Source organism: Aquabacterium sp. TM01 (assembly GCF_057808345.1).
The window spans coordinates 1,984,863-2,907,608 of record NZ_AP046529.1; the positions used below are offsets into that span (position 1 = coordinate 1,984,863).

The 922,746-nt window shown below is 63.3% G+C and carries 808 protein-coding genes, 16 tRNA genes, 20 pseudogenes and 2 riboswitches (2 of these 846 running past the window's edge); of the genes and pseudogenes, 443 read left to right on the forward strand and 401 right to left on the reverse strand.

Annotation, left to right across the window (positions count from 1 at the left end; all coding sequences use genetic code 11):
* The 7 genes from cysS to AC3WW4_RS09120 form a co-directional block, all read left to right on the forward strand.
* Positions 1-943 carry the 3' portion of a cysteine--tRNA ligase gene (gene cysS / locus AC3WW4_RS09090; RefSeq protein WP_488828097.1) on the forward strand. The gene continues 449 nt to the left of window position 1, outside the view, so 943 of the gene's 1,392 nt are visible here — the last part of the coding sequence; the start codon falls outside the window, past its left edge; its stop codon occupies positions 941-943.
* Positions 943-1,644 carry a DNA-3-methyladenine glycosylase family protein gene (locus AC3WW4_RS09095; RefSeq protein ID WP_488828099.1) on the forward strand — a complete coding sequence of 234 codons (702 nt, stop codon included), beginning with the start codon at positions 943-945 and terminating at the stop codon, positions 1,642-1,644. The genes cysS and AC3WW4_RS09095 overlap by 1 nt, the downstream gene beginning before the upstream one ends.
* Positions 1,645-1,674: 30 nt before the next feature.
* Positions 1,675-2,646, forward strand: coding sequence for an acetyl-CoA carboxylase carboxyltransferase subunit alpha (locus tag AC3WW4_RS09100; RefSeq protein WP_488828100.1), 972 nt, complete (start codon positions 1,675-1,677; stop codon positions 2,644-2,646).
* Between the two features lie 18 nt (positions 2,647-2,664).
* A complete protein-coding gene (tilS, locus tag AC3WW4_RS09105) occupies positions 2,665-4,035 on the forward strand; it encodes a tRNA lysidine(34) synthetase TilS (RefSeq protein ID WP_488828102.1) in 1,371 nt (456 codons plus the stop codon).
* Positions 4,036-4,162: 127 nt separating this feature from the next.
* The gene (locus AC3WW4_RS09110) at positions 4,163-5,419 is read left to right on the forward strand and encodes an aspartate kinase (RefSeq protein WP_488828103.1); all 1,257 of its coding nucleotides are present in this window, start codon (positions 4,163-4,165) and stop codon (positions 5,417-5,419) included.
* Between the two features lie 63 nt (positions 5,420-5,482).
* Positions 5,483-5,575, forward strand: a tRNA-Ser gene (locus tag AC3WW4_RS09115).
* A gap of 68 nt (positions 5,576-5,643) precedes the next feature.
* A complete protein-coding gene (locus AC3WW4_RS09120; protein WP_488828104.1) occupies positions 5,644-6,627 on the forward strand; it encodes a recombination-associated protein RdgC in 984 nt (327 codons plus the stop codon).
* Here AC3WW4_RS09120 and AC3WW4_RS09125 read toward each other — a convergent pair.
* Complete coding sequence (locus tag AC3WW4_RS09125) at positions 6,533-7,294, reverse strand: alpha/beta fold hydrolase (RefSeq protein ID WP_488828105.1); 762 nt, start codon at positions 7,292-7,294, stop codon at positions 6,533-6,535. The two genes, AC3WW4_RS09120 and AC3WW4_RS09125, sit on opposite strands and share 95 nt — an antisense overlap.
* Positions 7,291-8,343 carry a M14 family zinc carboxypeptidase gene (locus AC3WW4_RS09130; protein ID WP_488828106.1) on the reverse strand — a complete coding sequence of 351 codons (1,053 nt, stop codon included), beginning with the start codon at positions 8,341-8,343 and terminating at the stop codon, positions 7,291-7,293. Before AC3WW4_RS09130 ends, AC3WW4_RS09125 begins: the two co-directional genes overlap by 4 nt.
* 364 nt (positions 8,344-8,707) lie before the next feature.
* Here AC3WW4_RS09130 and AC3WW4_RS09135 point away from each other — a divergent pair, with 364 nt between their 5' ends.
* Genes AC3WW4_RS09135 through AC3WW4_RS09155 form a run of 5 tightly spaced genes read left to right on the forward strand, consistent with a single transcriptional unit; the run spans position 8,708 to position 16,329 of the window.
* Positions 8,708-9,652, forward strand: coding sequence for an LD-carboxypeptidase (locus AC3WW4_RS09135; RefSeq protein WP_488828107.1), 945 nt, complete (start codon positions 8,708-8,710; stop codon positions 9,650-9,652).
* Between the two features lie 23 nt (positions 9,653-9,675).
* Positions 9,676-11,973: an ABC transporter substrate-binding protein gene (locus AC3WW4_RS09140; RefSeq protein WP_488828108.1), complete on the forward strand. Its 2,298-nt coding sequence runs from the start codon at positions 9,676-9,678 to the stop codon at positions 11,971-11,973.
* A complete protein-coding gene (locus AC3WW4_RS09145; RefSeq protein ID WP_488828109.1) occupies positions 11,973-12,956 on the forward strand; it encodes an ABC transporter permease in 984 nt (327 codons plus the stop codon). Before AC3WW4_RS09140 ends, AC3WW4_RS09145 begins: the two co-directional genes overlap by 1 nt.
* Before the next feature lie 12 nt (positions 12,957-12,968).
* Entirely contained in the window at positions 12,969-14,420 is a 1,452-nt protein-coding gene (locus tag AC3WW4_RS09150) for an ABC transporter permease (RefSeq protein ID WP_488828110.1), read from the forward strand.
* A 7-nt stretch (positions 14,421-14,427) separates the two neighbouring features.
* A complete protein-coding gene (locus AC3WW4_RS09155; protein WP_488828111.1) occupies positions 14,428-16,329 on the forward strand; it encodes an ABC transporter ATP-binding protein in 1,902 nt (633 codons plus the stop codon).
* 6 nt (positions 16,330-16,335) lie between these two features.
* Here the strand turns inward: AC3WW4_RS09155 and AC3WW4_RS09160 are convergent, their stop codons facing one another.
* Complete coding sequence (locus AC3WW4_RS09160; RefSeq protein ID WP_488828112.1) at positions 16,336-16,611, reverse strand: DUF4404 family protein; 276 nt, start codon at positions 16,609-16,611, stop codon at positions 16,336-16,338.
* Between the two features lie 105 nt (positions 16,612-16,716).
* On the reverse strand, positions 16,717-17,505 hold the full coding sequence (fabI, locus tag AC3WW4_RS09165) for an enoyl-ACP reductase FabI (protein WP_488828113.1): 789 nt from the start codon (positions 17,503-17,505) through the stop codon (positions 16,717-16,719).
* Positions 17,506-17,740: 235 nt separating this feature from the next.
* On the opposite strand from fabI, the gene AC3WW4_RS09170 reads away from it, so the two are divergent.
* The 7 genes from AC3WW4_RS09170 to AC3WW4_RS09200 all read left to right on the forward strand — a co-directional run bounded on the left by AC3WW4_RS09170 (position 17,741) and on the right by AC3WW4_RS09200 (position 27,556).
* The gene (locus tag AC3WW4_RS09170; protein ID WP_488828114.1) at positions 17,741-18,406 is read left to right on the forward strand and encodes an LSm family protein; all 666 of its coding nucleotides are present in this window, start codon (positions 17,741-17,743) and stop codon (positions 18,404-18,406) included.
* On the forward strand, positions 18,403-19,878 hold the full coding sequence (gene nusA, locus AC3WW4_RS09175; RefSeq protein WP_488828115.1) for a transcription termination factor NusA: 1,476 nt from the start codon (positions 18,403-18,405) through the stop codon (positions 19,876-19,878). The genes AC3WW4_RS09170 and nusA overlap by 4 nt, the downstream gene beginning before the upstream one ends.
* A 63-nt stretch (positions 19,879-19,941) precedes the next feature.
* Positions 19,942-23,022 (forward strand): translation initiation factor IF-2, encoded by a 3,081-nt coding sequence (infB, locus tag AC3WW4_RS09180; RefSeq protein ID WP_488828116.1) that lies wholly within the window; start codon positions 19,942-19,944, stop codon positions 23,020-23,022.
* A gap of 94 nt (positions 23,023-23,116) precedes the next feature.
* Positions 23,117-23,506: a 30S ribosome-binding factor RbfA gene (rbfA, locus tag AC3WW4_RS09185; RefSeq protein WP_306564914.1), complete on the forward strand. Its 390-nt coding sequence runs from the start codon at positions 23,117-23,119 to the stop codon at positions 23,504-23,506.
* 44 nt (positions 23,507-23,550) lie between these two features.
* Positions 23,551-24,504 (forward strand): tRNA pseudouridine(55) synthase TruB, encoded by a 954-nt coding sequence (gene truB / locus AC3WW4_RS09190; protein ID WP_488828117.1) that lies wholly within the window; start codon positions 23,551-23,553, stop codon positions 24,502-24,504.
* A gap of 20 nt (positions 24,505-24,524) precedes the next feature.
* A complete protein-coding gene (gene typA, locus AC3WW4_RS09195; protein ID WP_488828118.1) occupies positions 24,525-26,351 on the forward strand; it encodes a translational GTPase TypA in 1,827 nt (608 codons plus the stop codon).
* A 77-nt stretch (positions 26,352-26,428) separates the two neighbouring features.
* Positions 26,429-27,556, forward strand: a complete 1,128-nt coding sequence (locus tag AC3WW4_RS09200) for an enoyl-CoA hydratase/isomerase family protein (protein ID WP_488828119.1) — start codon at positions 26,429-26,431, stop codon at positions 27,554-27,556.
* Between the two features lie 44 nt (positions 27,557-27,600).
* Here the strand turns inward: AC3WW4_RS09200 and AC3WW4_RS09205 are convergent, their stop codons facing one another.
* Positions 27,601-27,912 carry a DUF4156 domain-containing protein gene (locus AC3WW4_RS09205; RefSeq protein WP_488828120.1) on the reverse strand — a complete coding sequence of 104 codons (312 nt, stop codon included), beginning with the start codon at positions 27,910-27,912 and terminating at the stop codon, positions 27,601-27,603.
* A gap of 128 nt (positions 27,913-28,040) precedes the next feature.
* On the opposite strand from AC3WW4_RS09205, the gene dusA reads away from it, so the two are divergent.
* Entirely contained in the window at positions 28,041-29,093 is a 1,053-nt protein-coding gene (gene dusA, locus AC3WW4_RS09210) for a tRNA dihydrouridine(20/20a) synthase DusA (RefSeq protein WP_488828121.1), read from the forward strand.
* Positions 29,094-29,180: 87 nt separating this feature from the next.
* On the opposite strand, the gene efp is transcribed toward dusA, so the two are convergent.
* Positions 29,181-29,735 carry an elongation factor P gene (gene efp, locus AC3WW4_RS09215; protein ID WP_488828123.1) on the reverse strand — a complete coding sequence of 185 codons (555 nt, stop codon included), beginning with the start codon at positions 29,733-29,735 and terminating at the stop codon, positions 29,181-29,183.
* Between the two features lie 107 nt (positions 29,736-29,842).
* Complete coding sequence (earP, locus tag AC3WW4_RS09220) at positions 29,843-31,024, reverse strand: elongation factor P maturation arginine rhamnosyltransferase EarP (RefSeq protein ID WP_488828124.1); 1,182 nt, start codon at positions 31,022-31,024, stop codon at positions 29,843-29,845.
* Between the two features lie 59 nt (positions 31,025-31,083).
* On the opposite strand from earP, the gene uvrC reads away from it, so the two are divergent.
* The 10 genes from uvrC (at position 31,084) to recD (ending at position 46,464) form a co-directional block, all read left to right on the forward strand.
* Positions 31,084-33,180 carry an excinuclease ABC subunit UvrC gene (uvrC, locus tag AC3WW4_RS09225; RefSeq protein ID WP_488828126.1) on the forward strand — a complete coding sequence of 699 codons (2,097 nt, stop codon included), beginning with the start codon at positions 31,084-31,086 and terminating at the stop codon, positions 33,178-33,180.
* Between the two features lie 106 nt (positions 33,181-33,286).
* A complete protein-coding gene (locus tag AC3WW4_RS09230; protein WP_488828127.1) occupies positions 33,287-33,697 on the forward strand; it encodes a hypothetical protein in 411 nt (136 codons plus the stop codon).
* Between the two features lie 38 nt (positions 33,698-33,735).
* Complete coding sequence (gene pgsA / locus AC3WW4_RS09235) at positions 33,736-34,302, forward strand: CDP-diacylglycerol--glycerol-3-phosphate 3-phosphatidyltransferase (RefSeq protein WP_488828128.1); 567 nt, start codon at positions 33,736-33,738, stop codon at positions 34,300-34,302.
* Between the two features lie 14 nt (positions 34,303-34,316).
* Entirely contained in the window at positions 34,317-34,607 is a 291-nt protein-coding gene (locus AC3WW4_RS09240) for an HU family DNA-binding protein (RefSeq protein WP_488829717.1), read from the forward strand.
* A 27-nt stretch (positions 34,608-34,634) separates the two neighbouring features.
* A tRNA-Val gene (locus tag AC3WW4_RS09245) sits at positions 34,635-34,710 on the forward strand.
* A 123-nt stretch (positions 34,711-34,833) separates the two neighbouring features.
* Positions 34,834-36,771 carry a SurA N-terminal domain-containing protein gene (locus tag AC3WW4_RS09250; protein ID WP_488828129.1) on the forward strand — a complete coding sequence of 646 codons (1,938 nt, stop codon included), beginning with the start codon at positions 34,834-34,836 and terminating at the stop codon, positions 36,769-36,771.
* A 40-nt stretch (positions 36,772-36,811) separates the two neighbouring features.
* Positions 36,812-36,887: transfer RNA gene (locus AC3WW4_RS09255), tRNA-His, on the forward strand.
* 231 nt (positions 36,888-37,118) lie between these two features.
* The gene (gene recC, locus AC3WW4_RS09260) at positions 37,119-40,709 is read left to right on the forward strand and encodes an exodeoxyribonuclease V subunit gamma (protein ID WP_488828130.1); all 3,591 of its coding nucleotides are present in this window, start codon (positions 37,119-37,121) and stop codon (positions 40,707-40,709) included.
* A complete protein-coding gene (gene recB / locus AC3WW4_RS09265; RefSeq protein ID WP_488828131.1) occupies positions 40,706-44,440 on the forward strand; it encodes an exodeoxyribonuclease V subunit beta in 3,735 nt (1,244 codons plus the stop codon). The genes recC and recB overlap by 4 nt, the downstream gene beginning before the upstream one ends.
* Complete coding sequence (gene recD, locus AC3WW4_RS09270) at positions 44,437-46,464, forward strand: exodeoxyribonuclease V subunit alpha (RefSeq protein WP_488828132.1); 2,028 nt, start codon at positions 44,437-44,439, stop codon at positions 46,462-46,464. Before recB ends, recD begins: the two co-directional genes overlap by 4 nt.
* Before the next feature lie 54 nt (positions 46,465-46,518).
* Here the strand turns inward: recD and AC3WW4_RS09275 are convergent, their stop codons facing one another.
* Positions 46,519-47,424, reverse strand: a complete 906-nt coding sequence (locus AC3WW4_RS09275; protein ID WP_488828133.1) for a bestrophin family protein — start codon at positions 47,422-47,424, stop codon at positions 46,519-46,521.
* 150 nt (positions 47,425-47,574) lie between these two features.
* Complete coding sequence (locus AC3WW4_RS09280) at positions 47,575-48,864, reverse strand: O-acetylhomoserine aminocarboxypropyltransferase/cysteine synthase family protein (RefSeq protein ID WP_488828135.1); 1,290 nt, start codon at positions 48,862-48,864, stop codon at positions 47,575-47,577.
* 284 nt (positions 48,865-49,148) lie between these two features.
* Between AC3WW4_RS09280 and AC3WW4_RS09285 the strand changes: the two genes are divergently transcribed.
* Together AC3WW4_RS09285 and AC3WW4_RS09290 are read left to right on the forward strand one after the other, a co-directional pair.
* The gene (locus tag AC3WW4_RS09285; RefSeq protein ID WP_488828136.1) at positions 49,149-52,742 is read left to right on the forward strand and encodes an indolepyruvate ferredoxin oxidoreductase family protein; all 3,594 of its coding nucleotides are present in this window, start codon (positions 49,149-49,151) and stop codon (positions 52,740-52,742) included.
* Positions 52,743-52,806: 64 nt separating this feature from the next.
* The gene (locus AC3WW4_RS09290; protein ID WP_488828137.1) at positions 52,807-53,853 is read left to right on the forward strand and encodes an RNA methyltransferase; all 1,047 of its coding nucleotides are present in this window, start codon (positions 52,807-52,809) and stop codon (positions 53,851-53,853) included.
* On the opposite strand, the gene AC3WW4_RS09295 is transcribed toward AC3WW4_RS09290, so the two are convergent.
* The 10 genes and pseudogenes from AC3WW4_RS09295 to istA (AC3WW4_RS09340) all read right to left on the reverse strand — a co-directional run.
* Positions 53,829-54,383 carry a DUF2314 domain-containing protein gene (locus AC3WW4_RS09295; protein ID WP_488828138.1) on the reverse strand — a complete coding sequence of 185 codons (555 nt, stop codon included), beginning with the start codon at positions 54,381-54,383 and terminating at the stop codon, positions 53,829-53,831. The two genes, AC3WW4_RS09290 and AC3WW4_RS09295, sit on opposite strands and share 25 nt — an antisense overlap.
* Before the next feature lie 151 nt (positions 54,384-54,534).
* The gene (locus AC3WW4_RS09300) at positions 54,535-56,937 is read right to left on the reverse strand and encodes a penicillin-binding protein 1A (RefSeq protein ID WP_488828139.1); all 2,403 of its coding nucleotides are present in this window, start codon (positions 56,935-56,937) and stop codon (positions 54,535-54,537) included.
* Positions 56,938-57,057: 120 nt separating this feature from the next.
* The gene (locus tag AC3WW4_RS09305) at positions 57,058-57,363 is read right to left on the reverse strand and encodes a hypothetical protein (RefSeq protein WP_488828140.1); all 306 of its coding nucleotides are present in this window, start codon (positions 57,361-57,363) and stop codon (positions 57,058-57,060) included.
* Positions 57,364-57,435: 72 nt separating this feature from the next.
* A complete protein-coding gene (locus tag AC3WW4_RS09310; RefSeq protein ID WP_488828141.1) occupies positions 57,436-57,690 on the reverse strand; it encodes a GlsB/YeaQ/YmgE family stress response membrane protein in 255 nt (84 codons plus the stop codon).
* 77 nt (positions 57,691-57,767) lie between these two features.
* Positions 57,768-58,379 (reverse strand): DUF937 domain-containing protein, encoded by a 612-nt coding sequence (locus AC3WW4_RS09315; RefSeq protein ID WP_488828142.1) that lies wholly within the window; start codon positions 58,377-58,379, stop codon positions 57,768-57,770.
* Between the two features lie 35 nt (positions 58,380-58,414).
* Positions 58,415-58,831, reverse strand: a complete 417-nt coding sequence (locus tag AC3WW4_RS09320) for a DUF3597 domain-containing protein (RefSeq protein ID WP_488828143.1) — start codon at positions 58,829-58,831, stop codon at positions 58,415-58,417.
* Positions 58,832-59,009: 178 nt separating this feature from the next.
* On the reverse strand, positions 59,010-59,156 hold the full coding sequence (locus tag AC3WW4_RS09325; protein ID WP_488828144.1) for a hypothetical protein: 147 nt from the start codon (positions 59,154-59,156) through the stop codon (positions 59,010-59,012).
* Between the two features lie 118 nt (positions 59,157-59,274).
* Complete coding sequence (locus tag AC3WW4_RS09330) at positions 59,275-59,667, reverse strand: VOC family protein (protein WP_488828145.1); 393 nt, start codon at positions 59,665-59,667, stop codon at positions 59,275-59,277.
* Positions 59,668-60,093: 426 nt separating this feature from the next.
* On the reverse strand, positions 60,094-60,891 hold the full coding sequence (istB, locus tag AC3WW4_RS09335; protein ID WP_488826812.1) for an IS21-like element helper ATPase IstB: 798 nt from the start codon (positions 60,889-60,891) through the stop codon (positions 60,094-60,096).
* Positions 60,884-61,999, reverse strand: a pseudogene (gene istA / locus AC3WW4_RS09340) (IS21-like element ISJsp3 family transposase); the annotation flags it as partial. The gene istB (AC3WW4_RS09335) and the pseudogene istA (AC3WW4_RS09340), both read right to left, overlap by 8 nt.
* Positions 62,000-62,044: 45 nt before the next feature.
* On the opposite strand from istA (AC3WW4_RS09340), the gene AC3WW4_RS09345 reads away from it, so the two are divergent.
* From AC3WW4_RS09345 to AC3WW4_RS09360, 4 genes are read left to right on the forward strand one after another with little or no spacing between them, the layout of a single operon-like run.
* Positions 62,045-62,452, forward strand: coding sequence for a transposase (locus tag AC3WW4_RS09345; protein WP_488826795.1), 408 nt, complete (start codon positions 62,045-62,047; stop codon positions 62,450-62,452).
* Entirely contained in the window at positions 62,449-62,796 is a 348-nt protein-coding gene (gene tnpB, locus AC3WW4_RS09350; protein ID WP_488826797.1) for an IS66 family insertion sequence element accessory protein TnpB, read from the forward strand. The genes AC3WW4_RS09345 and tnpB (AC3WW4_RS09350) overlap by 4 nt, the downstream gene beginning before the upstream one ends.
* Positions 62,797-62,855: 59 nt before the next feature.
* A complete protein-coding gene (tnpC, locus tag AC3WW4_RS09355; protein ID WP_488826798.1) occupies positions 62,856-64,418 on the forward strand; it encodes an IS66 family transposase in 1,563 nt (520 codons plus the stop codon).
* Positions 64,415-65,056, forward strand: a complete 642-nt coding sequence (locus tag AC3WW4_RS09360) for a plasmid pRiA4b ORF-3 family protein (protein ID WP_488826799.1) — start codon at positions 64,415-64,417, stop codon at positions 65,054-65,056. The genes tnpC (AC3WW4_RS09355) and AC3WW4_RS09360 overlap by 4 nt, the downstream gene beginning before the upstream one ends.
* Positions 65,057-65,103: 47 nt before the next feature.
* Here AC3WW4_RS09360 and AC3WW4_RS09365 read toward each other — a convergent pair.
* Positions 65,104-65,517, reverse strand: a pseudogene (locus AC3WW4_RS09365) (IS21 family transposase); the annotation flags it as partial.
* 283 nt (positions 65,518-65,800) lie between these two features.
* Here AC3WW4_RS09365 and AC3WW4_RS09370 point away from each other — a divergent pair.
* Together AC3WW4_RS09370 and AC3WW4_RS09375 are read left to right on the forward strand one after the other, a co-directional pair.
* Positions 65,801-66,052, forward strand: a complete 252-nt coding sequence (locus AC3WW4_RS09370) for a type II toxin-antitoxin system Phd/YefM family antitoxin (RefSeq protein ID WP_488828146.1) — start codon at positions 65,801-65,803, stop codon at positions 66,050-66,052.
* Positions 66,049-66,303: a Txe/YoeB family addiction module toxin gene (locus AC3WW4_RS09375; protein ID WP_320362330.1), complete on the forward strand. Its 255-nt coding sequence runs from the start codon at positions 66,049-66,051 to the stop codon at positions 66,301-66,303. The genes AC3WW4_RS09370 and AC3WW4_RS09375 overlap by 4 nt, the downstream gene beginning before the upstream one ends.
* A gap of 1,384 nt (positions 66,304-67,687) precedes the next feature.
* Here AC3WW4_RS09375 and AC3WW4_RS09380 read toward each other — a convergent pair.
* The 12 genes from AC3WW4_RS09380 to AC3WW4_RS09435 form a co-directional block, all read right to left on the reverse strand.
* Entirely contained in the window at positions 67,688-67,927 is a 240-nt protein-coding gene (locus AC3WW4_RS09380) for a hypothetical protein (RefSeq protein WP_488828147.1), read from the reverse strand.
* A gap of 252 nt (positions 67,928-68,179) precedes the next feature.
* Entirely contained in the window at positions 68,180-68,656 is a 477-nt protein-coding gene (locus AC3WW4_RS09385; RefSeq protein WP_488828148.1) for an excalibur calcium-binding domain-containing protein, read from the reverse strand.
* A gap of 260 nt (positions 68,657-68,916) precedes the next feature.
* Positions 68,917-69,345 carry a hypothetical protein gene (locus tag AC3WW4_RS09390; protein ID WP_488828149.1) on the reverse strand — a complete coding sequence of 143 codons (429 nt, stop codon included), beginning with the start codon at positions 69,343-69,345 and terminating at the stop codon, positions 68,917-68,919.
* Between the two features lie 185 nt (positions 69,346-69,530).
* The gene (locus AC3WW4_RS09395; RefSeq protein ID WP_488828150.1) at positions 69,531-70,580 is read right to left on the reverse strand and encodes an STAS-like domain-containing protein; all 1,050 of its coding nucleotides are present in this window, start codon (positions 70,578-70,580) and stop codon (positions 69,531-69,533) included.
* Between the two features lie 1,258 nt (positions 70,581-71,838).
* Positions 71,839-72,378 (reverse strand): hypothetical protein, encoded by a 540-nt coding sequence (locus AC3WW4_RS09400; RefSeq protein ID WP_488828151.1) that lies wholly within the window; start codon positions 72,376-72,378, stop codon positions 71,839-71,841.
* A gap of 121 nt (positions 72,379-72,499) precedes the next feature.
* Entirely contained in the window at positions 72,500-73,024 is a 525-nt protein-coding gene (locus AC3WW4_RS09405; protein ID WP_488828152.1) for a hypothetical protein, read from the reverse strand.
* A gap of 29 nt (positions 73,025-73,053) precedes the next feature.
* On the reverse strand, positions 73,054-73,413 hold the full coding sequence (locus tag AC3WW4_RS09410; protein ID WP_488828153.1) for a hypothetical protein: 360 nt from the start codon (positions 73,411-73,413) through the stop codon (positions 73,054-73,056).
* Between the two features lie 853 nt (positions 73,414-74,266).
* Positions 74,267-74,863 carry a hypothetical protein gene (locus AC3WW4_RS09415; RefSeq protein ID WP_488828154.1) on the reverse strand — a complete coding sequence of 199 codons (597 nt, stop codon included), beginning with the start codon at positions 74,861-74,863 and terminating at the stop codon, positions 74,267-74,269.
* Positions 74,864-75,003: 140 nt separating this feature from the next.
* Entirely contained in the window at positions 75,004-75,327 is a 324-nt protein-coding gene (locus tag AC3WW4_RS09420) for a hypothetical protein (RefSeq protein WP_488828155.1), read from the reverse strand.
* Between the two features lie 154 nt (positions 75,328-75,481).
* Complete coding sequence (locus tag AC3WW4_RS09425) at positions 75,482-75,937, reverse strand: hypothetical protein (RefSeq protein WP_488828156.1); 456 nt, start codon at positions 75,935-75,937, stop codon at positions 75,482-75,484.
* Positions 75,938-76,049: 112 nt separating this feature from the next.
* A complete protein-coding gene (locus AC3WW4_RS09430) occupies positions 76,050-76,406 on the reverse strand; it encodes a ribonuclease E inhibitor RraB (RefSeq protein WP_488828157.1) in 357 nt (118 codons plus the stop codon).
* A gap of 166 nt (positions 76,407-76,572) precedes the next feature.
* Positions 76,573-77,196, reverse strand: coding sequence for a DUF6928 family protein (locus tag AC3WW4_RS09435; protein ID WP_488828158.1), 624 nt, complete (start codon positions 77,194-77,196; stop codon positions 76,573-76,575).
* A gap of 250 nt (positions 77,197-77,446) precedes the next feature.
* On the opposite strand from AC3WW4_RS09435, the gene AC3WW4_RS09440 reads away from it, so the two are divergent.
* The gene (locus tag AC3WW4_RS09440; protein ID WP_488828159.1) at positions 77,447-78,415 is read left to right on the forward strand and encodes an integron integrase; all 969 of its coding nucleotides are present in this window, start codon (positions 77,447-77,449) and stop codon (positions 78,413-78,415) included.
* 16 nt (positions 78,416-78,431) lie between these two features.
* Here the strand turns inward: AC3WW4_RS09440 and ybiB are convergent, their stop codons facing one another.
* The 4 genes and pseudogenes from ybiB to AC3WW4_RS09460 form a co-directional block, all read right to left on the reverse strand.
* Complete coding sequence (gene ybiB, locus AC3WW4_RS09445) at positions 78,432-79,403, reverse strand: DNA-binding protein YbiB (RefSeq protein ID WP_488828160.1); 972 nt, start codon at positions 79,401-79,403, stop codon at positions 78,432-78,434.
* 56 nt (positions 79,404-79,459) lie between these two features.
* A complete protein-coding gene (locus AC3WW4_RS09450; RefSeq protein ID WP_488828161.1) occupies positions 79,460-82,312 on the reverse strand; it encodes a nitrate reductase in 2,853 nt (950 codons plus the stop codon).
* Between the two features lie 35 nt (positions 82,313-82,347).
* Positions 82,348-82,830: a hypothetical protein gene (locus AC3WW4_RS09455; protein ID WP_488829718.1), complete on the reverse strand. Its 483-nt coding sequence runs from the start codon at positions 82,828-82,830 to the stop codon at positions 82,348-82,350.
* Positions 82,813-84,021, reverse strand: a pseudogene (locus AC3WW4_RS09460) (NAD(P)/FAD-dependent oxidoreductase); the annotation flags it as partial. The gene AC3WW4_RS09455 and the pseudogene AC3WW4_RS09460, both read right to left, overlap by 18 nt.
* Before the next feature lie 171 nt (positions 84,022-84,192).
* On the opposite strand from AC3WW4_RS09460, the gene AC3WW4_RS09465 reads away from it, so the two are divergent.
* On the forward strand, positions 84,193-85,926 hold the full coding sequence (locus AC3WW4_RS09465) for a bifunctional protein-serine/threonine kinase/phosphatase (RefSeq protein ID WP_488828163.1): 1,734 nt from the start codon (positions 84,193-84,195) through the stop codon (positions 85,924-85,926).
* 24 nt (positions 85,927-85,950) lie between these two features.
* On the opposite strand, the gene AC3WW4_RS09470 is transcribed toward AC3WW4_RS09465, so the two are convergent.
* Positions 85,951-87,213, reverse strand: a complete 1,263-nt coding sequence (locus tag AC3WW4_RS09470; RefSeq protein ID WP_488828164.1) for a nitrate/nitrite transporter — start codon at positions 87,211-87,213, stop codon at positions 85,951-85,953.
* 167 nt (positions 87,214-87,380) lie between these two features.
* Between AC3WW4_RS09470 and dcd the strand changes: the two genes are divergently transcribed.
* The 4 genes from dcd (at position 87,381) to AC3WW4_RS09490 (ending at position 90,158) form a co-directional block, all read left to right on the forward strand.
* A complete protein-coding gene (gene dcd, locus AC3WW4_RS09475; protein WP_320367047.1) occupies positions 87,381-87,950 on the forward strand; it encodes a dCTP deaminase in 570 nt (189 codons plus the stop codon).
* A gap of 238 nt (positions 87,951-88,188) precedes the next feature.
* Entirely contained in the window at positions 88,189-88,584 is a 396-nt protein-coding gene (locus tag AC3WW4_RS09480; protein ID WP_488828165.1) for a DUF1801 domain-containing protein, read from the forward strand.
* Between the two features lie 25 nt (positions 88,585-88,609).
* Positions 88,610-89,467, forward strand: a complete 858-nt coding sequence (locus AC3WW4_RS09485; protein WP_488828166.1) for a 3',5'-nucleoside bisphosphate phosphatase — start codon at positions 88,610-88,612, stop codon at positions 89,465-89,467.
* A 61-nt stretch (positions 89,468-89,528) separates the two neighbouring features.
* Positions 89,529-90,158 carry an L-threonylcarbamoyladenylate synthase gene (locus tag AC3WW4_RS09490; RefSeq protein WP_488828167.1) on the forward strand — a complete coding sequence of 210 codons (630 nt, stop codon included), beginning with the start codon at positions 89,529-89,531 and terminating at the stop codon, positions 90,156-90,158.
* On the opposite strand, the gene AC3WW4_RS09495 is transcribed toward AC3WW4_RS09490, so the two are convergent.
* Positions 90,119-90,535, reverse strand: a complete 417-nt coding sequence (locus AC3WW4_RS09495; RefSeq protein WP_488828168.1) for a glutaredoxin family protein — start codon at positions 90,533-90,535, stop codon at positions 90,119-90,121. The two genes, AC3WW4_RS09490 and AC3WW4_RS09495, sit on opposite strands and share 40 nt — an antisense overlap.
* Positions 90,532-91,149, reverse strand: coding sequence for a glycerol-3-phosphate 1-O-acyltransferase PlsY (gene plsY / locus AC3WW4_RS09500; protein ID WP_488829719.1), 618 nt, complete (start codon positions 91,147-91,149; stop codon positions 90,532-90,534). The genes AC3WW4_RS09495 and plsY overlap by 4 nt, the downstream gene beginning before the upstream one ends.
* A gap of 157 nt (positions 91,150-91,306) precedes the next feature.
* Here plsY and AC3WW4_RS09505 point away from each other — a divergent pair, with 157 nt between their 5' ends.
* The 9 genes from AC3WW4_RS09505 to AC3WW4_RS09545 all read left to right on the forward strand — a co-directional run bounded on the left by AC3WW4_RS09505 (position 91,307) and on the right by AC3WW4_RS09545 (position 98,366).
* Positions 91,307-92,074, forward strand: coding sequence for a hypothetical protein (locus tag AC3WW4_RS09505; RefSeq protein ID WP_488828169.1), 768 nt, complete (start codon positions 91,307-91,309; stop codon positions 92,072-92,074).
* Between the two features lie 78 nt (positions 92,075-92,152).
* Entirely contained in the window at positions 92,153-93,232 is a 1,080-nt protein-coding gene (locus AC3WW4_RS09510) for an AI-2E family transporter (protein WP_488828170.1), read from the forward strand.
* 38 nt (positions 93,233-93,270) lie between these two features.
* The gene (locus AC3WW4_RS09515; RefSeq protein ID WP_488828171.1) at positions 93,271-94,059 is read left to right on the forward strand and encodes an HdaA/DnaA family protein; all 789 of its coding nucleotides are present in this window, start codon (positions 93,271-93,273) and stop codon (positions 94,057-94,059) included.
* Positions 94,056-94,724: an HAD family hydrolase gene (locus AC3WW4_RS09520; RefSeq protein ID WP_488828172.1), complete on the forward strand. Its 669-nt coding sequence runs from the start codon at positions 94,056-94,058 to the stop codon at positions 94,722-94,724. The genes AC3WW4_RS09515 and AC3WW4_RS09520 overlap by 4 nt, the downstream gene beginning before the upstream one ends.
* Positions 94,721-96,301, forward strand: a complete 1,581-nt coding sequence (gene pcnB, locus AC3WW4_RS09525; RefSeq protein ID WP_488828173.1) for a polynucleotide adenylyltransferase PcnB — start codon at positions 94,721-94,723, stop codon at positions 96,299-96,301. Before AC3WW4_RS09520 ends, pcnB begins: the two co-directional genes overlap by 4 nt.
* A gap of 2 nt (positions 96,302-96,303) precedes the next feature.
* The gene (folK, locus tag AC3WW4_RS09530; RefSeq protein ID WP_488829720.1) at positions 96,304-96,834 is read left to right on the forward strand and encodes a 2-amino-4-hydroxy-6-hydroxymethyldihydropteridine diphosphokinase; all 531 of its coding nucleotides are present in this window, start codon (positions 96,304-96,306) and stop codon (positions 96,832-96,834) included.
* 329 nt (positions 96,835-97,163) lie between these two features.
* Positions 97,164-97,376, forward strand: a complete 213-nt coding sequence (rpsU, locus tag AC3WW4_RS09535) for a 30S ribosomal protein S21 (protein ID WP_007833691.1) — start codon at positions 97,164-97,166, stop codon at positions 97,374-97,376.
* A gap of 135 nt (positions 97,377-97,511) precedes the next feature.
* Positions 97,512-97,958 carry a GatB/YqeY domain-containing protein gene (locus AC3WW4_RS09540; protein WP_488828174.1) on the forward strand — a complete coding sequence of 149 codons (447 nt, stop codon included), beginning with the start codon at positions 97,512-97,514 and terminating at the stop codon, positions 97,956-97,958.
* Positions 97,959-98,012: 54 nt separating this feature from the next.
* Positions 98,013-98,366, forward strand: coding sequence for a protein tyrosine phosphatase family protein (locus AC3WW4_RS09545; RefSeq protein WP_488828175.1), 354 nt, complete (start codon positions 98,013-98,015; stop codon positions 98,364-98,366).
* A gap of 39 nt (positions 98,367-98,405) precedes the next feature.
* On the opposite strand, the gene AC3WW4_RS09550 is transcribed toward AC3WW4_RS09545, so the two are convergent.
* Both AC3WW4_RS09550 and pmbA read right to left on the reverse strand, forming a co-directional pair.
* Positions 98,406-98,870 (reverse strand): YbaN family protein, encoded by a 465-nt coding sequence (locus AC3WW4_RS09550; RefSeq protein WP_488828176.1) that lies wholly within the window; start codon positions 98,868-98,870, stop codon positions 98,406-98,408.
* 147 nt (positions 98,871-99,017) lie between these two features.
* On the reverse strand, positions 99,018-100,406 hold the full coding sequence (gene pmbA / locus AC3WW4_RS09555) for a metalloprotease PmbA (RefSeq protein WP_488828177.1): 1,389 nt from the start codon (positions 100,404-100,406) through the stop codon (positions 99,018-99,020).
* 42 nt (positions 100,407-100,448) lie between these two features.
* On the opposite strand from pmbA, the gene yjgA reads away from it, so the two are divergent.
* From yjgA to AC3WW4_RS09575, 4 genes are all read left to right on the forward strand, one after another.
* Positions 100,449-101,036, forward strand: a complete 588-nt coding sequence (yjgA, locus tag AC3WW4_RS09560) for a ribosome biogenesis factor YjgA (RefSeq protein WP_488828178.1) — start codon at positions 100,449-100,451, stop codon at positions 101,034-101,036.
* Positions 101,033-101,656, forward strand: a complete 624-nt coding sequence (gene mog, locus AC3WW4_RS09565; protein ID WP_488828179.1) for a molybdopterin adenylyltransferase — start codon at positions 101,033-101,035, stop codon at positions 101,654-101,656. The genes yjgA and mog overlap by 4 nt, the downstream gene beginning before the upstream one ends.
* A gap of 78 nt (positions 101,657-101,734) precedes the next feature.
* Positions 101,735-102,820, forward strand: a complete 1,086-nt coding sequence (locus AC3WW4_RS09570; RefSeq protein WP_488828180.1) for a phosphotransferase family protein — start codon at positions 101,735-101,737, stop codon at positions 102,818-102,820.
* 42 nt (positions 102,821-102,862) lie between these two features.
* The gene (locus AC3WW4_RS09575) at positions 102,863-103,633 is read left to right on the forward strand and encodes an SDR family oxidoreductase (protein WP_488828181.1); all 771 of its coding nucleotides are present in this window, start codon (positions 102,863-102,865) and stop codon (positions 103,631-103,633) included.
* A gap of 102 nt (positions 103,634-103,735) precedes the next feature.
* On the opposite strand, the gene cysE is transcribed toward AC3WW4_RS09575, so the two are convergent.
* Together cysE and AC3WW4_RS09585 are read right to left on the reverse strand one after the other, a co-directional pair.
* Positions 103,736-104,530 (reverse strand): serine O-acetyltransferase, encoded by a 795-nt coding sequence (gene cysE / locus AC3WW4_RS09580; protein WP_488828182.1) that lies wholly within the window; start codon positions 104,528-104,530, stop codon positions 103,736-103,738.
* A 131-nt stretch (positions 104,531-104,661) separates the two neighbouring features.
* Complete coding sequence (locus AC3WW4_RS09585) at positions 104,662-105,423, reverse strand: RNA methyltransferase (RefSeq protein WP_488828183.1); 762 nt, start codon at positions 105,421-105,423, stop codon at positions 104,662-104,664.
* A gap of 179 nt (positions 105,424-105,602) precedes the next feature.
* Between AC3WW4_RS09585 and AC3WW4_RS09590 the strand changes: the two genes are divergently transcribed.
* The 3 genes from AC3WW4_RS09590 (at position 105,603) to AC3WW4_RS09600 (ending at position 110,301) form a co-directional block, all read left to right on the forward strand.
* Positions 105,603-106,622 (forward strand): inositol monophosphatase family protein, encoded by a 1,020-nt coding sequence (locus AC3WW4_RS09590; RefSeq protein WP_488828184.1) that lies wholly within the window; start codon positions 105,603-105,605, stop codon positions 106,620-106,622.
* A gap of 140 nt (positions 106,623-106,762) precedes the next feature.
* Positions 106,763-109,477 (forward strand): DNA mismatch repair protein MutS, encoded by a 2,715-nt coding sequence (gene mutS, locus AC3WW4_RS09595; protein WP_488828186.1) that lies wholly within the window; start codon positions 106,763-106,765, stop codon positions 109,475-109,477.
* Positions 109,474-110,301 carry a proteasome-type protease gene (locus tag AC3WW4_RS09600; protein ID WP_488828187.1) on the forward strand — a complete coding sequence of 276 codons (828 nt, stop codon included), beginning with the start codon at positions 109,474-109,476 and terminating at the stop codon, positions 110,299-110,301. The genes mutS and AC3WW4_RS09600 overlap by 4 nt, the downstream gene beginning before the upstream one ends.
* A 21-nt stretch (positions 110,302-110,322) precedes the next feature.
* Here AC3WW4_RS09600 and AC3WW4_RS09605 read toward each other — a convergent pair whose 3' ends face one another.
* A complete protein-coding gene (locus AC3WW4_RS09605; protein WP_488828188.1) occupies positions 110,323-111,054 on the reverse strand; it encodes a lysophospholipid acyltransferase family protein in 732 nt (243 codons plus the stop codon).
* Between the two features lie 176 nt (positions 111,055-111,230).
* Between AC3WW4_RS09605 and pyrG the strand changes: the two genes are divergently transcribed.
* From pyrG to AC3WW4_RS09640, 7 genes are all read left to right on the forward strand, one after another.
* The gene (gene pyrG, locus AC3WW4_RS09610; RefSeq protein WP_488828189.1) at positions 111,231-112,886 is read left to right on the forward strand and encodes a CTP synthase; all 1,656 of its coding nucleotides are present in this window, start codon (positions 111,231-111,233) and stop codon (positions 112,884-112,886) included.
* A 27-nt stretch (positions 112,887-112,913) separates the two neighbouring features.
* Entirely contained in the window at positions 112,914-113,768 is an 855-nt protein-coding gene (kdsA, locus tag AC3WW4_RS09615; protein WP_488828191.1) for a 3-deoxy-8-phosphooctulonate synthase, read from the forward strand.
* A 79-nt stretch (positions 113,769-113,847) separates the two neighbouring features.
* Positions 113,848-115,131: a phosphopyruvate hydratase gene (eno, locus tag AC3WW4_RS09620; RefSeq protein WP_488828192.1), complete on the forward strand. Its 1,284-nt coding sequence runs from the start codon at positions 113,848-113,850 to the stop codon at positions 115,129-115,131.
* A gap of 99 nt (positions 115,132-115,230) precedes the next feature.
* The gene (gene ftsB / locus AC3WW4_RS09625) at positions 115,231-115,542 is read left to right on the forward strand and encodes a cell division protein FtsB (protein ID WP_488828193.1); all 312 of its coding nucleotides are present in this window, start codon (positions 115,231-115,233) and stop codon (positions 115,540-115,542) included.
* Positions 115,542-116,201 (forward strand): nicotinamide riboside transporter PnuC, encoded by a 660-nt coding sequence (gene pnuC, locus AC3WW4_RS09630; protein WP_488828194.1) that lies wholly within the window; start codon positions 115,542-115,544, stop codon positions 116,199-116,201. The genes ftsB and pnuC overlap by 1 nt, the downstream gene beginning before the upstream one ends.
* Positions 116,198-116,839: an AAA family ATPase gene (locus AC3WW4_RS09635; protein WP_488828195.1), complete on the forward strand. Its 642-nt coding sequence runs from the start codon at positions 116,198-116,200 to the stop codon at positions 116,837-116,839. The genes pnuC and AC3WW4_RS09635 overlap by 4 nt, the downstream gene beginning before the upstream one ends.
* Positions 116,826-117,644 carry a pseudouridine synthase gene (locus AC3WW4_RS09640; protein WP_488829721.1) on the forward strand — a complete coding sequence of 273 codons (819 nt, stop codon included), beginning with the start codon at positions 116,826-116,828 and terminating at the stop codon, positions 117,642-117,644. The genes AC3WW4_RS09635 and AC3WW4_RS09640 overlap by 14 nt, the downstream gene beginning before the upstream one ends.
* On the opposite strand, the gene hslO is transcribed toward AC3WW4_RS09640, so the two are convergent.
* Both hslO and AC3WW4_RS09650 read right to left on the reverse strand, forming a co-directional pair.
* The gene (hslO, locus tag AC3WW4_RS09645) at positions 117,613-118,596 is read right to left on the reverse strand and encodes an Hsp33 family molecular chaperone HslO (RefSeq protein WP_488828197.1); all 984 of its coding nucleotides are present in this window, start codon (positions 118,594-118,596) and stop codon (positions 117,613-117,615) included. The genes AC3WW4_RS09640 and hslO overlap by 32 nt on opposite strands.
* A 6-nt stretch (positions 118,597-118,602) precedes the next feature.
* The gene (locus AC3WW4_RS09650; RefSeq protein ID WP_488828199.1) at positions 118,603-119,139 is read right to left on the reverse strand and encodes a gamma carbonic anhydrase family protein; all 537 of its coding nucleotides are present in this window, start codon (positions 119,137-119,139) and stop codon (positions 118,603-118,605) included.
* Positions 119,140-119,288: 149 nt separating this feature from the next.
* Here AC3WW4_RS09650 and AC3WW4_RS09655 point away from each other — a divergent pair, with 149 nt between their 5' ends.
* Both AC3WW4_RS09655 and yaaA read left to right on the forward strand, forming a co-directional pair.
* Entirely contained in the window at positions 119,289-119,837 is a 549-nt protein-coding gene (locus AC3WW4_RS09655; RefSeq protein WP_488828200.1) for a peroxiredoxin, read from the forward strand.
* A 15-nt stretch (positions 119,838-119,852) separates the two neighbouring features.
* Positions 119,853-120,629: a peroxide stress protein YaaA gene (yaaA, locus tag AC3WW4_RS09660; RefSeq protein ID WP_488828201.1), complete on the forward strand. Its 777-nt coding sequence runs from the start codon at positions 119,853-119,855 to the stop codon at positions 120,627-120,629.
* Between the two features lie 112 nt (positions 120,630-120,741).
* On the opposite strand, the gene AC3WW4_RS09665 is transcribed toward yaaA, so the two are convergent.
* Positions 120,742-122,127, reverse strand: coding sequence for a DEAD/DEAH box helicase (locus AC3WW4_RS09665; RefSeq protein ID WP_488828202.1), 1,386 nt, complete (start codon positions 122,125-122,127; stop codon positions 120,742-120,744).
* A gap of 288 nt (positions 122,128-122,415) precedes the next feature.
* Between AC3WW4_RS09665 and dnaX the strand changes: the two genes are divergently transcribed.
* From dnaX to AC3WW4_RS09685, 4 genes are read left to right on the forward strand one after another with little or no spacing between them, the layout of a single operon-like run.
* A complete protein-coding gene (gene dnaX / locus AC3WW4_RS09670) occupies positions 122,416-124,578 on the forward strand; it encodes a DNA polymerase III subunit gamma/tau (protein ID WP_488828203.1) in 2,163 nt (720 codons plus the stop codon).
* Positions 124,579-124,617: 39 nt separating this feature from the next.
* Positions 124,618-124,944 carry a YbaB/EbfC family nucleoid-associated protein gene (locus tag AC3WW4_RS09675; protein ID WP_300158602.1) on the forward strand — a complete coding sequence of 109 codons (327 nt, stop codon included), beginning with the start codon at positions 124,618-124,620 and terminating at the stop codon, positions 124,942-124,944.
* Between the two features lie 13 nt (positions 124,945-124,957).
* Positions 124,958-125,545: a recombination mediator RecR gene (gene recR, locus AC3WW4_RS09680; RefSeq protein WP_488828205.1), complete on the forward strand. Its 588-nt coding sequence runs from the start codon at positions 124,958-124,960 to the stop codon at positions 125,543-125,545.
* A gap of 46 nt (positions 125,546-125,591) precedes the next feature.
* Positions 125,592-125,987, forward strand: a complete 396-nt coding sequence (locus AC3WW4_RS09685) for an MAPEG family protein (protein WP_488828206.1) — start codon at positions 125,592-125,594, stop codon at positions 125,985-125,987.
* A gap of 56 nt (positions 125,988-126,043) precedes the next feature.
* Here AC3WW4_RS09685 and AC3WW4_RS09690 read toward each other — a convergent pair whose 3' ends face one another.
* On the reverse strand, positions 126,044-127,672 hold the full coding sequence (locus tag AC3WW4_RS09690) for a transglycosylase SLT domain-containing protein (RefSeq protein WP_488829722.1): 1,629 nt from the start codon (positions 127,670-127,672) through the stop codon (positions 126,044-126,046).
* A gap of 119 nt (positions 127,673-127,791) precedes the next feature.
* Positions 127,792-128,568 carry a hydroxyacylglutathione hydrolase gene (gloB, locus tag AC3WW4_RS09695; RefSeq protein ID WP_488828207.1) on the reverse strand — a complete coding sequence of 259 codons (777 nt, stop codon included), beginning with the start codon at positions 128,566-128,568 and terminating at the stop codon, positions 127,792-127,794.
* Between gloB and AC3WW4_RS09700 the strand changes: the two genes are divergently transcribed.
* Positions 128,567-129,415 carry a class I SAM-dependent methyltransferase gene (locus AC3WW4_RS09700; protein WP_488828209.1) on the forward strand — a complete coding sequence of 283 codons (849 nt, stop codon included), beginning with the start codon at positions 128,567-128,569 and terminating at the stop codon, positions 129,413-129,415. The two genes, gloB and AC3WW4_RS09700, sit on opposite strands and share 2 nt — an antisense overlap.
* An 11-nt stretch (positions 129,416-129,426) precedes the next feature.
* A complete protein-coding gene (rnhA, locus tag AC3WW4_RS09705; protein ID WP_488829723.1) occupies positions 129,427-129,861 on the forward strand; it encodes a ribonuclease HI in 435 nt (144 codons plus the stop codon).
* A 24-nt stretch (positions 129,862-129,885) separates the two neighbouring features.
* Here the strand turns inward: rnhA and AC3WW4_RS09710 are convergent, their stop codons facing one another.
* The 3 genes from AC3WW4_RS09710 to AC3WW4_RS09720 are packed head-to-tail and all read right to left on the reverse strand — an operon-like array spanning position 129,886 to position 131,721.
* On the reverse strand, positions 129,886-130,431 hold the full coding sequence (locus AC3WW4_RS09710) for a GNAT family N-acetyltransferase (protein ID WP_488828210.1): 546 nt from the start codon (positions 130,429-130,431) through the stop codon (positions 129,886-129,888).
* A complete protein-coding gene (mobA, locus tag AC3WW4_RS09715; RefSeq protein ID WP_488828212.1) occupies positions 130,418-131,056 on the reverse strand; it encodes a molybdenum cofactor guanylyltransferase MobA in 639 nt (212 codons plus the stop codon). Before mobA ends, AC3WW4_RS09710 begins: the two co-directional genes overlap by 14 nt.
* Positions 131,057-131,091: 35 nt before the next feature.
* Entirely contained in the window at positions 131,092-131,721 is a 630-nt protein-coding gene (locus AC3WW4_RS09720; RefSeq protein ID WP_488828213.1) for a C40 family peptidase, read from the reverse strand.
* 328 nt (positions 131,722-132,049) lie between these two features.
* On the opposite strand from AC3WW4_RS09720, the gene AC3WW4_RS09725 reads away from it, so the two are divergent.
* Positions 132,050-132,466 carry a TraR/DksA family transcriptional regulator gene (locus AC3WW4_RS09725; protein WP_488828214.1) on the forward strand — a complete coding sequence of 139 codons (417 nt, stop codon included), beginning with the start codon at positions 132,050-132,052 and terminating at the stop codon, positions 132,464-132,466.
* A gap of 44 nt (positions 132,467-132,510) precedes the next feature.
* Here the strand turns inward: AC3WW4_RS09725 and AC3WW4_RS09730 are convergent, their stop codons facing one another.
* The 10 genes from AC3WW4_RS09730 to queF all read right to left on the reverse strand — a co-directional run bounded on the left by AC3WW4_RS09730 (position 132,511) and on the right by queF (position 143,569).
* Positions 132,511-134,493: an ABC-F family ATP-binding cassette domain-containing protein gene (locus AC3WW4_RS09730; RefSeq protein WP_488828215.1), complete on the reverse strand. Its 1,983-nt coding sequence runs from the start codon at positions 134,491-134,493 to the stop codon at positions 132,511-132,513.
* A 3-nt stretch (positions 134,494-134,496) separates the two neighbouring features.
* Positions 134,497-135,387, reverse strand: coding sequence for a 50S ribosomal protein L3 N(5)-glutamine methyltransferase (gene prmB / locus AC3WW4_RS09735; RefSeq protein WP_488828216.1), 891 nt, complete (start codon positions 135,385-135,387; stop codon positions 134,497-134,499).
* Positions 135,384-136,538, reverse strand: coding sequence for a succinyl-diaminopimelate desuccinylase (gene dapE / locus AC3WW4_RS09740; protein ID WP_488828217.1), 1,155 nt, complete (start codon positions 136,536-136,538; stop codon positions 135,384-135,386). The genes prmB and dapE overlap by 4 nt, the downstream gene beginning before the upstream one ends.
* Positions 136,539-136,547: 9 nt before the next feature.
* Positions 136,548-137,735, reverse strand: a complete 1,188-nt coding sequence (locus AC3WW4_RS09745; protein ID WP_488828218.1) for a PilT/PilU family type 4a pilus ATPase — start codon at positions 137,733-137,735, stop codon at positions 136,548-136,550.
* A 52-nt stretch (positions 137,736-137,787) separates the two neighbouring features.
* Positions 137,788-138,612 (reverse strand): 2,3,4,5-tetrahydropyridine-2,6-dicarboxylate N-succinyltransferase, encoded by an 825-nt coding sequence (gene dapD / locus AC3WW4_RS09750; RefSeq protein WP_488828219.1) that lies wholly within the window; start codon positions 138,610-138,612, stop codon positions 137,788-137,790.
* A gap of 17 nt (positions 138,613-138,629) precedes the next feature.
* Positions 138,630-139,859 (reverse strand): succinyldiaminopimelate transaminase, encoded by a 1,230-nt coding sequence (dapC, locus tag AC3WW4_RS09755; protein WP_488828220.1) that lies wholly within the window; start codon positions 139,857-139,859, stop codon positions 138,630-138,632.
* A 55-nt stretch (positions 139,860-139,914) separates the two neighbouring features.
* Positions 139,915-141,084 carry a GGDEF domain-containing protein gene (locus AC3WW4_RS09760; protein ID WP_488828221.1) on the reverse strand — a complete coding sequence of 390 codons (1,170 nt, stop codon included), beginning with the start codon at positions 141,082-141,084 and terminating at the stop codon, positions 139,915-139,917.
* A gap of 9 nt (positions 141,085-141,093) precedes the next feature.
* Positions 141,094-142,200: a GGDEF domain-containing protein gene (locus AC3WW4_RS09765; protein WP_488828222.1), complete on the reverse strand. Its 1,107-nt coding sequence runs from the start codon at positions 142,198-142,200 to the stop codon at positions 141,094-141,096.
* A gap of 123 nt (positions 142,201-142,323) precedes the next feature.
* Positions 142,324-142,983 carry an energy-coupling factor ABC transporter permease gene (locus AC3WW4_RS09770; protein WP_488828224.1) on the reverse strand — a complete coding sequence of 220 codons (660 nt, stop codon included), beginning with the start codon at positions 142,981-142,983 and terminating at the stop codon, positions 142,324-142,326.
* 76 nt (positions 142,984-143,059) lie between these two features.
* A complete protein-coding gene (gene queF, locus AC3WW4_RS09775; RefSeq protein WP_488828225.1) occupies positions 143,060-143,569 on the reverse strand; it encodes a preQ(1) synthase in 510 nt (169 codons plus the stop codon).
* Between the two features lie 143 nt (positions 143,570-143,712).
* Here queF and smc point away from each other — a divergent pair, with 143 nt between their 5' ends.
* The 5 genes from smc (at position 143,713) to AC3WW4_RS09800 (ending at position 152,121) form a co-directional block, all read left to right on the forward strand.
* Positions 143,713-147,228 (forward strand): chromosome segregation protein SMC, encoded by a 3,516-nt coding sequence (smc, locus tag AC3WW4_RS09780; protein WP_488828227.1) that lies wholly within the window; start codon positions 143,713-143,715, stop codon positions 147,226-147,228.
* A gap of 11 nt (positions 147,229-147,239) precedes the next feature.
* Complete coding sequence (locus AC3WW4_RS09785) at positions 147,240-148,322, forward strand: cell division protein FtsZ (protein WP_488828229.1); 1,083 nt, start codon at positions 147,240-147,242, stop codon at positions 148,320-148,322.
* Positions 148,323-148,334: 12 nt separating this feature from the next.
* Positions 148,335-150,461 carry an NAD-dependent DNA ligase LigA gene (ligA, locus tag AC3WW4_RS09790; protein ID WP_488828230.1) on the forward strand — a complete coding sequence of 709 codons (2,127 nt, stop codon included), beginning with the start codon at positions 148,335-148,337 and terminating at the stop codon, positions 150,459-150,461.
* Between the two features lie 81 nt (positions 150,462-150,542).
* Positions 150,543-151,193 carry a GTP cyclohydrolase II gene (ribA, locus tag AC3WW4_RS09795; protein WP_488828232.1) on the forward strand — a complete coding sequence of 217 codons (651 nt, stop codon included), beginning with the start codon at positions 150,543-150,545 and terminating at the stop codon, positions 151,191-151,193.
* 7 nt (positions 151,194-151,200) lie between these two features.
* The gene (locus AC3WW4_RS09800; protein WP_488828234.1) at positions 151,201-152,121 is read left to right on the forward strand and encodes a cation diffusion facilitator family transporter; all 921 of its coding nucleotides are present in this window, start codon (positions 151,201-151,203) and stop codon (positions 152,119-152,121) included.
* A 14-nt stretch (positions 152,122-152,135) separates the two neighbouring features.
* On the opposite strand, the gene AC3WW4_RS09805 is transcribed toward AC3WW4_RS09800, so the two are convergent.
* The 5 genes from AC3WW4_RS09805 to AC3WW4_RS09825 all read right to left on the reverse strand — a co-directional run bounded on the left by AC3WW4_RS09805 (position 152,136) and on the right by AC3WW4_RS09825 (position 161,025).
* The gene (locus AC3WW4_RS09805; protein ID WP_488828236.1) at positions 152,136-153,407 is read right to left on the reverse strand and encodes a GGDEF domain-containing protein; all 1,272 of its coding nucleotides are present in this window, start codon (positions 153,405-153,407) and stop codon (positions 152,136-152,138) included.
* Positions 153,404-154,690, reverse strand: coding sequence for a diguanylate cyclase (locus AC3WW4_RS09810; protein ID WP_488828238.1), 1,287 nt, complete (start codon positions 154,688-154,690; stop codon positions 153,404-153,406). The genes AC3WW4_RS09805 and AC3WW4_RS09810 overlap by 4 nt, the downstream gene beginning before the upstream one ends.
* 124 nt (positions 154,691-154,814) lie before the next feature.
* Positions 154,815-155,912 carry an NAD(P)-dependent alcohol dehydrogenase gene (locus AC3WW4_RS09815; protein ID WP_488828240.1) on the reverse strand — a complete coding sequence of 366 codons (1,098 nt, stop codon included), beginning with the start codon at positions 155,910-155,912 and terminating at the stop codon, positions 154,815-154,817.
* A gap of 287 nt (positions 155,913-156,199) precedes the next feature.
* Positions 156,200-159,745, reverse strand: a complete 3,546-nt coding sequence (locus tag AC3WW4_RS09820) for an AAA family ATPase (protein WP_488828242.1) — start codon at positions 159,743-159,745, stop codon at positions 156,200-156,202.
* Entirely contained in the window at positions 159,742-161,025 is a 1,284-nt protein-coding gene (locus AC3WW4_RS09825) for a metallophosphoesterase family protein (RefSeq protein ID WP_488828244.1), read from the reverse strand. Before AC3WW4_RS09825 ends, AC3WW4_RS09820 begins: the two co-directional genes overlap by 4 nt.
* 162 nt (positions 161,026-161,187) lie before the next feature.
* Between AC3WW4_RS09825 and AC3WW4_RS09830 the strand changes: the two genes are divergently transcribed.
* From AC3WW4_RS09830 to AC3WW4_RS09845, 4 genes are read left to right on the forward strand one after another with little or no spacing between them, the layout of a single operon-like run.
* The gene (locus AC3WW4_RS09830; protein ID WP_488828245.1) at positions 161,188-162,225 is read left to right on the forward strand and encodes an amino acid ABC transporter substrate-binding protein; all 1,038 of its coding nucleotides are present in this window, start codon (positions 161,188-161,190) and stop codon (positions 162,223-162,225) included.
* Between the two features lie 15 nt (positions 162,226-162,240).
* A complete protein-coding gene (locus tag AC3WW4_RS09835) occupies positions 162,241-163,098 on the forward strand; it encodes an ABC transporter permease subunit (RefSeq protein WP_488828246.1) in 858 nt (285 codons plus the stop codon).
* Positions 163,095-163,973 (forward strand): amino acid ABC transporter permease, encoded by an 879-nt coding sequence (locus tag AC3WW4_RS09840; RefSeq protein WP_488828247.1) that lies wholly within the window; start codon positions 163,095-163,097, stop codon positions 163,971-163,973. Before AC3WW4_RS09835 ends, AC3WW4_RS09840 begins: the two co-directional genes overlap by 4 nt.
* Positions 163,974-164,025: 52 nt before the next feature.
* Complete coding sequence (locus AC3WW4_RS09845; RefSeq protein WP_488828249.1) at positions 164,026-165,753, forward strand: cation:proton antiporter domain-containing protein; 1,728 nt, start codon at positions 164,026-164,028, stop codon at positions 165,751-165,753.
* Between the two features lie 27 nt (positions 165,754-165,780).
* Here the strand turns inward: AC3WW4_RS09845 and AC3WW4_RS09850 are convergent, their stop codons facing one another.
* Both AC3WW4_RS09850 and AC3WW4_RS09855 read right to left on the reverse strand, forming a co-directional pair.
* Positions 165,781-166,656: a universal stress protein gene (locus AC3WW4_RS09850; protein WP_488828250.1), complete on the reverse strand. Its 876-nt coding sequence runs from the start codon at positions 166,654-166,656 to the stop codon at positions 165,781-165,783.
* A gap of 24 nt (positions 166,657-166,680) precedes the next feature.
* Positions 166,681-169,419, reverse strand: coding sequence for a cation-transporting P-type ATPase (locus AC3WW4_RS09855; protein WP_488828251.1), 2,739 nt, complete (start codon positions 169,417-169,419; stop codon positions 166,681-166,683).
* A gap of 94 nt (positions 169,420-169,513) precedes the next feature.
* Here AC3WW4_RS09855 and AC3WW4_RS09860 point away from each other — a divergent pair, with 94 nt between their 5' ends.
* On the forward strand, positions 169,514-170,398 hold the full coding sequence (locus tag AC3WW4_RS09860; RefSeq protein ID WP_488828252.1) for a universal stress protein: 885 nt from the start codon (positions 169,514-169,516) through the stop codon (positions 170,396-170,398).
* 87 nt (positions 170,399-170,485) lie between these two features.
* Here the strand turns inward: AC3WW4_RS09860 and AC3WW4_RS09865 are convergent, their stop codons facing one another.
* The 6 genes from AC3WW4_RS09865 to mltG form a co-directional block, all read right to left on the reverse strand.
* On the reverse strand, positions 170,486-170,698 hold the full coding sequence (locus AC3WW4_RS09865) for a hypothetical protein (protein ID WP_488828253.1): 213 nt from the start codon (positions 170,696-170,698) through the stop codon (positions 170,486-170,488).
* A gap of 102 nt (positions 170,699-170,800) precedes the next feature.
* Positions 170,801-171,586 (reverse strand): TatD family hydrolase, encoded by a 786-nt coding sequence (locus tag AC3WW4_RS09870; RefSeq protein ID WP_488828254.1) that lies wholly within the window; start codon positions 171,584-171,586, stop codon positions 170,801-170,803.
* 53 nt (positions 171,587-171,639) lie between these two features.
* Positions 171,640-172,053 carry a PilZ domain-containing protein gene (locus tag AC3WW4_RS09875; protein WP_488829724.1) on the reverse strand — a complete coding sequence of 138 codons (414 nt, stop codon included), beginning with the start codon at positions 172,051-172,053 and terminating at the stop codon, positions 171,640-171,642.
* 70 nt (positions 172,054-172,123) lie between these two features.
* Positions 172,124-173,194 (reverse strand): DNA polymerase III subunit delta', encoded by a 1,071-nt coding sequence (gene holB / locus AC3WW4_RS09880; protein ID WP_488828256.1) that lies wholly within the window; start codon positions 173,192-173,194, stop codon positions 172,124-172,126.
* Positions 173,191-173,808: a dTMP kinase gene (tmk, locus tag AC3WW4_RS09885; protein ID WP_488828257.1), complete on the reverse strand. Its 618-nt coding sequence runs from the start codon at positions 173,806-173,808 to the stop codon at positions 173,191-173,193. Before tmk ends, holB begins: the two co-directional genes overlap by 4 nt.
* Positions 173,805-174,860, reverse strand: coding sequence for an endolytic transglycosylase MltG (gene mltG, locus AC3WW4_RS09890; RefSeq protein WP_488828258.1), 1,056 nt, complete (start codon positions 174,858-174,860; stop codon positions 173,805-173,807). The genes tmk and mltG overlap by 4 nt, the downstream gene beginning before the upstream one ends.
* Positions 174,861-174,884: 24 nt before the next feature.
* On the opposite strand from mltG, the gene ygfZ reads away from it, so the two are divergent.
* The 3 genes from ygfZ (at position 174,885) to AC3WW4_RS09905 (ending at position 177,370) form a co-directional block, all read left to right on the forward strand.
* A complete protein-coding gene (ygfZ, locus tag AC3WW4_RS09895; protein WP_488828260.1) occupies positions 174,885-175,850 on the forward strand; it encodes a CAF17-like 4Fe-4S cluster assembly/insertion protein YgfZ in 966 nt (321 codons plus the stop codon).
* 170 nt (positions 175,851-176,020) lie between these two features.
* Complete coding sequence (locus AC3WW4_RS09900; RefSeq protein WP_488828262.1) at positions 176,021-176,368, forward strand: DUF4936 family protein; 348 nt, start codon at positions 176,021-176,023, stop codon at positions 176,366-176,368.
* 3 nt (positions 176,369-176,371) lie between these two features.
* A complete protein-coding gene (locus AC3WW4_RS09905) occupies positions 176,372-177,370 on the forward strand; it encodes an NRDE family protein (RefSeq protein WP_488828263.1) in 999 nt (332 codons plus the stop codon).
* Here AC3WW4_RS09905 and AC3WW4_RS09910 read toward each other — a convergent pair.
* The 7 genes from AC3WW4_RS09910 to AC3WW4_RS09940 form a co-directional block, all read right to left on the reverse strand.
* The gene (locus tag AC3WW4_RS09910; protein WP_488828264.1) at positions 177,357-178,220 is read right to left on the reverse strand and encodes a YbgC/FadM family acyl-CoA thioesterase; all 864 of its coding nucleotides are present in this window, start codon (positions 178,218-178,220) and stop codon (positions 177,357-177,359) included. The genes AC3WW4_RS09905 and AC3WW4_RS09910 overlap by 14 nt on opposite strands.
* A 31-nt stretch (positions 178,221-178,251) precedes the next feature.
* Positions 178,252-178,947: an alpha/beta family hydrolase gene (locus AC3WW4_RS09915; RefSeq protein ID WP_488828266.1), complete on the reverse strand. Its 696-nt coding sequence runs from the start codon at positions 178,945-178,947 to the stop codon at positions 178,252-178,254.
* Between the two features lie 151 nt (positions 178,948-179,098).
* Positions 179,099-180,844 carry an AMP-binding protein gene (locus AC3WW4_RS09920; RefSeq protein ID WP_488828267.1) on the reverse strand — a complete coding sequence of 582 codons (1,746 nt, stop codon included), beginning with the start codon at positions 180,842-180,844 and terminating at the stop codon, positions 179,099-179,101.
* A 45-nt stretch (positions 180,845-180,889) separates the two neighbouring features.
* A complete protein-coding gene (locus AC3WW4_RS09925; RefSeq protein ID WP_488828268.1) occupies positions 180,890-182,182 on the reverse strand; it encodes an acetyl-CoA C-acetyltransferase in 1,293 nt (430 codons plus the stop codon).
* A gap of 42 nt (positions 182,183-182,224) precedes the next feature.
* On the reverse strand, positions 182,225-183,085 hold the full coding sequence (locus tag AC3WW4_RS09930) for a MaoC/PaaZ C-terminal domain-containing protein (RefSeq protein WP_488828269.1): 861 nt from the start codon (positions 183,083-183,085) through the stop codon (positions 182,225-182,227).
* Between the two features lie 28 nt (positions 183,086-183,113).
* Positions 183,114-184,523 carry a 3-oxoacyl-ACP reductase gene (locus tag AC3WW4_RS09935; protein WP_488828270.1) on the reverse strand — a complete coding sequence of 470 codons (1,410 nt, stop codon included), beginning with the start codon at positions 184,521-184,523 and terminating at the stop codon, positions 183,114-183,116.
* A gap of 96 nt (positions 184,524-184,619) precedes the next feature.
* Positions 184,620-185,348 (reverse strand): TetR/AcrR family transcriptional regulator, encoded by a 729-nt coding sequence (locus AC3WW4_RS09940; protein WP_488828271.1) that lies wholly within the window; start codon positions 185,346-185,348, stop codon positions 184,620-184,622.
* 181 nt (positions 185,349-185,529) lie between these two features.
* On the opposite strand from AC3WW4_RS09940, the gene AC3WW4_RS09945 reads away from it, so the two are divergent.
* A complete protein-coding gene (locus AC3WW4_RS09945; RefSeq protein ID WP_488828273.1) occupies positions 185,530-186,666 on the forward strand; it encodes an iron-containing alcohol dehydrogenase in 1,137 nt (378 codons plus the stop codon).
* Between the two features lie 35 nt (positions 186,667-186,701).
* Here AC3WW4_RS09945 and paeA read toward each other — a convergent pair whose 3' ends face one another.
* From paeA to AC3WW4_RS09960, 3 genes are read right to left on the reverse strand one after another with little or no spacing between them, the layout of a single operon-like run.
* Complete coding sequence (gene paeA, locus AC3WW4_RS09950; RefSeq protein ID WP_488828275.1) at positions 186,702-188,018, reverse strand: polyamine export protein PaeA; 1,317 nt, start codon at positions 188,016-188,018, stop codon at positions 186,702-186,704.
* 41 nt (positions 188,019-188,059) lie between these two features.
* Positions 188,060-189,130, reverse strand: coding sequence for a patatin-like phospholipase family protein (locus AC3WW4_RS09955; RefSeq protein WP_488828276.1), 1,071 nt, complete (start codon positions 189,128-189,130; stop codon positions 188,060-188,062).
* 39 nt (positions 189,131-189,169) lie between these two features.
* Positions 189,170-190,066, reverse strand: coding sequence for a LysR family transcriptional regulator (locus AC3WW4_RS09960; protein WP_488828278.1), 897 nt, complete (start codon positions 190,064-190,066; stop codon positions 189,170-189,172).
* Positions 190,067-190,208: 142 nt separating this feature from the next.
* On the opposite strand from AC3WW4_RS09960, the gene scpC reads away from it, so the two are divergent.
* On the forward strand, positions 190,209-191,696 hold the full coding sequence (scpC, locus tag AC3WW4_RS09965; RefSeq protein WP_488828279.1) for a succinyl-CoA:acetate CoA-transferase ScpC: 1,488 nt from the start codon (positions 190,209-190,211) through the stop codon (positions 191,694-191,696).
* A 48-nt stretch (positions 191,697-191,744) separates the two neighbouring features.
* Positions 191,745-194,057, forward strand: coding sequence for a heavy metal translocating P-type ATPase (locus tag AC3WW4_RS09970; RefSeq protein ID WP_488828280.1), 2,313 nt, complete (start codon positions 191,745-191,747; stop codon positions 194,055-194,057).
* A gap of 130 nt (positions 194,058-194,187) precedes the next feature.
* Here the strand turns inward: AC3WW4_RS09970 and AC3WW4_RS09975 are convergent, their stop codons facing one another.
* Entirely contained in the window at positions 194,188-196,545 is a 2,358-nt protein-coding gene (locus tag AC3WW4_RS09975; RefSeq protein ID WP_488828281.1) for a Tex family protein, read from the reverse strand.
* Between the two features lie 215 nt (positions 196,546-196,760).
* Here AC3WW4_RS09975 and AC3WW4_RS09980 point away from each other — a divergent pair, with 215 nt between their 5' ends.
* Positions 196,761-197,798 (forward strand): quinone-dependent dihydroorotate dehydrogenase, encoded by a 1,038-nt coding sequence (locus tag AC3WW4_RS09980; RefSeq protein ID WP_488828282.1) that lies wholly within the window; start codon positions 196,761-196,763, stop codon positions 197,796-197,798.
* Here AC3WW4_RS09980 and AC3WW4_RS09985 read toward each other — a convergent pair.
* On the reverse strand, positions 197,785-199,545 hold the full coding sequence (locus AC3WW4_RS09985; protein WP_488828283.1) for an HDOD domain-containing protein: 1,761 nt from the start codon (positions 199,543-199,545) through the stop codon (positions 197,785-197,787). The two genes, AC3WW4_RS09980 and AC3WW4_RS09985, sit on opposite strands and share 14 nt — an antisense overlap.
* A 287-nt stretch (positions 199,546-199,832) precedes the next feature.
* Here AC3WW4_RS09985 and trxA point away from each other — a divergent pair, with 287 nt between their 5' ends.
* The 4 genes from trxA (at position 199,833) to AC3WW4_RS10005 (ending at position 203,842) form a co-directional block, all read left to right on the forward strand.
* Positions 199,833-200,162: a thioredoxin TrxA gene (trxA, locus tag AC3WW4_RS09990; RefSeq protein WP_488828284.1), complete on the forward strand. Its 330-nt coding sequence runs from the start codon at positions 199,833-199,835 to the stop codon at positions 200,160-200,162.
* A gap of 262 nt (positions 200,163-200,424) precedes the next feature.
* Entirely contained in the window at positions 200,425-201,690 is a 1,266-nt protein-coding gene (gene rho, locus AC3WW4_RS09995) for a transcription termination factor Rho (protein ID WP_488828286.1), read from the forward strand.
* A gap of 103 nt (positions 201,691-201,793) precedes the next feature.
* Positions 201,794-202,051: a type B 50S ribosomal protein L31 gene (locus AC3WW4_RS10000; RefSeq protein ID WP_320361629.1), complete on the forward strand. Its 258-nt coding sequence runs from the start codon at positions 201,794-201,796 to the stop codon at positions 202,049-202,051.
* Between the two features lie 102 nt (positions 202,052-202,153).
* Positions 202,154-203,842 (forward strand): ArnT family glycosyltransferase, encoded by a 1,689-nt coding sequence (locus AC3WW4_RS10005; RefSeq protein ID WP_488828287.1) that lies wholly within the window; start codon positions 202,154-202,156, stop codon positions 203,840-203,842.
* Between the two features lie 9 nt (positions 203,843-203,851).
* On the opposite strand, the gene phoR is transcribed toward AC3WW4_RS10005, so the two are convergent.
* From phoR to AC3WW4_RS10060, 11 genes are all read right to left on the reverse strand, one after another.
* The gene (gene phoR / locus AC3WW4_RS10010; RefSeq protein ID WP_488828288.1) at positions 203,852-205,183 is read right to left on the reverse strand and encodes a phosphate regulon sensor histidine kinase PhoR; all 1,332 of its coding nucleotides are present in this window, start codon (positions 205,181-205,183) and stop codon (positions 203,852-203,854) included.
* A 16-nt stretch (positions 205,184-205,199) separates the two neighbouring features.
* Positions 205,200-205,901: a phosphate regulon transcriptional regulator PhoB gene (phoB, locus tag AC3WW4_RS10015; RefSeq protein WP_488828289.1), complete on the reverse strand. Its 702-nt coding sequence runs from the start codon at positions 205,899-205,901 to the stop codon at positions 205,200-205,202.
* Positions 205,902-205,922: 21 nt separating this feature from the next.
* Positions 205,923-206,630 (reverse strand): phosphate signaling complex protein PhoU, encoded by a 708-nt coding sequence (gene phoU / locus AC3WW4_RS10020; protein ID WP_488828290.1) that lies wholly within the window; start codon positions 206,628-206,630, stop codon positions 205,923-205,925.
* 50 nt (positions 206,631-206,680) lie between these two features.
* Positions 206,681-207,466 carry a phosphate ABC transporter ATP-binding protein PstB gene (pstB, locus tag AC3WW4_RS10025; protein WP_488828292.1) on the reverse strand — a complete coding sequence of 262 codons (786 nt, stop codon included), beginning with the start codon at positions 207,464-207,466 and terminating at the stop codon, positions 206,681-206,683.
* Between the two features lie 36 nt (positions 207,467-207,502).
* Positions 207,503-208,363, reverse strand: a complete 861-nt coding sequence (gene pstA, locus AC3WW4_RS10030) for a phosphate ABC transporter permease PstA (protein ID WP_488828293.1) — start codon at positions 208,361-208,363, stop codon at positions 207,503-207,505.
* Positions 208,360-209,319: a phosphate ABC transporter permease PstC gene (pstC, locus tag AC3WW4_RS10035; protein ID WP_488828294.1), complete on the reverse strand. Its 960-nt coding sequence runs from the start codon at positions 209,317-209,319 to the stop codon at positions 208,360-208,362. The genes pstA and pstC overlap by 4 nt, the downstream gene beginning before the upstream one ends.
* Before the next feature lie 172 nt (positions 209,320-209,491).
* The gene (gene pstS, locus AC3WW4_RS10040; protein WP_488828295.1) at positions 209,492-210,526 is read right to left on the reverse strand and encodes a phosphate ABC transporter substrate-binding protein PstS; all 1,035 of its coding nucleotides are present in this window, start codon (positions 210,524-210,526) and stop codon (positions 209,492-209,494) included.
* 245 nt (positions 210,527-210,771) lie between these two features.
* On the reverse strand, positions 210,772-212,103 hold the full coding sequence (gene glmM, locus AC3WW4_RS10045; RefSeq protein WP_488828296.1) for a phosphoglucosamine mutase: 1,332 nt from the start codon (positions 212,101-212,103) through the stop codon (positions 210,772-210,774).
* A gap of 54 nt (positions 212,104-212,157) precedes the next feature.
* Complete coding sequence (gene folP, locus AC3WW4_RS10050) at positions 212,158-213,000, reverse strand: dihydropteroate synthase (protein ID WP_488828297.1); 843 nt, start codon at positions 212,998-213,000, stop codon at positions 212,158-212,160.
* Between the two features lie 72 nt (positions 213,001-213,072).
* The gene (gene ftsH / locus AC3WW4_RS10055) at positions 213,073-214,983 is read right to left on the reverse strand and encodes an ATP-dependent zinc metalloprotease FtsH (RefSeq protein ID WP_488828298.1); all 1,911 of its coding nucleotides are present in this window, start codon (positions 214,981-214,983) and stop codon (positions 213,073-213,075) included.
* A 223-nt stretch (positions 214,984-215,206) separates the two neighbouring features.
* The gene (locus AC3WW4_RS10060; protein WP_488828299.1) at positions 215,207-215,881 is read right to left on the reverse strand and encodes an RlmE family RNA methyltransferase; all 675 of its coding nucleotides are present in this window, start codon (positions 215,879-215,881) and stop codon (positions 215,207-215,209) included.
* A 17-nt stretch (positions 215,882-215,898) separates the two neighbouring features.
* Between AC3WW4_RS10060 and AC3WW4_RS10065 the strand changes: the two genes are divergently transcribed.
* Positions 215,899-216,366 (forward strand): YhbY family RNA-binding protein, encoded by a 468-nt coding sequence (locus tag AC3WW4_RS10065; RefSeq protein WP_488828300.1) that lies wholly within the window; start codon positions 215,899-215,901, stop codon positions 216,364-216,366.
* Between the two features lie 86 nt (positions 216,367-216,452).
* On the opposite strand, the gene AC3WW4_RS10070 is transcribed toward AC3WW4_RS10065, so the two are convergent.
* The 4 genes from AC3WW4_RS10070 to carA form a co-directional block, all read right to left on the reverse strand.
* The gene (locus AC3WW4_RS10070) at positions 216,453-216,899 is read right to left on the reverse strand and encodes a DUF4149 domain-containing protein (protein ID WP_488828301.1); all 447 of its coding nucleotides are present in this window, start codon (positions 216,897-216,899) and stop codon (positions 216,453-216,455) included.
* Between the two features lie 19 nt (positions 216,900-216,918).
* A complete protein-coding gene (greA, locus tag AC3WW4_RS10075) occupies positions 216,919-217,395 on the reverse strand; it encodes a transcription elongation factor GreA (protein ID WP_320361653.1) in 477 nt (158 codons plus the stop codon).
* Positions 217,396-217,521: 126 nt separating this feature from the next.
* A complete protein-coding gene (carB, locus tag AC3WW4_RS10080) occupies positions 217,522-220,797 on the reverse strand; it encodes a carbamoyl-phosphate synthase large subunit (protein ID WP_488828302.1) in 3,276 nt (1,091 codons plus the stop codon).
* Positions 220,790-221,968: a glutamine-hydrolyzing carbamoyl-phosphate synthase small subunit gene (carA, locus tag AC3WW4_RS10085; RefSeq protein WP_488828304.1), complete on the reverse strand. Its 1,179-nt coding sequence runs from the start codon at positions 221,966-221,968 to the stop codon at positions 220,790-220,792. Before carA ends, carB begins: the two co-directional genes overlap by 8 nt.
* 264 nt (positions 221,969-222,232) lie before the next feature.
* Here carA and bfr point away from each other — a divergent pair, with 264 nt between their 5' ends.
* From bfr to AC3WW4_RS10110, 5 genes are all read left to right on the forward strand, one after another.
* Positions 222,233-222,712, forward strand: coding sequence for a bacterioferritin (gene bfr, locus AC3WW4_RS10090; protein WP_428021323.1), 480 nt, complete (start codon positions 222,233-222,235; stop codon positions 222,710-222,712).
* A gap of 91 nt (positions 222,713-222,803) precedes the next feature.
* On the forward strand, positions 222,804-223,025 hold the full coding sequence (locus AC3WW4_RS10095; RefSeq protein ID WP_488829725.1) for a (2Fe-2S)-binding protein: 222 nt from the start codon (positions 222,804-222,806) through the stop codon (positions 223,023-223,025).
* Positions 223,026-223,172: 147 nt separating this feature from the next.
* On the forward strand, positions 223,173-223,646 hold the full coding sequence (locus AC3WW4_RS10100; protein ID WP_488828306.1) for a hypothetical protein: 474 nt from the start codon (positions 223,173-223,175) through the stop codon (positions 223,644-223,646).
* 75 nt (positions 223,647-223,721) lie between these two features.
* On the forward strand, positions 223,722-224,729 hold the full coding sequence (locus AC3WW4_RS10105; RefSeq protein WP_488828307.1) for a D-2-hydroxyacid dehydrogenase family protein: 1,008 nt from the start codon (positions 223,722-223,724) through the stop codon (positions 224,727-224,729).
* 15 nt (positions 224,730-224,744) lie between these two features.
* Positions 224,745-225,947, forward strand: coding sequence for an MFS transporter (locus AC3WW4_RS10110; RefSeq protein ID WP_488828308.1), 1,203 nt, complete (start codon positions 224,745-224,747; stop codon positions 225,945-225,947).
* Between the two features lie 9 nt (positions 225,948-225,956).
* Here the strand turns inward: AC3WW4_RS10110 and rlmB are convergent, their stop codons facing one another.
* Complete coding sequence (gene rlmB, locus AC3WW4_RS10115) at positions 225,957-226,691, reverse strand: 23S rRNA (guanosine(2251)-2'-O)-methyltransferase RlmB (protein ID WP_320361667.1); 735 nt, start codon at positions 226,689-226,691, stop codon at positions 225,957-225,959.
* A 9-nt stretch (positions 226,692-226,700) separates the two neighbouring features.
* Positions 226,701-227,402, reverse strand: coding sequence for an ABC transporter ATP-binding protein (locus AC3WW4_RS10120; protein ID WP_488828309.1), 702 nt, complete (start codon positions 227,400-227,402; stop codon positions 226,701-226,703).
* Positions 227,403-227,453: 51 nt separating this feature from the next.
* Here AC3WW4_RS10120 and AC3WW4_RS10125 point away from each other — a divergent pair, with 51 nt between their 5' ends.
* On the forward strand, positions 227,454-228,086 hold the full coding sequence (locus tag AC3WW4_RS10125) for an arylesterase (RefSeq protein WP_488829726.1): 633 nt from the start codon (positions 227,454-227,456) through the stop codon (positions 228,084-228,086).
* Here the strand turns inward: AC3WW4_RS10125 and phaR are convergent.
* The 5 genes from phaR to AC3WW4_RS10150 form a co-directional block, all read right to left on the reverse strand.
* On the reverse strand, positions 228,057-228,641 hold the full coding sequence (gene phaR / locus AC3WW4_RS10130; protein WP_488828310.1) for a polyhydroxyalkanoate synthesis repressor PhaR: 585 nt from the start codon (positions 228,639-228,641) through the stop codon (positions 228,057-228,059). The two genes, AC3WW4_RS10125 and phaR, sit on opposite strands and share 30 nt — an antisense overlap.
* Positions 228,642-228,804: 163 nt before the next feature.
* A tRNA-Val gene (locus tag AC3WW4_RS10135) sits at positions 228,805-228,881 on the reverse strand.
* Between the two features lie 38 nt (positions 228,882-228,919).
* Positions 228,920-228,996 (reverse strand) — tRNA-Val (locus AC3WW4_RS10140).
* Between the two features lie 26 nt (positions 228,997-229,022).
* Positions 229,023-231,293, reverse strand: a complete 2,271-nt coding sequence (locus AC3WW4_RS10145) for a RelA/SpoT family protein (RefSeq protein WP_488828311.1) — start codon at positions 231,291-231,293, stop codon at positions 229,023-229,025.
* Position 231,294: 1 nt separating this feature from the next.
* Complete coding sequence (locus tag AC3WW4_RS10150) at positions 231,295-232,236, reverse strand: alpha/beta fold hydrolase (RefSeq protein WP_488828313.1); 942 nt, start codon at positions 232,234-232,236, stop codon at positions 231,295-231,297.
* A 69-nt stretch (positions 232,237-232,305) separates the two neighbouring features.
* On the opposite strand from AC3WW4_RS10150, the gene AC3WW4_RS10155 reads away from it, so the two are divergent.
* From AC3WW4_RS10155 to AC3WW4_RS10185, 7 genes are all read left to right on the forward strand, one after another.
* Positions 232,306-233,088 carry a 3-hydroxybutyrate dehydrogenase gene (locus tag AC3WW4_RS10155; protein WP_488828315.1) on the forward strand — a complete coding sequence of 261 codons (783 nt, stop codon included), beginning with the start codon at positions 232,306-232,308 and terminating at the stop codon, positions 233,086-233,088.
* Positions 233,089-233,099: 11 nt separating this feature from the next.
* Positions 233,100-235,106 carry an FAD-dependent 5-carboxymethylaminomethyl-2-thiouridine(34) oxidoreductase MnmC1 gene (gene mnmC1 / locus AC3WW4_RS10160; RefSeq protein ID WP_488828316.1) on the forward strand — a complete coding sequence of 669 codons (2,007 nt, stop codon included), beginning with the start codon at positions 233,100-233,102 and terminating at the stop codon, positions 235,104-235,106.
* Between the two features lie 4 nt (positions 235,107-235,110).
* Positions 235,111-235,542 (forward strand): RNA-binding S4 domain-containing protein, encoded by a 432-nt coding sequence (locus tag AC3WW4_RS10165; RefSeq protein WP_488828317.1) that lies wholly within the window; start codon positions 235,111-235,113, stop codon positions 235,540-235,542.
* Between the two features lie 66 nt (positions 235,543-235,608).
* The gene (gene grpE, locus AC3WW4_RS10170) at positions 235,609-236,184 is read left to right on the forward strand and encodes a nucleotide exchange factor GrpE (protein ID WP_488828318.1); all 576 of its coding nucleotides are present in this window, start codon (positions 235,609-235,611) and stop codon (positions 236,182-236,184) included.
* Positions 236,185-236,320: 136 nt separating this feature from the next.
* Positions 236,321-238,255, forward strand: coding sequence for a molecular chaperone DnaK (gene dnaK, locus AC3WW4_RS10175; RefSeq protein WP_488828319.1), 1,935 nt, complete (start codon positions 236,321-236,323; stop codon positions 238,253-238,255).
* A 116-nt stretch (positions 238,256-238,371) separates the two neighbouring features.
* Complete coding sequence (gene dnaJ, locus AC3WW4_RS10180) at positions 238,372-239,514, forward strand: molecular chaperone DnaJ (protein ID WP_488828321.1); 1,143 nt, start codon at positions 238,372-238,374, stop codon at positions 239,512-239,514.
* 149 nt (positions 239,515-239,663) lie between these two features.
* Entirely contained in the window at positions 239,664-241,334 is a 1,671-nt protein-coding gene (locus AC3WW4_RS10185; protein ID WP_488828322.1) for a response regulator, read from the forward strand.
* Here the strand turns inward: AC3WW4_RS10185 and AC3WW4_RS10190 are convergent, their stop codons facing one another.
* Positions 241,335-243,599: an Orn/Lys/Arg family decarboxylase gene (locus AC3WW4_RS10190; RefSeq protein ID WP_488828323.1), complete on the reverse strand. Its 2,265-nt coding sequence runs from the start codon at positions 243,597-243,599 to the stop codon at positions 241,335-241,337.
* 113 nt (positions 243,600-243,712) lie between these two features.
* Here AC3WW4_RS10190 and AC3WW4_RS10195 point away from each other — a divergent pair, with 113 nt between their 5' ends.
* From AC3WW4_RS10195 to AC3WW4_RS10220, 6 genes are all read left to right on the forward strand, one after another.
* On the forward strand, positions 243,713-244,195 hold the full coding sequence (locus AC3WW4_RS10195; protein ID WP_488828324.1) for an NfeD family protein: 483 nt from the start codon (positions 243,713-243,715) through the stop codon (positions 244,193-244,195).
* 4 nt (positions 244,196-244,199) lie between these two features.
* Positions 244,200-245,111, forward strand: a complete 912-nt coding sequence (locus AC3WW4_RS10200) for an SPFH domain-containing protein (protein ID WP_488828325.1) — start codon at positions 244,200-244,202, stop codon at positions 245,109-245,111.
* A gap of 21 nt (positions 245,112-245,132) precedes the next feature.
* Positions 245,133-245,528, forward strand: coding sequence for a DUF2237 family protein (locus AC3WW4_RS10205; RefSeq protein ID WP_488828326.1), 396 nt, complete (start codon positions 245,133-245,135; stop codon positions 245,526-245,528).
* 80 nt (positions 245,529-245,608) lie between these two features.
* Entirely contained in the window at positions 245,609-246,391 is a 783-nt protein-coding gene (imuA, locus tag AC3WW4_RS10210) for a translesion DNA synthesis-associated protein ImuA (RefSeq protein ID WP_488828327.1), read from the forward strand.
* A 9-nt stretch (positions 246,392-246,400) separates the two neighbouring features.
* Positions 246,401-247,822, forward strand: coding sequence for a Y-family DNA polymerase (locus tag AC3WW4_RS10215; RefSeq protein WP_488828329.1), 1,422 nt, complete (start codon positions 246,401-246,403; stop codon positions 247,820-247,822).
* 18 nt (positions 247,823-247,840) lie between these two features.
* Positions 247,841-251,101 (forward strand): error-prone DNA polymerase, encoded by a 3,261-nt coding sequence (locus AC3WW4_RS10220; RefSeq protein WP_488828331.1) that lies wholly within the window; start codon positions 247,841-247,843, stop codon positions 251,099-251,101.
* A gap of 32 nt (positions 251,102-251,133) precedes the next feature.
* On the opposite strand, the gene lpdA (AC3WW4_RS10225) is transcribed toward AC3WW4_RS10220, so the two are convergent.
* From lpdA (AC3WW4_RS10225) to aceE, 3 genes are all read right to left on the reverse strand, one after another.
* On the reverse strand, positions 251,134-252,975 hold the full coding sequence (gene lpdA / locus AC3WW4_RS10225; protein WP_488828333.1) for a dihydrolipoyl dehydrogenase: 1,842 nt from the start codon (positions 252,973-252,975) through the stop codon (positions 251,134-251,136).
* A 13-nt stretch (positions 252,976-252,988) separates the two neighbouring features.
* Positions 252,989-254,665: a dihydrolipoyllysine-residue acetyltransferase gene (gene aceF / locus AC3WW4_RS10230; RefSeq protein WP_488828335.1), complete on the reverse strand. Its 1,677-nt coding sequence runs from the start codon at positions 254,663-254,665 to the stop codon at positions 252,989-252,991.
* Between the two features lie 102 nt (positions 254,666-254,767).
* Positions 254,768-257,467 carry a pyruvate dehydrogenase (acetyl-transferring), homodimeric type gene (gene aceE / locus AC3WW4_RS10235; protein WP_488828336.1) on the reverse strand — a complete coding sequence of 900 codons (2,700 nt, stop codon included), beginning with the start codon at positions 257,465-257,467 and terminating at the stop codon, positions 254,768-254,770.
* Positions 257,468-257,664: 197 nt separating this feature from the next.
* Between aceE and AC3WW4_RS10240 the strand changes: the two genes are divergently transcribed.
* The 6 genes from AC3WW4_RS10240 to AC3WW4_RS10265 all read left to right on the forward strand — a co-directional run bounded on the left by AC3WW4_RS10240 (position 257,665) and on the right by AC3WW4_RS10265 (position 265,975).
* A complete protein-coding gene (locus AC3WW4_RS10240) occupies positions 257,665-260,247 on the forward strand; it encodes a PAS domain-containing sensor histidine kinase (RefSeq protein WP_488828337.1) in 2,583 nt (860 codons plus the stop codon).
* Positions 260,244-260,885 (forward strand): response regulator transcription factor, encoded by a 642-nt coding sequence (locus AC3WW4_RS10245; protein ID WP_488828339.1) that lies wholly within the window; start codon positions 260,244-260,246, stop codon positions 260,883-260,885. Before AC3WW4_RS10240 ends, AC3WW4_RS10245 begins: the two co-directional genes overlap by 4 nt.
* A 110-nt stretch (positions 260,886-260,995) precedes the next feature.
* Positions 260,996-261,856, forward strand: coding sequence for a bifunctional methylenetetrahydrofolate dehydrogenase/methenyltetrahydrofolate cyclohydrolase FolD (gene folD / locus AC3WW4_RS10250; protein ID WP_488828340.1), 861 nt, complete (start codon positions 260,996-260,998; stop codon positions 261,854-261,856).
* A gap of 126 nt (positions 261,857-261,982) precedes the next feature.
* Positions 261,983-264,034 carry a M3 family metallopeptidase gene (locus AC3WW4_RS10255; protein ID WP_488828342.1) on the forward strand — a complete coding sequence of 684 codons (2,052 nt, stop codon included), beginning with the start codon at positions 261,983-261,985 and terminating at the stop codon, positions 264,032-264,034.
* 33 nt (positions 264,035-264,067) lie between these two features.
* A complete protein-coding gene (locus AC3WW4_RS10260; protein WP_488828344.1) occupies positions 264,068-264,685 on the forward strand; it encodes a glutaredoxin family protein in 618 nt (205 codons plus the stop codon).
* 3 nt (positions 264,686-264,688) lie between these two features.
* Positions 264,689-265,975 (forward strand): TIGR03862 family flavoprotein, encoded by a 1,287-nt coding sequence (locus AC3WW4_RS10265; RefSeq protein ID WP_488828345.1) that lies wholly within the window; start codon positions 264,689-264,691, stop codon positions 265,973-265,975.
* Here AC3WW4_RS10265 and AC3WW4_RS10270 read toward each other — a convergent pair.
* The 4 genes from AC3WW4_RS10270 to AC3WW4_RS10285 form a co-directional block, all read right to left on the reverse strand.
* Positions 265,972-266,580, reverse strand: coding sequence for a rhomboid family intramembrane serine protease (locus AC3WW4_RS10270; protein ID WP_488828346.1), 609 nt, complete (start codon positions 266,578-266,580; stop codon positions 265,972-265,974). The two genes, AC3WW4_RS10265 and AC3WW4_RS10270, sit on opposite strands and share 4 nt — an antisense overlap.
* Entirely contained in the window at positions 266,573-267,286 is a 714-nt protein-coding gene (locus AC3WW4_RS10275; protein WP_488828347.1) for a YebC/PmpR family DNA-binding transcriptional regulator, read from the reverse strand. Before AC3WW4_RS10275 ends, AC3WW4_RS10270 begins: the two co-directional genes overlap by 8 nt.
* A gap of 16 nt (positions 267,287-267,302) precedes the next feature.
* Complete coding sequence (rpiA, locus tag AC3WW4_RS10280; RefSeq protein WP_488829727.1) at positions 267,303-267,974, reverse strand: ribose-5-phosphate isomerase RpiA; 672 nt, start codon at positions 267,972-267,974, stop codon at positions 267,303-267,305.
* A gap of 68 nt (positions 267,975-268,042) precedes the next feature.
* Positions 268,043-268,801: an acetyltransferase domain-containing protein gene (locus tag AC3WW4_RS10285; RefSeq protein ID WP_488828348.1), complete on the reverse strand. Its 759-nt coding sequence runs from the start codon at positions 268,799-268,801 to the stop codon at positions 268,043-268,045.
* 116 nt (positions 268,802-268,917) lie between these two features.
* On the opposite strand from AC3WW4_RS10285, the gene AC3WW4_RS10290 reads away from it, so the two are divergent.
* Positions 268,918-270,894 (forward strand): peptidase U32 family protein, encoded by a 1,977-nt coding sequence (locus tag AC3WW4_RS10290; protein WP_488828349.1) that lies wholly within the window; start codon positions 268,918-268,920, stop codon positions 270,892-270,894.
* Positions 270,895-270,910: 16 nt separating this feature from the next.
* Here the strand turns inward: AC3WW4_RS10290 and AC3WW4_RS10295 are convergent, their stop codons facing one another.
* Positions 270,911-271,309, reverse strand: a complete 399-nt coding sequence (locus AC3WW4_RS10295) for a translational machinery protein (RefSeq protein ID WP_488828351.1) — start codon at positions 271,307-271,309, stop codon at positions 270,911-270,913.
* 144 nt (positions 271,310-271,453) lie between these two features.
* Here AC3WW4_RS10295 and AC3WW4_RS10300 point away from each other — a divergent pair, with 144 nt between their 5' ends.
* The 4 genes from AC3WW4_RS10300 to AC3WW4_RS10315 are packed head-to-tail and all read left to right on the forward strand — an operon-like array spanning position 271,454 to position 275,295.
* Positions 271,454-272,365: a UDP-2,3-diacylglucosamine diphosphatase gene (locus AC3WW4_RS10300; RefSeq protein ID WP_488829728.1), complete on the forward strand. Its 912-nt coding sequence runs from the start codon at positions 271,454-271,456 to the stop codon at positions 272,363-272,365.
* 48 nt (positions 272,366-272,413) lie between these two features.
* Positions 272,414-272,728, forward strand: a complete 315-nt coding sequence (locus AC3WW4_RS10305) for a DUF2322 family protein (RefSeq protein WP_488828353.1) — start codon at positions 272,414-272,416, stop codon at positions 272,726-272,728.
* A 51-nt stretch (positions 272,729-272,779) separates the two neighbouring features.
* A complete protein-coding gene (locus AC3WW4_RS10310) occupies positions 272,780-274,387 on the forward strand; it encodes a thymidine phosphorylase family protein (protein ID WP_488828354.1) in 1,608 nt (535 codons plus the stop codon).
* On the forward strand, positions 274,387-275,295 hold the full coding sequence (locus AC3WW4_RS10315) for a ribose-phosphate diphosphokinase (protein WP_488828355.1): 909 nt from the start codon (positions 274,387-274,389) through the stop codon (positions 275,293-275,295). The genes AC3WW4_RS10310 and AC3WW4_RS10315 overlap by 1 nt, the downstream gene beginning before the upstream one ends.
* Here AC3WW4_RS10315 and AC3WW4_RS10320 read toward each other — a convergent pair.
* On the reverse strand, positions 275,283-276,416 hold the full coding sequence (locus AC3WW4_RS10320; protein ID WP_488828356.1) for a DUF898 family protein: 1,134 nt from the start codon (positions 276,414-276,416) through the stop codon (positions 275,283-275,285). The genes AC3WW4_RS10315 and AC3WW4_RS10320 overlap by 13 nt on opposite strands.
* A gap of 155 nt (positions 276,417-276,571) precedes the next feature.
* Here AC3WW4_RS10320 and AC3WW4_RS10325 point away from each other — a divergent pair, with 155 nt between their 5' ends.
* On the forward strand, positions 276,572-278,095 hold the full coding sequence (locus AC3WW4_RS10325; RefSeq protein WP_488828357.1) for an alpha/beta hydrolase domain-containing protein: 1,524 nt from the start codon (positions 276,572-276,574) through the stop codon (positions 278,093-278,095).
* Positions 278,096-278,132: 37 nt separating this feature from the next.
* On the opposite strand, the gene purL is transcribed toward AC3WW4_RS10325, so the two are convergent.
* Positions 278,133-282,155, reverse strand: coding sequence for a phosphoribosylformylglycinamidine synthase (purL, locus tag AC3WW4_RS10330; protein WP_488829729.1), 4,023 nt, complete (start codon positions 282,153-282,155; stop codon positions 278,133-278,135).
* A 187-nt stretch (positions 282,156-282,342) separates the two neighbouring features.
* Between purL and map the strand changes: the two genes are divergently transcribed.
* Positions 282,343-283,185 (forward strand): type I methionyl aminopeptidase, encoded by an 843-nt coding sequence (gene map / locus AC3WW4_RS10335; protein ID WP_488828359.1) that lies wholly within the window; start codon positions 282,343-282,345, stop codon positions 283,183-283,185.
* Positions 283,186-283,271: 86 nt separating this feature from the next.
* A complete protein-coding gene (locus AC3WW4_RS10340; protein WP_488829730.1) occupies positions 283,272-285,863 on the forward strand; it encodes a [protein-PII] uridylyltransferase in 2,592 nt (863 codons plus the stop codon).
* Between the two features lie 3 nt (positions 285,864-285,866).
* Here AC3WW4_RS10340 and AC3WW4_RS10345 read toward each other — a convergent pair whose 3' ends face one another.
* Positions 285,867-286,070, reverse strand: coding sequence for a YdcH family protein (locus AC3WW4_RS10345; protein ID WP_488828360.1), 204 nt, complete (start codon positions 286,068-286,070; stop codon positions 285,867-285,869).
* Positions 286,071-286,166: 96 nt separating this feature from the next.
* On the opposite strand from AC3WW4_RS10345, the gene AC3WW4_RS10350 reads away from it, so the two are divergent.
* Entirely contained in the window at positions 286,167-286,928 is a 762-nt protein-coding gene (locus tag AC3WW4_RS10350) for a PP2C family protein-serine/threonine phosphatase (protein WP_488828361.1), read from the forward strand.
* A gap of 29 nt (positions 286,929-286,957) precedes the next feature.
* Here AC3WW4_RS10350 and zapE read toward each other — a convergent pair whose 3' ends face one another.
* From zapE to xseA, 7 genes are all read right to left on the reverse strand, one after another.
* A complete protein-coding gene (gene zapE, locus AC3WW4_RS10355) occupies positions 286,958-288,070 on the reverse strand; it encodes a cell division protein ZapE (protein ID WP_488828362.1) in 1,113 nt (370 codons plus the stop codon).
* A gap of 71 nt (positions 288,071-288,141) precedes the next feature.
* Positions 288,142-289,569 (reverse strand): dihydrolipoyl dehydrogenase, encoded by a 1,428-nt coding sequence (gene lpdA, locus AC3WW4_RS10360; RefSeq protein ID WP_488828364.1) that lies wholly within the window; start codon positions 289,567-289,569, stop codon positions 288,142-288,144.
* Between the two features lie 32 nt (positions 289,570-289,601).
* Positions 289,602-289,922 (reverse strand): PspC domain-containing protein, encoded by a 321-nt coding sequence (locus AC3WW4_RS10365; protein WP_488828365.1) that lies wholly within the window; start codon positions 289,920-289,922, stop codon positions 289,602-289,604.
* 76 nt (positions 289,923-289,998) lie between these two features.
* Complete coding sequence (gene odhB, locus AC3WW4_RS10370; RefSeq protein ID WP_488828366.1) at positions 289,999-291,273, reverse strand: 2-oxoglutarate dehydrogenase complex dihydrolipoyllysine-residue succinyltransferase; 1,275 nt, start codon at positions 291,271-291,273, stop codon at positions 289,999-290,001.
* A gap of 108 nt (positions 291,274-291,381) precedes the next feature.
* Positions 291,382-294,237 carry a 2-oxoglutarate dehydrogenase E1 component gene (locus tag AC3WW4_RS10375; RefSeq protein WP_488829731.1) on the reverse strand — a complete coding sequence of 952 codons (2,856 nt, stop codon included), beginning with the start codon at positions 294,235-294,237 and terminating at the stop codon, positions 291,382-291,384.
* Between the two features lie 295 nt (positions 294,238-294,532).
* On the reverse strand, positions 294,533-295,114 hold the full coding sequence (locus AC3WW4_RS10380) for a superoxide dismutase (protein ID WP_488828367.1): 582 nt from the start codon (positions 295,112-295,114) through the stop codon (positions 294,533-294,535).
* Positions 295,115-295,203: 89 nt separating this feature from the next.
* A complete protein-coding gene (gene xseA, locus AC3WW4_RS10385) occupies positions 295,204-296,544 on the reverse strand; it encodes an exodeoxyribonuclease VII large subunit (RefSeq protein ID WP_488828368.1) in 1,341 nt (446 codons plus the stop codon).
* Positions 296,545-296,906: 362 nt separating this feature from the next.
* Between xseA and AC3WW4_RS10390 the strand changes: the two genes are divergently transcribed.
* The 11 genes from AC3WW4_RS10390 to hemH all read left to right on the forward strand — a co-directional run bounded on the left by AC3WW4_RS10390 (position 296,907) and on the right by hemH (position 310,216).
* Positions 296,907-297,551 (forward strand): MotA/TolQ/ExbB proton channel family protein, encoded by a 645-nt coding sequence (locus AC3WW4_RS10390; RefSeq protein WP_488828369.1) that lies wholly within the window; start codon positions 296,907-296,909, stop codon positions 297,549-297,551.
* 18 nt (positions 297,552-297,569) lie between these two features.
* The gene (locus AC3WW4_RS10395) at positions 297,570-298,010 is read left to right on the forward strand and encodes an ExbD/TolR family protein (protein ID WP_488829732.1); all 441 of its coding nucleotides are present in this window, start codon (positions 297,570-297,572) and stop codon (positions 298,008-298,010) included.
* 33 nt (positions 298,011-298,043) lie between these two features.
* Positions 298,044-299,150, forward strand: coding sequence for a tetraacyldisaccharide 4'-kinase (gene lpxK, locus AC3WW4_RS10400; protein WP_488828371.1), 1,107 nt, complete (start codon positions 298,044-298,046; stop codon positions 299,148-299,150).
* Positions 299,151-299,161: 11 nt separating this feature from the next.
* Positions 299,162-299,368 (forward strand): Trm112 family protein, encoded by a 207-nt coding sequence (locus AC3WW4_RS10405; protein ID WP_488828373.1) that lies wholly within the window; start codon positions 299,162-299,164, stop codon positions 299,366-299,368.
* 2 nt (positions 299,369-299,370) lie between these two features.
* The gene (kdsB, locus tag AC3WW4_RS10410) at positions 299,371-300,126 is read left to right on the forward strand and encodes a 3-deoxy-manno-octulosonate cytidylyltransferase (protein ID WP_488828374.1); all 756 of its coding nucleotides are present in this window, start codon (positions 299,371-299,373) and stop codon (positions 300,124-300,126) included.
* Between the two features lie 130 nt (positions 300,127-300,256).
* The gene (gene adk / locus AC3WW4_RS10415) at positions 300,257-300,913 is read left to right on the forward strand and encodes an adenylate kinase (RefSeq protein ID WP_488828375.1); all 657 of its coding nucleotides are present in this window, start codon (positions 300,257-300,259) and stop codon (positions 300,911-300,913) included.
* A gap of 102 nt (positions 300,914-301,015) precedes the next feature.
* Positions 301,016-303,121: a DNA primase gene (dnaG, locus tag AC3WW4_RS10420; protein ID WP_488828376.1), complete on the forward strand. Its 2,106-nt coding sequence runs from the start codon at positions 301,016-301,018 to the stop codon at positions 303,119-303,121.
* Positions 303,122-303,238: 117 nt separating this feature from the next.
* A complete protein-coding gene (rpoD, locus tag AC3WW4_RS10425; RefSeq protein WP_488828377.1) occupies positions 303,239-305,494 on the forward strand; it encodes an RNA polymerase sigma factor RpoD in 2,256 nt (751 codons plus the stop codon).
* Between the two features lie 141 nt (positions 305,495-305,635).
* The gene (locus AC3WW4_RS10430; RefSeq protein WP_488828378.1) at positions 305,636-306,571 is read left to right on the forward strand and encodes an FHA domain-containing protein; all 936 of its coding nucleotides are present in this window, start codon (positions 305,636-305,638) and stop codon (positions 306,569-306,571) included.
* A gap of 58 nt (positions 306,572-306,629) precedes the next feature.
* Positions 306,630-309,113 (forward strand): ATP-binding protein, encoded by a 2,484-nt coding sequence (locus AC3WW4_RS10435; protein WP_488828379.1) that lies wholly within the window; start codon positions 306,630-306,632, stop codon positions 309,111-309,113.
* A complete protein-coding gene (hemH, locus tag AC3WW4_RS10440; protein WP_488828380.1) occupies positions 309,110-310,216 on the forward strand; it encodes a ferrochelatase in 1,107 nt (368 codons plus the stop codon). The genes AC3WW4_RS10435 and hemH overlap by 4 nt, the downstream gene beginning before the upstream one ends.
* Positions 310,217-310,242: 26 nt before the next feature.
* Here the strand turns inward: hemH and AC3WW4_RS10445 are convergent, their stop codons facing one another.
* The 5 genes from AC3WW4_RS10445 to AC3WW4_RS10465 all read right to left on the reverse strand — a co-directional run bounded on the left by AC3WW4_RS10445 (position 310,243) and on the right by AC3WW4_RS10465 (position 314,689).
* The gene (locus AC3WW4_RS10445) at positions 310,243-311,769 is read right to left on the reverse strand and encodes a DNA recombination protein RmuC (RefSeq protein WP_488828382.1); all 1,527 of its coding nucleotides are present in this window, start codon (positions 311,767-311,769) and stop codon (positions 310,243-310,245) included.
* 83 nt (positions 311,770-311,852) lie between these two features.
* Positions 311,853-312,497 carry a CoA transferase subunit B gene (locus AC3WW4_RS10450; RefSeq protein ID WP_488828383.1) on the reverse strand — a complete coding sequence of 215 codons (645 nt, stop codon included), beginning with the start codon at positions 312,495-312,497 and terminating at the stop codon, positions 311,853-311,855.
* Positions 312,498-312,499: 2 nt separating this feature from the next.
* Complete coding sequence (locus AC3WW4_RS10455; protein ID WP_488828384.1) at positions 312,500-313,207, reverse strand: CoA transferase subunit A; 708 nt, start codon at positions 313,205-313,207, stop codon at positions 312,500-312,502.
* A gap of 138 nt (positions 313,208-313,345) precedes the next feature.
* Complete coding sequence (locus AC3WW4_RS10460) at positions 313,346-313,816, reverse strand: acyl-CoA thioesterase (RefSeq protein WP_488828385.1); 471 nt, start codon at positions 313,814-313,816, stop codon at positions 313,346-313,348.
* An 87-nt stretch (positions 313,817-313,903) separates the two neighbouring features.
* Positions 313,904-314,689 (reverse strand): SDR family oxidoreductase, encoded by a 786-nt coding sequence (locus AC3WW4_RS10465; RefSeq protein ID WP_488828386.1) that lies wholly within the window; start codon positions 314,687-314,689, stop codon positions 313,904-313,906.
* Positions 314,690-314,917: 228 nt separating this feature from the next.
* Here AC3WW4_RS10465 and AC3WW4_RS10470 point away from each other — a divergent pair, with 228 nt between their 5' ends.
* Entirely contained in the window at positions 314,918-316,603 is a 1,686-nt protein-coding gene (locus AC3WW4_RS10470) for an electron transfer flavoprotein-ubiquinone oxidoreductase (protein ID WP_488828388.1), read from the forward strand.
* Positions 316,604-316,663: 60 nt separating this feature from the next.
* On the opposite strand, the gene tadA is transcribed toward AC3WW4_RS10470, so the two are convergent.
* Together tadA and AC3WW4_RS10480 are read right to left on the reverse strand one after the other, a co-directional pair.
* Positions 316,664-317,269, reverse strand: coding sequence for a tRNA adenosine(34) deaminase TadA (tadA, locus tag AC3WW4_RS10475; RefSeq protein ID WP_488828389.1), 606 nt, complete (start codon positions 317,267-317,269; stop codon positions 316,664-316,666).
* Between the two features lie 89 nt (positions 317,270-317,358).
* Positions 317,359-317,610 (reverse strand): hypothetical protein, encoded by a 252-nt coding sequence (locus AC3WW4_RS10480; protein WP_488828391.1) that lies wholly within the window; start codon positions 317,608-317,610, stop codon positions 317,359-317,361.
* 94 nt (positions 317,611-317,704) lie between these two features.
* On the opposite strand from AC3WW4_RS10480, the gene AC3WW4_RS10485 reads away from it, so the two are divergent.
* From AC3WW4_RS10485 to cutA, 5 genes are all read left to right on the forward strand, one after another.
* Entirely contained in the window at positions 317,705-318,178 is a 474-nt protein-coding gene (locus AC3WW4_RS10485) for a ribonuclease HI family protein (RefSeq protein WP_488828392.1), read from the forward strand.
* 58 nt (positions 318,179-318,236) lie between these two features.
* Positions 318,237-318,647 (forward strand): hypothetical protein, encoded by a 411-nt coding sequence (locus AC3WW4_RS10490; protein WP_488828394.1) that lies wholly within the window; start codon positions 318,237-318,239, stop codon positions 318,645-318,647.
* A 138-nt stretch (positions 318,648-318,785) separates the two neighbouring features.
* Positions 318,786-319,250: a hypothetical protein gene (locus AC3WW4_RS10495; RefSeq protein WP_488828395.1), complete on the forward strand. Its 465-nt coding sequence runs from the start codon at positions 318,786-318,788 to the stop codon at positions 319,248-319,250.
* A gap of 57 nt (positions 319,251-319,307) precedes the next feature.
* On the forward strand, positions 319,308-319,616 hold the full coding sequence (locus AC3WW4_RS10500) for a cupin domain-containing protein (protein WP_488828396.1): 309 nt from the start codon (positions 319,308-319,310) through the stop codon (positions 319,614-319,616).
* Positions 319,613-319,930 (forward strand): divalent-cation tolerance protein CutA, encoded by a 318-nt coding sequence (gene cutA, locus AC3WW4_RS10505; protein ID WP_488828398.1) that lies wholly within the window; start codon positions 319,613-319,615, stop codon positions 319,928-319,930. Before AC3WW4_RS10500 ends, cutA begins: the two co-directional genes overlap by 4 nt.
* Positions 319,931-320,107: 177 nt before the next feature.
* Here cutA and AC3WW4_RS10510 read toward each other — a convergent pair whose 3' ends face one another.
* Positions 320,108-320,929: a nidogen-like domain-containing protein gene (locus AC3WW4_RS10510; protein ID WP_488828399.1), complete on the reverse strand. Its 822-nt coding sequence runs from the start codon at positions 320,927-320,929 to the stop codon at positions 320,108-320,110.
* A gap of 446 nt (positions 320,930-321,375) precedes the next feature.
* Positions 321,376-322,236, reverse strand: coding sequence for a DMT family transporter (locus AC3WW4_RS10515; protein ID WP_488829733.1), 861 nt, complete (start codon positions 322,234-322,236; stop codon positions 321,376-321,378).
* Between AC3WW4_RS10515 and AC3WW4_RS10520 the strand changes: the two genes are divergently transcribed.
* The gene (locus AC3WW4_RS10520) at positions 322,118-322,441 is read left to right on the forward strand and encodes a hypothetical protein (protein ID WP_488829796.1); all 324 of its coding nucleotides are present in this window, start codon (positions 322,118-322,120) and stop codon (positions 322,439-322,441) included. The two genes, AC3WW4_RS10515 and AC3WW4_RS10520, sit on opposite strands and share 119 nt — an antisense overlap.
* A gap of 308 nt (positions 322,442-322,749) precedes the next feature.
* On the opposite strand, the gene AC3WW4_RS10525 is transcribed toward AC3WW4_RS10520, so the two are convergent.
* From AC3WW4_RS10525 to AC3WW4_RS10540, 4 genes are read right to left on the reverse strand one after another with little or no spacing between them, the layout of a single operon-like run.
* The gene (locus AC3WW4_RS10525; protein ID WP_058087136.1) at positions 322,750-323,379 is read right to left on the reverse strand and encodes a PIN domain-containing protein; all 630 of its coding nucleotides are present in this window, start codon (positions 323,377-323,379) and stop codon (positions 322,750-322,752) included.
* The gene (locus AC3WW4_RS10530; protein ID WP_058087137.1) at positions 323,354-324,523 is read right to left on the reverse strand and encodes an XRE family transcriptional regulator; all 1,170 of its coding nucleotides are present in this window, start codon (positions 324,521-324,523) and stop codon (positions 323,354-323,356) included. The genes AC3WW4_RS10525 and AC3WW4_RS10530 overlap by 26 nt, the downstream gene beginning before the upstream one ends.
* A complete protein-coding gene (locus AC3WW4_RS10535; protein ID WP_058087160.1) occupies positions 324,520-325,866 on the reverse strand; it encodes a 7-cyano-7-deazaguanine synthase in 1,347 nt (448 codons plus the stop codon). The genes AC3WW4_RS10530 and AC3WW4_RS10535 overlap by 4 nt, the downstream gene beginning before the upstream one ends.
* A gap of 20 nt (positions 325,867-325,886) precedes the next feature.
* Positions 325,887-326,453 (reverse strand): hypothetical protein, encoded by a 567-nt coding sequence (locus AC3WW4_RS10540; RefSeq protein ID WP_058087138.1) that lies wholly within the window; start codon positions 326,451-326,453, stop codon positions 325,887-325,889.
* Between the two features lie 300 nt (positions 326,454-326,753).
* Between AC3WW4_RS10540 and AC3WW4_RS10545 the strand changes: the two genes are divergently transcribed.
* Positions 326,754-328,136 carry a serine/threonine-protein kinase gene (locus AC3WW4_RS10545; protein WP_488828401.1) on the forward strand — a complete coding sequence of 461 codons (1,383 nt, stop codon included), beginning with the start codon at positions 326,754-326,756 and terminating at the stop codon, positions 328,134-328,136.
* A gap of 264 nt (positions 328,137-328,400) precedes the next feature.
* Here the strand turns inward: AC3WW4_RS10545 and AC3WW4_RS10550 are convergent, their stop codons facing one another.
* Both AC3WW4_RS10550 and AC3WW4_RS10555 read right to left on the reverse strand, forming a co-directional pair.
* Positions 328,401-328,679 (reverse strand): hypothetical protein, encoded by a 279-nt coding sequence (locus AC3WW4_RS10550; RefSeq protein ID WP_058087140.1) that lies wholly within the window; start codon positions 328,677-328,679, stop codon positions 328,401-328,403.
* On the reverse strand, positions 328,676-329,722 hold the full coding sequence (locus tag AC3WW4_RS10555; RefSeq protein ID WP_488829734.1) for a PRTRC system protein D: 1,047 nt from the start codon (positions 329,720-329,722) through the stop codon (positions 328,676-328,678). The genes AC3WW4_RS10550 and AC3WW4_RS10555 overlap by 4 nt, the downstream gene beginning before the upstream one ends.
* A gap of 282 nt (positions 329,723-330,004) precedes the next feature.
* Here AC3WW4_RS10555 and AC3WW4_RS10560 point away from each other — a divergent pair, with 282 nt between their 5' ends.
* On the forward strand, positions 330,005-331,201 hold the full coding sequence (locus AC3WW4_RS10560) for a phage integrase N-terminal domain-containing protein (RefSeq protein WP_109036504.1): 1,197 nt from the start codon (positions 330,005-330,007) through the stop codon (positions 331,199-331,201).
* A 61-nt stretch (positions 331,202-331,262) separates the two neighbouring features.
* Here the strand turns inward: AC3WW4_RS10560 and AC3WW4_RS10565 are convergent, their stop codons facing one another.
* Positions 331,263-333,314, reverse strand: coding sequence for a ParB/RepB/Spo0J family partition protein (locus AC3WW4_RS10565; protein ID WP_288486484.1), 2,052 nt, complete (start codon positions 333,312-333,314; stop codon positions 331,263-331,265).
* A gap of 279 nt (positions 333,315-333,593) precedes the next feature.
* On the opposite strand from AC3WW4_RS10565, the gene AC3WW4_RS10570 reads away from it, so the two are divergent.
* Positions 333,594-337,007 (forward strand): DEAD/DEAH box helicase, encoded by a 3,414-nt coding sequence (locus tag AC3WW4_RS10570; RefSeq protein WP_288486486.1) that lies wholly within the window; start codon positions 333,594-333,596, stop codon positions 337,005-337,007.
* On the opposite strand, the gene AC3WW4_RS10575 is transcribed toward AC3WW4_RS10570, so the two are convergent.
* The 6 genes from AC3WW4_RS10575 to AC3WW4_RS10600 form a co-directional block, all read right to left on the reverse strand.
* The gene (locus AC3WW4_RS10575; RefSeq protein ID WP_159098917.1) at positions 336,960-337,412 is read right to left on the reverse strand and encodes a hypothetical protein; all 453 of its coding nucleotides are present in this window, start codon (positions 337,410-337,412) and stop codon (positions 336,960-336,962) included. The genes AC3WW4_RS10570 and AC3WW4_RS10575 overlap by 48 nt on opposite strands.
* A gap of 30 nt (positions 337,413-337,442) precedes the next feature.
* Complete coding sequence (locus AC3WW4_RS10580; protein WP_488828403.1) at positions 337,443-338,162, reverse strand: hypothetical protein; 720 nt, start codon at positions 338,160-338,162, stop codon at positions 337,443-337,445.
* A 21-nt stretch (positions 338,163-338,183) separates the two neighbouring features.
* Entirely contained in the window at positions 338,184-338,417 is a 234-nt protein-coding gene (locus AC3WW4_RS10585; protein ID WP_159098916.1) for a hypothetical protein, read from the reverse strand.
* 184 nt (positions 338,418-338,601) lie between these two features.
* Positions 338,602-339,495: a hypothetical protein gene (locus AC3WW4_RS10590; protein WP_109036499.1), complete on the reverse strand. Its 894-nt coding sequence runs from the start codon at positions 339,493-339,495 to the stop codon at positions 338,602-338,604.
* A 79-nt stretch (positions 339,496-339,574) separates the two neighbouring features.
* Entirely contained in the window at positions 339,575-340,594 is a 1,020-nt protein-coding gene (locus tag AC3WW4_RS10595; RefSeq protein ID WP_109036498.1) for a glycosaminoglycan attachment site, read from the reverse strand.
* A gap of 13 nt (positions 340,595-340,607) precedes the next feature.
* Positions 340,608-341,573 carry a toll/interleukin-1 receptor domain-containing protein gene (locus AC3WW4_RS10600; protein WP_109036497.1) on the reverse strand — a complete coding sequence of 322 codons (966 nt, stop codon included), beginning with the start codon at positions 341,571-341,573 and terminating at the stop codon, positions 340,608-340,610.
* A gap of 188 nt (positions 341,574-341,761) precedes the next feature.
* Between AC3WW4_RS10600 and AC3WW4_RS10605 the strand changes: the two genes are divergently transcribed.
* The 5 genes from AC3WW4_RS10605 (at position 341,762) to AC3WW4_RS10625 (ending at position 346,460) form a co-directional block, all read left to right on the forward strand.
* Positions 341,762-342,859, forward strand: coding sequence for an SH3 domain-containing protein (locus tag AC3WW4_RS10605; protein WP_288486494.1), 1,098 nt, complete (start codon positions 341,762-341,764; stop codon positions 342,857-342,859).
* Positions 342,860-342,924: 65 nt separating this feature from the next.
* The gene (locus AC3WW4_RS10610; protein WP_218929773.1) at positions 342,925-343,884 is read left to right on the forward strand and encodes a sulfite exporter TauE/SafE family protein; all 960 of its coding nucleotides are present in this window, start codon (positions 342,925-342,927) and stop codon (positions 343,882-343,884) included.
* 909 nt (positions 343,885-344,793) lie between these two features.
* Positions 344,794-345,300: a hypothetical protein gene (locus tag AC3WW4_RS10615; protein WP_288482094.1), complete on the forward strand. Its 507-nt coding sequence runs from the start codon at positions 344,794-344,796 to the stop codon at positions 345,298-345,300.
* A gap of 172 nt (positions 345,301-345,472) precedes the next feature.
* A complete protein-coding gene (locus AC3WW4_RS10620; RefSeq protein WP_288482092.1) occupies positions 345,473-345,703 on the forward strand; it encodes a hypothetical protein in 231 nt (76 codons plus the stop codon).
* Between the two features lie 85 nt (positions 345,704-345,788).
* A complete protein-coding gene (locus tag AC3WW4_RS10625; RefSeq protein WP_488828406.1) occupies positions 345,789-346,460 on the forward strand; it encodes a hypothetical protein in 672 nt (223 codons plus the stop codon).
* A 26-nt stretch (positions 346,461-346,486) separates the two neighbouring features.
* Here the strand turns inward: AC3WW4_RS10625 and AC3WW4_RS10630 are convergent, their stop codons facing one another.
* Positions 346,487-346,702, reverse strand: a complete 216-nt coding sequence (locus AC3WW4_RS10630; RefSeq protein WP_109038292.1) for a hypothetical protein — start codon at positions 346,700-346,702, stop codon at positions 346,487-346,489.
* A 247-nt stretch (positions 346,703-346,949) separates the two neighbouring features.
* On the opposite strand from AC3WW4_RS10630, the gene AC3WW4_RS10635 reads away from it, so the two are divergent.
* Positions 346,950-347,675 (forward strand): JAB domain-containing protein, encoded by a 726-nt coding sequence (locus AC3WW4_RS10635; protein WP_488828408.1) that lies wholly within the window; start codon positions 346,950-346,952, stop codon positions 347,673-347,675.
* 186 nt (positions 347,676-347,861) lie between these two features.
* Positions 347,862-348,167: a DUF5983 family protein gene (locus tag AC3WW4_RS10640; protein ID WP_137839895.1), complete on the forward strand. Its 306-nt coding sequence runs from the start codon at positions 347,862-347,864 to the stop codon at positions 348,165-348,167.
* A gap of 21 nt (positions 348,168-348,188) precedes the next feature.
* Here the strand turns inward: AC3WW4_RS10640 and AC3WW4_RS10645 are convergent, their stop codons facing one another.
* Positions 348,189-350,675, reverse strand: a complete 2,487-nt coding sequence (locus AC3WW4_RS10645; RefSeq protein ID WP_488828409.1) for a DNA repair protein — start codon at positions 350,673-350,675, stop codon at positions 348,189-348,191.
* Here AC3WW4_RS10645 and AC3WW4_RS10650 point away from each other — a divergent pair.
* Complete coding sequence (locus AC3WW4_RS10650; protein WP_488828411.1) at positions 350,616-352,019, forward strand: HNH endonuclease; 1,404 nt, start codon at positions 350,616-350,618, stop codon at positions 352,017-352,019. The two genes, AC3WW4_RS10645 and AC3WW4_RS10650, sit on opposite strands and share 60 nt — an antisense overlap.
* Before the next feature lie 58 nt (positions 352,020-352,077).
* Positions 352,078-352,980 (forward strand): bacteriophage abortive infection AbiH family protein, encoded by a 903-nt coding sequence (locus AC3WW4_RS10655; protein WP_137839893.1) that lies wholly within the window; start codon positions 352,078-352,080, stop codon positions 352,978-352,980.
* 27 nt (positions 352,981-353,007) lie between these two features.
* Here AC3WW4_RS10655 and AC3WW4_RS10660 read toward each other — a convergent pair whose 3' ends face one another.
* Together AC3WW4_RS10660 and AC3WW4_RS10665 are read right to left on the reverse strand one after the other, a co-directional pair.
* Entirely contained in the window at positions 353,008-354,285 is a 1,278-nt protein-coding gene (locus AC3WW4_RS10660; protein WP_137839892.1) for a metallophosphoesterase family protein, read from the reverse strand.
* 12 nt (positions 354,286-354,297) lie between these two features.
* Positions 354,298-355,581 carry a recombination directionality factor gene (locus AC3WW4_RS10665; protein WP_109036446.1) on the reverse strand — a complete coding sequence of 428 codons (1,284 nt, stop codon included), beginning with the start codon at positions 355,579-355,581 and terminating at the stop codon, positions 354,298-354,300.
* A 91-nt stretch (positions 355,582-355,672) separates the two neighbouring features.
* On the opposite strand from AC3WW4_RS10665, the gene AC3WW4_RS10670 reads away from it, so the two are divergent.
* The 6 genes from AC3WW4_RS10670 (at position 355,673) to AC3WW4_RS10695 (ending at position 363,346) form a co-directional block, all read left to right on the forward strand.
* On the forward strand, positions 355,673-356,053 hold the full coding sequence (locus AC3WW4_RS10670; protein ID WP_488829735.1) for a YkvA family protein: 381 nt from the start codon (positions 355,673-355,675) through the stop codon (positions 356,051-356,053).
* Positions 356,054-356,157: 104 nt separating this feature from the next.
* Positions 356,158-356,589 (forward strand): MerR family transcriptional regulator, encoded by a 432-nt coding sequence (locus AC3WW4_RS10675; protein WP_304795207.1) that lies wholly within the window; start codon positions 356,158-356,160, stop codon positions 356,587-356,589.
* Positions 356,586-357,002, forward strand: coding sequence for a hypothetical protein (locus AC3WW4_RS10680; protein ID WP_230179408.1), 417 nt, complete (start codon positions 356,586-356,588; stop codon positions 357,000-357,002). Before AC3WW4_RS10675 ends, AC3WW4_RS10680 begins: the two co-directional genes overlap by 4 nt.
* Positions 357,003-357,139: 137 nt before the next feature.
* Entirely contained in the window at positions 357,140-358,504 is a 1,365-nt protein-coding gene (locus AC3WW4_RS10685) for a TolC family protein (RefSeq protein ID WP_488828415.1), read from the forward strand.
* Positions 358,505-358,517: 13 nt separating this feature from the next.
* On the forward strand, positions 358,518-360,188 hold the full coding sequence (locus AC3WW4_RS10690; RefSeq protein WP_137839888.1) for an efflux RND transporter periplasmic adaptor subunit: 1,671 nt from the start codon (positions 358,518-358,520) through the stop codon (positions 360,186-360,188).
* The gene (locus AC3WW4_RS10695; protein ID WP_488828417.1) at positions 360,185-363,346 is read left to right on the forward strand and encodes an efflux RND transporter permease subunit; all 3,162 of its coding nucleotides are present in this window, start codon (positions 360,185-360,187) and stop codon (positions 363,344-363,346) included. The genes AC3WW4_RS10690 and AC3WW4_RS10695 overlap by 4 nt, the downstream gene beginning before the upstream one ends.
* Before the next feature lie 14 nt (positions 363,347-363,360).
* Here the strand turns inward: AC3WW4_RS10695 and AC3WW4_RS10700 are convergent, their stop codons facing one another.
* Positions 363,361-363,615 (reverse strand): heavy-metal-associated domain-containing protein, encoded by a 255-nt coding sequence (locus AC3WW4_RS10700; protein ID WP_125244032.1) that lies wholly within the window; start codon positions 363,613-363,615, stop codon positions 363,361-363,363.
* A 177-nt stretch (positions 363,616-363,792) separates the two neighbouring features.
* On the opposite strand from AC3WW4_RS10700, the pseudogene AC3WW4_RS10705 reads away from it, so the two are divergent.
* A pseudogene (locus AC3WW4_RS10705) lies at positions 363,793-365,772 on the forward strand (heavy metal translocating P-type ATPase); the annotation flags it as partial.
* 21 nt (positions 365,773-365,793) lie between these two features.
* Here the strand turns inward: AC3WW4_RS10705 and AC3WW4_RS10710 are convergent.
* Positions 365,794-367,146, reverse strand: a complete 1,353-nt coding sequence (locus AC3WW4_RS10710; protein WP_488828420.1) for an IS5 family transposase — start codon at positions 367,144-367,146, stop codon at positions 365,794-365,796.
* Positions 367,147-367,251: 105 nt separating this feature from the next.
* On the opposite strand from AC3WW4_RS10710, the pseudogene AC3WW4_RS10715 reads away from it, so the two are divergent.
* A pseudogene (locus AC3WW4_RS10715) lies at positions 367,252-367,749 on the forward strand (HAD-IC family P-type ATPase); the annotation flags it as partial.
* 8 nt (positions 367,750-367,757) lie between these two features.
* Positions 367,758-368,204, forward strand: coding sequence for a Cu(I)-responsive transcriptional regulator (gene cueR, locus AC3WW4_RS10720; RefSeq protein ID WP_488829736.1), 447 nt, complete (start codon positions 367,758-367,760; stop codon positions 368,202-368,204).
* Between the two features lie 34 nt (positions 368,205-368,238).
* On the opposite strand, the gene AC3WW4_RS10725 is transcribed toward cueR, so the two are convergent.
* From AC3WW4_RS10725 to AC3WW4_RS10755, 7 genes are all read right to left on the reverse strand, one after another.
* The gene (locus tag AC3WW4_RS10725) at positions 368,239-368,529 is read right to left on the reverse strand and encodes a CopK family periplasmic copper-binding protein (RefSeq protein ID WP_137839884.1); all 291 of its coding nucleotides are present in this window, start codon (positions 368,527-368,529) and stop codon (positions 368,239-368,241) included.
* Between the two features lie 109 nt (positions 368,530-368,638).
* Positions 368,639-369,490 carry a hypothetical protein gene (locus AC3WW4_RS10730; protein ID WP_488828422.1) on the reverse strand — a complete coding sequence of 284 codons (852 nt, stop codon included), beginning with the start codon at positions 369,488-369,490 and terminating at the stop codon, positions 368,639-368,641.
* Positions 369,491-369,709: 219 nt separating this feature from the next.
* Positions 369,710-370,051, reverse strand: coding sequence for a copper-binding protein (locus tag AC3WW4_RS10735; RefSeq protein WP_137839882.1), 342 nt, complete (start codon positions 370,049-370,051; stop codon positions 369,710-369,712).
* Between the two features lie 8 nt (positions 370,052-370,059).
* Positions 370,060-370,548 (reverse strand): DUF411 domain-containing protein, encoded by a 489-nt coding sequence (locus tag AC3WW4_RS10740; protein ID WP_488828424.1) that lies wholly within the window; start codon positions 370,546-370,548, stop codon positions 370,060-370,062.
* 2 nt (positions 370,549-370,550) lie between these two features.
* The gene (locus AC3WW4_RS10745; protein WP_488828425.1) at positions 370,551-371,054 is read right to left on the reverse strand and encodes a cupredoxin domain-containing protein; all 504 of its coding nucleotides are present in this window, start codon (positions 371,052-371,054) and stop codon (positions 370,551-370,553) included.
* 27 nt (positions 371,055-371,081) lie between these two features.
* Positions 371,082-372,494, reverse strand: a complete 1,413-nt coding sequence (locus AC3WW4_RS10750; RefSeq protein WP_488828426.1) for a multicopper oxidase family protein — start codon at positions 372,492-372,494, stop codon at positions 371,082-371,084.
* Between the two features lie 14 nt (positions 372,495-372,508).
* Positions 372,509-373,939, reverse strand: a complete 1,431-nt coding sequence (locus tag AC3WW4_RS10755; protein ID WP_488828427.1) for a TolC family protein — start codon at positions 373,937-373,939, stop codon at positions 372,509-372,511.
* Between the two features lie 476 nt (positions 373,940-374,415).
* Here AC3WW4_RS10755 and AC3WW4_RS10760 point away from each other — a divergent pair.
* From AC3WW4_RS10760 to istB (AC3WW4_RS10770), 3 genes and pseudogenes are all read left to right on the forward strand, one after another.
* Positions 374,416-374,493, forward strand: a pseudogene (locus AC3WW4_RS10760) (DNA-binding response regulator); the annotation flags it as partial.
* A gap of 116 nt (positions 374,494-374,609) precedes the next feature.
* Positions 374,610-376,142, forward strand: coding sequence for an IS21-like element ISPa65 family transposase (gene istA, locus AC3WW4_RS10765; RefSeq protein ID WP_488828428.1), 1,533 nt, complete (start codon positions 374,610-374,612; stop codon positions 376,140-376,142).
* Positions 376,132-376,962, forward strand: a complete 831-nt coding sequence (gene istB, locus AC3WW4_RS10770) for an IS21-like element helper ATPase IstB (RefSeq protein ID WP_488827110.1) — start codon at positions 376,132-376,134, stop codon at positions 376,960-376,962. The genes istA (AC3WW4_RS10765) and istB (AC3WW4_RS10770) overlap by 11 nt, the downstream gene beginning before the upstream one ends.
* 52 nt (positions 376,963-377,014) lie before the next feature.
* Here the strand turns inward: istB (AC3WW4_RS10770) and AC3WW4_RS10775 are convergent.
* Positions 377,015-377,502: pseudogene (locus AC3WW4_RS10775) on the reverse strand (transposase); the annotation flags it as partial.
* 304 nt (positions 377,503-377,806) lie between these two features.
* Here AC3WW4_RS10775 and AC3WW4_RS10780 point away from each other — a divergent pair.
* From AC3WW4_RS10780 to lspA, 4 genes are all read left to right on the forward strand, one after another.
* On the forward strand, positions 377,807-378,427 hold the full coding sequence (locus AC3WW4_RS10780; RefSeq protein WP_230179388.1) for a cation efflux transmembrane domain-containing protein: 621 nt from the start codon (positions 377,807-377,809) through the stop codon (positions 378,425-378,427).
* A gap of 620 nt (positions 378,428-379,047) precedes the next feature.
* Positions 379,048-379,392 (forward strand): CzcE family metal-binding protein, encoded by a 345-nt coding sequence (locus tag AC3WW4_RS10785; RefSeq protein WP_230179387.1) that lies wholly within the window; start codon positions 379,048-379,050, stop codon positions 379,390-379,392.
* A gap of 117 nt (positions 379,393-379,509) precedes the next feature.
* Positions 379,510-382,254 (forward strand): heavy metal translocating P-type ATPase, encoded by a 2,745-nt coding sequence (locus tag AC3WW4_RS10790; protein ID WP_152987636.1) that lies wholly within the window; start codon positions 379,510-379,512, stop codon positions 382,252-382,254.
* A 14-nt stretch (positions 382,255-382,268) separates the two neighbouring features.
* Entirely contained in the window at positions 382,269-382,754 is a 486-nt protein-coding gene (lspA, locus tag AC3WW4_RS10795; RefSeq protein ID WP_058088281.1) for a signal peptidase II, read from the forward strand.
* A gap of 38 nt (positions 382,755-382,792) precedes the next feature.
* On the opposite strand, the gene AC3WW4_RS10800 is transcribed toward lspA, so the two are convergent.
* Positions 382,793-383,452 (reverse strand): class I SAM-dependent methyltransferase, encoded by a 660-nt coding sequence (locus tag AC3WW4_RS10800; RefSeq protein ID WP_058088276.1) that lies wholly within the window; start codon positions 383,450-383,452, stop codon positions 382,793-382,795.
* Positions 383,453-383,609: 157 nt separating this feature from the next.
* Between AC3WW4_RS10800 and AC3WW4_RS10805 the strand changes: the two are divergent.
* A pseudogene (locus tag AC3WW4_RS10805) lies at positions 383,610-383,791 on the forward strand (IS5/IS1182 family transposase); the annotation flags it as partial.
* A gap of 289 nt (positions 383,792-384,080) precedes the next feature.
* Here the strand turns inward: AC3WW4_RS10805 and AC3WW4_RS10810 are convergent.
* From AC3WW4_RS10810 to AC3WW4_RS10825, 4 genes are all read right to left on the reverse strand, one after another.
* A complete protein-coding gene (locus tag AC3WW4_RS10810) occupies positions 384,081-385,319 on the reverse strand; it encodes a DUF1173 family protein (protein ID WP_058088280.1) in 1,239 nt (412 codons plus the stop codon).
* Positions 385,320-385,324: 5 nt separating this feature from the next.
* Positions 385,325-386,266: a site-specific integrase gene (locus AC3WW4_RS10815; RefSeq protein WP_230179386.1), complete on the reverse strand. Its 942-nt coding sequence runs from the start codon at positions 386,264-386,266 to the stop codon at positions 385,325-385,327.
* A gap of 332 nt (positions 386,267-386,598) precedes the next feature.
* The gene (locus AC3WW4_RS10820) at positions 386,599-386,853 is read right to left on the reverse strand and encodes a helix-turn-helix transcriptional regulator (RefSeq protein ID WP_109036436.1); all 255 of its coding nucleotides are present in this window, start codon (positions 386,851-386,853) and stop codon (positions 386,599-386,601) included.
* A 375-nt stretch (positions 386,854-387,228) separates the two neighbouring features.
* Complete coding sequence (locus tag AC3WW4_RS10825) at positions 387,229-387,984, reverse strand: DUF1845 domain-containing protein (RefSeq protein ID WP_230179385.1); 756 nt, start codon at positions 387,982-387,984, stop codon at positions 387,229-387,231.
* A 492-nt stretch (positions 387,985-388,476) separates the two neighbouring features.
* Here AC3WW4_RS10825 and AC3WW4_RS10830 point away from each other — a divergent pair, with 492 nt between their 5' ends.
* The 6 genes from AC3WW4_RS10830 (at position 388,477) to AC3WW4_RS10855 (ending at position 392,976) form a co-directional block, all read left to right on the forward strand.
* Complete coding sequence (locus AC3WW4_RS10830) at positions 388,477-389,019, forward strand: hypothetical protein (protein ID WP_109038287.1); 543 nt, start codon at positions 388,477-388,479, stop codon at positions 389,017-389,019.
* A 78-nt stretch (positions 389,020-389,097) separates the two neighbouring features.
* Positions 389,098-389,415, forward strand: a complete 318-nt coding sequence (locus AC3WW4_RS10835; RefSeq protein WP_208110799.1) for a hypothetical protein — start codon at positions 389,098-389,100, stop codon at positions 389,413-389,415.
* Between the two features lie 47 nt (positions 389,416-389,462).
* Positions 389,463-390,473, forward strand: a complete 1,011-nt coding sequence (locus tag AC3WW4_RS10840) for a DUF7146 domain-containing protein (protein WP_109036431.1) — start codon at positions 389,463-389,465, stop codon at positions 390,471-390,473.
* Between the two features lie 235 nt (positions 390,474-390,708).
* Positions 390,709-391,770: a DUF932 domain-containing protein gene (locus tag AC3WW4_RS10845; RefSeq protein ID WP_109036429.1), complete on the forward strand. Its 1,062-nt coding sequence runs from the start codon at positions 390,709-390,711 to the stop codon at positions 391,768-391,770.
* Positions 391,771-392,061: 291 nt separating this feature from the next.
* Complete coding sequence (locus tag AC3WW4_RS10850; protein ID WP_109036427.1) at positions 392,062-392,382, forward strand: hypothetical protein; 321 nt, start codon at positions 392,062-392,064, stop codon at positions 392,380-392,382.
* A 12-nt stretch (positions 392,383-392,394) separates the two neighbouring features.
* The gene (locus tag AC3WW4_RS10855) at positions 392,395-392,976 is read left to right on the forward strand and encodes a FlhC family transcriptional regulator (RefSeq protein ID WP_109036425.1); all 582 of its coding nucleotides are present in this window, start codon (positions 392,395-392,397) and stop codon (positions 392,974-392,976) included.
* Positions 392,977-392,992: 16 nt separating this feature from the next.
* Here the strand turns inward: AC3WW4_RS10855 and AC3WW4_RS10860 are convergent, their stop codons facing one another.
* On the reverse strand, positions 392,993-393,328 hold the full coding sequence (locus AC3WW4_RS10860) for an H-NS histone family protein (RefSeq protein WP_109036423.1): 336 nt from the start codon (positions 393,326-393,328) through the stop codon (positions 392,993-392,995).
* Between the two features lie 229 nt (positions 393,329-393,557).
* Here AC3WW4_RS10860 and mobH point away from each other — a divergent pair, with 229 nt between their 5' ends.
* The 3 genes from mobH to AC3WW4_RS10875 are packed head-to-tail and all read left to right on the forward strand — an operon-like array spanning position 393,558 to position 397,832.
* Entirely contained in the window at positions 393,558-395,303 is a 1,746-nt protein-coding gene (mobH, locus tag AC3WW4_RS10865) for a MobH family relaxase (RefSeq protein WP_488828433.1), read from the forward strand.
* A gap of 1 nt (position 395,304) precedes the next feature.
* Positions 395,305-397,212, forward strand: a complete 1,908-nt coding sequence (traD, locus tag AC3WW4_RS10870; RefSeq protein WP_058087364.1) for a conjugative transfer system coupling protein TraD — start codon at positions 395,305-395,307, stop codon at positions 397,210-397,212.
* Complete coding sequence (locus tag AC3WW4_RS10875) at positions 397,209-397,832, forward strand: IncC plasmid conjugative DNA transfer DtrJ family protein (RefSeq protein WP_058087365.1); 624 nt, start codon at positions 397,209-397,211, stop codon at positions 397,830-397,832. The genes traD and AC3WW4_RS10875 overlap by 4 nt, the downstream gene beginning before the upstream one ends.
* 25 nt (positions 397,833-397,857) lie before the next feature.
* Here AC3WW4_RS10875 and AC3WW4_RS10880 read toward each other — a convergent pair whose 3' ends face one another.
* Positions 397,858-398,316: a MerR family transcriptional regulator gene (locus AC3WW4_RS10880; RefSeq protein WP_109036419.1), complete on the reverse strand. Its 459-nt coding sequence runs from the start codon at positions 398,314-398,316 to the stop codon at positions 397,858-397,860.
* A 538-nt stretch (positions 398,317-398,854) separates the two neighbouring features.
* On the opposite strand from AC3WW4_RS10880, the gene AC3WW4_RS10885 reads away from it, so the two are divergent.
* On the forward strand, positions 398,855-399,187 hold the full coding sequence (locus AC3WW4_RS10885) for a YnfA family protein (RefSeq protein WP_109036417.1): 333 nt from the start codon (positions 398,855-398,857) through the stop codon (positions 399,185-399,187).
* A gap of 49 nt (positions 399,188-399,236) precedes the next feature.
* Here AC3WW4_RS10885 and AC3WW4_RS10890 read toward each other — a convergent pair whose 3' ends face one another.
* Positions 399,237-399,512, reverse strand: a complete 276-nt coding sequence (locus tag AC3WW4_RS10890) for a hypothetical protein (protein ID WP_133611150.1) — start codon at positions 399,510-399,512, stop codon at positions 399,237-399,239.
* A 720-nt stretch (positions 399,513-400,232) separates the two neighbouring features.
* On the opposite strand from AC3WW4_RS10890, the gene AC3WW4_RS10895 reads away from it, so the two are divergent.
* The gene (locus AC3WW4_RS10895; RefSeq protein WP_159098910.1) at positions 400,233-400,577 is read left to right on the forward strand and encodes a CzcE family metal-binding protein; all 345 of its coding nucleotides are present in this window, start codon (positions 400,233-400,235) and stop codon (positions 400,575-400,577) included.
* Between the two features lie 20 nt (positions 400,578-400,597).
* On the opposite strand, the gene AC3WW4_RS10900 is transcribed toward AC3WW4_RS10895, so the two are convergent.
* Complete coding sequence (locus AC3WW4_RS10900) at positions 400,598-401,953, reverse strand: heavy metal sensor histidine kinase (protein WP_279536262.1); 1,356 nt, start codon at positions 401,951-401,953, stop codon at positions 400,598-400,600.
* Positions 401,950-402,636 carry a heavy metal response regulator transcription factor gene (locus tag AC3WW4_RS10905; protein WP_109036413.1) on the reverse strand — a complete coding sequence of 229 codons (687 nt, stop codon included), beginning with the start codon at positions 402,634-402,636 and terminating at the stop codon, positions 401,950-401,952. The genes AC3WW4_RS10900 and AC3WW4_RS10905 overlap by 4 nt, the downstream gene beginning before the upstream one ends.
* A gap of 119 nt (positions 402,637-402,755) precedes the next feature.
* On the opposite strand from AC3WW4_RS10905, the gene AC3WW4_RS10910 reads away from it, so the two are divergent.
* Positions 402,756-403,145, forward strand: coding sequence for a hypothetical protein (locus AC3WW4_RS10910; protein ID WP_058085851.1), 390 nt, complete (start codon positions 402,756-402,758; stop codon positions 403,143-403,145).
* A 74-nt stretch (positions 403,146-403,219) separates the two neighbouring features.
* Here AC3WW4_RS10910 and AC3WW4_RS10915 read toward each other — a convergent pair whose 3' ends face one another.
* From AC3WW4_RS10915 to czcI (AC3WW4_RS10945), 7 genes are all read right to left on the reverse strand, one after another.
* Positions 403,220-405,160 (reverse strand): LTA synthase family protein, encoded by a 1,941-nt coding sequence (locus AC3WW4_RS10915; protein WP_058085852.1) that lies wholly within the window; start codon positions 405,158-405,160, stop codon positions 403,220-403,222.
* Positions 405,161-405,377: 217 nt separating this feature from the next.
* A complete protein-coding gene (locus tag AC3WW4_RS10920) occupies positions 405,378-405,887 on the reverse strand; it encodes a DUF4124 domain-containing protein (protein ID WP_152987392.1) in 510 nt (169 codons plus the stop codon).
* 76 nt (positions 405,888-405,963) lie between these two features.
* On the reverse strand, positions 405,964-406,599 hold the full coding sequence (locus AC3WW4_RS10925) for a hypothetical protein (protein ID WP_058085854.1): 636 nt from the start codon (positions 406,597-406,599) through the stop codon (positions 405,964-405,966).
* The gene (locus AC3WW4_RS10930; RefSeq protein WP_058085855.1) at positions 406,596-409,781 is read right to left on the reverse strand and encodes a CusA/CzcA family heavy metal efflux RND transporter; all 3,186 of its coding nucleotides are present in this window, start codon (positions 409,779-409,781) and stop codon (positions 406,596-406,598) included. The genes AC3WW4_RS10925 and AC3WW4_RS10930 overlap by 4 nt, the downstream gene beginning before the upstream one ends.
* 18 nt (positions 409,782-409,799) lie before the next feature.
* Positions 409,800-411,197, reverse strand: a complete 1,398-nt coding sequence (locus AC3WW4_RS10935) for an efflux RND transporter periplasmic adaptor subunit (RefSeq protein WP_474378388.1) — start codon at positions 411,195-411,197, stop codon at positions 409,800-409,802.
* Between the two features lie 11 nt (positions 411,198-411,208).
* Positions 411,209-412,507, reverse strand: coding sequence for a TolC family protein (locus tag AC3WW4_RS10940; protein ID WP_474378389.1), 1,299 nt, complete (start codon positions 412,505-412,507; stop codon positions 411,209-411,211).
* Between the two features lie 110 nt (positions 412,508-412,617).
* Positions 412,618-412,995: a cation efflux protein, CzcI family gene (gene czcI, locus AC3WW4_RS10945; RefSeq protein ID WP_474378390.1), complete on the reverse strand. Its 378-nt coding sequence runs from the start codon at positions 412,993-412,995 to the stop codon at positions 412,618-412,620.
* Positions 412,996-413,233: 238 nt separating this feature from the next.
* Between czcI (AC3WW4_RS10945) and AC3WW4_RS10950 the strand changes: the two genes are divergently transcribed.
* From AC3WW4_RS10950 to traU, 27 genes are all read left to right on the forward strand, one after another.
* Positions 413,234-413,494, forward strand: coding sequence for a hypothetical protein (locus AC3WW4_RS10950; RefSeq protein ID WP_488828438.1), 261 nt, complete (start codon positions 413,234-413,236; stop codon positions 413,492-413,494).
* Positions 413,495-413,586: 92 nt separating this feature from the next.
* The gene (locus AC3WW4_RS10955; protein WP_281262567.1) at positions 413,587-414,327 is read left to right on the forward strand and encodes a winged helix-turn-helix domain-containing protein; all 741 of its coding nucleotides are present in this window, start codon (positions 413,587-413,589) and stop codon (positions 414,325-414,327) included.
* A gap of 24 nt (positions 414,328-414,351) precedes the next feature.
* On the forward strand, positions 414,352-414,939 hold the full coding sequence (locus tag AC3WW4_RS10960) for a class I SAM-dependent methyltransferase (RefSeq protein ID WP_488828440.1): 588 nt from the start codon (positions 414,352-414,354) through the stop codon (positions 414,937-414,939).
* A 122-nt stretch (positions 414,940-415,061) separates the two neighbouring features.
* On the forward strand, positions 415,062-415,313 hold the full coding sequence (locus AC3WW4_RS10965) for a TFIIB-type zinc ribbon-containing protein (RefSeq protein ID WP_407638722.1): 252 nt from the start codon (positions 415,062-415,064) through the stop codon (positions 415,311-415,313).
* A 110-nt stretch (positions 415,314-415,423) separates the two neighbouring features.
* Positions 415,424-415,780 carry a cation efflux protein, CzcI family gene (czcI, locus tag AC3WW4_RS10970; RefSeq protein ID WP_058085862.1) on the forward strand — a complete coding sequence of 119 codons (357 nt, stop codon included), beginning with the start codon at positions 415,424-415,426 and terminating at the stop codon, positions 415,778-415,780.
* Positions 415,781-416,028: 248 nt separating this feature from the next.
* Entirely contained in the window at positions 416,029-416,313 is a 285-nt protein-coding gene (locus tag AC3WW4_RS10975; protein ID WP_133611161.1) for a hypothetical protein, read from the forward strand.
* A 573-nt stretch (positions 416,314-416,886) separates the two neighbouring features.
* Positions 416,887-417,417 (forward strand): flagellar basal body rod protein FlgB, encoded by a 531-nt coding sequence (gene flgB / locus AC3WW4_RS10980; protein WP_488828441.1) that lies wholly within the window; start codon positions 416,887-416,889, stop codon positions 417,415-417,417.
* Between the two features lie 123 nt (positions 417,418-417,540).
* Positions 417,541-417,897, forward strand: coding sequence for a DUF2946 family protein (locus AC3WW4_RS10985; protein ID WP_488828442.1), 357 nt, complete (start codon positions 417,541-417,543; stop codon positions 417,895-417,897).
* A gap of 244 nt (positions 417,898-418,141) precedes the next feature.
* Positions 418,142-418,510, forward strand: a complete 369-nt coding sequence (locus AC3WW4_RS10990) for a hypothetical protein (protein ID WP_488828444.1) — start codon at positions 418,142-418,144, stop codon at positions 418,508-418,510.
* A gap of 136 nt (positions 418,511-418,646) precedes the next feature.
* The gene (locus AC3WW4_RS10995; RefSeq protein ID WP_488828445.1) at positions 418,647-421,274 is read left to right on the forward strand and encodes a heavy metal translocating P-type ATPase; all 2,628 of its coding nucleotides are present in this window, start codon (positions 418,647-418,649) and stop codon (positions 421,272-421,274) included.
* Positions 421,275-421,307: 33 nt separating this feature from the next.
* Positions 421,308-421,760: a Cd(II)/Pb(II)-responsive transcriptional regulator gene (gene cadR, locus AC3WW4_RS11000; RefSeq protein ID WP_488828447.1), complete on the forward strand. Its 453-nt coding sequence runs from the start codon at positions 421,308-421,310 to the stop codon at positions 421,758-421,760.
* 695 nt (positions 421,761-422,455) lie between these two features.
* Positions 422,456-422,953, forward strand: coding sequence for a hypothetical protein (locus AC3WW4_RS11005; protein WP_109036403.1), 498 nt, complete (start codon positions 422,456-422,458; stop codon positions 422,951-422,953).
* Between the two features lie 198 nt (positions 422,954-423,151).
* Entirely contained in the window at positions 423,152-423,694 is a 543-nt protein-coding gene (locus AC3WW4_RS11010; RefSeq protein WP_058085869.1) for a lytic transglycosylase domain-containing protein, read from the forward strand.
* Positions 423,628-424,359 (forward strand): OmpA family protein, encoded by a 732-nt coding sequence (locus tag AC3WW4_RS11015; protein WP_109036401.1) that lies wholly within the window; start codon positions 423,628-423,630, stop codon positions 424,357-424,359. The genes AC3WW4_RS11010 and AC3WW4_RS11015 overlap by 67 nt, the downstream gene beginning before the upstream one ends.
* 127 nt (positions 424,360-424,486) lie before the next feature.
* Complete coding sequence (locus AC3WW4_RS11020) at positions 424,487-424,900, forward strand: hypothetical protein (protein ID WP_230179380.1); 414 nt, start codon at positions 424,487-424,489, stop codon at positions 424,898-424,900.
* Between the two features lie 28 nt (positions 424,901-424,928).
* The gene (gene traL / locus AC3WW4_RS11025) at positions 424,929-425,228 is read left to right on the forward strand and encodes a type IV conjugative transfer system protein TraL (RefSeq protein WP_035033923.1); all 300 of its coding nucleotides are present in this window, start codon (positions 424,929-424,931) and stop codon (positions 425,226-425,228) included.
* Positions 425,229-425,242: 14 nt separating this feature from the next.
* The gene (traE, locus tag AC3WW4_RS11030) at positions 425,243-425,806 is read left to right on the forward strand and encodes a type IV conjugative transfer system protein TraE (RefSeq protein ID WP_109036397.1); all 564 of its coding nucleotides are present in this window, start codon (positions 425,243-425,245) and stop codon (positions 425,804-425,806) included.
* Positions 425,796-426,650, forward strand: coding sequence for a type-F conjugative transfer system secretin TraK (locus tag AC3WW4_RS11035; protein WP_230179379.1), 855 nt, complete (start codon positions 425,796-425,798; stop codon positions 426,648-426,650). The genes traE and AC3WW4_RS11035 overlap by 11 nt, the downstream gene beginning before the upstream one ends.
* Positions 426,647-428,188 carry a TraB/TrbI/VirB10 family type IV secretion system protein gene (locus AC3WW4_RS11040; protein WP_488828452.1) on the forward strand — a complete coding sequence of 514 codons (1,542 nt, stop codon included), beginning with the start codon at positions 426,647-426,649 and terminating at the stop codon, positions 428,186-428,188. The genes AC3WW4_RS11035 and AC3WW4_RS11040 overlap by 4 nt, the downstream gene beginning before the upstream one ends.
* Before the next feature lie 34 nt (positions 428,189-428,222).
* Positions 428,223-429,020 carry a DsbC family protein gene (locus AC3WW4_RS11045; RefSeq protein ID WP_488828454.1) on the forward strand — a complete coding sequence of 266 codons (798 nt, stop codon included), beginning with the start codon at positions 428,223-428,225 and terminating at the stop codon, positions 429,018-429,020.
* Positions 429,017-429,703 carry a type IV conjugative transfer system lipoprotein TraV gene (gene traV / locus AC3WW4_RS11050; RefSeq protein ID WP_125244067.1) on the forward strand — a complete coding sequence of 229 codons (687 nt, stop codon included), beginning with the start codon at positions 429,017-429,019 and terminating at the stop codon, positions 429,701-429,703. The genes AC3WW4_RS11045 and traV overlap by 4 nt, the downstream gene beginning before the upstream one ends.
* Before the next feature lie 78 nt (positions 429,704-429,781).
* Positions 429,782-432,340 (forward strand): type IV secretion system protein TraC, encoded by a 2,559-nt coding sequence (gene traC, locus AC3WW4_RS11055; RefSeq protein WP_488828456.1) that lies wholly within the window; start codon positions 429,782-429,784, stop codon positions 432,338-432,340.
* Positions 432,337-432,708, forward strand: a complete 372-nt coding sequence (locus AC3WW4_RS11060; RefSeq protein ID WP_035033915.1) for a hypothetical protein — start codon at positions 432,337-432,339, stop codon at positions 432,706-432,708. Before traC ends, AC3WW4_RS11060 begins: the two co-directional genes overlap by 4 nt.
* Complete coding sequence (traF, locus tag AC3WW4_RS11065) at positions 432,705-433,310, forward strand: conjugative transfer signal peptidase TraF (protein WP_109036386.1); 606 nt, start codon at positions 432,705-432,707, stop codon at positions 433,308-433,310. The genes AC3WW4_RS11060 and traF (AC3WW4_RS11065) overlap by 4 nt, the downstream gene beginning before the upstream one ends.
* A 10-nt stretch (positions 433,311-433,320) precedes the next feature.
* Positions 433,321-433,824, forward strand: coding sequence for a hypothetical protein (locus AC3WW4_RS11070; protein WP_218929772.1), 504 nt, complete (start codon positions 433,321-433,323; stop codon positions 433,822-433,824).
* Positions 433,821-434,471, forward strand: coding sequence for a type-F conjugative transfer system protein TraW (gene traW / locus AC3WW4_RS11075; protein WP_083505688.1), 651 nt, complete (start codon positions 433,821-433,823; stop codon positions 434,469-434,471). The genes AC3WW4_RS11070 and traW overlap by 4 nt, the downstream gene beginning before the upstream one ends.
* Complete coding sequence (gene traU, locus AC3WW4_RS11080) at positions 434,468-435,520, forward strand: conjugal transfer pilus assembly protein TraU (protein ID WP_058085878.1); 1,053 nt, start codon at positions 434,468-434,470, stop codon at positions 435,518-435,520. Before traW ends, traU begins: the two co-directional genes overlap by 4 nt.
* Before the next feature lie 13 nt (positions 435,521-435,533).
* On the opposite strand, the gene AC3WW4_RS11085 is transcribed toward traU, so the two are convergent.
* A complete protein-coding gene (locus AC3WW4_RS11085; protein WP_488828459.1) occupies positions 435,534-435,863 on the reverse strand; it encodes a hypothetical protein in 330 nt (109 codons plus the stop codon).
* On the opposite strand from AC3WW4_RS11085, the gene trbC reads away from it, so the two are divergent.
* The 10 genes from trbC to AC3WW4_RS11135 all read left to right on the forward strand — a co-directional run bounded on the left by trbC (position 435,862) and on the right by AC3WW4_RS11135 (position 447,093).
* Complete coding sequence (trbC, locus tag AC3WW4_RS11090; protein WP_488828460.1) at positions 435,862-436,290, forward strand: type-F conjugative transfer system pilin assembly protein TrbC; 429 nt, start codon at positions 435,862-435,864, stop codon at positions 436,288-436,290. The two genes, AC3WW4_RS11085 and trbC, sit on opposite strands and share 2 nt — an antisense overlap.
* Before the next feature lie 8 nt (positions 436,291-436,298).
* The gene (traN, locus tag AC3WW4_RS11095) at positions 436,299-438,623 is read left to right on the forward strand and encodes a type-F conjugative transfer system mating-pair stabilization protein TraN (protein ID WP_483938454.1); all 2,325 of its coding nucleotides are present in this window, start codon (positions 436,299-436,301) and stop codon (positions 438,621-438,623) included.
* Between the two features lie 128 nt (positions 438,624-438,751).
* A complete protein-coding gene (locus AC3WW4_RS11100; protein ID WP_290871235.1) occupies positions 438,752-439,054 on the forward strand; it encodes a hypothetical protein in 303 nt (100 codons plus the stop codon).
* A 10-nt stretch (positions 439,055-439,064) separates the two neighbouring features.
* Entirely contained in the window at positions 439,065-440,000 is a 936-nt protein-coding gene (traF, locus tag AC3WW4_RS11105; protein ID WP_488828463.1) for a conjugal transfer protein TraF, read from the forward strand.
* Positions 440,001-440,009: 9 nt separating this feature from the next.
* Positions 440,010-441,467: a conjugal transfer protein TraH gene (locus AC3WW4_RS11110; protein ID WP_290871237.1), complete on the forward strand. Its 1,458-nt coding sequence runs from the start codon at positions 440,010-440,012 to the stop codon at positions 441,465-441,467.
* Positions 441,468-441,491: 24 nt separating this feature from the next.
* Positions 441,492-444,041: a conjugal transfer protein TraG N-terminal domain-containing protein gene (locus AC3WW4_RS11115; RefSeq protein ID WP_488828465.1), complete on the forward strand. Its 2,550-nt coding sequence runs from the start codon at positions 441,492-441,494 to the stop codon at positions 444,039-444,041.
* Positions 444,042-444,081: 40 nt separating this feature from the next.
* Complete coding sequence (locus AC3WW4_RS11120; RefSeq protein ID WP_488826795.1) at positions 444,082-444,489, forward strand: transposase; 408 nt, start codon at positions 444,082-444,084, stop codon at positions 444,487-444,489.
* Positions 444,486-444,833: an IS66 family insertion sequence element accessory protein TnpB gene (gene tnpB / locus AC3WW4_RS11125; RefSeq protein ID WP_488826797.1), complete on the forward strand. Its 348-nt coding sequence runs from the start codon at positions 444,486-444,488 to the stop codon at positions 444,831-444,833. Before AC3WW4_RS11120 ends, tnpB (AC3WW4_RS11125) begins: the two co-directional genes overlap by 4 nt.
* 59 nt (positions 444,834-444,892) lie before the next feature.
* Positions 444,893-446,455, forward strand: a complete 1,563-nt coding sequence (gene tnpC, locus AC3WW4_RS11130; protein ID WP_488826798.1) for an IS66 family transposase — start codon at positions 444,893-444,895, stop codon at positions 446,453-446,455.
* Positions 446,452-447,093, forward strand: coding sequence for a plasmid pRiA4b ORF-3 family protein (locus AC3WW4_RS11135; RefSeq protein ID WP_488826799.1), 642 nt, complete (start codon positions 446,452-446,454; stop codon positions 447,091-447,093). Before tnpC (AC3WW4_RS11130) ends, AC3WW4_RS11135 begins: the two co-directional genes overlap by 4 nt.
* Positions 447,094-447,370: 277 nt before the next feature.
* On the opposite strand, the gene AC3WW4_RS11140 is transcribed toward AC3WW4_RS11135, so the two are convergent.
* The 9 genes from AC3WW4_RS11140 to guaB all read right to left on the reverse strand — a co-directional run bounded on the left by AC3WW4_RS11140 (position 447,371) and on the right by guaB (position 462,799).
* Positions 447,371-447,697 carry a hypothetical protein gene (locus AC3WW4_RS11140; RefSeq protein ID WP_444836398.1) on the reverse strand — a complete coding sequence of 109 codons (327 nt, stop codon included), beginning with the start codon at positions 447,695-447,697 and terminating at the stop codon, positions 447,371-447,373.
* 360 nt (positions 447,698-448,057) lie between these two features.
* Positions 448,058-449,653 (reverse strand): hypothetical protein, encoded by a 1,596-nt coding sequence (locus tag AC3WW4_RS11145; RefSeq protein WP_300505524.1) that lies wholly within the window; start codon positions 449,651-449,653, stop codon positions 448,058-448,060.
* The gene (locus tag AC3WW4_RS11150) at positions 449,650-454,536 is read right to left on the reverse strand and encodes an AAA domain-containing protein (RefSeq protein WP_488828467.1); all 4,887 of its coding nucleotides are present in this window, start codon (positions 454,534-454,536) and stop codon (positions 449,650-449,652) included. The genes AC3WW4_RS11145 and AC3WW4_RS11150 overlap by 4 nt, the downstream gene beginning before the upstream one ends.
* 516 nt (positions 454,537-455,052) lie before the next feature.
* Entirely contained in the window at positions 455,053-455,964 is a 912-nt protein-coding gene (locus tag AC3WW4_RS11155) for a nucleotidyl transferase AbiEii/AbiGii toxin family protein (RefSeq protein WP_338440518.1), read from the reverse strand.
* On the reverse strand, positions 455,957-456,715 hold the full coding sequence (locus tag AC3WW4_RS11160) for a type IV toxin-antitoxin system AbiEi family antitoxin domain-containing protein (protein ID WP_338440517.1): 759 nt from the start codon (positions 456,713-456,715) through the stop codon (positions 455,957-455,959). Before AC3WW4_RS11160 ends, AC3WW4_RS11155 begins: the two co-directional genes overlap by 8 nt.
* 144 nt (positions 456,716-456,859) lie before the next feature.
* Positions 456,860-458,137, reverse strand: a complete 1,278-nt coding sequence (locus AC3WW4_RS11165; RefSeq protein ID WP_444836401.1) for a tyrosine-type recombinase/integrase — start codon at positions 458,135-458,137, stop codon at positions 456,860-456,862.
* Between the two features lie 220 nt (positions 458,138-458,357).
* Entirely contained in the window at positions 458,358-459,959 is a 1,602-nt protein-coding gene (guaA, locus tag AC3WW4_RS11170; protein WP_488828470.1) for a glutamine-hydrolyzing GMP synthase, read from the reverse strand.
* A gap of 62 nt (positions 459,960-460,021) precedes the next feature.
* Positions 460,022-461,245: an MFS transporter gene (locus tag AC3WW4_RS11175; protein ID WP_488828472.1), complete on the reverse strand. Its 1,224-nt coding sequence runs from the start codon at positions 461,243-461,245 to the stop codon at positions 460,022-460,024.
* A gap of 81 nt (positions 461,246-461,326) precedes the next feature.
* Entirely contained in the window at positions 461,327-462,799 is a 1,473-nt protein-coding gene (gene guaB, locus AC3WW4_RS11180) for an IMP dehydrogenase (RefSeq protein ID WP_488828474.1), read from the reverse strand.
* 126 nt (positions 462,800-462,925) lie between these two features.
* Here guaB and AC3WW4_RS11185 point away from each other — a divergent pair, with 126 nt between their 5' ends.
* The gene (locus AC3WW4_RS11185) at positions 462,926-463,453 is read left to right on the forward strand and encodes a DUF4124 domain-containing protein (RefSeq protein WP_488828476.1); all 528 of its coding nucleotides are present in this window, start codon (positions 462,926-462,928) and stop codon (positions 463,451-463,453) included.
* 27 nt (positions 463,454-463,480) lie between these two features.
* On the opposite strand, the gene AC3WW4_RS11190 is transcribed toward AC3WW4_RS11185, so the two are convergent.
* Together AC3WW4_RS11190 and AC3WW4_RS11195 are read right to left on the reverse strand one after the other, a co-directional pair.
* Positions 463,481-463,900 (reverse strand): RnfH family protein, encoded by a 420-nt coding sequence (locus AC3WW4_RS11190; RefSeq protein WP_488828478.1) that lies wholly within the window; start codon positions 463,898-463,900, stop codon positions 463,481-463,483.
* Complete coding sequence (locus AC3WW4_RS11195) at positions 463,887-464,366, reverse strand: type II toxin-antitoxin system RatA family toxin (RefSeq protein WP_488828480.1); 480 nt, start codon at positions 464,364-464,366, stop codon at positions 463,887-463,889. The genes AC3WW4_RS11190 and AC3WW4_RS11195 overlap by 14 nt, the downstream gene beginning before the upstream one ends.
* A 47-nt stretch (positions 464,367-464,413) precedes the next feature.
* On the opposite strand from AC3WW4_RS11195, the gene smpB reads away from it, so the two are divergent.
* Positions 464,414-464,878 carry an SsrA-binding protein SmpB gene (smpB, locus tag AC3WW4_RS11200; RefSeq protein ID WP_300153471.1) on the forward strand — a complete coding sequence of 155 codons (465 nt, stop codon included), beginning with the start codon at positions 464,414-464,416 and terminating at the stop codon, positions 464,876-464,878.
* A gap of 13 nt (positions 464,879-464,891) precedes the next feature.
* Here smpB and pbpC read toward each other — a convergent pair whose 3' ends face one another.
* The 7 genes from pbpC to AC3WW4_RS11235 form a co-directional block, all read right to left on the reverse strand.
* On the reverse strand, positions 464,892-467,084 hold the full coding sequence (gene pbpC, locus AC3WW4_RS11205; RefSeq protein ID WP_488828483.1) for a penicillin-binding protein 1C: 2,193 nt from the start codon (positions 467,082-467,084) through the stop codon (positions 464,892-464,894).
* Positions 467,081-473,104: an alpha-2-macroglobulin family protein gene (locus AC3WW4_RS11210; RefSeq protein ID WP_488828484.1), complete on the reverse strand. Its 6,024-nt coding sequence runs from the start codon at positions 473,102-473,104 to the stop codon at positions 467,081-467,083. The genes pbpC and AC3WW4_RS11210 overlap by 4 nt, the downstream gene beginning before the upstream one ends.
* A gap of 143 nt (positions 473,105-473,247) precedes the next feature.
* Positions 473,248-474,507: a PLP-dependent transferase gene (locus AC3WW4_RS11215; RefSeq protein ID WP_488828486.1), complete on the reverse strand. Its 1,260-nt coding sequence runs from the start codon at positions 474,505-474,507 to the stop codon at positions 473,248-473,250.
* Between the two features lie 53 nt (positions 474,508-474,560).
* On the reverse strand, positions 474,561-475,970 hold the full coding sequence (gene rimO, locus AC3WW4_RS11220) for a 30S ribosomal protein S12 methylthiotransferase RimO (protein ID WP_488828488.1): 1,410 nt from the start codon (positions 475,968-475,970) through the stop codon (positions 474,561-474,563).
* Positions 475,971-476,036: 66 nt separating this feature from the next.
* Positions 476,037-476,693 (reverse strand): hypothetical protein, encoded by a 657-nt coding sequence (locus AC3WW4_RS11225; RefSeq protein WP_488828490.1) that lies wholly within the window; start codon positions 476,691-476,693, stop codon positions 476,037-476,039.
* Positions 476,690-478,375 carry a M48 family metalloprotease gene (locus tag AC3WW4_RS11230; protein WP_488829737.1) on the reverse strand — a complete coding sequence of 562 codons (1,686 nt, stop codon included), beginning with the start codon at positions 478,373-478,375 and terminating at the stop codon, positions 476,690-476,692. Before AC3WW4_RS11230 ends, AC3WW4_RS11225 begins: the two co-directional genes overlap by 4 nt.
* 2 nt (positions 478,376-478,377) lie before the next feature.
* The gene (locus AC3WW4_RS11235; RefSeq protein WP_488828491.1) at positions 478,378-479,127 is read right to left on the reverse strand and encodes a hypothetical protein; all 750 of its coding nucleotides are present in this window, start codon (positions 479,125-479,127) and stop codon (positions 478,378-478,380) included.
* 184 nt (positions 479,128-479,311) lie between these two features.
* A riboswitch (glycine riboswitch) is annotated at positions 479,312-479,422 on the forward strand.
* A 16-nt stretch (positions 479,423-479,438) separates the two neighbouring features.
* Positions 479,439-479,576, forward strand: a riboswitch (glycine riboswitch).
* A gap of 89 nt (positions 479,577-479,665) precedes the next feature.
* Here AC3WW4_RS11235 and gcvT point away from each other — a divergent pair.
* The 3 genes from gcvT (at position 479,666) to gcvP (ending at position 484,261) form a co-directional block, all read left to right on the forward strand.
* Entirely contained in the window at positions 479,666-480,781 is a 1,116-nt protein-coding gene (gcvT, locus tag AC3WW4_RS11240; protein WP_488828493.1) for a glycine cleavage system aminomethyltransferase GcvT, read from the forward strand.
* A gap of 109 nt (positions 480,782-480,890) precedes the next feature.
* Positions 480,891-481,265, forward strand: a complete 375-nt coding sequence (gene gcvH / locus AC3WW4_RS11245; protein WP_339582413.1) for a glycine cleavage system protein GcvH — start codon at positions 480,891-480,893, stop codon at positions 481,263-481,265.
* Positions 481,266-481,357: 92 nt separating this feature from the next.
* Positions 481,358-484,261, forward strand: coding sequence for an aminomethyl-transferring glycine dehydrogenase (gene gcvP, locus AC3WW4_RS11250; protein ID WP_488828494.1), 2,904 nt, complete (start codon positions 481,358-481,360; stop codon positions 484,259-484,261).
* 101 nt (positions 484,262-484,362) lie between these two features.
* On the opposite strand, the gene AC3WW4_RS11255 is transcribed toward gcvP, so the two are convergent.
* The 6 genes from AC3WW4_RS11255 to ppsR form a co-directional block, all read right to left on the reverse strand.
* Positions 484,363-485,244 carry a PEP-CTERM sorting domain-containing protein gene (locus AC3WW4_RS11255; protein ID WP_488828496.1) on the reverse strand — a complete coding sequence of 294 codons (882 nt, stop codon included), beginning with the start codon at positions 485,242-485,244 and terminating at the stop codon, positions 484,363-484,365.
* Between the two features lie 148 nt (positions 485,245-485,392).
* Complete coding sequence (locus AC3WW4_RS11260; protein ID WP_488828497.1) at positions 485,393-486,838, reverse strand: phenylacetate--CoA ligase family protein; 1,446 nt, start codon at positions 486,836-486,838, stop codon at positions 485,393-485,395.
* Positions 486,839-486,841: 3 nt separating this feature from the next.
* A complete protein-coding gene (locus AC3WW4_RS11265) occupies positions 486,842-487,552 on the reverse strand; it encodes a PEP-CTERM/exosortase system-associated acyltransferase (protein ID WP_488828499.1) in 711 nt (236 codons plus the stop codon).
* Between the two features lie 208 nt (positions 487,553-487,760).
* Positions 487,761-488,411, reverse strand: coding sequence for a GNAT family N-acyltransferase (locus AC3WW4_RS11270; RefSeq protein ID WP_488828500.1), 651 nt, complete (start codon positions 488,409-488,411; stop codon positions 487,761-487,763).
* Between the two features lie 253 nt (positions 488,412-488,664).
* Entirely contained in the window at positions 488,665-489,498 is an 834-nt protein-coding gene (locus AC3WW4_RS11275; RefSeq protein ID WP_488828501.1) for a fused MFS/spermidine synthase, read from the reverse strand.
* A gap of 80 nt (positions 489,499-489,578) precedes the next feature.
* A complete protein-coding gene (gene ppsR / locus AC3WW4_RS11280; protein WP_488828502.1) occupies positions 489,579-490,397 on the reverse strand; it encodes a posphoenolpyruvate synthetase regulatory kinase/phosphorylase PpsR in 819 nt (272 codons plus the stop codon).
* Positions 490,398-490,636: 239 nt separating this feature from the next.
* Between ppsR and ppsA the strand changes: the two genes are divergently transcribed.
* The 6 genes from ppsA to dnaB all read left to right on the forward strand — a co-directional run bounded on the left by ppsA (position 490,637) and on the right by dnaB (position 496,372).
* Positions 490,637-493,042, forward strand: a complete 2,406-nt coding sequence (ppsA, locus tag AC3WW4_RS11285) for a phosphoenolpyruvate synthase (protein WP_488828504.1) — start codon at positions 490,637-490,639, stop codon at positions 493,040-493,042.
* Between the two features lie 206 nt (positions 493,043-493,248).
* Positions 493,249-493,614 carry a 30S ribosomal protein S6 gene (rpsF, locus tag AC3WW4_RS11290; RefSeq protein ID WP_488828506.1) on the forward strand — a complete coding sequence of 122 codons (366 nt, stop codon included), beginning with the start codon at positions 493,249-493,251 and terminating at the stop codon, positions 493,612-493,614.
* A gap of 53 nt (positions 493,615-493,667) precedes the next feature.
* Entirely contained in the window at positions 493,668-493,958 is a 291-nt protein-coding gene (gene priB / locus AC3WW4_RS11295) for a primosomal replication protein N (protein WP_488828507.1), read from the forward strand.
* Positions 493,959-493,988: 30 nt separating this feature from the next.
* Entirely contained in the window at positions 493,989-494,282 is a 294-nt protein-coding gene (rpsR, locus tag AC3WW4_RS11300; protein WP_488828508.1) for a 30S ribosomal protein S18, read from the forward strand.
* 12 nt (positions 494,283-494,294) lie between these two features.
* Positions 494,295-494,747: a 50S ribosomal protein L9 gene (gene rplI, locus AC3WW4_RS11305; RefSeq protein ID WP_488828509.1), complete on the forward strand. Its 453-nt coding sequence runs from the start codon at positions 494,295-494,297 to the stop codon at positions 494,745-494,747.
* A 188-nt stretch (positions 494,748-494,935) separates the two neighbouring features.
* On the forward strand, positions 494,936-496,372 hold the full coding sequence (dnaB, locus tag AC3WW4_RS11310) for a replicative DNA helicase (protein WP_488828510.1): 1,437 nt from the start codon (positions 494,936-494,938) through the stop codon (positions 496,370-496,372).
* Positions 496,373-496,421: 49 nt separating this feature from the next.
* Here dnaB and trxC read toward each other — a convergent pair whose 3' ends face one another.
* From trxC to rnr, 19 genes are all read right to left on the reverse strand, one after another.
* On the reverse strand, positions 496,422-496,859 hold the full coding sequence (trxC, locus tag AC3WW4_RS11315; protein ID WP_488828512.1) for a thioredoxin TrxC: 438 nt from the start codon (positions 496,857-496,859) through the stop codon (positions 496,422-496,424).
* A gap of 108 nt (positions 496,860-496,967) precedes the next feature.
* Positions 496,968-497,651 (reverse strand): Bax inhibitor-1/YccA family protein, encoded by a 684-nt coding sequence (locus AC3WW4_RS11320; RefSeq protein WP_488828513.1) that lies wholly within the window; start codon positions 497,649-497,651, stop codon positions 496,968-496,970.
* Between the two features lie 181 nt (positions 497,652-497,832).
* Positions 497,833-498,687 carry a TrmH family RNA methyltransferase gene (locus AC3WW4_RS11325; RefSeq protein ID WP_488828514.1) on the reverse strand — a complete coding sequence of 285 codons (855 nt, stop codon included), beginning with the start codon at positions 498,685-498,687 and terminating at the stop codon, positions 497,833-497,835.
* A 39-nt stretch (positions 498,688-498,726) separates the two neighbouring features.
* On the reverse strand, positions 498,727-499,293 hold the full coding sequence (gene rnhB / locus AC3WW4_RS11330) for a ribonuclease HII (protein ID WP_488829738.1): 567 nt from the start codon (positions 499,291-499,293) through the stop codon (positions 498,727-498,729).
* A 67-nt stretch (positions 499,294-499,360) separates the two neighbouring features.
* Positions 499,361-500,542, reverse strand: coding sequence for a lipid-A-disaccharide synthase (gene lpxB / locus AC3WW4_RS11335; RefSeq protein ID WP_488828515.1), 1,182 nt, complete (start codon positions 500,540-500,542; stop codon positions 499,361-499,363).
* 4 nt (positions 500,543-500,546) lie between these two features.
* Positions 500,547-501,335 carry an acyl-ACP--UDP-N-acetylglucosamine O-acyltransferase gene (gene lpxA / locus AC3WW4_RS11340; protein ID WP_488828517.1) on the reverse strand — a complete coding sequence of 263 codons (789 nt, stop codon included), beginning with the start codon at positions 501,333-501,335 and terminating at the stop codon, positions 500,547-500,549.
* A 7-nt stretch (positions 501,336-501,342) separates the two neighbouring features.
* Entirely contained in the window at positions 501,343-501,783 is a 441-nt protein-coding gene (gene fabZ, locus AC3WW4_RS11345; RefSeq protein ID WP_339582733.1) for a 3-hydroxyacyl-ACP dehydratase FabZ, read from the reverse strand.
* The gene (lpxD, locus tag AC3WW4_RS11350; RefSeq protein WP_488829739.1) at positions 501,780-502,808 is read right to left on the reverse strand and encodes a UDP-3-O-(3-hydroxymyristoyl)glucosamine N-acyltransferase; all 1,029 of its coding nucleotides are present in this window, start codon (positions 502,806-502,808) and stop codon (positions 501,780-501,782) included. The genes fabZ and lpxD overlap by 4 nt, the downstream gene beginning before the upstream one ends.
* A gap of 11 nt (positions 502,809-502,819) precedes the next feature.
* Positions 502,820-503,332, reverse strand: a complete 513-nt coding sequence (locus AC3WW4_RS11355) for an OmpH/Skp family outer membrane protein (protein WP_488828519.1) — start codon at positions 503,330-503,332, stop codon at positions 502,820-502,822.
* A 2-nt stretch (positions 503,333-503,334) separates the two neighbouring features.
* Entirely contained in the window at positions 503,335-505,623 is a 2,289-nt protein-coding gene (gene bamA, locus AC3WW4_RS11360; RefSeq protein ID WP_488829740.1) for an outer membrane protein assembly factor BamA, read from the reverse strand.
* Positions 505,624-505,648: 25 nt separating this feature from the next.
* Positions 505,649-507,049 (reverse strand): RIP metalloprotease RseP, encoded by a 1,401-nt coding sequence (rseP, locus tag AC3WW4_RS11365; protein ID WP_488828520.1) that lies wholly within the window; start codon positions 507,047-507,049, stop codon positions 505,649-505,651.
* 49 nt (positions 507,050-507,098) lie between these two features.
* Positions 507,099-508,307, reverse strand: a complete 1,209-nt coding sequence (gene ispC, locus AC3WW4_RS11370; protein ID WP_488828522.1) for a 1-deoxy-D-xylulose-5-phosphate reductoisomerase — start codon at positions 508,305-508,307, stop codon at positions 507,099-507,101.
* Positions 508,300-509,226, reverse strand: coding sequence for a phosphatidate cytidylyltransferase (locus AC3WW4_RS11375; protein ID WP_488828524.1), 927 nt, complete (start codon positions 509,224-509,226; stop codon positions 508,300-508,302). Before AC3WW4_RS11375 ends, ispC begins: the two co-directional genes overlap by 8 nt.
* A 2-nt stretch (positions 509,227-509,228) precedes the next feature.
* Positions 509,229-510,005 (reverse strand): polyprenyl diphosphate synthase, encoded by a 777-nt coding sequence (gene uppS, locus AC3WW4_RS11380; RefSeq protein ID WP_488828526.1) that lies wholly within the window; start codon positions 510,003-510,005, stop codon positions 509,229-509,231.
* Between the two features lie 117 nt (positions 510,006-510,122).
* Positions 510,123-510,683: a ribosome recycling factor gene (gene frr / locus AC3WW4_RS11385; protein ID WP_488828528.1), complete on the reverse strand. Its 561-nt coding sequence runs from the start codon at positions 510,681-510,683 to the stop codon at positions 510,123-510,125.
* Between the two features lie 64 nt (positions 510,684-510,747).
* Positions 510,748-511,458: a UMP kinase gene (pyrH, locus tag AC3WW4_RS11390; RefSeq protein ID WP_488828530.1), complete on the reverse strand. Its 711-nt coding sequence runs from the start codon at positions 511,456-511,458 to the stop codon at positions 510,748-510,750.
* Positions 511,459-511,648: 190 nt separating this feature from the next.
* On the reverse strand, positions 511,649-512,545 hold the full coding sequence (tsf, locus tag AC3WW4_RS11395) for a translation elongation factor Ts (RefSeq protein WP_306566980.1): 897 nt from the start codon (positions 512,543-512,545) through the stop codon (positions 511,649-511,651).
* Positions 512,546-512,650: 105 nt separating this feature from the next.
* Complete coding sequence (gene rpsB, locus AC3WW4_RS11400) at positions 512,651-513,397, reverse strand: 30S ribosomal protein S2 (RefSeq protein ID WP_488828532.1); 747 nt, start codon at positions 513,395-513,397, stop codon at positions 512,651-512,653.
* A gap of 166 nt (positions 513,398-513,563) precedes the next feature.
* Positions 513,564-515,867 (reverse strand): ribonuclease R, encoded by a 2,304-nt coding sequence (gene rnr, locus AC3WW4_RS11405; RefSeq protein WP_488828534.1) that lies wholly within the window; start codon positions 515,865-515,867, stop codon positions 513,564-513,566.
* A 120-nt stretch (positions 515,868-515,987) separates the two neighbouring features.
* On the opposite strand from rnr, the gene AC3WW4_RS11410 reads away from it, so the two are divergent.
* Together AC3WW4_RS11410 and AC3WW4_RS11415 are read left to right on the forward strand one after the other, a co-directional pair.
* Positions 515,988-516,072: transfer RNA gene (locus AC3WW4_RS11410), tRNA-Leu, on the forward strand.
* Between the two features lie 411 nt (positions 516,073-516,483).
* Positions 516,484-516,568, forward strand: a tRNA-Leu gene (locus tag AC3WW4_RS11415).
* Between the two features lie 216 nt (positions 516,569-516,784).
* Here AC3WW4_RS11415 and AC3WW4_RS11420 read toward each other — a convergent pair.
* From AC3WW4_RS11420 to AC3WW4_RS11515, 20 genes are all read right to left on the reverse strand, one after another.
* Positions 516,785-517,306 (reverse strand): phosphoribosyltransferase, encoded by a 522-nt coding sequence (locus AC3WW4_RS11420; RefSeq protein WP_488828536.1) that lies wholly within the window; start codon positions 517,304-517,306, stop codon positions 516,785-516,787.
* Positions 517,307-517,353: 47 nt separating this feature from the next.
* Positions 517,354-518,709 (reverse strand): adenylosuccinate synthase, encoded by a 1,356-nt coding sequence (locus tag AC3WW4_RS11425; protein ID WP_488828537.1) that lies wholly within the window; start codon positions 518,707-518,709, stop codon positions 517,354-517,356.
* A 39-nt stretch (positions 518,710-518,748) separates the two neighbouring features.
* Complete coding sequence (locus AC3WW4_RS11430) at positions 518,749-519,942, reverse strand: ATP phosphoribosyltransferase regulatory subunit (protein ID WP_488828539.1); 1,194 nt, start codon at positions 519,940-519,942, stop codon at positions 518,749-518,751.
* Positions 519,943-520,031: 89 nt separating this feature from the next.
* The gene (locus AC3WW4_RS11435) at positions 520,032-520,226 is read right to left on the reverse strand and encodes a DUF2065 family protein (protein ID WP_488828541.1); all 195 of its coding nucleotides are present in this window, start codon (positions 520,224-520,226) and stop codon (positions 520,032-520,034) included.
* 14 nt (positions 520,227-520,240) lie between these two features.
* Positions 520,241-521,122: a protease modulator HflC gene (hflC, locus tag AC3WW4_RS11440; protein ID WP_488828543.1), complete on the reverse strand. Its 882-nt coding sequence runs from the start codon at positions 521,120-521,122 to the stop codon at positions 520,241-520,243.
* A 32-nt stretch (positions 521,123-521,154) separates the two neighbouring features.
* Positions 521,155-522,447, reverse strand: coding sequence for an FtsH protease activity modulator HflK (gene hflK, locus AC3WW4_RS11445; RefSeq protein ID WP_488828545.1), 1,293 nt, complete (start codon positions 522,445-522,447; stop codon positions 521,155-521,157).
* Positions 522,448-522,500: 53 nt separating this feature from the next.
* On the reverse strand, positions 522,501-523,751 hold the full coding sequence (gene hflX, locus AC3WW4_RS11450) for a GTPase HflX (RefSeq protein ID WP_488828547.1): 1,251 nt from the start codon (positions 523,749-523,751) through the stop codon (positions 522,501-522,503).
* A 56-nt stretch (positions 523,752-523,807) separates the two neighbouring features.
* Complete coding sequence (hfq, locus tag AC3WW4_RS11455) at positions 523,808-524,047, reverse strand: RNA chaperone Hfq (protein WP_488828549.1); 240 nt, start codon at positions 524,045-524,047, stop codon at positions 523,808-523,810.
* A 102-nt stretch (positions 524,048-524,149) separates the two neighbouring features.
* Positions 524,150-525,484 (reverse strand): ribosome biogenesis GTPase Der, encoded by a 1,335-nt coding sequence (der, locus tag AC3WW4_RS11460; RefSeq protein WP_488828551.1) that lies wholly within the window; start codon positions 525,482-525,484, stop codon positions 524,150-524,152.
* Positions 525,485-525,505: 21 nt separating this feature from the next.
* Positions 525,506-526,663, reverse strand: coding sequence for an outer membrane protein assembly factor BamB (bamB, locus tag AC3WW4_RS11465; RefSeq protein ID WP_488828552.1), 1,158 nt, complete (start codon positions 526,661-526,663; stop codon positions 525,506-525,508).
* Positions 526,664-526,685: 22 nt separating this feature from the next.
* Entirely contained in the window at positions 526,686-527,372 is a 687-nt protein-coding gene (locus AC3WW4_RS11470; protein WP_488828553.1) for a YfgM family protein, read from the reverse strand.
* A gap of 47 nt (positions 527,373-527,419) precedes the next feature.
* Positions 527,420-528,724 (reverse strand): histidine--tRNA ligase, encoded by a 1,305-nt coding sequence (hisS, locus tag AC3WW4_RS11475; RefSeq protein WP_488828554.1) that lies wholly within the window; start codon positions 528,722-528,724, stop codon positions 527,420-527,422.
* A 33-nt stretch (positions 528,725-528,757) separates the two neighbouring features.
* Complete coding sequence (gene ispG, locus AC3WW4_RS11480; RefSeq protein WP_488828555.1) at positions 528,758-530,029, reverse strand: flavodoxin-dependent (E)-4-hydroxy-3-methylbut-2-enyl-diphosphate synthase; 1,272 nt, start codon at positions 530,027-530,029, stop codon at positions 528,758-528,760.
* Positions 530,026-531,018: a helix-turn-helix domain-containing protein gene (locus tag AC3WW4_RS11485; protein WP_488828556.1), complete on the reverse strand. Its 993-nt coding sequence runs from the start codon at positions 531,016-531,018 to the stop codon at positions 530,026-530,028. Before AC3WW4_RS11485 ends, ispG begins: the two co-directional genes overlap by 4 nt.
* Positions 531,011-531,832, reverse strand: a complete 822-nt coding sequence (pilW, locus tag AC3WW4_RS11490) for a type IV pilus biogenesis/stability protein PilW (RefSeq protein ID WP_488828557.1) — start codon at positions 531,830-531,832, stop codon at positions 531,011-531,013. The genes AC3WW4_RS11485 and pilW overlap by 8 nt, the downstream gene beginning before the upstream one ends.
* Before the next feature lie 61 nt (positions 531,833-531,893).
* On the reverse strand, positions 531,894-533,036 hold the full coding sequence (gene rlmN, locus AC3WW4_RS11495; RefSeq protein WP_488828559.1) for a dual-specificity RNA methyltransferase RlmN: 1,143 nt from the start codon (positions 533,034-533,036) through the stop codon (positions 531,894-531,896).
* A 30-nt stretch (positions 533,037-533,066) separates the two neighbouring features.
* Complete coding sequence (gene ndk, locus AC3WW4_RS11500) at positions 533,067-533,492, reverse strand: nucleoside-diphosphate kinase (RefSeq protein ID WP_290731549.1); 426 nt, start codon at positions 533,490-533,492, stop codon at positions 533,067-533,069.
* Between the two features lie 117 nt (positions 533,493-533,609).
* The gene (gene rluB / locus AC3WW4_RS11505; protein WP_488828561.1) at positions 533,610-535,586 is read right to left on the reverse strand and encodes a 23S rRNA pseudouridine(2605) synthase RluB; all 1,977 of its coding nucleotides are present in this window, start codon (positions 535,584-535,586) and stop codon (positions 533,610-533,612) included.
* A 17-nt stretch (positions 535,587-535,603) separates the two neighbouring features.
* Positions 535,604-536,401, reverse strand: coding sequence for an SMC-Scp complex subunit ScpB (scpB, locus tag AC3WW4_RS11510; protein WP_488828562.1), 798 nt, complete (start codon positions 536,399-536,401; stop codon positions 535,604-535,606).
* Between the two features lie 228 nt (positions 536,402-536,629).
* Positions 536,630-537,781: an RluA family pseudouridine synthase gene (locus tag AC3WW4_RS11515; RefSeq protein ID WP_488828564.1), complete on the reverse strand. Its 1,152-nt coding sequence runs from the start codon at positions 537,779-537,781 to the stop codon at positions 536,630-536,632.
* 111 nt (positions 537,782-537,892) lie between these two features.
* Between AC3WW4_RS11515 and AC3WW4_RS11520 the strand changes: the two genes are divergently transcribed.
* Positions 537,893-538,723, forward strand: a complete 831-nt coding sequence (locus AC3WW4_RS11520; RefSeq protein WP_488829741.1) for an outer membrane protein assembly factor BamD — start codon at positions 537,893-537,895, stop codon at positions 538,721-538,723.
* 50 nt (positions 538,724-538,773) lie between these two features.
* Here the strand turns inward: AC3WW4_RS11520 and aceK are convergent, their stop codons facing one another.
* Positions 538,774-540,672 (reverse strand): bifunctional isocitrate dehydrogenase kinase/phosphatase, encoded by a 1,899-nt coding sequence (gene aceK / locus AC3WW4_RS11525; protein ID WP_488828566.1) that lies wholly within the window; start codon positions 540,670-540,672, stop codon positions 538,774-538,776.
* Between the two features lie 23 nt (positions 540,673-540,695).
* Positions 540,696-541,382 carry a carbonate dehydratase gene (gene can, locus AC3WW4_RS11530; protein ID WP_488828567.1) on the reverse strand — a complete coding sequence of 229 codons (687 nt, stop codon included), beginning with the start codon at positions 541,380-541,382 and terminating at the stop codon, positions 540,696-540,698.
* A 121-nt stretch (positions 541,383-541,503) separates the two neighbouring features.
* Between can and AC3WW4_RS11535 the strand changes: the two genes are divergently transcribed.
* Positions 541,504-542,580: an MBL fold metallo-hydrolase gene (locus AC3WW4_RS11535; RefSeq protein ID WP_488828569.1), complete on the forward strand. Its 1,077-nt coding sequence runs from the start codon at positions 541,504-541,506 to the stop codon at positions 542,578-542,580.
* 6 nt (positions 542,581-542,586) lie between these two features.
* Here AC3WW4_RS11535 and AC3WW4_RS11540 read toward each other — a convergent pair whose 3' ends face one another.
* From AC3WW4_RS11540 to AC3WW4_RS11565, 6 genes are all read right to left on the reverse strand, one after another.
* A complete protein-coding gene (locus AC3WW4_RS11540; RefSeq protein WP_488829742.1) occupies positions 542,587-543,447 on the reverse strand; it encodes a M48 family metallopeptidase in 861 nt (286 codons plus the stop codon).
* 5 nt (positions 543,448-543,452) lie between these two features.
* On the reverse strand, positions 543,453-544,061 hold the full coding sequence (gene gmhB, locus AC3WW4_RS11545; protein WP_488828571.1) for a D-glycero-beta-D-manno-heptose 1,7-bisphosphate 7-phosphatase: 609 nt from the start codon (positions 544,059-544,061) through the stop codon (positions 543,453-543,455).
* Between the two features lie 37 nt (positions 544,062-544,098).
* On the reverse strand, positions 544,099-546,270 hold the full coding sequence (gene glyS / locus AC3WW4_RS11550) for a glycine--tRNA ligase subunit beta (protein WP_488828572.1): 2,172 nt from the start codon (positions 546,268-546,270) through the stop codon (positions 544,099-544,101).
* A 2-nt stretch (positions 546,271-546,272) separates the two neighbouring features.
* Complete coding sequence (gene glyQ / locus AC3WW4_RS11555) at positions 546,273-547,190, reverse strand: glycine--tRNA ligase subunit alpha (RefSeq protein ID WP_488828574.1); 918 nt, start codon at positions 547,188-547,190, stop codon at positions 546,273-546,275.
* 117 nt (positions 547,191-547,307) lie between these two features.
* Positions 547,308-548,894, reverse strand: a complete 1,587-nt coding sequence (gene lnt, locus AC3WW4_RS11560; RefSeq protein ID WP_488828576.1) for an apolipoprotein N-acyltransferase — start codon at positions 548,892-548,894, stop codon at positions 547,308-547,310.
* Entirely contained in the window at positions 548,891-549,796 is a 906-nt protein-coding gene (locus tag AC3WW4_RS11565; protein WP_488828577.1) for a CorC family transporter, read from the reverse strand. Before AC3WW4_RS11565 ends, lnt begins: the two co-directional genes overlap by 4 nt.
* Positions 549,797-549,910: 114 nt before the next feature.
* Here AC3WW4_RS11565 and AC3WW4_RS11570 point away from each other — a divergent pair, with 114 nt between their 5' ends.
* From AC3WW4_RS11570 to hslU, 5 genes are all read left to right on the forward strand, one after another.
* Positions 549,911-550,987 (forward strand): CobW family GTP-binding protein, encoded by a 1,077-nt coding sequence (locus AC3WW4_RS11570; RefSeq protein ID WP_488828578.1) that lies wholly within the window; start codon positions 549,911-549,913, stop codon positions 550,985-550,987.
* Positions 550,988-551,292: 305 nt separating this feature from the next.
* The gene (gene dksA / locus AC3WW4_RS11575; protein WP_488828580.1) at positions 551,293-551,766 is read left to right on the forward strand and encodes an RNA polymerase-binding protein DksA; all 474 of its coding nucleotides are present in this window, start codon (positions 551,293-551,295) and stop codon (positions 551,764-551,766) included.
* 45 nt (positions 551,767-551,811) lie between these two features.
* Positions 551,812-553,581 (forward strand): STAS domain-containing protein, encoded by a 1,770-nt coding sequence (locus AC3WW4_RS11580; protein WP_488828582.1) that lies wholly within the window; start codon positions 551,812-551,814, stop codon positions 553,579-553,581.
* Positions 553,582-553,665: 84 nt separating this feature from the next.
* The gene (hslV, locus tag AC3WW4_RS11585; RefSeq protein WP_488828583.1) at positions 553,666-554,214 is read left to right on the forward strand and encodes an ATP-dependent protease subunit HslV; all 549 of its coding nucleotides are present in this window, start codon (positions 553,666-553,668) and stop codon (positions 554,212-554,214) included.
* A gap of 7 nt (positions 554,215-554,221) precedes the next feature.
* Positions 554,222-555,547: an ATP-dependent protease ATPase subunit HslU gene (gene hslU / locus AC3WW4_RS11590; protein WP_488828585.1), complete on the forward strand. Its 1,326-nt coding sequence runs from the start codon at positions 554,222-554,224 to the stop codon at positions 555,545-555,547.
* Here the strand turns inward: hslU and AC3WW4_RS11595 are convergent.
* Positions 555,537-556,313, reverse strand: coding sequence for a type III pantothenate kinase (locus tag AC3WW4_RS11595; protein ID WP_488828587.1), 777 nt, complete (start codon positions 556,311-556,313; stop codon positions 555,537-555,539). The two genes, hslU and AC3WW4_RS11595, sit on opposite strands and share 11 nt — an antisense overlap.
* Before the next feature lie 236 nt (positions 556,314-556,549).
* On the opposite strand from AC3WW4_RS11595, the gene AC3WW4_RS11600 reads away from it, so the two are divergent.
* On the forward strand, positions 556,550-557,125 hold the full coding sequence (locus AC3WW4_RS11600) for a chalcone isomerase family protein (RefSeq protein ID WP_488828589.1): 576 nt from the start codon (positions 556,550-556,552) through the stop codon (positions 557,123-557,125).
* Between the two features lie 114 nt (positions 557,126-557,239).
* Positions 557,240-558,082 (forward strand): HDOD domain-containing protein, encoded by an 843-nt coding sequence (locus AC3WW4_RS11605; protein WP_488828591.1) that lies wholly within the window; start codon positions 557,240-557,242, stop codon positions 558,080-558,082.
* A 19-nt stretch (positions 558,083-558,101) separates the two neighbouring features.
* Here the strand turns inward: AC3WW4_RS11605 and AC3WW4_RS11610 are convergent, their stop codons facing one another.
* Genes AC3WW4_RS11610 through AC3WW4_RS11625 form a run of 4 tightly spaced genes read right to left on the reverse strand, consistent with a single transcriptional unit; the run spans position 558,102 to position 561,162 of the window.
* The gene (locus AC3WW4_RS11610; RefSeq protein WP_488828593.1) at positions 558,102-559,061 is read right to left on the reverse strand and encodes a S49 family peptidase; all 960 of its coding nucleotides are present in this window, start codon (positions 559,059-559,061) and stop codon (positions 558,102-558,104) included.
* Between the two features lie 46 nt (positions 559,062-559,107).
* Complete coding sequence (locus tag AC3WW4_RS11615; protein WP_488828595.1) at positions 559,108-559,485, reverse strand: Rieske (2Fe-2S) protein; 378 nt, start codon at positions 559,483-559,485, stop codon at positions 559,108-559,110.
* Complete coding sequence (locus AC3WW4_RS11620; RefSeq protein WP_488828597.1) at positions 559,478-560,161, reverse strand: HAD-IA family hydrolase; 684 nt, start codon at positions 560,159-560,161, stop codon at positions 559,478-559,480. Before AC3WW4_RS11620 ends, AC3WW4_RS11615 begins: the two co-directional genes overlap by 8 nt.
* 2 nt (positions 560,162-560,163) lie before the next feature.
* On the reverse strand, positions 560,164-561,162 hold the full coding sequence (locus AC3WW4_RS11625; RefSeq protein ID WP_488829743.1) for an RluA family pseudouridine synthase: 999 nt from the start codon (positions 561,160-561,162) through the stop codon (positions 560,164-560,166).
* 477 nt (positions 561,163-561,639) lie between these two features.
* On the opposite strand from AC3WW4_RS11625, the gene AC3WW4_RS11630 reads away from it, so the two are divergent.
* From AC3WW4_RS11630 to AC3WW4_RS11640, 3 genes are all read left to right on the forward strand, one after another.
* Positions 561,640-561,873, forward strand: coding sequence for a hypothetical protein (locus tag AC3WW4_RS11630; RefSeq protein WP_488828599.1), 234 nt, complete (start codon positions 561,640-561,642; stop codon positions 561,871-561,873).
* A gap of 152 nt (positions 561,874-562,025) precedes the next feature.
* A complete protein-coding gene (locus AC3WW4_RS11635) occupies positions 562,026-564,929 on the forward strand; it encodes an Rne/Rng family ribonuclease (protein WP_488828601.1) in 2,904 nt (967 codons plus the stop codon).
* A 260-nt stretch (positions 564,930-565,189) separates the two neighbouring features.
* Entirely contained in the window at positions 565,190-566,989 is a 1,800-nt protein-coding gene (locus tag AC3WW4_RS11640) for an AMP-dependent synthetase/ligase (RefSeq protein WP_488828603.1), read from the forward strand.
* Positions 566,990-567,018: 29 nt separating this feature from the next.
* Here AC3WW4_RS11640 and nagZ read toward each other — a convergent pair whose 3' ends face one another.
* The 20 genes from nagZ to AC3WW4_RS11740 form a co-directional block, all read right to left on the reverse strand.
* Complete coding sequence (gene nagZ / locus AC3WW4_RS11645; protein WP_488828605.1) at positions 567,019-568,155, reverse strand: beta-N-acetylhexosaminidase; 1,137 nt, start codon at positions 568,153-568,155, stop codon at positions 567,019-567,021.
* Positions 568,152-568,556 (reverse strand): holo-ACP synthase, encoded by a 405-nt coding sequence (gene acpS, locus AC3WW4_RS11650; RefSeq protein ID WP_488828606.1) that lies wholly within the window; start codon positions 568,554-568,556, stop codon positions 568,152-568,154. The genes nagZ and acpS overlap by 4 nt, the downstream gene beginning before the upstream one ends.
* Before the next feature lie 21 nt (positions 568,557-568,577).
* Entirely contained in the window at positions 568,578-569,393 is an 816-nt protein-coding gene (locus AC3WW4_RS11655; protein ID WP_488828607.1) for a pyridoxine 5'-phosphate synthase, read from the reverse strand.
* Positions 569,390-570,223 carry a DNA repair protein RecO gene (gene recO / locus AC3WW4_RS11660; protein WP_488828609.1) on the reverse strand — a complete coding sequence of 278 codons (834 nt, stop codon included), beginning with the start codon at positions 570,221-570,223 and terminating at the stop codon, positions 569,390-569,392. The genes AC3WW4_RS11655 and recO overlap by 4 nt, the downstream gene beginning before the upstream one ends.
* A gap of 18 nt (positions 570,224-570,241) precedes the next feature.
* On the reverse strand, positions 570,242-571,294 hold the full coding sequence (era, locus tag AC3WW4_RS11665; RefSeq protein WP_488828610.1) for a GTPase Era: 1,053 nt from the start codon (positions 571,292-571,294) through the stop codon (positions 570,242-570,244).
* A gap of 29 nt (positions 571,295-571,323) precedes the next feature.
* On the reverse strand, positions 571,324-572,088 hold the full coding sequence (gene rnc / locus AC3WW4_RS11670; RefSeq protein ID WP_488828612.1) for a ribonuclease III: 765 nt from the start codon (positions 572,086-572,088) through the stop codon (positions 571,324-571,326).
* Between the two features lie 99 nt (positions 572,089-572,187).
* Entirely contained in the window at positions 572,188-572,556 is a 369-nt protein-coding gene (locus tag AC3WW4_RS11675) for a DUF4845 domain-containing protein (RefSeq protein WP_488828614.1), read from the reverse strand.
* A gap of 24 nt (positions 572,557-572,580) precedes the next feature.
* The gene (gene lepB / locus AC3WW4_RS11680) at positions 572,581-573,552 is read right to left on the reverse strand and encodes a signal peptidase I (RefSeq protein WP_488828616.1); all 972 of its coding nucleotides are present in this window, start codon (positions 573,550-573,552) and stop codon (positions 572,581-572,583) included.
* On the reverse strand, positions 573,552-575,360 hold the full coding sequence (lepA, locus tag AC3WW4_RS11685; protein WP_488828617.1) for a translation elongation factor 4: 1,809 nt from the start codon (positions 575,358-575,360) through the stop codon (positions 573,552-573,554). The genes lepB and lepA overlap by 1 nt, the downstream gene beginning before the upstream one ends.
* A gap of 401 nt (positions 575,361-575,761) precedes the next feature.
* Entirely contained in the window at positions 575,762-577,309 is a 1,548-nt protein-coding gene (locus AC3WW4_RS11690) for a DegQ family serine endoprotease (protein WP_488828619.1), read from the reverse strand.
* A 145-nt stretch (positions 577,310-577,454) separates the two neighbouring features.
* Positions 577,455-578,204, reverse strand: coding sequence for a sigma-E factor negative regulatory protein (locus AC3WW4_RS11695; protein WP_488828621.1), 750 nt, complete (start codon positions 578,202-578,204; stop codon positions 577,455-577,457).
* A 125-nt stretch (positions 578,205-578,329) separates the two neighbouring features.
* A complete protein-coding gene (gene rpoE / locus AC3WW4_RS11700; RefSeq protein ID WP_488828623.1) occupies positions 578,330-578,962 on the reverse strand; it encodes an RNA polymerase sigma factor RpoE in 633 nt (210 codons plus the stop codon).
* A 715-nt stretch (positions 578,963-579,677) separates the two neighbouring features.
* On the reverse strand, positions 579,678-580,922 hold the full coding sequence (fabF, locus tag AC3WW4_RS11705) for a beta-ketoacyl-ACP synthase II (RefSeq protein WP_488828625.1): 1,245 nt from the start codon (positions 580,920-580,922) through the stop codon (positions 579,678-579,680).
* A 72-nt stretch (positions 580,923-580,994) separates the two neighbouring features.
* Positions 580,995-581,234, reverse strand: coding sequence for an acyl carrier protein (acpP, locus tag AC3WW4_RS11710; RefSeq protein ID WP_300153313.1), 240 nt, complete (start codon positions 581,232-581,234; stop codon positions 580,995-580,997).
* Positions 581,235-581,344: 110 nt separating this feature from the next.
* On the reverse strand, positions 581,345-582,091 hold the full coding sequence (gene fabG / locus AC3WW4_RS11715) for a 3-oxoacyl-ACP reductase FabG (protein WP_488828627.1): 747 nt from the start codon (positions 582,089-582,091) through the stop codon (positions 581,345-581,347).
* A complete protein-coding gene (gene fabD / locus AC3WW4_RS11720) occupies positions 582,088-583,026 on the reverse strand; it encodes an ACP S-malonyltransferase (RefSeq protein WP_488828629.1) in 939 nt (312 codons plus the stop codon). The genes fabG and fabD overlap by 4 nt, the downstream gene beginning before the upstream one ends.
* Before the next feature lie 61 nt (positions 583,027-583,087).
* Complete coding sequence (locus tag AC3WW4_RS11725) at positions 583,088-584,119, reverse strand: beta-ketoacyl-ACP synthase III (protein WP_488828631.1); 1,032 nt, start codon at positions 584,117-584,119, stop codon at positions 583,088-583,090.
* A gap of 11 nt (positions 584,120-584,130) precedes the next feature.
* Positions 584,131-585,228, reverse strand: coding sequence for a phosphate acyltransferase PlsX (plsX, locus tag AC3WW4_RS11730; RefSeq protein ID WP_488828632.1), 1,098 nt, complete (start codon positions 585,226-585,228; stop codon positions 584,131-584,133).
* Positions 585,229-585,340: 112 nt separating this feature from the next.
* Positions 585,341-585,523: a 50S ribosomal protein L32 gene (gene rpmF / locus AC3WW4_RS11735; protein ID WP_290728134.1), complete on the reverse strand. Its 183-nt coding sequence runs from the start codon at positions 585,521-585,523 to the stop codon at positions 585,341-585,343.
* Positions 585,524-585,716: 193 nt separating this feature from the next.
* Positions 585,717-586,328 (reverse strand): YceD family protein, encoded by a 612-nt coding sequence (locus tag AC3WW4_RS11740; RefSeq protein ID WP_488828634.1) that lies wholly within the window; start codon positions 586,326-586,328, stop codon positions 585,717-585,719.
* A gap of 36 nt (positions 586,329-586,364) precedes the next feature.
* On the opposite strand from AC3WW4_RS11740, the gene AC3WW4_RS11745 reads away from it, so the two are divergent.
* The 4 genes from AC3WW4_RS11745 to AC3WW4_RS11760 all read left to right on the forward strand — a co-directional run bounded on the left by AC3WW4_RS11745 (position 586,365) and on the right by AC3WW4_RS11760 (position 590,382).
* Entirely contained in the window at positions 586,365-587,018 is a 654-nt protein-coding gene (locus tag AC3WW4_RS11745; protein WP_488828636.1) for a Maf family nucleotide pyrophosphatase, read from the forward strand.
* Positions 587,019-587,094: 76 nt separating this feature from the next.
* Positions 587,095-587,910, forward strand: coding sequence for an SAM-dependent methyltransferase (locus AC3WW4_RS11750; protein ID WP_488828638.1), 816 nt, complete (start codon positions 587,095-587,097; stop codon positions 587,908-587,910).
* 137 nt (positions 587,911-588,047) lie between these two features.
* On the forward strand, positions 588,048-588,542 hold the full coding sequence (locus tag AC3WW4_RS11755) for a DUF3429 domain-containing protein (RefSeq protein ID WP_488828640.1): 495 nt from the start codon (positions 588,048-588,050) through the stop codon (positions 588,540-588,542).
* 34 nt (positions 588,543-588,576) lie between these two features.
* Positions 588,577-590,382 (forward strand): M61 family metallopeptidase, encoded by a 1,806-nt coding sequence (locus tag AC3WW4_RS11760; protein ID WP_488828642.1) that lies wholly within the window; start codon positions 588,577-588,579, stop codon positions 590,380-590,382.
* An 18-nt stretch (positions 590,383-590,400) separates the two neighbouring features.
* Here AC3WW4_RS11760 and AC3WW4_RS11765 read toward each other — a convergent pair whose 3' ends face one another.
* The 3 genes from AC3WW4_RS11765 to AC3WW4_RS11775 form a co-directional block, all read right to left on the reverse strand.
* The gene (locus AC3WW4_RS11765; RefSeq protein WP_488828644.1) at positions 590,401-591,156 is read right to left on the reverse strand and encodes a DsbC family protein; all 756 of its coding nucleotides are present in this window, start codon (positions 591,154-591,156) and stop codon (positions 590,401-590,403) included.
* 43 nt (positions 591,157-591,199) lie between these two features.
* Entirely contained in the window at positions 591,200-592,360 is a 1,161-nt protein-coding gene (locus tag AC3WW4_RS11770) for an FAD-dependent monooxygenase (RefSeq protein WP_488828646.1), read from the reverse strand.
* Between the two features lie 121 nt (positions 592,361-592,481).
* Positions 592,482-592,616, reverse strand: a complete 135-nt coding sequence (locus AC3WW4_RS11775) for a hypothetical protein (protein WP_488828648.1) — start codon at positions 592,614-592,616, stop codon at positions 592,482-592,484.
* Between AC3WW4_RS11775 and ychF the strand changes: the two genes are divergently transcribed.
* A complete protein-coding gene (gene ychF / locus AC3WW4_RS11780; protein WP_488828650.1) occupies positions 592,615-593,709 on the forward strand; it encodes a redox-regulated ATPase YchF in 1,095 nt (364 codons plus the stop codon). The two genes, AC3WW4_RS11775 and ychF, sit on opposite strands and share 2 nt — an antisense overlap.
* A 218-nt stretch (positions 593,710-593,927) precedes the next feature.
* A complete protein-coding gene (locus tag AC3WW4_RS11785; RefSeq protein WP_488828652.1) occupies positions 593,928-595,115 on the forward strand; it encodes a tyrosine-type recombinase/integrase in 1,188 nt (395 codons plus the stop codon).
* Positions 595,116-595,180: 65 nt separating this feature from the next.
* Here AC3WW4_RS11785 and AC3WW4_RS11790 read toward each other — a convergent pair whose 3' ends face one another.
* The 5 genes and pseudogenes from AC3WW4_RS11790 to AC3WW4_RS11810 all read right to left on the reverse strand — a co-directional run bounded on the left by AC3WW4_RS11790 (position 595,181) and on the right by AC3WW4_RS11810 (position 599,403).
* A complete protein-coding gene (locus tag AC3WW4_RS11790; RefSeq protein ID WP_488828653.1) occupies positions 595,181-595,378 on the reverse strand; it encodes a hypothetical protein in 198 nt (65 codons plus the stop codon).
* Positions 595,378-597,021: a UvrD-helicase domain-containing protein gene (locus AC3WW4_RS11795; protein ID WP_488828654.1), complete on the reverse strand. Its 1,644-nt coding sequence runs from the start codon at positions 597,019-597,021 to the stop codon at positions 595,378-595,380. The genes AC3WW4_RS11790 and AC3WW4_RS11795 overlap by 1 nt, the downstream gene beginning before the upstream one ends.
* Positions 597,018-597,851, reverse strand: a complete 834-nt coding sequence (locus AC3WW4_RS11800; RefSeq protein ID WP_488829744.1) for an ATP-dependent endonuclease — start codon at positions 597,849-597,851, stop codon at positions 597,018-597,020. Before AC3WW4_RS11800 ends, AC3WW4_RS11795 begins: the two co-directional genes overlap by 4 nt.
* Positions 597,852-597,863: 12 nt before the next feature.
* Positions 597,864-598,715: pseudogene (locus AC3WW4_RS11805) on the reverse strand (ATP-dependent nuclease); the annotation flags it as partial.
* The gene (locus AC3WW4_RS11810; RefSeq protein WP_488828656.1) at positions 598,597-599,403 is read right to left on the reverse strand and encodes an N-6 DNA methylase; all 807 of its coding nucleotides are present in this window, start codon (positions 599,401-599,403) and stop codon (positions 598,597-598,599) included. The pseudogene AC3WW4_RS11805 and the gene AC3WW4_RS11810, both read right to left, overlap by 119 nt.
* Before the next feature lie 119 nt (positions 599,404-599,522).
* Between AC3WW4_RS11810 and AC3WW4_RS11815 the strand changes: the two genes are divergently transcribed.
* The 5 genes and pseudogenes from AC3WW4_RS11815 to AC3WW4_RS11835 form a co-directional block, all read left to right on the forward strand.
* Complete coding sequence (locus AC3WW4_RS11815; RefSeq protein ID WP_488828657.1) at positions 599,523-601,103, forward strand: AAA family ATPase; 1,581 nt, start codon at positions 599,523-599,525, stop codon at positions 601,101-601,103.
* A gap of 307 nt (positions 601,104-601,410) precedes the next feature.
* Positions 601,411-601,578 (forward strand): hypothetical protein, encoded by a 168-nt coding sequence (locus tag AC3WW4_RS11820; RefSeq protein ID WP_284465235.1) that lies wholly within the window; start codon positions 601,411-601,413, stop codon positions 601,576-601,578.
* A 48-nt stretch (positions 601,579-601,626) separates the two neighbouring features.
* Entirely contained in the window at positions 601,627-601,827 is a 201-nt protein-coding gene (locus tag AC3WW4_RS11825) for a hypothetical protein (protein WP_284465236.1), read from the forward strand.
* A 2-nt stretch (positions 601,828-601,829) separates the two neighbouring features.
* Entirely contained in the window at positions 601,830-603,341 is a 1,512-nt protein-coding gene (locus AC3WW4_RS11830; RefSeq protein WP_488828659.1) for a hypothetical protein, read from the forward strand.
* A 21-nt stretch (positions 603,342-603,362) separates the two neighbouring features.
* Positions 603,363-604,001: pseudogene (locus AC3WW4_RS11835) on the forward strand (type I restriction endonuclease); the annotation flags it as partial.
* Positions 604,002-604,362: 361 nt separating this feature from the next.
* Here AC3WW4_RS11835 and AC3WW4_RS11840 read toward each other — a convergent pair.
* Positions 604,363-604,800, reverse strand: a complete 438-nt coding sequence (locus tag AC3WW4_RS11840; RefSeq protein ID WP_488828661.1) for a DUF4158 domain-containing protein — start codon at positions 604,798-604,800, stop codon at positions 604,363-604,365.
* Between the two features lie 194 nt (positions 604,801-604,994).
* On the opposite strand from AC3WW4_RS11840, the gene AC3WW4_RS11845 reads away from it, so the two are divergent.
* From AC3WW4_RS11845 to AC3WW4_RS11855, 3 genes and pseudogenes are all read left to right on the forward strand, one after another.
* The gene (locus AC3WW4_RS11845) at positions 604,995-605,402 is read left to right on the forward strand and encodes an IS5 family transposase (RefSeq protein WP_488828663.1); all 408 of its coding nucleotides are present in this window, start codon (positions 604,995-604,997) and stop codon (positions 605,400-605,402) included.
* Positions 605,372-605,806, forward strand: coding sequence for a transposase (locus AC3WW4_RS11850; protein ID WP_488828665.1), 435 nt, complete (start codon positions 605,372-605,374; stop codon positions 605,804-605,806). The genes AC3WW4_RS11845 and AC3WW4_RS11850 overlap by 31 nt, the downstream gene beginning before the upstream one ends.
* Positions 605,763-607,181: pseudogene (locus AC3WW4_RS11855) on the forward strand (IS91-like element ISCR21 family transposase); the annotation flags it as partial. The gene AC3WW4_RS11850 and the pseudogene AC3WW4_RS11855, both read left to right, overlap by 44 nt.
* A gap of 106 nt (positions 607,182-607,287) precedes the next feature.
* Here the strand turns inward: AC3WW4_RS11855 and AC3WW4_RS11860 are convergent.
* The 3 genes from AC3WW4_RS11860 to AC3WW4_RS11870 all read right to left on the reverse strand — a co-directional run bounded on the left by AC3WW4_RS11860 (position 607,288) and on the right by AC3WW4_RS11870 (position 609,428).
* Positions 607,288-607,722, reverse strand: a complete 435-nt coding sequence (locus AC3WW4_RS11860; RefSeq protein ID WP_008645849.1) for a nuclear transport factor 2 family protein — start codon at positions 607,720-607,722, stop codon at positions 607,288-607,290.
* On the reverse strand, positions 607,722-608,426 hold the full coding sequence (locus AC3WW4_RS11865) for an SDR family NAD(P)-dependent oxidoreductase (RefSeq protein WP_008645848.1): 705 nt from the start codon (positions 608,424-608,426) through the stop codon (positions 607,722-607,724). Before AC3WW4_RS11865 ends, AC3WW4_RS11860 begins: the two co-directional genes overlap by 1 nt.
* 90 nt (positions 608,427-608,516) lie before the next feature.
* On the reverse strand, positions 608,517-609,428 hold the full coding sequence (locus AC3WW4_RS11870) for a sterol desaturase family protein (RefSeq protein WP_008645847.1): 912 nt from the start codon (positions 609,426-609,428) through the stop codon (positions 608,517-608,519).
* A gap of 86 nt (positions 609,429-609,514) precedes the next feature.
* Between AC3WW4_RS11870 and AC3WW4_RS11875 the strand changes: the two genes are divergently transcribed.
* On the forward strand, positions 609,515-610,549 hold the full coding sequence (locus AC3WW4_RS11875; RefSeq protein ID WP_008645845.1) for an AraC family transcriptional regulator: 1,035 nt from the start codon (positions 609,515-609,517) through the stop codon (positions 610,547-610,549).
* A gap of 3 nt (positions 610,550-610,552) precedes the next feature.
* Here the strand turns inward: AC3WW4_RS11875 and AC3WW4_RS11880 are convergent, their stop codons facing one another.
* Positions 610,553-611,005: a M48 family metalloprotease gene (locus AC3WW4_RS11880; RefSeq protein WP_068595586.1), complete on the reverse strand. Its 453-nt coding sequence runs from the start codon at positions 611,003-611,005 to the stop codon at positions 610,553-610,555.
* On the opposite strand from AC3WW4_RS11880, the pseudogene AC3WW4_RS11885 reads away from it, so the two are divergent.
* Positions 610,886-611,773, forward strand: a pseudogene (locus AC3WW4_RS11885) (transposase); the annotation flags it as partial. The gene AC3WW4_RS11880 and the pseudogene AC3WW4_RS11885 overlap by 120 nt on opposite strands.
* Before the next feature lie 144 nt (positions 611,774-611,917).
* Here AC3WW4_RS11885 and AC3WW4_RS11890 read toward each other — a convergent pair.
* Positions 611,918-612,676, reverse strand: a pseudogene (locus tag AC3WW4_RS11890) (Tn3 family transposase); the annotation flags it as partial.
* Here AC3WW4_RS11890 and AC3WW4_RS11895 point away from each other — a divergent pair.
* A pseudogene (locus AC3WW4_RS11895) lies at positions 612,677-612,937 on the forward strand (SAM-dependent methyltransferase); the annotation flags it as partial.
* 4 nt (positions 612,938-612,941) lie between these two features.
* On the opposite strand, the gene AC3WW4_RS11900 reads toward AC3WW4_RS11895, so the two are convergent.
* Complete coding sequence (locus AC3WW4_RS11900; RefSeq protein WP_008648775.1) at positions 612,942-613,532, reverse strand: hypothetical protein; 591 nt, start codon at positions 613,530-613,532, stop codon at positions 612,942-612,944.
* Positions 613,529-614,758, reverse strand: a complete 1,230-nt coding sequence (locus AC3WW4_RS11905) for a sterol desaturase family protein (protein ID WP_008648773.1) — start codon at positions 614,756-614,758, stop codon at positions 613,529-613,531. Before AC3WW4_RS11905 ends, AC3WW4_RS11900 begins: the two co-directional genes overlap by 4 nt.
* A 72-nt stretch (positions 614,759-614,830) precedes the next feature.
* Here AC3WW4_RS11905 and AC3WW4_RS11910 point away from each other — a divergent pair, with 72 nt between their 5' ends.
* Positions 614,831-616,075 (forward strand): BaiN/RdsA family NAD(P)/FAD-dependent oxidoreductase, encoded by a 1,245-nt coding sequence (locus AC3WW4_RS11910; RefSeq protein ID WP_287880537.1) that lies wholly within the window; start codon positions 614,831-614,833, stop codon positions 616,073-616,075.
* Positions 616,076-616,313: 238 nt separating this feature from the next.
* Positions 616,314-616,394, forward strand: a pseudogene (gene rpsU, locus AC3WW4_RS11915) (30S ribosomal protein S21); the annotation flags it as partial.
* Positions 616,395-616,582: 188 nt separating this feature from the next.
* Here the strand turns inward: rpsU (AC3WW4_RS11915) and AC3WW4_RS11920 are convergent.
* From AC3WW4_RS11920 to AC3WW4_RS11930, 3 genes and pseudogenes are all read right to left on the reverse strand, one after another.
* Positions 616,583-618,130: an IS91-like element ISCR8/ISPps1 family transposase gene (locus AC3WW4_RS11920; protein WP_011117152.1), complete on the reverse strand. Its 1,548-nt coding sequence runs from the start codon at positions 618,128-618,130 to the stop codon at positions 616,583-616,585.
* Between the two features lie 108 nt (positions 618,131-618,238).
* Positions 618,239-618,844: pseudogene (locus AC3WW4_RS11925) on the reverse strand (FAD-dependent oxidoreductase); the annotation flags it as partial.
* 131 nt (positions 618,845-618,975) lie between these two features.
* Entirely contained in the window at positions 618,976-621,891 is a 2,916-nt protein-coding gene (locus tag AC3WW4_RS11930) for a Tn3-like element IS1071 family transposase (protein ID WP_003049965.1), read from the reverse strand.
* Between the two features lie 90 nt (positions 621,892-621,981).
* Here AC3WW4_RS11930 and AC3WW4_RS11935 point away from each other — a divergent pair, with 90 nt between their 5' ends.
* On the forward strand, positions 621,982-622,311 hold the full coding sequence (locus AC3WW4_RS11935; protein WP_290906469.1) for a hypothetical protein: 330 nt from the start codon (positions 621,982-621,984) through the stop codon (positions 622,309-622,311).
* Here AC3WW4_RS11935 and AC3WW4_RS11940 read toward each other — a convergent pair.
* Entirely contained in the window at positions 622,296-623,246 is a 951-nt protein-coding gene (locus AC3WW4_RS11940; RefSeq protein WP_290906466.1) for a LysR family transcriptional regulator, read from the reverse strand. The genes AC3WW4_RS11935 and AC3WW4_RS11940 overlap by 16 nt on opposite strands.
* 102 nt (positions 623,247-623,348) lie before the next feature.
* Here AC3WW4_RS11940 and AC3WW4_RS11945 point away from each other — a divergent pair, with 102 nt between their 5' ends.
* A complete protein-coding gene (locus tag AC3WW4_RS11945; protein WP_290906465.1) occupies positions 623,349-625,376 on the forward strand; it encodes an alkyl/aryl-sulfatase in 2,028 nt (675 codons plus the stop codon).
* Here AC3WW4_RS11945 and AC3WW4_RS11950 read toward each other — a convergent pair.
* Positions 625,377-626,434, reverse strand: a pseudogene (locus tag AC3WW4_RS11950) (RNA methyltransferase).
* Positions 626,435-626,515: 81 nt separating this feature from the next.
* Between AC3WW4_RS11950 and AC3WW4_RS11955 the strand changes: the two are divergent.
* Complete coding sequence (locus AC3WW4_RS11955) at positions 626,516-627,766, forward strand: MFS transporter (protein WP_290906459.1); 1,251 nt, start codon at positions 626,516-626,518, stop codon at positions 627,764-627,766.
* Between the two features lie 367 nt (positions 627,767-628,133).
* Here the strand turns inward: AC3WW4_RS11955 and AC3WW4_RS11960 are convergent, their stop codons facing one another.
* Positions 628,134-628,478 (reverse strand): BLUF domain-containing protein, encoded by a 345-nt coding sequence (locus tag AC3WW4_RS11960; RefSeq protein ID WP_290906486.1) that lies wholly within the window; start codon positions 628,476-628,478, stop codon positions 628,134-628,136.
* 45 nt (positions 628,479-628,523) lie between these two features.
* Positions 628,524-629,450: pseudogene (locus AC3WW4_RS11965) on the reverse strand (IS1634 family transposase); the annotation flags it as partial.
* Between the two features lie 90 nt (positions 629,451-629,540).
* Here AC3WW4_RS11965 and AC3WW4_RS11970 point away from each other — a divergent pair.
* Complete coding sequence (locus AC3WW4_RS11970) at positions 629,541-630,197, forward strand: ankyrin repeat domain-containing protein (RefSeq protein ID WP_488828675.1); 657 nt, start codon at positions 629,541-629,543, stop codon at positions 630,195-630,197.
* Between the two features lie 102 nt (positions 630,198-630,299).
* On the opposite strand, the gene AC3WW4_RS11975 is transcribed toward AC3WW4_RS11970, so the two are convergent.
* Together AC3WW4_RS11975 and AC3WW4_RS11980 are read right to left on the reverse strand one after the other, a co-directional pair.
* A complete protein-coding gene (locus AC3WW4_RS11975) occupies positions 630,300-630,773 on the reverse strand; it encodes a hypothetical protein (protein WP_488828677.1) in 474 nt (157 codons plus the stop codon).
* Positions 630,774-630,775: 2 nt separating this feature from the next.
* Positions 630,776-631,888 (reverse strand): hypothetical protein, encoded by a 1,113-nt coding sequence (locus tag AC3WW4_RS11980; protein WP_488828678.1) that lies wholly within the window; start codon positions 631,886-631,888, stop codon positions 630,776-630,778.
* 107 nt (positions 631,889-631,995) lie between these two features.
* On the opposite strand from AC3WW4_RS11980, the gene AC3WW4_RS11985 reads away from it, so the two are divergent.
* From AC3WW4_RS11985 to AC3WW4_RS12005, 5 genes are all read left to right on the forward strand, one after another.
* Positions 631,996-632,226 (forward strand): helix-turn-helix domain-containing protein, encoded by a 231-nt coding sequence (locus tag AC3WW4_RS11985; protein ID WP_103524200.1) that lies wholly within the window; start codon positions 631,996-631,998, stop codon positions 632,224-632,226.
* A 201-nt stretch (positions 632,227-632,427) separates the two neighbouring features.
* Complete coding sequence (locus AC3WW4_RS11990) at positions 632,428-634,689, forward strand: diguanylate cyclase (RefSeq protein ID WP_488828681.1); 2,262 nt, start codon at positions 632,428-632,430, stop codon at positions 634,687-634,689.
* Between the two features lie 124 nt (positions 634,690-634,813).
* The gene (locus tag AC3WW4_RS11995) at positions 634,814-635,020 is read left to right on the forward strand and encodes a hypothetical protein (RefSeq protein ID WP_488828683.1); all 207 of its coding nucleotides are present in this window, start codon (positions 634,814-634,816) and stop codon (positions 635,018-635,020) included.
* A 163-nt stretch (positions 635,021-635,183) separates the two neighbouring features.
* The gene (locus AC3WW4_RS12000) at positions 635,184-638,696 is read left to right on the forward strand and encodes an EAL domain-containing protein (RefSeq protein WP_488828685.1); all 3,513 of its coding nucleotides are present in this window, start codon (positions 635,184-635,186) and stop codon (positions 638,694-638,696) included.
* 131 nt (positions 638,697-638,827) lie between these two features.
* On the forward strand, positions 638,828-639,388 hold the full coding sequence (locus AC3WW4_RS12005; RefSeq protein WP_488828687.1) for a chemotaxis protein CheW: 561 nt from the start codon (positions 638,828-638,830) through the stop codon (positions 639,386-639,388).
* A 116-nt stretch (positions 639,389-639,504) separates the two neighbouring features.
* Here AC3WW4_RS12005 and AC3WW4_RS12010 read toward each other — a convergent pair whose 3' ends face one another.
* Positions 639,505-642,120, reverse strand: a complete 2,616-nt coding sequence (locus tag AC3WW4_RS12010) for an ABC transporter permease (RefSeq protein ID WP_488828689.1) — start codon at positions 642,118-642,120, stop codon at positions 639,505-639,507.
* A gap of 69 nt (positions 642,121-642,189) precedes the next feature.
* On the opposite strand from AC3WW4_RS12010, the gene AC3WW4_RS12015 reads away from it, so the two are divergent.
* On the forward strand, positions 642,190-642,975 hold the full coding sequence (locus AC3WW4_RS12015) for a YoaK family protein (protein WP_488828691.1): 786 nt from the start codon (positions 642,190-642,192) through the stop codon (positions 642,973-642,975).
* Positions 642,976-643,020: 45 nt separating this feature from the next.
* Here the strand turns inward: AC3WW4_RS12015 and AC3WW4_RS12020 are convergent, their stop codons facing one another.
* From AC3WW4_RS12020 to guaD, 6 genes are all read right to left on the reverse strand, one after another.
* Positions 643,021-644,073: an adenosine deaminase gene (locus tag AC3WW4_RS12020; protein WP_488828693.1), complete on the reverse strand. Its 1,053-nt coding sequence runs from the start codon at positions 644,071-644,073 to the stop codon at positions 643,021-643,023.
* Between the two features lie 143 nt (positions 644,074-644,216).
* Complete coding sequence (locus tag AC3WW4_RS12025; protein WP_488828695.1) at positions 644,217-645,374, reverse strand: BMP family ABC transporter substrate-binding protein; 1,158 nt, start codon at positions 645,372-645,374, stop codon at positions 644,217-644,219.
* 92 nt (positions 645,375-645,466) lie between these two features.
* Positions 645,467-646,414 (reverse strand): ABC transporter permease, encoded by a 948-nt coding sequence (locus AC3WW4_RS12030; protein WP_488828697.1) that lies wholly within the window; start codon positions 646,412-646,414, stop codon positions 645,467-645,469.
* Positions 646,411-647,472 carry an ABC transporter permease gene (locus AC3WW4_RS12035; protein WP_488828699.1) on the reverse strand — a complete coding sequence of 354 codons (1,062 nt, stop codon included), beginning with the start codon at positions 647,470-647,472 and terminating at the stop codon, positions 646,411-646,413. The genes AC3WW4_RS12030 and AC3WW4_RS12035 overlap by 4 nt, the downstream gene beginning before the upstream one ends.
* A complete protein-coding gene (locus tag AC3WW4_RS12040) occupies positions 647,459-648,994 on the reverse strand; it encodes an ABC transporter ATP-binding protein (RefSeq protein WP_488828701.1) in 1,536 nt (511 codons plus the stop codon). Before AC3WW4_RS12040 ends, AC3WW4_RS12035 begins: the two co-directional genes overlap by 14 nt.
* The gene (guaD, locus tag AC3WW4_RS12045; RefSeq protein WP_488828703.1) at positions 648,991-650,409 is read right to left on the reverse strand and encodes a guanine deaminase; all 1,419 of its coding nucleotides are present in this window, start codon (positions 650,407-650,409) and stop codon (positions 648,991-648,993) included. The genes AC3WW4_RS12040 and guaD overlap by 4 nt, the downstream gene beginning before the upstream one ends.
* A 195-nt stretch (positions 650,410-650,604) precedes the next feature.
* On the opposite strand from guaD, the gene xdhA reads away from it, so the two are divergent.
* The 5 genes from xdhA to AC3WW4_RS12070 all read left to right on the forward strand — a co-directional run bounded on the left by xdhA (position 650,605) and on the right by AC3WW4_RS12070 (position 657,691).
* The gene (gene xdhA / locus AC3WW4_RS12050) at positions 650,605-652,143 is read left to right on the forward strand and encodes a xanthine dehydrogenase small subunit (RefSeq protein WP_488828705.1); all 1,539 of its coding nucleotides are present in this window, start codon (positions 650,605-650,607) and stop codon (positions 652,141-652,143) included.
* 15 nt (positions 652,144-652,158) lie between these two features.
* The gene (xdhB, locus tag AC3WW4_RS12055; protein ID WP_488828707.1) at positions 652,159-654,510 is read left to right on the forward strand and encodes a xanthine dehydrogenase molybdopterin binding subunit; all 2,352 of its coding nucleotides are present in this window, start codon (positions 652,159-652,161) and stop codon (positions 654,508-654,510) included.
* On the forward strand, positions 654,507-655,406 hold the full coding sequence (xdhC, locus tag AC3WW4_RS12060) for a xanthine dehydrogenase accessory protein XdhC (protein ID WP_488828709.1): 900 nt from the start codon (positions 654,507-654,509) through the stop codon (positions 655,404-655,406). Before xdhB ends, xdhC begins: the two co-directional genes overlap by 4 nt.
* 90 nt (positions 655,407-655,496) lie before the next feature.
* On the forward strand, positions 655,497-656,378 hold the full coding sequence (locus AC3WW4_RS12065) for an EamA family transporter (protein WP_488828711.1): 882 nt from the start codon (positions 655,497-655,499) through the stop codon (positions 656,376-656,378).
* A gap of 179 nt (positions 656,379-656,557) precedes the next feature.
* The gene (locus tag AC3WW4_RS12070; RefSeq protein WP_488828713.1) at positions 656,558-657,691 is read left to right on the forward strand and encodes an HD domain-containing phosphohydrolase; all 1,134 of its coding nucleotides are present in this window, start codon (positions 656,558-656,560) and stop codon (positions 657,689-657,691) included.
* A 45-nt stretch (positions 657,692-657,736) separates the two neighbouring features.
* Here the strand turns inward: AC3WW4_RS12070 and AC3WW4_RS12075 are convergent, their stop codons facing one another.
* Positions 657,737-658,063 carry a DMT family transporter gene (locus AC3WW4_RS12075; protein WP_488828715.1) on the reverse strand — a complete coding sequence of 109 codons (327 nt, stop codon included), beginning with the start codon at positions 658,061-658,063 and terminating at the stop codon, positions 657,737-657,739.
* Positions 658,064-658,265: 202 nt separating this feature from the next.
* Between AC3WW4_RS12075 and AC3WW4_RS12080 the strand changes: the two genes are divergently transcribed.
* From AC3WW4_RS12080 to AC3WW4_RS12090, 3 genes are all read left to right on the forward strand, one after another.
* Positions 658,266-659,477, forward strand: a complete 1,212-nt coding sequence (locus AC3WW4_RS12080; RefSeq protein WP_488828717.1) for a GGDEF domain-containing protein — start codon at positions 658,266-658,268, stop codon at positions 659,475-659,477.
* 30 nt (positions 659,478-659,507) lie between these two features.
* On the forward strand, positions 659,508-662,006 hold the full coding sequence (locus AC3WW4_RS12085; RefSeq protein WP_488828719.1) for a Lon protease family protein: 2,499 nt from the start codon (positions 659,508-659,510) through the stop codon (positions 662,004-662,006).
* A 305-nt stretch (positions 662,007-662,311) separates the two neighbouring features.
* Positions 662,312-662,548 (forward strand): DUF1289 domain-containing protein, encoded by a 237-nt coding sequence (locus AC3WW4_RS12090; protein WP_488828721.1) that lies wholly within the window; start codon positions 662,312-662,314, stop codon positions 662,546-662,548.
* Here the strand turns inward: AC3WW4_RS12090 and AC3WW4_RS12095 are convergent.
* Positions 662,532-663,740 (reverse strand): urate hydroxylase PuuD, encoded by a 1,209-nt coding sequence (locus tag AC3WW4_RS12095; protein WP_488829745.1) that lies wholly within the window; start codon positions 663,738-663,740, stop codon positions 662,532-662,534. The two genes, AC3WW4_RS12090 and AC3WW4_RS12095, sit on opposite strands and share 17 nt — an antisense overlap.
* A gap of 29 nt (positions 663,741-663,769) precedes the next feature.
* Complete coding sequence (gene uraH, locus AC3WW4_RS12100; protein ID WP_488828723.1) at positions 663,770-664,189, reverse strand: hydroxyisourate hydrolase; 420 nt, start codon at positions 664,187-664,189, stop codon at positions 663,770-663,772.
* A gap of 215 nt (positions 664,190-664,404) precedes the next feature.
* On the opposite strand from uraH, the gene AC3WW4_RS12105 reads away from it, so the two are divergent.
* From AC3WW4_RS12105 to AC3WW4_RS12150, 10 genes are all read left to right on the forward strand, one after another.
* Positions 664,405-665,082 (forward strand): GntR family transcriptional regulator, encoded by a 678-nt coding sequence (locus AC3WW4_RS12105; protein WP_488829746.1) that lies wholly within the window; start codon positions 664,405-664,407, stop codon positions 665,080-665,082.
* 4 nt (positions 665,083-665,086) lie between these two features.
* Positions 665,087-666,025: an allantoinase PuuE gene (gene puuE, locus AC3WW4_RS12110; protein WP_488828724.1), complete on the forward strand. Its 939-nt coding sequence runs from the start codon at positions 665,087-665,089 to the stop codon at positions 666,023-666,025.
* Positions 666,026-666,030: 5 nt separating this feature from the next.
* On the forward strand, positions 666,031-667,836 hold the full coding sequence (gene uraD, locus AC3WW4_RS12115; RefSeq protein ID WP_488828726.1) for a 2-oxo-4-hydroxy-4-carboxy-5-ureidoimidazoline decarboxylase: 1,806 nt from the start codon (positions 666,031-666,033) through the stop codon (positions 667,834-667,836).
* 2 nt (positions 667,837-667,838) lie between these two features.
* Positions 667,839-669,137: a M20 family metallopeptidase gene (locus AC3WW4_RS12120; RefSeq protein ID WP_488828728.1), complete on the forward strand. Its 1,299-nt coding sequence runs from the start codon at positions 667,839-667,841 to the stop codon at positions 669,135-669,137.
* Between the two features lie 73 nt (positions 669,138-669,210).
* On the forward strand, positions 669,211-670,359 hold the full coding sequence (locus AC3WW4_RS12125) for a GGDEF domain-containing protein (RefSeq protein WP_488828730.1): 1,149 nt from the start codon (positions 669,211-669,213) through the stop codon (positions 670,357-670,359).
* A 112-nt stretch (positions 670,360-670,471) separates the two neighbouring features.
* Entirely contained in the window at positions 670,472-671,695 is a 1,224-nt protein-coding gene (locus tag AC3WW4_RS12130; protein WP_488828732.1) for an MFS transporter, read from the forward strand.
* An 11-nt stretch (positions 671,696-671,706) separates the two neighbouring features.
* A complete protein-coding gene (gene trhO / locus AC3WW4_RS12135; protein ID WP_488828734.1) occupies positions 671,707-672,567 on the forward strand; it encodes an oxygen-dependent tRNA uridine(34) hydroxylase TrhO in 861 nt (286 codons plus the stop codon).
* Positions 672,568-672,664: 97 nt separating this feature from the next.
* Positions 672,665-674,056 (forward strand): type II toxin-antitoxin system HipA family toxin YjjJ, encoded by a 1,392-nt coding sequence (gene yjjJ, locus AC3WW4_RS12140; protein WP_488828736.1) that lies wholly within the window; start codon positions 672,665-672,667, stop codon positions 674,054-674,056.
* Positions 674,037-674,978 (forward strand): pseudouridine synthase, encoded by a 942-nt coding sequence (locus AC3WW4_RS12145; RefSeq protein ID WP_488828738.1) that lies wholly within the window; start codon positions 674,037-674,039, stop codon positions 674,976-674,978. The genes yjjJ and AC3WW4_RS12145 overlap by 20 nt, the downstream gene beginning before the upstream one ends.
* 129 nt (positions 674,979-675,107) lie before the next feature.
* On the forward strand, positions 675,108-675,422 hold the full coding sequence (locus tag AC3WW4_RS12150; protein WP_488828740.1) for a BON domain-containing protein: 315 nt from the start codon (positions 675,108-675,110) through the stop codon (positions 675,420-675,422).
* A gap of 15 nt (positions 675,423-675,437) precedes the next feature.
* Here AC3WW4_RS12150 and AC3WW4_RS12155 read toward each other — a convergent pair whose 3' ends face one another.
* On the reverse strand, positions 675,438-675,935 hold the full coding sequence (locus AC3WW4_RS12155; protein ID WP_488828742.1) for a flavodoxin family protein: 498 nt from the start codon (positions 675,933-675,935) through the stop codon (positions 675,438-675,440).
* A 90-nt stretch (positions 675,936-676,025) separates the two neighbouring features.
* Between AC3WW4_RS12155 and AC3WW4_RS12160 the strand changes: the two genes are divergently transcribed.
* Positions 676,026-676,817, forward strand: a complete 792-nt coding sequence (locus AC3WW4_RS12160; protein ID WP_300153229.1) for an alpha/beta fold hydrolase — start codon at positions 676,026-676,028, stop codon at positions 676,815-676,817.
* Between the two features lie 2 nt (positions 676,818-676,819).
* Here AC3WW4_RS12160 and asd read toward each other — a convergent pair whose 3' ends face one another.
* The gene (asd, locus tag AC3WW4_RS12165) at positions 676,820-677,665 is read right to left on the reverse strand and encodes an archaetidylserine decarboxylase (protein WP_488828744.1); all 846 of its coding nucleotides are present in this window, start codon (positions 677,663-677,665) and stop codon (positions 676,820-676,822) included.
* 225 nt (positions 677,666-677,890) lie between these two features.
* Here asd and AC3WW4_RS12170 point away from each other — a divergent pair, with 225 nt between their 5' ends.
* The 5 genes from AC3WW4_RS12170 to AC3WW4_RS12190 all read left to right on the forward strand — a co-directional run bounded on the left by AC3WW4_RS12170 (position 677,891) and on the right by AC3WW4_RS12190 (position 682,304).
* Positions 677,891-678,874, forward strand: coding sequence for an ABC transporter substrate-binding protein (locus AC3WW4_RS12170; protein WP_488829747.1), 984 nt, complete (start codon positions 677,891-677,893; stop codon positions 678,872-678,874).
* Between the two features lie 30 nt (positions 678,875-678,904).
* Positions 678,905-679,744, forward strand: coding sequence for an ABC transporter ATP-binding protein (locus AC3WW4_RS12175; protein WP_488828746.1), 840 nt, complete (start codon positions 678,905-678,907; stop codon positions 679,742-679,744).
* Complete coding sequence (locus AC3WW4_RS12180) at positions 679,741-680,514, forward strand: ABC transporter permease (RefSeq protein ID WP_488828748.1); 774 nt, start codon at positions 679,741-679,743, stop codon at positions 680,512-680,514. Before AC3WW4_RS12175 ends, AC3WW4_RS12180 begins: the two co-directional genes overlap by 4 nt.
* A 113-nt stretch (positions 680,515-680,627) precedes the next feature.
* Positions 680,628-681,569: an alpha/beta fold hydrolase gene (locus AC3WW4_RS12185; protein ID WP_488828750.1), complete on the forward strand. Its 942-nt coding sequence runs from the start codon at positions 680,628-680,630 to the stop codon at positions 681,567-681,569.
* 45 nt (positions 681,570-681,614) lie between these two features.
* A complete protein-coding gene (locus tag AC3WW4_RS12190; protein ID WP_488828752.1) occupies positions 681,615-682,304 on the forward strand; it encodes a YceH family protein in 690 nt (229 codons plus the stop codon).
* Between the two features lie 99 nt (positions 682,305-682,403).
* Here AC3WW4_RS12190 and AC3WW4_RS12195 read toward each other — a convergent pair whose 3' ends face one another.
* Both AC3WW4_RS12195 and AC3WW4_RS12200 read right to left on the reverse strand, forming a co-directional pair.
* Positions 682,404-683,321: a prenyltransferase gene (locus AC3WW4_RS12195; protein ID WP_488828754.1), complete on the reverse strand. Its 918-nt coding sequence runs from the start codon at positions 683,319-683,321 to the stop codon at positions 682,404-682,406.
* A 12-nt stretch (positions 683,322-683,333) separates the two neighbouring features.
* A complete protein-coding gene (locus tag AC3WW4_RS12200) occupies positions 683,334-683,879 on the reverse strand; it encodes a DUF1415 domain-containing protein (protein ID WP_488828756.1) in 546 nt (181 codons plus the stop codon).
* A gap of 111 nt (positions 683,880-683,990) precedes the next feature.
* Between AC3WW4_RS12200 and AC3WW4_RS12205 the strand changes: the two genes are divergently transcribed.
* The 3 genes from AC3WW4_RS12205 to AC3WW4_RS12215 all read left to right on the forward strand — a co-directional run bounded on the left by AC3WW4_RS12205 (position 683,991) and on the right by AC3WW4_RS12215 (position 687,586).
* The gene (locus AC3WW4_RS12205; RefSeq protein WP_488828758.1) at positions 683,991-684,836 is read left to right on the forward strand and encodes an urease accessory protein UreD; all 846 of its coding nucleotides are present in this window, start codon (positions 683,991-683,993) and stop codon (positions 684,834-684,836) included.
* A 192-nt stretch (positions 684,837-685,028) separates the two neighbouring features.
* Entirely contained in the window at positions 685,029-685,751 is a 723-nt protein-coding gene (locus AC3WW4_RS12210; RefSeq protein WP_488828760.1) for a response regulator, read from the forward strand.
* Between the two features lie 5 nt (positions 685,752-685,756).
* Positions 685,757-687,586, forward strand: coding sequence for a sensor histidine kinase (locus tag AC3WW4_RS12215; RefSeq protein ID WP_488828762.1), 1,830 nt, complete (start codon positions 685,757-685,759; stop codon positions 687,584-687,586).
* 56 nt (positions 687,587-687,642) lie between these two features.
* Here the strand turns inward: AC3WW4_RS12215 and AC3WW4_RS12220 are convergent, their stop codons facing one another.
* From AC3WW4_RS12220 to AC3WW4_RS12235, 4 genes are all read right to left on the reverse strand, one after another.
* Positions 687,643-688,608: an NAD(P)H-dependent flavin oxidoreductase gene (locus AC3WW4_RS12220; protein WP_488828764.1), complete on the reverse strand. Its 966-nt coding sequence runs from the start codon at positions 688,606-688,608 to the stop codon at positions 687,643-687,645.
* Between the two features lie 111 nt (positions 688,609-688,719).
* Complete coding sequence (locus AC3WW4_RS12225) at positions 688,720-690,525, reverse strand: acyl-CoA dehydrogenase (protein ID WP_488828766.1); 1,806 nt, start codon at positions 690,523-690,525, stop codon at positions 688,720-688,722.
* An 88-nt stretch (positions 690,526-690,613) separates the two neighbouring features.
* Positions 690,614-691,546 (reverse strand): electron transfer flavoprotein subunit alpha/FixB family protein, encoded by a 933-nt coding sequence (locus AC3WW4_RS12230; protein ID WP_488828768.1) that lies wholly within the window; start codon positions 691,544-691,546, stop codon positions 690,614-690,616.
* Between the two features lie 11 nt (positions 691,547-691,557).
* Positions 691,558-692,307, reverse strand: coding sequence for an electron transfer flavoprotein subunit beta/FixA family protein (locus AC3WW4_RS12235; protein WP_488828770.1), 750 nt, complete (start codon positions 692,305-692,307; stop codon positions 691,558-691,560).
* Between the two features lie 175 nt (positions 692,308-692,482).
* Between AC3WW4_RS12235 and murI the strand changes: the two genes are divergently transcribed.
* Positions 692,483-693,325 (forward strand): glutamate racemase, encoded by an 843-nt coding sequence (gene murI / locus AC3WW4_RS12240; protein WP_488828772.1) that lies wholly within the window; start codon positions 692,483-692,485, stop codon positions 693,323-693,325.
* 108 nt (positions 693,326-693,433) lie between these two features.
* Here murI and AC3WW4_RS12245 read toward each other — a convergent pair.
* Positions 693,434-693,509, reverse strand: a tRNA-Gly gene (locus AC3WW4_RS12245).
* Positions 693,510-693,678: 169 nt separating this feature from the next.
* Between AC3WW4_RS12245 and AC3WW4_RS12250 the strand changes: the two genes are divergently transcribed.
* Positions 693,679-693,767 (forward strand) — tRNA-Leu (locus AC3WW4_RS12250).
* A 202-nt stretch (positions 693,768-693,969) separates the two neighbouring features.
* Here AC3WW4_RS12250 and AC3WW4_RS12255 read toward each other — a convergent pair.
* The 10 genes from AC3WW4_RS12255 to AC3WW4_RS12300 form a co-directional block, all read right to left on the reverse strand.
* Positions 693,970-694,045, reverse strand: a tRNA-Gly gene (locus tag AC3WW4_RS12255).
* 46 nt (positions 694,046-694,091) lie between these two features.
* Positions 694,092-694,165, reverse strand: a tRNA-Cys gene (locus AC3WW4_RS12260).
* A 14-nt stretch (positions 694,166-694,179) separates the two neighbouring features.
* Positions 694,180-694,255: transfer RNA gene (locus tag AC3WW4_RS12265), tRNA-Gly, on the reverse strand.
* Positions 694,256-694,421: 166 nt separating this feature from the next.
* Entirely contained in the window at positions 694,422-696,851 is a 2,430-nt protein-coding gene (gene lon / locus AC3WW4_RS12270; protein ID WP_488828774.1) for an endopeptidase La, read from the reverse strand.
* A gap of 115 nt (positions 696,852-696,966) precedes the next feature.
* Positions 696,967-698,244 (reverse strand): ATP-dependent Clp protease ATP-binding subunit ClpX, encoded by a 1,278-nt coding sequence (gene clpX, locus AC3WW4_RS12275; RefSeq protein ID WP_300153202.1) that lies wholly within the window; start codon positions 698,242-698,244, stop codon positions 696,967-696,969.
* Between the two features lie 78 nt (positions 698,245-698,322).
* Positions 698,323-698,931: an ATP-dependent Clp endopeptidase proteolytic subunit ClpP gene (gene clpP, locus AC3WW4_RS12280; protein WP_488828776.1), complete on the reverse strand. Its 609-nt coding sequence runs from the start codon at positions 698,929-698,931 to the stop codon at positions 698,323-698,325.
* Positions 698,932-699,195: 264 nt separating this feature from the next.
* Positions 699,196-700,515, reverse strand: a complete 1,320-nt coding sequence (gene tig, locus AC3WW4_RS12285) for a trigger factor (protein ID WP_488828778.1) — start codon at positions 700,513-700,515, stop codon at positions 699,196-699,198.
* A gap of 38 nt (positions 700,516-700,553) precedes the next feature.
* Positions 700,554-700,640: transfer RNA gene (locus AC3WW4_RS12290), tRNA-Leu, on the reverse strand.
* Positions 700,641-700,740: 100 nt separating this feature from the next.
* Positions 700,741-703,881 carry an efflux RND transporter permease subunit gene (locus tag AC3WW4_RS12295; RefSeq protein ID WP_488828780.1) on the reverse strand — a complete coding sequence of 1,047 codons (3,141 nt, stop codon included), beginning with the start codon at positions 703,879-703,881 and terminating at the stop codon, positions 700,741-700,743.
* A gap of 18 nt (positions 703,882-703,899) precedes the next feature.
* On the reverse strand, positions 703,900-705,063 hold the full coding sequence (locus AC3WW4_RS12300) for an efflux RND transporter periplasmic adaptor subunit (RefSeq protein WP_488828782.1): 1,164 nt from the start codon (positions 705,061-705,063) through the stop codon (positions 703,900-703,902).
* A gap of 128 nt (positions 705,064-705,191) precedes the next feature.
* On the opposite strand from AC3WW4_RS12300, the gene AC3WW4_RS12305 reads away from it, so the two are divergent.
* A complete protein-coding gene (locus AC3WW4_RS12305) occupies positions 705,192-706,079 on the forward strand; it encodes a phytoene/squalene synthase family protein (RefSeq protein ID WP_488828784.1) in 888 nt (295 codons plus the stop codon).
* A 36-nt stretch (positions 706,080-706,115) separates the two neighbouring features.
* On the opposite strand, the gene AC3WW4_RS12310 is transcribed toward AC3WW4_RS12305, so the two are convergent.
* Positions 706,116-707,294, reverse strand: coding sequence for a TIGR03790 family protein (locus AC3WW4_RS12310; RefSeq protein WP_488828786.1), 1,179 nt, complete (start codon positions 707,292-707,294; stop codon positions 706,116-706,118).
* A gap of 143 nt (positions 707,295-707,437) precedes the next feature.
* Here AC3WW4_RS12310 and AC3WW4_RS12315 point away from each other — a divergent pair, with 143 nt between their 5' ends.
* Positions 707,438-708,184, forward strand: coding sequence for an IclR family transcriptional regulator (locus AC3WW4_RS12315; RefSeq protein ID WP_488828788.1), 747 nt, complete (start codon positions 707,438-707,440; stop codon positions 708,182-708,184).
* 59 nt (positions 708,185-708,243) lie between these two features.
* On the opposite strand, the gene pbpG is transcribed toward AC3WW4_RS12315, so the two are convergent.
* The 6 genes from pbpG to AC3WW4_RS12345 form a co-directional block, all read right to left on the reverse strand.
* On the reverse strand, positions 708,244-709,308 hold the full coding sequence (pbpG, locus tag AC3WW4_RS12320; RefSeq protein WP_488829748.1) for a D-alanyl-D-alanine endopeptidase: 1,065 nt from the start codon (positions 709,306-709,308) through the stop codon (positions 708,244-708,246).
* A 355-nt stretch (positions 709,309-709,663) separates the two neighbouring features.
* Positions 709,664-711,205 (reverse strand): 2-isopropylmalate synthase, encoded by a 1,542-nt coding sequence (locus AC3WW4_RS12325; RefSeq protein WP_488828790.1) that lies wholly within the window; start codon positions 711,203-711,205, stop codon positions 709,664-709,666.
* A gap of 22 nt (positions 711,206-711,227) precedes the next feature.
* Entirely contained in the window at positions 711,228-712,040 is an 813-nt protein-coding gene (gene pssA / locus AC3WW4_RS12330) for a CDP-diacylglycerol--serine O-phosphatidyltransferase (RefSeq protein WP_488828791.1), read from the reverse strand.
* Between the two features lie 35 nt (positions 712,041-712,075).
* Complete coding sequence (locus AC3WW4_RS12335) at positions 712,076-712,723, reverse strand: phosphatidylserine decarboxylase (protein WP_488828792.1); 648 nt, start codon at positions 712,721-712,723, stop codon at positions 712,076-712,078.
* Positions 712,720-714,042 carry a mechanosensitive ion channel family protein gene (locus AC3WW4_RS12340; RefSeq protein ID WP_488828793.1) on the reverse strand — a complete coding sequence of 441 codons (1,323 nt, stop codon included), beginning with the start codon at positions 714,040-714,042 and terminating at the stop codon, positions 712,720-712,722. The genes AC3WW4_RS12335 and AC3WW4_RS12340 overlap by 4 nt, the downstream gene beginning before the upstream one ends.
* Positions 714,043-714,070: 28 nt before the next feature.
* Positions 714,071-715,006 (reverse strand): histone deacetylase family protein, encoded by a 936-nt coding sequence (locus AC3WW4_RS12345; protein ID WP_488828794.1) that lies wholly within the window; start codon positions 715,004-715,006, stop codon positions 714,071-714,073.
* A gap of 49 nt (positions 715,007-715,055) precedes the next feature.
* On the opposite strand from AC3WW4_RS12345, the gene AC3WW4_RS12350 reads away from it, so the two are divergent.
* From AC3WW4_RS12350 to AC3WW4_RS12370, 5 genes are all read left to right on the forward strand, one after another.
* The gene (locus tag AC3WW4_RS12350) at positions 715,056-716,024 is read left to right on the forward strand and encodes an AAA family ATPase (protein WP_488828795.1); all 969 of its coding nucleotides are present in this window, start codon (positions 715,056-715,058) and stop codon (positions 716,022-716,024) included.
* Positions 716,021-717,043, forward strand: a complete 1,023-nt coding sequence (locus AC3WW4_RS12355) for a DUF58 domain-containing protein (protein ID WP_488828796.1) — start codon at positions 716,021-716,023, stop codon at positions 717,041-717,043. The genes AC3WW4_RS12350 and AC3WW4_RS12355 overlap by 4 nt, the downstream gene beginning before the upstream one ends.
* The gene (locus AC3WW4_RS12360) at positions 716,992-719,157 is read left to right on the forward strand and encodes a transglutaminase TgpA family protein (protein ID WP_488828797.1); all 2,166 of its coding nucleotides are present in this window, start codon (positions 716,992-716,994) and stop codon (positions 719,155-719,157) included. The genes AC3WW4_RS12355 and AC3WW4_RS12360 overlap by 52 nt, the downstream gene beginning before the upstream one ends.
* Before the next feature lie 37 nt (positions 719,158-719,194).
* Positions 719,195-720,397, forward strand: coding sequence for a lytic murein transglycosylase B (gene mltB / locus AC3WW4_RS12365; RefSeq protein WP_488828798.1), 1,203 nt, complete (start codon positions 719,195-719,197; stop codon positions 720,395-720,397).
* A gap of 232 nt (positions 720,398-720,629) precedes the next feature.
* Entirely contained in the window at positions 720,630-720,968 is a 339-nt protein-coding gene (locus AC3WW4_RS12370; protein ID WP_488828799.1) for an H-NS histone family protein, read from the forward strand.
* A 109-nt stretch (positions 720,969-721,077) separates the two neighbouring features.
* Here the strand turns inward: AC3WW4_RS12370 and AC3WW4_RS12375 are convergent, their stop codons facing one another.
* Positions 721,078-723,843 carry a M16 family metallopeptidase gene (locus AC3WW4_RS12375; RefSeq protein ID WP_488828800.1) on the reverse strand — a complete coding sequence of 922 codons (2,766 nt, stop codon included), beginning with the start codon at positions 723,841-723,843 and terminating at the stop codon, positions 721,078-721,080.
* Positions 723,844-724,066: 223 nt separating this feature from the next.
* On the opposite strand from AC3WW4_RS12375, the gene AC3WW4_RS12380 reads away from it, so the two are divergent.
* Genes AC3WW4_RS12380 through AC3WW4_RS12390 form a run of 3 tightly spaced genes read left to right on the forward strand, consistent with a single transcriptional unit; the run spans position 724,067 to position 729,011 of the window.
* Positions 724,067-725,128, forward strand: a complete 1,062-nt coding sequence (locus AC3WW4_RS12380) for an HlyD family secretion protein (protein ID WP_488829749.1) — start codon at positions 724,067-724,069, stop codon at positions 725,126-725,128.
* Positions 725,129-725,136: 8 nt separating this feature from the next.
* Positions 725,137-727,875 (forward strand): ribosome-associated ATPase/putative transporter RbbA, encoded by a 2,739-nt coding sequence (gene rbbA / locus AC3WW4_RS12385; RefSeq protein WP_488828801.1) that lies wholly within the window; start codon positions 725,137-725,139, stop codon positions 727,873-727,875.
* Positions 727,872-729,011, forward strand: a complete 1,140-nt coding sequence (locus AC3WW4_RS12390; RefSeq protein ID WP_488828802.1) for an ABC transporter permease — start codon at positions 727,872-727,874, stop codon at positions 729,009-729,011. The genes rbbA and AC3WW4_RS12390 overlap by 4 nt, the downstream gene beginning before the upstream one ends.
* Before the next feature lie 37 nt (positions 729,012-729,048).
* Here the strand turns inward: AC3WW4_RS12390 and AC3WW4_RS12395 are convergent, their stop codons facing one another.
* The 9 genes from AC3WW4_RS12395 to AC3WW4_RS12435 form a co-directional block, all read right to left on the reverse strand.
* The gene (locus AC3WW4_RS12395) at positions 729,049-729,540 is read right to left on the reverse strand and encodes a glycine zipper 2TM domain-containing protein (protein WP_488828803.1); all 492 of its coding nucleotides are present in this window, start codon (positions 729,538-729,540) and stop codon (positions 729,049-729,051) included.
* Between the two features lie 97 nt (positions 729,541-729,637).
* The gene (gene ntrC / locus AC3WW4_RS12400; RefSeq protein ID WP_488828804.1) at positions 729,638-731,221 is read right to left on the reverse strand and encodes a nitrogen regulation protein NR(I); all 1,584 of its coding nucleotides are present in this window, start codon (positions 731,219-731,221) and stop codon (positions 729,638-729,640) included.
* A gap of 51 nt (positions 731,222-731,272) precedes the next feature.
* Positions 731,273-732,394, reverse strand: coding sequence for a nitrogen regulation protein NR(II) (gene glnL, locus AC3WW4_RS12405; protein WP_488828805.1), 1,122 nt, complete (start codon positions 732,392-732,394; stop codon positions 731,273-731,275).
* Positions 732,395-732,415: 21 nt separating this feature from the next.
* On the reverse strand, positions 732,416-732,958 hold the full coding sequence (locus AC3WW4_RS12410; RefSeq protein ID WP_488828806.1) for a hypothetical protein: 543 nt from the start codon (positions 732,956-732,958) through the stop codon (positions 732,416-732,418).
* A gap of 145 nt (positions 732,959-733,103) precedes the next feature.
* A complete protein-coding gene (gene glnA / locus AC3WW4_RS12415; RefSeq protein WP_488828807.1) occupies positions 733,104-734,522 on the reverse strand; it encodes a type I glutamate--ammonia ligase in 1,419 nt (472 codons plus the stop codon).
* Positions 734,523-734,629: 107 nt separating this feature from the next.
* Complete coding sequence (locus tag AC3WW4_RS12420) at positions 734,630-734,788, reverse strand: hypothetical protein (RefSeq protein ID WP_488828808.1); 159 nt, start codon at positions 734,786-734,788, stop codon at positions 734,630-734,632.
* A 12-nt stretch (positions 734,789-734,800) separates the two neighbouring features.
* Positions 734,801-735,595 carry a competence/damage-inducible protein A gene (locus AC3WW4_RS12425; protein ID WP_488828809.1) on the reverse strand — a complete coding sequence of 265 codons (795 nt, stop codon included), beginning with the start codon at positions 735,593-735,595 and terminating at the stop codon, positions 734,801-734,803.
* Positions 735,592-736,458, reverse strand: coding sequence for an EI24 domain-containing protein (locus tag AC3WW4_RS12430; RefSeq protein ID WP_488828810.1), 867 nt, complete (start codon positions 736,456-736,458; stop codon positions 735,592-735,594). The genes AC3WW4_RS12425 and AC3WW4_RS12430 overlap by 4 nt, the downstream gene beginning before the upstream one ends.
* Positions 736,455-737,273 (reverse strand): TIGR00266 family protein, encoded by an 819-nt coding sequence (locus tag AC3WW4_RS12435; protein ID WP_488828811.1) that lies wholly within the window; start codon positions 737,271-737,273, stop codon positions 736,455-736,457. The genes AC3WW4_RS12430 and AC3WW4_RS12435 overlap by 4 nt, the downstream gene beginning before the upstream one ends.
* Positions 737,274-737,487: 214 nt before the next feature.
* Between AC3WW4_RS12435 and AC3WW4_RS12440 the strand changes: the two genes are divergently transcribed.
* The 3 genes from AC3WW4_RS12440 to ubiE are packed head-to-tail and all read left to right on the forward strand — an operon-like array spanning position 737,488 to position 740,761.
* Positions 737,488-738,672: a GGDEF domain-containing protein gene (locus AC3WW4_RS12440; protein WP_488828812.1), complete on the forward strand. Its 1,185-nt coding sequence runs from the start codon at positions 737,488-737,490 to the stop codon at positions 738,670-738,672.
* Between the two features lie 41 nt (positions 738,673-738,713).
* Positions 738,714-740,009: a BaiN/RdsA family NAD(P)/FAD-dependent oxidoreductase gene (locus tag AC3WW4_RS12445; protein ID WP_488828813.1), complete on the forward strand. Its 1,296-nt coding sequence runs from the start codon at positions 738,714-738,716 to the stop codon at positions 740,007-740,009.
* 20 nt (positions 740,010-740,029) lie between these two features.
* Positions 740,030-740,761 (forward strand): bifunctional demethylmenaquinone methyltransferase/2-methoxy-6-polyprenyl-1,4-benzoquinol methylase UbiE, encoded by a 732-nt coding sequence (ubiE, locus tag AC3WW4_RS12450; protein ID WP_488828814.1) that lies wholly within the window; start codon positions 740,030-740,032, stop codon positions 740,759-740,761.
* An 87-nt stretch (positions 740,762-740,848) separates the two neighbouring features.
* Here ubiE and AC3WW4_RS12455 read toward each other — a convergent pair whose 3' ends face one another.
* Both AC3WW4_RS12455 and AC3WW4_RS12460 read right to left on the reverse strand, forming a co-directional pair.
* Positions 740,849-741,442: a chalcone isomerase family protein gene (locus AC3WW4_RS12455; protein ID WP_488828815.1), complete on the reverse strand. Its 594-nt coding sequence runs from the start codon at positions 741,440-741,442 to the stop codon at positions 740,849-740,851.
* 2 nt (positions 741,443-741,444) lie between these two features.
* The gene (locus tag AC3WW4_RS12460; RefSeq protein WP_488828816.1) at positions 741,445-743,130 is read right to left on the reverse strand and encodes a long-chain-fatty-acid--CoA ligase; all 1,686 of its coding nucleotides are present in this window, start codon (positions 743,128-743,130) and stop codon (positions 741,445-741,447) included.
* A gap of 119 nt (positions 743,131-743,249) precedes the next feature.
* Here AC3WW4_RS12460 and AC3WW4_RS12465 point away from each other — a divergent pair, with 119 nt between their 5' ends.
* Together AC3WW4_RS12465 and AC3WW4_RS12470 are read left to right on the forward strand one after the other, a co-directional pair.
* Positions 743,250-744,056, forward strand: a complete 807-nt coding sequence (locus AC3WW4_RS12465) for a MerR family transcriptional regulator (RefSeq protein WP_488828817.1) — start codon at positions 743,250-743,252, stop codon at positions 744,054-744,056.
* A 19-nt stretch (positions 744,057-744,075) separates the two neighbouring features.
* Complete coding sequence (locus tag AC3WW4_RS12470; protein WP_488828818.1) at positions 744,076-744,738, forward strand: protein-L-isoaspartate(D-aspartate) O-methyltransferase; 663 nt, start codon at positions 744,076-744,078, stop codon at positions 744,736-744,738.
* 114 nt (positions 744,739-744,852) lie between these two features.
* Here AC3WW4_RS12470 and AC3WW4_RS12475 read toward each other — a convergent pair.
* The 10 genes from AC3WW4_RS12475 to thrS form a co-directional block, all read right to left on the reverse strand.
* Positions 744,853-744,929: transfer RNA gene (locus AC3WW4_RS12475), tRNA-Pro, on the reverse strand.
* A 61-nt stretch (positions 744,930-744,990) separates the two neighbouring features.
* Complete coding sequence (locus tag AC3WW4_RS12480; protein ID WP_488828819.1) at positions 744,991-745,533, reverse strand: MerR family transcriptional regulator; 543 nt, start codon at positions 745,531-745,533, stop codon at positions 744,991-744,993.
* Positions 745,534-745,594: 61 nt separating this feature from the next.
* A complete protein-coding gene (locus AC3WW4_RS12485; protein WP_339582594.1) occupies positions 745,595-745,954 on the reverse strand; it encodes an integration host factor subunit alpha in 360 nt (119 codons plus the stop codon).
* Between the two features lie 20 nt (positions 745,955-745,974).
* Positions 745,975-748,404, reverse strand: coding sequence for a phenylalanine--tRNA ligase subunit beta (gene pheT / locus AC3WW4_RS12490; RefSeq protein ID WP_488828820.1), 2,430 nt, complete (start codon positions 748,402-748,404; stop codon positions 745,975-745,977).
* A gap of 69 nt (positions 748,405-748,473) precedes the next feature.
* Positions 748,474-749,505, reverse strand: a complete 1,032-nt coding sequence (gene ahr, locus AC3WW4_RS12495; protein ID WP_488828821.1) for an NADPH-dependent aldehyde reductase Ahr — start codon at positions 749,503-749,505, stop codon at positions 748,474-748,476.
* Between the two features lie 10 nt (positions 749,506-749,515).
* Positions 749,516-750,553 (reverse strand): phenylalanine--tRNA ligase subunit alpha, encoded by a 1,038-nt coding sequence (locus AC3WW4_RS12500; RefSeq protein WP_488828822.1) that lies wholly within the window; start codon positions 750,551-750,553, stop codon positions 749,516-749,518.
* Between the two features lie 117 nt (positions 750,554-750,670).
* Complete coding sequence (gene rplT, locus AC3WW4_RS12505; RefSeq protein ID WP_035034889.1) at positions 750,671-751,030, reverse strand: 50S ribosomal protein L20; 360 nt, start codon at positions 751,028-751,030, stop codon at positions 750,671-750,673.
* Positions 751,031-751,067: 37 nt separating this feature from the next.
* Positions 751,068-751,271 (reverse strand): 50S ribosomal protein L35, encoded by a 204-nt coding sequence (gene rpmI, locus AC3WW4_RS12510; RefSeq protein WP_300153127.1) that lies wholly within the window; start codon positions 751,269-751,271, stop codon positions 751,068-751,070.
* A 139-nt stretch (positions 751,272-751,410) separates the two neighbouring features.
* Complete coding sequence (gene infC / locus AC3WW4_RS12515) at positions 751,411-751,959, reverse strand: translation initiation factor IF-3 (protein ID WP_306566694.1); 549 nt, start codon at positions 751,957-751,959, stop codon at positions 751,411-751,413.
* Between the two features lie 116 nt (positions 751,960-752,075).
* Positions 752,076-753,995, reverse strand: a complete 1,920-nt coding sequence (thrS, locus tag AC3WW4_RS12520; RefSeq protein WP_488828823.1) for a threonine--tRNA ligase — start codon at positions 753,993-753,995, stop codon at positions 752,076-752,078.
* Between the two features lie 363 nt (positions 753,996-754,358).
* Between thrS and AC3WW4_RS12525 the strand changes: the two genes are divergently transcribed.
* Positions 754,359-755,387, forward strand: coding sequence for a hypothetical protein (locus AC3WW4_RS12525; RefSeq protein WP_488828824.1), 1,029 nt, complete (start codon positions 754,359-754,361; stop codon positions 755,385-755,387).
* Between the two features lie 100 nt (positions 755,388-755,487).
* On the opposite strand, the gene aceA is transcribed toward AC3WW4_RS12525, so the two are convergent.
* Both aceA and ppa read right to left on the reverse strand, forming a co-directional pair.
* Positions 755,488-756,804 carry an isocitrate lyase gene (gene aceA / locus AC3WW4_RS12530; protein ID WP_306567418.1) on the reverse strand — a complete coding sequence of 439 codons (1,317 nt, stop codon included), beginning with the start codon at positions 756,802-756,804 and terminating at the stop codon, positions 755,488-755,490.
* A gap of 256 nt (positions 756,805-757,060) precedes the next feature.
* Positions 757,061-757,594, reverse strand: coding sequence for an inorganic diphosphatase (gene ppa / locus AC3WW4_RS12535; protein ID WP_488828825.1), 534 nt, complete (start codon positions 757,592-757,594; stop codon positions 757,061-757,063).
* A gap of 227 nt (positions 757,595-757,821) precedes the next feature.
* Here ppa and AC3WW4_RS12540 point away from each other — a divergent pair, with 227 nt between their 5' ends.
* The 3 genes from AC3WW4_RS12540 (at position 757,822) to AC3WW4_RS12550 (ending at position 760,090) form a co-directional block, all read left to right on the forward strand.
* A complete protein-coding gene (locus AC3WW4_RS12540; RefSeq protein ID WP_488828826.1) occupies positions 757,822-758,376 on the forward strand; it encodes a phasin family protein in 555 nt (184 codons plus the stop codon).
* 206 nt (positions 758,377-758,582) lie between these two features.
* The gene (gene aat, locus AC3WW4_RS12545) at positions 758,583-759,335 is read left to right on the forward strand and encodes a leucyl/phenylalanyl-tRNA--protein transferase (RefSeq protein ID WP_488828827.1); all 753 of its coding nucleotides are present in this window, start codon (positions 758,583-758,585) and stop codon (positions 759,333-759,335) included.
* A complete protein-coding gene (locus tag AC3WW4_RS12550; RefSeq protein WP_488828828.1) occupies positions 759,332-760,090 on the forward strand; it encodes an arginyltransferase in 759 nt (252 codons plus the stop codon). The genes aat and AC3WW4_RS12550 overlap by 4 nt, the downstream gene beginning before the upstream one ends.
* On the opposite strand, the gene AC3WW4_RS12555 is transcribed toward AC3WW4_RS12550, so the two are convergent.
* On the reverse strand, positions 760,075-760,800 hold the full coding sequence (locus AC3WW4_RS12555; RefSeq protein WP_488828829.1) for an SIMPL domain-containing protein: 726 nt from the start codon (positions 760,798-760,800) through the stop codon (positions 760,075-760,077). The two genes, AC3WW4_RS12550 and AC3WW4_RS12555, sit on opposite strands and share 16 nt — an antisense overlap.
* A 197-nt stretch (positions 760,801-760,997) precedes the next feature.
* Between AC3WW4_RS12555 and ompR the strand changes: the two genes are divergently transcribed.
* Both ompR and AC3WW4_RS12565 read left to right on the forward strand, forming a co-directional pair.
* Positions 760,998-761,735 (forward strand): osmolarity response regulator transcription factor OmpR, encoded by a 738-nt coding sequence (gene ompR / locus AC3WW4_RS12560; protein ID WP_320365018.1) that lies wholly within the window; start codon positions 760,998-761,000, stop codon positions 761,733-761,735.
* A 3-nt stretch (positions 761,736-761,738) separates the two neighbouring features.
* Positions 761,739-763,067, forward strand: coding sequence for a sensor histidine kinase (locus tag AC3WW4_RS12565; protein WP_488828830.1), 1,329 nt, complete (start codon positions 761,739-761,741; stop codon positions 763,065-763,067).
* 39 nt (positions 763,068-763,106) lie between these two features.
* Here the strand turns inward: AC3WW4_RS12565 and ispF are convergent, their stop codons facing one another.
* The gene (ispF, locus tag AC3WW4_RS12570; protein WP_488828831.1) at positions 763,107-763,595 is read right to left on the reverse strand and encodes a 2-C-methyl-D-erythritol 2,4-cyclodiphosphate synthase; all 489 of its coding nucleotides are present in this window, start codon (positions 763,593-763,595) and stop codon (positions 763,107-763,109) included.
* Between the two features lie 292 nt (positions 763,596-763,887).
* Between ispF and AC3WW4_RS12575 the strand changes: the two genes are divergently transcribed.
* A complete protein-coding gene (locus AC3WW4_RS12575; protein WP_488828832.1) occupies positions 763,888-765,090 on the forward strand; it encodes an ammonium transporter in 1,203 nt (400 codons plus the stop codon).
* On the opposite strand, the gene ispD is transcribed toward AC3WW4_RS12575, so the two are convergent.
* Entirely contained in the window at positions 765,091-765,843 is a 753-nt protein-coding gene (gene ispD, locus AC3WW4_RS12580) for a 2-C-methyl-D-erythritol 4-phosphate cytidylyltransferase (protein ID WP_488828833.1), read from the reverse strand.
* 90 nt (positions 765,844-765,933) lie between these two features.
* Between ispD and mfd the strand changes: the two genes are divergently transcribed.
* Together mfd and AC3WW4_RS12590 are read left to right on the forward strand one after the other, a co-directional pair.
* A complete protein-coding gene (gene mfd / locus AC3WW4_RS12585) occupies positions 765,934-769,419 on the forward strand; it encodes a transcription-repair coupling factor (protein ID WP_488828834.1) in 3,486 nt (1,161 codons plus the stop codon).
* 89 nt (positions 769,420-769,508) lie between these two features.
* The gene (locus tag AC3WW4_RS12590; RefSeq protein ID WP_488828835.1) at positions 769,509-770,666 is read left to right on the forward strand and encodes a class I SAM-dependent DNA methyltransferase; all 1,158 of its coding nucleotides are present in this window, start codon (positions 769,509-769,511) and stop codon (positions 770,664-770,666) included.
* 61 nt (positions 770,667-770,727) lie between these two features.
* On the opposite strand, the gene AC3WW4_RS12595 is transcribed toward AC3WW4_RS12590, so the two are convergent.
* Positions 770,728-772,395 carry an NAD(P)/FAD-dependent oxidoreductase gene (locus AC3WW4_RS12595; protein ID WP_488828836.1) on the reverse strand — a complete coding sequence of 556 codons (1,668 nt, stop codon included), beginning with the start codon at positions 772,393-772,395 and terminating at the stop codon, positions 770,728-770,730.
* Between the two features lie 73 nt (positions 772,396-772,468).
* Here AC3WW4_RS12595 and serB point away from each other — a divergent pair, with 73 nt between their 5' ends.
* On the forward strand, positions 772,469-773,167 hold the full coding sequence (serB, locus tag AC3WW4_RS12600; protein WP_488828837.1) for a phosphoserine phosphatase SerB: 699 nt from the start codon (positions 772,469-772,471) through the stop codon (positions 773,165-773,167).
* Positions 773,168-773,218: 51 nt separating this feature from the next.
* On the opposite strand, the gene AC3WW4_RS12605 is transcribed toward serB, so the two are convergent.
* Together AC3WW4_RS12605 and AC3WW4_RS12610 are read right to left on the reverse strand one after the other, a co-directional pair.
* Positions 773,219-774,529, reverse strand: coding sequence for an ATP-binding protein (locus AC3WW4_RS12605; RefSeq protein WP_488828838.1), 1,311 nt, complete (start codon positions 774,527-774,529; stop codon positions 773,219-773,221).
* A 3-nt stretch (positions 774,530-774,532) separates the two neighbouring features.
* Entirely contained in the window at positions 774,533-775,210 is a 678-nt protein-coding gene (locus AC3WW4_RS12610) for a response regulator transcription factor (RefSeq protein ID WP_488828839.1), read from the reverse strand.
* A 118-nt stretch (positions 775,211-775,328) separates the two neighbouring features.
* Here AC3WW4_RS12610 and AC3WW4_RS12615 point away from each other — a divergent pair, with 118 nt between their 5' ends.
* From AC3WW4_RS12615 to AC3WW4_RS12625, 3 genes are read left to right on the forward strand one after another with little or no spacing between them, the layout of a single operon-like run.
* The gene (locus tag AC3WW4_RS12615) at positions 775,329-776,432 is read left to right on the forward strand and encodes an efflux RND transporter periplasmic adaptor subunit (protein ID WP_488828840.1); all 1,104 of its coding nucleotides are present in this window, start codon (positions 775,329-775,331) and stop codon (positions 776,430-776,432) included.
* 9 nt (positions 776,433-776,441) lie between these two features.
* On the forward strand, positions 776,442-779,528 hold the full coding sequence (locus tag AC3WW4_RS12620) for an efflux RND transporter permease subunit (protein WP_488828841.1): 3,087 nt from the start codon (positions 776,442-776,444) through the stop codon (positions 779,526-779,528).
* Positions 779,529-779,539: 11 nt separating this feature from the next.
* Positions 779,540-780,946, forward strand: a complete 1,407-nt coding sequence (locus tag AC3WW4_RS12625; protein WP_488828842.1) for a TolC family protein — start codon at positions 779,540-779,542, stop codon at positions 780,944-780,946.
* 6 nt (positions 780,947-780,952) lie between these two features.
* Here the strand turns inward: AC3WW4_RS12625 and rraA are convergent, their stop codons facing one another.
* Positions 780,953-781,450: a ribonuclease E activity regulator RraA gene (gene rraA / locus AC3WW4_RS12630; protein ID WP_488828843.1), complete on the reverse strand. Its 498-nt coding sequence runs from the start codon at positions 781,448-781,450 to the stop codon at positions 780,953-780,955.
* A 195-nt stretch (positions 781,451-781,645) separates the two neighbouring features.
* Here rraA and AC3WW4_RS12635 point away from each other — a divergent pair, with 195 nt between their 5' ends.
* From AC3WW4_RS12635 to nadC, 6 genes are all read left to right on the forward strand, one after another.
* On the forward strand, positions 781,646-782,695 hold the full coding sequence (locus AC3WW4_RS12635) for a lysylphosphatidylglycerol synthase domain-containing protein (protein WP_488828844.1): 1,050 nt from the start codon (positions 781,646-781,648) through the stop codon (positions 782,693-782,695).
* A 33-nt stretch (positions 782,696-782,728) separates the two neighbouring features.
* A complete protein-coding gene (locus AC3WW4_RS12640) occupies positions 782,729-783,760 on the forward strand; it encodes a glycosyltransferase family 2 protein (RefSeq protein WP_488828845.1) in 1,032 nt (343 codons plus the stop codon).
* Positions 783,761-783,765: 5 nt separating this feature from the next.
* Positions 783,766-785,499 (forward strand): ArnT family glycosyltransferase, encoded by a 1,734-nt coding sequence (locus AC3WW4_RS12645; RefSeq protein ID WP_488828846.1) that lies wholly within the window; start codon positions 783,766-783,768, stop codon positions 785,497-785,499.
* The gene (locus AC3WW4_RS12650; protein WP_488828847.1) at positions 785,492-786,250 is read left to right on the forward strand and encodes a phosphatase PAP2 family protein; all 759 of its coding nucleotides are present in this window, start codon (positions 785,492-785,494) and stop codon (positions 786,248-786,250) included. Before AC3WW4_RS12645 ends, AC3WW4_RS12650 begins: the two co-directional genes overlap by 8 nt.
* 78 nt (positions 786,251-786,328) lie before the next feature.
* A complete protein-coding gene (nadA, locus tag AC3WW4_RS12655) occupies positions 786,329-787,450 on the forward strand; it encodes a quinolinate synthase NadA (RefSeq protein ID WP_488828848.1) in 1,122 nt (373 codons plus the stop codon).
* Between the two features lie 43 nt (positions 787,451-787,493).
* Complete coding sequence (gene nadC / locus AC3WW4_RS12660; protein ID WP_488828849.1) at positions 787,494-788,402, forward strand: carboxylating nicotinate-nucleotide diphosphorylase; 909 nt, start codon at positions 787,494-787,496, stop codon at positions 788,400-788,402.
* Between the two features lie 36 nt (positions 788,403-788,438).
* Here nadC and nadB read toward each other — a convergent pair whose 3' ends face one another.
* Positions 788,439-790,073: an L-aspartate oxidase gene (gene nadB / locus AC3WW4_RS12665; protein WP_488828850.1), complete on the reverse strand. Its 1,635-nt coding sequence runs from the start codon at positions 790,071-790,073 to the stop codon at positions 788,439-788,441.
* Positions 790,074-790,153: 80 nt separating this feature from the next.
* The gene (locus AC3WW4_RS12670) at positions 790,154-791,746 is read right to left on the reverse strand and encodes an ArnT family glycosyltransferase (protein WP_488828851.1); all 1,593 of its coding nucleotides are present in this window, start codon (positions 791,744-791,746) and stop codon (positions 790,154-790,156) included.
* A 132-nt stretch (positions 791,747-791,878) separates the two neighbouring features.
* On the opposite strand from AC3WW4_RS12670, the gene ypfJ reads away from it, so the two are divergent.
* Entirely contained in the window at positions 791,879-792,745 is an 867-nt protein-coding gene (gene ypfJ, locus AC3WW4_RS12675) for a KPN_02809 family neutral zinc metallopeptidase (protein WP_488828852.1), read from the forward strand.
* 54 nt (positions 792,746-792,799) lie between these two features.
* A complete protein-coding gene (locus tag AC3WW4_RS12680; protein ID WP_488828853.1) occupies positions 792,800-793,777 on the forward strand; it encodes an NADPH:quinone oxidoreductase family protein in 978 nt (325 codons plus the stop codon).
* Positions 793,778-793,795: 18 nt separating this feature from the next.
* Here the strand turns inward: AC3WW4_RS12680 and queG are convergent, their stop codons facing one another.
* Positions 793,796-794,908 (reverse strand): tRNA epoxyqueuosine(34) reductase QueG, encoded by a 1,113-nt coding sequence (gene queG / locus AC3WW4_RS12685; protein WP_488829750.1) that lies wholly within the window; start codon positions 794,906-794,908, stop codon positions 793,796-793,798.
* 60 nt (positions 794,909-794,968) lie between these two features.
* Between queG and tsaE the strand changes: the two genes are divergently transcribed.
* Complete coding sequence (tsaE, locus tag AC3WW4_RS12690) at positions 794,969-795,502, forward strand: tRNA (adenosine(37)-N6)-threonylcarbamoyltransferase complex ATPase subunit type 1 TsaE (protein ID WP_488828854.1); 534 nt, start codon at positions 794,969-794,971, stop codon at positions 795,500-795,502.
* Here tsaE and AC3WW4_RS12695 read toward each other — a convergent pair.
* Positions 795,480-795,542, reverse strand: a complete 63-nt coding sequence (locus AC3WW4_RS12695) for a hypothetical protein (protein ID WP_488829751.1) — start codon at positions 795,540-795,542, stop codon at positions 795,480-795,482. The genes tsaE and AC3WW4_RS12695 overlap by 23 nt on opposite strands.
* A 31-nt stretch (positions 795,543-795,573) precedes the next feature.
* Between AC3WW4_RS12695 and AC3WW4_RS12700 the strand changes: the two genes are divergently transcribed.
* Positions 795,574-797,031, forward strand: coding sequence for an N-acetylmuramoyl-L-alanine amidase (locus tag AC3WW4_RS12700; protein ID WP_488829752.1), 1,458 nt, complete (start codon positions 795,574-795,576; stop codon positions 797,029-797,031).
* A gap of 106 nt (positions 797,032-797,137) precedes the next feature.
* Here AC3WW4_RS12700 and AC3WW4_RS12705 read toward each other — a convergent pair whose 3' ends face one another.
* Entirely contained in the window at positions 797,138-797,788 is a 651-nt protein-coding gene (locus AC3WW4_RS12705; RefSeq protein ID WP_488828855.1) for a DedA family protein, read from the reverse strand.
* 70 nt (positions 797,789-797,858) lie between these two features.
* Between AC3WW4_RS12705 and mutL the strand changes: the two genes are divergently transcribed.
* The 5 genes from mutL to AC3WW4_RS12730 all read left to right on the forward strand — a co-directional run bounded on the left by mutL (position 797,859) and on the right by AC3WW4_RS12730 (position 804,521).
* Entirely contained in the window at positions 797,859-799,976 is a 2,118-nt protein-coding gene (mutL, locus tag AC3WW4_RS12710; RefSeq protein WP_488828856.1) for a DNA mismatch repair endonuclease MutL, read from the forward strand.
* Positions 799,977-799,996: 20 nt separating this feature from the next.
* Positions 799,997-801,412, forward strand: coding sequence for a pseudouridine synthase (locus tag AC3WW4_RS12715; RefSeq protein ID WP_488828857.1), 1,416 nt, complete (start codon positions 799,997-799,999; stop codon positions 801,410-801,412).
* Positions 801,399-802,664: a multidrug effflux MFS transporter gene (locus tag AC3WW4_RS12720; RefSeq protein WP_488828858.1), complete on the forward strand. Its 1,266-nt coding sequence runs from the start codon at positions 801,399-801,401 to the stop codon at positions 802,662-802,664. Before AC3WW4_RS12715 ends, AC3WW4_RS12720 begins: the two co-directional genes overlap by 14 nt.
* Entirely contained in the window at positions 802,661-803,623 is a 963-nt protein-coding gene (gene miaA / locus AC3WW4_RS12725; RefSeq protein ID WP_488828859.1) for a tRNA (adenosine(37)-N6)-dimethylallyltransferase MiaA, read from the forward strand. Before AC3WW4_RS12720 ends, miaA begins: the two co-directional genes overlap by 4 nt.
* A gap of 124 nt (positions 803,624-803,747) precedes the next feature.
* Positions 803,748-804,521 (forward strand): oxygen-binding di-iron domain-containing protein, encoded by a 774-nt coding sequence (locus tag AC3WW4_RS12730; protein WP_488828860.1) that lies wholly within the window; start codon positions 803,748-803,750, stop codon positions 804,519-804,521.
* Positions 804,522-804,613: 92 nt separating this feature from the next.
* Here AC3WW4_RS12730 and AC3WW4_RS12735 read toward each other — a convergent pair whose 3' ends face one another.
* From AC3WW4_RS12735 to AC3WW4_RS12745, 3 genes are read right to left on the reverse strand one after another with little or no spacing between them, the layout of a single operon-like run.
* Complete coding sequence (locus AC3WW4_RS12735; protein ID WP_488828861.1) at positions 804,614-806,188, reverse strand: DHA2 family efflux MFS transporter permease subunit; 1,575 nt, start codon at positions 806,186-806,188, stop codon at positions 804,614-804,616.
* A gap of 2 nt (positions 806,189-806,190) precedes the next feature.
* Positions 806,191-807,432, reverse strand: coding sequence for an EmrA/EmrK family multidrug efflux transporter periplasmic adaptor subunit (locus tag AC3WW4_RS12740; protein ID WP_488828862.1), 1,242 nt, complete (start codon positions 807,430-807,432; stop codon positions 806,191-806,193).
* Positions 807,429-808,010 carry a MarR family winged helix-turn-helix transcriptional regulator gene (locus AC3WW4_RS12745; protein ID WP_488828863.1) on the reverse strand — a complete coding sequence of 194 codons (582 nt, stop codon included), beginning with the start codon at positions 808,008-808,010 and terminating at the stop codon, positions 807,429-807,431. The genes AC3WW4_RS12740 and AC3WW4_RS12745 overlap by 4 nt, the downstream gene beginning before the upstream one ends.
* A gap of 90 nt (positions 808,011-808,100) precedes the next feature.
* Here AC3WW4_RS12745 and AC3WW4_RS12750 point away from each other — a divergent pair, with 90 nt between their 5' ends.
* From AC3WW4_RS12750 to AC3WW4_RS12835, 18 genes and pseudogenes are all read left to right on the forward strand, one after another.
* Entirely contained in the window at positions 808,101-809,891 is a 1,791-nt protein-coding gene (locus tag AC3WW4_RS12750) for an ABC transporter transmembrane domain-containing protein (RefSeq protein ID WP_488828864.1), read from the forward strand.
* Positions 809,892-809,982: 91 nt separating this feature from the next.
* A complete protein-coding gene (locus AC3WW4_RS12755) occupies positions 809,983-810,672 on the forward strand; it encodes a YiaD family glycine zipper/OmpA-like lipoprotein (protein WP_488828865.1) in 690 nt (229 codons plus the stop codon).
* A 107-nt stretch (positions 810,673-810,779) separates the two neighbouring features.
* Entirely contained in the window at positions 810,780-811,757 is a 978-nt protein-coding gene (locus tag AC3WW4_RS12760; RefSeq protein WP_488828866.1) for a thymidylate synthase, read from the forward strand.
* A 41-nt stretch (positions 811,758-811,798) separates the two neighbouring features.
* Entirely contained in the window at positions 811,799-812,263 is a 465-nt protein-coding gene (locus AC3WW4_RS12765) for a PaaI family thioesterase (RefSeq protein ID WP_488828867.1), read from the forward strand.
* Between the two features lie 26 nt (positions 812,264-812,289).
* Positions 812,290-812,715, forward strand: coding sequence for a hypothetical protein (locus AC3WW4_RS12770; protein WP_488828868.1), 426 nt, complete (start codon positions 812,290-812,292; stop codon positions 812,713-812,715).
* Positions 812,716-812,804: 89 nt separating this feature from the next.
* A complete protein-coding gene (locus AC3WW4_RS12775; RefSeq protein WP_488828869.1) occupies positions 812,805-813,227 on the forward strand; it encodes a hypothetical protein in 423 nt (140 codons plus the stop codon).
* Positions 813,224-814,627: a TolC family protein gene (locus AC3WW4_RS12780; protein ID WP_488828870.1), complete on the forward strand. Its 1,404-nt coding sequence runs from the start codon at positions 813,224-813,226 to the stop codon at positions 814,625-814,627. The genes AC3WW4_RS12775 and AC3WW4_RS12780 overlap by 4 nt, the downstream gene beginning before the upstream one ends.
* Before the next feature lie 13 nt (positions 814,628-814,640).
* Entirely contained in the window at positions 814,641-816,038 is a 1,398-nt protein-coding gene (locus tag AC3WW4_RS12785) for a multicopper oxidase domain-containing protein (RefSeq protein WP_488828871.1), read from the forward strand.
* 33 nt (positions 816,039-816,071) lie between these two features.
* On the forward strand, positions 816,072-816,554 hold the full coding sequence (locus tag AC3WW4_RS12790) for a DUF411 domain-containing protein (protein WP_488828872.1): 483 nt from the start codon (positions 816,072-816,074) through the stop codon (positions 816,552-816,554).
* 11 nt (positions 816,555-816,565) lie between these two features.
* Positions 816,566-816,928: a copper-binding protein gene (locus tag AC3WW4_RS12795; RefSeq protein ID WP_488828873.1), complete on the forward strand. Its 363-nt coding sequence runs from the start codon at positions 816,566-816,568 to the stop codon at positions 816,926-816,928.
* A gap of 240 nt (positions 816,929-817,168) precedes the next feature.
* Complete coding sequence (locus AC3WW4_RS12800; protein ID WP_058088221.1) at positions 817,169-817,636, forward strand: GNAT family N-acetyltransferase; 468 nt, start codon at positions 817,169-817,171, stop codon at positions 817,634-817,636.
* A gap of 148 nt (positions 817,637-817,784) precedes the next feature.
* Complete coding sequence (locus AC3WW4_RS12805; RefSeq protein WP_488828874.1) at positions 817,785-818,222, forward strand: GNAT family N-acetyltransferase; 438 nt, start codon at positions 817,785-817,787, stop codon at positions 818,220-818,222.
* A 268-nt stretch (positions 818,223-818,490) separates the two neighbouring features.
* Positions 818,491-819,063 carry a hypothetical protein gene (locus AC3WW4_RS12810; protein ID WP_488828875.1) on the forward strand — a complete coding sequence of 191 codons (573 nt, stop codon included), beginning with the start codon at positions 818,491-818,493 and terminating at the stop codon, positions 819,061-819,063.
* A gap of 122 nt (positions 819,064-819,185) precedes the next feature.
* Complete coding sequence (locus AC3WW4_RS12815; protein WP_488828876.1) at positions 819,186-819,386, forward strand: hypothetical protein; 201 nt, start codon at positions 819,186-819,188, stop codon at positions 819,384-819,386.
* A gap of 274 nt (positions 819,387-819,660) precedes the next feature.
* On the forward strand, positions 819,661-820,026 hold the full coding sequence (locus AC3WW4_RS12820) for a hypothetical protein (RefSeq protein ID WP_488828877.1): 366 nt from the start codon (positions 819,661-819,663) through the stop codon (positions 820,024-820,026).
* Between the two features lie 2,627 nt (positions 820,027-822,653).
* The gene (locus AC3WW4_RS12825; RefSeq protein WP_488828878.1) at positions 822,654-823,007 is read left to right on the forward strand and encodes a hypothetical protein; all 354 of its coding nucleotides are present in this window, start codon (positions 822,654-822,656) and stop codon (positions 823,005-823,007) included.
* Positions 823,008-824,150: 1,143 nt separating this feature from the next.
* Positions 824,151-824,702 (forward strand): GNAT family N-acetyltransferase, encoded by a 552-nt coding sequence (locus tag AC3WW4_RS12830; protein ID WP_488828879.1) that lies wholly within the window; start codon positions 824,151-824,153, stop codon positions 824,700-824,702.
* Between the two features lie 137 nt (positions 824,703-824,839).
* A pseudogene (locus tag AC3WW4_RS12835) lies at positions 824,840-824,980 on the forward strand (tRNA-binding protein); the annotation flags it as partial.
* A 96-nt stretch (positions 824,981-825,076) separates the two neighbouring features.
* On the opposite strand, the gene istB (AC3WW4_RS12840) reads toward AC3WW4_RS12835, so the two are convergent.
* Positions 825,077-825,853, reverse strand: coding sequence for an IS21-like element helper ATPase IstB (gene istB / locus AC3WW4_RS12840; RefSeq protein ID WP_488829690.1), 777 nt, complete (start codon positions 825,851-825,853; stop codon positions 825,077-825,079).
* Positions 825,854-825,879: 26 nt separating this feature from the next.
* Positions 825,880-827,424, reverse strand: coding sequence for an IS21 family transposase (gene istA / locus AC3WW4_RS12845; RefSeq protein ID WP_488827232.1), 1,545 nt, complete (start codon positions 827,422-827,424; stop codon positions 825,880-825,882).
* Between the two features lie 214 nt (positions 827,425-827,638).
* Here istA (AC3WW4_RS12845) and AC3WW4_RS12850 point away from each other — a divergent pair.
* The 38 genes and pseudogenes from AC3WW4_RS12850 to xth form a co-directional block, all read left to right on the forward strand.
* Positions 827,639-827,851: pseudogene (locus AC3WW4_RS12850) on the forward strand (tRNA-binding protein); the annotation flags it as partial.
* A 264-nt stretch (positions 827,852-828,115) separates the two neighbouring features.
* A complete protein-coding gene (locus tag AC3WW4_RS12855; RefSeq protein ID WP_488828880.1) occupies positions 828,116-828,511 on the forward strand; it encodes a hypothetical protein in 396 nt (131 codons plus the stop codon).
* 62 nt (positions 828,512-828,573) lie between these two features.
* Positions 828,574-829,206, forward strand: a complete 633-nt coding sequence (locus AC3WW4_RS12860) for a hypothetical protein (RefSeq protein ID WP_488828881.1) — start codon at positions 828,574-828,576, stop codon at positions 829,204-829,206.
* A gap of 249 nt (positions 829,207-829,455) precedes the next feature.
* Positions 829,456-829,758 (forward strand): hypothetical protein, encoded by a 303-nt coding sequence (locus AC3WW4_RS12865; RefSeq protein ID WP_488828882.1) that lies wholly within the window; start codon positions 829,456-829,458, stop codon positions 829,756-829,758.
* Positions 829,759-829,799: 41 nt separating this feature from the next.
* Positions 829,800-830,249, forward strand: coding sequence for a DUF4262 domain-containing protein (locus AC3WW4_RS12870; RefSeq protein ID WP_488828883.1), 450 nt, complete (start codon positions 829,800-829,802; stop codon positions 830,247-830,249).
* 211 nt (positions 830,250-830,460) lie between these two features.
* A complete protein-coding gene (locus tag AC3WW4_RS12875; RefSeq protein ID WP_488828884.1) occupies positions 830,461-830,856 on the forward strand; it encodes an antibiotic biosynthesis monooxygenase family protein in 396 nt (131 codons plus the stop codon).
* A gap of 63 nt (positions 830,857-830,919) precedes the next feature.
* Positions 830,920-831,324 carry a hypothetical protein gene (locus AC3WW4_RS12880; RefSeq protein ID WP_488828885.1) on the forward strand — a complete coding sequence of 135 codons (405 nt, stop codon included), beginning with the start codon at positions 830,920-830,922 and terminating at the stop codon, positions 831,322-831,324.
* 1,054 nt (positions 831,325-832,378) lie between these two features.
* The gene (locus AC3WW4_RS12885) at positions 832,379-832,810 is read left to right on the forward strand and encodes a hypothetical protein (protein ID WP_488828886.1); all 432 of its coding nucleotides are present in this window, start codon (positions 832,379-832,381) and stop codon (positions 832,808-832,810) included.
* Positions 832,811-833,010: 200 nt separating this feature from the next.
* A complete protein-coding gene (locus AC3WW4_RS12890; protein WP_488828887.1) occupies positions 833,011-833,598 on the forward strand; it encodes a GNAT family N-acetyltransferase in 588 nt (195 codons plus the stop codon).
* A 118-nt stretch (positions 833,599-833,716) separates the two neighbouring features.
* On the forward strand, positions 833,717-834,508 hold the full coding sequence (locus tag AC3WW4_RS12895; RefSeq protein WP_488828888.1) for a hypothetical protein: 792 nt from the start codon (positions 833,717-833,719) through the stop codon (positions 834,506-834,508).
* Positions 834,509-835,272: 764 nt separating this feature from the next.
* Positions 835,273-835,509 carry a hypothetical protein gene (locus AC3WW4_RS12900; RefSeq protein WP_488828889.1) on the forward strand — a complete coding sequence of 79 codons (237 nt, stop codon included), beginning with the start codon at positions 835,273-835,275 and terminating at the stop codon, positions 835,507-835,509.
* 734 nt (positions 835,510-836,243) lie between these two features.
* Positions 836,244-836,600, forward strand: coding sequence for a ribonuclease E inhibitor RraB (locus tag AC3WW4_RS12905; RefSeq protein WP_488828157.1), 357 nt, complete (start codon positions 836,244-836,246; stop codon positions 836,598-836,600).
* 773 nt (positions 836,601-837,373) lie between these two features.
* Positions 837,374-837,739: a hypothetical protein gene (locus AC3WW4_RS12910; protein WP_488828890.1), complete on the forward strand. Its 366-nt coding sequence runs from the start codon at positions 837,374-837,376 to the stop codon at positions 837,737-837,739.
* An 859-nt stretch (positions 837,740-838,598) separates the two neighbouring features.
* The gene (locus tag AC3WW4_RS12915) at positions 838,599-839,435 is read left to right on the forward strand and encodes a hypothetical protein (RefSeq protein WP_488828891.1); all 837 of its coding nucleotides are present in this window, start codon (positions 838,599-838,601) and stop codon (positions 839,433-839,435) included.
* Between the two features lie 227 nt (positions 839,436-839,662).
* Positions 839,663-840,658, forward strand: coding sequence for a hypothetical protein (locus AC3WW4_RS12920; RefSeq protein WP_488828892.1), 996 nt, complete (start codon positions 839,663-839,665; stop codon positions 840,656-840,658).
* 52 nt (positions 840,659-840,710) lie between these two features.
* A complete protein-coding gene (locus tag AC3WW4_RS12925; RefSeq protein WP_488828893.1) occupies positions 840,711-841,220 on the forward strand; it encodes a hypothetical protein in 510 nt (169 codons plus the stop codon).
* A 95-nt stretch (positions 841,221-841,315) separates the two neighbouring features.
* Positions 841,316-841,648 (forward strand): hypothetical protein, encoded by a 333-nt coding sequence (locus tag AC3WW4_RS12930; protein WP_488828894.1) that lies wholly within the window; start codon positions 841,316-841,318, stop codon positions 841,646-841,648.
* Between the two features lie 364 nt (positions 841,649-842,012).
* Positions 842,013-842,420, forward strand: a complete 408-nt coding sequence (locus AC3WW4_RS12935; RefSeq protein ID WP_488826795.1) for a transposase — start codon at positions 842,013-842,015, stop codon at positions 842,418-842,420.
* Positions 842,417-842,764 (forward strand): IS66 family insertion sequence element accessory protein TnpB, encoded by a 348-nt coding sequence (gene tnpB / locus AC3WW4_RS12940; RefSeq protein WP_488826797.1) that lies wholly within the window; start codon positions 842,417-842,419, stop codon positions 842,762-842,764. Before AC3WW4_RS12935 ends, tnpB (AC3WW4_RS12940) begins: the two co-directional genes overlap by 4 nt.
* Positions 842,765-842,823: 59 nt before the next feature.
* Complete coding sequence (gene tnpC, locus AC3WW4_RS12945) at positions 842,824-844,386, forward strand: IS66 family transposase (RefSeq protein ID WP_488826798.1); 1,563 nt, start codon at positions 842,824-842,826, stop codon at positions 844,384-844,386.
* Entirely contained in the window at positions 844,383-845,024 is a 642-nt protein-coding gene (locus AC3WW4_RS12950; RefSeq protein WP_488826799.1) for a plasmid pRiA4b ORF-3 family protein, read from the forward strand. The genes tnpC (AC3WW4_RS12945) and AC3WW4_RS12950 overlap by 4 nt, the downstream gene beginning before the upstream one ends.
* 348 nt (positions 845,025-845,372) lie before the next feature.
* Positions 845,373-845,687 carry an isochorismate lyase gene (locus AC3WW4_RS12955; protein WP_488828895.1) on the forward strand — a complete coding sequence of 105 codons (315 nt, stop codon included), beginning with the start codon at positions 845,373-845,375 and terminating at the stop codon, positions 845,685-845,687.
* A 700-nt stretch (positions 845,688-846,387) separates the two neighbouring features.
* Positions 846,388-847,092 carry a DUF2971 domain-containing protein gene (locus tag AC3WW4_RS12960; protein WP_488828896.1) on the forward strand — a complete coding sequence of 235 codons (705 nt, stop codon included), beginning with the start codon at positions 846,388-846,390 and terminating at the stop codon, positions 847,090-847,092.
* 127 nt (positions 847,093-847,219) lie between these two features.
* Positions 847,220-847,615, forward strand: coding sequence for a DUF2306 domain-containing protein (locus AC3WW4_RS12965; protein ID WP_488828897.1), 396 nt, complete (start codon positions 847,220-847,222; stop codon positions 847,613-847,615).
* 284 nt (positions 847,616-847,899) lie between these two features.
* The gene (locus AC3WW4_RS12970; protein ID WP_488828898.1) at positions 847,900-848,511 is read left to right on the forward strand and encodes a hypothetical protein; all 612 of its coding nucleotides are present in this window, start codon (positions 847,900-847,902) and stop codon (positions 848,509-848,511) included.
* 72 nt (positions 848,512-848,583) lie between these two features.
* On the forward strand, positions 848,584-849,096 hold the full coding sequence (gene sodC, locus AC3WW4_RS12975; protein WP_488828899.1) for a superoxide dismutase [Cu-Zn] SodC: 513 nt from the start codon (positions 848,584-848,586) through the stop codon (positions 849,094-849,096).
* Positions 849,097-849,127: 31 nt separating this feature from the next.
* Positions 849,128-849,520 (forward strand): VOC family protein, encoded by a 393-nt coding sequence (locus tag AC3WW4_RS12980; protein WP_488828900.1) that lies wholly within the window; start codon positions 849,128-849,130, stop codon positions 849,518-849,520.
* Positions 849,521-849,572: 52 nt separating this feature from the next.
* Positions 849,573-850,028 carry a hypothetical protein gene (locus AC3WW4_RS12985; RefSeq protein ID WP_488828901.1) on the forward strand — a complete coding sequence of 152 codons (456 nt, stop codon included), beginning with the start codon at positions 849,573-849,575 and terminating at the stop codon, positions 850,026-850,028.
* A gap of 169 nt (positions 850,029-850,197) precedes the next feature.
* Entirely contained in the window at positions 850,198-850,818 is a 621-nt protein-coding gene (yfcF, locus tag AC3WW4_RS12990) for a glutathione transferase (protein WP_488828902.1), read from the forward strand.
* Positions 850,819-850,943: 125 nt separating this feature from the next.
* Complete coding sequence (locus AC3WW4_RS12995; protein WP_488828903.1) at positions 850,944-851,741, forward strand: hypothetical protein; 798 nt, start codon at positions 850,944-850,946, stop codon at positions 851,739-851,741.
* Between the two features lie 52 nt (positions 851,742-851,793).
* Complete coding sequence (locus tag AC3WW4_RS13000) at positions 851,794-852,201, forward strand: VOC family protein (protein ID WP_488828904.1); 408 nt, start codon at positions 851,794-851,796, stop codon at positions 852,199-852,201.
* A gap of 218 nt (positions 852,202-852,419) precedes the next feature.
* The gene (locus AC3WW4_RS13005; RefSeq protein ID WP_488828905.1) at positions 852,420-852,698 is read left to right on the forward strand and encodes a hypothetical protein; all 279 of its coding nucleotides are present in this window, start codon (positions 852,420-852,422) and stop codon (positions 852,696-852,698) included.
* Positions 852,699-852,784: 86 nt separating this feature from the next.
* The gene (locus tag AC3WW4_RS13010) at positions 852,785-853,147 is read left to right on the forward strand and encodes a hypothetical protein (protein WP_488828906.1); all 363 of its coding nucleotides are present in this window, start codon (positions 852,785-852,787) and stop codon (positions 853,145-853,147) included.
* A 39-nt stretch (positions 853,148-853,186) separates the two neighbouring features.
* Positions 853,187-853,543 (forward strand): DUF1304 domain-containing protein, encoded by a 357-nt coding sequence (locus AC3WW4_RS13015; protein ID WP_488828907.1) that lies wholly within the window; start codon positions 853,187-853,189, stop codon positions 853,541-853,543.
* Between the two features lie 67 nt (positions 853,544-853,610).
* Entirely contained in the window at positions 853,611-854,651 is a 1,041-nt protein-coding gene (locus AC3WW4_RS13020; RefSeq protein ID WP_488828908.1) for an NAD(P)H-dependent flavin oxidoreductase, read from the forward strand.
* A gap of 81 nt (positions 854,652-854,732) precedes the next feature.
* A complete protein-coding gene (locus AC3WW4_RS13025; protein ID WP_488828909.1) occupies positions 854,733-855,224 on the forward strand; it encodes a dihydrofolate reductase in 492 nt (163 codons plus the stop codon).
* A gap of 135 nt (positions 855,225-855,359) precedes the next feature.
* Positions 855,360-856,118 carry a TerC family protein gene (locus tag AC3WW4_RS13030; RefSeq protein WP_488828910.1) on the forward strand — a complete coding sequence of 253 codons (759 nt, stop codon included), beginning with the start codon at positions 855,360-855,362 and terminating at the stop codon, positions 856,116-856,118.
* 182 nt (positions 856,119-856,300) lie between these two features.
* The gene (gene xth, locus AC3WW4_RS13035) at positions 856,301-857,080 is read left to right on the forward strand and encodes an exodeoxyribonuclease III (protein ID WP_488828911.1); all 780 of its coding nucleotides are present in this window, start codon (positions 856,301-856,303) and stop codon (positions 857,078-857,080) included.
* 43 nt (positions 857,081-857,123) lie between these two features.
* Here xth and mutY read toward each other — a convergent pair whose 3' ends face one another.
* From mutY to mutM, 3 genes are all read right to left on the reverse strand, one after another.
* Positions 857,124-858,218, reverse strand: coding sequence for an A/G-specific adenine glycosylase (mutY, locus tag AC3WW4_RS13040; RefSeq protein ID WP_488828912.1), 1,095 nt, complete (start codon positions 858,216-858,218; stop codon positions 857,124-857,126).
* A complete protein-coding gene (locus AC3WW4_RS13045) occupies positions 858,215-860,221 on the reverse strand; it encodes a dynamin family protein (protein WP_488828913.1) in 2,007 nt (668 codons plus the stop codon). The genes mutY and AC3WW4_RS13045 overlap by 4 nt, the downstream gene beginning before the upstream one ends.
* A gap of 98 nt (positions 860,222-860,319) precedes the next feature.
* Positions 860,320-861,150, reverse strand: a complete 831-nt coding sequence (gene mutM, locus AC3WW4_RS13050) for a bifunctional DNA-formamidopyrimidine glycosylase/DNA-(apurinic or apyrimidinic site) lyase (protein WP_488828914.1) — start codon at positions 861,148-861,150, stop codon at positions 860,320-860,322.
* Between the two features lie 70 nt (positions 861,151-861,220).
* On the opposite strand from mutM, the gene AC3WW4_RS13055 reads away from it, so the two are divergent.
* The 8 genes from AC3WW4_RS13055 to AC3WW4_RS13090 all read left to right on the forward strand — a co-directional run bounded on the left by AC3WW4_RS13055 (position 861,221) and on the right by AC3WW4_RS13090 (position 868,042).
* Positions 861,221-863,056, forward strand: coding sequence for a tetratricopeptide repeat protein (locus AC3WW4_RS13055; protein ID WP_488828915.1), 1,836 nt, complete (start codon positions 861,221-861,223; stop codon positions 863,054-863,056).
* A gap of 5 nt (positions 863,057-863,061) precedes the next feature.
* A complete protein-coding gene (locus AC3WW4_RS13060) occupies positions 863,062-863,670 on the forward strand; it encodes an outer membrane lipoprotein LolB (protein WP_488829753.1) in 609 nt (202 codons plus the stop codon).
* Between the two features lie 21 nt (positions 863,671-863,691).
* Positions 863,692-864,600, forward strand: a complete 909-nt coding sequence (ispE, locus tag AC3WW4_RS13065; RefSeq protein ID WP_488828916.1) for a 4-(cytidine 5'-diphospho)-2-C-methyl-D-erythritol kinase — start codon at positions 863,692-863,694, stop codon at positions 864,598-864,600.
* A gap of 145 nt (positions 864,601-864,745) precedes the next feature.
* A tRNA-Gln gene (locus AC3WW4_RS13070) sits at positions 864,746-864,822 on the forward strand.
* Positions 864,823-864,977: 155 nt separating this feature from the next.
* Positions 864,978-865,940 (forward strand): ribose-phosphate pyrophosphokinase, encoded by a 963-nt coding sequence (locus tag AC3WW4_RS13075; protein ID WP_488828917.1) that lies wholly within the window; start codon positions 864,978-864,980, stop codon positions 865,938-865,940.
* A gap of 83 nt (positions 865,941-866,023) precedes the next feature.
* Entirely contained in the window at positions 866,024-866,644 is a 621-nt protein-coding gene (locus tag AC3WW4_RS13080) for a 50S ribosomal protein L25/general stress protein Ctc (protein ID WP_488828918.1), read from the forward strand.
* Positions 866,645-866,746: 102 nt separating this feature from the next.
* The gene (gene pth / locus AC3WW4_RS13085) at positions 866,747-867,424 is read left to right on the forward strand and encodes an aminoacyl-tRNA hydrolase (RefSeq protein ID WP_488828919.1); all 678 of its coding nucleotides are present in this window, start codon (positions 866,747-866,749) and stop codon (positions 867,422-867,424) included.
* A gap of 42 nt (positions 867,425-867,466) precedes the next feature.
* On the forward strand, positions 867,467-868,042 hold the full coding sequence (locus AC3WW4_RS13090) for a hypothetical protein (protein ID WP_488828920.1): 576 nt from the start codon (positions 867,467-867,469) through the stop codon (positions 868,040-868,042).
* Here the strand turns inward: AC3WW4_RS13090 and AC3WW4_RS13095 are convergent, their stop codons facing one another.
* Genes AC3WW4_RS13095 through rsmD form a run of 3 tightly spaced genes read right to left on the reverse strand, consistent with a single transcriptional unit; the run spans position 868,043 to position 869,599 of the window.
* Positions 868,043-868,312 (reverse strand): YfhL family 4Fe-4S dicluster ferredoxin, encoded by a 270-nt coding sequence (locus tag AC3WW4_RS13095; protein WP_488828921.1) that lies wholly within the window; start codon positions 868,310-868,312, stop codon positions 868,043-868,045.
* A 48-nt stretch (positions 868,313-868,360) separates the two neighbouring features.
* Complete coding sequence (gene coaD / locus AC3WW4_RS13100) at positions 868,361-868,861, reverse strand: pantetheine-phosphate adenylyltransferase (protein WP_488828922.1); 501 nt, start codon at positions 868,859-868,861, stop codon at positions 868,361-868,363.
* A gap of 54 nt (positions 868,862-868,915) precedes the next feature.
* Positions 868,916-869,599 carry a 16S rRNA (guanine(966)-N(2))-methyltransferase RsmD gene (gene rsmD / locus AC3WW4_RS13105; RefSeq protein ID WP_488828923.1) on the reverse strand — a complete coding sequence of 228 codons (684 nt, stop codon included), beginning with the start codon at positions 869,597-869,599 and terminating at the stop codon, positions 868,916-868,918.
* 55 nt (positions 869,600-869,654) lie between these two features.
* On the opposite strand from rsmD, the gene ftsY reads away from it, so the two are divergent.
* Positions 869,655-870,794, forward strand: a complete 1,140-nt coding sequence (gene ftsY / locus AC3WW4_RS13110) for a signal recognition particle-docking protein FtsY (protein ID WP_488828924.1) — start codon at positions 869,655-869,657, stop codon at positions 870,792-870,794.
* A gap of 11 nt (positions 870,795-870,805) precedes the next feature.
* On the opposite strand, the gene AC3WW4_RS13115 is transcribed toward ftsY, so the two are convergent.
* A complete protein-coding gene (locus AC3WW4_RS13115) occupies positions 870,806-871,705 on the reverse strand; it encodes a DUF2726 domain-containing protein (RefSeq protein WP_488828925.1) in 900 nt (299 codons plus the stop codon).
* Positions 871,706-871,784: 79 nt separating this feature from the next.
* Positions 871,785-873,158 carry a signal recognition particle protein gene (gene ffh / locus AC3WW4_RS13120; protein ID WP_488828926.1) on the reverse strand — a complete coding sequence of 458 codons (1,374 nt, stop codon included), beginning with the start codon at positions 873,156-873,158 and terminating at the stop codon, positions 871,785-871,787.
* Positions 873,159-873,190: 32 nt separating this feature from the next.
* Here ffh and AC3WW4_RS13125 point away from each other — a divergent pair, with 32 nt between their 5' ends.
* The 15 genes from AC3WW4_RS13125 to AC3WW4_RS13195 all read left to right on the forward strand — a co-directional run bounded on the left by AC3WW4_RS13125 (position 873,191) and on the right by AC3WW4_RS13195 (position 895,588).
* Positions 873,191-874,057, forward strand: coding sequence for a cytochrome C assembly family protein (locus AC3WW4_RS13125; RefSeq protein WP_488828927.1), 867 nt, complete (start codon positions 873,191-873,193; stop codon positions 874,055-874,057).
* A 7-nt stretch (positions 874,058-874,064) separates the two neighbouring features.
* Entirely contained in the window at positions 874,065-874,328 is a 264-nt protein-coding gene (locus AC3WW4_RS13130) for a PP0621 family protein (protein WP_488828928.1), read from the forward strand.
* 13 nt (positions 874,329-874,341) lie between these two features.
* Complete coding sequence (locus tag AC3WW4_RS13135) at positions 874,342-876,168, forward strand: two-component system sensor histidine kinase NtrB (protein WP_488828929.1); 1,827 nt, start codon at positions 874,342-874,344, stop codon at positions 876,166-876,168.
* A complete protein-coding gene (locus AC3WW4_RS13140; protein WP_488828930.1) occupies positions 876,165-877,721 on the forward strand; it encodes a sigma-54-dependent transcriptional regulator in 1,557 nt (518 codons plus the stop codon). Before AC3WW4_RS13135 ends, AC3WW4_RS13140 begins: the two co-directional genes overlap by 4 nt.
* Positions 877,711-878,301 carry a 1,6-anhydro-N-acetylmuramyl-L-alanine amidase AmpD gene (gene ampD, locus AC3WW4_RS13145; RefSeq protein ID WP_488829754.1) on the forward strand — a complete coding sequence of 197 codons (591 nt, stop codon included), beginning with the start codon at positions 877,711-877,713 and terminating at the stop codon, positions 878,299-878,301. Before AC3WW4_RS13140 ends, ampD begins: the two co-directional genes overlap by 11 nt.
* A 226-nt stretch (positions 878,302-878,527) precedes the next feature.
* Positions 878,528-881,395 carry a ribonucleoside-diphosphate reductase subunit alpha gene (locus tag AC3WW4_RS13150; RefSeq protein WP_488828931.1) on the forward strand — a complete coding sequence of 956 codons (2,868 nt, stop codon included), beginning with the start codon at positions 878,528-878,530 and terminating at the stop codon, positions 881,393-881,395.
* A 205-nt stretch (positions 881,396-881,600) separates the two neighbouring features.
* Entirely contained in the window at positions 881,601-882,797 is a 1,197-nt protein-coding gene (locus tag AC3WW4_RS13155) for a ribonucleotide-diphosphate reductase subunit beta (protein ID WP_488828932.1), read from the forward strand.
* A 158-nt stretch (positions 882,798-882,955) separates the two neighbouring features.
* Positions 882,956-883,474: a histone gene (locus tag AC3WW4_RS13160; protein ID WP_488828933.1), complete on the forward strand. Its 519-nt coding sequence runs from the start codon at positions 882,956-882,958 to the stop codon at positions 883,472-883,474.
* An 85-nt stretch (positions 883,475-883,559) separates the two neighbouring features.
* Positions 883,560-883,895 (forward strand): DUF167 domain-containing protein, encoded by a 336-nt coding sequence (locus AC3WW4_RS13165; RefSeq protein ID WP_488828934.1) that lies wholly within the window; start codon positions 883,560-883,562, stop codon positions 883,893-883,895.
* A 175-nt stretch (positions 883,896-884,070) separates the two neighbouring features.
* Complete coding sequence (ettA, locus tag AC3WW4_RS13170; RefSeq protein ID WP_488828935.1) at positions 884,071-885,735, forward strand: energy-dependent translational throttle protein EttA; 1,665 nt, start codon at positions 884,071-884,073, stop codon at positions 885,733-885,735.
* Between the two features lie 171 nt (positions 885,736-885,906).
* Positions 885,907-886,932, forward strand: a complete 1,026-nt coding sequence (locus AC3WW4_RS13175) for a hypothetical protein (protein WP_488828936.1) — start codon at positions 885,907-885,909, stop codon at positions 886,930-886,932.
* A 200-nt stretch (positions 886,933-887,132) separates the two neighbouring features.
* Positions 887,133-888,173 carry a putative solute-binding protein gene (locus AC3WW4_RS13180; RefSeq protein ID WP_488828937.1) on the forward strand — a complete coding sequence of 347 codons (1,041 nt, stop codon included), beginning with the start codon at positions 887,133-887,135 and terminating at the stop codon, positions 888,171-888,173.
* Positions 888,174-888,247: 74 nt separating this feature from the next.
* Positions 888,248-890,398 (forward strand): TRAP transporter large permease subunit, encoded by a 2,151-nt coding sequence (locus AC3WW4_RS13185; RefSeq protein ID WP_488828938.1) that lies wholly within the window; start codon positions 888,248-888,250, stop codon positions 890,396-890,398.
* 120 nt (positions 890,399-890,518) lie between these two features.
* Positions 890,519-893,296 (forward strand): zinc-dependent metalloprotease, encoded by a 2,778-nt coding sequence (locus AC3WW4_RS13190; protein ID WP_488828939.1) that lies wholly within the window; start codon positions 890,519-890,521, stop codon positions 893,294-893,296.
* 87 nt (positions 893,297-893,383) lie between these two features.
* The gene (locus AC3WW4_RS13195) at positions 893,384-895,588 is read left to right on the forward strand and encodes an ATP-dependent DNA helicase (protein WP_488828940.1); all 2,205 of its coding nucleotides are present in this window, start codon (positions 893,384-893,386) and stop codon (positions 895,586-895,588) included.
* A gap of 13 nt (positions 895,589-895,601) precedes the next feature.
* Here AC3WW4_RS13195 and AC3WW4_RS13200 read toward each other — a convergent pair whose 3' ends face one another.
* From AC3WW4_RS13200 to AC3WW4_RS13225, 6 genes are all read right to left on the reverse strand, one after another.
* The gene (locus AC3WW4_RS13200; RefSeq protein ID WP_488828941.1) at positions 895,602-895,943 is read right to left on the reverse strand and encodes a hypothetical protein; all 342 of its coding nucleotides are present in this window, start codon (positions 895,941-895,943) and stop codon (positions 895,602-895,604) included.
* 50 nt (positions 895,944-895,993) lie between these two features.
* Positions 895,994-897,334, reverse strand: a complete 1,341-nt coding sequence (locus AC3WW4_RS13205; protein ID WP_488828942.1) for an ammonium transporter — start codon at positions 897,332-897,334, stop codon at positions 895,994-895,996.
* An 82-nt stretch (positions 897,335-897,416) separates the two neighbouring features.
* On the reverse strand, positions 897,417-898,292 hold the full coding sequence (gene panC, locus AC3WW4_RS13210) for a pantoate--beta-alanine ligase (RefSeq protein ID WP_488828943.1): 876 nt from the start codon (positions 898,290-898,292) through the stop codon (positions 897,417-897,419).
* 32 nt (positions 898,293-898,324) lie between these two features.
* On the reverse strand, positions 898,325-899,149 hold the full coding sequence (gene panB / locus AC3WW4_RS13215) for a 3-methyl-2-oxobutanoate hydroxymethyltransferase (RefSeq protein ID WP_488828944.1): 825 nt from the start codon (positions 899,147-899,149) through the stop codon (positions 898,325-898,327).
* Positions 899,150-899,199: 50 nt separating this feature from the next.
* Positions 899,200-900,027 (reverse strand): segregation and condensation protein A, encoded by an 828-nt coding sequence (locus AC3WW4_RS13220; protein ID WP_488829755.1) that lies wholly within the window; start codon positions 900,025-900,027, stop codon positions 899,200-899,202.
* 70 nt (positions 900,028-900,097) lie between these two features.
* Complete coding sequence (locus AC3WW4_RS13225; RefSeq protein ID WP_306564972.1) at positions 900,098-900,301, reverse strand: DUF3460 family protein; 204 nt, start codon at positions 900,299-900,301, stop codon at positions 900,098-900,100.
* 96 nt (positions 900,302-900,397) lie between these two features.
* Here AC3WW4_RS13225 and AC3WW4_RS13230 point away from each other — a divergent pair, with 96 nt between their 5' ends.
* Positions 900,398-901,987 (forward strand): CYTH and CHAD domain-containing protein, encoded by a 1,590-nt coding sequence (locus AC3WW4_RS13230; protein ID WP_488828945.1) that lies wholly within the window; start codon positions 900,398-900,400, stop codon positions 901,985-901,987.
* 6 nt (positions 901,988-901,993) lie between these two features.
* Here AC3WW4_RS13230 and metG read toward each other — a convergent pair whose 3' ends face one another.
* Positions 901,994-904,075 (reverse strand): methionine--tRNA ligase, encoded by a 2,082-nt coding sequence (metG, locus tag AC3WW4_RS13235; RefSeq protein WP_488828946.1) that lies wholly within the window; start codon positions 904,073-904,075, stop codon positions 901,994-901,996.
* A 127-nt stretch (positions 904,076-904,202) separates the two neighbouring features.
* Here metG and apbC point away from each other — a divergent pair, with 127 nt between their 5' ends.
* A complete protein-coding gene (gene apbC / locus AC3WW4_RS13240) occupies positions 904,203-905,315 on the forward strand; it encodes an iron-sulfur cluster carrier protein ApbC (protein WP_488828947.1) in 1,113 nt (370 codons plus the stop codon).
* 59 nt (positions 905,316-905,374) lie between these two features.
* Here the strand turns inward: apbC and AC3WW4_RS13245 are convergent, their stop codons facing one another.
* Positions 905,375-906,046: a sensor histidine kinase gene (locus AC3WW4_RS13245; protein ID WP_488828948.1), complete on the reverse strand. Its 672-nt coding sequence runs from the start codon at positions 906,044-906,046 to the stop codon at positions 905,375-905,377.
* A gap of 239 nt (positions 906,047-906,285) precedes the next feature.
* On the opposite strand from AC3WW4_RS13245, the gene AC3WW4_RS13250 reads away from it, so the two are divergent.
* The 3 genes from AC3WW4_RS13250 to AC3WW4_RS13260 are packed head-to-tail and all read left to right on the forward strand — an operon-like array spanning position 906,286 to position 913,562.
* Positions 906,286-909,609: a response regulator gene (locus tag AC3WW4_RS13250; protein WP_488828949.1), complete on the forward strand. Its 3,324-nt coding sequence runs from the start codon at positions 906,286-906,288 to the stop codon at positions 909,607-909,609.
* Entirely contained in the window at positions 909,606-911,825 is a 2,220-nt protein-coding gene (locus tag AC3WW4_RS13255) for a putative bifunctional diguanylate cyclase/phosphodiesterase (protein ID WP_488828950.1), read from the forward strand. The genes AC3WW4_RS13250 and AC3WW4_RS13255 overlap by 4 nt, the downstream gene beginning before the upstream one ends.
* 3 nt (positions 911,826-911,828) lie before the next feature.
* Positions 911,829-913,562, forward strand: a complete 1,734-nt coding sequence (locus tag AC3WW4_RS13260) for a GGDEF domain-containing protein (protein WP_488828951.1) — start codon at positions 911,829-911,831, stop codon at positions 913,560-913,562.
* A gap of 14 nt (positions 913,563-913,576) precedes the next feature.
* On the opposite strand, the gene AC3WW4_RS13265 is transcribed toward AC3WW4_RS13260, so the two are convergent.
* Positions 913,577-915,121, reverse strand: coding sequence for an NAD(P)H-hydrate dehydratase (locus tag AC3WW4_RS13265; RefSeq protein WP_488828952.1), 1,545 nt, complete (start codon positions 915,119-915,121; stop codon positions 913,577-913,579).
* Between the two features lie 233 nt (positions 915,122-915,354).
* Between AC3WW4_RS13265 and AC3WW4_RS13270 the strand changes: the two genes are divergently transcribed.
* Both AC3WW4_RS13270 and AC3WW4_RS13275 read left to right on the forward strand, forming a co-directional pair.
* The gene (locus AC3WW4_RS13270; protein ID WP_488828953.1) at positions 915,355-916,302 is read left to right on the forward strand and encodes a fasciclin domain-containing protein; all 948 of its coding nucleotides are present in this window, start codon (positions 915,355-915,357) and stop codon (positions 916,300-916,302) included.
* Between the two features lie 114 nt (positions 916,303-916,416).
* Complete coding sequence (locus AC3WW4_RS13275) at positions 916,417-916,614, forward strand: hypothetical protein (RefSeq protein WP_488828954.1); 198 nt, start codon at positions 916,417-916,419, stop codon at positions 916,612-916,614.
* A gap of 11 nt (positions 916,615-916,625) precedes the next feature.
* Here AC3WW4_RS13275 and AC3WW4_RS13280 read toward each other — a convergent pair whose 3' ends face one another.
* Positions 916,626-916,814 carry a hypothetical protein gene (locus AC3WW4_RS13280; protein ID WP_488828955.1) on the reverse strand — a complete coding sequence of 63 codons (189 nt, stop codon included), beginning with the start codon at positions 916,812-916,814 and terminating at the stop codon, positions 916,626-916,628.
* 146 nt (positions 916,815-916,960) lie between these two features.
* Here AC3WW4_RS13280 and AC3WW4_RS13285 point away from each other — a divergent pair, with 146 nt between their 5' ends.
* Complete coding sequence (locus AC3WW4_RS13285; protein ID WP_488828956.1) at positions 916,961-917,683, forward strand: hypothetical protein; 723 nt, start codon at positions 916,961-916,963, stop codon at positions 917,681-917,683.
* Between the two features lie 78 nt (positions 917,684-917,761).
* On the opposite strand, the gene AC3WW4_RS13290 is transcribed toward AC3WW4_RS13285, so the two are convergent.
* A tRNA-Ser gene (locus AC3WW4_RS13290) sits at positions 917,762-917,852 on the reverse strand.
* Between the two features lie 24 nt (positions 917,853-917,876).
* Positions 917,877-918,704, reverse strand: coding sequence for a symmetrical bis(5'-nucleosyl)-tetraphosphatase (locus AC3WW4_RS13295; protein WP_488828957.1), 828 nt, complete (start codon positions 918,702-918,704; stop codon positions 917,877-917,879).
* A gap of 62 nt (positions 918,705-918,766) precedes the next feature.
* Between AC3WW4_RS13295 and AC3WW4_RS13300 the strand changes: the two genes are divergently transcribed.
* Complete coding sequence (locus AC3WW4_RS13300) at positions 918,767-920,056, forward strand: hemolysin family protein (RefSeq protein WP_488828958.1); 1,290 nt, start codon at positions 918,767-918,769, stop codon at positions 920,054-920,056.
* 19 nt (positions 920,057-920,075) lie between these two features.
* On the opposite strand, the gene AC3WW4_RS13305 is transcribed toward AC3WW4_RS13300, so the two are convergent.
* Positions 920,076-922,746, reverse strand: the 3' portion of a protein-coding gene (locus AC3WW4_RS13305; protein ID WP_488828959.1) for a DNA internalization-related competence protein ComEC/Rec2. Its footprint extends 38 nt past the window's final position; the window shows 2,671 of its 2,709 coding nt (coding positions 39-2,709); the start codon falls outside the window, past its right edge; its stop codon occupies positions 920,076-920,078.

Genomic DNA, 922,746 nt, shown 5'->3' on the forward strand with positions numbered 1-922,746 from the left:
TGACGGCTACGGCAAGCTGTCGGGCAAGTCGCTTGACCAGTTGCGCGCCGGCGAGCGGGTGGCAGTGGACGATGGCAAGTTGGATCCACTGGATTTCGTCTTGTGGAAAGCCGCCAAGTCGGACGAGCCGGAGGACGCCAAGTACGCGTCGCCGTTTGGTGCAGGGCGTCCTGGCTGGCACATTGAGTGCTCGGCCATGAGCTGTGCGTTGCTGGGTGAGCATTTCGACATCCACGGCGGTGGCTTGGATCTGCAGTTCCCGCATCACGAAAATGAAATCGCACAAAGCGAAGGGGCGTCCGGCAAGCCGTTCGTCAACTACTGGTTGCACAACGGCTTCCTGAACGTCGACAACGAGAAGATGTCCAAGTCGCTGGGCAACTTCTTCACCATCCGTGACGTGCTGAAGGACTATGACGGCGAAACCGTCCGCTTCTTCATGCTGCGGGTGCACTACCGCAGCCCGTTCAACTTCAGCGATGCGGGCCTGGATGACGCGCGCACCGGCCTGCGTCGCTTGTATACCGCCCTGGATGCGGCCGGTTTGGACGCGGCGGATGTCGCGACTGTGGACTGGTCTCACCCCCAGGCCGCGCGGTTCAAGGCCGCCATGGACGAAGACTTCAACACCCCGATCGCTGTGTCGGTGTTGTTTGATCTGGCTACCGAGGTCAACCGCACGCGTTCTGCCGAGGCGGCGCGTCTGCTCAAGGGCCTCGCGGCCTGTCTGGGTTTGTTGCAGCAGCAACCCAAGGCCTATTTGCAAGGTGGTGCGGCGGTCGGTGGGCTGGATGCCGCGGCCATTGAGGCCCTGATCGTGGCGCGTGCCGAGGCCAAAAAGGCGCGCGATTTCGCACAAGCGGATCGCATCCGTGCGGATCTGGCTGCACAGGGCGTCGAGTTGAAGGACGGCCCGCAAGGCACGACCTGGGTGAAGGCCTGATGGTGAGCGCTGCATCCAAAGTGGCTGTGCCCGCAGCCAATACGGCCGCCGATGCGCTGATCACGCCATCGTATTGGGACGAGGCATGCAAGCATCTGGCCAAACGCGACCGTGTCATGCGCAAGCTGGTGGCTGAACACGGCCATGCGCGGCTGTTCAGTCGAGGCGATGCTTTCACCACGCTGGCGCGCTCGATTGTGGGGCAGCAGATTTCGGTGAAGGCCGCACAGTCGGTCTGGAATCGTCTGTTGGCCTTGCTGGGTCATGATGACGTGGGCTTCCGTGGCCCTATTCCGGTGGCCGACGTGCTGCGCCAAGACCCGGATGGTTTGCGTCAGGTGGGGCTCTCAGCGCGCAAGGTCGATTATTTGCGTGACCTGGCACTGCACTTTGACGAGAATCGCCTGCATGTGGACGACTGGCAGCAGATGGGCGACGAGGCCATCATTGATGAGCTGGTGGCCATTCGTGGGATCGGTCGCTGGACGGCCGAAATGTTTCTGATTTTCCATCTCATGCGGCCCAATGTGCTGCCCCTCGATGATGCGGGGCTGATCAAAGGGATCAGCATGAGCTATTTCAGTGGTGAGCCGGTGTCGCGTGCCGAAGCGCGCGATGTGGCCGAAGCCTGGGCACCTTACCGAACGGTGGGGACCTGGTATCTGTGGCGCAGCCTTGACCCGCTGCCCGTAGAGTATTGACGCCAAGCGGCGTGAAGAAGGAAATTTGCCATGAGCAAACGACACTTTCTGGAGTTCGAGCAACCCATCGCCGAACTGGAATCCAAAATCGAAGAGCTGCGGTATGTGCAAAGTGAGTCGGCTGTTGACATCTCGGAAGAGATCGACCGTCTGAGCAAAAAGAGCCTGCTGCTGACCAAGGACATTTACTCGACCCTGTCTCCCTGGCAGGTCACGCAGATCTCCCGTCATCCGCAGCGCCCGTACACCATGGACTACGTGAACGAGTTGTTCACGGACTTCCAGGAAATGCACGGCGACCGTCACTATGCCGACGATCTGTCCATCGTGGGCGGCCTGGCACGCTTCAACGGCCAGCCCTGCATGGTGCTGGGCCACCAGAAGGGCCGTGACACGAAGGAGCGCACCATGCGCAACTTCGGCATGTCGCGCCCGGAGGGCTATCGCAAAGCACTGCGTCTGATGCAGACGGCCGAGAAGTTCGGCCTGCCCGTGTTCACCTTTGTGGACACGCCGGGCGCGTATCCCGGTATTGGCGCTGAAGAGCGAAACCAGTCGGAAGCCATCGGCCGCAACATCTTCGAGATGGCGCGCTTGGAAGTGCCCATCATCACCACCATCATCGGTGAGGGTGGCTCGGGTGGCGCGCTGGCGATCAGCGTGGCCGACCAGGTGTTGATGATGCAGTACTCGGTGTACTCGGTCATCTCGCCCGAAGGTTGTGCCTCCATTCTGTGGAAGACCTCGGACAAGGCTTCTGATGCGGCCGAGGCCTTGGGCATCACCGCCCATCGTCTGAAGGCCCTGGGCCTGATCGACAAGATCGTCAGCGAACCCGTGGGGGGCGCGCACCGCGATTACAAGCAGGCTTGCGCCAACCTCAAGCGTGGACTGAACGACGCGATGCGTCATGTCGGCGACATGAAGATCAAGGATCTGCTGCAGACACGTTACGACCGTCTGCAAAGCTATGGTCGCTACAACGACACCAAGGAATCCTGATCCTCGGGTGAGGGCGGGATGAGGGCAGGTAGCGAGCCTGTCCGTGTTGCGGTTGCCTACAGTGGCGGCCGTGACTCCACCGCCTTGTTGCACGCCACCGCCATGGTGGCGCGCGACGTGGCGGGCGCGTGCGTGGTGGCCTTGCATGTGCATCATGGGCTGAGCGCCCAGGCTGATGACTGGCTGCGGCACGCCGAAGCGGTGTGCGAGGAATGGGCGGCGCAAGGCCTGCCGGTTCGTTTGCTGTCTCGGCGCGTCAGCTTGAACCTGGGTGCCGGGGAGAGTGTGGAGGCCGTGGCCCGTGCGGCACGCCATGCGGCGTTGCATGACATGACCCGTGAGGCGCGTGCAGACTTGCTGCTGTTGGCGCACCACCGCCAGGACCAGGCCGAGACGCTGTTGCTGCAAGCCTTGCGCGGCGGTGGCGTGGCCGGACTGGCCGGCATCCCGCGGGATGTGACCCGTGATGGTGTGCGGTGGGTGCGGCCCTGGCTGGATCACCCCAGGTCGGCCATTGAGGCTTACGTGGCAACACACGCGCTGCGGTATGTCGAGGACGACAGCAATGCGGACCCCATGTATGCGCGCAATCGGCTGAGGCTGTCGGTCTGGCCCGCGCTGGTGAGCGCTTTTCCCGATGCCGAGGTCAATCTGGCGGCGTCGGCGCGACGACTGTCAGACGCTTTGCCGGTGATGGCCGCGTGGCGTGCGCAGGCGCTGCCCCCGTTACTCACGTCGGCCGTTGAGGCATCTCAGGACGGTACGGTCGCGCGTTCGCCCGCGGCGTTGGACGCCAGGCTGTGGGCTGCGCAACCCGCCGCCTCGCGACGCGAAACCCTGCGTCATTGGTATCGCCAGGTCTCCGGGCAGGGCATGTCGGCCACATGGGTTGAGCGCCTGGCCGAAGAGGTTCCATCGATGGTGGCCGCGCAAGGCGGGGCGCGGTGGTCGGCTCTGAATTTGTCGCTCTATCGCGGAGTGTTGCGGTGGGGCCGCGTTTCGGCGTGCGAAGCCGATGCCCCTGAGCGCCCGGATGTTCGCCTGTCGGTGTGCGCCGTGGGCGATTGGCCTGTTGCGGTGTGGCAGGGGCACTTGCGCGTGCGTGAAGTGGTGTCGGGTGGGGTGCCGGTGCCCTTGCTGAGTGAGCTGCTATTGAGGCCGCGAACTGGCGGAGAGCAGTTTCAGCTGGGGGCAGGGCGCCCAGCTCGATCGTTGAAGAAGCAGTTCCAGGCCTTGGGTGTGCCATCCTGGCTACGAAACGGTCCGTTGGTGTTTGCAGGCGAGCAACTCCTTTATGTGCCTGGCCTGGGCACGGACGCCCGTGCCCAGGCGGTGGTGGGCGTGCCGCAGTGGTCCATCGAGTGGCTGCCGGACGGGATGCCAGATTGAATCTGGACTGTTTCTAGGGGCGTTGCCCCCATGAGCGTGGGGTCCGGGTAAAATCGAGAGTTTGATCGCGTGAGCTGGGTGATAGACATGTGTGTTTGACACGCGATCGTTTCCAACAACATCTGACATGGCACTGATTGTTCACAAATACGGCGGCACGTCGATGGGCTCCACGGAGCGCATTCGCAACGTGGCCAAGCGCGTGGCCAAGTGGGTTCGGGCCGGGCATCAAATCGTGGTGGTCCCATCGGCCATGAGCGGCGAGACCAATCGCCTGCTGGGCTTGGCCAAGGAGCTTTCCGACAGCCCGAGCTCGCGCGAGCTCGACATGATCGCCTCGACCGGCGAGCAGGTTTCTGTGGGCCTGTTGGCCATCGCATTGCAGGCTGAAGGTCTGCAGTCGGTGAGCTATGCAGGCTGGCAGGTGCCGGTCAAAACCGACTCGTCGTTCACCAAGGCCCGCATTGAGAGCATCGACGATGCCCGCGTGCGCGCTGATCTGAACGCCGGCAAGGTGGTCGTGATCACCGGCTTCCAGGGCGTGGATCCCAACGGCAACATCACCACGCTGGGGCGTGGCGGTTCCGACACGTCGGCCGTGGCCATTGCCGCTGCGATGAAGGCGGACGAATGCCTGATCTACACCGACGTGGACGGTGTTTACACCACCGACCCGCGCGTGGTGCCGGAAGCGCGTCGCCTCAACAGCATCAGCTTTGAAGAGATGCTGGAGATGGCCTCGCTGGGCTCCAAGGTGCTGCAGATCCGTTCGGTGGAGTTCGCCGGCAAATACCGTGTGCCCCTGCGTGTGCTGTCCAGCTTCACCCCCTGGGACATTGATCTGGCTGAAGAAGCCAAGTCGGGCACGCTCATCAGTTTTGAGGAAGACGAAAAAATGGAACAAGCCGTTGTTTCGGGCATCGCGTTCACCCGCGACGAAGCCAAGATCACCGTGGTCGGCGTGCCCGACACTCCCGGCATTGCCTACCAGATTCTGGGCAAGGTGGCCGAGGCCAACATCGAAGTCGACGTGATCATCCAGAACGTGTCGCACGATGGCAAGACAGACTTCTCCTTCACCGTGCCCCGTGGCGACTACGCTCGCACTGTCGAGTTGTTGAAGGCCAATGTGTTGCCTGCGCTGGGCGCGCGTGATGTGGTGGGGGACGCCAAGATTGCCAAGGTCAGCATCGTCGGCATCGGCATGCGCAGCCATGTTGGCATCGCCAGCACGATGTTCAAGACCCTGTCTGACGAAGGCATCAACATCCAGATGATCACCACCAGCGAGATCAAGACCTCGGTCGTGATCGACGAGAAGTACCTGGAGTTGGCGGTGCGTGCCCTGCACAAGGCTTTCGGCCTGGACGACACCAAGGCCTGATTGTTGTTTTGAGCACAACAGGCTGAACGCTCGAATTTCTGGGCTAGAATGCTTGCTGTTGCTGGAGACGTGACCGAGAGGCCGAAGGTGCTCCCCTGCTAAGGGAGTATGTGGGCAAAACCTGCATCAAGGGTTCGAATCCCTTCGTCTCCGCCAAGATTGAACCCCAAGTGATTCGTCACTTGGGGTTTTTTCTTTTGTGTGAACGAGCTGACAGGACCACCATGTTCAAGAATCTGACGGTGTATCGAATGGGCCCCGACTGGACTGCGACCGCAGCCGAAATCGCGGTAGAGTTGGACAAGGGCCGTTTCGTGGAGTGCGGAGCCTCGCAACAGAAGTCCATGGGGTGGGTCGAGCCTCGTGGCGAAGCGCATGCGCCCCTGGTCGAAGTGGTGGACGGTCAGATCCTTCTCAAGCTGATGACCGAGCAGCGGGTGGTGCCCGGCTCCGTGATCAAAAAGCGCACGGAAGAGATCGCCGCCCAGATCGAGGAGCAGACCGGTCGCAAGCCAGGCAAAAAGCAGGTCAAAGAGCTGAAGGAGCAGGCTCTGCACGAGTTGCTGCCCATGGCCTTCACCAAGCAATCGACCACCCGGGTGTGGATCGCCCCGCAGGAGCGTCTGTTGATGCTGGATACGGGCAGCCAGTCCAAGGCCGACGAGGTTGTGACCCTGCTCGCCCAGACCTTCAACGGTTTGTCGATGAGCCTGATTCAGACGGCCATGTCGCCCACAGCGGCGATGACGCATTGGCTTGGCACCGGCGAGCCGCCTTACAACTTCACGATTGACCGCGAGTGCGAGCTCAAGTCCACGGACGAGATGAAGTCGGTGGTGCGCTATGCACGCCACAACCTCGACACGGACGAGGTCAAGCAGCACATCGTCAGCGGCAAGGTGCCCACGCGTGTGGCCCTGACCTGGCGTGATCGCGTGTCGTTCATCCTGACCGAATCCATGGCGCTCAAGAAAGTGGCGTTTCTGGATGTGGTTTTCGAGGGCGCGGTGTCCGTGGACAAGGGTGAAACCTTCGATGCCGACGCAGCCATTGCCACAGGCGAGCTGATTCAGCTGATCCCGGATCTGGTGGAGGCGCTGGGCGGTGAGCAGGTCATCGGTGGCGATGCGCCAGCCATGCCTGCACCTGCGACACCACCCACGGCCCCGCATCCAGCGGCAGATCATGCCCCGCCGTGGGATGTGTGATCAATGGCAGCTGCCACGCCTGGGCCAAGGCCTGTGAGCAGTCGGGGTGAACCAACTGGTCGCCCTGGCCGTTGAGCAGCAACATCGGCACTTTGGGCGCGTAGCTGGGCGCTCGGTAGCGCACCGCTGCCAAGAGCTGGCGCCAGGCATTGCCCACACTGACCCGGTGTGAGCGGCGCGCATCCACCCAACTCGCAACGGTGGCTTGCGGATCTGCGGGGTGACGGGTGGTCATTTCCAGAATGGATTGTTCCCACTCTCGGTCGGTGGGCCGAAAGCTCAGCAGGCGCAGGATGCGGCTGTATTGAAGCGGGCGCAGGCGTTGCCAAAAGGGGCTGAACGGCCGCAAGCTGGTGTTGACGAGCACGGCTGATGCCAGTTCATCTGGGTACCGCGTCGCCCAGTCCACCGTCACCATGGCGCCCAGTGACATGGCCAGCAGGTCATACGGTGGTGCGTGACCGGCGTGCCGCAATGCCTGTCTGCAATGCTCGACCATGCCCTGTACAGAGCACGGGCTGCGCGATTGCCACAGCGTGCCGTTGCCGGGCAGGTCTGGTGTCAGGATCACTGTGTCTTGGGGTAGGGCTTCGCGCAGCAGCGCAGGGAAGGGCCCCCAGTGGGCCTGTTCGCGCGTCAGTCCGCGCAGCAGAATCCAGGTGTTCATCGTGGTGTTTTTCGGTGTCGGGGGCGTGGCTGCTCCGGATACCAGCGGGCCAGTGCTTGCCGATGGTGCAGATCTCGGTCATCTCCCAGGGGCATCCAGCGCAGGTAACTGGCGGTGGCGCGCGCCATGAAGTCCAGCATGCTCAGGTGGCGCCGCAGGACCCGCGCCTGCCGATGGGTGATCAGCGGGTTGAAGATGCCATGGCGGCTGAACAGCTGACGAGGGTTTTTTTTCACCCACATCCAGGAGCCCATTTCCAGCGTCAGGGGCAGAAAGATGCCATCTGGCTGCAGTGCTCGGGATCGCAGATACAGGTGGTCCCACAGATCGCCGTGGGTTAGATACTGAAGGCTCTGAGGTTCCAAAACATAGGGGTGATGAGCCTGCGTCTGGTCGAAAATCCGTCGCAGAGCATGGACTTCGGCGAGGTGCGCGATCGGCTCTTGTGTGTGAGCGAACGGAAACCAGATGCGATCCTCGGTGCCAAAGCCGGAATGACAGTCCACCACCAGGCTGAAGGGGCGGGGCAGCAGCTCCTTGGTGATCAACTCGCACAGTGCTGCGCCTTCTTGCTCCATCGGCGCACCCAGCGGGCCCCGGTACCAGGGCAAGGCCGAGCTGAGCCGTTGTCCGCCCACCAGAAAGGGCACATCCTCCCTGGCCTCGATGGGGGCGTTGCGCATCAGGTCTACGCCGTGTGGGTTGGCGCGGGTGCCAAGGCAAAGTCCGCCAGGGTTGACCAGCGGCACAAACACCATACGCAAATGGGTCAGTTCGTGGTGCAGCAGGCTGTCCCACTTCAGGCGCTGTACCAAGCTGGCCAGATAGGTCAGCACCACCTGTGTCCCGATGCGCTCTAGTCCATGCACGCCGCCGATGAAGGCCACAGCCGGAACGTCGGGCGCGTCTCGACCGAGCGTCACCGTCACCACATCAAAACTGCGTCCGCCTGCGTGAACGGTGCAAAGCGATTGCGGGGTTACGTGGCTGCCCCCCATCTCGATCAGGCGATGCAGTTCGTCCAGTTCGGGCAGGGAGTTGTGGGGCAAGCTGGCGGCGTGAGAGTGGAGAGAGTCGCCGCATGCTGAATCTGTTTCATGTCAGGCTGACGACAGTGAACAGCGCGGTGTGTCACGGAAAAGTCACAAGTGCTGGCTAGGCTGACGCGAGACACTATCCGCCACGCCATGCTCCTTTCCCGCACTTCCTTGTTCCGCTTCTTGTTGCTGTGCATTGCTGTGTTTGCAGGATGCAGGGAGTGCCTGGCGCTATGGCGTGTGCGCATGATGGGGCAGGCGCAGCCTCGCTGAGGGGCGGTCAACCATGCTGCGATGACGGAGGGGTGCTCTGTCATCGTCACGATCTGTCTTCGCGTGTTGTTTGCTGGGCGGATTCGTCGGTGAGAATGTCAGGATGACTGACATCTGCCCCTCCTTGATCATCTACAGTCCCGCCGGGATCGTTCCGGCTGCTGCGCCCGTGCGCAAGGCGCTCAAGCGTCTGACGGCGCTCGGGTTCTCTCCCACGATCGATGAATCGGCCTTGAGCAAGCACCAGCGCTTTGCGGGGGACGATGCCGCTCGTCTGGCTGCGATCCATCGTGTGGCGGAAGCGTCGCCTGCTGTAGCCTTGGCCACGCGAGGAGGCTATGGCCTGACCCGCCTGCTGGACCAGATCGAGTGGCCTTTGATCGCTCGCAGCGTGGAGCAGGGCACTGCTTGGGTCGGGTACAGCGACGTGACGGCCCTGCAACTCGCGGCGCTCGCTCACAAGGCCGCGGGCCCCGATTCGGTGGGAGAGGGTGTCACTGCCGGTTTCTGGGCTGGCCCGATGGCGAACGACGACTTTGGTCGCTCGGACAGTCCAGAGGGGGGCGATGACGTCACCCAGGAAGTCTTTGTGGAGGCGATGACCGGTGAACTAGAGGCCGTGGGCTTTCGCACGGAGGCCGGCTTCGATGGTCTGGAGACCCGTGGACGCCTGTGGGGTGGCAACCTGACGGTGGTGCAATCGCTGCTGGGGACGCCGCATTTCCCCAAGATCAAGAACGGCGTGCTGTTTCTCGAAGACATCAACGAGCACCCCTACCGCATTGAGCGCACCTTGTTGCAACTGCATCAGGCGGGCATCCTCGACCAACAGAAGGCGATCTTGCTCGGGACCTTCAACGGCTACAAAAAAACTCCCCTTGATCGGGGCTACACCCTCAAGACGGTGATTGCCTACCTGCGCACACTGACGTCGGCCCCCATCCTGACCGGGCTACCGTTCGGCCACGTTCCGACCAAGCTGTGCCTGCCTTTGGGCCGCAAGGTGAACCTGGTGGTGCAAGGACGCGACGTTCTGGTGATGTGGTGAAACCCTCAACGTGGCGCGCGTCCATGTCAAGACACAATCACCGCATGACACAGTGGGGGGCAGGGTTGCAAAAAGCGTCGTTGTGGTTGCAGCGGTGGGGGGCAGGGCGCCTGGGGGGCGCGCTGGCCTTGGTGCTGAGTGTGGCCGCTTGCAACAACAGTCCGTATCCCGCTGGTGCGGCGGACAGCAACACGCTCTACACCGCCTTCAATGAACGGTCACCACGCTACCTGGACCCGACCTCGTCGTACAGCAGCAACGAGACGCCCTACACCTATCAGATTTACGAGCCGCTCTACGGTTACCACTACCTGAAGCGGCCCTACACCCTGGTGCCCAAAACGGCGGCGGCCGTGGTGCAGCCCCGCTACCTGGGACGCGGTGGCAAAGTGCTGCCTGACACAGCATCTGCCGACCAGATCGTTGAAAGTGTCTACGACATTCCGATCAAGCGGGGCGTGCTGTTTGCGCCGCACCCGGCCTTCGCCAAGAACGCCCAGGGCGACTACCTCTACCACCACCTGACGGCTGAGCAGGTGGCTGACAAGCGCAGCCCCTGGGCGTTTGGTCAGAGCGGCACCCGCGAGCTCACCGCTGACGATTTTGTCTACGCCCTCAAACGCCACGCCACCACCCGCACCGCGGCGCCGGTGTTCGGCATTTTCTCGGAGTACGTGGTCGGCCTGGCCGACTATGGCAAGCTGATTCGGGCCGAAGACCAGAAATTGCGCGCCAGCGTGCCCCCCACCAGCAAGGACAAGCCATTTCTGGACTTTCGCCGCTGGCCGCTGGCCGGTGCTCAGGCACTGGACGCTCACACCCTGCGCATCCGCGTCCATGGCAAGTACCCGCAATGGAAGTACTGGATGGCGATGAGTTTTCTGGCACCCATTCCCTGGGAGGCCGATGCCTTCTACGCGCAACCCGGCATGGCCGGCAATGGCCTGTCACTCAACACCTGGCCTGTGGGCACAGGCCCTTACATGATGGCGGAGTTCGTGCAGGACCGGCGCCACGTGATGAAGCGTAACCCGAACTACCGTGGTGAGTTGTATCCGTGCGAGGGCACATCTCAGGACGAAGCAGAAGGGCGCCTGAAGGACTGCGGGCAGAAGACCCCCTTCATCGATACCCTGGTCTTCAACATCGAAAAAGAAGCGGTCCCACAGGATGCGAAGTTCCGCCAAGGCTATCTGGACGTGCCTGAGTTCGACCAAATGAGCTACGGCAACGCCTACAAGATCCAGATGGAGGACTCGCCCGCGTTCTACAAGGAGTTCACCGACAAAGGCATCGTGTTGTCGCGCACCGTGGACCTGTCCAGCCGATACATGGGTTTCAACTGGCTCGACCCCGTGGTGGGGCAGGGCGACACGCCGGCGCAGCAGGTGCGCAACCGCAAGCTGCGTCAGGCCCTGTCCATTGCCATTGACTGGGATGAGTTCAACCGCATCTTTCCCAAAGCGGCGGGTGAAGTGGCGCAGGGGCCGTTGCCGGGCGGGGTGTTTGGTTCGCGCCATGGCACACCGGAAGGCTTGAACGCGGTCACCCACCAATGGGTCAATGGTCAGGCGGTGCGCCGCCCCATTGAAGATGCAAAAAAGCTGCTCGCTGAGGCCGGCTATCCCGATGGACGCGATGCGCGGACGGGCAAGCCCCTGGTGCTCAACTATGACGTGGGGGCCGCAAGCACGCCCGACAGCAAGGCCAATCTGGACTGGACCGCCAAGCAGTTCGCCAAGCTCGGCATTCAGTTGGAGATTCGCGCGACCGACTACAACCAGTTTCAGGACAAGGTGCGCCGGGGCAAGCACCAGATTTTCACCTGGGGCTGGCTGGCCGACTATCCGGACGCTGAGAACTTCCTCTTCCTGCTGTACGGGCCGGGTGCCAAGTCGGTCCATGACGGGGAAAACGCCGCGAATTACCAGAATGCCGAGTACGACCGGCTCTACAGCACTTTGCGTTTCATGGACGATGGTCCCGCCAAGCAGGCCGTGATCGACAAGATGGTACGCATCCTGCAAGAAGACGCGCCCTGGTCCTGGGGCTACTTCCCTTATTCATCGGGAGCCTATCACCGCTGGGTGCGCAACGGCAAACCCAGCATCATGGTGCGTGACCAGGCACAGTATTACCGCCTCGATACCGCCGAGCGCAGCCGCAGCTTGCAGGCCTGGAACCACCCGGTCTACTGGCCCGTGCTGGCGGTCTTGGCCGTGTTGGTCGCCATGGCTTGGGGGGCGGTCCGGATCTTGCGCGCACGCGACCAGCAAACGGCCTTGCCACGTCCGGTTTCTTCGTCTCAGAGAGGTCGGTGATGCTGCAGTACATCCTTCGCCGCCTCGGCTATGGCTTGGTCATCCTGATCGGGGTGAACCTCATCACCTTCGTGTTGTTCTTCACCGTCAACACGCCCGACGACATGGCGCGCCTGAACATTGGCGGCAAGCGCGTCACTCCCGACCAGATCGAGAAGTGGAAGGTGGAGCGGGGCTATGACAAGCCCATGCTCTTCAACGAACAGGCGCAAGGCACCGACAAGCTGACCCAGACCGTGTTCTGGGAGCGCTCGGTCTCGCTGTTCGTGCTGGACTTTGGTCGTGCTGACAATGCCAGTGGCGGTGACATTGGCTACCAGATCGCGCAGCGAATGGGCGTGAGTCTGAGGCTGACGGTGCCCATCTTCATCCTGGGTTTGCTGGCCAGTGTCATCTTCTCGCTGTGGCTGGTGATGTTCCGGGGCACCCGCGTTGACTTCTGGGGCGTGGTGGCCTGCGTGGTCATGATGTCCATCTCCAGCTTGTTCTACATCATCGTCGGGCAGTACCTGTTCTCGCGTGTGGCCAGGTTGGCGCCCATCTCGGGTTACGCCAGTGGGCTGGATGCTGTGCGCTTCCTGGTCTTGCCCATTTGCCTGATACTGGTGGCTTCACTGGCCGGGCAGGCCCGTTTTTTCCGCACGCTCTTCCTGGAAGAGGCCGGCAAAGACTATGTGCGCACCGCACGCGCCAAGGGCCTGGCCGAAACGGTCGTGATGGGCCGCCACGTCTTGCGCAACGCCATGCTGCCCATCATCACCAGCTCGGGCAGTGCTTTGCCGGGGCTGTTCATGGGCGGCCTGCTGACCGAGAGCTTTTTCGGCATTCCGGGCCTCGGCTCGTACACGATCGACGCCATCGCCAGCCAGGATTTCGCCATCGTGCGAGCCATGGTGTTCCTGGGGTCTGTGCTCTACATTGCGTCCAACATCCTGATCGATGTGGCCTACACCCTGGTCGACCCGCGCGTGCGGATGCAGTAAGGATGCCCTGACATGGTTCTGCCCTTCAAATTCGTGATGCTATGGACCGATGTGGTCCTGTGGGTGATGTTGCTGGGTCTGGGCATCTATGTGCGCCAAGTGCGGCGCGATGCCGCGCTGCGCGCCACGTGGCGGCGCGTGTTCGTCGCCCCCTCGGCGATGGCTTCGGCGGTGTTGCTGGGTCTGATGCTGACGCTCACGCTGGTCGACAGTGTGCATTTCCGGCGTGCCTTGCCCGATGTGGCGGGGGGCGTGCGTGCCTACGACACCCGCACCGAGTCCGTGCTGGACATCGGGCTGGCCAAGCTGATGGCCAGCCGCGAGAACAGTTATTCCCAGCCCCTGGCCACCCATGGTTTCAGCAAGGAGTCGGTGCCACCCCAGACCGATGCCAAGCCCATTCTGGACGCGCACGGTGTGCCAGTGTTGCCGGCGCGTGCCTATCCCCGCCTTCGCCATGGTGGCGCTGGCCTGGACGATGTCGAGCGTGACTGGGCCGGCGACATCACCGTCCGTCTGACGCTGGGCACCCTGGGAGGGGCGGCTGTGAGTGTGCTGCTGTGGTTGCTCGTGCGACCTGGGCAGGCGAGATCGGGCGCCGCCCAGCCTCTGGCATGGCATGCCGCCTGGATCACCGCCACCGTGATGACCGTGCTCGTGGGGTGGGGCATCGCGCTCAGTTGGGGGCAGGGCTACCATGTGTTCGGCACCGATCGCACCGGCAACGATGTGCTCTACATGACGCTCAAGAGCGTCCGCACAGCCTTTGTCATCGGCAGCCTGGCCACCTTGGCCACCTTGCCACTGGCGCTGGCATTCGGTATTGCGGCAGGCTACTTCAAGGGCTGGGTGGATGACGTCATCCAGTACATCTACACCGTCCTCTCGTCCGTGCCCAACATCCTGCTGATCGCGGCCTGTGTGTTGATGGTGCAGGTCTTCCTCGACAAGCACCCCGAGCTGTTCGAGACCGGCCTGGAGCGTGCCGACCTCAAGATCTTCCTGCTTTGCCTGATCCTGGGTCTGACCGGCTGGGCCGGACTGTGCCGCCTGCTGCGGGCTGAAACCCTCAAGCTGCGCGAGCTGGAATACGTGCAGGCGGCCACCGCCTTCGGCGTCAGCCACTGGCGCATCATGCAGCGCCATGTCCTGCCCAATGTCATGCACCTGGTGCTCATCACCACCGTGCTCGAGTTTTCGGGCCTGATCCTTTACGAGGCCGTGCTGTCGTATGTGGGCGTGGGTGTAGACCCGTCCATGAACAGCTTTGGCGGCATGATCAACCAGGCGCGTGTCGAGATGTCCCGCGACCCCATCGTCTGGTGGTCCTTCCTGGCAGCGTTTGTGTTCATGGTCGCCATCGTGCTGTCCGCCAACCTGTTTGCGGACGCTGTGCGCGACGCCTTTGATCCGCGTGCGCGTGTTTTCCGACCCCGCGCCCGCGCGGCTGCTCATCCCGCCTGAGGTTCACATGCTGCAGACCCATGACCTTCATGTCACGCTGGATGCCGAAGCGGGCTTGGTGCGGGCCCTCGACGGCCTGAGCTTGACCTTGGAGCGCGGCGAAACCTTCGCCTTGGTGGGCGAGTCGGGCTGCGGCAAAAGCATGACCGCCCTGGCATTGATGCGCCTCTTGCCCGACAACGGCCGCATCGAGCGCGGCCAGGTGGACCTGGGCTCCGACGTGCCCGATGGCAAGCCCACCGAGTTGCTCTACCTGCCGGAATGCGAGATGCGCCGCATCCGGGGCGGGCACGTCGGCATCATCTTTCAGGAACCAGCCACCAGCCTCAACCCGGTGATGCGCGTGGGTCACCAGATCGTTGAAGCCATTGAAACGCACACCAGTCTGCGTGGCGCCGCCGCACGTCGCAAGGCCATCGACTGGCTGCGCCGCGTGGGCATCCCCGAGCCCGAGAGGCGCATTGACAGCTATCCGTTCGAGATGAGCGGGGGGCAGAAGCAGCGGGTGATGATCGCGATGACGCTGGCGGCCGAGCCCCGTTATCTGATTGCGGACGAGCCGACCACGGCGCTCGATGTGACCATTCAGAAGCAGGTGCTGGACCTGCTCAAAGCCCTGCAACAGGAACGTCAGCTGGGTCTGTTGTTGATCACCCACGATCTGGGTGTGGTGGCCGACATGGCTCACCGCGTGGCCTTGATGTACGCCGGGCAGATCATCGAAGAGGCAGCGGCGGCCCATTTCTTCGCGCATCCGCGCCACCCCTATGCACGCATGCTGCTGCAAGCGTTGCCGGATGCCGAGCGCCGAGGTGAGCCCCTGGTGACGATTGGCGGTTCCGTGCCCCCGTTGTGGCAAACCTTTGAAGGTTGCCGCTTTGCGCCCCGCTGTGATCGGGTGCAGGCCAAGTGCCGAGCACAGGCGCCAGGGCTGGGCGCCGTTCAGGGGGGCCTGGGTGCCGAGGTGCGCTGCTGGTACCCCTTGAGCCCGGACGAGGCGACGGTGCGTACGCCAACCATCGAGCTCGCGCCCGATGACGCCTCTCATATGGCCACTGGGGCTGCCGACGCGGACCCGAAGTCGCCGCTGCTGTTGGATGTGCAATCGCTCAGCGTGACCTTTCGCAGCGGGGGCGGGCTGTTTCGGCGGCCCCATGAAGTGGCCGCCGTGCAAGAGGTGTCGTTCAGCTTGCGCGCGGGGCAGACCCTGGCTCTGGTGGGCGAGTCCGGTTGTGGCAAGACCACGACGGGGCGCGCCATCGTCCAATTGTTGCGTGGCCAGCCGCAGGTGCGTGTCAGTGGCCAGGTCTGGCTGCAGCAGGGCCCCTCGCGTGCAGACCTGTTGACGATGCCCGCGCAGGCCTTGCAGTCGGCCCGTCAAGCCATCCAGATGGTCTTTCAGGATCCCTTCGCCTCACTCAATCCGCGCATGCGGGTGGCTGACATTCTGGAAGAGGGGATGCGTTCCTTGCGCCCCGATTGGTCTGCCGAGCGACGACTGCGCCAGGTGGCCGACTTGGTGGAGCGTGTGGGTTTGCGGGCCGATGCCCTACAGCGCTTCCCGCACGAGTTTTCAGGCGGGCAACGACAGCGGCTGGCGATTGCGCGAGCCTTGGCCGTCGAGCCTCAGTTGCTGGTGTGCGATGAGCCGACCTCCGCGCTGGATGTGTCGGTGCAGGCCCAGATTCTGAATCTGTTGCGCGAGTTACAGGCCCAGTTGGGGCTGAGCCTGCTCTTCATCACCCACAACATGGGCGTGGTCGCTTACCTCGCAGACCACGTGGCCGTGATGCAAAACGGGCGCATCGTCGAACAGGGCGACACCGCTCAGGTGCTGGGGCGGCCGCAGCACGACTACACCCGCACCTTGCTGTCTGCCGTGCCGGCCCATCCCTCGCGCCGACACTGAGTGGGGTCAGATCCCCATCTTGCCCAACAGGTCCATCACATCACGCAAGGTGTTGGCCAGGTAGGGGTGCTCGGCCGAAAAGCGGGCGTCAATATCTTGCGCACGTTGAGCGAGGCTTTCGTCGCTTTCGGTCTCAGACAGCGGGCTACCGGCGCCCAGCACCTGCAGGATGTCCTGATCCAGTTGGCGCAACGCGGCGCGCAGTTCATCGTCCACAGGCTGGCCGGATGCCAACTCCGACTGCAACTTCTTGAGCAGCGCTTCCAGTTCTGAGCGGTTCATGCGGTCTCCTTAGGGGTGTATGCCGGCATTTTGCCAAGCCCCATCATGTCTGAAAAGCAACAAAGGGGCCCTGAGGCCCCCTTGCGCACGATGTCTTGATGCAACTCAGGCCGCGTCAGCGCCGCCGCCCATCACCTTGCTGAAACCACCGTCTACATAGGTGATCTCTGCGGTCACGCCGGCAGCCAGATCCGACAGCAGGAAGGCCGCCACATTGCCCACGTCATCGATGGTGACGTTGCGGCGCAGCGGCGCGTTTTCTTCCACCACGCTCAGGATCTTGCCGAAGCCCTTGATGCCCGAGGCCGCCAGGGTTTTGATCGGACCGGCGGAAATGCCGTTGGCACGGATGCCCTTGGGGCCCAGGCTACCGGCGGTGTAACGCACGCTGGCTTCCAGTGAGGCCTTGGCCAGGCCCATCGTGTTGTAGGCCGGCACAATGCGCTCAGCCCCCAGATAAGACAGCGTCAGCACCGAAGCGCCCACGTTCAGATAGGGCAGGGCCGCCTTGGCCATGGCCGGGAAACTGTAGGCCGAAATGTCATGAGCCACGCGGAAACCTTCGCGCGACAGGCCTTCCAGAAAGTCGCCGGCGATGGCCTCGCGAGGGGCGAAGCCGATGGCGTGGACGAAACCGTCGATCTTCGGCCAGGTCTTGGACAGATCGGCGAACATCGCATCAATCTGTTCATCGCTGCCGACGTCGCAGTCAAAAATCAGCTCGGAGTCGAACTCCTTGGCGAACTCGGTGATCCGGTCCTTGAAGCGCTCACCCACATAGCTGAAAGCCAGTTCGGCGCCTTCGCGCTTGCAGGCCTTGGCGATGCCATAGGCAATCGAGCGGTTGGACAGCAGGCCGGTGATCAACAGGCGCTTGCCAGCGAGAAATCCCATGGGGTCTCCATACAGAATGCTTAACGAGGGGGCGATTTTGGCACGGGAGCGGCGCAAAACACGAAATTAACGCGCATGCCTTGCTGTGACGCTTTCCTCAGGCTAAAATGCGGGATTGGTTGCTTTGTCCGATGCAAGCTTGTATCGCATCGGGTGCAAAGTGGATCGTCTCGTGTTAGTCACGAATGGGCGGATCTTTCCAGCCCATTTTTTTTGCTCGACCGTTTTTCATTGGATGACCTGGCTCAAAGTTGTTGAAACCACCGTATCCGGCCTCGGCTACGAACTCGTGGACTGCGAACGCAGTTCCGGTGGGTTGCTGCGCGTGTACATCGATCGTTTTCCTGATCAGGCCTACGATCTGCCCGGTGACCTGGTGACCGTTGACGACTGCGAGAAGGTGACCCGTCAGTTGCAGTATGCACTGGAGACGGTTGACGCCGACTACAGTCGCCTGGAAGTGTCTTCGCCCGGCGTGGATCGTCCTCTCAAGACCCCTGCGCATTTCGCGCGCTTCGTGGGTGAAGACATCGCGATCACGCTGAAAGTGCCGTTCCAGGGCGCCAAGAAGTACAGCGGCACCTTGTGTGCAGCGCAGGATGCAGATCCAGCGCAGGTGGAAGCAGGGCAGGCCTGGGGTCTGGTTCTGCGTTCGCCTGACGCGGACAAGCCCTTGTCCAAGACGGCGGCCAAAAAACTGGCCAAGGAACAGGCCAAAGCGGGCCCGGACGCTGTCCAGGGTCCGGTCGATCAGGTTTTAAGTTTCACGCTCGATGAAATCCGCGAGGCACGCTTGGTGCCTGCTGTGAGTTTCAAAGGGCGTAGTCGTCGGGCGGCAACCCCGGCGGCCGGTGAAGTTGCCGTAGATGAGGCGCAAGAACTCGGAGGTCAGAAGAAATGAATCGTGAATTGTTGATGCTGGTGGATGCCATCTCTCGTGAGAAGAGCGTGGACCGTGACGTGGTGTTTGGCGCGGTGGAGTCCGCCCTGGCTTCCGCGACCAAGAAGCTCTATCAAGGCGAGGTGGACATCCGTGTGGCCATCGACCGCGAGACGGGCATCTACGAAACCTTCCGTCGTTGGCACGTGGTGCCCAACGAGGCTGGCCTGCAACTGCCCGATGCTGAAATCCTGTTGTTCGAAGCCCAGGAGCAAATTGCCGACATCGAAGTCGATGACTACATCGAGGAAGCCATCGAGTCCGTGCCCATCGGCCGCATTGGCGCCCAAGCTGCCAAGCAGGTGATCCTGCAAAAGATCCGTGACGCCGAGCGCGAGCAATTGCTCAACGACTTCCTCTCGCGTGACGAGAAGATCTTCGTTGGCACGGTCAAGCGTCTGGACAAGGGCGACATCATCGTCGAATCGGGTCGTGTCGAAGGTCGCCTCAAGCGCACCGAGATGATCCCGAAGGAAAACCTGCGCACCGGTGACCGCGTTCGTGCCTACATGCTGGGTGTGGACACGCTGGCCCGCGGCCCGCAAATCATGCTGTCTCGCAGCGCCCCCGAGTTCATGATCGAGCTGTTCCGCCAGGAAGTGCCCGAGATCGAACAAGGCCTGCTCGAAATCAAGAGCTGCGCCCGTGACGCCGGTTCGCGCGCCAAGATCGCCGTGCTGTCGCACGACAAGCGTGTCGATCCCATCGGCACCTGCGTCGGTGTGCGCGGTTCGCGTGTGACGGCTGTCACCAACGAGCTGGCCGGCGAGCGTGTCGACATCGTGCTGTGGTCCGAAGACCCGGCGCAGTTCGTGATTGGCGCCCTGGCTCCGGCCAATGTGCAATCCATTTTTGTCGATGAAGAGCCGCACGCCATGGACGTGGTGGTGGACGAGGAAAACCTCGCCATCGCCATCGGTCGTGGTGGTCAGAACGTCCGTCTGGCTTCCGAGCTGACGGGCTGGCGCATCAACATCATGTCGGCGGAGGAATCCGCCCAGAAGCAGGCCATCGAGTCCGACTCCATCCGCAAGCTCTTCGTCGACAAGCTCGACGTCGACGCGGAAGTGGCCGACATTCTGATCGCCGAAGGATTTACCAGCTTGGAAGAAGTGGCCTACGTGCCGCTGCAGGAAATGCTGGAAATCGAATCGTTTGACGAAGACACGGTCAATGAGCTGCGTACCCGCGCGAAAGATGCTTTGCTGACCATGGAAATCGCCAAGGAAGAAGAAGTCGAAACTTTGTCGGAGAATCTCAAGAGTCTGGAAGGTCTGACTCCTGAGTTGTTCGCAAAGCTGGCTGACGCTGGTATCCACACCCGTGACGACCTGGCCGATCTGGCCGTGGACGAACTCACTGAGATCACTGGTGTGGCGGATGAAGAGGCACGAGTCCTCATCCTCAAGGCTCGCGAGCACTGGTTCGCCTGATACTGCGCACAACGCCAAGCCACTCGACTCATTTAAGCAAGCTCATCGCAAGGATATAAACACATGGCCGTGACCACCGTCGCACAACTCGCCGCGGAGCTCAATCGCCCGGCTGCGACACTGTTGGATCAGCTGCAGTCTGCTGGCGTGCCAAAAGCAACGCCGGAAGACGTGCTCACGGAGGCCGATAAAGAGCGTCTGCTGGAACACCTGCGTACTGCCCACGGCTCTGCCGCTGGCGCAGATCGCAAGAAGATCACGCTGACCCGCAAGTCGACCACCGAAATCAAGCAGGCTGATGCCTCAGGCAAAGCCCGCACCATTCAGGTCGAAGTGAAGAAGAAGCGGACTTTCGTCAAGCGCGATGACGCTGTCGATGACAGCGCCCAGACTGCTCAGGAAGAAGCCGAACTCGCTCGCCGCGAAGAGGAAGCCCGCAGCCAGGCGGAAGCCCTGCGTGTGCAGGAAGAGCAACTGGCTGAGGCCCGTCGCCTGCGCGAAGAGCAGGAACGTCGCGAGCGTGATGAGGCCGAGGAGCGCGCGCGCGCCGCCGCTGAACGTGCCGCACGTGAACTGGCTGAGCAAGAGGCTGCTGCCTCGTCGTCCAAGGCAGGCTCGAAGGCGGCTGCGGCTGCCATCGCCGCCAAAACGGCCGAACAAGATGCTGCAGAAAAAGTGGCTCAATCTGCTCGCCGTGCCGCCGCACTGGAGGCCGGTCGCGCCGAAGCTGCCGCGCTGACGGCTGCCGCTCAACGTGGCAGCCGCAGTGGCCAGGCCAAGGCCGCCGAGGCAGCCAAGGTGGCTGAAGCGGCCAAGGTGGCAGACGCCGCCGAGGCGGCTGAAGCTGCCAAGGTCGAGCAGGCTGCTGAAGCAGCCAAGACGGCCGAGGCCAGCAAGCCTGTGGTGGCCGCCCCCGAGGTTGTCAAGCCCACCGCTGTGCGTGTGGTCAAGGCGGCTGACATCGAGGCCGAAGAGAAGAAGCGCGCTGACGATCTCGCCGCGCGTCGCAAGGCTGCTGAAGCCGAAGCTGCGGCCATCCGCGCCATGATGAATGCACCCAAGAAGGTGCTCGTGGCGAAGAAGGAAGAGCCCAAGCCGGTGGAAGCTGCCATCAAGGGCACCATTCACAAGCCCAAGGGCGCACCGGGTGCAGCTGCGCCGGGTACGACCGCGGGCGCAGCCAAGCCGGGCGACAAGAAATCGGTCAAGTCCGAGAAGCTGTCGTCGAGCTGGGCCGATGAGAAGAAGCGTGGCGCACCGGCCAACAAGGGCCGTAGCGACGCAGGTGCTTCGCGCAGTGGCTGGAAGGCCCCGGGTGGGCGTGGTGGTCGTCGCGGCAATGACCGTGGCGAGAGCCAGTCCAACTTCGTGGCACCGACCGAGCCGCAAATCATCGAGGTCCACGTCCCTGAAACCATCTCGGTGGCCGATCTGGCTCACAAGATGGCCATCAAGGCTTCCGAGGTCATCAAGCAATTGATGAAGCTCGGTCAGATGGTGACCATCAACCAGCAGCTGGACCAGGAAACGGCCATGATTCTGGTCGAAGAAATGGGTCACAAGGCCTTTGCGGCCAAGCTGGACGATCCCGATGCGTTCCTGATGGAAGAGCATGCCGATCAAGCTGCCGAGTCCTTCCCGCGCGCACCGGTCGTGACTGTCATGGGTCACGTCGACCACGGCAAGACCTCGCTGCTGGACTACATCCGGACCACACGTGTGGCGTCGGGTGAAGCCGGTGGCATCACGCAGCACATTGGCGCGTATCACGTTGACACGCCTCGCGGCATGATCACTTTCCTCGACACCCCGGGTCACGAGGCCTTCACGGCCATGCGTGCTCGCGGTGCCAAGGCAACCGACCTGGTGATTCTGGTGGTGGCCGCCGATGACGGCGTCATGCCTCAGACCAAGGAAGCCATTCACCACGCCAAGGCGGCGGGTGTGCCCATCGTGGTGGCGATCAACAAGATCGACAAGCCCGGTGCTGCGCCTGATCGCGTGAAGCAGGAACTGGTGGGCGAGCAAGTGGTGCCTGAAGAGTACGGCGGTGATTCTCCGTTCGTGCACGTGTCGGCCAAGACGGGTCAAGGCATTGACGAGTTGCTGGAGCAAGTTCTCCTGCAGGCCGAAGTGCTGGAACTGACGGCCCCGACCGAGTCGCAGGCCAAGGGTCTGGTGATCGAAGCTCGCCTGGACAAGGGCCGCGGTCCGGTCGCCACCGTGCTGGTGCAATCCGGTACGCTGCGTCGCGGTGACATCGTGCTGGCCGGCGCAAGCTACGGCCGCGTCCGTGCCATGCTGGACGAGAACGGCAAGCCTGCGACCGAAGCCGGTCCTTCGATCCCTGTTGAAATCCAGGGTCTCACCGAGGTGCCGTCTGCAGGTGACGAGTTCATGGTGTTGAGCGATGAGCGTCGTGCCCGTGAAATCGCCACCTTCCGTCAAGGCAAATACCGTGATGTGAAACTGGCGAAGCAACAGGCCGCCAAGCTCGAAAGCATTTTCGAGAACATGGGCCAAGGCGACGTTCAGACTCTGGGCCTCATCATCAAGGCCGACGTGCAAGGTTCGCAAGAAGCTCTGGCGACCTCGCTGCTCAAGCTGTCCACACCGGAAGTGCGTGTGCAGGTGGTTCACGCCGCCGTGGGTGGCATCAGCGAGTCGGACGTCAACCTGGCGATTGCTTCCAAGGCGGTCATCATTGGCTTCAACGTGCGTGCCGATGCGGGCGCTCGCAAGCTGGCTGACAACAACGGCGTTGACCTGCGCTACTACAACATCATCTACGATGCTGTGGATGAGGTGAAGGCAGCGATGGGCGGCATGCTGGCTCCGGAGCAGCGCGAAGAAGTCATCGGTTCTGCCGAGATCCGTCAGGTCTTCGTGGCCTCGAAGATCGGCACGATCGCGGGCTGTATGGTCACCAACGGCGTGGTGCGTCGCAACGCCAAGCTGCGCCTGCTGCGCGAGAACGTGGTCATCTACACCGGGGAGTTGGAAGGCCTCAAGCGCTTCAAGGACGATGCCAAGGAAGTTCGCGAGGGCTTCGAGTGTGGCCTGAACATCAAGGGCTACAACGACATCAAGGAAGGCGACGTCCTCGAGTTCTTCGAAATCAAGGAAGTGGCCCGTACGCTGTAAGCAGCGCGCAGGTTGCTCTGCCCCTCAACCCCGCCTGAGCCCAGGCGGGGTTTGTGTTTCCGAGCACCGACCGCCATGACAGCAGGAATTCACCATGCGCCATAAAAAAGCTACTCCCAATCGCAGCAATCGGGTCAATGACCAGATTCAGCGCGACGTGGCCGAGTTGATCCGCGATCTGAAGGATCCGCGGATCAGCAACATGGTCACCATCACCCACGTGGAGGTGACGCCCGACTACGCCCATGCCAAGGTGTTCTTCTCCTTGTTGGTGGGCGACGCCGCTGCTTGCGAAGAAGGTCTGAATGAGGCCGCGGGTTACATCCGCAATGGCCTGTTCAAACGTCTGCAGATCCACACGGTCCCGACGCTGCATTTCCACTTCGATCGCACCACCGAGCGTGCGGCCGAGTTGAATGCGCTGATCACCCGTGCCGTGGCTGACAAGGCCAAGGACGATGAAGGCGAGGGCACGCCTTCGTGAGCAAGCCACCGCGTCAGCCGCGGCGCCAATTGCATGGCGTCATCTTGCTTGACAAGCCTCTGGGCCTGTCGAGCAATGATGCATTGCAGAAGGTGCGCCGTCTGATGCGGGCGGAGAAGGCGGGCCACACCGGCACGCTCGACCCGCTGGCCACGGGCTTGCTGCCCTTGTGTTTCGGGGCCGCCACGAAGTTTTCACAGGTGTCCCTGGACGCCGACAAGCGCTACCTCGCCACCCTGAAGCTGGGGGTGACCACCACCACCGGTGACGCCGAGGGCGAGGTGCTTCAGACGCGCCCGGTGACACCAGAGCAGGTCAACGCTGACAGCATTGCGAAGGCCTGTGAACGTTTCACCGGCCCGATTGAACAGGTGCCGCCGATGCACTCTGCGCTCAAGCACCAGGGCAAGGCCCTGTACGAGTACGCGCGGGAGGGCATTGACATCGAGCGTCCGCCACGCCCGGTGACCATTCACCGCATTGACATCCTCAACTGGCACGGTGACGTGCTGGAATTGGATGTGCAATGCAGCAAAGGGACGTATATTCGCACCCTGGCGCAGGACATCGGTGAGGCCCTGGGTTGTGGGGCTCACTTGATCGGGCTGCGTCGCACAGGCAGTGGTGGTGTGAGCCTGCACGGTGCGGTGACGCTGGAGGCCTTGATGGCCGCAAGCGAAGCCGAGCGGGATACCCATTTGCTGCCTGCCGATATTTTGTTGAACGATTGGCCGGAGGTGCTCTTGAGTGAGCCTGAGGCCGCGCGTTTCCTCACCGGCTTGCGCCGGAGAACGAGTTTGGCCGATGCGCCCCAGGTGCGTGTGTATGGGCCCCATCCTGAGCCGGGCAGCCACCCGGATCGCCGTGTGTTGCTGGGCAGTGCCCACATCAAGGGCGGCGAACTGATCCCTACGCGCCTGCTGAGTCCGGCCGAGGTGGAAGGCATGCTGAGAGATTCAGCGCCTTGCACCGAGGTGGCGTCAGCCTCAGAAATTTGATTTAGGACCAAAGAGCTTTTATGAGCACTCAAATTCGCAACATCGCGATCATCGCCCACGTTGACCATGGCAAAACCACCATGGTTGACCAACTGCTGCGCCAGTCTGGCACTTTTGCCGAGCACGAAAAAGTGGTCGACACGGTGATGGACAACAACGCCATCGAACGTGAACGCGGCATCACCATCCTGGCCAAGAACTGTGCCGTGTCCTGGAAAGACACCCACATCAACATCCTCGACACACCCGGCCACGCGGACTTCGGTGGTGAAGTGGAACGTGCCCTGTCCATGGTCGACGGTGTGGTGTTGCTGATCGACGCGCAAGAAGGCCCGATGCCTCAAACGCGTTTCGTGACCAAGAAGGCCTTGGCCTTGGGTCTGAAGCCCATCGTGGTGGTCAACAAGGTGGACAAGCCTGGCGCGAACCCCGACAAGGTGGTGAACGCTGCGTTTGACCTGTTCGACAAGCTGGGTGCGACGGACGAACAGTTGGACTTCCCCGTGGTGTATGCCTCCGGCATCAATGGATGGTCTTCGAAGGTCGAGGGCGAGCCTGGCGCCAAGTGGGGCGAAGACATGTCTGCCCTGTTCGACACCATTCTGGAGCATGTGCCTGCGGTCAAGGGTGATGCAACCGCACCTCTGCAACTGCAAATCTCGGCGCTGGACTATTCCACCTTCGTGGGTCGTATCGGCGTCGGCCGCATCACCCAGGGTACCTTGAAGCCCGGTCAACAAGTGGCTGTGATGGCTGGCCCCGATGGCAAGGCCTACACAGGCAAGGTCAACCAGGTCCACACCTTCCAAGGTATTGACCGCGTGCAAGCCACCGAGGCCGGTCCTTCCGAAATCGTGTTGATCAGCGGCATTGAAAACATTGGCATCGGCGAAACCGTGACCGACCCGGCCAATCCTCAGCCTCTGCCGATGCTGAAGATTGACGAGCCCACGTTGACCATGAACTTCTGCGTGAACACCTCGCCTTTGGCAGGTCGTGAAGGCAAGTTTGTGACCAGCCGCCAAATCTGGGACCGCCTGCAAAAGGAACTGCGCTCCAACGTGGCCCTGCGCGTCAAGGAAACCGATGAAGACGGTATCTTTGAAGTGTGCGGCCGCGGTGAATTGCACTTGACCATCTTGCTGGAAGAAATGCGCCGCGAAGGTTACGAGCTGGCCGTTTCGAAGCCACGCGTGATGTTCAAGGACATCGATGGCGTGAAGTGCGAGCCCATGGAATTGGTGACCGCTGACGTGGAAGAAGAACACCAAGGCGGCGTGATGCAAGCACTGGGTTTGCGCAAGGGCGACATGATCAACATGGAGCTGGACGGCCATGGTCGTGTGCGCCTGGAATACCGCATTCCGGCTCGTGGCCTGATCGGTTTCAGCAACGAGTTCATGAACCTGACCCGTGGTTCCGGCCTGATCGCCTCGATCTTTGACGGCTACGAGCCGCACAAGGGTGACATCGGTGGCCGCAAGAACGGCGTGCTGATCTCCATGGACGACGGTGAAATCTTCACCTACGCCCTGGGTAAGCTGGATGACCGTGGCCGCATGTTCGTCAAGCCGAACGACCCCGTGTACGAAGGCATGATCGTCGGTATCCACAGCCGTGACAATGACCTGGTGGTCAATGCCACGCGCACCAAGCAACTGACGAACTTCCGCGTATCGGGCAAGGAAGACGCAGTCAAGATCACGCCGCCGATCGAGCTGACGCTGGAATACGGCGTGGACTTCATCGATGACGACGAGCTGGTTGAAATCACGCCGAAGTCGATCCGTGTGCGTAAGCGCCACCTGAAGGAACATGACCGCAAGCGCGCTTCGCGCGAATCCTGATCCGCACTGACGGATTGAGGTAAAAAGGCCGCGTGTGACAACGCGGCCTTTTTTTGTTCGATGCCTTGGGGGGTGAGATGGAGCGTGTGATTCAGACGGAGATCGTTGGGGGGCTGGGAGTCATCACCCTCAACCGGCCCAAGGCGCTCAATGCGCTGTCGCTGGAGATGGTTCGTGAGCTCACAGTGGTGCTGCGAGGTTGGTCCACGCATCCGGCCGTGCATGCGGTGCTGCTGCATGGTGCGCCGCGTCCTGCAGAGGCGGGCAAGCATCCGGTGACGCATTTCTGTGCTGGAGGCGACATCCGATTCATGCACGATGCCGCGCTGGCTGGGGATGCGGCGGTGGAGGACTTCTTCACCGAGGAATACAGCCTGGACCACCTGATTCACATGTATCCCAAGCCCACGATCGCCTGGATGGAGGGCGTGACGATGGGCGGCGGCATGGGCTTGGCGCAGGGGTGTGACCTGCGCGTGGCGACCGAGTCTCTGCGCATGGCCATGCCCGAGACCCGCATTGGCTTGTTTCCGGATGTGGGTGGAGGCTACTTCTTGTCGCGCTGCGTGGGGTCGGTGGGTGAGTACCTGGGCATCGTAGGGCCGCATCTGCATGTGACGGATGCCTTGACCCTGGGCCTGGCCGATGTGCATGCACGTTCAGTTGGCTTCGGGTCCTTGCTGGCCGACTTGCGGGCGCGGCCTGCACATGGCGATGAAGAGCTGATGGGGCGCTGCCGCGCGCACGTCGATCTGCATGGACTGACGCAGTTGCCGGAGGCGACCGTGACGGTGCATCTGGAGGCCATCAACCGACATTTCAGCCAGCACACGTTGCAGGACATCTGGGCATCTTTGCAGTCGGATGCCAGCGAATGGGCGACTCAGGTGCGCCAACAGATGGCGGGACATTCACCTCTGATGATGGGCGTCACGCTGGAACAGATCCGCCGTGGGCGCAGCATGCCTTTGGCCGATGTGTTCCGCATGGAGCGAACGATGGTGAGGCACTGCTTCCAGTTGCGCCCCGGTGTGGCCAGCGAGACGGTGGAGGGGGTGCGTGCGCTGGTGGTTGACAAGGATCACCGGCCTCGGTGGAACCCGTCGACGGTGGAGGCGGTCACGCCCGAGTTGGTAGAGGCGTTTTTCGAGGCGGTCTGGCCCCCTCATGCCCACCCCTTGCGGGATCTGCACGACCCGCTGTGACACTTGCGTGCGGGGAGTGCAGTCGGGCGCCATCCCCGTGGACTTTACTTGCAGCGGTAGGCGCGGGCGGTTTCGGTGGTGTTGAAATAACCCACGCTGGAAGTGCCCCACACCACATGGGTAGCCCCCATGGCCTCGGCGCGGCGCATCAGGTCATGGCGGATGTCATCGACCCCTTTGAGGCCGAACAGGCCTGTGAGGCCTGATGAGCCCGAGAGTTCGCCGAGGATTTGGCAGCGCTCGGTGGCCTGTGCGGTGCTGACGATGACGTCACCGCTGTAGTGACCGGGGGCGGTGGCACAGGCGCCGAGGGTGAGGGTCGACAGCACGCTCAAAGTGGTCAGGATGTGCTTCATGAGGGCCTCACTGAATGTCATCAGACAAAACCCAATGTAGCTGAGAAAATACTGGTTTGTACATGGGGGTCAGTCAGGGCGGTGTTTGTCCTTCTCAACACGGCCCCAGCCCCCGATAGAGCTCTTTTGTGACTGTGACCACTTTGCCTTCTCAAGACCTGAGTCCCTGGCGCGCCTGCGTGGCACCGATGCTCGACTGGACAGACCGCCACTGTCGTTACTTTCACCGCCTGCTGAGCCCGCACGCGCGGCTGTACACGGAGATGCTGACCACCGGCGCCCTGGTGCACGGCAACATGCTGCGCTTTCTGGAATACAACCAGGAGGAGCATGCAGTGGCCTTGCAGCTGGGGGGCAGCGAGCCGGCCGACCTGGCGCACTGCGCCAAGCTGGCCCAGCAGTTCGGCTACGACGAGGTGAACCTGAACTGCGGGTGCCCGAGCGAGCGGGTGCAACGCGGGGCTTTCGGGGCCTGCCTGATGAACGAGGCGACCTTGGTGGCCGATTGCGTCAAGGCCATGATCGATGCCGTGGGCGGCGACCCGAAGGTGCCCATCACGGTCAAGCATCGCATTGGCATCGACCAGATCGAGTCGTACGACTACGTGCGCGATTTTGTGGGCACCGTGGCCAACGAGGGCTGCGAGGTCTTCATCGTGCATGCGCGCAATGCCTGGCTCAAGGGCTTGAGCCCGAAAGAGAACCGCGAAATTCCGCCGCTGCGTTACGAGTTCGTGCACCAGCTCAAGCGCGATTTCCCGCACCTGACCATCGTGCTCAATGGCGGCTTGGCCGACAACGCCAGCTGCGTGGCGCAGTTGCAGCCGGGCGCGATGATTGACGGCGTGGCGCTGGACGGTGTGATGGTAGGGCGTGCGGCCTATCACAACCCCTGGTTGATGGCCGAATGGGATGAGCTGCTGTTTGGTTTGCCGCCGCGTGAACAAGCCCTGACACGTGAAGCCGTGGAGGCCGACATGGTGGCCTATACCGCACGTGAGATGGCGCGCACCGCCGGGTGGGCCCATGGCGAGGTGCGCTGGCCGCAGGTGATTCGCCATATCCTGGGCCTGTACCACGGCTTGCCGGGGGCGCGGCGCTGGCGTCAGGTCTGGTCAGACCACAAGCTCAAGGACTTGCCACCTGCCGAAGTGATGGCCATGGCGCACCAGCGTCCTTGAGGGTGGCCTTCACGGTGTGACACCCAGGCATGAAAAAAGGACACCGAGGTGTCCTTTTGATTGGGTGAGGCGCGGTGCCGAGGTGGCTCAGACGCGCTTCTTGTACTCATGGGTACGGGTGTCGATTTCGATCTTGTCGCCGGAGTCGACGAACAGGGGCACGGGGATTTCGAAACCAGTGCCGACGATGCGGGCGGGCTTCATGACCTTGCCGGAGGTGTCACCCTTGACGGCGGGTTCGGTTTCGATTTCACGCACGATCGTGGTGGGCAGTTCGACCGAGATGGCCTTGCCGTCGTAGAACACGACTTCGGCTTCCATGCCGTCTTGCAGGTAGTTGATCGCGTCGCCCATGTTTTCGGCTTCGATTTCGAACTGGTTGTACTCGGCGTCCATGAACGCGTACATCGGGTCGGCGAAGTAGGAGTAGGTGCAATCCTTCTTGTCGAGGATGATCTGGTCCATCTTGTCGTCGGCCTTGAAGACGGTTTCCTGACCGAAGCCGTTCAGCAGGCTCTTCATCTTGATGCGGACGGTGGCAGCGCCACGGCCGCCGCGGCTGTATTCGGTCTTCAGGACGACCATCGGGTCCTTGCCCTGCATGATCACGTTGCCAGCGCGGATTTCTTGTGCGAGTTTCATGTGGATTCCCGATTAGGGTCTGTGCAAAACTGAGACGCCTCTGGCCCCCCGATGGCTGCAAAGGTGAGTTTGCACAGGGAAACCTGCCAGAAGCAAAGCCAGCTATTTTACCCCGCCTGGGTGACGAAGTGCATCAATTGCGTGACGAGATCCTGCTGTTTGAGCAGGGTTTCTCGCGCATTCAGGGTGTGCCGAGGCCATGGGGCGCTGTCTGGGGCCCAGTCGGGCAATGAGGGGGGCACAGGCGCCAAACCGTTCCAGCCTCGCCAGGCGGCCATCACCTCGGTGCGCAGGTCGGCAGGCCAATCGCTCATCCAGCGGTTCATGAAGGCGTCCAGCTTGTCGGCATGCACGCCATCGTCCTGCTCGTAAATCTGCCAGACATGGGGCTTGCCGGCCCACAAGGCCCGCACGGCGGAATCTTCGCCGCGCACGAAGTTGAGGTCGCACGACCACAGGAGGTGATCGAACTCCGGCTGTGGCAGGGCGGGCAGGGGGTGCAGGTGAAGGGTGTTCGGCGGGGACGCGTCGAACAATCCGGCGGGGTGGTTTTGGGCGTTTTGCCAGGCCAGCCCCAATTGCGTGGCATGACCGTGGGCCAGCAGTACATGGGTGATGAGGGCAGCCGGATGCGGGCAGCTTGCCAGTTGCGTCAACAGGGCATCGACTGGGGCATTGGCATAGCAAAAAATGGACACCACACGTTCGCCAGGCGTCCAGGGAATGCCGAGGCGGTTTAGCCATGCCTGGCGTGCATGGGTATCCCAGGCGGCATGGCGCGAGAGCAGGTCGGGCTCCCGAAGCAGGCCACCCGTGGCAGGCGTGAAGCCAGGGTAGAAGAAGCGCTTGCGCAAGCCGGCGCCCGGGCCATGCCAGACGGGGGAAGGCAGGCCGTGACTGCGCTCCACATAGTCTTCGGCACTGAGGTATTCGAGGTTCACCCATTGGGGCGGAGCGGGGCGCTGCATGCGAGCGACGAAGGCATCGGGCAGGTGGCAGCCGAAGGCTTCGATGACGACGTTGCCGGCAACCAGCGGGTGCGCATCCGGCAGAGCCTCGGCGTCCGTCCAGTGGCACACGGTGACGCCAGCCTGACCCCGCCCGGTTTGCAGGCCCAGATCCGGGTCCGTGCTCCAACTCACCTGGGGCGCCATCCAAGACAGGGCGCTGGCGTCGTCCACCCACAGGCGGACCTGATGGCCGCGTTGGCCCAGATCGGAGGCCAGACGCCAGCACACCCCCATGTCACCGAAGTTGTCGATGACGCGACAGAAAAGATCCCACAGCATGGCGCGGATTATGGCAACCCGCGTGCATGGAGGGGCAGCGCTCGGGGACAATCACACCCATGAGTGAGCCGATTGATGTACAGGATTCATCCAGCGAGGGCGCGGCGCCGGGCCCAGACCTGGAGCGTGAGCGCATCTGGGCGCGTTTGCTGCAGGAGGTAAGCACCTTGCCGGCCTTGCCGGGGGTGTACCGCTATTTCGATGCCAAGGGAGATGTGCTGTACGTGGGCAAGGCGCGCGACCTCAAGCGCCGGGTGTCGAGCTACTTCCACAAGAACCACGGCGGTTCGCGCATCGGGCACATGGTCTCGAAGATCGTGCGGATGGAGACGACCGTGGTGCGCAGCGAAGCCGAGGCGCTGCTGCTGGAAAACAACCTCATCAAGACGCTCAACCCGCGCTTCAACATCCTGTTTCGGGATGACAAGAGCTATCCGTATTTGAAGATTGCGTCGCATGCGTTCCCGCGCATGAGCTACTACCGTGGGGCGGTGGACCGCAAGCACCGCTACTTCGGCCCCTTTCCGAATGCCTGGGCGGTGAAGGAAACCATCCAGTTGCTGCAGAAAGTGTTCCAGATCCGCACCTGCGAGGACTCGGTCTACAACCACCGCACGCGACCGTGTTTGCTCTACCAGATCAAGCGCTGCAGCGGCCCCTGCGTGGGGCTGGTGAGCGACGAGGACTACCGCAACAGCGTGGCCCAGGCCGAGCGCTTTTTGCTGGGCGAGCCTGAGGCGGTGATGGCCGATTTGCAGCACCGGATGATGGCGCATGCCGAGCGCATGGAATACGAGAAGGCGGCGGAGTTTCGCAACCAGATCTCTGCGCTGTCGACCGTGTTGCACCAGCAGTCGGTGGACACGGTGATGGACAAGGACGTGGACGTGCTGGCCGTGAAGGTGAGCGGCGGGCGCGCCTGCGTGAACCTGGCCATGGTGCGGGGTGGGCGCCACTTGGGCGATCGAGCGCATTTCCCGGTGCATGTGCAAGACCATGTGTTGGCGCCGGACGAGGCGGAGGAGTCGGCCAGCATTGAGGCGCAGAGCGAGCCGCCTACGCCTGCCAACGACGCTCCAGATGTGCGCGATGTGGAGGCCCTGGTCCACGCCACCGAAGTCCGGGTGCTGGAGGCGTTTCTGACGCAGCACTACCTGGGCGGCGCCGTGCCGCCCCTGTTGATCTTGAGTCACCCCGTGAACCCGGCGCTGATCGAAGCGCTGGGAGAGCAGGGCGGCCGCAAGATCACGGTGGTGCACCAGCCGCGTGAACAGCGTCGGGCCTGGCTGGAAATGGCCATCAAGGGGGCCGACTTGTCCCTGGCGCGCCTGCTCAGCGAGGAAGGCTCACAACAGGCACGCACGCGGGCGCTGGTGGAGGCACTCAGCCTCGATCTGGACCTGGATGCCCGAGAGGCCGGCCTGGACGAGACGGCCGAAACGCCGGAAGAGGGCGATGCGGCGGCACCATCGACCCCGGCGGCCGCGGCCCACGACCCACTGGCGGGCTTGCGCATCGAATGTTTCGACATCAGTCACACGGCGGGCGAGTCCACACAGGCCTCTTGCGTGGTGTACGAGGGGCACAAGATGCAGCCCTCGCAGTACCGGCGCTACAACATCACCGGCATCACCCCGGGTGATGACTATGCCGCGATGAAGCAGACTCTGGAGCGCCGTTACAGCGCCGCCGGCACCAAGGCCGCCCGGGTGCCCGACCTGGTGCTGATCGACGGTGGCAAGGGGCAGGTGGCGATGGCCCGCGACGTGTTTCAGACCCTCGGTTTGCCTTTGTCCATCATCGTGGGGGTGGAGAAGGGGGAGGGGCGCAAGGTGGGCCTGGAAGAGTTGGTGTTTGCCGACGGGCGCCCCAAGTTGGCCCTGTCACCCAGCTCGGCCGCCCTGATGCTGGTGGCCCAGATTCGGGACGAGGCCCACCGTTTTGCCATCACCGGCATGCGTGCGCGGCGCGCGAGCGTGCGCACGGGCGGCAGTCGCCTCGAAGACATTGCGGGCGTTGGGCCGAAACGCCGTGCGAAACTGCTGCAGCGGTTTGGCGGCGTCAAAGGCGTTGCCTCAGCGAGTGTGGAAGAACTGGCAAGCGTGGAGGGGATATCGCATGAGCTGGCAGAAGAGATTTACAAAGCCTTGCGCTGATGCATCTGGCGGGCGAGCTCGCCTGTGGGCTGCGCTGGCGGTGTCTGCCGTGATGGCCGGGTGCAGCCTGCTGCCCTCAGACAAAGGGGCAGCCCCCCCAGCGAAGATGCCAGAGGGCGCCCCCGCCAAGGCCGAACCCGGCACCTCGGGCTCGCCGCGTGTGGTGAAACTGGCCGCGCCGGCCACGCCGCGAAACTGGGCCCATGCGCGCGAGCAGGCGGCTCGCCGGATGGTGGCTGCCAGTCCCGATCAGAGCTACACCCATGCCTCGCCGCCGGTGCTGCTGGCCATTCCGGTGTTGACCATCGAGTTGAATGCCGACGGCTCCGTGCGCGACATCGATGTCATGCGTTACCCCAGTCAAGCTCGTGACACCGTGCAGCTGGCCATCCAGGCTGTGCGCCGTGCGGCGCCCTTCGGCAATGTCTCCAAGCTGCCCAAGCCGTGGAAGTTCAATGAGACCTTCCTGTTCAACGACCAACGTCAGTTCAAGCCGATGACGTTGGATCGCCGTTGAGCGCCGCTGACGGCCGTGGTTCACGGCACAATGCTTCCATGTTTCTTACCTTGCCCACCATGCTCACATGGGCGCGGATCGTTGCGATTCCGCTCATCGTGGCCGTCTTCTATCTGCCTTGGTCGCAGGCACAGATCAACTTGACCGCTGCGGCTTTGTTCGTCGTGGTGGCCGCTACCGACTGGCTGGATGGCTGGTTGGCGCGTCGTTTGAACCAGACTTCGGCTTTTGGCGCGTTTCTGGATCCGGTGGCCGACAAGTTCCTGGTGTGCGCGTCGATTTTGATCCTGTTGGATCTGGGCCGGGTGAGTGCCCTGGTGGCCTTCATCATCATTGGTCGCGAAATCGCCATTTCTGCTTTACGAGAGTGGATGGCCAAAATCGGCGCCTCGGGCAGCGTGGCCGTGCACATGTTGGGTAAGCTGAAAACAGCCACGCAAATGTCGGCCATCGTGCTGCTGTTGCTGAACGCTGACGTTTTCGGGCTGTTTCACAGCCACGTGGTGGGCACCTGGTTGATCTACATCGCCTGTGCGTTGACGATCTGGTCGATGATTTACTACCTGCAGAAGTCTTTGCCGGACATCCGAGCCAAGTCACGCTGAGTTTTTTTGTTGTACTGCGAAGGGAAGTTGTCGTGAACAAGTCCGAGTTGATTGAGCACATTGCCCAACAGGCAGACATCTCCAAGGCGGCCGCAGGTCGTGCGCTGGAGGCGGTGATCGGTGGCATCCAGACTTCCCTCAAAAAAGGTGACACCGTGTCGCTGCTGGGTTTCGGCACCTTCGCCGTGAGCACCCGCGCAGCCCGCACCGGGCGCAATCCGCGCACCGGCGCGGAGATCAAGATCAAAAAAGCAAAGGTGCCCAAGTTCCGCCCCGGCAAGGCCCTGAAGGACGCGCTCAATTAATGTAAGATAGCCGGCTTGAGTGCGATCGGGTGCTTAGCTCAGTTGGTAGAGCGGCGCCCTTACAAGGCGTAGGTCGGGGGTTCGAGCCCCTCAGCACCCACCATCCCGATGGGCACTTCTGCAAGGCGAACCACGGTTCGCCTTTGTGTTATCTGGGCCACGTTTTTAATCAGCGTGACACCGATTCCCAAGCTACAGCAGGCCAGCCTCCAACTGGCCAACAGCCATGTTTGATTTCGTTCGCAGAAACACCCGCATCCTCCAGCTGATTCTGGTTCTGTTGATCCTGCCTTCCTTTGTTCTGGTGGGCATGGAAGGGTATTCGCAGTTCACCGACAACGCCGGCACCGTGGCGAAGGTGGGCAAGCAGAAGGTCTCTCAACAAGAGTGGGACAACGCGCACCGCAATTTTGTGGAGCGTCAGCGTTCCCAGCGCCCCGATCTGGACATCAGCCTGTTTGACCGGCCTGAGGTGAAGCAGCAGTCGCTGGACGCGCTGATTCGCGAGTACGTGCTGCTGATGGCCGCCAATGACCAGCATCTGACGGTGCCGGCTGGGCGCATCATGCGCATCTTCGCGAACGATCCGCAGTTTGCTGCATTGCGCAACCCGGATGGCTCGGTCAACAAGGCTTTGCTCGAAGCCCGTGGCATGACGCCGCTGCAACTGGAAACCATGCTGCGTCAGGAGCTGACGGTGGCCCAGGTGCTGGGGGGCGTGCAGATGTCCAGCCACGGCGCACAACTGTCGACGCGCTCTGCGGTCGACGCTTTGTTCCAAGTGCGCGACGTGCAATGGCTGAAGTTTGAGCCCAAGGCCTATGTGGCCCAGCTGAACCCGACCGCTGAACAGCTGCAGGCCTTCTATAAGGACCCCGCCAACGCCGCATGGCTTACCACGCCTGAGCAGGCCGATGTGCAGTATGTGGTGCTGGATCTGGACACCCTGAAGGCGCGCGTGTCGGTGTCGGAAGACGATCTGCGTCGCGCCTACAAGGAAAACATCCAGCGCTACTCGACGCCGGAAGAGCGCCGTGCCAGCCACATCCTGATCAAGGCCGAGGCCAGTGCTTCGGCTGATCAAAAGAAAGCGGCACGTGCCAAGGCCGAGCAGCTGCTGGCCCAACTGCAAAAGAGCCCCGCTCAATTTGCCGAACTGGCCCGCAAGAACTCTGACGATCCGGGTTCAGGTGCCAACGGCGGCGACCTGGATTTCTTTGGCCGTGGCGACATGGTCAAGCCTTTTGAAGATGCAGCCTATGCCCTGAAGCCCGGACAGCTCAGCGGCGTGGTGGAGAGCGAGTTTGGCTTCCACATCATTCAGTTGACCGCTGTGCGCGGTGGCGAGACCAAGCCTTTTGAGGCCGTTCGTGCCGAGATCGAAGACGATGCGCGCAAGCAACTGGCGCAGCGTCAGTATGCCGAGGCCGCTGAGAAGTTCACCAACATGGTGTACGAACAGTCGGACAGCCTGCAGCCGGTGGCCGATGAGCTGAAGCTGCCCATCCAGACGGTGAATGGCGTGCTGCGTCAGTCGGGTACCAAGGAGCAAGGCGCTTTGTCGAATCGTCGCCTGCTGGAGACGCTGTTTGATCCGACCAACCGGGCCAAAGGCCACAACACCGAAGCGGTGGAGGTGGGTACGAACAAGCTGGTTTCGGCGCGCATGGTGAAATACCGCCCGGCCGCCCTGATGCCGTTCGAGCAAGCCCAGGCGCAGGTGCGTGAGCGTTGGATGACCGCGCAGGCCTTGAAGGCTGCACGGGCGGATGCCGAGCAGAAGATGGCGCTGTGGAAGCAGGCCCCCGAGAAGGCGGTGCTGCCGGCTGCGGTGCAGATGTCGCGTCGCACGGTGTTTGCCCAGCCTGCTGCGGTGCTGGATGCGGCCTTGCGCGTGCCTGAGAAGCAATTGCCGGCCTGGACGGTGGTGAGCCTGGGTGACGAGGGCGTGGCGCTGCTCAAGGTCAACAAGGTGGTACCTCTAGAGGTCAAGCCCGAAGAACTGAAGGAAATGCAGACGCAGTTCGGTGGCTACTGGGCGCGTGCCGAGGCCGATGCCTACTACCGTGCGCTCAAGCGTGAGTACAAGGTCGAGTACCTGAACGAAGGCAAGAAGGTGGTTGAGAAAGCCACAGCGGCGCAAAAATCTGCGTCGGCCTTGTAAGAAGGTGCGAAAACGCGCTATACTTTAATTCTGTTCTGCGGTGGCTATAGCTCAGTTGGTAGAGTCCCAGATTGTGATTCTGGTTGTCGTGGGTTCGAGTCCCATTAGCCACCCCACCGCATAAGTAAACGCCGACAAGTCTGGTACTTGTCGGCGTTTTGCTTTGTGGGTTAGGAAACGCTGTGGCCGCCAATGTGTGACCCAACTGGTGTCTGGCGGGCCATCGCGGCGGCACCTGTGTGGTGCATCAGAGACAATGACAAGCCCATCGCGCTTGTTCCATCCGGGCTCACGCCATGAGCCTGGAATCGGGGAAGATGAGCGTGAATTCATCCTGTACCCCACTCATGCGCACTCACATCCAAACGGGTCTGTTGGCCCTGCACGGTAACCGCTCCGAGGCTTTGGCCGAGGCCGTGTTGACGTGGCTGCGCCAACGCCCACTGGCGCCCCTCGAGGAAGAGGTCATCCTCGTGCAGAGCGCGGGCATGGCCGAGTGGCTGAAGATGACCCTGGCCCGCGATGGTGGGGTGTGCGCGGCCATGCGGGTGGAGTTGCCGGCGCGTTTCATGTGGCGCACCTACCGGCAGGTGCTGGGGCGCGACCAGGTGCCCAGCCAGTGCGCCACCGACAAGGCGCCCTTGACCTGGCGTTTGATGCATTTGCTGCCGCAGTGGATGTACACGCCCGGGTTTGAGGCCGTGGCCGGCTTCCTGCAAGGTGACGAGCCGGATCGCTTGTATCAACTGGCCAGCCGCCTGGCCGACCTGTTTGACCAGTACCAGGTCTACCGGGCTGATTGGCTGGAGGCCTGGGCCGAGGGGCAGGATGTGCTGCCGACGCCAGGTCGGCCCACGCAGCCGGTGCCGGCCGAGCAGGGCTGGCAGCCCAAGCTGTGGCGCGCCTTGCTGGCCACCCTGGCCCCGTCCGATCTGGAGAGCATTCGGCCGCGCGTGCACCAGCGGGTGCTGTCGGCGCTGGAGCAGGGTGCGGCCCCGGTCAGCCCCGTGGCGCGCCGGGTGGTGGTGTTTGGCATGACCAGTGTGCCCTTGCCGACGCTGCAGGTGCTGGCGGCCTTGAGTGCCCACAGCCAGGTGCTGATGGCCATTCCCAACCCCTGCCGTTTTCACTGGGCAGACATCATGGACGGGCGCGAGCTGTTGCGCGGCATTGCGCGGCGGCGCCATGCCTTCCGCGGAGATGTGGACCTGTCGGCTTTGTCGCTGGACCAGATGCATGCACATGCGCACCCCTTGCTGGCCGCGTGGGGGCGGCAAAGCCGCGACTTTGTGCGACAGCTCGACGAGTTCGATGACGTGCAGCAGGCGCAGGCGCGCTTTGCCATCCCGCGGGTGGACCTGTTTGACGAGGACGAATCCGATGAGGCGCCGCTGCTCACGCAGGTGCAGCAGCGCATTCGTGATCTGACACCGATGGCGGAGCACCCGAAGCGGGCGGTGCGTGCGGACGACCGCTCGATCGTCTTCCATGCCGCGCACAGCATGATGCGCGAGGTGGAGGTGCTGCACGACCAGTTGCTGCAACTGTTTGCGGGCACGGCGCCGTCGGTGTCGCCGGTGCAGCCGCGTGACGTGGTGGTGATGGTGCCGGACATCGACCAGGTGGCGCCCGCCATCCGGGCCGTGTTCGGGCAGTACGGGCGTCACGATGCCCGCTACATCCCGTTTGACATTGCCGACCTCAGCGCGCGATCCAGCAGCCCCTTGGTGGCGGCGTTGGAGTGGCTGTTGCGCCTGCCGCAGCAGCGCTGCCGCTTCAGTGAGCTGCGCGATCTGCTGGATGTGCCGGCGGTGGCTGCGCGTTTCGGTATCAGTGCCGATGCCTTGCCCAGGCTGACGCAGTGGATGGCCGGGGCGGGGATTCGCTGGGGGCTGGACGAGGTGCATCGCGGGCAGTTGGGCCTGTCCGCGTGCGGTGAGCAGAACACCGGATGGTTTGGCTTGCGGCGCATGCTGCTGGGCTACGCCGCTGGGGAGGGGGTGTTCGATGGCATCGAGGCTTACCCGGAAGTGGGGGGCCTGGAGGCCGAGCTGGCCGGGGCGCTGGCCAGTTTGCTGGCGCGCCTGTCGCACTGGCGCGAGGTGCTGAGCGAGCCGGCTACGCCGAGCACCTGGGCCGAGCGCGGTCGTGCCCTCTTGGCTGACATGGCAACAGCGCAAGATGACAACGACCGTCTGATTGTGTCGGCCCTGGACGACGCCCTGCGCGCCTGGCTGGATGCCTGCGCCCAGGCGGAATTCGACGCGCCGGTGGACCTGCACGTAGCGCGCGAGGCCTGGCTGTCGGCGCTCAATGAGCCGACCGTGAACAAGCGTTTCAAGGCCGGTGGCGTCACCTTCTGCACCTTGATGCCGATGCGGGCCATTCCGTTCGAGGTGGTGTGCTTGCTGGGCATGAACGATGGCGACTATCCGCGCCGGGCCACGCGCATCGACTTTGACCTGATGCTGCAGCCCGGCACCAACCGGGCTGGTGATCGCTCGCGCCGGGACGATGACCGGCAGTTGATGCTGGAAGCGGTGCTGTCGGCGCGGCGCCAGTTGTATGTGAGCTGGACGGGACGCAGCGTGCGCGACAACACCGAGCAGCCGCCGTCGGTGCTGGTGTCACAGTTGCGTGACTATCTGGCGGCAGGATGGGCGGGCGACGTGCTGGGGCCTCGCACGACGGAGCACCCTTTGCAGCCGTTCAGCCGCCGGTACTTCGAGCAGGGCGCAACCTTGTTCACCCATGCGCGGGAATGGCTTGCGGCACACAGCGATGTGGCGGGCGATCTGGATGGTGATGCGGCCGGCGATGGTGGCTCGGCTGACGCGTCGCCAGATCTACCTGCGTCCATCCCACCATTGCCGCCGTTCGAGCCAGATCCGAACGTGCCGGTGACGATGGCCCAGTTGGCGCAGTTCCTGCGCAATCCGGTGCAGGTGTTTTTTCGCCAGCGCCTGAATGTGGTGTTCCACGACATGGATGCCGAGCCGGAGGACGAAGAGTCTTTTGGGCTGGACGCGCTGGAAGAGCATCAGCTGGTGTCGACCTTGATGGACGAGGTGCTGGTCGACCTGGATGTGTGGCTGGCGTCACAGAAGGCGGTGGCGGATGAGCCGACGCAGCTGGCAGCCTTGCGCGACCAGGTGCGTGCGCGCCTGGAGCGCCTGCGGCGCTCGGGGCGCTTGCCGATGGGCGCGCTGGGTGAGTGGACCGAGCAGGAGCTGGAGAGCACCTTGCTGCCGATGCTGGCAGCGTGGCAGTGTGAGGTGGCCCGCCACCCGCACCCTGCGATGCGTCAGCCGGTGCGGATCGAACAAGCGGGCATGATGTTGCAGGACTGGCTGGACCACCTGCGCCTGACCGATGACGTGGATGCCGTGCCGACCTGGTTGGAGCTGTCGGCGGGCAAGCTGGCCAAGGGCAAGGCCAACAAGAAGGAGGCGCCGCAGCCGCGCCATGACAAGTTGCGGCTGGCCTGGGTGCGCAGCCTGGTGGCTGCCTGTGGCGGCGTGACGGTGCAAGGCGTGCTGGTGGGCAGCGATGCGACGCTGCTGTGCCAGGCCATGGACCCTGCCGCTGCGCAAGACGACCTGCGTGCCTTGTTGACCGTGTGGCGCGCCGGCCTGGATGCGCCGATTCCGTTGCCGATGCGCACTGCCTTGGCCAAAGTGACAGAGTCGGAGGACCCTGAGACGGTTTACGAGGGCGGCTACATGCGCAGTGCAGAGAACGAGGACCCGTGCTGGTCGCGCCTGTATCCGGATTTTGAGGTGCTGTCCGATGACGGGCGCTTCGAAGCCTTGGCGCAGGAGGTGTGGGGGCGGGTGCTTGCCTGGGCCACGACCCATGTCACGGTCAGCCTGCACGAAACGCCGATGGCCGACACGGGATCGGGCACGGCTGAGCCACGCCTTGGGGAGCACGCATGAGCCAGCCTTTGAATGCTTTGAGTTTTCCGCTGTGGGGCAGCCGGCTGATCGAGGCCAGCGCGGGCACCGGCAAGACCTGGACGATTGCGGCCTTGTACCTGCGCCTGGTCTTGGGACATGGGGGCGAGGAGGGCTTCCCGCGTCCGCTCCTGCCCGCCGACATTCTGGTGATGACCTTCACCCGCGCCGCCACCCGCGAGCTGTCCGACCGCATCCGCGCGCGCCTGGTCGAAGCAGCGCGTTGTTTCCGTGGCGAAGTGCCCGCGAACGAGGTCGACCCGATGTTGAGGGACTTGCTGGCGGCGTATCCCGATGAGACCGCGCGCAGTCAGGCTGCGTGGCGCTTGTCGATGGCGGCTGAGGGGATGGATGAGGCCTCGGTGCACACGATCGACGCCTGGTGCCAGCGGATGCTGCGCGAGCATGCTTTCGACAGCGGCTGTCTGTTTGACGAAACCCTGGAGCCCGACGCCGAGGCGCTGCTGACCGAGGCAGCGCAGGACTACTGGCGCCAGCATTGCTACAGCCTGAGCAGCGATGAGCTGGCCGTGGTGCTGGGCGTGTGGGCGGATGTGCAGGCCTTGAAGCGCGATGTGGAGCGTCTGCATGAGCAGGAATTGCCCGAAGGCGCGGGGCAGGGCAGCTTGGCGGAGTGTTTGCGCGACAGCCTGCAGCAGCGTCGCCAGCGACTGGAGGCGCTCAAGGCTGGATGGGCGCAACGCGCCCAGGCCATGCGGGACTGGTTGGATGGGCAGACTGCACCTGCAGTGTGTGACTGGAACCGCGCATCGCTCAAGCCGGCCAACTACCAGAAGTGGCTGGCCAATCTGGCGGCGTGGGCCGATGACCCGGAAGCCGACCTCCCGGAGCTGACCGATGCAGCACGCCATCGCCTGAGCCCAGAGGGCTTGTTGGAGGCGCGTAAGGCCTCGGCCCCTGGCATCGAACTGCCCGATGACTTTGAGGTCTTTGCGCAACTTCTGGCCGACCTGCGGCATGTGCCCGATGTGCGCACGCCCATCCGCCTGCACGGGGCCGTGCGGGTGGGGCAGCGCCTGGCGCATCTGAAGCGGCAGGCGGGTACGTTCGGCTTTGCCGACATGCTGCACCGGCTGGATGCGGCCTTGTCTGGTCCCCATGGCGAAACCTTGCGGCAGCGGGTGCTGGCCCAGTCTCCGGTGGCCATGCTCGACGAGTTTCAAGACACCTCGCCGCTGCAATACCGTATCTTCGATCAGATCTACCGCACAGCCGAGCACGACCGGCACAGCGCGCTGCTGCTGATCGGGGACCCGAAGCAGTCGATCTATGGCTTTCGGGGTGCTGACATTCACAGCTACATGGCCGCACGTCGTGCCACCGAGGGGCGGCACTATGTGCTGGACACCAATTACCGCTCGACCCAGGCGCTGGTGGGCGCGGTGAATGTGTGGTTCCAGCAGGCCGAAGAGCGCGACGGGCCGGGGGCCTTCCTTTTTGGTGAGCCGGGGCAAACCGAGAGCGTGCTGCCCTTTGTGCCCGTGCAGGCCAAGGGGCGCGACGAGGTGCTGGTGGATGGGCACGGCGTGCTGCCTGCCATCCAGGTGATCCACGCCTTGGATGGGGTGCGCCCGGCCAAGCAGGTGCTGCGACCCTATGCGGCCTGCTGCGCCGAGCAGATCGTGACCTGGCTGAATGACCCGGCCGTGGGCTTTGCGCAAGAGGGCAAACCGTTCCAGCGCCTGCGGCCCGCAGATGTGGCGGTGCTGGTGCGCGATGGCAAGGAGGCCGAGGCCATCCGTCGGGAACTGCGTCACCGCAAGGTGGCCTCGGTGTACCTGTCGGACAAGGACTCGGTGTTCCTCAGCGAAGAGTCGCGCGACCTGCTGCACTGGCTGCGTGCAGTGGCCTCGCCGCTGGATGTGCGTCTGGCGCGTGCGGCCTTGGCCACCCGCATGGTGGACCTGAGCCTGGACGAGCTGGCCTATCTGGCCAGCCACGATGAAGCCTTTGACGCGCGCAGCGAAACCCTGCGCGAGCTGCATGGGATCTGGCAGAGCCAGGGGGTGCTGACCATGTTGCGCCAGACCTTGCACCGGTTGGACTTGCCGGCGCGCTGGCTGGCGGAGGCCGGCGGCGAGCGGCGTCTGACCAACTACCTGCACCTGGCCGAGTTGCTGCAGAATGTCAGCACACAGCTGGACGGCGAGCAGGCGCTGGTGCGCTGGCTGGGTATACAGATCGACGAGGGCCGCAGTGGCAGCGAAGAGCAAATCGTGCGCCTGGAGAGCGATGCCGACCTGGTCAAGGTGGTGACGGTGCACAAGAGCAAGGGCCTGGAGTACCCGGTGGTGTGCCTGCCCTTTGCGGCGGCCCATCGCAAGGTGGACCCCTCGCGCACGGCCTTTGTGCACCTGCTTGATGAGACTGGGCAGCGCCGTCTGGTGTTGGACCTGTCCGACTCCGAGGTGAAGGAAGCCGCTGACCGGGATCGTCTGCGCGAGGACCTGCGCCTGCTGTATGTGGCCCTGACACGCGCTCGCCATGCCTTGTGGGTAGGCTTGCCCGCGGTGTGCGATGGACGCAGCCAGAAATGCACGAACCACCTCAGTGCCTCAGGCTATCTGCTGGCAGGGCCGAGCCCGACCGAGCCAGAAGGCTTGATGGCCCGCCTGGAGGCCTTGGCGGCGCGGGATGCCAACATCGCCCTGCACCCCTTGCCGACCCACATTGAGCGCACCCCTTTGAGCCGCGACGAAGCGGTGGTGCCTTTGCAGGCCCCGTCGGTCTACACCGCGCGGTTTGACCGCCGCTGGACCATCGGCAGCTTCTCGGCGCTGGTGCGTTCCTTGGGCAGTGTGGTGACGTCGGCGGCGCCCGTCGCTGCGTTGCGGCCTGCCGATGATGAATGGCCGATCGCTGAGGCGGAGGAGGGCGGGGACGTCAGCAACGCGTCGCCCCGTGGAGCGCTGACCGCTGCGGTGACCCCAGGGGCAGATGAAGCGACTCAGGAGGCCGCGACCGAGGTGCCGGCCTGGCATCGCTTCACCAAAGGCGCCGTGGCCGGCAACTTCTTGCACGACCAGCTGGAGTGGCTGGCCGCCGAGGGCTTTGCCGTGACCCGCCCCGAGGTGGCCGAGCGTCTGCGCCGTCAGTGCGAGCGTGCCGGGCGTCTGGAGCAGGCCGAAGACGTGGCGCAGTGGCTGCAAGCCGTGGTGAGCCTGCCTGTGCCGGGCGTGGGCGCCAGCCTGCAAGCGCTGCAGCACCGTCTGCCCGAAATGGAGTTCTGGTTGCCGGCGGGCCGCTTGCAGGCACGGACCATTGACGCCTTGTGCCGCATGCATCTGCTGGGTGGGCGGGAGCGACCGGCTTTGCCAGAGCGCGAACTGCACGGCATGTTGATGGGCTTTGCCGACCTGGTGTTCGAGCACGAGGGCCGCTATTGGGTGCTGGACTACAAGTCCAACTACCTGGGAGACCAGGGCGCAGCCTACACCCACGACCAGCTGGAAGGTGCGATGGCCGAGCATCGCTACGACGTGCAGTCCGTCATCTACCTGCTGGCCTTGCACCGACTGTTGCGGGTGCGCCTGGGGGATGCGTACGAGCCCACCGAGCACCTCGGGGGCGCGGTGTACCTCTTCTTGCGGGGCATTGATGGCCCCGAGCGCGGCGCTTATGTGATGCCGCCCGTGTGGCCCTTGCTGGACGCGCTGGACACACTGCTGGCCGATGAGGAGCACACCGCATGAGCGCGATTTGCCAAACTCTGGACCAATGGGCCGAAGCGGGATGGCTGCGTCGGCTGGACGCCGCGCTGTCCGCGTTTCTGGCAGAGCGTGACCCTGAAGCCCAGCCGGCGGTGCTCGTGGCCGCAGCCGTCTTGTCCCAAATGGAAGGGCGAGGGCACACCTGCCTGCCGCTGGCCCATGTGGTCGCTCCGCCTGTGGCTTTGCTGGCAGGCCCGCCCGAAGCCCAGGCGGCCTTGCACACGCTGTGGGCCACCTTGCCCGCAACCCTGAGCGGCTGGCTGGATGCTTTGCGTAGCAGCCGCGTGGTGCGTGATGCGCGCCGACCTGCCGATCAGGAGGCCCACCCGAATGCCGACGAGGGCCAGCCGCTCGTGCTGGGCGGCAGTGAGGCCGCTCCGGTGCTCTACCTGCGCCGCTACTGGGACTACGAGTGCCGCGTGGCGCGACAGCTGCGCCAGCGGGTGTCTGAGCGGGTGACCCTGGACGAGGAGGTGACGCGCACCTGGCTGGATCAGTTGTTTCCAGCGCAAGCACGTACAGACGCCAAAACCGTCACCCAGGGTGACGTCCCAGTCACCGATTGGCAAAAACTCGCCTGCGCTGTGGCCTTGCGGGCGCGCCTGTCGGTGATCACCGGTGGGCCCGGCACCGGCAAGACTTACACGGCCGCGCGCCTGCTGGCCTTGCTGTTCGCGGTCGATGCCGACGCCCAGCGTTTGCGCGTGGCCTTGGCCGCGCCCACGGGCAAGGCCGCTGCCCGCCTCAAACAATCGATTGACGCCTCGCTGGCCCAACTGCAAGACGCCCTGGGCGATCGGATCGACCTCAACGCACTCACCCAGCGGGTGGGTGCCGCTCGCACCTTGCACGCACTGCTGGGTGCCCGGCCCGACACGCGCCAGTTCCGCCACAACGCCAGCCACCCGCTGGATGTGGACGTGCTGATCGTGGACGAGGCTTCCATGATCCACCTGGAGATGATGGCCGCCTTGCTGGACGCCTTGCCGCCCACCGCGCGCGTGATCTTCCTGGGCGACAAGGACCAGCTCGCATCGGTGGAAGCGGGGGCGGTGCTGGGCGACCTGTGTCGCGACGCCGAGCAGGGTGGCTACGATCCCGAGACACTGCGTTACGCCCGCGACGTCGCGGGGCAGGATCTGGACCTGATCTACCAGGACCACAGCGGCGCTGCGCCCTTGCTTGCACAGCAAACCGTGATGTTGCGGGAGAGTCGTCGTTTCGGGGGCCCCATCGGCAAACTGGCGCTGACGGTCAACCAGGGCGATGTGCGGGGCAGCCACGCTATCCTGTCACAGGACAAGTCGGGCGCCGTGCGAAATTTGGCCGCCACGGGCCCCGAAGTGGCCGTGCAATTGGCGCTGCACGGGCGTCCACAGGCGGAAGGAGGCTATGCCGAGTACCTGCAGGTGATGGTCGTGCGGCCTGAGGCGGGCGACGAGGCGGCGCATGCGCAATGGGTGCGCAAGGTACTCACCGCGTTCGACCGCTTTCGCCTGCTGTGCGCGGTGCGCGAGGGCGAATGGGGTGTGGCAGGGCTGAGCCGCGCGGTGCAGCAAGCCTTGGCCAGTGCGGGCTGGCTCAAACCCGCGGGCGAATGGTTTGAGGGGCGACCTGTCATGGTCACCCGCAACGACCCGACCCTGGGCGTCTTCAATGGCGACATCGGCATTGCGCTGCGTCCGCTCACCCGGGGGGCACCGCTGCGCGCCTACTTCATGGATGGGCCCCAGATTCGCTCGGTGGGCGTCAGCCGGCTGGCCCATGTGGAAACGGCCTTTGCCATGACCGTGCACAAGAGCCAGGGCTCCGAGTTCCGGCACACCGCCTTGGTGCTGCCGCCGTATGGGCTGGGCATGCTGCAGCGTGAACTGGTCTACACCGGCATCACCCGCGCCCGAGAGGCCTTCACCCTGGTGGCGCCGGATGCAGGGGCGCTGGCCAGTGCCATCCAGCACCCCACGCAGCGGGCCAGCGGTTTGCTGGGGTTGTTGGCCGAGGGCTGACGACCGAGGGCTGAGCGCATCGTCCAGCGGCCGCCACGGCGCCGCTGGCCCCACTCAGGTCAGCAGGTAGTCCTGGGGCTCCATGGGGGCCGGCAGGTCACGGTCGCCCAGCATCTCCAGCACATGGGCTTCGATGTTCATCGACATGGCATCCAGCGCAAGGTCGTTGGGCATGGTGCCAAAGGGCTCTTCGATTTCGTCGCTCAGCGCCTCAATGGCAAAGAAGGTGTAGGCCACAAAGGCCACCATCAAAGGCGTCATGAACCCGATCGAGTCCAGCAGACCGAAGGGCAGCATCAGGCAGTACAGGTAGACGGTGCGGTGCAAGATCACCGAGTAGGTGAAGGGCAGAGGCGTGTAGGCAATGCGCTCGCAGCCGCCAAAGGCATCGTTGAGGCCGGACAGCGAATGGTCGATCTGGGCAACGAGGATGGGCGACAGTTGGCCGTCGGCATGCGCCTGCTTCACCTGTGCAGACAGCCACATCATCACCTGCAGGGCGGGCGTGCGGCGCCCTTCGAGCTGTTTCACCACCTCCGGCGGCAGCAGGCGGGTCATGTCGGCCGTGGGGTCGGTGCCGCGCATTTGATGACGTGCGGCATGCACAAAGGCGGCAATGCCCAGCACAAACGGGCGAGGCTCACCTGGCATGAAGCTGACGCATTGGCGGGCGGCATTGCGGCTGTCGGTCAGCAGCTTGCCCCAGAGCTTGCGGGCCTCCCAATACCGGTCGTAGCTGGCACTGTTGCGGAAACCCAGGAAAATGGCCAGTGCCACCCCGACCAGAGAGAAGGGCACGGCCGTGAGGGTGACCTTCCAGTCGAGCAGTTCACCGTGGAAGATGACCACCGAAATCGAGAGCGCGGTGGTGAAACCCAATTGAGGCAGGATCTTCTTCAGGATCGACCCGCGCCAGACGAACAGCATGCGCAGCCAATTGGGACGGGGGCGAACAATCACACGAGACCTCTGGCCATCGGGCCTATTTTCTCAAGGGCGATATTGTGTCACTCGGTGCGCGACCACGGGGTGTCTATTGCCCCAGTTTGCCTCATCGCCACGAAAAAAAACCTGGCCCGAAGGCCAGGTTGCGTGTGAGACGGCGTCGCGTCAGCCTGCCGCCGCCAGGGCTTGGGACAGATCGGCCAGCAGGTCGTCGATGTGCTCGATGCCCACGCACAGGCGCACGGTTTCCTCGGTCACGCCGGTCTTCGCCAGCTCTTCGGGCGACAGTTGACGGTGCGTGGTCGAAGCCGGGTGGGTGGCCAGAGAGCGCACGTCCCCGATGTTGACCAGGCGGGTGAAGAGCTGGAGCTTGTCGAGGAAGCGCGCGCCGCCTTCGCGGCCGCCGGGCACGCCGAAGGTCAGCAAACCCGAGGCCTGGCCCGAGAGGTACTTTTGCACCAGGGCATGGTCCGGGTGGTCCGGCAGACCGGCATAGTTCACCCACGTCACCGCAGGGTGTGCCTTCAGGAACTCGGCCACCTTCAGCGCGTTGCTGCTGATGCGGTCCATGCGCAGGCCCAGGGTCTCGATGCCCTGGATGATCAGGAAAGCGTTGAAAGGCGAGATGGCCGCGCCAGTGTTGCGCAAGGGTACAACGCGCGCACGGCCAATGTAGGCGGCAGCACCCAGAGCCTCGGTGTAGACCACGCCGTGGTACGACGGGTCCGGCTCGTTCAGGCGCTTGAAGCGAGCCTTGTGTTCGGCCCAGGGGAACTTGCCCGAGTCAATGATGGCGCCGCCCAGGCTGGTGCCGTGGCCGCCCAGGTACTTGGTCAGCGACTGCACCACGATGTCGGCCCCGTGCTCGATGGGGCGGCACAGGTAGGGCGAGGGCACCGTGTTGTCCACGATCAGGGGCACGCCATGACGGTGCGCCACCTCGGCGATGCGGGCGATGTCGGTGACGTTGCCGGCCGGGTTGCCCAGGGACTCGACAAAGATGGCCTTGGTGCGCTCGTCGATCAGGCTCTCGAAGCTGTCAGGGTTCTTGTGGTCGGCAAAACGGGTGGTGATGCCGAACTGAGGCAGGGTGTGGGCGAACAGGTTGTAGGTGCCGCCGTACAGCGCGGTGGACGACACGATGTTGTCGCCAGCTTCGGCAATCGTCTGGATGGCGTAGGTGATGGCCGACTGACCCGAGGCCACGGCCAAGGCGCCAATACCGCCTTCCAGGGCCGCGACGCGCGCTTCCAACACGCTTTGCGTCGGGTTCATGATGCGGGTGTAGATGTTGCCCGGCACCTTCAGGTCGAACAGGTCGGCGCCGTGCTGGGCGCTGTCAAAGGCGTAAGCCACCGTCTGGTAGATGGGCACGGCCACGGACTTGGTGGTCGGGTCGGGCGAGTAGCCGGCATGCACGGACAGGGTTTCAAACTTCCACTCGGGGTTGCTCATTCACATCTCCAGAATTGATCGTATGGCGGCCCTTCACGCCGAGGTGCGTTCAGGACGAGGTGACACGATAGACGCGGAATCGATGCGCGGCAAGGAATCAGCATGCCTTCCCTTCATCGGAAAACGCATAAAGGGCCGACCTCGCGGCGCATTGTCTCGGTAAAACCACTCGGGTCAGGCGATGCGGCCCGTCCTAAACTGACCCAAAAGGCAGTCACGTCACCCCGTCAGGTGGGCGCGCAGTGTGCGCCGCTTGACCCCATCGCTCTCCGCAGGAGGTCGTGATGAATGCGCCCTTGCCCCGTTCGTCGCTGCAGGTGCTCGCTGACCTGTCGCTGGACGACAAGTACACCCAGGAGCGGGGCCGTGTCTACATGAGCGGCATCCAGGCGCTCGTGCGTCTGCCCATGCTGCAACACACGCGCGACGCGCTCGACGGCCTGCGCACGGCGGGCTTCATCAGCGGCTACCGCGGCTCCCCCCTGGGCGCGTATGACCAGGCCCTGTGGGCGGCCCGGTCGCACCTGGAGCGCCATCACATCGTCTTTCAGCCCGGCGTCAACGAGGAGCTGGCCGCCACCGCCGTGTGGGGCAGCCAGCAACTCGACCTGACCCCGGGCCCGCGCCGCTACGACGGCGTGTTCGGCATCTGGTACGGCAAAGGGCCGGGGGTGGACCGCAGCGCCGACGCCTTCAAGCACGCCAACATGGCGGGCACGGCGCGCCACGGCGGGGTGCTGGCCGTGGCGGGGGACGACCATGTGGCGAAAAGCTCGTCCGTCGCCCACCAGAGCGACCACATCTTCAAGGCCTGCGGCTTGCCGGTGTTCTTTCCCAGCAATGTGCAGGAGATCCTGGACTTGGGGCTGCACGGGCTGGCCATGAGCCGCTTTTCGGGCGTGTGGGCCGGGCTCAAGACCATCCAGGAGGTGGTGGAGTCGTCCAGCACCGTGTCGATCGACCCCGATCGGGTGCAGATCCACCTGCCGGAAGACTTTGACATGCCGCCCGGTGGCCTGCACATCCGCTGGCCGGACTCGCCACTGGAGCAGGAAGCGCGGCTGATGGACCACAAGTGGTACGCCGCACTGGCCTACATACGGGCCAATCGCCTCAACCACACGGTGCTCGACAGCCACCATGCGCAGCTGGGCTTGATCGCCAGCGGCAAGGCCTACAACGACCTGCGCCAGGCCCTGCACGACCTGGGGCTGGACGACGAAGCCTGCCGCCGCATCGGCCTGCGCGTCCACAAGGTGGCCGTGGTCTGGCCGCTGGAGGCCAGCATCACCCGCGAATTTGCCACCGGCCTGCGCGAGATCCTCGTCATTGAGGAGAAGCGCCAGATGATCGAGTACCAGTTGAAGGAGGAACTCTACAACTGGCGTGAAGACGTGCGCCCCAATGTGCTGGGCAAGTTCAACGAGCCCGACGGAGACGTCAGCGGCGGCGAGTGGTCGCACCCGCATTCGGCCTCGCGCTGGCTGCTGCGGGCCAAGGCCGACCTCAACCCGGCGATCATTGCCAAGGCGGTGGCGCAGCGCATCGACAAATTGGGTCTGTTGCGCGATGCCGAGCCCACCTTGCGCACGCGTGTGGCCGAGCGCCTGCGCACCATCGAGGCCAAGGAGCAGGCGCTGGCCCGCACGCCCACCCAGGTCGATCGCCCCCCCTGGTTTTGCAGCGGCTGCCCGCACAACACCTCCACGCGCGTGCCCGAAGGCTCGCGGGCCCTGGCGGGCATCGGCTGTCACTACATGGCCATGTGGATGGACCGCGACACCCGCACCTTCACGCAGATGGGTGGCGAGGGCGTGAGCTGGGTGGGCCAGGCACCGTTCACCGACGAGCCCCATGTTTTTGCCAACCTGGGAGATGGCACCTACTTTCACTCCGGCCTGCTCGCGATTCGCCAGGCCATCGCGGCCGGGGTCAACATCACCTACAAAATCCTTTACAACGACGCGGTGGCCATGACGGGCGGCCAGCCGGTCGATGGCAAGCTCAGCGTGGCCGCCATGACGCGTGAGCTGGAAGCCGAAGGCGTGCGCCAGATTGCGGTCGTCAGCGATGACCCGGACCAGTACCAAGCCGATGCGGAACTGGCGCCCGGCGTGCAGGTGTACCACCGAGACAGGCTGGACACCGTGCAGAAAGCGCTGCGCGAGGTGCCTGGGTGCACGGTGCTGATCTATGAGCAAACTTGTGCCACCGAAAAACGCCGGCGCCGCAAGCGTGGCACCGAGCCAGCCTTGGCCCGCCGCGTGGTGATCCACGAAGAGGTCTGCGAAGGTTGCGGCGACTGCGCCGTGCAGTCGAATTGCCTGAGCGTGGAGCCGGTCGATACCGAGCTGGGTCGCAAGCGCCGCATCAACCAAAGCAGCTGCAACCAGGACTTCTCGTGTCTCAAGGGCTTCTGCCCCAGCCTCGTCACGGTCGAGGGCGGGCAGCTGCGGCGCAAGCAGGCCGCGCATGCGGTGCCCGACCTCGCCAGCCTGCCACCGCTGACCGAGCCTGCACTCCCCAGTTGCGCCCAGGCCTACGGCATCGTCGTGGCCGGCATCGGCGGCACGGGCGTCATCACCATTGGGCAGTTGCTGGGCGTGGCGGCGCACATCGAGGGCAAGGGCGTCGTCACCCAGGAAGCGGCCGGCTTGGCCCAGAAAGGCGGCGCCACCTGGAGCCATGTGCAGATTGCCGAACACCAGCGCGCCATCCACACCACCAAGGTGGGCATGGCCGAGGCCGACCTCGTCCTGGGCTGCGACCCGATCGTGACCGCACACGAGGCCACCCTGTCCGTCATGGAGCGCGGCCGGACCCGCTTGGCGCTCAACAGCCACGGCACCCCCACCGCTGCCGTGCTGCATGACCCGGCTTGGGCCTTCCCCTCAGCGCAGTGCGACCAGGTGCTGACCGACGCCGTGGGGGCCGAACACCTGCGGCGCATCGACGCCGTGGTGCTGGCCGAGCGGCTGCTGGGCGATGCCATCTATGCCAATCCCTTGCTGCTGGGCTTTGCGTGGCAGAGGGGCTGGGTGCCCTTGCAACGGGCATCCATCGAGCGGGCCATCACGCTCAACGCCACCCAGGTCGAGCGCAATCTGCAAGCCTTTGCCTGGGGGCGACACGCCGCACACGATCCAGCCGGGATGTCGCGTTGGTCCACGCCACAGCAAGCCGTGCAGTGGATGGGCAGGGCGCCCGGCGGGGCCACCACCACCCAGTCGGCCTCTACGCTGGACACGCTGATTCAAGACCGGCACGCCCGCTTGGTGGACTACCAGGACCAGGCCTATGCGCAGCGCTATCTGGACGTGTTGACCCAAGTGCGGGCTGCCGAGCAGCCACTGGGCTCCAACCGCTTCAGCCTGGCCGTGGCGCGCTACCTCTACAAGCTCATGGCCTTCAAGGATGAATATGAGGTGGCCCGCCTGCTCACATCCGAGTCCTTTCAAAAGCGCATTGCGGACCAGTTTGAAGGCGCCTGGATACTGGTGTACCACCTGGCCCCGCCCATGTTGAATCCGGACCTGGATGACGCAGGGCGCCCACGCAAGCGGGCTTTCGGCCCGGCCTGGCGAGGCGCGCTGCGCGGCCTGGCCTGGGCGCGCCGACTGAGAGGTACCTGGCTGGACCCCTTGCGCCACAGCGCCGAGCACCGTGAGGCCCGGCAGGTGCTGGACGAGTACCTGCAGGCCATTGAGCAGATCCTGCCGCGGCTGACACCGGCCAACCTGCCGCTGGCCTGCCAGATCGCCGAGCTGCCTGAGACCATCAAGGGCTACGGTCCCATCCGCCAGCCCCATGTGGCAGCGGCGCGCCAGCAATGGCAGCAGTGGCTGGCACAAGGATTCGGCGCCCCACCCAGGCCTTGAGGCGTACCGCCAGCGCGCGCAGGCCAAAAGTGCCTACACTGGCGCCTGATTTCCGTCTCCCGCCATGCGCATCCACACCCTCCGCCAGCGTCTGCGTGACCTGGGCGCCAAACCCATCCACGAGCAGCGCGTGCTGCGCCTGTGGTCTCAGGCTCTGCCGCAAGACAGCGGGCGCCGCCAGTTGCAAGACTTCCTGCCGCAAGAGGTGCGCGAGGCCTTGCCCGAACTCGTGGCCGAACTGGAAGGCTTGGCCCGTTTGCGCTCGCAACACCCCGGCGACGATGGCTCCGCCCGCCTGCTGGTGGAGCTGGCCGATGGCCAGATGGCCGAGAGCGTGCTCCTGCCGCGTGACGGCCTGTGCGTTTCGACCCAGATCGGCTGTGCCGTTGGCTGCGTGTTCTGCATGACAGGCAAGGAGGGCCTGTTGCGGCAGATCGGCAGCGCTGAAATCGTCGCCCAGGTGGCACTGGCCCGTACGCTGCGGCCGGTCAAGAAGGTGGTCTTCATGGGCATGGGCGAGCCTTCGCACAACCTCGACAACGTGCTGGAGGCCATCGACCTGCTGGGCACGGTCGGCAACATCGGGCACAAGAGTCTGGTGTTCTCCACCGTTGGTGATCCCCGGGCTTTCGAGCGCCTGCCACAAGGTCGCGTCAAACCGGCGCTGGCCTTGTCACTGCACTCCACCAAGGCCGATGTGCGCGCCGAACTGCTGCCCCGCGCCCCTCGCATCACACCAGAAGAGCTGGTGGAAGAGGGCGAGCGCTACGCCCGCGCCACGGGCTACCCCATTCAGTACCAGTGGACCTTGCTGGACGGCATCAACGACACGCAAGAGGAGCTCGACGGCATCGTGCGCCTGCTCAAGGGCAAGTACGCCCTGATGAACATGATTCCGTACAACGACGTGCCGGAGTTGCCTTTCCGTCGCCCTTCGTGGGAAAAGGCCGCGGCCATTGCCCGCAGCCTGCACCAGCGCGGCATCCTGACCAAGCTGCGCAACTCAGCGGGGCAGGATGTGGACGGCGGCTGTGGCCAGTTGCGAGCCCGTCACGCCGGGACGGCGGGCCGCAAAGTGGTGCCGATTCAGCGCGAGCAGTCCAGGCCGTAACGACGCTTCAGCACCGGGGCATCCTGGGGCGCGTGTTTCTTGACCTGCGCACAGGTGATGAACTGGCCGTGCATGGTCTTCTTGACCTTGTCGGTGTACATCCAGTCCACGATGTTTTCGGGCTTGAAGGGGTAGCTCATGCGGACCTGCATGCGCTGGAGGGTCACCGGGACCGTGGCCACATAGCCCACATAGCCCTTGTCGGTCTTCTCGATGGGCTGCAGCCAGATGAACTCTTGCAGCTTGCCCTCTTTGACCAGCACGCGCACGGCCACGTTTTCATAGCGTTTCTCGTCACCCGTGGCGGCCACCTTCAGCACCTCGTTCGCTGTGGCGCGCCCCTTTTTCATTGCCGTCTGAATGTGTGGCTCGTTCGGGTCGATCTCCAACTCCGAGCGAGATTCGGCGGGTGCGGCCGATGCAGGCGCGGCACTCGCGGCCGGGGCCACCGGCTTGCGGTCCTGGGCCCAGGACGCCGAAGCCGTACACAACAGGGCCGAAGCCAGCAAGGTCAGGGAAAGATGGCGCATGAACACAGACTCAGGCAGTGAAACAACCGGGCCAGTGTAGGAGGGTGCCGGCGCGGCCTTGCTAGGGATCATCACCCGGATCGCACCGCAGGGCCCCTTCATTTGAGGGGCGTGTCACAGGCCTCTGCCCGCGGGCACGCTCAGCCCAGGTTCAGGGCGCCGATGCAGCAGGTGTCGGTGTGGCCGGTGCCCCCATCGGCGGCGGGGTGGTCGTCACGCCCGGCTCGGTGGTGGGGCGCGTCCCAGGGGCTCCGCTGGGCACCGCTTCGCTGGCCGATACAGCCGTCGGCGCCACGCCACTGGCTGCGGGGGGCGCGGCGCTGGCGTTCACGTCAGCCGATGACACCGGCTCGTCGCCCACGATCACCTCTTCATCTGCGGCACTGGCCGCGCTGGCAGCCGGCGCTGTCTGCAAGACACCGCCCAGCCAGTCATTCATGCGTTTGAGCACATCGGGGTCATGCTCTCCCAACTTCAGGCGCGCATCGATCACACGGTTGCGCAGCGCGTGCTGGAACACCTCACCCACGATGGGCAGCGCACTTTGCGCACCGCGACCCCAGTAGTCGCTGCGCAGCGTGATGCGGTTGTCATTGAAGCCCACCCAGGCCCCTGCAACCAGTTGGCCGTGCATCATGATGAACCAGCCATCGGTGTTGTTCTGCGTCGTGCCCGTCTTGCCCGCCAGGTCGGCCCGCAAGCCATAGCGGCTGCGAATCGCCGAGCCCGTGCCTTTGTCAATCACGCCGCGCATCACATCCAGCAAAGTGGCGTCCACCTCAGGCGGCAGCACCACCTTCGGTTTGGGCATGGCAAATTCTGCCAACACCTTGCCATCGCGGTTTTCGATGCGGCTCACAAAGCGCGGGGCAATGTAGCGCCCGCCGTTGGCCATCGTGCCGTAGGACGTCACCATTTCATACAAGGTGACCGGGCTGGTGCCCAAAGACAAGGACAGCACCTTTTCCAACGGGCTATCGTTCACACCCATCTTGCGCGCCAGGTCAGCCACCTTGTCGGGCCCCACCTGCTGCATCAACTGCGCCGTGATGATGTTCTTGGAGTAGACCAAGCCGCTGCGCAGCGTGATGTCGCGGCCACTGGGAGGGCGGCTGTCCGTGGGTCGCCAGACATCCCCACCGTCGGTTTCGATCTCGATGGCCTTGTCCGGCAGGGTGTCGGTGGGCTTGGCGCCCTGCATGAACGCCGCCGCATACACAAAGGGCTTGAACGTGGAACCCGGTTGCCGACGCGCTTGCTGCACGTGGTCAAACTGGTCTTGCTGGAAGTCGCGACTGCCCACCCACGCCTTGATCTCGCCCGACTGCGGGTTCAGCGCCATGAAGCCGGCTTGCACCTGCGTTTTCTCTTCCTTCAGCGCCTTCATGAAGGCCGCATCGCCGGTCAGCCGAGCCATGGCCTCCGAGTCCGTCTGGCCGGCCTCGCGGGCCTTTTTGTACGTGCTGGACTCGCGCACAAAGGTCTGCACGCTGTCCAGGTCGGTGGACCACACCGATGAAGGCGCCCATGCGCTGTCTGCCACCGACTGCAACTGACGCCCCTGGCGTTGCACCGCCAGGGTGGCCCACTCCTGCAGACGCGAGTCAATGGTGGTGTGCACCACCAGGCCATCTGCATAGATGTCGTAATCGTTCTGGTCGGCCCACTCAATCAACCACTTGCGCAACTGTTGCATGAAGTGGGGGGCTTCGCCTGGCGCCTCTGTCTGACGCTCGAAGTCCAGGCGCAAGGGGCGCTTCTTCAGGCGGTTGAACTCGGCCTCGGTCAGCTCCCCGCGCTTGAGCATCCGCGACAGCACCGTGTTGCGTCGCTGCTCCGCGCGCTCGGGGTTGAGCACCGGGTTGTAGTAACTGGTGCCCTTGAGCATGCCGATCAGGGTGGCACTCTCCAGCACGTCCAGCTTGCGCGCGGGCTTGTCGAAGTAGGTGCGCGCGGCCATCTCGATGCCGAAGGCGTTGTACAAGAAAGGCACCGTGTTCAGATAGGTCTCCAGGATCTCGTCCTTGGAGTACAGGGCCTCGATCTTGAGCGCGGTGATGGCTTCTTTGAGCTTGCGGTTCAAGGTGGGCGCACGACCGATTTCTTCGGGGTAGAGGTTGCGTGCCAACTGCTGCGTGATCGTGGAGCCGCCTTGGCGGTCGCCGCCAAAGGTGCTCAACGCTGCCGACGCGGTGCGCCGCCAGTCCAGCCCGAAATGCTCATAAAAGCGGTGGTCTTCGGTGGCCACCAGTGCCTTGACCAGGTGAGGCGACATCTCGTCGAGCTTCACCCAGGCGCGGTTGGCCCGCTTGAACACGGCCATCTCATGGCCGTCGGCCGACAGGATGCGCGCCGGCTCGGTGATGCGGGCCTTGCGGATGTCGCTGATGCTGGGCGTGAAGGGAATCAGCAGCAGCACGTACAGCAGGCACAAGGCCGGGAGCGCGGCGATGCCCCAAAGAATGCCACGACGTGTGGGGTGCCGCAGTTGTTGCAGCAAACGGCGCAGCAGGGGAGCCGCCAGCGCCTGAATCCGGGCCAGGTCCAGTTTCATCGAAAGGGTGTGAGATCAGAAGGGGTGGGCCATGCGGCGAGGCCCATGGCCCTGCGCCGATCCCGGTAGGGACTGTAACGTGTTTGGGGTGCGGCCGCCGCAGCGCACCTCGCCAGCCGATCAGGCCAGAGGCGTGGGGGCACCGAACAAAGTCATCGCGCCAGCGGTGAGGATGGCGGCGCTCAACCAGGCGCCGATGCGCTTGAGCAAGCCGACATCGACCGCCCGACCCTGCTGCGTGGGGCTGCCGCCAAATCCGAAAACAAACGCGTGAGCGGGCAGGGCAACGAACAACAGCATGCCCAACACCATCCACAGGCTACTGGAGGCGCCCGGATCGGTGAACAGCGGCCACAGCAAGGGCCAGGACATCGCGGAGAGGCAACCGGCAAGGGCCGAAGTGAGAACAGTGGGCGTGATCTTCATGGACGACTCAAAGGAGGGCGCTTGCACGGTGCGCGCCCTCCGGAAAGTTAACACGAAGCGATGGCCCCGCCCTCACGACCTCCGAAAGATGCCCAGCTTGCCCAGAATGAAAATCAGCAGTGCCGCGCCTGCGATCGACACCACGAAGCGCAGGATGCCTCCGGTGGGCGCGATGCCCAGTACCCCGGCGATCCAGAAGCCCAACATGGAACCCACCACGCCCACCAGCACGTTGGCGATCCATCCCATCTGAGCATCGGTCTTCATGACCATGCTGGCCAGCCAGCCGACGATGCCGCCAATGATCAAAGAGATGATCCAACTCATGTCTGTACCCCCTTCAGTTGCTGAAAACTGCTCGGCGGTGCGCCCGGACGGGGCGAACGCGGCACTGCCCGAGCGCCTTAACGGATCACTTTTCCAACCATGCCCATGATGTCGTCCAGCGGATTGCCATCGCCGTTGAGGTCCAGCATCGAGGCGAGCCCGCCGGAACCGGCCGCGCTCTGACCGCCGCCACCGCTGAGCAGGCCACCCAGTAGCCCCCCGAGCCCGCCGCCCAGCAGGCCGCCCCCCTCGGTGGGGACTTGCTGCGCGGCCGCCGCTCCGGCACCACTTTGCTTGGCCATGTAACCGGTGACCAGCATGGCCAACATGGGCAGCATTTTCTTCAGCAAGGAGGGATCAAGTCCGGACTGTGCCGCCGCGTTCTGCGCCACGGCCCGGCTGACGTCCTTGGAACCAAAGATCTGCCCGAGGACGTCGTTGCCGCGACTCACCTCCGTCGGCTGAGGGCTCAAGACCTGGTCGAGCAGGCCACTGCCGCCCAGTTGACCAAGCAAGCCCCCCAGACCTTCGAGGCCACCGGGCTGCGACTGCGCCTGCTTCTTGAAGCCGCCCAGAATGGCGGGGGCCAGCGCCTCGGCGGCGCTCACAGCCTGGGTCTCGCTGACGCCCAGCTCCTTGGCAATAGACTGGAGGCCGCCCATCTGGGCCAGCATGTCGGTGATTTGCATGTGCCTGCTCCTGTGTGGGGTGTGTCGCTGCCGGCTCAGTCCAGCAGGTCTTGAGGCACGTTACCGCCATTGGCGGCGATGCGCGCCAGCACCGTCTTGTGCAACCAGACGTTCATCTTTGCGGAGTCTTCCATCAAATCCGCCGGGCAGGCCAACTCCTTGGCCAGCTCCTTGCGCGCAGCCAAGCTGCTGTCGATCTCAAGGAGTTTGAGCAGGTCGACAATGGAGGTTCGCCAGTTCAGCTTTTGCGAATTCGCGGCCGCTCGCTGTTCGAGTTGCGCGACCACATCAACGAGTTCGATCGGTTGAGGCGCAGCTGGCGGGGCACTGGCGGGCGTGGCGGTCGTCGCCGCTGGAGCTGCGGAGGTCGGCGCGGCGGTGGGTGCCGGAGCGGCTGCGGCGCTGTCCTTGCCGATGCCGAGCTTCTGAAGAATGTTGCTGAAAAATCCCATGCGTCTCTCCCGGAGTGGTTGATTCGAAGGTCAGCATCGTCCTGCCGGATGACATGAACATGTCACCTCTGGACGATGCATCGTACAGATTTACAGCAGTTTGTCGACCCGGCACGGGCCTTTCCTGGCGAAGGCAGCGAAGAGAGTGGGGCCGGCCGTGTCAGGGCCTGCCACGCGCTCACTTGTTTTTCAGCTTGCCCTTAGGCATCACAGACGTCGTCGGGGCAACGGGCCTGGTGGAGGGGCTTGACGATTCCTTCGGCGGAGCAGTGTCCTTCTTGGGCTTCTTCGTCATTTTGTTGCTGTGTTGTTCGCCTTTGGCCATGATGTGCTCCTGATTGAGCGCTCAATGTAACCGCGATCCTGCGCCAGTGTTGACATGGCGATGCCCTGGCACCGTGGGCTCAGGCAAGCCTTGTCGCGATCGCTATGCTTTGCGTGCGCTACGGCCTTGGGAGTGCCTGCAGCATGGCCACACGGTTGCCTTCCGTGTCAAGAAATGAAACGTAGGCCCCGATCCCCGGTATGGTCATGGGCTCGCCGAGAACCGTTCCTCCCGCTCTTTCAACCTTTGCGATGGAGGCTTGGATGTCTGCTACGGCGATGACCACCGATGGGTGCTGAGCTGGCCAATCTGGCTTCTTCTCAAAGAAGCCGCCATTGATTGCCCCTGCTTGAGTGGGCCGTCCGTTTGCAACCTCACAGGTGTCCGCAACGACATAATTGCTCATGTTGGGGCCGAGTGCCTGCGTCTGCCAGCCAAAGGCCGTGCCATAGAAATCAGCTACTCGGGCTGCGTCTTCATACGGCATTTCAAAGTGGACGACTGGATCCATCTTTCGCTCCTTCATTTCAGAGACATTGGTGATCGTGGCCGGGCGGCCTGTCCAATTTCAAAACTGGAGTCCGCCCAGCTCAGCTTTAGGCATTGCAGCACTACGGAATGTGCATGCGACAACGTGTTGGGGGAGGCTCCGGTACAACATTGCAAGCTTCAAACGCCTCCTGCTTGATGCCGCCACGAACAGTCCTGTATGGCCCGAAACAGTCGATGCTTTCCATGTACAGGCGCTGCCAAGTGTCCGCGCCGATCCAAATCTGAGCCACCGTGCCGATCCAATATTGAGCCAGGGCTGGTAGCCGACCAAAGGGTGGTCAGCTGTGGATAAGTGTAGAGCCTTGCCGGGTTTTGAGCCCTTCGGCTGGCTTGGTTGATCATCAAGGGGGAGGCCGCGCAGCGGCTTCCCCCTTTGCTTTGCGTGTCAGGCCTTGCCCTCTGCCGCCGCCTGCATCCGAGACTGCTCTCGTGCCTTGATGCGCCTCTTGGCCGTGCTGGAACTGTGCAGGAACCGATGTGACTCGTTACCCGTCTCCAGGATGTGGCAGTGGTGCGTGAGCCGGTCCAGCAGCGCCGTGGTCATCTTGGCATCTCCAAAGACGCGCGACCATTCCGCGAAGTCCAGGTTCGTCGTGATCATCACGCTGGTGTGCTCGTATAGCCGGCTGAGCAGGTGGAACAGCAGCGCACCGCCGGCCTGGCTGAACGGCAGGTAGCCCAGCTCATCGAGGATCACCAGGTCCAGGCGCAGCAAGCTCGTCGCGATGCGTCCGGCCTTGCCTTGTGCCTTCTCTTGCTCTAGCGCGTTGACCAGATCCACCGTGGAGTAAAAGCGCACGCGCCTGCCATGCTTGGTGATGCCGGACACACCGATGGCCGTGGCCAGGTGGGTCTTGCCGGTGCCAGGCCCGCCCACCAACACCACGTTGTGCGCCACTTCTGTGAAGCCTGTCTCTGCCAGCGTGTGAACCAGCTTGCTGTCAACGGGTGACACAGCGAAGTCGAACCCAGCCAGGTCTCGATGCACAGGGAACTTGGCTGCATGCATCTGATGGCTCACCGAGCGCATGGCTCGGTCTGTGGCCTCGGCCTGCAGCAGGTGTTCAATCAACCACCGTGCCTCCTCTGAGCCCGTACTGGCCCCTTGTTCGATCAGGTCCAGCCAGGCGCCCGCCATGCCGTGCAGGCGCAGTTGCTTAAGCTCTGCGGCGATATCACGCATGGTTGATCTCCTCCGTGCCGCCTTGCCCGCGCAAGCTGTCGTAGCGCGCCGTATTGGCCAGTGGTGCCACTGTCGCCTGCAGACAGGTCTGCGCATCCTCTGGCGTGGGCGCAGGATTGAGCCTGCTCAGGACATTGATCACATGCTCGACGCTGACCTTGCCAGACGGTGGCGCGCTCTCCAGCGCCAACTCCACTGCTACCAGCACCGCATCCAGGCCAGCTGTGCTCACAATGGCCAGTACCTGCGCCATGACACGGTCGCCACCAGCCTGGCGCAGCAACCCTCTGCGTAACTGCTGCAAGGCCGGAGGGAGGTCGGCGAAGGGGGCACCATTGCGCAGCGCACCGGGCTTTCTTTGCACCAGCGGGATGTAGTGCTGCCAGTCATAACGGGTCTGGCCTCGGTCAGTCAATCGCTCGTGCTGCGCCACCACCTCATCGTTGGCCACCACGACCACCCGCGTCGGGTACAGCCGGGTGCTGACCATCTGCCCGGCCAACTCGCAGGGCACAGAGTAGCGGTTGCGTGCCACTGAGACCAGGCAGGTGCTGGTCACCCTCGCCGGGCGTTCCACATAGCCGTCAAAGGGCTGAGGCATCGACATCAAGTGGGCACGTTCATGCTCCAGCATCTCGGCCACGCTGAACTGCTGGTGCTCTGGATGGCGAACTTCGGCCCACAGGCTGCGGCAGCGCTCGCCCAACCAGGCATTGAGCTCGGCAAAGGAGCCAAAGCGCTGCTTGGCTGCATCGATCCAGATGCGCCGCCTGCTGTCTTGCACGTTCTTCTCGACGACGCCCTTCTCCCAACCACTGGCCACGTTGCAGAAGTCGGCGTCGAACAGGTAGTGCGCACACATCACCGCAAAGCGGGCGTTGACCACTCGGCCCTTGCCCTTCTTGACCTGGTCCACGGCCGTCTTCATGTTGTCGTAGATGCCCCGACGGGCCACCCCGCCCAGCGCCGCAAAGCTGCGCGTGTGCGCATCGAACAGCATCTCGTGCCCCTGGCTGGGATACGCCACCAGCCAGAACGCACGGCTGGCACACAGCTTCATGTGCGAGACCTGCAGCCGGTAGTAAATGCCGCCCACCACCAGGCCTTCTGTAAGCGTCCGACGGCCACCCTCTAGCCAAGGCGTGATGGCAGCGTGAAGATCGCGTCCACTATGGAGAAGATGGTGGACGCGATCGCAAAACAAGACTCAGACGCCAAGACAGGCGTTGTGGGTGTACGCAAGCGGCGGACGTACAGCAAACAGTTCAAGGCCGAGGTGGCGGCGCAATGCCTGATGCCCGGCGCATCGGTGTCGGCGATTGCCCTGAGCCATGGCATCAACGCCAACGTGATTCGCAAGTGGCTGCCGCCAGGGCCTGCGCCCATGGCCCGTGCGCCAGTGCTGTTGCCGGTGATGATAGAGCCCGATGCACCACCTGCACAGCCAGCAGCCACGCAGCCCATCGAACTGAACATCCATGGCGCCACCCTGTGCCTGCCGCCTGGCTTTGCCGCGCAGGATCTGCGCAGCATTCTGCAAGTGCTGCGCTCACTGCCATGATCGGATTGCCTGCTGGCACCCGCGTCTGGCTGGCTGCAGGCCACACCGACATGCGCAAGGGCTTCGATGGTCTGGCTGCTGTGGCACAAGAGATCTTGCTGCAAGACCCGTTCGGCGGCCATGTCTTCGTCTTCCGTGGCCGGCGAGGTGACATCATCAAGTTGCTGTGGTGGGATGGACAAGGCCTTTGCCTGCTGAGCAAGCGCCTGGAGAAGGGCCGCTTCGTGTGGCCGCAGGCCGATGGCGGCAAGGTCAGCCTGAGCCCGGCGCAGTTGTCGATGCTGTTGGAGGGCATCGACTGGCGCATGCCAGAGCGCACCTGGCGACCAGAACGTGCAACCTGAATCTGGTTGACATCGCATCTCCTGTGGCGTGATCACTGTCGCTTGGGCACAGTATCGTCATGCCACACGATCCGCACCCGCATGACCACTGCGAGCTGTCTCGCCAGTTGCGCGACAGCCGCCAGGAACTGGCCCATGCCAAGCTGCTGATTGACAAGCTCAAGACCGAGATCGCCTACCTGCGCCGCATGCACTTTGGCCGCAGCAGCGAGCAACTCGATGTGGCCGCACAGATGGAACTGTTGGCACCCGCGACAACGGTGGAGCCACCAGCGGCCAACGACGAGCCTGAAGGTGGTGCCAACAACCGCAAGCGCTCACGCAAAAGCCGCCAAGGCCTGCGCGACTTGCCAGCCCATCTGCCACGCGAGATCGTGGTGCACACGCCCGATGCGGGCTGCGCTTGCGGCGCCTGCCTGGACGCGCTGCGCCCCATTGGCCAAGACGTCAGTGAAGTGCTCGACTACCTGCCCGGTCAGTTCAAGGTCATCCGCCATGTGCGGCCCCGCCTGGCCTGCCCGGCGTGCGACAGCATCGTACAAGCCAGTGCGCCCAGCCGTCCGCTCGATCGTGGCATGGCCGGCGCCGGCCTGCTGGCCCATGTGCTGGTGAGCAAGTATGCCGATCACACTCCGCTGTATCGCCTCTCGCAGATCTATGCCCGTCAGGGTGTGGATCTGGAGCGCTCGACCCTGGCTGACTGGGTGGGGGCAGCGGCTGCGTTGCTCAGCCCCTTGGCGCAAGCCATCGGCCGTCATGTGCTGGCCGCCGCCAAGATCCACACCGACGACACGCCGATCCGGGTTCTGGGTGGCCAGGGTCAACAGGCACGCACTGGGCGATTGTGGACCTATGTGCGCGACGACCGCGCCAGCGGTGACGCCAGGCCACAGGCTGTATGGTTCCAATACTCCCCCAATCGCAAAGGCGAGCATCCCAGGCGTCACTTGGCCGGCTTCAAGGGCATCGTGCAGGCAGACGCCTTCGCGGGCTACGACCGGCTGTTTGACAGCGGCGAGATCATCGAGGCCGGCTGCTGGGCCCATGCCCGGCGCAAGTTCTACGACGTACACATGCAGCAGCACCAGCAGCCTGGCACCTTGGCCCACCAGGCCCTGCTGCGCATCGCCCGAGTGTTCGCCATCGAAGCTGACATCCAGGGAGAACCACCTGATGAGCGACGAAGGCAGCGACAGCAACGCACCGCGCCCATCCTGGCAGACTTGCACACATGGCTCATCGAGACGCAGGCAAAGCTGTCTGCCAAGTCACCGATGGCACTGGCCATCGGCTACAGCCTGAGCCACTGGCGGGCACTCACGCGCTTCGTGGACGATGGTCTCATGGAGGCGCACAACAACATCGCCGAGCGATCACTGCGCGGCGTGGCCATCGGGCGCAAGAACTACCTGCATCTGGGCTCGGATGCGGGTGGCGAGCGAGCCGCCATCGTCTACACGCTGCTGGGCACGGCCAAGCTGCATGGGATCGATCCGTATGCCTACTTGCACCAGGTGCTGACACGCATTGCCGATCATCCGATCAATCGCGTTGATGAGCTGCTGCCGTGGCGGCTGTGCCCGCCGCAGCAAGCCACACCTGAACAACGCCAGGCGGCATGAGCGAGCGGACCATCGGCACAATGTGGGCCATGGTCACCTCATCGAACAGGCCCTCACTCAAGCTCGTGGGGTCACCCACCAGAAACATCAAAGTGCTGCAACTCAAGGTCGAGTTGCAAGGCGTGCGCCCCAAGGTCTGGCGGCGCGTGTTGGTGCCATCGAGCATCCGCCTGCCCAAGCTTCATGTGGTTTTGCTGCGTGCCATGGGGTGGGACGGCGGGCATCTGCATGAGTTTGAGTTCGCCGAAGGCAGATATGGCGTGCCGGATCCAGATTGGCCCGATGAGTCGCTGGACGACGAATCCAAGGTGACGTTAAACAAGGCACTCGGCTACAGCGCCACGTTCAACTGGACATATGACTTCGGCGACAACTGGACTCACAGGATCAAGGTCGAGCGGGTCGACACCATGCCCGCCGAGCTCAAGCTGCAGTTCCCCATGTGCCTGGCAGGCGCTGGAGCCTGCCCACCTGAGGACGTGGGTGGCGCCCCTGGCTATGCTGACTTCTTGCAGGCCATCGCCGACCCGACGCATCCGGAGCATGACAACATGACCGCTTGGATCGGGCGCCCCCTCGATCCCAATGCCTTCAACGTGCAGGACGTCCAGGATCGCTTGTATGAAATCAAGCTCTAGCTGACCAGTCGTGCGCTGCCCAGTTGGGCCTTGGTCGGACGCTTACGGCCTTCTTCGCTCCAGTCGAACTGGAATGCCTCGCCCAACTCGAACGACAAGGGCACGAAGGCTCGCGTCGCTGCCGCTTGGCCCTCGCCTTGGCGCCACAGGCGGATGAAGTCCGTCACGCGGCTGTAGCCGCCTTCGTAACCTGCCGATTTGAGCTCGCTGTACAGCGCCCGCGCCGTTCGGCGCTCGTGCTTGGGCCGATGGGCATCGGCCTTGAGCGCCTGCTTGAGAACCTCGTGGAAGGCCGTCAACTTGCCCGGTTGCTCAATTCGCCGGTACTTGGGCTCGCCATCCAATGGCGCCTTGAGCCACTTGGCTATCGTGTTGCGCGACAGCCCCGTCATCCGCGAGATCTCCCGCTCTGACTTCTTGCCTCGGCTGTGCAGCCGCCGGATTCTGCCGATCATGTCCATGGTGATCACTCCTCGAACCCCGCTGCATCAAAAAGCAGCAGGGTAGGTTGAACACCTGGCTCAGTTTTAGGTCGGCACACACCTCATAAGTGGCTCAGTTTTCGGTCGGCGCCAACACGCAGGGGCGTAGGGCACCAACGGCGGCCATAAAAATGCCGAAGGCATGGCCGCTGTTGGCGTCCACGTTGAACTTACAGTTAGACCGCGCAGCCTGACCGTAGCGCTGGACAGTTGCGGCACCATTGTTGTACAATGTTGCGTACAACAAAGGAGCCCTCCGATCATGGATGCCATCTCGTACTCTTCTGCTCGTGCCAACTTGGCCAGCACCATGGATCGCGTGTGCGAAGACCATGAAGCCCTCATCATCACTCGCAACGGCCAACAGTCCGTTGTGATGCTCTCCCTTGCTGACTTCACCGCCCTTGAGGAAACAGCGTATTTGCTTCGTAGCCCTGCCAACGCCAAGAGGCTGATGGGCGCTATTGAGCAGTTGAACGCTGGGGCTGGCGCAGAACGAGAGTTGACCGAATGAGGTTGATCTTCGCAGATGCCGCATGGGATGACTACCTTTACTGGCAACAACAGGACAGGCGCATGGTTGAGCGCATTAACAAGCTGATCAAAGAAGCACAGCGCGAACCTTTTGCAGGTATCGGCAAGCCTGAACCTTTGAAGCATGCGCTGGCTGGATATTGGTCTCGGAGAATCACTGACGAACACCGCATGGTTTACAAGATTGACGGCGATTCAATGCTGATTGCCCAATTGCGCTACCACTATTGACGCGGTCTAACGAACTAGTTAACTGGCGCCGGAGCCCCGCAGGGGCGCAGGGCACCAACAGCGGCCAATAAAATGCCGAAGGCATGGCCGCTGTTGGCGTCCACGTTGAACTTACAGTTAGGTTTTTGACCATTGGCACGCCCTGGAAACACACGACGGCTGAGGTTGAGGTGAGGGCGGGCCACGGTGGATGCTTGATGCTGCTGCCAAGATTCCAGAGAGTGTGACAGACACGCCAGCTTGGTTGAAGCACTCAAACCGGTGAAGTTCGATTGAGACTTGAGGCGGCGCCCGGTGGACGAGCTGGCTGCCAGTGAAACGCCAAACCTCAAGATGCGAGTAGACGCTTGAACGAGCACGGAAGCTGCGCTGGCGAACATCAGTGTTCCCGCGTGGGAGTGGCGCAGACAGATGCGCCAACTTTGCCAAGCAAAGAAAGCAACTTCGGAACGATAAATGATTCTCGCGTGCTGGATGTGTGAGCTTGCACCCCTTTTGACATTTGGCAGAGCCTTTGCACCGAGTTACCTGAGCGGGAATTTAAACGGGACCTAACGCCCTGGTTAACCGGCGCCGGAAGCCGAAGGCTGGAGGGCACCAACATAAGCCATGAAAATGCCGAAGGCATGGCTTATGTTGGCGTCCGCGTTGAACCCACAGTTAGGCTGGGGAGCGTAGTGGAAGGTGGCGGCAGGCATAACTCCTTGGATTGGTGCTTGAGGATAACTGCCTAGCGGCTAACGCGGCCAGAATGAAACTTGTTGAGGTGCCAAGCCAGAACTATTGCTGGCAACGACACGACTATTTCAAATAGAAGAATCGTTGTAAAGCGCATCAATGCGGCGAGTCCACTATCGGTGGCTAATGATTCAGGCAGTGTGGCAAGTGGAAGAGCCAGAAGTGAGGAGCAGCCAAGAAGAAAGGCCCGCTGCGAATAAGGTTCGCCGAGTTCTGTGTCGCGTATCCAGGCGAAAAGCATTCTGGTGAGTGCGGAAAAAGCAGCCAGCCATACCAACAAGATGACTCCAGCAGCTACGCCTTTAACCATAGCCAAGCCAAATAGAGCCGCGATAAGACCACCCCCAGAGAGAGCCAAAGCTCCAACAGAAATGAGAGTTCTACTAAGGTGGACTGGCATGTTTTGGAGAGCTAATTCGCCGAACTACTAGTAGCCTAACGAACTAGTTAACTGGCGCCGGAGCCCGAAGGGCGCAGGGCACCAACAGCGGCCAATAAAATGCCGAAGGCATGGCCGCTGTTGGCGTCCACGTTGAACGTACAGTTAGGTTTTTGACCCTTGGCACGCCCTGGAAACACACGACGGCTGAGGTTGAGGTGAGGGCGGGCCACGGTGATTGCTTGATCGGGTTTAATCGAGCACTTTTCATCTGTTGACGGACTTGCTTTTTTGCTCTTCGATGTAATCCAGCCATTCCTGCCTCGCTTCCTTTGTGAGGAGGATGTAGTAAACAGAGAACATGCTCTCCATAAAGGATATGTTCTGCCCCTTGAAGACGGAGAGAGATAAATTCGAAATCACCTTGCTCATAGTTAGCAAGAAGGTGGTAATAATGCCAAATGAGAAGCTGTATTTAGAAAATTCGATGACCTCAATGTCGTCCATCGGTTTCCATGTAAAGGTGGAAAAGCTCAGTACAGTCAGCAGGAGAGAGAGCTTTATAAGCGAGGATAGTGTTCTTTCACTCATACGGGGATGTGCTGGGTGGAGAATTTGCGGAGATGCGGTTGCGCTCTTTAACCTAACGCCAAGGTTAACCGGCAAAAATGCGAAGCTTTTTTGTCCGAGTTGAACCTACAGTTAGGCTGGTGGCAGATGCGCGGCTAGGTAATATCGAAGCACCCTTGGGCTTATTTTTTAGTGGCCGCACAATTGTTCCTCACATGGAATACCGTCTCCGTCGCCGTCCATTTTTACGCCAGGACAGTTGGACAAGAAGTATTTTGCCTCCGCGCATGTCGCCATTTGAGAGCAATATTTTCGGCTGTCGCACTTGAATGAGGATCGCGACGAGGAGGGAAGCTTAGCTGGTACGTGTTCTAACGGCTCAGAAGACGCAGAGGGGCGAGCTTGCGACTTCGGACTCGCGGGGTGTTCTTTCTCTTGAGCCAGTTGCTTTTGTCGTTCAGCATTGAGCTCTTCAACTGTTGGCGGCTTCCTGGCTTGGTTCGATTGGCATGGGCCCTGCTGGTAATGAACAGACCCGTTTACGTTGCACTTGAAAAACTGGGCTGCAACAGTGTCAGGAGATGCGATCAGGAGGCAGGCTAGAGCCAATGCCAAGAAAAATGATTTGATCATCGGTAGTGCGAACGATTTGCTGTAGCCAAGCATTTGCGAAAAGCCTAACGCCCAAGGTAAGCGGCGCCGGAGCACCAAAGGTGCGTAGGGCACCAACAAGGGCCAAGACAATGGCGAAGCCTTGGCCCTTGTTGGCGTCCGCTTGACCGCCCGGTTAGGCTGGTGCGCGCAGGAGAGGGTGCTGAGAACAAGAATGCCTCAAAACTGTACAAGATGTTTGGCGATTGCAAGCAAACTCCCTGTGTCGTTGCGTGTCAATAGCCGCGCGGATTCACGCTCGGAAGGGGACCTGATTAGCACTCCCACGGCCCTTCCGTGAAAACTGAAGGGGCAGATTTGTTGCTGCAGCCTCGTATGCATTGATAGATGGTGCCCGGAGACTTGTCGTTGAACGGTTCCATGTTGCAAGGCATATACGTTTTTGAAGCCTTGATCCGATAGGTCGTGCCAGCAAGAGGGAAGTTGCGCTTGGCGGGGCATGAAAAAGTGGCCCCGATCCCCTTTCCCATGGCTTTGGCAAAGCCGGGGCACTCTGTATTCATGTCATAAGGCTTAGACCAAACCCCATCGCCAGGACCTCTGATGATATAAAGTTCATAATATGAATCACTGGCAATCGAGATGCGCTCGCCAAGCCGGTTATTGCCATCGGCTCCACCATAGCCGGCCGCGAAGGCAGCTGCGGGAATGAAAAAAGCCAAAATCGCTATGAACAGGTTCAATTGAGCCTCCTTGCGTATTGCGGCCAAACGAATGGGAAGGGCACGCCATTTTGAAGCCTAACGAACTAGTTAACTGGCGCCGGAGCCCCGCAGGGGCGCAGGGCACCAACAGCGGCCAATAAAATGCCGAAGGCATGGCCGCTGTTGGCGTCCACGTTGAACTTACAGTTAGGCTCCGCGCATTCCTACGTCATGCGCGGAGATACGGCTCGGAGCCACATTCTTTCGACTTGCTCTGTCATATTTTTCGGGAGTAGCGAAACATGAGGGTGGCTGTTTCCGTAAACTCTAAATAGCTCGTCAGCAAATGCTTGACCTATCTCTTGAATTTCGCTGAAATCCAAGATTACAGTTCTAAAGCGGTCAAATCTTGTAATTAGGCGCTTTGCTTGAGATCGAGATACTAGTTGCTCATCACCGAAGCGCGCCAACCTCATAGGCACGATCGTCTTTGAGAAATCGTAATCTTCTGGCGCTTCTGTGAACTGTGCATAAACTTCGGTGGTCGTTCTGCTGCTATTTAAAGCGATTCGCATGTAGACAGTTGTGCCTTCGGAGAAAATGCTATCCGCTTCTTGAAGCCAGTCATGCGATGAATTTGCAACATGATTGAATTGAAGTCCATTAGCTGAAATTTCAAATGAATCAAACATTCTGGATGTAAAGAAAACACCTTCTCCGGTGTGTTTGCTGGGGTCTGTGGTTAATTTTCCTTTGGAAAGTTCGAAAAGCGCTTGACGCATGTCGGGCAGATTAAAGGTTGATGTGATTTTTGCGAAAATTCCAACCCCATCATCCGAAATGATGATGTTCAACGATTTTTCATCTTGAGTAGCGTACACAAATACTGAGTTCCCTGATGAGTGATCAATTGCGTTATTGACCATTTCAGTAAAACCATGGCTTGCGATGCTTTGAACATTCGACAGCATGTTCAAGTATGGTTTGAAGTCATTCTCCCAAGCTATATGCTCTTCAAGTCCAGTTAGTTGGTACAGGCGAGCAACTCGGCGTTTGTAGCCTGGACTAAAGACGGGATGAGTTGATGGACCGCTACGCGCGATCCAACCCTCTGTTTCTAGGCGTTGGATGTACTTGTTTGCCGCAACACGGGAGATCTTGAAGCGCTCCGCATAGTGCCGGGTTAGGTCTCGAGGATGTTCGACGACATCTCTCGTAATGGTTCGGAGAAGATCATCGAAGCGAGATGGTTTAGCCATGATCTGCCATGTCATTTGTTAACTTGATAGATTGTCATTGTAAACCATTCGACTCCATGTTGTAAACGTGAGATGCAGTAGGTAGCCCAATTCAGGCTGTTTTTGGGCCTCCGTGTCAGCCGCTAGAGCCTTGCGGTGGCTAACGCCCAAGTTCAGGGGCGCGCGCTTGGCGTGGCGGAAGCGTGCGCTGGTGGAGGCGTCCCCTGCGCCCAGTTAGGCCGGTGCAACTAGCTGTGCCGTTGCGCGGCCAGCGAGCCCGCACACGAGGCGCAAGCCTGGTGTGCGCGATGACCTGCAGCGGCACCCTCCGAGATGAACCGTGCCATCACGCCTTCCTTTGCGTATGGCGTCAGCCATGCGCTGACAAATGCCTCAATTTAACGCACCTTCAGTCTGCGGGGCAGAGATGCCAGTACACCAACTTGAGGGCATGAGCCAGTGTCTCGCTGCCGCCGAAGAGGCGGCTCGTGTGGCCTGAGCATGCGGCGTATTACGCGAGGGCCTAACGAACTAGTTAACTGGCGCCGGAGCCCGAAGGGCGCAGGGCACCAACAGCGGCCAATAAAATGCCGAAGGCATGGCCGCTGTTGGCGTCCACGTTGAACTTACAGTTAGGCGGTGGCGCGAAGTGGAAGGTGAGAGCAGGACGAAAACCTGACCGAATTTGCCGCTGACCGGCTGAGCTTGGCATGCTGCTGACTCCCTTTATTGCATCAATTTACTGGGACAGTTGCAGATGATAGTAAACGAGCCGCACTGCCATAAACAGAGCAGGTGCAAGAGTCACTATCGGTAGCACGGTGGGCACCCATGGCAAGACACTCACGATGCCAATTGCTGTTCCAATGATAGGTATGGAACGATGAACCCGCCGTTCAAGGGACCATGCGATACCCATAATCAAAAGTGCTACCCATGCGACTAGGCCGAAGGTCCACGAGAAAACTGCCAACATACTGCCAATACGGGAAGAGTATGGCCAACCAAGTCCAATCGCAGCAGGAGCGATGGTAAGTGCCGCTGTTAAGGCGAACGAAAAAGTGACGGTTAAGGCAACGCTCATTAGCCGGAGAACTACAAGCCGTCGTTTCATAAGTGCTTTCTTGTATAAGCCTAACGCCCAAGGTAAGCGGCGCCGGAGCACCGAAGGTGCGTAGGGTACCGACATGGGCCATGAAAATGGCGAAGCCATGGCCCATGTTGGCGTCCGCTTGACCGCCCAGTTAGGCTAGGAACCGCAGCAAAATTGTGCGGATTGCTGCTATTCCTCAAGCTAACCACCCTTATTTGAAAGGCGCCTGGCGCGCTCTGCGTTGTTCATTGCAGCCATATTGGCATGCTTGCGGAGCATCTCTTCTCGAATGACTCTTGCAGTAGTTAGATGCTCACTCATTCGGATGATCACTCGATCAACCTCTTCGGCAGGCGCCAGCTTCAAAGACTGTGCGCCATTGGTGAAAAGTTCTGCATCCTTTGACAATTGCTCTGTCTTGCTAGCTAAGTCGCTGAAGGACTTGATCAACGTTTGCAGGTTGGAGTTCTCTGCTGAACCAGAAAATACTTCTGCTGTTCTGAACTCTGAAATGAGCTCCGAGGCGATTGACTTGACAGCGATACATTCAGCGACGACCGAACTTGCCGCGCCAGACAGTTCCCGGCGTGATGCACGCTGCGCCGCCACATCTGCACTATGCGCAGCTTCTTGAGCTGATCGAGCAGATCTAAATGCAGCGACGGCAGCAAAGCCGCCACCTATGGCGCTGACGACAGCAGCTATACAGTTTGCGACTTCAACGGGACCGATTTCGCTCATTGCTTCAATCCGATGGCCTAACGCCCAAGTTCAGGGGCGCCCATAAGGCGTAGCCGAAGCGATGCGACGTATGAGCGTCCCCTGCAACGCCCAGTTAGGCCAGGTTTTGATTGCGCGGCTCTCATAGTGATGCGTAAGCCTGAAGAGCTGAGCCAATGACCAGGAAGATGAAGCCTTGCCTTTGCTGGTAGAACTGACCACCAACCTCGGACGCGAGTTGCGCCAATGTTTCATTGAACTTGTCGTAAGTGAGCTCGGCCTTGAAGTTGGCCAACTGACGCTTTGTCCTGTAGGACTGATGCAGCAGAAGTGCGGCTCCTATGACTTGAACAAAGATTCCGAGGATGGAAACAAAGCCCTTCGTCGTTGAGTCAGGCGCTTGTGATGCCGTTAATGGGCAGGAGTCCTTGCCCCACATGTTGTTCGGTGCGTACCAGTAAACCGTGTCGACGAATGAGCGCCCCGTAAAGTAACGGCAATGCAGACTCGCTTGCTTGTTATCTCCGAGGTCTCCGTGTTCCGGCACGACGTATGGTTCCCCGGGCTTAGCGATGTGCTCGAAGACCAGCACGCGTTGTCCGCTGATGAGCAAAGCGGCAAGCGTTAGCGCTACGGCGATGAAGAGAAATGAGATAGCTCTATGCATACGCTTTTTCGGTGGGCCTAACGAACGAGTTAACTGGCGCCGGAGCCCGAAGGGCGCAGGGCACCAACAGCGGCCAATAAAATGCCGAAGGCATGGCCGCTGTTGGCGTCCACGTTGAACTTACAGTTAGGTTTTTGACCATTGGCACGCCCTGGAAACACACGACGGCTGAGGTTGAGGTGAGGGCGGGCCACGGAGGATGCTTGATGCTGTTGCCAGAATTCCAGAGAGTGTGACAGGCGCACCAGCTTGGTGGAAGCACCCAAACCGGTGAAGTTCGATTGAGACTTGAGGCGGCGCCCGGTGGACGAGCTGGCTGCCAGTGAAACGCCAAACCTCAAGATGTGCGCCGCTGATTGAGTGACCACGGAAGCGGCGATGGCGAACATCAGTGTTCCCGCGCAGGAGTGGCGACGCATGGCGCGCAAACCTTGCCATGCAAAGAAAGCGACCTCGGCGCGACAAATGATTCTCGCGTGCCGGATGTATGAGCTTGCCCCGATGTTGACATTTGCCAGAGCTTTTGCAGCGAGTTACCCGAGCGCGGGTTTTAACAGGACCTAACGAACTAGTTAACTGGCGCCGGAGCCCCGCAGGGGCGCAGGGCACCAACAGCGGCCAATAAAATGCCGAAGGCATGGCCGCTGTTGGCGTCCACGTTGAACCTACAGTTAGGCTGGGGAGCGTAGCCACGGTGCTGCAAGCGCATATTGTTGACTGGTTTAGTTCGGAGTTCTCTCATGCTTCAATACGCGCCAAAAAAGCTTTGTGGACCAAGCGGTTGTGCTGATATGAAGAAGCCCGAGGACAAAATACATTCGATCAGCAAAGTCACGTGCACGCTCATAAGACTCCATTTGACTTTCACTGGCATCCTGTGCTGGCCAAAGCGGATCAAGCGAAGCAAATATGGCAACGAAGCCAATAGTGGTTATCAGTGCTGGTACTGCGGCAATTGCAAAACGTCGGGTAAGATGCCACGCCTGATAAGAGCCTTTATATATGCATGATCTGAGGACGATCACCGCTGAGGTGAATGCCCAGATGCCTAGTATGGCGTATGTGCCGAAGACGAGAATGATCAAGAGAGTCGCCACAGCGAGAAGAGCCTAACGCCCAAGGTAAGCGGCGCCGGAAGGAGCGCAGCGAGTGGAGGGCACCAACAAGGCCCATGAAAATGGCGAAGCCATGGGCCTTGTTGGCGTCCGCTTGACCGCCCAGTTAGGCCACGGTTTTGGGTTGCTACTTTGCATGTGGCGATGACCCCTTCGCGCGTTGATTTCGCCATGCCTCCAAAAGCTCAGTGCTGCCACTTGCCACTTGCAACAACATTTGAAGGGACAAGATTGAACCAGGGATGATTCCTGCTTCATCGATCTCTTGGTCATCGAAGTCGGGGTTGGTGGCAAGCTCGACATTGACAATCCACCATACCTCGATTTTCCGCAGTAGCTCTACAAGAGCGGTGAATTGCTCCTGGTGTGTGGAAGCAGCTTGGCCTGTGACGACGTCAAAGAGCCGGTGTGCAAGCACATTTCGGGTGCTCTTTAGTTGCTCGAAGATGGCTAGATCGGCTTCGGTGATTGCCGCCTGTTCTAAGAGCCAATTTAAGGATGCGTAAACCGCACTCTTGTTGCGGGAGAGGACATTGCTCGCGTACTCTGGAGAAACGGTGTTGCCGCCCTCAAACCAGCCAACTGAGTAGAAGTCTCGTATGCGGTCAACTATGGAATTCTTGAGAATTTCAAAGACCGTGATGAACATTGTCGCCATGAAGAGCGAGGGACGGACAACCTCTGGGTCGAGGAAGCGCTCCCAATGTTCGTTGTGATCGGTCATGAGTGGCCTAACGAACTAGTTAACTGGCGCCCATAAGGCGTATCCGAAGCGATGGGCCGTATCAGCGTCCACGTTGAACTTACAGTTAGGCTGGGACGCGAGGGCGCGGTACACAACTTCCGATGGCAATGAGAAAGAGTTCATTTTGAAATCCCTATGCCGAAAAAGAGCGCCAAGCCCCACGCCGTTGCGAAAACCAGAAGCAGGGCTAACACTCCGTAGACTATACGCAAAAATGATGAAGAACCCTTGCCTGTTCCTTCATCTATTCGCCTCAGGAGATGATTGCGCCATAAACCGTTGCCGATGAGTTCTCCGATGAGAGTGATGGGTAGAGCTAGGCCCAAAAACAGTGCCCAACCAAGCAGTGTTTTTGGGTAGTTAGGGAATGAATACACAAGCATTCCAACCGCAGCAATAGCGGTAAAAGTGCAATACCAACCAAGGAGCCGGGTGATGCGCATTGTGGATGTGCCTAACGAACTAGTTAACTGGCGCCCATAAGGCGTATCCGAAGCGATGGGCCGCATCAGCGTCCACGTTGAACTTACAGTTAGGCTGTGGCGCGGAGTGGAAGGCGATCATAGTATTTCGACCTGAATCCTTGGGTGTTGCATTTCACGTGTCAACCCGCGCTGGCTGCTTGTCCTGAAATGTTTGGCGCACAGATTTTTCATATTTTGCTGCGACGGCGAGAAGTAGCGGAAAGAGAAATATTGCGAAGGGAAGCAATAAAAACCCCATAAATGCGGTTGCTTGCTCGATGTATTCGGCAGGAGATGTAAATCCCTTATTGGAGCCTGGGGTGACAAAAAGAGAGATGGTTGATCCTTGCTTTCCGACTTCGCCTAAGACCTTTGCGTCCACAAAGTCCTTGTTAACCCGGTATTGAACAATAGTGAAGTAGCATAAACTTTTCCCTTGGCACCTCTGAGTTCTTAACACGGTTGCCTCAACCTTCTGAAGGTTGCGGGACTTTTTAAGCGCCTCAGCGTGCGATTTTTCATAGATGGCAAACGCAAGCGCACCATAAATTATGCAACCAACTACTGATATCCACGCAAGCGCTTTCATAGTGTGTTGTGGCCTAACGAACTAGTTAACTGGCGCCCATAAGGCGTATCCGAAGCGATGGGCCGCATCAGCGTCCATGTTGAACTTACAGTTAGGTTGCTGCGGCCTTGACTTACTCGACAATTTCAGCGCCCCAACCATCGTAAACTGCCTTGTGCTTGAGCGCGAGCTTCTCAAAGGTGCTTGAAAGCCCTGCAACTGATTGGTGGCTAAGGGCCATTTCTTTCTTCCCGACGACCTGAAAGTTTTGATTTGAATCGTCTGGCGGATAGATTTCTACATCGAAACCCAATTCCACAAGTGCGTCTGCGATTGCCTCAGCGCTGGATTCGTTTAAGGTTTCAAAGGCAAAGTCGGGAAGGTGCGGTTTTCTCAGATCAGCCCCCAACTCAGCCATTTTCAGTAAAACGGATGAATCAGCATCATTCACTGCGCGTAGGCTTTCAATGATTTCGATCGGTGTGGGCATGAGTAGAGCGACCTAACGCCTTGGTTAACCGGCGCCGGAGCACGAAGTGCGGAGGGTACCGACATAGGCCATAAAAATGGCGAAGCCATGGCCTATGTTGGCGTCCGCGTTGAACCCCCAGTTAGGCTGGTGACAGGTGCAGACTATTCTTAAGGTCATAGATTCTCTAATGACCGAACAGAGATGACAAAAATGATCGCCTCTTGTACGTACGGGCTTGCGCGGTAAAGAGGGCATCCCCCATATCGGGGCGATCACCCAACATTCTGGCGATGACTTCAAACACGATATCTTCACCGAGTTGATCAACAGTGAAAGACTCTCCATCAGTGGCCTGGTACAGATCATGGTCACCAGTGTCAGTACTCTTGACGAAGCGAGAGAGGAAACGATCCTCTTCAGGCAGTGATGAACCAGTATTGGCAAATACGCCATCGTCGCTAGAAACAGCGAAGCTGCGTTTGAGAACACCTTTTTCATACAAGCAAAAGCCCGCTAGATTTACGACGCTGTGCAGTGTGCAAATCAGCACCGTGTTGTCGGAAAACTGATTTAGCAGCCGTCTAGCCTCTTCTCCATCCGGATTGTCGAGAATCTTGGTTGGAAGCTTTGGCTCACCAATCAAAGTACATCCAGCGTACCGTCCGATCACAAGCGATTTTGGTGGAAACATCGCTTCGCAAGTGCATTCGGCTTGAGGAATTGCACCGCCATAGCCAAGCGCAGTAAGAAGTTTTCCTTCATCTGGTTCGCCAACGTTCACGATGATCAGGTTTGTCTTCCAACCCATCTATACGCTCCAAAGAATTGGCCTAACTGACATTAGATCTCACCACTCTACACCGAGGACGTGTGGGTAACCAATCGTCCTTAGGAGGGGCGACAGGTGGCGGCCCCAGAGGCAACATGCCGTTATGCGGATGTTTCGCTGATCCCAAGTCACTCATTAGGCCGCCTAAAAACTCATGTCAGAGCCATCTCGCCCGTTGCGGTCAGCATACCCCAGCCTCATCCCGGTGGCACCGGCGTTGCCAGAACAAATGCCCCCTCAGCGTCCCAAACTGCTTGACACGCTCCGTGCACAGTTGCGAGTGATGCATTACGCCATTCGCACCGAAGATGCCTACGTGGACTGGGCTCGCCGTTTTATTCTGTTTCACGACAAGCGCCACCCAAAAGACATGGGGTCAGAGGAAGTGGCCAAATTTCTGAGCCACCTTGCGGTTACGCGGCATGTGTCCGCCTCCACACAGAACCAGGCCAAGGCCGCCGTCTTGTTTTTGTACCGCCATGTGTTGGGTATCGAGTTACCCTGGCTGGATGACGTCGTCATCGCAAAGGTTCCCCAGCGATTGCCCGTGGTGCTAACCGCGCGTGAAGTTCGCAGTTTGCTTCAGGAGCTCAATGGCACCACGGGCCTGTTGGCGTCGCTGCTTTACGGCACAGGCATGCGCCTGATGGAAGGTTTGAGGCTGCGCGTCAAGGATATTGACTTCGAACGGCGTGAAATCATCATCCGCGAAGGCAAAGGCAATAAAGACCGCGTGACGGTCTTGCCTGAAAACCTGATCGAACCGATGCGTCAACGATTGCGTAAAATCCAGCAATTGCATCAGACCGATCTTGATGCAGGCTACGGCGAGGTCCATTTGCCGCAGGCACTTCAGGCCAAATATGCCCAAGCGGGCCGATCATGGGGATGGCAGTATGTCTTCCCCAGTCAGATGCGCTCGGTTGACCCGAGATCAGGGGTGATCAGGCGACACCATCTCGCGGAGCAATCGGTGCAACGTGCGGTTTCAGGGGCGGCCAAGCGTGCCGGCATCACCAAACCCTGTTCACCGCATGTGTTACGTCACAGCTTTGCGACCCACATGCTACAAGCCGGGTACGACATTCGGACTGTGCAAGAACTGTTGGGACATGCCAATGTAGCGACCACCCAAATCTACACGCACGTATTGAACAAAGGCGGACGTGGTGTGCTCAGCCCCTTTGACCAACTCTGACCATCTGCAGGGTTGATCAACTCGCGGCCAACGCGGTCAGGCTATCGACCAGGCGATCAACCTGCGCTGCAATGGATGGAGGTAATGGTTTGGCGCCAGTCATCACCGCTTGCATATAGGCAGCCGTGTCGCTGGCGGCGTGGCTGCTGGGAAAATCCGGCAGTTGGGTCAATGCGCCTTCTTCCGGGGCGCGGCTCAGTTGAGCTTGCACTTGCCCGTGCAAGAACACGTCAAACCGGGGTTGGCGGCGGGCATCGGCCACAGGCTCGCCCTCGGTGCCTCGCATCAACAAGGCATGAGCCCGGGTCAACTGAAGGTAGTCTTTCAATGAAAGTGCATATTCCGGGTGCGTGTGGTTGACCACCTGGATGCTCCTGACCCCTTGCGCAGCGTGCGCCTCAAAGGGATTCAAGAGTTTGGCGATGGTGTGGCCGGAGTTGCGCAGGCCAATCGTCCAGCGTACGGCCAGCAATGTTGCCAAGGAGCTGCACAGATGCGCCAAGTCCATGAAGGCCGGCTGGCCATCACTCCAGGCGCGCGCCAACTCGTGGTCACTGCTGACCACCGGCAAGCCCGCCTGTTCAAACACCTCAGCCGTGGTCACGCGGGCAGGGTCCCTGGCCAGTCCATGCACCAACACCTTCACGCCGCGCTGTGCCAAGGCCTGGGCGAGCAGGGCGGTCAGGTTGGGCAATTTGCGGGCGCCGTTGTAAGAGGGCAGGGGCACAATCCCCAAGGGCCCCTTGAGCGCGACCTGGCTGGCCTCTTCCAGCGGCAGGCACCGTACCTGTGTGGCCTGCACGAAGCCCTGCAGCTCCTCGGCTGTTTCGCCTTTGATGCGCATGGCCAGGCAAAACGCACCAATTTCCAGGTCGCTTACCTGGCGGTCCAGCACCTGAGAAAACAAATCGAGTGACTGCTCGGTGCTTAGCGGGCGTGCGCCGTCTTTGCCGCGGCCAATGACCTTGATGTAGGGGGCGATGCTCATGATGTGAGGGTGCGTTATCCCACCATTATCCAGGGCATCGGGTGCCGTGTCGCCACTCACGCCACCACCACGGCCGTGTGGCCGCTGTCTACCGGCGTGTCCTTGACCAGCTTGCGCAAGGTCGGTATGCACGAGCCACAGTTGGTCCCGCACTTCAGGCTGCCTTGGAGTTGCGCCAGCCGTGCGCCTGTGTCTCCCGAACAGGTCCGCAGCATCGTCACAATCTGCGGCTCGGTCACGTTGAAGCAGGTGCACACCTGTGCGCCCTTGGATTCGATGGCGACCGGTGGCACCTCTCCGGGGGCCAGCAAGGCACGGCCGTAGGTGTCTGCCAGCAATTCGTCTTGCAGCAGGGGGCGGATCCAGGCTTCTGCGCGAATGTCGCCAGTCATGACGAAGGCCGCCAGTCGCAGACCATCTGCGCAACGCTCCATCCGCATCAGGCGGCGTTGGCCTCGGGCCTTGTCCTGGTAGCGCATCAGGTCCACACCGGTCACGCCCATCCACTCGGTGATTTGTTTGACCAGGTCGTCGCTGACGGGCTCGCCATGAGCCGCCCGAAGGAGCACGCCGACTTTGCCTTCGGCATGGGGCTCGCGGCCAAACGGCACACAACTGCTGAAGGCGAACTGCCCCATCAACGGTTTGATGGCCTCGCGCACGGCCAATGCTTCGACCTCAGGCAGCCACGCCACGGCCAACAAGCGCCACGGCAGGTGCACGGGGGCGATGTGAACGGCGGCGTGCTTCAGCTCGGGCTGACGTGAGGTGGGGCAGAAAGCCGGGTTGGTCAAGGCATTCACGCCAGCGATGGCTTGTCCCTGGCTGTCTTGGCCGCTCAGAAACTCCTGGCCCCAGTGCATGGCAATGAACCCATGGGTGGGGCGCACCGCGTCGCCCGCCTTGACGGGGATGTGTACCTGTCCGCGGCGCGAGCTCACCCGCACCAGGTCACCATCTTGCAGCCCCAGGCGCTGCATGTCTTGTGGATGCAGGTCCATGACGGGCTCACTCACGTGGCCAAACAGGCGCCCCAGTGTGCCGGTGCGGCTCATGCCGTGCCACTGATCGCGCAGGCGGCCGGTGTTCAGGCTGAAGGGATAGTGGGCGTCAACGGGCTCTGCCACCGGTGCGGGCCGCATGGCCACAAACTGTGCCCGGCCACTGGCCGTGGGGAAGCGCCCGTCGGTGTAGAGGCGAGCGGTGCCATGAGCGGCGCCCTCGGGCATCGGCCATTGTTGCGGGCCGGTGTTCTCAAGGATGTCGTAGCTCAGGCCGGTGATGTCGAGGTCGCGCCCGCGGGTGCTGTCGCGGTGCTCGTTCCAGATGGCCTCGGCGCTGGTGTAAGGGAACAGGGTGGTGAGGCCATTGAGGTATGTGCTTGTGCGCTCGGGCAGGCGGCGCTCCAGGCGCTGCGCGAAGTCCGCGAAGATGGCCCAGTCTTGTCTTGCCTCACCCGGCGCGGCAATGGCCGGCCGCACGCGGCTGATGCGGCGCTCGCTGTTGGTCACGGTGCCGTCTTTCTCCCCCCAGGTGGTGGCCGGCAGCAGCAGGTCGGCGTAGGCACAGGTCGCGGTGGAGGCAAAGGCTTCTTGCACCACCACCAGCTCGCATCGGCTCAGCGCCTGGCGAACAGTGGCTTGGTCGGGCAGCGACTGTGCCGGGTTCGTACAGGCAATCCAGAGGGCCTTGATCTCGCCACGCGCCGCAGCCTCGAACATCTCCACCGCGGTGAGGCCGGGTTGTGCGGGTACGTCGGGGAGCCCCCACAGGGCAGCCACTTCGGCACGGTCTTGCGCTTTGCGCAGATCACGGTGAGCGCTCAGCAGGTTGGCCATCCCACCCACTTCACGCCCGCCCATGGCGTTCGGCTGCCCTGTCAAGGAGAAGGGGCCGGCGCCGGGTTTGCCGATCTGGCCGGTGGCCAGGTGCAGGTTGATCAGGGCCGCGTTCTTGTCTGTGCCATGGCTGCTTTGGTTCAAGCCTTGGCAATACAGCGACAAGGTCGGGGTGTGGCCACCAAACCAGCGGGCCGCCTGAATCAGGTCGGCCTCCGAGATCCCGCAGGTACGGGCCGCGACGGCAGGCGTGTATTCGCGCACCACGTCTTGCAGCGCCTCAAAACCCTCGGTATGGCGGGCCACGTAGTCCAGATCCAGCAGGCCCTCGTGCATCAGCACGTGCAGCATCCCATGAAACAGGGCCACGTCGGTGCCCGGCTGGATCGCGAGATGGAGGTCAGCCATCTCGGCCGTTTCCGTGCGACGGGGGTCCACCACCACCAGCTTCATGTGCGGATTGGCCTGGCGCGCGTCCTCGATGCGGCGAAACAGAATGGGGTGTGCGTAAGCGGTGTTGGCGCCAGCAATGAAGAGGGTTTGCGCAGACTGAAAGTCGTCGTAGCAGGCCGGGGGGGCGTCGCTGCCCAAGGTCGCTTTGTACCCGGTCACGGCGCTGCTCATGCACAAGCGAGAGTTGGTGTCGAGGTTGTTCGTGCCGATCAGCCCCTTCACCAGCTTGTTGAGTACGTAGTAGTCCTCGGTCAGCAACTGACCCGAGCCGTAGAACGCAACGGATTGAGGCCCGTGTTCGCGGATGATGGCGGCGAACTTGTCGGCGGCCTCCTCCAGTGCGGTTTCCCAGGCAATGGGGGCCGCGTCACCGCCTCGTTGCTCGCGTCGCATGGGCGTGAGCAGGCGCACCTGCTGCTGAACGGACTGGGCCGCAGTGAGGTGCAGGGTGCTGCCTTTCGTGCACAGGCGGCCAAAGTTGGCCGGGTGCTGCGGGTCACCCTGGACATTGACGATGCGGCCATCAGGGGTGGACTCGATCAGGACACCGCACCCCGTGCCGCAGTAACAGCAGGTGGCGCGTGTGGTGCGGTGGGTTCCGGGGCTGGCTTGGCTCATGGCGCTCTGTTTCTCTTTGTCGTTGTCGGGCGGGTTTAGCCGCACTCGGCCACGCATTCGGTGGCCGGCGCCACTTGACCGGTCAACGTGGTTTGCAGTCGCCCCCACAAAGCATGGCGGCCTGCCTGGTCCCGAACGATCTTGTTGTGCACATGGGCCAATCCCACGCGCCCGACGTAGCGGGCGGCGTGCTCTTGATACTGGCCTTCCTCGCGATACAGTTGCAAGAAGGCGCCGGCATACGCCAGCACCTCGTCAGGTGTCCGCACCTCGGCCAGCAAGGTGGCGTCTCCGCGCTGGGCACCCTCGGTGCCTGCCACATGCAGTGCCCACCCCTTGCTGGAGCGGGTCACCTTCACCTCCTTGGCGCAAGCGTCGGCGCACTGGCGCATCAATTCGGCCAAGTACAGCATTTCGTTGGGGCTGCTTGCTTCGGCAGGTGAGGGCGAAGGGGGGCTGACCTTGGCCTCTTCGGCAGACGCTGGCACAGACGCATCGGATGACGCTGCGCCAAACATCAGCAGGTCCCGGTGATCGCGGATGGACGTCCCTTCTCGGATCAACTGGAAGTAATAGCTGCCGTCGGCCGTGTCACCGTACATGCAGGCGCCCACGAGCTTGTCGCCCTTGATGACCAACTTCTTGTAGACCGATCCAAACGGGTCCGACAAGACGATCTCTTCGGTGCCTTCTCCCCCCACAAAATCACCGGCCGAGAACAGGTCCACGCCGGTCACCTTCAACTTTGTCGAGGTCTGCGAGCCGGTGTACCGGCCAATGCCAAACAGCGCCAGATGATTGGCGCACACCTTGCCCTGTTCAAACAACGGGGCCACCAGGCCATAAGCCACGCCGCGATGCGACGCGCACTCGCCCACGGCGTACACGCGCGGATCGGTGACCGACTGCATGGTGTCGGTCACCACGATGCCTCGGTTGCAGTGAATGCCGATGGCCTCGGCCAACTCGGTGTTCGGACGCACGCCAGCGGCCATCACCACCAAGTCGGCAGGCACCTCGCTGCCATCCTTGAACTTCACGGACTGAACCCGCCCGTGGGCATCGCCGATCAGCTCTTGTGTGTGGGCGCCCATGCGGAACTTCAGACCACGTTCCTCCAGGGCACGCTGCAACAGATGCCCGGCCACGTGGTCGAGCTGACGCTCCATCAGCACGCCAGAGATGTGCACCACCGTGACGGACATGCCTCGCATCATCAAGCCATTGGCCGCCTCCAGGCCCAACAGCCCGCCACCGATCACCACTGCATGCTTGTGCGTGCGCGCAGTCTCGATCATGTAGTTCGTGTCGGCAATGTCGCGGTAGGCAATCACCCCTTCCAGATCCTTGCCGGGCAGGGGGGGCACAAAGGGGTTCGAGCCCGTGGCCAACAACAGGCGGTCGTATTCGGCTTCGGTGCCATCGTCGGTGGTCACGATGCGGCGCTGCCGGTCCACATGGACCACCTTTTTGCCCGCATGCAGGGTGATGCCATGATCGCTGTACCAAGACAGCGGGTTCAGCACAATCTCGTCCAGCGTTTGCTCGCCCGCCAGCACAGGCGACAGCAAAATGCGGTTGTAGTTCGGATGTGGCTCGGCACCGAACACCGTGATTTCATACAAATCCGGTGCAAGCTTCAGCAGCTCTTCAAGCGTGCGGACGCCGGCCATGCCGTTGCCGACCATCACCAGCTTCATCTTCTTCATGCGAACACTCCGTCAGCGGGGAGGAAATCTTTTGTTTGCCCATGTCAAGCACGATTCAGGCCAACGCCCGTGGTGCATGCACCGTCCATGGGCGCAAAACTTGCACGCATGCGTCTGGTGTGCACAGCGCACCGGCCAGGTGCTGTGCCGCCTGCCGTTGGAAGGACATGAATGACGTTTGACGTGGAAGTCGGCCTGGCCTGTCGCATCGGGCCCCGCACCGAACTGGAGGACTGCGCACAGGTGGCGCACCCCCGTGGAGACGAGGTGCCCTGGGGCGTGGTGGCGGCGCTGGCCGATGGCGTGTCGGCCGGGGGCGGCGGGCGCGAAGCGGCGCGCAGCACCGTCCACGCGGTGCTCAATGACTACTACGCCACCCCTGCCACGTGGGACACCACGGTCGCACTCGACCGGATCATCGCCGCGCAAAACACCTGGCTGGTCGACCATAACCGCCGACGTCAAGGCGTGGGACAGCGAGACGGCGGACGCGCGGGCATGTGCACGCTCACCGCTTTGGTGCTACGCGGGCACGGATATGTGCTGGCCCATGTGGGGGACAGCCGCGCCTATCTGGTGCGTGGTGGTGAATGCACCCAATTGACGCAGGACCACACCCTGGGCACCTTGCCATTTCAAAACGGTTTGACGCGTGCGGTCGGACTGGACGATGCCTTGCGGGTCGAATACCTGACCGGGGAGCTTCAGATCGGTGACACCTTCGTCCTCACCAGCGACGGGGTGCATGGCGCCCTCAAACGCAAGACCTTGCAGGCCTTGGCAGAGGAGGGCGGGGCACAGCAAGCGGCCGATGCCCTGGTGGACAAGGCTCTGGCCACAGGGGGGCGTGACAACGCCACGGCCGTGGTGTTGCGCATCAAAGGCCTCACGGCCGCCCGACTGGAAGATGCGGAGCGACGTGGTCGGCAGTTGCCCACTCCGCCGCGATGGCAAACCGGGGAGGTGATTGACGGCATGCGGGTGGAAGACTGTGTCTTCGCCAATGGCGTGCACCGCCTCTATCGGGTGCAAGACCTGGGCACCGCACAGCGCTTTGCGCTCAAAACCCTCCACGAAGCGCGGGCCAATGACCCGCAAGAGCGCGCCATGCTGGCCCACGAGGCCTGGCTGGGCGCGCGTGTCACCGAACGCGACGCCCGAGGCCTGGTGCGTGTGCACGAGCGCCAGGACGCCAGCTGCTTTTATGCACTGTTTGACTGGCACCCCGGCATCACCTTGGGCGAGATGCTCGGCAAGGAGCAGCGCTTCACCGTCACCGATGTGGTGGACGGGGCCACGGTTCTGGTGCGTGCCCTGGGGCGCCTGCACCAGCATGGGGTCATCCACAGGGACATCAAGCCCGACAACATCCATCTGGGTGACGACGGGCAATGGCGCATTCTGGATCTGGGCGTGGCCCTGTCAGGCAAAGAGCCCGAAGCCTTGCGTGTGCTCCATGCGGGCACCCCCAGCTACATGAACCCCGAACAGTGGGGTGACGATGCCGAGGCGGCCCGCGCCAGCAGCCAAAGCGACCTCTTCGCCTTCGGTGTGACGCTCTACGAGTGGCTCACCGGCAAGCTGCCTTATGGCGACATCGAGCCCTACCAGATCGGGCGCTACAAACGTGATCCGGTGGCCCCCTCCCGCATGCGCCCCGATGTGCCCATCTGGCTGGATCACCTCATCCTCAAAGCGATTGCGCGCGATCCGCGCCAGCGCTTTGAAACGGCAGAAGAGATCCTGCTGGCTTTAGAGCGCGGCGCCTCTCGGCCCATCAATGCGCCCCTGTCCACCCCCTTGCTCACCCGAGATCCGGCCGCCATCTGGCAAATGGCGCTGGGCATCTCGGTGCTCGTCAACCTGCTGCTGATCTACTGGCTGGTGTTCCTGCCCAAGGGCTGAGCCTGGTGAGGGCTCAGCACCCGATCAGGCCGCGTTCTGCGTGCTGCCCTGGCTGCCATAGGCCGTGGCCAGGGCGCCCGTGGTGCGCGCGCGGCCACCCTTTTCAGCCCAGGTCCGCGTCCAGCGCAGCTGCATGACCCGCATCATCACCAGCACCGCCACCCCCAGCAAAGCAAACGCCAGGAAGCCATAGAAGTACGTGCCGAAGTGCTGCTTGGACAAGCCCATCGCATTGGGAATGAACCCGCCGCCCAAGGCGCCCAGCTCCCCGATCATCGAGCCGGCCACCGCCGTCGTCACCGGCCAGCGCAAGGGCACCAACTGGAAGAGGGCGCCGTTGCCGGCACCCAGCGCAGCAAAGCACAGCATGAACAGCAGCGTGGTCAGGGCCAGGCTCTGACCCATGGCGCCACACACCACCAAAGTGATGATCGCCAACACCAACACACCCGTCAGCGTGGTGATGCCACCCCAGCGATCAGAGATATAGCCACCCAGCACCCGCGTGGCCGAGCCCATCAGCGTGGCCAGCATGGTCAACTGGCCTGCCTCGATCTTGCTCACCTTGAACTGGTCATAGAAGTAGGTCGGCAGGAAGTTCGCCAGACCGATGAAGCCACCAAAGGTGATCACGTAGATCAGACTGAAGGCCCAACCGTCCTTCTCGTACAGACAGGCGGTGTGCTCACGGAAGGTCTGGTGTTCGCGATCAGGGGGTTCCTTGGCGGCGAGGGCCATCACGATCATGGGCAGCACCATCGTGGCCGCGGCCATGCCGTAAACCGCCTGCCAACCGAAGTGTGTGGCCAGGGGCGGGGCAAACAACACGGCCAGCACCGTGCCGCTATTGCCTGCGCCGGCGATGCCCATGGCCAGCCCCTTGTACTTGGGCGGGAACCAGCCCGAACCCAGCGACAAGGCGATGCCAAAGCTGCCGCCGGCAATCCCCAGCAACACGCCCATGGCCAGCACTTCGCTGTGGGTGTCCACAAAGAAGAAGCCGAACAACAGGGCGACCACAATGAGCCCCATCTCCACCATCGCCGCACTCTTGCGTCCGATGTACTGAGACAGCAACCCCAGCGGGAAGCGCATCAAGGCCCCCGCCAGAATCGGCACGGAAATCATGAAGCCCTTTTCGGCCGGGGTCAGGTTGAAGGCTTCACTGATGAACGGCGCCATGGCACCGTTCAGCACCCAGATCGCGAACGTGAAGTCGAAATAGAGGAAAGACGCGAACAAAGTCGGGGCGTGCCCCGACCTCAAAAAGGCTTTGAAATCTGACATGGGAACCTCAGCGTGTGGTGCATCACCCGTCCGGGTGTGCGCTTGTTTTGTGCGCCGACTGCATGCGATTTCCGTGCCATCTCAGGACGCATCGACATGGTGCGTCGCGCCTGCGTTTCAGGTGCCCGTGAATCAAGCACAATCACGCCAGTGAAACAGGAGATTGCATGAGCATCAAATCAGACCGCTGGATTCGCCGCATGGCGGAAGAACACGGCATGATCGAACCCTTCGAGCCGGGCCAGATTCGCGCCAATGCCCAAGGCGAGAAAATCGTCAGCTATGGCACCAGCAGCTACGGCTACGACATTCGCTGCGCGCCCGAGTTCAAGGTGTTCACCAACATCCACTCCACGGTGGTCGACCCCAAGAACTTCGACGAGAAGAGCTTTGTGGACATCAACAGCGATGTCTGCATCATCCCGCCCAACAGCTTTGCACTGGCCCGCACGGTCGAGTACTTCCGCATTCCGCGCAACGTGCTCACCATCTGCCTGGGCAAGAGCACCTACGCCCGCTGCGGCATCATCGTCAACGTGACGCCGTTCGAGCCCGAGTGGGAAGGCTACGTCACCCTCGAATTCAGCAACACCACCCCCTTGCCCGCCAAAATCTACGCGGGTGAAGGCTGCGCCCAGGTGTTGTTTTTCGAGAGCGACGAGGTCTGCGAGACCAGTTACCGTGACCGAGGTGGCAAATACCAAGGGCAAACGGGCGTCACCTTGCCCAAGACATGACATGATCGTCATCAGACTGGCAGCGCCTGACACACGTGTGGGGTTACCGCCGGTCTTTTAGAATCTGGCTCCTGGGAAACCCTTGGTTTCTCATCCCGGATCCGCTCGGGCTCATACAAAAAATTCCAGAAGGAAGTCGCACGGGCAGCGCACTCACGGCCGAGTCATCAGACTCATGGGAGGGGGTGAGCGCGCAGGGATATCGTTTGTTGTACCCATTTTCACTGAGCCACCCCCGATGCGCCGACCGCTCCAATCCCCTGCGTTGATCAACGCGTTCTACGACAGCCTGCGCCCCGAGCAGCGCGAAACCGCGCAAGCCATGCAGCGGGCCATCCTGTCCGTGGCGCCGCACCTGCGCCCTGAGGTCAAGTGGGGCAATCTGTGCTTCATGAACGAGCACGACAACGTGATGGCCATCGCGCTGTTCAAGATGAACGCCCACCTCCAGATCTTCAACGGCGTGGCCCTGGTGCCGGAGTTTCCCGAGCTGGAGGGGGCTGGCAAGGGCATGCGCCACATCAAGTCGCGTTATCGCCAGCCGGTCAATGAGCAGCTGGTGCGCGAGCTGACCCTGGCCAGCCTGCAGGCGGCCGCCGCTGCAGCCCACCGAGCCAGTCACCGGTGGGGTTAATCGGTCGCTTGCTAGCATTGCGTCCATGCAGACCTTGAACGCCGACCTCCACTGTCACTCCAACGTGTCGGACGGCACCTTGTCGCCCGAAGAGGTTGCAGCGCGCGCGCATCGCAATGGGGTCGAACTCTGGGCCTTGACCGATCACGACGAAATCGGCGGGCAAGACCGGGCCCGTGACGCTGCCCATCGCCTGGGCATGAGCTATCTGACGGGCAGCGAGATCTCCGTGACTTTCGCGGGGGAAACCGTGCACATCGTGGGCCTGGGATTTGACGCCGCCCACGCTGACCTCGTGCAAGGCCTGGCGGCAACCCGAGGCGGTCGTGAACAACGTGCCCGCGCCATGGCGGCCGATCTGGAGCGGGTGGGCGTGCAAGGCGCGTTCGACGGGGCTCTGAAATACGTTGGCAACCCCGATCTGATCTCGCGCACCCACTTTGCCCGCTACATGGTCGAAATCGGCCTGTGCAAGGAACTGCCCGACGTCTTCAAACGCTACCTCACCGAGGGCAAGCCCGGCTACGTCAAACACCAATGGGCGAAGCTGAGTGACGCCGTGCGCTGGATCACCCAAGCGGGCGGTGTGGCCGTCATTGCCCATCCGGGACGCTATGACCTCACGCCCAACGAAGAGTTCGCGCTGTTCACCGAGTTCAAGGCCCTGGGCGGACTCGGTGTGGAAGTGGTCACCGGCAGCCACACGGTGCCCGAGTACCAGAAGTACGCCGACCTGGCAGGCGAGTTCGGCCTGCTGGCTTCGCGCGGCTCCGACTTTCACGACCCCAATGAAAGTCACACCGACCTGGGCACCTTGCCCGCCTTGCCCAAGCGCGTGACCCCGGTGTGGGAGGCGCTGGCGCACCGCATTCAGCACCCCTGAGTGCCACAGCGCCGCCTTTGACACTCGCCATCGCGACCGGAAAGTTGTAGGCTCGCAGGCTATGGCTCAATACTTCGAAGTTCACCCGGTTCAGCCCCAGATCCGCCTGCTCAAGCAGGCCGCCGACATCTTGGCCAAGGGCGGCATCGCGGCCATCCCGACCGATTCCAGTTACGCCCTGGTGTGTCGCCTTGACGATAAAGCCGCCGTGGACGCTCTGCGCCGCGTGCGGGGTGTGGACGACCGTCACCTGCTGACGCTGCTGTGCCGCGACCTGTCCGAGCTGGCCAACTATGCCCGCGTCGACAACCAGCAGTACCGCCTCTTGAAGCTGGGCACCCCGGGGCCGTTCACCTTCATTCTCGAAGCCACCAAAGAGGTGCCCCGTCGGGTCTCGCACCCCTCACGCCGCACCATCGGCCTGCGTGTGCCTGAGCACCCCGTCTGCCAAGGGCTGCTGGAGCAGATTGGCGAGCCCCTGCTGGCCACTACCCTGATCCTGCCGGACCACGACACCGCGCTCAACGACGCTGAAGAGATCCGCGAGGCGCTCGACAAGCGCATCCAGGCCATCGTGGACGCCGGGGCCTGCGCCATGACGCCGACCACGGTGATCGACCTCAGCAAGGGCGGCGAGCCCGAAGTGGTGCGTCAGGGCCGCGGCGATCTGTCGGTGCTGGGGCTGGGCTGACGCGCCTCGGTCTGCAGGGCGCGCGCCAGCCACTGCGGATCGAACCCCAGTTGCCAGTGTCCCCGTACCTGCAGCAACGGCACCCCCGGTGCGCCTTGCGCCTCATACGTCGTGCGGCAGGTGGCGTCCAGGTCGATGTTGCACTCCCGCCAGGGAATGCCATGCCCGTTCAGCCACACCTTGGCCTTGGCACAGTAAGGGCAGGTGGTGGTCGTGTACATGGTGATCTGACCCGGCTGGACCAGCGCCTTCACGGCCTCGCCCTGGCGCTCGTGCCGCCACCATGACCAGGCCTGCATGCCTCCAACCACCAGCAGCAGAACGGCCACCAGCCCCATCCACGAGGGGCGAGTCGGCGTGACGCCAGGATGCGTCATTGCGGCTCGGTCGGGGCCGCAGGTTTGGCCTTCTGCCCCAGCTTGCTTTCCTGACCGGCCAGCAGCTTGCGGATGTTGGCGTCATGACGCCAGATCAGCAGCGCGCTCATCACGATCACACCGATGCTCAAAGGGCCAAAGCCCCAGCCCACGATCTGCACGATGGGTGCGGCCACCGCCGCCGACAGAGACGCCAGGGACGAGTAGCGGAACACTGCCGCCATCAGCACCCAGACCAGCAACACCAGCCCGCCCAAGGCACCCGAAAAGCCGAGCAACACACCTGCCGCCGTGGCCACACCCTTGCCCCCTTCGAACTTGAAGAACACCGGCCAGAGGTGTCCGACAAAGGCGCCCAGGCCCACCAGGGTCACCACGGTCTCGCTCAAGCCCATCCGCAAGGCCACCCAAACCGGCACATAGCCTTTCAGGGCATCGAACACCAGGGTCAAGATGGCCGCGCCTTTGTTGCCCGAACGCAGCACGTTCGTCGCTCCGGGGTTGCCCGACCCGTAACTGCGGGGGTCCGCCAGCCCGAACAAGCGGCTCACGATCACGGCAAACGACAGGGAGCCAATCAGGTAACCGACAACGGCCCCGAGGACGCTCAGCACAAGGGGGTCAACGCTAGGCAAATTCATGCTTGAAAGACAAAGATCGCAACAACTCGCCAGTGTAGTGGGTGCATCACCGGCACCGGCCTGCCCCTGGATGCGTGGCGGGTTTTTCCCATGCCGGGTGCGCAGGCGACTGGTGACAATCGCGGCCACCTTGACCGACCGACGATGTGCGCACGCCCAGGCCATGATTTCCTACGAGCAACCCAAACTTTGGCAACGCCCCTGGGTGATGGCCCTGACCCTTGGCACCTTGGTGCTCGTCGTGGCAGGGTGGTGGAGCGCCGAGCAAGAATCCGGCGTCGCGCAGCCAAAGCCCGCGCAGGCCCAATCGGTTGTGCGTGGCGACGTGGGCCTGCCAGCGCCTGAGGTGGTGCTCACCGCCCCAGTGCCGACGGACGGCACCCGCCCGCCCGACTTCAGCGCGAAAGAGTGGGCCACGCTCCAGTCGGCCACCGCCGATGAGGCGCAGCCCGAGCGCGAGCTGGCACGCCTGGTCGGCTATCTGCGTTTCCAAAAGGGCTTTGCACAATGGCAAGGCTTGCAGAACTCGCCCGACACAGCGGGGCGCCATCGGCTGGCCGAGCAGTTGCTCGCTCAACTGCCTGAGCGCGTGCGGCAGGGCGAGATGGGTGCCGGCGAGGTGACACTCTTGCAACAGGCGTTGCTTGCCGATCTCGTGCCCGATGAGGCACAGCGCCAACAGCGGCTGGCCCTCGTCCAGGCCGATTTGGCGCAGGCCATGCCCCCCGTGGACACCGCACAACAGTCCCGAGAGGCCGCGCAACGTGCCGAATACAAACGCCGCGAGGCGGCCATCGTGGCCGACTACCAGGCCCGTCCCGAGGCTCAGCGCAACCCCGCACAGCTCGAAGCGGCCCTGGAAGAGGCGCGACGCGCCGTCTACGAGCGGCCCCGCTGACAGCCCGCCCCGCTCATTTGTCATCCTGAACGCCGGGTGGGCGCGTTCGGCAGGGGAGGTCGATAGAATCCCCGGCAGATGAGTCCAATTCGAACTTCCTCTTCGCGCTGGCTGTGGGGCCTGCTGGCCGCCGTCGCGGCGGGCTTGATCTGGTGGCACGCCACCATCTTGCTCCCCTTCGTCATCAGCGTCATCCTGGCCTACGTCCTGCGTCCGGCCGTCGATGCGCTGGAGAAGCGACGCTGCCCGCGTGCGCTCGCCGCCATGACCTGCGTGCTCGCCGTGGTGCTGGCCGGCGTCGTGGTGTTCGTGCTCCTGGTGCCCATCGTGTCGAAGCTGGCCCCCATGCTCAAGGCCCAGTTGCCTGATCTGCTGGTGGGCTGGTGGCTGCAAATTGCACCTCATCTGGCCCAGCTCGGCCTGCCGGTGCCGCAGAGCATCGCCGAGGTCAAGACCCAACTGATGGACCTGCTCCAGAACCACGGTGCCGAGTGGGGGGCCACACTGTGGCAGTCCCTGGTCATCGGCGGCGGCAACCTGGTCAACCTCGTGGGCCTGGGGCTGCTGATTCCCATGCTGGCGTTTTACTGGCTGATCGACTGGGATCGCATGATGCCGCCGCTGCGCGACCTGATTCCGCACCGCTGGCGTCGGGGTGTCAACGCCCTGATGGACGAGGCCGACACCTTGATGGGCCAATATCTGCGCGGACAACTGTGGGTGATGGTCATCCTGGCGGGCTACTACAGCCTCGGCTTGCTCCTGTTCGGCTTTGACCTGGCCTTGCCCATTGGCGTGTTCACCGGGCTGGCCGTGTGCATCCCGTATCTGGGCTTTGGCCTGGGCCTGGTGCTGGCCCTGCTGGCTGGCGTGCTGCAGTTCAGCGCCGCAGGCGAGGGGCTCTGGCAGCCCCTCATTGGCGTGGCTGTGGTCTACGGTGCCGGCCAGGTCATCGAGAGCTTCTATCTCACGCCTCGCCTGGTGGGCGAGCGCATCGGCCTGCACCCCCTGGGGGTCATCCTGGCCTTGATGCTGTTCGGGCAATGGCTGGGCCTCTTGGGCCTGCTCATCGCCTTGCCCTGTGCGGCCCTGGCCACAGTCTTGGGTCGCCACATCCTGAACGCCTACCGCAACGGTGCTTTCTTTCTGACCGAATGATGTTGTTTTCGAGCGTGACCGGGCCCGACGAAAGTGGCATGGCTGCCAGCAGCGGCCCCATGCGTCAGATCCCGCTGGATCTGGGACCCACCAATGTGCTGGGGCTCGATGAGTTCGTGCAAGGGCCCAATGCCGAGGCACTCAGCTGGCTGCGCATCTGGCCCGAAGTGGATGGCCTGCGCTCGCCGGCCTACTTCTGGGGCGGCCCGGGATCGGGCAAAACCCACCTGCTGCGCGCCATGATCGAGCCCACCTTGGCGCGAGGGTGGGGGGTCATCTGGCTCAACGCCCATACCTGCCAGATGTGGGATGCGGCCGCGCCTGCTTTGCCCACCTTGGCCCTCATCGACGAATGCGAAGCCCTGGATGCCAACCACCAGCATCTGGCTTTCAACCTCTTCATCGAGTCGGCCGCCACTCAGGCGGCTCAGGCTGCCCGCGCTCAGGCGCCCCAGCAAGCCTCGCTCCTGCCCGAAGCCACCCCCGACGAAGACGCCACCGGACCGCTCTACATCATGGCCGCGGGTGCCGTGCCGGCCGTGGACCTGCCCGTGCGCGACGACCTGCGCACACGTCTGGGCTGGGGCCTGACCTTTGCACTGTCTCCGCTGGACGAAGACGGCCTGCGCGCCGCCTTGCAGCGCGAGGCGAACCGCAGGGGCATGGCCCTGGGCGACGACCTCGTCTCTTACCTGCTCACCCGCTACAGCCGCGACCTGGCTTTTCTCATGAACCTGTTGGACCGTCTGGACCGCTATGCCCTGGCCGAGCATCGTGTGTTGACGGTTCCCTTGCTGAAACAAATGCTGGCCGCGGAGACCCCATGAACCTGTGCCTGTTCGACCTTGACCACACCCTGCTGCCGCTCGATTCTGACCACGAGTTCGGCGAATTCCTGATCCGCCAGGGCCTGACCGATGGTGACGCCTACCGCCAGACCAACGACGGTTTCTATCAGCAGTACTGCGAAGGCACGCTGGTGCTGGCCGACTACATCCGCTTCACCACCAGCGTGTGGCGCCAGATGGGCGAAGCCGCCCAACAGGCCTTGCAACAGGCCTTCATGGAGCAGGTGATCTACCCCGCCATGCAGCCCCAGGCGCTGGAGCTGGTCGAGCAGCACCGCGCCCAGGGCGATCTGCTCGCCATCGTCACCGCCACCAACGAATTCGTCACCCGCCCGATCGCCGACGCCTTCAACGTCAGCGACCTGATCGCCGTGCGCCTGGTGCGTGACACCGAAGGCCGCGTCAACGGTGAAATCGATGGCGTGCCGTCCTTCCGTGAAGGCAAAATCACGCGTGTGGAACAATGGCTGTCCGGCCTCGGCCGGCAACTGAGCGATTTTGATCGCGTCAGCTTCTACAGTGACTCTCCCAACGACCTGCCCCTGCTGGAGCGTGCCAACGATCCGGTAGCCACCAATCCCAGCCCCGCGCTGGAAGACGTGGCCCGCGAACGCGGCTGGCGCATCCTTAGACTGTTTGCATGATCAAGAGCTTTATAGACAAGATCCTGGGCAAAGACCCGGCCAAAAAGCGCAGCCCCGCATCCGGCGGCCGCGCCGCCAAGGCACCGCGCATCCCCGTCGGCAAGCGCGTGGACGTCCCGCAAAGCGAACACGGCATTGACGCCACCCTGGTCGATGACCGCGCCCGCCGCGTGGTCGAGACCCTGCAGGACGCCGGCTACGAGGCCTACATCGTGGGCGGCGCTGTACGCGACCTGATCCTGGGTCATCGCCCCAAGGACTTCGACGTCGCCACCAACGCCACGCCCGAGCAGGTCAAGAGCCTGTTCCGCCGCGCCTTCATCATTGGCCGGCGCTTCCGCATCGTGCACGTGGTCTACGGCCGTGGACGTGAAAACGAGGTCATCGAGGTCTCCACCTTCCGCGCCTATCTGGACGCCACCGCAGCCGAGCAGGTCACCGGCAACGAGAAGACATCACGCAAGGACCTGGCCGACAAGACCCACGTGGTGGACGCCAGCGGCCGTGTGCTGCGCGACAACGTCTGGGGCCCGCAAGATCAGGACGCTGCACGCCGCGATTTCACCGTCAACGCCATGTACTACGACCCGCACACCGGCGTCGTGGTCGACTACCACGGTGGCATCAAGGACGCCAAGAAGCGCGTGCTGCGCATGATCGGCGACCCGGAAACGCGTTACCGCGAAGACCCGGTGCGCATCGTCCGCGTGGTGCGCTTTGCGGCCAAGCTGGGCTTTGACATCGAACCCAAGACCCGCGAACCCCTGCGTGACATGGCCGAGCTGCTCAGCAACGTGCCGCAGTCGCGCCTGTTCGACGAAATGCTCAAGCTGCTGCAGACCGGGCACGCATCGGCCTCGCTCGATCAGTTGCGCAAGCAAGGCCTGGACAAGGGCGTGTTCCCGATCCTGGACGCGGTGTTCGACGAAGTGCGTCGCCACCCGGGCCGCGACCAGTTCGTGAAGCTGGCCCTGGACGACACCGACCGCCGCGTGGCCGAAGGCAAGTCCGTCGCTCCCAGCTTCCTGCTCGCCTGCCTGCTGTGGCATGACGTGCTGGAGCTGTGGAAACGCAATCAGGCCCAAGGCGAGCCACCGTTCCCGGCCTTGCAGTCCGCCACCGACGAAGTCTTCAACGCCCGCATTGGCGACATCTCGGGCCGCGGCAAGCTTGCCGCCGACATGCGCGAGATCTGGACCATGCAGCCGCGTTTCGACCGTCGCATTGGCAACGCGCCTCTCACCTTGGTCGAGCAGCCGCGTTTCCGCGCTGGTTTTGACTTCCTGCGCCTGCGTGCCCAAGCGGGTGAGGCCGACGCGGAACTGTCCAGCTGGTGGGAGGCCTTCTCACTGGCCGACCACGACGAGCGCAAAGACCTGCTCGAAACCGCCCGCAAGCAAGAGGCTGGCAAGCGCCAATCCCGCGCTTCGGCCCCTGCTGCCAGCCACCGTGCACCCACCTCCGGCGGTGCCGAGGCGAGCTTCGACGATGCCGCCCCCGCCAAGAAACGCCGCCGTCGCCGCCGCAAGCCGGCCGGGGAGGGTGCAGGCGCGGCCAACGGTGGAGCCGCTGAGTGAGTGTGCCCGGCGCCCTCGCTGCCGTGCCGCGCTTTCGGGCCTGCATCGGCTTGGGGGGCAACCTGGGTGACGTGCGCGCCCATTTGCGTGCGGCACTGGCAGGGCTGAGCGCGCTGCCCGGCACCCGCCTGGAGGCGGTGTCGTCGCTCTACCAGACCCGCCCGGTCGAGGCCACCGGCCCCGACTACCTCAACGCGGTGGCGGTGGTGCAGACCGCACTGGGGCCGCGCGAGCTGCTCGGCGCATTGCATGCCCTCGAAGCCGGCCGCGACCGTGAGCGCCCCTACCAGAACGCCCCTCGCACCCTCGATCTGGACCTGCTGTGCCATGGCGATGCCGTGCGGCAGACACCTCATTTGACGGTGCCACACCCACGCATGAGCAGCCGCGCATTTGTGCTGGAGCCCTTGGTCGAGGTGCTGGACACGCTGGCCCCTGAGCCGTTTTCCCCCTTGCCACGCTTGCCAGATGCTTCTGCCCGGGCGACACTGGCGAGTGAGCAAGGCATTGTTCGCCTGAGTGAGTCGCTCTGAGCTTGTTTTTTTGGGGTTCTGGTCTGGCAATTTGCCAAATCGCTGGAATAACCCCCGATTACAGAGTAGAATCTCAGGCTTTGTTGGTGGGGCTTGTTGCATGTTTGCAAAGAAGTCCGCCAGTTGAGCGTGTTCAGCCACGTTGTGCACACCGAGACAGGTCAGCCCGTATCCATCCGCGAATTCCGGACGTGGAACACGGGGTCGGGCCCAGACCCTGGTGGCAGTCATTGCAGATCTTCACCGATCTTGTGTGGCGTACTGAATGAGCAAGGCTGGTGGCCATGTGCAGGCCCTTTGAATGCATTCATCCTGAAAGTGATTTTGTAATGACGACCATCCGTGTCAAAGAAAACGAGCCGTTTGACGTTGCCCTGCGTCGCTTCAAGCGCACCATTGAAAAGCTGGGTTTGCTGACCGACCTGCGCGCCCGCGAGTTCTACGAGAAGCCCACGGCTGAGCGCAAGCGCAAGAAGGCTGCCGCCGTCAAGCGCCACTACAAGCGCGTGCGCAGCATGCAGCTGCCCAAGAAGCTGTACTGATCGCTTCTTTGCTTGTCTGACTTTCGCCTCTTGCGTTCACGCAACAGGCATGCAGGTCAAGACCAAAGCCCGCGCGGGGACGCCCATGCGGGCTTTTGCTTTTTCTGACACGGATTTTTGACACAGGACCTCACCATGAGCCTCAAGCAACGCATCACCGACGACATGAAGGCCGCCATGCGCGCCAAGGAAGCCGAGCGCCTGAACACCATCCGCATGCTGCTGGCCGCCATGAAGCAAAAGGAAGTGGACGAGCGCATCGAGCTGGATGACACCCTGATCGTCGCCATCGTCGACAAGCTCATCAAGCAGCGCAAGGATGCCGCGCAGCAATTTGAGGGCGGTGGCCGCCAGGATCTGGCCGACAAGGAAAAAAGCGAGATCGTCGTGCTGGAAGCCTACCTGCCGCAACGCCTGAGCGCCGACGAGGTCCATGCGGCCGTCAAGGCCATCGTGGTCGAGCTGGGCGCTTCCGGCCCCGGCGACATGGGCAAGGTCATGGGTGCGGTCAAACAGCGCCTGGCAGGTCAAGCTGACATGGGTGTGGTGTCTGCCGCCGTGAAGGCTGCGCTCGCCGGCTGATCACGGCCATGAACACGGGCACAATGACAAGCCTCACCGTTTGAAAGCCTGACCATGAGTGACTCCGTGCCCCTGCAAGCCATTGCCGAAGATGTCTATACCGCCCCCCAACTGACCCCCGAAGCCATGGCGTCGGCGGCCGAAGCGGGTTTCAAAGCGGTGCTGAACAACCGGCCTGATTTTGAAGGGGGCCCGGATCAGCCCACCAGCGCCGCCATGGAAGCCGCGGCCCAGGCTGCCGGCTTGGTGTACGCCCACCTGCCGGTGCAAGGCGGCTATCAGTCGCCTGAAGAGATCGCGCAATGCGCGGCCCTGCTGAAGTCCTTGCCGCGCCCCTTGCTGATGTTCTGCCGCAGCGGCGCGCGCTCGACCAGGCTGTACCAGCAGGCGATCTCGCTCGAAGACTGAAGCCAGCGACGCGACGGCCCTACGCCAACCCGGGATGGGTCAGTGCGTTGGGCCTGGTTCGGCGCGTGTGGCCAAGTAGGCGCACAGCCCCAGCAGGCCGGCCCCAATGCCCCAGCTCAAAGGGCGGGACCCCAGAGTGGCTGCTGTGATGGCGCCACTCACCGAAATCCCCGCAATGGCGGCCACCTTGCCGCGTCGGGTGATCTGGCGTTTGTCGACCCACAGGCGCAAGTTGCGTCCGAAGCGAGGGTGGCTCAACAGGCGCTCACGCAAAGCCGGATCGCCTTTGCCGTATGCCCAAGCCCCGATCAGCAGGAACACCGTGGTCGGCAAGACCGGGACAAAGGCGTTGACCAACCCGATCAGCACACACAGCCCGCCCACCGAACGCCAAGTGCGTTGCAGGGCGCGCTCACCCCAGTCCGATTGCGCGAGCGGGCTCGACAGCGGGCGGATGCCGTGACCGATATCGGCCGGCATGCTGTGCAAGGTACGCTGAACCATGAACTGACCTCCCGCGTGGATGGCTGTGATCCTTTGTCATCTCATTGTCATCCTGTTGGGCAGGCTTGAAAAGCAAAAAAGGGCCTAGAGGGCCCTGTTCTGCGTGATTTGCACGCGCCTGGCGTGCCTGAGCCCCTTGATGAGCCCTCAGTGGCCGGCGATCTTCATCTTCTCGATCAAGACCGAGCCCACCGTCTTGCTGCCATAGGTGTAGGCGTCGGCCCCCACGGCCACAATCTGCTGGAACATCTCACCCAGGTGGCCTGCAATCGTGATCTCATGCACCGGGTAGGCGATCTTGCCGTTCTCCACCCAGTAGCCGGCGGCCCCACGGGAGTAGTCGCCGGTCACATAGTTCACGCCCTGGCCCATCAGCTCGGTCACGAACAGGCCGGTGCCCAGCTTCTTGAGCATGGCCTTGAGGTTGTCCTTCGGGTCGGTCAGCTTGCTGCTCATGACCAGGTTTTGCGAGCCGCCGGCGTGGCCGGTGGTGTGCATGCCCAGCTTGCGTGCCGAGTAGCTCGACAGGAAGTAGCCCTGCACAACGCCATTCTTGACGACCTTGCGCTTGCGGGTCAGCACGCCCTCGTCATCGAACGGCGCGCTGCCCTTGCCCTTGAGCTGGTGCGGGTCTTCGAGGATGTCGATGTGCTTGGGGAAAACGGGCTTGCCCAGGCTGTCGACCAGGAAGGTGGCCTTGCGGTACAGCGCACCGCCACTGACCGCTTGCACGAACCCACCCAGTAGGCCAGCGGCCAGGGTGTTTTCGAACAGCACCGGCACCTCGCAGGTGGCAATCTTGCGGGACTTCAGGCGCGACAGGGCGCGCTCGGCGGCATAGCGACCCACGGCTTCAGGTTTGGCCATGTCGCGGGCATCGCGCTCGGACGTGTACCAGAAGTCGCGCTGCATGTCGTTGCCACGCCCGGCAATGGGCGAGACCGACAGCGAGTGGCGCGAGCTGGCATAGCCGCCACGGAAACCGCGGCTGTTGCCGGCCCAGAAGTGCGACTGCTGCGCTGACACGCCCGCGCCTTCGGAATTGGTGATGCGGGGGTCCACCGACATGGCGGCCTCTTCGCAGCGGCGAGACAGCTCGGCGGCGCCTTCGGCATCGATCGCCCAGGGGTGGAACAGGTCCAGGTCACGTTTGGCCTGGCGCGGTGTGGCGAGGTCTTCGGCGTCGGGCAGGCCAGCCGCAGGGTCCTCGGCGGTGTAGCGGGCGATGTCGTAAGCGGCACGCACCGTTTGCTCCAGCGCCTGGGGCGAAAAGTCAGAGGTGGTGGCATTGCCGCGGCGCTGCCCCACGTACACCGTCACACCGATGGTCTTGTCGCGGTTGCGCTCGACGTTTTCCAGCTTGCCTTTGCGCACCGACACCGACAGGCCCATGCCCTCGGAGACCTCGGCGGCCGCATCGGAGGCGCCCAATTTGCGGGCCAGACCCAGGGTATCTTCAATCAGTTGCTGGAATTGCTCGCGGCTGTAGGCAAAGCCATTGGGCTTTTCGGAGGACTTGCTGGATTTGACGGCCATGTTGTGGTTTGTGAATGAGAGCACCCGTATCATAGCGAGGACATGAATTCGAAACATTCCCCTTCCCACGACGGGTTCGATCCCGAGGACGACCTGGACGACCGTCCGCCTAGCCGCAGCATGCTCAAGCGTGCCAGCCTGGCCTTGCAGGAGCTGGGCCAGCAACTGCTGGACATGCCTGCGAGCCGCCTGGCTGAAATCGACATGCCTGAGCGCCTGCGCGACGCTCTGGATGGTTATAAGACGACGCGCTCGTTCGAAGGCAAACGCCGCCAGATCCAGTTCATTGGCAAGGTGATGCGCACGATCGATGCCGAGCCTTTGCGTGAAGCCGTGGCGCAGTACCAACTGGGACATGCCCACAACGCCTTGGCGTTGCACCAGGCCGAACGCTGGCGCGCCGAGCTGATCGCCGATGACAAGGATGCCGTCACCCGCTGGGTGGCCGACTTCCCGGACACCGACGTGCAACAGCTGCGCACCCTGATTCGCAACGCCCGCAAGGATGCGGCGCTGGAGCCCGAAAAGCGCAGCGGCCGGGCCTTCCGCGAGCTGTTCCAGTTCATCAAGCGCACCATGGAAGCGCAGGGCGACGACGGCGCGGCCGCAGATCAAGGCGAGGGCGCATGAGCTCGGCGTCGTTGGCAGGGCTCGACACCGTCCGCATTGGCGTCGTGTCCATCAGTGACCGCGCCAGCAGCGGGGTTTACGAGGACAAGGGCCTGCCGGCCTTGCAGGACTGGCTGGGTCGTGCGGTGTGCAACCCCATTGAATGGGTGCCCCGCCTGATCGCCGACGAGCGCGACGTCATTGCTGACACCTTGCGCGATTTGGTGGACCAGGCAGCTTGTCATCTCGTGTTGACCACGGGCGGCACGGGCCCCTCACCACGCGATGTGACGCCGGAAGCCACCCTGGATGTGGCTGACAAGGAAATGCCCGGCTTTGGCGAGCAGATGCGCCAGATCAGCCTGCGCTTTGTGCCCACTGCCATCCTGTCGCGCCAGACGGCGGTGATCCGCAAGCAGGCCTTGATCCTGAATCTGCCAGGCCAGCCCAAGTCCATTGCCGAGACGCTGGAAGGCCTGAAAGATGGCGACGGCAAATCGCTGGTGGCTGGCATTTTTGCGGCCGTGCCGTATTGCCTGGATCTGATCGGTGGCCCGTACATCGAAAGTCGGCCCGAAGTGTGTACCGCGTTTCGCCCCAAGTCGGCGATCCGGCCCCCGGGTCATGCACCCTGCAAATGAGCGCAGATTCAGATAATTCATTTGATTCATTGAGGGCGGCTTTCTACACTCCTTGATCCAAAGAGGAGACACCCGCCCATGAGCGACGTCAAGAACGAGACACTGATTGACCATGCCGGCCAGGTGCGCGCCGGTGAAGAGGTGGACCTGGCGAAAGTCACCGCCTACCTGAAAGGGCAGGGCCTGGACCTGCAGGGCGAGCCCGAACTGCAACAGTTCCCCGGTGGCGCGTCCAACCTGACCTATCTGGTGCGGTACGCCAACACCGACCTGATCCTGCGTCGCCCACCGTTCGGCCACATCGCCAAGTCTGCCCACGATGTGGTGCGTGAGGCGGTGATCATGCGCCAGCTCAAACCGGTGTATGCCAAGGTGCCCGAGATCTTCGCCATCTGCGAAGACAACGAGGTCATCGGCGCACCGTTCTATGTGATGGAGCGTCTGGTGGGCGTCATTCCCCGTCAGAACCTGCAGCCCGAGCTAGGGCTGGACGAGGCCAAGACCCGCCAGCTGTGCCTCAACGTGCTCGACACCCTGATCGACCTGCACAAGCTCGATCCCCAGGCCGCCGGCCTGGACAGCTTGGGCAAGGGCGAGGGCTATGTCGCGCGGCAGGTCGAAGGTTGGACCAAGCGCTATCGCGCCGCCCGCACCGACGACGTGGGCGACTTCGAGGCGGTCATGCAATGGCTGCATGACAAGCAGCCCCAGCAGGAAGTGGCGATCAGCCTGATCCACAACGACTTCCGCTTTGACAACGTCGTGCTGAACGTGAACGACCCGCTCAAGGTGATCGGTGTGCTGGACTGGGAAATGGCCACGCTGGGCGACCCGTTGATGGACCTGGGCAGCTCGCTGGCTTACTGGGTGCAGGCCGATGACGACAAGTTCATGCAGAACTCGCGCCGCCAGCCCACCAATGCGCCCGGCATGCTGACCCGTGACGAGGTGGTGCGCTACTACGGCGAGAAGACCGGCTTCAGCGTCGCGAACTTCGACTTCTACACGGTCTATGGCCTGTTCCGCCTGGCTGGCATTGCCCAGCAGATCTACAAGCGCTTCAAAGAAGGCAACGCCCGCAACCCGGTGTTCGCCACCTTCGGCCCCTTCGTGAAGTACCTGGAACAGCGTTGCCTGGGCATCATCGCCAAGTCGGCGCTGTGACCCCTGAGCCTTGCCTTTTCATCGCATTCTGAGACAGCCAACATGAGCATTCCCAACACCTTCGATCTGACCGGCAAGATCGCCCTGGTCACAGGCTCCAGCCGTGGCATTGGCGAGGCCATCGCCCGCCTGCTGGCCGCCCATGGCGCCCACGTCATCATTTCCAGCCGCAAGGCCGAGCCCTGCGAAGCCGTGGCAGCCTCCATCCGTGAAGCGGGCGGCAAGGCTTCGGTGCTGGCCTGCCATGTGGGCGAGTTGGAGCAGATCGACGCGACCTTCAAAGCCATCGAACAGCAGTTCGGCCGCCTGGACATTCTGGTCAACAACGCGGCCACCAACCCCTACTTCGGTCACATCACCGACACCGACCTGGGCGCGTTCCAAAAGACTGTGGATGTGAATATCCGCGGTTACTTCTTCATGTGCTCGGGTGGTGCCAAGCTGATGCACAAGAACGGTGGCGGCTCGATCATCAACATCGCCTCAGTCAATGGCGTGATCCCGGGTATGGCCCAGGGCATCTACTCCATCACCAAGGCGGCCGTGATCTCGATGACGCACGCGTTTGCCAAAGAGTGTGCCCCGATGAAGGTGCGTGTGAACGCCATCCTGCCCGGCGCCACCGACACCAAGTTTGCGTCGGCCCTCACCAGCAATGAGATGATTCTGAAAATGGTGATGGCCCACACCCCGATGAACCGTGTGGCCGAGCCGTCGGAAATGGCCGGCGCGGCGTTGTACCTGGCGTCGGATGCGGCCAGCTACACCACCGGCACCTGCCTGAACGTGGACGGCGGCTACCTGCTGGCTTGATCTGTCTGGAGACGGGGGCGCACTGCAGGCGCCCGGCTCATGCAAAACGGGGTCCATCAGGACCCCGTTGTCGTTTGCAGCTTGCCTCAGGCGGGCTGTGCTTCACACCAGCTTGTTGAGCCCGTCCGCGTCAAAGCTTTCGGTCTTTTGCGCGTCGTCGGGCATGCAGTCACGCCCGGTCTGGGTCTGCGCGCAGTCGGCCAGCTTCTCGATGGCGCGCCACAACTGCGTGATCTGGTGCTCGTGGCCGGCGGCATGGTCGATCAGCCCCTTGAGGGCTTGCGACAAGGGGTCGTCGCCCCCGGTCACGCCGTAAGCCGAAAAGCCCATGCGGGCCGCCACGGCCTCGCGCTCGGCCTGCTTGGCGTCGACGGCGGCTTGCTTGACGATGATGCGCGCCGGGTTGCCCACGGCCGTGGCACCCGGAGGCACTTCTTTGGTCACCACGGCGTTGGAGCCCACGCGCGCGCCATCGCCCACGGTGAAACCGCCCAGTACCTGCGCATTGGCGCCCACGATCACGCCTTTGCCCAAGGTGGGATGGCGCTTGGTGCCTTTGCTCAAGGACGTGCCACCCAGGGTCACGCCCTGGTAGATGGTGCAGTCATCGCCCACGATGGCCGTTTCGCCCACGACCACGCCCATGCCGTGGTCGATGAACACGCGGTGTCCGATCTGCGCGCCAGGGTGAATCTCGATGCCTGTGAAAAACCGGGACCAGTGCGAAACCCAGCGCCCGAGCCATTTCAAACCATGCGTCCAGCACCAGTGCGCGCCACGGTGGAAGGTGAGGGCATGCAAGCCGGGGTAGCAGGTCAGGACCTCCCAGGCGGTGCGTGCCGCAGGGTCACGTTCCAGGATGCAGGCGACGTCTTCTCGCAGTCTGGCGAAGAGCATGGAGTGGCTTATTTGTTTTTCGTATCAGGGTCTGCCAGTGTAGCGGGGCGGCAAAAACCCGCCCCGCATCTGGGCGTCACATCCGGGTGCATCGCCAGTTGGCGTGACCGGGGCAGGGCGGTGCGCCACCCTCACTCACCACAGCGATCTAGGATGGCCTTGGCCATGCCCCGCAGCACATGGATCTCTTCCTGTCGCAGCTCGGCCCGGTTGAGCAACTGATTGAGGCGCGGCATGAGCTTCTTGGGCGCCTTGGGATCCAGAAAATCCAGCGCGACGAGGGCCTGCTCCCAGTGGCTCAGCGCGCCTTGCACTGCCTGACCATCGGCCAGATCAGGGGAGGGCGTGCGGGCTTGCACCGGAAAGCCGCCCAGCGCCTGGCGCCATTCATAGGACAGCAGCTGCACAGCCTGCGACAGGTTCAGCGAGCCATAGTGGGGGTTGGTGGGGATGCTGATGACGGCGTGGCAGCGGTACACGTCCTCATTGGCCATGCCGTAGCGTTCGCTGCCAAACACAAAACCCACGCGCTGCGCCGGCTCCTGCCTGGCCAGTGCCGCCAAACCCTCACGGGGGGTGAGGGTGGGGGGGCCAAAGTCGCGCGGGGTCATCGCAGTGCCAATGGCATACGTGACCCCTTCGAGGGCTTCTGCGAGGGTGTCAACGATGCGGGCGCGCACCAGGATGTCGGCGGCGCCGCTGGCCAGGGCCACTGTTTCCTCCTGACTCAGCACGTCGGCAAAGCGGGGGCGCACCAGCACCAGATCAGAAAAACCCATCACTTTCATGGCCCGCGCGGTCGCGCCCACATTGCCCGGATGGCTGGTGCCAATCAGGATGAAGCGGGTGGGATCGGGGCCGAGCCCGGCTGAGCCTGTGGTGGAAACGGTCATGACGCAGGGGAATCCGTGAAAAAGGGGATGCAAAAAAAGCGGGGTTTCTATAGAATTATCGTTTCCCCTCGCTCTTTGATCACCGCTGCGCCCTTTCCCTGTCCGCGAACAGCCTAGCTGTGCGCGGTGGTCATCCGCTTTTCCGGTCCGGTTCATTGGCCGGTATCCAAGGTTAAACCATGTCGCAAACCCTGCACCCCATGCTCAACATCGCCATCAAAGCTGCTCGCGCAGCCGGGGCGATCATCAACCGGGCATCGCTCGACATCGAGCGCCTCACAGTGGTGTCCAAGTCGCACAACGACTTTGTGACCGAGGTGGACAAGGCAGCAGAAGACGTGATCATCGCCACCGTGCTGGAGGCCTATCCCGGCCACGGCATCCTGGCCGAAGAATCGGGGCGCACTCACGGGGCCAAGGACAGCGATTTCGTCTGGATCATCGATCCCCTCGACGGCACCACCAACTTCATCCACGGCCTGCCCGTGTACGCGGTCTCCATCGCGCTGGCTTTCCGTGGCCAGGTGCAGCAAGCGGTCGTGTACGACCCCAGCCGCAACGACCTGTTCTACGCCTCGCGTGGCAAGGGTGCCTACCTGAACGACCGCCGCATCCGTGTGTCCAAGCGCACCCGCATGCTCGAAGCCCTGATTGGCACCGGCTTCCCCTTCCGCAAGGGCGACAACTTCCAGCGCTACATGAAGATGTTCGAGGACGTCATGGTGCAGTGCGCCGGTCTGCGTCGTCCGGGCGCCGCGTCGCTCGACCTGTGCTACGTCGCCGCCGGTTTCTATGACGGTTTCTTTGAAACTGGCCTGAGCCCCTGGGACATCGCCGCAGGCTCGCTGATCATCACCGAAGCTGGTGGCCTGGTCGGCAACTTCACCGGCGAGCCCGACTTCATGTACCAGCGCGAAATCGTGGCTGGCACGCCCCGTATCTACGGCCAGCTGGTGAAGACCTTGGCGCAGTACACCCGCGTCATCCCTGAAGAAGTCAGCCCGCTGGATGGCGCTGCGGACGAAGAAGGCGAGAGCGATCCGGAAGACGACGCTTTGATTGCCACGCTGCAAGAAGCCGAAGACGCCGCGCGAGCTGCCAAGCTCGCCGCCAGCGGTGAAGACCAGCCCAAGCGCACCCGCATCACGGCGGCGGCCAAGGCGGCTGAAGTCCGCGCCGACAAAGACGCGCCGTTCTGAGGGGCTTCCTCCTGCGTCACAACCCAGGGCCGTGAGGCCCTTTTTTGTTGGACAACGCTGACCGTTACCGCTGACGCCGCTGCAGGCGGGACTGACATACACTTTCGGCCCAGGCGCATCGGCGCGCCACTGATCGCCCCATGGACCAAGCACGCACCGTTTCCCCCGCGCAGGACTTTTCTGGCCACACGCCCATGATGGCGCAGTACCTGCGCATCAAGGCCGAGCACCCGGACACCCTGGTGTTCTACCGCATGGGTGACTTTTACGAGCTGTTCTACGACGATGCCCGCAAAGTCAACCGTCTGATCGACATCACGCTGACCGTGCGCGGTCAGTCGGCCGGCGAGCCGATCGTGATGGCGGGCGTGCCCTTCCATGCGCTCGACACCTACCTGTCCAAGCTGATCAAGCTGGGCGAGTCGGTGGCCATTGCCGAACAGGTGGGCGAGGTGGGGGCGACCAAGGGGCCGGTCGAGCGTAAGGTGGTGCGCGTGGTCACGCCGGGCACACTCACCGACACCGAGCTGCTCAACGAGCGTGCCGACGCGCTGTTGCTGGCCGTGGTGATGAGCAAGCGCGGGCGCCATGCCGAGCACGCCGTGCCCTGTGGCCTGGCGTGGCTGGGTCTGTCCAGCGGCAAGCTGGGCGCCACCGAATGCACCGAGCGTGAACTGGCCAGCTGGCTGGCGCGCCTGCAGCCCGCAGAAATCCTGTTCGACCGCGAGCGCGTGCCATCCCCGCTGCAACCGCTGTTGACCCAAAGCACGCGCAGCGTCGCCATGACCAGCCGTCCGACCTGGCAGTTTGACAGTGGCCTGGGCCTGCGCAAGCTGTGCGAGCAGTTGCAAGTCAGCAGCTTGCAGGGCTATGGCGCACAAGACCTGACCCTGGCTCATTCGGCCGCCGCCGCCTTGCTGAGTTACGCCGAGCACACCCAGGGCAGGGCGCTGTCGCACGTCAGCTCGCTGGAGGTGCCGCGCAGCTCCGAGCTGCTGGACTTGCCGCCTGCCACCTTGCGCAACCTGGAGCTCACCCAGACCTTGCGCGGAGAAGACTCGCCAACCTTGCTGTCCTTGCTGGACACCTGCCGCACCGGCATGGGCAGCCGCGCTTTGCGCCAATGGCTGATCCAGCCCCAGCGCGACCGGGCGACCGCCACCGCGCGCCACGACGCCATCGCTTGCCTGCTGGCGCCAGCGCAACACGACCAGGGTTACGACGCGTTGCGGGATGCGCTGCGCCAGATGAGCGACGTCGAGCGCATCACCGCCCGCATCGCCTTGCGCCAGGTGCGCCCGCGCGAACTCGCCGGCCTGCGCGACACCTTGCTCGGTTTGCCGGTGCTGCGTGAGCGCGTGCCCGATGGCGCAGCCCTGCTCAATCAGTTGCACACGGCGTTGCAGCCCGATCCGGCCATCGCCCAGCAACTGCAGGCCATGATCATGGAGACGCCTGCGGTGCTGGTGCGCGACGGTGGCGTCATCGCCAACGGCTTCGACCCCGATCTGGACGAGCTGCGCGCCATCTCCGAGAACTGTGACGCCTTCCTGCTGGAGCTCGAAACTCGTGAGCGCACCCGCACCGGCATCCCGAACCTGCGCGTGCAGTTCAACAAGGTGCATGGCTTCTACATCGAGGTCACGCAGGGCCAGGTCGACAAGGTGCCGCTCGACTACCAGCGCCGCCAGACCCTCAAAAATGCCGAGCGTTTCATCACACCAGAACTGAAGGCCTTTGAAGACAAGGCCTTGTCGGCGCAAGAGCGCGCCCTGTCGCGTGAGAAGTTCCTGTTCGAGCAACTGATCGATTTCCTGCAGGCGCACATTGCCACCTTGGGTGCTTTGGGCCGCGCCCTGTCGTCGCTCGATGCCTTGGCGGCGCTGGCCGAGCGCGCCGCCACCTTGGGCTGGACCCGTCCCGAGTTCAGCATCCACCCTGGCATCGAAATCGAGAAGGGGCGCCACCCGGTGGTCGAAGCCCGCTTGATGGAAACCGGCGGCGCGGCCTTCATCCCCAACGACTGCCGCTTTGACGTCAACCGCCGCATGATGATCGTCACCGGCCCGAACATGGGCGGTAAATCGACTTTCATGCGCCAGGTCGCCTTGATCGTGCTGCTGGCCGCTGTCGGCTCTTACGTGCCAGCCGCCTCGTGCCGACTTGGCCCCATCGACGCCATCCACACCCGCATCGGCGCCGCCGACGACCTGGCCAACGCCCAGTCCACCTTCATGGTGGAGATGACCGAAGCCGCTGCCATCGTGCATGCAGCTACCGAACAGTCGCTGGTGCTGATGGACGAAGTGGGGCGCGGCACCTCCACCTTCGATGGCCTGTCCCTGGCCGGCGCCATCGCCAGCCACCTGCACGACAAAAACAAGTCGTTCACGCTGTTTGCCACCCACTATTTCGAGCTGACCTCTTTGCCCGAAAAGCTTCCACGCGCACTGAACATGCACGTGGGCGTGGCCGAGTCCGGCGACGACATCATCTTCCTGCACGAGCTGCAGCATGGCCCAGCCAGCCGCAGCTATGGCGTGCAGGTGGCCCGTCTGGCCGGCATGCCGCATTCGGTGATCCGCCAGGCGCGCTCAACGCTCGAATCACTGGAGGCCCACCAACGCCAGTCCGACGACCAGATCGACCTTTTTGCCCAGGTTGAAGCCCCCGGGCTGGACCTGGATGCCCTGGCTGCTCAAGGTGGCGCGCTCCTTGCTGACAACGCGGGTGAAGCGATGACCCCGGCCGAGGCGCAAACCCTGTCCCTGCTGGCGGGCATCGACCCCGACGCCCTGACCCCTCGTGAAGCGCTGGATGCGCTCTACAAACTCAAATCGGTGATTTCGTCATGACCTACTGCGTGGCCATGCGGCTCAATGCCGGCCTTGTGTTCCTGTCCGATTCGCGCACCAATGCGGGGCTCGATCAGATCAGCACCTTCCGCAAAATGACCATTTACGAGCGCGCTGGCGATCGGGTGCTGGTCATGTTGTCGGCCGGCAACCTGGCCATCACCCAGGCCGTCAAACAGGTGCTGAGCAGCGAAACGATCGACGGGGGCGAGGGCCAGCCCATCACGATCTGGACGGCGAAGACCATGTTCGACGTGGCCCGCATCGTGGGCAGTGCCGTGCGCAAGGTCTACGCACGCGATGCCGATGCCCTCAAAAAACACGGCATCGACTTCAATTGCAGCCTGATCATTGGCGGCCAGATCCAGGGCGAGACCATGCGCCTGTTCAACGTCTACGCGGCGGGCAACTTCGTCGAAGCGGGCATCGATGGGGTCTGCTACTTCCAGATTGGCGAGTCCAAGTACGGCAAACCGGTGATCGACCGCGTTGTCACGCCTGATACGCCGCTGCAGGAGGCCGCCAAGTGCGCGCTGATTTCGATGGACTCCACCCTCAAGTCCAATCTGTCGGTGGGCCTGCCCCTCGACCTGCTGGTGTACGAGGCCGACTCGCTGCAGGCGAACCAGCTCATCAACATCGACGAGTCCAATGCCTACTTCCGCATGATCCGCTCCAGCTGGGGGCAGCGGCTGCGCGACGTCTTTGACTCGATTCCGGACCCCAGCTGGGACCAGGCAGCCAGCAGCATGCAGGTCCACACGGGTGCGCAGCAATCCCAGGCCATGAACCCGATCAACAAGATCGCCGGCCCCGACGCCTGAGCGGCGTCAGCGGGACGGGGCTCAGCGCGCCAAAGTGGTGCCAGCCTCGCGATCGAGTTCGTCGATGCAGGCAGCCATGCGCGCATGGCAGTCGGCCATCAGCGCGGGCAAGTCGGCCGCGGTCATCCCTGTGGTGGGAATGGGCGGCAGCGAGCGGATGATGACATCGCCACTGTGCCAGCGGTTCAGCCGCATGCCCCGCACATAGTTGTTGCCGCAGATCGGGATGATGGGCACACCCGCGTTGATGGCCATCAGGAAGGCCCCCTTTTTGAGAGGCTGCAGCCCCTTGCCGTGCCCGCGGGTGCCTTCGGCAAACACCCACAGCGAGATGTCCTTGTGCTGCAAAGTGTCGGTCGTGGTCAGCATGGCCTTCTTGGCCTTGACGGCATTGCCCCGGTCCACCAGCACATTGCCCGCCAGCCAGTACAGCTGGCCGAACAGGGGAATCCACTTGAGGCTTTTCTTGCCCAGGCTCACCGTGCGCTCGGGCACCGTCAGCCCGAACACAATCAGGTCGTAGTTGGAGATGTGGTTGGCCACGATCACCGCCGAGCGCTGGTGGTCGCGCACCGTGTCGTCTTCGAGCTTCACCCGCAGACCCAGAATGTGCATGGCGGGAACACCATAGACCCGGGCGCACCAGCGGCTGTTGTCCGGGTTGAACGGTCGGCACAGGCCGATCAACAAACCCACCACACTGGCGATCACAAAGTGGACGGCCAGCAACAACATGCGCAAGAAGAACAACACCCAAACTCCTGACTGGAGCCATGGGGGCCCCGCGATTCGCGGCGATTATGCGCCGTCCCGCACGACCGCTGCGGACAGATTCTGTGCATCAATCCACGTCAGAGCCCAGCCCAAACCACCTATAATGCCGCTTTACCACCGCAGCGTTCCTCGTCAAGACGAACGCTTATGCGCACATGACCAAGTATGTCTTCGTCACCGGCGGTGTGGTGTCCTCACTCGGTAAGGGCATCGCCGCTGCGTCACTGGCCGCCATCCTCGAATCACGGGGCCTCAAAGTCACCCTGATCAAGCTGGATCCGTACATCAACGTCGATCCGGGCACGATGTCGCCATTTCAACATGGCGAAGTTTTCGTGACCGAGGACGGTGCGGAAACCGACCTCGATCTGGGCCACTACGAGCGCTTCATCACCACGCGGATGAAGAAGCCCAACAACTTCACCACTGGCCAGATCTACATGAGCGTTCTTGAAAAAGAACGCCGTGGTGATTACCTGGGCAAGACCGTTCAGGTCATCCCGCACATCACCAACGAGATCCAGGAATACGTCCGCCGCGGGGCAGGCGAGGGCACGCCCGATGCCGTGGATGTCGCGATCGTCGAGATCGGCGGCACCGTGGGTGACATCGAGTCCCTGCCGTTCATGGAAGCGGCGCGTCAACTCAGCCTCAAGGCTGGCCCGACCAACGCCGCGTTCGTGCACCTGACCTACGTGCCTTTCATCGCGGCCGCCGGCGAGCTCAAGACCAAGCCGACCCAGCACACCGTGCAGAAGATGCGCGAAATCGGTATCCAGCCCGATGCGCTGCTGTGCCGTGCTGACCGTGCGATCCCTTCCGATGAGCGCGAGAAGATCTCGCTGTTCACCAACGTGGCCGAGACGGGCGTGATCTCGATGTGGGATGTGGACACCATCTACAAGGTGCCCCGCATGCTGCACGAGCAGCACCTGGACGACCTGATCTGCAACAAGCTGCAGCTCCAGACCAAGCCGGCCGACCTGTCGCGCTGGGACCATCTGGTCAACGAGGTCGAGCACCCCAAGGGTGCGGTCACCATCGCCATGTGCGGCAAGTACACCGACCTGTCGGATTCGTACAAGTCGCTCAACGAGGCCCTGCGCCACGCTGGCATCCACAACCACGTGCGGGTCAACATCGAGTATGTCGACTCCGAGACGCTCACGCCCGAGACCGTCAGCGCCCTGGCGCAGTACGACGCCATCCTGGTGCCCGGCGGCTTTGGCAAGCGCGGCGTGGAAGGCAAGATCTGTGCGGCCCAGTTTGCGCGTGAAAACGGCATCCCTTACCTGGGCATCTGCCTGGGCATGCAGGTGGCCACCATCGAGTACGCCCGCCACAAGGCCGGCCTGACCGATGCCAACTCCACCGAGTTCGAGCCCCAAACGCCGCACCCCGTCATCGCCTTGATCGACGAGTGGCTGGACGCCGACGGCACCGTGCAGAAGCGCGATGCCTCGTCGGACTTGGGTGGCACGATGCGCCTGGGGGCGCAAAGCTCTGACGTGGCGCCCGGCACCATCGCCCACGAGATCTACGGCCCGGTGGTGAGCGAGCGTCACCGCCACCGCTATGAAGCCAACGAGCGTTACCTCGACAAGCTGCGCGAAGCCGGTCTGGTCATCTCGGCCATCACCCAGCGTGAAAAGCTGACCGAGATGATCGAGCTGCCCAAGGCGGTGCACCCCTGGTATGTGGGCGTACAGTTCCACCCCGAGTTCAAGTCGACGCCGTGGGATGGTCACCCCTTGTTCACCGCCTACATCAAGGCCGCCCTGGACCACCAGGCCGCAGCCAAGAAGGCCTGATCGGCCGTCACACTCAAGAGGCACACCATGAAACTCTGCGGCTTTGACGTTGGCCTGAACCATCCCTTCTTCCTGATCGCCGGCCCCTGCGTGGTCGAGTCCGAGCAGTTGCAGATGGACACAGCCGGCACGCTCAAGGAAATCACCTCCGAGCTGGGCATTCCGTTCATCTTCAAGTCGAGCTACGACAAGGCCAACCGCTCCAGCGGCACATCCTTCCGTGGCCCGGGCATGGAGAAGGGGCTGGAAATCCTGGCCAAGGTCAAGCGCGAGCTCAACGTGCCCATCCTGACAGACGTCCACAGCGAGAGCGAAATCTCCGCCGTGGCCGCCGTGGTCGACGTGTTGCAGACGCCGGCCTTCCTGTGCCGCCAGACCGATTTCATCCACGCGGTCGCGCAGTGCGGCAAGCCGGTGAACATCAAGAAGGGCCAGTTCTTAGCCCCGGGCGACATGAAGAACGTCATCGACAAGGCCCGCGCCGCCGCCCGTGCAGCCGGCCTGAACGACGACAACTTCATGGCCTGCGAGCGCGGTGCCAGCTTTGGCTACAACAACCTCGTGTCCGACATGCGCTCGCTGGCGATCATGCGCGAGACCAACGCACCCGTCGTGTTCGACGTGACGCACTCGGTGCAACTGCCGGGCGGGCAGGGCACGTCTTCCGGCGGTCAGCGCGAGTTCGTGCCTGTGCTGGCGCGCGCCGGCGTGGCCGTGGGTGTGGCTGGGCTCTTCATGGAGACCCACCCGGATCCGGCCTGTGCCTTGTCTGACGGCCCCAACGCCGTGCCGCTCAAGCACATGAAGGCGCTGCTCTCGACCCTGGTCGAACTCGACCGCGTCACCAAGAAGAACGGCTTCCTGGAAGCCAACTTCAATTGACCCCATAAAATCGGCGGTTTGCCTTGACGGCAAGCCGCTTTTCGCTTTTCAAAACTTCTATTCTCTTGAGGAAACCCAGATGAGTGCCATCGTTGACATCATCGGCCGCGAGATCATCGACAGCCGCGGAAACCCCACCGTCGAATGCGACGTGCTGCTGGAAAGCGGCGTCATGGGCCGTGCGGCCGTACCGTCGGGCGCCTCCACCGGTTCGCGCGAAGCCATCGAGCTGCGTGATGGCGACAAGAGCCGTTACCTGGGCAAGGGCGTGCTGAAGGCCGTTGAGCACATCAACACCGAAATCGCCGAAGCCGTGCTGGGCCTGGACGCTTCCGAGCAAGCCTTCCTGGACAAGACCCTGATCGACCTCGACGGCACCGACAACAAGGGCCGCCTGGGTGCCAACGCCATGCTGGCCGTGTCGATGGCCGTGGCTCGTGCTGCCGCCGAAGAAGCCGGCCTGCCGCTGTACCGTTACTTCGGTGGCATGGGCGCCGTGCAGCTGCCCGTGCCGATGATGAACGTCATCAACGGTGGCGCACACGCCAACAACAACCTGGACATCCAGGAGTTCATGATCCTGCCGGTGGGCGCGCCGACCTTCCGTGAAGCCCTGCGTTACGGCGCCGAGGTCTTCCACGCCCTCAAGAAGATCCTGCACGACAAGCACATCAGCACCGCTGTGGGCGACGAAGGCGGTTTCGCCCCTTCCGTGGCCAGCCACGAAGAAGCCATCCAGCTGATCCTGCAAGCCATCGAAGCCGCCGGCTACACCGCTGGCGAACAGATCATGCTGGGCCTGGACTGCGCCGCTTCCGAGTTCTTCAAGGACGGCAAGTACCACCTGGAAGGCGAGGGCCTGAGCCTGACGGCCGAGCAGTGGACCGACATGCTGGCCACCTGGGTCGACAAGTACCCGATCATCTCGATCGAAGACGCCATGGGCGAAGGCGACTGGGACGGCTGGAAGCACTTGACCGAGCGTCTGGGCAAGAAGGTTCAGCTGGTGGGTGACGACCTGTTCGTGACCAACACCAAGATCCTGAAGGAAGGCATCGAGAAGAACATCGCCAACTCGATCCTCATCAAGATCAACCAGATCGGCACCCTGACCGAAACGTTTGCCGCCATCGAAATGGCCAAGCGCGCCGGTTACACCGCGGTGATCTCGCACCGTTCGGGCGAAACCGAAGACAACACCATCTCCGACATCGCCGTCGGCCTGAACGCTGGCCAGATCAAGACCGGTTCGATGAGCCGCTCCGACCGCATGAGCAAGTACAACCAGCTGCTGCGCATCGAAGAAGACCTGGGCGACGTGGCCGTGTACCCGGGCCGCAGCGCCTTCTACAACCTGCGCTGATCGCTGTCAGCGGCAGAGGATGCCCTCTCAATGGGGCATCGTCGACACACGGGGCCTTCGGGCCCCGTTTTTCATGGGCACTGCATGGATAATGACGGAATGCGTGTCGCGACCTTGATTTTGCTGGCCCTGTTGGCCGTGGTGCATGCCGAACTGTGGTTTGGCAAAGGCAGCGTGCCGCGCGTCATGACCTTGCGCACCGAGGTAGAGGCGCAGCAAAAGGCCAACGCGGTGGCGCAGGCGCGCAACCAGCAACTGGCCGCCGAGGTGCGCGATCTGCAGGAAGGCCTGGAAATGGTCGAAGAGAAGGCGCGCACCGAACTGGGCATGGTCAAACCGGACGAAATCTACGTTCAGATGACCAGCCAGTTGCCGCAGCTTTCGCCCGTGCCGGTCGCCTCCAAGCCCTGATGCTCACCTCCGAGATCTTGAGTGGGTGGCTGACCTGGGCGCAGCCTTTGCTGGCCCCTTGGTGGACGGCCTGGGGCGTGCCGGTCAGCTACCTCGAAGCCTTGGCCTTCGTGCTGTCGCTGTGGATGGTCACCTGCAACCTGCGCGTCAACCCCTTGGGCTGGCCCTTGGCCATTGCCAGCTCGCTGCTGTACGGCATCTTGTTTGCCCATTTCGGCCTCTATGGTGAAGCCAGTCTGCAGCTGGTGTTCGTGGCCATGTCCTTGTGGGGATGGTGGCAGTGGCTGCGTGGCGTCGATGCGCAGCAGCAGGCGCTCACCGTGCGCCCACTGAGCACCCAGGGCAGACTGGTCAGCGTTGGGGCCCTGTTGATCCTCTGGCCCGTGCTGGGTGGGCTGCTCGCTCACATCACCGACTCCACAGTGCCCTATTGGGACGCCTTGCCCACCGCCGGCAGCCTGATCGGCCAGTGGCTGCTCGGACGCAAGTGGGTGGACAACTGGCCGTGCTGGCTGGCCGTCAACGTCATCAGCATGGGGTTGTTTGCGTACAAGGAACTGTGGCTCACGGTCATCCTCTATGGCATCTTCGCGGTACTGTCAACCGTGGGCTGGCGCCAATGGCTGAGCCTGGCGGCACAGGGCAAGGCGCGCGCATGAGCAGCCATGTGATTGCCCTGGTGGGCGCAGAGAGCACCGGCAAGACCACGCTGGCGCGCGAGCTGGCCCGCGTGCTGGCCGGGCGCGGGGTCGATGCCGTGATGGTGCCTGAGGCCTTGCGGGACTTCTGCCTTCAGCACGACCGCACGCCCTTGCAGCACGAACAGGTCGCCATCGCCGCCGAGCAGTCCCGCCGCATCCACGAAGCGGCGCAGGGCCACAGCGTGGTGCTGGCCGACACGACGGCGCTGATGACCGCCATCTACAGCGAGTTCATCTTTGACGACCGCAGCCTGTATGAGACGGCGCTGCGCGACCATGCACTGACCGATCTGACTTTGCTGACCTCGCTGGATCTGGCCTGGACGGCGGACGGCCTGCAGCGCGACGGCCCGCATGTGCGCGAGCCGGTGGACCAGCTCATCCGCCAGGCCTTGCAGCACCACCAACTGCCTTACAACGTGGTGGCAGGGCGGGGTGTGGCCCGGGTACAGCATGCGCTGTCGGCCATCGAGCACCTGATGGATGCGCCTCAACGCCAGTTGCGCGCCGCCAGCAGTCCCCGTTGGCGCTGGTACTGCGATCACTGCGATGACGGGGAGTGTGAGCAGCACGGGCTGGGTGATGTTCGAGGCTGACGCCGCGGCCCGCGCACCCACTGGCCCCTTGCAGGTGCTGTGGCAGGACGATCGCTTGGTGGCCGTTCACAAACCTGCGGGCTGGCTGGTGCACCGCACCTGGCTGGATGCCCACGAAACGCGCTTTGTGATGCAGACCCTGCGGGACCAGTTGGGGCGTCATGTCTACCCGGTGCACCGACTGGACAAGGGGACCTCGGGGGTGTTGCTCATGGCGTTGGACCCGGAGGCGGCACGCGCCATGACGGCGTTGTTCGAAACCCGCCAGACGACCAAAGACTATGTGGCCCTGGTGCGCGGGTGGCCGGCGCCCGAGGTGAGGGTAGACTACGCCCTCAAACCCGACGATGCCCCGGACGATGCGCTGCCACAGGACGCAGTGACCCGCTTCCAGCGTTTGGCCACCTTGCAACTGGACGTGCCGGTGGACCGCTACCCGACCACCCGGGTGGCGTTGGTGCAGGCGTGGCCGGAAACCGGACGTCGTCATCAGATTCGCCGTCATCTCAAGCACCTGGCTCACCCGATCATTGGGGACGCCACCCACGGCAAGGGTGCCCACAACCGCTGGTGGGCCGAGCAACTGGGGCAGCAGCGCCTGTGGTTGCATGCCAAACTCCTGGCTTTCGTGCACCCGTTCTCTGGCGAGGATGTGAAGATCACGTCCGACTGGCGAGACCCGGCATTGAATGCCGACTGGTGCCAGCTTCAGCGAGACTGGCACTGGCAGTTCGAGCCGACGCTCGCCGAGGGCGATGCGACGGCTCCACGGGTCATTGCAGACGGGTCGAACCCGGCGGGGTGACAACGCCCTCGGTGAACAGCTCACCGGCGTCGATCGGGTCAAAGTGGTAGTGCTCGCCGCAGAAGTCACAGCCGATCTCGACCTGCCCCTGTTCGGCAATGATGGACTCGACCTCTTCCTGGCCCAGGCTGCGCAGCATGCCGGCCACGCGTTCGCGTGAGCAGGTGCAGGCAAACCGCGGACCGGTCGCGCCTTGTTGGGGCTCGAAACGGCGCACATCTTCTTCCCAGAACAGGCGGCGCAAAATCGTGTCGGCGTCCAGCGTCAGCAGCTCTTCCTGCTTGAGCGTGGCAGCCAGGTGAGCGATGCGGTTGAAGGCGTCATCCAGCTCCAGGTCCTCGGCGCCGCGCGAGCCCTGGGCCAGATTGGCTTCGCCTTCGACCGGCAGACGCTGAATCAGCAGGCCGGCAGCCACCTCGTCGTTGGCGGCCAGCACCAGCTTGGCATCCAGCTGCTCGGACTGGCGCATGTAGTGCTCCAGCACCTCGCTGAGGCTGTGCAGAGGGTGGTTGCGCTCGTCGTTGAGGGGCACTACGCCCTGGTAAGGGGTCTGGCCCGGCAGGCGGTCTTTCGGATCGAGCGTGATCGCGCAACGCCCATGGCCGTTCACATTGACCATCACCTCCAGGGGCAGGCGACCCGTGTCGGTGGCCGGCAACTCGCCCACCAGCTTGGCGGTGGTGCGGAAAGCCAGGTCAGGTTGGACTTCGGTGACGGCCAATTTGACGGGACCTTCGCCGAAGATCTGCATCACCACAGCACCATTGAACTTGATGTTGGATTGCAGCAGCACACCGGCCGCGCTCATCTCGCCCAGCAGGCGACGCAGCGGTGCTTCGAACGGCCCTGCGGTTTCGCGCCGACGCAGCAGCTCTTGCCACCCGTCGGTCAGGCGAACCAGCATGCCGCGCACCGGCAGGCCTTCGAACAGAAACTTGTGCAGTTCACTCATGAAAACTCATTCTTTCGGTGCGTCGATTCGCACCATGTCGGTCCGATATTGGGCCGATTTGCTCACATACAAGGCCGTCCCCATCTGCATCCGGGTGATGTCGGCTTCACTCAGCGGGCGCACCGCTTTGGCGGGCGAGCCCATGATCAGCATGCCGTCTTCAAACACCTTGCCCTCGGTCACCAGGGCCCCAGCGGCCACCAGGCAGTTCTTGCCAATGACGGCGCCGTTGAGCACCACGGCCTGGATGCCGATCAGCGAACCATCGCCGATGGTGCAGCCGTGCAGCATCGCCTGATGCCCCACGGTCACATTGGCGCCGATGGTCAGCGGGTAGCCAAAGTCGGTGTGCAACACGGACGATTCCTGCACATTGGAGTTGAGGCCAATGACGATGGGCTCGTTGTCACCGCGCAGCGTCACATGCGACCACACGCTCGTGCCCTCGGCAAGAAACACCTCACCGATCACGTCAGCCGAGTCGGCCACATAAGCGCTGGGATGAACCTGCGGAACCTTGTCCTTGATGCGGTAGATGGCCATGTTAGTTCAGGGCGACAGGGCCCGTGCGACGGCAGTGAAGAGGCCCTGATTTTAAGAGGCTTGGCGGCTTTTGCGTCCTCGACAGGGTCAACGTGAATTTATGATCAGCCTTGTTGAGATTCAAACCATTTTTCTGCGTGGGTGCAAGCATGAAAACCGTCGGCGACAAACTGGAACCCTTCAAGGTCGTGGGCGTCAAGCCTGGCTTCCTGCATGAAGAAGAGCACGGCCACTCGGCCTTCGTGGACCTCACCGAGGCCAGTTTTCCTGGCAAGTGGAAGGTCATCTATTTCTATCCCAAGGACTTCACCGCCGTTTGCGGCAGTGAGGTGGCCGGTTTCGACAAGCTGGCCAAAGCGTTTGCCGACGCCAACGCCGTGCTGATGGGCGGTTCGACCGACAATGAACACTCCAAGCTGGGCTGGCGCCGCGAGAGCCCCGAACTGGGCCCGTTGAACCACTTCAGCTTTGCCGATGAAACGGGCTCCTTGATCGACCAACTCGGGGTGCGCGACAAGGACAGCGGCATTGCCCTGCGCGCCACCTTCATCGTCGACCCGGACAACACCATCCGCCATGTGAGCGTCAACAGCCTGTTGGTGGGACGCCAGCCGGAAGAAGTGCTGCGCGTGCTGGATGCACTGTTGACCGATGCCCCCTGTTTGTGCAATCGCGAGGTTGGCGGCGCCACCCTCTGACCCGACTTTCCCAAGATGCTGTTCCTGCTGTCCCCGGCCAAGAGCCTCGATTACGACACCCCGGCCACCACGAAGCGCCACACCTTGCCGCAGTTCATTGACGAGTCTGCCGCTTTGATCGAGGTGCTGCAACCCTATACACCGGCGCAGATTGCCTCCTTGATGGACCTGAGCGATGCCTTGGCATCGCTGAACGTTGCCCGCTACGGGGCCTGGACGCCTGCCTTCACCCCAGACAACAGCAAGCAGGCGGTACTGGCCTTCAACGGCGACGTGTACGAAGGCCTGGATGCGGGCAGCCTCTCGCAGGCCGATCTGGATTGGGCCCAGACCCATGTGGGCATCCTCAGCGGTCTGTACGGCATCCTGAGGCCGCTGGACTGGATGCAGCCCTATCGCCTGGAGATGGGCACGAAGTTGCCCAACCCACGCGGCAAGGACCTGTACGCCTGGTGGGGTGACACCCTGGCCGAGCATCTGAATGCGCAATTGGCGCAGCAGGGCGACAACGTCATCGTCAACCTGGCCTCGCAGGAGTATTTCAAGTCGGTCAAGCGCAAGGCGCTGAAGGCACGTGTTGTGGAGTGCGTGTTCGAGGACTGGAAGGGCGGCAAGTGGAAGATCATCAGCTTCCATGCCAAGCGCGCCCGGGGCCTGATGGCCCGCTTTGCCATCATGCACCGCGCCAAGACGCCAACCGACCTGCTGAGCTTTGATCTGGAAGGCTATGCCTACGACGCCGCGATGTCAGAGCCCGATCGACTGGTGTTCCGCCGCCGATTGGAGGCGTAAACAGCTGGCGTGAGGCGAGGGCGGCGTACCGCCCAGCCCCCAAAAGCAAATCGGCCCCGCGGGGCCGATTTTTCATGACGATGAGCGCGATGTGCGCCCCCGCCCATGTGTGTCAGCGGCTGCGCGGACGCGAGGGGCCGCCAGAGCGGCCGCCGGCACCACCAGCGCCACCGCCACCACTGCGCTGGCCAGAACCCTGACCACCACCTTGGCCACCTCGGCCTGCTGAGCGCTGGCCACCGCCACCACCCGGGCGGCCCGAACCACCCGAGCGACCACCACCGCCACCCGAACGACCGCCTGGTGCACCGCCGATGGTGCGACGACCCAACAGGATCGGTTCGGCGCGCTCATTGGGGTCTGGCTCGAAGCCCGGCACCACTTCGCGCGGAATGCTCCGCTTGATCAGCTTTTCAATATCGGCCAGGAAGCTGTTTTCGTCCACGCACACCAGCGAAACGGCTTCACCTTCGGCGCCCGCACGGCCGGTGCGGCCAATGCGATGCACGTAGTCTTCGGGCACATTGGGCAGCTCATAGTTCACCACGTGGGGCAACTGGTCGATGTCAATGCCACGGGCTGCGATGTCGGTGGCCACCAGCACCTGCAGATCGCCACTTTTGAACTCCGCCAGGGCGCGTGTGCGGGCACTCTGGCTCTTGTTGCCGTGGATGGCCATGGCCGTGATGCCCTGCTTCTCCAGGAACTCGACCAGGCGGTTGGCGCCGTGCTTCATGCGCGTGAACACCAGCACCTGGTGCCAGTTGTTGCTCTTGATCAGGTGCGCCAGCAGGTCCTTCTTCTGCTCGCGGCCGACCGGGTGCACCTTCTGGGCGATGGTCTCGGCCGTGGTGTTGCGGCGGGCCACTTCGATCACCTGGGGCGAGTTCAGCAGACGGTCGGCCAGGGCCTTGATCTCGTCGGAGAACGTGGCCGAAAACAGCAGGCTTTGCTTCTTCGCCGGCAAAATGGCCAGCACCTTCTTGATGTCGTGCACAAAGCCCATGTCCAGCATGCGGTCGGCCTCGTCGAGCACGAAGAACTCGACCTTGCTCAGGTCGAGGTTGCCTTGCTGGTGGTGATCCAGCAGGCGGCCGGGTGTGGCCACCAGCACATCGATGCCATTGCGCAGGCCCGACAGCTGCGGGCCCATGCCCACGCCACCGAACATCACCATGGACTTGATGGGCAGGTACTTGCCATAGACGCGCACGCTCTCTTCAACCTGGGCGGCCAGTTCACGCGTAGGTGTGAGGATCAGGGCGCGGATGGGGCGCTTGCCCTGCGTGGCCGGTGCCGGCGAGGTGCTCAGCTTGTGCAACAGGGGCAGGGTGAAACCGGCGGTCTTGCCGGTGCCGGTCTGGGCGCCAGCCAGCAGGTCACCGCCTGCAATGACGGCCGGGATGGCTTGGGTCTGAATGGGGGTAGGGGTGGTGTAGCCGGTTTCGGCAACGGCTTTCAACAGAGGCTCGATGAGCCCCAAACTTTCAAACGACATGAGATCTTTGCCCTTAAGAGGGTGACAAGGCGACTGCACTCGCGTGGTCCGGGCCAGGACGCGGCGAGTCAACCAATTGGCAATGCTGTGGGGGATGAGTCAAACGCCGCGGTGCGGGGACAAAACCACCGCAAGCCGGCAGATGCAGGTTGGAGCCAGCGCGATGCATGGCAGAACACGAGCGGAACGGGTGGAGGGAGTGGCCCTGTTGTCCGTCGTTTCCAGACCTGGCGTTCATGATACCCCGTGGGGCCGAACTTTGGGGCCGGGAGCACCTAGAATCTCCGCATGAATTCAATGGTTCTCGCCCGCAAATACCGTCCCAGAGGCTTTGACAGCATGGTTGGCCAGGGGCACGTGGTCCAGGCCCTGGGCAACGCGCTCACCCAGCAGCGTCTGCACCACGCCTATCTGTTCACCGGGACCCGGGGCGTGGGCAAGACCACGGTGTCGCGCATTCTGGCCAAATCGCTCAACTGCGTCGGGCCGGACGGGCAGGGCACCATCACGGCCTCGCCTTGTGGGCAGTGCCAGCCATGCCGCGACATCGACGCGGGCCGCTTTGTCGATTACGTCGAGCTGGATGCTGCTTCCAACCGGGGCGTAGACGAGATCTCGCAGTTGCTGGAGCAGGCTGTCTACAAGCCGGTGCTGGGGCGCTTCAAGGTCTACATGATCGACGAAGTGCACATGCTCTCGACCACGGCCTTCAACGCCATGCTCAAGACGCTGGAGGAGCCGCCCGACTACCTGAAGTTCGTGCTGGCGACCACCGACCCGCAGAAGGTGCCCGTCACGGTGCTGTCGCGCTGTCTGCAGTTCAATCTGCGCCCGATGGCCGTGCAGACCATGCAGGAGCACCTGGCCCATGTGCTCGAGATCGAGCAGATCGGCTTTGATGCGGGTTCCTTGCGCCTGCTGGCGCGCGCCGCACGTGGCTCCATGCGCGATGCGATGTCGCTGACCGATCAGGCCATTGCCTTTGGCAGCGGCAAACTGGAAGAGGGCGCCGTGCGCCAGATGCTGGGTGCGGTCGATCGCCAGCACGTGCAGCGCATCATCGAAGCTGTGGCCGCCGGAGATGGCGCCGCGCTGGTGGCCGCCGTGGACACCTTGCGTGAGCTGGGCCTGTCGGCCGCCGGCACTCTGGAAGAGTTGGCGACCGCCTTGCAACGCATGGCGGTTTGCCAGGCGGTGCCGCAAGCCGTGGCCTCTGAGGGCCCGGACGAAGCCACCTGGCATCGCCTGGCGCCGTTGCTCGCCCCGGACGAAACCCAACTGTTCTACAGCCTGTGTCTGCAAGGCCGTGCCGAGCTGGCTCTGGCGCCTGACGAGTACAACGGCTTGTTGATGCTGCTGCTGCGTTTGCTGGCGTTCAAGCCCGGACACAGCTACGGTGCTGCAGGGAGCCCACAGCCCCCAAAAGCTGACGGCTCGGTTGCGCGCACGGCGCAGACCGAGCCAGCCACACCGTCCATCGCGCAGCCCGCTTCTCAGCCGACCTCGCAGCCCGTGTGGCGGGCTGCCTCTGTTGAGGCGACGGCTTCTGTATCGGCGCCTCCAGCTTCGTCGGCAAGTACGGTTGCTGATTCGCCCTCAACGGCGGCGCCAGTGCCTCAGCTTGTGACGGCGCCTGCGGCTCCGCAACAGCCTGCTCCGCGCGAGCAGGCATCGCCTTCAACGGTGCCCGCCGAACGCCCGGCAACCGGTGCCATGCCACGACTTGCGCTCACGCCGCAACCACCGGCGTACCCAGCGCCTGCCGCGGCTGCATCCGGTCAAAGAACAGCCGAACCCGCCCGCTCCAGCCAAGGCGTCGCGCCGTGGGATGAGCTCCCCCCGGAGGCCGACCCATCGCTGGCCGACGCGCAAGAGCCGTCCCTGGCCGAGCGTGAAGATGATTTCGCGCCGCCCTCCGAGTTCGATCGACCGGAGCCGCCCGACGCCTTTGACGCGCCATCTCGCCCTGCCGCGCCGTCGCGACCTACGGCCAGCACGGTGCCGTCTCTGGACCTGCCGCCTCCGGGCAGCGATCCGCTGTCGGACCGTTGGGCCGAGCTCGTCGGGCAGCTGCAAGCCCGTGGCTTGATCGCCGCCCTGGTGCGCGAGCTCGCCATCCAGGCGCAGTGCATCGCCCACGAAGCTGGCAGCACGCACAGCCTGTGGCGCCTGCGCGTCGAACGCGAAAGCCTGCGCAGCGACAACCTGCGCGACCGTCTGGCCCAGGCCCTGTCCGAGCTGCTCGGACAAGAGGCCCAGCTGGAATTGGAGCGCGGTGTGGCCTTCAACACCCCTGCCCAGCGTGATCAGGTGGCCCGCGAACTGCGGCAACAGCGGGCGGAACAGCTGATCAGTGACGACCCTCTGGTCCAGCAACTCATGAAACAGTACCCCGGCGCCCGACTGGTGCCGGGCTCCATTCACCCCCTGGCGGATGAGACCGGTGCCTGATCCGGTCACAATCACGCTTTGCACAAGAAAGGATGAGCCATGCTCAAAGGACAACTCGCAGGCTTGATGAAACAAGCCCAGCAAATGCAGGACAACCTCAAGAAGGCCCAGGACGAACTGGCCAATGTCGAGGTGGAAGGCCAATCGGGCGCCGGCCTGGTAAAGGTTGTCATGACCTGCAAGAACGACGTCAAGCGTGTGACCATCGACCCCAGCCTGCTGGCCGATGACAAGGACATGCTGGAAGACCTCGTGGCCGCCGCATTCAACGATGCCGTGCGCCGTGCCGAAGCCACCAGCGCCGAAAAGATGGGCAAGCTGACGGCTGGCATGCCCATGCCTCCTGGCATGAAGTTCCCCTTCTGATCGGCAGCGCGTCATGGCGGACCCCGCACTCGACGCGCTGATCGACGCGCTGCGCTGCCTGCCCGGTGTCGGTCAGAAATCGGCCCAGCGTATGGCTTTCCATTTGCTGCAGCACGACCGCCCCGGTGCCGTGAAGCTGGCGCGGGCGCTGGATGCGGCCGTGTCCGAGATCGGTCACTGCCAGCGTTGTCACACCTTCAGCCGCGCCGAGGTGTGTGACGTCTGCCTGGACACCACCCGTGACCCGCACCTGCTGTGCGTGGTCGAGACGCCGGCCGACCAGGCAGCGCTAGAGCGCACGGGCAGCTACAAGGGACAGTACTTTGTGCTGCTGGGCCGTCTGAGTCCGCTCGATGGCCTGGGTGCACGCGATATCGGGCTCTCAGCCCTGATCGAGCGCGCCACCGATGGACAGGTGCGCGAGGTGATCCTGGCCACCAACTTCAATGCCGAGGGCGAGGCCACGGCCCATGTGCTGGCCGAGCAACTCAAGGCCCGAGGATTGAAGGTCACGCGCCTGGCGCGCGGTGTGCCTGTGGGAAGCGAACTCGAATACGTCGATCTGGGCACCATTGCCCATGCCTTCATGGACCGACGCTGAACGTTTTTCAAACAAAGACAGGCCGACTCAGGCCACGGAGACAAGCATGAGCATTGCGAATTGGTGTGTGTTGGCAGCCTGCCTGCTGCCGGTGGTCACTGTGGGTGCCGCCAAGGCCAGCGCGGGCATGAAATCGCCCCGCAAAGGCGGCTATGACAACCACAACCCGCGTCAATGGGAAGCCAGCCTGACAGGCTGGCAACAGCGGGCCAACGCGGCCCAGGCCAATGGCTTCGAGGCGCTGCCGCTGTTCATCGCGGCGGTGCTGATGGCCCAGCAGGCGCAAGCCAATCAGGCTGTGATCGACCAGTGGGCACTGGCCTTCATCGGCATCCGCCTAGCCTATATCGCAAGCTACCTGATGGACAAGGCCGCACTGCGCAGCCTGATCTGGATGGCCGGCTTGGCCGTGTGTATTTACATCATGTCGCTGGCAGGCTGAGTGGCGGGCTGAGCAAAGGCTCAGCCCCAGTACCGGCTCCGGCCCGCTGGGCAGCGTCAGCGGGCGCTGGCCACGCGGACCCGGGCATTGCGGCCCGACGCCCCAGCGCGAGACTTCGCGCTACCCTTGGTCGCAGCGACCACGGTTTTGCCCTTGCGGGCCTTGACCTTGTCGTCCACTTTGGCCTCGCGCGTCACGCGCCCCTTCTTGGCAGAAGCCAGTGTGCGTGAAGCCTGTGCCTTGCCCTGGTTGGGCACGTAAACCACGATCTGCTCGCCACGCTTGAAGCGGGCCGATGCGCCCACCTTGTTCCACGACGCTACCTGGGCCACGCTCAGCCCATAGCGCTGAGCCACCGTGCGCACGGTGTCGCGCTTGCCCGCCTTCAGCGTCATGCGGCGCAGTGGCGGCACATCGGGGGCCAAGGCCATCATGGCGTTGTCGGCCAAGGCGACCGACACATCGCGCTCACGCTGTTCGGAGCGATGCACCAGCAGGGTCGAACCGGCCTTCACCAGCATCTTGGGGGGAATGCGGTTCACCTCGCGCAGTGTGGCCTCCGGCATGCCCAACTGCTTGGCCACATCGGCCGGCCGCATGGTCTTGGGCACCAGCCAGGCCGTCCAGGTGGCCAGCGCGCCCTTGTGCTTGCTCAGGTTGCGCACGAACAGGTGGGCATTGTCGTAGGGCAGTAACAACTGAGGCGTCCCGGCCGCCAGAATCACGGGCTTGTTCTGGGATGGGTTCAGCGCCTTGAACTCGTCCACCGGCAGGGCGGCCAAGCGGGCCGCCAAGGCCACATCCATGTCGCGCTGGATGGGCACGCTCACAAAGTAAGGGTGATTCTCAATGGGCGTGAGCGTGAGGTTGTGAGCCTCGGGCTGGGCGACGATGTTGCGAACCGCCTGCAACTTGGGCACATAGTTGCGCGTCTCCGCAGGCATGCTGATGCTGAGGTAATCGGTCGGCAGCCCCTGGCTCTGGTTGCGCTTGATCGCGCGCTGCACATTGCCTTCACCCCAGTTGTAGGCTGCCAGGGCCAGGTGCCAGTCACCAAACATGCGGTGCAGACGCTGCAGATAGTCGAGCGCCGCCCGGGTCGAGGCCAGCACATCACGACGCTCGTCCCGGAAGATGTTCTGCGTGAGGTCAAAGTCCTTGCCTGTGGCCGGCATGAACTGCCAGATGCCGGAGGCGCGGGCCGAGGAGGTGGCCTGTGGATTGAACGCGCTCTCGATGAACGGCAGCAGCGCCAACTCGGTTGGCATGTTTCGGCGCTCAATCTCTTCAACCACGTGGAAAAGATAGCGGTTGGCCCGTGCTGTCATGCGCTGGACGTACTCCGGGCGGCTGGCGTAGTAACGCTCATGCTGACCGACCAGTTCGTGCTCCAGCGGCGGCAACTGAAAACCATGTCGCACACGTGCCCAGAGGTCTTGAGTGGCGTCGCTGTCGTCGAGGTTCAGGGTGGCATCCGGCCGCAAGGGGTCGGTCGGGGTGCCGGCGGCCAACTTGGCTTCACGGTTGTTGGCGGCAGCCTGCGCTTCGTCGTCGGCCGCCAGAATGGCCGCAGGCCCCAGGTCGACGCGCAGACCGGAGTTAGGGTCTTCGCGAGTGGTGCGGCGGGCGATGGATTTGGTCACCGCCGAGGGACGCCCGCTCTGGCTTCTGAGCAACGTGTCCATGTCGGTGCCCGCTTGGGCCTGGGGTGGCGATACGGTGCCGCAAGCCGACAGCAGGAGGGTGAACAGTGCCGCTGCACCGAGGAGCAGGGGGCGGGGCAGACTGGGGCGGTTGATGGTGTTCAAAAGGTGTTCTTCCAAAGGCGAAGTGCCGCAAACACCGCCGCAGGGGTGGTGTCTTGGGCCTCGTGCACCAGGGCTGCAGACTGCACAGCGGCTTCGGTACAGCGCAAGAAAGGGTTGATGGCCAACTCGGTGGCCAACGTGGTGGGCAGGGTCGGCAAACCGGCCGCACGCAGGGATTCACAGTGCGCCACATGCTGTGCCAGCGCGGCATTGGCAGGTTCGACCGCCTGCGCAAAACGCAGGTTGCTCAAGGTGTACTCATGGGCCGGGCACAGGCGGGTGCTGGCAGGCCATTGGGCGATCCGATTGAGGCTGTGGTGCATCTGGGCCATCGTGCCCTCGAACACGCGCCCGCATCCGCCACTGAACAGGGTGTCGCCGACGAACGCCAGCGGAGTGGGGTCGCTGTTGCCCAATCCATCAGGCGCGAAATACGCGATGTGCCCGCGGGTGTGGCCTGACACATCGTGGACGCTGAAATGCAGCCCCTGCCAGACCACCACATCTCCGTCCGCCACGGCATGGGTCACGCCCGCAATGGATTCGTCTCGGGGGCCATAGACCGGCAGGTCACTTCTTTGTAGCGCCGGAAGGCCCCCAACGTGATCGCCATGGTGATGGGTCACTAGAATGGCGGTCAGCTTGAGCCCGTTTCGCTTGAGTGCGTCGTTCACCGGCGCAGCATCCCCCGGATCGACCACCAGGGCTTCGGCGCCGTTGTGGATCATCCAGATGTAGTTGTCAGCGAAGGCGGGTAGGGCGAGTAGATTCATGAGCAAAGTCAGTCCCATTATAGAGTTGCATCCCTGGCTGGCCTTGCCGTCCGGCCAGGCTTTACTTGACTGGGAACAAGCGCAAATGGATCGCTTGGTGGCCGACATGTTTGGCTTCCACGCCCTGCAGTTGGGCCTGCCAGAACTGGACGGCCTTCGCTGCAACCGCATGCCGCACAAATGGCTGGCGCTCGACAGCCGGTACGCCGCGTGGCAGCCGCCCGCAGACCGTGCACCCTTGATCCACGAACCCTTGGTGCTACCGGAAGGGTTGATGCACGGCGCGCCACTGGGCTTGCGCTGTGAGTTCGAGGCGCTGCCAGTGGCCAGCAACAGCCTGGACCTGGTGGTGCTGCCCCATGCACTGGAGATGGCGCGTGACCCGCACGCCACCTTGCGCGAGGTGGAACGCGTGCTGGTGCCGGAGGGACGGGTGCTCATTGCCGGGTTCAATCCTGCCAGTCTGTGGGGCGTGTCACAGCGGCTGGGGCTGTGGGGAATTGACTCAGCGCTGGTCTTGCCACAAGGCGAGTTCATCGCCTACTGGCGGCTGCGTGACTGGTTACGCCTGCTCGGCCTGGAGGTGGAGGCCGGCGGCTTCGGATGCTACCGTCCGATGACCCACCACGCCCGCACCTGGGAGCGCTTGCGCTGGATGGAACACGCCGGCGACCGCTGGTGGCCGGTGCTGGGTGCGGTCTACTTCGTGGTGGCGGTGAAACGGGCGCGCGGGATGCGCCTGGTGGGCAAGCTCAAAAAGGCCCGGGGCGCTGCTGCAGCGGCCCCGGCGGTTGTGGCACAACGTCACCAACGTGACAGCCACGTTCAACAGGATGTGAATGGATGAGTGATTCGGCAATGCCAACCGTGGTGATGTACACCGACGGTGCGTGCAAAGGCAACCCCGGCCGGGGCGGGTGGGGTGTGTGGATGGTCAGCGGCCCTCACGAGCGCGAAATGTGGGGCGGCGAAGCCCTGACCACGAACAACCGCATGGAGTTGACCGCGGTGATCGAGGCGCTGAAGGTGCTCAAGCGTCGCTGCAAGGTGGTGATCTACACCGACAGCGAGTACGTGCGCAAGGGCATCACAGAGTGGATTGGGGGATGGAAGCGGCGAGGCTGGAAGACTGCCGACAACAAGCCCGTCAAGAACGACGATCTGTGGCGTACGCTGGAGGCCATGGCCGCCCAGCACGATGTGGACTGGCGCTGGGTGCGTGGCCACGCCGGTGACCCGGGCAACGAGCGGGCCGATGGCCTGGCCAACCGTGGGGCCGCTGAAGCCCGCTGAGTGGGCCGCAGGCTGAGCTGGCCCTCAGAGGATGAGGACCATGGTCAGCTTGTCGAAGTAACGCACCTGACCGGGACCGTCCACGACCTTGATCGCGTGCGGCACCACGCCACAGCCCTGAAATCCGGCGCGCTCGTACAGACGGATGGCCGACTCGCTGGATGCGGACACCCTCAGGACGATCTGCTCAAGCCCGATGGCTTGGCGGGCCTGGGCAATGGCCGCCTCGACCAGGCGAATGCCGATGCCTTTCCCGGTGTGCCGGGGATGAACCATCATGCTGTTGAGCTCGGCGCTGTGACGCAGTTTTTGCTGAGCCTGACGCTCCAGCCCGATCATACCGACCAGTTCAGAACCCACCCAGGCGCCAATGAGGAAGCTGCCGCCGAGAGTTTCGCCCAGACCCAGACGCCCCAGATAGCTCTCCGGAGGGCGCGCTCGCTCGCTGTCCAGGTCAGCATCAAACGCGTCCGGGTAGAGGCGCAGTGCTTCGTCGCGCAGGTTTTTGTAGGCACTCAAGTCTGCCGCCGCGATCCGTGCAATGCGCACGGATGAGTCAGTCTCGACCATTCAGTGTCTCCAGGCTATTGATGTTGTCAAATCCAGTCGCATCCGCGAAGGATACGCTCGTCCAGTTCAGCGCCTGGATACAAACCCTCAGTTTACGTTCATCTTGCGCAAACAAGCCTTCGAGCTTCGCAGAAACACCCTTGCGCAACAGCACGCAGACCCAGTGGAGACGCTGCTCGCCTTCCGTGCTGACCGTGGCAGGTACGACGGCGTCTGCGCCACAGCGCACGCCTTCCGCCAGCAGACGGGTCACGAGGTCGGGGGGGAGGCGGGGGGTGTCGCAGGGGGTCACCATGAGCCACGGCGTGGGGGTGTGCCTCAGCGCGGTGATGATGCCGGCCAATGGCCCACTGGCAAGGGGCAAGTCTGGCGCGTCGGGCAAGACCACCGGCACGCCCTCAGTCGTGGTGGCTTGGGCCTGCTGCAGCAAGCGCGCATAGTCGGGCAGGTTGCGGTTGGCAATGGCGAACTGGGTGGCCGTTTGTGCGACCAGACGATCCAGTACCCAAGCAGCCAGAGGACGCCCTTGATAGGGCACCAGTCCCTTGTCACGTCCCCCCATGCGACGACCTTCGCCTCCGGCGAGCAGGCAGCCGGTGACCTGTTGCCCAGAGGAGACCGTCATGGGGCGCTCACCCGCGGAGCCCGCGTGAGTGGGTGTCAGCGCTCGCCCGTGACAGCCTGTACCTGTCCGGCGGTGATGGCGGGGGCACGACGAGCGCCGTCGAAACGCTGCTGCCAGTAGCCCACGCGCATGTCTTCAACACGGACCGAGGAGCCTGTGCGTGGCGAATGGATGAACTTGTTGTCACCGATGTAGATGCCCACGTGCGAGAAGGTGCGGCGCAAGGTGTTGAAGAACACCAAGTCACCGGGCTTCAACTCGCTTTGCTGGACCGGAACGAGGTCCGGCGAGTTGGCTTGCTCGGCAGAGCGGCGTGGCAAGACAAGACCCACGCTGTTTTCAAACACGTGGCGGGTGAACCCGCTGCAGTCGAAGCCGGTTTCTCGGCTGGTGCCACCCAACTTGTATGGCACCCCCAGGAAGTTCATGGCGGACATCACCAAGCCGGAAGCCATGTCCGACGCCTTCGAACGCACCTGCTGCGCCATTTCGACCACCGGTTTGGTCGAGGGCATCAGGCCTTTCTCGGTCAGGAAGCGGCTCACCGGGTCATCTGACTCGGCGGAAGTGGCGGCAACTGGGCTGGCCACGTTCTGCGCATGAGCGGGCATGCACAGGCCTACGCTCAGGGCGCCAATGGCCAGCAGGGTGCGCACGGTGCCCATAGCGGCAGTGACGTGGTTCCGGCAAGCTTGAGCGCTCAACTGCATTGGAGGCGACCAGGGAGGCGGTCTGAATAAAACATGGGGACGAATGTAAAGCGGGTTGACGGATGCGTCAAGTCGATGAAGTAAGGATAAACCTGTGATTTTCAGTGTATGACATGACTGGCGCGTGAACTTGTCCACAACGCAAGGCATGTTGCACGATGTGGAGCGCACTGAAACGTGTTGACACAAATTACCAGGCTTGATGTGCCGCAATTTTGAAAGCGGTGGCTTTGGCTTATGCTGAAGCGAGAGGCGCGATTGCCCACATCACAAGGAGACACACATGTCAGGATCTTCGAGCGAAAACACACTGACGGTTGCCCCGGACTCGGGTCTCAATGAGGCGCTGGTGCGTGGCTTTCAAGCCCGTCTGCAGGCAGCGCTCAAGAGCTTGTCGAGTGAGGATCAGGCGTTGCGGCACCAGCTCGCCAGCGACGAGGTCGCCACCGAGCACGCCGTGGTCGATGGGGCCGAGGGTGCTTTGAGCGTCGAGGCCAACCTGGAGGTGATCACGCAGATTCGGCACGAGCGGCAGGAAATGGACGCCATTCAGGCGGCGCTGGACCGGATCGCCACAGGCGACTACGGCTTGTGCACCGAATGCGGGGCGCCCATCGGACAGCCCCGATTGGAGATCGTGCCCGAGGCGAGCCACTGCATCGACTGCCAGGAGGCGGCTGAGCGCCACCGGGGTCACTGAGTTTGTGAGTGGCGCGGGTGCACTGAGGCTCAAGCCTCAGGCGCTCATGCTGTCAGTTGTTCGATCTCGTCGGTGAGTTCGAGCCAGCGTGATTCCAGCGCCTCGACCTCGTCGGCCAGGGACTTCAGCCGCTTGCCTTGCTCAGCGCGGTCCGAGGCGGACAAGCCAGGGTTGGCCAGAGACTCGGTCAAGCTGGCTTGCTCGGCATGGGCCTTGGCCAGGCGCTCATCGAGCTTCTTGAGCTCGGCCTTGAGCGGTTTGGCTTGCTCGGCCAGTTTCTGACGCGCCTGCGATTGGGCTTTGCGGTCGTCGCGGCTGGGAATGGGTGCGGCCTCTGCGGCAATCTGGACGGGGGCACTGCGGGCCGGCATGGCACGATCGGCGTCACGGGCGGCTTTGGCTGCGGCCGCCACTTCGCGGGCCTGTGCCTGGAGCCAGCGTTGATAGTCGTCCAGGTCGCCGTCAAAGGTGGTGACCTCGCCGTGGGCCACCAGCCAGAACTCGTCACACACCTCTCGCAACAGAGCACGGTCGTGGCTGACCAGCATCACGGAGCCTTCGAACTCGTTGAGCGCCATGGACAGGGCTTCGCGGGTGGTCAGATCCAAGTGGTTGGTAGGTTCGTCGAGCAGCAGCAGGTTAGGGCGCTGCCACACCACCAAGGCCAGCACCAGACGGGCTTTTTCGCCGCCGCTGAACTGCCCGATCGGCTGGTTGACCATGTCGCCGGTGAACTGGAAGCGGCCGAGAAAGTCGCGCAGTTCTTGCTCGCGCCCTTGTGGGCCGACCTCGCGCGCCAATCGGATCATGTGCTGCATGGGGCCTTCGTCAGGGCGCAGCACGTCCAGCTCCTGCTGAGCGAAGTAGCCAATGCTCAGGCCCTTGCCTTCGGTGATTTCGCCGCTGACGGCACGGTTCATGTGCGCCAGCGTCTTCACCACCGTGGACTTGCCCTGCCCGTTGGCGCCCAGGATGCCGATGCGCTGGCCCGGCAGGACCGAGCGGTTGATGTCGGAGACGATCGTCAGGGTCGAGCCGTCTTCAAGGTAGTAGCCACAGGCCAAGTCCTTGATCGCGAGCATGGGGTTGGGCAGGCTGGCTGGCTCGGGGAAGGTGAACTGGAAGTCGCTGGCCGTGAGGACCGGTGCCAGTTTTTCCATGCGCTCGAGCGCCTTGACCCGACTTTGCGCCTGCTTGGCCTTGCTGGCCTGGGCCTTGAAGCGGGCAATGAACTTGGACAGGTGCGCGATCTTGTCTTGCTGTTTGCTGAACGCGGCCTGCTGCTGGCTCATGCGCTCGGCGCGCATGGACTCGAAGGCGGTGTAGCCACCGGTGTAGCGGGTGAGCTTGGCGTCTTCGAGGTGCAGGGTGACCTTGGTGATCGCGTCCAGGAACTCGCGGTCGTGGCTGATGATCAGCAAGGTGCCTTCATAGCGCTGCAGCCAGGCTTCGAGCCAGACCAGGGCGTCGAGGTCCAAGTGGTTGGTGGGCTCGTCCAGCAGCAGCAGCTTGGCGGGGCACATCAGGGCGCGCGCCAGTTGCAGGCGCATGCGCCAGCCGCCTGAAAAGCTGTTGACGGGGGCTTGCGTTTGCTCCAGCTTGAAGCCCAGGCCCAGCAGCAGCGCTTGTGCGCGTGCCGGGGCGTCAAAGTGGCCGGCTTCGGCGAGTGCCATGTGGGCCTCGGCCATGGCGTTGCCGTCGTCAGCGGCTTCGGCGTCGATCAGGTCCTGGCGCGCCTTCATCAGGCGGCCATCGCCCTGCAGCACGAACTCGGTGGCCGGGTCGTCTGTCTCGGGCATGTTCTGCGCGACTTCGGCCATGCCGCCGGGCTGCAGCCAGCTGGGCGGGATCTCGACGTCGCCACCATCGGCGGGCAGGCGCCCGGCAAGCAAGGAGAAGAGGGACGATTTGCCGGCGCCATTGCGCCCAATCAGGCCGACTTTTTCGCCGGGGTGGATCGTGGCACTGGCTTTGTCCAGAACAGGCTTGACGCCTCGCAACAGGGAGACGTTTTTCAGAACAATCATGGGTCAGGCCGATTCGGAATCAAGCAGCAGGGCGTCACGGGTGATCAGCAGGAGCTGATCGGCGCCAGAGGTGGTGTCCAGCCAGGTCACGGCCAGATCAGGGAAAGCGCGTTCGAAGTTCGGTCGCTCATTGCCGATTTCCAGCACGAGCACCGCATCGGGCGTCATGTAGCGGTCGGGGTCGGCGCGCAGACTGGCGAACAGGGCGCGGGTGAAATCCATGCCGTCTTCGCCCGAGGCCAGGGCCAGTTCAGGCTCGGCCAGGTACTCGGCGGGCAGGGCCTTCATGGACTGTGCATTGACATAAGGCGGGTTACACAGGATCAGGTCGTAAGGCCCTTGCACGGACTGCAGGCCGTCACTATGGAGCAAGGTGATGCGGTCAGCCAGCCCGTGCTGGTCCACATTGATGCGGGCCACGGCGAGGGCGTCCTCGCTGATGTCGGCGCCATCGACGGTGACTTCGGGGTAGGCCATGGCGGCCAGAACGGCCAGGCTGCCGTTGCCGGTACACAGGTCGAGCACGCGCCGGGTCTGCTCACTCAGCCAGGCATCGATGCTGCCATCGGCGAGCACCTCGGCGATGAAAGAGCGGGGCACAATGACCCGTTCGTCCACATAGAAGGGCACGCCCTGCAGCCAGGCCTGATGTGTCAGGTAGGCGGCCGGGTTGCGGGTCTGGATGCGCTGGTCGATCAGGGCCTGAACCTGGCTCTGCTGTTCGTCGCTGACCGCCGTGCCTGCCACATCGTCCAGCACGTCCAGCGGATGCCCCAGGCGCCACAGCACCAGCCAAGCGGCTTCATCGAAGGCGTTGGTGGTGCCGTGCCCAAAGCCGACCTGGGCTGCGGTGAGCCGGGCGGCCGCTTGTTCAATCAGTTCAATGACGGTCACGTCAGCAGTCTTTCCAGCGTCTGCCGGTAGATGTTCTTCAACGGTTCAATGTCGGCCACGGCGACGTGTTCGTCGATCTTGTGGATGCTGGCGTTGACCGGCCCGAACTCGACCACCTGCGGGCAGATCTGGGCGATGAAACGGCCATCGGAGGTGCCGCCGGTGGTGGACAGCTCGGTCTCCAGACCGGTGACGTCCTGAATGGCGGCGGCCATGGCGTCGACCAGGGGGCCGCGACGGGTCAGGAAGGGGCGTCCACCCAGCGTCCAGTCGATGTGGAAGGTCAGGCCGTGCTGGCGCAGCACGTCTTCCAGGCGTGCTTGCAGGCCTTCCGGGGTCGACTCGGTGGAGAAGCGGAAATTGAAGTCGATGACCAGCTCGCCGGGGATGACGTTGTTCGCGCCGGTGCCCGCGTGGATGTTGGACATCTGCCAGCTGGTGGGCGGGAAATGGTCGTTGCCCTGGTCCCAGACGATGGCGGCGAGCTCGGCCAGGGCCGGTGCGGCCTGGTGGATGGGGTTGCGGGCCAGGTGCGGGTAGGCGATGTGGCCCTGGATGCCCTGCACGCGCAACTTGCCCGAAAGCGAGCCACGGCGGCCGTTCTTGATCATGTCGCCCACCCGCTTGACCGAGGTGGGCTCGCCGACGATGCAGGCGTCCAGGCGCTCACCTTGCGCGGTGAGCCATTCGCAGACCTTGACCGTGCCGTCAACGGACGGCCCTTCCTCGTCGCTGGTGATCAGGAAGGCGATGCTGCCGGCGTGATCAGGGTGCTGAGCCACGAACTCTTCGCTGGCAACCACCATGGCCGCCAGCGAGGTTTTCATGTCGGCGGCGCCACGGCCATAGAGGCAGCCGTCGCGGTAGCTGGGCACAAAGGGTGGGCTGGACCATTGGTCGAGCGGGCCGGTGGGCACGACATCGGTGTGGCCGGCGAACACCAGGGTGGGCGCACCGCTGCCATGGCCCTGGCCGCGCTTGATGGCCCACAGGTTGGTGACAGGGGCATCGGCCGGGCCAAAGACCAGCGTCTGGCATTCAAAACCGATGGCCAGCAGGCGCTCGGCCATCAAGGCCTGGCAACCCTCGTCAACGGGGGTCACGGAGGGACGGGCGATCAGCGCCTCGGCGAGGCGCACGGTGGCGGTCATGTCAGGATCTCAGCGGGAGGCAGGGAAGGGCGCCCGGACTTCTTCTTCCGGGTGCACATCCAGGGTGATTTCAGTGAAGGTGGGGCCGTCGTCGCTCTCTTCGGGCTTGGCCGCCTGCCGGGTCGGGATGGTTGTGTCGTTTTGCAGACGCCACATCAGGTCGGTCGGCGAGTCGGCGTAACGCAGGCCTTCTTCGCGGCTGACCAGGCCTTCGCGGATGAGGCGGGCAATATCCTGCTCGAAGGTTTGCGAGCCTTGCGACATGGACTTCTGCAGGGCTTCCTTGACCTCGTTGAAGTCACCGCGGGTGATCATCTCGGACACCAGCTGGGTATTGAGCAGCACCTCGACGGCGGGCACGCGCCCACCCGAGGTGTTCTGCAGCAGACGCTGAGACACGATGGCTTTTAGGCCGGAGGCCAGGTCGCTCAACAGGGCCGGGCGGGCTTCGGGCGTGTAGAAGGACAGGATCCGCCCCAGGGCGTGATAGCTGTTGTTGGCGTGAAGGGTGGACAGCACCAAGTGACCCGACAGGGCATACGAGAGCGCGGCCGTCATGGTTTCACGGTCGCGGATTTCCCCGATCAGGATGCAGTCAGGTGCCTGACGCAGGGCGTTCTTCAGGCCAATCTGCAAGGACTGGGTGTCGCGCCCCACCTCGCGCTGGTTCACCACGGACTTCTTGTTCGAGAACAGGAATTCCAGCGGGTCTTCAATGGTGAGGATGTGGCCCGTCATGCGCTGGTTGCGGTACTCGAGCATCGACGCCAAGGTCGTGCTCTTACCCGCGCCGGTGGCGCCCACCACCATGATCAGCCCGCGCTTTTCGAGCACCAGGTCGGACAGCGACATGGGCACGTTGAGCGACTCCAGCGCCGGAATGTCGCTGGGGATGTAGCGGAACACGGCCGCCACGGAGCCACGCTGCTTGAAAGCGCTCAAACGGTAGATGCCCACGTTAGGGATCGTGATCCCCAGGTTGAGCTCGCCGGTTTCGTCCAGCTCTTCGAGCTGCTGGGGCGTGATCAGCTCAGACAGCAGCTGACGCGGTTGAGACGGCGTCAGGATCTGATCGGTGAGCTGCAAGATCTGTCCATTGATCTTGATGAGGATGGGTGTCTTGGCAGACAGAAAGACGTCCGATGCCTTTTTCTCGGTCATCAGGCGCAGGATCTTTTCAAGATTGCCACCGCTCATCAAATGCTCTCCCGTGATGGGTTGTCAATGGACAGACAGGATGCCACGCTGATCAGGCGCCGCGCAGCAAGTCGTTGATGCTGGTCTTGGAGCGGGTCTGGGCGTCGACACGCTTGACGATGACCGCGCAGTACAGCGAGTACTTGCCGTCGGCCGAGGGCAGGTTGCCAGACACGACCACGGAACCCGCGGGAATGCGACCGTAGCTGACTTCGCCGGTGGCGCGGTCATAGATCTTGGTGGACTGACCGATGTACACGCCCATGGAAATCACCGAGTTCTCTTCGACGATCACGCCTTCGACGACTTCGGAGCGGGCGCCGATGAAGCAGTTGTCTTCGATGATGGTGGGGTTGGCCTGCAGGGGCTCGAGCACGCCGCCGATGCCGACGCCGCCGGACAGGTGGACGTTCTTGCCGATCTGGGCGCAGGAGCCGACGGTGGCCCAGGTGTCGACCATGGCGCCTTCATCGACGTAGGCGCCGATGTTGACGTAGGACGGCATCAGGATCACGTTCTTGGCCTGGAAGCTGCCACGGCGTGCCACGGCGGGCGGCACCACGCGCACGCCGGAGGCGGCCAGTTGCTCGGCGCTCCAGCCGGTGTACTTGGTGGGCACCTTGTCGTAGAACTGCAGGTCGCCTTGGCCCATGGGCACGTTGTCGTTCAGGCGGAAGCTCAGCAGCACGGCCTTCTTGATCCACTGGTGGGTTTCCCACTGGCCGTTGAGCTTCTCGGCCACGCGCAGCTTGCCACTGTCGAGTTGGTCGATGATGTGGTTGACGGCGTCACGCACTTCGGCCGGGGCGGCGGCAGCGGACAGGGAGGTGCGCTGTTCCCAGGCGTTGTCGATGACGGTTTGCAGAGCTTGAGACATGTGGATCTTTCAGGAAATCAGACAGATTGGGATTGGATGAAGGCCTGGATGCGCTCGGCGGCTTCGACACATTCGTCGACACCGGCCACCAGCGCCATGCGGACACGGCCGGCGCCCGGGTTGGTGCCGTTGGCCTCACGGGCCAGGTAGCTGCCGGGCAGAACGGCCACATTGTATTGAGCCAGCAACTCGCTGGTGAAGGCTTCATCGCTGCCGCCACACACATGGCGGGGTACTTCGGCCCAGAGGTAGAAGCCCGCGTCGGGCAAGGCCACGTTCATGACCGAGGCCAGGATGGGGGTGACGCGCTCGAACTTTTGGCGGTACAACGCGCGGTTTTCGATGACGTGGGCTTCGTCGTTCCAGGCCGCGATGCTGGCGCGCTGCACGGCGGGGCCCATGGCGCTGCCGTGGTAAGTGCGGTAGAGCAGGAAAGACGTGATGAGAGCGGCGTCACCGGCCACAAAGCCCGAGCGCAGGCCCGGCACATTGGAGCGCTTGGACAGGCTGGTGAGCATGATCAGATTCTTGAAGTCGCGGCGACCCAGCTTGGCGGCGGCTTGCAGGCCACCCAGCGGCGCGGCGTCAGCGCCTTCGCGGAAGTAGATCTCTGAATAGCACTCGTCGGAGGCGATCACGAAGCCGTAGCGGTCGCTCAGGGCGAACAGGCGCTCCCATTCATCGAGCGGCATCACGGCACCGGTGGGGTTGCCGGGTGAGCACACGAACAACAACTGTGTGGTGGCCCAGGTCTCTTCCGAGATGCTCGACCAGTCGGCCGCAAAGTTACGGGCGGGGTCGGAGTTGGCGAACACGATGCGGGCGCCAGCCAGCAGGGCGGCGCCTTCGTAGATCTGATAGAAAGGATTGGGGCTGACCACCGCCGGGCCACCGGCTTCACCGTGCTGTGTGGGGTCGATCACGGTTTGCGCCAAGGCAAACAGGGCTTCGCGCGAGCCGTTGACGGGCAGGAGTTGCGTGGCCGGGTCGATCTGCAGGGCATAGCGGCGCTGCATCCAGTCGGCGCAGGCGGCGCGCAGGGCGGGCTCACCGGCGGTGGCGGGGTAGCTGGCCAGGCCTTCCAGGCCGGCGACCAGCGCCTCTTTGATGAATGCAGGGGTGGCGTGCTTGGGCTCCCCAATGCCCAGACTGATGGGGCGATACGCTGCGTTCGGCGTCACGCCTGCGGTCAGGCGACGCAGGCGCTCGAAGGGATAGGGCTGGAGTTTGGTCAGCAGGGGATTCATGGGCAGGCATTATCCCAGCCCCAGGCGGCAGATCGGCGCTGCACGGACATTCCCATCAGTCCTCCTGCTCGGGCCCCGCGGCCACCACCGAGCGGTGACGCCCCGCGCTCTTGGCCTGGTACAGGGCCCGATCGGCCCGCTCCAGCGTGGCATCGGTGCCTTCCTGCCCCAGGCACAACGCCAAACCGGCAGAGAACCGCAGGCGCAGATGGGGGGCTGCCTCCGACACCGTGACGCTCGCCAGGGCGTCGCGCACACGGTCCAGCGCAATGGCTGCCTTTTGCGGACTGGTGTTGGGCATCAGGAACAAGAACTCCTCGCCCCCCCAGCGCGCAAGGGTATCGGTGTCACGCAGCACCATGGAGGCAGCCGATGCGAAGGCCATCAGGGCCTGATCACCAACCAGGTGGCCGTGCTCGTCGTTGATGCGTTTGAAGTGATCCAGGTCGATCAAGGCCACGGTGAAGCGCTCGCCATAGCGCTGGTAGCGCTGTGCGGCATAGACCATCTTCTCCTGCATGTGGCGGCGGTTGAAGAGCCCGGTCAAGGAGTCGCGGGTGGCCAGTTGCTGCACCTGATCCAGGGCCTGCTGTAGCTCACGACGCTGCGTGGACAGGCGTTTGCGCCAACTGGAAATCAGATAGGCAGTGAAGATCAGCACAGGCAGGCTGCCCAGCATCACCCCGAAGCGCAGCATTTCCAGTTGGGGCGGGTAATAGGCCGGGTCGAGGCTGGAGAGCACCCCCATGGCAGCGCCCAGCAAGACCATCGCCAGCACACCGTTCATCACCGACAGGCGCGGTGTGTGGGTGTACATGCCGAACACGATCACCAAGGCGATGAGCACCAGCACCATGCCCCGCTCGGACGGGTCGAGCGTGACGTAGGCAAAGGAGATCGCCAACTGGGCATACAGGTTCTGCAACATCATCAGCCCGGGGTCGCGCCAATGGCGGGTGACGCCGCTGCGCACCAGCAGGTAGAAAACCAGGTGAGCCGGGAAAGTCACTGCGATCAGGAGCTGGGGGCCGATGGGCAGCATCATGCCGACCGTGGCGGCATGGGCGGCCGCAGCACAGCAGATGGCGTACATGACGGTGCACAGCAAGATGATGCTGGTGTGGCCTCGCGTGTGCCGATCCGGGCCCAGCATCGCGAGCACAGCGCGCTGGAGTGATTCCATCAGGCGATCGGGCCCCGATTCGGCAACGGTCAACTCAGTCATCTGCGCTCCTCATGAAGGAAAGCCCGGGGGCGGCACGTTGTTGCCGAACATGCCAAGCGCCAGCACGGGGGCCCAGACCGAGCGATTGCGCCCAGAGGCCTTGGCCTGGTACATGGTCTTGTCGGCGCGCTCCACCAATTGATCGAGCGTGTCATCCGGCTCGGCCTGCACAAGCCCCGCAGAGAAACTCATCTGCAGTGTGGGGTGTTCGGCCAGCCGCCAGGCGTTCAGCGCTTTGCGCAGGCGCTCCAGCGAGGCATGGGCCTCGTCCAGGCGTGTTTGAGGGAACATGACCAGAAACTCTTCGCCCCCCCAGCGCCCAACCCGATCCACCGCCCGCAGGTGCTTGCGGGACAGTTCGGCAAAGCCTTTGAGCACCGCGTCGCCGGTGGGGTGGCCGTAGCGGTCGTTGACCTGCTTGAAGTGATCCAGGTCGATCAGGGCGACACACCATTGCGTGCTGTGGCGTTCGGCGAGTTGCCGCTCGGCCTCCAGTGTGTCGAGCATGACGCGGCGGTTCAGCAGGCCGGTCAACTGGTCGAGGGTGGCCATCTGCCTCACGGTCAGCACGGTTTTGCGCAATTCCTTGGCCTGCTCGCTGATCTCGGTGCGGATGTCACTCACCCACTTGCCCACCAAGGAGAGCAGAAGCAGACTGGCCCCACCCACCAGCAGGTGGGTGACGCCCTTGCTGAGCATGCCCACGCTGGTGTCACGCCAGTCAACCCAGGCAAACGCGGCGCCGAGCATCAGGGTGGCCGTCATGCCCAGCCCCAACACCTGCTTGGGGCGCAGCCGCAGCATGGCCACCACAATGACCTGGGCCATCAGGACCAGCACGTTGACGCGGTGTTCGCCCAGCAGGATGTAGGCCGCCACGCAGACACACAAAGAAGCCACGGCATGTGGAAAGGTCAACACCGGGTCCGTCATGCCTTGTGTCAGGCCGGTGCGGATGGGAAGCCAGAAAGCGAGAAAGGTGACGATGCTGACGAATGTCACGCCCCAGGCAGCGGTGCTGCTCAGTTCATGAAGGTAGACCAGGTGCCAGATCATGACCAAGCTGGTCAAGTAGGTCGGCAGGGGCGCCAGCGTCAGCAAGGTGTGATGGCGCACACGTGGCTCGTGTCCCAGAAGAGGGCCAGAGAGGGCGTGTAACCAGTTCAAGGCTTTCATGCGGCTGAGTGATCTCCGACGGGCCACATCAAAAGGAGACCTGTCAACGTGCTGAAAGGTACATCATTTGTCGTCGCTTGACGCGCCGGGTAAGTACCTGCCATCAGAGTAAGTGAGCAGCCATTCCGGCAAAAATGCCACAAATATGGCGGTCAACATGCCCGTACTGACTGCTTCTCCCCAACCGAGCAGCCAATAGGCGAGCATCCACTCGTCGGCGCGCAAGGTCTCCGGCTTGTGCCCGAAAGCCAGGGCCAGGGCCCCGCTGAGGGTGACCGACACGGCGGTGGTGAAGAAGCCCCGCCCCAGGATGTAGACGAAGAGGTGATGCGGCAGCCAACGTCGAATCAGCAGGCCCAGGCCCAGGCCCAGGGTGGCCGGTAGCATCCCCATCCACACCACATGGGTGGCCAGGGTGTCGAGATCCGGCCACGCAGGCCGCTCGATGTAGCTGGCGCCCAAGGCGATGGGCAGCAAGGTCCACATGGCCAGCGGCCAGCCGAACATCAGCACCAACAGGCAGGCACCGGTCACGTGCAGGGCCATCCCGTTGGGCAGCAGGTGCTCGGTCCACCAGACGAAGGGCAGGAGCGCCACGCAGCCCAGCCAAGGGCTTTGCAAGGGGCGGTGCGTGAGCGGCAACCAGGGCTTGAACAGCAAGGCCACGGCCAGCACGCCGAACATCACGGCGGTCTCGAACCCGGCGGGCAGCACCCAGTCCATGGCGGCGTGTCCTGCTTGTCAGTGAAGAACTACAGAAAAAAGACAGCCCGAAGGCTGTCTGGGATACCGTGGAGACTCAGCCCAGCAGACCGGTTTCGGCGTTGTGCTGGGGCAGGTCCACCTTGGGAGCTGGCTTCCAGCCCTTTTTGCGGTGCTCGACGACGACGTTGGTATAAATACCGCCACGCACGTACCACTTGGCCGTGATGCGCAGGTAGCGAGGCTCGATGGCCTTGACCATGTCGTCGAGGATGGCGTTGGTGACCTTTTCGTGGAATGCCCCGTCATTGCGGTAGCTCCACATGTACATCTTCAGGCTTTTCAGCTCGATGCACAGCTCGTCGGCGATGCAGTCGATGGTGAAGTGCGCGAAGTCGGGCTGACCGGTGAGCGGGCAGAAGCAGGTGAACTCGGGCACCTGGAACTGGATCACGTAGTCGCGCTGGGGCGCCGGGTTGGGGAAGACGTCCAGGTGGCGGGACGGCGCCGATGGCGCCGTGGCCGGCTTGGCGCGTTCACCCACCTCGAGGGCCTTGCCCTTGGCTGGGGTGGTCGGGGCGGTGGAGGCGGGGGCTTTCTTGGCCATGGTGAACAACTCTGCAGTAAATGGGATGCCAGCAAAACGCCGATGTTATCATCTTTGGTTAGTCTTCACCTGTCACAAAGCGGCTTTTACCAAGCAAATCAAGGACTTAGCCGTCTACCTTTTGCCCTGCGAACGCCCCGAGCATGCGCCTGAATTCGATCAAGCTGTCTGGCTTCAAGTCATTCGCTGAACCGACCCACTTCCAACTGCCCGGCCAACTCGTGGGCGTGGTGGGGCCGAACGGCTGCGGCAAGTCCAACATCATGGACGCCGTTCGCTGGGTGCTGGGCGAGTCCAAGGCGTCGGAATTGCGTGGCGAGTCCATGCAGGACGTGATCTTCAACGGTTCGGGCAACCGCAAGCCGGCCAGCCGCTCCAGCGTGGAGTTGGTGTTCAGCAATGAAGACGCCCGCGCGGGTGGCCAGTGGAACCAGTTTGCCGAGATCGCCGTCAAGCGGGTGCTGACGCGCGATGGCACCTCCAGCTACTTCATCAACAACCAGCCGGTGCGCCGCCGCGACGTGCAGGACGTGTTCCTGGGCACCGGCCTGGGGCCGCGCGCCTACGCCATCATCGGCCAGGGCACGATCAGCCGGATCATCGAATCCAAGCCCGAAGAGCTGCGCCTGTTCCTGGAAGAGGCTGCGGGAGTGTCCAAGTACAAGGAACGCCGCCGCGAGACGGAAAACCGCCTCAAGGACACCCGAGAGAACCTGACCCGCGTGGAAGACATCCTGCGCGAGCTGAACAACAACCTCGACAAGCTGGAGAAGCAGGCCGAGGTGGCGACCCGATACCATGCGCTGCAGGAGCAAGGCACGCTCAAGCTGCACCAGCTGTGGTTCTTGAAACACCGCGATGCGGCAACCGAAGAGACCCGCATTCGCTTGGCGGTGGCCGAGGCGACCAATGCGCTGGAGGCCCGCCTGGCCGAACTGCGTGGCGTGGAAGCGCAACTGGAGCAGGTGCGCCAAGATCACTATGCCGCCAGCGACGCTTTGCATTTGGCCCAAGGGGAGCTGGCCGAGGCCAACCTGGCGGTGAGCCGCTTGGAAGAGCGCATCCGCTATGTGGTGGAGGGCCGCCAGAAGGTCGAGCAACGCTTGGCCGAGCTGAAGGGGCAGAACGAACAGTGGCTGGAGCGCCGTGCGGCGGCCGAGTTCGAGCTGGAAGAGCTGGCCGAAAAGATGCTCGCTGCCGAAGAGCAGGCCGAGATCCTGGCGGCGCAGTCGGAAGAGCTGGCCGGCAACCTGCCCAGCTTTGAAGATGCCGTGCGCAGCGCCACGCAGCGCGCCAACACCCAGCGCGGCGTGGCCGGGCAGGTGCAGCAACAGATTCAGCTGCTGGCCGCCGAGTCGCGCAACATCGACGACCAGTCCCGCCAGTTCACGCTGCGCCGCGAGCGCCTGAGCAGTGAAAAACATGCCTTGGGATCGCCCGATGAGGCCCGCTTGACAGACCTGAAGCGTCAGCTTGAAGCGGTGCAAGAAGAGCTGGCCTTGTCGGAAGCCCAGCTGGGTGAGTTGACCGAAGAGGTGCCCGAGCTGGACGAGGCCCGCAAGGCGCAGCAGCAGGAAAGCCAGACTCAGGCGGCCAAGCAGGCGGAGCTGACGGCGCGCCTGGAGGCCTTGCGCGCCTTGCAGGAGAAGGTGCAGACCGAAGGCAAGCTCAAGCCCTGGCTGGCCAAGCATGGCCTGGACAGCTTGCAGGGCCTGTGGCGCAAGGTGCACATCGAACCCGGCTGGGAAAACGCGCTGGAATCGGCCTTGCGCGAGCGCTTGTCGGCGCTGGAAGTCGGCCGCGTGGAAACCGTGCGCGCGTTTGAGCAGGATGCGCCGCCAGCCAAGCTGGCGTTCTACAGCCTGCCGCAGGCGGGCATCCAGAACACGCACACCACGCTGCCGCGCCTGTCCGATCAGTTGCGCCTGCAGGATGCGAGCCTGAAGGCGCTGATGAACGACTGGCTGGAAGGCGTCTACACCGCCGCCAACCTGGAAGAGGCCCTGGCCAACCGGCAACGCCTGACGCACGGCGAGGTCATCATGACCCGTGCCGGCCACACCGTCAGCCAGTTCGCGGTGAGCTTCTACGCGCCGGATTCGGAGCAGGCCGGGATGTTGGCCCGCGCCCAGGAAATCGAAAGCCTGGACAAGCAGGTGAGGGCGCAGGCGCTGATGGCCGAAGACGCCCGTGCCAGCCTGATCCGCGCCGAGGCGCATTACACCGACGCCTCACAGCGCCTGGCCACCACACGTCGCCAGACCAGCGAGGTGCAGCAGCGCGCCCACCAGTTGCAGGTGGAGGTCTTGCGCTTGGCCCAACAGGCCGAGCAAGCCCAGGCACGCCACGGTCAGATCGCCGAAGAGCTGGCCGAGATCGATGCGCAACTGGACGAGCTGCAGGAACGCCGTGCCACGGGCGAAGCCCGCTTTGAAGAGCTGGACCTGAGCCTGGCCGATGCGCAGGAGCAGCATGCCCAGCTGGAAGAGGCCGTGATGGAAGCCGAGCGCAAGCTCAATCAGGCCCGCGAGCAGTCGCGCGCGCAAGAGCGTCAGGCCCAGGAAGCGCAGTTCAGTGCCCGAGCCATGGCCTCGCGCCGGGGCGAGTTGCAGCGCAGCATTGAAACCTCGGCCCAGCAGATCCAGCTCAACGAGGCCTCGGTGGCGCAACTGCACGAGGAGCAGGCACGCTTGAGCGATGCCTCGGCCCACACCGGTCTGGACGAGGCCTTGGCCGTGCGCGTGGAGAAAGAAGGCCTGCTGGCCCAGGCCCGCACGCACTACGACGACCTGTCGGCACAGCTGCGCCGCGCCGACGAGCAGCGCATGGGCTTCGAGCGCAGCCTGCAACCGCTGCGCGACGAGATCACCAAGCTGCAACTGGAGCAGCAGGCCGCCACGCTGGGCGGTGCCCAGTTCCTGGAGCAGCTCACCGCCGCCGAGGTGGACTTGGTGGCGTTGGCCGAAGTGATCGAGCGCGATGGCGTCAAGCTCTACGGCCTGCAAACCGAGATCGACCGCATCCAGCGCGAGATCAACGCCCTGGGCGCGGTGAACCTGGCCGCGCTGGAAGAATTGACCGCCGCCCGCGAACGCAAGGGCTTCCTCGACTCGCAGATGGCCGACCTCAGCGATGCCATCCAGACGCTGGAAGACGCGATCCATAAGATCGACCTGGAAACGCGCGAACTGCTGGGCGCCACGTTTGACACCGTCAACGAGCATTTCGGGCGCATGTTCCCCAGCCTGTTCGGTGGCGGCAGCGCGCGCCTGGTGATGACCGGCGACGAAATCCTGGATGCGGGCGTGCAGGTGATGGCGCACCCGCCAGGCAAGAAAAACAGCACCATCCACCTCCTGTCAGGGGGCGAGAAGGCGCTGACCGCCATCGCGCTGGTGTTTGCCATTTTCCAATTGAACCCTGCGCCGTTCTGCCTGCTCGACGAGGTGGACGCGCCCCTGGACGACGCTAACACCGAGCGCTACGCGCGCCTGGTCAAGAGCATGTCCAGCGGCACCCAGTTCCTGTTCATCTCGCACAACAAAATTGCGATGGAGATGGCCGAGCAACTGGTGGGCGTGACGATGCAAGAACAAGGTGTCTCCCGCATTGTGGCGGTGGACATGGAGGCGGCACTGGGCATGGCCCACGCAGCTTGAGGACTCAACACATGAACGATTCGCTGACTTCCTATCTGGTCATCCTGGGCGGCGTGGTGCTGATCGGGGTGCTGGCGCATGGCGCCTGGAACTCCCGCAAAGCGGCTGCCCGCCACCCCAAACGTGCCGTGGTCGAGCCGGTGGATGGCGACAGCCAACACGACCCTTTCAGCGCCACCTCCACCATGGAGCATGAGCCTACTCGCCCCATGATTGCCGACGCTGTGGCGCTGGCCGCCTCGGCCGTGGTGCCGCCACCGGTCAAACGCACAGGGCCGCGCCTGGACGCTTTGGTGGACGCCATTGCCACCTTGACGCCCGAAGGTTTGCTGAGCGGCGACAACATCCTGATGCACCTGCCGCCTACCCGCCGTGCGGGCAGCAAGCCAGTGCTGATCGAAGGCCTGCGCATGGACTGCGATGAGTGGGAAACCCCGCAAGCCGGCGTGCTCTACAAGGAGTTGCAAGCGGGCGTGTTGCTGGCCAACCGCACCGGTGGCCTCAACGAGATCGAATACTCCGAGTTCGTGCAGAAGATCCAGACCATGGCCGACACCTTGGGCGCCTCGGTCGAGTTTCCGGACATGCTGGACGTGGTGGCCCGAGCCAAGGAATTGGACGCCTTTGCTGGTGCGCACGATGCGCAACTGGCCATGCGCTTGCATGCCCGTGGCAGCGCCTGGTCGATTGGCTATGTGCAGCAGCAGGCGGCTCGCCACGGCTTTGTGCAAGGCGCTTTGCCCGGCCGCATGGTGTTGCCCGGCGTGGAAGAGGGCGCACCGCCCATGTTGACCCTGCAGTACGACGCCCAGGCTGCGTTTGCCGAAGACCCGGATCAGGCCACGCTGCGTGAGCTGATGCTGTCGTTCGACGTGCCGCAGACGTCTTCAGAGCATGCGCCCTTCAAGGCCTGGTGCGCCGCAGGTGAGGCCCTGGCCCTGAGCATGGACGGGCTGATGGCCGATGACCAGGGGCAGCCCTTCAACGCCGCAGCCTTTGCCTCGATCGAAGCCGAGCTGAGCCGCTTGTACGAATCCCTGGCAGCGCGTGATCTGGCTGCAGGCGCGCCGTCCACGCGGCGCCTGTTCAGCTGACGCGACACGGCCATGTCCCAATCTGATATGTTTGGCGGGGCCGAGGCGGCACCGGCCGGCGCCCGCACGCCAGAGGCGGAGCGCGCTGCCGCTTTGCGTGAGTTGCTGCATGCGCACGCCCACCGCTACTATGTGCTGGACGACCCGAGCATCCCGGATGCCGAGTACGACAAGCTGTTCGCCGAGTTGCAGGCCATCGAGGCCGCGCACCCCGGGCTGCTGACGCCCGACTCGCCGACGCAGCGCGTGCTGGGCAAGGTGCTGGATGGTTTCACGCCGGTGCGCCACGCCGTGCCCATGCTGTCGATCCGCACCGAGACCGACACGGAAGCCTCGGGGGCCGAAGCTTTCGATGCACGCATCCGCCGTGAGCTGGGCCTGACCGAGGCCGATGCGCCGGTGGCCTATGCCGCCGAACTGAAGTTTGACGGCCTGGCGATCAACCTGCGTTACGAGCACGGCGTGCTGGTGACGGCGGCCACGCGGGGTGATGGCGAGCAGGGCGAAGATGTGACCCAGAACATCCGTACCGTGGGCCAGATTCCCTTGAAGCTGCAAGGTGCCGCCCCGGAGGTGCTGGAGGTGCGCGGCGAGGTCTACATGCGCCGAGACGACTTCGAGGCCCTGAACGAACGCCAGCGCGAGAAGGGCGAAAAGACCTTCGTGAACCCGCGCAATGCCGCGGCCGGTGCGGTGCGCCAGCTGGACCCGGCGATTGCCGCACAGCGCCCCTTGAGCTTCTTCGCCTACGGCCTGGGCGAGGTCAAAGGCTGGGACGTACCCGCCACGCACAGCACCATGTTGGACGCCCTGCAGGCGATGGGCTTGCCCGTATGTGAGCACCGCACCGTGGCCTTGGGCGCGACCGGCCCCGATGGCCTGGTGGCCTTCCACCAGCGCATGGGCGCACTGCGCGACAGCTTGCCCTTCGACATCGACGGCATCGTCTACAAGGTGGACAGCCGCGCCTTGCAGGAGCGATTGGGCTTCGTCAGCCGCGAGCCGCGTTGGGCCGTGGCCCACAAGTACCCGGCGCAAGAGCAGCTCACCCAGGTGGACGGCATCGACATCCAGGTCGGCCGCACCGGCAAGCTCACCCCCGTGGCCCGCCTCAAGCCCGTGTTTGTGGGCGGCGTGACCGTGACCAACGCCACCTTGCACAACCTGTTCGAGCTGCGTCGCAAGCGCGTGCGGATCGGTGACACCGTCATCGTGCGCCGCGCGGGGGACGTGATCCCCGAAGTGGTGGGCGTGGTCGCCGCCGAGCGGCCAGCCTATGTGCCCAACTTTCGTATGCCCGCGCATTGCCCCGTGTGTGGCAGCACGGTGGTGCGCGAACCCGGCGAAGTCAATCACCGTTGCACCGGCGGCCTGTTTTGCGCCGCCCAACGCAAGCAGGCCTTGCTGCACTTTGCCCAGCGCCGCGCCGTGGAAATTGAAGGCCTGGGCGACAAACTGGTCGACCAGTTGGTGGACGGTGGCCTGGTGCGCACCTTGCCCGACCTGTACAAGCTGGGCGTGATGAAGCTGGCCGCCCTCGACCGCATGGCCGACAAGAGCGCCCAGAACATCGTGGCCGCGCTGGAAAAGAGCAAGCAGACGACCTTGCCGCGCTTCCTGTTCGGCCTGGGCATTCGCCATGTGGGCGAGGCCACCGCCAAAGACCTGGCGCGACATTTCGGCCAGATCGACCGGATCATGGATGCGCCCGAGGAGCAGTTGCTGGCCGTCCGCGACGTGGGCCCAGTGGTGGCGCGCAGCATCCGCACCTTTTTTGACCAGCCCCACAACCGCGAGGTGGTGGAGCAGTTGCGGGCCGCAGGCGTGACCTGGACCGAGCACGAACCTTCGGCTGCCGCCGATGCAGCCACCTTGCCACTGTTTGGCAAGACGCTGGTGCTGACCGGTACGCTGCCGACACTGTCGCGCGAAGAGGCCAAAGCCCTGATCGAAGAGGCCGGCGGCAAGGTGGCGGGCTCGGTGTCCAAGAAAACCCACTATGTGGTGGCTGGCGAAGAGGCGGGCTCCAAGCTGGAGAAGGCCCAGGCGCTGGGTGTGCCCGTGCTCGATGAAGCAGGCTTGCAGGCGCTGTTGGCCACGGCTGGCGCGACCCCACCCGAGGTGCCAAAGCAAGAGTGAGGTCTGATTCGGGTCTTTTTGCGACCCGCCCCCAGACCCGCACCGGCATTTGGCAAAATGGCAAGCCCCTGAGGAAAATGAATGTCCACCCCTGATTCCGACAAGAAGTCCCCGATTGACGCCCTGACGCCGGTGAGCGCCGCCCTGGTCGAGTTTCAGGCGGAAGCCCGCGTGCCCACCGAGCATGGCAGTTTCACGATGAAGCTGTTCCGCGAAGAGGGCACCGGCCGGGAGCACATCGCCATGGTGATGGGCGACGTGAAAGGCAGCGCCCTGGTGCGCGTGCACTCGGAATGCATGACCGGTGACGTGTTCGGCTCACTGCGCTGTGACTGCGGCCCCCAGCTGCAGTTCGCCATGAGCGAAATTGGCAAGAAGGGCAGCGGGGTGGTGGTGTACCTGCGCCAAGAGGGGCGTGGCATTGGCCTGGCCAACAAGTTGCGTGCCTACCAGTTGCAGGACCAGGGCATGGACACGGTCGAGGCCAACGAACACCTGGGCTTTGCCGCCGATCTGCGCAACTTCGACGTGGCAGCGCAGATTCTGGACTTCCTGGGCGTGTCATCGGTGAAACTGATGACGAACAATCCGCGCAAGGTCGACACCTTGAGCAAGCACGGTGTCAGGGTGGAAGAGCGGGTGCCAGTGCGCAGCGAAGTACAGCCCGAGAACGAGCGCTACCTGGGTACCAAGGCCCGCAAGCTGGGCCATCACATCGACTGGCTGGGTTGAGCCCCTCATGGACACGCCCGGATTGATCGACAGCGAGGAAGAGGACACCCCGGAGCGGCATCGCGTCGCTCAGCGCACCACCTGGGTGAGCGTGGGCGTCAATCTGGTCTTGACGGTGCTGCAGGTGGTGGTGGGGTTTTTCGCCCACTCTCAAGCGCTGGTTGCCGACGGCATCCACTCCCTGTCGGACCTGGTGGCCGACTTTGTGGTGCTGCTGGCCAGCCGGCACAGCCGCAAGGGGCCGGATGCCGATCACCATTACGGACACCAGCGGTTTGAAACTGCCGCCTCCATGGTGCTGGGCCTGCTGCTGTTGAGCGTGGGCGTGGGCATGCTGTGGAGTGCCGTGGGCAAGCTGAGCACGCCCGAGAACATTCCCGCCGTCAAGCCGATTGCCTTGTATGTCGCGGTGTTCACGCTGCTGTCCAAAGAGCTGTTGTTCCGCTACATGCTCAAGGCGGCCGAACGCGTGCGCTCCAGCATGCTGGTGGCCAATGCCTGGCACGCCCGCTCCGATGCGGCGTCGTCCCTGGTGGTGGCGCTGGGCATTGTGGGCAACCTGATGGGCTACCCCTTGCTCGACCCGGTGGCCGCGCTCATCGTGGGCTTCATGGTGGGCAAGATGGGCTGGGAGTTTGCCTGGAACGCCCTGAGTGACCTGATGGACCGCTCGGCCACGCAGGAGCAGATTGAGCAAATCCACACACTGTTGAGCGAAACACCCGGTGTGGCCGGCGTGCACGATGTGCGCACCCGCAAGATGGGCGACATGATCGTGGTGGACACCCATCTGGAAGTGGACGGCAGCCTGACGGTCAGCCAAGGGCATGACATTGCCTTGGCGGCCCGTGACCGGGTGATGGCCGCACTACCGGTGCTCAATGTGATGACGCACCTGGACCCCGTTCCGCACACCCCTCACCACTGACACCGGCGACGCGCTCAGGTCGATTGGCTGCAGACGCGGTTGCGGCCCTGGTGTTTGGCGTCGTACAAGGCCCCATCGGCCAGGGCCAGCAGGTGTTCCACCTTCATTTCCGGGCGAGCTTGACACCACGCCAGGCCCAGGCTGGCCGTGACCACGCCGGAGGTGCTGGAACGCTCATGCGGAATCTGGCAGCGTTCGACATTGGCGCGGACCCGCTCGGCCAAGGCCAAGGCGGAGGTTTCGTCCAGTTGGGGAATGGCGGCGATGAACTCCTCGCCACCGTAGCGTGCCACGATGGCTCCCTGGCCGCTCAAGGTCTGCTTCAACACCTGACAGACTTGTTTGAGACAGGCGTCTCCGGCCGGGTGGCCGTAGTGGTCATTGAACTTCTTGAAGTGGTCCACGTCGATCATCAGGATGGCCATGGGCGTGCGCCCAAAGCTGGCACGTTGCCACAGTTGCTGCATGGCCGATTCAAAATGGCGGCGGTTGTAAAGGCCCGTCAGCTCGTCCACGCGTGACAGCTCACGCAGACGAACCTGAGTCTGGGTAAGCGAGCGGATCAGGCCGCGCTCGCGCTCGGTGAGCAAGAAACGCCGACGCTCGTCGTTCTCAAGGGCGTAGTTGGCCGTGAGCGTGAAGGCAGCACTGGCCAGCACCATGGATACCAGGGGCAGCACCATGCGCTCGGGGAAGGAGGGCAGCGCATAGATGCCCACCACATGCAGGGTGATCAATGCCAGCGAGAACGCGACGGCGCACCAAAAGCGCAGCCGCTGCACGATGTTGCCGTAGGTGATGACCACCATGAAGCCGATGTGGTACAGGTAGGAGAGGGGACTGTGACTGTTCAACAGGATGAACGCCAGTACCGCCGCTGCAGCGAGGCCGCTGACCATGGCGATGGCCTCCAGTCCCTGCGGCGAGACACGGCTCACGGCCGGAATACGGCCTTTCTGAAACGTCCACAGAAACAGCAAGGCGATGGGGGTGAACACCAGCAGACGCAAAGTCAGCGCCAGGGCGAACACGTCGGGCAGCATCAGGTAATCAGCCACCAGAAAGACATTGAAAATCAACAGCGAGATGTAGCCGCTTTTGAGAATGTGGGCCCGCTTTGCGGCCAGGCCGGCGCGCTGAAACTCACCCTCCAGTTGGCCCGGAAACACCATACGTGGAAATCCACGCTGCAGCAGGCCATCAATCATGGCGGTGCGTGCAGCATCGCGCTGCGGGTCGAGGTCAGGCGTGGCGTCCAGGGGCAGGGGGGCTGTCAGCGTGCTCATTCGTCCATCCCCATGGCGGCCACCCGGTTACGCCCCCCCTGTTTGGCTTGATACAAGGCCTCGTCGGCCGCAGAAATCAGGCGGGTCATGGAGGCACCCGGTGCCGACGGGCTCATCGTGGCCACGCCAATGCTGACGGTCACGACGGCATGGGTGTTGGACGTGGCGTGCAGCATGTTGAGCCCCTCGATGCCGCGACGGATGCGCTCGGCGGCGCCGCGCACGGTCTGCAAGGAAGTGCCGGAGAGCACCGCAATGAACTCCTCACCGCCATACCGCGCGATCAGGTCGCCGGGCCCGCGCAGGCGTCGCTTCAAGGCGCCCGCCACCGCTTTCAGACAGGCATCCCCCACGGGGTGACCGTAACGGTCGTTGTAGGCCTTGAAATGATCGACGTCGATCATGATCAAGGCGACCTCGCCACCGACAAGCTGGTGTTGCGCCCACACTTCAGCCAGGTGCTCGTCAAAATGACGGCGATTGGCCACCTCGGTCAGCATGTCGCTGCGAGAGGCGTCATGCAGCTCCTGGTTTGCCGCTTCCAGGTCCTGAAGGAGCAGGCGCTCGCGCAGGTGCAGCAACCAGTTCAGCCGATCGTCGCGCTCCTGGCAATAGCAGCCATAGAGCGTGAAGACGATGGTGCATGCCAGCAACAGGCCACCAGGAATCAGGACCGCTGACTGCTCGGCCGGCATGCTGCTTGCCGCCACCACAAAGAGGATCATGATGATGGCGTCGAGCGCCGCGGCCGGTGCAAAACGCATCCTCACCACGCTGTTGGTGAACATGGCGATGGTGGCGAGGCTGACCAGGTACGGCACCGCATACGGGTCCGTGCTCGACATGCTCAGCCAGGCGTTGATGGCGCAAGCCCCGGCGCCTGGAATGACCAGCAGCCATTCGCGCATGGCCGGTGACGCCAACCGTGACAGCAGGAACACGCCGACGATGATGGCCGGCGTGAAGAGGAACAGGCGCAAACGCAGGGCCAGCTCGAACTGGTCCGGCACCAGCAGCCAGTCGGAGACCAGAAACCAGTTGAAGATGACGGCCACCAGCATGCCGCTGATGACCATGGTGCGCAGACGCTGGGGTCCGGCATCGGTGAGGAAGGTTTTCTCCAATGGCTCCGGCAAGCGCAGCGCCGGTTTGCCGTTGTTCAACAGGCGTTCGACCACCTCTGCCTCGATCGGCTCTTCGACCTCAGGGCCAGGCACGGTGACGCCAAACCCCGAGGGCGTGAATTCGGTCGTCTGAAAAGGGGAGGCGGAAAGGGCGGTCATCACAACTGACGCAGGACATCGGTCATTGCGTCGGATCGTAACGTGGCCCTGTCCGCCACAGCCCGTGAGGGCGTGGTGGCTTTCCCTTAGAGCAGGGCAGCCCCTTCACAGGGGCGTGTCAAATTCACGGCTTGATGGCCACCTTCAGGACACCGTCACGTTGGTGGGCAAACAGGTCATAGGCGGCAACGATGTCTTCCAGCTTGTATTGGTGGGTGACCATCACGCCCAGATCAATGCGGCCGGACGCCACCACGTTCATCAAGCGACGCATGCGCTCCTTGCCACCGGGGCACAGGGCGGTGACGATCTTGTGGTCGCCCAGACCGGCGGCAAAGGCCGACAGCGGGATGGTCAGATCGCTGGAGTACACGCCCAGGCTGGACAGGGTGCCGCCCGGCTTGAGCACGCGCAAGGCCGACTCGAAGGTTTGCTGGGTGCCCAGGGCCTCAATGGACGAATCGGCGCCGCGCCCGCCGGTGATCTTCATGATTTCATCGACCACGTCGCAGTTCTTGAAGTTCAGCGTGAGGTCGGCGCCCAGCTTCTTGGCGATGCCAAGGCGGTGGTCGTTGCCATCGACGGCGATGATGGTGGAAGCTCCCAGCAGGCGAGCGCCGGCGGTGGCGCACAGGCCGATGGGGCCTTGGGCGAACACAACCACGGTGTCACCGATGCGGATGTTGGCGTTTTCGGCGCCCTTGAAACCGGTGGACATGATGTCGGGACACATCAGGACCTGTTCGTCGGTGAGGCCATCAGGAATGGGCGCGAGGTTGGCCTGGGCGTCGGGCACCAGCACGTACTCGGCTTGGGTCCCATCGATCAGGTTGCCAAAGCGCCAGCCGGCCGTGGCCTTGTAGCCGTGGCAGCCGCACAGGCCTTGGGGGACGAGGTAGCTGCCGTCTTGCGAGGCCGCGCCGTCTTGGGCCGCGTAGGAGTTGAAGTTGGGGCAGATGGCGCCGGCGATGACGCGCTGGCCTTCGGTGTAGCCCTGGACGGCGCTGCCGAGCTTTTCGATCACGCCCACAGGTTCGTGGCCGACCGTCAGGCCCTTGGCCACCGGATACTCGCCCTTGAGGATGTGGACGTCGGTGCCGCAGATGGTCGTGGTGGTGATGCGGATCAGGGCGTCATTGGGGCCGACGTCGGGGATGCGCTTGTCGACCACCTCGATGCGACCGGGTTCGACAAACACTGCGGCTTTCATCATCGCTGCCATGGGGCGTCTCCTGAGGGTGAGGTGTAGGTAGTCGTGGTTTTTAGCACATCAGCGTGACGAGGCTGATGACATGGCGCAGGGTGCTGTGTCTTCGTCGCTTTGGTTTGCGCTACATTCGTTAGTTAACATAATACACATCGTGGACAGTAAGTTAATTCAGGGCAACGCACCTGAAAACCTGGTGACTGCCTGTTTTTGATGCACTCCAAGGGACTTCCCTGGGGGAACCTGTCTTACCCCGACCTTGCCAACAAGCTTATCCACAAGATGCGGGGATAAGTTGCCGCCTACGTCGTTGGGAGAACGTTGGATGGCAGGTGGTGGATCTGCAGCACGCCGTCACTCAGCACACGTCGTGCGATGTCGCTCAGGTGTTGATGGTGGCTGAACAACAGCACCTGACCCCCAACCGAAAACGCCTCCAGCGCCTGGAGCATGCATGCTGCACGTTGATCGTCAGCCGTCATCAGCACGTCGTCCAGCACCAGCGGCATGAGCCGGTCCGGTGTGCGTTGCACCTCCAGCGCCGCCAGTCGCAAGGCCAGGTACAGCTGGTCGGCGGTGCCTTCGCTCAGGCCGGCAATGCCCACAGGCTGTCCTTGTGCGGGCTGCGCCAGCAACACCGGTTTGTCGCCGTCGGCATCCACGAGCAGGCGGACAAAGCGGCCAGCCGTCATCGTGTGGAAATAGCGTCCGGCCAAGGCGACCACCGGCCCTTGGGCCTTTTCGCGGTGACGCTTGAGCACTTCGCTCAACAGCGCCTCGGCCAGCTTGAGCTGTGCCCAGGGACGCACGCCGGAACGGTAGCGCGCCAAGGCCGACTCCATTTCTTCGCGCGCACGGGCCGCTTCGTCAGAGGTGTCGATGGCCGCGAGGTTCGACGCCGCCAGGTGTTCGGCGCTGATGGCGGCTTGTTCCTGCGCCTCCAGACGCTGGATCTCATCGCTCAAGGTCTGACGTTCCAGGTCCAGTGCCAGGCTGTCCTGCCCCTCCAGGAGTTGGCGCAAGGTGTTCAGGTCTTTGTCGCTGGCCCCTGCCAGCTGCGCGCGTTGGTGCTGCAAGCGCTCGGCCATGGTGCGTCGGCGCTCGGAGCGGGCTTCGGCCTCGGTCAGTTCGGCCTCGGCGCTCACACCGGCCTGCTGAACCAAGGCGGCCAGTTCGGCGGTGCCCGCATCCAGATCGGCCTGGATTCGGGTACGGCGTCGGGCTTCGTCCTGCCCCTGGCGCGTAAGTTCGGCCTGCTGCCGATGGGCTTCACGGCTGGCTTGCAGGCGGCCTACCACCCCATCGACCCAGGCGTCCAGGTGCACGCCCAGCGGCTCACCCAGGAGTGCGGCCAGGGCCTGTGCCTCATCCACGACGGCATGCTCCGCAGCTTGGCCTTGTTTGAGTTGCAAGACCTGTTCGGCGTGACGGCGGTGCGCCTCCCCCCAATCTTGCCATTCGGCCAGACGGGCGTTGATCACCTCAGGCGTCGCATCCAGAGGCAGGTGCAGGCGTGCGCACGCGGCCTGCAGGCGCTCCCGCACGGGTTGGGCTGCGGACAGCAGTTCGCATTCGGCGTGTTCGGCGTCTGCGATGTCATGCTGCAGCGCCTGCATGGCCTGGGTGTGTTGCACGACTGCCGCCTGGCGCGTCACCAGCTCGCGCTCCAGCTGTTGCGCCAGGCTGATCCAGGCGATCAAACCCTGCCCTGCGTGATGAACCTGATGGGCCGACGGCAACAAGGACTGAACAGCCCCAGCCAGCTCGGCAGCCGCCTCACTTTCCTGAGCGCGGCACTGCGCCAGCTCATCGGCTAACTCGGCCACGCGGTCGCGCTGCGTAAGGGCGCTTTGTCGCAGCGTCAGCCATTCACGCGCCGCCGCCGTGCCCATGGCGGACAGGCCCTGCTCGCTCAGGCGCGCTTGCCAGCGGGCCTCCAGGTCCGCCAGCTGGTTCTGCAAGCCTTGCTCGGCAGTCCGCAGTACGGCCAGGGTGTGCTGCATGTCGGCGATGCGCTGGGTGCACTCGGCCATCTCAGCGGCGCGCTGGGCGCCTTCACGCAACAGGTCGGCCTGGCGGTCGGCTTCGGCACTGGCCTGCGCGTAGCGTTGGGGCAAGGTGGCCAGGTCGGGGTCGGCCAGTGCGCCCTCCTCCAGCACCGCTCGCACGCTGAGCCAGAGTGTGTCGCGCTGGGCTCGGGCTTGACGCAGCGTGTCGGCGCTCACCACTTCGCCTACGGCACCCAGCTTGTGGTGGCGTGCCGTTTGCAGGCGCAAGTCACCCTCGGTGCTCTCAATGCGGGCGACGAGGGCCGCGATGCCCTGGCGCAACTCAGCGTGGGCGCGCTCATGGTCATCAATGTCGACCAGGCTCAGCCCACGGACGGCAGCCAGTTGCGCCACCGTGCTCAGGCCCAGGGTTTCCAGGTCGCGCGCCAGTGGACGCTGCGCAGTGCGGTGCGCCTGCTCCAGCGTGGCGATGCGCTGGCTGACGTCGCCCAAGGCCTGCGCCCGTTGCAGACGCTCACTGAGCGTGGCATGCAAAGCCGCATCTGGCAACTCCAGCGACTGCGCACGTGCCTGCTCGCTCAACTGCGCGAGCTTGCGACGGGCGCTGTCCAGTTGTTGGCGTGCCCCGACGAGGTCCCGCGCCTGGTCCAGGCTCTCTGAGGCGGCCGCGCGCCATGCGGTCTGGTCGGCCTGTGAGGGCATGTGGGCAACACCGTCGTCGATGCTCAGCGTATGCAAGGACTCGGGCAGCAGACGCCGCATCTGCCCCAACAGGCCTTGTGACCCCTCCTCCACCGTGGCGCGAAATCTGGCGAGGCGGTCGCGGTCGCGGCGCACCTGGGCCAGATTTGCCTGCAAGCGCTCCACGGCAACGCCCTCGCGCAACAAGGTGGGCTCGACCACCAGCGCAGAGAGCGCCTGTTGACACTGGGCTTCACGCGCCAGCGAGTCCGCCAGGTCTCGGCGGGCCTGGGCTTGCTGTTGCTGTGCAGCCAGACGGCGTTCGCGGGCATCGGACGGCAGTTGCACGTCGGCCTCGACCGTTGCCCATTGCGCTTCCAGGCGGTCGAGCTCCCGGATCAACGGTGCCACAGCCCGCAGCTCGGTCACGTCGTTCTGACGTCGGCGGTGACGGGTCAGCTGTTCTCGCAGCGTCTGTACCTGCTGACCTGCCTCATCGTGGGCACGCTTGAGCGCCTTCCACTGGTCGGGCTTGGTGATGGCCTGTTTGTAGCGTTTGCGGGCCTCGTCCAGCTCATCGGCCGCCTGGTTGAGCAAGGCGTTACGCCCCCGGGGCAGGAAGTAGCGCTTCGCCTCGGCTTCCAGCGAAGTCTGCAAGGCCTTGATACCCGCCGAGCCAGTGCTAGCCTCGAACAAGGCCGCACCCAGCTCACCCTCCCCTCGGATCAGCTGCTGCCCTCCCTCGCGCAGATGGGCGGAGTTCAAACCGTACATCGTCTCGAACTGCTCACGCTGCACGCCACCGGTCAAGGCCAGCTGCACATCGGGCGGCACGGTGCTGTTCGCGATCGGCAGGCCCGTGGCGGGGGCAGCCAGCATCAGTGTGTTCTTCGTGCCCTTGCGGCGGGCCAGCGCATGCACCTGCCCGGCGGCGTCTTCAAAGGTGCCCGCCAACAGCATGTCCTTGAAGGCGTGGATGAAATCATCGGTGCTGCGAGCGTGGATGCCGTAGCGCAGGTCACCCAAGGCGCGCAGGGCCGACGATTTGCCGGCCTCGTTGGGCCCATAAATCAGGTGGATGCGGGCCGGGCCGGAGAAATCCAGGCTGGCATCGGTAAAGGGGCCGAAGGCCTTCAGGAACAGTTGACGGATCTTCATGCCTGCTCCTCGCCAACGTTCAGGTGGGCCAGCAGCGTGGCTTCGGCGTCTTTCAGCAGGGCCAACATGGCGCTGGCATCCTCCCACTGGGGCACATCGTCGGACGCATCGCGCGTCAGGGCCTGCCGCAGCTCGGCGGGTAACTTGTCCAGCACCTCGGCGAGCACGGGTTGGCCGAAGGATGCCAGGGCCTGTGGCTCGGCCGCCAGGTCGTCCACCCAACGCACAAGTTCGCCCAAGGCGTCGGTGCGCTGACCCAGCTGTGCCCGGTCCAGCGGCGAGCGCAAAGCCAGTTGCACCTTCTCGATCCACACGTCGGCGTCGCTCAGGTCTTGGGCCGCAGCCTGCACTGCGGCGGCCAAGGTGCCCGGCTGACGGGCCTCGTGGGTGTGCAAGGACGTTTCGCCCGTCAAACAGACACGCACGGCGTGCAGCCGCTCACCACCGGCCGATGCCACTGCCGCCTGCAGGGCCTCGCCCACCACCCGGGGCAAGGCGTCCAGGCTGTGCGAGGGGTTCAGCACCACATTGACCTGATGCCAGCGCACCACGTCCAGCGGCACAAAGGTGGCGTCCAGCTTGCCGCCGGCCACATTCACCAGCTCGCAGCCTTTGGGGCCAGTTTCGCGCGCGTGGCGGCCCTGCAGGTTGCCGGGGTACACCACCCGCGGTTCGTCACACACCACCTGGCGGGCGTGCACGTGGCCCAGCGCCCAGTAGTCGTAGCCCTTGCTGCGCAGCGTGTCCAGCGACGTGGGTGCGTAGGTGTCGTGCCCTTCCGCGCCAGTCAGACTGGTGTGCAGCAAGCCAATGTTGACGTAGCCCGGCACCGCCATCGGGTAGCCCGGCACCAGGTCTTCCGGCACCTCCCGGTCGGGAAAACTGTGGCCATGGATGGCCACGCGCAGGTCGTCGAGCCTGACCGTCTCGGCCGAGCGGCTGGAGAACACCTTCACATTGTCTGGCCAGGGCAACTGGCGCGAGATCACACCCTGCGCATCGTGGTTGCCCTGCACGATGAAGACCTTCACCCCCGCTCGCCCCAGGCGCACCATCTGTTCGCGCACGAACAGCCCGGTGTGAAAATCCTGCCAGTCGCGGTCGTACAGGTCGCCGGCAATCAGCACAAAATCCACGTTTTCATCGATGGCCAGGTCCACCAGGCGCGTCAGGGCCTGACGGGTGGCACTGCGCAGGCGCGCCACGGGGGCACCCTCAAAGCGGTTGAGCCCGCGCAAGGGGCTGTCAATGTGCAGATCTGCGGCGTGAAGGAAGCGCATGCCAGCTCTCGTATCGATGGGTTTTTGTCCGTACAGCTGAACGGCACTCTAACAAGGGATCGGCTCACCCGATGAGCCCGTCTCGGCCCGCCACACAGATTCTTGCCAACGCCGGCCCGCATCTTGCTGTGTGGGATTGGCCTCATCCTTTATGCTCAAGCCATGACGCATCCTCTCTCACGCCACCTGCTTGTGCCTGCCCTGCTCCTGTGTGCCACCCTGTGGCCCGGGCTCGCCAGCGCGGGCAAGACCCTGAACACCCTCCAGCAACGCGGCCAGATCCTGTGTGGGGTCAGCACCGGTGTGGCCGGTTTCTCCGCGCCAGATGCCAAGGGGCAATGGCACGGGCTGGATGTGGACATCTGCCGGGCCGTGGCCGCTGCCACCCTGGGCGACGCCAACAAGGTGCGCTACGTGCCGCTCAACGCACAGCAGCGGTTCGCCGCGCTGAAATCCAGCCAGGTCGACCTGCTGTCGCGCAACACCTCGTGGACGCTGAGCCGCGATGCCTCGCTCGGCTTTCACTTTACCGCCATCACCTTCTTCGATGGCCAGGGCTTTCTGGTCAACAAGAAGTACAAGGTGACCCAGGCCAATCAGCTCAAGAACGCCCAGGTGTGCGTGCAAGCCGGCACGACCAACGAGAAAAACCTGGCCGATTTCTCGCGCACCCACAAGCTCAACATCAAGCCGGTGGTGTTTGACAGCTTTGAAGCCGCTTTCAAGGCGCTGTTCAGCGGCCGCTGCCAGGCTTACACGGCCGACGCGTCCGGCCTGTCCAGTGTGCGTAACAAGGAAGCGCCCCGCCCTGACGACTACCTGATCCTGCCCGACCTGATCTCGAAAGAGCCCCTCGGCCCGCTGGTGCGCCGGAGTGACGACGAATGGTTTGCCATCGTGAAATGGACGGTGTTTGCCTTGCAGGAGGCCGAAGAGCTGGGCATCACCCGGGCCAACATCGAGCAACTGCGCAAGACTTCGACCGACCCAGCCATCCAGCGTCTGGTGGGCACCGGCGAAGACACGGGCGCCATGCTGGGCCTGAAAAAGGACTGGGCCTATCGCGCCATCCAAGCCGTGGGCAACTACGGTGAGGTGTTCGAGCGCAATGTGGGCGCCCAGTCGGTGCTCAAGCTGCCGCGCGGCCCCAACCGGCTGTGGAACCAGGGCGGCTTGATCTACCCGCCGCCGGTGCGCTGAGGCGGGCGCGAGCCGATGCTGTCCTTTTTCTCCCAACCGGCCGGTTTCGACATTGGCGAGACAGGGCTGCTGGCCTTTGATGCGAGCCAGCCACTGTGGTGGGCCATCGTGGTCGGGCTGGGCAACACGCTGCGGGTGAGCCTGCCGGCGTTGCTGCTGGCCACCGCCCTCGCCTTGACCATGGCGCTGCTGCGGCGCTCGCGTGCGCCGGGTTGGTCGCAACTGGCAACCGGCTATGTGGAGCTGATCCGCAACGTGCCCCTGCTGCTGCAGGTGCTGATCTGGTACTTTTTGCTGGTGGAATGGCTGCCGGACTCCACCGAGGCCCTGTCGCTGCTACCCGGCGTCTGGTTGAGCAAGGGCGGTTTGGCGTTTCCCTGGCTGATGCCAGACGAGCTGGGCGCTTGGCACTGGGAGGTGCCCGTTCAGGATGTGTTCAATGTGCATGGCGGCGCGGCGGTCACGCCGGAGTTTCTGACCCTGACCCTGGCGCTGAGCGTCTACACCAGCGCGTTCCTGTCCGAGGTCATCCGCAGTGGTCTGGAGGCCGTGCCGCACAGCCTGCTTGAAGCGGCCAGCACCCTGGGCGCCACCCGCTGGCAACAGGTCCGGCTGGTGCTGATTCCACAGGCGCTGCGCACCATCATCCCGGCCACCACCAACCAGTACCTCAACCTCATCAAGAACTCCTCGCTGGCGGTGGCCATTGGCTACCCCGACCTGGTGTCCGTGAGCAACACCGCCCTGAACCAGACCGGCCGCGCCATTGAATGCCTCACGGTGATGATGGCCGTGTACCTCAGCCTGTCCTTGCTGGTGTCGGTGCTGATGAACTGGTTCAACGCCCGCCAGGGGCTGAAGGGCGTGGCATGAAGACGCTGAGAGGCACGCCATCGCCGTCCCTGGGGCGCTGGCTGCGGCACGTTCCCACCCTCCTGGGGCTGCTGCTGGCCGCCACCGTGCTGTGGCACTTGTATGCCTGGGGCATCCGCGATGCCGTGTGGGCGCCAGATGCCGAGGCATGCCGCGCCCTGGCCCACGAGGGGGCCTGCTGGGGCGTGATTGCCGAGAAGGGCTGGCCCATGCTGATGGGACACCCCGCCGACACCGGCCTGAGCGGCCTGCCGCTGACGCTGGTACTGTTTGCTGGCAGCCTGCTTGCCTCCTGGCCCTTGGGCTTGGCGCTGGCTTTGGCGCGCCACAGCGGCCCGGTCTGGCTCAAGACGCCCGCCATCGCCTTCATTGAACTCATCCGGGGCGTGCCGCTGGTCACTTTGCTGTTTGTGGCCGCCTTCATCCTGCCCCTGGTGCTGCCCGAGGCCTGGCAAGTGAGCCTGAGCTGGCGCGCAGGCGTGGCCCTCACCCTGTTCTCGGCCGTCTACCTGGCCGAGGTGCTGCGCGGCGGCTTGCAGACCGTGCCCGCCGAGCAAAGCGAAGCCGCCGCCATCCTGGGCCTGTCCTGGCCGGGCATCCAGCGACGCATCGTGCTGCCGCAAGCCGTCCGCGCCGTCTTGCCCGCCCTCACCGGCCACGCCATCGGGCTGCTCAAAGACAGCTCTCTGGTCATGGTGATCGGCCTGCACGAACTCACGGGCGGCCTCTCACTCAGCCTGGGTGGCGATCCCGTCTGGCGTCCGTACTACTTTGAGGCTTACCTCTTTGTCGGACTGGTCTACGCCCTGATGTGCTGGGGGCTGTCGTCCTTGGGCCGGTGGCTGGAGACGCACTGGGCCCAGGGCTCCCAGTGATCGTCATTGATAATGAATCGTTCCCTCACTTCCCACGATTACCCCCGTCTGCATGGACCATAACGTCACGCTCATCTCCACCATTGCCGCCGGCTTTGGCATGGCCCTGGTCCTCGGTTTCATCGCCGAGCGACTCAAGTTGCCAGCCTTGGTGGGCTACCTGCTGGCCGGCATCGTGCTGGGGCCGGGCACGCCGGGCTTTGTGGCCGACATTGGCATTGCCTCGCAGCTGTCGGAGATCGGGGTGATGTTGCTGATGTTTGGCGTGGGGCTGCATTTTTCCCTGAAAGACCTGTTGGCCGTCAAGCGCATTGCCGTGCCAGGTGCCGTGGTGCAGATGTCGCTGGCAACCTTGCTGGGCATGGCGGCCGCCTGGTTCTGGGGCTGGAGTTGGGGAGCCGGACTGGTGTTTGGCCTGTCGCTGTCGTGTGCCAGCACGGTGGTCTTGCTCAAGGCACTGGAGTCGCGTGGCTTGCTCGACACCATGAATGGCCGCATCGCCGTGGGCTGGCTGGTGGTGGAAGACCTCGCCACCGTGCTGGTGCTGGTGCTCCTGCCTCCGCTGGCCGGGGTGCTAGGCGGCACGGTGGTGCACCAGGCCAGCACCAGCACCGCTTCGCTGTGGTGGACCATTGGCCAGACTTTGCTGCAGGTCGCCGCCTTCATCGTGGTGATGCTGGTGGCCGGTCGCAAGGTCTTGCCTTGGGTGCTTTGGCAAGTTGCCCGCACGGGCTCGCGTGAGCTGTTCACGCTGTCCGTGGTCGCCATGGCCATCAGCATTGCCTACGGCGCCTCCGTGCTGTTTCACGTGTCGTTTGCGCTGGGGGCCTTCTTTGCCGGCATGGTGATGCGCGAGTCCGAGTTCAGCCACCGCGCTGCCGAAGAATCCCTGCCCCTGCGCGATGCCTTTTCGGTGCTGTTCTTTGTCTCGGTCGGCATGTTGTTCCAACCGGCCATCCTGCTCGAGCAGCCGGGGCATCTGGCCGTGGCGGTGGCCATCATCATCCTGGGCAAGTCGTTGGCTGCGCTGGTGCTGGTGCTGGCCTTTCGCTACCCGCTCAACACCGCCATCACGGTGGCCGCCAGCCTGGCACAGATCGGCGAGTTCTCCTTCATCCTGGCCGGGCTCGGTGTCAGCCTGGGGCTGATGCCGGCCGAAGGCATGAGCCTGGTGCTGGCCGCCGCCTTGATCTCCATCGCCCTCAACCCGCTCACCTTTGCGATCTCTCAGCCCATCCAGCGCTGGGTGCTGGCCCGCTCCGAGTTTGCGCGTCAACTGGAAAGCCGCGATGATCCCTATGCCGAACTGCCCATGAGCACCGAGCGTCGCTACCTCGCGGGCCAGGTGGTGCTGGTGGGCTACGGTCGCGTCGGACGACGCATTGCCCAGGCACTCGATGCCAGCAGCATCCCTTATGTTGTGGCCGAACAGAACCGTGAGCTGGTGGAAGACCTGCGCAAGCAAGGCAAGGCGGCCGTCTACGGCAATGCGGCGGATCCGGCCGTGCTGATCCAGGCCCACATTGCGGATGCGGCCCTGCTCGTCGTGGCGACGCCCGACCCGCTCAATGTGCGGCAGATGGTGGACACCGCGCGCACGCTCAACCAGAGCATCGAGGTCGTTTTGCGCACCCACAGCGAAGAAGAGTCGCAGATGCTGCGCAAGGAAGCCCTGGGCAAGGTCTTCTTTGGGGAAGAAGAGCTGGCCAAAGGCATGACCCACTACGTGGTGGACCGTTTCGGTCCGCAAGCCAGCGACTCACGCCACGGCCCACTGTGATGGAGGCTCAGCCCCTACAGGCCCCCCTCAGGCCGAGCGCACCAGCAGGACATCACAAGGCAGCCACTGCAGCAACCGCAAGGCGGTGCTGCCCAGCAGCGTACTGACCAGGCCCTCATCGGCCTGGATGCCCAGCACCACCAGATCCACCTCCTGCCGACGGGCAAACGCGGGCAGCGTGGCCGTGACCGTTCCCCGCTCGCAATGGATGCTCACCGACGTGGCGGGCGGCAAAGGCGTCTGGCCCAGCAAGGCCTCACAGGCTTGTTGCGCGGTGACGTTCACCCCCTGCGCCGCCTCCATGCGGCCCGACAAGCCCGCCAGCGGCACCTCGTGCGCGTGATACAGCTGCAAGGGCTGCCCCGGGAACAGGTGCGCCGCCGTCTGCAGCCCTCCATGCGCTCCCGGCGACAGATCGGTCGCCACCACAATGCGCCGATAGGGTTGACGGGCCCGTTGCCGCACGACCAACAAAGGCTGGGTCACGGAGCGCGCCAATTGCTCCACCGTGGAGCCCAGCAGGAAGCGGCCCAGAACCTCATTGCGCGCCACGCTCGACACGATCACATCGGCGCCCACCTCATCGGCAACCTGGCGGATCACCTCGCCCGCATCGCCCCCACGTTCGACACGCAAGGAGATGGGTGCACGCACGTCTGCCGTGTTGCGGCGCAACTCCTGCAACGCGATCTGGAGCAGGTCCTGCTCGGTCGCCCCAGCCGCCCACGCCAGGATCTGGTCGGGCGCCCCCCCCACATCCAGCACATTGACCGCCACCAACTCCGCCTGCCAGGCGTCGGCCAGTTGCGCGGCACGGTCCAGGGCCCGATCGCAGCGGGCACTCAGATCGGTCGCCAGCAACAGGCGCTTGGGCAACTCGGTGCCCTTGTCAGCTTCGGTCATGGGTTCTCGCTCCTTTTGGCCTGATCAGGCCAGCACCACACGCGATGCCAGCGGCGTGCGCCGGATCACGAACTTCTCCAACTCTGCCACAGTGAAGACCAACAGACCGGCACCCAGCACCTTGAGCCACTCCAGCGGCGTCAAATGGGTGGAATCGAAAATGCTGTGCATGATCGAGGTGTGGGTGAACCCCACTTGCAGCAACACACACACCGCCACCGCCATCAACACATAGCGGTTGCCAAACAGCCCACGCAGATTCGTCACCGGCGCCAGGATGAAACGGCTGTTGAACAGATAGAACATCTCGGCCATCACCACCGCATTCACGGCCATGGTACGGGCGGTGTCCACACCCGTGCCCAGTTTCAACTCCCACAGAAACAGGCCGAGCGCCCCGGTCATCATCAACACCGACACCATCAACACGCGCCACACAAAAAAGCCTGACAACAAAGGCTCACTGGGTGGCCGCGGCCGGCGACGCATGATGCCCTTTTCTGCCGGCTCGAAAGCCAAGGCAAGCCCCAGGGTGCTGGACGTCACCAGGTTGATCCACAGCACCTGCGCAGCCGTCAAGGGCAAGGCCAACTCGAACAGGATGGCCGCGATCACCACCAGGGCCTCGCCGCCATTGGTGGGCAGCATGAAAAGGATGAACTTCTTGAGGTTGTCGTACACCACACGGCCTTCGCGCACGGCCGCAGCAATGGTCGCAAAGTTGTCGTTGGCCAGCACCACGTCCGACGCCTCCTTGGCCGCCTCGGTGCCCTTCAGGCCCATGGACACGCCCACATCCGCACGCTTGAGCGCCGGCGCATCGTTCACCCCGTCACCGGTCATGGCCACCACCTGCCCATCGTCCTGTAGGGCCTGCACCAGACGCAGCTTGTGCTCCGGGCTGGCCCGTGCAAACACATCCACCTCCATCACCACGCGGCGCAAATCGGCATCGCTGATCAACGACACCTCGGCGCCGGTCATGGCCGGCTTGCCCACGCCGATGGCCAGCTGCGCCCCGATGGCGCGTGCGGTCTCCACATGGTCGCCGGTGATCATCTTCACCCGGATGCCGGCGTGGTGGCACTCCCCCACCGCGGCAATGGCCTCCTCGCGAGGTGGATCGATGATGCCGACCAAGGCCAGCAGGGTGTAGCCCTCCGCCACGTCGCTGAAACGCAAACGCTCATCGGCCGGCGCCTCGCGCTTGCAGGCCAGGGCCAACAGACGCAGCCCCTGCGCCGCCGTGTCGGTGGCCATGCGGCGCCAGTAATCCACGTCCAGCGGATGCTCACCATCGTGGTTCAGCTGCCGAGCGCACATGTCCAGCACGACCTCGGGGGCCCCCTTCACAAAAATCCACGGGGCCCCGTCACCATCGCGGTGGTAGCTGGCCATGAAGCGGTGCTCCGACTCGAAGGGGATCGAGTCGATGCGTGGCCAAGCCAGCTCGCCAGCCTCCTGCGTGAAGCCGACCTTGCCCCCCAACACCAGCAGCGCTCCTTCGGTCGGATCGCCTTCCACACGCCACAAGTCCTCGTCCACGCACAGGCGAGCATCGTTGCACAGCACGCCAGTGCGAACGGCCAGGGCCAAAGCCGGGTAATGCTGGGCTTCAATGATCCGACCGTCGATGCTCACATCCCCCACCGGCGCATAGCCCACCCCGCCCACATTGAAGGCGTGCCCGGCGCACACCACGCGCTGCACCGTCATCTCGTTGCGCGTCAGGGTGCCGGTCTTGTCCGAGCACACCACGGTGACCGAACCCAGCGTTTCCACCGCCGGCAGTCGGCGCACGATGGCATGGCGACGGGCCATGCGCTGCACGCCCAAGGCCAGCGTCACCGTCATGATGGCCGGCAGCCCTTCCGGGATGGCCGATGCCGCCAGCGCCACCACCATCATGAACATCTCGGACGGCAGATGCCCACGCAGCCACACGCCCAGCACAAAGGTGGCCGCCGACAGCACCAGGATCACCAAGGCCAGAATGCGGCCAAAGCGGTCCACCTGCCGCAGCAAGGGCGTCTGCATGTGCTCGATGCCCGAGAGCATCTGATTGATCTTGCCCAGCTCGGTGCGGACGCCGGTTTCCACCACCACGCCGGTGGCCTGCCCATACACCACCACCGTGCCAGAGTAGGCCATGCCGTGCCGATCCCCCAGCGGGGCGTCGACGGACACGGCCTCGGCGTTCTTTTCCACTGGCAAGGACTCGCCGGTCAGCGCCGCCTCCTCCACCCTCAACTCCTTGACGTGGATGAGCCGCAGATCGGCCGGCACGCGATCGCCCGACACCAGTTGCACGACATCGCCCGGCACCAGGTCCGCCGCATCGATCTCCTGAGCCCGACCGTCACGCACCACGATCGCATGCGGCGACAGCATCCCGCGGATCGCATCCAGCGCCGATTCGGCCTTGCCCTCCTGAATGAAGCCAATGATGGCGTTGATGACCACAGCGGCCATCAAGACCCCCGTGTCCACCCAATGGCCCAGGACGGCGGTGATGACTGCCGAGCCCATCATCACGTAGAGCAAGATATTGTGGAACTGCAGCACCAGCCGCATCCAGGCCGAGCGCTTGCGGGCCCCCTCCAGGCGGTTGGGGCCATACTGGGTCAGACGCTGCGCGGCCTCGGCGACACTCAAGCCCTTGGCGTGGCTCGACAGAGCCTGCTCCATCTCCGTCTGCGTCATCGTGTGCCAGTCAAGCTGGCGCTTTGCAGGTGGATTTGCCGCCCGGGAAAGCTCTGTCATCTCGTCGCAACCTCGTCATTACATTTGTTCAAAGCAATCATAATGACTATTACGACTTCAGGATCCACCCATCCTCACGGCACCACACTGAACCATGAGCAAGCTCCACAGCATCCTCGCCGCCACCGATCTCTCCACCCCGGCTCGCCACGCGGCAGAGCGTGCGGCCCAGATCAGCCAGCAAAGCAGCGTGCCCCTGTGTTTGTTGCATGTGGCCAATCTGGCGCCCTTGCAGCGCCTGCGCCAAGTTCTCACCAGCAGCCACGAATCGGTTGAGCAAAGGGTGCTGTCCACCGCACGTGAACGCCTGCAAACCGAGGCCCAGGCCTTGCACACGCGCTACGGTGTCAATGTCGATGATCGCCTGGTCGTGGGCGCCTTGATCACCGAAATTCGCAGCGTGGCCGACGAGCTCGCCAGCGGTCTGCTGGTGTGTGGGGCACGGGGCGAAAGCTTGTTGCGACACATGCTGTTGGGCTCCACGGCCGAGCGCATGCTCAGCAACACCACACGCCCCCTGCTGGTGGTGAAACAGGCGCCCCACGAGGCCTACAAGACCGCGCTGGTCCCGGTTGACTTCTCGACCTCCTCCATCCGGGCCATACGCCAGGCGCGCATGGTGGCCCCGCAGGCGCAACTGGTGGTGCTGCACGTGTTCGAAGTGCCGTTTGAAGGGCATCTGCGCTATGCCAACGTCGACGAAGACACCATCAACCACTATCGCGTGGCGGCGATGCAAGAGGCCTCTCAGCGTTTGCAGACGCTGTGCCGTGACGCGGGCCTGAGCGCGGCCGACAGCCGTCAGGTCGTCATCCAGGGCGACCCGGCCACCCGCATCCTGGAGCAGGAGATGGAGCAGGACTGTGACCTCATCGTGCAGGGCAAGCATGGCGAGAATGCCATGCAGAGCCTGCTGCTGGGCAGCGTTACCAAGCAGGTGCTGGTCGAGTCACAGTCCGACGTGCTGGTCTCGGTCTGAGTCTGCGGCGCCAGCCGCCAGACCCAAAAAAAAGCCCGTCTCATGGACGGGCATCAAACGCTCTCACGGCAAGCAATACAAACCCATTCAACTGCTCAGCGCCTCCTCCAGCACGTCATCCTCGTCTCTCATGCGTGAGAACGGCGACGTGTCCTGACCGGGTGTCTCCAGCTTGTCCAACGGACGGCACACACGGCTTTGCAGATGATTCAGGCGCTCGGAGCGCTCCATGGCTGCCAGCACCGCCTCGGGATCCATCATCAAGGCGAAGGGATTGGCGTGAAGACTGATGTTCTGCATGGAACCTCCTGTGTGGTGAACAGTGGCGGAGGTCGATTCAAAAACCGTTCCGCCTGTAGGAAATTCTCTGCCAATCGCTGAAATACGGACGTGGGCTAACCCTCAGTGCGCACGCACGAGTGAGAACAAATCCTCAAAGTTGGCCGATGTGATACGGCCTACGTCGTTGACGTCCAAGCCCTTTAACTCAGCGAGTTGACGCGCCACAAAGGGCACGTAAGCCGGTGAGTTGGTTTTGCCGCGATGCGGTGCGGGCGCCAGATACGGGCTGTCGGTCTCGATCAGGCAACGCTCGATGGGCACGAAACGCGCCACATCGCGCAGGTCGGCCGCGTTCTTGAAGGTGAGGATGCCCGAGAAGGAAATCATGAAACCCAGGTCCAATGCCGCACGGGCCACCGCTTCACTTTCGGTGAAGCAATGGAACACCCCACGCACCTCGCCCTGCCCTTCTTCCTTGAGGATGGCAAGGGTGTCGTCGCTGGCCATGCGGGTGTGGATCACCAACGGCAAAACAGTCTGGCGCGCGGCGCGGATGTGCACGCGAAAGCGCTCGCGCTGCCAGGCCATCTCATCGACGCTGCGCTCGCCGAGGCGGTAATAGTCGAGCCCGGTCTCGCCAATGCCCACCACGCGCGGCAGCGCGGCGCGGCTCACCAAGTCTTCGAGCGTGGGCTCCTGCACACCCTCGTTGTCGGGGTGGACACCCACGGTGGCCCAGAAGTTGTCGTAGCGGGTGGCGAGGTCATGCACCTGCGGAAACTCTTCCAGCGTGGTGCTGATGCACAGGGCGCGGTCCACGCCCGCCTCGCTCATCTCGGCGCGGAGAGCGTCGAGCGTGTCGGCGTATTGCGGGAAATTCAGGTGGCAGTGCGAATCGACAAACATGGTGCACGGGGCAAAAACGGGTCAACAAACCCGTGATCTTGCCTCAAAGCGCTTCACAAGGTTTGCGTAGGCTTGCTGGAGGAGATGTTGGTGCCCAAAATCTCTTCGATCTTCAGGCGCAGCAGACGGGTTTTCTCGTCCGCCGGGAAGCGCACACCCACGCCCTGCGTGCGGCCCCCCGAGGCGTTGGCCGGGGTGATCCAAGCCACTTTGCCAGCCACAGGGTAGCGCTGATTGTCTTCAGGCAGACTGAGCAAGAGGTAGACGTCATCGCCCAGCACGTACTCGCGCGTGGTGGGCACAAACAGCCCGCCGTCGGTGAAGGCCGGAATGTAGGCGGCATACAGCGCGCCCTTTTCACGAAACACCAACTGGATGACGCTGGGGCGACCGGGCGCCGCAGCAGTGGCCGTGCCTGCGCCAGGGGTGAGCTTGCCCACCCCGCTCTGAGAGAACGCGGATGGCATGGAGGTGTTTTGGAACTCGCTCATCGTGCTGCCCAGTGTAACGCTGCTCCGTGTGAGGTCTACACGTATTTCACCGCAGCGCCGCCCGTACCGGACGTGGACGCATGATGGCCCGCGCCTGCAGGAGCAAGGTCTCGATCTTCAGGTTCTGGTTCCAGGGGTGCTCCGCATGGCGAGCCACCTTGCCCAGCTCCTGTGACCAGGTGGTGAGCAAGCTCAGGTCGGGCGCGGCAGGCAGGCTGCCCGCCGGGAAATACCGTGGCGCCGCGCCCTGGGCCGCACAAGCCAGGTCGTGGCAAAGCTTTTGCAGGGTCTCGACCACCAGCGGCAAGGGCCATTGGTTCAAGGCAGTGGCCGCACCCTGCATCAACGCCTGGGGCAGTTGCGGCCACGAGCGTGCATCCAGGCCCAGTTGCTGGCGATCGCGCGCGGTCAGCGGCTGCCCGCCGGCTGCAGCCAGCAGCACCTGGGCATCGTTCAGGCTCATGCCCTCGGCCTCGCTTTGCAGCCACTGCGCCGCCGCCATGGCATCGGGCATGGGCAAGCGCCAGGCCTGGCAACGGCTGCGGATCGTCGGCAAGAGCTGGTCGAGCGTGGCGCCGCTGAGCACGAAGCGCACCTGTCCTGGCGGCTCCTCCAGCGTCTTGAGCAGCGTGTTCGACGCGATCAGGTTCATGCGCTCGGCCGGGTGAATCAACACCACCTTGGCCCGCCCGCGCGAGGCCGTGTTTTGAGAAAACTGCACCACTGCCCGAATGGCATCGACCTTGATCTCCTGGCTGAGCTTCTTGCTCTTGCCTTCGGTTTTCTCGCCCCCCTTGTCGCTGCCCTCGTCAGAGCCACTGGATTGCCAGCCCAAGGAGGCTTGCAGGGCTTCGGGCAGGATGACCTGCAGATCGGGGTGAGAGCCTGCCTCGATCAGGCGGCAGCTGGGGCATTGGCCGCAAGCAACATGATGGGCCGAGCCAACCGGCTGCGCCTCACACAACCAGCTGCGCGCCAAAGCCAGCGCAAACTCGAACTGCCCGACGCCTTGCGGCCCGTGCAGCAGCACCGCATGGTGACCACTGAGTTGCTGCAAGGCCGCTTGCAAGGGTTCGTGCAGCCAAGGCCACAGTGGCGCGCGCGATCCCTCACTCATGCCACACCTCGGGCTGCCAGGGCGTGGCCAATGGCCCGTGCCACGATGTCCTGGGGCTGGTCAGCCTGAATCAGCACAAAGCGCTCGGGGCTCTGGGCCATGCGCGTGAGGTACATCTCACGCACACGCTCGAAGAAGGCGTGGTCCTGGGCCTCGAAGCGGTCAGGTTGACGAGCACCGGCCAGCCGGGCGGCCGCCACGGCGGGAGGCAGATCGAACAGGAAGGTCAGGTCGGGCTGGCGTGTGCCCTGCACCCAGGTCTCCAAGGTGGACAGCACCCCCAGGTCAAAACCACGGCCCCCGCCCTGGTAGGCAAAGGTGGCATCGGTGAAGCGGTCGCACAGCACCCAGGCGCCACGGGCCAGGGCGGGCTCGATGACCTGCGTCAGGTGATCGCGGCGTGCCGCGAACACCAACAAGGCCTCGGTGAGCGAGTCCATGGGCTCGTGCAGGAACAGGCCGCGCAGCTGCTCGGCCAGGGGCGTGCCACCTGGCTCGCGCGTGCGCACCACCTCGTGGCCGGCCTCGCGCCAAGCGCGCTCCAGGGCGTCGAGGTGGGTGGTCTTGCCCGCGCCGTCAATGCCCTCGAAGGTGATGAAACGACCTGTGCTCATGGGTTCTTCCTGGGCGTGCGTTGATATTGATTCACCGCGCGATTATGTTCGTCCAAGGTGGCGCTGAAGGCGCTGCTGCCATCACCGCGCGCCACGAAGTACAGCGCCTTCGTCTGCGCCGGGCGCACCGCCGCCATCAAGGCGGCCTTGCCCGGCATGGCAATGGGGGACGGCGGCAAGCCGCGACGTGTGTAGGTGTTGTACGGCGTGTCGGTGCGCAGATCGTTGCGGCGCAAGTTGCCATCAAAGCCCTCGCCCAGACCGTAGATCACGGTCGGGTCGGTCTGCAGGGGCATACCGATGCGCAGGCGGTTGGCGAACACCCCGGCAATCAAGGGGCGATCGGCATCCTGGCCGGTTTCCTTCTCGACGATGGAGGCCAGTATCAGCGCCTCATCGGCGTTTTTCAAAGGCGTCTGGCTGTCGCGTTGTGCCCACGCGGCCTCCAGATGCCTTTGCATGGCGTGCTGTGCACGCCGCATCACGGCCAGATCGGTGTTGCCCTTGGCGTAGGCATAGGTGTCGGGAAAGAAACGGCCTTCCGCCTGCACGCCGTTCAGGCCCAGCGCGTCCATGATCTGCTGCGAGGTCCAGTCACGCGTGGTGGGCTGCAAGCCCTCGGCCTTGGCCAGCTCTTCGCGCCAACGCTGAAAGGTCCAGCCCTCGATCAGTTTGACGCGCGCCAGGCTTTCGTCGCCTTGCACCATCATGCGCAGCAGGTCGCGCGCACTGGCGCCTTGCTTGATTTCGTAGCTGCCCGCGCGAATCTGACGCGATTGCCCCGACCAGCGGAACCACTGATACAGGAGCTCGGGCGAGGTTTGTACCCCGGCGTCGCTCCAACCGCGGGCCACCTCCCTGGGGGTGCTGCCCGCCTCCACCGAGAACTCTACCGTGGGGGCGTTCAAAGACAAGGGCTGGCTCAACCACCACCAGCCTGCGGCCACAGCCAGCGCGGCCAGCGTGATCAGCAAGCCCAGCATGCGGGTGAGGACACCGCCGTGTTGGCGCACAAAGCGTGGGGGATAGGGCAAGGCGGTGGAATGTTTCATGGCGACCGTGATGATAATGAGGCTATGAGCGAGATCCATCTTCCCGACCCAACTTCCTGGTCCGGCGCCTTGCAGGTGTCCGATCTGGGCGTCATCCAGGCCCAAGGCGACGAGGCAGCCGCCTTTTTGCACGGTCAACTCAGCCAGGACGTCAACAGCCAGACGGCCCATCAGGCCCGCTTGGCCGCCTATTGCTCGGCCAAGGGCCGGATGCTGGGCAGCTTACTGAACCTGCGTCCACAGCCTGATTTGCTGTGGTTGATCGCCGACCGCGACACGGTGCCCGCTTTGGTCAAGCGCCTGTCGATGTTCGTGTTGCGCGCCAAGGCCAAGGTGACGGATGCAACGGCCACCGTTTCGGTGCTGGGCGTCGTGGGCGCCTCGGCGGGCACGGCCCTGGGCGCCACCCTGGACGCCGCCCCGTGGTCGGTCCAGGCTGTTGCAGAGGGCCAGTTGGCGCGCCTGCCCGACGTGCTGGGTGTGCCACGCTGGCTGTGGGTGGGCGATGCCGCCGCCGCGCAGGACCGTCTGGCCATATTGCCCGCCCTGCCCACCGAGCAATGGCAGTGGCTGGATGTGATGAGCGGCATCCCGCGCGTGCAGCTGGCCACGGTCGACCAGTTTGTGCCGCAGATGGTCAACTACGAGTTGATTGGCGGGGTGAACTTCCAGAAGGGTTGCTACCCCGGCCAGGAAGTGGTCGCACGCAGCCAGTACCGCGGCACCACCAAGCGCCGCGCCTTCATCGTGCATGCCGACCACCCCCTCACGCCCGGGCAAGAATTGTTCAGCGAAGCTGATGCCGGACAGCCCGCTGGCGTGGTCATCAATGCCGCGACCATTCCGGGGGCCGCGCCGCGCTCCAGCGCGCTGGTGGAGCTCAAGCTGGCCGCGCGCGGCACAGGCTTGCGCGCAGGCAGCGCCGAGGGTGTCCCCGTACAACTGGGCACCCTGCCCTACGCCCTGCCCAGCGACGACGCCAGTGCGTGAAAGGGGTGCCGCGGCGCGAGGCGGACCACGCTGAGCGCTGCAACCATCTGAAGATGTGTCAATTAGTTAACGGGACCTGCGCACAAGCATGGTGCAAGCGCGCATCAGCGGTGCTGAAAAGAGGGTCCATGCGGTAGTCTGCAACGCATCGCTGACTCTCGATCGGACCCATGCCTTCGCCTGCCGGCTCGCGCGCCCTCTTCATTTACTACCGCGTGTCTCTCACGCGCCGTGCCGACGCCTTCCAGGCCATCACCGCCTTGCAGCAGACCGTGATGCGTCGTTTGCCCGGTGTGCAGGCCCGCCTGTGGTGCCGGTCCGAGGAGCACGCCAGTGATGCGATCGAGCAGACTTGGATGGAGGTCTACGAACACCCCGAGGGCGTCGATGCGCTGTGCGAGCAGGTGTTGCTGGAGCAGGTACGGGCCTTGCCCGATGGCCTGATCGGCCCCCGTCACGTCGAGGCCTTTGTGCCCATGGGCGGCACGGTGGCGTCCAACCTCACCTCGGAGGCCTGAGCCATGTGTCTGGTGGCCTTCGCGCTGGATCAAAGCAGTCGCTACCCCTTCGTGCTGGCGAGCAACCGGGACGAGTTCTACAACCGTCCTGCCGCCCGCCTGGCGTGGTGGGAGCCCACGGGCGGTGGCCCCGCCATCCTGGGCGGACGTGACCTGTCCGAAGGTGGCACTTGGCTCGGTCTGACGGCCTCAGGTCGCCTGGGCCTGGTAACCAATGTGCGCAACCCCGCGAAATTGGACCCCGTGGCCCCCTCTCGCGGCCATCTGGTCACGCAATGGCTGAAAGGTGACGCCAGCATGACTCACCTGTGGCCGCGCATGGCGATGACGGGCTACAACGGCTTCAACATGGTGGCACTGGACTTCGCTGAGGGCGAATGCTTCTGGTTGAACAACGAGCGCCTCTACCCCGAGCGCCTGCACAAAGGCGTGTTCGGCCTGTCGAATGCCGAGCTGAACACCCCCTGGCCCAAGGTGATGGCCCTCAAAGCCAGGCTCAAGTCAGCGATCCCGGAGGCGGCAGATGCCGACGATCTCGCCAACCACCTCTTTGGCGCCTTGTCCGATCCCACCCTGGCGCCTGACGAAGAACTGCCTCACACCGGCGTCCCGCCCGAGTGGGAAAAAATGCTGTCGTCGGCCTTCATCAAGGCACCGGAGATGCGATACGGCACGCGCGCCTCCACGGTGATCATCACCGAACGTGTGAACAAGCGGGTGGTGACCCATGTGCTGGAGCGCACCTTCAGTGGCCACTCATCGGTGGCGCTGTTGCGTCGCGTCACCCTCAAGAACTGGCCTCCGCGTCACACCATGGACAGCGCTGAGGTGGCGCGCCTGAGTGCCAGCTTGCCGCCTCTGTCGAACCGCAAAGAAGACAGTTTCGAGAGCAGCGAGGTACAGGAGCAGGACAACCATGTCCTCTCTGCTGACACGCCAATGCGCAAAACACGCGCCCGCACCTTGATCAAGAGCAGTCCATCAGCCCTCAAAGGCGAATGACCATGCGCTGGTGGGGAATGCCCACTTCGTCGAACAATGGCCCCTCGGGGATGAAACCCAGCTTCTCGTAAAAGCCTTGCGCATTGGCCTGCGCATGCAAGGCCAGGTGGTGCAGCTCCCGGCGACGGGCTTCCTCCATCAGGACGCGCAACACGCGCTCACCCAAACCTGTGCCCCGGCTGCAGCGCAGCACCGCCATCCGGCCAATTTTGGCGTGCCCAGCGGGCAATCCGGCATGAAGGAGCCGACCGGTGGCCAGCGGCAGGCCCGCGAGGTTGCTGACCACCGCATGAACGGCGTCGGCGTCGTCCGCGTCCCACTCCTCGGCTTCGGGAATGCCTTGCTCGTCGATGAACACGGCCTGGCGCACGGCTGCGGCGCCAGCCTGCAGTTGGGACCAATCGCCCAGGTCAATGCGGTAGACCGCATCGCCACGTGCGAAGGCGGCCAACTGATCACGCATGGCCTGTGGCACGGCGGTCGGCACGCGGGTGTGCAGGCCGACGTAGACGTTGACGACCTCACCGGTGACCAGCAGGCGCCCCTGCGTCCAGATGGCCCAGGCCACCGTGATGGAAGAATGGCCGATGTGCTCGCAACGCAGGCCGATGTCGAGCCAATCGTCCATGCGCGCGGGGGCGTGGTATTCGATCAGGTTGCGCCGCACGAACATGTCGCCCTGATGGAAAGCCAGGGCATTGGGGTACGGCAGCCCGGCATGGCGCCAGAACTCCGTGATGGCCACGTCCAGATACGTCAGGTAGTGGCCATTGAACACCACCTGCTGGCCATCCACCTCTGCCCATCGGACGCGCAGACGGTGAAAAAATCTGAATTCCGTTGCGCGCATCTAGAAGGCCTCTCTCAGGTCGCGCTTGTGGCTACGACCGCAGAAACGCCAGGGTGAGGTGCAATGCATCGTCGAAGTTCCCTTTCTCAAGCATCTCGTAATCATGGTCGGACTCAACGGCGCTCACCCATATCTGGGAAGACAAGTTATAGCGCGAGGCATCTTGCGCAGTGCCGTATTCATCTTCATTCCCTTGAATAATGAGGAAAGGTTTGCGGATGTCCGAGAGGTGCGCCGTCCTATAAGACTCGTCTGGTTTTTCTGGATGCTTGAACGGATACCCGAAACAAATCAGCTTCTTGACGGCCTTCTCAGACGCAGCCAATGATGCGGTAATGCCTCCCGCTGAGTGTGAGACGACAAAAACGTCCCTCGCAGAAAGCATGCGAACGAAAAGGCGAAAATCTTCGAGGGCATCCGAGGTGGAGATCAATTTCCCCAAAATATGGTGCCGCCTTTTGGGATATTTGATCTCAAAGTAAAGCTTGGAGGCCTTCACTGCCAACACACCCGCGAAGGGATGCCGTGTCGCAAACGAGTGCAACCATGCGCGACCGGCAGTGTCAAGAGCAGCCTCCCTGAGCCTGGCATTTCGAGCTCCCCGACGCTCGTACCAGCACACAGTCAGCCCTTCCTTGTGCACCTCGCTCAGCAATGCCTCGATCGACGCAGATCGCTTTTCAACATTGTTGCGCCCTATCACGACCACGATAGAGGGGGCGTTCATCGCCCCGAGGTGATGAACAAAGAAGTCCCCGATTGTTCGGGAACTGACCGCTGAAGAGCCACAAACCATGTTCGTATTTTGCACACACCCGAACCCGCGCGGCGGACCAGGCGGGTTGCTTGCGGAGCCGTGCACCCCGACCCCACGTAGATCAGCGAAGCTCTCGTCGCAAGATCTTACCCACAGGCGTCTTGGGCAGCTCGGTGTCGCGGAATTCGACCAGGCGCGGGATCTTGTAGCCGGTCAGGCTCTTGCGGCAATGCTCGATCACGGCCTCTTTGGTCAGCGTGGGCGTGCGCGGCACGATGATGACCTTGACGCGCTCGCCTGCGACCTCGTCGGGCACCCCGACGGCCGCCACTTCCTTGACATCCGGGTGCATGGCGATGACGTCTTCGATCTCGTTCGGATAGACGTTGAAGCCCGAGACCAGGATCATGTCCTTCTTGCGGTCCACGATCTTGAGGAAGCCCTTGTCGTCCATCACGGCGATGTCGCCCGTGGCCAGCCAGCCTTCGGCGTCGATGGTCTTGGCCGTGTCTTCGGGACGCTGCCAATAGCCCTTCATCACCTGCGGCCCGCGCACGCACAGCTCACCGGGCTCGTCGATGTCGGCCCAGCTGCCGTCGTCGCGGCGGCAACGCACCTCGGTCGAGGGCACCGGCACGCCGATGCTGCCCGTGAACGCGGGGCCGGGGTTGTGGATGTCCACCGGCGCCTGCGTGACGATGGGCGAGCACTCGGTCAGGCCATAGCCTTCGACGATGGAGTTGCCCGTGACCGCTTTCCAGCGCTCGGCAATGCCGCGCTGCAAGGCCATGCCACCGGCCACGGCCAGCTTCAGGTTCGAAAAATCGCGCTTGCGGAAATCCGGATCGTCGAGGAAGGATGCGTACAGCGTGTTCACGCAGGTGATGCCGCTGAAGTTCTCCTTCTTGAGGATCAACATCACGCGCTTGGTGTCGCGCGGGTTGGCAATGAGGATGTTGCGACCGCCCAGCGCCATGAAGATCAGGCAGTTCACCGTCAGCGAGAAGATGTGATACAGCGGCAGCGGCGTGACGACGGTTTCGGTCTCGCCGGTGAGTTGGCCTTCGGCAAAGGCCAGTGCCTGCTGACAGTTGGCCAGCACATTGCGGTGCGTAAGCATGGCCCCCTTGGCCACGCCGGTGGTGCCGCCGGTGTACTGCAAGAAAGCCAAGTCCTCGGCCTGCACGTCGGGGCGCTTGACCTGTACCTTGGCGCCGGCCTTGAGCGCATCGCGCATCCAGATGGCGCCTGGCAGGCTGTAGGCGGGCACCATTTTCTGCACCTTGCGGATCACGTAGTTCAGCGCCCGGCCCTTGGGGTTGAGCCAGCCGTCCGACAGCAGGTCACCGATCTGGGTCAGCACGATGCGCTTGATCTGTGTGCCCACCATGGCCTCTTGCAGGGTGCTGGCAAAGTTCTCCATCACGATGATGGTTTCGGCCCCACTGTCCTTGAGCTGGTGGTTGAGCTCGCGCGCCGTGTACAGCGGGTTCACGTTCACCACCACCGCACCGATGCGCAGCACCGCAAACAGGCACACCGGGTACTGGAAGGTGTTGGGCAGCATGATGGCCACGCGGTCCCCCTTCGTGATGCCCTGCGACTGCAGCCAACCGGCGAAGGCATTGACCAGGCGGTCCAGCCGGTCGTAGCTCATCTCGGTGCCGATGCTGACGAAGCCCGGACGGTGGCGGAACTTCTCGATGCACTCATCGAAGTAATGCCCCAGGGAGCGGTACTTGTGGGTGTCGATGTCGTGCGGCACGCCCTTCACATAGGACGACAACCAGATCCGGTCGGTCGAGCCATCGGGGTTGACGATGGACTGGCCTGCTGGGCGGACGGCGGCGGCAACGCTGGCGTTCATGCTGTTCTCCTCGGATGTCTGATGCGGCTGAACGGTGTGCGCGGCTCAGCGCTCGATGATGGCGACGACGCCCTGGCCCCCTGCGGCGCAGATCGAGATCAGGCCACGGCCCGAGCCCTTTTGTGCCAGCATCTTGGCCAGCGAGGCCACGATGCGCCCACCGGTGGCAGCGAAGGGGTGGCCGGCGGCCAGCGAACTGCCGTTGACGTTGAGCTTGCTGCGGTCGATGGCGCCCAGCGGCTTGTCCAGGCCCAGGCGCTCCTTGCAGTAGGTGGGGTCTTCCCAAGCCTTCAGGGTGCACAGCACCTGGGCAGCGAAGGCCTCGTGGATTTCGTAGAAGTCGAAGTCCTGCAGGGTCAGGCCAGCGCGTTGCAGCATGCGCGGCACGGCGTAGGCCGGCGCCATCAGCAGGCCTTCCTTCTTGTTGAAGAAGTCCACGGCCGCCACTTCGCTGTGGGTGATGTAGGCCTGTACGGGCAGGTTGCGGGCTTTAGCCCAGTCTTCACTGGCCAGCAGCACGGCCGAGGCGCCGTCGGTCAAGGGGGTGGAGTTGCCGGGGGTCAGCGTGCCCTGGCCCGGTGCCACCTTCTTGTCGAAGCAAGGCTTGAGCGAGCGCAGCTTTTCAATCGTCAGGCCTTCGCGCAGGTTGTTGTCCTTGCTCACCCCCTTGAACGGGGTGATGAGGTCGGCCAGGAAGCCTTCGTTGTAGGCACGAGCCAGATTGGCGTGACTGGTGCAGGCCAGTTGGTCCTGCTCTTCGCGCGGGATGTTCCACTCCTGGGCCATCAGTTCGGCGTGCTCGCCCATGGAATGGCCGGTGCGCGGCTCGCCATTGCGGGGAATGGACGGTTTGACCAGCATGCTGGGACGGATCTTGGCGAGCACCTTCAGCTGCGCCACGGTGCCCTTGGCCCGGTTGGCCTCCATCAGGATCTTGCGCATCTTCTCGTTGATGCCGATGGGCGCGTCCGAGGTGGTGTCCACGCCGCCAGCGATGCCGGATTCGATGTGGCCCAGCGCAATCTTGTTGGCCACCAGCATGGCGGCTTCCAGCCCGGTGCCGCAGGCTTGCTGCAGGTCGTAGGCCGGCGTTTCCGGGGCCAGCGTGGTGGACAGCACCGATTCGCGCACCAAGTTGAAGTCACGGCTGTGCTTCATCACGGCGCCGGCGGCCACGTCACCCAGGCGTTCGCCGTGCAGGTGGAAGCGGTCAACGAGGCCTTGCAGCGTGGCCGTCAGCATCTCCTGGTTGGACACGTTGGAGTAGACCGTGTTGGAGCGGGCAAAGGGGATGCGGTTGCCGCCCAGAATGGCGACGCGACGGATGGTGGTGCTCATGCGTGAAAGTCCTTGAAACAAATGGATGGATGTCGCCGTGCGTCAGTAAGAGACCCGGCCGCGCAGATGAGGCTTGTCGCCACGGGCGTTGCGCACCTCGAAGACCGCGCCGTGCTCGTCGCGCACGGCCCACAGGGAAGCGCGCGCCGGCAGAAACAGCGGCGTTTTGAACTCGACCTGCACCGAGGCATAGGCCACGTCTTCACGCGGCAGCAAGGTGCTCAGGGCTTTGGCCTTGGTCCACATGCCATGCGCCACCGCACGGCGAAAGCCCAGGAACTTCGCGGTGATGGCCGACAGGTGAATGGGGTTGATGTCGCCCGACACCAGGCCGTAGCGCCGGCCGATGCCGGAGTCGGCGTAGAAGTCCGCCTGGCGCGCCAGCGGTGGCAACTCGCCCAGCGCGCTGACGTAGGGGGCGCCGTGGGGCTGCCTCACGCCCATGCGCAGCAGGGTCCAGGTGCTGTCCCACACCAGTTGCCCATCGCGCAGAGCGCGGGCGTGCAAGGTGAACACCTGCCCCTTTTCGTGCTTGAACAGCTCACCGGTCTGCACCTCAATGCGCAGCACATCGCCCGCCTGCACACGCTGGTGCAAGGTGGCACTGTTGGCCAGGTGCACGATGCCCATGGCGGGCCACGGGAAGCGCTTGCTGCCAAACAGCATCATGGCCAGCGGGAAGGCCTCCATGTGCAGAAACAGCATGGGCACGCCATGCGCGCGCTGAAAGCCGCACACCTTGGCGTAGGCCGCGGCCTTCTGGCCGTCCACCAACACATGGGGACGCACATAGGTCACCTCCGGCAAGGCTTCGACCCTGCCGGGGCGCTTGGTGCTGGAGCGCAAGGCCCCGAAGTTCAGACTCAGGGGACTGGGCAGCTTGTCGACTTCGATGATCTTCATGGCCGTGCGCCTCCGGGTGCTGTGACGATCAGGCGCCAATCAGGCTCTGGCCGCACACGCGAACCACATTGCCGGTGATGCCGCTGGAAGCGGGGCTGGCAAACCAGCCAATCGCCTCGGCTACGTCAACGGGCAGCCCACCCTGGCTCATGGAGTTCATGCGACGCCCGGCTTCGCGGATGGCGAACGGGATGGCGGCCGTCATCTGCGTTTCGATGAAGCCGGGGGCCACCGCATTGATGGTGATGCCGTGCTGGGCAAACAAGGGTGCGCAGCTTTGCACCATGCCCACCACACCGGCCTTGGAGACGGCATAGTTGGTCTGCCCCATGTTGCCCGCAATGCCCGAGATGGACGACACGCAGACAATGCGGCCACCGGCCTTGAGCGCGCCGGACTCGACCAGGGCCTCGTTGATGCGCTCTTGCGTGGACAGGTTGACGTTGACCACCAGTTGCCAGATTTCAGGCTTCATGTTGGCAATCGTCTTGTCGCGGGTGATGCCGGCGTTGTGCACGATCACGTCCCAGCCACCTTGTGCCTTGGCGGCGTCCACCAGCTTTTGCGGTGCTTCGGGCGCGCCGATGTCCAGGGCCAGCGAGGTGCCGCCAATCTTCTTGGCCACCTCATCGAGGCCTGCCTGCGCCTGCGGCACGTCCAGACAGATCACCTGGGCGCCGTCCCGGGCCATCACCTCGGCAATGGCCGCGCCAATGCCGCGCGAGGCCCCGGTCACCAGCACCTTCTTGCCCGCCAGGGGCTGTTGCCAGTCGGCAGGCGCCTGCGAGGCACCCACGACCTGACCAATGCGGATCACCTGGGCCGACACATAGGCCGAGCGCGGCGACAGCAGGAAACGCAGCGTGGACTCGATCTGATCTTCCGCGCCCTCGGCCACGTACACCAGCTGGGCGTTGCTGCCCTTTTTGAGCTCCTTGCCCAGCGAACGGGTCAGGCCTTCGAGCGAGCGTTGCACCGTGGCCTGGCGCGGCGAGGCGCAGGCTTCGGGCGGACGGCCGAGCACGACCACGCGCCCGCAAGGCAGCAGCGAGCGCGCAGCGTCGTGGAAGAACCAGTAAAGCGCGTCAGACTGGGTGCTGTCGGTCAGGCCGGTGGCGTCGAACACCAGGGCCTTGACCATTTCACCGCCCTTGCCGGCACCGCCCCAACGGCCGGTCGTCAGGCCCGCTTGGTTGGCGATGCTCACCCACTGCGGCACGCGCTCGTGGGCCAAGGTTTGCGCGCCGATGGCCTTGAACACCTTGGCCAGGGCTGGCAGCAGCGGGGCTTGTTCGCCGCCACCCACCAGCACCGTGCCCTGAATCACCGGCTGACCGGGCTGATAGCGCTCCAGCGGCAAAGGCTTGGGCAGGCCCAGCATGTTGACCAGCTTGGCGCCCAGGCCCGAATTGGCGAAGTCAAGGTATCCGTCACTCATCAGAACACTCGCAGAGAAAGTGGTCCGCGCCCGCATTGCCAGGCACCAGACCGGTTGGAGAACGTGGCAGCCGGGTCGGCCGCCTTCACAGTTGAATCAAGCCTCTGGCACCAAATTGGCCACCGCCGGCATGCGGACGATGGCGTCCAGCACCGTGGTGTCGCCCGGCCCCGGCAAAGGCGCCTTGAGCGCCGCCACCATCAAGGAAATCAAGCGGGAGAGCAGCGTGACCTCCTGGTCGCCCTGCCCTTGGGTGAAATCGCGGATCAGCCGCTGGGTGTTGCCGCCGGCCAGGATGCCGGACAGCGCGCCCATGGCGAAATTGAGTCGGAACCCCAGGTCATCGCGGCTCAACTCAGGCAGCGTGCGCTGGAAGGCCAGGAAGAAGCGGCCCAGGGTTTCGAGGTAATGCGTGTCGATGAACTCGCGCACCACGGGGGACGGGTCGGTGTAGGCGCGCCCCAGAAAATGCAGGAAGCGCTCGGCGTTCGGCGCACCGCTGCGCGACAGGCGCACCGCCGGCAGGAACATGGCCACCAGCACGTGCTCACAGGTCATGCGCTCACCCAGATCAGTCTCCAGGGCGCTAAGCAAGGCCACACGCGCATCGTTGAGCGGATCGAGTTGGCGAGCCAGCACGGCCTGGATCAAAGCGTCCTTGCTGCCGAAGTGGTAGTTGACTGCCGCCAGGTTGACGCTGGCCGTGGTCGTGATCTGGCGCATCGACATGGCGTCAAAGCCACCGGCCACGAACAGCGCCTCGGCCGCATCGAGGATGCGGGTCTTGGTGTCGGCAGGAGTCAGGCGTGTGGTGGCCGCGGTCATGTGCGAAAGGTCTCCGAGATACAGACGTTTCAAACGCCCGTTTCATGCATGAAGCGTATCGTATGACACCGCTTTGACCATGGGGCAAACACGAAGGCACTTTTTGAGGGGTCCCCCCTGCTTTGAGGGGAGAATCATCCGTCGGCTTTTGATCCCGTCACCCTTTCACTTCTACAGCGCCATGGCCACCATCCTGTACCTCACCCAGATCCAGTTCGAGTTCGGCGCCATCCGCCAACTCGCTGCCGAATGCGAACGCATCGGCATCCGCCGCCCCCTGGTCGTCACCGATGCGGGGGTGCGCGCCGCGGGCGTGTTGCAGAAGGCGCTGGATGGGCTGGCCGACTTGCCGGTGACCGTGTTCGACCAGACCCCGCCCAACCCTACCGAAGCCGCCGTGCGGGCCGCGCACGCTGTCTGGCAAGCGGCAGGCTGTGACGGCCTGATCGCCGTGGGCGGCGGCTCCAGCATCGATCTGGCCAAGGGCCTGGCCATCATGGCCACCCACCCCGGTCCGCTGACCACCTACGCCACCATCGAAGGCGGTTCACCCAAGATCACCGCGGCCGCTGCGCCGTTGATCGCGGTGCCGACCACCGCCGGCACGGGCAGCGAGGTGGCTCGTGGCGCCATCGTCATCGTCGACGACGGCCGCAAGCTGGGCTTTCACTCCTGGAACCTGATGCCCAAGGCCGCCATCTGCGACCCGGAGCTGACCCTGGGCCTGCCGCCGGCGCTGACGGCCGCCACGGGCATGGACGCCATCGCCCACTGCATGGAAACCTTCATGGCGCCGGCCTTCAACCCACCGGCAGACGGCATTGCCCTGGACGGGCTGGAGCGCGCCTGGGCCCACATTGAGCGCGCCACCCGTGATGGCAGCGACCGTGAGGCCCGCCTGAACATGATGAGCGCCTCCATGCAAGGCGCCATGGCGTTTCAGAAGGGCCTGGGCGCCGTGCACAGCCTCAGCCACAGCCTGGGCGGCGTCAACCCCAAGCTGCACCACGGCACGCTCAACGCCATGTTCCTGCCCGCGGTCATTCAGTTCAACGCGGGGGCCGAGTCCATTCAGAAAGAGCGCCGACTGACCCGCATGGCGCACGCCATGGGCCTGGCCTCCGAGGCCGACATCCCGCAGGCGATTCGCGACATGAACGCGCGCCTGGGGCTGCCCAAGGGCCTGGCCGACATGGGCGTGCAGCGCGAATGGTTCGACCGCATCATCCGTGGCGCCATGGCCGACCACTGCCACAAGACCAATCCGCGCGTGGCCACGGCCGAGGAGTACCGCAACATCCTCGAAGCGTCGATGTGACGCTCAGGATGTGAGCCCCTGGCACGCCGGGGTGCTCACACGTCGCCGCGCACTTCCTCGGTAGTGATACGGCTGACCATCACCTGGTCAATGCGGTAGCTGTCCACGTCCAGCACCTCGAACTGATAGCCTTCACAGCTCACCTTGTCGGTGCGGCGCGGCACACGGCGCAGCATCACCATGATGAAGCCCGCCAGCGTTTCGTACTCTTCCTGGTTGGGCAAACTATCGAGGTCGAGCGCGCGCAGCACATCCTCGATCGGCGTCACGCCGTCGATCAGCCATGAGTTGGCGTCGCGCTGCACGATCTGCTCCTCATCCTGAGGCCCCACCAGCCCGCCCATCACCGTGCTCATCACGTCGTTGATGGTGATGATGCCCACGACCAGGCTGTACTCATTGATGATGACCGCGAAGTCCACATAGGCTTGGCGGAACTGCATCAGCACCTCGGACAGCGTCAGGCGGTCGGGCACCGTCAACACCTTCTTGACCAAGCCGTCGTTGCCCTGCAGGCTGATGGGCTGGCCCTTGAAGGCCAGGCTCAGCAGGTCCTTGGAGTCCACATAGCCGACCACATGGTCGATGTCGCCGTTGCAGACCAGATACGTGGAGTGCGGATACTGGTCGATGCGCGCACGGATCAGCGCCTCGCTGTCGTCCACCATCAGGTGCACGATGCTGTCGCGCGCGGTCATGGAGCTGGTCACCAAGCGGGTGTCGAGCTCGATCACGTTTTCAATGACGCGGTGTTCCTGCGCGGCCAGCACCCCGGCTTCCGCACCGGCGGCTGCCATCGCCAGGATGTCGTCCGAGGTCACGCCTTCGTCGCGCCGATCGGGCAGGCCCAGCAGGCGAAACAGCCCCTCCGACATGCCCTTGAACAGCCACACCACCGGGCGCACCAGGCGCTGGAACAGGTGCATGGGGCCGACCACGTGCAAGGCTACCTGCTCGGGCGCCGACATGCCCAGGCGTTTGGGGAACAGGTCGGCCAGCAAGATGAACAGGCTGGTGACGATGACAAACGACACCACCGCCGCAGCGGTGCCGACCTGGGCCTCGCTCAATGGCAAGGCGGCCAGCAGTGGCTGCAACAGCGGTGCAAACGCGCCCTCCCCCACGACCCCACCCAGGATGGCCACGGTGTTGACACCGATCTGGATGGCAGTGAAGAAGTCGCCCGGCTCGTCCTGCACGGCCATCACGCGTGCGGCCCGCTGATCACCTTGTTCAAGCATCTGGCGCAGGCGCAAGCGCCGGGACGCGGCCACCGACAGTTCGGCAATGGCGAAAAAAGCACTGGCGATGATCAACACCGCGATGAGGAACAGGCTGCTGACAGGATCCATGACATCAAGTGTAGCGAGCCTGCACGCCTCGCGTCATGGCATCACAGGGGCAACAGTTCGGTGGCCGGGCATCCGCGCTGCAGCCAGTCCTGCCACTCGTCGGCCAGTTGCGCAGCCTGCGCGACCGCCTGCGTCCAGGCCCGCACGCGCGCCTCGCGGCCCAGCCCGGTGAAGTCCTTGCGGTCGGGCAGCTTGCCGCCGGGCAGCGTGGCCACCCAGGACGGGTTGGGCGCCAGCAGCACCATGTTGTCCAGCCAGGGCGTGGCCCCATGGCGCCATTTCCAGGCCTTGTCCAGCCAGCCGGGCACCACCTGTTGCTGGAAATGCGGGTACAGCACCAGCCCCGGCTGCATGGCCGCGTAATGCCAGTGAAAGTGGTAGTCCACGATGCCGCCATCCCAGTGTGAGCCCGGCACCGCGCCAGGAATGTCGCGCACGGCGTCCAGCATGAAGGGGATCGAACACGAGCCCAGCATGGCCGGGATGAAGTTGCCCGCGTTCAGCTCGACCCGCCCCGTCGGAAGATCCCGCAGCGGCACCGGCAAGGCCTCACCGGCCGAGGAAAACACCGTGCGCTCCAGAAACAGACCCACGGCCTTGCGTGACACTGCATTGCCGAGGGCCAGGCCGGTGAAGCCCAGCAGAGTGCGCGACGGCGTGGCCTGCCGCAGCACCTGTCGCCCGCGCGAGGTCAGCACATGCAGGCGATAACGTGGGTGGCTCAGGATGCCCGGCACCTCTTCGCCGAAAAAGCCATTCAGGGTGTCAGTGAAGCCTTGCGTGATCCGTCGGGGTGAGGGCATCTTGCGTCCGGCCTCGGGCTCGATGTGCTGCGCGATGTAGCCGTACGCCAGATCGGCAAACGAGCGCAACGGCTCGGCCATGGCCGCCGTGGCCATGCGCCAGGCGCCAATGGAGGCGCCCACCAGGTGCACGGTGTGCCCGCCTTGCGGCAACCATTGCCCGAACAAATGACGGTCGAGGTGGTTGAGGATGAGCCCCTTGGGGCCACCGGCCGCAGCCGGCACCAGGCGGATGTCGTGCGGCTGCAGGCCCGATGCCTCAATGTGCCGACGGGCGCGCTCGCCCACATGGATGTGCAAGGCCTTCATGGGCGGCAAGGATAGCGCAGCATGGCCTCCCGACAGGCGTCAGAACAAGGGCAAGGCCGCTTCCTCGGCGCACACGGCCAGCCAGGCCCGCGCGGCGTGCGACATGTGTCGCTCAGGCACCCACACCTGCCCTACCCGCCAGCTCACGTCGGGCTCGCACAGCGGGCGAATCACCACATCATCGGGCAGGCGCAGGCGCTTGAGCAAAGGCTCGGGCATCAGGGCCGTGCCCAAGCCCGCCATCGCCAGCGATAACAGAAAGTCCCACTGGCCGCTCTGCCCCACCACCGTCGGGGACACCCCAGCGCGGGCAAAACCTTCACGCAGGCGTTTGGTGAGCGCGTAGTCCTCGCTGAACATCAACAGGGGCTCCCGGTCCAGTGAGGCCAGACTGGGCTGCGGCAGCCCATACCACGACGACGCCTTCGTGCCCACCAGACAGATCGGAAAGCGCCCCAGTTCCGTGCTCGCCAAGCCACTGTCGGGCGGCACCGGCAACACCGTCACCCCCACCTCCAGCTCGCCCGCCAGCACGCGCTGCTCAATCACCTGCCCCCCAGCCTCCTGCGCCATGAGCTTGATCTGCGGGTAGCGCTCCTTGAAGCGCTTGATCAAAGGCGGAAAGAACAGATTGACCATGGGCGGGATGCCCACCGTCACCTCGCCCCGCACCAGCTCGCCCAGGTCTGCCACATCCTGCGTCAGCCGCTTGACCACGGCCAAGGCCTCTTGACCGCCCTCATAGACGATGCGCCCGGCATCGGTCAGGCGCACGCCCCGCCCTTCGCGGATCAACAGGGGCTGCCCCACTTCGTCTTCCAACTGCCGCACCATTTTGCTGACAGTGGACTGGGTCACGCACAGGTGCTCCGCCGCCTGGGTGAAGCTGCTGTGGCGCACGGTTTCGACAAAGTAACGCAGGGCTCGGAGGTCCATGATGGGTGGCGGTCAACGCCATTCGTTTTGCGACTGAATTCCATGAATATAAGTCGCAACACGCATGACTGTCCGTTTTTATACTGATTTCCACATTGCGCGCCGGCAAGGTATCGGCGTGTACGCCCCCACTGGAGACTCCATGTACGAAGACCGCATCCGTCTGGCCCGCCTGCGCGACAAGATCATGTCCGCGCACGACGCTGCCACCCTGTTTGAAAACGGCATGACCGTGGGCATGAGCGGATTCACCCGCGCGGGCGACTGCAAGGCCGTGCCGCTGGCGCTGGCCGACCGCTCCCGTCAGGAACACCTCCAGATCACCCTGATGACGGGCGCCTCGCTGGGCAACGACACCGACAAGATCCTGGCCGAAGCCAACGCCATCTCGCGCCGCCTGCCCTTCCAGGTGGACGCTACGCTGCGCAAAAAGATCAACAACGGCGAGGTGATGTTCCTCGACCAGCACTTGTCCGAAACCGTCGAGCAACTGCGCTCCGGTCAACTGGCCCCCGTGGACATCGCCGTCATCGAGGCCTCGTCCATCACCGAAACCGGCGCCATCGTGCCGACGACCTCGGTGGGCAACTCGGCCAGCTTCGCCATCCTGGCCAAGAAGGTGATCATCGAAATCAACCTGAAGATGCCGGTCGAGCTCGAAGGCCTGCACGACATCTTCATCCCCACCTACCGCCCGTACCGCCAGCCGATCCCGCTGATCAATCCGGAACAGCGCATCGGCGTGCCCTTCATCCCCATTGACCCGGCCAAGATCGCGGCCATCGTCATCACGGAAAAGGACGACAGCCCCTCCAACATCCTGCCGGCCGATGACGAAACCAACGCCATTGCCGGCCACCTCGATCAGTTCCTGCGCCACGAGGTGAAGGTGGGCCGCCTGTCGGCCTCGCTGCAGCCCCTGCAATCGGGCATCGGCACCATCTCCAACGCCGTGCTGACCGGCCTGATCGACTCGCCGTTCCACGACCTCAAGATGTACTCCGAGGTCCTGCAAGACAGCGCCATCGAGTTGCTGGACAGCGGCCGCCTGAGCTTCGCCTCGGCCTCGTCCATCACCCTCACCAAGCCCACGTACGAGCGCGTGCTGGGCAACATCCAGAACTACAAGTCGCGTCTGGTGCTGCGTCCGCAAGAGGTCTCCAACCACCCTGAAGTCATCCGCCGCCTGGGCCTGATCGCCATCAACACGGCGCTCGAGTGCGACATCTACGGCAACATCAACTCCACGCACGTCAACGGCACACACATGATGAACGGCATCGGTGGATCGGGCGACTTTGCCCGCAACGCCCACCTGTCGGTCTTCGTGACCAAGTCGATGGCCAAGCACGGCGCCATCTCGTCCATCGTGCCCATGGTCACCCACGTGGACCACACCGAGCACGATGTGGACGTGATCGTCACCGAGCACGGCCTGGCCGACCTGCGCGGGCTGGCCCCGCGCGAGCGCGCCGCCGTCATCATCGCCAACTGCGTGGACCCGAGCTACCGCGGCATGCTGCAGGACTACGTCAAGGCCGCGAGCCAGCGCGGTGGCCACACGCCCCACCTGCTGGAAGAAGCCTTTGCCTGGCACACCCGATTCCAGAAAACCGGCAGCATGCGCTGACAGGCCCCGCCTGCCAGCAGGGGTGATGCCTGCGTGCCAGAATGAGGCATGAGCCAGCAGTCGACTCAGACGCCTCCAAAGCGCACCATCATCCCCATTCACATTGCGCCACAAGCGCCATGTGGTGTCCCGTCTCCGGATGCCGACCACGGCCACGAGCATGGGCACTCAGACAGTTGCTGCGGACCTGCCACCCAGGCCGCGCAGCTTGTCTCCCCTCCCCCCCTTGAAGCCCCGCCCGATGCAGCCCAAGTGCGCTACCGCATCGAGCAGATGGACTGCCCCACCGAAGAGCGCCTGATCCGCAACAAGCTGGAGCCCATGCCAGGCGTTGTGAGGCTGGACTTCAACCTCATCGGACGTGAGCTGACGGTCTACCACCGCCTGAACGACCCTCACCCCTTGGAAGAGGCGCTGACAGCCGTGGGCATGGCGCCCCGCCTGATCGAGGCCGGACAACGCCCCACCGCCTTGCCTCCGGCCCTGCCGATGCGGGCGCGCCTGTGGCTGGCCATATCAGGCATCGCCGCCGTGGGGGCCGAAGCTTCGGCCTGGATCACCGGCAACGAGCATCACCCGCTGGGTGCCGCACTGGCCGTGCTGGCCATCTTCACCTGCGGCCTGCCCACCCTGAAAAAGGGCTGGATCGCCCTGCGGCACTTCACGCTCAACATCTACTTTTTGATGACGCTGGCGGTGAGCGGCGCCCTGCTCATCGGGCGTTGGTCAGAAGCCGCGATGGTGGTCTTCCTGTTCGCACTGGCCGAGGCCATTGAAGCCCTGTCGCTGGAGCGCGCCCGCCACGCCATCCAGTCCCTGTCGGCTCTAGCGCCCGACACCGCCCAGGTCCGGCTGGGCAGCAACTGGGTCAGCCAGCCCGTTGAGCAGGTCAACACCGGTGCCCGCATCCGCGTGCGGGCCGGTGAACGGGTTCCGCTCGACGCCCGCGTCATCCAGGGGCAGGCTGCACTGGATGAAGCCCCCATCACAGGCGAGAGCCTGCCGGTGGACAAGCAAGCGGGCGACTCCCTCTACGCCGGCACCATCGTCACCAACGGTGTGCTTGAAGCCCTGGTCACCGCCGCAGCCAGTGACAGCACCCTGGCCCGCGTTGCCCGCGCCATCCAGGAAGCGCAGTCCCAGCGCGCACCCATGCAGCGCTTTGTGGATCAGTTCGCGCGCTACTACACCCCCATCGTCGTGATGCTGGCCCTGGCCACCGCCGTACTCGGCCCCCTGCTCACCACGCAAGGCTGGTTGCATTGGATCTATCAGGCCCTGGTGATGCTGGTCATCGCCTGCCCTTGTGCGCTGGTCGTGTCCACACCGGTCACCGTGGTCAGCGGCCTCGCTGCTGCCGCCCGGCGCGGCATTCTGGTCAAAGGCGGCGCACACCTTGAAGGTGGGCGCCTACTCAAAGCCATCGCCCTCGACAAAACCGGCACCCTCACCCACGGCAAGCCAGCCCTGACCCTGGTGCGCTCACTCGGCAGCTTGAGCGACACCGAGGCCCTGCGCCTGGCGGCCAGCCTCGATCACCACAGCGCCCACCCCGTGGCGCAAGCCGTGGTGCAGGCCTGGCAGGCACGCGCCGCAGGCCAGGCTCCGCTGTCCGAGGTCACCGCCTTCCACAGCCTGCACGGCCTGGGCGTGCGCGGCGACATCGACCAGCACACCTGGCACCTGGGCAACCACCGACTGCTCGAAGACTTGGGGCTGTGCTCCCCCGCGCTGGAGGCGCAACTGGCCGAGATCGAGCAAACGGGTCAGACCGCCCTCATTCTCATCAACCCCACCGGGCCCCAGGCCTTGTTGGCAGTCTCCGACACGCTGCGCCCCGAATCGGCCGACGCCGTGCGCCAGCTCCAGACCCTGGGCATCCACCCCGTCATGCTGAGCGGCGACAACGCCTTGGCGGCTCGCCACATGGCGCAGCAAGCCGGCATCAACGATGCGCGCGGCAACCTGCTGCCCAAGGACAAGCTCAAGGCCATCGAAGACCTGATCCACGAACACGGCCACGTCGGCATGGTGGGCGATGGCGTCAACGACGGCCCCGCCCTGGCCCGCGCTCACATCGGCCTGGCCATGGGTGCTGCCGGCACGGCCACGGCCCTCGAAGCCGCCGACGTCGCCATCATGGACGACGACCCGCGCAAGATCGCCACCTTCGTGCGCCTCAGTCACCGCACCTCGGCCGTGCTGAAGCAGAACATCGCGCTGGCGCTGGGCATCAAGCTGGTCTTCTTTGGCCTGGCGCTGAGTGGTCACGCCACCTTGTGGATGGCCGTCTTCGCCGACATGGGCGCCAGCCTGATCGTGGTCTTCAACGGCCTGCGTCTCTTGCGCTTCAAGGACTGACCCACACACACGAGCGCAAGGCCTCACTCAGAAGAGCGCGCATGGCAAAACGCCCGGTGAAAGCCGGGCGTTTTTCGTTTCAACATCGATCCATTGCAGCCTCATGGTGCCGCAATGGGTCAGTCGCTCATCAACGCTTGGTCTGCAACTTGGCAAATGCTGCCGCCATGGCCGACTGCCCTTGTGCGGCACCACCGCTGGCACCACCAGCCCCCCGGCCGCCACCCTGCACCCGCTCGTTGCGCGCCGCTGGCTTGAACCCACTGTCGCGCCCAGCCCCTGCCGCCTTCGGGCCTGTGGCCGCATCCAGCTTCATCGTCAACGAAATTCGCTGGCGCGACAGGTCCACTTCCAGCACCTTCACCTTCACGATGTCGCCAGTCTTGACCACCTCACGGGCATCGGTGACGAACTTGTTCGACAACTGGCTCACGTGCACCAGGCCGTCCTGATGCACCCCCAGGTCCACGAATGCGCCAAACTGCGCCACGTTGCTGACCGTACCCTCCAGCACCATGCCTTCCTTGAGGTCCTTGAGGTCTTCCACGCCATCGTTGAAGCGGGCCACCTTGAAGTCCGGGCGCGGGTCACGGCCTGGCTTTTCCAGCTCACCCAGAATATCCTTCACCGTGATGACGCCAAACTTGTCATCGGCAAACAGCTCGGGCTTGAGGGTGCGCAGCACATCGCTCTTGCCCATCACCTCGCCAATGGGCTTGCCGGTCGTCTTCAGCATTTTTTCGACCACCGGATAGGTTTCTGGGTGCACCCCGGTCACGTCCAAGGGGTTGTCGCCATCGCGAATCCGCAAAAAGCCAGCGGCCTGCTCAAAGGTCTTGGCCCCCAGGCCGGCCACGTCCATCAGCTGCTTGCGGTTGCGGAACGCGCCGTTCGCATCCCGCCAGCGCACGATGCTGTTGGCCACCGCCGAGCTCAAGCCCGACACGCGCGACAGCAGCGGCGCCGAAGCCGTGTTCAGATCCACACCCACCGAGTTCACGCAGTCTTCCACCACCGTGTCCAGCGTGCGCGCCAGCTCGCTCTGATTCACGTCGTGCTGGTATTGGCCCACGCCAATGCTCTTGGGGTCGATCTTCACCAGCTCGGCCAACGGGTCTTGCAGACGGCGGGCAATCGACACCGCGCCGCGCAGGCTCACGTCCAGCTCGGGCAGCTCTTTCGAGGCGAACTCCGAAGCCGAATACACCGACGCGCCCGCTTCCGACACCACCACCTTCTCGATCGGGGTGCCCGGCGCCAGTTGCTGAATGCGCTTGATCAGGTCGGCCGCCAGCTTGTCGGTCTCGCGGCTGGCCGTGCCATTGCCAATGGCGATCAGGTTCACGCCATGGGCCGCGCACAGCTTGGCCAGCGTGTGGATCGAACCTTCCCAGTCCTTGCGCGGCTCATGCGGGTACACCGTCGAAGTGTCCAGCACCTTGCCCGTGTCGCTCACCACCGCCACCTTCACCCCGGTACGGATGCCGGGGTCCAGCCCCATCACCACGCGCTTGCCAGCGGGTGCGGCCAGCAGCAGGTCACGCAGGTTCTCGGCAAAAACCTTGATGGCGGTCGCTTCGGCCGACTCTCGCAAGCGCGAGAACAGGTCACGCTCCAAGCTCAGCGAGAGCTTGACCTTCCAGGTCCAGGCAATGGACTTGCGGATCAGGTCGTCCGCCAGGCGCTTGCTGTGGCTCCAGCCCAGGTGCACGGCAATGCGGCCCTCGGCAAGGCTTGGCTTGCCCGGCATCACCTCTTCGTCCAGCACCAGTTTGGCGTCCAGAATTTCCAGGGTGCGGCCACGGAAAACGGCCAGCGCCCGGTGCGACGGCACCGTGCGAATCGGCTCGTCGTAATCGAAGTAGTCACGGAACTTGGCCACGTCCGGGTTGTGCTCGTCCTTGCCCGCCATCAGCTTGGACTTGAACAGGCCTTCCGACCACAGCCAGTCCCGCATCTTGCCGATCAGCGTGGCATCTTCGGCCCAACGCTCCGACAGGATGTCGCGCACGCCGTCCAACACTGCAAACGCATCGGCAAACCCAGCATCGGCGTTCACAAACGCCGCCGCTTCGGCCTGCGGGTCCAGCGTCGGGTCGGCAAACAGCTTGTCGGCCAGTGGCTCAATACCTGCCTCGCGGGCGATCATGCCCTTGGTGCGCCGCTTTTGCTTGTACGGCAGGTACAGGTCTTCCAGCTCCTGCTTGGTGGGCACCGCCTCGATGGCCGCACGCAGATCGGGCGTCAGCTTGCCCTGCTCCTCGATGCTCTTGAGCACCGCCGCGCGGCGGTCTTCCAGCTCACGCAGATAGCCCAAACGAGCCTCCAGATCGCGCAGCTGCGTGTCGTCGAGGCCATCGGTGGCCTCCTTGCGATAACGGGCAATGAAGGGCACCGTCGCACCGCCATCCAGCAGTTGCACGGCAGCATTGACTTGCGCGGGGCGGACATTGAGTTCCGCCGCCAGTTGCATCAGGATCTTGTCCAAGCTCGGCCTCGTTCAGAAACGCTCACGCGGGTGGGACTTTGCAAGTGACCACGGTCACGCCCAACCCAGCTACAGGGGGCGCAGTTTGCCATACCGACACTTCCGAATGCTCGCCTTGCCTCACCTCCCGCCACACGAAAAGCCACGGCCGGCCTCCCGCGCGAGATCGGGGACAATAGCGGCTTGTTTCACACGTGAGCCGTTCCTGCCACCTCATGGCCTTACTTCCCTACTCCCTGCCGAAATCCGTGTTGTTCAAGATGGACCCGGAGGCCGCGCACGAGCTGACCATGGCCGGTCTCGCCCGTTTCCAGAACACCCCGCTGGCCTGCCTGTGGGGCGCCGAACGGGTCAACGACCCCGTTGAGATCGCCGGCATCACTTTCCCCAACCGGGTGGGCATGGCCGCGGGCCTGGACAAGAACGGTCGCGTGATTGACGGCCTGGGTGCCATGGGATTCGGCTTTGTGGAAGTGGGCACCGTGACCCCGAAAGCGCAGCCGGGCAACCCCAAGCCCCGCATGTTCCGCCTGCCCGAGGCCAACGCGCTCATCAACCGCCTGGGCTTCAACAACGACGGCCTGGACGCCTTCCTGGCCAACGTCAAGCGCGCGCGCTTTCGCCAGAACGGCGGCATCCTGGGTCTGAACATCGGCAAAAACGCCGTCACCCCCATTGAGAATGCGGTCGACGACTACCTGATCTGCCTGGAAGGTGTGTACCCGCACGCCGACTACGTCACGGTCAACATCTCTTCTCCCAACACCAAGAACCTGCGCGCCCTGCAAAGCGACGAAGCCCTCGACGCTCTGCTCGCCCAGCTTCAAGAGCGTCGCCAAGACCTCATCAAACGCCATGGCCGCACCGTGCCCATGTTCGTGAAGATCGCGCCTGACCTGGACGAAACCCAGGTGGGCGTCATCGCCGCCACACTGCAGAAGAACGAGATCGACGGCGTCATCGCCACCAACACCACCATCTCGCGCGAAGCCGTCAAAGGCCTGCCGCATGCCGAAGAAACTGGTGGTCTGAGCGGCGCGCCCGTGCTGGAGGTCAGCAACCTGGTGATCCGCCAACTGCGTGCTGCCCTGGGTCCGCGCTACCCCATCATTGGTGTGGGGGGCGTGATGAGCGCCGCCGATGCACGCTCGAAACGCGACGCTGGCGCCGACCTCGTCCAGATCTACACCGGCCTGATCTACCAGGGACCCGAGCTGGTCAAGGCTTGCGCCCAAGCCCTCAAGCTGGGCTGACCGACTCCGGTCGCCGCCCGCCATCCACCAGGCGGGTGGCCAGCTCCAGGTCCTGGATGCACTCTTTCGGTGTCAGGTCAAGGGCGCGTGTGTAGCGCATGTAAACCTGATGCACGGCCGAAGGCTGCTTCTCCGTTTCCAGCATCACGGTCGCAGCCAGCTCATTGGCCAGACTGGCCACCGTGCGCAAGGTCTCCTCACGCGTCGCGGGCTTGCGCACCGGGTTGCTGCGGCTCAAGGGTCGCGCAGATGCCAGCAGGCGCTCATGCAGGCCCCAATGGCGCAGCACGGCCGCCGTCAACTCGTCCATCTCCACACCCATCACCGCACTCACGGCGGCCTCTGGCGGCATGCCGGGCGTCGGGCGGCCTTCGGATTCGGTGGCGGGCAGCTCCTGCATCAAGCGTGAGATCTGCGCCGTCTCATCCGGGAAGTGGTAAGCGATCAAGGCTGAGCCCAAAGATTGCGCCATCGCCGCCAGCGCGGCCTCTTCATCCTGAATGGAGAACGGCGCCATCAAGCGCGCAATGTGTCCGGCAATGCAATGCCGCCTGAGCTCAGCGCCCAGCACCGACACCGCCGCAGCCCCCTCATCCGCGCTCAGACTGGCCTGCGCGGCCAACGCACCGGGCCAGGCACGGATGCTGGACGCCACACGACGGATGCCCTCCTGCCCGAGCATCACCACCGCTCTCGACAAGGTGGTCGCGCCCTCGTCGTCGCCTTGGCTCTGGAACGAGGCCGTGTTGACAGCGCGCAACATCTCCCAGGCCATGGCCGGGTTCTTCAACACCACCTCGATCAGGTCATCCACCCGCAAGGTTTCCACCGACAAGGCCGACACCAGCGCACGCTCGGTGCCTGGTCGCCCAGGCAAGGCGCCGACCGTGTTCAGGCGGTCCAGCAACAAGGCCAGTGGCCCACCGGCATCTTCGGTGTGCGTCTTGATCCAGCGCTGCAAGGCACTCAACAAGGTGCGCGCATTCAAGTAGCGTTGTCGCTGCTGCCGGTCCGTCGCACGGTTGGCAATCGCACGCAAAGGGTCCGGCACGGTCTGCGGCGTGCTCCAGGGCAGCCGCACGATCTCAGCCCCGACACGGGTCACCGCATTGCCCAGATCCGGCTCGTCCAAGGCGGGCTGGTTGGCCAGCAACCGGTGCAGCAGCAGGCCGACCATCAACACGTCGCGCTCACACGCCTGACGCAATCCATACAGATCAAGATGGGTGCGGCGAGGCTCACCTGCCGCCCCGGCCCTCAAACCCACGCCCAATGCCGCCAAGCGTGCCCGCCCCGATCGGTCGAGCAGCACGCTGTGCAGACCGATGTCCTGATGCACCAACCCCGCCTCATGGGCATAGGCCAGGCCATCCAGCACATCGACCACGATGCCAGCGCTTTCCTGCGGTGTCAGGGGTGCACCATCGGCCAATCGCTCCGCCAGGGTGACCAGTTCACCTCGCTCCAGAATGACAAAAGGCCAGCCTTCATGAACGCCCACCTCCAGCACCTGCGCCAGATGCGGGTGCTTCAGGCGTGCACCCAACTGCACATCCTGCATCCACACCTCGCGTTCAGCCTCATTCAGAGGTTGAACACGTGGCACGCACAGCGCCGCCTCCTGTTTGAGGTGACTGTCCAGCACCATCCACATTTGTGATGCGCTCGAACGCGCCAATTGCTGACGCAACTCGAACCGCCCGAAATACCGAGGGCGTGCAGAAGGTGTGGGCGTGGCACGCGTCATGGAGTGCGTTATCGAAACAAGGGGCTGCCGGCCCAGAAAGAGCACAGCCCCTCCATTGCACGACATATTCAGACAAGCCGATACTTTAGCGTAGGGGGCATAAGCCACCCATTTCACTGGATGAATGCAACCGCCGCGCAACAGTTTGCGGCTATGGGCGCCATCAACAGGGTCTCTCAGGTCAGACCCTGATCTCGACATCTTCTGTGTCAAAATCGTCGCATATCTGGACAGGTGCGACGTTGAACTGATGAAGCGCCTGTTCCTGCATCCTCAAGGACAGTTTCATGAGCAGCGACCTGATCAAACACATTTCCGACGCATCTTTCGACGCAGACGTGCTGCAATCGACCCAGCCCGTGCTGGTGGACTACTGGGCCGAATGGTGCGGCCCCTGCAAGATGATTGCCCCGATCCTGGACGAAGTCGCCAAGGACTACGCTGGTCGCTTGAACGTTGCCAAAATGAACGTCGACCAGAACCGCGATGTGCCCGCCAAGTTCGGCATCCGCGGCATCCCCACGCTGATGATCTTCAAAGACGGTCAATTGGCCGCCACCAAGGTCGGCGCCCTGTCCAAGGCCCAGTTGACGGCCTTCATCGACGGCAACCTGTGATAGCTGGGGGCATTTCGTCCCTATAATGCATTCACCGATTGCCTGACCGCAGTCGGTGTTCGTTTGCCTGCCCGGTCGCCCGACCGGCAGTCTGGGTGCAGATCCCGCAATGTGAGTCACCCTCACCAGCCCGAATCCAGTCACCCGAGCGAACCGAGGCGTTCGCCTCAATCCATCCTTTCACCCACGCGTTTTTCACCTGCTCGGCCAAACGTTGCTGCAACGTTGTGGTGCCTGCGGGTTTCGTTCAGGGTACCCCTACATGCATCTGTCAGAACTGAAGGCGCTGCACATCTCCAAGCTGGTCGAGATGGCAGAGACTCTTGAAATTGAAAACGTCGCTCGCATGCGCAAGCAAGAGCTGATGTTTGCCATCATGAAGAAGCGCGCCAAGGCCGGAGAGCAGGTCTTCGGCGACGGCGTCCTCGAAGTGCTGCCCGACGGCTTCGGCTTCCTGCGCGCCCTCGACATGAGCTTCCTGGCCAGCACGGACGACATCTACCTGTCGCCCAGTCAGGTGCGCCGCTTCAACCTGCACACCGGCGACCTGATCGAAGGCGAAGTGCGCGTGCCCAAGGATGGCGAGCGCTACTTTGCCCTGGTCAAGGTGGACCGCGTCAACGGCATGTCGCCCGAGGTCAACAAGAACAAGTTGATGTTCGAGAACCTCACGCCGCTGTTCCCGACCGAGCAGTTCAAGCTTGAGAGCGACGGCCTGCGCAGCGACGACAACGTCAGCAGCCGCATCATTGACCTGATCGCCCCCATCGGCAAAGGCCAACGCGCCCTGATCGTCGCCCCGCCCAAGAGCGGCAAGACGGTGCTGATGAAGAACCTGGCTCACGCCTTGGTCGCCAACCACCCTGACGTGCACCTGATCGTGCTGCTGGTGGACGAGCGCCCGGAAGAAGTGACCGAAATGCAGCGCACCGTGCGCGGCGAGGTCATCAGCTCCACCTTTGACGAACCCGCTCAGCGCCACGTTCAGGTCGCCGAAATGGTGATCGAGCGCGCCAAGCGCCTGGTCGAACTGGGCAAGGACGTGGTCATCCTGCTGGACTCAATTACCCGTCTGGCCCGCGCCTACAACAACGTCCTGCCCTCGTCAGGCAAGGTGCTGTCGGGCGGCGTGGACTCCAACGCCCTGCAACGTCCCAAGCGCTTCTTCGGCGCCGCGCGCAACATCGAAGAAGGTGGCTCGCTGACCATCATCGGCACCGCGCTGGTCGACACCGGCAGCCGCATGGACGAAGTGATCTACGAAGAGTTCAAGGGCACTGGCAACTGCGAAATCCACCTGGACCGTCGCATGGCCGAAAAGCGCGTCTACCCTTCCATCCTGATCAACAAGTCGGGCACCCGCCGCGAAGAGCTGCTGCTCAAGGCCGAAATCCTGCAAAAGAGCTGGATTTTGCGCAAGCTGCTCTACCCGATGGACGAGATCGAGGCGATGGAGTTCGTGCTCGACAAGATGCGCTCCACCAAGAACAACCACGACTTCTTCGACATGATGAGGCGTGGTGGCTAATCCACCCCGAAACCCGTTATAATCTCGGGTTTTCCGGCTGTCGGAAAGTGCCAGGCATGGTGCCTGGTGGCTACCGATGATGCAAACAGCAAGAGGTTCCCCTATGCCTAAGCAAGGTATTCACCCCAACTACCGCGACGTCGTCTTCGTCGACCAGTCCAACGGCTTCCAATTCATCACCCGCTCGTGCGCTCCTACCAAGGAAAGCATCAAGCTGGACGACGGCCGTGAACTGCCCCTGTTCAAGCTGGAAACCTCTTCCGAATCGCACGCCTTCTACACAGGCCAGCAAAAGAGCGTGGACACCCTGGGTGGCCGCGTCGAAAAGTTCCGCAACAAGTTTGCGCAGTTCCGCAAGTAATTCGGCTCTCGGGCCTGCTCATGCAGCGCCCGTTTCCGCGATACTCAAAAGGGTGGCTCAGGCTGCCCTTTTTCATTTCTGCCTTGCTCCGCCCTGCACCGCATGAACGCTCGTCTTCAGGAATCCCGCGTCTCCCCAGCCCTGGTCACCCAGAAAGCGGTGCAGCGACTGCCGCGCTGGGCTTTGCTGCTGTTCTGTGCCGCCTATGTGCTGCCGGGCCTGTTTGGGCGCGACCCCTGGAAGAACGAAGACATCGCCTCGTTCGGGCACATGTGGAGTCTTGCCTTGGGGCAGGCCTCTTGGTTGCACCCGAATGTGGGTGGAGTGCTGCCCACCTCGGGCGGGGTACTGCCTTACTGGCTGGGCGGCGCCTTCATCAACGTGCTGAGCCCTTGGGTCGATCCGGCCCTGGCCGCGCGCCTACCGTTTGCCATGCTCTTGGCGCTCATCCTGGTGCTGACTTGGTACACCACCTATCACCTGGCGCGTACCAAGGCAGCCCAGCCTCTGCCTCTGGCCTTCGGGGGCGAAGCGGCACCGGCCGATTACGCCCGCGCCGTGGCCGACGGTGGCGTGTTGGCCTTGATTGCCTCGCTGGGCTTGTTGCAACTGGGGCATGAAACGACTCCGGAATTGCTGCAACTGGCAGGCAGCACGCTCTTCCTGTACGGCTTGGCCGTGGCCGAGACCCGGGCTGACAAGGCCCGTTGGGCGGCCTTGCTGAGCTTGCCCGTCATGGCCGCCAGTGGCAGCCCTGCCGTGGCCTTGTGGCTAGGCGCGGCTGGGGGCCTGGTCTGCCTGCTGTCCCGTCAGCCCGAACAGCGTCAGCATCTGCGCTGGGTGCTGGTGTCCATGCTGCTCGCCCTGGCCTTGGCCAGTGGCTTGTCGGCCATGGGGTTGTCAGGCTGGTCATGGCGACTGTCCTGGCCCGACACGCCGGGAGCGGTCCTGCGCCTGCTGGTGTGGTTCACCTGGCCCGTCCTGCCCTTGGCGACACTCACCATCTGGCACTGGCGGCGGCAGGTCACGCATCGCCACATTGCGGCGCCCCTGCTCACCGCGCTGGTGGGCCTGTTGGCCTCGCTGAGCATGGGGGCCAACGAACGCGCGCTTCTCACTGCCCTGCCCTCGCTGGCCGTGTTGGCCGCGTTTTCGCTGCCCATCTTGCAACGCAGCCTCGGCTCGGCCATCGACTGGTTTTCGGTGTTTTTCTTCACGGTGTGCGGCCTCCTGATCTGGCTGGGCTACGTCGCGCTGCACACCGGTGCCCCCGCTCGCACGGCCGAGCGCATTGCCAAGCTGGTGCCTGGCACCCAGGCTGACTTTTCCTGGCTGGCCTTGATTGCGGCTGTGATGGGCACCTTGCTGTGGCTGGGACTGGTGCGCTGGCGCACCGCCCGTGTGTCTCACGCCTTGTGGAAGAGCCTGGTGTTGCCTGCCGGAGGCGTGGCCTTGTGCTGGCTGCTCTTCATGACTTTGTGGCTGCCCATTTTGGACCAGGCCCGGAGCTACCGCGCCATGGTCGAGCGCATGCAGGCCGATGTGCGCCCCCACACGATGGTCTGCGCCCCGGGCGCCACAGTCGCGTTGTTGACCGGCCTGGAGTATTTTGGGCACTATCGGGTGGATGGCCTCGCGCCCCAGCTGGGCCATCAGGCCCGCCACTGTGAGGTGCTGGTTGTCCAACTCCCCGGTCGGGTGGCCATTCCCGAGGTGCCAGGCTGGCACCTCCAGGCACGGCACAACCAGCGCACCCGCAATTCCGAACAGATCGTGATCTACCGACGCTGAAGTTGGCGCTCACACGTTGCGAACGCGCACGGCCGGCAGCGTGAGGCTGAAGGTGGACCCTCGCCCCAGCTCGCTCTGCACCTTCAACTCGCCGCCATGGCGTTGCACCACGTGCTTGACGATCGACAAGCCCAAGCCCGTGCCACCCGTGTTGCGTGAACGACTGCTGTCTGCGCGATAGAAACGCTCAGACAGGCGCGAGATGTGTTCGGGCGCGATGCCCACACCCCCATCCTTCACGCTGAATTCGGCGCGACCATCGGGCAGCATTTGCCAGCGCACATCAATGGGTTGGCCATCAGGGGTATAGCGCACGGCGTTGGACACGAGGTTGCCCATCGCACTCAGCCATTCACTCTCCACAACCGCGATCTCGCCGCGCAGGTCCCGCGCATCGACGGTCACCGTCAAGGGATGACGGCCGCGCGACAGGCCGCGTACATCGTTGTCGATGCGCTGCATCAAGTCGTCCACCTTCAACCAGCGATCCGGCGCGGGACGCGGACTCCCCTCTATCTGAGCCAGGGTCAACAAGTCTGAGACCAGGCTCTGCATGCGCTCAGCTTGCTGCGACATGAGGCCGATGACCCGCTGGCGCTCCACCTCGGTCAAGGGCAACGTCCCCATGGTTTCAATGAATCCACTGAGCACGGTCAACGGCGTACGGATCTCATGCGAGACGTTCGCCACGAAGTCGCGGCGCATGTGATCGGCCCGCTCACGCTCGGTGATGTCTTGCGACAAGACCAGTTTGAGCCCATCGCCGTAGCCCTTGACCTGAATCTGCAGCCAGTTGTGTGCACCGGTGGCCATGGGGCATTTCACCCCCTCGCGAAAGTCGCCCGCGCTCAGGTACTGCACAAACGCTGGCTGGCGAATCAGATTCGTCACGCGCTGCTGCAGGTCACGCCGTGGATCGAGTCCAAAATGGTTGGCCGCACTCGCGCTGATCCATGTGATGTGCTCGGCAGCGTCCAGCAGCATGACGCCGTTGGGCGACACCTCGATCGCCGACAAAAACTCGGCCAGCCTGGCCCGCTCTTGGTCGATGGCCTGCTCGCGCCCGTGCAACAGACGCTGCACGCGATGCGCAATCTCTCCCCAGATACTGGAGATGGAGGGCGGCGACATTTCCGGCGTGCGCAGCCAGTCGAGCAACAACTGCCCCCGCCAGGTGTCCACGGCGGACTGAATGATCAGTGCCGCGGCACACCCCACCACGGCCAACGTTAAAGGGTAGGCTGTGTAGTACCCCACCAGCCAACCCGCCAGCGTACCGACGCAGGCATAGCCAATGCGGGATGACACCCGTACCAATAACCACGATTGGTTTGAATCCACCGCTCGTCCTGGTCAGTCAGGCCGCAGCCTCGGCCAATTGCTGCGTCAGGCGGTAGCCCGCCCCACGAACGGTTTCGATCAACTGTGAGCGCTGCACAGGCGACAGGGCCTCGCGCAAACGCTTCACGTGCACATCGACTGTGCGTTCCTCAATGAACACGTGGTCACCCCAGACCCGGTCGAGCAACTGCGCACGGCTGTGAACCCGCTCCGGGTGCGTCATGAAGAAATGCAGCAGCTTGAACTCGGTGGGACCAATCTTGACCTCCTGCTCGCCACGCGAGACGCGGCGGGTGGACGGATCCAGCCTCAAGCCGGCCACTTCAACCGCCGAATCAAGCGCCTGCGGGGCCTTGCGACGCAGCACCGCACGCACGCGCGCCATCAACTCCTGTGGCGAAAAGGGCTTGGTCAGATAGTCGTCTGCCCCGGCATCCAGCCCCGCCACTTTGTCCGCCTCTTCAGCACGCGCCGTCAGCATGATGATCGGGATGTCGCGGGTGCGAACGGCCCCACGCCAGCGCTTGGCCAGCGTCAGCCCCGACTGGCCTGGCAGCATCCAGTCCAACAACACCAGGTCGGGCATGACCTTGTCGATCTGGGTCTGCGCATCCTCACCGTTGTCGACCACCGTCACTTCAAAACCGGCATGACGCAGGTTCAGGGCGATCAACTCTGCGATCGCCATTTCGTCTTCAACCACTAGCACACGGCTCATGGGCTGCTCCTGAATCGCTTCTTACTTGATGATGGACTCGACAGCGTCAGGCGTGTTGTGGCGCACGTCGGTGCCCTTGACGATGTAGATCACCTGCTCGGCCACGTTCTTGGCATGATCACCCACGCGCTCGATGGCCTTGGCCACGAACACCAGGTCAATAGACGCCGAGATCGTGCGCGGGTCCTCCATCATGTACGTGATGAGCTTGCGCATGAGGCCGTCGAACTCGGCGTCAATCTCGTTGTCAGCACGGATCACATCGATGGCCGTCTGCGTGTCCAGGCGGGCAAAAGCATCCAGGGCACGACGCAACGATGCGGTGGCCAGCGTCGAGGCAAACTGCAGATCGCTCACGGGCAAACGCAAGCGGGTGGACACCCCCGTGTTGATCAGGCGTTGCACCGTGCGGGCCACGCGTGCGGCCTCGTCGCCCACGCGCTCCAGATTGCCGATGGTCTTGGAAATCGCGATCAGCAGACGCAGGTCACGCGCTGTGGGCTGGCGCCGGGCGATGATCGTCGACAGGTCGGCATCGATGTCCACTTCCATCTGGTTGACCAGGGTTTCCTGCGCCAACACCCGCGTGGCTTCTTCGCCATTGAACGTGGTCAAGGCCTCGATGGCCTGCGCCACCTGCGACTCCACCAGTCCGCCCATCTCCAGCACACGCGTGGAAATGCTGCCGAGCTCAGAGTCAAATTGGCTGGACATGTGTTTTTCTGACATGAGGCAACTCCTTCAATGTTTGTGATTCAACTTGCTCAGGGGCTGCGTCATCAGCCGAAACGGCCAGTGATGTAATCCTCGGTCTCATTGCGCTTGGGTTTCATGAAGATATCGGTGGTCGGGCCCACCTCGATCAGCTCCCCCAGGTACATGTAGGCCGTGTAGTCAGAGCAACGTGCAGCCTGCTGCATGTTGTGGGTCACGATCAGCACGGTGTAGTCGTTCTTGAGTTCGTGAATCAGTTCTTCGATCTTGCCGGTCGAGATCGGATCCAGCGCCGAGCACGGCTCGTCCAGCAACAGCACTTCGGGCTTGATGGCGATGCCGCGCGCAATGCACAAACGCTGCTGCTGACCACCTGACAGGCCCGAACCGCTTTGATTGAGCTTGTCCTTCACTTCGTTCCACAACGCGGCCTTCTTCAGCGCCCACTCCACACGCTCGTCCATCTCGGTGCGCGACAGGGTCTCGAACAGGCGCACGCCGTAGGCGATGTTCTCGTAGATCGACATCGGGAACGGTGTCGGCTTCTGGAACACCATGCCCACGCGGGCTCGGATCAAGGAGACATCCTCCTTGCTCTTGAGGATGTTCTCCCCGTCGAGCAGGATCTCGCCCTCGGCACGCTGCTCCGGGTACAACTCGAACATGCGGTTGAAGGTCCGCAGCAACGTCGACTTGCCGCAACCCGAGGGGCCAATGAAGGCCGTGACCTTGTTTTCAGGCAGGGTCAGGTTGATGTTCTTGAGGGCGTGGAACTTCCCGTAGTAGAAGTTCAGGTTGTGGACGGCCAGCTTGATGCGCTCCGTCTGTGCAGTATTTACCTTGGTATCCATGGTCTGGAACTCCATCAAATCAGGGGGCCAGGCGCATCAGCGCTGACGGAAGAGGACACGGGCAATGATGTTGAGAGCCAGCACGCCCACGGTGATCAGGAACACGCCTGCCCACGCCAGCTTCTGCCAGTTCTCATACGGACTCATTGCAAACTTGAAGATCGTCACCGGCAGGCTGGCCATCGGCTGGGACATGTCGGACGACCAGAACTGGTTGGACAAGGCCGTGAACAACAACGGCGCCGTCTCACCAGAAATACGCGCTACCGCCAGCAGCACCCCCGTCACCACACCGGCGCGCGCCGATTTGAGTGTGATCGTCAGGATGACGCGCCACTTCGGTGTGCCCAAGGCATAGGCCGCTTCACGCAGCGCCTGCGGCACCAACGTCAGCATGTTCTCGGTCGTACGGATCACCACCGGCACCACAATCAGCGCCAAGGCCAGCACACCGGCCCAGGCCGAAAAAGACTGCATGCGGGTGACCACCACCGAATAGATGAACAGGCCCACCACGATCGACGGCGCGGACAGCAGGATGTCGTTGATGAAGCGCGTGGTGCTGCCCAAGGCGCCGCGCTGACCATACTCAGCCAGATAGATCCCCGACATCACGCCCACGGGCGTGCCAATCAAGGTCGCCAGGCCCACCATGAACAGCGAGCCCATGATGGCGTTGGCGAGACCACCTTCGTCTCCCGGCGCCGGGGTCATCTGGGTCAGGGTGGCCCAGGTGAGACCATCTACACCCAGCCGAACGGTCTCAGCCAGAATCCAGATCAACCACACCAGGCCAAACGCCATCGCCACCAGCGACAGCAGCAAGGCCAACACATTCACCATCTTGCGCGATTTGTAGCGCTTCAGACGCAGGGCTTTCATGTCGGCGGCACTCATGCTGCAGCTCCTTCAGAACGCTTCAGACGGGACAGGAGAATCCGCGAGAACGCCAACACCACGAAGGTGATGAAGAACAGGACCAGGCCCAGGTAAATCAGCGAGGCCTGATGCAGCCCCTCGCCCGCTTCCGCAAACTCATTGGCCAGGGCCGAGGTGATGCTGTTGGCCGCCTCAAAGAGGGACAGCGAATTCAGTTGGTTCATGTTGCCGATGACGAAGGTCACGGCCATGGTCTCACCCAGGGCCCGCCCCAGCCCCAGCATGATGCCGCCCGTCACACCCGTCTTGGTGTAGGGCAGCACCACCTTCCAGACCACCTCCCAGGTGGTTGAACCGAGCCCATAGGCCGACTCCTTGAGCAGCGGCGGGGTCACTTCAAACACATCGCGCATCACCGAGGCAATGAACGGGATGATCATGATGGCCAGGATGATGCCGGCAGACAGGATGCCGATGCCCACGGGCGGGCCGGAGAAAAACGCCCCCAGATACGGGATGCCCTCGGTCCAGGACTGCAAGGGTTGTTGCACATAGGTGGACAAGATGGGCCCAAACACCAGGAGCCCCCACATGCCGTACACGATGGAGGGCACGGCAGCCAACAACTCCACGGCCACCCCCAACGGACGCTTGAGCCAGTTCGGCGACAGCTCCGTCAGGAACATGGCGATCCCGAAGCTGACCGGCACCGCGATCAACAGCGCGATGAACGAGGTCATCAAGGTGCCATAAATCATCACCAGCCCACCGTAAGAATCCTGAACCGGATCCCAATCGGTGCGCCACAGAAAGCTGAAACCATATTCCTTGATGGCCGGCCAGGCACCAATGAACAAGGACACCATGATGCCCAGCAACAGTGACAAGGTCACCAGCGCGGCCAGACGGGCCAAATTGGCAAACAAGGCATCTGCCCAGGGGGCGCTGACACGCCGTTGAGGAGGATTGGTCATGGGTTCACGCTTGGACCCTTTGGAGGTCGGGGCGCCAGAAAGTCTGTCAGCAGGAAGAATGGCGGTCATCGACAGCCTCCGTGGAGTGGGTCATTCAACATGGGTCAGCAAGGTACGACAAGAGGCCGATCACCCCATCCAGGTGACCGGCCAGATCTGCCAGTGCAGAAACTTACTTGTAAGAAACGGCCTTGCCAGAGGCATCTTTCACCTGCGCCCACGACTTGCGGACAATGTCCTTCACCGAAGCGGGCAGAGGCACATATTCCAGTTCCGTCGCGGTCTTGTCGCCGTTGTTGTAAGCCCAGTCAAAGAACTTCAAGGCAGCGGCCGATTGCTCAGGCTTCTGAGGGGCCTTGTGCAACAAGATGAAGGTGGCGCTGCTCATCGGCCAAGCGGTCTTGCCAGGCTGATTGGTCAGCACCTGGTAGAACGACTTGTTCCATTCGGCACCAGCCGCCGAAGCCTTGAAAGCACTGTCATCGGGCTGCACGAATTCGCCCGACACGTTCTTCATGGCCACGTGTGCCAGCTTGTTGGTCTTGGCATAGGCGTACTCGACATAACCGATCGAATTAGGCAGACGGCCGACGAAAGCCGACACGCCTTCGTTACCCTTGCCACCCGCACCGGCGGGCCACTTGACGGCAGCGCCTTCACCCACCGACTGCTTCCACTCGGCATTGACCTTCGACAGGTAGTTCGTGAACACGAAGGTGGTGCCCGAACCGTCAGCGCGACGCACCGGCGCAATGGCAGCATCGGGCAGCTTCACACCAGGATTGAGCGCCACAATGGCGGGGTCGTTCCACTTGGCGATCTTGCCCAGGTAGATGTTGCCCAGCACTTCGCCAGTCAGCCTCAGTTGACCTGGCTGCACGCCCTGGATGTTGACCACAGGCACCACGCCACCGATCACGGTGGGGAACTGCACCAGCCCGTCCTTGGCCAGCTCTTCGTCCGTCAGCGGCATGTCAGAAGCGCCGAAATCGACGGTCTTGGCCTTGATCTGACGGATGCCCGCGCCGGAACCCACCGACTGGTAGTTGATGCGCACGCCGCTGGCGGTGTTGTAAGCAGCAGCCCACTTGGCATAGACGGGGGCAGGGAAGCTGGCGCCCGCGCCGGTCACGTCATTGGCCAACGCGCCAAAAGATGCCACGGACAGCGCCACGGCTGCGGCAGTGCGAATCAGTTTGAAGCTCATGTGTACGCCTTTCCTGTCTTCTGACAGATGTGTATCGACAGCACCCACTTTAAGCAGCCAATGTGACGCGTCTGTGACACCAAAATCATCTTTGTCACACAAACTGCGTCACGCAACACCACGTGCGAGATACGAAATTGTCATATCCCCGACGTCAGATTGTCATGTAGCCGACCCGCGCCGTCCAGCCACAAAAAAGCCGGCCACCTCGCGGTGTACCGGCCAGACACTCAGGCATCGGACGCTCAGGAACTCACGGCATCCACCAGCATCTGCGCACAGCGATCGGCCAGATCCTGCTCACGCGCCTCCACCATCACGCGCAGCAAAGGCTCCGTCCCAGAAGGGCGAATGAGCACACGCCCCTGCCCCACCAGCATGCCATCAACGTCTTTTTGCACCGCTGCCAGGCGTGTGTTGTTTCGCCAATCCTGGCCAGGCTGCAAACGCACATTGATCAGTCGTTGCGGGAACAGGGTGACACCATCCAGCCATTGCGCCAGGCTGCGCCCGCTGCGCACCACCGCTTGCAACACCTGCAGTGCACTGACCATGCCATCGCCCGTGGTGTGTCGGTCCAGGGCCAGCAAATGCCCTGATCCCTCACCGCCCAGCTGCCAGCCTCGACCGAGCAACTCCTCCAGCACATAGCGGTCCCCCACCTTGGCCCGCACAAAATCCACGCCACGGCTTTGCAGCGCCAACTCCACGGCCATATTGGTCATCAGCGTGCCCACCGCACCGGGCACCGTCTCACCTTGGGCCAGACGATCGGCCACCAGCACATACAACAACTCGTCACCGTTGTAGAGGCGCCCTTGCGCATCCACCAGCTGCAGGCGGTCGGCGTCACCGTCGAGCGCGATGCCGTAATGGGCACCGTGAGCGGCCACAGCCGCCACCAAAGCCTCTGGGTGGGTGGCCCCCACGCCATCATTGATGTTCAGCCCATCGGGCGCACAACCGATGGAAATGACCTCGGCGCCCAACTCATGCAGCACCGCCGGCGCGATCTGGTAAGCGGCACCATGGGCGCCATCGACGACCAGCTTCAGCCCCTTGAGGGACAGATGCGAATCGAAGGTCGCCTTGCAGAACTCGATGTAGCGGCCACGGGCATCCTCCAGGCGGCGCGCCTTGCCGAGGTTCCTGGAGTCCACCCACTGTGGTGCCTGCGTCAGGGCCGCCTCGACCTGCAACTCCCATTCGTCCGGCAGCTTTTCGCCATTTGCCGAGAAAAACTTGATGCCATTGTCCTGGAACGGGTTGTGCGACGCGCTGATCACCACACCCAGACTTTGGCGCAGGGCGCGGGTCAGGTAGGCCACGCCGGGTGTTGGCAACGGGCCGGTCAACAGCACGTCAACCCCTGCAGAGGCAAAGCCGGCCTCCAGTGCAGACTCCAGCATGTAACCCGAAATGCGCGTGTCCTTGCCGATCAAGACGGTGGGACGCGCCTCGGTGCGGCGCAAGACCTGCCCCACGGCGTGCCCCAGGCGCAACACGAAATCAGGCGTGATGGGAGCTTGACCGACCGTGCCGCGGATGCCGTCGGTACCGAAATATTGACGTGACATGAATGAAGACAACCCTACTGACTTGTTAGCCGGCCATGATAACGGGAACACCCCTCATGCCACCGAGTCAGGCAAGCCCGCTGCGGCCCAGACCTTCAAGGCGTCGACGGTTTCCGCGACATCGTGCACGCGCACAATGTGCGCGCCCCGTTGCACCCCCGCCAAGGCCGCGCTCAGGCTGGCCGCGAGGCGCTCCCCAACCGGCCGGCCCGTGAGGGCGCCCAGGCTGGATTTGCGCGACCAGCCAATCAGCAGGGGGTAGCCCAACTCCAGCAGAGACGCCTGCTCCCGCAAGAGACGGAAATTGTGCTCCGGGGTTTTGCCAAAACCAACACCGGGGTCGAGCGTGATGCGAGCAGGCGCCACGCCTGCGGCCCGCACCACCTCAACTCGCTGAGTCAGGTAGGCCTTGACTTCGTCGACCACATCCGGATAGTGCGGGCGCAACTGCATCGTGGCGGGGTCGCCCTGCATGTGCATGAGGCACACCCCGCACACGCCATGTCGGGCCACGGCGTCCACGGCCCCCTCGTCCTCCAGGCCACGGATGTCGTTGATGATGTCCACCCCCAGGTCCAGCGCGCGACGCATCACCTCGGCTTTGCAGGTGTCGATCGACAACGGAACGCCCAGCGACAGCGCGCCGCGAATCACCCCTTCTAGCCGGGCCCACTCCTCGTCCACTGTCAGCGTGGGCGCGCCAGGGCGGGTGGACTCTCCACCCAGATCCAGAATATCCACCCCGTCCTTGATCAATTGTTCGCAGTGCGCCAGCGCCAATCGGGTGTCCGCGTGCTGCCCCCCGTCAGAAAACGAATCTGGGGTGACATTGACGATGCCCATAACCTGCGGGCGGCTCAGGTCGATCTGAAAACGGGTGGTGTGCCAGGTGAACATGATGCTGAGAAGTGAGCTGGAATGCACAACGGGGCCGAAGCCCCGTTGATTGGTGTGTGACGTGCCCGCAGGTCAGACGGCAGCCGGTGCGCCGTCTGGCTTGACCGGTGGCTTGGGGTCACCGCCAGAGCGGTTGACCGAAGGCGTCCAGTCCTTGGGTGGATGCGGCTCCTTGCCGGACATGATCTCGTCGATCTGCTCGGCATCGATGGTTTCCCATTCCAGCAAAGCCTTGGCCATCGCGTGCATCTTGTCCTGGTTGTCTTCGATGAGCTTGCGCGCCAGGGCGTACTGCTCGTCGATGATCTTGCGGATCTGCTTGTCGACCTTTTGCATGGTCTCTTCAGACATGTGCGTGGTCTTGGTGATGGAGCGACCCAGGAAGACCTCGCCCTCGTTCTCGGCGTACACCACCGGGCCGAGTTCATCAGTCATGCCATAGCGGGTCACCATGTCACGCGCAATCGCCGTGGCACGCTCAAAGTCGTTGCTCGCGCCTGTCGTCATCTGGTTCATGAAGACTTCTTCGGCAATGCGGCCACCGAACAGCACCGAGATGGTGTCCAGCATGCGGTTCTTGTCCATGCTGTAACGGTCGCCTTCCGGCAGCTGCATGGTCACACCCAGCGCGCGGCCGCGCGGGATGATGGTGACCTTGTGCACCGGATCGGTCTTGGGGAGCAGACGTGCCACCAGGGCGTGACCGGCCTCGTGGTACGCCGTGTTGCGACGCTCCTCCTCGGGCATGATCATGGACTTGCGCTCGGGGCCCATCATGATCTTGTCCTTGGCCTTCTCGAAGTCCTGCATCTCCACCACGCGGCCATTGCGGCGTGCGGCAAACAAGGCAGCTTCGTTGACCAGGTTGGCAAGGTCAGCACCCGAGAAACCGGGGGTGCCACGCGCCAGGATGTCGGCACGCACGTCTTGGCCCACGGGCACCTTGCGCACGTGCACGTTCAAGATCTGCTCGCGGCCCCGCACGTCCGGCAGGGTCACATAGACCTGGCGGTCAAAACGGCCAGGACGCAGCAAGGCCGGATCCAAGATGTCAGGACGGTTGGTCGCGGCGACCACGATCACACCGGCGTTGGTGTCAAAGCCATCCATCTCGACCAGCATCTGGTTGAGGGTCTGCTCGCGCTCGTCGTTGCCACCACCCAGGCCCGCACCACGGTGACGGCCGACCGCATCGATTTCGTCGATGAAGATGATGCAAGGGGCGTTCTTCTTGGCTTGCTCGAACATGTCACGCACGCGCGAAGCGCCCACGCCGACGAACATTTCCACGAAGTCGGAACCCGAGATGGTGAAGAACGGCACCTTGGCTTCGCCCGCGATGGACTTGGCCAGCAGCGTTTTACCTGTGCCCGGAGGGCCGACCAGCAACACGCCACGCGGAATGCGGCCACCCAGCTTCTGGAACTTCTGCGGGTCACGCAGGAAGTCGACCAGCTCCTTCACTTCTTCCTTGGCTTCATCGCAACCGGCGACATCGGCAAAGGTGACGGTGTTATTGGTCTCGTCGAGCATGCGAGCGCGGCTCTTGCCGAAGCTGAACGCCCCGCCCTTGCCGCCACCGCCCTGCATCTGGCGCATGAAATACACCCACACGCCGATCAGCAGCAGCATCGGGCCCCAGGACACCAGCAGGCTCATGATCAACGACGGCTCTTCGCGGGCCTTCACGTCAAACTTGACGCCGCTGGCCAACAGGTCACCCACCAGACCACGGTCCAGGTAGGTGGCCGTGCTGCGCAGACGCTTGTCGTCGGTGGTGATCGCAATGATCTCAGTGGCACCGCCCCCGTTCTCTTGCAGCACCACGCTCTTGATGCGTTTGGCACGAACCTCCTCCAGGAAGTCCGAATAGGCGATCTGACCGCCGGCCGCGCTGACGCGGTCGAACTGCTTGAACACGGTGAACAACACCAATGCCACCACCAACCAGACTGCAATCTTCGAGAACCATTGATTGTTCACCGAGGCTCCTTGTTCCAATTCAACCTGAACCGGCTGATGCTGGATGCATCACCACACCCGTTCAGGGCTCCGTCCTGACGTACCCGTCATCTTCTTGACAAAGTACGGCAGAGCGTACGAGCTATATGAGGATGATTCTAGACGAGTCAAGAGTGACCCTGCAGTCAGCTACCCACAGCTTGACCACGGATTTAGGCTCTCTGATCGACCCGATCAAGAAAATTCATCGGGCCTTGAGGCCAATCCCGACCAGAAACGTCTCGGACGACTTGTCCCGCGAGGCTTTGGGCTTCATGGGCTTCACGATGCGGAAGTTGGCTTTGAACATGTCCACGAGCTGGGTGTAGCCAGATCCGTGGAACACCTTGCACACCAGGGCGCCATCTTTCTTGAGATGGTGCTGCGCAAAGTCAATCGCCAGCTCGATCAGGTTTTCGATCCGGGCCGCGTCATGTGCGCCGATACCGCTCAGGTTCGGGGCCATGTCCGAGATGACCACGTCCACGGGCCGATCGCCCACGCTCGCCTGCAGCTTCTGCAGTACATCCTCTTCACGGAAATCGCCCTGGATGAACTGCACCCCTTCAATCGGCTCGAACTCCAGCAGGTCGAGCGCAATGATGGTGCCGTTGAGTTCGCCCACGGCTGCCCCGCCCGTGCCAGCGTCCTTGGGCGCAAATTTGCGCCGCACGTACTGGCTCCAAGCCCCCGGCGAGGCCCCCAGATCGACCACCAGTTGCCCCGGTTTGAGCAACCCCAGGGTCTCGTCAATTTCCTTGAGCTTGTAGGCCGCACGCGATCGGAAGCCCTCTTTTTGCGCCAATCTCACGTAAGGATCGTGGATATGGTCATTCAACCAGGCCTTGTTGACCTTTTTGCTTTTGGTTTGGACTTTCATGGCTTGATAATAGAGGAATGCCTGCAATTGAATTGACCACCGCCGAACGTCGTGCCCTGCGGGCCGACGCACACCACCTGGACCCCGTCGTGATGATCGGCGGAGACGGGCTCACGCCTGCCGTCCTCAAAGAAGCCGATGCCGCCCTCAAGGCGCATGGACTCATCAAAGTGCGTGTACTGGGCGACGACCGCGCCGTACGCGAAGAAATCTACGCCCAGATGTGCGACCAACTGAACGCCGCACCCATCCAGCATATCGGTAAGTTGCTGGTGCTGTGGCGCCCGATGCCGGAAAAGGTCAGCGTGGAAGAGCGCGAAGGCCGTGGCCCGGGCATGCGCGAGGTCAAGATTCTGAAATTCTCCAAGAGCGGCCTGCGTCGCCCCGAGATCAAGAAGGTCACCGTGATGGGCAACCAACGCGTCACGGCCGGTGGCCTGATCAAGCGCGCCAAGAAGCGCACGGCCAGCAAGAAACCCGCCTGAGGTGTATCGGCGGCCATGACCCGGGAGGGTCGGCCGCCCTGCAGCCACCTCACCACCATCACCACCGCCCAGGTGGTGGCTCCGCGTCAGCGCTGCCCCGTCAAACGCCAGGCCAGAATGGCCACCAACACGGCCTTGAACCAGTACAGCGTGGCCGACACGCCATGCAGCGCGCCAAACGACAACAGCGTCGCCTGCCCCGCCTTGGCCGCCTCGATCATCGGGTGCAAGGCGAACTCCCCAAAGATCGTCAGAAACAAGGCGCCCAGCGTGAGCAACAGATTGGGGCTCACCACGCTGATCTTGGCGCCGCCTTCCAGCAGGTCGCGCACCCGACGCCGCTCGATGACGAACAGGATCACGGCGAACGCCAGGCTCAAGCGCGCTTCGACACCGAAAATGCGGCCAGCGCCCTGCCCGGCCATCTGACGCTCCAGCGTGGCGAACAGCGTGGGCGCCGCGACCGCGCCCACGGCGATGATGACCCCGGCCCAGATGCCGGCCAGCCATGACTGAAAGCGCAACAGCTTCATCGCCCTGCTCCAGAGTCAATCAGATGTAGCGGACTTCGATGATCTCGTAGTCGCGCACGCCGCCCGGCGCCTGGACGGACGCCACATCGCCGGCTTCCTTGCCGATCAGGGCGCGAGCAATGGGCGAGCTGATGGAGATCAGGCCCTTCTTGAGGTCAGCCTCGTCGTCGCCCACGATCTGGTAGGTCACCACGTCACCCGTGGCTTCGATTTCCATCTCCACGGTCGAACCGAACACCACGCGGCCACCGGCGTCCAGCTCGGCCGGATTGATGATCTGCGCTGCCGACAGCTTGCCTTCGATCTCGGCAATGCGGCCTTCGATGAAGCCTTGCTTGTCCTTGGCGGCGTCGTACTCGGCGTTTTCAGACAGGTCACCCTGGGCGCGCGCTTCGGCAATGGCCTGCACCACAGCAGGACGCTCCACATGCTTGAGGCGATGCAGCTCTTCCTTGAGCAACTCGGCGCCGCGCTTCGTGATTGGAATGGTGGACATGGCTTTGTCTCGCAAAAAAGAACTGAGCCGCTGCCCAGACCGACCCGAAGGTGGTGGAAGGGCGCGGCCCAGAGGTGTTGAATTGGTTTGCCGCAGGCGACGAGCACCTGCGGCTGAGCGCACAGTTTAGTGCAATTTGGCGTGCAACTCTTGCAGCGAGTACACGACCAGATCGTCGTGGTGCTTGAGCGCTTGCACGACCGCTTCGCAGCCTGCCATGGTCGTGTAGTAGGTCACGCGGTTGGCCAGGGCGGCGGTACGGATGCTGCGCGAGTCGGCAATGGCCGTGCGAGTTTCGTCCACGGTGGTGAACACCAGCTGAATGTCGCCTGCCTTGATGGCGTCCGAGATGTGCGGACGGCCATCCTTGACCTTGTTCACCGGCTTGACTGGCACACCGGCTGCCGCGATGGCCGCAGCGGTGCCCTTGGTGGCCACCACGTTGAAGCCCAGCTCGACCAGATCCTTGGCGACCTTGACCGCGCGCGCCTTGTCACCGTCCTTCACCGAGATGCACACCGTGCCCTTTTCAGGCAGGCGCGAACCGGCACCGAGCTGGCTCTTGAGCATGGCTTCGCCGAACGTGGCGCCCACCCCCATGACTTCGCCTGTCGAACGCATTTCAGGGCCGAGGACCGGGTCCACGCCTGGGAACTTGTTGAACGGGAAGACGGCTTCCTTGACGGTGAAGTAAGGCGGCACCACTTCGCGCGGGGCCTTGCCATCGGCGCTCTTTTGCGTCGACAGTTTCTGACCTGCCATGCAGCGGGCTGCAATCTTGGCCAGTTGCTGACCGGTGGCCTTGGAGACGTAAGGCACGGTACGCGAAGCGCGTGGGTTCACTTCCAGCACGTAGACCGTGACGGCGTCCAGCCCCTGGGTCACATTGCCCTGGATGGCGAACTGCACGTTCATCAGGCCGACGACATTGAGGGCCTTGGCCATCAAGGCAGTCTGGCGACGCAGTTCGTCCTGAATCACGGCCGACAGCGTGTAAGGAGGCAGCGAACAGGCCGAGTCACCGGAGTGCACACCTGCTTGTTCGATGTGCTCCATGATGCCGCCGATCATGACTTCGGTGCCATCGGAGATGCAGTCCACGTCCACTTCGACCGCGTCGTTCAGGAAGCGGTCCAGCAGCACGGGCGACTTCTCGGAGACGCGGACGGCTTCGCGCATGTAGCGCTCCAGGTCCTTGTCACCGTGCACGATTTCCATCGCGCGGCCACCCAGCACGTAAGAAGGACGCACCACCAGGGGATAGCCGATCTCTTGTGCCAGTTGCAGTGCCGCTTCTTCGGTGCGCGCCGTGCGGTTGGGCGGCTGCTTGAGGCCCAGCTTGTGCAGAAGCGCCTGGAAGCGCTCGCGGTCTTCCGCGATGTCGATGCTGTCCGGCGAGGTGCCAATGATGGGCACACCCGCACGCTCCAGATCCAGCGCGAGCTTCAACGGGGTTTGACCGCCATACTGCACGATCACGCCCACCGGCTTTTCCTTCTCGACGATTTCCAGCACGTCTTCCAGCGTCACCGGCTCAAAGTACAGGCGGTCGGAGGTGTCGTAGTCGGTCGAGACGGTTTCGGGGTTGCAGTTGACCATGATGGTCTCATAGCCGTCTTCGCGCATGGCGAGCGAGGCGTGGACGCAGCAGTAGTCGAACTCGATGCCTTGACCAATGCGGTTCGGGCCACCGCCCAGCACCATGATCTTCTTGTTGCTCGTCGGCTCGGCTTCGCACTCGCCACCTTCGGTCTCGTAGCACGAGTACAGGTAGGCCGTTTGCGTGGCGAACTCGGCTGCGCAGGTGTCAACGCGCTTGTAGACCGGACGGACCTTGAGCGCATGACGGGCCTTGCGGACCTCGTGCTGGTTGGTGCCCATCAGCTTGGCCAGACGACGGTCCGAGAAGCCCTTTTGCTTCAGGTAGCGCAGCTCGGCAGCCGACAGGCTCTCCAGCGTGCGACCCTTGACCTGGCCTTCGGTCTTGATGATGTCTTCGATCTGCGCCAGGAACCAGGGGTCGATCTTCGTTTCTTCGAAGATCTCATCCAGGCTCATGCCCAGGCGGAAAGCGTCACCCAGGAACAGGATGCGATCCGGACCCGGGGTGCCGATCTCTTCGACGATTTCCTCGCGGTCGGTGCTGATCTCGCTCAGGCCGTCAATGCCGGTTTCCAGGCCACGCAGGGCCTTCTGGAAGGATTCCTGGAAGGTGCGGCCCATGGCCATCACCTCGCCCACCGACTTCATCTGCGTCGTCAGACGCGAGTCAGCTGCGGGGAACTTCTCGAAAGCGAAACGCGGGATCTTGGTGACGACGTAGTCGATCGAGGGCTCGAACGAAGCCGGGGTGGCGCCACCGGTGATGTCGTTCTTGAGCTCGTCGAGCGTGTAACCCACCGACAGCTTGGCCGCGATCTTGGCGATCGGGAAACCCGTGGCCTTGGAGGCCAGCGCCGACGAACGCGACACACGCGGGTTCATTTCGATCACGATCATCCGGCCGTTGTCCGGGTTGATCGAGAACTGCACGTTGGAGCCGCCGGTTTCCACGCCGATTTCGCGCAGGATGGCGATGGAGGCGTTGCGCAGCAGCTGGTATTCGCGGTCGGTCAGGGTCTGGGCCGGGGCCACGGTGATGGAGTCACCGGTGTGGATGCCCATCGGGTCCAGGTTTTCGATCGAGCACACGATGATGCAGTTGTCCGCCTTGTCGCGGACCACTTCCATTTCGTACTCTTTCCAGCCGATCAGCGATTCTTCGATCAGCAGTTCCTTGGTCGGGGACAGGTCCAGACCACGCTTGCAGATCTCTTCGAATTCTTCTGGGTTGTAGGCAATGCCACCACCGGTGCCACCGAGCGTGAAGCTGGGACGGATCACCATGGGGAAGCCAGCGCCACCGATGTCGGCCGTGATGCGCTTTTGCACCGCCCAGGCTTCTTCCATCGAGTGGGCAATGCCCGACTTCGCCGAGTCCAGACCAATGCTGGTCATGGCTTCCTTGAACTTCTGGCGGTCTTCGGCTTTTTCGATCGCGTGCTCGTTGGCACCGATCATCTCGACCTTGTACTTGTCGAGCACGCCATGCTTGTGCAGGTCGAGCGCGCAGTTCAGCGCGGTCTGGCCGCCCATGGTCGGCAAGATCGCGTCCGGGCGTTCCTTGGCGATGATGCGCTCGACCACCTGCCAGGTGATGGGCTCGATGTAGGTGACATCGGCCGTGGCCGGGTCGGTCATGATGGTCGCCGGGTTGCTGTTGACCAGGATGACCTTGTAACCCTCTTCACGCAGGGCCTTGCAGGCCTGAGCGCCGGAGTAGTCGAATTCGCAGGCCTGACCGATGATGATCGGGCCGGCGCCGATGATGAGGATGCTCTTGATGTCTGTGCGCTTAGGCATTCTTCTTCTCCATCAATGCCACGAAGCGGTCGAACAGGTAGCCGATGTCATGCGGTCCGGGCGAGGCTTCCGGGTGACCCTGGAAGCTGAAAGCGGGTTTGTCGGTGAAGGCCAGGCCTTGCAGCGTGCCGTCAAACAGCGAGACGTGCGTGGCGCGCAGGTTGGCCGGCAGCGAGTCGATGTCTGCCGCAAAACCGTGGTTCTGGCTGGTGATGCTGACGCGACCGGTGTCCAGATCCTTGACGGGGTGGTTGCCGCCGTGGTGACCGTGGTTCATCTTGAAGGTCTTGGCGCCGGCAGCCAGGGCCATGATCTGGTGACCCAGGCAGATCCCGAAGGTGGGTATGCCAGTGGCGACCAGTTCCTTGACCGCGGCAATCGCGTAGTCGCAGGCCTCGGGGTCGCCAGGGCCGTTGGACAGGAAGATGCCGTCAGGTTTGTACTTCAGGGCCTCGGCAGCGGGCGTCTGGGCGGGCAGCACGGTGACCTTACAGCCGCGCTCGGCCAGCATGCGCAGGATGTTGCGCTTGACGCCAAAGTCATAGGCGACCACGTGGAACTTGGGGGCCGTCTGCTGGCCGAAACCGGGCTTGCCGCCCAGTTGCGGGTTGGCCAGCTTCCACTCGGTCTCGTCCCACACCGTCACGCTGGTCTGGCTGACGACCTTGGCCAGGTCCTGGCCGTTCATGCTGGGTGCAGCCTTGGCCTTGGCGACAGCGTCGGCGATGACCGCATCGGTGACAGCTTGACCCACAGGTAAGGCGATGATCGCGCCATTCTGGGCGCCCTTGGAGCGCAGCAGGCGGGTCAGCTTGCGGGTGTCGATGTTGGCGATCCCGACCGTGCCTTCAGCCTGCAGGTACTGCGAGAGCGTCTGGGTCTGGCGGAAGTTGGAAGCGCGGATGGGCAGGTCTTTGATGATCAGACCAGCGGCATGGACTTTCGAGGCTTCGATGTCTTCACCGTTGACGCCGTAGTTGCCGATGTGCGGATACGTCAGGGTGACGATCTGGCGGCAATAGCTGGGGTCGGTGAGGATTTCCTGGTAGCCGGTGATGGAGGTGTTGAACACCACTTCACCAACTGTGTGACCGGCAGCGCCGATCGAAGTGCCTAGAAAGACCGTGCCGTCTGCGAGGGCCAGAAGAGCTTGGGGCAGTACGGGCAGCACGGGTTCATTCTCCGTTTGTTGTGCGCGCCCAGCTCAGCCCTTGTGACTTCTGCGCGGCTTTCGCCGCCTGATACAGACGTGACAAAACGAGTCCGGTGAGGGAAACGAAGGGGGTTTCGCTAGGCGGGGATGGTTGCGGGTAAACCTTAGGAGTATAACCGATCCGAGTGCCGGGGGCGTGACAGCCCCCTCGCCGCCCATTGGCTCTGTCATCTGAGACACAATCTTGGCACCCTCCCCCACAGCTCACCAGAAAGGTTCACCATGAAGGGCGACCCCAAAGTCATCGAGTTCCTCAACGCTCAACTGAAGAATGAGCTGACAGCAACCAACCAGTACTTTCTGCATTACCGCATGCTGAAACACTGGGGCTTCGACAAACTGGCCAAGAAGGAATACGAAGAGTCGATCGGCGAAATGAAGCACGCCGACAAGCTCATGGAGCGCATTTTCACGCTGGACGGCCTGCCCAATTTGCAGGATCTGGGCAAGATCCTGATCGGTGAGGACGTCCCGGAGATCCTGTCGTGCGACCACAAGCTGGAGTCGTTTGCCCAAGGCACGGTCAAGGATGGCATCGCCTACTGTGAGTCGGTGCGCGACTACGTGTCTCGCGATCTGCTGCAGATGATCCTCGACGACACCGAGGAACACATCGACTTCCTGGAGACCCAGATGGAGTTGGTCGACAAGGTAGGACTGCAGAACTACCTGCAGTCGATGATGGGCGACGTGGCCGGTTGAACCCCTTGTCGTGATCAGGGTGACTCACAAATAAGTTGCATGCGAATCATTCCCATTTAGAATGGTCGCATCAACGCTGCCGAGTCACATCATGATCGTTTGTGTCTGCAACCGGATCTCCGACCGGGAAATCAAGCACCACGCCCAACAAGGCTGCATGTCATTTGATGACCTGCAAATGGACACGGGCGTGGCCACCTGCTGCGGCTGCTGTGAATCGTGTGCCCGCGAGGTGTTTCATGAGGCCCGCAGCAAGGTCCGCCGCGTCGATTTCGTCCGCATAGTGGAAACCGCCATGCCGATGCCTGCCTGAGCCCTCGTTTCTGGACAGTTTTACGGGCGTTGCGCCAACTAGTGCGCAGACCTGGGCCACAGCGGCCACCCCGCCTTGTCTCAACTCCGATAGCCTTAGGGTGACGCTGGAGAGCCCCTCTCTCTCGGCAGGAAGTAAGAGGACAAGATGGCGTTCTTTCTGTACCCCCATTCGCGTACGGCGACGCAAACCACGCAGACCGCTCAATCCATGAGCGTTGGCCCGGATCGGGCCGAGGTCGCCCCCCCATCCAGGTTCGCCGTTCAACCGCCGGCGATGTGGCGCTGGTTCGGCCAGGTGTGGCGCTGGGTGTGGGACTTGGAGGAGCCGGCGCCAAAACCCGCCCCCATTGGCGAAATCCGCAAGATTCGGGCGGCGTTTCATGCCGCCTTGATGGACATGCAGTCAGCCAAGGCCTACCAGGTGCGCTACCAGATCGAGGCATCGCGCTCCTTGCGCGAGTTGTGGCACCTGCGCGCCGATGTGTTCGAGATCGTGGCCGAGAACCGCGGCGAAGGCGAGGCCAAGAGCCGTGTCGCCGCACTGAACCATCACTTTCCGGAGGGCCCTGCTCGCAGCCCCCGTGAGTCGAACCGCTCGGCCAAAGTGACCACGTGGTAACGAACTTTTCATTGTGATCCGTGTTCGCAACGCCTCAAGCGTTGCAAAATGGGCAGCTGCATTGCACACGCCCCCATGAACATCATCATTCTGGACGACTACCAGGACGCCGTCCGCAAGCTTCCCTGCGCGTCCAAGCTGGACGGCCTCTCGGCCAAGGTTTTCACCAACACCGTCAAGGGCGTGGGCCAGTTGGCCGTGCGACTGCGCGACGCTGAAGCCCTGGTTCTGATTCGCGAACGCACGCACTTTCCCAAAGCCTTGCTGGAAAAGCTGCCCAAGTTGCGGCTGATCAGCCAGACCGGCCCCGTCGGCCCCCACATCGACCTGGACGCCTGCACCCGCCTGGGCATTGCCGTGGCCGAAACCCCGAGCGACCCGGTCTCCACCGCCGAGCTCACCTGGGCGCACATCATGTCGGCGATGCGCCGCCTGCCTCAGTACATCGGCAACCTCAAACATGGCGCGTGGCAGCAGTCCGGCCTGAAGGCGGCATCGATGCCGACCAACTTCAGCTTGGGCATGTCACTGAAAGGAAAGACGCTGGGGATCTGGGGCTATGGCCGTGTGGGCCGCTTGGTGGCCGGCTATGGCGAGGCCTTTGGCATGCACGTGACGGTGTGGGGCAGCAACGAGGCCCGCGCCCGCGCGGTGGCCGACGGCTACATCCCGGCACCCAGCCGCGAAGCTTTCTTTGCCGCCAGCGACGTGTTGAGTCTGCATTTGCGCCTGGGCGAAACCACCCAAGGGGTGATCACGGCGGAAGACCTGGGGCACATGAAGCCCACCGCCTTGCTGGTCAACACCGCGCGGGCCGAGCTGATTCAGGAAGGCGCCCTGGTGTCCGCCTTGAACCGGGGCCGCCCTGGCATGGCGGCGGTGGACGTGTTCGAGAGCGAGCCGATTTTGCAGGGACACCCCCTGCTGCGCCTGGAAAATGCCATCTGTACACCGCACATCGGTTTCGTTGAGCAAAGCAACTACGAACACCTCTTCAGTGCCGCGTTCGACAATCTGCTGAACTTCATGACGGGCCAGCCGACGAACATCGTCAACCCGGAAGCCCTGCGCGTTCCACACTGAAGCTGAGCTGTCGTAGTGGAACTGGAACGCGCCTTGCCCCGCAAGGCCATGAGCCGAGCCTTGTGGGCTTTGCTGTTTGGCAACTTCATCATCGGCTGTGGCGTGATGGCCATTGGCGGTGTGCTCAATGACCTCACGCGCGACCTGAACATCACGGTCAGCAAAGGCGGGCAGCTGATTGCCATTGGCGCCGTGATGATGGGCGTGGGCGCGCCTTTGCTGGCCGGCGCCGTCACGAAAGTCGATCGACGTCGCCTGCTCAGCTGGGCCATGGCCTGGTATGCGCTGGGCTTTGCGCTGTGCGCTGTGGCGCCCTCGTATGAGTGGCTGTGGCCGATTCGTGCGCTCACGGTCTTGTCGGCGGCGGTGTTCACGCCTCAGGCTGCGGCCGTGATGGGCTTCATGAGCACCCCGGCGCACCGGGGTCGGCACATCACCTTCGTGTTCATGGGCTGGTCCGTGGCCTCGGTGGCGGGCATGCCGCTGGCGGCCTGGATTGGTGAGCGCGTGGGATGGCGCGTGGTGATGATGATCGTGGCAGTGGGGGCGCTGGCGGCGGCCTGGATGGTGCACCGCGCGCTGCCCAAGGGCATTCGCCCCCCTGCCCTGTCATGGCGTGCGTGGCGCAAGGTGTTCAAGTCGCCCTTGCTGATGGCCGTGGTGCTGGTCACCGCCACCCAAAGCGCCGGACAGTTCACGGTGCTGGCCTACGCCGCCCCATATTACAAGCACGACTTTGGCGCCAGCCCGGAGCAGATCAGCTTGCTGTTTGCCTGGTTTGGCGCCCTGGCGCTGGCGGGCAACCTGGTGTTAAACCGCACGGTCGACCGCATGGGTGCCGCCCCGGCCGTGACGCTGACGCTGGGCATGATGGCCTTGAGCCTGCTCATCTGGCCTCTGGCCACCACCCTGCTCGGGCTAGCGCTGGTGATGCTGCCCTGGGCCTTGAGCGGGTTCGCCACCAACTCGGGCCAGCAGGCCCGCCTGGGTGGCCTGTCACCGCGACTGGCCCCGGCCCTGATGGCACTGAACACCTCGGCCATCTACCTGGGGCATGCCGTGGGCGCCTCGGGCGGTGGGTGGGTGCTGACCCACCAGGGCTACAGCCAGCTGCACTGGCTGGGCCTGGCCTGGATGCTGGGGGCCTGGGCCTTGAGCGCCTGGGCTCAGCGCGCACAACGTCGCCGTGACGTGGCGCGCTTTCGCGCCCCGGAGTAAGCCAGGTTCTCAGCCCAGACGCTGGCGGCGCGCTTCGTAGAGGCAAACGCCACTGGCGACCGACACATTGAGGCTGTCGACCGAGCCCATCATCGGGATGCTGACCAGCGCGTCACAGTTCTTGCGGGTGAGCTGACGCATGCCCTCACCTTCGGCGCCCAACACCAAGGCGGTCGGACCACGCAGGTCGGTCTGGTACAGGCTAGCCGGTGCGTCGTCGGACGTACCGATGATCCAGATGTCGCGCTCTTTGAGTTCGGCCAGCGTCCGCGCCAGGTTGGTCACCATGAAGTAGGGCACGGTCTCGGCCGCACCGCTGGCCACCTTGGCCACCGTGGCATTGATACCCACAGCGTGGTCTTTGGGGGCAATCACGGCATGAACGCCCGCGCCATCGGCCACACGCAGGCAAGCGCCCAGGTTGTGCGGATCGGTGATGCCATCGAGCACCAACAAGAGTGCTGGCTCGGTCAAGCCGTCAAGCAGGTCGTCCAGGGAATTGCTCTGCTGAATCACTTCCACGCGGGCCACCACGCCTTGGTGGCGATGGGTGCCGCACATCTTTTGCAGCTTGTCGTCGTCGCTTTCGATGACCTTCAGGCCCGCTTCTTCGACCTTGGCGAGGAACTGCTTCATGCGCTGGTCGCGACGGGTCGCGTCAACGTGCAATTCACGGATGGATTTGGGCGCCACTTTGAGGCGCACGGTCACGGCATGGAAGCCAAATAGCAGTTTCAGACTCATGCCGGCATCCTAACCGCTCAGGCGGCCCGCGCTGATGCGAATGCGCTGCTGGCAGCGCTCGGCAATCTGGTTGTCGTGGGTCACGAGGATCAGGGTGGTACCCGACTCGCTGTTGAGCGCGAACATCAGGTCCATGATGGCCTGACCGGTGGCGTGGTCGAGGCTGCCGGTGGGCTCGTCGGCCATGAGGATGTCGGGCTGCATCACGAAGGCGCGCGCCAGGGCGACGCGCTGCTGTTCGCCGCCCGACAGAATCGCTGGCTTGTGCTGCAGGCGCTCCCCCAGGCCGACACGCTGGAGCATGGCGATGGCCTTGCTGCGCGCTTGCCGGTCACCGCGTAACTCCAATGGCAGCATGACGTTTTCGAGTGCCGTCAGGTGACCGATGAGCTGAAAGCTCTGAAACACGAAGCCCACATGCCGCGCGCGGTGCGCAGCACGCTGGTCTTCATTGAGCTCAAAAAGCGATTGCCCCGACAGCCAGACCTGCCCAGTGCTGGGCACATCCAGGCCCGCCAACAGGGACAGCAAGGTGCTCTTGCCCGAACCCGACGCCCCCACGATGGCCAGGGAAGCCCCACGCGGCACATCGAGGTCGATGTTGTGCAAAATGGTCAAAGGCCCGGAGGAGTCCTGAACGGTCTTGCTCAACGCACGCACCCGAATGGCCAAGGCGGCTTCCGGGGTCGGACGGGGTGTGGTGTCTGTCATGAAGGAAAGGTCGTAGCTGGAATGCGGTTCAACTGTAAGCGACGGATGCTGATGCTCGCCGGCCTGGGGCCATGGCTGGGCGCAGTCCAGGCTGCTGGGGCAGAGCCGCCGCCCGCCATCCTGATCCTGGGTGACAGCCTGTCAGCCGAGTATGGCCTGCAACGGGGCAGCGGCTGGGTGGCTCTGTTGACGCAGCGCCTTCAGCGCGAGCGCATCGCCGCGCAGGTGGTCAATGCCAGCATCAGCGGCGAAACCACATCGGGCGGCCGCGCGCGGTTGCCGGCCTTGCTGCAACGGCATCGACCGCGCTTTGTGGTGATCGAACTGGGCGCCAACGATGCGCTGCGCGGGCTGCCCTCGCGCAGCAGCCACGAGAACCTGAGCGCCATGGTGGCAGCGGCGCAGGCCCAAGGGGCTCAGGTGGTGTTGGTGGGCATGCAGATGCCACCGAACTATGGCAAACGCTATGCGGGTGATTTTGCGCGCCTGTTCCAGGACGTGGCGAAGGCCCAGCGCTGCGCCTTGGTGCCCTTTTTCCTGCGGGGCGTGGCCGATCGGGCCGATGCGCGCGACTGGTTCCAGCACGACGGCATCCACCCACTGGAGAAGGCGCACCCCATCATGCTGGACAACGTCTGGGGTGCCTTGAAGCCTTTACTTCTTGGGCGTCAGGCCCGCACCTAGGTTGCCGATCAGAGATTCGGCCTGTTTGCCCATCTGCTCCTGCATCTGGGTGAACATCTGGCGCGATTGCTCGATGTAACCGCCCATGAAGGTCTGCATCAGCGGGTTCTGCAGGCTTTTGACCGAGTTTTCGGTGAGACGGGACTGCAGGTCGATGAAGGACTGGATGTTCTTTTCGAGGTAGTTGCCCATCAGGCCCTGCATGGTGTTGCCATACAGGCGAATGATCTGAGCCAGCGCCTGGGTCGAGAACATCGGCATGCCGGCCGACTCCTCTTCCAGAATGATCTGAAGCAGGATGCTGCGCGTGAGGTCTTCCCCGGTCTTGGCATCCAAGATGACAAACTGCTCGCAACCCATCACCATTTCTTTCACGTCGGACAGCGTGATGTAGCTGCTGGTCTGGGTGTCGTACAGGCGGCGGTTGGGGTACTTCTTGATGGTGCGCACGCCTGGTGCGGAGTCTTCGGAAGCGCTCGCCGAATTCTCGACCGCCTCAGTGGGCTGCGGTGATGGCTGTGATTCGGTTCGTTTTTGTTTGGGGGCTGCACTCATGTCCGACTCCTGTTGGATCGACCCATTGTAGGAGCACATGGCGGCCCAGACAGGGCACGGAGCATGAGCACCCCAATCAGCGCGCGAAGCGACGGCCAGGGTGCGCAAAAATGAACAAAGCCGGCGCATCAAAAGACAGGCCGGCTTTGAGATCTACCAAATTTGGTAGGCGCGATTGGATTCGAACCAACGACCCCCACCATGTCAAGGTGGTGCTCTAACCAACTGAGCTACGCGCCTGAAGTCGTTTGCTGTTTGCTGGGCCACGCTGGAAAGCGTGGTAGGCGCGATTGGATTCGAACCAACGACCCCCACCATGTCAAGGTGGTGCTCTAACCAACTGAGCTACGCGCCTGCAAATGCAAGACCGCCACTATAGCATCATTTCCTTCGTGCCCGCAAAACTCCGCTGATTTGCAACACCTTGGCCAGCAGCGCCTGTAGTTTGGAGGAATCCGAGGTTTGCACGGTCAGCGTGATGGTGACCTTGTCGCGCACCGCCTGGCTGTGCATGGACACCACATGGCTCTTGCCCTGGGCCAGCACGTCGCAAACGTCGCGCAGCAGGCCGGAGCGGTCATGGGCTTCAATGAGCACATCGACAGCGTAGTGCGCGGACTCGGCCATGGCCTGACGCCCCCAGGCGACCGGGATGACACGCTCGGGGCTCTTGGCCGACATCTGGCGGAAGTTCACGCAGTCAAGTCGGTGCACTGCCACGCCCTTGCCGCGTGTGACATAGCCCCCGATCGGATCGGGCGGCGCCGGTTTGCAGCAGCGCGCCAGTTGGGTCAGCAGCGAGTCCATGCCCACCACCAGCACGCCTTTGCCCTCACCACCCAGGTGACGGGTGTCGCTGCGGGCGAGCTTTTGGGCGATCAACTCGTCCGGATCCTGCTCGGGCACGGCCGGGCGCAGGTACTGCTCGATGTTGCGCAGCGAGTACTCGTCCTTGCCGATCACATCGAACAGGGCTTCGGCATTGCGAAAGCCCAGGTTGCTGGCCAGGTCCTCCAGCTTGATGGCGGTTTTGCCTTCGCGTTGCAGCAGCTTTTCCACAGCCTCGCGCCCGCGAGAGATGGTGGCCTGCTGTGCCAGGGCGTTGAACCAGGCACGCACTTTGGCCCGAGCCCGGGGGCTGCGCAGATAGCCGAGCTCGGCATTGAGCCAGTCCAGGGAGGGGCCACCTTCTTTGACGGACACGATCTCGACCGTTTGCCCACTTTGCAAGGGCGTGTTGAGCGGCACCATGGCGCCGTCCACCCGGGCACCGCGGCAGCGATGGCCCAGGTTGGTGTGCAGGGTGTAGGCGAAATCGATGGGCGAAGCGCCAGCCGGCAGGTCGATGATTTCGCCGCCGGGCGTGAACACGTAAATGCGGTCGTCAAACAGCCCTCGGTTGGCCTCGCCCGCCACGGCATCGTCGGCCGCAGCCAGGTCGCGCTCCCAGGCCAGCAATTGCCTGAGCACTGTTTTGCGGGCCTCGGCCACCCGGCTTTCGAAGTCGCCCGCAGCCTGCACGCCCGCGTAGCCCTTGGTTCCGGCTTCCTTGTACGCCCAGTGGGCGGCCACCCCGCTCTCGGCATGCTCGTGCATGGGCTGGGTGCGGATCTGGATTTCGATAGAGCGCCCCAGTTCGTCCCGCACGACGGTGTGCAGAGACTGGTAGCCGTTGGGCTTGGGCTTGGCAATGTAGTCGGAGAACTCTTCGGGCATGGGCTGCCAGAGTTCGTGCACGCGGCTCAGGGCCGCATAGCAGGCCGGCACATCGTCCACGATCACCCGCAGAGCCCTCACGTCGAACACCTTGTCCAGGGTCAACTGCTTGCCCTTCATCTTTTTCCAGATGCTGTAGAGGTGTTTGGGGCGCCCTTGAACCTGAGCCGACAAGCCGACGTCGCTCAGCGCCTGCGCCAGTTGTTGACGGACGCGCTCGATGTGGAGTTCGCGCTCCAGGCGCTTCTCGTCCAGGCCTTTGGCGATGGAGCGGTACACGTCGGGTTGCAGAAAACGGAAGGACAGGTCCTCCAACTCCCATTTGATCTGCCAGATGCCCAGGCGGTTGGCCAGCGGCGCGAACACCTGCATGGATTCGCGGGCGAGCGAACGGGGGCATGGCTGCTTGCTTTCGGCGTAGTAGCGCAGCGTCTGCAGGCGCGAGGCCAGACGCAGGAGCACCACACGGAGGTCGCGCGAGAAGGCCAGCAGCATCTTGCGGATGCGCTCGATCTGCTCGGCCGCCAGCGGCCCCTCGGCGTCGTCACCCAGGGTGTCGCGGGTGCTGCGCTGCACCTGCACCAGTTTGCGCGTGTAGGCCACCAGCGCCGCCTCGTCGGCCCCAAAGGCACGGCCGATGATCTCTTCGGGCTGGGTGAGGTACTGGCTGGCGTAGACGAGGTAGGCCACGGCCCGCAAGGAAGGGGGCGCGCCGATGCCATGGAGGATGAGGCTGACCCCATCGGCATGGGCCAGCGCCTCTTCCCCGGTTTCGAAACGCTCGGTCAGCAGCAGCGGCTCGGCAAAGGCACGAGCCTTGGCCAAGAGCGCAGCCGACTCCGCGTGGCCCGGCGCCATGTCCACCAGATCCACGATGGGGGCGTGCCCCATGGCGTCGGGTGTCAGCGGCGTCGGATTGAGCAGTCCAGTCTTCATTTCATGCCAACAGAAAATCCTCAACAGCGGCGACTTGATCAGGGGCGATCAAGGTGGGCGCGTGGCCCACGCCCGGAAACTCGACCAAACGGGCTTTCGGGCCACGCTGAGTCATGTCGTGGGCGGTCTCGGGGTCGAGCAGATCGGAGTCCCGGCCACGCAGCAGCAGCACTTCGCAACGCAGTGCATCGTAAATCTGCCACAAGGCGGCTTCACCACTGGCCGTGCTGTCTGCCGACACGGCGCGGAAAGGCTCGGCAATGGCGGGGTCGTAGTGCAGGACCAGACCCTGGCCATCCGGGGCCGGGCGCAGCAAGGGGCGCGACAGCTCCAGCCATTGCTGGGGCGTATGCGGACCAAATCCCGGGGAAATGCTCCAGAGGTAGTCGGCCGCTTCCTGCTCGGTGCTGAAACGGCGCGGCACACCCAGGTACTCGCCAATGCGCACCAGCGCGTCGTGGTGCAGGCGCGGGCCCACATCGTTGAGCACGAACTTGCGCAGGCGGGCGCCCGAGGCCTCGGGCGGCAAAGTGGACAGGGCCAGACCGATGAGGCCGCCCATTGAGGTGCCAACCCAGTCGATCTCCAGTGGCTCAGCAGCCTGGCGTTGCGCGCGCAGGTGTTGCAACAGCGCCACCATGTCGGCCACATAGCCGAACACCTGGTAGCCCTTGGGGTCGGCCAGCCGGTCGGACTCACCGCGCCCGACCACATCGGGGCAAATGACGTAGTAGTGGGCGCTGAGGCGGCGCGCCAGAGTGTCGAAGTCGCGGCCCTGGCGGCTCAGGCCGTGCACGCAGACGAGGATGCGCTCGTTGGTCGGATCGCCCCAGGCCCAATAGGCCATGCGATGGGTGGCAGCGTCGGTCTGGCTGGCGCCTGGGCACGTGACGTGGTGCAGAACCGGCTGCACCGGGTCAAAAGAGGGAGGGATGCTGCTCATATTGGCAATACGACATCAGATAATGGGCCACTGCACATTGTGTTTCTTCTTGCCGACAGGAGGCCCGAGATGTTGAAAGGAAAGACTGCCCTGGTGACTGGTTCCACCAGTGGAATCGGCCTGGGGATCGCCGAAAAGCTGGCCGCTCAAGGCGCCAACGTCATTCTGAACGGATTTGGCGAGGTCGACGCGCCCAAGGCCGCTGTCGCGGCCGCGGGACAAGCTTCTGGCATCAAGGTGGGCTATCACGGCGCCGACATGTCCAAGCCCGCCGAGATCGAGGCCCTGATGGCCTATGCGCAAGCCGAGTTTGGCGGGGTCGACATCCTGGTGAACAACGCGGGCATCCAGCACGTGGCCCAGATCGAAGATTTTCCCGTCGAGAAGTGGGACGCCGTCATCGCCATCAACCTGAGCTCGGCCTTCCACACCATGCGCCTGGCTGTGCCGGGCATGCGCGCGAAGAACTGGGGCCGCATCATCAACCTGGCGTCGGCCCATGGCCTGGTGGCGTCGGCCGGCAAGTCGGCTTATGTGGCAGCCAAGCATGGTCTGGTCGGCCTGACCAAATCCGTGGCGCTGGAGACGGCCACCACGGGCGTCACGGTCAATGCGATTTGCCCAGGCTGGGTGCTGACCCCGCTGGTGCAAAAGCAGATTGATGCCAAGGCATCACAAGGCGCCATTTCGGTTGAGCAGGCTCAAAAAGACCTGCTGGGCGAAAAGCAACCATCCTTGCAGTTCGTCACGCCGGCCCAACTGGGCGACCTCGCAGTGTTCCTGTGCTCTCCGGGTGCGGACAATGTGCGTGGCGCGGCCTGGAACGTCGACGGCGGGTGGCTGGCTCAGTAAGCATGTCGGTGATGCCTGCCGCTCTGGAGGGGCGCCCCTCGGGCAAGGCCTCGGAGGCACCCTCGTCTCCCGTACAAGACGATCTTGACCGCCTGCCGATGCGCTGGCGGGGGCGAACGCGGTTTGTCGTTCTGGAAACCGGTTTTGGCTTGGGCAAACGCTTCCTGGCGACCTGGAGCGCCTGGCGCGCCGATGTTCAGCGCTGCGACCGATTGGTGTTCATCGCCATCGAGAACCAGCCGCTCACCACCCAGGCTCTGGGCGAGGCGCATGGCCTGAACCAAGCGGCTGCGCCATCGCTGCCTGAGCCGACCTTGGCACGGCGCCTGGTGGACGCTTGGCCCACCCTGACGCCCGGCCTCCACACGCTGAACTTCGACGAGCCCTTGGGCCCGCGAGGTGCCCTTCAAGGGGTGACGCTGATGCTTGGCCTGGGAGAGGTGGCCGACCTCTTGCCCACCCTGATGGCAGAGGTGGACGCGTTTTACCTGGATACCCTGGCGCCTGCCAAGGGCTCGGAGACGGTGCCGCCCAAGTGGCTGTCGCGCCTCAACCGATTGGCGGCGCCGCAGGCGACGGCCATCACGGGCTCGTCGGCGAGTGGGGTGCAAGACAGCCTGACCCAGGCGGGCTTTCGGGTCGAGCCCCTGCCTGACGCTGACGGCCCGATGCCCGTCACGCGGGCCACTTATGCGCCTCGCCACACCCCGGCGCCGCAAGCTGGGGGACTGTGGGCGCCTGCGCCTCCCGCAGACCGCCATGCGATCGTGGTGGGTGCGGGCCTGGCGGGCTGCTCGGCTGCTTGGGCGCTGTGCCGCGAGGGATGGCGCGTCACCCTGATCGACCAGCATGATGGCCCGGCCCAGGCAGGCTCGGGCAACCCTGGGGGCTTGTTTCACAGCGTGCTGCATGGTGACGATGGCATCCACGCGCGCGCGCACCGCGCCGCCGCCCTCGCCACGTGGCGACAGGTGCAGCCCTGGATTGCGGCCGGCGAGCTGGCGGGCCAATGTGAAGGCCTGCTGCGCCTGGACGGCAAGACGCTCAGCGCCGATGCCCAAGCCCTGCTGGCCCGCCTGGGCCTGCCCAAAGATCATGTGCAGTGGCTCGACGTGGACGCTGCCCGCGCGATCGCGGGGGTGCCCGTGCCCAGTGGCGGCTGGCTGTATCAGCAAGGCGGCTGGCTGCACCCGGCCGGCTATGCGGCCCGCCTGCTGCAAGACGCCCAGGCATGGCGCGACCATGAACAGGAAGCCTTGTTGACCTGCCTGTGGCGACACACGATAGCGCGCATCGTGCCCACGGAGCATGGCTGGGAAATTCACGACAGCCTGGGCCACTGCATTGCCCAGGCGCCCAGCCTCGTGCTGGCCAATGCCCACCAAGCCCAGACCTTGTTGACCACCCTGCCTCACGACCGCGCCGTGGCGCCTTTGCCCTTGTCGCGCGTGCGTGGCCAGATCTCGGCCTGGCCCGGCCTTGACGGGCAGCGCCCTGCTGTCAGTCTGCCTCGTTTGCCGGTGGCTGGCAGCGGCTATGTGCTGCCTTTGCGCGATGACTGCCTGCTGTTTGGGGCCACCACGCAGCACCACGATGAGGACCCCGCCGTGCGCGAGGCCGACCATCGCCACAACCTGAAGCAGGCGGCCCGGCTGGGCACCTGCCCGGACCACCCTGCCGACGCCCCCTTGCCCGCGGCCCTGCAAGGCCGCACGGGCTGGCGGGCCACCACGCCCGACCGCTTGCCCCTGATCGGCGCCCTGCCCTGGTCCGACAACCGCTTGACACAGGCCCCGGCCAGAACAAGACTGGACCAAGTGCGCCTGATCCCCCGCGAGCGCACCGAACGCGGCGGCCTGTACTTGGCGTCAGGACTGGGATCCCGGGGCATCACCTGGACCGCCCTGGCAGGTGCCCTGCTGGCCCATTGGGTGACTGGCAGCCCCTGCCCCATCGAGAGCGATCTGCGCGACGCCCTGGATCCGGCCCGTTTCCTGTCTCGCGCACACCGACATTGACCCCATGTCCACCGAAGATCGCCCCCTGCCCGGCTTGACCGACCGCCTGCGTCTGGACAAATGGCTCTGGGCCGCCCGCTTCTACAAAACCCGCGGCCTGGCCGCCGATGACATCGACAAAGGCCGCATCCAGGTCAATGAGCAGGTGGCGAAGGCCTCTCGAGAGCTCAAGGCCGGCGACCGCGTCGACATTCGGCAAGGCCCGATGACGCGGACCGTGATGGTGAAGGCCCTGAGCACCGTGCGAGGCCCGGCCCCCCAGGCTCAGCAGTTGTACGAAGAGACGGCGGACAGTATCCTGCGACGCACTCAGCTCGCAGAGACGCGGCGCCTGGGCGCCGAGCCCGCCGACAGCCTCGAACAAGGACGTCCCACCAAGCGAGACCGCCGCCAACTGGTGGACTGGCAACGCTGGTCCGCCAGCGCCGACGAGTGAGCCGCGCCCACGCTGGGTAAATATTTTTGGCGCAGGCCCTTGAAGCCTGCCAACCCACCCTGATGTATGCAGGGTTTTCGCAATCAACACACCGAATCAGAGATGAGCGACACGAGCAACACGCCCGACCAGGCGGCCACCCCCGCACCCGAAATCGAAGCCCTGCCAAACGAGTCGGTGGCTCAGGACATGACGGAGTTGCTGGCCAAGCATGCCGAAGTGTCTGACGCGTACCTGCGCGCCAAGGCCGAGGCCGAAAACATCCGTCGCCGTGCCGAGGATGAAGTCGCCAAGGCACGCAAGTTTGCGGTGGAATCGTTCGCGGACAGCATGCTGCCCGTGCGCGACAGCCTGGAAGCGGCCCTGGCCTCCCACGCTGCCAAGCCGGACACCCCGATCGAAACCGTGCTGGAAGGTGTTCAGATCACCCTGCGTCAGTTGACGTCGGCGCTGGAGCGCAACAAAGTGCTGGAAATCAACCCGCCCGCTGGCGAGAAGTTCGACCCCAACTTGCATCAGGCCATCAGCATGGTGCCTGCCGAGCAGGACGCCAACACCGTCGTAGGCGTGCTGCAAAAGGGCTACTCCATCGCCGACCGCATCTTGCGCCCGGCCCTGGTGACCGTTGCGGCACCCAAATAAACCGAATCGCGACACCGTCATGCAAGACCACCGGATTTTTTGATTTCGGCCCTTGAAAACCAGACGGTCGAGCACAGATACACAAGCAATCGGAAGCAGATCGCTTCCTCCACAAATTCTCTTGGAGCTATCAATCATGGGCAAGATCATCGGCATCGACCTGGGCACCACCAACTCGTGCGTTTCCATCATGGAAGGCAACACCACCAAGGTGATCGAGAACAGTGAAGGCGCCCGCACCACCCCGTCGATCATCGCGTACCAGGAAGACGGCGAGATCCTGGTGGGTGCCTCGGCCAAGCGCCAGGCCGTGACCAACCCCCGCAACACGGTGTACGCCGTCAAGCGCCTGATCGGTCGCAAGTTCACTGAAAAAGAAGTGCAGAAGGACATCGACCTGATGCCCTACACCATCGCGGCCGCCGACAACGGCGACGCCTGGGTGGAAATCCGCGGCAAGAAGCTGGCTCCCCAGCAGGTGTCCGCTGAAATCCTGCGCAAGATGAAGAAGACCGCCGAAGACTACCTGGGTGAAGAAGTCACCGAGGCCGTCATCACCGTGCCCGCTTACTTCAACGACGCACAACGCCAAGCCACCAAGGACGCGGGCCGCATCGCCGGTCTGGACGTCAAGCGCATCATCAACGAGCCCACCGCTGCTGCGCTGGCCTTCGGCCTGGACAAGACCGGCAAGGGTGACCGCAAGATTGCGGTGTATGACCTGGGTGGCGGCACGTTCGACGTGTCCATCATCGAAATCGCAGACGTGGACGGCGAAAAGCAGTTCGAAGTGCTGTCGACCAACGGCGACACTTTCCTGGGCGGCGAAGACTTCGACCAGCGCATCATCGACTACATCATTGGCGAGTTCAAGAAGGACTCCGGCGTGGACCTGACCAAGGACGTGCTGGCCCTGCAGCGCCTGAAGGAAGCCGCTGAAAAGGCCAAGATTGAGCTGTCGAACTCCGCTCAAACCGACGTCAACCTGCCCTACATCACCGCTGACGCGACCGGCCCGAAGCACCTGAACGTCAAGCTGACCCGCGCCAAGCTGGAGTCGCTGGTGGACGAGCTGATCGAGCGCACGATTGCCCCTTGCCGCACCGCCATCAAGGACGCTGGCGTGGCCGTGGGTGACATCGACGACGTGATCTTGGTCGGCGGCATGACCCGCATGCCCAAGGTGCAGGAGAAGGTCAAGGAATTCTTCGGCAAGGAACCCCGCAAGGACGTGAACCCTGACGAAGCCGTGGCCGTGGGCGCTGCCGTGCAAGGTCAGGTGCTGGCCGGTGACCGCACCGACGTGCTGCTGCTGGACGTGACCCCGCTGTCCCTGGGTATCGAGACCATGGGCGGTGTCATGACCAAGATGATCTCCAAGAACACCACGATCCCGACGAAATTCGCTCAGACCTTTTCGACCGCCGACGACAACCAGCCGGCCGTGACCATCAAAGTGTTCCAGGGCGAGCGTGAAATCGCCGCCGGCAACAAGATGCTGGGTGAGTTCAACCTCGAAGGCATCCCGCCCGCACCGCGTGGCGTGCCCCAGATCGAAGTGGGCTTTGACATCGACGCCAACGGCATCCTGCACGTGAGCGCCAAAGACAAGGGTACCGGCAAGGAAAACAAGATCACTATCAAGGCCAACTCGGGTCTGTCGGAAGACGAAATCCAGAAGATGGTGAAGGACGCCGAGCTGAACGCCGCCGAGGACAAGAAGAAGCTGGAACTGGTGCAAGCCAAGAACCAGGGTGACGGCATGGTCCACAGCGTGCGCAAGTCCCTGACCGAGTATGGCGACAAGCTGGAAGCGGAAGAGAAGGAAAAGATCGAAGCTGCGATCAAGGACGTTGAAGAGGCCCTCAAGGGCGACGACAAGGACGACATCGAGGCCAAGACCAACACCCTGATGACCGCTTCGCAGAAGCTGGGCGAGAAGATGTACGCTGACATGCAGGCAGCCCAGGGCGCTGCGGGCGCCGAAGGTGCCGCTGCTGCTGGCGAACAGGCCAAGCCCGCTGACGACAACGTGGTCGACGCCGAGTTCAAGGAAGTCAAGAAGGACTGATCGGAGTCTGACTCACGCCGACAGGGCACAGGCCGTGTGAGCACTTCGCTCACGCCCTGTGCCTTTGTCGAATCCAGCTCCGATCAGCGAACCCCTTCGCTCAGCCTCACGAGATCATGGCAAAACGCGATTTTTACGAAATCCTCGGTGTCGCCAAAGGCGCATCCGACGATGACATCAAGAAGGCCTACCGCAAGCTGGCCATGAAGTTCCACCCTGACCGCAATCAGGGCGACAAGGCCAAGGAAGCCGAAGAGAAGTTCAAGGAGGTCAAAGAGGCCTACGAGATGCTCTCCGACCCCAAAAAGCGCGCCGCGTACGACCAGTATGGTCACGCGGGCGTGGACCCGAACATGGGTGGCGGTGCGGGCGGTGGTTTCGGGGGCGGTGGCGGTTTTGCCGACGCCTTCGGCGACATCTTTGGCGATATCTTTGGCCAGGGCGGCGGTGGCCGCCGTGGTGGTGGTCCTCAGGTCTACCGTGGCAGCGACTTGTCCTACGCGATGGAGATCACGCTGGAGGAAGCCGCCGCCGGCAAGGACACGCAGATCCGCATCCCCTCGTGGGACGAGTGCGAGGTTTGTCACGGCAGTGGTGCCAAGCCCGGTACCAGCGCCAAGACCTGCCCGACCTGCAATGGCTCGGGCACCGTCCACATGCGCCAGGGTTTCTTCAGCGTGCAGCAAAGCTGTCCGCACTGCCAGGGCACCGGCAAGATCATTCCCGAGCCCTGCACCTCGTGCCACGGGCAAGGCAAGGTCAAGAAGACCAAGACGCTGGAAGTCAAGATCCCGGCCGGCATCAACGAGGGCATGCGCATCCGCTCGGCCGGCAACGGTGAGCCTGGCACCAATGGCGGCCCTGCAGGCGATCTGTACATCGAGATCCGCATCAAGCAGCACGAGATTTTCGAGCGCGATGGGGACGACCTGCACTGCAATGTGCCCGTGCCGCTGACCTCGGCGGCGCTGGGTGGCAGCATTGAAGTACCGACCCTGGGTGGCAAGGCGGAGATCGACATTCCCGAAGGTACCCAACACGGCAAGACCTTCCGCTTGCGTGGTAAGGGCATCAAGGGGATTCGCTCCAGTTACCCGGGTGATCTGTACTGCCACATCGTGGTCGAGACGCCCGTCAAGCTCACCGAGCACCAGCGCAAGCTGCTCAAGGAGCTGGACGAGTCCTTCCGCAAGGGGGGGGAAAAGCACTCACCCACGTCCAAAAGCTGGACGGATCGTGTGAAGAACATCTTTAAGTAAGCGACTTACATCACACGAAAACCATCAAGCGCCCTACGGGGCGCTTTTATTTGGTCTTTTCGGAAATGACAATGTGAGGCTGTGCACCACATCCTGTTCACATCGACGTCAGCTTGCAGACATCGGACCTGTTCTGAGTTCCGCTTGCCATGAGCAAACATCCGATCAGTCTCTCGATGGGGCAGACGCGCCCGACCCTGCCCGACAGTGATCTGCGTCACTGCCAGGCACTGGTTATCGACACCAACCAAGCATCGCGCAGCCTCCTGCGCTCCATGCTGAGCGATCTGGGCCTGCAGAACATCGTGCAAGCGGCCAAGATCTCGGATGCCCGCCGTGCTCTGGAGACGCGCACGTTCGATGTGGTCATCTGCGACTACCACTTTGATGGCAGCGACATGACCGGGGCGGACCTGCTCGATGACATGCGTCGAGCCCAGTTGCTGCCCTTGTCGACCGTGTTCGTGATGGTCACGGCCGAGGCGTCCTATGTGAAGGTGGCGGAAGCGGCTGAATCTGCACTGGACTCCTACCTGATCAAACCCCACACCGCCAACGCGCTGGCTGAACGGCTGCATCTGGCCCGCCATCGCAAGGTGGTGCTCGGCCCCATCTTTGAGGCAATTGAGCAGGAACAGTACGAACTGGCCATGGAGCGCTGCCTGCAGCGGTTTCACGAGCGCGGCGAGTACTGGGTCTATGCCGCACGCCTCGGAGGCGAGTTGCTGCTGCGGCTGGAGCGACATGACGATGCCCGCAAGCTGTTCGAGGCGCTCAGCGAGACGAAGGCCCTGCCCTGGGCCAAGTTGGGCATCGCGCGGGCGCAACTGGACGGTGGACAACCCAAACCCGCTCGCAACACGCTGGAGAGCCTGTTGTCGGAGAACCCGGGTTTTGCCGATGCCTGGGATGTGATGGGGCGCGCGCAACTGCAGTCCGGGGACTTTGAGAGCGCCTTGGCCACGTACAAGCAGGCGGCGGCTTTGACGCCGGCCTCGATCAGTCGCCTGCAGAAAGCGGGCATGCTGGCTTTCTATCTCGGGCACACCGAGGAGGCCAACCGGGTGCTGGAGAAAGCCACCAGCCTGGGGCTGACCTCCCGGATGTACGACCACCAGAGTCTGGTGCTGCTGGCCATGCTCAGACTGGGCGAGCGCGACTCAAGGGGCTTGATGCGCTGCCTGAATGACCTCAGTCATGCGGTGTCGAAGCGGCCCTATGAACCTCGCCTGCAACGCATGAAGCTGTTGGTGGAGGCCATGGACATGGCCCTGAACCAGCGGCCGGACGAGGTGACGCGGATCCTGGGCAGCATGTCCCGTGAGTTCACCTGGCCCGATTTCGATTTTGAGGCGGCCAGCAATGTCTTGAGCCTGCTCGCCCGGCTGCATCAAATGGGCATGGTCTTGCCGGAGGCTGACGAATGGATTCGCCTCATCGCCCTGCGATTCTGCACGTCCAAGGCATCCAGCGACATGCTGGCCATCACGGCGCAGGCTGCCGAAGAGCATGCCAAGCTGATCGTCCAGTCCTATCAAACCATCACCGACACCGCCGAAAAAGCACTGACCCATGCCAAATCGGTGTCAGCGGAAGAGGCCATCCGGTCTCTGCTGGCAACGGGGACCAAGACCGGCAATGCCAAGTTGCTGGACCTGAGCGACATGATGATGAACCGCTACCGGGCGGACATCCCCGAGGCGGAGGCACTGGCCGAGCAGATCACTGCCTTGCGTGAGCAGTACTGCCGCCACGTGCTGCACGTACAGCTCGGATCGACCACCGGCCGTCAGGCGGGTGGTCTGAACCTGCGCAAGTGATCAGGCGTCGTTCTTGACGCAGTCCACGTAGTAGCGCTTGCCGCCACCCGGCAGGTCCTCGGCGACGAGGCCGTGCACATCAGTGGCGAAGCCGGGGAAGGCGTCGTTGAAATCGCGGGTGAACTTCAGGAAGTCGACGATCTTCTTGTTGAAGCGCTCGCCTGGGATCAGCAGCGGGATGCCCGGAGGATACGGGGTCAGCAGCGCGGTGGTGATGCGGCCTTCCAGCTGGTCGATGTCCACGCGCTCGGTCTGGCGACGGGCGATGCAGGCGTAGGCGTCCGACGGCTTCATGGCCGGCTCCAGGCCCGACAGGTACACGTCGGTGGTCAGGCGGGCGATGTCGCCGCTGGCGTAGGCTTCGTGCACGCTCTGGCAAAGGTCGCGCAGGCCCATGCGCTCGTAGCGCGGGTACTTCTTGCAGAAGTCCGGCACGACGCGCCACAGCGGCTGGTTCTTGTCGTAGTCGTCCTTGAACTGCTGCAGCGCGGTCAACATGGTGTTCCAGCGGCCCTTGGTGATGCCGATGGTGAACATGATGAAGAAGCTGTACAGGCCGGTCTTTTCGACGACCACGCCGTGCTCGGCCAGGTACTTGGTGACGATGGAAGCCGGGATGCCGCTCTTGGCAAACTTGCCCGACACGTCCAGGCCCGGGGTGATGATGGTCGACTTGATGGGGTCGAGCATGTTGAAGCCTTCGGCCAGGTTGCCGAAGCCGTGCCACTTCTCGTTGGCCTTGAGCACCCAGTCAGAGGGCTTGCCGATGTCGTCGGCCGTGATCTTGTCCGGTCCCCAGACCTTGAACCACCAGTCCTTGCCGTATTCCTTGGCCACCTTGCGCATAGCACGGCGGAAGTCCAGTGCTTCCTTGATGCTTTCTTCCACCAGGGCGGTGCCACCGGGGCGGTCCATCATGGCCGCGGCCACATCGCACGAGGCGATGATGGCGTACTGCGGCGAGGTGGAGGTGTGCATCAGGTAGGCCTCGTTGAAGAGGTTGCGGTCGAGCTTGACCTGCTGCGAGTCCTGCACGAGCACCTGCGAGGCCTGGCTGATGCCGGCCAGCAGTTTGTGGATGGACTGGGTGGCGTAGACCACGGCCTCTTTGGGGCGCGCGCGGTTCTTGCCCATGGCGTGGTAGGCGCCATAGAACTTGTGGAAGGCGGCGTGGGGCAGCCAGGCTTCGTCAAAGTGCAAGGTGTCCACCCAGCCGTCGAGCATGCCCTTGATGGTCTCGGTGTTGTAGAGCACGCCATCGTAGGTGCTCTGCGTGAGCGTCATGATGCGCGGCTTGGCGGCCTTGGCATCCACGCCCTTGAGCAGCGGGTTGTTGGCGATCTTCTTGCGGATGGCCGCAGGCTCAAATTCGCTCTTGGGGATCGGGCCGATGATGCCGAAGTGGTTGCGCGTGGGCGTCATGAAAACGGGGATGGCCCCGGTCATGATGATGCTGTGCAGGATGGACTTGTGGCAGTTGCGGTCCACGATGACGATGTCGTCGGGGGCCACGGTGTGGTGCCACACCATCTTGTTGGAGGTGGAGGTGCCGTTCGTGACAAAGAAGCAGTGGTCGGCGTTGAAGATGCGCGCGGCGTTCTTCTCGGACTCGTACACCGGGCCGGTGTGGTCGAGCAACTGACCGAGTTCTTCCACGGCGTTGCAGACGTCGGCGCGCAGCATGTTCTCGCCGTAGAACTGGTGGAACATCTGGCCCACGGGGCTCTTCAGGAAGGCGACACCGCCGGAGTGACCGGGGCAGTGCCAGGAGTAGGAGCCGTCCTGGGCGTAGTCCATCAAGGCCTTGAAGAACGGGGGCGCCAGGCCATCGAGGTAGCTCTTGGCTTCACGAATGATGTGACGCGCCACGAACTCGGGCGTGTCCTCGAACATGTGGATGAAGCCGTGCAGCTCACGCAGGATGTCGTTGGGGAGGTGCTCGGAGGTACGCGTCTCGCCGTACAGGTAGATGGGGATGTCGTTGTTCTTGAAGCGGATCTCTTCAATGAACTTGCGCAGATTCAGCACGGCCGGATCAAGCTCGGGGCCAGGGGTGAACTCTTCATCGTCAATCGACAGGATGAAAGCGCTGGCGCGGCTTTGCTGTTGGGCGAACTGGGACAGGTCACCGTAGCCGGTCACCCCCAAGACTTCGAACCCCTCTTTCGTGATGGCGTCAGCCAACGCGCGGATGCCCAGACCCGAGGTGTTTTCGGAGCGGAAGTCCTCGTCAATGATGACGATGGGGAAGTGAAATCGGAGCATGGGCAACCCACCAACAAGAAGTACGGAAAAATGCGAAGTGTAGGCGTCTTGTATGTCATCTGCCTACCTTACGCGCGCGATATGATGAATTTGGTCTACCTTGTCAGGGCGACTTGGCTCAGAACGAAAATGAAATGGAGCGCTTTGTGGACGACAGTACGCAGTGGTGGTTGATGGCAGGGCTGCTGGTGGTGGCCGAACTGGCCACGGGCACGTTTTACCTGCTGATGATTGCGCTGGGGGCCGTGGCAGGCGCTTTGGCGGCGCACGCGGGTTTCCAGACCGAGCTTCAGCTGAGCGCCGCGGCCGTCGTGGCCGCTTTGACGGCTGGCGGCTGGTATGCCTGGAAGCGTCGGCGCCAGCAGCGTCTGGGCAACCACCCGTTGAGCGGCCAATCAGCGCCAGACCTGGAACTCGATCTGGGCCAGGTGGTGCAGGTCAGCGCCTGGGACAGTGATGGCACGACCCATGTGTCTTACCGTGGTGCCCCCTGGCGCGCACGGTTGAAACAGCCTGAGGGCACCTCTTTGCCCGAACCGGGCGCGTATCGCATCTGCGCCTTGCAGGGCAATCTCCTTCTTCTTGAAAAGGTCTGACCCCATGGAAATCGCCATCCTCTTTCTCATCATCGCCGTGGTTTTTGTGGTGCAGTCCGTCAAGGTTGTGCCGCAGCAGAGTGCCTGGGTGCTGGAGCGCCTGGGCAAGTACCACGGCACGCTGACGGCCGGCCTCAATGTGGTCCTGCCCTTCATTGACCGTGTGGCCTACAAGCATTCGCTCAAGGAAGTGCCGCTGGATGTGCCCAGCCAGGTCTGTATCACCAAGGACAACACGCAGCTGCAGGTGGACGGCATCCTGTACTTTCAGGTGACCGATGCGATGCGCGCCAGCTATGGCTCGTCGAACTACATCGTCGCCATCACGCAACTGGCCCAGACCACGCTGCGTTCGGTGGTGGGCAAGATGGAGTTGGACAAGACGTTTGAAGAACGCGATCTGATCAACGCGGCCGTGGTGAATGCGCTGGACGAAGCCGCGCTAAACTGGGGCGTGAAGGTGCTGCGTTACGAGATCAAGGACCTGACGCCGCCGGTGGAAATCTTGCGTGCCATGCAGGCCCAGATCACGGCTGAGCGTGAAAAGCGCGCGCTGATTGCGGCCTCGGAAGGCCGTCGCCAGGAGCAGATCAACATTGCCACGGGTGAACGCGAGGCTTTCATTGCCCGCTCCGAGGGTGAAAAGCAGGCCGAGATCAACAAGGCGCAGGGTGAAGCCGCCGCCATCACCGCCGTGGCCGATGCCACCGCCGATGCGATTGCCAAGATTGCCGCGGCCATCCGCCAACCCGGCGGCCAGGACGCCGTGAACCTGAAGGTGGCCGAGAAGGCTGTGGAGGCCTATGGCCAACTGGCTCAGAAGAACAACACGATGATCGTGCCGGGCAACATGAGCGAGGTGTCGGCCCTGATTGGTACGGCCATGACCTTGCTGAAAAAGCCTGGCCAGGTCTGATCTGGCGCGCAGGAGAACCCGATGAGCGTGGAGTTGACCACCGGACGCAATGTGCTGGGAGGCCCCTTGAGGGCCTGCTCTTATGACCCGGTGACCGGGTTCTTTCGGGATGGATGCTGCCGCACGCGCGGGGATGACGCAGGCCAGCATGTGGTGTGCGCACGCATGACCCAGGCGTTCCTGGATTTCTCGCGCAGCCGGGGCAATGACCTGGTCACACCGCATCCGGAGTGGCGCTTTCCCGGCCTGAAACCCGGCGACCGCTGGTGTCTGTGCGCGCTCCGTTGGCGTGAAGCCTGGGAGGCGGGTGTGGCACCGCCCGTGTCGCTGGAGGCCACGCATGAGAAGGCCCTGGAGGTTGTCACGCTGGACATGCTGAAGTCGGCTGCGTTGGAGTCGGGCAAGCCGGCGTTCTGAGTTTTTCATTTCGACGGAACGTCTCTGGACGTTGGCTTCGGTGCGCAGTAAGATACTGTACAAATAAACAGTTCCTCACTATGTCCGCCCTCCAATCCCTTGTCCACGCCGACCGCAGCGCGATCACGCCTGCGATGCTGCCGCCGCATCTGGCTGCCCTGGTGTGGCAGGGAGAGGCCATCGGGCGCCATCAGTCGCACGTTGTGGCCAGTGGGCATGCTGCTTTGGATGCCGTGTTGCCCGATGGCGGCTGGCCTTGTCAGAGCCTGACGGAGATCCTGCAGGCCCAGGCTGGTTTGGGGGAGTGGCGTTTGCTGGCCCCAGCCTTGGCCCGCTTGGTGGCCCAGGGTGGGTCGGTGCTGCTGGTGGGGGCACCACAGTTGCCTTACCTGCCGGCACTGGCACGAGAAGGGATACGTCCCGACCGATTGATCCGCATTGAGGGGCAAGGGGCTGCAGAACGCTTGTGGGCCACAGAGCAGGCGCTGAAGGCGCATTGCGTGACCGCCGTGCTCAGTTGGTTGCCCCAAGCCCGGCCGGAGCAGATCCGACGCCTGCAGGCTTGTGCCGGGCGTCACCCGGGCTTGTTCTTTGCTTTTCGGCCGGCGCGCGTTGCCCAGGAGTCGTCGGCCGCGCCTTTGCGCCTGCACTTGACGCTGGGCCCCTGCCCTCATCCGCTTGAAGTTCATGTGATCAAGCGCCGTGGGCCTTTATTGGCCGAACCCATTGTGCTGCCGCACTGGTCGCAGGGGGTCGCCGAGTTGTGGCGCAGTCCGGCATCGCCTGCACGCCCCCCCAAGGCTTCCCCCTTGCCTGCCACCGCGCCACGCCACGCCACGCCTTGCGCCCTCCCACCTCACTGACGGTACCTCATGCAGAACTGGATGGCCTTGCTGCCCGCCTCGAAGCATGAGGCGGACGATGCAGGCTCACCCACCTGGCAGCCGCTGAACGTGCGGCCTCTGGGTTGGTGGGCCTTGCAATTCACGCCCCGCGTGGCCCCGCTGGAGGAAGCGGTGGTGCTGGAATGCCGCGCTTCAGAACGCTTGTTCGGCGGACGCGAGGCTTTGCGTGACCGCCTGGTGAGAGGTGCCCAAGCGCAAGGTGTAGCTGCCTGGGCTTTTGGGTCGAATGCCTTGGCAGCGCTGTGTCTGGCTCGTCACCACGTGGCCTGGGGTGGCATACAGACGGATGAGACGGACACCCGCACGACGGCTCAGGTGCTGGATGCCCTGCCCTTCACGACCCTGAGCGCGCTGCGCCCGCATGCCGGCACCTTGGCGCGACTGGGGTGTCGCACGCTGGGTGATGTGAGTGCGCTGCCTCGGGCTGGCTTGAGCAGACGGTTCGATGCGGCCATGCTGCGAGCCCTCGACCAGGCGTATGGACGCAGCCCCCTGCCTCTGTCGTGGCTGACGCTGCCGGCAGAGTTCGATGAGAGGCTGGAGTTGCCGGGACGCGTGGAAACGGCGCCAGCCTTGCTGCATGCCGCTCGCGAGCTGCTGCAGGCGCTGTGCGCCTGGCTGGCTGGGCAGCACGCCGGGGTCGAATCCTTCACCCTGCGCTGGCACCATGGTCTGCGCAGGCAAGAAGCCCATACTGGGCAGCACACCGTGAGGCTCTCCAACCCGACCCGAGACCCCGAGCGGCTCAGTCAATTGCTGCACGAGCATCTGCAGCGCCTGACCCTGGCCGCACCCGTGGAAGACATCAGCCTGAAGGCAGAGCACATTGCACCGCTGGTGCAGAACAGTCACAGTCTGTTTCCCGAGCAAGGGGGGGATCAGCTCACGGCTCATCCGGAAGGCCTGATCACGACGGAGGCTCAACGTGCTCAGAAAGAAGCTTTGTGGACACTGCTGGACCGGCTCAGTGCCCGGCTGGGGACCGAGCGTGTGCTGGCTGGCCAGGTTCACGCCGATCACCGCCTGGAGCATGCCCAGCGCTGGCAAGCGGCCCTGGCTACGCTCCCCAGCGCGTCATCCGGTGCCACGCAAGCCCTCCCCCCCTGGCCTCAGCCCAGTTGGGTGCTGCCTCAGCCTGTGCCCTTGACCCTGGTGGCCGATGCCCAGGGGCAGCATGAACACCCCCACTACCAAGGGCGCTTGCAATGGCTGGCGGGCCCACATCGCATTGAGGCCGGTTGGTGGGATGCGACCGAGCCAGACAGCGCCTGCGCGCGCGACTATTACCTGGCCAGCAGCCCTGGCGCCGGTTTGCTATGGGTGTTCCGAGCCCGACACGCTGGCGACACGGCCACGCAAGCCTGGTTTCTGCATGGCCTGTTTGCCTGAGACCCCGTGGAGCCTGCCATGAACCGCGCGGCCAACCTGCCGGACTACACCGAGCTGCACGCCGTCTCGAACTACTCGTTTCTGCGCGGGGGCTCGCACCCCGAGGAATTGATCGAGCGTGCACTGGCCCTGGGCTACCGCGGCCTGGCCTTGACGGATGAGGCCAGTCTGGCCGGCGTGGTGCGCGCCCATCTGGCCTTGCGCAAAGCCCGGGAGGCGGGTGTGCCCGGCGCCGATACTTTCCAGTTGCTGTTGGGCAGCGAATTCGAGGTGGCCGACGCCACGCCTTTCAAGCTGGTGGTGCTGGCTTGTCACCGCATCGGCTACGGATTGCTGTGTGAGTTCATCACGCGCCTGCGCCGCACCAACCCAGGCAAGGGGCTCGCCACGCTGACACGCGAAGACATCCGCCCAACTGCCTGGGGAGACTGTCTGGTGTTGTTGATCCCACAGCGGCACACAGCGGCAGAGCGCGTGTCCGAGCAAGCACGCTGGCTACGCCGCCACTTTGCCGACCGATGCTGGCTGGGGGTGGCCCTGCACCACCATCTGGACGACGCCGTGTGGTTGCACACCCTGCGCCATGTCGGAGACACCGAACAGGTGCCCTTGGTGGCCACGGGCGATGTGCACATGCACCTGCGCTCACGCAAGCCTTTGCAGGATGTGCTCACTGCCACCCGGCTGGGGAAACCGCTGACCGAATGCGGTTTGCAACTGGCGCGTCATGCCGAGCACCATCTGCGTAGCCGCCTGCGGCTGACCCAGCGCTATCCGGCCGATCTATTGCGCGCCACGCAAGAGGTGGCCGCGCGTTGCGCCTTCAGCCTGGACGAGTTGCGCTACGAATACCCAGATGAAATCGTCCCCACTGGTGAAACCGCCCACAGCTTCCTGTGCCGCGTCAGTGCAGAGGGTTTGGCTCGGCGCTATCCCCAGGGCGTGCCCGCGCGCGTTCAAGCCCAGATGGAGGCAGAACTGGCGCTGATCACCGAGTTGGACTACGAAAAGTACTTCCTCACCGTCTACGACATCGTGTGCTTTGCGCGGTCGCGCCACATCCTCTGTCAGGGGCGAGGCAGCGCGGCCAACTCGGTGGTTTGCTACGCGCTGGGCATCACCGAAGTCGACCCCGAGCACAGCACCTTGCTGTTTGAGCGCTTCATCTCGCGCGAGCGCAACGAACCGCCCGACATCGATGTGGACTTCGAGCACGAGCGCCGCGAAGAGGTCATCCAGTATCTGTACACCAGCTACGGACGCGACCGGGCCGCGCTCACGGCCACCGTCATCACCTACCGCACCCGCAGCGCCCTGCGCGATGTGGGCAAGGCCCTGGGCTTTGGTCTGGACGAGATCGAGCGCGCCAGCGGCAACTTGCAATGGTGGGACAGCCAGGCTGCGTTGGCTGAGCGGCTACAGGAGGTAGGGCTCGACCCCAGCACACGGCGTGTGCAGCAGTGGCTGGAGCTCACGCGCACGCTGGTGGGTTTTCCGCGTCACCTGAGCCAGCACACCGGGGGGTTCGTTCTCTCGCGCGGGGCCTTGTGCCGCATGGTGCCCATCGAAAACGCCAACATGCCCGACCGCAGCGTCATCCAGTGGGACAAGGATGACCTCGATGCACTGGGACTGCTCAAGGTGGACGTGCTGGCACTGGGCATGCTCACCGCCCTGCGCAAGGCCATGGATTTCATCGGCCAATGGCGCAATCAGCCCTTTGGCATGCAAGACATCCCGCGTGAAGACCCGGCTTGCTACGAAATGATGTGCCGTGCCGACACCATCGGCGTCTTCCAAATTGAAAGCCGGGCGCAGATGAGCATGCTGCCGCGCCTGAAGCCCCGCGAGTTTTACGACCTGGTGGTGGAGGTGGCGCTGGTGCGGCCCGGCCCGATTCAGGGTGGCATGGTCCACCCCTATCTGCGGCGCCGCCAGGGGCTGGAGCCCATTGACTACCCGCGCGGCCTGCAAGCAGCCTTGAAGCGCACCCTGGGTGTGCCGATTTTTCAGGAGCAGGTCATGCAGATCGCGATGATCGCGGCGGGGTTCACCGCGGGTGAAGCGGATGACCTGCGGCGCTCGATGGCCGCCTGGCGGCGCAAGGGCGATGTGCACAAATTCAAGGAACGCATCAAGGCCGGCATGCGCGCCAACCAGTATCCGGCGGAGTTCGCCGAGCAGATCTGCCAGCAGATTGAAGGCTTTGGCTCCTACGGCTTCCCCGAGTCGCACGCGGCCAGTTTTGCGCAGTTGGTCTATGCCAGCGCCTGGATCAAATGCCATGAGCCCGCGGCTTTTTTGGCTGGATTGCTCAACGCCCAGCCGCTGGGGTTTTACTCACCCAGTCAGTTGGTGCAGGATGCGCGCCGGCATGGGGTGGAAGTGCGTCCACCCGATGTGATGTGCTCTGCCTGGGATTGCAGCTTGGAGCCTCCCTTACCTGCACTTTCTGCTCATTCCGCACATTCGGCGCCTACCAGCGTGTCCGCTGCGCGGGCTCGTTCGCACTCGACATCGGCCGCCCCAAAAACCGGCCCACAAATCGGTCTACAGCCCAGACCACACGCAGGCCCCGCTGTTCGACTTGGCTTGCGACTGCTTGTCGGCCTCTCGCCCGAGGTGGCCCAGCGCATCGTGGCCGCGCGAGCGCAAGCCCCCTTCACCGACGTAGACGACCTGGCCCGCCGTGCCGACCTCGACCAGCGCACCTTGCGCGCCCTGGCAGCGGGCGATGCGCTGATGAACCTCTCGGGCCACCGTCGCCATCAAGTCTGGGAGGCCTCCGCCCTGCACCGCGCGCCGCCGCTGCTACGCGAAGCCCCGGTGGCCGAAGCCCCACTGGCGCTGCCCGCCGCGCCTGAAGGTGAAGAGATCGTGTTCGACTACGCCTCGCAAGGCCTGACGCTGCGCCGACACCCCTTGGCCCTGCTGCGTCCACAGTTGAGCGAACAGCGCCTGCTCAGCGCGGCCGAACTGCATGATTTTCCGAATGGGAGACTGGCGCGCGCCTGCGGCATCGTCACCGTGCGGCAACAACCGGGCACCGCCTCGGGCGTGGTCTTCGTGACGCTGGAAGATGAAACCGGCACGGTCAACGTGATCGTGTGGCCGGCCCTGAAAGAACGCCAGCGGCGCGAGTTGGTGCACTCACGCCTGCTGGCGGTCTATGGGGTGTGGCAGCGCGAAGGCGAGGTGCGCCACCTGGTGGCGCACCGCCTTCGCGACCTGACGCCTTTGCTGGGGCGCCTGAGCACCCAAAGCCGGGACTTTCACTGACGCGGGCGCGTCAGCTTCAGCGCGTCATGGCTTCAGCGCTTGCGGGCCGGCGGCAAGTCGGTGCAACTGCCGTGGGCCGCTTCGGCGCACAGGCCGATGCTTTCACCCAGGGTCGGGTGCGGGTGGATCGTCTTGCCGATGTCGACCTCGTCGGCCCCCATCTCGATGGCCAGCGCGATCTCGCCGATCATGTCGCCCGCATGCGTGCCGACAATGCCGCCCCCCAGGATGCGACCATGACCGTTGGCCTCAGGACTGTCATCGAACAACAGCTTGGTGAAGCCTTCGTCGCGACCGTTCGCAATGGCACGACCCGACGCCGACCACGGGAACAGCCCCTTCTTGACCTTGATGCCCTGTGCCTTGGCCTGATCCTCGGTCAAGCCCACCCAAGCCACTTCCGGATCGGTGTAAGCCACGCTCGGGATCACGCGGGCGTCGAACTGGGCCTTGGCCAGCTTCTCGTCACCCAGCAACTCACCGGCCACCACTTCGGCCGCCACATGCGCCTCGTGCACGGCCTTGTGCGCCAGCATGGGCTGGCCCACCAGGTCGCCAATGGCGAAGATGTGCGGCACGTTGGTGCGCATCTGCACGTCCACCGGAATGAAGCCACGGTCGGTCACGGCCACACCGGCCTTGTGCGCGTCGACTTTCTTGCCGTTGGGCGTGCGGCCCACCGCTTGCAGCACCAGGTCATAGGTCTGCTCGCTCAGCGTGCCATCCGCACCCTCGAACTTCACCTTGATGCCTTCGGGCGTGGCCTCGGCCCCCACCGTCTTGGTCTTCAACATGATGTTGTCGAAGCGCGGCGCGTTCATCTTCTGCCAGACCTTGACCAGATCCCGGTCAGCACCTTGCATCAGGCCGTCCATCATCTCGACCACATCCAGACGCGCGCCCAGCGTGGAGTACACCGTGCCCATCTCCAGGCCGATGATGCCGCCGCCCACGATCAGCATCTTCTTGGGCACGCCCTGGAGCGCGAGCGCCCCGGTCGAGTCCACGATGCGCTCATCCTGCGGGAAGAACGGCAGACGCACCGCCTGCGAACCCGCCGCGATGATGGCGCGCTTGAATCGCACCACCTTGGCCGCACCGGTCTTCTCCTGGCCCTCACCTGTGGTCTCTTCAACCTTCAGGTGATACGGGTCGATGAAGACGCCATAGCCGCGCACGGTCGTGACCTTGCGCATCTTGGCCATGGCCGCCAGACCACCGGTCAACTTGCCGATGACCTTTTCCTTGTGGCCACGCAGCTTGTCGATGTTGACGCTGGGCTCGGCGAACTCCACGCCCGCATCGGCCAGATGGCGGACTTCGTCCATCACGGCCGCTACGTGCAGCAGCGCCTTCGAGGGGATGCAACCCACGTTCAGGCACACGCCGCCCAGGGTGGCGTAGCGCTCGACGATGACAGTGCTCAAGCCCAGGTCAGCCGAGCGGAACGCTGCCGAGTAGCCGCCGGGGCCACCGCCCAGAACGAGTACGTCGCACTCCAGGTCCACGGGGCCGCTGTAGCTGCCTGCCGGTGCCGGGGCCACCACGACGGGAGCCGCAGCAGCAGCAGCAGGTGCTGCCGCCGGTGCAGCAACTGGAGCCACCGCAGGGGCGGCCGAAGCCGCAGCACCCGCCTCGGCGCTCTCCAGCGACAGGATCACCGTTCCCTGGTTGATCTTGTCACCCAGTGCCACCTTGAGCTCCTTCACCACACCGGCGTGCGACGACGGAATCTCCATCGAGGCCTTGTCGGATTCGACCGTGACCAGGCTCTGCTCGGCCTTCACTGTGTCGCCCGGCTTGACCAGCACCTCGATGATGGCCACGTCCTTGAAATCACCAATGTCGGGAACTTGTACGTCAATCAATGCCATGTCGCTCTCCCGATCACAGCACGATGCGACGGAAATCCGCCAGCAGCGACGCAAAGTACACGTTGAAGCGCGCAGCCGACGCCCCGTCGATGACGCGGTGATCCCACGACAGCGACAGCGGCAGCATCAGGCGCGGCTGGAAGGCCTTGCCGTCCCACTTCGGCTCGATGGTGCTCTTGCAAACACCCATGATGGCCACTTCGGGCGCATTGATGATGGGCGTGAAGTACTTGCCACCGATGCCGCCCAGCGACGAGATCGAGAAGCAACCACCGGTCATGTCGGCCGGGCCCAGCTTGCCGTCGCGTGCTTTCTTGGCCAGCTCCGACATCTCCTGGCTGATCTGGAAGATGCCCTTCTGGTCGGCATCCTTGATCACCGGCACCACCAGACCATTGGGCGTGTCCGCCGCAAAGCCGATGTGGAAGTAGTTCTTGAGCACCAGCTGATCGCCATCCAGCGAGGCATTGAACTCGGGGAATTTCTTCAAAGCTGCCACGGCCGCCTTGATCATGAAGGCCAGCATCGTGACCTTCACGCCGGACTTCTCGTTTTCCTTGTTCAACTGAACGCGGAAGGCTTCCAGCTCGGTGATGTCCGCGTCGTCGTGGTTCGTGACGTGCGGGATCACCACCCAGTTGCGGTGCAGGTTGGCGCCCGAGATCTTCTTGATGCGCGACAGGTCCTTGCGCTCAACCGGACCGAACTTGGCGAAGTCCACCTTCGGCCAAGGCAGCAAACCGGGGAAAGCGCCTTCCGATGCCGCAGCGGCCGGAGCCTTGGCTTGTTGGGCCGAGGTCTGCAAACCACCCGTCATCACGTTGCGAACAAAGCTCTGCACGTCAGACTGGGTGATACGACCCTTGAAGCCGGAGCCCTTGACCTCGGCCAGCGGCACGCCCAACTCGCGCGCAAACTTGCGGATGCTGGGGGATGCGTGCGGCAACGTGGCCGACGGCGTACCCGGCTGATGAGCCGGCAGCGTCGCCACGGCCGAAGCGGCCACAGCAGGCACAGCCACGACAGCTGCTGCTGCCGCCGCCACAGGCGCGCTGGCTGCCGGAGCCGCCACAGGCGCAGCAGCCGGTGCAGCCACCGCACCACCCGCGCTTTCCAGCACCACGATCGGCGTACCCTTGGCCACCTTGTCACCCAGCTTCACCAGCAGGCTCTTGACCACGCCAGCGTGCGAGGACGGAATCTCCATCGACGCCTTGTCGGACTCCACGGTGATCAGGCTTTGCTCGGCCGTCACGGCGTCACCCACCTTGACCAGCAACTCGATCACGGCCACTTCATCGAAGTCGCCAATGTCGGGCACCACGACCTCGATCGGGCCGGATGCCGCAACAGGGGCAGCCACCGGAGCCGTCACAGGCGCCGGTACAGAGGCCGCCGGTGCAGCCACCGCAGCGACGGCTGCAGCCGGAGCCGAGGCCACCGCGGCACCATCAGCCGTCTCCAGCATGAGAACCAGCGAGCCTGTGCTCACCTTGTCGCCCAGGGCGACCTTCAATTCCTTCACCACGCCCGCGTGGGAAGACGGGATCTCCATCGAAGCCTTGTCCGACTCCACCGTGATCAAGCTCTGTTCGGCCTTCACGGTATCGCCAGCTTTCACCAGCACCTCGATGATCGCCACTTCATCAAAGTCCCCAATGTCGGGAACCTTCACTTCAATCAATGCCATTTTGTGTCTCCATTCAGGACGACGTCATACGTTGGTTCGACAGCCCAAGCCCGCGCACATCGGTGGCGCAGGGCTTGAGCCTCGGTTCGGTGTCTGAGAGCCTCAGGCGTACAGCGGGTTGACCTTGTCAGCCTTGATCCCGTACTTCTGAATGGCCTCGGCCACCTTGGCCAGCGGCAACTTGCCATCGTCGGCCAGCGCCTTGAGGGCGGCAACCACGATGTAATGGCGATTGATTTCGAAGTGCTCGCGCAGCTTGCTGCGGAAGTCGCTGCGACCGAAACCGTCCGTGCCCAGCACCTTGTAGCTGCGGCCCTTCGGGATAAAGGGACGGATCTGCTCGGCGTAGGCCTTCATGTAGTCGGTCGAGGCCACCACCGGGCCGTCAAACGGCTGCAGCTGTTGCGTCACAAAAGGCAGCTTCGGCGTTTCCAGTGGGTGCAGCAGGTTGAAGCGATCGGCATCCTGACCGTCGCGGGTCAGTTCGTTGAAGCTCGGGCAGCTCCACACATTGGCCGACAAGCCCCAGTCCTGCTCCAGCAGCGCCTTGGCCGCGATCGACTCGCGCAAGATCGTGCCCGAACCCAGCAGGTTCACGCAGGTCTTGCCGGCTTCGCCTTCCTGCAGCAGGTACATGCCCTTGAGGATCTGCTCTTCCGTGCCCTGCTTGAGGCCCGGCATCGCGTAGTTCTCGTTGAGCAGAGTCAGGTAGAAGAACACGTTCTCCTGATTCTCGACCATGCGCTTGAGGCCATGGTGCAGGATCACGCCCACTTCATGCGCGAACGTCGGGTCATACGACACGCAGTTCGGGATCGTGCCCGCCAGGATGTGGCTGTGACCGTCTTCGTGCTGCAGACCTTCGCCGTTCAGCGTGGTCCGCCCCGAGGTGCCGCCCAGCAGGAAGCCGCGCGCCTGCATGTCGCCGGCCGCCCAGGCCAGGTCACCGATGCGCTGGAAGCCGAACATCGAGTAGTACACGTAGAACGGGACCATGATCCGGTTGCTCGTGCTGTAGCTCGTCGCGGCCGCAATCCAGCTCGACATGCCGCCGGCTTCGTTGATGCCCTCTTGCAGGATCTGACCGGCCTTGTCCTCGCGGTAGTACATCACCTGGTCCTTGTCGACCGGGGTGTACAACTGACCTGCGGGGTTGTAAATGCCAATCTGGCGGAACAAACCTTCCATGCCGAAGGTGCGTGCCTCGTCCACCAGGATGGGCACCACACGCGGGCCCAGGGCCTGGTCACGCAACAACTGCGTCAGGAAGCGCACATAAGCCTGGGTGGTCGAGATCTCGCGGCCTTCGGCCGTCGGCTCCAGCACCGCCTTGAACGTGTCCAGCGGCGGAATGGTGAACTGCTCGTCGGCCTTCACACGGCGGTGCGGCAGGTAACCACCGAGCGCCTTGCGACGCTCGTGCAGGTACTTCATCTCCGGCGAATCTTCCGAAGGCTTGAAGAACGGGATCTTCGGCAGCTCGCTGTCCGGAATCGGCAGATTGAAGCGGTCGCGGAAGTGGCGGATGTCCTCATCCGTCAGCTTCTTGGTCTGGTGAACGGTGTTCTTGCCCTCACCGGCCTTGCCCATGCCGTAGCCCTTGACCGTCTTGACCAGCAACACGGTGGGTTGGCCCTGGTGGTTCACAGCGCGGTGGAAAGCGGCGTACACCTTCTGCGGATCATGGCCACCACGGCGCAGCGCGAAAATCTGCTCGTCGGTCATGTCGGCCACCAGGGCCGCCACACGCGGATCACGCTCAAAGAAGTTCTTGCGAACAAAAGCCCCGTCGTTGGCCTTCATGGCCTGGTAGTCCCCGTCCAGGATCTCCATCATGATCTTGCGCATGATGCCGTCCTTGTCCTTGGCCAGCAGCGCATCCCAGTCACTGCCCCACAGCAGCTTGATCACGTTCCAGCCCGAGCCGCGGAACTCGCTTTCCAGTTCTTGCACGATCTTGCCGTTGCCGCGCACCGGGCCGTCCAGGCGCTGCAGGTTGCAGTTCACCACGAAGATCAGGTTGTCGAGCTTTTCGCGCGCGGCCAAGCCGATGGCGCCCAGCGATTCGGGCTCGTCCATCTCACCGTCGCCGCAGAACACCCACACCTTGCGCTTGCTGGTGTCGGCCAACCCACGGGCGTGCAGGTACTTCAGGAAACGCGCCTGGTAGATCGCCATCAAGGGGCCCAGGCCCATCGACACCGTCGGGAACTGCCAGAAGCCGGGCATCAGCTTGGGGTGCGGATAGCTCGACAGGCCCTTGCCGTCCACTTCCTGGCGGAAGTGCAGCAACTGCTCTTCGGTCAGACGGCCTTCCAAGTAAGCCCGGGCGTACACGCCGGGAGACACATGGCCCTGGAAATAAATGCAGTCGCCGCCGTGGTTTTCATTTTCTGCATGCCAGAAATGATTGAAACCGGCGCCAAACAGGCTGGCCAAGGAGGCGAACGAACCGATGTGCCCCCCCAGATCCCCACCGTCTTCAGGGTTATGTCGGTTGGCTTTCACCACCATCGCCATCGCGTTCCAGCGCATGTAAGAGCGCAGGCGCTCCTCAATCTCGATGTTGCCCGGACAACGGGCTTCGTCTTCCACCGGAATGGTGTTGACGTAAGCCGTGTTGGCCGAGAAAGGCATGTCGATCCCTGCCTGGCGGGCATGGTCGAGCACGTTTTCAAGGAGTTGGTGGGCGCGGGCGCGGCCCTCGGAGTCGATGACGGCGGACAGGGCGTCCAGCCACTCGCGGGTTTCTTGGGGATCCTGGTCCTGAGGGGCGGACGCCATGGGATCTTGAGCAGACATGGGTTGAGTCTCCAGATTGTTGATAGCGGCGAACCATCCATTTAAGGGTGGTCACCAGGGCTTCGGTCCGTGGGTAAACGGCAAAGCCCCGACACTACGAATCGTTTGCGCAACAGGGTGGTATTGCGAAACTTCCGAAAATATAAGCGATAAGTGCCATCCCTTTGAGCAGGCCGCGCCGACAGATAATCAACACCATGGCATTTCCGTCCCCTCATCACGTCCCGACTTCACCGCCCAGCCCGACGCAGGCCGACACGCCCAACCGCCTGTTCTGGCGCTGGTGGCGCAAGCAAAGCCCCAGTCAGCAAGACCGTTATGCGACCCTGGGCCCGCTGGTATCGGTGCTGCTCTTCCTGGTGGTGATCATTGCGGCCTTCTGGTACTTGCGCAATGAGGAACTGGAGCGGGAGCAAGAGTCGGTCAAACGAGACACTGAGGTGGTGCAGCAACAGTTGCGCCTGCGCCTGATCGAAAACCAGGAGAACCTGCAGCGCCTGGCTCGCGACGTCAACTTCAAGGCGCTCTCGGTCGAGCAGTTCATGTTGCAGGCCAGCGACTTCGTGCGCCCTCGCCCGGAGATTTTGAGCATCTCGTGGCTGCAGGCTGACGAAAAGGTCAAGGCCGTACGGACCACCCTGACGCTCTCCCTGGAATCGGGCCACCCGGTCGACCGCGACCCGCTGGAGAATCAGGCCGACCTGTACACGCCCCTGAACAAGACGCCAGAGCCCCGCCAGGCTTTCACGCAGGCACGCGAGCGCAACCAGCCCACTTACTCACACCCATTTCTCAACGCCTCGGGCAGCCAAGTCATCCAGCTGCACCTGCCCCTGGTGGATCGCCACGGTTTTACCGGCGCCATCGTCGCCGAATATTCCCTCGAAGCGCTCATGCGTCACCAGGTGCCGCATGAGGTGGTGCAGCGCCACGCCATGAGCCTGGTGCGTGCCGACGGCGCCCTGATCACCAGCACGGTCGGCGCGATCACCTCCCGCTCCGCCAAGCCCAGCTTCGTCCACGACGTCATCGTCACCCCCATCGGCAACGGGGTGCTGTTGCGCGGCATGGGGTTCAAAACCTCGTCCAGTCTGGTCGGCAGCACCCTGTTCTGGATGGTGGTGGCCCTGTCCCTGCTCACCGTCTGGACCTTGGTGGGCACCCTGCGTCACATGCGCCGCCGCGCCGACATCCAGAAAACGTTGGTGCAGGAGACCAATTTCCGCCGCGCGATGGAAAACTCCATGCTGACCGGCATGCGCACCATCGACCTCGAAGGCCGCATCACCTACGTCAACCCGGCCTTCTGCGCCATGACGGGCTTTGCCGAGCACGAGCTCATCGGCGCCCGCCCGCCCTACCCCTACTGGCCGCGCGACCGCCTGGACGAGTTCCACCGCATGTTCCAGCAGGAACTGATGGGCCGCAGCCCCATGGGCGGCGTCGAGCTCAACATGGAGCGCCGCGACGGCAGCCAGTTCGACGCGCGCATGTACGTCTCGCCCCTGATCGACGCCGAGGGCAACCAGACCGGCTGGATGACCTCAGTCACCAACATCACCGAAGCCAAGCGCGTGCGTGACCAGCTCACGGCCGCCCACGAGCGCTTCACCACGGTGCTGGAAGGGCTGGACGCCGCCGTGTCCGTGATGTCGGTCCAGCGTGGCGAGATGCTGTTTGCCAACCGCTCCTACCGCCTCTGGTTTGGCGGCAACCCGGAAGCCCACGTGCAGCTCACCGGCGGCCAGGTCATGCCCGACGAGATCATCGACGGGGACGAATCGGTGGACCACTTCGGCGGCCTGCCCACCCACAACCTCACCGACGCCGGCAGCGACACGCACGAGGTCTACATGGACAACGTGCAAAAGTGGTTCGACGTGCGCGCCCGCTACGTGCAATGGACCGACGGCAACCTGGCACAGATGCTCATTGCCACCGACATCACCGCGCGCAAACAGGCCGAAGACGCCGCCGCCCGCCAGGCAGAAAAGTCGCAGTTCACCAGCCGCCTCATTACCATGGGCGAGATGGCCTCCACCGTGGCGCACGAGCTCAACCAGCCGCTGGCCGCCATCTCCAACTACTGCAGCGGCATGATCAGCCGCGTGCAGGCCGGCAACATCGAAAACGAGCAGCTCATCGGGGCGCTGGAGAAAACCTCACGCCAGGCCCAACGCGCCGGCCAGATCATCCACCGTATCCGCCAGTTCGTGAAGCGCAGCGAGCCGCAACGCCAGCCCTCCCGCGTGCGCGACATCACCGACGCCGTGCTGGAGTTGGCCGTGTTCGAGATGAAGCGTCGCCGCGTCACGCTCAACTCGACGATCGCCAACCGCCTGCCCACGATCATGGCCGACCCCATCCTGATCGAGCAGGTGCTGCTCAACCTGCTCAAGAACGCCGCAGAAGCCATCGACTCGGCACAGACCCCGCAATCGCGCCGCCACATTGACCTGCGCGTGCAACAGCGCCACATCGAAGACCAGGGCGAGGTGGTCGAGTTTTCGGTCACCGACGGTGGCCCCGGCATGCGCGAGGACATCCTGGCGCGCCTGTTCGAAGCCTTCCACTCCACCAAGGCTGAGGGCCTGGGCATCGGCCTGAGCCTGTGCCGATCGATCATCGAGTCGCACCACGGTCGTATCAAGGCCGAGAACATCTACAATGGTCAGATGGTCATGGGGTGTCGTTTCACCTTCACCCTCCCGATCGACAACAGCGACGAGGCCGACACAGGTCTTCCTTTTCCCACCGATTTACTTGCCGAAGAACCATGAGCTTGATCCCGAAAAAAGGCACTGTGTATGTGGTTGATGACGACGAGGCCGTTCGCGACTCGTTGCAATGGCTGCTGGAAGGCAAGGACTACCGCGTCCGCTGTTTCGACTCCGCCGAGTCCTTCCTGGCTCGCTTCGACCCCCGTGAAGTGGCCTGCCTGATCGCCGACATCCGCATGGACGGCATGAGCGGGTTGGAGCTGCAAGACAAGTTGCTGGAGCGCAAGTCGCCCCTGCCCATCGTGTTCATCACCGGCCACGGCGACGTGCCGATGGCGGTGAACACCATGAAAAAGGGCGCGATGGACTTCATCGAGAAGCCTTTCAAGGAAGACGCCTTGGTCGCCCTGGTCGAGCGCATGCTCGACGAAGCCCGCACCGCCTTCTCGCAGTCGCAAGAAGCCGCCAGCCGCGATGCGCTGCTGTCCCGCCTGACCACCCGCGAAGCTCAAGTGCTCGAGCGCATCGTCGCCGGCCGTCTGAACAAGCAGATCGCCGACGATCTGGGCATCAGCATCAAGACCGTCGAAGCCCACCGTGCCAACGTGATGGAAAAGCTCAATGCCAACACCGTGGCCGACCTGCTCAAGATTGCCCTGGGCGCCAATGCCCCGGCCAACGCAGCCACCGCCAAGTAAGCCACCGCTCGGAGCATGGCTTGACCGCCGTCTCCCGCTGAAAGGCCGCCCACCCGCTGTGGCGGCCTTTTTCTATTGATTTTTTGATTACACACTTACCGGAGCAGCCCATGACCGCCCAACTCATCGACGGCAACGCCCTGTCCAAACAACTGCGCCTGCAAGTGGCGCAACGCGCCGCCGCGCTGCGCGAACAGGGTCACACGCCCGGCCTGGCCGTGATCCTGGTCGGCGACAACCCCGCCTCCCAGGTCTATGTGCGCAACAAGGTCAAGGCCTGCCACGAAAGCGGCCTGCATTCCGTGCTGGAACAGTACCCGGCCAGCATGACCGAGGCCGAACTGCTGGCCCGCGTCGATGCCCTGAACAACGACCCCAGCATCCACGGCATCCTGGTGCAACTGCCCCTGCCCAAGCACATCGACGACCACAAGGTCATCGAAGCCATCTCGCCCTTGAAGGACGTGGACGGTTTCCACGTCGCCAGCGCTGGCGCCCTGATGGTCGGTGAAGTCGGCTTCAAGGCCTGCACACCCTACGGCTGCATGAAGATGCTCGAGTCCATCGGCATGACCGACCTGCGCGGCAAACACGCCGTGGTCATCGGCCGCTCCAACATCGTCGGCAAGCCCATGGCCATGATGCTGCTGGCGGCCAACGCCACCGTCACGGTCACCCACAGCGGCACCGCCGATCTGGGCGCCATGACCCGCCAGGCTGACATCGTGGTCACCGCCGTGGGCAAGCGCAATGTGCTGACCGCCGACATGCTCAAGCCTGGTGCCGTCGTGATCGACGTGGGCATGAACCGCAACGACGAGGGCAAGCTCTGCGGCGACGTGGACTTCGCAGGCTGCGCGGAAGTGGCCGGCTACATCACCCCCGTACCAGGTGGGGTCGGCCCAATGACCATTACCATGTTGCTGGTCAACACCATGGAAGCAGCCGAGCGCGCTGCAGCACAGGCCTGAGCGGTCACGGCCCGGCTCATGGCCGATGTCCTCACGGGCGTCGGCCTGGCACCCGCCTTGCATTTCTGTGTTGACGCCTCATCTGTTGCACAGCCTTCACTTCGCCCGCCCTATCGCGCATCCCCCATGAGCACCAACCCACTGCTTGACACCACCGGCCTGCCTCTGTTCGATCAGATCAAGCCCGAACACGTGACACCGGCCATGGACGTGCTGCTGGCCGATGCCGAGGCTGCGCTGACCAAGGTCACCGGCCCGGACGTGCCGCCGGACTACGATGCCCTGTCCTTGCTGCTGGATGTGAGCACCGAGCGGCTCGGACGTGCCTGGGGCGCCATCGGCCACCTCAACAGCGTAGCCGACACCCCGGAAATCCGCGCTGCGTACAACGAGAACCTGCCGCGCATCACCGAGTTCTACACCCGCCTGGGCTCTGACGAGCGCCTGTACGCCAAGTACAAGGCCCTCAACGAAGCCCAAAAGGGGCTTGATCCTGAGCGTCGACTGAGCCCGGCGCGTCAGCGTGCCCTCGACCTGGCGCTGCGCGGCTTCGTGCTGGGTGGGGCCGAGTTGCAGGGCGAAGCCAAGGCGCGTTTTGCGGCCATCCAGGAGGAGCATGCGGCCAAGTCGCAGGCTTTCTCCGAGCACGTGATGGACGCCACCGATGCGTACAGCTACTTCGCACAGGCCGATGAGCTGGCGGGCGTGCCCGAAGACGTGCTCAATGCCACCCGCGCTGCTGCCGAAGCCGAAGGCAAGGCAGGCCACAAGCTGACCCTGCACATGCCCTGCTACCTGCCGGTCATGCAGTACGCCAGCAACCGCACCCTGCGCGAAACGCTGTACCGCGCTTACGCGACCCGCGCGAGCGAGTTCGGGCCGGCCGAGCGCGACAACACCGCTTTGATGAGCGACCTGCTGTCCCTGCGCCAGGAAGAAGCTCGCCTGCTGGGTTATGCCAACTATGCCGAAGTGTCGCTGGTACCCAAGATGGCCGACAACCCGGCCCAGGTGCTCCACTTCCTGCGCGACTTGGCCCAGCGTGCCCGCCCCTTCGCCGAGAAGGACATGGCCGAGCTGCGTGACTTTGCCCGCACCGAATGCGGCCTGACCGACCTGCAATCCTGGGATGTGGCCTACGTGAGCGAGAAGCTCAAGGAAGCTCGCTACGCCTTCAGCGACCAGGAAGTCAAACAGTACTTCACCGAGCCCACCGTGCTCAAGGGCCTGTTCGGCCTGATCGAAAAGCTGTTTGACGTGCAGATTCAGCCCGACACGGCCCCCGTCTGGCACGAGTCGGTGCGCTTCTTCCGCATTGAAAGAGCTGGCCAGCTGATTGGTCAGTTCTACCTCGACCCCTATGCCCGCACCGGCAAGCGCCCCGGCGCCTGGATGGACGACGTGCGCGGCCGCTGGACGCGCCCCGACACCCAGGGCACCCAGACCCCCGTGGCGCACCTGGTGTGCAACTTCGCCAAGGGAGTGGGCGACAAGCCCGCCCTGCTCACCCACGACGACGTCACCACCCTGTTCCACGAGTTCGGCCACGGCCTGCATCACATGCTGACCCAGGTGAACGACATCGGCGTCTCCGGCATCAGCGGCGTGGAGTGGGATGCGGTCGAGCTGCCCAGCCAGTTCATGGAAAACTTCTGCTGGGAGTGGGACGTGGTCCAGCAGCTCACCAGCCATGTCGATACCGGCGCGCACCTGCCTCGCGTCCTGTTCGACAAGATGGTCGCTGCCAAGAACTTCCAGAGCGGCATGCAGACCCTGCGCCAGATCGAGTTCTCGCTGTTCGACATGCGCCTGCACGCCGAACCGGGTGCAGACGCCAATGTCCAGAAGGTGGTCGACGAGGTGCGTGCGGAAGTGGCCGTCAACATCCCGCCCGAGTTCAACCGCTTTCAGCACAGCTTTTCACACATCTTTGCGGGCGGCTACGCGGCGGGCTATTACAGCTACAAGTGGGCTGAGGTACTCTCTGCGGATGCGTACGCCGCTTTCGAGGAAGCCGCGACCGCCGAATCCGGGGTGTTGAGCGCCGAAGTCGGTCGTCGTTACCGCGAAACCATTCTCGAGGCGGGCGGCAGCCGTTCGGCCATGGAGAACTTCAAGGCCTTCCGTGGCCGCGAACCGAGCATCGACGCCTTGCTGCGTCATCAAGGCATGAGTTGAGTTGACCACCTATTGAGGGTGAGGGAGTCGAAAATGAACCGCGTTGTGGTGAGTGCATTGGTCAGCGGATTGCTCTGTGCGGGCGTGTCATCGCCGGCCCTGGCGCAGTACAAGGTGGTCGGCCCCGATGGCCGCGTCACCTACACCGACCGCCCCCCGGTCGATCGACCGTCGCAGGCGGTCAAATCCTCAGGCGCTGCGGCCGATAATGCCGCCCTGCCCTATGCACTGCGCAGCGTGGTGGCACGCTACCCGGTCACGCTGTACACCAGCACCGCCTGCTCTGCCTGCGATGCAGGTCGGGCTTTACTCAAGGCGCGCGGCGTGCCTTTCACCGAGAAAACCGTGACCACCTCGGATGATGCCCGCGCCTTGCAAAGCCGAGAGGGCACCAACCAGGTTCCGGTGGTGCGCATCGGCAGCAAACAGATCGCAGGCTACGAACAAGGCGAGTGGACGTCTTACCTCGACGCCGCCGGTTACCCCAGCCAGTCCGCGCTGCCACCCACGTATCGCCAGCCGGCTGCCACGCCGCTGGCACCTGCGGCTGCGCCCAAATCCGAACCCGAGGCTGGCAAGCTCCCGCCCCCTCAGTTCAACTCCGAGCCTGGCAACCCTGCCGGCAATGCCCCTCCCGGTTTTCGTTTCTGACCCTTGAACTCTCCTGACTCTCCGGCTGGCGGCACCGCCGTCCAGCCCGCCGTTGCCATCATCGGCGGCGGCCCGGCCGGCCTCATGGCCGCCGAAGTGCTGTCCGCCCATGGCGTGCCGGTTGACCTGTATGACAGCATGCCCTCGGTCGGCCGCAAGTTCCTGCTGGCGGGCCGTGGCGGCCTGAACCTGACGCACGCCGAAGTGCTGCCGCGCTTTGTCAGCCGCTTTGCCGAGCGCGAGTCTCAACTGGCGCCCCTGATCGACGCTTTCACGCCAGACGATTTGCGTGCCTGGGCCCAAGGCCTGGGCATCAGCACGTTCGTGGGCACGTCCCAACGGGTGTTTCCGACCGACATGAAGGCCGCGCCGCTGCTGCGTGCCTGGCTGCACTGCCTGCGCGAGGCTGGCGTGCGCTTTCACATGCGCCATCGCTGGCTGGGCTGGGATGAGACCGGATCGCTGCGCTTCCACACACCCAGCGGTGAGCTGACTGTGCCCCCACCTCGGGCCACGGTGCTGGCCCTGGGCGGCGGCAGCTGGTCACGCCTGGGTTCGGACGGTGCGTGGTGGCCCTGGCTGCAGGCTCGGGGTGTGGACGTGGCACCCTTGCAAGCAGCCAATTGCGGCTTTGACGTGGCCGCCACCGGCCCAGACCGCACGGGTTGGAGTGATTTCCTGCGCCAGAAGTTTGCCGGACAACCCATCAAGCCCGTGGCGCTGCAGTTCACCGACCGGAACGGCCGCACCCACCGCCAGCAGGGCGAGTTCGTCCTGACGGACACGGGGGTGGAAGGGAGTCTGATCTATGCATTCTCCGCCGCCATCCGCGACCAGATTGCGGCGCAGGGCCATGCCACGGTCTACCTCGACCTGCTGCCTTCGCACACACCCGAGCAGGTGCTGGCGGAGACCTCCCGCGCCCGCGGGCCGCGCAGCCTCTCGACCCACCTGAAGAGCCGCCTGGGTGTTCAGGGCCTGAAAATGGCGCTGCTGCATGAGGTTCTGAGCCCCGCACAATTGACCGACCCGGCTCAACTGGCGCAGGCGCTCAAAGCCTTGCCGATCACCCTGAAGGCGCCACGCCCCATCGACGAAGCCATCAGCACCGCAGGCGGCGTGCGCTTCGAAGACATGAATGCGCAGTTGATGCTCAACCGCCTGCCCGGCGTGTTCTGCGCCGGCGAGATGCTGGACTGGGAAGCCCCTACCGGCGGCTATCTGCTCACGGCGTCGATGGCGACCGGTCGCCAGGCAGCGCAGGGTGTGATCGCGTACCTGGCGGTTTAACCCGCGAAGCGCTCCCACGCCGATCCGAACAAGCCGGGTTCGGTGAGCGCCACGAACACGAGTCCGGCCACGGCGCCCGCCAAATGGGCGTCATGGTTGATCCGCCCACGGTTCTGCTTCGACGCATACATGCTGTAGGCGATGTAACCCACCGCGAACAGTGGCGCCGGAATCGGCACCGGGATGGGCATGATGAAGAGCGAGGCCGAGGGGAAGTACACGATGGACGCAAACAGCACCGCCAGCACCGCCCCCGAGGCCCCCAGGCAACGATAGCCGGGGTCGTTGCGGTGCTGGACATAGGTGCCCGCGCCACTGACCAGCAAGCCGAAGGCATACAGCGCCACGAAGCTTGCGGTGCCCATCACAGGCTCCAACGGAAACGCGAAGGCCCACAGCGTGAACATGTTGAACAGCAGGTGGGGCACGTCGGCGTGCAAAAAACCGCTGCTGACCACCGTCACGTACTGGCGCTGCCTGAAGAACCAATACGGACGAAACAGGTGTCGCTCGATCATCTCTGGCGAGCGATACAGCCCGAACAGGCTGACGCACACGTTGATGACGAGGATGAGCGCCGCCGCCGGGGCGTCGAGGTCAAGCATTCAGGCCAGCGAAGACGTTCTGCACGTCCTCGTTGTCATCGAGCGCAGCCAGGAAGGCTTCGACCTCTTCCAGGGCCTCGGCGCTCAGGCTGGCGGCATCCACGGGGTTCTTGGGTCGGTAACCCAGCTTGGCCGTCAGCACCCGAAAGCCCTGGGCTGGCAGCGCCCGGCTGACCAGGTCCAAATCCGTCGGGTCGGTCCAGAACAGCACAGTGCCATCCTCATCGGCCGGCTCCACGTCCTGCGCACCGGCCTCGATGGCCGCCAACTCTACATCGGCGCCGGCGGTCGCCGCTTCCGCTTCGATGATGCCCACGTGGTCAAAATCCCAGGCCACCGAGCCCGATGTACCCAGCTGGCCCTTGCGGAACAGCACGCGCATGTCCGATGCAGCGCGGTTCACGTTATCGGTCAGGCACTCCACCATCACCGGCACGCGATGCGGGGCAAAGCCCTCGTAGACCACGTGCTCGAAGTGCACCGCCTCACCCGTCAAGCCGGCGCCCTTCTTGATGGCGCGCTCCAGGGTGTCCTTGGGCATGGACACCTTGCGGGCCTGCTCCACCACCAGACGCAAGCGCGCGTTGGCGGCCGGGTCCGCACCGTGGCGAGCGGCCACCATGATGTCTTTGGCCAACTTGCCGAACAGCCTGCCCTTGGCATTGGCTGCGACGTCCTTGTGCTTTGCTTTCCACTGTGCGCCCATGTCGGCTGCTCCTGAATCAGAATGTCAAGGTCTTGACGCCTTGCGAGGTGCCCAGCAGGCACACGCCCGCCTTGTTGCGTGCGAACACGCCCACAGTCACGACGCCCGGGATCTGGTTGATGTCGGACTCGAACTGTGCCGGGGCGGTGATCCGCAGCCCGGTCACGTCGACGATGAGGTTGCCGTTGTCGGTGGTGACGCCTTCACGCACCTTGCCCGTGCCACCCAGTTTGGCAAACGCACGGATCACCTGCGCGGCGGCCATCGGGATCACTTCGACGGGCAGCGGGAACTTGCCCAGCGCATCGACCAGCTTGGACTCGTCGGCGATGCAGACGAACTGCTCTGCCAGGTCGGCCACGATCTTTTCGCGGGTCAGCGCCGCGCCACCGCCCTTGACCATGTGGCCGGCGTGGTCGATCTCGTCTGCGCCGTCGATGTAAACGCCCAGCGAGGTCACGGTTTCAGCTGGCAGGACCTGAATGCCCAGCGCTTCCAGGCGCTGTGTGCTGCGCACCGAGCTGGAGACGGCACCGGCCACACGCTTAGGGTCGGCTTTCAGCGCCTCGCCCAACGCGTCGATGAACTTGTCGACGGTCGAGCCCGTGCCCACGCCCACGATGCTGCCGGGCTTCACGTAGTCCAGGGCCGCGCGGCCCACCAGGGTTTTCAGTTCGTCTTGGGTCATGGCCATGTCGGTCTTCTCTTGAGAGGCTTTGGGGTGCATTGCGGTGCGTTCGGCGTGACGCGCGGCGGTCAGAAAGGCCGCCCCGTCAGCATCATCCACGCCAGCAGGCCTCCGATCAGCACCGGCTGATGCACCATGTAAAAAGTCAGGCTCCAGCGGCCCAGCAGGCTCAATCCCTGCCTGATGCGCGGCCACCAGGGCACGAAGCCGATATTGTCGCCCGAAGCCACCGCTGGCGACGTCATCCACTGCGGTCGGCGTGACAAGATCGACTGGGTGGCGGCCATGCCCCACCACATCACGCCCAGCCAGGGCAGCACCGGCACATAGTCTTCAGTGACGGGTTTGTGGGTGACCAGGCCCACCCAGTTGCTCAGGCGCGTGTCGAAAAACGGGTGCTGGATGAGCTGCGGCAGGCACACCACCAGCAAGCCCAGCGGCCACAGCCAGCCGCGCAGGGGCGCACTCACGCGGGCCACGATCAGCATCATCGCCATGCCGTGCAGCACGCCAAACGAGATGTAGCTGCGCGGGAACATGAACCAGCTGCCCAGGCTGACCAGCAGCGCACAGCCCAGCACCTGGGCCCAGCGGCGCCCAAAACGCGCCCAGCTTTGCCTCTGCGACGTGGCCACCGCCTGCCCGGCGCCAGCGCACAGCAAAAACAGCGACAAGATCAAGGTACGCTGCGTGGTCCAGAGCGCGTCCTGGTAGAAATTGGCGTCCAGCAGGCGATAGGTGCTCAGGTCAAAGCAGAAATGGAACACCGCCATCCACACCAGCGCAAAGCCGCGCAAGGCGTCCAGCCGGTCGTAGCGGCATGCCACAGGGGCGGAAGGTGCGCCGGAATCCCGACTGTGAGGGGGTGTTGATGTGGGGATATGAGCTTTTCGCGCGCGCATGGCGATAGTATCGGCGGTTTGCTCTTTGGATCGCGTCACCCATGCTCCTCGCCGCCCGCCACCCCCTTGAATTGCTCGCGCCCGCCAAGACCGCCGACATCGGCATCGAGGCCATCAACCACGGCGCCGATGCCATCTACATCGGTGGGCCGTCGTTCGGGGCGCGCGCCAACGCCAGCAATTCGGTGCAGGACATCGCGCGCCTGGCGCAGCACGCCCATCGCTACCACGCCAAGGTGTTCGCCACGCTCAACACCATCTTGCGTGACGACGAGCTGGAAGGCGCCCGCAAGCAGATCTGGGAGCTGTACGACGCCGGGGTGGACGCGCTGATCGTGCAGGACATGGGCCTGCTGGAACTCGACCTGCCCCCGATCCAGTTGCACGCGTCCACGCAAACCGACATCCGCACGGTCGAAAAAGCCAAGTTCCTGCAAAACGTCGGCTTCAGCCAGATCGTGCTGGCGCGCGAGTTGAACCTGAAACAGATCCGCGACATCGCGGTCAACACCCACTGCGCCATCGAGTTTTTCATCCACGGTGCGCTGTGCGTGGCCTACAGCGGCCAGTGCTTCATCAGCCACGCCCACACCGGCCGCAGCGCCAACCGCGGCGACTGCTCGCAAGCCTGCCGCCTGCCTTACAACGTGACCGACAGCAGCGGCCAGATGGTCGCGTTCGAGCAGCACGTGCTGTCCATGAAGGACAATGACCAGAGCGCCAACCTGGAGGCCCTGATCGACGCGGGCGTGAGCTCCTTCAAGATCGAAGGGCGCTACAAGGACATGGGCTATGTGAAGAACCTCACCGCCCATTACCGCATGCTGCTCGACGAGATCCTCGAGGCACGCCCCGAGCTGTCTCGCGCCTCGTCGGGCGAAAACACCTTCTTCTTCCAGCCCGACCCCGAGCGCAACTTCAACCGCGGCAGCACCGATTACTTCGTGACCGGCCGCAAGGAAGACATCGGGGCGTTCGAAAGCCCCAAGTACCTGGGTCTGCCCGTCGGCGAAGTGGCCAAGGTGGGCGACAAGTGGTTTGACGTAGCCATTGACGACGAGGCCGTGCGCGAAGCAGGCGGCATCCACAACGGGGACGGCCTGAACTACCTGACCCTGACCAAGGACATCGTGGGCGTGCAGGTCAACACCGCCGAGCCCGTGGGCAAGGCCGGCCGCCTGTGGCGCGTCTTCCCCAATGAAGACATCGTCGCCCTGGCCGACCTCAAGCCCGGTGTGGCCATCAACCGCAACCGCGATCACGCCTGGGAAAACCTGCTGTCCAAGAAGTCGGCCGAGCGCCGCATCGGCGTCTGGCTGGCCTTGAGCGACACGCCCGATGGCCTGACGCTGACCGTGACCGATGAAGACGGCTGCGTGGGCAGCGCCTCGGCGAGCTGCGAGAAGCAAGCACCTCAAGATGCCACCCAGGCCGAAGCCAGCCTGCGTGACAACCTGGGCAAACTGGGCAACACGATCTTCTCGGTGAACGACGTCAGCCTGAGCACCAGCCAACCCTGGTTCGTGCCCGCCTCGGTGATCAAGCACCTGCGCCGCGATGCCGTCGAGTCCCTGGAAGCCGCACGCGCCGCCGCCTACCAGCGCCCGCAGCCCGGCACACCCGTCGAGCCCCCCGTGGCCTACCCGGAAGACACGCTCAGCTACCTGGCCAACGTCTTCAACCACAAGGCTCGCGACTTCTACGCCAAGCACGGCGTGAAGGTGATCGAGGCTGCGTACGAAAGCCAGGAAGAGCTGGGCGACGTCAGCCTGATGATCACCAAGCACTGCGTGCGCTTCTCGCTGAGCCTGTGCCCCAAGCAGGCCAAGGGCGTGACCGGCGTGCAAGGCACGGTGCGGGCCGAGCCGCTGCAACTGATCAACGGCAAGGAAAAGCTCACCCTTCGCTTTGACTGCAAGCCTTGCGAGATGCACGTGGTCGGCAAGATCAAGAAATCAGTGCTCAACCAAGTTCCGGCCGCGCCTGTGCAGTTTTACAAGAACCGCCCGGCCGCCTGACTCTGCCCTTGATCGCTTAGAGCATCCTGTCCTTCGCCACGAAGTACTTGCGCGCGTAGGCCACCAGCTGAGCATCGCTGGGGTGATCGACCGTCTCGACCCCAATGATCTTCTTGGCAATCAAGGGATCATGCGAGGTCGCATGCTTGATCAGTACCAATTTGGCCTGCCCTGGCCCTACCACGAGGATCTCCTGTGCCCCACTCACGGCCTCGATCACCTCGTGGTAGTAGGCCTGCTCCTCGGGCTCCCGACCGCTACCCACCGCATCGTCATGGGTCAACCCACGCCGATGGTGCAGGTGACGGTGCGGTTGACTGGGATAAACCACCGATTTCTCTACATCATCCGGAGCAATGTGCATGACATGTGCCTCCGCATGATCGAGCCAGACCACAGCATGGTAATGGGACATGGTGCTCTCCTTGCATGATTCGGTAGCCCACAGCCTAACGCAACGTCCTCGTGCTGAACAGCCCTGATCAAGTCCGGCGCAACCGCCATAGCATGTCATCCTGGCGTCGCCATGCTGTCACAGAGCGCACTCACCATGGCTTGCATGCGCGCCTGGATCAACGCCCCTCTGCTGCGAGACTTCACCGCCAACGGCCTGGGTGCCGGACCGGGGTCAGCCTCGCCGCCATCGCGTCAGACCACACCCGACAAACGATACCGCGTGCGGTCGGTCTGGATCTCGGACGTTCACCTCGGCACCCCGGGCTGTCAGGCCGATGCCCTGCTCGACTTCCTGCGTCGCGTCGAGTGCGACACCCTCTACCTCGTGGGCGACATCATCGACGGCTGGCAACTGCGTCGCACTTGGTACTGGCCGCAGGCGCACAACGACGTGATCCAAAAGATCCTGCGCAAGGCCCGCAAAGGCACCCGCGTGGTCTACATCCCTGGCAACCACGACGAATTTGCCCGCACCTACCTCGACCATGCCTTTGGCGGCGTCGAACTGGCCGAAGAGTGCCTTCACACCACCGCCGATGGCCGCAAGCTCTGGGTCACCCACGGCGATCTGTATGACGGCGTGATCCAGTGCGCCCGTTGGCTGGCGCTGCTGGGTGACTCGCTCTATGAGTTCACGCTCAAGCTCAACCGGCACCTCAATTCCTGGCGAGCCCGGGCCGGCCTGCCTTACTGGTCGCTGTCCAAATACCTCAAGCTCAAGGTCAAGCGCGCGGTCAGTTATGTGGCCGACTTTGAACAGGCCCTGGCGCGTGAGGCACACAAGCGGGGCGCCCATGGCGTGGTGTGCGGTCACATCCACCACGCCGAGATCCGGTCCATCAATGACATCCTCTACTGCAACGACGGCGACTGGGTGGAAAGCCTCACAGCCCTCGTCGAGCACAGCGATGGTCGGCTCGACATCGTGCACTGGGGAGAGGTGATGGCCGGTGACGACTCGGCCTTGTCAGCTTGTCAACTGCCTGAACAGGCCGAGGCGACTGCGGCACAATAGCGCCCGTTTCGCGCGGCCCACCGGGCCGCCGCCTTGCTGGAGCACTCCATGGCCTTCGCCGACAACCTCAAACAACTTCCCGCCATCAACCACCTGGCCGCCCTCGAACTGATTGACGCCGCAGGCCATGTGGTCGCCACCATCGAGAACAAGCGTGGCAAGGCCGGCTCGCTGGCCGTGTACGCGGCCCTGGCCGCCAAGCACGGCAGCCTCACCGCCGCCGCCGCAGAAGAGGGCCTGGTCATCTTTGCCGAGCACACCGAGGACGCCCGCGCCAACCCCGGCAAGCACCCCAACATCGACCGCCTGCTGGACATCATCGCCTCGGGCCAGGGCTTCACCTGCAAGCTGATCGCAGCCTGAAACACCGCTCTTCATGGGAGTACGATGTCAGAAACGACATCGCTGACTCCCATGACGCCTGACGAAGTTCCTGTCACTGCCCCGCCCACGTCCCCCGCTGCCCAGGCAGCCGAGTCCACGCCGCCGCTGCTGAGCCTGAAGCGGGTGGCCATCGACACCTACCGTGAGAACGTGGCCTACATGCACCGCGACTGCGCGGTCTACCGGGTCGAAGGTTTTCAGGCCCTGTCCAAGGTCGAGATCACGGCCAATGGCCATCGCATCCTGGCAACGCTGAACGTGGTGGACGACACCTGCATCGTCGACCGCGATCAACTGGGCCTGTCTGAAGACGCTTTTGCCCAACTGGGACTGGCCGAAGGTCACCCCACCCGCGTCAACCAGGCCGAACCACCCTCCTCCATTCCCGCGCTGCACCGCAAGATCGCCGGTGAGCGCCTGGGGCACGACGACTATCACGACATCGTGCGTGACATCACCGAGCATCGCTACTCCAAAATCGAGTTGACAGCGTTCGTGGTGGCCTGCAACCAAGGCGAACTCGACCGCGAAGAGGTCTACAGCCTCACCGATGCGATGGCGTCCATGGGCCGCCGCCTGGACTGGCATGCGCACCCGGTGGTCGACAAGCATTGCATTGGCGGCATTCCGGGCAACCGCACCTCCATGCTGGTGGTGCCCATCGTAGCGGCCCACGGCATGCTCTGCCCGAAAACCTCGTCACGGGCCATCACCTCGCCCGCCGGCACCGCCGACACGATGGAAGTGCTGGCCAACGTCGAACCCAGTTTCGAGCGCCTGAGCGAAATCGTGCGCGAGCACCGTGGCTGCCTGACCTGGGGCGGCACCTCCGACCTGTCGCCTGCCGACGATGTGCTGATCTCGGTCGAGCGCCCCCTGTCCATCGACTCTCCGGGGCAGATGGTTGCCTCCATCCTGTCAAAGAAGGTGGCTGCCGGCTCCTCCCACCTGCTGCTCGACATCCCTGTGGGTGCCACGGCCAAGGTGCGCACCATCCCGGATGCGCAACGCCTGCGCAAGCTGTTCGAATTCGTGGCCAAGCGCATGGGCCTGACGATCGACGTGGTGATCACCGACGGCCGCCAGCCCATTGGCAACGGCATCGGCCCCGTCCTCGAAGCGCGTGACGTGATGTGGGTGCTGGCCAACGACCCGCGTGCGCCTCATGACCTGCGCCAGAAATCGCTGCGCCTGGCTGGACGCATCCTGGAGTTCGATCCCGACGTGCGTGGCGGCGATGGCTATGCCATCGCACGCGACATCCTCGAATCGGGCCGCGCCATGGCCAAGATGCGCGCCATCATCGACGCGCAAGGCCACAAGCCCTTCGACCCTGATCACCCTGACCTGGCACCGCTGAACTTCGAGGTGCTGGCCAAGCGCGACGGCATCGTCTCGGGCATCGACAACCAGCAGGTGGCACGGCTGGCACGGCTGGCCGGTGCGCCCAAGGTGCAGGGCGCAGGAGTTGACCTGCTGTTCAAACTGGGCGACACCGTCAAGGAAGGCCAGCCGCTGTACCGCGTCTACGCCGCCTACCCGTCCGACCTCGAATTTGCCCGCCAGGCCAGCGAGCGTAACGCCGGCTACTACCTGGGCGAAGCCGGTGCCGAAACCCGCCAGATCGTGGAGTTCTGATGTCTGCCTTGCTGCTGTATTTTGAAGACGAACAGGTGCCCGCCCTGCGTCTGGCCAAGGCCTGCGGGCTCGCTGCGGCATGCGTGGAACGTCACCGTTTTCCCGACGAAGAACTGCGCCTGAAGCTCCCCGTCAATGCCGAGGGGCAACTGCCTGAGCTGGTGGTGATCTACCGCAGCCTCGACCGTCCCAACGACAAACTGGTCGAGTTGCTCCTGGTGAGCCGTGAAGCCCGCCGTCTCGGGACTCGGCAGGTGCTGCTGGTGGCCCCTTACCTGGCCTACATGCGCCAGGACATGGCCTTCCACCCGGGTGAAATCGTGAGCCAGCAGATCATCGGCCACTTCCTGTCCGAACTGATGGACGGCCTGATCACGGTCGACCCGCACCTGCACCGCATCAGCCGGCTGGACGAGGCCTTCCCGGGCCCCTACGCCATCAGCCTGTCGGGCGCCCCGATGCTCGCTCGCCTGATCGCACAAGAACGCCCCCAGGCCCTGTTGATGGGGCCGGATGCTGAATCGGCTCAGTGGATTGCCACGGCCGCTGCAGCCTGCGGCTTCGATCACGGCGTGTGTACCAAGGTGCGCCATGGCGACCACGACGTGCGCATCACCCTGCCCGCCGATGTCTCGGTGAAGGACCGCCACGTGGTCCTGCTCGACGATGTGGCCAGTTCCGGGCGGACGCTCGTGGAAGCCAGCAAGCTGCTGCGGGCCGCCGGCGCACGCTCGGTGGACGTCGCCGTGACCCACGCGCTGTTTGCTGCCGATGCGCTCGACGTGATCCGCGCTGCCGGCGTGGCTCACATCTGGAGCACGGACTGCATCGTGCACCCGAGCAACGCCATCCAGATGGCGCCCGAGCTGGCGCAAGCGGTTCAGACCTGGCTGCGTCAGCGCACCTGAGGCGCCTGCAGAGCCTCATCCGCCCCGCCCAACAGCCCCGGCCGCACCCACACCGCCACAGAGTGCAGGCGCAAGCGTGCCTCGGCCATGGCGGCCACCGGGTAGTACCAGCCCAGCGTGGCCACCACCCACAGCCAGTTGCGCGCGCTCAAGCGCAAGAGCGCGTGCATGGGCACCTGGCTTTCAAAACGCAGAGCCTCATGCGCCGTGCTCGACCACAATCGGTTCTGCAAGCTGGCGCCCAGATAGGGATACGGCAAAGCCATCATCCAGGCCAGGCCCATGAACAAACCGGGCAGCAGCACCAAGGCCATACTGAAGCTCGCCACACCATCCGTCCCGGCACGTGTCAACAAGGCACGCATCTCCCACCCGGTCCACTCTGACAAGAGCCAGGTCAGGGGCAACACCAGCAACACACAGGCCAGCCACGCCAGCAGCCCCGTTCGCAAGCTGAGCCCCAGCGACTGACCATGGTTCAAGTCCGGCTCGCACTGGTTGCGCAGGCTGCCCCAGACAGCGTGTCGATGCTGGTAGCGCTTGAACTGCACATACAAGAGCGGCAGGCCCACACAAAAGCCAGTCACGGCCAAGCCGCCATACAACCAGGCCAGCCCAGCTTGATCGGCCCGGGCCATCATGACCGCGCACACGGCCATCACCCCGGAAGCGATGTAGACCAGCGTGGGAACCGCCATGGCCCGCCAGGCATCACGAGGCTTCGCATCCAGGTGCAGACGTTGTCCCCGCCAGCTCGTGTGCATCAGCTGAAACGACAGGAAACCGTGCAGCATGAAAGGCAGCGCCGCCGCCATCAGCAACTGCAAGGCGGCCACGCCCATCCAGGCATACGCGCCCATTTGCGCAATGCCGTAGTACAGCACATTGAGCAGCACCATGCCCACCAGATTGCCCAGGAACATCTGCATGGGATTGGCGTGGTAGCCCAGCGCGTGGCCCGCCACCTGGGTGTGCCCGTACAGGTAGCGCAGCTTGCTGGTCAGCGCCCAAGGGAAGGACAAGCCCAGCGTGAGGCACAGCCACAGCACATTGCGTCGCCACAGCGGGCGGTAGGTGTGGGCTTCGCCCGTGAACACGACGGGATGACGGACAGACTGCATGTGGCCATTCTCGGCGCCGAGCTCCCGCGCCAGCATGCGCATCGTCGTGAAACAACCCCCGTCAAACCCCATGCCGCGCCGCGCACCGGCACGCCACAATGACGGCACAGCCGTACCCTCGATTTGCCCCATGCCCTCCAGGCCCCTTTCCTGACATGAAGCCCAGCCTGCGAGCCCTCTGGGGGTGCGGCCTCCTGTGCCTGTCGCTGCTCACGCTGCAAACCGTGACAGCGCAGACCCCGCTGATGCCCTCCCCCGAGCGGGCCTCTGCCGTCCGGAGCGGCCCAGGGCACTTGGTGCCCCCTGCCCCCCGCCTGTTGGCTGCGCCAGCGGGCACGCCGGCCACTTCCCGAGCGGTGCAATTGAGCGCCCACGCGTATGTCGAGCAGGAGTTCTTCCTGCAAGGCCAAGCCCAGCATTACCGCCCCCAGCCCGGCTGGGGCAAGAGTGGCCACTGGGATGTTCAGCCCCACGGTGCACCGCACCCCTACCTCACCCGGCTGTTGGTTCGCCGCCCGGCTGACCCGACGCGCTTCAATGGCGTGATCGTGGTCGAGTGGCTCAACACCACCCCCGGGTTCGACTTGGACGGCGGCTGGGTGCTCACCCGCGACGAGCTGATGACCAAAGGCTACGCCTGGATCGGTGTCAGCACCCAGACCGAAGGGCTGCAGGCGCTGCAGCGCCAGTCGCCCCGTTATGCCCCACTGCACCTGGCCAGCAATGAGGGCGCCCACAGCCTTTTTGGGCAGGCCGGACAAGCCATCCGCACGCACTGGCCTCAGTTGCTGGACCAGGGGGGGGACTCAGCACCGTCCCTCCCAACGGTAAGCCCTCGTCTGCTGGCCATGGGCTACTCTCAGTCGGGCTTATACCTCTACACCTACATCAACACCTTCCAACCCAGTCACCAGGTGTTCGATGGCTTCTACCTGCGCGGTCCGGCCCCACTGGCCCCAGCCGTCGACAAAGACGGTGACGACGTGTGGGCGCCGGGCTTTCGCAGCGATCTGACCGTGCCCATCATGCAAGTTCAGACCGAGGCCGAGGCCATGGTCAGCTGGCCGCTGTCACGCACGCCGGACACGACCCGCATCCGCTACTGGGAAATCAGCGGCGCCGCCCACCTGGACGCCCACCTGCAGGCCGAGTTGCCACCCATCACGCCCGGTAGCGAGCCCAGCACACCGCCCACTTGCCTGCGCCCACTCAACGAACTGCCGGCCTACATGGCCGACCAGGCGGCGCTCCATGCGCTCACGCGCTGGGTCACAGACGGGGTCGCCCCGCCCATCGCACCGCGCATGGAGCGCAACGCCCTGGGTTTCGTCCGCACGGACAAGGTGGGGCACGCGCTCGGGGGCCTGCGTCTGCCTGACATCCGTGTGCCCACCGCCCACCACGGCCAGTACAGCAACTTCAGCACCGGTTCGCTGTCGGTGCGCAGTCAGTACGCGTGCATCGCAGGTGGCAGCACCACCTCGATGGATGACGAGGCGCTGAGCACACGCTACCCCAATCAGGCGGCTTACTTGCAAGCCTACCAAGCCGCGGCCGATGAGATGCTGGCCGAGGGCTTTTTGCGTCCACGTGACCACCAGCTGTTGCTGGCGCGCGCGCAGGCCTACGCGGCCGCGCATTGGCCTGCAACATCGCCAGGAAGACAAGCCCCCCGCTGAGCCGCATCACGCGGTCAGCAGGACGGTCACGCCTGAATCAGCCCACCCACTTGCGGGCGTTGCGGAACATGCGCAGCCAGGGGCTGGCCTCGCTCTTGTCGCCGCTGGTCCAGCTCATCTGAACGTTGCGGAACACGCGCTCGGGGTGCGGCATCATGGCCGTGAAGCGGCCATCGGCCGTGGTCACTGCGGTCAGGCCACCCGGCGAGCCGTTCGGGTTAAACGGGTACACCTCGGTCGGCGCACCGGTGTTGTCCACGTAGCGCAGTGCCTGCTTGACCTTGGCCAGGTCACCGCGCTGCGAGAAGTTGGCAAAACCTTCCCCGTGCGACACGGCGATCGGCATGCGGCTGCCGGCCATGCCCTGGAAAAACAGCGACGGGCTCTCCAGCACTTCGACCAGGCTCAGGCGCGCCTCAAAGCGGGTGCTCTGGTTGTGTGTGAACTTGGGCCAGTCGTGGGCACCTGGGATGATCGGGCTCAGCGCTGCCAGCATCTGGCAGCCGTTGCACACGCCCAGCGCGAAGGTGTCGTCACGGCCAAAGAAGGCCGCAAATTGATCGGCCAGCTTCGGGTTGAACATGATCGAACGCGCCCAGCCTTCGCCGGCACCCAGGGTGTCGCCGTAGCTGAAGCCGCCGCAGGCGATGAAGCCCTGGAACTGATCCAGGCAGGCACGGCCCGACTGCAGGTCGCTCATGTGCACGTCGAAGGTGTCGAAGCCGCCTTGTGCCACGGCGTACGACATTTCCACCTGCGAGTTCACCCCCTGCTCACGCAGGATCGCCACCTTGGGGCGCGACATGTGGATGAACGGCGCAGCCACATCTTCCTTCGGGTCGAAGCTCAGGCTGACGTGCATGCCGGGGTCGGCTGCCTTGCCGATGGCCTCGTGCTCGCTGTTGGCGCAAGCGGGGTTGTCGCGCAACTGGGCGATGCGCCAGCTCACTTCATCCCAGGTCTTGTGCAGCTGTTCCACCTGGGCGGCAAACACTGGCTTGGCGTCACGCCACACTTCCAGCGTGTGCTTGGTGTTGGGCTTGCCGATGACGTGGCTGTGCTGGCTCAGGCCGTGCTCGCGCAGGGTCTGCAGGGCCGCGTCACGGTCGGCTGTGCGCACCTGCAGCACCACGCCCAGCTCTTCGTTGAACAAGGCCTTGAGTGTCAGCTCGTTGCGGCGCTCGCCAACCTGGCCCGCCCAGTTCTTCGAATCACCGAAGTCAGCGCGGCTGTCGTCCACGCCGGTGCTCTCGGTCACCAGCATGTCCACGTTCAGGCTCACGCCGGTGTTGCCGGCAAAACCCATCTCGGCCACGGTGGCCCACAGGCCGCCGTCACCGCGGTCGTGGTAGGCCAGCAGCTTGCCTTGGGCGCGCAGCGCGTTCACTGCGTTCACCGTGGCCTTGAGCATTTCGGGGTTGTCGCAGTCGGGTACTTCGTTGCCGAACTGGCCCAGCACCTGAGCCAGCATCGAGCCGCCCATGCGCTTCTTGCCTTCGCCCAGGTCGATCAGGATCAGGCTGGTGTCCAGCGCCTGGCCGTTCTCTGACGTCACCAGTTGCGGAGTCAAGGTCGAGCGCACATCGGCGATGGAGGCAAAGGCCGTCACGATCAGCGATACCGGTGCAGTGACCTGCTTGGTGGCGCCGTTGTCCGACCACTTGGTGCGCATGGACAGCGAGTCCTTGCCCACAGGGATAGACACGCCCAGCGCGGGGCACAACTCCATGCCCACCGCCTTGACGGTGTCGTACAGGGCCGCGTCTTCGCCGGCTTCTCCACAGGCGGCCATCCAGTTGGCCGACAGCTTCACGCGCGGCAGCTCGATGGGCGCAGCCAGCAGGTTGGTGATGGCTTCAGCCACCGCCATGCGGCCCGATGCGGGGGCGTTGACCGAGGCCAGCGGTGTGCGCTCGCCCATGGCCATGGCTTCACCGGCAAAGCCCTTGAAGTCGGCCAGGGTCACGGCCACGTCGGCCACGGGCACCTGCCACGGACCAACCATCTGGTCGCGGTGGTTCAGGCCACCCACGGTGCGGTCACCGATGGTGATCAAAAAGCGCTTGCTGGCCACGGTGGGGTGACGCAGCACGTCCACGGCCACCTGGTCCAGGCTCACGCCGGTCAGGTCGATCTGGCCGCCGTCCCACTGCACACGCTTGACGTCACGGTGCATCTTGGGCGGCTTGCCCAGCAGCACGTCCATCGGCATGTCGACAGGCTTGTCAGCCTGTGGCTGGGTCGTGTCTTCCAGGATCAGCTCGCAGGCCTCGGTGGCCACGCCGATCACGCCAAACGGGCAACGCTCGCGGTTGGCCATCTCGGTGAAGATGGGCAGCGACTCGGGCGCAATGGCCAGCACGTAGCGCTCCTGGCTCTCGTTGCACCAGATTTCCTTCGGTGCCATGCCGGACTCTTCCAGCGGCACCTTGCTCAGGTCGAAGCGGGCGCCCTTCTCGGCACCGTCCACCAGTTCAGGGAAAGCGTTGGAGATGCCGCCGGCGCCCACGTCGTGGATGGCCAGAATCGGGTTGTTCGCACCCAGGCCCCAGCAGTGGTTGATCACCTCTTGCGCACGGCGCTCGATTTCGGGGTTGCCACGCTGCACCGAGTCAAAGTCCAACGCTGCCGAGTTGGTGCCCGCCGCCATCGACGACGCCGCCGCGCCGGCCATGCCGATGCGCATACCCGGGCCGCCCAGCTGGATCAGCAGCGTGCCGGCGTCGAACTTGATCTTCTTGGTCTGCTCGCTGCTGATGGTGCCAATGCCACCGGCAATCATGATGGGCTTGTGATAGCCGCGACGGATCGCGTCAGCGCCCTCGCCCACCGTCTGCTCGAACACGCGGAAGTAGCCACCCAGGTTGGAGCGGCCGAACTCGTTATTGAACGCGGCGCCGCCCAGCGGGCCTTCGATCATGATCTGCAGCGGGCTGGCGATGTGCTCGGGCTTGCCGAACTGCTCGGATTCCCAGGGCTCATTGGTTCCCGGCAGGTTCAGGTTGGACACAGAGAACCCCGTCAGACCCGATTTGGGACGCGAGCCCCGGCCGGTGGCGCCTTCGTCACGGATCTCACCGCCCGCGCCGGTCGAAGCGCCGGGATACGGCGAAATCGCCGTCGGGTGGTTATGCGTTTCCACCTTCATCAGCACATGGGCCAGCTCTTCGCGGGCCTGGTATTGCGGGGCGTTGGTGTAACCGGCCGGCATCCAGCGCTCGATCTGATGGCCTTCCATCACCGACGCGTTGTCGCTGTACGCGATCACGGTGTGCTGGGGGTTGAGCTTCTCAGTGTTGCGGATCATGCCGAACATCGACAGGTCCTGCGCCTGACCGTCGATCGTGAACTCGGCGTTGAAGATCTTGTGGCGGCAATGCTCGCTGTTGGCCTGCGCAAACATCGTCAACTCGACGTCGGTCGGGTTGCGCTTCAGGCCCGTGAACGCGGTCACCAGGTACTCGATTTCGTCATCCGACAGGGCCAGGCCAAAGGTGACGTTGGCCTCTTCCAGCGCCTTGCGGCCTTGGCCCAGCACGTCCACATGCGCCATCGGGGCGCCCTGCTTCTCGTCGAACAGGTGACGAGCCTCCTCCCGGCTGGCCATCACGCTCTCGGTCATGCGGTCGTGCAACAAAGCCGCGCAAGCCTGCAGGTCCTGCGGCGTCAGCGACTTGGCGCTGCCCATCAGCGTGCCAATCACGCCGGCCTTCACGGTCAGACGGTACTCCGTCACGCGCTCGACACGGCGCACAGCCAAGCCGCAGTTGTGCGCGATGTCAGTGGCCTTCGAAGCCCAGGGCGACACGGTGCCCAGACGCGGCGCCACCACGATCAGGTCGCCGTCGGCCGGACCTTCGTAGGCGTCGCCATAGTTCAGCAGCGCAGACAGCTTGTCCAACTCCGCATGATCGAGCGACTGCTCCAGGGCCACCCAGTGCACAAAGCGCGCGTGAACGCCGGCAATGCGGGGGTTGATGGCTTGCAGCTTGGGCAGCAGGGCCTGGACTTGGTGCGGAGCCAGGGCGTTGCCGCCCTCAAAGTGCATCAGGGAGGACATCACAGGGGTGGTGCGTTCGGTCACGGCGTGGGGGCCTGGGTTGGCTTGCACGCATCTGGTGCGCACAAGCTGTCGTGAGGAAAAACGCGAATTTTACCGGGCCCACGCCGGGAATGCCGCCGCGGGGCCTTCAATCTGATGCCCTTGGCGCGACAAGCGACGCCGGAATTGCGGATAATTCTCATCCATGAGCATCACCATCAAGACAGGCGCCGAGATTGACGCCATGCGCACGGCCTGCCGTCTGGCCTCCGAGGTCCTCGACTACCTGACCCCCTTCATCAAGCCGGGCATCACCACCCGCGAGATCGACAAGCTCTCCCTGGACTACATGGTCAACGTCCAGGGCACCAAGTCGGCCACCCTGGGCTATGCCCCGCCGGGTCACATCCCCTACCCGGCCTCGCTGTGCACCTCGGTCAACGATGTGGTTTGCCACGGCATCCCCAACGACATCCCCTTGAAGGATGGCGACATCATCAACCTCGATGTCACCATCATCACCCCCGAGGGCTGGTTCGGCGACAACAGCCGCATGTTCGTGATCGGTGAAGGCACGATTGCCGCCAAGCGCCTGTGCTCGGTCACGTTCGAGGCCATGTGGAAGGGCATCGAGAAGGTCAAACCCGGCGCGCGCCTGGGCGACATCGGCCACGCCATCCAGACCTTTGCCGAAAACGCCGGCTACTCGGTGGTGCGCGAGTACTGCGGCCACGGCATCGGCCGCAAGTTCCACGAAGACCCGCAGGTGCTGCACTACGGTCGCCCCGGCACCCGTGAAGAACTCGTGCCCGGCATGATGTTCACCATCGAGCCCATGATCAACCTGGGCAAGCGCGAGATCAAGGAAGGCCGCAAGGGCAAGGGACCGTACGACGGCTGGACCATCGTGACCAAGGACCGCTCCCTGTCGGCCCAGTGGGAGCACACCGTGCTCGTCACCGAGACCGGCTACGAGGTGCTCACCCTGTCCGCCGGTAGCCCGCCGCCACCCAATTTCATCCCGGCAGCCAAAGGCACCGCCGCTTGATGCACACCGGCCCTGACGACACTTCTCGTCAGGGCCTTTTTCTTGCTTGCGTCACAGGCCTTGATCCCTTGACCCCCTTGCCCACCATGCCTCTGGACATCGCTGCCCTGCGTCAGCAATTTCGTGCCGCCAAATCCGAACTGCTCAGCCAGTTCCAGCACAGCCGTCCCACCACCTCATCGGCCAGCCTGCTCTTGAAGCGCATGGCCCAGCTGGTCGACCAGACGCTCGCCACCTTGTGGCAAGCAAATGGCCTGCCTGATGACACGGCCCTGGTCGCCGTGGGTGGCTACGGCCGCGCCGAGTTGTTCCCGCACTCCGACATTGACGTGCTGTTGCTGCTGCCGGTCACCCTGCCCCCGGGGGGGGACGACGCCCTGACTCACGCCATTGAAGGCTTCATCAGCGCCTGCTGGGACACGGGACTCGAAATTGGCTCCAGCGTGCGCACCGTGGCCGAATGCATCGAAGAAGCGCAACGCGATGTGACCGTGCAGACCTCCCTTCTGGAAGCCCGCTACCTGTGCGGCGACCAGGGCCGCTTCGAGACCTTGCAGCAAGAGGCCATGGCCCACATGGACGTGCGTGCCTTCATGACGGCCAAGATCCTGGAGATGCGCCAGCGGCACACCAAGTACGAAGACACGCCCTACTCGCTGGAGCCCAACTGCAAGGAAAGCCCCGGCGGCCTGCGCGACCTGCAGGTGGTGATCTGGCTGGCGCGCGCCGCAGGCCTGGGCAGCAACTGGCAAGACCTGGCCCGCAATGGCCTGCTCACGCCGTTTGAAGCCCGCCAATTGGCGCGCAACGAAGGCGTGCTCAAGCTGATCCGCACCCGCCTGCACCAGATCGCCGGTCGCCGCGAAGACCGTCTGGTGTTTGACCTGCAGACCGCCGTGGCCGAATCCTTTGGCTACGAACACACCGAAGACCTGCGCGCCAGTGAAGTGTTGATGCGCCGCTACTACTGGGCAGCAAAGGCGGTCACGCAGCTCAACCAGATCCTCATCCTCAACATCGAGGAGCGCGTGCATGGCTCACAAGATGCGCCCATGCGCGTCATCAACGAGCGCTTCCTCGACCGCGGTGGCTTCCTCGAAATCGTCAGCGACGACCTGTACCAGCGCGACCGCCACGCCATCCTGGCCACGTTCCTGACGCTCCAGCAAGACAAGAGCCTCAAAGGCCTGTCGGCCCGCACCCTGCGCGCGCTCTACAACGACCGCAAGCTGATGGATGCCTCCTTCCGCCGCGACCCGGTCAACCGTGCCACCTTCATGGCCATGTTGCGCGAGAGCCAGGGCCAGACCCACGTCCTGCGCCTGCTCAACCAGACCTCGGTGCTGGGGCGCTACCTTTGGGTATTCCGCCGCATCGTGGGCCAGATGCAGCACGACCTGTTCCACGTCTACACGGTCGACCAGCACATCCTCATGGTCGTGCGCAACATGCGCCGCTTTTTCATTCCGGAGCACGCGCACGAGTACCCGTTCTGCACCCAGCTCGCTGCCGAATGGGACAAGCCTTGGCTGCTGTATGTGGCCGCCCTCTTCCACGACGTGGCCAAGGGACGGGGCGGCGACCACTCCGAGTTGGGCGCCGTCGAAGTGCGCCGCTTCTGCAAGGAACACGACATCACCGGCGAAGACGCCGACCTGGTGGAGTTCCTGGTGGCCGAGCACCTCACCATGTCACGCGTGGCTCAAAAAGAAGACCTGTCCGACCCCGAGGTCATCCAGGCCTTCGCGCAGCGCATGGGCAACGAGCGACGCCTCACCGGCATGTACCTGCTGAGTGTGGCCGACATCCGTGGCACCAGCCCCAAGGTCTGGAACGCCTGGAAGGGCAAGCTGCTCGAAGACCTCTACCGCCTCACCCTGCGCGCCCTGGGCGGTGCCCGCCCCCACATGGATGCTGAGATCGAGGCGCGCAAACAGCAGGCCCGACAGGCACTGGCGCTGTACTACCTCCCCACCGGCATCGAAACCCAACTGTGGAAGTCGCTCGACATGAGCTACTTCGCGCGCCACGATGCGGGAGACATTGCCTGGCACGCGCGCATGCTGTTCCGGCATCTGAACGCCGACAAACCGGTGGTGGCCGCTCGCATCTCCTCCGTCGGCGAGGGCTTGCAGGTGCTGGTCTACGCACCGGATCGCCCCGATGTTTTTGCACGCATCTGCGGCTACTTCGACCGCGCCAGCTTCAACATTCAGGACGCCCGCATCCACACCACGGCCAGCGGCTACGTGCTCGACACCTTCCAGATCATGGCCAGCGACCCGCTGAAATTCGAAGGCGTGCAATACCGCGACCTGATCGCCTTGGTCGAAACCCAGCTCGCCGAAGCCGTGGCCTCCGAGGCGCCGTTGCATCAACCCGTACGCGGGCGCCTGTCACGTCGCGTCAAATCCTTCCCCGTACCACCGCGCGTCAGCCTGCGGCCCGACGAGCGCGGCCAGCGCTGGCTGCTCAGCGTCTCCGCCAGCGACCGCTCGGGCCTGCTCTATGTGATTGCGCGCACCTTGGCCAAACACGAGGTCAATGTGCAACTGGCCAAGGTGAGCACCCTGGGCGAGCGGGTGGAAGACACCTTCCTCGTCACCGGAGACTCTCTCAAACGCGACAAGGCCCAACTGGCGCTGGAGACCGAATTGCTCGAAGCACTGTCCGCCTGAAGATCAGGCCGGCTCCTTGGGGTCGAGCATCAACTCCAGCCGGGTGATCTCGTCACGCAACATCAGGCGGCGCTTTTTCAGGCGCCGCAGGCTGAGCTCGTCGAAAGGCACCTGGTCGGCCGCGCGGTCGATGAGGTTGTCGAGATCCGCATGCTCCATGCGCAGCTCGATGAGCTGCCGTTGCGGGGAATGCAGATTCGATTGCATGAAGGCGCTGAAGACCCTGTTCAGGGGGCGTGTCCAAGGGATGTTCCTGCTTCGGCGTGACCGGAAGCAGGGCGTTTAGGCATTATAGTTTTCCCCATGACGTCTTCTTCCACCAGTTTCCGCCTCGTCGCCACCACAGGCACCCACCGCGGAGACCGGGCCTACCAACAAGATCAGGTCGAGATCCTTCCCCACGCCCGCGCGGCAGGATGCCTGCTGGCCGTCGTGGCCGATGGCATGGGGGGCAAAAGTGGTGGGCGCAAAGCCGCGGATCAGGTCATCTTGACGGCCAAGCAACTGTTCGAGCGCTACTCGGCCACTCACGATCTGCCTGAGCAGTTCCTCAAGCAGCTGGCCGAAGAAGCCCACCTGATGATCAAGCTCACGGCCATCTCGGCCGAGGAAGAACCGCACAGCACCCTGGCGGCCTTCATCATCAACCCGGATCGCTCGGCCTGCATCGCCCACATTGGTGACAGCCGCGTCTACCACTTCAGTGGTGCCGACATGGTGTTTCGCACCACCGACCACTCCTACGTGCAACGCCTGATCAACGAAGGCCAGATCACGGAAGATGAAGCCAACACCCACCCGCAGTCGAACCTGCTGACCGGATGCCTGGGCAGCCCGACCGAGCCGCCGCTGGGCATGAAGCACATCAACTACCTCCACCCTGGCGACACCTTGCTGGCCTGCTCAGACGGCCTGTGGCACTACTTCACGCCCAAGGAGCTGGGCGCCATCGTGCACACTCTGCCTCCGCGTGAAGCCGCCGAGATGCTGGTGGCCAAGGCGCGTCATCGCGCACGAGGCGGTGGTGACAACCTGTCGCTCGCCTTGGTTCGCGTCGAGGAGTAAGCCCCCGGCGCCCCTCGCTCAGACCTGGCTCAGGTCAGCGAGGTGTCCACCAGGCGGCGCTCCTCGCTCAGGTATTCCTTCGACTGCATCTCGTTGAGGCGCGACACGGTGCGAGGGAATTCGTGCGACATCGGGCCCTCGGTGTACAGCTCCTCGGGTGGCACGGCCGCCGACATCACCAGCTTGACCCGACGGTCGTACAGCACGTCCACCAGCCAGGTGAAGCGCCGCGCTTCGGACGCCAGACGCACCGGCATGTGCGGCACATTGCTGAGCATCACGGTGTGGAACTGGTTGGCCAACTCCAGATAGTCGTTCTGTGAACGCGGCCCGCCACACAAGGTGTGGAAGTCGAACCACACCACCCCACCGGCCTTGCGACGGGCCTGCAGCACGCGGTGCTCGATGTTCAGCTTGGGGTCTTCGTCGGCCGACTCGGCCAGCTTGCCGAAGACTTCGCTCATCTCGCGCTCGGTGTCGTCGTTGAGCGGGGTGAGGTACAGATTGGCCAGCTCCAGCGTGCGACGACGGTAGTCGGTGCCGCTGTCCACGTTCACCACCTCCAGCTGGCTCTTGAGCAGCTCGATGGCCGGCAGGATGCGATCACGGTGCAAGCCGTTCGGGTACAGCTCGTCCGGATGGAAGTTCGAGGTCGTGACGATGCTCATGCGGTTGCGGAACATCGCGTCCAGCAGGCGGTGCAAGATCATCGCGTCCGTCACATCGGCCACGTGGAACTCGTCAAAACAGATCAGCCGGTGCTTGCGCGCCATGCGCTTGGCCAGCACCTCCAGCGGGTCCTGCACGCCCTTGAGTTCATGCAACTGGCGGTGCACCTCGCGCATGAACTCGTGAAAGTGCAAGCGCGTCTTGCGCTGGATGGGGAGCGCATTGAAAAAGCAATCCATGATGAAGCTCTTGCCGCGCCCCACCCCGCCGTACAGGTACACGCCCTTGGGCAAAACGGGGTAACGCAGCATCTTCGTCAAGGCGTTCGAGCGTTGGCCTTTGTAGGCAGACCATTCGTCCTGGCAACGCTGCAGCGCGGCAATGCCCTTGAGCTGAGCGGCATCGGCTTTGTAGCCCCGCTCGACCAGGCTTTGCTCATACAGCTTGGTCACGGAAATGGCAGGCTTCGTCATGGATCAACACGTCAAGTGACAAGAAAAAGGGGCAGCCAAGCCGCCCCTCCGATGATATTGCCGCAGCAAGATCAGAAGTTCAGCGTCCGCTTGTCCACAGCCAGAGCCGCTTCCTTGGTCGCTTCGCTCAGGCTCGGGTGCGCGTGGCAAATGCGCGCGATGTCTTCGGCGCTGGCCTTGAACTCCATCGCCACCACGGCTTCGGAGATCAGCTCGCTGGCCATCGGGCCGATGATGTGCACGCCCAGAATCTCGTCCGTGGCGGCATCGGCCAAGAACTTCACGAAGCCGGTGGTGTCACCCAGCGCACGGGCACGGCCGTTGGCCAAGAAGGGGAAGGAACCGGCCTTGTAGGCACGGCCCTCCGCTTTCAGCGCCTGCTCGGTCTTGCCGACCCAGGCGATCTCCGGGCTGGTGTAAATCACCCAGGGAATCGTGTTGAAGTTGACGTGACCATGCTGACCGGCAATGCGCTCGGCCACGGCCACACCTTCTTCTTCAGCCTTGTGCGCCAGCATCGGGCCACGCACCACGTCACCCACCGCCCACACATTGGGCAGGTTGGTCTGGCAGTTGTCGTTGACCACGATGGCGCCACGCTCGTCCAGTTGCAGGCCCACAACCTCGGTGTTCAAACCGATGGTGTTGGGCACGCGGCCGATCGAGATGATCAGCTTGTCGCATTCCAGCTTCTGCTCGGCGCCCTTGGCGTCCGTGTAGGCCACGGTCACGCCCTTCTTGGCGGCCTTGATGTCGCCGATCTTCACGCCCAGTTGCAGGCTCAAGCCCTGCTTGGTGAAGATCTTCTGGGCTTCCTTGGCCACCTGTTCGTCCACGGCACCCAGGAAGGTCGGCATGGCTTCCAGCACGGTCACCTCAGCACCCAGACGGCGCCAGACCGAACCCATTTCCAGGCCGATCACGCCCGAGCCGATCACGCCCAGTTTCTTGGGCACGTCGCCGATCGCCAGCGCGCCGTCGTTCGACAGGATCTGCTTTTCATCGAAAGGCGTACCCGGCAAAGCGCGGGCATTCGAGCCGGTGGCCACGATGATGTGCTTGCCGACCAGGGTCTCGGCCTTCTCACCGGCGACGGCGATCTCGTAGCCGCCTTCAACGGCCTTCACGAACGAACCGCGGCCATGGAAGAAGCTGACCTTGTTCTTCTTGAACAGGTAGAGGATGCCGTCGTTGTTCTGTTTGACGACGGTGTCCTTGCGGGCAATCATCTTGGACACGTCCATCTTCAACTCGCCCACGGTGATGCCGTGGTCAGCGAAGTGGTGCGACGCGTGGTCGAAGTGTTCGGACGATTGCAGCAGGGCCTTGGAGGGGATGCAACCCACGTTCGTGCAGGTGCCGCCGGGGGCTGCGCCGCCCTTGGCATTCTTCCACTCGTCGATGCAGGCAACCTTGTTGCCCAGTTGGGCCGCACGGATGGCGGCGATGTAGCCGCCGGGGCCGCCGCCGATGACGATGACGTCGAATTGATTGGACATGATGTGGTGGTGTTCAGCAGGTTGAGTCGAGATCATTCGTCCGGAACGAAGATCCACAGCAGGATGTAGAGCAGCAGGCCTGCACCCCAGAACAGAAACAGCAAGGCAAACGCCATCCGCCAGACCCAGGACTCCATCCCGGTCAGACGCGCCACGCCGCCGCACACGCCGCCCAACCATCGATCATCACGCGAACGCCGCAGGCGGTTCACACTCGACAGCACCGGGCCACCCATGGGCGGCGTCACGCCACCCTGGATGATGCGCGTCTTCAACTGCTGAAACTCCTCTTCACTGATCACGCCGCGATCGCGCAGCGTGGCCAGTCGTTCCAGTTCATCAGCGTGGGACATGGCTTGCTCTCTGTGTGGGTAGATGCAGATCCCGAGCGAGCCCTTGTGAGGCCCGCCCGGCCGCAAAACTCAAAAATCAGATGTCGAACAGCAGGCGCGACGGATCTTCCAGCGCTTCCTTCATGGCCACCAGACCCAGCACGGCTTCGCGGCCGTCGATGATGCGGTGGTCATAGGACATGGCCAGATAGTTGATCGGGCGCACCACGACCTGACCGTCTTCCACCACAGCGCGATCCTTGGTCGCGTGCACGCCCAGGATGGCCGATTGCGGCGGGTTGATGATCGGGGTCGACAGCATGGAGCCGAAAGTGCCGCCGTTGGAGATCGAGAACGTACCGCCGGTCAGCTCTTCCAGACCCAGCTTGCCGTCACGCGCCTTTTGACCGAACTCGGCAATCTTCTTTTCGATTTCCGCGAAGGTCATCTGGTCAGCGTTGCGCAGCACCGGCACCACCAGACCACGGGGCGAACCCACGGCCACGCCGATGTCGAAGTAGCCGTGATAGACGATGTCGTTGCCGTCCACCGAGGCGTTGATCACCGGGTACTTCTTCAGGGCGTGCACAGCTGCCTTGACGAAGAAGCTCATGAAGCCCAGCTTGACGCCGTGTTCCTTCTCGAACTTGTCCTGGAACTTCTTGCGCAGCGCCATGACCGGGGCCATGTTCACTTCGTTGAAGGTCGTCAGGATGGCGTTGGTGGCTTGCGACTGCAGCAGACGCTCGGCCACACGGGCACGCAGACGGCTCATCGGCACGCGCTGCTCAGGACGCTCACCCAGGCTCGGGCCTGCGGAAGGCAGCTGAACGGCGGGCAATGCCTTGGTGGGCACACCCGTCGGGATGGCGGGCGCAGCCGGCGCAGCGACAGCGGCCTTGGCACCACCGGCCACTGCGGCCAGCGCGTCACCCTTGGTCACACGACCATCTTTGCCAGAGCCGGCCACCTGAGACGCGCTCAGGCCGGCTTCAGCCAACAGCTTGGCGGCAGCGGGCATCGCCACATCACCCTTGTTGCCACCGGTGGCGACGGCTGCAGCAGGTGCAGCGGCCGACGCAACAGCGGCGGGAGCGGCAGCAGCTGGAGCCGCCACGACGCCAGCACTGGCTTCGGTATCGATGCGGGCGATGACTTCGTCGCTCGCCACGGAGTCGCCGTCATTGCGGACCAATTCGACCAGGACGCCTGCGCCGGGGGCCGGCACTTCCAGCACGACCTTGTCGGTCTCGATCTCGATCAGGATTTCATCGGCGGCGACAGCTTCGCCGGCCTTTTTCTTCCACTGCAACAGGGTGGCTTCTGCCACCGACTCGGACAACTGAGGAACCTTGACTTCAATGATTGCCATGATGTGTATCTCCTGTTGCGGTCACTCTTGGCGTGCCCTGCCCGTCTGGCGCCCTTCGTGGGCCAACCGCTCGGACCGGGTCACAGGCACGCCTGGACCGCCAAAACCTTACTTGGTGAGAACGAAGCCCTTGAGCTTGGCGAATGCCTGGTCCAGCAAAGCTTTCTGCTGTTCCTGGTGCAGGTGGGCATAACCCACTGCCGGCGAAGCGGATGCAGGACGCCCTGCATAGCCCAGCTTCTGGCCTTCAGCCATGTTCTCGTGGATGTAGTGCTGCACGAAGAACCAGGCACCCTGGTTCTGAGGCTCGTCCTGGCACCACACCAACTCGCTCAGGTTGGGATACTTCTTCAGTTCAGCGGCGAACGCCTTGTGCGGGAAGGGATAGAGCTGCTCCACACGGACGATGGCCGTGTCGAACGACTTCTTCTCGGCGCGCTTCTTGACCAGGTCGTAATAGACCTTGCCCGAACAGCAGATCACGCGCTTGACCTTCGCTGCGTCGATGGCTTCATCGACCTCACCAATCACGGTGCGGAACTCACCACGCGTGAACTCGATCAGCGGCGAGGTGGCATCCTTGTTACGCAGCAGCGACTTGGGCGTCATGATGACCAGCGGCTTGCGGAACATGCGCACCATCTGACGACGCAACACGTGGAAGATCTGGCTGGCCGTGGTCGGCTGCACGATCTGCATGTTGTTGTCGGCCGCCAACTGCATGAAGCGCTCCAGGCGCGCCGAGCTGTGCTCAGGGCCTTGGCCTTCGTAGCCGTGCGGCAGCATCATGGTCAGGCCGTTGGCACGGCCCCACTTCACTTCACCCGAGGCGATGAACTGGTCGATCACCACCTGGGCGCCGTTGGCGAAGTCGCCGAACTGGGCTTCCCAGATCACCAGGCTGTTGGGGTCCGAACCGGCGTAGCCGTATTCGAAGGCCAGCACGGCCTCTTCCGACAAGATGGAGTCGATGACGACGAACGGTGCCTGGTTGTCGGCCACGTTCTGCAGCGGCACGTAGGTGCCCACGTCCCACTTTTCGCGGTTCTGATCGTGGATGACGGCGTGACGGTGGGTGAAGGTACCGCGACCGCAGTCTTCACCCGACAGACGCACCGGATAGCCCGAAGCCACCAGCGAGGCGAACGCCATGTGCTCGCCCATCCCCCAGTCCACATTGATCTCGCCACGGCCCATCGCGGCGCGATCGGCGTACACCTTCTTCACCAACTGGTGCGGCGAGATGCTGTCAGGCAGCGTGGTCAAACGCTCGGACAGACGCTTCCACTCGGCCAGCGGAATGGCGGTGTCGCCACCGTCGGTCCACTTCTTGCCCAGGTAAGGCGACCAGTCCACCGCATGCTTGCGTTGGTAGTTGGTCAGCACCGGGTCAATGGTGTGGCGGCCTTCGTCCATGGCGGCGCGATAGGCCTTGGCCATGTCGTCACCCAGCGTCGCACCCATGCCTTGGGCTGACAGCTTGTCGGCGTACAGCTTGCGCGTGCCGGGGTGAGCAGCGATCTTCTTGTACATCAGCGGCTGGGTCAGGCTCGGCGTGTCCTGCTCGTTGTGGCCCAGCTTGCGGAAGCAGATGATGTCAACGACCACGTCCTTGCGGAAGGCCATGCGGTATTCCAGGGCCAACTCGGTCGCAAAGACCACGGCTTCCGGATCGTCACCATTGACGTGCAGCACCGGCGACTCCACACCCTTGACGATGTCCGTGCAATAAAGGGTGGAGCGCAGGTCGCGCGGGTCAGAGGTGGTGAAACCGATCTGGTTGTTGATGATGATGTGAACCGTGCCGCCGGTGGTGTAGCCACGCGTCTGGGCCAGCGCCAGGGTTTCCTGGTTCACACCTTGACCGGCGAAAGCGGCGTCACCGTGCACCAGGATCGGCAGCACCTGATCGGCACGGTGATCACCACGACGGTCCATGCGGGCGCGCACCGAGCCCTCGACCACCGGATTCACAATTTCAAGGTGAGACGGGTTGAAGGCCAGCGACAGGTGAACCGGGCCGCCACGTGTGGTCACGTCGGAGCTGAAGCCCTGGTGGTACTTCACGTCACCGGCTGGCAGGTCTTCGGGTGCGGTGTGATCGAACTCGGAGAACAGCTCCTTGGGCTGCTTGCCCAGGGTGTTGACCAGCACGTTCAGGCGACCACGGTGGGCCATGCCGATCACGATTTCCTGCACGCCCTTTTCACCGGCAAGCTGGATCAGCTCGTCCATGGAGGCGATGAAGCTTTCACCACCTTCCAGCGAGAAGCGCTTCTGGCCCACGTACTTGGTGTGGAGGAAACGCTCCAGACCTTCGGCGGCCGTCAGGCGATCGAGGATGTGTTTTTTCTTCTCGACGGTGTAGGTGGGCTTGGAGCGCACGCTCTCGAGCTTTTCCTGCCACCAGCGCTTCTCACCGGGATCGGTGATGTGCATGAACTCGGCGCCGATGCTGCCGCAGTAGGTCTCACGCAGGGCCTGCACCATTTCGCGCAAGGTCATGTGCTCGGCCTTGGTGAAGTACGTGTTGGTGGCGCTGAACGAGATTTCCTTGTCGGACTCGACGAAACCGTAGAAGGTCGGGTCGAGTTCAGGAATGTTCGGACGTTCCTGACGCTTGAGCGGATCGAGATCCGCCCAGCGGGAACCGAGGAAGCGATAGGCAGCGATCAGGGACTGAACGTGAACCTGCTTGCGGGCCACGGCCAGATCAGCAGAGCTGGTCTTGACCATGAAGGCATTGGCCTTGGCACGCTGGGCAAACGACTCGACCACGGGGGCATGGGCCACATCGCGCTGGTCGGTGCCGTCGCCGGCTGGGACGTTCTGGAGGGCGTCGAAGTAGGAGCGCCAGTTATCTGGCACGGAACCGGGGTTGTCGAGATAGGCCTCGTACAACTCTTCGACATAGGGGGCATTACCCCCGAACAGGTACGAGTTCGACCTGAACTGCTGCATCATTTCGCTCACCTCACTCTCAGGTTTCCTGAGACATTGGCTGGTTGATAAAACCTTCCGCGACACGGCTTGACCGGTTGGCGGATTGCGACCCGCCTTGCTGACTGCTTGGAGACCAAATCGAGCAAGGGCGACGGGAAGGGCCGTAAAGAAGCAGTCAATGTAGCACCGATGAAGATTCCGTGCTGCCACGTCGGGCAAAACTTTTCAACCCTCGTCCAAAGGGGCAAACACTCTGCACATTGACCCAATGAAAAAGCCGGGACAAGCCCGGCTTTGATGCGAAAAACGTCGGGAATCAACCGAAGTTCTTGGCGGCGAAGTCCCAGTTCACCAGGCTGTTCAGGAAGGTTTCCACGAACTTCGGGCGGGCATTGCGGTAGTCGATGTAGTAGGCATGCTCCCACACATCGATGGTCAACAGGGCGGTGTCACCGGTGGTCAGCGGGGTGCCGGCCGGGCCAAAGTTGGCGATGTCCACCGAGCCGTCGGCCTTCTTGACCAGGAAAGTCCAGCCGGAGCCGAAGTTGCCCACGGCCGACTTGGTGAAGGCTTCCTTGAAAGCGTCGTAGCTGCCGAACTTGGCGTTGATGGCGTCAGCCAGCTTGCCGGTCGGTGCGCCACCGCCATTGGGCTTCATGCAGCTCCAGAAGAAGGTGTGGTTCCAGACCTGGGCGGCGTTGTTGTAGATGCCACCGCTGGACTTCTTGACGATCTCTTCCAGCGACAGAGCTTCAAACTCGGTGCCGGGGATCAGGTTGTTCAGGTTGGTGACGTAAGCCTGATGGTGCTTGCCGTAGTGGTACTCGAAGGTCTCGGCGCTGATGTGCGGAGCCAGAGCGTCTTGAGCGTACGGCAGTGGGGGAAGCGTATGTGCCATGGTGCTGATCCTCTGATGGATGGGTGGTGAAATCGATCACGATTGTAGGCACAGCTGAAGGAGACTCCAGCATGTGGAAGCATGGCCCGTCACGGTGCAGGGCTTATGGACACCCCATCCGGGCCACTGCCCTCGGCCTCGGTGACGCGCAGGTGCAACAAGCCATCCGCCAGGGTGGCCGACACCGGCTGCCCTACTTCAACCTGATCCACACCCGTGATCGCATGCCCGCCCGCATCCGCCAGCCAGGCATAACCACGCTCCAGCACGCGCTGCGGACTCAAGGCATTGAGCCGGTCACCACGCGCCTCCAGGCGTGCTTGCGCTTGTGCCAGTTGACTCGCCGTGGCGCGCACCAGGCGGGCCCGCAACACCGGCAAGGCTTGCTCTGCGCCCTGAACGCGTCGCTGACAGGCCGCCAGCATGCGGTGCTCGGCCATGTGCAGGCGCTGCCCGTGCTGCCCCAGCAGTTGCGAGGGGCGTGCCAGGCGAAACGCCATCTGGTCCAGACGCTGCGCCTGACCATCCAGACGTTGCCCCATCCGGTGCGACAGGTGCTGCGCCAGTGCGTCCAGTTGTGCCAACGCGTCGCCGCGATCGCGCGCCACCATCTCCGCCGCCGCCGTCGGCGTGGGCGCACGCAGGTCGGCCGCAAAGTCCACCAGCGTGACATCGGTCTCGTGGCCCACCCCACTGATCACGGGCACCGGACACCCCACCACGGCACGTACCACCCGCTCGTCATTGAACGACCACAGGTCCTCCATGGAGCCACCGCCCCGGCACACGATCACCGCATCCAGCGGCGTGCCGCCGCGGTGCGCCAGCGACAAGGCCGCCAGGGCCTGCACCAGTTGCGCCGGGGCTTCTGCCCCCTGCACCGCTGCCGGCGAGACAAGCACCTCGACATGCGGCACACGCCGTGCCAACGCCGTCAACACGTCGTGCAAGGCGGCTGCAGCCAGCGAGGTCACCACCCCGATGCGACGCGGATAACTCGGTATCGGCCGCTTTCTCTCCGCATCAAACAGCCCCTCGGCCTCCAGCTTTGCTTTCAGACGCAAGAACTGCTCGTACAAAGCGCCCGCGCCAGCCCGTTGCAAGCCCTCGACCACCATCTGCAACTCACCGCGCGCCTCGTACACCGCCAGGTTGCCGCGTGCCTCCACCAGCATGCCCTCGGCGGGCTGAAAGTCCACCTGCGACAAGGCGCGCCGAAACATGGCACAGCGCAAGGAAGCCTGGCCGCGTTCGTCCTTGAGCGTGAAGTAGCCGTGGCCACTGGCTGCCCGCGTGAAGCCACTGATCTCGCCCCGCACCACGCACCCTGCAAACCGGGTGGCCAGCGTGTCGCCGATGGCCTGCACCAGGGCCGCCACGCCCCACACCCTGGCCAGCGGCCGATCTCCCGTTTCGCCCCAACGATTCACCGCGAGCCCCCTGCACCCTGGAACAGGGGGACAAATCCACAGACGTGCGCATACCCAAGAGGGCATCCCCTACCAAGGAAGGAGCACATCAGTAACGTCATAAGCCGTTGATTCATATATGTTTTGCGTTGCTTAAAAAATAAGCAAACCAAGGTTTAGCACGTATTTTCGGGGCCCTGGCGCCGTGACCCACGGCTTACCCACAAAGTTATCCACAGGAACGGTGGATGACTTTGTCCGGTCACACGGGGAAATCCAGGGGATGAAACAGCGCGTCACCGCAACGCGAGAGGCTGATTTTCCAGCCCATAATCAGCGCTTCACCAAGTCCGCCCACGAACGCGTTCACAGGGAGTCTTTCGTTGTTGTCGATCTTACAAGCTGCCGGCTGGCCCATCATTCCGCTGGTCCTTTGCTCCATCGTGGGCCTCGCCCTGGTCGTCGAACGCTTCCTGAGCCTCAGGCCCAGTCGCGTCACCCCCCCTCGCCTCGTTGACGAAGTCATCACGGTCACCCGCGGCGGCTTGCCGTCGGCCGACACGCTGGACAAGCTCGCCGACAACTCGGTGATGGGGCAACTGCTGGCCGAGGGCCTGAGCGCGGCCGCGGCCGACCCACGCATCTCCGAAGACAAGCTGCGACTGGCCTTTGAAGCTGCCGGTCGCAAGGCCGTGCACCAGATGGAACACTACCTCAACGCCCTGGGAACGATTGCCAGCGCGGCCCCCCTGCTGGGGCTGCTGGGCACCCTGATCGGCATGATCGAGATTTTCGGAGCCTCCGGTGGCGCCAACGGCAGCGTGGGCACCGACCCGACCACGCTGGCCCATGGCATTTCCGTGGCGCTGTACAACACGGCCTTCGGCCTGATCGTGGCCATCCCCGCCCTGATCTGCCACCGCCACTTCCGCACCCGCATCGATGGCTACACCATGGCGATGGAAGAGGCAGCCGAGCGCATGATGCAACACCTGCTGCGTCTGCCTGGCAAACGCAACGGCGCCTGAGTCCCTTCAGCCATGGCGATGAATTTCCGCAAGCGGCGCCCGCACGAAGACCCCGAGATCAACCTGATCCCGTTCATCGACGTGTTGTTGGTCATCCTCATCTTCCTGATGCTGACCACGACCTACTCCAAGGTCACCGAACTCAAGATCAACCTGCCGACGGCCAATGCGCAAGCCAGCAAGTCGCGTCCCGCAGAAATCATCGTGCTGGTGGCCGCAGATGGTCGCTACATGGTCAACCAGCGCATGCTGGCGGGCCGGGGCATCGAGACGCTCGCGGCCAGCCTGGCTCAGGTTACCGGCAACGCCAAAGACACCGTGGTCATCATCAACGCGGACGCCCAGGCCTCACACCAGAGCGTGATCAACGTGATGGATGCCGCGCGGCGCGTGGGACTGACGCAACTGACCTTTGCCACGCAAGGCCAGCACGACGGCGCCGCCCCCTCCGCCCCCTGACCGTTTGGTGCCCGCAGCGGGTGCCGTTGACCCATGAGCCGCCTCGCCGAGCACCTCAACCGCGCCTGGTTGCACCGTGGCCTACTGGCCTGTGCCCTGTGGCCGATCTCCGTGCTGATGGCAGCGCTGGTGCGCCTGCGTCGGTTCGGTTTCCGGCAGGGGTGGTGGCCCTCCGTACGCCTGCCGGTGCCGGTGCTGGTGGTGGGCAACCGCATCGTCGGGGGCGCAGGCAAAACCCCCACCACCATTGCCATCCTGCAGCACCTGCAAGCCCGCGGCCTGCAGCCCGGTGTGCTGACCCGCGGCTACAAAGCCAGCGAGGACGCGCCTGCGCATCGCCTGCTCGATGCCAGCACCGAAGCGTCGCTGAGCGCCACAGAAACGGGCGACGAGCCCTTGCTGATCTGGCGTCGCACCCACGCCCCCATGGCCATTGGCCGCGACCGGGCGCACGGTGGACTGGCGCTGCTTGCGACCCACCCCAAACTCGACATCCTGGTGTGCGACGACGGCCTGCAGCATCTGAAGCTGCAACGCGACATCGAGGTCATCGTGTTCGACGAACGTGGCCAAGGCAATGGCTGGCTGCTGCCAGCCGGCCCCCTGCGCGAACCCATCGACAGCCCGGACACACCTGGCCTGCAAGCTCCGCCCCTGGTGCTGTACAACGCTGCCCACGCCAGCACCCCGCTGCCCGGCTTCACCGGACAACGCCGCATGGCCCCACTGTGCAGCCTGGCGCAATGGTGGCAATCGCCCCCCGCCGACAGCGCCCTCGCCCCCCGCCCGCCACAGTCCGGCGATACCGTGCTGGCCCTGGCTGGCATCGCGCAGCCCCAACGTTTTTTCCAAGCACTGCAAGAACTCGGCTACATCGTGCAAGGCCTCCCTCTGGCCGACCACGCCGACTTCAGCCAGCTCCCGTGGGACGATGCCGCCATGGACCTGATCGTCACCGAAAAGGACGCCATCAAGCTCAGCCCGATCCGCCTGCGACAAGAACGCCCGCTCACACGGGTCTGGGTCGCGGGGCTAGACTTCTGCCCTGAAGATGCCTTCTGGGCCCATCTGGATGCGGCCCTGAACCGCCTCCCCCTCCGTCCCACACGCGCCCGCCCTGCGGCGGCGCCCCTCACCTGACTGCCCCTGTCATGGACACTCGCCTCATCGAACTGCTGGTCTGCCCCGTCTGCAAAGGGCCCCTGCACCGCCCACCGCAAAGCGACCACCTGATCTGCCGCGCCGACCGCCTGGCCTTCCCCATCCGCGACGGCATCCCCGTGATGCTGGAAAGCGAAGCCCTGCCCCTGGATGAGCAGGACTTGCCGGTCGTGCCGGGCACCACCCCGGAGGCCTGAGCATGGGCTTCACCGTCCTGATCCCCGCCCGCCTGGCCTCCACCCGCCTGCCAGACAAGCCGCTGGCCGACATCGCCGGTCTGCCCATGGTGGTGCGCGTGGCCCAGCGCGCCGCGCAGAGCCAGGCCCACCAGGTCGTGGTGGCCACCGACAACGATCGCATCCGCGCGGCCTGTGAGGCCCACGGCGTGCGGTGCGTGATGACCCGCGCAGACCACCCGACCGGCAGCGATCGTCTGGCCGAAGCGTGTGAGTTGCTCGGTCTGGACGGTGACGACGCCGTGGTGAACGTGCAGGGCGACGAGCCCCTGATCGACCCCGACTTGATCAACGCGTGCGCCGCGCAACTGGCGCAGCGCCCGGACTGCGTGGTCAGCACGGCCGCTCACCCCATCGAGGACCCGGCCCACTTCGCCAACCCGAATGTGGTCAAGGTCGTTACCGATGTGCAAGGCCGGGCGCTGTACTTCTCGCGGGCCCCGATCCCCTGGTGGCGCGACGCCCCCGTCGCGGGCCAACCCGCGGCAGGCGCCGACACGCCTCTGCGCCACATTGGCATCTACGGCTACCGTGCCGGGTTTCTGCGCCGTTTCCCGCAACTGTCGGTCAGTCCGCTGGAGCGTCTGGAGTCGCTGGAGCAGTTGCGCGTGCTTTGGCATGGTGAACGCATCGCAGTGCACGTGACCCCCCAGGCGCCTGGCGCTGGCGTCGACACACCCGAAGACCTGGCCCGCGTCCGCGCCCTTTTTGGTGCATGAACCACCAGGTCTTGTACAAGACAGTGCGCATGCCCCACCTGAGCGAGGGGGTATGCGTGATATCCTTCATGGTTGTTAACGCAGCCCGATCCCCCTCGGGCCGCAGCATCATCGGACACCGAGGACATACATGAGACTGATTCTGTTGGGCGCGCCCGGCGCCGGCAAAGGCACACAAGCAGCCTTTCTGTGCCAGAAATTTGGCATTCCGCAGATCTCGACGGGTGACATGCTGCGTGCCGCCGTCAAGGCTGGCACCGAGATGGGCCTCGCCGCCAAGAAGGTGATGGACGCTGGCGGCCTGGTCAGCGATGACATCATCATCGGCTTGGTCAAGGAGCGCATCCAGCAAGCCGACTGCGCCAACGGCTTCCTGTTCGACGGTTTCCCCCGCACCATTCCTCAAGCCGAAGCCATGAAGGCCGCTGGCGTGAAGATCGACTTCGTGCTCGAAATCGACGTGCCCGACAGCTCGATCATCGAACGCATGAGCGGTCGCCGCGTGCACGTGGCCTCCGGCCGCACCTATCACGTCGTGTTCAACCCGCCCAAGGTGGCAGGCAAGGACGACGTCACCGGTGAAGACCTCATCCAGCGTGACGACGACCAGGAAGAAACCGTGCGCAAGCGCCTGGACGTGTACCATCAGCAGACCCGTCCGCTGGTGGACTACTATGGCCAATGGGCCGCCACCGGCGACGCCGAAGCTCCCCTGTGCCGCAAGATTGCCGGCCTGGGTTCGGTCGACGAGATCACGGCGCGTGCCCTCGAAGCCCTCAGCAAGTAAGCTTCCCCTCAGCCTGCTCGCAGGCTGACCGCAACGGCCCCGCCGCCCTGTCGCGTCGGGGCCGTTGCGTTCTGGCCTCCCGCCTTTCTATTTGCCACCCCAGTGATCCCCCAGTCCTTCATTCAAGACCTGCTCGCCCGCACCGATGTCGCTGACATCGTGGGTCGCTACGTCACGCTGAAGAAGGCAGGCATCAACTACAAGGGCCTGTGCCCTTTCCACGGCGAAAAGAGCCCCAGCTTCATCGTCAGCCCTTCGCGCCAAACCTATCACTGCTTTGGCTGCGGGGTGCATGGCAATGCGCTGGGCTTCCTGATGGAGTTCAGCGGCCTGGGCTTTGTGGACGCCGTCAAGGACCTCGCCCAGATGCAGGGCATGCAGGTACCCGACGAGGACATCAGCCCGCAAGAACGTGAGCGCCAGAAGCAGGTCAAGGAAAAGCAGACCTCGCTGACCGATGTGATGGCCACGGCGGCCCAACACTGGAAGCAGCAACTCAAGAAGAGCCCACGCGCCATCGATTACCTGAAGGCGCGCGGCCTGAGCGGGCAGATTGCGGCCCGCTTTGGCCTGGGTTACGCGCCCGACAGCTGGCGCGGCCTGGCCAGTGCCTTCCCGAAATACGACGACCCGCTGCTGGTCGAATCTGGGCTGGTCATCAGCCACGAGCCCCAGGACGGCGATACCGAAGGCAAGCGCTACGACCGCTTCCGCGACCGGATCATGTTCCCGATCCGCAACCCTCAGGGCCAGGTCATCGGCTTTGGCGGGCGCGTGCTCGACAAAGGCGAGCCCAAATACCTGAACTCGCCCGAGACCCCGGTGTTCGTCAAGGGGCGTGAGCTGTATGGCCTGTTCGAAGGGCGTGCCGCCCTGCGCAACAAGGGCTACGCCATCGTCACCGAAGGCTATATGGACGTGGTGGCGCTGGCACAGTGGGGTTATGGCAACGCTGTGGCCACCCTGGGCACCGCCTGCACGGCCGAGCACGCGCAAAAGCTGTTCCGTTTCACCGACCAGGTGGTGTTCAGTTTCGATGGTGACGCTGCGGGACGGCGCGCCGCCGGGCGCGCGCTGGAAGCCGTGCTGCCTCACGCCACCGACACGCGCCGCATCAGCTTCCTCTTCCTGCCAGCCGAGCACGATCCGGACAGCTACATCCGCGAGTTCGGCCCCGAGGCGTTCGAGGCCTGCATCAAGAAGGCCGTCCCCCTGTCTCGTCAGGTGCTGGAGCACGCCAGTGCCGACTGTGACCTCGACAGCGCCGAGGGCCGCGCCCGCCTGCTGGTGCAGGCCATTCCGCTGATCGCACAGTTCCCGGAAGGTGCGCTCCAGGGTTTGATCGCCGACGACCTCGCCCAGATGGCCCGCGCCGCCCCTGATGAGGTGCGGCGCCGCATCGCCGAGCACCAAACGCCGGCCGCTCGCGGCACCAGCCAAGCGCCCCGCACCAGCGTTGAACGCACGCGCAGCGTCGATGGCGGCCCGCCCCCGTTCGAGCAGGACGAAGGCGCCCCCGCCGGCCCGATGGACGATCGGCACATCCCCACCTTCGAGCCCGATGGGGGCAATGAGGCCTGGGCCGATGTCTACGCGGAGCAGGGCCAAGCCGCCTACACCCCGCCCGAGCCCACCCGGCGTCGCGACGGCCAACCCTGGAAGCCCTGGAAGAGCGGCGGCAGTTCGCGCTGGCAAAGCCGGGGCAGCCCCGTGGTGCAACGGCCCGTGCCCCAGGCTGCCACCCCGCTGGACCGCATCGTCTGGGCCCTGATCTCGCACAGCGATTTCTGGGAGCAACTGCCCAGCGCCACCCAGGACCTGCTGTGTGACCAGGCTGCCCCTTACGGCGAGTTCTTCCGCTGGCTGGACCACACCGTGCTGAACCACGGCCCCCTGCCCCGCGAGGCACTGACGCGCCAGATGACGGCCGAACCCGAAGACCCCGAACACGTCAGCGAGACCTCGCACTTCAAGGCCCTGGCGCGCCGCATCGCCCATTTCCATGAACTGCCAGACGACCAAGACACGGTGCAGAGCTTGGTGTACCTGATCAAACCCATTGAGCTGGTGTCACTGAACGAAGAATTGAATTTATTACTCGAATCTGGGGAACTGTCTGAGAGCGCCGAGAAACGGAAAAAAGAACTTTTCGGTTTGACAAAAGATCTCAAGCTTGAAATCAGCCAGCACCGCCCCATATCTGGGTGAGGACCGCCGGACGCCGCCTGACGCCCCTCGTTCTCGCCCCCATTTTTTGACGCTCTCCATCGCTTGCGCGATAATGGAGGGTTGGACAAGCCCCTGCAATCTCTCCCGAGGAAGCGCATGACCGCGAAAAAAGCCGCGAAATCCGCCGTGACGACCGCCACACCCGACACCGACGTGACCGAGAAGAAAGTCTCCAAAGTCGTGCGTGTCGCCAAGGCCGTGGAAGCCGCCACTGCTGAATCCGCCGCCGCTGAACCCAAGAAGCGCGGTCGCAAGCCCAAGGCTGCAACCGTTGCCGATGCGCCTGCAGCCAAGAAAACCGCCAAGAAGGCCGCTTCGTTTGACGAGGATGATGTCGGCGACATCGAGGCCGAACTCGAAGTCGAACTCGACGCCAACGAAGCCGAGGCCGCTGCCGCCGAAGCACCCGCGGGCGAGGACAAGCCCAAGGCCAAGCCGCTGCGCATGAAGGTCTCGCGTGCCAAGGAACGCGCGCTGATGCGCGAGTTCGGCATCGACGACACCACGCTGACCGAAGAAGAAGTCAACAAGCGCCGTCAGGATCTCAAGACCCTGATCAAGCTGGGCAAGACCCGTGGTTTCCTGACTCACCAGGAAATCAACGACCACTTGCCTGAAAAGCTGGTCGAAGCCGAAATCCTCGAAGCCATCATCTCCATGTTGAACGACATGGGCGTGGCGGTGTACGAACAGGCCCCTGATGCCGCCACGCTGCTGATCTCCAACAGCGCACAGTCCACGGCCACCGAAGAGGAAGCCGAAGAAGCCGCCGAAGCCGCCCTGTCCACGGTGGATTCCGAATTCGGCCGCACGACCGACCCAGTGCGCATGTACATGCGCGAAATGGGCACGGTCGAACTGCTGACGCGTGAAGGCGAAATCGAAATCGCCAAGCGCATCGAAGGTGGCCTGCAGGCCATGATGCTGGCCATCTCGGCCTCGCCCACCACCATCGCTGAAATCCTGACGCTGGCCGACAAGATCCGCGCGGGCGAGTCCCCCATCACCGAAGTGGTGGATGGCTTCGTGGCCGCCGACGAGGCCGATGACTACGTGGCCGAGGAGGACTTCGACGAATTCGACGAAGAGGACGATGACGACGGCAATGGCGGCTCCAAGGCGCTGACCAAGAAGCTGGAAGAAATGAAGAACCAGGCCCTGGTCAAGTTCGATGCCCTGCGCACGAACTTCGAAAAGATGGCCAAGGCCTTCGAGAAAGACGGCTACAAGTCGGCCTCGTACAACAAGGCCCAGGAAGCCATCAGCCACGAACTGATGACCATCCGCTTCACCGTCAAGATCATCGAGCGTCTGTGCGGCTTGCTGCGCGGCCAGGTGGACGACGTGCGTCGCTCCGAGCGTGAGCTGCGCAAGATCGTGGTCGACAAGTGCGGCATGTCGCAAGACCAGTTCATCAAGACCTTCCCGCCCAACATCCTGAACCTGGAGTGGGCCGTCAAGGAATCGCAGGCCAACAAGCCTTACAGCGCCGTCATGGGTCGCAGCCTGCCGGCCATCCAGGAACTGCAGCAAAAGCTGATCGACCTGCAGGCCAAGGCCGTTGTGCCCATTGAAGATCTGAAACTGATCAACAAGCGCATGAACGAAGGCGAAAAGGCCTCGCGCGACGCCAAGAAGGAAATGATCGAGGCCAACCTGCGTCTGGTGATCTCGATCGCGAAGAAGTACACCAACCGTGGCCTGCAGTTCCTCGACCTGATCCAGGAAGGCAACATCGGCCTGATGAAGGCGGTGGATAAGTTCGAATACCGTCGCGGCTACAAGTTCTCGACCTACGCCACCTGGTGGATCCGTCAGGCCATCACGCGCTCGATCGCCGACCAGGCCCGCACCATCCGCATCCCGGTTCACATGATCGAAACGATCAACAAGATGAACCGCATCTCGCGCCAGCACCTGCAGGAATTCGGCTTCGAGCCCGACGCCCCGACGCTGGCCGAGAAGATGGAAATGCCGGAAGACAAAGTCCGCAAGATCATGAAGATCGCGAAAGAGCCGATCTCCATGGAAACCCCGATCGGCGACGACGACGACAGCCACCTGGGTGACTTCATCGAGGACACCAACAACACCGCCCCGATCGAGGCTGCCATGCAGGCCGGTCTGCGCGATGTGGTCAAGGACATCCTCGACAGCCTGACGCCGCGCGAAGCCAAGGTGCTGCGCATGCGCTTCGGCATCGAAATGTCGACCGACCACACGCTGGAAGAAGTCGGCAAGCAGTTTGACGTCACCCGCGAGCGCATCCGCCAGATCGAAGCCAAGGCCATCCGCAAGCTCAAGCACCCCTCGCGGTCAGACAAGCTGCGCACTTATCTCGACAATCTGTGATTCTGGGCAAAAGCCCTTGTGCTCAGCGCACCACAAACCCGGCCTTGTGCCGGGTTTTTTCATACAGAGCTGCTAAATTCACATTTGATAACGTGTTTTCTTCACACCTGACGCCAAGCTCCTTGACCGAGACCACACCTCATGGGTAACACGACGGAAAGAGCCATCCTGTTTGCCGACCTGCGCAGCAGCACGGCGCTCTACCTCAAGCTGGGCAACAAGGAAGCCGCTCGCCTCGTGACCCACAGCCTCGCGCTGCTGGGCCAGATCATTGAGCGAGCAGGTGGGCGCGTGGTCAAAACCCTGGGCGACGGCCTCATGGCGGTTTACGACAACGCCGAGCGCGCCATCGAATCATCCACCTCGCTGCATGAATCCCTGGAGCACATCGTGCCGGGCGAAGGGTGCGCCGCCTCGAAAGAAGGCGCGGTGAAGCTGAAGGTTGCCCTGGCCTGGGGGGAAACCATCGAGGTCGATGGCGATTGCTTCGGCGATGCGGTCAATGTGGCGGCCCGCCTTCTCGATCTGGCTGGTGAAAGCGAGACCCTCACCACGGCCGAGCTGTTGCGCCAACTGCCCTCCGATCACCTCGACCGATTCCGCAGCATCGACAAGCTCTACCTGCGTGGGCGCAAGGAGCCGGTGTCGGTGGTGCGCATGGAGCGCAGCCGCTTTGGCGACACCATGTCCACCGTGGTGTTCGACACCCTGCCCTCGGACATGCCGGACGGCATTCGCCTGGTCTGGATGGGTGCCGAGCGGGTGTTTTCTACCGCCAGCATGCCGGTGATCCTGGGGCGCAGCCCCCAGGCACAGTTCTGCGTGAGTGACGCCCGCGTGTCGCGCTCGCATGCGCGCATCGAATCGCACAGCGGCCAGCTTTACCTCAGTGACCTCAGCTACAACGGCACCCACGTGAAGTTCGACCACGATGACCAGGTCATGACCTTGCGCCGGGGCACCTGCACCCTGCACGGCAGCGGCGTGATCGCGCTGGGTGCGCCTCCTCACGACCCGAGCAGCACACAGATCCGTTTTGACGTGCTGAGCTTCTCCGACACCCTGCCGCAGTACTGACCGTGCCTGTTGTGCCCGCCTCGCTCTCACGCCCTGGCCTTGTCCTGAGCCCGCTGGCATGAGTTGGTCAGGTCCCGTCACCCCCGAACACACCCGTGTGGCCCTGCTGCACGCCACGCGCCTGCTTGAAGTTTCAGAGACCCCGCCCGCCTTCGCGGCGCTGGCTCGCTTGGCTGCCTTGCAAACGGCCAGCCCCCTGGCCGCCATTCACCTGATCGATGCCCACTGTGTGCAACTGTTGGCCGGCGTGGGGGCACTGCCCAGACGGCAGAGCCGCGAGCATGCTCTGAGTGCGCAGACCCTGCGGCACGATGGCCCCTGGCAGGCGCATGACACCCGGGAGCTGCAACGCCCCGCCCATCTGCCTGCCGATGCCTGGCCTGCGGCCTATGCCGGACACCCGCTCATCGTCGAGGAGTACACCCTGGGCGTGTTGTGTGTGATGGACACCGAGACACGCCACTGGGACGCCAATCAAATGGCCGGCTTGGCAGATGTGGCCTGCGCGGTGAGCGCCCTGTTGGCGGCTGAATTGAGCGGGCAGCGCGCGCGCCGCATGGACGCCCGGGTGCGCACCGCCAGCCTGGCCGGTCAGGACTGGCTGTGGGAGACCGATAGGGAGAGCCGGCTCGTTTGGGTCTCCAGCAGCATGGTGCAGCACCTGGGCCTGGACCCGGATTACGAGATTGGCTGCAAGGGCGTGGACTTCTACGAGCCGCTGCCGGGTGATGAATACGCGGAGCAATGGGCCCAGTTCATGGCGGCCCGCGCGCGCCGTGAACCGTTCAGCAACGTGCTGGGGCAACGTGTCACGCCCCGTGGTCGCGTGATCATCAGCCTCAGCGGCTTGCCCGTCTTCGACCGTCAGGGGCAGTTCATGGGCTACCGTGGCTCCAACCGCGATGTCACCCGCCAGGTTCAGACCGAGATGGAGATGCGTCACGCCCAGCAGCAACTCCACATTCAGCAGGCCGAACTGCGTGAGAGCGAAGCCCGCCTGAGCGCGGTCTTGCATGCCCTGCCCGACATCTGGTTCGTGCTCGACGAGGCCAACAACTATGTGGATGGGCATGACGCCCACCCTCTTCTGATTCGCCCCATCGAAGAGCTGCGCAACCACGCCATCGGCCATGAGTTGCCGGATGAGATCGCGGCGCTACAGCAGGCGGCCATCGATCGTGTCCGAAGCTCCGGCCTGCCGCAACAGCTGGAGTACGAGTTACAAACGAACGACGGCGTCCTGCGCTATTTCGAGGCCCGTCTGCTCCCGATGGGCAAGAAGCAGATCCTGTTTGTGGCGCGGGACATCACCTCTCTCAAAGAGGCCGAGCACACGCAGCGTGGCAGACAGGCGGCCGAAGCCGCGAATGCGGCCAAGAGTGCCTTTGTCTCACGCATGAGTCACGAGATCCGCACCCCGCTCAATGCCATCAGCGGGTTCGCGCAGTTGCTGCAGCACCAACTGTCACCTTTGAGCGACAGCGAGAGACACCTCGGCTATGTCCGCCACATTCTGAACGCCAGCGAGCACCTGACCGCCCTGGTCAACGATGTGCTGGACCTGCAGCAAATCGAGACGGGCTACCTCCAGTGCCTGAGCGAGGAGCTGAGCCTGTCGGACATCGTCCAGCGCGGGATCAGCATGCTGGGGCCTTTGGCCCACCGCCAGCGCATCACCCTGCTACGTGACATTGCCCCCGGCTGCATCGTGCAGGCCGACCGCCAGCGCCTCAGCCAGGTCGTGATGAACCTGGGCTCCAATGCCATCAAGTACAACACCCCCGGGGGCCTGGTGCGCTTCACGGTCGAGCCCTTGAACGCCGGGCGGCTGGCACTGCACATCGAAGACACGGGGCTGGGCATGAGTGAAGCGCAGCTCTCGCGCCTGTTTCAACCCTTTGAAAGACTGGGCAAAGAAATGTCCAACATCGAGGGGTCTGGGCTTGGCCTTATCATCACCCGGTCGCTGGTCGAGGCCATGGACGGTGAACTGCAGATCCACAGCCGCCCGGGTGTGGGCACCCGCGTGAGCATCACCTTGAACCGAGGCGTGCCTGGGCTGGCGTCCGAGCCATCCCCTGACTCCGACGAGCCCCTGTCCGCAGGCAGATCACCCCAACAGCCCATGCAGCCCACTCCAGACTTGCCAGATCAGGCCCCGCTGCAGGTCCTGTATGTCGAAGACAACCGCATCAATGCCATGTTGTTCGAGGAGGCTCTGCGCCCCTACGAACAACTGGCCCTGACAGTGGCCGAAGACGGGCAATCCGCCCTCGACCTGGTCGCCCAGAGCGCGCCGGAGGTGCTGGTGCTCGACGCCCACCTGCCGGACATGGACGGGCTGGCCCTGCTGAACGCCCTGCGCGCCGTGCCCGGCCTGACAGATGTGCCCGCCTACATGTGCTCGGCCGACGCCATGCCCGAGGACATTGCCCGCGCCAAGGCCGCGGGCTTCACCGGGTACTGGACCAAACCCATCGACATCCGTCAGATCACCACCGAGCTGACTCAACTGGCCCATCACAAGAAGTCCCCGCCATGAGCACCCAGCCAGAACCAGCTTTTCGCCATGGGCAAGCCCCCCGCACCGGCGTCTTGCTTGTCAATCTCGGCACCCCCGAAGCCCCCACCGCCCCTGCCCTGCGTCGCTACCAGGCTCAGTTTCTGAGCGACCCACGCGTCGTCGAGATCCCGCGCCTGCTGTGGAAGCCCATCCTGCACGGCATCATCTTGCGCGTACGGCCACGCAAATCGGCAGCGAAGTACGCCAGCATCTGGACGCCAGACGGCTCGCCGCTGCGCGTCTGGACCGAAAAGCAAACGAAGCTGCTGCAGGGTTTTCTGGGCGAGATGGGCCACCAGGTGCTGGTGCGTCACGCCATGCGTTACGGCGAGCCGGCCATTGACAAGGCCCTGAGCGCGCTCAAAGCCGAGGGCACCACTCGCATCCTGGTCGTGCCCTTGTACCCGCAGTATTCCGGCGCCACCACCGCCAGCGTAATGGACGAGGTGTTTGCCTGGGGCCGTGAAACCCGCCTGCTGCCCGAGCTGCGTCACATCAACCGTTTCCACGACGACGCCGGCTATCTGGATGCGCTGGCCCACAGTGTGCGCCGCCACTGGCAGGAGAACGGCCCGCTGGGCGATCAAGGCAAGCTGCTCATGAGCTTTCACGGCATGCCGCGCCGCACGCTGGATCTGGGCGACCCCTACCACTGCGAATGCCTCAAGACCGGGCGCCTGCTGGCCGAGCGACTCGGGCTGAGCCGAGAGCAGTATGTGGTCACGTTCCAGAGCCGCTTCGGCAAGGCCAAGTGGTTGGAGCCCTACACGGAGCCAACGTTGCACGCGCTCGCCAAGGCGGGCACGGCACGGGTGGATGTGGTTTGCCCAGGTTTCGTGTCAGACTGCATCGAAACCCTGGAAGAGATCGCCATGGAGGGCAAGGCCGCCTTCTTGGGTAGCGGCGGCAAGGTGTTCCATTACATTCCCTGCCTCAACGACCAGCTGGACTGGATGCGCGCCTTGGGCCAACTGGTAGAGCAGCATCTGCAAGGCTGGCCCACACGCAAGGACCAACTCCCATCTGCCGACACGCTCAGCCGCCAGCGTGATCGCGCACTGGCTGCTGGCGCCAAAGACTGAGCATCCAGCGCCTGCGTGCAGTCACCTCAATCCTGAGGTGATTCGTAGCCGAGGTCGGGCTCGCCGGGCAACAAGGCCTGTGTCTGGGCCTCTGGCATGGCTTCGACCTGCTTGAGCGCCCTGCCCATGACGCGGGTGCGCGTCTCGACCGACGAGATCGTGTTGCTGGCTTCGTCCAGTTTCTTGCGGGTTTTGGCCAGCACATCGCCAAACTTGCCAAACTCGGTCTTGACGGCGCCCAGCACCTGCCAGACCTCGGACGAGCGCTTCTCCAGCGCCAGGGTACGGAAGCCCATCTGCAAGCTGTTGAGCGTGGCCAGCAAGGTGGTCGGGCCTGCCAACATCACGCGGCATTCGCGCTGCATGGCCTCTACCAGGCCAGGGCGCCTCAGAGCCTCAGCGTACAGGCCCTCGGTGGGCACGAACAAGATGGCGAAATCGGCTGTGTGCGGTGGGGCCAGGTACTTGTCGCGGATCGAGCGCGCTTCCTGACGCAAGCGATTCTCGACCGCCTTGGCCGAAGCCTCCACGCCCTGTGAATCGGCCCGGTCGTGCGCTTCCAACAAGCGTTCGTAGTCTTCGCGAGGAAACTTGGCATCGATCGGCAACCACACCGGCGCCCCATCGCCCCCGCCCTGACCTGGCAGGCGAATGGCGAACTCGACCCTGGCACCGCTGCCCGGCACAGTCTCGACGTTGACCGCGTACTGTTCAGGCGTGAACACCTGTTCCAGCAAGCCCGCCAGTTGCACCTCACCAAAGATACCCCGGGTCTTGACGTTGTTGAGAACGCGGTTGAGCGAGCCCACATCGCTGGCCAAACGCTGCATGTCGCCCAGGCCGCGGTGCACCTGCTCCAGGCGCTCGGCCACCTGTTTGAAGCTCTCGCCCAGACGGGCTTCCAACGTGGCGTGCAGCTTCTCGTCCACGGTCTGGCGCATCTGCTCCAGCTTCTTCTCGTTGTCGGACTGCAAGGCCTGCAAACGTGTCTCGACCGTCAGGCGCACGTCGCTCAGGCGGCGCTCGTTGGCGTCCGACAGCACGCGCAGTTGCTCCGCCACGCCCTCCCCCAGTCGGCGCAAAGCGGCTTCCTGGGCTTCGGTGAAACGTGCCAGGCTCAGGGCCTGAGCTTCACGCAAGGCCAAGCCTTGCTGCGACTGCTGCTGCATGCTGTCGCGCTGGCTGTCCACTAGGGACTGCTGAAAGCCCGCCAGCTGGACACGGAAGCTGTCGAGCTGTTCGCTCTGCGTGCGCGTGGTGTCGCCATGCTGGGCCAGCGAGGTCTGCTGGAACAAGGCCAAGGACGACGCCAGTTCCTGCCGGGTCCCGGCGGCACTGCGTGACATTTCCTCACGCAACTCACGGCTCACTTGCTCCGAGCGCTGGCGCCATTCCGCCCCCAGATCGGCCCCCAGTTTCGAGAGCGCGGCGTCGTCAGATCGGGCAGGCCTCAAGGCCAACCACAACAGCAAGGCCAGATTGAGCAGCAAGAGCGCAAGGGTAATCCAGTTCATGGCCGCGATTGTGTCAGACGCCTGCAGGAGTGCGCCCATGCTGGGCGCACATGAAAAAGGCTGCCCGCAGGCAGCCTCGGTGTGATCGGCGCGCTCACAGGCGCCGTGCGGTCAGCGTCTCATCAGGCTTCGAGATGCGCCAGGTGCACGTGTGCACCCGTCTTGGTGCGGATCTCTTCCGGGGTCACACCCGGCGCCAATTCCACACACTTGAAGCCTTCGGGCGTGACGTCCAGCACGCACAGTTCGGTGATGATGCGATCGACCACACCCACACCGGTCAGCGGCAGCGTGCATTGTTGCAGCAGCTTGTGCTCGCCGTTCTTGGCGCTGTGCTCCATCAACACCACCACGCGCTTGACGCCGGCCACCAGGTCCATCGCGCCGCCCATGCCCTTGACCATCTTGCCCGGGATCATCCAGTTGGCCAGGTCGCCCTTCTCGGACACCTGCATGGCGCCCAGGATGGACAGGTTGATCTTGCCGCCGCGGATCATCGCGAAGCTCTCGTGCGAGCCGAAGATCGACGAGCCCGGCAGCACGGTCACGGTCTGCTTGCCGGCGTTGATCAGGTCAGCGTCCACCTCGGCCTCGGTCGGAAAGGGGCCGATGCCCAGCATGCCGTTTTCCGATTGCAGCCACACGTCGATGTCGGAGGCCACGTGGTTGGCCACCAAGGTCGGCAGGCCGATGCCCAGGTTCACGTAGAAGCCGTCTTGCAGTTCCTGTGCGGCACGCGCCGCCATTTCGTCATGGGTCCAGGGCATGGTCAGGCTCCAGCAGTTTCACGAAGGGTGCGCTTTTCGATGCGCTTCTCGGGGGTGGTGTTGAGCACGATGCGGTGCACGTAGATGCCCGGCAGGTGCACGGCATCCGGATCGAAACTGCCCGTCTCGACAATTTCTTCCACTTCCACAATCGTGACCTTGCCTGCCATCGCCGCAGCCGGATTGAAATTGCGTGCGGTGCGGCGGAAGATCAGGTTGCCCGACTTGTCGGCCTTCCAGGCCTTGACCAAGGCCACCTCGGGCACCAGGGCGCGCTCCATCACATAGACCTCGCCATCGAACTCGCGCGTTTCCTTGCCTTCGGCCACCAGGGTGCCCACACCCGTCTTGGTGAAGAAGGCGGGGATGCCGGCGCCCCCGGCGCGCAGCTTCTCGGCCAGTGTGCCTTGGGGCGTGAATTCCAGCTCGAGTTCGCCGGCCAGGTACTGGCGCTCGAACTCCTTGTTTTCACCCACGTAGCTGGAGATCATCTTCTTGATCTGGCGGGTGTTGAGCAGCTTGCCCAAACCGAAGCCGTCCACGCCCGCGTTGTTGGAGATGACGGTCAGGTCCTTGACGCCGGACGCCTGCAAAGCATCGATCAGCGCTTCCGGAATCCCACACAGGCCGAAGCCCCCCACCGCGAGCAACTGCCCGTCTTTGACGATCCCCGCCAGCGCACTGGCGGCGTCGGGATAGACCTTGTTCATCCACTCACTCCTTGACAACGGGGTTGTTGATGCTGCACTGCAGCAATGAAAGCGTACACCGGGATGTCATGGAACACCAGCCACCCGGCTCAAAAATGACGCTGCCAGCCCCCCGGGCATGGGTGCTGGCACGTCGGCTCAATGATTGGGCAAGGCGGGGGGTTTGTCCCCGCCAGGCAAAGCAGGAGGTTTGCCCTGCAAAGCCCGGATAGGTTCGGGCAAGGGCACCGGTCGGCCATCCTCGCTACTCACCCAGACGAGTGTGGCGCCGCCGGCCGCATAGTGCTGTCCCGGCTCGTCCCGTCGCTCAATGGTCACGAAGGTGTCGATGCTCGTGCGCCCCGGCGAGGCCACGTACAACTTGATGACCAGGTCACCGGGGAAGACCAGCGGCTGGTAAAAGTTGAAGAAGGCATTGGCAATCACCGGGCCCTCTTTAGCGTCGGTGAGGCTGCCGGTCATGGCCTCGATCCAGGTCACCCGGGCCTGCTCCATGTACTTGAAGTAGACCGTGTTATTGACGTGACCCAGGCTGTCCATGTCTCCCCACAAAATGGGCAAAGACGTTTCGTGGACCAGGATCTTGTGTTCGGGAATGTCCAATCGCATGGTGTCGGTTCAGATGTCGAATCGGTGGGGTTCAGCAAACCTGCTGGGTACGCTGCGCAGATACGGGCGCGCAACGCAGATTCAAGCTCAGGACGCCGCCATGCCGTCGTCGGCGGAGATGATCGCGCCATTGATGAAGTCACTCTGCGCCGAACACAACATCACCAGCAAGGCATCCAGATCCTTCGGGTGTCCCACCCGCTGACGCGGCAGCATCTTGATCAGCTTCTGCCCGCCCTCAGTTTCCCAGTGGTGATGGTTGATCTCCGTGTCGATGTACCCCGGGCAGACGGCATTGGTGGTGATGCCGAATCGGCCCCACTCGGCCGCCATCACCTTGGTCATGTGAATGACCGCAGCCTTGCTCATGCAATACACCCCGATCTGAGGCAGGGTTCGCAATCCGGCGGCCGAGGCGATGTTGATGATGCGCCCACCGGCGAAGACCCCGGGCGCCGCGCCCTTGGCACGGGCCAGCATGCGCTTGGCCACTTCCTGGGCCGTGAAAAATGCCCCGCGGGTGTTGGTGCCAAAGACATGATCGAAACTGTCTTCCGACACATCCACAAGGCGCTCCGTTGTGCTCACCCCGGAGTTGTTGATGAGAATGTCGATGGGGCCGACCTCGGTCTCGGCATGCGCCACGGCCGACTTGATGCTGTCCACGCTGGTCACGTCCAGCGAGACCACATGCGCATCGCCTCCGGCTGCCTCGATCTCCGAGCGCAAGTCCTTGAGCCGCTCGATGCGGCGCCCCCCCAGCACGACGGCGGCACCCGCTTGCGCCAGGGTGCGCGCAAACTGCGTGCCCAGGCCACTGGAGGCGCCGGTGATCAGGGCCACGCGGCCCGACAGATCCAGTGTGTAACTCATGGAAGCATGATCCTTGATGATGGGTGCTGAAACCTTAGCACGCCATCCTTGCTGCTCTGCCGCCCCCAATGCGGAATCACACAATGCGGGGGTTTACCCCTATACGCACTGCAACAAGGCAAAACTGCCTTGCCAAACTGGCAAGGAATTTTTGCACTTCTGCAGAATAGAATCGCGCTTTTGATCGATAACAACAGAACGCTGTTTGTCAAAACAGAAGGAATCACGATGACGCCCCAGGAAATCCTTGAGCAGTTTGGCCCCCGCGAGTCTATGGAATATGACGTCGTGATCGTCGGCGCCGGCCCTGCAGGTCTGTCCACCGCCATCCGTCTGAAGCAACTCGCCGAAAAGGCCGGCAAGGAAGTCAACGTTGTGGTGCTGGAAAAGGGCTCCGAGCCTGGCGCACACATCCTGTCGGGCGCCGTGATGGACCCGATCGCCATGAGCGAGCTGTTCCCCAACTGGAAAGAATTGGGCGCACCGCTGAACCAGCCCGTCACGGCTGACCAGGTGCTGGTGCTGACCGAAGGCGGCGCCATCGCCACGCCTCAGGCCCTGATCCCCAACAATTTCCACAACCACGGCAACTACGTGATCAGCCTGGGCGCTGTCACCCGCTGGCTGGCCCAACAGGCCGAGAGCCTGGGCGTGGAAATCTTCCCCGGCTTCGCGGCCGCTGAAGTCCTGTACAACGACGACGGCTCGGTCAAGGGTATTGCCACCGGCAACATGGGCGTCGACAAGACCGGCGAGCCGACCGACAACTTCCAGCTGGGCATGGAACTGCTGGGCAAGTACACCATCTTCGCCGAAGGCGCACGTGGCCACCTGGGCAAGCAGCTGATCGCCAAGTTCAAGCTGGACGAAGGCAAGGACCCGCAAAGCTACGCCATCGGCATCAAGGAACTGTGGGAAATCGACCCGGCCAAGGCCCAGCCTGGCCTGGTGGTGCACACCGCCGGCTGGCCCATGGACACCCAGACCTATGGCGGCGGCTTCCTGTACCACCTGGAAGGCAACAAGGTCACCCTCGGCTTCGTGACCGGCCTGGACTACAAGAACCCCTGGCTGAGCCCCTTCGAGGAAATGCAGCGCTGGAAGACCCACCCCAGCATCAAGCCCATCCTGGAAGGCGCCAAGCGCCTGAGCTACGGCGCCCGCGCCATCACGGCCGGTGGCATCCTGTCGCTGCCCAAGACCGTGTTCCCGGGCGGCGCCCTGGTCGGTTGTGACGCCGGCTACCTGAACGCTGCCCGCATCAAGGGCTCGCACGCCGCCATGAAGACCGGCATGCTGTGCGCCGACGCCATCTTCGACGCCCTGAACGCCGAGCGTCAGCACGACGAGCTGAGCGCCTACCCTGCTTCGTTCGAAAAGAGCTGGCTGAAGGAAGAGCTGGACACGTCCAAGAACTTCAAGCAGTGGTTCAAGAAGGGCATGTACGTCGGCATGATCATGACCGGTGTCGAGCAGTGGCTGCTGCCCAAGCTGGGCATCAAGGTGGCTCCATGGACCATCCACCGCACCGCTGCCGATCACACCTATCTGCAACCAGCTGCCTCGATGCCCAAGATCGAGTACCCGAAGCCCGATGGCAAGATCACCTTCGATCGCCTGAGCTCGGTGTTCATCTCCAACACGAACCACGAAGAGCACCAGCCTGCTCACTTGACGCTCAAGGATGCGTCGGTGCCCGTGAACGTGAACCTGGCCAAGTTCGCTGGCCCCGAGGCGCGTTATTGCCCGGCTGGCGTGTATGAATTCGTGAAGAACGATGACAACAGCGACCGCCTGGTGATCAACGCCCAGAACTGCGTGCACTGCAAGACCTGCGACATCAAGGACCCGACTCAGAACATCGTCTGGGTCACGCCTGAAGGCGGTGGCGGCCCGAACTACGCTGGCATGTAAGCCAGACGCAAAAGGAGTCCCGAGGGACTCCTTTTTTTCGCCTTCACACCGCCGGTGAGGCTACTCGTTGACGGGTGAATCGATCACCTGCGGCACCGGCAACATCTCCACGGCGGGCGACTCACCCCACTCCGGCTCGATCACATCCAGGCCATGCATGGCCTGACGCGCTGATGCGGCACGGCGCGCATCCCGGTCGGCCTTGATCTGCGCGCGACGTTCGGCGAAAAACTGTTTGAGCAACTGGCTGCTGGCTTCCGCCATCACCCCGCCGACGATCTGCGTGTGGTGGTTAAGCTGCTTCTGTGCAAACAGATCGAGCACCGAACCGGCCACGCCGGTCTTGGGGTCGGTCGCCGCGAACACCACGCGTTTGAAGCGTGCGTGCATCAAGGCCATCGCGCACATGGCACACGGCTCCAGCGTCACGAACAGCTCACATTCGGGCAAGCGGTAGTTTTCGAGCAACTGAGCTGCGTGGCGCAGGGCAACGATTTCGGCGTGCGCGGTAGGGTCGTGCGTGGTGATGGGACGGTTGTAGCCGGTGGCGACGACTTGGCCGTGGCGCATGATGACCGCGCCCACGGGCACCTCCCCCGCCAACCAGGCGTTGTGTGCCTGGTCAAGGGCGATGCGCATGGCAACTTCGTCTGCGGGCAGGATCATGGCAAGCTCAGATTCGGACTTCAAGGCGGGCCATTATCGATGCGGGACGCGCGTGTTGGCCACGAAGCTGCACGTCAGAGATCGGCCGTTCACGGCTGCTTGTTGTCCAGGTCCTGATCAAGTTGCCCGCTGCGGTTTTGCATCACGTTGTTGACGTCACGCTGAACCTGCTGCGTCAACTGCCGCGCCTGTTGTGGGCTGTTTACCGTGGGGACGGAGGCCTCGCCATTCACGGCAGAGGCGGCTGGCGCTGTGGCATGCGTGACCCCCAACTGCTTTTTGGCCACCACCGCCACAATGAGCAGAACCACCACAAGGGACAAGAGACTGAAAACTCTCATGCGTGCTTTCCATCAAGGACAATGAAGGGGCCAGGCGCTGCGTGCGCGGCTCGCACCTGCATTGTGCCCCCGCATCATCCCTGACTCCAACCCCATGCGCCCCCCTTCTGCTCACTTCCCCCCCGGAACTGCCTGGGTGATCCACTGTGACGGCAGTGCCATGCCCAACCCAGGCCGCATGGGCCTGGGTGCCGTGGTGGTCGCCCCCGATGGCACCCGGCAAACCCTGTCTCAGGCTACGCACACCATCGGCTGCAACAACGAGGCAGAACTGCGCGCAGTGATGGCCGCCTTGCGCTCCTTGCCTGCGCAAGACTGCCTAGTGGAGGTTTTCAGCGACAACAGCGTGCTGGTGGAGCAATTGATGCGACCGGACGTTCGGCCCATTGCCAGGCTGGCTCCCTTGTTTGACGAGGCCCGCAACATGTTGGCCCGTTTCGAGCATGGCGTCGTGCGCTGGGTGCCACGCCACCGCAATGCCGAGGCCGACGCCCTGGCGAGAAGTGCCTTGGGCATGCCACCCAAAGCACCCTACCCGCCACAGAAACGTCCTCGCCACAAACGGTGAAAATGTCATCCAGACATGATCCAATTCGATGATGAAAATAACAACAATTGCCAAGGGAATGGCGGCACTCATGGTGCTGAGCGTGGGCTGGAAATACAAGGACACCGCGATGGTGCAGAATTGGATCTCGCCCCACCGCGCTCAGGCTCGACCCACCATCGCATTCGACAACGATGCCCCTGCGTCGGGCTCCAGCGCGTCGCGGCAACCTGCGCCGCCCAAGGGGCTCGCAGGCGTGCGCAAGTGCCGCCAGGGCGAGACGGTGATCTACACCGATGGTGCCTGCCCGACCGGCAGCCGTGAGTTTGCCGTCACCGGTGGCGCTGTCACAGTTGTACCGGGCCCATCGACGTTGACCATGCCTGCGCCGCCAACCGGGCCCTTGCCACATGCCCGGGAAGTGCTCCTGCCCGACGACGGCAAGGCACGCCTGCGTGACCAGGCCATGGAGCGCGTGATCGGCCACTGACCCGCCCTGTGGCACGCTGCCCGCACCAGCGATCACGCCAACTGGGTGAAAGCCTGAGGAGACCTGGGTATGCCTCGGCCCACTTCTGCGCTACGCTGCATGGGTACGTGTGTTCTCACCTCTTTCAAGGACGTTGGCATGCCTCATTCCTACAGTCAGAAGAACATCGGCCAAGGCGCCGCCCCCGCATCGAACGCAAGCCAAGGCATGCGCCTGGTGGCCCCCCTTCATTTGCGCACGTCCACCGCCACCTGCTGGAAATGTCAGGGCCTGACCCAGGTCCATGCATTGGTGGCCAGTGATGTGGTGGATTTGGGCGAGTCAGGGCAATGCCGCACCTACGTACACGGCATCGCCAACCCGCCAGAAGACTTGACCCAGACGCTGCACTTCCTGGCGCCCAACCTGCGGGTGGATGAGCCTGACGCCGATGGCGAGTTACGACTGACCAACCATTGCGCCCATTGCGGTGCCTTGCAAGCGGACGTCTATCTGTTCGAAGAACCCGGCGCGCCCTTCTTCGGCCGCCCACCTGAGGGACATCTGGGCGCCGAGATTCTGGGCCACGACGTCGTGGTTGATAACGCCCGTTACTCCACCTGAACCACTTGTATCTGCCGCCTGTCGGGTTCGCACGCCCGACGCGCAACCCGCCCCCCCATGGACAACCTGTTTGCAGACCTCACCCCGCCGCTGGAAGGTGAGCGTTTTGATGTGCTCTTGCGCAACAAGGGCCTGACCATTGAGCGCATCGTCAGCTCATCGCGCATCGCACACGAACGCTATGTGCAGGCCCAGGACGAATGGGTGGTGCTGCTGCAAGGAAATGCCACGCTGGACGTCAATGGGTGCAACGTGGCGCTCACGTCCGGCGATCATCTGTTCCTGCCATCACACACACCTCACACGGTTTTGCAGGTGTCCGACGGCGCCTTGTGGTTGGCCGTTCACCTGCACCCCACACCATGACCCTGCTGGCCGTTTTCACCACCCTGCCCGATGCCGAGTCTGCCCGCGAGATGGCGCGGATGTTGGTGGAGCGTCACCTGGTGGCTTGTGCGCAACTGGAGACCATCGAGAGCTTTTATAACTGGGAAGGCGCGTTACAACACGACCCCGAGTACCGACTGACGTTGAAAACCACCGCCGACCTCTACCCTGCAGTTGAGGCCGCCATCCTTGAACGACACCCCTATGAGTTGCCAGCTATATTTGCCCTTCCGGTGGTGCAGGCGTTAAATTCTTATGGCAAGTGGATCCAACAGAACTGCGCCACAAGCTGAGCGAACAGGAAAACCCTCATCACGCCATCTGGTGAATTATTTTTTTGCCACATCACCCGGCCCCACTTTTTAGGCACCTTGATCTACACTTTGATCTCAAAAAGGCGATGAAATCCGCACTGAAATTAAAACAAAAACGGCGACCAAAAGGTCGCCGTTTTTTTCTTACCGCACTATTCAGGCCGTCTTACGACGCCGAGTCGCCACCAATGCCATGATGCCAATGCCTACCAAGGCAAGAGACGCCGGCTCGGGAATGGGGTTGGGGTCGACCACCACGCCGTTGCGCACTTGAAAATTGTATTGACCCAAGACCGTTGAGTTGAGTGACCCGTTGATCAGTGCATTGGGGCCGCCATCAACCAGCGCACCATTGATCAATGAACCTTGCAGGGTATTGTTGGATGTAGGGCTCGTCCAGTATCCAACCAGCGCGGAGACACCGCCCAAACCACCGGCTGGCGCATTGCTTGCAGTGCCAGCCTCCCACACAATTTTGTCGTAATTGAATTGAATATCAAAATCACCCACACTGATATCAGAGCGATCCGTCAGAATCATCTGGAAACTATTGAAAATAGATTGCCCAGAATATACGCCGACATTGATATAGTTGACCCCGAACACATTATATCCACCCAATGTTCCGCTTCCATACGTCACTGGACTGGACCCCGCACCACGGGTGTCAACGTCGGCAAAAAATGGAGCGATAATTGGCCCGAATGCACCGTTAGTGATCGCAGATGGAGTGTAGGTCGACAGCGGATTATTGAATGTGATGTTGCCGTTGTTGTTGACGAATGTCTGGGTGTAATTGATTGCGTTGATATTGGCAGTGAAGCCAATATTAACCGGGCCAGTAGACCCATCATCGTTCGCTGGAAGAGTGTTTGTCGCGAACAGAGCAGCGTTATGGATCGCGCCTGCGTGAGCGACGCCTGCCACCATAGCAAATGCGAGCGTCAGCACTTTGGTCATTCTTTTCAACGTGTACATCACTTGAGTCCCTGAGAGGTCGGTAATTTGGCGAAGCGACTAATTTTTCATTCGTTTCATCTGAAACGAAGCTTGCCACCGCCACAAAGCATAAAACATGCCACATCGCGCTCATCATGCTAAATAGCAATGTTTTCAATGACTTAGGCTACGCAAAACGTACAGGCCCAGGCTTTGAAAGCCAGTGTTTTTTGCCTGATGTAAGTTTTCCCGACATCTGAAAAGAACTGAAGACGCGCTGTTTGCCGTGGAGGCGGTGACCCCGCCGCTCGACCACGTACCGCATTCTCACCGTCGACTGGAACAACCCCAGCGCATCGACGTCTCCGGCGACTTCTATCGCACTGTGAGTGTGGGCGACACCTTGCTGCTATCGCAACGTCAGGGTTAGCTGAACTTCCGCTGGGTGGCGCAAATTCACAAGGCGCCCAACCCGACACCTGCGCTCACCGAGCCCTGAACCAAGACTTCAAACTCAGTTTGCCAGGCGGCAACGCGCCGAGCACCGCACCAATGGAGACCACCACGATGCCGACCACCGCAATGGTTCCCAGTTGCTCGCCCAGAATCATCAGCCCGCCCACGGCCGATACCGCGGGCACCAGGGCCAGCATCAAGGATGCCTCGCTCGCACCGATTTTCTGAACCGCGTAGCTGTACAGGCCTGCCCCCAGAAACGCGATCACGACGCCTTGATACACCGCTTGCAAGGTGATGGCGCCCCATGTGGCGCTGCTCATTTGGCTCGGCAAGCACCAAACATAGACCGGCAGATAGACCACGGCCGAAAACAAGGCGATACCGAGCACACTCAGTTGCGGACGAATCTGCCATCGCCTCACGAGCAGGCCGAAAATCGCCCAGGTCAGCGCAGCGGCCAGGAACAACAGATCGCCAATCCACTCGTTTCCACCCCGCTTGACAGAGAGGCTCTCGTAACCGATCAACAGCAGCCCACTGGTCGACAGCAACAGAGCCACCACGGTCTGCCGCGGAATTCGAAACCCGGTCATGAACGCCATGATGACGATGGTCCAGAAACCGATCCCGCCGTTCACGAACACCCCAGCGTGCGAGACCGGGGCATAGGCAAAACCTGTGTAAGCGAGCGTGCAGTAGCCCACCCCACCAAACAAGGCGAGAACCGCATGTTTGAGCCAGTCTTGCCGAGGCACATGGCGCAGGAACATGGGCAGCGCGATGGCACCTGACACCGCAAAGCGGATGGCAGCAATGTCAAACGGTGTGAACGCGGCGGTCGCACCAAAGCGCGACACGATGTTGAAACCCGACCAGAAGAACACCACAGCAAAGGCCGCCAACAGGCCTTTGCCCACGTCCGATGCGGCAGCGTTTGGCGAGCTCAATGGAAATCCATTCAAGGTGGTGTCCGTTCAAAGCAAATGCCCTGCTCCGTCAAAGACACAGCAGGGCATTTGCGACTCAGTCTTGATCAAACCGAGCTTGATTTATTCCCACTCGATCATTTCCGGCACCTTGAGAGCCGCATGAACACTAGGTTTTTGAAGTTCCAAGATTTCTTTCTACCGTCATTTTTACCGACGCTGGAAGGTGGTGATTGCAACGATGGTTGCCGGTCAAACGACAGCCATAACGCGGTTTCTAGTGTACACGGCGAGCCTGAAAACTGTGGGGGACAGGAACACCCCTCGGGTTGCAGCTTCCAGCACGTCGGGCATGAGAACCTAGCGGTTGGGGTGCCGCCTTGAGCCGCGCCAGTCTACAGAAAGAGTCAACATGCCCAGATGATCCTCGGCCACCCACTGCTCGGCGTGCGCATCTGGCAAAGTAGACGCAGTTCATTGGGCGGTGGTCACACGGACTCGCTTTGCAAGCCGCCTCAGGCTTGGGCATAAGGGGACGTTTGCAGGACCTATTTGCGCGACGACCCAATCAAAGTGTGGTTCCCATACCTGCATCCGCGCTAGGCGTAGCGCATCAAGAACTGTTTTAGACAGCCGCTCTTTGCCCAGCACCAGCCCTACAGGCGCATACGCGAGGATGTCGACCGTCGTTGCAATTGTCAGAGAACCGAAACTCTCACCAGCCACTCGCCTGGCCTTTTTTTCGTCGATTGCCGCGACCAGTCCATTGCGGTGAGCGAACGCCAGAGTGGCGGCCTCTCCGTCCCCAAGCGAGTCGGACGTTGAGCCCGACACAATAGAGATGAAGCTTTCGAGCGCTTCATTGTCCAACTCCACGACATCCAGTTTCCCGCTGTCGATGAGCTCAACGAGCTTCGCCGACTCCCCGTGACCATTCTCTGCACCCCCTTTGATTTCGCCGATCACGGTTTCGGTGACACAGGTGAGGCCCGGTAATGCCTGCAAAATCGCTTCTGCATGGCCGGTGGCCAGCAAGTTGATGATGATGCTGGAGTCGAGAACGAGAGTGGGCGATTGCTCAGTTAGGCAGCTTGAAAAGGTCATCTACCTCATCCTCTTGAGCCTCATCGAGTAGTTCTCGCACCATCTCACGGCTTAGCTTGAGCAAGTCCGACATCTGCCCCTCACTGAGCAGATCCCTCTTCCAAGCCTCGATGGCCAAGAGGTACAACCGCGACGATTGCTGTGGTTGGACAGCTGGGAACTCATTGCCATCCTCCCCTAGCACTTGGCGGACTTGCTCGTCGGTGATCCCGCCGTTGTCTTGGAACCAATCCCACGTTCCCTTTTTCGTTAGTCCAAGTTCTTCCAGCCTCATGACCATGGCCTGGCGCGACACGCTGAAGAAATTGGCCAGCAAGATGATGTGCCGACGCGTCAGGTGCGACGACCCAATCGTCACCTCCTTGAACTTCTCCATGACCGTTCTCGTTGGAGTCATAAATGCCCGCGCAAACGCATTGGCATATCGCTCCTCTCGCGAATTGTCGTACATCTCGTCCTGATAAATCTCAGGTCTGCGGCGAGTGGCAATAAAGTGCCCCAACTCATGGCTCCCTGTCTGATTGCGCCTATCTCGGCGGTGGGTCGAGTTGATGAGCATGCAGGCACCCACAGCATCGTCATAGGCGAACAACCCAGACACCTTGCCGTCAAGCTTGCGCGTGTACACCCTGATGCCTAATTGCAACTCCAAGATGACGTATAGGTCACGGATAGGTCCATCCCCCAACCCGAGCCAGTTACGCAGGTTGAGTGCATCCTGTTCGGCCTGTTGGCGCACATCTCCGGCCAGGATGCTCTTTTCGGCGGGATAGTTGTAGGTCTTTTGAACACCAAGAATGTTCTCAAGCTCGACCTCCGCCTTGACCAAGTCGTTGAGCAACCTTGCTGCCGTATCTATACATGGTTCGCCAGTTTCAGCGAGTGTGCGAAACCGAGGTACGAGGTCCACATGGACAGACTCACGACGCAGGATTGAATTGACGGACACGCCGTAGGACCTGCACAGGTCCTGCAGCTCCATGAGCTTGGCAGCGCGGTGCCCCTTCTCGATGGCCACCAACGTGGTTCTTGAAAGTCCGGCAGCCTTCGCAGCCACGTCTTGCGTCAGGTTAGCGGTCTCCCGCGCGCTTCTAAGTCGCTCGCCGAGCTCAAATTGGCTCAGTTCATAGTTCTCTTTAGTCATGATGCACTACTACGTATCCACTGCCTCACGAAAGACCTCGGTCCAAGGTCCTTCGTGAAGGCTGACCATTCCTTGGCGTGTTGCCGCAGGAGCCGGTCAAGCTTTTGCGACACGCTGACGGGGCTCTCCCCGAGGGACTCAGCCAGTTCAAAATTGCTTAGTCGTCTGGTCAGTTGGTAGTCAGACCTACTTTGAAGCCCTGCTAAGTGCTCGAAGTGGAGAACCCCGGCAACTGAGTACTGGCGCAAGGCGTTGGTAAAAAGGTCAAAGTCCTTGGACGCCCCCGCTTCCCAGGTCTTGGTGCTTAAGGACTCCCATACGTAGACATCCGTTGCCTCTTTCAGACCTGCCGCATGGACGCTCAGGCGCCGCAGTATGCATGCAGCGCAGATCCCGCATTGCCGCCTTGTTCCATTAAATCCAATTTGGCGCGAGGTTTGCCAACAAGAACGGGTCTTGTTCCACTTGGAGCCGCCTTCGCAGTTTTCGACGAACTCCCTCAAGGTCTCGCCTTTGGTCATCCACAGGCGCGGGAACTTGTACTTGAAACGGTAGCCCAGCAAGGCATACACGAAGCGCTCCATCCTGGCAGTGAAGGCCGGATGATTTCGATAGTCTTCGTAGCCATGTCCCACGGGCAGCAGGACAGGAGCAAGCGCGCCTTGCCCGCTCTCAGGAATGATGGCCACAGGCACGTCAATCAGGTACCCAGCCATTGCAGAAATCAGGCTGAACTTGAATCCTCTACTGCGCGCGCTGCTCTCACCATCCTTCTTCGCGATTTTCACTTTGTAGGGAACCGCATGAAAGGGCATCTCTTTTCGTTCTTGCCTTGAGATGTCGCGCTCGCTGGTGCCGATGCGCACACGCACTACCCGCCCGTTGAGCTTCTTGCCTTCGAGCGCCGCCACTGCTTGCGAATCCATGCCGTCGCTGTACGCCATGACGGCCTCCGCGTTCATCGGAAACTTCATCGTCTCCTGCGCTGGAGGAGGCACCGGGACCTTCCGCGTACGAAATACGATTTGCCAGTCGTCGCCAGTCAGCAGGTTCAATGCCTCCGTCAGCGCCCCGTGAGCGGCCTTGTCCGTCCACTTGTGAACATCGTGCACAGGCACATGGAGAATGAACTTACGGCCCCAGTTCATGGAACTGCGCACCAGGGTGCGGTCGCAGAACTCCACGGCGGCAGCGACCAGAAAAGCGTCATAGATGACTGGATCCCATCGATGGGTCGAGAAAGACTCTAGCGCCTCCGTTTCGAACCTGATGTCCCTGCCAATTCGACAAGGAACGGCGCCTCGCTTGCAAGCACTATCTTCTTCGAAGACATCGACGGTCATCTCTTTGGGCTCATAGATGGTCACAGTCGCACCCCTTCGTCCAGTCCGGTGCTTCTGGTCGTTGGCCGGATCCTGGTGGTACGTGCTTCGACAAGGATGTTACCCAGCGAACCAATCGACAACGAGTCGATAGCCTCTTGAAAGCGACGAACTACCTTGTTAGCCCTGAACTCGCTCGTCTTTTCGAGGTAGTGCTCGTGAAAGGCCCTCAAGTTGGCTTGACCGCGCATCTTCGCGGCCACGCCAATTGCAATGTTGAAGCTCTCGGGCTCTAACTTGCCCTCGCTGACTAGCATCTGGCTGCACTTGACAGCGTTTTGCCCAAAGACCGACCCAGCAGCGAGAGAACGAGCGAGGTTCAACTGGTACATCGCAATTTCTGGAGAGCCCAGAGAATTGCCCTCGCAATCGAAGACACGCTTGATGGCCTTAAGCAAGGCACCAGACACCTCATTGAAGTCGCTTACGAGTGCGCTGGTGGCTGCATGAGTGACCTCCGCTTGTGCGTATGCAGCGTTGTCGCAAAGCTTAGCCAACTGTCGCCATGGCTTCCTAAGGCCAAGGCTTCTGTGCGGTCCGTCACTCATTGGATGCCCTCCATTTGTCAAAGTTTATGTTTTTTTTCTAGACTTTGTCAAATGATTCGTTTGACTGAATACAAACCCGGGCTACCAAGGCATAGTCAGGGACACCTTTTGCAGGCGGTGCCCATCGATACATGAACTCGACCTCCCTTTGCTCGGGGCTAGCCTGCACTGCAGGCTATCGAGTTTTATTGGAAAGCCACATGGGCACCTCATCGGCCACTTGCAAACGACGAGATGCGCCTAAGCTAAGGGGCTGACGGGAGGGGTTCCCGGGCCATACGTGCTGAGGGAGGCGATGACATGTCAAGTGCAGGTTCTGTTGTAGACGGCAAATACAAGGTTACGGGGCTGTGTAGTTCTGCTGGAGGCATGGGCACGGTCCTGTTCGTCAGTCCACTCGCCTTGCCTGACACGCGGCTCGTTCTCAAATATTGCAACCACACCGACGACGACACGAAGAATCGATTTCGACGTGAAGTCCGGGTTATGCAGAGCTTCAACGGAAGCCCCTACGTTGCCCCAGTCCTGGATGCGAACCTAGAACACTCGCCGCCCTACTTTGTCATGCCGTTCTTCGAACATGGTGATCTGATGAATCAGGCTGCGCACCTTCGACAAGACCTGGCGGTGGCGGAGCAATACCTAAATAGGATGATCGACTGCATCGAGCAACTACACAGCAAGAACGTCTACCATCGAGACATCAAGCCCCAGAATTTCCTCGTAGGGAACGGCACCTTGGTGGTGTCCGATCTGGGCTTGTGCGTACAACCGAACTCGGCTACTGCGTTCACCCGCACATCCGTATATGGCGGCACACCCGGATACATGCCACCGGAGTTCTTCGCGGGAGGATTCCGCCATGCAGATGCCTCAGATGACATCTACATGTTAGGCAAGACGTTTTTTGTACTGCTCAGCGGCTTAGACACACCAGACTTGACGCCGGGGCTCCTTCCGCCCCCGCTTTTTGTGGTCATTGAGCGCGCCTGCGCCCCGGACAAAGCACGCCGCTACCCATCGCTTTCCGCCTTGCGCCAAAGTCTAACTCTGGCCTTTAGCGTAATCCTTGGGCGAGCCAATGGCTCCGGCGGAGTGTTGGGAACACAGCAGGCAATCATCGATCGATGGCAGTCCACGAACCAAACTGACTTACTTGAACTGGGGCAGTTCATTGACGAGTTGGCCATGCTCTCACCCAGCGAACGCCACCGGGTATGCATAGACATGCCCTCCGACTTGTTCTATGCGATTGCCGAAGCGCCGTTACCCCCTGGACGGTTGGCAAGCTTCATTCAGGGCTATCTTGAAATGTCGCAGCACGCAGAGTACGGTTGGAGCTTTGCCGAAACAGTCGCCGACAACATGTCCATCTTGTTTCACTCTCAGCATGTCTTTGAGTCAGACAAGGCAGACGCGCTGAAAGCCGCAATCATCGCCGCCGATCGGCAGAATCGCTTCGCTGCCATGGACACCTGCAAGGCCATGATTGCTTCGGTCCAGGACAGCGGTCTTGCTCACCGAGTGTATGAACTCATGTTGGAGCATCCCAGCTACTTCATGGAAAAAATGGACCCCTTGACTTGCCGATCCCCTGCTGTGCGGCAAGCCATCGCGATCCTCAAGGCCAATGCCGAAGCGGTCCAGCAGCAATCAACGATGGGCAACCCCTTCCCCTCGTAAAACATTTTTGATCGGCATAAAGCGATCAGATCAGCGGCAACACGACTAGATCCGTCTATTGATCGCTTGCTAAGCGTCCATATCCGTTGATAGGTTCGACGAGGTATGTGGCTACCTTCAGCAGCGGATCAGCAAGACAAGTCTGGCCAAGCTGAACACCAGCAAAGGCAGACCTTCATTTTCAAGCTACGCCGACCACCTCAGGAAGAACGCCTGACGCGCTGCGTGCCACCCATCGGAGAAACCTCTTCGACAGCTTTCTGATCAGTCCGCGATGGACGGCCCGAACAAATCGTTGGTGATCTGTTCCCCGCGACCTACCTCCTCCCCTTGCTGATCACCGCCTGAGCGAGACGCCACGATGGAAACGATGTGCCCGCTCTGAATGAGCAAGCCATCGTATGCAAGCACCCTCAGTCGATTGATCCTCTTGGTGCCCTTGGGGAACTGGATCAGATCGTCGTACAGCCTGGGGTGATCGGCACGCGCCAATTCAAACACCAGCCGTATCGGTTCCCCACTGACCTTGGCGTTGGCATTCATGGCTTGCTCCCCGACGGCGTCGCACCTTGATCAGCCCGTGGCGCGGCCATCACCGTTCGCGCATAGTTCTGCCCTGCCAGTTGAAAGCCCCGCACATTGGCAAACATGGGTTCCTTGACCTCATGGATCTTGTGATTCGGGAACGCAGCCTTCACCGCCTTCTTGAACAGGAAGGCACCGCCGCCAACCAGGATGATGTTCTGCAAGCTATGTGGCGATTCAATGTACTGCTTCATCGCCGACACAGCCTGCTGCGCCACCGCCTCAGCCATGGGCATGAACCTGGTGATGTCGTAGGACTTCTGAAAAATCACAGGCTGCTTGCCCGTTCGCAAGGCCAGATCGATGGCGTCGAGGTCGCGATAGGGGCTGCCGATGTCCTTGCTGATTTCGGCCGCGATCAGGCGCAGCACATCCGACATGCCACGGTTGAACGAATGGCTTTGCTTTTGCACCTGCCTCATGCCCCTGGCCACCAACCAGTCGAAGGTTCGTGAGCCTGGGTCGATGATCAAGCTCTGCTCATTGCCGATGGTGGCCATCTTCTTGTGCACCGATGCGTAATGAGCCAACGCCCCTTGAGGCTGCGCCACAGCGAGTGCCTTGACGACAGTCACCGTCTTGCCACCCCCAACTTCATGCGTTCCCGTCATCGCTTTCTCCAGCGCCGCCTTCTTGAGGTGCAACAAGGCCACGGGCAGGCCCACCACCAGGAGGTCGATGCGACTTTGCTTCATCAGATGCAAGGCGCCTCGGAGCAAGGCCATGTACTCGGGCGTGTCGGTGTACTCGTCGTGCAATTGGGTTGCACGCACGGAATCGGCCACCAGGTGGACATCGGGCCCGACCTCGTAGAACAAGTGTCCAATGGGGATGGACACGGTTTTGCGCCGCTCGGATGCCGACCAGGCCTGAGTCTCGCTGGCGCTCGGGTAGGCAATGGAAGGAAAGCTGGCGCAGCGGATCTCGGTGCCCTCCGTGCCAACGACGTATTTGGTGTTGCCTGATCCGACATCCACCGCTCTGACGATCAAAACCGGCATCACCAACCCCATGGCTGCAGAAATGCACAACTGGGACGGATCACCCGTTTCGTTTTTAAGAAAGACCGAGTTGGCCGGTGTCGATGCATCACTGCAGGCACACCGACCGACAAACCTTTGGGTAGGCGCCGCACCCGTCGTGGTTGCGTGCGGCGCTGAATGCTTGACCACGAACCGATGGGGCGACGGAATCCGCACCATTGGCGATCTCCATGGGATTCCACCTTCACTCACGACCAACCCGCTGTTCGGGCGGCGGGCCCTTGACCATGGGCACACATCATGTCTGACTCATCCCCCCCTCGATCCACAACGCTCAGATCACCACGGCGCCGGGTTCAGGAAGCATCCAGCCCGGGGCGCTCAAGCCAGCACCAACCCGCACGCCGTCAAAGCTGGGCGGGCAAGTCGCCCCAGGACATCCTGGCCCACTACCCCACGGGCAAGACGCCACCGCTCAAGGTGCTGGAGGTGTTGATCGAACTGTTTAACACCCTGCACACCTCGATGGCCAAAACCGTCTCACACAAAACACGGCAGGAGCGCGCCCAATTCCTGCGCCGATTCTTTCGGGACTTGAAGACCAAGGCCGGGTTCAAGACGGTGCCTGACCCGCGCAACCTGGGGCAAAAGCACATCCGGGCCATGGTGCAGGTCTGGCAGCAAGAGCACCTGGCCCCGGCGACGATCCAGACCTACCTGAGCTTTCTGCGTGGGCTGGCCATGTGGATGGGCAAGCATGGCTTCGTGCGATCACCAGACCACTACGGCTTGAGCGTTGACGAATACCAGCGCCATGAGTACGCCAGCCGGGACAAGGGGTGGTCGGCACAAGGGGTGGACATCGACACTGTGATTGCCCAGGTCTGTGAGCACGACCGCTTTGTGGGGGCCTCGTTGCGGCTGATCCGCGCCATGGGACTGCGGCGCAAGGAATCGGTGCTGTTTCGGCCATTTGAGAGCATCGTGCCCTTCGAGTCCACGGGCCTTCCGCCCGTGGACAAGTCGGCAGATCGATACGCCAGGATCAAAGGCAAGGGAGGCCGGGTGCGTCACATTCCACTGGACAGCCCTGAGCGACTTGCCGCCGTGGCATTCGCGCAGGGCGTGGTCAGCAGCCAGGATGCCCACATGGGCAACCCTGCCCATGACCTTCGCAAGAACCTCAGGCACTTTGACTACGTGTTGACCAAGTTCGGCATCACCGTGCGAGAACGGGGGGTGACCGCACATGGCCTGCGCCATGAGGTGCTGATCTCTCACTATGAGGCCCTGGCCGGGACCGCGCCCCCGGTGCGCGGCGGGCAGATGGTGCCACCGGAGCTGGACCGTCAGGCCAGACAATCCGTGTCCCGTTTGGCCGGGCATGCGCGCATACGTGCTTCGGGGGCCTACCTTGGTGCGGTGCGGGTGCAGCGCCATCCAGGATCACTGGATGTGGATGGCAAGACCGAAGCGCCGCCAGAGGGGTCGTCTTGACAAACGCCAACGGCGCAGAGCCCTTGTCTGCGCCGGGTTTGGGGGAAAAGCTCTGTGAGCCTCAGGCCGCTGACTCCGCGAGTTCATCGGCCTCAGAATGGGAATCGTCCAGACTGGCCGTCCCGACTTCGCCTGTCGCCGCAACCGAGGCAGCTTGGCCCCTCAGGCATCGCGGCAACCAGCCGGAGCCCGCCAAGGCCAACTCAGCGGCTACCACGGCGGCATCCTTCTTCATACCGGCCAGCGGCGCTGCCACGTTGATGTCCCTCGCCTCGGTGACCACCTCCACCACGCGGCTCTTGGACACATGGTTCAGGTAGGAAGGGCCGTTGGCTGTCCACCAGCGGCGCATGTCCAGGCCCAAGGCCTGTGCCAGCACGTCGGTGCGTTGGGTCGGTGACTCCACGCCCTGAATGCCTGTGACTGAGCACGCCACCGCCACGGTTAGCAGTTGGAGCACTGTGGCTTGGTCTTGCGCCAGCAACCACGGGAACACGGCATCCAGATCTTGGGGCAGCTTCTGCGCCCAGGCGCTGCGCTCGGCCTCCATGCGCAGCCATGCCGGGCTGGCCTCGATGTCATCGGCAGCAGATTGCAGCGCAGACTGGCTGTCCGTGACCGAGACATCCAGCACCTGTGGCTGCTGGTGGTAGCGGTAGTCGCGGCTCAGGAACAGCTTCTGCGCCAACTGGGCCGTGAGTGCCACCAAGGCCACGTCCGGGCGCGCAATCAATTCGGCCTGCACGGCGGCGACCCGGTGTGCCGTCAGGCGGCGCATCAGCTTGTCAGAGTGAACCGGGCGAACCTTGGCCGATGGGCCAGACAGCATATCCCCTTGCCCACCGCACTCGCCTGTCTGCCCTGTGCCCTGGGTCAGGACATGGGCCACGGCACTGCGGTCCTCCGGACGGATCAGGCCACATTTCACCGTGGCCGCGCCGTTGTGCCCCACGTGGACCACGCACCCGGCCTGCGTCATCAGGTCGGCGGGCCACACGCTCAGTTCATCGTCGATGGCCTTGAGCCGCAATTGCAAGGCTGCTTGCTCGCTTTCAAGCTCCTGGTACACCGCGCCATCATCCTGATCGGCGTCATCGTCGTCCATGTCTTCCAGCGCATCCAGACGCTGTTGAACGGCCTGCATCGCGGCCTCCAGTTCCGCCAGCGCAGTGGCCTCGTGCTCGGTGGGTTCGCGTCGCACTTTGCGCAACTCGACGTGGCCGTTGTACTCGTCACGGTCATAGCGCACTCGAACGTCCACCCACTTCCAGCCCTCGGCACGCACCTGCTTGGCCTTCTTGCTGAGCTTGTCCACGGCCAGCCGCTCCAGCAATGGCGCGTCCAGCAGGTAAGCCTTCTTGTCATCGTCGCTGAACAGGTCGCGGCGTGTGGCCCCACCGGCCTTTTCGTATGCCTTGAGCGTCACGTACTTCGCCACCGGGTCACGGTCGGACTCGATGTCGCCCTGCGTCAGCAACTGACGCAAGTAGTCGGGGCGGCGGTTCCATTGGGGCAAGCCAGCCCAGGCCTGTTCCTGCTTTTCGTGGTCATCGACCGACGCCAGCACCATCAGGCATTCCAGGCTGATGTCATCCGCCCGGAACTCGTCCATCAGCTTGGGCGACACGCTTGCCAGCTTCATGCGGCGCTTGACCACCAAGGGTGTGACGCCAAAGGCCGCTGCCACCGTCTCGACGGACTTGCCCTCGCCCAACAGGCGAGAGAAAGCAAGGTACTCGTCGGCGGCATGCATGGGCACGTGAAAGATGTTCTCGGACAGGCTGGCCATCAGCGCCTTGTCAGCAGGCACGATGAGGATGGGCACAGGGTAGTTGTCGGGGATATCGCCGTTGCTCATCAGCAAGTTCAGCGACTCCAGGCGACGGCCACCGGCGCACACTTCAAACAGGCCACGCGGGCCCTTGATGACGATCAGGTTCTGCAACACGCCGCAGTCCAGGATGGACGCGGCCAACTCGGCGATGCTCATCTTGCTGGTGCTGCCGCCTGGGCGCACCTGATGGTCTGCCGACAGCACCAGCTTGTTCAAGGGGGCTGTGGTGCGGGGGGATGCCGCGATCACGGCATCGATCTCTGCCTTGGTGAATTTCATGAGGGGCTCCTGCACGGTTGAGGGACATGCCTTGTGCGCGTCCATGCATCCAGAATCTCATCCGCCCCTCTGAAATCAAGGTCGTGGACATGGCCGTCCACAGGCCCTCAATCCACTCCACCCATCGATCCACAAGGAACTTTGTGGCCGCAACCCTTCCTTGAAGCGCTGTACCATTTCCACTGTTTCGGTCTGGTTGCCACGCGCGCAGATCACCCACCCTTGATCGGTCAGGACACGCTGTAAGTACGCGCCGATATTCACCGACGAGGTCTTTCGTTGAACGCATCGGCTACCGCTCCGCTTTCTGTCCTGCGCTTCTGGCGTGACCTGGAAGTCTTCAACATCCCCACCGCACCATCGGCCAAGGACAGCAGCGACCAGGTCAAGATCGTCACGCTCAGGCGCGGCGATGTCCTGCCTTGGCAACACCCTCACTTTCAGCCAACACAAGAGCATGGCTACGTCCATGTCGTCTATGTGGGCGTGGCCGACACGGAGGACCTCTCCCGGTTGATGCTGCAATCGGTGTTCCCCGAGGAAGACCTCAGCGAGCGCGAACGCCAGCGCGCAACCGGAAACGGCTGGCTTGCTGCCTTCGTCGCCAACGAAGATGGCCACCCCAAGCTCGACAGCTACCTGCCTGCCAGCTTTGCACACGGGGTCGATGCGCTGTGGCATTCCGAGCCGCTGGAGAACGTCAACGCCCGACTGGCACGTGCCACCGATGAGTTCGGTCAACGACGCCACCACCTTCGGCCCGTCGCCACCGACGCGCAGCAAACACCGACCACTGGCCAGCCGGACACCCCACCAGCGCCAAACCCCTTGACCTGGGGCGATCTGGACGAAGAGTTGCGCGCCGTGTGCAAGCTGCTGGGCCCAGGGGCCGATGCGGCTGGTCTGGACTGGCGTGTGGTGGTTCGGGTGTCACGGGTCAAGCGCCGTTTCCTCGACGACAGCCTCAACGCCGCCATCGACTACCTGAACTCCTTCTACCTGGATGACCTCAACCGCCTGATCACTCAGGGGGGCAAGAACAAGCCTTTTGGCAAAGCCCTGAGCACTTTTCTGGGCGCGCCCATAGCACCCGAACAACGCATCGACATCCTGAACGACCACGCGGCCATGGGTGAACTGGTGAGCGTGGCCCGCTTGCCCAGCGCTCGTTGGCCAGCCTCACCAGAGGCCCCGCTGGTGCTGGCTCAGCAGGCCGCGGTGGCCCAGGTGCTCAGCACCTTGGGACGCGATGGCGGCACGCTGGGCATCAACGGCCCACCGGGCACGGGCAAGACCACCTTGCTGTGCGACGTGATCGCCGAGGTGGTCACAGAGCGCGCACGCAAGATCGCCGCGCTCAGCCGCCCCATCGAGCTGTTCGAAGACAGCGTGAGCGTGGCGGGCAGGAATTTCTTCCCCCTCAAGGCCAAGGTGGTGGGCGGCTCGTCCATCGTTGTGACCAGCACCAACAACAACGCGGTCAAGAACATCACGCAAGAGCTGCCTGCACGCGAGAAGGTGCACAGCGACTTTGCCTCGGCCACCTACTTTGACGAGGTGATCCGAGAGGTGTTCGCGGCCCAGAAGGTGGTGGACGACGACAAGCAACCCATCGACTGCTGGGGCCTGGTGGCTGCCGCATTGGGCAACGCCGGGAACCGCCGATCTTTCGCCCGGGGATTTTTTCGGGACGAAGCGCGTCAGGCACCCAACACCGAGACGTCATCGCCCGGCAATGCACAAGTAGACGATGCCCCAGGTGCGGCCGCTCAAGCTAGCACGCCTGCGCCCGCCGATCCGTTGCCACCGTCGATCAAACAACTGCTGGAAGCGGCCAGCAACGACTACACGCGCTATCAGGGCGAATGGCATGCGGCCAAGAAGTCCTTCCTGGCGCTGCTGGATGACTTCGATGCCCGCCGTGGCGTCTTGCTTCAAGCTGAAAAAGCGGCTCAGCGGATCGATGCCTGCCAACTGCGGGTCAATGCCCAGCGTGATGCCGTGCAGGCCCTGGCCGAAGCCATCGACCAAGCCAGCCGCCACCTCAAACAGCTTCAGGACAACAAGGCCATCCAGCATGCCTTGGTCGATTCCCGCCGGGCCACGCTCGACCAGGCGCGTTCACAATGCCTGCCCAAGCTGTGGGACAAGCTGTGCGCTTTGTTTGGGCAGGACACCGAACGCATGAAGACGCTGCGCGCCACGCTGGTCGAGCCCACGCTGGCCTTCGCACAATCCACCGAAGCGCTGGCCCAACTGGCGCAGGATGGCGCCATGGCCGAGGCACGGCTTGAGCAACAGCGCGAGGCGCACCGCACCCAGGTCTTGACACTACAGGGTTCCGAGCGCGAACTGCAAGGCCACCAACGTGCGCTGAAAGCCGGACACGACGCCGGGGCGCGGCACTTCCCCAACGCCAGTTTCTGGCAACTGCCCGCCGATCAGCGCCATCGCGCGTCGGTGGCGGTCAGCCCCGCGCTGGACGCACTGCGGGCTCGCATCTTCCTGCAAGCCATGGAGCTGCACCGACTGACAGTGCTGGCCAACGCAGGCAAGTTCATCGGCAACCTGCGCGCCGTCAACGGCATGCTCACCGGTTCGCTGAAAGACAAGCTGTCCTTGGAGCAGCGCCCCCTGTTGTGGGACGCCTTCTTCTTCATCGTGCCGGTGGTCTCGACCACCCTCGCCTCCTTCGACCGCCTGTTCGCTGGCATGGGTCAGGACAGCCTGGGCTGGCTGCTGATCGATGAGGCAGGACAAGCCACCCCGCAATCTGCAGCAGGTGCCATCTGGCGCAGTCAGCGGGCAGTGCTCGTGGGCGATCCCTTGCAGATCGAACCCGTGTTCACCGTGCCCCTGATGCTGGTCGAAGAGTTCCGCCGCCGCCACGCCGTGGACCCCTTGTGGTCACCCAATGACGAATCGGTTCAGACCCTGGCCGACCGTGTCACCCGGCATGGCTCCTGGGTCGCATCCCAAGTCACGGGCACCGTCGTAGATTCGGAGAAGGCTCAGCCCATTTGGACAGGCATGCCCTTGCGCACGCACCGTCGCTGCGACGATCCCATGTTCAACGTGGCCAACCGCATCGCCTACGCCGAACAGATGGTGCATGGCCGTGTGGACGATCAAGGCCAGCCTGAGAAAACGAAGTTCACCTGCGTGCTTGGTGACAGCGCCTGGCTGGACGTTCGCGCCACCCGCGCCAGCCATCCGGTCGTCGAAGACGAACTCCATGTCCTGGTGAACTGCCTGCGCCAACTTCAACAGCAACCGGCGTTCACACCTGCCAGGAAGGCCGGAGGCAAGGACAAGGCCGCCAAGGTGTTCGTGATCTCGCCGTTTCGCAAGGTCAAGAACGCCTGCATCAAGCGGATCAAGGATGCAGGGTTGGGCCAGATCGAATGCGGAACCGTGCACACCTTCCAGGGCAAGGAAGCAGAAATCGTGTTCCTGGTGCTGGGCACGGCCCCTGGTCAGGCCGGGTCAGGAGCGCGTGCCTGGGCCTCGGGCAAGCCCAACCTGCTGAACGTGGCCATCACGCGGGCCAAGCATCGCCTGTATGTGATCGGGGATGCCTCGCAATGGGGTGGACTCAACCACTTTGACCAATTGGCCGAAGACATGCCTGCCCGACAAACCCCATCAACGCCCCGGTCGTTTGACGCCATTGCTCATGAAGCCCGCCTCTAGATGTTCAAAGCGTGTCCATGTGTCTTTCTTGAGGAAGGACACCGTCGCATCGTCATCCAGCCCTTGGCGAAAATTCATTTCCTCCTGAATGATCGCATCGGCAATGGCGATGCACCACTCAGGCGCGTACTGGGTTTCGTCTAGAAGAACGTTGTCTTGGCGCCCGGAATTCACCGCCAAGCAGGCTTTGTCCCACCAACGAATCACCCTGAGCAGCTCGTCCTTCAGACCAGGCTTCTCTGGGAGTTTCCCAGCTATGCACGATGTGCTGAGGGCATCAATGGCTGAGCGACGAGCGAGTTGCTTCAGCCGGTCCTCCTCATGATGCGCTTCACACAAGCCTCCCAGGAACGGAGCCTCCTCACAGCCCCATCGTCTGCAGGTCAGCGTTTTCTTTCTTCCCACGTTGTACCTTTCGTGTTGACACCAGTTGCGTCAGCTGCGCAATCCAAACACATCATTCGCAGCAAACAACAATGTCGGTCCCGGGCACCATGCCGCCTGGTCATCCGACGGCAGTTCATGGGGAAACGGCACCATGTTGAGTTCGTAGAGGTGCAGCATGCCTTCTATGGGCATGTAACTGCCATCCAGCTTTGAACACGTTGGGCAAGCATGGCGTGAGCCGACGGCATGCACGTCATGGTTCTTCAACATCCTGGATCGCCGCAACACCTCATAGTTGCGCCTGAGGGCCCGAACGAAGCCGCCGACAGCTAAGTTGTCGCAAACCCCCATGAGCGCGTCCAATCCTTCGTTGGCGACCCGATAGTCAGGTGATGACGCCATGAACAGTGCGTCCACAATAGGCATACAGCCCAAGGTAAGACCTGCCAAATCCGGCATGAAGCTCACTTCACTGAGGGTTGGCAAAAAGCGGTTGAAATCGGGGGCACTCATGTGATACCCATTGAGCTCGATATCCCGTTCCTGCGCGATCAAGCGGTTGGCAGCATCGACCCGGTCTTGCTCCATCTGGAAAGGGGACCGTCCTGCCTGACGCGCCTGGACGATCTGAGCCAGCGTCTCCGCCTCCACCTTGTCCATCAGACGTTTGTAATCAGGCTCGGTCAGGGTCAGATACGCGCCGACAAGTCCATTGATCTCAGTCCTGATCTTTTGCTTGTACCGCTCTTCCTCAGGTGTCAGATGCATATGCCTTGTCCACAGTCCGCGTCAATCGCTGACGCTGAAGTTGATGGCGCTGATCGGGATCCGAGCGTGCAGGCATTCTGGATCTGTCAGCCACTGTGGCAACAAGGACAGCTCAAGATGGATGGGGATGGAGGCATCTTCCATGGTCCCCTTTGTCAGGGCATGGACCAGCGCCTGGCGATCACGGGAAGACAGGTGAAAGTTGAGCATCGCGCCATCGGATCGATGGCGAACGTAGATTTCAATACCGCTCATGTTCGGCGCCTACACACACGTAGGTGTTGATTGTGCCCACGGTGCAGGACAGGTGTCATTCACCCTGGCGGGCAAATTTATCCACAGAAACTGGGGATAACTTACCGCATTGGAGGGCAATTGTCCGCCTGCCCATAGCAGAAACCTCGGGCTGCTCCTTTTTGGGGCAACCCTTGCCAAGGGCTCAACGCGCCCAACCCAGATCACGAAGCACAAACCCAAGGGCCTCGATAGCGAAGGCACCATCGGCGTCCGTGACGTCGCGGGTGCCCAGACGCTGCTGCTCATTGGACTTGCCCCTGGGGTGGAGCTTGCAGACGACATCTGCTGCTGCACGAAACAGCTTTGATTCCGGTGGCAGCTTCGCAATCAACGCGCCAAGGTCCTTTTCAATGACCTTCGCATCCTCCCCGGCATCCAGATGAAGGTGCGCGGACAAGATCACGCCCATCGCATCTCGGCAGAGGTCCACCACAGTGATGCCACTAGATCGATGCGCGCCGTCTACCACCTTGATGACGGCGGCGCTCACACGCTCTCTCGCTGCTGACGGAATGGCATCCAAGACCAGATCGGGCAGAAAACCGAGGTTCGAGCGGGCACGCATTGTCACCACATCCTCGTCGTTGCCCGACCGCTCGACTGAGACGATGTTCCAGACTGTGACTGCCGCCCCCGCACCTAGAACGACCAGCGTGCGTGGCGTGGTCACCAATCGCTGACTCACATTGCCCATTGGGCTGAACGAAATGAGCGACTTGGTGAATCGCCCTTCATGGGCTTGGTGACCGACATCCTCGGGCAAGACCGGGTGCTTGTGGACCCACCACTGATCAGGCTGTTGCCGCCCCGCCACCTCGTAGAACCGGCCCCGCCTGATGCGACTGACAGGGTCGAAGTAATCTTCCCTGAAGACGCACATGGCGCTGCGAAGAGCACCGCTGCAGGGCACTTTGCGCCAGTCGGCCTCAGCCTGAACGAAGGTGGCAACAGAAACCATCGGGGCTGGTGAGACGCCATGTCCGTGGTTGGACAAGCCTTCGTACATCAGCCAGGTGTTGGGGTCGAACGCAATCATGTGTTGGCGATTGAAGAAAGTTGCTCAGCAGGCCATTGAGCCCAGGAAAGACGAGACAAATGCATGAACCTACCGCCCTTCAGGCGCGCTCCCTGACCGACATGAGCGTGCGCACCAACAGAAAGTCCTCAGGGGCATCAATGAGCAGCTCGCCGTCGGTCGCCACATGTACCTCTGCAACCCGCGCGTGAGAAAGCATGCCCTTGGCAATCGGGCGACGTGCAAATGGGTTGTGCAGCACGTAGGCGCCGTCGAGCAAGTGCTCCTCGTAGGCAGCCTTCAACGTGGCCTTGATCCTGGGCTTGATGTCATCGCCATTGGGGTGATAGGTGGTGTAGACCGTCTTTGCCAACGGGTTGTCCGCCAACGCACGCACTTTCCCCCAGGTAGCCAGGGAGCTGTACACGACAGCGGAGACTTCAGCATATTGGTCGTCGCAGAACAAGCCGAGCGGGATGTCAACGGTTTCCGACTTCGCAGCAGAACTGACGTTGTAGCTGACAACACGACGCGCTCCTCTCGGCGTTGCACTTTCATCGTGGTACAGACCATAGAGTGCAGCAAAGATTGGACGACTGGCCGCGAAGTGCGCAAGCGGGCGATCAAAAGCGCCAATGCCGATGACAAAAGGCTTGTCAGCGACATGGGGCAAGGTCGAGTAGTAATTGCGATAGCGCCTGACTTTGGCATTGAAGCTATTACAAATCCGCAAAGCCGCCTCTCTGTTGAACTCAGTGAAATCGTCTGGAATGTCTGCGATCGAATATCCGATGGGGGCCTTCCCGCCTTTAGCTGGCGCGGCAATGGCCGCCTCGACGCACAACGGCATCGGTTCACCAACCACAAAATCGGGAGAGGCAAAGGACATATCGGGGGACAGCCCCCAGCCCCTCAAAGCGGCATTGAGATACAACTCCCAAAGACCTGACTCAAAAGTCATCTGAAATTCCTGTACGAACTTCCCGTCGCGGTCTTCAAATCCTCTAGCCCAAGCATTGAGCACGGCACGCTCAGGCGCGTACTGTTCGTCCAGCAGCATCCTGAAAACCTGATGCTGCCGGGCCGTTTCCACTTGCGGGGTGAACAGATCGAATGTCATTGTTCCCTTTGGCCTACTGCAATTGCTTGATCAACAGCTCCCAGAAGAACTCAGCGAGTCCCTCGTGAGAAAGCTTGTCATCCCTTCCCCTGTGCATCGCCATGCCCAAAGGTTTGAAGTACATGGCCTGATCGTCCTTGTCCACAGACACCATCTCGTTGTAACTGCCTGCCGGTGCAGAAGGATCTGACGAATAGGTGATCCCACCGCTGCGGAACCCCAAAGCACCAAGACGGATACCGCACTGGCTAACTTTCTTGCCGTCACGGTAGATCACGCCACTGAACGCATTGGCGTCTATCCGACGAAAGACGCCTTCGACGCCCGTCGTTCTGGCTTGCAATTCAGCCAGAGATCCTTCAAAAAAACGCGCCAGGTAATCAAATGCGGCATGCAGGAATTCATCCTGGTCACGCTCGGTGAACTCCTTGCGCATGCGCAGGTTGCTGGATCGAGGCAGCGACACCTGTTCTGCTCGAACAGGGCTGGCCACTGCAGGCGGCTGAGCCCTGCTGACGGTACCCGCGTCATGAGCACGCCCGCCCAGTTGCGTCACAACAGCCCGGATACTGCGCGCCACGTCGGTGTAAGCCTCGTCGTGGTTGGCCCACATGGTGATGGCCTTGCCATCCTTGGGTACCGCCATCAAGCCACTGAGGGGCGGTTGCTGCCAATCGCAAGGCCGAACGATCACCGGAATGACTTGCGCTTCCCCCCTGCTCTGGCGCTCCAGCGCACGCGCCATTTCAATGGAATAGCAGTAGCGCGAGGACAAAAAACTCGCACTCACCAGCAGCAAGATCACATCCGCCTGGTTCAACTGATCGTCAATGACCTGGTTGAGGTCGGCGCCCGCCAGGATACGACGGTCATGCCAGGATTCGATCAGCCCCTCATGTCGGAGCAACGCCAGGTGTTTCTCCAGTTGGTCCCGGTATGCCTCATCGTCATGCGAATAGGAAAAGAAAACCTTGGCCATGCGTGTCTGTGGATTCGTTGAAGTTTGGGACAGGGTTTGCCCCTCATTGGCACTCGCGCACAACGAGTGCCAAACACTATATCTAGTTATTCTCGCGCACTCAAGCGCTACATGTAGTGCCCACCTCAGAGGCCGCTCCTTGACTAGGGCAAACACACGAGCAGCTTCATCAGTCAAAATGCGTGTCCATGAACGAGACAAAAAACTTGGCTGACATCGACAAACTTGGTGGCGTGGATTGGCGACGTCACTTACCCGACACATTGGTGCAGTCCTTGGTGAAGGCTTCCGACGTCACAGCAGGCTGGCGCAAGCATCTGGACGCGCTTGGGCCGGCGGCGGACCTCCAACGCATCATGCGTCAGCACGAGGGGCTCAGCGCGCATGCTGCTGCAATCCGCGTAGCGCAGCTGAGTCAGCAGCAGATGCTGGGCAAACAATACGCGGACATCCTTGCCTCGGCCGCCCCCTTCACAGGAAACGCGGCGTTGTTTGGCGATCTTCAACGGCAAATTGACGCCGCGTCGAGCAGCGTTTCAGTTGAGTTGATGCGCATGGTTGACGACATGTCCAAGGGCTCCGCATTGAGGGCGGCCATGGACATGGCCAAGGCTTGGCAAGACCCGTTCGAAGACATCCGAAAGAGCCTGCTGGGATATCAAACGCCGTTTCAAAGACTGACCGAAAAGGCACTCGTCGATTCCATCGCCAAGTCAGGCTTGCACGCCAGCCTCAAGAGCACAGATTTCAGCGCCGTTTGGCAAGAGTTAGACGCCAAGCTCAAGGCGCAGGCATCCGTGGCGATGCGGACCATCGCACACGAGGCGGCCGAACAACCGACCCCGGAAGCCGCTCTTGAACAAATCTTGGCAGCCATTGCCCAGACAAGCGAGCCCAAGCTGCAGAAGGTGCTGTGGCTCATTGTTGTGCCCATGGTGTTTCTGCTGCTCAATGCGTTCTTGGCGCCTATCGGCGACTTCTACGTCAAGAGGTTGCTGGAAGAAAAGCCTCGCCAAGAAGCCCACAAAGCTGTCAAGCAAGCTGCTTCGGACACCGTCGGAGACCTGAGGCTCTTGAGCGACTACCGCTACGTTGCCACGAACTCCCTGATGGTTCGCTCAAGTGCATCGGCCCGGTCCCCAGTCATAGGCCAGCTTCACTTTGGTCAGACAGTGCATGTTCTACAGAAAGACAAGGACTTCACACTCGTTTCGTGGACCAGCCCTGACCACACATCCAGCGTTCAAGGTTGGGTCTTTTCTCGGTATTTGAAGCGCTTTGACTGATCTGCATAACGGAAAAATAGCTATCGCACATCGTCAATCGCTTCATCAGACTGGACACAGTCTCTTTGCCATTCCAACTGCACGCACCAACGGCGTACGCATTCAGCAAAGTCGCCCTGACGCTTCTGAACTCGCGAATTGATGAAGGGGTCAAGCCGAATTTGCATATGCCAATTGCATATAAAAGGCTGAGTCAGAATGGCCTGATGTACTTTCATACGTCTGGTATCGCCGTATCGCCCGTCATCCCGTTTGGTGCAGCCTTCGTCGTTTCCTTCCTGACCTCAATGGTAGGCATTTCCGGAGCATTTCTGCTCGTGCCTTTTCAAATTAGTGTGCTTGGCATCACTTCGCTCTCGGTGTCAGCAACCAACCTGGTTTTCAATCTGGTCTCCACACCTGGTGGCATCTGGCGTTTTGCACGTGATGGCCGACTCGACGTCCGACTGGGTCTCCTGATTGCAGCTGGAACACTACCAGGCCTGTTCATCGGATGGTGGGTTCGAACGCATTGGCTCTTCGACCCCCACAGCTTTCGGCTCTTCGTCGGCGGCGTGTTGTCTTTGCTTGCCGTACGCATGTTGCTGCCCCAGAGGGCAGGACGTCGGCATGTCGTTTCGCCGCGGTTTACGGAGAAGACCGTCTCGACTGTTGCTGCACTGGCATTAGTCGTCGGGGTCATCGGCGGCACGTATGGAATCGGTGGGGGCGCGCTGATGGCGCCCGTTCTCGTGGGATTCCTAGGCCTGCGTATCCCTGCCGTCGCTGGTGCAACACTGCTAGCAACATTCATCACCTCGATAGCGGGCGTCAGCATCTACAGCTTGCTGCCAGGTCCCGACGGTGCACAGTCCTCACCCGATTGGCCCTTGGGGCTGCTATTGGGGCTTGGTGGGCTCGTCGGCACCTACATCGGCGCCTTTGCTCAGAAATATCTGCCAGAGGGAATGCTACGCGTGGGCTTGGCGCTGCTGATCGCGGTCCTTTCGCTCACATATTTCTTGCAGTCGCTGCTCGCGCGATGACCGATGGGTTGCCGAACGCTTGTCAATGGGCCACGGCCAAGCGATGCCATTCACCATGCTTTGTCGATGGCGTTCCCTGCCTTCCTAGCCTGATCTATTGAGCAAAAGGCAGGGGAAATCCATACTGCAATGGCTACCTGTGGACATCGCGTTCACGAAGCCTTCAATGGAGATTTCGGTCTCCCTGAAGTCCAGCCTTGCTGGCGTCGCAGTCGTGACCTGCCTTGTAGAAGCTGAACCTCGGTTCAGCCTGGCCATGTCAATGGCCTTGTGTCTCGTTCAGCGCTCATGCTGAACACTGTGTCAACGGCGCACCTCACCGTGCTGCCACTGAGCCGCTTCACCCGCCAGGGCTGAAGCATCCCAAGTTGGGGAACCATGTTCCCCATCGGGACGATGGCGTTCCCCTTCACACCCAGAAGGAGAACGTCATGAACGCATGCCCTCATGCGACAAGGGAAACGCGCGCCATTTGCGTGCTGTTGGGGGGCTCCGGGCTTGCCCGCGAGCCTGTGATCCGACCTGCAGTGCTACCCGCATTGCTGAAGCCTGCGCTGCCTGTCTTGCGACAGGTCGAACAGGTCATGGCTTACCGTGCTGCCGCCTGAACCACTTGACTGTGGTCCAGCATCAGCACATTGATACCGTGGCGATTGACCTCGCCCGCAGTTCGGGTCGAACACGAGACGAAGCGCTGACCTGCATGGTCTCGCCCACCTTGTGCCCGCCCGCGTTCGCATCCCATTGAAGCCGAGCCCGCTTGTCCGGAGTCCTCGACTTCATGGGATGTGAACCGTCTTTCATGTGCCTCAGCCATTCGGCTGTGCTGCATCTCCACGCAACCCCCTGGGGAGTCCACCGTCTCCCCGCCGGGATAGGTGTGCCCTCCTCCTTTATGGAGTTCACACCATGAATCATGAAGCAACTCGCGTTCGCCCCAAACGCACCTGTGTCGAGATTGAGGAGTCTCGTGCCTGGATGGGCTTTTACCGCCGTGTGGGTCAGGACCCCGTCATGGCCGCCGAAGTCATGGCCCAGTTGGAGGCTGATCCGCTGATGAAGCGCAACCACCTGGCCCTGTACCTGTGCTGCAAGCAATCCTTGCGGACACACAAAGCCACAGCCGCACGCAACAGGCGCATCGGTCAGTTCGTGCGTTGGCTGTTCCATGGCGTTTTTGTTGCGCCCGCTTTGGCACTTCGCCACATGCTGCGCCAAGGCGGCGACATCGCCGTTGAATGCCTGCCACCTACTGCCAACGAACCGGCAGCAACCCAAGTCAAGCGCCTGAAGAAAGCGCCGGAGTTTGCCCAGGCTCAATCGTCTTTTGATGCTCAAGCTCCTGTGCCAAAGGACGCGCCATCCGCCACGTCGGGCGAGCTGTCAAAGCCCAATGCTGTGCCTCAAACAGCCTGATTCCCCGCACGTCAAGACCACCGCGTCTTGACCGTGCCGGGGCCAGCGCCCTGGCCCTGCCCAGATCGACCCACGCGCCTGCCCACCTGCCGGTGGTGCATGCCGCGTCCTCCCCCATTTCGCCCGAATCTGCCCGAGTGGCAGTGCGGCACACCCACGGAAGGAATTTCCCATGACCACTGCAACCGACGCCTTGTGCGCCATCGAGAAGCGTGCCCACCGGGCCATCGTGCAGGAACTGCGCTTGCTGATCAAGGAAGTGCAGGCCCTTCAGCCTGGCCTGGCAGGTGATGACAGCGCACATGCCCATGCACTGCTGCTGAAGCTGGAGCACCTCCGACAAAGCCAAGTGGTGGACAGCGTCTGCGATCAGCCCCCCATCCAGTTGGCCGCGCAAGGCTGATCCCGACCTGATAGCAACACAACACGCCTGCGGGGCCACGGCCCGAGCGGCGGTGCGCCCCAAGGCTTCCACACAAGGAATCCTCATGACCACAGTCACACTCAACTTGGAGCAAAAGCTCTATGTCATCACGGAGCGATCAGGCCACAGTTGCTTTGGCTTTGACAATGCTCGCGATCATGCCAACCAGATCGCACAGCAACTCGACCAAAGCCACCTCGCCTTTGCGTCGGGCGACTACGCCACGCTGGCGGGCTATCAGAAATACCTGACCGCCACAGCCGCATGGGACCACTCCCCACTGAGCCAACGCACCTACTTTGCGCCCGGGACCGATCCCAAAGCGGCCAAGGTGCTGGAGTCCTATCGCCGAACCGGCGAGAAGATCCGCCTGATACTTGGCGACCTCGCCACGGGTGAACCGTGGCTTGATGAGCATGGCGTGGTCGGCCGCATTGGTCGATCTGGCGGCATGCTCAAAATCCCCCTGCTGGTCGAGCCTGGCGAGTCAGGCGGCGGCGCTATCTTGAGCGACTGCATCCTGTGCCTGGTGGACTGGCAGACCGGCAACACGCCGTATCGGCATCCAGCCTATCGCGAGGCCAACTTGAGCCTGTCGCCCAATGAAAGCCCGAACCTGCCATGGGCCGTGAGGCGAGGCAGCGATGCCATCGCTTGTTTCGCGGACATCGGCAAGGCCGCTTCCTACCTGGCCTTCATGCGCGGCGCCACCATCGAGCCACGTGTCTTTGCTTGATGAACCGCCAGGCTGCGTGCGCATTGCTACGCCACTGAGCGGCATTGCTGGTACTCGCGGTCGATCAGCCAATGCAGAAACTGGGTGTCCCTGGAGACGCCCCAGTAGTGCGCCTTGCATTGCGCGATGTAGGCATCCAGGTCAGCCAGCGTGCGGATGCCGACTGGCTCCAGATCGGTGATCAGCTTGAAGCGCTCAGTCTCTCGCCGAGTGAGCCGGATGTGGGGGCCAAAACGGATCATGGTCGTGCTCGTTGCATGGATTCGAGTCGCCATCTTGGCGAAATTTCAGGCCCGTGTCACGGCTTTGGCCACCCACTGAAACAAGATTTCTGTACTGAACTTCAGGTGATATTCAGCTATCACCCAGGCGTGCACTCAACAATGACCCGGTTCCATGGGGCCTTGTCCATGGCATGCAGCGATCAAGGCTTGAACGCTTCTGACCATCACGACACACTGCCCACCGCTACCTGCATTCCATCGCGGAATGCGCTCCGACCTTGAGTCGGCGTCGCAGTCGTCACCTGCCTCATTGACCGTGCTGGCCTCGCGTCAGCACATCCCGAGCGGGAACCTCCATCCCCTCGGGACAGGACGTTCCCGCTTTTCCTTTTTTGTGAAGGAGAAATCCGTGAATGTCACCCACTTGTCCAGTGCCGAACTGGTCAGCGAGTTACTCGCCGCACCTGTTCGCCAAGCTCCCCTCCCTTTGCCCCGCGCCTGCGATGCAGCAGCCACATACCAGGCCGTTGAGCACGCTCCCCCTGAGCTGGCCCACAAACTCAGCATCGCACGTGAGCTGCTGCTGCGAGACATGCGCGCCAAAATGCTGGATGGACCGGTCATGGCGTCACCCAAGGTTGTCAAGGACTGGTTGTGCATGTACTGCGCCGGTTTGGAGCACGAGGTGTTCCTGGTGCTGTACCTTGACGCCCAGCATGTTCTGATCGAGGCCGAAGAGATGTTCCGGGGCACATTGACCCAAACGTCTGTTTACCCTCGTGAGGTCGTCAAAAGCGCGCTGGCCCACAACGCGGCATCCGTTTTGTTGGCCCATAACCACCCGAGCGGTCAATTGTCGCCAAGCAGTGCAGACGAACTCTTGACCCAGACGCTGAAATCCTCTTTGATGATGGTGGACGTGCGCGTGCTCGACCATTTCGTCGTAGGAGGCGACCGCGTCCTGTCTTTTGCGGAACAGGGCTTGCTGTGAATAGGGCAGCCACATCCTCCCAACAGCCACCACCTTGTCATGCATGTGATGGACAAGGTGCCTTGTTGGGCTCACTGGGCCGCTTGCGCTGGTTCCGCTGTCGGAATTGTGGGATGGACTTCCAACGCCCGCCCCGCAAGACTGTGCGTGAACCGAGTCCCCGCTCTCGCCAAGAAGGAGTTCGCCTTGGATAAACTCATCGTGACCAGGCTGTTGGAACTGGTTGAGCCTCTCGTCGCCCTGTCGATTAGCCACTTGACGGCGACCACACGCCAGAAGCTTGCCAATGACGACTTGTCGGTCAACGTGTACCCGAACGACTATGGTGGCTTCGTCTACGTGGGCGACCCACCCTACACGGTGCCCGCTGAGAGCGATATGGCCACGATCTTCGAAGCAGCCAGATTGGCTGGCATCGTCTGGCTCAAGTTCGACAGCGATGCAGCCATCGTGGACGGGCTGCCGATTTTCGAAGAGACCGATCCCCTTTGACCCCCACCGGGCGTCGCGCCCTCAGGCCGACGCCCATTTTTTTGCGCCATCTACAGTCACCCCGCGATCGCGCATCGCATCCAGGTCGATCACGGCGTCGGCCATGGCGGTCAACTCCGGCGTTTGCGACACAAAAAACTCCCGCTGGTAGCCGCCCACGCGCAACACCTCGCGCTTCATGGCCATGAACATGCGTTTGCGCTCCGGGTCCAGCGCCCCATCGGCCTCGTCAGAAAACAAGGCGTCGTAGCGCCGGCCGGCATGCTGCGCCAGGTACAGCGCCACCGCCCGCGTCAGGCACTCGTTGACCCATACGCGCTCCCCTCCGCTCATCAGGCCCAGGCTCTTGCTGTCGCCCGACTCGCCGTCATGCACGACGATGTCAAAGCCCTCGCGTTGCTCGCCCTTGCCTATCTCCACCAGCGTGAGGATGGACACGGTGAAGCGTGGGCCATAACAGGCCAGCAGCAAGTCATTGGCCAAGCCAGACAAAGCCGGGCCTGCATCGTCAATGGCCAGGGCGATCAGGCCATCGTTGCTCATGCATCGGGCAAACAGGTTCCAACTCCCCAAGCTGTCCTCCGCTCGGGCCATGCGAGACTGCACCTGCACACGCCGATCAGCCAGGGCCCGCGCCTGAGCCATCAATTCAATCCTGGACTGGGCATCGCGCTCGGCGGCCAAGTGGGCTTGCTCTGCGGTGGACAAGGCCAGGCGCGCTTGGGCCTCAGCCTGGGCGGCAGCGGCCAGCATCTGATGGTCGAAGGGCGTTGGCAAACCGTGAAGCACGGCATCCAGGCGATTGAGCGCCTCCCGGAAATGCTGCGCCTGTTGCACCAGGGCCTGCGCGATCCGCTGGCGCGTGGCCTCGATCTGTTGGCGCTCAGCCTGCTCTTCGGTCGTCTCGTTGCCTTGGGTCCGGCCAAGCTCTGCCATCAATGAGGACAGTTCAAGCTCAAGGGTCTGCAAGGCGGCGCGGGCTTGGCTGATCTGGCCCGCCCTGGTCGCCAGCAGCGACAAGCGGGACACCCGTGTTCGAGCCATGTCGACCAAGCGTTCGGCCCGAGCCAGCGCTTGCGGCGCCTGGGCCAGCTCCTCGTACCGATGGCGGATCAGGGACAGTTCCTGTTCTGCCAGGGCCTTGTCCTGCGCCAGGCGGCTGATCTGGCCTTGTGCGCTGGGCATCAGGGTCTGGGCTTCATGCGCATCCCCCAGCAGCTTGCATTGCCCTTGCAGATCGGTGCCTGCACAAGGCACCTCACCGACCAGGCCAAAGCGGTGCGCCAACTCCTGGGCCTTCAAAGCCGCCCTGCCTGCCTCCAGTTCGATGCTGGCTAGCTTCTGCACCAGCAGACGTTCGGTGGCCTGTGCATCCCTCATCGCCTGCACCTGCTGTCGGCACACAACGATCCCCTGTTGCCTGGCACTCAGCACCGCTTCGGCCAGAGGCAGGCGATGTGCCGCACGCTGGACCGCGCCAGCTTCTTCCAGCACGTTCACGCACTGGCGACGCGATTGCATGAGCGCGCTTTGCCGAGACTGCGCTTGCGTGCGCCGACTGTTGATGCGTTGCGCCAAGCGCTCCAAGCCCTGCGAGGCATCCTGCTCTTGAGCCTTGAGCCCCTCGATGGCTCGCGTGCCGGCAACGATCAACGCCTTGCGCTCCTCAAGCAACTGCGCACGACGCGCCTCGGTGCTCTGTGACTGATCCCGTTGGGCCTGCAAGCGGGCATGGCCAACCCGATGCCCATCCAATGCCTGCTGCGCTTGTTGTCGCTCAATCAAGGTCTGCGCAACCCGGTCAGACGCACCTTGCAAGCGATGCAAGCCCGCATCCAGGCGAGCCTGCTCCGCCTCCAGCCCGGCCGACTCCTGCCTGATGGCCGACAGCCCGGCCTTGATCAGTTTGGCGGTGTCATTGGCCTTTTGCCCCAACGCTCGGATTTCTTCCTGGCCGAGCAAGTCGGACAGCAAGCTCTTGATCTCGGCATTGCGGTAGGTGCTGAGTTGGCGCTTGCCCTGCGCTGAGAACGCGGAGGTGAAGAAGGTATCAGCGCTGCCACAAATCGCTTCCACGCAGCGGGTGTAGGTCTCGACCTTGCCGTCGGACACCAGACCATCGTCGAGGCAGACGGGGCGCCATTGGCCCACATCACTGAGCGCATGCAAATAGGCCTCGGTCTTGCGGCGCCCGTTGAGCCGGATCACCACCTGGGATCGATAGCACCGGCCCTCATGTGACCAGGTCAGATCCTTCTCGTTTTCCGGCAGGCAGACATGGTCGTAGTAGGAAAAGCCGCCGGGTCCGCACAAGGCCGCGCGTGACGGCATTGTCAGATAGGGGTGCATGTTGTCCATCAGCGTGGTCTTTCCCCGCCCGTTGGCCCCGGCAATAGCGACGAGTTCAGCGCCATCGGCCAGGCGCTCGAAGTCCAGGGTCAACACGTCTTGCCCCAAGCCATCACGGATGCCACGAAAGCCTTTGAGGGTGAGTTTGAGTGGTTGCATGGTTGGCTCCAGCGGTTTGCTGAAACCAGTTTCCGGCGTGAAAACCCGGTGTCAACCCTGACGCCAGCAGACCGCACGTTGCTCGCCAAGGTTCATCCACGATGGCGCGCCAAAGCCCTGCAAAATGCAACTTCGGATATTCCTCAAGCGATGCACCGGAGGCACATGGCCAAAGCAATCAGTCAATTCTTCGCAGATCTGGGATTTCCCTTGCGAAACGTCCGGTGGTCATGGGGTGCCCGCAATGGCGAGGTGCTGCTGCTGAGAACCTGGGCGGACGAATATTCGGGCAAGGAACGAAAGGTGACCGTTCTGCGGGAAACCTCGGCACACCAGTTGTCGGATTCTTTCGGCTTGGATGAACGCATCGTGCAACTGAAGGGGTTGTGGGAAGGCGGCTTGGCCGGATACACCGTCATCGCCACAGTAAAGGACAAGGATGCTCGTCCCCGCGAAATCAAGGAATACCGCGACGACGCCGTCTTTGCCATCAAGCAACTGGAATTAAAGCCCGATGGGGGCATCGCAGCCGTTCTGATCGAACCAGTGCCCTTGGCCCAGTTGGCGCAGCATGCCTTGACCCATCGCACCATGGCCGGAGAAGGCCCATTTCCGGTTGATGAGGCCATCCGCTCCGGTCTGTCAACGGACAGTTACCAGCAAAAAATCCCGGCGATCCGCGCATGGCTGATCGACATCTGCCAAACACGTGGAACGGTCACCTACTCCGACGTCATGAACCGCTTTGGCTTGACGTTCTATCCCTTGCGCAACGCCATGAGTCGCCTGGGCCACGATTGCCTGGATGCAGGTGAGCCCATCATCACGGCGCTGATCGTGGACAAGGACAGCCGACGCTGCTCAGAGGGCCTGCAAGCCGAGTTTGGCGTTGACGACGACATCATCGAGCGAGAACGCTGCTATGCCCTTTGGGGAGCTGCCTTGACACCAAAGCAGGCGCTGGCAGAAACCTCAAAGGGGGCATCACCGGATGGAGACGATTTTGAGCAACGCGTTCAGCGCTTCGCCCAAGTCGAAGTGCGGCCACAGCAAGCGGCATTCAGAGAAGCCGTCTTCCGCGCATGCGGTGGCCGCTGCGCGATCAGCGGATGCGCGATCCCCGAGGCCCTTGAAGCCGCCCACCTCACTGGCCGCGATTGGCGCCAGGGTCACAACACCGCAAATGACGGCCTGCTGATGCGCCGCGACCTGCACGCCTTGTATGACCGTGGATTGCTGTGGTTCTCCCCTGAAGGACGAGTTGAACTGAACCCCCTGGTTCGCGACCACTACGGAGAATTTGAGCACGCCGTTTTGGGCTTGCGTCCGACCTCGGCCACCTAGCAACAAAGAACCACGCACCTGATCGCGCAGATGCTCAATATCAAGAGGCACAGATCACATGGGTAACCGCAAGCTCTACATCATCGGCAACGGGTTTGATCTCTGGCATGGCATCCCATCCAAATATGCCGACTTCAAGGCATACGTTCGCCAACACGACAGGGAATTGCTTCGAACCGTTGATGACTATTTGCCCGCAGGAGACGACTGGAGCGATCTTGAGTCGGCGCTGGCCGATCTTGACATCGACAGCATCATCGACGATTTGAGCCAGTTCATGCCGTCTTACGGAGCCGATGATTGGAGCGACGCGGGCCATCACGACTTTCAGTACGAAGTCGATCGTGTGGTGCAGAGCTTGTCAAAGGAGCTCAGGCAGCAGTTTTCAGCATGGGTGCACCAACTCCCGATCCCCTCCCCTGCGACGGCACAGCGGCGCCTGTCTACCCTGGACCCCACATCACGCTTCCTGAGCTTCAACTACACACCGACGCTGCAGCAGTTGTATGGTGTCCCTGGCGAGCATGTTCTGCACATTCACGGCAGCGCCGACCGTCCGGACAGTGACCTTGTCTTGGGGCACGCGTGGAATCCTTCAACGCGCCCGTCGCTCAACGACCGCCATGACATCGAAGACTTGGACGTCCGGTTGACGGAAGCGCACGACATCCTTGATGGCTATTTTTCCAAGACGTTCAAGCCTTCTTCACGCCTCATCCAAGAGCATCAATCCTTCTGGACCGAGCAGCTTGATATTGACACGGTGTGTGTGCTTGGGCACTCACTGTCAGCCGTGGACGCACCTTACTTCGAAGCACTTGTCGCCGTGCCAACCATCGCGGCGGCCCAATGGTTGGTGGTCTGCCGCGATGAAAGCGAGGCGCCATCCAAAGCGGCGCTTCTGGCCAGATTTGGTGTGAATGGACCCAACATCAGCACCTGTCTTTGGTCCGGCATCTAGCGTCATCGGCATGAGCTAGGCATTCAATCAACCTGCCACGCACGCCGCGTCTTTGTACTGCTCCGTGCATGGCTCACTGCTCATGGTGCTCAGCACGCGATCCGCAATCACGCTGGGCTGTTCGCCTGCGAGGTCTGCCAGACAAGCCAGCATCGGCGCAGCCGTCACACCCGTGACCTGCGCCCACGCAGTGATCTTCTGCTCTAGGCTGACCAACTGCGAAATGCCTGCGGCCCTGGTTCGCACCACTGGCACGATGCGCCCTTCCAGCTTGACCTCGGCAGCCGCCCCCAAGGCCTGCTGAATGGCCTCGTGATTGACCTCGTGGCGATCCTCGTCCGCCACCGTCCACCTGACACGCACGAACGCCCCGGCAACGTCCTGTTGCGCCAAGGCATCCCGTAAGGCATTGATGTCAGGCTTGCCGTCAAACACAATATCCACAGTCCGCCGAGCAGGTGTCGGCTGCAGCGTGCAGACCGCTGACGAAGCACCCACCTCCCAAAGCAACCAGCCTTTGTCGCCATCCTCCCCATAGTGGAAGCGCCCGATGGAGCCCGCATAGGCGATGCGCTGCCGCCCATGCCGTCCGTCACAGTCCCACGCCTGATGTCGGTGGATGTGGCCCAGCATGAAAGCCTGGGCCTCAGCAGCGAACAATGCGCCCGTGGTGAACTCGTGGTCGAATCCGGCCATGGGCACGCCGTGCTCGCTCAGGCAACCAAAGACGGTGCCATGCGATACGCCGATGGACGGCACGGCTAAGGACTGAGCGCGTCGGTGGCTCTCGGCAAACCCGGCCAGCAGTAAGGCCAGGTGCTCGCCCACTGCCTCGGCAGCAGCCCCCGCCCCCACCGTGGCCGCCACAGCAGCCTTGTTGACCGTGGGCACGCAGCTGAAAAGGGTCATGAGCCCATCCGGCAGCACATCGAAGCGCCAGCCTTCCGAAACCTGCCAACAGCCATTCGGCATCAGCGCCACCTGTCCAATCTGGTCGGCCACATGAACAGGGTAACGCCCGCCCAGAGATTTGAAGATGGACAGGGTGCCAGGAGGCTCGTGAGAGAACGTGCCTTGCAGCATCAGCACCGGGCAGTGGTCTGCCAGGCGACGCACCTGCGCCACCAGGCGTTCGGCTGCGGGCGAATGCAAGTCCAGGGCGTGATCGGTTGAATCCCCGGACAGCACCGCAGCCTGCACACCTGAGGCCATGGCCATGTCGATGGCTGTCCCGAAACAGCGGTCGGCCTCGATCAGGTTCTTGGGGCCGTAGTGAAGGTCAGAAAAGTGCGCGATGCGAACCATGGTGCTTCTCCCTCATGACACTCTGTGCAGTTCACTCTCGATCTTGTCGAGGTAGCCCTGCGGGTCGTTGCGATAGCGATCCAGTTCATCCCAGGCCCGGCGGCGCCCATGCGGGTTGAGCCGCCATCCTCGGCCCCACCGTCGGTCGGCGTAGGCTTGGTACTGCTCGGCGGCAATGCCATAGGCTTGGGCACGCACCAGGAGGTGTTCCAAGGTGAGATCCCCGTCATGGAGCGGGATGTCCTTGGGTGCATCGGCGATCACCGTCTCCACAACGGTATCCACATCTGCACCAGCACCCTCCCACCTTGGCGCCCCATCCAGGACCTGGGTGGCCAGTTGAGCCTGAACAATGGCCGTGTCTTCGTCCTCCCTGTCACGCAGCAGGGCGGTCACATCCACAGGCGCTTCCAGTTCAATGATCCATTGAGGCACACGTGTGGGTAGGCCCGTCTCATCGATATGGGCGACCTCCATCAAACGCTTGGTCAGGTAGAACGGGGTGCGCTGGCGATCCAGAAAGCCAGAGATACGACCGCCACGCAGAAAGCCGATGGTTTCGAACTTCTGGATGGCCGCATTCATGGCGTAGAAGCTGTTGGTGGGCAACTCGAACGCACTGATGGATCGGATGCCTGGGATGAAGAATAGGAACCGCCCGGTCAGGTTGCAGCGCCGCTGCTGGTAGTCGGGGCAGGACTCGGGCTCGCAGATGCCGCCGTTGTCTTCGCGCGGAACCGTCTTGCGCCCACCGAAGATGCGGATGGCGCGCCGCCCCGTGTTGTCCATGGGCACCGGCGCGTGGCACATGCAGTGCCGCACACGCCCATCGGCCGAGTACTGCGACCAGTAGCGCTTGTCCTGCGCGCCCCAGGCCGCGAGTTCGTGCGGCATCACGGTTTGCCATTGGTCGGACGGAAATACGATGGGGAAGCGATAGAGGTGAAGGCCGTCTCCGCGGTCCTCGCCATAGGCCTCCAGGATTTGCTTCGGCGTCTCGGGATTGGGGAAGTCTTGTGCCCGCACGGTGAACCAGGGCACGTTGCGCGGGATCAGCGGTGACTTGAGATGCGGGAGCGCACCCACGATGGCGCGCTCGATCTGGTCGAAGGACTGGCCGGCTTCAACGCCCTCGTCGTAGAGGCTTTGAGCCTGGGGCTGCTCCGCCGCCTTGCGGGTGAGCACCTTGATGCCTGCGCGGATCTTTCCGCCTGTGGGGATGCGGGCGGGGCCTTGCCCGAGCAGGGTCGGCAGGGCCGCCGAACCGCCCTGGACGGTGACAGTGGTTTTGACCATGGTGGCGCTCCTTCATGAACATGCGATGGTTCATGCTCTCGCGACTTCATGCGACGTCAAGCCCGAGCGCGTATGTGGCATTCTCGATAGCATGAACATCATCGGAAAGCTCAGAGACTGGGCAAGGCGGATCAAGCGAGACGGTGTGACGCTCTGGTTCGCTGGCAAACACCCGGCAACGCCGTGGTATGCGAAAGCCATCGGTCTTTTCGTCGTGGCCTATGCACTCAGTCCTATCGATTTGATCCCGGACTTCATCCCGGTGCTCGGTTACGTGGATGATGTGTTGCTGCTGCCTTGTCTCATCTGGCTGACCATTCGGCTCTTGCCCGCTGAGGTTTTGGTCATCTGCCGCGAACAGGCTGACAACTGGCTGAAAGTGCAGGGATCCAAACCAAGCAGCCGTTTTGGTGCGGTTCTGATCGTGCTTATCTGGATTGGGGTCTGTACAGCACTCTGGATATGGCTTTAGCCATATCGCAGGTCAAGGCAACGCCCGCCAGGCAAACTTGACACATGGGGTAGGCCTGCCTAAACTTCGTTCACTTGTACAGACTTACGGCGCAACTGCCTCTCATGCCCACGCACGCCTTCACCGTTCGCAAGCTCGCTGACACCGCAGGGGTCGGCGTGGAAGCGGTGCGCTTTTACCAGCGTCGCGGGTTGTTGCGTGAGCCTGCCCGTGAAGGCAATGGCTTTCGGCAGTACGACGAGGGTGACGTGCGGCGCCTGCGTTTCATCAAGCGCGCGCAAGAGCTGGGCTTTTCCCTTGACGATGTGGCCTCGCTGGTGTCTCTGAGCGCTGAGACCGATCAGCTGCGCGTTCGCGAGATCACCCAGCAACGTGTGCTGGACATCCGCCAGCGAGCCACCCAACTGGAAGCCATGGCCGTTGCCCTTGAAGGCTTGGTCACTTGTTGCCAGAAGTCAGCCAAGGGAGATCACTGCCCCATCATCGCGGCCCTGGTCGATCACGCCCCCCGACCCGCAGAGCAGGTGGCCGCATGACCATGCCTCGCGCGCTCAAGCATTGGATTTGCCGACTGATGGTCGGCGTGATCTTGTTTGCGCAGATGAGCGTGGCAGCCTACGCTTGCCCCAGCAACATGGTCTCCGGCAATGCCACAGCCGACGCCATCACCGCGATGGGCGCCATGGTGGATTGCGAGCAGATGGGCGAAGGCATGGGAAGGCACCTGGACCAAGCCAACCCTGGCCTGTGCGCCGAGCATTGCCACCCCACCCAACAAAGCGATCACACCCAGGCGCCTACCGTGCCTGCGGCGCTGTTGATCGCGCTGTACACCGTCGCCCTGACGGTGGATGCGTCAAGGCCGGATGGCCTAGCGCCGACTGCGGACAGCCGCCTTCACGCGGCGCCACCACCGCTGTCCATACTGCACTGCTGCTTCCGAATTTGACACGCCGAGTGACGCGGCGCTGAAAGGCCTGACGGCCGCTTCAGCGCCTGGTCGCGCAGGTTGCTGGCCAATGCAGGCGCGTGGCGTTCTGCCAAGTCCTGCACACGCCCACGCCATTGGCTTCATTCGGAGGTGTCATGTTTACCCATTCTTCGCTCCTGCCGCGCAGGGGCATGCAACTGGTCGATCTCGGCCATCCCATTTGCATGCGCATGCTCACGCGCATTCGCACGCGCTTCCAAGGTGTCGTCGTTCTGGTGGCCCTCAGCCTCGCATCCTTCCACGCCCATGCCGGGGACGTCCTGACGTTTGAACATGCGCTCGGGCTGTCCCAGGCACGCTCACAGCAACTGGTGGCCCAGAACCACGCCACGGCGGCTGCCCGCGACATGGCAGTTTCGGCCGCTCAGCAACCTGATCCCGTCCTCAAACTGGGCATCAACAACCTGCCCATTAACGGGCCTGATCGCTTCAGCGTCACCCGCGATTTCATGACCATGCGCTCAGTGGGTCTCATGCAGGAGTTCACCCGTGAAGACAAACGTCTTGCACGGTCCATGCGCTTTGAGCGGGAAGCCCAGGCCAGCGAAGCCAGCCGCGCACAAGCGCTGGCTCAACTGCAACGAGACACGGCCATCGCCTGGCTGGATCTCTACTACCAGGAACGCATGCTGGCCCTGGTCAAGGCACAGCGCGATGAAATCCGCCTGCAAGTTGAGGCGACTGAGGTCGCCTACCGAGGTGGCCGAGGATCGCAAACCGATGTACTCGCTGCACGCGCAGCGCTTGCTCAGGTGGATGACCGCATCGACCAGGCCACGCGTGAAGTGAGCACAGCACAGACCGCGCTGCGCCGGTGGACAGGTCGTGCAGCCGACACGCCCCTGGGTGATGCACCCGACACCAGCCATGTTCCCTTGCACCTGAGCGATCTGGAAAGCACGCTGACCTCGCACCCCGACATCACCTTCATGGTCAGGCAGGAAGAGATGGCTCAGGCCGATGCGGACCTGGCCCGAGCCAACAAGCAAGCCGACTGGGGTGTGGAGCTGATGCTCAGTCAACGTGGGCCCGGCTATTCCAAGATGGCCTCTGTCAATGTCTCCGTTCCCTTGCAATGGGATCAAAAGAGCCGTCAGGACCGGGACCTGGCTGCCAGGTTGGCCACCGTGGAGCAAATGCGCGCCCAGCGCGAAGAGGCCACACGGGAGCACCTTGCCCAGGTCACGGTGATGCTCCAAACCTGGCAGAGCAGCCGGGATCGCCTGCGCCGCTACGACAGCGCCTTGATCCCGCTGGCTGCCGAGCGAACACAGGCCGCCTTGACCGCCTACCGAGGCGGCAGCGGCACGCTGGCCTCCGTGCTGGAGGCTCGCCGCATGGCCTTGGACACCCAAATGGACCGGCTGCGACTCGACATGGACACCGCTCGCATCTGGGCGCAGCTCAACTACCTGATCCCGGTGGAACACGACGCGGCCATACCCGTTCTTGACCACTGACACGGAGCCTCACATGAAACTCAAAAATCTGGTGATCGCCATGATTGCCGCCACAGCACTGAGTGCCGCTGCATATGGCCTGTACGCATTGGGCATGCAAAGAGGCATGGGCATGAATGCCGATGCTGAACTGCGCCCCGCTCAGCCTGCCACAGAAGCAAACGCCACCCAAGCCCTGCCGCAAAGCGTGGCCGAGGGTGAAGACGCCACCCGGCGACACATCGCCGATGGCCTCAAGGCTGGCGACATGGACCCGGTCACCGGCAAGAAGGTCTTGTACTACCACGACCCCATGGTGCCGGGCAACAAGTTCGACAAGCCCGCGAAGTCGCCTTTCATGGACATGATGCTGGTGCCCGTCTACGCAGACAGCGATGGTGACCAGGGCAAGGTCACCGTCAGCCCGCGCATCCAGCAGAACCTGGGTGTACGCACTGCAGAGGTCACAGAAGGGGTGCTGTCGCCCCAGGTCTCTGCCGTGGGCAGCATCGCTTACAACGAACGCGACCAGGTTGTCATGCAAGCACGGGCCGCCGGGTTTGTGGAGCGGCTGCATGTGCGCGCCACGCTGGATGCGGTCAAACAAGGTCAGCCCCTGGCCGATCTCTATGTGCCTGATTGGGTGGCCGCGCAAGAAGAGTTCTTGTCTGTTCGCCGCATGCGGGGTGCCGACCTGGGCAGCTTGGTGGATGGCGCTCGCCAGCGCATGCGTCAGGTGGGCATGAGCGAGGATCAGATCAAGCGCGTCGAGCAAACCGGCAAGACCCAGCCGCGCATCACCCTGGTGGCGCCCATCGGCGGCGTGCTCAGCGAGTTGATGGTGCGTGAAGGCATGTCCGTGATGCCTGGAGCCACTTTGTTGCGCATCAACGGCGTGTCCACGGTTTGGGCCAACGCCGAAGTGCCGGAGAGTCAAGTCGCGCAACTGCGCCCAGGCACCAAGGTGCAGGCCCGCAGCCCGGCTGTGCCTGGCACCACCTTTGAAGGCACGGTTCAGGCCCTGGTGCCGGAGGTCAGCCCTGGCACCCGCACCCTCAAGGCCCGCGTGCAGTTGAACAACCCCGGCATGCGCCTAGTGCCAGGCATGAGCGTGGCCATGCAGTTCATGGACATGCGTGCCGAGAAGGCCTTGTTGATCCCCACCGAGGCCGTCATCCAGACGGGCAAACGCACCGTGGTGATGCTGGCAGAAGACAAAGGGCGGTTCCGCCCGGTCGAGATCGAGACGGGCATCGAGAGCGATGGGCAAACCGAGGTCAAGCGCGGCCTGGATGTGGGCCAGCGTGTGGTGGTGTCTTCGCAGTTCCTGATCGATTCGGAAGCCAGCCTCAAGGGTGTCGAAGCCCGCTTGAATGGCACGCCTGCGACGACGGTGGACAAGGCTGCACCCAGACACGAAGGTCAGGCCAAGGTAGAAGCCCTGACAGGCGAGGCCATCACCTTGTCGCACGGGCCGATTGCCTCACTCAAGTGGGGCGCCATGACGATGGATTTCAAGGTGCCGCTCAAGGGCGGACTGCCCCGCCATCTGGAAGTGGGGGACCCGGTGAGCTTTGAGTTCTACATGGATGCCGATGGCATGCCGCAGTTGACCCGACTGTCGCACCTGGCACCTGAGCCCCAGCCTGCGTCCGAGGCGCCCCATCAAGCCCATGGGACAGCCAAGCAAGGGAGCAAGCCATGATCGCCCGCCTGATCCGTTGGTCCATCACCAACCGCTTCCTGGTGCTGCTGGCCACCTTGATGCTCAGTGCATGGGGGGTGTATTCGGTTGCGAGAACGCCGCTGGACGCCTTGCCCGACCTGTCTGATGTGCAAGTCATCATCCGCACGACCTACCCAGGCCAGGCGCCGCGCATTGTGGAGAACCAGGTCACCTACCCGCTGACCACGACCATGCTGTCGGTGCCTGGCGCCAAGACGGTGCGGGGGTACTCCTTCTTCGGCGACTCTTATGTCTACGTGCTGTTCGAGGACGGCACCGATCTGTACTGGGCCCGCTCACGTGTGCTGGAGTACCTGAACCAGGTTCAGTCGCGTTTGCCTGCCAGCGCCAAGGCGTCGCTGGGGCCCGACGCCACGGGTGTGGGCTGGATTTACCAATACGCCCTGGTGGACCGTGGAGGCACACAGGATGCGGGTCAGTTGCGTGCCTTGCAGGACTGGTTCTTGAAGTACGAACTCAAGACCGTGCCCAATGTGGCGGAAGTGGCCTCTGTAGGCGGCATGGTGCGCCAGTACCAAGTGGTGCTGGACCCCGACAAACTGGCCACCTACGGCATCCCGCACACCCAGGTGGTCGAGGCCATCCAGAAGGCCAACCAGGAGGCGGGCGGTTCGGTGCTGGAGTTGGGCGAAGCCGAGTACATGGTGCGCGCCTCTGGCTACCTGCAATCGCTGGACGATTTCCGACAAGTGCCCTTGATGACCACCGACGCAGGCGTGTCAGTGCGCCTGGGGGATGTGGCCCGCATCCAGATGGGACCCGAGATGCGTCGGGGCATTGGCGAGTTGGACGGTGAGGGGGAGGCCACTGGCGGCGTGATCGTGATGCGCTCAGGCAAAAACGCATTGGAGACGATTGCTGCTGTGAAGGCCAAGCTCAAGACCCTGCAAGCCAGCTTGCCCAAAGGCGTGGAGATCGTGCCGGTGTACGACCGATCCACCCTCATCGAGCGCGCGGTGGAGAACCTGTCACACAAGCTGCTCGAAGAGTTCGCCGTGGTGGCCGTGGTGTGCTTTGTCTTTTTGTTTCACCTGCGCTCGGCCCTGGTGGCCATCATCTCGCTGCCACTGGGCATCCTGGCGGCTTTCATCGTCATGCACCACCAAGGGGTGAACGCCAACATCATGTCGCTGGGCGGCATCGCCATTGCCATTGGTGCCATGGTGGACGCAGCCGTGGTGATGATCGAGAACGCACACAAGCACCTGGAACATTGGGAGCAGGCCCACCCCGATCAAACGCTGGAAGGTGCCGAGCGCTGGAAGGTCATCGGCGACTCGGCGGCCGAGGTCGGGCCCGCGCTGTTTTTCTCGCTGTTGATCATCACGCTGTCCTTTGTGCCGGTGTTCACGTTGGAGGCGCAAGAGGGGCGGCTGTTCTCGCCGCTGGCCTTCACCAAAACCTACGCCATGGCGGCGGCAGCGGGCTTGTCGGTCACGCTGATCCCCGTGCTGATGGGCTACCTGATCCGTGGCCGCATCCCCAGCGAGCAGAGCAACCCGCTCAACCGATTCCTGATTGCCATCTACCGCCCGCTGCTCAATGCGGTCTTGCAAGGCCCCAAGCGCACGCTGGCGGTGGCCACCGTGTTGCTGTTGCTCAGCTTGTGGCCCTTGCAGCACATTGGCGGTGAGTTCATGCCCAAGCTGGACGAGGGCGACCTGCTCTACATGCCCACGGCCCTGCCGGGCTTGTCCGCAGGCAAGGCCGCCGAGCTGCTTCAGCAAACCGACCGTTTGATCAAAACCGTGCCCGAGGTGGCCGGTGTCTATGGCAAGGCAGGCCGCGCCGAAACCGCGACCGACCCGGCGCCCATGGAGATGTTCGAGACCACCATCCAGTTCAAACCCAAAGACCAATGGCGCCCGGGCATGACGCAAGACAGGCTGGTTGAAGAGCTGGACCGCATTGTCAAGGTGCCCGGCCTGGCCAACATCTGGGTGCCCCCCATCCGCAACCGCATCGACATGCTGGCCACCGGCATCAAGAGCCCCGTGGGCGTCAAGGTGGCGGGCACCGACCTGGCCACCATCGACCGACTCACGGGTGAGATCGAGCGGGCGCTCAAGGATGTGCCCGGTGTCAGCAGCGCCTTGGCCGAACGCCTGACAGGTGGCCGGTATGTGGACGTCAACATCCGCCGCGATGCCGCCGCGCGCTTTGGCATGAACATCGCCGATGTGCAGTCGGTCATCAGCTCGGCAGTGGGCGGCGAGAACATCGGCGAAACGGTGGAAGGCTTGCAGCGCTTTCCGATCAACCTGCGCTACCCACGCGAAACACGTGATTCGCTGGAAAAACTGCGCACCTTGCCCATCGTGAACGAGCGTGGACAGCGCCTGGTCTTGTCCGACGTGGCTGACATCCGCGTGACCGATGGCCCGCCCATGCTGCGCAGCGAGAACGCCCGCTTGTCAGGCTGGGTGTATGTGGACATCCGGGGGCGGGATCTGCGTTCAGCGGTGCAGGACATGCAAAAGGCCGTGACTGCCAAGGTCAAGTTGCCGCCGGGCTACTCGGTGTCCTGGTCAGGCCAGTTCGAGTTCCTGGAGCGGGCCACGGCCAAGCTCAAGGTGGTGGTGCCCTTCACGCTGCTGATCATCTTCGTGTTGCTGTACCTGACATTCGGCGCGTTTGACGAAGCCTTGCTGATCATGGCCACGCTGCCCTTTGCCCTGGTGGGGGGCATCTGGTTGCTCTACCTGTTGGGTTACAACCTGTCGGTGGCCGGGGCAGTCGGGTTCATTGCATTGGCTGGCGTGTCCGCCGAGTTCGGCGTGATCATGCTGCTCTACCTCAAGCAGGCTTGGGGTGAGCGCATCGACAAGGGCCAGGTCAGTGTCGATGACCTGCTGGACGCCATCCGTGACGGTGCCGTGCTGCGCGTGCGCCCCAAGGCCATGACGGTGGCAGTGATCCTCGCGGGCTTGCTGCCGATCATGTGGGGTGCAGGCACGGGCTCCGAGGTCATGCAGCGCATTGCTGCACCCATGGTCGGGGGCATGATCACGGCGCCACTGCTGTCGATGTTCGTGATTCCAGCTGCGTACCTGCTGATTCGCCGCAGCAAAAAGGCAAGGCGCGCCACGCAAGCGCCTCACATGAAACATGCCTGAAGGCTGTCACGCCATCACCCACAACAACAGCCACCTCGACTGGCCTTCTCGGGTTTGAGCGGCCCATTTGTCACCACCACAGGGGTGTAGCCAGCCTCCTGGATTGCGTCGCGAAGTTCATCTGCATCCGCCTCTGTGGGTTCGATCTGGACTTGGTGCGACTGCAACTCGATCCGTACGGTGGCCTCTTTATCGACGGCCCGCACCGCCTTGGTGATGGTGCTGACGCAATGGCCGCAAGTCATGTCCTTGACTTCAAAAGTGATCATCAGAAACTCCGATTGGTTTGGGGTGGATTCACTTTCAAGCTTCCTACAGCAGGAAGGTCAAGCACCTGTTTTCAATAACCCCGCAGTTAACGCATGTAATTGCCACACGGCTTTACATTCCCACGATGGGAAGCTTGAGGATCCACGACAAACATCAACCACCTATACGGGCACACCATGATCTCCCCGCAAAAGCCGCTGGCCACATTCCGAATCGACATCCCCATCTCGGGGATGACTTGCGCTTCTTGTGTGTCCAGGGTAGAAAAATCGCTCAAGGCAACGGCTGGTGTGCAAAGCGCCAACGTCAATTTGGCCACCGAAGTGGCCTCGGTCCAAGCGGACCCATCTGTGAACCTTGAGGTACTCAGCGCAGCCGTCCGCGAGGCCGGCTACGACCTGAAGACCACCGATGTGGCCCTCCATGTCGAGGGCATGACCTGCGCCTCTTGCGTCACCCGGGTGGAAAAAGCCTTGCTCAAGGTTCCCGGCGTCTTGTTGGCCTCCGTCAACCTGGCAACCGAACAGGCCGCCGTGCGTGCACTCTCCACGATCCCACCCGCATCTCTCGTGGCAGCCGTCACCAAGGCAGGCTATGTGACTCAATTGAAGCAGGAAGCCGAGCCCGCAAAGCCCAACACCCTGCCGACATGGGGGCCCGTGGCGATCGCTTCTGTTTTAACCTTGCCACTGGTATTGCCCATGGTGCTGCAGTTGGTGGGGATCGACTGGATGCTCAATGGCTGGCTGCAACTCGCACTGGCCACGCCGGTGCAATTCTGGCTGGGCTGGCGCTTCTACCGGGCAGGATGGCGGGCCGTCAAGGCCAAGGCCGGCAACATGGACCTGCTGGTTGCGCTTGGCACGTCCGCAGCCTTCGGCCTGTCCGTCTACCTTCTGATGCGGCATTCACAGCACGGCATGCCGCACCTCTATTTCGAAGCCTCGGCTGCAGTGATCACGCTCGTTCTCCTGGGCAAGTGGTTGGAAGATCGCGCAAAGCGGCAGACCACGGACGCGATTCGCTCTCTCAACGCCTTGCGGCCGAGCAAGGCACTGGTTCGACGCGATGGCGTTGACGTCGAAATTTCCGTGGCCGACGTGCGGGTCGGTGACCTGGTGTGCATACGCCCGGGTGACCGCGTGCCCGTCGATGGCGACATCATCGAGGGGCGCAGCCATGTGGATGAATCGCTCATCACAGGCGAAAGCCTGCCTGTCGCCAAACAAGTGGGTGATCAGGTGACCGGCGGGGCCATCAACGCCGAGGGCATGTTGATTGTCAAGACGCAGGCCGTCGGTGCCGAAACAACCCTGGCACGCATCATCCGGCTGATCGAGTCGGCCCAGGCGGGCAAGGCACCCATCCAGCGCATCGTGGACCGTGTCAGCGCCGTGTTCGTTCCCGTGGTGTTGGGGGTCGCGCTACTCACCTTTCTGGCTTGGCTTGGCATCAACGGAGACTGGGAGCATGCCTTGATCAACGCCGTGGCCGTGCTGGTGATCGCCTGCCCATGTGCATTGGGCCTGGCCACACCCACGGCGATCATGGTCGGAACAGGTGCCGCCGCACGCCGAGGCATCCTCATCAAGGATGCTCAGGCATTGGAGATCGCGCATTCGGTGACCGTCGTGGCGTTCGACAAAACAGGCACACTGACGGAAGGCAAGCCGACGCTGGTAGCCGTTGTCCCGGCCGAAGGGTCAGGCATTGACGAAGTGGTCGCTCTGGCCGCAGCGTTGCAACAAGCAAGCAGCCATCCGCTGGCACTGGCAGTCACCACCCACGCCCGCGACGCCAGCCTCACCATCCCCTCTGTGCAAGATGCCAAGGCACTGGCGGGCCGGGGCGTCGAGGGCATGGTGAGGGGAGCCAAGTTGATGCTGGGCAACACCAGACTTTTGAATGAACTGGGGGTGGATGCAGGTGCGCTCGGCACGCAAGCCGATGTGTTGGAGCGGCAAGGACGGACCTTGTCATGGCTTGTGCAGCAAAACGCAGGCGGCTTTGAACTGTTGGGGCTGATGGCCTTCGGAGACACCGTCAAGCCCACGGCAGCTGCAGCGGTGAGAAACCTGCACCAACTGGGCATCAAAACCCTCATGCTGACCGGCGACAACCAGGGCAGCGCTGATGCGGTCGCGCAGGCCCTGGGTAGTCCGCCCTGAACAATTGCCTCACGCAGCAGCCCGCGCAACCTGACAGCGGAAGTCACAGGCCGAGCGCCCCAACCAAGCCAGGACGACGGCCTGCAAATGGGCCACAAAAAGCCTCAGCAGGCTCAGCAGCAGTCGGATGTTGTGCCCGGCGCCGCACAGCACGGCGTGCAGCGCATCACCCAGCGCGCCCTTGAGTGGGTTGCGATCAAGCCGCCCGTCGCTCTTCATGTGTCCGATGGTCGGCTCAATCGCGCTGCGCCGTTTGATCATGGCCTTCATCGTGCGCGTCACGCCTCGCCGCTGGCCTGATCTGAGAATCTGCACGCCGTCGACCTCGGCACCCCTGTAGCCCTTGTCCACCATCACCGTGCGCGGCCGCTGGTTGGCCAAGATGCTCACCTGCTCAATGGTCTCATCCAGCGTGTGCCCGTCATACGGGTTGCCGGGCATGGAGCGCATGCCCACCACCAAGCCTTCTTTGAGCGTGGTGGCCAGCGTGACCTTCACGCCGAACTCGTAGGGGTTGCGTGCCTTGCCTTTGGAGATGCATTCAACTTCCGGCGCATGCAGGGCGTACAGCTTGCTCTTGTCTTTGGTCTTTTGCGTGAGGATGCGACCTACGCGCTGCAACAGGTCCTGGCCCTTGGCCTGCACCTGCTCGGGCAGCTTGGCCAGTTGGCGCTGCACGTCACGCTGAACACGACCGACCCGCGTGCGCAGCGTCTTGATGGCGGCGCGCATGCGCTTGTACTGCTTGGCATGGGCATAGCGGCCCACCTGCGTGGCCAGACGGGGCGCCTCGCGGTTGTAGTTCTGGCGCAGACTCAAGCCGTTGTCCTGAGCGAACTTGACCATGTGCTGGCGGCTGCGCTCCAGCAAGCGGCTGTCCGTGGGGTGGGCTATCGCCTTGGGCATCACCGTCGTGTCCACGATCACCTTGTCCAGGCTGCTGCGCTTGATCAGGCCAGCAGCGCGGGCGGCCTCAATGGTCACGGCCAGCAGCAACTCCACGCCTTCTTCACCAATGCGCTGGCGCCAGCGCGTCAGGCTCGACGGATCAATGGGCAGCTCGGTCTGCAGGTACGTCTCGCCGGTGAAGAACTGCCAGTACGGGTTCTCCAACCACGTGTTGACCACCATCTCGTCAGAGGCATCGTTGGCGTGCTGCAGGTACAGCAGACCGGCCACCAGGCGTGGTGGCAAGGCGGGCCGACCACGGCCAGAGGTGAAGTGCCCAGCGAAGTGGTGCTCGATCAACTCCCAGTCCATCAGCCCAGCCAGACGGATCAATGGGTGCTTCATGTTGAGCTGCTCGTCCAGGCGCGGGCGGAACATCTCAGCGGTCTGTGCGGTACGGGTATGGGGCTTCATGGGCTGCAAGATTTGCAAGAAAGCGCGAGGCCGGTATTTGTTTCCTTGCAAATATCGCACCACACTCCGACAGAAATCGCTTTGCAGATCAATGGCTTACGAGTTGTTCAGGGCGGACTGGGTATTCTCGATGTGCGAGCGGAGGTGCTGCCCAGCGACAAAGCGGCCATCGTGCAAGCCTTGCGCGCCAGCGGTGAGGTCGTGGCCTTCGTGGGTGATGGCCTGAACGATGGCCCTGCCCTGGCTGCAGCATCTTGCGGTTTTGCGATGGCCGGAGGTGCTGACGTGGCAACCGAGACCGCAGGCGTCACGCTGATGCGCGGCGACCCCAGGCTGGTGGCCGACGCCCTGGATGTGTCGCGGCGAACCTATGCCAAGATCAAGCAGGGGCTGTTCTGGGCCTTTGCCTATAACGTCCTGGGCATCCCACTGGCGGCACTGGGCATGCTCAACCCCGTCATCGCGGGTGCCGCCATGGCGCTCAGCAGCCTCAGCGTCATCGCCAATGCGCTCTTGCTGCGCCGTTGGCGGGGTGTGATGGAAAACGAGTTGCCACAGCACACCAAGCCTGCCACCGTCAATTCACAAGGAGCGGCTGCATGAGCGAACACATGAACATCGGAGAAGCAGCCAAGGCCTCTGGCGTGTCGGCCAAGATGATCCGGCACTATGAAAGCGTGGGGCTCTTCCCCGGCGCTTTGCGAACCGATGCAGGTTACCGCCAGTACACCGACAAGGAGGTCGGCACCTTGCGCTTCATTCGGCAAGCCAGAGACCTCGGGTTCTCGCTGGATCAGATCCGCGAACTGCTGGGACTGTGGCAAGACCGTCGACGCCCAAGCCGCCAGGTAAAGGCGCTGGCCCAGGCCCATCTGCAGGAGTTAAACCAGAAGCTCCAGGAACTGCTTGCCATGAAGGCCACCCTTGAACACCTCGTTCATTGCTGCCATGGTGATGACAGACCGGACTGTCCGAACCTCGATATCCTGGCAACCCCACATGCCCAAAGCGAAACGAAGCCCGCGCGTAGCGGGCTGCGGTCAGGTCGGCAAAGTTGACCTGGACGATGTGGGCAAGCAACGCATCATCCAATCAATCCAGGTGTCCTTCGCTGATCAGGTTGCCAAGCCTTGCCACCTCGTTGCTGCTCGCAACTATCTTCTTCCCGTCGACGGTTTCTAACGTTTCACCTTTTTTCATGTAAACGGCTTTTCCATACTTACTTTCCTTCGCCATTTTTCCATCCTTGAAAATGTAAAGCGTGCCACCATCTTTCAGTTGATGCGTAGCAGCGGCCTGATTTTTAGCCGCATCACCAGCATAAGCAGACCCGACAAATCCAATCAAGGCGACAAGCGTGATCAACGAGGTAGAATTTTTCATGGTGTTTCCTCTTAGAAATTGGCAAAAATGTGGCCTTCGAATAAAATATATAAGGCCACGACATGCAATTTAACCGCTGCCACCTTACATAGACATGACGTCGCGATGACTAATTTGACAGCATCTCGTCAATATTAAAACGTCTTGAAAACTCATCCGTCATTCTTGAAATAATGTACTTGTCATACACCCTTGCCAATTGCGCATCATTGCCACCCAAACGGATGTTCTTTTTGAACAAGGCCGTACGTCTGGACCCAGGTATATCTGGTCTGCGTGAGGGAGCATTGAAAACTTGCCTGACCCGAAATCCGGAGCGCACAGCACACGCGTTAACCCAAATATCATCCGCATCAGGACACGTCGCCCGGTAACCGAGTCCGACTCGTTTGAGCAGAAGCAGAAAATCAGGTGGGTAAAGTACACCACCCACTCCAGTGGAGAAATTTAGATGGGAGGGGACACTGCTATTGCAAAGCGGCCATGCGATGTAGGGCATCAATGCATCGCCATTCGTTAAGACAGACCGAGCGCGCAAACAATGAATAACGGCCTTATCGCTCAACCAGGCATCAAAAAGATGCTTGAAAGCAAGATGTTCGTAAAAAACATCGTCGTCAATGGTGATCAAAGGTCGAACGAAAGAGGCATTCATCTGCAGATAAGGTTGCAGCTTTTTGTGAGGCCCATCGTTTTCGCAGGTTATCACCTCCAATCCACGATGACACAAACGCGTCAACGATTTCGGCAATCGCCCCGGCCAATCTTCCCGAGACAAGAACAGAATGACTCTTCTGGGCTTAATTCCGCTGCACGCAGATTCGATCGCCAAATGAACCCTGTTGACACGATCTCCGTGTGAAGTGAGGGACACATCAAACGCTGAGCTCTCGTCCACCAATTTTTCTTTCGATAACCAGTTTTTCAATGCATACCGAAGAAAAAGAAAATAGCTCTTCACCACAGCCCCAAAATAAAAAGCACTCCCAAATCAGGCCAAACACCATCTTCAGCAGAGTGGGCACTGAATTGGACTATGGGCGATCCTCTAACCAATCAACCGATCAGATAAATTGCCCAAGCAAAGCCTGATTGAATCGATCTCGGAAAAACACCACCGAGCAAAGACAGTCAACACCAACTCAACAAGCCTGGCGCCTAACGTGATTTAACACTTTCGTCAGGGCGCATTTTTTATTTCCGTCACGATCATCTTCCCACCCTCGCTGAGGACCATGAATTTCACCTGATCACCAGGCTTGAGATTGGACAAGATGCTCTTGTCTTTGGCGGTAAACACCATGGTCATGCCTGGCATGTCCAGGTGCTTGATGTCACCATGCTTGATGGTGACTTTGCCGTTGGTCTGATCAATTTTCTTGATCTCGCCGTCGGTCATTGCGGGAGCCTGCGCGGACTCCATCTTCGAATGATCCATATCTGCTTGCGCGAAAGAAGCAAGTGGAGAAGCGATACCGATGGCACAAGCCGATACGGCTAAAAACTTAGCAATGGCGTTCATTGTTGACCTCATGAGTAAGAGTTAAAAACCAGAACCGATCCGTCTTTGCGGATCAGCAGCACTTGGTATGGATCGCGGTGACCATCAAAGTCAGGCCCATCCATCCCAGGAGATCCGACAGGCATGCCAGGCACAGCCAAACCCAGGGCATGTGGCCTGTCTTTGAGCAACCGGCGGATATCGCGCGCAGGGACGTGCCCCTCGATCACATAGCCGGACACCACCGCCGTGTGACAGGAGGCGTGGCGCTCCGGCATGCCAAGGGTGGCACGCGCGGCCTTGTTGCCTTCATCCACCACGGTGACGACGAAGCCATTGTGCTCAAGGTGCGAGACCCACAGCTTGCAACAGCCGCAGTTAGGGTCTTTCCAAACCTTGATTGGTGTTCGCTCCGCAGCCTCTGAGGCCGCCCAAATCGTCGGCGCACATGCCAACGACAAGGCCGCCATCAGCACTTTGCGTCTGGAACGCAATGGAGATACAGATTGGTCTCGCATGATCATTTCTTCGAAACCTGGACCTTGCCCTTCATGCCCGCCTCGTAGTGACCAGGAACCAAGCACCCGAAATTCACTGTCCCGGCTTTAGTGAACTGCCAGACGATTTCACCTTGCTGCCCAGGCGCAATGGTCACCTTGTTGGGCTCGTCGTGCTCCATGTTCGGGAACTTCTTCATCACCTCCAAATGCTCCAAAAGTTCCTTTTCGGTCCCCAGGTTCATCTCGTGCTTGATCTGGCCTGCGTTTCTGACGACGAAGCGCACTGTTTCGCCCTGCTTGACTTGAATCGATGCAGGTTCAAATCGCATCTTGTCGCTCATCGAAACCTTGATCGTTCTGGTGACTTTCGATGCCCGACCAGGCTTGCCGATGGCGGTTTCTTCAGCGGCCTGGGTTCCTGCACCATGGTCATGCGCATGGTCTCCCCCAGCAAATGCGGAAGCGGACAGCGTCAAGCAAGTTGCAGCAATGAAGTGGGTGGCGAATCGACGTTTGTTCATCATGAAAAATCCGTATCAAGAGGTTGAGAATCAGTGATCGCTGTGAGACGTCGGCTTGCGGGCTCGCACCTCGACAGCCTTGTCAGGCTTCTTGGCCCGGGGCATAGATTGCCCACCTTCAGACTTGAATCTGGCAGGCTCACTCAAGGGGCCGGTATATTCATGTGCCACGGTGCCTGCAGGATGCTTAAACCAACCAGGGTCCTTGTAGTCGCCATGCTTTTGGTTCTTGCGAACCTTGACGACACTGAACATGCCGCCCATCTCGACCGAGCCAAAAGGCCCTTCGCCAGTCATCATGGGTACCGTGTTGTCAGGTATCGGCATTTCCATCTCGGTCATGTCGGCCATCCCACGCTCGCCCATGACCATGTACTCAGGCAAAAGGCCCTTGATCTTTTTGGCAACGCCACGGTGATCCACACCAATCAGATTTGGAACGTCATGCCCCATGGCGTTCATGGTGTGATGGCTCTTGTGGCAGTGAAAAGCCCAGTCCCCCTCCTCATCGGCCAAAAACTCGATCTGCCGCATTTGCCCAACGGCAACGTCGGTGGTCACCTCGTACCAGCGAGTGCTCTTCGGCGTCGGGCCACCATCGGTGCCTGTCACCAAGAATTCATGTCCATGCAAATGGATGGGGTGGTTCGTCATCGTGAGATTGCCAACCCGGATGCGCACTTTGTCGTTGAGTCGAACGTTGAGCGAGTCGACCCCGGGAAAGATGCGGCTGTTCCACGCCCACAGATTGAAGTCAAGCATGGTCATCGTCTTGGGGGTGTAACTGCCCGGATCGATGTCAAAAGCATTGAGCAAGAAGCAGAAGTCTCTGTTGACCTCATCGATTAACGGGTGCTTGTTCTTCGGGTGCGTGACCCAAAACCCCATCATGCCCATGGCCATCTGTGTCATTTCGTCGGCATGGGGGTGATACATGAACGTTCCTGGACGACGTGCCACGAACTCGTAAACGTAGGTCTTCCCCACAGGAATGGCGGGCTGATTCAAACCGGCCACACCGTCCATGCCGTTGGGCAGCCGCTGTCCATGCCAATGGATGCTCGTGTGCTCAGGCAACCGATTGGTGACATAAAGCCGAACACGGTCGCCTTCAACCACCTCGATGGTGGGCCCAGGGCTTTGCCCGTTGTACCCCCACAGGTGCGCCTTGAAGCCTGGCGCCATCTCCCTCACCACGGGCTCGGCAACCAAATGGAACTCCTTGACGCCTTGGTTCATCCGCCAAGGCAAAGTCCAGCCATTCAAGGTCACCACAGGGTTGTAAGCACGCCCTGTTTCAGGAACGAGAGGAGCCATGGTGTCCGAACTGGTCTGAATCACCGGCTCAGGCAACGCGGCCATCGCCACGCGACTGACGGCACTGGCTGCCACGGCGCCACCAGCAATGCCAGCCATCCTGAAAAAATCTCTTCTTGACGACATCTTTGTTCCTTTGATCAATGACCGCCACCGGCGCTGGGAGCTGCGCCGCCGACGGACAAGGTGGTACTGGTGGGGCGCCCGATCAGCGATGCCTGCATCGCGGCGTCGGCCAACCAGAACTGTTGTTCAGCATCGATGGCGGCAATCACAGTTTCCACTTGATCCCGGTAGTCGGCCAGCAACTCGAATACACCGATGAGCATGCCGTTGTAGCGAAGCTGGTTCTCATCCGATATGACCTTGCGCAAAGGCAGAACCTCGTCTCTGTAATGCCTGGCGACGTCATGAGCAGCTCGATAAGCCGAATAGCTCTCTCGCAGGTTGGAGCCTGCTGAGCGTATGACGGCATCAAGCTGATTGGCCGCAGCCAAAGTACGCGCATTGAAGGCGTCGCGCTGCATACCGCCCCAGTCAAAAATTGGCAGTCGCAAGGCCAACTCATAACCTCTGGCAGTGGAACTTGTTCCCGCTGCGTTATCAAATTTGGTGTTCCTGCGGGCGGTCAACTCGATGTCGGTAAACGAGTTCACCAGTTCAAGACCCTGAGCCTTGGCATACGCATCGAAATTGCTCTGGGCCAAGCGAATATCCAGTCGAGATTGAGACGCCTGCGCACTGAATGCCTTCGGATTCACCGGTTCCTTGGGTAAGTCGGGGAGACGATCTGGAAGCCTCAGTTGATCGACTTGGGCATCGTTCAAACCAAGCAGACGTACCAACTCCTCTCTGGCCGCCGTGTTCAGATGGCTTACAGAGGCCAACCGGGTTGCTGCGTCGGCATAAAAGGCCTGTTGCCTGGCGCGCGAAACTCGGTTGAAGTTGCCGACCGCTTGCATACGCTGCGCCAGTTCTGCGCTTGCTTGCGATGCCTCATAGACCTGTTCGGCATACTTGAGCGTCTGTTGAGCGGCCACAGCACGGACCCAAGCCTGGCGGACCAAGGTCACCTGATCCACGACGTCTGCTGCCAGCTTCACCTGTGCTTGATCGATTCGTCGGCTGGCGGCACTTTGTCGCCAAGGTAAAGAGATGAGGTCAAGCAAACCAAAGGACAATGCGCGCCCCAACTCCAGCTCATCGCCAGCGCGCAAGCGCTCAAAACTGAACACCGGATTGGCGATGCGGCCTGACTGAGCCGTCTGAGCTGCTTCAGCCCAACTCTGCGCCAGCAGGGCTTGCATGGAAGGACTATTGACCAACGCCAACTCCACTGCTTGCGACTGGCTCAAAGGCTTTTCCAGCAGTGATTGAGCCCGTCCGCCGAGCTTTGCCTTTTCAGAATCGTTCGTCACCAGCGACAGATTCCCCTGCGTGAAGCCCGAGGTTTCGTCGTTGATGCGCTTGACCGATTGACCAATGTCGATGCTGGCACAACCCGAGAGAACACCCAAACCGATCACAGCGATACCCGCTCTCAGCGGTACTCGATTGAACAGCCCTTTCATCGACGGCTCTCCCCGTGACCTGCGTGCGGATCATCGTTTCCAGACTCGGTGCTCGGTTTGATGTTGGGACCACCACGCGACTCTCGTGCGTAAGCTCGCCAACCACCAATTCGACCGACCAAGTCGTTGGACTCCTTCCAGGCCGCGAGAACCGGATCGGAAAAGCCCTGGTAGCTGCCAATAGGGGATCGGTAGGTCACCTTGAATTCAGGTGGCGCGATTGGTTCAGCACTGGCAGGCTGCTGGGCTTGGGTCAGCCCCCCCATGGCTAACAGCACCAGACCCAGTGCGGGGCGAACAACATAGGACGATTGGGCCAATAGCATGTCTTCCTCTTGGCAAGCTGTGATTTCAAGCTGCCATTGTGCTCAGGTCAGCCTGTCGAGAACCTGTTTCGCAGATGACAGTTTTGTCATCTGCGAAACGCACGTCAGAATGGCGGCAAACTCATGCGCTGGCAGGAACTGGAGATCACCGTGCGCATCTTGATCGTAGAAGACGAACCAAAGACCGGGGAGTACCTGCGCCAAGGGCTCAGCGAAGCAGGGTTTGTTTGTTGAATCACGAGCAAAACTGAGCCACTGAAGGGTCTCCGTCACGTCCAATTTTGAGCCACGTTATCCACCTACCCTGCTGCTTTTTGCAGCAGCGGGGGACAGGAGTGATCAACGTGAGCACATTGAGCAAATTGCGCCGCATGGTCCACCGTGACCACCTGAGCGTGCGCGAAGCCAGCCGAAGGCTCGGCATCTCTCGCAACACGGCCGCCAAGTGGTTGGAGGCCAATGAGATGGTCGAGCCCAGCTACCCCAAGCGGGCGACCGTCCCCAGCGTTCTGGATCCGTACAAGGAACAGCTGTCCACCTGGCTGAAGGCCGACAGCCACCGCAACAAGCGCGAGCGCCGTGGCATCAAGGCCATGTTCCGGGCATTGCGGGCCATGGGCTATCCGGGCAGCCGAGGCCCGGTCTATGAGTTCGCCAAGCGCTGGCAGCAGGCGCAGTCCGATGCGCCCACGCGCATGGCCTTCGTGCCCATGAGTTTCGAGATGGGCGAGGCCTTCCAGTTCGACTGGAGCTGCGAGTACCTGTTCGTGGGCGGCATGCGCAAACGCCTGGAGGCCGCGCACACCAAGCTGGCGGCCAGCCGCGCCTTCATGCTCACCGCCTACTTCAGCCAGGCCCACGAGATGCTGTTTGATGCCCACGCGCGGGCCTTTGCTGCCTTCGGTGGCGTGCCCCGCCGGGGCATCTACGACAACATGAAGACCGCTGTCGACAAGGTTGGCCAGGGCAAGAGCCGCACGGTCAACGCCCGCTTCGAGGCCATGACGGGCCACTACCTGTTCGAGCCTGAGTTCTGCAACCGCGCCGCCGGCTGGGAGAAGGGCATTGTCGAGAAGAACGTGCAGGATCGCCGTCGCGGCATCTGGCTGGAGGCGGCCGAACGCCGCTGGCCTGACCTGGAGAGCCTCAATGCGTGGCTGCACCAGGCCTGCCTGGACGCCTGGCATGAACTGCCGCACCCCGAGTGGCCCGAGCTGACCATTGCCGACGTCTGGCAGCAAGAGCAGACGCACCTGATGCCCAACCCTGCGCCATTCGATGGCTATGTCGAGCAGGTGGCACGGGTAACGGCCACCTCGCTGATCCACTATCAGCGCAACCGCTACAGCGTGCCTTGCGAGTGGGCGCACGCAACGGTGAGCCTGCGCGCCTATCCTGACCGCTTGGTGGTGGTCGGCCCCAGCACCGATGCGCCCGAGCCGCCAGTGAGCCTGCCACGCAGTTTTGAGCGTGGGCAGACCTTGTACGACTGGCGCCATTACATCAGCCTGCTCGAACGCAAGCCCGGGGCCTTGCGCAACGGCGCGCCCTTCAAGACCATGCCCGAGCCCCTGCAACATCTTCAGGCGCACCTGCTGCGCCACCCTGGCGGCGACCGCGTGATGGCCCAGGTGCTCATGGCGATTACCTTGCACGGGCTCGATGACGTGCTCGTTGCCGTCGAGTTGGCGCTGCAATCCGGCCGCGTGAGCGCCGACCATGTGCTCAACGTACTGGCCAGGCTCAAGGAACCCGAAGCTGTGCACAGCTTGCCCGAAGCCGCCTTGACTTCACTGACGTTGCAGGAGCCGCCTCAGGCCGATGTGTCGCGCTATGACCGCCTGCGCCAGATCCAGGAGGGTGACCATGTCCAATGACATCGCCGCTGGCCTCAAGGGCTTGAGCCTGCACGGCATGGCCAGTGCCTGGCCTGAACTGCTGGGTATCGCGCGGCTCAAGTCGCTCGACCATGAAGCCTTGCTGCATCAGCTCATCAAGGCCGAGGGAGCGCACCGGGAAGTGCGCTCCATGGCCTATCAGATGCGCGCTGCCCGATTTCCCCATCACCGCGACCTGGCTGGCTTTGCCTTCGAGCAGGCCCAGGTGGATGAGGCGCTGGTGCGCCAGCTCCACGAGCTCAAGTTCATCGACTCAGCCCACAACGTGGTGTTCGTGGGTGGACCGGGTACCGGCAAGACTCACCTGGCCACCAGCCTTGGCATTCACGCCATCCGTGCACATGGCAAGCGGGTGCGCTTCTTCTCCACAGTGGAGCTGGTCAACATGCTGGAGTCCGAGAAAGCACTGGGCAAGGCCGGGCAACTGGCGCATCGGCTCATGTACGTCGATCTCGTCATCCTCGACGAGATGGGCTATCTACCCTTCAGTCAGGCCGGTGGCGCCTTGCTGTTCCACCTGCTGTCCAAGCTGTACGAGCGCACCAGCGTGGTCGTCACCACCAACCTGTCGTTCTCGGAGTGGGCCAGCGTGTTTGGCGACGCCAAGATGACCACGGCGCTACTGGACCGGCTCACCCATCACTGCCACATCGTCGAGACCGGCAATCAGAGCTGGCGATTCAGGCACTCGACGGCACAACCGGCCGCCAGCAAGTCCAACCGCATCAAAACACCCAAAGGAGCAGACCAGACAGTAGACTTATCCACATCCGAGCAGTCCATTTCTTCGTCAACCTAGTGGCTCAGTTTTGGACGTGACGCCTGGCTCAGTTTTGCTCGTGATTCAACACTCTGACGTTACGCAGGTACAGGAAGCACAGCCCAAAGCCCCAGTTGCGGTTGTTGTCCGTCAAGCGCAGCAGCCAGTCGGCGATCTCATCGTTCTCGGCCTGGTGCTTGGCCTCGTACCGATAACAAGCCTGGCTGATCTGGAAGGCCTGACAGGCCAGCTTGATCGAAGCGCCAAACTCTTGAACCGATCGTTGAGCCATCTCGCGGCGGCGAGATGGCTTCACCACTTTTTTGCGAGGGCCTCCGACACGATCTCGGCCTTGAGCTTTTCTTCGACGTACATCTTGCGTAGCCGGCGGTTTTCTTCCTCCAGCTCCTTCATGCATGCCATCAGCGAGGCATCCATGCCGCCGAACTTCGAGCGCCACTTGTAGAACGTGGCCGTGCTGATGCCCAGCTCTCGGCACAACTCCGGCACGGCCAAGCCAGCCTCCACACGCTTGAGCGCATCAATGATCTGGCTGTCGGTGAATCGGGACTTCTTCATGGTAGAAATTTTCCTTCGAAAACTTCTACTTCTCACTGCGCTGGTTTTGCGGGGGGATTACCGTCCGACATGTGTCGCCGATCGCCCAGTTTCGTGCTGGCAATAGCTCGCCATCGCCGCCCAACTGAAATGGAGAGGCACCAATACCAGCAAGATGAGGGCAATCAATCGGCGCATAGAACGGAAGTATAGGGGAAAGGATGATGGTCGCGTACCCCTTGACTCTCTACTGGGTACATGGTTTCAAATGCCTCACCAAGATTTAAATTGGCCCATTGGTCCGCTGCCCTTGGAGGGAATACTGATGAGTAACGACGACGATCATGGCCTGGACGGCCGACAGGCTTCGGACAGGCGCATTCTCTGGCAGGTACTCATGATCAACCTTGCTCAATGTATCGCCGGATTCGCCGTGGGCGCGTGGGCGTCCTCGACGGCCGTGATGGGAGCAGCGCTTGATAACCTTGCCGACGCCTCTGTCTATGGCGTGAGCCTTTACGCTGTTGGCCGCTCAGCCGCCATCAAAGCAAGGGCAGCTCGCCTGTCTGGCTGGCTCCTGATCGGGCTCGCAGTGTTGATGCTCAGCGAAGTCCTGCGGCGCTTCTTCGGGGGCGAAGCGCCTCTTGGACCGGCCATGATGACCATGGCGGCGGTCAATGCCGGCATGAACCTGTTCTGCCTGAGGCTCCTCAAGCGACACAAGGGCAAGGACGTCAACTTCAAAGCATCCTCAATCTTCACAAGCAACGATTCGATCGTGAACCTGGCCATCGTCGCATCGGGTGCGCTGGTGATGTGGCTTGGTTCGAACTTGCCGGATCTGATTCTTGGAATGGTGGTGAGCGCCATCGCGTTCAAAGGTGGCCGAGAGATCCTTGCCGAAGCGCGCGAAAGCACTCAGGTTGACGAGGCAGACGCCTCTTAGACGTTGCGAGGTGGCGACGAATTGACTAATTTACTACTTGACCCTGGAGTTGGTGCAGCGTTTTAAATGGTGTGCTTGCTTCAAATGAACCTGTCCTCAATGGCCAATCCTCTTCAATCACTGCTGCTATGGCTTGCTCTCGCCATGACCATGGCGGGAAGCGGCGGCGCTGAGGCGCGAGAGCTAGGTGTTCATGAGTCGGCCAGGTCATTTTCGGGAGACTTTGATACCCAATTCTGCCCTCCTCCGTCACGTTGTTGCCCGCCATTCAGCACGCCTGACGGAGCCAAGGATGATTTCGCGGCGGTACCGCATGCATGCCAGGCTCCAGCAGAACCGTGCGTTTGTGAGGCCTGTTGCACAACCCTGGGACTTCCGGGGACCCACGCCGAGGCGCTAGAACCTGCGTTGCCGTCCATATGGGAGCCTGCACCGTTGATCGAACCCATCTCCCACCGGCCAGACGGCCCGAGGCGCCCGCCCAGGACGCCCCCCCGAGACCAGCACCGTGCCGCAGCACCAATGCCTGCCATGAGCAGCGGCATCTCAACCTCATTCTCTGGTCGATGGCTGATCGGCGGACTCGCTGATTGTCACCTCGACCAAACAAAGGAAAATCCATGAAGCTCATCATCCAACTCGCCATGACCGCTTCCTTCGCGCTCGGAAGCCAAGCGTTTGCTCAGTCCTCCGCAGCGACGCCCAAGGCCTCGATCTTTGGAACGCCTGCATCCACGGCCGAAGTAGAACGGACCATCGAAATCCTGCCTACCACTCGCTGGATCAACGTGACCCGTTTCGAGACCGTCAGGTTGGCCATCAGGGATGGCAACGAAACGAAGTACGTCATATGGCGGTTCGACACCCTTTCCTTCACGCCTTTCGATTTGAGCCAAGCGATCCCTTCCCTCGCCGCCAGATCGATCAAGGTCTTCGTCGGGGCCAGTCATTTGGACATGTCATGACGTAATGGAGGCCGCCCTGAAGAAGGGCGGCCTTTTTTGCTGCGCAACGCGCCCCTGCAGACACGCGCTCGGCTCCATGGCCACTTCAGGTTTACCCGTTCAGCAAAAGAGGCACCTATGAAAACTGACGATGCACCCACTTCCGCGCCTGCCACCTGCGGTTCGTGCGCCAGCGATCAACAGGGCCCGCCCACGGTTCTGATGCTCGATCTACCCGATTTGGACCGGCGTTCGGAAGCTCTTGTGCGGGCTCAGCTGGGTCAAATCACCGGCATCGAGGATCTCTCACTTGATTCGAGTGCGGGCAGGCTGTCCATACGGCATCGCCTCACCTCCACCACGCCTATCCTTGACGCCTTGCTTGCCATTGGAGTCAAAGGAACCGTTGCAACGGATGGCGAATCTGTCAGCCCGGTAGCTTGCGGCAAGCCCGCGCTGAGCAGCGGCGTCACCAGCTGCCGGGCACCGGTTGCTGCGACTTTTCCCCCATCTCCTCCGCCAACTGGAAACACCTCGCGCCTTCTCATCACCAACATGGATTGCCCAACCGAGGAGGGCCTCATCCGGAAGCGCTTGGAAAAGATCAAAGGTATCGAGCGGCTCAACTTCGACCTGATGAACCGCCGTTTGGATGTGCAGCACGCTTCCGTGGATCTCGCAGGGATCCTCGCGGCCTTGCATGAGATTGGCATGCAAGCAAGCGTAGAGCGGGAGGCAGGGCCGAGCCCTCGTGGCCAGGCGACCTATCTCATCGAAAAAATGGACTGTCCCACCGAGGAAGCCATGCTGCGCAAAGCGCTTGAGGGGATGGCCGGCGTCGAAGCCCTTCAATTTGACCTGTTAAGCCGCAAGCTGGTTGTGAGCCATGGTCTCCCGAGCGAGGCGCCCATCACCGCGGCGATCGAGCGTCTGGGGCTGTCGCCTGTGCTCCAGGACCACAATGATCCCGCTCCTGCCGTCACGAAGGAATTCGGCACAGGAATCACGAAAACCGAATGGCTGCGAATGGCCGCAGCAGGCGTCTTGGCGATGGGTGCAGAGGTCTTGGCCTTCTCAGGCATGGACGAGTCATCCATGCCCGTTATTGCAGCCTCCTTGGCCGCCATCGGTCTAGGCGGCACGGCCACCCTGCGCAAAGGCTGGATTGCTCTGCGCACCCTATCGCTCAACATGAATCTCTTGATGACCATCGCGGTCATCGGCGCAGCGTTGATTGGACAGTGGCCAGAGGCAGCAGTGGTCATCTGGCTGTTCGGCGTGGCCGAAATGATCGAGGCCTTAAGCTTGGATCGAGCTCGCAACGCCATTCGCAAACTGATGGACCTGGCTCCGGAAACGGCCCTCTTGCGGCAAAGCGATGGGCGCTGGGCCGAAGTCAAGGCCGACACGGTCGCCATCGGCGGCATCGTGCGTGTGCGCCCCGGCGAGCGGATCGCGCTGGATGGGGTGGTTGTCTCCGGCAAGTCGGCGGTCAATCAGGCACCGATCACCGGCGAGAGCATGCCTGTGGAGAAGAACCCAGGCGATACGGTCTACGCGGGCACCATCAACGAGCGCGGAACGCTTGAGTTCGAGGTTCGAGCCCGCAAGGGTGACACGACATTGGACCGCATCGCCCGCTCCGTGCAAGAGGCCCAGGGCCAACGTGCGCCCACACAGCGGTTTGTCGATCGTTTTGCCAGCGTGTATACGCCAGCAGTCTTTGTGCTTGCCCTTGGAATCGCCCTCATTCCTCCACTTGTGGCCGGCGGCGACTGGTACGACTGGACGTACAAGGCTTTGGTCTTGCTCGTGATCGCCTGCCCGTGCGCACTGGTCATTTCCACCCCAGTGACAGTGGTCAGCGGTCTGGCAGCAGCAGCGAAGCGAGGCATTCTCGTCAAGGGCGGACTGTATCTGGAGCAAGGCCGGTTGCTCAAGTCCGTCGCACTGGACAAGACCGGAACGCTCACCCATGGAAAACCGGTGCTCACGGACACGGTCGAGCTCGGTCCGCTCTCGCGCCAAGAGGTCCTCCGGATCGCTGCCAGCCTCGATGCCTTGTCCGAGCATCCTGTGGCCACCGCCATCGTCAGGGCCTATGGAGACCAGCCGCACGCCGACGTCCAGGCCTTCGAGGCGCTCGCTGGCCGCGGTGTGAAGGGCGCGATAGACGGCGAGACCTACTACATCGGCAATCAGCGGCTGGCCAATGAATTGGGGGTGACGAACGAACGCGTGTTACAACTCCTTGAGCAGATGGAAGCCCAGGCCAAGACCGCTGTCGTGCTCTCCACCGCCACACAGGCCCTCGGCGTGCTGGCCGTGGCCGACACTGTCCGCGAGAGCAGCAAAGTGGCCGTCGCGCAGCTCAGGCAATTGGGGGTCGAGCCGGTCATGCTCACTGGGGATAACAAGAAGACAGCGCAGGCGGTCGCGGCTCAGGTGGGCATCAGCGATGCTCGCGGTGAAATGCTGCCTCATGACAAACTCTTGGCCATCGAGGCAATGGCCGCCCAAGGACCAGTCGGCATGGTCGGGGACGGGGTGAACGATGCGCCAGCCCTTGCAAAGGCAAGCATCGGCTTCGCCATGGGCGCAGCAGGCACTGACACAGCCATTGAGACCGCAGACGTGGCGCTCATGCAAGACGATCTGCGCAAGTTGCCAGAGTTCATCGCTCTCTCACATCGGGTGGGCAATGTGCTGAGAGCCAACATCGCCTTTGCCATCGGCACCAAGGCGGTGTTCATGGTCTTGACCTTCACGGGACACGCCAGCTTGTGGCTGGCAATCCTGGCTGACATGGGTGCGAGCCTGGTCGTGGTGTTCAACGGGTTGCGCCTGCTCAGGGCGCCCGGCGAGAGGGACAAGGTCCAGTGAGGATGCGCCAAACAATGGATCCGAGCGTTGCGCGTGCCTTCCTTGCAGCCGCAGCCGTCTTCCTGATCGACATCGCAAGCAAAGCTGCGGTGGTCGCTGCACTCCCGTATGGCTCCAGCGAGCCATGGCTCCCGGTGCTCAACATCGTCCACTGGCGCAACGAAGGTGCCGCTTTCAGCTTCTTGCACGACGCAGGTGGATGGCAGCGCCTCTTCTTCAGCGCCGTGGCTGTGGCCGCCTCGGTTGTTTTTGCCGTACTGATTCGGCGGCCTCAAACCGGTCGGCCTCAGCGGCTGGCCTTCGGGCTCCTCCTAGGCGGTGCTTTAGGGAACCTGCTCGATCGGCTCGCTCGCGGGGCGGTGGTGGACTGGATTGATGTCAGGTGGCAGTCGTTCTACTGGCCGGCCTTCAACGTGGCCGACATCGGCATCACCCTCGGTGCTGTCTTGATGCTCGTCTGCGAGTTGCGGGGAGGGAAAACGGAAACTAAGCCGAGTTAACAGGGAAGTATGCCGACGGCCAGTGCAGTCCTGGCGCGCTATTGCGCCGTGGCAATGACATTGATCCATACCGGCTGGTGCACAGCCTCAGCCGAATTCCGCGTCGTCCACAGTTCATTCACTGCCAACCCGGCAGCGTCAAGTGACGTGCGTATATCGTCTTCTGAGTAGTAGACGTACAACCGGCCGTCCGGGCGAATCGCCTCGCCCTGCCCCTCCTGGACTGCCATGAAGAGTGTGCCGCCTCTTTTGAGGGCCCGGTTCAGGCTACGAAGTGCGGGGCGAAATGCGTCCCGAGGCAAGTGGAGCAATGAGGCACATGCCCATACCCCATCGAACCGTTCTTCATAGCTGATGCGTTCTATGCGAACGACTTCACATGGGGCGCCCGAATACTCCGCCGCCATTTGTACGAGGGCTGTCGAGGCATCGATGCCCAACGCGCAATGACCCCGCGAATGAAAGTACTTGAGGTCCCGACCGGAGCCGCAGCCGGCATCAAGGATGGCGGCATTGGCCGGCAGATGTGACAGGAACCGATCGAGGACGAACTGCGTCTGGGCACCGGAGGTCCCTGAGAAATATTCGACCGCATGGTCTTCGTAGAATCGATCGGTCGATGACACGGCAGCATCTTGGCTAACGGATGATCGAACGTCCTCACCATTTGGGCCTTTCAGATTGTCTTCAGACATCATGCATCTATCACTCCTTCCGGCTTAGGGCAATGCTGAAAAAGGTCCGATCTGGCGCATGACTTGCATGCCTAGCAAGCACTCGTTGGAGGATCCCAAAGATGAAGCAGCAGACACTTGCGGTAGCGGCAGATCAGAACGCGGAGTATCAGCAGTATCGCTGCCCGATGCGACGACCTTGCCGAAGTTTCTCCGTTTGTTGGAGAACAACGAGTTGGGCAGGGCAAGGTGGGCGAGGTGCTCCAGGTACGAGGGCTGAAAGTTGGGGCACAGGCGATCGTTGACGCAACGATCGTCGGGGCGCCGAGTTCGACGAAGAACAAGGACAAGCAGCGGGATCCCTCACACATCGAACACGTGGCCCAACGGATTCGAGAGCTGACCGCCTTGAAAAAACAACTGGTGGCCCTGCGGGGGCAATGTGCTCAGGCAAAAGACGTGGCGCATTGCGGCATCTTGAGTGGGCTTGGCCAGGGGGAGGCTCTTGAGCAGCCGACAGCTCGACAACATGTCTCAGCAAGCCACGGCAAACGCCGGTGATCGACACCTGCCAATCATCTGACCAATGTTTATCTCAGCCTTGGAAGGACTCAAGACGGTGGTCATCGGAGCCCATATGCCCGAGGTTCGCTCAATGACTCTTGGACGTCATTGCCTCTGGCAACGCAGGCATCTCTTCGGCACTCCACCAGAGCCAGGATGAAACACCGGACGTTCGCACCACGCGATCTTTTTCCGCCCGATCCTTCGGGGGCATGAATGCGCTGATGACATGCAAAGGCACCGGCAGACAACCGGCATCCAGCAACAAAGCATTGGGAAATGCAACGGCGCTCCTGGCGTCGTAACGCAGTGGTTTGACAAAGCGTCGGCCCTGAGAGACAAGCGCATGCACCAGCGGCAACTCGTGCACGCCCTCCACAGGGATCCAGTGCTCGCTAGTCAACATCAAACTGGCCGCATCAATTTCATAGGTGTGCTCACGGCGAGCGCGTATCAGTGCCACCAGCACCAAACGGACCTTGTATCCGCTGTCAGCGTCACGGGCTTCAAACAATGGCGCGAAGACCCGCTCAATGCGCTCCCAGGTCTTGGTGCCCACCAGCAGGGGGGCATCGGGCATGTGCTTGATCCAAACACGCCGACCCAGGGCCGTTACCTCGCTGACCTTGAACTCTCCGATGACCACCGCCAGAGGGCTTTGCCCTTCATGCGGATGCAAGACCGCCAGCTTGTTGCGACGGCGCTGAGCTACCTCGAATTTGCTGGCTTCGCTGAAGGGCTCGGGCACGTACAAACGCTCGCTCAACCCAGCACCCTTGACCATCACGTCCTCGGCCGCATTCATCAGGTATTTGTGCAGGACACCTTGATTGCGCTTGCCCTCCATAGCCGGGCTCCATCGGTTGAAGCCTGCTCGCTCGAACAGGAAGTGCATCAGGGCATGCAGGCTCATTCGTCGCCTGGGCGCTTCCACCTCGTTCACGTCATGCGTTTCACCTCGAACCAAGCTACGCCCCACCGTGCGCACCCATGGGAAGTCCACACGCAGTTGAATCTGGCCAGGAACCATCTCCAGAACAGCCTCGCCCACCAACTCGCCCAGGCCTGACTGTTGCCACTCTGGCTCAAAGGATGGGCACGATGGGTGATGCCGACACCCGGTTTCCGGCATGCGCTTGACAACGAACTGACGGTGCCGCGCCACGTACATCTCCACACCACCAGGAACACACAGACATCGGGGACGTTCGGGGGTCTCGTACACGTGAGCCAGCAGATCCTGCATGTCTGGCGCACTTGCATCCACCACCCGCCCTTTGATGGAAAAGCGCTGACTGTCGCCTTCAGCGCCTTGACGGGTGGGCATGGTGTTCACACCAGTTCATCGAGCAGTTGCTCGATGGTCGGCTTGTGGCGAGCCAGCAGTTCGCGCACCGCACTGCGTTCGCTGATGCCCAGGATCAGGCCGACATCGTCCTCATCAGCGCCACGCTCATAGAGGCGTGCCACGACGGTGCGCCGCACAGACAGCGCCGTCACGCCTTTCATCTCGGCATAGCGAAACAGCTTGCGATAGGTCTCCAGGATCGGTCGACACAAGAACCGTCGCTGACCAGGCGCACCATAGGGTGTGATCTTGAACCCCTCTCCTGCTGTAGACAGGAACAAGCGGCTATCTGGATCAAGCCCTCTGTAAGCACCATCCCGTCCCAAGCCCAGCCCGAGCCTCAGGCGCTCTTCCAAGTAGTTTGAAAGCGATTCGTCCAGCCTCGTGCTGGCGAAGTGCAATGGGCGGGCCTTTCCAGTGATGGCCACCTCGGCACGCATCTGGGAGTGGCGCCGAACGCTGCCATCGGAGTTCAGGTAGTCCCGCACTTCGAGGCGGGCGATCTCCAGGGGTCGTGCGCCCGTGGCGAACAGGAGATAGAACAGCGACAGGTCATGCCAGGCCCGATTGCTGCGCCCCTTGATGCGCTTGCCTGCCTGGATGATCTCATCCATGGAGACGATGCGGCTTGAACGATGCTCGACCGTCTTTCTCGGATCGAAATCCACCAAGGCCGTCAGGATGGCATCGCGGTGCAGGCGCAAGCGTCTGACGAATGCGGCGCCATCTTCATTCAAACCATCGATGTCGGCCACTTGGCTCAACTGCACCGCAATGGCTTTGATGCGCCGCTCAACCGCCGTGCGTGACACGCCAAAACGCGCGGCCACGGTCTCATAGGTGTCGCCATCGATGACCTCCTTGAGCATCCGGATCGATTGGGCAACGGTACTCCCGTCTGGTTCCAGTTCTGGTACGCATGACATGACCCTCTCCCTGCTTTGTTTACTTGTCCTCACGCTGCCAAAGTGCCTTCATGCTCAACCCTGGTCGCACTTTTCACCAGTCGAAATCGCCGGTGAAGGCGGGGGGTTTCGGCATCAGGCAGATCTGCTTTGGCGTGGACAAAAGCCACGTGACAACACCCAGAAGCAAGCAAGTTCCGTGGCACCACCCCGCATGGGTAGCAGCACACTTCCCATGCATTGGCGTGTGCCAAGGCCCCAGCGCGCTCGATATCGGGGCAAGGCATGCCAAGCAAGGTGCATTGCAAGAGGGCGGGCTCTGCAAGCGTGAACATCGGCTTCAGCAAAGGGCGTCAGGCACGGCTACTTTGTTCAGCGATCCATTGCCTGATGTCCTCCACCCTCCAGACGGTCACGCGCACCGACAGCTTGACGGGCTCAGGAAAGGTGCGCGTCTGCACGCGCCGCCACAGTGTGGACTTGGAGATGGGAACAAATTGCAGAACCTGTGCCTGTCGGAGAAAGCCAACTTGCGGCAATGATGGCGCCGCAACAGCATGGACAGGCGCCGCGGGCACGACAACGGCACCCCGGTTGGGTTTAGGCATGATCTGGCCTCTTCACGGCGAATGCCGATGGAAGACATGACCTGCTCTGTAGCGGCGGCGCTAGGTCAGGGTTTGCGCATGCCGATAGGGACGCACGACTCCGGCATCACATCGGCGGCGTCCCGGTCGCACGGTGTGGTTGTGAGCAACTCCAAGTACATCGTGCCTCGTCAACGGGCTGGCTCAGCGCAACGTGGACAGGCACAGGCAGGCAGGTATCGACTGCGACGGTGGCGCAACATGCGTCCCGATGTCACCTTAGCGGACGACATGGGACGCCTCAAGGCAAGAACGGCTTGTGCTCCTCGAAATCGTCCGTGAAGTTGGCCCCTTGCGCGTGGCGCTTGCCAGCATCAACCAGGTCGCGTTGAGTAGCTACTTGACGACAACAGCAGCAACCACAGGCTCCATGGTGTCCGTGGCTGACGAAACACTTGCATCATCGCCGGTCGCTTCCAGCTCCTGAGCAAGCACACCAGATGCTTGAACATTTGCTGCTGGGGCTGGCACAGACTCGGGACCGCCCTCACCCCGTTCACCCATGGCATTCATGCGGCGCCTCAGGCCAGTGGCCAGATTGCGAGCCCCGTTGGCCACGTCGCGTACCTGACGCTTGAGGCTGGCGCGCTGGATGTCCACCGCCTGCGCAGTGATCACTTCATGGATCTCCAGCGTCTGGAGCAGTGGCATCAACTGGTCCAGCTTACCCAGGACCTCCAGGAAGCGACGCCCAAACGACGACAGCACACTGACGTCCACCGCCAGGGCCACGGTGTCATACGTCGCCACACTGGTGATGCCATGGGCCTTGAACAAGGCCTCTGCGCCATCGATGGCGCTGTTCAGGCTCTCGTTGACCGCGTCAAGCTTCGCCCGAACGCTGGCCTCCACCTTGACGATGTCATCGTGATCCAGCCGCGTGCGTGCGATCACCGAGATGAAGTGCATGTTGAGCTGCAGCGTGTTGAACAAGCGAACAAAGAAGCGCTTGCCCTCTGCGCTGGTGAAGCGCGTGGGCATCTTCACACTGGCCGCTTCGATGCGCCTGAAATCTGCTTTGCTTTCTTTGGCCAGGATCCGGTCGTTGACCCCGCCCTGGTCCATCTTGACGATCTGGTGAATATCAGACATGTCGCGCTCCCGTGACTGGCGTGCTCGCCACCATCTTGCGAACCGCGTTCATGCATCACCACCGGGAATCATCGGCAATTAAAGGCCCTTTCGGCATCAGCCCCCGTTTTGGCATGGAACCATCTTGACCATCCTCATGGCAAGGCACTACCTTGCTGACATGCGGCAGCTGGCCCTGCATTCAAACAAGGCAAGCCCTGGAGTTCACATCAAACCCTTGACGGTCACCACCGTTCCGATGCCATCGAAGCGACTTTCGTGGTGAGTGCACGACCGCACTGACGCGGCATGCGCGCCCTCACCCAGAAAGCCTTCTTCGATCGGTAGCTGGCACACCGATCCGAACGGGCTCACCACCCGATCAAGCCAGCCCTGGAGTCTTTTCATCGCCATCGGCAGTGCGTCATAACACCTTGCCGACTGTTCATCACCCTGTGGGGCATTGCCCCACCCGTGGTGCGCCGTGCCTCCCAATTTCACATGGAGGCCACGATGCTGCACACGAGCACATCCCTGGTTCACCCCCCAGCTGCCTTGAATGGCTTCATGGGGGCGACGCAGTCCGTTTTTCCGGATCAACCGCCAGACCCACAGTCGCTGGACGATCCGACCGAACGCATCGACTGGAGCGAGGAGGACATCGTCTTCTTGCACTGGCGCTTGCTGCAGGAGATCAACCAGTTGTCTGACCCGACCACGCCGTTGGAAGACAAGTTCGACACCCTGCGCTGGGTGTTCACCGAGCGAGAAAAGGACCAACAGCCCTTCTCATTCGTGAACTGCCTGCGTGTTGTGGGCTGCAGCCCGCTGTCGCCCATCGCGTACTGTGGCCTTGTGGATGCGCAAGACATCCGCGACCACATCCGCAACAAGCTCAAAGCCTGGCTGTCTGAATCGCTTGAGCGCTATCCCCAGTGGGTTCGAGATGCCATCGCCAGCAACCCCCATTGGGTTGAAGCGCGCCTGGCCAGGAATCCCCAATGGATCAATGAACAGCTCAAGCAGATGTCCGAGCAGGGCGATCTGTTCACCTGATCCCAACCGCCTCAAAACAGGGCCGAGGCCAGATCTGTCCGATCAGCCCTGGCCCTCAACTCACACATGGAGTGCCATATGCACAAACAAGCCCATGCCCACGGCCACCGCATTCCGATGCTGATGGTCGATGAGCCCCAGGACATCGAGTTCCTGGTCAAGGAAAGTGAAGTCCTGACGGGCCAGGCTGGCCGCATCTTTGTCATCGCCGGTGCCGACTGGCTGACCTACCGCGTGCTGTGGAGCCAGGCAGGTTTCAAGGTCGAACGCCTGGACGACAAAGGCCAGGTCTTGCACACGCAGCACCAACTGCCCTGGGAGTTCGTCGAGCACAGCGTGATCGAAGCACTGCAGGCGGGCCAGTTGTTCACCCCATCGGTTCGCCATCGCGGCTGACCGCTGCTCTATCCCCTGGAGGACATGTCATCAACACGGAGTTCATCATGAACAACCCCGAGTACGAAGCTCGCATTGAAGACGTCAAACGCCGGGCCCACGGTCGCTGGACCGAAATCCTGGGCAGCCTGGGCGTTGGCGAACAGATCCTCAAGAAACGGAACCTGCCTTGCCCGCTTTGTGGCGGCACCGACCGGTTTCAGTACACCGACAAATTCGGTGAAGGCAACTACCACTGTCGCGCCTGTGGCGCGGGAGGTGGCTTCAAGCTGCTGCAGGCCGTCACAGGCCTGGATTTCAACACCGCGCTCAAGGAAGTCGAGCGCGTGGTGGGCACCTCGCGCCCTGCCCCGCATGTGGCGTCACCGGAGCCGTCTGCCGAGCGCATGAAGGCTCTGGCCAAGCGACTCTGGGAGGAAGCCACGCCCGTGACACCCGGTGATGAGGTGGACCGCTACCTGTCCGGTCGGCGGCTCGCCTTGGCCCACTACCCCAAGGTGCTGCGCCTGCATCCAGCGCTGGGCTATTACGAGAAGGATCCGACCTCGGGCAAGTCGCGCAAAGTGGCCGAATACGCCGCCATGCTGGCTTGCATCCAGGGTGCCGATGGTCACGCAGTCACGCTGCACCGCACGTATCTGAAGGATGGCCGCAAGGCCAATGTGAGCGAGGCCAAAAAGGTTCTCTCCTCGGGTATCAATGGTGCTTCCGTGCGCTTGTTCGAACCCGAGCACGAACTGGCCATTGCCGAGGGCATCGAGACCGCCATGGCGGTGCACCTGGCCACCGGCAAACCCGTGTGGGCAGGACTCAACGCCGGGAACCTGGAAAAGCTGTGGCTGCCCGACTCGGTGCAGAGCATCTGCATCTATGCCGATAACGATGCCCAAGCGGACTTTGACGGCCAGATGTTTGCCTTTGCCCTGGCTCGGCGGCTGAAGAAGCAGGAGCACCAGAGCGGCCCCCGGCAAGTGCGGGTGCTCTTGCCCAAGACCCCGGGCACCGACTGGGCCGATGTGTGGCTGGCCAAGGCGGAGCACGCCTCCCGAACCACGTAAGTCATGTATCCCCACTGGTAGCTGTCAAACCAGGCCAAGCCACATGGCAAGGCAAAGACAGCCCTGGCGTTTTGCATGAGTGATTTGTGAATCGGGCGCGATCCCTGGCCAGTGGTCAGTGCGCGCCCTGCGTGGATGGGTCAGAGCCCATCCGTCATCAACCCTGGCGGGGATGTGCATCCCCGCATGTGGGCCATGCCGTCTCCGCCATTTCTTTCCCGAACAGGAGCTTGATATGAGAAGCGGACGTTCCCTGGTGAGCCTGGCCCATGAACTTGAGCGCCAACTGCAATCCAAGAAGGACCTGGTGGTCCCCTCGTCGCTGCTGCGGCACGATACCGACGACACAGGCGAGACCCGTCTCGTCATTGGCGAAGGCGGGGCCTCGACGCCCTATGGCGTCATGCCTCTGGCGCGCCGCCAGTTGGCTGACAAGTTGAAAATTCCCTACGCCTACTTTGAGCGCATGCGCTCCGAACAGCCGGTCTTGCTGGACCGCAACGTGAACACCTGGCTGCAAAGCGACGATGACCGTCGCATGATCCGCACGCTCGATGGCAACGTCCGAGCCGTGCTGTCAGACCGCTACCGTCGCCTGGACAACTACGATCTGGCCGAGAGCGTGCTGCCCATCCTGCAGCAGTTGCCTGATGTGCGCTTCGAATCGGTGGAACTCACCGACACGCGGATGTACATCAAGTGCATCACGCCACAGTTAAAAGTCGAGATGGCGCCTGGCGACGTCGTACAGGCTGGCGTGGTCATCTCCAACTCGGAGGTGGGACAAGGCACGCTGTCGGTTCAGCCCTTGCTGTACCGACTGGTGTGCCGCAATGGCCTGATTGCTTCAGACCGCTCCTTGCGCAAAACCCACGTCGGGCGAGCGCTCGGGTCCGATGAAAGCATCATGGTCTTCAAGGACGACACCTTGCAGGCCGACGACAAAGCCTTCTTCCTGAAGGTTCGCGACGTGGTGCAAGCGGCCGTGTCTGAGGCAACGTTCATGCAGGCTGCGCAGAAGATGCAAAAGACCTTGCAGATCCACCTGGTCGGCAACCCCGTCAAGACGGTGGAAGTGCTGGCTCAGCGCTATACCTTGAACGATGTCGAGCGCGCCGGGGTGCTGCGCCACCTGATCGCCGAAGGTGATCTATCGGGGTATGGCCTGGTGAATGCCGTCACGCACTTCTCCCAGGAAGTTGAGGACTACGACCGTGCCACCGAGTTTGAAGCCCTGGGCGGGAAATTGATCGAACTGTCAGTCAAGGAATGGAAGGAGTTGGCACAAGCCATCTGATCTCGGATCACAGTGATTCACCACCAGGGCCTTGGCTCTGGTGGTTTTTTAATTCCACGCTCAAGTTCCAGGCATGACGCTCATTGAGGGTGACAAATGCGGCAGGCAATGCGGGCTGTTGTCGATGGCAAACACGCCATCCCCCCGCACTCGGGCATTGATTCCATGGCGTGGTCATGAATATGCTGAGCCGACCCGTCACTCCACACACACAACACCAAAGCAGTCATACCTCGCCGCAATACCTGGCCCATCTCGACTCGCATCTGGGCACACCAACAGGAGAAGACCATGAGCAGCATCCAGTTCACCGATGTGCAGTTGACCAATTTGTACCTGTTGCAGGCCATCAGGCTGGGCATTGCGCAAGATCGGGTATCGACATGCTGTAAGTTCGGGTTGGATGCCGCCCAAGCAGATTTCCTTGGTGCAATGAGCCAGGAACAGTTGTGGGCATTCGTCGATCAGATCGGCCAAAGCACCCTCTTCCCTCCACGCCAGGATTTGCTTGCCTTGCTCAAGGCCCCCGCGCCGCTTCAGGCATCGCTGGCTGCTGTTCATGCGCCAAGGCCACGGCAACTCGCGCCCATGGTGCCCGCAAGCACGTCGTGACCGGAGGGGACCATGATGTCAACGCGTGCTGACCGCCAGTTGTGCGCCATACGCCTGGCGCAAGACTGCGCTCAACTGGGTGCCCGGGTGCGCACCATCCATCACCTCACAGGGCTCAACCCTCGGGACGTACAGAGGCTGTTCTTCAACGACCCACAAGCGATCCCACGCGGTCGCCCGCCTAATTCCCTGGAGTGGTATCACGGCGCCAACCTCATCGCGAGGGCAGAATCCTCGATCTTCATGTCGATGTACCGCCGCCTGCGCAACACTGGCTTCGGCGCCGCAGAGACGCTGGTCAGCGCCTACCGCGGATACCAAGCCGTCTGCCAATGCCCGCACCGCATCAGCTTTGACCGAGCGTTTGATCTGGCATCGCACACCGATGGCATCTGGTTGACCAGCACCCCGGTGTTCGAGGTCCTCGCTTGCCCGACCTGCGGCAGCGATGTGCTGATGGCCATCGGCACCGTGGTCCACTTGGGCGACAACTGTCCGTTCTGCAAACTGGTACAGCGCTACAGTTGTGACCCTCGGCTCCAGGCCTCGTTTCCCAAGAACGGGATGGCGACCGCACCTGCGACTACCCCCTGAACCGATGGCCTTGTAATCAACCTACTTTCAGTTGATCCAGCGTCTTGCCAGCGGCCAACGCGGCCTTGATCCACTTAGGCTGAAGTCCCCGTCCGCTCCAGGTCTCGCCCGTGTCAACGTTGCGATATTTTGGGGCGACCTTGCTGCCTGCTGCAGCACTGGAGCGGGTCGCCACACCGGCCTTCAACCCCAAGTCGGCCACAGTCAAACCATTGGCAGCCAACAGTTGCTTGATGTGGTCAATCACCCCAGCTCGCTCTGCCTTGCGGGCATCCTGCAATTGCCTGTCCAGCTCCGAAGCCTGCTTGTCCAGGGCAGCCTTCTGGGCCAGGAGTTCTTGGTACGTGGTCATGATTGCAGTGTTTGGCTACGCCGAGTTTGGATTCCAACATCCTACATTGCAAGTTCCGTGGCTTCATGACCAACGGGCCTGCATCCTCGTCGTTGCATGCAGAGTCAAGGCCAAGGTATCAGACGGATCGACGCCCATCGCTCTGATCCGAAATTGCCCCTCATTCGTCAAGTCTCGATGGCGAAAGCCCAGATGAACAGACGGCATTTTGAGGTGCACACGGCTATGCATGGTGACCAAATGGTTGGGTCATTTGAATTGGACCACCATGCTTGCCCCGTCTCAGCCACACAGCACTTTTGCATCGTCAGATCCCGGCTTCGAGGCCCTGCCCATTGATGCTCTGCTGTCGCAAAACGATGACCTGATCGCCCGCATCAAGCTCTGCCATGGGTCTGACCGTACCGAGTTCGAACAAACCATCCTGTCACTTATCAGACGATACGCCAACCTAGTACACCTGCTGCCAGCCACATCAGACAACTACTTCTGCACCCCTGGCGGCCTGTTGCGCCTGGGCATGGAAGTCAGCTTCTTCAGCCTGCAGGGCACAGACGCGCACATATTCTCAGGTCGCTCCAACATATCGGCACGCCGCCACTTGGAGCCGCGCTGGCGCCTGGCAACCTTCGTCGCGGGGCTTTGCTGCGAGGCCCACCGGGTGCTCAGTCACATCATCGTGACCAACGCCCCAGGCGATGTGTGGCCAGCCTACCTTCTGTCCCTGAGTGATTGGCTGATGGAGCGACAAGCGGACCGCTACTTCTTGCGCTGGCGCCCACACGCCATCGAGACACGCAGCCTGGGCGTGTTCACGCTGGCCCATGTCGTACCCCCAACGGTCATGCATTACCTGGCTGAAGACAACACAGTCATCGTGCCTCACCTCATGGGCAGCGTCAGCGGCATCTCGCAGCATCGCGATCACAACTTGCTGGACGAGTTGGTCCGGCGCTCCTTGGCGCTGGTGATTGACCGCAACCTGCTGGCCAATGCCGACCGCTACGGTACGCCTCAATACGGTTCGCACCTGGAACGCTACCTGGTTGACGCGCTAAGGCATCTCGCGGTCTCCAACTCGGGGTGGCAAGCCAATCGCGAGAAGTCTCGCGTCTGGCTCGGCCCCGATGGCCTGTTCCTGGCCTGGCCTAGCGCTGCCGAAGACCTCCAAAAGCAACTGGACGCCGCCCAGTTGCCAGGCATTCCCAAAGCGCCGGAGACCATCATGGAAGTGCTCCTGCTAGCCGGCGTCTTCGAACCCACGCCCACAGGAGCCCCAATCTGGCTCATCCAACCACCAGGCGGCAAGGCCAAAATCGACGCAGTCAAGCTGTCGTCGCAGGCGATCCTGTTTGCAGGACATGACCCGTTGCCGCCGCCTCTGGCGGAAAACCTCACGAGTGCGCCAAGCAACAACAGTCCGTCGGCCCAAGCGGGCGAACCGGTTGCACCAAGATCTCGCCCTGATGGCCCGCCAGGCACACAACTCTCGCTCATCCCTGGTAACGCCGAGCAAACTCCACAAGCAGCTTCGAATGTCCGAGAGGCTCAAGCCGAAGCGGCACTTTTGTCGACCGCCCCGCCGACTGCCTTGGTATCGACAAGCGATGCCCACCCAACTCAGCAAGCGACGATAGGTCTTCAAGCGCCGCTGCGCCTCAACCCCGTGGTGCGCGACGCGTTGACCGAGGTGATCAACACCTTGAACACAGGTACTGGTCCCGCCCAGGGTTGCACTGTCGCGTCGGGGGTGTTTGTGCCTCTGCAGGAATTCGAGCGGCGCGGCATTCAACCCTCGATGGCTCTGCGCGCCCTGTCTGACGTGCACATGCTAGTTCGCGCCGCGGGCAAAGGTCCACCAACAACCTCAAGGGATTTCAACGGCACATCGACCGTGGGTTTAACCATAGCCCCGCACTTCATCAGCGGCGTGGACATGGAAGCCTTTGCCTCGCCCGAGGCTCAGGGAGGGTGACATGCCCATCCGCCGCTACGAGATGCCATGGCGCCACGCCTACGAGGCCTATGCAGGCCTTGCCTGGGGCATCGCGTTGATGTTCTTCACGGCGGTCGGCGCCATCGGACAACTGCCCCGCATTCTCGCTTTCCCCCTGTCCATCACTTGCCTCGGCATGAGTGCCCTCAGGTTCTCGCAGGCGCTGCGCATTCTCGTGCTGAGGGCGTCGCTGGCTGGTCACGCCATCCAGGTGATCAGCACGCAAACCCAGGCGCGGTGGTGTCAGGATCCAACGGCCGTTTTCCTTGGCTTCGGCTTCGAGTGGCGGCCCGTGCACTCCCAGCGCCTGTATGAACTGGCCAAGATCGACTATCGCGACTTCACGGTGTCTCCGCGCCTCTTGAGTCTGCTGGGCTATGACAGCGCCCCCCAACCTGATGCGGAGATCGGCTTGCCCTACATACACGGCGTCGAGCCTCATGAGGTGCCACTGCATCGCCCCTTGCAGAACTTCGAAGGCGGCACGCTGCTGGTCGGCACCACGCAATCTGGCAAAGGGGTGGCCCTGGCCAACCTCATCACCCAGGCCGTCAGGCGCGGCGACGTGGTGATCGTCATCGACCCCAAGAACAGCCGTCGCCTCAAGCGCGTGGTGGAACGCGCCTGCCAGGACTGGCGTGAGCCCGACACCTTCATGGAGTTCCATCCGGCCTTCCCGGAAGCCGGTGTGCGGCTGGACTTCACCTTCAACTGGCAAAAGCCCACCGAGATTGCATCCCGCATCCAATCGATCATGCCGCCGGACACGGCTGGCGCGTTCTCCGCCTTCGGCTGGGATGCGGTCAACGTGGTCGTGCAAGGCCTGGTCGAACTGGAAGAACGACCTAACCTGGCCAAGCTGACCCGCTACATCGAAGGTGGCATCGAACCCGTGCTAGAAGGCTCTCTGCGCCGCTTCTATGAAGAAACTTTGGGGCCCGCCTGGCGCGAGTTGCCCGAGATGAAGAAGCTGATGCAGGAGGCTCATCGAGGCCACATGAAGCGCCCATCAGAAGCGGCCAGCGCCGAGTTGATGGCCTTTGTCGCGTACTACGAACACCACATTGCCCAGTCACAACGCAGCAAGGTGATCGATGCCCAGGTGCGAACCTTCAGGCACAACCGCGAGCACTATCAAAAAATCACCGCCAACCTGTTGCCCGTGCTGTCGATGCTGACCTCGGGTGACCTGGGTCGTACGCTGTCGCCTGATCCGTTCGACGCCGACGACACGCGCCCGATCATGAACTTCGAGAAAATCGAGCGCGGCGGGCATGTGCTGTACATGTGTCTGGATTCGCTGCCCGACCCTTCGGTGGCTTCGGCCATCGGTGCGCTGGCATTGGCCGACCTGGCCGCACGGGCGGGCATGCGCTACAACCTCGGCGGCTATCGGCGCATTGCGCTGTTTGTAGATGAGGTGGCCAACGTCATCAACCAGCCCTTGATCGAGATCCTCAACAAAGGTGCCGAGGGCGGCATCTACACCACCTGCGCGATGCAAACACTGGCGGACCTGGCCAAACGCCTGGGCAGCGAAGCGGCTGCGCGCATGGCACTGGGCAACCTGAACAACCTGATTGCGCTGCGCTCAAAAGACCGCCCCACGCAGGATTTCATCGTGGAGACCTTTGGCAAGACCGCCATTCATTCGATGAGAGTTGGGCTCGGGCATGGTGCAGACACCCATCTGGGTGACTTCTCGACCAGCTATTCAAGCCAGCTCTCCGAGAGCTTCGAGGAGATGGTGCCCGCCGATGTCCTGGGCAAACTGCCCAACCTTCAGTACTTTGCCTCGGTGTCTGGCGGGCGCATCATCAAAGGTCGCTTCCCCATCCTGGATCCGGATGCGCATGGGGACGATCAACCCATCAGGAGGGCGGCATGATCAGGGCGATGGCCGTGGTGTCACTGCTGGTGTTGCTGGTTCTGGTGCTCTATGTGCCGTCCGCCCATCCGCCAGAACGGTTCATAGAGCAACTGCGAACGGAATACACCAATGCGGCGGTGTTCTGGGGCAAAGACGCGGGCACCCGCATGCTGTCGCGTGCGATGAGCATGCAGCAGTCTGCACGTCAGGCATCACCTGTCCCCTCATCCAAAGACGCGGCCCCCGTGGGTGGCGTCAACGCGGCTGTCGGGCAAGAAATGGCTTCGGTCAACCAACGGCTGTTCAACAACCCCTACTTCCGCTCGATTGACGCACTGCTGCTGCTCGCCAGCTTCCGCCTGGCCATGCTGCTGGAGTGGCTCCCCTGGCTGTTGGCCTTCCCGGTTGCTGCCTTGGTGGATGGCTGCCTTGTACGAGTGGTCAAAGCCAAAGAGTTCCTGCACCACAGCCCGGAGATGTTCGCCTTGTATGCCTGCTTGGCCATCCTCACCAGTTGCGCAACCGTCCTGGCGTTTGTGCTGCCCTTCACCTTGCATCCCCTGGCCGTGCCATGCGTGCCTGTGGTCATCGGCACGTTGATGGGGACGGCGATCAGGGACTTTCACGCAAGAATCTGAACATCAGGCCTGCAAGAACCTTGCTTCAAGTACCACAGCAGCCTGAGCTTCGGCTCGGCGCGGCCGCGGCCGGACGAGACAGATCCTCCAGAATGGAACAATCGAGCGTAGGGCCCCCCGCGCAATCCCTGTCGCATGCGCGCACAAAGGCTCCCAGGCTGCTCTCTAGTGCCTGGAGTTCCAACAGCCTACGCTGCACCTCAGCCAAATGCTTGGCAGCGAGGTCTCGGACTTCAACGCAAGGTCGAGTTGGCTCATCGACAAGACAGACAAGTTCTCGCACCTGATCAATGGAGAAGCCGAAGTCTCGACATCGACGGATGAAAGTCAGACGTGCGATGGTCGCCTCCGAGAAATTTCGTCGACATCCATCCGTCCGATCTGCGTTTGGCAAGAGGCCAATATCCTCGTAGTAGCGGATGGTCGGGACAGAGCAACCCGTCCGTTTGGCAACAACGCAGATTGATAAATTTGGTGCAGCCATCTTTCTATCTTAGATCACGCGCAGACTCCTGCTGCACACCCACAGGGTTTGAGTGGACGCGGCGGCACCTGCGAGCCACAAGCCCAAGCGGCTCGAATCACCCGTGCACTTCTAGTTCAACCACCAAGCCCGTTGCCCAGACTGCCGAGCTTAGGTCAACGGGCCATGCCGATCATCTGAGATTGCAGCCCCCCGAACACATGGAGACCTTAGGACTGACCGATGTGCGCCGACGGCGCCAGGCCATCAGCACACTGCCTAAGGCCAACACCAGCAATACCCCACCAATCAGGACAAGCTCATCAGCACATGCAACCATGGATGCTCCGATTGCAGCAAGGGCGGTAGATCCTGCCGCCAGGGCAGCAGTACCACCAAGCAGGGGGACGGCACAGCAGGCAGCACATTCTGCTCCGACACCGACAGCGGCTTTCCAAGGTCTCATTTCAGTCTTTCCGTAAGTGAGCACGTCGCCCACATCACAACGGTACGACCTCAAGCTACTTGAGATGCAAGAGGTTTGTATGAAAATGCCGACATGGATTTGCTCAAAACCTTCCTGCTGTTTGTCGTCACGGCCATCGCCGAGATCCTTGGGTGCTACCTACCTTACCTTTGGCTTCACCAGGGCCGCTCGGCGTGGCTTTTGTTGCCAGCGGCGGCAAGTTTGGCCCTTTTTGCATGGCTACTGTCGCTGCACCCCAGCGCGGCTGGCCGCGTCTACGCCGCCTATGGCGGGGTCTACATCCTTGTGGCCATCGTGTGGTTAATGCTGGTCGACAAAGTCCAGCCAACAGCGACAGACTGGATCGGGGTAACCGTCAGCCTGTGTGGAATGGCCATCATCATGTACGGCCCGCGGACAGACTGATCGTCCACAGAGAAAGCAGAGCCACATCCGATAGCAGTGATGACATCAGTTAGCTCCTGGCTCTGTACAAAGTGCGGTATCCAACGTCGAGCAACGGTTCATCAAAAACGTCGAACAGATTTGAAGCGATGGCCAGCTTCTTGAGCGTGGCGTGGCCATGTCTGTCCTTCATGTGCGTGACCGCATCAGGCTCCTGTAGCCATGCAATGCGCCCCGCATCCGCGAGATAGGTCCATCCTTCGGCCCGCCGTCTTTGTGCAGCCACATCGCTCAGGACCGCATCCAGACGGCTGTGCTGCAACAGGATCAACTCGAAGTGGCGCAAGCCCTCATCAGATGCGAAGAATGCGCCATGCACTGGCCAACATCAAGCAACGCCTTGGAGAGCGAACGGAGATTTTCGTACATGGGCAACACCCTGCCCCGCTGATCATCGAGATACTTGGCTGCCTCGGCCACCTTCTCCTGTGGGCCAGGCTGGCCCTGCGCTATGTCAGACCATCGACCAGCATGGCGTCAAGACTGTTCTGAACCTGCGTGGCACGAATCATGGTCAACCTTGGTACGACAGCGACGTGGCCATCACGGAAACCACCGGAGTCAGGCTTCTGGATGTGCCCCTGTCCGCCTACAGGGAGAACTGACACTTGAGCAGTCTCCTGATGAAGACATCGCCCACGCCCTTGTTGGTTCACTGTGCATCGGGTTCCGATCGAACAGGCCTGGAATTGAGTCGAGGGGCGCCGATCGCGGTGGCCAATGATGAGCTCTCGGCAAAGTATGGTCACTTTCCAACGCTGGAGTCAGATTCTGCGGCCATGGGCCGCAGCTGGACGAAGTACGCCGATTCTGGACAAACAAAGACGCCTTCGGCACTCTCGCCATAGGCCCAGCAAGTTGCTCGGCGCGGCAAAAGGAGATGACAAAACTGTAACCAATCTGTACGGAGCGTGTCGGGCACGAACTTCTAGAGTCACCTCCAGGACATGCCGCTCAAGCCCATCAATCGATGTGCCGGTTGTCCCGGAACCAACTGGAGCTGATCATGAATCATTGCCTGACCAAAACCGCCTTCGTTCTCAGCCTCGCATTGTCTGCGGCCTTGGCGAGCGCCACGACGGATCGATCGACTACCCGCGACGGCAAGTCCATGTATGGCGCCATGTCCAGCCCATCCCAAGCAGTCAAGGTCGTCGATGTCGAATCCGCCAAGTTCGTCAACGTGGTCTGCGGCGAAACCGTCACTTTCCGCAGCGGCGACAAGAGCTTCAGCTGGAAGTTCGAGGTGCTCAACCATCAGGCCGTGGACCTGATGGCCGTGGCACCGAAGGGCTTCACTAACAAATCGCTGAAGGTCTACATCACCCCCAACCTGCACGAAAGCAATTGACGGAACGGGGCAGCGGCCCATCACAAGGTTGGGCCAGGTCCAGCGGCGTCGGGCAACATCATCCCGATGCGGGTCACGCCTGCGGCTGACTCCGCGAATGCATGGCCGCCATGCATTCGCGCGATGGCCGCCACGATGGACAAGCCAAGCCCATGGTTGCGATCCGCAGGGCTGCGCGCGGGATCGGCTCGGTAGAAGCGGTCGAACAACCTGGGCAGATGCTCCACACCGATGGTCGCCCCCTTGTTGTAGACGGCAATCCTCACCCAGCCGATTTTCTCGCGATCGATCTGGATCAACACCGATGACTCCGGTGAAGCGTAGCGCGTGGCATTGCCCAAGAGATTCGACAGCGCCCGCCGCAACAACGGGCCATCCACCGTGGCGAAAGCATCGCCCGAGATCTTGGCAGTCAGCCCCGCGTCAAGGAGCGCCGCCTCATGAAACTCGATCACCTCTTCCGCCAAGACACTAAGGCAAGGCGTCCATTCGCGCCGCGCAGGCCCACCACGTTCGGCATTGGACAGAAACAGCATGTCGCCGACGATACTGGCAAGACTGCGTAGCTCTTCTAGATTGGATGCCAATGCCTCTCTGAGATCATCGGCACTTCGAGGTTTGCGCAACGCCAACTCACAGCTGCTGATCAACGTCGCCAGCGGCGTGTTCAGTTCGTGTGCCACATCGGCATTGAAGGCCTCCATCTGCTTGTAGGCAACGCCAAGGCGGTCCAGCAAGGCATTGAACTGCTGAATCAAGGGTTGCAGTTCGTAGGCCTGACCCGCGCCGTCCAGGCGTCGTTCCAGGTCCGTGGCCGTGACGAGTCCGGTCTGCTCGACAAGCTTGTGCAGTGGCGCCAGACCCAGGCGAACCAGCATGAACCCTCCGACGGAAACCGCCAGGGCACCCACCAGCGCCGCGACCGCCAGCGTCCACGCCAGGCGGGCGAGCAAGGCGTCATCCATGCGTTTGTCCAGTACCAAGATGGCCCGAGCCATTCCGCCATCTTCAGACCGCACTTTGATGTCGAACGCCCTGCTCTTGATCTCATTTGGACCGGCCCGCCATGAAGATGTCTCAAAAAGCACTTGGCCATCACGCCCCATCAAGCGCAAAGAAAGTTCGTCATGCCCTGCCAGAAAGCTGCCAAGCACTTGACGCACATCAGCCAGGTCCCGCTCACCGTCGCTGCCTGCAAGCAGGTGTTCGACGGTGTTCTGCTTCTGTGACAGCGCTTCATCCTGCCGCTCGGACACCGTCAGCGCGAACAGCACGTACACCACCACGCAAACCAGGCCAAGGCCCAGCATGGTCTGGAGCGCCAACCAGCGTGACAGCCGCCCCCGAAGGCTGGCCGTCGTGACAATGTCGCTCACGGCTCGCGAACCTCCAGCACGTAGCCCATCCCGCGCACCGTGTGCAACAACGATCTCTCAAAAGGCTGATCCAGCTTGGAGCGCAGGCGACGAATGGCCACCTCCACGACATTGGTCTCGCTGTCGAAGTGCATGTCCCAGACCTGCTCGGCCAATTCGGTACGCGACAGCACTTCGCCCTGGCGTCGCAGCAGCAGGCTCAGCAGGTTGAACTCCTTAGCCGTGAGGTCGAGCCGCTGCCCAGATCGCGTGGCTTTTCGACGAAGCAGATCCACATCCAGATCGGCCACCTTCAAAACCGTCGGCTCGCCAGCATTTCGCTGCCCGCCCGACCGTCTGAGCAGAACCTGGATGCGCGCAACCAATTCCGAAAACGCGAACGGTTTGACGAGGTAATCGTCCGCTCCGCCTTGAAGGCCTTTGACACGGTCTTCGACCTGTCCGCGGGCCGTCAACATGAGCACCGGCGTCTGTTTGCTTTGCCGCAGAGCAGCGAGCACTGCCAGGCCGTCGATGCCGGGGAGCATGCCATCCAGGACGAGAAGGTCATAGTCGATCTCGATCGCCATGTGCAAGCCGTCAATGCCGCTGTTGGCCACGTCGACCACATAGCCTTCCTCGCAGAGACCCTTGCGAAGGTACTCGGCCATCTTGACGCTGTCTTCGATCACCAGAATTTTCATGCGTTTGATTGTTAAATGGCTGTTACACAAGGAAGATGACGAATTTGTCATCTTTGAGTTGGCCTTCTGTCGCCTGCATCTGCATAGGCTTTCACCTCCATAACCTTCAAGGACTGAAGATGAGAAAAGTGAACAGCCTGATTGCCTGCTCGATCCTGGCCATCAGTGCCAGCGCCTTTGCGGCGGATGGACACGAACACGGGCACGAACATGATCCGCTGCACGGCGGCGTGGTGGTGGAAGCCAGCGAGATGGACTTCGAACTGGTGGCCAAGGCCGACCTGATCAGCCTGTACGTGCGCGATCACGGCAAGGCAGTCAAGATGCAAGGTGCCAGTGGCAAACTGACCCTCATCAAGGGCACCGACAAAAACGAAGTGCAACTCGCGCCAGCGGGTGAGAAGCTGGAAGCCAAAGGCAGCTTCGACGTGAGCGCTGGCGCCAAAGCGGTGGCTGTCGTGACGCTGCCTGGCAAGAAGCCCGTCTCTGTTCGCTTTGCGCTGAAGTGATGCAAGCCCCCGAAGCTGGCCGATGAATCGGCCGCTTCGGGGCGAACGCAGGTCCTGATGCATTCGCTGGCCGCTCATTGTTGATGGGGGCAATTTGGCAGCTTCAATGCCCCCATCTTGAAGGACCTTGATGCCGTCTGATAGTAGGCGATCGCCTCATTCAACAGTACCGGATCCACTGCTTTGGGCGTCGTCTCCAGCGTCCGAGGATCGACCCTGTAGCTCTCCACCCGTTGCCGAGGCAGCAACACCGTGAGCGTGTTGCTTCGCAGGTAGCCAAGCGACTGATAGTTGCTGACGAAGACCCTTCTCAACGGCTCCTCTTCTTCGAAGAGACAGCGTCCAAAGAAGTAGTCGGCCCCCTTTTTCCCCAATAGCTCGACGATCGTGGGGGCCAGGTCCAACTGGCTGACCAGCGGTTCGTATACACCTGGCTTCAGCAGATCAGGCGCGAAGAAGATCAAAGGGATTCTGTAGCCATCCAGTGGCAATTTGGTCTTTCCCGCCACGGACGCACCATGGTCGGCGACGATGATGAACAGGGTGTCCTTGAACCAGGGTTGCGCACGAGCCCTGTCGATGAAGTCGCCGATCGCGAAATCGGTGTACTTGACGGCGCCGAGTCGCCCACCGGGCGAAGGGATGTCGATGCGGCCGGCGGGATAGGTGTAAGGGCGGTGATTGGACGTTGTCATGATGTGCGCAAAGAAAGGATTGCTTTGCGCCCTTCCCTCATCCAGCGTGCTCAAGGCCTGGCTGAACAGCACCTCGTCCGCCACCCCCCAGACGTTTTCGAAGACGATGGTGCGCTTGTCCATGTCCGTCCTGTCGATCACCTTGTAGCCGTTGCCCCCGAAATAGGCATTCATGTTGTCGAAGTAGCCGTACCCGCCGTAGAAAAAGTAGGGCTTGAAGCCTTGAGAGCCAAGCACTTCTCCCAGCGTGGCGAGGTGCTCGTTCTGAGGTCGGCGGACAATGGCCTGCCCGGGGACGGGGGGCGTTCCCAGCGACAGCGCCTCCAACCCCCTGACCGTGCGTGTTCCCGTCGCATAGGCGTGCGAGAACAGCAGTCCTTGCTTGGCGATCGCATCGAGCCGGGGCGTCAACCCTCGCGAGTCGCCGTATGCGCCAAGAAATGAAGCCGAGAGGCTTTCCACCGAGATCAGCACCACATTCCGTGGCCGCCGGGTGAAGGGCCATGCGTGGTTCGCGGCGCCCTTCAATGCCTGAGCAGAAAGATCGGACAGCGGTCTGCGCTGCATCCCCATGGTTTGAAGAATGCGGTCCGCCTCGCTTTGCGGCATTGTTCGATAAAAGCGATCGAAATCCAGCTCGTTCCGCCGCATGGCCGCCGCCAGCGTGAACAGACCGTTCCCGGAGATCTCGTCCGCATAGGCGTTGCCTGCCCCTTCCATCTGGTCCACGCTGACCGTGAACCCCGCGATCACGGGCAGAACCACACCCGCTGCCACCAGCTTGGCGCGCTGGATGCGCGTGATCTTGACGTTGTCCATGTTTCGAACGGCGCCCCGCAAGAACCAGACAATGAGACCAGCCACCACTGCGATGGCCGCCAAGACGGTTGGAACAGGATAGGACTGCCGGATGTTGCCGATCACCTCCTGCGTGTAGAGCAGGTAGTCGACCGCGATGAAGTTGAACCGTGTTGAAAACTCCAGCCAGAAGGTGACCTCCGCGCCGATGCCAAACAGCATGACGAAGACAGAAAACCACAACCACTTGAGCCGAAGCGTTCTATGCCAAAGGCTAGTTCTCCAGCGATTGGGCAGTACCGCCTCGTAAAGGCAAACCGGCGCGACCAGAAAGGCCAGCGTTGCCAAATCGAACAGAAGCCCCTTGGTCAGCACATAGGGCCAGAGATCGATGCCGACCTGCCCCGCATCCAATGTGACCAGCAGGCCGATGCGCAAGCAAGTGAAGGCCGCCAACCAGATGACGGCGACCAGCCAGGGAACGCCCATGGACCTGAAAGCATTCGTGGGAACTGAAAACATCTAAGGTGATCCTGATGTGTGTCGGGCGGGTATCGACCCTATTCCCAACACGTCTGACAAATGAACGAAGACGTGATCGTTTCAAGTTGAATGGCGATGGCTCACGCCACCGATGCCGATTGCTTGCCTCGGTAAGTTGCCTGGTAATGCATCTCAGCAAAAGACGCGACGACAATCTCGCCATGCTTTGACAGACCTCACAGGCATATCCGCGAGATCAATATCGAAGTGCGTCCCGTTCCTTGATCAATTTGTCCAACTTGCGCTGGGCCTGCTCCGTCTCCGAAGCCAACGAGCGCTGACGGCGGCCATACTGTGAAGAAAATCTACGGCCTTGCCGATCCCCCTCTACGACCTGGCGCCCGGCCTCCTGATCGGACCGACGGCCCCTGAGCTCTTCGTAGGCACTGGCAATCTTGTTGTCCAGATCCTTCAGCCGAAGAGATCGCGCAGCAGCGTCTTTCAGCAACTGCTCTCGCGTCATCGCAAGCGCGCGTTGCGCCGCCTCGGCCTGCTGCGGATCAGCCGGGTGAGGTTCGACAGATATCGCGTAAGACCGCTTCGCCTTTGCCTCGGGCTCGTCGCCATACACGACCTGCCCATTGGGCATGATCGACTTGTAGAGGATGCGTTCCTCGGCCCAACAGTAAGGGGTCATGCAGAGACATGCCAGCGGGATCAAGCTACTGGCGAGATGTCCAGGCACGCTTCGCATTGAATTGCTCATCCACAAGCTCCTTCTTCATTTCTCGCCATTGCAAAAGCTCGCGTGTTCAGACGCGCTATGCAGGCGAACCGCCAGATCAGGGAACCGTGCCTTCGCCACCAGTTTTAGTCGGTGACGGAACCGTACGATCCAGCGCGCGCAGAATCCGGCTTTCGTCGATCAGCGCACGCCCTTCCTGCCGCGACAAGCGAACAAGGTCGAATCTCTTCCCATACCTTCCACGCCTGCGTACTTCCAGCACAACGACATCACCTGCTCGCAGTTCCAGGGGAATGGTCGCGTCCACCCCCTCCTGAATGCGAACTTCGTGAAGCCCCGGCGAAACGTCCACGGCAACGACCGAATAGGGGATGAGGCTTTCCAGCGGCTGCCCATTCAACCCCAAAGGCACCAGCCCTTGGACGTCGCCGTCCCGCGCTCGAACGATCACCACCCGCCCCGCATCCGGCCGCAATGCCAGGTTGCGCACCTTGGCCGCGTCCAAGGACTTCGGTGACGGCCCCGGCACGCAGGTTCTCGTCTTGAGCATGGTGAAACATATGGGCTTAAGCCGCTTGGCCTCGTCCCTCTCGGGCAGGGCACAGCCTTGCAACACCGCGGCGAACAGCCCCAGCAAGACTATGTCAGGCGCATAGAACGTCGCGCGAGTGAAGGCACGCGCGCTCCCCTCACCGGGCCAAAGCCGGGGCCACCGGCCCCATGCTTTGGTCATGCAATCGCTCCATCCTCGTGTGCGTCAGGAGAGGGCTTGGTTTCGGTGGTCTGGGCGTCCTCTTCATCCTTTCGATGGACGATGCGGTAAAGCACAGGCAGCACCAGCAAAGTCAGCATCGTCGAGGACAGGATGCCCCCGATCACGACGGTCGCCAGCGGCCTTTGAACCTCCGCGCCCGTGCCGGTGGCCAGGGCCATCGGTACGAAGCCAAGCGATGCCACCAACGCGGTCATCAGGACCGGCCTCAGCCGCGTCAAGGCGCCCTCGTGGATGGCCTCGTCAAGCGACCGCCCTTCGTCACGCAAGTTGCGAATGAAGGAGATCATCACCAGCCCGTTCAGCACGGCCACCCCAGACAGTGCGATGAATCCGATGGCCGCCGAGATCGACAAGGGGATGTCCCGCAGCCACAGGGCCAGGATGCCTCCCGTCAGCGCGAACGGGATCCCGGTGAACACCAGCAAGCCGTCCTTCACGTTGCCGAACATGGCAAAGAGCAGCACGAAAACCAGCAGCAGCGAGACCGGCACGACGATCTGCAGGCGCTGCGTGGCGGACTGCAGGTTCTCGAACTGGCCGCCCCACACGGTCCAATAGCCCGTGGGGATCTTGACCGCTTCCAGCGCCTTCTGGGCATCCCCGACGAAGGTGCCGATGTCACGGCCACGCACGTTGGCGCTGATGACGATGCGGCGCTTGCCGTTCTCGCGGCTGACCTGGTTGGGACCAGGCGCCGAGTCGATGGAAGCCACCTCGGACAGCGGAATGAAGCGCGCGCCCTCGCCGTCTCCGCCCTTCAAGGCGATGGGGAGGCGCCGAACGGCTTCCAGATCCGTGCGGACATCTTCCGGCAGACGCACGACGATGTCGAAACGGCGGTCGCCCTCGAACAGCGTCCCAGCCTCCTTGCCGCCCACGGCCGTGGCCAGCGTGTCCTGGATGTCGCCGATGTTCAGGCCATAGCGCGTCGCCTTCTCGCGGTCGATGTTGATGGTCAGCATGGGCAGGCCCGTGGTCTGTTCCACCTTCACCTCGGACGAGCCCGGGATGCCTTGCAGCACCTTCGCGATCTGGTTGGCAGTGTTGTTGAGGACATCCATGTCATCACCGAACAGCTTGACCGCGACGTCACTGCGCACCCCGGAGATCAGCTCGTTGAAGCGCAGCTGGATCGGCTGAGAGAACTCGTAGTTCTGCCCCGGCAGTTTGGCGACCTCTTCCTGAACAGCGGCCAGCAGTTCGTCGCGCGTCTTGCGCGGCTCGGGCCATTTGTCCACCGGCTTGAGCATCACGTAACCGTCCGAGATGTTGGGCGGCATCGGGTCGGCCGCGATCTCGGCGGTACCGGTGCGTGCAAACACACGTTCGATCTCAGGGAACTTGGCCTTCAGATGGCTTTCCAGCTTGGTCTGCATGGCCACCGATTGGCTGAGGCTGGTGCCGGGAATCCGCAGCGCCTGCACCGCGAAATCGCCTTCGTTCAAGCTTGGCACGAACTCGCTGCCCATGCGGGAAGCCACCACGCCACAGACCAGGACGAGCACCGCTGCCGCCGTCAGCACGACAGGCTTGGCCCCCATCACCGTGTTCAGCATGGGCTCATACCAGCGCTTGGCGGTGCGGATCACTACGTTTTCGGTCTCCGACACCTTCTTGCCGATGAACAGCGCCACGGCAGCGGGGATGAAGGTGATGGACAGGATCATGGCACCCAACAACGCCGTCACCACGGTGAACGCCATCGGATGGAACATCTTGCCTTCCACACCGGCCAGGGCGAAGATGGGCAGGTAGACGATCATGATGATCAGCTGCCCGAACAGCAGCGGACGACGGGCCTCCTGCGAAGCCGCGAAGACTTCATGGAAACGCTCGCGCAAGGTCAACTCTCGCCCGTGATGCGCCTGCGCATGCGCCAGGCGGCGCACGCAGTTCTCCACGATCACCACCGCGCCATCGACGATGATCCCGAAGTCCAGCGCGCCCAGACTCATCAGGTTCGCACTGACCTTCTGACTGACCATACCGCTGAAGGTGAAGAGCATGGAAAGCGGGATCACCATGGCGGTGATCACCGCGGCACGCATGTTGCCCAGGAACAGGAAGAGGATGGCGATCACCAGGATGGCGCCTTCCATCAGGTTCTTCTTCACCGTGGCGATCGCCTTGTCCACCAGGACGGTCCGGTCGTAGACGGTCACGGCATGAACACCAGCTGGCAGGGACTTGTTGATCTCCGCCATCTTGATGTCAACTGCTTGCGAGACCTTGCGGCTGTTCTCGCCAATGAGCATGAACACGGTGCCCAGGACGACCTCTCGGCCGTTGTCGGTGGCGGCGCCCGTGCGCAACTCCTTGCCCTGCCCAACTTCTGCGATGTCGCGGATGCGGATGGGCACATCCGTCGTCTGCTTGACGATGATGCTGCCCAGGTCCTGGGTGCCACGCACCTGACCAGGTGCACGGATCAAATACTGCTCGCCTTCGCGTTCGATGTAGCCTGCCCCGACGTTGCCGTTGTTGCGCTCCAGCGCATTGACCACGTCGCCCAGCGTCAGGCCATGCGCCATGAGCTTCTCGGGGCTGGGTGCGACCTGGTATTCCTTGGCATAGCCGCCGATGGAATTGATCTCGGTCACGCCTGTCACATTGCGCAGTTGAGGCTTGATGATCCAATCCTGGATTTCGCGCAGGTCAGTCGGCGTGTAGGGCGTGCCATCCGGCTTCTTGGCGCCGTCCTTGGCTTCGACAGTCCACATGTAGATCTCGCCCAGGCCTGTGGAAATGGGGCCCATGGCCGGCGTGACGCCTTCCGGCAGCCGCGCCTTGGCCTCCTGGATCCGCTCGTTCACCAGTTGGCGCGCGAAGTACAGGTCGGTGCCGTCCTTGAAGATCACGGTGATCTGGGACAGGCCGTAGCGCGACAGGGAGCGGGTCTGCTCCAAGCCGGGCAGGCCCGCCATCACCGTTTCCAGCGGGTAGGTCACGCGCTGCTCGGTTTCCAGCGGCGAATAGCCGGGTGTCTGGGTGTTGATCTGGACCTGGACGTTGGTGATGTCCGGCACGGCATCGATGGGCAGCTTCTGATAGCTGAAGACGCCCAGGGCGGCCATGCCGAAGACGGCCAGCAGCACAAGCCAGCGCTGCTCAATGGCAAATCGGATGATGCGTTCAAACATGATGGGTGGACCTCGCGCTCAATGCTCGTGCTCGGCCGAAGCCTTGCCGATTTCAGCTTTGATGACGAAGCTGTTCGTCGCCGCATAGCGGGTACCGGCGCTCAAGCCCTTGACGACTTCGGTGCGCTTGCCATCGGTGTGGCCGACTTCCACGGGTTTGGCCTGGAAGCCGCCCGGTACTTCGACGAACACGACTTGACGGCCCTCCATGGTCTGCACCGCGCCAGCCGTCACGGTCACGGGTGCTTCCGCCTCGCCGGAAGTCACCGCGACATTGACGAACAGGCCGGGACGCCACGAAAGGTCGGGATTGGTCAACACCACCCGGGCGGTGGCTGTGCGCGTCTGCTCGCCAATCAGCGATCCGACGTAGGTCACGGTGCCCTTGGCCGTGGCGTCGAAGGAACTGGATCGCACGGTGACCTTCTCGCCCACCTTCACCAGGTTCAGGTCCTTAGCAGGCACGTTGATCGTTGCCCAAACGGTGGACAAGTCGGACAGGGTGAACACATTGGCGTCTTCTTTGACCGACTCGCCCAGCGCGATGTGCTTCTCGACCACGACCGCGTCAAACGGTGCGCGCAGCTCGTAGCGATTCAATGCGCCAGCCGAAGGCGAGGCACCCAATGCCTTGAGCTTCTGGTTGGCGTTGTTGACGGCAATCTCGGCTTCGCGCAGGGCCTGCGTCGCCTGCAGGACGTCCATCTGCGGCGAGATCTTGTCTTCAAAGAGCTTCTTCTCTCGGTCGTAGGTGGTCTGCGCCAAGGTCAGGCGCTTCTGGGCCGCCTGCAACTCGCTCCGCTGTTCGGACAGGACCACGCTGGAAATGACCGCGAGGACCTGGCCCTTCTTGACCTGCTGCCCCAGGTTGGCCGACACCGATTCGACAACGCCACCGACACGGGGCACAACGTGTGCCGTGCGATCCTCGTTGAACTTGATTTCGCCGGACAGCTGCACCGTCGAAAGGATCTTGCCAGGTTGGGCCGCTTGGACTTCAACGCCCGCTGCTGCGATCTGCTGAGCATTCAGAGAGACAGGCTCTTCCTCGCCTTCCTCGTGCTTGCCAGCGTTGGCGGCGGCAGCGCCCTTTTCAGAAGCGGTTTCGCCTTCATGCTTGTCATGCGCCCCATGCTCCTCGGCCTTCTCATGATGTTCCTTGTCATCGTGTCCCTTGGCTTCGTCGTGGCCGGACTCGGACTTCTTCTCGCCGTGGTGCTCGGCGTCATCGTGTCCCTTGGCCTCGCCGTGACCGTGGCCATGGCTCTCCTCGGCCGCTTCGCCGGCAGGCGCGCTGGCAGACCGCGTCAGCACAAATGCGCTGGCGCCCAACCCCGCCAAAACGATGGCGATGATGGCAACGAGTTGCTTTTGGCTGATGCGCCCAGCCTGGCGTTGTGATTGGGAGCGTGTCATGCGATGCTTTCTCATGGCTTGGACGTCGTCTGTTCTTCGCCGCTGGTCCCCAGCAGGCGATCGATGTTGGCGTTGGTGCGGTACAGCTCATTGAGCGCACGCAGGTACTGGGCGCGGGCCTGGAGCAAGGTCCGTTGGGCATCCAGGGCGTCGAGGAAGCTGAACTTGCCCAGCTCGAAGCCGGTCGTGGCGGCCTGCCACGCGCTCTCGGCGCCCGGCAGTACCTCGCTGCGCAGGACGTCCACCTCAGCCTGGGCGAAGCGCTGACGCTCCGTCAATTGCACCCACTCGGTCTCGACGCGGATCCGCGTTGCCTGGAAGTCCGCTTCGGCCTTATCGTGCAGGCGCAAGGCCTGAAGCAGGTTCCCCCGGTTGGTATCGAGCACAGGGATGGGAATGGCCAGGCCGATCACAGCCTGATTGCGTCCGACCTGCTGATCCCGCTTGGCACCCAAGGTCAGGGTCACGTCCGGAACACGGCGCGCCTCCTCAAGCTCGACCATGGCTTGCCGCTTGTCGACCTCCAGGCGTGCCTGCCGCAGCACCGGCACATCTGACAACTGAGAAGCCTCCAGATTGCGAGAGGCTGGCTGGACACCCGATTGCCAAACCAGTGTCTGAGCACGAACGGCAGATGCTGGGCCCAGCAGAGCTGCCAGCCCTTGGCGAGCGGATCGGAGTTCGCTCTGCGCTTGAAGCAGTTCCAGTCGGACACCAGCGTGAGCAACCTTCGCCCTGGTCTCGTCCATTGCAGAGACCTTGCCGGCCTGGACTCGCTTGGAGACCGCATCCGTGCCTCGCATGGACAAGTCGACGGAGGCCTGCGCCAGCTTCACCCGTTCCTGAGCGATGGCGGCAGCAAAGAATGCATCGGCCACATCCGCTCTGATCTGCGCGCGACGCCCTTCGATGTCCACGGCGGTTTGAGCCCGCGCGGCCTCGGCGACCGAGATCCGCGCTGACCGTTTACCGCCCAGCTCGATGGGCTGGCTCAACTGCACCGTGGTCGTCCGGCTGTCTCGCCGCGTATCTTCCAGCAGTGCCTGGACTTCAGGATTGGGACGTGCACCCGCTTGAATGACGGCCCCTTCGCTGGCTGCCAGTTCCTGCTGGTTGGCCACGATTTGAGGACTGAACTGAAGCGCCAGCCTGATGGCCTCGCTCAGCGTCAAGGGCTGCGCCACGGGCACCGCCTTGTGCACGGCTTGCCCATCCGAATTGGACGGGCTAACTTGAGCAAAGGTGGCGGAAGAAAAAAGTGTGGCCGTGACCAACGCGAACGTCGTCATCGGCACCATGTGCCTGTACATCGAATTCTCCGGGTTGTGGGAACAACAACAAGAAGGAATCCGGCGAGAGAGGCCGTGGCCTCACTATCTGAAGACAGGAAAAAAGCTTGCGCAGCAGCCGTCTCGCCGAATCAAACGGCGAGACGTATGTCGGGACGCTCGGGTCCCGCTGGAATGTTGGAGGCGTAGCCCTCGATCGAGTGGCCAAACCATTCCCTGCTGGACGCCACCTGAGGGGTGTGCGTCTCACTGACCGGCGAGGCAGCGCTCATGTGGCAGACAGTGCAGTCGTTGTCGGCACTGGCCTTCTTGTCGCTACCGCTCTTGTCCTTTGCGGCTTTATCGCCAGGGCGCTCCCCACGTTGCGGATCAAGATGGTTGTGCTCGTGGTGCCCGAAATGGCGCTGCGCGGCAGGGTTGCTTTCATGCTGGCAATAGCTGGCCACCGCAGCCCAGGACATCTGGAGCGGAAACCAAATCAGCAGGAACAAGCAAAGCAATCGACGCATGGCGCGGCAAGTATAGGTTGAAAAAAATGCCTTGTGGATCAGAAATGAGTTGCGCCTGACAAATACACGTGAAGGAAGTTGCCTGGCATGTCCGTCGATAGAAGATCCAATCTCTTTGAATCCATTTGAATCCCTGTAGCGGCTACAGAGTCAACACCTTTCGCGAAGATTGTTGTGAATTTTTCCACAGGGCAATGAATCAAGCCTGTCTAGGTTGCTCGGTCTCGCTCTGAGCCACATGCCCGTCCACATTGCTGGCCTCCACACTGTGGGCATGCCGATCCGGCGCCGCTTTGGGATTGTCGACTTGGGGTTCTACGCCCTCGTCTTTGACAGCGTAGTTGCGCTGCGGCTCGCGATCTTTTTGAGGCTTCGCAACAGTCCTGGCATGTTTGGAAGTGGCACCCATGATGGCTCCTTTGCAATGACAACGAGTGTCATCGGCAAGGCATATGCCGATCTGGTTCGAATTGAATCCAATGTCATGCCAGAAGGCTGAAGGCTGAAGGCTGAAGGCTGAAGGCTGAAGGCACTATAGATTTTCCGGCTCCCAGCCTTTCAAGGCGGTGTCTTGAAGATTACATTTTCGTCATGTTTGGTTCAGGCCGGTATTCATCGGCACACTTCGCAAACATGACAAGTGTGCAGGCGAAGATATTGGTCGTCGAAAACGACATTAAGACTGGCGATCACTATCGCCTAGGTTTGAGCGAGGCCGGATTCGCCGTCGACCTTGCCAAAAGCGGCATCGAGGCGTTGAAACTGGCATCGCTGCAAATGTTCGATCTCTTGATCATCGACACCGCCCTGAAAGGCATGACAGGCTGTGAACTGCTGCAGGCGCTCCGGCGTCAGGATTCGTTGATTCCCGTGCTTTTCTTGAATGGACGCGACCATCATGAGTGCCGCGTCAACACGCTCCAGCGTGGCGTTGAAGACTTCCTCAAAAAGCCGTTCTCCTTCTCGGAACTCTTGTGCAGCATCAGGACCATCCTGCGTGGACGCACGGTCGACGCCAGCAGCCTCCCTTCGATCTGCATCGGTGATCTGGAGTTGGACCTGTTGCGCCGCCGCGTGCACCGTGCAGGGACCCACATCGATCTGACGCCCAAGGAATTCGGCCTGCTGGAACTTCTGATGCGTCGCCAAGGGGAAGTCCTTCCGCGATCACTGATCGCCTCCCAGGTATGGGACATGCCCTTCGGGAGCGACACCAACGTCATCGATGTGGCCGTGCGTCGCCTGCGACTCAAGATCGATGAAGGGCAAGAGACGAAGATGATTTTCACGGTGCGAGGCATGGGCTACATGCTCGAAGCGCCCGAACAGTGACCGCATTCGAGGAACAAGAGCTTGATGTCGACCACAGGCAATTTCTACGAGGACAAGGCGGAGGAGTATTTTTCCCTCACCTTCGATGCCGACACGTCCGCACCCAGGGAACGCTTCCTGGCGAAGCTGCCTCGACGAGCACGTATCCTGGATGCGGGTTGCGGTTCAGGCAGGGATCTTCGCGCCTTCAAGCGTGCAGGCCATGTCGCTCTTGGAATCGACTCCTCAGTCGCCATGGCCAGCCTCGCTTATGCCTACTCTGGCGCCGAATGCATGGTGCTTCGTCTCGAAGACATTGCCTTTGAGCGCAGCTTCGATGGCATCTGGGCTTGCGCTTCCCTGCTCCACCTGCCAAGGGCGCAACTCGTTCCAGTACTGATGCGCCTGCACCAAGCACTCGTGTTTGGCGGAACGTTGTTCCTTGCTCTTCAAGAGGGACAAGGAGAACGCTGCATCGAGGATGGGCGACACTATGTGTACTACCGTCTCTCGGAGGTTCTAAACGCCCTAGGTCAGGCTGGTTTCGAAGCAAGCGAATCATGGCTGACAACCAGCTCCCCTCTTCTCTATGGCACGCCACATTGGATCAACGTCCTTGCCATCGCCAGTTGATATGAACCGTGCATAAGCCAAGGCTAATGCAACTTCAAGGTTTGATGCGCTGAATTGACACCGTCTGATCAAAGAAAGGAATCTTCATGCAATGCCCCGCTTGCAAAACCGTTCAACTTGCGATGAGCCATCGCGAGAACGTCGAAATCGATTACTGCCCGCAATGCAGGGGCGTATGGCTGGACCGAGGAGAGTTGGACAAAATCATTGAACAGAGCCAGCGCGACCCCGTGTCGACGCAGGCCCACATGGATCCCGGCATTTCGACAGGACGTGGTGAACACCATGGTCGGCGTGAACATGGCGGCGGCCATCAAAAGTCTGGTCATGGCTCCAGCCATGGAGGCAGTTTTCTGAGGAGACTGTTCGATTGATGTGCTGGCATTGCCGGAGCGATTTTGGTGACGGGAATAGTGGGCATCTGCATGCTCATGTCTCGTCATCCATCCTTGGCACACCCATTTGATGGTGATACATTTTTGCGATGCGCCGCCTGATTGCCATTTTCTTGTTGTTGATTGTGCCGCTGCAGCTTGGATATGCTGCGGCCGCGGCCTATTGCCAGCACGAGACTGGCAGTGCGGCCGGGCATTTCGGGCACCATGCGCATGAACACAGGGCGCAGGTAGGAGCCGATCAAGACAATGGCAAAGGCAAGTTGTCATTGCAGCTTGACCAGGATTGCGGCCTCTGCCATCTCCAGATGCCCCAGCTGCTGCCCCAGCACACCACGGTGACACCGACCTCCGTCGAGACTTCCCTCTACCGTGCACCGGTGATTGCGTATTCCTCGGCCGATCGCCGCCGTCTCGAACGCCCCAATTGGACATCCTCGCTGTAAATCGGCGAGCAGTTCGTCCATTCCTGGCTTCCATACGCTTCGAATGAATCCGTCATGAACTGACGGCTTCTGCTCGTCGAATTCCTCCCATCACGCTTGGAGAATTCGATGCGAAGTTCATTGGCCGTGCCCATGTTTTGCCATGGCAGACGCGGTAGTGCCCACCTGCCCTTGATTGCATCCATCCAGACAACGCCCGTAGCCACCGGAGCGCAGCGGCCAGTCCTGCGCGCGCAAGGGGCCCTTACATGACCACGCCCTTCACCCACAAGGAGTTGGGCCTGGTGTGGTTGGCTTTGGGACTGTGTGGGGTGCTTGCACTGCTTCTGTTTGCCTGGTGGCTGGCGCATCACCCTCCCAAGGTGACACCAACCTCACAGCCCAAGTACACCGATGCTCTCCGGCATCGACTGAACGGCAAACGATTTTCGGAACGGCAAGCGCCACCGAATTCGACCGGCACGGCATCGGGTACTCATGGTCAGCCGCCCGCTGGAAAACAAGACGGCAAAGCCAAAGGAAGAAGGCCATGAGCATACGTTCCACCCGTTTGTGGATGGCATGCCCCTCACTCCCTGAGCAAATGCCATGAGGTACACGACGCTCCGATCCTTCGGCTCCTTGCTGTGCATCCGGGTCGTGGCTGCGCGTCTCGCTGCCAATGATGAAGCTCCGTTTACGGCCCATTCATGGCGCGCGCCGGAGGTGGCAGCCCAGGTTCAGCCTTCAGGATCCAGCACCACATCAGATGAACTGATGCGCGCGGTGGTCTCCTGGCTGGTCTGCGAGTTGATGCTCCAACGCTCAGCCCTGCACTTCCGATTGTGCGGTCAAGCCATGACCGCCGGCCTGCACATCGCGCGTGCCACTTTGAGCTGGGATGGTCCGCACGGCAGGCGCAGCGCGGCGGTAAGCCCCCACAGCGGTTTGCTCGGCCCTCAAGGCATTTTCGAGCTACCTCCAGAAACCAGGATCACCGCCGTGTTGCACCTCCAGGGCCGCCGTCCAGTGACTGTCAGGTTTGTGCTACCGCCAAACCGACCTCCTTGTGCCTGCTGAGCATCAATCTTCGATCCGGCATCCGATTCAACACCAGAGACCGCATCATGATCAAACCCATCTCCATGAATCTGCCACTGCCCTCCACGCCGGCGGTGCCATCGCCCCGCTTGACGCCTCCAGTGGTTCCACCGACGAATCCTTCTGGGGAACAGGAGGAGGACGGTTTCAAAGAGCACGCGATCCTGCTGCGTTCCAAGAGGCAGGAAATACTGGCTTCCAACATCGCGAACGTCGATACCCCTCACTACCAGGCCAAAGACCTCGATTTCCGGACCAGCCTGCGGAACGCGGTGAACAACCAGCACTCAGAGGGCACCGATCCCAGTGACCTTCGAAAGACGGCCGCGGGACACTTGTCGCAGTTGCCGCAACCATCAGGAAGCATATTCAACAGCACGGTGGCGCTTGTCTACCGCGTTCCGCTCCAGAACAACCTGGACAGCAATACCGTGGACATGGACGTCGAACGTGGGCAAATCGCCGACAACGCGATCCGCTATCAGTTGGCCTTGCAGGCCTATGAGGATGAGTACAAGGAATTCCGGCAAGCTTCCATGACGGGAGGGACACGCTGATAGCGCTTGACTCTGTACCCACTACAGGGTTTCTAATGCAGGTACGCGCTGACATGGCTTGTTGACTGCCTGTCCGCTTGGCCTTTCAGCACCATTGTTCGCCTTTCCCTATACTGCCCAACCATGCGCCGCTGGCTGATCTTGTTCCTGGTGTTTGTCCTTCCGCTCCAACTCAGTTGGGCGGCGGCTGGCATCGCCTGTGCGCATGAGACCGGCCCTGCCGCCGACCACTTCGGGCATCACGTGCATCAGCACCAGGACAGTGGCAAATCGGTGGAGCACGGAAAGTCAGTTGCCGACAAAGGCCAGGCCGATACGGATTGCCCATACTGCCATGTGAGCGTTCCAACGCCCGTGGTTGAGTTCCATTTCTTCGATGCTCCGCTGACCAGCTCGACCGCCTTGCCTGAACCGCGGTGCTCGCGGGCATGGGTATTCGAAGAGGCGCCCGAGAAGCCCAACTGGCGTATGCCCAGTTGATCCAGCTGAGCGCTTCTCCCCGCTGAAACCAACAGCCTCAGGCTTCCCGCGCCGCTGGATCCACCAGTTCTGACTTTGTTCAACTGGAGGACTCGATGCGCCACGTGCCATCACCCACTGATTGCCATGCCTTGTCGGCCTCCCTCCGGGACTGGTCGAAGGACTACTGCCGCGCTCAGAACGCTTTTCACGCGCCAAAGGCAATCCTGGTCCTTCGTAGATCTCTCTATCTGGAGTAACTCTCATGATCAAGTCACTGCCTTGGGTATCACTGCTTCTGGCCTTGCTGGCGACTGGATGCACCAGCATGGACACCGACACTTACGGCCGCAAGGAAGGCTGGCGCAAGGCTCGTGTGGTCGAAGTGGGTGGCATCGATTCGCCCATGAAGACCCTACAGACGGACTGCCGCTCGGAACTGGGTCCTAACCCGCCCTATACCCGGTTCGCCGTCGTTTCCTACAACGTGCGCGGTAGTCCGAGGAACAAGGCCCGGCGAATCTCGGCCATTCCCAATGATTTGAACCTCCAGGCCGACGACCTCGTCTACGTCAACATTCAAAACTGCCTGGCGCCGTTGCGCAAGCGGGATGCGTTGGGCAACACCCCATGAGATGCCGGCCATGGATTCAACTCATCCCTGGGAGCGTCCTGATCAAGGCCGCTTCCCCAGGATACGGCTCGTTCATCGCTTATGCCCAAGGGCGCGTCTCTGATTCCGCTTCCATCAAAAAAGAAAGGTCGCGAAAATGACCCAGCCTCAAAAGCTTCGATTGGAAATCCCACTGTTGCTGCCCAGTCTCCCGGACATCAGGGATCGCTGCGTCAAGCTCCTGATCCAGACACTTGAATCGCGTGAAGGCATCGCCGCTGCTCACGTCGCTGATGCGGCCACCGGGGGCACTCCTGAGCTGTGCATCCACTACGACCCAGATGTCATCTCCCTGGGCAAAGTGCGTGACATCGCACGTGGGGCTGGCGCCAAGTTAACTGATCGTTTTGGCCACATGCTTTTGCGAGCGGGAACGAAACATCCCCGCGCAGCCCGAACTTTGACGGCAAAGCTCAAGGTCCTGAAAGGCGTCGTCGAAGCCGAAGTCAATGCCTCGGGTTCCGTCCGCATCGAGTTCGATCGGGAACAGGTCGAAGAGAAGGATTTGCGCACGATGCTCAGCGGCTTCGGCATCGAAGACCGCGCCTCTCTCTCACCTGGTTCATCAACGTCCATCAAGGATGATGGACATGACCATCAGTCCCATTCCCATCCCGAAAAGCTCGCATCGGTGTCCGACCACACAGATCATGCGCACGAGCATGGTGACGGCCATGATCATTCGCATGGTGACGAGAAGCACGGCAAGCATGCATCAGGTGCTCATGAAGGCCATGACCATTCCGGTGGACTCTTCGGTGAAAAAACAGAACTGATCTTTGCCGCGATCGCGGGAGCCTTGCTGCTGGTCGGATGGGTGCTGGAATCACAGAAGCTGGCCACGGAAACCGTGAGCATGGCCTTCTTTGTGATGGCCTATCTGTTTGGCGGCTACTTCACCTTGCTGGAAGCCATCGACAACATCAAGGCCAAGCGCTTTGAGATTGACATGCTGATGTTGGTGGCCGCCGCTGGCGCAGCCGCACTCGGGCAATGGTTCGAGGGTGCCTTGCTGCTGTTCCTGTTCAGTATGGGGCACTCGCTTGAGCATTACGCCATGGGCAGGGCCCGCAAGGCGATCGAGGCGCTGGCCAAACTCGCCCCTGAAGTGGCATTGCGTCGGCGCGACGGCAAGAAAGAAGAAATCGCCGTGGCCCAACTGCAAGTGGGCGACACCGTCGTCGTGCGACCGAACGAACGGTTGCCCGCGGATGGCTTCGTGGTCTTGGGCGAAAGCAGCGTCAATCAGGCTCCCGTGACAGGCGAAAGCGTTCCGGTGGACAAGCGGCCTGTCCAAGACGCGCAGGCCGCGTTGCAAGGCTTCGACAAGTTGCCGCCGCAGCACCGCGTCTTCGCAGGGACCATCAATGGCTCGGGCGCGCTCGAAGTGGTCGTTGCGCGGCAGGCCAGCGAGTCGACCATGGCACGCGTCGTCAAACTGGTCACGGAGGCCGAAACCCAACGCTCCCCTACTCAGAACTTCACTGAAAAATTCGAACGCGTCTTCGTACCCCTCATCCTGGCGCTCGTGGGTTTGCTGCTGTTCGCATGGGTAGTTGTTGACGAGCCCTTCTCCGCGAGCTTCTACCGAGCCATGGCGGTGTTGGTTGCCGCCAGTCCCTGCGCGCTGGCCATTTCGGTTCCAAGCGCTGTACTCAGCGGCGTGGCCCGCGCGGGTCGAGGTGGTGTCCTCGTCAAAGGCGGTGGCCCGCTGGAGAACTTGGGCACGCTCACGGCCATCGCCTTCGACAAGACCGGCACGCTGACCGAAGGCAAGCCTCGCCTGACGGATGTCGTGGCCGCTCAAGGCGTCGACGAGAAGGAGTTGCTGTCCATCGCTTTGGCCGTGGAAGAGCACAGCGATCACCCGCTGGCCTCCGCCGTGGTGGAGGGCGCCAAGCAGCGTTTGGGTGATGGCCATGCCGCACCCCAGGTCCAAGGCCTGGAAAGCATCACTGGCCGAGGTGTGAAGGCACGAATCGGTGGCGACGAGGTGTACATCGGCAAGCCGGTTCTGTTCGAAGAACTCAAAGGCGAAGCCGTACCGGCTGACTTGAAGACGGCCAACGAACGCTTGGTGGCCGACGGCAGGACCACCATGATCGTGCGAATGGGCGGACGCTATCTGGGGGCGCTGGGCATGATGGACACGCCCCGACCAGTTGCTGCTGAAGTGATGAAGTCCCTGCAGAAACTGGGGATCGAGCGTCTGGTGATGATCTCCGGAGACAACCAGAAGGTTGCCGAATCCGTTGCCAAGAGCGTGGGACTGACGGAAGCGCGGGGCGACCTGATGCCGGAAGACAAGGTCAAGACGATCATGGACCTCCGGTCGAGCGCTGGTAAGGTCGCGATGGTGGGCGACGGCGTCAACGATGCGCCTGCCATGGCCAATGCCACGGTGGGCATCGCCATGGGCGCCGCTGGCTCGGATGTGGCTTTGGAAACAGCCGACGTGGCGCTCATGGCCGATGACCTGGCCCAGTTGCCCTTTGCCGTCGGCCTGTCCCGCCAGACGAGCCGCATCATCCGCCAGAACCTGTGGGTGAGCCTGGGCGTGGTGGCTGTGCTGATTCCATCCACGATCCTGGGTATGAAGATGGGCACAGCCGTGCTTTTCCACGAAGGCTCCACCCTCTTGGTCGTCATCAATGCGCTGCGCCTGCTGGCATTCAATCAGCCGGAATCGCTGGCACCCGTCCCGTCCGACACCCCGAAGGCTTAAGCCACTGGCTTTCATCAAACAGAGAGGCGTTCAATGAAAATCGGCGATCTTGCCAACCTCACCGGCACCCAGGTGGAGACCATTCGCTACTACGAAAAGGAAGGACTCCTGCCCGAGCCCGCGCGCACAGTCACGAACTATCGCATCTACGATGTTCAGCACGTCGAGCGACTGGCCTTCATACGGCGCTGCCGCTCTTTGGACATGGGCCTCGACGAGGTTCGTGTCTTGCTTGGACTGAAGGACAAGCCCTCCCAGAGTTGCGAAGATGCCAACCGGGTGCTCGATGAGCACCTTGGCCATGTCACCCAGCGAATTGATGAGCTGGTGGCCCTGAAGGCACAGTTGGAGAGCTTGCGTTCCCAGTGCGGTGAGGCCAAGGAATCAGCCGACTGCGGCATCCTAAAAGAACTGAGCAACGGGAATCAACAGCCCTCGCAAACCGGCCACCAGCACATCGATTCGGTACATGGCCTTGGTAGATAGCCCCTCTCCCACGCCTCCCGCAGAAACTATAGGGTGGCGCAGAAGCGTGGTGCTTTGCATTTGGCAGCCAGTTCACGCTGAAATGCGCTCGGGCTCTTGGCTGTCCATGCATTTGTTGGCGTCGCCGCAATTCAGAGGCTTTTCTCGTTGCTGCATGGCTGGTCCAATCTCGTAGAACTGGATCTCGCCACCACCCTTGAGGTGTCGGCCAGATGGCCCATTTGCAGTGCATGAGCCATTGGCCTTGCCGGCGTCTCCACGCCGCGCGCATTGACAGAAATGCGAGCGCCCTCCCCGAATTTGAATGGGAAAACTGGCTACTTGCACATGGCAACGCTTGCTCTATGGCCTGGGCACACCCGTGCTCAGGCCACATCGCCGCCAATCCCCTTATCATTTGGCTGCTGCAGGTTCGTACCTCGGCCCGGCGTTTCCTCCCTGAGCCGGTGGCGCACCGTGATGACAGCGATGCGTCTTGTGCTCGCTGATCACCCGCTGATCGGCGGGCTTTTTTTGTCTCGCGGAAATTGAACTCCTCCATCTTGGCCGTACCGCGTCAGTACTCGCTATGAACTGGAGCCGAAATCCCCATGACAAAGCCCGCATTCACCCGTGACCATGCTGTACCCTGGCCCTAATCTGTACTCATGCGCTCATCCGAGCGATTGCCGAATCAGAGAACAGAGGTACGCACCATGCTCACCGCTGCACCGCCCGGATTTCAGGACTCTCGACACACCGCAACAGTGGAATCCCAGCCGTCCGACGTCATCGAAACGCGGCTGTGGCTGGAAGAACATGTCTGGCTTTATGGCGTGCTCAAGTCCGATCGCAACGTCGGCCCGATCTTTCGATTTCCTGACCTGATCAGTGCCTGCGTCTCCCAGGTCTTCTCCGGCCCCGAAGCGGCAAGACAGATCTTCAGCTTTCTCGGAACCGAGCTTGTGGCCCGCTCGCCCAATACGCCTCGTCGTCGGGAAGCCATGTGGCGACCGCAGTACGACTTGCTCCTTGAGTTGCAGCGCTCACCCGCCAATCGGCACCCCAACCCGAAGTTCCAGCTCGACCACTTGACCACCGCCTGCGTGGCGCTGTGTCAACAGGCGGATGAGACCGGCGCCAGCGTCCTTCAACAAGCTCGCATCAACATGGCACAGCGCTTCCGTCCAGAGCACGCCACACAGACCCGCTGAGGCCATCGACCGCCCAGCGCTCTGACCAGCACATGGCATGAAGAATCTCCAAACGATTCACGTGCCCTGACCACGCCAAGGTCGTCCAACCACGGCAGACCTGAACAAGACCTTGATCGGCACCGTGCCGGTCTCACCCCATCCGTCCCGCCGCGCAACGTGCATTGGCGGATTCATCGGTCTTGTTTGGAGTGCGCCATGCAATGGGGTCCCTTGTCTGGATGTCTTGCGCTGCTGAGCCTGCCGGCACACGCCCTGGCTTGCTGGGACGAGGCGGCGCATCGATATGGCGTGTCATCGCAATTGCTCTATGCCGTTGCAAAGGTCGAGTCGCACCTCAATCCAAATGCAATCAACCTCAGCCACCGCCAACGCACGGGCAGCTATGACATCGGGCTGATGCAGATCAACAGCTCGAACCTGCCTGCGCTGGCACGGTTCGGCATCACCGAAAGCGACCTGTACAGCCCTTGCACGAACATCCATGTGGGCGCCTGGCTGCTTGCCCAAACCCTGGCCAAGCAAGGGCTGACCTGGGATGGGGTGGGTGCCTACAACGCAGCGTGTACCCAACTCAAGGGAGTGGCCTGCCAGAGCGCACGCAGACGCTACGCCTGGAAGGTCTATCGGCAGTTGCACGCCTCGGCAATCCAGTCCCCACAGCCAACCGCCGTATGGCCGCAGAGCCGATCAGAGGCAAAGCAGCCCCTCTTCATCCTTGCCGCTCGGGTGTCGCCATGACGCGGGTACAGGACCTCGCCATGACCAGCGCCTCGGCAGCGGTGATTCTGTTTGCCTTCTCGTCTTGCACCTTGCCCGCCAAGCAGGGCCATGCAACCGCGATACCACAAGCTAAGCGGAACGCCTCACACATCGCGCAGCTTGAACGTGGCCGCGACGCGTACTTTGCCCAGTGCGTCGAGCCTGCCTGTCCTACCACCACACCCAAAACGCTGGCTGTGGCCGATGCACAGCCGCAGCCTTCGATGCGAGGCAACGCGCGCGCCCTTGCATCCGTCGCGCCAACTGAAGTGACCAAGCCTGCCCCGCTGCACAAGCCTCAGGTGCTGGTCCTGGAGTTTGCAACCGACAGTGCGGTGCTGACACCTGTACACCGGACCCTGCTGAACAGCGCAGCCAAAGCCCTGGGACGTGCCCAGCGTGTGCTCATCGTGGGACGCACCGACAACGTCGGCCCTGATGCGCCCAATCAGGCCATCGCGCTAGCTCGGGCTGATGCCGTTCGAGATCACATCAAGCGCATCAGTCCCTCACACCCCAATGACATCCGCATCGATGCCAGAGGCCTGTGCTGCTACATCGCCAACAACGACACACCTGAGGGCCGAGCCCGCAATCGTCGCGTTGAGGTCGTGTTCACAGCCTCATCCGAGGGTGGGCCATGACACACCAATGGCCCTCACCCGTGAGCCCGTCGCCCACCGCATCCCCCTCCTGAGACGTGCTCACACGTTCGCAGGATCGCCCCCGCCTGCGTCAGGCCTTGACGCGCAACCCAGCCAGGAGATTCCCATGCGCACAGCCATCATCCATCCCTTCGTCCCTGTTCGTCAAACTGTCCAACAGGATGATCAGCAAAGCAACCCATCCAGTGCCCGAGTCACCGGCAAGCCCACACACAAGCGCTGGCGTGTGGCCTCGGCGCTGGCCATGCTCACCCTGGGCTTGGGCCTGTCCATGCCTGGTTTCGCCCTCGACCTGGTGGCGTTCACCGGCATCACCGGGCCGCTGACATCCGCCCTCGCCCAGATCTCCGCGCTGGGGCCTAGCGTCAAGGCCCTGGTCGGCTTCGTCGGTTTCGTGGTCGCCCTGATCTCGCTGTCGGCCCTGCGCAATTTCGGGCCGGTGCTGTTCTACGTGGGCCTGGCCATCTTCGGTGCGGTAGGCCTGGTGATCGCGGGCGCCATCATGGGCGCCGTCGTCTGAGGTCAGCCCAAACCTGCAGGAGCCTGACATGCAAGCCGACACCTACATCCCCCGTCGCCTGGATGACCCCTGGAAGATCGGCTTCTGGGACATCGATGTGGCCGCCCCGGTGATCTTCTTTTTCTTTGTCGGCTACCTGTCGGGCACCAAGCTGGCCTTTGCGGCCTGCGCAGGTGCGGGGATCTTCCTGTCGCGCTGGATCGCCCGCATCAAGGCCGACAAGCACCAGGCCTTCGCGATGCACTGGCTGTACTGGCACCTGCCGCCCAGCCCCATGACCGCGATGCGCGCCACCCCGCCCTCGCACATCCGCCGCATGGTCGGCTGAGTCTGGAGCACGCCATGGACTTCGAGCGACTCAACAGCGACATCAAGGAGATGCGTCGCCGCAACCGCAGCCTGGGGCTCGCGGTGGGCGTACTGGCTTCGGGGCATGTTGTGGCACTGCTCGTCATCCTCAACCTGATTGGCACGGTGCGCACGGTGGTCGTGCCACCCACGATCGACAAGACCTTCTGGGTCAGCCGAGACAAGGCCAGTGGCGAATACCTGGAGCAGATGGGTGGTTTCATGGCCTGGCTGGTGCTGGACGTCACGCCCTCATCGATCGACTGGAAGAAAAACATCCTGCTCGGCTATGTGGAGCCCGACCAATACGGCCCGCTCAAGACCCGGCAGGAGGTCGAGGCCGAGCGGCTCAAGCGCATCAACGCCAGCACGATGTTCATGCCGCAGCAGTTGGTGCCCAGCGAGGACAAGCAAAGCGTCGTGGTGCGTGGCCGACTGCGCACCCTGGTCAATGGCTTCGAAACCGCCAACGACCTCAAGGCCTACCTGATCGAGTTCAGTTTCAACGGGGCACGCATGCACCTCAAGACCTTCAAGGAGGTTCCCAATGCGAGCTGATTTCAAGCGACGCCAGCAGCCCTCCACTTCGCTGACAAACCTGCTGCTGGCCCTGGTGACAGCCGTTGGGATGGCAACGGCACCAAGCCTCGTCAGGGCGCTCCAGTTGGTTGAAGCCCGCGACGGCGTCTCCGTTGAGGCCATGGTGTCGATCAAGGAGCCCACGCGCATCCGCATCGATGGCGCGCCCATCACCGATGTGTTCGGCAACATCTATTCGAGCAACTGCGCCAACGGAACCCCACCCCCCAACAACAGCCAGAACAGTCCGGCCATCAACCCCACGGGTGAACTGGTCCTCGAATGCGACAAGGACAAGGGCGAGGTCTACATCCGCCCCGTGGGCAAGTCCAGCAAGCCCATCAACCTGTTCGTCTCCAGCGCCCAGGCGACCTACACCCTGCTGCTGCATCGCTCGGACACCCCCGCAGACACCATCGTCATCCGGGATCCCAGTGCCAGGCTGCTGAAGCTGGACAACGCGAACCCAAGTCCCTCGGGTATGTCATTGGGCACTTCGGCCAACCACATCCGAGCCATGAAGGCCTTGCTAGTGGCGATGGCTTCTGACCGAGTGCCTCCCGAGGTGCGCGTTGAGGAGGTCAACCGCCTCGTCCCCCTGTGGCTCGAAGCGAGATTTTCCCTGATGCGTCGCTATGAAGGGCGAGGCCTGGTCGGCGAGAAATACCTGCTGCAAAACATCAGCCCGACCTTGATGGTGCTGGCCGAGCAGGAATTTGACCGCGAAGGTGCCCAGGTCATGGGCGTGTCCATCGAGAACTACAACCTGCAACCCGGAGAGACCACGAATGTGTTCGTGATCCGGCAGGAGGCCACGCGATGAACACGCCTTTCGACCAAGCAGCCAATGGGAGCGTCACCGGCTTGCTCGACCGCATCAAGGGGGCCGTGGGCAGTGCCCTTCAAAGGCTGTCTCCACGGCAACGCCAGTACGTCACCCTGGCCGCCATCCTGGTATGTGGTGTCGGCCTGCTGTGGCTGATCTTCGCCCTCACCGACACGCGCTCGCCCACCGCAGACGCCAAGAACAACGGCAGCGCGCAGCCTGCCACGGTCACAAACATCGGGGTGATGCCGCCGGGACAGCAGGTCAACCCGGTAGACCAATGGGTGGGCACCGCAGGGCGCAAGTTGGCGCAGTACGAGAACGAGCGCGATGAGCAGACCCGGCTCAACAAGGACCGACAAGCTTTCGAGGCCCGTACCATGCAACGCTTTGCCGAACTGGAGCAAAAACTCACCTCGGCCAGCCAGGCTGCCAGCATGTCCTTGGCACCCAACGCTGCGGCAGCGTCAAACACGCCCGCGCCCCCAACGATGCCACCGGCATCCAGCCTGCCCCTTCCACCACCTCCGGCGTCCACCGCTCTGCCCCATGCAAATCCTCATGGGCAGAGCATCAACATTCCCCCACCGCTGCCGCCCGGCACATCGCCCGCAGGTGCCATGCCCCTCGGTGATCCGGGCATGGCACCGCAGGACAGGCCGCTCGATGCCCCGGTGTTGACCCGCGTTTCTCTGGTGGACCGGGAAACGGCCAAGGCCACTGCAACAGGCGCCACGGCAAGCACCACAAACAATGCCACACCCGGATCACCGTCAACGGCTGACACCCGAACCGTCTCAACCTTCCTGCCCGTCAGCTTCACGCGCGGCACCCTGCTTGGTGGCCTGGATGCACCCACGGGCGGGCAGGCTCAGTCCAACCCGCATCCTGTCCTGATCCGGCTCTCGGACAACTCCGTCCTGCCCAACCGTTTTCGGGGGGAATACCGCGATTGCTTCGTGATCGCCGCAGGCTACGGCGACATCAGCTCGGAGCGAGCCTATCTGCGCACCGAGAACCTGTCCTGTGTCCGCCCGGACGGCGCCACGCTGGAAGTCAAGATCCAGGGCAGCGTCTATGGCGAAGACGGCAAGGTGGGCATGCGCGGGCGACTGGTCACCAAACAAGGCCAGATGCTGGCCAATGCACTGCTGGCAGGCGTGGTCAGTGGCATCGGCCAGGGCCTGGCGACTTCATCGACCACCTACAGCACCTCTGCCCTGGGCACGATCGCCAGCAACGGTGGCAGCGGCAGTGACGCCTACCGCGCAGGCATCGGCACCGGTGTCGGCAAGGCCCTGGACCGACTGGCCCAGTACTACATCAAGCTCGCCGAGAACACGTTTCCGGTGATTGAAATCGATGCCAGCCGCGAAGTCGATGTGGTGATCACCAAGGGCGTGCGCATCGACGTGCCCATGTCGGCCAACGCCTACACCAGTACCGGCGGCACCCCCTCCAGCACGCTGGCGCGCTCGGCTGAGCCCGCACCCGAAGACCGCTACCTGAAAGCCGCCAATGATGACAACTACTGACATGCGCCCGCCTCTGCGAGGCAGGCTCCAGGCCGTGACGCAGATCTGGGCTCTGTTCACGATGCTGGTCAATGGCATCGCCTGGGCAGGCGCCCCGCCATCGCAAGAGGCCCGCCTCCTGGCCACACTCAGGAAGGCCAACCCCAGCACGCGCTTCACCCAGGTGCTGCCTTCACCCATTGGCGGGCTGTACGAAGTCTGGATGAACGGAAACGTGGCCTATGTGTCGGCCCGCCAGCCGCGCTACTTCGTGTTCGGCCATGTCTTTGACACACAGACCATGACCGACATCACCGGACCTCGAATGGCCCTGGCGGCCAGGCAGGGCGCGATGGCACCCGCTACGCCTGCCGCAACAACATCAGCACGGACATCCGCACCAACATCAGCCCCTATTGCCTTTGACCAACTGCCACTGGCAGACGCAATCAAGACCGTGCGGGGCAACGGTCAGCGGCAGATCGCCGTGTTCAGCGACCCCGGCTGCGGCTACTGCAAGCAACTGGAGCCGGAGCTAGCCCGGATCGACAACGTCACGGTCTACACCTTCATGCTGCCCTTTCAGGGTGAGGCCAAGCCCATCGCCCTCTGGTGCGCCCCGGACCGGGCTCAAGCCTGGCAGCGCTACATGGTGCAGGGCGATACCACGGTGATCAATGCCCCAGGGCGATGCGATCACCCCGTGGCTCGCAACCTGGCTTTGGCGCAGCGCCTTGGTGTTCAAGCCACGCCCACCCTGATCTGGGCAGATGGCAGCCGCACCGAAGGCTACGTCGATCACCAGGTGATCCAGGCTCGCCTGAAACCGGCCACCTCGGAGATTCAACCATGAACGCCCACGGTCACCTCGCTACCCGCGCCCACCCCGTGCGCCCGATCTGGCTTCTGGGATGCTTGCTGCTGAGCTTGTCGGGCTGCATGAACCTCTCCGGCCTGGGCGGCAGCTCCGATTACGCATGCAAAGCCCCGGACGGGGTGACTTGCACCTCGGTGTCGGGCACCTATGCCAACGCCGTTCAGGACAACCTGCCCGCCCAGGTGGCCAAGCGCCGCATGGCCGCCAAATCCAATGGCGAGCCAGGTACCAATCCTGCACCCGGGTCGCCACAGCCTCGCCTTGCACCAGCGCGGGCGTCCGCCAAAGCCACTGTCCCGCCCGTGGCGCAGTCTCCCAGCCTGGCGCTGCCCCTGCGCTCATCGGCCCGGATCCTGAGGCTGTGGTTCAAGCCCTGGGAAGACGCAGACCGAGACCTCTACGACCAGGGCTATGTCTACGTCCAGATCGATGCGGGTCAGTGGCTGATCGACCACGCACAGCGCCAGATCCGTGACGCCTATGCGCCCATACGACCTCCGATCGGAGCCCCCGTCAAACCCGCCACGCCAGAACAGAGCACCTCGCCCGTGCGGCCCGCAGACCAGCAGCGCCCGTCTCCATACACCCCGGACAACTCGGAAAGCCCTGACATCGGCCCCTTGCTGCCGCCCACCGACGGCCTTGCCCCCAGCAACTGAAACACCCTCAAAGGTTGCGCCATGCCTACCCCCTCAGCCACAGCCACTTCAACTGTCACTTCAGCAGCCAGTGTCTCCATGGACGCGGCTCGCACCGTGCGCAGGCCCGCACGCCAAGGCCTGTTCGAAGCCATGGGCCTTGGCGCACCGCCTGACACACCGGCAGAGCAATTCGCAGCGTGGCTGCCCTACTCCGCCTACCTCGCCGATGAAAAAATCTTCGTCAACCGCGATGGCCTGGGCTTCATGCTGGAGGTCATGCCGCAGTCGGGCGCGGATGAACGCATGGCCGAGGTGCTGATCTCGCTGTACGCAAACTGCCCGACGGGTGCGGGCATCCAGTTCCACCTGTTCGCCTCACCTCACGTGCGCGGTCAGTTGCGCCGCTATGCCAACTTGCGAGTCGAAGACGAGGACCAGGCTGATAAGGCCAAGCATTGGGGGCGACCTGCCCGCAACGACAACCTCTTCCACACCCTGGCCCGCCAACGCGTAGGCCACCTGCTGCGCGGCGCGCAATCCTCGCTGACCTCTGGCTTTCACTACACGATCCGGGACTTCCGCCTGATGCTCAGCGTCACCCTGCCAGGTGACGCTCAGGACATGACCAGGCGCGAAGAGGTGATGGCCCAGCGCGAGTCCATGGCCTCCACGCTGCGTTCGGCCTCCCTGCCCAACCGCGTCTGCGATGCCGCTGACCTGATCAACTGGTGCGCACTGTTCACCAACCCTGACCGCATCTCGCAGACCGACGCGCCAGACCTGCACTACGACGACGGGCGCGAACTGCGCGACCAGATCATCGACTTCGACACCATCCAGGATCCCACCCCCAGCGGCCTGCGCCTGTGGAAGGAGACCGGATCGGACGAACTGGAGGCGCGCTTTTACTCCATCAAGTCCTTCCCTGAGCGCTTCGCCCTTTGGCAAATGGGCTCGCTGATCGGCGACCTGATGCAACCCGCCCTGCAGTACAGCGCGCCCTTCTTGCTGACCATGGGCGTGCATGTGCTCGACCCCAATGCCACCAAGGCCACGGTCACCGCCAACCATGTGCGCGCCACGCAGAACGCCAAAAGCAAGATGGCCGACGTGATGCCGGACGTGGGCAAGAAGCTGCAGGACTGGACGGCCGCCGCGCAGGCCATCGACACCGGTGGCAGCCTGGTCAGCCTGTACCACCAGTTGGCCATCTTCTCGCCACCGCGCAAGGCGGTGGCGGCCCACGAAGCGGCCAACGCCATCTGGCGTGGCCGGGGCTTTCAGCTCAATGCCGACGTGTACATGCACCGCCAGGCGCTGCTGGCCAGCCTGCCCATGACCCTCACGCCACGCTTTCATAGCGACCTGGCCAAGATGCGTCGCGTCTCGCGCAAGACCATGGCCAACGCCATCCACCTGGCTCCCCTGATCGCCGAGTGGCGCGGCACACGCACACCTGCCCTGGTGTTCGGCGGGCGCCGTGGGCAGTTGATGACCCTGGACATCTTCGACAATGACCTGGGCAACTACAACTTCGCCATCATCGGCGCACCGGGTTCGGGCAAGTCGGTGCTGATGAACGAGATGGCCTGGTCCTACCGGGCCATCGACGCCAAGGTCTGGATGCTGGACCTGGGCCGCTCTTTCGAGAAGCTGTGCCGCAAGGCCAAGGGCACCTACATCGAGTTCCGCCCCGATGTGGACATTTGCCTGAACCCCTTCACCAACATCGTTGACATCCACGAAGACATCGACATGCTGGTGCCGGCCATCTCCAAGATGTGCTCCATGCAGCACACGCTGGAAGAGGTCCAGTACAAGGCCATATCGGCCATGGTGCTCAAGCTCTTCGCCGAGCACGGCAACGACCTGACCATCACGGCCCTGCGCGAGGCCTTCAAGACCGGCAACATCGAAGCCCTGGGCCTGGTTAACGACCAGCGCATCAAGGACCTGGCCGTGATGCTCAACCCCTACACCCGAGGCGGCCAGTACGAGCGCTTCTTCGAGGGGCCCAGCAACGTCGATTTCAGCAACGATTTCATCGTCATCGAAAACGAGGAACTCAAGCGTCGCCCCGACCTGCACGCCGTTGTCAACATCCTGTTGCTGCACCAGATCACCGGCGAGATGTACCTCAGCCGCAACCGGCGCAAGGTGCTGTTCATTGACGAGCTCAAGCAGCAGCTCGGCGATATCGGGGCCGATGACCCCGTCAAGGCCGCCGTGATCGAGGAAGCGGCCCGGCGCGCCCGCAAATACGGCGGAGCCTTGGGCACGGCAACCCAGAGCGCCGACGACTTCTATGGCTCGGCCCAGATGGAAGCCGCGTTCAACTGTTCGGACTGGGTGTTCCTGCTGCGCCAGAAGCCCGAATCCATCGAGATGCTGGACCGCAAGGGCAGGCTGACCATGGACGAGCCCAAGAAGCGCTTGTTGAACTCGCTCAGGACCGAGGCGGGCGTGTACTCCGAGCTGTACATCTCCTCCCCGGTGGGCGAAGGGGTGGCGCGCAACATCCTGGATCCGGCCACGCACCTGCTGTTTTCCAACAAGCTGGAGGACAACGCGCCCATCGACGAGCTGCGCGCGCAAGGTCTGAGCATCGATGCAGCCATCACCGAACTGCTGCGGCGCCGGGGGCACACCGTATGAAAGCGATCAGCCTCATCCCTGCCCTGGTGCAGTCGCTGCTCACCCTGATCGTGGTCGCCGCCGCCTTGCTGCTCTATGACCGCACTGTGGTGCGCCCAGCGCTGCGCATCGGCATGGTCGATGTGGCCGAGGTGTACCGGCAAAAGGAAGCCGAGTTCACGCAACTGCTCACCAAGGCCGGCTCGGAAGACGATCGGCAAAACGCCATGCTGATGGCGCGCACCTTCGCCCAACGCCTGCCCATTGCGCTGGAGGAATTGCCCCGCGACTGCGCATGCCTGGTGGTACTCAAAGGCGCTGTGGCCGGGCCCACACCGCACACCGTGGACTTGACCGCTCAGTTGCGCCAGAAAGTGGGGATGCCATGACCTTGCAGATCGTCCGCATCCCGCCGCCCGTGCCCTGGCATGTGCGCAGCTATCGCCAAGCCCGGCAATCCTTTTGCGACCAACTGGCCCACATGCGTCGCCGCTGGTATCTCTACCTTCCGGTGTTCGCCATCTGGGCGCTGGCCTACGTCCGGTTGTTCCTGGATCCCACCCCACGCCTGCCCATTGTCTTCAACTGGACGCCCAGCCTGCCCTACCGTGTCGCCTATCGCGTGAGCTGGAAACAGACTGTTCCGCCCGCCTTGCACCGTGGTGACTACATCCTGTTCGCCTTCGCTGGCGATGCACAGCAGCACTACCCGGGCCTGCGCGGTCAGCCCTTCTTCAAGATGGTCAGGGGCCTGCCCGGTGACACCATCACCGTCCAAGACCGCATGGTGTTGATCAACGGCGAGTCGGTGGGGCATGCCAAGGCTCAGACCTTCGACCACCGTGGGCTCGATCCCATTCAGCCCACGGTGATCCCACCGGGCAGCTACTACGTCCAGGGCAGCAGCCCCGACAGCTTTGACTCGCGCTACCGCAGCAGCGGTCTGGTCCGCGCCGAGCAGGTCATCGGGCTCGTGCGGCCCCTGTTCTGAGGAACATGACATGCAAGCCTGTCCATGCCACCTCCAGCAACACCGCAAGTGCCGCAATGGCCGCAATGACGTGCGCCACTCGGCGCCTCGCTTGATCCTGTGCATCTGGATCGCTGGTTTGGCATCTGCAGCCCACGCTCAGGCCCAGACCACGCCCAAGCGGCCGGCCCAGCAACTGGCCGAAAGTCGCGCCCACAGCAGCCCAGTCACTCAAAGCGCCAGCACGCCTGCGTCCACGCCAGACGATGTGCCTCTGGAGGACTACCTGGCACTGCTGGCGCAAATCTCGCCTGCCGCGCGCGACGGCGCTCAAGCCTACTTGCGTGCGTTCGCGCAACGCTGCGGGCGGCCCCTCACCGCGCTGGCGTTGCGCAAGGCCATTGCCCAGGGCAGCGGTGACCCGGTCCTCATGGGCATGGTCAGCGCCAGCCACCCCAGCCAACTGGCGCAGCGTGATGCCCTGCTGAGCCAACTCGCTCAACGCATCCGTTGCGACGCTCGGGGTCAGCCATGAAGCCCAAGAGCCCACAGTTGATGGTGATGGCCTGCCTGCTGACCATGGCATGCACAGGTGCGGGCTCATGCGCTTGGGGCGTGGACCTGGGCAGCATCGGTCCGACCTATCCGATCAGCGAAGCCAACCTGCTGGAGTTCATTGCGCAACGCCTGCGAGAAAAGCAAGCCAATGGCGAACTGGCTCGACTGCAGGACCAAGCCCGTGAGCGCGGCATTCAGGCCGTGCGCCAGCCACAGCCTGTGGCCGGGCTGCGCACCACGCAACAGCCGCGCACCTTCTACTTCGACCCCAGCTTCACGCTGGATCGCAACATCCTGGATCCCCAGGGGCACCTGATGTTTGCCGCTGGCTCGCGCCACAACCCGCTGGACGTGGTGTCCCTGTCCAGACACCTGCTGTTCTTCGACGCCCGTGATGCACGGCAGGTGAGCCGCGCTCGGGAGTTGATCCAGCGCTACCAGGGCCAGCTCAAGGCGATCCTGACAGCTGGCTCCTACCTGGACCTGATGAAAGCCTGGCGCACGCCGGTTTACTACGACCAGCAAGGTGTGCTGACCCGGCGCCTGGGCATCGCACAGGTGCCCGCTCTGGTCTCGCAGGAAGGCAAGCGCCTGCGCGTGGATGAGTTGGAGGTGACACCATGACCCGATCCACCCCAAAAGCAAGATGGCGTCAATCGTGGGATCACATCGCGGCGATCCTGTTGATTTGCTTGCTGGCCATGACCAGCCAGCACAGCCACGCGGCGGGCATCGCCACCTGCACAGGCAAGTTCCCCAACCCCGTCACCGACATCTGCTGGAGCTGCATCCTGCCCATCAGCCTGGGCAGCATCCCCATCGCCAACTTCGGCGGCCAGGAAGACATTGCCAACCCAGGCAGCCCTGTGTGCAGTTGCGGCGTGAACCCGGTCATCGGTCTGTCTATCGGCTTTTGGGAACCGGCTCGCCATGTCGAAGTCGTGCGCAAGCCGTTCTGCCTGACCTCACTGGGCGGCATCGACCTGAACCCGGGCCTGCCCGCCCCGGAAGCCGCCCGCTTCACCCACGCTGAAGGCGACGGCGATGGCGGCAGTTTCTACCAGGCCCATTTCTACGTGAACCCGATGCTGTACTGGCTGGAGGTCGTGACCGACTTTCCCTGCCTGGAAAAGGGCAGCTTCGATCTGGCCTATCTCACCGAGGTCGATCCGCTGTGGAACGACGACGAGTTGACCCTGATCCTCAACCCGGATGCGGTGTTGTTCGCCAACCCCATCGCGATTGCCGCCTGCGCCGCCGATTGCGTGGCCGCCTCACAGGGCTTTGGCATCAAGGAATTGTTCTGGTGCGCAGGATGCCAGGGCGGCATCTACCCGCTGGATGGCCAAGTGCCCTACCACTTGGGCGGTGTTCGCACGGCCGTTCTGCTGGCCCAGCGCCTGACCACCAAGATGCACCGCGAGTTGATCGCCTGGGGATGGCATGGCACGCCCGGCCTGTGTGGCCCCTACTTCGAGCCCGTCATGGACAAGACGGCCTACAAGACACAACTCACCTACCCCATCCCCAACACCGAAAAGGACGGCGGCAGGTGCTGCCAGCCTTTCGGGCGCAGCACCGTGATCTGGGGGGCCGGCAAGGAATACCCGGTGCGCGGCGAAGACTTCGCCTTCATGTTGTTTCGCAAAAGGAACTGCTGTGTCGGCTTCTGACTTCCATCAACCTTCACGCTGGGGCTTCGGTCTTGGCCTGTCCATGCTGCTTGCACTGAGCGCACAGGCCCAAACCACACCGGTCATCACCGAAGCAGACATCGCTCGGGCCAGGCGCGCGCAACCCACCATCACGGACCAGGACATCGAACGTGCTCGGAAAGCGCACGGCGTGCCCAGCGCCGCAGACTTGGAACGTGTGCCCGACACAGCGGGACCAAGAATTGATGCGCTCCCGCAGCCCCAAGCCAAAGCGCCTGTGGACCTCGAAGCGCTGTCCAAAGCCTACGCCCTGCAGATGAAAGCCGCCCAGCCCCCCCGGCACCGGGGTGGGCAAGGACATGAGTGGTGGCCCGATCCTGATGGTGTTCATCAGCCTGTCGATGCCCGAGGCCACGCTCAAGAGACTGGTCAGCCAAGCGGCACTCGCCAAGGCATCCTTGCTGATCAGAGGCCTGCTAAATGGCTCCCTGCGCGACACCGTTGCGCGAACACAGGCATTGTTGGCAGGTCAGTCGGTGGCCTTCCAGATCGACCCGCAAGCTTTCGAGCGCTACGCCATCACACAGGTGCCCAGCTTTGTGCTGGTGCGTGAGGGCGCTGACAACTCGCCCTGTGGTGATGGTGGTCGAGGCAGTTGTGCGCCGCCCAATGACCATGTCCGCCTGGCCGGAGACGTGAGCCTGGACTACGCCTTGGGCCACATTCAGCACCGCACACCCCGCTTCAGCAAGGATGCCGGCGCCTTCATCCAACGGCTCAAGGGTTAGGGATCGCCATGCTGCGCCGACTCGTCACCTGCTTCACCCTCTGGTGCTTCGTCACGGCGCAGACGATGGCGCTGGCTGGGCCACACGAAGAAGGCACCGCCGCCGGTCAAGCCGCCAACCCGGTGATTCGCGGCACGGTCAGCACCCCCAACGCAACGGCCAATGTGCCGGGATACACCCGCACGCCCGCTGAGGCAGCCTACTACGGCCAACCCAGCTTGTCAGGCCCGGCCAACGCGCGCCTCACCGCCTGCACCAGCACGCCCGATGACCCGGTGTGCCAGGCCCAACGCGGCGCGCTCAACTCGGCCAACACGCCACGCCCTGCCATTTCGCCCTACGACCCCGCGGTCATGGGCGCGCGGGACATCGCCGCAAACCCGTCTCTGGCTCTTGGCAGTCTTTCCTCGTATTACAGCGGTTGCACTACCGCCGACGTCACCACACCAGCAGACGCGGTCACCAAACAGTGCCAGCGCTACAACGGTGTGGGCAACTACGCCACCCGGCGGGATCTGACGGTGCAAGTCGAACTTGTCCCCAGTTGCGCCGCTGGCGACTGGTTTGCCCATGGTCAGGCCAATCGCAACGGTGCCGACTACATGGTGGCCGAGGCCCAATGCCGCATCCGTACCGACCAGTTGCAGCAATTTCGCTTCTATGCCGCTGGTGGCAACGGGGCCTGTATCGGGTGGCAGAACCTCGAATTGCCCAGCACGCCAGCTACGCAACCCGCGTTCGTCACCGACCTCGCACCACACTGGGGTGGCCACTGCTGGCGCCCCTTCAAGGTGGTCATGATGCCTGGATCCGGCTGTTCGTCTGGCCAGTGCCACTACAACTTCCAGTTCGGCACGCCGGTCTATGCCTGCCCGACCGGCACCGTGCGCGGCGACCAGTTGCAGGCCTACTGGTCCAGCCGCGTTCAATCTTCGGGGCCGGCTGATCGCTGCTTCACGCTCACCATGCCCCGCCCCCGCATGGGCTGTGACAGCGGCCCCTCTGTCGTGGTCAGCCGCACAGAGACCCGCTGCGCTCAGGATGCGGGCGCGGCCAGCCTGGTCGGCGCTTCTGGCTGGAGCATCCCCTTGTCTTTCCAGCAGCCAACCATGAACCACATCGAAACCGATGTCTGGGATGACAAGAGCGCCCCACTCGAAGCAGGCGGACGCTGCACCGTCACCACAGCCGACAGGTGCGTGGATGGCCCCGCCACCAAGGTGATCGATGGCCGAGCCGTCACCCGCGCTTGCTGGTCCTACGAGCGCACCCTTTCTTGCACATCCGGTGCCCTCACAGACGAATGCGCCCCCTTGCTGAGCCAAGGCTGCACGCTGGGAAGCAGCACATGCAAGCAAACCAACGCTGCCACAGGCATGTGCGAGGTCTACCAGGACAGCTACACCTGCCCGGCCAGCGCCCAAACGATCACGACAGCAACCAACTGCCCATCCAATGTCTTTTGTCTGGGTGACAGTTGCTTCAACACGAGCTACACGAACGACGCGGATTTTGCCCGCTCCATGTCGATGCTGGAAGCCGCCCGAGAAGCCGGTGTGTACCTGGACACCAAGCTGATGCAGGTTTTCAAGGGCGAAGGCAACCACTGCCGAGACCGGCTGTTCAAAGATTGTTGCGACTCGGACAGCGCTGGCGCTGGGATGAGCAACCAGAGCACCTTCGGTGTGGGCTCACGCCTGGTCTACGACGTGCTGATGAACTCCGAGAACCGGGAGTTCATCTACCAGGGCATGTCCGCACTGCTCACCAGCGGCGGCTTCAGCGGCTCCTTCACCAGTTACGGCGTCACCGTGGCCGTCAACGGCACCGCTCTGCCCGCCGGATCGTCGGTGCTCTATGCAGGCGACAGCATGGTGGTCGCGTTCGATCCCTGGTCGCTGGCCATCGCTGTGGTGATCTACATCGTCATGTCGATGATGTCCTGCAATGAAGAAGAGGGCAAACTGGCCATGAGAGAAGGCGCGGGGCTGTGCCACGCCACGGGGTCATGGTGCTCATCGTGTCTTCGCGTTCTTGGTGCCTGCGTGTCGTGCCTGGAGCACACCACAGGCAAATGCTGCTTCAACAGCAAACTCGCCCGGATAGTCAATGAGCAGGGGCGCATGCAGATTGGCAAGGGCTGGGGCAGCGGCCAGAACCCGGACTGCTCGGGCTTCACCATCCCTCAGCTGCAAAGCCTGGACTTCGCAGCGATGGACCTCACCGAGTTCTACGCCTCCATCGTGCCCAACATCCCGAACCTGGGTGCCATCCAAAGCGGCAACAGCGCCAAGGTGCCCAACTGTTACTACGGACAGGGGCGTTGCCAATGACACAGCATCTCAGGACACCGATCAAGTTCAATGCCATCACGGCGATGGCGATGGCATTTGCATTGACTTGCCAAGCACAAACACAAACGCAAACGCCTGAGCGATCGCCCGATCCGTTCGTCGGTCGCATGCCTGTCAAGGACGCCAGGGTGCTGATGGTGATGGCACTGCAAGCGCCAGACGGACAGGCGCACGGCACGCTGACAGGCGAATCTGCCGACGCCATCAGCCAGCGCTTCAAGGCCAACACCCCCATCTCCATCGACGTCACCACCGACAAGCGCTACCGCCAGCCTGGTTGCAGCCGCCTGAAGGTGACCTTCTGGCAAGACGGTGTCTGGTTGCCTGGTGCCCAGGCCCCTCGCAAACAATCCATCGAGTTCGGGATCAACTACTGCCTCGATGGCTTGCCGCCCAAGTCGCTGCAATGAGGAGATTGACATGCCTCGCCCATCTCGCCCGTCATGGGCGTCTCGCTCAGGTCTTTTCAGACTCCTTGCCAACATAGCCCTCCTCGCCTTCGCTTGCCTCAACGCAGCGCCCGAGGCACAAGCGCAAGCCTCGTCCAAGCTGGACGAGCCCATTGCCGCGCCTTACTGGTCAGATGCATGGCGAGGATGGCACTTCTACGAAGACCCCGAACCCGAGGTACGCGACGCGCCTGAGGCTCAACCCAAGACTCCCGCCCTGCCACCGCCCACGTCACCAGCGGCCCCGACACCATCAACCCGCCCGGCCAGAGCGCCAGAGTTGATCGAATTCGAGCGACTGCAAAAGGCGGTCGAGTCCTACCGCAACATTGCGATCATGCGGCCGACCGAGGCCAATGTGCGCCGCTACATGGAACTGGAGGCCAAGGTTGTGGCCAGAGCGTCCTACTTCGCCGACGTTGCCCAGCGCGTCGCCTGGGCCACACCGGAGCTGGACCCCACCGTACATGGCCGCCCAGTCAACGCCAAAGCGCTGGAGGTGTTCGACCGGGACCAGTTGCTCAGCCGTTCCCAGTCCATCACCTCACTGGGCAAGGACCACGTCCTGTTCTTCTTCTTCCGCAGTGACTGCCCGTACTGCCACGCCTTCGCCCCCACGCTGACGGCCTTCGAGGCGCGCCACGGCATCAAGGTGGTGGCCATCAGCGTGGATGGCGGCCCCATGCCTGGCTTTGCAGATGCCCGAGCCGACAACGGCATCGCCAACACCCTGAAGGTCACCCAGGTGCCAGCGGTGTTTCTCGCCCAGCCCTACACCGGGCAAATCACACCCATTGGCTTTGGCGTGCTGTCCGAATCCGAATTGCTGGAGCGCATCACCACGGTGAGCACACCTGCTGCCCAGGCCATGTTGCCCAGCGTGAACAGGCAAGTCGTTCTTCAATAGGAGCAGATCATGATTCAGACACCCACGCCGACGGCACCGCTCTGGAGACGACTAGTCGCCACCCTGATGGCCGTGCTGGTCATCGCATCGCCGCTGCCTCTGCACGCCGGGGACCTCAATGCCGAAGTGAACAGCATGTTCAACAACCTGGGGGCCATTGGCAACTACACCGCACCTGGCGCCTTCCGTGGTCAGACCATGAACACCTACACCGGCGGCAGTCTGTTCATGCGCTCCCCCAACAAGGTGTACCAACTCGCCGCCATTCAGTTCCCCAGCGCCAAGGCGGGCTGCGGTGGCATCGATGTGTTCGGCGGATCGTTCTCGCACATCTCGGCCACCGAGTTCAAGAACATGCTCAAGAACATCACCGCGGCCCTACCGGGCATCGCCTTTCAACTTGCACTGGAAGCCGTCTCACCTCTCCTGGGTGGCTTGAGCAAGTGGGCCAAGGGTCTGGAGACCTGGATCAACAACGCCCGCATCAACTCCTGCGAAACAGCCAAAGCCATCGTCAGCACGGCGGCCGAGGCTACTGGATACAGCTCGCAGGAGACCTGCGCCGACCTCGCCATCGAGATGGGCATGGAAAGCGACCGTGACGCGGCACGCAGGCGTTGTGCGTCTGACCGGCCCAGCATCCTCGCTTCGGCCCGCACCTCAGGCGATGCCAACGTGCGCAACAAGGCGCCCTTCGTGGGAAACCTGACCTGGAAGGCCCTGAAGTACACCGGGGTCTCCCTGGACGATCAGGAGCGTGAACTGATCATGAGCATGGTGGGCACCGTCATCTACCACCCGGAAGAAGCCGCCCGCGACCCGGAACCCATCGCCGCAACACTCACCTCGATCAGCCAGTTGCTCTATGGGCAAAGTGCTGGCGCTGGCGTGAACGTCACCCAGCACCTGCTCAAGTGCAATGACTACGTGAACTGTGATGCCGTGACCCTCAACACCACCTACACACACACGCCATTCACCGCCAAGGTCGAGGCACTGATGCGCTCCATCGCGGAAAAAATCGCCACCCGGACCGCCATTCCCAACAACTCGGCAGAAGTCGGTTTCGTCAACCAGACCACCGAGCCGGTCTACAAAATGCTGTCGGTGGGCGCGACCATCCCAGGATCGGGCCTGGCAGACAGCCTCATCGCCCAATACCGCGACGTGATCGCAGCGGACTATGCCTATGTGTTCCTGGAGCGCAATCTGCGCGTCGGCTTGGCTGCGCTCGACAAGGACTATCAACTGCAAAAGACACAGCGCGAACAGGCGGTCCAGATTCGTCAACGCGCCCTGGTCATGCTGCAGCAACTCTCTCAAGAGAAGAACCTCCTGTATCAGAAGGTCGGCTCTTACCGAGCTGTCTCCAGCCACCTGGAACAGTTGGAGCGGCAATTGCGATCCAGCATGCCGCAGCACGTGATGGACATGCTTGGGCAGCAGGCTGCTTACATGGCTCGTTGACCTTCACCGACCACAGGGGATGCCATGTGGGAGATCTACGCTTACCAGAACGCGGACAGCCTGTTCGGCGTCTTCAATGCAGCAGCGGCCATCCACGCCTCGGGCGACTACATGTCGGCCGTTGCCGCCGTGGCTTTCTGCGGCTTCGTGGCCGCCCTGATCGCCTACGCCTTTGCCCCTGAGAAGCTGCAAGGCTGGAAGTGGCTGGGCACAGTGCTGCTGGTGTTCTCCATCCTGATCCTGCCCAGGGCCACCGTGGGCATCGTGGACAAGACAGGCGGAGCCCCGGTCAAGGTCGTGGCCAACGTGCCCTTCGGCATGGTCATGCTCGGCAGCATCACAAGCACCATTGGGCACACCCTGACAAGCCTGTTCGAAACCGCCTTCCAGACCATTCCCGGCCCAGGCGCCTTGCCCAGCGAACTTACCTACGAAAAGAACGGCCTGATGTTTGGCAACCGGCTGATCAGGAGCACCAGCAAGGTGACGTTCCAGGATCCGAACTTCCGTACTGACTTGATCAACTTCATTCACAACTGCACGATGTATGACCTCATCGACGGCACGATTGGTCCTGCCGTGTTCTCGACATCCGCAGATGTCTGGCCCCTCATGGCCACGCCCAATCCTGCGCGCTTCAGCACGGTCACCAGCGCTGCGGGCATCGATGTGGACACCTGCCCGAACATCTACACAAACCTCAATGGCCGACTGCCAGCGCAGATCAACCAGATTCAGGGTCGCCTGGCCTTCGAGTTGAACCCCACCCTGCCTGGTGCTGCTGCGGCAACTGTCATCGCCAATCAAATTCAGCAGGCGTACATCAAGAACAACATCGCCGATGCGGCCACCACCGCTGCCGACCTGATCCGCCAAAGTGCCATGCTCAATGCAATCAACGACACCAGCACCATCGTTGGGCAGAAGGTCAATGATCCAGCGGCCATGGTGCTGGCCGTTGGCCGGGCACAAGCCGTCGCTCAGCAGAACGCCGCGTGGATCAACAACGGCAAGGTGGCCGAGCAAGCCCTGCCCGTGTTCCGCAACGTCATTGAAGCGCTCACCTACGCAATGTTCCCCTTGATGGTGCTGCTCTTGCTGCTGACCAGCGGGCGCGACACGATGCTGGCCTTCAAAGGCTACGCAGCCATCCTGATCTGGATCCAACTGTGGCCCCCGCTGTACGCGGTGCTGAACTACATGGCGTCCATCTACGCGGCCTACGATCTGGCTGCGGCTTCAGACATCGGCTCGGGCACCAAGGCCCTGTCTTTGCGAACCGCCTCGACGATCTATTCGGGCGCTATCTCGGGTGAGGCTGTTGTGGGCTACCTTGCGATCAGCATTCCTGTCATTGCCTGGGCAGCTTTGAAGAAGATGGAGGGTGTCGGGACCGCCCTGGTGGGTGGCTTGTCCGGCCTGCAAAGCATGCTGACCGGCAGCACAGCATCTGCTGCCACCGGCAACATGAACATGGGCAACGTCACCATGGACCAGGCACAACTTGCACCTAACCGAACCTCGGCGTTCATGAGCAGTTGGCAAAATGACCTCAGTGGCAACACCTTTTCGTCAAACAGCCTGACCGGGCGAACTGCCGTCAGCTTGCTGCGCAACCAGGGGTTTGCTTCGCGGGTGGTGTCCATGCGGGTGTCTGAACAGGACGTGTCCGACGCGAGTCGGCAGGTCACTGCTGCACGCACCGAAGCCTTGGCTGCCAGTTCGGATCGCTCCGCAGTTCTTACCGAAGCATTGAGCCGTGGACTCAGCTCAATGCGCTCATCCAAAAGCAGCAGCGGATCTGCCAAAAGTAGCTTTGAACAGGTCGGCGAGACATTGAACAAACTTGATCAGATCACCAAGAGCGTTGCTGACAGCACTGGTTTGACGCAAACGCAGGTCGCCACCATTGCATTTGGGGCATCAGCGCAACTCGGCTTTAACAACCGTGTGGCTGGTGGAAAATTGAGTGCGCGCGCAGACAAGAGCTATCTTTCAGGCCTATCCGCGCAGGAACAGAAGGTTCTAGGCAGCATGAGCAGCGAGCAGTTGGCTGAATTCAAGCAATTTGGCGACCGCGTTTCTAGAGACGAAAGCTTCAGCAGCCTGATCTCCAACGATTCCAAGCAGGCCAGAGACATGTCATCTCGACTGTCGTCAACGACATCACGCACTGAGAGGGCTGAAGCCAGCCTAGCCGAGAAAACAGCATTCGCCGAAAGGGTGTCAAACGCTTACGAGCGAGGCGAGACGATCTCCATTGACATCGCACAAGATCCCCACAACCTAGCCATGTTCACTCGATATGCCGAGCAGTATGGCGGCGACAGTGCTGCGGCCCACACATTGATGGAAGCAGAATTGGCCAGACAGTCTCTACGTCCCAATCGGACATTTTCTGATGGCACCGCATTGCCTGCGTCATTTCCTGATCTGGACAGGCAACACTCTCAGGAGCGCCGCGATGCGCGGCTAAATCCTGACATCAATGCACATAGGCAGAACAACGAACAACAGGTTCTCAGAGCCCCAAAAGGGCTGCCCGTCAAACAGCAACCCGCCGTCCCAACGTAAGCGTCCGACGGCCACCCTCTAGCCAAGGCGTGATGGCAGCGTGAAGATCGCGTCCACTATGGAGAAGATGGTGGACGCGATCGCAAAACAAGACTCAGACGCCAAGACAGGCGTTGTGGGTGTACGCAAGCGGCGGACGTACAGCAAACAGTTCAAGGCCGAGGTGGCGGCGCAATGCCTGATGCCCGGCGCATCGGTGTCGGCGATTGCCCTGAGCCATGGCATCAACGCCAACGTGATTCGCAAGTGGCTGCCGCCAGGGCCTGCGCCCATGGCCCGTGCGCCAGTGCTGTTGCCGGTGATGATAGAGCCCGATGCACCACCTGCACAGCCAGCAGCCACGCAGCCCATCGAACTGAACATCCATGGCGCCACCCTGTGCCTGCCGCCTGGCTTTGCCGCGCAGGATCTGCGCAGCATTCTGCAAGTGCTGCGCTCACTGCCATGATCGGATTGCCTGCTGGCACCCGCGTCTGGCTGGCTGCAGGCCACACCGACATGCGCAAGGGCTTCGATGGTCTGGCTGCTGTGGCACAAGAGATCTTGCTGCAAGACCCGTTCGGCGGCCATGTCTTCGTCTTCCGTGGCCGGCGAGGTGACATCATCAAGTTGCTGTGGTGGGATGGACAAGGCCTTTGCCTGCTGAGCAAGCGCCTGGAGAAGGGCCGCTTCGTGTGGCCGCAGGCCGATGGCGGCAAGGTCAGCCTGAGCCCGGCGCAGTTGTCGATGCTGTTGGAGGGCATCGACTGGCGCATGCCAGAGCGCACCTGGCGACCAGAACGTGCAACCTGAATCTGGTTGACATCGCATCTCCTGTGGCGTGATCACTGTCGCTTGGGCACAGTATCGTCATGCCACACGATCCGCACCCGCATGACCACTGCGAGCTGTCTCGCCAGTTGCGCGACAGCCGCCAGGAACTGGCCCATGCCAAGCTGCTGATTGACAAGCTCAAGACCGAGATCGCCTACCTGCGCCGCATGCACTTTGGCCGCAGCAGCGAGCAACTCGATGTGGCCGCACAGATGGAACTGTTGGCACCCGCGACAACGGTGGAGCCACCAGCGGCCAACGACGAGCCTGAAGGTGGTGCCAACAACCGCAAGCGCTCACGCAAAAGCCGCCAAGGCCTGCGCGACTTGCCAGCCCATCTGCCACGCGAGATCGTGGTGCACACGCCCGATGCGGGCTGCGCTTGCGGCGCCTGCCTGGACGCGCTGCGCCCCATTGGCCAAGACGTCAGTGAAGTGCTCGACTACCTGCCCGGTCAGTTCAAGGTCATCCGCCATGTGCGGCCCCGCCTGGCCTGCCCGGCGTGCGACAGCATCGTACAAGCCAGTGCGCCCAGCCGTCCGCTCGATCGTGGCATGGCCGGCGCCGGCCTGCTGGCCCATGTGCTGGTGAGCAAGTATGCCGATCACACTCCGCTGTATCGCCTCTCGCAGATCTATGCCCGTCAGGGTGTGGATCTGGAGCGCTCGACCCTGGCTGACTGGGTGGGGGCAGCGGCTGCGTTGCTCAGCCCCTTGGCGCAAGCCATCGGCCGTCATGTGCTGGCCGCCGCCAAGATCCACACCGACGACACGCCGATCCGGGTTCTGGGTGGCCAGGGTCAACAGGCACGCACTGGGCGATTGTGGACCTATGTGCGCGACGACCGCGCCAGCGGTGACGCCAGGCCACAGGCTGTATGGTTCCAATACTCCCCCAATCGCAAAGGCGAGCATCCCAGGCGTCACTTGGCCGGCTTCAAGGGCATCGTGCAGGCAGACGCCTTCGCGGGCTACGACCGGCTGTTTGACAGCGGCGAGATCATCGAGGCCGGCTGCTGGGCCCATGCCCGGCGCAAGTTCTACGACGTACACATGCAGCAGCACCAGCAGCCTGGCACCTTGGCCCACCAGGCCCTGCTGCGCATCGCCCGAGTGTTCGCCATCGAAGCTGACATCCAGGGAGAACCACCTGATGAGCGACGAAGGCAGCGACAGCAACGCACCGCGCCCATCCTGGCAGACTTGCACACATGGCTCATCGAGACGCAGGCAAAGCTGTCTGCCAAGTCACCGATGGCACTGGCCATCGGCTACAGCCTGAGCCACTGGCGGGCACTCACGCGCTTCGTGGACGATGGTCTCATGGAGGCGCACAACAACATCGCCGAGCGATCACTGCGCGGCGTGGCCATCGGGCGCAAGAACTACCTGCATCTGGGCTCGGATGCGGGTGGCGAGCGAGCCGCCATCGTCTACACGCTGCTGGGCACGGCCAAGCTGCATGGGATCGATCCGTATGCCTACTTGCACCAGGTGCTGACACGCATTGCCGATCATCCGATCAATCGCGTTGATGAGCTGCTGCCGTGGCGGCTGTGCCCGCCGCAGCAAGCCACACCTGAACAACGCCAGGCGGCATGAGCGAGCGGACCATCGGCACAATGTGGGCCATGGTCACCTCATCGAACAGGCCCTCACTCAAGCTCGTGGGGTCACCCACCAGAAACATCAAAGTGCTGCAACTCAAGGTCGAGTTGCAAGGCGTGCGCCCCAAGGTCTGGCGGCGCGTGTTGGTGCCATCGAGCATCCGCCTGCCCAAGCTTCATGTGGTTTTGCTGCGTGCCATGGGGTGGGACGGCGGGCATCTGCATGAGTTTGAGTTCGCCGAAGGCAGATATGGCGTGCCGGATCCAGATTGGCCCGATGAGTCGCTGGACGACGAATCCAAGGTGACGTTAAACAAGGCACTCGGCTACAGCGCCACGTTCAACTGGACATATGACTTCGGCGACAACTGGACTCACAGGATCAAGGTCGAGCGGGTCGACACCATGCCCGCCGAGCTCAAGCTGCAGTTCCCCATGTGCCTGGCAGGCGCTGGAGCCTGCCCACCTGAGGACGTGGGTGGCGCCCCTGGCTATGCTGACTTCTTGCAGGCCATCGCCGACCCGACGCATCCGGAGCATGACAACATGACCGCTTGGATCGGGCGCCCCCTCGATCCCAATGCCTTCAACGTGCAGGACGTCCAGGATCGCTTGTATGAAATCAAGCTCTAGCTGACCAGTCGTGCGCTGCCCAGTTGGGCCTTGGTCGGACGCTTACGTCCCAACGGCCACAAGAGAGGAAGTACAAACGCAAGGGGCACGGATTAAAGGCCAAGTCGATGCGAGCCGCTCAGAATTCGACACCAAATCCGAGCTCATCAGAGCTGAAGATGGAACACTGTCATCCACACGCTCTCTGCTCAAGCAATCGAGCAAACAAGTTGCCAAAGACGCGGGGGCATCTATGGACAATGTCAAAGATGCTGTGAAAGACCTGCTGAAGAAGTGATCATCCCAACTTATCGGGATCGAACATGTGCATGTCCGGCTCAGCATCAGTCGGCTTCATCAATGGCGGGTATCCCTTGTCACGCCAATAGTTCGCACTCAGATCTTTTGAGGACGTGCTCGTTCCAGGCAGTTCAGACTCGTTCTCATCTGTGCCTGCATGGCGCATCTTCTTTACCCGACTGGTCACGGCTGCACCCAGTGGCGCCCCAAAGAGCGCGCCAATGCCCATCATGACAATCCGTGTAGCCCAGTCGTCTTTTGCTGAGGCTAGCAAGCCAACCAATGCGCCCAACGTAACAAAGCCGATGAAAAGCAGTTTTCGCATGTAAGCACCTCGCTCCGATCAGGCTACAGGCACTCAGGTGCGCTTGCAACTCCTTCAACCATTTGGCAGCACCCCGACCCACTGCTGAAGTTCGCCGAGTTGCGGCGGATGTCGGCACTGCATCGGTTGCGGTCTGGCACGCCGGACCGTTGCACTGCAACTGTGTGCCGTATATCTGTCGGTCGAATCTCCGGTTAAGCATGGCAACATCAACTGGCTTCAAGGCACTGAAGGTGCTCGCCCTCGCAACGCGATCAGGCAAATCGCTTCAACCGCTTAAGCAGCCGCGGTCGAGCACAAAGCAAACTGACGAGCCTTTGCCGGCTGCAGATTGCGGCCTTGCCGCAGGAGCCTGTTAAGTCAGCCTGCAGGAGGGCGCTTCAACGTCAATCGGGGTCGTCCGTGTTTGGTCGGCATCGCCGCCGTTGACGACTCCGATAGTCGATCGATTAGCCGCACCAAGTCCTGTGTCGCCTGCCCTCCGCCATCATCCCCGGCTGCCACGAATGTGCCCGGCTTGACACGGACACGTCCGGACACGAGAGCTCCTGCTGCACGCAAGTGGTCCGGGTGCGACGACATGAAGCCAATGGGAACCGCGATTGCCTGGTGCGCCAGATGAAAGTGGTACATCACGCACACCAGCCGCTCCGGGATCAGGAGCAGTTCAAGGTTGCCATTCAAGAGGGAAATTTCGGTGCCAAAGAGTTGCGGGAATTGATCCCAGTAGACCGACAGTCGCTCGCGCGACGCTCTGCGATCACCACCCGGCACGACCACGCGCACGGCGCTGGCACGCACGACTTCCGCGCCCTTCTGCTGAGAATGGAGCAACGCGTCAATCTTCTGCGCGAGATCGCGCGCACTGCGTGACCGAGCCCATAGCGAGGACTGCGGCGCCCACCAGAGGGCATCGTCATGCCCAGCGGGCGCGGGTGCAGGAGCAACCGCCTCGGAGCACGCCTCCCCCGCGACACCGTCGGCGTCAGAGTGCTCGTGCGCCGGAGCGTCGTCGAGAGTTAGTTCGGCTTGAAGGCGCGCCAGCAGCATGTCCGCGTTGCGCTGCAGATGCAGTGCACCCAGCATCGGCGTAACGCGATCGTCTGTGTACCCGGCTGCCTTCGTGAGATGAACGTCCTGCGCATAGCGCCGGAGGTCGAAGGTGTCGTCAGCCGCGTAGCGGCCCAGCAACCCATCGTCAAACGTGCGGATGAAGTCCAGCAGACTTTCGTTGTTGCCTCGCTCCTGGCTGGCCAGCGCATCCGAGATCGCCTCGGCAATTTCCAAGCGTCCGCCGAAGCTCTCGTCATCAATGTTCCGCGCTACTGTCGGGGATCCGCTCAAGTCCAAGTGAAAGACGCAAGGCAACGGAATGCTGAAGCGCTCGCCGGGATCGACCGAGCTGATCTTGTAGATCTCAGCCTTCTCCTTGGTGCAGATCTGCCGAAAGTTGTGCTGGAACGACTGTTCCGCGAACTGGATGGTTCGCGACTGCTTGTCGAAGTTTCGCGTTGCCAGTTCCACCTGCGAGCGAATCCGCCTCAATCGGCTTGTCCGACCGGCAGGACTGAAGCTGATGAGGTCGAACACGACCTCCGCGCTCCAATCCTGAATCTTGAAGAACCGCGGCAGATTGTCGGAGCTGTCCTGAAAACGTGCCAACGCGTAACTCGTGAGTTCGAGTTGGTCGTCGTTCCACTGAATCAAGCGTTCACTCAACAACGCCTGGATCACGGCATCGGTTTCCTTTGAGGAGAAGCCGAAGAACTCTTGAATCTGCGTCGGGCTCAGGCTGCCGCAAACGTACGCGATGCGCAACGCGAACTCCGTGACCACCGGCAGCGCCTCCTCTGCGCTGATCGCACACGAGATCGCGAAGCTCTGCGCCGGAATAGCGAAGGTGATCTCATCGACCGCGAGCCGGTCCCTCAGCAGCTTTTCCTCGACGGTGATCATGTTTGCCCCTCTTCGATGCTGGAGGCTTGCACCAGCGCGTACCGGCCCGCATCCCGGTGTTGCTCAATGTGGGCCAGCACCCTGCCCAAGGGCGAGGCCTGATGCCGCTCGCGCCACATTCGAGCGGCGCCAACGATCACCAGCCGATCCATGGCACGCGAAATCGCAACGTTTACACGTTCGCGGCTGCTCAGAAAGCCTTGTTCGAACCGCGGGTTGTTCCGCGTCGTCGCGACGATGATGATCCGGTTCTCCTTGCCCTGGTAGCTGTCGACAGTGTCGATCTTGATCAGCCGCCGATAGCCGGTGGCCCAGTCCTGCTCGCTAAGCAGGCGCACCAGCAAGCGTTCCTGCTCAGCGTACATGCAGATCACTCCGATGGGCTTCTCGTCTTCGGCGCTGTTATGCATTAGTGCTTGAATGAAGTTACCTCCAGTGCAGATTGACCGCAATAGGTTGATGATTTCGCGCGCTTCGTAGCCGTTGTCGAAGCCCGGGCTCTTCGGCCGATCATGGGCCTCACGCCCGGCGTCGGAGGTGTCGATCCAGGTCACGATGGAGCGAATGCGCTCGGGCAGATGGTCGTACCACGGCGCTGGGTCGCCGCGCCCAGGCGCCAGCGGCACCGGGTAGAAGCACGCCGACACCAACTCACCGATCGGCGGCGCCATCCGGTACTGGGTGCGCAACGTCGCCCCGACCTGTCGACCGTAGTCGGACTCGAAAGCTCGCTCGAAATCGCTGCGCGTCAGCGCCGTGCGGTCCGGCCATTGGAGCTCGACGGCGATCTTTCGCACGACAGGCTCCGCATAGTGCGGCGGCAACTGCCGATGGTCTCCGACCAGCAGTACTCGTCGGCCGGACTGGATCGCGACGGCCAGTTCACCCGGCGTGGCGCGGGCGGCCTCATCCACGATGACCCAGTCGTATCGGTTGTTCGCCACGCCGAACTGGGACCGCCCCAAACCGACGCAAGTACCGCAGACGAGCGACCGGGTCTTGGCGAGGAACTCCTCGAAGTTCCCGCGCAGCGTGCCCAGCCGGTCGACCCATTCCTGGGCCATGGCGATCACCTGGTCTAGCCGGGCCACCGCGTCCGAAGAGGTCACGGCGTGGGTGACCATGGCATCGCGTCGCAGATGCTCCAGGACGCCCTCCGGCGCGTCACTGCCGCGGTAGTCGAACTTCTCCGTGGCCAGCGAGCGAAACCGCTCTCGGCGCTGCCCCACGCGCGCTGCGATCGACTTGCTAGCCTCGCCTGCGGCCTCAGATGCGGCACGCTTTGCATCCAGCCGCACGATCTCCCGCCACAAGCGCCCCAGGTGAAATTCGATGTCAAACCATCGCTCCACGAACGCGTTCGGCAGCCCGAGGTTGCGATTGAGCGCAGTGACGCGCCTGCGCATCTCGGAGCGGAAAAGGTCGCGATAGGCCTGCAGGATGGACGCGGAATGATGCGGCCGCAACGGATCGGACACCATGCCTTCCGCGCCAAAGCGCACCACATCCAGGGGCAACTCGGTGCGCTGGCAGAGTTCGATGACTTTCTCCGCTGCGTTGTTCACCGCCTCGTGCGACTGGCTCGCCAGCAGGATGCTCTTCGCGCCATGCGACATCGCGTAGTGGATGAACGACGCGATGAACGAGGTCTTGCCCGTGCCCGGCGGGCCCTGGAGCAGACTCAGGGGACCGTGCGACCAGAGCCTGGCAAATGCATCGCGCTGCTGGCGGTTCAGCGAGAAGACTAGTTGCCCATCATCGGCGTGGCGGTTGTAGGCATCGAGTTCTGCATCGGTGGGTGGCGGCTCAAGTTCCAGTGCCGCAGGGCAGTCCACCGGGTCGAAGTAGTCGACCAGGTCAGGCAGCACCGACTCGCGGTCGAGGATGCGCGTGACGGCCAGGCGCCGGCGCCGGAACGAGGAGAGGTCCTGCTGGCTGCGCAGCTTGATGCGCTCCCCGACACCTAGTTGCATGCGAATGCGGGGGTTATCGAGAACCAGGATGGCCTGCGACGTCTCGCGCATGTCGAGATCGCCTACGCGGACCAGTTCGCTGTTGATCTCCTGCAGGGCTTCGACCTTAGCGTCGGACTCGTAGTCCAGGGCCTCGCCTTCCTTGCGATACGGAATGCGTAGCTTGTCGCGGCGTCCTCCCATGTCTCGGGCCACCGCGCCCGCGATCTCAACCTCCGGCAGGGTCGACTCTTCCGCTTCCAAGAGGGCACGCCAGAGTGCCATCGTGCGCGGCGATGCGAGCGGCCCCGCCGACGCTTCTTCTTCGTCCAGTTCGGCACCGACAGCTGGCGCATCGATCCCGAGGATCTCGGCCCGTACCCGATCGATCGCGATGCGAATATCAGGCAACGCTTCCAACGCCTCCAGCAGGCTGCTCGCGTCGTCGGCGGGCGCGGGTTCGAGCTGAAGATCAGCCTTCAGCGTCGTCACGGCCTGCGACGCCGTCCGCACAAACTGGCTGTGCGGCATCTCCAGGATGCGCTGCGACGCAAAGTCAAGCGTGGCGGGTTTCAGCAAGATCAGCAGGCGTTTGCGCACGCCGGCGAGCGAGACCACAACGTGCGCTAGCTGCTGAGGGTTGCGGAGTTTTTCCGCGGACACCCCCACGTGGAACGTTCCGTTGTCACCGGCGAGCACGCTGCGTGCCGTGAGCTGGCGCACATGTACGACCAGTCGCGGACCTACCGTCGGCAGAGGGGGATCCAGCAGAAGGCCCAATGCATCGTCGATGCGGTCGAGGGCATAGACACGAAGTTCGCGGCTCAGGCAGCGTTGGATCTCCGAGCGTACAGGCCCGGCCTCGTGCCCGGCCCCGGCCGGCATCCGTTCCAACAGTTCGCTACACATCTTGGCAACGGCATAGCAGTCACGTTGGCACAGCGCGATCCCTTCGTGGTCTATTGGCACGTAAGCGGGGTTAAAGGGGGCCGTCCCGCCACCCGGTAGCATGTCGATCGCATCGATGAAGCGCATCGCGCCACCTTCCAGCAAAACATTGCCAGGGTGCAGATCGCCGTGCTCCAGGCCCAAGCTGTGCAGGTGCAGCGTGGCCTTCACCAGCACGCGGCAAAGCCCTAGCAACTCCCGCCCGGACGCGCAGGTACCTGCTGCCTCCACCAGAAGCTGACCATCGACCCATTGCTGAACCAGGAAAGTGCCCGCGTCCGAGATGCCGAAATCGATGACCTCCGGCAGCGAAGGGCAAGGCTGGGTCTTCACGAGCCGGGCCTTGTCGAGGAAACTCTGCAGTTGGTGCGTCTCTTCGGGCCGTTTCGGGTCGGGCTTGCGGCCGTACCAAACCTTGACCGATACGGACCGCCCCCCCACGGACGATTTGTAGAGGTGGCAGTGGCCCTGCTTCAGGTTCTCGAGCAAGGGATACACGACCATCGGGATCAGGTCGCTGCGGTAGGCCTCGAAGGCGCGCAGATCGACACCGACGGCCGAAGGTTTGCCTAAGTTCAACGCGTTAAGCGCGTCGAGCATGGTGCGGGCGTTCGAAAAGCGCTCGACAGGAATCCATTCGAGTGCTTGCGAGAACCAGGCGGCCAACCCCGCATCGCACTCAACGCCAACTGGAGCCTCCCACAGAATCAGACCGTCCTGCTGGCGCGGCAGGGTCAGGAACAGCACGTGGTGTGCCGCGACGCCGAGCAGATAGACGTCACGTCGGAAAGGATCACTGACCTCGCCGTGGCCGATCTCCGAGTCCTCCGGCAGGAGCGCCCGGCCTGCCCGCAGTGCGTCACGCAGGGGCCCGACCGTGCCCGCCTCCGGGAAGTAGGCGGTCAGGAAGCCCGAGATGGAAACCTTCGAGGGGCGCTCCAGCCACACGCTGTGGTCGCTGACATCGCGGTGGGCGACACCGACGTCGTGCAGGTCTGCGAAGTGCGACAACAGCACCTTGACGAGGGCCAGACGCTCCGCGAACGTCAAGTCGTGGCCGTGCCGGTTGACGAACTCGTTGAGCCGAAGCTGGCGGGACGGCAAGCGGTAGAGCTCGCAGAAGTCGGCGTCGATGTCATCGCGCGTCGGGTGGGACAACGGTTGCAGGACGACGCCGTCGAGCTGTTCGCTCTGTTCATGAATGAAGCCGAGCACCTTGTGCTCGCGCAGCGCAATGCGCGCGCGCTCATCCACCGTGTCGGCGATGCCAGCCAGCGCCGAGAAATCCCAGCGGCGCAGCAGCGCCTCGTGCCGCTGGTCGTCCTTCTTGACCGACTTGTACTCCTTGTACAAGCCCTCAGGATGCGGAAATGTCGCCTCGCCGATGATCTGGAAGTTGTTGAAGGAAAAGCCTGAAGGCCGGAAATCCTTGCCGCGAAAGAACGGTGTGAAGGTCTGCACATACATGTTCGGCTTGCCGGCCCGCAGCTCGCCGAACTCCTGGCGATAGCCGCCCTGCTTGGCTATCCGCAGGAACTGATCGAGCGTCAGCACGAACGACTTCTCGTCCTGCGGGATCGCCGAAAAATCGGCGCTGCCACACATCACGACCCGGTAATCGATGTAGACGGCCTTCGCCGGTGCCTGCAGCCGCGCCTGGATCTTCGACGACAGGATCTTCCACTTGTCGGCGAGCACCTTGACCGGCGAGCGCCCCATGTCGTCACCATCGCGCAACCAGTGGTCCTGCATGGTCTCAATCTTGCCGCGCCACTTCTTGAGCTCGACGATCAGTAGACGGTCGTGGGTCAGGAGCACGAGATCGATTTCGCGGTCCCGGTATGTGGTGTCCATCATCATGAAGCCGGCATAGCCATGCCACTTCTGGCTGAAGTCGGAAGCGTTGAACGCTTGGCGCATGCGCTCCAGCGCCTCCTTCTCCGAAGCGTGGATACCGTCGCTGCTGATGATGTCGATTTTCATTGTTGTGAGCGCTCCGCCAAGCAGTACCGTGCGTGATGTGATCCTCGGCGGAACATATGCCGCCTCCCCATATTCCGCCCATTCTCACCGCTGTCGGGGCGAAGTTTGGACCGATAGCCAATCTATGAGAATTGCGGTAGCAGCCATGGCGACCGTGTTCGGGCCCCGGCGACGGGATTGTTCCGTGCATCGGTGGCACGATGACTTACACCGACTGACCAAGATCGCGTCGGTTATCGCCGGTGACGTCAACAGGCCGACGGACCGTAGCGGGTCGCGTCCTGCCGACCGAGCACTGTGGCCGCATCCCGCACGCCGCTCATCATCAATGCCCTGGACCAACGGTTGGCTCCTAAACTAAGTCGAAGTCGCCAGCCAAGCCGCCTGATTGGGTGAGAGAGGTTTCGGCTATCACCGACTTTCGCCGTCTCCAAGCTACCGGCAGACAGCCTTGAGCTGACGCTCACTGGTGGCGAACAAAAAGCCCAGTCCCGGTGCACCCCATCAACACGGCAATTACAACAATCCGGCCAATTTCCTGGCTTGGCTTTCAAAGTCTTCAGGACGCCGCTCTTTGAACGTCTGGAGATTTGCCAGCTTCCAACGAAGTGCCGGCAGTTCTGCCGCATGTGGGCAGGCCAGCAATGACCAGTCGGGTTGTGCTTGTGCAAGGCCGCTCAAAAACTGCCTTTGCGCAGCAGTTAACCGCTGATGCAACTCTCTGCGCAATCGGTCTCTGGCAGCCAAAAGTGTTTCTAGGGTGACGGGCTCTGTTGTCATGCCAACGAAGTTGTTGTGGTACTCCGCCTCAATGTCTTTTTCATTCCCGAACAGCACCTCATGTGTTGGTCGGTTGTGCCCGGCCAGGTACGTCACAAAGCATTCAACCGCAGCATCCGTGAACCCGCCTGATTCGAACATCTGCCACACGTCGAACAAGTCCCGTGGATGCTGACGATCCATGGCTGCCACCAACTTGCTGCCATAGAGTTCCGCCGTGGCCAACACTGGCAACGCCACTTCCACACTGAACATGTCAGCTGTCTTGGGCATCAGGGGGCGCCTCTCAACCGGCAACACCGTGCCTCTGAACACCACGTTGACCTCGACCTTCACCTGACTGTCGTCGTTCTCGATCAGGAGCTTGGTCTCAGCAAGGTCTTTGCTTCGTACCTTGCGTGCGTTCAGCCCCAACTTGGTCGCCCTGGCTGCAATGGCCTCCATTTCAATCGCGATTTCGTTGAGGGCTTGCTCTCGCGGGGTGTCCCATTGCGTGTAGACCACGTCGATGTCAACGGATAGGCGTGGCATGTCCATCACGAAGAGGTTGATGGCCGTGCCGCCCTTCATCGCAAAGATGTCGTTGGCAAATACATCGGGTGCCACCTTCAGGAGGAGGCGCACAGTATCCGCGTAGACCTTATCCATGAGGTTTGAGTGTCAACAAACTGCCGTCCTTCATGCGCGACATCCAGCGCTTGTCGCTCCCTACAGGCAGCGTGTAGCGTTGCAAGAATTCTTCCACATCCACCAGGCCCGTTTCGCGAGACCAGGCCAGAAACAGTCGCACAGTTTTGACACTCGTACAGCACGCCAACAAGTGGCCCAGCATGTCTTTGCGCAAGTTCCGCACGCCGTCAAACAGGTTGCGCGCCTCTTCCAGACTCTGACGCGTACCGACGTCATAGAGCATTTCCAACAGCGCGCGCTCCGGCGCCGACACCAGCAAGCCAAGCGGCAGTCCCGGTGGCGTGATAAGGCTTTTCTTAGGCAAGCCCTCGTCCGCCCACTCAAACAAGCGCGCCGACGCATACCGTGCCGGAAATCGGGATGTGAACCAGTCTGGCACGGCGAAACGCACATCACCCCACAGCACCCACTGCTCTCGTGTCGAGAGGTTGTGCCTGACCCCTTGCAAAGCCAGCGCCGTCTTGCCGCCCACATGCAGGCCCGTCACCCTGCTCTGCAGCAGTTTGATCGAACCATGTACGTTCACGTCATCGCCCGGGAAGGCATAGACACCCTGCGCAAGCCGTAGCAGCCACCCGCTTTCAACGTAGTGGGCCGCCAGCGTGGGGGAAATGCCCAGACGTTCCAACTCGGCCAGCCCGAAGGGGGCACCACGGGGCATGTCCGACTGAAGCCGCTTGAGCAAAGAGTGTCTTTGATTTCCAGCCATGCCGTAAAAATATCACAAACTCCAATCAACCAGAAAAAATTGATTGAATCTGGTGCCAAAAATTAAACAAGGCTTAACTTTTCCCACAACATCAAGGCAATGCAGATACCAACAACATCCGCCCTCCCGCCGATCCACCACACATCAAGCAACCGATCTCAGGGCAACAGGCGTCGCTTTGCTACCTGCGATCCAGCCGTCCACCATATCTCCCCAACTTTGCAACATGGCCCGGCGCTGCTCGGCGTATTCCGCCTTGTTGTAGACCGCACGCACGCCTTTTTGCTCGTGCGCCAGGCACTTCTCGATCCAGTCGGTGTTGAAGCCAGCCTCGTGCAGCAGTGTTGATGCCGTCCTGCGCAGGTCATGCACACAGAAGTGAGGGAGATCCATTCCGTCCTTCTGAGCCTTTTCCACCGCCGCCGTGATCACACGGTTGAGCGTTGCCTCGCTCATCGGCTTGTCGGTCTCATACCGACCGGGGAGCAAATACGGGCTGCTTCCAGCACAGGTTTTGAGGCCAACCAGCAAATCGAGCGCCTGGCTGCTGAGATACACCACATGCGCCCGCCTGGCCTTCATCCGCTCCGGCGGAATCGTCCATGTAGCCGCGTCAAAGTCCACCTCTTTCCAGGTCGCCAGCAACAACTCGCCTTTGCGGCACATGGTCAGCAAGATGAACTTCACCGCCAGCTTCAGCGTGGGCAAAGTGCCGAGAGTGTCCAGCGCTGAAAAGAACCGATGGATCTCACCTGGCGTCAAAGCACGCTCCCTGGGTTTGAAGGTGGCAATCGCCGACGCCTTCACCGCCTCGGCGGGATTCTCGATCTTCAGCCCTCGGGACTTGGCGTGCCGGTACACCTGCTGGATGACCTCGCGTGCATGAACCGCTGTGGCCGGGGCGCCCCGTGCCTTGATTTTCTCGCACAGCGCGAGCACCTGACTGGAGGTGATTTCTTCCAGCTTGCGCTTACCGAACTTGGGCAGCACATCACGATCCAGGATGCTCTTGCGCATCGCCGCCGTGCTGTCTGCCAGGCCGCCGTTGCGCAACCAGATGTCGGCGAAGGACTCGAAGGTGCCTGACTCCTGGCACTCCTTCCTGGTTTCAGACTTGACCCGCGCCGGTGACTCCCCCCGGCTGACCATGTTCTTGGCCCTGGCCAGCAGGTCGCGGGCATCCGCCAGCGAAAGCGGATCGCCGTAGTTGATGTCCTCGGGCGCCCGCTTGGGTTGCGACGCCTGGAACTCATCGTATTGCCCCACGGTCAGCGTCTCGCGCCGTCCCCCCAGTCGATAGTCGTAGCGAAATGTCAGCGTTCCCTTGAGGGAGACGACGACGTACAAACCGTCGCGGTCCGCCACCTTGTAGACCTTGTCGGCGGCCTTGAGGTTCTTGAGTTTGGTATCGGTCAGTGCCATTGGGTAACCCCTTTCGTACCTTGCATCACTTACCGTCAGAGCATCAAGACGGTAAACAATCAAAGATCAATCGACTAAAAAAATCAACCGTCTTCTTTACCGACAAAAAACTCGGGATGTCATGAAACCTCATGGGACGTCAAAAACAAAAAAGCCCTTGAATATCAAGGGCTTAAATGAACTTTTGGGACGTTCTGGGACGCAGTGAAGCGCTCTCAAATCACTCCCACTCGATCGTGGCAGGCGGCTTGCTCGACACGTCGTAGGCCACGCGGTTGATGCCGCGCACTTCGTTGATGATCCGACCTGACACCTTCTTGAGCAGGCTGTAAGGCAACTCAGCCCAGTCAGCGGTCATGAAGTCGCTGGTCTGCACGGCACGCAGAGACACCACGTACTCGTAAGTACGGCCATCACCCATCACACCGACGCTCTTGACCGGCAGGAACACGGTGAAGGCCTGGCTGGTCAGGTCATACCAGCTCTTGCCGGTTTCCGGGTCGATGCACTTGCGCAGTTCTTCGATGAAGATCGCGTCAGCGCGCTTGAGCAGGTCAGCAAACTCAGGCTTGACCTCACCCAGGATGCGCACACCCAGGCCGGGGCCAGGGAAGGGGTGACGGTACACCATGTCGTGCGGCAGGCCCAGCGCCACGCCCAGTTCGCGCACTTCGTCCTTGAACAGTTCGCGCAGCGGCTCCAGCAGCTTCAGGCCCAGCTTCTCCGGCAGGCCGCCCACGTTGTGGTGGCTCTTGATGGTGGCCTTCTTGGTGTGCGTACCACCCGACTCCACCACGTCAGGGTAAATGGTGCCCTGCGCCAAGAAAGTCGCGCCCTTGTGACCCTGGCCGCTCGCCTTGAGCTTTTCCGCTTCGGCCTTGAAGACATCCACAAACAAACCGCCGATGATCTTGCGCTTGCGCTCGGGGTCGGTCACGCCAGCGAGTTGCCCCAGGAACAGCTCGGCGGCATCCACACGGATCACTTTGGCGTGCAGCTTGCCTTCGAACATCTCCATGACCATGTCGCCTTCGTTCAGGCGCAGCAGGCCGTGGTCGACGAACACGCAGGTCAGCTGGTCGCCGATGGCGCGGTGAATCAGCGCCGCAGCCACCGACGAGTCCACGCCGCCAGACAGGCCCAGAATGACCTCTTCGTCACCGACCTGCTCACGGATTTTGGCCACGGCCTCTTCGATGTAGTCGCCCATGATCCAGTCGCCCTTGCAGCCGCTGATTTCGCGCACGAAGCGCGTCAGCATGGCGTGGCCCTGAACGGTGTGGGTCACCTCGGGGTGAAACTGCACAGCGTAGTAACGCTTCTCTTCGTTGGCCATGCCGGCAATCGGGCAGCTGGGCGTGGAGGCCATCAGCTTGAAGCCCGGCGGCAGCGCCGTGACCTTGTCACCGTGACTCATCCAGACCTTGAGCATGCCGTGGCCCTCGGGCGTGGCGAAGTCCTGGATGCCATCGAGCAAGGTGGTGTGACCGTGGGCGCGCACCTCGGCGTAGCCGAACTCGCGGGTGTCGCTCCATGACACTTCGCCGCCCAGTTGCACAGCCATCGTCTGCATGCCGTAGCAGATGCCCAGCACTGGCACACCGGCGTCCCACACGGCCTGCGGTGCGCGCAGTTGGTGGTCTTCGTAGGTGCTGGCGTGGCTGCCCGACAGGATGATGCCCTTGGGTGCAAAGGACTTGATGAACTCGTCCGACACGTCGTTAGGGTGGATCTCGCAGTAAACGTGGGCTTCGCGCACACGGCGTGCGATCAGTTGGGTGACCTGGGAGCCGAAGTCGAGGATGAGGATCTTGTCATGCATGGTGGAATCTCGGGGAATCAATCTGACGCGATGTGGATGCGGATCGTGCGCGGGCCGGGGCGTCAAGCCTGGGCACGCCCGGCCAGGGCAGCGTCATGCGCATGGCGGGTCCGGCTGAAATAACGAAAACCGATGAGGGCGGCCACCCCTTGAATGACCGCGCACAGGTAAAACGGGATGCCGACGCGCCAGTCACCCTGCGGGTAACCTGCCGCGACAGCGAGCAAGGGCGCCGCCAGGATGGGGCCCAGCATGGCCGCCACGCTGTTGATGGAGGACACGGCCCCCATGCTCTCGCCCTGGCGGCTGGGGTCGACCGCATTGGCCACCAGGCTTTGCAGGCCGGGCTGCACCATGTAGCCAAACACGTTGACGACAATGATGATGTACATCATCCAGCCCTGGGGCACAGCGCCGTAGGCGGCATAGCACAAGGTGGACGAGATCAGGCCCACGCTCACCAGGCGGCGCAGCGAGATGTGCTTCTGGAATTGCCGCAGCAAGCCGCCCTGCACGATCACGGCCATCAGGCCGACGGCGAACAGCGAGTAGCCGTTGTCCTTGGGGGTCCAACCGAACTTGAACTCGGTGTAGAGGAACCAGATGGTGTGCAGGCAGAACTGCGCCAGGATGGACAGGCCCATGATCCACATCAGCGTCTCCACCCCCTTCAACTGCCGCAGACGCGCCAGCGAACTGAACGGATTGGCGCGCACCAGATCGAACTCACGGCGACTGTCAGCCGGCAAGGATTCGGGCAACACGAAGTAGCCGTAGACAGCGTTCAGCAGGGTCAGGCTGCCCGCCAGCAGGAAGGGCCAGTGCACGTCGATGTCGCCCAGCACACCGCCCAGCACCGGACCGAGGATGAAGCCCAGGCCGAACATGGCACCCAACAGGCCGTAGTTCTTGGCGCGGTCTTTGGGCTCGGTGATGTCGGCCACGTAGGCGTTGGCCACCGCGATGTTGGCACACATGGCGCCACCCATGATGCGCACGGCCAGCAGCATCCAGAAGGCATTGGCCAGCGCCGTGACGAAGAAGTTGATGGCCATGCCCACCAGCCCAAGCAAGAGCACGGGGCGGCGACCATAGCGGTCAGACAGCGCACCCAGAACCGGCGCACTGAAGAACTGGGCAATGGCAAAGGCCGCTTGCGCGGCCCCGTATGCGAAGGCGGTGCCCGCGCCCGAGTCCATGAAGGACCCGATCAGCTTGGGCAGCACCGGCGCAATGATCCCGATCGACATCATGTCGAGCAGAACCGTCACCATGATGAATGGCATGGCCGCCTGGCGGCCGCTTGTCGAACCCATTGGCATCCTGTCAGTGGTTCAGAAAAGGCGGCCGGCAAGGGCCAAGGCCCATCACTCCATGCGGTAGTTGGGCGCTTCCTTGGTGATCTGCACGTCGTGGACGTGGCTCTCGCGGATACCGGCCGACGTGATCTCGACGAACTCGGCCTTGTTACGCATGTCTTCAATGGTGCCGCAACCGCAGTAGCCCATGGAGGCACGCAGACCACCCGCCATCTGGTAGATGATGGTGATGACCGAGCCCTTGTAGGGCACGCGACCTTCGATGCCTTCGGGCACGAGCTTGTCGGCGTTGGGGTTGGCGCCTTCGTCGTTTTCCTGGAAATAGCGGTCGGCCGAGCCGTCCTTCATGGCGCCGATCGAGCCCATGCCGCGGTAGCTCTTGTAGCTGCGGCCCTGGAACAGGATGACTTCGCCAGGTGCTTCTTCGGTACCGGCGAACATGCCGCCCATCATCACGGTGCTGGCGCCGGCCGCGATGGCCTTGGCGATGTCACCGGAGTAACGAATGCCGCCGTCGGCGATCAGGGGCACACCCGTGCCTTGCAGCGCCGTGGCCACGTTGTCGATGGCCATGATCTGGGGCACGCCCACACCGGCCACGATACGGGTGGTGCAGATCGACCCGGGGCCGATACCGACCTTGACTGCATCCGCACCGGCTTCGACCAGGGCCAGCGCAGCCGCGCCAGTGGCGATGTTGCCGCCGATGACGTCGACTTGCGGGAAGTTCTGCTTGACCCAGCGCACGCGCTCGATCACGCCCTGGCTGTGGCCGTGGGCCGTGTCGACCACCAGCACGTCCACGCCGGCCTTGACCAGCAGCTCGACGCGCTCTTCGGTGCCCTCGCCCACGCCCACCGCCGCGCCCACGCGCAACTTGCCGTGCGAATCGCGGGCAGCGTTGGGGAAGGTGTTTTGCTTGGTGATGTCTTTGACGGTGAAAACGCCAGTCAACTCGTTGCTGTCGTTGATCATCAGCACGCGCTCGAGCTTGTGCTGGTGCATCAGCGCCTTGGCTTGGGCCTGGGTGGAGCCGTCCTTGACGAAAATCAGACGCTCGCGCGGGGTCATGATCTCGCGCACCGGGGCGTCAAGACGGGTCTCGAAACGCAGGTCACGCCCGGTCACGATGCCCACAACCTTGCCCTCGTCCACGACGGGGAAGCCGGAGATGCCGTGCTGCTGAGACAGTTCGATCACTTCACGGACCTTGACGCCCGAGGAAATGGTGATCGGGTCGCGCAGGATGCCGGACTCGTAGCGCTTGACGCGCGCGACTTCGGCGGCCTGCTGACGGGCCGTCATGTTTTTGTGAATGATCCCGATGCCGCCTTCTTGGGCGATGGTGATCGCCAGACGAGCTTCGGTGACGGTGTCCATGGCAGCGGACACGAGGGGCAAATTCAACTGAATGTTGCGGGTGAGACGGGTGGCCAGCGATGTGTCGCGGGGCAACACTTGAGAGTACGCGGGCACCAACAACACGTCGTCAAACGTGAGGGCTTTACCAAGCAGGCGCATGAACAGGCTCCAGACGCAAAAGCGGATTATACGCGGAGCGACGCGGTATGCGCCAGGGTAGAGATATCGGTGCTTTTACATTCATTCACGTGGATGATCTCGCAGTCCTTGGCTAAACTGGTTGTCATGAAACATGTGCGTTACGCTCCTCACGTCCTGGCCTTGATCTTGTCCGCCAGCGCGGTCGTGTGCACGCCGGCTTTGGCCAGCGGGCAGTGGAAATGGCGGGACGCCAGCGGCTCGATTCAGTACAGCGACCGCCCACCACCCCAAGGCACGCCGGAGTCGGCCATCTTGGCCAAACCGCGGGCCAGCACGGCGCGCATCATGACCAAACCCGTCGAGGCAGCATCGGCCCCGGCCGTGGGCAACCGCGCGGCGCCCCCCGCAGGCAAAGCCAGCGAGAACGAACTGGACGCCAAACGTCGCAAGGCCGAGGAAGAGGAAAAGGCCAAACAACAGGCCGAAGAGGCCAAGTTGGCCAAAGAGCGTGCCGAGAACTGCGAGCGCGCCAAGAGTTATCAGCGGACGTTGAACGACGGCATCCGCATTTCACGCACCAATGCCAAGGGTGAGCGCGAAATCCTGGATGACCAGGGACGTGCCGAAGAAACGCGCCGCACGCAGGACGCCATCAAGGCCAACTGCAAGTAAGACCGCCCTCCCCGGCGTCTTACCTGATCAGGCTCCGCTGGACGGGGCCGTTTTTTTGCCCTTGGCGTTGTCCTTGATGCGCTGCGAACCTTTGGGCCACTTCTTCAAATGGTCCTGGTAGCGCAGTCGGCGGGCCTCCTTGGGGTCCACCACCAGAGGCCGTACGATCTCGATGCGATCCTGATCGCGCAGAGGATGGCCCAGTCGCTCCTTGCGCCCCCAGACGCCCACCGCCCATTGCCCTGCGGTCACGGCCTCAGGGGTCAGGCCCGGCAGGTGCGACATCAGGCCGCAGGCCAGCAAGGCGTCACGCACGGTGCTGCCTGCGGGCACTTGCAGGCGCACGCGCTGCACCTCGCGGGGGGCGACACTGACCGCCACCTCGACGGTGAGCAGCGCGCTGGAGGCTGACGCCGACTCAGGGACGTTCGACTCAACGCGGACCATAGACTTGCTCGGCACGTTTGACGAAGGACTCGACAAAGGTGTTGGCAATGCGATCGAAGACCGGGCTGACCACCAACGACAGAGCCTTGCTGGAAAAAGCGTAGCTCAACGAGAACTCGACCTTGCAGGCGGGGGCGTCAGCCGGGTCGGCCGTGGGATCGCCCGCCTGCCCCGGTTTGTGCAAGGGCAGAAAACGCCAGACGCCTTCCAGTTTCGAGAAGGGGCCGTCCACCAGTTTCATGGTCACGCTGTGCCCCGGGTCGTTGACGTTGCGCGTGGTGAATGCCTGACGCACACCGGCAATGGCCATGTGCACGCGGGCGGTCACGCCGTCGTCGTGGGTGTCGATCACCTCGGCGCGATCGCACCAGGGCAGGAATTGGGGGTAGTCTTGAACACCGGTCACCAGCCCATACATTTCACGGGGTGAGTACCAAAGCAAGACGGATTTGTGAACGTGCTTCATAGAATGTCGTTATTTTAGAGACGTCGGCGACCTTGCCGCGCCACAACATGTCCATCGCAGAAAACAGAAAAGCCCTTTTCAACTACCACATCGAGGAACGCTTCGAGGCGGGCGTGGTGCTGGAAGGGTGGGAAGTGAAGGCCATCCGCGAGGGGCAGGTGCAGATGACCGACGGCTACGTCGTGATCAAGGATGGGGAGTTGTACCTGATCGGGCTGCGCATCAACGCCCTGCGCTCGGCCTCCACCCACATCACGCCCGAGGCCGACCGCACCAAGAAATTGCTGATGCACCGTGAGCAGATCCGGCGCCTGATCGGCAAGACGGAGCAAAAAGGCTTCACCATCGTGCCGTTGAACCTGCACTGGAAGGGTGGCCGCGTGAAGGCAGACATTGCTCTGGCCAAGGGCAAGGCCGAGCATGACAAGCGCAACACCATCAAGGATCGCGACTGGGAACGTGAAAAGGGACGCTTGATGAGGCACAAGGTCTCATCCAGTCCGAAGGACTGAGGCGCGCCAGCGTTCAGCGTTTCGGGCCTGCTTTCACGCCCGCACCCCGCACCTCGAAGCGCACCTCATCGATCACCTGGCCCTGCTTGCTGCGCAGGCTGAGCACGTGCCGCCCGGGCCAAGGCTGCCAATGTGCGAGCGTCGCTGGCCCCAATCGTTTGCCGTTGAGCCACCAGTTGGAGCGGGTCTGAGCGGTGCGCAACGGGATGCGCTGCACGTGAGGCGGCATGTCAGGGTCGATGGCGAAGATCGCCCCCTGTGCCGGTGACTGGATGGCGCGCTCCGCCCCCGACCCTGCACCGCCCTGCCCCAAAGACCAGACCGACTGCTCGGTTCCAGCCAGGAAGACCTCTTGGCGTGGCGCATCCACCACGTCGGACGAGGCCGCATCGGCAGGAGCCGAGGCGGCAAACGTGATGGGCAGGCGCACCACCGAGGCAGGCTGCAACGGTGCCACGGAGGGTTGGGCGCGGTGCAGTTCACGCACAAGGCTGGCCCAGATGGGCGCCGCGCCCGACACGCCACTGACCTCACGCATAGGGCTGCCACTGGCATTGCCCACCCACACACCCACGGTGTAGGCACGGGTGTAGCCCACACACCAGTTGTCACGCATGTCTTTGCTGGTGCCGGTCTTGACGGCCGCATGACCGCGCGTGGCGAGCACACTGTCCAGCCCGAAGGTCAGGGCTCGGGCGCTGTTATCGGCCAGGATGTCGCTGACCAGGTAGGCAACGTCAACTGGCATGACACGGCGTGGCAACTCCGCAGGCGCAGGCCGTGATGTGAGCGCAACCTGCCAGCGCAGCGGCGACCAGAGGCCGCCATTCGCCAGCGTGCGGTATGCATTGCTCAGGTCACGCAGGGTGACTTCGGCGCTGCCCAGTGCCAGCCCCGGACCGTAGTAGCCGCCAGGCTCCTGCAGGCCCAGCCCCAGGTCGTTGAGGCGTTGGGCGAGCACGTCGGGGCCCAGCATGGCCCCCGCCCGCACGGCAGGCACGTTCAGGCTGTTGCCCAAGGCCGTTCGCACACTCACCCAGCCCCGAAAGCGCCGGTCGTAGTTCTGTGGGATGTAGAGGCCCGCGCCCGTTGGCAGCTGCACCGGGGAGTCGTGCAACAGGCTGGCGGGCGTCAGGATGCGTCGTTCAAAGGCCAATGCGTAAACGAAGGGTTTCAAGGTGGAGCCGGGCTGACGTCGGGCCAGCACCGCATCGACGTGGGCGGCCTGGGACAGCTCCCCGCTGCCGCCTACCCAGGCCCGTACCTCGCCAGAGGCGTTGTCGAGCACGATCACGGCACCGTCTTCCACCCCGCGTTGAGACAACTCGCTCAGATGCTGCCGCAGCAGGTCGCGCGCCAGGCGTTGCCAGCGTGCATCTAGCGTGGTGGGCACCTGCACGGTGCCCACAGGGGTATGTTGAAGCGCCAGTCGGGCGAGATGGGGGGCCAGTTGCGCGCCCAGCATGGCGCTCCCTTTATGCGCCAGCGCCACGGCGGTCAGCAACTCAAGGCCCGTGCAAGGGCGTTGTTGCAGCGTCAGCACCTGGCAGGCGCGTCGCGTCACGACGTCGGCACGGGCATTGGGGCCTCGGACCAGCGCGGCGGCGATGGCGGCTTCCTGCGCGTCGAGGCCGCTGGGGTGCTTGCGAAACAGGGTCTGGCTCATGGCGGCCAGGCCCACCATCTCACCTCGGAAAGGGACGAGGTTGAGGTAGGCCTCCAGAATGTCGCTCTTGCGCCATTGCCGCTCCAGTTGCCCGGCATGCCAGGCCTGACTGACTTTCTGGGACCAGTTGCGACGCACGGCACTGCCCGATGGCGCCTCACTGAGCAGCCCGGCGAGCTGCATGGTGACGGTGGAAGCGCCCCGGGTGCGCTGGTTCCAGAGGTTGGCCCAGGCGCTGCCGGCCACGGCCTGCCAGTCCACACCGCTGTGCTGCCAGAAGCGCTGGTCTTCCGACAGCACGATCGCCGCGCGCATGGCCGGCGAGATGTCGGACAAGGTGACCCAGGGCAGACGGCGCACCGTCATGTCGCGTCGCACGGTGTGCAGGACCTCACCGTGACGGTCCAGCAAGGTCAGATCGCTGGATTGATGGGCGGCGCGCACCTGCGAGAAGCTGGGGAGCGTCGCGCCCTGGGCGACCGAGGCATTCAGGCTCAGCACCAGTCCCATCACCGCCAGCGCCAGCCCAACTTGCCTCAAGGCGCCACCTCCACCGTGGCGTTCGGGCTCTCACCGAAGGTCTCGGGCGCGTACATGGCCTCGACCCGGGTCGGGGGCAGCTGGAAGCGGCCGGGGTTGTTCAGGCGCACGGTGTACTCGACCACATGACGGCCCTTGGGCAGGTAGTCGAAATAGGCGCGGTAGCCATCGAAGGCGCGTTCGATGTAGATGGGCCAGGCCCCTTCACGCTGCTCGCCGCCGGTGGCCAGGGCGCTGTCACGTCCGAGGCCGCTGCCCAGGATGGTGGCCCCACCCGGAACGGGATCGTTGACCGCCACCCAGGTCATGTCGGACTGGGCGTCGATCTCCAGGCGCACCCGCAACACGGCGCCGCGTCCGTACGCTTTGCCACCGGATGCCGCGTGTGGCCCAGCGTCTTGCACGGTGACGGATTTGCGGATGGCGTAGCCCGCCCGCAGCGGCGCTTTCAGGGGAACCGCCGCGAGCGCCTGAACGGTGAGCCAGGGGCGTCCGGCGCCATCGTGCTGCACCAGCAAGGGCGATGGCGTTGGGACGCTCGACGTCGAGGCAAGGGGCCAGGGCAGGCCCACACTTCCACCCTGCGGCCCAGTGGCCCATGTGTGTGAGCCTGACTGGGCTCCGAGGCTGGCCCGCGTCACGCCGTTGACCGGCACCTTCTCGAAACGTTGGGCGAACTTGTCCAGCGCCAGCGAGGCCCACAGGTTGGCGTGCGTGCTCAACCAGGCCCCCTGACGTTGGCGCCCCAGCGAACCCACGACCATCCGGGGCAGGTCTTCTTGCCACGCGGGGCGACCCAACACGGCGAGGATCATGCGTGCCGCATTGGCATCGGGGCTGTCCATGATCCACCACCAGAAGTCATCGGCCTCGGTGGAGAAGCGCAGGGTTGTCCCGGCAAAGGTCATGCGGCTGCGCAGAACCTGCTCGGCCTCGTCCAGACGCTGATCGCGCGCGGGCACGGTCGATACGCGTTGCAGGATGTTGAACCAGTTGATAAGTGCCGCTGTGGGCCATTGCTGGGGCGCGATCGACACGGTGTCCAGCATGCGTGCGTCCGCACGTCCGTAACGGGACAAGGCTTCGATGGCGGCCAGTCGGCGCACGTCGTTCATCAAGGTGCGCTGAGGACCGGCAGGCGACCAGACTTCGCGTTGCAAGCGGCCTTGCACATAGGAGTTCAGGCCTTGCAGCATGGCCTCGCGGGCCTGGGCCGGCAGCTCGAAGCCTGCCTCGTGGCTCACGGCCAGCACATGTGCGGTCAGGTAGTCGGTGCCCTGCCCGCTCATGCCCGACATGGGCGGGAAGTAGCTGGCCAGCCCATCGGCATCCAGATAGCTGGGCAACTGACGGGTGATGTCAGCCCACAAAGTGGCATCGTGCAGGCCCACGGCCTTCGCCACCTTTTGCTCCAGGCAGACATAGGGGTACTGCTCGAAGTAGCGACGCAGGCCCGGCAGACGGCTGGTCAGGGTGGATTGCAAGCCCACCTGGATGCCACCGCGCGCTTGACGTCCTGTGCCGACGGCATCGGTCACGGCATCGGCCGGTGGTGCGACCTGCAAGCTGTAGGGAGCTGTCAATTGGGTGAGCGTGGCCTGCATCACCCGCACGGGCACCGCGGGCAGCACCTGTTGCACCAGCTTGACGCGATCGCTCACACCCGCTTTGCCGGAGGCCACGACCGAGGCCTCCCACGTCAGTTGCCGAACGCCAGCTGGCACGTCCACCGACCAGCGTAGCTCGCGTGCGCTGTCAGCCGGCAGTTCGACGTCCTGGGACGGCAGACTCAGGGTCGCTGCAGCACCTTTGCCTTCGTGGTGCTCAGCCTGGCCCGCCAGCCTGGCTTGAACACGCAAGGGCTGGGACGTCGTGTTGCGCAACGTGAAGATGGCTTCGAAACGATCGCCCTCTCGCACCAGGGGCGGCAAGCCCGATAACATCTGCAGGTCCTGGGTGACGCGGATGGTGGCCGAGCCGGTGCCAAAGCGAGACAGCCCGGAACTGGCCACCGCCACCAGGCGGAAACTGGTCAGCGAGTCGTTGATCGGCACGTTGACCCACGCCTCGCCCCGTGCATCCAGTTTGACACTGCCTTGCCACAGCAAGAGGGTGTCGAACAGTTCACGCGTCGCACCCGTGCCTCCGCCGCCTCCCGCGGCCACGGCCTTGCGTCCGTAGTGGCGGCGCCCGACGATCTCGTTTTGGGCGGTGCTGGTCTCCACGCCCCAAGGGCGCTCTTGCAGCAGGGCGTCAAGCAATTGCCAGGATTCGTTGTTGGACAGCGCCAGCAAGGACTCGTCCACTGCGGCAAAGGCAAAGTCGCCTTGTACCGGTTTGCCTTGATGGGTGACCCGCACCTTGACCTTGGCCGCCTGGCGAACGGCATACTGGCCCTTGTCAGGGATCACCTCCACCTTCAGGTCGTGCTCGGCCGTGCCGATGCGCAGAGCGGCCACCCCCAGCTTGTAGGCGGGCTTGGACAAATCGACCATGGCCGTGGGGGCCTGGTATTCACGTCCTTCGTACCAGAAGGCTTTGGCCCATTCGACGGGAGCGCGCCAGCCCCAGGTGAAGAAGCTGTACCAGGGTACCTCGCGGATGCGCCCGCGCAGGGCCATCACGCTGACATAGACGTTGGGCGCCCAGCTTTGCAACTCCCCATCGGGGCCCACTTTGGCTTTCGGGATGGGCAACTCGATGACCGGGTCCTTGCCCGTCAGGGTCATCACGCGCTGTTCGATGATGCCCTCGCGTTCCACCGACACCAGCACAGTCGCTTCGCGGAACGGCATGCGCACCTGCAAGCGCGCGGTCTCGCCCGGCTCGTAGCGCTGTTTCTCGGGCAGCACATCCATCCGGTCGTCGTTGTCCTGACTGAACCACAACTCGCCCTGGCGAGTGACCCAGACGGTGGTGGCAGCCTGCACCCGGCGTTTGGCGCTGTCCTTTGCCAGGGCGATCAACTCGATCTCGCCGGCTTCGTCCAAGGTGGTCTCGCACAGCAACAAGCCGCGCGCATCGGTCGTCCCGCTGCACACCGAGCCCAGGTCTTTCACCTCGGTGCGGTTGTCGTAAGCGTAAAAGCCTCCGACGATGCGTTTGCGGGTACTGAAGGTCTGGCTGAGGCGGGCTTGCACGCTCACGTCCTGGCCCTTCAGGGGCTGACCACGGGTGTCCAGCGCCACCACTTGGAAGCGGGTGCGCCCTTGCGCGTCACCGCCCGTACCCGTCCAACGCGCACTGCGAATGCCCAGCACCACCGACGAGGGCCACACGGGCACGGAGGTCGCCACGGTCTGGATCTCGCTGTTGGGATCGGTGAAGGTCATCTCGGCGTGCAGCGAGCCCGGACGAGTTCGCGGCGGCAGGTCTTTCAGCACCACCTTGGCTGCGCCTTCCCGGTCGGTCATCACGGCCAACTTGTCCGCAACGACACGATCGGCTCCGGCGCTCACGCCGTCGTCGCCCTCGTCCGCATCGTCCGCGTTGCGTGAAGGCTTGGCCTGGGTCTCTCGGGGCGCCTCAAAGCTGTAGTCCTCGTAACCGGTGAAGTGCGGCGTGCGGTCTCGCAGCACCGCCGTGACCTGGGCTGGGGACTGGGCCACGCCGCCCCCTGAGAGGTAGCGCAACTGGGCCGACAGTGCGATCTCACGTGGAGCCATTTGCACCTCTTTCGGGCCACTCAAGCGAGCATCCACCAAGGGCAGGCGGAACTCTTCGACCCGGAAGCGTCCGCTGCTCAGGCTGCGTCGACCAAAGCGCGCATCGCCTTCCAGGCTCACCTCGTACAGGCCCAGCTTGGCCTCTTTGGGGATGACCCAGGTGGACAAGGCCTGTTGACGGGGTAGCCAACTCAATGGCAGTGAGTATTCCGTGCCACTGCCCACATGCATGATCTTTACGGTGTCAGGCAGATGGGCCTTAGGCACCGCGCCCAATCCACTCGCCGTCTCGGCGCGGATGAAGTGCTTCATCGACACGGCTTCACCCGCACGCAACAGGCTACGGTCCAGCACCGTGTGGGCCCGCACACCGCTGTCATCGGACTCGTGTTCCGGACTGGACGTGGGGTGCTGGAAGCGCCAAGACTCGATGCCCTTTTGCCAATCGGTGAACACAAAAGCCAGATCGGTCTTGCCTTGATGAGGGCCGTCTTTCAGCACCTTGCGGGCGGTGACAAACAGGCCGTCGGAGACCAGGCAGCGTTGATCACGTGAGACCGCGAAGGCCTGTTGCACCAGGGCCAGGCCATCTCGGTTGCTTCGTCCACGCCAAAGGGTTTCGCCGCGGCAGTCGTTGATCGCCACCTCGGCATCGGGCACGGGCTTGCCTTTGTCGAGGGAGGTCACCCACACCGAGGCACTGTCACGCCCCAGCTTGACGTGCACGCCCATGTTGCTCACCAGCACCCCGGTGCGCACATACATCGGAACCTTGCGGGCCAGCAGACTGGCCCCTAGTCGGGCCGAGCTGAGCTCGATGACGTGGTAACCCGGCCCCGGCATCGGGATGCCGACCACCTCGAACGGACGGGGATCGTTGGCCTCGGCGGCCGGCACGGTCAGCTTGCGCGCGTCCTTCACCCCACTCAGCAGTGACAGTTCACGGGTGCCAATACGCTTTTCGCGCTGATAGCGATGGGGGGTGCCGTCCTCATCGGTGTCGGTGACCCACTCCAGCCATTCGGATTTCGGCCGCCCCAACTCTTTCGCGCTGAAGCTGGACTCGTGATAGCGGCGCACCTTCGCCATCCAGCGCAGGATCTCGGCATCGCTCTGGACAGACTGTGTGCGCACGCCTAAAGATGTGTCCAGACCCTTCACGGCCAGCGATTTCTCGACATGGCGGACGGTGACCGGCACCAGCGGCGGCTGACCCGGCTCACCCAACAGCTCGATGACACCAAATGGCGCTGCGGCGAACTTGGCCAGTGGCGGCATGCTCGACGTGGCCACCTTCAGCGGATATGCCCCGACATTGGCCAAGGTACGACCGCTCTCATCTCGGAAATCCTTGGGTAACACCACCGTGAAGGCACTGGATTCGGGCAGAGGCGGCTGAAAGCGCACCTCACTCACCATCTCTTCGCTTTCGTCTTTGCGCCACGACGGGACAATGGCGGCACCTGAGGCAGGCTTCAAGCGGATCTCTTCGGCCAGCTTGCGACTGACCGATGCGGAGAGCTTCAGCGTCATCGGCCGCAAGGGCAAACATGGACTTTGGGCCCGCTCACGCTCACAGCTGAACTCGGCCACGAAGGCACTGCGCACCTGGAAGTCAAAGCCCTGGGGATGGCTGGTGACGATGCCGGGTGCACCCCGCGAAGCGATGCCCGGCCCCCACACCAGCTTCATGCGCGCCCCCGCGGGCAAGGGGCGCTTGCAGCGCAGTAGCACGCTGCGGGCAGCCTCCCCCCCTGAAACACCCCGCTCTCGCAAAACCGCCGCCAGCGGCGCACCACGCTCCAAGACCACCGGCAGTCGCTCGCCCAGCCCTTCCACTTCGCAACGGGCGTGCTGGGCCACACTGGCTTCGTCCGCCGGGCCGGTCAAGCGCAGCAAGAAGTGCGCGTCTTCCTCAATCTCGCCCCCGCTGGGCTCAATGCTACGCACCGCCGGACCACCGGTCTGAAAGCGGAAGGTACTGGCTTGCAGTGCGCCGGCCTCTTTCAGCTTGGGCGTCCATCCCGCACGCGGCGCCACCATACAGCGCACGCCGGGACCCAGGTCTTCGGTAAAGTCATACACCCAGACCTTGTCGGTCGCCCACCGCCCGCCACCCGACGGGACCGCCCCCTGGCACTGCACCGTGAACGGGTCATCGTGGCGCAAGTCCCCCAGCGGCATCATCGACTGCGCAAAGGTGACCCGGATCTGGCGAACCTGAGCCACCTCGCCCTGGGGAGACATCTGGCGCACCGAAGCGGCCTGCACGGGCCACGAGGCCATCATCCCAGCCAGCCCCAGCCCCACAGCAGTGCGCCAACCCAGTTGCCAGATGCGGTTTGTCACGGTCATGGGTGTACGCCTCAATTCACAGGGTGATGTCAGGCCGGCAGTCTAGCGAGCGTACCCGAGGGTGCCCACCCCTTCATGGGCGTACGAAAGCCGGACAAGTTCGACGACGAAGATGGGCCCACCACAGGGTGGACCGAGCCGAGTCAGTCGCGCAAGACCCGCAACGCCTGGTCCAGGTCCGCCACCAGGTCATCCACCTTTTCCAGGCCCACGGCCAAACGCACCAGGGTGCCCTGCCGGCCCGCCAAGGGGCCGTGCTGACGCATGCCCTGCAAGTCATAAGGCATGACCAGGCTGAGTGGCCCGCCCCAGGAATAGCCAATCTTGAACAGCTTCAGCGCATCCACAAAGGCCTCCACCCGGTCGCTGGGAAAGCGCTGCGCCTCGAACACCATCGACACCAGCCCGCCCGCCGCGCGGCAGGTTTGCTGCCAATGGGCGTGCCCCGGCGAATCAGGTAAAGCGGGATGCAGCACCTGCGCAATCTCTGGCTGTTGGGTGAGCCAATGGGCGATCTCGCGGGTGGAGGCATCGTGAGCGGCATAGCGCACCGCCAAACTGGGCAAGCCACGCAGAACCAACTCCGCATCGTTCGCCCCCACGCCCAAGCCCAGACGCATGTGGGTCATCTTCAAACGATGGTGCAAGGTGGCATCACGGGTCACCACGGCACCCATCAGCACATCGCCACCGCCCGAGGGATACTTGGTCAAGGCGTGCACGGTCACGTCCACGCCCAGCACTTCGCCATCGGGCGCCTGCCCAAGGTGAAACGCATCAAAGGCCAAGCCGGCCCCCCAGGTGTTGTCCAACACCGTCACCACGTTCGGGTGCGTGCGCGTCACCGCCAGCAAGCCGACCAGATCGGGGAACTCCAGCGTCACGCTGCCGGCCGCCTCGAGCCAGACCAGCTTGGTGCGCTCGGTAATCTGCGCAGCCAGGGAAGCCGGGTCCTGCGGGTCGTACACCCGGTACGTGATGCCCCAATGAGCCAACTCGCCTCGCGCAAAGTCCTTGCCCGGCCCATAGGCGTTGTCGGGGATCAGCATCTCATCGCCCGCGCGCAGCAGCGCCATGTCCACCAGGGCAATGGCCGCCAGGCCGGAGGGGGCCAGCAAAGTCTGCAAGCCGCCTTCCAGCGTGGCCAGACGCTCTTCCAACGTGAAGGTGGTGGGGGTGCCGTGCAGGCCGTAGGTGTAGCCGCTCTTGTCCTTCCACTGCCGAGTCTTCAGGGCAGCGGTGTTCTCGAACAGCACCGTGGAAGCTTTGTGCACCCCCGGTTGCACCGTCTCGAACCCGCCTGGGGGCTGATAGGGGTGGTGGATCAGGGCGGTGGCCACATCGGTCAGATTGGCCAGATCACCCAGGGACGAAGACGCAGAAGAATCAGGGCGTGTGCTCATGCAAGGATGCTAATGCACCCACCGCACGGCGTGCGCCCTCGTTCTTCAGATCGTCAGATGGGCAGACCGATCAGGTCGTGCCCTTCCACGGCCACGATGCGGGCCTTGGTGAACTCGCCCACCTTGAGCGTCTTGCTGGCCTTTTGCGGCGGCAGCAGGCGCACGGTGCCGTCAATCTCGGGCGCATCGGCGTAGGTGCGACCCACGCCACCCTTGCGACCCAGTGCGGGCGCGCTGTCCACCAGCACCTGCATGGTGGCCCCCACGCGGCGCTGCAGCTTGGCAATCGACACCTCTTCGGCCACAGCCATGAAGCGCGCGCGGCGCTCCTCGCGCACCTCGTCGGGCAAAGCACCTTCCAGCTCGTTGGCAGGTGCGCCTTCGATCGGAGAATAGGCAAAACAACCAGCGCGGTCAATTTCGGCCTCGCGCAGGAAGTCCAGCAGGTACTGAAACTCCTCTTCCGTCTCGCCAGGGAAGCCGGCGATGAAGGTCGAGCGCACGACGATTTCCGGGCAGATCTCGCGCCAGCGACGCAGGCGATCCAGGTTCTTCTCACCGTTGGCCGGGCGCTTCATGCGCTTGAGCACATCGGGGTGGGCGTGCTGGAACGGCACATCCAAGTAAGGCAGGATCAGGCCTTCGGCCATCAAGGGCACGATCTCGTCCACATGCGGATAGGGGTAGACGTAGTGCAGACGCACCCAGGCGCCATGCTCACGCGCCATCTCGCCCAACTCCTTGGCCAGGTCGTACATGCGGGTCTTGACTGGCTTGCCATCCCAGAAACCGGTGCGGTACTTGACATCCACGCCATAGGCACTGGTGTCCTGGCTGATCACCAGCAGTTCCTTCACGCCCGACGCGAACAAGGCTTTGGCCTCGCTCAGCACATCGCCAATCGGGCGCGACACCAGATCGCCGCGCATGCTGGGGATGATGCAGAAGGCACAGCGGTGGTTGCACCCTTCGCTGATCTTCAGATAAGCATAGTGCCGGGGCGTGAGCTTGATGCCCGCCACGCCACGCGCTTCCGGAACCAGGTCCAGGAAGGGGTCGTGGGGCTTGGGCACATGGATGTGCACCGCGTCCATCACCTCCTGGGTGGCGTGCGGACCGGTCACGGCAAGCACCTTCGGGTGCACTTCGCGGATCAGATTGCCGCCATCGACCCCGGTCTTGGCACCCAGGCAGCCGGTGACGATCACCTTGCCGTTCTCGGCCAGTGCCTCGCCAATCGTGTCCAGGCTCTCCTTGACCGCATCGTCGATGAAACCGCAGGTGTTGACGATGACCATGTCGGCCCCGTCGTAAGTCTTGCTGGTTTCATACCCTTCAGCGCGCAGTTGCGTGAGGATCAATTCGGAGTCGGTCAGGGCCTTGGGACAACCCAGGCTGACGAAGGCAATTTTGGGCGCCACGGCCGAGCCCGCAGCCGTGGGGGTGGTGTATTCAGAACTCATGGGGCGAGATTGTCCGGCAAATCGGCCCCGGCCGACAGGAATTCATGCACAAGCCCCCGCGGGTGATCAGTCTCCGCAGAACAGGCGGCACTTGGGCTTCAACTTGACGTCGGCCAGAAACTTGTCGAAGGTGGCCTGATCCAGCTGAGCGTAATGCAGCTTGGGCGCCAGGTAACGCACCAGCCAGTATTCGTTTTCATGGATGAAGCCCACGGACTGGCTCACGTACTCCAGCCCCCAGCTGTTGAAGCTGCGTGTTTCCAACTTGAAGGCATCCACGCCATCCAGCGTGAGAGGCCGAATCGCGACCCGCTCCACCGTGCCTGGCAGGGGCTTGCCGTGGTCCACCGGGAACAGCGCCAGCACGCCTTCCTTCTCTTCATCCTGGTACCGGGCGAGGTTCAGCTCCTTCTCACGGAAGCTGCGCAGTTGCAGTGCGGCCAGTTCGCTGGGCGCCGCATCGGTTTTCAGCTTGACGCCCACAAAGGCCTCATCCAGCTCGTGGTGCGTCACACTGATCTGCTGCAAGAACAGGCCATCGCGGGTGATCAGCAACACGTCGCTGTCGGTCGGCGCGCGCTTCCAGCCCTCCGGCAAGGTGGCCACATAGGCCCGCGCGGGCCCTTCAAAGCGTGCTTCCTTGCGAATGTTCTGCCATTTGGGCGCACACCCGGCACTCAACACCGCCATCGCCAACAGCGCCACCCATGTCTTGATGCTCATTTCGAGGCCTCGCTCAATTTCTTGTCAATCTGTCGCAGGTTTTGCTCAATGAAGCCGCGCTCGTCCCCCTCGGGGGCGAACTTCAAGGCCTGGCTCCAATGATCCTTGGCCTCGGCCCACTGACCTCGACGGTAGGAGAGGTTGCCCAGCAACTTCCACATCCGGGCGTCATCCGGTTGCTTTGCCAACAGCTCTTGTGCCAGCGCCTGCCCCCGCTCCTGCAGCGCAGGTTCGCTGGTTGCCGCATAACCCTCCGCCAGCACCGCCCGAGCGCGGTCTGGCAAACGGAACGTGGCACGGACCCGCTCAATGTTGCGCATCAGACGCTTGTAGCGCCCGGCCTCCAGCTCGCTTTCCAGCAGCGGCATGACCAGCGGCTCGATGGCCTGGTGATAGACGACGCTCTCTGCCACCGAGGCCGCCACGGCCGCAGGGGCTGCGGACACTGGCATCGTCATGGGCTCGGGCGCCCCCCCCCCCTGACCATCAGGCGCAACCAACACCACCGAGGCAGACGACAGCGCCACGACCACATCGGGCTGCCCCCCCTGGCTGGCCCCTGTCGGCACAGACGCAGATGCAGATGCCACCGGGACGGAGGCAGAGGACTCTGGGGCAGCCACAGGCGTCGACCCGGGCACAGCTTCAGACGCAGCAGCCACCTGTGAGGCCGCTGCCGACGCTGCCGGTGCAGGCGATACAGCCACTGCTGCTAGAGCCAAAGACTCCAGTGCGGACGCCGTCACAGATGGTCGCTCGGCACGGCGCGACTCGAACCCGACCTCAAACTCGCTCAAGGCCTTGAGGCGATCCGACAGGCGATCTTCATTGGCATAGAAGACTGAAAACTTCTTCTCATCCAGCACGGCCTCGTCATACAAACGCTGCATCACACGCCGATACGCCTCTGTGGAGCCCTGCTTCTGCTCGATGAAGGCCATCGCGTACCGATCCGACTCTTCTTCCAGCGAGTCCTTGAAGCCGAAGATGGACGACTTGACGACCATCCCGATGCCGGTCACCGACATGCTGCGGAAAAAGCTGTCCGCCAGCACTTCCCTGAGCTTGTTCAAGCGATCCTGCAGGATCTCGCGCCCGCTGGTCAGCAACACCTCCTGCGACAAACTCGCCACGCTCTTGGCCAGGTCCATCACCCCCACCCCGGTGGTGATCTTAGACGCAATGTCTGCGGCATCCAGAGCCGTCGAAGCAATCACCTTCGCCCCCGCCCCCAGACGCGCCGCATGCACCGTGCGCGCCGTGTGCCGGTGCGTGAAGTGCGCAATCTCCCGCGCCAGAATGACCTGCAACTCCTCCTCGGAATCAAGGCGCAACAACATGCCCGTGCTGAGGAAGATGTCCCCATTCGCGCTGGTGAAGGCGAGCACATCGGCCTGGTCGATCACGAACACCTTGACCTTGCGTGACAACTCAGGCCAATGCTTCATCAGCACGCCACGCACCAGGCGCTGCATGGTCTCGACGGCGGGAGATGGTTTGCCACGCACAAACTGGCCGCGCAACAACTCGGCCTCATCCCACAGACGCTCCTCCAGCTCGTCGGCCGCCTGGATGCTGGCGGCATCCGGAAACGGGTCGTAACCCACGAGGGCCTGCGCCGACACCGCACTCAAACCGCAAACCGCTGCGAACGCCCAGTTCCGCGCCCAACGTCCCACCATGCTCACCGCCCCTCGCCTTGCTTCAAGGAGCGGCGGAAGTCGGACAACACCGCTTCGGCCATGTTCTTGACGTCACTTTCATCCGTCAAAGCTTTGCGGTTGGCCATGTCGCTGTCAAACATCAGCACATTGCCAGTCGCCACGTCGATCACCCCCAGCACAACCGCGGCCGGTTGCGCACTGAGCGACTCGCCCACCGGCAACACCGAGGTGATGGCATCAAACACCTTGCGAGACGTGCTGCGCACCTTGTCCTTGCCCACCACCAACAGGGCCGTGTCCAGCTGATGCCGACGCGCCAGGTCCGCCATGCCGCTGCCCAGGGTGTAGTCGAAATAGTCAGCCTTGGTCGACCAGGCGCCCACGGCCTTCTCTTTCACCAACAGCATTTGGCTGACCATCGTGGCAAACAGCGCCCGGTGCTGCAAGACCAGCTCCTGATCCTCGTCACTCAGGGTCTCAAAATCGATCAGCTCAAAGCTCTGCTGCGAGCGCCCGAGTTCCTGCACATGGGCCGCCAAGGCCTTGGAGGCCTTCTTCTCCGCCGAGACCACGCGCTCTTCTGTCTTGCCGAAGGTCACCTCGGTGATCACGAAGTCGGCCGGCACCACCAGCACCCGCTTGGCAGCCTCGGTTCGGCCCCCGGCCAGCTCGGACCGCACAATGCCGCGCGACCCACAGCCAGCCAGAAAAGCCAACACCAGCAAGGCACAAGCCCATCGCCCCCAACTGCTCTCAGCAACCTGACGCATCTCTGTCATTCCCCATGTAGGTACAACGCTGCACGGCGCCCGACACACGCCCCTGAACCGCACAACATATTTGAACAATTAAATGTAACCGAATGCGCCCAGAGCCAGCCCCCTGAAGGGGTGCCGCACACACGCCAAAGACGGCCTGAAGTCACACTTCCACCACCTGAGCGCACGCTACAATGAAGCTCTGTCAGGAGAGAGCCACGCCCCGAGCGAGGCCGCCGAAGGCGCAGGACCCACCCAACGCGAGTTGACGGCCCGAACGCTCAGGCAAAAGGACTGGCAGGCATGGCGGTTTTCGAGCCGCCATGATCCTCACTGGAGAGAGTCCGGAGGCTGGCACCACGTGACAGCGAGCCAGGCCACCGAAGGGGCAAGCCCACAACGCCGCAACCCAGTTGCCGCGAGGGGTCAATCTCTCAGGTAAAGCGGACAGAGAGGGCAGCACCGACCGGCGACACCCTGGCACAGCCAGCGCAGCGCATGTCGGATCCACTCAGATTGCCCTCCACTGGCCTCGCCGCCAGACACAGCCATGTCCGCTGACCTGCTCAAGACGCCCCTGCACGCCCTGCACATCGAACTGGGCGCCAAGATGGTTCCCTTCGGGGGCTACGACATGCCCGTGCAGTACGCCACCGGCATCCTCAACGAACACAAGCACACCCGTGCCGCCGCCGGCCTGTTCGATGTGTCGCACATGGGCCAGGTCCTGCTCAAAGGCGACGGCGCCGACGTGGCGCTCGAATCCCTCGTCCCAGTCGACATCGTGGATCTGCCTGTGTTCAAGCAGCGCTACGCCCTGTTCACCAACGAGCAAGGCGGCATCCTCGATGACCTGATGGTCACCCGCCGCGAGAACGACCTCTTCGTGGTCGTCAACGCCGCGTGCAAGAACCAGGACATCGCCCACCTGCAGCAGCACATCGGCGCACGCTGCACCGTGCAGCCCCTGCCCGACCAGGCGCTGCTGGCGCTGCAAGGCCCGCAAGCCGTCACGGCCCTGGCCCGCCTGAACCCCGACGTGCAAAAGCTGGTTTTCATGACCGGTGCGCACGTCACATTGGACGGCATCGACTGCTTCGTCACCCGCTCCGGCTACACCGGCGAAGACGGCTTCGAGATCTCGGTGCCCGCCGACAAGGCCGAACAACTGGCTCGCGTGCTGCTGGCCCAACCCGAAGTCAAGCCCATCGGCCTGGGCGCCCGCGACACGCTGCGCCTCGAAGCCGGCCTGTGCCTCTACGGCCATGACCTCGACACCGCCACCACGCCTGTGGAAGGCAGCATCACCTGGGCGATCCAGAAGGTGCGTCGCGCTGGCGGCGCCCGTGCCGGCGGCTACCCTGGCGCCCAGGTCATCGACGCCCAACTGGCCAATGGCGCAGCCCGCAAGCGCGTCGGCCTCATCAGCACCGAGCGCATGCCCGTTCGCGAAGGCGCCAAGGTCGTCACGGCTGACGGCACCGAAATCGGCGTGGTCACCAGCGGCTCCCCCAGCCCCAGCCTGGGCCAGCCCATCGCCTTGGCCTACGTGCCCCCAGCCCATGCCGCCGTCGGCACCGAGCTGTTCGCCGTGGTGCGCGACAAGCGCGTCGCCATGACCGTCACCACCCTGCCCTTCGTGCCCAACCGCTACCACCGCGGTTGATCGGCGCGCCCCGCAAGTTCGCGCTACTGTCGTCAAAAACCCGCCACAGGGCTGAGATACTCATGCCCGTTCGGCAACCCAACCTTTTTCCATTTTCAGGACGTCTCCCATGACCATCAAGTACACGCCCGACCACGAATGGCTGCAAATCGAAGCTGACGGCACCGCCATCGTCGGCATCACCCACCACGCACAAGACGCGCTGGGCGACGTCGTGTTCGTCGACCTGCCTGCCGTCGGCACCACCTTCAACCCCAAGGACGTGGCCGGTGTGGTCGAGTCCGTGAAGGCCGCCGCTGACGTCTACATGCCCGTCACCGGCGAAATCACCGAAGTCAACGAAGCCCTGCGCGACGACCCTTCGCTGGCCAACACCGACCCCACCGGCGCCGGCTGGTTCTTCAAGGTCAAGCTCAGCAACCCCGCTGAACTCGACGCCCTGATGGACGCCACCGCCTACGACGACCTGCTCAAGAACGCCTGAGCCTCGTCTGACGCCATCGCGCCCTGCGATGGCCTCTGCCCCGCACACCACCTGTGCGGGGCCGCACTCCCTGCCTGACGCCGTTGCCCACCATGCCGAACACCGCCCTGCCCACCCTCGCCGAACTTGAGAACGCGAACGAATTCCAGGCCCGCCATCTGGGCCCTTGGGACGAAGAACAAGCCCAGATGCTCAGCGCCATCGGCGTGGCATCGCGTGAAGCGCTGATGGAAGGCATCGTGCCGGCCAGCATCCGCCGCTCGGCCCCGATGGATCTGCCCGCCCCGATCACCGAAGCCCAGGCACTGACCGAACTCAAGACCATTGCGCAGCAAAACAAGGTGATGCGCAACTTCATCGGCCAGGGCTACTACGACACCCACATCCCCGGCGTCATCCTGCGCAACATCCTCGAGAACCCCGCCTGGTACACCGCCTACACGCCCTACCAGGCTGAAATCTCCCAAGGCCGCATGGAAGCCCTGGTCAACTTCCAGACCATGGTGACCGACCTCACCGGCATGGCCATTGCCAACGCCTCCATGCTGGACGAAGCGACTGCCGCGGCTGAAGCCATGACCCTGGCCGCCCGCGGCGGCAAGAGCAAGTCCACGCGCTTCGTCGTCTGCCACGACGTCTTCCCGCAAACTCTGGAAGTGATCCAGACCCGCGCCAAGCCGCTGGGCATCACCGTGGACCTGGTGCACGCCAGCAATCTGGCTGCCCATCTGGAGTCCAACGACTGCTTCGCCGCCCTGCTGCAATACCCCGGCGTCAACGGCCAGATCCGTGACCTGCGCCCCCTCATTGACGCCCTGCACGCCAAGGGCGCGCTGGCCATCGTCGCCGCCGACCTGCTGGCCCTGACCCTGCTGACGCCGCCGGGCGAACTCGGCGCCGACATCGCCCTGGGCACCACCCAGCGCTTGGGCATGCCCATGGGCAACGGCGGCCCACACGCCGCCTACCTGGCCACCAAGGACGAGTTCAAGCGCTCCATGCCTGGCCGTCTGGTCGGCGTGAGCGTGGACAGCCATGGTGACACCGCCTACCGCCTGGCCCTGCAGACCCGCGAACAGCACATCCGCCGGGAAAAAGCCACCTCGAACATCTGTACCGCTCAGGTGCTGCCCGCCGTGATCGCCAGCATGTACGCGGTCTACCACGGCCCTGCAGGCCTGAAGCGCATCGCCCTGCGCGTGGCCACCTACACCGCCATCCTGGCCGAAGGTCTGAAGGCACTCGGTCGCAAGCTGGTCCACGACACCTACTTCGACACCGTCCACGTGCTGGCCGAAGACCGCGAAGCCGTGATGGCCAAGGCCGTAGCCATGGGCATCAACCTGCGTGATGCCAGCGCCGACAGCGTCAGCATCTCGCTGGACGAAACCACCACCCGCAACGACATCATCGACCTGTGGACAGTGCTGGCTGGCGACAAGGCCCTCCCCTCTTTCGCCGCCTTCGAGCACGGCATGCCCCTGGGCCTGCCCGCCGCCCTGCGCCGCACCAGCACCTACCTGACGCACCCGGTGTTCAACACCCACCACAGCGAAACGGAAATGCTGCGCTACATCCGTGCCCTGTCCGACAAGGACCTGGCGCTGGACCGCACCATGATCCCGCTGGGTTCGTGCACCATGAAGCTCAACGCCACCAGCGAGATGATCCCCATCACCTGGCCGGAATTCGCGAACATTCACCCGTTCGCACCGCGCGAGCAACTCAAGGGCTACGAGTTGCTCAACGAGCAACTGTGCGCCTGGCTGTCGCAAGCCACGGGCTACGCCGGTATCAGCCTGCAACCCAACGCCGGCTCACAAGGCGAATACGCCGGCCTGCTGGTCATCAAGGCCTACCACGAGTCGCGCGGCGAAGGCCACCGCGACATCTGCCTGATCCCCGAGTCTGCCCACGGCACCAACCCGGCCAGCGCACAGATGGTCGGCATGAAAGTGGTAGTGACAAAGTGCGATGCCCAGGGCAACGTCGACCTCGACGACCTCAAGGCCAAGTGCGAACAGCACAGCGCCAACCTGGCTGCGGTGATGATCACCTACCCGTCCACCTACGGTGTGTTCGAAACCCGTGTGACTGAGCTGTGCAAGCTGGTTCACGAGCATGGTGGCCGCGTCTATGTGGACGGCGCCAACATGAACGCCCTGGTGGGCCTGGCCGCTCCCGGGCAGTTTGGCGGCGACGTCAGCCACCTGAACCTGCACAAGACCTTCTGCATCCCTCACGGCGGTGGCGGCCCCGGCGTCGGCCCCGTCTGCGTGGTCGAAGATCTGGCCCCCTTCCTGCCCGCCCACCGCTCGGCCGGCGTGGGCAGCGATGCACAAGTCGGCGCCGTCTCGGCTGCCCCGCTGGGCAACGCCGCCGTGCTCCCGATCAGCTGGATGTACATCCGCATGATGGGCGCCGAGGGCCTGAAGACCGCCACCGAAGTGGCCATCCTCAACGCCAACTACGTGGCCGCCCGCCTAGCCGACCACTACGACATCCACTTCAGTGGCGGCAGCGACACCATCAAGGGTGGCGGCGTCGCCCACGAGTGCATCCTGGACCTGCGCCCCTTGAAGGAAACCAGCGGCGTTTCGGCCGAAGACGTGGCCAAGCGCCTGATCGACTACGGCTTCCACGCGCCCACGCTGAGCTTCCCTGTGGCCGGCACCTTGATGGTGGAACCGACCGAGAGCGAATCGCAAGCCGAGCTGGACCGCTTCTGCGACGCCATGATCGCCATCCGGGAAGAGATCCGCCTGGTCGAGCAAGGCAAGCTCCCGCAAGACGACAACCCGTTGAAGAACGCGCCACACACGGCGGCCAGTCTGCTGAAGACCGAGTGGCCGCATGCCTACAGCCGCGAGCTGGCAGCCTATCCCGTGGCCAGCCTGCGCAAGCAGAAATACTGGTCACCGGTGGGCCGCGTCGACAACGTCTATGGCGACCGCAACCTGTTCTGCTCGTGCGTGCCGGTCAGCGATTACAGCTGATCCTCACACACCACACGCTGAAAAAACAAAAGGCCCCGAGAGGGGCCTTTTACTTGAGGTCGCCGCTAAGTTCAGTGCAGCAACCTTAGGACAGAGCGATCTCAAGCCTTACGGCGGGTTGCCGCACCGGCACCGAGCAAGCCCAGGGCGATCAAAGCCAGAGCACCCGGCTCAGGAATCGCATTGCCCTTGACCGAACCGGTCGAGGCAACAGTCCAACCCAGGCTGGAAGCTGCGCCATTGGCGTCGTTGTAAGTCACGTCCAAGAACAAGTCGCGCTTGTTGCCATTGGCATCGTTCAAGCTGTTCGTGTTGAAGTTGTCATAAGCCGCGCCACCGGTCACATCCAAGAAAGCCTGACCAGCGCCTGCGAATGTTGAAGTGTTGTAGGTGGACACGTAGCTCGTGGTCGCGTTACCAGCCAACACGGCGCCAGAGGCAAACACTGCACTCAGCCAAAGGTTGGCAGGATTGTCGGTGATGCCAGGATACAGGCCAGCAATCAGGTTAACACCAGCACCGGTCGGGCCCAAGGCGGGGTTGTAGTCCGATGTGTTCTTGTACAGGTTAACGAAACCGCCGACCGACAAAGCAGTCGTCGTGCAACTACCGGTGACGATGCTGCACTGCGTGTCAACCGTTTGGTCCATCAAACCACCGAACACGCCAGTCAGGTAGCCATTGACACCCTTTGTGAAGAGCGTTTGGCCCGTGCTGGTGTTGGTGATCAGCGCAACCGAAAAGATACCTGCGGTATCAAAGCTACCGGCCCCGGTACCACCCAGCGAAGCAGCGTCGCAAGCAGCGGGGTTGTTCACGCAAGGGGTGCTGGTGGTGGGGCTGTAGCCAACATTACCAACGTCGTAGTTATCGATGGTGATCTTGATATCACCAGCGGAAATCACGAATGCATTGGCGGAGCTGACAGCGCTGGCAGCCAACGCGACGGCTGTCAGGGTTTGTTTGATTGTGGACTTGATCATGAGACCTCCTGGGTGATTGAACTCTTCCAACGATTCTCATTAAGCACTCTTCGTGCCACCCCTAAAAAAAATCTCAAGCCATTGATTTATAAACGATTTTCAAATCAATCAACGACACGCCGCATCGCCCTGTCAAGAAAATCGACACTCAAACAGACGACGCATCGAGGTAGGCAAACTTCCGCTCATGGTCCAGCAACGGACGCCAAGGGAACGCCATCGGCCCCAAAACCTCCACAAGCACCTCGCCCGGCCAGCGTGACTGCACTTGCCCCAGCAATTGTTGGCGCACCCCCCCCTCCTCGGCCACCACATCGCTACATGCCTGGAACACCACCCGAACCCCACCTCCAACCTGCGGCAGAATCTTGAACGCACCCGTCAACTGGTCCGCAACCGAGTGATCCCGATAGATGCAGTCTTTCACCTCCTCCACTGAGGGCAAGCGGTCTGGACGGTCTTTGATTCGCCCCTTGACCGCGATCATTGGCAACCATGGCGACACCGTTTTCGACTGAGCCGACAGCGCTCTGACCTCCTCCGGCGTCAACAAACGTGCCATGTCGCCGGTGGTGTAACGCGGCAGCGGAATCACCGCGTGCGTGTCCAGCATCGTCACGCACATCTCCCCGTAGCCGTCCGGGCCAGGGGCAAGGATCTCAATATGCGAACGCAACGGGTTGTAGCAAAACAGGGACGGCATAGCCTCACCAGACCGATCCACACCCAGAATCGTCGCCATGTCTCCTTGTCGCAAGGCCGAGCGACGAATGCGGATTGTTTCGCGCGTCTCGAAAAGCAAATTCAAACCCAGCTCGCCAACACCAAAAGAGCTGCCAATCAGACGGGTGTCATCGCCATCCAGATCAATGCCCATGCGTGCAGCGATGTAGTCACGCTGCGACTCCACCAGAATCTCTTCGCCGATGATCACGCTGGTGTTGAGCGCTCGCCAATCCACGCCTGCGGCATTCGCCTCGTCGAGCAAGGCACGGACGAACAGAGGGTCCGTGCAAAGGACAGTCTGCTGGAATCTCGGCCCGACGTCACGCAAGATGGAGCAGGCCATGTCCTCACGCACGCTGACATTGGCCACCGCCACGGCTCTAGACCGAAACACGACCCCCATTGGCAGACAGTTCACCAGCAAAGTGGTCCGCTGGTCCACACCAAAAACATCCTGAAGCCCCAGGTCAATGTCGAACCAACCCTCTTCGTGTTGCGCGCGCTCAGTGAGCCGAAACCCAAAACTGCGACCACCACGACCGGAACTGGTGAGCACGTCCGCCAAATCCTTCGCAGGCACATCACGCGCCAGCTCGCTCAGTGCAAAGCGGCCGAAAGTATTTTGCTTCGTCAGGACAGGCAGGTTTTTCCATACCAAAGGCTCGCGCGAAGCCTTGGCATCAATGCCATGCTCACTCAGCAAGGTGCGGTAAGCAGCGCTGTGCTTCGCTGCGAAGTGAATCATCCTCGACGCTTTTTCTCGCGACTGATTCATCATCTTCTGCGGATCCATGCCCCGCCCCATCTTCAAGATGAGCCCACGCAGCCCACGCACAGCGCCTTCAGGCAGCAGCGACAACCAACTCATGCCTCAAGCCTCGCTACGCATCCACTCCAGCAAAACAGGCGCCGACTTGCTCAAGCCATCCTCAAGCTGACGCAAATCCCCCAGGAACGGCGCAACCGGCCCGTAGTAGTCGGTGTAAGGCCCGATCTGCTCAAAACCAAAGTTCATGCCCATCAGGGCTTTGGCCAGGTAGCGCTCCATGGCGGCGTACCAGTAGCGGATGTCGTGCTTCAGGCTGTACTGGTACATCTGGCGGTACATGCACAGCAGGATCTGCGGTGAGCTGACCCGGCGCTCGTGGTCAGACAGGTGATCTTCATCCACATTCACGCCTGCAAGCTTGTCCCCATGACGACGACGGTAGCGCGATGACACCATCAAGCGACTGATCTCAGCCGACTGATCGGAGGGCGGCAAAGACACACCGTCCAGCAACTGCACACAATGGGTCTGGAATGGAAAAGTCTGGATGGCGTCCGGGCGCACCAGGCGCACATAACCCGCGATTTCGTCTTGCAGGTTCAGCGAGATGAAATGAGATGAGTGAGCATCACAGTCATCGTGCTCACGACCATCTGGATGATCTGCCGCGTCCAGGTAATTGCATTCGAGGCAATAGACCTGATGCCGAAGTTGGTAGGCCCGGTCCATCAAGGCTGCGTCTTCCACGGGGCGAACCTCTCGGCCAGTGAAGTAAGGCGCGAAATTCACAGGCTCTGCAGTAGATGCACTCATGGCACAACGGCTTTCAGGTGAAGTGGGCCAGTGAATTTGACAGGCCACTGGCTATCCCGGTGGTAGCGCCCCTCACATTTCCAGACACCTGCCCCGCTCGAATGATCATCCCACCCGACAGACGACTGAAGTGTAACGGCATGTGTGAAACACTTTCACACTTCAATGTAAAGCAAATTTCTCACGAACAACACCGAAAAATGCTTTCTCAGCAAATCTCCGGCTCGGGCAAAGCTCCCAGCAACTCCGGGCGTCGCTGCCTGATTCGCACTTCGACTTCACGGAGATCAATGAGATAAGGCGCCACAGGGCCGTAGTAATCCGTGACCGGCCCAATCTGACGAAACTCAATGCCCAGCATGCGCTGCAGCACTCGAACGAGCGAGCGCTCCATGGCGGCATACCAATATCGGACACCGTGACGCACACTACAGGCATGCATCTGCATGAACAGATTGCACAAAATCTTGGGGGACCGGTCAGGCTGTCGTCGGTAGTCGGCCGACACCATCAAACGGCTGATTTCTGCGGACAGATGTGCCGGGGGTGAATGCGCCCCCGCCTCAAGCGTCAGGCAGTGGTTTTGAAACGGAAAGGTGCCGATCGGATCCGGACGAACCAGGCGCACATAACCTGCCACGTCACCGTCGTCGCCCCAGCTGGCAAAGTGGTAAGACTGGGCGTCATGCTCGTCGGACTCACAACCCTCCGGGTAATCGACTGCATCGAGAAACCCCTGCTCCAGGCAATAAATCTGAAACCTCAACTCATGCACCTTGCGCATCAAAGCAAGGTCACGCGACGGGTTCAATTCGTGAGCAACGAAGCCGGACTCCCGCTTGATCACTTCCAGGCTCATTGCACTCTCCGTCCGTTGGCTTACGGTCAACCATCCTGATGAACAACTCAACGCGAGGCACTGAGGCCGGTGGTTGACAGACGCAATGAGCGCACTGATGGTGTTCTGCTGAGCGGATGGTCCCACCAAAGAGGGACCCGCCTGTAACGGCAGGTTTCCCCCTCCTGACCCTGCTCACACCAGATTACCCAGCGAAAGAGGCCACCCGGACGGCCCAATCTCCGGTTACAGGTGCTTTCAGAGCCAAGTCAGCTCAGCGCTTGCCGCCCGAGCGCTTGCGCTGAACGGGCGCCCTCTTCGTGCCACTCTTCGCCGCGACGGGTGCCGCCGCCACTTTAGGCTTGCGCACCACCGCGTCCGCATCACTGACTACAGCCGGCTTCGCCCTCACAGGCGCCGTCCACCAAGGCTTCAGCTCCTCCTCCAACCCAGGCAGGACATCCTCGAGCGTGGCCTGATGCACCGAATCCAACTCACGCCAGCGCCGCCGCACACTGCCGGCGCACGCCTTGAACGCAGCATCATCACCGGCCAGCACGACCAGGTTCCCGCCGCATGCAACCTCCAGCGGCACCACCGGCTCCCCAAACATCTGCCAGATCCGCCCGATCAAGCGACTGCACTGCGGCTCCTGGTCCTGCAAATTCACCATCAGGACCCCGGACGGGCGCAAGGCCGCACGGCACGTCTTGTAAAAAGCCAGGCTGCACAAATCCTCGGGTTGCTCACCCTCAGGACCAAAGCCATCGACCAAGATGACGTCGTAGCTGTCACGTGGGGTCGTCGCCAGAAACGCGGCGCCGTCACCCTGAATGACGGAGAACAGCTCACAATCGGCAGGCACCTGGAAGGCCTCACGGGCAGCAATCACCTCGGGGTTGATCTCCACCACGGTGATGCGAGCCTGCGGCAGATGTCGATGGCAATACTTGGCCAAGGACCCGCCCCCCAGACCAATCATCAAGATGGATGCTGGCTGAGGCTGCAGCAGCAAAAACGCCATCATCACGCGGCTGTAATCCAGGTCCAGCGCGGTCGGGTCGTCCAGCCGCATGCGGCTCTGGATGCTGGTCTCGTCAAAGCTCATGATGACCGACTCACCGTCTTGCTCGACGATGGGAGAAGGCTGGGTCGCATCCGACACCAGGGGTTTGGAGGCTTGATTCATCAGTACACCAACCGATCAGGACGGATGTCACGCAAAATGGTGGTCGCAATCTCTTCAATGGACTTGTGGGTGGACGACAGCCAGTCGATGCCCTCGCGGCGCATCATCGCCTCCCCCTGATTCACCTCGAATCGGCAATTCTCCAAGCTGGCATATTTGCTGTTGGGGCGCCGCTCGTTGCGAATCTGACTCAGGCGCTGCGGGTCGATGGTCAAACCGAAGCACTTCTTCTTGTAGGGCTTGAGCATCGTCGGCAGAAAGCCGCGGTCAAAGTCTTCGGGAATCAGAGGCACGTTGGCGGCCTTGATGCCGTGCTGCATCGCGAGATAGAGCGATGTGGGCGTTTTGCCGCAACGGCTCACCCCCACCAGCACCACGTCGGCCGTGTCGAGACTGCGCGCTGACTGCCCATCATCGTGCTCCAAGGCGAAGTTGATGGCCTCAATGCGATCGTTGTACCCCCGGTCCTGGCTCGGATCACTGAAACGCCCCACCCGGTGGTTGGACTTCATGTTGAACTCTTCTTCGAGCGGGATCACGAAGGTCTGGATCACGTCGAAGACCTTGCCCTCGCAGGTCTTGAGGATGGGCATCACATCGTCATTGGCCATCGTGATGAACACGATGGGTCGCTTGCCCTCGCGCACGCCCGTGGCGTTGATTTCACGCACCACCTGGTAGGCCTTGTCCACCGAGTCGATGAACGGGCGACGAATGTGACGCGGCTTGATGGCGAACTGGGCCAGGATGGAATTGCCCATGGTTTCGGCGGTGATGCCGGTGCCATCGGAGACGAAAAAGACAGTGCGATCGGACATGAAATGGTGGGGCACTGAACAGTGACAGAGGCACGAGACGCACCTCAAGGTCACGACCCAGTTGCGAGCCCTGGAATTGGAAACAGACAAAGCCGGATCATAGGCCTGACCGTACAATGTCGCACATTGATGCCCTGCCCCAGCTTTTCCGCACCCAGGCCATACAAATAGAACTCCAGGCCTCTTTGCGACATCGGACAAGGCAACGCCAGATTTTTTGACCATCCTGGAGCTTTTCTATGACCAACCGCTTTGAGCCGACCGCCCTGGTCGTGCCTTTCGAGCAATTGCGCAACGAGGACGTTGAAGTCGTCGGCGGCAAGAACGCCAGCCTTGGTGAGATGATCTCGCAACTGCCCAACGGCGTGCGCGTCCCCACCGGCTTTGCCACCACGGCACACGCTTTCCGCCAGTTCCTCCAGCACGACGGCCTGGCTGACCGCATCAGCAAGCGCCTCGCCGCACTCGACACCGAAGACGTGCGCGCCCTGGCCGAAGCCGGCGCCGAGATCCGTGCCTGGGTCGAAGCCCAGCCCTTCCCCGCTGACTTGGAACAGGCCATCCGCACCGCCTACGCCAAGCTGGCCGGCGACAACCCTGACGCCTCGTTTGCTGTGCGCTCGTCCGCCACAGCCGAAGACCTGCCCGACGCCTCGTTCGCCGGTCAGCAGGAAACTTTCCTGAACGTCGTCGGCATCGAAGACATCCTCCACAAGATGAAGGAAGTGTTCGCCTCGCTGTATAACGACCGTGCCATCTCCTATCGCGTGCACAAGGGCTTTGCCCACGACGTGGTCGCCCTGTCGGCCGGCGTGCAGCGCATGGTGCGCTCCGACCTTGGCGCCGCTGGCGTGATGTTCACCATCGACACCGAGTCGGGCTTCCAGGACGTGGTCTTCATCACCTCCAGCTACGGCCTGGGCGAGACCGTGGTGCAAGGCGCGGTGAACCCCGACGAGTTCTATGTGCACAAGCCTGCCCTGAAGGCCGGCAAGCAAGCCGTCATCCGTCGCAACCTGGGCTCCAAGCTGATCAAGATGGAGTTCGCATCGGCCGAAGAGAAGGCCGCCTCTGGCAAGTTGGTGCGCACCGTCGACACCACCGTCGAGGCCCGCAACCGCTACAGCCTGACCAATGAGGACGTGACCGAGCTGGGCCGCTACGCCGTCATCATCGAAGAACACTACGGTCGCCCGATGGACATCGAGTGGGGCAAGGACGGCACCGACGGCAAGCTCTATATCCTGCAGGCTCGCCCCGAAACGGTGAAGAGCCAGCAGCAAGGCAAGGCCGAGCAGCGCTACAAGCTCAAGGGCACCGGCACCGTGCTGGCCGAAGGCCGCGCGATCGGTCAGAAGATCGGCACCGGCCCTGTGCGCATCGTGCACAACATCTCCGAGATGGACACCGTCAAACCCGGCGACGTGCTCGTCACCGACATGACAGACCCCAACTGGGAACCCGTCATGAAGCGCGCCAGCGCCATCGTGACCAACCGTGGCGGCCGCACCTGTCACGCTGCCATCATTGCGCGTGAACTGGGCATCCCCGCCGTGGTCGGCTGTGGCAACGCCACCGAGCGACTGACCGACGGCACCCTGGTGACCGTGGCCTGCTCCGAGGGCGACACCGGCTACATCTACGAAGGTCTGCTGGAAACCGAAGTCACCGAGGTGACCCGTGGCGAGATGCCGCACATCGGTCTGAAGATCATGATGAACGTGGGCAACCCCCAATTGGCGTTCGACTTCGCCCAGATGCCCAACAACGGCGTCGGTCTGGCTCGCCTCGAGTTCATCATCAACAACAACATCGGCGTCCACCCCAAGGCGATCCTCGACTACCCGAACATCGACAACGACCTGAAGAAGGCCGTCGAGTCGGTGGCCCGTGGTCACGCCTCGCCGCGCGCTTTCTACGTCGACAAGCTGGCCGAAGGCATCGCCACCATCGCTGCCGCGTTCTGGCCCAAGCCCGTCATCGTGCGCCTGTCGGACTTCAAGTCCAACGAGTACAAGAAGCTGATCGGCGGTTCGCGCTACGAGCCGGAAGAAGAAAACCCGATGCTGGGCTTCCGTGGCGCCTCGCGCTACATCAGCTCCGAGTTCGGGGAAGCTTTTGCCATGGAATGCGAAGCGCTCAAGCGCGTGCGCAACGACATGGGCCTGACCAACGTCGAGATCATGGTGCCCTTCGTGCGCACGCTCAAGCAAGCCGAGCGCGTCACCAACATGCTGGCTGACCACGGTCTGGTGCGCGCATCCAAGGGCGGCAAGGACGACCTGCGCGTCATCATGATGTGCGAGGTACCTTCCAACGCCATCCTGGCTGACCAGTTCCTGGAGTTCTTCGACGGCATGTCGATCGGCTCCAACGACCTGACCCAATTGACGTTGGGCCTGGACCGCGACTCGGGCCTGGAACTGCTGGCCGCCGACTTCGACGAACGTGATCCAGCCGTCAAGGCCATGATCTCTCGCGCTATCGCGGCCTGCCGCGCCCAAGGCAAGTACATCGGCATCTGCGGCCAGGGCCCCAGCGACCACCCCGACTTCGCCGAATGGCTGGCTGCCGAAGGCATCGTCTCGATCTCGCTGAACCCGGACACCGTGGTTGAAACCTGGCAGCGCCTGGCTGCCAAGTAAGCACCGAACCAGCGACGGCGCCCCAAGCGATGGGCGCCATATGACGCTGATTCACAAACGCGCCACCCACGGGTGGCGTTTTCATTGCTATAATCGTGGGTTTTCTGAATGTTGCCCTTGGCTTAAACACCAGGGGCAGCCCTTGCCGTTAGCGGGTTTGACGCTTCGCGACGGCTTCCATCAACTGGAATCCACAAGGAGTTTCCATGCGTCACTACGAAATCGTCGTGCTGATCCACCCGGATCAAAGCGAACAAGTGCCCGCCATGCTCGAGCGCTACAAGACCCTGATCACCACCACCGGTGGCCAGGTTCACCGCGTTGAAGACTGGGGCCGCCGTCAACTGGCTTACCAGATCAACAAGCTGGCCAAGGCTCACTACCTCTGCCTGAACGTCGAAATCAGCAAGGAAACCCTGGCTGAAATCGAAACCGGCTTCAAGTTCAATGACGCCGTGCTGCGTCATCTGACCGTGCTGAAGGACAAGGCTGAGACCGCTCCTTCCGTCATGATGAAGCAAGTTGAGCGTGAAGAGGCCCGCAAGGCCCAGCAGGACCAAGCCGCTGCCTGATTGATGCCACAAGGCGTCCAGGCACTGCGTCCACCCGTTCACCGATCGACTGCATGAACCGCGTCCTGCTGTCTGCACAGATCATTGAACGCAAAGCGCTGAGATACACCCCCGCCGGCCTGCCCGCCCTCGACCTCGTGCTTCAGCACGAATCCGAGGTAACCGAGGCCCAGCAAAACCGCAAGGTCAAGCTGGACATCAAGGCAGTTGCCCTTGGCCCTATGGCCGAGAAACTGAATCGGCAAGAAATTGGCCTGACCTTCGGGTTGGTCGGTTTTCTCGGGGCTCCGCGTGCTGGACGTGGCGTGCTGCTGCACATCACCGAACTCAACGACAACGTTTAACACATCCATTCGGATAAAAGAGAGGTCATCATGGCTGCTCCCCGCTCCAAGAACGGCAAGTTCTCCAAAGACCGCAAGGGCAAGCGCAACACGCAATCCCTGCTGTTCCGCCGCAAGCGCTTCTGCCGCTTCACCGTCGCCAACGTCGAACAGATCGACTACAAGGACGTTGACACCCTGCGCGACTTCATCGCTGAAAACGGCAAGATCATCCCCGCACGCCTGACCGGCACCCGCGCGATCTACCAGCGTCAGCTGACCACCTGCATCAAGCGCGCTCGCTTCCTGGCCCTGCTGCCTTACAGCGACCAGCACCGCGTCTAAGGAGTCCTCGTCATGCAAATCATCCTCCTCGAAAAAGTCGCCAACCTGGGCAACCTGGGTGATGTGGTCAAGGTCAAGGACGGCTACGCCCGCAACTTCCTGATCCCGACCCGTCAAGCCCGTCGTGCTACCGAAAAGGCCATCGCCGAATTCGAAGCCCGTCGTGCCGAGCTGGAAAAGGCTCAAGCTGAAAAGCTGGCTGCCGCTCAAGCTGTGGGCGAAAAGCTCAACGGCAAGACCATCACCGTGAGCCAAAAGGCTGGCGTTGACGGCCGTCTGTTCGGTTCCGTGACCAACCACGACATCGCTGATGGCCTGAAGGCTGCTGGCTTCGAAGTGGCCAAGCACCAGATCCGCCTGCCCAATGGTCCTCTGAAGACCACGGGCGAGCACGCTGTGTCGGTGTCCCTGCACACCGACGTGGTCGTGGACGTGACCGTCGCCGTGGTTGGCGAAGCCGCTTAAGGTTTCACCCTTCCTAGCGATTCACACCATCGCCTGAATCCGGTTTCGGCCGGTTTCATCCAAAGCCGGCCTCACCGCCGGCTTTGTCGTTTGTGGCCCGACTTATCCCGCAAAGTCCCCAGCATTTCCCAAGGCTGCCCACAGACTTGTCCACAGGCGGGGCACTGCTCCGCTTTTATCATTGAGCCATGGCTGCCGCATTCCCTACCCCCTTTTCCGCCCGAGGCGTGACCGACTCACTCAGCAGTGACGAAGTCGCCAAACTGCGCGTTCCACCGCACTCCATCGAGGCCGAACAGAGCGTGCTGGGCGGCTTGCTGCTGGACAACAGCGCCTGGGACCGCGCCTCCGATCTGCTGCACGATGGCGACTTCTACCGTCATGAGCATCAACTGATCTTCATGGCCATCCAGCAACTCGTTGGCGCATCCAAGCCTGCCGACGTGATCACGGTGTTCGAGCAGTTGCAAATGCAGGGCAAAGGCTCGGAAGTGGGCGGGCTCGCTTATCTGAACGCCCTGGCGCAATCGGTGCCCAGTGCAGCCAACATGCGCCGCTATGCCGAAATCGTGCGCGAGCGGGCCGTGCTGCGCAAGCTGGTCACGGCCAGCGACGAAATCGCTACCCACGCCTTCAATCCCCAAGGCAAGAGCGTCTCCGACATCCTGGACGAGGCCGAAGCCAAGATCATGAAAATCGGCGAGGAAGGCAGCCGCAACAAGCAAGGTTTCTTCTCGATGGACGGCCTGGTGGTCGATCTGCTGGACCGCGTCACCGAACTGGCCGACAACGGTGCCGAAGACGTAACCGGTGTACGCACCGGCTTCATCGACATGGACAAGATGACGGCCGGCCTGCAAAAGGGCGACCTGATCATCCTGGCCGCCCGCCCTTCCATGGGTAAGACCGCGTTTGCGCTGAACATTGGCGAAAACGTGGCCGTCAACGAAGGATTGCCCGTTGCGGTGTTCTCCATGGAAATGGGCGCCTCACAACTGGCCCTGCGTATGGTCGGCTCCATCGGACGGATCAACCAACAGAACCTGCGCACCGGCCGCCTCACCGACGACGAGTGGGGTCGTCTGAGCGAGACCGTGGAAAAGCTCCGCACAGCCAACGTCTTCATCGACGAAACGCCTGGCCTGTCACCCAACGAGTTGCGCGCCCGGGCGCGGCGTCTGGCCCGTCAGTTCGGCGGCACGCTGGGTTTGATCATCATCGACTACCTGCAGTTGATGAGCGGCTCAGGCGGCAATGAAGAGAACCGTGCCACCGTGATCGGTGAAATCTCGCGGGGCCTCAAAGCCCTGGCCAAAGAACTGCAATGCCCGGTGATCGCGTTGTCTCAGCTCAACCGTTCGGTGGAAACGCGCCCGGACAAACGACCCATGATGTCCGACCTGCGTGAATCCGGCGCCATTGAGCAGGATGCGGACGTGATCATGTTCATTTACCGCGACGAGTACTACAACAAGGAATCCAAGGTGCCCGGCGTCGCCGAAATCATCATCGGCAAGCAGCGTAACGGCCCGGTGGGCAGCTTGCACCTGGCTTTCCTGAAATCGAACACGCGCTTCGAAAACCTGGCCCCTGGTACCTACCTCGGCGAAGGCGATCAGTACTGATCACGTGCTTCGGAGGTCACGCTGGCGGCCCTGGGGCTCCTGGAGCCGCTCACAGACCATGCCGCGCCAGCCAAGTCTGCAACTGGGCTGGTGGCAAGGCGCCCGACACCCGGTCGACCTCCCTGCCCTCCTTGAACAGCGCCAGTGTGGGAATGCTGCGGATCTGATAAGCCGAGGCAATGCCCTGCTCCACCTCGGTGTTGACCTTGGCGAAGCGCACACGGCTGGCATACGGCGCAGCCAGTTGCGCAAACACCGGCGCGAACATCTTGCACGGTCCACACCAGGGCGCCCAGAAGTCCACCAGCACAGGCAGCTGATTGCGCGAGATGAAACGCTCAAAGCTGGCCTGGGTCAGTTCAATGGGCTGCGGCGCCAGCACAGGCTGATGACACTGCCCGCACTGAGGCATATCTCCCAGGCGTTGCGCCGGGACACGGTTGATGGCGTGGCAGTGGGGACAAACCAGTTCCAGGGACTGCGTCATCGGGTCTCCTTGTGAAGTCGTGTACCCCAGATGGCATCCAATCGCCCAAAAACAAGCCCGCCGGGGCAGCAAGCCAGGGCGGGCTCATTCACGCAAGGATGACGCGACTCAGTCGTCACCCCCACCCAGTGCCGTCAGCAGGTGCAGCAGCGACGAGAACAGGTTGTACACGCTCAGGTAGACAGACAAGGTGGCCGTCACGTAGTTGGTTTCGCCACCATCGATGATCTGCTTGAGGTCGTACAGGATGAAGGCAGAGAAGATCACCACGCCCATGGCCGACAGGGCCAGGTACAGCGCAGGCATTTGCAGCCAGATGTTGGCGATGCCAGCCACGATCATGACCATCAAGCCCACGAACAGCCACTTGCCCAGCGAAGACACATCGCGCTTCATGGTCGAGGCCAGCGTGGCCATGCCAGCGAACACCAGCGCTGTGCCGCCGAAAGCCGTGGCAATCAGCGAGGCACCGTTGGACAGACCGAGCACCATACCCAGCATGCGCGAGAGCATCAGGCCCATGAAGAAGGTGAAGCCCAGCAGCAACAACACGCCAACGCCAGAATTTTTGAACTTCTCGATGGCGAAGAAGAAGCCGAAGGACACGGCCATGAACACGATCAAGCCCATGAAGGGGCTGCCCGCGAAGAAGCTGAAGCCCGTGGCCACGCCCAGCCAGGCGCCCAGCACCGTGGGCAGCATCGACAGGGCCAGCAGTGCGTAGGTGTTGCGAAGCACGCGCTGACGGTCGCCGGCCACGGCCGAGCCGTACACCACGTCAAGGGGTTTCATTGATCGATCCATGTTCTGTCTTCTCCAGGTTCGCCGTGCCGAACCACCAAGCGGTGGCAAGCACTGTACGTATCAAACTTCGGCACATTGTAGGATGTTCATCCGTGCTGAACTCGCCTTGAAATCCATACTGCACAAAGGGCTCCGGCCGGACTGAGGCTCGGCATGCGGACGGTGCGCCTCACAAGCGACGGCGCATGGACTCATACAGACAGACGGCCGCTGCCGCTGCCACGTTGAGTGACTCCTCGCCACCCGGCTGAGGAATGGCCACCTTCAAGGCGCATTGGCGCATGACGGCCTCGCCCACGCCCTGCCCTTCGTGGCCCATGACCCAGGCACAAGGCTCTGGCAAGGCCACGGTCGGCAGTTGATGCTCGGTGTGGGAGCTGGTCGCCACCAAGGGAACCTGCAGTTCACCCAAGGCCTCGGGCAGGACCTGCTCCACCAGATGCAGGGCAAAATGCGCCCCCATCCCGGCACGCAGCACCTTGGGCGACCACAATCCGGCCGTTCCCTTGAGCGCCACCACCTGTGCCACGCCCATGGCCGACGCACTGCGCAAGATGCTGCCCACATTGCCGGCATCCTGCACCCGGTCCAGCACCACCGTAGGCACCCCAGCACGCAGTGCGCTCTCCGCTGCATCGGCGGCGGGACGGGTCAGCACAAAGCCGATCCGTGCAGGGGACTCCAGACCGGTAAAGATCTTCCACAAAGCATCCGGCACGACCACGACCTTCTCGGCCTGTCGCGCCAAGGCACTGAGGCGCACGGCCTGAGGGTCGGCTCCGGCGGCCGTGCCGTGCTCGCCCAACCAGGCACTCTCAGCCACCACGGCCACGCTCACCTCAACACCACGCTGCAGGCAAGCCTCACAAAGATGGTCACCTTCCAGCCAGACCTCGCCCTGCTTGCGGTAAGCAATCGGGTCCTGGCTGAGGCGACGCAAACGCTGCACCAGAGGGTTGTCACGCGACGTGACCCACTGGGTGCTGCGCAGGCGTGCGGGACGCTGAAGAAGAGAATCGGTCATGTCAAAAAAAGATCGAGGTCAACGCGCCAATGTGACCCGTTAGTCAAACGAGTTGGCCAGCACCAACTTGACCGGCCCGAACGTGCGCCGGTGCGCGGGCGTGGCCCCGTGCTCGCGCAGCGCCGCCAGGTGGGCCGCGGTGGGGTAGCCCTTGTGAACCTCGAAACCATACTGCGGATATGCCTCGTGCAGTTGCGAGCACAAGCGATCGCGGTGCACCTTGGCCAAAATGGATGCCGCCGAGATCGCCTGCACCTTGGCGTCGCCCTTGACGATGGCCTGTGCGGGCACGTTCAACACCGGAATTCGGTTGCCATCCACCAGCACCATGGCAGGCTTGAGGCGCAAACCCTCCACCGCGCGGCGCATGGCCAACATCGTGGCTTGCAGGATGTTGAGCCCGTCGATTTCCTCGACGCTGGCCTCGGCAACGCAGCAGCACAGAGCCTTGGCACGGATCTCGTCGTACAAGCTGTCACGGCGGCGGGCGGTCAGCTTCTTGGAGTCTGCCAGCCCCGCGATGGGCTGCTGTTCATCCAGGATCACGGCTGCGGCCACCACCGGCCCCGCCAAGGGCCCGCGTCCGGCCTCGTCCACACCAGCCATCAAACCCACCACGTCCACAGGCCACAGCAGGTCAAGCTGAAAAGGCGCCTCGGGCCCCTTCGGCGTGTCAGCGCGTTTCGAGGACTTGGGCGATGGCATCACTGGCGGCACGGGCCGTATCCTGTTTCAGTTGGTGGTGAAGCTCAAGAAAGCGCTGCTGCACCGATGCCGCACGGGCGGGCTGATCCAACCACGCCAGCACATCGGCCGCAAGCTGAGTGGGATGGGCCTCATCCTGCAGGCGCTCCGGCACCACCGAATCCGACAGCAGGATGTTGGGCAGCCCCACCCAGGGCAGATAGGCCATGCGCTTCATGATCTGCCAGCTCAGCCCGCTGATCTTGTAGGCGATCACCATCGGACGCTTGAACAACGCGGCTTCGAGCGTGGCGGTGCCACTGGCGATCAAGGTCACATCACACGCAGCCAAAGCCTCGTGCGAGCGCCCATCCAACAAGGTCAACGGCGCGTCAGGTGCGTGCTCGCGCACCATCGGCTCGACGAGTTCACGCAAGCCAGGGACGATGGGCAGCACGAAGCGCAAATCCGGGCGCTGGCGACTCAACAAGGCCACGGTCTGCAGGAAAGCGGGGGTGTTGTGCAGCACCTCGCCTCGGCGACTTCCTGGCAAAACGGCAATCAGCGGCGTCGACTCATCGAAGCCCAAGCTGGCACGCGCTTGCGAACGCGGCACCTCGATGGGAATGGTGTCGGCCAGTGGGTGGCCCACAAAGGTGGCCGCAATGCCCTTGGCGTGATAGAGCGCTGGCTCGAAGGGGAACAGGCACAGCATGTGGTCCACCGAACGATGGATCTTGTTGATGCGCCCACCGCGCCAGGCCCAGATCGACGGACTCACGAAATGGACCGTCTTGACGCCGGCCGCCTTCAAGCGCGCTTCCAGCCCCAGATTGAAATCAGGTGCATCCACGCCCACAAAGACGTCAGGACGTTCACGCAACAACCGGTCACCGAGCTCACGCCGGATGGTCCAGATCTCGCGGAAGCGACGCAAGACCTCCATGTTGAAGCCATGGACAGCCAGCTTTTCATAAGGCCACCACGGCTCAAACCCGTGAGCGGCCATGCGTGGCCCGCCAATCCCAGCCGAGCTCAACCCTGGCCAGCGCTGGTGCAAACCACCCAACAGCAAGCCAGCGAGCAAATCCCCGGAAGTCTCGCCCGCCACCATGGCGACATGAGGTGCCCGCCCCAAGGTGCTCAAGGGCCGATCCAGATGGTCTGACATGTCTTCAGCGCACAATGCCGCGATCGGCCTGCGCCAGGAAGGCCAGCATCTGATCGATGTCTGCATCGGCCTCCGGGGTCTGGCCACGCAACGCAGCGATCTCGGCCTTGGAGGCCTCCAGCGTCAGCCCCTTGCGGTACAACAAGCGGTACATCTGCTTGAGCATGCTCAGGCGTTCAGCCGAAAAGCCCCGACGGCGTGGCCCTTCCTGGTGAACATTCTGCGCTTCAGCAGGGTTGCCTGCGGCTACCACAAAGGGCGGCAGATCTTGCGACAGCCGGGTCTGAAAGCCCAGCATGGCAAAGTCGCCGACGCGCACAAACTGGTGGATGCCGCTGATGCCGCCGATCAAGGTGTAGTTGCCCACCGTCACATGGCCGGCAAACTGCACCGAATTGGCAATCACATTGTGGTCACCAATGACGCAGTCGTGGGCCACGTGCACATAGGCCATGATCCAGTTGTCGTGACCGACCTGGGTCAGACCCTTGTCCTGAACCGTGCCGGTGTTGAACGTGGTGAACTCGCGGATGGTGTTGCGGTCACCAATGATCAACTGGGTCGGCTCACCCTGGTACTTCTTGTCCTGCGGGTCGGCACCCAGCGAGGCAAACTGGAAGATCTTGTTGTCACGCCCGATGGTGGTGTGACCTTCGATCACGCAGTGCGCGCCGACGCTGCTGCCCTCACCGATGCGCACGTTCGGACCGATGGTCGTGAACGGCCCCACCGTGACCGAGTCAGCCAGTTGCGCTTGAGGGTCAACAATGGCGCTGGGATGGATGTTCGCCATCTGCGCCTCAGGACACCTTGCGCACGGTGCACATCAGCTGAGCCGACACGGCCAGCTCTTCACCCACGAAAGCCTGGGCATTGAACTTGTAGATGCCGCCCTTGTTGCGGTCCATCTGCACGTCCAGGAAGAGCTGATCACCCGGCTCGACCGGGCGCTTGAAGCGCGCGCCGTCGATGCCGACAAAGTAATAGACGGAATTCTCGTCCACGCCTTCACCCTGAGTCTCAAAGGCGAGCAACGCCGCCGTCTGAGCCAGTGCTTCGAGCATCAAGACGCCGGGCATCACCGGGCGATTGGGGAAGTGGCCCTGGAAAAACGGCTCATTGATCGTCACGTTCTTCAAGGCACGAATGCGAACGTTCTTTTCGACTTCCAGCACGCGGTCTACCAACAGGAACGGGTAGCGGTGCGGGAGCTTTTGAAGAATCTTATGGATGTCCATCAGCTTTTCACTTGCTTTTCTAGGGTACGGATACGGTCACGCAGGGCATGGAGTTGACGCAGGGTTGCTGCGTTTTTCTCCCACGATGCGTTCTCGTCAAACGGGAAGGCGCCACTGTACAAGCCAGGCTTGAGCACAGAGCGAGAAATCAGGGTGCCGGATGACACATGCACGTTATCAGCCAACGTGAGGTGACCCAGGATCATGCCTGCACCGCCCACCGTGCAGTGTTTGCCAATGCGGGCGCTGCCTGCCACACCGACGCAGCCAGCCATGGCCGAATGTTCGCCGATGTGGACGTTGTGGGCGATTTGAACCAGGTTGTCAAGCTTGACGCCATTTTCGATCACGGTGTCGTCCAAGGCGCCGCGGTCCACACAGGTGTTCGCCCCCAGTTCCACATCGTCACCAATGCGCACGGCGCCCAGCTGCTCGATCTTCTCCCAGCGGCCCTGATGCGGTGCAAAGCCGAAGCCGTCCGCGCCGATCACCACGCCGCTGTGCAAAATGCAACGCGCACCCAGCACGCAGTCGAAGCCTACTGTGACCTGCGGGGCCAGGCGGGTGTGCTCGCCAATGCGGGCGCGGGCACCCACGAAACATTGCGCACCGATCCACGCACCCGCTTCTACGATGGCGCCGGCTTCAATCACCGCCAAGGGACCGACAGTGACGTCGGGACCAAGCACCGCGGTGGGGTCCACCACGGCAGACGGGTGGATGCCGGATACCGGACGCGGGCGCACCTGCCTCGACCACCACTGGGTCAGTCGGGCGAAGTACAGGTAAGGGTCGTCAGTGACAATGGCCGCCCCGCGTGCCACAGCCTCATCTTGGACCGCCGGACTGACGATGACGCAAGCAGCCGTCGTCGTGCTCAGTTGGGTGCGATATTTCGGATTGGACAGGAAGGCGATGGTGTGCGGCGTCTCGCCATCCAGTGGGCCGAGGTGACGAATCACCGTGGCCGCATCACCATGCAAGGTGCCCCCCAGCTCGGCCACCAACTGACCGAGCGTCACGTTCACTAACATGGTCGTCACTTGCCCGATCCGCTGTTCATGGACTTGATGACCTTGTCGGTGATGTCCACGCGGGGGCTGAAGAACACCGCTTCCTGCAGGATCAGGTCATATTTTTCCTGATCGAAGATTTGCTTGACCACACGCTGAGCACGGTCCAGCACGGCGGCCAGCTCTTCGTTCTTGCGCTGGTTCAGGTCTTCCTGGAACTCGCGGCGCTTGCGCTGCAGCTCCCGATCCTGCTCAACCAGATCACGCTGGCGACGGCTGCGCTCGGACTCACCCAGAGTGGGCGCGTCCTTTTCGAAACGGTCGGTCGCGCTCTTGAGGCGTGTCGCCGTGTCGGTCAGGTCCTTTTCGCGCCGAGTGAACTCGCTTTCCAGCTTGGCCTGTGCCGCCTTGGCCGACGATGCATCACGCAGCACCCGGTCGAGATTGACATAGCCAATCTTGAGCTCTTGGCCGTGCGCGAGCAGAGCCGAGCCACACAGCAAGCTGCCCACCAGCAGTTTTTTGAGTTGCGAAGTCATGGTCAGAATGCCGTACCAATCTGGAACTGAAGACGCTGGATTTTATCTTGGTCCTGGAAGCGGAAGGGTTTGCCGTAACTCAGTTTGAGCGGCCCCACCGGAGAGACCCAGCTGATGCCCACCCCCACCGAGGCGCGCACGTCGCTGAAACTCATGGACTCCTTCTCACCCCAGACGTTGCCCGCGTCCATGTAACCGAACAAGCGCAACGTGCGGTCGTTGCCGGCGCCAGGGAATGGCACATACAGCTCGGCATTGACGTTGACGCGGCGATTGCCCCCCACGTAGGAGCCTTCGATGTCCAACGGGCCCAGAGAGTTTTGCTCAAAGCCCCGCACCGTGCCCAAGCCGCCACCGTAGAAGTTCTTGAAAACAGGATATGGCTTGCCAGACAGTCCCTTGCCGTAACCCAGCTCTGAGTTCAGGCCCAAGGTAAATCGATTCGACAGCGGAATGAACTGCTGGAACTGGTAGTCACCGCGCAGATAGCGGGTGTCACCGGCCACGCCTACCTCCAGATTCAGGCGCTGATAGCGACCGCGCGTCGGTGCAATCAGGCTGTCACGCGCATCACGGGACCAACCCACCGTCAAAGGAACCGACACACTGGCTTCGCCAAAGGTGTCCCGGTAAAGACGATAACTGACCGGCAGCCCGGTGTCACCCTTGATCGACGTCTGCTCCACGCCGGCCCCGAAGAACACGGTGTCGTACTCGGTGAACGGCACGCCGAAACGCACGGCGCCGCCGGGGGTCACAATCTTGTAGTCCCCACCTTGGGTGCTCAACGGACGCGACGTGCGGTAGTACAGGTCATAAGACCGAGACACACCATCGTCGGTGAAGTACGGATCCACGGTGCTGACCACGATCGTGCGGTTGTACTTGCTGGTGTTCAGGTCAATGCCCAGGTAGTTCCCGGTGCCGAACACGTTGTCCTGCTTGACCGAAGCCGTCAGGGTGAACTTTTCGGCGCTGGAGAAACCGGCACCCAGCATCAAGTTACCCGTCGGCTTCTCTTCGACCGAGATGGTCAGGTCCACCTGGTCGGCGGTACCCGGCACTTCCACGGTCTCAATGTCCACGGCCTTGAAGTAGCCCAGACGGTCCACCCGGTCACGCGAGAGTTTGATCTTCTGGCCGTCGTACCAGGCCGCCTCGAACTGGCGGAACTCGCGGCGGATCACTTCGTCACGGGTACGAGAGTTGCCCGCCACGTTGACACGACGCACATACACGCGGCGCTGAGGCTGGGCCACCAGCACGGCCACGGCCTGCCCCTTGGCTCGATCCAACTCAGGACGGAACTCCACACGGGCAAAAGCATAACCAAAGGCCGCGAAGCGATCGGTGAAGGCCTTGGTGGTCGCCGCCACCACGTCGGCCTGATAGGCCTCACCGGGCTCAATGGTCACCAGCTTGCGGAACTCGGCTTCCTTGCCCAGGTACTCGCCTTCCAGGCGCACGCCGGTCACCACATAACGAGGGCCTTCGTTCACGCTGATCGCGATCGAAATGTCCTGCTTGTCGGGCGAAATGATCACCTGAGCCGACTCGATCTTGAACTCGAGGTAACCTCGGTTCAGGTAATAGGCCTTGATCTTTTCCAGGTCAGCGTTCAGCTTGGCCCGGGCGTACTGGTCGGACTTGGTGTACCAGGTCAGCCAGCCGCCCTTGGTCAGGTCCATCTGCGAAATCAGGGTGCTTTCCGAGAAAGCCTGACTGCCCGTGATGCGGATGCTCTTGATCTTGGTGACCTCGCCCTCGGTGACCGTGAAGGTCACGTTGACACGATTGCGCTCGGTCGGCGTGATGGTGGAGACCACCTCCACACCATACAGACTGCGGGTGAGGTACTGGCGCTTGAGTTCCTGCTCGGCACGGTCGGCCAAGGCGCGGTCAAAAGGCTGGCCTTCGCCAATGCCGATGTCCTTGAGCGCCTTGACCAGCACGTCCTTGTCAAATTCCTTGGTGCCGACAAACTCGACACGCGAAATCACCGGACGCTCCTCCACCACAACGACCACCACGTTGCCGTCGATCTGGAGTCGCACGTCCTTGAACAGGCCGGTGGCAAACAAGGCGCGCAAACCAGCGGAGCCCTTGTCGTCGGTGTAGGTGTCGCCGACACGGAAAGGCAATGAGGCGAACACCGTGCCAGCGTCAGCACGCTGCAGGCCCTCGACACGAATGTCCTTCAGCACAAAAGGCTCAACCGCCCAAGCGGAATGAAACAGGGATGTCGCCAGCAAGGCAGCGAGCAGGGTCGGTTTGAACCGCACAGCAGTCATGAAAGGGCTTTGCATGCAGGAAAACTCAGTGCGCGCCAAAGAGACGCGCCAAGTCGTTGTAGAGGGCCAATGACATCATCGCGAGCATGATGGCCACGCCACCCCGCTGCAAACGTTCCAGCCAGATTTCGGAAACTGGCCGGCCCGTGACGCCTTCGAAAAGATAATACATGAGGTGTCCGCCATCGAGGACGGGCAGAGGCAGCAAGTTAAGCACCCCCAGGCTCACACTGACCAAAGCCAGGAAGCCGACGTAGTAAACCCAACCCATTTGCGCGGAACGGCCCGCATAGTCGGCAATGGTCAGCGGACCACTGAGGTTTTGCAGCGAAGCCTCGCCAATCAGCATCTTGCCGAGCATGCTCAGGCTCATCACGGACACATCCCAGGTCTTGCTGGCGGCTTTGGTCAAGCCCTCCAGCAGACCGTAGCTGACCTCGACCGTGGCCGGCATGCTGCCCAGCGCTGCCTCAATGCGAGGCACACGCTGGCCTTTCACCTCGGTCATCACCGGCAACAGTTTCAGGGACTGGGGCTGGCCTGCTCGTTCGATCAGCAGCGACAGTGCTCGGGCCTCACCACCAGCCTGGCTGTCGCGGATCATCTGCCGCAGTTGGCCGGCATCGGCAGGTGGCACACCGTTGACCTGCAGGACACGGTCACCAGCGCGCAGGCCTGCCTTCTGCGCAGGGCCACCCGGCAGCACCTCGGCAATCAGGGGCTCGGCGTACGGGCCGCTCAAGCCGACACGCTCCAGCAAGCGCCCATCGACCTCAGAGGCTGGGATACGGCTTAGGTGCAGCACCACATTGCGACTTCCCGTGGCAGGCGCCGACGCCTGTGCCCGTGATTCGACCCTCAGGCGCACATCCTGCCCTGCCAGCGCAGACTGAATGAACAGCCATTGCAAATCAGTCATGGAGCGCACCGCATGCTGGTGCGCCTCACCATCCGCCGCATCTCCGCTCAGCACTTCCAGGCTCACCACCTCGTCGCGCGACTGCAAGCCAGCTTCGGCCGCCAAGGTGCCGGCACGAGGTTGCGCCAACCAGGGGCGCAACTCCTGCACACCAGCCCAGTTCACGCCGGCATACAGGAGCACAGCCAACAACAGGTTGGCCAGAGGCCCCGCTGCCACGACAAAAGCACGGTGGCGCAAAGGCTTGCGGTTGAAAGCGCGGTGCTGCTCGGCCGCATCCACCGGGCCTTCGCGCTCATCGAGCATTTTGACGTAGCCCCCCAGAGGCAGCGCCGAGATCACGAACTCGGTTTCACCACGCTGGCGACGCCACAACACCTGGCCGAAACCCACGGAAAACCGCAGCACCTTGACGTTGCAGGCCACCGCAGCCCGGTAGTGGCCGTACTCGTGGATGACCACCAGCACGCCAATCGTCACCAGAAAGGAAAGCACCGTCATCAACATCGTCATCCTCCTGCGTCACTGCGGCGTGTCGACTTGCAGCGAGCCCGCATCAAACCGCCAACCCCGCCACGACCGACCCTGCCACACGGCGCGCCTGCGCGTCGAGGTCCAGCAAGCCGTCCACCGTGTCGGCGGCCGAGTGATCAATCCGGCAGTCCGACAGTGACTGAACGTTGACCTGATGAATTTGATCAAAACGGATGCGACGGGCCAAAAATGCCTCAACCGCGATCTCGTTGGCGGCGTTGAGCACACAGGTGCTGCCGGCCTCGCCGTTGAGTGTCTCCCAGGCCAGTTGCAGACCAGGATAGCGGCGCGCATCGGCCTCTTCGAACGTGAGGGCATTCAGGTGCGTGAAGTCCAGCAGATCGGCCCCAGACTCGATGCGCTGCGGCCACGACAGGCCGTAGGCAATCGGTACCCGCATGTCGGGTGTCCCCAGTTGCGCCAGCACCGATCGGTCGCGGCACACCACCATCGAATGGATGATGCTTTGCGGATGCAGCACCACACGGATCTGCTCCGGCGCCAGATTGAACAACCAGCGGGCCTCGATAACCTCCAGCGCCTTGTTCATCATCGTCGCCGAGTCGACCGAAATCTTGCGCCCCATGACCCAATTGGGATGCGCGCAAGCCTGCTCCGGCGTGATGTCACCAAAGGTCGAGGGATCACGCTGGCGGAAAGGGCCTCCCGAAGCGGTCAACACAATGTGATCAATGCGTGCGGCCCAAGCAGAGGGCTCCTCCGGCAGACACTGGAAAATGGCCGAATGTTCACTGTCGATGGGCAACAGCGTCGCGCCGCCCTCTTCCACCGCACGCATGAACAAGGCACCGCCGACGACCAGCGCCTCCTTGTTGGCCAGCAATAGACGCTTGCCAGCTCGCGCCGCAGCCAGACAAGGTGGCAAGCCCGCAGCGCCGACGATGGCCCCCATCACCACGTCGACATCCGGGTGAGACGCCACATCGATCAAGGCCTGTGCGCCGCTGAGCACCTCGGTGCGCAAACCCGCATCAACGACCTGCGAACGCAAGCGCGCTGCCGCGGCCTCATCGGGCATCACCGCGTAGCGAGGCTGCCACAGACGGCACTGCGCCATCAGCTCATCGACGCGAGAGGCACCGGTCAGCGCCCAGACCTCGAACTGCTCCAGATGGCGCGACAGCACATCCAGCGTGTTGGTACCGATGGAACCGGTCGCACCCAGGATGCAGACGCGCTGGCGACGGGAGGACAACTGAGAATCAAGCATGGCACAAAGTCAGCACAGCCAAGGTCAAGGGCAAAGTGGGCAAGAGGGCATCGATGCGGTCCAGCACACCGCCATGCCCAGGCAACAACTGGCTGCTGTCCTTCACGCCGGCCTGGCGCTTGACGAGCGACTCGAACAAATCGCCAACCACACTCATGGCAACCAGAAAGGCCAGTGCCACCAACATCCCGACGGGGCCCAAGCCCATCCACAAACGGCTGTACAGGCTGGGCGAGTCCACACCGAGGTTGCCGTCAACCCAGATCCACAGCGCAGCCAGCACACACACTGCCACCATGCCGCTCCAGACCCCTTCCCAGCTCTTGCCTGGACTGATGCTGGGCGCCAGTTTGCGACGACCAAACGCTTTGCCACCAAAGTACGCGCCAATGTCGGCAGCCCAGACCAGACACATCACCGACAAGAGGAAATTCAAACCCTGCGCTTTGCTCTCGACCAGGGCCAGCCACGCCGTGACCAACAGCATCAAGCCCAGGAGACGACGCCAGAACTCCGGAACCCGGTGCCAATGGCCGCTGCCGTAACGCAGCACCGCCGCGCCCCCCAACACCCACACCGCGCAGGCAAATACCCACACGCTGCTGGCCACATGAAAGCCAGCCAGAGGCATGCCCCAGCCGTGCACATGCGGATGCACATTGAGTCCATCGCCGACGGCAGCAACGGCCCAGACGGGCAAACCCACGACCTGTGCCGCGTACACGCACCCCCCTGCCACAGCCGCTCCCGTGAGCCAGGCTCGCATCCCGGGCGCCTCATTCAGACGGGACCACTCCCAACCGGCCGCCGAGATGAACACCAGGGTGAGCGCAGAGAACGGCCAAGCCGCATCGCTGGCGAGGCAGGCCAGCAGAACGGCCGCCAAAATCAAGGCGGTGATGACGCGTTGCTTGAGCATGTTCAGTTCTCCTCCGGTGCCGCCAGCACATCATCCAGGCCGCCGACCGCACCCTCGCCCTCACCCGAGGCCCCCACATCACCAAACCGACGCTCTCGATCGGCATAGCTCTCGATGGCACGGTCGAGTTCCGCCCCATCAAAGTCAGGCCACAGGCAATCGGTGAAATACAGCTCCGAGTAAGCGCTCTGCCACAACAGGAAGTTCGACAAGCGCACTTCACCGCCAGTGCGGATCACCAGGTCCGGATCCGGTGCGTAACTCATCGTCATGAAATCTGACAAGGTCGCCTCATCAAGTGCCTCTGGCGCCACGCCGGCCGCCATCGCCCGCTGACAGGCCTGCACGATGTCCCAACGCCCACCGTAGTTGAACGCCACCGTCAACACCAGCTTGGTGTTGTCAACCGACGCAGCCTGAGCCTCCAGCAGAGCCGATCGCACACTCTCCGACACCGTGGTGAGATCACCTGCAACGCGGAATCGCACCCCTTCAGCCTTCAACTTGCCCAAATGCTTGGACAAGGCCACCAGCAACAAGCCCATCAGGCCAGACACCTCTTCCTCAGGTCGCTTCCAGTTCTCGGAAGAGAAGGCAAACACCGTCAGATACTCGACCCCACGGGTGGAAGCCGAACGGATCACATCGACCAGCGCATCCACGCCTGCTTTGTGACCCAATATCCGGGGCATGAAGCGCTTGCGCGCCCAGCGACCATTGCCGTCCATCACGATGGCCACATGACGTGGCGTGGTGGCGGCTGAAGAGAGAGGAGCCATCAATGATTGATCCGGGAAAGTGAGAGCGGGCCGCCAGGGCAGCCCGCATGTTCGCAAACAGAACGAGGCGGTCAGGCCGCCTCGGACATGGTCGCCATTATGGCAAAGCGCGCAGCCTCAAACGGCCAGCACTTCGGCTTCCTTGGCCTGAACCAGCTTGTCGATTTCGACAATGGTCTTGTCGGTCAGCTTCTGAATTTCGTCTTGCGAACGACGGTCATCGTCTTCCGTGATTTCCTTGTCCTTGAGCAAGCGCTTGGCATGCTCATTGGCATCACGACGCAGGTTGCGCACGGCAATCTTCGTGTCTTCACCCGTGGCCTTCACCACCTTGGTGAGCTCCTTGCGGCGCTCTTCCGTCAGCGCTGGCATCGGGACGCGAATCAGGTCGCCCTGAGACGCAGGATTCAGCCCCAGATCCGATTCGCGAATGGCCTTTTCAATCTTGGCGCCCATGCCCTTTTCCCAAGGCTGAACACTGATCGTGCGCGCATCTTGCAGCGTCACGTTGGCCACTTGGCTGATGGGCACCAGCGAGCCGTAGTACTCCACCTGCACCTGATCCAGGATGCCGGGGTGGGCACGGCCGGTGCGAATTTTGGACAATTCGACTTTGAAAGCCTCAATGGACTTGAGCATTTTCTGCTCAGCGTTCTTTTTGATCTCTGCGATGCTCATGGGAAGCTCCGTACGAAGGCCTGGGGCCAACTGACGATAGGAAAACGGGGAAAGAAGGACCGGATCAAACGTGAACCAGTGTCCCTTCGTCCTCCCCCAACACAACGCGCTTGAGCGCGCCGGGCTTGAAAATCGAAAACACCTTCAAGGGCAGGTTCTGATCACGACACAGCGCAAAGGCGGTCGCATCGAGCACCTGGAGGTTCTTGATCAAGGCCTCATCGAACGTGATGCTGGCGTAACGCGTGGCCGAGGGATCCTTTTTGGGATCGGCTGTGTAAACGCCATCCACCTTGGTGGCCTTGAGCATGACCTCGGCGCCGATTTCAGCACCGCGCAATGCCGCGGCGGTGTCGGTGGTGAAGAAAGGATTGCCCGTGCCCGCTGCAAACACCACCACCTTGCCCTCCTCAAGGTACTGCAAGGCCTTGGGACGCACGTACGGCTCCACCACCTGATCAATGCTGATCGCTGACATCACGCGAGCGGTCATGCCCTCTTGGCGCATGGTGTCAGCCAAAGCAAGGGAATTCATCACTGTGGCCAACATGCCCATGTAGTCAGCGGTGGCACGGTCCATGCCGACCGACCCGCCAGCGACGCCACGGAAAATGTTGCCGCCACCGATGACCACCGCCACCTGCACGCCCAAGGCGGTGACCTCCTGGATCTCCTTGACCATGCGCACAATGGTCGACCGGTTGATGCCATAGGCATCATCGCCCATCAGGGCTTCACCGGAAAGTTTCAAGAGGATGCGCTTGTAGGCGGCCATGCAGAGGTCCTTGATGATCACTGGAGAAGCGAGACTGAAGGTTATCGCAAGTTTCAGTCATCGCCAGCCTTGTCAGGCTTTTTGAATGGTTGCCGGCACGAAGGTTCCCTTCTCCGGCAACTTGCTGTGCCCATTCGTGTACGGGGCACATAGCACAAGGGGGCCAGAAGCCCCCTTGTTTTGCTTCGGGTTACTGACCCTTGGCTGCGGCCATGGTGGCCGCCACTTCGGCTGCGAAGTCGTCCTGCTTCTTCTCGATGCCTTCACCCACCACGAACATGGTGAACGACTTGACCGTCGTGTTGGTCGACTTCAGGTACTGCTCGACGGTCTGCTTGCCGTCAGCGGCCTTCACGAAGACCTGGTTGAACAGGGAGACTTCCTTCAGGTACTTCTGGACAGCGCCTTCGATCATCTTGGCAGCAATGTCAGCAGGCTTGCCGGCCTCCGCAGCCTTGGCGGTGGCCACGCTGCGTTCGGTTTCGATCAGCGCAGCCGGCACGTCAGCCGACGACAGCGACACGGGCTTCATGGCGGCCACGTGCATGGCAACGTCCTTGGCAGCGACGTCGTCACCTTCGAACTCCACGACCACACCGATGCGGGCGCCGTGCAGGTAAGCAGCCAGCTTGCCACCGTCAGCGTAACGCTTGAAGCGGCGGATGGCCATGTTCTCGCCGATCTTGCCGATCAGGCCCTTGCGAACTTCTTCCACGGTCGGACCGAAACCGTCTTGCGACAGCGGCAGCTCGCCAATGGCTGCCACGTCGGCAGGGTTGTTCTTGGCGATCAGTTCGGCCACAGACTTGCCGAAAGCCAGGAAGGAATCGTTCTTCGACACGAAGTCGGTTTCGCAGTTGATTTCCACCAAGGCGCCGGTCGAGCCGTCGACGTAAGCGGACACCACGCCTTCAGCGGTCACGCGCGAAGCGGCCTTGGACGCCTTGCTGCCCAGCTTGACGCGCAGAATCTCTTCCGCCTTGGCGAAGTCGCCATCGGCCTCGGTCAGAGCCTTCTTGCACTCCATCATGGGGGCATCGGTCTTGGCGCGCAGTTCGGCGACCATGCTAGCGGTGATTGCAGCCATGAGCTTTCTCCGTTGGGTTGGGGTGCGACGAGATCGCCGCCACACAAAAAATTTTGTTAAAAAAAGGGGCTGATTGTCAGCCCCTTCTTGTGAAATCAAGGAGCCTTAAACGGCTTCGTTGACTTCCACGAACTCGTCGTCGCCAGTTGCGGCAGCAGCCACGACTTCGTTCACGGCGTTGGCCTTGCCTTCCAGGATGGCGTCAGCCACGGCCTTGGCGTACAGCGCCACAGCCTTGGAGGAGTCGTCGTTACCGGGAATGACGTAGTCGATGCCTTCAGGCGAGTGGTTGGTGTCAACCACGCCGATGACGGGAATGCCCAGCTTCTTGGCTTCAGCGATGGCAATCTTGTGATAGCCGACGTCGATCACGAAGATGGCGTCAGGCAACACAGCCATGTCCTGGATGCCGCCGATGTCCTTTTCCAGCTTGGCCAGGTCACGCTGGAACAGCAGGCCTTCCTTCTTCTTCAGGTTGTCCAGGCCGGTTTCGACCACAGCCTGCATGTCCTTCAGCTTCTTCAAGGAACCCTTGACGGTCTTGAAGTTGGTCAGCATGCCGCCCAACCAACGCTGGTTGACGAAAGGCACGCCAGCGCGTTCGGCTTCCAGAGCGATGGTGTCACGCGATTGACGCTTGGTGCCGACCATCATCACGGTGCCGCGGCGAGCCGACAGCTGCTTGATGAACTTCAGAGCCTCTTCGAAGGCGGGTTGCGTCTTCTCGAGGTTGATGATGTGAATCTTGTTGCGATGACCGAAGATGTACGGGGCCATCTTGGGGTTCCAGAAGCGGGTTTGGTGACCGAAGTGGACACCGGCTTCCAGCATTTCGCGCATGGATACGGACATGAATTGCTCCAGAGGTTGGATCTGGAAATCGACAGCGATCACAACCCGCCCTTCCGAGCTTGCTGCAACACCTTGGATTGCCGATTTCGTGATTATCAAAATCTACCCGGGGATTCGGGCAAACTCTGGCATTCTAGCACGAAATCAGCAACCAATCCAGACCGCCTCAGCGCTTGCCGCGTGAACCCTTGCTCGCGCTGGCTTTGCCGGTCTTGCCTGACACCGTGGCGGCCACCGACACCCGCGCGCGGCCCTTGCCGCCGCCCCGCGCAACCTTGGCTGCACGCTTCACCTCGAGGTCGGCCTGTCGCACCTCGGCCAGCGCCTCCTGCGCCGCACCAGGCTCAACCCAATCCTTGTCCGAGCCCCGATTCCGCTTTCGCCCGGACGCCGGGGCGGACCGCTCCTCGCCTGCCTCACGCACGAGCCGGAAATCGATCTTGCGGGTGTCCAGATCCACCCGGCTGACCTGCACACGCACGCGAGAGCCGATGGCATACCGGGCGCCCGTGCGTTCACCGCGGAGTTCCTGGCGTGTCTCATCAAACCGGTAGTACTCGCCACCCAGCTCGGTGATGTGGATGAGGCCCTCGACATACAGCCCATCCAGTTGCACGAACAGACCGAAACTGGTCACGGCGCTCACCGTGCCACCGTACTCTTCACCCAGACGCTCACGCATGAACATGCACTTGAGCCAGGCCTCGACGTCGCGAGACGCCTCGTCGGCACGACGCTCGTTCGCGCTGCAATGGATGCCGACCGTCTCCCACGCGGCCGCCTCGGCCGGGGGCAATTTGAGACGCGCCGCCGCCTTGGTTGGCGCCGCTGGCAGGCCCTTGCTGAGCGCACCCCGAGCGCCACCCGGCTTGCGTTTCACGTTGCCGACCTGATGCTGCACGGCCGGCAACTTCAAGTCGTAGCGCCCCCGACCCAGCAAGGCCTTGATCACGCGGTGCACCAGCAAATCTGGATAGCGGCGAATGGGGCTGGTGAAGTGGGTGTAGGCCTCGTAAGCCAAGCCGAAGTGCCCACTGTTGGTTGGTGTGTAGATGGCCTGCTGCATGGATCGCAGCATCATGGTGTGGATCTGCGTGACGTCAGGCCGGTCTTTCACCGCCTGCGCAATCGCCTGGTAATCACCCGGCTGCGGCTCCTCGCCCAGAGACAAGCCCAGACCCAGCGCTTTCAGATAGTTCTTCAGCAACTGACGCTTCTCAGGCGTCGGCCCCTCATGGACGCGGAACAAGGACGGGTGCTTGGCGCGCGTGATGAAGTCAGCCGAGCACACATTGGCCGCCAGCATGCACTCTTCAATCAAACGGTGCGCATCGGTGCGCACACGCGGCACGATCTTGGCAATACGCCCGTTGTCGTCGCAGACGATCTGGGTTTCGGTGGTGTCGAAGTCAACCGCACCACGGCCGGAGCGTGACTTCAGCAGCGCCCGATACACCTCGTGGAGATGCAACAGGTGCGGCACCAGCTCAGGTCGCCGCAACGCTTCCGGTCCACGGGTGTTGCCCAAAATCGTCGCCACCTCGGTGTAGGTCAAGCGGGCGTGAGAGCGGATCACCGCCGGGAAAAACTGGTACGCGTGCACCTCCCCTTCCGCCGTGACCAGCATGTCACACACCATCGACAGGCGCTCGACCTCCGGATTGAGCGAACACAGGCCGTTGGAAAGCTTCTCCGGCAGCATGGGAATGACGCGACGTGGAAAGTACACCGACGTGGCGCGCTCGTAGGCATCCAGGTCCAACGGCTCACCGGGCTTGACGTAGTGACTCACGTCTGCGATGGCCACAATCAGACGCCAGCCGTTGGGGGCCTTGGCGCGCCCTATGGTGGCCGGCTCGCAATACACCGCGTCGTCGAAGTCGCGCGCATCCTCACCGTCGATGGTCACCAGGGACACATCCGTCAGGTCAATGCGCTGCTTCTTGTCCGTGGCTCGCACTTTTTCGGGCAGTTTGGCGGCTTGCGCCAGCGTGGCTTCGCTGAAACGGTGGGGCACCTCGTACTTGCGCACGGCGATCTCGATCTCCATTCCCGGGTCGTCGATGCCACCCAGCACCTCCACGACACGCCCGACCGGCTTGGACAGCAAGGATGGCGCCTCGGTCAACTCGACCGCCACCACCTGCCCCGGCTCTGCATTTGCTGTGGCCTTGGGCGAGATCAGGATGTCCTGACCGAAGCGCCGGTCTTCGGGCGCGACCAACCAGGCGCCCCCTTCGTGCAACAGACGCCCAATGATGGGGGTCTTGCGACGCTCGATGATCTCCAGCACTAACCCCTCGGGCCGACCGCGACGGTCAAAACGGACCACACGCACTTTCACGCGATCGCGGTGCATGACTGCCCGCATCTCCTGGGGAGGCAAGAAGACGCTGGCGTCCCCGTCATCGGCCTGGACGAAACCATGGCCGTCACGGTGACCTTGTACCGTGCCAACGATTTCGCTCATGAGGCTCAAAATTTGTGGTGCAGATGTTGTCATGGGTCTTATTTTGATGCTAGAATTCAATTCTTCGCTGATGACGCAACAACAAATTTGGTTGCAGCGCCTGAAGCGTAAAAAGTACCTGCCCAGGTGGCGGAATTGGTAGACGCACTAGTTTCAGGTACTAGCGGGTAACTCCGTGGAGGTTCGAGTCCTCTCCTGGGCACCAATTGAAAAGCCGCTTGATCTTCGATCAGGCGGCTTTTTCTTTGCTTGATCAGCCTGATGCCGCCGTGCAACACACTGGGGCGGCGATCCCCGCTGCAGATTACGGTCAATGTGCAACCCTTTGCCCGCAACCGCATTTCGAGCGTCAAGCCCAACGTGAGCATGCGTCGATGCACCATCTCCTTCACATCATGCGAAGAGCGGCGAGCGAGGGGCAAATGCAACATGCTGTACACGCTTGCAGAGTACACCATGCCCCACCCGCGCAGCACAGTCATTGCGATTGACACCCTTGTTGCACAAAGTTGACATCGCGTCGATTCAGACCGAAATTGGACAAAGGTCCAAAAACAATGCTATATTTACGTTCTCGACACGGCGACGGCAACGAAGTCAAGTCAAAAAAGTACCTGCCCAGGTGGCGGAATTGGTAGACGCACTAGTTTCAGGTACTAGCGGGTAACTCCGTGGAGGTTCGAGTCCTCTCCTGGGCACCAATTGAAAAGCCGCTTGATCTTCGATCAAGCGGCTTTTTCTTTGCCTGATCGACCTGCGCACACGCAGTCGCAGGCTACACCGCCTTCAACGGCGCAGGCCTCATCAGAGGGCCGCCGCCTTTCTTTTCCCGTCATACCGTGCCAGGCACAAAAAAAGCAGCCCGAAGGCTGCTTGACTGTGAGGTCTCCCCCCACCGTGGACCGACGCTGGCGCACTCAGACCTTGTAGCGCTTGAGCAGCGCCTCCGGACGCAGGGTGTCGTACTCCTCAAACGGCTGGTGAATCCAGGGGCTCGTTGGGAGCGACTCCACATGGTAGTCCGGCGTGTAACTGGACACACCCTTCACCCAAATGACGGCCGAGCGCAGTTCACTGATCGCCGGCATGGCACGCAAGCGGTCCACCACAGCCCGCAAGGTCACCCCAGAATCGGCCAGATCATCGACCAGCAGAACCCGTCCGGCCAGCTCCCCTTTGGGCATGGTGATGTACTTGGCCATGTCCAAGCGGCCCTGCAAGGTGCCGCCATCGTCACGGTAGGAACTCGTGGACATGATGCCCAGCGGTACATTGAAGATGCGCGAGATCATGTCGCCAGGGCGCAGACCGCCGCGGGCCAGGCACAGGATCTGATCAAACTCCCAACCCGATGCGTGCACCTTCAAGGCCAGACGCTCGATCAGTTGGTGGTACTCCTCCCAGGAGACATACAGGTGTTTGCCGTCGTCGGTGAGCATGGGGATTCCTTTGGCGGATAGCGGAGTGAATCGTGGCAGTCTGCGCCTCAACCCTTGTAGGGGTGGCGCAGCAAAATGGTGTGATCGCGATCCGGGCCGGTGGACACCATGTCGATCGGGGCGCCGATGAAGGCCTCCACACGCTGCAGATAGGCGCGTGCATTGGCGGGCAGCTTGTCCCACTCGGTGATGCCGAAGGTCGTGCCTTCCCAGCCGGGGAAGCTTTCGTAGATGGGCTCGCAGGCGATGATGTCATCGGCATCCAGCGGCAAGATGTCCACGCGTTCACCACGCAGCATGTAACCGGTGCACACCTTGATCTCGTCGAGGCCGTCAAGCACGTCGAGCTTGGTCAAGCAGATGCCCGTGATGCCGTTGATCAGCACCGAACGCTTGAGCGCGGCGGCGTCCAGCCAGCCACAGCGGCGAGCGCGGCCCGTGACCGTGCCACGCTCCTGCCCGACCGTGGCCAGGTGGCAGCCCACCGTGCCGGGCGTCTCCCAGTCGAGTTCGGTGGGGAATGGGCCGCTGCCGACACGGGTGGTGTAGGCCTTGGTGATGCCCAGGATGTAGTGCAGCTTGTCAGGGCCAACACCCGAACCTGCCGAGGCGTTGCCGGCCACGCAATTGCTGGAGGTCACGTAAGGATAGGTGCCGTGGTCAACGTCGAGCAAGGTGCCCTGCGCGCCTTCGAACAGCACGCTGCCGCCTTCCAGCGTATGGGCATGGATGCGCACACCAACGTCGGCCAACATCGGCAGAATCTGTTCGGCGGCCTTCATGGCCTCGTCGTAGATGGGTTGGAAGGCGAGTTCTTCGCCCTTCAGGTACCCCTTGAGCGAGAAGTTGTGCAACTCCAGCAACTCCTTGAGCTTGGCCGCAAAACGCTCGGGGTGCTTGAGGTCCTGCAGGCGCAAGGCGCGACGTGCCACCTTGTCTTCATAAGCTGGGCCAATGCCCTTGCCGGTCGTGCCGATCTTGCCGCCACCACTGGTTTCGCGCAGGGCCTCGCGCGCCTTGTCCACGGCCACGTGGAAAGGCAGGATCATCGGGCAAGATTCACTGATGAACAGGCGCGAGCGCACATTCAGGCCTGCGGCCTCCAGGCGCTCGATCTCGGACAGCAGGTGGGTCGGATCGACCACGACACCGTTGCCGATGTAGCAGGCCACGCCCTCGCGCATGATGCCCGAAGGGATGAGCTGCAAGGCCGTTTTCTTGCCGTTGATCACCAAGGTGTGACCGGCATTGTGACCGCCCTGGAAGCGGACTACAGCGGCCGCGTGGTCGGTCAGCCAGTCCACAACTTTGCCTTTGCCTTCGTCACCCCATTGGGTGCCGACGACAACAACGTTGCGGGCAGATGCGTTGCCGGGGCGAGCCGACGCGGAAGTGCTTTGCATGGCGGAATCCTGTTTCGCAAAAAATGGATCGGGCGCGCTTCAGAGCGCGCGCACCGACCAGCGTCCATCGACGAGCGCGAGTTCGCGATCGCAATCAAATTCCTGGACGTCGTGTTCATGTCCGGGCAGCACACACACCACGGTGTGGCCCTGCCCTCTCAGTTCGCGGATGGCCTGCCGCAATGCAGGATCGCTGCCCCAGGGGGCGCGGACGGCCGCGTGGGCCGCCTGTTCTTGATGGCTGGACAGCAGGTCGGCGAGGATTTTCAGATCCAGGCTGAAACCGGCTGCCGGACGACGACGACCAAACACGGCACCGACCTCGTCATAACGCCCGCCACGCACCAGAGCATTGGCATGGCCCGCGCCGTACACCGCAAAACGGATGCCGCTGTAGTAGGCGTAACCGCTGAAATCAGACAGGTCAAAGCCGATGCTGACACCGGGCTGCGACGTCTGCAGATGCTCGCCCAGCCAGGCCAGATCTGCCAAGGCCTGATGAATCAGTTCATGGGCAGGCAGCACCGCACGTGCGCGCTCCAGCACTTCGGCCCCACCGAACAAGGTGGTCAGGCTGACTAGCACCTTGGCGGCGTCCGGTGCTTGACGCAAGGCGCCTTGCCCGGCCAGCTCACGCAAGGTCGCCACATCCTTGTTGGTCAGCGCCTCGACCAGCGCTTCGTGCAGCGCAGGCTCCAGGTTGTGGACGCCCAGTCCAGCCAGAACGCCTTGGACCAGGCGCACATCGGCGAAGTCGACGACCAGTCCCTGAAGGCCGGATACGCTCAGCCCTTCAAGCGCCAGCTCTGCGGCCTCCAGATCGGCCTCCAGTCCAGCGTGGCCGTAGATCTCGGCGCCCAGTTGCAGCTGCTCACGCGTCGCATGAGGACCTTCAGGACGGGTGTGCAGCACCGGACCGCAGTAGCACAGACGGGTCACGCTGTCGCGGTTCAACAGATGCGCGTCAATGCGCGCCACCTGGGGCGTGGTGTCCGCACGCAAGCCCAGGGTTCGACCGCTGAGTTGATCCACCAGCTTGAAGGTCTTGAGGCCCAAGGCATGACCGGTTCCGGACAGCAGGGACTCCAGGTGCTCCAGCATGGGAGGCATCACGAGTTCATACCCGTAGCAACGAGCCGCATCGAGCCAGACCCGACGCAACTCTTCCACGCGACGCGCCTGCGCAGGCAAAACGTCAGCGATGTGCTCTGGCAACAGCCAAGCAGACGACATAAGAAAACGTGTGGGGGTTAAAAACGAGATTCTACCGGTGTCTGATGAAACTTGGACAGCCCAAGTTCATCATCTCCGTCACGGACGGCTCAGGCAAGCGCCTGAAGCACCCACAACAACACCAGTCCGAGCACCATGCTCACCAATCCGACCTGGCGGATCTGCTGATCGTTCAGCTGTAGCAACTGGGTGAACATGCGCCGCCATCCTTGGGGATGGATGGCGGGCATCAGGCCCTCCAGAACGAGCAGCAAGGCCAGTGCGATCCAGAGTGCGTCCAGCATTCAGCACGCACCTGTCAGCGCGCCGCGCCGGCACCACCGCTGCGCATGGTCTTGAAGAACTCGTTGTTCTGATCGATCACCATCACGTCCGACTTGCTGCGGAAGCTGGCGCGGTAGGCTTCCAAGCTGCGGTAGAACTGGGCAAACTGCGGATCTTTGCCAAAGGCCTCGGCATACAGTGCAGACGCCTTGGCGTCACCCTCACCCTTGATCTTCTGCGCGTCACGGTAGGCTTCGGCCACGATGATTTCGCGTTGACGATCGGCGTCGGCGCGGATTTTTTCACCGTCGGCGCCACCGGTCGAACGCAGTTCATTGGCCACGCGCTTGCGCTCGGACTCCATGCGGCGATAGACCGATTCGGTGATGTTGGCCACAAAGTCCACACGCTTGATGCGCACGTCGACGATCTCGATGCCGAAAGACTTAGCGTCGTCGGCCAGGCGGCGGATCACGCCTTGCATGACCTTTTCTCGCTCGGCCGACAGCATAGCGCCGACGGTGCGCTTGGTCACCTCTTCGTTCAAGGCGGCCTGCACGATGGGCGTCAGACGGTTTTCAGCATTGCGGATGTCCACGCCGTTGTTGCGGATGAACTGGCGGGGTTCGGTGATGCGCCACTTGACCAGCCAGTCGATCACCAGGCTCTTCTTTTCGGCCGTGAAGATGGGACGAGACTCGGTGCTGTCGAGGGTCTGGATGCGACGATCCAGGAACACGACGTTCTGCAAGGGAGCGGGCATCTTGGCCTTGAGGCCCGGTTCGCTGATGACCTCCTTGATTTCGCCCAGTGCGTAGACCACGGCAAATTGCCGCTGATCGACCACAAACAGCGTGGAGGCCGCGAGGATGAGGGCCAGCAATACGCCGACCAGGATGGTGCCAATACGGTTCATGTCAGACTCCTTGCCTGTCCTGTGGGGTGCACTCAGCGCACGTCGCGATCGCGACTGCGCAAGCCATCACGCGAGCGGGCATCTGCAGATGCCGCGGCAGGGTTGGGTGTGACCACGGGTTCGGATGCGGCCGCAGCAGGTGCCGGCGCAGCGCCACCGTTGGTCCCCGACATCTGCATGATCTTGTCCAGCGGGAGATACAGCAGGTTGGAGCCTTGGCGGCTGTCCACCATCACCTTGGTGACGTTGCTGTAGATTTGCGCCATGGAGTCGGTGTAGAGGCGATCGCGGGTCACGCCGGGCGCCTTCTTGTACTCCGTCAGAACGGATTTGAATCGTTCGGCATCACCTTCGGCTTGCGCAACAACCCGTGCGGCATAACCGGCAGCCTCTTCACGCAGGCGTGCGGCGGTACCTTGTGCCTTGGGGATGACATCGTTGGCGTAGGCCTGGCCCTCGTTCTTCAGGCGCTCGCGGTCAGCGCCGGCCTTGAAGGCATCATCAAAGGCCGCCTGCACCTGCTCGGGTGCCTGGACGCTCTGTACGTTGACGTTGACCACCGTGACGCCCGCCTTCAACTTGTTGAGCTGAGCCTGGATGGACTTGACCAACTCGGTTGCGATGGCGTCACGCTGCTCGTAGAGCACCGAGTCCATGGTGCTGTTGCCGACGATTTCCCGCACAGCCGACTCTGCGGCCTGCTGCACGGCTTCGTCCGAGCTGCGATTTTCGAACAGATAGTCGCGCGCATCGGCCAGTCGATACTGCACCGTGAAGCGGATGTCGACAATGTTTTCGTCACGCGTCAGCATGGACGAGTCACGCAGGGCCGTGGACTGCAGCACCGAGCTGCTGCCCACGTCAATGGAGCGCAGTTGCGTGAGGTTGACGATTTCGTGCGACTGGAAGGGATAAGGACCGCGCCACTGGAAACCGGCGTCCACGGTGTGGCTGAAGCGACCAAAGGACATCACAACCGCTTGCTGTCCTTCTTGCACGATGAAGAAACCGCTGCCCGCCCACACCAGTGCAATCAGGCCGACGATGAGACCCGCACCGATGCCGGCGCCCTTGGGGTCGGGCGTGAACCCGCCACCCTTGCCGCCGTTGCCCTCACCTTTGTTGCCAGTGAAGACGCCGCTGAGCTTGCGGTTGAAGTCGCGCCAGAGTTCGTCCAGATCAGGTGGACCATCCTGGCGGCCGTTGTAGCTGGCCTGACCACCGGCAAGGCCTGGAATGGCTTGCTTGGCAGCATTGGCGGTCAACCAGGTCACGCGGCGTGCGGCCCCCACAAGCAGACTGGCTGCCAGGGACACGGCATTCATCACTCCGTGACGGTGTGGTGCGGGGCGGTGGCCCTCATCCTGAGATGGCATGTTCATGATCGGTCAGTAGGAATTTCTGGAGGTGCCCCATCGGGCACCGGCTCATGGGTTGCATTGTGCATGTCGAAACGGGGATCACGTTGGGACGGCGCCTCAAGTCCCCCCTCCAGACCATGCAATGCGGCATCGGCCAGCACCTCGCGCAACACATCCAGGCCTTGGCCCTTGAGCGCGCTGACAAACACCCGGTGACAACGACGCCCGGAAGGCAACTCGTAGACGTCACGCTGATGGAGCGGCTGCTGATGCTCGGGCAGGCAGTCGCACTTGTTGAAGACCAGCACCTGGGGCAACTGACCGGCACCGATGCTGTCAAGCACGCGCAACACCTCGTCGATCTGCTCGAGCACCACTGGGCTTGACGCATCGACCACATGGAGCAGGACGTCGGCCTCGGCCGCTTCCTGCAAGGTGGCCTTGAACGACTCGACCAAACTGTGCGGCAGGTCGCGGATGAAACCGACCGTGTCGGACAGCGTCACACTGCGCTGCGCCTGGGCCAGAAACATCTGCCGCGTGGTGGTGTCCAGCGTGGCAAACAGCTGGTTGGCCGCGTAGGTGCCAGCCTTGGTCAACGCATTGAACAGCGTTGATTTGCCCGCGTTGGTGTAGCCGACCAGCGAGATCCGAAAGGTGTCAGTGCGCTCGCGTGAGCGCCGCTGGGTGTTGCGTTGGCGTTGGACCTTGGCCAGTTGCAGCTTGAGCGACTTGATCTTCTGCTCGATCATTCGGCGATCGAGCTCGATCTGCGTTTCGCCCGGGCCGCCCCGGTGCCCCACCCCACCCCGCTGCCGCTCCAAGTGAGACCAACGACGCACCAGACGCGTCGACAGGTACTGCAGCCGGGCCAGTTCAACTTGCAACTTGCCTTCGTGGCTGCGTGCACGCGCGCCGAAGATTTCGAGGATCAGGCCGGTGCGGTCCAGCACCTCGACGCCCAGGTGCCGCTCCAGATTGCGCTGCTGCGCCGGCGACAAGGCCTGGTCAAAGAGGACGCCATGGGCCTGGTACAGCTGGACAAGCTCTTTGATTTCGTCGGCTTTACCCGACCCCACAAACAAGGCAGCATCGGGCGCACGACGCTTGGCCGTGACCTTGGCAACAGGCTGATCACCAGCCGATTCGGCCAGCAAGGCCAATTCGTCAAGGGTGGGATCAAAGGATGAACCGGGGCCGAAATCGACCCCCACCAGCACAACCCGCGGGTCATTGGACGGGTTCGTTGCAGACGAAGAAGGTGTCAAGGCGTCAGGACTGGGCTAGGCAGGGTGAAAGAGTCTGAGAACCGTTGCGGAACGGATCAGGCCTCAGGTGTGTCGGCGGCGTGGAAGTTCACGGCGCGACCGGGCACGACCGTCGAGATGGCGTGCTTGTAGACCATCTGCGTGACGGTGTTGCGCAGCAAGACCACGTACTGATCGAAAGACTCGATGTGACCTTGCAGCTTGATGCCGTTGACCAGGTAAATGGAGACTGGCACGTGTTCACGACGCAGCAGGTTCAGGAAAGGGTCTTGCAGGAGTTGGCCTTTGTTGCTCACGATATGTTCCGTGTTGAAAGATGGTTGGAGATCAGACCTTAACACAGTCCCCCCGATCTCTTGGGTTGACGCGGCGTCTGGTCTGAGCCAGGGGCAAGCGCCTCACTCCCCGATGAAGGGGTTCGAGGATGATTTCATTTCAATGCGCAAAGGGGTACCGGTGAGCTTGAAGTGCTCGCGGAATCGCCCTTCGAGGAAGCGCTTGTAGGCGTCGGTGACGTGCTCCAGCGAGTTGCCGTGGACCACGATGACCGGCGGGTTTTGCCCGCCCTGGTGGGCGTAGCGCAACTTGGGACGGAAGGCGCCAGCCTTCTTGGGCTGCTGGAACTGCACGGCCTCCTGCAGCAGGCGCGTGAGCACCGGGGTGGGCATCTTGCAGGCGGCAGATTTCCAGGCGGCAGCAATCGACTTCCACAGCGGACCCAGACCCTGGCGCTTGATGGCCGAGATGTGCAGCACCGGCGCGAACTTCAGGAAGGACAGACGGTGCTCGATGGAGCGCATCAGCAATTCGCGCTGATAGCTGTCCACTGCGTCCCACTTGTTGACAGCGATGACCACCGCACGGCCAGCTTCGAGCACGAAGCCGGCGATGTGGGCATCCTGCTCGGTGACGCCCTGGGTGGCATCTATCAGCAGCAGCACCACATTGGCATCGGAGATGGCTTGCAGGGTCTTGACCACCGAGAACTTCTCGATGGCTTCAAAAACCTTGCCCTTGCGACGCAGGCCGGCCGTGTCGATGAGCTCGAACTTCTGCCCTTCGCGCTCGAATGGCACGCTGATGGCATCGCGGGTGGTGCCTGGCATGTCGAAGGCCACCAGGCGCTCTTCACCCAGCCAGGTGTTGATCAGGGTGGACTTGCCCACATTGGGACGTCCGGCGACGGCCAGGCGAATGGGACGATCCGGATCGTCGTACACCTCTTCGTCTTCATCTTCTTCGATGAAGTCGGCCAGCGCTTCGTCCAACAGGCTGCGGATGCCCTGGCCGTGCGCCGAGGAGACGGGGATGGGTTCGCCCATGCCCAGCTCATAGAACTCGGCAAGCTGCACGCCCTCTTTCATGCCTTCGGACTTGTTGGCGGCCAGCAGCACCTTTTTGTTGGTGGTGCGCAGGTAGCGGGCAATGTCATGGTCCTGGGCGGACAGGCCGTTGCGGGCATCGACCACGAAGATGACGGCATCGGCCTCGGCCACGGCCTGGCGGGTCTGCTTGGCCATTTCCTTGAAGATGCCAGACACGCAGTCGGGCTCGAAGCCACCGGTGTCAATGACGATGAACTCGTGCGAGCCCATGCGGCCTTCACCATAGTGACGGTCGCGGGTCAGGCCAGCGAAGTCGGCCACGATGGCATCGCGGCTCTTGGTCAGGCGATTGAACAACGTCGATTTGCCGACGTTGGGTCGTCCGACCAGCGCAATGACAGGTTTCATGGGTTCTCAGTCAACAAAAAATCAATTGGCACGCAAAGCGTACAGGGTGCCCTTGCGTGTGGCCACGTACAAGAGCTGATTGGAGGCCAGTGGGGCGGCCGCGGCCGCGCTGTCGAGTTCGACGCGGGCCAGCGTGCGGCCATCGGTGACCGACAGCAGGTGCAGGTAGCCCTGCGCATCAACCACCGCCACGCGCTCGCCAATGATGGCGGGCGCACTCAGGCCGCGGTGCGTGAAGCGGTCAGCGCGCCACAGGACGTCGCCGCTCTCGGCCTTCCAGGCGGTCAAGCGGTCGGCGCCGTCGGCACCCACGACCAGGCGCTCGTTGGCGGCCACGGCTTGCGAGCCCGACTGCGGACGAGTCCAGCGCAGACTGCCTCGGTTCAGCTCCAGGCAAGCCACGGACAACTGGAACGCGCGCACGCACACTTCGTCGTCGGCACGGGCCAGTGGGCCGACGAGGTCGGCCAGACGCTCGACTTCGTTGGTGCCGCGCGGTGTACCGACGTTGACGTCAAAGCGGACGGTGCCCTTGAGGGGGTCCAGTCCGACCAGGCGTGAGCCTTGCCCCACCAACAAGGTGTCGCGGAAGGCGCCCAAGGCACCCGAGGTGGCCAGGGCCAGGGGCTCGCCGCCCGGGCGCTGGTATTGCCACAGCCAGCGGCCATCAAGGGCGTCGTAGCCACGCACGCTGCGGTCGACCGCCTGCACGAAGACACGCTCACCCGCCACCAGTGGTGCCGTGATGACGCGACCAGGGAGGCGTTCGGTCCATACCCACTTGCCTTGGTCGAACACTTGCAGCTCGTTGTCGGTGGTCACGACGGCCGCATGGCGCCCATCGCTGCCGACCGCGGCAGACAAATCACCTTTGGCCTGGGCGCGCCAGCGCAGCGCGCCGGTGGCCGCATCAAACGCTGCAATCTCGCCATCGCTGCTCGCCGTGGTGATCACGCCTTGACTGCTGACCAGGGTCAGCGCCCCGCTGACCGAACCCACGCGCTGCGTCCACACCGTGGTGAGGCTGGCTTCGGGCTTCAAAGACTCCAGCGGAGCAGGCGACGGCTTGCTGGAGCCACAGGCTGCGAGCGTGGCCACAGCCAGGGCGCTCAGTGCGCCGCCAAGCAGGCGCGTGGCGCGCTGCGACAAGGACACTGGGGTGAGACGAGAAAATTTCATGAGGTCACTCTTGGGTGAGGGATCACGGAGCCGATGAGGCCGCAGCAGAACTCGCTGGTGCGGCAGCAGACACCGGAGGCTGACCCAGTGCGGTCAGTTTGCCTTCAATGAAGCGACGGTACTCGACGTCCGCAGGCATGGCATCCCAGGCCGCACGGTACGCCTTGACGGCCTCGTCCTTCTTACCCTGGGCTGACAGGATGTCACCGCGTCGGTCATCGACCAGCGGCGCAAACTCGGCCGGCACGGTCGCTGACAGGGTCTTGAGGGCATCGTCATAGGCTTTGGCATCCATTTGCACACCGGACAAGCGCAGGCGCGCAATGGCCACCAGATCCGGGTTCTTGCCATCGTCCACCGCCCACTGCAGGGCCAGCTTGGCCTCGTCGGGCTTTTGCTGCTCGATCGCCACCTTGGCGGCCAGCAAGGCCCCTTGCGCGGCAAATGTGGTGCCCGCATAGTCCTTCTTGAGGTCAGCGAAAGCCTGGGCGGCCTTGTCGGCCTGGCCGCCCGTCACCGCGCGGTCCATCTCTTCATACAGGCCTGCCGCAGCCAAGCCACGCTTTTGTTGCCAGTATTGGTAACCGGTCCAGGCGGCATAGGCGCCCAGAACGAGCACCAGCACCCAGGTGATCAGGTTGCCGTACTGCTTCCAGAAGTGCTTGAACTGATCCAGCTGTTCCTGCTGTTCGTTGTCGTAGGTCGCCATGTCTGCCGAAGTAAGAGGTAGTAGGTGGAATCCGTCGATTATGACGGTCAGGAAGCCGTCGCCGACGTCAGGAGCGTGTGCGCCCAGTCTGCTGCCTCGGCGAGTTTGAGCGAGGTCTGCTCGCCACCGTCACGCAAAGGCTTGACGGACACCAGACCCTGTGCAACTTCATCCGGACCGAACACCAGGGCAAAGCGCGCCCCACTGGCATCGGCCTTTTTAAATTGTGACTTGGGGCTGGCTGGGCCGTCTTTGCCGGCCGGGTTGAGTTGCACGCGCACACCCTGAGCCCGCAAGGTTTCCAGTGTGGCCAACACCAGGGGCACCGACGTGCCAGCGAAGATCATGGCAAAGGCGTCAGGGGCGGTCGAGGGTGCCTCAACGCCGATTTCCTGCAGGAGCAAGAGCAAACGCTCCATGCCCAATCCCCAGCCCACGGCCGGGGCAGGCTTGCCGCCCAATTGTTCGATCAGGCCGTCGTAACGCCCGCCGCCACACACCGTGCCCTGCGCACCGAGCTTGTCGGTCACCCACTCAAACACGGTGAGGTTGTAGTAGTCCATACCCCGCACCAATCGGGTGTTGACCTGGTAGGGCACGCCGGCGGCCTCCAGCGCAAATTTCACGGCGCCAAAGTGGGTCAGCGACTCCTCGCCCAGGAAGTCGATCAGCTTGGGCGCGGCTTCAACCAGGGCCTGCATGGCCGGGTTCTTGGTGTCCAGGATGCGCAGCGGGTTGCTGTGCAGGCGGCGACGCGCCTCCTCGTCCAACTGGTCGGCGTTGGCTTCGAGATAGGTGATGAGCGCCGCGCGGTGGGCCTTACGCTCATCAGGCTGACCCAAGCTGTTGATCTGCAGGTTCACGTCCTGACCGATGGTCAGGCCCAGGTCACGCCACAAGGCGGCGGTCATCAGGATGAGCTCTGCATCCACGTCAGGACCCGCAAAACCCAGCACCTCGGCACCCACCTGGTGAAACTGACGGTAGCGCCCTTTCTGCGGACGCTCGTGACGGAACATCGGGCCGATGTAGTACAGGCGCTTGCCGCCTTCGTACAGGAAGTTGTGCTCGTTGATGGCGCGCACCGAGCCGGCCGTGCCTTCGGGGCGCAAGGTCAGCTTGTCACCATTGAGGCTGTCTTCAAAGGAGTACATCTCCTTCTCGACGATGTCGGTGACTTCGCCCAGGCCGCGCACGAACAGAGCCGTCGGCTCGACGATGGGCGTGCGCATGTTCAGATAGCCGTAGCGGCGCATCAGTTGTCGCACTTTGTCTTCGAGCCATTCCCAGCGCGCCGATTCCGGCGGCAGGATGTCGTTCATGCCTTTGATGGCGGTCAGCTTTTCTGCCATGAGAGCGTCAGTTTCTTGTTTTCTTGAAAGGGATCAGGCCTGTGCGGCCCCGCCAAAGCGGCGATCGATGTAGTTCTGGACGAGTTGCTGGAACTCTTCGGCAATGCGCTCGCCGCGCAGGGTGAGCGCCTTTTCGCCGTCGATGAACACCGGAGCGGCCGGGGCTTCACCGGTGCCGGGCAGGCTGATGCCGATGTCGGCATGCTTGCTCTCGCCAGGGCCGTTGACGATGCAACCCATCACCGCCACCTTTAGGTTCTCGACGCCGGGGTACTGGCTGCGCCAGACGGGCATCTGCGCGCGCAGGAAGTCGTCGATCTGTTTGGCCAGTTCCTGGAAGGTGGTGCTGGTGGTGCGGCCGCAACCGGGGCAGGCAGTGACGCTGGGCACGAAGGTGCGCAGCCCCAGGGCCTGCAAAATTTCGAGGGCGACCACGACCTCTTGGGTGCGAGCTTCACCGGGTTGCGGCGTGAGCGACACCCGGATCGTGTCGCCAATGCCTTCTTGCAACAGGATGGACAAGGCAGTGGCTGAGGCCACGGTGCCCTTGGTGCCCATGCCGGCTTCGGTCAGCCCCAGGTGCAGGGGGTAGTCGCAACGCGCCGCCAGGCCACGGTAGACGCTGATGAGGTCCTGCACCCCGCTGACCTTGCACGACAGGATGATCTGCTCGGGCTTCATGCCCAACTCCTGTGCGGCCTGGGCCGACTGCAGGGCCGAGCTGATCAGCGCCTGGTACATGACCTGCTGGGCGTCCCAAGGCTGGGCGCTGCGGGCGTTCTCGTCCATCATGGACGCAAGCAGTTCCTGGTCGAGGCTGCCCCAGTTGACGCCGATGCGCACGGGCTTGTCGTGGCGCAGGGCCACGTCGATCATCTGGGCAAACTGCTTGTCGCCCTTCTCGCCTTTGCCCACGTTGCCGGGGTTGATGCGGTACTTGGACAGGGCCTCGGCACAGGCCGGCACCTCGGTAAGGAGGCGGTGGCCGTTGTAGTGGAAGTCGCCGACCAGGGGCACGTCAATGCCCATGCGGTCGAGCTGGTCGCGGATGTGGGGCACAGCGGCCGCCGCTTCCGGCGTGTTGACCGTGATGCGGACCAGCTCGGACCCAGCGATGGCCAATTCCTTGACCTGGATGGCCGTGCCGATGACGTCGACCGTGTCGGTGTTGGTCATGGACTGCACGCGCACAGGTGCGTCACCCCCGATGGTGACCACGCGCGAACCCCACACCACCTTCGCCTGGCGAGAGCGCCGGGCGGCTGGACGGGAGACATCAATGAGGGAGAAGTTTTCCAGGGTCATTTCAACTCGACACGTGCGGTGTTGTTGCGCGAGATGTCGGCCAGGGCCACAGGTTGGCCCTTGAAGCTGACTTGCACCGCGCTGGCATTGCCAATGCGCAACCTGAACGGGGCCTGCCCCTGGATCTCCAGGGTTTCGCCGGCACGCGCAATGCGCGAGAACAATTTCGAACCCGATGCGTCCACCACTTCGATCCACGAATTCTCGGTCAACACGATCCGCACCGGCGCGATGCCCACGACCGGCGCTGAAGCCAGCGGCGATGAAGGGATGACGGCGGCAGGCACAGCCAGTGCCGACGCTGGCGCCACCGCTTCGCTGGCAACGGAGCTGGCCGGTGCCACAGCGCTGGCCACGTCAATCGGCACCGCACTGGACACCTCTGCAGCACTGGCGGCCTCCACAGACGTCAACGCCACCGCAGGATCAGCCGCGACCTGCATGGACGACGGGGGCGACGCCGCATCGTCTTCAGTGATGACCGATGGCGTCTCGACCGTGGTCTCGGAGTGCCTCAGCCACGAGGGCCACTCCATGGCGTCGGGAAGAGCGTAGATGACGGCCGCAGCAGCCAACAAGCCCAGCGGCGCCAACCATTTCGGCGCCAACACGGCCTTCAGGTTCAGCCGATGTCCTCGGTCAAACAAGGCTGGCACACTGCCGTGATCACGGAAGGGGGCGTTGATGGGGGACTTGCCTTGGCTCAGCGCATGCAGACGGGCTGCCGGCAGCCCCGCCAGAATCTCGGTGGCATCGATGCGCAAGGTGCGACATACCGTCATGGCGAGGGCACGTGTGAAGTTGCTGTCACCCAAACTGTCGTAACGCCCTTGTTCCAGCGCCTCCAGTTTGAGTGGTGACACCTTGATCTGGCTCGCGAGGTGATCCAGGGTGAGGCCCTGCGCCTCGCGTGCTCGACGCAGCAACTCACCGGCATGGCGAGCACCCGCATCTGGCGTCACAAGGTTGAGGGGAGCACTGTCAGTCATCAAATCGTCCCAACTCCAGCAGGTTGGTTTCACGCGAAGCGGGGAAGCGGCTGCGCAACTGAGAACCAAATTCACGCACCCCATCGCGGTTGCCCAAACGTTGCTCGATGCGCGTGGCCAGCCACAGCGAGTCGGCTGTGATCTGATCGTCGCGGCTGTTCACGCGAGCGATGTAGAAACGGGCACGCTCCAGTTCACCGCGGCGATGCAGCACGGAGGCGAGATTGAACGCCGTCGCCGGATTGGTAGGGTCCATCTCATAGGATCGCGCCAAGGTCTTTTGCGCCTCGGGGTACAGACCCGCGCGCACCTGGCAAACGCCACGAGCCAGCAAGGTCTTGCTGGTGGCCACCGTTTGCGGCAAATTGGCCGCACGCTCGAACATGGCATCGGCCGCCGGGTACTGGCCCTTGCGGCACAGGTACCAGCCGTAGTTGTGCATCACGCTGCCATTGTTGGGATCGCGATCCAGGGCCACGCGGTAGTTCGCCTCGGTCCGTGCGGTGTCATCCATCGCATCGTAGATCAGCGCCCGCATTTCATAGGTGTCAGGCAAGGACGGGTCAATGGCCTCGGCCTGTTTCAGCTCATCAAGGGCCGTTGTGAACTGCCCCTGGCTGAAATATGTGGCGGCCAGTTCCATGCGAATGCGCGCACGTTTGCGGACTTCACTTTCGTCGGAGGCGGTAGCGATGTCACCACGGCTGCCAGCCGTTGCAGCAGGCAAGGTGGCGCCACAACCGGCCAGGTTCAAGGTGCTTCCCACCAAGCCTGACATCCAGCAACAGGTCAGCAACGAGCGAAACGTCCTCATGCGGCAATCTCCAAGTCAAAAACGCCAGTGTAGTGTGGTGTCAGGCGCTGCTGACCCACGCTCAATGCGTGTGGCGGTTGCGCTCACCCGCTTTGGGCAGCGCCACCTTCACGGCCACCGGTTGACGCAACATGCGTGCCGCCGCACGGGTACGGTCTTGCACCTCGCCAGCCAGTTGGCCGCAAGCGGCGTCAATGTCGTCACCACGGGTCTTGCGCACGGTGGTCACGATGCCGGCATCGACGAGGATGCGCGCAAAGGCCTGCACACGCTCGTTGTTCGAACGCAGCAGACCCGATGCCGGGAAGGGATTGAACGGGATCAGGTTGAACTTGCAGTTGATGCGGCCCTTGACGAGGGCGATCAGCTGACGGGCGTGCTCGTCGGTGTCATTGACGCCATCGAGCATGCAGTATTCGAAGGTGATGAAATCGCGCGGCGCGGCGGTCAGGTAGTTCTGGCAGGCCGTGAGCAATTCATCAATGGGGTATTTGCGGTTGAGCGGCACCAGTTCGTCGCGCAGCGCGTCGTTGGGCGCGTGCAGCGACACAGCCAAGGCCACTGGGCAGTCTTTCTGGAGGCGCTCGATCATGGGCACTACGCCTGAGGTCGACACCGTCACACGGCGACGCGACAGACCATAGCCATGGTCGTCCAGCATCACCTTCAGGGCGGGCACCAAGGCGCTGTAGTTCTGCAGCGGCTCACCCATGCCCATCATCACGACATTGCTGATGACACGCTCGGTGGTGCCCAGACGCTTGCGCAGCGCATGCTCGGCATGCCAGAGCTGGGCGACGATTTCACCGGTGGTGAGATTGCGGCTGAAGCCTTGATGGCCAGTCGAGCAGAAGCGGCATCCCACCGCACAGCCGGCCTGCGAGGACACGCACAGCGTGCCGCGATCGGACTCGGGGATGTAGACGCTCTCGACGGCGTTGCCTGCGCCTACATCGAACAGCCACTTGATGGTGCCGTCGGATGAGACGTGTTCACTGATCACCGACAAGTCTTGCAGGGTGGCCACACCCTTGAGCTTGCTGCGCAGCGATTTGGCGAGGTCCGACATCTGATCGAAATCGGTCGCACCTTTTTGATGGATCCAGCGAAACAACTGGGTGGCGCGAAAGCGCTTTTCACCCAGTTGTTCGCAGAACGCAGTCAACCCATCCAGGTCGAAATCCAGCAGGTTGACGGCGCTCATACTTCTTCAACTCTCAGCGAGGTCGACAGCTTAGCGGCTGTAGACGTTCAGAGCGGGGAAGAAGAAAGCGATTTCGACGGCAGCCGTTTCAGCAGCATCGGAACCGTGGACGGCGTTGGCATCGATGCTGTCAGCGAAGTCAGCGCGGATGGTGCCCTTTTCGGCCTTCTTCGGATCGGTGGCACCCATCAGGTCGCGGTTCTTCAGGATCGCGCCTTCGCCTTCGAGCACTTGCACGAACACGGGGCCGGAGATCATGAACTCAACCAGGTCCTTGAAGAAAGGACGGGCAGCGTGCACAGCGTAGAACTGTTCGGCTTCAGCGCGCGACAGTTGCACCAGCTTGGCAGCAGCAACCTTCAGGCCAGCGCCTTCAAAGCGGCTGACGATTTGGCCGATGACGTTCTTGGCAACGGCGTCGGGTTTGATGATCGAGAGGGTACGTTCGATAGCCATGGAATTCTCCTGATTCAGTGAGCTGGACAAAACCGCACATTCTACTGTGCGTGCATGACCAGGCTCTGTCTGTAGATGATGTTTTCGCTTGCGCGGGGGACAGCGGTGCCGCGAGGATCAACGACGACCGCGACCACCGCCGCCGCCGCCACGACGGCCACCACCGCTGCCACCGGGCTTGCCGAAGAAGGCATCAGCACCGATGTAGCCCACCGAGGTTTGCAACGGATCGGGCTGACGGGGACCCTTTTGCGGCTCGCCCGTTCCCTTGCCGTGATTCTGATCGGGACGACCAAAACCTGCCGTGATGCGCTGAGAGCCCTTGACGAAGCGACGGTCAAAGGTCTGTTCCAGGGGGTTCGGGATGCGGGCGAAGTGCTCGTCGTCGTCCCCATCGTGGCGCGGCGCAGGCTGGCGCTCACGCTCTTGACGGTTCTTGTTGCCGAAAGCGCCGGGTTCATTGAAGGGCTTGCCTTGCGGACGACCGCCCTGCCCTGGCTGACCACCACGGCCCTGGGGGCCCTGGCCTTGACCTTGGCCGCCGACGGGCGCCGGACGCGCCTTGACAGGCACGGGCTTGGGCCCACGGCCGCCACGACCACCCTGTCCAGCCTCAGGCTGGCGGTCCATGCCGGCCAGGGACTTGACGGCACGCACGTCGGACTCACCCAGCTCCACCCACACGCGGCGCTTGAGCCCACGTGGCAGGACGATGGCGCCATAGCGCACGCGGATCAGACGGTTGACCGTCAGGCCCACGGCGTCGAACAGCTTGCGCACTTCGCGGTTGCGGCCTTCGGTGATGACCACGCGATACCACTGGTTCACGCCCTCACCGCCACCGTTGCTAATGGACAGGAAGGAAGCCGTCTGACCGTCGATCTCGACGCCGGTCAACAGCTTGTTGCGCGCATCTTCGCCCAAGGAACCCAGCACGCGCACGGCGTACTCGCGCTCCACGCCAAAGCGCGGGTGCATCAACTGGTTGGCCAGCTCACCCGAGTTGGTGAACAGCAGCAAGCCCTCGGTGTTCAGGTCAAGGCGACCGACCGACATCCACTTGCCGTTGTGCAGACGGGGCAGGCGACGGAACACCGTGGGGCGGCCCTGCGGATCGTCGTGGGTGACGACTTCGCCAGTGGGCTTGTGATAAGCCAGGATGCGCGCAGCGGGCGGGGCAATGCGAACCTTGATCGGACGGCCGGCCACCTTAATGCGATCACCAAAAGAGATGCGCTGACCGATGTGGGCCACCTGATCGTTGACCTCGATGCGGCCATCTTCGATCATCTGTTCGATGTCACGGCGTGAGCCCACACCGGCCTGGGCCAGCACTTTTTGCAGCTTGGGCGCATCCGGCTCGGGCAACAGCACGCGCTTGTAGACGCCACCTTCTTCGGCAGCGGCCTCGTCAGCCTCTTCGCGCTCCTTGTCGAAATCACCCGACAGCAGTTCGGCAAACACCTCAGTGGCCTGCTCGGCAGCAATGACCGCACGGCGCGAACCCATCCCACCTTCTTCCAGCGCCGCGGGCGCAGCCTCATCACGCTCACCAGCGACCGCCTGCGGACGACGCTCTTCGCGTGGCGGACGGTCAGCGCGAGGGCCACGGCGATCACCACGATCACGACGACCACGCTCACCACGCGGCGCACCTTCTCCGCGTTCTTCAGGCGACTCGGCCGCCACCGGTGCAGCGTCTGCTTCTGCGCGCTCTGGTGACACCACCACAGGGGCGGCAACCGCCACCACGTCTGGCGAGACAGCCGGCACGTCGGCCGCAGGTGCAACCTCCATCACCGTGTCAACCGACTTCTTGCGAGGGGCACGCTTGGGCTTGCTCACAGGTGCAGCTTCGGCGACCACCTCGGCAGCCTCAGGCGCGGGCGATGCCGCAACGACGGCCTCATCGGAGGTCACGTCGGCAATCTTCTTGCGCGGCGCGCGCTTGGGCTTGGCGGCTGGCTCAGCTTCACTGGCCTCGACGGCAGCGGCCTGTGCCACCTCGACGGACTCGGCCGTCTTGGTGCGACGCACGCGTTTGGGTTTGACCACCTCGTCGGTGACCAGGGTCTGTTCTTGAGGATCTTGCATGGGCACGTTTTCGGTGGTCATGATGCGGAATGAAAAGAGGCGACATCCGGGCCTGGCGATTCAGACGCATCAGGAGATGTCATGGACGCGCCAACCGCTTCGGTCTGCGCATCTGCAATAAGGTCTGCCGAAGCAGCTTCGTGGGACGCTGGGACAGCGTCCGGTTCGGACTCAAGGAAGGACGCCTGCTCGACGCTGGCACCCGCCTCATCAGAGGGGCCCTCGGCGATCAAATCGTCCAGGCCGGGCAGCAAGCCCTGGCTGACGGGCAAGCCTTCCAGGGTGGGCAACTGCGCCAGGGACGCCAGACCCAGATCGTCCAGAAAATGACGGGTCGTAGCAAACAAAGCCGGGCGCCCCGGCGCATCGCGATGACCGATCACCTCGACCCAGCCCCGATCTTCGAGCTGCTTGATGATGTTGGCGCTGACCGTCACGCCGCGGATGTCTTCGATGTCACCCCGCGTGACCGGTTGTTTATAGGCAATGATGGCCAGAGTTTCCAAGGTGGCCCGCGTGTACTTGGGCGGTTTTTCGGGATGAAGCCGGTCCAGGTGAGCCTGCACGTCGGCACAGGTTTGAAACCGCCAGCCTGACGCCAGTTCGCGCAACTCCACCCCACGCCCCTCCCACTGGGACGTCAAGGTGGCCAGCATGCTGCGCACCGCGTCGGCCGACACGGTGTTGTCAAACAGCTGACGCATGTCCCGCACCGTCATGGGCTGACTGGCACACAGCAACGCGGCTTCCAGAACGCGCTCGGCATCCTGAGGATTGAGGACTTCCATCTCTTCAATCGTGAAGGTGTATGGCACCCGCTCCTGGAGCGACGCCAACCAAATCAAACACCAGCTGACGGGCTGGCACAGAGGGATTCGTTACAAGCCTGGGACACCGCCAAACCTGGCGCACTCACGGGCATCAATCTAAACGGGGCCTCGTCTGAGGCAAAGGCCGGCAACATTTCAAGTTACTGGCCCGTCAGTCGCGCTTTTCTCAAAGCCACTGGTGTCAGGGCTTTTTGCCCTGCATCTGGGTTTGCATTATGCACCAGATGCCGAATCTTGTGCAGCCTCGTGCGCAGAGGCCTCCAGCAGCGCCCAGGCGTGAGCCATGTCGTCGGGCAAAGGGGCTTCGAAACGCAGGTGCTTGCCGGTGATCGGATGCACGAACGACAGCCGCGCGGCATGCAGCGCCTGGCGCGTCATTCCCAGAGCCGGCAGGCCGCCATACAGCGTATCAGCGACCAGCGGGTGACGACGGCTGCTCAGGTGCACGCGAATCTGGTGAGTGCGGCCGGTGTGCAAGGTACACAGGACCCCGCTGTAGGCACGCGCAGGGCGACGGTCGTCGGCTTTCACATGGCTTTGGTCGGGCGCCCACTCGCCCCACAACAGGCGCTTCACATCGGTGCGAGCCGCCTTGCCTGCCGGCACCACGGCCATGCGCACGCGCGTGACCGGATCGCGCCCGATCGACGACTCGACCGTGAAAGCCTCGGGCACCACACCCTGCACCAATGCCAAATACTGGCGACTGACTTCACGTGCGGCGATGGCGCGACTGAGCGCGGTAACAGCCACCAGCGTCTTGCCCACCACCATGAGCCCACTGGTGTCCTTGTCGAGACGGTGCACGATGCCGGCGCGCGGGAGATCGGCGGCCGCGGCGTAGTGGGCCAGCAGGCCGTTCATCAGGGTGCCACTCCAATTGCCGGCGGCCGGGTGTACCACCAGACCTGCCGGCTTGTGGATCACCATGAGGTGCTCGTCCTCAAACACGACGCCAAGGTCCATGGGCTCGGGCACGAAGGCCTGACTCATGGCAGTCGGTTTGAGCAGCACATTCAGCACCTGCCCCAGCATCACCTTGCGCGACGGCGATGTGGCCGGCTGCCCATTGACCTGCACACATCCGGCATCGATCAAGGTCTTGAGGTGGCTGCGCGAGTACTCGGGCACGCAGGCTGCCAGATAGGCGTCCAGCCGCTGGCCCTGTGCGGAGAGCGGCACCTCCAGCGTGCGTTGCTCTGGTTCAGGTCGAGGCGTCGCCGCCACCACGCCTCCCAGGTCTTCGCCCGCGTCGTCGTCGCCCCAGTCATCGTCTGGCAGTGGCGCCGAAAGGCTGACGTCAGGCTGCTCAGGCTCGGAAGCGGAACGGGAAGGGGTGGCTGCGGAACGGGAAGGTCGGGCCATATGGCAATCAAAACAGGGGTGGGCGCAAACTAGGGGCGCAGGGCTTCTATACTGCGCATTGTGGCGCCGTATGGCGTGACTGTGAGCGGACTCATCCGCAAGAAACTCAACGTGAAACTGCTGAAGAACACATCCTCGAGCTTCTGGACCGGCCACCGCGCCGGGCTGCTGGCACTGGCTTTGAGCGCCGCCCTGGCGGCTTGCGGTACCGCGCCACAGGACGAGTACGCGAACATCAACTCGGACAAATTGTACGCAGACGCCAAGGCAGAGCAGGCCGACGGCAATTTCGAAACCGCGGTCAAGATGCTGGAGAAGGTGGAAGCCCGCGCCTCTGGCACGCTGCTGGCACAGCAGGCGCAGCTGGACTTGGCCTATGCGTATTACCGCAGTGGTGAAAAGGCGCAGGCGCTCGCCAAGCTGGAGCGCTTCATTCGCCTGCACCCCACCAGCCCGGCGATGGACTACGCCTACTACCTGCAGGGGCTGATCAACTTCAACGAAGACCTGGGGCTGTTTGGCCGCCTGGCACGCCAGGACCTGTCCGAGCGTGACCAGCAGGCTTCGCGCGATGCCTATGAGTCATTCAAGCAGGTCGTCGATCGCTTTCCCGAGTCCAAGTACGCGGAAGATGCGCGCCTGCGCATGAACCACGTGGTCAACTCGCTGGCCGCCGGTGAAGTGCACGTGGCACGCTACTACCTGCGTCGTGGCGCCAATCTGGCCGCAGCCAACCGTGCGCAACAGGCCATCAAGGACTATCCGCAATCGCCCGCGATCGAAGAGGCGCTCTACATCATGTCGCGCGCCTACGACCAGCTGGGCCTGGTGCAGTTGCGCGACGATGCCGTGCGGGTGCTCAAACAGAGCTTCCCCGACAGTGCCTACCTCAGTGGCGATGCCCTGAAGGGCGAGGCCAAGCCCTGGTGGCAACTCTGGTAAGACGGCGCTGACACCCCCGTTGGCACGACGCTCGTGCCAACGGTGTGGTGTCAGTCGGCGCTGCCCGTGCCGCCCGACTGAAAGCCGGACAAGGTGCCCTGGTCATGGACGGTACCGCCCAGAGGAGGCACCTCCACCGGCTCTTCGACCGGCGCCACCTCGGCAGAAGGCTCCGTGAGGGCCTGCTGATCCTGAATCCGATGAATGAATCGACGCCCTCGGTCGTAAGGGAACACGTCGTGCACATAGCCTTCGCGGATGCGTTGCTGGTGCTGCTGCCAGAACTCCGGTTCGAGCAGGTCGGCATGGTGGCGCATGAAGATGGCGCGCACCCGTGGATCGCCCAGCAAGAACGGCCCGAACGTTTCGGGAAACACGTCGCGCGGGCCCACCGAGTACCAGATCTCTCCTGACATCTCCTCTTCTTCATTGCGAGGCGTGGGCACCTTGCGGAAGTTGCAGTCGGTGACGTACTCGATCTCGTCGTAGTCGTAGAACACGACCTTGCCGTTGCGGGTGACGCCGAAGTTCTTCCACAGCATGTCGCCAGGGAAGATGTTGGCGGCCACCAGGTCCTTGAGGGCGTTGCCGTATTCAATGACCGCATGCTCAAGCGACTCGCCTTCGGCCTCCTGGATGTAGATGTTGAGCGGAATCATGCGCCGCTCGATGTAGAGGTGCTTGATGACCAACGTCTGCTCCTCGTCATCCACCTCCATCACGCTGGGTGCGAACTTCTTGAGCTCGTCGATCAGCTCATCATCGAAGCGATGCAGGGGAAAGGCCACATTGGTGAATTCCAGGGAGTCGGCCATGCGCCCCACACGGTCGTGCTGCTTGACGAGCTGGTACTTGCCCTTGATGCCCTCGCGGGTGATTTCTTTTTGGGGCGGGAAGTAGTCCTTGATCACCTTGAAAACGAAGGGATAGGACGGCAGGTCGAACACCAGCATCACCATGCCCTTGATGCCGGGGGCGATGCGGAACTTGTCGCCGGAATGGCGCAGGTGGAAAAGGAAATCGCGGTAGAACAGGTTCTTGCCGTGCTTTTGCAGGCCAATGGCGTTGTACAACTCGGCGCGCGGCTTGCGCGGCATCAGCGAGCGTAAAAACTGCACGTAGGCCGAGGGCACTGGCATGTGGACCATGAAGTAGGCCCGCGCAAAGCTGAACAAGGCCAGCAGGTCATCCTCACCGAACAGGGCCGCATCGATGTAGAGGCGGTTCTTGGAGTTGTGGAGGATGGGGATGGCAAATGGCAGGCTGCGAAAGCCATTGACCATCTTGCCCACGATGTATGCGCCCTTGTTGCGATAGAACAGCGACGACAACACCTGGATCTGGAAGTTGGTGCGCAGGCGGACGTGCCCGATCTGCTCGATCAGCGACTCGTACACAAGCCCGACGTCACGATCCAGGTCATCAAAGGGCACCGCCAGCTCGTAATTCAACACGATCTGCTTGAGCATGCTCAGCAGGTTGTCGCGCGTCGGGTAGTAGGCGCGGAAGGTGCCGTAGCCGTCGGCCTCATCGTCGTCGATGTACTCGGTGGACACGGCCGGTCGCACGAAGATGAAATCGTTGCGGTAGTACTTGCGATCAAGGATCTTGATCGTCACCGAGTTGAAGAAGGTTTCGGCCAACTCGGGCTGACGGTGCCCCGTGAGCAGGCCGATGTAGAACAGCTTGATCTGGTGCCAGACCTCCATGGGCAGGGTGCTTGCACCAAAATCGTTCCCCAAGCGCTCCACGGCCTCTTTGACCCGCAGGTCATAGAACTCGATGCGGATGCGTTGTGCGGTCTGCTGCGCATGCCAGTCGGCATCCTCGAAGCGTCGTTTGGACTGCGCGCTGGTTTCGCTGAAGATCTTGTAGTGGCGATCAAACCCATCGAGCAAGGCCCGCGCGATCTCAAAGACCCGCGGATCGGTCAGCTGCTGGGGAAACATGGCGCTGCGGTCCATCGGCCACCTCACTTCGGTGATGCGGAGGCGGCCACAACGGCCGCGGCGTAGCGTTCGCGCAGATGCGCCACAGCCTTTTCATAAGCCGGCACCACATCGTCGCTGGTCTTGACCGACATGCACAGGTCGTTGATCAGCCCGTTCTGAATGCCGTAGACCCAGCCGTGCACCACGATCTCCTGGCCGCGCGCCCAGGCGTCTTCCACCATGGTGGTCTGGCACACATTGAAGCATTGCTGCAACACGTTGAGCTCACACAGCGCGTCGTAGCGCAGGGGGCCTTCCGGCACGGTGTTCAGCCAGTCCAGATGGCTGTTGCGCACATCCTTGACGTGGCGGATCCAGTTGTCGACGATGCCGATGCGCAGATCGTCCATCGCCGCACGCACACCACCGCAGCCGTAATGGCCGACGACCATGATGTGCTTGACCTTGAGCATGTCGATGGCGAACTGCATCACCGACAGGCAGTTCAGGTCAGAGTGCGCCACCACGTTCGCGACGTTGCGGTGAACGAACATTTCACCGGGCAACACACCGCAAATTTCATTGGCCGGGACGCGGCTGTCACTGCAGCCAATCCACAGGTACGCGGGGGACTGCTGTTGCTGCAGGCGAGAGAAAAACCCGGGCGTGCGTTGTTCCACATCGCGCGCCCAGGCACGGTTGCTGTCAAAAAGATGGTCAAGGCTCATACCCACAGTGTAGACATGCCGGCATGGGAATGCACCACGCCCCACCCATTTATCGGACATCCTGGCAAACACTGCCCTCACAATCAAACATCTGTACTTTGCACCCCTGCCGACGTCTGTGATGGCCGCCTCTTCGACCGATTTCCTCCCCATGGACTACCCCTGGGGTGACACCCTGCCCAGCGCCGGCGGCCTCCTCACGCTGCGGCCCGGCTTGCATTGGGTGCGCATGCCTTTGCCTTTTTCGCTCAACCACATCAATCTGTGGGCGCTGGACGATGGCCACGAAGGCCAGGCAAGCTGGACCTTGGTGGACGCGGGCGTGGCGACTGAGGCCATCCGTGCGCTGTGGCAGACCTTATGGGCAGGCCCGCTGGCCGGCAAGCCGCTCACGCGCATGCTGGTCACCCATATGCACCCGGACCACGTGGGCAACGCACAGTGGCTGATCGAGCACTTCAGCGGGACACAGCCAGCGCGTTTGTGGATGAGCGCCACCGATCATCTGGCCGCCACCCTCGCTTGCCGTGAAACCACCGGCTACGGTGGCGACCGGGCGGCCGACTATTTTGTGAGCCATGGTCTCAACCACCCGGAAGGCATGGCCAAGATCCGAGAGCGCGGTGGCTACTATGCGTCGATGGTGCCCGAGGTGCCGTACACCTATCGCCGCCTGATGGACGGGCTGCGCGTGCAGATCGGCGAGCGCAGTTGGCACTGCCTGGCCGGCTACGGTCATGCGCCGGAGCACATGGCGCTGTACAACGAGCGCGACGGCCTGCTGATCTCGGGCGACATGCTGCTGCCCCGCATCTCCACCAACGTGAGCGTGACCGACATGGAGCCCGAGGCCGATGCCCTCGGACTGTTCCTGGCCTCGCTGGAACGCATGACGGCCTTGCCTGCCGACACCTTGGCCCTGCCCTCGCACGGCCTGCCCTTCACCGGCATCCACACGCGCATCCAGCAACTGAAGGACCACCACCGCGATCGGCTGAACGAGGTGCTGACCGCTTGCCGCGAACGCCCAAGCACGGCCGCCGACATGCTGCCGATCCTGTTCCGACGCAGCCTGGACCTGCACCAGACCACCTTCGCGATGGGGGAAGCGGTTGCGCACCTCAACCACCTCTGGCATTTGGGCCAGTTGCGCCGCTGGCAAGACGCTGACGGCGTTTGGCGATTCGAGACCGCGTGAGCGGGCTCAGTCCGGCATGACAACGTGGCGCAACTGCTCGCGCACGTTTTCGTAATCGGGCATGACGGAACTCACCACGGCCCAGAAGCGCGGACTGTGGTTCATCTCGTGCAGATGGGCCAGCTCATGCGCCACCACGTAGTCGATGGTGGCGGGACTGAAATGGATGAGGCGCCAGTGCAGGCGAATGGAACCATCGGCACTGGCGCTGCCCCAGCGGGTACGCGCCGATGAAAGGCTGATGCGGGTGACACGCACCTGCAAACGCTCGGCATAGTGCTGGACGCGCGCGCTGAAATGGGCGCGCGCATGCTGACGCATCCACGCCAGCACCGTGTCGCGGATCTGCTCGGGCGAGGCTTCCTGCGGCAGACCCACATGCAGTGATCGCTGCGCCACACCGGGCAATCCAGACTGGTCGCTTACCCCCTCTTTCAGGATGGGGGCCCGCAACCCGGGCGCCAGCACCACAACGATGGACTCACCCAAGAACGGCACGCTGGCCCCTTCGCACCAGTCAATGCGAGCCGCTTGCTGACGATGCGCCCGTTCGCGCTGCTCGCCCAGCTTCTTGCAGATCCAGCGCTCTTTGGCACGCAAGGCGGTTTCGATGTCGGCCCAGGCCACCCAACGCGGTGCGCGAACCGTCAAGCCCTCGACCCCGACCACCATGCCAATGCTGCGCCGCCGGGCACGCTGCACGGCGTAGCCGACCACGGCCTTGCCCAACACGATTTCACGCTCTGCCTGAGGGTGGCGAAAATGCGCCACCGCCAGTTGCTCACGCAACGGCGCCTGCGGCGCGGCCTCCTGAACCTGTTCATGGGCCACCCCCTCCCCCCACAAACCCAACTGCGCAGGGAGCACGGAGGTCAATTGATCTCTCCGGTGTGCGTGGACACAGGGCTGTCTTCCCCCTGAACGCGCTGCTCCCGCAAGATGAGGTAGTCAGCAAAGGCCGACAAGTTGGGGTGAATGGTCAGGCCCGCGACCTGTTGGCGCAGGGCCTGCAATTCCGCTTCGGGCATGGTGGCCGCCTGGCCGGTGCGCACCAGATGGGGCTCACACCCCACGGACTGGGCGGCCAGAACGTCCCGCGGCAGATCGCCCACCATGGGCACACCATCCAGGCTGCGCCCGAAACGCTGACCGATCATCTGGAACAGCCCCGGCATGGGTTTGCGGCAGGTGCAGTGATCCTCAGGCGTGTGCGGGCAGAAAAACACCGCTTCCACACGCCCACCCACCTTCGCCAGCAACTGGTTCATCTTGGCATGCATTGCATTGAGCGCCACCATGTCAAACAAACCCCGACCGATGCCGGACTGGTTGGTGGCCACGACGACATGCCAGCCGGCGTGGTTCAGACGCGCAATGGCCTCCAGTGCCCCGGGCAAAGGCACCCATTCTTCGGGCGACTTGATGTAGTCCTCCCGTTCGTGGTTGATGGTGCCGTCGCGGTCGAGGATGACGAGTTTCATGGCCTCTCCGGGGTGATGGTGGCTGCGACCGCTCAGATCAAACCGCCAGTCTGGACAGGTCGGCGACCTGGTTCATGGCCTGATGCAAGCTGGCCAGCAAGCCCAAGCGGTTGGCCTTGAGGGCCGCATCGTCGGCATTGACCATGACGCTGTCAAAGAATGCGTCCACGGGCATGCGCAGGGCCGCCAAAGCTTGCAAAGAAGCGGTGTAATCGCCCTGCTCGAACGCGGTCTGAGCTTGAGGCGCCACGGTTTGCAGCGCCGCGTACAGCGCCTGCTCGGCCGCTTCCTGCAGCAAAGCCGCATCGACCTTGGCTTCGACCGCGGCTTCCGCCTTCTTGAGGATGTTGCCCACACGCTTGTTGGCTGCCGCCAGCGCAGTGGACTCGGGCAGCGCGGCAAACGCACGCACAGCCGCCAGGCGGCGCGGCACCTCGCCCAGTCGGGCAGGTTGCAACGCCAACACGGCATCCACCTCCTGAGCGCTGTAGCCCTGCTCGCGCAGCGACACAGACAGGCGGTCAGAGACGAACACCAGCAGGTGCTCAGCCGGATTGCTGATCAGTTCGCCGAAGGGCGGCAACACCGCCTCGATCAACGCCGGCAGGTCCAGTGGCAGGTTCTTCTCGATGAGGATGCGGATCACGCCCAGCGCATGACGACGCAGCGCGAACGGGTCCTTGTCACCCGTGGGCAACTGGCCGATGCCGAACAGACCGACCAGGGTTTCGAGCTTGTCGGCCAAGGCCACCACCGTGCCGGTGTGGTTACGCGGCAAGCTGTCGCCCGCAAAGCGGGGCTTGTAGTGGTCTTCGATGGCAATCGCCACCCCGTCACGCAGGCCTTCGTGGCGAGCGTAATACCCGCCCATGATGCCCTGCAGCTCGGGGAACTCACCGACCATGTCGGTCAGCAGGTCGGTCTTGGCCAGCAGTGCGGCCTGCTGGGCCTTGCTGTCGAGCACGTCAAAGTGGTCCTTGACATCGACCGTGTACGGCAGCGTGCCCAGGCTCAACTGGTTGACGATGGCGTGCGCAATGGCGCGCACGCGCTCGGCGCGCTCACCCTGGGTGCCCAGTTTGCCGTGGTACACCACCTTGTTGAGGCCAGCCACGCGGGACTCCAGAGTCTTCTTGCGATCCTGATCAAAGAAGAACTTGGCGTCGGCCAGGCGCGGGCGCACCACGCGCTCGTTGCCGCCGATCACCGCACTCGGGTCTTGCGGGCTGATGTTACTGACGATCAGGAACTGATTGGTCAACTTGCCCGAGGCATCCAGCAGCGGGAAGTACTTCTGGTTGGCCTTCATCGTCAGAATCAGGCACTCCTGAGGCACGTCCAGGAAGGCCTCCTCGAAACGGCCGGTCAACACGTTGGGCCGCTCGACCAGGGCGGTGACCTCGTCCAGCAGGGCCTCGTCGTCAATGGGGCGCAGATCGGTACCGGCCTGCTTGGCGGCCTGGCTCAGTTGGCGCACGATTTCGGCACGGCGCTCAGCAAAGCTGGCGATCACCGCGCCTTCGTGCTGCAGTTGGTCAGCGTAAGTGTCGGCCGTCTTCAAGATGACCGGGCTGACGCGGGCCTCGAAGCGATGGCCTTGTGTGGCACGGCCCGACTTCAGACCCAGCACCGACAAAGGCACCTCCTGCTCGCCATGCAGCGCGACCAGGCCATGAGCCGGACGCACAAAGTTCACACTGGTCCAGCCCGGCTGAAAGTCAGCGCCTTCGCCTTGCTCCAACTGGTAGGTCATGACCTTGGGGATCGGCAGCTTGTCCAAGCTCTCTTCCAGGGCTTTCTGCAGGCCGTCGGCCAGCACGGCACCCGGCTTGATGCTGTCCAGGAACAAGGCCTCGGCCTTGCCATCGGGCGCACGCTTGAGTTGCGGCACCACCTCGGCACCCAGCCCCAGGGACGACAGCTTCTTGAGCAAAGCCGGCGTGGCTTGGCCGTTGGCGTCCAGCGCCACGGAGACGGGCATCAGCTTTTGCTGCACGGCCTGATCGGCGGCCTTGGGGGCCACCGCTGTCACATGCACGGCCAGACGGCGCGGGGACGCAAACGGCGTCACCACGGCATCGGCCGAAGCCAGGCCCTGGGCCTTGAGGCTGTCGGCCAGCACGGTGGCGAACGACTCGCCCAACTTCTTGAGTGCTTTGGGGGGCAGCTCTTCTACAAACAGTTCAACCAGGAGGTTGGCGGTGCTCATGCTCAGGCTGCTTTCTTGTTCAGTTGTTCAATGACTTCGTCAGCCCAGGCCTTGGGGGCCATCGGGAAGCCCAGGCGGGCGCGGCTGTCGAGGTAGCTGGCCGCCACAGCGCGGGCCAGATTGCGGATGCGGCCGATGTAGGCGGCACGCTCGGTCACCGAGATGGCGCCACGGGCATCCAACAGGTTGAAGGTGTGCGCGGCCTTGAGGACCTGCTCGTAGGCCGGCAGGGCCAGTTGCTGCTCCATCAGGTACTTCGCCTGCTTCTCGTGGCTGTTGAAGGCCGGCAGCAGGAACTCGACATCGCTGTGCTCGAAGTTGTAGGTGGACTGCTCCACCTCGTTCTGGTGGAAGACGTCGCCGTACTTCACGCCAGGGGCGTACTCCAGGTCGTACACGCTTTCCTTGCCCTGCAGGTACATGGCAAGGCGCTCCAGACCGTAGGTGATCTCGCCGGTGATGGGCTTGCAGTCGATGCCCCCCACCTGCTGGAAGTAGGTGAACTGCGTCACTTCCATGCCATTGAGCCAGACTTCCCAACCCAGGCCCCAGGCGCCCAGCGTGGGGTTCTCCCAGTCGTCTTCGACAAAGCGGATGTCGTTTTGCTTCAGGTCGAAGCCCAAGGCCTCCAGCGAGCCCAGGTACAGCTCCAGGATGTTGGCCGGTGCCGGCTTGAGCACGACCTGGAACTGGTAGTAGTGCTGCAGGCGGTTGGGGTTCTCGCCATAGCGGCCATCCTTGGGGCGACGGCTGGGCTGCACATAGGCGGCCTTCCAGGGCTCCGGGCCCAGGGCGCGCAAGAAGGTCGCAGTGTGACTCGTTCCAGCGCCCACTTCCATGTCGTAGGGTTGCAGGAGCGTGCAGCCCTGGGCATCCCAGTAGCTTTGCAAACGCAGAATCAATTGCTGGAAAGTCAGCATGTTGTCGCCTTGTTGGGTGCGCCAAACCGCAGGGGCGGCAGCGTCACCAGGGGTGTCATGGATGTATGGCCTTGCGCCCTGCCCTGCAAGCAGACAAAGCGCAAAAGCCCGATTCTATTAAATGCCAGCGCTGTCAGATCGCCGTTGGCCCCAGATCGCCGTGGCAAACACCCACAGCGCGCCCAAGCCAATCAAAGGCCACAGCCCCCAACGACCGGCCCACCACGCATAGGGGGTCACACCACTCATGCCTTGAACCACGGCTTGCAAGCTGCCACGGGTGTTGGGGGACAGGCCGGCGGTCACCTGCCCCTGGTGATCGATCACGACAGTGGCGCCGGTGTTGGTGGAGCGGATGGTGGGCACCTGGAATTCAAGCGAGCGCAGCCGGGCGATCTGCAAATGCTGATGGATGGCCACCGACTCGCCAAACCACGCCAGGTTGCTCACATTGGCCAGGATGGTGGGCGCCTGCGCCGCTTGCACGAAGCGCGCCGCAATTTCCTCGCCAAACAAGTCTTCATAGCAGATGGTGGGGGCCACGCGCTGCCCCTTCACATCAAAAGACGCCGCCGCCAGCGGTCCGCGAGAAAAATCTCCCAAAGGAATGTTCATCAGGTGGACGAACCAGCGAAACCCGGTGGGGATGAACTCACCAAACGGCACCAGATGGTGCTTGTCATAGCGGTACATCTGGCCCGGTAGGCGCCCCGTGTGAGACGACAGGCCTGCCACCGAGTTGGTGTACCCCACCTTGAAGTCGCCCAGCGGCACGCCAATCAGGGCATGCCGTCCCTCTTGTGCGAACGCAGCCTGAAGCTGGGGCCACAAGCCAGCGGGCAGTTGCGCCGGCAGCAGGGGAATGGCGGTTTCGGGCGCCACCACCAGATCCCCCGGTGCCGCCAGCAACTGACGAACGTGCCAGACCAGCACCTCGACCTGCCGCGCAGGGCTGAATTTTTCATCTTGCGGCACATTGCCCTGCAACAACGTGACACGCAAAGGTTGCGCCACCGCACGGGTGAAGCGGGCACCGTCCCAGCCCGCCCCGACGACCAGCAGCAGCGCCACCACCGCAACTGGCCCGAAGCGCGCCATCCGACTGGCCATGCGAGCGGAAGGGTAGGAAACGGCCCACAGAGCCCATGCGCACAGCGTCGCCCACACCCAGCCCATGCCGTACACACCCACCCAAGGTGCCAGATGTTGCAGCGGTGTCTCCAGCAGGCCATAGCCACTCGTTCCCCACGGAAAACCCGTGAAGATCAGGGCTCGCGCCAGCTCGGCCAACAGCCACACGGCCCCGAACAGGCCCGCATCACGCCAGGCCACACCGGTGCGCCAGCGCGCCCAGGCCCAACCCGTGGCGGCCATGTACAAAGACAAAGCGGCGCACAAAAGCCCCACCGCCAACACCGCCATCCACGCCGGCAAACCACCGTAGCGGTGCAAGCTGACAAACATCCAGCCAGTGGCCCCCACCAGCCAGACCGTGCCATACACCCAGCACAACACGGCCGCCCCGCGAGGCGACGACTGACGCGGGAGACCGGCCAGCAAAATCAGCAGGGCCACGGTTTGCAACACCACCGGCGCACCGGACGCCAAGCTCGCAGCCCAGGGCGACAGCGACAACGCATGCAAGGCGCCACCGGTCAAACCGTGCAGCCAGGGGCGAGCCCCCTGCCCGGCCACGGCGCTCATCCAGCCTCGGCCGACTGGGCCGCTTCAGGCGCCCGCGTGACCTTGAACCAGCGCACCGCGCCGCCACGCGCCAGCATCACAACAAAGCGCAGGCCGCCTACGTCCACCGATTCACCACGACGGGGCACGCGCCCCCATTCGTGGGCCACCAGGCCACCAATGGTTTCGAACTCATCCTCGGGCAGCTGCGTCTCAAACACCTCGTTGACGGCTTCGATCAAGGCATCGCCGGCCACCCGCTGGCTGCCGTCCGCCAGGGTGAAGATGCTCGACTGGCGATCCTCTTCATCGAACTCGTCTTCGATCTCACCCACGATCTCTTCCAGCACGTCTTCGATCGTGACCAGCCCCGAGGTCATGCCGAACTCGTCAATCGCCATGGCCAGATGGCTGCGGTTCGAACGGAACTCGCGCAGCAGCTCGTTCAGCCCCTTGGACTCGGGCACGAACACCGCCGGCCGCAGCAAGGTGCGCAGATTCAACTCAGGCGCACGCTGCAACTTCAGCAGATCCTTGGACATCAGCACGCCAATGATGTTGTCGCGCTCCCCTTCGTACACGGGGAAGCGGGAGTGACCGTCTTCGATGACCTGAGCGAGCAAGGTCTCGTACGGCGCGTCGATGTCGATCATGTCCATGCGGCGCACGGGCACCATCACATCGGCCACGGTCATGCCGGCCATGCGAATGACGCCTTCCAGCATCACCCGCGATTCGGGCTCGATCAATTCGCGGTGCTCGGCATCGGCCAGCGTTTCAATCAGTTCGGCAGTGGTGTCAGGCCCGGGCGAGATGAACTCCACCAGGCGGACAAACAGGCTGCGATGGTCATCTTTGCGCCGATGGGCAGAGCCATGGGAGCGGTCGCCTCGCGGCGGGCGACTAGGGGGGGAATCGGACACAGGGAGGGTGTCGTGGTTGATATGCTGCAAGAATACCCCATGGTCGGCAGAATTCCGCCAAACCCACCCGCATTCCTGCCCCTGCACCTGGGGCGTCAAGACTACACTGCGCTCATGAGCCTGATACCCGTCACCATCCTTACCGGTTTCCTTGGCAGCGGCAAGACCACGCTGCTCAAACGCGTCCTGACCGAAGCCCACGGCCAGCGCATCGCCGTGATCGAGAACGAATTCGGTGAAGAAAACATCGACAACGAAATTCTCGTGGCCGACACCGAGGAACACATTGTTCAAATGAACAATGGCTGTGTGTGCTGCACCATCCGTGAAGACCTGCGCGAAACGCTGGCCGATCTGGCCAAGCAGCGCAAGGCCGGCACCCTGAACTTCGAGCGGGTCGTGATCGAGACCACCGGCGTGGCCGACCCAGGCCCGGTCGCCCAGACCTTCTTCATGGACGACGAGATTGCCGAGCTCTACCTGCTCGACTCCATTTTGACCCTGGTGGACGCCAAGCATGGCGAACAGCAACTCGACCAGCGCCAGGAAGCGCGCCGTCAGGTGGGCTTTGCCGACCAGATCTTCATCAGCAAGACCGACCTGGTGACCCAGGCCGAGGCCGACGCCCTCGCCCACCGCATCAAGCACATGAACCCGCGCGCCCCGCAAAAGCGCGTGCACTTTGGCGAAGTGCCCATTGCCGAGGTCTTCGACCTCAAGGGCTTCAACCTCAACGCCAAGCTCGACATCGACCCCGATTTCCTCAAGGACGATGCCCACAGCCATCACGGTCACGGTCACGGTCACGGCCATGGTCACCAGCACGACCACGACTGCGGCCACGACCACGCCGACGGTGAAGCCTGCCACCACCCGCATCACCACGCCCATGACGATGACGTGAAGTCCTTCGTCTACAAGTCCCACAAGCCTTTCAACGCCACCAAGCTGGAAGACTTCCTGGGCTCGATGGTGCAAATCTACGGCCCACGCATGCTGCGCTACAAGGGCGTGCTGCATGTCTCGGGCATGGACCGCAAGGTCGTCTTCCAGGGCGTGCACCAGCTCATGGGCAGCGACCTGGGGCCCAAATGGGCGGCGGGCGAGACCAAGATCAGCAAGATGGTGTTCATCGGCATTGAACTGCCCCAGGACCTGTTCAAGGCCGGGCTGGATCAGTGTTTGGCGTAACGTCTGCGCACACTTGAGGGATAGTCTGGTGAAAACTACTCCCAAGCATGGCTACAATCCGCGCGCTTCCCGTCTGGATCCGTCCTGACCGGAAAGCGCGCACCGAACCAACGTCAAGGCGAAGGCGCAACACCAGAGCCCCCTGCCCAAGGCTTCAGGCCACAGCCTGAGAACACGCAGGAGCATGGAAGGAGGGTCCCGTGAAAAAAACATCCACCTCGCCTGCCTTGACAACTGCGGTCAAAGCCGCTGCCACGCCCGTGGCACCAAGACGCTCGTCGTCGCCCATCAGTCCATCAGAGAACATGTCCACTAACGCTACCAAGGTTGACCCCAAACTCGCCAACGCCTGGAAAAACAAAGCTGGTCGTGACCTGACCCAAGCCGAGTTGATGGCCATGCCAGAGTCGGAGTACATGAGCGACAAGCAACTCGAGTTCTTCCGCACCATTCTGGAAGCGCAAAAGGCTGACCTCCTGTCCAACGCCGGTGAAACCACGGAGCACCTGCGCGAAGACACAACCATCGTGCCGGACCCGGCTGACCGCGCCACCATTGAAGAAGAGCACGCGCTGGAATTGCGTACCCGCGACCGCGAACGCAAGCTGCTCAAGAAGATTTCCCAATCGATTTCTCGCATCGAATCGGGTGAGTATGGTTTTTGCGACGAGACAGGCGAACCCATCGGCCTGGGGCGACTCCTGGCCCGACCGACCGCCACTTTGTCGCTGGAAGCGCAACAACGTCGCGAACTCAAGCAAAAGATGTTCGGCGACTGATTCAGGAAAGCATCCGGTTTTGAGCAAGAAGGGCATACTCGCATCATGAGCAAGGAAACCGGTGGTTTTTTCCGCAAGGTGGTGCGCTTCGTCGCCAACCCGACGACAGAGTGGTCTTCGCTGGAATCGCAAGAGGCCGATGCAGGCGAGAGCGAGTACGCCAAGTCTGAAATCAAGGCCATGATCGAGCGCAAGCGGCGCAACGATTTCGTGCGCAAGCGCGAATTCGACATGCTGCGCAAGATCCGCCGTGAAGGCTTGAGCGCCGATGCCGTGCTGGCGCTCAACACCCCGTCCAACCTCGACCCCGACTCACGCCCGCACACCAATGGTGCGCCGTCCGACATCGCGGTCAAGGCCAAGATCGACGAGATCGAGCAACAGATGGTGGGCGCAAGCAGTTCGCGCAGCGCGACGCGTCCGCCAGCTCAGGTGCCATCCCTGCCTCTGGACTTTCCCCAACTGGGCGCCAAGGAGGTCGATCGCCCGACCCACGCGGCCGGTCTGTCCACCGACATCGCGATGGCGCTGGACCTGGTTCCTGCGCCCTCGGCCACGACCGCACCCGCGGCAAATGACCCTCATTCCGCTGCACCGGCAACCAAGCCGGCCGCAGCCGCCCCGGGGCTTGCGCCGAGCGGTTTCATGCCGCAGCAAGATTTCCACGTGGCCGAAATGGTCCACGACCCCGAACTGGACGAGGCCGTCATCGCCTTTGCCAACGCCGACTTCGACCAGTGCGAACGCTGCCTGCTCGATCTGATCCAGCCGGGTGCTGCCCGCTTCGACCACACCGAAACCTGGATGGCGCTGTTCGATTTCTATCGCGCCCTCGACCTGCCCCAGCCGTTTGACAACCTGGCCATCACGTTCGCGCAGAAATTTGGCCTCTCAGCGCCCCAGTGGTACTCCTTGCCTGACAAGGTAGCCCGCTTTCTGGCCCATCAAAAAGCTGCCCCCAAAGCCAGCGCACCTGACTCGACGGACAGCGCCCCAGCCGCGACAACAGAGTTGGCTGCGGCCCCGTCCGAGCCCGCCCACGGCTGGATCGCCCCCGAAGAGATGGACAGCGAAGCGGTGGCGCAACTGCGCACCGAGATTTTGCAACTGCCACGCCCATGGGTCATGGACTGGGGGCGCGTGAAGAACCTCAGCGCCGAAGGGGCCGACAACCTGGGGCAACTGATCCGCCAATGGGCACGCGAGCCCATCGAGCTGCACTGGATCGGGGCCGACAACCTGCTGCAGGTGCTGGGTGATCTCGCCCCCACCGGTAGCCGCAGCGTGGACCCGGCTTACTGGATGCTGCACCTGGATGTGCTGCGGATGTGCAACAACCCCATCCAGTTCGACGAGGTGGCCATTGACTACTGCGTGACCTACGAGCAGTCGCCGCCATCGTGGGAGCCCACAGCCTGCAAGGTGCGCCTGAGCCACGATGGCATCAGCCCGCAAACCCGCCCACTGACGCACGTCTCCAAGGTGGTCACCAGCTTCGTCGAGTCCCAGTTCCACAACGAAATCGAGTTCGTGCAGGTGGCAGCGCTGCACCTGTCGGGGCAACTGGTGGGGGACATCAGCGCCACCCTGACCCAGCTGGACAGCCAACTGGGCGCCAGCGTCTCACTGGAAGTGGACTGCCAACACCTGCTGCGCGTCGACTTCATCGCCGCGGGCGACTTGCTCAACTGGGTGCTGGCACGCCGCGGCGAAAACCGCATCGTGATCTTCAACAACCCGCATCGCCTGATCGCCCTGTTCTTTGGCGCCATGGGCATCAACGAACACGCCCAGGTCAAGCTCCAGACGGTGTGATCGGCAAGCCCTTTACACGGGCTTTACCTTGAATTTGCCGCGCCTGACCGCATGTGTGAAGTTCACTGAACTCCACACTGCGTCATGGACTCCTATCACGGCACCACCATCGTCAGCATCCGGCGCCAGACCCCTACGGGCTGGCAGGTCGCCATGGGTGGCGATGGCCAGGTCACCTTGGGCCACATCGTCGTCAAAGCCACGGCCCGCAAGGTGCGCCGCCTCTACCGCGACCAGGTGCTGGCCGGATTTGCGGGCGCCACGGCCGATGCGTTCACCCTCTTCGAGCGTTTCGAGTCCAAGCTGGAAAAGCATCAGGGCAACCTGACCCGTGCCGCCGTCGAGCTGACCCGTGACTGGCGCACTGACCGCGTGCTGCGCAAGCTCGAAGCGATGCTGGCCGTGGCCGACCGGGAAACCTCTCTCATCATCACTGGTAACGGCGATGTGCTGGAGCCCGAGCACGGCATCATCGCCATCGGGTCGGGCGGCGCCTATGCACAGGCCGCCGCACGCGCGCTGGTGGCCAACACCGAACTGGATGCGGCCGTCATGGTCAAGAAGTCGCTGGAGATCGCGGGCGACCTGTGCATCTACACCAACCAGAACCACACCATCGAAACGCTGGGCTGAGCACACCATGAGCATGACACCCCGAGAAATCGTCAGCGAACTCGATCGCCACATCATTGGCCAGCACGACGCCAAGCGTGCCGTGGCCATCGCCCTGCGCAACCGCTGGCGCCGCCAGCAGGTCGAGGACCAGTTGCGTGGCGAGATCACGCCCAAGAACATCCTGATGATCGGCCCGACCGGCGTGGGCAAGACCGAGATCGCCCGTCGCCTGGCCAAATTGGCCGACGCCCCCTTCATCAAGGTCGAGGCCACCAAGTTCACCGAAGTGGGCTATGTGGGCAAGGACGTGGACACCATCATCCGCGACCTGGTGGAAAGCGCTGTCAAGCAAGAGCGCACGCACCAGATGCAGGCGCAACGTGTGCGCGCGGAAGATGCTGCGGAAGACCGCATCCTCGACGTGCTGGTGCCGCCCCCGCGCACCGAGCTGGGCAGCGCGCCAGCGGCCGACAACACCGCGCGCCAGGTGATGCGCAAGCGCCTGCGCGAAGGCTCGCTCGATGACAAGGAAATCGAGATTGAGCTGAGCGACGCCAAAACACCCGCTGTCGAGATCATGAGCCCTGCGGGCATGGAGGACATGGCGGAGCAGCTGCGCGGCATGTTCTCGCAGATGGGACAGCAGGCCCGCAAGTCGCGCAAGGTCACGGTGGCCGAGGCGCGCACCCAACTGATCGAGGAAGAAGCGGCCAAGTTGCTCAACGAGGACGACATCCGCTCCAAGGCGCTGGAGCGTGCCGAGCAAAACGGCATCGTGTTCATCGACGAGATCGACAAGGTGGCCAGCCGCGCCGAAGGCAGCGGCGCCGAGGTGTCACGCCAGGGCGTGCAGCGGGACCTGCTGCCACTGGTCGAGGGCACCACAGTCAAGACCAAGTACGGCATGGTCAAGACCGACCACATCCTCTTTATCGCCTCGGGCGCCTTTCACCTGAGCAAGCCCAGCGACCTGATCCCCGAGTTGCAGGGGCGTTTTCCGATCCGCGTCGAGCTGTCGTCGCTGTCGGTCGGCGACTTCGAAGCCATCCTGACCCAGCCCACAGCCAGCCTGATCAAGCAGTACCAGGCCCTGCTTTCTGCCGAAGGCGTGACACTGGACTTCACACCCGAGGCCATTCAACGCCTGGCGCAGATTGCGTTCGAGGTCAACGAGCGCACCGAGAACATCGGCGCACGCCGCCTGTCCACGGTGATGGAGCGCCTGCTCGACGAATTGTCGTTTCAGGCACCCGACCTGAGCGGACAGACCCACGTGGTCGATGCCGCCGAGGTCGATCGTCGCCTGGGCGAGCTCGCCCGCAACGAAGACCTCTCGCGCTTCATTCTTTGAGCGTTGACGCGAGCGTCAGCAGGCCCTCGAAGATCAGGTTTTCTACCACGAGGGCCGGCAACTCGATCACATGGGACAAGCGCGACACAGCGCCCCCGGACATGATCAACAGGGGCTCCAGGCCCGTGTGACCCCGCAAGCGGCGCAGGCTGCGTTCGATCGCGCCTGCGATGGCATCGGTGCCACCGCTCATCAACGCATCGCTGGTGTTGGTCGGAAAATCCCGCACTTCACCGGTGGGCACCTTGAGGCCGGCCGTGCCGCTCTCCAGGGCCCGGTACATCAAGCCAAAGCCGGGCAGGATCAGCCCACCCAGAAAGCGCCCGCTCGCGTCGACGGCGTCCACGGTCACGGCGGTGCCCACCATCACCGCCAGCACTGGCGGCGTGTGGGCCGGATGGGTGCGCAGCGCGTGCTGACGCGCCCCAATGATGGCCGCCCAGCGGTCCGATCCCAGACGTTGTGGATGTTCGTAGCTGTTGATGACACCGCCGGCTTGCTTGCTGGACGACACCCAGCGGGGTTGAATCCCCCAGCCCTCGACCAACTGCTCTTCCACGCGACGCTTGATGGCCTCACCCGCCACCACGCACCCCAGCATGGCTGTGGGCTTGTGCATCAGGTTCTTCCAGTACAGGTCCCAGAGGTAATCAATGTCCTCTAGCACCACGGCACCATGCGCCAACAACTCGGAGCCTGGCACGGCGGTCGCGTACAGGCCCCACTTCAGGCGCGTATTGCCTATGTCAATAACCAGAAAGGACATGCATCCGTCTCGCAGAAGTAGAAACCCTGAACTCTATGGAGTCGACATTCTGCGCCATGTCATCCTCAGAACCGGGGAAAGCGTGCGGCAATATCGCCACGCCGCAACACAATTTCGGACAATTATTCCCAGGAACCGAGGTGATATCCCGATGGCTACGCGCGACAACAAAGGCCCACAATCTTTGTCACATGCACCTTGCTGGGGGTTGCCCCAGCGTTTTCCCCGGAGAAACCATGAAATCCTTTGCCCGCGCCTTGATCCTGAGCACCGCCCTGGCTGCTGCCCTGCCTGCCATGGCCCTCGAAATCAAAGGCGCCAAGTTCGGTGACACCTACCAGGTGGCCAACCAGTCCCTGCAACTGAACGGCGCAGGCGTCCGCGTCAAGATGGTCTTCGACGTCTACGCGGCCGGTCTTTATGTGACCAAGAAGGACACGTCGGCCGCCGGTCTCATCTCGCAAGCCGGCGCCAAGGGCATGCAGATTGTCCTGCTGCGCAACCTGACTGGCGAAGAGTTCGCCGAGGCCATGATCGCCGGCTTCAAGAAGAACGCCAACGACGCCGAGCTGAGCAAGTACCAGGCTCGCCTCGACGAGTTGCAGAACCTGATGAAGTCCTTTGGCTCGGTCAAGAAGGGCACCACCATCCACATGAACCTGGTGCCCGGCGCCGGTACGCGGGTGCTGGTGGAAGGCGCCCAGAAAGGCCGCGACATCCCTGGCGACGACTTCTTCAACGCCCTGCTGAAGATCTGGCTGGGCAACTCGCCCGTCGACAGCGACCTGAAGAAGGCCCTGCTGGGCGGCTGAGAGATCGTCAGCCTGAGAACCGAGTGACATAGTTGGCAGGCGCGGGGTGTTCCCGGCTTGTCAACACACTCCAAACAGCGGATAAGAGGACATGACGTTGGCGTGAGGTTTGCCATGATCGAGTCCCCCTTGCCTACGGTGTCTGCCTGGGTCACAGCCTTTGCCGATGCCGAGATTCCGGTTCTGCCCCGCACTGTGGCGGAATTGCGGCAACTGCGCGAGGTCGAAGACACGCGCGGCACCGTCGACGCCAGCATGCTGGCCGACGCCTTGAGCAGCGATCCACTCATGACCCTGAGGGTGCTGGTGCATGTTTCGCGCTACTGCACTCGCCTCAATGTCGAACCGCCGGAAACACTCGTCGGCGCGATCGTGATGCTCGGCATCACCCCTTTTTTCAACGCCTTCAACGAACTGCCCACGGTCATTGACTGGCTCGATACCGAGCCCGACGCCGTCAGTGGCCTGCTCAAAGTGGTCACGCGTGCGCGACGCAGCGCTCATTTCGCCATGAGCTTCGCCATCCGACGTCAGGATGAGGACGCGGCCGTGGTGCATCAGGCCGCCCTGCTGCACGATTTTGCAGAGATGTTGCTGTGGTGCCATGCACCCAAGCTGGCCTACGAGATCGCACAGCGCCTGCAAGGCGATCACACCCTGCGCTCGGCAGCCGTGCAAAAAGTGGTGCTGGGCACGCCCCTGAGCAACGTGGCGCATGAACTGATGCGCGTTTGGCAACTGCCCGACATGCTCATCAAATGCACGGACGATCGCCGCGCTCAAGACCCTCAGGTGCGCAGCGTGATGCTCGGCGTGCAGATTGCACGCCACACCCAGCACGGCTGGGATGCCCCACACGCCCAAGCCCCCTTGCACGACGACGTGAGCGAAGTGGCCCGGCTGCTGACGCTCTCCCATGAGGTGGCCGAGCGATTGCTGAAGGCCATCGACAGCTGAGCCCGCACGGCGGGCCAGATCACCGGATGCTGACCGACTCCCGCATGGCCTGCACAGCCCCGGCGCCGATGGCGGCGCCAAAGCGCTTGGCCAGACGTTCGGCCAGGTTCTCTTTCTGCGTGTAATCGATGATGTTTTCGGCCTTCACCTCATCGCGGGCGATCTGATCGAGGCTGCCCAGCTTGTCCGCCAAGCCCAGGCTGACCGCCTGCTCGCCGTTCCAGAACAGACCGCTGAACAGCTCGGGGTTGTCCTTGAGACGCTTGCCACGCCCACTCTTGACGACCGAGATGAACTGTTGGTGAATCTGGTCCAGCATGGCCTGCGCATAGGTCTCCTGAACCGGGTCGCGCGGCGAGAAGGGGTCCAGCATCCCCTTATTGCTTCCCGAGGTCATCAGGCGGCGCTCGACGCCGACCTTTTCCATGACCCCCGTGAAACCGAATCCGTCCATGAGCACGCCGATGGAGCCCACCACCGAGGCCTTGTCCACGATCACCTGATCGGCGGAGGCAGCAATGTAGTAAGCGGCCGAGGCGCACATCTCTTCGCAAACGGCATAGATCTTTTTCTTGTGCAAGGCTTTGAGGCGGACGATTTCGTCATGCACCAGGCCGGCCTGCACCGGGCTGCCACCAGGCGAGTTGATGCGCAAGATCACGGCGCGGGCCCCATGATCTTCAAATGCGCTGCGCAGGGCGGCCATGAGGTTGTCGGCATTGGCCTCGGCATCGCTGGCGATGGCACCACGCACCTCGACCAGCGCGGTGTGTGCGGTCACCGGCGCTTTGGCCGAAGGCACCGTCTGGAGCGTGCCCCAGATGATGGACGCTGCGACGAACAGCCAGACCACACGCCAGAACCACCGCCAACGCTGCTCGCTGCGCTGCTGCTGCAGGTAGGCACGTGCAAACTGCGTCAGCAAGGCGTTCTCGGTCGCCTGTGGCAAATCCGGTTGGCGGGGGTCGTCAGCACTCATGAAGGGGCCCGAAAGGTCAAGAAAAGGGTGTCAAACACCAGTCGGCTCAAAAAACCGGCTGGATACGCTCGGAAGGATACCAACAGACCTGACCATCCTTTTCGGTCAGAGGAATGGCGGTCAGATGCGCGCCCCGACACGGGCCAAGAACGCACAGGCCTCGGGGCGGATCGTACAGGGCGCCATGCATCGCGCAAACGATGTAACGTTTGTCCAGATCCCAGAACTGGCCAGGCTGCCAGTCCATCTCAGCCGGCAAGTGCGCACAACGGTTCAGGTACGCCACGGCCACGGTGTCGAATCGCACGGCGAAGGCCGACACCGTCTGGCCGTCTGCCAGCACCTCGAACATCACCGCGTCGCCGCGCTCCTGCAACTCGGCAGACGCACACAGCGATTGTGCTTCGCGTGACAACTCAGGCATGCCGCAACAACCAGTCGTGCAGATCAGCCGTCGAGTGGGCCACAAACCGAGTGGGATAGTCGCCGAAGGCGGCTGGCTCATGCGCGCCGTAGCTGACGGCCACGCTGTGCGTGCCCGCGTTGAGCGCCAGTTGCAGGTCGTGGGTGGTGTCGCCGATCATCAGGGTGCGCTCGGGCTCGACGCCGAATTCGGCCATCAGCTCCTGCAACATCAACGGATGAGGCTTGGAGGCGGTTTCGTCGGCTGTGCGGGTGCCATCGAACATGCCCCTCAGCTCGACGTGGGTGAGCGCCTCGTTGAGGCCCTGACGGCTCTTGCCCGTGGCGACCGCCAGCCAGTGGTGGCGGGCCTTGAGCGCCTGCAACAGCTCGACCGTACCATCAAACAGGCTCAATTCACCTTGCTGACGGAAGTAATGGTGGCGGTAGCGCAGCCCCATGGCGGGCACCTGCTCGGCCGGCAAGCTGGGCGCCACGTGGGCCAGGGCGTCGTGCAGGCCCAGGCCGATGACATACGCTGCTTCATGGCGCGCCGGCACCGGCAGGCCCATGTCTTCGCAGGCCAGCTGGATTGAGCGCACGATCAGCGCAGTGGAGTCGAACAGTGTGCCGTCCCAATCAAACACGATCAGGTCGTAGGAACGCGGACGCAGGTCACCATCGTCGGAAAAGTTCATGATCACGCTTTCGCTGAGGCGGGGTCAAGCGGCGTCAGTGCCGCCAGCAACTGGGCACAGTCCGCCGGCAGCGGGGCTTCCAGAGTCAGGGGCTCGCCCGTGACGGGATGATCGATGCGCAGATAACGCGCATGCAGGAACATGCGCGCAAAGCGCCCCTCGGGCAACTGGCGGCGGTCAATGCCCTGTATCGGCTCGTTGACACCGCCGCGTCCCAGAGCCTTGTTCAAGCCAAAGTCACCATATTTGTCATCGCCCACGATGGGGTGCCCCTCGTGTTGCAGGTGCACCCGGATCTGATGGGTGCGGCCGGTCTTGATGGTCACGTCCAGCAGGCTGAACTGCGCATAACGCTGCACGACATGCACCAGGCTGATGGAGCGCCGGCCTTCGTCTTCGTCCTTGACGGCCATGACGCGACGCTCGCCCTCGGGTGTGAGGAATTTGTGCAGCGCCACGTCAATGACCTTGCGCGAGGCTGGCCAGTCGCCGATCACCAGGGCCGCGTAGGTCTTTTGCACCTGTCGGTTGCGGAACACATCCTGCAAGGTGGTCAGTGCACTGCGCTTCTTAGCCACCAGCAAGATGCCAGAGGTTTCCTTGTCCAGGCGGTGCACCAACTCCAGAAACCGAGCCTCGGGCCGGGCGCGTCGCAACTGCTCGATCACACCGAAGCTGACTCCGCTGCCCCCATGCACCGCTACCCCCGCCGGCTTGTTGACGGCCAGCACGGCATCGTCTTCAAACAGCACCGGAAACTCGCGCGCCGGCACGGCGGCGGCACGCTCATCATTCTTTTCCGCCAAACGCAGGGGCGGCACGCGCACCTCGTCGCCCATCTCCAGCCGTGTATCGGCTGCCGCCCGGCCTTTGTTGACCCGCACTTCGCCGCTGCGGATGATGCGGTAGACCAGGGTCTTGGGCGCGCCCTTGAGCACCTTGATGAGGAAGTTGTCGAGCCGTTGCCCGACGCTGCCCTCGTCAATCGTGAGGCGTTGCACGACAGCCGGAACCTCAACCGCCGGCGCACGGACGACGACGGCCGGCTTGGTTTCCACCCGCACCATCACCCCTTGGCGCGCAGGACGCGAAGATGGTTTGCCGGAGGTTTTCCCTGCCGGTCGGGATGTGTTTTTCGCACCTATAATGGACTTGGCCACGTTGTGAATTCGTTGTGTGTTGATATGGCTTGTGCGGTATCAGCGACAACCAACAGGCAAGACCAGACGGCATTTTACCTTTTGAGCTGATCTGGTGGCGCTGCATGACAAAGCCCGGCGGGGTGTCCCGCCAATTGATGGTGATGCAACAACCCTGATTTGCCGGAGAAAACCACCCAAGGTGTGGTTTTGCCTCAAGGTCAAGGTTGTCAGAGCCAACGTAGATCGAACCCCAATTCAAGGTTTTCCGGATTCCAGCGATGCGGCGGTGACATGTCACCGAAGTCGCGCTGGGGTCTGCGTCGAGTGACTGCCCACGTGTCCTGGTCCATTCAGCTTCTCAATCGCCTCGCCTTTGTGCCGGCTTTCTTCCATTGGATGGAAGAGAGCGCGCCGCATTGGGTGAACCGCGACAAGGAGCTGACTGCGTCCCCTGCCCCCCTCCTCCTCGTCCAGCCGACCGCAGCGCGCATCGCGCTCGCCTGTCTGGATGGGCCTGGTTGGCGGCAGGCCCGTGTCCAAGTCTCGGCGCGCGCGCCCCTGCTGTCCTGACGCCTCTCGCGTCCTGTCAGCCCCAGGCAATTCCTTCACGGTTCAAGCTCGTTGCTCGTGCATGAAAGCTGCCTCTGGCCTTTGGGTCAGGGGTGAGTCGAGGTTTGTCTGGCGCCATCCCGGTCAGGCCTCGCTTGAATTGTGGAGAACACATGAAGCGCATGCTGATCAACGCCACGCAGCCCGAAGAACGGCGCCTGGCCATCGTTGACGGACAAAAACTGCTCGACTTCGAAACCGAAATCGAAGGGCGTGAACAACGCAAGGGCAATATTTACAAAGCGGTCGTCACCCGCGTCGAACCCTCCCTGGAGGCCTGCTTCGTCGATTACGGCGAAGAGCGCCATGGTTTCCTGCCCTTCAAGGAAATCTCGCGCCAGTATTTCAAGGACGGGGTCGAGGTTCGTTCGGCCCGCATCCAGGACGTGATCAAGGAAGGCCAGGAGCTGCTGGTCCAGGTCGAGAAAGAAGAGCGTGGCAACAAGGGCGCGGCCCTGACCACCTTCGTCTCGCTGGCCGGTCGTTACCTGGTGCTGATGCCCAACAACCCCCGTGGTGGTGGCGTGAGCCGTCGCATCGAGGGTGACGAGCGCGAGGAGCTCAAGGAGGCGATGGACCAGCTCGAATACCCCAAGGGGATGAGCCTGATCGCCCGCACAGCCGGCATCGGCCGCACCCCGGCCGAGCTGCAGTGGGACCTGAACTACATGCTCAAGCTGTGGACCGCCATTGACGACGCCTCGGGCGCCGGCAAGGGTGCCTACCTGATTTATCAGGAGTCCTCGCTGGTCATCCGCGCCATCCGCGATTACTTCACCGCCGACATCGGCGAGATCCTGATCGACACGGACGACATTTACGAGCAGGCCAAGCAGTTCATGCTGCACGTCATGCCCGACACGGCCAACCGCGTGAAGCGCTACCGTGACGATGCGGCCCTGTTCGCCCGCTTCCAGATCGAGCACCAGATTGAAACGGCTTTCAGCCGCACGGTGAACCTGCCTTCGGGCGGCGCCATCGTGATCGACCACACCGAAGCGCTGGTGTCGGTGGACGTGAACTCGGCGCGCGCCACCCGTGGCAGCGACATCGAGGAAACCGCCTTCCGCACCAACTTGGAAGCGGCCGACGAAATTGCCCGCCAGATGCGCCTGCGCGACCTGGGCGGCCTGATCGTCATGGACTTCATCGACATGGAGGACAGCAAGCACCGCCGCGAGGTGGAGCAGCGCCTGCGTGACGCCCTGCGCACCGACCGTGCCCGCGTGCAGTTCAGCTCGATCTCGAAGTTCGGCCTGCTGGAGATGTCGCGTCAGCGTCTGCGCCCCGCCCTGTCAGAAGGCTCGCACATCACCTGCCCGCGTTGCAACGGCACCGGCCACATCCGTGACACCGAGTCGTCGGCACTGCAGATCCTGCGCATCATCCAGGAAGAGTCCATGAAGGACAACACCGCCGCTGTGCACGTGCAAGTGCCTGTGGAAGTGACCTCCTTCCTGCTCAACGAGAAGCGCACCGAGATCACCAAGATCGAGCTCAAGCAACGCGTGACCGTGCTGTTGATCCCCAACAAGCACATCGAAACGCCGAACTACAAGCTCGAGCGCCTGCGCCACGACGATCCGCGTCTGGAAAACATCCAGACCAGCTACTCGATGATCGAGGAGCCGGACGACGAGGTGGGCATCACCCGCCGTGAAAAGGCCAAGGCCAAGCAAGAGCCCATCATCAAGGGCGTGTTGCCGGACCAACCGGCCCCGATGGCCCTGCCGCAGCACCAGCCGGTGTTGGAAGCCAATGTGGACATTCCGCACGTGGTTCACGCCCCGGTGGCCGCCCCCGCCCCCGAAGCAGCCAAGGGCGGTTTCTTCGGCTGGGTCAAGCGCCTGTTCGGCATGGGCACGCCTGCCGAAGCACCCCAAGCTGCCGTGGCCGCACCGGCCGTGAAGCCGGCCGAAGAAGCCAAGGAGGCGGGCAAGGGCCGAGGCCGTCGCGATGGCCAACGTCGCGGTGAGCGCGCCGAGCGTGGCGAACGCACCGAGCGGGGTGAGCGCAGCGGTGAAGCCCGTCGTGAACGCCAAGGCGGCGAGCGCGGCGAAAAGGGTGAAGGCCGTCAAGGTCGTCGCGCTCCGCGTGAAGACCGCCCGGTGAACGCCGAAGGCGGTAACGAGACGCCTCGCTCGGACGAAGGTGCCCGCGAAGGCCGCCGTGGTCGCGGTGGCCGTGGTGGTGAACGCAACGGTGAACGCGCCCCCATCAACCGCGAAGCCATCGCCGCCGAAGCACAAGCCCTGGCGCTGACCGCTGAACCCGGTTCCGCCGAGGCCGTTGCAGCGGCCGAAGCCGAGCGCGAAAACGGCCGCCGCCGCCGCCGTGGTGGCCGTGGTCGCGCCGAGCGTGATGAAGCCCAAGCGCAAGTGGAAGGTCTGAGCACCACGGAAGCCCAGGGCGTCGAAGGTGAAGACGCAACCAGCGTGAGCACCGCGCCGCGCCAGGATGGCGGTGAACCGGCGGAAGGCGAACGCCGTCGCCGGGGTGGCCGCGATCGCAACCGCGGTGAACGTGCCCCGCGTGCGGAAGGTGCTGACAGCGACGTGGACAGCCTGCGCAGCGAAGCAGCTGAGCAGCCTGCCGCGCCGGTGGCCGCAGAAGTGCCCAGCGCCGAGGTGGCCCAGGCCAGCGTCCCCGTCGAGGTGGCCCCTGTGGCACCCGTCAGCATCGAGGCGCCTGCGCAGCCCATTGAAGCCAGCGTGGCGCCAGCCGCCGAGCCAGTCGTCATCGTGGAAGCTGCGCCTGCGGCCGTGGCAGCGCCTTTTGTGCTGTCCCTGCCCGATCTGGAGGCCATTGCCCGCAATGCCGGCCTGGAATGGGTGAACTCGAATGCCGACAAGATCCGCGCGGTGCAAGAAGCCATTGCCAACGAGCCCAAGCCTGTTCACGTGCCACGCGAGCGCAAGCCGACGGTGGTGCTGGACGAAGGTCCGTTGATTCTGGTCGAGACCCGCAAGGACCTGAAAGACCTGGCCCTCCCGTTTGAGGATGCGGCCTCCGTCTGAAAAGAGAACCGACAGGGCTGACCACCCTGCTCACACGAAGCCCGGCCTTGGCCGGGCTTTTTCTTTGGGGCTTCCTCAATGCGGCTCAAGCAAAGGGTTTTACCTATTGGATAGATGATTGACGTATACGTCACCATGGATTTTAATGAACAAAACCATAGGAGACCTGCGTGGCCCGTTCCGATTCGATTTCATCTCACTCACCGACCATGCGACAGGCAACTGCATCAGCCGCAAAGGCGAGTGTCGGGATGGATCCCATGGCGGGCTTTGTCCCACCTCCGGTGACGCTGCAGCGCACCGCTGCCCGACTGGGAGATCGCCCGGCTTACTTCGTGCGTGGCGCCGAGCGCTGGGAGGGCACCTCCTGGCGCGACTACGGTCAGCAGGTGCGTCAGGCTGCACGGGCGCTGATCGGCCTGGGGGTGCAACGCGGTGACGCGGTCGCCATCCTGAGTTTCAACCGTCCCGAATGGGCCGTCACGGCCTTTGCGGCCATGTCGATCGGCGCCAAGCCCGCTGGCATCTACTGGACCAGTTCCGTCGACGACGTGGCCTACGTGCTCAACCATTCCAAAGCCAAGGTGCTGATGGTGGAGAACCACGACCGCCTGGCCAGCGTGCAGGCTTGCGCGGACCGCATCCCCGATCTGCGTCAGGTGGTGATGTTCAAGTCCGAGCCTGGCAATGCGGACTGTTCGCTGCCACAGCTGCCCTGGTCGGGCTTCCTGGCTACCTCCCAGTCCGTATCGGACGAAGTGCTGGACGCACGCATGGCCGAGTTGGGCCCCGATGACATCGGCACCCTGATCTACACCTCCGGGACCACGGGCCCGTCCAAGGCGGTGGCGCTTAGCCAGGGCAATCTGTGGTGGATGGCCACGACCATGGTCAAGATCTGCGAGGCCGACGAGAACGAGCGGCTGATCTCCTACCTGCCCATGGCCCACGCCGCCGAGCAGATGGGCAGTATGCACAACCAGGCCCATGCGGGCTTTCAGCTGTATTACGCCAGCAGCATGGAGTCGCTGGGCGACCACCTGAAGGAGGTCAAGCCCACGGTGTTCTTCGGGGTGCCGCGTGTGTGGGAGAAGATGCAGGCGGCCATCGAGACCAAACTGGCCGGCGCCACCGGCTTCAAGGCCCACATGGCACGCTGGGCACTGCGGGTGGGGCGTGACTGGCATGCACGCGATCTGGCCGGGCAGCCTGTGGGGCCCTTGCTGTCCTGGCAGAAGGCCCTGGCCAAGCGCCTCATCTACCGCAAGGTGCACGAGGCCCTGGGCTTTCAGCATGCCCGCATCCTGAGCTCGGGCGCGGCCCCCATTGCCCCGGAGAGCCTGCAGTTCTTCACCGGCCTGGACCTGGTTGTGCGTGAGCTCTATGGCCAGTCCGAGGTCAGCGGCCCCTCCACGATGAACCTCGACGGTGCCACCCGCATGGGCTCGGTCGGCAAGGTGATTCCGGGCATGGAGATCAAGGTGGCCGAGGACGGCGAGTTGCTCGTGCGCGGCCCCAACGTCTTCAAGGGCTATATGGGCCAGCCTGAGGCGACCGCCGAGACCATGCAAGGCGACTGGCTGCTCACAGGCGATCTGGGGCGGGTGGATGCCGACGGCTACGTCTACATCACCGGTCGCAAGAAAGACCTGATCATCACCTCGGGTGGCAAGAACATCTCACCGGGCAACATCGAAGCCTCGCTGATGGACACCCACCTGATCGAGCATGCTGTGGTGTGCGGCGATGGTCACAACTACCTCACGGCCCTGGTGACGCTGGATGCGGCCGCCCTGGCGGCCTTTGCCCAGAGCGCCAAGTTGCCAAGCACGGCCACTCTGCACACGCATCCGAAGGTGCTCGAAGAGGTGCAGGCCGAGATCGACCGGGTCAATGCCAAGCTGACCCGCGTGTGTCAGGTCCGCAAGTTCACCATCATGCCGACCACCCTCACGGTGGAAAAAGGCGAGCTGACACCCACCCTGAAGGTCAAGCGCAAGGTGGTGATGGAGCGACAACGCGCCTTGATCGACGCGATGTACGCCAACGGCGACCACTGAGGCCGCCCTCGCCCACTCCGGCCGCGCGCTCAGCGCGGCAGCTTAGCCAGCGCCTGCTGGTACTGTGGCAGGTGCATCAACTCGTCCCAGGGGAAGGGAGCGGTCTGCGGCAGCAGGTCGAGGCGACGCGCCTCGCTGTCGGGGCTCAGCTCCCACTCGCCACGGGCCAGGGCATTCGTCAGGCCATCCAGCAAGTCATCCACGGCTTTGCCGCCGTTGAGCGACTGGTTGCACAGCAGCACCATGTCGCATCCAGCGTTCAGGGCGGCGATGGCGCCCTGGGTGTGGTTGCCGGCCACGCTGGCGCCTTCCATGCTCAGGTCATCGCTGAAGATGGCACCGGTGAAGCCCATCTGGCCGCGCAGGATGTCTTGCAGCCAGCGTGGCGAAAAACCGGCGGGCAGGCTGTCCACCTTCGGGTAGATGACATGGGCCGGCATCACGCTGGTCAGTGAGGTGCTCATCCACTCGTAGGGCTTGGCATCGTCGGCCAGGAGGGCCTTGAGACTGCGCTTGTCCACCGGCACGTCCACGTGCGAGTCGGCCTTGACGAACCCGTGTCCCGGGAAATGCTTGCCGCAGTTGGCCATGCCCGCCAGCAGCAGGCCGTGCATCACGCTCTTGGCCAGCACCGTCACCACGCGTGGGTCGCGGTGGAAGGCGCGGTCGCCGATCACGCCGCTTTCGCCCCAGTCGAGGTCCAGCACGGGGGTGAAGGTCAGGTCGACCCCGCAGGAGCGCAGTTCGCTGGCCAGCACATAGCCACAGGCGGTGGCCGCGTCGGTGGCCCGCATGGCGCCCGCGCCCTCCCCGCCTTTGCCGTCGTTCATCCACATCTCGCCCAGGCTGCGCATCTCGGGCACATGGGTGAAGCCGTCGGTCTTGAAGCGCTGCACGCGACCGCCTTCGTGGTCCACGCAGATCAGCACGTCGGGCCGGATGGCCTTGATCTCGGCACACAGGGCCGTGAGTTGCGCGCGCGACGCCCAGTTGCGCGCAAACAGGATCAGGCCGCCAGTGAGCGGATGGGCCAGGCGGCGACGGTCATCACCATTGAGGGTCAGGCCTTCGATGTCGAGCACCACCGGGGCATGGGCCACGGCCTCGTAATCGTCAGGGACGGCTTGTGCGGCGGTGACGGGCTTGGATCGCTTGGAGGTGCTCATGTTGCAGAAGGTAGGAGATCGATGACCACGAAGGCCAGGGCGTGATCGCCCTCGTCCGACAGGGAAAGGTGCGCGCACCAGGACCGGCTGGCAAACCAGCTGGCGAGCTCACCACTGAGTTGAAACCGGGGCTGTCCCCGTTCGTCGTTGACGACCTGGCAATCATGCCAGTTCATGGGGTGACGCACCCCCAGGCCAATGGCCTTGGCAAAGGCCTCTTTGGCAGCAAAGCGACTGGCCAGATAGCGCCCGGCGCGCTGGGCATGGGCCTGACGGCGCTCGGCATACACCTGTTGCTCTGCCTCGCCCAGAATGCGATGGGCAAAACGGTCGCCCAGGCGCGACACGGCCGCCTCGATGCGGCGCACGTCACACAGGTCTGTTCCGATGCCGGCGATCATGGGGCGTCAGGCGGCGTGTGTTCAGGCGGCCGATGCGCGGCGAGCACGGATGGCCTCGGCCTTGAAATCGGCAATGGCCTGGCGCAAGCCGACGAACACGGCGTGGCCGATGAGGGCGTGGCCAATGTGCAGCTCGGCCACGTCAGGCAAGGCGGCGACCAGCGCCGTGCTGCTGACGTGAGTGGCCTGCCCCGGCTCGCTTTGCGACAGGGCCAAACCATGACCGGCGTGGGTGCGCAGGCCCAGGCTGCGTGCAAAGCGCAGGCCTTCCTGAATGCGCGCGAGTTCACGCTGCACGCCCGCCTGATCGCCATCCCACCAGGCATTGGCCAACGGACCGGTGTGCAACTCGACACACGGAGCGCCGGCCTTGGCTGCGGCTTCGATCTGCACCGGATCGGCGCCGATGAACAAGGACACCCGGCTGCCGGCGGCGGCCAGACGCGCACAGGCGCTCTGCAGGCGATTGAACTGACCGGCGACATCCAGCCCGCCTTCGGTGGTGACTTCCTGACGACGCTCAGGCACCAGGCAGACATGTTCCGGCGCCGTACGCTCGATGATGTCCAGCATCTCGTCGGTCACCGCCGCCTCGAAGTTCAGCGGCACGGCAATGGCCTCTTTCAGGCGCACGACGTCGTCGTCGCGGATGTGACGGCGGTCTTCACGCAGGTGGAAGGTGATGATGTCAGCCCCACCCTCGACGGCCAGCAAGGCCGCCGCCACTGGGTCCGGGAAACGCCCGCCGCGCGCATTGCGCAGTGTTGCGACGTGGTCGATGTTGACGCCCAGCAAAGGGGCATCCAGAGCGGTCAGTTGAGAGCCGGAGAAGGTCATGATTGTTGGAGTTCCATCATGAGCTGGCGCGTGCGCAGCGTCTGGGAACCGAGATGATAGTGAATCAGTGAGCGCAGCAGCGCCTTGAGTTCGGACAAGGCCGGCATGCAGGCCGCCATCAAGGACGGCACCGCGGTGGGCAAGGCCGGGCTGGGGATCGCGTCCGAGTGCATGGTCAAGGCCTCGGGCTGGCGCAGCGGACAAGACAGCGCGGCCTCCATCTGGGCCAGCACTGCCCCATCGAGCACCACCGGTCCGGCCCCCGGCTCGCCCACCCAGCGGGCTGCCAGCACGCCCAGCTCCGGGTGAACCTCATAGCCCTGCCCTGCGAGCACACCCTGGCCATTGACGCTCTGCGTCGACAGGTCGGGCAGGTGCCCCAGTTGGCGCAACAGGATCAGCTCGAAAGCCCGCAAGGCAGCCTGCAGCAGCGTCGGATCGGCCATGGCCTGCAAGGTCTGGGCGTAGGCGTCAAACAGCGCCGGGTGCGGGTCATGCCGCACCATCAGGCGCATCAGCAACTCGTTGAGGTAGAAGCCCGGCAGCAAGGCCGCGCCGCCCGGCCACGCCGGCCCACCGGCCCATTCGGCCTGACGCAGCAGCCACACCTCGGCATCTTCCGAACGCTTGACGCCAAAGCTCACAACCAGACGCTGAAACGGCATCAGCACCGGCCGCAGTTGCGAATACGGTCGCTTGGCGCCCTTGGCGACGGCCACCACCCGGCCGTGGTCGCGCGTGAACAGCTCCAGAATCAGACTGGACTCGCTCCAGTCGTGACTGTGCAGCACGTACGCGGCAGTGCCGGGGCGCGAGGCAGCGCGGGCCATGGCAGGTGCAGGGCGGCTTTACTCGTAGCCGTAGGTGCGCAGGCGGGCATCGTCGTCGGCCCAACCCGAGCGCACCTTCACCCAGATCTCCAAGAAGACCTTGGTGCCGATCAGGCGCTCCAACTCGGTGCGCGCCTCGGTGCCGATACGCTTGAGCTTTTCGCCCTTGTCACCAATGATCATGCCCTTGTGCTGCTCGCGCTCGACGATGATGGTGGCGGCCACGCGCACCAGGCCGGTCGACTTGGGCTTGCCGGGCAGCGGCGGCTCTTCCTTGTAGGAGTCGATGACCACGGTGGAGGTGTACGGCAGCTCGTCACCGGTGAGGCGGAACAGCTTTTCGCGGATCATCTCGCTGACCATGAACCGGTCGGTACGGTCGGTGAGCGCCTCGGCGTCATACCACCAGCCCTGCTCGGGCAGATAGCGGCGCACCACATCGGCCAGGCGCTTGGCGTCGTCGTCCTTGGTGGCCGTGAGCGGGATGAACTCGGCAAACGGATGATGCCCCTGCATGGTCTGCAACCAAGGGAACAGGTCCTCTCGGCGGTTCACCATGTCCAGCTTATTGGCCACGAGGATGACGGGCTTGTCCTTGGGCAACATGGCCAGCACCTGAGCATCGTCCGGGCCGTAGCGGCCAGCTTCGACCAGGAACAGCACCACGTCCACATCGGACAGCGTGGCCTGCACCGTCTTGTTCAGGTTGCGGTTGAGCGCCGCGGTGCCGCGCACCGTGTGGCGGGTCTGGAAGCCGGGCGTGTCGACGAACACGAACTGGGTGTCGCCGTCGGAGCGGATGCCGGTGATGCGATGGCGCGTGGTCTGGGCCTTGCGCGAGGTGATGGACACCTTCTGTCCCACCAGGGCGTTGAGCAAGGTGGACTTGCCCACATTCGGCCGCCCGACGATGGCGATCAGGCCGCAGCGCTGTGTCTCGCCTGCAGCGGCTTGAGCAGCGTCGCCACCCTTGCGCGCCATGCTCAAAGTGGACAGCATGGCATCCAGCGACGGATTGAGCTCATCGGTGGCCGCAGGGGCCGACGTAGGTGCAGCGGGTTTCTTGGACATGGGGCGTGACAACTCTCGAAAATAGGGGCTCAGCCCAGTTGGGGCTTGCGGGATTTTTTGACCACGACCGTCGGGGTCGGTTTGCCCTTGGGCAAGGATTTGGCTGGCAAGGACTGCAGATGCGCCATCATCAACTCGGCGGCGGCTTGCTCGGCGGTGCGGCGCGAGAGACCCTCGGCCTGCATGCTCAAGGACAGCTCCGGCAGGTCACAGGCCACCACAAAGGTCTGCTCATGCGCCTTGCCGCGCGTGGCCTCGATGCGGTAGGTGGGCACCGCCATCTTGCGCGCCTGCAACCATTCCTGCAAGCCAGTCTTGGCATCCTTGCGCCAGACCTCCATGGTGGAGTCGGCCACCAGTGGTTCGAACAGGCGCAGCACCAGATCGCGTGCGGCATCGAAGCCCGCGTCCAGATAGACCGCGCCAATGATGGCTTCCAGCGCATCGGCCAGGATGGACGCGCGTTGCGCGCCGCCGCCCTTGGCCTCGCCCTCGCTCAGGCGCATGACCTCGGGCAGGCTCAGTTGCAGGGCCAACTGGTGCAGGGTGTCCTGGCGAACCAGATGGGCGCGCACACGGGTCAGGTCGCCTTCGTCGCTGCGGTCAAAGCGCCGGTACAGCAGCGCCGACACGCCCAGGCTCAGCACCGCGTCTCCCAGGAACTCCAGGCGCTCGTAGTGGTCGGCCCCGAAGCTCTTGTGCGTGACCGCACGGGAAAGCAGGCCCGCGTCGGCAAACACATGCCCCAGGCGTTGCTGCAAAGCCTGCAAAGCAGGCGACAAGAGACGAGACATGACAGAGCAGAAAAGAGAACAAGGCCGCGAGGCCCAAAAGCAAATCGGGCCTGATGATCAGGCCCGCAAACCGGTTTCAGCTGAGCACTGAAGTCACGCTCAACGCGAGCGGCCTTCAAACTTGATCAGCAGGTACACCGGCTCGAACAGGGGAATTTCCTTGTCGTACGCAAAGCGGATGACCACCTTGTCGTCTTCCTTGGTGACTTCCAGATCCTTGGACGTGATGGACGTGACGCCATACTCGACCGAGGACGCCCGCTCGAATGCCGAGCGGATTTCCGGCACGGTGCTCCCGCCCGAATTGGCGATCTTGTTGACCATGGAGAGGATGGTGCGGTACTCGGTCACGGCCGGGAAGACCTTCATCGCCACCAGCGCCACCGACGAGAGCAACACCGCCCAAAAGAGCAGCCCGATCAGCGTGACACCCGACTGACGGCGAGCAGAAGTGGAAGTACGAAACATGACGGTCATCCTCTCAATCTTGAATCAATGAAAAAAGCCGATGCGCTTGATATCGCCGAAATTCATCCAGATCACAAAGGCCTTGCCCACGATGTACTCATCAGGCACAAAACCCCAGAAACGTGAGTCCTGAGAGTTGTCGCGGTTGTCACCCATCATGAAATAGTGACCGGCCGGCACCTTGCACACCACACCTTCCCCACTGTATCGGCAGTTTTCCTTGAAAGGAAAATCTTCGATGGCCTGGGGCGGCACATAGGGCGGACGGTCCTTGTCGACCAGGATGCGGTGCGGCTGGCCGTCGAGCTGTTCGGTGTATTGCAGGGCGTAGCGCAGGCTGTCCGGGTCGTAGAACTCGGGCAGCGGCGCTTGCGCCACGGGCTTGCCATTGATCGTCAGTTGCTTGTTGATGTATGCCACCTCATCGCCCGGCACGCCCACCACACGCTTGATGTAGTCCAGGCTCGGGTTGACCGGGTAGCGGAAGACGATCACATCGCCCCGCTTGGGATCGTTGTTGGCCACAACCTTCTTGTTGATGACGGGCAGGCGCACGCCATAGTGGAATTTGTTGACCAGGATGAGGTCACCCACCATCAGCGTCGGGATCATGGAGCCCGAGGGGATCTTGAAGGGCTCGAACAGGAAGGAGCGCATCAGGAACACGGCGCAGATGACCGGGAACAGACCGGCTGTCCAGTCCAGCCACCAGGGCTGCATCAGCAGGCGCTCACGCGCCACGGCCACATCACCATCGACCTGGGTGATGCCCTGGGCCGCCAGTTGCGCGCGGCGCGCATGGTCCTGCTCCTGCAAAGCCGCGGCCGCCGCCTCACGGGCCGGCTTGAACTTGTAGCGCTCGGCCAGCCAATACACCAGCGTGACCACCGTCATCAGGAACAACAACAACGAAAAGTTGCCTTGCCACTGACCGGTATACCAGCCGCCCAGGTATGCGATCAGCACCGCATACAACACACCCGTGATCAAACTCATCAATCGTCCACTTGCAAAATGGCCAGGAAAGCTTCTTGCGGCACCTCGACGGAACCGATTTGCTTCATGCGTTTCTTGCCGGCCTTTTGTTTTTCGAGCAACTTGCGCTTACGGCTCACATCACCGCCATAGCATTTTGCCAGCACGTTCTTGCGCAGGGCCTTGATGTTCTCCCGCGCAATGATGTTGCCACCGATGGCCGCCTGAATCGCCACGTCGTACATCTGACGCGGGATCTGCTCGCGCATCTTGGCCGCCACCGCCCGACCGCGGTACTGTGACTGAGCCCGGTGCACGATGATGGACAAGGCATCGACGCGGTCGCCGTTGATCAGCAGGTCCACCTTGACCACGTCGGCCGCACGGTACTCCTTGAACTCGTAGTCCATCGAGGCGTAGCCGCGCGACACCGACTTGAGCTTGTCGAAGAAGTCCAGCACGATTTCGGCCAACGGCATTTCGTAGGTCAGCATGACCTGGCGGCCGTGGTAGGCCATGTTCAACTGCACGCCGCGCTTCAGGTTGGCCAGCGTCATGACCGGGCCGACATAGTCCTGCGGCATGAACAGGTGCACCGTGACGATGGGCTCGCGGATCTCCTTGATGCGGGCCACCTCAGGCATCTTCGAGGGGTTGTCCACCGTGACGATTTCGCCGTCGTTCATCTCGACTTCGTAGACCACGCTGGGGGCCGTGGTGACCAGATCCTGGTCGAACTCGCGCTCCAGGCGCTCCTGCACGATTTCCATGTGCAGCAAACCCAAGAAGCCGCAGCGGAAGCCAAAACCCAGCGCCTGCGAGACTTCCGGCTCGTAGTGCAGCGAGCTGTCGTTGAGCTTGAGCTTTTCCAGCGCATCGCGCAGCTGGTCGTACTCGCTCGACTCGCTGGGGTACAGGCCCGCGAACACCTGAGGCTGGATTTCCTTGAAGCCCGGCAAGGCTTCGCTGGCCGGACCTTCGTTGTTAGGCAGTTTCTTGTCGATGGTGATGGTGTCGCCCACCTTGGCAGCGGCCAACTCCTTGATCCCGCAGATCACGAAGCCCACTTCACCCGCCTTCAGCGCCGGGCGATCGGTCGCCTTGGGGCTGAACACGCCGAGGTGCTCGGCCGGGTACACCGAGTTGGTGGCCATCAGGCGGATGCGCTCGCCCTTCTTCAACTGGCCGTCCACCACACGCACCAGCATGACCACGCCCACGTAGTTGTCGAACCACGCATCGATGATCATGGCGCGCAAGGGGCCATCGGGGTTGCCTTTGGGAGGCGGCATGCGGGCCACCACCGCTTCGAGGATGTCTTCCACGCCCATGCCGGTCTTGGCCGAGCAGGGAATGGCATCCGTGGCGTCGATGCCGATGACGTCTTCGATCTCGGCCTTGGCACTGTCCGGATCGGCCTGCGGCAGGTCCATCTTGTTGAGAACGGGCACCACTTCCACGCCTAAATCGAGCGCGGTGTAGCAGTTGGCCACGGTCTGGGCTTCCACGCCCTGGCTGGCGTCCACCACCAGCAGCGCGCCCTCGCACGCCGACAGCGAGCGGCTGACTTCGTAGGAGAAGTCGACGTGGCCCGGGGTGTCGATCAGGTTGAGGTTGTAGACCTTGCCGTCGCGTGCCTTGTATTCCAGCGCAGCGGTCTGCGCCTTGATGGTGATGCCGCGCTCTTTCTCGATGTCCATCGAGTCGAGCACCTGCGCTTCCATCTCACGGTCACTCAAACCACCACAGCGTTGAATGATGCGGTCGGCCAGGGTGGATTTCCCATGGTCGATGTGCGCGATGATCGAGAAATTACGGATGTGATTCATAAAAAAAAGGCACGTGCAAAAGTGCGACGCGCCTTCCAACAAAAACGTATGGCAACTGCTTGTTGGGCCCTCATTGTATCGAATGCCCATCTCGAGAAAGCCGCGTCACAGCCCCCGACAAGATCGTTGCGGACCCCCCGCCTCGACAATTCACAACTTATCAACAAGCCGTTGTGGACAAGCCGCAACCATGCGGGCTGCAGTCTGAAGGGGGTGCGCCAGAGCCGCGATTGTAGCCACAATCCGCCCGACCCTCCGGCGAGTTATCAACAGCAGACATCGTCCCGATCCCGGCGTGCCCGCCACCTGCCTCGGCCGTACAGTGGAAAGACAAGACCCTGAGCCGTGCGGGGGCACTGCCCAGGGTCTGGCTGGCATTTGCCAGCATGCGAAAAGTCAGGTCAGGGAGTAGGACGAATGACCACGTACTGTGCCCACTCACCGCGGCGAACCAGCACACTGACGGGACGCGACTTGTCGATCTTGGCCAGGGTTGCCTCGAACTGCTTCACATCGGCCACCAGCACATTGGCCACCGACAAGATCACGTCACCGGGGCGCAAGCCGGCTCGGGCTGCCGGCCCTTGCGCCTTTTCCACCAGCACGCCACCGCTCTGGCGCAACTCGCGCTTTTGGGCCGCATTCAGGTCCACCAGGTTCAAGCCCAAGGCATTGGCGGCCAACTTGGCGGATTCCGCCTTCGCTGCCGCCGAAGTGGGTGCGTCCAGCTCGGCCACCGTCACCTTCAGATCCTTGTAGGCGCCACGACGGAAGACCTTCAGGGTGGACGTGGTCCCTGGCTTGGTGGCGGCCACCAGGCGCGGCAGATCGCCCACGTTCTCGATGGTGCTGCCATTGAACTGGGTGATGATGTCACCCGCCTCCAGGCCGGCCTTGTCGGCAGGTGTGCCCGGCTCGACGCCTTGGACCAGGGCGCCCACGGCCTTGCCCAGACCGATGGACTCGGCCACGTCCTTGGTCACCGGCGCGATCGACACGCCGATGCGGCCACGCGTCACCTTGCCGCTGGCGCGCAGCTGGTCGGCCACCTTCATGGCGTCATCAATGGGGATGGACAGTGAAATGCCCATGAAACCGCCCGAGCGGCTCAGGATCTGGGAGTTGATGCCCACCACCTCGCCGCGCATGTTGATCAGCGGACCGCCCGAGTTGCCGGGGTTGACGGCCACGTCGGTCTGGATGAAGCGGATTTCTTCACCCGTGTCGCGCGCCTTGGCACTGACGATGCCGGCGGTCACGGTGTTCTCCAGACCAAAGGGGGTGCCAATGGCCATCACCCACTCGCCCACCTTCAGGCGGTTGACGTCACCCACCTGCACCGCCGCCGGCAGCTTGCTGGCTTCGATCTTGAGCACGGCCACGTCGGTGCGCTTGTCAGCCCCCACCACCTTGGCTTTGAACTCGCGCTTGTCGGTCAGGTTGACGTACACCTCGTCAGCGCCATCGACCACGTGGGCATTGGTCAGCACATAGCCATCCTGGCTCACGATGAAACCCGACCCCAGGCCCCGGGGGCGTTCTTCACCCTGGTTGCCCTGACCCTGGCGCGGTGTGCCACGGCGTTGATCCGGCTCCGGCAAGGGGGTGCCGAAGAATCGACGGAAGAATTCGCGCATCTGCGCTTCGGCCTCGGCCGATTCGTCGCCGTCGTCGTTGCCCACACGTTGTGTGGTGCGGATGCTGACCACGGAGGGACCGACCTTTTCGACCAGTTGGGTGAAATCAGGCAAGCCCGTGACCAGCACGGGGGCGGTGCTCGCCGACACCGGGGCGGGTGCCAGGGTGGCGGCAGGCTGCTGTGCCTGCGATGGATGCGGGAACAGACTCGAACTCAAAACCAGCCCCACCGCCGACACCACGGCCCCGACGACGAGCGTGCGGCGCACCACCGATGACGTGGAAGATGCAGACTGCTGAGAAACCGACATGGGCAATCACCTCGTGGAATCGAGAAATCACAAACAAAAGAAACCGGAACTGTCTGGATCCGCGGCGGACCCGACAGTTCACGGGAAGATGGTCAATGAATGTAAAGCCGGGGCATTCGGTTGACAGCGCGGCACTGAAAACCTGTCAGGGGGTCTCGAACACCACGGTCTGCGTCAGCGAATGCGGTGACGCAAAGGAGGCGTCTTGGGGCGCCAGACCGCGCCGGATGCCCAGGGCGTGATCCAGGCGGGGATCGCGGATGAGCAAGGCGCTAGCACGCGCCGGCTGACTGAAGGAGCTGCCGGCATCGGCCACGGCTTGCAGGGCCTGGGGGGCAGGCAGCAGTGCATCGGTCGAGACCAGCGCGGAAGCCATCGGCTCCGCGGCGGTCACACCCAGGGACGGATCGGCGTCCTGCGAGGCCAGATGAATGCGCTGTCCAGAGGAAGCCAGCGCCTCGGCCGGCACCGTGGACATCGGCGCCAAGGCAGACACCATGGCCCCCACCACCATCACGAACCCTGCAGCCACGGCCGCGGGGCCCAACCAAGCGCGACGGCGCAAGGCCACCGCCGGCACGGCGGCCGGCGCATGGGGAAGGGGTTCGACCCGAGGCTCAAGCGCACGGGCCGCTGCCGGGGCCAGCACCACCGGTTCTTCAGCCAGACGGGCGCGAAAGTTTTGCAAGAATCGATCGCTGTCCGTGCCCTGCGCCAGCTCGGCCGAACGCATCACGTCGCCGACGAACTGGTAATCACGCCACGCTGCACGGGTGTCGGCATCGCCTTTCCACGCCTGCAGGATCTGGGACAACTCATCAGGGCGAGCCTGACCATCGACCAGTGCAGACAATGCTTCACGGGGCGCATCGGTTGGACGGGATTGATCTGACATAAGCGGCTCCTGCTTCACATGGGAACGGCACCGAATACAGCACCGTGATTCGCAGGTGCGACCCCTGTACACCGCGAAAGTTCACTTAACTTTGCAAACGAGTGCGGCCATTCATGGCGCCCCCTTCACCACCGCTCGCCCTGGCGCGCGTCCAGCATGGGACGCAGGCGGGTGGCGATGGCCTCGCGCGCCCGGTAGATGCGCGAACGCACCGTGCCGATCGGGCAGTTCATCATCTCTGCGATTTCTTCGTAGCTCAGGCCTTCGATTTCGCGCAGGGTGATGGCCTGACGCAGGTCTTCAGACAAGGCGTCGATGGCCGCATTCACGGCCTCGCCAATCTGCTGGCTGGCCAACAGCGACTCCGGGGTCTCACCCGAAGTGAGTTCATTCTCGACGCGTGAGCCCCCCTCCTCCTCGTCGGCGAGCGAAGCCATGGCCGACTCCGTGATCACCGGGTCCCGCACCAGACCGATCATGGCCTTTTTGGCTGTGTTGACCGCAATCCGGTAAAGCCAGGTGTAGAAAGCGCTGTCACCGCGGAAATTGGGCAAGGCCCGGTAGGCGCGGATGAAGGTTTCCTGCGCGATGTCTTCCACCAAGTCCACGTCGCGGACCATGCGCGCGATCAGGCGCTCGATGCGACGCTGGTACTTGATGACCAGCATTTCAAAAGCGCGCTGATCGCCCCGCTGCACTCGCTCGACCAGGGGCGCATCGACATCGGGAGCGGGGACCGGGGACTCGGCGTCGCTCACGAACGGTCCTTGCCTGCCGGACTTGCCGCCTCACCCCAGGCGACCAAGGGCTGGGTGGGCATGAACGTATCTGAAGATCCTCGCAAGGCGATTCCTGATGGATGGCGTCGAGGTGACCATGATGCCATCGCTGGTGCATGCGTATCAGAGTCCCCCCTGACTGCGGTGGTCAAACGAGAGGGCAAGGACAGCAGGGTGCGAAAACGGTGCATGTCCGGGCAACGCCGGGCGTCAATCCAGCACCAGTGCACGACCGTCGCCGACACACCCTCACCGACCTCCCGGATGCAGCACAGAAGCCAGCCCTGGGCATCGAGCAGACAGCGCACGTCGACCGGTACTCCGGTCAGCCCACCCAAGCGCCAACCACCAGCGGCAGGTTCTTCTTGAACCTCACCCGACCAGGTCAGTGACAATGGAGGCGCTACCGTGTGCCAGCGGGCCCAGCCGAGCCGGAAGAGGCGCCACCATAACCAGGCCACCGGCGCACCACCCAGCAGCACCCAGGCCGAACGCCCGCCTCGCCACACATCCTGAGCGATGGCAAGCAACCAGGCCCCACACAGGAGCGTGAGCGCGAGCAAAGCCAGCGCACCCAGGACGCGTACGACAGGCGCGCCAAAAGCACCTGGCTGCAAGCGCCAGGTGCCTGGGGCAAACAAGAGAGGCGGCGTCATGGCAGCCAGACACGGGCGCTCCCGCGCCCGCACCGGAATCAGACGCGCTTGAACACCAGCGAACCGTTGGTGCCGCCAAAGCCGAAGTTGTTCTTCAGCGCGGCGTCGATCTTCATCTCACGCGCGGTGTTGGCGCAGTAGTCCAGATCGCACTCGGGATCCTGATTGAAGATGTTGATCGTGGGCGGCGAAATCTGGTTGTGGATCGCCAGCACGGTGAACACCGACTCAATGCCGCCGGCGCCACCCAGGAGGTGACCGGTCATCGACTTGGTCGAGTTGACCACCAGCTTCTTGGCATCGTCACCGAAAGCCGCCTTGATGGCATTGGTTTCGTTGACGTCGCCCAGCGGCGTGGAGGTGCCGTGTGCGTTAAGGTACTGCACCTGGTCGGTGTTCAGACCTGCATTGCGCAGCGCATTGAGCATGGAGCGACGTGGGCCGTCCACGTCCGGGGCGGTCATGTGGTACGCATCGCCGCTCATGCCGAAACCGGCCAGTTCGGCGTAGATCTTGGCACCACGCGCCTTGGCGCTTTCGTACTCTTCGAGCACCATGACACCGGCACCCTCACCCAGCACAAAGCCGTCGCGGTCCTTGTCCCAGGGGCGCGAAGCCGTCTTGGGATCGTCGTTGCGGGTAGACAGTGCACGGGCCGCCGCAAAGCCACCCACGCCCAGGGGCGACACGGTGGACTCAGCGCCACCGGCCACCATCACGTCGGCATCGCCGCATTCGATCATGCGCGCAGCCAGACCAATGGCGTGCAGGCCCGTGGTGCAAGCCGTGACCACACCGATGTTGGGGCCCTTGAAACCGCACTGAATGGAGACATGACCCGAGATCATGTTGATGATCGACGCAGGCACGAAGAACGGAGAAATGCGACGTGGGCCGCGCTCCATGTAGTCCTTGTGCGTCTGTTCGATCATGGGCAAGCCACCGATGCCGGAGCCCACCATGACGCCGATGCGCTCTGCGACGTCGGGCGTCAGGGCTTCGCCCGTGGGCAGGCCCGCATCACGGACGGCCTGCATGGAGGCAGCCAGACCGTAATGGATGAAGGTGTCCATGTGGCGAGCTTCTTTACCGGGGATGTAGTCCTCGATGTTGAAGCCCTTGACCTCGCCTGCGAACTGACAGGCTAACGCCGAGGCGTCGAATTTGGTGATGGTTTGAATGCCTGACTGGCCTGCAACCAGGTTCGACCAGGAATCCTGAACGTTGTTGCCCACGGGGGTAACCAGGCCCAGGCCTGTGACGACGACGCGACGACGGGTCATGCTTGAGTAGGTAATAAAGGTTGGATTCGATGCGAACAAGGCCCCGAAGGGCCTTGGTATTGCTCAGAAGGCTTAGGCCTTGCTGTGAGCCTTGGCGTAGTCGATCGCCAGTTGGACGCTGGTGATCTTCTCAGCTTCCTCGTCCGGGATTTCGATGCCGAACTCGTCTTCGAGGGCCATCACCAGTTCAACGGTGTCCAGGGAATCAGCGCCCAGGTCGGCCACGAAAGCCTTTTCAGGGGTGACTTCCGACTCGGCAACACCGAGTTGTTCTGCAATGATTTTCTTGACGCGTGCTTCGATATCGCTCATGACTCCTCCAGGAGGTGGGTGCTAACAAACCAGGGATTTTACCGGTTCAACGTGACGACACGCCGACCGAAGTGAAAAAGGAATTGAGATTCCCCAGAATCATCTCAAATTCAATTCATGAACATGCCGCCGTTGACGTGCAGTTCTTGACCTGTGACATACCCCGCCTGAGGCGACGCCAGATAGGCCACGGCCTCGGCGATATCTTCAGGCTGACCCAGGCGACCCAGCGGAATCTGGGTCTTGAGGGACGCATGTTGTTCTTCTGACAGGGCCTTGGTCATGTCGGTGTCGATGAAACCAGGGGCCACGCAGTTGACGGTGATGTTGCGGCTGCCCAGCTCACGCGCCAGGGCGCGGGTCATACCGGCGACGCCAGCCTTGGCCGCTGCATAGTTGGCCTGACCGGGGTTACCGCTGGCGCCCACAACCGAAGTGATGTTGACGATGCGGCCGTAGCGCTGTTTCATCATGGGACGCATCACGGCACGGCTCATGCGGAAAACCGCCTTGAGGTTGGTGTCGATGACCGCATCCCAGTCTTCGTCTTTCATGCGCATGGCCAAGGTGTCGCGGGTGATGCCCGCATTGTTGACCAGAATGTGCAGGGCGCCGTGCTCTTTGACGATCGCATCGAGCGTGGCGTCGACGGCTGCCGCGTCGGTGACGTTGAGCACCACGCCTTTGGAGCCCTCAAAGGCCGACAGGCCTTCGGTGATGGCCTGAGCCCCACTTTCGGTGGTGGCCGTGCCGATGACCTTGACGCCACGCTGGGCCAGGGCCACAGCAATGGCGCGACCGATGCCGCGGCTGGCACCCGTCACGAGGGCGATTTGTCCTTTGTACTCGGTGCTCATGCCAGCAAACCCTTCGCTTCGGCCAGCGAGGCCGGATCAAAAATGGTGGCGGTGACCAGGTCCCCGTCGATGCGTTTGACCATGCCGGCCAGCACCTTGCCCGGCCCGCATTCGATCACGTGCGTCAGGCCACGTGCCTTGAGCGCCTGGATGGTTTCCACCCAACGCACCGGACCAAACGCCTGACGATACAGGGCATCGCGCAGCGCATCGGCGTCAGACACCACGGCCACATCAATGTTATTGAGCACGCTGATGGTGGGCGCCGCAAACGAGGTGGCCGCCAGCTTTTCTTTCAGGCGCTCGGCCGCCGGCTTCATCAGGCTGGAATGAAACGGCGCCGACACGGGCAGCGACAGCGCGCGCTTGGCACCGGCGGCCTTCAACACTTCGCAGGCCTTCTCAACGGCGGCCTTGGTGCCAGCGATCACGGTCTGCTTGGGGTCGTTGAAATTGACGGCCTCGACCGGCTCACCCACAGCGGCAGCGGCTTCGGCGCAACCTGCCTTCACGGCCTCGGCGTCCAGCCCCAAGATGGCGGCCATGCCGCCCACGCCCACGGGCACGGCTTCTTGCATGGCCTGCGCACGGAAGCGCACCAGCGGCAGCGCATCCTTCAGGGTCAGGGCGCCAGCGGCCACCAGAGCGCTGTACTCGCCCAGGGAGTGACCCGCCACCGCTGCCGGCACCAGACCGGTTTCGGCTTGCCAGGCACGCCAGCAGGCCACACCGGCCGTCAGCATGACGGGCTGGGTGTTGGTGGTGAGGTCGAGCGATTCCTTTGGGCCTTCGGCAATCAGCTTGGCGATGTCTTCGCCCAGGGCCTCAGACGCTTCGGCCAGGGTGTCACGCACGGCAGCGTGGCCTTCCCATGCGTTGAGCATGCCCACAGCCTGGGAGCCCTGGCCGGGGAAAACGAATGCAAATGCGGTCATGTATGCAAATGTCCTTGTTTGGGATTCAACGGTAGCGGCACCAGATGGTCAAGCCCGGTGGTCAATAGTCCACCAACACCGCGCCCCACGTGAAGCCGCCCCCGACGCCTTCCAGCATCAGGGTCTGGCCGCGCTGGACCTGGCCGGTGCGAACCGCATGGTCGAGCGCGAGCGGAATGGAGGCCGCCGACGTGTTGCCGTGCTGGTCCACCGTCACCACCACCTTATCAGGAGAAAGTTTCAGCTTCTTGGCGGTGCCCTGCATGATGCGCAGGTTGGCCTGGTGCGGAATCAGCCAGTCGATGCAGGACGCATCACGCCCGGCCTTGGCCAGCACCTCATGGGCAGCCTTGTCGAGCACGCTCACGGCCAACTTGAACACGGCCTGGCCGTCCATTTTCAAGGTAGGGTCACCCAGGATGGAGCCGCAGGCGATGGTGCCGGGCACGTTCAGGATGTGCGAGAACTGGCCATCAGCATGCAAACATGTTGACACAATGCCAGGTTGATCGGAAGCTTCCAGCACCACGGCGCCAGCGCCGTCGCCAAACAGCACACAGGTGGTGCGGTCCTTGAAATCGAGCAGGCGCGAGAAAACCTCGGTGCCGATGACCAGCGCGCGACGTGCCGAACCGCTGCGGATCAGCGAGTCGGCCACGGTCAGCGCGTAGATGAAACCTGAGCACACCGCCTGCACATCGAAGGCGGGGCAGCCCTGGATGCCCAGGTCGCGCTGGATCAGGCAGGCTGTCGACGGGAAGACCATGTCCGGCGTCGAGGTCGCGCAGATGATCAGGTCGATGTCCGAAGGCTGCAGGCCAGATGCATCAATAGCTTGACGCGCTGCCTCCAGGCCCAGATGACTGGACGACACCGAGGGATCGGCGAAATGGCGCGCCCGGATGCCGGTGCGCTCGACGATCCAGTCGTCGGAGGTTTCGATGCCGTCCTGCGCGAGACGGCTCACCATGTCCGCGTTGGTGACGCGGTTGGGTGGCAGGAAGCTGCCGGTGCCGACAATGCGGGAGTGACGTGCCCCCGGAGCCTGTGCTGACGATGAAGTGTTTGGTGTGTCCGTCTGTCTGAGTGACATTGGAAAAGGGATCAGGCCCCGCGCCCAGCACCTGCCCCATCACTCGGGGCACCTGCGGGTGGCAGGCTGTCGAGTGTGGCTGCAATCTGGTCGTGAACCCGCTCCAGCAGTCGATGACGGGCCGCATCATAAGCCCGATTTAACGCAACCTCAAAGGCCAGCTTGTCCGAAGATCCATGGCTTTTGAACACCAGACCCCGCAAACCGAGCAGCGCCGCGCCGCTGTAGCGACGGTGGTCTACGCGATTTTTGAAGCGATTTAGCACCGGCATCGCGATCAATGCGATCACTTTGGAACCCAATGTGCGCGTGAACTCCTGCTTGATGAAGGACGCGAACATGCTCGCCAGACCCTCTGCGGTCTTCAAAGCCACGTTGCCCACGAAGCCGTCACAGACCACGATATCGGACGTTCCTTTGAAAATATCGTTGCCTTCGACGTTGCCGTGGAAGTTGATCAATCCCCGATCTGAGGCCTTGCGCAACAATTCACCCGCCTCTTTGATGACTTCGCTGCCCTTGATGACCTCTTCACCGATGTTCAGCAGGCCCACGCTGGGGCTCTCTTTGCCATCGACTGCGGACACCAGCGCGCTGCCCATCACGGCAAACTGCAGCAGGTGCTCGGCGGTGCAGTCCACATTGGCACCCAGGTCGAGCACGGTGGTGAAGCCGTCGTTCTGGTTGGGCATGACGGTGGCGAGCGCCGGGCGGTCAATGCCCTCCACGGTCTTGAGCAGGTAGCGCGCCAAGGCCATCAGGGCACCGGTGTTGCCGGCTGAGACGCACGCCTGCGCCGCTGCGGGCTGGTCGGCCGTGGCTTTGACCTGGCTGATGGCCACGCGCATGGACGAGTCTTTCTTGCGACGCAAGGCCACCTCAACCGGGTCGTCCATCGTGACGACTTCGGTGGCCGGCACGATGATGGCACGAGGCCAATCCTTGGCCGGCGCCAACGCTTCAGGCAAGCCCACCAGCAGCAATTCAGCCTCGGGGTGCTTGTCCAGAAAAGCGCGACAGGCGGGCAAGGTCACGGACGGGCCGTGGTCACCACCCATGCAGTCCACAGCAAGGCGAACAGGAGGCAGCGTAGAAGCGGGAGCAGTCATGAGGAACGCGGACAAGAAGAGAGGCGGCAATAGAAAAAGGCTGGCAAGCCGATGATCGGTTTGTCCAGCCTTTTGCGGCTTGCGTCATGCCCGGGCGTGCCGGGCAGACTGATCAGGCGTCAGCCTTGGTCTTCAAGACCTTGCGGCCACGGTAGAAACCGGTGGCGCTGATGTGGTGACGCAGGTGGGTTTCACCGGTGGTGGCTTCAACGGCCGTGCCCGGGGTCACCAGTGCATTGTGCGAGCGGTGCATGCCACGCTTGGAGGGCGATTTCTTGTTTTGCTGAACGGCCATGATGGAACTCCGATAAACGGGCTTAAGGCAGCCCGTGGGTTGTCAGACCACACCGTTACCAGCTCAAGAGGGTGAAAACCGCCCCTGTATGCTGGCCGCCTTGCAGTCCGCAAGTGTTAAAAGAAAGTATTGATTTGATTCCGGTTATCCGGAAAGCTTGCAATTCTAGCACGAGACCAGACGGGCAGACAAATTACTTGCCGCCCTTTTTCAGGGACGCCAGCACCGCAAAGGGATTCGGGCGCCCGGAGGCGGTGGTGGCCGGCACGCCATCGGCGTCCTCTGCAGGGGCCGGAGTGCTGCCAGGCACCGGTGTCTCGGCGTCATTGTGCATCAAGGTGCTCACGTCGGTCGGGCACACCTCGTGGCGCGGCACGATGGGCTGGGCCATGATCAACTCGTCTTCCACCAGTTCGAGCAGGTCAAACTGCCGAGCCAAGGCCAGCACGTCCTCGTCCGATTCGGCATCCAGCGCGGCGGCGGCGGCCTCGTCTTTGGCGAAGCGAATGCTGCGGCTGATGTGCACGGTTTCGGTGACAGGCTGCAGGCAGCGCTGACATTCCCAGGCAAGTTCGGCCTGAGCCTCCAGGTCGAGCCACATTTGCGGTGGGCTCAGGCGCTCGGGCACCAGACGCCCCTGGGCCGACCAAGTCACGCGTGGCAAGCTGGCGAGGTCGATGTCTTTGGCCAGGCCCTCGGCCAAGCGCGGGAGCTCGGCCACGGGCAGATCGCCCGAGAGCGCCTCACCCGATTCGAGGAAGGCCCCCATGTCCAGTTTGCGGGGAACAAAAGTAGGTGCTTTCATGGCCGCCAGTGTAGAGGCTGCGAGGACAATGGCGACATGCACGCTCTACGTTCCGACGCTTCACCCGCTCCCTCCCCTCGCCTGGTGCTGGGTTCCACCTCGCCTTACCGCCGTGAACTGCTGGCGCGCCTGGGCCTGCCTTTTGACGTGACCTCGCCCGAGGTGGACGAGCGCCCGCTGCCTGCCGAGACGCCCACGCAGACGGCCCTACGTCTGGCGATGCTCAAAGCACGTGCCGTGTCAGCGCGTTGCGCGGACGATGCGGTGGTGATCGGCTCGGACCAGGTCGCGGACTTGGATGGGATGATTTTGGGCAAGCCGGGCGACCATGACCGAGCGAAGGCGCAGTTGCAGGCCATGCGAGGCCAGACGGTGCGCTTTCACACGGCCGTGTGTGTGAAGCGGGTGACAACGGGGTTCGAGCAGACCCAGGTGAGCACGGTGTCGGTGCGCTTTCGTGCGCTCAGCGATGAGGCGATCGACACCTATTTGCGCCTGGAACAGCCCTACGATTGCGCGGGCAGCGCCAAGTGCGAAGGCCTGGGCATCGTCTTGCTGGATCGCATCGACTCCGACGATCCCACCGCGCTGGTGGGGCTGCCGCTGATTTTGACCACAGCCCTGCTGCAGGGCGCTGGGCTGGATGTGTTGGACCAGTTGGGCCGACTTGGCAAGCCGCGCCAGACATGACGCCCTGCCCCACCGCCGCCCCCTTGATCCGTACGGCCCCCTTGCCACCCATTTTTTGATTTGACGAACCCGCCCCATGCCTGTGAATGACACGCCCGAAGCCCGCACCAAGGGCCGCCTGCTGCTGATCCCCAACACCCTGGACCTGGGTTGCACCGGGGACGCCGAAGAGGGGCCGCTGCCCGACCTGCGCGAGGTGCTGCCGATGGGCGCCCTGCAGGCTGCAGCCGGGCTGCGCCACTGGGTGGCTGAGAATGCCAAGACCACCCGTGCTTTTTTGAAGCGGGTGGCCGAGGTGGCGCCTCTGGCCGCGCCGATTCAGGAGCAGGACATCCAGGTGCTGCCCCGCCCCCCGAAGGGCGGTCAGAAAAAACCGGGCTCGGGCAACGACCAGGCCATTCGCGCGCTGCTGGCGCCTGCCCTGGCGGGGCATGACGTGGGCCTGATGTCCGAGGCGGGCTTGCCCGCGGTGGCCGATCCGGGATCGGCCCTGGTGCTGGCAGCGCACAAGGCGGGCATTGAGGTGGTGCCGTTTTCCGGCCCCAGCTCGCTGGTGCTGGCCCTGGCGGCCAGTGGCCTGCACGGGCAGAGCTTTGCGTTTGTCGGCTACCTGCCGGTGGAAGCGAGCCAGCGGGTGCAGCGCATCCGCGATCTGGAGCAGCTTTCCCGCAAGGCCCACCAGACGCAGCTGGTGATTGAGACGCCCTACCGCAATGCGGCCCTGTGGCAGGCCCTGGTGCAACACCTGCAGCTCGACACCCTGCTGAGCGTGAGCTGTGGCCTGACCCTGGCCGATGGCTGGAGTCGCACCGCCACGGTCGAGCAATGGCGCAAGCGCCCCTTGAACCTGCCGGACAAGGTGCCGGCGGTGTTCAGCTGGTTGGCGTCTTGAGTGGGTCACCGCCCCGCCCCCGCAACTTCGCGAGGCAACTGCGAGAAATCAGCCTCTGAGCGCGCAGGCCTTGCGCTTCTTGCCACAATGATGTCCAGCATCATTTTTCTCACCGTTCTTTGACCCGTTTGACTGCCATGTCCTCCGCTTCCCCTCACCTGCCTGCGCACCATCATGCTGAACCCGGCACCCTGGCACGGCGCCTCGGCCATCTGGGTCTGGTGCCCTTCATTGCAGGCGCCTTGTTCGTCTGGTTGCTGGGCACCCGCCTGGACGACGAGCCCTTCTTTTTTGTGGTGCGCGGCCTGACGGCCTATGCAGCGCTGGTCGTCTCCTTTTTGGGAGGGCTCCACTGGGGCATGCTGATGTGGCAGTCGGGCTCGGCTGCCGATGAGCCGGTATTACAGCAACGCGCGCTGTGGGTGGGCATTGGCTACTCGCTGGCCGGTCTGATTGCCGTGCTGATGCCACCCCATGCCGGACTGGCACTGATCGGCTTCGTGCTGATTGCCTGCTACCTGATCGACCGCAAGCTCTACCCCGCCATGGGCACCGCTGGCTGGCTCACGCTGCGCTTCCGCCTGACGCTGATCGCCAGCCTGTCGTGCTTCCTGGCTGCCGCTCAGATCTGATCCCGCCTGTCTTTTGCTTACCCCCAGCACGCCCATGATTGACTACCGCATTGAAGTGGGCGATGCCCGCACCCATCGCTTTCAGGTCACGATGCGCGTGGCGCGCCCGCAACCGGGTCAAATACTGAGCCTGCCGGTGTGGATTCCGGGCAGCTACCTGGTGCGGGAGTTTGCGCGCCACCTGTCGCCCATCGAGGCCACGCAAGGCGGCAAGCCCGTGGTCGTCACCCCGCTGGACAAATGCACCTGGCGGGTCGAGAACCAGGGCAGCGGCGCGCTGACGCTGCGCTACGAGGTCTACGCGTTCGACACCTCGGTGCGCACGGCATTTCTGGATGCGCAGCGTGGTTTCTTCAATGGCACCAGTGTGTTCCTGAAAGCGCAAGGGTTCGAAGACCAGCCCCAGCGCGTGAAGATCACCGGCTTGCCCAAAGGCTGGCGTGTGGCCACGGCCCTGCCCGCGGTGAAGGTCAACGCCCTGGGCTGGGGTGACTATGAGGCGCCGGACTACGATGCGCTGATCGATCATCCGGTGGAGTTGGGCACCTTCTGGCACGGCGAGTTCACGGTGCGCGGGGTGCGCCACGAATTTGTGGTGGCGGGGGCGACCAGTGACTTGGATGGCCAGCGCCTGCTGGACGACACCCGCCGCATCTGCGAGGCGCAGATCAACTTCTGGCATGGCCGACGCAAGGTGCCCTTCGATCACTACGTGTTCATGCTCAATGTGGTGGACGACGGCTACGGCGGGCTGGAGCATCGCCAGAGCACGGCGCTGATCTGTGGACGGCGCGACCTGCCTCGCACGGGGCGGCCGCTGAACAAGGACAGCTACACGACCTTGCTGGGCCTGATCAGCCACGAGTACTTCCACACCTGGAACGTCAAGCGGCTCAAGCCGATCGAATTTGCGCCCTATGACTACACCCAGGAGAACTTCACACGCATGCTGTGGTTCTTCGAGGGCTTCACCTCGTATTACGACGACCAGTTCCTGCTGCGCACGGGCCTGATCGACACGCCCACCTATCTCAAGTTGCTGAGCAAGACGATCAACCAGGTGCTGTCCACCCCGGGTCGCCTGGCCTACAGCGTCGGGCAGGCCAGCTTTGACGCGTGGACGCGCTATTACCGACAGGATGAGAACACCGCCAACGCGACGGTGAGCTACTACACCAAGGGCTCACTGGTGGCCCTGGCGCTGGACCTGACGCTGCGCCAACTGCCTGCGGCCACCGAAGGCGGGGCCAGCCCCAGCCTGGACGGCGTGATGCTGCGCCTGTGGAAGCTGGGACGCGCGATCACCCAGGCGGACGTGGCGCAGGCCTTGGCCGACGAGGCTGGACAAGTGCCGCCGGCTCAGGTGTTCACCGTCCCACAGGGGACCCGTGTGTTGGACAGCTGGCGCGCCTTGCTGGACGCCTGGACCGAGGGCTGCGACGACCTGCCCTTGCCCGCTTTGCTTCGCACCCAAGGGGTGGACTGGCACACGCAGGCAGGCAGCTTGCCTCAGCGCCTGGGGGCGCGCATTGGAGAGCGCAGTGGTGCGCAACAGGTGCTCGCCGTGATGCAGGGCAGCGTGGCCGAGCAGATGGGCTTGAGCGCGGGCGACGAGCTGCTGGCCTTGGGCGAGTGGCGCATCAAGCGCGCCGACGACCTGACCCAGTGGCACGACGCCCACCGGGCGCAGCCCCTGCTGGTCAGCCGCGACCAGCGTGTGCTGACCCTGACCTTGCCGGTGCTGCCCGCCACTGGGGGCGACACCATGGCCCTGGCTGTGGCCAGCACGCCGGTGGATGCGCTGGCGCTCACACGCCGCGCAGCCTGGTTGAAGGCCTGAATGAGGGCCTGAAGCAGCTCAGCGCCCCGCCTTGTCGGCGGCCCGTTCCAGGCGTTGTTCGATGGTGGCCAGCGGCGCGGCAGCGGCCAGGCGCGTGCCATCTTCAAAGAACATGGCGGGTGTGCCGTTCACACCCAAACGCTGAGCCAGCGCCAGGTTACGCTGCAACGGCGTGGCGCACTTGCCAAAGGCACGGGCCGGGGCCTTGTTCTCCAGCATCCAGTCCAGCCAGGCCGTGGTGCGGTCCTTCATGCACCAGATGTTCTCGGCCTTGGCGCGCGAGTCGGCGCCCAGGATCGGGATCAGCAGGGTGTAGACCGTGACGTCCTTGACCTTCTGGAGCTCACGCTCCAGCTGCTTGCAATAGCCGCAGTTCGGGTCCGCGAACACGACCAGGCGACGCTTGCCATTGCCGATCTTCCACACGACCGCATCCTGGAAGGGGAAGGTGTTGAAAGCCACCCGATTGATGTCTTCCAGGCGCTCGGCCGTGAGGTCACGCTGGGTGCGTGTCTCCAGGATGTGGCCCTCAATGAGGTACTCACCCGTGGCATCGCTGTAGAACACCGAATTGCCGACCTTCAGTTCGATCAGGCCACTCATGGGCGTGCTGCGTGCCGACTCGACGGGAGGCAGCGACGGCAGTCGTTGGGACAGCTTTTGCTGCAGGGCCTTGAGCTGGGCGGCAGGGATGTCACCGGTTTGGGCCTGTGCGGTACCCACCAGGGAGAGGGAGAGAGCAGCCAGCATCAGGCCACGAAACACACCATTCATCTTGTTCCTTTGTGATATTGATCAGAGCGTGTCGGGCGGCCGCTCAGGCGTCCAGCGCCCGGCCAACGAGCCAGTGTTTGACCGGGCCCAGGCGTTCGACCAGGGTCATGCCCGCGTTGCGCAGGTCTTTCAAGGGTCCTCGCTGGTCGGCGAAGAGGTGCAGCAGGCCGTCGGTGAGGCCGGCCATGGCACGCGTGGGTGTTTCGCGGCGGCGTGCATAGCGGCGCAGGGTGCGCTCGTCGCCCAGCGAGCGCCAGGGTTCGCGCGAGCGGCCTTCACGCAAGACGTCGACCAGGGTGTCCACATCGGCAAGACCCAGGTTGAGGCCCTGGCCGGCGAGCGGGTGGACTTGATGGGCGGCATCGCCCAGCAAGACCCACCCAGGCCCCATCCAGCGGTCGGCCTGCGCCAGCGCCAAAGGCCAGCCGGCCACGTCGGAGGCCACGCTCAGGCGTCCCACCTGCTCGGCAGCCTGCGGCGAAGACTGCAGCACGGCGTCGTTGAGCTCCAGTTCGAAATCGGCCGCACTCAACGACAGCAGGTGCTCGGCACGCGCCTTGGGCACCGACCAGACGAGACCATATGAGGCGTCGGGGTCGGGCTGGTTGAAAGGGAGCAAGGCCAGGATATCGGGGGAGCGGAACCATTGGCGGGCCACGCCGTTGTGGGGGCGCTCGGCCTTCAGGCGCGTGGCCACACCCCAATGCCCATAGTCCTGGCGTGAGAACTCGACACCCAGGTTGGCGCGGGTGCCCGAATGCTTGCCTTCACAGATGGCCAACAGAGAGGCTTGTACCGGCGCTTGGGCCCCTTGCAGCGGCGGCACAATCTCGACACGGGGGGCAAAGCGCAGCGCCTCGCCCAGCAACCGCTCCAAGGCGGCGGCGTCCACGATCCAGGCCAACTCGGCGACGTGCTGCTGCCAGGCGGAAAACGACATGCCCCCCCCAGCATCACCACTGATCTTCATCTCGAACACGGGTGACGACCAGGCCTTGAGGGCGGGCCAGACGCGCAGGCGCTCCAGCAAGGTGATGGCGCGCGCGTTGAGCGCGTAGGTGCGCACATCGGCCTGGGCAGGACGTGCGGACTCGGGCTCACGGGCCCAGGCCACGCGCCAACCTTCGGCGGACAAGGCCAGGGTCAGGCTCATGGCCACAGCGCCCGAACCACTCACACACACATCGAAACCGGTCGCACTCATGAGAACCATCCAGATTGAGGAGAAATGCGACAGCGCACTGGGCAGCGCCGCAAGCCCGTTAATCTAAACTGAATTCGGCATGGGCGCGCTTGAGGCAGCTCAGGGTGCCAGAGGCCGCAGGTTAAAATGGCAGCTTCCCGATGCATCCTCCATCGGCAACGATCACCACCACGCTGATCCAGCGCGGGTCAGGCCGATTCTTCCGCGCCATCTGGGTCAGCGTGTGAGCGGCGTCTGATTTCAAAGGAATTTCCATGAGTCTCAAGTGCGGCATCGTGGGCCTGCCCAACGTCGGCAAGTCCACCCTTTTCAATGCTCTGACCAAGGCCGGCATTGCCGCCGAGAATTACCCTTTTTGCACCATCGAGCCCAATGTGGGCGTGGTGGAAGTACCCGATCCGCGTCTGGACAAGCTGGCCGAGATCGTCAAGCCTGAGCGCATCCTGCCGGCCATCGTGGAGTTCGTGGACATTGCCGGCCTGGTGGCGGGTGCATCCAAGGGCGAAGGCCTGGGCAACCAGTTCCTCTCGCACATCCGCGAAACCGACGCCATCGTCAATGTGGTGCGTTGCTTTGAAGACGACAACGTGATCCACGTGGCCGGCAAGGTCGACCCGATCGCCGACATCGAGGTCATTCAGACCGAGCTGTGCCTGGCCGACCTGGGCACCGTGGAAAAGAGCCTGCATCGCTACAACAAGGCCGCCCGCTCGGGCAACGACAAGGAAGCCGCCGCCCTGGTCAAGGTGCTGGAAAAGTGCCAGGCTGCGCTGGACGAGGCCAAGCCCGTGCGCTCCATTGACTTCAGCAAGGAAGAATGGGCCATTGTCAAGCCGCTGTGCCTGATCACGGCCAAGCCGGCCATGTTCGTTGGCAACGTGTCGGAAACCGGCTTCGAAAACAACCCGATGCTGGACAAGCTGCGTGAATACGCTGCGGCACAAAAGGGCGAAGTCGTGGCCATTTGCGCCAAGACCGAAGCCGAGCTGGCCGAAATGGAAGACGAAGACCGCGCCATGTTCCTCGCCGAAATGGGGCAGGATGAGCCGGGCCTGAACCGCCTGATCCGTGCTGCATTCAAACTGCTGGGTCTGCAGACCTACTTCACCGCTGGCGTGAAAGAAGTGCGCGCCTGGACCATCCACGTGGGCGATACGGCCCCGCAAGCTGCTGGCGTGATCCACACCGACTTCGAAAAGGGCTTCATCCGCGCCCAGACCATCGCGTTCGACGACTTCATCCAGTTCAAGGGTGAAGCCGGCGCGAAGGACGCAGGCAAGATGCGCGCCGAAGGCAAGGAATATGTGGTCAAGGACGGCGATGTGCTGAACTTCTTGTTCAACGTCTGAGTCGAACAAGCCATTTCAGGCGATTGCACCTGCTTGCAGGTATATCACTGAAATCGACGCAAGGCCCCGTGGATACGGGGCTTTTTCATTTCAGCTCATTGCATGCAACGACACTTGATGGCGCTCCGCAAGTGGATACGGGCGTGTATATGGATCTTGCGCTGGATCGATGAAGGTGTATACGATGAAGCCCAAAGGACGAACAGGAGAGCTTCACGATGCTGACAGACGCCCAGTGCCGAGCCGCCAAGCCCAGAGAAGGCATCTACCGCCTCAATGACTACAAGGGGCTGTACCTAGAAATCAAACCCAACGGCATCAAGGCTTGGCGGTACCGCTTCAAGCTCAATGACAAGGCCTCGTGGTTCGCGCTTGGCGACTACCCTAGCGTGACGCTCGGTGAGGCCAGAGAGAAGTGCGAGTCGGCGCGGAAGCTGGTCAGGGAGGGCATCAATCCCGTCCAGAATCGCCAGATCGAACGCATCAAGCGAGAGCAAGACTCAGCCAACACATTCGAGGCCATCGCCAAAGAGTGGCTGGCCCTGAAAGACTGGGAGGAAGTGACCAAGAAGCGGAGACTCGACATGCTGGAGCGCGTGGTCTTCCCGTCGATTGGCAAGCTGCCGGTACGTCAGATCACTCCTGCCCATGTCCTCGACATCCTCAACAAGACGGTCAAGCGGGGTGCCCCCACCGTAGCGGCTGAAGCCAAGCGCACCATGTCTGGCGTGTTCGAGCATGCAGTCGCGACCCTACGGGCGGACACTGACCCCGTTTGGCCGGTTCGCAAAGCGCTGCCGCCCAACAAGACGCAACACAAGCGCGCCCTCAGCACGGGGGAAGTCGGCCAGTTGCTGAACGACTTTGATGGACACGGTGGCAACTTCCAGACCATCAAGGCCTTCCAACTCATGTGGCTGACGCTCAGCCGCCCGAATGAATCCGTCCAAGCAGAATGGGCCGAGTTCGACCTCGAAAAGGCGCTCTGGACCATCCCTGCACGTCGGATGAAAGCGCGGCGAGAGCACATCGTTCCGCTACCGACTCAGGCGGTCGAACTTCTCAAGGCCATGCATCCGATCACGGGACATACGAAGTTCGTTTTCCCGAACCGCGACGACCGACAGCGCCCAATGGCCGACGCAGCTCTGCGGCAGGCGCTCAAGAAGCTTGGTTGGGCAACCAAGTACAGCCCACATGGCACTCGCACCACAGGCAGCACACGGCTCAATGAAATGGGCTATCGGCCCGATGCCATCGAAGCCCAGCTTGCACATGCGGAGCCGAATAGTGTCCGGCGCACATACAACCATGCCACCTACCTCGACGAGCGGCGAGTCATGATGCAAGACTGGGCGGTCAGACTCGATGAGTGGAAAGCAGCCGCCCAAAGCAATCCCGGTTGACCTAAGGTGTTTATGCCTCGGCTTCCAAATGCGTCTTGCCAAGCTTACTGGGAACCTCTGCAGATTCACTGCGGCCGCAAGAGCTTGCCATCCCATTCAATGAGGGTGTACGGAATCCCTTGTGTAGCCTGACGGAACACCTCCTCTGCTTCGTCGAAAGAGGCGGCAACAATGCTCTGAAGGCCCGTCTCACTGGCCAGTTGCTTGAGGAGCGCATGCTGGCTATCTACTGCCATCGAATGCTGTCCCGGCTCGTCAAGCATCAGAAACCAAAGAACTCCTTGTGTGGAGTCCGTTCTTCCTGCCAGCGATATGGGTTGGAGGGTGGGGTTTCCCGGTGCTGACTCATGGTGACAACGAGCCGCCGCTTCGCACGTGAAACACCAACAAAGAACCCGCAGCGTTCTGCATCAGGCTTGCCCCAAAAAGTCTGATTTTCAACACCTAGAATGATGACCGAGTCGAACTCCAGGCCCTTGCTCTTGTGGATGGTCAGAATGCGCACCGCTTTGTCGTCCACAAAGCGTTCAAGCGCCTTGGGTAATTCCGGCTCAATTTTGAGCAGCTCTACGATACGTGCTTTAGTGTCGCGGACCACCTCTTTTAGCCGATCTGGCGATTCGTAGTCAGACGAGAGCGCTACCAAGGTTTCTCTGGGGATTTTGTTCAAAAATCCTCGCGCCGACCCCCACCAACCTGAGTAGGGCTCATCAATCAACTCCAGAAGTGATGCACTCTTGCGCTGTGCTTTGATCAGGCGATCAAAGTCCCGGCGGGTGTTGGCCTGGACTTCATCGTCCGCAAAAGGTACCAGCAGATTCATCAGGCGCACCCATGACTTGGGCTCACGCTTGCCGTAGATGCACGACAGGTAATCGACGACCAAGCGCGCTGCGGGCTCGGTGGTAATGTCTTGCAGCTGTTGTTCGTTGCGGTAGGGAATGCCTTTCGCCTCCAGCGCCGCAATCAGATGGTTGGCGTAGAGATCCGGTTGCTTTGAGATCAGTACGGCGATCTCCGAGTGTGGGACCAGTTCGTGATTAATCCACCCGGCAATCCGATCAGCCAGGTGTTCAGCTTCTTGTTGGCTGTCTTCGAAGCCCCAGGCGAGGACCTCTCCTTCATTCCCGGCAATTTGCTCTTCCGGCATGACCGATGCAAGGTCAAGCACGCGGATGATTTCGTTCTGCAAGCGCAGCAGAGTCGGCTTGGACCGAAAGTTGCGATACATGTTGAGCGGGGTCGCCGCAAAATCGGTCGCAAAAGTCTGGAAAATGCCATCGAGCGCACCAGCCCAGCCCATGATTTTCTGCTTGGTGTCGCCAACTGCCGTCAGCCGGATTCCCGTACCATGAAAGGCGAGCTTTACGAGATCGTATTGTTTGTCTGTGCAGTCCTGAAACTCATCCAGGAAAACGTCGCTGTAGGTCTGGCGAATAGCGTTTCGGGCAAGCTTTGACTTCTGAAGAATCTGGATAGCGAGGGGGATCAGATCACCGAACTCAATTTGCTTATGCGTGATCTTCGAGCTGCCAAGTTTGTAACCTGGCTCAAGCGCATCCTTTCCAGTCAGTACAGGACGGAAGCGATCAATGATGCGTTTGGCAAAGGCATGGAAGGTGTAGCTGTCAAAGCGTGAAGCGAGGTCAGCGCCACAGCGGCGCTGCACGCGCTCCTTCAGATTTTTGCTGGCATCCACCTTGAACGAAATCGCCAGAATCCGTTTTGGATACTTACAGGTGCCAGTGCGCAATAGGAAATCTGCGCGCTGTGCCAGCATCTCGGTTTTACCCGCTCCGGGCCCGGCCGTGAGTGCGAGGCAGCGCACTTGCTCTTTCGCTGCAAGCAGCGCATTCGGTTCCAGCGTCAGCCCATCTGCAGGCTGCCAGGCGTCAACGGCAATCACTCGGGCAGCTCCGCCAGTTTGGCGATAACGGTATCAGCCAGCCTGCTCAGTGATGCGGGCATGTGCTCCAGCAGCTCTGCATCCGTCAGATGGGCCAGTGCCTCGATGTGGGCTGCCGGTTTACTGCCGAGCTTGAAGCGCTGGTGGTAGGTGCTGAACAGCTTTTGTTCCGCTGGGCTGTACTGGCTAGCGTCGTGGTGGCTTTTCCCAAGCACGGCCTTGATCGTTGAGTCATCCGGTTCTTCTTCGGCTCGGTAAGCTTCGGGGAAGGAAAGCAGCATGGCGAAGTCGAGGTCCATGGGGTACGAGAAGTACACGCCTCTTTCTTCGAGTGCTTCGAGGTAGTTGCTGTAATCCCGGACTTTGTGAGTGACATCTTTCCAATGCGGGATGACATGGTCTGCTGGGAGAACCTTGCTCGGCTCGTACGCAGCCAGCTGATCATTCGCGTTTTTGATACGCCCCCAGCCTGCGGCGTAGCGAGCTACATCTAGATCGAGGAGCGTCAGGTACGGGATCTGCAATGCCGCAAGCAGGCGCCAGAAGTGATTGACGTGCCTGCCCCCCAGAGGCGCAATCGTGACTGCTGATTCATCAACTGGAGCGCCTTTGACCTGCAGCAGGCGTGGCAACACGATCTCTTCGCTATCGCCTTCGCCCAGGACGACGAGCCGCGAAAAATAGACCTCAGGAAATGCCTGGACGGCTTCCCGCACAAATTTGTGTGCGTCGTCCGTGCTTTCTGGCAATAGGATTTGCGTGACGCGTGATTGCCGAGCTTCGGTCAGACGAAGATAGCGGATGTGCTCTGGCGCAACGCGGCGCAGCATCGACGGCGCATGCGTGGCGATGAGGGCCTGGGCGTCCGGGTGCTGAACCATGGTGCTTAAAGCACTAACGATCCGCCCAAGGTAGTGCGGGGAGAGGCTGTTTTCGGGCTCTTCAACGGCGACCAGAGTAAAGACAGGTGGGCGCAATTTGTCGGGATCAAACGAAGTGTCTTGCCCGGCGAGTACGGCGCGGCCAATGGCTTGAGACGACAGTGCGAGAGACAGGTACAGCATCGACTTCTGACCGTCGCTCAGCCGGGAAAAATCGACCAGACTCTCATCGTGCCCAGGCGAAAATGAAACCGACATGTGGCGCAGCAAGGTCTCAATCTCGGAGGCCACAAAGGTGATCTTCGGATCGGCGAAGAACTTGCCTTTGTGCAGCATGGACCACGTTGTTTTGAGGCTTTCGCTCAACGCATTGACTGATGGGTTCGTCGCCAAGCTGTCACTGATCTGATCGGTCAGCGTCTTGATCTCGTCACGCTCCGCATCCCACTTCACTGCGCGAAGCATTCTTCCTAGAAGGGCATTGGCGCCGTATGCGATGTGGTCGGCCGGATCACGCTGTGCCGGAAGATAGTGGACGTGGATTTGGTTACGCTCAGCTCTGGGAACTTGCGCAGTGCTGAGTGGCTCGCCGTCAGCATCCAGGTCCAGCACGTACGACATGGATTCTTCGATATCACCATCCACACCCAAGCTCGCACTGAGACGGTAACGAACGCGCGGAATACCGTCGTGCTCATCCAGCCGCATATGTGCAAAATGCGGCGCTACGGTTGTGTTGTCTTCGTCTTCTGCCAGCTCGGGAAAAAGGAAGTCGGCCTCGATCCAGAGGTGTCGTTCGCCTGGCGTTTCTTTCTCGCTGCTGGGAACATGGAAGTCTGAGCGCAGGATTCGGCGCAACGACGGGTCGAAGGCGAATAGTTGAGGTAGTGAGGTTTTTCTCTTGTCCGTACAGCTTGCCCCACAGCCGCTTGACGTCGCCATGCTGTTCCTTCACGTGCTGCACGGCGGCCAGCAACATGCCGCCGGTACCGCAGGCCGGGTCGTAGATGGTCTCGGCTTCTTTGGGATCGAGCATGTCGATCATCAGCCGCACGACGCTGCGCGGGGTGTAGAACTCGCCGGCCTTCTTGTTGGTGGCGTCGGCGAACTTCTTGATCAGGTATTCGTAGGCGTCGCCAAGCAGGTCCGAATTGACGTTCTTGTTGCCGAACGGCAGCTTGGAGAAGTGCTCGATCAGGTCCTTGAGCAAGGCGTCTGACAGTCGCTCCTTGTTCGACCACTGGGCGTCGCCAAACACGCCATACAGCGTGTCCGGGTTGGCCTTCTCGATCTCGCGCATCGCGCGCTGAAGGGCACCCAGGTGGTAAAGCAACGCCGTCACGCGCGCCGCAGAGATGACCTGCGGTTTACCTTTCAGCCACGCAGACAGGTTGGCCGCGCGGATGCCGGTGGCGTCAAACACCGCTGCCAACGTGAGGCCTCGCAGACGCAAGAGCGCGCCGGCCAGTATGGGGAGTTGCTCGCTGCTCAAGGCAGACATGTCGGCCTCCAAAAGAATCACAGTAAATCACTATAACCAAGAGCAGCACGGCAAGCGAACACTGGATCATCGCGCCTTACATTGTTATAGTAATTTATAGTTAATCAAAAGAGGCCGCCATGACTCGTCCTAACAGCCGTCGCCCCATGAGCCGCGCCGCCTACCAAGCGAGCCTGGCGGCCTTTAAAGCCGAGCACCCTTGGCTGGCCAAGCAGGTGTTGGAGCCCGCCCCTGGCCACTTGGCGGTGCTGGCCCACTTCGTGGGCCAGTGCGAGCTGCTGATGAAGCCGGCCGACTACCGCCACCTGCCGCTGTTTTGCGCCACCAACCAGCGCGACAAGCTCAGCCTGCGGGTGGAACTGGTGGGCGCCAGCATCAACAGAGACAGGGCTTTGTTGGATCTGATCGAAGCTGCCCGGCATGCCGCCCAACAACATTGCCCGGTTTGCTCGGCGCCCGTGATTGGCGGCGATGCGAACGCAGGCCAGGGCGTGCGCTGCAAGCAGCACGAGGCCACCATCGGGCTCTTCGCCGAAGACCTCAAGCGCAATCACAAACTGGCGGTAGCGGCAGGGCTGCTGCCGGCCGCCACCAAGCCCGAGAAGTCGGTGCGTGGCGAGCCGCTCGATCCGTCTATCGACGAGGCCGTGCACGCGCTGGTGCAGGCGCTGCCCGACATGAAGCCACCGGCAGCGGCGCCGGATCAGCCCGCTCCGCAGGCACCTCGGGCAACACCCCAAATCGCGTTTCTGAACGCCGCAGGCCTGCGCAGCTTTGTAGAGCGCCACCGCGCCAAGCCCGACGAAAAGGCCAAGCGGGCCCAATACATCGCCGAGCGCATCCGGGCCGCTGGCCACGAACGCCGCAAGCTGGGTGAGCTGCCCGATGACTGGACAGAGCTGATCGAAGACTTCCAGCGCGACTTCCCCAACTTCGCTGAGTTGGCCGAGGTACTGCACGACCACTTCGCCCTGCATGCGATGGGCGATGGCCGTGTGGCATGGTCGCCCATCCTGCTGGTCGGTCCTGCCGGGATTGGCAAGACAGAGGCCGCCCGCTGGCTGGCTGCGCGGCTGAGCCTTCCCTTCCGTGTGATCGACATGGCCAGCACCCAGTCCAGCTCGCCGCTGGCCGGGTCGGAATCGTTCTGGTCGAACTCGGAGCCTGGCGTGGTGTTTGAGCAGTTGGCCTACCAGCCGCTGGCCAATCCGGTGATCGTGCTGGATGAGCTCGACAAGACTGACCAGCAACGTCAGTACGACCCGCTCGCGGCGCTCTATACCCTGCTGGAACCTCGCAGCGCGCGCGACTTCATCGACCTCTCGATCCGCGATTTCGCCATCGACGCCAGCCACGTGAACTGGATCGCCACGGCCAACAGCATCGAGAGCATCTCAGCACCACTTCTGTCGCGCATGACGGTGCTGCATGTACAGGCCCCGACGCCAGAGCAGGTGGCCCACATCGCTCGACAGATGTATGGCCGCATGCGGGCCGAGAGCCCTTGGGGGTCAGGTTTTGCGCCGACGCTGGACGACCAGGTGCTGGACAAGCTGAAGAACTTGCCGCCGAGAACCTTGGGGCTGGCGTTGAAGCGCGCGCTGGGGCGGGCAGCACGGGACGAGCGGGATCACATTCGGGTGTGCGACCTGCCTGACCTGTCTGCCGCAGCTCGCAAACCGATGGGGTTCACGGCATGAGACCGCTCCAAGGCGCACGCACCGTACGGGTGTGAGCGTTTCAGCGCAGCTGCCCTGTGTGGCCAACAACGCTGGCAGGCAGTGTGCCGGTTGAGCATGGGCGCAACTCAGAGCGCTGCAAACGAGTGGCGCTGATGGCGCGGCGCATCCCACCCTTCTAGGAGTGGGCGGATCGGGACGCAGCCGCAGCAAGAAGATCAAAACAGAAAATTTCTTCAGCGGTCGCGCGGGATACCAACTGCCGCAAGAAATCTAACCTTTCGACTGTTGCCGATGTGCGCAACGTCACCATTGAAAGGTTTCCCCAATGTCCAAGTCCTCTGCCAAGTCCACCCCGATGACCAGCCAGGCAGCCGCTCGCATCCAATCCTCCACCGCAAAGGCCAACGGCGGGCAAGTGCCAGCTGGTAGCTTCGCTGCGCGGGCACAGAGCGCCGCTGCCACGAATCAAAGCGGCGCCAAGGGCTCGAAGTAACCGGAGCTGAGCCTGGCGCCAGCGATGGCGCCAGGCCTGAAGTTGAACATGAGATACAGCAATGACAAGACGGTCTCCGCCCTGGTGCGGACACTGGTCCGCTCAGGTTGGCAGTACGTGAACGGCAAAACACATGGCAAGCTAGTCGCGCCGAATGGCCGCAGGCTTGCGGTGCCGGGAACTCCGAGCGACTGGCGGGCCAACCTGAATTTCCGCAGGGACATTCGCCGCATCGCCGCGATCAAGTGACCATGACAAGACAACAACCCCCGTACCCCAGATTCGGCGAATGCATCTCGGCCTTGGCCGGAGCAATTGACGCCAACAAGACCGGCAGCGACGTTGGACGCTTGGCCCGAGAGGGCGATTTCGACTGGGAGCGACTGGATACGGTCATCGCCGAACTACTCGTTGACAGCATTGCAACAGTCGTCGGAGAGCCAACCCGCCAAATCTTTGAGCGCTGGGTTGCCGCCGTTCGGTCTGCCTACACGACGCTTGTGCTGGACGTGTCACTGGATGCCCTGGGACGCAACGATGTCCTTCCAGTATTGGTCGAGCACTTCTTTGCTCCGTCCGGCGGACAACTGCTGCGGCAAATCAGCGCCGACATCCCGGGCCCTGATTTGCAGCTCTTGCTCGCGGACAGACAGCAACCACTGCAGGTGACGCTCGAATGGCTGGACAGCGCCGTCGGATGCCCCGTAGAGAAGCTGCTGTATCCAGGAAGCACTGGATCGGCGCGGGTCGAGCAGGAAAAGGTCCGAAAGTGGCGTACCGGCACCGACATTCCATCAGCGCAAAGTATCAAGCTGTTTTACCAAAGGTTGACCGAACGCTGGAAGCCCATCCCTGCCTGCCCTGTTTGGCTGATGATTGCTTCTGCCCTGTCGAGGCTAGAAAAGCAATCGGCGGCACCGCTGCGGTCGTTGTTGCACCTTTACGTACAAGGGACCACTCCGCCCAGGAGGCCCATTGAGAAGCTGCTATCCGAGTTGGTCGTCCGCGCCGGACACGCATGGCCCGAACTCGCTGAGCCTGGCCGACAGCTTTGGCACGACCTCCGCCGCACGTCGGCAAAGCGGCCCGGCGATCAAGAGCGCACATGGCAGCAAATCGAAGCACTGGAGCGGCTGGCCACAACCAGCGACCCGGAGGGACGCACCGCTTATCACTACAGCTGGATGAAAGGCCGCTGGCATGTGCTGTCCGGGCAGTATCAGGAAGCGCTTCCGCACTACAAGAAAGCGTTCGAACAGGCGTGCTACCGAGCAGGGCACCAAGTCAAGGACATCATTTCCGAAGCGTCATGCCTGTCGGCCTTTCTACCGAAGGAACGGGTGTTCCTGAAGCAGCTCAAGCATGTGGGCATCACACTCGGGCTGTACCGCAAGCCTGAAGCCGGATCGGTTCTCGAAGATTGGGAACTTGATCAGCTCGCACTGCAGCTACCGCTCGAATTTCCAGCATGCGGACGATTCGCGGAATGCCAGCAAGATCTCGCAGATGAGCCCATTCAAGGGTGGCTTTTCATCGACCGAGACGCTATTGCCAAGTTGAAACCCGACCTCAAGACACCGAGCCGCGTACGGGCCGTGCATTCTGCAGATGGGCAGGTTCGCCGCTGGCCACAGTTACGCCTGTTTGCTTCGTTTGGGCTTCTTGAGCAAGTCAAAGCTCTGCTCGACGCGGGCGCGTCGGTACCTAGATCCGTCCCTACGGCGCTTTCACAAGATTGTGGAAATGTGGGAGTTGGAGCTTGAATGGGAGCGGGAGGCTCAGCGATGACATCACTGCACAAAGAAATCGAATTCGAAAACGACATCTGCAACCACTTGGCTGCCAACGGTTGGCTGTATGCAGACGGGGATGCCAAGGGTTACGACACCCCCCGTGCGCTGTTCCCCGCTGACGTAGTGGCATGGGTGCAGGCCACCCAGCCCGAAGCCTGGGCCGCACTGAGCAAAACACACGGCACGAATGCAGATTCCATGCTGCTGGAACGCCTGCGCAAGCAGCTCGACGACCGTGGCACGCTCGACGTGTTGCGCGTGGGTGTGGAGATGCTGGGTCTCAAAGCGCCGCTCAAGATGGCCCAGTTCAAGCCTGCTCTGGCCATGAACCCCGATCTTGAGGCTCGGTACGCAGCCAATCGCTTGCGTGTGGTGCGCCAGGTGCGAACCAACCATGACGACATCATCGACTTGGTGCTCTTTCTGAACGGTATCCCGGTGGCCACGGCTGAGTTGAAGTCTGAGTTCACTCAGGGCATCAATGAGGCGGTTGATCAATATCGTTTTGATCGGATGCCCAAGCCAAAGGGCAAATCCACGACCGAGCCACTGCTGGACTTTCCTCGTGGAGCACTTGTCCATTTCGCTGTCACCAATCGCACGGTGATGATGACGACCAAGCTGCAAGGCCCAATACCCATTTCCGTGTGCCCGGACATCTCCTCGCAGTTGCATGGCATCCCGCCTCAACATAACCAGGAGATCCCACCATGACCCAAGAGAAGACCTTCAACGTACAAGTGACGCTCAAGAACAAAGGCCCGAGCCAATCTGATGACCAATTTCTGAATTGGATGAACGGCTGCCTGAACTGCAACACCAATCGGGTCGAAGCAGACGTGCAACGAGCATCGCCTGTTGTCGTGGTCGAAATGGAAGGTGGCGTCATTCAAGACACCACGGCCAATTCACCAGTACGAGTGATCGTGCTTGACCGTGACACAGACGAAGCAGATCGTGACGGTGTGATCGAGTTCCAAGGTGATGAGGTCTATGTGAACGACATCGAACCGGAATTGGATGAAGCCTTTGTCGATGACGTGCAACGGGCTTGCTGCGTCGAATTTAGCGTTTGGTGTGGCTCCCAATGCCACCTCCGCACGTTCGTCATAGAAGAGTCGTTCCGCGTGCAACGTCGACTTGAGCGTGAAGGTCTCAGCGAGGCGACTTCTGGTGCTGCAATGCCAAGCTCGTTGCCAAGGTGGCGCCACAAGGCTACTGGAATTACCCGAAAGGCACCGAGCAAACGCCCACTCATGCGCAGGAAACCAATATGGAGCGCCAGACCAAGCTTGTGGGAATCACCTCGGCGTGCATTGATTGCGTCGCGCTCGGCACCATCGAAGGTGAAAAATGCCTTCATCTCGAAGTCGCTGATATCGCGGGGGAGCCCACGCATCCCCAAAAACGTTGTGTGCCAACCCTGCATCGTGAACCTCAAAAGTGGGAGGCCACCATACCCGTTTACAAAGCGAACAGGAAAGTCAATGAAATCAACGGTCTACCCAGACCACCCCCGCGCCAGTGCTAGCTTTGCGTACCGTCACTTATTGCACTGAAAACGAGGAGACCCCGGGTACCTTCCCCTAGGGCCTGTTAACACTACGTGCTAACATACTGCGCATGGAACTTACGCCTGCGCAATTCGCGCGTATCGAGGATTGCCTGCCGCGGCAGCGGGGCAATGTGTCGCTGGACAACCTTCAAGTGCTCAACGCGATCCTGTTCGTGGCCGAAAATGGCTGCAAGTGGCGGGCCCTGCCCAAGCGGTTCGGCAACTGGCACACGATCTACACGCGGATGAGCCGGTGGGCCAAGGCCGGGGTCCTGGATCGGGTCTTCGAGCGCATGCAGGCCGAACAGCTGGTCCGGGTGCGGCTGGAGGCGGTCAGCCTGGACAGTACGATCGTCAAGGTCCACCCGGACGGCACCGGCGCACGAAAAAAAACGGCCCGCAGGCCATCGGCCGCTCCCGCGGAGGCTGGACCACCAAAATTCATATGGCTGCCGCGGATTCCCGCTGCGCGTTAGCCTTCTCGCTTTCGCCGGGCCAGGCGGGCGATGCCCCAGCCGGTCGCGCCCTGCTGCATGCCCTGCCACCCCTGCCCGCGCGCTGCCATCTGGTCATGGATCGCGCCTACGAGGGCAATGAAACCCGGCAGCTCGCGCCGGATCTGGGCCTGGATCCGGTCGTGCCCCCCGCATCCGCTGCGGGCCCAGCCATGGGCGTACAACACCGAGATCTACAAGCGCCGCAACGAAATCGAGCGCCTGTTCCGCCGTCTGAAAGGGTTCCGCCGCATCTTCAGCCGCTTCGACAAGCTCGACGTCATGTTCGCGGCCTTCATCCACTTCGCACTGATCGTCGAATCGTTGCGATAGTGTTAACAGGCCCTAGTGCAGGCGCACTACCCGGACTTCATCGCGCGTCTTGAGGCCGAAGACCGCCCGCTGCCCGAGTATGTGCGCGAGGAGTTCGAGACCTACCTGCGCTGCGGCGTGCTCGAGCACGGCTTCCTGCGCGTGGTCTGCGAGCACTGTCGTGCCGAGAGGCTGGTGGCGTATTCCTGCAAGAAGCGCGGGCTGTGCCCGAGCTGCGGCGCACGGCGCATGGCCGAGTCGGCGCGGCATCTGGTGGACGAGGTGTTCGGCCCGCGGCCGGTGCGGCAATGGGTGCTGAGTTTCCCGTACCCGTTGCGCTTCCTGTTCGCCAGCAAGCCTGAGGCGATCGGCCCGGTGCTGGGCATCGTGCATCGTGTGATCGCCGGTTGGCTTGCCGATCAGGCCGGCGTGCCGCGGGATACGGCGCAATGCGGCGTGGTGACCCTGATCCAGCGCTTCGGCAGCGCGCTGAATCTCAACATCCACTTCCACATGCTGTGGCTCGACGGCGTGTACGAGGACACCACCGAGCGTCCGCAGCGCAAGCCGCGCCTGCACCGCACCCGTGCGCCCACATCGGCGCAACTGACGGAACTGGCCAACACCATCGCGCATCGCGTGTGCCGGCACCTGACGCGCAAAGGCTGGCTGGAAGGCGAGGACGAATCCGTGTTTCTGTCCGACAGCGCGGGTAGCGACGACGGCATGGATGGGCTGCGGATGAGTTCGATGACCTACCGCATCGCCACCGGTCGCGACGCTGGCCGCAAGGTCGTCACGCTGCAAACATTGCCCGGTGACGCAGGCTCGCTGGAGGGCGATGCCGGCAAGGTCGGCGGCTTCTCGCTGCATGCCGGCGTGGCCGCGGAAGCACACGAGAGCCACAAGCTCGAAAAGCTGTGCCGCTACATCACGCGCCCGGCGATCAGCGAGCAGCGGCTGTCGATCTCACCGCAGGGTAGGGTGCGTTACCAGCTCAAGACGCCGTGGCGCAATGGGACCACGCATGTCGAATGGGATGCGGTGGACTTCATCGCCAAGCTGGCGGCACTGGTCCCGCCACCTCGCGCGCATCTCACCCGCTTCCACGGCGTATTCGCCCCGAATGCAAACCTGCGCGCGCAGCTGACGCCATCGGGGCGCGGCAAGCGGCCTGCGAGCGATGCAGTGCCGGTGGACGTCAGCGCCCACGACGAACCGCGCAGCCCCGAGCAGAAGCGCCGTGCGATGAGCTGGGCGCAACGGCTCAAGCGGGTCTTTTCCATCGACGTCACCACCTGCGCCCACTGCGGCGGCGCGGTGCGGATCGTCGCCAGCATCGAAGACCCCAAGGCCATTCGCGCCATCCTCGCCCACTTCGAGAAACACGGCGCGCTGGAGCAAGCGCACTACCGGCCCGCAGCGCGCGCCCCGCCGCCGGCCGCGTGACGAGGTGCCGGCCACGCAGCCGGCAGCCAAGCCAGAGTCCGATCCGATGCGGCCACGACCCCGCAGGGCTGCGCTCGGCCCTGTGCCGGGATTCGGTGAGAAATGGCTACGCACTGAGCCGCTGCGTGGCCCCGCGATGTCGAAAACCCACGCATGAACCCCCGATCTGTGCCCGATCTGTGCCCAAAGCGGCGCTTGCGCGGCCGCTTCCTACCTGCCAGACTCGCAAAAAAGGGCGGTTGAACTTCCTATACCCGACCTCGCCCTCGGCGCGGTCGCCGGCTAGCTTGAGGTTCACGGTCGTCACGTTGTGATGCAGGATTTCCATGGCCTTCTGGATTTCCGGCAGCTTGTCGATGAATTCCATCGCCAGGCCCTTGGCGAAGTGGCCGTGATCGTCAATCGCATCCTCGTGATAGAGCGTACGCATCTTGACGTGATCGTGGCGGTCGGCAGCGTTGCAGTAGGCCATGATCAGCTCGTAAATCGCCTGCTTGTCGAGCAGTTCGTCGAGCTGCTGTTCGCGCGTCTTGCCGCTCATCAGCTCAATCCCACGACCGGCAGCGCGACGCCGTGCACCGCGCGCGCCTGCTCGGAGCAGAGGAAGGTGATGACTGCCGCCAGATCGCCCGGCGCGACCCATTTCTTCGGATCGGCGTCTGGCATCGCGGCGCGATTCGGTGGCGTGTCGATGATGCTGGGCAGCACGCAGTTGACGTTGATGTTCTGCTCGCGCAGTTCGCCGGCCATGGCTTCGGTGATGCGGATCACCGCGCTCTTCGAGGCGCTGTAGGCCCCCATCTGCGCCACGCCTTTCTGGCCGGCGCCAGCGCCGACGTTGACAATCTTCCCGCCGCCGCCCGCCAGCATCGCCGGTACCGCGGCGCGCACGGCATTGAGCAGGGTGCCGACGTTGATGTCCTGCATCTTTTGCCAGTCGGCTGCCGCAGTGGCATGCACCGGGGTGCCCATGGCGAAACCGCCGGCGATGTTGCAGAGGGCGTCGAGACGGCCGAACTTCTGCATCGCGGCGTTAACCGCATTCTGCGCCGAGGCAGAGTCGAGCAGGTTGGCCGGCAGCAGCAGGCGTGTGTCGGCGGTGCCGGGATACGCTTGTTGCAGCACGGCCTCGCTGACGTCGGCCAGCGCCAGCCTGGCGCCACCAGCAGCAAAGCCTGCGGCAACCGCCTTGCCGAGAGAGCCGGCCGCGCCGGTAATCATCACCACCTGATTGTCGAAGCGCATGGCGTTTCCGTATGAGGAATCTGGTTTATTGAAGCAGACGGCAATGTGCGGGCGAATCCTGCAATCGTGTGAGCCCGCATGCCGGCGATTTCAGCTTGCCTTGGTGGCCGCTTGCGTCTGCCAGTAGGGGTGATCCGGCGGATATTGCGGACCGTCCGGCGACCACTCCGGCGGGCCGAAAATCCAGCCCAGCTTGTTGCGCCAGCCCTTGGCGTTCCAGACCTGGCGCAGCATGAAGGCGGTCTCGTGGAAAATCACGGTGGGCAGGCTGAAGGTCTTGAGGTCGTGCACCAGGCCGTATTTCACCGGGACGTCGCGGCGCTCTTCCTGGAAGGTGCCGAACAGCTTGTCCCAGATAATGAGGATGCCAGCGTAGTTCTTGTCGATGTAGATGCCGTTGCTGCCGTGGTGGGCGCGGTGATGCGAGGGCGTGTTCATGAACTTTTCGAGGAAGCCCAGGCGGTCGATGGCCTCGGTGTGGATCCAGTACTGGTAGATCAGGCTGATGCCGAATTGCACCGCAATCGCCAGCGGGTGAAAGCCGACGAAGGCCAGCGGCAGGTAGAACACGAAGGTATACGCCGGGCCCAGGGTCGACTGGCGCAGCGCAGTACTGAGGTTGTAGTGCTCGCTGGAATGATGATTGACGTGCTCCATCCAGAACAGGCGGCAACGGTGCGCGCTGCGGTGATACCAGTAATAGGTAAAGTCGTCGGCGAAGAACAGCAGCACCCAGGTCCACCAGACGAGGGGCGAGAGCGTGAACAGGCGATGTTCATAGACGAAAGCAAACAGCCAGCCGGTATAGCCTGCGCACAGGGCCCGCATGCCGAGCTTGATCAGGCCCAGCGAGATGCTGACGCTGCTGTCCTTGATCTCGTAGCCCCTTTTGCCCTTGCTCTTGGCGCGGCGCAGGGCGAACCACTCCCAGGCCATCAGGACCAGAAAATAGGGCATGGCGATGTAGAAGATGTTTTTGGCCCACCAGTCCAGCGTTTCCATAAGCTCCTCGATTCGCACGATGTATTGACTGTTAGCATTCTCTCCATTGTGTATCACTTGCCGCTTGACCCCGCACGACAATCTGTATGACAGCACGCGCCAAGACCGGAGTCGACGACCCTGCGGCCCTCGCGCCCAGCACCGCGGTCAGCTATCTGCTGGCCTTGTTCGACTATTTGCGCCTGCGGCAGATCGATGCGACCGAACTGCAGCGGAGCCTGAACGTGGATCTCAACGACCGCGATGCGCGCGTCAGCGAGCTGGAGGCGGCTGAATTGTTCAATCGCGCCGCCGTGCTGGCCCAGGATCCTGATCTCGGCGTGCATGTTGCCGAGCACATCCGGCCAGGGCATTACGGCGTTCTCGGCTATGTCGCCATGGCCTGTACGACCCTGGGCGAGGCCATGCTCGCCCAGCAGCGCTATCAGGGGCTGGTGATCACCGTTGCGCCGGTGGACGTGCGGATCGACGCCGAAGCGATCGTGTTGAGCTGGAACCGTTCGACCGATCTCCGCTACCGCCAGCTTGCGGAGTTCAATCTCGCCGGCATGCTGACTTTTGTGCGCTGGATCACCGGACAGGCGATCTCTCCGCTGGGCGTCGATTTCACATACGAGGCGCCGCAGCGCCTGGACGAGCAGCGCCGTGTGTTCGCCTGCCCGATACGCTTCCGGCAGGACAGTTACCGCATGATCGTGCCGAAGTCGTGGCAGGGACTGGGCCTGATCCAGCCGGACCCCGCCATGCGCCAGTTGATGGATCGCCTGGCCCAGCAGCAATTGCTGACGCTCACGCGCACGGACGATCCGCTGGTCCGCGCCCGCCGCCTGATCGCGCAGCGGCTGGGAGATGGCGAACTGGAGCTGAGTCATGTCGCCTCGGCGCTGCACGTCTCGCCACGGACCTTCCAGCGCAAGCTCCAGGAGCATGGTGAAAGTTTTACCCAGCTGGTCGATGGCGTGCGCAAGGAAATGGCTGAACGCTATCTGGAAGATGCCTCGCTGAGTCTCACGGACATCGCTTTTCTGCTGGGGTATTCCGCGCAGAGCGCCTTTGCGCGTGCCTACAAGCGCTGGACCGGGCACGCGCCGGCACGTACGCGACAGGCGGCGGCCGGTTGAGCCTTACTGAGGGGGCGGCATGGGCAGGGCCAGTGGCCGCAGGGGTTGACGGACAGGGTCCCAATCCGCGGCGGCCTGCCGCAGCCGCTCGATGCGCTCGGCGTCCAGCGGATGCGTCGAGAGCAGGGACGGTGCTTCACCGCCGTGTTCGGTGTGATAAGCCGCAAAAGTCTCGAATACCGAAGCGCCGCCGCCGGCGTGACCATAAAGTTTCTTCACTGCGGCGATGGCATGTCCGTCGGCGAGCGTTTCCGCCTGCCGGGAATAGCCGCGCTGGACCACGGTGGCAAAGGCCGTAGACAGGCTGCCGGCATTACCGGTCAGCAGGGTCAATGCCAGCTGATCGCCGGTTGGCTTGCCGATCAGGCCGGCGTGCCGCGGGATACGGCGCAATGCGGTGCGGTGACCCTGATCCAGCGCTTCGGCAGCGCGCTGAACCTGAATGTTCACTTCCACATGCTGTGGCTCGACGGCGTGTACGACGCGAACGTCGAGCCCCCGCGGCGCAAGCCGCGCCTGCGCCGCGCCCGTGCCCCCACCTCTGCGCAACTGACGCAGCTCGCCAACACCATCGCGCATCGCGTGTGCCGGCACCTGTCGCGCCGCGGCTGGCTCGAAGGCGAAGACGAATCCGTGTTCCTGTCCGACAGCGCGGGTAGCGACGACGGCATGGATGGGCTGCGGATGAGTTCGATGACCTACCGCATCGCCACCGGTCGCGACGCTGGCCGCAAGGTCGTCACGCTGCAAACATTGCCCGGTGACGCAGGCTCGCTGGAGGGCGATGCCGGCAAGGTCGGCGGCTTCTCGCTGCATGCCGGCGTGGCCGCGGAAGCACACGAGAGCCACAAGCTCGAAAAGCTGTGCCGCTACATCACGCGCCCGGCGATCAGCGAGCAGCGGCTGTCGATCTCACCGCAGGGTAGGGTGCGTTACCAGCTCAAGACGCCGTGGCGCAATGGGACCACGCATGTCGAATGGGATGCGGTGGACTTCATCGCCAAGCTGGCGGCACTGGTCCCGCCACCTCGCGCGCATCTCACCCGCTTCCACGGCGTATTCGCCCCGAATGCAAACCTGCGCGCGCAGCTGACGCCATCGGGGCGCGGCAAGCGCCCTGCGGCTGATGCAGCGCCGGCGGACGGCAATGCGAACGACCCGCAGCGCAGCCCCGAGCAGAAGCGCCGTGCGATGAGCTGGGCGCAACGGCTCAAGCGGGTCTTTTGGGGTCTCCTCGTTTTCAGTGCAATAAGTGACGGTACGAAAAGCTAGCACTGGCGCGGAGGTGGTGTTGGTAGATCGTTGATTTCATTGACTTTCCTGTTCACTTTCAAATCTGCGATTCGTGGCGTCAAACCGTGGTCGGTTTCATCCATTGGTGCCAGTTATCGATGCATTTGGCCGCGAAGGCAGGATTTGGTCAGCATAGCGGTCAACCGGGAAGCGAAACACACCCCGCAAGTTGATGCTCTCCAGCCTGGTGGGCGCAATCTTCCCGATCAGTTCCGGTGGAATGACCTGGCGGCGGTTCGACCAGCGATCCAGGACCGCCTGCATCTGTGAGGTATTCCACGCCATCACGATGTTGGCCATCAGGCTCAACGCATCGGCCACAGCCTGCATTTCATCGACACGTTTGGCCTGCGCCGGGCTGATCCGGCCGGTATAAATGGCGCGCTTGAGGGCGTTAACAGCCTCGCCCCGATTGAGCACCCGGCGCAACTCGTTCCTGAAAGCGTCCTTGACAAAGTAGTCAGCCAAAAACGCCGTACGCAGCAACCGCCCCAATTGCACGCCAGCCTCATAGATTGGATCGCCCTGGGCGGCAGAACCGAACCGCGCAAGAGCTGCCACCGCACTGGCATGTCCGCTCATGACCGAGGCTGCCAGGTGCACCAGACTATCCCAATGCTTTTCGATCAAAGCGACGTCGACATTGGCTTCGCACACCGCAGCGATTTCTGCGGGCACTTTGGTGCCGCGTGGCACAAAGAGGTGGCGCTGTTTGAGTTCCTTCAACCGCGGGCAAAGATCAAAACCAAGCAAACGGGCATGTGACATGGCAAAGTCGGTGTAGCCATGGGTATCCACAGCAAGCTGGCTGGTCTCCAGCTTTTCTTGGCGGACATGGGTGTGAGCGGTGCCGCCCACATCCAGGACGAACTGCTGTACGGCCTGCCCGACACCACCCCCGTGGCCATCGTGCACAACGCCAGCCTGCCCACGCAGCGCCATGCAGTCTGCACACTGGGCGAGCTGCAGACCACCATCGCCCGGGAAGGCCTGGCCAGCCCCAGCGTCATCGTGGTCGGTGATGTGATGCAGGGCCTGCTGGCCGCAGCCCAGGTCCCCGAACGGGAACCCCTGGGCCAGACGCGCACCGCCTGAGCGTTCAGGCAGCCGCGAGCTGCTGGTTTTGTGGTGTGCGCGTGGCCCCCACCGCCAGCAGCGCCAAGGCCAGCGCCAGGGTGTAGTGCATCAACTGCACGTTGTTAAAGAGTCCCAGGTAGTTGCTGTCGGCCTTGCCAGTAGCCGCCACCACAAAGCTGCCCAACAACGCCAGCGTGCCCGCCAAGCCCCAGGTATTGCGCTGCTGCACCGCCGTCCAGGCAATCACCAGCGCACACACGCCCGGCACCACCTGCGACCAGAGCGCCAGACCGGCCAGCGTCAGCACGATGCCGACGCCCCCCACGACCAGCACAAAACGCCCGACCGCCGCGCCACGTGTGGCCAGCGGCGCATCCGGCCAGCGCAGGCCTGATGCAAGCAACGGAAACGCAGCACAGGCGGCCAGCAGGCTGGTGAAACGGTGCGGCCCCAGCATCTCGGCCCAGCCCGAATAGCGCAGCACACCCAGGCAGGCCGCCAAACCGATCAGGCCGGCAGCCACTGCCACAGCAGGCCGCTGGCGCAGGTGAAACCACAGGATGGCAGCACACACCAGCAGCAGCACCAGATCCGACAAGGCGTCCGGGTTCATGCTGCCACTCCCACCGCGTTGGCAGGGGCAACGGCTTGGCGATTCAGCCAGACCACACTGCCCACACACAACACCAGCAATGCACCCTTGAGCGGCAGCGGCGCCTCAAAGCCAAACCACTGCGGCACGGCGGCGAACGACACACCCAGCGCCAGCAGACGCACCTGCTCCAGCCACTTGCCCCAGACAAAACGCTCAAGCAGCGCCCCCAGCGCCACCGCCGTGACCAGAATGCCCAGCGCGTACACCGCGGCCGTGCCTCTGTCCAGACCCTTGGCCACACCGATGAAATGCGAAACAAAAGGCACCAGCACCGCGTACTGCAGCGCCACGTACCAACGCAGCGGCGCGGGGGTTTGCACATCAAAGCGGGTAAAGGTGCGGGGTTCGAAATGTTCGATGGGTTCGTCGGTCCAGCCGCCCGGTGGCGCCACCCAGACACCCAGCTTGGCGCGCCAGCCTTTTGCCGCACGGGACATCTGCCACAGGTCGGCGTAGTAGTGCAGGTTGCCCTTGATCGGGCTGAAGCTGTGCAGCGGCTTGCGGATGCCGTAGCAAATTTTCTCGTCATCGCGTTCGTCGGCAAAGGTGCCGAACAGACGGTCCCACAGGACCAGGATACCGCCGTAGTTCTTGTCGATGCAGTAGTCGTTCTGGCCGTGGTGCACGCGGTGGTTGCTGGGCGTGACCAGAATGCGGTCCAGCACGCCCATGCGGCCTATCAGTTCGGTATGCACCCAGTACTGGTACAGCAGGTCGATCAGGCCCACGATCACCAGCATCTGCCATGGGATACCGAGCACCGCCAGGGGCAGGTAGAACACCCAGCCGAATAACGCACCGGTAGAGGTCTGCCGCAGTGCGGTAGACAGGTTGTAGTACTCCGAGGAGTGGTGCACCACATGCGAGGCCCACATGACATTGACCTCATGGCCCATGCGGTGTGCCCAGTAGTAACACAGGTCGTACAGCACCAGGGCCAGAATCCACAGCGGAATACTGCTCATGGACCATTCGGTAAAGCGGTAGGCCTCATACACCGCGATGTAGATGCCCAGCGTGGCGATCTTGGTGAAGGCGTTGGTCACCTGGCTCAACACGCCATGGTGCAGGCTGGTGATGGCGTCGGGAATGTCGTAGACCGCCACACCGCGCCGCCGGGCCACCCAGGCCTCGAGCAGGATGGTGAGCATGAATACGGGTATGGCGTAAACAATGGGATTCATGGTTTTGTCTCTCTCGTTATGCAGCGCCTCTGTATCGGGTACCGTCATCGTTGAAATTCTACACTGCAGCCCATGCAAAGTTTTGATGTTGTGATCGTGGGTGCCGGTGCGGCCGGCCTGTTTTGTGCCGGGGTAGCCGGCCAATTGGGTTTGAAGGTTTTGGTGCTGGACCACAGCGAAAAGGTGGCCGAAAAAATCCGCATCTCGGGCGGTGGCCGTGCCAACTTCACCAACGTGGACGTCACGGCGGCCAACTTCCTGAGCGAGAACCCGCGCTTTGCCAAATCGGCCCTGTCTCGCTTCACCCCGGCCGATTTCGTGGCTTTGGTCAAAAAACACGGCATTGCCTTCCACGAAAAACACAAAGGCCAGCTTTTCTGCGACCGCTCGGCCGAAGACCTGATCGCCATGCTGCTGGCCGAATGCGCGGCCGGCGGCGTGGAACGCTGGCAACCCTGTGGCGTGAAAAATATACGATTTTTAGCCTCCAGCCCTTATGGATCGTGCGCAAGCAGCTATGAAATAGATAGCGACCGTGGCACCATTCAGTGCGGCGCGGTGGTCATCGCCAGCGGCGGCCTGTCCATTCCCAAGATCGGTGCGACGGATTTTGGCTACCGCGTGGCCAAACAGTTCGATCTGCCCGTCGTCACGCCCCGCCCGGCGCTGGTGCCGCTGACCTTTGACGAAGCCGCCTGGGCGCCGTTTTCCCAGCTCTCGGGCCTGTCGCTGCCGGTCAGTATCGAAACCGGTGGCAAGAAGGACAAAACGGCTTTCCTCGAAGACCTGCTGTTCACCCACCGCGGCCTCTCCGGCCCCGGCGTACTGCAAATTTCCAGCTACTGGCAGGAAGGCACGCCTATCCGCCTGAACCTGGCGCCCGGCACCGACATCGCCGCCCACCTGAACCAGGCCAAAGCCACCTCGCGCAAGCTGATTGCCAACGAACTGGCGGGCCTGGTGCCCTCCCGCTTGGCCGACACCTGGGTCGCCCAGGGCGCGGCGCTGGGCCACAACTGGCAGCGCCCCATCAACGAGGCCTCCGACAAGGCGCTGACCGCGCTGGCCGAGCGCCTGACGCGCTGGGAACTCACCCCCACCGGCACCGAGGGCTACCGCAAGGCCGAAGTCACCGCAGGTGGTGTGGACACCAAGGCCTTGTCCAGCCAGACCCAGGAATCGCGCCAGCCGGGCCTGTATTTCATTGGTGAGGTGGTCGATGTGACCGGATGGCTGGGCGGCTATAACTTCCAGTGGGCCTGGGCGAGCGCATTTGCTTGCGCAAAGGCGCTCGCCCAGGCCCTGCGGGCTGCATAGGGTTCCGCCCCGACGCCCTCACTGCCCTATTGATGGGTATGGGCGTCTGCCCCCTCCCGGGGGCTAACTCGCCTTGAGGCGAGTTGCCATTCGCAGAGTTCAGGATATAATCGCGGGCTATTCTGGCAGTCCCCCGTCGGCCAATACTAGTTAAGACGGGGAATACCGCTGAACGTGGCATGTGGGGCTCGATCTCCCCACGTGACTGGCGACAGCACATTTTGGACAACATTACGTAATGACAACCATCCGTGTAAAAGAAAACGAGCCGTTTGACGTCGCTCTGCGTCGCTTCAAGCGCACTATCGAAAAACTGGGTACGGATAGGAAATTCAACCGCATGAGGCCAAGTATGGCACGAGTTTTGGGCCTCGAAACACGTTCGGCCAAGGAAGGTTGAGCGCTCGCTTGCCGCTCAATGGCAAGAGCTTGGGAGGCAGTATGCATTTGGGCCTGGCGCGCGCGCAGCTGCTTCCCCGCAGCGATGGATACCGCCGCTTCACTGGGTCACCAATTGACGCGCTGGTCTACCTCGTCGGGTTGAGCTGCCAGATCCCAATCCGGCTCGCCTTGCGCACCATCATCCACCGGCGCGTCGCAGCCCTCCCACAGCGGTGGCCCGCGTGCCGGGGTGATGTGCGGGGGGGCAGACTCCACCCCGATGTGGTTCAGGATGTGGCGGATTTCGGCGCTGTGGGTGATGAAGGCAATGATGCGCATCTGCCCACCGCACATGGGGCACAGCAGCGGAAATGCCTCGTAGATGCGGGCAATCAGCACCGCCCACAAGTAATGCGCCGCTCGCTTCGGGCGTGCTTCAGGTTCGGGTGTGGGTGTGGCCGCGTTGCCCGGCGCCGCCACCCCAGGTACGCCCGCGCCAGGTTGTGCAGTCTCCACCGTGGCTGGTTGCGACGCAGCAGGCTGAGCCAGCGCCGTTACCGCCGCTCTCAGCGGCGAGTTTGGTGCCAGCACACCAAAGTAGCGGTGCCGGTGGGTGCGTGGCGGTGGCACCAGCGCGGCGATGCGGTCGATCAGTTCCAGCGGTGTGAGGTGCAGCTCATCTGCCTTGGCACCACGCTTGTCACTGGTGGGCTCGCTGCGCTGTTTGGCACAGCGGTACACCAGTTTGCTTCCCTCTTTGCGTAGGCGCTCCATGGAAAACGGTGGACGCGCGCAATAGCGCAGCAGCCGCTCCAGCGCAGCGCGGTCGTGGGCTTCGATGCAGACACCGGCGTCCACCGAGAAGCCGCTGTGTTTGTAGCCCAGCATGTCTTTGGCGTCACAGTTCTCCAGCAGGCCCCGAGCAACGAAGGCGCGCAGGATGCGTTTTTGCAGTGTGGTCTGCACTGGGGCCACGGTAGCCGCATCGATGCCGGTGGCCGCGTGAAAGATGACACCCGGCGATGAGATTCGAGGGGTCGCATCAGCATCGCCCTCGCCCTCCACTTCCTCAAACACCCCGTCCACCACACAAACGTGGAAGTGGACGTGTTCATTGAGGCTGGAGCCGAATCGGTGAATGAAGGCGATGGCACCGATGTGCAGGCCTGCCTTGTCCATATGGGCCGCACCGGGGCTGTGGGTCTGCAGAGTTTGTGCGATCACCCGCAGAAAGATGCGCAGCACCATGCTCAGCACCGCTCCGTCGCGTTGCATGAAGTACCGCAACCTCTTGGGCACGGAGAGCACCCACTGGCGCACCGGCAGGCGGGGGAAAACGTGGTCGCTCAGGTGTGCCGCCGTCTCCACCATCCGCCGCGTGGTGCACGAGGGGCAGACTCCCCGGCCTTTGCAGGAGAAGGCTACAAAGTAGTCGTGCCCACAGTCGCCGCAGCGAGCGCGGGCAAAGCCATGGGCAAAGATGCCGCACTCAAGATACTTGGCAAACGCTTTGCGCACGAAGGGCTTGGGGGTGTGGTGGTCGCCCTGGCCGTCGAACTGACCCGCGCTGGCCAACTCTAGCCAGGTCTCGTAGTGCTCGGCTACCATTTGGTAGAGCAGCGTGCGTTCGGGGTGGCGTGGGTTGTAGAGCTTGGGCTTGGAAGTGGCTGACATGAATACTGTACAAATGCACAGTATTCTGCGGCGATTGTTTGGGTACGCAAAGCACAAGGCCCGAACCGTCGCCAGTTCGGGCCTTGTCAGGGTAGCTTGGCTGCGGACTTACTTGCGCGCAGGCGGCACATCCGTGCAGCTGCCATGCGCCACTTCCGCCGCCATGCCGATGCTCTCGCCCAGCGTCGGATGCGGGTGGATGGTCTTGCCGATGTCGACAGCGTCCGCACCCATCTCGATGGCCAGGGCGATCTCGCCGATCATGTCGCCCGCATGCGTGCCGACCATGCCGCCGCCCAGGATCTTGCCGTGGCCCCGGCCAGCATGGCCGTCTCCTGATCCTGCTTCGGGGCTGTCGTCGAACAGCAGCTTGGTGACGCCTTCGTCGCGGCCGTTGGCAATGGCGCGGCCCGAGGCCGCCCAGGGGAACAGGCCCTTCTTGACCTTGATGCCCTGCTGCTTGGCCTGGTCTTCGGTCAGGCCCACCCAGGCCACTTCGGGGTCGGTGTAGGCCACGCTGGGGATCACGCGGGCGTTGAAGGCGGCGCTGGCCAGTTCCTTGTTGCCCTGCAATTCGCCGGCGATCACTTCCGCCGCCACATGCGCCTCGTGCACCGCCTTGTGCGCCAGCATGGGCTGGCCCACGATGTCGCCGATGGCGAAGATGTGCGGCACATTGGTGCGCATCTGGATGTCCACGTTGGGGTCTCCTCGTTTTCAGTGCAATAAGTGACGGTACGAAAAGCTAGCACTGGCGCGGAGGTGGTGTTGGTAGATCGTTGATTTCATTGACTTTCCTGTTCACTTTCAAATCTGCGATTCGTGGCGTCAAACCGTGGTCGGTTTCATCCATTGGTGCCAGTTATCGATGCATTTGGCCGCGAAGGCAGGATTTGGTCAGCATAGCGGTCAACCGGGAAGCGAAACACACCCCGCAAGTTGATGCTCTCCAGCCTGGTGGGCGCAATCTTCCCGATCAGTTCCGGTGGAATGACCTGGCGGCGGTTCGACCAGCGATCCAGGACCGCCTGCATCTGTGAGGTATTCCACGCCATCACGATGTTGGCCATCAGGCTCAACGCATCGGCCACAGCCTGCATTTCATCGACACGTTTGGCCTGCGCCGGGCTGATCCGGCCGGTATAAATGGCGCGCTTGAGGGCGTTAACAGCCTCGCCCCGATTGAGCACCCGGCGCAACTCGTTCCTGAAAGCGTCCTTGACAAAGTAGTCAGCCAAAAACGCCGTACGCAGCAACCGCCCCAATTGCACGCCAGCCTCATAGATTGGATCGCCCTGGGCGGCAGAACCGAACCGCGCAAGAGCTGCCACCGCACTGGCATGTCCGCTCATGACCGAGGCTGCCAGGTGCACCAGACTATCCCAATGCTTTTCGATCAAAGCGACGTCGACATTGGCTTCGCACACCGCAGCGATTTCTGCGGGCACTTTGGTGCCGCGTGGCACAAAGAGGTGGCGCTGTTTGAGTTCCTTCAACCGCGGGCAAAGATCAAAACCAAGCAAACGGGCATGTGACATGGCAAAGTCGGTGTAGCCATGGGTATCCACAGCAAGCTGGCTGGTCTCCAGCTTTTCTTGGCGGATGACACCTTCAATGGCCACGCCCGCCTGGCGCTCATTGAGCACAAAGGGCTGCGCATGGAAGATGCCCCACCGGTCTTTTACATGGGAGTAGATTCCAATGGAAGGTGTGTTGCGCCGAGGATCAAGCCGGGCTTGCCACACCCGTTTGGTGGTCTCCATGCTCATCATGTCAGAAGATGCCAAATCGGACCGCCCCCAGGTGGCGGCAATCGGGTGTCGCTGCATGAATTCCAGCACAGCCTGGCAGGCCTGGCTCAGACGCCGTTCGTCCCGCGCCCAGCGCATGGCCTGGCGAATGCTGGTGGCAGACAATTGCGGAATCATGCGCGCGCATTCGACCGCAGTCAGACTGGTGCCGTGGGCCATGATGCCGGCATAGACCATCAGCAGCTCGTCGGTAGAGCGCGGCTCACGTCCGAGCATGATCCAGCTAAAGCGCACCTGGGCGTCAACGGCCAGAATCACTTCCGGCAATTGAACCTCACCGATGCGGTGATCCAAAGCCGCGCGCAGCTTGGTCACTTCTGGGTCTTCGTCCTCTGCGGGCAATGGCGACAAATGGAGTTCATCATCCACGCGCAGTACGCCACTGCGGGCTGCAGCGGCCACCGCATCGACACCGGCAGTTACTCTGGCCAGCAAAGGCTTCAAGAAAGTGGCAGCCTTGCTGGGTAACGATAGACGGGCATAGTGTTTCTTGGACTCTGCCTGCCAACGCTCGTCCGTGAAGAACAAGCGCGCACGACCCCGAAAGCTCAGGCTGTGCTCAATCCAGACCGAGCCATTGCGCACCGCGCGGCGCAGGGCAAACAGGGTGGCCACCTCCAACGCCTGAAACGCCCGTTCCCGGTCTGGGCTGGAGATCGAAACCTGCCAGATCATTCCCAGACTTGGTGCCACCACTTCAACTGGCAGCTTTCTGGATCCTTTGAGATATAAAGCTTGCAGCTTGGCAAGGTACTCGATGGCAGGATGCTCGCCGGTGGCCTGCCAGGGCAGCTTTGCAATGGCGACGAGCAACGACCGCACGGGGCGAATTCCATCAATCAATCCCTCGCGGACCAGGGAGGCCCTGCTCGGTGGTTTGCGTTTCTGGGTTTCGGTGATCAAGGCTTCAAGACGGGCACGCAACTCAGCATCTGGCACCGCACCTTGCGCGCTCAAGGCAACAAGTTCGCCGAGCAGCGTTTTGTACATTGCGGCCCAATTGACGGTAGCGGGGACATCGGCGGCAGCCTGACGCCACAGATCGGCGATCCGGCGCTGCACCATAAGGATCAACTGGTCTGTGGTGGTGAACAGGCAATACCGAAGAAAGCATGCGACCTCCACGGTGCGCGCTGGCTCTTTGATCTTGGCTCCGGCTGAGGGCGGCCTGGAGACAAGTCGGCGCGCGTAGCGGCGCAAGATGAGATCGGGGATGTCTGCCAGGTGCTTATGAACGTCCAGCGTGTAAAGCAGGTCGATGCGCTCCAGTACCTCGCTGATTTGGCGGGTTGAGTGTTTCGCCGGTGCAGCCCATAGCCAACTCTGCTGGGTTTGTCCATCTGGGCGCAGCTCTGAAACTGAGGCTCGCCAGCGATCAAGTGTTGCTGGATCAACGCTGGCGGCGATGGCGGTGCCTGTTTCAACTTCAAGCTGGGCAAGTGCCGCCGCAATCAGTGTCCGAATTGCCCGCTCGTGCACGATCACCAGCTTGTTCTTGTACAGCCATTGACGCGCCCGCACGAGTAGCTGATCGCGGTCGGCGCAGCGCGCCACTTCGTCGCGCAGTTCACGTACCAGTGAGCGGCGCTGGTGCTCGCTCATCCACTGGAATCCAAGGACCGTGCAGGCTACTTGTTGGTGATCGAATAGCGTGCGCCCGCGTTCATACATGGCTCTCAGCGAGGCGACTTCTGGTGCTGCAATGCCAAGCTCGTTGCCAAGGTGGCGCCACAAGGCTACTGGAATTACCCGAAAGGCACCGAGCAAACGCCCACTCATGCGCAGGAAACCAATATGGAGCGCCAGACCAAGCTTGTGGGAATCACCTCGGCGTGCATTGATTGCGTCGCGCTCGGCACCATCGAAGGTGAAAAATGCCTTCATCTCGAAGTCGCTGATATCGCGGGGGAGCCCACGCATCCCCAAAAACGTTGTGTGCCAACCCTGCATCGTGAACCTCAAAAGTGGGAGGCCACCATATCGGCCCCCGCCGCGCGCAAGTTGAGGGCGCAAGGCCCGAGGGTGGTACAAATTCGCCCCATGTCTCGCAGCCGCCCCCACCTCGACTTCCTCAGCTTCGACGCCAGTGGCGACACCGACGGCGTGCACACCTTCGATGCGATGGCGTCCACCTCGCGCGAGCGCCACGCGGCGGTGCTGGCCGAGGTGGAGCAGGTGCTGGCCTGGGCGACGCGGCGCTTCCCCGACGGCCCGGGCGACCTCGACGAGGGCGCGAGCTGGTGCCACGACCTGCACGTCAGCCCGGAAGGCGACTGGGTGACGGTGAGCCTGTCGATCAGCGGCACGCCCTCGTTCGGCGAGGCCTTTGCCCGCGCCTTCGCTGGCGCGATCGGTCAGGGCGAGGACTGAGGCGCGCTCGACGCCGCGCGCAAAGCCGCGTCGTGCGCGTGCAGCAGCGCGACGAACTTTTCGCCGGCGCCGCCCAAGGTGCGGCCGCGCAACCAGGCCGCGCCGAAGCGCACGGACTGCGTCAGCCCCGGCACCGCCAGGGTCGCCAGCCGGCCTGAGCGCAGGTCGTCCTCGGCCATGAAGCGCGGCATGAAGGACAGCGCATCGCTTTCCTGCAGCACCTGGCTGAGGATGCCCGAGCTGTCGCAGGTCACGCCCAGCAGGCCGGGGCGCAGGCGCTCGGGCGGCACACCGGCGGCGGCGGCCAGCGCGGCCAGGGCCTGCAAGGCGGTCTCCGGCAGGTTCGGGCCGGCCAGGGGCCAGTCGAACAGGTCGGCGGTGCGCAGGCTGGGCTGACGCGTCAATGGGTGGCCGGCGCGGGCGACGACGCAGACCTGGTGCGGGCTCAGCGGGGCGCATTCGAAGTCGGGGAGCTGTTCGATCTCGCGCAGCTCGCCCAGCACCACGTCGACCTCGCGGGCGCGGGCGCGCTCGGGCAGCTCCTGCCAGGGGGCGAGCACCAGCTTGAGCTGCAGGCCCGGGTGCAAGGCGTTCAGGCGTCCGACCACCGGCCCCACCAGCACCGAGCCGCCCCAGGGGCCCACGCCCACGCGCAGCTCTCCCAGGTCCAGGCCCTTGGCCAGGCGCAGCTCGCGGTCGAGGTCGCGCACCTGGCCTTCGAGCGCGCCGGCGTGGCGCAGCAGCAGCCGGCCCAGCTCGGTGGGCTCGACCCCGGTGCGGTGTCGGGTCAGCAGGGGCGCGCCCACGTGGGCTTCGAGCGCCTGGATGCTGCGCGTGAGCGCCGGCTGGGTCAGGTGCAGGGCCTCGGCCGCGCGGTGGAAGTTGCCGTGCTGGACCAGGGCGGTGAGGTGCCTGAGGCGTTTGAGGTCGATCACGATGCGCTCCGCTCATCATGCAAATGAAAACAATGCATTGGACACATTGTGCGCCCGCGCCCACGATCCGAGCTGCTTCCCACAACAGCCCTGGAGACCCACATGGCCCCTCGCTCACGCCTGCACTCAGGCCTGCACCCACGCCTTTTGCCCACCGCCCTGCTGGCCAGCCTGTGCCTGGTCGCCGCCGGCTGCGGCACGCCCGCTCGCCCGGCCAGCACCGCGGCTTCGCAGCCCGGCGGCCCGGTGCACCCGGCCGTGCAGCGCGCGCAGGCCGAGGTGGCCCACCAGCTCCAGCACGCCGACGCCAGCGACTTCACCGACGCCCGCCGTGGCTTCATCGCCGCCCCCAGCGGCCAGGTGCGCAACGAGGCCGGCCAGGTCATCTGGGACCACGACGCCTTCGCCTTCCAGCAGGCCGAGGCCGCGCCCGACAGCGTCAACCCCAGCCTGTGGCGCCAGGCGCGCCTGAACAACCAGACCGGCCTGTTCCAGGTGCGCGAGGGCATCTGGCAGCTGCGCGGCTTCGATTTGTCCAACATCACGCTGATCCAGGGCCAGACGGGCTGGATCGTGGTCGACACCGGCACCTCGCGCGAAACGGCCGCCGCGGCCATGGCGTTTGCGCGCCAGCACCTGGGCGCGCAGAAGGTCTCGGCGGTGGTCTACACGCACAGCCACGTCGACCACTTCGGTGGCGTGCTGGGCGTGATCTCGGCCGACGAAGCCAAGTCCCGCAACGTGCCCATCGTGGCGCCGGCCGGCTTCATGGAAGAGGCCACCAGCGAGAACGTGCTGATGGGCACGGCCATGGCCCGCCGCGCCATGTACATGTACGGCAGCCGCCTGCCGGCCAACGCCACCGGCGTGGTCGACAACGGGCTGGGCAAGGCCGTGCCCTTTGGCCGCGTCGGCATCCTGCCGCCCACGCTGCTGGTGCACAAGCCAAGCGAAGAACACGTCATCGACGGCGTGCGCTTCGTTTTCTTCAACGTGCCGGGCAGCGAGGCGCCTTCGGAGTTCACCTTCGCATTGCCTGAGCTCAAGGCCTACTGCGGCGCCGAGCTGATGGGCCACACGCTGCACAACCTCTACACGCTGCGCGGCGCCAAGGTGCGCGACGCCACGCGCTGGGCCGGCTACCTCAACGAGGCGCTGACACAGGTGCAAGGCAGCGAGGTGGTCTTCACCCAGCACCACTGGCCGGTGTGGGGCGCCGAGCGCATCCGCACCTTCATCGAGCACCAGCGCGACAGCTACCAGTTCATCCACGACCAGACGGTGCGCGGCATGAACGCGGGCCTGACCGCGCCCGAGATCGCAGAGACGCTGAAGATGCCCACCGCCTTGCAGCAGGACCTGGCCGTGCACGGCTACTACGGCACCGTCAAGCACAACGTCAAGGCCGTCTACCAGTTCTACCTGGGCTGGTACGACGCGAACCCGGCCAACCTGGACGCGCTGCCGCCGGTGGCAGCGGCCAAGGGCTACGTGGCGCTGGCCGGTGGGGCCGATGCCCTGCGCGCCACGGCGCAGAAGGCCTTTGATGCGGGCGACTTCCGCTGGTCGGCCGAGCTGCTCAAGCACGCCGTCTACGCCGACCCGAAGGACACAGCCTCGCGCGAGCTGCTGGCGCGCAGCTTCGAGCAACTGGGCTACCTGGCCGAGTCGGCGCCGTGGCGCAACGTGTACCTCAGCGGCGCGCTGGAGCTGCGCGACGGCCCGCCCACGCAGGCGCAGTCGCGCGTGGCCTTTGCCGACCTGCTGCAGCACACGCCCATCGAGCGCTTCCTGGAATCGATGGCCGCGTCGCTCAACGCCGAGAAGGCGGGCGACGGCAAGCTGACGATCAAGATGGTCTTCTCTGACCTGAAAGAGGCCTACGTGCTGCGCGTGGCCAACGGCGTGCTGCGCCACGAGGCCATCGAGCCGGGCACGCCCGTGGCCGATGCCGATGCGACGCTCACGGTCACGCACCCCTTCTTCATCCGCATGGTCACGGGCCAGGCCGGTGCGATGGCGCTGCTGACATCGAAGGAAACGAGCATCGACGGCAGCCGCCTGGCGCTGGGGCGCTTCTTCGGTTTGCTCGACAAGCCGACGGGGGTGTTCCCGATCGTCACGCGGTGATCAAGCCGGCGCGATCGGCACCACGGTGCGCGCGCCGGGCTTGGCCAGCTTGTGCGCCGGCAGCACGCTCTCGCGCGCACGCAGCTGGCCGCAGCCACCATCGACGTCCTGCCCGGCCGAGTGGCGCAGCTTGGTGAGCACGCCCCGGCGGTGCAGCCAGCGCGCCATCTCGGCGGCACGCTCCCAGCTCGGGCGCTTGAAGTCCAGCGACTCGACCTCGTTGTAGGGGATGAAGTTCATCAGCGCGTACTTGCCCTTGAGCAGGCGCTCGATGCCTTCGAGCTCGTCGTCGCCGTCGTTGATGCCTTCGAGCAGCGTCCACTGGTACTGGATGGGGTAGCCGGTGGCGCGCGCGTAGCGCTCACCCGCTTCCACGAGTTCTTCGGGCGACATGGCCGTGGCGCGCGGCAGCAGCTCGCGGCGCAGCTCGGCCTTGCTCGAGTGCAGCGACAACGCCAGCGCGGGCTTGACGCGGCCCTGCAGCAGGCGCTCGAACACGCGCGGGTCGCCCACGGTGGAGAACACCAGGTTCTTGTGGCCGATGTTGCCCAACGTGCCCAGCAGCTCGATGGCTTCGAGCACGTTGTCGAGGTTGTGCGAGGGCTCGCCCATGCCCATGAAGACGACCTTCTTGACCGCGCGGCGCGTGCGCGCCAGGGCCACCTGCGCACGATCTCGGCGCTGCCGATCTGGCGCAGCAGGCCGTCCTTGCCGGTCATGCAGAACACGCAGCCGACCGCGCACCCCACTTGCGAGGACACGCACAGGCCATCGCGCGGCAGCAGCACGCTCTCGCACGTCTGGCCGTCTTGCAGGCCCACCAGCAGGCGCTCGGAGCCGTCCGAGCCGGGGTGGGCCGAGCGCAGCGTGGCCAGGCCCATGACTTCGCTCATGAGCGCATCGAGCCCCTCGCGCACGGGCTGGGGCAGGAAGTCTTCGGGGCGGCGCTTGCCGCTGCCTTGCGGCAGGGCCTGGGCCCACAGGCGCAGCACGCGCTGCTCGTGGATGGGCTTGGCGCCGAGCGCGCGCAGGCGCTGGCGGATGTGTTCGATGCGCATGGGGAAAAAGGACGGTTCAGGCGCAAGTGTAGTCAGGCGCCCGCCTGCGCGCCTTCGGCCCCAGGCGTACAGTGACGCCCCATGACCGCTTCGACCCTGCCCTCGCCCGCCCCTGCTTCCCCTGATGCACGCCAGGATGCGACCACCATCGGCCTGATCGGCCTGGCCCACGGCACCTCGCACTTTCACCACATGCTGCTGCCGCCGCTGTTCCCGCTGTTCATCCGGGACTTCGGGCTGAGCTACGCGCAGCTGGGGCTGCTGGTCACGCTGTTCTTCGTGATCTCGGGCGTGGGGCAGGCGCTGGCCGGCTTCGTGGTCGACCGCTTTGGCGCGCGGCCGGTGCTGTTCGCGGGGCTGGCGTGTTTCGTGGCGGCGGGCCTGAGCGCCTCACTGGCCACGGGCTATGGCGGGCTGATGCTGGCCTCGGCGCTGGCGGGGCTGGGCAACTCGCCGTTTCACCCGGTGGACTTCACCATCTTGAACAAGCGGGTGTCGATGGCGCGCATCGGGCACGCGTTCTCCATCCACGGCATCAGCGGCAACCTGGGTTGGGCGGCGGCGCCGGTGTTCTTGATCGGGCTGAGTTCGGCCACGGGCAGCTGGCGCGTGGCGTGTGCGTGCGCGGCGCTGGTGTCGCTGTCGGTGATCGCGCTGCTGTGGTGGCAGCGTGAGGCCATCGATGACCACCATGCGGCGCACCGGGCGGCGGCCGCGCAAACGCCGGTGAGCGAGCACCCGATGGCGTTCTTGAAGCTGCCTTCGGTGTGGCTGTGTTTTTCGTTTTTCTTCTTCACCACGGCGGCACTGAGCGCGATCCAGAGCTTTGCGAGCCCGGCCTTGCAGCAGCTGGTGGGGCTGCCCGAGGCGATCACCGCTTTCGTGGTGACGGGCTACATGCTGTGTGGTGCGGCGGGCATGGTGATCGGCGGCTTTCTGGTGCAGCGCGCCGAGCGGCTGGAGCGCTTGATCGCGGCGGCGATGACGCTGGCGGCGGTGCTGCTGGTGCTGGCTTCGACGGGGTGGTTGCCGCCTTTGATGTGCGCGGCGAGCGTGGCCCTGGCTGGGTTCGGGACCGGGTTGGCGGGGCCTTCGCGGGACATGCTGATCAAGCGGGCTGCGCCTCCCGGGGCGACCGGGCGGGTTTATGGCACGGTGTATTCGGGGCTGGACGTGGGCTTTGCGCTGGCGGCGCCGGTGTTCGGCTGGATGATGGACCACGGGCACCCTGCTGGCGTTTTTGCGGGTGCTGCGTTGGTGCTGATGTTGGGGGTGCTGGCGGCTTCGGCGGTGGGCGGCCGGGTGCATCGGCAGGCTTTGGCTTCGGCTTGATTGTTTTTGTTTGAGCGCTTTGTCGGGGGAGCGCGAGGCGAGGGCTGCGGCGATGTGCGGTCGGGCTTCAAGGGTGGTGGTCCTGCCTTTGGCAGGACTGCCCTGCGGTGCTCGCGGCGAGGTGGGGCCCTCGAACTCACTCCGCGTCCTTCGGACGCTGCGTTCAAACAACTCGGGCCAGTCAGATGACGAAGCGCGCTGCGCGCGCCCACCTCGCCGCTGCGCTCCTCGGCACCACCCAGGCGCCCGCCCGCACAGCGCCTCCGCCCCTTTTCGCCTCGCTGGTGGCGTGCGACGTTGGGTCGTGCGTGGGTTGAGCTTGAAGCTGCTCGTTTTGCCTGCGCCGAGCGTGTTGCTCAGGAGGCGCTCACGTGCCTCGGTGCCAGAAATCAAGCAGCAGGACCAGGCCGGGGTTGGCCGCGTTGGCGGCGCTTGAGATGCGCCCCAGCTCGGTGGCCCAAGATGCATGGGCGATGCGCTGCAAGTCGCTGCGGGCCGCTTCGGCGAAGCCCATGGTCCACGCTGTGAAGTGGCGCTGCTCAACGGGGCCGTTCAAGAGTTCGATGAGCCCGTGGTGGCTGGTGGCCTTCTTCACACGTGCGTAGACCTGCGCCACGCCTTCCTCTGGCCCTTCCAGGTACTGAAAGAAGTTGCCGCCCTGGTGGAGCAACACCCCGGTGACGCCGCACGCCTCCCGAGTTCGACACCAAATGCTGTAAGTGGTTGATTTGACTAGGTTGACCTAGTCAGCGTGCCACTACAGGAGGGATAACTGGAGTTCGTTGCTGAGCTTTTTGACCTTCAAGGCGGCCATGGTGGCGGCCTGATCTTGGTTGATGCTGGAGATGCCTGAGACAGGGGCGCCGTTGTCGATGCTGACGCTGTGGCGTTGAATGCGCCGCAGACTGGCCAGCGCGGCTTCGGGACTCAGCGGGCTGCCAGCGAGTTTGAGGCGCTGGCGCATGACCCGGTACAGGATCAGCGCCATGAAGCAGATGCTGGCGTGGGCCTTGATGCGCTCGGGCAGACGGTGGAAGACGGGGGCGATCTCGATCTCGGACTTGAGTACCTTGAAGCCCCGCTCGATATCGGCCAAGGCCTTGTAGCGCTGCACGACCTCGGTGGCACTGAGATCGGCCACGTTGGTCACCAGCATCAGCTTGCCGTCCATGAGTGCGGCACGCTGCAGGGCCTGCGTATCGAGCGCATAGGTGAACACGTCGGACTGCAGGTCGACCTTGATGATGCGGCTGAGGTGAGCGTCGCTGACCTCGTGGAAGAAGCGCGCCTTGGCACCACTGTCGGAGAGCTTGCGACCGCGGCGCATCACGCCATCGTCTTGCGCATCGAGCTTGCCCGCCAGTTCGGCAGCGCGTACGTGCAATGCGTCGATCTTGCCTTGCCGCTGGGCCGATTGCTCCTGCGCGGTGACGGGGTCGTGGGCGATCACCAGTCGATGCTCACCCCAGCGGGTTTCCTCAATGACCTCACACGATGCGTCGGCCATCTTGGCCTGCATGGCCTGCAGGACTTCGGCGAACTCGCTATAACGCCGCCCCGGCACCGCCAGGATGAATTCCATCGGCTGGCCGCTGGGCAGCTTCAGCTCAGACAGGGCTGCGACGTTGTCGAGCGACAGCAGGCCCCGGTCTGCCACGATGACCAGGCGCCGGATGTGCGGATAGACGAACTGGACAGCTCCAATGCATCCGCACTGCTCTGTGCACTTCAGCACGCAGAACAGAGCGGGAGGCGCGAGGTACTGGACCTGCTTTTGGACAAGCCCCATCAACCTGCCACCCTCAATGCGGCCACCCAGCGAAAGCAACTAACGCCATTGATGTGCGCAATCGATCTGGGGCTGCCAGATGTCGTCGAAACCCTGGTCATGCAAGGAGCAGATGTTGAGCAGCGCGCGCTGACCGACAGCCAGTCACCGCTGTACTACCTAGTGAGCCAGTTGTCTGGCAGGGTGAACCCGACGCGGATACTGGTCACCTTGACTGCGCGAATGATGCAGGAGCCAGACTTGGTGCTTCAGGACACGTTGCGCCGATTCGGTGTCGGAATCGCAGGCGCCTTCGGTTCGAGCACAGCTGCGTTGCGCTCGCATCAAGAACTGGCAGTTGCTGTGGCCAAGGTGCTGGTTGACCAGCTCGTATCAAGGCAATCCGTTCCCAAGTTGATGCGAATCGCCGCAGCACTTCTGGAAGTAGGAGCCAACCCGAACGCATCTCACAAATATCCGGTTCCTGGCCGAACACCGCTGATGCTGGCGGCCGAACACGACTTGACCGAGCTGTTTGATTTGATGATCCAACGGGGTGGTGATCCACTCAGGCCAGATGCACATGGGCAAGACAGTTGGCTGATCGCGCGAGCCTTTCAGTCGAGGCGGGTGCTGAACTACCTGAGCCGAAATTCCTGCTGACGGCAGGCCCTTAGCACTTGCACCTGTTGGCTCGGGACTGTGAGCGTCGGCTCATCAGGCGATTACGGTAATTACGATAGTTACCGTAATCGGTTGCTGCCGTCATCCCCGCTGATGAGCCTGCCCACACGTATGGCAGAACCACGTGCGCTGCCACTGGCGCTTCGCCGCGCTGTAAGCCTTAGCCTGGGCATGCCAGCCCTTCATCAGTAGCCAGCCCAGCGCGATGACTGCAATCCCGACCGCCGCTTGCTTCCAGTTGTAGATGAGCAGCGCCAAGAAGGACATGCCGACCCGGCAACCCCGCTCGAAAAGGTCGCACACCGTAGCAGCGTGATAGACCGTCGCTCCACCCAGCCCAAACGCGATGATGAACGGCATCGGTGACGGCGGTGCAGGCGGGGCGCAATGCTGAGCCAACACCGTGGACTGAGCGCCCTGGCTGCTGCCTTGAACGAACTGCCCATCTGAAGTGACCGCCGTGTGCGTTGCGTGAAACTCCTGTGTACCGCCCGCATGCACAACAGCCATCGGCTGAATGTGCGTGCTGCCGCAACTAGGGCATTGCATCGACATGCTCAGCCCTCCGAACCTTCGGTGTTGACTGTGCAGGTCAGCGTGGCTTCGCCGCCCTCCGTGCCCGCCGACAGCACGCCGACCTTGGTCAAACGGCCATAGGTCCTGCCATCCTTGCCCAGCTTCAGCGAGGCTGATTTCGCAAGCTGGCGGACCGTGAGGCCGGGCAGGTAGCTGCGGTAGGTTTGCTCACCCCCGTCACGTGACACCGCCACCTTGCGGACGCTGAACTCATAGACCTTGACGGGCTCGGCGAGCGTGACCGGCGTTACGCCTTGATCTGGATTCCATCCCGACTGCTTGAGCAGCGACTCAGCCAGTTCAAATCGTGGACCGATGGCCGTGCAGCTCAGCGCCTGTTCGAGCTGCGCCTTGGTCTTGGCGTCCACGGGCTGTGACGCTCCGTTGCTGGAGCCAGGAGGCACGGTTGGCTTGATGACCGCGTTGGCGTCATACCCTACCAACCAGAGATTGGTCGGTGCGCCCGGCTGCCATCCGGTGTCGAGCACCAGTTGCTGGATGAACCCCTGGAAGGCGAGCTGCTGCCGCTCGCTGATCGGCTGCCGGTCGGGGATGGCCAGCATGGGCGGCTTGGGGCCAACAGTGCGGACATTGCCGCTGTGCTCGACCGCCATCTGCTGCATGAAGAGGTGCAGGTTCGCGGCGTTGTTGACCGCGTACCCCACCGACTGTCCCCAGCACACAGAGAAGGCGGGCACAGCTTCGGACTTGGTCTTGCTCCACCAAATGGTGGCGGTGCCGATCCAGCAGTCACTGCGGGACCAGTCCGTGACGGTGACAGCCACGCGGGGGAAGTAGGTCTTGGGCGTTCCGTCGTAGGAGTGCTTGCTGAAGACGCCTGCCAGGGCTGTTGCACGGATGCCAGGAGCGCCGGGCGGCGCGCTTTGGTCTGGCTTTGCTTGATTGGTAACGACGGCTGGGCGAGTCTCGGTAGTAGTAGGCAGTGCCACGTTACCTTGGCTGACCTTCGACACGCCACCCAAGGAGAGGTGAACCTTGGTCGAACCGTCAGCCTGCGGCTGTGTCGTGACACAGCCGGTCACGGTCATCACAACGGCCAGCCCGGCCAGCATCCGAAAGCAGACTCCACTCATCCATCAGCTCCCTTGATCTCAAGTTGAGCTGATTATGAAGACTATATTCGACATTGTCGAATATAGTCCGTGGATTAAAGGTCTCATGACGCCCATGCTCGGCGTTGATGGGACGAGACTACGAGCAAGTGCGTCAGGACTTGGCGCGCAACATGAAAGACTTCCGGGGCAAGCGTGGCTTGTCGCAGGAGGCGCTCGCCCTCAGCGCGGATGTGGATCGCACCTACGTGAGTCAGATCGAGCGCGCCGTGGGCAACCCGTCCCTGCTGGTCCTGTGCAAGCTGGGCGCGATCCTGGAGACCGACGTGCTCGACCTTTTGGCGGAGCAGACCAAGTGAACACGGGTGAGGCCCCCCCCCACATGGGGATGCCCGAAAAAAATGTATACGGAGGTGACTACGGAATGAGCCGATCCGCAGTGAGCCCCAGTAAAAACGGCACTTCCGAGACCATCTTCCGCTTTAACGTCTGACCCAAGCGGGTGCGCGCACCCGCAGCTCGCCTGCCGCTACTTGCCTTGCCTCGTCAGCCCGTCATTGATGCCACCGTCCCAACGTCACCCGCCTGAACTTCTGTTGCTGCTGGCGAGCTGGGTGGTGGTGATCGTGTTCATGACGGTGTTCTGGACTCAGGCACAGTCCGGCGCCGAGCGCCAAACCCGGCTGGCAGAAGATCTGGCCAAGCACGGCATTGAGCAAACCTCTCATGCCCTGGCCCTGCAGACCGAGGCCATGCTGCACCAGCTGGACTATGTCTCGGAACACCTGATTGAGCACTGGCGCCATCAGGACGACGGCAGGTTCCGCAGGGCGGCCACGCTCGCGCAATCGATCCTGCCAAACGGCGCCATCCTCAATGTGGCCGTGACGGATGCCCAGGGGCAGATGGTCTTTTCAGTGCTGGACCTGAGCGGCCGCGGTGCCAACGGCAAGGTGTCCGTGGCCGACCGGGACTACTTCCAGGCACACTTTGCGAGCCCCCTGCCCCCCGCCCGCTTGTTCGTCAGCCGCCCAACGATGGGCCGCATCAGCAATGCCTCGGTGATTGTGCTGAGTCGCCCCATCGACCAAGAGGGGCAACGGCAGGGCGTCCTGATCATTTCGGTGTCGGCAAACTATCTCTCCAGTGCCCTGCAACAGGTCTACACCGACCCGCAAGATGCTGCGCTGATCGTTCGCCACGATGGCAGCTACGTCGCACGCTCACATCACATCGACAAAGTGCTGGGCCAATCGGTCCCCATCGACCGGGAGTTTCTCGTCCACCCCGAGCGCAGCCAAGGGGGATACCACACCATCGCCCCCGTTGATGGTGTGGATCGTTACTACGCATGGCATCGCTTGCGCAACTATCCCTTGGTTGTGAGCGTGGGCATCAGCAAGGCCAAGGCCCTGGCCCCGGTTGCGCTGGCGCAGCAGGAAACCTGGCGTCGCAGTCTCATCGGCAGCGTCTTGCTGGTCGCGATGATGCTGTTCGTCAGCCACTTGAGGTGGAAGGCAGCACGGCAGGCCAAGCAGCTGCGCATTGCGCACGAGCGCCTCCATGTCACGCTGCACTCGGCTCACAATGGCATGTGGTCGTGGCACGCCAGCGACCGCAAGGTCGTGTGGGACGATGACGGGCTGTCCAAGATGCTGCTCACTCCTGCGCCCTCTGGCGCGGCGGTCTCGCAAGACTGGTCGAGTTTCATCCACGCTCAAGATCTGCCGGTGTTGACACAGGCATGGCAAGACTACCTGCGGCAACCTCATGACGGCGCCTTCGCCGCGGAGATCCGGATGTGCTCGAACGCCGGACAAATGGTGTGGGTGTCGGTGCGAGCGCGAGTGGCCGAGCGCGATGCCTCGGGACAACCGCGTCTGGTCGTGGGCACCTACACCGACGTCACCGACCGGCGCCGGGCAGACGAATCGCTGCTGGTGGAGCGCAAACGCCTGGACGTGCTGCTGGAGCGCTTTCCCGGTGGGGTGCTGATCGAGGACGCTAACCACCGAGTGGTATTTTTGAACCGGGTCGCCATGGAATGGTTGGGGCTGTCTGCCCAGAGCCAGGAGTTGATCGGTTTGCCGCACGAACAATTGCTGGCGCTGCTGGGGCCGACAACGGCAGAGTGGCTGAGTGCCGCCCACCCCCAGGAACGCCGAGAAAGCGGCACCACCCTGGAGGTGGAGGGCCCGGCGGATCGGGTGCTGGAGATCAAGCGCATCGAGATCACCGACCACGACGAATCCCTCGGACGCGTCTGGTTGTTGCACGACATCACCGAGCGCAAACTCAAGGAGCGCAATCTCACCGCGCTGGCATCGACCGATCCGCTCACAGGATTGCCCAATCGACGGGCCTTCATGGCCTCGCTGAAACACACCCTGGAAGAGGCTCAGCGCAGCCCGACAGCGGGCTGTGCGGTGATGATGCTGGACATCGACTTCTTCAAGCGGGTCAACGACACCTATGGGCATCCGATCGGTGATGCGGTGTTGCAAGAAGTGGCCTCCCGTCTTCGCAACGGTCTGCGCCAAGGGGACATGGCGGGACGCCTGGGTGGCGAAGAGTTTGCGTTGGTGCTGGAAGAGATTTCACCCGACGACGCCCTCAGCAAGGCCAATGCCATCCGCGAGCGGATATCCGCCCAGCCCTTCCTCACAGCCGCGGGCGACATCCGGGTGACCGTGAGCATCGGTTTGGCCATGAACACGGATGGCTGGGATGCCGCCGAGGTGCTCAGCAACGCAGACCAGGCTCTGTATCAGGCCAAGCAGACCGGGCGCAACCAGGTGGTGCGCTGGCATGCCCAAGGATGAGCCATTCCGGGGCGCAAAGCCGGCCTCCAGGGCCAACACACTCAAAGCTGTAGACGCCCCCCTCCTCTGGTGCCTATGATGCCTGCACGACTGGCCCCGTTCGTGAAGTCCACAGGAGACCGTGATGAGCAAGCATCAGAATCCACGTGACACGCAGACCCCGCACACCGGCAAGGTGGTCAATGACACCAACAAGATGGGTGAACAAGACGCCACGCAGCTGAATCAGGGGCAACGAACCCCCGAAAGCCGCAGTGATCGGGAGTCTCACATGGGGGGCAACAACCAGTCGCAAAGCCGCCGTGGCAGCAAGGGTGGCCCGAATCCCTGAAGGGATCACTCGGGTGTACGCACACCGTGACACTACCGCTTTTCGCAACATGGCGGTTGCGTGAGGGGGCAGTCATCAGACCTGCCAGACCGGCGATGCTTGCTTGGGCAAGAAGGGTGCGTGCAACCCGCGTCCCCCTGTGCCGCCGAGCATCCCGGAATCCATGCAAGAACCTGAGTCATCGGCCACTGAAGGCGACCGGCTGCTCGCTTTGAAGGCGACCGGACTGCTCAATACGCAGCCCGAGGACAAGTTCGACCGCCTGACGCGTCTGGCCAGGGCGATGTTTGGCGTCAAGGTGGCGCTGGTGTCGGTGGTGGCGGACAACCGTCTGTGGTTGAAATCCCGCCAGGGTCCGGCCGACATCAATGGCACGTCCAGCGAAGTGTCCTTCACCGCGCAGGCGATCCTGCAGGCGGACATCCTGGAGGTGTCCGACGCCCGTCTGGACCCGCGCTTTCAGAACAGTCCCTTGGTCACCGGCTTCCCCCACGTTCGCTATTACGCGGGTGCGCCGTTGACGCTGGACGGGCACCGCATCGGCGCCCTGTGCATTCTGGATGACCAGCCCCGCCCCCCGCTGACCGACGCCCAACGTCAATCCTTGCGCGACCTGGCCGACTGTGTCGAGCAGGCCATTGGACACGTCGATCTGCATGAGCAAAGTCAGGCGCTGCAGTCGGCGCAGCGCCTGGGTGAGGTCGTGTCACGTGCTCAGTTGATGTTCATCCAGGAGTCGGGGCGGAAGAAGGCGTTTGACACGTTGCTCAACGAAATTCTGGCCCTGACCCACAGCGAGTATGGTTTTGTGGGAGAGGTCCGCTACGCCGCAAACGGTGAGCCTTATCTGAAGACCCACGCGATCACCAACATCGCCTGGGATGAGCCCTCCCGCGCTTTCTACGACGCGCACGCGCCCAAGGGAATGGCCTTCACCAATTTGAAGACGCTCTTTGGTGCGGCGTTGACCACGGGCGAAGTGGTGATTGCCAACGCTCCCGGCAGCGACGCTCGCCGGGGCGGCCTGCCACCCGGCCACCCGGCGCTGGACGCGTTCCTGGGCATTCCCATTCAGCACGGCGGCCAGATGTTGGCCATGCTGGGGCTGGCCAACCGCCCCGGTGGCTACGACCTGGCAGTGGTGACGTTTCTGCAACCCCTGCTGAGCACGATTGGCCAGCTGATCAGTGCCGCGCGCGCGCAGGAGGCCCATGAGCGCACCCTGATCGAGCTGGCCCGCCTGTCCCGCGTGGCCAGCGAGACGACCAACGGAGTGGTCATCACCGACCCCCACGGTTGCATCGAGTGGATCAACGACGGGTTCACACGCCTGTCGGGCTACACCTTGCCCGAACTGGTAGGCCAAAGCCCTGGCGACTTGTTGCAAGGTGAGCAGACGAACCCCGAGACCATCGCGCTGATGCGTGACGCGTTGAGCCGGGGCGAAGCCTTCACCGTGGACGTGGTGAACTACAGCAAGGACGGGCAACCGTACTGGGTACGCATCAGTTGCAACCCGCTGCGCGATGAAACCGGTGTGCTGCAGGGCTTCATTGCCATCGAGTCGGACATCACACGCGAGAAGAGTGACGCCGAGCGTTTGCAACACAACAAGCAGCGCCTGGCGGCGGTGATCGATGGCGCGCGCATTGGCACCTGGGAATGGAACATCCAGACGGGTGAGGCTGTGTTCAATGAGCGCTGGAGCAGCATGCTGGGCTACACCTTGGACGAGCTCTTGCCTCACAACGTCGATTGCTGGAAGCGGCTGATGCACCCGGACGATGTGCAGCAAGCCGAAGCCCTGTTGGCGCAGCATTTCTCGGGCCGACAAAGCGACTTCGAGATGCAATGCCGCATGCAGCACAAGGCTGGCCATTGGGTGTGGGTGAACACCCGTGGCCGTGTCACGACCTGGACGCCCGAGGGGCTGCCGTGTCTCATGTTTGGCACGCACATCGACATCAGTGCGCAGCAGCAGGCGCGGATCGCGCTGCAGGAGCAGGCCGACTACACGCAGGCGGTGCTGGACAACATCGTCGATGGCCTGATCACCATCGACCGGCGAGGGGGGATCGAGTCGTTCAACCCCGCAGCCGAGGAGATTTTTGGTTACGCCGCGCACGAAGTCATCGGCCAGAACGTCAAGATGCTGATGCCTTCGCCGCACCGTGAAGCGCACGACGGCTATTTGCGCGACTACGAAGACAATGGGCACTCCCGCATCATCGGCATGGGCCGTGAACTGCAAGGACGGCACAAGAGCGGCAACCTGTTCCCGATCGAATTGGCGGTGTCACAGGTCACACGCGGCGGCGCGCCGATGTTCGTGGGCCTGGTGCGCGACATCACCCGACGCAAGGCCGCCGAACAGGAAATCGAGCGCCTGGCGTTCTACGATCCGCTGACCAAGCTGCCCAACCGGCGGCTGCTGATGGATCGTCTGCAGCACGCCATGAGCACCAGCAAGCGCAACGGCCAGTACGGCGCCTTGCTGTTCATGGATCTGGACAATTTCAAGAACCTCAACGACACGGCCGGCCATGCGGTGGGCGACCAATTGTTGCAACAGGTGGCCGAGCGCCTGGTGAGCACCCTGCGCGAAGGCGACACGATTGCGCGCCTGGGTGGTGATGAGTTCGTGGTCATTTTGGAGGGCCTGCACGAGGACGCCGAACACGCGGCCACGCGGGCGGAGAGCGTGGTGGAGAAAATCCACGAGGTGCTGTCGCAGCGCTACCGACTGGGCGACCGCTACTACCTGAACAGCCCCAGCATTGGGGTGACCTTGTTCATCGACCATGAACACAGTCTGGACGACCTGCTGAAACAGGCAGACCTGGCGATGTACCAGGCCAAGAGCTCCGGGCGCAACACCTTCCGCTTCTTCGACCCCCAGATGCAGGCCAAACTGATGGCCCGCACCCAGATGGAGGCCGACCTGCGCATGGCCGTGAACGAGTCTCAGTTCCGGCTGTTCTATCAGCCCCAGGTAGACGCGGCCGGCCGCATCAATGGAGCCGAAGCCCTGATCCGCTGGCCGCATCCGCAGCGCGGCCTGGTGCCGCCCAACCTGTTCATTCCAGTGGCTGAGGACATGGGGCTGATCGTGCCGATCGGACTGTGGGTGCTGGAAACCGCCTGCCACGTGTTGCTGGACTGGGCGCGCGAGCCTGCCACGGCCGACCACACGCTGGCCATCAACATCAGCGCGCGGCAGTTCCGCCAGGCTGATTTCGTGGACCAGGTGAAGGCGGTGCTGGCACGCACCGGCGCACGTCCGGAGCGACTGAAGCTGGAGTTGACCGAGACCATGCTGGTGTCCAACGTGGATGACATCATCGCCAAGATGAGTGCACTCAAGGACATCGGGGTGAGCTTCTCGCTGGACGACTTCGGGACGGGCTATTCGTCCTTGTCCTACCTGAAGCGCTTGCCGCTGGACCAGCTCAAGATCGACCAAAGCTTTGTGCGCGAGATCTGCACCAGCCCGAATGACGCGGCCATTGCGCGCACGATCGTGGCGCTGGGGCACAGCATGGGGCTGAACGTGATTGCCGAGGGCGTGGAAACCGAAGCCCAGCGGGCGGAGTTGACGTCCATTGGTTGCCGTGCCTTCCAGGGCTATCTGTTCGGACGGCCCGCGCCCCTGGGTGAGTGGTCCACGCAACGGTGAGCCTGATCGGGCAGCTTGAGCGCGGACGAGCGTGCGTTTTGCACTTGTCTTTCCGGATATCTGCCTGATACTGCCAGCAGTGAACGTTTTACCGCGTGCGCCAATCCATGGCGCCGCAGAATCGACAGAGGATGAGCATGGACACCCCGCAGGCAACCGCCCCCCAGACATCGTCGCTGGCCTTGCGCAACACCCCGTCGCGCCAAGTGCGCCATGCCCCCCCGGGCCGCGAGTACCTCACCTTCCGGCTGGGCAGTGAAGAGTACGGCATCGACATCCTGAAGGTGCAGGAAATCCGCTCGTATGAGCCGCCCACCAAGATTGCCAATGCCCCGGCCTACCTCAAGGGCGTGGTGAACCTGCGCGGCGTGATCGTGCCCATCGTGGACCTGCGCATCAAGTTCAACTGCCTGAACGCCCAGGGCGAGGCCGAGATCAACAGCTTCACCGTGGTGATCGTGCTGAACGTGCGTGGCCGCGTGGTCGGCGCCGTGGTGGACTCGGTGAGCGATGTGATGCAGTTGAGCGAGCAGATGATCCAGCCCGCGCCCGAGATGAGCAACTCGATCGTGGACACGACCTACATCACGGGCATCGCCAATGTGAGCGACCGCCTGCTGATCCTGATGGACATCGAGTCGCTGATGGGCAGCGCCGAGATGGGCCTGATCAACAGCCTGAGCGCGACCTGATCGCGCAGGTTTGGGCCTGAACAATGAGCCGGCTGCATGCCGGCTTTTTCATGCCTGCACGGCGGCGGGCGGCAGGCTGAGGCCAGGGGGCATCGCCCCTGCCCTGCCCCCTCGCGTCATTCGGCTTGCCTCAGGGTGAGCGCCACGGGGCGCTGCACCACGCCGCGCAGGCTCCACCAGCCCGCCAGCCAGGCCAGCAAGGCCCCGGAGACCGCCCCCAGCAGCGGCCACCACAGGGGCGCCTGCCAGGCGAAATCGAACACCTTGGCAGCCAGCACGGCCCCAATGGCCAGAGCGGCGGCAGCCGACAGCGCGCCAGCCAGCGCCCCCACCCCCAGCAGCTCAATGCGCTGCACGCGTGCCAGCAGGTCTTGCGTGGCCCCCAGGGAGCGCAGGATCGCCCATTCGCGGGCGCGGCGCTCGCGCGAAGTCATCAGGCCCGCCATCAGCACGATCAGACCCGCGACCAGGGTGAAGATGAACAGGAACTCGACCGCCGTGATGACCTGGGCCAGCACGCGCTGGATCTGGTTGAGCGTGGCCGAGACGTCCACCACGGTGAGGTTGGGAAAGCGCTGGATCAGGGTGCGGTCGAGCTGGGATTGCTCGGGCATCCGGAAGGCGGTGATGTAGGTGGAGGGCCAGTCGGGCATGGCCTTGGACGGGGCCATCACGAAGAAGTTGACGCGCATGGACGCCCAGTCGACCTTGCGCAGGCTGGTGACGCGGCCTTCGTGCTGCACGCCGGCCATGTCAAAGCGCAGGCGGTCGCCCATCTTGAGCCCCAGGGTCTCGGCCAGGCCGGCCTCGACACTGAAGGCATCGGGCTCTTCGGCCTGGTAGCGACCGGCCACGATGGGGTTGTGCGCCGGGGCCTGGGCCGCGTAGCTGAGGTTGAACTCGCGCTCGACGAGGCGCTGGGCGCGCTCTTCGACGTAGTCTTGTGCGCGCACGGGCTGGCCGTTGATGCTGATCAGTCGCGCGCGCACCATGGGGTACCAGTCGTATTGCTTGACGCCGGCTTGCTTGAGCCTGGCCTGGAAGGCGTCCACCTGATCGGGCTGGATGTTGATGACGAAGCGGTTGGGGGAATCGGGCGGGGTCGCGGCGCGCCAGCTGGCCACCAGGTCGGTGCGGATGAGGATGAGCAGCATGAGCGCGAGCAGGCCCACGCCCAGGGCGCAGACCTGCACGATGGTGTGCCCGGGCTGCGCCGTGAGCTGGCGGGTGGCCAGGGTGAGCCAGGGCGGAAGGCGGCCCGCGAAGGCTTGGGCGGCGCGGCGCAGCACCCACACGGCCAACGCCGCGAAGACGGCAAACACCAGCATGGCCAGCACGAAACCGCCCAGGGCGATGGCCCCGAGCTTGAGGTCTTGCGCCACCACCATCAGCAGACCAAACAGAGCACCGATGCCGAGCACGGCCATGCCCAGGGACAGCACCCTCACCTGCCCCAAGTCGCGCCGCAGCACGCGCAGGGGCGGCACCCGGGCCAGTTGCAGCACGGGCGGCAGGCCAAAGCCCAGGGTGAGCAACACGCCCGTGCCCACGCCCAGCAAGACGGGCTGCCAGCCAGCATTCGGCAGGCTCACGTTGACCAGATCGGCCAGGATGTGGACGAAGACGTGGTGAAAGCCCCAGCCGAGCAGCAAGCCCAGCGCACTGGCCATCATCCCCACGAGCAGGAACTGCAAGGCATACGACCAGGCCATGGTCGTTTGCGACACGCCCAACACACGCATCAAGGCGCAGTCGTCAAGGCGGCGCTGGGCAAAGTCACGCGAGACGACGGCCACGGCCACGGCCGAGAGCAAGGCGGCCAGCAAGGCCACCAGGCGCAGGAACAAGGCGGCGCGGTCGAGCGTGGCACGCATTTCCGGTCGGCCCTGGTCCAGGGTCTCGACGCGCACGCCGCGCAGCTTCTCCACGGCCGGCTCGCTGTCGCGCACGAAGCGTTTCAGGGCCCCTTGCGCCGCGTTGTCCCCGGGGACAGCCCCTTTGAGGTCAGCTGGGGCACCCACATCACCCCGGCGCGCGGGGCCAGCCACCAGCAGGCGATAGGTGACGCGGCTGGCGGGCTGGATGAGTTCGGTGGCGGGCAGGTCCGACTCGCGGATCATCACGCGGGGCGAGAAGGAGCTGAAGCCCGAACCTCGGTCGGGCTCGTTGACGATGACGGCGCTGATGCGAAAGGACGCCTCGCCCAGCCAGATGGCATCGCCCATTTTGAGATTCAGGGCGGACAGCAGGCCGGGGTCAACCCAGGCCTCACCGGCGCGGGGGCCGTCAGCGGGGGCGGGGCCGCGGGACTGGACCGTGCCGTTGGCATCCAGCTCACCCAGGGTCAGCTGGCCACGCAGCGGGTAGCCCTCGCCCACGGCCTTGAGACTGGACAGGCGGGCCTCCCCCCCCAAGTCATCGGGCGCTCGGGCCATGCTGGGGAAACTGGCCGTGCGCGCAGTGCGCAACTGCTCGGCCTGGGCGCGGCGCACGAAGTCATCGGGCAAGGGCTGGTCACCCACCACCACCACGTCGCCCCCCAGCAACTGGGCCGCGTCGCGGCTGAGGCCGCGCTCGATGCGGTCGGCAAAGAAGGCCACAGCAGTGAGGGCCGCCACGGCCAGGGTCACGGCCACCAGCAGAACGCGCATGCTGGTGGCACGCAGGTCGCGACGGGTCTGGATCAGGGCCCATCGCCAGGCGGGAATGGTGTGCAAAAACGGATCAGCCATGTCGGTTTGTAGTCGGTCCCACGTGCAATTGAGCGATGATGTCAGCTTTAGCGGAAGTTTGCTCAAGCCATGCCCGTCGAGTACCTGCGGACCCTGACCGCGCCGGAACGCACCCGGCGCACCGATGTCCATCTGGGTCTGTTTCTGGCCTTCAATGCCGGCGCCATCAATGCGGGTGGCTTTCTGGCGGTCAGTCAGTACACCTCACACATGACCGGGCTGGTGTCCGAGATGGCCGACCATCTGGCGCTGGGGCAACTGGATCTGGTCAAGGGCGCACTGATCTCGGTGCTGTCGTTTCTGGCAGGCGCGGCCACCTCGGCCGTCATGATCAACTGGGCACGGCGGCGCCGCTCGCGTCACGAATTTTCGGCGCCGCTGTTGCTCGTGGCGATCCTGATGCTGGTGTTCGGCGTCCTGGGTGCCTATCACCGGGTGATCGGCTCCTCGCTGATCCTCACCGTGGTGCTGCTGTGCTTCATCATGGGGCTGCAAAACGCCATGATCACCAAGGTGTCGAACTCGGTGATCCGCACCACGCACGTGACCGGCATGGTGACCGACATCGGGATCGAACTGGGGCGCATGCTGTACTGGAACCGCACACCCGACAGCCCGGAGCACCCCGCTGTGCGGGCGAACCTGAAGCGCCTGCGGCTGCACCTGAGCCTGGTGCTGATGTTCTTTCTGGGCGGGCTGCTGGGCGCGCTGGGGTTCAAGCACCTGGGCTACATCGCCACGGTGCCCCCAGCCCTGTTGCTGGCTGCCCTGTCCTCCCTGCAGTTCATCCCTGATCGCAACGTGGACGCGCGCCCGGCCAAGCGTGCGCCCGTGACGGTGGACGAACAAGCCTGAGTCAGGTCAGAGGTCGGCCTGACTCAAGGCGGCAGCAACGCTGGATCAGGCCTGGGCGCTGAAACGGGCGAAGGTCTGGTCGAGCTGGGCGATCCAGCCGGCCTTGACGGTGTCGCTCACAAAGCTGGCCTCGAAGCTGTTGCGCGCCAGGGTGTAGGCGTCGTTGGCGTCCAGGTCCAGGTCGGCGAAGATGGCCAGGAAGTTCTGGTTCATGTAGCCGCCAAAATATGCCGGGTCGTCTGAGTTGATGGTGACCTTCAGGCCGTGCTGTAGCAGGGTCTTGAGGTTGTGTTCCTTCATGGTCTGGAACACGCACAGCTTGATGTTGGACAGCGGGCAGACGGTGAGTGCCGTGCCCTGGCGGGCCAGGCGCTTGACCAGTTCCGGGTCTTCGACGCAGCGCACGCCGTGGTCGATGCGCTCCACGTGCAGCACGTCCAGCGCGTTGATGATGTATTCGGGCGGGCCTTCTTCGCCGGCGTGGGCGACCAGGTGCAGGCCCAGCTCCTTGCAACGCGCAAAGACGCGGGCGAATTTTTCGGGCGGGTGGCCGCGCTCGCTGGAATCCAGGCCGACGCCGACGAACAGATCGCGGTAAGGCAGGGACTGCGCCAGCGTCTCCAGCGCGGCTTCTTCGCTGAGATGGCGCAGGAAGCACATGATCAGGGTCGCGCTGACGCCGAGTTCAGTGCGGGCGCGCTCACAGGCACTGTGCAGGCCCTTGATGACCACCTCGAAGGGCACGCCCCGGTCGGTGTGGGTCTGGGGGTCGAAAAACAGTTCGCTGTGGACGACGTTGTCGGCCTTGGCCTTGAGGAAGTAGGCCCAGGCCATGTCGTGAAAGTCCTGCTCTTTGAGCAAGACCGAGGCACCCGCGTAGTAGATGTCGAGGAAGCTTTGCAGGTCGGTGAAGGCGTAGGCAGCACGCAGGGCCTCGACACTGGGGTAGCTCAGCGTGACGCCGTTGCGCTGCGCCAAGGCGAAGATCAGTTCAGGCTCCAGCGAGCCTTCGATGTGCATGTGCAGTTCGGCCTTGGGCATGGCCTGCACCAAGGCGGGCAACTGGTCCTGGGAAATGGTGAAGGCGGGCTGGCTCATGGGAGTGTTGCGCTGTCGCGGCAAAATGAATCGAGAGAGAAGCGTCGAGCGAAAACGGTCGACGGAAAGGACAACAGGCCGTCCACGCGGGACAGCCTGTTATAGCGTGAGATGCGACCGTGTTCAACACGGCCGCTGGGGACTCACTTGCTGGAGGGCACCGAGCCTTCCACGCCCTTGACGTAGAAGTTGATGCCACCGAGGAACTTGTCGTCGGCCGTGGCGCCAGCGGCCAGCACTTCCTTGCCATCCGTGCCCACGATCGGCCCCTTCCAGATGGTGAAGCTGCCGTCCTTCAAACCAGCCTTGATGGTCTCGACCTTGGTCTTGACCTCGGCAGGCACGGCGTCAGACATCGCCACCAGGTCAATGGCGCCTTCCTTCACGCCCCACCACACGCCACCGGTGGACCAAGTGCCCTCCAGGGCGTCCTTGGTGGCCTTGATGTAGTACGGACCCCAGTTGATGACGGCCGAGGCCAGGTGGGCCTTGGGACCGAAGTGGCTCATGTTGGAGTCCCAACCGAAGGCGTACTTGCCCGCCTTCTCAGCCGTCTGCAGCACGGCGGCCGAGTCGGTGTTCTGGAACAGCACGTCAGCACCCTGGTTCAGCAGGCTTTGCGCGCCTTCGGTTTCCTTGGGAGGATCGAACCACGCGTTGACCCAGACCACCTTGGTCTTGATCTTGGGGTTGACGCTTTGGGCGCCCAGGGTGAAGGAGTTGATGTTGCGGATCACCTCGGGGATGGGGATGGAGCCAACCACACCCAAGGTGTTGGACTTGGTCATCGAGCCCGCGATCACGCCGGCCATGTAGGCGCCCTCGTAGGTACGGGCGTCATAGGTGCGCATGTTGGCGGCGGTCTTGTAGCCGGTGGCGTGCTCGAACTTGACCTCAGGGTGGTCGGCGGCGACCTTGAGCATGGGCTCCATGTAGCCGAAGGTGGTGCCGAACACCAGCTTGGCGCCCTGCCCCACCAGGTCACGGATCACGCGCTCGGCCTCGGGGCCCTCGGGCACCTTCTCGACGATGCTGGTCTTGACCTTGTCGCCGAATTCCTTCTCGACGGCCAGACGGCCTTCGTTGTGGGCGTAGGTCCAACCGGCATCGCCCACCGGGCCAACGTAGGCGAAGGCGATGTTCAAAGGCTCAGCCTTGACGACGCCAGAGGTCGCGCCGGAGGCGGCCTCGGTCGTGGCCTGAGGCTCGGTCTTGCTGCAGCCGACCAGCGCGGCGGTGGCGGCCAGGGCGGCCCAGCCGCCCATCTTCAACAGAGAACGCTTGGACAAAGGTGAAGTCATTTCATCTCCAGGTGTGAAAGCGGGTCGGACAGCGACCCAGACCAATGACAGTTTTGTATACAGCAATGATCATGCCGGGTGATGATGCCGTTTTAATGCCCCGGATGGAAGGGTTTGCCCAAAGAGGCCGGCATGTTCAGGCGGATCCAGGTCGGGTTGCGCGAGATCAGCACCAGCACGACGATGGTCGCGATATACGGCAGCATGGTCAGGAACTGACTGGGGATGGCCACGCCCTGCCCCTGCATCTGGAACTGCAACATGGTGACGCCGCCAAACAGGTAGGCTCCCAGCAGCACGCGCCCAGGGCGCCAGGTGGCGAAGGTGGTCAACGCCAGCGCGATCCAGCCTTTGCCGGCCACCATGCCCTCCACCCACATGGGCGTGTAAGACAAGGAGATGAAGGCGCCGGCCAGGCCGCACAGCGCGCCGCCGCCCATCACGGCCACCAGGCGGATCGGACGCACCGCGTAGCCCAGGGCATGCGCCGATTCGGGGGATTCGCCCACCGCACGCAGCACCAAGCCGGGGCGCGAACGCATCAGGAACCAGGTCAGGCCCACGGCCAGCAGCACTGCGATGTAGACCAGCGGGTGGTGCTTGAAGAAGGCGGTGCCCACAAACGGCAGGTCAGACAGCCAGGGGATGTCGAAATGCGGACGCTCGGGCAAACGCTCTTGCGTATAGCGGATGCCCACAAACGCGCTCAAGCCCGATCCAAACAGACTGAGCGCCAACCCGGTGGCGTACTGGTTGGTGTTGAGCCAGATGACCAACAGCCCGAACACGCCGGCCATGACAGCACCGGCCAAGGCACCGGCGCCAAAGGCCAGCCAGTCGTTGCCAGTGGCCACGCCGGTGGCGAAACCAGCAATCGCGGCCACGAGCATCATGCCCTCGGCCCCCAGGTTGAGCACGCCGGCGCGCTCGTTGAGCAAAAGCCCCAGGGCGGCCAGGGCCACCACGGTGCCCGCGTTGAGGGTGGCGGCGATCAGCAGCGCCAGCGAATCGGCTGTGATGAAGGAGGAGACTTCGGTCATTTGGCGTTCGCCCAGCGCAGACGTTGGTGGATGAAGGTGTCACACGCCAGCAGCGCGAACAGCAACAGGCCCTGGAAGACGCCCGTCATGGCCTTGGGCAGGCCCAGGCGCGATTGCGCCAGCTCGCCGCCGATGAAGAACATGCTCATCAGGATGGCCGAGAAGACGATGCCGACCGGATGCAAGCGCCCCACAAAAGCGACGATGATGGCCGCAAAGCCGTAGCCCAGCGGCACATACGGTGTGAGCTGGCCTTGCGGGCCGGCCACGTCCAGCGCACCGGCCAGGCCGGCCATGCCGCCGGACAGCAGCAGCGCCGTCCACAGCGCCTTGCGCGACGAGAAGCCGGCGTAGCGCGCAGCCTGCGGTGCCAGACCGCCCACCTGCAACTGGAAGCCCGCGTAGGTGCGGAACAGGAAGATGGCAAAGCCCACCACCGCCACCAGGGCCAGGATGAGGCCGATGTTCATGCGCAGCCCGGTCATCAGCTTGGGCACGCGCGTGGCCTCCAGGAAGGTGATGGTTTGCGGGAAGTTGTAGCCGGCCGGGTCCTTCCAAGGGCCGTAGACGAGGTAGCTCAGCAGCATCTCGGCCACATAGACCAGCATCAGGCTGACGAGGATTTCATTGGCATGAAAGCGGTCGCGCAGGGCGGCCACGATGCCAGCCCAGACCATGCCGCCGAGCATGCCAGCGGCCAGCACGGCCACCACAATCCAGCGGCCGGTGTCAGGCGTGGCCTGCATGGCGACCCCACCGGCAAAGATGGCGCCCATGACGAACTGGCCCTCGGCGCCGATGTTCCACAGGTTGGCGCGAAAGCACGCGGCCAGCCCCAGGCCGATCAGGATCAGCGGCGTGGCCTTCAGGCTGAGCTCAGACAAGGCGTAGGAGCTCTTGAGCGGTTCGACGAAGAACATGCGCAGGCCGGCCCCCGGATCTTTGCCCAGGGCCACGAACAGGCACACGCCGATCACGACTGTGATGAACAGCGCGATGAGCGGCGAGGCGAAGGTCAGCGCCTTCGAAGGAACGGGCCGAGGCTCAAGCTTGAACATGGGCGCCCTCCCTATTCACGGCGGCGGGAGCGTCCCACAGGCCACTCATCCAGGCACCGATCTGTTCGATGGTGGCCTCGGCCACCGGGAGGCTGGGCGACAGGCGGCCTTGCGCCATCACCATCAGGCGGTCACTGACTTCAAACAATTCGTCCAACTCCTCGCTGACGACCAGCACGGCACAGCCGGCATCGCGCAGCTTCAACAACTCGCCCCGGATTTGGGCGGCGGCGCCCACGTCCACCCCCCAGGTGGGCTGTGAGACCAGCAGCACTTTGGGCTCGGCTTCGATTTCGCGGCCCATGATGAATTTCTGCAAGTTGCCGCCCGACAGGCTGCGGGCCGGCGCATGAGGCCCGGCGGCCTTGACCTTGAAGCGCTCGATCAGTTCCGACGCCATGCCGACCACGCCGTTCATGCGCAGCCAGCCTCCGGGGCCGATGGCATCGGTGCGGGTCAGCAAGGTGTTCTGGGCCAGCGACATGGTGGGCACGGCGCCCCGGCCCAGGCGCTCTTCGGGCACGCTGTTGAGCCCCAGGTGGCGACGGTGCCGCGGCGACATCCGGCTGATGTCCTTGCCAAACAGAAAAATACTGCGCGGCTGAGCCCGCAGGTCTTCGCCACTGAGCGCGGCCATCAAGGCCTGCTGCCCGTTGCCCGACACGCCGGCAATGCCGAGGATTTCACCCGCGCGCAGCTCGAAGGCCAGCGCCTTCAGGTCCACGCCGAACGGGTCGTTGCGCGGCACGCTGAGCTGACGCACCGACAAGGCCACCTCGCCCAGCACGGGCGCGGCACGCTGCAGCTCAGGCGGCTCGGCACCGATCATCAGGCGCGAGAGGCTGGCGTTGCTCTCTTTCGTCGGGTCGACCTCGCCGGTGACCTTGCCACCGCGCATCACGGTGCAGTGGTGGCACAGAGCACGGATCTCATCGAGCTTGTGGCTGATGTAGAGGATGGCGCAGCCCTTCTCGGCCAGGTGGCGCAGGGTCACGAACAGGCGGGTGACGGCCTGGGGCGTGAGCACGGAGGTGGGCTCGTCCAGGATCAGTAACTCGGGGTTGGTCATCAGGGCGCGCACGATTTCGACGCGCTGGCGCTCGCCCACGCTGAGGTCGTGCACGGTGCGGGTGGGGTCGATCTCCAGGCCATATTCGCCTGCCACTTCGCGGATGCGGGTGGTGACCTCGGCCAGGCTCATGGACTTGTCCAGCCCCAGCCAAACGTTTTCGGCCACCGAGAGGGTGTCGAACAGCGAGAAGTGCTGGAACACCATGCTGATGCCCAAGGCGCGCGCCTCTTGCGGCGACTTGATGTGCACCTCGCGGCCGTTGAACAGAATCTCGCCCTCGTCGGGCTTGACGGCGCCGAAGATGATCTTCATCAGCGTGGATTTGCCCGCGCCGTTTTCGCCCAGCACGGCGTGGATCTCGCCGGGACGCACTTTCAGGCTCACCGCATCGTTGGCGCGCACGCCCGGGTACTGCTTGGTGATGCCCCTCAGTTCAAGTCGGTAGCTCATGCGGGTTCAGCGTCAGAGATGGAAGGGCCAGAAAACGGATCAAAGCCAGACGAAAGCGGAGATTGGAACACCGTTTGCCCCCGGATCAGGGTTTTCACCAGGTTCCGCTCGTCACCCAGGGTCATCCAGACGAAGGCGCGTTCGTGCAAGGCGGCCTGCCAAGGTGCATGCGAGTCGCGTGCCAGGCGGTCGCGGTGTTCGGCCACGGGGCCATGGGCCCAGTCCCACACAGTGAGGTCGGCCATGTGGCCGGGCTCGATCTGGCCGATTTCGTGAGCGAGGCCCAGGGCCTGCGCGGCGCCCAAGGTGGCGGCGTGCAGGGCCTTCCAGGCCGTCAGGCGGTTGCCCAGCATCGCCTGGATCTTGTAGGCGTCCTGCATGTTGCGCAGCATGGACAGGCTGGTGCCCCCGCCCACGTCGCTGGCCAAACTCACGGCCACGCCTTCGCGCTGCGCCTGGGCCCAGTCGAACAGGCCGCTGCCCAGGAAGAGGTTGGACGAGGGGCTGTGTGCGATCTGGGCGCCACGTTCGCGCAAAACTGCGCGGTCGTTGGCGTCCAGCCAGATGCCGTGGGCGAGCACCGCACGCGGGCCGAGCAGGCCGTCGCGGTCGTACACGTCCAGATAGCTGCGGGCATCCGGGAACAGTTCGGCCACCCAGCGGATCTCGTCCTGGTTCTCGGCCACGTGGGTCTGCATGTAGGTGCCGGGATAGGTCTGACACAACAGGCCGGCCATGGCCAGTTGCGCGGGCGTGCTGGTGGGCGCAAAGCGCACGGTGATGGCGAAGGCCTGGCGGCCCTGGTCGTGCCAGCGATCGATCAGGTCGATGCAGTCGCGCTCGGCCTGGGCCACGTCGTCGCGCAGGCCGTCGGGGGCGTGGCGGTCCATCAGCACCTTGCCGGTGATGAGGCGCATGCCTTGTGCATGGGCGGCCTCGAACAAGGCCTGTGCACTGACTTTGTGCACGGTGGGGAACACGACCGCGCTGGTGGTGCCGTGCGCCCACAGGGCCGACAGGAAACGCTGCGCGCCCAGGCGGGACACCTCGGGGTCGGCATAGCGCTTCTCGGCCGGGAAGGTGTAGGTGTTGAGCCAGTCCAGCAAGGCCGTGCCAAAACTGGCGATCACGTCCAGTTGCGGGCAGTGCACATGGGTGTCGATGAAGCCGGGCATCAGCAGGCGGCCACCGTGGTCTTCCTGGGGAACGGCGAGCCAGCCTGCGGACAAGGGCTGGTCGGCCGGCTGCACGGTGTGGATGCGGCCGTCTTCGATGAGGACCAGGTGATCCGGGCGCCAGCGCACCCCGGTGGCCTCGTGAGGCAAGGCAAAGCCGGGGTCGGCCGTGAAGTCGAGCAGGTCCGCCCGCAGCACACGTCGCGTAGATGCGTCTGCAGCGCAGGCTTCACTTGTCATCGACACAGGATCAGGGGCGTTCATAAAGGAGGACAAAAGATCATCGAACCGGTGACCATCAGGGATGGTAGAGCATGCACAAGCAGCGATCGGGCCAGCTTTGCCGTAATGGTGTCAAAGAATCGCCGCCAAGCCCGGCACGCCGCTTGCATCTCATCCTCGTCATAATGAGTTTGAACAAGAAGGAGACCGTTGATGAGCGCCCCTGCCGAGCCCCGGCCCTCCCGCCCCATTCGCTTCGTTCACCGAGGCGAAGTGAAGGAGGTCAGCGGCCTGCCCGCCACCACCACGGTGTTGCAGTGGCTGCGTGAAGCGGCGCACTGCACCGGCACCAAGGAGGGCTGTGCCGAGGGGGACTGTGGCGCCTGCACCGTGGTGCTGGGCGAGCGCGACCCTGCCAGCGGCGCCTGGCAACAGCGCACGGTGAATGCCTGCATCCAGTTCCTGCCCACGCTGGACGGACAGGCCTTGCTGACGGTGGAGGACCTGCAAGCCCGCGCTGAGGCGCCCTTGCACCCGTGTCAGCAGGCCATGGTGGATTGCCATGGTTCGCAGTGCGGCTTCTGCACACCAGGCTTCGTGATGTCGCTGTGGAACCTGTACGAGCACCATGAGCAGGCGCCTCCACGTGCGGACCTGGCCGATGCGCTGGCGGGCAACCTGTGCCGCTGCACAGGGTATCGGCCGATTCTGGATGCGGGGGAGCAGATGTTCGATGCGCCACGTGTCGCCTTTGATCCGTCGGTGTACCTGCAAGCCCTGGCCACCCTGGCCGATCAACCCGATCTGGTTTACGAAGGCCCGGACTTGGCCGCACTCGGCCAGACCACCCGTTTCTTTGCCCCCACCACGCTGGCCGAGTTGGCCCGGCTGCGAGCGGCCCTGCCCGATGCTCGCGTGCTGGCGGGTGGCACCGACGTCGCCTTGTGGGTGAACAAGCAGTTCAAGTCGCTGGGTGACATCCTGTATGTGGGGCGCGTGCGCGAGTTGCAGCAAATCACACCCTGGGGCACCGACCCTGTACAGCCTGAGGGGCTGGAGATCGGCGCGGGGGTGTCGCTGGAGGAAGCGTGGTCCACTTTGAGCAGCCATGTGCCCGCGCTGCGCGAAATCTGGCTGCGCTTTGCCTCGCCGCCCGTGCGCCATGCTGGCACGCTGGGCGGCAATGTGGCCAACGGCTCCCCCATTGGCGATGGCGCCCCCATCTTGCTGGCCCTGGGCGCCTCGCTGGTGCTGCGTCAGGGTGAGCAGATCCGCGAGCTGCCACTGAGCGCGTTTTACCTGGGCTACATGCACAACGCGCTGCAGCCGGGCGAGTTCGTGCAGGCTCTGCGGGTACCGCTGCCTCGGGCTTCGCAGGGTGAGGTGTTGCGCGCCTACAAGGTGTCCAAACGGCGTGACAGCGACATCTCGGCCCTGTGTGCGGGGCTGATGATCCGCCTGGAAGATGGCCTCATTGCCGAGGCGCGACTGGGCTGGGGCGGCATGGCAGCGACGGCACGGCGAGCAGCGCTGACCGAAGCGGCCCTCATCGGCCAGCCCTGGACCGAGTCCACGCTGCAAGCCGCCCAAGTCGCCCTGGCGCTGGACTTCCAGCCGATGACCGATCTGCGCGCCACCCGCGACTACCGCCACACCGTGGCGGCGAATTTGCTGAAGCGTTTCTGGATGGAGACCCGTCCGGATGCGCCCCTGCCATCGACCCAGACCCAGATCTGGCCGGCACCTGTGTGACAAGGAGGGCTTTTGATGACACCGAACTCTGTGAGCTCCGACCGGGTGGCAGGCCAACCGCTGCCCCATGAGTCAGCCCACCTTCACGTGGCCGGGCGCGCGCCCTACATTGACGACCTGCCCGAGCTGGCTGGCACATTGCATGCAGCCTTGGGGCTGTCGCCCGTGGCACATGGCCGCCTGACCCACATCGACGTCGCCGGCCTGAAGGCCCTGCCCGGCGTGGTGGCCGTGCTGACCGCCGCCGACATCCCCGGTCTCAACGACTGCGGTGCCCTGGTCCACGACGACCCCATCCTGGCCAGCGGTGAGGTGCACTATCTGGGGCAGCCGGTGCTGGTGGTGCTGTCGACCCAGCGCGAACTGGCTCGCCGCGCCGCCGCACGCACGAAAGACTTTGTTCAAATCGAGCCCCTGCCTGCCCTGCTGACACCTGAAGACGCCCATGCGGCCGGCCAGTATGTGGTGCCCCCCATGCGCCTGCGCCGTGGCGATGTGGACGCCGCCTTCGCGCAAGCACCCGAGCGGCTGCAAGGCCGCTTCCACCTGGGCGGACAAGAGCACTTCTACCTCGAAGGCCAGATTGCCTACGCCATCCCGCGTGAAGACCGCGGCCTGCTGGTGCACAGCTCCACCCAGCATCCCAGCGAGATGCAACATGCGATTGCCCACGCGCTGAAGCTGCACGCCCATCATGTGCAGGTGGAGTCGCGCCGCATGGGCGGCGGCTTTGGCGGCAAGGAGTCGCAGTCGGCCGTGTTCGCCTGTGTGGCCGCCCTGGCCGCGCACACGCTGCAGCGTCCGGTCAAGCTGCGCCCCGACCGCGATGACGACATCCTGATCACCGGCCGGCGCCACTGTTTCATCCACGACTTCGACGTGGCCCACGATGAGCACGGCCGCATCCTCGGCACCCGTATCGAGATGGTGTCGCGCGCGGGCTTCTCGGCCGACCTGTCAGCGCCGGTGATGACCCGCGCGCTGTGCCACTTCGACAATGCCTACTGGCTGCCCGCGGTCGATGCCCAGGGCTTTTGTGCCCGCACCAACACGCAGAGCAACACGGCGTTCCGGGGCTTTGGCGGCCCCCAAGGCGCGATGGCCATCGAGCTGATCATGGATTCGCTGGCCCGCAAGGTGGGGCGCGACCCGCTGGACGTGCGCCTGGCCAATCTGTATGGCGTGGGTGAGCGCGACACCACGCCTTACGGTCAGAAAGTGGTCGACAACGTGCTGCCCGCCCTGATCCGCGAACTGGTGGCCAGCAGCGATTACCACGCCCGCCGCGAAGCCGTGGCCGCCTTCAACGCGAGCAGCCCCGTCCTGAAAAAGGGGCTGTCCCTGACCCCGCTGAAGTTCGGCATCTCCTTCAATGTGGTGCACCTGAACCAGGCCGGCGCGCTGGTGCATGTGTACAGCGACGGCAGCATCCTGGTGAACCACGGCGGCACCGAAATGGGCCAGGGCCTCAACACCAAGGTGGCGCAGATGGTGGCCCACACCCTGGGCGTGAGCGCCCACCGCGTGCGCGTGACCGCCACCGACACCAGCAAGGTGCCCAACACCTCGGCCACGGCCGCCTCCACCGGGTCTGACCTGAACGGCAAGGCTGCGGCCAACGCCGCCCAACAGATCGTGGACCGGCTGGCCCAGCGCACGGCCGAGCGCCTGGGCGTGCCGGTGAGTGAGGTGCGCTTTGCCGATGACCAGGTGTGGGCTGGCGAACACACGCTGAGCTTCGAGGATGTGGTCAACGACGCCTACCTGAACCGCATCCAGCTCTGGTCCGACGGCTTTTACGCCACCCCGGGCCTGAGCTGGGACCGCCAGGCCATGCAGGGCCACCCGTTCTACTACTTCGCCTACGGGGCAGCCGTGAGCGAGGTGCTGCTGGACACGCTCACCGGTGAGTCACGCGTGCTGCGCGCCGATGTGCTGCACGACGTGGGACAGTCCATCAACCCGGCGCTGGACATCGGCCAGATTGAAGGCGCCTTCGTGCAGGGCATGGGCTGGCTCACCAGCGAGGAGCTGTGGTGGCACCCGGACTCGGGCAAGCTGATGACGCACGCCCCGTCCACCTACAAGATCCCCACGGCCAATGACTGCCCAGTGGATTTCCGCGTGAAGCTGTTTGACAACCGAAATGTGCAGGACAGCATCTACCGCTCGAAAGCGGTGGGCGAGCCACCGCTGCTGCTGCCGTTTTCGGTGTTCTTTGCGCTGCGCGACGCCATCTCCAGCGTGGGTGAGCACCGCATCGACCCACCGCTGCGCGCCCCGGCGACGCCGGAGGCCATTCTGGATGCGATCCAGTCCGTTCAGCGCCAAGCCGTAGCGGCCACCGCGGACCTGCTCACGACATGAATGAGGCCCCTCAAGGCCTGGCCCAAGGCCCGCTCCACCCGACCGACAGGCTGACGCCACGCAGCCTACACGCCAGCGCCAGCCGCTGGCTCTCGCAAGGTCGTGCCACCTGCATCGTCAGCGTGGACGCCATCCGGGGCTCGACCCCAAGGGAGACCGATGCGCGCATGCTGGTGACACTCGATGAGGTACGGGGCACGGTGGGCGGCGGCCATCTGGAGTGGCGCGCGATTGACCTGGCGCGTCAGGCCCTGCGTGAGGGCATGCCCGCCGAGGGCTGGACACACACCTTCCCGCTGGGCCCCACCCTGGGCCAATGCTGCGGTGGTGTCGTCACCCTGCGCTTTGAAGCCCTGAGCCACGCCGCCCTGGCAGCCTGGCAGATCCCCCCACCCCGTTTTCATGTCGAGCTGCATGGCGCGGGCCATGTGGGTCAGGCCATCGTCAAGCTGCTGAGCGATCTGGACTGCAGCGTACGCTGGATCGACGAACGCGCCGATGACCTGCCGGAATGGGATGCGCAGGCCGGCCTGCCCGACCCCTCGGTGCTGGCCAACCTGCCCGATCACATCACCTGGCTGCCCACCGAAGCGGCCGAACGCGAGGTGGCCGATGCCCCGAGCGACGCCTGCCATCTGGTGCTGACGCACCGACACGATCTGGACCTGCAGATCATCGACGCCGTGCTGCGCCGTGGTGACTTTCGCTTTGCGGGCCTGATCGGCTCACAGACCAAGCGGGCGCGCTTTCTGCACCGGCTGGCCGAACAGGGCATCGCGCCGGACACGCTGGAACGGTTGACCTGCCCCATCGGTCTGCCCGACATCCCCGGCAAGGAGCCTGCTGTGATCGCCATCGCCGTGGTGGCGCAGCTTCTGGCGCAGCACGCGGCCTGACACGGTCCTCTGTGGCGTCGGCCATTTCGATCCGGCTGCGAAGACTCGAACGAGTTCCCCTAGGGCATGGGGCGATATAGTCAGCGCCCCATGCCTCAGCTTCTCATCGTCACCGCCCTGTGGGCCTTCTCATTCAGCCTGATCGGCCAATTCTTGGCCGGCCAGGTCGACAGCGACTTTGCCGTGCTCGTGCGCGTCGGCATTGCCGCCCTGATCTTTGCCCCGTTCACGCTCTGGCGTGGCCTGCCGCGCGCGCTGCTGGGCGGCTTCTGGCTGGCCGGCGCGCTGCAGTTCGGCGTCACCTACCTGTGCCTGTACCGCAGCTTCGAGGTGCTGACCGTGCCCGAGGTGCTGCTGTTCACGGTGCTCACGCCCATCTACGTCACCATCATCGGCGACGCCCTGGCGCGACGTTTCAACCTCTGGGCACTCGTGGCGGCGGCCGTCGCCGTCGGGGGCGGGGTCATCATTCGCTTCCAACCGCTCACGGGGGACTACCTCTGGGGCTTTGTGCTCCTGCAGGTCGCCAATTTCACCTTTGCCGCCGGCCAGGTGCTGTGCCGTCACCTGCTCGCCCGTTACCCCACGCCCCTGCCGCTCTACCGCTTCTTCGGCCACTTCTTTCTGGGGGCCCTGCTGCTGGCTGTCCCCGCCTGGCTGCTGTGGGGCGATGCGGGCAAGCTGCCCCACACCGCTTTGCAGTGGGGCGTGCTGGGCTGGATGGGGGTGTTCGCCACCGCGCTGGGCATGTACTGGTGGGTGCTTGGCAGCACCCGGGTGGACGCCGGCACGCTGGCCATCATGAACGAGCTGCATGTGCCGGCAGGGCTGCTGGTCAATGTGCTCATCTGGAACCGCGATGCCGACCTGCCCCGCCTGGCGGCCGGTGGCACGGTGATCCTGGCCTCGCTGTGGCTCAATCGCTGGGGCCGGCGAACCCGCCTGATGACAGCAGACCGAGCCGCCACCTGATTGCCTATTTTTTGAGCACGCCAAGCCGCCCCCCGGGGGCGAGGCGATTCATACAAGTGTTTCTCACAAGGTTGTCCACAGCTTCCGGGGACAACTCGCCCCCACCCATCACCGATGACAGGGCTGGGGTTTTCGGAAACCGGTATAAGCTCGACCGTTCCCCTGATTTTCCCTGATCCATGTACCTCGCGTCCCTGGCGGTCATCGCCAACTCCGGCACCCTCACAGAGCGTCTGTCCGCCCTGCACACCCGCCTGCTGGAAACCGTCCCCATCGTGGACCGCATCGCCTGCGCACTCTACGAGGCCAAGGACGATCAGCTCAAGACCTTCATCAACAGCACACGCACCGGCCAAGCCCTCGTGGGCTATGAGGCCTCGCTGTCCAACAGCCACGCCCTAAGCCAGCTTGCCCAGAGTGGCGACTTCCGCGTGCTCGACGACATCGCCTCGGCCATCCAGGCCGACACGGCCCACAGCCAGTGGCTCAAGGCCCAGGGCTACCAATCGTCGTTCACCGTGCCGCTGTTCGACCATGGCAAGTTGCTCGGTTTTGTCTTCTTCGATTCGTGTCAGCGGGCGGCCTTCACCCCCGAGGTGCAGCGCGATCTGGTGCTCTACACCAGCCTGATCAGCATGATGATCGCCAGCGAGTTGGCGACCATACGGACCATGATCGAGTCGACCAAGCTGGCACGCGAACTCACCGAGCTGCGTGACTTTGAAACCGGGGCCCACCTCGACCGCATGGCGCGTTATTCGCGCCTGATCGCCCGCGCCATTGCGCCCCAACGTGGCCTCAACGACGAGTTTGTCGAAGGCGTGTACCTGTTTGCCCCGATGCACGACATCGGCAAGATCGGCATCCCCGACCGCATCCTGCTCAAGCCCGGCCGACTGGACCCCGAGGAGCGCGCCATCATGGACACCCATGTCGCCAAAGGCGTCGAGATCATCGAACGCATCATCGGCAAGGAAGGCGACCGCCACTTCCCGGAAAGCGATCTGCTGCGCAACATCGTGCAGCACCACCACGAGATGCTCGACGGCTCGGGCTACCCCCAAGGGATTCAGGGCGACGCCATCCCGGTGGAGGCCCGCATCGTGGCCGTGGCCGACATCTTTGATGCGCTGACCGCGCAGCGCCCCTACAAAAAGGAATGGTCACTGGACGAGGCCTTTGCCGAACTGCAGCGCCAGGCCGAACAGGGCAAACTGGATGCAGATTGCGTGAACGCCCTGGCAGCACAGCGGGACGCCGTTGCCGACATCCACGCCCGCTACACCGACCCGCACCCCGACCACACGGCTTGAGGCTGAAGCGCCCTCACCGCCCGGGCGGGCTGAACTGATCGGCCGTCAAGCCAGTTTCAAGCAGACCACCCCGGCCACGATCAGGCCCAGGCCCAGCCAGCGCAGCAGCAGGCTGGGGTCGCCAAAGACAAACACCCCCACCAAGAAGGTGCCGGCCGCGCCAATGCCAGTCCACACCGCATAGGCCGAGCCCATGGGGATGCCCTTGAGCGCCAGCCACAGGAACAGGCCGCTCAGGCCCATGCAGCCGACGGCAATCAGCAGCCCCCAGACCTTCATCGAAGGGGTGGAGGCCAGCTTCAGGCCCAGGGGCCAGCCGATCTCAAACAGCCCGGCCACGACCAGGTACAACCAATGTGCGCCGCTGCTCATGTTCCAACCTTCACAACAATCTGGTACAAATAACGTTTCGCCACCGCACAGGCCGCCTCCTCTTTCAGGTGAGGCGCTGGCCAGAGTGCTTGCCGGTGTTTGACGCCCGGCACTCTAGCACCTCGTGGCACCGTACCCCCTTGCCCGCTTCGACACCCGTCGGGGCATTCCGGTTTTTTCTACCTCCACACCGCCTCGCGACATGCCCACCCTGAACGACTGGCAACCCGCACAGATCGGCCTGGCGATGGCTTTTCTCCAGGAGTTGGTGATCGCGCTGGGCTGGCTGACGACCGGCTGGCTGCTCAAGGACGTGCGCCGCCCTGCTCTGCATTGGGCCGGCTTCTCCTTGCTCAGCGGCGGCTCGTTTCTGAACTTTGTCTTCAGTGCCCACGCCCAGTTGGAGGCGGTGCGCCTGCTGGGCAACACCCTGTTTATGGGCGCCCTGCTGCTGCAAGCACGGGGTTTGCTGCTGTTCACCCGCCAGCCGCTGCATGACCGCCTGTCCCTGGCGGCCCTCTTGCTGCTGACGTGCTCGCTGTGGCTGTGGCCCCGTCACGCCGATGCCCCCTGGCGCGTGGCCACCATCTCCGCCTTGTCATGCCTGTGCGGCCTGTGGATCACGCTCATCATCTTCCGATTCCTGCGCGGTGAGATCGCGCGCAACCGCTGGATGCTCCTGTTCACCCTGCCCAGCCTGCTGGGATCGGCGGTGCTGGGCCACCGCGCCATCATGGCCTTGCTGGAGCCCGAGCGCCTGATCCAGGCCAGCATCGTCGGCACCTCGATCAGCCTGACCACGGCCATGCTGTGGGTGCTGCTGTCGCTGAGCCTGGAGCTGACGCTGTTCGGTCTGGTCATCTTCAAGTTGGGTGGGCAGTTGCGCCGCGCCGCACGCCACGACCGCCTGACCGGCCTGCTCAACCGCCACGCCATGGACGATGTCCTGACCCATGAGCGACAGCGGGCCCAGCGCATGGGCACCCCGTTCTCGGCACTGATGATCGACATCGACCATTTCAAGCAGGTCAACGACCGACTGGGCCATGCCGCGGGTGACCACACCTTGCGCACGGTCGCCCAACACCTGCGCCAACACTTGCGTGCCACCGATGTGGTGTCCCGCTGGGGTGGCGAGGAATTCCTGGTGCTGCTGCCCGCCACCCACCGCACCGAGGCCTGTCACCTGGCCGAGAAGCTGTGCGACAGCGTGCGCCGCCAAGTCATTCCCTGGGGCGGCAAGGACCTGAGATGCACCGTCAGCATCGGTGTGGCGCAATGGCGCACCGCCGGCGACACCACGGATGCCCTGATCGCCCGCGCTGACCAGGCCCTGTACTGCGCCAAACACGAAGGGCGCAACCAGGTGTGCGTCGAGCCCACCTTGGTGCAAACTGGTCACATCGCTGCTTAGCCGCTGCCCCGCGCAGCGCGCCCACCTGCCATGACCTCGGTGATCGACCTGCCCGCCCTGCCTGCCGCGCAACTGCACCACACCTGCGACCCGCATCAGTTCGATTTCCAGACCACCGCCGAGCTGGAAGACCTGGGCGACCTCATCGGCCAGATGCGCGCCATGGAAGCGGTGCAGTTCGGCACCGGCATGCGCCATGAGGGCTACAACATCTATGTGCAAGGCCCCTCGGGCATGGGCAAGCGCAGCATGGTGCGGCAACTGCTGGCCCGCAAAACGCCCACCGAGGCCGACCCACCGGAGTGGTGCTACCTGCACAACTTCAAGCAGCCCCACAAGCCCCAGGCCCTGAGCCTGCCGCCCGGCCGAGGTGCCGACTTGCGCGACCAGATGGCCAAGCTGGTGGACTACCTGCGAAGCGCCATCCCCGGCCTGTTCGAAAGCGACGAGTACCGGGCCAAGGCCGAGGCCATCCAGCACGCCTTCACCCAGCGTGAAGAAGCCGCACTCAAAACCCTGGGCGACGAAGCCGAAAGCCAGCAGATCTTCCTGCTGCGCACCCCGAGCGGCTTCACCTTCGTGCCCACCCGCGAGGGCGAGGTCGTGCCGCCCGACGAGTTCAACAAACTGCCTGACGAGGAGAAGCAACGCATTGCCACCGCCATCAGCGGCCTGCAGGACAAGCTCGGCAAGATCCTGGAGATGCTGCCGCGCTGGCGCAAGGAACGCGCCGAGCAGCTCAAGCAACTCAACCAGGACAACACGCTGCTGACCGTCAAGCACGCCCTGGACGACGTCCGTACCCGCTTCGCCGACGTGCCCGCCGTGCTGGCCTATCTGGACGCCGTGCAGCAGGACATGGTCGAGCATGTCGATGACTTCAAGAACCCCGACGAGACCACGCAGCTTGGCGGCGGGCTGGCCTTCGTCACGCACGAGAGCTTCCACCGTTACCAGGTGAACGTGCTGGTCACGCAAAAAGCCGGCGCGGGCGCTCCCGTGGTCACCGAAGACAACCCGACCTACGGCAACCTGATCGGTCGCATCGAGCACCTGCAGCAGCTCGGTGCCCTGGTCACCGACTTCACGCTGATCCAGGCCGGCGCGCTGCACCGTGCCAACGGCGGCTACCTGCTGCTGGACGTGCGCAAGCTGCTGATGCAGCCCTTCGCCTGGGAAAGCCTCAAGCGCGCCATCCAGTCGCGCGAGATCCGGCTGGAGTCGCTGGCGCAGATGTACAGCCTGGTGAGCACGGTTTCGCTGGAGCCCGAGCCCATCCCGCTGCACGTCAAGGTCATCCTGTTTGGCGACCGCCTGTTTTACTATCTGCTGCAGGAGTACGACCCCGACTTTGGTGAGCTGTTCAAGGTGTCGGCCGATTTCGAAGACCGCATCGAGCGCAACCCCGACACCCACATGCTGTACGCGCGCATGGTGGCCACACTGACCCGCAAGGACAAGCTGCTGCCGTTTGACCGCGGCGCGGTGGCCCGGGTGATCGACTTCAGCGCCCGGATGGTGGAGGACGCCCAGCGCCTGAGCACCCACATCCGCCGCGTGGCCGACCTGATGCGCGAGGCCGATTACTGGGCCCGCCAGTCCGGCCACGGCACGGTGGCCGCCACCCATGTGCAGCAGGCCATGGACGCGCAGATCCGTCGGCACGATCGCGTGCGCTCGGAGCTGAACGAGGCCATCCTGCGCGGCATCATCCTCATCGACACGCAGGGGGCCGTGCAGGGGCAGGTCAACGGCCTGTCGGTGCTCGACCTGGGCGATGCCGCCTTTGGCCAGCCCAGTCGCATCACGGCCATCACGCGCCTGGGCGAAGGCGAGGTGCTCAACATCGAGCGCGAGGTCAAGCTCTCGGGCGCACTGCACTCCAAGGGCGTGCTGATCCTGTCGTCCTTCCTGGGTGGGCGTTACGCCCGCAACCAGCCGCTGTCACTGTCAGCCAGCCTGGTGTTCGAGCAGTCCTATGGTCACATCGACGGCGACAGCGCCTCGCTGGCCGAGACCTGCGCCCTGCTGTCCGACCTGGCCCAGGCGCCGATCCGGCAATCGCTGGCGGTCACGGGCTCGATCAACCAGTTGGGGCAGGTGCAGGCGATTGGCGGCGTCAACGAAAAGATCGAAGGCTTTTTTGACATCTGCGCGGCGCGCGGCTTGACGGGCGATCAAGGGGTGCTGATCCCAGCGTCAAATGTCCAGCATCTGATGCTGCGCCACGATGTGGTGGACGCCGTGGCTGCCGGACGTTTTCACGTCTGGGCGGTGGAGAGCGTGGACCAGGCCATTGCCTTGCTGACCGGGATCCCGGCCGGTGAGCCGGACGCGCAGGGCGAGTACCCGGCAGGCAGCCTCAACCAGCGGGTGGCGGCGCGCCTCAAGGAGCTGACCGAACTGTGGGAGGAGACAGAGGAAGCCGAGGACGGCGAGACGGGTGAAGGCCCGCATCACAAGGCCAAGGCCAAAGGCTCAGCCCATCACGAGGGCCGCGAAGGCCCCGAGGACGAAGGGCAGGCCTGACTTATCCCCGCATCCTGTGGACAACCTTGTTGGCAAGCTTGGGGTTTGAGGGTTCGCCCCAGGGAAGAAGCTTGGAATGCCTCAAAATAAGGCACGAGCGTGACAATCTACGCTTTTCGGACAACGGTGTGCCCATCCCATGTGTCACAAGCACGATACATGTGTGTAACATGTTGTCATCTTCTTTCGGAGATCCGGCTTTCCTCCCTGAGTCGGTGTGCAGCGTGATCTTCATTCTGCACATTCGCCCGCTCGTCTCCAGATGGGTGGGCTTTTCTTTTTGTGACACGTAAGCGATCTTCACTGTGCCCACGACCCAGCTCGCACCGAGCGACGAGCCCGCCAGCCCCTGCATCCGGCAATGCCGGGTGGTCCACCGTCGGCTGGACAAGGGCGAGCCCTTCACCGCGCTGTGCGCCTCATGCGGCCGCACGGTGGATGACATTGCGGGCTGGCAGCGCATGAGCGTCCCGGCCAAGCGGGCCTGCATTGAGTCCGCCGCCGCCCGCCTTCAACTGCCTGTGCTCAAGGCAGGGACCTGAACCAGCGCGCTAGCACCGCGCGCTCGGCGTCGGTGATCTGCGTGGCGTTGTTCAGCGGCATGGCTTTGAGCACCACGGCCTGCTGGTACACGGCCTGCGCGTGCTGGTTCAGGGCCTCGGGGCTGTCCAGGCGCACGCCCTTGCTGGCCAGTTGGGCGTTGTGGCACATCAGGCAGCGCTGATGGATCACCTCCTGGGCCAAGGCCAGGCGCTGCGCGGGTGTTTCGGTCGGAACCGGTGACGTCGCTGCAGATGAGGTGGCAGGCGATGGTGCCAGCCACACCGCCACGCCCAGCAAGATGCTCACGCTGGCAATCGCCCAGCCCCAGGGCGCACGCTGGCCGGCCATTTCCGTCTTGTGGCGTGCCACAAAGAACTGGCGGATCAAGGCCCCCGCCAGCATGATCAGCGCCAGCACCAGCCAGTTGTGGGCATGGCTGTAGGCCCAGCCATAGTGGTTGCTCAACATCGCAAACAGCACCGGCAAGGTGAAGTAGGTGTTGTGCACGCTGCGCTGCTTGCCGCGCTGACCGTGCACCGGGTCGACCGGCTGGCCGGCCTGCATGGCGGCCACCACCTTGCGCTGCCCCGGAATGATCCAGAAGAACACATTGGCGCTCATGGCCGTGGCCACCATGGCCCCCACCAGCAAAAAGGCCGCGCGCCCGGCGAACAGCTGGCAAGCCAGCCAACTGGCGCCCACGATCACAGCAGCCACCAGCGCCCCCAACAAGCGCTCACTGCCCGGGCGTCGGCCCACCGTGCGGCACAGCACGTCGTAGATCAGCCAGAAGCCCACCAGAAAGCCCACCGCCGTGTGGGCGGCCACCACGGGCGACCAGTCAAAGCGACTCTTGTCGATCAGGAAGGTGCCGGCGTTGAACAGGTACATCACCGTGAACAGGGCAAAGCCCGTGAGCCAGGTGGAGTAACTCTCCCAATAGAACCAGTGCAGGTGCTTGGGCAGCGCCTTGGGGGCCCCGAGGTACTTCTGCGGGTTGTAGAAACCACCGCCGTGCACGGCCCACAACTCGCCACTCACGCCCTGCTCCTTCAGCTTGGGGTCGGTGGGCGGGGTCAGGTGGTTGTCCAGCCAGACGAAGTAGAACGAGGCGCCGGCCCATGCGATCGCCACGATCACATGCGTCCAGCGCAGCAGCAGGTTCACCCAATCGAGGGCGTAGGTCAGCAAAGGGCTGGCTTCAAGCATGTCGGTCTCTTTCAGCTGCCACGGTAGGTGGAATAGGCCCAGGGGCTGACCAGCAAGGGCACGTGGTAATGGGCCTGGGCATCGGCCAGGCCGAACTCCAACGGCACCTGGCTCAGAAAGGCCGGCGTGGGCAAGGCCACGCCCTTGGCACGGAAATAGCGTTCGACCTCAAACACCAGTCGGTACACGCCAGGGCGCAAGTCCGCACCAGCCAGCATGGGGCCATCCACGCGCCCATCGGCATTGGTCACCACCTCGCGCAGCAACCGCCAGGTGGGGCTGCCTGCGCCGCCAGTTGTGTCGTCGCGTACAAACAAGGCGATGGCCATGCCGGCGGCAGGAGCGCCGTGCACAGTGTCGAGCACATGGGTGGTCAGGCGTCCGCCGGTAGGCGGCGGCGTCACGGAGTCAGGAGAGGTGGACTGGGTCATGATGGGGCAACGATGAGACCGTGTGCGGCCAGGATGGCAAGTGCGGCATCGACATCTTGCACAGCGTTTGCAAAACTGTATACACTTTAACCATGATGAGTGACGCACGCAAGCCACCTGATGCACCTGTCGTGCCAACACGCCGGGCGCCCAAGCAGCGCAAGGTCGATGTGGACGCCATCGCGACCGACGTGGTCGCGGACACCGCTGAGCATCTGGATGCCGACACCTCCAGCACCGAGCAGATCGTGCTGTCGGTGACGCGCGCCATCGTGGAGCATCGCCTGCAACCCGGCACCAAGCTGGTCGAACAAAAGCTGGGTGACCGTTTCGGGGTGTCACGCACCATCGTGAGGCAGGCGCTGTACCGCCTGTCCGAGTTGAAGCTGGTCAAGCTCGAGCCCGCACGCGGGGCCTTCGTGGCCGCCCCCTCCATCCAGGAAGCGCGCGAGGTCTTCGCCGTGCGCCGCATGGTCGAGTCGCAGATGCTGCGCGAGCTGATCGCCCGCATCACCGCGGCCGACCTGCGTGAACTGCACGCCCACATCCAGGCCGAGCGCGAGGCCGTGCAACGCATCGACGTGCCCACCCGCACCAAGCTGCTCTTCGACTTCCACGTCAAGCTCGCACAGGTCCTGGGCAACCAGGTGCTGACCGACCTGATGCAGGAGTTGGTGTCGCGCTGCTCGCTGATCTCGCTGATGTACCAGTCTGCCGACGACGCCGAAACCTCGAACGCCGAGCACGTCGACATCCTGCAGGCCATCGAAGCGCGGGATGCCGACCGCGCCGTGCAATTGCTGCACGACCACCTCGCCACGGTGGAACGCCAACTGACCGAACACCCTCGCACGCCGGGACGCGCCTCGCCTCCTGCGTCTCCAGCCCACTGATGCCATGAGCAACGTCTTCTACGCCCGCGACCTGATCGGCTACGGCCGCACCCCGCCCCATGCGCAATGGCCGAACGGCGCACGCATTGCCGTGCAGTTCGTGCTGAACTATGAAGAAGGCGGCGAGAACTGCGTGCTGCATGGCGATGCTGGCAGCGAGCAGTTCCTCAGCGAAATGGCCAACCCGCCCGCCTTCGCCGACCGACACCTGAGCATGGAGTCGATCTACGAATACGGCTCGCGCGTGGGCGTGTGGCGCATCCTGCGCGAGTTTGAAAAGCGCGGCTGGCCGCTGACGGTGTTTGGCGTGAGCATGGCCCTGCAACGCCACCCCGAGCTGACCCGCGCCTTCGTCGAGTTGGGCCACGAAATCGCCTGCCACGGCTGGCGCTGGATCCACTACCAGCAGCTGGACGAGGCCACCGAGCGCGAGCACATGCGCATCGGCATGCAAATCATCGAAGAGCTCACCGGCCAGCGCCCGCTGGGTTGGTACACCGGCCGCGACAGCCCCAACACCCGCCGCCTGGTGGCCGATGACGGTGGCTTCGTGTACGACAGCGACTACTACGGTGACGACCTGCCCTTCTGGACCACCGTGCAACGCACCGATGGCCAGACCGTGCCCCACCTCATCGTGCCCTACACGCTGGATGTGAACGACATGCGCTTTGCGCTGCCCCAGGGCTATGCGCAGGGCGAGGATTTTTTCACCTATCTGAAAGACACCTTCGACCTGCTCTATGCCGAAGGCGACCCCGATGGCGACAACGCCCCCAAGATGATGAGCGTGGGCATGCACTGCCGCCTGCTGGGTCGCCCCGGTCGCTTCCGAGCCTTTCAGCGCTTCCTGGACCATGTGGCCCGCCACGAGCACGTCTGGGTGTGCCGCCGCATCGACATCGCCCGGCACTGGCAAGCCGTTCACCCTTACCAAGCCTGACATCCATGCTGGTCATCCCCAACCTCACGCTGGCTCAGCTCAACGACGCTGACCAGCCTACCTTCACCGCCCTGCTCGAAGGCATCTACGAGCATTCGCCCTGGATTGCCGAGGCCACCTGGGCCCAGCGCCCATTTCAGAGCCTGGCGCACCTGAAACACGCCCTGGCACAGACCGTGCGCGAAGCCAGCGTCGACCAGCAGCTTGACCTGATCCGCGCCCACCCCGAACTGGCCGGCAAAGCCGCGGTGGCGGGTCAGCTCACCGCCGAGTCCACCAACGAGCAAAGCCAGGCCGGGCTCACGCACTGCACCCCGGACGAATTCGCCCGCCTGCAGCAGCTCAACGCCGAATACAAGGCTCGGTTCGGCTGGCCCTTCATCCTGGCCGTGCGCGGCCCCCACGGCACCGGCCTGAGCCGCACGCAGATCATCGCCACCTTCGCGCGCCGCCTGCAGGCCCAGCCCGACGCCGAACGCGCCGAATGCCTGCGCAACATCCACCGCATCGCCGAAATCCGTCTGAACGACAAGTTCGGCGTGCTGCCGGCCGAGGGCAACCAGATCCTCGACTGGGCCGACGCCCTGGCTGCGCACACCGAAGGCCAAGGCAGCAACGGCGTGGACGAGCGCCCGCCACTGACCCTCACGTACCTGACGCCCGCCCACCAGTCAGCCGCCACCCAGTTGCAGATCTGGATGCGTGCCTGTGGCTTTGACGAGGTCAAGCTCGATGCGGTCGGCAATGTGGTGGGCGTGTACCACGGCAGCGAGCCCACCGCTGCGCGCCTGCTCATGGGCTCACACTATGACACCGTGCGCAATGGTGGCCGCTACGACGGTCGCCTGGGCATCCTCGTGCCCATGATGTGCGTGCAGACCTTGTTCCGATCGGGTCGGCGCCTGCGCTACGGCATCGAAGTGGTCGCCTTTGCCGAAGAAGAAGGCCAGCGCTTCCCTGCCACCTTCCTGGGCTCCAGCGCCCTGGTGGGCGACTTCCAGCCCGGCTGGCTCGACCTCGCCGATGCCCAGGGCATCACCCTGCGCCAGGCCATGAAAGATGCGGGGCTCAGCGCCAAGATGGAAGACATCACCGCCCTCAAACGCGACCCGGCCCGCTACCTGGGCTTTGTCGAAGTGCACATCGAACAAGGCCCCGTGCTCAACGCACGTGACCTACCGCTGGGCATCGTCACCGGCATCAACGGCAGCGCCCGCTTCACCGGCGAGGCCACCGGCGTGGCCTGCCACGCGGGCACCACGCCCATGGCCATGCGCCAGGACGCCGCCCTCGCCGTGGCCGAGATTGCCCTCTACACCGAGCGCCGCGCCCTGCAGGATCAAGACTCGCCGCATGGCCCCTCCGTGGGCACCGTGGGGGTAATGCAGGTCCCGCAAGGCTCGGTCAACGTGGTGCCGGGCCGCTGCCAGTTCACCCTCGACCTGCGTGCGCCCACCGACCGCCAGCGCGACGAGTTGGTGGAAGACGTGGATGCCTTTGTGTACACCGTCACGCGCCGTCGGGGCGTGGAGATCGAGCTCATTCAGAACCTGCAAGCGGCCGCAGCCCCGTCTGACCCAGCCTGGCGAGCCCGCTGGGAAGCAGCAGTCAGCAGCCTGGGCCTGCCCGTGTTTCACCTGCCCAGCGGGGCCGGACACGATGCCATGAAGCTGCACCAGGTGATGCCACAGGCCATGCTCTTTGTACGCGGCGGGCACGACGGTATCAGCCACAACCCGCTGGAAACCATCACCAACGACGACGCCCAACTTTGCGTGGACGCCTTCATGCACCTGCTCGACGCGATCTGACCATGGCCTCACCCTCTGACCTCTCCGCCCGGCAGGACGCCGCAGCCCCCACCGCCTCGGATGCGACCTATGCCGCGCTGGACCAGTGGATCGACGCCCACTTCGACGAAGAGGTGCGCTTTCTGCAGGCCCTGGTGCAGGTACCCACCGACACCCCGCCCGGCAACAACGCACCGCACGCCGAACGCACCGCCGAGCTCCTGTCCACCTTTGGCTGGCAGGCCGAGCGACATGCCGTGCCCAGCGAGCAGGTGCACGCCTATGGCCTGCAAAGCCTCACCAACCTGATCGTGCGACGCCGCCTGGGTGAAGGCGGGCGCACCGTGGCCCTGAACGCCCACGGCGACGTGGTGCCCCCCGGCGAAGGCTGGACCCACACCCCTTACGGTGGCGAGGTGGTCGATGGCAAGCTCTACGGCCGCGCCGCCGCCGTCAGCAAGAGCGACTTTGCCACCTACAGCTTCGCCCTGCGTGCACTGGAAGCCCTGCAGCAACGCCCCGATGCGCCCTCGTTGAAGGGCGCCGTCGAGCTGCACTTCACCTACGACGAAGAGTTCGGCGGCGAACTGGGCCCCGGCTGGCTGCTCAGCCAGGGCCTGACCAAGCCCGACCTGCTGATCGCCGCCGGTTTCAGCTACGAGGTGGTCACCGCCCACAACGGCTGCCTGCAGATGGAGGTCACGGTGCACGGCCAGATGGCGCACGCCGCCATCCCGCACACCGGGGTCGATGCCTTGCAAGGCGCCGTCGCCATCCTCAGCGCTCTGTATGCCCAGAACACGCTCTACCAGAGCATCACCTCGCAGGTGCCCGGCATCACCCACCCCTACCTGAACGTGGGCCGCATCGAAGGCGGTACCAACACCAACGTCGTGCCCGGCAAGGTCGTCTTCAAGCTCGACCGCCGCATGATCCCCGAGGAGAACCCCGCCGAGGTCGAAGCAAGCATCCGACGCGTCATCACCGAAGCCGCCGCCACCGCCCCCGGCATCCGCATCGACATCAAACGCCTGCTGCTGGCCCATTCTCTGCAGCCACTGCCGGGCAATGCGCCCCTGGTGCAGGCCATCCAGCAGCATGGCGAGGCGGTCTTCGGCCAACCCATCCCCACCTGCGGCACCCCGCTCTACACCGACGTGCGCCTGTACTGCGCGCAAGGCATCCCCGCCGTGATCTACGGCGCCGGCCCACGCACCGTGTTCGAGTCCAACGCCAAGCGCGCCGACGAGCACCTGGTGCTCGATGACCTGCGCAAGGCCACCAAGGTGGTCGCGCGCACCTTGTTCGATCTGCTGCACTGACGGCGCGCGCGCCCGCGTGAACCCCCGGTCTGGGCCCATCTCAGCCCCGGGCCATGTCGCTACACTGGGTGACATGCCTTTGCACACCCCCAGCCTGGCCGCCGCCGCCGCCCTGATCGCGCTGATCCTCGCCTTGAGCGTCGGGATGGCCAGTCTGCGCCCGCGGCGCGACGCGCTGCCCGCCACCGGCCTGGGTCTGCTGGCCAGCGCACTGGCCTTTGCCTGCGCAGCCGGAATGGGCCTCACGCCTGACTGGCTGACCGACGTCGCCGCCCCCGTAGGGCAAGCCGTCGCCCTGTCGGCCTACACCTGGGCTTTGCTGCACCTGCAGGCCCGCGCCGCCCCTTGGCAGAATCTGACGGTGATGCCCGCCCTGATGGGCGTGCTCATGGTGTTCCTGGCCGACCTGCCCACGGCGCGCGCCCTGTCCCACGACGCGGTGCTCATCGTGCAATGCCTGGTGCTGCTGATCTGGAGCCAGCGCCTCGCCCCTGAGCACGGCCAGATGCACCGCCTGCTGATGCTGGGGGCCGGCCTGGGCTTGCTGATGAACGCCTTGCATGGTGGTGACGTTCTGCTGGGCAGTCTGCCGACGTCGGAGCCGCTCGCGCTCACCGGGGCGGAAGCCTGGCGCCTGGCCAGCGAGCTGATCCTGGCCTTTATGCCCGCGTGCGCGCTGCTGCTCATGTCGCGCGAAGACCGCGAGACGGCACTGCAGCGTCTGGCGCTGCGTGACCCCTTGACGGGCATTGCCAACCACCCGGCCATTGCGGAGCGCTGCGCCTCGGAAGTGGAGCAGGCGCGCCGCTCCGGCTCCCCACTGGGGGTCGTCCTCATCGAGATCGACCAGCTCGCTTCCTTGCGAGCCCGGCAAGGCCAAGCCATGGTGGACGAAGCGCTGCAGCACACCGCCGCCCACCTGGCCGAACGCATCCGCCGTTCCGACAGCGTGGGCCGCTATGGCCCGCACGCCTTCCTGCTGCTCCTGCCCAACACCCCCACGCCCGGTGCCCGTCACGTGCTGCGCGCCCTGCGCGAGTCCATGCTGGACGCGCCCGCCCAGGGCACGGGCGCCGATGTGCTGCCGCTGAGCATCAGCATGGGCCTGTGGTGCGGCATGCCCAACCCACGCGATGACGCCGACGAGCTGATCGCCCGCGCGCGCACCGCCTTGCAGTCTGCGCAAGAAGCTGGTGCCAACCGCATGCGCGTGGCGGCCTGAACGACCCTCTGCTGTTCGGCCAACTCTGGCGCCGACACCCCACGGCCGCAGTACGGTGATCCAGGTCGCGCGCCCCGCGCTCGCCCAGCGCCCGGCACAATGTCGTCCGACCATGCCTTCTGCCATCCAACGCGGTACCCCGGCCTACCTGCGCGCCAACCTGGCGCTGTTCCTGGCCGGCTTTGCCACCTTCTCGCTGCTGTACTGCGTCCAGCCCCTGCTGCCCGCCTTCGCCAAGACCTTCCAGGTCAGCCCGGCCGAAAGCTCGCTGGCCATGTCCCTGTCCACCAGCCTGCTGGCCTTTGCGATTCTGGTCGCGGCCATCATCTCGTCCAGCGTCAAACGCCGGTTGCTGATGGGCACATCAATGGTACTGGCCTCGGTGCTCAACATCGTCGCCGGCCTCGTCCCCGACTGGCACACCTTACTGGCCTCACGCGCCTTGACGGGTCTGGTGCTGGGCGGCGTGCCCGCGGTGGCCATGGCCTACCTGGCCGAAGAAATCGACCACCGCGGCCTGGGCATGGCCATGGGCCTGTATGTGGCCGGCACCGGCGTGGGTGGCCTGGTCGGGCGTGTGGCCGCAGCAGGCCTCAGCGAATACTTTGACTGGCACGCGGCCATGCTGGTGCTGGGCATCATCAACCTGCTGACGGCCGTGGGCTTCATCGCGCTGCTGCCCGCGTCGCGCAACTTCACACCACGCCCGCCTCAAGGCCTGCGCCACCACCTCGGTCTGTGGGGTGCTCACCTGCGCCAGCCGGGCCTGCCGCGCCTGTTCCTCATGAGCTTCACGGTGATGGGCTGCTTCGTCACCATCTACAACTACGTGGGCTTCCACCTCATGGAGGCGCCCTATCTGCTCAGCCAGACGCAGATCGGCATCATCTTCATGGCCAACATCTTTGGCATCGTGTCCTCGTCGGTGGCCGGCGGCCTGGCCGACCGCCACGGACGCGCGCCGGTCCTCATCATCGGCATCGCGTGCATGCTGCTGGGCCTGGCCTTGACCCTGCACGCGCATCTGGCCGTGTTGCTGCTCGGGGTGGTGGTGCTCACCGCGGGATTCTTCATTGCCCATGCCGTGGCCAGCGCCTGGGTGGGCCGCCTAGCCCAAGGCGCCAAGGGACACGCCTCCTCGCTGTACCTGCTCACCTACTACACAGGCTCCAGCACCATGGGCTCGGTGGGCGGCTGGTTCTGGGAGTACGGCCATTGGCCTGGCGTGGCGGCCTTGGGTGGCACCCTCATGCTGATCGCCCTCGGCTTGGCGATCAGCCTGCGCCCCTTGGACAGCAAAGGCCCGCCCGCCAGCGCGGCGCCCCGCACGCCCTGATAATCGCGCCCATGCCAGACACGCCCACCGAAGCCCTCGTCCACACCTCGTTCTATCAGTTCGCCGACTTGGCCGACCCCGATGCGGTGGTTGCCATCGTGCGCGAACTGGTCGAGCCCTTGACGGGCAGTGTGCTCGTCGCGCGCGAGGGCATCAGCGGCGCGCTGGCCGCCTCGGCCGAGCGCATCGCCGCGTTCGAGCAGGCTCTGCGCACCGACCCGCGTCTGGACGGCCATTTCCAACACATCAGCTTCAAGCACAGTGCCTGCGACACCCCCCCGTTCTGGAAAGTGCGCGTGCACAAAAAGGACGAGATCGTGGCCCTGGGCGTGCCCGGCGTCACCGGCGTCGCGCCCAATCCTGACCGCAGCCGCCACCTCAGCCCCCAGGCCTGGCGCGATCTGATGGCTCAGGACAACGTCGTCGTCATCGACAACCGCAACAGCTTCGAGTACCGCCTGGGCCGCTTTCGCGATGCCATCGACCCCCAGGTCGACAACTTCCGCGACTTTCCCAGCTATGTGCAGGCCCACGCCGACCAGTGGAAGGCCGAAGGCAAGAAGGTCGCGATGTACTGCACTGGCGGCATCCGCTGCGAGAAAACCGGCATGTGGATGGAGAACCTGGGGCTGGACGTGTACCAGCTGGAAGGCGGCATCCTCAACTTCTTCCAGTCCCTGCCCGACGCCGAGCGCGACTGGCAAGGCGAGTGCTTCGTGTTCGACAACCGCATCGCCATCGACACCACACTGCAGGAAACGGCCACCACCGCCGACCAGGTCTACAACGACAGCCCAGACGAAGCCTGGCGGCTGGAGCGGGCGTACCGCCTGGATTCGGCCCACCCGAAGCCCAACCGAAAGCCCTCATAACTTAGCAGACACTGATTGCAAGTGATTGATTTTTCTACGCTTAAACGCATAGAATCCTCTCAATAATCATTTCAAAACTTGCACCACAGTCTCTGCCATGCGCCCCCTTTTGCAAGCGGCACGCGATCAACTGCCCAGCGTGCTGGGCCGACACCCCGGTATCAGCGGGCCCGATCTGGCCACGCAGTTGGGCGTGAGCGTGCCCACTTTGCACCGGCTCTTGCAGGAGCAGGCCGCGCACATCGTGAGCGCCGGCAAGGCTCGCCGCACCCGCTACGCGCTGCGCCGCCCCCTGCGTGGCGACCTGCACGACCTGCCGCTGTACGAGGTCAGCCGCGAGGGGCGCATCGAGCCCATCGGCACGCTGGCTGCCCTTCACCCCCAGGGTAGCTGCCTGCACCTGAGCCTGCCCCCCGACCACGCACCGTGGCCCCTGCCTGACGAAGCCCGCGACGGCTGGTGGGACGGCCTGCCCTACCCGCTCTACGACATGCGCCCCCAAGGGTACATGGGCCGCCAGTTCGCCCGGGCCGAGCACCACCAGTTGGGCGTCCCCGCCGCGCCCAACGAATGGGGGGACGACGACATCCTCCACGTGCTGCGTCAGCGCGGCCACGACCTCAGCGGCAACCTGATCCTGGGCGAGACCGCCTGCGCGCTGTGGCAGCAAGCTCATCAAGACCTCCCCGCTCCGTTGGACGCCGCCGCCATCGGGCCCGCCTATGCGCAACTGGCCGAAGACGCCCTGGCCAGCGGCGTGGCCGGCTCCAGCGCAGCAGGCGAGTTTCCGAAGTTCGCCGCACGCCGCACCCTGCCCGGCAGCCTCACCCCGCATGTGCTGGTGAAGTTCTCCGGGGCCGACGCCTCACCCGCCGTCACACGCTGGTCTGATTTGCTGGTGTGCGAGCACCTCGCCCTCACCCATGCCGCCACGCTGCCCGGCTTGCACAGCGCCCGCAGCCGCATCGTGCAACACGCCGGCCGCACCTTCCTGGAGTTGGAGCGTTTCGACCGGCACGGCGAATGGGGCCGCAGCCGCCTGAGCAGCCTGGACAGCCTGCAAGGCGCCTTTCTGGGCGATCGCAGCACCGAATGGCCCTTGCTCGCCGCGCGCCTGGTCGCGCTCAAGTTGCTGTCCCCACAGGATGCCGAACGCGTCACCGTGTTGTGGTGGTTCGGCCGCCTGATCGGCAACACCGACATGCACCTGGGCAACCTGAGCTTTGTACCCGGCCCCACGCTGCAACTGGCGCCCGCTTACGACATGCTGCCCATGATGTACGCCCCCTTGCCCGGAGGCGAAGTGCCGCCTCGCATCTTTCAACCCGACTGGCCCTTGCCCCCGCAGCGCAAGGCTTGGCAAACAGCCTGTGCGGCCGCGCTGACCTTCTGGCGCACTACCTCGGCCGACCCTCGCATCAGCGCACCCTTCCGCCAACTGTGCGAGGCCAACGCGCGCACCCTTGAGCATGTCGCGCCCCAAGTCTGACTACACCCCGCCCACGCGCCAGGGCGTCAGCCCCAGCACCGTGGCGCTGCCCAGCGGCCCCTGGGCCACGGTGCTCGACTTCCTGACCGAGCGCATCCCGGCGGTGCTGCGCGCGGACTGGGCTCAGCGCATGCGCCAGGGCGAGGTACTCGACCTGCAAGGCCAGCCTGTACAGCCTGATGCGCCGTATCGCCCGCAGACCAAGCTCTACTACTGGCGCGCCTTGCCCTTCGAGCACCCGGTACCCTTCGAAGAAGCCGTGGTCTTTCAGGACGAGTTCCTGGTCGTGGCCGACAAGCCGCATTTCCTGCCCGTCACGCCCAAGGGCCGTTACCTGCAAGAGACGCTGCTGGTGCGCCTCAAGCGCAAGCTCGGCATCGACACCCTGGTGCCCATGCACCGCATCGATCGAGAAACCGCCGGCCTGGTCGCGTTCACCATCCAGCCGCACACCCGTCACGCCTACCAGGCCCTGTTCCGCGACAAGGCCGTGCGCAAGACCTACGAGGCCATCGCCCCGTGGCGTGCCGACCTGAGTCTGCCCATGGTCCGCCGCAGCCGTCTGGCCGAAAGCGAACGCTTCATGGCCATGCACGAGGTCGACGGTGAACCCAACGCAGAGACCGCCATCGAGCTGATCGACCGGCGCGGCCACTGGGGCCAGTATCGCCTGCTGCCCGTTACCGGCCAGAAACACCAGTTGCGCGCCCACCTCAACGCGCTCGACATCCCCATCCTGCACGACCAGATCTACCCGGAGCTGCAACCGGCCCTGCCGCCCGAGGTCGCGCCCGACTTCAGCCGCCCGCTGCAATTGCTGGCCCGCACCCTGTCCTTCACCGACCCCGTCACGGGGCAGGAACGCACCTTTGAAAGCCCGCGCCGTCTGAGCTTGGACATTGTCGACACGCTGGCCGACTGACCTGCCCCCGGCGCCCGCCCCGACCGGCGACCACCGCCCCATTGCCAGCAGGTGTATCCCTCGCCAACTTGAATGTCATACCGAATGGGCCTATGGTCGGCGTTCTTGACCCAACCGAAGGAGGCTCAGATGAAACATCCCGAGATGTCCGCGCTGCTGCTGTCTGGTTTGCTGGCTTTGGGCGTGGCCGGCTGCTCCGTCACCCGCGAACAATCCACGGTCGGACAGTATGTCGACGATGCCACGGTGACCGCGCGAGTCAAAACCAAGTTTGCCGAAGACCCGACCGTCAGCGCCATGTCGATCGGCGTCGAAACCCTCAAGGGCGTGGTGCAGTTGTCCGGCTTTGCCAAGAGCGCTGCCGAGAAAGACCGCGCCGAGGCGCTCGCGCGTCACACCCCTGGCGCGGCCAGCGTGGTCAACGCCATCGTGGTCCGCCCCTGAACCACACCCAGGCCGTCAAAACACCCCCAGCGCCAGCCCTGCGGCCATCGCTTCACCCAGCGCCCGACAGCGTTCCAGCGCCTCGGGCGCAATCTGCTTGGGCGCCAGAATGGCCTCCGGCGTCTGCGCATGCGTGCACACGATCAGCGGCTCGGCCACAGCCTTCAGCCGCCACCCCGTGGCAATCCGCTCGATCTGCCGCGCCGCGTTGTGCCCATCACTGCCCGCGCAGATCAGGCTGGCATACGGCCGGCCATTGACCCGATCGAGCACCGGGTAGTAACTGCGGTCAAAAAAATCCTTCAACTGCCCACTGATGGCCGCCAAGTTCTCCGGCGTCGCAAAGATCAAGCCGTCGGCCGCCAGCACATCGTCCGGCCCCGCCTGCGAGGCATGCAGCAACCGCACCGCCACCTCGCCTTCCGCAGCCGCGCCTGCGCGCGCAGCCTCGGCCATCTGGCGCGTGCCATCGGTCAACGAGTGGTACACGATCAACAAAGTCTTCACAGACATGGTGTGCTGGGGAGCTTGGCTGCAGGCATGCTCACAGCATAGACTCAAAGGTTCAGATTCGCCATTTCGCCCCCCGATCGTTCCTGCCCCATGCCCTTGTCCGACCACTACCAGCTCACCGGCTCCGGCTCGCCCATCGTCTTCGTGCACGGCTCCTACGCCACCACGTCCACCTGGAAGAAGATGATCGAGCAGCTGTCGGCTCGCCACACCTGCATTGCCATCAAGCTGCCGGGCCACTGCGGCACGCCCGATCCGCAAGACTTTGACGCCCCCACCATCGAGACCGAGCTGAAGCTCATCGAAGACGTGGTGCGCTCGCTCACCGACGAGCCCATTCACCTGGTCGGCCACTCGTATGGCGGCGTGGTGGCCCTGTCCCAGGCCCTCAAAGGCTCCCTGCCCATCCATGAGCTGACCCTGTTCGAACCGGTCGCCACCTGGGTGCTCGACACCATGGGCGACGCCGACATGCAGGCCCAGGTCGATGCCTTCCTGCAGCGATACCGTCAGGACGCGGCCAACCAGGTGCCCTACGCCTGCGGCCAGGTCATCGACTTCTGGGGTGGTGGCAACGAGTTCGAGGCCCTGCCTGCCTTCGTCAAAGACATGATGGCGCCGCTCACCGCCAACAACCTGCGCCACTGGGACCTGTGCACCCAGATCCGCCACACGCGCGACGAACTGGCGCAACTGGAGATCCCCACGCGCATCGTCTGCGGCACGCGCTCCAACGAGGTGGCACACGCCATCGCCAACCACCTCGACAGCGAACTGCCGATCAGCAGTCGCTACGACATCGAAGACGCCAGCCACGCCATGGTCAACAGCCACCCCGACGACTGCCTCTTCATCCTGCAGGACCCGGTCGAGGTCTACTGAACTCAGCCCCGCTGCGCCATCGCCTCACCCATGCGGATCGCACCCGTCGGTGCCCACGCCGGGTTGAAGCGCAAATCGCCCTTGGGGAACAGCATCACCACGGTCGAGCCCAGCAGGAAGCGCCCCATCTCGTCGCCCTTCTTGAAGGTGATCTGCTGGTCGTCGTAGCGCCATTCGCGCACCTGCTTGCTGCGCGGCGGGTTCACCACGCCGTGCCACACGGTGGCCATGCTGCCCACAATGGTGGCGCCCACCAGCGTCAGCACAAACGGCCCCTGTTTCGACTCGAACACGCACACCACCCGCTCGTTGCGCGCGAACAGGCCGGGCACGCCCCGGGCGGTCGCCGGGTTCACCGAGAACAGGTCGCCCGGCACATAAATCATGCGCGTCAGGCGCCCATCGCAGGGCATGTGGATGCGGTGATAGTCCTTGGGGCTCAGGTACAGCGTCGCAAAATGCCCATCGTCGAACCGCTGTGCCAACTGGGTATCGCCGCCAACCAGCGTGGTGGTCGAGTAATCGTGTCCTTTGGCCTGGAAGATCTGATCACGTCGAATCGGCCCGAACTGGCTGATCGCCCCATCCACCGGGCTGATCAGGTCGGCATCGGCCAGCGGACGCGCCCCCGGCTTCAAGGCCCGCGAGAAGAACTCGTTGAACGTGGGGTAGCTGGCGATGTCCGGGTTGGCCGCCTCGGCCATGTTCACGCCATAGCGGCCCACAAACCAGCGGATGAAACGCGTGGTCAGCGCACCACCGCGCGCCGAAGCGCCCACGCCGGCCAATGCGGTCAAGGCGTGCTTGGGCAGCACGTACTGAGACAAGACAAAAAGACGATCCGACACGCGTCCACCCCGTTCAAACGACAAGGGTCGCATTCTAGGCGGCCCGCACCGCTGCCACGACGACAGCCGCAAGGCCGATCCCCCTGAAATGAACTGGCACGAATCTCGCTGACAGGACTGTATACAGTTTTGTCACTCGCTGGAGTCTGCCCCATGACCGTCTCGTCCCGCCCCCGTCGCACCCTGCTCGCCACCGTGGCCTCGGCCGCCGCACTCAGCTGGGGCATGAGCCTCCCCACCACGGTGCATGCCCAAACGCCCATCAAGTTCCAACTCGACTGGCGCTTCGAAGGCCCCTCTGCCCTGTTCCTGCAGCCGGTGGCCAAGGGCTACTTCAAACAAGCCGGCCTGGACGTGACCGTGGACGCCGGCAACGGCTCGGGCGGCACCGTCACCCGCGTCGCCTCGGGCTCCTACGACCTGGGCCTGGCCGACATCGCCGCCCTGATGGAGTTCCACGCCAACAACCCCGACGCGCCCAACAAGCCCGTGGCCATCATGATGGTCTACAACAACACGCCGGCCGCCGTGTTCGCCCTCAAGAAGTCCGGCATCCAGACCCCGGCCGATCTGGCGGGCAAGAAGCTGGGTGCCCCCGTGTTCGATGCCGGTCGCAAAGCCTGGCCCATCTTCGCCAAGGCCAACAAGGTCAACGGCGCCACCTGGGTCAGCATGGACCCGCCGCTGCGCGAAACCATGCTCGTGCGCGGTGACGTCGACGCCATCACCGGCTTCTCCTTCACCAGCCTGCTCAACCTCGAAGCGCGCGGCGCCAAGGCCGGCGATGTGGTGATGTTCCCCTACGCCTTGCACGGCGTGAAGCTGTACGGCAACGCCATCATTGCCTCGCCCAAGATCCTCAAAGAGAACCCCGCCGCCGTCAGAGCCTTCCTCAAGGCCTTCGCCAAAGGCACCAAGGAAGTCCTGGCCAACCCCGACGCCGCCATCGAACACGTCAAGGCCCGCGACGGCATCATCAACGTCGAGCTGGAAAAGCGCCGCCTGAAGATGGCCATCGACCAGGTCATCGCCAGCCCGGACGCCCGCGCCGAAGGCTTCGGTCAGGTCAAGCTGCCGCGCCTGGCACTGATGGCCTCGCAAGTGGGCGACGCCTTCGCCACCAAGACCCGCGTCAATGCCGACGCCGTCTGGACCTCTGCCTACCTGCCCTCGGCTGCCGACCTCAACGTCCTGCCCCCCAAGAAGTAAACCCGCGCACGCTGTACCTGAGGAGGGGCCATGACCGCCTTTGTTGATTTTCAAAATGTCTGGCTGGCCTACAACGACGCGTTGTGGGCCCAAGGACAGTTCGCCGTCGAGGATCTGAACCTGCAGATCGATGAGGGCGAGTTCGTGGCCATCGTCGGCCCCTCCGGGTGCGGCAAGTCCACCTTCATGAAGCTGACCACCGGCTTGAAGCAGCCCACCAAGGGCCACATCACGATCGGGGGCGAGCCCGTGACCGGTCCGCTCAAGATCACCGGCATGGCCTTCCAGGCCCCGTCGCTGCTGCCCTGGCGCACCACGCTCGACAACGTGCTCTTGCCGCTGGAGATCGTCGAACCCTTCCGCGCCAGCTTCAAGGCCAAGCGCAAGGAATACGCGGCCAAGGCCCGCGCCCTGCTCGAAAGCGTGGGGCTGGGCGGCTACGAAGACAAGTTCCCCTGGGAGCTCTCGGGCGGCATGCAGCAGCGCGCCAGCATCTGCCGCGCCCTGATCCACGAGCCCAAGATGCTGCTGCTTGATGAGCCCTTTGGCGCGCTCGACGCCTTCACCCGCGAAGAGCTGTGGTGCGCCCTGCGCGACCTGCAGGCGGTGCAGAAGTTCAACGTCATCCTCGTCACCCACGACCTGCGCGAAGCCGTCTTCCTGGCCGACACCGTGTATGTGATGAGCAAGAGCCCGGGCCGCATCCTCGCCAAGCGCGAGATCGAACTGCCCCGCCCCCGCGATCTGGAAGTGACCTACACCCCCGAGTTCACCGGCATCGTGCACGAGTTGCGCGCCCACATCGGCGCCATGCGCAAGCCCGCCACCATCCAGTCCCACATTCAAACCGCCGGGGAGATCGCGCAATGAAACTCAGCGCCAAACAACAAGCCCGCTGGGCGCCCTGGGTGCTGCTGCTAGGCGTGCTCATCCTCTGGCAGGTGCTGTGCTCGGCCCTCAACGTCTCCGAGTTCATCTTCCCCAGCCCCGCCCGCATCGCATCCCAACTGGTTGAGTTCCACAGCGAAATCCTTCGCCACGCCTGGCGCACCCTGTGGGTGACCCTGGCCGGCTTCGCCATCGCCATCGTGGTCGGCGTGCTGCTGGGCTTCCTCATCGGCAGCTCGCGCCTGGCCTACGCCGCCGTCTACCCGCTGATGACCGCCTTCAACGCCCTGCCCAAAGCGGCCTTCGTCCCCATCCTCGTCGTGTGGTTCGGCATTGGCCCCGGCCCGGCCATCCTCACCGCCTTCCTCATCAGCTTCTTTCCGATCATGGTCAACATCGCCACCGGCCTGGCCACCCTGGAGCCGGAGCTGGAAGACGTGCTGCGCGTGCTGGGCGCCAAGCGCTGGGATGTGCTGATGAAGGTCGGCCTGCCGCGCTCCCTGCCCTACTTCTACGGCTCACTCAAGGTCGCCATCACCCTGGCCTTCGTGGGCACCACGGTGTCGGAGATGACCGCCGCCAACGAAGGCATCGGCTACCTGCTCATCAGCGCTGGCTCGTCCATGCAGATGGGCCTGGCCTTCGCCGGACTGGTCGTCATCGGCGCCATGGCCATGATCATGTACGAGCTGTTCTCCGTGGTCGAAACCCGCACCACCGCCTGGGCACACCGCGGCAGCCAGAACCATTGAACAGCGCACCTCAAGGTATCAAGGCGTGAGCCAGGCCTCGCCAAACACCTGATTCCCGCCTAACATGCCAGCAGAGGCGCATGTCCAGCGCCTCTGCCTATCGGAGGCCCACCATGTTCAGGCGCATACGACTTGTCCTGCTGACCTTGCTGGCCATGGCGGTGTTGATCGGCACTGTGTTGGTCGGCTTCATGTACTGGGCACCGGCACAAACCACCCAGGCGATCATGGTTGCCTTGCGCACCCAAGCGGGCCTGCACACCCGCTCGCTGATCCTGCCCGATGGCACCCGCATGGCCTACCTGGATGGCGGCCAGGGCGAGCCCCTGGTGCTGCTGCACGGCATCGGTGGCAACAAGGACACCTTGCTGGCCGTCGCGCGCCACCTCACTGATCACCAACGCCTGATCATCCCGGACCTCATCGGCTTCGGAGACTCCTCCCGCCCCGAAGGCGTGTCCTATGGACCGCAAGCGCAAGCCCGTCGTCTGCAGGCATTCGTGCAGCAACTCGGCCTGGGCCCCGTTCACCTCGGCGGTATCTCCATGGGCGGGCAGATCGCCCTGACCTACACCGCCCTGAACCCCAGCCAGGTGCGCAGCCTCTGGCTCATCGACACAGCCGGCATCTGGTCTGCCCCACCGAGCGAGGTCCAGTTGACCATCCGCCGGGGAGAGCCCAATCCGCTGCTGCTGCGCGACGAGAACGACTTCCCGCGCTTTCTCTCGGTTGTGATGGCCCGCCCGCCGCAGCTGCCCCCGCCCATCGCCCGCGTCTTCGCCCGCCAGCGACTGGCCGACCGTGAACGCGAGCAAGCCATCATGAACGACATGGTCCGCGAGCCGACCGAAAAGCGTATCCGCGGCCTGTGCACCCCCACCCTCATCATGTGGGGCCAACTCGACCGCGTGATCAGCCCCGCCACCATCCCGGTGCTGCAAAAGCTGCTGCCGCAAGCCAAGGTGGTGGTGTTCGACGGCGTGGGACACATGCCCGTGATGGAAGTGCCCGAAACCTCTGCACAGGCTTATCTGGCCTTCCGAAGAGGCCGCTGAACCTGCGTGGTATGGTCATCAGTCACCTTGCCTTGAGTTCAGACCATGACGCGCCCGTTGACGCCCGAAGAAGCCCGAGTCCTTGCCGTGCTGGTAGAGAAACAGCACACCGTCCCTGACAGCTACCCGCTGTCGCTCAACGCCCTCACCCTGGGCTGCAACCAGAAAACCGCGCGCGAGCCGGTCATGCAGTTGAGCGAAGCCGAGGTGCTGGAGGCCGTCAACGGCCTGCGCGAGCTCAGCCTTGTCAGCGAAGTCAGCGGCAACCGCGTGGTGCGCTTCGACCACAACGCCGCCCGTGGCTTGGGCGTGCCCAGCCAGGCCGTGGCCTTGCTCACCCTGTTGATGCTGCGTGGCCCGCAAACCGCAGCCGAGTTGCGCCTGCACACCGAGCGCCTGCACCGTTTTGCCGACGTTTCCTCGGTCGAAGCCTTTCTGGACGAGTTGGCGGCCAAAGAGCCTCCGCGCGTCGTGAAGCTACCCCGCGCTCCGGGTGCCCGCGAATCCCGCTGGGCCCACCTGCTGTGTGGCGAGGTGGCTGAAACCGCCCAGGGTGGTGCCTCCTCCGGCCACGCCACGCCTTCCGGCCCGGCCACCGCGGAACTTCAGGCCGAACTTGCCTCCCTGCGTGAAGAACAAGCCCGCATGGCCGCCGAGATCGCTGCGCTGCGCAGCCTCGTGACCCGCTTGGCCAGCGAACTGGGCGTGGACGCCAGCAGCCTCAGCGCCGACTGAAGCCCCAAACCACCCCACCGAGCCACGCGCCCGGTGGGAGCAAGCCCGCCCAGTCAAACTTGCCTCCCCCCCGTCGATGCACCTCGCATCCGATGACGCTCAGAGCGACAACATCAGCCCCACCGCCGCCAACACCGGGCTCAGTAGGTTCACCGCCACATTCAGTCCCATGGCCGGCTGCAGCCCGGGCAGATCATCGGCGTACACCTGAGCGCGTTGCCAGGCGCTCACCGCCAGCGGCAAGCCCAAGACCGCCAAACCCGTGGCGGCAGGCCACCAACCCAAGGCCAGCCCCAATAGCACCGCGCCAAACGCGAAACCGTACTGCAAGCCCAGCACCGGCACACTGCCCGCGCGGCCCAGCGCCAGCGGCAAGGTACGACGCCCCACCGACCGGTCCGCCTCCACATCCGGAAACTGGTTGAGCAACAGCAGGTTGTTGGCCAGAAAGAAGGGCAAGGCCGACAAGGCCAAGCCCTGCCACGACATCGCCCCGGTCAACACCACCTCGGTGCCCAGCAACATCAAAGGCCCAAAGCCCAAACCGGGCGCCATCAGGCACAGCCACGGATGGCGCGTCAGCCAAGGCGTGTACGACACCACCACCGCCACACCCAGCAAGCCCAGCGGCGCCAGATCCCACAACAACGTCGGCCGGCTCACCACAAAGTACAGCCCAGTCAATACGGTGACCAGCAAGGCGCCCCACCCCATCGCCAAGGCCACCGGCGCCAACGCGGGGTTCGCGGGCAAGACCCCGCTGCCCCCACTGAACGGCGTCCGCTGCGTGCTCTGATCCAGCCCACTGCGGAAATCATGGTGCTCGTTGAGCGCGTTCACCGCCACGTGCGCCGCCAGCGCGCCCAGCACGCACAAGAGCGCGTCCAGCGCATTCAGGCTCTGCCCCAACTGTGCCAACTGCCAGGCGCTCCACGCCACGCCCAAGGCCATACAGGCGGGCGTCAACAGCAAAAACGGCACCCGCGCCGGGCCCCACCAGGGGTGCTCACTCGCCATGAATCAATTCCCTCACACCTGCCAGAGCTTCTTCCAACCGGCCAGGCCCAGCTTGCGCAGCGTGGCCTTGTTGGTCTCGTAGATGTCCTCGGCCTCGGGGAAGGCCTCGATCGCCCGGTCCAGGCTCTCTTCACGGATCAGGTGCAGCGTCGGATACGGCGCGCGGTTGCTATAGTTCTCGATGTCATCCGGGTCCGCATCCGCGAACTGGTAATCCGGATGGAAACTCGCCACCTGCAAAACCCCATCCAGCTCCAACTCCTCCACCGCGGCGTCCACCACATCCAGGAAGTCATTGAAGTCCAGAAAATCCTGCAACGCACCGGGGTGCACCAGCAAGGTCGTGTCCACCTCCTCGGGGTCGGCGTCACGCAGGAAGGTCAACTCCTCGATCAGATCTTCCAGCAAACCCTCCGGCGTGCTGGCGTCCGACACGCGGTAGCGCACTTGGTTTTTCACATGCACCCCTTTGGCAAACGGGCACAGGTTCAAGCCGATGACGGCCTTGACCAACCAGTTGCGGGTGTCTTCGATGACGGTGTCGTGTTCCATGCTCATGCCGCGATTGTCGCCGTTGTCGGCCCAGCGCACCGGCCCGCGGCACCGCATCCGCTTTAAACTGGGCTTTTCCCACTGCTGTCTGGCGCAATTCCTGCGTACACAAGGCCCATGAGCTGGCTCGGTCAACTGAACCTGGATTACCGCCGCGATGGCGAACGCACCATCGCCCTCGACCGCCACACCGGCCCGCTGCGCGTCCTGCAACGCCTCTACCCCGAAGGCCCCGGCGTCTGTCACCACGTACTGGTGCACCCGCCTGGCGGCATCGTCGGCGGAGACGTGCTCCAGGTCGATGCCCACCTGGCGTCCGGCAGCCACGCGCTCATCACCACCCCCGGCGCCACCCGCTTCTACCGCAGCGCCGGAGATGAAGCCCAGCAAACCCTGCACGCTCGCCTGGACGACGACAGCCGCCTCGAATGGCTGCCGCTCGAAACCATCGCCTACCGGGGCTGCGTTGCCAGCAACCGCATGCGCTTCGACCTCGCCCCCCGCGCCGAGATGTTCGGCTGGGACGTCCTGGCCCTGGGCCTGCCCGCTGCAGGCGAGCCCTTTGACGACCCCACCCACCCCCACGGCCGCTACACCCAGGAGATCGACCTGCCCGGCGTCTGGCTGGAGCGCGGCACCGTGGCCGCCACTGATAGCCTGCTGCTCGACAGCCCCCTGGGCTGGGCCGGCCACCGTGTCATGGGCACCCTCTGGTTCGCCAGTGGCACCGCCCTGCCACGTGCCCGGCGCGAAGCCCTGCTAGACGCGGCCCGCGCTCTTCACACCGAGCACCCGCTGTGCGCCACCAGTGGCAGCACCAGCGCACACGAACAAGTCGTCGTTCTGCGTGCCCTGGCCCCCCGGGTCGAACCGCTCATGGACCTGCTCGTCTCGGTCTGGAGCCAATGGCGCACCTTGGCCTGGCAGCTCGAACCTTGCCCCTCGCGCTTGTGGCGGACCTGACCCCCCTCAAACAAGGCCCTGAAACTTACAAACGCAGACACTTACAACCCTTACGTCATAGACCTCAGCACTATGATGTCGCGCGTCTGGCCCCCAGATCATGCGAAAACGGCTCCCTTTGGTTGCACTGGCGTTGTTTTGTGAAGGTCTTGCCCCGACGCACTCAAAGAACAAACAAGCAGGAGTAAATGCATGAAGGTGTTGCTGATCGACGACCATCCCCTGATCCTGGCCGCCTTGCAGTCGGTCATCCAGGGCCTCGGAGACGGCGTCACCGTCTCGGCGGCAGACAGCGGCGCCAGTGCCCGCAATACCCTGCGCCAGGATGCCAGCTACGACCTCGTGCTGCTCGACCTGCACCTGGGCGATGCCGATGGCTTCGACCTCCTGGGCGAGCTGCGCTCTCGCTACCCGGCCCTGCCCGTCGTGGTCATCTCCGCCTCCGACCGCACCAGCGACGTCATCCGCGCCATCGACATGGGTGCCATGGGCTTCGTCCCCAAGCGCGCCACCAACGAAACCCTCGTCGAAGCCCTGCAACAGGTCATCTCGGGCGGTGTCTATGTGCCCCCCATGAGCATGGGCAGCGAACTCAGCGCCCAGTTCAGCCAATCGCCCTACGCGCGCCAGGTCCAGCAAGAATCCCGTGATTCGGGCTTCCAGACCATGCCCTCGCTGCAGCAACTGGGCCTCACGCCACGCCAGACCGATGTGCTGCACCTCCTCCTCAAAGGCCAGCCCAACAAGCTGATCGCCCGCGAACTCGGCCTGTCGGTCGAAACCGTGAAAGACCACGTCGCCGCCGTGCTGCGTGCGCTGGGCGTCAGTTCGCGCACCCAGGCCGTGATCGCCGTCAGCCAGATCCTGCAAAAGCAGAGCGGCTTGCAACACAGCAGCGCCTGGCACAGCCGTTGAGCCCCATGGCTGCGGGCACCCTGCCACCCACGCATCTCCCGGTCTCCCACGACGCGACCCTGGTCCCTCGGCCCAACAGCCATGCCTTGACGCAAGACAGCGCACGCCTGGTCTACCGCCAGACCAGCGCCGCCCTGATGGGTCACTTTCTGGGCTTCGTGGTCACCACCCTGGTGTACTGGCACCATGTGCCCCGCTCGTGGCTGTGGGCCTGGAGTGCGGCTTTCGCGCTGCTATGGGCTGCCCGCTTCCTCAACCTGCTGGGGCACGAGCGGGCCATGCGGCAAGGCCCCATCGACGCCCAACGCTGGCTCTACCGCTGGAACACCGGCGCCGTCATTGGCGCGGGCCTGTGGAGCGTGGCCGCCGTGCTGTTCTACAAACATGGCGGCCATTTCGAGCGCACCGCGCTGATGCTCACGGTGTACTCGTTCGCCATCGGCGCCGTACCCTACATGTCCTCACAGCCCAGGCTGTTCCTGGCCTGCATGGGCCTGTACTTCGTCCCCATGATCGTGCACACCGCCCTGCTGGGCGGCACCGACAACCTCTACCTCGCCGGCATCTGGTCCCTGATGTGCCTGTGCACCGTGGCCATGGGGCGAGCCTTCTACAACATGTTCGGCGAAATGGTGGGCCTGCGGGTCCAGACCCAGCAGCTGGCCCAACGCCTGCGTACCGAGATGGCGGCCGCCGAAAACGCACAGCACCAGGCCGAACTCGCCAACCGCGCCAAAACCCAATTCTTTGCCGCCGCCAGCCACGACCTGCGCCAGCCCCTCCACGCCCTGGGCCTGTTTGCCGAAGCCCTGCGCCAGCGCTGCAAGGACGACGAAGTGGCCCACCTCGTTCACAGCATCAACAGCTCGGTCGATGCGCTCGAAGGACTGTTCAGCGAACTGCTCGACATCACCAAAATCGACACCGGCGGCATTGACATCCAGCCCGAGCACTTCCCCCTGTGCGCCCTCTTCGAGCGCCTGCGCCTGAACTTCGAGCCCACCGCCTTTGAAAAGGGCCTGTCCCTGCGCTTTCACGGCGCGCGGCACCACGCCTACGCCGACCCACTCGTGGTCGAACGCATCCTGCGCAACCTCATCTCCAACGCCATCCGCTACACCGAAGACGGTGGCGTCCTCGTCAGCTGCCGCACCCGCGGCGACCAACTGTGTCTGCAAGTGTGGGACAGCGGCATCGGCATCCTGCCCAAGGAGCAGGAGCGCATCTTTGAAGAGTTCTACCAAACCCAGAGCAAGCGCCCGCTGGAGCCCCACCATCGCAAAGGCCTGGGCCTGGGATTGGCCATCGTCAAACGTCTGGCCAAGCTCATGGAGGCGCCACTGAGCCTGCGCTCCCGCGCAGGTCACGGCAGCGTCTTCACGCTGCTGCTGCCCATCGGCAAGCCTGTGCGTGCACCTGTTGCCGACACCCCCGCCAAGCCACGCCCCGCCATCACCCTCGACCGGCGCCACATCGTCGTCGTGGAAGACGAGCCTGCCGTCGCCGAAGGGCTGGAAATCTTGCTCAAAGGCTGGGGTGCCACCGTCAGCGCCTTTGACACGCTGGATGCCGTGGCGGCCTGGTCAAGCGACACCGACCAACACCCCGACCTGCTCATTGCCGACTACCGCCTGCCCGAGCAGCGCACGGGCATCGAGGTCATCCACCTCATGCGGGCACGCTTCGGCCCCGACCTGCCCGTCATCATGGTCACCGGCAGCACCATGAGCGGCCACGAAACCGAAGCCCGAAGCGAAGACTTCCACCTGCTGCTCAAGCCGGTGATCCCAACCCGCCTGCGCGCCTTGATCGCATTCAAACTCGGGCAGCGCTGACCCCCATCATCCACCAGGGGTCAGCGCACCCATCCGCCGGACCGTCAACGCCGGGCTCAGCCGCCGCACAGGGCGCGACGCGCCTCGACGTACTCCGCCTTCAGACGCGCCACCAGCTCGGCCGCCGGCAGCACCTGCTTGACCGCGCCAATGCCCTGGCCCGAACCCCAGATGTCCTTCCACGCCTTGGCCCGCTTGGCATCGCGATCGCTGCCAAAGGTCATCTCGCTGGGGTCACCTTCGCCCAGGTTCTCGGGGTCCAGCCCGGCGTTGACGATCGAGCCGCGCAGGTAATTGCCATGCACACCGGTGAACTTGCTGCTGTACACCACGTCGGCGCTGCTGCTGTCCACGATCATCTGCTTGTAAGCCTCGGCCGCACGCGCCTCATCGGTCGCAATGAAAGCCGAGCCGATGTAGGCAAAATCCGCCCCCATCGCCTGCGCCGCCAAGATGGCGCGACCATGCGCGATCGAGCCTGACAAGGCCAAGGGACCGTCAAACCACTCCCTGATTTCCTGCACCAGCGCAAACGGACTGGTCGTCCCGGCATGGCCACCGGCGCCGGCCGCCACCGCGATCAGGCCGTCTGCGCCCTTCTCGATCGCCTTGCGCGCAAACCGGTTGTTGATGATGTCATGCATCACCACGCCGCCCCAGCTGTGCACGGCCTGGTTCACATCCTCGCGTGCGCCCAGCGAAGTGATCACGATGGGCACCTTGTACTTCGCGCACAGGGCCATGTCATGTTCCAGACGGTCGTTGCTCTTGTGCACGATCTGGTTGATGGCAAACGGGGCTGCTGGCTGATCCGGGTGCGCCTGATCCCAGGCAGCCAAGGCCTCGGTGATTTCGGCCAACCAGTCTTCCAGCTGCTCGGTCGGGCGCGCATTGAGCGCCGGCATCGAGCCCACCACCCCTGCCTGACACTGTGCGATCACCAGCTTGGGATTGCTGATGATGAACAAGGGGGAGGCAATCACCGGAAAAGGCACACGCTTCAGAACATCGGGCAAAGCCATGAAAACTCCTCAACAAAGAAAAATGCCCTCACCGGTCAGGACCGAATGAGGGCATCGAATGTGTCGTTCAATCCTGTTGGGTGATTGTCCGACAACTCAACAGGTCAACGCTCAGAAGGCGTCCAGCGGCATCGCCGTCACGCTCTCACCACCGTGGAGGATGGTGTCACGCAGCGAGGCCACGCGCGCCAGGATGTGGTCGCCGTAGAAACGGGCCGTGGCGATCTTGGCCGTCATGAAAGCGGCCTCCTCGCCAGCGGCCAGCTTGTCCTCGGCCACGATCAGCGAGCGGGCCATCTGCCAGCCGGCCACCAGGTTGGCGGTCAGCATCAGGTAAGGCACCGAGCCGGCGAACACGGCGTTCGGGTTGCTCTTGACGTTGGCGAGCACGAAGTCCACCACCTGCAGGAAGGACTCGCGAGCGGCCTTCAACTGGGTGGCCAGCTTCTTGCCAGCAGCACTGTCGCGGCCAGCCAGTTGGCCTTCCAGATCCGCGATCTGAGCGGCGATGGCCTTGGCCATGGCGCCGCCGTCACGGGCTGTCTTGCGACCGACCAGGTCATTGGCCTGAATGGCGGTCGTGCCTTCGTAGATCGGCAGGATGCGCGAGTCGCGGTAGTACTGCGCCGCACCGGTTTCCTCGATGAAGCCCATGCCACCGTGCACCTGCACGCCCAGCGAGGTCACTTCCACCGAGTTCTCGGTCGAGAAGCCCTTGATCAGCGGCACCAGGAACTCGTAGAACGCCTGCGCCTGCTTGGCCTCCTCGGCGTTGGGGTTGTGGTGCGCGTTGTCGTACGCCGACGCACCCACCAGGGCCATCGCGCGCGCGCCTTCGATCAGCGCACGCATGGTCATCAGCATGCGCTGCACGTCAGGGTGATGGATGATGGCCACGGACTCCTTGGCCGAACCGTCCACCGGACGAGACTGCACACGGTCCTTGGCATAGCCCACGGCGTGCTGGTAAGCGCGCTCGGACACCGCGATGCCCTGCATGCCCACGTCGTAGCGGGCCGCGTTCATCATGATGAACATATATTCCAGGCCGCGGTTCTCTTCGCCCACCAGGTAACCGATGGCGCCAGGGCCCACGTCGCCCTTGTCGTCGCCATAGACCAGCACGGCGGTCGGCGAGGCCTTGATGCCCAGCTTTTCTTCGATGGAAGCGCAGTACACGTCGTTGCGCTTGCCCAGCGAGCCGTCGGCGTTGACCATGAACTTCGGCACCACGAACAGCGAGATGCCCTTCACGCCTTCGGGCGCATCAGGGGTACGCGCCAGCACCAGGTGAACGATGTTCTCCACCATGTCGTGCTCACCGTAGGTGATGAAAATCTTCTGGCCGGAGATGCGATAGGTGCCGTCATCCTGCTTGACCGCCTTGGAGCGCACCAGGGCCAGGTCGGAGCCGGCTTGCGGCTCGGTCAGGTTCATCGTACCCGTCCACTTGCCCGACACCATGTTGGGGATGTAGCGGGTCTTGAGCTCGTCGCTGCCCGCCGTCAGCAGCGCTTCGATGGCGCCACCCGTCAAAATGGAGCACAGCGAGAAGCTCAGGTTGGCAGCCATCGTCTGCTCAACGCAAGCCGCGCCAATGATCTTGGGCAGGCCCTGGCCGCCGTACTCCAGCGGTTGACCCAGACCTTGCCAGCCACCTTCGGCCAAGGCAGCGTAGGCTTCCTTGAAACCCTTCGACGCACGCACGACGCCGTTGTCCCACGAACCGTGGTCCTGGTCGCCCGACCAGTTCAAGGGCGCGACCACGCCTTCGTTGAACTTGGCCGACTCTTCCAGCACAGCCTGAGCGGTTTCATAGCCGGCGTCTTCAAAGCCGGGAATGGTGGCAACCTGATCGATGCCAGCCAGCTCCTTCATGCAAAAGAGCTGGTCTTTGACGGGGGCGCGAAAACTCATGTTGTTCTCCGATAAACGAAAAGGGGCGCCTCGAAAGACGCCCCAGATGGCTCAATGATGCAGACCTGCGCCTGCCATCTGGACCAGATTACAGCGCCTTGACCAGTTCGGGGACAGCCACGAACAGGTCAGCTTCCAGACCGAAATCGGCCACCTGGAAGATCGGGGCTTCGGGATCCTTGTTGATGGCCACGATGACCTTCGAATCCTTCATGCCGGCCAAGTGCTGGATGGCGCCCGAGATACCGCAGGCGATGTACAGCTCAGGGGCAACGATCTTGCCGGTCTGACCCACTTGCAGGTCGTTGGCAGCGTAGCCAGCGTCCACCGCAGCGCGCGAAGCACCGATGGCAGCGCCCAGCTTGTCAGCCAGCGGGGGCAGCACTTCGTTGAACTTGTCAGCCGAACCCAGCGCACGGCCACCGGACACGATGATCTTGGCAGCGGTCAGCTCAGGACGCTCGGACTTGGTCACCTCACGGCCCACGAAGGACGAGGAACCCGCATCAGCCACGCCAGCCACGGTTTCCACCGCAGCGGAACCACCGGAGGTGGCAGCCGCGTCGAACGCGGTACCACGCACGGTCAGCACCTTCACGGCGTCAGCCGATTGCACGGTGGCAATGGCGTTACCGGCGTAGATCGGGCGCTCGAACGTGTCAGCGGACACCACCTTGGTGATTTCCGACACCTGACCCACGTCCAGCTTGGCAGCGACGCGGGGGGCCACGTTCTTGCCCGTAGCGGTCGCCGGGAACAGGAGGTGGCTGTAGCCACCGGCCACGGCCAGCACTTGGGCGGCCACGTTTTCAGCCAGGCCATCGGCGAACTGGGCGCCGTCGGCGTGCAGCACCTTGGAAACGCCAGCGATCTGAGCGGCGGCAGCAGCAGCGGCACCAGCATTGGCACCAGCGACCAGCACGTGCACATCGCCACCCAGGGCCTTGGCAGCGGTCACCACGTTCAGGGTGGCGGCCTTGATGCTGTTGTTGTCGTGATCAGCAATAACGAGAGCGGTCATGGGTTATCTCCTCAGATCACTTTGGCGACGTTCTTGAGCTTGTCGACCAGGGTCGCCACATCGGCCACCTTGATGCCAGCCGAGCGCTTGGCAGGCTCTTCGACCTTCAGGGTCTTGATGCGCGGGGCCACGTCCACACCCAGGTCGGCCGGCTTGACGGTCTCCAGGGGCTTCTTCTTGGCCTTCATGATGTTGGGCAGCGTGACGTAGCGCGGCTCGTTCAGACGCAGGTCGGTCGTCACGACAGCAGGCAACTTCAGCTTCACGGTTTCCAGACCACCGTCGACTTCACGGGTCACGATGGCGAAACCATCGGCCACTTCCACCTTGGAAGCGAACGTGCCTTGCGGCAGGTCAGCCAAGGCAGCCAGCATCTGGCCTGTCTGGTTGCTGTCGTCGTCAATGGCTTGCTTGCCCAGGATGATCAGATCGGGCTTTTCCTTGTCGACCAGCGCCTTCAGTACCTTGGCCACGGCCAGGGGCTGCACTTCAGCGTCGGTTTCCACGAGGATGCCACGGTCGGCACCAATGGCCATGGCCGTGCGCAGGGTTTCCTGAGCTTGTGCCACACCCACGGTGACCGCGATGATCTCCGTGACCACGCCCTTTTCTTTCAGGCGCGTGGCTTCTTCGACGGCGATTTCGTCGAAGGGGTTCATGCTCATCTTGACATTGGCAATGTCGACACCAGAGCCGTCAGACTTCACGCGAACTTTCACGTTGTAGTCCACAACCCGCTTGACCGGAACCAGAACCTTCATGCGATGTTCTCCTGCGTCATGAGGAAGTTGAGTAAAAATTTGCCGCGCCTAAAAAAGCACGATCGTTCGATTCTAGCGTGACTTCGGGGCTCGTGAACCCCCCAAGCTCGCAAAAGACAGACAATACGCGAGTTCGCAGCCAAAGCCGTCCCCGTGAAGGCCGTTTTTTTGCGCCATGTCAGCCCCCGCTTCTGTCTCAGACACCGCCACACTTCCGGTCCAGCAAGGACTGCATCGACGCATCGGTGTCTTTGACTCTGGGCTGGGCGGCCTTTCGGTGCTGCGCGCGCTGCACCAGTACCTGCCGCTGGCCGACATGTTGTACGTGGCCGACTCCGGCCATGCGCCCTACGGCGAAAAGGACGTGGCCGACATCATCGCGCGCAGTGAGTACATCACCGACTTCCTGCTGACGCAAGGTGCACAGGCCATCGTGATCGCATGCAATACGGCGACAGCCGCGGCCGCACAACACCTGCGCGCCCGCTGGCCCGACGTACCCATCGTCGGTGTGGAGCCGGGCGTGAAACCGGCTGTGGCCCACTCACCCAGTGGACGGATCGGTGTACTGGCCACACCGGGCACCCTGGCCAGCCCGAAGTTTCAGCACCTGGTGGAGCGCCACGGGCGCAACGCCGAGATCACCTTGCAGGCCTGCCCAGGCCTGGCCAAAGAAATCGAGGGTGGCGAACTGGACACGCCACGCCTGCGCGAGTTGGTGGCGGAATTTGCCCGGCCGCTGCAGGAGGCACACAGCGACACCATCGTGCTGGGCTGTACGCACTACCCCTTCGTGCGCCCCCTGTTCGAACAGGTGTTGGGCCCGGAGGTGCGAATCATCGACACCTCGGATGCGGTGGCACGCCATGTGGCCCACCTCGTGACCGAGTTACCGGCGTGCACGCCTCAGACTGCTGGCGGCCACATTCGCTTCTGGAGCAGCGGCAACCCCGCGCTCCTGAGCCAGATCGTGCGACGCTGGTTGAATCTAGAGACCCAAGCACAGGCCCTGCCCTGAACCGCAGTCCGTCAGCGCCACAGCCTGCGCATGACGCGCTGTGCGGGCCGCACAACGGCGACACGGAAAACAAAAAGGGAGCCTGTTTACAGGCTCCCTTTGGAGATGTGGAGCGGGATAAGAGACTCGAACTCTCGACCTATACCTTGGCAAGGTATCGCTCTACCAACTGAGCTAATCCCGCATGTGCTGCCTTGCTTGGCAACGCTCGCTTGACTCTCGTCTTGATCGACTTGGTGTGGCGATCAGCGAAGAACGATATTATGCCTGTGTTTCGCACCCTTTCGCAAGAGTGTTGTGAACTTTCATCACAACCATCAGGCGCGCCGGCTCACCTTACACTTGCCGCCACAGCCCTGGTGGTGAAATCGGTAGACACAGCGGACTTAAAATCCGCCGACGCCAAAACGTCGTGCCCGTTCGAGTCGGGTCCGGGGCACCAATCTCGCAATCCGCCACTCACGGAGACGCGGGCATCGCCTGACCTGGGAAGGTCTGCGCGCCATCCAGCACACGCCTTCGGCACCTGGCAGCACCGCCAAGGTTCGCCCTTGCCTGTTCAGCACATCCGTTGCGCCCGAGCTTGATCGCCCGCCGATCGCCCAAGCAAAAAGGGAGTCCATTTTCATGGACTCCCTTTGAATTGGAGCGGGATAAGAGACTCGAACTCTCGACCTATACCTTGGCAAGGTATCGCTCTACCAACTGAGCTAATCCCGCATATTCACTATGCTGCTTCCAGGCTGGTTGGGCCTGAAGGCTTGACTGGAGGCGCGGCCCGGAGTCGAACCGGGCTCAACGGATTTGCAATCCGACGCATAACCGCTTTGCTACCGCGCCAACAACTCGAAATTTGGAGCGGGATAAGAGACTCGAACTCTCGACCTATACCTTGGCAAGGTATCGCTCTACCAACTGAGCTAATCCCGCATATTGCGCGCTATCAGGACAAGTCCGTCAGCTTGCAGTCTTCGCTTTAACAGATGCTCTAACGTTGCCGTTTGCTTTGCTGCTTTGATCACGTTTGGCGCGTGATCAGCGAAGAACTGAACTATAGCGCGTTTTTTGCACCATCGTCAACCGAGCCCAAACTTTTTCAATGTTTCAGCACGTCGTTGCTTGCAGGCGACGCGGGCGCAGCAGCAGCCGCTTCCGGCTTGGCCTCCACTTTCACGTCTTCTTCAGGCAAGGCCTGGGGCTGACGCACCAACGCCACTTCGAGCACCTTGTCGATCCACTTGACCGGCACGATCTCGATCTGGCCCTTCACGTTCTCAGGGATCTCGGCGAGGTCCTTGACGTTCTCCTCCGGGATCAGCACCGTCTTGATGCCGCCACGGTGAGCCGCCAGCAACTTCTCCTTCAAACCACCGATGGCGGTGACCTCGCCACGCAGGGTGATCTCACCCGTCATGGCCACGTCGGCGCGCACCGGGATGCCCGTCAACGCCGACACGAAGGCCGTCGTCATTGCTGCGCCAGCGCTTGGGCCATCCTTGGGGGTGGCGCCATCGGGCACGTGGATGTGGATGTCGCGCTTTTCGAACAACTCGTCCTTGATGCCCAGGCGAGCGGCTCGGCTGCGCACCACGGTGCGAGCGGCCTCCACGGACTCCTTCATCACATCGCCCAACTGGCCGGTGCGGATGATGTTGCCCTTGCCAGGCATCACGGCGGCCTCGATGGTCAGCAGATCGCCGCCCACCTCGGTCCAGGCCAAGCCGACGACCTGACCGACCTGGTCTTCCTTGGTGGCCTCGCCAAAGCTGTACTTGCGCACGCCCAGGAAGTCGTTGAGGTTCTCGTCGGTCACGACCACCTTGTCGGCGTACTGCTTGAGCGCCACGCCCTTGACCACCTTGCGGCAGATCTTGGAGATTTCACGCTCAAGCGAACGCACACCGGCTTCGCGGGTGTAGTAACGGATGATGCCGCGGATGGCGCTTTCAGCCACATCCAGCTCGGTTTCCTTCACACCGTTGTTCTTCAGTTGCTTGGGCAACAGATAAGTCTGAACGATGTGCACCTTCTCGTCTTCGGTGTAGCCGGCCAGGCGAATCACTTCCATCCGGTCCAACAAGGCGGGCGGAATGTTCAGCGAGTTCGAGGTGGCCACGAACATCACGTCCGACAGGTCGAAGTCGAGCTCGATGTAGTGGTCGCCGAAGGTGTGGTTCTGCTCGGGGTCGAGCACTTCCAGCAGCGCCGAAGACGGGTCGCCACGGAAGTCCATGCCCAGCTTGTCGATCTCGTCGAGCAGGAACAGCGGGTTGCGCACGCCGACCTTGCTCAGGCTCTGCAGCACCTTGCCCGGCATCGAGCCGATGTAGGTGCGGCGGTGACCACGGATCTCGGCCTCGTCACGCACGCCCCCCAGGGCCATGCGCACGAACTTGCGGCCGGTCGCGCGGGCGATCGACTGACCGAGCGAGGTCTTGCCGACGCCCGGAGGGCCGACCAGGCACAGGATGGGCGCCTTGACCTTGTCCACGCGTTGCTGGACTGCAAGATATTCAAGGATGCGTTCCTTGACCTTGTCGAGGCCATAGTGCTCTTCGTTGAGCACGTGCTCGGCGTTGGTCAGGTCGTGCTTGACCTTGGACTTCTTGCTCCAGGGCAGGTTGCACAGGGTCTCGATGTAGTTGCGCACCACCGTGGCTTCGGCCGACATGGGCGACATCAGCTTGAGCTTCTTGAGCTCGGCATCGGCTTTCTTGCGCGCTTCCTTGGGCATGCGCGCGGCTTCGACCTTCTTGGCCAGCTCTTCGAAGTCAGCGCCCTCTTCGCCTTCGCCCAACTCCTTCTGGATGGCCTTGACCTGCTCGTTCAGGTAGTACTCGCGCTGCGACTTCTCCATCTGGCGCTTGACGCGGCCACGGATGCGCTTTTCGACCTGCAGGATGTCGACTTCGTGCTCCAACTGCTCCAGCAGCTTTTCCAGGCGTTGCGAGACCGAGAACAGGTCCAGCACCGACTGCTTGGCTTCGAGCTTGAGCGGCAGGTGGGCGGCGATGGTATCGGCCAGGCGACCGGCGTCGTCAATGCCGGAGATCGAGGTGAGGATCTCGGGCGGGATCTTCTTGTTGAGCTTGACGTACTGGTCAAACTGCTGGGTGACGGCGCGGCGCAGGGCCTCGACCTCGGGGGTGACGTCGCCCTCGGGCTGCACGGGCACCACTTCGGCCATGAAGAACTCACCACTGTCGTCGATCGACGTGGTGTTGGCGCGCTGCACGCCCTCGACCAGCACCTTGACGGTGCCGTCAGGCAATTTCAGCAGTTGCAGGATGCTGGACACGCAGCCGATGTCGAACATGTCGTCCGATTGGGGCTCGTCCTTGCCAGCGGCCTTCTGGGCCACCAGCATGATCTGACGGCCGGCTTCCATTGCGGCTTCGAGGGCCTTGATGGACTTGGGGCGCCCCACGAAAAGCGGGATCACCATGTGCGGGAAGACCACGACATCGCGCAGCGGCAGCAGCGGCAGCGTGATGGGGTCGGAAGGAAGAATGGGGTGTCCAGACATATAGGGCTCACTTTCTCTGATGCCCACTTGGGGCCTCATCGACAAAACACAAGGGCACCGCGAAAACCAGGGTCACAGGTTTTCAGCGGTGCCCCACAGAGCGCATCAAGCACGCTCAGGCACTGGCCTTGGCCTGTTCCCGGTACACCAACAAAGGCTTGGCGTTCTCTTCAATCGTCGATTCGTCCAAAACCACTTTCTGCACGCCTTCCTGGGCGGGCAATTCGAACATCGTGTCCAGCAGCGACTCTTCCAGGATGGAGCGCAGACCGCGCGCCCCGGTCTTGCGAGCCAGCGCCTTGCGGGCGATGGCATGCAAAGCCGCCGGACGAATTTCCAGCTCGACCCCGTCCATGCTCAGCAGTTGCTGGTACTGCTTGACCAGCGCGTTCTTGGGCTCGGTCAGGATCTGGATCATGGCGTCTTCGGTGAGCTCACCCAGGGTGGCGACCACCGGCATGCGACCGATCAGCTCGGGGATGATGCCGAACTTGATCAGATCCTCGGGCTCGACCTCGCGGAAGAGCTCGGAGGCCTTGCGGTCGTCCTTGCTCTGCACCTCGGCGCCAAAACCGATTCCGGATTTGACCGAGCGGCTCTGGATGATCTTTTCCAGGCCGTCGAACGCACCACCGCAGATGAACAGGATGTTGGTCGTGTCGATCTGCAGGAAGTCCTGGTTCGGGTGCTTGCGGCCACCTTGAGGCGGCACGGAGGCCATGGTGCCTTCGATCAGCTTCAGCAGAGCCTGCTGCACGCCCTCACCCGACACATCGCGCGTGATCGAGGGGTTGTCGGACTTGCGCGAAATCTTGTCGATTTCGTCGATGTAGACGATGCCACGCTGGGCCTTTTCCACATCGTAGTTGCAGTTCTGCAGCAGCTTCTGGATGATGTTTTCGACGTCTTCACCCACATAACCGGCTTCGGTGAGGGTGGTGGCGTCGGCGATCACGAAAGGCACGTTCAGCAGGCGCGCCAGGGTCTGGGCGAGCAAGGTCTTGCCCGACCCCGTGGGCCCGATCAGCAAGATGTTGCTCTTGGCCAGCTCGACGTCGGCTTTCTTGCCTTCGCCGTGGCCCATGTGCTTGAGGCGCTTGTAGTGGTTGTACACCGCCACCGACAAAGTGCGCTTGGCACGGTCCTGCCCAATCACGTACTGATCGAGGCTGGACTTGATCTCGGAGGGCACCGGCAGGTCGCTTTTGGCCGGACGAGATTGTTCGGCTTCGGCCGCCACTTCATCACGGATGATGTCGTTGCACAGCTCGATGCACTCGTCGCAGATGAAGACCGACGGGCCGGCGATGAGCTTTTTCACCTCGTGCTGACTCTTTCCGCAGAAAGAGCAGTACAAGATTTTGTCGCTGGAAGAGCCTTTTTTATCGGGCATGTTGCGGGCCTGTCAAAGAGTAGGCAAGGTGGGATCGACGCATGATAAGACAATTGGGCCGGCAAGCCAGCCAGTGCCTTAAGCGCGCTTATCGATCACCTTGTCAATGAGTCCGTAGGTGGCAGCCTCTTCGGCTGACATGTAGTAATCGCGCTCGGTGTCGTTCTGGATCTTGTCCAGCGGCTGGCCAGAGCGATCGGCCAGGATCTTGTTGAGCTGCTCGCGGGTCTTGAGGATCTCGCGGGCGTGGATCTCGATGTCCGTGGCCTGACCTTGTGCACCACCCAGAGGCTGGTGAATCATGATCTTGGAGTTGGGCAGTGCAAAGCGCTTGCCCTTCTCACCAGCGGCCAGCAGGAAGGCACCCATCGAGGCGGCCATGCCCATGCACAGCGTCGACACGTTCGGCTTGATGAAGTTCATCGTGTCGAAGATGGACATGCCAGCGCTCACGCTGCCACCGGGCGAGTTGATGTAGAGCGAGATGTCCTTGTCGGGGTTTTCGCTTTCGAGGAACAGCAACTGGGCCACGACGAGGTTGGCCGTCTGGTCGTTGACGGGTCCGACCAGAAAGATCACGCGCTCACGCAGAAGGCGGCTGTAGATGTCGTAGGCGCGCTCACCACGGCCCGATTGCTCAATGACCATGGGCACCATGCCCAGGTTTTGAATGTCCAGTGCGCTCATGTGCTTCCTTCAGTGCCGGCACCCCGTTGACGGGATGCCGCAGATGTGTATGTCGATTGATTATGACGTGCAAAAAAGCCGACTCGCGGAGGAGGAATCCCGTCGTCAGCGCGAATCGATTTTCCGTTGTTTGCACGCACAGTCAGGCGCAGGCCCTGGAAAGCCCTTCAAAACAAAGGCACCTGCCCCCGTGAAGGATGCAGGTGCCTCGCCTGCCATGCGTCACCTGAAAAAGGCGACGCAACGGCGGGGGTGCGTGCCGAATCAGGCGCCTTGCTGGCCCATCAGCTCTTCGAACGACAGGGCCTTGTCGGTGACCTTGGCCTTGGACAGAATGAACTCTGCCACGTTGCTTTCGATCACGACGGCTTCGACTTCGGCCATGCGCTGACGGTCGCTCATGTACCAGGCGACAACCTGAGCGGGCTGCTCGTAGCTCTGTGCCAGCTCTTCGATGTGGGCTTGCAGTTGCTCGGGCTTGGCTTGCAGGTTGTTGGCCTTGACCAGTTCGGCGACAGCCAGACCCAGACGCACGCGACGCTCAGCCTGGGGCTTGAACATTTCGGCAGGGATCGGGGCCTTGTCAGCGTCGGGGACGCCGCGGGCCTTCAGGTCGGCGCGGGCGCCTTCCAGCAGACGGTCGGTTTCGGCATCGACCAGCGACTTGGGCAGGTCGAAGTCAACCGCCTTCAGCACGGCTTCCATGGCGGCAGCCTTGTTGCGGGCCGCGACGCGGAACTTCACTTCACGCTCGAGGTTGCGCTTGATGTCGGCGCGCAGGGCGTCGAGGGAGCCGTCGGCCAGGCCCAGGCTCTTGATGAACTCTTCGTTCAGCTCGGGCAGTTGCTGGGCTTCGACCTTCTTGACCGTGACCAGGAAGTCGGCTTCTTTGCCGGCGACGTCCTTGCCGTGGTAGTCCTCAGGGAAGGCCAGCGGGAAGGTCTTGGAGTCGCCAGACTTCATGCCGCGCACGGCCTTTTCGAACGCTTCGAGCATCTGGCCTTCGCCGACCAGGAACTGGAAGCCTTCGGCCTTGCCGCCTTCAAAGGGCACGCCGTCGATCTTGCCTTCGAAGTCGATGGTGACGCGGTCGCCATCGGCTGCGCCTTCGGCAGCGGGACGCTGGTTGAAGGTGCGACGTTGCTTGCGCAGGATTTCAACGGTGCGGTCGATGGCAGCGTCGTTGACTTCGGCGGTGGCGCGTTCGACTTCAGCGGCGCTCAGGTCGCCGATGGTGACTTCGGGATAAACCTCGAAGGTGGCGTCGAACTGCAGCTGACCTTCAACGGGGCCGCCTTCTTTTTCAGCGATGCTGGGCTGACCGGCCACGCGCAGGCCGGCTTCTTGGGCGGCCTTGGCGAAGGCAGCGCCGAGCTGGTCGTTGACGACCTCGTACTGCACGGAGTAGCCATAGCGCTGGGCCACGACGTTCATGGGCACCTTGCCGGGACGGAAGCCGTCGGCCTTGGTGGTGCGAGCCAGCTTCTTGAGGCGGGCGTCGACTTCGTTCTTGAGGGCGTCGGCTGCCAGCGACAGCGTGATGCGGCGCTCCAGCTTGTCGAGGGTCTCCACGGTGATAGCCATGTTGTGAACTCTCAGTATGAGTAAAGAATGAATGTGTCTGGTGCGCGGGGGGGGACTCGAACCCCCACACCATTGCTGGCGTCAGGACCTAAACCTGGTGCGTCTACCAATTTCGCCACCCGCGCTTAGACTGTGAAAAAGTTTGGCCACCCATCGGCGGCCAAACTGGCTGAATTGGTCTGAACCGCCGATTCTAACGCGGCTCAGACCCTATTTGAGACACGCTCAAGTTGGGGTGGTTTCCGGACGCTTCACACGGAACCAGGCCGCGTACATCGCCGGCAGCGCCAGCAAGGTCAGCACGGTGCCCACGATCAGGCCGCCCATGATGGCCACGGCCATCGGTCCCCAGAAGATGCTGCGGCTCAGCGGGATCATGGCGAGCACGGCCGCAGCAGCCGTCAGCACAATGGGACGGAAACGGCGCACGGCCGCACCGACCACTGCATCCCAGGCGGGCACCCCCACCGCGCGGTCCTTCTCGATCTGGTCGATCAGGATGACGGAGTTGCGCATGATCATGCCCATCAGGGCGATCACCCCGAGCAGGGCCACGAAGCCAAAGGGACGGTTGAGCACCAACAGGGCCAAGGCCACGCCGACGATGCCCATGGGGCCAGTGAGGAAGACCAGCACGGCACGTGAGAAGCTTTGCAGTTGCAGCATCAGCAGCGTGAAGATGATGAAGAGCATGACCGGCAGGTTCACGAAGATCGAACCTTGGCCCTTGCTGCTTTCTTCGATCTCGCCGGCCAGCACCACGCGGGAGCCCGGGGGCATGCGCGACTGCAACTCCTGCATCTTGGGCCACAGCACAGCGCTGACGGTGGGGCCCTGGATGCCCTTGCGCACTTCGCCTTGCACGGTGATGGCGAAATGCCGACCATCACGCCACAGCACGCCCGGCTCCCACACCAGCTTGGGCTTGGCCACCTGCAGCACCGGCACCATGCGACCGGTGGCCGTGGGCACATAGGCGTTGTCCAGGGCTTCCAGGGTCAGGCGCTCCGATTGAGGGGCACGCAGCACGATGTCGATGAGGCGATCGCCTTCACGATACTGGCCCACGGTGGCCCCCGAGGTCAGGATGCGGCTGGCCTGGGCAATGGACTGGGTGCTCACACCCAGCGCGCGCGCCTTGTCCTGGTCCACCTGCAGGCGAATGGCCTTGACCGACTCGTTCCAGTTGTCATTCACACCATGCATATCGGGGTGAGCGCGCATGATGGCTTTGGCCTCTTCGGCGAACTGGCGCAGGGTGTTGACGTCTTCACCCACGATGCGGAACTGCACCGGATAGGGCACCGGCGGCCCGGATGGCAACAGCTTCACGCGGGCGCGCAGCTCTGGAAACTCCTCGGCCAGCATCGCGGGCAAAGAGGCCAACAGGCTGCTGCGCTTGTCCAGATCCTTCGGCAAGACCACCATCTGGCTGACGTTGCTCTGCGGGAAGATCTGGTCCATGGGCAGGTAGAAACGCGGCAGGCCTGAGCCGATCCAGGTGCTGACCGCCGTGACGCCCGCCTCTTTCATCAGGCGCTGTTCGACGCGACGGGCCATGTCTTCGGTGGCATCGAAGCTGCTACCTTCGGGCAACCACAGTTCGACCAGGATCTCCGGACGGCTGGAATCGGGGAAGAACTGCTGCTGCACCTTGCCCATGCCCAGCAAGCCCAGCACCAGCGAGGCGATGGTCAGGCCGATGGTGATCCAGCGGTGCTCGACGCACCAGTTCACCGTGCGCTTGAAGCGGCTGTAAAACGGGGTGTCGTACAGGTCTTCGTTGCTGCCGTGGGCGATCTTGGGCTTGGTCTTGAGCAGTTGCTGACCCAGGTAGGGCACAAAGTACACGGACACGATCCATGAAATCAGCAGGGCCGCAGCCGTGACGGCGAAGATGGCGAAGGTGTATTCACCCGTGGCGGAGTTGGCCATGCCAATCGGCAGGAAGCCGGCTGCGGTGATGAGGGTGCCGGTCAGCATGGGCATGGCGGTGATCTCGTAGGCCGCCGTGGCGGCACGCACCTTGTCGTAGCCCTCTTCCAGTTTGTGCACCATCATCTCGACGGCAATGATGGCGTCGTCCACCAGCAGGCCCAGGGCGATGATGAGCGCGCCCAGCGAGATCTTGTGCAGGCCCACACCCCAATATTTCATCACGAGGAAGGTGACGGCCAAGACCAGGGGGATGGCGATGGCCACGACCAGACCAGGCCAGACGTCCAGACGCCATGGCCGTGTGTGCAGACCCAGGCTCAGGAAGCTGACCGCCAAGACCACGAACACCGCCTCCAGCAGCACCTTGACGAACTCGCCCACAGAGGAGGACACGGCCGCGGGTTGGTTCTGGATCTGGGACAGTTCGATGCCGACGGGCAGTTCATGCCGCAGCCGCTCAGTGGCCTCGGTCAGGCTCTTGCCCAGGGCGATGATGTCTCCGCCCTTGGCCATGGACACGCCCAGGGCAACCACTTCCTGGCCCTGATGGCGGACTTTGGTGGTGGGGGGGTCTTCGTAGCCGCGACGGATGGTGGCGATGTCGCCCAGCTTGAGGGTGCGGGCCTGCTGAGTGACCGGATGGATGACCCGAATCGGCAGGTCGCGCAACTGCTCGACCGACTGCAGGGCGCCGTTGACGCGCATCTGGATGTTGCTGCGATCGCCGGCGTACACGCCCGCACCTTCCACGGCGTTCTGGGCGTTCAACTGCGCCAGTACCTGCCCCATGTCGATGCCTAACTGGGCCAGGCGGCGTTGCGGGATTTCGATGAAGAGCTTTTCGGGCTGCACGCCGAACAGCTCGACCTTGGCCACATTGGGCACGCGCAGCATCTCGGAGCGCACGCGCTCGGCAAACTGGCGCAGCTCCTCTTGCGAGAAGCCGTCGGCCGACAAGGCGTAGATGGAGCCGTAAACGTCACCGAACTCGTCGTTGAAGAAGGGGCCGATCACGCCCTGAGGCAGGGTGTAGCGCATGTCCCCCACCTTCTTGCGCACCTGGTACCAGAGGTTGGGAATCTCCTTGGGCGGGGAGTTGTCCTTGACCATCATCAGGGTGAAGGACTCACCCGGCTTGGTGTAGGACTGGATCTTGTCGGCGTAGGGCACCTCTTGCAGGGTGCGCTCGATCTTGTCCGTGACCTGCTCGGCCACTTCCTGGGCAGTGGCGCCCGGCCAGTAGGCGCGCACGACCATCACGCGGAAGGCAAAGGGCGGGTCTTCGTCCTGACCCAGGTTGAAGTAGGCCGCGGCGCCGAGCACCATCAGCACAATCATCAGATAGCGTGTGAGGGCCGGGTGCTCGAGCGCCCAGCGGGACACGTTGAAACGCTGGTCCTTGGACCAGGATTGGGGGGACATCGACATGCGTAGGCTCCCGCTCGATCAGGATGCAGCGCCGGAGGCCGGCGCGGCTGCGGAAGCTGGCGATGCGGCGGGCTGCGCCCCGGCGGTGGGGGCCTGGTAGCGGCGCACCTTCTGGCCTGGCGTCAGCACGTGGACGCCAGCGGTGACGATTTCCTGGCCGGGCTGGATGCCTTGGGAGATGAGGATCACGTTGCCGGTGATGTCCTTGGTCGTCACGGGCACGGGGTTGACGGTCATGGCCTTGCCGTCGAGCACCCACAACACGGACTTGCCGCCCCGTTCGGCCAGGGCGTTGACCGGCACGCGCACGCCACCGGCCGCACGCACGGGTGCGTTGAGCACCACGGTGGCCGTCTGCCCCAGGTCGAAGCCTGCGCGACCCACATCGGCCTTGACCAGATAGGTGCGGGTCAGGGGGTCGGTGGCGGCGGCGACCTCACGGATCGTCACGGGCACCCACTCCTGCGTGCCCCAGCGGCGGGCTTTGAGCGCCCCGGGTTTGCCCATCAGGCCACGCACGGTCGGCCCCATGTCTTCGGGCACGGAGAAGACCACATCGCGCGGGCCATCATGGGCCAGGGTCAGCACGGGCATGCCGGCGCCAACCACCATGCCCGGCTCCAGATCGACACCGGTGATGACGCCCGGTGCATCGGCGCTGAGGGCGGCGTAACTGGTCTGGTTGCTCTGCACGCCCGCTTGGGCCTGGGCCTGACGCAGGCCGGCCTGGGCAGATTTGTTCATGGTGTCGTGGCGCTCCAGCTCAGCCGCGCTGATGAAGCCTTGCGACTTGAGCTCGGTGAAGCGCTTGAAATTGGCGGCAGCCTGGGCGGCTTGCGCTTCGGCCGCGGCCAAACCAGCACGGGCAGCCACTTGGCCCAATTGCAGGTCTTGCGGATCCAGTTGGGCCAGCACCTGCCCACGTGTCACGGTTTGGCCGAGCTCGACCAGACGACGGTTGACCTTGCCCCCTACGCGAAAGCCCAGGCGCGACTCGGTGCGGGCGCGGACCTCGGCCGCAAATTCGCGCTCCAGCACCCCGCCGGTTTCTGCCAGCACCACGGTGCGCACCGCGCGCACGGGTGGCTCGGCCACCGGCTTCTTGCCGCACCCTGCCAGCAAAGCGGCCATCACGGGCAGGAGAACATAGTAAGGAGCCTTGGACCAGCGCATTGTGTTCATGTTGTTTCGCAAAGAAGGGAGGCGAGGCGCAATCGTAACTGACCCGCGGGTCAGTAATGTAGAAAATAGCGCTTGTACCTGTCAATTGAGCAATTGAGACAATGGCGGTTCGCCCTTGGCCTGAAGACATGAATTCGACCCCTTCTCCCTCCGCCCTCGCCGCCTCTGCCGCGCCCGTTCCCCGTCCAGGCAGCAGCCTGTATCACGCTCTGCGCAGTGCCCCTGCTGCCGAGCGCCCTGCCCTGCAGTTGTGGCTGCAGTGGTGGCACGAGGTCAGCCGCATCCCGCTGGAGGTCAGCGATGCCGGCGTGGCCGAAAGCAAGCTGCAATGGTGGGCGCAGGAGGTGCGAGACAGCCTGGCTGGGCAGCCCCACCACCCTTTGATGCAGGCACGCGCCGCCCTGCCCCCCTTGGCCGAGCCCTGTGTCTGGCCCGAGTTGGCACTGTGGACGCAGCAACTGGAAGGCCTGATCCAGCTGGCGCACCAGACACGGTGGCTGGACGATGCGGCCCTGCAGCGACACAACCGGATGAGCACCGGGGCTGCGCTGGAAGGGGCGGCGTGCATCCTGGGCGCCAGCAGTGCGGCGGCGCGGTCTGCGGCCTGCCTGCTGGGCACGGGCGTGCGCCAGTCGCATCAGGTGGCCCGCCTGGGGCTGGATGCCCGGCTGGGGTGGGTCAATGTGTCGATCGATGTGCTGCAGACCCACGATGTGCGCGCCCACCAGTTGAGCAAACCCGACGCCAAGCAGCCGCCCGCAGGCTGGGGCGGGCTGTTGCAACACCTGATTGAGCAGGCCCGCGCCAGCATCGAGCAGGGGCTCACCGCCATCCAGGCCCTGCCACCCGCCGAGCTGCAGGCCCTGCTGCCCTTGCGGGTTCTGGCGCACATTCACCTGACGCAGCTGCAAGAGATCGCCGGCAAGGGGGACCGCATCCTGCACGAGCGGGTGCTGCTCACCCCCCTGCGCAAATGGTGGATCAGCCAACGCGTGCGCTGGGGCTGGCTGCGCTGAACCTCACCATGCTGAACGCGCTGGCCCGATGGCGCTTCACCCCCCGGTGGCGCGGCTGAAGGGGGCCGCGAGGGGTTCGCCCACGAAGAGCCCTTGCTGCGGCCAACGCACACTCTTCCAGTAGGCCTCCAGCGCGGTGGCACCCTGCACATAAAACAACAGCAAGGCCTGCGGGTCCGGGAACTTCTGCAGATGGGCGCAAGGCTCGCTGGTCGTGCCATAGCTGGCGGTGGCCCCAGCGTCGATCCAGGAGAGCACCGTCATCTGCCCGTGTGAGGTGTCGAGCACCCCACCAAACGAGGTCAGGTGGTCGGCCAGCGCGCCTGGCAGGAAGCCGATGCTGTTGAGGTGCTCGACCCGCTCCCGCCCGGTGAGGTAGAGCAAGACGCGGCTGGCGTCCTGCAGCGCGTCGGTCTCATCCAGGTGGACCTCGACGCCCAGTTGCCGGATCAGACCGGCTGGCGGGAAGAGCAGGCGACGCTGGCTGCGGATGCGGTCGGAGGTGCTGACGTAATGAACCTGTGCCGGCAACGCCCCCCGCAAGCCCAGGGTGTGGTCGGCACGCACGCCGCGGTCGATCATCGCCTTGGCCGACGGCACGTCGCTGGCGGCCAGCAGCATGCTCAAACGCATCCCGTGGTCTTGATAGGGCCGGGTCGAGATGCCGCCGAAGTAGGTGGATGGGCGGCTTGTGCCACAGGTGTTCTGGCACAAACGGTGGTCGTATCCCAAGGTCAACGCCCCGGTGATGGCATTGCAGTTGACGGCAAAGGGCTGGCGCCAGCTCAGCGCCAGACCCTGCACACGTGTGCCGAAAAAAGTGTCGACCTGCTTGGAGAAGACCTCGAACTCGCCCGGGCTCAGCGTTGGCTTCACTGGCAGGCGCACCCTGAGGATGCGCGACGCCGGGATCTGACGGGCTTTCGCGTAATAGGCCCCGATCTGTACCGAGTAGGGGTCCTCTTCGTTGATGATCAAACCCAGGTCCTCGGCCGTGAGGCGCCCATGCACGCGGGGCGCCTGCACCCAGCGACGCTCGGGCGCGGCAGCCGATGCGACAGGAGCGGCGCTTGACGCTGCCGGGGGCCCGGCAGGCGGTGCGGCCGGACTGGAAGCCACGGCCTGCGCAGCGGGGCGCACAGGGTCAGCGGCGTGGGTGAGGCCCGTCAGCCCCATCAGGCTCAGGCACAACGCGCAAAAAACAGCCAGTTTCATTCAGCAAAGTCCACAGAAGTCAGGTGCCATGAAATACCGAATCAGGGAAATCCGATAGCGCAAGCACCCGGGGTGCAGTTGATTATTTCCGTGTTCCGGTGGAATATCACCTATCAAAATCCCCTTCGTCGAAAGAAATGCCGATGAGTGATTCGCCCACCCCGACCACATCCGTGCAGGTGATGAGCCGGATGTTCGCCTTGCTCGACGTCCTGGCCAGCGAGGGGCAGGCTGTCCCTCTGAAAATGGCCAGCGAGCGCACAGGGTTGCACCCCTCCACCGCCCACCGCATCCTCAATGACCTGGCGTCAGGCGGCTTGGTGGAGCGATCCGGCCCCGGCCATTACCGCCTGGGCATGCGCCTGCTGACTTTGGGCAACCTGGTCAAATCGCGGCTGGACGTGCGCGAACAGGCCGCTCGCCCCATGCAGGAGCTGCATCGCCAGTCCGGGCATGTGGTGTCGCTGTTCGTGCGCCAGGATGACGAGGCCGTGTGCGTTGAACGCACCGTGGCCGAACGACATGGCATCCAGCTCGCCCGCACAGATGGCTTGCGTGCGCCGTTGACGCGCAGCGCCGCCGGCAAGATCTTGCTGCTGGACGAATCGGGGCTGCTGCTGCAGGTCTTGTGCCAGTTACAGGCCGACAACCTGGACAGCTTGCAACGCGAGTTGAGCACCATTCGCGCACAAGGGATCGCCTTGCACCATGACGCACTGGGCGTTGGCCAACACATGGTGGCTGCCCCGGTACACAACGACCTGGGTCAGGTGATCGCCAGTCTGACACTGTCCTGGCAAGGCGGCGATCTGCGCAGCGAGTGGATCGAGGCCTTGAAAAGCACCGCCCGGCACGTCTCCACCGGCCTGGGCTGGCCTGCCGTCGAATGACGCACGGCCCGCCATCTTGCGATGTGCGGGCCGTGGCGTGTTGGGGAAAGCGGCGAGGATCAGGACGCGTCAGAGACGCTCATCGTCACGCTGCCCACTGCGCCTTTGAGGGACGCCTCTTCAATCCAGCGGCGCACGCGCTCGGCATCCGCCTGGCGTGAGTGCTTGCCCGATGAGTCGAGGAACACCATGATGAACTTGCGACCGGCCATCTTGGCTTGCATGACCAGGCAACGGCCGGCTTCGACGATGTAACCGGTCTTTTGCAGACCGATGTCCCAGGCCGGGTTGCGCACCAGGCTGTTCGTGTTGCGGTACTGCAGTTGGCGATTGCCCAGGTTCACCGCATGCTCGGGGGACACCGACAGTTCACGGATCAGGGGATGCTGATAGGCCGCCTTGACCAGCGAAGCCAGGTCTTTGGCGCTGGACTGGTTGCTGCTGTTGAGGCCGGTCGGGTCGACATAACGGGTGTCAATCATGCCCAGGCTGCGAGCCTTGGTGTTCATGACCCGCACGAACGCGCCCAGCCCACCTGGATAAGTACGGCCCAGCGCATGGGCGGCGCGATTCTCGGACGACATCAGCGCCAGGTGCAACAACTCACCGCGGGTCAGGGTGGTGCCGACCGCCAGGCGAGAGCTGCTGTTCTTTTCAGTGTCCACATCGTCGTGGGTGATGGTGATGGCTTCGTCAGCCGGCAAGCGCGCCTCGACCATGACGAGGGCAGTCATCAGCTTGGTCAGGGAAGCAATGGGCAACACTGCTTCGGAATTCTTGGCGAACACCACCTCGTTGGTGTCCTGGTCCATCACCAGCGCAACACTGGACTTGAGATCCAGGGGATCCGGGGTCTGGTGCAGGCCGTACAACTGCCCGTAGGACGCGCGGGCAGCCCCTGGGGCGGGCGCCATGCCACTGAAGCTGTTGGCCGACTGGGAAGACAGGTGAGAGCGAACCACCAGTGGGCGCACGGCGCGCTGGTCAACCGCCGAGGCGACCGCGGGACGGATGCCCGACGAACGCTTCTCGACCTTGGCCTGACGGGCTTCGGCGCGGACGCGGGCCAGACGCTCGGCACGGGACTCGGTCGAGGTGGATTTTTTGGCCGAGGCGCGGGACACCTGTGTGTCTTTGCCCTTCTTGCGCACCGACGCCTGGGCCACCCGCTCCTTGCCGGAGGAGGCCTTCTTCGCCACCGTCTTGGATTTGGCTGAGGCAGACTTGCTGCTCGACTTCTTGGCCGAGACCTTGGTGCTGCTCTTGGTGGACTCGGTTTTGGCGGCCTGCGCAGGCACGGCCACAGCCAGGGTCAACACCGATGCGAGGGCCCAAGTCAGCCAGTTTTTCTTCCAGTTTGCGTGTGCCACGGTACAGCCCTTTCGTCTTGCAGAAAGTGTAAATAAAAAGGCGCGCAAGATCAACGACTTACGCGCCTTTTATCAAGTGACCTGATGAATCAGGTCATTTGCACCCCGCTCAACCCTGCGCAGCGACCTTTTCAGCGTTGCTGTGCAGCTTGTTGAGGGCCGACAAGTAAGCCTTGGCAGAGGCGACCACGATGTCCGGATCGGCCCCCACGCCGTTGACCACTCGCCCACCCAGTTGCAGACGCACGGTCACTTCACCTTGTGATTCTGTGCTTCCTGAGGTGATTGCGTTCACCGAGTACAGCAAAATTTCTGCGCCACTTTTCACGACCGTCTCGATCGCCTTGAGGCTGGCGTCGACCGGACCGTTGCCATCGGCCTCGGCAGTGTGCTCGACCGTGCCGGCGGCGAACACCACGCGGGCGTGGGGACGCTCGCCGGTTTCAGAGCGCTGCGACAGGGCCACCAGGCGATAGTGCTCCTGCTCGCTGGTGACGCTCTCGTCGCCCACCAGGGCAATGATGTCCTCGTCGAAGATCTCGCTCTTGCGGTCGGCCAGTTCCTTGAACTTGGCAAAGGCGGCGTTGACTTCGGCTTCAGAGTCCAGGTCGATGCCCAGTTCTTCCAGGCGCTGCTTGAACGCGTTGCGGCCCGAAAGCTTGCCCAGCACGATCTTGTTGGCGGCCCAGCCCACGTCTTCGGCGCGCATGATCTCGTAAGTGTCGCGGGCCTTGAGCACGCCATCCTGGTGAATGCCGGAGGCGTGCGCGAAGGCGTTGGCACCGACCACGGCCTTGTTGGGCTGCACGACAAAGCCGGTGGTTTGCGAGACCAGGCGCGAGGCGGGCATGATCTGGCGGGTGTCGATACCGACGTCCAGCCCGAAGTAGTCGCGACGGGTCTTGATGGCCATCACGATCTCTTCCATCGCGCAGTTGCCCGCACGCTCGCCCAAGCCGTTGATGGTGCATTCCACCTGACGCGCGCCACCGATCTTGACGCCTGCCAGGGAGTTGGCCACGGCCATCCCCAGGTCGTTATGGCAATGGACCGACCAGATGGCTTTGTCGGAATTGGGCACCATCGCACGCAGATCGCGAATGAAGTTGCCGTACAGCTCAGGAATGGCGTAACCCACCGTGTCCGGGATGTTGATGGTGGTGGCCCCCTCGGCGATCACGGCCTCGCAGACGCGGGCCAGAAAGTCGATTTCAGAGCGGTAGCCGTCTTCAGCTGAGAACTCGACGTCGGATGTGAGGTTGCGGGCGAAACGCACCGACAGCCGAGCCTGCTCCAGCACCTGCTCGGGCGACATGCGCAGCTTTTTCTCCATGTGGAGCGGGCTGGTGGCGATGAAGGTGTGGATGCGCCAGGAATTGGCGCCCTTCAGGGCTTCGGCTGCGCGGCTGATATCACGGTCATTGGCACGCGCCAGCGAGCAGACCGTCGAGTCCTTGATGACATCGGCGATGGCCTTGATGGCCTCGAAGTCCCCGTTGGAGGCCGCGGCAAAGCCCGCTTCCATCACGTCCACCTTCATGCGCTCCAGCTGCTTGGCGATGCGCAGCTTCTCTTCCCGCGTCATCGAGGCGCCCGGTGACTGCTCGCCATCGCGCAAGGTGGTGTCGAAAATGATGAGTTTGTCGGTCATGGTGGGGCTCCCGAGGGCAGGTTCAGCGGTGCAGGCCGGCTTCGTCCGGCTCGTCAGTGGAGGTGGAGATCACGCTCACCGGCTTGCCCTTCATGCGACGCCAGACGTAGACGCCATAGCCGGAGAACCCGTAGATGACGAAGATGGCAAACAGCACGATGGGCGGGTGAATCGTGATCACCGAAATGCCCAGCGCAATGGCCACGATGGCGATGAAGGGCACCGAACGGCGGAAGTTGACGTCCTTGAAGCTGTAAAACGGCACGTTGGTGACCATGGTCAGCCCGGAATACAGCGTGAAACCACAGGCCACCCAGATCATGCCGGGCAGGCTTTGCGCGGTCTCGCCCATGTCGGTCACGACCCAGATCAGGCCCATGACCAAGGCGGCCGCGGCCGGGCTGGGCAAGCCCTGGAAGAAACGCTTGTCGACCACGCCGATGTTGGTGTTGAAACGAGCCAGGCGCAGGGCCGCGCCCGAGCAATAGACGAAGGCGGCGATCCAGCCCAGTTTGCCCATGTCCTTGAGCGCCCATTCGTAGGCGATCAGGGCGGGGGCGGCACCGAAGGAGACCATGTCGGACAGGCTGTCCATCTGCTCGCCGAACGCACTTTGGGTGTTGGTCATGCGGGCCACGCGGCCATCCAGGCTGTCGAGCACGGCCGCGCAGAAGATGCCGATGGCAGCCAGGTCGAACTTGCCGTTCATGGCCATGACGATGGCGTAGAAGCCACCAAACAAAGCGGCCAGCGTGAACAGGTTGGGCAGGATGTAGATGCCCTTGCGACGGCGACGAGGGGGTTCATCCACGTCATGCGTGTCGAGATCTTCCATGAGATCGGGGTCCTGCGGAGAGAGAGGTTGCATGCTCAGGCCGCGACCAGGGTCGCGAGAATGGTGGTGGTGGCGCACACCTTTTCGCCGGGCGCCACCTTGGGCACGGCGTGGGGTGGCAGGTAAACGTCGACGCGGGAGCCAAAACGGATCAGACCGTAGCGCTGCCCTCGTGTGAGTCGGTCGCCGGGCTTGACGTGGCAAAGGATGCGGCGCGCGAACAGACCGGCACTTTGCACCAGCGTCACGATCTGGCCGTGTGAGTCGATGACGACGGCATTGCGCTCGTTGTGACGCGAGGCCGTGTCGAGGTCGGTGCTGACCAGGTGCCCCGGAAAATACTGGACCTGCTGGATGACGCCGTCCACACTGGCCCGGTTGCCCTGGGTGTCGAACAGGTTCATGAACACGCTGATGCGCAAAGCGTCGCGGTTGGCGTAGGGGTCGCGGGCTTTCTCGATCTTGACGACGCGGCCGTCGGCCGGCGAGAGCACGGCCCCGGACTGCGCCGGCGCCTTACGCGGCGACGCCCGCCAGAGCAGGAAGCTCAGCGACAAGGCCAGGCCGCCCAGCAGCAGGGCCGGCCAGGCGCCCAGCACCCACGTCAGGGCCAGGGTGGCCAGCAGAATCAGCCCCACAACAGAGGCGTTCACGCGGGCACCCGCTTGAAAGGGATCGTTCATGGTGCAAGCGAGGATACCTCATGCGACAGCGGCGACACCGGTGGCACATGGTGAAGCACGCGCTGCGGGAAGGGAATGTCGATGCCCAGGCGGTTGAGGGTGTCGAGCACGGCCAGGTTGACGTTAGAGCGCGGGGCACCCAGGCCCAACTCGGGGTCCAGCACCCAGAAGGAAATGGTCAACTCCAGGCCGTCGGCCGCAAAATTGCTCAGTTGCACGCTGGGCGCCGGGTCGCCCATCACACGCGGGACCTCGGCCACGGCGGCCAGCAGTTGGGGGAACAGGGCACGCAAATCGGTGCCATAGGCCACCTGCACCACGGTGCTGACCGACACCCGCCGGTCACTCAGCGACGCGTTTTCGACCCGCTGGGTGATCAAGGTTTCGTTGGGAACGATGGCTTCGCGCCCTCCGCTGGCCCGCAAGACGGTGTAACGGGTTTTGATGTCGGTGATCGTGCCTTCGAAATTGTCGACCTTGACCAGGTCGCCAATGCGCAGGCTGCGCTCGGCCAGGATCACGAACCCGCTGACGTAGTTGGCCGCCAGTTTCTGCAGTCCGAAGCCCAGACCCACGCCGATGGCGCCGCCGAACACCGACAAGGCCGTCAGGTCGATGCCCGCCGTGGACATCGCCAGCATCAAGCCGACCAGCAACAGGATGGAGCGCATGGCGTTGACCGCCATCTTGCGCAGCGAGAGGTTGTCGGTGGCGCCCTTGAGCAACTGCGACTCGATGGCCGACGACAGCGACAGCGAGAGGATCAGGACCAGCACGGCATTGATCGCGCCCTCGAGGAGGTTGCGCAGGTTGAGGACGCTGCCCCCCACCTTCCAGGTGACGCTCTCCATCTCGGCCAGCAAAATGGGCAGCAGCCCGGTCACCCACAAGACCGTAGCCAGCCAGGCGAGCCACGACACGGTGCGCTCGATGACCCGCATCGTGCGGGAGTCGGGAAACACCACGCGAAGGACCTTGACGGTGACCCTGATCACGGCCAGGGACATCAGCACCGGCAGCGCCACCTGGAACAAGAGCATGGGCCCCTGGCTCTGGAACAGGCGGTAGGCCAGCAAGGCCAGGCCCAGCGACAGCACCGGGAACAGGGCCCCATCGATGACGCGATGCCCCAGCCAGATGGAGCGCACGTCGCCCTGACGACCACGCCACAGGCGTACGATCAGCCAAGCCAAGCCCAGACAGCCCAGCAAGATGGCGATTTCCATCACGGCGGCAGGCCGCTGGAGATGGGCCCACAGGTTGGACAGCTCGCGTGCGGTCAGGGGGGAAGTGTCGTGAACGGGGTGCTCGAGCGTCATGGATCAATCAGGAAGCAGGCGTGAGGCATCAGGCCTCCAACAGAGTGCGAACGTGGGCGGCCACACTGCGCGCCAGAGAGCTGACGTGGTAGCCGCCCTCCAGGCAGGACACCACGCGCCCACCGGCAAAGCGCTGCGCCACTTCCACGATTTTCGCCGTGATCCAGGCGTAATCGGCTTCGACCAGTTGCAAGCCGCCCATCTCGTCCTCGCGATGGGCGTCAAACCCGGCGGAGATGAAGATCATCTCCGGACGAAAGTCTTCCAGGCGGTACATCCAGTAGCTCTCGATCACATCGCGGATGGTGTGACCATTGCTGCGCGCCGGCACCGGCACGTTGACCATGTTACCTGCCCGGGATTCAGCCCCGCTGAAAGGGAACAAAGGATGCTGGAACATGCCGACCATCAGCACCCGGTCGTCTCCCGCAAAGATGTCTTCGGTGCCGTTACCGTGGTGCACGTCGAAGTCGACGATGGCCACGCGCTGCAGTCCCCTCACGTCCAGCGCATAGCGAGCCGCCACCGCCACGTTGTTGAAGAAGCAAAACCCCATGGTCTGGTTATGGGGTGCGTGGTGCCCCGGCGGGCGGATGGCACAGAAAGCATTGTCCACCTTGCCGTCGATCACGGCGTCGGTGGCGGCAATGGCCGCCCCGGCCGCACGCCAGGCCGCCGAACGGGTACCGGGGCAGGCCCAGGTGTCGGGGTCGAGCGCCCGGCTGTCGCCCGTGGCTTCGAGTTGCTGCAGGAAGTCGTCCAGCGTCAGGATGTAGTTGAGGTCGTGGGCCAGCGCGAGGTGGGCGTTGCTGGCCAGCGGCACCTCCCCGTGCACCAGTTGGGCATCCAGCCCCTGTGACCTCAATTCGTCTTCGATGGCCAGGATGCGCTGAGGCCCCTCCGGGTGCCCTTCCCCCATCACATGGGCGAGGCAGTCTGGGTGGGAAAAATAACCGGTTGCCATGCGTTCATCCTGCCCCGCATCTCTGGCGGGTTTGAGTTATGGTTTCACCATGCTCCGCAAAGATTCTTCTCTCGCCACGACGGCCATCACGCCCTCGTCACCTCAGACCTCGCAGATCACGCGTCTCATTGATCAGGTTAGCACGATCATTGTCGGCAAGCATGAGCAGGTGACCCTGAGCGTCATCTGTCTGCTGGCTTGCGGGCATCTGTTGATCGAGGACGTGCCCGGCGTGGGCAAGACCACCTTGTCGCACGCACTGGCGCACAGCCTGGGTTTGAGCTTTTCGCGCATCCAGTTCACGGCCGACCTGCTGCCCTCCGACCTGATCGGGGTGAGCGTGTACGACCGCCACAAGGAAGACTTCATCTTCCACCCCGGGCCGGTGTTCGCCCAGGTGCTGCTGGCCGACGAGATCAACCGGGCCGGGCCGCGCACCCAGAGTGCCTTGCTCGAAGCGATGGAAGAGCGGCAGGTGTCGGCCGAAGGGGAGACACGCCCCCTGCCCTCGCCGTTTTTCGTGATTGCCACGCAGAATCCGGGAGATCAGCTGGGCACGCACCCGCTGCCCGAGTCGCAACTGGACCGCTTCGCCATGCGCCTGTCGCTGGGCTACCCGGATCCGGCGGCCGAGCGGGCGCTGCTGGTGGGTGATGACCGACGCAGCCTCTTGCAGGCACTGCAGCCGGTGATGACGCCCGAGGCGTGGGCGCACGCGCAAGCCCAGGTCGATGCGGTGCATGTGTCGGCGGGCCTGCTGGATTACCTGCAGGCACTGATTGCGGCCACGCGGGATGGGCGCTGGTTTGCGCTGGGGCTGAGCCCGCGTGCGGGGCTGTCGCTGTTGAAACTGGCGCGGGCGCGGGCCCTGGTGCTGGGGCGCAACCATGTTTCACCGGAAGACCTGCAGGTGCTGTGGGTGCCCGCCGTGGCGCACCGCCTGCAACCGTTGGCGCAGTCGGGGCGCAGTGCTGCAGCCCAGGCACGAGCCCTGCTGGAGGCGGTACCGGTGCCATGATGACCGGCTTGAGGCACCTGTTGCAGCAGCGCTGGCATGCCTGGTGGGACGCACGCCTGCCCCGTATGGATCAGCTGACGCTGACGCACCGCAACCTCTACATCCTGCCCACCAAGGTGGGTTGGAGCTTCGCGGCCGTGCTGGTGGTTTTGTTGGTGGCCTCGATCAACGAGCGCATCAACCTGGGCTATGCCCTCACCTTTTTGCTCGGTGGCAGCGCCCTGGCGGCGGCCCACCTGACCCACGGCAACCTGCAGGGCCTGCAGTTGCGCCTGCTGTCGGCGCGCAGCGTGCACGCCGGTTTGGTGCTGCAAGTGGGCATCGGTCTGCACAACCTGCATCGCAAAAAGGGGCGTTGGGGCCTGCAGGCCCATGCACAAGGGGGGCTGGCACAACAGGTCGAGGTGGCGCCGGGGCAGGACGCCGTGCTGGAGCTCGATGTGCCCGCACCTCAGCGTGGCTGGCTGACCTTGCCCCGAGTCACACTCGAATCGGGCTACCCCCTGGGCTTGTTTCGCGCCTGGGCCTACTGGCGCCCACACAGCCGGGTGTTGGTCTGGCCCGCACTGGATCCCCACGCGCCGCCGCTGCCGGCCTGGCAATCTGACGCGGCCCTCAGCGCCAGCACCCGTCAATCCAGCCAGAGCACCGAGCCCCCCGAAGGCTTGCGCGATTACCGACGCGGCGACCCGGTGCGCTGGATCGCCTGGAAAAAGTCCAGCCATGCCATTGCCTCGGGGACCGGCCTGGTGAGCCGAACGTCCGAACAAGGGCGCTCGCCCGATCTGTGGCTGGACTATGAGCACAGCCCAGGGCTGGCGGGCCTGGACACCGAAGCCCGCTTGTCACGCCTGGCCACCTGGTTGCTGCAGGCCGAAAACCGCATGGAGGGCCCTAGCGGCACCTACGGGCTGAAACTGCCGGGACAGACCATTGCCTGCGGGCGAGGCGCCACGCACCTGCGTGAATGCCTGGATGCGCTGGCGGCCTGGCCCAGCCTTCCGGTAGGGCGGCCCTGATGCTGCGCGCCCGCACCGCACCCCTCACCCGTGAAGGCCGTGACACGCTGTGGTTGCTGCTGGCCCTGGCCCTGAGCCTGGCGCCGCACCTGAGCCGCTTGCCGCTGTGGTGCAGCATCGGCACCGCGCTGGCCTTGCTGTGGCGTGCCCTCCTGGCGTGGCGCGATGCGCCCCTGCCGCCACGCTGGGTGCTGTTCATCAGCCTGGCGGCCAGCGTCGGGCTGACCTTGTCGACCCACCAAAGCCTGTTCGGCCGCGAAGCCGGCATCACCCTGGTGACGGTGCTGGCCGCGCTCAAGACCCTGGAGTTGCGCGCCCGGCGCGATGCCTTTGTCGTGACCTGCCTGGGCTTCTTTCTGGCGTTCACGCAGTTCCTGTACTCGCAAAGCATCGTGATGGCCCTGCTGATGCTGATGGCCACCTGGGCCTTGCTGAGCTCGCTGGTGCTGGCGCAACGCCCCCTGGGGCGCCCAACCCTCGGCAGCGCGCTCAAGGCCTCAGGACAGAGCCTGCTGTGGGGCCTGCCCCTGATGTTGGCCCTGTATGTGTTCTTCCCCAGACTGGGGCCGCTGTGGAGCCTGCCTTCCGACGCAGGCAGCAAGACCGGCCTTTCCGACAGGCTGAAGCTGGGGCATGTGTCCGAGTTGGCGCTGGACGACACCATCGCCATGCGCGTGCGCTTCGACGGGGCAGCGCCACGGCCCAACCAGCTCTATTTCCGTGGCCCGGTGCTGACCTGGTTTGACGGCCAGACTTGGTCGGCACGCGCCACACCATTTCGCCAGCAGGCCCAAACCGATGCAGAGCCCGTCATCCAGGCGCAAGGCCGCACGCTGAGCTACCAGGTGACGCTGGAGCCCACCCGCTTGCGCTCCTTGCCGCTGCTGGATGGCACGCTGGCCGCCGGCCCCACGCCCCCGCTGACCCAACCCGAGATGCGTCGCTGGGGCCTGGACTGGCAGACCGCGCGGCCAGTGGCCGACCGCATCCAAGTCAGCGCCCAGGCCTGGCTCGGCGCCCGCGACACCTCGGTCGAAGGATTCACGCGCCAGACCCCTTACCTGCAACTGCCGCAAGGCTTCAACCCGCGCACCCTGACCTGGGCCCGGACCCAGCGCGCCCGCCCGGAACTGGCCCAGGCCGATGCCCGCACGGTGTCTCAAGCCCTGCTCCAGCACATTCGCACCGAAAAATTTGTCTACACCCTCGCTCCGGAAGACGACGCACCGGCCGCAGATGGGCGCCCCGAGCCTCATCTGATTGACCGCTTCTGGCTCGATCGCCGTACTGGTTTTTGCGAACATTTCGCCACCGCCTACGTGGTGGTGATGCGCGGCATGGGCATTCCAGCCCGCGTGGTGACGGGCTTTCAGGGCGCCGAGCTGAATGTGGTCGATGGCCTGTACGTGGTCCGCAACAGCGATGCCCATGCCTGGGCCGAGTTCTGGCAAGCGGGCGAAGGCTGGATCCGCGTCGATCCCACGGCTGCCGTGGCGCCCGAACGCATCGAGCGCAGCAGCGCTCAACGACTGGCCCAAGGCGGCCTCGCAGGTGTGCTGGGCGAGGGCCAGGGGCAATGGTGGCGCACCTGGCGCGCTTACATCGATGCTGGCAACCACCGTTGGAACGTGTGGGTGCTGCAGTACGCACGCGAGCAACAGCTCAGCCTGCTGCAGAACTGGGGCGTGGATGCGCACAATTGGGCCGACCTGCTGCGCATCTGCGCCATCATTTTCGCAGGGGTGAGCTTGGGCGGCCTGGCCTGGCTGTGGTGGCAACGCCCCCGCACCGTCCACAGTCCTTGGGAGCGAACCATGTGGCAACTGCACCGCAGCCTCACGACGCTGGGGGTGGCGCCCCCGCAGGACTGCCCGGCGCCCGCCCCAGCGCTGGCCTGGGCGCAGCGCCTGCGCACCCTTCCCCCCGAGCGCCTCCCCGCCGATCTGCACAGCTTCCTGCTTGCGCAACTCACAGCCCTGGATGCCTTGCGCTATGCCCGGCCTGACACGCAGGCGCCCGCCCCCCTGCGCCAAGCACAAGGCCTGGTCAAACAGCTTCGCCAACGCGTCGGCGCGCACCGCCGCTCGCGCATGGCCCCACCCTCGGTGCCATGACACCCCGCTCTGGCCTCCCTCTTTCTGCCCCACGCCCATGAAGCCCTTTCACCATCACCTCGCCCTCCCCTCACGCTGCGGATGGATCAGCCTGAGTGCAGCCCTGCTCTGTGCCTGCAGCACGCCCCTGCCCCCCACGGAGACGCTGAAGACGGTCGCAACGCCTGCTGCGACACCGTCCGCCGTCAGCCCCGCCGCCTCAGGGCCCAGCGCCCAGATCCAGGCCATCCCCAACCCGGTGATCGCCCCTCAGGTGCTGACCACCCCGGGCGATGCGGACAGCTACAGTGAGCGCGCCGATGCACGCGCCCTCGCCCGCGACATTGCCCAAGCTCAAGAGCTGGACGAAGCCTGGGTCTGGTCAGCCCTGTCGGCGGCCCGCTACAAAAGCCAGGCCGCTCGCCTGATGATGCCGGCGCCGCGCGGCACGGCCAAGAACTGGGGCGTCTACCGCTCCCGTTTCGTTGAGCCCATCCGCATTCGGGCAGGCATGGCCTTTTGGCAACAGTACCAAGGTGATTTGAAGCGCGCCGAGGCGCAATACGGGGTGCCGGCCGAAATCATCGCCGGGGTGATTGGCGTGGAAACCATCTATGGCCGCAACACAGGCAATTTCCGCGTGCTGGATGTACTCACCACCTTGTCGCTCGACTTTCCAAGCGGCCGCAGTGACCGCAGTCCCTTTTTCAAGAAGGAGCTGGGCGCATTTCTGAAACTCTGCGTGGAACAGCAACTGTCGCCCGATGCAGTGCTGGGCTCCTACGCCGGGGCCATCGGCTGGCCGCAATTCATGCCCAGCTCCATCCGCCGCTGGGGGGTGGACTTCGATGGCAATGGTCAGGTCGATCTGCAACGCAGCCCGGTGGACGCGATCGGCAGCGTGGCTCATTACCTGGCCGAACACGGCTGGCGTACCGGGCAGCCCACGCACTTTGCCGTGACGCCCCCCACAGACGAAGCGGCCCGCGCCAAACTGCTGGCGCCCGATATTCTCCCGAGTTTCTCTGCCGACGAGATGCGCGCACTGGGGGCCGTCTTGCCCGAAGTCGCCACACAGCAAGCAGGCCCCTTGGCGCTGGTGCTGCTGGAAAATGGCGACCAGGCGCCCACGCTGATTGCCGGCACCCAGAATTTCTACGCCATCACACGTTACAACCAGTCCAGTTATTACGCACTGGCGGTCATTGAACTGGGGCAGGCCGTAAGCCAAGCCCCGGTACTGCCGCGTGGCAATCCGTAATGCTTCAGCTCAGGCCCCTTCACAAAACTTCATGTAAACAGTTGAAAACGAAGGCGCAGGTAACCCCATCAAGGTCGCGGATAAGTTGTTTTGAAATCTGGTGCAATTGCAAAGTATTTATTTTTGGGTTTACAATATTCATTAGATGACGCAGATCAGCATGTTGTTGGCCCGCGTCTCACCCTCCCAATAAGTATTCAAGCCCTGGCAACAGCGCATCAAAGGATCGTACATGAGCAACTACCAAGACCTCCTCGCCCAAAAAGCCGCCCTCGAAAAGCAAACCGCCGAACTGGAAAAGGCGCTGCAAGAAGCTCGTCGTGCTGAACGCGCAGGCGTGATCGCTCAGATCAAGTCCTTGCTGTCTGAACACGGCCTGACGGTGGCTGACCTGGGCCTGAAGGCCGGCGGCAAGGTGGCAGGCACGCCCAGCAGCAGCGCTGGCCGCAAGGTGGCTCCGAAGTACCGCAACAACGCCACGGGTGAAACCTGGACCGGTCGCGGTCTGCAACCCAAGTGGATTCAAGCCGCCATCGCCTCGGGCAAGAAGCTGGAAGACTTCACCATCTGATATTGCCCTCTGATGGCAGGCGGCCTCCCGCCGCACATAAAGCCGATGCCCTTGCATCGGCTTTTTTCATGCCGACGCCACTGATGCAGCGGCGCCGGCCACCTCCGGTTCAAGGTGTCTTGAAATCCCCGGCCACGCCCAGGACGAATTGCCCGGGCTGAATGTGGCGGCGCAACGCGGCATTCACCTGATCCAAGGTGAGCTGATCCAAGGCCCGATCCACTTCGGCCGAAATCGCAAACGTGCGCTGGAGATGCAGATTGCTGGCCCAGCCAGCTGCCAGTCGCGCATCTTGCGCACGACTCAAGCGTCGGAAATTCAAGAGCCCGCGCTTGCCCGCCTCGAATTCCGCCTGCGAAAAACCTTCCTTGCACGCCCGGTCGATCTCGTCACGGAAGGCCGAAAGCACCTTGTCCCGATTTTGCGGGGCAAAATTGGCCGCCGCCATCCAATGAGAATGCGGCTCCTCAGCATTCCACTGTATGGAACTGTAAACGCTATATGACAAGCCGTCTTTTTCGCGAATGCGGTTCCACAGCCGGGAATCCCCCCCGCCGCCGAGCAGGTGGTTTGCCAGCATGAGCGCTGGGTAATCAGGGTGCGTATCGCTCAGAGGCAGCGGCAAGCTGACCGCCATCGAGGCATTTTGCCGATCGGGCGTGGCCAGTTGCAAGGTGGTGGGTGCCACGGTGCGGAAAGGCTCGGGCACGCGTGCATAGGGCGCCGGGCTGCTCCACTCCCCAAAAGCGGCCCGCAGCGCTGAAACGGTCGCCTCCACATCCAGATCGCCGACCGCGGCAAACTGCGCATGACTGGCGCCCAGGAACTGCTGGTAATAGGCCTTGACGCGGTCGAGTTGCAGGGACTTCCAGTCCGCCTCGGTTTCGTCGAACGTGGGCGCATAGCGCACATCGCCACGGGCGTAGGGGTTGCCGTGGCGCGCCAGGGCTTCATCGAGCAGGGCCTCGGGCTCCTTGCGCTGCGCATCCAGGTCGGACAAGGCCTGACGGCGCACCTCCTCCAGCGCCTCGGCCGGCAAAGCCGGATGACGCAGCATCTCGGCCAGCAAGGCAATCGTCTGCGGCAGCTTATCGCGCCGGGTTGAGAGTTGCACCGAGATCTGGCCCGGCGCACCGGCGAACGCCAGCTCGGCCTGCAGCGCGTCCAGGCGGTCTTGCACCTGCTGACGGCTCAGCTCTCGCGTGCCCTTGTCGAGCAACGCCGCCAAGGCGGCAGGCGCCTCACCCCAGTTGGCGAGAGACTTCTCATCGCCAAAACGCAGGGTCATGGACACCTTGACCGCTTGGCCCCGCGTGGACTTGGGCAGCAACGCCACCTGCATGCCCGAAGGCAGGGTCAGGCGCTGCGTGCGGGCATCGATGTTGGCCGGACTGGCATCGAAGGCCTCCGCCGCCGCGGCTGCCGCCTGCCCTTTGAAATCCTTCAAGGCGGCCGCCACATCCACGCGGGTGGGTTGCGGCGCACGCTGCGGGGCGGTCGTGGGCACGTACTGGCCCAGCGTGCGATTGGACGGCAGGAAGGTTTGCGTGGCCACCCGTTGCACGTCGGCCAGCGTGATCGCCTGGATGCGATCACGGGTCAGAAAAAACAGGCGCCAGTCTCCCTGGGCAACGGCCTCGGACAGGGCCACCCCGACGTGCTGCGGATCGGCAAAGCCCTGATCCCAGCTGTTGAGCCATTTGGACTTGGCGCGCGCCAGTTCGGTGTCGGTGATGGGCTGGCGGGCCACGTCCTCGATTTCGGCGAGCATGGCCTGCGCGGCCTTGGCCGGATCTTGCTCGTTGGCCAGTTGCGCACCCAGCACGATGTGCCCCGGGTCGGCCAGTGCCTGCGAGAAGCCAAACACCGAGGCCGCCAGTTGTTGCTCGGTCAGGCGACGGTGCAGGCGGCCCGAGGGCGTGTCCCCCAGGATGATGGAGAGCAACTCCACGGCGGCGAAGTCGGGATGCGAGCCGGGCACGACGTGGTAGCCGGCAAACAGCATGGGCACCCCGCCCACGCGGCGTACGGTCACGCTGCGCTCGCCATCTTGCACGGGGTCAAGGGTATAGAGGGGCGGCAGCACCCGTTGTGGCTTGGGAATGACCCCGAAGGACTGCTGCACCCAGCTCAGCACCTTGGCGGCATCGAACTTGCCCGAGACGATCAGCGTGGCGTTGTCCGGCTGGTAGAAGCGCTGGTAAAACGCCTTCAGGTTACGGATGTCCACGCCTTCAACGTCGGTGCGCGCGCCAATCGTGGACTTGCCGTAGTTGTGCCACTGGTACATGGAGGCGAGCGTTTTTTCCAGCAGGATGCGCCCGGGGTTGTTCTCGCCCATCTCCATCTCATTGCGCACCACGGTCATCTCGCTGTCGAGGTCCTTACGCGCAATGAAGCTGTTGACCATCGCATCGGCCTGCCAGTTCAGGTACCACTTCAGGTTGTCGTCGTTGGCCGCAAAACTGGCGAAGTAGTTGGTACGGTCGTACCAGGTGCTGCCATTGGCGCTGAAGCCCCGCTTGTTGAACTCGGACCAGACCTGGGGATGGCGCGGGCTGCCCTTGAAGATCAGGTGCTCCAGCAGATGGGCCATGCCGGTTTCTCCGTAGCCCTCATGACGCGACCCCACCCGGTAGGTGACATTGACCGTGGTGGTGGGCTTGGTGTCATCGGGGATCAGCAGCACCTGCAGCCCGTTGGGCAGCCGGTATTCGGTGATGCCCTCCACGCTGGTGACCTGCTGAAGCGCGGACTTGGTCACCCGCACACTGGCCTGGCTGCTCGTGGGGGTGGCGGCATGGGTGGCAGGCACCAGGGTCGAGGCCACCAGAAGACTCAAGAAGGTGAGTTTCAATCGTGTCGGCATGCGCATGGGGTAGGAAGGGTCGAGGTGAACACAGGATTCAGGGCAAAGGCGAGCCCGTCCATCGGCTCGCGCACCGGATGAGTGTAGAGCGAGGGCAGAAAGGTTCCCGAAGGCACCCGATCGGGCCAGAATCCCCTGACACGCATGTTAAAAAGACAGCATCCTGATGAACCCTGACACCATGTCCGAACTCACGCCTCCCTCCCGCACCAAGCTCCGGTATGTGCTCATGTGGGGCGCTGTGGCCCTGGTCGTGGCAGGCGGCGTGTTGGCCTGGCAACGCCTCAAGCCACAAGGTTTACCTCCCAGCATTGCCAGCGGCAATGGCCGCCTGGAGGCCACCGACACCGACATCGCCACCAAGTCCGGTGGCCGGGTCAAGCAGGTGCTGGTGCGCGAGGGTGACAACGTGAAGGCCGGCCAGACCTTGGCCGTCATGGACACCGCGTTGCTGGAAGCCGACCTGGCCCGCGCCCAGGCTCAGGTCCGACAGGCCCAGCAAGCCAGCGCCACCGCCGATGCCTTGCTGGCCCAGCGCCAGCAGGCCGTGACCACCGCGTCCGCGCAAGTCGCCCAGCGCGAGGCCCAGTTGGCCCTGGTCACCAAGGAATGGCAGCGGGCCAAGGAGCTGGTTCAGCAGGGTTTCTTGCCCCCACAAAAGCTCGACGAAGCCACCGCGCAGTTGCAAGGCGCCCGAGCGGCCCTGAGCGCTGCCCGCTCGCAGGTGGCCGAAGCCCGCACCGCCATCACCACCACCGAATCCCAGCGTACCGAGGCGCAATCGGCCATCGAGACCGCGCAGGCCAGCGTCAATCGCATCCAGGCCGATCTCAACGACGCCACCTTGAAGGCGCCGCGCGATGGGCGCATCCAGGTGCGCGCCGCCCAGGAGGGCGAGGTACTCGGCGGCGGGGGGCGCGTGCTGTCGATGGTCGACCTGAGTGACGTCTACATGACCTTCTTCCTGCCCGAAACCGCGGCCGGCCGCGTGGCCATCGGCAGCGAGGCCCGCCTGGTACTGGACGCCGCACCGCAGTATGTGGTCCCGGCCAAGGTGACGTTTGTGGCCAGCGTCGCCCAGTTCACGCCCAAGACGGTCGAGACCACGGTCGAGCGCCAGAAACTGATGTTCAAGGTGCGCGCGCACATCGACCCCAGCCTGCTGGCGCGCTACACCGACCAGGTCAAGACCGGCATGCCCGGCATGGCGTATGTGCGCATCCAAGCCAATGAGGCCTGGCCGGCACAACTGGACGTGAAACTGCCGGCCGAACCCGCTTCGGCACCGTGAATGCCCCCATGAATCGGCCCGTTGCCCGCGTTCAGGCCCTCACCCACCGCTACAAGCGGATCACGGCCCTCGACGATGTCACGCTGAGCATCCCGGCCGGGTGCATGGTCGGCCTCATTGGGCCGGACGGCGTGGGCAAGTCCACCCTGCTGGCCCTGCTGGCCGGGGCCAAGCGCATCCAGACCGGTCAGGTCGAAGTGCTGGAGGGCGACATGGCGCAGGCCGCGCACCGCCGCGACGTGTGCCCCCGCATCGCCTACATGCCCCAGGGCCTGGGCAAGAACCTCTACGCCACCCTCTCGGTGGCCGAGAACGTTGACTTCTTCGGCCGCCTGTTCGGCCACGCCCCCGCCGAGCGTCAAGCCCGCATGGCTGACCTGCTGTCTGCCACGGGTCTGGCCCCCTTTGCAGACCGCCCCGCTGGCAAGCTCTCTGGCGGCATGAAGCAAAAGCTCGGCCTGTGCTGCGCCCTCATCCACGACCCCGATCTGCTGATCCTCGACGAGCCCACCACCGGCGTCGACCCGCTGTCGCGCCGCCAGTTCTGGGAGCTGATCGACCGCATCCACGCCCGCCGCCCCGGCATGAGCGTGCTGGTGGCCACCGCCTACATGGAAGAGGCCGAACGCTTCGACCATCTGATCGCCATGGACTCGGGACGCGTGCTCGCCACCGGCACCCCGGCCGAGCTGCGCCAGCGCACCCTGCGCGACACCTTGGAGGCGGCCTTCATCGCCCTGCTGCCCGCACAACGCCGTGAAGGCCACCGCGAACTGGTCGTGCCGCCCCGCTCCAGTGCCGATGGTGAGATCGCCATCGAGGCCCACGACCTCACCTGTCGCTTTGGCGACTTCACGGCGGTCGACCGGGTCAACTTGAGCATCCGCCGTGGCGAGATCTTCGGCTTCCTGGGCTCCAACGGTTGTGGCAAGACCACGACCATGAAGATGCTCACCGGCCTGCTGCCACCCAGCGAAGGCCATGCCGAGCTGTTCGGCCAGTCCGTCAACGCCCACGACCTGTCCGTGCGCCGCCGCGTGGGCTACATGTCGCAGGCCTTCTCGCTGTACGGCGAGCTGACCGTGCGCCAGAACCTCGACCTGCACGCGCGCATCTTCCAGGTGCCCGCCGCGCAACGCGACGCGCGCATCGCTGAGATGATGACCCGCTTCGAGCTGCACGACGTCGCTGACGAACTGCCTGAGAAGCTGCCTCTGGGCGTGCGCCAACGCCTGTCACTGGCGGTGGCCGTGGTGCACGAGCCGGACATGCTCATCCTCGACGAACCCACTTCGGGCGTCGACCCCATCGCACGCGATCAATTCTGGGAATTGATGCTCCAGCTCTCGCGCCAGGATGGCGTGACGCTGTTCATCTCCACCCACTTCATGAACGAGGCCCAGCGCTGCGACCGCATCTCGCTGATGCACGCCGGGCGCGTGCTCGACAGCGGCACACCGGCCGAGTTGATGCAGCGCCATGGCCACGACAAGCTGGAAGACACCTTCATCGAGTTGCTGGAGCAAGCCCAGGCAGCACAGGACCGCGCCTCGGCTGCCATCCCGCCCCCCACAGCGCCCCCTGCGCCGGCCCCGTCTCCCCAGCCCACACACCGCCGCCCGCCTCGCTTCAGCCTGGCCCGCCTGCTGAGCTACGCACACCGCGAGTCGCTGGAACTGCAACGCGACCGCATCCGCCTCACCCTGGCCCTGATCGGCTCAGCCCTGCTGATGATCATCATGGGTTACGGCATCAGCCTGGACGTGCAGGACCTGCGCTTTGCCGTGCTCGACCGCGACCAGACCGCCCTCAGCCGTGACTACGTGCTCAACCTCTCCGGCTCGCCCTACTTCCTGGAAGAGGCACCCCTGCAAAGCGACGCCGAACTCGACCGGCGCATGCGCAGCGGCGAGCTGAGCCTGGCCATCGAAATCCCGCCCAACTTCTCCGCCGACCTGCAACGCGGCCGCACCACCACCATCGGCGTCTGGGTCGATGGCGCCATGCCCCAGCGCGCCGAAACGGTGTCGGGCTACGTCCAGGGCCTGCACGCCACCTACCTGAGCGAGCAACTTGCCCTGCACGGCATCAAGGTCGCCTCTCCCGCCTCGCTCGAGGTCCGCTACCGCTACAACCCTGACGTCAAGAGCCTGTTTGCCATGGTGCCGGCCGTCATCCCCATCCTGCTGATGTTCATCCCGGCCATGCTGACGGCCCTGGGCGTGGTGCGTGAAAAGGAGCTGGGCTCCATCACCAACCTCTACGTCACCCCGGTCACCAAGCTCGAATTCCTGCTTGGCAAGCAACTGCCCTACATCGGCACCGCCATGCTGAGCTTCCTGCTGATGACCGCCATGGCCATCTGGGGCTTTGGCGTGCCGCTCAAGGGCAGCTTCCTCACCCTGTTCATCGGCGCGGTGCTCTACGTCACCGCCTCCACCGGTTTTGGCCTGCTGATGTCCACCTTCACCGGCAGCCAGATCGCGGCCATCTTTGGCACTGCGCTGGCAACCATGCTGCCGGCCATCCAGTTCTCCGGCCTGATCAACCCGGTCTCGTCCCTCGAAGGCATGGGCGCCCTGCTCGGCAAAATCTACCCCACTGGCCCCTTCCTCATCATCAGCCGCGGCACCTACTCCAAGGCCCTGGGTCTGACCGACCTCTGGACCTACTTCATCCCGCTGCTGGTCATCATCCCGGTGCTGACCCTGGCCAGCGTCCTCCTCTTGAAGAAGCAGGACACATGAACAGCCTGCTCACCTCCCTCGGCCACATCTGGCAACTCGGGCTCAAGGAACTGCGCAGCCTGTGGCGCGACCGCCTGCTGCTGCTCTTCGTCATCTGGGCCTTCTCGGGCGCGCTCTACACCGCCGCCAAAGCCGCCCCAGACCGGCTGCACCGCGCCGCCATTGCCGTGGTGGACGAAGACCAGTCCCCGCTGTCGCAGCGCATCGTCAACGCCTTCTACCCGCCCACCTTCATGAAACCCACGGCCATCGGCCTGCGTGACATGGACGCGGGCATGGACGCCGGGCGCTTCACCTTCGTGATGGACATCCCGCCGGACTTCCAAAGCAATGTGCTGGCGGGCAAGCAGCCCAGCATCCAGCTCAACGTGGACGCCACCCAGATGAGCCAGGCTTTCCTGGGCGCCAGCTACATCCAGAGCATTGCCTTGGGCGAGGTGGCCGAGTACCTGGCCGGTGACCGCGTGGTGAGCACACCGGTCGTGGACCTGGCCATCCGCAACCGCTTCAACCCGGCGCTCGACAACACCTGGTTCATGGGCGTGATGGAGCTGATCAACAACGTCACCATGCTCTCCATCGTGCTGACCGGCGCCGCCCTGATCCGCGAGCGCGAGCACGGCACCATCGAGCACCTCCTGGTGCTGCCCGTCAAGCCGTCGGAAATCATGCTGGCCAAGGTCTGGGCCATGGGGGCGGTGGTCTTGCTGGCGACCGCGCTGGCCCTGCAATTTGTGCTGCGAGATGCCCTGCAAATGCCAGTGAGCGGCTCCATCGGCCTGTTCCTCACCGGCTGCGCCCTGCACCTGTTTGCCACCACCTCGATGGGCATCTACCTGGGCACCGTGGCGCGCTCCATGCCGCAAATGGGCCTGCTGATGATCCTGGTGCTGCTGCCCCTGCAGATCCTCTCAGGCGGCATGACGCCCCGCGAAAGCATGCCCGACCTGGTGCGCTACCTGATGATGGGCGCTCCCACCACGCATTTCGTCAGCTTTGCCCAGGCCATCCTCTACCGAGGGGCCGATCTGAGCATCGTGTGGCCGCAGTTTGCCGCCATCGGCCTGATCGGGGCCACCTTCTTCGTGGCCGCCCTCAAGCGTTTCCGCAGCACCGTCAGCAGCATGCAGAACTGAGCCTCCGGCCCGAGGACCAGAGGCAGAGGGCTCAACTTCAACGCGGCGCGTTGACCTTCGGCGCCAGCATCACGCGCGTCTTGCCGCCGGTCGTCACCAGAATCACGGCGTCACCGGGCTTGAAGGCTTCATTGCCTTCAGCCTGCACGATGGCACGGCGTTCACCGCTCGACAACTGCAGCAGGATTTCCACCGCACTTTCGCGGGTGCCAAAACGCTCCACCGCGTGGCCCACCACGGCACCCACAACGGCACCCGCCACGCCAGCCATGGCCGAGCCCCGGGAATTGCTGGTCGAGCCGGCCCCGGCAATGCCACCGATCACGGCACCGCTGCCGCCGCCAATGCCACTCTGGCTGCCCTCGACCACCACCGGGCGCACATTAAGCACCACCCCGTCGGCCACCTGAGACAGGCGCTGGGCATCGCCGGGCTTGATCACATCCGGACTCGTGGTGGAACAGGCTGCCAACACACACAGCGACACCACAGAGAGGGCCTTGGCGGCCATCGACATCATTTGCTTCATAGTGAACCTCGGATCGCAAGAACAGACGCGCAGCATCTCCTGACACTGCACCATGCCCTCACTGTAGCCGAGGCAGACAGGCAGTGCTGCCCGCCTCTCACTCATCCATGCCCAGTTCCTGGATCTTTCGGGTGATGGTGTTGCGCCCGATGCCCAGCTTCTGCGCCGCCTCGATGCGGCGACCACGGGTCAGCTCCAGGGCCGTGTGGATCATGCAGGCCTCGAACTGACGGGTCAGCGCATCCCACACATCCGGCTGCCCCACTTCCAGGCGCTGGCGGGCATCCCGCTCCAGATCACGCAACCACGTTGGCGTGGCCGACACCCCCAGCACCTCGGTCAGCGACGCAGGCGGCACGGCATCGTGCGCACCACCATTGAACGCGCCGATGGATGCCCCAGCGGCGCCCGACAAGGCCTCATCCAGAGACACCGGCACCCCTGCCCCCCCCAGCTCGGCAACCACCGGGCTCGACAAGCCCGAGGGCATGGCATTCAGCGGCGCCAAAGGCGCCAGCGGGTCAGACGCACCATTCAGCAACTCGGGGGGCAAATCCTTGCTCTCGATCACCTGCGCCGGCGCCATCACCGTCAGCCAGTGGCAAACGTTTTCCAGTTGGCGCACATTGCCGGGGAAATCGAACACCGCCAAGCGCGCCAGCGCTGCCTCGGAAATCCGCTTCGCTTCCACACCCAGGTCCTTCGCGCTCTTTTGCAGGAAGAAGCGCGTCAGCGTCGGAATGTCTTCGCGACGCTCCCGCAGCGCCGGCAGACGCAGGCGGATCACGTTCAGGCGATGGAACAAGTCCTCGCGGAACACGCCCTGGCGCACCCGCTCTTCCAGGTTCTGGTGCGTGGCCGCGATCACGCGCACATTGCTCTTGATCGGGTGGTGCCCCCCCACGCGGTAGAACTGCCCGTCGCTCAGCACCCGCAGCAAGCGGGTCTGCAGGTCAAACGGCATGTCGCCGATTTCGTCCAGGAACAGCGTGCCCCCATCGGCCTGTTCGAAACGCCCGCGGCGCATCGTTTGCGCACCCGTGAAGGCACCACGCTCGTGGCCGAACAGTTCCGACTCCAGCAAATCTTTCGGTATGGCGGCGGTGTTGATCGCTACGAAGGGACCATTGCCCCGTGGACTGTGCTTGTGCAGCGCCCGCGCCACCAACTCCTTACCCGAGCCCGACTCGCCGGTGATCATCACCGTCACATTGCTCTGGCTCAGCCGGCCAATGGCGCGGAACACATCCTGCATCGCCGGCGCCTGCCCCAGCATCTCGGGCATCTGCGTCACGCGCTCATCGATCACTTCCTCCCGCACGCTCTCGTCCACCGCGCGGCGAATCAGCTCGATCGCCTTGGGCAGGTCGAACGGCTTGGGCAGGTACTCGAACGCCCCGCCCTGGAAGGCCGACACGGCGCTGTCCAGATCAGAGTAGGCCGTCATGATGATGACGGGCAGCCCTGGCAAACGCTCCTTGACCTTGCTCAGCAGGTCAATGCCGGAGCCCCCGGGCATGCGGATGTCCGACACCAGCACCTGCGGTTCGTCATCGTCCAGCGCGATGAGCACGTCGCGGGGGTTGGTGAAACTTCGCACGGGAAGTTCCTCGCGCGCCAGTGCCTTCTCAAGCACAAAGCGGATGGATTGGTCGTCGTCAACGATCCAGATAGGTTTCATGCTGCTGACTGGTTAGGGCATCCCGAACCGCATGCGACGCCAGACCGGACTTCAGGGCAGCGGTATCAGGATCTTGAATACCGTGCGTCCGGGCTCGCTTTCACATTCGATGGTGCCTTGATGCTGTTGAACGAAGGTCTGAGCCAGAGTCAGACCCAGGCCAGAGCCCCCGTCACGCCCCGACACCAGCGGGTAAAAAATGCGATCACGGATGGACTCCGGAATCCCCGGGCCGTTGTCTTCGATATGCAAGACCAGTGCCAGGCGGTGCAACTGGCGGTTGATCGTCACCCGCCGCGCCACCCGCGTGCGCAGCGTCAACAAGGCATCGCCCGCCGCCACCCGCTCGATGAGCGCCTGCGCCGCGTTGTGCGCAATGTTCAACACCGTCTGGATCAGCTGTTCGCGGTCGCCCCGAAACTCGGGCAAGGACGTGTCGTAGTCACGCCAGACGCGCAAGCCCCTGGGGAACTCCGCCAGAATCAGCGAACGCACCCGCTCACACACCTCGTGGATGTTCACATCCCCCACCACATGCGGACGCCGGTGCGGCGCCAGCAACCGATCCACCAACAACTGCAGCCGGTCGGCTTCGTGGATGATCACCTGGGTGTACTCGGTCAGCGAGCGCGACTCCAGCTCCATTTGCAGCAACTGCGCCGCACCCCGGATCCCGCCCAGCGGGTTCTTGATCTCGTGGGCCAGGTTGCGGATCAGCTCCTTGTTGGCCTTCGCCTGATCGAGCACGCGCTCTTCCCGCTCCTGACGCGTCTGCTGCTCCGCTTCAACCAGCTCGACCAGCACCAGGTCGCCATGCTCCAGGCGCGTGGCAATCACCTGCACCGACATGACCTCGCCCACCTGCAGATGCAGGTGACGCTTCAATTCAGCGTTCAGGCGACTGGTTGCGTAATCATTGCGCGCCACGGCGGCCACGATGTCACGCAGCACGCTCGCATCCACCAGCCAGTCAAAAATCGACATGCCCAGCATGGCACGCCGAGACAAACCCAGGGCTTCCTCGAAAGCCGTGTTGGCATACAGGCACAGCCCATCTGGCGTCACCACCGACACCATGGTGGCCAAGTGGTCCAGGGTTTCCAGGTGGGGCGGCAGGCTGTGTTGCGTCAGCTCCTGCCACTGAGTGTCGCTCGTTCTCGGGGATCTCTCCATCCCGGGGTTCCAATGGATGCGTTACTTCGCGCCGCCGAACTTGCTCAGTTCGCGCCGCAAAGAGGCCACGTCTGCTTCCTTGCGCGTCAAGGAAGCCTTCATTTCATTGACGCGGTCCAGATACTTTTGATAGTTGCGCTCGTCACCACGACGCTCGGGCTGGCCGTTGTTGTAGTCCTTCTTCAAGGCCTCCAGAGCCGCCTCTTCCTTGCGAAGCTCGGCCTCCAGGATGCGGCGGGCATCGGTGTCACGGGCCTTCTGCTCTTCGGACGCCACCTTGTTCTCAGGCGAGCCGCTCGCGGCCGAGCTGCCTGCGCTGCGATTGGCATTCGATGCCGCCCGCGGGGTGGCAGACTGAATCACCGTGATCGGTGCGCCGTCCAGCGTCTTGCAGCCCTTGGCTGCGGCCTCTTTCGGCGACAGCGCATCGGTGTACAAATTCCCTGGGCAACGGTAGACCTCGGCGTACACGCCCCCTGCCGGCGCCAGCACCAATGTCAGGCAGGCGAACGGACGCCACAGCCGTGAAAAAGCGAGGCAAGGTGACAAGGTGAAGTGCTTCATGTCCTGATTCGGTAGTACTAAGCCTGAGGTGCGATCCCAGTATGCCCCAGCGGTTCCGCCTGCGCGGCCGCCGAGGCCAAGAAAAAAGGGCGACTCGCGCCGCCCTTTGTATCGGGATGTCAATCCTAGTCCTGGTCCCGAAAGATCACAGGCTGTAGTACATGTCGAACTCAACCGGATGGGTGGCCATACGGAAACGAGTGACTTCCTGCATCTTCAGGTCAATGTAGGCGTCGATGTACTCATTGGTGAACACGCCACCCTTGGTCAGGAACGCGCGGTCCTTGTCCAGGTATTCCAGAGCCTGATCCAGGCTGTGGCAGACGGTCGGCACCAGTGCGTCCTCTTCGGGCGGCAGATGGTACAGATCCTTCGTGGCGGCTTCGCCCGGATGGATCTTGTTTTCCACGCCGTCCAGACCGGCCATCATCAGGGCCGCGAAGGCCAGATACGGGTTGGCAGAAGGATCGGGGAAACGCGCTTCGATACGGCGACCCTTCGGGTTGGCGACGTAAGGAATACGGATCGAAGCCGAACGGTTCTTGGCCGAGTAAGCCAGCTTCACCGGAGCTTCGAAGCCAGGCACCAGACGCTTGTACGAGTTCGTACCCGGGTTGGTGATGGCGTTCAGTGCACGGGCGTGCTTGATGATGCCGCCGATGTAGTACAGGGCGAATTCGCTCAGACCCGCATAGCCGTCGCCAGCGAACAGGTTCTTGCCGTCCTTCCAGATGGACTGGTGAACGTGCATGCCGGAACCGTTGTCACCAACGATGGGCTTGGGCATGAAGGTGGCGGTCTTGCCGTAGGCATTGGCCACGTTCACGATCACGTACTTCTGCAGTTGCAGCCAGTCAGCGCGTTCGGTCAGGGTGCTGAAGCGGGTGCCGATTTCCATCTGACCGGCGTTGGCCACTTCGTGGTGGTGCACTTCAACGGGAATGCCCAGGCTTTCCAGGATCAGACACATTTCCGAGCGCATGTCGTGACCGGAGTCAACGGGAGGCACGGGGAAGTAGCCACCCTTGACGGTGGGACGGTAGCCGTTGTTGCCATGCTCGTAGGACGTACCGGTGTTCCAGGCGCCCTCTTCCGATTCGATCTTGAAGAAGCTGCCGGACATTTCATTGCCCCAGCGGATCGAGTCGAACACGAAGAATTCGGGTTCCGGACCGAAGAAAGCGGTGTCGCCCAGGCCCGAAGCCTTCAGATAGGCTTCAGCGCGCTTGGCCAGCGAGCGAGGATCGCGCTCGTAAGGCTTGCCGTCATGCGGGTCGATGACGTCGCAGGTCAGCAGCAGGGTCGGCTCTTCAAAGAAGGGGTCGATGTTGGCCGTGTTGGGGTCCGGCATCAGCAGCATGTCGGAGGCTTCGATGCCCTTCCAACCGGCGATCGACGAACCGTCAAAGGCGTGACCCGATTCGAACTTGTCTTCGTCAAAGTGAGAAACGGGCACCGTGGTGTGGTGCTCTTTGCCGCGGGTGTCGGTAAAACGGAAGTCAACGAACTTGACTTCGTTGTCCTTCACCATCTTCATCACGTCGGCGACGGTCTTGTTGGCCATCAGATGCTCCTAGCCAGAGGCTGAATGTAAAAGCGAGAAATTTGAAGCTGTTTCAAGAGATCCGGAAACAGCGCCCAGTTTACTAGCAGAAAGCGTGCCCACCGAGGTCACACACTGCCGATCATGTTGGACACCGCACGGGCGATCACGCGCCACCACCGGGCGCCTGCGCACTGAAACAGGGGTCGACTGTACAAGGCGCTGCCCTCTTTGACCACACCGATTTCATAGGCCTCACCGCAGTGCACCATAACGGTGCGCCGCATGGTGCCGTGACATCAACGCACCGTTATGGGGCCTGTCTCCGCACCAAACTGGATCAGGCCTTGTTGCAAGGCGTCGAAGGCGGCCTCCACCAGTTCGGGTGGCCCTTTCACCCCCAGTTCGATGTGGCGACCATGCACAGGGTGGTCGACGCTGGGCAGGCTGAACACCTTGACGGGCGCAAAGCGGTCCTCGATCGAAATCATCAAGGGCGTCAACAGGGACTCGATGGCACCGTACACCACGACGGCCTTCTCACGGGTCTGCGATCGGCCTTGTAGATCACGGTGCAGATGGTCCAGTGCCCAGGCCATCATGGGCCAGGCCATCACCGGGAAACCCGGCAGAAAGTGCACACGGCCCTCCAGAGAAAAGCCCGGGATCCGGTTGTAGGGGTTGGGAATGATGGTCGCGCCTTCCGGGAAAAAGCCCATCTGCAGACGACGCAGGCTGTCAGGTGCGGACGGATCAAAGTCCTGCCCGGCCTCCTCAGCCATCTCCTGGCTACGCTGCAAGATCAGCTCCCGAGCCTGCGGATGCAGCGCCAGTGCGCGCCCCACGGCGCGGCCCGCACAGGCACGGGTGTGGTCGTCCGGCGTGGCACCGATGCCGCCGAACGAGAACACCACATCACCACTGTCCAACGCATGCCGCAGGTCGGCTGTAATCCTCTCGGGGTCATCGCCCACATAGCGGGCCCACGACAGCGCCATGCCACGCTCACCCAGCAACTCGATGGCTTTGCTCAGATGTTTGTCCTGACGTCGTCCGCTGAGGATTTCGTCGCCAATGATGATGAGTCCGATCATGAGGGTTCACCAGCCGCCAGCGGCGGCATCAAGGGATCAAGAGAGGTCGGCTCGGCACGCAGGGCGCTCAACGCCGGCAGCAGGTAGTGCGCGAACCACAGAGCCGCGAATGCAAACACCAGGGTGTAGATCCACACCGACAACAACAAAATGAAGGGCGCCAGGGCCAGCGCCATCACGCCCAGGGCCCACAGCGCGGCCGGGGCCGCACCCAGGTAACCCGCGATCACGCCCATGGTCAGCAAGGCCGGTCGGTGCGCACGCAGCAAGTGATCGCGCTCCTGCGGTGTGGCCCAATCGGCCAGGGTGTCAAACACCAGCACGCGGTACGTCAACCAGCCCCAGATCAAGGGTGGCAGCACCACGGCCAGCGGTGGCAGCAGCCACAGCGGCAGGCTCACCACCAGGGCCAACAGCGCCAGCACCGTCGCTCGCAACGACCACCACAGGCTCTGCCATACCGAGGCCTGATGGCGAGACTGCAGCGCCGGAAAACGCCGACGCGCCACCAGCTTGACGAGGGCCGGCGTCATCAAAGCCGCCACCAGGAGCAGGCACATCACCACCACCAGCGGGATCACGACCAGCACCAACACCAGTGGAGCCAGGGCCATGCGCAACTGCGGCACCCCCCAACTGTCCAGGGCTGCGAGCACGTGCTGGCTGACGGACCAGCCATCCAGCAGCGTGCGTACCCAGGCCACGCCATCGCCCCATCCCCACCAAGCCAGGCCACCCAGCACCACCACCGCCAGCAGCAGGGGCAACAGCGAGAGCCAGATCACCTGCGGCATCAGGCAATAGGCCAGCGCACGCCAGCCGGCGTCCAGCATGCGACCCAAGGGGGGCGCGTTCGCGCTCACTCCTGGTCTCCGCCCAGCAGCCCGCCCAGCAGGGAGCCCCCTGCCACACCCGTCAACAAAGAGCCTTCGTCACGGCTGCGCCCCCCCGCCTGAGGGGCGGCTGCGAAAATCCGCGACGCCAGCCGTGAGAAAGGCAAGCTCTGCAGCCACACCTGCCCGGGCCCGGTCACGCGGGCCAGGAAGACGCCCTCCCCCCCAAACAAGGCCGTCTTGATCTTGCCCACGTACTGAATGTCGAAATCCACGCCTTGCGTGTAGGCCACCACACAGCCCGTGTCGATGAACAGGGTCTCGCCCGGCTGCAGATCGCGGCGCACCACCGTGCCCCCCGCATGCACGAACGCCATGCCATCGCCCTCCAGCTTCTGCATGATGAAGCCTTCACCACCGAAAAAGCCGGCCCCCAACTTGCGTTGCAAGGCAATGCCCAGGGACACCCCGCGCGCCGCACACAGGAAGGCGTCCTTCTGACAGATCAGCGTACCACCCAACTGACGCAGGTCCATGGGCAAAATTTTGCCCGGATACGGTGCCCCAAAGGCCACCCGCTTTTTGGCGCTGGACTGGTTGGTGTAGACGGTCGTGAACAGACTCTCGCCCGTGATCAGGCGCTTGCCGGCACCCAGCAACTTGCCGAACAGGCCGCCGCCTTGCTGCGCCGAGCCATCGCCGAAGACCGTGTCCATATCGACACCGGCCTCCATGAACATCATGGCTCCCGCCTCGCCGATGGCGGCTTCGCCGGGGTCGAGCTCGACCTCCACGAACTGCATTTCGGCACCCTTGATCTCGTAATCCACCACATCCATGGCCATGACTCAAACTCCACAAATTGACTCACCCCAGGAAATGGGGTGTCATCCCCCCCGCCGCGGGGCGCACAATGCCCTGCATGTCACAGCAACAGGGCTGAGGCTGGTGGTCATTGTGGCCGAGATCGAAACGCCCTGATGTCACACTGCCCACACCAGCCGCCTCACACCCTCTTCGATGTCGCTTCATCTCCCAACCCTCGCCCTGGTGGTTTGCGTGGTGCTCCTGACCACCACCGTCATCATGACACTGGTGGGCCTGACCCAGCGCACCTACCGGGGTTACTGGTGGTGGACTGCGGCCCAAGGATTGACCCTGCTCAGCGCCGTGTGCCTGCTGCTGCGCGATGCCCATCCCTGGCTGCCCGCCCTGTCTGTCCTGCTGTGGCTGCAATGGCCCATGACCATGCTGACCGGCATGCGGCAGTTCTACGCCCGCACCGATTTCCGCACCCCACACTGGATGGACGCGGCCCTGCTGGCACTCGGCTTTTGGGCCTTGCTCACCTTGAGCCAACAGTTGCCAGACGATCTGGGCGCACGCGTGGCGAGCTTCAGCTTCGTGAGCATCGGCTTTCTGTTATACGCAGCGTGGCAAATCCACGCCATCCGCGATTGGCGTCAAAGTCCTTACCTCAAGGCCTTGCTGCTATACCTGGTGTCCGCCGCACTGATCCAGGTCCCCCGCCTGCTGTCGGGCCTGAGCAGCTGGGGAGCACCCGTCACCGCCCCCGACCACATCCAGCAACCGGCCGTGCTGGTGGCGCTGGTGGCCGGCGTCATTTTCTCGGTCTACATCTGCCTGCTGTTGACCTACGAGCGCACCGAGCACGATTTGCGCGAATCTCACCGGCAACTGCGCGTCATGGCCGACTTCGACATGCTCACGCAGTTGCCCAACCGGCGTCACTTCATCGAAATGGGCTCGCAGGCCCTGCGGCTGAGCCCCCCCGGTTCGGCCGCATTGATGCTGTTCGACATCGACCACTTCAAGACCATCAACGAGAAGCACGGCCATGCCGCCGGTGATGAGGCACTCAAACTGGTTGCCGGTAGTGCCCGTCGTCTGCTGCGCACCCGCGACCTGATGGGCCGACTCGGTGGCGACGAGTTCGTGGCCCTGTTGCCCGATACCACGGTCAAGGACGCGCTGCATGTGGCGCAGCGCATGGTGCGCCACATTGAACGCAGCCGCCAATCGCTGCAACAACAAGCCCTGAGCCTGAGCTTTGGTGTCGTGCAGGTGCAAGCCGACGAAAAACTGACCGACGCCATCCGCCGCGCCCTGCTCGCTCTGGATGAAGCCCGTAGCCAGGGCGACTCCCGTTTCGTCTCGGCCGAAGATGACGACGGCATGCCCGTGTTCGCCCCCAGCCAGACGCTCGGTCACAGCGGCTTCTGAGGACAGCACGGCCACCGGCCCGCAGCGGCGACAATCGCAGCATGTCTTCTTACGATGTGGTGGTGATCGGCGCAGGCGCAGCCGGTCTGATGTGTGCAGGTGTCGCAGGCCAACGTGGTCTGAAGGTGCTGCTGCTGGACCACACCCCAAAAGTCGCCGAAAAAATCCGCATCTCGGGGGGCGGGCGCTGTAACTTCACCAACCGTGAGGTCACGCCGGCCAACTTTCTCAGCGAGAACCCCCATTTCTGCCGCTCGGCCCTGGCGGGTTTCACCCCGCAGGACTTCCTCGCCATGGTGGCGCGCCACGGCATTGCCTGGCACGAAAAACACCGCGGCCAACTGTTTTGCGACCACAGCGCCAACGACATCATCCAGATGCTGCTGCGCGAGTGCGAGGCCGGTCAGGTCACGCGCTGGCAGCCTTGCGCCGTGAAGGCCGTTCGGCCCCTGAATGCCGCCGACACCGAGGCCGTGCGCTTTGAAATCGACTCGGACCGTGGCCTCATCCGTGCGCACCAGGTCGTGATCGCCACCGGCGGGCTCGCCATCCCCAAGATCGGTGCGACCGACTTCGGGCAAAAGCTGGCCGCCCAACTGGGCCACCAGATTGTGCCCCTGCGCCCGGCACTCGTGCCGCTCACCTTCTCTGCCAACACCTGGGCGCCGTTTGTGCCCATGGCCGGCATCTCGCTGGAGGTCGAGGTCAGCACGCCTGCGGCGGGCAACCCCAAAGGCAAGCGCGCCAAAGGTGGCGCCCCACTGTTTCTCGAAGACCTGCTCTTCACCCACCGCGGCCTCAGTGGCCCGGCCATCTTGCAAATCTCCAGCTACTGGCAACCCGGTGAGGCCCTCACGCTGAACCTGACCCCGCAGCGCGACCTTGCAGGCAGCCTCAAGCAAGCCAAGACGGGCTCGCGCAAGCAACTCTCCACCGAGTGGGCCCGTGCGCTGGGTGAAGCCGTGCCACAGCGCCTCGCGCAAACGTGGCTGGCCGAACAGGCCGTGCGCATCTCGCCCAGCTTGCGCCCCGACGCTGCCCTGGCCGAACTCAAGGACAAGGACCTGGACGCCCTGGGTCAATCGGCCAATGCCTGGTCCATCGTGCCCAACGGCACTGAGGGCTATGCCAAGGCCGAGGTCACGGCCGGCGGCGTCGACACCCACGAGCTCAGCTCCCAAAGCATGGAGAGCAAAAAAGTGCCGGGGCTGTACTTCATCGGCGAAGTGGTCGATGTGACCGGCTGGCTGGGCGGCTACAACTTCCAATGGGCTTGGGCCAGCGGTGTGGCCTGCGGCCGGTCCCTCTCCCCCACCCCTGGGGCAACAGCGGGCTAACCCGGTAGTAAGATGCCAACATGAGCAGCACGCACTTCGGTTTCCAGCAGGTAGACGAGTCCCAGAAGGCACAACGCGTTCGCGGTGTGTTCGACTCGGTCGCCAACAAGTACGACATCATGAACGACCTGATGTCGATGGGTCTGCACCGCCTGTGGAAGACCTACACCATCGCCGCCAGCGGCGTGCGAGAAGGCCACAAGGTGCTCGACATCGCCGGCGGCACGGGCGATCTGTCCGAGGCCTTCGCCAAGCGCGTGGGCCCCAGCGGCATGGTCGTGCACACCGACATCAACGAAGCCATGCTGAGCACCGGTCGCGACCGCCTGCTCAACAGCGGTGTGGCCCTGCCCACCACCCTGTGCGATGCAGAAAAGCTCCCCTTCCCCACTGACACCTTCGACATCGTCACGGTGGCCTTCGGCCTGCGCAACATGACGCACAAGGACCTGGCCCTGGCCGAAATGTGCCGCGTCCTCAAGCCCGGTGGCCGTTTGCTGGTGCTGGAGTTCTCCAAGGTCGCCAAGCCGTTGGAGAAGGTCTACGACTGGTACTCCTTCAAGGTCTTGCCCAAACTCGGTCAGTTCGTGGCCGGCGATGCCGCCAGCTACCAGTACCTGGCCGAATCCATCCGCATGCACCCCGATCAAGCCACTCTCAAGGGCATGATGAAGGAAGCTGGCTTCGGCCACGTCGACGTGCACAACATGACCGGCGGCGTCGTCGCCATGCACATGGGCATCAAGTGCTGATCACCCGCTGATCCCCGAGCCTTCGACGCTCACAGACATAAAAAAAGGCCGGTTGCAAAACCGGCCTTTTTCATGCGCACAGGAAGTTCAAGACACGCCCAAGAGATCACGCTTGAGGGCATTGTCCGACGGGCGCTCACCCAGCCAGATCTTGAGCAGGGCACGGTAGAAGTCTTCGCCGACAATGTCCTGCCCCAGCGCCTTGCCACCCAGCGTGATGTGAGTGCCCTGGCCGGGCACGTAATCGAGCTGAATCACGGCGCCCCTTTGCGCCTCCCCTACTTTCAGCATCGTGGCCTGCAGCGCCTCCAGACGCTTGCGCAGGACCGCCTGCTCGGCCGAGGTCGCATTGTCTTCGATGCCCGTCACCAGGCTCTCGGCCAGCTGCTCGGCAGACACGCTTCGCAACAACACGATGCGCACACTCTTTGGCCCCGGCTGGTTCAACACCGAAGCTGCCGACACATCGCGACGCGGCACGTACAGGCCCACCGCGTACACCTTGATGATCATCTTGACGCGCATGCCTGCGCCGTTGAGCACCAAGGCCTGATCGGCCAGCGTCAGCTGATCTTCAAAGCGGACACCGCCGACCTCACGGGCGGCATGCGCCATCGGCAAGGCAGTCAACAACAAGGCAGAAAGGGCCGCACCGGCGAGTTTCTTGGTCAGGGAGGTCATGATCAGGCGGCTTTCTTCAGGTCAGCGTCACGCAATTCGCGGCGCAAAATCTTGCCCACGTTGGACTTGGGCAAGTCATCACGGAATTCAATGTACTTGGGTCGCTTGTAGCCGGTCAACTGCTCCTTGCAGAACTCGGCCAGGTCTTCCTTCGTCAGCTCCGGGTCACGGCGCACGACAAACAGCTTCACCGCCTCGCCGGAATGCGCGTCCGGCACACCAATCACGGCAGCCTCCAACACCCCTGGATGCAGGACGGCCACGTCCTCCACCTCATTGGGGTAAACGTTGAAGCCCGACACCAGCACCATGTCCTTCTTGCGGTCCACGATTTTGACGTAACCCTGCTCGTCCATGACGCCCACGTCACCGGTTTTGAAGAAGCCGTCCGTAGTCATGACCTTGGCGGTTTCCTCGGCACGGTGCCAGTAACCGGCCATCACCTGAGGGCCACGGATGCAGATTTCGCCGGCTTGACCCAGCGCCACTTCCTGCCCTTCATCGTCACGGATGGACACCTCGGTGGACGGCAGCGGCAGACCGATGGTGCCCGTGTACAGCTCGATGTTGTTGGGGTTGCAGGACGCCACCGGCGAGGTCTCCGACAGGCCATAGCCTTCGATGATCGGCTTGCCGGTGATGGCCTTCCAGCGCTCGGCCACGGCACGCTGCACCGCCATGCCACCACCGATCGTCACCTGCAGGCTGGAGAAGTCCAGCTTGGCAAACTCGGGGTTGTTCATCAGGCCGCTGTAGAGCGTGTTGACGGCCGGGAACAGGTGGAAGCGGAACTGCGACAGCTCCTTGATGAAGCCGGGAATGTCGCGCGGATTCGGGATCAGCAGCATGCAGGCACCGTTGCGGATGCCCATGAGCGCGCACACCGTCAGCGCGAAGATGTGATACAGCGGCAAGGCGCACACCACATTGAGCTGCGGAAAGGCCTGACGGTCCACCCCATTCATCAGCCACGCCTCGCACTGCAGCACATTGGACAGCAGGTTGCGTTGCAGCAGCGTGGCCCCCTTGGACACGCCCGTGGTGCCGCCGGTGTACTGCAGGAAGGCGACGTCGTCGGGCGTCAGCGGCACCGGCTGGTAGGCCTGGCGTGCGCCCTCGGCCAGCACCTGGCCAAAGCGGTGGTGATCCGGCAGCGACCAGGCTGGCACCATCTTGCGCACACGACGTACGACGAAGTTGGTCAAGGCGCCCTTCACCAAGCCCATCAGGTCGCCCATGGAGGCCACCACCACATGCTTGAGGTGGCCGCGCGCCTGGATGGCCTGCAGCGTGGTCGCAAAATTCTCGAGGATGAAGATGGCCTCGGCGCCGCTGTCGTGCAACTGGTGCTCCAGCTCGCGCGGCGTGTACATCGGGTTGACGTTGACCACCACGCAGCCCGCGCGCAAGATACCTGCGACGACCACCGGGTACTGCAAGACATTGGGCATCATCACCGCCACGCGGCTGCCCTTTTTCAGGCCTTTGGCCTGCAGCCACGACGCCACACGTGCCGACAACAGGTCCAGATCGGCATACGTCAGCGAAGCGCCCATGCAGCGGAACGCCACACGGTCCTTGTACTTGCGCATGGCCTCGTCCAGCAGGGCCACCAGCGAGCCATATTGGCTCGCGTCGATCTCCTGCGGCATGCCGGCAGGGTAATGCTTCAACCAGATTTTTTCCATGAACACCTCGGACGACGGCGCGTGCACGACCAGCCGCATTAACACAACAAGCCGAATGTTACATTAACTCTGCAACATGCGGTCGGTATCATGTCGACCATTCAGCGTTCGCCCCGACGATGCATCCCAAATCTGCCAATTCTTCACGCGCCCGCCCCACCCGTGCGCCCGACAGCACCGACCCGGAACTCACCGTGGAGGAATTGTCGGCACGCACCGGCGTGAGTGTGCGCAACATCCGCGCATACCAGACGGCCGGCCTCATGCCACCGCCGCGCCTGAAAGGCCGGCTCGGCCTGTACGACCACGAGCACCAAGGCAAGCTGGAGCTGATCCGCGATCTGCGCCAGCAAGGCTTTCGCCTGGACACAATCAAAGACATGCTGGAGAACACCCCGGAAGGGGCCTGGTCCGAGTATTCGCTGATCAGCGGCCTGTTCTCGACCACCTTCTTCACGGTGGAAGCCCCCAAGCGCAAAGCCTTGTCAGAAATGGCCGCGCATTGGGCCACCCCAGCCACCCCCGAGCAGAAAGAGCGCCTGAGCCAGAATGGCCTCTACAGACGTCTCGGCCCTGACGAGGTCGAGATTCTCAGCCCAGCACTGGAACGCATCGGCATCCAATTGGCCGAACTGCATGTGCCGCTGGACACGGTGCTGGATCTGCAGGACACCTTGATTGAGCACACCCGCATCATTGCCAAGGCCTACGTCGAACAGCTGTTTCTGAGCCTGGCCAAGGACGTGGCGGCCAAGGCCGAGAGCGCCCACGGCAAAGCCACCGACGGCAGCGTGGTCGAACCCTTGAAGGCCTTGTTCGAGCGCTTGCGGCCCCTCGCCATCGGCTCCATCAGTGCCGCATTCCCCGTGGTGCTGCAGCAAGAATTCGACCGCAGCATCCAGAAACAGCGCAAACTTCGCGACTGACCAACAGTGGGGAGGCACCTTGAGCAACATCCATCAACGTGCCCATGACGCCCTGCTCCAGGAAATCGAAGCCGAAGTGCGCGGCACGCAGGACATGACGGGCCGGTCCTCGCTGTCCGAGCGCGTCATGCAGGCCCTGCGACAGGTGCATCGCGATGCCTTTGTGCCCGCCCATCTTCAAGACTCGGCCTACCTGAACATGCCCCTGCCCATCGGGCACCGTCAGACGATTTCGCAGCCCTACATCGTGGGCCTGATGACGGAGTTGCTCGAGCCACAAGCGGATCAGGTGGTTCTGGAAATCGGCACGGGGTCTGGTTACCAGGCGGCCGTCCTGGCTGGGCTCGTCAAGCACGTTTACTCGATCGAGGTCATTCCTGCCCTGGCCGAAGAAGCGAAGGAGCGACTGCAGCGCCTGGGCTATCACAACGTCAGCGTTCGCCCCGGTGACGGCAGCCTCGGCTGGCCCGAGCATGCCCCTTATGACGCGATCATCGTGACGGCTGCGAGCCACGAGGTGCCCACAGCCCTCATCGAGCAACTCAAGCCCGGGGGTGTGCTCGTGATGCCGGTGGGCTTCCCTTACCTGGGACAGAATCTGAAGGTGATCAGGAAAGGTGCCAAGGGTCAACTGGAAGAGCGCGATGTGCTGCCAGTGGTCTTCGTTCCCTTGACCCACTGATTCGGCGCTGCCCGAGGGCTTGACTCAAAGGGCTGCCCTGGGTTCGCAGGGGCGGCGCAGGGCCCAGAAAGCAGAAAACCCGGTATCTTTCGATACCGGGTTTCGGCTATTTCTTGGTCGGGGCGGCGGGATTCGAACTCGCGACCCCTTGCACCCCATGCAAGTGCGCTACCAGGCTGCGCTACGCCCCGACAAGAATTAAATTATAGGATGGAAATCCAGCTTTTTGCAAGACACCCAAAGTTTTTTGCATCAAGCCAACAAATCGCGAATCGACACCAGTGCCTCGCGCAAAGCCAGCACCGTCTGCGCATCCAGCGATTGCATCTCAGACAAGTCGGGGGCGCCCCACGCCGCTCCCACCGTGGCCGACACACTGGCTTGCAGGGCGCGGCTGGATGAACCGCCGCTCCACGTCGGCGATGCAGCGCCGGCCCTCACGGCATGGGCAGGCAACCCCACAGGCGAGGTCGCCACAGCTGAATCCACGGGCAGATCCACGTCCTCCGCCTCGTGAACATGCCGATGGGCACCGCCCTCGGCCAGCTGGTTGCGCGCACCACTGATCGTGAAACCCTGCTCGTACAGCAATTCACGAATGCGGCGGATCAGCAAGACCTCATGATGTTGGTAATAGCGGCGGTTGCCCCGGCGCTTCATCGGCTTGAGCTGGACGAACTCCTGCTCCCAATACCGCAGCACATAGGGCTTGACCAGACACAACTCACTCACCTCACCGATGGTGAAGTAACGTTTGGCAGGAATGGGCGGCAAAGCGCTGTCGACGCGGTCCATGTGTCCCTAAAGCATGAAAAACATTGCCCGCATGATCTACAGCGGGCAAGGGCTTCAGACTTTACTCCAAGTCTTCGTCCGAAGGAACGTCACCCTGCACCATGCCCTTGAGCTTCTGACTCGCATGGAAGGTCACAACGTTGCGGGCCTCAATGGGAATCACCTCACCGGTGCGCGGATTGCGCCCCGGACGGGCGGCCTTGCGGCGAATCTGAAAGTTGCCAAAACCCGACAACTTCACATCCTGCCCCTCAACCAAGGCACCTTGCACCGACTCAAAAAAGGCTTCGACCATGTCCTTGGACTCACGCTTGTTGAGGCCCAGACGGTCAAACAGCATTTCCGACAACTCCGCCTTGGTCAGGGTGGGCGTTTCGATGGTCGGCAGCAGCACGGTCAGGTCACTGATCTTGTCATTCATGTCGACGGCCCTCCCCGGCCTCAAGCGCGCACGCGCGCACCCACGGCCGCGCCCACCGCCGCCAACACCGCCTGCATGGCTGCGTCAACGCGTTCGTCGGTCAGGGTCTGCTCGTCGTCACGCAACTCCACGCGCACGGCCAGACTGCGTTCGTTCTCGGCCATGCCGGCGACCAGGGTCTTGGGCTTGTAGATGTCGAACAGGCGAGCGCCACGCACCAGGCCATCGGTCGCTGCCTGCGTGATCGCGCCGATCACGGCATCGTGCGCCGTGGTGTCGCTCACCACCAGGGCCAGGTCACGGAAGACCGATTGCATGCGCGGCACCGGCTGGAACGCGGGCACGACGCGCTGGCTCAGCACACTGGCATCCAACTCGAACAACACCGGCGCCAAAGGCAGGTCGTAGGCCTGACGCCACTTCGGGTGCAACTCGCCCACAAAACCAACAGGCTGCCCAGCCACCAGCACCTGGGCACAACGGCCCGGGTGGAAGGCGGGATGCTCGGCCGCCACAAAGGTGGCCTGACGTGGTGCCAGCAGTGCCTCGACATCGCCCTTCACATCGAAGAAATCGACGTTTCGGGCAGCGGCGCCCCACTGCAGGGCATCGGCGGGGCCATAGGCCAAACCGCTCACGCGCACCGGCTGGTCAAAGCCGGCCACGGTCAGGTTGCTGTCCACCACCGCGGCGTCGCGCTTGAACACGCGGCCCACTTCGAACAGGCGCACGCGCTCAGCCTTGCGCGACAGGTTGGTCTTGAGCACCTCGACCAGGCTGCCGATCAGCGTCGAGCGCATCACGGACAGCGGGCTGGCAATCGGGTTGAGCACGCGGATGGGTTGGGTGTTGCCGGCAAAGTCGGCTTCCCAGCGCTCTTCCACGAAGCTGAAGGTGATCACTTCCTGATAGCCGCGCGCGGCCACCTCATGACGGACCGTGTGCAGGCTGCGACGCGCTTCCGGCAGCACCAAGGGGGTCACGGGGGCCAGAGGCGCACGCTTGGGCAGCTTGTCAAAGCCGATCACGCGCACCACTTCCTCGATCAGGTCTTCCTCGATCTGCAGGTCGAAGCGCCAGCTCGGCGGCGTCACAACGAGGTCGGTGTCCTCACCGCGCGCGACCGTGCTGTAAGGCAGACCCAGGCGATGGAGCACGGTCTGGCACTCGGCCAGCGTGACCGGCATGCCGATCACACGCTGGGCGCGCGACAGGCGCAAGGTCACCGGCTTGCGCTCGGCTTCCTTGAGAACCTGGTCATCCACGGCACCGGCCTGACCACCGCAGATGTCGAGGATCAGTTGGGTGATGCGCTCCAGATACTGAACGGTGGGCGCGGGGTCCACACCCCGCTCGAAGCGGTGCGAGGCGTCGGTCGAGAAGTTGTAGCGGCGTGCACGCCCGGCAATCGCCTTGGGCCACCAGAAAGCGGCCTCCAGGTAGACGTTGCGGGTGTCATCGCCCACGGCGGTCTCGTCCCCGCCCATGATGCCGGCCAGCGACTCGACCTGCGCACCCGCGGCGATCACGCCGACCTGCTTGTCCAGCGTCACGGTGTTGCCGTTGAGCAGCTTGAGCGTTTCACCCGGCTGCGCCCAGCGCACCTGCAGCTCGCCCTGGATCTTGTCCAGGTCGAACACGTGCGAGGGCTGGCCCAGCTCGAACATCACGTAGTTGGAAATGTCGACCAAGGCCGACACCGGGCGCTGACCACAGCGCGCCAAACGCTCGACTATCCAGTCCGGCGTCTTCGCTTGGGGGTTGACACCTTGGATGACACGACCGGCAAATCGGCCGCACAGCTCGGGTGCCTGCACTGTCACCTTCAACGCCGCGTCGACGCCTGGCTGGACCGGCTCGATCGACGGCAAGTTCAGCGGTGCACCGGTCAAGGCCGAGACCTCGCGGGCGATACCGGCCACGCTCAGGCAATGTGCCAGATTGGGGGTGAGCTTGAGGGTGAACAGGGTGTCGTCGAGCTTGAGGTGCTCGCGGATGTTCACGCCAATGGGCGCGTCTTCGGCCAGGATGTGCAGGCCGTTGGACTCTTCCGAGATGCCCAGTTCGCGGGCCGAACACAGCATGCCCTGGCTCTCGACCCCACGCAGCTTGCCCAGCTTGATCTTGAAGACCTTGCCGTCCGCGCCCGGCGGCAGTTCGGCGCCCACCGTGGCACAAGGGATCTTGATGCCGGGGCGCACATTGGGGGCGCCGCAAACGATCTGCAGCACCTCGCCCGTGCCGGCGTCCACCTTGCACACGTTCAGCCGGTCGGCATCCGGGTGCTTGGCCACCTCCAGCACTTGCGCCACCACCACGCCGGTGAAGGCCGGGGCCACGGGTTGCAACTCTTCCACTTCCAGACCGGCCATGGTCAGCAGGTCAGCCAGTTGCTGGGTGCTCAGGTCGGGGTTGCAGAAACTGCGCAGCCAGGACTCGGGGAATTGCATGTCAGGGATCCTTGGGTATCTGTGTTCAGTGAACCGTGCGAGGGTGAGGAAGGGGCGCGAAGAGCGGGCTCAGGCCTGCTCGAAATCAGCGTCCAGCACCACACGGTAGCGAGCCTTGCCGGCGCGCAAGTGATCGAGCGCGTCGTTGAGGCGGCTCATCGGAAAGTGTTCGGTTTGCGGCTTGATGCCATGGCGGGCAGCGAACTCCAGCATGGTGTCGATGTCCTGGCGCGAGCCCGTGGGCGAACCCGACACGCTACGCTGGCCACCGATCAGCGGGCCGGCCTCGACCTCCATAGGCTGAGGCAGCACCCCGACCAGATGCAGTCGGCCATTGGGCGCCAGTGTGCTCATCAAGGCCTTCCAGTTGAGCATCACGTTCACCGTGACCAACACCATGTCGAGCCGTCCGCGCAGGGCCTTCATGGCCGTGGCATCCACACTGGAGACCACATGATGGGCGCCCATCTGCAGGGCTTCCTCACGCTTGGAGTCACTGGACGTGAAGGCCGTGACCTCACACCCCCAGGCGCGCGCAAACTGCAAGGCCAGATGGCCCAGACCGCCAATGCCCACCACACCCACGCGGTGCGTCGGCTTGATGTCGAAGTTCAGAAACGGCGAAAACACCGTCACACCCCCGCACAGCAACGGGCCGGCATCCGTCGGGTCGAGCCCCGTGGGAATCGGGGCGACCCACAGCCAGTGCGCACGTACGCGCTCGGCAAAGCCACCGTGGTGACCGATGATGGTGGGCACGCCGGCGCGGCACATCTGCGGCTGACCGCTCAGACAGGGCGCACAGGCCATGCAACTGCCGCTCATCCAGCCCAGGCCCACGCGCTGCCCCAGCTTCAGACCACGCGCCTGAGGGCCCAGAGCCACCACAGAGCCGATGACCTCATGACCGCCCACGACGGGATACGCCGCCGGCCCCCACTCGCCGTCGATCACCGACAGGTCGGAGTGGCACAGACCGCAATGCTCGACACGGATCTCCACCTCTTCGGCGCCCAGAGGACACGGGTCGTAAGAGAACGGCACCACAGGCTGGTTCAGGGCCTGTGCGGCCCAAGCGCGGATCGGTGTGGCGGTGCTCATGGCGTGTCCTTCACTGAAACTGTTGCAGGAAGCGCAGATCGCCTTCGAAGAACAGGCGCAGGTCGTTGACGCCATAGCGCAGCATGGTCAAACGGTCTGGGCCCAGGCCGAAAGCGAAGCCGATGTAGTGTTCGGGGTCCAATCCGTAGTTGCGCACCACGTTCGGGTGCACCTGCCCTGCCCCGCCCACTTCCAGCCAGCGACCCTTCAGCGGGCCCGAGGCGAAAGCAATGTCCACCTCGGCCGACGGCTCGGTGAACGGGAAGAAGGACGGACGGAAACGGATGTCCAGCTCGTCGGTTTCGAAGAAGGTGCTGAAAAAGTCGCCCAGCATGGCCTTCAGGTCGGTGAAGCTGACGTTCTCGCCAATCCACAGGCCTTCGCACTGGTGGAACATGGGCGAGTGCGTGGCGTCGCTGTCCACACGGTAGGTGCGGCCCGGCGCGATCACGCGCAGATCGGGCATGCGCTCGCCTTTAGCCATCGTTTCGGCGTGGCGCTGGACGTGTTGCACGGCATAACGCACCTGCATCGGGCTGGTGTGCGTGCGCAGCAGGTGGCCGCCTTCCACGTAGAAGGTGTCGTGCATCGAACGCGCGGGGTGGTCTTCCGGCGTGTTGAGCGCCGTGAAGTTGAACCAGTCGGTCTCGATCTCGGGGCCATCGGCCACGGCAAAGCCCATCGAGCCGAAGATGCCTTCGATGCGCTCGATGCTCAAGGAAACCGGGTGCAGACCGCCTTCGCCACGACGGCGACCCGGCAGGGTCACGTCCAGGCTTTCGGCGCGCAATTGCTGCGCCAGTTCGGCGTCGGCCAGGGCCTGACGGCGCTCGGTGAGCGCAGCCTCGACCCGCTGCTTGGCCTGGTTGATCGCGGCGCCACGGGTCTTCTTCTCTTCGGGAGTGAGTGCCCCCATGCCCTTGAGCAGCTCGGTCACGCTGCCAGACTTGCCCAGGAAGCGCGCCTTGGCGTTCTCCAGGTCAGCCGGGGTCGTGGCGGCAGTGAAAGCCTCTTGGGCGGACAGAACCAGTGCGTCGAGATCGTTCATTGTCTTGTGTCGAAAAAAAAGGCCAACACACGGTTGGCCTTTGAATCACCCGCCTGCCCGCTCAGGTTGCCCTGAACAGATGCAGCCGGGCGCAGCATCTTGCTGATTGCTTGAAGATCAAGCAGCCAGTTGAGCCTTGGCCTTTTCAACGATGCTGGCAAAAGCTGCCGGGTCGTTGACGGCCATGTCGGCCAGCACCTTGCGGTCGATCTCGATCGACGCCTTCTTGATGCCAGCGATGAACTTGCTGTAGGTCAGGCCCAAAGCACGGCTACCGGCGTTGATACGTGCGATCCACAGACGGCGGAACTCACGCTTCTTGGCACGGCGGTCGCGGTAGGCATACTGCCCAGCCTTCATGACAGCCTGTTTGGCGATGCGGAACACGTTCTTGCGGCGACCACGGAAACCCTTGGCCAGGGCGAGAACTTTTTTATGACGAGCGCGGGCTGTTACACCACGTTTGACGCGAGGCATGGATTAACTCCTTCAGCGATGAATCAGGACAAAAAGATCAGAGACCGGCCATGGGCAACATCTGAGCGATGGAACCCATGTTGGTTTCGTGCACGCTGACGGCGCCGCGGAGCTGGCGCTTGTTCTTCGTGGTCTTCTTGGTCAGGATGTGGCGCTTGAAGGCTTGACCGCGCTTGACGGTACCACCCGGGCGAACGCGAAAACGCTTCTTCGCACTGCTCTTGGTCTTCATTTTGGGCATGTTCTGCTCCTTTTAAGTTGTTCCTGCCAGGCGCCACGAAATACCACTTCCGTGTCTTGATGGCCTGCAGGCACTTTGAGCCAATGGTGGTGGCGACCAAACCGCCACCTTGGCAAATCACACGGCCAAAGCCGGGTGATTATTTCTTCTTCTTTGGACCGAGCACCATGATCATCTGGCGCCCTTCCAGTTTGGGCATGTTCTCGACCACCGACACATCGGTCAGGTCGTCGCGCACACGCTCCAGCAAACGCATCCCGATTTCCTGGTGCGTGATTTCACGACCACGGAAGCGCAGGGTGACTTTGCCCTTGTCGCCTTCTTCCAGGAAGCGGCGCAGATTGCGCAGCTTGATCTGGTAGTCGCCTTCATCCGTACCGGGGCGGAACTTGACTTCCTTGACCTCAATGACCTTTTGCTTCAGCTTGGCATCGTGAGCCTTCTTCTGCTCCTGGTACTTGAACTTGCCGTAGTCCATCAAACGACAGACCGGCGGTTCAGCCGTGGCAGAGATTTCCACCAGATCCACGTCAAGCTCAGCGGCCATCCGCAGGGCTTCCTGGACACTGACGATACCGAGGGGCTCGTTTTCCACGCCCGTCAGACGGACCTCGGGAGCCATGATTTCACGATTGAGCCGATGCTTGCGCTCATCATTGCGCGTACGGCGGTCAAAGAAGTTAGCGATGTTGAATTCCTTTGGGCCACAGGCTCTGGACGCCTGCACCGGTTAACCTTGATCACGCACCCAGGCAAACCCGGCAAGTCTGCGCTTCATCCACATGGACAAAGCGCACTCCCGCCTCAGGCCTTGCTGGCGATGTCTTGTGAGATCTTCTGGGAGAAGTCATCGAGTGACATCACACCGAGGTTCTGGTTACCCCGGGCGCGCACGGCGATGGTACCGTCAGCCTTCTCCTTGTCACCGACAACGATGAAGTACGGCACCTTCTGCATTGAGTGCTCGCGGATTTTATACGTGATCTTCTCGTTGCGCAAATCCAACTGAACGCGCAAGCCCTGCTTCTGCAGCGTTTTGGCAATCTCTTGCGCGTAATCAGCCTGTGCATCGGTGATGTTGAGCACCACCACCTGCTCGGGCGCCAACCACACGGGCAAGGCCCCGGCGTGCTGCTCGATCAGGATGCCGATGAAGCGCTCCAGCGAGCCGAGGATGGCGCGGTGCAGCATGACCGGGTGCTTGCGCTCGCTGGTGTCGGCCACGTACTCGGCATTGAGGCGCTGCGGCATCGAGAAGTCGACCTGGATGGTGCCGCACTGCCAGTGGCGGCCCAGCGCATCCTTCAGGGTGTACTCGATCTTGGGGCCGTAGAAAGCCCCATCACCCACCGCGATGGTGAACTCGCTGCCCGTGGCGCGCAGGCTCTCCATCAGCGCCTGCTCGGCCTTGTCCCAGACCTCGTCCGAGCCAATGCGGGCTTCAGGGCGCGTGGCAACCTTGTAGATGATGTCGGTGAAGCCAAAGTCCTTGTAGACGTTTTGCAGCAAGGCTGTGAAGTCCACGCACTCGGACAGGATCTGGTCTTCGGTGCAGAAGACGTGACCGTCGTCCTGCGTGAAGCCGCGCACGCGCATGATGCCGTGCAGGCCACCCGAAGGCTCGTTGCGGTGGCACTGACCAAACTCACCGTAGCGCACCGGCAGGTCGCGGTAGCTCTTGATGCCCTGATTGAAGATCAGGATGTGACCCGGGCAGTTCATCGGCTTGAGCGCGTAGTCGCGCTTTTCCGACTCGGTGGTGAACATGTGATCGCGGTACTTGTCCCAGTGACCGGTCTTCTCCCACAGGGTCTTGTCGATGATCTGCGGGCCCTTGACCTCCTGGTAATCGTTGTCACGGTAGATCTGGCGCATGTACTGCTCAACGGCCTGCCACACGGTCCAGCCCTTGGGGTGCCAGAAGACGACGCCGGGTGCATGGTCGTCGATGTGGAACAGGTCCAGTTCGCGGCCCAGCTTGCGGTGGTCGCGCTTTTCGGCCTCTTCCAGGCGGTGCAGGTACTGGGCGAGGTCTTCCTTGGTCGTCCAGGCGGTGCCGTAGACGCGCTGCAACTGCTCGTTGCGGTGGTCGCCACGCCAGTAGGCGCCGGCCACCTTCATCAGCTTGAAGTGCTTGAGCTTGCCGGTGCTGGGCACGTGGGGGCCACGGCACAGGTCGGTGAAGGCGCCTTCGCTGTAGAGCGACACGTCCTGATCGGCCGGGATGCTTTCGATGATCTCGGCCTTGTAATGCTCGCCCAAGCCCTTGAAGTAGCTCACGGCTTCGTCACGGGGCAGCACTTTGCGCTCGACCCTCTCGTCCTTCTTGGCGAGTTCGGCCATCTTCTTTTCGATGGCCTGCAGGTCTTCGGGCGTGAAGGGGCGCTTGTAGGCGAAGTCGTAATAGAAGCCATCCTCGATGGTGGGGCCGATGGTGACCTGCGCGTCGGGGAACAGCTCCTTGACGGCATAGGCCAGCAAGTGGGCGGTAGAGTGACGGATCACGTCCAGACCGTCTGCGTCTTTCTCGGTGACGATGGCCAGGGACTCGTCGGCCTCGATGCGGTAGCTGGTGTCCACCAGTCGGGCAGCCTCGCCACGGCCCACACGGCCGGCCAGCGCAGCCTTGGCCAGACCGGCGCCGATCGATGCCGCCACTTCGGCCACAGTCACGGGACCGGGGAACTCACGCTTGGAGCCGTCAGGCAATTGGATGGAAATCATGGGTAAACCTTGTGTATCTGGAGCGCGCCCGACGCATCGTGGCGAAGGACAAGAAAAAAGCGCGGTGGACGCCGCGCTTTCTGAATGACAACAGGAAGACGAAAGCAGCGGCCAGCCGACTAGACCTCGGTCGAGGTGAAGGGGGTGGTCGAAGTTCGCGGTGTCATAACCGGATCTGCCTTTCTACGCTTCTTACCTGTTGCATGGGGCGCACTCAAACCTGGCGCCAATCTGCGTATTGTAGCGGCGCGCACGCACCTGTGCCTTGCCCCGATGCCGGGGGCGCCCGCACGGATGTATGCTGGTGAAACCCGAGCCTCGCTCCGGTGACGCCGGGCCCCTCACGCCACTTCGAAAGATTGGATGAACACTCGCCCCACCTCGCTGCCGAAACGCCCCCACCCTCCGGCCTGCATGCTGCTGATGTGCGCCTGGCTGCCCTGGGCCGCATTCGCACAAGCCACCGAGGCCCCGCCGAACAGCAGCAGCCCTGCCAGCACCCTGAGCACCGCTGCGCCCGCCCCGGAACCAGCGCAGGACGAGTCGGCCATGGGCCGAGCGCGCAGCGGCGTACGTTCGTCGGTGGAGTGGCTGGCCAGTGGCATCGACAGCTGGTTTGGCGACATCCCTTTCTCGAACGGCGGCAAGGTCACCCATGGCGAGCTGGGGCTGTCGCTGTACAAGCGGGAGGACGATTCAGCCAGCGTGGGCCTGCGCTTCAAGGCGCGCTTTCGCCTGCCCAATCTGGAGTCGTACCAGTACCTGTTCGTCGGCAACGACGACCGGCGTGAAATCGTCACCGACCAGCCAGACACCTTCACGCGACAACAACAACTGCTACGCAACGACAACCGCGACAACGCGTTCTTTGCCGGGATTGGCGCCACCCTGCGCGACAACCTGGACGTGCGACTGGGGTTCCGCGGAGGACTCAAGCCCTATGGCCAGGTGCGCTACCGTCACTTCTGGGACTTGAGTGCGAAAGACCGCATCGAGTTTCGCGAGACCTTGTTCTACAGCGTGGCGGACCAGCTGGGCTCCACCACCGCCGTGACGTACGAGCATGCCCTGACACCCAGCCTGACAGCGCGCTGGCTCAATGCCATCACTGCAACCTCCAAGAGCAAGGATGCCGGCTGGTCCAGCAGTGCGGGCGTGTTCAAAGCCTTTGAGGGTCAACGCCAACTGTCGCTGGAGGCCTTGCTCAATGGGGTGATCGGGCAACCGGTCGGCGTGCAGGACTATGGCCTGCAGATGAAGTGGTCCCAACCCATCCATCAAGACTTCGTGATCGGCGAGGTCATCGTGGGGCATTTCTGGCCACGCAGCGACCCGGCCCTGCCGCGCGATCGCGCGTGGGCCATCGGCACGGGCGTGAGATTGAAGTTCTGACCCACGTTCGACAGCCCCAACGCAAAGAGCCACCCCGAAGGGTGGCTCTTTTCATTCCATCTGGCTTGAAGCTCGCTTGTGGCGAGCCTCAGCGCACAGATCAGTGGAACTGTTCTTCTTCGGTCGAGCCGGTCAGGGCCTTGACGGAAGACGAGCCACCTTGGATCACGGTGGTCACGTCGTCGAAGTAGCCAGCGCCCACTTCTTGTTGGTGCGACACGAAGGTGTAACCCTTTTCGCGAGCTTCGAACTCGGGCTGTTGCACCATTTCGGTGTAGTGCTTCATGCCTTCGCCGCGAGCGTAAGCGTGGGCGAACTGGAACGTGTTGTACCAGTTGATGTGGATACCAGCCAGGGTGATGAACTGGTACTTGTAGCCCAGGCCCGACAGCTCTTCCTGGAAGGAAGCGATCTGCGAGTCGTTGAGGTTCTTCTTCCAGTTGAAGGAAGGCGAGCAGTTGTACGACAGCAGCTTGCCAGGGCAGGCGGCGTGCACGGCTTGAGCGAATTCGCGGGCGAAGCCGATATCAGGCACGCCAGTTTCACACCACACCAGGTCAGCGTACGGAGCGTAAGCAACGCCACGGCTGATGGCTTGCTCCAGGCCGTTCTTGACGCGGTAGAAGCCTTCTTGGGTGCGCTCGCCAGTGACGAACGGCTTGTCGTTGTCGTCGCAGTCAGACGTCAGCAGGTTGGCAGCTTCAGCGTCGGTACGAGCCAGAACGATGGTGGGCACGCCCATCACGTCGGCAGCGAAACGAGCAGCGATCAGCTTCTCAACGGCTTCACGGGTAGGAACCAGCACCTTGCCGCCCATGTGACCGCACTTCTTGACAGCGGCCAGCTGGTCTTCGAAGTGAACGCCAGCAGCGCCCGAAGCGATCATGTTCTTCATCAGTTCGAAAGCGTTCAGAACGCCACCGAAACCGGCTTCAGCGTCAGCGACGATGGGCAGGAAGTAGTCGACGAAGCCTTCGTCACCGGGGTTGATGCCACGGCCCCACTGAATTTCGTCAGCGCGCTTGAAGGTGTTGTTGATGCGGCGAACCATGGTGGGCACCGAGTCGTACGCATACAGCGACTGGTCGGGGTACATGGTTTCGGAGGTGTTGCCGTCAGCGGCAACTTGCCAGCCCGACAGGTACACAGCTTCCAGACCAGCCTTGGCCTGTTGCATGGCTTGACCGGCGGTGATGGCGCCGAAAGCGTTCACGTAGCCCTTCTTGGCACCGCCGTTGACCTTTTCCCACAGCTTTTCAGCGCCGTTCTTGGCCAGGGTGTACTCAGGCTGCAGGCTGCCGCGCAGACGGACAACGTCAGCAGCGGAGTAGCCGCGCTTGACAAGCTTCCAGCGGGGGTTTTCGGCCCAGTCTTTTTCCAAGGCAGCGATTTGCTGTTCACGGGTGAGTTTCGTCATGACGAGATCTCCGGGGGAGTGTTGGTGATACGGTGCGAGAAGTTGCCAGTCTAACGCGGTTTGCGGGTCTTGGCAAAGACTTATGTCTTATATAAGACATAACTTTTCATGAGGCGGTTGGCATGAGGTGGCCCGGTGACGTGGATTGGCAACATCCACCCATTTGAGGGGGGGCGTCGCCCGCGTCATCACGAAAAAAAAACCGCTCGTTGGCACCGGAGCGGTTTTTGGTCAGGCTTCTCAGCGCAGCCTTGCCTCAGTGGGACTTGGCGAACGCGGCCAGGCCGGTGGTCACTTCGGCCTTGGCCGCATCAATGCCGGCCCAGCCCGTGACCTTGACCCACTTGCCGGGCTCCAGGTCCTTGTAATGCTCGAAGAAGTGCTTGATCTGCTGAATCAGCAGCTCAGGCAGGTCTTCCAGCTTCTGGATGTTCTTGTACATCGGGCAGATCTTTTCGGTCGGCACGGCGACGAGCTTGGCGTCACCACCGGCCTCGTCTTCCATCTGCAGGATGCCGAGCGGACGGCAGGACACGACCACGCCAGGCTGCAAGGCGAAAGGCGTCACGACCAGCACGTCAACGGGGTCACCGTCGGCGGCAATGGTCTGGGGTACGTAGCCGTAGTTGCAGGGGTAGTGCATGGCCGTGCCCATGAAACGGTCGACAAAGACCGCCCCCGTCTCGTGATCGATTTCGTACTTGATCGGATCAGCGTTGGCGGGGATTTCGATGATGACGTTGAAGACATCGGGCGCCTTGGCACCGGCGGGGACATTGAGCAGGCTCATGATGGTTCGATCACAAGGTTGAGGAGGTGAAAGATGCGCAAGTGTAGGCGATGCGACACAGCGACTTTTACAGACCGATACGTCTATTTTGCTGCGGCGCACAAAAAACACTTGCAATCATCCGCGGTCTGCCTATACTTGAGTCATGTTGCAACGCAGCAAAGCCGAAGTCAGGCAGCCGCAGGATGCAATCTACCTTTCAGAAATCACTCATTGGAGATCTCGACATGCTGACCGCTGAACAATTGCTCGCCGCCCAAAAAGCCAACCTCGCCACCCTGTTCGACCTGGGCCAAAAGGCCTTCGAAGGCGTCGAAAAGATGATGGAACTGAACCTGCAAGTCGCCAAGACTTCGCTGGAAGAAGTTTCCGAGCACGCCAAGGCTGTGTTGACTGTCAAGGACGCCCAAGAACTGCTGGCCCTGCAAGCTTCGCTGCTGCAGCCCGCTGCCGAAAAGGCTGCCGCTTATGGCCGTCACCTGTACGACATCGCTTCGGGCACCAGCGCCGAAGTGAGCAAGCTGGCTGAGTCGCAACTGGCTGAAGCCCAAAGCAAGTTCGCCTCCGTGGTGGACAACGCTGTGAAGAACGCCCCCGCTGGCACCGAAAACGCTGTGGTGCTGGTCAAGTCGGCTGTCGCCGCTGCCAACAACGCTTTCGAGTCCGTGCAAAAGGCAGCCAAGCAAGCTGCTGACGTCGCCGAAGCCAACTTCCAAGCCATCAGCAGCTCCGCTGTGAAGGCCACCCAGGCTGCCACCAGCAAGGCTCGCAAGTCGGCCTGATCGAACTCGCAGTGCGACGTCCTGACGCCCCCCTTCGGTGGTTGGGAAGCTTGAACGGAACTTTGTCGCACTGCTGCAATCCGATGGGTGACCGTTTTGGACGAACGGTCCTCCTGAAAGGTTGTCTCCTCGGTACCTCATGAAAACTTTCTAAGGTACCTTTCAAGCCCGATGGTTCGCCATCGGGCTTTTTTCATGATGTGGCCATGATCCCCTGGCTGGAACCCGATGACCCACTCCCTGATACCGCACAGGCATTGGGGCCGCACTCCGACGCCCCCGGCCTGCTGGCTGCGGGACGGGATCTGAGCCCCCAACGGCTGACCGAGGCCTACCGGCGAGGGATCTTTCCCTGGTTCAGTGCCGGGCAGCCGGTGCTGTGGTGGACGACGGACCCGCGCATGGTGCTGCCAGTGGCCGACTTCAAGCTGTCTCGGTCGCTGCGCAAGACCATCCAGGCGTTTCGCCGCACGCCAGGCTGCGAAGTGCGCATTGACCACGCCTTTGAGCGCGTGACGCAAGCGTGCGCCAGCACCCCCCGAGTTGGACAGGATGGCACCTGGATCGTGCCGGACATGCGCAAGGTGTATGCCCATTGGCATGCCCAGGGCGCCGTGCACTCCTTTGAGACCTGGATGGACGGCGAGCTGGTCGGCGGACTCTATGGCGTGAGCATCGGGCACATGTTTTATGGCGAGTCCATGTTCGCGCATCGCACCGATGCCTCCAAGATTGCCCTGGCGGCGCTGGTGTGCTTCTGCCGCGCCTACGGGATCGAGGTGATCGACTGTCAGCAGGAGACAGCGCATTTGGCCTCGCTGGGGGCCCGTCCCTGGCCACGCGCGCGCTTTGAAGCCCATTTGCGTGCGGTGGTGGACCTGCCGTTGGCGGCGCCTTGGACCTATGATGAGGCCCTCTGGTCTTACCTGGATGCCCCGCCAGCGGGCCCCGCACTGTGAGCCAACTTCAAGAACTTCCTCTGGCCTCCCTGCAGTTTTACGCGACGGTACCCTACCCTTGCAGCTATCTGGACGGGCGGCAGGCGCGTTCACAGGTGGCCACGCCCAGTCAGTTGATCCATGCCGATGTGTACTCGGAACTGGTGCTCAACGGTTTTCGGCGCAGTGGCTTGTTCACCTATCGACCGCATTGCGATGGCTGCCAGGCCTGTCTGCCCTTGCGCATTCCGGTGGCTCAGTTTGTGCCGACCCGAAGCCAGAAGCGGGCGTGGAAAGCGCACGCCTCCCTGCAGGTTCGCGTGCTGCCGCTGAGCTTCCTGCCCGAACACTATGACCTCTACCTGCGCTATCAGCAGCACCGGCACGCGGGCGGCGGGATGGACCTGGACTCGATCGATCAGTACAGCCAGTTTCTGCTGCAAAGCAAGGTGAACTCACGTCTGATTGAGTTCCGGGAGCCTGGGCATGGCGAAGGCTCCCTGGGCGCCCTGAAGATGGTGTCGGTGGTGGACATTCTCAGTGACGGGCTGTCGGCGGTGTACACCTTTTACGAGCCCGATGACCACGCCAGCTACGGCACCTTCAATGTGCTGTGGCAGGTCCACCAGACCCGGGAGTTGGGTCTGACCCACCTGTACCTGGGTTACTGGATCGCGGAAAGCCCCAAGATGGCCTACAAAGCCCATTTCACCCCCCATGAGATCTTGCGAGAAGGGGTGTGGCAGAGCCCAAACGACGTTCAGGGCGTCAGGTAAACCTGCCCATTGACGCTGACCGACAAGCGGCCTTTGCCCGGCTCCACCGGCAGCGCGGCATCGGCAGCCTCCATGGTCTTGGCACGTGCGGCCATCATGTAAGGACGCGGCTCAAAGCCCGGCTCCGTCGAGGACACGGAGACTTCACCCAGGGTATAGCCCTTGAAGCCAAACGCCGAGGCCATGGCACCGGCCCGGGAGCGGAAGCGCTGGATGGCGTCGTTGGTCAACGCGGCCTCGTGACGCTCGCGCAGGCCTCGCGACAGGCCGTACTGCATGTTGACGATGTTGAGTTGGGTGAGCTTGCCGGCGGTCTGGGAGATGCGGGTGGTGTCGGTGCCTTCGAGCATCAGTTGCGCCGTCCCCTGCCAGCCGCTGATGCGCCCGGCATTGGTGTAGCGGGGTTGCACGGAGAACAAGCCCGTACGAACCTCGATGCCGGGCTGCCCTTGGGCGGCCTTGCGCGCCTCGGTCAAGGCCGCCTCCATGACCTGTTTGAGGGAGGCCTGCACCTCGGACGCCTGGCTACCTTCACGGGTGGCCTGCAAGGTGACCACCAGCAAATCCTGTGTGACCTCTTCGGTGGCGCTGACACTGAAAGACAGCGCATTCTGACGAGGCGCCTCGGCATGGGTCGTGCCCGCCGCCAAGGCCAGCACAGACAGGCTCAGACTGCGCCGCAAACGACGTGAAATGGTGGGCATGTGCATGATAACTTCCCTTTCTGTTCGGAGTTGGGCTGTACTGGATTGAACGCGCGAACCGCAACCTGGGCTGACCGCCGACACCGAGGGGTTGACGGGCCTGACACAGAGCCGCAAGATTTGTAACAGGTGGTCAGCGGTCCGACTTTCCGAGTTCGAAACTGCGCACAATCCGCCTCTGTTACAAATCCCGAGGAATGCAGATGTCGTCTCCCGCCCCCAACCAGCGTCCCGATCGCGTGCTCGTGGTCGATGATGATGCCCGCATTCGCGACCTGCTGCGCCGTTATCTGAGTCAGGAAGGTTTCGAGGTGCTGTTGGCCGAAGATGCCAAGGCTCTCAACCGCCTGCTGACACGGGAAACCGTTGACCTGATCGTGCTGGACCTGATGCTGCCCGGTGAAGACGGTCTGTCGATCTGCCGTCGCTTGCGCGCCGCCAACGACGTCACCCCCATCATCATGCTGACAGCCAAGGTAGAGGATGTGGACCGCATCGTGGGTCTGGAAGTGGGCGCCGATGACTACCTGCCCAAGCCTTTCAACCCGCGTGAGCTGCTGGCGCGCATCCATGCCGTGCTGCGCCGCCGCCCGGCGCAAGAGGCCCCCGGTGCGCCCGCCAAGGATGCCCAGAGCGTCAACTTCGGGCCGTTCGAGTTTGACCTGACGCTGCGCCGCCTGAGCAAGGATGGCGAGCCCATTGCCTTGACCACCGGCGAATTTTCGATGCTCAAGGCCTTGGTGCGCCATCCGCGCCAGCCGCTGTCGCGCGACAAGCTGGCACAGCTGGCGCGTGGTCGCGAGTTCGAGCCCTTCGACCGCAGCCTGGATGTGCAGATTTCGCGGCTGCGCAAGATGATCGAGCCCGATCCGGCACAGCCCCGCTACATCCAGACCGTCTGGGGCGTGGGCTATGTGTTCGTGCCGGACGGCGGATCCTGATCGATGCCGGAAAACCGCCTGGCACTCAGCCTGTTCTGGCGCACCTTCATCCTGCTGGGGCTTTTGCTCACGGTGGGGATAGTGGCGTGGGTGCAGACGTTCCGGGCGCTGGAGTTCGAGCCCCGCGCGGTGCAGTCTGCGCAGCAGGTCGCCAGCCTGGTGAACCTGTCGCGTGCGGGCTTGCGTTATGCCGACAGCATCAACCGGGTGACGCTGATCAAGACCTTGTTTGTCGAGGAATCGATCACGCTGAAGCCCAGCGAGCCCACCGACACCTACTTGCCGTTCGAGCAGAACCGCTTCACGCGCACGATTGCCGCCGAGTTGCGCTCCCGCCTGGGTGAGAACACGGTGGTGGCCAGCAGTGTCAATGGGGTGCCGGGGCTGTGGGTGCGCTTTCCGATCGAGAGCGACCTGTACTGGCTGCAGACCGACAGCCGGAGACTGGGCACTCTGACCGGTCGAACCTGGTTTGTCTGGGTGGGCATCGCGCTGATTGCCACCCTGCTGGGCTCGATCGTGATTGCGCGGCTGATCAACAAGCCGCTCAAGGAGCTGTCGTTTGCCGCCAGCCGAATTCGCGAAGGGGAATACGATTCCCGCCTGGACGAGTCGATGATCACGCGGGAAATTCGCGAGGTGAACCAGGGTTTCAACCGCATGGCGCGGGAGCTGGCCAAGGTGGAGGAAGACCGGGCCGTGATGCTGGCCGGCATCTCGCACGACCTGCGCACGCCGCTGGCGCGCATGCGGCTGGAAACCGAGATGAGCGTGGCGGACGAGGAAGCGCGGCGCAACATGGTGGCCGACATCGAGCAGCTCGACGCCATCATCGACAAGTTCATGGACTACGCCCGCCCGGGTGAGGTGGAGCTGGTGCCGGTGCACGTGGCCACGGTGGTGGACAAGGCGATCAGCCAGTTCCGCGACACCCAGCGCATCCGCATCACCAGCAAGCTGCCGATTGACACGCGGGTGATGGCCGACGAGACCGAGCTGGGCCGGGTGCTGACCAATTTGTTCGAGAACGCGCGGCGCTACGGGCGCAACACCTACACCGGGGTGACCAACGTCGAGGTGACCTACGCGCGCGTGGGCTCGTGGGTGGTGTTGAGTGTGCGCGATCACGGCCCGGGCGTGGCCACCGAGAAGCTGGCCGAGTTGACCACGCCGTTTTTCCGCGGCGATGCGGCCCGGACGGCGGCCACCGGGGCGGGCCTGGGCTTGGCCATTGTGGAAAAAGCCCTGCAGCGCATGGGTGGCGACTTCGAATTGGCCAACGCCGCAGGCGGCGGCCTGGTGGCCCACATCAAGCTGAAGCGCGCGCCTTGATCGGGACGGGTTCACGATCCGGCGAGAGGGCTGGACGCCTCAAGCCCGGTACAGCAAACAGACAGCGCGGGCCTCGATGGCACGCCCCTCCCCCACAGGCCCCATTTTCTCGGCGGTCTTGGCTTTGACGTTGACCTGGTCTTCGCTCACGCCCAAAGCCTGAGCGATGCGCGAGCGCATCAGCGGGATGTGAGGCGCCATTTTGGGCGCTTGCGCCACGATGGTGGTGTCAAGGTTGCCAATGTCCCAACCGGTGGCCCGCACACGTCGTGCGGCCTCTTGCAACAGCACCACCGAATCGGCTCCTTTGAACTGTGCATCGGTGTCGGGAAAGTGGCGTCCGATGTCGCCCAGGGCGGCGGCGCCCAGCAAGGCGTCTGTGATGGCGTGCAGCAAGGCGTCGGCGTCGGAGTGGCCGAGGAGTCCGTGGGTGTGGGGGATGGTCACCCCTCCGAGGATGAGGGGGCGATCAAGCACCAGAGCATGGGTGTCCCAGCCCTCCCCCACGCGCAAGGCAGGCAATGTCATGTGGGTCTCGCAAGGCAAGAGTGAGCAAGTGAAGGATTGTCGCCCGAAAGCGCGTTCCGGCGGATCGAGACTCCTTGCGGGCCTGATGCACCACATTGGTTCGGTTGCGGGTCATTCGAGCGCCGACGCACCAAGGGTGCTCGATGCAGCGCCAGATCGGTGCAGGCGTCGCGTGTCCGAGATGCCAAATGTGGGCGCGCTTTTTGCTTCACATTGGTGCGCCTTGAACCGAGATGCGGCGCACGGTTCAAAACAGTGCGATCAGGCCGTTCGATTGCGGAAGTTGGAAAACATGGATTCATTCAAACAGGGGGCAGACACCCTCTTCATCATGCTGGGCGCCGTCATGGTGCTGGCCATGCACGCGGGCTTTGCCTTTCTGGAGCTGGGGACCGTGCGCGGCAAGAACCAGGTGAATGCCGTGGTGAAGATCCTCGTGGACTTTTGTGTCTCGACGATCGCGTACTTTTTCGTGGGCTACACGGTGGCCTATGGCGTGGACTTTTATGTGGATGCGCACACGCTGGCCGAGGCCAATGGCTATGCGTTGATGAAGTTCTTCTTCCTGCTGACGTTTGCCGCGGCCATTCCCGCGATCATCTCTGGCGGGATTGCCGAGCGGGCGCGCTTCAACCCGCAGTTGATTGCCACGGCGGTGATCGTGGGGGTGCTGTACCCGTTGTGTGAAGGCGCGATCTGGGGTGACCGCTTCGGCTTCGAGGTGTGGCTGAAGGCCGTCACGGGCGGGAACATGCACGACTTTGCCGGCTCGGTGGTGGTGCACGCATTTGGCGGCTGGATCGCGCTGCCGGCGGTGTTGATTCTGGGTGCGCGTCGCAACCGCTATCGCAAGGATGGCGCGATGTCGGCGCATCCGCCCTCCAGCATCCCGTTTCTGGCGCTGGGGTCGTGGATTCTGGCGGTGGGCTGGTTTGGCTTCAATGTGATGAGTGCGCAGACCATCGACAAGATTTCGGGCCTGGTGGCGGTGAACTCGCTGATGGCCTTGGTGGGCGGCACGCTGGTGGCGCTGATGATGGGCAAGAACGACCCGGGCTTCGCCTACAACGGCCCGCTGGCTGGCCTGGTGGCCGTGTGTGCGGGCTCGGACATCATGCACCCGGCCGGTGCACTGGTCGTCGGCGCCATCGCTGGCGCGATCTTTGTGCTGATGTTCACCCTGGTGCAGAACAAGTGGAAGATCGACGATGTGCTGGGGGTGTGGCCCCTGCATGGCCTGTGTGGCGCCTGGGGTGGCATTGCCGCTGGCATCTTCGGCCAGCCGTTTTTGGGCGGTGCCGGGGGCGTGCACTTTGGCACGCAATTGCTGGGCACCCTGTGTGTGGTGCTGTTTGCCTTGTCCAGCGGTTTTGTGGTCTATGGCGTGCTGAACCGCTGGATGGGCCTGCGCCTTTCGCAAGAAGAGGAATTCGACGGTGCCGACCTGTCGGTGCACCGCATCAAGGCCAGTCCCGAGCAGGAAGTGTCCTGGTGATCAGGGCCGGGTGGACAAGAGCCGCTCGGCCAGGGCGAAATCACCCGGCCAGGTGACCTTGAAGTTATCGTAGGCACCCGGCACCAGTCGGGGCTGATGCCCCAGCATCTCAATGGCGCTGGCTTCGTCGGTGATGGCTGCGGCCGTGTCCGGGTCGGCCAGAGCGGCGGTCAAGGCGGGCTGCAACAGGCCGAGGCGGAACATCTGCGGGGTCTGGGCGGCCCACTTGCCGGCACGGTCCACCGTATGCTGGGCGCGGGGCTCGCCACTGGGGCCGCTCACCGCCGCTTTGAGGGTGTCGGCCAGAGGCAAGGCGAGCAAACCACCCACTTCGTCGTTTCCGCAGGCGTCGAGGAGGCGCTGCACCCAGTCGGGCTGGATGAGGCAGCGTGCGGCGTCGTGCACCAGCACCCAGTCATGTGGTTGAGCGCCACGGGACAGCAGTTCTTGCAGACCGTTGGCCACGCTTTCGGCGCGTGAGGCGCCACCCACTCGCGCCACCCAGGCCCGATCGCCCTTAAAGGCAGGCACGTGCGACTCGAACTGGGTGTCGTCGGGCGACAGCACCACCAAGGTGGCCTCAAGGCGCGGCACCGCCGCCAGCGCGACCAGGGTGTGCGCCACAACCGCTTGCCCGGCCACCGGGTGATATTGCTTGGGGCCGCCGACACCGGCGCGTTCCCCCACGCCGGCGCAGGGCACGAGGGCAAATGCCCGGGGTTTGAACTCGTGTGAAGCAATCGTGAGAGACATGGGGAGATTGTCCCCCACCTAGAATGTGTGTTTTGAATTCAACACGCCCGGCCACCTCGGTGAACGGGCGCTTTGTCATTTCTGAACGCCATGTTGCCTGCCCTGCCCCTGCCTTCGATCGCCCCCGGCAAACGCTACACCGTGCCCCGCCCGGCCGGCTCCGGGGATGCGCTGCTGCTGGCGCACTTTGCCCAGTCGCGCAAGGCGCTGGGGCAGTTGACCGCCATCCTCACCGCCGACCCGGCGGATGCACAGCGCTTGATGGACGAGATGGCCTTCTTTGTGCCGGCGTTGCGCTGCGCGATCTTTCCGGACTGGGAAACGCTGCCTTACGACACGTTCTCGCCGCACCAGGATTTGATCTCTGAGCGCCTGGCGACGCTGTGGCGCATGCAGCAGGGCGTGAAGGCCGAGACCGGCGTGGACGTGGTGCTGCTGCCGGCCACGACGGCGCTGACGCGTCTGGCGCCGCCCTCTTTCCTGGCGGCCTACACCTTCCACTTCAAGCAGAAACAGAAGCTGGATGAAGCGGCGCTGAAGTCGCAGCTGACCCTGGCGGGCTACAACCATGTGAGCCAGGTGGTCTCGCCAGGCGAGTACGCGGTGCGCGGTGGCCTGATCGACCTGTACCCGATGGGCTCGCCGGTGCCTTACCGCGTGGACCTGTTTGGCGATGAGGTGGATTCGATCCGCACCTTTGATCCGGACTCGCAGCGCAGCCTGTACCCGGTGCCCGAGGTGCGCTTGCTGCCCGGTCGCGAGTTTCCGATGGACGACGCGGCGCGCGCGGCCTTCCGCGACCGCTGGCGCGAGCGTCTGGAGGGCGACCCGACCAAGAGCCGCATCTACAAGGACATGGGCACAGGCGTGGCCACCGGTGGCATCGAGTACTACCTGCCTCTGTTCTTTGACGAGACCTCGACGCTGTTCCAGCATTTGGGTGAGCAGGCAGCTGTGGTGCTGCATGGTGAGATCACCGAGGCACTGGAACGCTTCTGGAACGAAACGCGCGAGCGTCATCGCTTCCTGCAGCACGATCCGGAGCGGCCGCTGCTGCCGCCCGAAGACATCTACCTGAAGGTGGAGGAGTTCTTCAATCAGGCCAATGCCCATGCGCAACTGGCGGTGCGTGGCAAGGAGCCCACCGAGTGGGCTCGCCCGCTGCCCGACCTGAGTGTGGAGCGTGGCGGCCAAGACCCGCTGCGCAAGCTGGAACAGCACGTTGAGCAGACCGACCGCGCCGGGCAACGGGTGCTGGTGGTGGCGGAAAGCGCCGGCCGCCGCGAGAACCTGATGGAGCTGCTGCGCGATCACCGCATTGACCTGCCGAGCGTGGACACGCTGGAGGCGTTTGTGCGGGGCGATCACCGACATGCGATCACGGCTGCGCCGCTGGCGGGCGGCTTCATCTGGCATGACGGTAACGCGGCGAGCGCGGGCATCCAGTTCGTGACCGAGACCGAGCTGTTCGATGCCACGCCGGCCACCCGCCGACGCCGCAAGGCCGAGCAGGTCACGGATGTCGACTCGCTCATCAAGGACCTGAGCGAGCTGAATGTGGGTGACCCGGTGGTGCACAGCAACCACGGCATCGGGCGCTACCAGGGCTTGATCAACCTGGACCTGGGTGATGGGCCGTCGGAGTTCCTGCACCTGGAGTACGCCGACAAAGCCACGCTGTACGTGCCGGTGTCGCAGCTGCACCTGATCAGCCGCTACACCGGCGTGAGCCCGGAAGAAGCGCCGTTGCACAAGCTAGGCTCGCCCCAGTGGGACAAGGCCAAGCGCAAGGCGGCCGAACAGGTGCGGGACACCGCGGCCGAACTGTTGAACCTGTACGCCCGCCGTGCCGCGCGCGAGGGCTTTGCCTTCCGCTTCTCAGCGCAGGACTATGAGGCCTTTGCGACCAGCTTCGGCTTTGAGGAGACCGCTGACCAGCGTGCTGCCATCCACGCGGTGATCCAGGACATGATCAGCCCGCGCCCGATGGACCGCCTGGTCTGTGGCGATGTGGGCTTCGGCAAGACCGAGGTGGCCTTGAGGGCGGCCTTTGTGGCCGTGACCGGTGGCAAGCAGGTGGTGCTGCTGGCCCCCACCACGCTGCTGGCCGAGCAGCATTACCAAAACATCTCAGACCGCTTTGCGCAGTGGCCCGTGAAGGTGGCAGAAATGTCGCGCTTTCGCTCAGCCAAAGAAATCAAAGCCGCCATGCAAGGGCTGGAAGACGGCACGGTGGACATTGTCGTGGGCACGCACAAGCTGCTGAGCGACACGGTGAAGTTCAAGCGTCTGGGTCTGCTCATCATCGATGAGGAACACCGCTTTGGCGTGCGCCACAAAGAGGCGATGAAAGCCATGCGCGCTGAAATTGATGTGCTGACGCTGACGGCCACCCCGATCCCGCGAACGCTGGGCATGGCGATGGAAGGCCTGCGAGACCTGAGCGTGATCGCCACAGCACCGCAACGTCGTCTGGCCATCAAGACCTTTGTGCGCAGCGAGAGCAGTGGGGTGATCCGCGAGGCCATCTTGCGCGAACTCAAGCGCGGCGGTCAGGTCTACTTCCTGCACAACGAGGTGGAGACCATCGAGAACCGGCGTGACAAACTGGCCGAGCTGGTGCCCGAGGCCCGCATTGGCATTGCCCACGGGCAGATGCCCGAGCGCGAGCTGGAGCGGGTGATGCGCGACTTTGTGGCGCAGCGCCACAACGTGCTGCTGTGCTCGACCATCATCGAGACCGGCATTGACGTGCCGAGCGCCAACACCATCATCATGGCGCGCGCCGACAAGTTCGGCTTGGCGCAATTGCACCAGTTGCGCGGCCGTGTCGGGCGTTCGCACCACCAGGCTTATGCCTACCTGCTGGTGCCCGATGTGGAGGGGCTGACCAAGCAGGCGGCGCAGCGTCTGGACGCCATCCAGAACATGGAAGAGCTGGGCTCGGGCTTCTATCTGGCCATGCACGACCTGGAGATTCGCGGCGCTGGCGAGGTGCTGGGCGACAACCAGAGCGGCAACATGATGGAAGTGGGCTTCCAGCTCTACAACGAGATGCTGAGCGAGGCGGTGCGCTCGCTGAAGGCGGGCAAGGAGCCCGATCTGCTGTCGCCGCTGGGCATGTTCGGCAGCAACACCGATGTGAACCTGCACGCCCCCGCCCTGCTGCCCGACGCCTATTGCGGTGACGTGCACGTGCGCCTGAGCCTGTACAAGCGCCTGGCCACCGCCGATTCGCTCGACAAGATCGACGGAATGCTGGAAGAGATCGTGGACCGCTTTGGCAAGCTGCCACCGCAGGCGCAGGCGCTGTTCGACACGCACAAGCTGCGCGTGCAGTCCAAGCCCTACGGCGTGGTCAAGATCGATGCCGCACCGGGCATCATCAACATCACCTTCCGTCCCAACCCGCCTGTGGAACCACTGCGCATCATCGAGCTGGTGCAGAAGAACAAGCAGATCAAGCTGGCTGGCAACGACAAGCTGCGCATCGAAAAGGCGCTGTCGGACCCGAAGGACCGAGCCCAGTATGTGCGGGATTTGTTGCGGCAGCTGGGGCAGCCGCTCAAGACCTGAGGGGAGTTCCTGCGCTCAGATGAGGGGGCGACAGGACGCGCGGCGCCACTACACTGGGCCGTTTCTGCCAACCGCGCGAAGAGCCCGCCATGTCCAACTCTCCTCATGTCTTTGGTCGTCCACCGGTTGCACGCCAGCCGGCTCAATCCACCGACATTGAGCGCCAGATCGCTCTCACGCTCTACCAACAAGGGCAGTTTGCGAAGGCAGAAGCGTCCAGCAAGGTCCTCACGACCCGCTACCCTCAGGATGGCTTCGGCTGGAAGCTGCTGGGCGCGACCCTCAAACAGCAAGGTCGTGCGCAAGAGGCGCTCACGGCCATGCAGATGGCGGCCAAGCTGTCGCCCATGGACTGGGAAGCATTCAACAACCTGGGCAGCACCCATCGCTCGCTGAACAATCTGGCCTTCGCAGAAGCCTGCTATCAACATGCGCTGCAGGTGAAGCCAGATTCGCTGGAAGCCTTGGACAATCTGGCCGATGTGCTGCGACTGCAAGGCAAGGTCAAAGAGGCGATCGCCGTGTACCAGCGTCGCTTGACCCTGACCCCCAACGATGGTCATGCCCAGCACTTGATTGCCATGTTGACCGGGCAACAAACCTCTCAGGCACCGGCGGATTACGTCAGCCGCACCTTTGACGTGTATGCCGACGAGTTCGATCGGCACCTGACCGGCACCTTGTCCTACGACGTGCCCGCACAACTCGCAAAGTTGATACAAACGTGTGCCGGCGTCGAGAAAACCGATTGGACAGCCCTCGACCTCGGTTGTGGCACGGGTTTGGTGGGGGCCGCGCTGGCGCCCATGGTGGCGCAGCTGGTGGGGGTCGATCTGTCTGCCCGCATGCTGGCACACGCTCAGGCAAGGCAGGTGTACCAACGCCTGGTCCAGGCCGATCTGGTTCAGATGATGCAAGCCGAAGCGGCTGGCAGCTTCGACCTGGTGGTCGCTGCCGATGTGTTCATCTACATCGGCCAACTGGACGAAACCATCAAAGAGGTGAAGCGCCTGCTGCGCCCACAAGGGCTGCTGGCGTTCTCCATCGAGAATCTGGACACCGAAGATGCATCGGCCGCCGCCCCAGACTTCCGCTTGAACTCAACAGGCCGCTACAGCCAATCGCGGGCCTACATGGACAAGTTGGCGCAACAGCATGGTTTCCATGTGCGTGAAGCCCATCAAACCGCCTTGCGGGTCGAGAACGGCCAACCCGTCCACGGCACCCTGGTGATCTGGCAGGTGTGACATCCCCTGGCGACGCCCCGGGAAGCACCTCTTGCCAGGGGCATGCACGTCAGCGTGGCGCTCAGGGCGCCTTCACACCCAGGATGCTGGCGCCCACGGCCTCGGCCACCTCGATGCCATCGACCCCGGCGGACATGATGCCGCCGGCATAGCCCGCGCCCTCACCGGCCGGATACAGGCCCTGGACGTTGAGGCTTTGATAATCACGCCCCCGGGTGATGCGCAGCGGTGAGGACGTGCGGGTCTCCACGCCGGTCAGCACGGCGTCCTTCATCGAGAAGCCCTTGATCTGCCTCTCGAACGCCGGCAAAGCCTCGCGGATGGCGTTGAGGCAGTAGTCGGGCAGGCTGCCGAGGCCAGGTTGGGCCAAGTCCGTCAGGTTCACGCCGGGCTTGTACGAGGGCTCGACGTTGCCGAGCACCTTGCTGCGCTGGCCCTTGATGAAGTCGCCCACCAATTGCGCCGGGGCGATGTAGTCCCCGCCACCCAGTTCGTAGGCGCGCGACTCCCAAAAGCGTTGGAAGGCCATCCCGTCGAGTGGGCTGACGGGGCCTTCACTCTTACCGTCCTGGCGATAGTCTTGCGGCGAGATGCCCACCACGATGCCCGCGTTGGCATTGCGCTCGTTGCGCGAGTACTGGCTCATGCCGTTGGTGACCACGCGATTGGGCTCGGACGTGGCAGCCACCACCGTGCCACCGGGGCACATGCAGAAGCTGTAGACCGCGCGGCCGTTCTTGGCGTGGTGCACCAACTTGTAGTCGGCGGCCCCAAGGATGGGGTTGCCAGCGTTGGGACCGAAACGTGCCTTGTCGATGAGGCTTTGCGGGTGCTCGATGCGGTAGCCGATGGAGAAGGGCTTGGCCTCCATGAAGACCCCGCGCTCGTACAGCATCGTGAAGGTGTCGCGGGCACTGTGACCCAGCGCCAGCACCACATGGTCGGCACGGAGTTGCTCACCGTTTTGCAGCGTCACGCCGCGGATATGACCGTTCTCAATCAGGACGTCGGTGACGTGGTGCTCGAAGCGGACCTCGCCCCCCAAGGCCACGATCTCGGCACGGATCTTCTCAACCATGCTGACCAGGCGGAAGGTGCCGATGTGAGGCTTGCTCACATACAGGATCTCTTCAGGGGCGCCGGACTTCACGAACTCGGTGAGCACCTTGCGGGTCAGGTGACGGGGGTCGCTGATCTGGCTCCAGAGCTTGCCGTCAGAGAAGGTGCCCGCCCCGCCCTCGCCAAACTGCACGTTGGATTCGGGGTTGAGCACGCTCTTGCGCCACAGGCCCCAGGTGTCCTTGGTGCGCTCACGCACCTCCTTGCCACGCTCCAGCACGATGGGGCGCAGGCCCATCTGGGCCAGGATCAGGGCGGCGAAGATGCCGCAGGGGCCGAAACCGACCACCAGGGGGCGCAGGTCATCGGGCGCGCGGAAGTCGGCTGGGGCCTGGCCCACGAACTGGTACGAGGTGTCGGGGGTGAGGCGAACGTGCGGGTCAGACGCGAAACGTTGAAGCAGGTCGGCTTCGAGTTCGGGCGTGGCCAGCTCGCAGTCGATCGTGTAGATCAGGACGATGGCCGACTTCTTGCGGGCATCGTAGCTGCGCTTGAAAACGGTGATGTTCAGGAGTTGGGCGTCGTTGATGCCCAGTCTGGCCACCACGGCCGGACGCAGGGCGTCTTCGGCATGGTTGAGGGGCAGACGCAGTTCAGTGATTCGCAGCATAGTGCGCAATTATCTCAAACTGGGATAATCGTGGGTTTCACGATTTGCCGGGCACCTGCGCCCCTCGCCGTCCATGTCTGCCCAAGAATTTGCCCCCGGTCTTGTCATCCAGCACTTTGCACCGCCGCTTCGGCTTGGCGACTTCAAAGCGATCGCCTTTGACATGGACTCGACGTTGATCAGCATCGAGTGCATCGACGAGATTGCCGACGCCGTGGGCAAGAAGGCGGAGGTGGCCGCCATCACGGAGGCGGCGATGCGCGGTGAAATCACCGACTTCAAAGACAGCCTGCGCCGCCGTGTGGCCTTGCTGAAGGGCGTGCCCGCCGAATCCCTGCAAGAGGTCTACGACCAGCGCCTCAAGATCAACCCCGGTGCGCCCGAGTTGATCAACGCGGCCAAGCAAGCTGGCCTGCAGACGCTGCTGGTGTCGGGCGGCTTTACGTTCTTTGCCGACCGCGTGCGCGAGCGCCTGGGCATGCACGAAGCGCACTCCAACACGCTGGAGATCGAAGGCGGCCTGCTCACCGGGCGTGTGCTGGGCGACATCGTGGACGGCGAGGCCAAGAAGCAGCACTTGCTGCGCCTGTGCGAGCGCATAGGCTGCGACCCCAAGTCCTCGATTGCCGTGGGTGACGGCGCCAACGACCTGCTGATGATGGGCGTGGCCGGCCTGAGCGTGGCGTATCACGCCAAACCCAAGGTGCGCGAACAAGCCATGGTGGCCATCAACGAGGGTGGCCTGGACCGTGTGCTGGCACTGCTGGCCTGAAGCCCTACCCCTGGCGCCCTGTCAGTGATGCCTTGAGCGTCCGGTTCGCCCTCACGCCCGCCAAGCGGCAGGGTGACGCATCAAGGTGAGAATGACACGGCACCCGGTGCCGTCGGCGCCCAACGACACCTGAACGTGTCCGCCATGGTTGCGGGCCACCAGGTCCACCAAGGTCAGGCCCAATCCGAGCACATCCTCGCCCTGGCCTGTTTGCAATGCGTGCTGCACGGCCTCCAGGCGCTCCGCAGACATGCCCTCTCCATCGTCGCTCACCTCCAACAGGTTGTGGCGCTCATGGGCACAAACGTCCACGGTCACGTGTGCGGCCTGATGGCGCGCCGCGTTGTCGAGCACGTTGAGCAAGGCCGCCGACAAGAGGTCAGGATCACACCAGACCAGGTCATCCCCCTGCACGGTGACCGTGACGCCGCGCACGGGCAGCGTGGCGACCATCTCCTTCAGGTGCACCTGCTGCCAGTTCATCTGTCCGCCAGCGCGGAACAGGCTGATCAGGGCGGTGGTCACGCGACGCAGGCGTGCCGCGGCCTCGCGGGTTTGGAGCAGACGCGGCTGCAGGGCCGCTGGCGCCTCACGCAGGGCCACGGCCAATTGCATGTCGATGCCAGCCAGCGGCGTGCGCAAGGCATGGGCAGCATGGGCCGCGAAAGCACGTTCGTGGGCCACCCGTGCCAGCAGGCGCTCGGCCAGATCGTTGAGCGCCACCACCATGGGCACCAGCTCGGCCCGAGCGGGTTGCGGCAGCTTCGCGCCGGGCTGCAAGGGGTCGAAACCTCGCACGGCTTCTGAGAGCTCCTGCAGGGGCTTGAGCTCAGCCCGCAGGCGCACGTTGAGCCACACCATGGTCAACCAACCGATCAACAGCGCCAGCGCCAGACTGCCGCCCACGGTCCACAACTGCGCATGGTGGCGGTGATCTTCCGACTGCGCCACGTGCAGCACCGCCTGGCCCTGCGGCAACGGCATGCTGTAAATGCGCCAGAGGGGGGCATTGCTGAAACCTGAGGCCGTTCCCAAGGTGAGCGGCACGGTAGGCGCACGGTGAGAGCGCAGCACCACCTCGCCATCACGTCCGATCAGCTGCCAGACCAGGCCTTCTTCGTGCGACGGCGCGGGCAACATGCCACGGTGACGCAGGATCAGGCTCTGATCCTGGCTCAGGAGGCCGTACAGCACTTCGGCAGATTCCTGCAGACCGTCGTCCAGCAGTTCGTCGAGGGTTTCATGCAAGAGCACACCCACCGTCAGTGCCAGCAACAAGCCGCCCGCCATGGAGATGGCCATGATCCATCGTGTGAGACGCACACGGATGGACGGCAAGTCGACCGAGAGCAGGGGATGCATCGCTCAGGCCTCCGGGGAATTGATGCGGTAGCCCAGCCCCCGCACGGTGTCGATCAGACTGCGACCCAGTTTGCGGCGCAGGTTGGCGACATGCACCTCCAGCACATTGCTCGACACTTCGCCATCCGAGCCCAGCATCAGCTGCTCCAGATCGGATTTCGACACGATGCGCCCTGCCCGCACGGCCAGGGCTTCCAGCACCGTCCATTCGCGTGCTGTGAGCTCCACCCGGGCGTCCACGCCCGCCTCATCGCGCCACCAGACGCCGCGTGCGGCAAGGTCCAGGGTGACCAGCCCCAGGTGCAACAAGCCGCCATGCCCGCCCGCCGTGCGACGCCGGATGGCGTGCAGGCGAGCCACCAGCTCATCCGGATCGAAGGGCTTGACGAGGTAGTCGTCGGCCCCGACATTGAGCCCCTTGACGCGGTCTTCCACCCGATCGCGGGCGGTGAGCATGATGATCGGACGCACATCGCCCTGGCGTCGCAAGGCGTGGACCCAATCCAGGCCAGAGCCATCGGGCAACTGCCAATCCACCAGCAAGGCGTCATAGGCCTCGTGGACCTGGCTGCGTGCGTCTCTCAGGCAGCTGAGCCAATCCACCAAGTGCCCTTCGGAACGCAGGAAGTCACGCAAGCCCTCGCCGAGGATCGCGTCATCTTCCAGCAACAACAATCGCATCTCATCACTCCGGATTTCCAATATCTTGACCTTAGCACCGGCCGCACATGGTCAGCTTCAGCTGGCATTCAGGTGGGCGTTCTATGCTCCAGATCAACTCTAGCCTCTGTCTGCCGCCATGAAGACCCCTGCCCTGCGCCTGCCCTCCCTGCTGCCTTTGCTGGCCGCCTTGCTGATGACCCATGCCCCCGGGGTCGGCGCTGCGCAAGCTGCCGCGCCGGTGACGCTCAAGGCCGCGCAGGTCAGCAGCCTGGGCATCACCTCGGAAGCGGTGCAAGCGGGTGGGCTGACCCAGCAGCGCTTTCCGGCTCAGGTGGTAATCCCAGTCAACCAGGAGCAGGTGGTGGCCGCCCCCGTCGCGGGTTTGGTCGAGGCCTTGTCCGTCAGCACGGGCGATGCGGTGCGTGCCGGTCAATGGCTGGTGCGCATGCGCAGCCCGCAGGCGCAAGAGCTGGGCCGCGATGTGCTGCAGTCAGGCAGTCAGCTGGAGTTGGCACGCCGCACGGCGCAGCGCGATGAAGCCCTGTTCAAGGAAGGCCTGATCCCGCTGTCGCGTCTGGAAGCCAGCCGTGCCCAATTGACGCAGCAGCAAGCCCAGGCCACCGAGCGCCGTCAGGCCTTGGCCATGGCCGGCGGCACCAGCGCGGGTCCGAATGGCACCATCAGTGTGTCAGCACCTGTGGGTGGACGGGTGTTGGCGCAGCTGGTGTCGGTCGGCCAGCGTGTGGACGCGATGACCCCGCTGTACCGCATCGCCAACCTGAACCCCTTGTGGCTGGAGATCCAGGTGCCCGCGAAACTGGCCAGCGATGTGCGGGCCGGAGATGCGGTGCAGCTCAGCGGCGTCAACGATGTGAAGGGACAGGTCATCGGCCTGGGCGCCAGTGTCGACCCCAAGACCCAATCGATCATGGTGCGAGCACGCATTGCCCACGTCAGCGGCAAGGCGGGTGAGCTGCCCGTTCGGCCCGGACAATGGGTCGAGGCCCACTTGCAGACCGGCCACAGCAACGATGCCGTCACGCTCAACAGCGATGCGGTCCTGACCTCGCCCGGCAATGTGCACCAGGTCTTCGTGGAGCAAGCCGCCGGTCGCTACGTACTGACCACCGTGCAGGTGTTGAGCCGTCAGGGCAAGAACTGGACGGTCACCGGCCTGTCTGCGGGCACCAAGGTGGTGACACGCGGCACCTCGGCCCTCAAGGCCCTGCTGGGCAACTGAGGACGACCGATGCTTGCGAAACTGATCGAGTTTTCCCTGCGCCAGCGTGTGCTGGTGATGTTGCTGGTGGTGATGTTGGGTGGCGCTGGCGTGGCCGCCTGGATGGGCCTGCCCATCGACGCCTTTCCGGATGTGTCGAGCACCCAGGTCAAGCTGATTCTCAAGGCCCCGGGCATGACCCCGGAAGAGGTCGAGACCCGCATCACCATCCCCATCGAGCAGGAAGTGCTGGGCATCCCCAAGCAGAAATCCCTGCGCTCAACCTCCAAATATGGCCTGGCCGATATCACGCTGGATTTTGAAGACGGCACCGATGTCTATTGGGCCCGCCAGCAGGTCAGCGAACGTCTGGCCGGCGTGATGGCCGATCTGCCGCCCTCGGCATCGGGCGGTCTGGCCCCCATCACGACACCGCTGGGCGAGATGTACATGTTCACGATCGAAGGCCCGCAGACGCTGGAAGAGCGGCGCCGCGTGCTGGACTGGGTGATCCGCCCTGCCCTGCGCGCCCTGCCGGGCGTGGCCGACGTCAACAGCCTGGGCGGCTACGTGCGCACCTTCGAGGTCATCCCGGATCCGCAGGCCTTGCTGGCCCAGGGCCTGACGCTCAACCAGCTGGAAGCGGCCCTGACCGCATCGAACCACAACGACGGTGCCGGTCGCCTCAATGCAGGCGAAGAGGCCCTGATCGTGCGGGCCGAAGGGGCCATCAAGACCCTGGACGACGTGCGCGACACCGTGGTGCGCAGCGCGGACGGCCGCATCACCCGCGTGGGCGACCTGGCCGAAGTGCGCATTGGCGAACTGACCCGCTATGGCGCCGTCACCCGCAATGGCCAAGGCGAGGCCGTGCAGGGCCTGGTGCTGGGCTTGCGCGGCGCCAACGCCCGCCAGCTGGTCGCCACCGTGCAGGCCAAGCTCGACAGCATGCAGGCCAGCCTGCCCAAGGGCATGACCATCGACACCTTTTACGACCGTGGCCGCCTGGTGGACCGCGCCGTGTACACCGTGAGCAAGGCGCTGCTGGAGGCCGTCGTGCTGGTGGTGCTGTTGCTGCTGGCCTTCCTGGGCAATCTGCGCGCGGCCATTGTGGTGGCGGTGATGCTGCCCCTGTCGGCGCTGGGCACTTTCGTGCTGATGCGCCAGTTCGGCCTGTCGGCCAACCTGATGAGTCTGGGCGGTCTGGCCATTGCCATCGGCATGCTGGTGGACGGGGCCGTGGTGGTGGTCGAAAACATCGAAAGCCACCTGGCCCATGGTGACGCCAAGAAAATGCCGATGCTGCAGGTCGTGATGCGTGCCAGCCGCGAGGTGGTCTCGCCCGTGGCGTCGGGCATCGCGATCATCATCATCGTGTTCCTGCCCTTGCTCAGCCTGCAAGGCCTGGAAGGCAAGCTCTTCGGCCCGGTGGCGCTGACCATCGTGTTCGCGCTGGCCATCTCGCTGGTGCTGTCGCTCACCATGGTGCCGGTGCTGGCGTCCTGGCTGCTCAAAGCCGGGCACGGTCAAGAGCCCTGGCTGATGCGCAAGCTCGATGTCATCTACGACAAGCTGCTGAGCGGCGCCCTGCGCCATCCGCGCTGGATGATGGGCGGCGCCCTGGGCGCACTGGTCGTGGCCGGATTGCTCTTCACCCAGATCGGCAAGACCTTCATGCCCACGCTCGACGAGGGTGACATCATCATGCAGTTGGAAAAACTGCCGGCCATTGGCCTGGATGGCACCGTAGACCTGGACCTGCGGGTGCAGCAAGCCATCCTCAAGCGGGTGCCCGAGGTGAAGTCCATTGTGGCGCGCAGTGGCTCGGATGAACTGGGGCTCGACCCCATGGGCCTGAACCAGACCGACACCTTCATGGTGCTCAAGCCTGTCGAAGAATGGCGCAATCCTGACAAGGAATGGCTGATCGGTGAGTTGCGCAAAGTGATGGAAGACTTCCCCGGCGTCGACGCCGGCTTCACCCAGCCCATCGACATGCGCGTGTCCGAGATGTTGACCGGCGTGCGCGGTGACGTCGCCATCAAGATCTACGGCAACAACCTGGCCACGCTCAACGAGATGGCAACGAAGGCCGAGAAGATCATCGCGGCCGTACCGGGCGCCACCGACACCCTGACCCTGCGCAACGATGGGGTGCAGTACCTGCAGGTGACGATCGACCGCCAGGCCGCAGGGCGACTGGGCCTGGACGCCGCCAGCATCCAAGCCGACCTGCGCCGCTGGGTGGAAGGTCAGCCCATTGGCCTGGTCCACGAAGACGGCCGCCGCACGCCCTTGGTCATCCGCGGCGCCAGCGAGTTGCGCAACAGCCCCGCCGATTTCGAAGCCCTGCGCCTGACCACACCGAACGGCGACGCCGTGCCGCTGAGCGCGGTGGCGACCCTGGACAACCGCGACGGCCCTGTGAAGATCGACCGTGAGCAGGCCCAACGCTATGTGGTCATTCAGACCAATGTGCGCGGCCGCGACCTGGTGGGCTTTGTGGATGAGGCCAAGGCCAAGCTGGCGCAGGCTATGCCGCTGCCCAGTGGCTATCAGGTCACCTGGGGCGGCCAGTTTGAAAACCAGCAACGCGCTGCACAGCGCCTCGGCTTGGTTGTGCCAATTGCTCTGTTGCTGATCTTCTTCCTGCTGTTCTCCACCTTCGGCTCGGTCCGCCAGGCCGCCATGGTGCTGTCCAACATCCCGCTGGCCCTCATCGGCGGGGTCGTGGGGTTGGCCATCGCGGGCGAGTACCTGTCCGTGCCGGCCTCGGTGGGCTTCATCGCGCTGCTGGGCATTGCCGTGCTCAATGGCGTGGTGATGGTGAGCTACTTCAACCAGCTGATCGAGGAAGGCAAGAGCCCGCGCCAGGCGGTGGTGGAAGGCGCCAAGCGCCGACTTCGCCCGGTGCTGATGACCGCCTCCATCAGCGCCGGGGGACTGATTCCCTTGCTGTTCGCCACCGGCCCCGGCAGCGAAATCCAGAAGCCGCTGGCCATCGTGGTCATTGGCGGGCTGGTGAGCTCCACCGCCCTGACGCTGCTGCTGTTGCCGCTGGTGTACGAACGCTTTGGCGTCCAGACCGACGCCGACGATGCCCCCGCCCAGGCTTGAGAGACTTCATCATGTTGAACCCCATCTTGCGCCCTGGCGCTGCTTCCAAGGCCTCCAAGACTGCCATGTCGTCCATGCCTTCCCCGGCCCTGCTGCGGGCGGCGGTCCTGAGTGCCTGTCTCAGCGGCTTGTCTGGCTGGGTCCTGGCCGCAGAACCCGCCAAGCCCGCTGAGCCTGCGACACCCTCATCGATGACCGCCTCGGCCACGCCACCCGTCGCATCGGCAGACGCCGCGAAGGGCACGATGGGCTTGCCCGATGCCGAGTGGATGCGGCAGTTGATCTCGCGCCACCCGGCCTGGCTGGCTCAGCTGGCCCAGACCCGATCCGAGCGACACCTGGCCGAGCAAAAACGCGCCGGTCCACATGAGTGGACGCCCTCGGTGCAATACGGCCGCCGCACCTATGAGGCTGACGCCGCCACGCCGCGCACCACGCAGTCCGAGTGGGAAGCGGCGCTGGAACGCGGCATCCGCCTGCCGGGCAAGGCCCAGGCCGCCGAGCTCGCGGCCCAACGGCAAGGCGCGTTGGCCGAAGCCCGGCAGCAACAAGCCTGGCGTCAACTGAGCCAGCAAGCCATCACCCTGTACGCCGACTGGCTGCGTGAACAACGCCAGGAGCAGGTCTGGCAGGATCAGGTCAAGCTGCTGACGCAACAAAGCGAGGCCGTGAACAAGCGCCAGAAACTGGGCGACGCCGCGCAGATCGACAGCATCCAGATGCAGGCCAGCCTCACGCAGGCGCGTTTGCAGGCCCAGGCGGCCGCGCAACGGCGCCAGGCACGCTGGACCAGCCTGCAGGCGGCCTTTCCCGGTTGGCCGGCACAGCTTGCCACCCCTGCCCTGCCCGAGACCAGCCCCACGCTGAGCGACGCGCAGCTGCAAGCCCTGCTTTCAAACACCCCGGATGCCCGCGCCGCGCTGTTCGAAGCCGACTTCGCCCAAGCCCAGGCGGAAATGGACCGACGCAACACCACCGCCGACCCCACCGTGGGGGTGAAAGTGGCCCAGGCCCGTGGCAGCGCCGAGAAAATGCTGGCCCTGACCTTGTCCTGGCCCATCGGCGGTGCCGCCCGCAGCCTGGGGGCGCAATCGATCGCGGCGTTGGCCGATGCGGCCGCACAGCGTCGTGAAGATGTCCAGCGTCAGGTCAGCCGGGACCTGAGCTTGCTGCAACAGGAAGCGCAAGACAGCCTGCGACTGTCACAGCTCGCGCAACAGGCACTGGCGCAGCTGCAATCGGTGGCCGGCTCGCTGGACAAGGGCTTTGCGCTGGGCGAAGGCGCACTGAGCGAGGTGCTACAAGCCCGTCGGCTGGCCAACGAGCAGGCGCTGGTGGCCGCCCAGGCCGAGGTCGATGCCTGGCAGGCCCAATGGCGCTGGGCACTGCAACGCGGCGCCCTGTGGCCCGCGCCTTGAACCCGGTCAAGCCTTGGGCTTGTCCATGATCACGATGCCGTCTTCGTCGGCATACAGCCAGTCACCGGGGCGCACCCACACGCCCTGGATCTGAACGGCCACATCGGTTTGGCCCTCGTTGCGCTTTTCGGTGGGCAGGGGCATCAGGCCCAGGGCCCGGATGCCGACGTAGCAGGCCGCCAGCTCGGCGGAGTCGCGCACGCAGCCGTCCACGATCACACCCGCCCAGCCGTTCTTGGCGGCTGCCTTGCCCAGGTTGCCGCCCACCAGGGCGCGGCGCAGCGAGGCGCCCCCATCGACCACCAACACACGACCGTTGCCCGGAGAGTCGACCGCGGCCTTCACCAGGGTGTTGTCCTCAAAGCACTTCACCGTGCTGACGGGGCCGCTGAACTTGGTGAGCTGACCGTAATCTTTGAAGACGGGAGGCAGCACACGGAAAGCGCCATCGGTGTCATTTTTGTGTTCGTCGCACAGATCGCAGGTCGCAAAGGTGGTCGTCATGCTCACGCATCCTTGAAGTGAAGTGAAATCGAAAGTCAGAACCGAAATTGTCCACCCAGTTGCGGCCCCGTGTTTGGCGCCACGCCCACCTCCTCACTGCTCCCCCACGCCTGAGGGCACACCCACCTCGTCACATTCCCCGGGCAAGGCTGAGATGCGAGACAATAGAAGGTTGATCTGAACCGCCCCACCCACGTGCACCCTCAGAGCCCGCCGCCACCGCAGAGCCCACCCGCCACGCCCCAAGCCCGCATCAAGATGATCGCGGCCTGGACCGTGGGCCTGGCGCTGCTCGCCTGGCTGCTGAGCCGCACCCCGCTGTCCGAGGTGCGCGAGGCCATCGCCCGCCCGAGCGCGCTGACCTGGGCCCTCACCCTGGGCGGCCTGCTGTTGAGCTATGGCCTGCGCTCGGCCCGACTGCAGGTGGTGCTCGCCCTGGACGACCACACCCGGGCGCCCCGACGCTGGCTGGGCCTGCGCACCGATGCGCTGCGGGTCATCCTGATGCACAACGCGGCGGTCAACCTGCTGCCCATGCGCGCGGGTGAGCTGAGTTTCCCCTGGCTGGCCTCGCGCGAACTGAACCTGCCCCTGCCGCGTGCCGTGGCCTGCCTGCTGTGGATGCGGGTGCAGGACCTGATCGTGCTGATCGCGCTGGGCGTGCTGCTGTGGCCCGGCGTGCCCCTTCTGTGGCGCGGCGCCGCACTGGCGGCCATGGTGCTGGGCTGGTGGGTCGCCAGCTGGGGCCTGCGCCGCTGGTACGGCCACCACCCCGAACCCGCCACAGCGACGACCGCCCCCCTCACCGGTGGCAAGCTGACGCAACTGCTGTCCCGCCTGCGCCACGCGTTGCTGGAGCCCGCCCACCATCGCCCCATGGCCTGGCTGCTCACCCTGGCCAACTGGAGCGTCAAGCTGGCCGCAGGTGCCTGCCTGCTGTCGGCCATCACGGGCAGCAACTGGGGCACCGCTTGGGCGGGCGCGCTGGGCGGCGAACTCGCCGCCGTCGTGCCCCTGCAAGGCCCCGCCGGTTTTGGCACCTACGAGGCCGGCGTCTGGGCCGGCATGGCCGCGCACCTCAGCGCCCACTCGCCTGCGCTGGCCGTGGCCGTGAGCGCGGCCCTCGCCTTGCACGTCTGTTTTCTGCTGTGCGCCGTGTTTGCCGGCGCCCTGGCCTGGCTGCTCAGCCACCTTCCCTCTGCCCGATCGCCTCAGCGCGAGCGCCCTCCGCGCCACCTGCCCTGAGCCGAATCCCTCCCTATGCTGGAAAATCGCACCATGACCACCTTCACCGCCCCCTCGGGCGACGTCCTGACCGACGTCCCGCCGCACCGCCTCTCCATCGTCGTACCGATGTACAACGAGATCGACAGCGTCGAACCCTTCGTCACGGCTGTGCACGAGGCCCTGGGCAACTATCCCTTCGAGTGGGAATTGCTGATCGTCAACGACGGCAGCCGCGACGGCACCCGTGAAAGGCTGGACGAACAGGCCCGTCTGCGTGGCCCGCACGTGCGCCCCATCCACCTGTGGCGCAACTTCCGCCAGACCGCGGCCATGCAGGCCGGCATCGACGCCTCGCGCGGCGACGTCATCGTCACGCTCGACGGCGACCTGCAGAACGACCCCAAGGACATCCCCAAGCTGGTGGCCCGTCTGCTCAAGGAAGACCTGGACCTGGTGGCCGGCTGGCGCCAGAACCGCCAGGACGGCCTGTGGTTGCGCAAGGTGCCCTCCAAGATCGCCAACCGCATCATCCGCAAGATCACGCAACTGGAGTTCAAAGACCTGGGCTGCAGCCTCAAGGCCTACCGCGCCAGCGTGCTCAAGCGCGTGAGCCTGTACGGCGAAATGCACCGCTTCATCCCCGCCTGGATGGCCACCGTCACCTCGCCGGCCCGCATGGCCGAAGAGCCGGTCAGCCACCATGCCCGTGCCCACGGCGAGTCCAAGTACGGCATCTCCCGCACCCTGCGCGTGGTGCTCGACCTGCTGTCGGTCAACTTCTTCCTGCGCTTTGCCAGCCGCCCCGGCCACTTCTTCGGTGGTGTGGGCCTGGGCGTGAGCCTGATCGGTGGCTTGATCCTGGCCTATCTGGCCGCCCTCAAGGTCACCGGTCACGACATCGGTGGCCGTCCGCTGCTCTGGCTGGGCTTCTTCTGTGTGCTCGGCGGCCTGCAATTCCTGACCACGGGCGTGATCGCCGAACTGCTGATCCGCATCTACTACAACCGCGGCGACATCGCGCCGTACCACACCAGCCACGAGGCGCCCCAGGACGCCGACCAAGCCTGGCACCATCAGGATTGATGCCCATGAGCCGCAGCACCCTCGCCTCCTCGCCCCGCCCCGCTCGCCCCGCCTCGCGCTGGCCGCGTCTGTGGGGCCCGTCCCTGGGCCTGTTGCTGGCCTTCCTGGCCGCGCTGATGCTCTACCGCGTGTGGGTGGTGCAGTCCTCGGGCATCTCGTTGTTTTTTGACGAGGCCCAGTACTGGGACTGGGCGCAAGACCTGTCCTGGGGCTACTACTCCAAGCCCCCGATGATCGCCGGCCTGATCTGGCTGAGCACCCTGCTCCTCGGTGACGGCGTGCTAGGCGTCAAGCTGTTGGTGATGCTGCTCTACCCGCTGACCGCGCTGGCCATGGTCGGCTTTGCGCGGGCCCTGTGGCCCACCAGCAGCGGCGTGCGCACCGGCGTGGTCGCGGCGGCCCTGTTCGCCACCATCCCCACGGTCGGCTTGATGGGCCTGTTCGCCAGCACCGACGCCCCGCTGATCCTGTGCTGGACACTGGCTGGCTGGATGCTGTGGCGCGCCCAGGTCACCGACCGCATCGGCTACTGGATCGCCCTGGGCGTGGTCTGCGGCCTGGGCCTGATGAGCAAGTACACGATGGCGGCCTTCGCCGTCACGGCGGTGTGGGCCCTGTGGGGCATCCACGGTCCGCGTCGCGGCCTGTTCCGCCTGGGCCCCTGGGTGACCATCGCGATCGCCCTGGCCCTGCTGGCCCCCAATCTCTGGTGGAACGCGCACAACGGCTTCCCCACCCTGCAGCACACCGCCGAGTTGACCACCCAGTCCACTCGCCGTGGCGGTTTCGAGCCCACCCTGGTGTTCGCCGTGGGCCAGATCCTGATGCTCGGCCCCGTAGCCGTGCTGGCCGGTTGGTGGCTGCGCCGCCGTCGCGGGCAGCCTCAGGCCACGGAAAGCCAGATGGTCTCCGTGCCGGCCAGTCAGTGGGCTCCCACCAGCATCATGGACGGCACCCGCCCCAGCGTGATGCCCGACGAGGTGGCCACCCCACGCAAGGTCGCCGCGCGCAACTCGCCTTACTACCTGGCGTCCGAATCGAGCTTCCGCTTCCTGTGGGCGTTGAGCGTGCCGCTGCAGCTGATCGCCCTCGTGCAGGCCTTCCACGCCGATGCGCACGTCAACTGGGCGGCACCGTCCATGGTCGGCTTCTGCATGATCATTGCCGCCCGCCTGAGCCCCCCCTTGGCACGCCTGGCCGACCCTCGCCCCAATGGCTGGCTGGTCGCCGTGCTGCTGAGCAACCTCGTGCTGACCTCGGCCGTGCTGCACCTGCGCGACATCGTCGGCCCCACCCTGCCCTCCAAGCTCGACGTGCTGGTGCGCATGCGCGGCTGGGACACCGCCTTCAAGCAACTCGCCCCCGCCATCGAGGCCCCCACCACCACCGGCCTGCCCGTGCTGACCGACCAACGCCTGCTGATCACCCATGCTGCCTACCACTGGCGTGACCACCATGTCCGCACGCTGTACTGGAACCCGCAGGGCACGCGCAACAACCATTACGAGATCACGCACAGCCTGCCGGACCAGATGGGCGCAGACGTCATGCTGGTCACCAGCCAGCGCGAGCCGACCCAGATCACCAGCCGCTTTGCCACATCGCGCCTGATGGCCTCGACCCGCGTGCCCGTGGGCCCGGACCGCTTCATCGAGCTGCATGCCTTCTTCCTGCGCGGCTTCCTCGGCTATGGTCCGCGCAACGACAACGCCCAACCCGCGCCTCGCGAAGATGACTGAGCCTCGCCGCCCAACAATCGACCCAGACGCGCCCGACGAGGTCAGCCTTCAGCGCCTCACCCACCTCATCTGGGCGGTCTTTTTCTTCGCGCTGGCCATCTTCGCCAAGTTCCCAGGCCTGGACCTGCTGATCTCGGCCCGCTACTACGACGCGGAACTGGGCTTCTTTCACCGCAACCACCCGGTGGTGCTCGCGCTGTACGACTGGACGCCCTGGATCGGTCGTGCCCTGGTGATCGCCCTGGCCCTGTACGCCCTGCTGGCCCCGCTGCTGGCGCGTTACTTCGAGCAGCAGCGCCAGCACAGCCTGGCCCAGCGCGCGCGTGGCTCCTGGCGGCACCTCGCCACGGTGGCGGTGGTCTGCGGCCTGCTGGGCCCCGGCCTCATCATCGAGGGCATTTTCAAGAACCACATGGGCCGCCCCCGCCCCGTGCAAGTGGTCGAATTTGGTGGCACCGACACCTACCAGGGCCCCTTCTCGCAAGGCACCACGCCCGAGCGCAACCGCAGCTTCGTCAGCAGCCATGCCGCCGCCGGATTCTGGCTGATGAGCCTGGGCCTGACCTGCGGTCCGCTGTGGCGGCGCCGCTGGCTGCTGATCGGCATCGTGGCCGGTGGCGTCGTTGGCCTGGGCCGCATCCTGCAAGGCGGGCATTTTTTCAGTGACATCCTGTTTGCGTTTTTCACCGTATGGCTGTCATGTGAAATCGTGGCCTGGCTCGACAAACGCCGGCGCAGCCGACACACTTGACCCCCTTGGCAGAGCCCCAGCTTGGCTTTGCCAGGCGCCTTCCTTTGCGTCCAGACCGTTCACGAGACGACAACGACCATGAACCCCACCGACTCCGTTTCCTACGACTACGACCTGCAGGACGCCTCGGGCGCCACCTGCACGGCCCACGCTTGGGCCAAGGTCCCTACGCCCCTGGCCCCTGACGAGAAGGAGCGCGTCAAGGCCCGCATCAAGGAGCTACTCAAGGCGCAAAACGCCGTGCTGGTCGCCCACTACTATGTCGATGGCGATCTGCAGGACCTGGCCATGGAAACCGGTGGCTGCGTGTCCGACTCGCTGGAAATGGCCCGCTTCGGCCGTGACCATGCTGCCCAGACCCTGATCGTGGCGGGTGTGAAGTTCATGGGCGAGTCGTCCAAGATCCTGAGCCCCGGCAAGCGGGTGCTGATGCCCGACCTGGACGCCACCTGCTCGCTCGACCTGGGCTGCCCGGCCGAAGACTTCATCAAGTTCTGCGATGCCCACCCGGACCGCAAGGTGGTGGTCTATGCCAACACCAGCGCTGCTGTCAAAGCCCGCGCCGACTGGATGGTGACCAGCTCGTGTGCGCTGGCCATCGTCCAGCACCTCAAAGACCAGGGCGAGAAGATCCTCTGGGCGCCAGACCGCCACCTGGGCCACTACATCCAGAAGGAAACCGGCGCCGACATGCTGATGTGGAACGGCGCCTGCATCGTGCACGACGAGTTCAAGGGCATCGAGCTGCACCTGGTCAAGAAGGAGCACCCCCAGGCCTTGGTGCTGGTCCACCCCGAATCGCCCGACAGCGTCGTGGCCCAAGCCGACGTGGTGGGCTCGACCTCGCAACTGCTCAAGGCCGTGGTCGAGTCCGATGCGCCCGAGTTCATCGTCGCCACCGACAATGGCATCCTGCACCGCATGCGCCAACTGGCGCCCAGCAAGGTGCTGATCGAAGCGCCCACCTCGGGCAACAGCGCCACCTGCAAGAGTTGCGCGCACTGCCCCTGGATGGCCATGAACGCGTTGCAAGGCGTGCTCGACTGCCTGGAAAAAGGCACCGGCGAGATCACCGTGCCCGAAGACATCCGCGTCAAGGCCCATGGCTGCATCGACCGCATGCTCGACTTCGTGGCCAAGAACCCGGCGGCCATCGCCAAGCCTGCTCAGGGTTTCGTGCCCAACATCGGCGCGGCCTGATTGAAGCCATTGCCACCTGTCCCTTGCCCATTGCGACTGCCTCATGTTCGACCACAACGAAACCCTGCAAGAAGCCCGTGAGCGCAATGTGCGCGACGCCCTGTTCGAAGACGTGGGCGTGTGCGACTGGACGGCGCAGCTGGTGCCCGCCAACCAGCGTGTGAAAGCGCGCCTGCTGGTGCGCGAAGAAGCCGTGCTGTGCGGACGCGACTGGTTCGAGGCCTGCCTGTTCCAGCTCGACCCCAGCGCCCGTATTCAATGGACCTACGAAGAAGGTGCCCTGATGGCCGCCAACACCGAGGTCTGTCTGATCGAGGCCGATGCGCGCGCCATGCTGACGGCCGAGCGCCCCGGCATCAACTTCCTGCAGACCTTGTCGGCCGTGGCCACCCTCACCCACCGCCACATGAAGGCTATCGAGGGCGCCTCGCCCAACCCGCGCGGCTGCGTGGTGCTCGACACCCGCAAGACCTTGCCCGGTCTGCGTCTGGCGCAAAAGTACGCCGTGCGCGTGGGTGGCGGCGCCAACCAGCGCCTGGCTCTGTACGACGGCATCCTGATCAAGGAAAACCACATTGCCGCCGCCGGCAGCGTGACCGCCGCGCTGAAGAACGCGCAAGCCCTGGTGGCCGCGCAAGCCTCACCGTTGCGCGAGCAGATCACGATTCAGGTGGAAGTGGAAACGCTCGACCAGTTGCGTGAAGCCCTGGCCGCCGGCGCCGTCAGCGTGCTGCTGGACAACTTCAGCAACGAGATGATGCGCGATGCCGTGCGCATCAACGATGAGGTGGCCCAAGGCGCCGCGCTGCTAGAAGTCTCGGGCGGCGTCACCATGGATCAGTTGCGCGACATTGCCGCCACCGGCGTGGACCGCATCTCGATCGGCAAGCTGACCAAAGACGTCAAGGCCGTGGACTTCTCGCTGCGGGTGCTCGAGCGCATCGGCGGCTGAGCCTGCATCGGCCGCACGCGCGGCCGATCGTGCCGATCAAGGCAGCCAGGCGTCCTTCTTCTTGGGCTTCTTGCTCAAGATGGTCGGGAAGCTCACCGGCAGCGTGCGCGGGTAGTCGCGGCTGAAGTGCAGGCCGCGGCTTTCCTGGCGCGACAGGGCCGAGCGCACGATCAGCTCGGCGCAATCCACCAGGTTGCGCAGCTCCAGCAGGTCGCGCGTCACGCGGAAGGCCGCGTAGTAATCGTCGATCTCGTGGCGCAACAGCTTGATGCGGTGCAGCGCCCGCTCCAGGCGACGCGTGGTGCGCACGATGCCCACGTAGTTCCACATCACCAGGCGCAACTCGTCCCAGTTGTGGGCGATCACGACCTCTTCGTCGGCATCCGACACCTGGCTTTCGTCCCAGCCTGACACCTTCGGTGCACTCGTGGGAATCTGCGCAGTGATGTCTTCGGCACAGGTGCGGCCCAGCACCACACACTCCAGCAGCGAATTGCTGGCCAGGCGGTTGGCGCCATGCAGGCCGGTGTAGGTGGTCTCGCCCACGGCATACAGACCCGGCAGGTCGGTACGGCCATGCAGGTCGGTCACCACGCCACCACAGGTGTAGTGCGCGGCCGGCACCACCGGAATCGGCTGCTTGGCAATGTCGATGCCCAGTGACAGGCAACGCGCGTGGATGGTGGGGAAGTGCTCCTTCAGGAAGTCTTCGCCCAAGTGGGTCGCATCCAGCCAGACATGGTCCACGCCGTGCTTTTTCATCTCGAAGTCGATGGCGCGGGCCACGATGTCACGCGGGGCCAACTCGCCCCGCTCGTCGTGCTCGGGCATGAAGCGTGTGCCATCGGGCAGACGCAAGATGGCGCCTTCGCCACGCAAGGCCTCGGTGATCAGGAAGCTGCGCTCTTGCGGGTGGTACAGACAGGTCGGGTGGAACTGGATGAACTCCATGTTCGCCACGCGGCATCCGGCACGCCAGGCCATGGCAATGCCGTCGCCCGTCGACGTGTCCGGGTTGCTGGTGTAGCGGTACACCTTGCCCACACCGCCGGTGGCCATCACCACCGCCGAGGCCACCAGGGTCTCCACTCGGTGGGTTGCGATGTCGAGGGCGTACACGCCGTGGCAACGGGGTGCGGCGCCCGGCTCGACCGCGTTCTTCTTGAGGTGACGGTCGGTGATCAGGTCAATCGCCATCCATTTCTCACGCAAGGTGATGTTGGGATGGCGCTTGACTTCGTCAAGCAGCACATCGTGGATCGCCTTGCCCGTGGCATCGGCTGCGTGGGCGATGCGGCGTACAGCATGGCCGCCTTCACGCGTCAGGTGCAGCCCCAGCGGGCCGGTGGGGTCGGGCGAGAACGGCACACCGCGCTCCACCAGCCACTCGATGGCCTCGGCGCTGTGGCGGGCAATGAACTCGGCCGTGTGCTCGTCCACCAGGCCGCCACCGGCTTCCTGGGTGTCCTTGACATGGGAGGCGATGCTGTCGTCGCTGCCCAGCACGCCCACGATGCCGCCTTGGGCCCAGGCGGTGGCCGCTTCGTGCATCTCGCGCTTGGCCAGCACGATCACGGGCTGCGTTTCTGCCAGGTGCAGGGCCACGGTCAAACCAGCCAAGCCCGCACCGACGATGACGACGGGCAGGGACGATTCAGACACAGCAGACATATCGCTCACAGTGGCCTCAGGGCAGAAGGAGAGCGCCGATTCTACGCCCCCCGTTCAGGTGGCCCCGACTCAAAAACCACTCACGGGGTGCAGCGATCGGCCCCGCAATAGCGCTGGCAAAAACTGCATCCCCACACCGGTAGCCATGACGGGAAAGCGTAGTAACGGCGGTTGACCTCGGCCATCACCTGCTCACGGTAGGCTGCGTACGAGAAGTTGACGCCTTCCAGCGCATAGAAGGTCGCGCCATCTTGCTCAAAGGTGAGCAGACGCACCGAGTCGAAAAAGCCCCGGTAGTCGTCCAGCGACAGTGGCCGCGTGGCCATGACGCGGATGGTCTTTCCTTCCAGCGCTGCGTAGTCCACGATCAGATCATCTTGACGCGCATGCTTGCTGCCTGTGCCCAGCACCGGCACATGATGGCCCGCGGCATAGCCAAAGATCGAGGCCGCCGAGTACGCATTCGACGCCAGCACCACGCCAGGCACCTGCACCTGTTTGACCATTTCTTCGGCACGGGCCGCCTCGACCACCCGGTGGTAGTTCTTCTCGATCAGCCGCACCTGTTGTTTCATGCCCTGCCACTGGCTCAGGTCCGAGAGCGCCGCCCCACCGGCCACCAGCAGGTGCAAGGCCAGGAACACCCCCAGGCCACGCGCCGCCGTGCGCAGTGCCGGGGCCGGCAGCACCCAGGCCCACATCACGAACAGGAAGGGGTAAAAGCCCATCACCCAGTGCAAGCCGATTTCCTTCTTGAAAGCCAGCAGACCAAACAGCGTCAGCGGCACCAGGGCCGCACAAGCCAGCAAGGCCTGCCCTTTCAAGCCCGAGCGCCACGCGCTGCGGTGCCGCCAGCCCAGCCACAGCAACACCGGGCTGATCAGGTAGGCCATCATCAGCGCGTACACCGCGACGTTGGCCGGGGATGCTTCGGAGCCCTCGTTGCGGTTGAACAGGTTGAACATGATGTTGGTCCAGCAATGCTGCAGGTTCCACAGCACGTTCACCGCCACCGCGGGCAAGGCCGCCAACACGATCAGTACCAGGCCGCGCCAGCGGGCCCGCGCAAAGGCAGCGAAGTACACGACAAAGGCCATGCCCAGTAGCACAGCGAAGTACTTGGACAAAAACGCCAGACCCATGAACAGGCCGCTGAGCGCATACAGCCCCCACGGCGAGCGCCCCCGGTCGGCCGCCTGCTCGGCGCGCACCAGGGCCGCCGTGGCCCAGGCCGCCCACAGGATCAAGGGCGTGTCGGTGGCAATGAGGGCATTGAGCCAGTTGATCGGGGCCAGCCAGTACAGCAAGATCGCCCAGGCCGCGCGCTCGCGGCTGACGGGCGACCAGGCCCACCACAGCGCCGCCCCCACGCCCAGCGGCAGGAGCACCGCCGGCATGCGGATGGCCCATTCGGCATCGCCCAACACCGCCCGCATCGCGGCAATCCACCACGCCACCATCGGCGGGTGGTCGTAATAGCCGTAGTCCAGAAAACGCGCCCACCAGTAAAACAGCGCTTCGTCCCCCGTCAGGGGCATGACGGCGGCCATCCAGCCCCGCCAGGCGAGCGAGGCCAGCGCCACCAGCCACAGCCAGCGGGTCGGCATGAACAGGCGTTCGCGCCCTGCCGCAGACGGAGACGCATTGGAGGCGGAAACAGAGAAAAACGACATGGTCAGGGTGGGGCCAGAAAGAAAGTGCCGCCGTCGATCCGCAAGACGGAACCGGGCTCTGGATTCTAGGTGGCCGCTGCTACCATGCCACGCAGGCACTTCGCGACACGTTCAACCCGAGAGGACCGCACCATGCGCTGGCAAGGCAACCGAGAAAGCGACAACGTCGAAGACGTCCGTGGCAGTGGCGGCCGCTCTGGCGGCTTAGGGGGCGGCAAGCTGGGCCTGGGGGGCGTGGCGATTGCGTTGGTGGCCAGCTACTTCCTGGGCATCAACCCGATGACGGTGCTCAACCTGCTGGGCGGTGGGGGCGGCCCGACCGTGAGCGCCCCCGACCCGAACGCCCCGCCCGCCAATGACGAAGCCACCCGTTTCGTGCGCACTGTGCTGGCCGACACCGAAGACGTCTGGCGCACGCTGTTTCAACAAGCCGGTGGCCAGTACCAGGACCCCAAGCTCGTGCTGTTTCGCGGCGCCGTGCCCACGGCCTGCGGCACCGGCCAGTCGGCCATGGGCCCCTTCTACTGCCCCGGCGACAACAAGGTCTATCTGGACCTGGACTTTTTCGACGTGATGCGTGAGCGCCTGGGTGCGCCGGGCGACTTTGCCCAAGCCTATGTGATCGCGCACGAAGTGGGTCACCATGTGCAGAACCTGGTGGGCACCTCGGCCAAGATGGACCAGATGCGCCAGCGCCTGAGTGAAGCCCAGTACAACGCCATGAGTGTGCGCCTGGAGTTGCAAGCCGACTGCTACGCCGGCGTGTGGGCCCACCACGCGCAAAACAGCCGCCAGATCATCGAAAGCGGCGACGTGGAAGAGGCCCTCAACGCCGCCGCCCAGATTGGCGACGACACCCTGCAACGCAAAAGTGGGGGCGCCGTGTCCCCTGAAAGCTTCACGCACGGCACCAGCCAGCAGCGCATGACCTGGTTCAAGCGCGGCATGGAAACGGGCGAACTGAAGCAATGCAACACCTTTGACAAGAACGCCCTGTAAGAACGCCCTGCAACGCGCTGTTCAGGGCACCTCGACCCTCGGAGACACCACCACATGCAAGCCTGGATCTGCAACGAACTGAGCGGCCCTGATGCCCTGACCTGGCAAGACGCCCCCACACCCGAGCCCGGCCCCGGCGAGGTGCGCGTGGCCATCAAGGCAGCCAGCCTGAACTTCCCTGACCTACTGATCGTGCAGGGCAAGTACCAGATGAAGCCGCCCCTGCCCTTCGTGCCGGGTGCCGAGTTTGCCGGCGTGGTCGAAGCCGTGGGCGAAGGCGTCAAGCACCTGAGCGTGGGCAGCCACGTGGCCGGCTTTGGCGGCACGGGCGGCTTTGGCACGCACACCATTTCCAAGGCAGCGGTGCTGATGCCCCTGCCACCGGCCTTCTCGTTTGAAGACGGGGCCGCGTTCCTGTGCACCTATGGCACCACTTACCACGGTCTGATGGACCGCGGGGCCTTGAAGGCTGGCGAGACCGTGCTGGTGCTGGGCGCCGCCGGTGGCGTGGGCACCGCAGCCATCCAGATCGCCAAGGCCGCTGGCGCCAAGGTGATCGCGGCGGCGTCCACCGACGAGAAGTGCGCGCTGTGCAAAGAGCTGGGGGCGGATGCCACCATCAACTACAGCACGCAGAACCTGCGCGATGAGCTCAAAACGCTCACCGAAGGCAAGGGCCCGGACGTGATCTATGACCCCGTCGGCGGAGACCTGACCGAACAGGCCTTCCGCTCGATTGGCTGGCGCGGCCGCCTGCTGGTGGTGGGCTTTGCCAATGGCGCCATCCCCTCGCTGCCGCTGAACCTGACCCTGCTCAAGGGCGCTTCGGTCATGGGCGTGTTCTGGGGTGAGTTTGCCCGCCGCGAACCGCAGGCCAACGCCGCCTGCCTGATGCAGCTGGCCGCCTGGTACATGGAGGGCAAGATCAAGCCCGTCATAGAACACAAGCTGCCGATGTCACAGCTGAAGGAAGGCTTTGCGCTGATGGGCACCCGTCAGGTGCGCGGCAAGGTCGTGCTGGTCAACAGCTGATCCACAGTTGATCGAACGTCACTGCGGAGCGTGTTGCTGGGCCAGCGCCCAGCGCACATGCTCTGCCACCTGCGCCTGGGCGTCCCCTGTCACCATCGGGGCGTCCAGCCAGGCTTGCAGGGTCTGCACCATCTGGTCGCGCAAGGTGGCCTCATCGGCCGTGAGCTCGCGGTCACGCCATGCGGCCAGCGCATTGCCCATGGCCACCGCGATGTTGCGCTGCCAGCGTGCATGGCCAATGCGGCGAATCGGACTGCCTTCGGTCAGGCGCAAGAAAGTGGCTTCGTCCCACTGCCACAGCTGCAGCAAGGTCGGATCGTTCAAGGCCGGTCGCACATCGAAATCGGGCACGCGGGCGCGCTGCGCGAACTTGTTCCACGGGCAGGCCAGCTGACAGTCGTCACAGCCATAGATGCGGTTGCCCATCAAGGGACGCAGCTCGGTCGGAATCGGGCCATCGTGCTCGATGGTGAGGTAAGAGATGCAACGCCGTGCATCCACTTGGCGCTCGCCCACGATGGCCTGGGTCGGGCACAGGTCGATGCACGAGCGGCACGCGCCACAGTGCGGCGACACCGGCTCGGTCAGCGGCAAGGGCACGTCCACATAGATCTCACCCAGAAAGAAGGTGGAGCCGGCCTCGCGCGACAGCAGCAGCGTGTGCTTGCCCCGCCAGCCCACGCCGCTGCGGCTGGCCAGCTCCACCTCCAGCACCGGCGCCGAGTCGGTGAAGACGCGATGCCCCAAGGGCCCGAGCAAGCCGGCCAGCTGATCGGCCAGCTTTTGCAGCCGGGCGCGCAACACCTTGTGATAGTCCCGCCCCCGGGCGTACATCGACACGGCCGCGGCCTCCGGGCGCTGCAATCGCGCCCATTCCACGGCCTGCCAGCCCTCGGCGGCCACACTGGCGGGCAGGTAGTCCATGCGGGCGGTGATGACGCGCACCGTGCCAGGCACCAGCTCGGCCGGGCGCGCGCGCTTGAGGCCATGGCTGGCCATGTAGTGCATCTCACCGTGGCAACCACGCGCCAACCAGGCCAACAAACCGGGCTCGGCGCTTGACAAGTCCACACCCGCTACGCCAATCTGAGAAAATCCCAAGGTTGTCGCCCATTGGCGCAGTTGAGCCATGACCTCGGCAGGATCGGCCTGCAGGCGGGGCTCATCTGTCAAGGGCGGCTGAAGTTCAGGATGCATGTGTCGATCGTAGCAAGTTCGCCCCCTTCTCCAGCCGACGCTTTCCAATGGTCGGACGAAAGCGATTGCCAAGCCATGGCCGAGCGTCTGGCCGAGGGCTTGCGCCCCTTGCTGACGCAGGGGCAAACGGTGTACATCGAACTGCATGGCACCCTGGGCGCAGGCAAGACCACCTTCACGCGCCACCTGCTGCGAGCCTTGGGGGTCGAAGGCCGCATCAAGAGCCCCAGCTATGCCGTGGTCGAGCCGCACGAAGCCGCGGGCGGCATCCAGGTTCACCATTTCGACTTCTACCGTTTCAACGACCCGCAGGAGTGGGAAGATGCTGGCTTTCGGGATCTGTTCGCCGCGCCCGGCCTGAAGCTGGCCGAGTGGCCCGAGCAAGCGGCCGGTCTGCTGCCCCGCCCTGACCTGCGCCTGTACCTCACCCCCGTCTCCGACACGCGCCGCGACGTGCGCCTGGAAGCCCTCACCCTCACAGGTGAGGCCTTGCGGACAGGGCTGATCAAAGGGATGACCCAACCATGAGGCAGAAACATCTCGCGCCTGTTTCCTCTTCCCGACGCAAGCTGCTGCAGCAATCGCTGGGTGGCGCCGTGGTGCTGTGTCTGGGGCCGCAGCAACTGGCCTGGGGCGCCGACCTGGTGGCCGTGCGCGTGTGGCCGGCCGAGGCCTACACCCGCGTCACGCTGGAATCGGACACCGCGCTCAACGCCAACTTCTTTGCGGTCGAGCACCCCAACCGCCTGGTCATCGACATCGAGGGCCTGGCCCTGAGCCCGCAGATCAAGGAACTGGTCAGCAAGGTCCGCTCGGACGACCCCTTCATTGCCGGGGTGCGCGTGGGCCAGAACAAGACCAATGTGGTCCGCCTGGTGCTGGACCTCAAGCAGCAGACCAAACCCCAGGTGTTCGGCCTGGCGCCCGTGGCGGCCTACCAGCACCGGCTGGTGTTCGATCTGTACCCCTCGCTGAACGCCGACCCGATTCTGGCCCTGCAGCGCAGCAACGCTCTGGCCACCCCCACACCGCAGCCCGCCACACCTGTAACGCCGCCCGCCGGCACCAGCCCCGGCGCCTACATGTCGGCCCCCAGTGGCCCCTCGCCTGCCGTGCCCCCGGTGGCATCGGCGCCACCCGTGTCACCCGTGCCGGCGACCAAGCCAGAGGCCGGCAATGCCGAGCAAGCCGCAGCCGCCATGAACGATGCGCTCGACGAGTTCATTGGTTCGCTGCATGGCAAGACGCAGGACAAGGCAGTGGCCAAGGCCGCCCCGCGCCCGGCTGACAAGCCCAGCACCGATCGCAAGACGGTGGTGGCCACCGGCAACCCTCGCGCCAGCGCGCAGCGCCTGGTCATCGTGGCGCTGGACGCCGGCCATGGCGGCGAGGACCCCGGTGCGATCGGCCCCAGTGGGCTGTACGAGAAGAACGTGGTGCTGGCCGTGGCGCAGAAACTGCGTAACCGCATCAACGCCACACCGGGCATGCGCGCCATGCTCACCCGCGAATCCGATTACTTCGTGCCACTGCACGAGCGCGTCAACAAGGCCCGCCGCGTGCAGGCCGACCTGTTCGTCTCCATCCACGCCGATGCGTTCACCAATCCGGAAGCACGGGGCGCCTCGGTGTTCGCACTGTCCGAAAACGGCGCGTCCAGTGCATCAGCCCGCTGGCTGGCGAAAAAAGAGAACGCGTCCGACCTGGTGGGCGGTGTGAACATCAAGGCCAAAGATGCCGTGATCATGCGCACCTTGCTCGACATGTCCACCACGGCCCAGATCAAGGACAGCCTCAAGCTCGGCTCGGCCGTGCTGGGCCACCTGGGCAAGGTCGGGCGCCTGCACAAGCCCCGCGTCGAACAAGCCGGCTTTGCGGTGTTGAAGGCCCCGGACATTCCGTCCATCCTGGTGGAGACGGGCTTCATCACCAACCCGGAAGAAGAGTCCAAGCTCAAGAACGACAGCTACCAGGACGAACTGGCCGATGCCCTGATGGCGGGCATCTCGCGCTACTTCGAAAAGAACCCGCCCCTGGCCCGCGGCAACGCGATGTGATCGAGGGCCCTGCCGACCACACCGCGGTCAGCGGCACACAAGGCACAACGGAAAGCACAACGGCCCTTTCGGGCCGTTGTCTTTGGGGTGGGCAGCAGGCAGCGCGTCAGGACGCGATGCGCTCTTGCCGGCTGGCCTTCCAGGCGCCGAACAGGGCGATCAGGCCCGGGATCAGGATCAGCGCCCAGATGATCTTGCTCAGGTGCTGCTGCACGAACGGCAGGTTGCCGAACAGGTAGCCTACCGTGGTCAGGCCCACCACCCAGATCAGCGCACCGACCACGTTGAACGCGGTGAAGGTGGCCCGGTTCATCTCGGCCACCCCGGCCACGAAGGGCGCGAAGGTGCGGATGAACGGCATGAAGCGCGCCAGGATGATGGTGATGCCGCCGTGCTTCTCGTAGAAGTTGTGGGCCGCGTTGAAGGCCTTGCGGTTGAACCAGCGCGAGTCCTCCCACTGGAACACCTTCGGTCCGATGTAGCGGCCGATCGTGTAATTGAGCTGGTCGCCGGCAATGGCCGCCACCAGCAGCACCCCCATCGCCACCGGCAGGCTCATGGCCCCGGTACCCGCCAGGGCGCCCACCACGAACAAGAGCGAATCACCCGGCAAAAAGGGCATCACCACCAGACCGGTTTCTACGAAAACGATCAGAAACAGCAGGGCGTACACCCACATGCCGTAGGCCTGAACGAACTCGGCCAGGTGCTTGTCGACGTGCAGGATGAAATTGATGAGAAATTGAACGAGTTCCATGGCGCCGGATTATCAGGGCGATTCATGACGTCGCCCCCGGGAAACAGGCCCCGCCTCCTACAATACGGGGATGACGCAAGAGCCCGCCCGCGCCCCCTTGTCCGAAGATGTGCAAGCCTCTGGGGCCGGTGAGTCGCGCCCTCGCCGCCACATCCGCGAGTTGCCCGACGAGCTGATCAGCCAGATTGCCGCCGGTGAGGTGGTCGAGCGCCCCGCCTCGGTCGTGCGCGAGCTGGTGGACAACGCGCTGGACGCGGGTGCCACCCAGATCACCGTCAAGCTGATGGCTGGCGGCATCCGCCAGATCCTGGTCGAAGACGATGGCTGCGGCATCCCGCTCGAAGAGCTGCCCCTGGCGCTGCGCCGCCACGCCACCTCCAAGATCCGCTCGCTGGAAGACCTGGAAAGCGTGGGCACCATGGGTTTTCGGGGTGAAGCCCTGGCGGCCATTGCCTCGGTGTCTGACGCCTCCATTGCCAGCCGCACGGCAGACGATGCGCATGCCCACCGCCTGGATGCGCGCTCAGGCGAGTTGAACCCCGCGGCCCGCAGCGTGGGCACCAGCGTCGAGGTGCGCGAGCTGTTTTTCAGCACGCCGGCGCGACGTAAATTTTTGAAAAGTGAGCCCACCGAGCTGGCGCACTGCCTGGAATCGGTGCGTCGCCACGCGCTGTCCCGCCCCGATGTGGGCTTCAGCGTGTGGCACGAAGGCAAGCTGGTCGAGCAGTTGCGCCCTGGCAGCGCCAGCCAGCGCCTGCAAGATGTGCTGGGCGACACCTTCATCGCCACCAGCCGTGAGGTGGACCTGCAGATTGGGCCGATGCGCGTACACGGCCGCGCCGGTTTGCCCGACGCCGCCCGCTCGCGCGCCGACTGGCAGTACTGCTACGTCAATGGCCGCTATGTGCGCGACAAGCTGATCTCGCACGGCGTGCGCTCGGCCTATGAAGACGTGCTGCACGGCTCGCGCCAGCCCACCTACGTGCTCTTCATCGAGATCGACCCCGAGCGTGTGGACGTGAACGTGCACCCGACCAAGATCGAGGTGCGCTTCCGCGACTCGCGCGAGGTGCACCAGGCGGTGCGCAAGGCGGTGGAAAGCGCACTGGCCTTGTCGCGCGCCGGACAGGTGAAAGCCGATGATCGCCATGTGGCGCCCATTGGCACCGGCACACCGGCCCCATCGGCCACGGCATCCGGCGACGCAAACACCTCTGGCGTGGCAGCCGACATTGCCGCGCCCACCGTGGCCTGGCCCACCCCCACGCATCAGCAAAACCCGCTGCCCTGGACGCGCGTGCAAGACAGCGCCCCGGAGCGACGCTGGGCGGGCTGGCCCACGACGGCCGGCGAGGCCAACCCCGGCGCCCACATCAGCACGGGCATTGACCCGTTTGCCAACCTGAACCTGCCCCGCGTGGTGGCGGCCAACACGGCCCATGCCGACCACGACGAACCCGTCGATGCCCTGCCGCCCCTGAGCGCGATGCATCCGGCCGCGTCACAGGGCCTGGCCGATGGCGCGGCAGAGCGCACCGCTGGCGGCCTGAACTCCGTCTGGCCCACCAGCAGCGCCAGCCCGGACAAGCTGGACGACGCCCACGAGTGGCCGCTGGGCCGTGCGATTGCACAGGTGGGCGGCATCTACGTGCTGGCCGAAAACGCCAAAGGCCTGATCATTGTGGACATGCACGCCGCCCACGAGCGCGTGGTCTACGAGCGCCTGAAAGCGCAGATGGCGCATGAGCGGCTGGAAAGCCAGCCCCTGCTGATCCCACTGGTGTTTGCCGCCACGCCGCAAGAAATGGCCACCGCCGAAACCCAGCGCGAAGCCTTGCTGGCCCTGGGGCTGGATGTGGACGCCATCGGCCCCGGCAAGTTGGCCATCCGCGCCACCCCCATGGCGCTCACGCAGGCCGATGGCATTGACCTGGCGCGCTCGGTGCTGGCCGAACTGGCCCAGCTCGACGCCAGCAACGTGATCCAGCGCGCCCAGCACGAACTGCTGGCCACGATGGCCTGCCACGGCGCCGTGCGCGCCAACCGCAAGCTCACCCTCACCGAAATGAACGCGCTGCTGCGCGACATGGAAGCCACGGAGCGGGCCGACCAGTGCAACCACGGTCGCCCCACCTGGCGCCAGCTCACCCTGCGCGAACTTGACGCGCTTTTCCTGCGCGGCCGCTGACGCTCAGGCAGGAACCGACTATGACCGAACGTAAAAAACTGAGCCTGCGCCCCCCTGCCCAGGCTGACGCCCCCTCTGGCGCCGACGCCTTCCGCAAGCCGCCCGTGCGCGGCACGGCCCCCCGCAAGCGCATGACGGCCGCCGAGGCCGCACAAGCCCGTGAAGAGGCAGCAGCCCGCCCACGCCGCTCGCCCCCCGCAGAGCCCGTCCATGGCCGCGACGAACGCGGCCCGCGTGACGATCGCCGTGCCCGCCCCGCCAACCCCGAGCGCGCGCCCTATGGCGATCGCCCGCGTCAAGGCGATGCCCCCCGTGATGAATGGCAAAACCGCCCAGCCCGCGACGAACGAGGCGCACGTGACAACCGTCAGGACCCGCGCCGCGATCCGCGCCAAGGTGATCCCCGCCAAGGTGATGTCCGCAACGATCGCCGCGATGACCGCCGCGCCCCGTTCGGCAGCGCCCCCCGCCGTGACGACGAGCGCGCAGCACAGCGCCAATCGCCCCCGCGGCGCGACGACGGTCGCCCCGACAGCCGCTACGAGCGTCGGGATGACCGCCGCGCCATGGGTCCCGGCGATCGCCCGCGCCACCCTGACGCACGCCCTGACACGCGTCCGACTCAGCCCGCACGCGCCCAAGCGCCCGCTGCCGCCGCCGAGGTTGATCACGACGGCCGCGTGCGCCTGTCCAAGCTGATGAGCGAACGGGGCCTGGCCTCGCGCCGCGAAGCCGACGAGTGGATCGAACACGGCTGGGTGCGCGTCAATGGCGAAGTGGTGGCCGAACTCGGCACCCGCGTCCCCCCTGACGTCGAGGTCACCATCGACCCGCTGGCCCGCACGCAGCAGGCCGAACGCGTCACCATCTTGCTGCACAAGCCCATCGGCTACGTCAGCGGCCAGGCCGAAGATGGCTATGAGCCTGCCGTCGTCCTGATCACGCCCGAGAACCGCTGGGCCGATGACCGCATGCCGATCAAGCTGACGCGCGGTCACCTCAAGCACCTGGCCCCCTGCGGCCGCCTCGACATCGACTCCACCGGCATGCTGGTGCTCTCGCAAGACGGGCGCATCGCCAAACACCTGATCGGTGAAGACTCCGGCGTGGAGAAGGAATACCTGGTGCGCGTGGAGTACATGCCCGAGCCCGGTGCCGAGAACGTCTCGGCCGTGGTGCCGCCCGAAGCCATCGAACGCCTGCGCTTCGGCCTGGAGCTGGACGGTCGCCAACTGCGCCATGCCCAGGTGTCCTGGCAGAACGAGCAGCAACTGCGCTTCGTGCTGCGCGAAGGCCGCAAGCGCCAGATCCGCCGCATGTGCGAGCAAGTCGGCCTCAAAGTGGTGGGCCTCAAGCGCGTGCGCATGGGCAGCGTCACCCTGGGCAAATTGCCCGTCGGCCAATGGCGTTTCCTGAGACCTGATGAGCGCTTCTGATCCTGACACCCGCGGCACCCCCTCGGTGCCGGCCTGGGTGGCCGTGATGGCCGTGGGCCTGTTGACGGGCCTGCAACCGCTGAGCACCGACATGTACCTGCCGGCCCTGCCGGAAATGCAGCGCGCCCTGTCACTGACCTCGCCCCAGGTGCAGTGGACCCTGTCGGTGCTGATCATGGCCTTTGGCATCGGGCAACTGGTGTGGGGCCCGGTGGCCGACCGCGTGGGACGCCAGCCCGTGCTGCGCTGGGGGCTGGGCTTGTATGTGCTGGCCAGCGCCGCCGCCGCTTTTGCACCCGACCTGACGGTGGTGCTGCTGGCGCGCATCGCCCAGGGCGCCAGCCTGTCGGCGGCGGTGGTGTGTGGTCGCGCCATGATCCGCGACCTGTACCCCCCCGAAGAAGGCGCCAAGGTGATGACCAAGGGCATGGGCCTGCTCGGGGTTCTGGCCTTGCTGGGTCCGGTCGTGGGCGCCATCGCGGCCACGCTGGGCGGCTGGCGGGCCACCATGGGCCTGATGTTGCTGTTCTCCAGCCTGATCCTGCTGTTCATCTGGCGCAAGCTGCCCGAGACCCTGCCAGCGCACCGGCGCCAGCTCCCTCAGCCCTGGCTCAAGCTGGTGAGCCAGTGGTGGCAGATCTCCAAACACCCCACCTTCCGTGCCCACACCCTGCTCACCTCGTCCACCTATGGCGGGCTGTATGTGTACCTGGCGCTGTCGGCCTTCGCCTTCATCGACGTGCTGCAAACCAGCCGCACCGTCTATGGCGTCATCATGGCCTCCTTGTCGCTGGCCTACCTGGGGGGCACCTTCGTGTGCCGCCGCGCCCTGCACCGCATCGGGCTGATCCGCACCATCCGCATCGGCGGTTGGCTCTCCTTCTCAGGCGGGCTGGCCATCGCACTGGTAGCCGTGGCGCAGTTCAGCCTGGGATGGCGCGTGCATCCGGTGGCCTTGCTGCCCGGCATGTGGCTCTATGCCATCGGCCACGGCATCCACCAGCCCTGCGGGCAGACCGGCGTGGTCGCCGCCTTCCCCAAGCAGGCGGGTGCCGCGTCGGCCCTGTCCGGCTTCGTGCTGGCCAGCATGGCCTTTGGGGTGGGCGCGGTGCTGTCGTGGTGGACCTCGCTGCCCGGCTGGGCCGGCACCCTCTACCCCATGACGCTGGGCATGGGCCTGGGCGGCGTGTGCACCGCCTGGGTGGCGCTGCGGCGCGTGCAACGTGACGGCCTGCCCCGGAGAGACGCATGAGCCCTGAGCTGAACCCGCAGCCCCCCACCTGGATCCTGGCCGGCCCCACCGCCTGCGGCAAAACCGCCGCGGCCCTGGCGCTGGCCCGCGAGGTCGATCTGGAAATCATCAGCGTCGATTCGGCCCTGATCTACCGCAGTATGGACATTGGCACCGCCAAGCCCACAGCCGACGAACTCGCCCAGGTGCCCCACCACCTCATCGACATCCTCGATCCCACCGAGAGCTACAGCGCCGCCCGCTTTGTGCAAGACACGCACCGCCTGATCGGCGAAATTCGGGCACGCGGGCGCACCCCGCTGCTGGTGGGCGGCACCATGCTCTACATCAAGGCCCTGCTGGAGGGTCTGGACGAGCTGCCCCCCGCCGACCCGGTGATCCGCGCCGTGCTCGATGCCCAGATGGCCGCACGCGGCAGCGCGGCCCTGCACGCCGACCTCGCCCAGGTGGACCCGGTCACCGCCGCCCGCCTGGCCCCGGGCGACACGCAGCGCATCCAGCGTGCGCTGGAGGTGTGGCACAGCAGCGGCCGCCCGCTGTCGGCCTTCCACACCCGCAGCAGCGCGCAGGCCCCGGTGCACGATGCCATCCTGGTGTCGCTGGAGCCCACCGACCGCGCCTGGCTGCACCAGCGCATCGCGCTGCGATTCGAGCAGATGATGGCCGCTGGCTTCATCGACGAGGTCAAGCGCCTGCGCCAGCGTCCCGATCTACATGTGGGCCTGCCGTCGATTCGCTGTGTGGGTTACCGCCAGGTGTGGGAGGCGCTGGATGCGGGCTTGGACCTCGACCAGCCCGCCGTGCTGCGCGAGGTGATGGACAAGGGCATTGCTGCCACCCGCCAGCTGGCCAAGCGCCAGATCACCTGGCTGCGCAGCATGCCCCTGCGCCATGTGGTGGCCTGTGATGCGGGCGACCCTTTGCCCGCCATCCGCCACCACCTGTTGGCGCGCACCTGAACCGTTGCATCCCCCACGCAACACCTTGGATTCATGATTCCGGTCAATTCCATTGGATTTGACCTGAGTTAAGCCTGATGGCGCAAGATCGCCCTACTCTGGTTCAACTTGATCGAGATCCAACATGCCTCACGAACTATTCCGTCACAAGGGCCACGTGTGCCTGATGTTTTCCGACCTCAGCATGGAGGGTGGAGAGGCTGTTCAAGCCAACCAGTTTCTGATCGTCAACGACGACACCGGCGCCATCATTGACCCGGGCGGCAACCTCGCCTACAGCGAGCTGTACCTGGGCATGACCAAGTACTTCCCGCCCTCGCGCCTGTCGGCCATCATCGCCTCGCACGCCGACCCGGACATCATCGCCTCGCTCGACCGCTGGATGACGGCCACCCCCGATGCCAAGCTGTATGTGTCGACCCTGTGGGAGCGCTTCGTGCCCCACTTCTGCAAACCCGGCAAAACGCTGGGCCGCGTGGTCGGCATCCCTGACCCGGGCATGCACATCTCCATTGGCGACTGCAAGCTGATCGCGGTGCCGGCGCACTTCATGCACGCCGAAGGCAACTTCCAGTTCTACGACCCGATCAGCAAGATCCTGTTCTCGGGTGACCTGGGCGTGAACTTCCTGGGCAAGAACAAGGCCTCGGACTACATCACCTCGCTCTCGCCCCTGCCCAACGGCATGGAAGCGTTCCACCGCCGCTACATGGTCTCGGGCAAGATCCTGCGCTTCTGGGCCCGCATGGCGCGCCAGATGGACATCCACATGATCGTGCCGCAGCACGGTGCCCCGCTGGCCGGCCCTGCCGTCAAGGAGTTCATCGACTGGGTTGAAGGCCTGTCGTGCGGCATCGACCTGATGACCGACGCCAACTACACCGTGCCTGGCGTCTGACCCCCTCGGGCTGCCCCGGCCCGCTCCGGCCCCCGATCACGCCCTGCCGCGTGGTCTCTGAAGACGCCCTTTCCGGGCGTCTTTTGCTTGGGTCAGTGCGCCCCGCCCGCATCGGTGGCCGCGCCTGCGGCACGCGGGCTCGGCCGACGTGCCAGCCACACCATTGGAATCAAGGCCACGAACAACACCGCCGACGCCAGGAACACATCGTTGGCCGAGCGCGTGAAGGCCTGCTGATCGATCAGCCTCGTGATCTGCAGGGCGGCCTGCTCAAAGCTCATGCCGCTGTTCATCAAGGTCGTGAACGCGTCCATCGCACCGGGGTCGGTGCGCGTCACATGCTCGGTCAGGTGGGCATGGTGCATGGTGGCGCGGTCATCCCACAGGGTGGTCACCAGCGAGGTGCCCATGGCCCCGGCCGTGATGCGCGCAAAGTTGCTCAAGCCCGACGCCGACGGGATGCGCTCCGGTGACAGCCCCGACAGCGTGATGGCACTCAAGGGAATGAAGAAGAAGGCCAACGCGGCACCCTGCAAGATGGTGGGCACCATGATGGTGTCGAAGTCAGCCAGGGTGTTGAAGCGCGAACGCATCCACAGCACCACCGCAAACACCAGGAAGGACACGGTGGCCATCTTGCGCGGATCGACCCGCGCCACATTCTTGCCCACCAGGGGGGACAGCAGGATGGCCAGCACGCCCACCGGCGCAATCGCCATGCCGGCGGCCGAGGCGGTGTAGCCCATGTACTGCTGCAACCACAGCGGCAACAGCACCACATTGCCAAAGAACAGGCCGTAGCCCACCGACAGGGCCAGCGCTCCCACCGCGAAGTTGCGCGTGGCAAACAGGCGCAGTTCCACCACCGGGTGCTCGGTGGTCAGCTCCCAGACCAGGAAGACCACAAAGCTCACCAAAGCCACCAGGCCGAGGATGACGATCTGGCCACTCTCGAACCACTCCAGCTCCTTGCCCTTGTCGAGCATGATCTGCAGCGCGCCCACCCACAGCACCAGCAAAGCCAGCCCCACCGTGTCGATGGGCAGCTTGCGCGTGGGGGTGTCACGCTTGGCATAGATGCGCCAGGTCACCAGCGCCGCACCCAAGCCCACCGGCACGTTGATGTAAAAAATCCAGGGCCAGGACACGTTGTCCGTGATCCAGCCACCCAACAAGGGCCCAGTCACCGGCGCCACCAGTGTGGTCATCGCCCACAAGGCCAGTGCCGTGCCCGCCTTGGCCGGCGGGTAGCTCTGCAACAACAAGGTCTGCGACAACGGGATCATCGGCCCCGCCACCAGCCCCTGCAGCACCCGAAACGCAATCAGCCATTCCAGCGACGGCGCAAAGCCGCACAGCCATGAGGCCAGCACAAACAAGAGCACACTGGCCGTGAACAGGCGCACCGCCCCGAATCGCTGCGTGAGCCACCCCGTCAGCGGCACCGAGATGGCGTTGGCCACCCCGAAGCTGGTGATGACCCAGGTGCCCTGCGCAGGGCTCACCCCCAGATCACCGGCAATGGCCGGCAAGGACACGTTCGCAATCGACGAGTCCAGCACGTTCATGAAGGTGGCCAGCGACAAGGCCAGCGTGCCCAGGGCCAAGGACCGGCCCGTGAGCGGAGGGTGCGCCAGCGGTGACGCGGCCGAGCCGGGCTGTGCCATGCTCACACGCCGTGCGGGCCAGCGCGCACGCCCCCCTGCTGGCCCAGATGGGCCGCGATGATGCGGCTCACACGTGCATCGGCATCGGCTTGCAGGTTGTCAAACACGGTGGTGCTGCGTACCGCCCCGGCGCGAGGCGCCTGGGCCAACACCGGGCCATCTTGCTGGCTCACATCCACTTCCACTTCCATCGACAAGCCCACGCGCAAGGGGTGCGCCTTCACTTCTTCGGGCTTCAGCGCCACGCGCACCGGCACGCGCTGCACCACCTTGATCCAGTTGCCCGTGGCGTTTTGCGCCGGCAACAGCGAAAACGCAGCGCCCGTGCCCGCCCCCAGGCCCACCACGGTGCCGTGGTACACCACCTTTCGGCCGTACACATCGGCCGTCAGCGTGGCGGCTTGTCCCATGCGCAGACGCTGCAACTGGCTTTCCTTGAAGTTGGCGTCCACCCAGGCCTGGTCCAGCGTCACCACCGACATCATGGGCGAGCCGGCCTGCACACGCTGGCCCAGTTGCACACTGCGCTTGGCCACATAGCCATCCACCGGCGAGCGCAGCGTCACGCGCTGCACGGCCAGGTAAGCCTCCCGCACCCGCGAGGCGGCACGCGCCACATTCGGGTGGGCGGCCACCGAGGTGCCCTCGGTCAAGGTTTGGTTGGCACTGAGTTGCTGGCGGGCTGCTGCCAACGCCGACTCGGCTGCCGCCACCGCACTGCGGGCCGAGGCCAGTTGCGAGGTGGCGTGGTCGTACTCTTCCTTGCCAATGGCGCGACTGGCCCACAAGGGCTCGCGGCGCTTCACGTCGTCTTGCGCACGAACCACGTCATTGCGCGCCTTGCCCAGCTCGGCCTCGCGCAAGGCAATCTGGGCCGACAAGGTGGCGTTGTTGGCAAACAGCGTGCGCACCTCGCGCACGGTCTGCGCCAGCTGCGCCTCGGCCTGGTCCAGGGCCACCTGGGCATCCGCCGCATCGAGCTTGACGAGCACCTGCCCGGCCTGCACACGGTCGGTATCGTCGGCGCCAATGCTCAACACCGTGCCACCCACCTGCGGTGTCAGTTGCACGATGTTGGCCTGCACATAGGCGTTGTCGGTGTGTTCGTAGTGGCTGGCAAACAAGCCGTAGTAGGCGCCATAGGCCACACTGCCCAGCACCACCGCGATGGCGATGGCGCGCAAGGCTTTCTTGCGACGGGCCGGCGGCGCCGCCACGGGGGATGCGGAATCGGTACTGCTCATGAAGGTTCTCCCGGCTGACGATGCCGCTTGACTGGGGGGGTATCTGGGCGGGTGTCGCAACCCGAGCTGACCACATGCAGTGGCGCCTGCGCCTGCAGCGCCTCCGCATTGCCGGCCACGCGGCGCAACAGGCCCATGAAGGTCTGCCACTCCTCGTGGCTGAAGCCGCTCAACAGCTCATTCGAAATCTCGCACAGCAACTGCGGCACCGGCGCAGTGGCAGCTTCGCCCTCGGGCGTGAGCGACAGGTGCATCACGCGGCGGTCTTCGGTCGAGCGCTCGCGGCGGCACAGGCCCTTGGCCTCCAGCCGGTCGAGCGTGCGCGTCATCGCACCCGGGTCGGTGCGCAACTCGCGCGCCAAAGTGGCCAGCGTGGGCTGCTCCATGCGCTGGATCAGGTACAGCGGCGCCCACTGCGCGTAGGTCAACTCGCCCACCTCCAGACGGCGGTCCAGCTGGTTGACCACCACCTGCATGATGCGGCGCATCAGGTAGCCGGGGCTGTCTTCACGGACGAACGTGCACAGGCGATAGAAATCGGGGCACTCAGGCGGGTCGGCAGAAGGCGATCGAGACATGGGCCCACAATTTATTTGCCTAAGCAACCATTGTCAAGGCAAGAAAATCCCGATGGCAAGATAATGGCTGACCCTCACTTCGTTCGCACCATGTCCAAAGCCACTGGCCCCGCCCCCGTCAAATCCCCCAGCGCCTTGCGCGCCCTGGGCCCCTTTGTCGCGCCTTACAAAGGCCGCATCGCGGTGGCACTGGTCTTTCTGATCCTGGCCGCGCTGACCACCCTGGTGTTGCCCATCGCCCTGCGCACCCTCATTGACCAGGGCATCGTCTCGGCCGATCCGAACGAGCGCGTCATGGCCCTGCGCGAGCACTTCCTGGCCCTGTTCGGCGTGGGGGCCGCGCTGGGCGTGTTCTCGGCCTCGCGCTACTTCATGGTGACCTGGTTGGGCGAGCGCATCACGTCCGACCTCAAGCGTGCCGTGTACGCCCACGTGCTGCGCCAAAGCCCCGCGTTTTTCGAGACCACGCAAAGCGGCGAGGTGCTGTCCCGCCTCACGGCCGACACGACGCTGATTCAGACCGTGGTGGGCACCAGCGTGTCGATGGGACTGCGCAACGCCATCATGGCCGCCGGCGCCCTGACCATGCTCATCGTCACCAACCCTTATGTGATGGCCCAGGTCATCGGCGGGCTGGTGCTGGTCGTGCTGCCCGCCATCGCCTACGGCCGCCGCGTGCGCCGCCTCTCGCGTGACAGCCAGGACCGCGTGGCCGACGCCAGCGCCATTGCCGCCGAGGTGCTCAACGCCGTGCCCGTGGTGCAAAGCTACACCGCCGAGCAACGCGAAGCCCGCCGCTTTGACGACGCCACCGAAGGCGCCTTCAAAACCGGCGAGCGCCGCATTAAGGCCCGCGCCGTGCTGGTGGGCTTCATCATCACCGCCACCACCGGCGCGCTGCTGTGGGGCCTGTACCAGGGCACCCAGGCCGTGCTGCAAGGCCAGATCACCGCCGGCCACATGGGTCAGACCGTGGTCTACGTCATCCTGTTGCTGAGTTCGGTGGCCGCCCTGTCCGAGGTCTATGGCGACATCCTGCGGGCCGCCGGCGCCACCGAGCGCCTGGTCGAGCTGCTGCAAACCCGCTCGCCCATCCAGTCGCCCGCCCAACCGCAAAGCCTGCCGGCCGCCCACGGTGGCTCGCGCCTGAGCGTGCGCGACCTGAGCTTCAGCTACCCCTCGCGGCCCACGCAAAGCGCGCTCAGCCACCTCAACCTGGAAGTGCAGCCCGGCGAAACCATCGCCCTGGTCGGCCCCAGCGGCGCTGGCAAAAGCACGGTGTTTCAGTTGTTGCTGCGTTTTTACGATCCCCAATCCGGCCAGATCGACCTGGACGGCGTGCCCATCCGCCAGCTGAGCCTCGAAGCCCTGCGCGAGCGCATCGGCATCGTCCCGCAAGACAGCGTCATCTTCTCGACCAGCGCGCTGGAAAATATCCGCTACGGCCGCCCCGGCGCCACCGACGAGGAAGTGCAAGCCGCCGCGCGCGCCGCCCATGCCCACGACTTCATCACCCAGCTGCCCGAAGGCTACGCCACCTTCCTGGGCGAGCGCGGCGTGCGCCTGTCGGGCGGACAGCGCCAACGCATCAGCATTGCCCGCGCCATCTTGAAAAACGCGCCACTGCTGCTGCTTGACGAAGCCACCAGTGCGCTTGATACTGAAAGCGAGCGGGCCGTGCAGGCCGCGCTTGAAGAGGCCATGAAAGACCGAACCACCCTGGTCATTGCCCACCGCCTGAGCACCGTGGTCAATGCCCACCGCATCATCGTGCTGGAGGCCGGGGCCATCGTCGATGTCGGCACCCATGCGGAGCTGATGAACCGCAACGGACTCTACGCCAAGCTGGCCTCCATGCAGTTCGATCAGGCTCCGGCCTGATGAGGGCCTGTCATCGCTGTGAGCCCTTCGCGCGTTAAGGTGACAAGCCAGTTCCGAGGCCCTGCCTCGCTCTACCGATAAAGGAAGACACATGACCTTCGCCAAAACCTCCCAAGCTGCCGCCCGCCTGAGCCGCCCTGCCCTGATCGTGGCCGTGGCCGCCTCCATCGCGGCCACGGGCTGCGCGAACATGGATCAAACCCAACAAGGTACCGCCAAGGGCGCGGGCCTGGGCGCCATTGCCGGGGCCATCATTGGCAACGCCACGGGTGGTGACAACACGGTGCGCGGCGCCGCCATCGGCGCGGCGGCTGGCGCCATCGCCGGCAACCTGTGGTCCAAGCGCATGCAGCAACAGCAAGCTGCCATGGAGCAAGCCACCGCAGGCACCCCGGTCGAAGTCACGCGCACCAACGACAACCAGCTGAAGGTCAACATCCCCAGCGACATTTCGTTCGACCGCAACAGCGCCACCCTCAAGCCCGAGCTGCGTTCTGTGCTCGACACCTTCGCAAACGGCCTGACCACCAATGGCAGCGGCATGATCGTGCGCATCGTGGGCCACACCGACAGCACCGGCACCGACGCCATCAACAACCCCCTGTCGCAGCAACGTGCTGACAGCGTCAAGTACTACCTGAGCGACCGCGGTGTCTCGTCCTCGCGCATTGAGACCTCAGGCCGTGGTTCGCGTGAGCCCATCGCCAGCAACGCCACGTCGGCGGGCCAAGCCAAGAACCGCCGCGTGGAAATCTTCCTGCGCGACCCGGCTCAGCAATAAGGTCTGCAGAGCCCCGGATTGGGTGTGAAATACGCCAATCTGGGGGTTTTCGTCACCTGCGACAATACAGCCAGCAACACGCTGGCTGTTGTTCGTTGTAGCCCTCCATGAAACAGTACCTCGACCTCGTTCAATCCATCTTCGACACCGGCAGCTGGCAGGACAACCGCACCGGCGTGCGCACCCTGAGCATGCCCGGCGCCATGATGCGTTTCGACCTGCAAGAGGGCTTCCCGGCCGTCACCACCAAAAAGCTGGCCTTCAAGTCGGCCGTGGGCGAGATGGTTGGTTTCTTGCGCGGCAGCCGCAACGCCGCCGAGTTCCGCGCCCTGGGCTGCAAGGTGTGGGACCAGAACGCCAACGAAAACCTGGCCTGGCTGGCCAACCCCTACCGCCTGGGTGAAGACGACCTGGGCCCCGTGTACGGCGTGCAATGGCGCAACTGGCCGGCCTACAAGATGCTGCCCGCCGGTGAGACCCGCCAGATCGAAGACGCCACCGCGCGCGGCTACCAACTGCTGGGCCGCTTCGACCGCACCGATGGCCAGGGCGAGCAAGTCCTGCTCTACAAGGCCGTGGACCAGCTGCGCCAGTGCCTGGACACCATCATCAAGGACCCCGGCAACCGCCGCATCATCTTCCACGGCTGGAACTGGGCGCAGCTCGAAGAAATGGCCCTGCCGCCTTGCCACCTGCTCTACCAGTTCCTGGTCAACCAGGCCAAGGGCGAGATCTCGCTGTGCCTGTACATCCGCAGCAACGACGTGGGCCTGGGCACCCCCTTCAACCTCACCGAAGGCGCCGCGCTGCTGACCCTGATGGGCCGCCTCACCGGCTACAAGCCACGCTGGTTCACCTACTTCATCGGCGACGCGCACATCTACGAAAACCACGTGGACATGCTGCAAGAGCAACTCCAGCGCGAGCCCTTCCCCGCGCCCAAGCTGGTCTTGTCGGACCGCATCCCCGACTACGCCGTGACGGGTCAGTACGAGCCCGAGTGGCTGGAGAAGGTCGAACCCTCCGACTTCTGGCTGGAAGGCTACCAACACCACGCCCCGCTCACCGCTCCCATGGCGGTGTGATCGGCCGGCCTTCGGCCTCCACGCCCGCATTCGCAGTCCCCATGTCCTCGTCCGAACCGTCCACCGACATCGATCTGCCGCAGCCCCATTTCGGCAACCCTTTCCTGAACCTGCTGGGAGCCGAATCGACTGGCCTGAGCAAAGGCTGGGCTCAAACCGTCTTGCAACCGCGCCCCGAGCTGACCAACATGCACGGCGCCATCCACGGCGGCGTGCTCATGACCCTGTTGGACACGACCATGGCCCGCGCCGCGATGGCCCAACAAGGGTTCCGGCTGTCGGTGGTGTCCACCGGCGTCACGGTCAACTTCCTCGCACCTGGGCACGGCCCCCTCACCACCACGGCCAAAGTCACCGGGGGCGGCAAGTCCACCTGCTTCTGCGAGGCCGAGATCACCGACACCGAAGGACGCTCCGTGGCCAAGGCCATGGGCACCTTCAAATACCGCCGCCCACCCGCTCCCGCAGTGGACGGTGGGGTCAGCACCGCCGAATCCATTGAGTAAATCGCCGCTTGTGCTAGGCTGATGCCATGAGCCAACTGGTCCGTCTGCTGCTGATCTGCCTGACGATGCTGATCCTGCCCCTGCAGGGTCAGGCCATGGCACGCTCGGCGCACACGCACGACCACGGCGCCGCACCAGCTCACACCGCGCACCCCATGCCGCCCGAGATGCAGCATGTGTCGCATGCCCACTCAGCTGCCCAACCCCAGGCCCTTGCCAACGCAGACCGCCATTGCGCCTCCGGCCAGGCCCACTGCCACGACAAAGCCCAAGCAGGCGCAGACCACGGCTGTGGCGGCGCCCACTGCGCGCTCTGCGCCGCCTTGCCTCACCTGGCATTTCGCCTGCCCGTCATCGCGTTGAACACCGAGCTGGTGTCGGTGACCATGACCGCGGGCGTCGCCCCGCCGCTCGACAGCCTCGAACGCCCGCCTCAACACCGCCTCGCCTGACGCGCAGCGCCTGCACACGCGGGCGTTGCTGACCCTTCGTCCGTGTTCAGTCACTGGCTGGCGCGGCCCCTCAGGTTCGCGAGGATGCCATGAGCGTTTCCCTTTCCCACTGGCGCCTGCCCGTGCTGTTGGCACTGGCCTGGCTCGCCCCCGGCCTGCACGCCCAAACCGCTGTCAGCGCCCCACCATCACGCCCCAATCCCTTGCAGGCGGATGCCCCCGTGCCACCGCTGCGCCACACCTCGGCCTTCGCCCGCTACCAGGCACACACCGAGGTCGAAGTCGGCGCTTGGCGTCAGGCCAACGACCTGACCGCGCAAATTGGTGGCTGGCGCGCCTATGCCCGCGAGGCCCATGCGCCCGATGCCCCCGTCGCCCCACCGGCGGCAGCCTCGCCGCCGGCCAGCGTGCCCAGTGCGTCAGGCGCCGGCAAAGCGCCCGGCCAACCAAACCACCAACACCACGACTCGCACGGCACCTCCCACCGGCACCAACACGGAGGCCAGCCATGACCCGCGCCCGCCTCCTCACACCCCTGGCGCTGGCCCTGCTGCTGGGCGGCTGCGCCAGCTTCAGCCCCGACGGTGGCCTGGGCCCCGTCAACACCCTGACCCAGGCCCACACCGGCCAGGCGGTGCAACGCATCCAGACCGATGCCGACCACGACCGCACCGCCCAGCGCGTATCCGAATTGCTGGCCCAGCCCTTGTCTGCCGACAGCGTCGTACAAATCGCCTTGCTGAACAACCGCGGCCTGCAAACCTCGCTGGCCGAGCTGGGCATCACCGAGGCCGACGTGGTGCAAGCCGGTCGCCTGCCCAACCCCGGCTTCTCATTCGGCAAACAACGCACGGGTGACGAGCGCGAGATTGAGCGCAGCGTGCACGTCAACCTCGCCCGCCTGCTGCTGATGCCCACCGTGCAACAGCTCGAAAACCGCCGCTTCGCCCAAGCCCAGGCGCAAACCGCCCAACAGGTGCTGCAACTCGCCAGCCGCACCCGCAAGGCCTACTACGAGGCCCTAGCTGCCAAGGAAACCACCCGCTACATGGACCAGGTCATGCAAGCCGCCGAAGCCAGTGCCGAGCTGGCCCGCCGCATGGCCCAGGTGGGCAACTTCAACAAGCTGCAGCAAGCCCGCGAGCAAAGCTTCTATGCCGACGCTGCCCAAGGCCTGGCCCGCGCCCAGCGCCATGAAGCGGCCACGCGCGAACGCCTCATCCGCCTGCTGGGCCTGTGGGGCGACCAAACCGCCTTTCAACTGCCCGACCGCCTGCCCGATCTGCCCCCCACCGTGCGAGACCTGCCTGATGCGGAACGCACCGCCATCGCCCAGCGGCTGGACGTGCAAGCCGCCCGCCTCGCCACCGAGCAAACCGCGCGCAACCTGGGCCTCACCCAAACCACGCGCTTCATCAACGTGCTGGAGCTGGGCCTGATCCGCAACTCGTCCAACGAAGCTCCCACCACCCGTGGCTGGGAAGTGAGCCTGGAGCTGCCCCTGTTCAACTGGGGCGGCGCCCGCGTGGCCAAGGCCGAGGCCATCTACATGCAGTCCCTGCACGCAGCCGCGGACACCGCCATCCACGCCCGCTCCGAAGTGCGCGAGGCCTACGGCAACTACCGCTCGGCCTACGACATCGCCCGCCACCAGCGCGATGAGGTCGTGCCCCTGCGCCAACGCATCGCCGACGAAAACCTGCTGCGCTACAACGACATGCTCATCGGCGTGTTCGAACTGCTGGCCGATGCCCGCGCCCAAATCAGCGGCGTGGCCACCTACATCGACACCCTGCGCGACTTCTGGCTGGCCCAGGCCGACCTGGACATGGCCCTCGTCGGCCCTGCCAACCTCAGCGCCTCCACCGTCCCACGCTCCGCCGCCCCCGAGGCCGCGGGCGCCGGCCACTGAACAAGGACACCCCATGGTTTCCAGACGCAACTTCCTCTCTGGCGCCGGTGCCATCACCGCCGCCGTCGGCAGCGCCACGGTCAGCAAAGCCGCCCTCGCCGGCCTGCCCGAGCCTGTCATCCAGACCAGCGCCGACACCCAAGCTCCGCTGGTGCCGCCCAACGGCCGCCCCTACAACCCCGTCGTCACCCTCAACGGCTGGACCCTGCCCTGGCGCATGAACAACGGCGTCAAGGAGTTCCACCTCGTGGCCGAGCCCGTGGTGCGCGAGATGGCGCCCGGCTTCGTCGCCCACCTGTGGGGCTACAACGGGCAGTCGCCCGGCCCCACCATCGAGGTGGTCGAAGGCGACCGCGTGCGCATCTTCGTCACCAACAAGCTGCCCGAAGTCACCAGCGTGCACTGGCACGGCCAGCGCCTGCCCAACGGCATGGACGGCGTCACCGGCCTCACCCAACCGCCCATCGCCCCCGGCAAAACCTTCGTGTACGAGTTCGTGGCACGCCGCCCCGGCACCTTCATGTACCACCCGCATGCCGACGAAATGGTGCAGATGGCCATGGGCATGATGGGCATGTGGATCACCCACCCCAAGACCAAGCACCCGCTGATCGACGAGGTGGACCGCGACTTCTGCTTCCTGCTCAACGCCTACGACGTGGACCCCGGCAGCTACACGCCCAAGGTCAACACCATGCTCGACTTCAACCTGTGGAGCTGGAACAGCCGCATCTTTCCGGGCATTGACCCGCTGGTGGTGCGCCACATGGACAAGGTGCGCATTCGCGTGGGCAACCTGACCATGACCAACCACCCCATCCACCTGCATGGACACGAGTTCATGGTAACCGGCACCGACGGCGGCCCCGTACCCCAAGCCGCCCGCTGGCCCGAAGTGACCACCGACGTGGCCGTGGGCCAGATGCGCCAGCTCGACTTTATGGCCGACGAAGAAGGCGACTGGTCATTGCACTGCCACAAGAGCCACCACACCATGAATGCCATGGGCCACGCCGTGCCCACCATGATTGGCGTGGACCACCGCAAAGTGGCCAAGCAGATCACCCGCCTGATTCCGGACTACATGGTGATGGGCGAGCGCGGCATGCACGACATGACCGAGATGGAAATGCCCCTGCCCGACAACACCGTGCCGATGATGACCGGGCAAGGCCCCTTTGGCGCCATTGGCATGGGTGGCATGTTCAGCGTGCTGAAAGTGCGCAAAGGCCAAAAGCGCGGCGACTACAGCGACCCAGGCTGGTTCAAACACCCCGCCGGCACCGTGGCGCGCGAATGGCAAGGCCCCACACCGACCGCCACACAGGCGCCGGCCGCCACCACCCCACAACCTAAGGTGGAAGTGAACATCCGCAAACCTGCCGGCCATGGCGGGCACAGCGGCCACTGACACATCACCCTATTTCAGTAAGGAGTACCCACCATGAACACCTCACGCCGACACCTGCTGCTGGCCCTGGCCGCCACACCCGCCGCCCTGCTGGCGGCCCATGCTCAAGCCAACCCGTTCAAACTGCCCGACGTGCACGTGTGGAAAAGCCCCACCTGCGGCTGCTGCACGGCTTGGGTGGACCACATGCGCAAGGCCGGCTTCGTGGTGAACATCACCGAAGTGGACGACACCGGCCCCACCCGCAAACGCCTGGGCATGCCCGCCAAACTGGGCAGCTGCCACACCGCCCTGGTGGGTGGCTACGTGCTGGAAGGCCACGTGCCCGCCGACGACGTGAAACGCCTGCTGCGCAGCAAAACCGCCGGCCTGGGCCTGAGCGTGCCGGGCATGCCCGTGGGCTCACCCGGTATGGAAATGGGCCCGCGCCTGGACCCATATGACGTGCTGCTGGTGCAGCGCGATGGCCGCACCAGCGTGTTCAGCCATTACCCGAAAGCCAAGCCGCAAGCCTGAAAGGACGAACAATGACCGTGAAACACTTTGCCGTGATGGCTGGACTGTGGCTGTGCGTGGCCACCGGTGCGCAGGCGCAGACCGGATCACATGCTGGACATGAGCATGACATTCAACCCGAGGCCGCGCCCGCATCAGCCCCCGTCAACGCCGAAGCCTGGGCCGAGGGGGAAATCAGGAAAATAGACCTGAAGACCGGAAAAGTGACCCTGAAACATGGGTATATACCCAGCCTGGATATGCCGCCCATGACCATGATTTTTGGCATATCGGACAAGCAGGTGCTCGCCCGATTCAAAGTAGGTGACAAGGTACGGTTTCAGGCGGTGGATGAGAACGGGCAATTGAAAGTGACGGAGATGGTTGCTCACTGAGCAGCAGGGTCAGCGACAAACCAAACACACAGCGTGTGCCTGCACCCCCATCAGAGGGGGTTAGCAGGCACACGCTGTTTTTTTAGGTCGGCTAACATGTTCAACAATTTGTAAGCTTGTCGCTAAGGTGTTGATTCTGATGAGAAAGATGAAGACTGCTGGTGCGGCAAGAATCATTAGGCCGCGTTTCGCTTGTGCGTGCGTGACGCCTAATAACAGTTAGGCGCCCCCACGAACAAAATGAACATCACCATCAGGGAAGCCTCAGCTCGAGACACAAGCTCCGTTGCGGAGTTGTTTGATCTTTATCGTCAGTTCTACGAACAACCCGCCGACCTCCCTCGCGCTACGGCGTTCATCGCCGATCGAATCAATGGGAACGAGTCGGTCATCCTGCTCGCAGCTTCCCAAGAGGCAGGGCTGCTTGGCTTCTGCCAGCTCTACCCAACATTCTGTTCGGTTGAAGCACAACCCATATATGCGCTCTACGACCTCTTCGTCTTACCCATCGCGCGCAGGAGTGGAGTTGGAAGAATGCTGCTGCAAGCCGCAGAGAACCGCGCAAGATCGGACGGCAAGGCGCGAATGGATCTCACAACAGCAAGAACCAACCATCAAGCGCAACAACTCTATGAGTCCATGGGCTGGGTTCGCGATGAAGTGTTCTTCGCCTATAGCCGCCACGTGGGCAAGCAATCAGCGTCGTGACCCTCAACCACCGCAGCGCTATCAACCAGCGCCTAACTGGGCGTTGCAGGGGACGCTCATACGTCGCATCGCTTCGGCTACGCCAAGCGGGCGCCCCTGAACTTTGGCGTTAGGTGGCTTGAGCTTCTGCTCACATAAAGGAAGCGCATTGAGAAACGTAGTCATCCATATTCCCCAAACTGATGCTGAACTAGAGGCTTGTTTTGGCGCCTTTGCTGTATTGCGACCACATCTCACCGTGACCCAATTTCTGCCGCAGGTACGCAGGCAAGAACTTCAGGGCTACAAGATCGCGGCCATCAAAGACGCCGAGCAAGTAGTCAGTGCTGCAGGCTTTCGCTTCTGCGAATTCCTGGCATGGGGTCGAGTGCTCTACATCGACGACCTAACCACTATACCCAGTGCCAGGGGTAAAGGTTACGCAGGAGTCCTTCTGGACTGGCTAACCGAACAAGCTGCTCAACAAGGCTGTGATGCAGTGCACCTCGACACTGGTTACACGCGTCACGCCGCTCACCGCCTTTACTTGAGTAAAGGCTTTGAAATGACAAGCCATCATATGGCCAAACTCATTGCCAAGGACTAAGTTCGAATGGCAAATCTTCGTCGTTCAGGCACGCCACCTAACTGTAAGTTCAACGTGGACGCCAACAGCGGCCATGCCTTCGGCATTCTATTGGCCGCTGTTGGTGCCCTGCGCCCCTGCGGGGCTCCGGCGCCAGTTAACTAGTTCGTTAGGCATTTCAACCAATCCAAAGGGAGAGTCATTCGGCATGCCTTGTAATGCACATGGGCACTCGCCGCTCTGTGAGTGCGGCTGGGGCGGCATCAACCACGATCCATGGAGACCGAAGTTGAACGTGGACTGGGCCCAGGCGACCAGTCACACAATACCCAACGCTAGTTGCCCGGTATGCTCGGCAAAAGTATTCTTCTATCGATCACCAGATGGCGGAGCGGTATTTTTTGACAACCTAGGACCGCCATGGCCCAAGCACCCATGCACCAGCAACGAGGCACACCGCCAGGTAGAGAAGATTCTTCAAAATAGAAATCAGAAGAAAAACAAGCGGAATAGCAAGAAATCTTGGTGGCCCTACCCTTGCGGCAAATCAGAACCCCTCCCCGGCGGCGAGGGAACTTGCCTCTATGGAACGGACGAGAAGCGCCTTTTCGTAAAAACGAAAGCAGCAAACATTCCTGCACACACACCAATCTGGGTTAGACCATCCCCCGAAGAGCCAGGAAAGTACCTTATATCGACCTTCCGATTGGCTAACGGCACGATAAAGGAACATGGCTTTATCGCATACAGCGTCAAAGGTTTACGCCAGCCATCTGCTGAGTCGCTCTTTCGCCGCACCAGAGAGAATTTGGGAATTGAGAACAATGACCAAAATGCGACCGAAAGCACCTCAAATGCCTAACTGGGCGTTCAACGTGGACGCCAACAGCGGCCATGCCTTCGGCATTTTATTGGCCGCTGTTGGTACCCTGCGCCCCTGTGGGGCTCCGGCGCCAGTTAACTAGTTCGTTAGGCCCCTTCACCATGCGCATAGCAATCGTCACCTCACTCATCGCTCTGCTCTTGTCTGCCTGCTCCTCTGAGCAGCTCTACGCCACGGGGCGCAATGCCCAACGCGCCGAGTGCATGAAGCTCGCTGACGGCGCGTCGCGAGATCGCTGCCTCAAGGACGCAGGCATGTCCCATGATGCCTACCAACGAGAAGCCGATGCCGCTCGCAAGTGAACTCATCGCCCTGGCCACCAGCCTAACTGGGCGTTGCAGGGGACGCTCACACGTCGCATCGCTTCGGTCACGCCTGATGGGCGCCCCTGAACTTGGGCGTTAGGTCCTGTTTAAACCCGCGCTCAGGTAACTCGATGCAAAGGCTCTGCCAAATGTCAAATTCTGTGCAAACTCATACATCCAGCACGCGGGAATCGTTTGTCATGCCACTGTTGCATTCTTTGCATGGCAAGGTTTGCGCACCATGCGTCGCCACTCCCACGCGGGAACACTGATGTTCGCCAACGCCGCTTCCGTGCTCACTCAGCCAGTTGCGCGCATCTTGAGGTTTGGCGTTTTACTAGCAGCCAGTTCGTTCACCGGGCGCGGCGTCATGTCTCAATCGCCTATCACCGGTTTGGGTGCTTCCACCAAGCTGGTGCCCCTGTCACACTCTCTGGAGTCCTGGCAGCAGCTTTCAGCATCCACCGTGGCCCGCCCTCACCTCAACCTCAGCCGTCGTGTGTTTCCCGGGCGTGCCAATGGTCAAAAACCTAACTGTACGTTCAACGTGGACGCCAACAGCGGCCATGCCTTCGGCATTTTATTGGCCGCTGTTGGTACCCTGCGCCCCTGCGGGGCTCCGGCGCCAGTTAACTAGTTCGTTAGGCCCCATTAGGTAATGTCGTCGCTTTACCCGCAACAGAACATCTACAGTTTGGAAAGCCCGAACCACTTCTAAAGCATGAAAGCTATCAAAGTTCTTTTTTTGCTCGCCCTATCGCTTGCCTTTTGGTCTGCAACATTTGCAATGATTGGTTATGCATTCCTTTCCGTCGCGCCATGTCACTGGTTTGGATCGCCGTTTGAAGGAACCTGCGGTTACCGAGGTGCCCTCTTTACGGTCGTAGTCTGCGCATTTCTCTCAATCGGCCTGACCGTTTTCACCGTCGCCCGCTATTGCAACAAGTCACCACACAGAACAGATTAAAATGTGAGGCGCGACACCGCGCCGTCGTGCCTCAGCCTAACTGTAAGTTCAACGTGGACGCTGATACGACCGATCGCTTCGGATACGCCTTATGGGCGCCAGTTAACTAGTTCGTTAGGCCCTCTTTTAACAGCCACCAAAATTCATCGGTGCGTCTTTTTGTCCTTTATTCATCGGCCATTCGGCTTTATTGCTGCATTGCTTTCACTGTCAGCCAACCGTCTTAGCAGTAGCTACACCGCGGCCTGTGAGGCCTCAGCCGCATCGCAAAATTACAACCGCCGCTTGCCTGCTCCCTGCGCCGATGGCGCACGCTCTGGTCAAACGGTTTTGCAATCATTTCCGTCCGGCCGGGCTCTACATCTTTGATGAACCGAGTTTTGGCACCGGGTGTGGTGGCTCGGCTCAATCTGGCTGTCAGACCTTCGGCTGCCAGCTCACCCATGCGCGGCACCAAAGTGCCACACGCCATCGCCTTGTGGGCCGCCCGTCCCGTGGCGGGCAGCGCACCGAATCAGGTGCTCGAAAAATTCAAGCGCTTTGGGTAAACTGCCACTCGTAATCGGTATGCAAGGCATCCGAAATTGCCAAGGAAACGGCGTGGCGCACAAAGGCCAACAAATGCAAATACGTGGTCAGGCAGTGGTCCTTGAACGCTCTTCCACTCCGCGCACCAGCCTAACTGGTGGTTCAACGCGGACGCCAACATCGGCCAATCGCTTCGCGATTTTATTGGCCGCTGTTGGTACCCTCCGCACTTCGTGCTCCGGCGCCGGTTAACCTAGGCGTTAGGTTCAGCGCTTTCAAACCTCGCCACCATTCGCCGTCTTCACGTCCTTCGGCGTTCATCAACTAAGCCTGATCGGCTCGGGCCTTGGTTCGCGGGAATGCTTTTTGTCCGCAAACGCCCTACGCTTCAACCTAACGTCGAATGGCTCACGCCAATGAAAGGTTGTTGCAGTGCGAAGTGCCTCGTTGGTCAGTTACGAGCATCTATCAGCAACTTTGCGTTGTGAAGCGCAGCACGCCCAGTGCCTCCAACCGTCTCATCTTTTTCGCCAACCTAACTGGCAGTTCAACGCGGACGCTTTCAGCGTCCAGCGTTTTCGCTCACGCCTTATGGGCGCCGGTTAACTTAGTCGTTAGGTCGCATCTACAAGTCAGAAAGCGCAGCCAGAAATGAGCAAAGAGACACTTGGTTTAATTATTATTGCTGTAGCGGTCGCAAACATATACTGGGCGCGGCAAATATTTTCTTTAATGAATGCTACAGGATCGCAGGAGCATGTTGATGCATGCAAGGCACAAGCACGCAGGCTATCCCACATAAGCAAGCTCAGTTATGTAGCAGTCGTTGCCGCCGTTGGTTGGTTTTTAGGCTCTTACAGATAGACAAAATAAAGAGTACAACCAGCACATCCATCAAGCTACGCGTTTGTGGCGGCAGGTTGTCACACAATCCAGATCACCGATTTGAGTGCTTCAACCAGGTCGAATGGTCTGTCACACTCTCTGGAATTCTGGCAGCAGCATCAAGAAATCGCCGTGGCACGCCATCACCTCAACCTCATCTGTCGTGTGCTCGCAGGCTGTATCACCTGTCACCAACCTAACTGTAAGTTCAACGTGGACGCTGATACCGCCCATCGCTTCGGATACGCCTTATGGGCGCCAGTTAACTAGTTCGTTAGACACGTATATAAGAAATTGCTTCAATATAGGAAAACATGAAATCAACCCCTCTTAACTTATTGTTGATTGCGTCATTGGCTGCACTGCAAGGTTGCGCAGGTTCCACGCCGTCATCACTGCTCGCTTCAGCTCCCGAAACCACGTATGCAAGCGAAAAGTCAGCTAAGTCAGTAGCTGATTGCATCGTTGCCTCTTGGGAAAACACACCCAGCGGCATTGCAAATATTAGAACAACCGATTCCGGCTATCGAATCACACTGCACTTCGGAGATCGGCTTAGATATATGGCAGAAGTAGAAGGCACGCGACTCGGTTCAAGAACAGGCATATACGTTGGAAACATGACTCATGCGATTGGCCAACATCCAGCGGTGATGCAAGCTGCGAGGTGCCAATAATTTTTAACAAAATAACGCACAGCCATTATGAAATCCGAACCTTGAAGAAATTGGGGTAATGGGTCTAACTGTGCGTTCAACATGGACGCCAACAGCGGCCATGCCTTCGGCATTTTATTGGCCTCTGTTGGTGCCCTGCGCCCCTGCGGGGCTCCGGCGCCAGTTAACTAGTTCGTTAGGTACACCACACCAACCGAGGCAATTACCATGAACTTAATCAAGCTATCAGTAATACCCGCGATCCTCACCTACCTTTCAGGATGCGCGACTGGTTCTGTGACCATGATCGACGGCACCGACACCTACAAAAGCGGGAGTTGCGAAGTAAAAGTGTATCAAACAAGGAGTCAGGCCATGGAAAATGGCCTAAAGAAAGAAGTGTGCCTGGTCGAAGGTAGCAGCGCATTCAGCTTCGATCACAGCATTAAAGGCGCCATCAAAAACAATATCAGCAAAATATGCCAATGTGGCGCCAACAATGCCTACATTAAGTCAGCACACACAGAATCACAAATGGGCATAAAGGGTGTCTCATACATAAATCTGGTTGGCGTAAAATAGAATCTAAAACAAAGCGCTGCTGCGCATTCGCATATCGACATTTTCCAAATATTGAAATAACACTTTAATCCGGGAAAATCAAATGATCAAGCACGTATATTTAATACTGCTACTTTTCGCATCTTCAGTTGCAAGCGGAAAGAGTTTTTCGGATAAGTCACCACTTGAAACAACCGACTTAGCCGTATGCACAGCCGCAGCCATGAAATCAGGGCAAGGTTTCGACCTTTACAATCGCTGGGTTACCGCTCTTGATGCGCGATACAAAGTCATTTTCCCTCAATTGACATCAAAGGAGAGGGATAGCTATACATCCGAGCGCGTTATTGACAAAAGAAAATTTCTCAATCGACAAGGCATATTCACCACTCCTGCTTTCCGAAAATTCTACACGGACAACTGTCACCCATATTTGCCGTAAGCCAATGGGAGGAATACCTAACTGTAAGTTCAACGTGGACGCCAACATCGGCCATGCCTTCGGCATTTTATTGGCCGCTGTTGGTACCCTGCGCCCCTGCGGGGCTACGGCGCCAGTTAACTAGTTCGTTAGGTTACGCGAACAAGTCGCCGTCGGTGTCCACCACAAACCGTCGATCAACAAATGAAGTCTGCATTTTTAACGCTTGTCTTTATTCTATCTGTAACGGTCGCATTTGTTAGCGGTCGATATTATCAGTACCATCAACTGTTGGCCACCAATAGATTTATCACAACACAAGCTCTTACGCTGTACTCAAACACTGATTCGCCGCCCGGAGTTTTGCCGAAGGGCGTTACGCTCTATGACTTCGGTGGCCCTGATGAATTCCCTCATTTCCTACTAATCGTGGGAACTAAGTCGCTGAACACACTTCAGCACGTCACGTCTAATGACGGCTTCAGTCGCATTCCTGTTGAGGCCGCAGACGATTAATTTTCACTTATCTACATGAGTATTGACGCCAGCCTTTGGAGCACTTATCACCGGTTTGGGTGTTTCAACCAGGTCGGTTTGTCTGTCACACTCTCTGGAATTCTGGCAGCAGCAGCAAAAATTCACCGTGGCCCGCCCTCACCTCAACTTCATCTGTCGTGTGTTTCAAAGCCGTGCCACAGGTGCAAAACCTAACTGGGCGTTCAACGTGGACGCCAACAGCGGCCATGCCTTCGGCATTTTATTGGCCGCTGTTGGTGCCCTGCGCCCCTGCGGGGCTCCGGCGCCAGTTAACTAATTCGTTAGGTGGCTTGAGCTTCTGCTCACATAAAGGAAGCGCATTGAGAAACGTAGTCATCCATATTCCCCAAACTGATGCTGAACTAGAGGCTTGTTTTGGCGCTTTTGCTGTATTGCGACCACATCTCACCGTGACCCAATTTCTGCCGCAGGTACGCAGGCAAGAACTTCAGGGCTACAAAATCGCCGCCATCAAAGACGCTGAGCAAGTAGTCAGTGCTGCAGGCTTTCGTTTCTGCGAATTCCTAGCATGGGGTCGAGTGCTCTACATCGACGACCTAACCACTATACCCAGTGCCAGGGGTAAAGGTTACGCAGGAGCCCTTCTGGACTGGCTAACCGAACAAGCTGCTCAACAAGGCTGTGATGCAGTGCACCTCGACACTGGTTACACGCGTCACGCCGCTCACCGCCTCTACTTGAGTAAAGGCTTTGAAATGACAAGCCATCATATGGCCAAACTCATTGCCAAGGGCTAAGTTCGAATGGCAAATCTTCGTCGTTCAGGCACGCCACCTAACTGTAAGTTCAACGTGGACGCTGATACGGCCCATCGCTTCGGATACGCCTTATGGGCGCCAGTTAACTAGTTCGTTAGGCCACCTGAAAGGCGACGATGGAGCAAATCGATTGGAATGACTTCACAAAAGTGGAACTTCGTGTCGGCAGGATCATTAGCGCCGATCCATTCCCTGAGGCACGCAAGCCCGCGTACAAGTTGCAAATCGACTTCGGTCCAGAAATTGGTGTTCGTAAGTGTCACGGATCGCCGTAATGGAGCCAGGGATGTTCGGCGTAATGGAGCCAGTTTCTGGCTGCTGAACAGGGCTCCCGAGGGGGTTGAGGAACAGGGTTATTTTGCCGCTTTCGCGGGGCTGGATTTGACGCTGCCGGCGGCGGTTCTGGGCGCGCGATACGACGCACCGTCGAGGACCATGCAGTAGGCGTTGTGCCGCAGGCGATCCAAGGTGGCGCTAGCCAGCAATCGGTTGTTGGGGAAGGCCTGATCCCACTCGGGGAAGTCCAGGTTGCTCGTGACGATGGTGGCGGCCTGCTCGTAGCGCTCAGCGATGAGGTCGTGCAGGTCCTCGTCTGCGGGCGAGCGCAGGGGCTTGAGGCCGAAGTCATCGATGATCAGCAGCGGCACGCGTGCCAGCGTGGCGAGCTTACGTTCGTAGCCGCCCGTGGCGCGCGCGGCGTTGAGGCTCTGGGTGAGCGACGCGCAGGTGGTGAAGATGACATCGACACCCTGGCGCACGGCGCAGTGCCCCAGGGCCTGAGCCAGGTGAGACTTGCCTGTGCCACAGGGGCCGACGATGAGCACAGGGGCCTTCTCTTGCAGATACCGCCCGGTGGCCAAGTCGTGAACCAGGCTGCGGTTGAGGTTGGGCAGGCGCTCGAAGTCGAACTGGTCCAGCGTCTTGGTTGTGCGGAACTGGGCTCGGCGCAGGCGCGAGCTGAACTTCTTTTGCTCGCGCCTGGCCACCTCATCGCTGATGAGCAAGGCCAGGAAGTCGGTGTAGGCCAGCTTGCCCTGGATGGCTTCGCGGTTGCGGGCCTCCAGCGAGTCGAGGATGCCTGAGAGGCGCAGTTGCTTGAGTTGGGGGCCCAGTTCGGGCGCGGGGTTCATGATGGTCATGGAGATCTCCTTGGGGGTCAATGCAGCGAGCTGGGCTGCGAGGTTGGGGATGGAGTGGGGAAGAGTTCGGCGGCAGGCCGCGTGAAGCGGTTGGTGCCGGCATAGGCAGGCGGGGTGTGGCTGTCGGCTTGAGCGCCCTGCACATCCGCCTTCGTGCTCAAGATGGTCTTGACGGTGCGGTAGTGCGGCGACTCGTGCGCCAGGGCCCGCGCGCAGGCAGCCTCCAGCCGCTTGGCGCCATAGGGCTTGAGCAGACCCAGCACGCCCTGTGCGGCGCGCAGCCGCTCCAGGACGTTGTCTGCCAGCAGCCGCTCGATGAGCGCTCGGCATTGGGGGCCGACTTCAGCGGCCTGGCTGGCGCACCACTGACGGTCCTTGGCGAAGAAGGCCTGGGCTTCAGGCGGCAGGTGCGCCTTGCAGGTGACCCGCTGGCCGGGGCGTTGCCCTCGCGGGTGCGTGGCCACATGTCGGTAGTCCTCGTACAAGGCCACGACCGCATCGGTGGCCCGCAGCCACAGCGTCTTGCCCACCAGCGCGAACGGGGCCGAGTACAAGATGCGCTCGAGTTGCACATGGCAGTCCTTGTGCACGCTCACCCTGTGCCAGGTGCCCAGGTCCGGCGCGATGGCCGGCAGTGGCTTCAAGAGCGGCTGCTCCAGGGCGAACAGTGCCAGCGGTGGCTGGCGCGTGGAGCCGTGGATGCGCAGGCCCGCCGTCTCCATGACCCACGCCCTGGCTTGGGCGTTGAGGTCGGCCAGGTCACGGAACTCGCGCAGCGGCAGGAAGTTGCCCTTGACGTACTTGACGCCCGCCTCGACGATGCCCTTCTTCTGCGGGTCGTGCGGCGGGCACGGGTCGATCTTGAAGCCGTAGCCCTCGGCACACTCGGCGTAGGCGCGCTGCACGACCGGGTCCTGGGCGCAAGCCTTCGTGATCGCGCACTTGGCGTTGTCGATGACAACGCGCTCGGGCACGCCTGCGAACCACTCGAAGGCTCGGCGGTGGCAGCCTAGCCAGGTGGCCACCGTCTGGTCCCAGACGAACTCCAGGTACTGGTGGCGGCTGTGCGCCAGCGTCATCACGAAGGCCCAGGTGCGCCGCGGCTTGCCATCCGGGTGCAGCAAGATGGGGCCGGCACCGAAGTCCACCTGGGCAGCTTCGCCCGGGGCAAAGTCAAGGCGGCAGGTGACCTCCGGCGGCAAGGTGGCGCGGATGCCGGCGACCATGCGGCGCACGGCCGAGTAACTGCCCGTCCAGCCGTGCTGACGCTGCAGCGCCTGGTGGATGGCTGTGCCGGGCACGTTCTGCTCGACCCAGCCGGCCACCTTGTCGCGATGTTCTTCCAGGCTGGAGACAGTGGTACTGGCGCGCTTGGGTGGCTGCAGGGCGGCCGCCACGGCCTCATCGTCGGGCAGCGGTGCCTGGGCATCCAGCCAGCCATGCACCTGGGCCAGCGCCCGCCACTGGGCAGCCTTGCGCCGCCCCATGATCTTGGCGTCGGCAATGTCCCGGTCGGAGTCACCCTGACGCATGCGCAGCAGGGCCTGTCGGTAGTGATGCATCTCGAATCTCCTGCGGGCCATTCCCTGTCTCCAGGCAAAAAGCCCACAGGGTAGAGATGGCCCGAATCGATTCGGGAGGCTGTTCAGTCAGCGCAGACTGGCTCCATTACGCCGATCCGCCGCTGGCTCCAATACGGCGATCACGCACTGGTGCCATAACGCCGATCATCGGCTGGCTCCAATATGCCGATCACGAAGTGGCTCCATTACGCCGGTCGGTGACAGTAAGTCGAGCGCTCAAATTACTGCGCTCTATCAGCCAGAAGAACTGATGGGCCAGTTGGTAGTGGCCGTAGTCAACTTCCCTGCTAAGCAAATTGGCCCCATCATGTCAGAGTGCCTCGTTACCGGCTTTCACAACGCCGAAGGCCAAGTCAGCTTGTGCGTTCCTCAACACGATGTTCCGCTTGGAACAAAGTTGCTGTAACGGCTATGGCTAGCTCACCCAGCCTCGCATCTGTCACCAGCCTAACTGTAAGTTCAACGTGGACGCTGGTACGGCCCATCGTTTCGGATACGCCTTATGGGCGCCAGTTAACTAGTTCGTTAGGTCCTGTTTAAACTCGCGCTCGGGTAACTCGCTGCAAAGGCTCTGCCAAATGTCAAATTCTGTGCAAGCTCATACATCTAGCGCGCGCGAGTCATTTGTCGTGCCGAGGTCGCTTTCTTTGCATGGCAAGGTTTGCGCACCATGCGTCGCCACTCCCACGCGGGAACACTGATGCTCGCCAACGCCGCTTCCGTGGTCACGCAGTCAGCGGCGCGCATCTTGAGGTTTGGCGTTTTACTGGCAGCCAGTTCGTTCACCGGGTGCGGCCTCATGTCTCAATCGCCAATCACCGGTTTGGGTGCTTCCATCAATCTGGTGCGCCTGTCACACTCTCTGGAATTCTGGCAACAGCTTTCAGCATCCACCGTGGCCCGCCCTCACCTCAACCTCAGCCGTCGTGTGTTTCCAGGGCGTGCCAATGGTCAAAAACCTAACTGTAAGTTCAACGTGGACGCCAACAGCGGCCATGCCTTCGGCATTTTATTGGCCGCTGTTGGTGCCCTGCGCCCCTGCGGGGCTCCGGCGCCAGTTAACTAGTTCGTTAGGCCTTTTTGGGCCCCCAGTAGACACGAACAACCAAGCAACACAGAAGCTTAAAAATGGCAGAAGCACGTATTTCATCGCTTGCAGTACTGCGCAAAGAGTGTCTAACGAACTGTTACGGCGCCGAGGTAAGTCAGTTGCTAACTGGCGAGGTGATTCCAAGAATCCCATTATCTGCAGATGTGGTGATCAAACAGCCTTACAACCGATACCTAAGCATCGTCTCCCAAGGCGGCTGGTTCGAATATGCCGTTCGTCAAATTCAAGAATTATCAGGAATAGGCGGCTTGCGCTTTCTACAAGCGGAGGCCTGCACACATGAACACAAGATCATCACAAAAAACCAGGAAGGCGAAATAGTCTGGGTTGAAACTGAAGGTTACACGGTCATCACCTCTGGCTGGGATGATGACATTGCATCCATTAATAATATCGAACAATGGTGCCGCGACAATTCGGAAGAAGCCGGCGCAGTTCTTGAACACTATGGTAAATATGTTCTCGCGGCAATCGAATCTCAATTCTTTACTCTCGACCCAAGCAACGAGGGGCTTGGCGATGGTTGCAGTCCAGAGTTCTTCTTTTGCACTCTACGAACCATCGGCGAAATAATGCGCTTTGCGCGCTTTCACAAGGATACGCCGGACATGTGGATGATCTATAACTCGACACTCAGGTATGGATCGTGAGGGCAATTCAAATTTTTGGTTCAGTGCCGCCAATATCATCCGTGCGGCGCCGATAGACACAAAAAGTACAACAGCAATGCTCTCGCTTAAAACCTTCCACTTCGCGCCCCAGCCTAACTGTAGGTTCAACGCGGACGCCAACATAGGCCATGCCTTCGGCATCTTCATGGCCTATGTTGGTTCCCTCCAGCCTTCGGCTTCCGGCGCCGGTTAACCAGGGCGTTAGGGCTTATGGTTCAGGAGAAAAGTATGAGTTTTCGTCGAGACGTCAGGGCAACCTTCCGCGCATCGTCTAGTGGTGGCGGTTCAAATTGGCGCGCGCACCATGCCTCTGCAGCCATGGTCTTTTGTCCGATCCTTGCTGCCGCAGCAATCTATTTTTTCTTGGCAGACAACGGTTTTCAACGATCACTGTGTTTTTTAGCATTTTCGGTGCTCTGCTTCATCTACTGGCGCTATTTACTACCCGAAGCTATACACCATACCAAAATAAATAAAACCCTCTACGGTGACGATCAAAACCGCGCGCAGCTCTTTGCGAAAAAGCCCTGAACCCCAGTTACGCCTGTCGACTTATGCCACGAACAGAACCATTGGACAGCGGTGACAAAAAGCTGCTTGATGATATTGCCAAGTACGGTTGGCATTGTGTACATGTATCAGCAGAAGATGATCTTCCTGCCTTTTCTTATACGGTGGGACTCTTCCACACACTTAAGCACCCGGAATTGCTAATCTACGGTATCTCCGCCGGATCTGCTCACGCTATCCTCAACATTGTTGTGAGCGCAGCTCAGGCCGGCAAGGCGCTTGATCTAAGCAAACCCACAGAGGATCTGCTAAAAGGCTATCCGTGTGTCTTCGTGGAAGTACCCCATGCGCAGTATCAGAAACACGTCGGCTATGGCATTTGGTACTACGAAGGCGAGTCTTTTCCAGTCCAACAAATCGTGTGGCCATCTAGGAACGGCCACTTTCCTTGGGACAGCGAGGCGAGCGACTCATTTCGCAAGAGCCAGCCAGTCCTTGGTAAAACTCAATGAGCGCGGATTGACACTTGAAGTGCAACCCCCAGTTTTCAGGTAGTCGTAATGCACAAACCTTCCACTCCGCGCCCCAGCCTAACTGTTAGGTCAACGCGGACGCAACCAAGGGCCATGCCTTCGGCATTTTCATGGCCCTTGCTTGTACCCTCCGCCCTGGCGGGCTCCGGCGCCGGTTACCTTGACAGTTAGGCGCCCCCATCTCACACGCATGTACACCTCTACGTTCACCTTCGCCAAGGGCCAGTACGACGACGAGTTCCACGCCCTGGACAGCGTCATCGCTCAAGTCGCCAAATCCATCCCAGGCTACCTCGGCGAGGAAGCCTGGGAGAACCACGAGACCGGCCTTATCTCCAATGTGTACTACTGGGAGTCGATGGAGGCGCTGCAAGCTCTCATGAAGCACCCTTCTCACATCCAAGCCAAGCAGAACCAAGCTCGCTGGCTCAGCGGCTACCAGGTGGTCATCGCACAAGTGCTCGGCACATACGGCGACGGCGGCATCGCACATCCCTTGTCTGGCAAAGCCGCTGCGCCTAACTGGGCGTTGCAGGGGACGCCTCCACCAGCGCACGCTTCGGCCTCGCCGAGCGGGCGCCCCTGAACTTGGGCGTTAGGCCTTTAGATTCGCATCTGGCATCTATTAAATTCAACTCTGGGAAGCCTCATGCTCGATAATAGTAAAGTCATCAAATTTGCTGCAATCATACTTACCAGTGCCACCAGCATTGGAGCCCTCGCGGCGGACAAGGCATGCTTGATAGAGGGTGATATCGTCGTCTTCGGAAAGACCACGCCTGCAAAGGATTGCCTCGAAAACTCGGGGGTTCCGGATGATCGGTTCAAATCCGTTTGCCAATCCCTTGCTCAGACATCTGAGAACTTGGCAAAGGCCTTTGGCGGCCCCTCTCCAAAAACAACGTACTTGCCGTCGTGCCCACCCAAAGCAACAGCTTCATGCTTGGGATTTTTTGGCCAACCTATGACTAGCTACTATTACAAACGGGACGCCAAAGAACTGGCTGAAACGAAGGAAAGCTGCTTAGCTCAAGGTGGCAAGTGGAAGCAGTGATGCGCATTGACTTGATTGCAACTTGCCGTGCAGTAGCTTAGTGCACCAGCATAGACTCAAGTACCAAGTGCAACACCCCTAAGGTTTATGCATCTCCACGCCCTCTCCTACGCGCCGTGGCCTAACTGGGCGTTCAACGTGGACGCCAACAGCGGCCATGCCTTCGGCATTTTATTGGCCGCTGTTGGTGCCCTGCGCCCCTGCGGGGCTCCGGCGCCAGTTAACTAGTTCGTTAGGCACCAACATCATGAGCCGTTGGAAAATTATTGCGCTGTATACGCTTGTTGGGCCACCAATTGGGGGGCTCGTGGTGGCAGCCGGCGCATACCTATACGAGCCGCTTGGCTGGGAATTCCTGCCATTAATTATCGCGACCTGCCTCCTATTTTCCTTTCCCTATGGCGTCCTTGCCGCCTTTAGCGCAGGGGTATCGCATGCTCTCCTACAGCCGAAAGTCTTGGGCCCACGTCTTGTTATCTACGTTTGCATCGCAAGTGTGGTCGCACATTGCTTCACGGCTCTAATGCTGGGATCTTTTGCTAAAGCCACCATTTCGTTAACGTCCTTCTTTTGGTTTGCTCTTCCACCCCTGCTCAGTGCTGCCGGCTTGGCAACCGTCCTCTCCCGGCACCAAAGCCCAACACTCAGTGCCTAACTGTGCGGTCAAGCGGACGCTTGCCTTGGTAGTTAGGCCCTCGCGTAAATGCGCCGCTTGCACAGGCCAAGCGAGCCACCTCCTCGGTGGCTACAAACAACCAGGCATGCGCTTCTTGGTTCGCGCAAGGTCTCGTGGCATGCTTGCATTCAAGCTGGCGTCAGCCCAGCAATCAACACACAGGGGTTTCATGCCAAATCAGCCGCATGTCACCATCGGCCTAACTGGGCGTTGCAGGGGACGCCTCCACCACTGCGCGCTTCGGCCTCGCCAAGCGCGCGCCCCTGAACTTGGGCGTTAGGCTCTACCCAAACGCCGACTCGATAGGCTTGCTTCCTTCATGCAGCGAGTTATAAATGAGCCTTAGCCGTCTCATAGCTCTGCCTAAGGAAACCACATATGAAGCGACTTTTCCATATCAAACCTATTGCGCTCGGCGGCCTTCTTGGCTGCTGGTCTTGGTTGGACGGAACATCAAAACTCGTATCGTTTGCGCTGGAAATTTCGTCTGGCATTGGTTACGGCCTTCCGCTTTTCACCATATTGCTTGTCGTTCTAGCGTATAGGGCGAGCCTGGGTGGCAAATACGGCAATTGGGCAAGAAATGACTTCTGGTTCATTTTCCGATGGCTTAGTCCTAAGCTGAGGAACTCGTTTTCGGTCATCTTCGGGCTTGCATCGGTCGCCGCGATCGCAACAGCTACTGCGCCTGAACCAGGAACTGCAATCAAGCTGCTCGGGCTCTCAAGTGCGATTTTGAGCGTAATCGCGTGGTATCAGATCTGCCTTTGCAACATCGCTGGCTCAAAGTGGCTCAAGCGTGCAGCATAGCCAATTGACCCAATACAGGCCATGTCAACTCGCTACCTCTTCCACTACGCGCCCCAGCCTAACTGTGGGTTCAACGCGGACGCCAACATAGGCCATGGCTTCGCCATTTTCATGGCCTATGTCGGTACCCTCCGCACTTCGTGCTACGGCGCCGGTTAACCAGGGCGTTAGGCAACACAAAACATCCGCAGGGAACGATAGTGCATATCGAAAAAGTCACCTTAGAAGGGCATCGTGTTCGGCTAGAACCGCTCGAACAGCGACATCTGCCTGGCCTCAGGCTCGCCATCGAAGATGGAAAGCTATGGGAAATACCGGTCACTTTCGTACCGCACCCTGACCACTTGCCAAACTTCCTAGATGCTGCTGAAACAGCCTTCCACGCGGGAACGGAGTTGGCGTTCGCCACAGTAGACCGACAATCTGGCCAAGTTGCAGGCAGCACGCGCTTTCGCTGTATTGAATCCGCTCACCGTCGGCTCGAAATTGGTTTTACCTTCCTCGCGGCCGCCAGCCAACGAACCCACGTCAACACCGAAGCGAAGTACCTCATGCTTTGTCATGCGTTCGAGTCGCTGGGGTGCAATCGAGTAGAGCTGCTCACTGATGAGAGAAACGCCAAATCCCGAAATGCCATTCAACGAATCGGCGCGAAGGAAGAAGGTATTCTGCGCAGCCATATGGTGATGCGCGATGGATTCATTCGGAACTCGGTCATGTACAGCATCACAGCCACCGAATGGCCGTCAATCAAAGCCACCCTGCATGCAAAAATTGGTGTCGCCTAACTGGGCGTTCAACGCGGACGCCAACACTGGCCAAGGCTTCGCCATTTTATTGGCCAGTGTTGGTGCCCTGCGGCCTCCGGCCTCCGGCGCCGGTTAACTTGGGCGTTAGGCGTCATTCATGAAAGTCGTGCCTCACTCAAAAATCGCAAACAGCCGCGCGCTAGCAATTCAGCGCGTAAAGAATCGCCTCGTTCGAGAATCCTTCCCCCGCATCCAGATGACCCTACTCGTTTCTCTCACGGGTGGATTTGGGCTGCTTGCATCATTCACTATGCTGCATTTTGGTGTGGACTCAATGGTGTTGCGGTATCCGCTGGCACTAGCATTCGCCTATCTATTCTTCCTATTTCTAATCTGGCTATGGCTTAGAACGAATGCGGAAGACTACGTAGATGCACCGGACATCACTGACTTGATTCCCCGCCCGAATCAAACAGGTTGTGCGCCTGAATTCAACAGCAGCGGTGGAGGCGACTTTGGTGGCGGGGGCGCCTCTGGCACGTTCGATGGATCGATTCTTCCCGTGGAAGGAACTGACTCTTCGCCGTTAGGGGCCATACGTGAAACTGTCGGGGCCGCTGCGGACGCCGACGAACTAGCCATACCTCTGATTGCAATCGCACTGGCCATTGGCATCGCAGTCGCCTCACTGTACGTTGTATACATAGCTCCATTGTTGTTCGCCGAAGTCATGGTTGACGGAGCACTCTCCTATGTCCTGTTCCGCCACCTGCGCGGGCAAGATCCACAGCACTGGCTCTCCAGTGCTTTCCACCGAACGGTCTTGCCGTTCACAGCAACTGCTGTATTCCTTGTTGCTGTCGGCGCAGCCATGGCCGCCTACGCACCTGGGGCCAAGTCAGTTGGTCAGGTCGTGAAGCATGCAAGTACTCATCGCGCCGAAAAATGAGAGCGTAGCCTCACATAGCAATTGCAACACGCTAACCTGCAGGCATAGGTACTATGAAAACCTTCCACTCCGCGCCACTGCCTAACTGTAAGTTCAACGTGGACGCCAACAGCGGCCATGCCTTCGGCATTTTATTGGCCGCTGTTGGTGCCCTGCGCCCCTGCGGGGCTCCGGCGCCAGTTAACTAGTTCGTTAGGCTCTTCTCGCTGTGGCGACTCTCTTGATCATTCTCGTCTTCGGCACATACGCCATACTAGGCATCTGGGCATTCACCTCAGCGGTGATCGTCCTCAGATCATGCATATATAAAGGCTCTTATCAGGCGTGGCATCTTACCCGACGTTTTGCAATTGCCGCAGTACCAGCACTGATAACCACTATTGGCTTCGTTGCCATATTTGCTTCGCTTGATCCGCTTTGGCCAGCACAGGATGCCAGTGAAAGTCAAATGGAGTCTTATGAGCGTGCACGTGACTTTGCTGATCGAATGTATTTTGTCCTCGGGCTTCTTCATATCAGCACAACCGCTTGGTCCACAAAGCTTTTTTGGCGCGTATTGAAGCATGAGAGAACTCCGAACTAAACCAGTCAACAATATGCGCTTGCAGCACCGTGGCTACGCTCCCCAGCCTAACTGTAGGTTCAACGTGGACGCCAACAGCGGCCATGCCTTCGGCATTTTATTGGCCGCTGTTGGTGCCCTGCGCCCCTGCGGGGCTCCGGCGCCAGTTAACTAGTTCGTTAGGCCCCCCTTTAAGAAAACCATGTTTGACTCCACCAATGAACACGGCCCAAACTTATTCAAAATTTTCGGGTTTACGGTTGTTGGCCTGCTAGCAGTGGGCGCACATTGGCTTGCTTCTCGAAACAAACGAGCGAGTGCATTTAGCGAGTGGTTGTCCGCCAAAGACAACTTCTCAAAGCTTGCTTGGCGACTTGCGTTTGCTCTGTTTTTCCTTCTGTTTGGCTCACTCACTCTGATTCACGATTTCTTCTACTGAGGCACCCAAAGTGCTGTACGCCATCGGCCTTTGGGTAGAACAAGCTCGGTGGTCTTCCACCAAGCCAAGGCGTCTGGCAAACTGGCTGCAAACACTCAAGGGAGCGTCTATGCAACACTGCTGTTCATCGAACCACGGGCAGGTCTCCGTGTGCTCCTCGCCCTCTACTTCGCGCCTCAGCCTAACTGTAAGTTCAACGTGGACGCTGATACGGCCCATCGCTTCGGATACGCCTTATGGGCGCCAGTTAACTAGTTCGTTAGGCAAACCATCCGCGAGGCACCCGTGAAGATCGTTCATCTCATCGCACTAGTGCTAGTTACTATCGCTGCGGTACTTCTATTTTCCGGCTCTCCAAAGGCGGCTGCAGGCGCCTTTGCGTTATCCACGGCTATTGAACTCATCGCGTCCGCAATCACGGGCAAAAAGACCAATACCTAATTGCCGCATTTGCGCAGCACGTTCACAAGGTCCTTCAGCCACTCGACATCGCTCAGCCCCGGTTTGGGTGATTCACCCAGGCAGGTTCATCTGTCACACTCTCCGGAATTTAGCCAATGCGATCATTGGAGAGTCGTGGTACGCCATCAACTAGCCCATATGTGTCTTGTGTTCCAAGGCTCAGCCTTCGCTCCTCAGCCTAACTGTAAGTTCAACGTGGACGCTGATACGGCCCATCGCTTCGGATACGCCTTATGGGCGCCAGTTAACTAGTTCGTTAGGTCGCTCTACTCATGCCCACACCGATCGAAATCATTGAAAGCCTACGCGCAGTGAATGATGCTGATTCATCCGTTTTACTGAAAATGGCTGAGTTGGGGGCTGATCTGAGAAAACCGCACCTTCCCGACTTTGCCTTTGAAACCTTAAACGAATCCAGCGCTGAGGCAATCGCAGACGCACTTGTGGAATTGGGTTTCGATGTAGAAATCTATCCGCCAGACGATTCAAATCAAAACTTTCAGGTCGTCGGGAAGAAAGAAATGGCCCTTAGCCACCAATCAGTTGCAGGGCTTTCAAGCACCTTTGAGAAGCTCGCGCTCAAGCACAAGGCAGTTTACGATGGTTGGGGCGCTGAAATTGTCGAGTAAGTCAAGGCCGCAGCAACCTAACTGTAAGTTCAACATGGACGCTGATGCGGCCCATCGCTTCGGATACGCCTTATGGGCGCCAGTTAACTAGTTCGTTAGGCCCCAACATCCGAAACGCCGTGGACATCCCTACATATTTACCAACAGTTAGTAGTGCAAAGTGTCCTGATTGTGGCGAGCGCATTGGTATGCACTTGGTGCGCAGGCAATTTGAATGCCCCCATTGCGGCACATCATTGTCCAGCAACGTTGGCAAAGCCTTTAACGAGGGAGTCCTGCTTTTTGTTTGCGTCTTGGTTGCTTGGGTAGCCTTCCACCTTTTCGAAGGCTCCTCTCCGTTTAATTTCGGCTTCACGGTCGTGAGCATCATTGCATTTTATCTAGGTCACGCTCTATATCGTTACCGACTGTGCATATGCAAATCCAGCAATCCGAAATCAACAAACATGTGAGTAAACAATGAGTGTCTCCTCAGAAAATTGTTGCTGCATGCTCAACGTCTGCCTCTCCGCGCCACAGCCTAACTGTAAGTTCAACGTGGCCGCTGATACGGCCCATCGCTTCGGATACGCCTTATGGGCGCCAGTTAACTAGTTCGTTAGGTCCTGTTTAAACACACGCCCAGGTAACTCGTTACAAAGGCTCTGGCAAATGTCGAAATCGGTGCAAGCTCATACATCCAGCACGCGGGAATCATTTGTCATGCCGCAGTTGCGTTCTTTGCTTGGCAAGGTTTGCGCACCTTGCTGCGCCACTCCCACGCGGGAACACTGATGTTCGCCAACGCCGCTTCCGTGCTCACTCAGCCAGTTGCGCGCATCTTGAGGTTTGGCGTTTTACTAGCAGCCAGTTCGTTCACCGGGCGCGGCGTCATGTCTCAATCGCCTATCACCGGTTTGGGTGCTTCCACCAAGCTGGTGCGCCTGTCACACTCTCTGGAATCCTGGCAGCAGCTTTCAGCATCCACCGTGGCCCGCCCTCACCTCAACCTCAGCCGTCGTGTGTTTCCCGGGCGTGCCAATGGTCAAAAACCTAACTGTACGTTCAACGTGGACGCCAACAGCGGCCATGCCTTCGGCATTTTATTGGCCGCTGTTGGTACCCTGCGCCCCTGCGGGGCTCCGGCGCCAGTTAACTAGTTCGTTAGGCCATCAAAAGCACCGATGAAGCGAATTCCAAAAATCGATCTAGCCGATGCAGTTGTACGTGCACGCCAGCACGCGCATGTCAAAGCGTTCGCAAAGCGACAGCAACTTCTTTGGTTGTGCGCAGCAATCGTCCCATTGGTATTCTTTGGCCTACCGGCGTTGCTGGATGCCATGGCGCTCGGTGATTCGCAAACGAAGGATCTTTTTGTCACTCTCTTCGTCATTGGATCAATCGCCGCTACAACCTTTGCAGCTTTGCGATACAAGTGCCCCAATTGCGGAGCAACCCCAACGGGCTCTTCGCGGTTCGCATCCGGCGGCGAAGTAACTACAGCTCGTGGTCTTCACCCATTTCCTTCTCGTTGCGAGAAGTGCGGCTCATACCTTTCAGCCACCGCGCTCAACGTTGCGTGCCAGGAAAATCACATAGGCGGCAAGTAGCGCCAACATGGTGAATCACATGCAATCCTTACAGCCAAACAAAAGGCAACACCTTGCCTGCGGCCACCAGCGCCTAACTGTGCGTTCAACGTGGACGCCAACAGCGGCCATGCCTTCGGCATTTTATTGGCCGCTGTTGGTGCCCTGCGCCCCTGCGGGGCTCCGGCGCCAGTTAACTAGTTCGTTAGGCTTTAATAAAAAATAAATTGCCGCGCCCTGATTCAATTAAACCATAAATTCAACATATCGGATTATCCGCACCATCAAACAAGGAGGGATTATGAGAAAATCAATAAGATGCTTAACTACATTAACCTTGCTATCCGCGCTTGCGGGGTGTGGGATGTTTCCGAGGAGTTGGGGAAAACTGGAAGGTCGAGCATGGTGCGATGCGCGATATTTGGACACAGTGAAAGAATACCAAAACTACAAATCAATTGGAAATGATGTTCGCAAAAAACTAAGGCTATCCAAAGATGGCTACATATATGCAGTCGCAGCAGTTATACCCCTCCAGCAAAACGGAAAGGAGTCAGAGTTCTATTTTTCTCCCCCCAAGGAACTTCAAGAGATCCGTGAGCTAAGAGAGAGCAAGGTTAACGGATTCGAGGCCATGACCTTCATCCTTTACAAAAAAGATGGAACTGCGTCCAAAACCATAATATCATTCGCCGGCTCCAATCAATGGCGAGACTACATTTTTCATAATTTCTGGATTACCCCAGTCCAATTTGATGACGCACGATCATACGTCGAGAAAGTGCGACAGCACCCATTAGCCAGCAAAACTCCAATTATTGCGACTGGCGTTTCGTTGGGAGGCGGCCTAGCGGTCCACGTCAAAAAGAACGATAACACGTCAAGCTACATCCAGGAGGCGTGGGCTTTTAACCCAAGCAATCGAATACAGGCAAGCCCCTCAATTGACCCAGATATATACCTTCTAGCAAACGAATACGAGATACTCAACGGCCTAAACAGAGAGAATATTGGCGCGCCAATTGAAAACACGGCAGACAACTTCGACCTCATAGCATCTAGTTCGATATACGCTCATTACAGATGGGTTGTCACTCGCCAGATTCTGCATTATGCAGACTTGGCGATATACTTCGAAGACAAAGAATCAAACAACACAACCGATCCAATGCGCATATTACAGTCTCAAAAAATTTCCGCTGAGATCTGCACCCCAGCCATGAGAGAATCCATTAATAAAGAAAGGGAAGCTTTGCGGCTAAAATAGCTTTGGCCTGCCATTGAGCAAACGTAGATTTACGCGTGAAGTGCAACATCGTGCCTTCGCGCCGAAGCCTAACCGTAAGTTCAACGTGGACGCCAACAGCGGCCATGCCTTCGGCATTTTAATGGCCGCTGTTGGTGCCCTACGCCCTTCGGGCTCCGGCGCCAGTTAACTAATTCGTTAGGGCCTATGCCATCAATTCCAGCAACTATTAATACTGAAAAATAAATATGACCGCAGTAATAGACCACAGGGATCAAGACAATCGTCGAGTAGTTAACGTAGGAGAGTCACAGCCCCAGGTTCCACTAAAAATCTATCAAGCGATTTACCATCAAGTCACAGGGAGAACTGAACAAATAAGAAAACGCTACACAGACAACTTATTAATTGATTTCTCAGAGCTAGAGCAAATTCATCACAAAATTAGTCAACTTTGCGACGTACACAATATCGTCGCAAAAAATGCTACGGCTACAGTTTTTCATGATAAAGAACGAAAAGAGCAATTCACCTCTTTCGAGCGCTTTAGAGCCTACAACGGAAACACGTCAAGCCCAACAATTAGCGTAGTTCTAAAATATAACTTTTCAATTATTCCAGCAGGCCTTGATCATCCGCAAGAGTACGTCGTAAATATTCGCCTCACCTCAAGGGTGGCAGCTCTAAAGCAACTCGAAGAAGAAGCTCCACCCTTCATGCGAGGAAGAATATTTAGCTTCATGGGAGGGACCGTTGCAGAAATTACAGTTGAATACGCAGATTATGTAGTAGCCAGAGGTTTTCTAGAGGCATTTGATGAGTGGGTCAATGGCTGCAAATGCAATCCAAAGTCGAAAATTCTTCGCAGGCTACAAAGATTTTCAGTATGGATACCAAGTACGCTTCAAATTCTAGCGGCAATATTGCTTTCATTTTTTGCAACACAAACAGCCGCGTCATTTCTTGCCGAAACCTCAGATCAGAGCTTAATGGCTCGCTTCATCGCCATATACATAGGTGCATCTTACGCAATAATTAGACTCACGGGGCTAACGGGGGGCTTCATAGAGCAAGCGATCGACGGGTTCCCGGAAATTTCATACCTTAAGCTAAACAAGGGCGATGAGAAGCTCATAAGCGAAGCGGAAAAGGCGAAGCCCTTCGCATATATCAAACTCGCATTAGCCGGAATAATAACTTTTGCACTGAATATCTTGTCCTCGAAAATAGAAAGCCTACTCTAAAATCCCAAATACAGCCCTAACTGGGCGTTCAACGTGGACGCCAACAGCGGCCATGCCTTCGGCATTTTTATGGCCGCTGTTGGTGCCATGCGCCCCTGCGGGGCTCCGGCGCCAGTTAACTCGCTCGTTAGGCACTATGTTTGAAGCACTACTCAAGGCTGGAAAGTGGCTATTCATCGCCATTTTGATAACTATTGTCATCATTGTCTTCTTTGGCAAAGGCATCACAAAATTTGTATTTCATGAACTGCCATTCATGGGAACGACCTTCACCACGGTTGAATGGGAAAAAGCAGACCAATGTGAAGGAAAACTCTGCATGCTGGATATCTCATGCCCGAGAGGCGGAATGTTCCGTGATCTTCAACGTAACCATCTGCTAACGGGCACTCCCCGCCCACTGGTTGAACAGATGCTCGGAAAGAGCGACGTCGCGGATCGCAAAAATTGCGTTATCTATCCTTTAGGTATGTGCAGCGGCGCTCGCATTGACATGGACTACCTCCATATCTGCTACAACAACAAGAATCGCATCACCTCGGTCAGTCATTACCAAAGCTAGTGCGGTGCCTAACTGTAAGTTCAACATGGACGCTGATACATCCCATCGCTTCGGATACGCCTTATGGGCGCCAGTTAACTAGTTCGTTAGGCCTCATGATCTTCGCCGTTGAAACAGAAGAGCGCACTCTCATGACCTTCTCGAGCGAGGCAGAGGCAATTGCCTGCTGCGAAGGCATAGACGTTGAAGCTGCAGTCTGGCTGTTTTGGAATGACCGTGGTGACCCGCTTGAGCCCAGGTTCTCTATTCCGAACAAGCGCGGCCTGTTCGTGGTCCGTAATGGGGTCTACTCGCTCGTTTCTGCCACCCCCGACCACCACGCCATCTTGGACGAGGCTATCGATGAAGTCCTGACCTTTGTGGGCCCAGCGCCTTTCAACACAGCAGAGGGCGTTCGAGCCCACATCCGAAGAGCCTGCGCTTCATGAGCATTCGACAGTACGTGCGCTGAGGCTTGAACTCATGGGTTGGCACGTGAAGCACAACACCCAAAAAAGCCGTCAGACGTACTATGAAAACCGTCCACTGCGCGCCCCAGCCTAACTGTCAGGTCAACGCGGACGCAACCAAGGGCCATGCCTTCGGCATTTTCATGGCCCTTGGTTGTGCCCTCCGCCCTGACGGGCTCCGGCGCCGGTTACCTTGGTAGTTAGGCCCTCGCGGAACACGCCGCGTGCGAAGGCCACACGAGCCGCCTCCTCGGCGGCAGCGACACACCGGCTCATGCCCTCAAGTTGGTGTGCTGGCGGTAAGCGTCCGACGGCCACCCTCTAGCCAAGGCGTGATGGCAGCGTGAAGATCGCGTCCACTATGGAGAAGATGGTGGACGCGATCGCAAAACAAGACTCAGACGCCAAGACAGGCGTTGTGGGTGTACGCAAGCGGCGGACGTACAGCAAACAGTTCAAGGCCGAGGTGGCGGCGCAATGCCTGATGCCCGGCGCATCGGTGTCGGCGATTGCCCTGAGCCATGGCATCAACGCCAACGTGATTCGCAAGTGGCTGCCGCCAGGGCCTGCGCCCATGGCCCGTGCGCCAGTGCTGTTGCCGGTGATGATAGAGCCCGATGCACCACCTGCACAGCCAGCAGCCACGCAGCCCATCGAACTGAACATCCATGGCGCCACCCTGTGCCTGCCGCCTGGCTTTGCCGCGCAGGATCTGCGCAGCATTCTGCAAGTGCTGCGCTCACTGCCATGATCGGATTGCCTGCTGGCACCCGCGTCTGGCTGGCTGCAGGCCACACCGACATGCGCAAGGGCTTCGATGGTCTGGCTGCTGTGGCACAAGAGATCTTGCTGCAAGACCCGTTCGGCGGCCATGTCTTCGTCTTCCGTGGCCGGCGAGGTGACATCATCAAGTTGCTGTGGTGGGATGGACAAGGCCTTTGCCTGCTGAGCAAGCGCCTGGAGAAGGGCCGCTTCGTGTGGCCGCAGGCCGATGGCGGCAAGGTCAGCCTGAGCCCGGCGCAGTTGTCGATGCTGTTGGAGGGCATCGACTGGCGCATGCCAGAGCGCACCTGGCGACCAGAACGTGCAACCTGAATCTGGTTGACATCGCATCTCCTGTGGCGTGATCACTGTCGCTTGGGCACAGTATCGTCATGCCACACGATCCGCACCCGCATGACCACTGCGAGCTGTCTCGCCAGTTGCGCGACAGCCGCCAGGAACTGGCCCATGCCAAGCTGCTGATTGACAAGCTCAAGACCGAGATCGCCTACCTGCGCCGCATGCACTTTGGCCGCAGCAGCGAGCAACTCGATGTGGCCGCACAGATGGAACTGTTGGCACCCGCGACAACGGTGGAGCCACCAGCGGCCAACGACGAGCCTGAAGGTGGTGCCAACAACCGCAAGCGCTCACGCAAAAGCCGCCAAGGCCTGCGCGACTTGCCAGCCCATCTGCCACGCGAGATCGTGGTGCACACGCCCGATGCGGGCTGCGCTTGCGGCGCCTGCCTGGACGCGCTGCGCCCCATTGGCCAAGACGTCAGTGAAGTGCTCGACTACCTGCCCGGTCAGTTCAAGGTCATCCGCCATGTGCGGCCCCGCCTGGCCTGCCCGGCGTGCGACAGCATCGTACAAGCCAGTGCGCCCAGCCGTCCGCTCGATCGTGGCATGGCCGGCGCCGGCCTGCTGGCCCATGTGCTGGTGAGCAAGTATGCCGATCACACTCCGCTGTATCGCCTCTCGCAGATCTATGCCCGTCAGGGTGTGGATCTGGAGCGCTCGACCCTGGCTGACTGGGTGGGGGCAGCGGCTGCGTTGCTCAGCCCCTTGGCGCAAGCCATCGGCCGTCATGTGCTGGCCGCCGCCAAGATCCACACCGACGACACGCCGATCCGGGTTCTGGGTGGCCAGGGTCAACAGGCACGCACTGGGCGATTGTGGACCTATGTGCGCGACGACCGCGCCAGCGGTGACGCCAGGCCACAGGCTGTATGGTTCCAATACTCCCCCAATCGCAAAGGCGAGCATCCCAGGCGTCACTTGGCCGGCTTCAAGGGCATCGTGCAGGCAGACGCCTTCGCGGGCTACGACCGGCTGTTTGACAGCGGCGAGATCATCGAGGCCGGCTGCTGGGCCCATGCCCGGCGCAAGTTCTACGACGTACACATGCAGCAGCACCAGCAGCCTGGCACCTTGGCCCACCAGGCCCTGCTGCGCATCGCCCGAGTGTTCGCCATCGAAGCTGACATCCAGGGAGAACCACCTGATGAGCGACGAAGGCAGCGACAGCAACGCACCGCGCCCATCCTGGCAGACTTGCACACATGGCTCATCGAGACGCAGGCAAAGCTGTCTGCCAAGTCACCGATGGCACTGGCCATCGGCTACAGCCTGAGCCACTGGCGGGCACTCACGCGCTTCGTGGACGATGGTCTCATGGAGGCGCACAACAACATCGCCGAGCGATCACTGCGCGGCGTGGCCATCGGGCGCAAGAACTACCTGCATCTGGGCTCGGATGCGGGTGGCGAGCGAGCCGCCATCGTCTACACGCTGCTGGGCACGGCCAAGCTGCATGGGATCGATCCGTATGCCTACTTGCACCAGGTGCTGACACGCATTGCCGATCATCCGATCAATCGCGTTGATGAGCTGCTGCCGTGGCGGCTGTGCCCGCCGCAGCAAGCCACACCTGAACAACGCCAGGCGGCATGAGCGAGCGGACCATCGGCACAATGTGGGCCATGGTCACCTCATCGAACAGGCCCTCACTCAAGCTCGTGGGGTCACCCACCAGAAACATCAAAGTGCTGCAACTCAAGGTCGAGTTGCAAGGCGTGCGCCCCAAGGTCTGGCGGCGCGTGTTGGTGCCATCGAGCATCCGCCTGCCCAAGCTTCATGTGGTTTTGCTGCGTGCCATGGGGTGGGACGGCGGGCATCTGCATGAGTTTGAGTTCGCCGAAGGCAGATATGGCGTGCCGGATCCAGATTGGCCCGATGAGTCGCTGGACGACGAATCCAAGGTGACGTTAAACAAGGCACTCGGCTACAGCGCCACGTTCAACTGGACATATGACTTCGGCGACAACTGGACTCACAGGATCAAGGTCGAGCGGGTCGACACCATGCCCGCCGAGCTCAAGCTGCAGTTCCCCATGTGCCTGGCAGGCGCTGGAGCCTGCCCACCTGAGGACGTGGGTGGCGCCCCTGGCTATGCTGACTTCTTGCAGGCCATCGCCGACCCGACGCATCCGGAGCATGACAACATGACCGCTTGGATCGGGCGCCCCCTCGATCCCAATGCCTTCAACGTGCAGGACGTCCAGGATCGCTTGTATGAAATCAAGCTCTAGCTGACCAGTCGTGCGCTGCCCAGTTGGGCCTTGGTCGGACGCTTACTGCTGGCGCCTCTGCCACGCAGGTTGAACGTGCGTTAAATTGAGGCATTCGTCAGCGCATGGCTGACGCCATACGCAAAGGGAGGCGTGATGGAACGACTCAAGTCAAAGGCTGCCGCAGCAGCTCATCGAGCACACCAGGCTAGCGCCTCGTTTGCGGGCTCGCTGACCGCGCAGGCGCCCTACTACTTGCACCGGCCTAACTGGGCGTTGCAGGGGACGCCCCCACCAGCGCACGCTTCGGCCACGCCAAGCGCGCGCCCCTGAACTTGGGCGTTAGGCGCGCACACATAAGGAACAGGGATGCAAATCGAAAACAGGCTATCGCCAGAGCAATGCGCGGGAATGGACGACATCCGTGCCGAAATCGACTTGCTTGATAGGGCTGTTGTCAGCCTCATCGGCAAACGCTACCAATACGTCCTCGCGGCAGCAAAGTTCAAAACGTCAGCCACCTCTGTTCGTGCGCCCGAGCGCTTCAAAGCCATGCTTGAAAAGCGCCGCCAGTGGGCTGAGCAGGAAGGCCTGAGCCCTGATGCCATTGAGCGCATGTTTTCCGACTTGGTAAATCACTTCATCGAAGAAGAGATGCAGCGCTGGAAGAGCACTCATGCGTGAGTCATCTCCCTCGTATAACCAGCGCCTAACTGGGCGTTGCAGGGGACGCCTCCACCAGCGCACGCTTCGGCAACGCCAAGCGCGCGCCCCTGAACTTGGGCGTTAGGCTTCCGCAATCGAGGTGCCATGACTAATGCAGCAAAAGCAATTCTCGCTATTACAGGTCTAGTAGTTACATGCGCCACATTCCTCCCCGCCTTATTTGCACGGAGACTTGAACGCCTGCATCTACTTAAAAACGGCGAGCGCGCTACTGGGAAGGTCATATCCATCGACCGGGAAATCGATCAAGCGCATATGCCAATGATTCTTCGATATGAGTTCACGCCCAAGCCTGGGAGTGCTCGATTTGAAGGTCATTGCTCGACAGGGCTTTTCACACCGTACAAGCCCGGCGATACAGCGGTTATCTGCTACAACAAAGCTCAACCCACCAGCTCCATAATTCTGTCCCCGCAGGGGAAACCACTTTGAATACGAACCCCAAGCGTACTTTCACATTGCAAGTGCAACAACAAAACCTGCAGGCATAGGTACTATGAAAACCTTCCACTCCGCGCCACAGCCTAACTGTAAGTTCAACGTGGACGCCAACAGCGGCCATGCCTTCGGCATTTTATTGGCCGCTGTTGGTGCCCTGCGCCCCTGCGGGGCTCCGGCGCCAGTTAACTAGTTCGTTAGGCCTACACGCATATCTCTGATGAGCAGTACATCCAACTACCTTTATCGGATCATGCCCTTCGAGCATGTCGTAGACTTGTTCGAAAGTAGAGAGCTTTTCTTTGCAAGTCCGAGCACATGGGAAGATCCATATGAGCAGGTACTTCAGCACAAAAAGGCTTCTCACATATTTGCTCAGTGCTGGGGCAAGCGCGCTGTTTCGGATGCCATGTGGCGGATCTACTCACCTAATAGAACTTCCGTGCGAATTAGAACCACTCGCGCGAAACTACTGCTAGCGGGCAAGCGCATAGAGGCGTCACATCCGTGCAATTTCCTGCTTCGCGATGTGACATACAACTCGGCACCACTTGTGAGGCAACAACTTGATCAGATCGCTGAAGATTTAACAAGTAAATTCAGCGCGGATCGTGCGCTGGACGCAATGTTTGTCAAGCGAGACGCTTTCGACTATGAGTCAGAAGTACGCACAGTCGTCTACCTCAAAAAGCAAACAACTCCCCCCTGTTTGAAATTTGCACGTTTCCGCGTCGACCCGCACCAGCTTATTGACTCCCTTTTGTTTGACCCTCGCGCCGAAGCAACGTTTGTAAAAATGGCCTCTCACTACCTTCAGAGAGCCCTTCACTACAGCGGGGCAATCGGCCGATCGAAGCTGTATAGCGCGAGCTCCATTCACGTTCCTGACGTAGCCGAAGATGAGCAACCTTTTCATCCGGGCTAAATGCTAGCACTTGTCCAAAGCCTAACTGTAAGTTCAACGTGGACGCTGATACGGCCCATCGCTTCGGATACGCCTTATGGGCGCCAGTTAACTAGTTCGTTAGGCCCAGCCTTAGAAACAGCTTCGAATGCCACTAGAAATCCATACCATACACACTGCGCCGCCAATCATTTGGTTTCATGTCGCATGCGCGAGCGCTTCAGTTGTTCTCGGGGCATGGGTACTGGGCCGCCGCAAAGGCACGAGTGTGCATCGCTGGCTCGGCCGATTTTGGGTTATTCTAATGCTTAGCACATCGCTAGGATCATTTTTAATTCAAGCCCGAGGAAGGTTTAGCCTTATTCATTTGCTAAGCGTCGTCACAATAATTTCCATCTCAGCTGCAATTTATGGCGCGCTAAAACATGATTTGAAACTACATCGCAAATCGATGATCGGCGCTTATGTGGGCCTCATCATTGCAGGTGTCTTTACGCTATTGCCTTACCGCATGCTTGGCCAACTTTTTTTCGGAAGCCCTTGAGTGAATTTCGTACCTAGCATTTGCGGCCAGCGTTGGTTGACAAGCGAAGCGCAACACCCTGCCTTCGCGCCTCAGCCCAACTGTAAGTTCAACGTGGACGCTGATATTTCCCATTGAAGCGCCCCGGGGCGCTTCAACTGGCGGCCCCAATCAGGGGGAGCCAAGCGGGTACACACCGTCCGTCATGTGGGCTACCATATCCAGCTTGAAGTGCCAGGCCACGCGACGCAAGTTGCCGCGTAGCGCCTGAAACAAGTTAGGCCGTACAACCACAAGGGTATGCAATGGACGGCTGGCAAAAACTTGAAGTCTTCAGCAAGGTCGCCGCAGCGATCTTCATACCTTTGGCCGTGGCCTACCTTGGCAATCAGGTTGCCGCATCCAACAAGCAACGCGACAGCGAAACGAAGTTTGTTGAGCTGGCGACCGCCATCCTGAGCAAAGACCCCGCCCTCAATCAGACTCCGGAGAACAAGAGTCTTCGTAAATGGGCGGTCGACGTCATCAACCGTTTCTCTGGCGTCCCCATGTCTGAGGCCACCGCAGAAGCATTGATTCAGAAGACCTATCTGCCACAGGTCGGCACAGTGCTGCCATCCCCAGCGGCGCCGGACCCCGCTGGCACCTGGGGCGTTGTCTTCGGTGGCGACACCACACTCGAATCCGCCCGACAAGAGATCACCAAGACGGCTGAGCGCATGGGCATCGGCCAGGGAGAAGTCTTCCGCCGCGCAGGCTCGTTCCGGAGCGTCAAGGTTTTCGTCTCGCGTTCGCAGGCCGAAGATGCGCTGGGCAAAGCACGCGTGGTCCGCCCCAGCTCCTACTTGGTCAACATGGCCACCTGGTGCCCGACCAGCGAGCAAAAGCAAGGTTACTTTGAGTGTGGCACGCCTTAACGCGTCGCTCCCCCGTCGCTACCCAGTCGTTCATGGGCTAGTGTTTTTTGGCAACGTCAATGGAGATTGAAAATGATCAAGCATCTTTCGCTGGCCACTGTATTTGCAATCACTGCGGCCTCTGCAAGCGCACAAGTCACCGTCAACATCGTGGATGAGAAGGGCGTTGGCGCGGCCATCGGCAACATCACGGCGTCTGACTCCAAATACGGTCTGGTCTTGACGCCTTCACTGCGCGGACTCCCGCCCGGGCTGCATGGTTTCCACATCCATCAAAACCCGAGTTGCGATGCCAAGGAGAAAGACGGCAAGATGGTCCCGGCGCTGGCAGCAGGCGGGCACTTTGATCCTGCCGGCACCAACAAGCACGGCGAGCCGTGGGGCGACGGGCATCTGGGTGACCTTCCGCCGCTCTACGTTGACTCCGCAGGCAATGCGTCGCAGCCCGTCTTGGCGCCTCGTTTGAAGGCCGCCGATCTGGCTGGGCGCGCCATCATGATTCACGCAGGTGGCGACAACCACTCTGACCACCCGGCCCCCTTGGGTGGCGGGGGAGCACGCGTCGCCTGTGGCGTCGTCAAATGATCTGTTGAGACCCACCCCAACAGGAGACCCCATGAAGCTCGGCTACACCATCATCTACGTTCCCAACGTGGCGGACTCACTGGCATTTTGTGAGCAGGCCTTCGGCCTGACTCGCCGCTTCCTGCACGAGTCGGGCACCTATGGCGAGCTGGCCACGGGCGAGACCACGCTGTCCTTTGCCGCACACGAGCTGGGCGACGCCAACTTCCCCGGCGGGCATGTGGCGGCCCACGCGTCGGCCCAGCCCCTGGGGTTTGAGATCGGACTGGTCACCAGCGATGTGGCCGGCGCCCATGCCAAGGCCCTGGCCGCAGGCGCTACCGAGCTGGCCGCCCCGGTCACCAAGCCGTGGGGCCAGATCGTGTCTTACGTGCGCTGCCCAGACGGATTGCTCGTCGAGCTGTGCACCCCCATCGCAGGGTAACGCCACAGGTTTGAAGCCCGCTCACTGATTCGTTCAGCCACTGAATTCGCCCATGATCGAACTGCTTCCAGCCCTTGAGGGATTCATTAGCGCAGCAAAGGCCATGGCGTCGTTTGACGCATTCCGCAAGAACCGCAAGGGCGACGCGCGCGCACTGATCGAGGAGCTGAAAGCCAATTCACGGCTGTGCTTTCGCGTGATCAGTGACGGTGTTTCACCGGAAACGGTCATCCCCCACTTTGCGACAACGGAATTTGATCGCCTGAACAAGACAGGATTTAACTTCAACCTGCTTCAACGCAATCGAATTCCACACTTCCCTGGCATCGAAAAGACAGACCTGGCCTCTTGGACCGACAAGACGACCGAGGACCTCATCGTCAATATTTACGACAAGATCAAGAACGTCCAATCCATTCATCAATTCGCGTCGGGCAATGCCAGCGTTCGCCGCCGAATCATCAACATACACAAACGCATTCTTCTCCTGCTTCGCCACGCAGAGTGATGCATCGACATGGCCCCTTTTGAAGAAACCGTGGATTGACGAATGCCTCAGGCTACGCAATCCTCACGTACATCACTGCATCTGCAACCTGTGCCGCGCCGCTGACGTTGACGTTGAGTGAGTGGGCGCCCAGCACACTGAACCTGCCCGTTGCGGCAGGGGCTACACCATGAAGCTGTTTGTTGACTCCAACTACCTGTCGCCCTATGCCATGACGGTGTTCGCGGCACTGCGCGAAAAGCGCCTGCCTTTCGAGACGGTGCTGGTGAACCTTGGGCGGCATGAGCAGTTGGACCCCTTGTATGCAGAGGTGTCCACCACACGGCGCGTGCCCACGATCAGCGACGAAGGCTTCCACCTGTCGGAGTCCTCCGCCATTTGCGAGTACCTGGAAGACCGTTACCCCGGCACCGCGCTCTACCCGGCTGACATCCAGTCCAAAGCCAAAGCCCGAGAGATTCAGGCCTGGCTGCGCAGCGACCTCATGCCCATCCGGCAAGAGCGCTCGTCGGAGGTGGTGTTTCTGAAGCGCAGCCTACCGCCGCCACTGTCTGCCGAGGCCCAAACCGCTGCCCGCAAGCTCATTGCGGCCGCGCAGGGCTTTCTGCCGTTCGGCCGCACCTCGCTGTTTGAGCAATGGTCCATCGCCGACACCGATCTGGCGATGATGTTGAATCGCTTGCGTCTGGCGGGCGACACGCTGCCTGGCAGGCTGGCCACGTATGCAGAGGCTCAATGGCAAAGGCCCAGCGTGCAGGAATGGCTCAACAAGCCGAGGCCTGAGCGTTGATGGGCACAAGGCGAAAGCCGATGGCGCCTCACACGGGGTCTGTGGTCACCCATGTTCGCTAGGGATTGACTTTTCAAGCGGTAGCGATCGACCATCAACGAACCTCACCCTCCAGGGAGATTCGCATGGCAGCAAGACAAGCTATGGTGCTGAGCGCAGTGCTCCTGTCCATCGGGCTGGCGGGTTGCCCCGGTCCGATCCAGCCGCGTACCCAAACCGTTGACCCATCAACCGCATCCATCGCGCTGGTGCGGGGTGTCATTGACGCCGATCCCGCTTGTAGCGCAGGCGCACAGTCCGGACCGCCAAGACCACAAACCTGGTGGAACGCCCTGCGGCCCGGGCAGTCTCCCAAGGCTGTCGGAGAAGGGGCGGTGGGGTTTCATCTGTGGGTGAACCCGACAGGAACCTGCCAAGGTTTTCGTCAGGACTTGTACCGAACGCTGTTCGCCTACGACCTGCAGCCCATGGCATCGCTCAAAGGCCTCGTGACCAAGGCCACTTTGACTGTCAACGCCCACATCCTTCCGCCAACTCGCCCCAACTCTCTTTGTGAGGCGTTCACGGCAGGTGGTGGAGGCTTGGTCCGCTTGCCGGCCAACACCCCTCTGCCTTCTTCCGGGTTCGCCGAGTTGGCACCGAATCAGGCCTTCCCAACAGGTCCCGTCATTTTTTCATTTCCACAACCGTGGCTCGCAGGGCAAATTGCACCCGGCGTCACCTCGTTTGATGGCGGCGGCCAGCGAGCCTCATTCAGCGTCGACGTGACCGCGCTGGTGGATCAAGCGTTGAGCTCAGGCTCGAATCGCCTCGTGTTGGCGATCTCCGGATCAGACGAGGCGCCGCGAAGCGTGAGGCCACCGAGTGAGCACGACTGTAGAACCAGCTACCGCGTCACGGCTCTGGTGATCTCTCATCTGTAGCCGCACCCACATGATGAATACTGCGCAGGGACGACGGCGCAAGGAAAGCAGCATGGAATTCCACCGAGGCAGGCTGTTCGACCACGTGCACTTGCGGGTGTCGGACCTGACGGCCAGCAAGCGCTTTTACCGCGCGGTGTTCTCCGCACTGGGTTGGCCCGACATCGTGCAGGAAGGCCCTGATTTCTTCTACGCCGACGAGTTGTTCGTGGATGCGGCCACCGGGTATGTCTCTCGCGTGCATCTGGCATTCCAAGCCCCTGATCGGGCCACGGTTCAGACGTTTTATCAGGCCGCGCTGGCAGCAGGTGGGCAAGACAATGGCCCACCGGGTGAACGCGCCTATCACCCGGGCTACTACGCTGCCTTTGTGCTCGACCCGGATGGCAACAACATCGAAGCGGTCTGTCATGGGCCTCACCATCGCAGCGCGCCGTCGGTCGTGATCCGGCCTGCTTGAGGCCAAACTGCATTAACCCCAAAATCCCCAGATCACGTCTTTGACCGGCAGCGCCATGCGCAGGCACGATCGCCTATAGTGCGCAACACAAGCCTGCGCAAGGGAGATCACGATGTCCGCTGAAGACTGGAAGGACCTGTACCAGGCTGCAGAGCCACGTCAGCTCTTTTGGTGGCGTTGGCTGCACATTTGAGCGGGTCCACCGCATTCATCACACCATGCGCTACGTGTACTGGCTGCTCTTGACCGCCACCGTCGTCGCGGCAGTCCTCAACTTCCGAATCCGCTGTGAAAGTTTCGGCTGCATGGGCCTTGGCGTTGCATGGTTTGCTTGGTCCGGCCTGTACCTGGTCACGCTCATTGCCGGCCTGATTGCCCTGCTCAAGGCCCCCGACGATCAAAGCAAGCGGTCCGTCACCTGGCCGCTTCGCTTCCAATTAGCAGGTGGACTCGCCCTCGGCATCCATTGGTTTCTCGGGTTTTCAGGCCTCTCGTAAAGCAACGAGTCCCCATGCGTCTGCACGGTCATCTTTCAACACTTCTTCGGTACGCGTGGGCGGCCCCATGCTCACTCGTGGGCCTGTTGCTGGCAGGACCCATCCTGCTCCTGGGGGGCAAGGCGCACCTCCACACCGGGGTGCTGGAGGTCGCCCTGCCGGGCCAGAAACACCCGCCTCTCGACCTGGGGGCCATCACCCTGGGCCATGTCGTGCTGGGAGGCAGCGAACGCACGCTGTGCCAACTGCGCGCCCATGAGCAGGAACATGTGCGACAGTACGAGCGATGGGGCGTGGTGTTCTTTCTGGCCTACCCGGCGTCCAGCCTCATCCAGCTGATCAGAGGCAAACATCCCTACTGGCTCAACCACTTTGAGATCCAGGCCCGGAACCTGAGCGAACAACGCACAGCAAACACCTCTCAGGCGCCCACCAAGCCCGAAGCCTGAACGCACCCTCACCCATTCACCCTTTACCGGAAACGCCGCATGGCCCTCCTTGCAAGCATCGTCATCGCCTTGGTTGCCCTGTTGCACATCTACTTTCTCGTGCTGGAAATGTTCCTGTGGGACAAGCCGGCTGGGCTGAAGGCCTTTGGGCAGAAGCTGGAACAAGCCAAGGCCACCAAAGTGCTTGCCGCCAATCAAGGCCTGTACAACGGATTTCTGGCTGCCGGCCTGATCTGGGGCCTGCTGCTCGGCGCAGACGGCACCCACATCAAGGTGTTCTTCCTGGGCTGCGTGATCGTGGCCGGTGTCTTTGGTGCCGCCACCGCCAACCGCAAGATCCTGTTCATCCAGGCGCTGCCTGCGGCCATCGGCCTGGGCCTGCTCCTGCTGGCCTGAGCACCTCGCACTGCCACTCAACGCCCCTCCGCCAGCGCCAACGCTTCACGCCACCTGAGCCCTCACCATGCGCCTGCAACACCTCCTTGGCATCGACCTTCCCATCATCCAGGCCCCCATGGCGGGTGTCCAAGGCAGCGCGCTGGCCGTGGCCGTCTCCAACGCTGGCGGACTCGGCTCCCTGCCCTGCGCCATGCTCACCCCCGACGTGCTGCGCCAGGAGTTGAGTGCCATCCAGGCCCAGACCAGCCGGCCTTACAACGTCAACTTCTTCTGCCACACCCCACCCAACCCTGACGCCAAACGTGAGGCCGCGTGGCACGCCGCACTGGCGCCCTACTTTCACGAGTTCGGCATCGATCCGGCGGCCATTCCATCGGGGCCTGGTCGCCAGCCCTTCAGCGCAGACATGGCCGAGTTGCTGTCGGCGTTCAAGCCCCCCGTCGTGAGCTTTCACTTTGGCCTGCCCGCACCCGATCTGCTGGCACGGGTGCGCAGCTGGGGCGCTAAGGTGCTGTCATCGGCCACCACGGTGGACGAAGCCCTGTGGCTGGAGGCCCACGGGGTGGACGCCATCATTGCGCAAGGCCTGGAGGCCGGCGGGCACCGTGGCATGTTCCTCACCGACGACATCCACACCCAGGTCGGCACCTTTGCCCTGCTGCCCCAGATCGTGCGGGCCGTGAACATCCCGGTGATTGCAGCCGGTGGCATCGCCGATGCCCATGGTGTGGCAGCGGCCATGACGCTGGGCGCCGCGGGCGTGCAAGTCGGCACCGCCTACCTCACCTGCCCCGAGGCCACCACCAGCGCCCTGCACCGCGCCGCCCTCCAAAGCGAGCAGGCCCGTGTCACCGCCCTCACCAACGTGTTCACCGGCCGCCCGGCACGCGGCATCGTCAACCGCATCATGCGAGAGCTGGGCCCCATCTGCCCGGCCGCGCCCGCCTTCCCGCTGGCCACCGCGGCCATCACCGTTTTGCGTGCCAAGGCCGAAAGCCAAGGCCACACCGACTTCACACCCTTGTGGGCCGGTCAAAACGCCAGCGCTTGTCGCAACCTGCCCGCGGCCGAACTGACAAAGGCTTTGATGCGGGCATCCAGTTGAACACCGTGAACGCCGAGTCGGAGTGAGCTCGACCGCCCCTACACTCTCGCTCCTGATCGAGCGCACCCCTCTCCCGTCACCATGTCCACCTCCACTCTCATCCTGATCGCCGCCGTGGCCCGCAATGGCGCCATCGGCAAAGACAACGCCCTGCTGTGGCGCCTGCCCGAAGACCTCAAGTTCTTCAAGCGCACCACCCTCGGCTGTCCGGTCATCATGGGCCGCAAGACCTTCGAGTCCATCGGCCGCCCGTTACCGGGGCGCCGCAACATCGTCATCACCCGCAACACCGCATGGCAACACGAAGGGGTGGACGTGGCCCACACCCTGGACGGGGCCCGCGCCCTGGTGTCCGGCGAAGCGCGCGTGTTCGTCATTGGCGGCGGCGAGCTCTATGCCCAGGCCCTGACTCAGGCCGACGAACTCATCCTCACCGAGGTAGATGCCGACTTCGACGCCGACACCTTCTTCCCCGCCTGGGATCGCACCGCCTTCACCGAAGTCAGCCGCGAAACCCACACAGCCGAGGCGGGCTGGCCCTACCACTTCGTCGTGTACCAACGACGCAAGTAAGTTTCCCCAAATTCAGTTTTTCCTGCAGATTCAGGTCTTTAAATTCGCATTTACCTGACAACCTCGAAGCGTTATCGTTTCGCTCTTGGGTGGTTGCGCCCTTGAACTCTCGACAACAACACAAGACCTCTCCTCATGGAATTCCTGTTCGACCCCAACATCTGGATCGCTTTTGCGATGCTGACCGCCCTGGAAATCGTCCTCGGCGTCGACAACATCATCTTCATCTCCATCCTGGTCGGCCGTCTACCCGCCGACGTGCGTGACAAGGCTCGCCGCCTCGGCCTGGCCTTCGCCATGATCTCGCGCCTGCTGCTGCTGTTCTCGCTGAGCTGGGTCATGAGCCTCAAGGCCGACCTGTTCACGGTGTTCAACATCGGCATCAGCGGTCGTGACCTGGTGCTGCTGTTCGGTGGCCTCTTCCTGCTGTGGAAGGCCTCGCACGAAATCTTCGTCGAAGTCGAAGCCCGCGAAGAAGATCACGCCCCCGACACCGACCCAGCCCTCATCAAGGCCGCAGGTGCCCGCCTGTTCTGGGGCATCATCGCCCAGATCGCCGTCATCGACATCGTCTTCTCGCTCGACTCGGTCATCACCGCCGTCGGCATGGTCGACCAGATCGGCGTGATGGTGGCTGCCGTGGTCACCTCGGTCGGCGTGATGCTGTTCGCCGCCAAACCCATCGGCGACTTCGTGGACGCCCACCCCTCCGTCAAGGTGCTGGCCCTGGCCTTCCTGGTGATGGTCGGTATGGCCCTGACCGCCGAAGCGCTCGACGCCCACGTGCCCAAGGGCTACATCTACGCCGCCATGTCCTTCTCGCTGGCTGTGGAGTTCCTCAACATCCGCGCACGCACCAAGCGTCTGGCGTTGAAGGCCGCGTCACAGGCTTGATGACGCGGCGCACCGCGCCAAGCCCCACTCAGAAGGCCGACCATGCGTCGGCCTTTTTCATGGCCGACCTGTTGACCCACTTGCCCCGACCGCTGCAACAATGGCGCACAAGGGCGACAATCCCGGCTACACCGACGCACGCAAGCGTCTCACCGAATCGACCCGCTCTAGCTGCCCCCTCCATGCAACTCGCCACCTGGAACGTCAACTCCCTCTCTGTTCGCCTACCGCAACTCCTGGACTGGCTCGCCGCCAATCCGGTCGATGCCCTGGTGCTGCAGGAAACCAAGCTGACCGACGACAAGTTCCCGCACGCCGACCTGGAAGCGGCGGGCTACCAGTCGCAATGGTTCGGCCAGAAGACCTACAACGGCGTCGCCCTGCTGACCCGCAGCGCCAGCATCGACATCGTCAAGAACATCCCCGGTTTTGAAGACGAGCAGGCCCGCGTCATCGCCGGCACCGTCAACGACCCGGTGGTCGGCAGCGTGCGCGTCATCGGCTGCTACTTCCCCAACGGCCAAGCCCCCGACAGCGACAAATTCGTCTATAAGATGAACTGGCTGAACGCCCTGGAAGCGTGGGTTCAGGACGAGCTCACCCGCCACCCCAATCTCGTCATCATGGGCGACTACAACATCGCCCCCACCGATGCCGACGTGTACGACCCGGTGGCCTGGAAAGACCAGATCCACTGCACAGTGCCCGAGCGCGATCATTTCCAGAAACTGGTGCAACTGGGCCTGACCGACGCCTTCCGCCTGTTCGAGCAGCCGCCCAAGCCCTGGAGCTGGTGGGACTACCGCAACCTGGCTTTCCGCAAGAATCAGGGCCTGCGCATCGACCACATCCTGGTGAGCGAGGCCCTCAAGCCGCGCGTCAGCGCCTGCGTCATCGACAAGGCCCCGCGCAAGAATGAACGCCCCAGCGACCACGCTCCGGTGATCGTCACCCTGGGCTGATCGGCCACCAGAACGGGCACCTGCGGCACCGCCCGCGTGGCCCTCAGCCCACCAGCAGGCGCCGCAACGGGGCCGGTAGCCCCCAGTTGGCCATGTCCGCCAACGGCACCCATCGCCCACCCGGCGCCTGGGCCCGCAAAGCCGGCTCCAGGTGCGTCGCCTCGGCATCGTCCAGCACCACACGGCGGGCGTGCAGCCACCAGTCCAGGTGCGTCAGCACATGCTTCAGGCGGGGCTGACGCTCCACACGCGCGCTCACCGGCTCGCCCAGCAAGGCGGACACCGCCTCGTCGCCATCGAGCAAAGGCAAGGTCCACAGCCCCGCCCACACGCCTTTGTCGGGCATCTGCTGCAGCCACACCTGCTCACGCCACACCAGCCACAGCCACCAGTTCTCACGCTCACTGCGCTTGAGCTTGCGGCTCTTGACCGGGTAACGCTCCGGGTCACCCACCTGGCGCGCCACGCACAGGTCCGACCAGGGACACATCAGGCAACTGGGCTTGCGCGGTGTGCACACCGTGGCGCCCAGGTCCATCAGGCCCTGGGTGTAAGACGGCATCACCTCGGCGCGCAGCGGCAGCACCACCTGCGCGGCGGCGATCAAGGCCTTCTCGTGCACCCGCACCGACAGATCCTCGCCCCAACCCAGCACACGGCTGAGCACGCGCTTCACATTGCCGTCCATGATGGACACGCGCTCGTCAAAACAGAAGGACGCAATGGCCGCGGCGGTCGAAGGGCCGATGCCCGGCAAGGTCTGCAGGGCCTCGCAGGTGGCAGGAAAGTGCCCGCCATGCAGGTTCACCACATCCTGTGCGCAACGATGCAGATTGCGCGCCCGGCTGTAGTAGCCCAGGCCGGCCCACAAGGTCAGCACATCATCCAAAGGTGCGGCGGCCAGCGCCTGCACATCCGGGAATCGCTCCAGAAAGCGCGCGAAGTACCCCAGCACGGTCGTCACCTGGGTCTGCTGCAGCATGATCTCCGACAGCCACACACGGTACGGGTCGCGCACCCGCTGCCACGGCAAGTGGTGTCGGCCATCCTGATGCTGCCAGGCGACCAGCCGCTCGGCCAGGTCAGGGCTCACCCGCTGCGCACGCTGCAGCAGCAGGTCGGGATCAGACAAACTCATGCGGGCAGGTTGGCGCGATGCTGCGACTCAGGCAGGGCCAGATCACCGTCAAACCGCCCGAAGGCCGAATCCGGCATCCCAAAACGGTCGTCACGCGCCTGCACCAACAATTCGTCCACCAGCACATTCAGGCGGTTTTGGAGCTGCATCACACGCTCATCCTGCGCCTGCACGTCCTGCAAACGCGTGTCCAGGTCACTGGCTGCCGACTGAATGCGGTCCAGCGACTCATAGCGGCGCTTGAAGTTGCGACGACGTTCGCGCAACTGGCTGTCCACCTGGGCCGACGAGGTCTTGCTCCACAACTCGATGTCGTTGCTCACGGTCTCGAACACCACACGCAAACGCGACACCAGCATGCGACGGAACTGCTCCTGGAAACCGGGTTGGGCCAGACGGAACGCCTGGCTCAGCCCCAGATACTGCACATAGTTGCGCTCAATCAGGCTCAGATCTTCGGTGTAGCGACGCACATCCAGCGGTGCATCGGCGACCAGGCTGAAGCCAAACTCCGCGTTGAGCTTGGCGTACGACGCCACCAGCATGGCATGGATCTCGTCACTGCGCTCTTGCGCCAACTCCACCAAGCCACGCAGGCGCGTGCACAGTTCAATGAACGCCTTGCGTGCCCCCAGCGGCAACCACGAGCCCCCCAGCACCTGCTGCAAGGCTTCCACCTCGTGACGCAGGCGCTCGGCCGACAGATCACGCAGCACCTCTTTGAGCATGCGCGCGTGCACCAGGCGCAACGCCTGCAAGCGGGCCGTGCACTGCTCGAACTCGTTGGCCTCCATCTGCACACGCTGCAGCATCAATTGCACCTTGCCCGAGCTCTTGCCGCGCAGACTGCGCAACTCGGCCAACTGGTCGGCGTACAAGCGGCGCATCTCGCCAAAACGGCGCGTGAGCTGATGCTGAAACTGCACCGCCCCTTGCGAGGCCGCTTCGGCCAGATGCTCACGCCGGCGTGGCAGCAGCCCTTCCGACAGCGCCTGCTCGAACTCTTCCAGACGGCTCTGCGAGAGGCCTGCTGCATCTCCCGTCAAGCGGGCCGCCAGCGCCTGGCGAGCCGAGATCGGGAACACATGGTTCGCCGGAATTTCCAGCGTCTGCGCCACGCTTTCGCACTGGCGCACGATGGTCTGCTGCACCTCGGCGGGCGAGCTCAGCGGATCAACCAGCGAGTCGATCTTGTTGAGCGCCACGTAACGCGCCAAGGCCGGACCACAGAGGTGATCGCGCCAGATGGCCAGATCGGACTTGGTCACGCCCGTGTCGGCGCCCAGAATGAAGACCGTCGCGTGAGCCTGCGGCAGCAGCCCCAGGGTCAGCTCCGGCTCGGTGCCAATCGCATTCAAACCCGGCGTGTCCAGCACCACCAGGCCACGCTTGAGCAGCGGATGCGGCAAGTTGATGCGCGCATGACGCCACACCGGCACCTCAATGCGGCCATCGGCCTGCAACGGCGGGTTGTCTTCGGGGCGTTGCTCGTCCCAGAACCCCAGTCGCGCGGCCTCGTCCTGTGTCACCAGGCGGGTGCGCATCACCTCGCCCAAGGCGGCGGCCATGCCGTCCGGGTCGGACAAGTCCAAGTCAACCCAGGTCCAGGCGGTGTTCTGGCGGCGGTACTCGGCCAGCGACGCAGCCTCCAGCCGAGTCTCGATGGGCAGCAGCGACAGGCCCACCGGGTCTTCGGCGTCATAGCCCAGCTCCACCGGACACATCGTGGTGCGGCCAGCCGAAGCGGGCATCATGCGCCGGCCCTTGTCCGAGAAGAAGATCGCGTTGATCAGCTCGGATTTGCCGCGCGAGAACTCGGCCACGAACGCCACCATGAGCTTTTCGCCCGACAGACGGTGGCGCATGGCTTCAAACCACTCGGCCGACGCATCGTCCAGCAGATCGTGTTCACGGGCAAAGCGGGCCAACGCCGCCAGTCGGGCGTCGGTGTCGGCACGCCACTGGCCCAGGGCGTCCAGGTGGCTGGCAAAGGTCGGCATCATGGCGCTGATCCTAGCGCAAGGCGGTCATGCTGTAACAAGGGCCATTCCCCAGCTCAGTGCAAAAAATGCAGCGCTGCCCGACAAACCCATCACGTCTGTCACCTTTTCTGACAATTCGGGCAGAAAAAAGTCGAGCGCTGGCCCTGTACCACCCGCCGGATCGGCGTGCTGCACACCCGGCACGGCTCGCCTTCGCGGCCGTACACCGCGGTCGCCAGCTGAAAATGGCCCTGGCTGCCGTGCGCGTCCTTGAAGTCCTTCAAGCTGGAGCCACCCAAAGCCATGGCCTGCTTGAGCACCCCTTGCACCTCGCGCACCAAACGCTCGCAGCGCGGGCGGCTCAGCTTGCCGGCCGCCAGCCTCGGATCGATCCCGGCCCGAAACAAGGCCTCACACGCGTAGATGTTGCCCGCCCCCACCACGATGTCGCCCGCCAGCAGCGCCTGCTTGATGGACACCTTGCGCCCCTGGAGCCGGTCATGCACATAGCGTCCATCCAGCGCATCATCAAACGGCTCCAGCCCCAGGCCGGCCAGCAGCTTGCCCGGCATGCCTGTGGTCTGCGAGGGGCCCCAGACCACGGCACCAAAGCGCCGCGGATCGTGCAGACGCAGCACCCCGCGCGAGGTCACCAGGTCAAAGTGATCGTGTGGACCCGGCTCACCGGCGCGGCCGGCAAACGACAACGAGCCTGACATGCCCAGGTGCATCAGCAAGCCGCCACTGTGCCCATCCGCGGCACTCAAAGGCAGCCACAGGTACTTGCCCCGGCGCTGCACCGTGCCCACCCGCCACCCCACCAGGTCATCGCCATCCAGCCCAAGGGGCCAGCGCAAGGGCTTGCCGGTGTGCACCGCCAGCACCTCCGCACCCTCGATGCGATCGGCAAAACTCAGGCGGGTGACTTCAACTTCGGGCAGTTCAGGCATGACCGGATTATCTGGCGCCCCGCACACCCCTGCGCGCATCAATAGAATGGCCACATCAGTTGGAGACTCCATGCCTGCACACACGCCCGCGTTCACACCTGCGATGCCCGCCTTGCGAACCAGCCTGCTGGCCCTGGCCTTGCTGTGCCACAGCGCCTGGGCCTCGCCCGACAAGCCGGTACCACGCAGCGCCACACCCGCGGCCAGCGCCCCTGCCGCCAAGCCGCCCGTGCACAACTCCGGCATGAACGCGCCGCTGTTCTACCAGGTGCTCATTGCCGAGATCCAGGCCAATGCGGGCGACGCCGGCTCGGCCTACCAGCTCTACCTTGACGCGGCACGACGCCACAAGGACGGCCAGCTGTTCCAGCGCTCGGTCGAGATCGCCCTGCGAGCCCGCGCCGGCGAACAAGCGCTGACCGCCGCCAAAGCCTGGCGACAGGCGCTGCCCCAGTCCCGTCAGGCCGCCGAGTTCACCAGCCAGATCATGATCGCCCTGGGGCGCACCAACGAGCTCGCTGACTCGCTGCGCAAGCTCATTCAGCTGACACCCGCACCACAGCAGCCACAGGTGATGGCCAGCCTGCCCCGCAGCCTCAGCCGCCTCACCGACAAGCCCCTCACCGCCCGCATCATCGACGAGGCCACTGCCCCCTGGCGCACCCGCCCCCTGGAGCAGGCCGACGCCTGGGCCGCCAGCAGCGAAGGCTGGCTGCGCGCCGCCAACCTGGACAAGGCACGCGAAGGCCTCCAACGCGCCATCGCCCTCAAGCCAGGCCTGCCGGTGGCCGGCCTGCTGGCCATTGACCTGATGAAGCAAGCACCGGAAACCGAAGCGATCGTGCGCCAGCAATTGCAGCGCCCCGACGCCTCCCCCGTGGTGCGCCTGGCCTACGCCCGCCAATTGACCTTGCTGCAACGGTACAGCGAAGCCGAGCCGCAGCTCGAAACGCTGGTACGCGCCCAACCCGATCAAATGGGTCACTGGCTGCTGCTGGCCGCCATCCGGCTGGAGCTCAAGAAGCCTGACCAGGCCGAAGCCGCTTTGCAACCCGTGCTCGCGCTGGCCGAGCACCCGCAAGGACGCACGCCCGAGACGCCGCCTACCGAGGGCACCAAGCCCGGCGCCACCCTGAGCCCGGATCTGGAGCAGGCTTACCTGCTGATGGCCCAGGCGGCCGATCTGCGTGGCAAGACCCAAGAAGCCCTGGACTGGATGCAGCGGGCCGACCCACGCCACGAAAAGCTCTTGACCCAGAGCCAGCGGGCCCGCCTCCTCATTCGCCAAGGCCGGATCCCGGAAGCGCGCGCCATCATCCGAGGCATTCCCGAAGGCGAGCCACGCGATGCGGTCCTGAAGTTCCAGGCCGAAGCGCAGATCCTGCGGGACGCGCGCCAATGGCAGGAGGCCTACGAGGTCCTGCGCGAAGCCACGCAGCGCTTCCCGGACGAATCCGACCTGCTCTACGACCGCGCCATGATGGCCGAGCGCCTGCGCTACTTCGAAGAGATGGAGCGCCTGCTCAAGACCGTCATCAACCTGGCCCCCGACAGCCCCAATGCCTACAACGCCCTGGGCTACACCCTGGCTGACCGTGGCATCCGCCTGGACGAAGCGCGCACCCTGATCGAACGCGCCCTGAGCCTGCGCCCCGGCGACCCCTTCATCACCGACAGCCTGGGCTGGCTGGAGTTCCGCCTCGGCCGCATCGACGAAGCTCTGCGCCTGCTGAACCAGGCTTGGTCAGCCCGCCCCGACGCCGAAATCGCCGCCCACCTGGGTGAGGTCTTGTGGCAACAAGGCCAGACCGAGCGTGCCCGCGAGATCTGGCGCCAAGGCCTGCAACTTGACCGCGACAACGAAACGCTGCAGCAGGTCTTGCAACGCCTGAACGTGAAGCCGTGACCCGCATGCACACCGTGCGTCGCCTCGGGGCCTGGCCTCAGCGCCTGAGTGTGCTGATGCTGGCCTGCGCCCTGAGTGCGTGCAGCCACCTCGCCGCCGTGCCTCACCCGCCCGCCCAAGCCCCCGGCACCGCATCCTCCGACGCCACCGAGACCCCGCCTCGCCTGGCGCTGCAAGGGCAACTCAGCATCAAGCTGCTCGCGTGGCAGACACTGCCCGCCAAAGGCCTGAGCCTGGGCTTTTTCTTCAGTGGCCACACCGAACAGGGGCTGCTCGACCTGATGACCCCCCTGGGCACCCTCATGGCGCAGGTGGGCTGGCACGCCAATGAAGCCTGGCTCGTGAACCAGGACGGACGCCAGACCTACGCCGACCTGGACGAACTCAGCCGCCAGACACTGGGCGAGGCCCTGCCCCTGCGCAGTCTGGTGCACTGGATGCAAGGTCAACCCGACCCCACACAAGCCAGCACGCTCACCGATCAAGCCGGCGTCTTCGAACAGGCCGGCTGGCGCATTGACGCGCGCGAACTCACCGAGCAACGCATCCTGGCCACGCGCAGCGCGAGCGAACAACAACGCGCCATCGTCATCAAGGTCTACCTCGACCGCTGACCCCTGCCCCGCTTTTCTGCCATGCCCAGCCTGTACGACCTGCCCGCCCCGGCCAAGATCAACCTCTTCCTGCACATCACCGGGCGCAGGCCTGATGGCTACCACCTGCTGCAGTCGGTGTTCATGCTCATCGACTGGCAAGACGCCCTGCACATCGACACCCGCGCCGATGGCCAGATCCGCCGTCACGACCTGACCGTGGCCCTGCCCGCCGATGACCTGTGCCTGAAAGCCGCCCGCCTGCTGCAGGCCGAAAGCCGCACCACACAGGGCTGCGACATCCGCATCGAAAAAAACGTGCCCTGGGGTGCAGGCCTGGGCGGCGGCAGCTCCGACGCCGCCACGGTGCTGCTGGCGCTCAACCAACTGTGGGGCCTGCACTGGCCGCGCAGCCGCCTGCTGGCCCTGGCCTTGCGCCTGGGCGCCGATGTGCCGTTTTTCGTGCGCGGCCACAACGCTTGGGTCGAAGGCATTGGTGAGCAGATCACCCCTCTGGCCCTGCCCGACGAGGTGCTGCAGACCCCGTTGATGTTGCTCAAACCTGCCATCGCCGTGCCCACAGCAGCGATTTTTGGCAGCGATGCGTTGAAACGCGACACAAAGCCTGCTATAGTTACAGACTTTCTTGCAGCGCCCAAGCGCTTCGGTCAAAACGACTTGCAGGATGCCGCGGTGGCTTACCAAGCCAGCAGCGAATCCGGTAACGACATTGGCCTGGCGCTTGAAATCATGCAGAACCGGTTCGGCAACAGCCGGATGACAGGCTCAGGCAGCACAGTTTTTTCGTGGATTCCCCCCGAACAGATTGGCCTCCTCACCTCCATCCAGCCAAGCGATCTGGGCCTGAATGATGCATTGTGGATTGGTCGCGTATGCCGCGGTCTGCCTCAGCACCCACTGCTCAAGATGCTCGATCAGATTGTTGATTGATGGCATCGAAAGCATGATGCAAATGAGCAACAGACTTGCAAAGCATGCAAAAACTGATCTAGAATAGAAGGCTCTGAACAAGAGTACAGACTACTAGGTAGCAAGGCAGCAAAGACGCAAGTCGGCGCAGTTTTGAGACCTGTGTAGGGGAGTCGCCAAGTTGGTTAAGGCATCGGATTTTGATTCCGACATGCGAGGGTTCGAGTCCTTCCTCCCCTGCCAAATTTTTTAAAATTCGGCACCATCACCGAATCACACACCTGCCCTACACCTTCCGCGAAGGCTGTTTGTCCTGATCACCGCATCAGGATCTCCTGAGGGCAAGGTGCTGGGCAAGTGCTTTTTTTATCAGCACAAGACCCCAAGGTCGGCCCATCATGATCTCCGATACCGTTCTGTTCACCGGCAACGCCAACCCGGCGCTCGCTCAGGAAATCGCCACCAACCTCGGCATCACCTTGGGCAAGGCTGCGGTCGGACGTTTCTCCGATGGCGAGACCACCGTCGAGATCCAGCAGAACGTGCGCGGCCGCGAAGTGTTCGTGCTGCAGTCCACCTGCGCCCCCACCAACGACAATCTGATGGAGCTGCTGGTCATGGTCGACGCGCTCAAGCGCGCTTCCGCCCAACGCATCACGGCCGTCATCCCCTACTTCGGTTACGCCCGCCAGGATCGCCGCCCGCGCTCCACCCGCGTGCCCATCTCGGCCCGCGTCGTGGCCGATCTGCTCGAAACCGTCGGCGTCAACCGCGTCCTGACCATGGACCTGCACGCTGACCAGATCCAGGGCTTCTTCAACATCCCGGTCGACAACATCTACGCGTCGCCCGTGCTGCTGTCCGACCTGCAAGCCAAGAAGTACGAAGACCTCGTGGTGGTCTCGCCCGACGTCGGTGGCGTGGTGCGCGCCCGTGCACTGGCCAAGCAACTGGGTTGCGATCTGGCCATCATCGACAAGCGTCGCCCCAAGGCCAACGTGTCCGAGGTGATGAACATCATCGGTGAGATCGAAGGCCGCAACTGCGTGATCATGGATGACATGATCGACACCGCCGGCACCCTGGTGAAGGCGGCCGAAGTGCTGAAGGAGCGCGGCGCCAAGAGCGTGTACGCCTACTGCACTCACGCCGTGTTCTCGGGCCCCGCCATCGAGCGCATCAAGGCTTCGGCCCTCGACGAAGTCGTGATCACCAACACCATCCCGCTGAACGAAGCCGCCAAGAGCACGGCCAAGATCCGCCAGCTCTCGACCGCCTTCCTGTTCGCCGAGACCATCCGTCGCATCACCGACGGCGACTCGGTCACGTCCCTTTTCTCGGAACAGAACGCCAACTTCTGATCCGATTTTCCTGACCGGGCCGTCACAGGTTCGGTCTTTTCACAGCGCCTGGTCGCGGGCGCTGCATCCACTTGGAGCATTCCATGAAATTCACCGCCTTTGAGCGCAATCTGCAGGGGACCGGAGCGAGCCGCCGCCTGCGCAATTCCGGCAAGACGCCTGGCATCGTTTACGGTGCTGGCCAAGAGCCCAAGAACATTGAGCTGGACCACAACGCGCTGTACCACGCCATGCGCAAGGAAGCCTTCCACTCGTCCATCCTCGAGATGGAACTGAATGGCAAGGTTGAAAAGGTCCTGCTGCGCGACTACCAGAAGCACCCGTTCAAGCAACTGGTTCTGCACGTCGACTTCCAACGCATCGACGCCACCACCAAGATCCACAAGAAGGTTCCTCTGCACTTCATCAATGCAGAGCAATCGACGGCTGTCAAGGTCGACAAGTGCATCATCAACCACGCCGTGACCGAACTGGACATCGAGTGCCTGGCTGAGCAGCTGCCTGAGTTCCTGACGGTTGACCTGGCCAACGCGGTCAAGGGTCAAGTCATCCACGTCAACGACCTGGTCCTGGACAAGCACATCACCGTGCGCACCCATGGCTTCAAGAACCCGCTGGTCGCCACCGTGGTCGAGCCGGTCGAAGAAGTCATCGCCGCACCCGTGGCTGCTGCCGAACCTGCCAAGGGCAAGAAGAAGAAGTAATTCTTCTTCGGCTCTGCCGCCAAAGCCTTCGGGCTTTGAGTCAAGCCCCGCTTTGGCGGGGCTTTTCCATTTGCAGGCCCCTCTCCATAATCCGCGACCATCATGATTCGACTGTTTGTCGGCCTGGGCAACCCCGGCCCGGAATACGAAGACACCCGTCACAACGCCGGCTTCTGGTACATCGACGACCTGGCGCGCCGCCTGAAGGTGACGCTGCAACCCGACCGGGCCTATCACGGCCTGGTTGCGCGCGCAAACACACCGCAGGGGCCCGTCTGGCTGCTGCAGCCGCAAACCTTCATGAACCTGTCGGGCAAGTCGGTGGCCGCGCTGGCGCGCTTCTTCAAGATCGCCCCCGGCGAGGTGCTGGTGGCGCACGACGAACTCGATCTGCTCCCGGGTCAGGTCAAGCTCAAGCAGAGCGGGGGGCATGGTGGCCACAACGGTCTGAAAGACATCCACAGTCAACTGGGCTCGCCCGATTACTGGCGCCTGCGCCTGGGCATCGGTCATCCCGGCGTCAAGCACGAGGTGGCGGCCTACGTGTTGCGCAAGCCTCCCCAGGCCGAACGGGAAGCCATTTTCAAATGCATCGGGCAGGCGCTCGATGCCACCGAATTGCTGCTGGCCGGCGACACCGCCAAGGCCACGGCCCTGATTCACGCCCAGCCGCAGCGGCCCAAGCCACCGCGCAAGGTCATGCCCCCGGCCGACGCCAAGCCGGAAGGGGGCTGCACGGTCACCACATCTGCCCCGAACCCCGACAAGCCCACCTCATGAGGCACGCGATGTTCGAGGCTGGCCATTCCACAGGGAGGACACATGGCCCCGCACACTCGATCTGTTTCACGCCCCCCGCGCCACCTGGCTTGGGCGACCCTGGCCGTGATCGCCTGGTGTGTCTGCACGCCGGGCTTCGCCGCCACTGAGCCCCACGCGGATCGCAAGCCCCGCACGCGTCACACCACTCGTCAGCAGGCCAGCACGACATCCGCGCCGGTGCAGGCCCCGGCTCGCGTCACGCCGCTGCATGTCTGTCACGACGATCAGGGACGAACCGAGTACCGTCAAATCCCCTGCCCCGATGGCGGACGACGACTGCAGGGGCACGATGACGCACGTGGCGCCGGCCAGGTGCAACACAGCACCCAGATGGTGGCCCGCGAGAAAACCTTGCTGCGCACGATGGCGCGGGATCGGCAGCGCCTTGAGCGGCAGGCAATGCAGGAGCACACCTCAACAGCGCGAGCTCAGCGTCCTCGCCCAAAAGCCGATGAAGCAGAGACAGGCCGCACCTCCGGTCGGGCAAGACGAACCCAGCGAGAGCCCGCTTTGCCGCGCTACCGCTCACTGGCACCCCTCACGGCCGAGACCCCGCAGGAGCGCGTCAAGCCCTGATCAGGTCGGCGTCGGTGCCGAGGCCTGCGCCTGCAGCTTGTGGTACTTGGCCATCAACTGCTCCGGCGTCTCGACATGATCGGGGTGGACCGGGATGCACTCGACCGGACAGACCTGCACGCACTGGGGCTCGTCAAAGTGCCCCACGCACTCGGTGCACTTGTTGGGATCGATGACGTAGATGGTCTCGCCCATCGAGATGGCCTGGTTGGGGCACTCGGGCTCGCACACATCGCAGTTGATGCATTCTTCGGTGATTGTCAGTGCCACGGCGTTGACCTGATTGCTTCGCGGGGTGAATGAACGGGTGCCGTGCCTTCAGGCCGACGGCTTGGCGACCCGCGCTTTCAGGCGGGACAGCACCGAAGGCGCGACGAACTTGGAGACATCGCCTCCCAGGATGGCGATCTCGCGCACAAAGGTGCCCGAGACAAACTGGTACTGATCTGACGGGGTCAGGAAGACGGTCTCGACCTCTGGCATGAGGTGGCGGTTCATGCCGGCCATCTGGAACTCGTAGTCAAAGTCGCTGACGGCACGCAGGCCTCGGACCACGACCTGGCCGTTTTGTGACCTGACAAACTCGCTCAACAGACCCGAAAACGCGACCACCTCGACGTTGGGGTACTCGCTGGCCACTTCACGGGCCATGTCCAGGCGCTCTTCCAAAGAAAACAGCGTCTTCTTGTGGTGTCCGGCCGCGACGGCGAGCACCAGGTGACCAAACAGATGACTGGCGCGGCGCATCAGGTCCGCATGGCCCAGGGTCATCGGATCAAAGGTGCCGGGGTACACGGCGGTCAGCAACGGGGACGACATCAATCAGAACTCCTGCGCGGGCATCACCCCTGGGGTTGACCCGCAGTGTAAGTCTCAGGCCAGCGACCCGTCCGCCGCAGGGGCATCGGCCATGCGCTGGAAAAGGTGAAAGTGCACGGCGCCCGCCTGGCCGTGGCGATGTTGGCGCAAGCCGGCTTGGCGAACGGCGGCGTCCTCGTCACCGAAAGCCCGATCGGCCTCCAGATACACCCAGCCCCCGACTGGGATGCAGCGGGCCGCAGCCACCAAGGCCGGCACAAAGAGGTCGGCATCAAAAGGCGGATCGAGAAAGACCAGATCGAAACGCCCGGCGCGCTGCGACTGGGCCATCCAGTGCAAGGCATCGGCTTGCTGCACCTGCACCTGGGTGGCCTTGAGGCGGGCCTGCGTGGCTTGCAACGCTCGCACCAGGGTGGGATCGCGTTCGAGCAGGCAGACCTCGTCGGCCCCCCGCGACGCGGCCTCCAGGCCCAGAGCGCCGCTGCCGGCAAAGGCATCGAGCACGCGCCAGCCCGACAGGTCCTGGCCCAGCCAGTTGAAGAGGGTTTCTCGCACCCGCGACGGCGTGGGCCGCAAACCGGCCGACACGGGCACCGGCAAGGGCGTGCGCTTCCACTGCCCGCCCAAAATCCGCACTTCTTGCGCGGCGGTGCGCGCCACTTTGCGAACGGCCGCCGTGGGGTCGGGGACCATGGGGGCGCTTTCCGGGCGGCGTGAACGGGAGGCAGGTTTTGTCATGGCGTCGGGCATCAAAGGGGGCATTGTAAAAAGCCTGCGCGCCTACAATCAGGGCATGTTCAGTTTCATCAAGAAAAAGCTGGGTTGGGGTTCCACGCCAGCCGAGTCGTCGCCCCAGGACACCTCACCCGAGGTGCCTCATGTGGACACGCCTGCCTCCCCACCGTTGGAGGTGCCTGCACCGGTGGTACCACCCGCACAGGAGGCATCGACGGCGCCAGTCCCCGTGGACGTGCCCGCCCCGCAGTCCGCAGAGCTCGCACCCAGTGCGCCAGCGGCCGAGCGCCGCTCCTGGCTGGACAAGCTGCGCAACGGTCTGCGCAAGACGGGCTCCAGCATTGCCCAGGTGTTCACTGGCACCCAGATCGACGACGCGCTGTATGAAGAGCTGGAGTCGGCCCTCTTGATGGCCGATGCGGGCGTGTCGGCCACCGAGTTTCTGCTGCAAGACCTCAAGCGCCGCGTCAAGGAGGCCAAGGCCACCGAGCCGTCTCAGGTCAAGGCACTGCTGATCGACGCCATCACCGAGTTGCTGCAGCCGCTGGAGCAATCACTGGAGGTGGGGCACCACACGCCCACCGTGATCATGGTGGCGGGCGTCAACGGCGCGGGCAAAACCACCACCATTGGCAAGCTCACCCGCCACCTGGCAGACTCCGGTCAACGCGTGCTGCTGGCCGCGGCCGACACCTTCCGCGCGGCAGCCCGCGAGCAGCTGATGGTCTGGGCCGATCGCAACCGCGTCGAGATCGTCAGCCAGGAAGGCGGCGACCCGGCCGCGGTAACTTTCGATGCGGTCAAGGCTGGGCATGCGCGCAGCTGTGACGTGGTGATCGCCGACACGGCCGGCCGCCTGGCCACGCAGTTGCACCTGATGGAAGAGCTGCGCAAAATCAAGCGTGTGATTGGCAAGGCCATGGACAGCGCACCGCATGAAGTGCTGCTGGTGGTCGATGGCAACACGGGGCAGAACGCCCTCTCGCAGGTCAAGGCCTTTGACGAGGCCCTGGGCTTGACCGGCTTGGTCGTCACCAAGCTGGACGGCACCGCCAAGGGCGGCGTGCTGGCCGCCATCGCCTTGTGGTCGCGCGAGCGTCACAAGAGCGTGCCGGTGTATTTCATCGGGGTAGGCGAGAAACTGGAAGATCTGCAGACCTTCAAGGCCCGCGAGTTTGCACAGGCTCTGCTGACCTGACAGACAGATGGTCAGCGCGAGCGTTGTGACGGGGGAATCTCGTCCAGCGGGGCCGGCATGGTGGGCTCAAGGTCGTCGAACCAGGTAGAGGGCGGCGGATCGCGGTGGCTGGCGGCATGGCGCCCCTCCCCCGCTTGCTCGGACTCGTCAAGGTCGTCGAGGTTGAAGTCCAGACCATTTTCTTTGACCGACATGCCCTGCATGTGGCCACCCGTGCGCATGGAGGCCACCACGGCGGCAGCGTCGGCATCGCGCCGGCTGCGGCTGCTTTCTGAGAACGGCATCACTGGCGGCACGGGGTCATTGCGGGTGGCATCCACACCCAAAATGGCTTCGCGTACCTGCAGCAGGTCCGGCAAGGCACCCTCATGCCAGACCTGAACCGGGATGTGCGAGGCGCGCAGCACCTTGTCCATGCGGGTGTGGCGACGGCGGGTGCGATCGGTTTCCTGCGCAGAGGGCTGTCGGATTTCGACCACGGCCAGCACGTGAGAGGCCATGTCGCAAACCACCAGGTCCACACAAAGTGAGCCGACGCGGCGCAACCATTCGGCATAAGAGTTGCGCGTGGGCACCTTGATGAAGCGGGCCACGGGCACCTGGGCGAGGACCATGTGATCCGGCAAGGCCTTGCGCAGGAGGTGATAGGCCTCGCGCTCAGCGTGGGTCAGCAACCGGGTCGAGCCAGGCTCCCAGTCCATCACGGTATCGAGGCTGTCGTAGGCGGCCGGGCGCCCCTGTTTGCGCGAGCGGTGATCTCCGCCCTGGGGTGAGGCAGGCCGGGTGACTTGGGTGGCGGCCAGGCGAGAACGGCCAAAACGCCAGGCGGCGGCCACGCCCACGGCACCCACACCCCCGACCAGCAAAACCGGCCACAACGACACCCAATCCATCATGTTCTGTTCGCGCACGCAGTGATCACACTCCTACGCTAACAGCGGCACGCAGCAGAATCAATCGAAACTTGCGCGCAAGGCGTGACAAGCCGTGTCAGCGGCCCATGCCGCCCATGCCCGGCATGCCCTTCATGCCGCCCATGCGCTTCATCATCTTGAAGAGACCGCCGCCCTTCATCTTCTTCATCATGGTGCGCATCTGGTCAAACTGGTTGAGCATGCGGTTGACGTCCTGCACCTGCACACCGGCCCCGATGGCGATGCGGCGCTTGCGGCTGGCCTTGATGATGTCGGGCTTCTGACGCTCTTGCGGCGTCATGGCGCGGATCATGCCTTCCATGCGGCGCACGTCGCGCTCGGCCTTGTCCATGTCGGCCTGGCCGGCTTTGGAGGCGATCTCGGTGGGCAGCTTGTCGATCAGGCCAGAGAGGCCGCCCATGTTCTTCATCTGGCTGATCTGGGCCAGGAAGTCTTCGAGGTCGAAATCGGCCCCTGACTTGACCTTGTCGGCCAGTTTCTGGGCGGCGGCAATGTCCACGCCCTTCTGGACCTCTTCGACCAGGGCCACGATGTCGCCCATGCCCAGCACGCGACCGGCATGGCGCTCGGCATCGAACACTTCCAGGCCGTCGATCTTTTCAGAGACGCCGGCAAACTTGATGGGCACGCCGGTGATCTGGCGCACCGACAGGGCTGCACCACCACGCGAGTCACCGTCAAGTTTGGTGAGCACCACACCGGTCAGCGGCAGGGCTTCCTTGAACGCCTTGGCGGTGTTGATGGCATCTTGCCCCTGCATGGCATCGACCACGAACAGGGTTTCAACCGGATTGAGCTGCGCGTGCAGGGCCTTGATTTCGGCCATCAAGACTTCGTCAATGGCCAGGCGGCCGGCCGTGTCGACCAGCAGCACGTCGAAGTAGTGGCGACGCGCGTAATCGATGGCCGCTGCCGCGATGTCAGCGGGCTTTTGCTCGGGCGCCGAGGGGAACCATTCGGCCCCGGCCTGCGCGGTCACGGTCTTGAGCTGTTCGATGGCGGCGGGGCGGTACACGTCGGCCGAGACGGTGAGCACCTTCTTCTTGCGCTTTTCGATCAGATGTTTGGCCAGCTTGGCCGTGGTGGTGGTTTTACCGGCCCCTTGCAGGCCGGCCATCAGGATGACCGCTGGGGGCTGGGCCGCCAGGTTGATGTCGGCCACGCCCTCGCCCATGGTGGCGGAGAGCTCCTTTTGCACGATGCTGACCAGCACCTGGCCCGGCGTCAGGGAGGAGACAACCTCCTGGCCCAGGGCCTTGTCCTTGACGCGTGCAATGAAATCGCGCACCACGGGAAGCGCCACGTCGGCCTCCAGCAGCGCCATGCGCACCTCACGCAACATGTCCTGCACGTTGGTTTCGGTGATGCGGGACTGGCCGCGCATGGTCTTGACCAGGCGACTGAGTCGTTCTGTGAGGTTGGATGCCATGAAATCGCTGCTTGTGCTCGTAAACTTGATCCATGATTTTATCGCCCGCCTTGCCCTCGCAACCCGCTCTCTGGCCCAGCGTGCTGGCCATACTGGCTTATTTCTTCGCTGCGGCCTGGCCGGGAGGCGCCGCAGGGGGTCTTGCACGTCACGAACGCCCGATCTGGGTCGCGCTGTCAGTGGCATGGCTGGCGCAGGCGGTGGCCATCGTGCTGGACACCGTGATCACCCACGGTGACACGATGGGCGCGCGCTTTGGCTTTGGCACGGCCTTGTCGATCACCAGCTGGCTGGTCGTGGCTGTGTACGCCTTCGAGAGTCGCCGCCTGGGCTTGCCGGGTTTGCGTCGGGTGCTGGCGGTGCTGGCGGCCCTCACGGTGGCCCTGGGCTGGCTGTTTCCGGGGCAGATGCAATCGGTGCATGGCGCCACCTGGGCGCCCTTGCATTGGTTGCTGGGTTTTGCGTCTTATGGCCTGTTCGGGGCGGCCTTGCTGCACGCCGTGCTGTGGCGCCACGCCGAACGGCAGTTGCGCGCCCCGCCCAGCGCCTCAGGCACCTTGCCCCTGCGCGCCCGCCATGGTGGCCAGGCACTGGGCATGCCGCTGTTGCGCCTGGAGGCCTTGACGCTGCAGTTCGTGTGGGCGGGCTTTGTGATGCTGTCCCTCACCTTGCTGCTGGGTTTTTGGTTCACCACGCCCTGGCGCTGGGACCACAAGAGCGTGTTCTCGGTGCTGTCCTGGGTGGTGTTTGCCACCTTGCTGGTCGGGCGCGCGCGCTTTGGCTGGCGCGGACGGCTCGCCATCCGCTGGCTGGTGGCCGGCTCGGCGCTGCTGCTGCTGGCCTATGTCGGCTCACGCTTCGTGCTGGAGGTGATCCTCCACCGCGGCCAACCCGGTTGAGGGGCCCATGTTGAAGTATCTGCTCATCGGGGTGCTCATTGTCTGGCTGCTGTACTCGCCCATCCTGCGACGGGCGCGCCAGATCCAGCGTGATCGTCGGCCGGCAGCGCCCACCGCAACGACTGGGCCAGCAAAGCCGCCCCAGGTCGAAGACATGGTGGCCTGCGCCCATTGCGGCGTCCACCTGCCCGCCAGCGAAGCGTGCCAAGACACGGCCGGACAGCCCTATTGCAGCGCCGCCCACCGCGACGCCGGCCCCTCCTCGCGCTGAAGCGCCCTCCGACATGCCTCCCCATCCCCGGGATCCCGCCGCCTCATGGTTCGGACACTTCGACCCCAGCACCCCGGGTGACGGGGCGGACCCCACCGACATCCCCTGGGCATCGACCCAAGCCGATGCAGCGGCAGGCGCATCCACCCGACAGGACAGCCGCCCCTTTCTGCGCACCTACCGCACGTTTCTGAGCGCACGCGCCCTGCTCGCCGTGGTGCTGCTGGGGCTGCTGGCCGGCAATTGGCTGATGGGCAACCGCGGGCTGATCTGGATTGTCACGGCGGTAGGCTACGCGAGCATGGCCCTGCTGCTGTGGGCCTGGCCCTCCACGACGGCCAGCCAGCGCACGCCGAACCCTCACACCCCACCGATGCTGAGTCCGCGCCAGGCGGTGTTGAGCATTGGCCTGGACCTGGCGTTCTTTTCGCTGCTCCAGCATCTGATGAACACCACGCTCAATGCACAGGCCCTGCTGGCCCTGCCCGTGTTGATGGCCGGTGTGCTGATGCCACGGGTGGTGGCCCTGGCCGTGGCGGCCGTGGGCTCGATCAACCTGCTGGCGGCGGCCTGGATCCAAGGCACCCTCACATCGAACCTGAGCGCCCAGCTGACCGAGGCTGGCCTGACCGGGTTCGGCTTGTTTGCCATTGCCGCCCTGGCCAGCGAGCTGGCCGCGCGCGTGGCCCGCGAAGAGCGCAGTGCACGCGGCAGCCTGGAGCTGGCCCGCCAACAGGCCCAGCTCAACCGCCTGGTGATGGAAGAGATGAGCGAGGGCGTGCTGGTGGTGGACCGGCAAGGCCGCGTGCGCACAGCCAACCCGGCCGCACGTCGCCTGCTGAACTCGCAAGGCCTCACGCCCCCTGCGCCCTTTCAGCTTCGCGGAGTGCCTGCCTGGGTAGGACTGGTCCTGGCGGTCGACCAAGCGGTGAACACACCACTGCACGCAGAGACAGGCCAGGAGGTGCTGCTGCGCTTCGACGATGGCAGCCGCCGCGACCTGCGCGTGCGGGTGCGCTTCACACGGGGGCACAAGGCCATTCAGGCCGAAGACATGTGCATGCTGTGGCTGGAAGACCTGCGCATCGTGCGTGCCCGCCAACGTCAGGACAAGCTCGCGGCGATGGGCAGGATGTCGGCCGGGATCGCCCACGAGATTCGCAACCCCCTGGCCGCGATTTCGCAAGCCAATGCGCTGATGGGCGAAGACGCCACCACCCCCACCCAGCATCGTTTGACGCGGATGATTGCCGAGAACGTCGTCCGACTTCAACACATCGTCGACGACATCCTCGCCGTCGCCCCCGGCGCACGCCCGCCGGCACCGGCCATCGACCCGCTGGAGACCGTCCAGAATATCTGTACTGAATGGCGACTCACCCACGGCCTGAGCGGCGGCCCCGAGTCGTTGCTGCAGGTGCACACGCCGCACCTGGAGCAAGCCACTGGTCCGCTGCAGGTGCGCTTCGAGCCCGAGCATCTGCAGCGCGTGCTGGTGAACCTGCTGGACAACGCCCTGCGCCATGGCAGCGGGCAACCCGGCGCCATCGAGGTCACGCTGACGTGGCGACCCGCCCGGCAAAATGGCGCCATGCTGGTGCTGTCGGTGGCCAGTGATGGTGAACCCCTGACGGCCGAGACCGAACGGTCGCTGTTCGAGCCCTTCTTCTCCACCCGCAGCCGGGGCACCGGCCTGGGCCTGTATATTTGCAAGGAGTTGTGCGAGCGCCATGGCGCGGCCATCGACTACCGACAGCACCCCGCTGCCGTACGCCACCGCAACGAGTTTTTCGTCACGATGCCGATCGAACCTGAGGGATCCTCCCCCTACATCGCATGAGCCCCCCTGCCCTTCATCGCCTGCTGGTTGTTGACGACGAACCGGACCTGCGCACCCTCTACGAGCTGACCTTGCTGCGCGAAGGCTATGACGTCGAGACCGCAGGCACGGTGGGCGACGCCTGGCAACACCTGCAGGATCAAACCTTCAGCGCGGTGATCACCGACATGCGCCTGCCCGACGGCACTGGCCTGGAGCTGTTGCAACGCCTGGAGGCGGCGGGACGCCACGAGAAATCCATCGTGATCACGGCCTACGGATCAGCTGAGAATGCCGTGAGCGCCCTCAAGAGCGGCGCCTACGACTACCTGACCAAGCCGGTCGATCTCAAGCAGTTCCGCTCCGTGGTGGCCGCCGCCATCGCCTCGGACACCCTGACCACACCGGTGCCAGGCACGCCGATCTCGCCTCCGGCCACGCCCGCACGCTGCGCCCCGCCACGCGCGCGCGCGCTGTCTCGGCTGGCGGGTCACAGTGCGCCCATCCAGCAGGTACGCGACCTGATCGAGAAGGTCGCGCGCAGCATGGCGCCGGTCATGCTGTGGGGCGAATCGGGCACGGGCAAGGAGCTGGTGGCGCGGGCCATTCACGACGTCAGCGTGCGGGTTGAACGCCCCTTCATCCCCGTCAACTGTGGCGCCATCCCCGAGCAGTTGCTGGAAGCCGAGTTCTTTGGCTACCGCAAGGGGGCCTTCACCGGCGCCCAGGAAGACCGCGAGGGCTTCTTCCAAGCTGCGCACGGCGGCACCCTCTTCCTCGATGAAATCGGAGACCTGCCGCTGGCCATGCAGTCCAAGCTGCTGCGTGCCATCCAGGAGCGGGCCGTCCGCCCCGTGGGCGCCACTCAGGAGGTCGCCGTGGATGTGCGCCTGCTCAGTGCCACCCACAAAGACCTGCAGGCTGAGGTGAAAGCCGGGCGCTTCCGTCAGGACCTGTACTACCGACTCAACGTCATCCAGGTCACCCTGCCGGCGCTGCGCGAGCGGCTGGAAGACCTGCCCGAGTTGAGCGCCCGCATCCTGGAGCGCATCGCTCACGAAACAGGCATGTGCGCCCCCGCCACGCTCAGCACCACGGCCATGAAGGCTTTGATGCAGCACCCCTTCTTGGGCAATGTGCGCGAACTGGAGAACCTGCTGCAGCGTGCCGTGGCCCTGAGCAACCACGCCGTTCTGGAGGCCGAGGACTTGGGCATCGCATGCGCACGCGATGCGGCCTCCTCCCCCGCGCCCTCCTGCGGCGAACCTCGTGAACCCGTGCCGTTGAGCGACTGGGTGAGGCCCGCCGACGCCGAGCCTGCCACCAGTCTCCCGCTCACCGCCGTCACGGCCGAGCCCCCGCCCCTGCCATCTGATCTGGCCACACACCTCGACCACATCGAACGTGACATCCTGGTGCGGGCACTGGAAAAGCACCGCCTCAACCGCACCGCTGCAGGCGCCAGCCTGGGCCTGTCGCTGCGCCAGATGCGCTATCGCATGGCCCGGCTCGGTGTGCAGATCACCGATCACGGGGTGGTGCTGGGTGAACGCTTCGATCCCGATGTGGAGTGAAGCCCAGCCCCTGTGGTCGGGCGGATGGCTGCGCGATGCGCGTCCCGTCCCATCGCCCAATTTCGGACCACGCCCGTCGGACACGCCTGTGACCCTGGCCGTGATCCACTCCATCAGCCTGCCCCCTGGCGAGTATGGTGGCCCCGAGATCGAGCAGCTGTTCACCAACCAGCTCGACTGGGACGCCCACCCTTATTTCGAGCTGATCCGTGGCATGGAGGTGTCCTCGCACTTCGTCATCCGCCGCGATGGTGAGTTGCTGCAGTTCGTCTCGGTGGACGACCGGGCCTGGCACGCCGGGCGCTCCAGTTGGCAAGGACGCGACAACTGCAACGACTACTCGGTGGGCATCGAGCTGGAAGGGCTGGAAAACCACCCATTCGACGCCGCCCAGTACACCCGCCTCAGCGAGCTGCTGCGCACCCTCGCGCAGCACTACCCGATCACACAGGTCGCGGGGCACGAACACATCGCACCGGGTCGCAAACAAGACCCCGGATGCGCCTTCGATTGGCGAAAGTTACAAACACTCACAACCTGGCCGGACCAGGTTTTCCCATGGGGTCAGGCTCAGGCCTGAGGGCCTTCCCCAGAGGGAGAAGTCCGTTTTTCCCGATGTGAATCGACCGGGCGCGCCAAACACCCCCGCATCCGCCGGACACTACCTGTAGTGCTTGCAGCCTCGCAAAACACCAGATATAGTGCTCTGACGCAGTGGCCTCCACGAACCCTTGTCGGTCTCGGAAGCCTGAATCTGGGGCCCGCCACGCTTGGTCGTGCGGCCCGATGAATCCCAAGGGAACTCCATGCAAACGTCCACGCCCAGCACCTTGTCGCCCACATCTTCTGCCCTGCCCGGCGCCGCCGCCGTGGCCACCGAGCCACGTCAGTCCGCCTACGCTGGCTACCAGATCATCCGACGCAATGGTGCGGTCGTGGCCTTCGAGCCCAGCAAGATCGCCGTCGCCCTGATGAAGGCCTTTCTGGCCGTGCACGGCACGCAAGGCGCCGCCTCCGCCAGCGTGCGCGAAGACGTCGACGTCCTGACCGAGGCCGTGGTGCGCGGCCTGCTGCGCTCGCGCCCCAGCGGCGGCACCTTCCACATCGAAGACGTGCAAGACCAGGTGGAGTTGGGCCTGATGCGTGGCGGCCACCACGAGGTCGCCCGCGCCTACGTGCTCTACCGCGAGCGCCGCACCCAGGAGCGCGCCAAGATCGCCTCTGAGCAACAGGCCGCCGCCCTGCCCACGCTCACCGTGATCGACCGCAGCCAGCGCGTCCCGCTCGACCTGCCCGCCCTGCAAGCCCTGATCGAATCGGCCTGCGAAGGCTTGGGCGACGACGTCAAGGCCGCGCCCATCCTGGCCGAGACCCAGCGCAACCTGTACGACGGCGTCTCGATCGACGAGGTCTACAAGGCCGCCATCCTGGCCTCGCGCACCCGCATCGAGCACGACCCCGGCTACACCCGCGCCACCGCCCGCCTGCTGCAGCACACCATCCGCCGCGAAATTTTGGGCGAAGAGGTGACGCACGCCGACATGGCCACGCGCTACGCCGAGTACTTCCCCAAGTTCATCAAGAAGGGCATCGCCGCGGAGCTGCTCGACGAGAAGCTGGCCCAGTTCGACCTGGCCCGCCTGGGCGCTGCGCTGAAGTACGAACGTGACCTGAACTTCGACTACCTCGGCCTGCAGACCCTGTACGACCGCTACTTCCTGCACCACGACGGCGAGCGCATCGAGATGCCGCAGGCCTTCTTCATGCGCGTCGCCATGGGCCTGGCGCTCAACGAAATCGACCGCGAAGCCCGCGCCATCGAGTTCTACGAGCTGCTGTCGTCCTTTGACTTCATGTCGTCGACCCCGACGCTGTTCAACTCCGGCACGCGCCGCTCGCAGCTGTCGTCGTGCTACCTGACCACCGTCCCCGACGACCTCGATGGCATCTACGAAGCCATCAAGGAAAACGCCCTGCTGAGCAAATTTGCCGGCGGCCTGGGCAACGACTGGACCCCGGTGCGCGCCCTGGGCTCGCACATCAAGGGCACCAACGGCAAGTCGCAAGGCGTGGTCCCCTTCTTGAAGGTGGTCAACGACACGGCCGTGGCCGTGAACCAGGGCGGCAAGCGCAAGGGCGCCGTCTGCGCCTACCTGGAATCGTGGCACCTGGACATCGAAGAGTTCCTGGAGCTGCGCAAGAACACCGGTGACGACCGCCGTCGCACCCACGACATGAACACGGCCAACTGGATCCCCGACCTGTTCATGCGCCGCGTGATGGAAGGCGGCGACTGGACCCTGTTCTCGCCCTCCACCTGCATCGACCTGCACGACAAGTTCGGCATCGCCTTCGAAGAGGCCTACACCGCCTACGAAGCCAAGGCCGACCGCGGCGAGATCAAGCCCTTCAAGCGCATCAAGGCCACCGACCTGTGGCGCAAGATGCTGTCGATGCTGTTCGAAACCGGCCACCCCTGGATCACCTTCAAGGACGCTTGCAACGTGCGCTCGCCGCAGCAGCACGTCGGCGTGGTGCACTCGTCCAACCTGTGCACCGAGATCACGCTCAACACCAACGACAGCGAGATCGCCGTGTGCAACCTGGGCTCGGTCAACCTGGCCCAGCACATCAAAGACGGTGGCATCGACCACACCAAGCTGCAAAAGACCGTGCGCACCGCCATGCGCATGCTCGACAACGTCATCGACATCAATTACTACGCAGTCAAGAAGGCCCGCGACTCCAACCTGCGTCACCGCCCGGTCGGCATGGGCATCATGGCCTTCCAGGATGCGCTGTATCAACTGCGCACTCCGTACGCCAGCGCCGAAGCCGTCGAGTTCGCTGACCGCTCGATGGAAGCCGTCTGCTACTACGCCTACCTCGCCTCGACCGAGTTGGCCGAGGAACGTGGCCGCTACAGCAGCTACCGTGGCTCGCTGTGGGACCGCGGCATCCTGCCCATCGACTCGCTCAAGCTGCTGGCCGAACAGCGCGGCGGCTACGTCGAGGTCGACACCTCGGTGACGATGGACTGGGATGCCCTGCGTGCCCGCATCGCCCAGTACGGCATGCGCAACTCCAACTGCGTGGCCATCGCCCCCACCGCCACCATCTCCAACATCGTCGGCGTCGACGCCTCGATCGAGCCCTGCTTTGGCAACCTCTCGGTCAAGTCCAACCTGTCGGGCGAGTTCACCATCGTCAACGAGTACCTGGTGCGTGACCTCAAGAAGCTGGGCCTGTGGGACGACGTGATGGTGATGGACCTCAAGCACTTCGATGGCTCGCTACGCCGCATCGACCGCGTGCCCGAGGACATCAAGGCCCTGTACGCCACGGCTTTCGAAGTCGAGCCCATCTGGTTGGTGGAAGCCGCTTCGCGTCGCCAGAAGTGGATCGACCAGGCGCAGTCTCTCAACATCTACATGGCCGGCGCATCGGGCAAGAAGCTCGATGAAACCTACAAGCTGGCGTGGGTGCGGGGTCTGAAAACCACCTATTACCTGCGCACCATGAGCGCCACACACGCCGAGAAATCGACCGTGTCACGCGGTCAGCTCAACGCGGTCTCCAACGCCGCCCCTGTGGCCACAGCCGCAGCCAGTGAGCCAGCCAGCGATGTGAAGTTCTGCTCCATCGACAACCCTGACTGCGAAGCCTGTCAGTAAGGGTTGATCGCGGTCATGCATCGGGCCTCGTCATCACACCTGAGGACGAGGCCCGATGTCTCTGCAGCCGCCTTGAATCCCCGTATTCATGCACCTTCTGACGTTTTCGATGCACGGCTGCAACAACTTCACGCCGCATCTGTCAAGAAGTGCTTGGTGTTTATCACAACACCCTTCCATAATCTGATGCCATAGGATATTTACCATGCTGGTCTGGGAAGACGATTCCTCCAACGCCTCTTCAATCCCTGTTGTTTCTGTGCCCCCCTCATCAGGCGCCGCACGGAACACGACGGCGTCACCGACGATCAGTGATTTCGCCTCGGCCGCACCGGTCCCTCGCGCCACCACACTGAGCGCCCCCCTGACTGCCAGCGCGTCCACCCGCCGCGTCAACGCGGCTGACAAGCGCATCATCAACGGCCAGACCGACGTCAACCAGCTGGTGCCTTTCAAGTACAAGTGGGCCTGGGAAAAGTACCTCGCCACCTGCGCCAACCACTGGATGCCGCAAGAGGTCAACATGTCGCGCGACATCGCCTTGTGGAAGGACCCCAATGGTCTGTCCGAAGACGAGCGCCGCATCATCAAGCGCAACCTCGGCTTCTTCGTGACTGCTGACTCGCTGGCCGCCAACAACATCGTGTTGGGCACCTACCGCCACATCACCGCCCCCGAGTGCCGCCAGTTTCTGCTGCGTCAGGCTTTTGAAGAAGCCATCCACACCCACGCCTATCAGTACATCGTGGAGTCGCTGGGTCTGGACGAGTCCGAGATCTTCAACGCCTACAACGAAGTCAAGTCCATTCGCGACAAGGACGAGTTCCTGATCCCCTTCATCGAAGCGATCATGAACCCGAACTTCAAGACCGGCACCCCGGAGAACGATCAGACGCTGCTGAAGTCGTTGATCGTGTTCGCCTGCCTGATGGAAGGCCTGTTCTTCTACGTCGGCTTCACGCAGATCCTGGCCCTGGGTCGCCAGAACAAGATGACTGGCGCGGCCGAGCAGTACCAGTACATCCTGCGCGACGAGTCGATGCACTGCAACTTCGGCATCGACCTGATCAACCAGCTCAAGCTCGAGAACCCGCATTTGTGGACATCCGAGTTCAAGGCCGAGATCAAGGCCCTGTTCCTCAAGGCCGTCGATCTGGAATACGCCTATGCCGAGGACACCATGCCACGTGGCGTGCTGGGCCTCAATGCCTCCATGTTCAAGGGCTATCTGCGCTACATCGCCAACCGTCGCGCCACGCAGATCGGCCTGGAAGAGCTCTTCCCCAATGAAGAGAACCCCTTCCCCTGGATGAGCGAAATGATCGACCTGAAGAAGGAACGCAACTTCTTCGAAACCCGTGTCATCGAATACCAGTCGGGCGGCGCCCTGTCCTGGGATTGATCCAAGCCACACACAGAGCACTGGACCAGCCCACACATGAGCCCCCGGCCCACCCCATTCACCACACCGCGCCCAGATCCTAGGGGGCGACGGGTGATGAATCCCTGTGCTGCGCATGGCAGTGCAGTGCTCTTTGCAACTTGATCAAGGAGATACGTATGGCAACTGCAAAAAAAGTGGCAGCAAAGAAAGCCGCTCCGGCCAAGAAGGTCGCTGTGAAGAAAGCTGCACCCGCCAAGAAGGCTGTGGCTGTGAAGAAGGCTGCGCCTGCCAAGAAGGCAGCTGCACCGGCCAAGAAGGTCGCCGTCAAGAAGGTCGCTGTGAAGAAAGCTGCAGCACCTGCCAAGAAGGCCGCCGTGAAGAAGGCCGCGCCCGCCAAGAAGGCTGTGGCCGTGAAGAAGGCAGCGGCACCGGCCAAGAAGGTCGCCGTGAAAAAGGCTGCCGCACCGGCCAAGAAGGCTGTGGCCGTGAAGAAGGCAGCGCCGGCCAAGAAGGCCGCCGTCAAGACCGTGGCAGCCAAGCCGGCGGCCAAACCAGCGGCCAAGCCCGCTGCCAAGCCTGCCGCCAAGAAGGCCGCCGCCAAGCCTGCTCCTGCCAAGAAGCCTGCCGCGCCGGCTGCCAAGACCACGCTGAGCCCGCAAGCCGCGTGGCCGTTCCCGACCGGCAACAAGCCCTGATTGCCGACGGGTTCGACCCACTGGCGCCCTTGTTAACAGGGGCGCCCCAACCCGGCCTCGGCCGGGTTTTTCATTTCTGCACGGCATGAATCCACCCTACCCACCCTGGCCCTGCCTGCGCCTGGAAGGCAAAGGCCCTCAGCCCAAAGTCATCCTGGACCTCAGCGTCTCACCCAACGCCAAGCGCACCGAACTGGTGGGCTGGCACGATGGTGCCCTGCGTGTGCGCCTGTCCGCCCCGCCGGTGGATGGCGCCGCAAACGAGGCCCTGCGGAAATGGCTCGCGAGCGAGTTGGGCGTGCCTCAGGCACGCGTCACGCTGCTGCGCGGCGCCAGCGGTCGACGCAAGCAGTGGGCCATCGATGCCACCGAGGCCGAGGTGAGTGCCTGGCTGGCCCGCCAGAGCGTGCTGCTGACCTGAGGACACCACTCCCGCTCAGCGACGGCTCTCACATTCCCACCCGAAACCGGCGCGATCTGAGTGAAACAGTCATTCTTGCGCCGTGATCTGTGCGCAAAGGGCGTGCTTGCCTTAAGCTATAGGGTTTGGCGTCCCCACGTCGCGCACCTTGTCGTGCGCGCAAGCACATACCTACATGGCCCAGTACGTTTTCACCATGAACCGCGTCGGGAAGATCGTTCCCCCGAAGCGCCAGATCCTCAAAGACATCACCCTGAGCTTTTTCCCCGGCGCCAAGATTGGCGTGCTGGGCGTGAACGGCTCGGGCAAGTCCACCTTCCTGAAAATCATGGCGGGCGTGGACAAGGACATCGAGGGCGAAGCCGTCCCGATGCCGGGCATCAAGATCGGCTACCTGCCCCAGGAGCCCGTCATGAACCCCGAACAAACGGTGCGTGAAGCCGTGGAAGAAGGCATCGGCGGCGTCCTCGCTGCCAAGAAGCGCCTCGACGAGGTCTATGCGGCGTATGCCGAAGAAGACGCTGACTTCGATGCCCTGGCCGCCGAACAAGGCGAGCTGGAAGCCATCATTGCCGCCGGCGGCTCCGGCAACACCGACCTACAGCTCGAACTGGCTGCTGACGCCCTGCGCCTGCCCGCCTGGGATGCCGTGATCGGCAACCTGTCCGGGGGTGAAAAACGCCGTGTGGCCCTGTGCCGCCTGCTGCTGTCCAAGCCCGACATGCTGCTGCTAGACGAACCCACCAACCACTTGGACGCCGAGTCCGTGGACTGGCTGGAGCAGTTCCTGCAGCGCTACAGCGGTACCGTCGTGGCCATCACCCACGATCGCTACTTCCTGGACAACGCCGCCGAGTGGATTCTGGAACTCGACCGCGGTGCCGGCCACCCCTACAAGGGCAACTATTCCGATTGGCTGGAAGCCAAGGAAAAGCGCCTGGAAGCCGAGCAAAAGACCGAAGACGCCCGTGCCAAGGCCCTGAAGCAGGAGCTGGAGTGGGTGCGCAAGAACACCAAGGGTCGTCAGGCCAAGAGCAAGGCCCGTCTGGCCCGCTTCGAAGAGCTGAGCGACGTCGAATACCAAAAGCGCAACGAAACGAACGAAATCTTCATTCCTGTGGCCGAGCGCCTGGGCAATGAGGTCATCGAGTTCAAGAACGTCACCAAGTCCTTTGGCGACCGTTGCCTGATCGACAACCTGTCGTTCAAGGTGCCGGCTGGCGCCATCGTCGGCATCATCGGCCCCAACGGCGCCGGCAAGTCCACGCTGTTCCGCATGATCCAGGGCGTTGAAACCCCGGACAGCGGTGAAGTCGTCATCGGCAAGACCGCACAACTCGCGTTCGTGGACCAGAGCCGTGAAGGCCTGGCTGCCGACAACACCGTGTGGCAAGACGTTTCGGGCGGCCTCGACAACATCGTCGTGGGCAAGTTCGTGATGCCTTCGCGCGCCTACATCGGCCGCTTCAACTTCAAGGGCAACGACCAGCAGAAACTGGTGGGCAACCTGTCCGGCGGTGAACGCGGCCGTCTGCACCTGGCCAAGACCCTGGCCCAGGGCGGCAACGTGCTGATGCTCGACGAACCGTCCAACGACCTGGACGTCGAAACCCTGCGCGCGCTGGAAGATGCGCTGCTGGAGTTCGCCGGCTCGGCCATGATCATTTCTCACGATCGCTGGTTCCTCGACCGCATCTGTACGCACATCCTGGCGTGCGAAGGCGACTCGCAGTGGTTCTTCTATGACGGCAACTACCAGGAGTACGAAGCCGACAAGAAGAAGCGTCTGGGCGAAGAAGGCGCCCGCCCGAAGCGCGTGCGTTTCAAGCCCATCCGCTGAGCCATCCGGATTTACCCATGCCAAGGCCCGTCCCAGACGGGCCTTTTTCATTCCCCGAAGTGAGGGGCTGCGGGGGCTATCCCTAGTGCCGTCCACATCAGGTCAGCACAGTCCCCTCCCTAGAATCAAAAGGACTTTTATTGGCGCGCGGCGCCACATGGAGACCTTCTGATGACCTTTCGGTTTACACGCCTGCTCGCCTCCACTGCACTGGCAGCCTCGGCCTTGACCCTGAGTGGGTGCGCCCTGATCCAGTCCAACGTCGCTGGCACCACGCTGAGCATCCTGGAAGACGGCTTCACCCCGCCCGTGCTGACACTCAGCGACGTCGAGATGGGCTGCGGCTTCTCCATGATCAACACCCCGCTGGTCGGCGCGGCCCGCAATTTCTACGGCGACCCATCCCTGATGGAAACCGTGATGCTGAGCTCGGCTGGTGTGTGCTCCGAGAACCAGGCCATCACCGAAGAAATGCGCTACCTGCGCGCCTCGCGCGACAAGCGCTCTGATGAGGCCCTGGACGCCCGCATCACCCAAAAGCGCTTTCTGGCGACCGCGGCCGAGCGCCAGTACACCGCCTTCCTGCGCATGAAGATCAAGCTGCAGCAAAAGTACTATTTCAAGTTCGGTGAGGAGTGCCCCCGCTTCAAGCGCGACTTTGACGAAATGGTCTACCTGCTCGGCGCCGTCGGCGGGCTGCAGGCCATGCAGAACGACATCGCCGCTCAGCAGGCTGTGGGCGTGCCCACGGACATCGCGCCCCAGGTGGAGCGCGCCATGAACTGCCTGGACAACGTGAAGTGGTGGGGCGTTCCCCAGGCTGCCCGTGCGGTGGTCTGGAGCATCATCCCCGGCGCCGATGCTGGCAAGGACGTGCAAGGCACGTTTGACACCTCCATGGGCATTGGCGAGCACAAGGGTGTGCGCCTGGCCCACGTGATGGCCGCCATCGCCGCGCAGTCCACCGACAACAAGCCACGTCTGCGCAGCGTCATCCAGCGTTTCAGCACCGCAGAAAACTTCAAGCCCAATGCCGAGTACCGCCTGCTGGACGCCATTGCCCAGTCGCAGCTCACCAACATCTCCGATCGCCTCTGGACACAGAACGCCGGCACCCGGACGCCGGTGGGCTCCCTGGGCAAATTCTGGGATGACAAGGCTGGCGCCGATATTGACGCTGGCAGTTTCCTGAATTGATGGCATGACTCACGCCCCACCCACAGGGAATTCCCTTCCCCTGGGTGCGGGCCGCAAAATGACCCCGCCGCAAGCCCACATGGATATAGTTGTAAACGACTGTTTTAGATCACGCAAGTGATCAGATATGACCGGGCAAGCCGGTTCAAGCAAGGGCCCGCAGTCGAGGCCCTTGTCTTTTGGTGTACCGAGGAGACAGCATGAAGTTGGGCAAGTTCAGTGCGGCCGCGTGGGTCGTGATGGGCGCAATCGGCAGTGCGCATGCCAATCAGAAACTCTGTGTGTATGACATGTTGGGCGCCACCGGCGACTTGTTCAACATGACCAAGGATTACGTCGTTGCCATGCAGCGCAACGGCGCCACCTTGGAGCTCAAGGGCTACACCGACGAGCGTGTGGCCACCGAAGACTTCCGCACCGGGCAGTGCGATGCGGTGATCGCCACGGCGTTCCGCATCCGCCAGTTCAACGCGGTGTCGGGTTCGATTGACACGCTGGGCTCGACCACCATCGTGCGCAACGGCAAGATCGACATTCCCGCCAGTTACGACGTGGTGCGCAAGCTGATCCAGACCTATGCGTCACCGGCGGCCACCAAGTTGATGACCGAGGGCAACTATGAAGTCGGCGGGATGATCCCGCTGGGAGCCGCCTACCCGATCGTCAGCGATCGCAAGGTCAACACGATCGAGGCGCTGGCGGGCAAGCGCATCGCCGCATTCGACCACGACAAGGCACAGGCCGTGATGATCCAGCGCATCGGCGCACAGCCGGTGTCGGCCGACATCACCAACTTCTCGAGCAAATTCAACAACGGTCTGGTGGACATGATCGCCGCGCCCACGATGGCCTACAAGCCGCTGGAGCTGGCCAAGGGCATCGGCAAGAACGGTGCGATCACACGCTTTCCGATCATGATCCTGACCTACCAGATGGTGATCAACCGGACGAAGTTTCCGGATGGGTTCGGCGTGAAGTCACGCGAGTACTGGAGCAGCCAGTTCGACCGGGCCATGCAGTTGATCAAGCAGGCCGATGCCGGCATCCCGCCCGCCACCTGGATGGATCTGAGCGCCGAGAACTCCTACAAGTACACCCTGATGCTGCGCGAATCCCGCATCGACATCGCCCAGAAAGGCCTGTACGACAAGCGCGGCCTGAAGGTGATCAAGAAGATCCGCTGCAACGTGAACCCGGCCGACCCGGAGTGCACAACCAAGTCTGAAGAAGACTGGAAATGAACCTCGGCACGGTGCTGCATCGCCAGCCTGTGCCCTGAATCCCCCCTCCGACTCCCCTGTCGCCCGAGTAACTCATGCACACACCCTCCTCACGCACCCTGATGGGCCGAACCATCCTGGAATGGTTCTCCAGCCTGCCTGTTTTCATCATGTTGCTGCTGACTCTGATCATCGGCACCGGTGAAATGGTTCATGGCCAGTTGCTCAAGTTCGGCGAATCGCTGTTTGGCGACCCTGCTGCGCACGTCCAGTACTTCATGCTTCGGGCCGAGCCCACCAAACCGGACTGCAATCTGAACGTCAACGTTGACGCCGAGGTGGCACGTCAGGCGGCCGCCCCCGCCTCCTCGGGTGATGACATTGATGATCTGTTTGGCGGCAAGCCCGCTGCCGTGGACCCGGTCATGCTGCGCAACTCGGTTGAGCAAGCCTTGGCCATTTGCCGCGCCAAACACGATCTGTACAACAAGGTGCTGGACCACCAGACGACTCAGGTCAAGGTCTACCGCACGATCGAAACCAGCTTCTTTGTGCTGTTTCAGGCTGGCACCGAGAACCGCTCGTTGATCCTGCTGTTGATGGTCGCCATCGCGGCGACCACCACCACGCTGGGTTTCCACCACATCGGCATTCGCCCTGGTCACTACACACGCGACTACTGGGTGCAATCGGTCACTCAGAGCATTTCCAGCGCCTTCCTGCTGTTTTCGTGCGTTCGCTATCTGCAGATCCTTCAGGACTCGGGTTTGCCGGTGGAGCACCCGGCGCTGCATTACATCTGGATCACGCTGTTCACGCTGCTGCTGCTGATCAACCTCAAGCGCGTGTTCTTCCCGGTGCAGTCCACCTTTGGTGAAGGCACCTGGTCGACCGCACTGTGGTCCATCCCGCTGTACTCGAGCATGGCCACGATCGCGGGCTTGTACTTCGTGATCAACGGTCACCATGCCGGCCTGGCCATCTACATCAACCAGTTGATGGAGCTGCCTGGTATCTTCATGAACCTGGGCTTGTTCATCTGGGCCGGCATGTTGCTCAAGCAAAGCCGCATCGTCGACCTGTTGATGAATGTGCTGCGTCCGTGGAGCCTGTCACCGCAACTGTTGACCTACCTGATCCTGCTGGGCGCCTCGGTGGCCACGGCCTACACCGGCGCATCCGGGATCTTCGTGATCGCCGCGGGCGGCATCATTTACCACGAGGTGCGCGCTTCGGGTGGTTCACGTCAGTTTGCGCTGGCAGCCACGGCCATGTCGGGCTCGCTGGGTGTGGTGCTGCGTCCCTGCCTGTTGGTGGTGATGATCGCTGCGCTGAACAAGCAGGTGACGACCAACAGCCTGTACCACTGGGGCTTCTATGTCTTCCTGGTGACCTCCACGCTGTTCTTCCTGGCCTCGCAGCTCCTGCGTGAGCAACGCGCCAGCATCGAGTCGCCTCGCGTGGCCATTCCCGGCATGCTGCGTCAGCTGGTCCCGCTGCTGCCTTATCTGGCGGTGGTGGTGGGCGTGATCCTGATTTACGAGTTCGCGCTCGACACCAAGCTCAACGAAATCACGGCACCGACCATCATGCCGGTGATGCTGCTGATCATCCTGATCTTCGACAAGCTGACCAACAAGGGCAAGGCCGAGCTGACGCCGGACTACGCCAGCCATCGTCAGGTTGGGGTCGAGAAGTCCATCCGCTTTGCCACCAATGAAACCATCGGCCACATCGGTGCGCTGTTGAGCCTGATGACGCTGTCGCTGGCGATGGGTGGCGTGATCGAGCGCTCGGAGCTCATGGGCTATTTCCCCAAGGTGTTCGAGAGCCACTGGACCGCCATGGCCTTCCTGGTGGTCACCAAGGTGGTTCTGGGCATGTTCATGGATCCGTTCGGCGCGGTCGTGCTGGTGTCCGGCACGCTGGCCCCGATTGCCTACGCCAACAACATTGACCCGGTGCACTTCTGGATGATGGTGCTGGTGGCGTTCGAGCTGGGCTATCTGCTGCCTCCCGTGGCCATCAACCAGTTGCTGACCCGTCAGGTGATCGGTGAGGAAGAGGTCACCACGGCCGACCAGGAAGTGCGTCACCTGGGCTTCTACCGTCGCTATGAGCGCTGGATCCTGCCGCTGGCGGTGATGTCGGTGGGCGTGATCATTGTGGCCTTTGGCCCGCTGGCGGTGATGGACTTCCCGCAACTGGCGTTCCTCAAGGAATGGCTGCCCCACCCCGTTGAGTAAGCCGCTGCGCTGATCACCCCGAGGCCCCCGTGCCTCACACGAAGACCCGGCTTGTGCGCCTTGCATGAGCCGGGTTTTTTCATGGCGCGCCAACGCCATGGTCGGTGTTATGGTTTCGCGATGATCTTTCGCCTTGCGCCCTTGTTCGTCGGTGGCCCGTCACGCCACCACACGCTGTTGTCCCTCACCACCGGCGCACTGCTGCTGGGCACGCTGGCAGGCTGCAGCACCCCTGCGGGCGCGCCCACGCCACGCACATCCGCGGGTGAAACGGCCAGCGTGACGCCGACAGCGCCCCCGACGGCCGGGTCGTCGGTCGCAGCCCCACCGGTCGCCCAGCCTGCCTCCCCACCCACCCCCACGCCAGCGGCCGCCCCGGCGTTCAACAGCGTGATTCAGGGCGCACAACGTCAGGACGGTTTGCTGCCGCTGTGGCGCAAGGATGACAAGGTCTGGCTGGAGCTGAGTGCGAAGACGTTCGACAAGCCGCTGTTCTTCTCACCCAAGCTGGCCTCTGGCATCGGTGAGGGTGGCTTGTTTGGGGGCTTGATGCAAAGCCGCTGGGCCCAGGTGGGGCGTCCGCAGTGGGTCACGTTCCGTCAGGTTCACAAGCAGGTTCAATGGCTGGCGGTGAATGCGGCCTACACCGCACAGGTGGGCACGCCTCAGGCGCGCGCCGTGGACGCCGCGTTCTCACCGAGTCTGATGGGCAGCGCGCCACTGGCCAGCGCCCCACACCCCCAGAGCGGCGCGGTGCTGATCGACCTGACCCCGATGTTGCTGAGCGACATGCTGGGCTTGGGCATGCAGTTGCAGCGCACGTACCGGCAGGGCTACAGCCTGGATGCACGCAATTCGACCGTGCTGAGCGCACGCGCCACCCCGCACAACGTGGTCTTCGAAGTGGCCCAGCACTTTGCCACCGCCAACCTGGCTGCGTCCACGCCTGGCGCGGCAGGAGCGGCCAGCCCGAGCACGCCTCAGGCCGTGCCCGACCCGCGCAGCCTGTTCCTCACCGTGCATTACACGCTGTCGGCGCTGCCCGAGCAGCCCATGCGTCCACGCCCGGCCGATGCACGGGTGGGCTACTTCGCCACCACCGTCACCGACTTCACGGATGACCTGGCCCGCACGCCGAGGCAGCACTTCATCAACCGCTGGCGCCTGAGCAAGCAGGACCCCAGCGCCCGTCTGTCGCCTCCGGTCCAGCCCATTGTGTTCTGGCTCGACCCCAGCATTCCCGAAGCCTACCGGGCCACGATCACGGCCGGGGTGCTTGCCTGGAATCAGGCGTTCGAGGCCATTGGCTACCGTGATGCCATTGAGGTGCGCACACCTGCGCCCGGTCAGGCCATCGACACCTTGGCCACGGGCCAGGCCTCCATCCGCTGGATGACCAATGCACAGCCGCGCTTTGGCGCCATCGGCCCCTCGCATGTGGATCCACGCACCGGGGAGATCCTGGGGGCAGACATCGCGTTGGAGAGCCTGTCGTCGCGGAGCATTCGCACGGTGCGCAGCCAGGTGTTGAATGGTCCCCCTGCGCCAGCGGACCACGCCGGCCCAGAACACACCGAGCTTTGCAACCATGGCGACTTCGCAGCCGAGCAACTGACCCTGGGTCTGGATGTGCTGGCCGCCCAAGGCGTGCTGGACCCTGACAGCCCGCAGGTGCGCGACTTCGTGCTGGCCTATCTGAAGGACACCACCATGCACGAGGTGGGTCACACGCTGGGCCTGCGTCACAACTTCCGCGCCTCGCGCTGGCGCACGGCTCAGGAGTTGACGCACCCGCTGCTCACCACCGAGCACGGTATCAGCGCCTCGGTGATGGAGTACTCGCCCATCAACCTGCCCGCGCCGGGCCAATCGGCGGGAGCCCCGTTTCAGACCACGCTGGGGCCGTATGACTTCTGGGCCATTGCCTACGGCTACGGCGATCTGCCCGAGGACCCGGCCCAGGCGGCGAAGGCACTGAAGACCCAGGCCCAGCGCAGCGCCGAGCCGGCCATGGCCGAAGCGCTGGCGTATGGCACCGATGAAGACAACAGCGGCGGTCTGGACCCGCAGGCCTTGACCTTCGACCTGGGGCGCGACCCGGTGGCCTTCGCACGCACCCGCTTGGCCATCGTGCGGGACCTGCTGGCACGCCAGGCCACACGGGCGCTGACCCCGCAAGATGACGCCACCTTGTTGCGTCGCAGCGTCAGCTATGGTCTGCGGGATCTGGCGCGCACCAGCCAGACGCTGATGCGACAGGTAGGCGGCGTGATCACCCGCCGCGATGCCCCCGGCAGCGGCCGTGACCTGCTGGAGCCTTTGCCTGCTGCCGACCAGCGCGAGGCCTTGCAAGTGCTGCTGAGTGATTTCCTGTCGGACCAGGCGGTGGCGCTGCCGCCAGCCCTGCTGCGACGGCTGGCGCCCGATTACCTGGAGCGCGACGATGCCAGCGGCACCGACTTCTCGGTAGCCGAGCAGTTGCTGAGCCTGCAACGCGCCGTGCTCAATCACCTGATGTCCGACACGCTGGCCGAGCGCCTGCTGGACAACGCCGACAAGGTGCGCGACCGCGAAGCGCGGCCTTTGAGTGTGGCCGAGCTGCACCAGGGGCTGCGTCAGGCCGTCTGGGGTCCCACACATCGCCACGCCCATCCGGCGACGGCGTCGTGGCAGCGTAACCTGCAGCGCGAACATGTCAGCCGGCTGGCGGCCAGCGTGCTGCGCAGCGGCGGTGGGCGTGCCGATGCCCGTGCCATCGTGCGCCTGGAGGCCGAGTCGCTGCGGCGACAACTGCAGACCAGCGCCGGCAGCGATCGCACCGAGCAGGCGCACCGGCGTGCCTGCATCGAGATCCTGGACAGTGCACTGCAGGCTCGCGTCGTGCGCAGCAGCCCCTGAAGAAGCCCCCTTCACCCCATGGGGTGAGCCCACCCGGGCCGGGCAGCGTGGACAATAGCGGCTCACCGCGCTGAATGCCCCCCCCACATGGACCTGCCCACCCTCTTCTCTGAATCCGGCCCGCTCGCCCGCGCCTTCGACGGCTATTGCGTGCGGACCGAGCAGATCGAGATGTCCCAGGCCATCCAGACGGCCATCCGCGAAGCCAGCACCGTGGTGCTGGAGGCCGGCACCGGCGTGGGCAAGACGGCGGCCTACCTGGTGCCCGCCTTGCTGGAAGGCGGCAAGGTCATCGTCTCCACCGGCACCAAGGCCCTGCAAGACCAGCTCTTTCACCGCGACCTGCCCGCCGTGCGCGACGCGCTGGCCGTGCCCATCAAGGTGGCCTTGCTCAAGGGACGTAGCAACTACCTGTGCTGGTATCACCTGGACCGTACCAACCAGGACGCCACCCTGCTGGGCAGCCGCCAGGAGGTGCGCGACCTGGGCCTGATCAACAGCTTCATCCACCGCAGCCCCACCGGCGACAAGGCCGAGTGCCCCACGGTGCCCGAACACGCCACCATCTGGGCGCGCGTCACCTCCACCCGCGAGAACTGCCTGGGCAGCGACTGCCCGCGCTACAGCGAGTGCTTCGTCGTCAAGGCCCGCCGCGAGGCGCAGGACGCCGACGTGGTTGTGGTCAACCACCACCTCTTCTTTGCCGACCTGATGCTGCGCGAAGAGGGCGTGCCCGAGCTGCTGCCCAACGCCCAGACCATCATCTTCGACGAAGCCCACCAGTTGCCGGACACGGCCACGCTGTTCTTCGGCGACTCGATCTCGACCTTGCAGTTCCTCGACCTGGTGCGCGACACGCTGGCCACCGGGCAGGCACAGGCGCGCGACGGCGCGAACTGGAACGATGTGCTGGCCCCGCTCGACCGTGCCGCGCGCGATCTGCGCCTGTGTTTCGGTCAGCAACTGCAACGCCTGTCGCAAGCTCAGCTTGGACTGGACCACCCACTGTGGCCGGCCCTGAGCAATCTGAAAGAGGCGCTGGCCCACGTGCGCGATGTGCTCGACAGCCAGGCCGAGCGCTCGCCCGATCTGGCCCAGTTGCACCGCCGCGCCAACGAGCTGATGCAACGCCTGAGCGCCTGGGGTGCCCCCGAGCGAGAGGGCGAGCCCGAGCTCTGCTGGATCGACGTGAGCTCGCACGGTGTGCAACTGCACCGCACGCCCATTTCGGTGGCCGAGGTGTTCCGCCGCCAGCGCCTGGGCCTGGGTGAAGCCGAGATCGCGCCTGACGAAGAGGTGGACGAAGACGAGGAGATCGTGCGACACGCCCTCGATGACGACGAGGCGGCCATGATGGACGCCTTCGGTGATGTCGACGCGGTGGCTCCGCTGCGTCCGGCCAGCCCGGCCGACGACGATGCAGTCGATGACCTGCAGGCGCTGCTGGCGGGTGGCGATGAAGCGGGCGCCACCGGCACGCGAGAGACCCTGGCGGGTGCCAAGGTCGCGGCCGAGACCGGCAGCATCGCCCCGCCGCCCCGCAAGGCCTGGATCTTCACCTCGGCCACGCTGGCCGTGAAGAACGACTTCAGCCACTTCACCCACGCCCTCGGCCTGGAAGATGCCGCGTGCCAGTCCTGGTCCAGCCCCTACGACTACCCGGCGCAGGCCATGCTGTACGTGCCCCGCAACGTGCCGCAGCCCTCCGATCCGGGGCACACCGATGCGGTGGTGGACGCGGCCCTGCCGCTGATCCGCGCCAACCGGGGCCGCGCCTTTGTGCTGTGCACCAGCTTGCGTGCCGTGGCCAAGGCCGCCGAGCGCCTGAAGCAGATCTTTGGCGACGCCGGTGACCCCTTCCCCGTGCTGCAGCAAGGCGATGCACCCCGCCCCACCCTGCTGGAAGATTTCCGTCGCGCCGGCAACGCCGTGCTGGTGGGCAGCCACAGCTTCTGGGAAGGCATTGACGTCAAGGGCGATGCCCTCACCCTGGTGGTGATCGACAAGCTGCCCTTTGCACCGCCAGACGACCCTGTGCTGGCCAAGCGCCTGGAGTTGCTCGCCAAGGCGGGCGGCAACCCCTTCATGAGTCACCAGGTGCCGCAGGCCATCATCGCGCTCAAGCAGGGCGCCGGCCGCCTCATTCGCAGCGAGACGGACCGTGGCGTGCTGATGATCTGCGACACCCGCCTGATCGACAAGCCTTACGGCCGCCGCATCTGGCAGAGCCTGCCGCCGATGCGCCGCTCGCGCGTCGAACAAGACGTCGTCGACTTCCTGCTCACCCTGTGAGCCCGCCCCCCCCTCAACGCAAGGTGCCCACATAGCGCTGGCGTGGCACCACCGGATCGAAGTCCGATGAGGCAAAGCGGGAGGTGCCAAAGTCACTTGCCTCTCGGGAGGTGGCCGCAGGAGGCGCCGCACGCCGCTCAGGCTTGGGCGCTGGCACCGGTGGCAACACCGCGGCCTCCAGCTTGTCGGCCAGCCTGAGCAGCTCCGGATGGTCTTCGGTGCGGGCCACCCGGATGACCTCGCGGGCGTACTCCGGACTGTGGATCAGCCACTCCACATCGGTCACCCGGCCGTTGATCCGGCGCAGCACCACATGCAGGTGCGCGGCGATGGCAAACTTTTCACTGTCCAGCATCTTGTTCTCCTGAGACCCACACGGTGCAAACACCCCGAAGGGCGCGATGATCACTCGACCCGCTCACCGTGCTGGCTGAGATCCAGCCCGTCGCGTTCGGCCTGGGCCGTCACACGCAAACCGACCACGCGGTCCACCACCCACAGGATGGCCGCGGTTACCAGCCCGCTGTAGACCACCGTGCCTGCTACACCCGCCAGTTGCACCGCCACCGAGCCACTCACGCCGCCGATGGCCGGCGCCGCCAGCACGCCCGTCAGGACCGCGCCGATGATGCCGCCCACGCCGTGCACGCCGAACACGTCGAGCGAGTCATCAGCGCCCAGCCAGCGCTTGAGGCCCGTGGCGCCCCAGTAGCAGCCCACGCCGGCAAGCACGCCCATGACGATGGCCGACTGTGGGCCGACAAACCCCGAAGCCGGCGTGATGGCCACCAAACCCGCCACCGCGCCACTGCACAGGCCCAACAGGGTGGGCGTGCCCCGCACCAGCCACTCGGCCAGCATCCAGCTCAAGGCCGCCGCAGCCGCCGCCAACTGGGTGACCAGGATGGCCATGCCCGCGCGCCCATCGGCCGCACCGGCCGAGCCACCATTGAAGCCCATCCAGCCCACCCACAGCAGGCAGGCGCCGATCATGGTGTAGCCCAGGTTGGCCGGCATCAGCGCGGTTTGCCCAAAGCCGATGCGACGTCCCAGCATCCACGCACACACCAGCCCGGCGATACCGGCATTGATGTGCACCACAGTGCCACCGGCAAAGTCCAGCGCGCCCATCTGCGCCAGCCAGCCGCCCGGCTCCCACACCCAGTGGGCCACCGGCGCGTACACCAGCACAGACCACAGGGCCATGAACCACAGCAGGGCCGAGAACTTCATGCGCTCCGCAAAGGCGCCCGTGATCAGGGCCGGCGTGATGATCGCGAAGGTCATCTGGAACATCACGAACACGGCCTCGGGCACCGTGGGCACCAGCGAGTGCACCGACACCTCACCCGAGCGGATGTCCATCACCAGATGGTCCAGGAAGGCGCCCTTGAGGCTGCCGATGAACTCGTTGCCCGGCATGAAGGCCAGGCTGTAACCCACCGTCCACCACAGCACGCTGACCAGGGCGCACACGGCCAGGGTCTGCGCCATCGTGGCCAGGATGTTCTTCTTGCGGACCATGCCCGCATAGAACAGCGCCAGCCCCGGGATGCTCATCAGCAGCACCAGCACGGCCGAGGTCATCAGCCAGGCGGTGTTGCCCGCATCCAGCTGGGTCATCGGGACGACAAAAGGGCCAGGAGCCGTGGGTGTCACGGCCTCGGCCAGAGCCCATCCATGCGTCGACAGCATGGCGGCGCCCGCCATGCCCGTCGCGCCAAGTCGTTGAAAGAGGCGAGTCATCGGGTACTACCAGGTTAGGGAACACCCTGAACCTTCAGCAAGAACCAGACCCGCTTTGCGCATCATCCCGATGCGCGCTGACTCACAGCTCCAGGTTGTCGATCAGACGCGTCTTGCCCAGACGCGAGGCCACCAGGCACACCAGCGGTTCGCCCTGAGCCAGCTCGACATCCGTGGGCAGCATCAGGTCACGCTGACGGCGCACCATGACGTAGTCGGTCTGCCAGCCGCGTTCGTTGAGGGCCGCCGCGGCCTTGGTTTCGATGCGGCCGATGGCCGCCTGGTCCAGCTGCTGTCCGGAACGGGCCGCCCCGACCTGCGCCTTGACGGTGCGCAGCGTGTTGATGAGTTGCACCGCCTCAGCGCGCTCTGCCTCAGACAGGTAACCATTGCGCGACGACAGCGCCAGGCCGTCGGCGGCGCGCAAGGTTTCGCCGCCCTGTACGTCAATCGGCAAACCCATCTGCGCCACCATGTTGCGCAAGACCATGAGCTGCTGGTAGTCCTTCTTGCCGAATACCGCGATGCGGGGCTGCACGATGTTGAAGAGCTTGTGCACCACCGTGCAAACGCCGGTGAAAAAGCCCGGGCGGAAGGCGCCTTCGAGGATGTCAGACAGCTCGGAGGGCGGCACCACCTTGTAGCCTTGCGGCTGCGGGTACAGCTCGGCCTCGGACGGGGCGAAGAGGATGTCGCAACCGGCCTCGGCCAGCAGCTTGGCATCGCGCTCGAGGGTGCGCGGGTAGGTGTCGAAGTCTTCGTTGGGGCCGAACTGCAGGCGGTTGACGAAAATGCTGGCCACCACCGGGCTGCCCGAATCGCCCACCAGTTCGCGGGCCTGGCGGATCAAGGCCAGGTGGCCGTCATGCAGATTGCCCATGGTGGGCACGAAAGCGGGGGCAGCGGGCGCCTGGGCCAGTTCGGCACGCAACTCGGCCAGGGTGTGGATCGTCTTCATGGGAATCGCCAGTCTCGGTCAGCTCAGTGAGCTCAGTAAGCGTGCAGGGTTTCGTCGGGGAAGCTGCCGTCCTTGACGGCGGCCACGTAGCGGCGGATGGCGTCGTCGGCCGATCCCCCCTCGGCGGCGAAGTTGCGCACAAAACGCGGCAGCTTGCCGCGCGTGATGTTGAGCATGTCGTGCAGCACCAGCACCTGCCCGGCCGTCCCGCCGCCAGCACCAATGCCGATGATCATCATGCCGGGGCTCTCGTCTTGCACCTGACGGGCCACGGCCGAGGGCATCAGCTCCAACACGGTCATGGCCGCGCCGGCCTGGGCCAGTTCGGCCGCGTGCTTGCGCAAGGTGGCGGCGCCCGCCTCGTCACGACCCTGGATGCGGTAGCCGCCCAGCGCGTGCACGCTCTGCGGGGTCAGACCCAGGTGGCCGCACACGGGAATGCCGCGCTCGGTCAGGAAGTGCACGACCTCGGTGGTCCAGCCACCACCTTCGAGCTTGATCATGTGGGCACCGGCCTGCATCAGGGCCACGCAGGAGCGCAGTGCTTGTTCACGGCTTTCCTGGTAGCTGCCAAAAGGCAGATCGCTCACCACCCAGGCGGTCTGGTTGCCACGGGCCACACAGCGCGTGTGATAGACCATCTCGTCCAGCGACACGGGCACCGTGCTGCCATGGCCCTGCACGATCATGCCCAGCGAGTCCCCCACCAGGATGCAGTCCACACCGGCCTCGTCCACCAGGCGCGCAAAGGTCGCGTCGTAGGCGGTCAGCATGGTGATCTTCTCGCCCTGGGCGTGCATTTCGCGCAGGCGATGCAGGTTCATGGGCTTGCGGGAAACGGGGGCAGCAGCGGTCATCTTGAAGGGGGACCTGGGCAACAGGCCCCATGCAAAAGGGTGACGGGATTCTAGGCCGGCTCGTAGGCGAGCCGCACGTAGATGGGCGCAAAGGCCTCGGCCTGCGTGATCTCGAGCAGGCACTCTTTGGCCAGCTCCAGCATGGCGATGAAGGTGACGACCAGCACGGGCGTGCCACGGGTCACATCGAACAACTGCTCGAACTCGACGAAGCGCTTGCCTTGCAGAGTTCGCAGCACCATGGACATGTGCTCACGCACCGAGAGCTCTTCGCGGGAGATGGTGTGATGGGTGTGCAGCTTGGCACGCTGAAGGATGTCCAGCCAGGCTTCGCGCAGATCGGCCACATTGACGTCAGGGTGACGCACGTTCAGCGAGGGGTCGCTGTGCACCTCGACCCGCAGGAAGTCGCGTCCCAGCACGGGCAGCTGATCGAGTCCGGCTGCGGCCAGCTTCATGCGCTCGTACTCGATGAGGCGGCGCACCAGTTCGGCACGCGGGTCTTCGGCCTCGTCGGCGCCCTCCACCTTCTTGGGCGGCAGCAGCATGCGCGACTTGATCTCGATGAGCATCGCCGCCATCAGCAGGTACTCGGAGGCGAGTTCGAGGTTGTGCTTGCGGATCTGATCGACGTAGGCCAGGTACTGGCGCGTGACGTCGGCCAGCGGGATGTCGAGGATGTTGAAGTTCTGCTTGCGGATCAGGTAGAGCAGCAAGTCGAGCGGCCCCTCGAAGGTTTCGAGGAAGATCTCGAGGGCATCGGGCGGGATGTAGAGGTCGGTGGGCATGGCGAACAAAGGCTCGCCATACAGCCGCGCCAAGGCGACCTGATCGACCACCAGGGGCAGGCCCTGGGCATCCAGGCCCGGCACCGACATCCCGCCCTCAGGGGCGCTCTGGGCTTCGTGTGTCACCGGTCAGCCTGTGCGTGGCCTGCCGTCAGCCGCTTCAGCCCTTGGTCTGGTAGACGTAGGGCTTCTGGTCCACGCGGGCTTCGCGCTGGGCCTTTTGCGTGTCCAGATCGACCGGGGCGCGATCCCACAGCAGGAAGCGGCCCTGACGCTGACGCTCTTCAAGCTGCGGGTCGCGCTGCTTGAGGCTGTCGATGAACTGGGTCGCGTCGGACTTGTAAGGCTTCCAGAAAAGGGGCATGGTGTGGTCCTGCTAAGGGGTATCAAGCCTGCCATTTTATCGGGCTTGCGGGAAATCACTCAAAAATCTCTGACGACATCGCCTCATGCGGGGTCGATGAAGCGCGGGACAATGCCAGCCATGCAGGAAATCGAACTGAAATTCCAGATCCCGGCCTTGGCACTGAGTGCGGTGCAGGCCGAGCTCACCGCCCTCGATGGCGGCCAGCACCAGCCCTTGCGTTTGCGGGCGGCTTATTTCGATACGCCCGAGCGCGCGCTGGCTCACGCCCACATGGCCCTGCGGGTTCGCCAGGAAGGCCGCCAGTGGGTACAGACCCTGAAGGCAGGCGGCAGCAACACGATGATGCGGCTGGAAGACAACCAGCCGGCCAAGGCACCCAAAGCCAAACAGCCGGTGGTGGCTGACCTGTCCCGCCACCTGGGCACGCCAGCGGAAGCGGCCTTGCGCACCGTGCTGGGCTGGGACCCGGCACAAGACCCCAGCGGCAGCGCCACGGGTTTGATCGAGCTGTACTGCACCGACATCACCCGCCATCGCGCCCGGGTAACCGTGGGCGCGGGCACGCCGTACGAAGGCGTGGTGGAGCTGGCCCTCGACCTGGGTCATATCCATGCGGGCAATTTCAACGTGCCGGTGCGCGAACTGGAGATCGAGTCCATTTCCGGCCACCCGATGGCCGTGATCGAAGCCAGCCGCGACTGGGTGAAGCGCCACGGCGTGTGGCTGGACACCCAGACCAAGGCCCACCGGGGCGACCGCCTGGCGCGTGTAGCCGCCCTCGCGTCCCAGCCCCTCACCGACACCAACGAAGCGAACAGCGAGCACGCCGTGCTGGCCCGCCCGGCCCGGCTTCAGCCTGACAGCACGCTGGACCAAGCCTGGCGTGCCGCGCTGGAAAGCTGCCTGGAGCAGATCAGCGCCAACATGAGCGAGCTGGGCACCGGCCCCGCCCAGATCGAACAAACCGGCTACCAGTGGCGACTGGGCTTGCGCCGCCTGCGGGCGCTGGGACGCTTGCTGCGGCCTAGCGCACTGCCCTTCCCGCATGCTGCCTTGGCACATGCTGATGCGCTCTATGCCCAACTGGGTCTGTGGCGCGATGCGCAGGCGCTGGCCGGATTGCCCGCCAAGATCGTGCGCAAGGGCGGGCCGGATCTGCCGCTGCCCTACCCAGACATGTCCGCCACCCATGATGAGGCGGTGGTCGCGCTGGCACGCTCGGGGACGGCCACCACGCTGTGCCTGGACCTGCTGGCGGCCTTGCTCCACCCGCCGGGGGACAACGCCGAGGCCCAACAGCCCTACCGCCCCTGGTTGGTGAAACGCCTGGGCGCATGGCGAACACGCTGCCGAGAGGCGGCGCAACACGCCAGCAAGCTGTCAGAGGTAGAACTGCACACCCTACGCAAGCGCGCCAAGCGCCTGCGCCTGATGGCCGACCTGTTCGCGCCCGCCTGGAAGCCCAAGCGGCATCAGGCGCATGGAAAAGCCCTGAAGGTGGCCCTCGATGCGATGGGGCGCATTCAGGACAATGCCGTGGCCGAAAGCTGGTACGCCCAGGCCGCCCGAGACGATGCCCGTGCCCGTTGGGCCCAGGATTGGCTGCATGGCCGCCGTCGCGAGCTGCGTCGCCAAGCCAACCGCGCTTTGCACGACTGGCGAGGCGTCAAAGCGCCCTGGTGAGCGGCTTCAGCGGATGCGCATGCCCGGCTCAGCTCCCGGGAAAGGTTCGAGCACGTACACGCCCGGGTTGGCCTTCTCGTCGGCGTGCGAGGCTGCCAGCACCATGCCTTCGCTGATGCCGAACTTCATCTTGCGCGGCGCCAGGTTGGCCACCAGCACGGTGAGCTTGCCAATCAGCTGTTCGGGCTGGTAGGCCTCCTTGATGCCGCTGAACACGTTACGCAGGCGGCCTTCGCCGGCGTCCAGCGTCAGGCGCAGCAGCTTGGTGCTGCCCTCGACCTGCTCGGCGTTGACGATCTTGGCAATGCGCAGGTCCACCTTGACGAAGTCGTCGATGGTGATGGTGGGCGCAATGTCCTCCCCACCCGGTTGCACGGCCTCGACCACCGGCGCCTCTTCGGGCTTGGGTTCGAACAACGCGTCCAGCATCTTGGGGTCCACGCGCTGCATCAGGTGCTGGTAGGTGCCGATGGTGTGGGCGCCCAACAGGCGTTCCGCATCGCCCATGAGCAGCGGCTGCACCTGCAGAAAGGCTTCCACATTGGTCACCAGCGCGGGCAACACCGGCTTGAGGTAGATGCTGAGCAGACGGAAGGCTTCGATGCAGACGGTGCAGACCTCTTGCAGGCGGGCGTCCTGCCCCTCTTGCTTGGCCAGCTCCCAGGGCTTGTTGGCGTCCACAAACTCGTTGACGCGGTCGGCCAGCAGCATGATCTCGCGCAGCACCTTGCCCAGCTCGCGCTGTTCGTAATGCTCGGCGATGACGGTGCGGCCGGCCTGCAGGGTACCCAGCAAGGACTGACCATCGGCACCCAGCGCAGCGGTCAACTGGCCGCCAAAGCGCTTGCTCAGGAAGCCGGCGGCACGGCTGGCGATGTTGATGAACTTGCCAACCAGATCGCTGTTGACGCGCGCGGTGAAGTCGTCGCGGTTGAAGTCGACATCTTCCACGCTGGCGTTGAGCTTGGCGGCAATGTAGTAACGCAGCCATTCGGGGTTCATGCCGATGCTCAGGTACTTGAGCGGGTCCAGACCGGTGCCCCGGCTCTTGGACATCTTCTCGCCGTTGTTCACGGTCATGAAGCCGTGCACGTTCACCTGATTGGGCAACTTTCGACCGCTGAACTTCAGCATCGCAGGCCAGAACAGGGTGTGGAAGTAGGTGATGTCCTTGCCGATGAAGTGGACCTGCTCCACCTCCGGGTCGGCCATGAACTCGTCGAACGAGCGGGTCTCGCCATACTTGGCCTGCGGGCCGCCGGCCGAGAAATAGCTCTTGAGAGAGGCCAGGTAGCCAATCGGCGCGTCCAGCCACACATAGAAGTACTTGCCCGGCGCGTCGGGGATCTCGATGCCGAAGTACGGTGCGTCACGGCTGATGTCCCAGTCGCCCAGACCGCCCTCGCCGTTCTCGTCCTTGGTGAACCACTCCTTGATCTTCTTGGCCACACCGGGTTGCAGCTTGCCGTCCTGCGTCCAGCTTTGCAAAAAGTCAAAGCAGCGCGGATCGGACAGCTTGAAGAAGTAATGGTCCGAGGTCTTGAGCACGGGCGTGGCACCGCTCAGCGCCGAGACCGGGTTCTTCAGTTCGGTGGGCGCGTACACGGCGCCGCACACTTCGCACGAGTCCCCGTACTGGTCTTTCGCGCCGCACTTGGGGCACTCGCCCTTCACAAACCGGTCGGCCAGGAACATGCCCTTTTCCGGGTCGAACATCTGCTCGACCGGGCGCACGGTGATCAGGCCTTCGGCCTTGAGGGCGCGGTAGATGCTCTGCGCCAGTTCGTGGTTTTCAGGGCTGTCGGTCGACGACCAGTGGTCGAAGCTGATGTGAAAGCCATCCAGATACGGCTTGCGGCCCGCGGCGATGTCGGCCACGAACTGCTGCGGTGTCTTGCCGACCTTTTGGGCCGCGATCATGATGGGCGCGCCGTGCGCGTCGTCGGCGCCCACGAAGTGCACCTGGTGGCCCTGCATGCGCTGGAAACGCACCCAGATGTCGGCCTGGATGTACTCCATGATGTGGCCGATGTGAAAGTGGCCGTTGGCGTAGGGCAGCGCGGTGGTGACGAAGAGCTGGCGTGGCATGGTGGGAATCAGGTGAACGAGGGAGCCCGGTCAGTCAAGACCGAAGTCCCTGTTGGCAATCGGGGGTAACCGGTAATTTTAGGGCGCGCTAGACTGCCCGTCTCAAAAGAATGACAAGCCCCTTGGAATGAGCACCCCCACGACTCTCGAAGCCGCCGCCCTCGACGCCCTGCGCAGCGTCATCGACCCCTTGACCGGCCAGGACTGGGTGAGCACGCGCCACCTCAAGTCCCTCACCGTGCACAACGGCTTGGCCCGCGTCGAGATCGCGCTGGGCTACCCGGCCCGCTCACAGTGGCCCGCCTACACCGCCCTGGTTGAAGCCGCGCTGAAAGCCGTGGACGGCATCGCCAGCGTGGATGTGGCCTGGTCCACCCAGATGCTCACGCACGCGGCCTCGCGCGGTCAGGCCCTGCTGCCGGGCGTCAAGAACGTGATCGCCGTGGCCTCGGGCAAGGGCGGTGTGGGCAAGAGCACCACGGCCGTCAACCTGGCGCTGGCCCTGGCGGCCGAAGGCGCCCGCGTGGGCATGCTCGACGCCGACATCTACGGCCCCAGCCAACCGCTGATGCTGGGCATTCAGGGCAAGCCGCCCAGCCCCGATGGCAAGACCATCACGCCGCCGGTCAACCACGGCTTGCAGATGATGTCGATCGGCCTGCTGGTGGAAAACCAGGCGGCCACCATCTGGCGTGGCCCGATGGCCAGCCAGGCCTTCGACCAATTGCTGCGCCTGACCAACTGGGGTGAGCCGGGCCAACCGCTGGACTACCTCGTGGTCGACATGCCGCCGGGCACGGGCGACATCCACCTGAGCATCAGCCAGCGCGCGCCGCTGACCGCCGCCGTCATCGTCACCACCCCGCAGGACATCGCCCTGCTGGACGCCCGCAAGGGCCTGCAGATGTTCGAGAAGGTGTCGGTGCCAGTGCTGGGCGTGGTCGAGAACATGGCCGTGTTCTGCTGCCCGAACTGTGGCCACGAAGAGCACATCTTCGGCCAGGACGGAGGCGTGCGCATGGCCGAGGAGTTCCACGTGCCGCTGCTGGGCTCCATGCCGCTGGATTTGAAAATCCGCCTGCAGGCCGACAGCGGCCAGCCCACGCTGGTGGCCGAGCCCGACAGCAAGGTGGCCGGACTGTACAAGGACATGGCCCGCAAGCTGGCCGCTGGCGTATCGAAGCTGCCCAAGGACTACAGCAGCAAGATGCCCGCGGTGAGCGTGCAGACCCAGGGCTGAGGCTGAGACGGGGCCGGGCCCCGTCAGAGCGCCTACCTCAACGCCCTGTCAGCGCGCTCTCAGCGCTCGGTGCGGCGCTGATGGTGACGTGAAGCGTCGAGCGTGAAGTAGAAGCACGCGCCCTGGCCGACCTCGGCTTCGGCCCAGATGCGGCCGCCATGGCGCCGCACAATGTGCTGGACCGCCGCCAGACCCACGCCATTGCCCGGAAATTCCTGGGCACTGTGCAGGCGCTGGAACATGCCAAACAGCTTGTCGGCACACGCCATGCCGAACCCCACGCCGTTGTCGCGCACATAAAACACTTCGGGATCGGTTTCCGAGATGACACCCACGCTCACACGCGGGCAGTCCACCTTTTCGCTGTATTTCAGCGCGTTGCCGATCAGGTTCTCCAGCACACGGCGCAACAAAACCGCATCGACCTGCGCCACCATGCCGTCGGCCACCACCAACTCTGCACGGGCGGCACCGTTGAGCACCTCCAGCTGCTCGCGCCCGACCTCGCGGGCCAGCGCACTGACATCGACCGGCTGCCGCTCCAGCGGCACGCTCGTCAGTTGCGCGTGCGCCAGCAGGGCATCGATCATCGTGTTCATCCGATCGGCCGCCGCCAGCACACGGTCAAGGTGCTGGTTGGCCTGCGCGTCGAGTTGCGGACCGTAGTCTTCTTTGAGGATGCGGGAAAAGCCCTCGACCACCCGCAGCGGCGCCCGCAAATCGTGGGACATCGCGTGGTGCAATGAGGCCTGCTCATCCGCGCCCCAAGCGGCAGGCGCCTGCCAGTCAGATGGCCAGGCAGAACGCATTGAAGCAGGGGAAGGAGGGTCACCAGCAGTGTGCATGTGACCGATTGTACGGACCGTCAGCAGCGGGTTTTCGCCTCTGGCGTACAAATTCACAGAGCCGCTACATTTATCAAAGCGTCCCTGCCTGCACCTGTCTCATCCAGCCTCAAGATCAAGCCGTGATGCCCTACTTCTGGATTCTGATCGTTCTGGCGCTGGCGGTGCCGGGCGCACTCTGGGTGCGTCGGCACTGGCGCGAGAGCACCCAGGCGGCGTTGCAGGCGCAGGAGCAGCTGGACCTGATCCGCCAGCAAATGAGCCGCCTCAGCCTCGTGTCGTCACGTGTCAAGAACGGTGTGCTCATCATGGACCGACACGGCGTGGTGGAATGGGTCAACCCGGCCCTGCTCACGATGACCGGTTGGCGCGAAGCCCAAACGATCGGCCAGCCCCTGCCGGACCTGCTGTCAGTCGATGTGCGTGACAGCGACAGCGTGCCGCAACTGCATCAACTCCTGCAGGCAGGCACCTCCTTTCGCCTGAACTACGAGGCCTGGCGCCGCAGTGGTGATGCCACCACACCCTATTGGGGCGAAATCGACGCCTTTGAGGTGCTGGATGACGACGGACAACTCAGCCAGTACGTCTGCATCTTCACCGACATCACGCGCCGCAAGGCACAAGACGACCAGCGCGAACAGGAGCGCGCGTTCCAGGAAGCCCTGCTGGCCAACCTGCCCGTGAGCCTGTTTGTGGTCGATCCGGGCAACGGCCAGATCGTGACCATCAACCGACACGCCGAAATCGAATTCAATCTGCAGCGTGACAAGGTGGTGGGCCGCTCCATTCAGCATGCGATGGGGCAGGAGGTGCTGCAGCGGGTGCGGGCCCACATGGAGGCAGCCTCCGCCTCCGGTCAGCCCGTGGAGCACGATTTCAGCTGGCAGGACGGTCAGCACACCCGCTTCATCAACGCCCGTCACTTTGCCCTGCGCCACAGCGATGGGCGACCGCGCCTGCTCATCTCGCTGGTGCGCGACATCACCGTGGCCCAGCGCGCCCTGTCCGACCTGGAAGAGTCCGAGCGCCGCTTCCGGGAACTCGTCGAGTCCATGGACGACGGGGTGTACGTCAGCGATGGAGAGCGGGCGCATTGCCTCTACCTCAGCCCGCAGACCCGTGCGCTGCTCGGCCTGTCGCCGGCCGAAGCCACCGACCTGTCCGAGCAACTGCGGGCCCGGGTGGTGCAGCAAGACCGCTGCACCCTGGCCCACCAGGAAGAGCAGGAACGCCAGCAGGAGCCCACCGACACCCTGCTGCGGCTGGACATCCCCGAGCGGGGCCTGCGCTGGATGCGCCACAAGACCCGCTCCCGTCGCCTGCTCAGTGGCGAGTCACGCATCTACGGTCTGCTCTCGGACGTGACCGATGAGCGTCAGCAGGCGCTGGACCTGCAACGCGCCCGCGATCAGGCTGAAACCGCCAGCCTGGCCAAAAGCGAGTTCATGGCCAACATGAGCCACGAAATCCGCACGCCCATGAACGGCATCCTGGGCATGACCGAGTTGCTGCTGGGCACCGAGCTCAACGACAAGCAACGCCGCTTTGCCCAGGCTGTGTACCGGTCCGGCGAAAGCCTGCTGGAGATCATCAACGACATCCTCGACTTCGCCAAGATCGAAGCCGGCCATGTGGAGCTGACCAAGGTCGACTTCGTGCTGCGCACCCTGGTCGAGGACACGCTGGAGTTGCTGGCCCCGCGGGCCCACGAACGCGGCCTGGAATTGAGCTTCCGCGAAGAGCCCGGCCTGCCACCGGTCGTGCATGGCGACGTGCTGCGTCTGCGCCAAATTCTCACCAACCTGGTGGCCAACGCCATCAAGTTCACGGAGCACGGCGAGGTCGTGATCGACATCCGCCGCGCCAGCGCCGATGGCGCCCACGCCGCGCGCCCAAAGCCGGCACCGGACACCCTCACGCTCACCTTCCGGGTACGTGACACCGGCATCGGGATCACGGCCGAGGCCCTGCCCCGCATCTTCCAGGCCTTTGTCCAGGCCCAGGGCGGCATGACCCGTCGCTATGGTGGCACCGGGCTGGGTTTGCCCATCAGCAAGCAACTGGTCGAGCTCATGGGGGGCGAGCTGAGCGTGGTCAGCACCCCTGGGGTCGGCTCGGAGTTCAGCTTCGACCTGCCCCTGAGCATCAGCCACACCCAGATGGCGCACGACCTGGCCAGCGAGCCACCCCTGCCCCCCTACAAGGTGCTGGTGGTGGACGACAACGAGACCAACCGCACGGTGCTGGAGAACATGCTGACCGCCTGGGGCATGAAGGTCACCCTCGCCGCCAGCGGGCGCCAGGCACTCGACCTGCTGCTCACCGATGTGCAGACCGACGCCGACATCGACCTCGCGCTGGTGGACATGCACATGCCCGAGCTCGATGGCCTGAGCATGGTCGAGATCCTGCGCCGCAGCCGCCGCTACCCGCAGCTCAAGCTGGTGCTGTTGTCATCCCTGTCCTCGGCCGACGAGGTTCAGCGCGCTCAGGACGCAGGCTTCCAGGGCGTGCTGCGCAAGCCGCTGCGCAAGGCGGAGCTGCGTCAGACGCTGCAAAGCCTGTCGCCCACGGTGGTGACCGCAGAGGATGGCCCCCGACCAGGAAGAGGCAAACGCGTTCTGGTGATCGAAGACAACCCCGTCAACCAGGAGGTCTGCGGTCAGATGCTGCGGCGTCTGGGTTGCGAGGTGCGGGTGGCCAGTTCGGCCCTGGAGGGACTGCGCCGCCTGGGTGAGCAACGCTATGACCTGATCCTGATGGACATTCAGATGCCAGGCATGGACGGCATCGAGGCCCTCACCTGGTTCCGCAAAGGCAGCGGCAAGCGCTTCGCCTTCCTGACCCCACCCGAGACCCCGGTGATTGCCGTCACCGCCAATGCCCTGGAAGGCGATGAGCAGCGCTTCCTCGATCTGGGCTTTGACGACTACCTCTCCAAGCCCTTCCGGCAGGGTCAGTTGCAGCAGATCCTGGTGGCGCACACCGCCACAGCCGACGCCGCCACCCCGTCGGCGCCCCTGGTACTGACCACGGCGGGGCACGACACTGCGCCCCTGCCCAGCCCCTGCGCAAGCACCGAGACCACCCCGCCCTTGCTCGACCCCGACGCCCTGCGACGCCTCCGGGAGCTCGACCCCAAGGGCGAAAACCACCTGCTTGAACGGGTCGCACGCGCCTTTGAGACTTCCCTGTCACGCTTGCTGCCACAATTGAGCGAGGCAGGACAGCAACAGGATCTCGCCACAGTGGCCCATGTCGCGCATACACTTAAATCATCATCGGCCAGCATTGGCGCGCTCAAGTTGTCGAACATGTGTGCAGACATCGAAGGCATCATCCGGCGCCAGACAGGAGAAGACTTGAGCTCACGCATCCGTGACATTCCCCTCGAAGCCGAACGCGTTCAAGCAGACTTGCAGCGCGTGCTGGAGGCTCAAACATGATGCGGGGCAACCCGATGATTGACGAGCAAGACCAGGAACAGCCCAAGGTCTTGCTGGTCGATGACGATGAGGTCACGCTGCTGTTGACCTCGATTGCCCTGCGCGATCGCGGCTTCGCGGTCACCGAGACCACCTCTGGCGAGCGGGCCTTGCGCCTGCTGGCCGATTGGTTGCCGGACGTGGTGGTGCTGGACGCCCTCATGCCCGGCCTAGATGGCTTTGCCACCTGCCAGGAGTTGCGCAACATACCCGGCCACGAATCGATCCCCGTGCTGATGCTCACAGGGCTGGACGACGACGCCTCCATCACCCGTGCATACGAAGCGGGCGCCACCGACTTCTTCGTCAAAAGCACGCAGTGGAGCTTGCTGGCCGGTCGCCTGCGCTACCTGCTGCGCTCGGCGCGCACCCGCATCGAGCTGGAGCGCAGCAAGGCCAAGCTGGCCCGCGCCCAGGATCTGGCACGCATGGGCAGCTTTGACTGGCACAGGGGCTCGGGCAACCTTTGGATGTCCGTCGAAGGCCTGCGGGTGTTCGGCCTGAGCGCGCGCGACCACGTCAGCCTGCGACAGATCCTGCGCATGATGCCCACCGATGAGCGCCACAGCTTTCAGTATCTGCTGCACGAAGTCTGGCGACACGGCACTGTGCTGTGCCTGGACGTCAAGGTCAATCTGTACGACGGGCGCCAACGCATCCTGCACCTGGAGGCCGAGCCCGAGTTCAACGAACACGCGAACCTGATCGGCTACACCGGCATCGTGCAGGATGTGACCGACCGCCGGCTCGCCGAGGACCAGATCAAGCATCTGGCCAACTTCGACACTCTCACCGGCCTGCCCAACCGCCGCCAGTTGTTCCAGCGCAGCGAGCGCGCCATTGAGCACGCCCGTCGCCTGCACCACGGCGTGGCCCTGCTGCAAGTGGGCCTCGACCGCTTCAAGATCATCAACGAGAACCTCGGCCACCACGCGGGCGACGAACTGCTGATCGAGGTCGCCCACCGGCTGCGCAACTGCGTACGCCATTCTGACGAGATGCTCGAAGGTCACCTCGACCTGCAATCGGCCCGCTCACACCGCGACCTGGAAGCGGTGGGCCGCCTGGGTGCCGACGAGTTCGTGGTGCTGCTGCCCGAAGTCAGTCACGCTGACGAGGCCCTCGCCACCGCCCACCGCATGCTCGATGCGCTGCGCTCGCCCTTGACGATTGGTGGCCAGGAGTGCTTCGTGACCGCCAGCATCGGGGTGGCGGTGTACCCGGCCCACGGCGTCAATGCCGTCGACCTGCTGCGCCATGCCGATGTGGCCATGGACCTCGCCAAGAGCCAGGGCCGCAACATGGTTCAGGTGTACGACACGCATCTGGCCAGCAAAGGCCGGGTGCGCCTGGACCTGGACACAGCCCTGCACAAGGCGCTGGAGCGCCAGGAACTGGTGCTGTACTACCAGCCCAAGGTGGACGTGCGCACCCACCGCATGGTGGGCGTGGAGGCCCTGATGCGCTGGCAACGCGGCAGCCAGTTGGTCTCGCCTGCCGAGTTCATCCCTTTGGCCGAGGCCACCGGCCTGATCAACGAGATGAGCCTGTGGGCCATCACCGAAGCGGCACGGCAGGCCAAACAATGGCAAATCCAGTTCGGCTTCGATGCCTCGATTGCCGTCAACCTGCCCAGCCGCCTGTTTGAACAAGATAACCTGGTCGAGCGGATCGAACAGATCCTTTGCCGTGAAGCCATTTCGCCGCGCGCCCTCGAGCTGGAGATCACCGAAACCGGCCTGATGAAGGACCTGCAAGGCGTGGTGCCTTCTCTCAATCGCCTCAATCAGATCGGCGTCGAGATCTCCATCGACGACTTCGGCACGGGCTACTCGTCGCTGGCCTACCTGACCAGCCTGCCCATCAGCGAGCTCAAAATCGACCGCTCTTTCGTATGCGACCTGGGCGAAACGCCACAGAGTTCAGCCGTCGTCTCGGCCATCATCGCGCTGGCGCGTGCGCTGGGCCTGCGCGTGATCGCCGAAGGCGTGGAAACCACGGCCCAGATGGACGTGCTCTACAGCCTGGGCTGCCACATCTGCCAAGGCTACCTGTTCGCCCGCCCGATGCCTGCCGCGCAGATCTCCACCTGGTTGAACGACGTGCTCAACGCCAACAGCCTGCCGCGTGTCAGCGAGTCGGGCGCCCTTCCTCCCTCCCTCAGCACCCACAGCTGACCCATGTCCACCACTTCAGGCCAGCGCCCTTCCGCTGATCTCACCCCCGCCCAGCTTGCCAAGGCGGCCCTCGTTCGCCTGGCCCAGAATCGGCAAGAGCCCACGCCCGAGAACTACCGCAAGGCCTACGCCCTCGAAGCGGGCGAAGACACCGGTTTTGGCGGCATCACCCAGCCTGCCCCGCTCGATGGCCTGCCCCTGTCGACGGACGATGGCACACGCTGGGCCGACCTGATCACACGCATCCTGCGCGGCGCCGAGCGTGGTGGCCGCCAATGGACCGCCGCCCGCAAGAAGGACAGCCTGCAGCGTGTCATCGACGGTAGCCGCAGTTCGGCCACGCGCCTGCACCAGCGACTGACCCAGCTGGTGAGCAGCTGGGACAGCGACACCCTGGACAGCACGCTGCTGGAAGACGATGGGACAACGGCTCCCGCCGCAGTGGCTGCCACTTCCGCACCCGCAGCCACCCCAAATGCTCCTGAGGACGCACCCGCGTTGCCCTCATCGGACAGCGTCAACGCCCCCCCGGCATGGCCGGCCCTGGCCCAGCATGTGCTGGCCCAACTGGAGCAAACCGTGCTGGTGGCGTTGCCGCAAGACCAGGCCCAGTCCAGCGAAGCGGCCCATGTCTTGCGCACAGCCCTGACGCACAGTCGGGAGCCCGGCGTGGACGAAGCCGCCGCCGTCCAGACGCAGCTCACCCAGGCCTGCGAACAGGCGCAGCGGGTCATCGAACACCGCCATCACCTGGTCGCCCAGCTCACCGAGCTGTGCCACTCGCTGACCGACAGCTTGGTGGACCTGTCCGAAGACGACAGCTGGGTGCAAGGCCAGTGCCTGGCCATGCGCCACCAGCTGGACGAGGGCCTGCACAGCCGCGGCGTGCGCCACATGCAGCAGCTGCTCAGCGACACCCGCAACCGCCAACTGGAACTCAAGCGTGAGCGTGAGGCCGCCCGCAAGGCCCTCAAGGACCTGATCCACCAGATGCTGCAGCAGATCGCTCTGCTGGGCAGCACCACCGACCGCTTCCAAGGCAAGCTGGGCGTCTACGCCGAAACCATCGGCACCGCCGACTCGCTGCAAAGCCTGGCCGGCATCGTGCGCGAAATGGTGGAAGAAAGCCGCGAGGTGCAATCCGTCGTCGCCCAGACGCAGACCCGCCTGCAAGACGAACACGCCCGGGCCACCGAGCTCACCGACCGGGTGCGCGAGCTGGAAGACGAGATCCGCAAACTGTCCGACGAGGTGTCCACCGACCCGCTGACCCAGATCGCCAACCGGCGCGGCCTGATGCGCGCCTTCGAGACCGAGCAAGCCCGCGTCGAGCGCCAAGGCACGCCGCTGGCCGTGGGCCTGCTGGACGTCGACAACTTCAAGAAGCTCAACGACCAGCTCGGGCACCAGACCGGCGACGAGGCCCTCAAGTTCCTGGCCCGGCGTGTCAGCGAGTCGCTGCGCCCGGTGGACGTGGTGGCGCGCTACGGTGGCGAGGAATTCGTCGTGATGCTGCCCGACACACCGCTGGATGAGGCCCAGAAAGTGCTGACCCGCCTGCAACGCAGCCTCAGCGCCGAGTTTTTCACCCACGACACGCACAAGGTGTTCATCACCTTTTCCGCCGGGGTCACCACCTACCGCCTGGGTGAAGCGATTGAAGCGGCTCTGGACCGCGCCGACGTGGCCCTCTATGAAGCCAAGCGCACGGGCAAGAACCGCACCTGCGCTGGCTGATCATCACGGACTGATCAGGTGAGGTCCAGCGCAGCCAGTTTGCGCAAGGCCGCAGGCACCTTCTCCGGCAGATCATCGGCGACCAGGCCCGGGCCAAATGCCCGCGCCGCCTCGCCATGCAGCCACACAGCCGCACAGGCGGCCTGCCAGGCCGGCATGCCCTGTGCCAGCAAACCCACAATCAAGCCGGCCAGCACATCGCCCGAACCCGCCGTCGCGAGCGTGGGCGGCGCCGAGTCATTGATCACGGCGCGACCATCGGGGGCCGCCACCACGGTGTCCGGCCCCTTGAGCAAGACAATGGCCCCGCTCAACTGCGCCGCCTTGCGCACACGGGCCAACTTGCCCTCGCACCCCACCAGGGTCGACGCTGCAAAGATGCGGGCAAACTCCCCATCGTGCGGTGTCATCACGACCGGGCGACCATGCCCGGCGATGGCGGCAAACAGCAAACTGGGATCGTCTTGGAAGACCGACAAGGCATCGGCATCCAGCACCACCGGACGACCGCTGGCCAACACGGTCAACACCAGAGCCTTGAGGCCTCCCGGGTGCGTGCCCCCCAGGGCACCGGGCCCAATCAACACGGCACTCAGGCGCGCGTCATCCAGCAAGGTCTGCAGGCCCCCCTGCCACTGATTCGGCCCCTCTCCCGCCAAGGGGTGCACCATGATGCTGGTGAGGCTGGCGGCATACACCTGCCAGGCGGACTGCGGCACGCTCACCGTGGTCAGGCCGGCCCCCACCCGCGCCGCGGCGCGGGCCGCCAGTCGAGGCGCGCCCGTCATCAGCGGCCCACCCCACACCAACGCATGCCCGCGGTGGTACTTGTGCCCCCCCACGTCGGCCCGGGGGTACACGGTTTGCCACACCGCCGGGTCGTTCTGCCAGGTACGCACCTGCAAGCGCGGCAACACGTCATCGGCCACGCCGATGTCGGCCAGCACCCGCTCGCCGCACAACAGCCGACCGGGCATCAACAGGTGTGCTGGTTTGAACCGGAAAAACGTGACCGTCAGATCGCAGTGCATCGCACCGGCTGACACACCGCTGTCGCCCCAGACACCGCTGGGCACATCCACCGCCACGATGGGCAGGCCCTTGCGCTGCGCCTTGGCCAACACCTGGGCCGCCATGCCTTCGAGGGGCCGCGTCAGCCCCGCACCAAACAGGGCGTCGACCACCAGCGCCTGACCGTCCAGACAGGTCTCGTCCATCACGGCACTCAACGATTCCCCCGGCCTGTGCGCGGTGGACCGCGCCTGCCAAGACGCCCAGGCCAGACCTGCGTCCCCCCTCAGACGCTCGGGCTCGGTCAGCATCGCCACGCGCACCGGCCAGCCCTGCTGCAGCAACTCCGCAGCAGCCACCAGGCCATCGCCCCCGTTGTTGCCGGGGCCACAGAGCACCATCGTCGCCCGCGGCGACCAGCGCTGCACGATGGCCTGCGCCACCGCACGGCCCGCCGCCTGCATCAGGGTGAAGCCGGGTGTGCCCGCCTCCATGGTGAAGGCGTCGGCCTGCGCCATCTGCCCCACCGTCAGTAATTCACATGCCATGTTGGTTGCAAGAGCGTCACCGCGCCCCAAGCCAAGTTCGAACCACAGTGTGCCGCCAACACCCTCACTCAGGGGGCCTTCAACGCCTCTTCCCCCCTGAAATCGCCAACAAGACCACACGAATCACCAGGATAACCGTATCGTACGTTTTGTGAACTGTTTAGTATTTATTTGCACCGGACAGTATTTCACACACCGGTCTTGCAACGACAACCTCAACTTTTGGAGCCATCATGAACGCACTGAGCAAACGTCAATTCCTGAAGCTGAGCCTGGCCAGCGGCGTCGCCTTGTCCTTGTCCGCCTGCGGTGGGGGGGATGAACACGACATCGTCGAAGTGCTGAGCGACTACCCGGAGTACAGCCTGCTGGTGGAGGCCGTGCAGGCAGCCGGCCTGGTGGACACCCTCAAGGGCAACGGCCCGTTCACGGTGTTCGCCCCGAACAATGCGGCTTTCGCCAACGCACTGACGGAGTTGGGGCTCACCAAGAAGCAGTTGTTTGACAACAAGGCCTTGCTCACCGCCGTGCTGACGTACCACGTACTGCCTGCCCGGGTGACCGCCGCTGACATCCCCTTTGGGCGTGCCATCACCACGGTCGAATCGGGCATCTTCAAGATTGACAATGCCGCCGGCGGCCCCGTGATCACCGACGAGCGCAACCGCAAATCCAACATCAAGGTCACCAATCTGTACGCGCGGAACGGCGTGATCCATGGCATCGACACGGTGATCCTACCGGGGGACAAAGACATTGTGGCCACCGCCATCTCTCTGGCGCCTGAGTTCAGCACTCTGGTCGCGGCGGTGCAAGCAGCCGGGCTGGTGAGCACACTGCAAGGCACCGGCCCGTTCACGGTGTTTGCGCCCACGAATGCGGCCTTTGCGGCGGCGTTGAGCGAGCTGGGGGTCACGCAAGCCGACCTGCTCGGCAACGTCCCACTTTTGACCAGCATCCTCACCTACCACGTGGTGCCTGCGCGGGTCCTCAAGGCCGAAGTGCCGCTCAACACCGCCATCACCACTGTGGAAGGCCGCAGCTTCAAAGTCAACAACAGTCTGCAAATCGTCGACGCGCTCAATCGCACGGCCAACATCACCGCCACGGACGTGCTCACCAGCAATGGCGTGATCCATGTCATCGACAACGTGATCCTGCCTGCGTTGCCGCCGGTCTGATCCCCAGACGCACAGCGAGGACTCGGTACCTCGCACCACGTCATCAAACGGACAGAGCCGGCGCTCTAAAATCAGACGCTGCTCTCCCTGACAACGTGGAACGAGGTTGCCGAGATGATCCCGCTTGAGATCCGCCAGATCGGAAATGCCGCCCTGCTGCTGCGCGAGGCCATCGCGCTCCATCCGGTCGGCCACCACCCCAGTATCGAGCTGGAGCGCAAGGCGATGGCCCTGCTGGTCGCCTCTCTGGCAGCACAGGGCTACTCTCTGGAAGACTTTGACGGCAGCGAAGACAACGACGAAGGGCTGTGAGCCGCGGGGCCTCAGCCTTGCCTGAACTGAACGCTTGGCGCCACCGAGGGCGGCCAATCGGCGTGTGAAATCCAGGACAGCGTGAAGGCGCCCAGTTGCTGCGCTTTGGCGGCATGCGACACCACGTCCGCCGGCCCCACGGTTTTGCACGAACCCACGGCAGCCATGAGCGTGACCTGCAGCCAGGCTCGCAAGGTCATCCAGTGTTTTGATCCTGCCCGCATTGCGCCCCCGCTGGTGTTTTCGGACGTTTTATCACCGAAGACATGACAAAGATGTGACGCTGCGCATACCCCAGTAAATCAGATATATCATATAAATGATTTACACCATTCAGGAGTACGCCTTGATCGATCCTCAAAAGTCCGGCGCGGCCGAAGCCACCAGCACACTGCCTGCCGACACCGCCACGAGCGCCTCGGCACCGGTGGTGACCAGCCCCGTTGAAGCCGCGGCCACCGCGCCCAAGGCCAAGCCTGTCGCACGCCCTGTCGCCAAGCCCGGGGCACGCAAGACCCCGAGCAAAAAGGCGGCTCCGGCCAAGCCTGCGGCCACCAAGGTCAAGCCCACGCCCACCGTGACCAATGTCGCAGCCACAGTCGCGCCCAAGGCCAAGCCTGTCGCACGCCCTGTCGCCAAGCCCGGGGCACGCAAGACCCCGAGCAAAAAGGCGGCTCCGGCCAAGCCTGCGGCCACCAAGGTCAAGCCCACGCCCACCGTGACCAATGTCGCAGCCACAGTCGCGCCCAAGCTGAAGCCTGCGGCCGCGCCGAAGGTCAAGCCCGCCGCACCGAAGGCCCCGGCCGCCACGCTGACCAAGGTCGCCCCCAAAGCAGAGAAGGTCAAAGCCAAGCTGATCCGCGACAGCTTCACCATGCCGCGTGAAGACTGGGACCTGATCCAGTACCTCAAGGAGCGCACCCTGGCCTTCAAGCGCCCCACCAAGAAAAGCGAGTTGCTGCGCGCTGGTCTGCAGGTGCTGGTGGGCCTGAGCGACGCCAAGCTACAAGCGGCGCTGGAGCGCCTGACGCCGCTGAAGGCCGGTCGCCCCAAGGGTTCTGGCAAGTAAACCTCGGGCGGCGTCTGCCGCCCTGAAGGCCATTCAGGCAACAAAAAAGCGAGTCAACAAGGACTCGCTTTTTGATTTTGGCGGGTGCGGTGAGATTCGAACTCACGGAGGGCTACAAACCCTCGCCGGTTTTCAAGACCGGTGCCTTAAACCGCTCGGCCACACACCCATGGGTTCGCATTGTAGTGGCGGATCAGGCCTTGCCCGGCTTCTGCGCCTGCGGACAAGCGATCTGAATCAACTCCCGCGTGGCGCCATCGACACGCACCGCCGTCAGATGCCCGCCCCAAAGGCAACCCGTATCCAGCGCCAGCAGGTCGTCGCGGTTGATCAGGCCCAGCGTGGACCAATGGCCAAACGCCACCGGCGTGCCTTGGGTGCGCCGCCCGGGCACCTCGAACCAGGGCATATAGCCCTCGGGAGCGCCGCCGGCCCCCTCCTTGGTAGCGAACTCCATGGTGCCGTCGACTGCGCAAAAGCGCAGGCGCGTCAGGCTGTTGACCACGCAGCGCCAGCGGTCCACCCCTTGCAGGCCCTCATCCCAGCGGGCCGGTTCGTTGCCGTACATCGTGGTCAGAAACTCGCCCACCTCCGGGCTGCGCAACAGGGTCTCCACCTCGCCCGCCAGCGCCACGGTCTGGGCCGCATCCCATTGCGGCACCACGCCCGCGTGCACCATCAACCAGCCATGCTCATGCACCGCCAAACGCTGCTGGCGCAGCCAGTGCAGCCAGTCGTCCCGGTCAGGGGCGTCCAGAATCGGTGCCAGCGTATCGCTGCGATGCGGCTTGCGCACCCCATGCGCCACCGCCAGCAGGTGCAGGTCGTGGTTGCCCAGCAAGCAGGTCGCGGCGTTGTCCAGGCTGCGCAGGCGCCGCAGCACCCCCAGCGAGTCTGGCCCCCGGTTCACCAAATCACCCAGCACGAACAGGTGGTCGCGCGACGGAGAAAAATCAATCGTCTGCAGCATGCGCTCCAGCGGTTGGCAGCAGCCCTGTAGGTCACCCATCAAATAGATCATGGCGTGATTCTGCTACGCTTGCGGCATTGAAACGACCGGCCCGACCTGCGTCGGCGCCCTCTATGGACTTAGCGCTACTGATTTTTCTGGTTTTGATCAACGGCATTTTCGCGATGTCAGAAATGGCCCTGGCGGCCAGCCGCAAAGCCAGATTACAGGTGATGGCCGAAACCGGCGATGCCGGTGCTGTCGCGGCCATGAGCCTGCACGACAACCCCACACAGTTTCTCTCCACCGTCCAGATCGGCATCACGTCCATCGGCGTGCTCAACGGGATCGTCGGTGAAGCGGCGTTCTCTCCCCCGCTGGCCGAATGGCTCCTCACCTGGATGCCCATCACCGAAGGCGCGGCCAGCATCACGGCCACCGGTCTGGTGGTGATGATCATCACCTTCATCTCCATCATCTTTGGTGAACTGGTGCCCAAGCGTGTGGGCCAGATGTACCCCGAACCCGTGGCGCGCCTGGTGGCCAAGCCCATGCTCTGGCTGTCGCGCCTAGCCCTGCCCTTCGTAAAGTTGCTGGCTGCCAGCACCGAAGGCATCCTGCGCCTGCTGGGTGTGCGTGACACTGGCAACCGCAGCGTGACAGAAGAAGAAATCGCCGCCCAGCTGGAAGAAGGGCTGGACGCCGGCGTGATCGAAGCACACGAGCACCAGATGGTGCGCAATGTGTTCCGCCTGGACGAGCGCCACATCGGCTCCATGATGATCCCGCGCAGTGACATTGCCTGGCTGGACGTCGAGCTGCCGCTGGCCGACAACCTGGCCATCATCGCCGAACATGGCTATTCACGTTACCCGGTCTGCCGTGGCGGACTCGATGACGTGGTCGGCGTGATGACCGCGCAGCAGTTGTTGCACCAACTCACCCAGCATCAGGCCAACAGCCTGGCCGAAGGCCTGCTGCCCGCGGTGTTCGTGCCGGAGACCCTCTCCGGGATGGAGTTGCTGGAGCACTTCCGCGGCTCCGACACGCAAATGGTGTTCGTGGTCGACGAGTACGGTGAGGTGCAAGGCGTGATCACCCTGCGCGACGTACTGGAAGCCATCACCGGCGAGTTCATGCCCACCGAAGAGGGCGATGCCTGGGCCATCCAGCGTGAAGATGGCAGCTGGCTGGTCGACGGCCTGATTCCCATCCCCGAGCTCAAGGACCGACTGGAGATCAAGTCCCTGCCCGACGAAGATCGGGGGCGCTACAACACCCTGGCCGGCATGGTGATGCTGCTGCTCGGCCGACTGCCCCAAACCACCGACACAGTCGAGTGGGACGGCTGGCGCTTCGAGGTGGTCGACATGGATGGCAAGCGCATCGACAAGGTCCTGGCCACCCATTTTCAGGAAGACTGAGGACCTCACCTGAGCGACATCACGACCCTGCGGTCGAGGCCGGCGGCTCGCTCAGATCCCAGTAGCGGGGCGACAAGGTGCGCCAGCACTGCCCCAATACCAGACTCGGTGGCCCTGACACGGAGGGCTGGGCCTGCCCTGCAGGGTTCGGCCGCTCGTCACTGCGCCACAACCAGGCCCCGCAGGCGGGGGAGGCGATGACCGGCAAGCCCAAGCCCTGATAGCGGGCCAGCACGGTGGGCGCCGGATGCCCGTAACGGTTGCGACGCCCGACCTGCACGATGGTCTGCATCGGTCGAACCGCCTCCAGAAAGGCCTGGGTGGACGAGGTTTTGCTGCCATGGTGGGGCGCGATCAGCACCGTGCTGCGCAAGGACGCCCCCGCCTCGGACGAAGCCGATCCCTTCGGCCCTTGGGTGGGCCCAGGTGTGAGCAAGGCACGTTCCTGCTCGGCCTCGATGTCGCCCGTGAGCAGCACGCTGCGCGGTTCCGCCTCGGTGGTAGACACCCGCAACACACAGGACAGGGCATTGGGCGCCAGGCGATCACGCCGCTCGACATCGGACTCGGTGGGGTGCAGCACCTCGAAGCGCACGCCGTCCCACAGCCAGTGCTGGCCGGCCACACAAGGCGTGTGAGGCACCGCGCCGCGCCGACGCGGGCGCTGCCATTGGCGCACCTCGTGGGCCTCGTCCAGTGTGCTGTGCAAGGCGTGCACCGGCAGCGCCGCCAACACCGAGAGCGCCCCGCCCACGTGGTCGCTGTCTGCATGGCTGATCATCAAGGCATCCAGCTCACGCACCCCCAGGGCGCGCAGCAAGGGCACCAGCACGCGCTCGCCCATGTCCGACCCGGAGGGCAGGCGTGCCCCGGTGTCAAACAACAGGCTGTGACGCGCCGTGCGCAACAGCACCGCCGTCCCCTGCCCAATGTCCACGGCCATCACCGAGAACTGGCCGGTCGGCGGAGGCGGCACGATCTGCCAGCCCTGGGGCAGACACCCCACGGGCAAAAGGCACGGCAGCACCAGCAGGCGCCAGTGCCAGGGTACGGGCTGCACCCAGAGCCCCCCTGCCGCCACGGCCAAGGCCTGCGCCCACCCCGGCAAGGCGGGCGCTTGCCAGACCGCCCAAGGCCACGCGGCCATGTGTGCCAGCACGGCGGTGGTGAGCTGCACCAGGCCCGCCCCAACATCCCACAGCGGCGCCCACACCACGCCCAGCAAGGCCAGCGGCGTGATGCCCAAGGTGAACACCGGAATCGCGACCAGATTGGCCAGCGCCCCCACCAGCGACACCTCCTGAAAGCACACCAGCGCCAGCGGCGCCAGGGCCAGGGTCACCCGCCACTGGGTCCGCATCATCTCGCGTGCGGCCTCATGCACGCGGGCGCGCCAGGTGAGTGCCTCCGACGTGGACAGCACGCCCTCCTCACGGCCCGACGACATCAAGATCGCTACCGCCACAAAGGACAGCCAGAACCCAGGCTGCCACAGCGCCCACGGATCGAGCGCCGTGATGCAAGCGGCGGCGCTGACCCACACCAGAGGCCAGGGCCAGCGACGCCCGCCCGCATGCAGCACGGCCATCACCGCCATCATCAACACGGTGCGCTGCGCCGGTACCCCCCAACCGGCCACCAGCGCATACAGGGCCGACACGGCCACCGCCAACACCCGGGCGGCGGTGGGTGCCGGCAAGGCGTGCACCCCGCGTTGCCAGCGGGGCCAGCACCGGCGCACGCCGAATGCCACCAACCAGCCCATCATCGCGATGTGGGTGCCGCTGATGCTCACCGCATGGGCCACACCGGTGCGCCGAAAGATGTCCCAGTCTGCGCGGTCAATGGCCGACTGATCGCCCACGGACAGGCCCACCAGCACCCCGGCGGCGCGCCCCTCGCCCACCCGCGCCTGAACGGCCTCACGCACCCGTTGACGAAAGCGGTCGATGGGTCCCGCCTGCCACCAGCCCGCCTCGCTCAGCTTCACGGGCGGGGCCACCCGGTGGCGCACGCTGCCAGCAGCGCGGATGCCTTGCTCGAACAGGCCACGTGTGGCGTCAAAGCCGCCCGGGTTGGACAGGCCATCGGGCTCATGCAGGCGCACGCTCAACGCCCACACCTGCCCCGCGGCCACCGCGGCCATGCCGGCTTGCGCCTCGGCGTACAGACGAATGTGCTCGGGCAAGCGTGTGCCCACAGGCGGGATGGGCGTTTGCAGCAGCTGGGCATCAAAGCGCCAGGCACCGCCGGACAGGGGTTGGGGCAAGCCCATGACCTTCACGCGCACCGGCACCTCATCCCAACCAGGAGGCCAAGCCTGGCTGGCTCGCTCTTGCGCCCGCCACCCGGTGCTGCCCCAGGCCATCAGCACGATCATTGGACACCACAACCACAACCACCGCCGCCCGACGGTGGCGCCGCGCAGGCGTTGCCACAGCAGAAGGGCCACGCACAGGCCCAACGCCATCCATGTGGCTCCACGGTAGGCCTGCGGTGAGTGCAGCGCCCCCTCGCTCAACTGGCCGGCCACACCGAGCAGCCAACTCACAGGCAGAGCTAGCCACAAGGCCATGCCCGTTGGCGGGCGACGCACTGAGCCTGCCTCCCTCACGATGGTGTCCTCCACAGTGGCAGACACCCCCACGGCCCCGCCCGGGCCGATTGTCGGCAGGCGCACCGGGCCCGCG

Coding starts and splice junctions, on each gene's coding strand:
- AC3WW4_RS09095 (WP_488828099.1), top strand. CDS start 943: ATGGTGAGCGCTGCATCCAAAGTGGCTGTGCCCGCAGCCAATACGGCC.
- AC3WW4_RS09100 (WP_488828100.1), top strand. CDS start 1,675: ATGAGCAAACGACACTTTCTGGAGTTCGAGCAACCCATCGCCGAACTG.
- tilS (WP_488828102.1), top strand. CDS start 2,665: ATGAGGGCAGGTAGCGAGCCTGTCCGTGTTGCGGTTGCCTACAGTGGC.
- AC3WW4_RS09110 (WP_488828103.1), top strand. CDS start 4,163: ATGGCACTGATTGTTCACAAATACGGCGGCACGTCGATGGGCTCCACG.
- AC3WW4_RS09120 (WP_488828104.1), top strand. CDS start 5,644: ATGTTCAAGAATCTGACGGTGTATCGAATGGGCCCCGACTGGACTGCG.
- AC3WW4_RS09125 (WP_488828105.1), bottom strand. CDS start 7,294: ATGAACACCTGGATTCTGCTGCGCGGACTGACGCGCGAACAGGCCCAC.
- AC3WW4_RS09135 (WP_488828107.1), top strand. CDS start 8,708: ATGACTGACATCTGCCCCTCCTTGATCATCTACAGTCCCGCCGGGATC.
- AC3WW4_RS09140 (WP_488828108.1), top strand. CDS start 9,676: ATGTCAAGACACAATCACCGCATGACACAGTGGGGGGCAGGGTTGCAA.
- AC3WW4_RS09145 (WP_488828109.1), top strand. CDS start 11,973: ATGCTGCAGTACATCCTTCGCCGCCTCGGCTATGGCTTGGTCATCCTG.
- AC3WW4_RS09150 (WP_488828110.1), top strand. CDS start 12,969: ATGGTTCTGCCCTTCAAATTCGTGATGCTATGGACCGATGTGGTCCTG.
- AC3WW4_RS09155 (WP_488828111.1), top strand. CDS start 14,428: ATGCTGCAGACCCATGACCTTCATGTCACGCTGGATGCCGAAGCGGGC.
- AC3WW4_RS09160 (WP_488828112.1), bottom strand. CDS start 16,611: ATGAACCGCTCAGAACTGGAAGCGCTGCTCAAGAAGTTGCAGTCGGAG.
- fabI (WP_488828113.1), bottom strand. CDS start 17,505: ATGGGATTTCTCGCTGGCAAGCGCCTGTTGATCACCGGCCTGCTGTCC.
- AC3WW4_RS09170 (WP_488828114.1), top strand. CDS start 17,741: ATGACCTGGCTCAAAGTTGTTGAAACCACCGTATCCGGCCTCGGCTAC.
- nusA (WP_488828115.1), top strand. CDS start 18,403: ATGAATCGTGAATTGTTGATGCTGGTGGATGCCATCTCTCGTGAGAAG.
- infB (WP_488828116.1), top strand. CDS start 19,942: ATGGCCGTGACCACCGTCGCACAACTCGCCGCGGAGCTCAATCGCCCG.
- rbfA (WP_306564914.1), top strand. CDS start 23,117: ATGCGCCATAAAAAAGCTACTCCCAATCGCAGCAATCGGGTCAATGAC.
- typA (WP_488828118.1), top strand. CDS start 24,525: ATGAGCACTCAAATTCGCAACATCGCGATCATCGCCCACGTTGACCAT.
- AC3WW4_RS09200 (WP_488828119.1), top strand. CDS start 26,429: ATGGAGCGTGTGATTCAGACGGAGATCGTTGGGGGGCTGGGAGTCATC.
- AC3WW4_RS09205 (WP_488828120.1), bottom strand. CDS start 27,912: ATGAAGCACATCCTGACCACTTTGAGCGTGCTGTCGACCCTCACCCTC.
- efp (WP_488828123.1), bottom strand. CDS start 29,735: ATGAAACTCGCACAAGAAATCCGCGCTGGCAACGTGATCATGCAGGGC.
- earP (WP_488828124.1), bottom strand. CDS start 31,024: ATGCTGTGGGATCTTTTCTGTCGCGTCATCGACAACTTCGGTGACATG.
- uvrC (WP_488828126.1), top strand. CDS start 31,084: ATGAGTGAGCCGATTGATGTACAGGATTCATCCAGCGAGGGCGCGGCG.
- AC3WW4_RS09230 (WP_488828127.1), top strand. CDS start 33,287: ATGCCAGAGGGCGCCCCCGCCAAGGCCGAACCCGGCACCTCGGGCTCG.
- pgsA (WP_488828128.1), top strand. CDS start 33,736: ATGTTTCTTACCTTGCCCACCATGCTCACATGGGCGCGGATCGTTGCG.
- AC3WW4_RS09250 (WP_488828129.1), top strand. CDS start 34,834: ATGTTTGATTTCGTTCGCAGAAACACCCGCATCCTCCAGCTGATTCTG.
- recC (WP_488828130.1), top strand. CDS start 37,119: ATGCGCACTCACATCCAAACGGGTCTGTTGGCCCTGCACGGTAACCGC.
- recB (WP_488828131.1), top strand. CDS start 40,706: ATGAGCCAGCCTTTGAATGCTTTGAGTTTTCCGCTGTGGGGCAGCCGG.
- recD (WP_488828132.1), top strand. CDS start 44,437: ATGAGCGCGATTTGCCAAACTCTGGACCAATGGGCCGAAGCGGGATGG.
- AC3WW4_RS09280 (WP_488828135.1), bottom strand. CDS start 48,864: ATGAGCAACCCCGAGTGGAAGTTTGAAACCCTGTCCGTGCATGCCGGC.
- AC3WW4_RS09285 (WP_488828136.1), top strand. CDS start 49,149: ATGAATGCGCCCTTGCCCCGTTCGTCGCTGCAGGTGCTCGCTGACCTG.
- AC3WW4_RS09290 (WP_488828137.1), top strand. CDS start 52,807: ATGCGCATCCACACCCTCCGCCAGCGTCTGCGTGACCTGGGCGCCAAA.
- AC3WW4_RS09295 (WP_488828138.1), bottom strand. CDS start 54,383: ATGCGCCATCTTTCCCTGACCTTGCTGGCTTCGGCCCTGTTGTGTACG.
- AC3WW4_RS09300 (WP_488828139.1), bottom strand. CDS start 56,937: ATGAAACTGGACCTGGCCCGGATTCAGGCGCTGGCGGCTCCCCTGCTG.
- AC3WW4_RS09305 (WP_488828140.1), bottom strand. CDS start 57,363: ATGAAGATCACGCCCACTGTTCTCACTTCGGCCCTTGCCGGTTGCCTC.
- AC3WW4_RS09310 (WP_488828141.1), bottom strand. CDS start 57,690: ATGAGTTGGATCATCTCTTTGATCATTGGCGGCATCGTCGGCTGGCTG.
- AC3WW4_RS09315 (WP_488828142.1), bottom strand. CDS start 58,379: ATGCAAATCACCGACATGCTGGCCCAGATGGGCGGCCTCCAGTCTATT.
- AC3WW4_RS09320 (WP_488828143.1), bottom strand. CDS start 58,831: ATGGGATTTTTCAGCAACATTCTTCAGAAGCTCGGCATCGGCAAGGAC.
- AC3WW4_RS09325 (WP_488828144.1), bottom strand. CDS start 59,156: ATGGCCAAAGGCGAACAACACAGCAACAAAATGACGAAGAAGCCCAAG.
- AC3WW4_RS09330 (WP_488828145.1), bottom strand. CDS start 59,667: ATGGATCCAGTCGTCCACTTTGAAATGCCGTATGAAGACGCAGCCCGA.
- istB (WP_488826812.1), bottom strand. CDS start 60,891: ATGCGTGATATCGCCGCAGAGCTTAAGCAACTGCGCCTGCACGGCATG.
- tnpB (WP_488826797.1), top strand. CDS start 62,449: ATGATCGGATTGCCTGCTGGCACCCGCGTCTGGCTGGCTGCAGGCCAC.
- tnpC (WP_488826798.1), top strand. CDS start 62,856: ATGCCACACGATCCGCACCCGCATGACCACTGCGAGCTGTCTCGCCAG.
- AC3WW4_RS09360 (WP_488826799.1), top strand. CDS start 64,415: ATGAGCGAGCGGACCATCGGCACAATGTGGGCCATGGTCACCTCATCG.
- AC3WW4_RS09370 (WP_488828146.1), top strand. CDS start 65,801: ATGGATGCCATCTCGTACTCTTCTGCTCGTGCCAACTTGGCCAGCACC.
- AC3WW4_RS09375 (WP_320362330.1), top strand. CDS start 66,049: ATGAGGTTGATCTTCGCAGATGCCGCATGGGATGACTACCTTTACTGG.
- AC3WW4_RS09380 (WP_488828147.1), bottom strand. CDS start 67,927: ATGGACGACATTGAGGTCATCGAATTTTCTAAATACAGCTTCTCATTT.
- AC3WW4_RS09385 (WP_488828148.1), bottom strand. CDS start 68,656: ATGCTTGGCTACAGCAAATCGTTCGCACTACCGATGATCAAATCATTT.
- AC3WW4_RS09395 (WP_488828150.1), bottom strand. CDS start 70,580: ATGACATGGCAGATCATGGCTAAACCATCTCGCTTCGATGATCTTCTC.
- AC3WW4_RS09400 (WP_488828151.1), bottom strand. CDS start 72,378: ATGAGCGAAATCGGTCCCGTTGAAGTCGCAAACTGTATAGCTGCTGTC.
- AC3WW4_RS09405 (WP_488828152.1), bottom strand. CDS start 73,024: ATGCATAGAGCTATCTCATTTCTCTTCATCGCCGTAGCGCTAACGCTT.
- AC3WW4_RS09410 (WP_488828153.1), bottom strand. CDS start 73,413: ATGTTCGCCATCGCCGCTTCCGTGGTCACTCAATCAGCGGCGCACATC.
- AC3WW4_RS09415 (WP_488828154.1), bottom strand. CDS start 74,863: ATGACCGATCACAACGAACATTGGGAGCGCTTCCTCGACCCAGAGGTT.
- AC3WW4_RS09420 (WP_488828155.1), bottom strand. CDS start 75,327: ATGCGCATCACCCGGCTCCTTGGTTGGTATTGCACTTTTACCGCTATT.
- AC3WW4_RS09425 (WP_488828156.1), bottom strand. CDS start 75,937: ATGAAAGCGCTTGCGTGGATATCAGTAGTTGGTTGCATAATTTATGGT.
- AC3WW4_RS09430 (WP_488828157.1), bottom strand. CDS start 76,406: ATGCCCACACCGATCGAAATCATTGAAAGCCTACGCGCAGTGAATGAT.
- AC3WW4_RS09435 (WP_488828158.1), bottom strand. CDS start 77,196: ATGGGTTGGAAGACAAACCTGATCATCGTGAACGTTGGCGAACCAGAT.
- AC3WW4_RS09440 (WP_488828159.1), top strand. CDS start 77,447: ATGCCCCCTCAGCGTCCCAAACTGCTTGACACGCTCCGTGCACAGTTG.
- ybiB (WP_488828160.1), bottom strand. CDS start 79,403: ATGAGCATCGCCCCCTACATCAAGGTCATTGGCCGCGGCAAAGACGGC.
- AC3WW4_RS09450 (WP_488828161.1), bottom strand. CDS start 82,312: ATGAGCCAAGCCAGCCCCGGAACCCACCGCACCACACGCGCCACCTGC.
- AC3WW4_RS09455 (WP_488829718.1), bottom strand. CDS start 82,830: ATGTTTGGCGCAGCGTCATCCGATGCGTCTGTGCCAGCGTCTGCCGAA.
- AC3WW4_RS09465 (WP_488828163.1), top strand. CDS start 84,193: ATGACGTTTGACGTGGAAGTCGGCCTGGCCTGTCGCATCGGGCCCCGC.
- AC3WW4_RS09470 (WP_488828164.1), bottom strand. CDS start 87,213: ATGTCAGATTTCAAAGCCTTTTTGAGGTCGGGGCACGCCCCGACTTTG.
- dcd (WP_320367047.1), top strand. CDS start 87,381: ATGAGCATCAAATCAGACCGCTGGATTCGCCGCATGGCGGAAGAACAC.
- AC3WW4_RS09480 (WP_488828165.1), top strand. CDS start 88,189: ATGCGCCGACCGCTCCAATCCCCTGCGTTGATCAACGCGTTCTACGAC.
- AC3WW4_RS09485 (WP_488828166.1), top strand. CDS start 88,610: ATGCAGACCTTGAACGCCGACCTCCACTGTCACTCCAACGTGTCGGAC.
- AC3WW4_RS09490 (WP_488828167.1), top strand. CDS start 89,529: ATGGCTCAATACTTCGAAGTTCACCCGGTTCAGCCCCAGATCCGCCTG.
- AC3WW4_RS09495 (WP_488828168.1), bottom strand. CDS start 90,535: ATGACGCATCCTGGCGTCACGCCGACTCGCCCCTCGTGGATGGGGCTG.
- AC3WW4_RS09510 (WP_488828170.1), top strand. CDS start 92,153: ATGAGTCCAATTCGAACTTCCTCTTCGCGCTGGCTGTGGGGCCTGCTG.
- AC3WW4_RS09515 (WP_488828171.1), top strand. CDS start 93,271: ATGGCTGCCAGCAGCGGCCCCATGCGTCAGATCCCGCTGGATCTGGGA.
- AC3WW4_RS09520 (WP_488828172.1), top strand. CDS start 94,056: ATGAACCTGTGCCTGTTCGACCTTGACCACACCCTGCTGCCGCTCGAT.
- pcnB (WP_488828173.1), top strand. CDS start 94,721: ATGATCAAGAGCTTTATAGACAAGATCCTGGGCAAAGACCCGGCCAAA.
- rpsU (WP_007833691.1), top strand. CDS start 97,164: ATGACGACCATCCGTGTCAAAGAAAACGAGCCGTTTGACGTTGCCCTG.
- AC3WW4_RS09540 (WP_488828174.1), top strand. CDS start 97,512: ATGAGCCTCAAGCAACGCATCACCGACGACATGAAGGCCGCCATGCGC.
- AC3WW4_RS09545 (WP_488828175.1), top strand. CDS start 98,013: ATGAGTGACTCCGTGCCCCTGCAAGCCATTGCCGAAGATGTCTATACC.
- AC3WW4_RS09550 (WP_488828176.1), bottom strand. CDS start 98,870: ATGGTTCAGCGTACCTTGCACAGCATGCCGGCCGATATCGGTCACGGC.
- pmbA (WP_488828177.1), bottom strand. CDS start 100,406: ATGGCCGTCAAATCCAGCAAGTCCTCCGAAAAGCCCAATGGCTTTGCC.
- yjgA (WP_488828178.1), top strand. CDS start 100,449: ATGAATTCGAAACATTCCCCTTCCCACGACGGGTTCGATCCCGAGGAC.
- mog (WP_488828179.1), top strand. CDS start 101,033: ATGAGCTCGGCGTCGTTGGCAGGGCTCGACACCGTCCGCATTGGCGTC.
- AC3WW4_RS09570 (WP_488828180.1), top strand. CDS start 101,735: ATGAGCGACGTCAAGAACGAGACACTGATTGACCATGCCGGCCAGGTG.
- AC3WW4_RS09575 (WP_488828181.1), top strand. CDS start 102,863: ATGAGCATTCCCAACACCTTCGATCTGACCGGCAAGATCGCCCTGGTC.
- cysE (WP_488828182.1), bottom strand. CDS start 104,530: ATGCTCTTCGCCAGACTGCGAGAAGACGTCGCCTGCATCCTGGAACGT.
- AC3WW4_RS09585 (WP_488828183.1), bottom strand. CDS start 105,423: ATGACCGTTTCCACCACAGGCTCAGCCGGGCTCGGCCCCGATCCCACC.
- AC3WW4_RS09590 (WP_488828184.1), top strand. CDS start 105,603: ATGTCGCAAACCCTGCACCCCATGCTCAACATCGCCATCAAAGCTGCT.
- mutS (WP_488828186.1), top strand. CDS start 106,763: ATGGACCAAGCACGCACCGTTTCCCCCGCGCAGGACTTTTCTGGCCAC.
- AC3WW4_RS09600 (WP_488828187.1), top strand. CDS start 109,474: ATGACCTACTGCGTGGCCATGCGGCTCAATGCCGGCCTTGTGTTCCTG.
- pyrG (WP_488828189.1), top strand. CDS start 111,231: ATGACCAAGTATGTCTTCGTCACCGGCGGTGTGGTGTCCTCACTCGGT.
- kdsA (WP_488828191.1), top strand. CDS start 112,914: ATGAAACTCTGCGGCTTTGACGTTGGCCTGAACCATCCCTTCTTCCTG.
- eno (WP_488828192.1), top strand. CDS start 113,848: ATGAGTGCCATCGTTGACATCATCGGCCGCGAGATCATCGACAGCCGC.
- ftsB (WP_488828193.1), top strand. CDS start 115,231: ATGCGTGTCGCGACCTTGATTTTGCTGGCCCTGTTGGCCGTGGTGCAT.
- pnuC (WP_488828194.1), top strand. CDS start 115,542: ATGCTCACCTCCGAGATCTTGAGTGGGTGGCTGACCTGGGCGCAGCCT.
- AC3WW4_RS09635 (WP_488828195.1), top strand. CDS start 116,198: ATGAGCAGCCATGTGATTGCCCTGGTGGGCGCAGAGAGCACCGGCAAG.
- AC3WW4_RS09640 (WP_488829721.1), top strand. CDS start 116,826: ATGTTCGAGGCTGACGCCGCGGCCCGCGCACCCACTGGCCCCTTGCAG.
- hslO (WP_488828197.1), bottom strand. CDS start 118,596: ATGAGTGAACTGCACAAGTTTCTGTTCGAAGGCCTGCCGGTGCGCGGC.
- AC3WW4_RS09650 (WP_488828199.1), bottom strand. CDS start 119,139: ATGGCCATCTACCGCATCAAGGACAAGGTTCCGCAGGTTCATCCCAGC.
- AC3WW4_RS09655 (WP_488828200.1), top strand. CDS start 119,289: ATGAAAACCGTCGGCGACAAACTGGAACCCTTCAAGGTCGTGGGCGTC.
- yaaA (WP_488828201.1), top strand. CDS start 119,853: ATGCTGTTCCTGCTGTCCCCGGCCAAGAGCCTCGATTACGACACCCCG.
- AC3WW4_RS09665 (WP_488828202.1), bottom strand. CDS start 122,127: ATGTCGTTTGAAAGTTTGGGGCTCATCGAGCCTCTGTTGAAAGCCGTT.
- dnaX (WP_488828203.1), top strand. CDS start 122,416: ATGAATTCAATGGTTCTCGCCCGCAAATACCGTCCCAGAGGCTTTGAC.
- AC3WW4_RS09675 (WP_300158602.1), top strand. CDS start 124,618: ATGCTCAAAGGACAACTCGCAGGCTTGATGAAACAAGCCCAGCAAATG.
- recR (WP_488828205.1), top strand. CDS start 124,958: ATGGCGGACCCCGCACTCGACGCGCTGATCGACGCGCTGCGCTGCCTG.
- AC3WW4_RS09685 (WP_488828206.1), top strand. CDS start 125,592: ATGAGCATTGCGAATTGGTGTGTGTTGGCAGCCTGCCTGCTGCCGGTG.
- AC3WW4_RS09690 (WP_488829722.1), bottom strand. CDS start 127,672: ATGGACACGTTGCTCAGAAGCCAGAGCGGGCGTCCCTCGGCGGTGACC.
- AC3WW4_RS09700 (WP_488828209.1), top strand. CDS start 128,567: ATGAGCAAAGTCAGTCCCATTATAGAGTTGCATCCCTGGCTGGCCTTG.
- gloB (WP_488828207.1), bottom strand. CDS start 128,568: ATGAATCTACTCGCCCTACCCGCCTTCGCTGACAACTACATCTGGATG.
- rnhA (WP_488829723.1), top strand. CDS start 129,427: ATGCCAACCGTGGTGATGTACACCGACGGTGCGTGCAAAGGCAACCCC.
- AC3WW4_RS09710 (WP_488828210.1), bottom strand. CDS start 130,431: ATGGTCGAGACTGACTCATCCGTGCGCATTGCACGGATCGCGGCGGCA.
- mobA (WP_488828212.1), bottom strand. CDS start 131,056: ATGACGGTCTCCTCTGGGCAACAGGTCACCGGCTGCCTGCTCGCCGGA.
- AC3WW4_RS09720 (WP_488828213.1), bottom strand. CDS start 131,721: ATGGGCACCGTGCGCACCCTGCTGGCCATTGGCGCCCTGAGCGTAGGC.
- AC3WW4_RS09725 (WP_488828214.1), top strand. CDS start 132,050: ATGTCAGGATCTTCGAGCGAAAACACACTGACGGTTGCCCCGGACTCG.
- AC3WW4_RS09730 (WP_488828215.1), bottom strand. CDS start 134,493: ATGATTGTTCTGAAAAACGTCTCCCTGTTGCGAGGCGTCAAGCCTGTT.
- dapE (WP_488828217.1), bottom strand. CDS start 136,538: ATGACCGCCACCGTGCGCCTCGCCGAGGCGCTGATCGCCCGTCCCTCC.
- AC3WW4_RS09745 (WP_488828218.1), bottom strand. CDS start 137,735: ATGAGCGGTGGCAATCTTGAAAAGATCCTGCGCCTGATGACCGAGAAA.
- dapD (WP_488828219.1), bottom strand. CDS start 138,612: ATGTCTCAAGCTCTGCAAACCGTCATCGACAACGCCTGGGAACAGCGC.
- dapC (WP_488828220.1), bottom strand. CDS start 139,859: ATGAATCCCCTGCTGACCAAACTCCAGCCCTATCCCTTCGAGCGCCTG.
- AC3WW4_RS09760 (WP_488828221.1), bottom strand. CDS start 141,084: ATGACTGAGTTGACCGTTGCCGAATCGGGGCCCGATCGCCTGATGGAA.
- AC3WW4_RS09770 (WP_488828224.1), bottom strand. CDS start 142,983: ATGGACTGGGTGCTGCCCGCCGGGTTCGAGACCGCCGTGATGTTCGGC.
- queF (WP_488828225.1), bottom strand. CDS start 143,569: ATGGCCAAGAAAGCCCCCGCCTCCACCGCCCCGACCACCCCAGCCAAG.
- smc (WP_488828227.1), top strand. CDS start 143,713: ATGCGCCTGAATTCGATCAAGCTGTCTGGCTTCAAGTCATTCGCTGAA.
- AC3WW4_RS09785 (WP_488828229.1), top strand. CDS start 147,240: ATGAACGATTCGCTGACTTCCTATCTGGTCATCCTGGGCGGCGTGGTG.
- ligA (WP_488828230.1), top strand. CDS start 148,335: ATGTCCCAATCTGATATGTTTGGCGGGGCCGAGGCGGCACCGGCCGGC.
- ribA (WP_488828232.1), top strand. CDS start 150,543: ATGTCCACCCCTGATTCCGACAAGAAGTCCCCGATTGACGCCCTGACG.
- AC3WW4_RS09800 (WP_488828234.1), top strand. CDS start 151,201: ATGGACACGCCCGGATTGATCGACAGCGAGGAAGAGGACACCCCGGAG.
- AC3WW4_RS09805 (WP_488828236.1), bottom strand. CDS start 153,407: ATGAGCACGCTGACAGCCCCCCTGCCCCTGGACGCCACGCCTGACCTC.
- AC3WW4_RS09810 (WP_488828238.1), bottom strand. CDS start 154,690: ATGACCGCCCTTTCCGCCTCCCCTTTTCAGACGACCGAATTCACGCCC.
- AC3WW4_RS09815 (WP_488828240.1), bottom strand. CDS start 155,912: ATGGCAGCGATGATGAAAGCCGCAGTGTTTGTCGAACCCGGTCGCATC.
- AC3WW4_RS09820 (WP_488828242.1), bottom strand. CDS start 159,745: ATGAAGATCCGTCAACTGTTCCTGAAGGCCTTCGGCCCCTTTACCGAT.
- AC3WW4_RS09825 (WP_488828244.1), bottom strand. CDS start 161,025: ATGCGCTTCCTTCACGCCGCAGATCTGCACATTGACAGCCCCTTGCGC.
- AC3WW4_RS09830 (WP_488828245.1), top strand. CDS start 161,188: ATGACGCATCCTCTCTCACGCCACCTGCTTGTGCCTGCCCTGCTCCTG.
- AC3WW4_RS09835 (WP_488828246.1), top strand. CDS start 162,241: ATGCTGTCCTTTTTCTCCCAACCGGCCGGTTTCGACATTGGCGAGACA.
- AC3WW4_RS09840 (WP_488828247.1), top strand. CDS start 163,095: ATGAAGACGCTGAGAGGCACGCCATCGCCGTCCCTGGGGCGCTGGCTG.
- AC3WW4_RS09845 (WP_488828249.1), top strand. CDS start 164,026: ATGGACCATAACGTCACGCTCATCTCCACCATTGCCGCCGGCTTTGGC.
- AC3WW4_RS09850 (WP_488828250.1), bottom strand. CDS start 166,656: ATGACCGAAGCTGACAAGGGCACCGAGTTGCCCAAGCGCCTGTTGCTG.
- AC3WW4_RS09855 (WP_488828251.1), bottom strand. CDS start 169,419: ATGACAGAGCTTTCCCGGGCGGCAAATCCACCTGCAAAGCGCCAGCTT.
- AC3WW4_RS09860 (WP_488828252.1), top strand. CDS start 169,514: ATGAGCAAGCTCCACAGCATCCTCGCCGCCACCGATCTCTCCACCCCG.
- AC3WW4_RS09865 (WP_488828253.1), bottom strand. CDS start 170,698: ATGCAGAACATCAGTCTTCACGCCAATCCCTTCGCCTTGATGATGGAT.
- AC3WW4_RS09870 (WP_488828254.1), bottom strand. CDS start 171,586: ATGTTTGTCGATTCGCACTGCCACCTGAATTTCCCGCAATACGCCGAC.
- AC3WW4_RS09875 (WP_488829724.1), bottom strand. CDS start 172,053: ATGCCATCCGCGTTCTCTCAGAGCGGGGTGGGCAAGCTCACCCCTGGC.
- holB (WP_488828256.1), bottom strand. CDS start 173,194: ATGAGTGAGGGATCGCGCGCGCCACTGTGGCCTTGGCTGCACGAACCC.
- tmk (WP_488828257.1), bottom strand. CDS start 173,808: ATGAGCACAGGTCGTTTCATCACCTTCGAGGGCATTGACGGCGCGGGC.
- mltG (WP_488828258.1), bottom strand. CDS start 174,860: ATGAAACATTCCACCGCCTTGCCCTATCCCCCACGCTTTGTGCGCCAA.
- ygfZ (WP_488828260.1), top strand. CDS start 174,885: ATGAGCGAGATCCATCTTCCCGACCCAACTTCCTGGTCCGGCGCCTTG.
- AC3WW4_RS09900 (WP_488828262.1), top strand. CDS start 176,021: ATGCCTTCGCCTGCCGGCTCGCGCGCCCTCTTCATTTACTACCGCGTG.
- AC3WW4_RS09905 (WP_488828263.1), top strand. CDS start 176,372: ATGTGTCTGGTGGCCTTCGCGCTGGATCAAAGCAGTCGCTACCCCTTC.
- AC3WW4_RS09910 (WP_488828264.1), bottom strand. CDS start 178,220: ATGCGCGCAACGGAATTCAGATTTTTTCACCGTCTGCGCGTCCGATGG.
- AC3WW4_RS09915 (WP_488828266.1), bottom strand. CDS start 178,947: ATGAACGCCCCCTCTATCGTGGTCGTGATAGGGCGCAACAATGTTGAA.
- AC3WW4_RS09920 (WP_488828267.1), bottom strand. CDS start 180,844: ATGAACGCCAGCGTTGCCGCCGCCGTCCGCCCAGCAGGCCAGTCCATC.
- AC3WW4_RS09925 (WP_488828268.1), bottom strand. CDS start 182,182: ATGAGCACCACCATCCGTCGCGTCGCCATTCTGGGCGGCAACCGCATC.
- AC3WW4_RS09930 (WP_488828269.1), bottom strand. CDS start 183,085: ATGAAGATCATCGAAGTCGACAAGCTGCCCAGTCCCCTGAGTCTGAAC.
- AC3WW4_RS09935 (WP_488828270.1), bottom strand. CDS start 184,523: ATGAGTGACGGATACCTTGACTTCGCCAATTCGGGCCTGGGCGCCAAG.
- AC3WW4_RS09940 (WP_488828271.1), bottom strand. CDS start 185,348: ATGACCGCGGCCACCACACGCCTGACTCCTGCCGACACCAAGACCCGC.
- AC3WW4_RS09945 (WP_488828273.1), top strand. CDS start 185,530: ATGGCCACCATCCTGTACCTCACCCAGATCCAGTTCGAGTTCGGCGCC.
- paeA (WP_488828275.1), bottom strand. CDS start 188,018: ATGGATCCTGTCAGCAGCCTGTTCCTCATCGCGGTGTTGATCATCGCC.
- AC3WW4_RS09955 (WP_488828276.1), bottom strand. CDS start 189,130: ATGAAGGCCTTGCACATCCATGTGGGCGAGCGCGCCCGTCGGCACATT.
- AC3WW4_RS09960 (WP_488828278.1), bottom strand. CDS start 190,066: ATGGACCTCCGAGCCCTGCGTTACTTTGTCGAAACCGTGCGCCACAGC.
- scpC (WP_488828279.1), top strand. CDS start 190,209: ATGTACGAAGACCGCATCCGTCTGGCCCGCCTGCGCGACAAGATCATG.
- AC3WW4_RS09970 (WP_488828280.1), top strand. CDS start 191,745: ATGAGCCAGCAGTCGACTCAGACGCCTCCAAAGCGCACCATCATCCCC.
- AC3WW4_RS09980 (WP_488828282.1), top strand. CDS start 196,761: ATGGCCTTACTTCCCTACTCCCTGCCGAAATCCGTGTTGTTCAAGATG.
- AC3WW4_RS09985 (WP_488828283.1), bottom strand. CDS start 199,545: ATGACGCGTGCCACGCCCACACCTTCTGCACGCCCTCGGTATTTCGGG.
- trxA (WP_488828284.1), top strand. CDS start 199,833: ATGAGCAGCGACCTGATCAAACACATTTCCGACGCATCTTTCGACGCA.
- rho (WP_488828286.1), top strand. CDS start 200,425: ATGCATCTGTCAGAACTGAAGGCGCTGCACATCTCCAAGCTGGTCGAG.
- AC3WW4_RS10000 (WP_320361629.1), top strand. CDS start 201,794: ATGCCTAAGCAAGGTATTCACCCCAACTACCGCGACGTCGTCTTCGTC.
- AC3WW4_RS10005 (WP_488828287.1), top strand. CDS start 202,154: ATGAACGCTCGTCTTCAGGAATCCCGCGTCTCCCCAGCCCTGGTCACC.
- phoB (WP_488828289.1), bottom strand. CDS start 205,901: ATGAGCCGTGTGCTAGTGGTTGAAGACGAAATGGCGATCGCAGAGTTG.
- phoU (WP_488828290.1), bottom strand. CDS start 206,630: ATGTCAGAAAAACACATGTCCAGCCAATTTGACTCTGAGCTCGGCAGC.
- pstB (WP_488828292.1), bottom strand. CDS start 207,466: ATGGATACCAAGGTAAATACTGCACAGACGGAGCGCATCAAGCTGGCC.
- pstA (WP_488828293.1), bottom strand. CDS start 208,363: ATGAGTGCCGCCGACATGAAAGCCCTGCGTCTGAAGCGCTACAAATCG.
- pstC (WP_488828294.1), bottom strand. CDS start 209,319: ATGACCAATCCTCCTCAACGGCGTGTCAGCGCCCCCTGGGCAGATGCC.
- pstS (WP_488828295.1), bottom strand. CDS start 210,526: ATGAGCTTCAAACTGATTCGCACTGCCGCAGCCGTGGCGCTGTCCGTG.
- glmM (WP_488828296.1), bottom strand. CDS start 212,103: ATGTCACGTCAATATTTCGGTACCGACGGCATCCGCGGCACGGTCGGT.
- folP (WP_488828297.1), bottom strand. CDS start 213,000: ATGTTCACCTGGCACACCACCCGTTTTCAGATCGACCTGAGCCGCCCG.
- AC3WW4_RS10060 (WP_488828299.1), bottom strand. CDS start 215,881: ATGAAAGTCCAAACCAAAAGCAAAAAGGTCAACAAGGCCTGGTTGAAT.
- AC3WW4_RS10065 (WP_488828300.1), top strand. CDS start 215,899: ATGCCTGCAATTGAATTGACCACCGCCGAACGTCGTGCCCTGCGGGCC.
- AC3WW4_RS10070 (WP_488828301.1), bottom strand. CDS start 216,899: ATGAAGCTGTTGCGCTTTCAGTCATGGCTGGCCGGCATCTGGGCCGGG.
- greA (WP_320361653.1), bottom strand. CDS start 217,395: ATGTCCACCATTCCAATCACGAAGCGCGGCGCCGAGTTGCTCAAGGAA.
- carB (WP_488828302.1), bottom strand. CDS start 220,797: ATGCCTAAGCGCACAGACATCAAGAGCATCCTCATCATCGGCGCCGGC.
- bfr (WP_428021323.1), top strand. CDS start 222,233: ATGAAGGGCGACCCCAAAGTCATCGAGTTCCTCAACGCTCAACTGAAG.
- AC3WW4_RS10095 (WP_488829725.1), top strand. CDS start 222,804: ATGATCGTTTGTGTCTGCAACCGGATCTCCGACCGGGAAATCAAGCAC.
- AC3WW4_RS10100 (WP_488828306.1), top strand. CDS start 223,173: ATGGCGTTCTTTCTGTACCCCCATTCGCGTACGGCGACGCAAACCACG.
- AC3WW4_RS10105 (WP_488828307.1), top strand. CDS start 223,722: ATGAACATCATCATTCTGGACGACTACCAGGACGCCGTCCGCAAGCTT.
- rlmB (WP_320361667.1), bottom strand. CDS start 226,691: ATGAGTCTGAAACTGCTATTTGGCTTCCATGCCGTGACCGTGCGCCTC.
- AC3WW4_RS10120 (WP_488828309.1), bottom strand. CDS start 227,402: ATGACAGACACCACACCCCGTCCGACCCCGGAAGCCGCCTTGGCCATT.
- AC3WW4_RS10125 (WP_488829726.1), top strand. CDS start 227,454: ATGCTCGCCGGCCTGGGGCCATGGCTGGGCGCAGTCCAGGCTGCTGGG.
- phaR (WP_488828310.1), bottom strand. CDS start 228,641: ATGAGTGCAGCCCCCAAACAAAAACGAACCGAATCACAGCCATCACCG.
- AC3WW4_RS10145 (WP_488828311.1), bottom strand. CDS start 231,293: ATGAAGACTGGACTGCTCAATCCGACGCCGCTGACACCCGACGCCATG.
- AC3WW4_RS10150 (WP_488828313.1), bottom strand. CDS start 232,236: ATGAGCAGCATCCCTCCCTCTTTTGACCCGGTGCAGCCGGTTCTGCAC.
- AC3WW4_RS10155 (WP_488828315.1), top strand. CDS start 232,306: ATGTTGAAAGGAAAGACTGCCCTGGTGACTGGTTCCACCAGTGGAATC.
- mnmC1 (WP_488828316.1), top strand. CDS start 233,100: ATGCCTGCCGCTCTGGAGGGGCGCCCCTCGGGCAAGGCCTCGGAGGCA.
- AC3WW4_RS10165 (WP_488828317.1), top strand. CDS start 235,111: ATGTCCACCGAAGATCGCCCCCTGCCCGGCTTGACCGACCGCCTGCGT.
- grpE (WP_488828318.1), top strand. CDS start 235,609: ATGCAGGGTTTTCGCAATCAACACACCGAATCAGAGATGAGCGACACG.
- dnaK (WP_488828319.1), top strand. CDS start 236,321: ATGGGCAAGATCATCGGCATCGACCTGGGCACCACCAACTCGTGCGTT.
- dnaJ (WP_488828321.1), top strand. CDS start 238,372: ATGGCAAAACGCGATTTTTACGAAATCCTCGGTGTCGCCAAAGGCGCA.
- AC3WW4_RS10185 (WP_488828322.1), top strand. CDS start 239,664: ATGAGCAAACATCCGATCAGTCTCTCGATGGGGCAGACGCGCCCGACC.
- AC3WW4_RS10190 (WP_488828323.1), bottom strand. CDS start 243,599: ATGCTCCGATTTCACTTCCCCATCGTCATCATTGACGAGGACTTCCGC.
- AC3WW4_RS10200 (WP_488828325.1), top strand. CDS start 244,200: ATGGAAATCGCCATCCTCTTTCTCATCATCGCCGTGGTTTTTGTGGTG.
- AC3WW4_RS10205 (WP_488828326.1), top strand. CDS start 245,133: ATGAGCGTGGAGTTGACCACCGGACGCAATGTGCTGGGAGGCCCCTTG.
- imuA (WP_488828327.1), top strand. CDS start 245,609: ATGTCCGCCCTCCAATCCCTTGTCCACGCCGACCGCAGCGCGATCACG.
- AC3WW4_RS10215 (WP_488828329.1), top strand. CDS start 246,401: ATGCAGAACTGGATGGCCTTGCTGCCCGCCTCGAAGCATGAGGCGGAC.
- AC3WW4_RS10220 (WP_488828331.1), top strand. CDS start 247,841: ATGAACCGCGCGGCCAACCTGCCGGACTACACCGAGCTGCACGCCGTC.
- lpdA (WP_488828333.1), bottom strand. CDS start 252,975: ATGGCATTGATTGACGTACAAGTTCCCGACATTGGTGATTTCAAGGAC.
- aceF (WP_488828335.1), bottom strand. CDS start 254,665: ATGGCATTGATTGAAGTGAAGGTTCCCGACATTGGGGACTTTGATGAA.
- aceE (WP_488828336.1), bottom strand. CDS start 257,467: ATGTCTGCTCAAGATCCCATGGCGTCCGCCCCTCAGGACCAGGATCCC.
- AC3WW4_RS10240 (WP_488828337.1), top strand. CDS start 257,665: ATGGCATTTCCGTCCCCTCATCACGTCCCGACTTCACCGCCCAGCCCG.
- AC3WW4_RS10245 (WP_488828339.1), top strand. CDS start 260,244: ATGAGCTTGATCCCGAAAAAAGGCACTGTGTATGTGGTTGATGACGAC.
- folD (WP_488828340.1), top strand. CDS start 260,996: ATGACCGCCCAACTCATCGACGGCAACGCCCTGTCCAAACAACTGCGC.
- AC3WW4_RS10255 (WP_488828342.1), top strand. CDS start 261,983: ATGAGCACCAACCCACTGCTTGACACCACCGGCCTGCCTCTGTTCGAT.
- AC3WW4_RS10260 (WP_488828344.1), top strand. CDS start 264,068: ATGAACCGCGTTGTGGTGAGTGCATTGGTCAGCGGATTGCTCTGTGCG.
- AC3WW4_RS10270 (WP_488828346.1), bottom strand. CDS start 266,580: ATGCTTGACCTCGACGCCCCGGCGGCGGCGCTCATCCTCGTCATCAAC.
- AC3WW4_RS10275 (WP_488828347.1), bottom strand. CDS start 267,286: ATGGGCGCACAGTGGAAAGCAAAGCACAAGGACGTCGCAGCCAATGCC.
- rpiA (WP_488829727.1), bottom strand. CDS start 267,974: ATGACCCAAGACGAACTGAAAACCCTGGTGGGCCGCGCGGCCCTGGAC.
- AC3WW4_RS10290 (WP_488828349.1), top strand. CDS start 268,918: ATGCTCCTCGCCGCCCGCCACCCCCTTGAATTGCTCGCGCCCGCCAAG.
- AC3WW4_RS10295 (WP_488828351.1), bottom strand. CDS start 271,309: ATGTCCCATTACCATGCTGTGGTCTGGCTCGATCATGCGGAGGCACAT.
- AC3WW4_RS10300 (WP_488829728.1), top strand. CDS start 271,454: ATGCGCGCCTGGATCAACGCCCCTCTGCTGCGAGACTTCACCGCCAAC.
- AC3WW4_RS10305 (WP_488828353.1), top strand. CDS start 272,414: ATGGCCTTCGCCGACAACCTCAAACAACTTCCCGCCATCAACCACCTG.
- AC3WW4_RS10310 (WP_488828354.1), top strand. CDS start 272,780: ATGACGCCTGACGAAGTTCCTGTCACTGCCCCGCCCACGTCCCCCGCT.
- AC3WW4_RS10315 (WP_488828355.1), top strand. CDS start 274,387: ATGTCTGCCTTGCTGCTGTATTTTGAAGACGAACAGGTGCCCGCCCTG.
- AC3WW4_RS10320 (WP_488828356.1), bottom strand. CDS start 276,416: ATGCAGTCTGTCCGTCATCCCGTCGTGTTCACGGGCGAAGCCCACACC.
- AC3WW4_RS10325 (WP_488828357.1), top strand. CDS start 276,572: ATGAAGCCCAGCCTGCGAGCCCTCTGGGGGTGCGGCCTCCTGTGCCTG.
- purL (WP_488829729.1), bottom strand. CDS start 282,155: ATGTCCTCCCTGATGCACTTTGAGGGCGGCAACGCCCTGGCTCCGCAC.
- map (WP_488828359.1), top strand. CDS start 282,343: ATGAGCATCACCATCAAGACAGGCGCCGAGATTGACGCCATGCGCACG.
- AC3WW4_RS10340 (WP_488829730.1), top strand. CDS start 283,272: ATGCCTCTGGACATCGCTGCCCTGCGTCAGCAATTTCGTGCCGCCAAA.
- AC3WW4_RS10345 (WP_488828360.1), bottom strand. CDS start 286,070: ATGCAATCGAATCTGCATTCCCCGCAACGGCAGCTCATCGAGCTGCGC.
- AC3WW4_RS10350 (WP_488828361.1), top strand. CDS start 286,167: ATGACGTCTTCTTCCACCAGTTTCCGCCTCGTCGCCACCACAGGCACC.
- zapE (WP_488828362.1), bottom strand. CDS start 288,070: ATGACGAAGCCTGCCATTTCCGTGACCAAGCTGTATGAGCAAAGCCTG.
- lpdA (WP_488828364.1), bottom strand. CDS start 289,569: ATGTCCAATCAATTCGACGTCATCGTCATCGGCGGCGGCCCCGGCGGC.
- AC3WW4_RS10365 (WP_488828365.1), bottom strand. CDS start 289,922: ATGTCCCACGCTGATGAACTGGAACGACTGGCCACGCTGCGCGATCGC.
- odhB (WP_488828366.1), bottom strand. CDS start 291,273: ATGGCAATCATTGAAGTCAAGGTTCCTCAGTTGTCCGAGTCGGTGGCA.
- AC3WW4_RS10375 (WP_488829731.1), bottom strand. CDS start 294,237: ATGATGCAGCAGTTCAGGTCGAACTCGTACCTGTTCGGGGGTAATGCC.
- AC3WW4_RS10380 (WP_488828367.1), bottom strand. CDS start 295,114: ATGGCACATACGCTTCCCCCACTGCCGTACGCTCAAGACGCTCTGGCT.
- AC3WW4_RS10395 (WP_488829732.1), top strand. CDS start 297,570: ATGAATTTCCGCAAGCGGCGCCCGCACGAAGACCCCGAGATCAACCTG.
- lpxK (WP_488828371.1), top strand. CDS start 298,044: ATGAGCCGCCTCGCCGAGCACCTCAACCGCGCCTGGTTGCACCGTGGC.
- AC3WW4_RS10405 (WP_488828373.1), top strand. CDS start 299,162: ATGGACACTCGCCTCATCGAACTGCTGGTCTGCCCCGTCTGCAAAGGG.
- kdsB (WP_488828374.1), top strand. CDS start 299,371: ATGGGCTTCACCGTCCTGATCCCCGCCCGCCTGGCCTCCACCCGCCTG.
- adk (WP_488828375.1), top strand. CDS start 300,257: ATGAGACTGATTCTGTTGGGCGCGCCCGGCGCCGGCAAAGGCACACAA.
- rpoD (WP_488828377.1), top strand. CDS start 303,239: ATGACCGCGAAAAAAGCCGCGAAATCCGCCGTGACGACCGCCACACCC.
- AC3WW4_RS10430 (WP_488828378.1), top strand. CDS start 305,636: ATGGGTAACACGACGGAAAGAGCCATCCTGTTTGCCGACCTGCGCAGC.
- AC3WW4_RS10435 (WP_488828379.1), top strand. CDS start 306,630: ATGAGTTGGTCAGGTCCCGTCACCCCCGAACACACCCGTGTGGCCCTG.
- hemH (WP_488828380.1), top strand. CDS start 309,110: ATGAGCACCCAGCCAGAACCAGCTTTTCGCCATGGGCAAGCCCCCCGC.
- AC3WW4_RS10445 (WP_488828382.1), bottom strand. CDS start 311,769: ATGGGCGCACTCCTGCAGGCGTCTGACACAATCGCGGCCATGAACTGG.
- AC3WW4_RS10450 (WP_488828383.1), bottom strand. CDS start 312,497: ATGCCCTGGACCCATGACGAAATGGCGGCGCGTGCCGCACAGGAACTG.
- AC3WW4_RS10455 (WP_488828384.1), bottom strand. CDS start 313,207: ATGAACAAGGTCTATCCCGACGCCGCCAGTGCGCTGGCGGGGATCGTC.
- AC3WW4_RS10460 (WP_488828385.1), bottom strand. CDS start 313,816: ATGCGATTGGACATTCCCGAACACAAGATCCTGGTCCACGAAACGTCT.
- AC3WW4_RS10465 (WP_488828386.1), bottom strand. CDS start 314,689: ATGAGTTACACACTGGATCTGTCGGGCCGCGTGGCCCTGATCACCGGC.
- AC3WW4_RS10470 (WP_488828388.1), top strand. CDS start 314,918: ATGACGCCCCAGGAAATCCTTGAGCAGTTTGGCCCCCGCGAGTCTATG.
- tadA (WP_488828389.1), bottom strand. CDS start 317,269: ATGATCCTGCCCGCAGACGAAGTTGCCATGCGCATCGCCCTTGACCAG.
- AC3WW4_RS10480 (WP_488828391.1), bottom strand. CDS start 317,610: ATGAGAGTTTTCAGTCTCTTGTCCCTTGTGGTGGTTCTGCTCATTGTG.
- AC3WW4_RS10485 (WP_488828392.1), top strand. CDS start 317,705: ATGCGCCCCCCTTCTGCTCACTTCCCCCCCGGAACTGCCTGGGTGATC.
- AC3WW4_RS10490 (WP_488828394.1), top strand. CDS start 318,237: ATGGCGGCACTCATGGTGCTGAGCGTGGGCTGGAAATACAAGGACACC.
- AC3WW4_RS10495 (WP_488828395.1), top strand. CDS start 318,786: ATGCCTCATTCCTACAGTCAGAAGAACATCGGCCAAGGCGCCGCCCCC.
- AC3WW4_RS10500 (WP_488828396.1), top strand. CDS start 319,308: ATGGACAACCTGTTTGCAGACCTCACCCCGCCGCTGGAAGGTGAGCGT.
- cutA (WP_488828398.1), top strand. CDS start 319,613: ATGACCCTGCTGGCCGTTTTCACCACCCTGCCCGATGCCGAGTCTGCC.
- AC3WW4_RS10510 (WP_488828399.1), bottom strand. CDS start 320,929: ATGTACACGTTGAAAAGAATGACCAAAGTGCTGACGCTCGCATTTGCT.
- AC3WW4_RS10520 (WP_488829796.1), top strand. CDS start 322,118: ATGGGCAGCGCGATGGCACCTGACACCGCAAAGCGGATGGCAGCAATG.
- AC3WW4_RS10525 (WP_058087136.1), bottom strand. CDS start 323,379: ATGACCTTTTCAAGCTGCCTAACTGAGCAATCGCCCACTCTCGTTCTC.
- AC3WW4_RS10530 (WP_058087137.1), bottom strand. CDS start 324,523: ATGACTAAAGAGAACTATGAACTGAGCCAATTTGAGCTCGGCGAGCGA.
- AC3WW4_RS10535 (WP_058087160.1), bottom strand. CDS start 325,866: ATGACCGTCGATGTCTTCGAAGAAGATAGTGCTTGCAAGCGAGGCGCC.
- AC3WW4_RS10540 (WP_058087138.1), bottom strand. CDS start 326,453: ATGAGTGACGGACCGCACAGAAGCCTTGGCCTTAGGAAGCCATGGCGA.
- AC3WW4_RS10545 (WP_488828401.1), top strand. CDS start 326,754: ATGTCAAGTGCAGGTTCTGTTGTAGACGGCAAATACAAGGTTACGGGG.
- AC3WW4_RS10550 (WP_058087140.1), bottom strand. CDS start 328,679: ATGAATGCCAACGCCAAGGTCAGTGGGGAACCGATACGGCTGGTGTTT.
- AC3WW4_RS10555 (WP_488829734.1), bottom strand. CDS start 329,722: ATGCCGGTTTTGATCGTCAGAGCGGTGGATGTCGGATCAGGCAACACC.
- AC3WW4_RS10560 (WP_109036504.1), top strand. CDS start 330,005: ATGTCTGACTCATCCCCCCCTCGATCCACAACGCTCAGATCACCACGG.
- AC3WW4_RS10565 (WP_288486484.1), bottom strand. CDS start 333,314: ATGAAATTCACCAAGGCAGAGATCGATGCCGTGATCGCGGCATCCCCC.
- AC3WW4_RS10580 (WP_488828403.1), bottom strand. CDS start 338,162: ATGCATCTGACACCTGAGGAAGAGCGGTACAAGCAAAAGATCAGGACT.
- AC3WW4_RS10585 (WP_159098916.1), bottom strand. CDS start 338,417: ATGAGCGGTATTGAAATCTACGTTCGCCATCGATCCGATGGCGCGATG.
- AC3WW4_RS10590 (WP_109036499.1), bottom strand. CDS start 339,495: ATGATTGCGTTCGACCCCAACACCTGGCTGATGTACGAAGGCTTGTCC.
- AC3WW4_RS10595 (WP_109036498.1), bottom strand. CDS start 340,594: ATGACATTCGATCTGTTCACCCCGCAAGTGGAAACGGCCCGGCAGCAT.
- AC3WW4_RS10600 (WP_109036497.1), bottom strand. CDS start 341,573: ATGGCCAAGGTTTTCTTTTCCTATTCGCATGACGATGAGGCATACCGG.
- AC3WW4_RS10605 (WP_288486494.1), top strand. CDS start 341,762: ATGAACGAGACAAAAAACTTGGCTGACATCGACAAACTTGGTGGCGTG.
- AC3WW4_RS10615 (WP_288482094.1), top strand. CDS start 344,794: ATGAATCATGAAGCAACTCGCGTTCGCCCCAAACGCACCTGTGTCGAG.
- AC3WW4_RS10620 (WP_288482092.1), top strand. CDS start 345,473: ATGACCACTGCAACCGACGCCTTGTGCGCCATCGAGAAGCGTGCCCAC.
- AC3WW4_RS10625 (WP_488828406.1), top strand. CDS start 345,789: ATGACCACAGTCACACTCAACTTGGAGCAAAAGCTCTATGTCATCACG.
- AC3WW4_RS10630 (WP_109038292.1), bottom strand. CDS start 346,702: ATGATCCGTTTTGGCCCCCACATCCGGCTCACTCGGCGAGAGACTGAG.
- AC3WW4_RS10635 (WP_488828408.1), top strand. CDS start 346,950: ATGCGCTCCGACCTTGAGTCGGCGTCGCAGTCGTCACCTGCCTCATTG.
- AC3WW4_RS10645 (WP_488828409.1), bottom strand. CDS start 350,675: ATGCAACCACTCAAACTCACCCTCAAAGGCTTTCGTGGCATCCGTGAT.
- AC3WW4_RS10655 (WP_137839893.1), top strand. CDS start 352,078: ATGGGTAACCGCAAGCTCTACATCATCGGCAACGGGTTTGATCTCTGG.
- AC3WW4_RS10660 (WP_137839892.1), bottom strand. CDS start 354,285: ATGGTTCGCATCGCGCACTTTTCTGACCTTCACTACGGCCCCAAGAAC.
- AC3WW4_RS10665 (WP_109036446.1), bottom strand. CDS start 355,581: ATGGTCAAAACCACTGTCACCGTCCAGGGCGGTTCGGCGGCCCTGCCG.
- AC3WW4_RS10670 (WP_488829735.1), top strand. CDS start 355,673: ATGAACATCATCGGAAAGCTCAGAGACTGGGCAAGGCGGATCAAGCGA.
- AC3WW4_RS10675 (WP_304795207.1), top strand. CDS start 356,158: ATGCCCACGCACGCCTTCACCGTTCGCAAGCTCGCTGACACCGCAGGG.
- AC3WW4_RS10680 (WP_230179408.1), top strand. CDS start 356,586: ATGACCATGCCTCGCGCGCTCAAGCATTGGATTTGCCGACTGATGGTC.
- AC3WW4_RS10685 (WP_488828415.1), top strand. CDS start 357,140: ATGTTTACCCATTCTTCGCTCCTGCCGCGCAGGGGCATGCAACTGGTC.
- AC3WW4_RS10690 (WP_137839888.1), top strand. CDS start 358,518: ATGAAACTCAAAAATCTGGTGATCGCCATGATTGCCGCCACAGCACTG.
- AC3WW4_RS10695 (WP_488828417.1), top strand. CDS start 360,185: ATGATCGCCCGCCTGATCCGTTGGTCCATCACCAACCGCTTCCTGGTG.
- AC3WW4_RS10700 (WP_125244032.1), bottom strand. CDS start 363,615: ATGATCACTTTTGAAGTCAAGGACATGACTTGCGGCCATTGCGTCAGC.
- AC3WW4_RS10710 (WP_488828420.1), bottom strand. CDS start 367,146: ATGAAGCCCCATACCCGTACCGCACAGACCGCTGAGATGTTCCGCCCG.
- cueR (WP_488829736.1), top strand. CDS start 367,758: ATGAACATCGGAGAAGCAGCCAAGGCCTCTGGCGTGTCGGCCAAGATG.
- AC3WW4_RS10725 (WP_137839884.1), bottom strand. CDS start 368,529: ATGAAAAATTCTACCTCGTTGATCACGCTTGTCGCCTTGATTGGATTT.
- AC3WW4_RS10735 (WP_137839882.1), bottom strand. CDS start 370,051: ATGAACGCCATTGCTAAGTTTTTAGCCGTATCGGCTTGTGCCATCGGT.
- AC3WW4_RS10740 (WP_488828424.1), bottom strand. CDS start 370,548: ATGCGAGACCAATCTGTATCTCCATTGCGTTCCAGACGCAAAGTGCTG.
- AC3WW4_RS10745 (WP_488828425.1), bottom strand. CDS start 371,054: ATGATGAACAAACGTCGATTCGCCACCCACTTCATTGCTGCAACTTGC.
- AC3WW4_RS10750 (WP_488828426.1), bottom strand. CDS start 372,494: ATGTCGTCAAGAAGAGATTTTTTCAGGATGGCTGGCATTGCTGGTGGC.
- AC3WW4_RS10755 (WP_488828427.1), bottom strand. CDS start 373,939: ATGAAAGGGCTGTTCAATCGAGTACCGCTGAGAGCGGGTATCGCTGTG.
- istB (WP_488827110.1), top strand. CDS start 376,132: ATGTCCAATGACATCGCCGCTGGCCTCAAGGGCTTGAGCCTGCACGGC.
- AC3WW4_RS10780 (WP_230179388.1), top strand. CDS start 377,807: ATGAGTAACGACGACGATCATGGCCTGGACGGCCGACAGGCTTCGGAC.
- AC3WW4_RS10785 (WP_230179387.1), top strand. CDS start 379,048: ATGAAGCTCATCATCCAACTCGCCATGACCGCTTCCTTCGCGCTCGGA.
- AC3WW4_RS10790 (WP_152987636.1), top strand. CDS start 379,510: ATGAAAACTGACGATGCACCCACTTCCGCGCCTGCCACCTGCGGTTCG.
- lspA (WP_058088281.1), top strand. CDS start 382,269: ATGGATCCGAGCGTTGCGCGTGCCTTCCTTGCAGCCGCAGCCGTCTTC.
- AC3WW4_RS10800 (WP_058088276.1), bottom strand. CDS start 383,452: ATGATGTCTGAAGACAATCTGAAAGGCCCAAATGGTGAGGACGTTCGA.
- AC3WW4_RS10810 (WP_058088280.1), bottom strand. CDS start 385,319: ATGCCCACCCGTCAAGGCGCTGAAGGCGACAGTCAGCGCTTTTCCATC.
- AC3WW4_RS10815 (WP_230179386.1), bottom strand. CDS start 386,266: ATGTCATGCGTACCAGAACTGGAACCAGACGGGAGTACCGTTGCCCAA.
- AC3WW4_RS10820 (WP_109036436.1), bottom strand. CDS start 386,853: ATGCCTAAACCCAACCGGGGTGCCGTTGTCGTGCCCGCGGCGCCTGTC.
- AC3WW4_RS10825 (WP_230179385.1), bottom strand. CDS start 387,984: ATGTCTGATATTCACCAGATCGTCAAGATGGACCAGGGCGGGGTCAAC.
- AC3WW4_RS10830 (WP_109038287.1), top strand. CDS start 388,477: ATGCTGCACACGAGCACATCCCTGGTTCACCCCCCAGCTGCCTTGAAT.
- AC3WW4_RS10835 (WP_208110799.1), top strand. CDS start 389,098: ATGCACAAACAAGCCCATGCCCACGGCCACCGCATTCCGATGCTGATG.
- AC3WW4_RS10840 (WP_109036431.1), top strand. CDS start 389,463: ATGAACAACCCCGAGTACGAAGCTCGCATTGAAGACGTCAAACGCCGG.
- AC3WW4_RS10845 (WP_109036429.1), top strand. CDS start 390,709: ATGAGAAGCGGACGTTCCCTGGTGAGCCTGGCCCATGAACTTGAGCGC.
- AC3WW4_RS10850 (WP_109036427.1), top strand. CDS start 392,062: ATGAGCAGCATCCAGTTCACCGATGTGCAGTTGACCAATTTGTACCTG.
- AC3WW4_RS10855 (WP_109036425.1), top strand. CDS start 392,395: ATGATGTCAACGCGTGCTGACCGCCAGTTGTGCGCCATACGCCTGGCG.
- AC3WW4_RS10860 (WP_109036423.1), bottom strand. CDS start 393,328: ATGACCACGTACCAAGAACTCCTGGCCCAGAAGGCTGCCCTGGACAAG.
- mobH (WP_488828433.1), top strand. CDS start 393,558: ATGGTGACCAAATGGTTGGGTCATTTGAATTGGACCACCATGCTTGCC.
- traD (WP_058087364.1), top strand. CDS start 395,305: ATGCCCATCCGCCGCTACGAGATGCCATGGCGCCACGCCTACGAGGCC.
- AC3WW4_RS10875 (WP_058087365.1), top strand. CDS start 397,209: ATGATCAGGGCGATGGCCGTGGTGTCACTGCTGGTGTTGCTGGTTCTG.
- AC3WW4_RS10880 (WP_109036419.1), bottom strand. CDS start 398,316: ATGGCTGCACCAAATTTATCAATCTGCGTTGTTGCCAAACGGACGGGT.
- AC3WW4_RS10885 (WP_109036417.1), top strand. CDS start 398,855: ATGGATTTGCTCAAAACCTTCCTGCTGTTTGTCGTCACGGCCATCGCC.
- AC3WW4_RS10895 (WP_159098910.1), top strand. CDS start 400,233: ATGAATCATTGCCTGACCAAAACCGCCTTCGTTCTCAGCCTCGCATTG.
- AC3WW4_RS10905 (WP_109036413.1), bottom strand. CDS start 402,636: ATGAAAATTCTGGTGATCGAAGACAGCGTCAAGATGGCCGAGTACCTT.
- AC3WW4_RS10910 (WP_058085851.1), top strand. CDS start 402,756: ATGAGAAAAGTGAACAGCCTGATTGCCTGCTCGATCCTGGCCATCAGT.
- AC3WW4_RS10915 (WP_058085852.1), bottom strand. CDS start 405,160: ATGTTTTCAGTTCCCACGAATGCTTTCAGGTCCATGGGCGTTCCCTGG.
- AC3WW4_RS10920 (WP_152987392.1), bottom strand. CDS start 405,887: ATGAGCAATTCAATGCGAAGCGTGCCTGGACATCTCGCCAGTAGCTTG.
- AC3WW4_RS10925 (WP_058085854.1), bottom strand. CDS start 406,599: ATGACCAAAGCATGGGGCCGGTGGCCCCGGCTTTGGCCCGGTGAGGGG.
- AC3WW4_RS10930 (WP_058085855.1), bottom strand. CDS start 409,781: ATGTTTGAACGCATCATCCGATTTGCCATTGAGCAGCGCTGGCTTGTG.
- AC3WW4_RS10935 (WP_474378388.1), bottom strand. CDS start 411,197: ATGACACGCTCCCAATCACAACGCCAGGCTGGGCGCATCAGCCAAAAG.
- AC3WW4_RS10940 (WP_474378389.1), bottom strand. CDS start 412,507: ATGTACAGGCACATGGTGCCGATGACGACGTTCGCGTTGGTCACGGCC.
- czcI (WP_474378390.1), bottom strand. CDS start 412,995: ATGCGTCGATTGCTTTGCTTGTTCCTGCTGATTTGGTTTCCGCTCCAG.
- AC3WW4_RS10950 (WP_488828438.1), top strand. CDS start 413,234: ATGCCCGTCCACATTGCTGGCCTCCACACTGTGGGCATGCCGATCCGG.
- AC3WW4_RS10955 (WP_281262567.1), top strand. CDS start 413,587: ATGTTTGGTTCAGGCCGGTATTCATCGGCACACTTCGCAAACATGACA.
- AC3WW4_RS10960 (WP_488828440.1), top strand. CDS start 414,352: ATGTCGACCACAGGCAATTTCTACGAGGACAAGGCGGAGGAGTATTTT.
- AC3WW4_RS10965 (WP_407638722.1), top strand. CDS start 415,062: ATGAGCCATCGCGAGAACGTCGAAATCGATTACTGCCCGCAATGCAGG.
- czcI (WP_058085862.1), top strand. CDS start 415,424: ATGCGCCGCCTGATTGCCATTTTCTTGTTGTTGATTGTGCCGCTGCAG.
- AC3WW4_RS10975 (WP_133611161.1), top strand. CDS start 416,029: ATGACCACGCCCTTCACCCACAAGGAGTTGGGCCTGGTGTGGTTGGCT.
- flgB (WP_488828441.1), top strand. CDS start 416,887: ATGATCAAACCCATCTCCATGAATCTGCCACTGCCCTCCACGCCGGCG.
- AC3WW4_RS10985 (WP_488828442.1), top strand. CDS start 417,541: ATGCGCCGCTGGCTGATCTTGTTCCTGGTGTTTGTCCTTCCGCTCCAA.
- AC3WW4_RS10990 (WP_488828444.1), top strand. CDS start 418,142: ATGATCAAGTCACTGCCTTGGGTATCACTGCTTCTGGCCTTGCTGGCG.
- AC3WW4_RS10995 (WP_488828445.1), top strand. CDS start 418,647: ATGACCCAGCCTCAAAAGCTTCGATTGGAAATCCCACTGTTGCTGCCC.
- cadR (WP_488828447.1), top strand. CDS start 421,308: ATGAAAATCGGCGATCTTGCCAACCTCACCGGCACCCAGGTGGAGACC.
- AC3WW4_RS11005 (WP_109036403.1), top strand. CDS start 422,456: ATGCTCACCGCTGCACCGCCCGGATTTCAGGACTCTCGACACACCGCA.
- AC3WW4_RS11010 (WP_058085869.1), top strand. CDS start 423,152: ATGCAATGGGGTCCCTTGTCTGGATGTCTTGCGCTGCTGAGCCTGCCG.
- AC3WW4_RS11015 (WP_109036401.1), top strand. CDS start 423,628: ATGGCCGCAGAGCCGATCAGAGGCAAAGCAGCCCCTCTTCATCCTTGC.
- AC3WW4_RS11020 (WP_230179380.1), top strand. CDS start 424,487: ATGCGCACAGCCATCATCCATCCCTTCGTCCCTGTTCGTCAAACTGTC.
- traL (WP_035033923.1), top strand. CDS start 424,929: ATGCAAGCCGACACCTACATCCCCCGTCGCCTGGATGACCCCTGGAAG.
- traE (WP_109036397.1), top strand. CDS start 425,243: ATGGACTTCGAGCGACTCAACAGCGACATCAAGGAGATGCGTCGCCGC.
- AC3WW4_RS11035 (WP_230179379.1), top strand. CDS start 425,796: ATGCGAGCTGATTTCAAGCGACGCCAGCAGCCCTCCACTTCGCTGACA.
- AC3WW4_RS11040 (WP_488828452.1), top strand. CDS start 426,647: ATGAACACGCCTTTCGACCAAGCAGCCAATGGGAGCGTCACCGGCTTG.
- traV (WP_125244067.1), top strand. CDS start 429,017: ATGAACGCCCACGGTCACCTCGCTACCCGCGCCCACCCCGTGCGCCCG.
- traC (WP_488828456.1), top strand. CDS start 429,782: ATGGACGCGGCTCGCACCGTGCGCAGGCCCGCACGCCAAGGCCTGTTC.
- AC3WW4_RS11060 (WP_035033915.1), top strand. CDS start 432,337: ATGAAAGCGATCAGCCTCATCCCTGCCCTGGTGCAGTCGCTGCTCACC.
- traF (WP_109036386.1), top strand. CDS start 432,705: ATGACCTTGCAGATCGTCCGCATCCCGCCGCCCGTGCCCTGGCATGTG.
- AC3WW4_RS11070 (WP_218929772.1), top strand. CDS start 433,321: ATGCAAGCCTGTCCATGCCACCTCCAGCAACACCGCAAGTGCCGCAAT.
- traW (WP_083505688.1), top strand. CDS start 433,821: ATGAAGCCCAAGAGCCCACAGTTGATGGTGATGGCCTGCCTGCTGACC.
- traU (WP_058085878.1), top strand. CDS start 434,468: ATGACCCGATCCACCCCAAAAGCAAGATGGCGTCAATCGTGGGATCAC.
- trbC (WP_488828460.1), top strand. CDS start 435,862: ATGAGTGGTGGCCCGATCCTGATGGTGTTCATCAGCCTGTCGATGCCC.
- AC3WW4_RS11085 (WP_488828459.1), bottom strand. CDS start 435,863: ATGTCCTTGCCCACCCCGGTGCCGGGGGGGCTGGGCGGCTTTCATCTG.
- traN (WP_483938454.1), top strand. CDS start 436,299: ATGCTGCGCCGACTCGTCACCTGCTTCACCCTCTGGTGCTTCGTCACG.
- AC3WW4_RS11100 (WP_290871235.1), top strand. CDS start 438,752: ATGCCTGTCAAGGACGCCAGGGTGCTGATGGTGATGGCACTGCAAGCG.
- traF (WP_488828463.1), top strand. CDS start 439,065: ATGCCTCGCCCATCTCGCCCGTCATGGGCGTCTCGCTCAGGTCTTTTC.
- AC3WW4_RS11110 (WP_290871237.1), top strand. CDS start 440,010: ATGATTCAGACACCCACGCCGACGGCACCGCTCTGGAGACGACTAGTC.
- AC3WW4_RS11115 (WP_488828465.1), top strand. CDS start 441,492: ATGTGGGAGATCTACGCTTACCAGAACGCGGACAGCCTGTTCGGCGTC.
- tnpB (WP_488826797.1), top strand. CDS start 444,486: ATGATCGGATTGCCTGCTGGCACCCGCGTCTGGCTGGCTGCAGGCCAC.
- tnpC (WP_488826798.1), top strand. CDS start 444,893: ATGCCACACGATCCGCACCCGCATGACCACTGCGAGCTGTCTCGCCAG.
- AC3WW4_RS11135 (WP_488826799.1), top strand. CDS start 446,452: ATGAGCGAGCGGACCATCGGCACAATGTGGGCCATGGTCACCTCATCG.
- AC3WW4_RS11140 (WP_444836398.1), bottom strand. CDS start 447,697: ATGCGAAAACTGCTTTTCATCGGCTTTGTTACGTTGGGCGCATTGGTT.
- AC3WW4_RS11145 (WP_300505524.1), bottom strand. CDS start 449,653: ATGATCACCGTCGAGGAAAAGCTGCTGAGGGACCGGCTCGCGGTCGAT.
- AC3WW4_RS11150 (WP_488828467.1), bottom strand. CDS start 454,536: ATGAAAATCGACATCATCAGCAGCGACGGTATCCACGCTTCGGAGAAG.
- AC3WW4_RS11155 (WP_338440518.1), bottom strand. CDS start 455,964: ATGGATAAGGTCTACGCGGATACTGTGCGCCTCCTCCTGAAGGTGGCA.
- AC3WW4_RS11160 (WP_338440517.1), bottom strand. CDS start 456,715: ATGGCTGGAAATCAAAGACACTCTTTGCTCAAGCGGCTTCAGTCGGAC.
- AC3WW4_RS11165 (WP_444836401.1), bottom strand. CDS start 458,137: ATGGCACTGACCGATACCAAACTCAAGAACCTCAAGGCCGCCGACAAG.
- guaA (WP_488828470.1), bottom strand. CDS start 459,959: ATGCATGACAAGATCCTCATCCTCGACTTCGGCTCCCAGGTCACCCAA.
- AC3WW4_RS11175 (WP_488828472.1), bottom strand. CDS start 461,245: ATGCCATTCATCATGGTGACGGTTCTGCTCGACATGATGTCGATCGGG.
- guaB (WP_488828474.1), bottom strand. CDS start 462,799: ATGCGCCTGCTTGGTAAAGCCCTCACGTTTGACGACGTGTTGTTGGTG.
- AC3WW4_RS11185 (WP_488828476.1), top strand. CDS start 462,926: ATGAAACATGTGCGTTACGCTCCTCACGTCCTGGCCTTGATCTTGTCC.
- AC3WW4_RS11190 (WP_488828478.1), bottom strand. CDS start 463,900: ATGGTCCGCGTTGAGTCGAACGTCCCTGAGTCGGCGTCAGCCTCCAGC.
- AC3WW4_RS11195 (WP_488828480.1), bottom strand. CDS start 464,366: ATGAAGCACGTTCACAAATCCGTCTTGCTTTGGTACTCACCCCGTGAA.
- smpB (WP_300153471.1), top strand. CDS start 464,414: ATGTCCATCGCAGAAAACAGAAAAGCCCTTTTCAACTACCACATCGAG.
- AC3WW4_RS11210 (WP_488828484.1), bottom strand. CDS start 473,104: ATGACCGTGACAAACCGCATCTGGCAACTGGGTTGGCGCACTGCTGTG.
- AC3WW4_RS11215 (WP_488828486.1), bottom strand. CDS start 474,507: ATGAGCACACGCCCTGATTCTTCTGCGTCTTCGTCCCTGGGTGATCTG.
- rimO (WP_488828488.1), bottom strand. CDS start 475,970: ATGAGTTCTGAATACACCACCCCCACGGCTGCGGGCTCGGCCGTGGCG.
- AC3WW4_RS11225 (WP_488828490.1), bottom strand. CDS start 476,693: ATGAGCATCAAGACATGGGTGGCGCTGTTGGCGATGGCGGTGTTGAGT.
- AC3WW4_RS11230 (WP_488829737.1), bottom strand. CDS start 478,375: ATGGTGGGACGTTGGGCGCGGAACTGGGCGTTCGCAGCGGTTTGCGGT.
- AC3WW4_RS11235 (WP_488828491.1), bottom strand. CDS start 479,127: ATGCGTCAGGTTGCTGAGAGCAGTTGGGGGCGATGGGCTTGTGCCTTG.
- gcvT (WP_488828493.1), top strand. CDS start 479,666: ATGTCCGCTGACCTGCTCAAGACGCCCCTGCACGCCCTGCACATCGAA.
- gcvH (WP_339582413.1), top strand. CDS start 480,891: ATGACCATCAAGTACACGCCCGACCACGAATGGCTGCAAATCGAAGCT.
- gcvP (WP_488828494.1), top strand. CDS start 481,358: ATGCCGAACACCGCCCTGCCCACCCTCGCCGAACTTGAGAACGCGAAC.
- AC3WW4_RS11255 (WP_488828496.1), bottom strand. CDS start 485,244: ATGATCAAGTCCACAATCAAACAAACCCTGACAGCCGTCGCGTTGGCT.
- AC3WW4_RS11260 (WP_488828497.1), bottom strand. CDS start 486,838: ATGAGTTGGTTGTCGCTGCTGCCTGAAGGCGCTGTGCGTGGGCTGCGT.
- AC3WW4_RS11265 (WP_488828499.1), bottom strand. CDS start 487,552: ATGAGTGCATCTACTGCAGAGCCTGTGAATTTCGCGCCTTACTTCACT.
- AC3WW4_RS11270 (WP_488828500.1), bottom strand. CDS start 488,411: ATGAGCCTGGAAGTGATCAAGCGGGAGTCCGGCTTCGTTGCTCACGAA.
- AC3WW4_RS11275 (WP_488828501.1), bottom strand. CDS start 489,498: ATGAGCTTTGACGAGACCAGCATCCAGAGCCGCATGCGGCTGGACGAC.
- ppsR (WP_488828502.1), bottom strand. CDS start 490,397: ATGTCCGATCGCACTGTCTTTTTCGTCTCCGATGGCACCGGCATCACC.
- ppsA (WP_488828504.1), top strand. CDS start 490,637: ATGACCAACCGCTTTGAGCCGACCGCCCTGGTCGTGCCTTTCGAGCAA.
- rpsF (WP_488828506.1), top strand. CDS start 493,249: ATGCGTCACTACGAAATCGTCGTGCTGATCCACCCGGATCAAAGCGAA.
- priB (WP_488828507.1), top strand. CDS start 493,668: ATGAACCGCGTCCTGCTGTCTGCACAGATCATTGAACGCAAAGCGCTG.
- rpsR (WP_488828508.1), top strand. CDS start 493,989: ATGGCTGCTCCCCGCTCCAAGAACGGCAAGTTCTCCAAAGACCGCAAG.
- rplI (WP_488828509.1), top strand. CDS start 494,295: ATGCAAATCATCCTCCTCGAAAAAGTCGCCAACCTGGGCAACCTGGGT.
- dnaB (WP_488828510.1), top strand. CDS start 494,936: ATGGCTGCCGCATTCCCTACCCCCTTTTCCGCCCGAGGCGTGACCGAC.
- trxC (WP_488828512.1), bottom strand. CDS start 496,859: ATGACGCAGTCCCTGGAACTGGTTTGTCCCCACTGCCACGCCATCAAC.
- AC3WW4_RS11320 (WP_488828513.1), bottom strand. CDS start 497,651: ATGAAACCCCTTGACGTGGTGTACGGCTCGGCCGTGGCCGGCGACCGT.
- AC3WW4_RS11325 (WP_488828514.1), bottom strand. CDS start 498,687: ATGACCGATTCTCTTCTTCAGCGTCCCGCACGCCTGCGCAGCACCCAG.
- rnhB (WP_488829738.1), bottom strand. CDS start 499,293: ATGGCTGGTGTGGACGAGGCCGGACGCGGGCCCTTGGCGGGGCCGGTG.
- lpxB (WP_488828515.1), bottom strand. CDS start 500,542: ATGTCAGACCATCTGGATCGGCCCTTGAGCACCTTGGGGCGGGCACCT.
- lpxA (WP_488828517.1), bottom strand. CDS start 501,335: ATGGCGAACATCCATCCCAGCGCCATTGTTGACCCTCAAGCGCAACTG.
- AC3WW4_RS11355 (WP_488828519.1), bottom strand. CDS start 503,332: ATGACTTCGCAACTCAAAAAACTGCTGGTGGGCAGCTTGCTGTGTGGC.
- bamA (WP_488829740.1), bottom strand. CDS start 505,623: ATGACTGCTGTGCGGTTCAAACCGACCCTGCTCGCTGCCTTGCTGGCG.
- rseP (WP_488828520.1), bottom strand. CDS start 507,049: ATGTTGATGACGGTGCTTTCCTTTCTGGTGACGATTGGCGTGCTGGTG.
- ispC (WP_488828522.1), bottom strand. CDS start 508,307: ATGCTTGATTCTCAGTTGTCCTCCCGTCGCCAGCGCGTCTGCATCCTG.
- AC3WW4_RS11375 (WP_488828524.1), bottom strand. CDS start 509,226: ATGCTCAAGCAACGCGTCATCACCGCCTTGATTTTGGCGGCCGTTCTG.
- uppS (WP_488828526.1), bottom strand. CDS start 510,005: ATGGCTCCTCTCTCTTCAGCCGCCACCACGCCACGTCATGTGGCCATC.
- frr (WP_488828528.1), bottom strand. CDS start 510,683: ATGAGCATCGCAGAGATCAAAAAGAACGCTGAGCAGAAAATGCTCAAG.
- pyrH (WP_488828530.1), bottom strand. CDS start 511,458: ATGGCCGCCTACAAGCGCATCCTCTTGAAACTTTCCGGTGAAGCCCTG.
- tsf (WP_306566980.1), bottom strand. CDS start 512,545: ATGGCTGCAATCACCGCTAGCATGGTCGCCGAACTGCGCGCCAAGACC.
- rpsB (WP_488828532.1), bottom strand. CDS start 513,397: ATGTCCGTATCCATGCGCGAAATGCTGGAAGCCGGTGTCCACTTCGGT.
- rnr (WP_488828534.1), bottom strand. CDS start 515,867: ATGAGCGAAATCGTTGGCACGGTACAAGGTCACCGTGACGGCCATGGT.
- AC3WW4_RS11420 (WP_488828536.1), bottom strand. CDS start 517,306: ATGCTCACCGACGACGGCAAACACCTGTATGTCTCCTGGGAGGAGTAC.
- AC3WW4_RS11425 (WP_488828537.1), bottom strand. CDS start 518,709: ATGCAAAGCACTTCCGCGTCGGCTCGCCCCGGCAACGCATCTGCCCGC.
- AC3WW4_RS11430 (WP_488828539.1), bottom strand. CDS start 519,942: ATGTCGTCTGCTTGGCTGTTGCCAGAGCACATCGCTGACGTTTTGCCT.
- AC3WW4_RS11435 (WP_488828541.1), bottom strand. CDS start 520,226: ATGCTGGACGCACTCTGGATCGCACTGGCCTTGCTGCTCGTTCTGGAG.
- hflC (WP_488828543.1), bottom strand. CDS start 521,122: ATGAACCGTATTGGCACCATCCTGGTCGGCGTATTGCTGGCCCTCATC.
- hflK (WP_488828545.1), bottom strand. CDS start 522,447: ATGAATGCCGTGTCCCTGGCAGCCAGTCTGCTTGTGGGGGCCGCACGC.
- der (WP_488828551.1), bottom strand. CDS start 525,484: ATGAAACCTGTCATTGCGCTGGTCGGACGACCCAACGTCGGCAAATCG.
- bamB (WP_488828552.1), bottom strand. CDS start 526,663: ATGAAATTTTCTCGTCTCACCCCAGTGTCCTTGTCGCAGCGCGCCACG.
- AC3WW4_RS11470 (WP_488828553.1), bottom strand. CDS start 527,372: ATGGCGACCTACGACAACGAACAGCAGGAACAGCTGGATCAGTTCAAG.
- hisS (WP_488828554.1), bottom strand. CDS start 528,724: ATGGCAGAAAAGCTGACCGCCATCAAAGGCATGAACGACATCCTGCCG.
- ispG (WP_488828555.1), bottom strand. CDS start 530,029: ATGACCCTGGAAAACTTCTCCCTCATTGATGTCTCCCGTCCAGCCGCC.
- AC3WW4_RS11485 (WP_488828556.1), bottom strand. CDS start 531,018: ATGACTGACAGTGCTCCCCTCAACCTTGTGACGCCAGATGCGGGTGCT.
- pilW (WP_488828557.1), bottom strand. CDS start 531,832: ATGAGGACGTTTCGCTCGTTGCTGACCTGTTGCTGGATGTCAGGCTTG.
- rlmN (WP_488828559.1), bottom strand. CDS start 533,036: ATGAGCGCCGTCAACCTGCTGGATTTCGACCTGGATGGGTTGACTGCG.
- ndk (WP_290731549.1), bottom strand. CDS start 533,492: ATGGCTATCGAACGTACCCTCTCGATCATCAAACCCGACGCCGTTGCC.
- rluB (WP_488828561.1), bottom strand. CDS start 535,586: ATGCAAGATCCTCAAGAACAGACCCTGGTCACCGACGAGGTGGTCAAA.
- AC3WW4_RS11515 (WP_488828564.1), bottom strand. CDS start 537,781: ATGGCCCGACCTTCCCGTTCCGCAGCCACCCCTTCCCGTTCCGCTTCC.
- aceK (WP_488828566.1), bottom strand. CDS start 540,672: ATGTTTCCCCAGCAGCTGACCGATCCGCGGGTCTTTGAGATCGCGCGG.
- can (WP_488828567.1), bottom strand. CDS start 541,382: ATGAGCCTTGACCATCTTTTTGACAGCAACCGTGCCTGGGCGCGCGAT.
- AC3WW4_RS11535 (WP_488828569.1), top strand. CDS start 541,504: ATGGCCGCCTCTTCGACCGATTTCCTCCCCATGGACTACCCCTGGGGT.
- gmhB (WP_488828571.1), bottom strand. CDS start 544,061: ATGAAACTCGTCATCCTCGACCGCGACGGCACCATCAACCACGAACGG.
- glyS (WP_488828572.1), bottom strand. CDS start 546,270: ATGAGCACCGCCAACCTCCTGGTTGAACTGTTTGTAGAAGAGCTGCCC.
- glyQ (WP_488828574.1), bottom strand. CDS start 547,190: ATGCTGACTTTCCAGCAATTGATTCTGCGTTTGCAAAGCTACTGGGAT.
- lnt (WP_488828576.1), bottom strand. CDS start 548,894: ATGAGCGCCGTGGCCGGGCAGGGGGCTCGCCCCTGGCTGCACGGTTTG.
- AC3WW4_RS11570 (WP_488828578.1), top strand. CDS start 549,911: ATGAGCCTGATACCCGTCACCATCCTTACCGGTTTCCTTGGCAGCGGC.
- dksA (WP_488828580.1), top strand. CDS start 551,293: ATGTCCACTAACGCTACCAAGGTTGACCCCAAACTCGCCAACGCCTGG.
- AC3WW4_RS11580 (WP_488828582.1), top strand. CDS start 551,812: ATGAGCAAGGAAACCGGTGGTTTTTTCCGCAAGGTGGTGCGCTTCGTC.
- hslV (WP_488828583.1), top strand. CDS start 553,666: ATGGACTCCTATCACGGCACCACCATCGTCAGCATCCGGCGCCAGACC.
- hslU (WP_488828585.1), top strand. CDS start 554,222: ATGAGCATGACACCCCGAGAAATCGTCAGCGAACTCGATCGCCACATC.
- AC3WW4_RS11595 (WP_488828587.1), bottom strand. CDS start 556,313: ATGTCCTTTCTGGTTATTGACATAGGCAATACGCGCCTGAAGTGGGGC.
- AC3WW4_RS11600 (WP_488828589.1), top strand. CDS start 556,550: ATGAAATCCTTTGCCCGCGCCTTGATCCTGAGCACCGCCCTGGCTGCT.
- AC3WW4_RS11605 (WP_488828591.1), top strand. CDS start 557,240: ATGATCGAGTCCCCCTTGCCTACGGTGTCTGCCTGGGTCACAGCCTTT.
- AC3WW4_RS11610 (WP_488828593.1), bottom strand. CDS start 559,061: ATGAGTGCTGACGACCCCCGCCAACCGGATTTGCCACAGGCGACCGAG.
- AC3WW4_RS11615 (WP_488828595.1), bottom strand. CDS start 559,485: ATGCCTGAGTTGTCACGCGAAGCACAATCGCTGTGTGCGTCTGCCGAG.
- AC3WW4_RS11620 (WP_488828597.1), bottom strand. CDS start 560,161: ATGAACTTTTCCGACGATGGTGACCTGCGTCCGCGTTCCTACGACCTG.
- AC3WW4_RS11635 (WP_488828601.1), top strand. CDS start 562,026: ATGAAGCGCATGCTGATCAACGCCACGCAGCCCGAAGAACGGCGCCTG.
- AC3WW4_RS11640 (WP_488828603.1), top strand. CDS start 565,190: ATGGCGGGCTTTGTCCCACCTCCGGTGACGCTGCAGCGCACCGCTGCC.
- nagZ (WP_488828605.1), bottom strand. CDS start 568,155: ATGAGCACCTCCAAGCGATCCAAGCCCGTCACCGCCGCACAAGCCGTC.
- acpS (WP_488828606.1), bottom strand. CDS start 568,556: ATGATCGCCGGCATCGGAACAGACCTGTGTGACGTGCGCCGCATCGAG.
- AC3WW4_RS11655 (WP_488828607.1), bottom strand. CDS start 569,393: ATGACCTTCTCCGGCTCTCAACTGACCGCTCTGGATGCCCCTTTGCTG.
- recO (WP_488828609.1), bottom strand. CDS start 570,223: ATGGCCCGCGCTGCCTCGCGCCCCGGCACTGCCGCGTACGTGCTGCAC.
- era (WP_488828610.1), bottom strand. CDS start 571,294: ATGTCCAAGAAACCCGCTGCACCTACGTCGGCCCCTGCGGCCACCGAT.
- rnc (WP_488828612.1), bottom strand. CDS start 572,088: ATGTCTCGTCTCTTGTCGCCTGCTTTGCAGGCTTTGCAGCAACGCCTG.
- AC3WW4_RS11675 (WP_488828614.1), bottom strand. CDS start 572,556: ATGTTTCGTACTTCCACTTCTGCTCGCCGTCAGTCGGGTGTCACGCTG.
- lepB (WP_488828616.1), bottom strand. CDS start 573,552: ATGAGTTTGATCACGGGTGTGTTGTATGCGGTGCTGATCGCATACCTG.
- lepA (WP_488828617.1), bottom strand. CDS start 575,360: ATGAATCACATCCGTAATTTCTCGATCATCGCGCACATCGACCATGGG.
- AC3WW4_RS11690 (WP_488828619.1), bottom strand. CDS start 577,309: ATGTCGGTTTCTCAGCAGTCTGCATCTTCCACGTCATCGGTGGTGCGC.
- AC3WW4_RS11695 (WP_488828621.1), bottom strand. CDS start 578,204: ATGTCAGATCAATCCCGTCCAACCGATGCGCCCCGTGAAGCATTGTCT.
- fabF (WP_488828625.1), bottom strand. CDS start 580,922: ATGACCCGTCGTCGCGTCGTCGTCACAGGCCTGGGCCTGGTTACCCCC.
- acpP (WP_300153313.1), bottom strand. CDS start 581,234: ATGAGCGATATCGAAGCACGCGTCAAGAAAATCATTGCAGAACAACTC.
- fabG (WP_488828627.1), bottom strand. CDS start 582,091: ATGAGCACCGAGTACAAAGGACAAATCGCCCTCGTGACGGGTGCCAGC.
- fabD (WP_488828629.1), bottom strand. CDS start 583,026: ATGACCGCATTTGCATTCGTTTTCCCCGGCCAGGGCTCCCAGGCTGTG.
- AC3WW4_RS11725 (WP_488828631.1), bottom strand. CDS start 584,119: ATGTCACTCAGACAGACGGACACACCAAACACTTCATCGTCAGCACAG.
- plsX (WP_488828632.1), bottom strand. CDS start 585,228: ATGACTGCTCCCGCTTCTACGCTGCCTCCTGTTCGCCTTGCTGTGGAC.
- rpmF (WP_290728134.1), bottom strand. CDS start 585,523: ATGGCCGTTCAGCAAAACAAGAAATCGCCCTCCAAGCGTGGCATGCAC.
- AC3WW4_RS11740 (WP_488828634.1), bottom strand. CDS start 586,328: ATGAAAGCACCTACTTTTGTTCCCCGCAAACTGGACATGGGGGCCTTC.
- AC3WW4_RS11745 (WP_488828636.1), top strand. CDS start 586,365: ATGCACGCTCTACGTTCCGACGCTTCACCCGCTCCCTCCCCTCGCCTG.
- AC3WW4_RS11750 (WP_488828638.1), top strand. CDS start 587,095: ATGCCTGTGAATGACACGCCCGAAGCCCGCACCAAGGGCCGCCTGCTG.
- AC3WW4_RS11755 (WP_488828640.1), top strand. CDS start 588,048: ATGTCCTCCGCTTCCCCTCACCTGCCTGCGCACCATCATGCTGAACCC.
- AC3WW4_RS11760 (WP_488828642.1), top strand. CDS start 588,577: ATGATTGACTACCGCATTGAAGTGGGCGATGCCCGCACCCATCGCTTT.
- AC3WW4_RS11765 (WP_488828644.1), bottom strand. CDS start 591,156: ATGAATGGTGTGTTTCGTGGCCTGATGCTGGCTGCTCTCTCCCTCTCC.
- AC3WW4_RS11770 (WP_488828646.1), bottom strand. CDS start 592,360: ATGAGTGCGACCGGTTTCGATGTGTGTGTGAGTGGTTCGGGCGCTGTG.
- ychF (WP_488828650.1), top strand. CDS start 592,615: ATGAGTCTCAAGTGCGGCATCGTGGGCCTGCCCAACGTCGGCAAGTCC.
- AC3WW4_RS11775 (WP_488828648.1), bottom strand. CDS start 592,616: ATGGAAATTCCTTTGAAATCAGACGCCGCTCACACGCTGACCCAGATG.
- AC3WW4_RS11785 (WP_488828652.1), top strand. CDS start 593,928: ATGCTGACAGACGCCCAGTGCCGAGCCGCCAAGCCCAGAGAAGGCATC.
- AC3WW4_RS11790 (WP_488828653.1), bottom strand. CDS start 595,378: ATGCTTGACGAGCCGGGACAGCATTCGATGGCAGTAGATAGCCAGCAT.
- AC3WW4_RS11800 (WP_488829744.1), bottom strand. CDS start 597,851: ATGCTGCGCCGCGTTGCGCCAGAGCACATCCGCTATCTTCGTCTGACC.
- AC3WW4_RS11810 (WP_488828656.1), bottom strand. CDS start 599,403: ATGTCTGCCTTGAGCAGCGAGCAACTCCCCATACTGGCCGGCGCGCTC.
- AC3WW4_RS11815 (WP_488828657.1), top strand. CDS start 599,523: ATGACTCGTCCTAACAGCCGTCGCCCCATGAGCCGCGCCGCCTACCAA.
- AC3WW4_RS11820 (WP_284465235.1), top strand. CDS start 601,411: ATGTCCAAGTCCTCTGCCAAGTCCACCCCGATGACCAGCCAGGCAGCC.
- AC3WW4_RS11825 (WP_284465236.1), top strand. CDS start 601,627: ATGAGATACAGCAATGACAAGACGGTCTCCGCCCTGGTGCGGACACTG.
- AC3WW4_RS11830 (WP_488828659.1), top strand. CDS start 601,830: ATGACAAGACAACAACCCCCGTACCCCAGATTCGGCGAATGCATCTCG.
- AC3WW4_RS11840 (WP_488828661.1), bottom strand. CDS start 604,800: ATGCAGGGTTGGCACACAACGTTTTTGGGGATGCGTGGGCTCCCCCGC.
- AC3WW4_RS11845 (WP_488828663.1), top strand. CDS start 604,995: ATGGAACTTACGCCTGCGCAATTCGCGCGTATCGAGGATTGCCTGCCG.
- AC3WW4_RS11850 (WP_488828665.1), top strand. CDS start 605,372: ATGGCTGCCGCGGATTCCCGCTGCGCGTTAGCCTTCTCGCTTTCGCCG.
- AC3WW4_RS11860 (WP_008645849.1), bottom strand. CDS start 607,722: ATGAGCGGCAAGACGCGCGAACAGCAGCTCGACGAACTGCTCGACAAG.
- AC3WW4_RS11865 (WP_008645848.1), bottom strand. CDS start 608,426: ATGCGCTTCGACAATCAGGTGGTGATGATTACCGGCGCGGCCGGCTCT.
- AC3WW4_RS11870 (WP_008645847.1), bottom strand. CDS start 609,428: ATGGAAACGCTGGACTGGTGGGCCAAAAACATCTTCTACATCGCCATG.
- AC3WW4_RS11875 (WP_008645845.1), top strand. CDS start 609,515: ATGACAGCACGCGCCAAGACCGGAGTCGACGACCCTGCGGCCCTCGCG.
- AC3WW4_RS11900 (WP_008648775.1), bottom strand. CDS start 613,532: ATGAACCCGGACGCCTTGTCGGATCTGGTGCTGCTGCTGGTGTGTGCT.
- AC3WW4_RS11905 (WP_008648773.1), bottom strand. CDS start 614,758: ATGAATCCCATTGTTTACGCCATACCCGTATTCATGCTCACCATCCTG.
- AC3WW4_RS11910 (WP_287880537.1), top strand. CDS start 614,831: ATGCAAAGTTTTGATGTTGTGATCGTGGGTGCCGGTGCGGCCGGCCTG.
- AC3WW4_RS11920 (WP_011117152.1), bottom strand. CDS start 618,130: ATGTCAGCCACTTCCAAGCCCAAGCTCTACAACCCACGCCACCCCGAA.
- AC3WW4_RS11930 (WP_003049965.1), bottom strand. CDS start 621,891: ATGCAGGGTTGGCACACAACGTTTTTGGGGATGCGTGGGCTCCCCCGC.
- AC3WW4_RS11935 (WP_290906469.1), top strand. CDS start 621,982: ATGTCTCGCAGCCGCCCCCACCTCGACTTCCTCAGCTTCGACGCCAGT.
- AC3WW4_RS11945 (WP_290906465.1), top strand. CDS start 623,349: ATGGCCCCTCGCTCACGCCTGCACTCAGGCCTGCACCCACGCCTTTTG.
- AC3WW4_RS11955 (WP_290906459.1), top strand. CDS start 626,516: ATGACCGCTTCGACCCTGCCCTCGCCCGCCCCTGCTTCCCCTGATGCA.
- AC3WW4_RS11975 (WP_488828677.1), bottom strand. CDS start 630,773: ATGTCGATGCAATGCCCTAGTTGCGGCAGCACGCACATTCAGCCGATG.
- AC3WW4_RS11980 (WP_488828678.1), bottom strand. CDS start 631,888: ATGAGTGGAGTCTGCTTTCGGATGCTGGCCGGGCTGGCCGTTGTGATG.
- AC3WW4_RS11985 (WP_103524200.1), top strand. CDS start 631,996: ATGGGACGAGACTACGAGCAAGTGCGTCAGGACTTGGCGCGCAACATG.
- AC3WW4_RS11990 (WP_488828681.1), top strand. CDS start 632,428: ATGCCACCGTCCCAACGTCACCCGCCTGAACTTCTGTTGCTGCTGGCG.
- AC3WW4_RS11995 (WP_488828683.1), top strand. CDS start 634,814: ATGAGCAAGCATCAGAATCCACGTGACACGCAGACCCCGCACACCGGC.
- AC3WW4_RS12000 (WP_488828685.1), top strand. CDS start 635,184: ATGCAAGAACCTGAGTCATCGGCCACTGAAGGCGACCGGCTGCTCGCT.
- AC3WW4_RS12005 (WP_488828687.1), top strand. CDS start 638,828: ATGAGCATGGACACCCCGCAGGCAACCGCCCCCCAGACATCGTCGCTG.
- AC3WW4_RS12010 (WP_488828689.1), bottom strand. CDS start 642,120: ATGGCTGATCCGTTTTTGCACACCATTCCCGCCTGGCGATGGGCCCTG.
- AC3WW4_RS12015 (WP_488828691.1), top strand. CDS start 642,190: ATGCCCGTCGAGTACCTGCGGACCCTGACCGCGCCGGAACGCACCCGG.
- AC3WW4_RS12020 (WP_488828693.1), bottom strand. CDS start 644,073: ATGAGCCAGCCCGCCTTCACCATTTCCCAGGACCAGTTGCCCGCCTTG.
- AC3WW4_RS12025 (WP_488828695.1), bottom strand. CDS start 645,374: ATGACTTCACCTTTGTCCAAGCGTTCTCTGTTGAAGATGGGCGGCTGG.
- AC3WW4_RS12030 (WP_488828697.1), bottom strand. CDS start 646,414: ATGACCGAAGTCTCCTCCTTCATCACAGCCGATTCGCTGGCGCTGCTG.
- AC3WW4_RS12035 (WP_488828699.1), bottom strand. CDS start 647,472: ATGTTCAAGCTTGAGCCTCGGCCCGTTCCTTCGAAGGCGCTGACCTTC.
- AC3WW4_RS12040 (WP_488828701.1), bottom strand. CDS start 648,994: ATGAGCTACCGACTTGAACTGAGGGGCATCACCAAGCAGTACCCGGGC.
- guaD (WP_488828703.1), bottom strand. CDS start 650,409: ATGACAAGTGAAGCCTGCGCTGCAGACGCATCTACGCGACGTGTGCTG.
- xdhA (WP_488828705.1), top strand. CDS start 650,605: ATGAGCGCCCCTGCCGAGCCCCGGCCCTCCCGCCCCATTCGCTTCGTT.
- xdhB (WP_488828707.1), top strand. CDS start 652,159: ATGACACCGAACTCTGTGAGCTCCGACCGGGTGGCAGGCCAACCGCTG.
- xdhC (WP_488828709.1), top strand. CDS start 654,507: ATGAATGAGGCCCCTCAAGGCCTGGCCCAAGGCCCGCTCCACCCGACC.
- AC3WW4_RS12065 (WP_488828711.1), top strand. CDS start 655,497: ATGCCTCAGCTTCTCATCGTCACCGCCCTGTGGGCCTTCTCATTCAGC.
- AC3WW4_RS12070 (WP_488828713.1), top strand. CDS start 656,558: ATGTACCTCGCGTCCCTGGCGGTCATCGCCAACTCCGGCACCCTCACA.
- AC3WW4_RS12075 (WP_488828715.1), bottom strand. CDS start 658,063: ATGAGCAGCGGCGCACATTGGTTGTACCTGGTCGTGGCCGGGCTGTTT.
- AC3WW4_RS12080 (WP_488828717.1), top strand. CDS start 658,266: ATGCCCACCCTGAACGACTGGCAACCCGCACAGATCGGCCTGGCGATG.
- AC3WW4_RS12085 (WP_488828719.1), top strand. CDS start 659,508: ATGACCTCGGTGATCGACCTGCCCGCCCTGCCTGCCGCGCAACTGCAC.
- uraH (WP_488828723.1), bottom strand. CDS start 664,189: ATGACCCAGTCCACCTCTCCTGACTCCGTGACGCCGCCGCCTACCGGC.
- puuE (WP_488828724.1), top strand. CDS start 665,087: ATGAGCAACGTCTTCTACGCCCGCGACCTGATCGGCTACGGCCGCACC.
- uraD (WP_488828726.1), top strand. CDS start 666,031: ATGCTGGTCATCCCCAACCTCACGCTGGCTCAGCTCAACGACGCTGAC.
- AC3WW4_RS12120 (WP_488828728.1), top strand. CDS start 667,839: ATGGCCTCACCCTCTGACCTCTCCGCCCGGCAGGACGCCGCAGCCCCC.
- AC3WW4_RS12125 (WP_488828730.1), top strand. CDS start 669,211: ATGCCTTTGCACACCCCCAGCCTGGCCGCCGCCGCCGCCCTGATCGCG.
- AC3WW4_RS12130 (WP_488828732.1), top strand. CDS start 670,472: ATGCCTTCTGCCATCCAACGCGGTACCCCGGCCTACCTGCGCGCCAAC.
- trhO (WP_488828734.1), top strand. CDS start 671,707: ATGCCAGACACGCCCACCGAAGCCCTCGTCCACACCTCGTTCTATCAG.
- yjjJ (WP_488828736.1), top strand. CDS start 672,665: ATGCGCCCCCTTTTGCAAGCGGCACGCGATCAACTGCCCAGCGTGCTG.
- AC3WW4_RS12145 (WP_488828738.1), top strand. CDS start 674,037: ATGTCGCGCCCCAAGTCTGACTACACCCCGCCCACGCGCCAGGGCGTC.
- AC3WW4_RS12150 (WP_488828740.1), top strand. CDS start 675,108: ATGAAACATCCCGAGATGTCCGCGCTGCTGCTGTCTGGTTTGCTGGCT.
- AC3WW4_RS12155 (WP_488828742.1), bottom strand. CDS start 675,935: ATGTCTGTGAAGACTTTGTTGATCGTGTACCACTCGTTGACCGATGGC.
- AC3WW4_RS12160 (WP_300153229.1), top strand. CDS start 676,026: ATGCCCTTGTCCGACCACTACCAGCTCACCGGCTCCGGCTCGCCCATC.
- AC3WW4_RS12170 (WP_488829747.1), top strand. CDS start 677,891: ATGAGCCTCCCCACCACGGTGCATGCCCAAACGCCCATCAAGTTCCAA.
- AC3WW4_RS12175 (WP_488828746.1), top strand. CDS start 678,905: ATGACCGCCTTTGTTGATTTTCAAAATGTCTGGCTGGCCTACAACGAC.
- AC3WW4_RS12180 (WP_488828748.1), top strand. CDS start 679,741: ATGAAACTCAGCGCCAAACAACAAGCCCGCTGGGCGCCCTGGGTGCTG.
- AC3WW4_RS12185 (WP_488828750.1), top strand. CDS start 680,628: ATGTTCAGGCGCATACGACTTGTCCTGCTGACCTTGCTGGCCATGGCG.
- AC3WW4_RS12190 (WP_488828752.1), top strand. CDS start 681,615: ATGACGCGCCCGTTGACGCCCGAAGAAGCCCGAGTCCTTGCCGTGCTG.
- AC3WW4_RS12195 (WP_488828754.1), bottom strand. CDS start 683,321: ATGGCGAGTGAGCACCCCTGGTGGGGCCCGGCGCGGGTGCCGTTTTTG.
- AC3WW4_RS12200 (WP_488828756.1), bottom strand. CDS start 683,879: ATGAGCATGGAACACGACACCGTCATCGAAGACACCCGCAACTGGTTG.
- AC3WW4_RS12205 (WP_488828758.1), top strand. CDS start 683,991: ATGAGCTGGCTCGGTCAACTGAACCTGGATTACCGCCGCGATGGCGAA.
- AC3WW4_RS12210 (WP_488828760.1), top strand. CDS start 685,029: ATGAAGGTGTTGCTGATCGACGACCATCCCCTGATCCTGGCCGCCTTG.
- AC3WW4_RS12215 (WP_488828762.1), top strand. CDS start 685,757: ATGGCTGCGGGCACCCTGCCACCCACGCATCTCCCGGTCTCCCACGAC.
- AC3WW4_RS12220 (WP_488828764.1), bottom strand. CDS start 688,608: ATGGCTTTGCCCGATGTTCTGAAGCGTGTGCCTTTTCCGGTGATTGCC.
- AC3WW4_RS12225 (WP_488828766.1), bottom strand. CDS start 690,525: ATGAGTTTTCGCGCCCCCGTCAAAGACCAGCTCTTTTGCATGAAGGAG.
- AC3WW4_RS12230 (WP_488828768.1), bottom strand. CDS start 691,546: ATGACCGCTCTCGTTATTGCTGATCACGACAACAACAGCATCAAGGCC.
- AC3WW4_RS12235 (WP_488828770.1), bottom strand. CDS start 692,307: ATGAAGGTTCTGGTTCCGGTCAAGCGGGTTGTGGACTACAACGTGAAA.
- murI (WP_488828772.1), top strand. CDS start 692,483: ATGTCAGCCCCCGCTTCTGTCTCAGACACCGCCACACTTCCGGTCCAG.
- lon (WP_488828774.1), bottom strand. CDS start 696,851: ATGTCTGGACACCCCATTCTTCCTTCCGACCCCATCACGCTGCCGCTG.
- clpX (WP_300153202.1), bottom strand. CDS start 698,244: ATGCCCGATAAAAAAGGCTCTTCCAGCGACAAAATCTTGTACTGCTCT.
- clpP (WP_488828776.1), bottom strand. CDS start 698,931: ATGAGCGCACTGGACATTCAAAACCTGGGCATGGTGCCCATGGTCATT.
- tig (WP_488828778.1), bottom strand. CDS start 700,515: ATGGCTATCACCGTGGAGACCCTCGACAAGCTGGAGCGCCGCATCACG.
- AC3WW4_RS12295 (WP_488828780.1), bottom strand. CDS start 703,881: ATGTCGATGTCCCCCCAATCCTGGTCCAAGGACCAGCGTTTCAACGTG.
- AC3WW4_RS12300 (WP_488828782.1), bottom strand. CDS start 705,063: ATGAACACAATGCGCTGGTCCAAGGCTCCTTACTATGTTCTCCTGCCC.
- AC3WW4_RS12305 (WP_488828784.1), top strand. CDS start 705,192: ATGAATTCGACCCCTTCTCCCTCCGCCCTCGCCGCCTCTGCCGCGCCC.
- AC3WW4_RS12310 (WP_488828786.1), bottom strand. CDS start 707,294: ATGAAACTGGCTGTTTTTTGCGCGTTGTGCCTGAGCCTGATGGGGCTG.
- AC3WW4_RS12315 (WP_488828788.1), top strand. CDS start 707,438: ATGAGTGATTCGCCCACCCCGACCACATCCGTGCAGGTGATGAGCCGG.
- AC3WW4_RS12325 (WP_488828790.1), bottom strand. CDS start 711,205: ATGACCGACAAACTCATCATTTTCGACACCACCTTGCGCGATGGCGAG.
- pssA (WP_488828791.1), bottom strand. CDS start 712,040: ATGGAAGATCTCGACACGCATGACGTGGATGAACCCCCTCGTCGCCGT.
- AC3WW4_RS12335 (WP_488828792.1), bottom strand. CDS start 712,723: ATGAACGATCCCTTTCAAGCGGGTGCCCGCGTGAACGCCTCTGTTGTG.
- AC3WW4_RS12340 (WP_488828793.1), bottom strand. CDS start 714,042: ATGACGCTCGAGCACCCCGTTCACGACACTTCCCCCCTGACCGCACGC.
- AC3WW4_RS12345 (WP_488828794.1), bottom strand. CDS start 715,006: ATGGCAACCGGTTATTTTTCCCACCCAGACTGCCTCGCCCATGTGATG.
- AC3WW4_RS12350 (WP_488828795.1), top strand. CDS start 715,056: ATGCTCCGCAAAGATTCTTCTCTCGCCACGACGGCCATCACGCCCTCG.
- AC3WW4_RS12355 (WP_488828796.1), top strand. CDS start 716,021: ATGATGACCGGCTTGAGGCACCTGTTGCAGCAGCGCTGGCATGCCTGG.
- AC3WW4_RS12360 (WP_488828797.1), top strand. CDS start 716,992: ATGCCTGGATGCGCTGGCGGCCTGGCCCAGCCTTCCGGTAGGGCGGCC.
- mltB (WP_488828798.1), top strand. CDS start 719,195: ATGAAGCCCTTTCACCATCACCTCGCCCTCCCCTCACGCTGCGGATGG.
- AC3WW4_RS12370 (WP_488828799.1), top strand. CDS start 720,630: ATGAGCAACTACCAAGACCTCCTCGCCCAAAAAGCCGCCCTCGAAAAG.
- AC3WW4_RS12375 (WP_488828800.1), bottom strand. CDS start 723,843: ATGCGCATGCCGACACGATTGAAACTCACCTTCTTGAGTCTTCTGGTG.
- AC3WW4_RS12380 (WP_488829749.1), top strand. CDS start 724,067: ATGTGGGGCGCTGTGGCCCTGGTCGTGGCAGGCGGCGTGTTGGCCTGG.
- rbbA (WP_488828801.1), top strand. CDS start 725,137: ATGAATCGGCCCGTTGCCCGCGTTCAGGCCCTCACCCACCGCTACAAG.
- AC3WW4_RS12390 (WP_488828802.1), top strand. CDS start 727,872: ATGAACAGCCTGCTCACCTCCCTCGGCCACATCTGGCAACTCGGGCTC.
- AC3WW4_RS12395 (WP_488828803.1), bottom strand. CDS start 729,540: ATGAAGCAAATGATGTCGATGGCCGCCAAGGCCCTCTCTGTGGTGTCG.
- ntrC (WP_488828804.1), bottom strand. CDS start 731,221: ATGAAACCTATCTGGATCGTTGACGACGACCAATCCATCCGCTTTGTG.
- glnL (WP_488828805.1), bottom strand. CDS start 732,394: ATGGAGAGATCCCCGAGAACGAGCGACACTCAGTGGCAGGAGCTGACG.
- AC3WW4_RS12410 (WP_488828806.1), bottom strand. CDS start 732,958: ATGAAGCACTTCACCTTGTCACCTTGCCTCGCTTTTTCACGGCTGTGG.
- glnA (WP_488828807.1), bottom strand. CDS start 734,522: ATGGCCAACAAGACCGTCGCCGACGTGATGAAGATGGTGAAGGACAAC.
- AC3WW4_RS12420 (WP_488828808.1), bottom strand. CDS start 734,788: ATGCGGCGCACCGTTATGGTGCACTGCGGTGAGGCCTATGAAATCGGT.
- AC3WW4_RS12425 (WP_488828809.1), bottom strand. CDS start 735,595: ATGATCGGACTCATCATCATTGGCGACGAAATCCTCAGCGGACGACGT.
- AC3WW4_RS12435 (WP_488828811.1), bottom strand. CDS start 737,273: ATGGCCATGGATGTGGTGGATTACGAGATCAAGGGTGCCGAAATGCAG.
- AC3WW4_RS12445 (WP_488828813.1), top strand. CDS start 738,714: ATGTCTTCTTACGATGTGGTGGTGATCGGCGCAGGCGCAGCCGGTCTG.
- ubiE (WP_488828814.1), top strand. CDS start 740,030: ATGAGCAGCACGCACTTCGGTTTCCAGCAGGTAGACGAGTCCCAGAAG.
- AC3WW4_RS12455 (WP_488828815.1), bottom strand. CDS start 741,442: ATGACCTCCCTGACCAAGAAACTCGCCGGTGCGGCCCTTTCTGCCTTG.
- AC3WW4_RS12460 (WP_488828816.1), bottom strand. CDS start 743,130: ATGGAAAAAATCTGGTTGAAGCATTACCCTGCCGGCATGCCGCAGGAG.
- AC3WW4_RS12465 (WP_488828817.1), top strand. CDS start 743,250: ATGCATCCCAAATCTGCCAATTCTTCACGCGCCCGCCCCACCCGTGCG.
- AC3WW4_RS12480 (WP_488828819.1), bottom strand. CDS start 745,533: ATGGACCGCGTCGACAGCGCTTTGCCGCCCATTCCTGCCAAACGTTAC.
- AC3WW4_RS12485 (WP_339582594.1), bottom strand. CDS start 745,954: ATGAATGACAAGATCAGTGACCTGACCGTGCTGCTGCCGACCATCGAA.
- pheT (WP_488828820.1), bottom strand. CDS start 748,404: ATGCAATTCCCCGAGTCCTGGCTGCGCAGTTTCTGCAACCCCGACCTG.
- ahr (WP_488828821.1), bottom strand. CDS start 749,505: ATGAGCACCGCCACACCGATCCGCGCTTGGGCCGCACAGGCCCTGAAC.
- AC3WW4_RS12500 (WP_488828822.1), bottom strand. CDS start 750,553: ATGAACGATCTCGACGCACTGGTTCTGTCCGCCCAAGAGGCTTTCACT.
- rplT (WP_035034889.1), bottom strand. CDS start 751,030: ATGCCTCGCGTCAAACGTGGTGTAACAGCCCGCGCTCGTCATAAAAAA.
- rpmI (WP_300153127.1), bottom strand. CDS start 751,271: ATGCCCAAAATGAAGACCAAGAGCAGTGCGAAGAAGCGTTTTCGCGTT.
- thrS (WP_488828823.1), bottom strand. CDS start 753,995: ATGATTTCCATCCAATTGCCTGACGGCTCCAAGCGTGAGTTCCCCGGT.
- AC3WW4_RS12525 (WP_488828824.1), top strand. CDS start 754,359: ATGAACACTCGCCCCACCTCGCTGCCGAAACGCCCCCACCCTCCGGCC.
- aceA (WP_306567418.1), bottom strand. CDS start 756,804: ATGACGAAACTCACCCGTGAACAGCAAATCGCTGCCTTGGAAAAAGAC.
- ppa (WP_488828825.1), bottom strand. CDS start 757,594: ATGAGCCTGCTCAATGTCCCCGCCGGTGCCAAGGCGCCCGATGTCTTC.
- AC3WW4_RS12540 (WP_488828826.1), top strand. CDS start 757,822: ATGCTGACCGCTGAACAATTGCTCGCCGCCCAAAAAGCCAACCTCGCC.
- aat (WP_488828827.1), top strand. CDS start 758,583: ATGATCCCCTGGCTGGAACCCGATGACCCACTCCCTGATACCGCACAG.
- AC3WW4_RS12555 (WP_488828829.1), bottom strand. CDS start 760,800: ATGCACATGCCCACCATTTCACGTCGTTTGCGGCGCAGTCTGAGCCTG.
- ompR (WP_320365018.1), top strand. CDS start 760,998: ATGTCGTCTCCCGCCCCCAACCAGCGTCCCGATCGCGTGCTCGTGGTC.
- AC3WW4_RS12565 (WP_488828830.1), top strand. CDS start 761,739: ATGCCGGAAAACCGCCTGGCACTCAGCCTGTTCTGGCGCACCTTCATC.
- ispF (WP_488828831.1), bottom strand. CDS start 763,595: ATGACATTGCCTGCCTTGCGCGTGGGGGAGGGCTGGGACACCCATGCT.
- AC3WW4_RS12575 (WP_488828832.1), top strand. CDS start 763,888: ATGGATTCATTCAAACAGGGGGCAGACACCCTCTTCATCATGCTGGGC.
- ispD (WP_488828833.1), bottom strand. CDS start 765,843: ATGTCTCTCACGATTGCTTCACACGAGTTCAAACCCCGGGCATTTGCC.
- mfd (WP_488828834.1), top strand. CDS start 765,934: ATGTTGCCTGCCCTGCCCCTGCCTTCGATCGCCCCCGGCAAACGCTAC.
- AC3WW4_RS12590 (WP_488828835.1), top strand. CDS start 769,509: ATGTCCAACTCTCCTCATGTCTTTGGTCGTCCACCGGTTGCACGCCAG.
- AC3WW4_RS12595 (WP_488828836.1), bottom strand. CDS start 772,395: ATGCTGCGAATCACTGAACTGCGTCTGCCCCTCAACCATGCCGAAGAC.
- serB (WP_488828837.1), top strand. CDS start 772,469: ATGTCTGCCCAAGAATTTGCCCCCGGTCTTGTCATCCAGCACTTTGCA.
- AC3WW4_RS12605 (WP_488828838.1), bottom strand. CDS start 774,529: ATGCATCCCCTGCTCTCGGTCGACTTGCCGTCCATCCGTGTGCGTCTC.
- AC3WW4_RS12610 (WP_488828839.1), bottom strand. CDS start 775,210: ATGCGATTGTTGTTGCTGGAAGATGACGCGATCCTCGGCGAGGGCTTG.
- AC3WW4_RS12615 (WP_488828840.1), top strand. CDS start 775,329: ATGAAGACCCCTGCCCTGCGCCTGCCCTCCCTGCTGCCTTTGCTGGCC.
- AC3WW4_RS12620 (WP_488828841.1), top strand. CDS start 776,442: ATGCTTGCGAAACTGATCGAGTTTTCCCTGCGCCAGCGTGTGCTGGTG.
- AC3WW4_RS12625 (WP_488828842.1), top strand. CDS start 779,540: ATGTTGAACCCCATCTTGCGCCCTGGCGCTGCTTCCAAGGCCTCCAAG.
- rraA (WP_488828843.1), bottom strand. CDS start 781,450: ATGACGACCACCTTTGCGACCTGCGATCTGTGCGACGAACACAAAAAT.
- AC3WW4_RS12640 (WP_488828845.1), top strand. CDS start 782,729: ATGACCACCTTCACCGCCCCCTCGGGCGACGTCCTGACCGACGTCCCG.
- AC3WW4_RS12645 (WP_488828846.1), top strand. CDS start 783,766: ATGAGCCGCAGCACCCTCGCCTCCTCGCCCCGCCCCGCTCGCCCCGCC.
- AC3WW4_RS12650 (WP_488828847.1), top strand. CDS start 785,492: ATGACTGAGCCTCGCCGCCCAACAATCGACCCAGACGCGCCCGACGAG.
- nadA (WP_488828848.1), top strand. CDS start 786,329: ATGAACCCCACCGACTCCGTTTCCTACGACTACGACCTGCAGGACGCC.
- nadC (WP_488828849.1), top strand. CDS start 787,494: ATGTTCGACCACAACGAAACCCTGCAAGAAGCCCGTGAGCGCAATGTG.
- nadB (WP_488828850.1), bottom strand. CDS start 790,073: ATGTCTGCTGTGTCTGAATCGTCCCTGCCCGTCGTCATCGTCGGTGCG.
- AC3WW4_RS12670 (WP_488828851.1), bottom strand. CDS start 791,746: ATGTCGTTTTTCTCTGTTTCCGCCTCCAATGCGTCTCCGTCTGCGGCA.
- ypfJ (WP_488828852.1), top strand. CDS start 791,879: ATGCGCTGGCAAGGCAACCGAGAAAGCGACAACGTCGAAGACGTCCGT.
- AC3WW4_RS12680 (WP_488828853.1), top strand. CDS start 792,800: ATGCAAGCCTGGATCTGCAACGAACTGAGCGGCCCTGATGCCCTGACC.
- queG (WP_488829750.1), bottom strand. CDS start 794,908: ATGGCTCAACTGCGCCAATGGGCGACAACCTTGGGATTTTCTCAGATT.
- tsaE (WP_488828854.1), top strand. CDS start 794,969: ATGCATGTGTCGATCGTAGCAAGTTCGCCCCCTTCTCCAGCCGACGCT.
- AC3WW4_RS12705 (WP_488828855.1), bottom strand. CDS start 797,788: ATGGAACTCGTTCAATTTCTCATCAATTTCATCCTGCACGTCGACAAG.
- mutL (WP_488828856.1), top strand. CDS start 797,859: ATGACGCAAGAGCCCGCCCGCGCCCCCTTGTCCGAAGATGTGCAAGCC.
- AC3WW4_RS12715 (WP_488828857.1), top strand. CDS start 799,997: ATGACCGAACGTAAAAAACTGAGCCTGCGCCCCCCTGCCCAGGCTGAC.
- AC3WW4_RS12720 (WP_488828858.1), top strand. CDS start 801,399: ATGAGCGCTTCTGATCCTGACACCCGCGGCACCCCCTCGGTGCCGGCC.
- miaA (WP_488828859.1), top strand. CDS start 802,661: ATGAGCCCTGAGCTGAACCCGCAGCCCCCCACCTGGATCCTGGCCGGC.
- AC3WW4_RS12730 (WP_488828860.1), top strand. CDS start 803,748: ATGCCTCACGAACTATTCCGTCACAAGGGCCACGTGTGCCTGATGTTT.
- AC3WW4_RS12735 (WP_488828861.1), bottom strand. CDS start 806,188: ATGGCACAGCCCGGCTCGGCCGCGTCACCGCTGGCGCACCCTCCGCTC.
- AC3WW4_RS12740 (WP_488828862.1), bottom strand. CDS start 807,432: ATGAGCAGTACCGATTCCGCATCCCCCGTGGCGGCGCCGCCGGCCCGT.
- AC3WW4_RS12745 (WP_488828863.1), bottom strand. CDS start 808,010: ATGTCTCGATCGCCTTCTGCCGACCCGCCTGAGTGCCCCGATTTCTAT.
- AC3WW4_RS12750 (WP_488828864.1), top strand. CDS start 808,101: ATGTCCAAAGCCACTGGCCCCGCCCCCGTCAAATCCCCCAGCGCCTTG.
- AC3WW4_RS12755 (WP_488828865.1), top strand. CDS start 809,983: ATGACCTTCGCCAAAACCTCCCAAGCTGCCGCCCGCCTGAGCCGCCCT.
- AC3WW4_RS12760 (WP_488828866.1), top strand. CDS start 810,780: ATGAAACAGTACCTCGACCTCGTTCAATCCATCTTCGACACCGGCAGC.
- AC3WW4_RS12765 (WP_488828867.1), top strand. CDS start 811,799: ATGTCCTCGTCCGAACCGTCCACCGACATCGATCTGCCGCAGCCCCAT.
- AC3WW4_RS12770 (WP_488828868.1), top strand. CDS start 812,290: ATGAGCCAACTGGTCCGTCTGCTGCTGATCTGCCTGACGATGCTGATC.
- AC3WW4_RS12775 (WP_488828869.1), top strand. CDS start 812,805: ATGAGCGTTTCCCTTTCCCACTGGCGCCTGCCCGTGCTGTTGGCACTG.
- AC3WW4_RS12780 (WP_488828870.1), top strand. CDS start 813,224: ATGACCCGCGCCCGCCTCCTCACACCCCTGGCGCTGGCCCTGCTGCTG.
- AC3WW4_RS12785 (WP_488828871.1), top strand. CDS start 814,641: ATGGTTTCCAGACGCAACTTCCTCTCTGGCGCCGGTGCCATCACCGCC.
- AC3WW4_RS12790 (WP_488828872.1), top strand. CDS start 816,072: ATGAACACCTCACGCCGACACCTGCTGCTGGCCCTGGCCGCCACACCC.
- AC3WW4_RS12795 (WP_488828873.1), top strand. CDS start 816,566: ATGACCGTGAAACACTTTGCCGTGATGGCTGGACTGTGGCTGTGCGTG.
- AC3WW4_RS12800 (WP_058088221.1), top strand. CDS start 817,169: ATGAACATCACCATCAGGGAAGCCTCAGCTCGAGACACAAGCTCCGTT.
- AC3WW4_RS12815 (WP_488828876.1), top strand. CDS start 819,186: ATGCGCATAGCAATCGTCACCTCACTCATCGCTCTGCTCTTGTCTGCC.
- AC3WW4_RS12820 (WP_488828877.1), top strand. CDS start 819,661: ATGTTCGCCAACGCCGCTTCCGTGCTCACTCAGCCAGTTGCGCGCATC.
- AC3WW4_RS12825 (WP_488828878.1), top strand. CDS start 822,654: ATGAACTTAATCAAGCTATCAGTAATACCCGCGATCCTCACCTACCTT.
- AC3WW4_RS12830 (WP_488828879.1), top strand. CDS start 824,151: ATGCCTTCGGCATTTTATTGGCCGCTGTTGGTGCCCTGCGCCCCTGCG.
- istB (WP_488829690.1), bottom strand. CDS start 825,853: ATGAACCCCGCGCCCGAACTGGGCCCCCAACTCAAGCAACTGCGCCTC.
- istA (WP_488827232.1), bottom strand. CDS start 827,424: ATGCATCACTACCGACAGGCCCTGCTGCGCATGCGTCAGGGTGACTCC.
- AC3WW4_RS12855 (WP_488828880.1), top strand. CDS start 828,116: ATGCGTCGCCACTCCCACGCGGGAACACTGATGCTCGCCAACGCCGCT.
- AC3WW4_RS12860 (WP_488828881.1), top strand. CDS start 828,574: ATGGCAGAAGCACGTATTTCATCGCTTGCAGTACTGCGCAAAGAGTGT.
- AC3WW4_RS12865 (WP_488828882.1), top strand. CDS start 829,456: ATGAGTTTTCGTCGAGACGTCAGGGCAACCTTCCGCGCATCGTCTAGT.
- AC3WW4_RS12875 (WP_488828884.1), top strand. CDS start 830,461: ATGTACACCTCTACGTTCACCTTCGCCAAGGGCCAGTACGACGACGAG.
- AC3WW4_RS12880 (WP_488828885.1), top strand. CDS start 830,920: ATGCTCGATAATAGTAAAGTCATCAAATTTGCTGCAATCATACTTACC.
- AC3WW4_RS12885 (WP_488828886.1), top strand. CDS start 832,379: ATGAAGCGACTTTTCCATATCAAACCTATTGCGCTCGGCGGCCTTCTT.
- AC3WW4_RS12895 (WP_488828888.1), top strand. CDS start 833,717: ATGAAAGTCGTGCCTCACTCAAAAATCGCAAACAGCCGCGCGCTAGCA.
- AC3WW4_RS12900 (WP_488828889.1), top strand. CDS start 835,273: ATGTTTGACTCCACCAATGAACACGGCCCAAACTTATTCAAAATTTTC.
- AC3WW4_RS12905 (WP_488828157.1), top strand. CDS start 836,244: ATGCCCACACCGATCGAAATCATTGAAAGCCTACGCGCAGTGAATGAT.
- AC3WW4_RS12910 (WP_488828890.1), top strand. CDS start 837,374: ATGTTCGCCAACGCCGCTTCCGTGCTCACTCAGCCAGTTGCGCGCATC.
- AC3WW4_RS12920 (WP_488828892.1), top strand. CDS start 839,663: ATGACCGCAGTAATAGACCACAGGGATCAAGACAATCGTCGAGTAGTT.
- AC3WW4_RS12925 (WP_488828893.1), top strand. CDS start 840,711: ATGCCTTCGGCATTTTTATGGCCGCTGTTGGTGCCATGCGCCCCTGCG.
- AC3WW4_RS12930 (WP_488828894.1), top strand. CDS start 841,316: ATGATCTTCGCCGTTGAAACAGAAGAGCGCACTCTCATGACCTTCTCG.
- tnpB (WP_488826797.1), top strand. CDS start 842,417: ATGATCGGATTGCCTGCTGGCACCCGCGTCTGGCTGGCTGCAGGCCAC.
- tnpC (WP_488826798.1), top strand. CDS start 842,824: ATGCCACACGATCCGCACCCGCATGACCACTGCGAGCTGTCTCGCCAG.
- AC3WW4_RS12950 (WP_488826799.1), top strand. CDS start 844,383: ATGAGCGAGCGGACCATCGGCACAATGTGGGCCATGGTCACCTCATCG.
- AC3WW4_RS12955 (WP_488828895.1), top strand. CDS start 845,373: ATGCAAATCGAAAACAGGCTATCGCCAGAGCAATGCGCGGGAATGGAC.
- AC3WW4_RS12960 (WP_488828896.1), top strand. CDS start 846,388: ATGAGCAGTACATCCAACTACCTTTATCGGATCATGCCCTTCGAGCAT.
- AC3WW4_RS12965 (WP_488828897.1), top strand. CDS start 847,220: ATGCCACTAGAAATCCATACCATACACACTGCGCCGCCAATCATTTGG.
- AC3WW4_RS12970 (WP_488828898.1), top strand. CDS start 847,900: ATGGACGGCTGGCAAAAACTTGAAGTCTTCAGCAAGGTCGCCGCAGCG.
- sodC (WP_488828899.1), top strand. CDS start 848,584: ATGATCAAGCATCTTTCGCTGGCCACTGTATTTGCAATCACTGCGGCC.
- AC3WW4_RS12980 (WP_488828900.1), top strand. CDS start 849,128: ATGAAGCTCGGCTACACCATCATCTACGTTCCCAACGTGGCGGACTCA.
- AC3WW4_RS12985 (WP_488828901.1), top strand. CDS start 849,573: ATGATCGAACTGCTTCCAGCCCTTGAGGGATTCATTAGCGCAGCAAAG.
- yfcF (WP_488828902.1), top strand. CDS start 850,198: ATGAAGCTGTTTGTTGACTCCAACTACCTGTCGCCCTATGCCATGACG.
- AC3WW4_RS12995 (WP_488828903.1), top strand. CDS start 850,944: ATGGCAGCAAGACAAGCTATGGTGCTGAGCGCAGTGCTCCTGTCCATC.
- AC3WW4_RS13000 (WP_488828904.1), top strand. CDS start 851,794: ATGGAATTCCACCGAGGCAGGCTGTTCGACCACGTGCACTTGCGGGTG.
- AC3WW4_RS13005 (WP_488828905.1), top strand. CDS start 852,420: ATGCGCTACGTGTACTGGCTGCTCTTGACCGCCACCGTCGTCGCGGCA.
- AC3WW4_RS13015 (WP_488828907.1), top strand. CDS start 853,187: ATGGCCCTCCTTGCAAGCATCGTCATCGCCTTGGTTGCCCTGTTGCAC.
- AC3WW4_RS13020 (WP_488828908.1), top strand. CDS start 853,611: ATGCGCCTGCAACACCTCCTTGGCATCGACCTTCCCATCATCCAGGCC.
- AC3WW4_RS13025 (WP_488828909.1), top strand. CDS start 854,733: ATGTCCACCTCCACTCTCATCCTGATCGCCGCCGTGGCCCGCAATGGC.
- AC3WW4_RS13030 (WP_488828910.1), top strand. CDS start 855,360: ATGGAATTCCTGTTCGACCCCAACATCTGGATCGCTTTTGCGATGCTG.
- xth (WP_488828911.1), top strand. CDS start 856,301: ATGCAACTCGCCACCTGGAACGTCAACTCCCTCTCTGTTCGCCTACCG.
- mutY (WP_488828912.1), bottom strand. CDS start 858,218: ATGAGTTTGTCTGATCCCGACCTGCTGCTGCAGCGTGCGCAGCGGGTG.
- AC3WW4_RS13045 (WP_488828913.1), bottom strand. CDS start 860,221: ATGATGCCGACCTTTGCCAGCCACCTGGACGCCCTGGGCCAGTGGCGT.
- mutM (WP_488828914.1), bottom strand. CDS start 861,150: ATGCCTGAACTGCCCGAAGTTGAAGTCACCCGCCTGAGTTTTGCCGAT.
- AC3WW4_RS13055 (WP_488828915.1), top strand. CDS start 861,221: ATGCCTGCACACACGCCCGCGTTCACACCTGCGATGCCCGCCTTGCGA.
- AC3WW4_RS13060 (WP_488829753.1), top strand. CDS start 863,062: ATGCACACCGTGCGTCGCCTCGGGGCCTGGCCTCAGCGCCTGAGTGTG.
- ispE (WP_488828916.1), top strand. CDS start 863,692: ATGCCCAGCCTGTACGACCTGCCCGCCCCGGCCAAGATCAACCTCTTC.
- AC3WW4_RS13075 (WP_488828917.1), top strand. CDS start 864,978: ATGATCTCCGATACCGTTCTGTTCACCGGCAACGCCAACCCGGCGCTC.
- AC3WW4_RS13080 (WP_488828918.1), top strand. CDS start 866,024: ATGAAATTCACCGCCTTTGAGCGCAATCTGCAGGGGACCGGAGCGAGC.
- pth (WP_488828919.1), top strand. CDS start 866,747: ATGATTCGACTGTTTGTCGGCCTGGGCAACCCCGGCCCGGAATACGAA.
- AC3WW4_RS13090 (WP_488828920.1), top strand. CDS start 867,467: ATGGCCCCGCACACTCGATCTGTTTCACGCCCCCCGCGCCACCTGGCT.
- coaD (WP_488828922.1), bottom strand. CDS start 868,861: ATGTCGTCCCCGTTGCTGACCGCCGTGTACCCCGGCACCTTTGATCCG.
- rsmD (WP_488828923.1), bottom strand. CDS start 869,599: ATGACAAAACCTGCCTCCCGTTCACGCCGCCCGGAAAGCGCCCCCATG.
- ftsY (WP_488828924.1), top strand. CDS start 869,655: ATGTTCAGTTTCATCAAGAAAAAGCTGGGTTGGGGTTCCACGCCAGCC.
- ffh (WP_488828926.1), bottom strand. CDS start 873,158: ATGGCATCCAACCTCACAGAACGACTCAGTCGCCTGGTCAAGACCATG.
- AC3WW4_RS13125 (WP_488828927.1), top strand. CDS start 873,191: ATGATTTTATCGCCCGCCTTGCCCTCGCAACCCGCTCTCTGGCCCAGC.
- AC3WW4_RS13130 (WP_488828928.1), top strand. CDS start 874,065: ATGTTGAAGTATCTGCTCATCGGGGTGCTCATTGTCTGGCTGCTGTAC.
- AC3WW4_RS13135 (WP_488828929.1), top strand. CDS start 874,342: ATGCCTCCCCATCCCCGGGATCCCGCCGCCTCATGGTTCGGACACTTC.
- AC3WW4_RS13140 (WP_488828930.1), top strand. CDS start 876,165: ATGAGCCCCCCTGCCCTTCATCGCCTGCTGGTTGTTGACGACGAACCG.
- ampD (WP_488829754.1), top strand. CDS start 877,711: ATGTGGAGTGAAGCCCAGCCCCTGTGGTCGGGCGGATGGCTGCGCGAT.
- AC3WW4_RS13150 (WP_488828931.1), top strand. CDS start 878,528: ATGCAAACGTCCACGCCCAGCACCTTGTCGCCCACATCTTCTGCCCTG.
- AC3WW4_RS13155 (WP_488828932.1), top strand. CDS start 881,601: ATGCTGGTCTGGGAAGACGATTCCTCCAACGCCTCTTCAATCCCTGTT.
- AC3WW4_RS13160 (WP_488828933.1), top strand. CDS start 882,956: ATGGCAACTGCAAAAAAAGTGGCAGCAAAGAAAGCCGCTCCGGCCAAG.
- AC3WW4_RS13165 (WP_488828934.1), top strand. CDS start 883,560: ATGAATCCACCCTACCCACCCTGGCCCTGCCTGCGCCTGGAAGGCAAA.
- ettA (WP_488828935.1), top strand. CDS start 884,071: ATGGCCCAGTACGTTTTCACCATGAACCGCGTCGGGAAGATCGTTCCC.
- AC3WW4_RS13175 (WP_488828936.1), top strand. CDS start 885,907: ATGACCTTTCGGTTTACACGCCTGCTCGCCTCCACTGCACTGGCAGCC.
- AC3WW4_RS13180 (WP_488828937.1), top strand. CDS start 887,133: ATGAAGTTGGGCAAGTTCAGTGCGGCCGCGTGGGTCGTGATGGGCGCA.
- AC3WW4_RS13185 (WP_488828938.1), top strand. CDS start 888,248: ATGCACACACCCTCCTCACGCACCCTGATGGGCCGAACCATCCTGGAA.
- AC3WW4_RS13190 (WP_488828939.1), top strand. CDS start 890,519: ATGATCTTTCGCCTTGCGCCCTTGTTCGTCGGTGGCCCGTCACGCCAC.
- AC3WW4_RS13195 (WP_488828940.1), top strand. CDS start 893,384: ATGGACCTGCCCACCCTCTTCTCTGAATCCGGCCCGCTCGCCCGCGCC.
- AC3WW4_RS13200 (WP_488828941.1), bottom strand. CDS start 895,943: ATGCTGGACAGTGAAAAGTTTGCCATCGCCGCGCACCTGCATGTGGTG.
- AC3WW4_RS13205 (WP_488828942.1), bottom strand. CDS start 897,334: ATGACTCGCCTCTTTCAACGACTTGGCGCGACGGGCATGGCGGGCGCC.
- panC (WP_488828943.1), bottom strand. CDS start 898,292: ATGAAGACGATCCACACCCTGGCCGAGTTGCGTGCCGAACTGGCCCAG.
- panB (WP_488828944.1), bottom strand. CDS start 899,149: ATGACCGCTGCTGCCCCCGTTTCCCGCAAGCCCATGAACCTGCATCGC.
- AC3WW4_RS13220 (WP_488829755.1), bottom strand. CDS start 900,027: ATGTCGGTGCCGGGCCTGGATGCCCAGGGCCTGCCCCTGGTGGTCGAT.
- AC3WW4_RS13225 (WP_306564972.1), bottom strand. CDS start 900,301: ATGCCCCTTTTCTGGAAGCCTTACAAGTCCGACGCGACCCAGTTCATC.
- AC3WW4_RS13230 (WP_488828945.1), top strand. CDS start 900,398: ATGAAGCGCGGGACAATGCCAGCCATGCAGGAAATCGAACTGAAATTC.
- metG (WP_488828946.1), bottom strand. CDS start 904,075: ATGCCACGCCAGCTCTTCGTCACCACCGCGCTGCCCTACGCCAACGGC.
- apbC (WP_488828947.1), top strand. CDS start 904,203: ATGAGCACCCCCACGACTCTCGAAGCCGCCGCCCTCGACGCCCTGCGC.
- AC3WW4_RS13245 (WP_488828948.1), bottom strand. CDS start 906,046: ATGTCCCACGATTTGCGGGCGCCGCTGCGGGTGGTCGAGGGCTTTTCC.
- AC3WW4_RS13250 (WP_488828949.1), top strand. CDS start 906,286: ATGCCCTACTTCTGGATTCTGATCGTTCTGGCGCTGGCGGTGCCGGGC.
- AC3WW4_RS13255 (WP_488828950.1), top strand. CDS start 909,606: ATGATGCGGGGCAACCCGATGATTGACGAGCAAGACCAGGAACAGCCC.
- AC3WW4_RS13260 (WP_488828951.1), top strand. CDS start 911,829: ATGTCCACCACTTCAGGCCAGCGCCCTTCCGCTGATCTCACCCCCGCC.
- AC3WW4_RS13265 (WP_488828952.1), bottom strand. CDS start 915,121: ATGGCATGTGAATTACTGACGGTGGGGCAGATGGCGCAGGCCGACGCC.
- AC3WW4_RS13270 (WP_488828953.1), top strand. CDS start 915,355: ATGAACGCACTGAGCAAACGTCAATTCCTGAAGCTGAGCCTGGCCAGC.
- AC3WW4_RS13275 (WP_488828954.1), top strand. CDS start 916,417: ATGATCCCGCTTGAGATCCGCCAGATCGGAAATGCCGCCCTGCTGCTG.
- AC3WW4_RS13280 (WP_488828955.1), bottom strand. CDS start 916,814: ATGACCTTGCGAGCCTGGCTGCAGGTCACGCTCATGGCTGCCGTGGGT.
- AC3WW4_RS13295 (WP_488828957.1), bottom strand. CDS start 918,704: ATGATCTATTTGATGGGTGACCTACAGGGCTGCTGCCAACCGCTGGAG.
- AC3WW4_RS13300 (WP_488828958.1), top strand. CDS start 918,767: ATGGACTTAGCGCTACTGATTTTTCTGGTTTTGATCAACGGCATTTTC.